Below are 922,746 nucleotides of genomic sequence, written 5' to 3'. Positions count from 1 at the left end.
AGTTCTGGAAATGAAATATACGTGAAATATACAGAAAGCTATTTAAGAGCTCATATTGTTTTAGAATTAACTGATTATGGCTCATCGTCACAATAGCTTTATGAAACAGAACATCTGCTTCTAGAAATTGTTCATACAAAAATTGGGGACTATTCAGATGGGTACTTGCACGCTCCACAAACTCTGTTAATTTCGTAACAAGATGCTCACGATCTTCCTGCGATAGGTGTTCTATGCACCATTTCTCAATCATGATGCGAGCATCCATCACTTCAGCGATTCGCCCACTCGTTAATTGACTCACATAGGTACCTGACCGTGATACGACTTCAATAAGTCCATCATTCGCCAATCGATGGATCGCAAGCTTCACAGGAGTTTTACTAACCCCCATCTTCTCACTTAAATCATTGAGATCCAGTCGTGCACCACCTTTATATTCCCGCGTAAGGATTTGATTCTTCAAAATTTGGTACACTTGCTCATTTAAATCTAGTCGTTCAATTTTTACATTCATAGGACAACTCCAATTGATTCAAGTTCAAACTGAAATATCAGATATTAGATTTAAGTTCATTATAAGATGCATCTTACAGAAATTCAATACTTAATTGCAGACTTTCGAATGTGTGCGCCATGCCTTCGGCGTTACACCAATTAATTTCTTGAAGACCGTCGCGAAATGTTGGCTCGTCTTAAACCCAAGCTCCATAGCAACATCCGTTATGCTCACCTTCGATTCCTCTAACATACGACAAGCACAGTCCATTCGAATCCGATCCATAAACGCTGTTGGTGATTGTCCGTTCATTTCACGAAATATACGGTAAAAGTGCGACTCACTTAAACCAATCTCCGACGCAAGCTGTCCTATCGTATAGCGTTCAGATGGATTCTGTTCCAGTCTTGTCTTAAGCTCCAGCGTATACGCGTGCATATCATGCGACTGCGCTTTGAGTGGAGTGTTATGCAAAATGCGTTGTAGAATTTCCAGAACTCCATGACGAATCTGAAATTCCACAAGCTCTGTATCCTGCTGGTTAATTAACTGTTGGACCCTTTTGAAATAATCTACGATTTCCTTGCTAACCAACTGAATACGAGGACAGCGATGTATCCATTGTGCAAATACTTGGCGTTCAGCATCATCCAGTCCGAACCAATGACCATGCTGCAGCGGATCACGAACGATGATCCACCAGATCCTACATGGCCCAATATAATCAAAACTAGCACGGTGACGTTCACCAGGTCGTGTATAAATGATATGCTGTGCGCTCGTTGGGTGAAATTGTCCATTAACTTCCCACACTGCGGTTCCTTGCTCCATATATACAAACTCATAAGCATCTTCGTGCACGTGATTTGTCAAAGGCATGGCTCTACTGAAATGGTCGTATCCCAGAAGGATCAGATCTTTAACATGGGCTGCAGGACCCTCTTCCCAATCGATTAAATATACCCAGCGTTCACTCTTTATAGCGTCTGTCATCGTATACACGCTGCCTCTCTTCTGATCACATTAGCTTACTCCGAATCGTATATTTGCTCATTTATGTTTCTGATCCTATTAGATACAAATTGAAAAGTCAAATGATATAAATTGTTTTAAACTGAAAGCGTAAACACGAATAAGGAGTGATAAACGTGCCACACAGCACACCACAGATCCATGTTGTATTCAAGACACATTTAGATATCGGATATACCGATCTCGCTAAACATGTTACTGATCGTTATATGAAACTATTTTTCCCAAGTGCGATCACAACAGCACAGTACTTTAATGAACATCCTGATCAAGGTTCTTTTATTTGGACAACGGGTTCTTGGTTAATTCATCACTTACTCAAACATGGAACAACCGAGGAGAAACAGCAAGTAGAGGAAGCTATTGCAAAAGGCTATTTAAGATGGCATGGCCTCCCTTTCACGACCTATACCGAATTATACGATGCCGAGCTTCTAGATTACGGTATTCAAATGGCCACACGTCTTGACCAACGCTTTGGTATCCACACCATTGCAGCCAAAATGACGGATGTCCCTGGTCATACACGTGCGCTGATTACACATATGGCCAAGGCGGGTATGAAGTATCTTCATTTAGGTGTAAACCCATCAAGCCATGTTCCTCATGTTCCTGAGATGTTTTTGTGGAGAAATCCAGATGGTTCTGAAATCGTCGTTCAATATAGTAAAGATTATGGAACAACCTTCGAAACAGAAGGCTTGAATGATGTTTTATACTTTGCTCATACGCATGATAATCATGGTCCTTCCACCGTTGAACAAATTAAAGCGGAATTCACTCAACTTCGTGAGGCCTATCCACATGCGGATATCAGAGCATCCACGTTGGATCAATATGCGGAGAAGGTATGGGCCATTCGTGATACGTTACCGATCGTCGAAGAAGAGATTGGGGATAGCTGGATCCATGGATCTTCGACTGATCCCTACAAATTAGCTTGTTATCGTGAACTACTTCGCTTGAAGAGTAAATGGCTACTAGAAGGATCTCTTGCTGCAGCCGACGAGGAATATCACAACTTCTGCGATGAATTAATTATGATTCCTGAGCATACGTGGGGTGTAGATATTAAGCGTTATCTGGCAGATTACATTCATTATGATAAGGAAGATTTTCAGCAAGCACGAGCTCGAGACAAGGTTGATGTGAACTTAAACCCACTTGAATATCGTTTTTACGAAAAAAATTCACGCGCTGAAATGATCGAGATGTTCGGCGTGGAAGCCGTGGAGAAGCTTAGTGCCCGCTCATTTAGTCTCATGGAGCAGTCTTGGCAAGAGCAAAGGGAATATTTAGAAAATGCCGTATCTACTCTGGGCGTAAAACGTCAGATCGAAGCACGAGCTGCTCTAGCCGCATTACGACCGGTTCGTCCACAGATTGCTAATGCGGATGCGACAATCCTGTACACGGATCAATCCTATACTTTAGGAGACTTTGAGGTCGTGTTTGAGGATAACGGTTCTATTATCAGTTTGCTAGACCAACGTAATCGAGAGTGGGCTGGGCCGAACAACCCGATCGGATTATTCTCATATGAGACTTTCTCCCAAGCGGATTATGATCGTTGGTACCGTGAATATCACGTGCGATGGAAAAATACGCATGTATGGGCAACCGGAGATTTCGGGAAACCAGGTATGGATCTGACGAAAGAATGGATAATGCATACCGTGACGAAACCCAAACTATTATCCTTGCAAGCATTATGTGGAGAAGAACAGGATGTTGTCCTTGCTACGTTAAAGATGCCTAGAGCAGCTAGTGAAGGAATGGGTGCTCCACGAGAGTTGACCATCGAATATATATTTAAGAAGCACACTGCTACCGTAGAATGTAAGCTTCAATGGTTCCATAAGGATGCATATCGCCTCCCAGAAGCAGCATGGATGAGCTTCAATCCGATCGTCAATAATCCAAATCAATGGAAGCTTGATAAAATCGGACAACTCACTTCCCCACTAGACGTTGTTAAAGGGGGAAATCGCAATCTGCATGCGGTAGATCAGGGCATGTATTATGCGGCAGCGGACGGTCAAGTGGATATCACGACATTAGATGCCGCGCTCGTATCTCCTGGAGAACCACGGCTTGTGCAATTTGATCATACATTTGCTTCACTTACTGGAGGAATGCATGTCAATTTACACAACAATGTCTGGGGTACAAATTTCCAGGCTTGGTACGAAGAAGATGCGTTATTCCGCTTCAAGCTGAAATTCCAATCTCATCTTTAATCATAAAATACCTGAGAGGAGCTTTACAATGAACACCCACAAACCATGGAAAATTTACGTCATTCAACATTCCCATACGGATGTTGGCTATACAGAACGTCAAGAGAAAATCCGGCAGTATCATGTCAATTACATTCGGCAAGCGTTACAAATTGTACGTGACATCGAAAGCGGTGCTCGCCTAGATTGGAAGGGCTACAAATGGGTATGCGAAACGTTCTGGCCTGTTGAATCCTTCCTCTTAAAAGCGACACCAACAGAAAAAGAAGAATTCGCGCAAGCGGTACAAAAAGGCTATATCGGTCTATCTGGAACCTATCTCAATTTCGGCGAGCAATTAAATCAAGAGATGCTCTCCGTCATGATTCAACGGATTACTGACTATGGTCAATCGATTCAATTCCCCGTACGTTCTGCTATGACTGCAGACATCACTGGCTTTGGTTGGGGATATAGTCAAGTCTTGGCCGATGCTGGTATCGAGAATTTAATAACCTGTATTCATACACATCACTCCATGTTTCCATTATGGAAGAAACAAATTCCATTCTGGTGGGAAACACCAAAAGGTGATCGAATTCTAACGTGGAGTGGCGAGCATTATATGTTCGGAAATGACCTCGGCTTGATTCCTGGTATAGGAGGTTCCTATACGATTCGTGATGAGCATGACGTGCGAAAAGGCGTGTCCTTGGAAGTCGCTGAAGCGCGGTTTGATCGATATTTAGAGCAATTAGTTGAAGATGGCTATACCTTCCCGTTAGTACCTGTCATGGTATCTGGGCTCCCTACAGATAATGGCTCACCGAATGCCGCATTAATGGATTTTGTAAACCATTGGAATGCGTTGCATGGTGATCGGATCTTGATTCAACCAGCGACACTGGATGATTTCTTTACAGATTTAAGAGCATATGCGAACGAGCATCCGGATGAGATCGAGACCTTTCGAGGAGATTGGCCGGATTGGTGGACAGATGGCTCAGCTACTACTCCGATGCATGTTCAGATCTTCCGAGAGGCGCAACGCGTGTACACGAAAGTGAAGCAAATAGATCCTACCCGTGAGATTGTTGACCAAGTACGGCTTGAGGCGATTGAATACGAGTTGGCTTTATTTGCTGAACATACATGGGGATACCATTCCTCTGTGACAGAACCTTGGAACCCATTCGTACAAGAGCTGGGCTGTCGTAAAGAAGCTTATGCCGCAAATGCGAGTTCACTTGCCCATACCGCATTATACGATATCCTTGAGGCACAAGGAGATGCACTATTAGGACCAGATCGTCCTATGAAATTTGAATTGTATAACCCAAGTGAATTTATACAAACCGATTATGCCCAGTTAATTATGGAGGGCTGGTACATTACAGAGCTGAAAAATGGCTTTGAAGTGATCGATGAAGTGACTGGAACCGTCTACGAAGCTCAAATGGTGACGGGACACCGCGGGGTCGTCATTACAATTCCAGTAACTTTGCAGCCTAATCAAAAGGTACAATTGACGATTAAGGCAATCGAAGAGCATCCGCCCGTAACAGCATATCGAACAGATTATGTTGGATCCGATCGCATGCTGGATATTATTCCTCCGGTTCCACCGAAGCTACATGTGACGCCTAAATTTATCGAGTCACCTTTCGTTCGAATCGAATGGGAACCCGGGGCAGGGATTACGAAGTGGTTTGACAAGAGCAGTCAACAAGATTTACTGCGGTCTGATCGTAATCACAATGCATTCTCCCCTGTCTACAACGTAACAGAAGCACCTAATGAATTTGGCATGTATGATGTACGCCGTAAGATGGGACGTAATCGTAGAGGCGCTGATGCAATAACCTCTGTCGGAGCATTAGTTGATGTCAATATCGTTGAAAAGGGTGCACTTTATGGAAAAGTTCAATTGACCTATCGCGTGAATGGTTGCAGTCACTATTCCTTACTCGTCACCGTATACGGTGATCGCGCACGTGCTGATGTAGCCGTACGCATGCATAAGGAAAGTGTATGGGATCCAGAAAATGTGTACATTTCACTTCCGTTTGGGAGTGCTTCCGCTGCTGGGCAAGATGCGCTGTGGATAGAAAAGACAGGCGCAGCCTTACGTCCACGAATTGATCAATTGCCTGGATCCTTAGCAGATTTCTATTGTGTCGATGAAGGTGTAGCTTTTGTCCGTGACACACGTGGTGTTGCCATTGCGATGCCAGATACACCTCTCATCCAACTCGGCTCCTTAGACTATGAGGATCGACTATTGAGCGGACACCCTGGACTCGCGCATGATCCAGCCCATCTCTATTCATGGCCCATGAATAATTATTGGGAAACGAACTTTAAGGCGACACTAGGTGGATTCTATGAATTCCGTTACTACATCGCTTGGGGGGATGAGCTTAATACGTCAGAAGTAGCATTAGAGGCTTGTAAGAGTATGAACGCGGGTATCCTTGCATGGAGAACAAGTAAGTAAGAGAATAATCATATTATCAGTTAGACGAATCACAAAGTCTTCCTCGAGAAGTACGGATTGAATAAGATTTGGAAGCATTTTAGACTTTCATATGAGGTCGCCTCTTTCTGTTACAGAGTCATTTGATGGTACAAATGATTCCACAAAAAAAGGCGTCCTTTTTGCTATGCTGTGATGTAATTTATTGGTTAATCAGCAGGGATGTTTTTAAAGGGTTAAAGATCCTGCCCGGAGCTTGTCTTAACCATTCCTATTTATTGACTTTTTGTTGTTCTAATCTTTGCTCTTCTTCTTTAATTTGACTTATATCAATTCGTTCAAACAACAATTGCAAATCAGTTACCTGTTGATAAGGGGGAACCGAGCGGGGCTTCCAATTCGGTAGTTCAAGCGATAGGAATCCCCTGATCTTCTCACAAGAAAACGGTAGAAACGGATGCAGCAAATTCGCCAAATTAGCTATAATCTGCACGCATGTATATATTGTAGAACCACAGGACTCCTGATCTTCTTTTACCTGAATCCAAGGTTTTTGCCGATCAAAATACTGATTTGCCTTACGTACATAAAAGAAAATATACTCGAGCGCATCCTTCAAATCTCCCGCTTCAATTAGGCGTCCTGACTCCAGATACAAGAGGTCAATGTTGTCGCTCCACCCCTTATCTAACTTTCCACTTGGCACGATCCCTTCATAAAACTTCTCTACAAAAGCCAATGAGCGATTCACAAAGTTACCAAATGCTCCAAGCAGCTCACCATTATGACTATAAATAAACTCTCTCCAGGAAAAATCCGTATCCCGCTTCTCAGGCCCGTTGGCAATTAAGAAATAACGAATAGAGTCAGGATGATACCGCTCTAGAATATCAGGTACCCAGACTGCCCAATTACGGCTAGTGGAGAACTTCTGCCCTTCAAGGGTTAAATATTCGCTGGATATAATCCGATCCGGTAAATGTAGTTCTCTTGCTCCTAATAAGACGGCTGGCCATATCAGGGTGTGAAAAGGAATATTATCTTTACCATGGACATAATAAGCGGTGATGTCCTCTTGTTCCTCTGACCAAAAATCCTCCCAGCTCCGCCCAGACTGTGCAGCCCACTGCTTACTGGCTGATAAATAACCACTTACCGCCTCAATCCAAACATAAATCTTCTTGTCTTCAAATCCAGCTATAGGAACATCTACACCCCAAGATAAGTCTCTTGTTACCGCGCGGTCCTGCAGTTCTTCTTTTAAATAACGTTTGGTCAGTTTTATAGCGTTTTCTCTCCAAAATTGTGCTTCCTCTACATATTCCGTTAATTCAGATTGAAATTTAGATAAGCTAAGATAAAAATGTTCTGTCGGTCGTTCTGACGGTGTATTCCCACATAATTTACAGACTCTGTCCAATAAATCGGCAGGGTCTAGAATCGTAGAACAATAATCGCATTGATCTCCACGCGCCCGCTGGCCACATACTGGACAAGTCCCTTCCACGTATCTGTCTGGCAAAAAGCGCTGATCCACCTCACAGTAACATTGCGCAATGGTTTTTTTATATAAATGACCATTCTCTAGTAGCTTCGCAAACAACTCTTGCACAACCTTATGATGCTGCTGTTGATCCGTTCGAGTATAAAGATCATAACTAAATCCCAGCTGTTCAAAACACTGCAGAAACTCTTCGTGGTATCGACTGGCAAAAGCTTCGGGTGTGATCCCTTCATTAGCAGCCTGAACCGCTACAGGTGTGCCATGACAATCGCTGCCTGACACATATAAAACGTTATCCCCCTTGCTGCGAAAATAGCGTGCCAGCACATCCCCAGGCAACACACTTGATAATCTTCCAAGATGTAAAGATCCATTCGCATACGGCCAAGCACCACCAATAAACACATTACTCATTAACCTTCTCCTCCTTTTTTTAGACAACAAAAAAACTCCCATCCACAAAGGACGAGAGTTCTACTCACGTGTTACCACCTAATTTTATAAATGCCTCATGACATTTACCTCTTCAGGTACGACGTTAATAAACGTTTATACCCTAGCACTATAACGGATGCAGGTTCCGGCGCAGCCTACAACCCAAAAGGTTTCGATGCGCAGCTCTGAGACCATATTCCCAAGGTTTTTCTTTACTCCTTTTCAGCGACCGGAGCTCTCTGTAGAAAGAATTGCCGTGGTACTCTTTCTCTTCTTTGCCTTTAAATATTCAAGTTACTGGAAATGATACTTAATTTTCTGTTTATTGTCAATGTGAAACATCAAGCTCACTGTAACTTTTTCAATTAATTTTCGTCTTTTATATAAATAAGTTACAAGGAGGAGGTCCTTCAATGAAAAAAGTAAACTTGCTTATACTCTCTGTTCTTTTACTAGCAGGGGTATGGGGTTGTTCCGATAATAAGGTTAATTCTGTTCCCAAAAGTGAACCCTATACTTCCGAAAAAGCCATCAGTAGAGGGGATATTGTTTCTTTTGAAAAAGTGTACAACCTCGATAAATTCGAGCAATTTATAACTAATCTCTCCAGCAAAAAAGCAGACAATATACGAGTTACAAGTTACACAGATGAGGGCGATCCCATATTTAAGGATTTGAAGTTTGATGGCAATGTAATTAGTTATAGCTACGATACTTCTAATGATGCATTCGGTGGAAGTAACACAGGAGTTAGAACCGATACCTGCTCCGAAGTGACGAGTAAAAAAAATACACAAGGTGAAATAATCTATTCGATCAGCGGTTGCACAAATAATGACTCTGAAATCGATTACTACCTTTTCCGCACAAAAAAAGCCACCCAATCGTAATACGATAGGATGGCTTTTCTAATATCTATTTCATGATTTTGCAAATATCATTGGTGAATTGAACAGGATCACTAACCTGTAGACCTTCGATCAACAGTGCTTGGTTGTACAGCAGGTTCGTGTATAAACCGAGCTTCTCTTTATCGTTCTCAGCTGCTGCTTTCAAAGACTGGAAGACTTCGTGATGGATGTTGATTTCGAGTACCTTATCCGCTTGAACCTCTTGCCCATTCGGCATCGATTTCAGGATTTTTTCCATCTCGATTGTCAGTTCACCTTCAGCAGAGAGGCATACCGGATGAGTCTTCAAACGTTTGGAAGCTTTAACATTCTTCACTTTGCCGGACAAGATGTCCTTCATCGCTTCAAAAAGCTCCTTGTTTTCGTTCTCTTCCGCTTCCGTTGGCTTGTCCGCTTCGTCTGCTTCGATACCCAGATCACCACTGGATACGGATTTAAATTCTTTTTCTTTATAAGACATGATCATCTTGATCGCAAATTCATCAATATCATCAGTGAAGTAGAGAATTTCATACCCTTTATCCGATACAAGCTCGGTTTGTGGGAGCTTTTCGATTCTGTCGATCGACTCTCCGGATGCATAGTAGATGTACTTCTGATCTTCTGGCATTCTTGATACATATTCGTCCAGTGTTACCAGCTTCTTCTCCTTGGAGGAGTAGAACATCAGCAAATCTTGAAGTGTATCTTTGTGCATTCCATAATCGTTATACACACCAAACTTAAGCTGTCTGCCAAAAGCGTTATAGAACTGCTCGTATTTCTCTCTTTCATCCTTCAGCAAGCTTTGCAGTTGACTCTTCACTTTATTCTTAATGTTCTTAGCGATCAGAGTCAGCTGACGGTCATGCTGGAGCATTTCTCTGGAGATGTTCAGCGAAAGATCCTCTGAATCTACCATACCTTTTACAAAGCTAAAATAGTCAGGCAGCAGATCCGCACATTTGTTCATGATCAATACACCATTGGAATAGAGCTCAAGACCTTTTTCATATTCCTTTGTGTAATAATCAAATGGTGTATTTTCTGGGATAAACAAGATCGCATTATACACTACAGCACCATCTGCACTGATATGAATATGTTTAAGCGGCTTATCGAAGCCGTAACGTTTCTCTGCATAGAAGTTATCGTAATCTTCTGTAGTCAGCTCGTTTTTGTTCTTCCGCCAGATTGGCACCATACTGTTCACGGTTTGTTCTTGAACAACTTCCTCGAACTCGTTCTCTGTGCCTTCTTTTGGCTTCTGCTCCTTCACGTCCATTTTAATTGGGAAACGAATGAAGTCAGAATATTTTTTAATGATGGATTTCAGGCGATACTCTTCCAAATATTCATCGTATTGATCTTCTTCGGTATTCTCTTTAATCTTCAAAATCACTTCAGTACCTACAGAATCCTTCTCGACAGGCTCGATAGTATAGCCATCAGCACCCTTAGACTCCCATTTAAAGGCCTCGTCGCTACCAAGCGCCTTACTGATCACAATTACGTCATCTGCTACCATAAACGCAGCATAGAAGCCAACACCGAACTGTCCGATGATATTGTGACCATCTTTGGCTTCGTTCTCTTTCTTAAATGCAAGAGATCCGCTCTTCGCGATTGTTCCTAAGTTATTCTCTAGCTCTTCTTGCGTCATCCCGATACCTGTATCGGAGATCGTCAAAGTTCTGTTCGCCTTATCGGCAGTCACTTTAATATAATAATCTTCTTTATTGAAGACCAGGCTTTCATCAGCTAATGCTTTGTAATAGATCTTATCAATTGCATCACTTGCATTGGAAATCAACTCGCGAAGAAAAATTTCCCGTTGTGTATAAATGGAGTTAATCATCATTTCCAGCAATCTTTTCGATTCGGCTTTAAACTCTTTTTTGGCCATGAATAAGTAGATCTCCTTTCAAAATAACATCTTGTCCAACATTTCGTGATTAGCACTCTTGTTAGATGAGTGCTAATTCTTCTTTTTATATAACATAAACTGATTTTGAATGTCAATATTTACAGCGATTTTCTTTAAAGAATGCTATCTTTTGCATACAAATTTAAGATTCTATTGATCACTAATGACCCACTTGCGCGTAGGCTGATTCTATGTTTTAAATAGACTAGATGCATAAATCCCAAATAAAGGGTTATCATTATCAGACCTAGGAGGAATTCGAATGAATAAACAAGCGCAGTCCATTGTAAATTCTTCAGCAACAAGTCCCATTAAGAATTTGATTGGCAGTGTATTTATCCCCGTACACGATATTGAAAAAGCCCGTAGCTGGTATTGCCAAGTCCTAGGACTCCAGGAAGCAAATCATCCGATTATGAACGGTCATTTATGCCCGTTAACTATGCAAGGAAGCACTGGGATCATTCTGGACACCATGCCCATGTGGGGAGGTTTAGAGCCTGAAGGGGCTCCTCCAATTACAACACCTGCTCTTATGCTTATAACCGATGATTTGCAAGCCTCTTTCAACTATATGAAGGAGCTCGGTGTAGAGATAGTAAACGAAATTCAAGATCAACAATGGTTTGTGGTGAAAGACCCTGATTGGAATAAACTAATGATTTGCAAGTAACATTTGCGTTAGAAATTGCAATGGCTGAGACTTCCACTTCTTAGGATGCATCAAAAGCTGAAGATCAAAATGAATTTCTTGATGTGCGAATGGCAGCTCAGCCAAGTTCCCCCGCTCAATTTCTTCCTCTGCAACAATTTTAGGTAATAATGCAATCCCTAAACCATTCATAACACATCGTTTGATCGCTTCTAGATTCGAAAGCTCAAAACCTATGCGGAATATAATCCCGTGCTCTTTTAACAAATTCTCGAACAGACTCCGGTAAATACAGCTCTCTTCAGAAACAATTAATTCGCAGTTATTTAGATCCTGTAGCGTTACTGTATCCATCTGGGCAAGGGGATGGTTAATGGGGGCTATCAACACGAGTGGTTCATCTCTAATGATCGTACGATCAAGTAAAGAATCCGTAGTGGTACGATCGAGCATCAAACCAATGTCTACTTCCCCATCTTTTATTTTGGCCAAGAGGTTAGCTTCCTGCATCGTTTGTAGATGGATATCAAGTTTCGGAAATTTCGTCCTCAACTGCTGTAAGTAGGGTGGTAAGTAGAAAGCAGCTAATGAATCAATTGTACCAATCGTTAGCGTACCTCCAATTTGCTGGGCGATGGTTTCTTTAGAACGATCATACAGATCCAAAATCTCCACGAATAGCTTCAACAACTCTTCTCCAGGCGGGGTAAGACGCAGCTGTCGACCATGCCTTTCTATCAATGGCACTCCGTATTCCTTCTCTATTTTCTGTATTTGCATCGTAACACTCGACTGCGCGTAACCTAGCTCTTCAGCAGCCCGTGTAAAGCTCTGACGTTTAGCTACCTCGCGGAATGTTCGTAAATAGGTTAAATCCATAACCTCACCCTAACATCAATATTTTTGATGATACACATCATTTATTATAGCTAACGACGATGCAACATTCCATGGTAAAGTGTATGTAGAGGAATTAAAATATTTTGGAGGCCGATAATTTATGCTTACAGAACAACAGATTTATGGAATTTATGTCCCCGTGGTCACCCCGTTCAATGCTGCTGGTGAAGTCGATCTGGATTCGTATCAGCGTTATGTAAAGAACATTATTAACAACAGCATACAAGGTCTGGTCGTTAATGGAACCACCGGTGAATCGCCAACTGTAACCGTAAATGAAATGCAGCTTCTAGTAAACACTTCTCGTGAGCTTTTACAATCAACATCTATCCCCTTAGTAGTCGGTACAGGAACCAATGACACAGCTTCTACGGTAGCACGCACAGAGATCGCAGCTAACCTTGGTGCGGATTGCGCACTAGTAGTCGTCCCTTATTATAGTCGTCCATCGCAAGAGGGCATCATTGCCCATTTCCGCAAAGCAGCAGAAGTAGGTATTCCGATCATGGCTTATGACATTCCAAGTCGTACTGGTACTGCTATGACCCTAGACACTGCACGCACAATCCTAGAAATGAATAATGTTGTCGGATTAAAAGACTGCTCAGGTAGCACCAAAATGGTTACTGAGCTAGTTCGTACAGGTAGCAAACCTGTGCTTGGCGGCGACGATTCACTCTTTTATGAAATGCTTAGCTCCGGGGCAGCTGGTGGTATGCTTGCTACTGCGAACGTTTATCCAGCAGAATGTATCCGTATATACGAAGCCTTCAAATCGGGTCAATTCGACTTGGCAAAAGAAAACTTTGAACAACTACTGCCGATCATCCGTCTCTTGTTCAAGGAATCGAACCCCGCTCCAATTAAATGGATGCTTAGCCAGAATGGCCTAATCAATTCGGATACGCTTCGCCTCCCAATGACTTCCATCAGCACAGCGCTTCAGCAAGAGCTTAGTTCTTATGTTCAGGACAATGCAATTGAAGCGACTGCATAAGAGAAAAGATAACAGCCGTTATACAGTGAGGAACTGTTTAGCGGCTATTTTTTTTGTGAATTTAAATTCTCTGTAACTAATGTTCTGATATTATCTATTCTTCCCCCTCTTCATCATAAGTTCACTAATACACCCTTCAGAGACATCTCCTGCCATATTTCCAAATGCGATGGCTAGATAATCAGGATAGTTTTTCCTGCCGAACATCTCACTTAAATCTTCTTGTTCGGTGAAAATAAAGTATTAGACTGGAGTTGTTGATTTAACGGGGGTTTTGAATTGGAGATTACTCAGTTTTTTAAAAATTAGTTTTAGACTGATTCATTAAAAGAAGCAGCGGCAGAACAAGACTTGATAAATAAAGTCTTAGACTGACGCTGTTATTGAACTAACGTTCCCCGTTAGTTTAATTGATTACCTTTGAAAAGTGAGTCAGTATTTGAAATGTATCCATAAATGAAAAATGTATTGTTTTCTTCTCTATACGGAATTCTTAATTCATGTAAAATCGAAAGAAATTCTTTACTTATGTCAATTAATTCAGGAGGAAGCAGATTCCCCTTGTGCTTCTGATACCTTGGTCTAACCCGTATCCATTCTACAGAAAAAAAAGGTGAAAGTCCTTCTATCCAATCCCCTAAATACCAGACGTCGGTTTCAAAGTTCTCTGGATAAAGTACATCATCTAATACATACTTAGCTTGATATGGCGGGGTAAAAGGGAGTTTATTTAGTACATCACTTTGTAAGTTTCCCCACTTAGTGTCATTCATAACTGAACATAATTGTTTCTGTGTAATAACTTCATGTACCCTTTTTTTAAAATCCAGTTCATAACCCACAATAAAAAATCCTCCTGAATAAATAACATAAATCCCACACTGATCTGCCCGTGTGTCGTTATTGAGTTATCGTGTCCCGTTAGTTTAACAAGAATCGTTATAAATCGAATCTATTTTTTATGATTTCAGCAACTTCACGAGCGTTGATTTTCGTATTGTTTATTCTCAAATAGTTTTCTTTTATAATTTCTCCCTCTAACGAGTTCAATCGATGTTGCTCCATTGTCTGTTTTAGATCCTGTTCAGAGAATGTGATATCTCTCTTTGTCGGTTTATGTTCAAGTCTATGGGGAGTCTTGTTACGCTCTATTCTCTCCTCAAGATCGGCTTCAAGCTCTAGCTCCCGATATTTATCTCCTTTTCCACTTATATATGCGGTTCCTTTTTTTTCGCTTAACATTAAGTCTCTGAGCTGCAGATCACAAAGCTCATGAACACGTAGGCCCAATCGTAGAAAGGTCAATACAATTGCATATTCTCTAGCACCCCGTCTATACCTCATTTCTTTGAGAAGAGCATTCTTCTCATTTTGGGAAATACATCTCGGAGAACGACGAGCAGCAGCAGGTGTCTTGATCAGCCCTAATGGATTATCAGATATGTAATTTCTTTGAGTAAAAAAGCGAAAGACAGCGACACGCAATAGTTATCTATGGGTACGACACATATAGCGGAATATCAGCCCGAGTGGAGGCACAAAAAACTCCGCTCTTCTCAGCATTCCTAACGGGATATCAACTTTACTGTGTACTATTTCAAAAAAAATATATTATTATATGGATGCCACATAAATAACAAAAATTTCCATAATTACAAAGGGGTGATTATTCTAAGCATATATAGAAAAAAATTTAAAATAAAAAGGAGATAATTATGAAGACGCTCTCAATTAAAACTTTAGTATTTTCACTTATTCTTATTCTTACTATGCCATCTATGTCTTTCGCGAGCAATTATTCAGTTTCGAACGAAGTAAATGTTTCTAGGGACGAAGCCGATCTGGTTGTAGGAACATTCATTCAATCCAACGGTTTTCCAGAATCAATGCCGCAATTAACTTCAGTTAGTCCAATGTATGACATGAATGATGAACTTTTAGCATATTATTATAAGTTTAATCATCAATATGTACTGGTGTCAGCAAATAAAGAGTACTCACCGGTGCTAGCTGCTAGTCCAGCGGGTAGTCTGGATATTACGGAACTGAATTCAAACGGTAAACTTTATTATTTTGGAGGAATATCAGCGGCTCAAGCATTAAACACCGAAGAAATAATAATCAATAGTAGTGAAAAAGTTAATAATGAATCAAAATCAATGGTGGATAGCAATGTTGGACTCGCTAAAAATCCAAACTCCGAAGCATCCTGGGATCATTATCTCAAAACTTCGGCAGAGAGAGGAACTGCATTGGCAATGATGCAAAAGAAATTGACCATGACCACTTTTGATCAGTATGGAACAGGCGTTACCAACCAGGCATCTGCTTGCGGTCCTGCTACCATGGCGGCTATTTCTGAATATTGGAGGGTCTATAGAGGGTTTAATTTGGTACCTTCTCCATATTTCTACGGCTCCCAAACCAATATGATAAACCATTTTTATAATGAACATGGTGGGACTATTATAGGTATGGGGTCCGCCACTATGCAAATGGGCTTAGAATTTCACCATGATGAATTTTACGCATCAGCCGATGCCGATCCGATAACTGGCTATTCGAGCTATAGAACCGAAATTAATAACAACCGTCCGGTGGCCGTGAAATTTGATAGAAAATTTACATTCTATGAACCAAATAATGATTATGCCTATCCATATCACTGGACTGTAGGTAAGGGCTTCTCATATGATAACTTTGACAGTATGTTCATTGTAAATGATAACACCGGAGATGAGGATCATCAGGAACACTATATTGATTTTCCGACGAATGAACCGATCCTATCTTTAGTGAAGTTTTCCATGTAACATGTATTGTATGACTAATACTTATTAAGCAGGAGGATTAATGAAAAAGAAGAAAACAATTATATTAGTTTTTTTCGCCTTACTCCTAATCCTGTTAATTATATTGGCGTATTTCAGCTTCGCAGAACAGCGAATAGAAGATAAAGCTAGGGAATTTGGTAGCAAATATATTCAAGAGGAGTATGCTATAAAGGATAAATTGACGGTATTGAATACGTGTAATCCCTTCTTTGGAAGCGGAGGATATCATCTTGTTCTTCAGGATACTTCCGGAACCCGGTATTATATTACTGTTTTCCTTGGTCCAGAGAACAATTTAATCTCTATTGACGACCTTACTCCAAGTGTTTGGAAAGGATTATCCGAACTTCCTTGCGAAGCATGATATATGTGAATTCATTTGTGAAGTCCCGAAAATGATTTAAGGCGAATGGTTGATCCGTTCGAGAATATTATCAGCACAAAGCGAGCATCTGAAATTTTCAGGAAAACCGAACGGCAGATTAGAAACTGGTGCCAAGAAGGAAAATTGACAGCGCAATTACTCGATTCGACTGATCCAAAGTCACCTTGGTTAATTTATCTTCCTCTTTCAGAATACCCTCAGAAATGAGGGTATTCTTTATCGTGTCTAATAGTGCGCCGTATACGTCTACTATTCATTATTTCTATCATTCATGTATTACTTTTATTATGAGAAGGGTAGACTAATATAGGTTTTATATACTTATTACCGATTACTAAGATGTGTAATCAATGAAAGGATTTGATGAATGTGGAATCGACTAATTTGAAAGTTATACCTGACAAACTGAAAGGTAGGACGATTGAAGATGTCGCCATCACTACTAATGCTGTGGTTATTAAATTTACTGATGGTACTTTTTTAGATATCTATCTCGATGAGGCTGCACAAACATTAAAGACATCAACAAACAAGCTGGATAGTTAACTCAACCCTTTACACTTAGCTATCATTTTCCCAGCTTCCTCCTTCACAGTTTACGTCTACTTCGTCATACCTTTGGGAGAGGAGGGATACTCCTACTCCCTTAAAATAGAATGCGTTGTATCTGTTGTAACCCCCATTACAATGGTATATATTGAATTTATCTCACTTATTGGAAGGGCGACTTAACATGACCAGAAACCAAAGTACATACCTGATAATTTGGCTATCTGCTGTAACATGCTTCGTGTCGATAACATCTCTAAATATCGTTCCCCGTACTATTTTGTTTGGACTAACAACTGTTGTTTGCACAGTAGGATACTTTAGACACAAGAATATCTAGTCATTAACCTGACATAAGTCAGTTTTTTTTATTTGTTCTATTGGTTCTGATGTGTCGTATAGATAGTTCCAAATTAGTTGATAACCCACCTGGAGCCCTTTGATCTTGGTCTCGTAAAATCTACCAACCTCAGCTGCATCCTCGACCCACGGACATTCCCGTAAGTCCTCTTCCCATTGCTGGTGGATCAGTTCGTCAAGCTCCTGAGAGTAGATAAGCTTCTGTTGTTCCACTCCATGCATCCGGGCTAGTTCCTCATTCTCCTGTTCAGCCTGCCGCACTGCCTCGTAAAGTTTCATGCGGGCTTTGACGGTAAATGTACCGTAACCATATTCCAGTACCGTTCCATCACGCTTACGCCCAGCTTTATTGCGTGGATCCTTGTACATTTCAATCATCAAGTTCCGTAGGCCAACGTAAGGCTGCAACCACGGATTGTGCTTTGCAAACTTTTGGCTGCTCTTATCGATGGTCACCACTGGGCAAATGATACATCCTGTACGAGCGCCACATGGATCATCGTTCTTCTCTCCAGCCCCAGCTTTACGCTGCCTTAATCCACATTCTCCAGTAGCCTCTTTGTATAGCTGCCCCAGCGCTTCGGCATCACCCCAGCACATTCCCTCGCGGACTAGATAACTCCAAATATCATCCAGCGTGAAATTGACGATCGGCATAAATTCCTTCTCGCTGAAATACTCTGACACCTGACGGTTCTCGATGTTGTTCCGCCGCTCTGCTGATTCACTAAGCCTGACACCAGTCACCGTTAGCATCAGATTGATTTCCTTATGCTCCTGCTGTGATGGGTCAATCTTTAACCTTGCTGTGTACCACCGGTTCATGCGGCTCTTGGGTAGTGGATATCCCCGACCTAACACCAGATACATGAAGCTCTTTTCGATTGGGGCAGATACTTCAACAATTTTTACAGGTAGCTCATTATCCTCAATGAATCTTCTAATCTTGCTGAGTTCTGTTTGCTTCAGCGGATCGGTTACAAAATCCAGATGCGTCTGAGCCGTTGTGATATATACTTCACGCGTAAGCTCTGATGGGTTGTAAATCTTGAGCTGTTTCATATTCTTAAGCATAAGGTCTGTTGTGACGGTGGAATCTTTTCCCCCGCTGTATGCAATCACCCAAGGACCCGGCTTGGTCTTATCCGTATAAGCCTTGAGGATCTCACCGGAAGCTATGAAGCTCTTTTACTTATAGTCCATATCCTCTCACCCCTTAATAGATTGGTATTGTGGTGTTTCTTTGAAGTGTAACGTAGTGCTTTAACCAAAATCGCTTTCTTTTATTCGAACGTACATTCGTGTATATTTAATACATACCAATTAAAGGAGGATAAATTATGAACTCAATTGATTTAATTCTTTTAAATTTCAACGAAGTACGAAGAAGAAGTATTAAGGTTTGGACATCGATTCCCCAAGAAAAACTAAATTGGAAACCCGATGACGAAGCAATGACTTGTATAGAGATGATTAGGCATGTTCTAGAAGGTGAACATTATTACCATCTAGCTATCCAAAATCAAGGCAGTCTGGCTGTATTTGATTCTCCTTTCGAAAAACAACCTTTTTCCACTGTAAATGCAGAATTGGAATTTGCAGAACCATTTAGAAATCACTTCATAGAAACTATTAAGTCATTTTCTGAAGAAGATTTAACAAGTATCAAAATTGATCGTTCTGATTCAGGTTACATAAGAAGTTTAGGTGACATGTTGCTAAGAGTCGCCTATCATGAATCAGTCCATACTGGTCAATTGCTGGATTACTTAAGAATGGCAAGGGTTCCAAGAGTACGAGTTTGGGATTAATTTATCTCACAGGTGTAATCACTTAGGTGTTATGCCTTTTCTTTTTTTTGTTACTACGCATTTTGCGTCAAATGCGACATAAAACCTCCACTTATCTTGTTCAACTAAACTGCCCGTTACTTCAATGAAAACAGCAGGCTACCGTAGCGCCTGCTCATTAAATGTACCATTAAACTAAAGATCTCCGTTAGTTCAATCTTTTCTCCTCCATAGTCCTCCAGAACAGGGAGTGAATCCACTCCTGCTATAAAAGGATGTATGTTTTGTATCAAATGTCAATGTAACAATCTCTAACCCAACACGTTCTGCTTCTTGAAGTAATTTCTTAACCAGGGATTCGCCAATTCCTTTTTTCTGGTATTTTGGGTGTACAATGATGTCTTCCATGTACCCGTGTTGCAACCCCATCCCAGCAACATAGCCGAATGCTATAAGCTTATTTTCCTCATCCCTAAGACCAGCCCAAAAGTTACAACGTTCGAACAATGTTGGATAATCTGAATATCTGCCGTCCCAACCAACCAGTTCTCTTAAATTGGGAACTTCATCTGCTACTATTGGAAGATTAATTATTATCTCTTGTTTCAATTTATTATCCTCTCTACCTTGTTTTTTCTGAATATCTTCTACATTATCTTGAAACTATCCTGCCCTTTAGTTGAATAAAGGCGGACTTTAAGGTGGAATCTGCTATTATCAAAATGCTAAAAAAATCGACGATAAAGTTCTCTCCGTCGTTCGCCGCGCAGCTGAGCATATATTTGAGTGGTCGATGCTTTTTCATGCCCCAGCATGCCTTGAATAAAATCTAAAGGCGCTCCATTATCGAGGAGTTGGCACGCATATGTATGACGAAATCGATGCGGATATAGATTTACTTCAAGCTCTCCTCGGTCTGCAAGTCGTTTCAACGCCCACCTGATCGTAGGAATGGCCATCCGTCTACTCGGATGTGTATCGGTTACGAATAAGGCTTTACAGTTGTCTTCACGGCTGGCCAGATACTTCTTCAGCCACACTTTGCACTCTGTCGTGAAATAAACCTCTCTCTGCTTTGAACCCTTGCCATTAACAATTGCAGAGCAGTTTTCCCAGTTAAGATCCTCGATATTTATCTTCTCCACTTCTCCAACTCGGCAGCCCGTACTGTAGAGAAACTCAAGTAACGCCCTTTCCCTCAGTGATTGACAAGCGATCTTTAAGTGAATTATATCTTCCTCGATTAAAAACTTAGGTATTCGTTTATCCATTTTAGGTTCTCGTAGTTTTAGGGAGGGATTAGAAGTCAAGTATGTTTCTTCAAAAGCATAGCGAAAAAGGGAACGAACAAACCGAATCCGGTGTCCTAGGCTACTTGGCTTCAACCGATTAGATTGCTTCGCTAAGTACTCCTTCAGCAGAGTTAAAGTTATCTCGGCTATATCCAGGTCACCGAGTTCCTTCATCAGCATTTTGTGCTGGAGAGCGTATGCTTTCAATGTTTTCGGACTAAATCCTTGGATACGTTTATCAGTCTCATACAGTCGCCACAACTCACTTAAGATCATAACAAAACCTCCTATTAGAGCTATTAAATCTAGTTTGCTTCTAATAGAAGGTTTTAATCTTTCTGATTTGAACTAGTGTGTCCCGTTAGCTTAGTAAAATATCTGGGTAAACTCTGATAATTTTTCACTCGTTCAAGGTCTTTTTTGTTTGACAAAAGATAAAATGATCACCAGGATTCCAAACGTGCAGATGATCAGCATGGTATCCCCAACACGCCGTTAATTCGTCTAAGAGGAGAACGAAAGATGCGTTTAGAAACCAAGATTCCCCGAAAGTTCGTTGCCTGTGTCACATGTGTTTCTTTCGCCATATCGATCCCTATAATAAGATGCGAAGGGGTAATTCGTTCAATACGTTGTTTTGTCCGTCTGATTGCTTAAACTTCATAATAAGAGCACCTCCTTGATGGTGTTGGGTATTTAACCCGTCGACAAGCCCATCATACCGAGGCGCTCTCTTTTTGAAAAAGCCCATTTCTTATGCCCTACAGGAATGTTTAGCATAACACCAACCTCTATCCCCCTGCTACTAATAAGGAGACTTTTTCAGCTATTCTATGTTTATTTATTATACTTTTGAAGAAATACCGTAACTTTCTCTCGGGCAAACTGAGTGCTTAAACTACCTGGGTTTGTATCGAATGCATGATCAACTTCTGGAAGAAGGTAGAATTCATGAGCTACACCATTCACAGCCAGTGCCTTGTCCAAAATTTTACCTTGTTTTTCTGGGACAATACGGTCGCCCGTTCCAAAAAATGTAATGGTAGGTGGTGTATTTTCCTGAATATAGTTGATAGGTGAGAGTATTTTGTAACGATCAGGGTATTGGGAAGGGGCTCCTCCAATATACTGCTTCATAACACCCTGAACATAGTCAATACTCGGATTATTCTTATAAAATATTGTCATATCTGCTGGTCCATAAAAGTTAATCACAGAGTTAATATGCACTTCAGGAACATTTGTCGAAGGCGGTAACTGTGCACTCCCCATACTGTAGGCAGCAAGCATAGCTAGATTCCCTCCTGCTGAATAACCCATTAAGTTTATTCGTTTGGAATCAATCTTGTAGGTATCTGCATTAGTCAGTACCCAACCTAGTGCCGATTTTATATCCCCAACTTCATCTTTCCAACCTCCATGAGGAGGCATACGATATTGTACATCAAAAACTGTATATCCTAACTCATTCAGCCATTGATTCCAGTGTGGAGCCTGACCTTTATCGCCCTCTACCCATCCTCCTCCATGCACTTGCACAATGGCAGGTTTCAGTGTGTTTTCTGAATTTTCCTTGGCTGTCCACACATCAAGCTTTAACTCAACACCATCCGTAGTTTTTCCATATACCACATTCTGCATGGGTTCTTTTGTTATATCTTGCTTGTTGAAAAAATGAGAGCTAAGAGAAACCGAAATATTCTCGCTTTTAGCATAGCTCAACATGCTAATGATTGGTTGTACAATTAGAAAGATTAGTAGTAACAATAGAGGAATCAAAATCGTCCGAGCGATTAGGGCTTTTTTCCAGAAAGCTAGTACTAATAAAACTATGATAACCAATGTTATGATTAATAGAACCACTGGAAATAGCGACATAGCCCATGCAAGCCCACTCATTATTTTATTCATATCGCTTGGAACGAGGAGATAGTATGCTAGCATAACGATAACAGGAAGTACTACCACTGAGAGGAATGTCAGTAGCCACTGAATAAGACTTCTAGGTCGCCAAGATGCTGTTTGCTTTATCTGTTGCATATTTAAAAGTTCCTCCATATTATCTAGGTCTTGTTTATGACGTAATCCATCTATTTATTTTCCTCTATCAATAAAATTATATCAATCTTCCACACAATTAAATATGAATTTTTAGATTATGATGGAAAATGTCGCAAAGGTTGATTGTTCGGGATACCGTGAATCCGACCTGTCCACCCTGCTCGAATGGCTTCACTTCCATACTTTTATCCTGAAATTGTTCAGTAATCTGTTTCATCAAATCAGGCATGCCGATCATTGTAAGCATGTCTTTGTTAACCAACAAATTCATTACGAGTTCGGCCATTCCATTAAGATGTATCGTGATATAAGCATTACCTTTTGCACAGGATGAAAGTATGCACATACTTAGGAGCAACAATCCGATTGGGATCCAGCGTTGGCGAGATCACACAAATGTCATTCCTTTCTTAAATCTCTTTGAACGATACCCCGTTCAATCGCAACAGCAACGGCTTGGGATCTAGAATCCACTCCCAGTTTGTTATAGATGTTCGTCAAGTGAGCTTTGACCGTCCGCTCCGATATCCCCATATCGGCAGCTATTTCTTTGCTTCGGTAACCGCGCGCGATGGCCTGAATTACGATTCGTTCTTTCTCGGAGATCAACAATTTCTCTGCAGACGTATCCTGTTCATCATGGCGTTTATTCCTTGCTGCGAGTAGCCTTGCCATCATTTCAGGCTGCAGCAGCGTGTCGCCGCGAATTGCGGATTCTATCGTCCGGAATAGATGCTCTCTACCGGTATCTTTTAGAAGATATCCCTTGGCCCCCAATTCCAGCCCGTTAATCATCAGTTCATCTTCGTTATAAGTCGTTAATATAACAACAGGGATATTGATGTTCCTTTCTTTTAACTCCTTGATGGTCTCCAACCCACTCATTTTAGGCATATTCAAGTCCATAAGAATGACATCGGGCGTAAGGGATTCCAATAAACTCAGAGTCTCCTCTCCATTAGCCGCTTCTCCGATGACTTGAAAATTATCATTTGTCTCAATAATCAACTTCAGCCCTTCTCTGACCACGAGATGATCATCGGCGATAATCACGTTGTATTTCATGAATTCTCCCCTTTCTTACCCTTTGTCTCAATCTTTATCAAAGTTCCGCAAGGAATATTATTGGTAATAATAAGCGAACCCCCTAAGATGCGAACTCTCTCCTTCATGCCGATTAGTCCGTAATGCCCCGCCTTAGAACCCCTATGATTCGAAGAAATGCCTTTCCCATCATCTTTGATTTCAAGATTCATGTTCTCGTCCTCTATACGGACGTATACCCACACATGCTTCGCTTCTGCATGCCGTGCAACATTCGTTAAACATTCGCCTATCATGTGAAGTCCATGCTCCATTATCAACTTGGGTATGCTGCCTTCCATGCTCATATCAAGAAATACTGGAATACCTGTCGCATTATTGAACCTTTCGATTTCTTCGCGAATGGCATCTGAAAAGTCAACCGTTGCGAATGTTTTTGAACGGAGATTATCAATGGCTAACCTGGCTTCCGATAATGTTTTTTTTGCATGAACCATGGAATGCTGGACGATTTCTTGAGCTCTTTGGGAATTGCCTTTCGTCAAATGTGCGTCGACCGCATCCAGCTGCATAATGATACCCGCCAGACCTTGGGCCAGCGTATCATGCAAATCCCGAGCCATTCGTTGGCGTTCGTTCGCCAATGTCAATTCCTCAACCTTGCGATGTGCACGCTCCAGATCTTCAAGAAAGGTCTGGGTACGGATCCGAGCATGAACCTGCTTTAGAAATAAATCAGCAAAAGAAACGAAAATGACGGACATCATCACGTACAAGATCGACATTAAAATCAACAATTCGGTTTGTCCTATAATGAAGAAAGTCGATAGGAAAAAAACATAGTACATAACGGACAGCATTACCATTTTGATTCTGTGATTATAGACACCAATGCTTTGACCCGTCAAAACAGGATACATTCCAAGCAATAGCATAGCAGTGGCTTGATCCATAATAAGCGCACATCCCTGAATAATCAGGCCTTGAATCATGAAATAGACCCAAGGATATTTTTCCGTAAGAGATGAGAAGTGCCAAATTAATGAGGCGTGGAGAAGCATCAATCCCGAAAAGAAGGACAAAGAAATAAACGATGGCTCGTGCAGAACCTGTACAATCATGGATATGGAATAAATGAAAAAAACCCAAGTCATGCTCGGAACTCTGGCATTAAACATGGCATCGGGTAAGTCGTTATATTGATTTTTTTGCGACCACTGCTTGAACTCGTTTCCCGTTTCCATGTGTCCTCCCTACTCGTACTTGTAGTAATAACATATTTACGAATAACATGTTTTCTATTATACCTTACCATATATTAAACATAGAAAAATCGTACATAAGGACAAATACACTCATGTACGATTAGGCACAAATGATTACAGATTTCAATTCGATTCAAATAGGCGATTTCTCTCTTTAACTTCCGATTTTTTTGCAATGGACTCGCCTTCAACATCGATATTTGGTAAAATGCGTCCAAGCCATTTCGGGAGATACCAAGCCGAGCTTCCCATAAGGGTCATGACCGCAGGCACGATTGTCAGCCGTACAATAAATGCATCGAACAATATTCCGAATGCTAACGCTAAGCCCATTGATTTAATCATGACATCTTCAACAAAGATGAAGCTTGCGAACACGGCAATCATGATTAGACCGGCTGCCGTTACGACGCTGCCGCTATTTTTGAGACCAGACAATACGGCCTTTTTTGCATTTCCCGAATGGTTAAATTCTTCGCGCATGCGACTGACCAGAAACACTTCATAATCCATGGCTAGACCGAATAGAATTCCGGCAGCCAAGATAGGTAAGAAGTTTAATACAGGACCGGCTGCAGGAATGTCGAAAAGCTTGGCGAGATTGCCATCCTGAACGACAAATACGACGAATCCAAGTGTGGCCGTAAGCGTAAGGAGATAACCTAACACGGCTTTGATCGGAACTAAGACGGAACGGAATACCATCATGAGAAGAATCAATGCTAGTCCCACAATCAGAGCTGCAAATTTAGGAAAAGCATCATTCAATTTCTCGGATATATCAATATTCACGGCCGTTGAACCTGTAACCATAACCTCAACTTGATCCTGTTGCTTAATTTCAGACGCCTTATCGCGGATCAAATGAACCAAATCGGTTGTTCTTTCACTTTTTGGATCGGTTCCAGGGATAATCGTTACCATGGCTACATCTCCCGTTGCATTCGTAACCGGTGGAGTTGCCATTGCCACATTCGGCAGCTCGCTTAGTTCCTTCCCTACCTTCGCAAATGTTGCTTGCGCGTTGTCTGTTGTCTCCGCTTTAATAATAATAGCGAGCGGTCCGTTCATACCGGGCCCAAACCCTTCCGCGATCAAATCATACCCACGGCGGTCCGTTGTTTCGGTCGATTTAGAACCTTTATCCGGAATCCCCGTTTGTAAATGCAGTGCAGGCAGACTTATGGCTCCTAACAATAAAATGCCCGCAATAGCGATCGGTAATGGATACTTCGTGATGAATCGTCCCCAACGATTGGAATGTTCATTGACTTTAGGGGGATCCTGAATGGTAGCAGCTTTCGACTTCGGACGAATCCGTTCACCTGCAAATCCAAGGAGCGCTGGAACGACTAGGACGGAAATCACTACGGCTACAAGTACCGTAAATGCTCCCGCTATGCCCATGACAGTGATGAATGGAATTCCCGTGACCGATAATCCAGCAAGTGTAATAATAACCGTTAATCCGGCGAAAACAACCGCGCTGCCGGCGGTAGCATTGGCATGCGCAATGGACTCCTCTACCCCTTTGCCTTCCGCAAGATTTTGTCTGTATCTCGAAATAATGAATAAGCCATAGTCGATTCCGACAGCTAATCCGAGCATGATGGCCAGAATCAAGGAAAACGATGCCATTTCGATAAAATTAGCCGCAATAATAACGGACATGACACCGATTCCCAGTCCTATTACTGCTGTTAGTATAGGTAACCCAGCAGCGAGCAAGGATGAGAATGTAATGGCTAGGATCATAAATGCGGCAATGATGCCAATGATCTCGGATATGCCGCCAATTTCTAGTTCGCTGAATTCGACACTTCCTCCGAGTTCAGTCTGCAAGCCCTCGCTACACGCTTGCTCAACACTTTCCAATATGTGTTCCTTAGAAGCATCGGTGACTTGAGTCGCCTCAGATTTGTACGTAATTACCGCATATCCAATCTCTCTGTTATAACCAATTGTTCCTGGCTCATATGGACTGACGATCGATGCAATCTCAGGATCTTCAGATATGGACTTTAGCGTCTTAGCTATCATGTTTTGCGTTGATTCCGACTCTAGCGTTTGACCGTCAGGGGCTTTGAAAATCACTTGGATCGTGCCGCCTTCAGGGCCTTTCCCTTGTGAGAACTCTTCTTTCAGTACTTTCATCGCTTCCTCGGATTTTGTGCCGGGAATGGTCATTTCACCGTTCAAATGAATTCCCATACCAAGACCAAGAGAAACGGCGATGATGAGTACCGCTAAGGTTCCAAACAAGACCGTTTTTCTCTTTTGAGCAGCAAATCTTCCAAGTTTATACAAAAACGTTGCCATGGTAAACACCTTCCTCTACTTGCATGAATATCTGTTATTATAACGTCCAAGCAGAGGATTGAAATCGTACATGTGGGCATTTTCAGAATGTACTTTTGGGCATACCCTTTAGAGATCCCATTACAAATCGACTTCATTTCATTTAATGTCTAACAAAACTAGTTACCCACAGCTTTATTCCGTTCAGATTGAATGCCACGCTTTAACTTTAACAGCGGAACGAGAATCGCCACGCCAACAAGGAAGAATATGCCTGCAAACACGCACAGGGGAACGAGCGTGATTGCGTTTTTGATCGCGCCGGATAGCATCATCGTAATAACCATCGAACCCATGAACAGCGGATTCAGAATGCCGTTTACCCGGCCAATGAACGAATCCTCCGTATTTTGTAAAATCATCGTATTGATCCCGATCTGAATGCACGGCAATAGGAACCCGCTAATGAACTGGAGCCCCAGCGTGAACCAGTAATCCGTTGAGAGCCCCATGGCGATCATCGTCAAGCTTTCGACCGACATGCCGAACGCCAGAAGCTTCTGCGGTGATACTTTGTTGGAGATGCTCATCGCGAGCACGCCACCGATAATCATCGCTATCCCGTTGATCAATAGGAACCACTGCAAGGATTTCTCCACTACCCTCTGGGATATATGCCAGTTACCTTCAGGAGCAGGAATTGTTTCAATTTTCATAAATGGAGACGCTTGTGCGTTTGACTACAAGCAAGACAGAATAAGCAAACAAAGTATTTTCCCAACATTTAGTCTCCCCCCTTAAATGATAATATGCCCAAGTTGGGATTTGCTTAACATCGTTATACCTTGTCAAAAACTATACTTTTGGTGACTCTGCATTTTGCGAATTTTACTGTGTGTCGTAAACATAGATAAACATTTTGAAACGTTTCATATTAAGGACACCATATTTTGAAATACAAAATCAACCAACAAACTTGATATAAATACAGGCTAATATACGGTAATATAAGGCGTTGTTGCGCTAAACTGCCAGTTAGTTGAACAAAGGGCTACCTCTCGGCAGCCCTCATTATTGAACTCTAGTTCCTCGTTAGCTTAACGACACGATAACATAAAAATCCCAATATATGGTACAATGTTGTTGGAAGCTTGAAAGTCATCAATCTAGCATTAAAAGGGGGCTGCTGAGAGTTGAGTAAAGAATTCAATTCCAAAACTCTCATAAATTTTACTTGCTACATTTACAGTAAGTAACAAGCCAATAGCAAAAAAAACAATTGATTCAAGCAATATAACAACATCTTTTTTAAGCCTTGAATTACGTCCAATATTGCTCTTCAATCTTCAGATCCTTATGTCTCTTATCTACGTACTCATTCTCACTAATTATTTCTATTTCATTAGAATCAAAAAAACTAAGCAATCTCAATCCTTCATTTAACAATTCATCTTTATATTGTCGGGAAAACTCTGACCTTTTAACTGGGTCTGCAAGTTGATCATCGTAATCAAATACAATATATTTAAGGGCTATCATCCTAAAAAAGGAATATCCATTACAATACTCCCTGTAAATGTGTGAACAAGAACTAATGAATTCCTCCTCAATATAAACAAATCGATTTAATAGATCTCTGATCTTAAACTCTTCAACTGACCTATAATTAAGAATTTTTGTAAGTTGCCCTTCTAATTCATCCATCACATATTTAGAATTATAATTTAGATTAATCAATCTAAAATAGACATCTTTACCTAATGATTCTTCAAGTATCTCTTCTTTGTCATAAAGCCACTGTTCAAATTCCTTTGTTGAAAGTTTATTCCTCAAGACTGAGTGAAACCATTCTATAATTTCTTCATTGATCGGATCCATGATTTCAATCCTTTCCTTGCACCGCGGTTTCATATAACGCCTTATTTACGAACTTCGTGAATTTTCTTATGTATGAAGTATTCTTCGAAATGCTTACGCTCTGCTGCCCGTTAGTTGAATAAATATAAAACGGCTGCCGAAGCGACCGCTATTCCACTAACGTACCCGTTAGTGTACTTTCATTCTATCCTAAAACAGAAATGCAAACTAGTGTTCTTGTTTCTGTGTTTATATAATCAGGGGTTTCAGACAACGTCTTATTCGCGAACTTCGTGAATAATTCCGTATGTTGAGTATTCGCGAAATTACTGAGCTATCCTGCCCGTTAGCGCAGCAAGGCTGCCAATCGTGCTGGCAGCCTTGTCATGGTTGAACTATCGTTTCCCGTTAGCATTCCTGTAGAGCGTTATCTATCGTCACTTATCAAGCTGACAAATTTCACGAATAAATGAGCCTTCGTGAGAAAACTTAATAGCTCTTTGGCAATCGGTACATATTCTTGACATTGTACATTGACAAGAATATGTACCGATAAAACAATAAAACCACGATTTACGCGGTAATTAATCGGCTTATATTCTTGTCATTCGACAGAAAAATAAGGCCACGGTGTAAACCGTGACCTGCCTAAAACTAATTGGTTGTTGGTCTTGTAGATATTAGACCCACTAATATTTATAGGATAAAGTTTGATTTATGGTCATGCATCCGCATTGTATGAATAATGAGTAATTATTCTTTGTCAAAATAATCATCTGGCAAATTTAATTTTTTCAAACAACCTGTAAATTTTTCTCTGAAATTAATATTGCTTTTATATTCCGGCCATGCAACCTTATAATGACGCAATAACTTCTCATGAGGGATAACGCCCCAAAATAAAATAGTGTTTTTCACAACCTCCTTATCGCCACCCACTAACATCTGTTCAATGATTTCCCAACTTTCCGATTTGTCATTGCAATTGCGTGTGGCATAGATTGCGGCAGATTGAATATTCGAGTCGGTGTGGCACAAAAAGGACGCAAAGTTCTGAAGTGTAATCGCGCCGGAAGATTCCAAAACATACCCCACATGACGTAACGTTTCCGAATCGTGAACCCTGTCAAGACTTTGCAATATCACTTTTATAAATTCCGCTAAATCAAAAGATTTACCGTACCAATTCAGAATCATTAAAGCTTGTAAAAAATCTTCATTTCTTTCAGAATACAACAGCTCCAGAAGATAGTCTCTTCCCGCATCAAAAGAGGTTTTGCAGATTAGCTGAATGGCTGTGGTGCGATCATTTTGTCTTTGCTCAGCAACGCTCCTTAAAAAATCAATGGTTGGCTGCGAGATTTTCTTAAACTTGAACATTCCATCAAGCGCTTTTGATTTGATTTCTTCGTTTGGGGCGTTTTGATAAACCTGTATCAACGCATTTTCATCGCCCGGCATTCTACTGCCAAACCACGCGATATCATAATCCAGAATAATTTCGTCCAGCCAGCGCTCATACCAGTCCAGAAAGTTGTCTTCATAGACAAAGAAAAAGGGATGATCAGGATAAAAAACTGCAGTGTAAATGATTTTCCCCCTGTGTTTCCCTTCAAGTACGAGATACATATCGTATTCACAGCCTTGTGTGCCAATGCACAACATGCCGCCCATCACCCTATCACGGGCGGCGTCGTATTCCGGGTCGGAGATGTCTTCATCACTGATCAGTGGCTCGATCAGATGGTTCCATTTTTCTTTTGTCATTCTCGGGTGTAGAACGCATTTTGTAGTGAATGCATTTCTTTCGGTATAGGAAGTTGCTTTTTCAATCGAATAAATCCCGTAATAAGGCCCGGCACCTCCATTTCCGACTTTCGTTAAAAACTGGGCATAAGGCTCCGGAAGTGTGACTTGATTCTTTGCTTGCCAGTCCGCAAGCTCTTTTGCTGTAAGCACTTCATAAACCTTGTATTTATGTGAAGATGCTCCAAACACCAAAAAAGCCGTATCTTTGCGCATGGCCTTTTCGAGTTTGTTTTTTATTCGATCAAGTTGTGTTTCTTTCTTCCAAAACAACATATTGAATCCCCCCTGTTGATTATAGCCGGGCTTCCTTCGTTTGCTTATCCAGCAATTTCAGCAGATGCGGAAATCGGTATTCTCCGTACATACTCTGTATGTGCTCGGCAGCGACTGCTAGCTCCATGCCGACAGAGGTTATATACAAAGGCTTGGAGCTGTTGCCTCGGTAAAGCTTTTTGACAAAGGCTTCGTTGTCGTGAAAGGCATTTTTTGCAACACCGATCACTGGAATTTCCCCTGAAAAATTTGTGTAAACATAATGTCCGAGCCCGGGCTTTTTCTCATTGTTTAAGTACACATAGCCATCCACAACAATGGTATGTATTTGATTTATGTCAGTAAGTTTCAACAGTTCCTGTATGCAAGGGAGCTCTCGTTTATAGAAAAAACCCGTTTCGTATTTGTGAGGGTTTTCCGTATAAGACATGATGACTTCGAGTGGTTTAGAATCTTCCCAACATTGAAAAATAACCCCCACTGATTTCGCTTTATTTTCCTCATAATACACATCGACAGCGATGATCATTGATAGCGATTCCTTCCTTTAAGCTCATTTTAAGCTATAGATTATAGCCAATATATCACATTTTGCCGTGCAGGATGATCTATAGATTATCCCAATACCACCACTCCACCAATCTAACCTATCAAGGGGCGGGTAGTATTTATTCTGCCGCAGGCGCAGCACAGAAAAAATCTCCACCCTAAACCCTTGACAGGCTGGATTTTTGACGTGCCATTTCGCCGCCGACAACGGGGAACAGGATTTTATCCTGCCCCCGGCCTCCTCCAAAGAATAGGATAGGGTGTAAATGATTGAATCTAAATGTACAGTTTCGCTTGGATAAGATTGTACAAAACGCTTGAATAATAACAAAGAATTAAGAATCTTTGGCTCTAACTAACGCCTTCCGCTCTCGCTTCAGTTGTTGGCATATATAGAGTTGGAATGGTTTTGTTTCACAAACCATTCACTTCTATACATGTAATATTCACAGAAAACTATGTACAAGAAGCTCACTTGTACGCATATAATCCTAGAAAAGCGCTTAGCAGCTGTTTTTAAGGATTATACCAATCATTTTAGAACATTCTTACACAAGCAAATATGTACATCCTTATATCAGCATTTACAAACTATCCTCCGTTAACTTAACGAAGAAAGGAGCAGCTGCCGCGGTGGCAAACTGCTCCCAGGATCTCTAGACTAACGTGTCCCGTTAGTTCAAGAAGAATCGTAAACATTTCACTATTCCTTTACTTCGGTTAATTTCAATAAAACGCCCTTTTAACTAACCTGCCCATTAGCTTAAAGCCATTACCGCAAAGGTACCATCGACAGCAATATTACTACTCCTGTTTAATTTTTGATAATATATCATAAAAAAGACTATCGAATGGACTTGTCGATAGTCTTTTTTGGGCTATTATTTGAATGGACGCATTGTTGCAGCTATTCCTTTAGGGCATCCACATATTGCTTCGCTTCTAATAGTGACAAACCAAGCACTTCTCTCGCTTTTTTAACAGCTGCTACTTCCTTGCCGTTACGTACGAGCTGGAGAACCTCATTTTGAACAAGATGTGGGGGCAGACCTTCAGACTTGGCAATTTGGTCAACGTTTACGTGCATTGTTTTGATACGAGCTTCCATGGCACTTACTTTGTTATACACAGTTAAACATACAACTAAGGACACAAGTGATATCGTAATTGATAGGTATTCCATTTGCGACACTCCCTTCTATCTCTTCTTTTATTCTAAATGAAGATGTCTGGTTAAACAAATTTATGTCGTGTCCTATTGAACTAACCTGCCCGTTACCTTAATAACGCAGTGTCAGTCTAATACTTTATTTGCCGAGTCTAACACTTTATTTTTCAGTCTAGAACTCTATTTTCATTTGACACTTCTCTCTCACATTTAATTTTCTCGCAGTCTTCAATAATGAACTGAATCTCATCCGCTGTAAGCTTAGCTTTTTTCGAAGAAAAATCCTTTTTTAAATTGTTGTAGACTTTCTTATTATTTTTGAGCAATTTGAACTCATATCCCATACTACTAACATAAAAATGTTTTGGCTCATGACTATCAATTCCATAACCCGAAACTTTAAGTATAGTTAGATATTCTAAAGTTTTATTTTCTATGTATGCAGCAGTGGACCTATGATGTCCGTCAATTAATGTACTCATAAAACCTTCATAAAAATATGCGAGCCCAGTCATGATCTCCCCATTTTTAATTTGCTCCCTATATTCATAACTCTTTCAATGTTTAAACAATCGATTCGTTGAGAAGCTAAAAGGAATTTTGGAATCACAGTGCTTGAATGGTACTTGTAAAAAACATCAGCTGACGCATTATACGTTCTCCTCTTAGTAAATAAGTTCCAAAAAACTCTCCTTCTCCGTTAGTTGGTATCATTTCTATATAAGACATCAGGTAATAACCATTTTCTAGAATACTCAGTAGAGGTTTAACCTTTTCAAATGCAGTACTAAGGTCATTCCCTACCTCTTGTGAATCTTTAACTTCATCAATCGCTCACCAGAGTTATCCACCCCAAATTTAGTTATTAACTTTCCACTCCCATTATTTACTCGAAGTAACAAAGCATCCTTGTCCCATGAGTTAAAAATACTCGGAATGATTTCTTCGCATACGATCGAATTAGGTGCCTTAAATATCTTCTTCATAACTTCCACCCCACCCTAATATTACAAAAACTATACCCATCTTGAATTCCCCTTATCATCAACTAACAAAAAAACCATCAGATTTCTCTGACGGTTTTGAGGTCTTACTAAAAAAAACGTACAGCGTTCAAAGTAACTTATCTGCTGCTCGTTTGTCTTCCTTTAGTGAACCACTCGGACTTTGGCTTTAATGGAGGGTTAGACTTAGGTTTTGCTTTGGCAGGTTTTGATGCCGCTGGTTTTGCCCCCGCTGGTTTAGCTGTTGATGGTCTGGAAGTCGATGGTTTAGAAGATGCAGATCTCGAACCTGACGGTTTCGAAGATCTTTCTGTCTTCATTTGCGTTTTACGAGACATCGGATACGGATGATCCTTCACTTCTGGAATCGATTTTCCGATCAATTTTTCAATATCCCTAAGGAACGGAAGCTCTTCAGATTCGCAAAAAGATATTGCCGTTCCGCTTAACCCAGCTCTACCCGTACGACCGATCCGGTGCACATAGGTTTCTGGAATATTCGGCAAGTTGAAGTTGATTACATGAGACAGCTCATCAATATCAATTCCTCGCGCGGCGATATCCGTAGCTACAAGAACGCGGGTTGCACCACTTTTAAAATTCCGCAATGCATTCTGACGATCATTCTGCGATTTATTGCCGTGAATGGCTTGTGCAGAAATGTTCACTTTCGCTAGATCGCGTGTAACACGGTCCGCACCACGTTTTGTACGAGTAAACACCAGAGCAGAAATGATTGATTTATCCTGTAACAAAAGATTCAATTGATTCTGCTTATTTCCATTCTCTAATAAATAGATCGATTGATCGATTCTATCCGCAGTAGATGACACGGGTGTGATTTCTACTTTTACTGGATTCACAAGCAAGGTTTTGATCAATTTGGAGATCTCAGTAGGCATCGTTGCCGAGAAGAACAGTGTTTGTTTCTTCGTTGGCATTTTGGCGATAATTCGCTTCACATCATGGATGAAACCCATATCTAGCATGCGGTCAGCCTCATCCAAGACAAGAATTTGGACATACTGTAAATCCACACGTTTTTGATTGATCAGGTCGATAAGTCTTCCTGGTGTAGCAATTAAGATATCAGCCCCTTGATTCAGGGCACGCTCTTGTACTTTCTGTGATACACCGCCAACGATGGCAGCAGAGCGGATATCTGTGTATTGGCTATATGCTTTTATGTTATCAGCAATTTGAATCGCTAGTTCTCTTGTCGGTGTTAAGATCAGCGAGCGAATGCGTCGCACATTGCTTGATTTATTGGGACTTGTTTGTTCGCTTAATAATTGAATAATAGGTACAGAAAATGCAGCTGTCTTTCCTGTTCCCGTTTGAGCACATCCAAGTAAATCTCTACCTGCTAATACAGCTGGGATCGATTGCTCCTGTATAGGTGTAGGTGATGTATAGTTTTCTTTGGTTAAAGCCTTTAAAATCGCAGGCATAATATTCAGTTCGTTAAATGTCATTGGGTCTCCTTAATTTCTAATACATATATTCTTAACATTAAATCCATTTGTCACGTCATAAACAATAATCATAACACAATTAGTCACATAATAATAGATATTCTTTATCATCACACCAATTTTCATTAAAAATCCATTTCAGGATACCAGTACAATTAATAGCTAATAAGAACTATGCAGTCCGATACCTTAGCAAAACACATCAAAATACCGAAATAGCTGCTATACAGTTCGAAAAATGTTTAAGTATGCGTATCAGCCAAATAACGTTTCCCAACACACAACAAAAAAAGCGAAGGATTTCTCCCCCGCTTCTTATCATTCGTATGAAGACTAGTCTACGATTTCAGCAGTGTCGCCATTGTTGGCACCAGCAGCATTAGCTTCGTCAGTATCAATATGCATATCAAGTTTGAAGCTGTCGGATACACGAGCAATTACGTTCTCCAATACGAGACCGCGGTCTCCACCGAGACGAACTTTAAGCAATTGCTTATCCGCAATGCCCCAAGCTTCAGCTTCAGAAGTGTGGAAGTGAATGTGACGAGCTGCGATGATAACGCCTTGTTCTAATTCAACTTCACCAGCAGGTCCTTTAAGCGTAATGCCAGGTGTTCCTTCAATATTTCCAGATTCGCGAACTGGAGCTTTCACGCCAAGTGCGAAGGAGTCAGTACGGGAAATTTCTAATTGGGAAGCCGGACGAGCAGGTCCCAAAATTCTTACCTTGTCAAATTTACCTTTGCTACCGATAACTGCTACTTGTTCATTTGCTGCAAATTGTCCTGGTTGGGAAAGTGGTTTGAACTCAGTTAATTGATATCCTGGGCCAAACAGAGCCTCCACGTGCTCTTGCGTAAGGTGAATATGTCTAGCCGACACACCTACGGGTACAGTCTTACTCATTGTAAAGTCACTCCTTGTATTTTCTCTAGTATCTGTACAAGCCATTAACCATTATACATCTTCTTACCCAAAAATAAAAAGGGCTGCATCATAACGAGGCCCCTTTTTTCGACAATTTATGTTTTTTGCACAAGATTGTCATGGTTTAGACACCTGAGAGGCCAAATTTACGCTTAAAAAAGAGGTCGCATTCTCATACATCCAGCCTTTCACAGTATCCTCTGGATAATAACGGAGCAGCTGCTCTATAAGATCAGGGTATTTTCCCGGATGCTCCAACTTCTCTACCCAAGTATCGATGCCGTCAAAATCCGAGCCAAACATCATATGCTTCTCACCGCCGAGACTACATACATGTTCAATGTGCTTTAACAAATCATCCATACGAGCCTTCCCATCATCACTTACAAACCAAGGATAAAAAGTCAGACCCATTCTTCCATCCATTGCAATCAAAGCTTTAATCTGTTCATCATTTAAATTTCTAACATGCCCACATATAGCCGCAGCATTCGAATGGGAAGCAATAAACGGACGATTGCTTAAATCAGCCAACTCCCAGAACCCCGCTTGTGACAAATGCGACACATCAAGCAGCATTCCACTTTCGTTGCACCATTCTATCAGCTTTCTCCCTTTTTCCGTAAATCCACCATTACGCTTCTCTAGCACACCATCTGCTGCCCAGTTCGCATAATTCCAAGTCACACCAAGAAACCGTACTCCAAGTTCGAAGCAGAGCTGAGCATAAAACAAGTTCCCTTCTAAGCCGTCTACGCCCTCCAGAGAGAGCATTGCTTGTGGAGGTGCGCCTACTAATCGATTTCCTACTTGCTCCTTCCACTGTAACCACTGAAGCCCATCTGTGTTCACTATCTTTTGCCTAAAGAGATCAATTTGCCCTAGAACATGTTCAAAGCTTGGTTTTCCTCTGTTAGTTGAAAGAAATATTGCAAAACATTGCAACGCCACTCCGCCAGAAGCCAGCCGCTCTGCAGTAACATCTAATCGAGGATCATTGTCAAAATTTATATCCGGGGAGGCTTGCATTTTGCTTAGCACATCACAATGGAAATCCGCTACTTTAAACTTATCAGCCCTCATTTTACAACCCCACTTTCTCACTGTCCCAGCCGTTCATTTCATTTCCAAATGCCTATTTCAGATACTATGCAAAAAAACGCCAGACTATAAATCAAAAGCAAAAACCTGTTTACAAAAGTAAACAGGTTCAATCATTCTATAGGTCTATTATCTGGGTTCAACAATCAGTTTAATCGCGGTTCGATCTTCCCCATCAATCACTATATCAGTGAACGCAGGAATGCAGATCAAATCTACTCCGCTTGGTGCAACAAATCCCCGGGCAATGGCAACTGCTTTGACTGCTTGATTCAGTGCTCCAGCTCCAATAGCTTGTAATTCGGCCGATCCACGTTCACGAAGAACACCCGCTAATGCGCCGGCGACGGAATTTGGATTGGATTTAGCTGATACTTTTAATACATCCATAGTAAGTACCTCCCCTGGGAAAATAATGGTGTTCTTCCACTACTTTAGATGTTATTCGCGAGAGAAGAAATAATTCCTTCTTTTTACGGACCACGTCTTCCAAAAACGGTATTAAAGATACTCTTTTATGATATTAAAAATATCACACTTTACCCTAACTCAGCGAAATTACTCGGATTAAACCATACTCTGTTCTACGTTTAGCTCATAACCCATTCATCTTCACGTAACCGTATCTTCTCCAGACGAGTTGCCGCACCAGTATTTTCATCTAATTCTGCAAATAAACCGTGAAGCTGCCACTTGCCTTCATCGACAACAAATCGTGCTGGAAGCTGAGTTGTGAACTTATAAAGTACTGCATCTCTTTCCATACCCAGAATTCCTTCGCTTGAACCAACCATTCCCGCATCGGTCAAATACGCAGTTCCTCCTGGTAAAATCACATCATCATTTGTCTGAACATGAGTATGAGTCCCAACAACAATCGATGCGCGACCATCCATAAAATATCCCATGGCGATTTTCTCAGAGGTTACCTCTGCATGGAAATCGACTAAAATACATTTGTGATCTCTACGAAGCTCTTCCACAATTTCTTCCCCAACACGGAAAGGACAATCGATAGCAGGTAAGAATGTCCGGCCTTGCAAATTTACTATGGCCAGTTCTTTACCGTTCCCTTTAACGACTGTATAACCTCTTCCCGGTGTTCCTGGCGGAAAATTAGCGGGACGAATAATCCGAGCCTCATCATCGATGAACTCAAAAATATCTTTGTTGTCCCATGTGTGGTTTCCCATAGTTATACCGTGAACGCCCCAGTTAAAAAACTCATTAGCGATCGCCTTGGTGATCCCTCTACCGGCAGCAGAATTTTCACCATTAACAATAATGATATGTGGCTGATATTTACTTTTTAGTGAGGGCAACATCTCACGAAGAGCCTTTCTGCCAACATTTCCAACGATATCTCCAATAAATAGTACTTTAATGATTCTCTCCTCCTAATCTTAACCGCTATATCTAAATGGATAAGACCTCATATTCAAAAGAAAAAAGGCCCCGCTTAGGGGCCAATTCTCAACAAATATAAGAAAGTATAAGTTACATCTTATCCCTTAACCTTATATTCCACCTATTTAGCGTATTCAACAGCCCGTGTCTCACGAATAACGGTAACTTTGATATGTCCTGGATAATCCAGTTCACTTTCAATCATTTTCGTAATATCGCGAGCAAGACGGAATGCCTCTGCATCGTCAATCTTCTCTGGCTGTACCATCACGCGTACCTCACGGCCCGCCTGAATAGCAAATGATTTCTCAACGCCTTCGAATGACTCTGAGATTTCTTCCAGTTTTTCTAGACGTTTAATATACGTTTCCAGTGTTTCACGGCGAGCGCCAGGTCTTGCTGCTGACAATGCATCAGCTGCACCAACCAACATAGCAATAACCGAGGTAGCTTCGCAATCTCCATGATGAGACGCGATACTGTTGATAACAACCGGATGTTCCTTATATTTCTTCGCTAGTTCAACGCCGATCTCAACATGCGATCCTTCTACTTCATGATCCAGCGCTTTGCCGATATCATGGAGCAATCCTGCACGTTTTGCAAGCACGATGTCTTCCCCAAGCTCACCGGCCATCAGTCCAGTTAAATAAGCAACCTCCATGGAGTGCTTCAATACATTTTGACCATAGCTTGTACGGAATTTCAGACGACCCAGAATCTTGATCAAATCTGGATGCAATCCGTGAACACCCACTTCGAAAGTAGCTTGTTCACCATATTCGCGAATTCGTTCGTCCACTTCTTTGCGGGATTTCTCCACCATCTCTTCAATTCGAGCGGGATGGATACGTCCATCTGCCACAAGCTTCTCAAGTGCCGTACGGGCCACTTCACGGCGGATCGGATCAAATCCCGACAAAATAACTGCTTCCGGCGTATCATCAATAATGAGGTCGATACCTGTAAGAGTTTCGAGTGCACGAATATTACGGCCTTCACGACCGATAATCCGCCCCTTCATCTCTTCGTTCGGCAGGGTAACAACTGAAACTGTTGTCTCCGCTACGTGATCAGCTGCACAGCGTTGGATAGCGAGTGTGATGATTTCGCGGGATTTCTTATCCGCTTCCTCTTTCGCCTGCTGTTCAATCTCTTTGATCATTTGAGCCGTTTCATGGCGAACTTCTTGCTCAACATTGCTAAGAATAATACTTCTTGCATCCTCGATGCTTAAATTGGAAATTCTCTCCAATTCAGTGACTTGGTTTTTGTAAATAACATCAATTTGCTGTTGGGTTTCATCAATTCGTTTCTCTTTGTTAGCTACTTGTTCTTCTTTTCTTTCAAGCGATTCCATTTTTTTATCCAGAGATTCTTCCTTTTGCAGCAAACGTCTCTCTTGCCGTTGGATTTCATTCCGACGTTCACGAGTTTCTTTCTCAGCTTCAGTACGGATTCTATGGACTTCGTCCTTAGCTTCCAATACTGTTTCTTTCTTCAGCGCCTCTGCGTCTTTCTTCGCGTTCTCCACGATGACTACGGCTTCTCTTTCTGCGCTTTGAATTTTAGCTTCTGCAAGGGATTTACGAATAAAATAACCGAACCCAAAGAATAATGCAGCTACAACGAGAACGATAATGACCCAGATCCATGCTTGCATCTGTTCACCTCCTCGTTGGTTCCTCTCCAAGGTATATCCCTGGGAATTGTGCAGTTGTTAAACTATCCGTTCATCACCATACAAAAAACCGGTAAATAACCGATTGCCATACTGCACATGCTGCACATGCACACTGCCCGCCTTATCCGGCGATTACATTTCATATGAGTTGTACGCGAACCGTTTTAAAAAGTCACCTTTTTGGGAAGGAAAAAGGATTCTTACTTTATGCCGATTCATGTTATATTTTATTATTTATAAAAAGACATTGTCAAGAGAGTCGATATGCGCATTAATGTCAAGAGAATCAGTGAGTCTAGTAAAATTCCTCATCTTCACCCTCATAATTGTCTTCCTCAAGTAAAGTATTGATCACTTGTCGCACCATATCACCCGAGAATCCACGCCGCATTAAGAAGGCTCCAGTCTTTCTGCGCTTATCTGTGGCTTCACCACGAATAAGATTCCATTTCTTACGACCAATCTGAAGTGCACTCTCTAGTTCTTGTTCAGGACTGACATTCTCCAGTGCTTCCGAGATCAAGGTTTTGTCGATTCCTTTCTCACGTAGCTCTTGGCGAATCCACATTTTCCCTTTTCGCTGGTTCGTAATGCGTTGCTCGGCCCATTGCTTTGCATACAAGGGGTCATCAAGAAATCTTTCCTGCTGTAGCCGTTGCACCACTTCCGCAATAATAGTCTCCCCTATTTCCTTCTGCCGTAAACGGCGAGTCATTTCCATAGCGGTACGTGGCTTCCGTTCTAGATAACGAAGTCCTTCTACATAAGCTCGTTGTCGCTCATCAGCAACAACAATTTCCTCCAAATCGGCTTTCATAAAAGAATTTCCAGTAATCATCCGATATTTAATCATGACGTCTTCGTGTACAGTCATGTTATAGGCTCCGAAATGTATGATGTAGCGGTGGTCCGACTTCTTCTGACGTTCTACCTTAGTAATTTCTAAAAGTTCTCCATCAGGAAAATCAGATAGGACCTGTACGTCCTGCTCATCCGATTCAAAATCCATATCCAGCTGTATTACCATAGTTGCTTGTCACCTCATAGCAATAAAATATCCCCACAAAGTGCGGCTTAACTTCGGTGCGTACTCAGGTACTTTGGGGGGACCCCAAATATATATGTTCTTACACTGTTAAGAAAAGACACCCTGCAACAATGAATCACAGGGCGTCCTATTCCTTAGTAAATTCTATTGTTCGATTTCGAGAAGTAGCTTTTCTTCTTCCTCTTGCTCTGCAATGATTTCCGCTTCATTTGGTGCAGCAACAATAGTGGACAGGTTACTTGCTTCACGGATCTTGTTCTCAATGATAAGTGCAATATCTTGATGTTCTTTCAAGAACTGTTTGGCATTCTCACGTCCTTGACCGAGACGCTCACCCTCATAGGAATACCAAGCACCACTCTTATTCACGATGTCCATTTCAGTACCGATGTCTACAAGACTTCCTTCTCTGGAAATCCCTTCACCATACATGATATCAACATCAGCTTGTTTAAATGGAGGTGCTACCTTATTCTTCACAATCTTGATCTTGGTGCGGTTACCTACAACGTCGTTACCCATCTTAATACTTTCGACACGGCGAACATCCAACCGTACGGAAGAGTAGAATTTCAACGCCCGACCACCCGGTGTTGTCTCAGGGTTACCGAACATAACACCAATTTTCTCACGAAGCTGGTTAATAAAGATAGCAATTGTATTCGATTTACTAATGGCACCAGATAGCTTCCGAAGCGCTTGAGACATCAAACGAGCCTGTAGGCCGACGTGAGAGTCACCCATATCACCTTCGATTTCCGCTTTAGGAACCAACGCAGCTACGGAGTCAACGACAATAATGTCTACTGCACCACTACGGACAAGTGCTTCAGCAATCTCAAGTGCCTGTTCACCCGTATCTGGCTGAGATAGCAACAATTCATCAATGTTTACGCCCAAGTTACGTGCATACTTCGGATCGAGCGCATGCTCAGCATCGATAAATGCAGCTTGTCCTCCTTGTTTTTGCACTTCTGCAATAGCATGAAGAGCAACAGTCGTTTTACCGGAGGATTCAGGTCCGTATACTTCAATAATACGTCCCTTTGGAAGTCCGCCTATACCTAACGCAATATCAAGTGCCAAAGATCCGCTAGGTACAACTTCCACTTGCATATGAGTGGATTCTCCCAGTTTCATGATCGAACCTTTACCAAATTGTTTTTCTATTTGACGAAGCGCCATATCAAGCGCTGCACGACGATCTGACAATCAGACCACTTCCTTCACTGTTTATAATAATATAATAACGTGTTTTTGAGGTCTTGCCAAGCTTTTTTTCGAACATACATTCGTTTTTTTTGTCTCAAGCGTTAATTATCCCTTTTATTGTAAGCCTCCCTCCGGACATAGAAGTTAACTGATTTCTCTACTTCACCGGACATCAACGACTTATGATCAAAACCAAAACAGCGATCAAAATCTCCGCAGATATACAAAAAACCGCAGCAAAGAAATCTCAGTGCCACGGTTCTTCCGTATGTCTCAATTATAACTGGGCTAATCTCCCATTACAAGTCTGAGCCTTCAAGAGGTGTCTCCACCTTCCGTTCCTCAAGTCTGCGCCATAGACGATACAACAGAGCTTTAACAGTACGCAGTCGTATATTTTCACGTGTACCTTTAAGATTAAGCTCGTATACTTCTGTCTTACGCCCGCGTTCAGCTAAACCAATAAATACAAGTCCAACTGGCTTACGTTCAGAATAGCCTGGTCCTGCTACACCAGTTACAGATAAACCGAAATCACTATCTGCGATCATTCTCACCTGATCAGCTAACACCTCGGCAACTTCACGACTAACTGCCCCTGGAGCATCTGGCCCCTCCAAATAAGCACTTGGCACATTCAGAAGTTTTTTCTTCAGGTCGTTGGAATAACAGACGATTCCTCCCGCAAACATCGAAGCACTGCCTGGAATGTTAGTTATACTCTCCATCAGCAAGCCTCCCGTGCAACTCTCTGCCGCACTTAAAGTCAGACCTGCATCCGCCATCCAATCCACAATCAATTGCTCCAGTGGCACATCAATATTTGCATATAAATGTTCTGGCAAAATCTCTTTGATCTGTTTCTCCAGAATCTCCAGCTTCTTGTAAGCTTCATGCTCGGAAGGCGCCTTTGTCGAAATACGAACGGTTACCTCTCCCTCTTTAGCGTAAGGAGCTATGGTTGGGTCTGTCTGGCTGTGAATAAGATCAATGAGCTTATCCTCAAGCAGTGATTCTCCGATACCGGCAAATTTAAGCATTTTAGAATAAAGTGGCATTTCTGTCGTTAGAGCGTGCTGCTGGAGCCACGGTACAGCTTTATCTACGAACATCGGCTTCATCTCGCGAGGCGGACCAGGAAGCACAATATAATATTTTTTTTCATGCTCAAAAGCAATGCCAACAGCAAGACCAATCTCATTTGGCAAAGGTGTAGTTCCTTCAATTATAAGTGCCTGTTTACGATTATTCTCCGTCATTACAATCTTTCGATCATCAAAGAAACGTTGTACATGATCCATTGCCAAGCGATCTATATGAAGTGTGCGACCTAAGGAAGCAGCCAGCGCGTCCTTCGTTAGATCATCTTCTGTAGGACCAATACCACCGGTAAATATGATAACATCCGCTCTGCTTTGAGCGATCTCAATGGCTTGCTGCAAGCGACTGCTGTTATCCCCAACTACGGTTTGAAAATATACATCAATCCCAATAGCAGCTAGCTCAATAGACAAAAACTGGGCATTACTATTTACGATTTGACCGAGCAAAAGCTCCGTGCCTACTGCAATAATCTCCGCTTTCATACCTGGCTTTCGCCTCCTCGTTATAATGTAGATACACTGCTTTTAGGGTTTAAAAAAGGTAATAGGTGCTTTACCTATTACCTCTCCTATATGTAGCTGCCTAAAACGCTTAAGCATTATGCAGCTGTAATAGATCCTTATTCTTCACAAAATAATCAATTCCAGAGTAAATAGTGATCAAGGCTGCAGCCCAGATGGCAATATCGTCTACAGGAATGCTGACGAATTGAAATGGGAAATTATTTAACAACAGCAGTGAGATCGCTACAATTTGTACAACCGTCTTTATCTTACCCCATTTGCTGGCGGCAACCACTTTTCCCTCTAACAATGCTATCTGGCGAAGCCCGGTTACTGCGAACTCACGACTAATGATAACAATTGCGATCCATGAATCACATCTGCCCAATTCCACAAGTGAAATCAGAACTGCAGAAACTAACAGCTTGTCCGCTAACGGATCAAGGAGCTTACCGAGATTGGTGACCATATTATATTTCCTTGCTATGTAGCCGTCTATTCCATCTGTGCTCGCTGCAAGCAAAAAGATTACAGCTGCCACCAAATGATTAACAGATAGCTGAAAAGAGCCCCAATGTATCGGTTCTGGATAAAAACTGAAATCCACCAGTAAGAAAAACATCATAATCGGGATCAGGCAAATACGTGCTAGCGTGATGCGGTTGGGCAAATTCACTGAAGTTCCTCCCCTAAATCGTTCATACAAATTGCCTGAGTCAGGCTCATCTATTTCTACTTAAGCAAGTATATTATAGCTATAAATAGGTGTCAAAAAAAATACAAAGCACCCCGCATAATGGCGCTGATAAGCACTGCGGGGTACAAAATGCTATTTTAAGTTGTTGAACTGCAGGTCCAGCGGCAAATCAGCTTTACGCAAAATCTGGATAATTTGTTGTAAATCATCGCGACTCTTACCAGTTACACGGATCTGATCTCCTTGAATCTGGCTCTTCACCTTCAATTTCGAATCACGAATCAGGATGTTAATTTTTTTTGCGTTCTCCTGATCAATTCCTTGCTTAAGACCTAAACGCTGACGAACACTACCCAGAGAAGCAGGCTCCACTTTGCCGAAATCCAAGTTTTTCAGCGTGATACCTCTCTTCACCATCTTCGATTGTAAAATATCAATAACAGCGTTTAACTTATATTCGTCCTCAGAGGCGATAATAAGTGCGTCTTTCTCCAGCTTCAGACTACTCTTGCTGTTCTTAAAGTCAAAGCGGTTGTCAATTTCTTTCTCTGTTTGGTGGATCGCATTGGTTAATTCCTGCATATCCATTTTAGATACGATATCAAATGAACTTTCTGAACTCATAACTACACGTCCTTTGTACTTTTTAGTCTGCTACTATTATAAAAGAATGATACCCTTAAGTCTAATATTGGATAATATGTACCTCACCCGACACAGAAAACAGCCCCACATAGTGGAGCTTTTCCTTCGAAATGAGTTGTGTTTCAGGTAGAAATACGTCTCCAATGGAAAATATCCTTGGAGACGCACATTCTAAATTCTCTATCTGCTTCGAAGCGGGCTTCGAAACATATCCAGAATTCCAAGCACGATATGTGCAAGACCGAACCCGAGAATTCCATAACCCCAAGCACTTGGTGTCATATAGTATCCGATAAGACTGACAACAACCCCAAGTCCAGCTACAATCCAGCTAACAATCATGAATGTACACCCCACTTTGGCTAAGAACTAGAAACAGTCTTATGTTCCCCGCAAAGCCAAAGTCTATGCATCATTTTTCTTATTGGCCTGTTTCATTAGTCTGGTCGGTAGTATCGGTGGTGCCTTCATTCTGGGTCGTTTCACTTCCTGTACCATCATCCAGATTAAGTAGCAGACGAGATGAGGTCTTTTCATCCGTAATTACTTGTCCATTGACAGTAATCTCAGTAGCTGGTGAATAACCAGATTTAATATACATTCCTTCACTTCCAAGCACAAAGCTCATACGATCTCCTGCCGCTGTGTTACCAAATGAGAGTTTTTCACCTTTAGAGTTCTCACCTTTATACACCTCAAGCCAGCTTACCCCAGTAGCTGAAATCTCAACCTTCACTTCACTTCCAGCCGGAGCTGAAACCTTGAATTTTGTTGTTTTTCCTGCTTTCCCATCCGGTGTAACTGTAATGGATTGCGGGGAAGGCGTAGGTGTTGGTAATGGCGTTGGCTCTGCAGTAGGTTCAGTTGTTGCTTCTGTTCCTGCCGAAGAAGTTGGCGCCACAACTCCACCTCCTGAAGCCGGTGGAGATGTTTTAGCAGTCGTAGGATCCTGCTGTTCATTCGTCAGATTCGTCTGATCAATCTGATCAGGATCCGGTTTGTTCAAACTAGATGCATAAATGTAAATCACAACAATAATTAATATTGGAAATGTCCACATTAGCACTGTTGGCAGCCATTTTGCATTCCGTTCGGTTTCTGGTCTACGGCTGCGTTTTTGAATCACCGTTTCCATGGCTGTGTCTTCGGGAGGGGCAGGTACATTCCCATGCTCCTCTAGCAGTTCGTCAGGACTCATCCCTACTGCCTCTGCGTACGTTTTGATAAACGCCCTAACATAAAAACTTCCTGGAAGCACCTTATAGTCTCCAGACTCGATGGCTTCCAAATACTTTTTGCGAATTTTCGTTACTTCCTGGACATCGTCAAGACTCATCCCTTTTTGCAGACGCGCCTCTTTCAATTGCCGGCCCAGTTCCGACATACCATCACCTCCTGTAAATTTCAATGAATATCATTGTTCATTCTTGTTCTATAAATCATCACTGTAGCTAGTCGTAAACGACTCGTACAATATTTCTTCATTTGGATTATTGCGAAGCTCGATAATAATATCAAAATCATCAAAGGTGTACTCAGATTCCCGCACAAAAATATCTGGATGCTCGATCACTTTCGTGCTTGGCATACTCATAACATTTTGTAATAAATTATAATGCTTCTCATTAGAGCGGATCGTACTAACAATACCATCAATGATAAATACATTATGTGGGTTCATCTCATCTTCTGCTAATTGACTTCGAACCGTCTGACGTAAAAGTGTCGAGGAGACAAATGTCCAACGCTTCATCGCGCAGACACTGCCAGCAATAATTGATTCCGTCTTTCCTACACGGGGCATACCTCGAAGTCCTATTACCTGATTTCCATCTTTTTTAAACAGTTCCCCGAGAAAATCGACCAATAGACCAAGCTCATCCCGAGTAAAACGAAACGTCTTCCGATCATCTGAATCCCGTTCAATATATCGCCCATGGCGCACAGCCAGCTTGTCTACGAGTCTTGGAGACCGCAGAGCTGAAACTGTAATATTATCAACTTTCTTGAGCATTTCGCCCATCAGCATTATTTTGTCATCGTCATTGGTCTCCAGCAACATTCCTCGAGTCTTTCCTTCAACGCCATTAATCGTCAGAATGTTGACTTCTAGCATCCCTAACATTGAAGCGATATCACCAAGCAGACCGGGTCTGTTCTTGTGAATCTTGTATTCCATATACCATTGTTTATATTCCACTTGTACACCTCATAGATTCCTTTTCCCGCACTTTGATATACATCAAAAAAATGCCGTTCAGACAAAGCGGTCTGAAACACGGGTCATGTTAATGATATATAAAATAAAAATGAAAGGCAAGGTCAGTCCTGTAATAATTGCAGAAAAGCTCCCACAAGGGGAGCTTTTCCGCAAGCTTAGGCGTGATTTTTCGCCAACTTGACCATGAGTTTAGCAATCGTCTGCTTTTCTTCATCGTTGCCGACGTCCCATAGCTCTTTGATTGCACGGTTTTGAGTGTTTGCTGGATCCACTTTTTCATCGAGGAATTCCCCAATTTCAAAAGCCAGCTTTGAGATTGTGTCTTCACTCATCCCAAGTTTCTCCGCCTGTACAACTCGTTTTCCCAGAAATTTCTTCCAGGTGTCAAAATTTTTGATTACGCTATCTTCTTGTGTCATCTTAAATCCTCCTTCATGTTTACGGTCAAACACCTGCATACAGGCTGTAAGCCGCCTTACGTGAGATTTAAAAACAACACTTATAATATGTCTTAGAAGCTAAGTTATTATGCTGGAGCTTTTCTCCAACTGAAGATCAGGTAATCCATCCACCATTTGGACTAATAATCTGACCAGTGATATACCCGGACTCAGGCAAAGCCAAAAAATAAATTAGTGAAGATATTTCATTTGGCGTAGCCAAACGCCCTACTGGAATCTCATCCTCCAGCATCCGGACTTCATCCTCCTGTAAATTGGACAGCATGTTCGTATTAACAGCTCCTGGAGCTACCGCGTTAACAGTTACACCAGATGGAGCCAACTCTTTAGCTAAAGCCTTTGTAAAGGCATTCACTCCACCCTTGCTAGCCGAATAAGCTACTTCGCAAGAAGCTCCAGTGATTCCCCATACGGAAGAAACGTTGATGATACGACCATAACGTTGCGATACCATATACGGCATAAAGATCTGACTGCACATATAGGTTCCCTTCAAGTTAATGGACATAATGTCATCCCATTCCTCTTCGGTCACATCAGCTAGCATTCCGTAATGCGATTTACCGGCATTATTGACGAGAATATCCGGCTGCATCCCATTACTCTCAAGCTTTTCCGCCATACGTACTATCTGACTACGATCCTTCATATCCGCGTTTACTGTCATTACCTTTGCGCCAAGGGCCATACAACGCCGAGCGACATCATTCGCAGCTTCATGTGAGTGTCTGTAATGAATAACTATATTCATCCCCACAGAAGCAAATCGTTCCGCAATGGCGCCGCCGATCCCTCCGCTTCCCCCTGTAATGAGCACTGTCATTTCCCCTAGTGGTTTGCTGCTCTCTCCCAAAACGCTCACCTAAGGACTCACCACCAATGAAACGGCAAGCTGTTCCCAGTTTACATGGGCTTGCAGACGCTCATTTACTTCTGCCAGAGTGATCGATTCATACATAGGCAGAACTTCAAACAGGTCACCACCACGGAACTGGTAGCGTGTAAATTCATGTGCGATACTTTCAGGGGAGTTCAGCATGCGCAAATAACCGCCAATTTTCTTTTTCCGTGCCCGCTCGAAATCCTTCTCCGCAAAGCCAGACTTTAAGATTAGATCTACTTCTTCTTTAATTCGTTTTAAAAGCAAGTCCGGATCCTTTGTATCCCCACCCATTGCAGAAAAAGCATACTGCGGAGAACTATTAAATTCATGTCCAAAGCTGTCCGAGATCAATTCCTCATCATAAAGCTTTTGATACAATGCTGTGCTACTACCTACCAACAAATCGAGCATTAGCTTCGTTATCAGGTCGCGTTTCAGAGAAGCTTCACCTGTTAGATCTTCTACTTTTTCCTTGAAACCAAACATGATTTTCGGCATCGAAACAGCAAGCTTGCTTTCTAGCCGTTTTGTAGCGACTTGTTCGGGTTCATCTTCAAAAATACGCTTGATTTCACCCTGCTTGCCGTAGGTTTTACCCTTTTGGTTAGCGCGAATCAAGGAAAATACTTTCTCCGGGTCCACACCCCCAACCACGAACAACAACATATTGCTAGGGTGATAAAAAGCGTTATAACATGTGTACAGCGTTTCTTTAGTGATCGTACTAATCGATTCTACCGTACCTGCAATGTCAATCCGAACCGGATGCTTCGAATACATTGCTTCAATAAGGCCAAAATACACGCGCCAGTCCGGATTATCAGCATACATATTGATTTCTTGACCAATAATTCCCTTTTCCTTTTCTACATTCTCATCTGTAAAATAAGGTCGCTGAACAAAATCAACGAGCGTACTAAGATTGGTCTCTATATTTTCTGTTGCTGAGAAAAGATAAACTGTCTGATCAAAGCTTGTAAAAGCATTGGCCGAGGCTCCATTTGAAGCAAAGGTAGCAAAAATATCGCCTTCTGGCTCTTCGAACATTTTGTGCTCTAAAAAGTGAGCTATACCATCAGGAACAGTGGTCTCTTCTCCACCTGCGACATGAAAATGATTGTCAACGGAACCGTATTTAGTTGCAAATGTAGCATAGGTCTTTTTGAAGGTTGGTTTCGGCAACACATATACCTGAAGTCCGTTATCCATGACCTCATGATAAATGGTCTCTTGAAGTCTGTCGTAATGAATTTGTTCCATCGTTATTCCTCCTTTCCTGTCAAGAAATATATCGTATCCAGCTGAAAGGTTTCAGCGGCAGCTTTTACATCTTCAGCACCGATTTGTTCCACCTGCTCCAATAGCTGATCCGCTGTCCGTTCTTTTCCTGACAACTGGCGGTTGAAATCGTAAGAGATCATTTCAAAAGCAGAATCCGGAATCTCGGAAAGCTGATTGCGGATCATAGCTTTGGTCTGACTCAGTTCCAGATCACTGATATTGCCAGCTTTCATCTCTTCCAATTGCTTCTCTATAATGTCCACGGCTTTGCCGTAATTTTGCGTTTCGATACCTGATTGAATCGTTCCAATGCCCTTGTGGCCGTCATAACGAGACGAAGCATAATAGGCAAGGCTTGCCTTCTCACGTACGTTAACGAAGAGTTTAGAGTGGGGATACCCTCCTAATATTCCGTTGTACATAAGTGCGGACGCGTAATTATCATCCTTATAAGTAATAGAGGTGCGTAGACCCAGGTTCAACTTGCCCTGACTGACATCCAGCTTCTCTTCTACAGTCCGCACCTCATTAACTGATACAGGTACGAACTTAGAGCTATATAAGCCCACCTCGGACTGAACCCGACCGAAATGACGCTGTACAAGCTTTTCTACTTCCTCAGCTGTAGTGTCACCCACTACATAGAGATCAAGGATGGCATCATCCAGCCAGGAATTATACGATTCATACAAACTTTTCGGAGTGATTTGATCCAGATCCGCTCTTTGCCCCAGAGGGTGAAGACGATATGGCTCGTTACGGCACATTTCCTCAATACAGCGCTCAGCAGCGTAACGTATCTTGTCATTTACGATGGACTCCAGCTTCTTGCGAACGGTTTCACGCTCCGTTGCAACATACGAAGGTCGGAAGCTGCCGTCTTCAACTAATGGACGAGTCAGTACTTCACCTAAGAAAGCGAAGGATTGTTCAAGTAAGCTCTCCTGGCTTTGCACAAAAGAGTCATTAATAGTATCCATGCGGAACTGAACGATTTGATAATCGCCTCTTTTATAAATATCAAACCCGAATCCAGCGCCATACAGTTCCTCCAAACGCTCGCGGAATTGTGTGGTCTCCGGATAAGTCGCGGTACCTCTGCGAAGCACGAATGGAGCTAGTGCAGTAGAGGTTACTGTATTCTCATCAAGTGGGATCCCAGCATAAAGTGAGATCGCGTAGGTCTTAAATGCCTTGGTTGGCATAACGTGAATGCGCAAGCCTCCTACGGTGCCATGCTGAAATACATTATTAGTCAAGTCCAAAACTCCTTTACGGCGTGGATAGTTGCTCTACATCATGTTTATGAATTATTAACCATTCTAAACCATTCCAAAGTAAGGAAGCAACCGGAAGCCTCTTCCCGGTTGCTCTCTGAATTCTCTATCCTTCTTTTTACATACAGAAAATATGCTGACCAATCGTCTTCACCTGAGGACGGGTCCAAATCCATTTAGAGGTCGCTGTTTTAGGGTTGAAGTAATACAAACATCCACCTGAAGGGTCCCAACCATTGAGTGCTTGCTGCACTGCTTTACGTGCTTGCTCATTGGGCTCCAAATAGATCTGACCATCGGCCACAGCTGTAAATGCTCCCGGTTGAAAAATAACGCCAGACGGCGTATTCGGGAAACTAGGTGAGTTCACACGGTTTAAAATGACCGCAGCAACAGCAACCTGACCTTCGAAAGGCTCACCTCTGGCTTCTCCATACACGGCATTAGCCATGATTTTCAGATCATTCTCCGATAAGCCCAAAGAATTACCTGAAGACAATCCTGGCGAATTCGTTTTATTGGACGTATTTGTTTTATTACCAGTGTTATTCTGTGCTGTCTTATTTCCCGTGCCCGTAGAAGGCTCAGTCGGCTTCCAGTTCTTCGTGGCGTTATACAGCTTCAGCTTAGTTTTGGCACCCACAATGCCATCAGACTTCATTCCGAATTTCCATTGAAACCAAGTTACTGCATTCTTCGTTTTTGGCCCAAAATGACTGTCTATTTTTCCGGCATAATAACCTAAATGCTTTAATCGCCCCTGCAATTCATAGACATCCTGACCCGTGGACCCAAGTTTAATGGGTGTTGTACTGAAAGCCGGCAAGGCTTCTTCGTCAGGATTATTTAACTCGTGGACAAATGACGCAGCAGCACTTTGCTTGGTCTGAACAATGCCATTCCCCTTGAAAAACGTTCCTGCAAACGGCGCGGCAGCAAGTGCAAGAGTTAAAGCAGCAAATATCCACATCTTTTGTTTCTTCATAGGGTTCGCTCTACCTTTCTTTTGTAAGTTCTGCATGGATGGCTAAAGTTATTATGACGACTGTCAGCGCATCCTATGCATTACTAAAAAAGAAGAAATAGCTTTTCATTATAATTGAGAATAATTATCAACTATATTCGAAATAAGAAAACCATGGAGTTGATATGAATCATGAATTTAAAGGACCACATTTTACTGTGGAACCACGCATGAATTGAAATTATAGATATACGTCATACTTTTCAACATTTAAGTGATATGAATTCACAATAGTCCAAGTAACAGTTCGCACTTTTAGGGAAAAACTCCCTGAAAATAGTGGATATTCTCTGATAATGAATGGAATTAGGGAATTCCTCCCTAAAAATCAGGCCAATTCCTTTATTTCTTACCAAAATTAATAAATTATAGGGAGCTTTTCCCTAATTATAAGTCTGAGAACCAATAATCTCAGAATTTCAGGGAGAAATTCCCTAATTATTTTAATGAAGCTTCACTCGGAGCCTCATTCGTAGCTTCACTAAAGCCATTATTTGAAGTGTCATTTACACTTCTTCAGCACGAGTAAGGGGCCGTCCCCAAGTAGTACAAACTACTTGGGGACGACCCCTTTTTACTGTCTATTTAAGGTTTAAACTGACTTGTTCAGCTTAAGAACTGATCTTGTTATGCTGATACTGCTCAAGTGATACAAGCACCTCACGCGGCTTGCTGCCCTCGTAAGGCCCTATTACCCCACGAGCCTCCATAGAGTCAATCAAACGGGCTGCACGGGTGTAACCAACCCTCATCCGGCGCTGTAGTAGCGAGACTGAAGCTTGCTTCGCTTCAAGCACGATCGTTACGGCCTGCTCATATAACTCATCCTGTGGCTCCTGGTCTTCAGCGATTGTGTCATCAACCTCTGGAACAATGGACTCATCATATTCTGCTTCACCTTGACTGCTGACATATTGAACGATCGTCTCAACCTCTTGATCGCTCATAAAGGCACCCTGCACACGAATCGGTTTAGAAGCTCCCATCGGTAAGAACAGCATGTCTCCCCGACCTAACAGCTTCTCCGCACCTGGCATATCCAGAATGGTACGTGAGTCGACATTGGAAGATACGCCGAAAGCGATACGAGATGGAATATTCGCCTTAATCAAACCTGTAATGACATCCACGGAAGGACGCTGAGTGGCGATAATTAGATGTATACCAGCTGCACGCGCCATCTGTGCAAGCCGACAGATAGCATCCTCTACATCGTTAGCGGCAACCATCATCAAATCCGCAAGCTCGTCCACAATAACAACGATATACGGAAGTATAGCAGCTGGGTTCTCAGCCATCAGCTTATTATAGCCTTCCATGTTGCGTGTACCTGATTTGGAGAAGAGTTCATACCTTTTCTCCATTTCCACAACAATCTTCTTTAAAGCTAAGCTCGCCCGCTTCGGATCAGTAACGACTGGAGCCAGAAGATGCGGAATCCCATTATAGACATTCAGCTCTACCATCTTCGGGTCCACCATCAGGAATTTGACTTCATCAGGTTTAGCTTTGTATAAAATACTCGTAATAATCCCGTTAATACAAACCGATTTACCAGAACCCGTTGCACCAGCCACCAATAAATGGGGCATCTTCGCTAAATTACCGATAATCGTCTGACCCGAAATATCACGTCCAAAAGCAATCGATAATCTGGATTCAGCTTCCTGAAAGATCTGTGTCTCCATAACTTCACGCATGGTCACAATAGACACTTCGGAATTCGGTACCTCTATCCCAATGGCTGATTTACCCGGAATTGGCGCCTCCATACGTATATCTTTGGCTGCAAGAGCAAGCGCAATGTCATCCGTCAGATTAACAATGCGGCTAACTTTGACACCGATATCCGGCTGAATCTCATACCGTGTAACCGCTGGACCTCTAACTACTTCGAGAACCTTTGCTCTAACACCGAAACTCTCTAGGGTAGCTTCTAGCTTACGGGCGGTCTGCATATAATCATTCTGATCTCCCGCTTTGCCGCTGTTGTTAGGTTTGGCTAAAAGTCGGAAAGATGGCAGCTTATAAGGTTTTGGTGGAGGTGGTGCCGGTGGAGCAGGAATGATCTGTCCATCAGGAGTAGCGCTTAGCAATCCATCCAAGTCTATAGTCACATTCTCCTCAGGCTCATCTGAAGGCTGTTGACTAACTGGATTAACCCCGGCAACAGGAGCTTTGACGGTAACACCACGAGCTGCTGGAGAGAATTCACTCCATTCCTCCCGATCTTCCTCATTCAGCCCTTCTGAGCGGATATGCTCAAAGAAGTCGCGAATAATTGGAGTCACAGGTTCCATATCCATATCTGCATCATCAAAATCATGATGGATATCCTCAAGTGGAGTCACACGACTATCTTCTGAAAGCCCAGAAATGATCGGACCGTGCGAAGCACTTGTTACAATTGGACCTTGATCATCATCCTCAGAATCGGCTTCCGCCTCTGAACGGGTGGAGCCTGTGAACCAACCGGATATTTTTTTCAATAGAACAGGTTGCTTACGATTAGGTAAATATCGATCGTCTTCTTCCTCTTCGTCATCTTCGTCATAGACAGGCTGCTTCACCGGCCGAGTCTTTGCGGGTGCGGCTGCTTTGGAAGGTCTAGCAGCTACTGGGACTGCCTTCGGACGGTTTGCCGCATGGAGACGAATCCCCTCCACAAACTTAACCGTACGAACTCGCAAAAGAGTAATAATCTCTACATAGGAGAGATTTGTAATTAACATAAAGCTGATGGCAAGCATAACGATCATGAGCAGCTTAGCTCCCAGACTACCAAAGAGCCACAGCAGTGCAGCATACTCCAATCCACCGATATATCCACCACTTATATCCTTACCCAGCATATAGACATTACTATTGTTAACACCGGGCGAAAGAGATCCCGAAAGATCATTATGTATTTGTGTCATCACGTTGCCAGGATGGAGCAAGGACAACGGGCCAAGCTTCTGCTCCATTGCAGAAATAGTGCTCATAAGGCACATGGATAGCAGAAGCAGAAGCACGCCTGTATGTCGACTGTTCCAAGAAGAAGGCCATCTTCGATGGATCATAACCATAAGCCCATAAAAAATACCAATAAGCGGCAACACAAAATAAAATCTCCCTAATAAATAACCCGCCATACTTGAAAGTGACCGTCCTACCGCCGCTTCACCAGACAGAGCAATAACGGATATCGTTATTAGTAAAATTCCGTAAATTTCATATTTTAAAACGCTGCCGAGCAGCGCTTTTTTCTTTTTCTTTTTTCGTTTAGCCACGCCAGCCACCCCCGGAACAACATTATACCATATAATGGCGTGGCGTACCTATGTTCTCTTTTGTCAAAAAATGAATCTTTATGTTAACGTAATTATCGCTCCAGGAGAGAACGACGGATCTAAATATCGCTCCAAAGGACAATCCAGCAATCTTACTATGCGCGCGCGTCCTTCCTCCATCGGCTCAACCTGCATGAGCATCCCCTGAACACTTACTTCTCGCGTTGTAGCGTAATTATTAAACGCCCCCTCCCAGACCTGTTCCATCGACATTATCGTATAGAGTGTCATTGCGTAAGCCCTCCCGAAATCGCTGCTGTAGGCGCTGCAGAGAAATCTCCACCAATCATGCGGTTAAGATGCGCTAAGGCAGCTCCGATCCCGCCCACCTCATCCATGAGACCATATTTAACAGCGTCCAACCCCCCAACGGCTGTTCCAATATCACGATTGAGCTCACCTGTTTTAAACATGAGGTCACGGAACTGTTCTTCAGAAATCCGAGAATGAGAAGTAACGAATTTCACTACACGCTCCTGCATTTTTTCCATATATTCGAACGTCTGTGGCACTCCAATTACTAAGCCATTCATACGAATCGGATGTATCGTCATTGTTGCACTTTCCGCAATAATTGAATACGTAGAGGATACAGCGATCGGAACGCCAATACTATGGCCCCCTCCAATGACTACTGTTACCGTTGGTTTAGAGAGCGAAGAAATCATTTCGGCAATCGCTAGACCAGCTTCTACATCTCCACCAACAGTATTTAAAATAATAAGCAGACCTTTAATATTCTTATTCTGTTCAGCTGCCACCAGCTGGGGAATGATATGTTCGTATTTCGTCGTTTTGTTCTGAGGAGGCATTACAATATGGCCTTCAATCTGACCGATGATCGTTATGCAAAAGATATCCGGTTCACCCGTAGGAACCGCTGTTTGTCCAAGCTCTTTAAGTGCACCCATTGTAGTGGGCGGCATGTTTTCATTTGTACTTGGATTTCCCTCTTGTGGTATAACTTCCTCATTCTTTGCTCCATTTGATCCATTCATGTAGTTCATTTTCGCAGCTCTCCCTTTTCTTATGCAGCTCTGGTCTGCTATAGCCTTACTAACTTTCATTAGTATGACATTTCAGGGCCCCGCATTATGCAAACCTCTCCTCATGATGTGAATATAAACAATACAAAAACCCCTTTTCCCGTAGAAACCGTCCAATATTTCCGGGGAAAAGGGGCCAATGCCCAAGCTATATATTTATTTAAGGAGAATTCTCCTTACACTTCCATGATAATTGGCAAAATCATCGGTCTACGACGCGTTTGCTCGTATAAGAAACGACCGAGTGAATCTTTTACGCTTGTTTTAAGCGATGCCCACTCATTTACTTTCTCACTCATCAGGCGCTGCAGTGTACTGGAAACAATTCGGTTCGCTTCGTCAAGCAGTCCTTCGGACTCACGAACATAAACGAAACCACGAGAAATGATGTCAGGTCCGGAGACAATTGCACCATTCTGTTTGCTTAGTGTAACCACGACAACCAAAATACCATCTTGAGACAGCAACTTACGGTCACGCAATACAATATTACCTACATCACCTACACCCAGACCGTCAATCAATACGTTACCAGCCGTTACTTTACCAGCTTTACGAGCGGCACCGCCTTGAATTTCCACAATCTCACCGATTTCAGTGATGAAAATGTTCTGAGACTCTACGCCAACAGATTCTGCCAAAAGCGCATGTTTGCGTTGCATACGGTATTCACCGTGAATTGGAATGAAATATTTTGGTTTCATCAGGTTGAGCATAAGCTTAAGCTCTTCCTGGCTACCGTGACCGGATACGTGAACGCCAGAATTGGAACCGCTATAAATTACGTTAGCGCCAAGACGGAACAATTCATCAATGGTACGACCTACATATTTCTCGTTACCTGGTACCGGTGTTGCTGCAATAATAACAGTATCACCTGGCAAGATATCTACTTTACGATGACTGGAACGTGCCATACGGGTCAATGCGGACATTGGCTCGCCTTGGGATCCTGTGCAAAGAACAACGACACGGTTCGCTGCCATTCTGTTCATTTCTTCAGGCTCGATCAGCATACCGTCAGGTACGTTCAGATATCCAAGCTCAGAAGCGATGGATACAACGTTTACCATACTACGGCCAATTACTGTAATCTTACGACCTGTGGATTCTGCTGCATTAACCACTTGTTGAATGCGGTGCACATTGGAAGCAAAAGTTGCTACAACGACACGTTGTTCAGCTTTGCGGAAAATGTCTTCCAGAACGATACCGACATTTTTCTCAGATGGGGTAAAGCCTGGTTTCTCAGCATTTGTACTATCCGACAAAAGAGCAAGCACGCCCTTCTGACCAATTTCAGCCATCCGATGCAGATTTGCAAATTGACCGTTGACTGGAGTGTGGTCAAATTTGAAATCTCCCGTATGAACTACGTTACCTTCCGGTGTTTCTATGCATACACCGACGGAATCAGGAATACTGTGATTGGTTCTGAAGAAAGTAACTTTGAGCGAACTTCCCAGTTGAATTTCTGAATCTTCATTGATCAGAATTCGTTTGGTGTCACCCAGTAAGTTTGCTTCCTTCAATTTGTTTTCTACAAGGCCTAATGTAAGTCTTGTTCCGTAAACCGGAACATTCAAATTCTTCAGGACATATGGGAGACCACCGATGTGATCCTCGTGTCCGTGGGTAAGTACAATCCCTCTTACCTTGTCACGGTTCTCTGTCAAATAAGAGATATCAGGAATTACAATATCAATACCGAGCATATCTTCTTCCGGGAACTTAAGTCCCGAATCCACGACTACAATGTCAGCTCCATATTGAATGACATACATGTTTTTCCCGATTTCTCCGACTCCGCCCAATGCGAAAATCATCAATTTATCGTTGTTGTTTTTTTTGGACAAATGAATCTAACCCTCCTATGATGTTGGACGTCATACTTTTATTGGTAAATATTGAACTTCGATTATTTCAGCGGCGCTGAACACATTCTTCAAACAGCTGATAGCTTCCTTAATTAACAAGGATATTCCTGATATCTGTAAAATGCGCAATGCGAAAGCTCCCGATTCCGGGCAGTAAAGTTCATATTGAAGCGGACAAATGCCGTCAAAATTCACCGTCGCGCCCCTCGCGCGAAGACATTTCAATCATTTACACAGACTCATCTTGGGACCTATCCTGTCTCACAATGTATACCATTGACGGAAGATTACCGCATATTTAATTTTAACCGCACCCAGTCACTTAAGATCATTATACATGATTTTTTTGGCAAAAGACAAGTCACCCTATCTCGTATCCAAATTCTTTCCTTAAATGTGACCCATTATTTTAGCAAAATATAATAAATATAAAAACCGGCTCTCCACAGGAGAAGCCGGTTTAAAGACTAGAATATCATTGTTCAGCACTTAGTGAAATAGTGCCTCGATAAAGGCCGCCTCAGCTTCAGTAGGTGAAATAAGCGGCAATCTGACGCCTCCAACAGGCAGACCTTTCAGACTTAAAGCATATTTGACCGCTGAAGGATTCGGTAAAGGTTGTGGACATTCGAACAACCCCTTGTAAATAGGGAACAATTGCCGATGGATCTCTCCCGCTCGCTGAACATTTCCTGAGGTGAATGCATAGATCATTTCTGACATCTGTGCACCAACCACATGACTAGCTACACTGATAATTCCGTATCCTCCTACGGCTAGACTAGCTAAGCCCGCAGAGTCATCACCAGTATATACACGGAAGTCATCGGAACACGCAGAAGCGATAAGTGTTACTTGATCGACAGATGCACATTCTTTTGTCGCAACAATATTCGATATTTCAGCAAGTCGAAGGGTTGTGTCCACGCTCATACTTACACCCGTGCGACCGGGAACATTATACAGCATGACTGGCAATGAAGTCTCCGTAGCAATCGCAGAAAAATGCTGATAGAGCCCTTCCTGATTAGGCTTATTGTAATAAGGAACGACCAAAAGTATGCCATCCACACCTATTTTCTCCGCTTCCTTCGTGAGGTGAATAGAGTGCTTCGTGTTATTACTGCCTGTTCCAGCAATAATTTTACAGCGACCATTCGCCTTCTCTAGTACAAAAGAAAACAGCTGCAGTTTCTCCTCATCACTTAACGTTGGGGATTCCCCAGTTGTACCACAGACAACCAATGCCTCTGATTTCTGTTCCTCAATTAAATAATCGACAAGCTGTGAAGTTACATCCCAGTTGATTTCTCCATCCCCGTCAAAGGGGGTTACCATGGCTGTTATTAATCTTCCGAAATCCACTTTGAATTCCTCCTTAGCGGTGCAATTCAAACATAGCGTGCAGCGAACGCAGGGACTGCACCATATCCTCTTTCTTCACCAGCACCCAAATCGTTGTATTCGAATCTGCGGATTGGAGAATCTGAATATTTTGTGAGCTAAGTGCCTCAACGATACGCGCCATAATACCAGGCACACCATTAATTCCGCCCCCGATAACGGAAACTTTTGCACAACCTGATAAACTCTTAGGACGCAAGCCCAATTGCTGAAGAACTGAGATGGCCTTTTCTGATTTGTCATCGAACACAGTATAAAGAGCTTCAGTAGGTGTTACATTAATAAAATCAACGCTTATTCCGTTGTCGGCCATACTTTTAAAAATTTGCAGTTGAACGCCCGTACCATTTCCATCTGGACACTCCACAGAAATCTGTGTGACGTTGCTGACATAAGCAATCCCTGTTACGAAGCGATCTACAATGCCGCCAGACTGAATGTCGTTGAATCCTTCAGGATTCGTAACCAGCGTACCTTCAGTTTCAGAAAATGTTGAACGAACGCGTACTGGAATTTGTGCCTGCATAGCAATCTCAACCGCACGTGGATGGATCACTTTTGCTCCTTGATGAGCCATATTACAAATTTCTGTATAACTAACATACGTTAGCGGTTTTGCATCTTCAACGATCCGCGGATCTGCTGTAAGAATCCCGTTAACATCTGTATAGATATCAACCATATCTGCATGAAGGGCAGCACCCAGTGCAGTCGCAGAGGTGTCACTTCCTCCACGGCCCAAAGTCGTCAAATCACCAGCTTCAGTCTGTCCTTGGAACCCGGTCACTATAACTACTTTATCTTCACGCAGTTCACGAAGAATACGATCAGGACGTACATCTAGAATTCTTGCATTGCCATAGTTGCTATCTGTCATAAAACCAGCCTGAGCTCCCGTTAGTACCGTAGAAGCAATCCCTTCATTCTCCAGCAGGCCACAAAGTGTAGTAGCAGAGATAATCTCACCACAGCACATCAAGAGATCCTTCTCACGCTCTGGGAGTGAATCTCCATTCTGAACAGCCCAATCCAGCAGAGTATCTGTTGCATAAGGTTCTCCGCGTCTGCCCATTGCCGAAACGACAATGACCAAACTATAGCCGCTAGCGAGCTCCCGTTTGACATTACGAATGACGTGCTCTCTAGCTTGTGGTGTTGAAAGTGATGTTCCTCCGAATTTTTGTACCAGAATACCCATGTATAATTCCTCCATTATTGTCAAAGCAAACACACTAATCGTTCGTAAATAGAACTCATTTCGTCTCTAATGAGAAATTCCTTTACAGTACGTAAGCTTATTTCTTAAGTAATTTTCTTTTATTTTGAAAAATGGTTGTACCGCCCTCGAAATGAGGACGGTAGCAGTAAAGCTTATATTTTTTGGTGGCAATGATCTCAGCAATGGGTTTAGCAGATCTTGGCTTTGAATGTTTACGACCGTATCTATTGATTAAGAAGTAACTCCGACCAAGGCGGCATTTAACTTCTCATTGCTCATTTAGTGCATCTCCCCTTTTTATGTCCGCAACTAGCTCCACCGATTCCGCCCTATTCTAGACGGAATGAAACTTTTCAATAATCATCGGCTGTAGTTGTTTACCTTGCAAAGCGGCATAGCAAGCTTCTGGGATAAGATCCATACGCGCTACTAACGAATTAGGTTTGCCCTCAGGGTTATCCTGTCCGAATGGCACAAAATAAATATGTTTAGCCACTAGAAGCTTTGCAATATTTGCGGCATTAAGACCTAGGCCATCATTGGTAGATATCGCGAGAACAAGTGGACGTCCATTGCGCATCTGCGATTTTGCAGCCATGAGCACTGGACTATCGGTCATAGCATTTGCCAATTTACTCGTTGTATTTCCAGTGCAAGGTGCTATCGTCAGCACATCCAGCAGCTTGGAAGGACCCAGCGGTTCCGCTTCAACAATTGTAGAAATGATATCATTACCTGTTATATCTTTCAACTGTTTTAGCCAATTTTGCGATGTTCCAAAGCGGGTGTCGGTGCCTAGTACGGATGCTGAAACTATGGGCACTACGTTTGCTCCTCCATCTACGAAGCGTTGAATTTGCGGCATTACCTCCGCAAATGTGCAGTGAGATCCGGTAATCGCATACCCTACTGTTTTTCCGTGCCAATCCATTTTATTCGTCCCCCTTGATTAAAGCCTCGTCCGATATCGACTGAACCAGCGCATTTGCCATAATAATCCCAGCGCTTTTAGGAGCTACAATGCCAGGGAGTCCAGGTGCCAGCATCGCTTTAATTCCTCTTTTCTCGGCATAACGAAAATCACATCCACCTGGAGCAGAAGCCAGGTCGACAATTAAGCAATGCGGTGAGATACGTGAGAGTACTTGTGCGGTGATGATCATACTTGGAATCGTATTAAATATCAGATCAACATCCGGCACATGAAGCAACAGTTCACTGGTCATAAACGGCTTCCAGCCCATTTCCTCAGCACGTGCATAATGTTCCTGTTTTCTAACACCAGCTTTGACACTAGCACCCAATCCTTGCAGGCTTCTTGCCATTGTAAAACCCGTTCTGCCCAAGCCCAGTACCATCGATTTAGAACTGTGAATGGTAAAATCCGTGTTCTGTATGGCCATAACCAGTGCCCCTTCCGCTGTTGGGATGGAGTTGTAGATGGCTACATCATCACGATTAAGCAATTCAATTAACTTTAACGAATGCTTGGCGCACATGCCGCGTAAGTAGCTTTTAGCCATACCGCTATACACCAAACAATGGGGTGGCAGAGCAGCAAAATGTTCTTCCAAGAGCATCAAGCGTTCAGAAGCAAATAAAGCACTGATATTCCCTTCATCATCACAACCAACCGTAGGCAACACTAATACATCTGCATTACTAAGCAGCTCTACCGTCATCTGTTCCAGGCTCACCCCTGGGCAAGGGGCTTCCCATTTATCGAACCCGGCAGCGCTTACCGTCGCATCCAATTCCACACATTTCCGAATCACTTCAAGCTGTCTCGCGTCCCCGCCCAGGAACACGATCCTGACGCCAGTAAGCATAGGGATGACGCTCCTTTCAACATACACTATCGACTATAGAGCATCTTATGCTGGGCATTCTTAATGGGTGAAAAGCGGAGAAGAATTACCATGCAGGCTTAAATGTGAAACTTATAAATTGTCATATTCAAACGAAAAAAAGCTCGCGAATCACGCCGATTAGGCATAAATTCGCAAGCTTTTTAATAAGTCATATTATTTGCCAGTGTGACCAAAGCCTCCGGCTCCACGTTCTGTTTCGGATAAAGCATCTACTTCAACCAAAGTGACCACTGGAACCACTTGAAATACCATTTGGGCAATGCGCTCATTACGAGCGATAGCAAATGGCTCTTGCCCTAGATTGATCAACAAGACTTTGATCTCTCCACGATAATCAGCATCAATCGTTCCAGGTGTGTTCAAACACGTAATCCCATGCTTCAAGGCTAGTCCACTTCGTGGACGAATTTGAGCTTCTAATCCGTCTGGCATAGCTAATGATATGCCTGTTGGAATTAATGCACGTTCTCCAGGTGCAAGCACGACTTCGCTACCAACTGCGGCATATAGATCATACCCGGAAGCCTGTTCTGACATTTTACAAGGAAGATTAACATCCTCGTTTCCAGCTAGTTTATTGATTTGTACGTAATAAGACAAGATCATCTCTCCTAACATTTGCAATAGCTTTATCTGTTGAACCTACCATCGCTAAAGAAAGCGGCTCAGCAAACATATTATCAAGCACACTGTTGATATTGTCCATCGTTACTAACTGAATCTTGGCGATCATATCGTCTAATGTGTTATGTTTTCCGAGCATAAGTTCATTTTTTCCAATCCGATTCATCCGGCTACTAGTGCTTTCCAGGCTAAGAATAAGGCTACCTTTAAGCTGCTCCTTGCCTTTTCTCAGTTCATCTTCACTAAGACCCTCAGTAGCAAGTTCGTACATCATTTCCTTAATTAGCTCCGTTACATCCTTAGTTTGCTTCGGTGCTGTTCCAGCATAGACCGTGAACAAACCAGAATCCGCTTGAGAACTGTGGTATGAATATACAGAATAGGCTAGGCCACGTTTTTCGCGAATCTCTTGGAACATCCGTGAGCTCATACCGCCGCCAATGGCATTATTAATAAGCACCATAGCATATTGCAATGGGTCGCCAGAGCGGACCCCTGGTAGGGAAAGACAGATATGATTCTGTTCTGTTTTTTTGCGGTGAAACAACAAGTCCCCATAATAATCCGGTGGAGTCAACGGCGCAGATGTGCCATGATTAGCAAAAGAGCCAAAATGCTGCTCCAGCAGCTCAATCAATCCATCGCTGATGTTCCCCGCTACACTAATTACCGTATTCTCAATCGTATACTGCTCCTTCATGTAGGCACGAAGATCATCCGGCTTCATCTCCATCAGCCGTTCCTTTAAGCCAAGGATAGAATACGCAAGCGGATGATCCTTGTAAGCAGCAGCACACATCAAATCATGCACAAGATCGTCTGGTGTATCTTCGCACATAGAAATTTCCTCAAGGATGACGTTCTTTTCTTTCTCCAGCTCTTCAGCATCCATACGTGAACGGAAAAACATATCTGCTAGCACATCTACTGCGATAGGCAGATGCTCATCCAGTACTTTTGCATAATAGCAAGTATATTCCTTAGAGGTAAACGCATTTACATTGCCGCCAATAGCATCGAACTGTTCGGCAATATCCTTAGCACTATATCGGTCCGTACCTTTAAAAAGCATATGCTCTACAAAATGGGATATCCCGTTGTTTCCAGGGTGTTCATTCCGCGAACCTGTCTTCACCCATATTCCAAATGAAACGGACCGGCCGGTCGGAATTTTTTCCATCACTACTCGTAATCCATTGGATAATACTATTTTTTCCACTTCATGTCCTCCTGGCAATAGCCATGTTCTATCTAAATTAATACACGTGCCTATAATCCTACCAGAAATAGATCACTCACTCAACATCAGAGGGGATTAGACGCTCCGCTGACAGCGTTTGGCTAACTGTTCCTAGCTGTAACCCTTTTGCCTTTATCCCGCGTATCATGGCCTTCAGCGCCTTGGAGGATGAGGCAGTAGGATGCATTAGAACAAGTGTGCCGGGTTCAGCTTTGCTTGTGATTTTGGCAACTATAGATTCAGGAGAAGGATTGCGCCAATCCACCGTATCTACAGTCCAGAGTACAGTCTTTAAGCCCAAGCTGCTAGCGATTTCTACTGTCTCTTGATCGAAATCACCAGATGGAGGCGCGAACCATTTATTAGTGACTCCAAGCGATTCCTTTAGCAGCTTTTGCGTCTTCTCAATCTCAACGGTAGCCCGCGCTCGACTTAAAGTACTCATATTGGGGTGGGTATAGGCGTGATTCTCCATCTCATGACCACGCTTTAACATTTCTGTAGCAAGCTCTGGATTCTTACTCAGCCAGCTTCCATCCAGAAAAAACGTAACTTTCACGTTCTCTTCATCCAAAATATCCAGCATTGGCACGATATACTGATTCCCCCAAGCCACATTAATCATCAGTGATACCATCGGCTTCGCCGGATTTCCTCGATATATAGGTTCTGCTCCCAGTTCATTTAACGATACTTTTGGTTCGATCTGCCGGTACACTAACTTTATGGGCTCTTTTGGTGCCAAAAGAGCATTCCGATAGGTACTCTCTACATCAATCTCAAGTCCGTTATAGCCCGGAATGGCTTTCCACACCCGGTCAACCACTGCATCCACTGGAGGTGCATTTAGTTTGGCCGCGGCGGTCTCAATCCTCAGACGGAGATCGTTGTTCGCCGCCTTAGGGATATCCATCCACACCGCGAGATCATCCTGCGGCTTCAATTGCGCAAGCATGTCTTTGACTGGTCCCTGTGTGCTACCAATTCCTATCACGATTGCTACACAAGCAACCACTAATGCCACTTTTTCCGTCTTCATGACGACTTCCTCCCCGGTAGAAACGAATTTCAGGTTCGTTCCACACGATTACAAAGACACTTTGTCCCAATCTATGAGACAAGGGAGGATTTTATGTCATGAACAGATACAAGACTAATAGATAGGAATGTTTGCTACAGTTTTTCAGCTTAGTTCATATAAAAAAAGAGCCAGAACGCAAATCGCTTCTGTCTCTTTTAATAATGAAATTAGATCCCTTTAGTAAAGGTTATTACTAAGATCAATCTTACGCTTTAGCTCCAGTTTCCGAAGTCAACACTGCTTTACGAGACAAATTAACCCGGCCTTGTGGATCGATCTCGGTAACTTTAACGGTAATGGTGTCACCAATAGCAACAACATCTTCTACCTTAGCTACACGCTCAGTAGACAATTGGGAAATGTGTACCAATCCGTCTTTGCCCGGAATAAGTTCAACAAATGCACCAAATTTCTCAATACGTCTAACTGTACCCACATAGATTTCTCCGACTTGTACTTCACGCACAAGACCTTCGATAATCGAACGAGCCTTTTGGATCATTTCTTCATCTGAAGAACCGATAAAGACACGGCCATCTTGTTCGATGTCGATTTTCACGCCGGTTTCTTCAATAATTTTATTGATAATCTTACCACCAGCACCGATAACATCACGGATTTTGTCCGGATTGATGTTGATAATAATGATTTTTGGAGCATATTTGGACAGATTAGGTCTTGGTGCAGAGATCGCTTCATTCATTTTGTCCAAGATGAACAAACGGCCTTCTTTAGCCTGCTGAAGTGCATCTTGAAGAATGTTGCGGTCGATACCGGCAATCTTAATGTCCATTTGAATAGCTGTAACACCTTCTGCTGTACCAGCTACCTTGAAGTCCATATCTCCGAGATGATCTTCCATACCTTGAATATCCGTCAGGATGGAGACATGATCTCCGTCTTTGATCAGACCCATTGCTACTCCGGCTACTGGTGCTTTGATTGGCACACCAGCGTCCATCATAGCCAGAATGCTGGCACAGATACTTGCCTGGGAGGTAGAACCATTAGATTCAATCGCTTCTGATACTAGACGAATCGTGTACGGGAATTCAGTTTCACTAGGAATTACCTTGGATAATGCACGTTCTCCAAGTGCTCCGTGACCGATTTCACGACGTCCTGGTGCTCTAAGCGGACGAGCTTCCCCTACGCTGAACGGAGGGAAGTTGTAATGGTGCATGAAACGTTTCGTTTCAGTAGGATCGATTCCATCGAGGATTTGTACATCACCTAGAGCTCCAAGGGTACAAACGCTAAGGATTTGTGTTTGTCCACGAGTGAACAGACCGGAACCGTGTGTACGCGGCAACAGACTTGTATCACATTCAATCGGACGGATTTCATCAAGTTTACGTCCATCTGGACGAACCTTATCATGCGTGATTAGACGTCTCACTTCATCCTTCACGATATCATGTAGGACTTCTTTAACATCTTTCAGAAGCTCCGGTGCTTCTATGTACTTCTCTACGAAATACGCAACCGCTTCATCATTAACGACATCAATCGCTTCCTGACGAGCATGTTTTTCAGCAATTTTAACGGCTTCCACCAGACGAGCCTCAGCAAATGCACGGACCTCAGTATTCACGTCAGCATTCACAGCATGCAGCTTCACAGCCATTTTTTCTTTACCAGCCACTTTGACCAGTTCTTCAATGGTTGCAACGATCTTACGGATTTCATCATGACCGAACATAATCGCTTCGAGCATCACATCTTCCGTCACTTCGTTCGCTTCTGCTTCAACCATCATGATTGCTTCCTTCGTTCCAGCAACCACTACATAAATATCACTGATCGCTTGCTGAGCCATATCCGGATTGATCACAAATTCTCCATTAATCCGACCTACAGCAACGCCGCCGATGGGTCCATCAAAAGGCACATCGGAAATACTAAGTGCAGCTGAAGTACCGATCATAGCAGCAATATCTGGTGCGCAGTCCTGATCCACACTCATTACCATGTTCAATACCTGAACATCGTTACGGAAACCTTCAGGGAACAGTGGTCTGATTGGACGGTCAGTCAAACGGCTGGACAGAATCGCTTTCTCACTCGGTCTACCTTCCCGTTTAATAAATCCGCCCGGAATTTTACCTACCGCATATAATCTTTCCTCATAGTTAACTGTAAGCGGGAAAAAATCCAGGTCCTTCGGCTCTTTCGAAGCCGTAACGGTACATAATACCGAAGTATCCCCATAACGCACCATAACGGCTGCGTTTGCTTGTTTAGCTAGTCGGCCCGTTTCCAGCACAAGGCGTCTTCCGCCTAGCTGCATTTCTACACGTTTTTCCATAAATACCTCCTTGAATAGTAGTAGACCCGCAGTCAAATATTGCAGGTTCACATATCGATCTAATGAATCGGAAAGGCTTGTCCCCAAGCTAAAAACGCCTTCGGCGTCCTTATAAGACGGTAGCGTTTATGCGAGAATTATAAGGATAAAGTATAGCATGAAACATATACTTTCTTATAATTTAAGGTATGTAGCCTGTTCTGTATACATATAAGAAGAAACGGCTAAGTCTTACAGATGATGTAAAGTGGCCGTTTTTACGAATAATCTCATCAGTCTTGCTATAAAGTTTTCCCTAAATTTTCAAAAAGCAACCCAGCTGTCCCGCTGTCGCTCCGAGAAGGACATACGGTATACAACCAGGCTGCTTTAAGGGTTATCTTATGGAAAATTAACGACGCAATCCCAGTCTTTCGATCAGGGCGCTGTAACGTCTGATGTCTTTGTTTTTCAAATACGCCAGAAGTTTACGACGTTGTCCAACCATTTTCAACAATCCGCGACGGGAGTGATGATCTTTCTTGTGCGTACGCAAGTGGTCAGTCAAATTAACGATGTTCTCCGTTAGGATAGCAACTTGCACCTCAGGGGATCCAGTATCGGATTCGTGAGTTTTGTGCTCGTCGATCAATTGATGTTTACGTTCTTGAGTTAATGCCATCCTGTTCACCTCCTTCAATATAATCGCCATTAGCCTCGTCACCGTCGGTGAGAACGTGCAACCAAGCTAAGGTTATGGTGCTGTAAGCCAGCAACGTTTATTAGTATAGCATCTCCATTAACAAAAGTAAACGGCTTGTCCGGGATGACTATAGATTATAACCCAAAATCTTCTTCGCGGTTTCTGCATCCTCACCGATTTGAGTAATCAATGCACCAATGGATTCGAATTTTCGTTCAGGACGAATGTAAGATACTAACTCCACCTTAAGCTCTTGATCATACAAATCACCTTCGAAGTCAAACAGATGGACCTCAAAGCTTGGCGTCAATACACCCTCATGAAAGGTAGGTTTAACGCCCACATTCATGACCCCGTACAAAACTTTATCCTTATAAAAGACTCGGACCGCATATACACCTTTAGTCGGAATGACAAAATGAGCACTGAGCTTCAAATTCGCCGTTGGAAAACCAATGGTGCGACCTCTCTTCTCACCATGACCCACTTCACCACGCAGATAGTAGCAACGTCCGAACCAGGAGTTTGCCAGCTCTAAATCCCCGTTTTGGAGACTTTTACGAATGCCGGAGCTGCTGACCTTCTCACCATCTAACAGAAAAGGGGGAGCAACCTCTACATTCATAACACCTTCACCCAGCTTGCGAAGCATTTCAACATCGCCTTCACCTTGATAACCAAAACGAAAGTCAAAGCCGACAACTGCAGTTACAATATGTAGCGGCAAAAGCATAACAGAGACAAAATTCTGTGGACTTACACGGGAAAGCTGCTCGTTAAATTCAATAACATATAAGATATCGACACCCAAACTAGCAAGAATCTCCTGCTTTTCTACGGGTGGCGTCAAATACCCTTCATAATCACCCTTACCCATAACATCTTTAGGATGGGGATGAAATGTAAGGACTGCGGCCGGCACACCTTGTTTACGGGCTAGGGCCACAGCGGATGTAATGACGCTAGCATGTCCACGATGCAATCCGTCAAACTGCCCTAGAGCAGCCACTTGAGGCTGAGCCCACTCTGCAGCAGTCTCCGGAGACATCGGATAGGTTAACGTTACGGTTCTCACGCTGTTTCTCACCTACAATTCACTTGGTAAAATTGATTTAAGCTTGTGCAAATACCTTCACTGGAGCAATTGCACCTGTATCTTCCAATTCATAAATGCCAAGAAATCCACCTTGAAGATCGTATAGCCGAAATTGACTGTTTGTCTTCACCTCTGGAGCGATAAATCGTGAGGACAAACGCTGCCCCTGCAAAGCTGCCTTCTTTTTCTCATCCATTACAGTGTGCTTTGGCATATGAGAAATGGCTTCGTCTGCAGCGATTAAATGATCTTCCAATGTTCCGGCTTCTTTGTGAATCGCAATATCCTCTAGCGTAAGACAATGACTGGCAGAAATCCCTGCCGACATTGTTCTCTCTAGTTTCACCATCACACCCGGCAGTCCAAGTGCTCGTCCGATATCGACACAGAGCGTACGAATGTACGTCCCCTTAGAGCAAAGCACCCGGAATGTGATATCGGGATGATTGCCTTCCCAAGTCATATCCGTCATTTCAATTTCATAAATCTCTACTTCACGGCTTTTACGTTCAACGGTTTTACCTTCTCTTGCTAACTCATAAAGACGTTTGCCGTCAACTTTAACCGCAGAATACATTGGTGGAACCTGAGAAATAACCCCTTTAAATGAAGCAAGCACTGATAGAATCTCTTCTTCAGTTACATGCACCTCATCTACAGTTTCTATAATAGTCCCAGTTAAGTCCTCAGTATCACTGGACATCCCTAGTCTCAGTGTTGCCACATATTCTTTGGGCAACTCCTGAATATACTCCACGACACGAGTAGCACGGCCCAGACAAAGTGGCAGCACACCTGTTACCTGTGGATCAAGCGTTCCCGTATGTCCGATCCGTTTCATGCCGAGAATACGACGTGCCTTGGCCACAACATCATGTGAAGTGAACCCGGCTGGCTTGTAAACCGCCAGTACACCTTCTAATTCACTCATAAATGACGTCTTACCTCCTCAAGCACCTGCGATATTGCCGTTTCGAGTGTAGCTTCTATACGCGCACCTGCAGCACGGGTATGACCGCCACCTCCAAACGTTTGCGCTAGATCAGCCACGTCGACCTTACCCGCAGAACGCAAACTAACTTTAACCGCATGTTCATGAATGACTTTGAACAGAATCCCTACTTCCACACCTCTAATATTGCGAGGGTAGTTCACGAGACCTTCTAAATCTTCATTAGCAGCAGCACATTCGATCATGTCCTCCGGTGTAACATAGAGCCAGGCAATATCCCCTTCGGGTGATAATTGAAGAGTATTTAACGCTTTATTTAAAATTTTAATCTGCGGCAATGTCATTTCTTCAAGTAATGTCTCAGCCAGTTCAGGACCGTTAACGCCATAAGAAAGCAGTTCAGATACGGCTGCCATTACTTTTGGTGATGTGTTGGTATATCGAAATCCACCAGTATCTGTCAAAAGACCTGTGTATAAAGCTGTGGCGATATCAATGTCCCATTCAATCTCGAACGTCTTCAGCAGATCGAACAAAATTTCCGCAGTCGCAGCAGCATCCGGTTTGATTAAATTCACAAGTCCATAACCGTTGTTAGTGGGATGATGGTCAATGTTCAGGATTAGAGCATCCTTCGCAAAATAGCGATGAGTCAATCCTACTCGCTGAAAATCAGCACAATCCACACAGATCACATTGCTGTATTGACGGGGCGGCTCACTAGAGGCCATATTGATGATTTCATCCGAATGCCATAAATATTCCATCCGCTTCGGTATCGGTCCTTCATTCAGCATAGTGTATTTTTTGCCCAGACATGAGAGAAGCCAGCCCACCGCTAGGGTGGAGCTGACTGCATCTCCGTCCGGCTGAACATGCGACACTACAAGGTAATCGTCGTGTTCCAGCAGAAACTCACGGGTCTGCTGGAGACTTTGTTCATAGCTCTGCATTCGCCGTCTCCTTTATAAAGGTTGTTCAAAATAGCCTTAAGCTATTTTGAACTCCTTTTAGTACCTATTTCTAATCGTTCTTATGAAGCTCTCCAAGAAGTTTCTCAATATGACTGCCATAAGCGACAGATTCATCGATCTTGAAGATCAGTTCCGGTGTATGCCGAAGGCGAATCGCCTTGCCAAGCTCGGAGCGAAGAAAACCATTAGCTTTCTCAATCGCTTTAAGGGAGCCTGACTTCTGCTCTTCATCCCCGAACACGCTTAGGTATACTTTCGCTTGCGACAGATCGTTAGTCACGTCTACGCCAGTTACAGTTACAAAACCGATTCGAGGATCTTTCAGTCCGCTTTGGATAAGTTGACTAAGCTCTTTCTTGATCTGCTCGCCCACTCGTCCTGCTCTAATTTTAGACATCTATATTCACCTCTTCGCTTAGCGCTCTACAGTTTCCATAAGAAACGCTTCGATAATGTCGCCCTCTTGGACGTCATTATAGCGTTCCAAAGTTATGCCGCATTCATAACCTTGCGCCACTTCTTTGGCATCATCTTTAAAGCGTTTCAAGGTATCAACTTTACCTGTAAATACAACGATTCCGCTACGGATCAAGCGCATTTCAGCATTACGGGTAATTTTACCATCAATTACCATACAACCTGCAATGGTACCCACTTTACTGATTTTGAAGACGCTACGTACTTCAGCGTGACCGATAACGTTCTCTTTATAGATAGGATCAAGCATACCCTTCATTGCACTTTCGATTTCCTCGATTACATTGTAGATGATGTTATGGAGACGAACATCTACTTTTTCTTGTTCAGCAGCTGCCTTGGTCTGAGCGTCCGGACGAACGTTAAAGCCAATAACAATAGCATTAGATGCTGCTGCAAGTGTAATATCGGATTCCGTAATGGCACCAGCACCGCTGTGAATGATCTTCACGCGGACGCCTTCCACTTCGATCTTAGCCAGGGAACCTTTAAGTGCCTCGACTGAACCTTGTACGTCAGCTTTAATGATAACGTTAAGGTCTTTGATCTCGCCGTCTTTAATGTGCTGGAACAAATCATCCAATGTTACACGGGTGTTCGTATTCAGCTCAGATTGACGTTGGGATGTGGAACGTCTATCAGCAATCGCACGGGCTTTACGCTCGTCTTCGAAAGCCATAAACGGATCGCCAGCTTGTGGTACCTCAGTCAAACCAGTAATTTCTACTGGAGTGGAAGGTCCAGCTTCCTTGATCTTACGTCCTTTATCATTAACCATCGCACGTACACGTCCGAAGCAGTTACCTGCTACAAATGCATCGCCGACTTTCAATGTACCGTTCTGTACCAGAACACGTGCAACTGGTCCACGATTCTTATCAAGCTCAGCTTCTATAACCGTACCGCGTGCCCGTTTGTCAGGGTTCGCTTTGTACTCATTTACTTCAGCAACGAGCAGAATCATTTCCAGCAGTTCTTCCAAGTTAATACGTTGTTTTGCAGAAAGGTTAACGAAGATGGTATCTCCGCCCCACTCTTCAGGAACGAGTTCATAGCTTGTAAGCTCTTGCTTCACTTTGTCAGGATCTGCACCCGGCTTGTCGATTTTATTAACAGCGACAATAATTGGAAGTCCAGCAGCCTTAGCGTGTGCAATAGCTTCAACGGTCTGAGGCATAACACCGTCATCAGCAGCAACTACGATAATAGTCATATCTGTTACCTGTGCACCACGAGCACGCATAGCAGTAAATGCTTCGTGACCAGGTGTATCTAGGAACGTGATTTTCTTCTGGTTGATTTCAACTTGATAAGCACCGATATGCTGTGTGATTCCGCCTGCTTCGCCTAGAGATACACTCGTCGAACGAATGGCATCCAGCAAAGTAGTTTTACCGTGGTCAACGTGACCCATGATCGTAACTACTGGAGGACGTGACTGAAGTTCTTCTTCAGCATCATTCTCTTCCACAGTTTCAAAGCTATCCTCATCAACAGGAATCTTCACTTCTACTTCTACGCCGAATTCAGCAGCGAGTAGCAGGATGGTGTCGATATCCAGCTCTTGGTTGATGGTTGCCATAACACCCATAGAGATCAGCTTCTTAATTACTTCAGAAGCGTCTTTGTGAAGCAATTTTGCTGTTTCACCAACAGTCATGCTACCACGAACGATAATCTTCTTAGGTGTGTTATCGATCTTCTCACGGTGAACCATTGGCTGATTCTTGCCGCGGCCATTCTTACCACCACGACCGCGGTAGTTACCGCCTTTGCCATCATCAAACCGTCTATTGTTCGTATTTGGTCTACCACCAGTTGTGTTCTTCTTAGGACCTCTGTCGTCACCGCGTGTGAAGCCACCGCCAGTGCCAGATTGACCTTGTGGGCGGCTGTCAGTGCGAGGTGCACTGCTTTGTCCTTGCGGACGACTGCCAGTATTGCTTCCTTGTGGACGGCTACCACCGGTATTACTACCTTGCGGACGGCTGCCACCAGTGCTGCTACCTTGCGGACGGCTACCACCGGTACTGCTACCTTGTGGACGGCTGCCAGTATTACTTCCTTGCGGACGGCTGCCACCAGTGTTGCTACCTTGTGGACGATTGCCGCCTGTGCTACTTCCTTGCGGACGGCTTCCGCTAGTACTGTTAGTACGTGGAGCTCCGCTTTGTTGCGGACGTGCATTCTGCGTTGAACCTGTTGTTGTTCTGCGGGAATCTTGTCCGCTTTGGGGCCTTGGGGACGTCGTCGATTGGTTGTTGTTTTGGTTACTGTTCATACCTACCTGCTTTTCCTGTTGATTTTTGTTGGCATTCTGAGCACTTTGGGGTTCGGCAGTTACCGCACCGGTTGTCACCGGACGGCTGCTGGAGCTGGTATCCCGTTTGGCTGCAGCGTTCGACTTGATATCCTTGAAGAATTGCTCTACTTTGTTCACGGAACCGTTCTCCATGACACTCATATGATTATTCACAGGGACATTCAAACGCTTCAGAATTGTAATAATTTCTTTACTGCTCATGTTTAGTGACTTGGCGTATTCGTACACGCGCAATTTATCTTTGTTCTCTTCTTTAGTCAATAAATCCACCTCCGACAGTATCTCCGAGTTGCTTGGAGATCATTTCCGCGAATCCTTTATCCGTAATGGCCAGTACTACACGCTGGTCTTTACCAATACTTGCACCGAGGCTGTCTCGGTGAAATGCGATTACTAGTGGAATATCGTAGGTTCCGCATTTATCACGGAACTTTTTTTGGGTATTATCTGAAGCGTCACCTGCCAGAACGACCAGCTTCGCCTCTGAAGACCGTACAGCTTTGAGTACAGCCTCATCGCCGGTGACTATCTTGCCTGCTCTCATGGCAAGCCCTAAATAAGAAAGCGCCTTACTCATTATCCTCACTATCCTTTGCTGCTAGAAACTGCTCTTCCACGGAAGTAAACTCCCGGGCAAGCTGGTCATAGATTTCAGGACTCACTTGACATTTCAAAGCGCGGTCAAGTGCTTTATTCTTCTGTGCCAGCTTAAAGCATTCAAGCTTGCCGCATATGTAAGCACCACGGCCTGACTTCTTACCTGTCAGATCAATCAGTACTTCGCCCTCGGGCGTTCTAACCACTCGAATCAGCTCTTTTTTCGGCATCATCTCTTGGGTAGCAACGCATTTGCGCAGCGGCACCTTTCTTTGTTTCATACATACGCCTCCCGTCAAGCAGGTTAATTAATCAATGGAGACGGAATCCTGATGCATTTCATCAATAGAAGTTCTCGGTCTACCGTATTCCTGCTCCGCTTGACTTTCACTCTTGATATCAATTTTCCAGCCGGTAAGCTTAGCGGCAAGACGTGCATTTTGCCCTTTAATACCGATAGCCAGTGATAATTGATAATCAGGAACGATCACCCGTGCCATTTTCTCTGCTTCAAAGACTTGAACTTCAAGCACCTTAGAAGGGCTGAGTGCATTAGCGACATACTCCTGCACCAGATCAGAGTAACGGACGATATCGATCTTCTCGCCACGAAGCTCAGTAACGATGGTTTGAACGCGTGTTCCTCTTGGGCCTACGCAAGAACCAACTGGATCCACTTCCGGATTGCGGGAATACACAGCAATCTTCGAACGGAAGCCAGCTTCACGAGCTACGGAACGAATTTCAACTACACCATCAAAAATTTCCGGAACTTCTAGTTCGAACAGACGCTTCAGCAATCCGGGATGACTGCGGGACAGCATAATTTGCGGTCCTTTAGTGGTGTTCTCAACTTTAGTGATATAAGCCTTGATACGCTCGCTTTGTTTAAACTTCTCACCTGGCATCAATTCACTAAGCGGCAAGACCGCTTCGATTTTACCAAGATCAATGTAAATGTTCCGCATATCTTGACGTTGTACAAGTCCTGTTACAATATCATCTTCTTTGTCAATAAAGGCATTATAGATGAGTCCACGCTCTGCTTCGCGAATCCGTTGTGTTACAACCTGCTTTGCAGTCTGTGCAGCAATACGCCCGAAATCACGTGGTGTTACTTCAAGCTCAGCAATGTCTTCAAGCTGAAAATGCGGGTTAATTTCTCTGGCTGCCGGCAATGAGATTTCAGTCCTTGTATCCAGGACCTCTTCAACAATTAGCTTGCGGGCAAACACTTTAATGACACCTGTGTTGCGGTTCATGTCAACACGCACGTTCTGTGCTGCATTGAAATTACGTTTATAACTAGAGATCAGCGCCGCTTCGATCGCTTCGAACAGCACATCTTTACTGATGCCTCTCTCCCTTTCCAGCTCATTCATTGCTTCAATAAACTCCATACTCATGAATTTCCGGCCCCCCTTTCAAGACGTTAAAAAATAATGGCCAATCTCGCGCTTGCGACTTTGGCGTACGGTACTACATGTTCTTTTTTGCCCGCGGAGATGAGCAGTTCCTCGTTCTCGAACGAGAGCAAACGACCTTCAAATTCTTTGAGTCCTTGAATCGGCTCATAAACAGTCACATACACGTCCTTACCTACCGCTTTAGCTACATCCGCAGCTTTTTTGAGAGGACGCTCTGCTCCCGGTGAGGAAACCTCAAGGAAATATGCCTCAGGGATAGGATCATTCTCATCCAACTGCTGACTGAAATATTCGCTAATGCTTCCGCAGTCATCAATATCAATGCCGCCTTCTTTATCTACGAATATACGCAGAAACCAATTGGAGCCTTCCTTCACGTATTCAACGTCCACCAGTTCGAAACCATTGTCGTCGAGATAGGGCCCGAGCATCTGCTCTACCGTTTGTTTAATTTTAGATTTGGGTGTGCTCAAAAGAAAATTACCTCCACGAACTTGTCTTTTGCTATATACCAAAGATAAAGAGTGGGTTTCCCCACTCTTTACACAACGGACTTATCTCATTATTACCAAAGAAATTATACCATAGTGAGTCTGGACTGACAAGTGCTAGCCCTTGACTCCCCCTTTGGAGCTCTCTTTTCTAGAAATACAAGAAAGTATAAGTTTCACGTCATCCTATACGTTTTGTATTTTTCGCAGAAACGGGTACCGTCCCAAAAAGGACGGTAAAGACGTTTCTGCTTACCATGAAATAAGTGTTGTTAAAGCCTTTAAAATAGGGAAAGTTGATTGCTCTCCGGTAAGCCGCGGAAGCAGCCCATATTGGTTAGCAGCTCAATAACTGTCTTACTCGCCTTGGATTTTTGCTGGAAATCCTCAATAGAAAGGAATTCCCCGGCATCTTTCGCAGCGGCAATGTTGATAGCAGCATTCTCACCAATTCCCGCTAATGCGGAAAACGGAGGAATCAAACTCTTGTCATCAACAATAAACTTATTCGCTTCCGAACGGTAAAGATCAATGTTTTTGAATGTAAACCCACGTGCCGTCATCTCCAAAGCCATCTCAAGGACAGGCAACATAGCCTTTTCCTTAGGCAAAGCTTGAAATCCTTTTTGCTCAATTTCTACGATCTGACGGTTGATCGCTTCATATCCCTTACAGCACAATTCAATATCAAAATCTGCTGCACGTACAGAGAAATAAGTCGCATAATATTCAATAGGATGATACAGCTTGAAGTAGGCGGTACGTACTGCAGAAATTACGTATGCAGCAGCATGCGCCTTCGGGAACATGTATTGAATCTTCAGACAAGAATCAATATACCATTGTGGAACCTTGCACTTTTTCATTTCCTCGATCCATTCGTCAGATAAACCTTTCCCTTTACGAACACTCTCGGTAATTTTAAAGGCCAAGCTCGCATCCATTCCCGCTTTATAAATTAAGAAGAGCATGATGTCATCCCGACAACCGATAACAGTCTTAATGTTACAAGTGTTATTCTTTATAAGCTCTTGCGCGTTACCAAGCCAAACTCCAGTACCATGAGACAAACCTGATATTTGCAGTAAGTCAGCAAAGCTGGACGGTTTCGACTCAATAAGCATTTGACGTACGAACTTGGTACCCATTTCGGGCACACCATAGGTCGCAACCGGTGATCTGATTTCGTCAGGTCTCACTCCAAGCGCATCTGTAGAGTTAAACATGCTCATTACTTTCGGATCATTCATCGGGATAGAAGTTGGATCAACACCTGTCAAATCCTGCAGCATCCGCATCATCGTCGGATCATCATGACCCAGAATATCAAGCTTCAGCAAATTCGCGTCAAAAGCGTGATAATCAAAGTGTGTGGTCTTCCATTCGGCATTGACATCATCCGCCGGGAATTGTACTGGCGTAATATCTTCTACCTCCATATAGTCTGGAACAACGACTATACCACCCGGATGCTGTCCCGTACTACGTTTAACGCCTGTACAGCCGGCCGCCAGACGGCCAACTTCAGCTCCACGCCAACGTTTCTGGTGAAGTTCTTCGTATTTTTTTGCAAATCCGAAGGCTGTCTTCTCGGCTACGGTACCAATCGTTCCGGCACGGAATACATTTTTCTCACCAAACATTTCTTTGGTAAAGTTATGTGCATTCGGCTGATATTCCCCTGAGAAGTTCAAGTCGATATCGGGAACTTTATCCCCTTTAAATCCAAGGAAGGTCTCGAACGGAATATCCTGGCCTTCACCTTTGAGCTTCTGACCGCAATCCGGGCAAACTTTATCTGGTAAATCGAATCCGCTCCGCACACTACCGTCCAGGAACCATTCACTATGGCGACACTCAGGGTTTAGGCAAATATAATGCGCAGGCAAAGGATTAACTTCTGAAATTCCAAGAAATGTAGCTACTACAGAAGAGCCTACAGAACCCCGCGAACCTACGAGATATCCATCTCGATTTGATTTTTTAACGAGACGTTCAGAAATCAAATAGTTGGCAGAGAACCCGAATTTAATAATCGGTGCAAGCTCTTTCTCCAAACGGGCAATAACTACTTCAGGTAATTCTTCGCCATAAATGGATTTGGCAGTGTTATAACAGGTCTCGCGAATTTCTTCGTCCGCCCCTTCAAGAATTGGTGTAAATAGCTTGTCTGGAAATAGCTCCAGTTCTTCAAAACGTTCTGCCAGCTCAACTGTATTCGTAACCACGACCTCCATCGCTTTTTCAGCACCGAGAAATTCGAATTCAGACAGCATTTCATCCGTTGTGCGGAAGTGCGCATCCGGTTTGCGTTGGTCTTTAAGCGGACTAAAGCCTGTGATCCCATTAATCGTAATATCACGATACAGCTTGTCCCGGGGTTCAAGATAATGCACATTCCCCGTTGCGATAACAGGTTTATTCAACTGTTCCCCTATTTCGCAAACCTTGCGGACTACATCGCGAAGCTCATCAGGGCCTGCTACAAAGCCCTTGTCCACCAAGTGCATGTACATGGTCAATGGCTGAATCTCCAGCACATCATAAAAATGAGCAACCTCCATGGCTTCCTCAGTCGTTTTGTTGAGTACTGCTTCAAAAAACTCTCCACGTTCACAACCAGAAATCACGAGCAGTCCATCTCTATGCTCTTCCAGCTTGGATTTCGGAATACAAGGTACACGTTTGAAATATTCCGTATGTGACATGGAAATGAGCTTATAGAGATTTTTTTTGCCTACTTGATTAAGTGCATAAATATTACAGTGGAACGGTCTTGTGTTCGAAAGATCATTACCCACATAATCGTTTAGTCGATCAAGGCGGGTCATGCCCTTCATCTTTTCAGCATCTGCGAGCAATCCTGTTAATATACCGCCTAGTGCTATGGTATCATCAATCGCACGGTGATGGCTTTCCAGAAGAACTTTATATTTATCGGCTAATGTGTTCAGCCTGTGATTCTTCATGCTTGGATATAGTAACCGAGCGAGCTCAAGCGTATCAAGAGATGGATTCGAAAGCACAGGTTCACCTATTTTACGTAACGAGGCCTGAATAAAACCCATATCAAATCTGGCGTTATGAGCAACAAGGATACTGTCACCCACAAATTCAACAAACTTACGCAGCACTGGCTCAAGATCAGGAGCATCCTTAACCATTTCATCCGTAATATTGGTCAATTGCTGAATATGATAAGGGATCTTCTCATGCGGATTAACAAAAGTAGAATAACGGTCTACTTCTTTACCCTCACACATTTTAATGGCCGCCAGCTCCGTAATATTATTGCGGGTAATCGATAACCCCGTGGTCTCTATATCAAACACTACATAGGTAGCTGTCTTCAAGTCCAAAGGCTGAGCATTCTCGACAATATTCACAGAGTCATTCACAACATTGGCTTCCACGCCATAAATCATTTTTATCTTATGCTTATGAGCTGCATGGTTCGCATCAGGAAAAGCCTGAACTCCGCCATGATCAGAAATAGCAATCGCAGGATGCCCCCACTGGGCAGCTGTTTTGACATAGGTAGTGATCGGAGTGACCGCATCCATCGTACTCATCGTAGTGTGAAGGTGGAATTCCACCCGTTTCTTAGGAGCCGTATCTTTACGCGCAGGCGGTGCCTTAACTTCCGTTAAATCCGAAGGGATCATCACGAGCTCAGGAATCTGCATAAAACGGTCATATTCAACTTTTCCGCGTGCTCTTACCCATTTACCGTTTGCTAGCTGACTCATAACCTTCAGATCATCTTTAGTCTTCGCGAACATCTTCATTTGTAGAGAATCCGTGAAATCGGTCAAACTGAAGGTGAACAAAGTACTGCCATTGCGAAGTTCCTTACGATCCAGACCAAAAATAGTACCCTGAATTGTAATTTTCTTCTCTTCATCTTGAATTTCAAGAATCGGCACGGCCTGTTCCTTAATTTCATACCCCACTTGAAGCTTAATTACTTCATTAGGATCGCTATCATCAGCAGGAGCTTCTGTTTCTACAGCAGTCATCATCTGCTCAACGATCTCGCGTTGTTCTTGCTGAAGCTTTTGCTGAAATTCTTCGTATGCTTCAACATTATTATTTTCGTTCTCTGCCATTAGCACTTTAACTTTTAAGGAGAGACCGAAATACTTATCATAAAATTTAATAATTGCCCCATCGATGCCTTTTTTACGAGCCAGCTCCATAGAAGTGGAGTCACTCATCGTCAGCATTAAAGTGTCATCTTTAAGCTCTTGGGTAGAACGTGTCAGCCAGCCATTAACCGAAGGGATCTCGCGAGTCACCCACTCCAGAAACAATCCCCAATATTCTTGGACTAGCTCTGCTCTACTAACTTTTTGATCATATACGAATAAAAAGCTTACTTTGGCTATATGCTGTAGCTTCTCGCGCATTCTGAGGCAAAATGTCCGGTATACCTGCGCTGGAACCAGACTTTCTTTCGCAATCACAATTTGCCAGTCTCGGTTACCACGGCTGATCTCTACACGCTCTATATATCCATCTAAAAAGTAGGGATCCATAATTGCAGGTGGAATTTCACCTTGCTTCATCAAGAGCTCGAATCTTTTTCTTCTCTCCTGGTTTTGTTCCATGCTTTCCTCCCACCTTTGATAACTCCGTAAAACACAATCAATGATATTCAGTGAAAGTACAATATGATAAGAAGAAACGACGTTGTCGTCTTTTAAAGACGATAACTGTTTCTCGTAAAAATATAAGGATAAAGTATAGTGTGAAACTTATACTTTCTTATATTTCAAGCATAAACGCCTTCGGCGTCCTTATGAGGACGGTAAGTGTTTATGCGAGAAATAAAAGGATAATTTATTACGTAAGCCTATAAATTCTTATATTTTAAAAAGCTTCTGGATTCAAAAAGCATTGGGTTTTTTCGGCCCGCTGACTCCTCTCTCCAGAAGCTAGATTAAAATACTACAAGACTGTTGATCGGTACCAAAAGATTAATATGCCTTTGCAAAAACCACAGTATGCTCAGCTGGTTTACCACAGCAAATGCAGACTTGTTTCTTCTCCGCCGGATCGAAAGGAATGTTACGGCTACCCGCACCTGTCTCTTCCTTAACTTTGGACTCGCATTCTTCGGAACCACACCAGCCAGCTAGTGCAAAGCCGCGTTTTTCTTCCATTGAAGCTTTCATTTCTTCCAAGGAATCTACAGAATAGAAATGGTCCTCACGGAATTTCAGGGCACGTTCGAACATTTCATTATGAACCTGCTCGAGCATTGCTTGTACCTCTTCAACAAGGTTCTCCTGCTGAATTACCTTCTTCTCACCTGTGACACGGGATACGATAACGCAAACGCCATTCTCCATATCGCGTGGTCCAATCTCCAAGCGCACAGGTATACCGCGCATTTCATATTCATTGAACTTCCAACCTGGCGTTACATCCGAACGATCATCCACACGTACACGAACACCTGCGTTCTTCAGCTCCTTGAACAGCTCGTCTGTCCGTCCAATCACGGCTTCACGAGTTTTAGGAGGTCCGATCGGAATCATAATCACTTGAGTTGGCGCTACCTTAGGTGGCAGAACAAGACCACGGTCATCGCCATGTACCATAATCAGCGAACCAATCAAGCGTGTAGTGGATCCCCATGAGGTCGTATGCACATATTCTAAATTATTGTCGCGGCTCAAATACTGGATCTCAAATGCTGTTGCAAACTTGGTACCCAAGTAATGTGAGGTAGCAGCCTGAACAGCACGTCCATCTTTCATCATCGCTTCAATAGAATACGTATCTACTGCACCAGCAAAACGCTCGGAAGGTGTCTTTTGTCCAGTGATCACCGGAATGGCAAGGAATGTCTCGGCAAAATCACGGTAGTTATCCAGCATCTTCATGGTTTCTTCACGAGCTTCGGCTTCATTCTCATGCGCAGTATGCCCTTCTTGCCAAAGAAACTCAGTAGTGCGGATAAATGGTAAAGTACGCTTCTCCCAACGAACCACGTTCGCCCATTGATTGATAAGTACAGGAAGGTCACGATAGGACTGAATCCATTTGGAATACATGTGCCCGAACATGGTCTCAGAAGTAGGACGGACAGCCAGACGTTCTTCAAGCACGTCTCCACCAGCCTCAGTTACCCATGGCAGTTCGGGATTAAAGCCTTCAATATGATCCTTTTCCTTTTGAAAGAAACTCTCTGGAATGAACACTGGAAAATAAGCATTACGATGCCCAGTTTCCTTGAGGCGACGGTTCATTTCCTCCTGAATATGCTCCCATATTTCATAGCCCTCTGGCTTAAATACGATACAGCCACGAACAGGAGAGTAGTCCATCAAGTCTCCTTTTTTTATAACATCAATATACCAGCGTGAGAAATCCTCGCTTTGCGGCGTGATTTCCGTAACGAATTGCTTATCTTTTGCCATGTAATGGAATGCCTCCCGAAGAAAATTAGCCGCTGATCAAACGTAAAATATCATTATACGTAACAGCAATCATTAATAAAAATAACAGTGCAAATCCAACAAAGTGAACCATACCTTCACGACTCGGATCTACAGGTTTACCGCGTAATGCCTCCACACCTAGGAACGCCAGACGGCTTCCATCTAGTGCTGGAATCGGCAATAGGTTGAAAATCCCCAGATACAAGCTTAGGATAGCAGCCCAATAGGTAAGATACTGAATGCCTTGTTGGGCAATTTGACCGGTTACTTCAAAGGTACGAACCGGACCTCCAATATCATCCATATTGAATTTATTGATCAATTGCTTAAAGCCCAGAAAGATAGCTTCCGTCGTATCGACCATAGCTTTACCTGAACCTGTCAACGTCTCTCCAACCCCTGCTTTGCGGGTAGGAAGCTCAGGTGTAATCCCGATTTTACCGCCTTCTTGTCCCTCCATGCTACGAGGAACGAGAGTCACATTAAGGGTCTCATCACCACGTTGCAGCATCCATTTCATTTCTTTCCCTTTGGACTCCGAGGTTAAGTCAATCATTTTTTGGTAATCGGCACCAATCTTCTCACCGTTGATGGAGACAATAATGTCACCCTTCTGCAATCCCGCCTCTTGTGCAGGCATTCCTTCAGAGACATCACCGATCTTAACATAAGTAGGATTCTCCACCGGAATTCCAACCATTTGCAAATGGATGGCAAACAGAACAAAGGCTAACAGGAAGTTCATCACAGGACCCGCAACAATAGCCAATGCACGCTGACCCACGGTTTTACTACCGAATTGGCGATCTTTAGGCGCAATTTGAGTCTGTTGCGTTCCTTTAATCATCATCGCTTGAGGATGAACATCATAAGTAGTAACTTCGCCATCCACATCCAAGCGGATTTGCAGATCATTTTCAAGATCAGTATGCAAAGCCTCACCACGGATTACATTTTTACGTGTATCCAGTGCGTCCAGATAAATATTTTTTACTTTATTATCCTGACCGAGTCTTACTGCAATGGTCTGTCCTGAGCCAATTTCAATAATTTCCGGATCTTCACCAGCCATCCGAGCATAACCGCCAAAAGGCAGTAAACGCAAAGTGAACTGTGTCTCATTCCGTTTATAAGAAAACAGTTTCGGACCGAAACCGATAGCAAATTCCCTCACGAGAATACCGGCGCGTTTGGCAAAATAATAGTGACCCCATTCATGTACAGTCACCAGGACAAAAAACATGAGCACCGTTAATAAAACGACTTGAACCATTTCCAAACGTATCATCCCCCTTTAGGTGTAAGACCGAAGTATGTCCTCTTAATTTATCATTATTCTCCGATCAGGCACAAGAGAATCAACTGTCCCAACCTATTTTTAGGGCAAAGTAAGTATTTCCAGTCAAGCAATAACGCCATCGGCGTCCCTTAAGGAGACGGTACGCGTTTACGCGAGAAATATAAGGATAATGTATAAAGTGAAACTTATACTTTCTTATATTTTTAAAAAGAGATCTTTCTACCTTCTACAGCGTTGCTGCCAGCTCACGAACACGCTTATCACAGGATTCAATTTGTTCCAAATTCGGATTGTCCTCGTTAATATGACGATGCAGCACTTCCCCGATGATCTCCTCAATGCGCAGGAATGGGATCTCATGACTCAAGAAACGAGCAACAGCAATTTCATTCGCAGCATTAAAAGCAGTAGTAGCTGTCCCTCCAGCTTTTCCACAATCCATGGCTAGCTTAAGCGCAGGGAATCGTTCATAGTCCATTTCTCGGAAAGTCAAACGTCCAACTTCAGCTAACGACAAACGCTGTGCCGGCGATTCCCAGCGTTCGGGATACGTGAGCGCATATTGAATCGGGACACGCATATCGGGATTACCAAGCTGAGCAATAATACTGCTATCGCGGAACTCCACATATGAGTGAATGATACTCTCTGGATGCAAAAGTACATTTACTTGTTCATAAGGTAGACCAAATAACCAATGCGCTTCAATCACCTCAAGCCCTTTATTCACCATTGTAGCAGAATCAATCGTGATTTTCGCGCCCATGCTCCAATTCGGATGACGAAGTGCATCTTCTACTGTTACATTCTTGAGTTGATCACGAGTGAAATCCCGGAAAGATCCACCAGAAGCCGTTAAAGTGATGCAAGCAATATCCGCGAGATTCTCACCATTTAAGCACTGAAAAATAGCAGAATGCTCGCTATCAATAGGTAACAACTTAACACCCTTACGATTAGCTAGATCAGTGACGAGGTGTCCTGCTGTTACCAAAGTCTCTTTATTAGCTAGTCCAATATGTTTGCCTGCTTCGATCGCAGCTAACGTGGATTGGAGGCCTACACTACCCATAACAGCCGTTACGACCATTTCGGCATCTCCACCAGCTGCCACCTCAACAAGACCTTCATTCCCGCTGTATAGCTGTATGCCAGAAGGCAGACTGGATCTAATCTCATCTGCCAACTCCTTTGTTGCAACAGAAACACGACGAGGATTAAACCGACGGACTTGTTCCAGCAATAACGCTGTATTCGTTCCAGCTGCCAAGCCATCTACTTGAAAAGAGTCTGGGTGCATAGCGATGACATCTAGAGTCTGAGTGCCGATCGAACCTGTGGAACCAAGAACACTTATTTTTTTCATAGTTATACCCTCTCCTTCCGTTAATAGTAAGGCATGAGCGTTAGGATATGTACGAATGGAAATACGATAATCCAGCTGTCACATCGATCAAGAATACCGCCGTGACCTGGCAGAAGTGTGCCTGAATCTTTGATACCATACGCACGCTTATAGGCAGATTGCACAAGATCACCAAGCTGACCCAAGACCGCACAAGAAAGCCCTATAAGTAGCGCTCGTCCTATCGCTAGATGTTCAGGAGCAAATATTGCAAACACGATCGCGATTAGCATCGAGATCAGTACCCCACCTACTGCACCTTCCACCGTTTTGTTGGGACTGATGGCTGGCCAAAGTTTGTTCTTCCCCATGCTTCTTCCAACAAAGTAAGCCCCGGCATCACTACCCCAAATGCAGAAAAGGAGTAAAAAAGTCCAGAACAAACCATGTCCGTCATCCGATGCACGAGCCATGGCCATATAAGAAAAACCCATTCCAATGTATACTATACCAGTAAACAGCAAGGCTGTTACTCGAATATCTAATTTATTTTTAGTAAAAACTGTAACTAAAAGGAACAACAGCAGCAGAATCCAAATTCCTTGTTCCCACGATAAGGGTGCAGAGATCCCAAGCAAATTCCAAGGGATCATAAAACTTAGAATGGCTGCATAACCAAGAACGGTAGAACCGGAAAGCGCAGGTATCCCTATCATTTTCACAAATTCATAAAACCCGATAAAAGCCATGGCAGTAAGTAACAACTGGTATGGCCAGTTTCCCAACACGCATAAGCCTAAAAATAGTGCTCCGGCAACAATTCCGGTAATCAATCGCTGCTTCAAAGGTTTCCATCTCCTATCAAGCTACTTCAGTCCACCATAACGGCGTGTACGGCGTTGATATTCAGCAACTGCCTGATGCAAATGCTCCTTATCAAATTCAGGCCAATACACATCAGTAAACCACAGCTCACTATAAGCAAGCTGCCATAGCATGAAATTGCTAAGTCGCATTTCTCCGCTTGTACGTATAAGCAAATCCGGATCTGGTAACCCACCAGATAACATTCGGCTATCGATTAGATCAGTCGTAATATCTTCCGGTGACAAAGCCCCTGATTGGATGTCCTTACCAATGCTGCGCATGCAGTCCTCAATTTCTTTACGTCCCCCATAATTGAGAGCAAAATTCAATATAAGTCCAGTATTGCCCTGTGTTCGGGAAACCGCTTCTTCCATAGCCTTACGTGTATATGAAGGTAATGCATCAGTATCCCCCATCATACGTACTTGGACATTCTTCTCAATCAGTTCATCAAGCTCAATGGCTAGAAACTCCACTGGCAAGCGCATCAGATAATCGACTTCTTCCTTTGGTCGTTTCCAATTTTCTGTCGAGAACGCATACATCGTCAAAAACTCAACACCCAGTTCGTCTGCAGCGATTGTAGCACGTTTAACAGCCTTCATGCCATTCTGATGACCCACAACGCGCGGCAACCCGCGACGCTTAGCCCAACGCCCATTGCCGTCCATAATAACAGCCACGTGCCGGGGAATGTTATCCGGTGAAATCTCGACTGGCTGTTGCCTGTCTTTACGGCTCAGCCACGCTTGAACCCGTTTGATCATTTCCGTTTCCTCCAAGCTCTTATCAGAAAGAGACAAACCCCACCATTAACGGAGGGGCCTTAAGTCTCTAGAATATCTTTATACTTCCATAATCTCTTTTTCTTTGGATACAAGCACTTTGTCGACCTCGGCTATGAACTTATCCGTTGTCTTTTGAATGTCTTCCTGATGGCCACGAGACTCATCTTCCGAGATACCGTTTTTCTCCATCTTCTTAATATCATCGTTGGCATCACGGCGAATGTTGCGGATCGCTACTTTCGCTTCTTCACCAAATTTCTTCGTCAATTTCACCAAATCCGTCCGACGTTCTTCAGTCAGCGGAGGGATAGAAAGACGAATGATTGTGCCGTCATTAGCAGGCGTCAAACCGATATCAGATTTCATAATCGCCCGTTCAATGTCAGACATCGATGTTTTGTCCCACGGCTGGATTAACAGTGTCCGGGAATCCGGAGTACTGATGTTCGCCAGCTGATTGATTGGAGTTGGGGAACCATAATATTCAACTTGAATGCGATCTAGCAGTGATGTTGTTGCACGTCCTGCACGCAATGTTGCCAAGTCACGTTTCAGCGATGAAATCGCTTTTTCCATACGCTCTTCGGCATTTTTTTTGACCGATTGTGGCATTAATCTACACTCCCTTTAACAATCGTTCCGATCTTCTCACCGAGAACGACACGTTTGATATTGCCTTGTTCAGTAATGGCAAATACAATGAGCGGTATATTATTATCCATGCATAGAGATGAAGCTGTTGAATCCATAACACCAAGGTTTTTGTTCAGAACATCCATGTAAGTGAGCTGTTCAAATTTCTCGGCTGTGCTGTCTTTAAACGGATCTGCTGAATATACACCATCAACCTTGTTCTTCGCCATCAGAATAACTTCTGCTTCGATTTCTGCTGCTCTAAGTGCTGCAGTAGTATCTGTAGAGAAGAAAGGGTTTCCTGTGCCTGCTGCAAAAATAACAACACGGCCCTTCTCCAAGTGGCGAATCGCACGACGACGAATGTACGGTTCAGCAATTTGCTGCATCGAGATCGAAGTCTGCACTCTTGTTGGCACATCGATTTGTTCTAATGCATCCTGCAGAGCAAGTGAATTCATTACTGTTGCCAGCATGCCCATATAATCTGCAGTAGCGCGATCTATGCCACTTGCACTACCAGCGATCCCGCGCCAAATGTTACCTCCACCACAAACAATCGCAACCTGAACGCCAAGCTCTACTACTTCCTTGATCTGTTCAGCGATGGAAATAATCATGTCGGCATCAATACCATATCCGTTTTGTCCTGCCAAAGACTCTCCACTTACCTTAAGGACTACTCTCTTAAATACCGGCTGTTCCAAATGTATACCCTCACTTTCTGCAAAAGACGGAACACTACGTGTACGTGTTCCGCTCTTCTGATGCTTGCCTTTATTCAATTCTTCACATTTATGATGAAGCTGATATTAATTATTTACTTGTGCCATAACTTCTTCAACAAAGTTATCCACTTTCTTTTCCAAACCTTCGCCTAGTTCAAAACGAGCAAAACGACGGATCGAGATGTTTTCTCCGATTGTGCTGATTTTTTCGTTCAGCAATTGGGAGATCGTTTTGTCTGGGTCTTTAACGAAGGTTTGCTCAAGCAAGCAATATTCTTCGTAATATTTACCAATACGTCCTTCAACCATTTTTTCAATGATTTTCTCAGGCTTACCTTCATTCAAAGCTTGAGCTTTCAGGATTTCTTTTTCTTTTTCTACATCTTCTTGTGGAACTTCTTCACGACGAACATAACGTGGGTTTGCTGCAGCGATTTGCATAGCGATATCGCGAGCAAAATCCTTAAAGGAATCTGTTTTACCTACAAAGTCAGTTTCGCAGTTGATTTCTACAAGTACACCAATACGGCCGCCAGCGTGGATGTAAGATTCTACAACGCCTTCAGTAGCAATACGTCCTGCTTTGTTTGCTGCTGCGGACAAACCTTTTTCACGAAGCAATTCAGCCGCTTTAGTGATATCATTATTAGCTTCTTCAAGCGCTTTTTTACAATCAAGCATACCAGCGCCTGTTCTTTCACGAAGTTCTTTTACTGCTTTTGCATCAACTGCCATTGTTTATTCCCTCCAGGTAATTGTCGTTTTCTTACATTATTCAAGGCTTTTATCCTAAAAAAAGGGCAGTGAGAGGTTATCCACCTGCCAACCACCCTTTTCATTTAAGTTCTTGTATGTGTTAGTCGCTACTTAAGCAGTAGTTGTGTCTTCGCCTTGGTGAGCTTCAACAACAGCGTCTGCCATTTTACCAGTCAACAATTTCACGGCGCGGATAGCGTCGTCGTTACCTGGAATTACGTAGTCGATTTCGTCTGGATCACAGTTAGTATCAACGATAGCTACGATTGGAATACCCAATTTGCGAGCTTCTGCAACTGCAATACGCTCTTTACGCGGGTCAATGATGAACAACGCGCTTGGTAGACCTTTCATGTTCTTGATACCGCCCAAGAATTTTTCAAGACGATCTTTCTCTTTGCGAAGAAGGATAACTTCTTTCTTAGGTAGAACTTCGAAAGTGCCGTCTTCTTCCCAAGATTCCAATTTCTTCAAACGATCAATACGTTTTTGGATAGTTTGGAAGTTAGTAAGAGTTCCGCCCAACCAACGTTGGTTAATGAAGAACATACCGGAACGTTCTGCTTCTTCTTTTACGGAATCTTGCGCTTGTTTCTTTGTTCCTACGAATAGGATTGTGCCGTTGTCACCAGCGACGCTTTTCACAAAGTTGTAAGCTTCTTCTACCTTCTTGACTGTTTTTTGCAAGTCAATAATGTAAATTCCGTTTCTTTCAGTGAAGATATAACGATCCATCTTTGGGTTCCAACGACGAGTCTGGTGACCGAAGTGTACCCCAGCTTCTAGAAGCTGTTTCATGGAGATTACTGCCATCTTCACACACCTCCTAAGTTTGGTTTATTGTGTGTCTCCTCCGCCGTGCGTCATCTTTCAGCAAGACTTTCTTCAGAAGAAAGCACCCCTTGTCGAAATCAACCGGCGTGTGTTTTAACACCGTCAATTACTATACCATATTTTATTAGTGTATGCAACGATCATTGAAAACTTATTAATTTTTCTAGTATAGAATCTAGACTCTCGTCTTTATTAAAGGTATAAGAACCCGATTGAATCTTCGTATTGATCTGGCGTTGATTGGCGGCTTTAAGAAAACTAGCCTTGTCCTTAATGACTTCAGCCTTCTCCAAAATATCTGCTGTTTTTGTCAGTGTGCTACCTGAAGGTATACGAACAACAACCCCTGCATTCGCAGTGGCTTTAGGCTTATCAGGTGCAACAGCAGATGGTGCAGTAGTGACCTCTGGCTTCTCAATAGTGCCTTCTTTAGGCGTTGAGGGCTCTTTAGGAGGGACAACCTTATTAGGGTTATCAGATACTGTAGGAGATACTACAGGAGCGGGAGAAGCCGCTACTGTAGGCTTAGAAGGTTCCACGTTCTCCGTACTTCCCTCATTAACGCCGTCTGTCTTCTGACCTTGAACAGCGTCCTCCAAAGCAGACTCATCAGAAGGAGGTTCAGTAGATTCGTCGATAACCTTCAAGTTCAATTTCTCAGCACCTTGTATTACCTGTTCCTTGGTGAGTGGAGCCGCTCCACCGGATATCATTAACTGAAGTAATAGTGCGCCTGCAATTAGCCCTGTGCCAAGACCGAACAAAAAAGAACGGTTCTTCATCATACCGATTCCTCCTGTTTGGCGAGTTGCAGAATCAGTTGCACTTCTCCCCGCTGAAGTCCAGCCGTCTTGGCAATGGAGTCTATCGATTTCCCCTGCTCATGTAGTTCAAATAATCTTGGATACCGCAATTTAATAGAACTAATGGGTTTCGCTTTCACTTCTGGTTGTATTGAACTCAATTCAGCTCCGGCAGACGGGTCTCCGATCGCCGCAACCTTAGCATACGAACCCTTCTCAACCGAAACTTCCAACTCTCTTAACCGCTTTTCTTCGTTAGTTACTCGGCCCTCTAGTAATAAAGAGCTTTGTTGTAATTCTGTCAATTGATGCTGCAAATCACTAATCTGCCCTTGCATTGCTACATGATTAATTTGTGATTGCTGTTTAATACTGCTGACCAACTGTGCTAGCTCTTCATTCTCGCGCTCTATGTCCGCCATATATAGCTCAAGCGCTGCCTCCGTTTCTTTGAGGCTTTGCTGCTCTGCTTTTCCTTCCTTCATACGCGCTGGAAGTAAAAATGGCATAAAGAATAGCGGCGACACCTACTAGCACAATATACACCCATGGTTGCAAGTGCCTTATCTCCTTTTACATATCAAATATAATTACTTATTAAAGACTCAGATCAATGCGCTGTCCTTTGTAAGGATGTTCCGCATCACGAGTGCCTGACTTCGAACGTTTCTCCGAGGAAGGATTCCCTCCGGAATGTTGATTGCCTTTATCTCCGCCATCGCGTAAAGCAGATTCAGAAGATTCATCCACTTCAGCGCTTCGCATGGTCATTTCCTGACTTTGTTTCACATTTTGTCCGGCCAGTTGATGCTGATCAATAGCGGGGCGCTGCTGAGATTCATTCTGAACCTTACCCGCTTCCGTAGTCCGAGGTAGTGCAATTTGCAGTTCCACTGGTTTTAGGCTCATCATAACCCTCTTCTCATAAGAAGAAACGATGTTGTCATCTTTATGAAGACGATAACCGTTTCTCGTAAAAATATAAGGATAATGTATAACGTGAAACTTATACTTTCTTATATTTCAAGAATGGCCGGCCGCTATTGCTGCCCACCTGATTAATTGTATGGCGTTAAGGATATATCACCTTCACTATAAACAAACACAACGCGTTCTGTGGGGTCCTTTACAAATCGTGTATATCTACCGATCATAATTTTGGATCCGCCATAGATCGTTTTGATCACTTCAACTCTAGCTCTGCCTGTATCTTCTAGCATTCTTTCAATCTCTAGTACACGTTCTTTAATTCTTTTTTCCTCACGTTGATGAGACTGTTTAGTAGCATTCAATTTAACGCGAAGTGCCACTTTATCTGCAGGGAGTTGACCATTAGTTGCCAATTGATTTAATAGATACAACGCTTTAGACGTTTTGTCCTCATTTTCAAGTAATTGACGCAGTGATTGACGTAGCTCGTTAATCTCATTTCTGAGCTCAGGTACTACTCCTACCTCAATAGAAGTCGCTGTGGACATGGTATTGCCTATGGTACGTGCTACGACTCTTTCCCCTGACTGTACAGTTCCGCCAACTATCAATCCCTTAGCCCCATTACAAAGAACGTCTCTGCCCGCACGTATATTGGAATGCATAATGCTCTGGGATACAATGACATCTTCACCAGCTGTTACATTACCATCTTGAATGAAAGAGACCTTAACATTTTTCCCAGCAGTTACATGTCCTTTGTTATAGCCGATAATTCCACCCGTAATTTCGATGGATCCCCCAGAGATTAATTCCGCTCCTTCAACTCCACCAACCACACGAATATCACCGGCGGACTTTACAGAAAATCCTGAAAGTACGTTTCCTCGAATAACAACGGTACCTACAAAATCAATGTTCCCAGTACTGTAGTCCACATCACCATTCACTTCATACACAGGAAATACATTGATTTTACCGCTATCGGTTAAAGTAACAAGACCGTCAATTGCAGCATACATCGAGGTTCCATTGTTATCAACGAGTACGTTCTTACCCACTTTAAAATGAGCTTCCCTTCCAGCTCTGAAAGCAAGCTCATCACCAGTTACAGTCTTACCATGCTTACCAGGCTGAGCAGGGATAATTCTAGCTATCAGCTTTCCTTTGAGGACGTTACGAAGCCGAACTAAATCTTTATAATCCACCTTACCATCCGCTTTTTCAAGCGGCTTGCGATCCTCTTCCAGATCAACAGTAAGCATAATACTTCCGTCGACTCCATTTACTGCAGGTTCACCTGTAGCAATAGCGACTTTACTCCAAAAAAACTCCTCCGGATGACTACAAATACGTCCAACAATATCACGCTGGACCCCGTAGCGAATATTGTGACTGTGCAGGAAGCTTTCCAATTCTGTAGGAGAGCAGGAAAAATTCTCATCCTTTTTGGAGAACTGCAAATACGCGATCCCTTTGTCATCCGAAAAAGTAATACTTAAGTACTGATCCAAAGCATTTTGACCGATCAATTTTGCTCCCCCTTGTCACCACTAACGGTTAATCGTTCTGCATAAGTAGATCGCGATTCTTCTCAAGCGTTCCCCTCAGCCGCAAAATAGCCTTGGAATGAAGCTGCGAAATCCGTGAAGGAGATAGTGACATGACCTCTGCGATTTCGCTCAATGATAAATCTTCATAATATAAAAGGGACACAACGGTCCGTTCTTTCACCGTTAATTTCTCAATACCTTTGGTGAGGGCTTCGCGTAAGTAGAACTCATTTACCTTGCTATCCGGATTCTTAGCTTTATCGTCCACCAGTATGGACATTCGGGTCTCTGATTCCTCTTCACGAATCGGGTCTTCCAGTGAACATAGTGACATTACAGCCACATCCTGCAACATATTTTGAAATTCAGTTACACTAATATTCAGGTATAGACTCATTTCCTCATCACTAACGGATCTCAAATACTTCTGTTCCAACTGCTGATAAGCGTCCTCGATTTTTTTAGCTTTTTCTCGCACAGATCTAGGGACCCAATCACTTTGACGTAAGGAATCTAAAATCGCACCACGTACGCGCCAGGAAGCATAGGTTTGAAACTGCAATCCCCGTTTGTAGTCGAATTTTTCAATCGCATCAATTAATCCCATTACTCCATTGCTGGCTAAATCATCTTTAGATACATTTTTGGGCAATCCTACAGCCAAACGGCTGGATACATAATCAACAATATGGAGATAACTCTCTATCAGCTTCTTTTTGGCTTCAGGGTCACTGTGTTCTTTCCACTGTTCCCATAGCTCGTCAGTTTCCAATTGAGAAGCTTTACGCTCGTTCAATAGCTTTCACCCTTCCCAAAGTTTAGTCAGAGAGCTTGTCGCGGCGAAACCTGCCTAGTCACAAGCATAAACGCCTTCGGCATCCTTATGAGGACGGTAGCGTTTAAGCGAGAAATATAAGGATAATGTATAAAGTGAAACTTATACTTTCTTATATTTAAGATAACCGATTCCGCCACAGCGCTCGCTTATTCTTCTTTCAGGTGACGAACGGCCTTGGCCAATTCTTCAGGATCTTTCATAGAGACTAGTTTTGGGGGTGTGAGCGGCTTGAACCCCTCACTGTTCCCACTCCCTTGTCCTGGCTTCGGTTTGAGTAGATTAATTAACTCTTCATCCTCATTAGGGGTACTGATGTCTAGCTTTGCACCAAGTTCTTCTCCCTCAACATCCTGTTCATCCGGAGGTGATGATTGATACACGATAAAACCCAATACCCATCTTAGGAGGAAAGCAAGCAGAAACCAGATGATAAATCCTAATAGGCTTCGTAATAAACTAGTACCGAGAACATTATTACTGTAGGTTACAAAAAAAGTGAATACAAAACCTATCAAACCAAACAGCAAGTTTATAAAAATGTTTCCTATCATCTTCATATTTATATTTCCTTAGCGCCTTTTTGCACACTGCGGATGAACAATACACCAGTGTTGCAGGCAATTTCTATCGTACGGCCATAATTACCGCCCGTGTCTTCCGCAATTAACGGAATTTTCAAATGCTCAAGAGCAAGTTTACAAGATTCAACATTACGAGGCCCGATCCTCATGGTGTCGCTCCCCCCGGCAAAGGCAAACATTTGTGATCCTCCTGCCATCTTGGCTACGATCCGACTCCGAACCGCACCAAGCTCCAGCAAACGGGATAAGAGCTCCGGCACTGCAGTATCTGCAAACTTAGCGATGTTTAATTGCCCTTCCCTAGCAATCTCAGAAGTAGGGAGCATCACATGCGCCATTCCCGCGAGTTTTTTTCCAGGGTCAAACAATGTCAATCCCACGCAGGAGCCAAGACCCGTTGTACGAATCAAACTATCCTGGCTTCCAATGTTAAGATCTGCCATCCCTACTTTAATGATGCTTTGTTCTTCAATCATTTTCAAATGGAACTCCTAGCGATTTGAAGATTTTCGGGAATGATTCCGGATCGGGAATAAGGAAAAATTGCCCTTCAATTTCGTTTTTCCCCTCAAAAAAGGTAGTATCGATCAACAATGCATCGTCACCCATTTGCCCAAATTGCAGCAAACCGTAGCTTAGGATGGCTCCAGCCATATCCATAGCAAGTGCAGGAACTGTTGGATACATAGAAAGTGAGGTAAAGTCAGCAAGAGAAGATAGGTACGATCCTGCTAATATATTTCCAATTTCACTCAGCGCGGAAAGTTCCATTTCTCCAAGTTCTTGGTCACTCAAAATCTCTATGCCTGCAATGCGACTGAGTAAGTTCAAAGCGGCTTCCGGGGAAAGTATGAAAAACAGGTTGCCCGGAGCTTCTCCCTCCACACGTAAGAAAACTGCATATACTAGTTCTTCAGCTCCACCAACTTTGTCCGTAATCTCTTCAAAGTTGAGAAGCTGTACCTTGGGAACAGCCATATCAATCGGCTTATTCAAGAGCTGTGATAATGCGGTGGCTGCATTCCCAGCTCCAATATTCCCGACTTCCTTAAGCACATCCATTTTAAAATCCTTATAGTGCTTAAATAATTCCACAGGTTAGCCCTCTAGGCTTTCTAATTGAACGATTTCGCCTTTGTTAAGCACTTCTGACAGATTAAGCATAATCAGCAAGCGCTCTTCACCTATCTTGGCCACCCCATCTAAATACTTCGCTTTGATGCCGCCAACAACATCTGGAGGTGTATCGATAGAATCCCTGTTCAAATCTATTACATCATTTGCTGAATCTACAATGAAACCTACTTCCATTTCATTAACAGATACGATAATTACACGTGACTGATCTGTTTGCTCCGCCTCTTCGATTCCAAAGCGGCCTCGAAGGTCAATCACAGGGATAACAACACCACGTAAATTAATTACACCCTTGATAAACGAATACGTTTTAGGCACACGAGTTATTGGCATCATGCGCTCAATGGTTTGTACCTTCTCAACTTCGATACCGTATTCCTCTGAACCTAATTTGAACACTATCACTTTAATATCTTCAGCCATGGAACGAACCTCCCTGTTCTATCCTAGTTATTTAATAAAAGCGTTCGGATCAATAATAAGTGCGACTTGGCCATCTCCAAGTATCGTTGCGCCAGATATCCCTTGAATTTCAGGTAAATATTTACCCAGATTCTTGATAACGATCTCGTTCTGACCAATAAAATCCTGTACAGCTAAGGCTACAAGACGCTCTCCCTTACGTACAACTACGATCTCTGTCTCTTCTTCAGTACTCTCATCATAATCAGGTACCGAAAATAGGCGGCTTAGAGAAACTAGTGGAATATGAGAATTCCGGAACTCTATCATTTTGTTGCCATGAATCGTACGGATTTGAGTGTTCTGCACGATTCCAGTTTCCACAATAGAGGATAATGGAATGGCATACTTCTCAGAACCCAATCGAATAAGCATGGCTGCAATAATAGATAGAGTAAGTGGCAACTGAACTGAAAAATTCGTACCTTTGCCTGGTGAAGAATAGATCGTTACATTACCACCCAGGGAAGAAATCTTAGATTTTACTACATCCAGTCCTACGCCACGACCTGAGACATCAGAAATAACTTCTGCAGTGCTGAAACCTGGTGCAAATAGTAATTGATAAGCTTCATCATCCGTCATGTTCTTCGCTTGCTCTTGCGTGATCACGCCTTTTTTCAGAGCAGACTTCAAAACCTTCTCTGGATAAATACCTGTTCCATCTTCCTCAATTTCAATGAAGACATGATTTCCGCTGTGGAAAGCACGTAGATGAACTGTCCCAGTCTCTGGTTTACCAGCAGCAATACGGTCAGCAATGGATTCAATTCCGTGATCAACCGCATTACGCAATAAATGTACAAGTGGATCACCAATTTCATCAATTACCGTCCGGTCAAGCTCTGTTTCGGCACCCGTTACAATTAGATCTACTTTCTTGTCCAGCGACTTAGCTAGATCACGAAGCATACGTGGGAACCGGTTAAATACGGTATCTACTGGAACCATACGAAGCTTCATCACAATATTCTGGAGATCTCCGCTTACTCTGCCCATATGCTCGACAGTTTCCGTAAGATCACCATTCTGAACCTCAGAAGCCAGCTGCTCTAAACGAACTCTGTCAATCAGAAGTTCACTAAATAGATTCATGAGTACATCTAAGCGTTCGATATCTACACGAATCGTACGTGAAGGCGCCCCTCCTGTTTTAGTTGCTCCCGGCTTATTAGCTTCATCTTTGGTAGGCAATGGTTTAGATGCTACTGAAGCAGCTGGACCTGTTTCCTCTACAGTGGCTGTTGCGGCAACCTCTGACACGGCAGCTGCCGTTTCTTGACCAAGCATTTTCAAGGATTCTTGATCTAGTGCTACTGCTGTTACTTTATCAATCTCAGACAAATTCATAATCATTGCCTGAATCTGATCAGCGTTTTTTTGGGTTATGTAATAGAGTGAGAAGCTTTGGTCAAATTTCTCTTGTTCTATATCTTGAACGGATGGGAAGGATTTAACTACTTCCCCCGAACGTTCGAGCAGATCAAACACCATGTATGCACGTACAGCCTTAAGTTGACAATCCTTACGGATCGTAACGTCCACATACAATGCATGATGCCCTTCCTGAATCGATTGTTCTAGAACAGAAAATTGGAACTCATCTAAATGAATCGGAGTTTCAGCTGCTTGTGAAGTAGGCATATTAGCAGCAGATGCTGTACCGCCTTCAACAGGAATCTCACCCCGTACGATAGCCTGTAGGGATGAGACAATGGCTGATACATCTGCTTTACCTTCGCCACCGCTAGTAATATCCTCAACCATAGACTCTAAGGCATCCAAACTTTTGAATAACGTATCAAAAATGAAATCCTGCATGCGCAGCTTGTTATTACGTACAAGATCTAACACATTCTCCATTTGGTGTGTAAGTGAGGCCAAATCTTCAAAGCCCATAGTCGCTGCCATACCTTTTAAAGTGTGCGCAGAGCGGAATATTACCTGGACGATACTAAGATCCTCAGGATTCGCTTCCAATCCCATCATGCTCTCGTTCAATGACTGCAGATGATCATTCGACTCATCAATAAACATGGATAAATATTGGTTCATGTCCATAGTAGAGCACCTCCCCTTCGAGTTCGCTTTTCCGTTATTTAACGGCTTGCACTAGCCTTGGAGCAATTTCTTGCAAAGGCAGTACATATTTGACGCACTGCAATTCCACCGCAGATCGCGGCATCCCGTAAACGACACAGGTCTCTTCACTTTCAGCAAATGTTGAGGTAACCCCTGAGTCATAGAGAGATTTCATCATCCTAGCACCATCACTCCCCATCCCTGTCATCAGCAACACGTGCCGATCTAGAGATGTGAGTGGAAGCAATGATTCGAATAAAACATCCACTGAAGGTCGGTGGCCATTTCGCGCCTCCTCCTTCGTGAGTACAACTGCATATTGCCCTTTAGATGTGGGTGTAACTTGTAAATGATAGCCTCCAGGCGCAATGTAGGCTGCTCCTTTTCGTAATATCATCCCCTGCTCTGCTTCTAACACTTCTAGCGGACTGAATGTATTCAGACGCTGGGCTAGTGATTTCGTAAAGTTAGGCGGCATATGCTGCACAATGACAATAGGAGCTGGAAAATCCGCTGGAATTTTCTCCAGGAGTACCTTCAGTGCACGAGGTCCGCCTGTAGAACAACCGACAGCAACTAATTTGTGCAAATTCTTGCTACCAACCATTCGATCTGGAGAAAGTCCCAGAGACTCAGTAGATACCTCCACTAAAGACTCTATCACCGGTTTGGGCGGAATTGGTTTATTCTCTACTTTAGTCTTTGGTTTAGACTTTTCGATTAACGGTGTTTTAGCAGAGATGATTGGTTTGGTTGCTTTTTTAGGGATAGTACTATCTACTGGCTGTTTCCCCCGAGGTTTTCTCATTTCTTCATCTTTGAGAGAAGATTTAAGTGCTGCCTTGGATTTGTCCGGTAACAATCTCGGTGCAGTCGGCAGTAATGGCTCTAAAGGCGTGATGTCAGGCATCCTAAAAGCAGATGCTCGCGCTTCACGTTGCTCTCGAGCCAACATAGCTTCTTTCATTTGCTCCCTTAGGGATTCCCCTACGCCCGTTATATCCTGGGAATTTGATATTGAAGGTTTACGAATGAAATCAAAAGCGCCCCATTCCAGTGCAAGAATGGTTTCCTTCATGCCCTCTTCATTGATGCCTGACAGCATAATCACTGGCAGCGGATCTGACGCCATTATTATTTTCAGCGCTTCCAGGCCGTTCATCTCCGGCATTTCCACATCCATAGTAACTAGATCCGGCCGAAGTTTGTTTATTTTCTCGATAGCCTCGCGACCATTTGTGGCTGTTGCCGTCACCTGAAAGTCAGCGTCATTTTCAATTAAATCGGAAATGATCTTGCGCATAAATGCAGAATCATCAACAACCAAAACTTTATATGGCTTCATATCATTTCCACCTCTGTTCCAGATTCAGAACAATTATTTACTTCGCTTTAACCATTTATGGATAAAGCCTTTAATACCTTGAACTTTTGTTTCTTTTTTACCATCTATGGTCAAATAACTTAGGGCTAGCCGATGTATATCTTTTGCAGCAACACTGTTTGGAAAAGCCAATGAAAATGGCGTCTGCCTTTTGACAGCCTGCACTACATGGGCATCTGAGCTTATATGACCAAGATAGGAAACATCTAATTGCAAAAAACGACTGGCCGCCATACGGATCTTATCACTTGTCACTGATGCTTCTCTCTCATCACCCGCTTGATTCACAATCAGTTTAAAAGAAATCTCCGGATACGTCCGATTCACAACCTTCATTAATGCGTAAGCGTCTGTTATAGCAGTTGGCTCTGGTGTTGTAACTACTAGGCAATCGTCCGCAGAGGTTATAAACTTCATCGTTTCCTTAGATAATCCAGCACCTGTATCGAACAAAATATAATCCATGCTGTCCGCAATAAGGGCTATCTGGGCTGTGAAATAATTAAGGTCCGATTCCGAAAGAGAAAATAACTCATCCATGCCCGATCCACCAGCTATAAAAGGAAGCCCGTTCGGTCCTAACTGAATAATCTGCTCAATATCCGCTTCTCTTTTTAACAGATGATATAGGTTATACTTCGCCGACACGCCCATTAACACGTCTATGTTAGCCATGCCAATATCTGCATCGAACAGCAATACTCTCTTTCCCATTGCTTTTAAAGTTAAAGCGAAATTAAGTGTAAAATTCGATTTCCCTACGCCACCTTTACCACTACAAACAGTAATGATACGGGCGGATGTTTCCCCTTTTTCAGCTAGTTTAGGCTCCTGACTGGATACAAGCTGTCTCAAGGATTGTGCCTGATCCATCATGATTCACCTGTTCCAAGAAGCATCTCACTAAGTTGTTCTTTGGAAGCCATCAATAAATCGTCAGGTACATTTTGACCATTGGTCATATAAGATAATGTGAGAGGGAAATCATTCAGGACGTTAAAGAGTGGTCCATAACTTCCCGTCTCATCTAGCTTGGTAAAAATAACTTTATCCAGCTTGTACCTGCCGAAATGCTCGGCAATCAATTTCATATCACGGCTTTTCGAAGTTAAGCTGAGTACAAGATAGGTCTCACTTCTTAATTCCTTCGCAAGCAAGCTTTGCAGTTCTGCTACAAGCATATCATTACGATAATTCCGTCCAGCTGTATCCATAATTACAAGATCACAACTCTCCAATCGAAAGAGTGCTCTTTGTAAATCTCCTGGAGATTGTACAACCTCTAGCGGAACATTCAGGATAGCTGCGTATGTACGCAACTGCTCCACAGCTGAAATTCGATACGTATCAGAGGTGATAAAACCAACCTTGCGTCCGTTTTTGAATAGCTGTTCAGCCGCAAGCTTGGCTATGGTAGTAGTTTTTCCTACTCCTGTGGGCCCTGCAATATATACGATTTGGGTATCAGGTGCAATTCCATCAGCGATTCGCCCTGACAGGAATCCATCGAGCTGTTCTTTTAAGGACTCCTGAAATTTCTCAGGTCCCCAAGTACGCCCTTCATCCGCCCAACGTTCGGAGATATTACTGATCCACTCCTCAACAAGTACAGTATCCATCTCCTGCTCAATCAAAAGATCTCTAAGCTGCTGGAGACTATCCGGTAAATCTCTTGCCCCTGAAGACTGCCTCGCGATTCGTTCCATCCAAAGCTTCATATCTCTAATTTCACGAAGAACATCATTCTCCAGCGCCGAGGCAACCTCTGGCGTTTGATCTAACCCTAAAGATTCATATAAGGCTGATACAGAGGTAGTTTCATCTGGATTGGATTCAAGCGATTTCTGATCAGGCTCTGGATGTTTGGTTATCGATTCTTTTACATCAATAGCTTCCGACAAGGCAGCGGCGATTTCCGCAAAGGACCGAGGCTCTTCCGGCTTTTCCAACGTTACAGTAGAAGCAGATGATGAAGATGAAGATGAAGATGAAGCTTTTTGGTAAGCTTGCGGGACAGCGCTGCGCGGAATGTTCATCGCAGGCTTCACAGGCTTTTCAGGAGCACTCTCCTTTTGAGCTTTTTCAACAGCCGCTACTACCTCTATTTTTTTCTTTTTAAACAATCCTAAAAATCCGCCAATCTTAATTTCTTTAGTACTTAAAATTACAGCCTCGCTTCCAAGCTCACTACGAATGGAATGCATGGCGTCAGGCATCGTATCGACCACATAACGCTTCACTCTCATAAATTCACCACTCCGACGCTTTGTATTTCAATGTTAGGCTCTAGTTCGCTATAAGACAGTACAGGAATATCCTGCATTGTCCGTTCAATCACCTGCCGCAAATACATACGAATGGTTGGTGATGTGAGTACAATGGGCTGTTGTCCTGACTGCAGCAGTCGATTGATCTGTTCACTTAACCGCTGATAGATCGTTTGAGTCGATGCTGGATCCAATGCCAGATAACTGCCCTGTTCAGATTGCTGCACACTCTCAGAAATTTTCTTCTCTAGGTTAGGTCCTACCGTAATAACTTTCAGAGTCTCTCCAACTTGCGAGAATTGCTGTGTAATCTGTCTGGACAAGGATTGACGAACATATTCAGTAAGAATATCAGGATCCTTGGTGTACGTCCCGTAATCCGCCAACGTCTCAAAGATAGTAACCAAATCCCTGATCGATATTTTCTCGCGCAGCAGCTTGGCAAGTACCTTTTGCACATCCCCAATCGCTAATACCGAAGGAATAAGATCATCAACAAGCACAGGATAATTGTCTCTAAGGTTATCCACCAACATCTTAGTTTCTTGTCGTCCTAACAACTCATGTCCATAACGCTTAATCAGCTCCGTCAAATGAGTTGCAACAACGGATGGTGGATCTACCACGGTATAACCTGACAATTCAGCCCGCTCTTTAACCGATTCGTCAATCCACAACGCTGGAAGTCCAAAAGATGGTTCAATGGTCTCAATACCGTTTATAGATTCATCATCATAGCCTGGACTCATGGCTAAGTAGTGATTAAGTAATAATTCACCGCCGCCGACAGTATTTCCTTTAATTTTTATGACATATTCATTCGGTTTTAGTTGAATATTGTCGCGAATGCGAATAACAGGCACTACAAGACCCATTTCAAGTGCACATTGCCGTCGAATCATGATGATACGATCTAGTAAATCTCCACCCTGACCTGTATCTGCCAAAGGTATAAGACCGTAGCCGAACTCGAATTCAATAGGATCTACAGAGAGTAAATTAATTACACTTTCCGGACTTCGTACCTCTTCAATCTGTTTCTCTTCAACAAGCTGCTCTTCGGCAATCTGTTTTCGATTTAAATTTTGTCCCATACTATAGGCTGCAAAAGCCAGCAAACCAGCTAGCGGGAGCGTAGTAATCATATGTATAGGTGTAAAGAGACCTAGAAAAGCAACAGTAACTGCAACAATATATAATAACTTTGGATAGGAGAGTAACTGACCTGTTAATTCTTCTGCCAGATTACCTTCCGATGAAGCTCTAGTAACGATAAGACCTGCTGCAGTCGAAATGAGCAAAGCAGGAATCTGGCTGACTAGACCATCCCCGATCGTCAATACGGAATAAGTAGATAACGCAGTGGAGAAATCCATTCCATGCACAACCATACCGATAATAAATCCACCAATAAGATTGATTAACAGGATAATGATACTCGCAATCGCGTCTCCTTTAACGAATTTACTCGCACCATCCATGGCTCCGAAAAAATCCGCTTCCCGTTCAACATTGCGGCGACGCTCACGTGCCTGTGTTTCATTAATCATGCCTGCGTTAAGATCGGCATCAATACTCATCTGCTTGCCGGGCATCGCATCCAGGGTAAATCTCGCCCCTACCTCAGCTACACGCTCTGAACCTTTAGTAATAACAATAAACTGGACCACTACCAAAATCAGAAACACGATAAATCCAACGGCAATTTGTCCACCGGCGATCCAGCTTCCGAAAGTAGATACCACAGAACCGGCATCTGCGTAAGTCAGGATTAATTTCGTTGTCGAAATGTTTAGTGACAGACGAAACAATGTCGTAACAAGCAATAATGAAGGAAAAATTGAAAATTCGAGCGCATTCTTCGTGTTCATAGCAACTAATATGATAATTAATGCTATTGAAATATTAATAACTAGCAAAACGTCCAAAAGCCAGGACGGGATAGGCAGAATCATCATAAGCACAATACCGATGATGCCTAGCAAAACTGTTAAATCTTTAGCTTTCAATGTCCTAACCCCCCGCCTTATTTCCTCTTACCTTTAAGTTTATATACATATGCCAGCACTTCAGCTACAGCCTGAAACAGATCATTTGGAACGACATCTCCAATTTCTGCTCTTTGGAATAATGCCCGTGCCAGCGGTTTGTTTTCCATAGTCACGACGCCATGTTCTTTAGCCAGCTCCCGTATACGAAGTGCTACATAATCCTGCCCTTTTGCAATAATCTGTGGCGCCTCCATTTTGGAACCATCATATTTTAGCGCAACAGCAAAGTGAGTTGGATTTGTAATAATTACATCCGCGTTAGGAACTTCCTGCATCATACGCTGCATGGCCATTCTGCGTTGGCGTTCCCTGATCTTACCTTTAATTAGAGGGTCACCCTCCATTTTTTTGTATTCATCCTTGATATCCTGCTTAGACATTTTCAGGCTTTTTTCGTGCTCGTACTTCTGATACATAAAATCTAGAAAAGCCATAATTAGCAGGGCAACCCCTATTTTCAAACCAAGACTCATCGTCAGCTTGGCCGCAAACTTAAAAATTCCCTCCGCACTGATATGCGACAGGGATGCAAAGTTCTTCTTTTCTCCCCATAATGTGCTATATACCAGATAAGAAATAATTAGAAGCTTAAATATTGATTTCAGGAATTCTACAAACGAACGCATAGAGAAAATATTTTTGAATCCTTTTATCGGATTAATCTTACTGAATTTAGGAGTAATCCCCTCTCCTGTAGCCATAAAGCCCACCTGCGCCAAGTTGGAAACAAGTGCCATAACAAACGTAATTCCAAGTAATGGAGCTAGCAAAATCAAGATTTGCAAGCCATACTGATTAAATAGCAGCGTTATATTCTCAGGCGTAACGTCCAGCATCATTCGATTCTGAAATACGTCCGTGTATAGCTTCATAAAACGCTCTTTCATAAAACCACCAAACATCATCAAGCTAACTACCGCAGCTAGCAATACAACCGCACCAGACAGCTCAGCACTTTTGGCTACTTGGCCTTTTTTACGAGCATCCTGCCGTTTCTTCGGGGTTGCTTTTTCCGTCTTTTCACCGGCGAAGAGTTGAAGATCTAGTCTATAACGCTTCGTCTTAGGCATAATACTCTCCCCTTACGGTCACCTACGGCTTCTTCCCCATGAGACCCAGTAAATTCTCCATGGATTCGAACATGATTTCGAAGAGATTCTGAAACAACACAGCCAGACCTGGCATCAGCACTAAAAGAAGTGCAATACCTATGATGATTTTTAGAGGAACCCCTATAACAAATACATTATATTGCGGAGCCGTTCTCGCTAAAAAAGCAAGACCAACATCGGTCAGAAACAGTGCAGTTACTAATGGAGCCGACATTTGAAAAGCTAATACAAACGACTGCGCAAATGTTCGGACCAGAAACTCTGACAAACTACCATCAACCATGCGTAGAAATAAATCATTATTCATAGGAATCCATTTATAGCTGTACACAATGGCATCTAGTAAATGGTGATGTCCATTCATACTCAAAAACATTAGCAGGGCTATCATATATTTGAAATTACCGAGAATAGGTGCTGACGTTCCTGTCATAGGATCAATGACGTTGGCAATACCGAAGCCAATCTGAATATCAATGAAAGAACCTGCTGTCTGAATCGCCATAAACATCAAATATCCAATGAAACCTAGCAATAAACCTATTAATACTTCTCTCATAATCAGCAAAATATAACTAAAATCCTGTGGAATCGTAATCCCTGTTCCATTAGCACTAAAGACTACCAATGCTACAAAAAAAGATATGCCAATCTTAAAAGTTGTCGGTACCCCTTGAGAAGAAAATACAGGAACGACAACAAAAAAGGCTGTAATTCGACAAAAAATAAGCAAAAAGACGGGTAAACTTTGCAATAAGGTATCCATGTTCATTGGTTAACCAATATACATATAGAGATTGCCTAGAATTTGGCTAGTAAAGTCAATTAGCTTCGTGATGATCCACGGTCCAAATAGCAATAAAGCCAGCAGTACTGCGACGATTTTTGGAACAAACGCTAGCGTCTGTTCCTGAATCTGTGTCGTAGCTTGAAAGATACTGATTATTAGCCCTACCACCAGACCAAGAATCAGCATGGGAGCGCTGACTTCCAGCACTAAATATACGGCTTGGCTTGCTAGACCGATAATAAACTCCGTACTCAATCCTCATGCCTCCTCTTAAGGTCAGGTGTTAAAACTAAGAAGTAGTGATTTAATGACTAAGTACCAGCCGTCTACCAGTACAAAGAGCATAATTTTAAAAGGTAATGAAATCATGACCGGGGGAAGCATCATCATCCCCATGGCCATCAGCGTACTCGCCACAACAATATCAATAATCAGAAATGGAATGAAAATTAAGAAGCCCATTGTAAAAGCTTTTTTCAATTCTCCAATTGCGAAAGCTGGCACCATCACCGTCAGTGGAATATCACTGTATGTAGCCGGTTTAGCCGATCCCGTATAACCGGTATATTTCATAAATAACAAAAGGTCTTTGGAATTGGTCTGTTTAAACATAAACTCTTTCATCGGATCAGCAGCTTTATCAAAAGCCTCAGTCTGGGTAATCGTCCCCTTCATATACGGCTGTAATGCCGTTTCATTCACTTGCGCCAAAGTTGGCGACATAATGAACAGGGTCAGAAACAGAGCAAGCCCTACCAGCACCTGATTCGGAGGCATGGCCTGAGTACCAAGTGAGGTTCTAACAAAACCGAGCACGATTACAATTCTAGTAAAACTGGTCATAAGAACTAGAAACGCCGGAGCAATACTCAGAACCGTAACGAGAAGAAGAATTGATATGGAACTGGTACCACCGCTTGAACCATCTTCATTACCGACCTGAATATTAACATTAGGTATAGGATCAGCATGTATCGGCCGCATCATAACTATACTAATGAACCCGAACAGCAGAATAGCAAGAATTAGCTTCTTTTTCATAAATTCCTCGACTCATCCTTAGTAACATCATCCCGTAACAGCTCTTCCATTTTCTCTTTTCGCTCTGGTGCAGAACGAAGCTTGGATTGCAGTGTTTCGTAAAAAGATGATGTTTCACTAAGCTCGATTTCTTCTGATGGAACCTCCCCACGCAGCTTAACCTTAACCTTGGCAATAAGCGGTGCGAGAAAATTATTCTGGTTGGAGGACTGATCCTCAAATGCTGCAATGATCAAAGCCACCTCATCCGGATCAGTGACTTTATCCAAGATGGATATGTTCTCACCAATCCCGATTAAGTAAAGGCTGCTTCCCAGTTCAATAACCTGCATCGACTTGTTAGGTCCCAGCCCTACAGCACCAAGCGTTCGAATGGAGCGCCCGCTCATAAAGGTCTGATTACGACGTCCAAGAAAACGGATCAGCAGCACAATAAGTACAATGATTACCGCAAGGACAATAATAACGTTAAGCAAATTCAGCAGGGTGTTATTGCTCCCGAGCGGTTCTGAATTGAGGGGCATGTCTTTTTCCTACACACCCAACGTTTTGTTGATAGCTTCGATAACTCGGTCAGCTTGGAAAGGCTTCACAATAAAGTCTTTTGCTCCTGCTTGAATAGCATCGATAACCATAGCCTGCTGGCCCATGGCTGAACACATGATGACCTTAGCAGCCGGATCTACCTTCTTGATTTCTTTCAGGGCGGCGATTCCGTCCATCTCAGGCATAGTTATATCCATCGTGATGAGGTCCGGACGCAGTTCTTTAAATTTCTCTATAGCTTGAGAACCGTCCTGAGCTTCGCCCACTACTTCAAATCCGTTTTTCGACAAAATGTCACGGATCATCATTCTCATAAATGCTGCATCGTCCACGATTAGAATTCGGTTAGCCATTTTTACAAAATCCTCCCTAAGTATGCTTATTGTAATTTCTGAATTCGGTCCCACTGGCTGACGATATCCGTAACGCGTACGCCGAAGTTTTCGTCGATAACTACGACTTCACCTTTGGCAATAAGCTTGTTGTTAACCAAAATATCTACAGGCTCACCGGCGAGCTTGTCCAGCTCAATGATCGAGCCTTGAGACATTTCTAAAATATCTTTAATCTGCTTCTGGGTCCTTCCTAATTCTACGGTTACTCTAAGCGGTATGTCCATCAATAAATTTAAATTGTTTTCATCAATATGACCAAAAGCTCCACCGTTAAGGTTAGCAAATTGTACAGGCTGTACATTTACATTGCGATTCGCTTCAGGACTAAGCGGTGGTGTCTGCCCATAAGGCATGCCTTGAGGCGGCATTCCATAGGGTGGCATCCCTGGCATGCCATACGCCGGCATTCCCGCTGGAGGATAATAATATCCGCCTTCTGGCATCCCTGGATAACCAGGCATACCCTGCGGCGGGTACGGCGGAGGTGTTTCTCCTACGGGCTGTGAAGGCGCCTGTTGCACTGGAGGAGCTACAGGAGGCGTCTCTTGAGCTGGCTTAGCTGGAGTCTCTGTCGACGTAACTGCAGCCTCCTGCGCTGCAGGGCTTACATCACCCAGAAGCATCGTCACCATATCCTTAGCAAACTGGACAGGCAAGAGCTGCATAATAGTAGAGTCTATTAAATCTCCTATCTTAAGTCGGAACGAAATTCGAATTAAGGTTTCGTCATTGGGTAAGCTGCCGACACCTTCACCGCTGGACATGTTCAGAATGTCGATACCCGGAGGTGAAATATTAACAAACCGATTGAAGATAGTGGACATTGATGTGGCAGAAGAACCCATCATTTGGTTCATTGCTTCCTGCACAGCACTAATGTGAATTTCATTCAATTCTTCATCTTTAGGTTCGCCTTCTCCACCAAGCATTAAATCTGCGATGACCTGTGCATCCCTAATCTTAATAACAAGAGAGTTAATACCCTGAAATCCATCTACATATTCCACGTGTACAGCTACATGTGGTTTAGGAAAAGCCACTTCAAATTCCCCGCGTGTAATGATGGAAACTTGAGGGGTTGTAATATCAACCTTTTTCCCTAGTAATGTGGAAAGAGCTGTCGCTGCACTACCAAACGTTATATTACCGATTTCACCCAAAGCATCCTGTTCAAACGGTGTTAAATAGTCATTTACCGTTTTCTCTGAAGGAGCCAATGAGCCTTCCGCAGATTGTCTCAGAAGGGCGTCGATTTCTTCTTGGGATAAATAATCTTTACTCGTCAAATTCTTCAACTCCTTCACTGACAATCTCGTCTATTTGCACGGCTACCCTGTCTTTCACCATTCCAGGACTTCCGATGAACTTAAGCTTCTCCCCTACCTTAATCGAGAGTCCAGAATCTACATTCCTGTTTAGGGAGATCACGTCACCGACGCTAAGCCCAAGAAACTCAGATATAGATAAGCTCGATTCTCCAAGTTCAGCGACAATCGGCAGTTTCGCCTTATGAACTCTAGCTTTAATAGCTTCAAGTTCATCTGCATCCCGGGTCTTCTTCTCTGTTACAAACCATTGGTGAACAGATAGTCTAGACATTATTGGTTCCAGAACGACGTGCGGTATGCACAGATTGATCATACCTGTTGTATCTCCAATTTTTGTGCTTAACGAGATCAATGCAATGGTCTCATTGGGCGATACAATTTGCATGAACTGTGGGTTCGTTTCGAGCGCTTCCATGCGCGGATGGATATCCAGCACAGTCTTCCAAGCCTCCTGCAAACTCTCAAAACATCTGCTGAAGATACGCTCCATAATCGTTGTTTCGATTTCAGTTAAAGCATTAATCTTAGATGGCGCAGTCCCAAAACCGCCCAGCAATCTGTCCAGCATAGCGAAAGCGATGTTTGGATGAACTTCCATTACCATTCGACCTTCTAAAGGTTCGGCTTCAAAAATGTTCAGTATTGTCATTTTCGGAATGGAACGAATGAATTCATCATAAGGGAGCTGCTCTACTTGAACGACATTAATCTGCACAAAGGTGCGTAATTGGGCTGAAAAGTACGTTGTAAGATAGCGTGCGAAATTGTCATGAATCCTTGTAAGACTACGAATATGATCTTTAGAAAATCGAACAGCCCGTTTAAAGTCATAAGATCGGATCTTCTTCTGAGTTTCTTCCTTTTTAAGTTCATCGGCATCCATCTCACCTGAAGAAAGTGCAGCAAGTAGAGCATCTATTTCGTTTTGTGATAGTACATCAACCAATTCAATCACCCCCCTATCAAAGAATTATCATGCCTGAAGCTACATAGAAGCCAAAAGGTATTTGGTGACTTCGATCTGAGTGATTTTGCCTTCGGTCAATGTCTTATTGATCAGATTAACAAGCTTGCTGCTAAGCTGGTCTTTGCCATTTGCTCCATTAAGCTCCTCAGGTTTGGTATCTGCAAGCGTTTTGATAATAATCGGTTTGATTTTGATCTCTTTTATTTTTTCGAATGCTTCCTTTGATTTCGCAGAATTCAGTTGGAAGGCGAAATCTATTTGAACGATATAATCGGGATCAGCAAGATTTGTTTTGATATCTTTGATCTCTGCCGTTAATTCGACGATTTCATCTGCAGTTAAATACTTGGTTTCCACACTTTGAACCGCAGCATTTACATCATTCGAATCTTTCGGAAAGATCTTGTCCATTAATAAAAATGCGGCGATCACGATAAGTGTAATCGCAAGTAAAATCGTAAGTAACCATGGCAGCATCTTCTTCATGTTAGCTCCTCCATTGACTGGACTTTAATGGTGGCAGCATATGTGCCTATGTCCCTGTTATAATCCCGGATCTTCGTAATAACTTCATCAGCTTTTTCAAGCACGATCAGTCTTTTTCCGGTTACTAGCGTAATATATGTATCCGGGCTTTCTTCTACCATTTCTACCAGTAGGGCATTGATCCACATCGGTGTTCCATTTAATCTCGTTACCGATATCATAACAGGCCTCCTAACAAAAATAGGGGGAGGGGTACCTCCCCCACGACTCCGCGTTAATCTTTAAAAAAGATATTAAATTATTGATAAAATTAACGCTTCAGGTTAACTACTTCCTGCAGCACTTCATCAGAAGTCGTAATGATACGGGAGTTCGCCTGGAATCCACGTTGCGATACGATCATTTCTGTAAATTCATTCGTAAGATCCACATTGGACATTTCGAGTTGACCAGAAATGATAGCGCCTGTTCCAGTTTCAGTATCATTTGCTACTGTAGGAACAAGCTCACCTTCTGCATTCGCATTAAGTGACATACGGTATAGATTGCCACCAATCTTCTCTAATCCAGATGGATTCGTAACCTTAGCTACACCGATCTTCACACCTGCTTCAGTCGTTCCATCCGACATGGTCTGAACAATCGTTCCATCATTGGAAATGGAGAATGCTGTTACATCATCACCCAATTGAATGGGTCCACCATCGGAATCTAGCACATGAAGTCCGTCAGAAGTTACAAGATTACGTGCAGCATCTACATGAAAATCTCCTGCACGAGTCAAGAAAGGTGTTTCTTGATCTTCTGATAGCTTTACTAGGAAAAAACCATCTCCGTCAATGCGTAAATCTGTCGGGTTGTTAGTAGTTTGAGCACTACCGGACAAATGGAGTGTATCGATAGAAGCGATACTTACGCCCAGTCCGATTTGTTTAGCATTCATACCACCTGCACCATCATCACTAGGAGCAGTTACACCAGAAACAGTTTGACTCATAATGTCCTTGAACATAACCCGTCCTGATTTAAAACCAATTGTATTGACATTGGCAATGTTATTACCGATTACATCAAGCTTAGTCTGAAAGCCTCTCATCCCCGAAACCCCTGAATACATAGATCTTAACATTTGTGTTGTCCTCCCAGATTATAGAGTCCTAATAACTTACTAAGTGAATGGGACCGCGTCAGTCGGTCAGCGGCCGCCTCGGCTTTCCGTTAGGACCAGCCGGTTATGAAATCACAATTGCACTATCAATTTGCGTAAATACGTTATCTTTAATCGAATTTCCATCCATAGCGGTTACAACCGTACGATTCGGGACACTTACGATAAATGCCAAGTCCTTCATTAATATCAAGGATTCTTTACTGCCTTTGGCAGCAGCTTTATCCACAGCAGAAGATATCTGATCCAGTTGTCTGCTTCCAAGTTCAATTCCTCTTTGTTCAAGACGCTTAGCAGCATGATTGCTGAATTTTAGTAGCTTCTGTTGCAGTACGCTCTCAAAGGTGGCTTCTCCAGTCACAGTCTGCTTCGGTATCGAAGATCGCTGTAACGTTGAGGAATGTAGGGACGACGTAGGATACAGTTGGCCTATGGTCAGCCTGTCACTCATATTGTCGCCTCGCTTCCTCCATTATTCTCCGGAGTATTACTATCTGTACCAGAACCATTCTCTGTTGTTGCGGGATTCTGAATTTGTGTAATATCGGATAAAGCAATTCTGTCTTTCCCCACAACCGCATATTGAATCCCCTTGCTGACAACGATTGATTCAACATTCCCTGTCTTAGGTAGATTTGTGGCGGTATCCGTCCATGTGATATCTTTACCAATCAAGCCGGATACTGATCCAAGAGACTGATTCATTGATGTAAGCTGTGTAGAGATATTCATCAGCTGCTCAACAGATGTAAACTGTGCCATTTGAGCAATAAATTCTTTATCTTGCATCGGCTGCATCGGATCTTGATTCTGCAGCTGGGTGATCAAAATCTTCAAAAACTGATCCTTACCCAAGACAGAATTTCCTGTTGTTTTAGTAGATTCAGGAGTTGTATAATTCCACTGGTCTTTGGTAGAAACAGGAGGAGTTGTTGTTGTCGTCATAACCGTTCACCTCTCTTTCACTTGTGATAAGTTTAAGCTTTGGCAGAGAAGGAGTTCCCTTGATTATCATCTTCTTGCCCTGCGTTTGAAACCCAATCTTTCCATTCACCATTTAGCTCTGCGGCAAGAATGGCATCATTAGCTTCCTCACGACTTTCTTTGGAGCGTCTCCCCTGCTGACCACTTCCAGAACCAGGTTGGCGTCCTTCTTGACCCCACCCTGAATTGAGGGGGGTATTATTTTGTGTGACTTCCAATTTTTCTACTTGGAGGCCTTGAGACTGCAATGCCGCTCGAAGCTGGTTCATCTGCTGTTCCAACATATCCTTAGCTCCGGAATGTTCAGTCATAAACTGTGCAACCAGATGGCCGTTTTGCATAGTAATCTTAACATCTACTTGTCCTAGATTTTCTGGAAAGAGTGATATCGTAGCCTCAGCTACTCCGCCTTTTTGCACAATCTCCAATTTACCTGTAATAAAACCGGTCATTTCCTGTGCAAACTGATGAACGGGTACAGGAGCTACTGGAACCTCAGCCTTCAACGGAGCAGTAATTCCTCCCCGAAGAGCTAATTGACCAGCAGTTACAACCTCATGATCTCCTTCTATGATAGTAGTTCCTGATGTGGAATCTTGAGTTGATTCTGCCTGCTTTGTTTCTCCAGTTGTACTGTTTTTAATCAATGGAGCGGTAAGCTCTGCTTCAGGATCTTGAACAGCTCCTGAGGTCACAGGCGAAGTTAGGACTGCTTCATTCTTAATTGCAGCTACTTCTCCAGCACGATTACTAAGGTTTTGAATGGTTTTGTCCGTCGTATTACCTTTGCTTTCAGTCACTATAGGTTGTTGTACAGATACACCAGAGTTTTCATTTATACTGGAGTTCTTTCCCTTCCCCTTAATAGTGTTAGCGGAGGACTGTTCTAGTATTGCTGTAAAATTATTTAACAGGCTTATTCCTTTACTAGCAGCCTCTTCGTTCCCACTGACAGCAGCTTCCTGAATCATAGTAACTAAACTTTGCAAATCATCTTGAACAGCAAATCGCAGCGTATCCGCATGCTGAGCTAACGGCGACAAGCTTCCTGCCGACTCCGTATCAGATGTAGCATCACTCTCAGTCGCTTGACTTCCCGATAGAAGAGCTGATACCTGAAGAAGCCAAGCTTGCAAAGCTACCAGCACAGCAGGATCGCTATTGATGCTTTCATCTAGATTTTCAACATCAGCAGTTAGCTTCTCGATAAGATCAGAATTCTCCGTATCTTGTCCCCCTTGATCTTCTCCAGTTGTCTGTACTTCCTTTAAAAGACCTTGCAATAAAGAGGCTAGATTTCCCAGAAGCGGATCAGTAGGTACCGATGTGGTGTTAGCTGTGTTTCCTCCCATAGTTTGCACTAAAGTCTGCGCGAAAGGTACAGCAGCTGTTGTGCCAGTAGAAGTCGATGAGCTGCCACTTGCGGCTGTAGCATTTGCGCTCACAAGCGATTGAACCACTAAACTCATATTATTTTTCACCTCCTTTCAATATTTATTTAGCACCCATCAAACGGTTAACAATCTTCGCGGTTTGCGCACTATCATTTTTAGTCATTTCCCCCAAAATCGAAGAGCGAACACTATCACTTACGGTATTCATAATCGTTACTACTTTATCCGGGCTAATCTTATACATTTCTCCTAGTAGAGAAGCTGCATTGGCAGGCGTCATTGAACTAAAGGTTTGGTTCAACTTTTCCTTATCCAGATTTGTACTAGTTTTAGTCGTTTGAGTAGTGCCAGCTTCTTTTTTCAATCTAGATTGAAGAGCAGCAATAGCCATATCACTCGAAGAGGTAGTTTCTTTCAACTTAATCGTGACATCTGCCGCTTTTTGAGGATCCATTTTTTCCAGAATCGCAGTTTTACTCGCTTTATTCATTACGCTGAATATCTGCACCATCTCTTCTGTAGTCAAATTCTCCATAATCGGTGCAGCTTTGGAAGCTTTCATGCCCGCGTACAGCTTCGCCAGATCAGTAACCTGCTTCTGATAAGGGTCTTCTGTTTCCTCACTGTTTATTTCAGCAGCTGCAGCAGCTTCCGTCTTCATTCCCTCAATTTGCGACTCTAGCGCCTGAACCTTGGTATCCTGGGCTGTTTTTTCATCTGTGACCTTCTTCAACTCATCTGCCTGCTGGGCAAGCTGAGCTTTGAGCTCCTTAATCGTTGAGTTTGAGCTCACTTCCTGCTTTTTGCTTTCTTCCTTCGGTTTAGAAGGATCTGTTGGCGGATCAGGAACCCATTTTTCCAGAATCGGAATTTTATTCGCAACTTCAAGCACGTTATTACGAATGTCCATATTAAAAAGCGTCAACAGTACTCCAAGCAGTACTAGCGTGAAGATAATCGGTATCATTAGAAATAAGAACCGCTCAAATTTCCCCGCTGACCCTTCATTTTCAAGTTCCATGTCATTATCAATTTTAGCCACTAGCGGAAACCTCCCGGGTTAGAGGGATTTCATCGCGAAGCGGACGGTTGCCATCTCATCCAGTTCGTTTTGTTCCCGTAAAATCATACTTTGCTGAAACTGTGTCTCAGCCTTATCTTTTGCCTTTAACCATACTTTTTCGTCTAATACCTTTGTGCTTAACTGATCTTGCTTCTTCAAGACTTCCTGATGTGCACTTCTAATGTCCGTATGTTTACGGGCAATGCATATATCCAGGTATTCTACATATTCTTGCATTTCACGAATCTTCGCCATAGGTGCCTTTTGTTCTGCGGCATTTTGTAAAGATAACATAATAGCGCTCCGCTGAAAGGTGAGTTCATCCAGGCTTCTTTCTTGTGCCTGCAATTCTCCAAGCGCGCTTGAGAGCATCCATTCTGCCTGTGTCTTCTCATTGCCCTTCAAGTCAACGACTTTTTGAAAAGTATAATGAAATCTCATGATACTGAATCAACTCCTCGAGAAGTGTGAAATTAAAGACTGTTGAACTTCAGCCAGCGTAACTTTTTCATTCACTCTTTGTTTGGTGAATTCCCATATACTGTCTATATACTCCATCGACTCATCGATTTGAGCATTGGAGCCTCTCTGATACGCTCCGATATTAATTAAATCTTCTGAATCCTTGTACACGGCCATTAGTCGCTTAACATTCTCTGCAGCAGCGATCTGTTCTTCTGGCGCAATATCCTTCATTACACGACTAATGCTGGAAAGCACATCTATTGCTGGAAAATGTCCTTTATTCGCAATACTTCGGTTAAGGACGATATGTCCATCGAGTATTCCTCTCACTGCATCAGCGATCGGCTCATTCATGTCATCACCATCAACCAATACAGTGTAAAAAGCTGTGATAGAGCCTGTAGGACCAGTTCCGGCGCGTTCTAGTAGTTTAGGTAAGCTTGCAAATACAGATGGTGTGTAACCTCTCATAGCTGGTGGTTCTCCAACTGCAAGTCCAACTTCACGTTGAGCCATAGCATAACGAGTGACCGAATCCATCATCAGCATCACATTAAGTCCACGATCCCGAAAATACTCAGCAATCGTAGTAGCAATAAGTGCTCCCTTAATTCGAATTAATGCAGGCTGATCAGATGTAGCGACAATAACAACTGACCTCTGCAAACCCTCAGGTCCCAAATCGCGTTCGATGAAATCCAGTACTTCCCTGCCACGTTCCCCAATCAGAGCGATAACATTAACATCTGCTGATGTATTACGTGCAATCATTCCCATGAGCGTACTTTTGCCGACCCCTGAACCAGCGAAAATCCCCACCCGCTGACCTTTACCAATTGTTAGCAAACCATCTATCGCTCTTACACCAATGCTAATAGGTTCTTGCACTCGTGGTCTATTGAGTGGATTGGACGGAATGTTAAAGGTCGAACTATGTGGCATTCGAGCTGGGATCAGGGAACCATCAAGCGGTTGCCCTAGACCATCCAGTACCTTACCCAGCAATTCTGAACCCACCTGAACACTAAGCGGCTTACCTGTTCCCACTACATCACAACCAGGTCCAATGGCCTGCAGTTCTCCAAGTGGCATTAATAGCACCTTGTTGTCACGGAAACCAACGACTTCAGCTTGCAGCGGCTTATTTCCTTTAGAAGGATAGATATAGCACACATCACCAATGCTAGCATCAGGTCCTTCCGATTCAACCATAAGACCGATAACCTGCGTCACTTTCCCATTGATCCTCACCGGATCGAGATTACGAAGTTGCTCCTTATAACGGTTACTATCAAGCATCTTCTTCCCCATTTCTCTGCTCATCGGTGTCCAGCGCGATTCTAACCAGCTCTTTCTTGATTTCTGCAAGCTGAGTATCAATTCGGGCATCTATGCTGCCAAAGGAGGAGCGGATTACACAACCTTGATCTTTCACAGTCGAGTCAGGCAAGATCTGTAGTTCAGCCTGCGAGTCAACCGCTAATGACAATTCTTCCCTTGCTGCGTTTACGAAAGCAAACTGCGCAGGTGATACACACAGTGAGATCAGCCCCTGCTCACGTTTACGAGCTAGATTCTTCCGAATCAAATCCATTGCAAACTGCGGCTCAACCGTTAACTGTCTGTCCACAATTTTCTCCGCAATATCACAGCTTAGCTCAACCAAGAAAGGTTCAGCTTCCTGAATAATGACATCCCTTGCTTTATAGGCTTCAGTTAAAACAGCACGCGCTTCATCCATCATCGCTGCAATTTTGAGCTTCATCTCTTGCTCAGCTTGAGAAACACCTTCTTGATACCCTAGCTGATAAGCCTCGGCTTTGACGGCCTCGACCAGATGTTCATCCTGCTCACGCCGCTCTTTCCACCACTCTTCAGCCTCCGCTTTTGAGGATTCAACAATCTGTTCCGCTTCAAGAGAGGCATTCCGTACTTGCTCTTCAGCAAATTCTTGGGCGTCTTTAAGCATTTGCTTACGTGCCACTTCAGCCTCTTCACGAGCGGGATCATGATAGTGAGTCTCGCTTACAGTCTCCTCTGGAACGGGCTCCTCAGTTAGGCCCGCATAATGCCGGGCCTGCTCCAATCTTTTCAGTACATCAACTGGAACATACTGAGAATGCTTAATCAGCTTAGACAATGATGTCATCTCCTCCGCCACGAGCGATGATAATTTCTCCAGACTCTTCGAGTCTGCGGATCGTACCTACAATACGCGTTTGCGCTTCTTCTACATCACGCAAACGCACAGGACCCATGTACTCCATTTCTTCTCGGAATGTCTCTGCCATACGTTTGGACATATTCCGGAAAATAACATCTCGTACTTCTTCACTTGCAACCTTAAGGGCAAGCTGCAGGTCCGCATTATCAATATCACGAATAATACGCTGAATCGAACGGTTATCCACATTGACAATATCCTCGAATACGAACATCCGCTTCTTGATTTCCTCGGCGAGCTCTGGATCTTGAATTTCGAGAGAATCCAGAATTGTGCGCTCTGTCCCACGGTCAACACCATTCAAGATTTGTACGATTGATTCGATACCGCCAGCATTTGTATAATCCTGAGTTACTGTAGCAGAAAGCTTCTGCTCCAGCACTCGTTCAATTTGTGTAATGACCTCCGGAGAGGTGCTGTCCATTACAGCAATTCTTCTAGCCACCTCCGCCTGCTTCTCTTGAGGTAATGAGGAGAGAATAGCTGCGGCTTGTTCGAATTGTAGATAAGACAATACAAGTGCGATAGTCTGGACATTCTCATTCTGAATAAAGTTCAAAATCTGGTTTGGATCAGCCTTGCGTGCAAAATCGAAAGGTCTTACCTGCAAAGTCGCAGTCAGACGGTTAATGACCTCCATTGCTTTTGCGGAACCAAGTGCTTTCTCCAGAATCTCTTTGGCGTAGTTAATACCGCCTTGTGATATATATTCCTGGGCGAGGCATATCTGATGGAACTCAGACATGATCGACTCTTTTTCACTGCTGTCCACTTTACGGACATTGGCAATTTCAAGAGTTAATTGTTCAATCTCCTCGTCTCTTAAATGTTTGAATATTTGCGCCGATACCTCGGGCCCTAGTGTGATAAGCAGGATCGCGGCCTTTTGACGGCCACTAAGCCCCTGCTGACTAGCCTTTGCCATTAGTTCACCTCTGTTCGTCTGCAAGCCATGTACGCAGCAGATTTACGAATTCGTCTGGCTTTTTCTTAGCCAAACTTTCCAATTGCTTACGAACTTGACTGTCATTCGTCACACTTTCCAAATTAATAGATGGAAATTCGGTAGGAACCTGCAATGGAATGTCTTCATCTTCCTCTTCCACAGTCTTCTTACGACTCCGATAGATTAGATATCCTCCACCTGCTCCAACCAGCAATGCAGCTGCTCCGATAGCCCATAACATCCATGTGGCAAGACCACCTGGTGTTGTATTAGCAGCGGTTCCGCCAAATTGTTGAGAATACACCGAAACCTTTTTGGTTAAATCAGCGTCTGTATATGTAGTACCTGAATCTGCGAGCGAAGCACGAACAATATTTACCAAAATGTTTTGAATTGCTGCTGATGTAGCAGCGTCCAAAGTATTTTGTCCTGTAGGTGGTTCAACTGCAACATTTATGGTTAAATCTTTAACAGTAAAGGGACTTGCGATAACATCCTTTGTAATTCGGTTTACTTCATAGTTCCTCGTTTCAGAAGATTCTTCCGAAGTAGAAGTATCCGTACCGGCTTGTGAAGGATAGCCCGCTACATCTTGTGAACCAGTGCCTGCCACTCCGCCAGTTGTATTTCCTTGACCCGAATACGAATTACTAATGATTTGTGAACTGATCTCAATCCCCTTCATGTTCTCTGTATCCACAGGGGTTACGAGATTCTCCTTCCGGTTTTCCTTGTCAAAGTTCAGCTTCGAAAATACAAGAACATCAACTTTATCTGGACCCGTAAGAGTGCTAAGGAATTGTTTCACATCTTTCTTTACTTCTTCTTCGAATTTCTTCTGAAGAGCGAAGTTCTCTTCGACTTGGCTGGAAACTCCAGCTTGTCCACCTTTGGCCGTAGGCATTAACTCGACTTCATTATTAGCAATCGTAATGTTATCGATTGGTAGATTTGGAACAGCCGTCTTTACAAGGTTAAAGTACCCATCAATATTATCTTGAGTGGGTCTGAATCCCGGATTAAATGAAAGCACAACGGATGCAGATGCTTGCTCTTGGTCAGCCTGGGAAGCAAAAACTGTTTCTTTAGGCAGATTAATCAGCACTTTAGCATCCTTAATTCCTTGCATACGTCTCATTAACTGTTCTACTTCACCGTTTAATGCATTATTATACTTCACATTAAACTCACTATCTGTCGTCCCTATCATTGACGAATTTTCATTAAAGACCTTATAACCGATAGAGCCCCCCTGAACAATCCCCTGAGAACCGATATCCACCTTTATTCGAGCCGCTTCTGTGCTTGGCACGGAGATGCTTTTTCCATCTTGGCTTAATCGGTATGAAACACCTGCTGTATCCAAGTAGTTCATTACTCCAGCTGAATCTGTGCTGTCCAAATCTTGAAACGCTACTTCATATTCTGTCTTTGAAAGCTGCATGGTTAATACTACGATTATTATTAGAATGATAAACAATGTAGAAAAGAATAAAATCTTCTGTTTACCACTAAATCTGTTCCAATACAGGGTCACCTTCTCCCGATATTGGGCAAATCTTTCATTCACAGTGTCACCCCATCCGGAACTAAGCTAGGAATTAATTAAATTTGAGTTCTCATAATTTCTTGATAGGCTTCTATCACTTTGTTCCGGACTTGTGTAGTCAACTGCAAACTCAGTAAAGCCTGTTGGGAAGAAATCATCACCTCGTCTATGTTCACTTCTCCCAATACAAATTTATTACTCATATCCTTTGCTTGTTGTTCCTGATCTGCTACTTTAGTGAGTGCATTCTCAAGATAAGAACCAAAGCTCTCCATGGCATTAGCAGGAGTGGATGAAACTTCGGTAGATGTTGGTTTCATGGCAAGCTGCTGTACAGCTTGAACCCCATTAGTGATATTCTGTATCAACTGTTTCCCTCCTAAAAGTTTTGTAAGCATAGGCTTCCTAGATTCACTTCGTACAAAACTCACTTCGGAAGCGTTCCTTGTGTTAATTACGTTTAGCGCCCAATTTCGAGTGCTTTACTTACCATAGCTTTAGATGCATTCAGCATCGTGACATTGGCTTCATAAGAACGTGATGCAGATAACATATCTACCATTTCTTTGGTAATATCTACGTTTGGCATATAGACATAACCTTCGGCATCCGCATCAGGATGGCTTGGGTTGTAAACTGGCTTTAACGGTGAAGTATCTTCTATAATGGACTGCACCTTTACACCTTCACTACTACTACCGTTCAATTTCGAATTTAGTATATTCGAGAACTTATTGCTTTCGGTAGCTTCCATAACAACAAGCTTTCGACGGTAAGGAACGGCTTTGCCATCAACCACCGATGCTCTTGTAGTTTCCGCATTGGCCACGTTGGAGGAAATCACGTCCATCCGCAATCGTTGAGCTGTTAATGCTGATGCACTTATCCCAAAACTACTCCCAAAGTTCATGCAATCTTATCCTCCTTGAATTACAGCTCGCATCATCGAAATTTGACTGTTGATCTGCTCGACATAAGAACTATACCTGAGTTGGTTCTCAGCACTTAACGCCATTTCTCGTTCTACATCCACATTGTTGTCGTTATTATTCATCGAGGTAGTTTCATCCGTACTAACGACAGCTGCTGGTACAATTCTATTACTACCAAATTGAAAATGTCGGGAGTCCGTTACCTTCGCGTTAAGTGTAGGTTTTATTCCACTTTCTTGTTGCTGAAGGAAACTTTCGAATGAAACATCAGAACGTTTGAAATTTGGCGTATCTTCGTTAGCCACATTATTCGCTAGAACATTTTGTCGTTTGTAGGCAGCATCAATGCCTCCCTGCAATCGTTGAAAACTGACACTATTCAGCAATCCCAAGATAATTCCTCCTTTCAAAGCTATCATAATGAAATGAATTCCACAACTTTCCTTAAAAAACCTGCTTGATTTCGACAAATAAAGTATAAAAATCCTCTATTTATCAGTTTCTACGTCGAACCTTGTCGCAAAGTATAACTAATTAGTATTTTCACATACATTGATTTTCATTTAATTTGTATATTATTACAATAAGAAATAAGCCCTATCTTTTTAGAAAAGACAGGGCTTTTAGCACTTTATTGCTATTTTATTCCTTTTTTAACTCAAAATTATCTTTTTAATTGCATCTTTTTACATTTTTTTACCTATTAATGACACTAAATTGTAATTTTCTAATTCAATATGCCCAAATCCAAAAGAATAAGAATTTGTCGCATTAAAGAATATACTGACTTAGATCACGATCCTGCGCAATACTTGCCAATTTTTCACGCACATACTCTGGTGTAATAACCATAGTGTCCAGCGTCAGCTCAGGTGCTTCAAAAGATAGATCCTCCAATAACTTCTCCAAAATCGTATGAAGACGTCGAGCACCTATGTTCTCCATATTTTGATTCACTGAAGCAGCTATTTTGGCAATTTCATAAATAGCATCTTTCTGGAACTCCACTTCAATGTCCTCGGTTTTTAACAAATTAACATATTGTTTCGTCAAAGCGTTCTCTGGCTCTGTTAAGATGGAAACAAAATCCTCCAGTGTCAGACTGCTTAGTTCTACGCGAATCGGAAAACGCCCCTGAAGCTCTGGAATCAGATCAGAAGGTTTAGCAACATGAAAAGCCCCCGCAGCCATGAAGAGCACGTAGTCCGTCTTCACAGGACCGTATTTTGTCATGATTGTAGAACCCTCTACAATTGGAAGGATATCTCTTTGCACACCTTCACGTGATACATCAGGGCCCGAACCCTTACCTTGACTTGCAACCTTATCAATCTCATCGATAAAAATAATACCCGATTGTTCAGCGCGTGTCACAGATTCCTGAATGACATCATCCATATCAATCAGTTTGGTTGCTTCATCCTGAATTAGCACTTTACGAGCCTCACGGATAGGAAGCTTGCGTTTCTTCGTCCGCTTCGGAAGCAAGCTGCCAAACATTTCTTGCATATTCATCCCCATCTGGTCGTTCCCTTGCCCTGCAAACATATCCAGCATAGATGGCGCTGTATCCTCAACATCTATTTCAATGATATCTTCTTCCAATTGACCAGCTAGCAGCTTAAATCTAACCCCGCGACGGCGTTCGCTTAAGCTTCCATCTGGTTCGGAATCTTCTTTAGAATCCTCTTGTGAAGAGTTCCCGCCAAAAATCATCTCAAAAGGATTCTTCTGAGATTTATTTTTTGAAGACGAAGGCACTAAAATAGAGACAATCCGCTCATTAGCCAGTTCTTCTGCACGATCCTTCACCTTTTCCGTACGCTCTAACTTCACCATACGAATAGAGGTCTCAACTAAATCACGCACCATAGACTCCACATCTCGCCCTACATAACCCACCTCAGTGAATTTGGTTGCCTCCACTTTGATGAACGGAGCATTAACGAGCTTAGCTAGACGCCGAGCAATCTCAGTTTTCCCTACACCAGTAGGTCCGATCATCAAGATGTTCTTAGGAACAACTTCATCACGCAATTCCTCAGCCAGCAGACTGCGCCGATAACGATTACGAAGGGCAACAGCTACCGATTTCTTAGCTTGTTTCTGACCTACAATATATTTATCCAATTCAGCTACGATTTGACGGGGTGTTAGCGATTGATTCACCATCGTGAATTCCTCCTTGTCTCTATGGCACTGAGCCTATAATTGCTCAACAATAATATTGGAGTTAGTATACACACATATTTCTGATGCAATCTGAAGAGCTTCACGAGCGATATCCGCAGCAGCAAGATTTGGAGCATGACGTTTGAGCGCGCGACCGGAAGCAAGTGCAAAGTTACCACCGGAACCAATAGCGAGCACATCATCATCTGGCTCGATAATTTCACCATTTCCGGAGATCAAGAGCATTCCTTCCTTGTCCATCACAATCATCAATGCCTCAAGTTTTCGAAGAATACGATCTTGACGCCAGTCTTTCGCCAATTCTACGGCTGCCCGTTGCAGGTTTCCATGATGCTCCTCCAACTTGCCTTCGAATTTTTCGAACAAAGTGATAGCATCGGCCACAGATCCTGCAAACCCTGCTATTACTTGTCCTCTGTATAAGCGACGAACTTTTCTGGCCGTCGTCTTCATAATTACACTCTCTCCGAATGTAACCTGACCATCACCTGCTATAGCTGCCTGTCCGTTATGTCTTACAGCACAAATTGTAGTCGCATGAAAGCTGGGTACCATGATTGTAGTTACCTCCTTAAGATGGGCTTTGTTCAAAAATAAGAAGTATACGTTTCACGTTATACATTATCCTTATATTTCTCGCTTAAACGCTAACGCTTATCATCCTTATAAGGACGCCCAAGGCGCTTATTCTTGGTTGTCGATAGCCTCCGGCTCTTTATAGGCAAGGCCCGTAGCATTGGCGTACTCGGCAAGACTGTCTAGTGCACGATGCGCTAACATCTCATTCTTTTCTTTCTTATTACGGATTTTCTTCTCCACCTTCGGCAGAAGACCAAAATTGGCATTCATAGGCTGAAAATGCTCCGGATCAGCGGAAGTGATATAGGCAGGCATACTACCAAGCACCGTGTCTTGTGGGAAGATCAGTCCTTCTTGACCAAGTGCGGCTCTAGCAGCGTTAATGCCAGCAATCAGACCTGAAGCTGCTGATTCCACATAGCCTTCCACGCCAGTCATCTGTCCAGCAAAGTACAGCCTTTCTTTACCCTTCATTTGATAAGTAGGATGCAAGAGTTTAGGAGAATTAATAAAGGTATTTCTGTGCATTACCCCATACCGAACGTATTCAGCGTTCTCAAGACCTGGAATCAGCGAGAATACCCGCTTCTGTTCGCCCCATTTCAAGTGCGTTTGAAAGCCCACCAGATTGTAAAGCGTTCCAGCAGCGTTATCCTGACGAAGTTGTACTACCGCGTAAGGTAGCTTACCTGTGTGCGGATTGATAAGCCCTACAGGCTTCATCGGACCAAACAATGCAGTTTGCTTACCGCGCTTCATCATGATTTCGATAGGCATACAGCCCTCAAAGTATATCTCTTTCTCAAAATCCTTGAGTGCCGCCGTCTCTGCAGAAATCAACGCATCATAAAACACGTCAAACTCCTCTTCAGTCATAGGACAGTTCAGATATGCTGCCTCCCCTTTGTCATAACGGGAAGCCAGATACACTTTATTCATATCAATACTGTCCTTCTCAACAATCGGTGCTGCAGCATCATAAAAATAGAAATACTCTTCACCTAATAGACCCTTAATTTCAGCAGATAATGCAGGGGAAGTTAGTGGACCCGTTGCAATAACAACAATCCCTTCCTCCGGTATATGCGTAAGTTCTTCATTTATGACTTCCACGAGCGGATGATTATGCAATGTACTCGTAATTTCTCCCGAGAAACCATCCCGATCCACGGCAAGTGCACCGCCAGCAGGTACAGCGTGGCGATCAGCCGCACCTAATACAAGAGAGTTTAAACGTCGCATTTCTTCCTTTAATACACCCACCGCATTGCCTAAACCATTTGCACGCAAGGAGTTGCTGCATACTAGTTCTGCGAATTGATTGGTGTGGTGTGCTGGCGTCTTCACCACTGGTCTCATTTCATACAATCTTACCGGTACGCCTTGAGAGGCTATTTGCCAGGCTGCTTCACTTCCTGCGAGACCTGCTCCAATTACTGTTACCTTTGCTGTATCTGTCACTGTCTTATTTCCTCCTGTAGAGACTATTATTCTGCTAACTCTTCTTCGTTGTCTAAAACTGCCTCTGTATGGTCACAAGACGTACATTGCAGTTTGGTGCCTTGCTTATTGCGTTTCTCAATCATCCAAGCCCCGCAAGATGGACATGGTTTAGTGGATGGTCTATCCCAAGAGACGAAATCACACCCTGGATATTGATCGCAGCCATAGAAGACACGTCCTTTTTTGCTACGACGCTCTACAACTTTTCCTTCATTACATTTAGGGCAAGTTACACCAATATCTTTGATAATCGGCTTCGTATTTCGGCAATCTGGAAAGCCAGAACATGCTAGGAACTTCCCAAAGCGTCCTAATTTATATACAAGTGGTTTACCACATTTCTCGCAGATCTCATCAGAGACTTCATCTTCAATCTCAATTTCTTTCATTTCTTCTTCGGCAAACACTAAGCGCTTCTCGAAAGACTCGTAAAATTCAGCAAGAACCTTCACCCAATCTTCTGAGCCTTCTTCCACATGGTCAAGATCGCCTTCCATATTAGCCGTAAACTCTACGTTCAATATTTCCGGGAAAAATTGTTCCATCTGCTCGATGACAAGTTCTCCAAGCTCTGTAGGCATGAATTTTTTCTCTTCAATCGCTACATAACCACGCTTCTGAATCGTTTCAAGCGTTGGTGCATACGTACTTGGGCGTCCTATCCCTAATTCCTCAAGTGTCTTTACAAGCCTTGCTTCTGTATATCGCGGTGGTGGCTGTGTAAAATGCTGCTTCGGCTCGATCTCTTGCTTATTTAAAGCATCTCCCGCTTCAAGAGGCGGTAAATACTTATCTTCATCTGTAGTTCCATCATCGTTACCTTCCACGTAAACCTTCATGAACCCTGGGAATGAAACCTTCGAACCCACCGCTCTGAATGTGGCTGTACCTGCTTCTATATCAACCGAAAGTGTATCAAGAAGAGCAGACGCCATTTGACTGGATACGAACCGCTCCCACACCAGCTTGTAAAGACGGAATTGATCCCGGCTTAAGAACTCTTTGACCATTTCCGGTTCACGAAGTGCTGAAGTTGGTCGGATCGCTTCATGCGCTTCTTGCGCTCCAGCCGCTTTCTTTGAATACTGGCGAGGGGCTTCAGGTAAGAACTTTTCACCATACTTAGCAGTAATCAGCTCTTTAGCTTCATCCTGTGCAGTGACAGATAAACGTGTCGAGTCCGTACGCATATAGGTGATCAAACCTACGGTTCCCTCTTTGCCTAGTTCCACACCTTCGTATAATTGCTGGGCAACAGACATTGTCTTAGCTGCACGGAATCCAAGCTTACGAGCTGCTTCCTGTTGAAGGGAACTTGTTGTAAAAGGAGCCGAAGGATGCCGTTGTCTTTCCTTCTCCTTCACATTACTTACCTTAAAAGCTGCGTTTTTGATTGCCTCAAGGACCTCTTGAACATCGCTTTCCTGATTAAGTTCCTTCTTCACACCATTCAGCTTATGAAACTTAGCTTCAAAGACAGAATCTCGAATCCCAAGTTTAGCTGTAATACTCCAATATTCAGTAGGTACAAAAGCGGAGATTTCATTCTCACGATCCATTATGATCTTTACAGCTACAGATTGAACACGTCCAGCAGATAACCCTTTTTTGACTTTCTTCCATAATAGAGGGCTAATCTTGTAACCTACTAGCCGATCCAGTATACGTCTTGCCTGCTGTGCATTCACAAGATCCATGTTAATCTTGCGTGGCGTCTTAAAAGCATCCTTCACCGCTTGTTTGGTGATCTCATTAAATACAACTCGGCATTCCTGTGTATTATCTAAATCCAGGGCATGTGCCAAGTGCCAAGCAATTGCTTCTCCTTCGCGATCGGGGTCAGCTGCGAGATAGACTTTTTTCACTTTTTTACTAGCGTCTTTCAATTCCTTCAATATAGAACCTTTACCACGAATCGTAATATATTTGGGATTGAAATCATTCTCCACCTCAACACCAATTTGACTCTTCGGTAGATCTCTGATGTGTCCCATAGATGCCTTTACAATATACTTACTACCTAGATATTTGCCAATTGTCTTCGCTTTCGCGGGCGATTCGACAATAACCAATGCATCTGCCATAGACTCTTCCTCCTCGTTAACACTCGTACCTCTATATTAAATTACCTTATAAATAGCTCCTGGTAATTGTGCTACCGCTTTTTTTATGATTAAAGATAACAGAACTGAATGCAAATGTCCAAAATCCCATCCTGTCCTCACAAGCAGATCGTCCAAAATAAAGGGGCCTTGATGCAGTATATGGTATAGGTGTAACTCCTCATTTGTCAATTTCTTTTCAATTAACAAATCGTCAGCCACCTGTTTAGAGGGACCGTTTTCACCTGTTTTTGAGAGGTTTGTCGGGAGAAAAGAAGTGTATTCTTCTAAAATATCTAGTGCACCGGTTACCAGCTTTGCCCCCTGTTTAATCAGATCAAGAGCACCTCTACTTTTTGGAGAAGTAATAGGTCCAGGGACAGCAAAAACATCCCGTCCTGCCTCCAAGGCAGCATCTGCAGTAATGAGTGATCCACTTCTACTATCCGCCTCTACGACCACTGTGCCGTATGTGAGGCCTGCAATAATTCTATTGCGCTGCGGAAATAACCCAGGATGACTTTTGGTTCCAAGAGGATACTCTGTTAGCACTAACCCATCACGGGAAATCAATCGTTCAAGCTCCTTATTCTCAGGCGGGTAGACCCGATCAAGTCCTGTAGCCACTACCGCTATTGTGCCTCCACCGCTTCTTAGCGCAGCTTCATGACAAACGCTATCAATCCCCCTAGCTAATCCGCTAACCACTGTTAGACCTGCTTCACTAAGCTCTTTCGTGAGGATCTCTCCTACCTTCCGTCCATAAGCTGTTGGCACACGAGTACCGACCATCGCTACACTGGGTGTCGATAACAGATCCAAACGCCCACGATAATAAAGAATCCATGGTGGCTGAGCTGTCTCCTTCAATAAATGGGGATAGTCTGCATCAAAAATCGTAACCATGTTCACAGCACTTTCTTCCATTAGTAAGCGGCGGTTTGCTATCCACTCCAACGTATATATAGAAGCAAGTTGAATCGACACTTTCTCGCTCAATCCAACCTTTTCCCAGTCTTCTGAGCTACAAGAAAATGCTTTTTCTGACAAAAGCCCAGCTCTGCGAATTTTGTCGATAGTTTTCCAGCCAATGCCTTCCACTTCATTAAAGCCGAATAGTAGTTCCCGTTCTTCCATATCATTTTTCGCCCCTTAACATGGAAGGCCTAGCCTTCCCTATTTTGTGTTACACATCATGAAAACGCAAGTATTTCTTTAAATTCAATAAATTTCTATTTAAATTAAAAAAAGCAACCTTTCATCCCTAAATAGGAACAAAAGGTTGCTTACCTCTTTAATTAATTATACACGAAATAACCTCACTACGTGGAGTGATTTCTCTGTCTTAACTACACTAATTAGTGCGATGTAAAAGCATTGAGAATACCGCGCTCTTCAAGCACACTTACGAGTGTCGAACCCATTTCAGCAGGTGTAGGGGCTACCTTGATTCCGCAAGCTTCCAGTACGGCAATTTTTTCGCTAGCTGTACCTTTCCCTCCAGAAATGATAGCACCAGCATGCCCCATACGCTTGCCTGGAGGTGCAGTTGCTCCTCCAATGAAGCCTACAACTGGCTTGGTCATGTGTTCACGAATCCACTCTGCTGCTTCTTCCTCTGCAGTTCCACCGATCTCTCCGATCATAATAACTGCCTTCGTACCCGGATCTTCATTAAACAGCTTCAAAATATCAATAAACTCAGAGCCTTTAACCGGGTCTCCGCCAATACCTACAGCCGAAGATTGCCCAATTCCACGCGTGGTCAGCTGATGAACCGCCTCATAGGTTAGCGTTCCGCTACGCGAGACCACTCCTACATAACCAGGCATATGAATATAGCCAGGCATGATTCCAATCTTACACTCTCCAGGAGTGATAACACCCGGACAGTTTGGGCCGATCAACACTGTAGAACGACCTTCCATATAACGTGAGACTTTTACCATATCAAGCACAGGAATACCTTCGGTAATACAGATAACCAAATCCAACTCTGCATCTACAGCCTCCATGATGGAGTCTGCTGCGAAGGCTGGCGGTACATAAATCACACTAGCAGTTGCACCAGTAGCTGCCTTAGCAGCTGCGACTGTATCAAATACCGGAAGACTAACTTCACTGCCATTTTCAAGGGTGATATTAACTGTCGTTCCACCTTTACCCGGCGTTACTCCTCCAACCATCTGAGTTCCATAATCAAGCGCACCCTTAGTATGGAACAAGCCCGTTGCTCCCGTAATACCTTGCGTGATAACTTTCGTATTTTTATCTACAAGAATGCTCATGCCTTAAGTCACATCCCTACTTATATTGTCAAATACGATAACTGGCTTCAACTTCCGAGCCATTATTGCACAAGAGATACAATCTTACGGGCACCGTCCGCCATAGAATCAGCAGCTACAATGTTAAGTCCCGATCCTGCCAAGATTTGCTTACCCAATCCAACATTTGTTCCTTCAAGACGAACAACAAGCGGTTTAGTCAATCCCAATTGACTTGCCGCTTCCACAACACCGTTAGCAATAACGTCACAGCGCATAATACCGCCGAAAATATTAACGAAAATTCCATTTACCTTTTCATCAGATAGAATGATTTTAAAGGCTTCTGTAACTTTCTCGGTAGTTGCACCGCCCCCTACATCAAGGAAGTTGGCGGGTTCGCCTCCGTAATATTTAATTATATCCATCGTTGCCATCGCTAGGCCTGCACCGTTCACCATACAACCAATATTGCCATCTAGTGCAATATAGCTCAGGTCATACTTAGAGGCTTCGATTTCTTTTAAATCTTCTTCATCTAGATCCCGAAGCTCTTGAATATCTTTGTGGCGGAACAAGGCATTGGGGTCAAAATTCAATTTAGCATCTAGAGCCATCACATTCCCATCCGCAGTAACTACCAATGGGTTAATTTCGGCAATAGAGCAATCTTTATCCACAAAAGCTAGATATAGCGCTTGCATGAATTTAACAGTCTTGCCTACCAGTTCATTAGGAATAGAGATGCTGTAAGCTAATTTACGAGCTTGGAAAGTCTGCAAACCTACTGCCGGATCAATGATTTCTTTGAAAATCTTCTCCGGATGTGTAGCTGCAACCTCTTCAATCTCTGTGCCACCTTCTTCAGATGCCATCATAACCACTCGGCCAGTTCCTCTATCAACAACGATACCGATGTAATACTCTTTAACAATTTGACAGCCCTCTTCAATGAGCAGCCGTTTTACTACCTTACCCTCCGGACCAGTCTGGTGAGTAACTAAAGTCTTACCGAGAATTTCGGTTGCGTAAGTACGCACTTCATCGATATTCTTAGCAACCTTTACACCTCCAGCTTTACCTCGTCCACCTGCATGAATCTGAGCTTTAACTACAACAACCGGTGTACTCAGTGACTCTGCGGCTTCTACCGCTTCCTCCACTGTATAAGCTACTTTTCCATTCGGTACGGCCACACCGTACTTCTTAAGCACTTCTTTTCCCTGATACTCGTGGATATTCATAGCGGTAGCCTCCTAAAGTAGCGTGGTGACTTAACAGGCAGCCTGTTGTCATCTCGCCTTCCGTTTTGATTGCCGCGGGGTTAGGGATAGGCTGATGCTAAACATGCAGCACTATTCCGGAACCAACAGAAACTGCTCTACCACTCGTAAAAGAATGGCCTTATATCTGTGAGAGACATTGAGTAAATCTATAAGACTAAGCTTATACTTACCTATATGCCATATAAAGGAACCCAGAATAGTGTAACATGTTTTTAAAACGCTTTCCTTAAATATATTCATGATTTGTACACATTTTTTCGCTTGATTTCATGCCGGAATGCGAACGATCGCACAGACTCCTGATTATACTTACTTTTTACTATCTTGAGTGTTCGCCTCATGAACACGATTTAACAAGCTTTTGAACTGCTCAAGCAGCTCTACAGTCTCATCGCCGGACATAGTCGTTTCTTCCATCATTTTCCCGGGAATACAAGCCGCGTTGCTTTGAAGTGCCCAGCCCTGTTCCGTTAGTGAAATCAGAACTTTTCGCTCATCTTGTGTCGAACGTTCACGCACGATCAACCCTGCAGCTTGTAGGCGTTTTAAAAGAGGTGTCAGCGTACCCGAATCCAAAAATAGCGCCTCACCAATTTCTTTAACCGTACATTGCTGCCGTTCCCATAACACAAGCATTACCAGATATTGCGAGTATGTTAAACCGATCTTATCCAAATAAGGTTGATACAGCTTTGTGATCTCACGAGAGCAAGCATAAATCGTAAAACAGAGTTGATTCTCAATCAACAGCTCAGGTGTAGTCGTCATCTTTTGCATATCTTCTTCATTCATTTTCATATCTTAATCACCTGCCTTATACCCTTATTTTATCATAATTCACTCATAACATCATGTTAATAGGAAAAAATAATTTGACATTATAGTTAATTGTGATAAATTAGATTGTACACAAACTAATAAGGAATTGGAGAGATACACAATGATGACGATCCAGCAAAAAATGTATGAAACCACTGTTAAAGCCGTAGGAGGAAGAAACGGTTTTATCGAATCAGAAAGCCCTAAGCTCAACCTTACAATCAGCACACCACGCGAAATGGGAGGTGCCGGTGGCGAAGGTACAAATCCTGAGCAATTATTTGCAGCTGGTTATTCCGCTTGTTTCGATAGTGCACTGAACATGGTTGCCCGACTCGGAAAAGTGAAAATTGAAGGTAGCGAAGTAACGGCCACAGTCAGCTTTGGTAAAGTTGAAGATGGAGGTTTTGGCATAGCGGTTAAGCTTGATGTGCTAGTTAAAGGCGTTGACAGAGAAACCGCAACCTCTTTAGTAGAGGCTGCTCATGGCGCTTGTCCATACTCCCGCGCAACCCGCGGCAATATCGCTGTAGAATTGAATGTGCTGTAAAGGAACTATAGAGAATTATTTTCTCAAACGAAGCCCTAACGGACACAGATGATTTTAAATTCAATTAGTGTCTCTGAAGTCCGAAAACACGCTCCAAAAGCTAAAAATGCCCATATCACATCTTTCGGGTCCATAAGGTTCCAGAGACGTTAACAATTTCGCGGGTGAACTCAATAACCCAAAAACAGAGCAGCAATTCGCCAATAACGGGAATCGCTGCTCTATTTAGTTTATTCTTCTGTCATCGCCTGCCGGTCTAAATTACGGTACTGCACAGCCTCCGCAAGATGCGCGGAAGTAATATCCGGTGCGCCTTCCAGATCAGCTATTGTACGGGATAGCTTAATAATTCGATCATGCGCTCGCATGCTTAAACCTAAATTCTCCAGAATGTCATACAGCAATTGGGCACCTTCACGGCTAAGACTTGCATATCTCCGAAGGGAAGCGCCGGAAAGTTCACTATTCCAAGAAATAGGCAAACGCTTAAACCGTTTAGCTTGTATCGTCTGTGCCGCCATCACCTCTGCATACATCTCAGCCGAAGATAGAACATGCCCTTGACGATCCCATTCCTTCGGGCGAGGAACATCCACCTGTAAATCAATACGATCCAATAAGGGTCCTGATATCTTTGCGCGATATTGAGCAATCCTAGCGGGGCTGCATGTACAATGTTGTTGAGAAAGATTACTCCCAAAATAACCGCAGCTACAGGGATTCATCGATGCGGCCAGCATGAATTTTGCAGGATAGGTAAAAGAAGCTCGAGCACGACTTATGGTAACAACCCCGTCTTCGAGCGGCTGGCGTAACACTTCAAGTACATTCCGAGAGAATTCGGGCAACTCATCTAAAAAGAGAATCCCTCGATGCGCAAGACTAACTTCTCCCGGCTTTGGAATGCCTCCACCCCCAATAAGGCCTGCGGCCGATATGGTATGATGCGGAGAGCGAAAAGGACGACTACGCAGTAAGCCGTTGTGGGCATCTTTTAAAGTTCCTGCTGCGCTAAATATTTTGGTTACCTCTAGTGCCTCACTCTCAGACAATTTCGGAAGGATGCTTGGAAGGCGTTTAATCAGCATCGTCTTCCCTGTACCTGGTGGACCGATGAGCAATATATTATGCATACCCGCTGCCGCAATGGTTAGGGCTCTTTTTACATGTTGTTGCCCTAGCACATCACTGTAATCATCCATCATCTCGTTCATTCCATATGAGGAGTCCTCAGAAGTACCGTAAACTGGGGTATATTTAAGATGTTCCAAAGAAAGGACAAGAACCGGAGGTCGGTCATTAGCATCTATCCCCTTGGTCACAGTTACAGGAAAAGGAAGAGATGATAAAGAAGGCATATCTTCGGAAACTACCCCATTCCTTTGGTTCTGTTCGTCTTCACCTTTTGCTGAATTGGACAGTGATTCTTCCGGGTTCGGTAATGCGCACAAATGGTCGATTGCGTATATATTTATACCACTGATCAAAGCTGCCTCAGCAGCATTCCCTTCAGGAAGCAGTACAGCCTTAAATCCATTTTTGCGCGCTGCTTCCACCATTGGTAGAACACCTGATACTGGACGCAGACTACCATCAAGCGCAAGCTCTCCAATAAAAAGCACCTCATTGGCTGAGGGCATTATCAGTTGACCACTAGTTATCAGTATCCCCAGAGCAATCGCAAGATCAAAGGCAGAGCCTTCTTTGCGTAAGTCGGCTGGTGCTAGATTTATCGTAATGCGCTGCTGGGGATAACGATAACCACAGTTCTTAATAGCGGCTCTTACTCGTTCTACTGCCTCACGAATCGCAGAATCAGGCAGACCAATGATATTCGTCTGTGGCAATCCATTCGCAAGATCAATTTCTACACCTATCATTACCCCTTCAATTCCATACAGACATGCACTGTGCATTTTTCCATACATAAAAACACCTCATCTCCTGAAATACACCCCTGTTTGGGTGTCACATCTTCAAGAAAAAAGGTGCTTCCTTATTTTCCGGTAATAAATTTGCTATTATATCTCATTATATATAGGAAATCTTTGCGTAATCAAGAATTATTAATAAACATCAGATTGCATAAATACGCATAAATAATCACATAGACCCACATTAACCTTCTTCGCTAACTATGACAGAGTCCCTAATCTGTTCAAAAGTCAACGGTTTATAGTTCCAATGCTCTACACAAATGTTAAAATAATTGTTCCCTTCATATTTTTGGCCGTGAATATGACCATGCACATTTACGTAAGGCATATGTTTATTCATATACATAGGCTCATGAGAGAGAAAAAAGAAATCCTTATAAATCAGCGGATATTCACTAACCTCGTCAAAGCCTGCTTCAAGCCACCAATCCCGACCGCGTCCCCGATCATGATTGCCGAGAATTAGAATCTTATAGCCATGTAACCTCTCCACAATAGCACGTGTCGCTTCCTTATTAAGAAACGAAAAGTCTCCCAAATGAAACACTTTATCATCCGGATTTACTACCGAATTCCAACTCTCAATCATGGCTTCATTCATTTGCCCCACATCTATAAAGGGTCTGGATTCAAAATCAATAATCAACTTATGTCCAAAATGATGGTCGGATGTAAAAAAAACGTTAGCCATGTTCACCCTTCTTTCTTTTTTGATCATAGTTTGTATGATTATCTCCAGTCACGCCGCTTATGTGATCGTTTTTTATTATCGCTCTGGATCAGTTCAGCTAGAGGGGGAGTCTCTTCATTCTCAATGAGCCAGCCACGCATCTCTTTAATCGCTTCCACCTGTCCATTTCCTTTATCACGCCATGTAAGAAGCTCTATGACTTTTATAACAAGCGCTAAGAGACTGCTATTGCTGTTTTGTGATTTATCAGCACGGATTTTTTGAAATAGCGCCTCATTTTTCCAATCGATTAATATTTCCTCAGCTATAGTGGGCCGCATAACCGTGAAGTTCTTATTGCAATTTGCACAACAGACAACGGATACTGGCTCTGCGGTAAATTTCACTTCAATCTTCTGCTGGCAATATTGGCAAGCAAAACTAACCTGCATTTCAAAAGGTTTATTCTTCACTTAAACAGCCCTCCTCATGATGACATTAAAAAGTTACTCTAATGTTTACCCATTTCTTTTGAGAAATGACCCACTGTGCGGAGGCTATGTAAAGACTTTTTTCATAAGAATGCTAGTGCCCATAATGAATGGCGTGAGAATATGGGGTGCAGCTTAAAAAGCCTCACGTATATGCCCCAAAGAAGCGATGCTTAAATCTTCATTCAGTAAAATGCTAATGACGTCAAAAGTTACTCTTCGATCATCATAACCTTTCATATGCAAATAAACCTGTGCTGTATTTCGCACTTGATGTATTTTTCGTGTATTCACAGATTCCTCCGGAGTCCCTTGATATAGTTCTCCACTACGACTGCGAACTTCAACAATAATAATACAGCCTTCGCTCTCCGCAATAATATCAAGTTCTCCGGTTCGACAACGCCAATTTCGTTCTAAGATCTTGTAACCACAAGTAGATAAGTACTGCACAGCCCCGTCTTCAGCAGCGGCTCCCTTTTGTTTGCGGTTGTAGCGTTCTCTTGTGTATGGCTCTTTCATTCCGGTCTCCGTTCACCGGCGGAACGGTCGCTCTGATACACAAAGCTGAGGATTTCGGCCACTAGCTGATAAAGTTCAGATGGAATCTGTTGATCTAGATCGAGCTTTGAAAGAACTTCTACGAGAGCTGCGTCCTCTTGGACAGCAACCCCACTCTCTTTAGCTTTTTGCAGAATCAGATCCGCTATCGCCCCTTGTCCTTTGGCAACAACGACAGGTGCCTCGCTTTGTCCTGGGCTATATTTGAGAGCGACCGCTTTTTTGAGCCCTTGTGAAATTGGAGGTACAGGCTCATTCTCGTTCATATACGGTAATCCACTCCTTTATAAGCATCAGGAACATAATCAACAAGCTTACTATGGGGATTGGCAAGTTCTGTAGATAGCTTTAGTTCTGGTAAAGGTTCAGTTCTTAATCCCGACAACTGATAACCAATAGATTCTACTGCCGTTTTAATGTCATCACGCCGCTGTTCCAGCAGCTCAAGCACCCAAGGATGATCATTATGCAACTTAAGACTAACGATTCGATCAACAACCTGCACATCAACCAGTGTCTGGCCGATCTGCTTCATATCCAAATCAAACCAGAGCCTGCAATTGGCAGCATCTAATTCACCCTTGCGTCCCCGGCGCGACTGAATATGAACGGAAGCTGTCTCCTGCCCATCTGGACCTTGCAGCGGCAAGAACAAAGTTACTTGCGCGAAAGGAGCCGTTCGATCTGTATTGAGCAGCAGCTGTTGTCCTGTCAGCTGCTGCACTAGTCCGCTCGCGGCTTCTTTTACCGCGGGCGGCACTTCGCTGCTGCTCATGATCTGCAGCAGCACGCCCTTTAAGGTGTCGGTGGCTTGTTCGCCTCCGACACCCGCACTGCCAAGCGCGGCCGTACCTGCCGCCGCGCGGGCCGTCTCAGCGGCGGCTACTGCGACGCCGCGCACCGCCTGCTGCTCATGCTCCGCACCGAGCAGCTTCAGCACCCGCCCCACCCACGACTCCGCGTCCGCGGGTGGGGCGGTGTCTGGCTGCACCGGCGAAGCCGTCGCAGCCGGGGCCTCCCCGCGCGGCGCAGCAGCCGCGGGGGCATGGCTTGCTCCCGCCGCGTCAGCAGGCGGGACCATGGCGAGCTGCGGCAAGCTCCCGCGCAGCTCGGTGAGCACGCCCTGCAGCTTCGCAAGCAGGGCGGTACCACTTGCTGCGTGGGGCGCCGCACCAGCAGCAGTTCCTTCGGCGCTCACACTCGCGCCACCCGGCATAGCCCCGCTCTTATCCATCGAGGCAGCCCGACTCTTATCTGCCTGTATAGCACTATCCAATGCCCCATCCTTATTCAAATTCAAGGCATTACCCTGAATCTCAACTTCACTGGAACGGATAGGATTATTCACCGCACTATCAGCTTGAGCGCTTAAAGCACTATTTAGAGCGCTAGAGGTCATGGCAGGTGTTGATTTACCAGCCATAGGCTCTGTAACAATACCACCCTTGGAGATCTGAGCTCCTTCACCTGTCTCATCAACTACAACTGGCTTGCCAGTTCCAATCCCCGTTTCATTATCAGAAGCTATATTAAGAGTCACCTTGACTGGCGTACCTTGTTCAACCGGTTTCAGAGCACCTTCAGCTGCTCCTTCTGAAAGAGCCGTACTTCCGCTAGCAATAGTGCCTTCAGCAGTTTTAGTTGTAGCTTGTCCATTTCCTTTAGCTGCCAATTGTATAGGGTCAGCTTCTGTGACATCACTCTCAACAACACCCATGTTATTCCCACTTCCAGCACCTGCAGTTACCGAGGGTTCGAGTTTTCCAGTAATTGTACCCATTCCAGCTTTAGATTCTGCGGTCATTGTTTCTTCATTAGCAATTTGACCTGCCCATATAGTAATCTGATCTTCCAGTGCTGATAAAAGCTGATGCAGCTGCGGGCCAAATACAGCCTGCTGCAATCCTCTCACACTCTCAGCTGTAACGGGTAGTCCCCGCTTTACAGAAATGACAGCTGCGTCAAGCCACTCCGAAGCAGGCACACCAGCTGGTTTTGCACTCATTACCGCATCCAGCAAAGCCGCTGTCTCTTTTGTAAGTGGAACGCCTCCTGCTTGCATCGCTAGTACGATTTCTCGACCTGCTTTGGAATCAGCTAATCCTAGCGACTCCAAGGCCTCACCCATGCTTTGGGGAGTGACTAACGCCGTTTCACCGAGGGAGACCGGCTTCAATACGGGTAATCCGCCTTCTCCGGGTGATCCAACCTGTAAATTCAAGGTTTCTCCAGGCAGTAGTGGTGTTTCTAATTCTGCACGAACAGGTGTACCTTGGATTTGCACAACCGCTTCTTTGCCTGAATCCGATACAGAGAGGACAACACCACGAACAACTTGCCCTTCTTTTAACTCTAAAGACTTCGCCGCACCCGGTTTTTGTTCTCCAAGCAATCCACGGATCAATGTTCCGATATTCATACCGTTTCTCCTCCCTCCATTTTCTCTCTTCTTACTATATCGGTATTCATCCTACTTTTTTAAGCATTACTTCTAGAATAACGTTTGCTGCTCCGCGAGAATCCGCCCAATAAAACTGCGCCGATGCATAGGTGTTGGACCTAGAGCCGTAATTTGTTCCCGGTGAAGCTTGGTCGCGTAACCTTTATGTATCGCAATCCCATAATCAGGGTATAATTCCTCCCACAGACCTTCACACAACCTGTCTCGTGTCACTTTAGCGATAATTGAAGCTGCTGCAATGGACTGACTATTAGCATCTCCTTTAATAATTGCCTGTTGTGGCAAAGGGAGGTCTACCTTTTCAGCATCGATCAGCATATAGTCAGGAGTGTGCTCTAGACTCTCAACCGCCTTTTTCATGGCCAGGCGTGAAGCTTGCTTAATATTAATCTCATCAATGACAGTAGAGTCTACATACCCCACACCCACGGCCAGCGCTTGGTCCATTATAATCTCGTATAGAGCATCTCTCTTTTTAGCTGTAAGTTTTTTGGAATCATTTACTCCATCAATAATAAGCCCCTCTGGCAAAATCACCGCTGCTGCGACGACGTCCCCAAACAAGCAACCTCTTCCTACTTCATCTACGCCTGCTATTCGGCGATAAGACTGTTCCCAGCCTTCTTTTTCATAGGCCAACATATCTAACGAACTCACTAATTTGTCACCGCCAATTATGAATTATTCTATGATCTATATAAGTCAGCTTATCATAGTAAAGCTTACATGGTCATCTTAAAATAGACGTTCCAATTTAATCCATCCCCATAAAATATCCCCACAAAGCGGGGCTTAGCTTGAGGCGGACTCAGGTACTTTGTCAAGGACCCAAAACATAAAAAAAGAGCCTCCGAAATTTCGGATGGCTCTTCCATACCTAGTCCATTAAACGCAGAATTCACACCATTTAAGGCGTTTCCAGCGTAAAGCGTCCAAGCTTACCTGCCCGTAGCTCATGCAACAAGGCCCGCGAAGCTTTTTCCAGATCTACACGTCCACCGCTGATTAGACAACCGCGTTTACGACCCACGGCTTCCATAACAGCTACGATCTCATCTGGATTCTCCAGATCCTCAGGAAGCTTCTCAATGCCAAAGCGTTCTTGAAATCTAGAGCCGTAGTCCTTCACCAAATATTTCACTGCATAAAAGGCGATGTCCTCAATATTCAGGATTTCTTCCTTTATTGCACCTGTTACCGCTAGGCGATAACCTACTTCTTGGTCCTCAAATCTCGGCCATAAAATTCCTGGGGTATCCAGAAGCTCCAAGTTGCCGCCTGTCTTAATCCACTGTTGACCCTTGGTTACCCCTGGGCGGTCACCAGTAGCAGCAATACTCTTACCAGCCATCCGGTTAATGAGTGTTGATTTACCAACGTTAGGAATACCAACGATCAATGCACGCATCGCTCGCGGATTCATTCCTTTTGCAATCTGCCGGTCAATCTTTTCTTTTAGCAGCAGCTTGACTTGCTCTGGAATATCCTTTACACCTGTTCCAGTAGATGCATCAACAGGATAAGCAACATGCCCTTGTGCCTTGAAGTACGCCAGCCATTTCCGTGTAATTTCTGGATCTGCCAGATCCGCTTTGTTCAAAATAATCAATCTTGGCTTGTCCCGCAAAATATCGTCAATCATCGGATTGCGGCTGGAAAGCGGCAGACGGGAATCGAGCAATTCTATTACAACATCAATCAGCTTCAGCTTATCCTCGATTTGCCGCCTAGCCTTCGTCATATGACCAGGAAACCATTGAATGGCCATTGCCGTCACCTCCTTTGACTTCTGTCAACTTAATGGTTAATCAGTGAAATATCCTTTATCGGCCAGAAGATTAAATCTGCACGGCCTACAATATCCCCCAGAGGTACATAACCGATCATTCGGCTATCCGTACTATCCGAGCGATTATCCCCCATAACGAACACGTGTCCTTCAGGAACAGTACCATCTGGGAACTCTTCATTAGGGAAATCTTTATTATTATACAGAGCGTTGATACTATGCTTTGCATCAATTGCATCTTGGATATAGGTCTCATTAACAACTTCCCCGTTAACTGTAACTACATCCCCTTCTACTTTCACAGTATCTCCAGCGACACCGATTACACGTTTAATAAAATCTCTACCCTCAGATGGCACGTGGAATACTATAACCTCGCCCCGCTGCGGAGATCTAATATCGTACAAAATCTCATTTACGATAACACGTTCACCAGTATGGAAATTAGGCTGCATGGAAGGTCCATCTACAATAAAAGGCTTGAACAAAAGCCAGCGAATCAGAAAAACCAACACTAAAGCAATCGCAATGGCCTTGACCCATTCCAAGACTTCATTTTTAGGTTTACGTGGGTTCTGCGCGCTTGATTCCAAAGTTTCACTTTGTTCCTGCTGCATAGTTCACCGTCCTCTCTTAATACTACTCTTACTATACAACACAAAAAAGCTCCTGCCAAAAACCCCTCCACAGATACTCCTTCAGGAGGCCTTTTCGGAGAAGCTGATCCCCAAGCGTATATGTCGCACGCATTGTATGCCAAGCTAAAAGCCCTCAGCGTCCTTTAAGGCGGGTAAGCGTTTATACGAGAAATATAAGAATAATGTATAACGTGAAACTGATGCTTTCTTATATTTTCATAAAATAATAAAACGAAAGGGGCTTGAATTCAAGCCCCTTTCCTTTGTCACTATTCTAGCGACGAATTTCTTTAATTCTCGCTGCTTTACCACGTAGTTCACGAAGATAATAAAGTTTAGCACGACGCACTTTACCACGACGAGCCACTTCGATTTTCTCGATTTTAGGCGAGTTGATTGGGAATGTTCTTTCCACACCAACACCGTAAGAAATTTTACGAACCGTAAAAGTCTCACTGATTCCACCGCCACGACGTTTGATTACAACGCCTTCGAACAACTGGATACGCTCACGAGTTCCCTCGATTACTTTTACATGCACCTTCAAAGTGTCACCCGGGCGAAAACTCGGGATATCTTTACGAAGTTGCTCTTGCGTAATAGCTTGTAGGATATTCATTAAGGACTTCCTCCTTCCGTACAGGTGTTCTTGCCTCTTCCGGAGAGATCTTTGCTCTCCCTCATTATCCGCAGCGGACCACCGTATTCCACACAACAGAGATAATAATACCATAAAGGACGGGCTAATACAACTTATTTTTTTCTATTTAAAGCGGTAGCATATCTCTTTTTTTCGCCTTCGATTGGCAATCTTTACATAGACCAACCACAGTTCCATTATCTTGTGCATAGAAGACTAGCTTTCCATTCTTCTTCTTACAAGAAGAGCAAGGCTGCTCCCCTGGGCTTTGTTTGGCTTTACGATGACTATCCATTGAGATTACATTGCTCTGAGTGGTACGCGGATAATTTTTTGCAGTATTTATTTTCCGTTTCCAGACTAAAAAATATACGCCTGTCAAAACTACTAAGGCAAGCAAAATGGCTACATATTTCATTTGGCTCCCTCCACCCTTCAGGATTTATTAAAGAAAGAAAGTAAAAAGACCGCCCTGTTCTGCAAGTGAGGTAACGGTCTATATCTGTATACAATGTAGCCTTAGCACACCTATGCACTTCTATCCGAAAAAAGCGATTCCAGTTGCTGCTGAAGGTTCTATATGAGGATTTCCGCGCCCTTTTAAATATGTACCCGTACCGTATTTATTCAGCGAGTGATCTTTCATTTATTTTAGCACAATTAAAAATCGAAGTGTAGTGAACACTTTTGAGACCTAGTCTTTGGTCCAGTATAATAACCCGCCTCCAGCCGTTTTTACAGATAAATTCCATAAGCTATACTTACAGAAGTACATAACGAAATCACATATGTCAGATCACATACACCCATATATGAGGAGGAGTTTTTTCAATGAGGAAAAGGAATAATAATAGTGTATTAGCAGCAGTAGCCGTATTATCTATCGTACTTTTGGCGGGTTGCACTGAATTACCAGGCAGACAATCTGCCAAAAATGAGGTTGAAAAGAGTATTTCTGAGGATGTGCACCAGAACATTGGTGAAGTTGTCAAGCAAGAGCTAGGAAAAGCAGCTGCAACTGTGCAGCAAGCCGTTGAGGAAACAGCTACTAAGGTAGTTGACGAAGTTAAAGCAGACAGCATTAGCAAAGAACTCTCCGTATCTCAAGCGATCGGTTCAGCATCCGTACTCAGCATGGACAATGCAGTAGGAGAAATAGAAGTTACAGCCGTTACAGGAGATCTGATCCATGTAAATGCAACGATCTCAGCCCACAACAGCTCTCTCCATGCGTCTGACCGTCAAAAGATTATGGATGATGCTGAAGTCTTAGTAGAGGTCAGTGGTGATACGTTGAAGGTGTCCACGCATTCCAAATCAAGTCCTAAGAAGGACTTATGGACATGGGCGCAAGACAAATACGGATATTCAGATTTTAGCATAAGCTATAATATAGAGCTCCCCGCCAGCATGAATAAATATAAAATCACAAATAACGTAGGTCAAATTCGTCTTCACAATCTAGAGGGAAATTATCAAATCGTCAGCAACGTTGGAGCAATCAATATTGAAAGAGCTAAAATCACTGGCAAATCCACTGTAGAATCCGATACTGGCAGCATACGAATGGATATAGCAGGGATGAAGAATGATAGCAGCCTAAAAGCCAAAACAGAGGTCGGCAGCCTCAGTGCTGTCTTAGCCGATGGTATGAAATGCAGCTTAGAAGCCAATAGTGATCTCGGGCAAATCAAAGGTGTAGAAGGTGGAAAGACCGATATCAATGGAGGCGGCCCCTTATTGTCCCTAAGCTCAAATATAGGTGCAATTACAGTACAGTAATCAGCAGTAAACAGACCGTCCGGGATAATCGGGCGGTCTGTTTTTGGTTCCTAATGATTAGATTAATGCGATGGCTAGCAGAGTGAATAAACTTAAAGTTAAGATCTGATTTCCGGCAAAAGAATTTCCCCAAAAAGCAGAAGTATGCACAGAACCATTGTCAGTTCTTAAGTAAACATTGTATCTGTCTACATCTGTAATAACGCCTTCATGCTGTCTACCGTCTCTAGTCAGAATCCGCACCCTTCTATCCTTACAACGCAAACAATTATAATAAGCTTCCACTAGTGTACTCCTCCTTGTTCGTAATGATATAATCTATGTGTAGGAGTACAGGTCGGTAACGGCGAACTTACATAGGTCGGACTTTGGGTCAATATTTACTTTTTTCGATCCTTGTATCTTTCGTATTCCTCAAGGCTATAGATAATGTAAGACCTATCTACAGCTAGCAGTCCGCAATATCCCATCCATTCGAGGAGGCCAATCTCATGAATGTAGAAAGAAAACAGTTTATTAAAGAAGGCGTACTGCGTATCACCATTTTCGTTATTTTAGCTTCACTTACTTACACCGTTCGTAACTACGCATGGGCTGTTACCGTTCTCGTATGTGTTGCGCTGTACTCACTCCTTACAGGAGTACACAAAATCTTACGCAAAGAATAACATGTGCCTCCACGAACTTTTATAGCAAGCTAAAACGCCTACGGCGTCCTTTTAAGGACGGTAAGCGTTTGTGCGAGAATTATAAGAATAAAGTATATCGTGAAACTTATACTTTCTTATAATTTCAAAAATAACCACTTTTCGCTGAGATGCTAGATCTCATTGGAAAGTGGTTATTTACAGTTTAACCGGAGTAATAGGATTCAAGCTTTGTTAACTTCTAAAAGAATAAAACCATTAGCGACAGCGAACACAAAATTCACTGTATCTAATGGTTTTATTAAGCCTAACAATCAATCCCTAACATTCAATCTTATATGTTCACTCTTTAAATGGCGAATGGGCATTGCGATTTGTATAAAAATCGATAATATCATTCACGGTGCGGAGCGGCTCCGCTTCCTTGTGGATTGTGTCCACGTTAGGCTTGAATTCTTCATGCGTCTTCGTAGTCACTTCAGTTCATTCCCTTCAATAGTTAAGCTTGCTGCGTTATCAGCTGCATATATTAGTGCGGCACCTCTATTCATTACCCTAAAAAGAAGCTTTTAACGCACCAATACTCATATTATTTTGAAAACTATTATTTTATTTGTTCTCAGGTACACATAACAAAAACGCCTCCTCAACGTAAGATACGTTAAAAAGACGTCAAATATACCTGTTTCATTAAATTATCACTCCGGTTTGTCCACATTCCTTAGACGTTCCAGTGTCTTTTTGTCTTTCAATGTAAGTTCTGCAGTCTCAAGCAGGTCCGGTCTGCGTTCCAACGTGCGCAGCAGTGCCTGCTCTCTCCGCCATATGTCGATGTTAGCATGATGACCACTCAGCAAAATATCCGGTACCTTCCAGCCGCGAAACTCGGCAGGACGTGTGTAGTGTGGATATTCTAGCAGTCCAGTGCTGAACGAGTCAGATATCGCAGAGGTTTCATTTCCAAGTGCTCCTGGCTGAAGCCGGACTATGGAATCTACAACCGTCAACGCAGGCAGCTCTCCACCTGTTAGCACGTAATCCCCCATTGAAAGTTCATCAGTTACCAGATGCTCACGAATCCGCTCATCATATCCCTCATAATGCCCACATATGAAGATTAGGTGCTGCTCTTGCGCCAGTTCCTCTGCAATCTTCTGATTGTAAGTTTTTCCTTGTGGGCACATAAGGATGATACGCGGCTTCACAGAGCCCACTTCATCAGATCGATTGTGATCTTCCTCGTTCGGTGTAATACCAAGCATATGCTCGACTGCGTTAAAAATCGGATCAGGCTTGAGCACCATACCCCCGCCACCGCCATACGGTGTATCATCCACACTATTATGCTTATTTCCCGAGAAATCACGGAAGTTCACAGCATTTAAGGAGACGATTCCTTTTTCACGTGCTTTACCAAGAATACTTGTGCTGAATACGCCTTCGCACATTTCTGGAAAGAGCGTAAGCACATCAATTCTCATCATGGCAATAACCCTTCCATCAAATGGACAACAATTCGTTTGGCTTCTATATCCACATTCAGGACTACATCGTTGATTACAGGAATTAGAATGTCTTGTCCTTTTGCAGGCTTAACAACCCATACGTCATTCGCACCAGGCTGCAAGATTTCTGTAATCGTACCGAGTGGTTTGTTTTCATCTTCATCCGTGTATACCTCACAACCGACGATTTGGTGGAAGTAGTATTCGTTCTCAGGGAGATCAACCAGATCATTACTCGGAACCTTCAGGAGGCTTCCTTTATATTTTTCCACTTCATTGATGTTCGTATACCCTTTGAGCTTAACGATGAACATACCCTTGTGCTCACGAGCGGATTCTACAGTTACTTCGAATTTAGAACTGCCATCTGCAGGGATCACCTGCAGCTTCTTACCTGCAGCAAAACGAACATCAGGGAAATCGGTATGGGATAGCACTTTAATCTCCCCACGAATACCATGCGTATTCACAAGTCTGCCTACGGTTAACTCTTCTGTCATACAACCCTCTCCTTTACGAGCTTCATCTAATCTATATTTGAACAAAAAGGAGCCGGGATATACTATCCCTAGCCCCTCATTGTACGCATCATTTAAGATAAAATATCTACAGTTACGCGTTTATCGCTCTTGACTGCTGCAGATGTGACTACTGTACGGAGCGCCTTAGCGATCCTTCCTTGTTTGCCAATGACCTTCCCAACATCATCAGGATGTACGGACAGTTCATAGACAATTAGGTGATCCTTCTCCACCGCTCGTACCGTCACATCTTCTGGATGATCCACTAAAGCCTTAGCAATTACTCCAACTAATTCTTCCATAGAGGACCCTCGCAATCAGTCATTATTTCTGTTGCTTAAGCTCATGAAACTTCTTCATTACGCCTGCTTTGGAAAGCAAGTTGCGTACTGTATCAGATGCTTGCGCACCTGTTTGAAGCCATTTAAGAGCTTTTTCCTCATCGATCTTAACTACTGCCGGTTGTTCAATCGGATTATAATAACCGATTTCCTCGATAAAACGACCGTCACGAGGGGACCGGGAATCGGAAACCACTACACGATAGAAAGGCGCTTTATGCGCTCCCATTCTTTTCAGACGAATACGTACTGCCACGAAAAATCACCTCCTTATAATAGTTTCGAGATATTAGAACAGCAAGATCATTTAAAAGGGAACTTCATACCTTTTCCACCTAGACCTTTAAGCTGCTTCATCGCATTCTTCTTAGAGGCTTTGCCGCCTCCGCCCATCATGCCTGAGAATTGCTTCATCATCTTACGCATCTCATCAAATTGCTTAATGAGGCGGTTGACCTCGGCAACCGAAGTTCCGCTACCAGCAGCAATACGCTTGCGGCGGTTATGGTTGATGATCTCGGGCTGACGCTTTTCCGTCTTAGTCATAGAATGAACTATGGCTTCAACGCGACCCATTTGCTTGTCGTCAACCTTCAAATCCTTAATGCCCTTGGCTTTGTTCATGCCAGGTAGCATGTCAAGAATTTGATCGATCGGGCCAAGCTTCTTCACCTGATCCATTTGCTCAAGGAAATCATCAAACGTAAATTCTGCATTACGCATCTTACGTTCCATTTCCTTAGCTTTATCAGTGTCAATGTTCGCTTGAGCTTTCTCAATCAGCGACAACATGTCACCCATACCCAAAATCCGCGAAGCCATACGTTCCGGATGGAACGGCTCCAATGCGTCAATCTTCTCACCTAGCGCAGCGAATTTGATCGGGCAACCAGTTACGGCTTTGACGGATAGTGCAGCACCACCGCGGCTATCGCCGTCAAGCTTCGTCAATACAACCCCTGTAAGCTCAAGCTGCTTATTAAAGCTCTCAGCTACGTTCACGGCGTCTTGACCGGTCATTGCATCTACTACTAACAGAACTTCATCAGGATTTACAATGTTGTGAATCTGCTTCAGTTCTTCCATCAATTCTTCATCAATGTGCAGGCGGCCTGCAGTATCAATAATTACATAATCAAGTCCGTTATCCTTCGCATGTTGTACAGCTTGTCTGGCAATCTCTACCGGACTAGTCTGGTCACCTAGCGAAAATACTGGAACTTTAATTTGTTCTCCAAGTACTTGAAGCTGTTTGATCGCAGCAGGGCGATAAATATCTGCCGCAACAAGCAATGGACGATGATTGCCCTTCTGTAACAGCTTCGCCAGCTTACCCGAAGTGGTTGTCTTACCCGCCCCTTGTAAACCCGCCATCATAATGACAGTTGGTGGCTTGTTCGACTTGGCCAGCTTCGCTTGGCTTCCGCCCATCAGCTCGGTTAGTTCCTTGTTAACGATGTCGATAATGACCATCCCAGGTGTAAAGCTGTCCATCACTTCTGTGCCAATAGACTTTTCTTTCACCTTAGCCACGAATTCTTTAACTACCTTGAAGTTAACGTCGGCTTCCAGAAGGGCCAACCGTACTTCGCGCATAGCTTCGTTTACGTCATCTTCGGATACTTTACCTTTACCGCGCAGCTTGCTGAACACATTCTGCAATCTTCCGGTTAAACCTTCAAACGCCATATGCAGTTTCTCCCTTCATGCTACTCTAACCTCTGCAAGCGATCCACGATCTCCGCGAACCGAAGTTTATATTGCTCAGGCAGCATCCCATTCTCCGGCAGTCTGCGCAGTTCTTCTAAATATTTGGTACGACTCTCATGCTTCACTAATAAACCAAGTTTTTCTTCATAATTTTCTAGGACTTGCTCCGCCCGTTTAATATGTTCATAAACGGCTTGGCGGCTGATTTCAAATTCAGCGGCAATCTCTCCCAAGGAAAAATCGTCGTGAAAATAATATTTAAGAAACGTTTGCTGCTTATCTGTAAGCAGTCGTTCATAAAAGGCAAAAAGCAGATTGATACGATTCGTTTTCTCGAGCCTATTCTCCTGACTCATTAAGGGCACTCCCTTCGTCAAGGAAAAACACTTTACACCTTCACAACGTCCCTTATGATACCTAAAAGAAAGAGAGATGTCAAGCATTTTTGCTTGTCATCTCTTTCTTTATTAAAAATCCCTTTTTCACGCAATAAATTCGCTTGAAATTATTGGATCGGCAGTACATAAATCAATACGGCGAAGAAGTGTGTGACACTACCCGCAAGGACAAATACATGCCAAATCGCATGATGGTATGGAAACCCTCTCCATACATAAAAAACAGTACCTAATGTATAGAGTATACCTCCAGCCATCAGCAGGATCATTCCTCCGTCTGCTACAACAGCCGAAAGAGGGTTCCAAGCGATTACAATCAGCCAGCCCATTGCGATGTAGAATATGGTGGACATGAATAGAAACTTTTTAACAAAAAATGCCTTGAAGAAAACGCCGAACACTGCGATTCCCCAAATAACGCCGAACAAACTCCATCCAAGCGTTCCCCGAATGGCGACTAACAAAAAGGGGGTATACGTGCCAGCAATAAACAGATAAATAGCGGAATGATCGAAAAATTCGAACAAATCCTTCGCCTTACCCTCTTTGAGACTATGCACTAGTGTTGAATTCAGATACAGAAGCAGCATTGTCGTTCCATAGATGGAGAAGCTGACCACATGCCATGTCGTTCCTTTCAGACTTGCAAAAACAACAAGCAGAACAAGTGCAGCCACGCTTAATACCGTTCCAATCCCGTGCGTAATCGCATTCGCGACTTCTTCTCTCCGGCTGTAGGTGTGAGTATTTGCCATATCCATATCCTTCCGTCTAAGCTTTCTTTCTATTATACCACGCGTACCCTACTGGATTACAGTTTGTAAATCTCCGTATACTTCGCTTCTAAATAATCAGCTAAATAATCTGGACTCAGTGGTTCCCCCGTTACTTGCTCAATAATTTGTGAAGGCGTTAAGCTATTGCCGAAACGATAGATCTTATCGGTTAGCCACTCTTTAATAGGTAGTAGGTTCCCTGCAGCAATTAACTCATCAAACTCCGGTAACTCTTTGCGAAGTGTATTCAGAATCTGTGCAGCGTACATATTACCTAAGGAGTAGGAAGCAAAGTATCCGAAATCCCCGCCAGACCAATGGACATCTTGCAGCACACCAAGTGCGTTAGAAGGTGGAGTAATACCCAGATACTCTTGATACTTAGCATTCCATACTTGAGGCAAGTCTTTTACAGAAAGGCCTTCATTAAAAATAAGCTTCTCGATCTCATAACGCACGATAATGTGCAGATTGTATGTAAGTTCATCTGCTTCGATGCGGATAAATGAGTTCTCCACGCTGTTGATCGCCCGGTAGAAATCTTCCAACTCCACATTTGCAAGCTGTTCCGGGAATTGTTGCTGAAGATCCCCGTAATAACGTTGCCAGAAAGCCCGGCTGCGTCCGATCATGTTCTCCCATAGTCTCGACTGAGATTCATGAATCCCCATCGATGCACCTTGTGCCAGTGGTGTTCCAACAAAATCCTTGCTGATATTTTGCTCATAAAGCGCATGTCCACCTTCATGTAGTGAGCTGAATATGGCACTAGTCACATTATCAAGCAGATAAGCGGTTGTAATACGAACGTCGCCTGGATTCAATCCTGTTGCAAAAGGATGCACACTCTCATCTAAACGACCTGCGTCAAAATCGTAGCCCATTTGCTCTAAAATAAAGTTGCCGAACTTTTCCTGCTGTTCTTTAGGGAAGATCTGCTGTAAGAAGCTTGTGTCCGGTTTATTGGGCGAAGCAGCGATAGCTTCTACCAATGGTACCAAACGGCTGCGCAGGCGGCTGAATACTTCATCCACTTTTTCTACCGTAAGATCAGGCTCATACATATCAAGAAGCGTATCGTACCGCGTTCCTTTTACACCCCAATAATCGATAAATTCTTGCTTTAGAGCGACTATCTTGCTTAAGTAAGGTTCAAAAGTAGCGAAATCATCATTCTCCTTGGCTTCTTCCCAGATGGTTTGGGAATGTGCGGACAGGACAGCGTACTCCTCAAATCTTTTGGAAGGGATGCTCTTGCTGCGCTCATATTCTTTACGGCAATCGGTAACGATCTTCTTCTGATCATGTGATAGCTGGGAAATCACTTCAGGACGGGTAAAAAATGTTGTAAAATCTCCCATCTCCTCCGAAATTCCGAGTCTGAACAGTTCTCCACTCAGCATCCCAATCGTACCCGAACGAACCTCTACTCCCTTACGTGGCGCACCGGTGCGTAAATCCCAGTGAAGTAATTCTATGGCCTCTGAATATCCACTTATTTTTGATAATAACTCGCTAAATTTCTCCCACTGTTCCTTCACTTGCTGTTCCATTTTATTACACCTGCTTTCTCTGTTTTGCCGACTCCTCTTGATGATACTTTTTTGAATGAGTATAATCAACTTCAGAGATTACATCTCTAATTTAAAATATTCAATGGGTTACATAAGAAGCAGATCTTGCTTCGCACAAAATTCAAAGGAGCGTGAACAGGCTATGATGATTCAAGTTACACCTCTCGCAGAAAGGAAGTTGAAGGAAAGGCTTGAAGATCGGCCAGGATTTTTCAAGCTCTTTTATGATACGGAAGGCTGCGGGTGTGACGGAATTAATGTATTACTGATTGTTTCAGAAGTGGAGGACGGCGATTCCAGGATGGAAAGTGATTCCCTTCCCTTTATCGTAAGCCGCCAGCAGGAAATCTTTTATGAAGACAAGATGCGTCTGGATGCCGAGGAAAGATTCTCTTCCTTTAAGCTAGACAGTGATTCACAGATTTACGGAAAAAATATCCTGGTAAGAGATATGCGTAATGTAAGTACAATTCAGTGATTTTAGGGAGGAAGAATAGCCATGAGCCATGTATCCGATATTATTAACTTTAATAAGAGTTTTGTAGAGAATAAAGAGTATGAAGCGTATTTAACAAGCCGCTATCCAGATAAAAAAATGTTGATTATCACTTGTATGGATACCCGTCTGGTTGAACTATTACCAAAAGCGATGAATTTTAAAAACGGTGATGTTAAAATCATCAAAAATGCCGGAGCGGTTATTTCTCAGCCTTTTGGTAGTGTTATGCGAAGTGTCATGGTTGCGTTATATGAACTTGACGCGGAGGAAGTTATCGTTGTTGGGCACTATGAATGCGGTATGGCTTCCCTCAATGCAGATCATATGATCAATTCCATAAAAGAACGCGGAGTATCCGAAGAGGTGCTAAACACGCTGGAGAATTCCGGGATTAAGCTTACCAAGTGGTTACGCGGGTTTGACAATATCCAAGAAGGGGTATCCCAAACTGTGAATCTGATCAATAAGCATCCATTACTACCCCCAAATGTACCAGTGCATGGCATGATCATCGATCCGGCTACCGGAGCGCTTGAGCTTGTCGTTGATGGGTATAAATGATTTAAGTAACTACCTTCTATCTGCTAATTGCGTGGATCCTGGATCCACGCTTTTTTTCTGATTAAAAAAGTATAAATTATGACAAGCATATACTTTCTTATATTTTAAATAAAAATTGAAACCTAGTAGGACTAGCTGCGTAATACTGAACATGCACACAAATTCATACTCACAGGAGGGTTTTCGTACTAAATGAAACCAATGAAACGCGTAATGATGATTGTAATGGCCTTTACTCTATTTTTCGCCGTAGCTACCCCGAACTTTGTGGATGCGAAGCGAGGTGGTGGCGGATTTAAATCCGGCACTCGCAGCTATTCAACAACTCCAAAAAAATCAACAACCGATAACGTAAGAAAAAGCGATAGCACTAAAAGCTCCACAGCAGGATCTACTGCGAATACGAAACGGGGATTCTTCAGCGGTGGTGGCTTAATGAAAGGTATGATGATCGGTGGTTTGGCTGGGTTACTGTTCGGCGGAATGTTCGCCGGTATGGGTGCCTTCGGTAACATTCTAGGATTCGTCATTAATATGCTTGCTATCTATGTGCTCGTAATGCTCGTGATGTCCTTCTTCCGTCGCAGAAAAGAACGTCGTCGCTTAGAAGATCAAGGTGGGCGTTACTAATGTCAACAATGGTTCTAAGCATGGATGAGATCATCAATGCCCTCTGCCTACACATGGCTGAACGTAAAGCGGTTCGCCCTGAAGATGTTCAAGTAGAACTGAGCTGGGACGAAGACACCGGATACTCTGCTGAGGTTTGGGTACAGGGACGTAGTCAATATTTAGTTGAGTCCAACATGATCGAGGCGATCCTACGTTACATGCTTAGCGAATATGGCATTCGTGCATACCGCGAAGATGTAAGGTTAGACCTGGATGAGGAAATCACTGCAATTGTAAATACACAGAACTAATAGTAAAAGGGACAACCCAAATGGTTGTCCCTTTTTTTTGTATGCATTTATTCATAGAAAAATTGCTTTACCGTTCCTACTCCGTCCGTCACATCAACTTCAGCATACGCACCGTTAATAAGCGTAATTTGCGGTGGAATATGACCACAATCGATATCATACACAATAGGTACCTGGAGTTCCTCAGAAAGCTCTGCGTAGATGTCTTCGGCCGTGTAGTTCTCTACTGGTCGATTAGCAGGACTTCTGCCAAACATAATGCCAGAACAATTCTTAAACCAACCTGCTAGCTTCATCTGAACTAATGACCTACGTACATCAACCGTATTCAGTTCGCAGTTTTCCAAATACCATAGGATCGGTTCATTGTTAATCATTTGTTCTTGGAAATGCCGCAGATTGCCAAATGGTGTGCCAATCAGATGCCTAATTACATCTATACATCCCCCTAGCAGACGCCCTTTCATAGTTACAGGACCAGAGGATACTGTCTTCCAACGGGTATCTTCTGTCAAGTGAAATACATAAGGCGTAGGAGCATCATGTTGCCATTCCCCCTGATATTTAAGCGATGAATGCTGGGCGATAGAATCCCCTGATTTTGTCTCTAGAACCGCTTCCCACATGGCTGTGGTATCATCTGAATACTCTCCTCTTAAATCAACAAGGTTAGTCCCGTGGGCCGTAGCAATCCCCGTTCTTAACGTAACTGCAAGCAACAGCACGCTAATATCTGAATAGCCTAAGATCCACTTGTCCTTCATAGTATCAAAATCAATAAATTCAAGAACCTCAATTAACAATTCTCCGCCCCAAGGCGGAATAAGGATATCAATATGCTCACTGCCCATCATCTCGTTAAACTCCTGAGCACGAACTTTGGCCGGTGCGGATTTGGCTTTCTCTTGCGTCCATACCGTATCCCCACAAATCATATTAAATCCTTTAGATTCCAAACGGCTTGAAGCCAACTTAATTAACTCTGCATTTTGAGCGCCTACTCCAGATGAAGGTGCTGTTACCCCTATTGTCGCATTCTTGTTCAAAATCGGATATTTAATCATATGACACCTCCAGTATTACAGCAATTATATCAAGAGTACACATCAAATACACAAAAAAAGAACATGACTAGTCGCGTCAACGTACGATCGCAAAACCAGTACATGCTCTTATTCAATAGAATTCAACTTTAGAGTAAAGAAATAGCCAGCAGTTCGAACAACACAAGCGGCAAGATCACATTATTATTAGGAGGACCTGGGTAAGGACCCGGGCCGGGATACGGACCATGACCATGACCATGACCATGACCCGGATGATACGGTTGGTAAGGGTTATAATATCCGCGCGACATTTGCCCATTAACTGCAACGTTCAAATACAAATGTTTATTATCTACTCCGGCAATAGTGCCTTCATGCACTAAGCCATCTAAAGTCTGTACATTCACCCTATGGTTTAGGTAGGGCTTGCAAGATTGATGCAAGGAATCACGGACACCGTGCAGGTGCCGGATCACCGTAGGATCGGCCTGATAAATCACATTCTGCTCTTGCCCAGTGTTATATGTCGACATGGATGCTCTGACCTCCGTAAATGGATTTGCTCCATTCTATGCAGAAGCCTATATCACGGTGCCTATTTGAGAGATATCCTTATACTGGAAGGGCTACCTTCTCAACTTTCACATTTACCGAAACAAGGGACAAGCCCATCATATTCTCCACAGCATTACGCACATTTTTTTGCAGCATATAACAGACCTCTTGAATCACACATCCGTAATTAACAATAACCCGCAGGTCGATGGCAACGTCTACTTCCTTCACTTCTACAGACAATCCTTTTTTCACATTTTTACCGCCCAAACGTTTGGCCCAGTTATCCGAAATATTACTTCCTGACATCCCGGCAATACCTGGCGTTTCCAGAACCACCTGTCCAACGATCGATGTGACTACATCATCTGAGATATGAATTAATCCTTGCTCCGTTCCTTCATTCATATAAACAACCTCCATATTTGTTAATTTAAGAGATATTAAAGGCTCTCCTCTACCTCTACTTCTACCTCTGACTCTGACCTGTGGTTCTTAACAAACAAATTATACACTTTGGTCAAGAGGATTTTCACAATCATATACAATGGAATAATCAGCAATATCGCAATAATCCCGCCTATATCTCCACCAACCAACACTAAGATGATCGTTGTCAGCGGATGAATATCAAGCTTTTTCCCAAAAATGTAGGGAGCAATCAGATTATCCTGAATTTGCTGAGCTACAAGAACGATGATGATGGACCATACTGCAATGGACGGCGATTGGATGAATCCGATAATGAAAATTGGGATACTGGAGAGAATTGCACCAATGAAAGGTACAAAATTCATCACAACAGCAATCACTGTCAACAACAATGCATACTGTAGTCCAATAATAAGGAAACCAATATACATCAGAACACCAAGTGCCAGATTGACTAATACCCGACCAACAATGAATCCACTTAACGCACTGTCAATTTCACTCATCATTGTAGTCCCTTCTCCACGATACTTCTTTGGAAAGAAACTTACAATCTTACGACCAAATTTCCCACCTTCCTTAAGCATGTAAAACAACATAATAGGAAAGGTAAATAAAATAATCGCGAAATTTGAAACAAAGGAGAATAGTCCCGTTACGTAGTTCGAAATCAGATTAAATCCTTTATTTAAATATTCAGTCAATTGGGAAGCAAGATCCATATCTGCTGGGATAATAGAAGCCAAGAATCCACTGTCCTCGAGCCTCAATAACTGCTGATTCACGGCTGCGATCAGATTTGGCATATTATCGACAAAATTAATTAGCTGTGTTCGAAGTGAAGGCCATACTCCAATACTAAAACCAAACAAGAGCAATGCAATGACCACATATACGATGATGATCGCAACAGAGCGATTTAGTTTATATCTCTCCAAAGTATTGATTAGAGGTCGGAGTAAATAATAGAAAAATCCTGCCAACATTAAGGGCACGATAATAACATTGAACAAAGACAAGATTGGACTGAAAATAAAATTAACTTGTGAGCCTAAAAATACGATACCTAACACCAAAAGGATCGCTATACAAACTCGAATAAATGTGTTCAGTTTAGCCATAGTTCTCTCCTATCTTCTATTTTCGGGTGTCTTTCATCTCGTTATTTGGAAATACGTATGGTGAATACCGTTGGTTCCTTCTTTCCGCGACTGAGATGAAGCGTTCCACCCATTTTCTCTGTATTTTTCATAGCAATGGATAAACCAAGACCCGTTCCACCTGTAGTTGACCGCGCTTTATCTCCTCGAACAAACGGATCAAAAAGCGTTGACCAAAGCTCTTCAGGAATGCCTACTCCGGTATCTGCAATTTCAATGGTAACCTCGCTCTCCGAGGGGATAACCTCCACTCGCAGATGAGTGCCTGGCGGGTTATAGGTCAAAGCATTGGAGATCAAATTATGAACTACGCTCGAGAGTAGCTCCGCATCGAAGCTTGCGAAGACTTCCTGTTCAGGAACATTCAGCTGCAGGATGAAGTTCTTTTGTTCAATCTCACCATAGGAGTCTGCAACGATTTCACGAATAAACTCGCCCAATTCATGACGCTCCATTCGTAGTAAAAAATCTGGGGAATCTATTTTAAGTAGCTCCACCATATTTTGAATCAGCTTGGTCACTTGCGAGGATTTATTATAGATATAGGTTAAATAACGTTTCTGGCGTTCTTCGTCCTCACCACGACCTTCAACCAACGCCTGTGCAAACCCCTGTATACTCGTAATGGGTGTCTTCAGATCATGAGAAAGATCAACCATCATGCGTTTCTTACTTTCTTCTGCTTGACGTTTTTCTTTCGTTGTCTTCTCAATTACGTCCGCCATATAATTAAAAGTCTCCCCAATTTGCGAAAATTCTTTCTCTGCATATAGCGAGATACGAGTATCATAATTTCCTTCAATCATCTGCTTCAAACCAAGCGTAATAATACGCAGCGGCTTCCTGATTCTTCGTGCCACCCAATAGCTGTACACGATAATAAGCAAGAGAACCATTCCAACTCCTAAAAAAACATAGTATGAAAGCGAGTGGTTGAAGTATTCAACTAATGGATCACTATTAATTGAAATGTCGATAACTTCTCTAGGGATTTTCAAAAGCAGCCACTCTGATTCATTCTCATTATTACGTGTAGTCAACGAGTAGAAGTACGCCTGATCTTCTCCGTTTTCCAGGTTATTTAAGAGCTGGTTATCGGTATATTGTGTTACATCGTCTTTCTTCTCTCCAACTACGTCGATGACTTTCTTGTCTTGACCCAAGATCTCAATCCACCCACCGCTACGCAGAAGCCGTTTGGTTTCTATCCCATGCTCCAGATTATCTCGATAGGCACTCGCTTCAACCTTCAAATCAGGATCAGCGATTTTATTTTTTTCGAACATATGGGTCACATCAAGGTTAATGAACAAATAATAAACAATCACAAGAAAAAACAAAATGCAGATGAATAACAAAAAATCCAGCGTCAGCGATGATTGTAAAGGTCGTTGATCTCTATTGCTCCATAGGCGCTTCAATTTTGTATCCCAGCCCTCTAATAGTCTTTAAATAAACCGGCTTTTTGGAGTCTTCCTCAATCTTTTCCCGGATATTACTGATATGTACCATGATACTATTATCTTCGTACACATAGAAATCTTCCCATACCGCCTCATATATTTTTTTACGTGTAAAGACCCGACCCGGTTGTTTCATCATTAATTCCAGAATTTTGTACTCAGTAGAAGTAAGAACGACGGGTTCTCCTGAACGATAGAGCAGACACTGGCTTTGATCCAGCCTCAATTCTCCCAACACAATTTGTTCAGCTGCCTTTTCTTCAATAATCTGTGCGTCAAAATGATGTACCCGCCGCAGTAAAGCTCCTGCACGAGCTACAATTTCCAATGGATTAAACGGTTTGGAAATATAATCGTCGGCACCGAGTTCGAGTCCCAGTATTTTGTCGTAATGTTCGCTTTTTGCAGATAAAAACAACACCGGGAAATGATGGAACTCTCGAATTTTCTTCAATAATTGCAGTCCATCTAGACCAGGCATCATAATATCAAGAATCGCTAAATCAATTTTTTGGTTCTGCACTTGCATTAACGCTTCAGTCCCACTGTTCGCTTCCACAATGTTGTACTCTTTCTCTAAATATAATCTCAACAATTCCACAATTTCTGCTTCATCATCTGCGATTAGAATTGTATACACAGTAATCACCCCATCTAACTATAATCTTCGATTATTAAACCCACCTAAACGCAATCTAAAGAATAGCTAAATTATTACATCCATCAAATTCTTATATTTAAATAAAAATCGCACACAGGAACTCGTCCCATGTACGATCGTATAATTCCAGAAATCTGAACACCTGCTGGCAAATATAAACGCCCTCGGAGTCCTATTAAAAAGCAACACCAATTCCACCTTCACCCGCATAGGTTCCCATTACAGGTCCCATACTTGAGAGTAAAACTTCTTTGAACGGGTGCTTTTGTAAGATGCGTTCTTTAATCTCAAGTGCAAGCTTCTCACAGTTACTGTGTACTATAGCGATAACAGCCTTCTCGTAGTCATGCTGCTTCTCATCCAAATGCGCAAGCAGACGGTTTAATGCCTTTGGAAGACCCCGGGTCTTCTCCACTACCTCAACAGTACCCTCTTCGCTGATTTTAAGCAGTAGTTTGATATTTAGCACGGAAGCAACCGCTCCTGATATCCGGCTTAGACGTCCGCCCTTCATTACATTCTCAAGTGTATCCAGTGTAAAATATGCGCGAACTTCATCCATTTGCTGAAGCACCTTGTCCTTCAGTTCCTGCAGACTTGAACAAGTCTGTGACCACTTCGCCGCAAGGCCCACGATCAGCGACAACCCGCCAGAAAAGGTCTTGGAATCTATAACCTCTATCGCATTGGTGTGTCCTTCTTCTTGGTACATTTCCATAGCGATCATAGCCGTCTGATAAGTGCTACTAATATTAGAGGACATACAAATGACCATAATGTCAGTACCTTCCTCTACTTGCCTGAATGTCTCAAGGAATTGGTTTGGACTTGGACTTGCCGTAGTAGGTAGCTCCTTGGATTCACTCATTTTAGCATAAAAGGTTTTCGTATCCGTATCCGCAGGCATTAACTCATGCCCAAAATGAACCGGTAGATGGACCACGGAAACATTATACTTCTCCATGTAGTCAAGGGGTAGGTCAGAACCGCTATCTGTTATGATCTTGATTGCCATAATATAAGTACTCTCCTTTCAATATCAGTACTATTATAGCTATCGCCAAATGAAATCTCCAGTAACCAATATAACTTGAAAAATCCTTCAATTTGTGCTTATGTCTTTCTTCCTTAACTTGTCCTAATATGATATGGTTTATGAATAAGCGTATAGAAATGGAGTGTATGTATGAGTAAGGGAAGAGTATGGAACCGAGGCAAGCATGATGGAACAGGACTATCAAGAAAAAAAAGCGTGGATCAAGAAGTTACAACATCTACTGAAACAGAAGCGACTGAAGCTTCAAGTGAACCGTCAAATGCCAGAATTGATACAGTTAAACCGATGAATCGTACGAACTGGGTAACTCGTCCTGCACGGGTTATCAATAAAGATTCCAAAAACAAACAATAACTATGACAAATAGGGTTTCAGAACTTGTCCCAGAGTTCTGAAACCCTATTTTTATATGTTCTTAAACGTAGGTAGTTTACATAATTACATCCGGACGCTTATACAAAACGAGTATGGCTGCTGCTATAAGGATCATCCCCATAAATGCGGGTGCGGCATGGCCTAGTGATACATAAATCTGACCTCCAATGATAGGCCCAATCATTCTTGCTAAAGCCTGAATAGATTGGCTACCTCCTTGAATCCTACCTTGTTCACTAGAATCGACAGACTTGGAAAGCATCCCGTTAAATGAAGGCCCAAAGATCGAATCCCCAAAGCCAAATATAAACATTCCAGCGATAAAAAGAGGATAGAATGAGAACAACGCAGATAACGCAATAAAACTGTAACCGATAATTTCTGAAGCCATTCCAAGAATTGCTATACGTTTATCACTAAGTTTCTTCAACAGCTTTGGCATGATCAAACCTTGTGAAATGATGTCTTGGAGACCCATAATCGAAAACATAAGACCGATTAGTGCAGGCTTCCAGCTGAAAGTATCCATCGTAAATTGAGAAAATACTGCCTGTAAAGATCCGTTAGGAATCCAGAGTAAAAACGCTGAGACTAGCAGCCTATTTAAGTTTTTCATGGAAAGTAAGTTTGCAAGCTGTGAGAATGGATTCAGTCTTACAAAGGTAATCTCCTTCAGTCTATTCTTCTTGGCAAGGCTCTCTGGCATAAAAAAGAATCCATAAACAACATTCAATAAAGTTATGATTGCTCCAAAATACAAGGGAACAGAATAACCAAACTTAGCAAGTAATCCGCCTATCGTTGGGCCAATGACGGTGCCTACACCTACAACTGCACTTACCCATCCGAAGTATTTGGTTCTCTGCTGCGAAGGAATAATGTCTGCAAAATATGCAAAGATCGTGCTTATGCTCCCGCCTGTTATCCCTTCGATTATACGTCCAGCAAATAGTACCCATAGAGCCCCTCCTATGCCAAAAACCAAGTACCCGACGGCGGAACCCAACAGGCATACTAAGAGTAATGGACGCCGGCCATATTTGTCGCTCAAAGCTCCAAGTACGGGGGCTGCAAAAAATACACAGACTGCATATACCGAGGTCAGCATCGTAACAACTATTGCTTGTTCTCCAGGACTGCTTGTATAAGGCTGCACTAAGAATGGGACGACAGGCATTATGATACTAAAGCCTATTCCGCAAAGAAACACAGAGATAAGACCGAATATTAATGCGTGTTTATCTACGGATTGTCCTGTGTTCTGTTCATTGTGTGATTTAAATATGGACATTTATGTTCACTCCTTAAAGTTACTATTTTGATTCCTAGGAAACATGTTTATCGTATCGCCATTTTGTTTCCTTGTCAACAAAATAATAACAATAAAAATGCAGCCGTTCTCCATAGAGCCCGACTGCATGTGGTTTCATTTTCATTATTGAAATTTTATTCCGATTTAATATCTTTACCCTGTTTCTTTATTTCCGCATCCAAATGACTACTATACTTTTCCACGAAACTAAGCATACTATCAAATTGTTCCTCGGTTATCTGCGCAAAGACGGCTTTATCCCGCTCTTGAAACTCTTTGTGAAGGTCCTCATGGATTTTATAAATTACTTTTCCTTGCTCAGTAAGCCTAAAATAGATTTCTTTTTTGTTATCAGACTTCTGGTAGCTTTCGATCAGGCCTTTTCCTATGAGTTTCTTAGTTAATTTACTTATGGCACCGCGAGTCATAAAAAAGGACTCCGCAAGTTTTGTTACGTTGGAATCTACATTTTTTTCAATGTATTCAATACAATGTACTTCGGAAGATGTATAACCCTTAAGACTTGCCTCCATCTTATCTTTGTTAAGCCAAACAATCTTATTATATAGGTCCCTGACACCCATTAGGATCTGATCTTCTTTGTTCATGACCTGTCCTCCCACCCACTCTTGCATTAACAATATTATATCACATTATTTTTTTGTTTCTATTTCAACAATATTCAAAAAAATTAATTCAGAATTGAACGAACAGTAAATAGGGTTTCGAAACGGAAATCATTCGTTTCAAAACCCTATTGCTCTATAGTCTGAAGCTACCTACAACAGCAGCCTTTGCTAACCCTAACATTATGCACGAGTGGAGAGAATGAATCTCTCTAACGCTGCTGTATCCGTAATCCTATGATTACATTCTTGGCTCTCTATGCAAATATATTGGCCAATGGAGGAGTAATCATCCGGCGAAGATTTTGCAAGCCTGGTCTTGACCGTAAAGAAGGCGAGCTGTTGCTGCCGATTACAGAACAGGCAATACCCCTTCTTGTTCATTGGTGTCATTCTACCCTCAATACCGATAAACTGCCCTTCGAACGGATATACAATAAATAATTTATTGGTAGCAATATCTATCCAGCTCAAATATGTCATATATCGAAAATCAATTACTGATAAATCAGGTACCTTCAGCTTCTTATTCTTAGGGAATAGCTTCTGAATCTGTTTCGGTGTAATCTGTGGAAAAGGTTCTAAATAAGGCTCTAATCCACTAAGATACTTCTGAAAATCGTATGCAGTCTCAAAGGCAGATATTTGTTGCAGCAACTGTTGCTGACTATCACTTAGTGTTGAAAAAGCTTCTACTACATTCAACGATGAACGATATCTTACCGTCTCCAAGACTCTTCGATCCGCTACAGTTCGCAGTGTTTTTAGAAGGAAGTCTGTTTGTTTTTTAATAAAATTATATTGATGGTTTCTAATAAATGGTGTATTCATTGCTCTTCAGCCCCTTATATTTTGAAATTTCATAAGGTGCAAAGCCAATTATTAGAAACGATAATATTTAGTTTGGGCGATCATCCATCCTATCGCACCTCACGCAAAGTATCGCCCTAATTTAGGCTTTGCGTGAGGAACTTCTAGCTAATGGGCAAACCAACATTAGCACAGTACCACCTCCGATTACATTCACGAAAAAAGTATAACAGGAATGTTTGGAATCGGCTAGACCAGGTTACCAACCTCTGCATCCTCTCTGGAAGGTGCTTCACCAATGAGCTCCTCAAAAGTTTCTTCATCATGACCGAAGCTTTCACTTTGGTGTGAAGACAAGGCGAAAGCACAATTTCGTAGTTGCCTTGCTTAATGGTTGGATAATTGCTCACATCATTTGCAAGAGACACGCCGTTATTTGAGCGACGAAGCGCTGCAACGTGCAGTAGAGGCACTATTTACAGCTCGCATTGTTTATGTATATAGCCCCGGTCCATGTGCTGGACTAGCGGAGCTGATGATCTATCGAATGGCGCGCTTCGGACTACAGCTGAAAAAAATGGCCCCCAGCGGACACGAGCTGTTAGAGACCTTAATGCATGCTGATCAACAAGATGTATTGCTTGTCTTTGGATTTGTTCAACTGTTACCTGAAATCGAAGTGATTTTGGACCATGCACGTGAAGCTAATTACCAGGTCATTCTGATCACCGACAGACTCGTGTATCCTCGATCCCAAGATGCAGATATTGTACTTTATGCCGGGAGAGTTGAGGTTTGGGAGTTTCACTCCATGGTCGGTCCCATTTATATTATTGAGAATCTGATCCTTGGGGTAGGTTTAGCAAATAGGGATGGTAGTCTAAGCAAATTAGACAAATTGCAGCAGCTAAGAGCGCAGTATGGAGGGAAGCTTCCACGGAGCTAGGTTAAGCCATGGAGAAAAAGAGTGATCGCTAAAATAGGCGCCAACTGTAAAAATTGCGAATGAATGACTACGGAAATCATGAATAATTTACCTCCTTTTACAAACACTACGAAACAAAAGGAGGCTGATGTTTCATGTGTCAACGTTTTTCTCTGGCGGCCGAACTACAAGACATTAGGGATCATTTTGAGATCAAACGGGTGATGTACTACTATAAAGACCGCTATAATATTAGTCCCACACAGGATATGCCTGTCGTATTACAGCAGGATGGTGAGCGAATTCTGGATGAGTTCCGCTGGGGATTCGTTCCTTATTGGGGTAAAGATGCGATCAATGCGGATCTCCGAAATGTGCATCAGAATCCAACCTATCGCAAGATGGTGGACAAGCAGCGCTGTATTATCCCTTGCAACGGATTTTACTATTGGAAAAAAGAAGGCAAGAAGACTTATCCCGTTCGGGTAGTCATGAATAACCGCAGTATGTTCGGAGTGGCTGGTCTATACGAAATTTGGCGGGATACGCGCGGGGAGCCTCTTCGCACCTGCTCTCTGGTCATGACAGATGCCAATCCACTGATTAGCGAATTTGAGAGCCGGATGCCGGCGATTTTGTCCCCACAGGATATCACTCGATGGCTTGATGAGGAGACAAATGATCTGGAAGCACTGAATCCGATTCTGCGGCCTTATTCAGCAGATGAAATGCAGGTGTACCCGGTCACACCAATGATTAACGACAACAGGAACGACTCGGCTGAATGTATTCGAGAAATGGATCTGAAGGGATCCTGGGTAAAGCCTTGAGATGATAGCAGAATTGGATTAGATGCTCTAAAAATGAAGCAGCGGTGCTAGGGCTGAGAATTAAAACCTTAGCACATCGCTGCTTTAATTGCTTATCATTTCTATTGGCTCTTCACCCAATTACATGCTCAAGAGTTCAGTTCGAATTTATATTGTTCAAGCTTTTCAAAAACACCATCCACCCATTCAGGATCATCTCATAACTTAGAATTGTTAAACTTTCTAACCGCAGGATGACCCGTTGTGATAGTATCTACACCATCCTTGTACAAAGTACAAATCAACAATTTCTAATGACTTATTTACAGATTGAACTAACAGTTTGCAAGTCATCCCAGACCAGCCCCTTCCTTCTCCACCTTCCCTATAAACTCATCCATCTCTTTCCTCGTTCTCAGAATAACAACCTCTTTACGTCCTTTAATCTGCTCAAGTTTCTTTATAGTGTTCACTCGACCTTTTTTTCTATAATTCCAAACCCATTTCACAAAATCCCAATCTAATTTTTCTGGGCATTCTTGATTCATATCCGGTCTGGATTTCTTGTGATATATAATTCGTCGTTTGATAATTCGGTAGATGCATAGAAGTCTAGGCATATCTAAGAAAATTATTAAATCGGCTTTGTTAATTCGGATATCCATCGTTCTTGAATAGTTACCATCCATGATCCAATGCTCTTCATTGATAAATTGTTCGACAATATTATTCCACTCTTCATTTGGTTTAGGAACCCAGTCGGCATTCCAGTAATAGGTATCCAAATGTACAACAGGGAGATCAAGTATGTAATGTAGTTTGCGAGACAAGGTAGATTTGCCCGATCCAGCAGATCCAATGACTAGTATTCGGTTCATAGGTTCTCCTTTCGCAAAAAAAACACTAACAGGACGTTAGTGCCTTCCAAGAGTTATTATTTTGAAATTTTTATAGCTTAAATCGATTTCAGAAAATCCTTAACAGCCTGCGTCTTCTTATCCCCGTTCTTCTCCAGTAGCATCAAAAATTCTTCAAGCTGGATCAGTAGTGGGCTGGCTTCAATCTGCTCTGGCCCCGCTTCTGACAATGTATTCTCGTATGCAATTGCCGCTTCTTCACTCATCACTTGCGTTATCTTATCAAAGAGCGGAGAGTTTTGGGCACCGTTAAACACATATTCTTTGGCTACGTTATAGGCTTCCTTAATAGCTATTGTACGGTTGGAAGACTTATAGGTTGACAAAAAATCTTCATATGCCATAGCCCGTTCTATGACCTTGTACCAGTTGATCAGCAAAGTTCCGTTCACAGCAGAGGGTTGCTCAGACTCAGTAGCCATCAGCTCGATATAGGCTTGCAAATCTTTGGAGACGTAAGGTTTGAACACTTTGAAGCTTTTGTATTGAATGATTGGATAAAAGCGTCCACCACCCAATTCAAGCTTATAGTCCATGGCAGTCAAGTCCTGTAGAACAACACGGGTCTGGGACTGCTTCACCTTGGATCGAGCCAGCACCATTGACATGCCTGGAGTATAAATATCTTTGATATCTTGTTGAATAGCAGGCGTATTCATTCGTTTGATTGCTGTAGGTAGATAAGCTTTCAGGGCATTTTCCAAATGTAAAACGGCTAAATTAGCCTCTGCTGGCGTCATCTCATCAATACGATTGACTAAGGTGGCTTGGGCCAGACTGAGAGATGAAGGTTTCTTCACTCTTTGCTCAAACAAACTAAAAGCAGCAGAAGACTTAACAACCGCTGCTTTTGACCGCTGTGGGAAGGCAAAGGAAATGGCAAGACCGATACTGGTCAAGAACAGGATTAAGCCGAGAGGGGCAGCAATGCTTTTCATAAAAATTGATCGTTCCATGGTACAGCTCCTTCCAGGGTAGACTGAGACAATGATTCGATCTTAAAAATATCATTAAATGGAAAATAATTCAATGATCATGTCAAAATCAAACATCACCATTATGCCGCTCTAGAATTATCCAAGCATAGCAGCTTGTCGTTTGTACTGATCCTCCAGTACTAAACAAGCCATAGCCTCGACGACAGGTACGATTCTCGGACAAATACATGGATCATGTCTGCCTTCAGTGCGTATCTCTTGTTCTTCCCCTTTGATGTTAGTCGTTTGCTGTGGCACAGAGATGGACGAAGTAGGCTTTACACTGATCCGAAATACGATTTCTTGTCCTGTGCTAATCCCCCCGATGATTCCTCCGGAATGATTAGTTAGAAAACCATCGCTATTCCTCGCATCATTATGCTCACTCCCCAGCATCGTTGCTGCTTCGAAGCCAGCTCCAAATTCTATCCCTTTAACAGCGCCAATGGACAGCATAGCTTTCGCCAGTTCTGCATCCAATTTATCAAAGACAGGCTCTCCAAGACCCGGAATCACGCCACGAATACGGCATTCTACAATGCCACCACAGCTATCCCCAATCTCGGCTAACCCCTCAATTTTTTTAATCATTTTGTCAGCTGCAATTGGATCACAGGCACGGACAGCGTTTTGTTCAATCACACCCTCATCGAAGGATTCACATCTTATGCCTCCGATTTCTTGTGTGTACGCTACTACCTGTACGCCTCTTCTCTCTAACAACTTACGAGCTATCGCACCTCCGGCCACTCTTGCCGCAGTTTCTCTACCTGAAGCACGTCCGCTACCGCGATGATCCCGAATGCCGTATTTCTCTAAATAAGTAAAATCGGCATGGCCCGGACGAAAAGCGTCCTGGATCTCGCTGTACGCTTCTGGTCTCATATCGTGGTTTTGAAGAACTACAAAGAGCGGTGTACCTGTTGTTTTCCCCTCAAATACTCCAGATTGTATGTGGACAACATCATATTCTTTACGAGGAGTAGTCACTGAAGATTGGCCCGGTTTTCTCCGATCCATCTGTTTCTGTATATACGCTTCGTTAATCTCGACGCCTGGTGTTACACCATCCACTATGACCCCTACCGACACACCATGTGATTCACCAAAGGTTGTAATTTTGAACACTTCACCGAATGTATTTCCTGCCATTATATATGCACTCCTTATTTAGTATTGGACCTGTACGCCTAACGCTGACAAACGGTCAAAATAATCTGGACAGGTCTTTGAGACACAACCAGGGTCGTTAATCTGAATATTTTCTATCTTCAAGCCGATTAAAGAAAGCGCCATAGCCATCCGGTGATCGTCATGAGAATTTAGTAAAGCTGGGATTGGCTGACCCGGATATACCGTTAGACCATCCTCAAACTCTTCCACACGTATTCCGAGCTTACTTATTTCTTCACATATCGCGGCTATCCGATCACATTCATGATGTCTGATATGTGCGGCATCCTTTAGAGTGATTGGACCATCTGCAAAAATAGCCATAGCAGCCATTGTTAGTGTTTGATCCGACCACTTCTTCATACTCACTGTGAATCCACCCTTAAGCCGTGGGACACCTTGTACTTCAATAAAGTTCTCCCCACGAACAACGGTACAGCCCATTACCTCCAGAACGTCTAAGAACTCGATATCAGGTTGACTTGTATTGCTAGCATTGATCCCTTCAATTCGTACACGTCCTGCCGTAAGTGCAGCTACCGCCCAAAAGTAACAGCATGTGGATACATCAGGCTCTAAAGTGATCGTGTGACCTTGATACTTTCCTGCAGGAACCGTTATCGATTGACCGTCCTGAGATGCTTCTGGTTTTACACCAAAGGAGGCCATCATAGTAAGGGTCATCTCTACATAGTCTCTTTGCACAACTTCTCCATCAATATACACGGTTACCGGTTCTTTGGCATACGGTGCGGTTAGCAGTAATCCACTTATAAATTGACTTGAAGTGGAGCCGGGCAGGGTTGCCTTTCCTCCTTGCAGACCTTTTGCCTCTAATGTAAAAGGTAAACAACGGTCGGCTTGTTTATACTCAAATTGTGCACCCAGGGTTGTTAATGCATTGAGTAATGGCGCGAGTGGTCGCTCACAAAGCCGTTTACTTCCATTCATTGTCCAAGTGCCAGTCCCTGCCGCGAGTGCAGCCGGTAAGAATCTCGCAACCGTACCTGCCGCTCCTACATATAGCTCACCAGTCGGATTCGGCCAGTTGCCGCCACATCCATCCACAACAGCTGTCTCTTCTTCTATCACAACGGGAATCCCCAGTTTTTTTAATGATTCAATACACCAGTAAGAGTCATCACTTCTTAATATTCCCTTTATTTCTGAACGTCCATCAGCTAAAGCAGCGATTACCAAGGCCCGATTCGTCAGACTTTTGCTTCCTGATATGGTTATCGTCCCATTGATTACCGCTTTCGCTGGGCTAATCTTCACTATGTGTTTATCGCTATTCGTTGACCATGGAGAACGTGCTTCTAAGTCCGGTTGATTGGATTCCACTTCATCCACCCCTTTGAATTATTCCTCTAGCCTGATTATAATGAATGAAATGAAATAAATGAAATTGGATTTTTACCATAATGATATAGAGGTGATCTATACCACATGTTCAACTTGGAGTGGTATCGTATTTTCTGGCAAACGGCACGTCATCGAAATTTAACAAAAGCTGCAGGTGAACTACATATTACACAGCCTTCTGTGAGTTATGCCATTAAACAAATGGAAGAAGCCTTAGGGCTGAAGCTGTTTCACAGGCTGTCCAAAGGTGTAGAGCTCACAGCAGAAGGACGAGCGCTATTTGAATATGTGGAGCAATCCTTTTCCATGCTGGATTCTGCACAGAAGCATCTGGAGAGCTTGAAGCAGTTAAATGAGGGAGAAATACGAATCGGAGCCAGTGATTATCTGATCAAGCACCTTTTGTTGCCGCAGTTGAATACCTTTCATAGCACATACCCAGGTATACGAATTCGTCTCTCTCATGGGAAGACGCCAGACATCACTAAGCGTTTAAAAGATGGTGAGATCGACTGTGCCTTTGTCCATATGCCGCTTCACGATCCACTGCTAAATATACAGACGCTGGCTGTGTTGGAGGATTGTTTTGTAGTAGGTGAAGCCTATCAAGAATTAGCTAGTCGTTCACTTACCATGAGAGAAGTGTCAGAGCTGCCTTTAATCTTATTTTCTCAAGGGAGCAGTACTAGAGTATTTGTTGAACAATGGTTTGCGACTAAGGGATTATCGGTAATTCCAGATATTGAATTGGGGAGCATAGAACTGCTAGCAGAGTTCGCCAGATTAGGGTATGGGGCAGCTTTTATCAGCCGTTCTTTCGTGCAAGAGGATCTTCATAGTGGAAAGCTTCATGAGTTGAAGTTAGAAGATCCGCTTTTACCTCGCAGTATAGGTTTTGCAGTACGACGGGATCGAAAGCTGTCTATTGCGGCTGAGCAATTTGTTCAGATGATTGGGGCACGGCTATCTGAGGGTTTATAATTCTTTGACTAAAAAAGCAAAAAACACCGGGAATCCCGATGTTTAATTCATTCCTAAAGCTTCTTTAATTTGCGAGATAGATAAACCGTTTGTTTTCATCTCTTTGATCCAAAGAATGCGTGCGACGGTTTTCTCTCTTTTATATCTGCGTGTTAAATTCTCCTCGGCCTGTTCAAAGGGAAGCATGCCTTCTTCTGTGTAATGTTTGAGTGTACTATAACGAGAGTTTGTGATTCTTACCAATTCACCTATAGATACATACTCTGAAGCCAAAATATTCTCCATGGAGCGTTGTCTAGACATTGATTACCAACTCCTTTACAGTGGGCGCTTCGGAACAAGACGCACACCTTGGATTGGCACTTTCATCATTACAAAATGCGGGATCGCATCGTATAACAAATTATCAATTTTAAGGGTCGCAATCGATCCTCTCTCCATCACCTTAACTTCATGTCCATAGGACAATAATCTTGTAATAACTGCGTCTAGTCTTTGATTAGAATTATCAAACCAAGACTCTGTTTCTATAAAGACAGCTCGCGATGGCTCTAGGGCAGGGAATAAAAGATTGATGCTACTACCGATAAAAGTCTTCGCAAACTTTGTCTTCAATTCTAAAAAGCGTTTGATTCCCAGCTCAATTCCATGGCGAATTTGTATTGGAAGCAATGCCTTTGCCCATACATTACTTTGGTATAGATCATGTAGTTTGATATTTACCTTTTCTATTTCATTTAGCGAGAAGAAATCATGCATGCATCCACATTCACGAAGCAGCCACAGCATACAAATGACCTCATCCGTTACTGAACCCTCTTCCAAAATCTCTGCGCGAATGTTCTCTGTAATGCTTGAGTACGCCTCCATATTACTGCGATACGCTCTAACTTCAACTTCGGCAGTATCAAAATACATGTCGCTCCCTAACAGACTTGGGATATCTTCAAGCAAATCCATTGCTTTAAGATCATCTGAAATCGCGGTCTCGAACTTTTTCAATTGTTTGTTAGACAGCATAGAGGCCTTTTTTACCCACCAATTAAGATCACCCTTCACTTCAGCATGTTTATGAAGCAAGGGCTGTAGAACCGTTTCTCTATAAAGTGTTGAATGAGCTTGATCCAATCCTTCCTTGGGCAAAGTTAACTTGTTCTCTGATTGCGTAAAACATCCCTCTAAGTAAAGCTCCAATATAACCGCTGCTGCCATACAGCGTAAAGACACTTTCTTGACAGTAGTCATATGAAGACTTCTCTGTGCATTAAGCGCGATCACTGAAAAACTCGGTGCTAATTTTAAATCCATCATAACCATCCACCCCTATCCATAAATTCGTATTTACTGGATGATATTTATTCCGTATGGTGAGCGTTTTGATTTACTTACTACTTACTACTTACTACTTATCACTTACAATACTCTACATTTACATTATTTTCAAGTGTTCTTGAATAAATTAAATAAAACCTCAACTTGTAATCGGAGACTACTAAAAGAACGGACAATCATATCCTTTTTAGCAAAAAAATCCAGATTGTCAAGCAATTACGCACATTGCTTAACGACCTGGATTTTAATTTAAAAATAAACCTACATTTTCTTTTTATGTATGTTCTTAAGTCATTAATATTTAGCACTGCGGTACAAAGTTATTTTTTTTTCATATTATAAAATAAGACCCGCAGTGAAAGGAATTTACACTCATGGAATATTTGAATATGCTTGCTAAATTAGGTGTTGGAAATGCTCATCCTGGAGGGTTTACTGCAACTTTAAAGCAGTTTGAACAATATCCGCTACCACCTGCTTCCCGAATCCTTGAAGTTGGTTGTGGCACTGGCAGAACATCTTGTTATTTAGCTGCACAAGGTCATGATGTAATAGGTATAGATATTCACCCAGATATGATCTCAAAAGCAAAAATACGGGCTGAAAAAGAGAATTCTTTAATTCAATTCTTAGTAGGTGACGCAAGTTCGCTTCCTTTTCCTAACGAGTCATTTGATGTGATTCTTGTTGAGTCTGTATCCATTTTCACTGATACAGAAAAGGCATTTTCGGAATATTATAGGGTTTTGCGGACTGGAGGCAAGCTTTTTGATAGAGAAATGATTCAATATAAACCTATGTCTACAGAAATCAATCAAGTGATTAGAACATTTTATCATGTTGAGAATCTATGGGACTTTAATAAATGGTCAGCATTAGTAAACACTATGGGATTTTATCATTCACAGATAGATGGTCCCTTCTTGTTTCCTAAATCAAGTGAGGATCTTACAGAGCATCCAGACCATTATCAACAAATGGATACTGATTCCTTTCTTGACCACACGATTTGGGAAGTGATCAGTAAGTACAACAGTATAATGGACCGTTATCATGAATTCATCGGATTTATTCTCGTTATTGGAACGAAATAAAGGATTGGCATGTCCATCAACATTTGCAAAAAAAGAACAATAGCCTTGGAACAGTGGCTATTGTTCTTTCTGATAGCCTGCTATTATACAAAGAAACAAGCAGATAATATAATTACCAATAAGATATAAAGAACCAAAATTTCTCCAGTAGAAGTAAATCTGCCTCCAACTCCACAGCTCATTGATTATCCCTCCCTTTTACTTCCTAAAATATAATATGCGCCACTATTCTAAAAGTATGGACTATCACCTAAATAACATGAGCTGACGGATTTTAAATTCCTACTCACGCCGGAAATAATTACGAAATTGGACCTTTGTTATATCCTCCATTAACTTCTGTTATGCAGTAAAAAAACTTATTTTGGTATTGAGCGAAAAAAACAGCACAAAATATCATGCACTGCTTCCCTTTCCACCTTAAACTGTAGAAAAAAGGAGGGAACAGGATGTTAACGACTTCCGTTCATACACTGGATTTGAAAGGAACAAGCTATGAAATTGGGTATAAGCTAGGCAATATTATTTCAGAAAATACAGCACATAAGATTGCTTACACTCGTAAACTCGAAGGCTTTGGTTTAACAGAATATAAAGACGGTGCTATTTACGGAGGTCGCTGGCATCGAAGTGGCTTCTTTTGAAGGACTTACTGCAAAATTTGTACAAAAGGTAATTCCAGAGGGGGCGTTACGCCGTATTCACTCACACTGGTACACTGCGCACGCTTGCCCAAACGTTCCATTATATTTGGGGAACGTGGTTCCTTAACACGAAAGAGGAACTGGACGAGCGTGAGGATTTTGAGCTATACGATCAACGATATTTAGGATATGATCATCCTGATTCCAAAGTAGATCTGTACATTCCGATCAAATAAAAATCATGACCCCCTAGAGAATTATTGGATGATAGCGCGGCTTAGAGCAAACTGCAAAAGCCCAAGCGTTGAATACGCCTGGGCTTCTATTTATAGGTAAATGTGGTCTTCAGACATTATTAGTGAATCAACAACACACAGCACTCCACATGCCTAATATCCCTATACTGTCATTGGATTGAATTCATTAACTCGTAGAAATATTTAGGTTCCTGAGTTTTATTAAGTCTATACCAAGCGTCTAATGTTTTTGGAGAAAATACATCTAGCGCTTTTAAAACATGAACAGAAAATTCTAATGGAGCTACTCCGGATGCGGTGATCAATTTCCCATCGGTGACAGCAGATTCCACTTTGTAATATTCTTCGCCCGTGTAAGATTGGCAAATCATTTTAAGGTAAGCCAAATCATTGCTTGTGTGCCAACGTGAATCTAACAATCCTGCTTGAGCAAGTCCTAAGGTAGCACCGCAAATTGCTCCAACTACTATCCCTTCCTTTAAACACATCTCGGCAATTTTTAATATGGGCACGTGAATAGCTTCTGTCCATGTATTTCCACCAGGTAAAATCAGTGCATCTACGCTTTTAATGCTGCACTCATCCACTTTAATGTCAGGCATTATTTTCAATCCGCCCATTGTAGTTACTGGAGTCTTTTCTATCCCAACGGTGACTATTTTTGCTGGACCCAGCCCCTGTCTGAAGTGTCTTCCAGAGTGCAGTTCGGCGGTTAAATAACCTATTTCCCAATCGGACATGGTATCAAACACATAAAGATATACTGTATTATTCATTTCTAAGTGCTCCTCATAAAGTTTATTAGGTAACAGCAACCATTCATCTTTAATGAGTGGTTATCATTATAATAAAACAACTTCACTGACATCTGCTGTCAGTGAAGTTGTTAAACTTGATAATATTCCATTAACTCTGAAGCAACCGCCACAAGTTTATTCTTTAGATTCTGTGGCTCTATAACTTGAATGGATTTCCCATAGGGAAGAATTATATACGGAACATATGTATACAGTGATTCTTCCTCAAGTAAAAAAATTGCTTGCGTTGATGTCCGCTCCTGCAAATGATGCTCCAAAAACCAATGTATGCATAAATCATCCAACGCCTCTGCCCTGCCACCAATAATTAAAGAAATTAATTCGGAATTACCTACTACATCTGGTAACAGATTTTTCATAAAAAAAGTACGCGCTGAAAAATCATTGGGACGCCTAAATGAGAATGGCGTGCGTGTGATGTTCAGAATTCGTTCTACCCGAAAGCTGCGGATCTCATTCCGCAGGTGGCAAAATGCAATTGTGTACCACTTATTGTTCCAATTAACCACGCCATAGGGGTCTATTACCCTATTTGGGGACTGCTCTTCATGACTGTTACGATAAGAAATTTCTACAGACCATTCATTTGCTACAGCGTGCTCCAATTCCTGCAATACCGGCTGAACAGCGGGGTATCCCTTGCGGTTTATTACTTCAAATCCGGCTAAATGATGGCTTAGTATACTTTCCTGCTCCTGATTCGAATACATTTTCAACTTAGATGTTGCATTCTCTAATGCCTCACTCAAAGGATATCCGGCTTCTTTTGCAAATAGGGCAGCATGAAGCAGTGTCTTTTTTTCATCAATACTAAATAGCAGAGGAGATTTGATAAAATTGTGCAGCAAGCTATACCCGCCATTGTGCCCTGTGTCGGATATGATAGGGACACCACTGGCACATAGTGCATCAATATACCGATAAACTGTTCTTATATTCATCTCTAACTTTTCCGATATCTGCTTTGCAGTCAATTTCTCTCCCGAATTCAACATCCATAGAATTTTTAGCATATTATCATTTTTTGGCATAACATAACCCTCACTTTGATTACCACTAAACTTAACTTCTAACAAGCACTTTAAGTGATTTGTTAGCTAATCCACTGTATTCCTTTATTCTGATCCTAGTAGTGTTGTTACACTCCTGAATTCCTTGTTATTAGTAATCAACTCCGTTAGTGTTACCGGAGTGCTCACTTCCCCGCATCTCCATAACTGTTCTAACGGCGATTTTTTTCAAATCCTCTTTTCATTTCAATAAATGCCTCAGCTTATCTGGGTTCCTAACAAAGTATAAGTTGCGAATCGAATTTCTCTCGACATGCATTAGCGCAACAGTTACGATGCCATCTCCTGAACGGACAACGAGTCCTGTTTGGCCATTTATATCCCTCATTTCTACATGCACGCCTCCTTCGTAATGAGGAGCCTTACGAGTTAAGCCGAGAAGGAAACGGGCGACGAGATCGCGGGATTCAATAGGATGAACGGCGGCGAAGGCTTTACCCCCTCCATCTGAGACCAACACGACATCTTTGGCGAGCATGGATACAACCCTATCCACGTTACCCTGTTCGAGAGCCGCTAGGAGTCGACGGACCCACTCTTCGCTTGCAGCTTCGGGATTGACTGGTTCATCGGGGGTAATCCCCATTTTTCCTCTCGCACGGCTGATCAGCTTGCGGCAATTCGCTTCGCTTTTGCCAACGAGCTCAGCAATATTAGCATATTCAAAGCCGAGCGCCTCACGAAGCACGAACACTGCTCGTTCCGTAAGGGACAGCCTTTCAAGCAAGACGAGCATAGCATAAGACAGCAGCTCGCCTTGAACAACCGATTCAAACGATTCATCATTCGGAGTAATAAGGGGCTCAGGAAGCCATTGCCCGAAATACTGTTCTCGCCGCTTACGCGCCGAATTGAATAAATCCCGACAGCGATTAGTTACCATTTTGCACAAATATGCTTTAGGTTCAACCAATCGATCCAGCTTTACATCATACAACTTCAGGAATACGTCCTGCACAGCGTCCTCCGCATCGGAGACCGATCCAGTCAGTTGGTAGGCAAGCGTAAAAAGCAGCCCTTTATAATGCTCATATAACTCTTGCATCTTAAAATTCCACCCTTTTCCACTAACCCTCTGGTTACATTATTTTAACAGACTTGCCGAATCCCATGTGAATTTCCTTATTCGCCAACCCAGCTTTCCTGTAAAAATAATATCTAACCCCCATTGATGTGTCCATACCATTCCCTGCTCCGGACCTAAGGCAAAACAAAAAAAGTCAATAAATTCCTTATGCATGGGTGCCGGACGCCCTGCAATATCCGCCGATAAAATCTTTCCAAGCCTTGCTGCTTGGGCGGTCGCTTCCTTACACGTCTTCCCGTCCACCCGTCCGGTAGCAGGGTCTACGATTCGCGCACAGTCGCCGATACTGTATACACCCTGGGCCCCTTGAACCCGATAACTTGCATCTACGATCACGTATCCTTCCGGAGTGATCGGTAACCCGATGCTTTGCAGCATTGGGTTGGGTAACAGCCCCAGCGTCCAGACACATAGGCCAGCGGACATCGTCTCGCCGTTAGATAAGGTTAGCACTCCCTCTTTCTCCTGTAATACCCTACTTCCATGTAAGGTAGTTACTCCGCAAGCGTCAAGTGAACGTTCCAGTTTAAGCCCTACTTTTGCCGGGCCTTCTGGGAAAAGTCTCTTATTCGCGTTAAATAAATTTATCCTTACAGCATTCGGGTCAAGTCCCAATGATACCGCATCATCACGAAAAAAATAAGCTAGTTCAGCAGATGTCTCGATGCCGCTTATGCCCGCTCCAACAACGGCAATGGTCATTAATCTCTGACGTTCTTTCGAGCTTTTTCCTTTACAGCTTTCTTTATATTCGCGCGCCATGCCTCTCGGATCTTCCACGCAGCGTCTAAACTCGCTAATGCTATACCTCCTAGATCAGCGTCGGGTTGCCGCACGACGCTGCCCACCGCCAGAACGAGGAAGTCATATTTTATCGAATTCTTATTTCCTACAGCATCCTGACAAAGTAGCCTTCTTTCCCCTGATTCGATTTTCGTTACAGTAGCCTGAACGAATTCAACCCCCTCGGGAAATAACCTAGTCAGAGGGATAGTAATCTCTTCATCTCCGACCGCGGGCTTAAAAAGCAATACTTTGCGAAAGTGATAAGGGTTCTTATCGATTAAAATAAGTCGGAGTGTTCGTTTACTTGCTTGCCGCTTAAATGTTATCCGAATCGCTTTAACTGCATTAATACCTGCATATCCTCCGCCAATAACGATGCATGTCAATTCTTTCATTGCAACCACTCCTTATTCCGTCTGCATATAAAACGAGATAAGGAGTCGTTTTGTGACAACAACGATATTTCGATGACTGCCGATTATCTGTACTTGAAAAAGTTATCATCGCAAAAAACATTTGTTATTCAAAGTAATCTCAACAGAAGGGATACATCCTTCTTCAATTGCAATCCCAATCAATGTGGACACTATACTTTTGGTACATGAATTAATCCGTTGAAAGTTATCTCTTAACTGCATACTCGAGGTTTTCAATCTTCGTTATCATGGTCATATTACCAAAAAAATGGAATTTTATCTGGTTTACAAATTGATTAAAACAAAAAGATCACATCAATGGATAGCAAAAAGACTTGCTCAGGGTATCAATACCTTCGAGCAAGTCTTTTCATCTTAAATTATATAGAAACTAATGCCTTATACAAAAACATACTCCCCGTCACCGATCTGAATCGTCTTCCCTTTCAGCGCTAACGAATCCGTTTCAAAAAACACCTGTTTGAACTGGTTCTCGTCCCCATGTACGAAAGCAAAAGACTTTTCTCCAATCGTAAGGATAAAAGTACCGTCCTCTGACTCTGTTACAGGCAATCCGAATATCGATCCCCAGTGTTTAGCGGTAGCTGCAGGATCGGAGACATGGAATACAGCGCGCACGATTTCAACATGACCTGCAGGATGAGGCTGGATGACTCCAGACGATGATAATCTTTCTAACCTCTCTGCATCTATCCCGCTCCATTGAATGATGAACGGATAGACTAGGCCTTGAAAGTCACCACCGATAGTCATCATGCGCCACTCGATTAATCTTCCCTCGTTATCTAGACGCTTCCCATCGATGATTGGAGATAGTGATAAACCCGCTGCCTTAAGGGAATCCGCTACTTCTTCAATATCATCTGTCCGGATGACTACTCTGCTCAAGACTTCATGCTCCGGCAGAAGTTTTACAGCGTCTTTCACCACTAGATTATGTTCAGTTGCCTTTGCCAACTCAAGATTCTCAATGCCCAGAAATTCTAGATAGGTTAGCCCGAAATAACTTAATGCGTTATAGGTTCCCCAATCTTTATGAGAACCTCCCTTAAAAGCAACCAAATCATGAGCTCTAAAGATTTCAACCGGTTTAGACAGATCATTGACGTAGTGTACTAAGTGATCCCATTTCACTGTTGCCATGATTACTTCACTCCTAGCTCAGTAGTACGCTTCACAGCTGCCAGAACACTTCTTTGCAGACCTGCTGCGAAATCACTGTTATTTAATTCGTACAAGCCATGCATCCCAACTCCGCCAGGTGAATTATTAATATCTAGCAGTTGTCTTGGATGCAGCCCTGTCTGCTGCAGCATAGCTACCGATCCCATCATATTCTCCAGTGCAACATTCCAGGCTTGCTCACGCGGCAATCCGGCAAGCACACCTGCATCTACAAAAGACTCAATGAAATAATAAATATAGTTGGGGCCAGCCACACCAAATCCAGTGAAAATATCCATTAATGTCTCATCTAGATATTGCACTTTACCAAATCCGAGTAAGAAATGCTCCACTTGATCACGGCTAGCGTAAGCATTTAATGCTACACCGCTATATCCGTAGCCTGTATCCGTCAATGTATTTGGAATGACACGGATAATGGACCTCTCAGCTCCAAAATAACCAGCTAATTGGACATTCGTCACACCTGCCACAATCGATACGATGACTGCGGTAGGTGAAGCGAATTGTTGTACGATTTGTCCAAGTGTAGTTAAATCATCCTGTGGACGCACCGCAACGACAATCAGATCTGCAGTAGATAGGCTTTGCTCCTGTGAGCTCTTCGTATCTATTCCGTATTTGGTACTCAAAAACTGAAGACGAGCTTCATTAATGTCAGATATACTAATTTGATCTACCGACAGGGTGTTGTTGGATATACATGCGCGAATGATCGCTTCCGCCATCTGTCCTCCACCAATAAAATGAATCTTTTCTTGTGTCACTTGCGTTCACTTCCTTACTTAATTGTTGTCCCATGCTTCAGGCAGAATGAAACCATCATATTTCTCTATTCCACGAATATATTCTTCGAACTCTTTAGATTCATAAGCTGCTTTCAAGTCTTTCGCCCACTGTGTATTTTCATCCTTTTTATTAACCGATACGATAATTCTGTGTTCCATAGGCGTATTTTCGATTTTCAAGGCATCCGTAATCTTTCTGTCTGAATTAGCAATATAATTCCCGTTTACAACGCCGTAATCAACATCTTGCAGTGAAACTAGGATTTGAGCAGGGTCCAATATTTTAATATCAATGTTATATTTATCCGGTTCCATGCTGTTGATGTTAAAATCAGCTACGCCTGCGCCATCTTTAATCTTGATCCAACCCAATTCTTCCAGGATACGCAGTGCACGCTCTTGGTTCACCGGATCATTCGGAACAGCTACGGTTGTACCATCTTTAACATCGTCAAGTGTAGTATGATTTACGGAATAAAGACCTTGTGGTGCACCAGGCGCATAAGCAATCCCTACCATGTCTGCTTTGATTTCTTTGTTGATTGCCTCCATGTATGCTGTGCTTTGGAAGATACTTGCGTCAATGGAGCCTTCCTTCATCGCAGGATTGACCTGCATGTTTTGCGAAAAGGACTTAATTTCAACGCTATAGCCTTGTTTCTCTAGGATCGGAAGGATCGATTGGCGGAATTGCTCCTCATAGGTTCCCACACCAAATCCAATGGTAAGCTTCTTCTTATCTCCAGAATTATCGGATTGACTATTCCCGCAAGCCGTCAACACCGCTAGAACCCCTATCATCAACACTACTATCAACTTTTTCATAACTTCATCTCCTATTCAAATATAGATTGTTTTAGTTGTGCTAACGCCTCATCCGTCACATTAAGTGGGATAGCGCAATTTGGAGAAAGAATAAAAGGCTGGTCTTTCATTAATGTCAGTGCTTCTTTAGCCTGCTGCTTAATTTGTGCGATATCGTTTACAGCGAACAGCCCATGATCGACGCCACCTACTTTAGTAGCTTTAAGATCCGCCTCTAAACCAGGGTTCCCCTCGGCTACAGTATCCCAGCTGATCCCATCAATTCGATAATCATTAAATTTCTCAGGCTGGGCATAAGCCCCACAAGTATGAAGAATGTTTTTGCCGTAGCTTGCAGCTTCTAAGACAATAGAGTCATAAGGTCTGGAGAACTCGTCAAACATGGCTTCATCAAATAATCCTGGGTGAGCGGTGCCTGTCACAGCGTAGAACAAACCGTCAGAACCCACTTGCTGCAGCTCTTGTACATAATCGGCTAAGGTTAATGAAATCGCATGTAACGCATGGTGCGCTGCCGCACGATGCTCCTTAAATAACGACTCCAAAGTTACTGGATGCTCAATGCCAAACACTGTTTTTGTAACATAAGCAGAACGTCCTACAATAAATAGCAATACAGTCAATGGAGAGAATACCGTTTGGATTAGTGGGGTATCAGGTAGTCCTTGACGAATTTTCCTAACCCCCTCTAAGTGTTCTGCCAAGGAAGCTGTATTCACCGCCTTTTTAACTTCGATATCCCATAGATTAACCGCTGATGGAATTGCTGTTGTTTGCTGCCTTGGAAATACAGTCTGATAATCCGTAAAATCATATTGATTGCCCCAAGCTTCCGCCAAATAAGTTGCTCTAGGATTGATCTTGACCCAGTCCCAATCATATTGTTTCGTAAAAGAAATTGTAGTTTGCGCTAAATCATCTGCAGTTTGTTCTTTGTCGATAAAATGCCGCCAACCACTTACAATTGGGCGATCTGCCTTTTCTCCAGATAATATCGCTTTAAATCGATCTTGCTTGCTCCATTCACTCATCTGCCAAACTCCCTCCCGGAATATGTAATGACTAATAACGGCGAATTTTTCTTGCTAGCGTGTTGCCTAAAGATTGAATGCCTTGCACTAAAATAATGAGAATAACAACAGTAGCTACCACGACAACCGTATCAAAACGTTGGTATCCATATACAATCGCCAAGTCGCCGACACCGCCGCCCCCTACCGTTCCAGCCATTGCAGTTGCACCGATCAACCCGATCGTTGCCGTTGTCAAAGACAGAATTAATGATCCAACCGCCTCTGGCAACAAAAAGTACCAAATCACTTGAAATGGCGTAGCACCCATCGCTTCAGCAGCTTCGAGAATTCCCGGGTTCACTTCAAGCAAGGAGTTCTCTACCAAACGTCCAATATAAGGTGCGATGTAGATAATTAAAGGTACGATCGCTGCGCTTGTCCCAATCGAAGTATGAACAATCAAACGTGTGAAAGGTACAATCGCTACAAGTAAAATAATAAAAGGCAGAGAGCGTATAATGTTGATGATCGGATTTAGTATGGCGTAAAGCGCTTTGTTCTCCAAAACCCCACCAGGACGAGTGATTACAAGCAATATCCCAAAGGGTATCCCTATCAAAGAACCAACAAACAAGGAGACGCCAACCATCTGAATCGTTTCAATAATCGCCTGCAGAAATTGATCACCTGTTAATGTGGTCGAAAACATTAGATTCTACCTCCTCTACACCGACTCCATGACGTTTTAAGAAAGATAACGCATTGTTAATCTCAGCTGTATCTCCACTGCATTGAATAATTACTGTACCCAGTGTCGTTTCCTGAATCTCGGTCGTGTTCGCAAATAAAATATTGACCTTCATATCGAAGGATAGAATCATCTCGAACAGGATAGGCTCAGAGGCGCTTTCTCCAACAAAATTAAGTTTATAAAGGACACTTCCGGGTTCTGTTTTGATGGATTTTTGGACGCTTGGCGTAATGCTATTTTGAATAACCGTCTTCACAAAATTCTGTGTCGTCTTATGCTTCGGACTACCGAATACATCCAGAACGCTTCCTTGCTCAATAATTCGGCCCTCTTCCATCACCGCCACCTTGTTGCAAATCTCTTGAATGACAGACATTTCATGTGTAATGATCATCACAGTAATGTTGTACTCTGCATTGATTTTTTTTAATAGCTGTAAAATAGAATGTGTTGTCTGTGGATCTAAGGCAGAAGTCGCTTCATCACATAATAGGATGGATGGATTCGAGGCAAGCGCTCTGGCAATCCCGACCCGCTGCTTCTGTCCACCTGACAATTCACTAGGGTAACTCCCTGCTTTGTCACTTAATCCAACAAACTCTAGCAACTCTTGTACACGCTGGCGGATTTCATTCTTATTCTTTTTTAAGAGAACTAGAGGAATCGCTACATTATCAAATACTTTTTTAGATTCTAATAGATTAAAATGTTGAAAAATCATGCCGATATTCTTCTTAGCCGCCCGTAACTCTTTATCGTTATAGGTTCCTAAATCACGCCCAGCAACGAAGACCTGTCCTTCAGTAGGTCTTTCCAAATAATTGACTAAACGAATTAATGTACTTTTCCCCGCACCACTATAGCCGATAACGCCAAAGATATCGCCTTTATCGACCTTTAAATCGATCCCTTTAAGAGCATCAATCGTGATTCCTTTCCGAGTGAACGTTTTGGAAACCTGTTTTAGTTCAATCATATACATTCCTCTCAATCATCTTTAGGATTTAGGTCTAGGAGATTAATTAAGCTTTGACTTGTAGCTTCACCAGCGCTTGTTCTGCCAATAAAGCGAAGTACTTCGCAGCGGGTAAAATCGCAGCTTCATCCACATCGAACTGAGGGTGATGTAAAGCATAGGCTGGGCCTGATCCTATATTTACAAAAGCACCCGGTATCTGTTGTAAATAAAAAGAGAAATCTTCTCCTCCCATTTGCGGAGGGATATCATGTACTATATATCCGGCATCTGAAGCGACCTCTTTGGTAAAGTCAGCCCATTCGCCATGATTAATCGTTGCTGGTGGTCCTGGATACCAATGTAGCTTAGCCTCTGCTCCAGCAGCTGCAGCAATCCCTTCAATAATTCGAGTCATTTGGACTGGAATTTGGTGACGGATCTCTTCATTGTAAGTTCGCACCGTACCTTCTAATTCCACTTTTTCCGGCAGGACATTCCATGTGAAGCCCCCATTAATTCTGGTGATACTTAACACCACCGGTTCTGTAGTACTGTTTTGGCGGCTTACGATGGTTTGTAGCGAGGTAATGATCTGAGCCGCAGTGACAATGGAATCCACACCTTTTTCAGGATAAGCAGCATGAGCGCCGACACCTTTTATCGTAATTTCAAACCGATCAACACCTGCTGTTAAAGCTCCTGTTCTTGTTCCAAAAGCTCCTGTAGGCAGGTCTGGTGAATTATGTAAACCGAATATAGCGTCAACACCCTTGAGTCCTCCTGATGCTAAGACACTCTCCGCTCCATGCCCTGTTTCTTCTGCTGGTTGGAACAATACTCTAACCTTGCCAGGCAATTCACTTTCACGTGCCTTTAACAATAAGGCAGCTCCTAGAATCGTAGCCGTGTGAAAATCGTGCCCACAAGCATGCATTTTCCCAGGAATCTCAGAAGCAAAAGGTAATCCGGTCTGTTCCTCTATCGGAAGTGCATCAATATCACAGCGAATAGCTACAACAGGTCCATTACCTTGTCCGATCTCTGCGATAAGTCCGGTTTGTAAAGGAAGGTCTAGAATATGAATATTGGCATGGGTCAGCCATTCCCGTAATTTTTCTGTGGTCTTAAATTCTTCATAAGCTAATTCAGGCTCTCTATGTAGGTTTCTACGAACATCAATTAATTGATTCGCTAATGCTTGATCAACCTCATTAAGTATATTCATAGTAAAGTGCTCCCCTTTCTTTATGCTTCCAACTTTTCTTCAATACCTTTAATCCGGTCAAGTGCAGTAGTTAGACTGCTTAAAATATGATCTCGCATTGCTTTTTCAGCGCCATCTTCATTGTGGTCAGCGATCATTTGCAAGATAAGATCATGTTCTTCATCCGCCTGTGTATTCCAATCTCCATGCATGGAGACGAATCGACAATAGCGAAGGGAATGATCTCTTAATTGATTCAGAACTTTCTCGAATGTTTTTAGTTCACTGATTTCTGATAAATAATCATGAAACTCAAATCCATAGGTTACAAAATTCTGATTGTCGCCAAGTTGAAAGGAGTGTTTCATTTTTGTAATCATCGTCGTTAAATTAACAATATCGTTCTCTGTAGCATGCTTAGCTGCATTTCTTGCGATATAGCCTTCAAGCATGCTGCGAATTTGGAATATTTCTTCAACCTCTTTGAGTGTCACAGAAGCCACCCGCAGTCTTCCATTTGGCTGTCGAATGAGAAAATCCTCGTTCTCCAATCTCTGTATTGCCTCTCTTAGTGGAGTACGACTAACCCCTAGTAACGCTGCCAAATTTTCTTCATGTACAGGTTGATTCGGCTCTAATTCACTATCAATAATTTTTTGTTTTAATGCATCATAGGTATTATCCTTTGACAACCTCCGTGATCGTATCGCCATATTTATGTAGCTCCTCATCGATAATCTGTCGGGCAAGAGCCTCAACAATATATTTGTATAATTGTATACAATTATTAGTTTTGAATTGATTCGTTTAATCTTTTTTATACTATATTCCAATTAATCCACCTAGTCAAGTAGGATTTAGAGGAATAATGTATTTATCTTCAATATCAAAAAAAGCTCTACAACCACAAGGGTCGTAGAGCTTTTTTTGATGATTTTTTAGAAATTGAATTAAATTAAAATTTAATAATCCCTGAAGTATGAAGCAACACCAAGAACACCAGAATCGGCGCAACATACCGGAGCATAAACAACCAAACGCGGAACCAACCTGCCTTAAGCCCAGCCGCTTCTGCTGCCCCTTTCCAGAAATAACCGGCAAAGATGGTAACCAACAGACCGCCTAGTGGCAACATAATGTTAGAAGTTACAAAATCCACCCAATCGAACAACGCTTTGCCGCCAAACGATAGCTCAGGGACCATTCCCAGTGACATCGCCGAAGGAATACTGAGGAGGAAACATACTAATGACAAAATCCAAACTGAACGTTTCCGGCTCCAATTCCAGCGCTCCATCGCGAAAGATACAGGCACCTCAAGCAGAGATACGGCAGAAGTTAAAGCGGCAATCGCCAGCAAGATAAAGAACAAACCACCAAAGAATGCACCAAATGGCATTGCTGAGAAAGCTGCTGGCAAAGCAATGAAAATTAGCGAAGGACCTTGATCAGGAGCAATCCCAAATGAGAATGTCGTCGGAAAAATAATCAATCCTGCGATAAACGCATATAACAAATCTCCTGCTCCGACTGCGAGTGCAGCAGTTCCTAGCGATTGTTTTTTATCCACATATGAGCCGTAAGTCAGGAGAATTCCCATCCCAAGCGACAATGAAAAGAAAGCATGTCCCAAAGCGACTAGCGCAGATTCCGCCGTCAGCACCGAAAAGTCTGGTTTTAGGAAAAAGGCTACTCCTTCGTTTGCACCTGGTAAGGTAACCGCACGAATCATCAATACAATTAGGAGAACAACCAGACCAGGAATCAATACCTTATTAAATTTCTCGATCCCGCCTGATACTCCAAGAATAACAACACCCGCCGTTATAAGGATTGCTATCCCCTGCCAAACAATTGGCATAGGTCCAGATATAAAGGAGCTGAATTCACCTGCATAATTACTGGAACTGAACAATTGTCCATTGAAGGCAATCATTGCGTAGTTCAACGTCCATCCTGCAACAATGATATAAAAGGAAAGAATTAAAAATGGTGCAAGGACTTGCAGAAATCCGACTGCCATCCAGTTCTTCCCGCCTCCGGCACGTACAAATGCAGTAGCCGCGCTTCCACGTCCGCTACGACCAATGGCCAACTCTGCCAACAATACGGGTAAACCGATCAATACTAAACATACAATGAAGAGAAGGAAGAAAGCCGCACCCCCATTTTCCCCAGTGATATACGGAAATTTCCACATGTTCCCCAGACCTACTGAGCTCCCGATCGCTGCGAAAATAAAGCCGGCGGAAGAGAAACGCTCCTTCTTCTCTGAGAGAAGATTTTTTTCACCTTTAAATTGATTCATTCTTATGCCCCGTTTTCTTTTTTTCTTTTTTAGACCTCATTATAGCCTATGTTAGCATGATCGTCATATGAAAATTTTCTGAATATTTTTATTGTTTTCAATAATTATCCAGTTTAGCCATGAAATCCATCTAAATAAAAAAAGAGCTACATGTTCTAGTCTTGGACTAGAACTGTAGCTCCTTCTTCAAACTCTTTTTCTAAAAAGAGATTATTCTTTTACAGCACCTACCACAATCCCAGTTACAAAGAAACGTTGCAGGAAAGGATAAACCAATAGAATTGGCAAAGCACTTATAAAAATCTGCGAGGCCCGGATGGTTCGTTGTGATAAATTAGCAACGGCTGCCGGATCAAGCTTAGACATATCTGCCTGAACGATAATCGTCTGCATAAACGTCGCTAGCGGAAGCTTGTCTGCATCTCTGATATAAATAATACCGTCAAAATAAGCGTTCCAGTGTCCTACCATAAGGAATAGAGAGACGGTTGCAATAACAGGTAAGGAGACCGGTAAATATATTTTCACAAAGGTCTGAAAGTGTCCTGCCCCATCAATAAAAGCTGCTTCCTCAAGATCTTTAGGTACGGTACGGAAGAAATTCAGAAGCAAAATGATGTTAAATACAGCAACTAATCCAGGAAGAATAAGTGCCATCAATGAATTCATAAGACCAAGCTTCAGAATTAGAATGTAACCCGGTATCAGACCACCGCTGAACAGCATGGTGACAACAAAATACCAAAGATAAACGTTTCTTGCACGAAAGACTCTTGTTTCCTTAGACAGCGCATAAGCTGCAACCGTATTTACTACCAGCGCTAGTCCTGTTCCGAGTACTGTCCGTTCCACAGACACCCACAAGGAGTTAAGGAAATTGACATTATTAAACGTCTTTGCATAGGCTTCAAAGGTAAAGCCAATCGGCCAGAATGTGACTAATCCAGCATTAGCAGGTGCGGATGCACTAAGAGATACCATGAGTAAGTGGTACAAAGGTAGCAGGCAGAGCACGGAAAGGATAGTCAAGCACACATTATTGATAATACTGAATATTCGATATGGAATTGTTTTATGGTACATCAGTTGTCATCCTTTCTAGAAAATTCTGTACCCTGCAAATCTATAAGCAAGTCGGTAAGAGACTACAATTAAGACTAAGCTAATTAACGATTTGAATAGATTAACTGCGGTTGCGAAACTGAACTGTCCGCTTAGTAGACCTTCTCTATACACGAAAGTATCAATGATATCTCCCTGCTGATAGATCAATGGACTGTACAAGTTAAAGATCTGGTCAAAGTTTGCGTTGAGCACATTACCCAGTGCCAAGGTGGCGATTACGATAGCGATTGGGATTAACGCAGGAATTGTGATATACATCGTTTGTTTCCAACGCCCCGCCCCATCCACTTCAGCAGCTTCATAAAGTGATGGATTGATACCCGAAAGTGCCGCTAAAAAGATAATCGTATTGAAACCAAACTCTTTCCAAACATCACTAGCAATGATAGTGAACCTGAACCAGTTGCCGTCTCCTAGGAAGAAAATCGGCTTGATGCCGAATACAGATGTGAGGAATTGATTGACAATACCTGTCTGAGCAAGGATATCAATGAGAATCCCTGAAAGTGTAACCCAAGACAGAAAGTGCGGAAGATAAACGAGTGTTTGAATAGTTCTTTTAAGGCCCATTCTTCTTACCTCATTAAGCAATAAGGCGAAGATAAACGGAATAATCAAGTTCAAAACAATTTTAGAGCAAGCAAAAAATAACGTATTCCACGTAATGGACAGGAAATAATCATTCTCCCACATGTACCTGAAATGCTTAAGTCCGACCCACTCGGAATCAAAAAAACCTAGTGCAGGTTTATAGTCTTGAAATGCCATAAGAATTCCGGACATCGGAATATAAGAAAAAATAAAAACCATGATTGCCGCTGGCAACACCATAAAATGGAGAATCCATGGTTGATTAAAGCCTTTTTTTCTTTTTTTACTCGGCTGACTTTCTAGGCTCGCCTGTGGTATCGAGTTAACCTCCATATTAGCCTCCATAGCTCTCTCCTGTTCCCAAAAAAAATATTTTGTGTGTGATGGGGATCTCTGCTATAAATAGTATCAGGCGTTTCTCAGGTTTGACTATATAACATTGTTAGGCTTGATAGGGTTTTATTAGGACAACATCTGGAGGGGCATTTATGAATTTATGGAAGCGCTTTACAATACTTAGAGGAAACTTACAATCTCGATTTAGTCTGTTTGCCAAAATAAACAGCTTGATCATACTCCTATTCATTCCCATCATTATCATGTATACCTTTTCAAATAACGTCACCTTCGAGGTTGTTGGCAAAGAGTTGCAGACGTCCAATACGAAACAACTCACTTTTTTATCCAATCAGATCGATTCTCGAATTAATCAGATGATGGACTTCACCCTTATTCTCTCAAGAGATCCCAACGTCAGGGCATTCAATGGACTAAATGTATGGGAAGATCGATATGATCAGATGCAGACCAGATATATTCTCCAGGAAAAGATGGTGCTTCAAGCTGGGGTTACAGATATTTGGCCGACCAGATACGCCGTTCATTCACAGCAGAATAAAGATGTCATCGCCAATTACGACAGACCCATCGGGTATGATGAGGATTATTTAAAAGCAAATATGAGCGGACGATGGACGTATGGTGATCATGGTGTGGAATCTCAAGGCGATTTAAAATCCTTTTACTGGTTCTTAACGGATTCCTTAGCTCAGCCGGGGACATTAACAGGAAGTAGCCTAGTCATTGAAGCCAGCTTCAGTTATACGAACATTCAGAACATGCTCGATTCGTACAAAGCAGGTGGGCAAGGCGATCCGTTCTTCTATCACAAAGGGGAGAAACCGATCCTCAACCGTAGCGCGGACAAGCAGCTATCCGACGAACTAGTTAATTACCTGGATAATCACTCTCCGGAGAATACAACTCAGGATGTAGTGAAACTAAATGGGAAGAACTATTTGGTCAGTTCTGTGAAATCAGCCTCTTTGGATTGGCATTTAGTAGATGTTGTCCCCCTTTATCAAATTCTCAAACCGATTTCTCTTAGTCGAGATTTATTCTATATCACAATGATTCTGCTGTTTGTTGTGGGAGTATCCTCTTCCATTCTGCTATATAGAAACGTTCAATATCCGATTAAAAAACTAGTCAGTGGTTTACAGCGCGTACAGCAAGGAGATTACTCCGTACGGCTTCATAGCAATGAGCAAAATGAGTTTTCGTTTCTGTTCCGTCGTTTTAACGATATGTCCCATCAAATTCAAGACCTGATAGAAAATGTATTTAATGAAAAGATCCGTGCTCGAGAAGCTACCCTGAAGCAGCTTCAAGCACAAATTAATCCGCATTTTCTCTATAACTGTCTTGGTTATATTATCAATATGGCCCAGATGAAAGATGAGGACGCAGTCGTCTCAATGGCTTATAATCTAAGTGCTTACTATCGTTATACCACCCGGATGGAACGGGAGACGGCTTCTTTGGAGGAAGAAATCAAGCTCTTGGTCAACTATTTAGATATACAGAAACTGCGTAATGGCAGAATTGATTATCATATTGATATTCCTGAGGATATGCTTAGCCAATCTGTACCTCGCCTAATGCTTCAACCTATGGTGGAGAATTCTGTGATTCATGGAGTAGCGAAGTCCTATTCATCAGGTGAGATCAAGATTAGTGGTGAGAAGTCAAACGGTTTCTGTAGAATTTATATCGATGACGATGGTCCTGGCTTGAATCCCGATCAGCTAGAAGCATTAAACCGTAAAATGCAGGAGCCTTTGCAGGAGGAAATGGGTTGTGGTCTTTGGAATACAAATCAGCGGATCATTCACCTGTTCGGCAATCATTCAAGTCTTACCTTCAAGCCATCCCCTCTCGGTGGATTCCGAACAGAAATTATCTGGGAAATCCCAACTGAGGATGATAGTTATAAATTAAAGGAACATCAAGGAGACTAACAACATGCAGATGATCATAGTAGACGACGAAGCACACTGGGTAGATAATCTTTCCATGACTAAACCCTGGCATACGCTAGGAATTGAACATGTGCATAAAGCTTATTCCGCACGTGAAGCGCTACAAATTATCGATACGCATCCCATTGATATAGTAATCTCAGATATTCAAATGCCAGAAATGACGGGAATCGAATTGATAGAGCGGATAAGAAAACATAACAAAAAAATTAAATGTATTATTTTATCCGGCCATTCAGAATTCGATTATGCCAAAAAAGCACTTCAGAACAAGACCGTGGATTACTTGCTTAAACCGCCGACTGATGACGAATTGCTCGGAGCAGTCAAAAATGCGATCAATCAATTGAATGCTGAATGGGAGCTTATAAGTTCTCTTAAACGAACCCAGTTTACCCTCCGTGAGAACCTCCCTGTTTTACGGGGGCGATTGCTACTGGATGCCTTACAAGGTCATCGTTTTCAAGCCGGTGAATGGGAACGGAAGCTCGTGAGTTACGATCTGCCCTTTCAATCCGGAGAATCCGCATTGATGCTGGTACGAATGGAAGAAGAATTCAGAGAATTTGATAATACCGATCAAACCTTGATTGAATATGCGATTATTAATATGGCTGAAGAGATTATGGGAGAATTTATGGAAGTCTGGGGCGTTAAAGAGGAACATGGATATCTTGTGTTTCTGCTCCAGCTTAAAGAACAAGAAACTGATCTTGGGAAAGAATCCATATTAGAGAAGCTTTCTTTACAACTTCAATATAAGGTCAAGCAATTTCTGAAAGGCTCACTATCCATTGTAATCACGGAGTGGTTCAAGTTTCCTGAGCAGCTGTCGAATCGTTTTCATCAGGCCTCCTCCTCTTTCCGCCAAATTGTCGGAGATGAGCGAGAATTCATTATGCGGGTCAGTGACTTAGAGCTTCCCTCAGCACAAGGGCCTTTAGACGCTCTTTATACCCCACCCTCTTTGATTCATCTACTGGAGAGTGGACATTGGGATGCGGCCGAAGAGAAATTGCTTGCCGTCTGTGCCGAGCTGGATGAGAAATGGTCTGAATCCTGGGAGCATTGCATGGAGGCTGGCTTTTTAATTACTGCTTCTTTCACGAATCTTGCACATCGCAATGGTCATACGCTAGCAAACTTAATGGGGACCGATATAGAAGCGTTGCAAAGTGGGGATGCTTTTACCAGCATTAGTAAACTAAGAAAATGGTCGCTAAGTGTTCTAGCCAATCTAAAAGAAGGCACATCCAACGAAATCAAAGACATACGTTCCGAGTATGTAAAGAAAATTCAAGATTATACGGATAAGAACTTGCATGATGATGTATCATTACGTGTTCTGGCTGACCATGTAAATCTCCATCCGACCCATTTATCAAAAATTTATAAGATTGAAACAGGTGAAGGCATTAGCGATTATATCTCGCGCTTGCGGATGGATCGTGCCTGTCATAAGCTGAAGACCACCAATAAAAAAGTCTATGAAATCAGCATGGAGATTGGATATATGGACCCTGCTTATTTTATCAAAGTATTCAAACGGCAGTTTGGGGTAACGCCGCAGGAATATAGAGATACTAACAAATAACATGATAGAGTCCTATCGAAACTAAAAATCTCATATAGATGACATCCCCGACAAGTTGTTAAAGTTACACTTGTAAAGATCATACACAGTAGGGGGAATTGAAGAATGATCAAGTTCAAGAAAATGTGGTCGCTTCTCACGGTCACAGCACTTATCACTCTCACAGCATGTGGCAGTAGCGGCACATCTAATGAGAATGCCAAAAATGGTAACGCTACCAATAATACCCAATCCGAAGCAGATGCTGCTTTCGCAAAAGGCAAATACGATCCACCGATCGAGTTCAGTGCCGTATTGATGCCTAAGAAGTATGTTCAAGGTGATACCAAAGAAAACAACGTTCACGATCGCTGGATGCTTGAAACATTGGGTATGAAGCATAAAGATACTTGGTATCCTGCAAATGACGATCAATACAGACAAAAGCTTCAACTTGCCATTGCTTCCGGCGAAAAGCTTCCTGATTTCGTTTTTGCACCAACTAACGCAGTATTGACCAATCAGCTTATTGATTCCGGTCAGTTCATCGCTATCGATGAGTTGTTTGATAAGTATGCAAACAAAATTCTGAAAGATCACGTTGCAGCACATCCAGAACTTTGGTACCCATTCACTAAAGACGGTAAGAAATATAATCTGCCGATCCTTGAATATACCGACAATGATGATACGCTCTTGTGGTTACGTGAAGATTGGATGGAAAAGCTGAAGCTGGAAGCGCCTAAGACCATCGCCGATCTTGAGAACATCATGGATAAATTTAAGAACGAAAACCCTGATGGCTTAGCGCCTAAAGATGTGTACCCGCTTGCAATTTCTTTGAAAAACAACACAAATACCTGGATGGGCCAACTAGACTGGTTATTCGGGGCATACGGTACAATTGAGGAACAATGGAACAAAGATAAAGATGGCAATCTTGAATATGGTTCCATTAACCCAGGTGCTAAGCAAGCACTCGCAAAGCTTAGCGAATGGATGGATAAAGGATATATTCACACGGACTCCGCCCTTTGGGATGAAGGTAAATCCGCTGAGAGCTTCACGAAAGGTGCAGCTGGTATTCTGCCAGGCGCCAACTGGGTTCCAGACTGGCCAGCTCCCGATCTTATGAAGAATGTACCTGGAGCGAAGATTAAAGGTTATCCGGTTCCAGCAGGACCAGATGGTTTGATTGGAACCAAATGGCAGAATTCCGGTGTAAATGCTAGTATCATGATTAACAAGGATGCTAAGCATCCAGAAGCTATTTTCTTGTACTATAACTACTTGCTTGATAACTTAGCTAACCCTGCTGCAGGCAGTCAATATGAATATGGCTTTGCTAAAGGTTACGACTGGGATATGATTGATGGAGAACCAACAAGTGATAAAGACAAGATTAAAGACTTCTCCAATGAATTCCCATTCTTAACAGGTCCGGCCCGTATTCCTGATCTGTTTATGAAGACTTTGGTTAAACTTGCTGACGGCGAGACACCTGTAACACCTTATGAAAAACAAATGGCAGAGTTCCGTAAACCAGAAAACTGGGCGGCAGGAAAAGTGGTTATGTCACAACTAGACGTTCGTAAACAAAACTACTTTACTGGTGCTGCTACACCAACGATGGTTTCCAAATGGAACCTGCTTCGTCAGTCCGAAATGGAAACTTTCAACAAAATTATTTATGGCAAACTGCCAGTAGACTCCTTTGACCAATTCGTTGCCAATTGGAAATCCAATGGCGGTGACCAAATCACTAAAGAAGTTAACGAATGGTTCAAGTCTGTATCCGCGCAATAAGCTTTAACAAACATAGAAACAAGCCGGAGCGTGATTCAATCGCTCCGGCTTGTTTTTTATAGAATTTGCACTCCTCTGGTAAAATAGAAATAAGATAAGGTCGTTTACAAAGGTGGGATTGAATGATGAAGGGAATACCCAATGGAATTACGTTTGGCAGAATCATTTTGGCAATGTTGTTGTTATTCCTCAAGCCGCTAAGTTTGGCCTTCCTTGTAATTTATATCCTTTGCGGGGTCACCGATCTGATCGATGGACCTATTGCTAGAATGACGAACACAACAAGTAGCCTTGGAGCAAAACTGGATTCCGCAGCCGACATGATACTGTTAGCGGTCTCCTTATTTACACTATATCCGCTTCTGGGACTTACGCTCGAAATCATGATATGGATCTTCATGATCGCGGTCATCCGTATAACATCGATAGGAGTTGCCCTCCGAAGATTCAAAACTTACGCAAGCATTCACACCTATGGCAATAAACTGACCGGACTCCTCTTATTTATAACTCCTCTATGGCTTCTCCACATCGATCACACCATTTGGAATGTCTTTGTATGTATCATTGCTACCATATCCGCCGTGGAGGAATTCATCATCCAATTCACTTCAAAACAATTACAGTTAGACCGAAAAGGATTGTTTATTAAAAATTGATCCATTAGAAGCGGCTTTCACCCTTCGATTCAGACAAACTCAAATACTCGAATTTCATCGAGCAGCCTTCACCCTGCGGGGATTGCGCGACAACACCTGCTACGCATTCAGCACCTTTATTCATTCCAAAATATCGGATCAGTGCCCAGTTCGCTCCGTCCTCTGAATAGGAGAAAGTAACACAATGATTTTGCTTGGTGATACGCAAATATGGATTATCCACAGCAACTTGTACGGAGTTACAATCATCTGACATCCCTTCCCTTGTCACCACAGACACGATTATGGGATACTGTCCGTCAAACTCAAAGCAAATTTTGGCCCAGTTATAATGGTCCATCATAAACATGAGACATCCTGAATCATATTTATGGCGCATTTCGACACGAAGTCTGGTTGTCAATTCAAAAGAATCTCTAACAGGTATAGATAAGAATGGCGCTGAGCTTACCATATGTTTACCTGCCGGGTCTTGGAAAAAGTCTGATTTGGGAGGTGCTATTAATGTCAGTTCATCTAAATCTGTAAATTCCCAAGTTTCGGGACGATTCATCCAGCTCAGTTGTTCTCTTGTCTCGTTTACAAATAAGTTATTAGTCATTCTAATTCTCCTATCGTGAATGATTTTTTGATTACAAATTTTCCTTTCTCTGTAATAATGGCAGGTAGTTTTTATTTTTACAATCAATGACGCAACAATAGTGAAATATTCACATAATTTTCTAAAGAAAACACCAAAAAGGGATAACTCCAAGGAGTTACCCCATGATCATAATCAATCCTTATCAGGAATGATAAATGACACCGTAGTTCCCAAGCCAGGAATACTTTGAATGCGCAAGCCCTGTCCATATAATTGCGTCAATCTTCTATCCGTATTAAGCAGCCCAATACCTTGATTCTTATAGCCATTCGGATTTAACAGCACGCTGACTTGTGCTTCGTCCATTCCAATCCCTGTATCTACAATGTTAAAATGAACAGCATCCGCACGTGTCTCAATGTGAATACGCAGTGTTCCACCTTTAGCGCGACTTAAAACGCCATGTCGAACAGCATTCTCAACTAGTGGTTGAATCGTAAGCGGAGGCATCAACATTTCAAGATTTGCATCTACTTCCCATTCCACATGGAGTCTCTCTTCAAAACGTTGCTGCTGGATATATATATAATTCTCCACCAGTTTAAGCTCCTGTGACAGCGTAACGAGCTTGCCTGCATTTAAGAAGTCAAAACTTATGCGCAAATAAGTTGTGAATGCATCTGATAACTCTCTCATTTTGGCAGTGTCAAAGTCACTTAAGGACATGATCGAATTCAGTGTATTGAAGAGAAAGTGTGGATGGATCTGCGCTTGTAAATAAGCACCCTCCATCCTCAACCGATCATTGACCGCTCGCTTCATAGATGAAAGGGACAAGGCTCGATACTTCAATTCCATCGCATCTACCGGTTTGGTGACATAATCATTTGCTCCAGCCAAGAAGCCCGCATAGACATCCTCCCGCTCACTACGAGCAGTCAGTAGTATAATAGGTAATTCATACATCGTGAACCGCTCACGAATCAATCTTGTCAATTCATAACCAGACATGCCCGGCATCATCACATCAGTGATGATCAGATCAAATCGATCATGGTTTAACTTATCCAGCGCTTCCCGTGCAGAAGTCGCAGTAACCATCTGATAGGTTCCATCTGACAAAATATTTTGTAAAACTTTTAGATTGACCGAATCATCGTCAACTGCCAGAACACGTATAATATCAGAGTCTGAATCAACCTTAGAGAGTGGCTCTACTTCCTTCGTGGAATATGTGGCAGCTACCATAGTAGATGTCTCAGCTGTTATCCATGCGCTGAATGGTGATAATGTTATCGTATCCTTTTCTAGTTGAACATCCGAAATAGATGATTGAACACGCTCGTCTACTACGGGTAATTTGAAGCTGAACTTACTCCCCTGACCCGGCTGCGATTGCAGCAATAATTCACTCCCGTGCAGCTCGACCAGTTCCTTGCAGATGCTAAGTCCCAGTCCAATACCACCTTCCCCGTAAGCCCCTTGTTCATAGCGCATAAAGACACGTTTCTTCAATGCCTCATCCATACCTATTCCTGTATCCGTAACATGTATCCATACATCCCTACCCACTTGTTCAGCGACCAGTTCAACCTTACCCTGTTCGGTATACTTAAGTGCATTATGAACAAGATTTATCAGAATCTGTACCAATCGCTCCTCATCAGCATGTACACGCGGCAAATCCTCATTAATATGCATGCTAAGCTCCACCTTTGTTCCACCGGTAAGGAAGCGTAACATATCCAGCACGCCCTCAGCCAAGGAGCTTACATGCACTGCTTTTATATTCATCACAATCCGTTTATCCTGCAATCTCACCACATCAAGCAAATCATTCAGCATGAGCGACATCCGCCGACTAACCATAATTAGCAGTTCCATATCACGTTGACTCTCTTCATCCAGCACATGTTTTTTCCTCGTTAACACGCTCTGGGCAATATTCATAATTCCATGTAGGGGAGTCCGTAGTTCATGTGACGTATTCGCCAGAAAACGGTCTTTTAATTTATTCGTCTCTGCCAATTGAGCGTTTAATAACACATTCTGATGGGACTGATTAAAGTATCTTCTAAACCAATAGGCAGAAAAAGTGGCTAGTGCAGCAATTAAATCTACCGGATAAAACATAAATTGCGAGGTTCCTACGTAATAAACAGACGCCCATAGTATATTGTTAATCACAGCAAGCACTGAACATAATAAAAATAGTGCACCCTCAGCTCGAATGGATACCATCTTTATAAAATAATAAGCCGTCCAACATACTGGAACGTAATACAGGATCATATAGACCCCTTTTTCGATTGAATATAGCACTGTCTCTTCTGGACCAAAGATTATAAATAGTGTAAAAACGAGGAGTGAGAAGATGTAACTATAAAAGGCCTTGCCTTTCCGCAGATTCCCATAAAGCTCTCTACCCATCAGGAACAGGAACAAGCAGAACCCTATATACGAAAGAACCTTTAGCTTCAACGTCCAGGCAAAATCAACCTGAAGAAACCGGAACAATAGTCCATTATGTTCAACCCCAATGGATACAGCCGCTGCAACCATCATCGAGAAGAAAATAATCAACTCTGTTTTTCGCACATCCATCAAATAGATGATCAATAAATACAGCCCATGTAGTAGAAGCAGTACCCCTACGATTAGCTGCAAGCCGATGGAGTTCCAGTAGACTGTATCTATCTCATGTTGAATGCCAAACTCTACAGACCTAACAATGCCTCCTTTTAACGGAGACTCATAATTTGATGCCTGAACAAACAGATCCATTTGTTTCTGATCTGTCGGTACATAACTGATCAAGAATGACTTCGTGACAGAAACATGGCCTTCTTTCTCATCAGATAACACACCAAACCGTGAGAGAACTGTTCCATTAATCTCCACTTCAGATGCAGTATAGATAGATTGGAACCAAAAGCTAAGTGGCTCAGATAAGGGTTGATCCAGCAGAATTCGCAAATGATAAGTTCCGTATCCATATGCCTTTTTTTGCTCTTCAGGCTTAAATATAGCATTCCAGTTACCCGGTACCTGAAGCATCTGCCCCTTCGTAGCGTTGTCGATATTGGTAGCATTCACCCATTGTTCAGGATAAAATTCCCATTCACCATCCAGCGGAAAGGTGCTTAGTGATTCAATGTCCACCCCACGTAAATCTAACACGCCTTGCTTCACAGCAGGAGGATTGGATAACGAAAAATGATTATACCAGCCCCAACGTACAATAATTAAAATACCGATAAATACTACTATGTATAACATATGACTTAACTTAATTTTATTCTCCGAAGTTCTCATGTACGCCTCATTCTTCGATAAATTTAATAGTGCTATATTCCCATCTTCCGCTATTGAATATTATAGTCTGATTATACTATATTATGAGGTTTCTAGAGGTGGGTAATCCTAGTTTCAAAGGACAAAAAAAAAGAAACTCCGTTTTGAGCGGAGTTCCTTTTATAAAAATTATATCGAATCACTACTCTTGTTCATTAGCATTTCTACCATTTCATGATAACCCCTATTTTGCGCATGCTGTAAGGGACTAACTCCGTTAGAATCTGCTATATGAATATCAGCACCATGATGTATTAACAATTGCACTATAGCCTGATGTTCTTTGCCCCCATCGCCTAGTATGATAGCTTCTAGTAATGCAGTCCAACCCAGATTATTGACATGATCAATATTGACGTCAGAACTTGTAAGAAGTTCTTTCACAATATCCACATGACCACGGTCTGCAGCAGGGATGAGTGCGGTCCCCCCAAACCTATTCACAATTGAGGTATCAGCACCTGCAGCAATAGATACCTTCACAAAATCAAGCATTCCTTCAGCGCCTGCATAAAGAAGTGGATTATCCGAGCGATTGTCGCGGATATTGATGTTGGCACCTTTTTCAAGCAATAATTTGAATATATCCAGTTGATTCGTGTGTACAGCGATTAAAGCGGGCGTTCTACCCTCATTATCTGTAACATCAATATCTGCACCGTCTGTTAGTAGTTTTGTTATAAGCTCCTTATCTCCTTGACGAGTCGCTGCTAACAGTGCTTGATTCAGCTTATCCATTTCATTATTCACCTCCTGAGTTGATTGCTGCCCTTGGTTGTTTAACACCTTGAAATCATCGGTCTGACATCCTGATATAAAGAGGAAGAATGTTAAGACGAGAAAGCGCATGACATTCAACACCTTTCATGTAGACTCCCCTTATTTCGAAGTGAATGTGGCTTGAGAAGTTGCCCATGCGCCTAGTGGTGTTACAGTATACACTGTCCCAGCAGCCAATTTACCGCTATTCGTAATATCGAATACACCAACAGCACCTTTACGACTGGAGAATTTATAGGTCGCAACCCATTTGTCTCCGTTTGGAGCGGTTAGTTGTACACTACGGCCCGAAAACAATTCATCGCCAGGGTCTTGAGCCAAGGATACATTGATGGATGTATCGGTGACAGCTTCAGCGCCAGAGATTTGCAGTGGAGATATTTCTTTTGCTTCGAATGAAGGATTTGCAATATTGGCCCAGTCAGATGTTACGGTATATTTCACACCCGGTTTCAAGACTTGTCCTTCAGGAAGCCGGAATTTCGGCTCAATCTTACCATCTGTTGATTGTGTAAATGGAACATACTTGGCAACGATGGATTCTCCACCTTCTGGGGTAATCGTTACTTGTCTACCTTGCATGGAAGGAATGATTTGATACGTGATGCCATTTGCTCTGTTGTTCTCATCCAAAACAAATGCGTTAGCACCACGTCCACCACTGTATGCAGAGATGACATATCCATAGTCAATGACGCCATTTGTTTTCAGTGCTTCAATCTCAAAGGTGTCGTTGGTTACCTGAGTGGTTGCTGTCATATCCACCTTGGCTGCGTTTCCTACAAATGATCCTGCATTCTTACCTTTGTACGTTAAGTTATAGGTTGTTCCAGCTTTTTGCACCGATGTAGGAACAATGTACGTTGCAACAGAACCCGATTTCAGCCGCGGCATATTCGTTAAGGTTAGACCGTCATTGAATACAAAATCTTCTTTTGCTTTAGCAAACACCTCATTCTCAGCTGTCAAAGGAGCATCTAAGGTTACGATTAATGTAATTTCATTGATCGATTTCACACTTGTAATTTGAGCTTTATCGGATGGCATTGCTTTACGTGCTGTATTCAGTAAGGCCGCTGTTTCGCCACGTGTTACAGGTCCAGAAGTGAATTGCAATTTATTAGCCCAGTAGTTAACCGATAAGACATCACGCTTCAACGCCTTCGATACAACTTGCACGATTTCTTCATCCGTTACCGTTTTATTAGGGCTAAATTTACCATCTTCCGTTTCCATTATCCCTAAACCAACAAGTACTGACGCATATTTGTAATACCATACGTTCGAATTCACATCGGTGAATGGGGCAGTGTTCTCTTCAGTGCTTTGTAATTTAAAAGTCAATACTACCATTTTCGCTAATTCTGCACGATTGATTGGATTGTTCACACCCATCGAATGATCTGCATAACCCTGTAACACACCTAATCCCGCAAGTACTTCAACGGCTTCTTGAATTTCTTTATCTGATAACTTAGATGCAGCTGCGGATATTCCTATGTTGCCTGATGTAGGTGCTGCTTGTACATTTAACACGGCAAAGGGTAAAGAGGTTGCGCCTAGTGTTGCTGCGACCATTAATGCTGCTGCTTTTTTAGCTACGATTTTCACTATATTTCCCCCTAAGATCATTAAGTTATTTGTTGTTCATGTCTATAACTAAATGATAATTGAAAGAAATAAACTCCCCAGAAACGATTTATTAATAAAGTATTAACTAGAGCTTAAAAATATCGAAAATCGTCAAGAAAATGCCATTACACCGTAAATCGGTATCCCGCACCCCACACTGTTTCAATATACTGTGGGTTCGAGGGGTCCGATTCCAGCTTCTCCCGTATTTTGCGAATATGAACCGTAACCGTTGCGATATCTCCGCTGGAGTCCATCCCCCAGACCCGTTCGAATAAATCATCTTTGCTGAATACCCGATTCGGATGACTCGCTAAAAAGACCAGTACATCGAACTCCCGAGCGGTAAACAAAACCTCATGATTACGTACAAACACTCTGCGGGCATTTTTATCGATATGAACTCCACGGATTTGGATCTCATGCTTCTCCATTGGCTCTAGCTTGCTGAGCATGCGTTCATATCTAGTTAGGTGCGCTTTCGCTCTTGCCACTAATTCACTTGGACTAAAGGGCTTCGTAATATAATCATCCGCTCCGAGATTAAACGCCCGAAGCTTATCGATTTCCTCTTTCTTCGCAGATACGATAAAGATCGGCACTTCCTTAGCCTCCCTAATACGGCGGCATAATTCAAAGCCATCGATGCCAGGTAACTGCAAATCTACGATAATAAGATTGTAATCCCCTTCAAGAGCCTGCCCAAGCCCCTCAGAACCTGTATGACATATATCAACGGAAAAACCGTTCAACTCAAAATAATCTTTTTCCAATTGCGCTATCGTTGCCTCATCTTCAATAATTAGAATCCGTGTCATGCGAATGAAATCCTCCTTCGTCAGTCGTTCGCTTTAAAGTAAAGAACAAGCTTGATCCCACACCTGGTTCACTTTCCATCCATATCGACCCACCATGCCCTTCAATAATCTGACGAGCTATCGCAAGACCAAGTCCGCTACCGCCTGTCGATAGATTCCGAGAAGGCTCTGCACGATAAAACCGTTCAAAGATATGTGGAAGTGCTTCAGCATCAATACCCATTCCATTATCCTTCACTTCAACAGTCACCCATTCACTATTCACTTGCAGAGAAAAACGGATTAAAGGGTCCGGCTTGTCCATATACTTCAGCGCATTTCCAATTACATTCAGTAATACCCGTTTTAATTTATCCAAATCTGCAACAACCTCAATACGCTCGGAGTTATGGTCGTCTAGCTGAAATGAAACTCCTTTATTTTCGTTATGGTAGCGCATCTCTTCGATACAATCCTCAAGGAATGCAATAATATCCACAGCTTCGAACGAAAATGGGACCTGATTCAAATCCAGCTTGGAATATAGGAACAATTCATCAACCAATTTATCCATTCCAATGGTTTTGTTATAAATAATGTCGACGTACATGTCCATCTTCTCAGGTGTATTGGCGACACCATCTCGTATGCCTTCAATAAACCCTTTAATATTCGTAATCGGAGTACGTAAATCATGTGAAATATTTGAGATTAATTCTTTCCGATTCTCCTCATATTGCAGACGAAGGCTCACTGACTCTTGTAACCTCTGTCTCATCGTCTCAAACGCTTTATTTAACTCCCCAATCTCATCTTTGGATTGCAGGTTAAGTTCAAATTGAAGGTCACCCTCTTGAATTCGTTCTGCGGAATCCCTTAACTTGTTCAGTGGCTTAATAACACTTCGTGTAATCCAGCGATATAATAGCACATTCGCAACCACAAGAACGCCAATTAATATCAATGAAAAGATCGGTAACAGCCTCCGTGTGAGTTCCGCAAAAGGGCTATGCTCTTTGATGACGAAAACACTGCCTTTCGCCCCATCCGAATATTTAAAGTCAAATTTGGCATAGCCATAAAATCTTTCTTTAATATTAAACGTGTTACGAATCTGATAGTTATTGAGATCGTAAGGAGGTAAAGCATCCTTTAATTCAGGTTGATTGAAGGTGCGCGATTCAAAAACAGGGTCATTCACTCGCCTTACAAATAGTCCCGCTTTCTCAGTCTTTAGCTTAAAATCATATTCCAGTAACAAATCCTTGTTCTGCAATTCATCCGGGTCATGCTTGGCTAAATACTTTAATTCTAAAAAAATAGATTCCTCTTGCTCCGACAACGGATTTAATTGATAGTGCACTTTATAAAAATCCCGAAGACTGTGAACATCTCCTGTAGATGCAATTGTAAATAAAGCTGCCGTCATTACGATGATAAGTAAACTAACGACTAGCATTCCCGTATAAGATAACAGTAATTTTATCCGAATCGACACGACTGTTCCCCTCTCACTAGCATTGGATCCGCTAAATAATCATCTCCGTATTTTAGTGAAATACTATCACATGGGGAGAGCGTTTGCTAACAGAAAAAAACTTCTACCAACACTTCGGCAGAAGTTTTTATAGAACTTAATTTACGCGAGATCATCAAATGCTATATAGATTGATCTGATGATTTTCCTATTTCGGGTTGGTCGCGACTCCAGAGAATGTTTGGACTTCGACCACTTTTCCCTTTTTTGAATATTTTCAAGTTCATTCTATATGGGTACGTTTTCCAGTGATGAGAATACTTTATCGAAGCCTGCTTTAGAACGAGAAAATAATTCAGATGAACTTTGCGCGGAAGCTGGCGCCAGAACTTCTTGGGCGATCACACCGGCATACCTGATCTTTTTCAGGCTTCCCAAGAATCCTGTGAGATCAATAGAACCTTCTCCTGGATACAATCGATCGAAATCTAACAATTCCTCTATCGGTAGAGGTTTAGCATCATTAATATGGACATATGCAATTTGATGCGGTTGTAATTTCAGCAGATCCTCACTCGTTAATCCATTCGTATGCCAATGGTAAGAATCCAATAACAATCCGATGTTCCTTACTTGAATCGTCTCCATCCAGCTCAACGTATCTTGCATCGTCCAGATCAGTGGATTTGCCCATTGTGTACGTAAGTGATGAGGGCCTACGAACTCTAATGCTAATGTAATTCCATAAGCGCCTAATATTTCCGCGCACAGTCTTAAACGTCTTGTGGCTGCAATCATAAAAGCTGCGACCGGAAGATCTGTCGAAGGTAAAATATATGTACAACATGTCGTACAATTTAATGCAGCAGCGGCCTCAGCCATTTGGGTAAGCGATTTCAACCCTTCTCTAAAGCTTTCCTCTGTTGTGCGCCAATCTACCACTAAACCAAATGATCCTAACATGATGCCATGGCTTTCCAGCAATTGAACAGCCCCATCCTTACCATACTGCTGCACTAACTCCAATGGATTTGCGTCTATCGACTGAAAGCCGAATTGGCTCGCAAGTCTGATATATTCTTCATTAGAACTGAGTTCACCCAAGCCTGCTGTTGTTAATCCTCTTATCATCGTCGTTCTCCCCCTTATGACCAATCTAAACAGTTCGTCATATCTAGTCTAGCGCATCGTGCACTCGAATAAAACCATCTCTAGTCCCCTTTAACAAATTCTACGATCCAATTGCAATAATGTTTTTTGTCAAAAATTAAGATGGGGTGAGAGGCTTATGGGGGGACGACGAGCCCTTCCTTTCATTTTCGTTCAAAGATCCTTATACTTGCTTGGAGAAGCATTTCAAGGGAGATTGAACAGTATGGACATAAAAAAATTGCAATACTTTATCGCAGTAGCAGAGGAACTGCATTTTAACCGTGCAGCAGAGAAGCTGAATATGACGCAGCCTCCCTTAAGCCAGCAAATTCAAGCTCTGGAGAATGAGATTGGTGTGAAACTATTAGAACGGAACAAAAGACAAGTTCGTCTAACGCCAGCGGGGGCGGTATTTCTAGAGGAGGCTAAATCCATTCTATCTCAACTGGAACGCTCTATTAAAACAACACAATTAGTCGATCAAGGAATTATCGGACATTTGAACATTGGATTTATAGATTCTGCAGCTGGTGGAGTATTGGTCGATATGTTAAAAATGTTTCGGGAACGTTATCCACAAGTACAACTCACATTACATGAGATGACGTCTGCTCAGCAGTGGCAGGCTTTACATGAAGGAACGATTCACATTGGATTTGTACGTTATACAGAGTCAGGCAAGCATATCGACCATCGTCCCTTAGTCAATGAATCGCTTGTTGCCGTTTTGCCAGAGAAGCATCACCTAGCTCATTTACCGGTGTTATCCATTCGCTCTTTATCTTTAGAGCCGTTTATATCGTTCCCACGTCATTTAGGAGCTCCTTTTCATGACCTCATTATGAGCTTCTGCGCCCAACACGACATGTATCCGAATGTTGTACAGGAAGCCATTCAGATGTACACCATTGTAAACTTGGTAGCTGCTAATCTTGGAGTTTCCATTGTGCCCTCTTCAGTTGCTATTTTTCAGCGCGAAGGTGTCGTATTTCGTCCCTTTGAAGAAAGCACACCATCGATTCCCCTTTATGCCGCTTGGAGAACCGATTCCGATCGTGCCTCCTTATCCGCGTTACTAGAGATCATAGGACAAATGAGTTCAGAAGTTATTAATGGTGAATGATATAATATTCAGCCCGTTTTTCTAGGATCACGTTCAACGAGTCCTTCTAGCACCCTATCGATTTGCATCATAACTTCCCTATCCAGACGAACTCCCGCAGCTTTGGCATTTTCTATAACCTGCTCAGGTTTTGATGCCCCAATAATTGCAGATGAGACTTGTGGATTTTGCAACACCCATGCTATAGCCAACTGCGGAAGCGTCAACCCAACTTCACTGGCGATGGAAGAGAGATTCGAGACCGCCTCAAGCACCTCAGTCCGAAGCCACTGACCCGCCAATTTGTTCATAAATGGTGAGCCCGCAGCTGTTGAAGCACGAGAACCCTCTGGCAATGGATGCCCTGGCATATATTTACCTGAAAGAATCCCTTGAGCAAGCGGTGACCAGACCACCTGTCCAATCCCTTCCCGCTCACAAGCTTGAACTACCTCCGTCTCCATCACGCGCCATAACATCGAATATTGAGGTTGACTAGCCACCAATGGCACCTTTAATTCTCTCGCCAAAACAGCACCTTCTGCTATCTGATCCGCCGTCCACTCACTTATCCCGACATAGAGAACTTTACCTTGACGTACCAGATCCGAAAAAGCCAAGAAGGACTCTTCAAGGGATACTGTTGCGTCAAAGCGATGCGCATAATAGATATCAATATAATCGGTCTGTAATCTGTTCAGTGAAGCATGGCACGCCTCCATAATATGCTTGCGGGACAGACCTCTTGCGTTACGTCCCGTCCCTGTGGGATGGCACACCTTGGTACACAATTCGATATCAGCTCTGTGCACTCCTTTTAATGCTTGGCCTAGCACCATCTCAGCTTTCGTATCGGAATATACATCTGCAGTATCAAATGTTGTGATCCCTACATCCAATGCAGCGCGAACACAAGCATGGGCAGTATCATTGTCCACTTGAGCACCATGTGTAATCCAATTACCATAAGCAATCTCACTTAGATGTAAGCCACTAGTTCCTAATTTGCGATAGTTCATTTTATACCCTCCTTTAGATAACAATCTGATTGTAACAAAGAGATATTAATACGAGAAATACTCTTTAATATGCGGTTTAATTCAAAAAAGATATTACTGAGATACTTAAAGATAATAAAAAAACGCCCTTTAGGCGTTTTTTTCGGTAAATATTCTGTTTCGAAACTCTAACTTCGCCTATACTCCAGTGAGTATATTAACCTCCAAGCCTTGTTACCGTACCACAACTAACAGTACAATAATTCCGAGCCAAAACAGCCAACTTAATGGGTGACCGAAATTTAATCCCCAGCCGACTCCGAGCCTTTTCTTGACGATTAGGTTTGGATCTTTGGGATTGAAATAAATCATACCAAATCGCCATTTATCATCATCATGGACAGGTCTGACATTGGAGCTATCGGCAGATCGCTCCAAGCGGCTTTCGCCCTGACCAGCCCAGAACGTTAAGGCCAAGGCGTATAGGATAATAAGGGCTATTATGATTAGGATAATAGGGATAGCGAAATTCATGTTAAGCAGAGATATCATGTTTAGTTGCACGACAGAAAACAGGATAACCATTAAGAAGCTTGCTGTAAGCATAAAATATGACCAAGTACGGCGGTAAGTTGCGTCTTGTCTGATGGAACGGTTAGGATCATTGGGTTGAACCTGCTGCTTTACTCTGCGAATACTCCAATTCTCAAATATGAACAAAAGTGTTATGAACACTTGCATTATCGTAGGCATAAACACAGAACTAAAAGATTTAGCTGCATAGCGGTCTACGTTCCAACTGCTGTTGTAATGGATCGGAATCTGATCAGGAATCAGATCGTAGTTGTATAGCACAGTTACAATACTAACAACAGTAATTAAAACATGAATGAGGAACCAATTATTAGACAAGCCAATGTTTCTTTTCCGAAATCCAGTGTCCACTGCCATGATCGATGGTTCCAGAGCAATAGGCAGCTTAGGTAGTAAACTTTTCATTTTGAAATGATAGCTAATGTTTATGACTAGGGAGATTACGACCATGGCGAGTGAATAAGTGACAATGATCCAACTTTGTTGCTTGGAATGTTCATCACCGTATATTAGACAGATGATACAAACAATGAATAGGATGGTATGCAAGGTAGCACTAATCCTAGCATATGACTTCCGCATCTGGCGCAGAGGCTCACTATGGAATTGTACAGGGCTGACGGTGACCCCAAAACTAATCGTCTCTTTTGTTAAATAAGGCATGCTTACCATGAGTACAATGGCAGGTACAAATACAAAGATCATTACAATAACAGGCATTATCGTCATATCATTCGCCTCCTCTTATACATAAGTGTGTATTTGAAAACTCTATAACCCTTATAGCATAGGCGATTCATCACTATGCCTTTTTGCGTATGATTATCCTATTAACTTAGGATAGGTAATCGACTTGAACATAAATTTTATTATAATCGATTTTAGTGACTATAGGGATGAAATTAACAATTTATCCAGTTTTTTTGCTACACAGAGCTACTCATCTGACAACTGAATTATGGCAAGTACATCTGTTTGAAATTCTATGTAGGTAAAGGATAGGATTTCGGACACTTACTTTAAATATTCCGCAATTTGGATGACTTGTGTGGGTAATAAATAAACATTATCCAACTCTTGTCGAGTGATTCCTATGGACGCTAAAGTGACACTCGGTGCTGAATGTGATTACTCTTACGATTTAATGATGAGAGGAAACTGAACAGCATATGCCTTATTTTGATCGAAATGGTATGAACATTTATTATGAATATCTTCACTCTAACTCTCTTAACCAACAAATAGACGCTATCCTGATTATCCACGGAGCGGGTATGAATTTACGTTCCTGGGATTTGATTGTTCCTTATTTGCAGCAACACTATCATATTCTTCGCTATGATTTGCGCGGACATGAATTGAGCGATAAAGGGCCAGTCAGAGTAGCTTGGAGACTGCTATTCACTCTTTTTCTTCTAGAGCGGCTCAATATTTCTTCTTTTTTCGCTGTTGGTCATGGAGAGGAAGCATATGTGCCGTGCTGCTCGGTACAATCCGTCACTTCATAAAGGAAGTTAGTTTGATTAATTCATTTGAATTAATTATACTCAACAGTATGGAGGAATGGACATTGAATACAAACCTAAGAAACGATATGAATAAAGGAAATGAAGACTCCACCCAAACTCGTTTATTAGAAGCAGGGCTGCGGATCTTTGGATTAAATGGCTATGAAGGCGTACGTACGCGGACCCTTGCAGATGAAGCTGGTGTGAACCAATCGGCGATTCCGTATTATTTCGGTGGAAAAAAAGGATTGTACTTAGCGGTTGCCCGTCGCTTGACAACAGCCGTTCAAGATGATTTTTTGAAGCAGGCTTTAATTGAGACAGAAGAGATTGAGAAACGGTCAAAAGAAGAAGCCGCAGAAGCTCTTAAAAAAGTCATGACGCAATTTTCCAAGACGATGATTGGTAATCATGAAGCCAATGCAAGAAGTGTATTTATCGCAAGAGAGCAGATGCAGCCTACAGAGGCTTATGACATTTTGTATGAACAATTCTTCCAGCCACTACATCAGATGATTGCCGTCTTGGTGAGTAAATTAATGGATCTAGACGCAAAAGATCCAAAAACGATATTAATCGCACATGCAATTGTTGGACAATCGGTTGCGTTCTCTGTGGCGAAGGAAACCTATTTGAGACGCCAAGGGATTCAAGACTTGGATGAAGTACACATTGCTTTGATCGCCAAGGAGCTTGGCGAAATGTCGATTCGTACATGCAGCGGCTATTCTCATTAAAAAGAGGGTACGTAACGAAGACATAAACATTCTTCTATACGTACCCTTTTGCTATTTTACCAAGTTGCCCTCATCAGCTGAGTAGAATTTTTATTTAGTTCAATCCCCTCAGCTTCACCCACGATCACCGTTCCACCAAGATTAATGACCTTCTTACCAATCGCACAATTCGGCTCAAATGCAAACACCATTCCTGTCTTGAGTTCGGTCTCTAACCCTATGGATGGGATCGGCAGCACTTTCCCGTACTCTCTCGCCTCAGGCAACCGTGCAATCTCATCGCCAACCCCAATAAGACCAAATGGACTAATGGAATGAATAAGCGGATGAACGTGCCAACCTCCTGCTTCACGCATCGGCTCATTCATCGCTTTAACCACGTCTCCGAAAGTAGCCCCATGCCGCAGCTCTTTTACTCCGTTCTCATACGATTGTCTCGCTGCCGCTGCCGCCCGCTCAAAATCCGGATGCACAGCTCCTACAGCGATTGAAGGCTGATGCTGCGTCTCTAGCATTCCGAATGATGAAAATACCTCGGCCAAAATAATATCTCCTTCTTGGATCACCCGCGGCTCCTCTGGTCGATATGTCCATGCGGGCAATCCCCATCCTACGAACTCTGGTCCTGATCCCATTAATATCGTTGTCGTGAACCCGACATGGGTCGCACAAGCATTCATCGCTGCCGCATAGATCTCATTTTCTCTCACGCCTGGCTTCGTTGCCTCAAGCATCGCCTGGCACATTTTTTCCCCAACGTTCGCTGACCATTTTAATACCGCGATCTCCTCCTGACTTTTCACAGAAGACAGTGCGAAAAATTTGTGTCCCACAGGCTTAAAGGTCCCATTCGGTAATCCTTTTAGGATCGTTTGCCAAGTATTATAGGGCATGGCTCCATCAAAGTAATAGGGAGGATAAGGCTCTAAGCCAATCACACCAAATGCTTTATTTGTAAGTCCTCTCTCTTCCATAATCTTGACAATGTGCGCACCCATTTTTCCGACATATATATTTTCCGGGCGTATCCAGCCTTGCGTATTCGTATATCCAGCTTGAATATGATCTTCCACAGCAGTGGCTAAAAAGACAACAGAGATCGGCTCTTCATTCTTAGGGAAAATGACAATAGAACCTGGACGCTCATTCGTAAAGTAGGTGTCCGGGTTAAATACAGCAGGGAACGCACCTTCTCGATCTCCATACACAATCAATACATCCACATGCTCTTCTTCCATTAGCTGATTTGCAATGTTCCATCTACGATCTCTTTCCGCAAGTGAGTAGGTAGGGATTCTAGTATCTTGATTGTTCATACCTCTTTCTCCTCCTAACGTTTATTTCTTTCCAGAGTTCATTGCTGATCGTTGCCTTTTGTCATCATCCAACCGTATACATGCGAATGGCCCCCCTCCAATAGATGTCATGAATGAACCTGTTACATTGCAAGTATAATTCATTCATTCGATTAATTCAATTGAATTAAATTAATTGATTTATGTGCAAAAATAGCTCCAATAACTTGGAGAATTAATCTTTAAATCATTAAAATGAAAAACACTATCACTTCAACTTGTTGTAACAGGTTCACTGCCTGCTCATAGATTGTGCATCCAGTTAACTGGCCGTATTCTGAAAGGTCAGTATGGTGTTCGACAGCAATTTATCAATGATGGAATCAACGTTTCATTCGATTCAACATCAAAGTATCTAACATGCGGCGTGTTCTCTACCTCCGCGGATAAACGGATTTTCAGCGCTGGAAAGCCCTCTATTCCAAGCGACCGACAAAAACGAACAACCGCCGCACTACTTGCCTCCGCTTTTGTCGCTAACTCATGTATGGTCATATGCAGCACTTCTTTAGCATTTGCAAGAATGTACTCCACTACTTTTTTCTCTGATTCTGGCAATTCATTTAAGTCTAGCTCAATTTGCGAAATCATACTTCCCCCGCAATTAAACCCGCTCCAACAAATGCAGGAATCATTGGTATGAAAATATTTCCGATTTTTCGCAAAAAGTTCTTGAACGGTTTATCATTCTTCTTTTTAAGCTGCGCCTTCATTTGTGCACTTTGTGCTTGTAATTACTCAGCCGAAGTCGCTATTTTCCCAATACTCATTTAGACTATATTGAGCAATCTAAATTTTGTATCACTTCTATGATTCCACACGTTCCATTATTGACGAAATTTTTTTTCAACATTAAACTATAAGTTAAGAAATTAAATTTCAAAAAAGACCGTTTTTTTCATTTATTAAATTTATCCCAACATTACGGCGCAGGAGGAAATGAAAGATGACGACGACACCAAACATCATCGTAATGAACCATCCAACTAGAGAGCAGCTTGACAAGATTTACGATATTTTAGATGAATGCTTTTCCGTAGGCCGAGCTTATTTCCAAGAAAGATTAGACCTAGACACCACATATGATCCAGATACAACATGGTTTGCGATGGTTGACGATAAGATTGCATCTAATGTACAAATTTTCCCGTTTCATATTAGAGTCGGTCAAGCGATCTTGAAAACCGGTGCAATGGGGAGTGTCGGTACAGATCTAAATTACCGCGGGCTGGGGCTTGCACACAAAATTCTTCATGCGCAGACCAACTATATGAAAGAAACCGATTATGATATAAGCTTGCTTTTGGCTAGCAAGCATGCGTTTTATGAAAAGGCTGGCTGGAGACTTATTCCGGAGACTGCTTTCGCAATTGAAAAACCAGCAAGTTTGGAGCAGCAGCAAAACAGTGATGAAATCATTCCTTTTGAAGCCTGTTATCTCGATGATATCCGTTTCATCTATGAACAATTCAATAAGAATCGTACCTACACCGTGATCCGAAGTAGAACGTATTGGAATGATTTATTGACCTGGCCGGAATGGAAGAAAGTTGACTGCTTGCTCCTTCGCAGAAATGGAAAAATCGTCGCTTATGGCATCATTGAAAAGAAAGATACTGAACAAGTATTTATTAATGAATTATTGTATTTGAACGAAGCCGAAAACGGCGTTGAAGCTTTGTTTCATGCCTTATGTCAGCTGCGCCAAAATGCAAAGCAAATATTAGCGATGCTCCCAGAGGACCATAAGCTATATTCCTATTACCAACAGCATCAAGCAAATTCAATTCAAATCAATATGGCGATGTGGAAAATGATCAATCTCAGTTCAACTTTCCATAAGCTTCAGCCTGAATTAGAAGATCGCCTAAACCGTAGCAACATAATTGCAGACCAGGAGCTGCATATTGCACTTCGCAGCAATGAGGACTGTATCTACTTGGATTATAAGCAAACGCAGCTTTCTGTTTCCGATGCTAGTAATTATACCAATCCCTATACTTCAATAGAAGTAGATGAACGCGAGCTAATGACTTATATCATGTTCGGCTATAATGAAGCAGGCGCAGCAAAGGACAGTACTGAGCACGCTAACATCCTTCAAGCTCTATTTCCGAAACAACAAGCCGTGTTTTATTTGACCGATAAATTTTAAGCCATTTTTGATTCCTACCATTTTAAAATAAGGGTGTGTCGCAAGTCCAACTGCTCGGACTTATGACACACCCTTATTTTTCCATAGCGACAAAGACTAGTCGTTGTTCATTTTTGATCTTCCTAACAGGACAGCACCGTAGGCTGCATCCTTAATCGGCAAAGTCAGCTTTGTTTGCGCGTAGCTCTGTGCGAGCTTTCGCTCCAAGGCTTCTTTCACAAAGCGAGACTTTTGCAGCACACTTCCTGCAATCGCAATCGGACTTTCATATAGCTTAAGCCGTTCAATAACAGGCACAACAAGCTCATATAGATTGGCTGCACATTTCTCCGCTAACGCTATTGCATGTGCATCGCCCTTCTCGCATGCCGTCGTCATAATCGGTGCGAGCTGCGCAATATCTTTTTTCGTCGTATTTTTATCATAAACAAAGCCAATAATCTCTTTCACAGTGCTTAATCCAAGCTGCTCATATACCATCGCTGGGATGAACGTATCGGTTATTCTTCCGTCCTCCACTTGAACTAATACGGATAATAGATCGCGCCCAACGCTATAACCGCTTCCCTCGTCATCAATCAGATGACCAAAGCCTCCTGTGCGATGCTGCTCTCCTTTTTCATTGACCCCAAAGCAAATCGATCCTGTACCGGCAATGAGAATGATGCCTTGCATCGCATTTTGTGCCCCGTATAATGCGGTTTCTTGATCGCCTGTAATCGTTAATGGCCCGATATAACCGTTATTTCTCACATGCTGCTCCAAAAAATTGATGACCAGCGGATTACTTATTCCTGCCGCACCTATACATATATGAGCAACTTCTTGTAAATTACCGCAGTAGAGCCTCGTTTGACTAAAAATTTCCTCAAAGGAGACGGCAATAGCATCAGCATCACCACCGTTATAATTAATAGGCCCTACAGTAAAGGTGAATAAAGAGTCTTCCTGGTCATGCGTAATGGTGACAGCTGTTTTCGTGCCACCCCCATCAATTCCAACGATAAATGCCATACCTATGTCCCCTTGTTGTACTTTTTTCAAAGATAAGAATTTATATGTTTCACGCGATATATTATCCTTATATTTCTCGCACAAACGTTTGCCGTCCTTGAAAGGACGCCGAAGGCGTTTATGCTTGTCTACATCTGTATCGTAATATTGGCGGTGGGTACAACCTCACCATTTAGGATTGGAAGGAGTGATTTGAATGCATCAAGTGTATACTCAAATGCCGCAATTCCGCAGAACTCGCCTTCGATTAACGGTAAATCATACGGGCGACCTAATGTAATGGCCGTTACTTTGCAGCCTGCTGCCAGCAGCTTCTGAACAAGCGCAAGCTGACCTTTGTTTTCACGCGCATTGAACAAGCCGATAACAATATGCTTGTAGCCTTGTACCTTTGGCAGCGCAGCGTTGATTTGCTCCTCGCTCGGGTCAATGTCGATAATCTCATAAGCTGTATTAAAATGCTCCCCCATATATTGCGGAAAGCTAAGAGCTTGATTCAAGCTGCTGGACGCAAGATCGGTGCGGTATGAATAGGAACCCATAAATAACACTTGCTCGTCACCGGTATGAATGGGCTGGAGCTCACCTTTAATGAGGCAGATCGTTTCCGTACGCATTAGCTCATTTGCTCGGCGATGTACATCGCAGCCAACTAGTTCATAATCTAGCTCCTCAATCGTCGCATATTGTGCTTTATAAGCTAAAATTTTTGTAACAGCTGCATCAATTAGCGCTTCATCCAAATCACCGGTGGCTACAGCTTCTTCGATCAAATGAATCGCTTCCTTCACTGTCTCAGGAGTATGACTAATGAATACCAAATCAATACCTGCTTTAACAGCTCCTAACGCTCCTTTTGCCGTACCATAGTATCGTTTGATCGCGTCCATTTCTAAACAATCCGATACAACTAACCCTTTATATCCTAATTTTCCTTTTAATATCTCTGTAATAATGGTATGAGACATAGTTCCGGGCACATCGGATTTTTCAATTTTCGGAAATAAAATATGTGCACTCATAATCGCTTGAGCGCCTTGCTCAATTGCGGCCTTAAACGGCAGCAGCTCAAGCTGCTCTAATTCCTCAAGTGTTTTTTCAATGGTAGGCAAGCCAATATGTGAATCGACATTTGTATCACCATGACCTGGAAAATGCTTAAGTGAGGACATGACGCCTCCATCGAGCAATCCCTTCATCATTTGAATTCCATACTGGGATACTGTTGCAACAGAATCACCATAGGCACGAACATTTATGACTGGATTCAATGCATTATTGTTAACGTCCATAACTGGAGCTAGATTAAAATTAATACCTAATGCTTTCAATTCTCTGGCAGTCATTCTGCCTGCTGCATACGCATTTTCAGGTCGTCCTGAAGAAGCAATTGCCATGGCTCCAGCAACATTGGTCGCGTCTTTAGGCATACGAGTGACTCGACCGCCTTCTTGGTCGATCGTAATAAAACCCGGGATACCAGTATGTGTCGTGTACCATTGCTGCAGCTCAGTAACAAGCTCGCCTAATTGATATTTATTGTCGATATTATGTGAGAATAAAATAATATTGCCGACTTTATAATGCTCAATAACTTCCTTCAGCTCAGGAGTGATCTCGGTTGAAGGGAAGCCTGTTACGAACATTTGTCCAATCTTTTCGCGCAAGCTCATATGTTCTATTGTTCTCATCAATTATTCACCTTCCTCTAGCGATATAAATGATACTGCTGTGTTATTTCTGCAAACTGCTTGCTTTCCGCTGCAAACTGTTCAAGCAGCTGCTTGGCTTGCATATTTTCCGTACGATACATGTTGTCTCCCCCCAGCAAATCGATAAATGGACGAGAGCCCTCCTTCACAGGAGGCAGGAATGAAAATTGCTCGTACAAATCTCTTATCGTAAATAATAAGGTTACCCCAACTTCTAAAGGCCTCAGCACTTGGAGATCTGTAATGTAAATTTGTACCCCGCCGCATAGCTCGCCACAATGTTTAGATGACGTTGGCTTGAAATGAACTGGACGAAAAAGCACACCCGGGATACCTTTTGCATTCATCTCATCTGCCAATTGCTGCGCTTGAATGAACGGAGCACCAATCATTTCAAACGGGAACGTTGTGCCTCGTCCTTCCGAGCAGTTCGTGCCTTCAAATAAACATGTTCCTGTATATAATAAAGCTGTTTCATATCGTGGCATTCCAAGTGAAGGATGAACCCAAGTTAGTCCTGTATCCGGGAAGGACATGCTCCGTTCCCAGCCTTCCAAACGAACGACATGCAGCGATGCATTCCAATTCATTTGATCATTTGCCATCGTTGCTACCTCACCTGCTGTTAAGCCGTATCGCACGGCTAGCTCGTAATTTCCAACAAATGATTTGAAGCCGGGCTTCAAGACATTCCCTTCTACCGTTACCCCGTTAAGCGGATTAACACGATCAAGAACAACAAATTCTACACCTGCATTTGCACAATCTTCAAGTGCATACAGCATCGTATAAATAAATGTGTAATAGCGTACACCAACATCTTGAATATCGTATACAATGATGTCTACTTCATTCAGCATTTCTTTTGTTAAACGCTTGGAGTCTTTACGGTACAAGCTATAGACTGGAACATTCGTAAAAGGATCCATGTAAGTGTCTACTACTGCCCCTGCATCCAAATCTCCGCGAACGCCATGCTCAGGTGAAAACATCGCAGCAAGATTAAAATTTTCATGTAGTATAGTAATCGTTGATGCAAAATCCTTCGTAAGACCTGTCGGCGCTGTAATCAATCCTACGCGCTTACCTTCGAACAAATAACGATAATTCGTTATAGAATCAATCCCATTTAACACCATATGAAGCTGCCTCCTAGCTGCTTTTTCGCATAAATGAATAGAACAAGGGAATGTTTCCTGCTATACATAGAAACACTCCCTCTTAGCTAGTTGAATAGTTACCAAAGACTAGACTGCCTAACCTTCACCGTTTCAGCAGGCACCATAAATGCTTCTGCATATGTCTTTCTTGCTTCACAGCCGCGAACAACTGCTAGTGCTTTATAGTAATCCATGTATTTGAAAGATTTGCTATTCGTCACAAACCAATGCTTGCTTAAAGCATCTATCCATAGATCAAATGCCGCTTGATCGAAATCCACATATACGTAAGGGACATAATCAACCGCATCCTCCCAGTTTTCGGAGTAATATAATCTTGCTGCAAAGTGCGCGGGGAGCGCTCGTTCAAAGGATGATAGACTTGCGAAGAAACGGGCATCATTTACGATATGATGCGTTAGCGCATGGTCCTTATGCATACTGTTTTTCCAGTGTGTAATAATAATGTTAGGCTTCACGCGACGAATTACATCACAAACCTCCATACGAATTTCTTGATTGTCAGGCAACTCTCCGTCACAATAATCATCGAATACAATGGCTTCACCGCCTAGCATATCCGCAAAAACCTGTGCCTCTTTCACTTTTTGCTGACGATATTCCTTCATATCCTGTCCTGCCGGGACCCCTCGTTCACCCGCAGTTAACGCTAGTGTCACAATGCGATCTCCCTTTAAACTATGACTAGCGAGCACACCACCAGAAGCTAGTTCCACATCACCAACATGCGCTCCAATTGCTAATACTGTGAATTTTTCGCTCATCTTTAAAGTTCCCTCCGCAATATAGAAAATTGTTTTTCAATAGTAAAGCCCGCTTTTTGATAGATTCGAAGAGCCGGATTATTATTTCCAGTGAATAGAGAGATATATTGACAGCCCACATTTTGAAAAGCTTCAACCATTCTGAAAAATAATACACTGCCAAGGCCATGACCCTCATGCTCTGGGTGCACTCCAATACCGCAAAAAAATGCTCTACCATTAGACTGTGAAATAATTGGACCTGCAAAGCCCACAACCTCGTTGCCGTACACAGCTACTACAAGTGGTGCGTCAACCTTCACATAAGTAACAATATCCTTCTTCCACTGCGGATTTTGCAGGGCAGCAAGCGTTGCTTCAAGCCCTGTATGTAAATCAGGGACATAGGACGTAATGTAATAGTCCTTGCTATTTGCATTGGTTTCCTTATCTAAAATATCTTCTGGAACTATAAAGCTTCCGAGTTTTAAATACATGCCGCATTGCGTAGCTCGATCTTCGTAGCCTCTAGCCATTAAAGCTTCATATAATGGCTGGTCCTTACTGATACCCGGGGCATTATTATGCTCATGCTGAGGTGCACTTGGTATACTCCACTTCAGCTTAACAGGGTTGAAAAACAATACATCCGCTTGTCTTTTCCCAAGTTCTTGGAATCTTTCTTCTAAACGCAATAGAAAAGCATCGTAAAGCTCCAGAGAAGCCACATGGGTATCTATAATAACACTCGTAATATAACCGGCCACATCTCCAAGAGGGAGATCGTCACCGCAGCAGCCAGCTGCAAAACCAACAATCCCTTTTTCGTCACAGCCTACCCATATACAGTCAGCGTCAAAATAAGGATGGTCGATGAATGTATCTTGAAACTCTCGCTCTGTAAATGGCTTATAATCATATTTTGTAGCCTCACGATTCCAAAGCTCTACAACTGCAGAGTGATCTTCAATTGAAAAGGGTCTGATTTGCAACATTTAAGCCTCCTGTGAACGTCCAATATAGGGCCAGGAAATTTTGCCCATTACTACTGGCTGTGAAGCTCCAGTTACTAGCGGGATATTGTTTGGTAAGCGCTCCATCGTGTAATACGCTAGCAGAGCAAAAGCAATTGCTTCCTTAGCATCACTATTACCACCGATATCCTCCTGCGTCAGCACCTGCACGTTATGCGGTGCAAATAAGTGCTGTAAATCACGCAAAAGCGTCTTGTTATAGCTTCCACCGCCGCCAATTAACAATTGCTCAGCCTGGTGCTGCGGTGCAATATACCGTTCATAGCTATCGACGATGCTCCAGGCAGTTAAGTACGTAGCTGTTGCAACAACATCTTCTGCTTTCCAGTGATTAACCTTCATCATTTCAATAATTTGTGCCACGTATTGTTGGCCAAACCGTTCTCTGCCTGTCGATTTTGGTAACGGCATCGTATAATATTTATCCTGCTGCATCCATTTCAATAACTCATCAATCACTTGACCGCCCGCACCAATTTCGCCATTAACATCCATTGTCATTGGTGCAAATAATTGCGATACAAGGCCATCGATAATCATATTTCCAGGACCCGTATCAAAAGCAAATACCTCATCCGGTGAGGCATTTACAGGCAAAACAGTCACATTGCCTATTCCGCCAATATTTTGCATCAGAAGTGTTTTCTTTGGATTGTTAAACAATAAGTATTCGGTAAATGGTACTAACGGAGCTCCTTGTCCACCCATTGCCATGTCAGCAACTCGAAAGTCTGATACGCAAGGAATTCCTGTGCGATTGGCGATAACTGCACCATCCCCAATCTGAACGGTACAATGCAGATTATAACCGCCCATAACATTCTCATCCGGAGCATGATAGATTGTTTGACCATGCGATCCTACTGCGAATATTTGCGAAGGCGAAAGGCCGCATTTCCCTATAACGGATAATGTGGCTTGGGCGTATAATTCGCCAAGCCACATATTCATTGCTCCAACCTTATCAATCGTAGCGCTAGCGGGATCAAAAAGCTCAAATATGGAGTTTCTAACTTGCATCTCAAAAGGTGTGTTTTCAAAAGCCAGTAATTCAATCTCTACTCCATGCTCTTTTTCGGCTGATGGGAAAAGCTTAACTACTGCTGCATCAATACCATCTACTGATGTACCGGACATCAAGCCAACTAAGTATGTTGCATCAACTTTTGATTGTTTGTCCATTAACCTTTCACCGCTCCAACTGTTACCCCTTCAAGGAAGTATTTTTGTAAACTGAAGAACAAAATAAACATTGGAACTGCTGAAATGGTTGCCCCCGCCATCATCGGTGCAAAGTAAGTTGTATTCGCAAAGCGAAAGTTTTTCAAGCCGACCTGAATGGTTTGCATATCCATCGTATTCGTTACTAGGAACGGCCAGAAAAAGTCATTCCATGCCGCCATGAACGTTAGGATTGCTAGTACTGCCATAATTGTTTTAGATAGAGGCATAATGATATACCAGAAGATTTTAGGCTGGGAACAACCTTCGATTTTAGCAGATTCAATAATTTCACCTGGAATGGAGGACATGAACTGCTTAACCAAGAAGATATTGTATACCGTTACTATGCTCGGCATAATCAACGCTGTGTACGTATTTTGTAATTCAAAAATGTTTACGATCAAAATATATAGTGGAACCTGAGTGACTTGAACAGGAATCATCATAGATCCCAGCAAAATAGCGAACAAAATGTTTTTCCCTTTAAATTTCATTTTTGCAAAAGCATATCCAGCAAGTGTAGCAAAAAATACGTTAGATACCGTGATACACGCTGCCACTATAAAGGAGTTCAATAACCAGTCCCATGTATGTGGGCTGAAGTTAAAGAAGAATTTATAAGATTCAAATGAAATCTTCGATGGTAGGATAGAATAGCTCATTGCACCAGCTTCTACCGGATCACCGAACGAGGAGATGACCATAAAGTATATCGGGAATATGGTAGCTGCGGCAAATAGGATAAGGAACGTAATGTTTGCACCATTACGTATAAACAGATACCCTTTGCTTCTTAAGCTATTGTTGTACAAACCCATAGTATTCTGCTCCTTTTCCTAGTATTCTACATCTTTACCTATAAACTTGAATTGAAGGAAAGATATAAATCCGATAATCGCTGCTAGAACTAATGATTGTGCCGCTGCCTCACCAAACTCAAAATATGTGAACGCATTGTTAAAGATTAACAAACCTACCATTGTTGTTGCATGGTCTGGTCCACCGCCTGTCATAAGATAAGCGTTTTGGAATACTTGGAAGGAACCGATAACACCAGTAACAAGTAGGAATAGCGTTGTTGGCTTAAGGAAAGGGACAACGATAAACCAAAGCTTTTGCAGGAAAGACGCCCCGTCAATTTCAGCTGCTTCATAATAGCTGTTATCAATAGCGAGTAATGCGGCTATATAAATAATAATTGCTGTACCATGACTTGATAACCATGACATTAACACAAGTGAGAACATTGCAGTTGCACTGGAACCAAGCCAGTTTTGATTTTCAATACCTAAAAAACTCACGAGCTTATTGGCAATACCTGATTTTAACGGATCGAAGATCCACAGCCACACAACAGAAAGCGCTACACCAGATGCTACGGCTGGCAAGTAATATAGTGCTTTAAAGATCGTTTGTGTTTTTTTCTTGAAAGGAATAATCAAAATTGAAATTAAAAATGATAGAAGAATATTAAACGGAACAGTTAATAGCGTATATACTAACGTGTTTTTCAGTGCTTTCCAGAAAAGTTCATCTGAAAACGAGTTAACGAAGTTATCCATGCCAACAAAAGTGGATCCTAATGGACCATATTTTTGTAAGCTGATAATAAAAGCATTGATGACTGGATATGCGGTAAATAAAGAAAACGCAATAAGTGCTACTGCGATAAACGCGTATCCCCAACCTGAGTCACTTTCGAGTTTCAATTTTTTTCTTTTAGTCAACGTTTGATTCATTGGGTCGCACCTCTCTTCTAAAAACAGTACAAGCTCTAGCTAATTTAGAAGGAAAGCTGTACGTTCTAGCTACGCACAGCTTTCACATGTCAGCCTACGACAGACTAGTCAACTACAATACCATCTTTACCGAAAGATTTAATTGCAGCTGCTTTAACTGCATCATACATTTCTTGTGGAGCAATCTCATTTGCAAGTAAGGCTTGTAGTTTAGGAATAATAACTTCTGTTTCAATTTTTAATGCTTCAGCAGCCAGATCAGTAGGAATATCTGTACGAGCCGGAAGCGCTTTTGCCATCATAGCTTTACCTGCAGCAACGTTATCTTCGTTACGAGGGAATTTTTCAAGTACTTCTGCATTACGTGCAGATTCAGTAATTGGTGATAAGAACAGCTCATTACTGTAGTTAGCAGCAATTGAACCAGAAGACAAGAAATTCGTTGCTAGGGCAATATTTTTGATGTGCTCTTCAGATGGAGCTTTTTTACCACGAAGTGCGATATAACCATCAACGATTGAAGTAGGGACATAATCGGCACCGTTGAATGTTGGGACTGGAAGTGAAATATAATCAACTTCAATAGAATCTGCAACAGCTGAACCATCGTTCGCTTTAATCTTCTCATTGTTTAGACGAGCAGAGTTTTCAAATGCAGATAAACCTTTACCTGTGATCATCGTTTGACCCGTTAGGAACATGTTCCACCGTTTACCAGCATCGATAGAGCTTAGCTCTTTAGGCATAGAACCATCGTTGATCATTTCGCGAATAGATGTAAGTAGACCCAAGAAGTTTTTGCTTGTATACGTATATTTAAGATCTTTATCGAAGTAATCTGGTAAACCTGCAGTTTTAGCAAGAATAGCTAGATAGTCTTTAGATGCTACACCAGATGTTGCGAACACGAAACCATAACGAGTAGTTTCACCTTTATCATTTTTCACTACGCCTTTAGAAATTGCATTACGGAACTCTTCATAAGTCCAACCGTTTTGTTGAATGCTTTTCCAATCAATTCCGGCTTCTTCAAGGAATTGTTTGTTACCACCGATAGTGTGGATTTCCATATACGCTGGTAGGCCGTATTGAGCGTCACCTAGTTGGAAATATTTCAATGGAACTTCGTCATAATCTGCCTTGGCTTCATCAGAAAGGGCACCGTTAAGGTCGATTAGTACATTAAGTGCTGCATATTTCGAAATTCCCGAAGCACCGATAAAAGCAATATCTGGAGGAGAACCTGCATTTACTTGAGTATCAAGTTTTTGCGTCATATCTTCCCAGCTCGCTGGCTCGATTTTCAAAGTCAAGTTAGGATGTAGTGTATTAAATTCTTTTTCCATATCAGCAAAACGTGTTTGATAGTTCGCTGATATCGGAGGTAAAAGTGCTGTAATCGTATCCTTTTTAGGCTCAGAACCACCGTTACTAGTTCCTGTGTTACCGGAATCTGTAGAAGCTGGAGCGTTATTTCCGTTTCCTCCGCAAGCCGATAATAGTGATACCATCATGATTCCTGACAAAAACAGAGTTAATCCACGTGATCTTTTTTTCATCGAAAACAGCCTCCTCAATTATTAATAGCATCCATCCTGTTATTCCACTTTTCACACCTAAACCAATGATGAGATTGCCTGTTTCAAGCGTCCTCCGTTTGCGTTAAGTACTTGTTCTGCTTCTTTTGCATCTAACCCCGATTTAATCATCATAATTGCCAGCTTACAGTTCATAGATGCTTTTTCAAGTGTTTCTGCGGCGGTTGATGTATCTACACCAGTCGTGTTCATGATGATACGAATCGAGCGATCTACGAGCTTAAAATTACTAGCCTTCAGATCAACCATCAAGTTGTTGTACGTTTTCCCTAACTTGACCATTGTGCATGTTGTCAGCATATTAAGCACCAACTTCTGAGCAGTTCCTGCCTTTAATCGAGTCGAACCGCTAATGACCTCAGGTCCTACAACAGGTGTTATACAAACATCTACAATGGGTTCGAACTTTGAGCCTCTGTTGTTACAAACACCGATAGTGGCTGCTCCAAGTTCCTTTGCTTTCGCTAAAGCTGCAATAACGTAGTTTGCACTACCGCTTGCCGAAATCCCAATAAGTACATCTTTGTTTGTTACACCAATGCTTTCGATTAATGCGATCCCTTCATCCATATCGTCTTCACAGCCTTCAACCGCAGTACGCAAAGCAATATCACCACCAGCAATATAGCCCTGCACCAAGGAAGGATCTGTACCAAAGGTAGGAGGACATTCGGAAGCATCCAGAACACCTAATCTTCCTGATGAGCCAGCTCCTATGTAAAACATTCTTCCACCATTAGACAACCTATGATGTAGAATATCTACCGCCTTTGCAATCTGCGGAATCTCCTCAGCTATAGCTCTGGGGACCAGTGCATCTTGTTGATTCATTAACTGGATCATTTCTTCCGTAGTACATTCATCAATCATTAATGTGTCTGGATTCACAGCCTCTGTTGTCAATCCCGCAAGGTAGTCATTCATAGCCATCCTCCTTCTTCCCAGCCTTAATCTGTCATGTAATTAACAAAACGCGTTAGATTAACTTACAATTATTATGTTCTTATACTAATACAACACCGTCGCTTCGTCAATACATTTTGAAATATAATTTCATAAAGAAAATAAATTCTGATGTTTTATTTCATTCCTTACACACTATGTTATACCACATTTATAAAGCGCTTACAAGATGCAATTTAAATTTTTACCAATTGCTTTGATCGCCATGGCTCTAAGGTTAAATCGATTTAAAAAAAATGTATTATTTGCTGATTGTCGCTCCAAACGAAACATAAAGTTACATCATCCGTGTTCAACCGGATGATGTTTCGTCTTCGATTCCATTCATTTTCTTCCTCATAATTGTGTGCCAAGCTATTAATTATTGAATTAAACTACTTATTATATTCATTAGATCAACGTATTCATCATGTAGATAATCTGACATGGATTGATAAATAGTATATTTAAGTATACGAAGTGAATGAAATACAAAAAAAAGAAAGCATTGATCCATGATCAATGCTTTCCTCCACATTCATTCTATCAGAACCTAATTTCTAAGTTTTTTCTTTAATATATTATGCGTTTTTGTTAAGTAGGTTTTTACTTCTTCATATTCTGCACTTGCGACACCAGCAAATAATATGTCGATGATCGTAAGCATCGCAATACGCGAGCCCATAGCCCCACTGCGGATTGTTATTTCAGGTGTGGATATGCTCAGTACAATATCCGCCCGCTCCGCAAGCTCACTTTTATTGTACTTCGTAATCGCAATACATTTCGCTCTATTCTTTTGGGCAATTTCCAGTGCATCAATAATATCACTAGTTGCTCCAGAGTTAGAAATGAAAATGGCAACATCATCTTTCTCAAGTAAAGTTGCTGCCGTGAGCTGACTATGACCATCTGTATAGGCATGACACATCTTATTAATTCGAGAGAACTTCTGTTCCCCGTCCATACAAACGAGTCCCGAAGCACCTATTCCAAAGAAAACAATTCGCTTACTATGACATAGTAATTCTACAGCTCTTGTAATTTCTTTTCGATCAATAACACTAAGCGTATCCTCAATGGACTTGCAATTATTCAATGAAATATTTGATATAATTGTCGAGAGATCATCACCTGGCTGAATATCTGTATATTGAGCCTTTGAATCCTCATCACGAGAACCCAAAGATGCCGATATACTCACAATAAAATTGCGGTATCCGCTGTAACCCATCGTCTTACAGAAACGAAGGACAGATGCATCGCTTGTCTTACTCGATTGAGCCAATTCCTTAATCGACAAATGAGGGATCTCTTCCGTATTTTCTAAAATGTAATCTCCGACCAATCGTTCAACTGGTGTAAAACTCTCTCGCATCTCACGAATTTTAATTAATACGTTGTCATTTAGACTCATAATCTACCTACTCTAGATTTAATTAACACCTTTAATAATATCATAAACAATATAAACAACCTATTTCAATAACAAAATACGTTTTGGCATATCAAAAGCAAATATTAATTAATCTATTAAAATCATCCTACTCTTAGATCATCTGGTGACTTTACGTTGATTATAGCGTAATAAAGTTGTAAGGTATAGTCGATAATTATATACCTTCTGATATGGTGAAACAAGGGACCACAAAGGTCCCCGAAGATTCTTTCTATTGTTCTCAGCATACGTATAACGCATGTATTTTTAAATTTTACTGCCGTCTAAATATGACTCGATTTATCAACTACATTCTTTGATGTAGCACCGTTGCTTGAACCATTTAATTTGCTAGCAAGCTGCTTTAATGCAGTCAAGAACACCGGCATGGCCGCTACACTTAGTAATAATAGTGCAATGATTAATACGAATGCTACCTGTATAAGTGTCATTACGCCCGAAGGAATCAACGCGGCGCAGGTGCCTCCTAGAATAAAGGCAGCAGACAATACTACACCAACCATATAACGTGATGCCACTCAATTCTTGATCCAACATCCCCTTCAAGCTCGTTGTACCGCATCATCAGGAATATGCTGTAATCAACGCCCAGAGCTGCAATCAAGCCATCTAATGGCATTCCAAAAGCTGTCTGCAAGTTCTTCTTCGAGCTCAAGCGAATACAGTAACTCACCTTCTTCCATCATTTTAGCGAACATCTTCAAAGGGCCATATACAGTGCGATCAATGCCATGGAAGGCAGGGGGCGAAACAATTTTTCCTCCTTACCTGATTTGGCTATATCTAGAATGAATTTTAATAAATCACCGAATATTGCTTTGCTATGTTCGTCTAAGTAATACCCATCTTCATGCAAGCCTTTCTTTTGCGATTTTTTTGCGCAAGAAATAAAGAGTCCTTTATAATGTAATAATGTACATAAAGACGGATTTGGAGGAAAACAAATGGCAAGTCATAAATGGGTATTAATCATAGACGATGAAGATGATTTAGCTCGTCTGATGAAGGCAGTTTTACATAAAGAAGGTATTGCAGACGTTGTAACTGCCGGGACAGTTGCAGAGGGCTGGGACAAGTTTCAGGAGTATAATCCTGAGCTTATATTGCTAGATATTATGCTACCAGATGGAGAAGGATATGACTTATGCAGAAAAATTCGGGAAACATCAAATGCACCGATCTTATTTATGTCTGCAAAGGATGAGGAAATTAATAAGCTGTTAGGACTGGCGATAGGTGGCGATGATTATATTACTAAACCGTTCAGTCCCAAAGAAGTTGCCTATCGGGTAAAGGCACAACTGAGAAGAGCTGGCTTTACAGAGGAAAAAAAGGCTCCGAAAAGTTTGCAAGTGGGCCCCTTTGAGCTCAGTGCCAATGAGACAGAATTAAAAAAGAATGGCGAACCCCTTGTGCTTACCGCCAAAGAAGTCGGTTTAATGAGCTGTTTCATGCATCATCCGAATCAGATCATAAGCAAAGAAACCTTGTTTGAACAGGTATGGGGTGAAGATTTTTTTGGTTCCGATAATACAGTGATGGTACATATTCGGCGCTTACGCGAAAAAATTGAGGCCGACCCTTCAAATCCTTCCTTTATTTTGACGGTTAAAGGGTTAGGTTATAAATTAAATACCAAGGAGTGAGACTAGTTGAAATGGAAATTGACACTCCGCTTTTTAAGATCGGTTATGACTATTGTTGTGATCGTTGGTATTGTAAACGCGATTTTGTTCCTTTCCTTATTCGTTATAAAGGTAAATAATAATAACTTTGGCACTGAAGAAGCATCTGCAGAAACCTTTAGCCGGACCTTTTCACAATACGTAGAATTACAGGCTGGCAAACCTGTTGTGAATGAAGAAGGTCTCAAAAAACTACAAGAAATGAGCGCCTGGGTACAATTCTTGAATGACCAAGGGGAGCAAGCAGCTGCCTTTTATACCCCTAAAGAATTGAAAACAGAGTATTCTCCTATTGAAATTGTACAAATGTATAAATATAAAGAATTAGATGCACGCACGACGGTTTTTGTCAGCGAAGCCCAAAATTTCAGTTACTTTTTAGGGATTAATAATCCAAAAATAGGCCGGTACGTAATGACCTATGACTACGCTAAAATTTTCAAAGATGTTAATGTTTTTCTTTTCATTTTTTTAATCGTTGATGTGCTTATTGTAATCCTCATTGGATTTCTATTTGGGAAAAAGTTAACTGCACCCCTTCATACATTAATAGAGGGTATTCAACAGCTCAGGGAACGACGTTTTAAGAAAATGCCTACTCCCAAAGGTGTTTATGAAGATGTTTTTCGTAATATGAATGAACTATCTGAAAAGCTCGATCGACATGAAGAGGAACGTAAACGTCTCGATCAAATGCGTGAGGAATGGATTAGCAATGTTTCACATGACATGAAGACACCACTTGCTTCTATTCAAGGTTATGCAGAATTTATTAACGACAGTGCCACAGATTTAACAGCCCAAGAATTACAGGAATACACGTCAATTATCAAGAGTAAATCGATGTATATGAAAGATCTGTTAGATGACCTCAATTTAACGACACGTTTGCGTAATCACCAGCTATCCCTGCAATTTGAAGAGGTGAATCTCGTTCAGTTTCTACGAGAATTAACGATTGAACTTTTAAATGACCCGACCTTTGGTGAACCGCAGATAGAGTTTGAGGCAAATATGGTTAAAGCCGTACATAAAGTAGATAAAAAATTACTAAAACGAGCGATCCTTAACTTTATCTACAACGCGCTGGTGCATAACGATGAAAATGTTGTGGTGAAGATTCGAGTGGAAACCATTAGTCCGCATACCCAAATTACAATTTCTGATAATGGCCAGGGTATTCCAGCTAAAGATCTGGAACAGGTTTTCGAACGCTACTATCGGGGTACAAACACAACGAGTAAGCATGGAACTGGGTTAGGTATGGCCATCGCCAGAGATATTATTTGGGCTCATGAGGGGAAACTCGATTTGACGAGCGTTGAAAATACCGGTACCACCATTACTATACTTTTATAATACAAATGACTTACCTACTCATTAGCAGAGAAAAGGGCTGTTCTCCACTTACTTTATTGGAGACAGCCCTTCTTCAATCTATTAGTTTTTTAGTGCCTTTAGCGGAATATCCTCTAATTTCACTTCATCGTATGAGGAGACTTGATCACCTTTTTTTACATACATTTTCAAGTAGGCGCCTTTACGAAGATTTTTTTGTGCATTAAATTCCAGTGGAATTGTATTACCTTTGGCATTTGTAGCCTCTAGTGTATAAGAATAAGAGGTCATGACTGAACCATCGCTCAGTTTATATTCATGGGGTTCCCCATCCTCTGTGATTTGTAAGTAGTAATTTTCAGCATTGAAGCGATTGAAATCAATCTTGGCTATAGCAAAGACCCCTACAACTCCAATAACAAACAAAATACCCATAGTAATTAGAATTTTTTTCATCTCAATCATCCTTCTGTTCTATTATTTAGTGTGATAATACGATTGTAAGAAGCTACGGTTAAGAAATAATACAACCCGTAAATTACGGTATAAGCAATCATCCATAGCAACACTGGTTTTGCTAAATCTATCATCAGTAGACTAGAGAATGCTTTTAAAGCCACTACACTATGCAATAACCCTACTACAAGCGGTACAACAAAGATGACGAATACCTGTGACGCAATTGATTTTCGCATTTCTTTTGCACTGACACCCATTTTATGCAGCATATTGTACTGTGATTTATCCTCTTCTGCCTCTGTTAAAACCTTAAAATAAATGATACTGCCTGTAGCAGCTAGAAATACTAGACCAAGGAAACTTCCGATAAACAGTAGAGACCCCACACCTTCCAAACTTGTTTGGTAATCTTGTGGACCACTTGAAAATAACGCTTCTTCAGGTAATTGATTCTCAATTTTTTGAGATAAATCTACAGAGGCATCATCTATCCCGAGGACACGATAGTGCAGCGCTTTCCCATCATTTTGCATCGCTTTATACTGGTCATCCGAGACTACCACGGTTATACCTGCTGTACCTACATTCAATACGCTTTGTGTTTTAAAGCTTTGGAATGTGAGAGGATGGCCGTTGCCTGTTGTTATAGTTTTTCCTGTATATATTGGTGAGAACCTTTTGTCATATCCGATATCTAAAATAACCGCGTAGCTGTCCTTTACATCTAATTTTTCTTTATGTTGTAGACTTGCTAATTGGTTGTATGTTTTTTCATCGATAACTGTATATTCTCTTTTATCAGAGCTATCGAATGTTGATGGCGAGTTTAACTCTTTCGTATGAAACGTAATGGATAGTGCTTCAATATTTTTATCGTATTTTGTATCTGATACTACAGCACTCACTTGCTTGTCCATTTCTGCATCTGTTGATTGATACATAAAGGTATTCGGATTAATCGTTTTCGCCGAGTCATTCGTATTGTAATAAAGGCCATAGACCGCTCCACCGGCAGTTACTGTCGTAGCACTCAACACGGCAATCACAGTTAATGTACGTGCGTTCCCACGAATACGATAGAGCAGCTGCGAAATAGTAATGACATGAAGGCCTTTCCAAAGCCACCTTTCATTTTTCTTAATCATTGCTAACACAAAGCCAGTCACACTGTGGAACAATAAAAATGTACCCAAAATAACCGTTGTTAAAATAATTAATACAGTCAAGGGGAATCCAATTTTTTCCCATACCTTAGAAGTGAAAAGGTCCTGCATTGCAAGCCAATAGCCCAAGACAATGAGTAACACTCCAAGAACAGCTACTATCATAGATGGTTTAGGCGCCACTTCTCCCTTTTTGGAAGCATGAAATAAATCAATCAGCTTAAATTGATAGATCAAGCGATAGCCTTGAAACGATGTTACTAAGAATATAACTAGAAATACGATAGCCGTGTTCATCGCTGCCGCCGCTGAAAATGTAAAGGGTGCTACAACGTCATAACCCATTAAATGAATCAAAATCGTCATAAATCCTTTTGAACATAGGAACCCAAGTACAATTCCTACTACTAAAGAGAATAATCCTAACAATAAATTTTCGAAAAAGAGCATAAAGCCTATTTGACGATTACGTACCCCTAGCAACGCATACAATGCGACTTCTTTTTTACGTTTTTTCATAAAAAATGAATTGGAATAGGCTATAAATATGAACACGAAAAAGATGAGAATGACTGCCGCCCCACTCATTAGTGAACCAAGTTTTTGGGATGAAGCCGTCTGTTCTGCTATCGTATCGCTATATTTCAAAGTCACAAATGTAAAGTAAATGATGATACTAAACACCATCGATGCAATATATAAAAAATATTGTGAAAAGTTTCGGGCTATATTTTTTCTTGCTAGACTAAATAACGTCATCTACCTCACCCCCAATGGCCGCATGAACATCTAAGATCTCTTGGAAGAAGGCTTTGCGTGTCTGATCACGACGAAATATTTCTGTTGAAAATGAACCATCCTTGATGAAAATGATCCGGCGGCAGAAGCTTGCGGCAAAGGCATCATGAGTCACCATCATAATGGTCGAGTTGTTATTTTCATTTAAAGTGCTTAAGCTTTCCAATAAATCTGTTGCTGATTTAGAGTCAAGCGCACCTGTTGGTTCATCAGCCAAAATAAGTGCAGGCTCTGTCACGAGCGCTCTAGCCGCAGCGGTTCTTTGCTTTTGACCACCAGAGATTTGGTAAGGATATTTTGCCAGTAAATCTTCAATCCCAAATACTTTAGAAATCTGAGTCACGAGGTGATTGATTTTCTTCGCTGGAATTTTAGCAATCGCCAGAGGAAGCAATATGTTCTCCTTTACAGTCAAGGAATCGAGTAAATTGTAATCTTGGAAGATGAAGCCGAGATGTTCACGTCTGAAGTCTGACAAGGCTGCTTCCTTCATATCATGAATACTCTTGTTCTTCATATAAATCTTCCCTTCAGTTGGGGAATCAATAGTTGCTAACAAATTTAGCAAGGTTGATTTTCCAGCGCCCGAAGGTCCCATAATCCCTACAAACTCACCTTCATGAATGTCAAAAGACACGTTTTCTAAGGCTGTGTAAGCAGCACTTAACTTCCCGTATACTTTTTTTATGTTTTCTACTTTTAATAATGGTTCCATTCATTTCACCTCATAATTTGCTGATACTTATACTATAGGCTGTGAACCTTACAGCAAATTCATGCCAACCTTACAAAAAGCTTAAATCCAAAAAAAAGGGTACCCAGTAGCCATTTAAGACTACGGAGTACCCCTTTACGATTGAAAAGAATTCATTTTTTTCTCGTTGTATATAAATCAGAAGCTTCATCAAAGTAAAAGCGGCGTTTTTGTTTGCCAAACACGACTAATATAACATGAATGAACAACACGATCGTTAAAATGATAGAGGTCAATGCTGCACCTAACGTTAAGAATATAGATGCCTTATAGAATGGAGAATCCATTGATAGTTCCACGTTATTCAAAGTATTCGCAATGACTGTTATGAAGTACATCGCGTAAATGGCACCAAAGCGTTTAAATAATCGCTTGTTCGTTTCCACTCGACTTATTTTACTGTCATAGCGATAACGCATTATTTTTGTACCGATTGTCGATCCATTCCAAATCCATGGAATAATAAACAAAGTTACAGAAAGTGTAATTGTGCTCGCAATAAATTCACTAACCATATTAACGTTGGTCATACTCAACACAACTTTAACTACTATGTTGCTGATAAATATATCAATAATAACAGCCAGCAACACAGACATCCCTCTTACTTCATCAAGAGCCAATAATCTATCTGCTTTCTCATTAATTTTCTTTTTTGATGGGAATAACGCCAACACGGCTGGAGCAATAAAGAAGCCCAGTACCCCGCCGGTAGTATTCAACAATAAATCGTCCACATCAAAAATACGATAAGGGCAATTATAAATCCCGTAAATACCTGTTACCTGTGTTATCTCATAAAATAATGTTAATAAGAACGTGATTGCTAGCGCTTTTTTCCAGTGTTTCTTGTCTTGAAAAAAATATCGCAAATAAACACCAAAAGGTAATAATAGCAAGAAATTAAAAAAAGCTTGATAGAATGAGGGTTGGCTAAATAACAGTCTATAAGTTGCAGGCTGTGATAACACAATACCACTATTCCCTAAGGTGCTCACTATAAATTGAAATGGCATAAGTGAATAATGTTGTGTGCCCGGTTTTTGTAGTGAACAAGTATCGCGTATCTCTGGCAACGGCAACAAGACTAAAAATAACGCTGCTAGAAAGTAAAAAATAAACGAAAATGAAATTAACGTGGTAGAAAATGGCAGATAGTTATACTTTCTATAGGTATAAATGAGCCATGGGATAAATAAGGCGAATGCTAAAACCACAAAAAAGATCGCCGCCACAAAGATTGGTTGAGTATATGCTGACATTTCTAGTTCACACCCTATAATTATTTAGTATTCATATTAACCATAAAACTGATTCTAATTCAACTGGAGTTGGAACATTTTATCAAATTTAAGGATCCTGTAATGTTGGCATCAATTTAATGTAAGGTTCTCCACTTATACTGACTTCTAAGCAAATGAAACTATTTTCAAAGGAGAACTATTAATGAATCCCTCGATTTCACAAAAAGAAAGAATCATTTCACTCGACATCATTCGCGGGCTTGCTCTTTTTGGCATTCTGCTGATAAATGTTGGAGCCTTTAAAGTTATTATGGAAGGAGATCCCTTACCAGACTATAGTGGCATTAATGGAATCATCAATACTTTGATAATCATCTTCGTACAAAAAAAGTTCTTATCTATTTTTTCATTCCTATTCGGAGTAGGTCTATACATTTTCTCCTCAAGAGCCGAAAGCCGGGGAGATAAACCTAGATGGCGTATGGCTAGACGTTTACTGATCCTCTTGCTGCTGGGAATCATTCATGTATTTATCTTTTGGGGAACCATTCTACCCGTATACGCCATTATCGGATTGTTTCTGAGCCCTTTTTATCACACAACGGTTTCTACACTTAAAAAGTGGCTTATGGGTATGACATCCATTTACATCATTTCCTTGATGGTAAAAATATTTTTACCGTCTCAAGGGGCAGTCTCATCTATCCTTGATATTTTTTCTAATGACGCTATGCAAATCTTTATTATGTTTTTAGCCGGTTTTTTAACTGCAAAGTCAGGTTGGCTGACACATATACAAGAATTATCAAAACCAATTAGATGGATTCAAATGGCATCATTTCTTTTGTTCGTTGGTTTCTCATTATGGATTTGGAACGCTTCTCAAAGCGGGAGCAGCAATGTAGATTCAGTTACGGGCTTAGGATCACTTCCAACCACTTTGTTTTACTTAACAACATTATTTCTACTATTAGAAAACAAACAAATGGTGAAATTCCTGACACCCATATCACGGGTGGGTCAAATGGCATTTACAAATTATGTAGCTCAAAGCATTATAGGGACGGCAATCATTTCAATGATAGGTCTCGAAGTCGTTTCACCAAAAGATATTCTTTACATCGCTGTTCTGATTTATATGATTCAAATTATTTTTAGCACCATCTGGTTCAAGTTCTTTTCCATGGGACCCTTAGAAAAGCTTTGGCGCTTGATGACCTATGGAACAAAGCCTGCAACAAAAAACCCCTCATAAAAAAGGGGTTTTCGGGTTTAAGCGCTTTAACTTTTAGTCGAAGAATCATGCCATGAACTCTAATAATTAGAGAATCAAGTCCAATGCATCCTGTGAAACCCACACTTTATCTTTAATCATTACTGTCAGTACATTGAGTTTCGTTGTTTTGCCATCCAGAATGGCGATGTTTTTATCTATAGGCAGCTTGAGAACTTGGCCTGCTTTTTTCACTACAACCAACGGATTAGTCTTATCGGTCTTATCTAGGGTGATCGTAGCTCCTTTGGCCTTGAATTTATCACTGGATACGTACAGTGTATCCTGAAGTTGCGCCAGATTTAGTCCGGTCACTTCTTGAATATACTTATTCACATCCGTATTCTGGATTACACCGCTGTTCACGAAATCGGTCGGTTTATAATTAGCCGGATGGTAGGCGAACAATCCAACCTCTTCCGATGTGTGATCATCCGTAGAGAAGGTTACGCCTATCTTACTCCCCAAGATTTTACCGATGACCGGCGAAAGGTTATCTTTCATTCCTAATCTGACTTGATCCGCTTCTTCTTTGGTTAAATCACTAAGTCCATAATTATCCGCTAGGACCTTTTTGAAATTGTGCTCATTAATACTGCCTTCAATGTAATAACTGGTGTGTTTCGCTTTCTTCAATACGGAGACTAGGTCTTTGGTGGAATCATAGTTCGTCATATTGAGCCCGCCAGTAGCATGATCCGAAACGGACAAGACTGCTGTATTTCCGTCTTTTTCTGCAAAGTCAACAGCGGCTTTAAAGGCTTTATCAAACGCTAATGTCTCACTCATAATCCCCACCGGATCGTTATCATGACCATACCAGTCAATCTGGCTTGCTTCGACCATCAGAATAAAACCATTATCGTTCTGCGACAACTTCTCTATCGCTACTTTGGTCATTTCAGCAAGGCTCGGTTGCTTTTGCGGGTTCAGATCAAAATCAGCATCCAGTGCTTCAGGGTTGAACAGACCCCAGATTTTATTCGTTTTAGAATTCATTAAACCTGCTTTATCCGTTACGTATTCATACCCATTTGATTTCAGGATTTTGGTTAAATCTTCTCCGTCCTTACGGTTAATGTCTTCTTTGCCGGGTACCAAATACCCGGACCCACCCCCGAGAAGAACATCTACGCCACTGTAGACCATCTGTTCTGCTATAGACTGCGCATTGTCACGCGTGTATGCATGACTTAAAAATGTAGCTGGCGTCGCATCCGTTAATTCACAAGTAAATACCGTTCCTGTACTTTTCCCTGCCATTCTCGCTGCATCCATAATGGTAGGCAGAGGTTTGTTCACGTCCTCTGGCTTAACTGCACCCACAAACGGCATCGTTATTCGGTCGGGCAGTATGGATACGGTCTCACTCTTAACCTTATGTCCTGTGGCATAAGCCGTAGCTCCCGCAGCGGAATCTGTGGTCAGTGAATCCGTAGAATAGGTTCTCACCAGCCCACTGAAATACTTATCCATCGCAAGCGCCTGCCCTCCTTGATACCATCTGGCCAAGTTCACATCGGATAAGCTCATCCCATCCGTAATAAACAGGATCACGTTCTTGACCGATTTGTTGGTAGGAGCATCAGAGTTATTGGCGCCACTGGCGTAGGTCGTTCCGTTGCCTGCTGCAAGCAGACTACAAATCATAACGGTACTGCAAATTCTCCCGATAACCTTTTTGCGCATTTGAATCCTCCTCTAGCAGATTTTGTTAAGTACGTATCTAGTTTAAAGGAGGATTGTTTGCGGGAGCAGCACCTATTCTCTTGTTATATATTAAATTCTGTGCATATTTTGACTTGACCTGTGCTACTGATATTTATAAAAAAAGGGCGCCCTAGGGCACCCTTTGCATTATTATTGTCTTATTACGAGGATATCTCGAGGCGCTCTACCAGTGCTTTGAATTTGGGAAATTTCGGAGCTTGTAAGGATACGGCCTACCAATATAAACGAAGATGTGACATTGTTAAAGTTAAAATTATTCAAGTTCGCTACGTTTTGGCTGCCACGGAACACACGGAACGATCCCTGAAAGTTAATTCGTGAAAATAGTACAAGCGTTACTTCAGAGCTCTGCACAACATTTCTGAGACGGAAACTCGAGAGAACGTTGTTAAACCGAAACGCTCCAAGATCACGAACCGCAACTCCTCCACGTCTGAATCGAATCCTGCGATTGGTAAAATTAGTACCCGACCAAAGAGCAAGACGTATATCACTGTTGGCCAACTAAATCAACTCCTTCTCTGAGATTGATATAGTCTATTACCAACATCAAAGAACGGTACAAGACAATTACAGTTGTACAAATGTTTGTTTTCCAGATTTCCCTGCGGTGATACTATCCATAATAGCAGTCGAAGTGATTTTCCAGTTATATTCGTCTAACTACTATATACTTTCTTATACGTTAGGAGCGAATATGAAAAGAATCATTCAAGCATTCGGGTATTTAGGTAGTACAATTTTAGCTGCAGCATTACTGTCATGGATCTGCGTATTTTTGATTAACGGCTTACCTGGTGTCTATGCATGGATGGCACTTAAATTTATCATCCCAATGCTAGGTTTCGTAGGAGTATTATTAAATATCTTTTTAATATTAGTTTCTATTATCAAGAAGAAAAGAATTTCCGATAAATGGATGCCTCTCGTTTTATGTACTTTATTAGCTTCACATTTCCTCCTGACCATGAATATTATACAGTTGGTATATCCTGTACGTATAATCAACGTCCACCCTTCAGTCACAGTTAAATGGCCATTTTCTGAGCAAACAGTTGTTGGCTGGGGTGGTGATTCCACCGACAATAATCTGCCTCATGCCACTTGGCCTTCGAAACGTTGGGCCTATGATTTAGTCATGGAACCCTATAATACAGGAAGTACTAATCTGGAAGATTACGGAATTTGGAAGCAAAAGGTCCTATCACCGGTATCTGGAACGGTTATTGCAGCTTTTGACGATGAATCTGATATTGTGCCAGGTACTGAAAAATTCATTTCCATGGAAGGAAATCACGTTTATCTCAGGATTGATGCGACGGGAACCTACTTATTACTTAATCACCTCAAACAAGATAGTGTTACCGTTGCAGTTGGAGATCACGTCAATGCCGGTGAAGTGCTTGGACATGTAGGAAATAGTGGTTCCACATCAGAACCCCACCTGCATATTCATCATCAGCGCCAAGACCCAACCCAAACCCTTTTGCCTATTCTAGCAGAAGGACTGCCGTTATACTTTGAAGATACAAATGCAAAGGCTATGCCGTTAAAAGGAACAGAAGTCACGCCAATGCGCAATGAACCATGATCTGGTGAAGAGTGAAGCTGTCTTTCGGAGGAGTTACCGTAGGAGAAATGAACAGCTTTAACAACGATGATGTTCAGCAAAGATGCGGACGACTTCGGGCATAGACTTCAAATCAGCTTTAGGATAGCTAAAGAAAGAAAACACAAAAAAGAGGAATAAGCCTCTTCAGACTATTCCTCTTCTATTTAGCACTTGCTACTTATTCAGATTATCAGATAAGTACTTAACAATGCCGTCGTCAGAGTCTTGAGAATACTCCCACACCATGACACCAGCCAGTTTTTTATCTTTGATATATTTAACTTTTGCCTGCAAGGCCTCTTTATCTTCATACGTAATAAAAGTATCACCATCATATAAATAGGCCGTCTTCGCTGTATCGTCAAAGTATCGTTTAAATCCATCTTGGATCATATATTTTTCTTTTATCGTCTTGTAGCTTAAATCTACTTTGTCGATATTGATAGGTTTACCCAGTAAAAATGAGGCCTCCTTATTCACATCACTTTTAACATTCTCCCATCCGTAGGAATAAGCTGGAATACCTAGGAGAAGCTTGCTCGGATCAACATCACGATCTAAATATAAATGAATAATACGATCCACGCTGGTTTTGCTCTTTTTATGCTTATCTATAAATAAATTCGAATTATACCCTGTTGTATCTGACCAAGCTCCAGTCAAGTCATAGCTCATGACATTAATGAAATCCACATACTTTTCTACTTTTTTAACTTCAACGTTTTTGAAGAACCACTCTTCATTCCCTGCAGCAAAGGTTAAATAGTAATTTTTATTTTTACGCGGGAGTCTATCCAATTTTTCATCAAGTTCCTTCATTAGACTAGTAAAGTTCTTGGTATCCTCAGGTCGGGCTTTAGTCGTATTCCAGGAATCAAAGGCTGGATATTCCCAGTCTATATCGATCCCATCTAAATCTAACTCCTTAACCATTGCGATCATACTCTCAGTAAAGGAGTACCGGTTTTCATCCAATGAAGCATCGGAGAATCCGTCCGCTTTATACCCACCAACACCAAGTATGAAACTCGTTTTTTTATTATTTGCTTGCAGTTTCTTTATATTTTCTTTAATGATCTCATTTTTAGCAGGGTCTAGATCAAAATATACATTGGTTTTATTAATTTTGGCAAAGGCGAGAATAGCAATATCAATGTTTTTGTCTTTTAGCTTAAGATCTTTAAAATTTTTCCATAACGGTATGTACACGGAGGTTATTTTTTTGTCTGAATCATTGAGATTGTAATAGTAAATTCCCATGCCTATAGCTAATATAGCCAGGAAGACTTTTGTATATATACTTATTTTCATCATGTTAACTTCTTCCCCCAAATAATACATGTGTAATATATTTATTTAGATTTAAGACTTTAACCGTGATATAGCTAATTAAGAATACAATAATGACATTAAAAGCAAGGTTAAATATGGATTGGAGTATAGTAGCTTGTATTTCTGCTCTTCTGGATACCAATATTTCAACTAACAAATGAATTAAGTAGATACTAAAGCTAGCCTTGGAAATGGAGCTGATTATTTTTTTGACTTTGTAATTTAACTTCTCGCTAATCGCGGTTTCTTTTTCTTTAAAATAGATAAACGTTCCAATAGCCATAAAAAATGTCGTGAGTGAATAGTTGCCATAGAACATTTCATCTAACACACCACTGTACAAGGAAGAAAAATAGGTCGCTAATGGCGTAACAAAAAAGGATATAATGCCTAAATTAAAGAAAAGATTTTTGGCTTTCATCGATATCGTATAGTTAAAGAGATAATATCCCAGGATAAAATATCCTAGATAACCCATAAAAAAAGGTATATTAGTTATAGGAATATTGATATATTCGGAGGTCAATCTGAATACAAGATCGGAGATGAATTTATAAACCATACTTATCAGGAACCAGATCAGCAGATAATATTTCAAATCCTTTTCACTGCACACTTTTACCAACTTACTAATTAATGGAACTGTTATATAGATCGCAATAATCGCGTATAGAAACCATAAATGTATATAATTTTTATCAAAGATTAAACCGTACGAAAAATGAATGAAAAAATCATAAACGCCCATGCTGCTTTTTTGAATAAAATATTGGGTGTAAACGGCATAAATGAGTGACCAGCTAACTAAGGAAATGATTAAAGGAAGTACTTTTTTAATATAAAACTGCCGATATGATTTCACTTCCACTCTAAGGATCATTGCACCACTTATCATAAAAAACACTGGCACAGCAAATCTGGATATCGAATTAAAAAAGTTGCTAATCCACCAAGAGGTTGTATTGAAATCATTTGTCCTTGTAAGTAAGTCTGCAGTGTAGTGTAGAATGATGACGGCTATGATGGACATTATTCTTAATACATCTATAAATATGATTCGTTTATCTTTCAATATATGATTCATAAATACCTCCCGATGAATAGTTTGCTGATAGTTACAATAGGAGACTAGCTGATACTTGAAACACCTTTTCTCTCAACGAATCCCCAGCCCTCGTCATTATCAAAGTATTTAAATGTGCCTACGATATTCATATAAAGCAGCAGATTTCGATAGGTTAGTAATTCAACTTGGCTAAACAAAAACATCCTAAAATAATCTTTAACTGAATAATTGCTGCCATATTTTTTGCATAAATAGAGAGAAATCCCGATTTGCAGTGCATTAATGACAATAACAGACAACAAGAGAATAAAAGCCTTAAATAAATTTGTACCTAGAAAGAGCGATTGTATAAGATAAAAAACGCTTGTAAATGCTGTTAATGTACCTAGAACAAAACCATCAATAGCAAAAAAGAGACTGACGCCAACGCTAAACTTTCGCGATAATTTAGACCAATAGATTAATATGCAATCTACAAAAGCTTTTTGCCAGCGTATTCTTTGTTTATAAAAGTTACTTAAGTTTTCTGGGCATTCCGTGTAGCATACGGCTTCTGGCGCGTAGACGAGCTTCTTATTCAAGTTATTCGCTTTAATGAACTCGTGAATTTTTAAGGTAATATCAATATCTTCGCCTACAGTACTTCTAAACCCGTTAACGTCCACCAATATACTCTTATAAAAAGCACCAAATGCGCCTGAAATAACGACAATTGAATTAAAAACCGATTGTGTTAGTTTTCTAACATAAAATCCATGGATGTAGCTGATAACTTGGCTTTTTATAATACCTTTACCAGTAAATTTATCTTGGATAACTCCGTTCCTTTTCTCAGCGCCCTGTACGATCTTTACCGTGCCACCTAAGGCGATGATCTTATCATCTTGAAAATATTGATTTACATATTTAAGAGAGTTTATTTCCAGCATGCTATCTGCATCCAGCGTGATAACAACATCAGAATTCGCACAATCGATGCCGGCGTTAAGAGAATCTGCCTTTCCGCCATTTAATTTATCAATTACAAATATTTTTTCATATTTCTCCGAAAAATAAATTCCTTTTATAGCAGCGTATGAAAGCTTACCCTCTGCTTCTCTATCACTTATCGATAAATCCAAAAGCTCATTTAATTTTTGAAACGTCTTATCCTTTGAACCATCATTAATAATGATGACTTCATAATTACAGTAATTTAGGCCCTCCATTGCATCTATGCAATTCTTAATAGTGAGCTCCTCGTTATAAGCAGGAACTAAAACGGAAATCGATTTTTCATCACAATCGTTATTCAACTTCTTAACTTTACTGAAAAATAAAGGGATGACTGTGTAAAGAGTTTGAAACCCAATAAAAATGAAGGTTAACAAATAAAAAAAGTATTGCATCTCCTCACTCCTTTTTATCTATCTAAAGCTTATAATTCTATGAATTGAACTGTTCTCCAGACAGTTAATCCCACACTAATTTCAATTACTTACATCCTTTGTAAGTAATTCCAACTAATAATAGTAAATAAAACCAAAAATAGCAACCTTTGAAAGCGTTGTTATTGTAATTTTCTGAATAATATATAATTTACCGCTTTATTTTACATACAGTATTTTTCATTTTTCATCACAAAAAAAAGAAAAGAAAGAGAGAGAAATTAAGAAAATAATATATTTTGTCGTTTAATCATTCTAAATGAATCTTTCAAATTCCAAGAATTATATGGAACGATAAGGGGAATATAGATCGTGTTCCGAGGGAGAATTTTCATACTAAAAAATAGCATATTCTTTCTAAATTTGGTAGACAAATACCATTTATTTGCATATAATCACTATGGTGTTACAAAAATTGTTATCATTCAATGAATTTAGCCCTACGCACCTTTTTCTCTTACCTTTCATGTCGATATATGAGCTCTTTATGAGTTTATATAAATACGTTCAACAAAGAAAGGAGTTGTAATTGAGACAAAACGTTCGGGACTGAATGCATCATTTGTTCGCAGTGCATATTTTTATATAAAAAGGAGGAGTAAAATGTCATCTATCCGTATTTCTCATTCACCTAGGGTAAAGTTGTTAGCTTATGGGAGTATGATCTTGATTTTTTCATTGGTTGTAATGTTATTCCCGGAAAGATCCTTTTCTCACGGTTATGTTGAAGGACCTGCTAGCCGGGCTGCACTCTGTAAATCAGGACAAAATACAGATTGTGGCCCGATTGTTTATGAGCCCCAAAGTCTAGAGGCACCTAAGGGGTTCCCTGCTGCAGGGCCAGCAGACGGGAAGATTGCAAGCGCTAACGGAGCTTTTCCCAAGCTTGATGAACAATCGGCTACACGCTGGTCTAAAGTCAACATCTCTGCCGGACAAAATACATTCACTTGGAAATTGACTGCCGCTCATTCGACGGCCAGCTGGAAATACTATATTACAAAGCCCGACTGGAATCCTAACGCCGCTCTTACTCGGGACTCATTCGACCTTACTCCTTTCTATTCGGTGAACTATGGAGGTGTACAGCCACCCTTCACTTACTCAGACACGTTTAACGTTCCGGAACGTAGTGGATACCACGTCATCTTGGCTGTGTGGGAAGTCGCAGATACTCCGAACGCCTTCTATAATGTCATTGATGTCAACTTTAGCGGAAGCAACCCTGTCGATACCCAAGCTCCTTCCGCACCAACAGCTTTGACGGCAACTGCAAAAACATCCACCAGCGTTTCATTGGCCTGGAACGCATCCACGGATAATACCGGTGTAACAGGGTACCAAGTATTTAACGGAACTTCATTGGTTGCAACCGTATCCGGCACTACATTAAATTACACCGTATCTGGATTAACCGCGAATACTGCCTATACCTTTAGTGTCAAGGCAAAAGACGCTGCTGGAAATGTCTCAAATGGAAGCAATTCCGTCAGTGTTACTACTAATGCACCCGTTGGTAATGATACGGAAGCACCCACAGCCCCCGGCGGCTTACATGTTATGGGGACACCAACATCCTCCAGCATTCAGTTAATGTGGAATCCGTCAACGGATAATGTTGGTGTTACAGGCTACCGTATTTATAGAGGAACGACATTAATCACCACTGTACCTGGCTCCACAACGGATTATACGGTAACAGGTCTTAGCGCAGGCACAACATATACGTTCAATGTATATGCCTTCGACGCCGCAGACAATCAATCAGTGGCCAGCACCATCAATGGAACAACCGCGACAGCGTCTACAACCCCAGCTTGGGCACCTAATACCTCTTACACAGTCGGTGCGTTGGTAACCTATAATGGTTCTGTGTATGAATGTCGTCAAGCCCATACATCGCTAACCAGTTGGGAGCCTGCCAATTCCCCGGCGTTATGGTTGTTGAAGTAATGATGTTAAAAGCATAGAATACCTAAATCTTAAAAAACCACGAGATACAGTGAAACTGTACTTCGTGGTTTTTTACTGTTTCGATCATATCGTTCAATTACCTTTTCACAAATTTTGGCACTCGTACATGGCCGACAATTTTCATGATAAACTAACGTTAAATATTAACTTACCTCATTACAACTGCTGGCTGGGCTTAGTAATATTTCCATATTAAAATCGGAGGGAATACATGAAAACATTTGTACTCAAATGGAACCAATTGAGCCTGGTAAAACAAATACACTCGGAACGGTTACGGTGAGATTGACATAGCTTCCTACAGCATCGATAACCCCTACAGCCTTCAATCCGGAGGCATAGTACTTGTTTACAATCAGCGCGCCTCCACCAACGGTTCAACGGTTCCGGTTTCCATCTCCACATGGATAGGCTTTAAAGTTACCTCAAGATAGTCAAGGTCTGCTGTGTAGAGGTCATTGGAATCCTTTTGGATTTTAATTTTGTTGGTCCCCGCTTGCAGGTTTACCGTTCCGACGCCAGATACTTTCTTCCATGAGGAGGCAGACTGGTCCCATCCAGCATTTGTCTTGGGGAATGATGCCTGGAACTTGTAAATTCCATTTACATAGACGCTTTGGGCGGCATCCGCCCCTGATCCGTTCGCATAGGCAATATCCAGTATATAGTCTCCGGCTACAGGCACATCTATTGTAACTTCCGCGAAACTCCCTACACTGTTCATAACGGCCACAGCTTTTCCAAAGGATGCATAATTCTTATTGGCGGCAATTGGCCCATTCAATTGACCATTTTCAAATTCATAGTGCTTCCCGGATGTCCCATTCAACACTTGAACTTTCCCAGAGCCTGTAACATTAGCAGCGGAAGTATTGGCGACCAAATTGCCTTTATAATATACGTTGTCAAATCTTACATAATATTTATCACTAAGATAGCCTCCAGTGGTTTTATCAAAGTATACATTCTTCAGGTTGAAATTTTTATTGGAGGATACATTCAGGTCAAAATACAGCAAGTTGTCCCTAGTCGAACCCGGCTCGGTATAGAGATTTTCGATCGTAAAATTATCGATATTGTCCTGAATTTTACCCCATATGCTTCCCAGTACATTTGTTTGCTTTATGGCATAGAAGTTAGTAATGCGAACAGTTCCAATCGAGCTGGTATCCTCGCCCGGCTTAGTTCCCTCAATCCCCTGAGCGAAGATGGCTGAAGTTTGAGCAATGCCGGCATGTTCGGGGAAATAAGCAATGTAATTATCGATCGTTACATTATCGGTTTTGCCCCACCAGCCAATGACAAGATTATTATCACCGGATACACTGAAGAAATTCTTAACATCTACCCCATTATTTCCACCAAGCGATAAACCGTCAGAGCATCTAGCATCGCTAATAACTTTAACATTGTCTATGGACACATTGTCCGTATTGCGTACAACCAGTTGATGGATCAGATTGTCGTTAAAATTTCGTACCAGGATGAAATCCCGCAACTCGACATTGTTGGATTTATAGAATACCATGTTGTTTTCAAACTCTGATTCATTCGGATTCACACCTGTATCATAGGCAACAACAATTCCTGGGCCCAGAATTTTTAGGTTGGAATTGTTAGCGGTATCAATTCTGGCATGCAGAACAGCTCCCGGCATGAGGAAAATCGTCTGATTGTCCTGCATCGTGAGTTCATTATTAGCGGGATAATGCGCCCCTGCTTGATAGACGGTTGCACCGGCAGGAGGCGCCGCTACAGGCGGATCCCCGAACAAGAAAAGCTCTTTATTCGGATCGTTGTCGATCTGAATAATAATTTTGCTTTTTTTATAATCGTTTAACGTGAACTGAAGCTGGTTGGCCGCCGGTTTAGTATACGTTATTCCGTATTGGGAAGGCATAATATTAGCTGATGTGAAATTGGACTTGTACTGTACCTTAACAGTCACCGTACCCGTGAATGCGAAGCTGGTAACTGCTTTGGGGGTAGCGGCCATTCCCGGTGCAGTCCATACGGGTGATGAAGTGTTTTCGACCCACACCTGAAAATCGCTGTTTGAAGCGAGACTTGCCGGAAACGGATAGACTGTACTAGTTCCTGCTGCTTCGGCATGCCGGACATAACCGACTGTAAACGCTACCAAAAAAGATAAAAAAAACATCCAATAAAACCTATTCTTAGCCCAAGTCATTTTTTCTCCTCCTCTAAACTTGTGTTGTAGGGGACTACAATCTGAATATTAGCAACACTGCCTGTAAAAAAGAATGGAAAATTTCAAGAAAGCGTGCCATATTTATTGAAATCGCATTTATTGTTGTTAAAAATAAACCTACATGTGGAATATGCTTTTTTCTTTATATTCCTTAGGTGTAATTCCCACATTTTTCTTAAATACCTTGCTGAAATACTTCTCATCATTGAATCCGGTTTTGGTTGCGACCTCGTACACTTTGAACTGGGGATCTATTAGGTATTCCATTGCCTTGTTTATTCTGACATTCACAATATAATCGGTTAAGGATATGCCCTCCTCCTTTTTGAACAATACACTGAAGTAGGAAGGATTCATGGAAACCTGATTTGCCAGCATATCGAGATTGATTACCTTGTGGAAATTCTTCTGGATGAATAGTTTGACAAGCGCAATTGATTTATTGTCTCCTGATTTTGTTCCTTCTTTATGGTCATAGGTACTTATCAATACTAAAGTATCAATAAAGCGCTTATTGGCCGCCGGTAAAGAAGTACATTCCTCCAGTTCCTCCACGAATTGATAGATGTTATTAGCCATAAAAACACCGGCCTTTTCGGAACCGTTTATACCGGACCCCACCTGTATAAGCAAGCTGCAAAGCTTGTCCTGGTATTCCTTCACCGTTACCATTCCTTTTATACTTGTCTCATTGCACCTCTGATTGATGAAGACTTCCAGCCTCCCGGTGTCCATCATTCTGAGCATGGATATCATTTGGGTAATATCAGATTCGTTAAAGTGCAACCTGTCAGCGAGTTTAGGCAGTTCATCTGCAAAATAAATATTCCCTTCGCCGTATACCAATTTTTCCATGAAGGCGGCTTTGGCCTGCCTAAACAGCGTGTACAGAGGCACAGATTTACTGCTAATACCGCTGACTCCCCAGTTTACTCGAAGCCCTTTTTCCCGGAGATATTCATTTATTTCGTTTAAGGAGGCTCGAAGTTCTCTCAAACCGTCTCCTTTTTTTATGTTGATGATAGAGATCACACTGTTTTTCACATGCGGAACAGACAGTACCTGAGGAAACATTGCCACCAGCTTACTGCCGAGCATAGTTGCAGGGAGAATACTTCCCTGTCCGGCATCTGAAAAAAGTTGCAGGTGGGTAAACTGTGCATATAAAATGATGAAATGCGGGCAAGGCATTTCAATCTTTCGTTCGGATAAAAACATTTGAAAGACCTCATCGCTCCCACCAGCGCTTAGCAGCATATCTTTAAGCATATTCCCATCTGTCTCGGAGAGGCTCCCAGGAGGCAGTTCTTCCGTTCCCTTTTCCTGGTCCAGATCGTCCAAAGCCCTCTTCAGGGCAGCCTCCAGATCCTGTCTCTTGATCGGTTTGAGCAAATACTCGGTAACCTTAAAACGAATAGCTTCCCTGGCATATTCAAATTCACTGTAGCCGCTGAAAATAATAACCCGGCTATCAGCACCTATATCCCTTATTTTTTTAAGAAATTCAATACCGTCCATATGAGGCATTTGAATATCGACTATAATAATATCCGGCTTGTGTTTCTCATATATTGCCAAAGCTTGGACTCCATTTTCGGCTTCCACCACTTCCCTGAACGAGAACCCAAGATCGTCGATAATCACTCGCAACCCTTTTCTAATGATGTTCTCATCATCTACGATCAATAATGAATACACGTTCATCCCTCCTTGGTTAATCAATAACCGGAATGCTGATATAAATTCGGGTTCCTTCCCTCATTTCACTTTCAATCTCTATACCATAGCAGCTTCCATACGCCAGCTTAAGCCGGTCATTGACATTGGACAGACCGATTCCATTCTCACCTGGGGATAACCTGTTTTTATGGTTGTTTTCCAACCGTTCTCTCAAGGCTCTGAGCTTCCCGGGCTCAATGCCGTTCCCATTATCGCAAATTGTGAATCGGATATTATTTTGGTATACCTCGGCCGAAATTTTGATGACACATTGACCATCAAAGTTGCGAAACCCGTGGAGGATTGCATTCTCTACGATCGGCTGAAGGATCAGCTTCAGCATCTTTAACGAATATATCTGCTCTGCAATCGAGCATACCAGCTCCAATCGGCCGTTCATCATCAAATTCTGCAAACTGCAATAGCTCCTGATTTGTTCGATTTCTTCCGTTATCAGGACCAGCCTGTTGTCTTTTGTCAAATTGTAGCGGACCATAGCGCCCAATGAGGTTAACGCATCGGAGATTTCCCTTTCCCTGTTGATCTCGGCCATCATCTTGATGGTCTCCAGCGTATTATACAGAAAGTGGGGATTCACTTGGTTCTCAAGCGCTTTCAACAGCGCATCCTTCTGAAGAATTTCCGTTTTGTATACCGTCTCGATCAGTTCATTTATCCTGTTAAGCATTCTATTAAAATCCTTGCCGAGTTCGTCAATTTCATCATTTCCTTCAATTACCACTTGGGTATTCAGGTTGCCCTTCTGGACGCTCCTCATGACCTTTACGAGCCTTTTTATTTTCTTCATCAGTTTTCTGGAAAAAACATAGGAGATGAGAATCATCAAGATAAGTGCGGCTACGAGACAAACTACGAAGGTGTTTCGCGCTTTCGTGGTTTCTTGGATAACCAGATTCTGAGGAAACATTCCAATAATTCTGTAGTTAGGATTCTCTAATGTCTGGATTTCCGTCAGAAAGGACTGACTTCCCACCTTCGTAACGAAATTGGATGTACTTTGTTCAGCCTTGTTTAATTGGGAGGATAGCTGTGAGAGAACACCTGCCGGGTGATGATTGGATTCATAGACCAGTTGACCTATGCTATCATATACGAACACGGCTCCCTGTTTGAACTCCTCCATCTTGCCGAGACCACCAAAAATAGCGTCAGGTGCAATAAAAATTTCCAGCAGCGTGTTTCTATCGTTGGTTGTATAGGATAACATAGGCACGAACAAGGAGATTTCCTGATCGCGAATCGCTGGGTTTTTGACTTTGTCATAATCCAAAATACGGGCTTTGTGGAGATTCTCCCAGTATGGAGCGCTGTAGGTCGCCTGGATCGCTTCTTCAAACCATGCTTCGTTACCGTAAGGCTTAGAATGGTAAATCCATTCATTCTGAAAGGTGTTGTCATTCGCAGTAAAGAACCGGAAGTGATACTCCGTAGTCTCCAGGCTGCGGACCCAATCCATAAAAGAATTGAGGTAATGATAGGAAAAATCAATCTTGTTGGTATCGGACATATATAAATCATCAAAATATGAAATCAGCAAAGGGTATTGCGCAATTTGGCTCCCGAGTTTTCGGTAATCGTTAAAAATTTGATGCACATTCTCTTTTTCTTTTGCCAAGGCTTCCTTGAGGGCGGTCTTAGACTGATCCTCCACATATTGGACAGACCGAATGTAGATAAAAACAGCCGACAAGGTTACGGGTATGAGAAGGACAAGCACAAAGGAAATCATGATCTTCCAAGTATAGCTGGTGTTTACGGGTCCCCGAAGCATTCTTAACATAACTCGTCCCTCTCTGTCCCTCAATATCCACTGCCGCGACCGTATTTATTATATCAATACTTACTGAAATCGACAAAAAATGAACATTTTTTGAGCTTTACTGCCCTCTTACATGGGAGATTACCCTAATTCAATTTCAATCCATTTGTTCTCCGGTGTAATCTCGCAACGGATTCCCTGAGCAGCCTCAATACGACCCTGGTATACTGACAAATACTCCGTTTGAGATATGATTGTGATTCTTTTCTCTGTAGCAAGCCTGATTCTTCCCCTTATATCACCAACAAAAAAATAACTAAACTCGGGAGCCGTGCTCATAAAAACCAGGCAATTTTCATGAAACGTAACTTCACCATTCAAAGCAATCGGCTTACCCTTCTGGCTGTGAATGCCGCTCGATTTAAACCAGGTATCCACTGCCCGCGGCCACACATACCTGGAGAGAGAATGGTCTGGCTTCAGCGGGTATCGGTGGACCAGCACCCCAGGTTCCGTGCTATAAGGAATATAATCCGGAATATAACAGGCATATACAGTGCCATCCTGTTGAATCTTGCTGAGATTGGTTAGGTAAGCATTGTAGGAAGAGAGCAGCCTGTTCATATCCCCTGTGAGGAGTGAGTAATAGAAATCGGCTTCTCCCCGCCAGATCGTCCAGGCATGTCCTGCATTGATGCACGGGCCGTCCTGATCGCCTTCCCAGATGGTCTCCCACCATCTGAAGGATGACTGGTACATCCGGGCATCAGGCGTGTACATCTTCCAGGCATCATGAAGCCGTAGAATACTTTCGGCAAATCGAATGTATTCATGCTTGAATTCAATGTGAAAGCAAACATACAGAACGGATAATGCCGTGCAGGAGATCGAGCCGTCCTCCATCTCCGACTGTGAGTATTCCTGATCCCCCTCCGTAGGGAAATGAAATCCCCGTTGCAGCAGATAATCCGCAATTTTCACGGCTGCTGCTTGAAAGACAGCCTCTCTGGGATCTCTCCTCTCCCCAAGCACCTTCGCCATATCCACCACTGCAATTACAGGGGCGCATACGGTGGTATAATCGATCTCTCTTCCTTTCTCATAACACAGGATGGCCCCATTCTCGGCAATATGCTCATGGAGCAGGTTCAGCAAGGTATCAATCGCATACTCCAGATAGCTTGAATTGCCAAATGCTTGATAAGCAGATAGAAGAATAGACACCCCAAAAAACTGCTCTTGTATTCGGGTTGACTCGAAGATATGGTAAGGCCCATATTCCCGACCCTCAAACCTGTGCGGATAAGGTACGATGGAGCATCCTGGCGTAGGGGAGACTCCGGACAGATTCAATATTTTATGATCAATATGTTCTAAAACCCTGTCCGCCAATTGCGGGTCCACCCCAAACCGCTTGATATGTTCACACAGAGCCCAGCACCACACCCCTCCCTCAGCAAGATTCTCATCACAGTGATAGGGTTGTTCGATAGTACTGCTCGCCTTGCGGAACAGCTCGTTCCAACCGCTGAAGCTGAATAATACACAGTCCAGGCTGTTCAGGGAATTTCCAAATGCTTCAACCCTGTAGAATCCCTCTTCACAAAGCCTAATTGAAACCTGATATCCGCCGCTATCTTCTACTACATGCTCTGTAATATCCGTGCTGTTACCTGATGGTGAATGAAGGATAATTTTGTTATATACTCCTTCAATAGTCATGGGAAGCTCTGTCCCCAATGTTCCCCCTGCAACCGGAAAATAGGGAACAGGGGATCCCAAGGCGGAGCTCGCAAGCGACATGGCCTCCCTGTACGTGTCGGGAAAGTCGATCCTAAGGGCTATCGTATGTTTTTGTTTCGTGCCTGAATCTGAAACAAAAACATCATCAAAGCTCTCAAACATCTTCAATCCGAGAATAAAATGTCCAAAATTATTGGGAGAATACTCCAGTCGCCACCCAGCCAGGGGTTGAGGTGAGGTAACCAGAACCCATCTGCCGTTAGGCCTTGTCATTAGATAATAGGAGGCTTTGCCGTCTGCTGAGGTATAGGGGGATGTCGGGATCACCTGATCCTCATATCCTGTGCCTAACTTCCCTAAAAAATTGAAATCAAGGTTCATGCCGAATTGGCTGATATTCGTGTCTGCAGCTTCAATGGAAAGGATAAAAAACTCGTCCATAAATTCGTATTTTAAGGTGGAGTTATATTCGAAATTGGTAAAAACGGCACAGGAACCTCTCAGATAAGAAAAAGAATGGGTGATGAGTTGGTCATCTATAACGATGTGTTTCTTGGCGTCTGCGACATGGCTTATTTCTGTATGGTATGATTTCTTGTCTTTAAAGGTTGCGGCCAAGCTCCCGAACCGCCTGTTGCGGTCAACAAGGTTCACCCGGTTAGCATCTTTATTGTCATACAATTCCCTGATGCAGCCAGAACCTTTCTCGATGACAATGTCATACCCTTTTTTGCAGATTTTAATGGTTTCCTTCATTGTATCCCCCGAATAAACGTATAACGCGGATTTGTAGTGGATTTAAGAGTTTTCCTTGCGAAAAGAAGAAGGATGAGCCTGATTCTCGTCACACTCATCCACTTCTTTGATTAACATTATTTTATTGCTAAGCTGACTTATTTAAACTCCGCATACTTAGCGGTCCAAGCAGCCTCCAGTTTTGCCAAACCGGTGTCTTCCGCCTTCTTCACAAACTCATTATAGGTATCTAAAGCGGCACCCTCGTTCTTGGCCATAACCATTTTAGGGTAGTACGCTTTGGAGAGCTCATTGAGCTTATTTTGGATAATCCCTTCTTCAGAAGTGGACAATGGATGAATAAGTCCCAATGCGATATCCGCTTCTTTGTGCGGCTTGACAATGCTCTCCAAGTTCTTTCTGTAATCTGTCTTCTCGGAATCGGTAAGTGCAGCCATTCTGCCATGGATATAGTCATCCGAGAAAGCAAAGTAGGTGGATACCCCTGTTTCCTTCTGATATTTGCTTCCGTCGGTTTCGTATAAGGTCTGGAATTCCGGAGTCCGTCTTGGTACTTGCTTCCCATCGATCTCCTTCATCTCCCAATGAACGCCCTTTACCCCATAAGCATCAAGCTCTCTACCTGTTTGAGAAGTCATAAAAGAGATGAATTTAGCCAGCCGTTCAGGGTCAGCGACTTTCTTGGAGATCAGCGTAGCTGTCCAACCAGAGCCATCTTTGAAATACTTACCATCCGGGAAATACGGTAGAGGCTCCCAGCCCACTTCCGGATTATCCTGAGTTTTGATCGTTTCGTTAAAATCATTCACGATCCCGGAGAATACGATCGTATCCCCTTTTTGTTTCTTAGCTTCTTTAATATCCTGCGCATCTACGAATGATTCAGAGGACATTAATCCATTCGTGTACATTTTATTCATGAACTTTACGAATTCAGTGAATTTCGGATTACGCACACCCGATGTGAGCTTTCCATCCGCGTTTACATCATATACATGGATGCCGAATTGGGTAGCAGGGAACATATAACCTTGAAATTCACCTGCTTTAAAGAAGGTCAGATCTTTGTTGAAAGCCCCGAAATACCAGCCGGTAAGCTTAGGAAACTTTTCCTTTGCTACTTTCACTGCATTAAAGAATCCGTCAGGCGTTGACATATCTGGTTTTCCGATTGCCTCATAAACATCACTTCTGATAGCGCTTACTCCATCACCTCCGCTAACCGTATTATAATCTGATTGTTGAAGGTCATATGGGGTAACGAGAAACGACGGGAAGAAATATTGCTTTCCATCCTTATAGTTGTAGTATTTAAAGACCTCTGGTTCACTCTGCTCCCTAATCTCAGGCGCATATTGATCAATAAAATCAGAAATCGGCAAAACCATGCCATTCTTGATCATTAAATCGATGGCGGGATCATCCTTGTTGGTTGTAATCAAATCAGGAATGTCACCGGAAGCAACCATCATATTTAGCTTGGTATTATCACCAGAAGTTGCTTTGCTTAATTCAATCTTTACATTGGCCTGCTTTTGAATTTCCTGACCGGAGGGCGAACTTGTCCAATCGACATTGAACCAGTCATAATTATAGAAATGCTTGATAACTAGAGGTTCCTGCGTCAATTCTTCCGAACCCGCAGTTGCTTCTGTACCCGTTGCTGGCTGACTTGAACTCTCCGCATCCTTATTCGATTGACACCCGCTAAAAACAACAGCCATCATTACTGCCATAAAGATTGACACAATCCTTTTTCCCTTACTCATCTTCTTTCCCCCTTTTTTTTGTGTGTATATCAAGGCAAGTGACCTAGATATCGAGCATTATCCTTTTACAGAGCCCACCATCATGCCCTGGACAAAATATTTCTGCAGGAATGGATACGCGAGAGCTACCGGAACGACGGACACAACCATAGTTGCATACTTCATGGAATCAATAATGTTAATATTCTGCTTACCGGCTCCGAGATAATTTGCAGCAATCGCGGCTCCTTCCGATTGACTGATGATCTGATAAAGAACCAGTTGCAGGGTGGCCAGGTCTGGTGAATTGGTGTAGTAGGCTGCATCAAACCATGAATTCCATTGCTGTACTCCATAGAACAACGACACGGTGGCCAGAATCGGCGCAGACAACGGAAGGAATATTTTCCAGAAAACACGCCAATCATTTGCACCGTCTATCTTGGCTGATTCCTCTAACGCATCGGGAATGGAGGAAAAAAAGTTAATAAACAAAATGGCATTAAAAAATGAATACAGGGAAGGTATGATATACACCAAGAAGGTATCAATTAATCCAAGTGAGTTGAGCAGCAGATAGGTTGGAATGATTCCACCAAAAAAATACATGGTGATTACACCCGTCCGGATATAGAAGCTTCTAAGGGCCAAGTATTTTTTAGATAAGGGGTAAGACACGCAAGCAGTAAACAATACGCTTGCAATTGTACCCAAAATCGTTCTCGCCCCTGTAATTAGGAAAGAATGAGCTAACTTGCTCTCTGTAAAAACAATCTTGAAATTCTCAAGTGTGAATTTTCTTGGAGATAAATAGATGAAGCCTTTTTCGGCGATGTCATTGGCATCATTCAAGGATATGATGAATGAGTAGTACAATGGATACAACGTTACCAGGGTGACAATCGACATAAGAATAAACAGAACTATGTTGATGACTTTGTCTTCTGTATTTCCCTTCATTTCCTTCGCTCCTGACGGTTCACTTTATACGGGAATTTGCTTGTTAATATAAACTGGTGTTTGTTAACTTACGGCTGACTGCATTTGCTCCACTGAACAGCACAAACGATAACAATGATAAGATTAACCCTGCAGCAATAGCATAAGAGAAGCGACCTTGGGAAAGCCCCATATTTACGATATAGGTTTCCAAAATCATGGAATTGTCATAATTGAGCGAATTCCCAAAGAGTAGAGATTGCTGCAGATTTGATCCGGAGAGTCCTCCGTAAATCATGCTTCCAATACTAAGGATAACTACCATCATAATTGTGGATTTAATGGACGGAATAGTGATGCTAATCATTCTTCTGATGCGACTTGCTCCATCCACCACAGCAGATTCATATTGTTCTACAGGAATCGCAGCAATGGCAGCGAGATATATAATCGCCCACCACCCGGTCTCTTTCCAGGTGTCAATAATTGCCATCCAGATCCAGAAGCCTCCGGGAGAATTCAGATGAGCTTGGGGCTCATTGGTGAAACCAAGCGACATCAGTACATGATTGACAATGCCATCGGTGTTGAGCCACATAATAAACAGTCCTGCAACAACTACCCACGAGATAAAGTGCGGAAGATAACTCGCCGTCTGAACGATTTTTTTCAGGGTCATATTCTTGATTTCGTTAAGCATTAAGGCAAACAAAATCGGCATGATGATGGCAAAAACCGTCTTCGTTAAACTTAACCCGAACATGTTTCTTACCGAATTCCAGAACAACTCATCGTGAAACAGTTCTTTAAAGTGCGCGAAGCCTACAAATGGACTCTTTAGAATTCCCAGAAAAGGATTATAATCAAAAAATGCTGCAAAAAGTCCGACCATAGGGATGTAGCAAAAAACAATTAGCCATATAAGACCAGGTAGCACCATAAGTTGAAGATATTTCTGTTGCCTTAGCGAATTTCCGATTCGTGAAAGCTTTATTTTTTTCCCTGCTTCATTTGACATTGTAGCTTCCTCTTCTTTTTCGTTTTGTAAAGCTCGGCCGGCCTACCAACCCTGTTACAAACCTTATTATAAAGGGGATTAAAATTCCGAAACACAGATAAAATATACATAAGGTGCAATATTTATAGGTCTTTGCCCTTGGAAGGAAAAAGACACTAGCGTGAGCTAGTGTCTTTTAACCAGGGTACATTCGGTTAGTAATTTTTTTTTCGAGGATTCATTGCATTCCTGCCTCTGCTGGAAGCGAATTATTTCTTGTCCCCACTGCTTTAATCACGAAATTGTAGGCTTTAGCAGAATCTATGCCGTTTAATGTATAGCTGTAACTCGTCTGACCACTTACTGTCGGCACATACACGCTCCAATTTGTGCTGACTTTATCATTTTTCTCATAAATCCGGTAACCTCGCACCGGCTCAGGGCTATTTGTTGGTGCTTTCCACGAAAGAACTGCACGGTTCCCTGACTGTCTTACTGCGCTTGGATTTTCGACAATGCCGGGTTTGACGTCAGTCCGCTTGATACTGTAAGCATCATAGACGGCAAGGGGTTTATCTTTAACTGCTGTGTAGGATGTAAATTTCAGCACATCGTTTGTAATGGAAACATCCACGAACATTTTCTTGTTGGGCTGATCGTTTTTTGCTGCAAAAAAAGTGTCTGCATCTGGATTAATAGCATAGAATTTCGAAGCAGCCGAGTTGCCCATTAGATACACAGTCCCTTTGGGATTCAGCACATTTCCTTGCTCATCGGTAATGACATTCTTAATCGGAACGTTGTTCAGCATTTGAAAAGACCTCATATACATATGGTCATGTCCCTCAAACACCATATCCACACCCAGCTCATCAAATACAGGAATCAGATATTTCCGGTAAAATTCTACCCGGTCGCTTTCTGCCGAAGCATTATCCCCTGAGGAATAAGCTCCCTTATGCATAGAGACGAATTTCCACTTCTTATCGGTCTTTGCCACCTGATTCCGCATCCATTCCAATTGCTTCGTGAACTGAATATCTGCTTTGTACGGCTTGACCTCTCCTTCGTACTGGGAATTGATTTGCATAAACAGTGCATCGCCGTATTCGAAAGCATATACAGACCCGTCATGAGCACCCGTCCCGACATCTTTTGGAAGATTAAAATGGTTATAGAAGTTATTATTCGGATAAATGGTTGCCGATAATCGGTGCAAATGGCACATTGGCAAATTCTTTTTTCGGCACACCCAAGAACCACTGCCACAGCTGCTCCAGATCACCATCATCCGTTAGATCCCCTGTAAGAAGAACAAACTTGGGATCTACCGTTTTCTCAATAGCTCGCTTAAAAGTATCCTGCCACAGATCGAAATTCGATTTACTTGAGCCTTGGGTGTCGGTCACGTAGAGGAAATGGAAATCCTGATTATCCACCTTGTCCGTGGTAAAAGAACCCGCCTCGCTCCAGCCGTCCGCATCACCGTTACCGGCCCGGTATATATACTTAGTTCCAGGATTGAGACCGCTTGTAATAACTTTGTGACTAGCGAACTTTTTATACTTCTTGGAACTTCTGTCTCCTGATGTCATTAAGGTTTCAATAACTGTTGAGCTGCCCTCATAAGATATTGCCAGTTGTTCCGGGAACTCACTTCCTCCCGCATTGGAGGCCTCCACCACTTGCACTACTGTACCTCTGACAGTTTCGGCTGTATACCAGTCAAAGGCAATACTTGTCTTTGGGTCCCCATTAAAAGTCATGTTCAGCAGAGTTGGTGTTTTGTTGCCGATATCCGGAGACTTCGTCTTAAAGCTCCAGGTAATATCGTTTTCCGGTGTCCGGCCATCCGTAGTCCCCTTAACAAGCTCTTTTGGGATGGTCACTTTATAAGTTTTGCCGGCAGTAAAATTAGGGTGGCTGACTTTAATCGAGTCTTGGCCGAGGAGCGAAGCAGTAACGTTGTTAAGAGGAACATTGTTTTCTGTGATTACAACTTGATAACCACTGTCGAGACTGATGGCTTTATTAAACTTCACAGTTATCTCTGCGTTAAGGGAAACATCTGCAGCCCCTGAAGCGGGAGTTTTGCTTACCTCAAGTGTGGGAGTATCCCCAGGTTCGCCGCTGCTACGTGTTCCTATAATTACCACATCTTTGATTCTGCTTGAGCCTGAGCTGGATACCGTTCCCCCGCTTACGCTTTTCGTAGAGTTAACCACCCAGCGGATATAGAGTACATCTTGATTGTTAGTTCCCGCAGGCAATGCGAGGTTCGTTAATTTGCAGGAATTATTGGAACAATTAAAATTGTTCTGGGCTAGAACAAGGTTGCCGCCCGCAACATCTGTCCATTCCTGCTGATCTATACTGTATTGCACCTTAAAATCCCTAGGTCCTGTACTTGAAGAAGTTTGCTGTGAAGAGAGGAAGATACCTTCGAAGCCTTGGGTAGAAAGCGTGGCAAGCCAGTATTTAGTGCCCGTTCCTTCATGCCAGCCCTGGTTGCGTACGCTGTTCTCACTGGGCTCATAGGTGTATGCATCCGTATTTGTTCCTATATCACGAATGGATGAAGCCGTTTGATATACCCCGCCTGTAGCCGGAAATACTCCGTTCTCGCCTTTGTCTTTAAAAATCCACTGGGCAATCGTTTCCTGAGCTGCAGTTACTTCGCTTGATAGATCTTCCTCATTTCCCTCCCTTCCTGCTGAAACAAAACCGGTCAACTCCATGGCAAGCAGCAAACCTATAACCATTAGACTGATTACCTTGGGAAATCTGTTTTTGAGATAAGATTGGTGGTTATCCATTCGACCCATCTCCCTCTTCATTAATCTCACTTATCATCGAACCGCCGTCACCGAGAAGAACGGCGGTTCTGTCTACCCTTACAATCCTCTTATTGAAGTTCCCAGTCGGTGACTTGAAGGATTGCCGAATCTGCACCCTTCAGGTCTGTCTCTCCCATGTTGAGCAAATTGCTCCACTGCTTCACACGGTTCTTGCCGTTAGGCGGGGAGTTGTACTCATTAGTATCCACAATCTTGGTCCGTTCTTTATAGAATTTGGTCATGAAAGTCTTCTCATCCGTGCTGCTTCCTGATTTACCCAAAAGCCCTTGAAGAGTCTCGGAACCGCCGGTAGCTCCATGGTTCAGCGCTGCATCCACGAAGGAACCAATAGTTAATGCCGAGTTAAAGCCGCGATTGCGGGCCTGTTCCACACTGTATTTAATGTAGATATTGTAGAACGTTTTCCACATAGCCTCTCTCCACTCGGGATCATTTTGCAAATTGCCGATTTTTCTGCAGAAGCTCTCTTCGCTTTCATTGATTTCGAGGATCTTCCCTTTCATCGCACCCTTGACACCTATCCGGGCCAATGCGCCTTTAACCGAAGGATTACTCGCGCCTTTGGCAGCATCATATGCCTTGAACAGATCCGGACCGTCGGGACCGGTATCATTTGAGCCACCTGTAGTCGCACCGAATATTCCAATCGTATACCCGCGGTCATCATCAATATCTTCACAATATCCGTAAAAATTGATCCAGTTCAGATCGTCCTGCTCCGGTTTGTTGACAAGCATCATAATATTGTTCCACTGCTCACCATCCAGACCTGTGTTGTCGCGCAAGAATTGAAGTGTTGCCGGTGAGAAATTAGAATCAGGGTTCCCTGCCGCATAACTTTTCTGTTGAGATGCACTGGACAGATAGCCATAAGAAAAAATCATTGAAAAACTGAGCAGGATCAACAATGAAAATTTCATCTTCTTGGAAACCTTACTATTCGTTGAATTAAGCACCGCAATCTCTCCTTTGATTAAATAGTTTAAGCGCTTTAACTTTGAGTGGCAGCGAACCTTATCCCCAACCTAGCTGAGCATGACAACCCTCCTTTTTCCAACACTTGGTAATTCAATTTAAGCTTATCTCAAAAAGTTTGTCCAAACAGCACGTATTTTCTTGTAATTATTATTTTTTATACATATATTGCTATAACCCCTAGATTAAGTCTACAATCCTCTTAGGAGGTGCTGAATGAAACCGGTATTTTATGAGTCTACTCTTTTTGAGATCAGCCGCAAGAAACAGGTATACACCAGCATGCCTTCAAGACACTATCATGATGCATATGAGATTCTGTATTTAATATCCGGGGATTTTTATTATTTTATAGGGGACAGAACCTACCAGGTTGCGGGCGGTACGTTGCTATTTATGGATATTCACGAAATGCACAAACTGGTTAATTCCGGCTGCAATATGTATGAACGGGTTACACTGCTGTTTAAAAAAGAATTCCTGCAGCATTTTTGTACCGGTGGTCAAAGTGAGGAACTGCTCGAATTGTTCAAAAGTGATTACCGCGCTTTGAAGATGACCGGTATAGATCAGTATTTCATCGAACAGCTTTTTCAGAAGATGATTCAGGAGGGGAAGAAACAAGCCCGCGGATATGAACAGTACCAACAACTATTATTGGTGGAGTTGCTCCTCTATCTTAATCGTAAACTATTCGACAGCCGTGTTGCTCCAATGGTGGAATCCAATCGTACACACAAGAAAGTCCTGGACATCGTTAATTATGTAAATCAACATTATATGGAACCGCTTAAGCTCTGTGAGATTTCACAGAAATTCGACATAAGCTCTTCCTACTTATGCCGAACTTTTAAAGAAGCCACCGGGTTCAGCTTCATTGAATATATCAATAACATCCGCATTAAAGAAGCGCGTGATTTGCTGGTTGGCTCTTCTTTTAATGTTACTGAAATTGCGGGAATGGTTGGGTTTGATAACACCTCCCATTTTGGACGAACCTTCAAATTATTGATGGGCATCTCGCCGCTCTGCTTCCGCAAACAATTTAAGTCTTAACAGCAAAAACACTGGAATACATCAAGACATTTCGTCAAGACGAACAAATTGCAGGTTTCTTGCCTGCAGTTGGTTTAGCACTTCCTCTAAAGCTTGCAGCATAAAATAAGGAGCATGCCGGTCCGCGCCCACAGTCTCACCACTGTCGTGAAGTAGGACAACGGAGCCATCGGTGATTCCACCTAACAGAGTGGCCTGCATCCGGGTTTGACAGACCCGGGTGTTCCAGTCGCCTGCCTTCAGCGACCATAGAACAATTCGATACTGTTTGTATCGAAAGAAATCAAATAGATTGATTAATCCCCAGGGTGGACGGTAATGATTGGGTCGGGTTCCGACAATAGACTCTATAATATCAGCAGAGCGGTCCAGATGTTCTCGCCTAATAGTACGGGGCAGCATCAGCCAGTTAGAGGTATGACAATAATTATGGATGCCAATCTGATGGCCTTCCCGATCCATTCTTCTGATCAGGTCTGGATACTGCTCCGCTCTCGATCCTAGCACGAAAAAAGTAGCCTTCACTTGATGCAACTTCAATAAATCCAGCAATATCGGCGTATATTTCGGATGTGGCCCATCGTCAAAAGTGAATGCCACCTGTTTTTTTACCGTTCCTTTGCGAAAGACACCAAAGCCGCTCACTCGCGTAATCAAACTCGGAATAAACATGTAAAGAGTGGCGGTACATAGTATCCCTCCTATTAAATATGTAAGAATAATTACACCTCCATATAACAAGCTTAAGACTTATCCAGAATAGTTCTGTCCGGGTGAGAACCGACTCTTCAGTGAGGCCCGTGAATGAATCAGTAGCATCGGGACCAGTTGTTCGGTTCGCCGACTGATTCTTTGTCTCCCTTCCGGATGCATGGCAGACAGCAGCAATCGAAGATAAATGGTGGTGATGCGTTCAAAAACACCGGACTTTATATTTTGTTGTTCAAAACCAAGACCGTGTGTTAATCCCCGATGGAGCAGTGTAATCCCCAATAAAGCCTTGACCTGCCTGAACTCGGACTGCGATTCGAAGGCTTCATTGATTTGCTGCATTGATTTACGCAGCATGCGAGCCGTTTGGAGTGCAGCACGATCCGATCCTTCGGACTGGATCAACTTCAGGATGCTTCCATTATCGAGGTGGAGCTCTCCCACCCACTCCCCCTGGTTGATGACCGTGGCGTCCTGGCATACAATTGGCTGTCCCCGGTGTTTTTTTAGCATCACTGTACATATACCAAAACTCGACTTATGCGATCCGCGAAAATGTGAAAGCAACGCAAAAGCTTTTTCCCACATCATCCAGACGGATTGCACTGTGGTTTTACGTATTTTGAAACCCAACTCATCCACCATCCTTAATACGGTTATAGTATCTCATTTCATACATTGTACATAACGGAACTTTCTTTTTTCTTATCCGATTCTTACAAAAATCTTAAGACTGTTCGACTGCAACAAGGAACATAATGAATCACATTTAATCTTTTTTAACATCTACTTCTATTTGACGTTATTCACCGGGAATTCTCTGCGCGTATATCAAATTTTTATACAACTATTTTCATTAGGACATAAGCTTCTCCAGACCACATTGCGGGTCCCATGTGACTTCAAAGTAAAAAGGTAACTTCAAATGAAGTTACCTTGAATAAAGAATCGTTATGATGTCATTTCATCGTTTTTTGTTTATTGATCACAAATTTACTAGCTGTTTAACTCCCCTGCTTCCTCATGATGAATAAGACATGCTGCTATCAACCCAATGCACAGAATACATTCCAATAGAAGAAATGTAATTAAATAACTTGCATGATTCATCAATTGAAGCGAGATAATCGGACCAAAGCTTGTGCCTGTAAACAATATAAAAGTATATACAGATACAGCTATCCCGCGCATCTTGCCGCCCACTTGCCCAACAAGCGAAACAAGTGAAGGAACGGCTAGTGCGATCCCCCCACAAAAAGGATGCTCATCACAATAAGTAGCGGCAGATTAGAAATCATCCCCATAGACGCCAAACCAATGATCGCTAGCAGCAATCCACCGCGAAGCGTTATACCTACGCCGACATGCTTGGATATTTTTCCAGCCAATGGAGAAACAAGCATAAGGCAGAGTTACCTAACATCATGTATTATTGCTTTCCATTAACGTACCTATTCTTGCCACACCACTCTTGAGCGCCGCTCGAATAACCGCTTCCCGGATACGTTCCACTACCCGTGGATCAAACGCATTCGGCATAATATAAGTTTCATGAAGATCACTGGCGTCAATTACTGAAGATATCGCCTCTGCAGCAGCCAGTTTCATATCTTCATTGATTTCAGTGGCGCCACAGTCAAGGGCTCCACGAAAAATACCGGGAAAACAGAGAACATTATTGATTTGGTTAGGAAAATCGGAGCGCCCTGTCGCCATAACCTTGACGTAAGGCGCGGCAATTTCAGGATCAATCTCCGGAGTAGGATTGGCCATGGCAAATACAATCGGATCAGCAGCCATTCTTTTTACATCACCTAGCTTTAAGGCACCTGGGGCGGATAGTCCGATAAATACATCAGCACCCTGAATAACTTCAGATAAGGAACCTTTCTCCAGATGAGGATTTGTAATTAGTGCAAACTCGCTCCAATGCGATTTATCGTAATGGACAGCACGGTTAATTGCACCCTGGCGGTCCACACCGATCAAATTTACAGCACCGGCATGCAGGAGCATCTTGGATACGGCGATACCGGCGGCTCCAATACCGTTCACCACTATCTTCACATTCTTAATGTTCTTGTTGCATACTCTTAACGCATTCAAAATTCCAGCCAGTACCACAATCGCCGTTCCATGCTGATCGTCGTGGAAGACTGGAATATCGAGCTCCTGCTTAAGTCTCGCTTCAATCTCAAAGCAACGAGGCGAAGAAATATCTTCGAGATTAATGCCTCCGAAGGTAGGGGCGATTGCTTTGACAATCGCGATAATTTCCTCGGTATCTTTTGTATCCAGGCAGATTGGGAAAGCGTCCACATCTGCAAACTGTTTGAACAACGCTGCTTTGCCTTCCATGACCGGCATGGCTGCTTTGGGACCGATATCGCCAAGTCCAAGTACAGCTGTTCCATCACTAACGACAGCCACCGAATTTTTCTTAATCGTATATTCGTATGCTTTATCTTGGTCTGCGGCGATAGCCTGACACACTTTAGCTACTCCGGGTGTATATACCTTGGATAAATCCTCCATGCTTCGAATAGGGTTCTTCAAGCCGGTCTCCAGCTTGCCGCCAACATGCATCTTCATTACTTCATCCATTATTTTCATTACTGTTCCTCCTGTTAATTGCAATATATTTTTCTCTATAAGCTTTCTGGATGTATGCTTGACATCCTAATCAGCTCCAAAACCGCAATAGAATAGTTGCCACAATAACAGTGCTGACGCCACCGATCCGGGTGGAGATCTGGGCAAATGGCATGAGCTGCATACGATTGGAGGCAGAGAGAATGGCTACATCTCCGGTTCCACCCAAGCCGCTATGGCAGACGGTTACAATTGCCGCATCGACAGGGTACATATTGATTTTTCTTCCCACAAAATAGCCGGAAACCACCATGCTGAAGACGATGGCGAGGCAGGTCAGCACATAAGGTAGAGAGATAATGGCAGCTACATCCTTCAGAGGAACGTATAGCATGCCCAAACCTACCATGAGCGGCCATGTCAGGTTACCAGCAACGAACTTATACAACTGGTAAGCCCCATTTTCGAATCTTTCGGGAAGCGCCTTGACACATTTGATCAGTACAGCCATCAGAATCATGACAATCGGTCCGGGTATCCCTACATAATCTGCAAGCAATGCCCCAACAATGAAGAAACTGCATGCGATCAGAAGTCCCGCACCCATCATCATGAAATCTTTGGGTTTGTTATCCGGATTGTCATGCTGTAGATCGTCACCGGATTTGACTAGTGTACCGTTACCGCTTAGATGGGGCTTTTTCTCACCCAGACGTTTCAGGAAGCCCGCCACAATGATGGCGAATACGTTGCCGATAATTGCCGACGGGATCATCTGCGATACGTAATAACCCGCTTCGTGTCCACCCAGAATGCTTGAGTATGCAATCGAGAGAGGAAGAATGCCTTCACCGATTCCACCGCCAAGGATCGGTACGATAATAAAGAAGAAAGTATGATACATGCTATAACCTGTGAGCGTTCCTACCAGTAGTCCGCCGAGAACCGCTGCAATCGTCCCGACGATCAGCGGGATGAAGATCCGCGTAATACCCGCTACCAATGTTTTGCGGTGCATGCCGAGCATACTGCCACTCACCAGGATGGAGATGTACAAGTACAGGAAGTTTGCCTCTTTCATCAATGTAGTGACAGCGTCTGTCACAGTAGAGTTGAACAAATTCAAGTAAATCAACAGGGATGGGATCATAAGGGCCATGATTGCGGGGCCGCCTATATTTTTCAACAAGGGAAGCTTCATACCGATATCACTCAGCAGAATACCCAGAACCATAATGACAGCGAACCCACCAATCATGTCATTCGGTAGCTTCCCCGCCACACTCGCAAGAAGAATGACCACTGCCAGAGCTAGATACACAGGGAGCGGAAAGACACCCACCTTAAATTGCTTACATTTTTGAATGAAGGTAGCCTTTTCTGGCAGGGGACCTTCCTTTCCTTTGGAAACAGGTGATGGAATCGTATTTTGCATTTTTCATTTCCTCCTAAACTCTTTTCTAGCCTTATAGTAGCGGAAATGAAAGCGCTTTTGTTTTTACGTAATTATTGATTGAATTATAAAAATTATTAAAGTAAGCGCTATCAAAAATAAGCAATCAAAAACCGCCGATTCCATATAAAACACGGAACCGGCGGCCCACTCCAAGAGGCTATATGAATTTAGAAATCACAGAACTGCCGCGGGAAGACATGCGATATCGCTGTACAGGTCTTCCTATGGTGCCATAGGTCAATTCACTGTTCAGCGCTCCCATATCCGCGAGGACGGCAAGATATTTCCCAACCGAAACCCGCGAGATTCCGGAACTAACTGCAATCTCTTCAGTGCTAAAGGAATTTGCATTATGGGTCTCCACCGCTTTCCAGACCGTCCGCAGTGTATGCCGGGTAAAGCCCTTGGATAAATCCTGAACGGCCGAGGGCTCTTTCCTATACCCGGTTAGCTTATCTAGTTCAGACTGATCCAAGGAATCCTGATTGCGGAACAGAAAATGCTGCTCCTTGTAGGCGGAAAGGGCTGCGAGAAAGCGTTGAAACTCAAACGGTTTGATAAGGTAATCGACTGCACCGTTCTGAAGCGCGTCTCGGATACTGTCCTTATCGCTCGCAGCTGAAATGATAATCACATCTATTCGTTTACTGCCTCGACGGAGAGCGGACAGCAGCTCCAATCCATTGCTCTCTTTCATGTAAATATCCAGCAGAATCAGCTCGAAAGACTCATCTGCCAATTTGATCAGAGCTTCACCCACTGATTTTGCCCAGCCTTTACACTGAAAACCTTCCACTTGCTCCAGATAGAATTTATTCATCTCGGCTACCATCGGATCATCTTCTACAATCAATACACTAATCATTGACCATCACTCTTTGCTCGATAGGGTAAACTAACCGTAAATCGAGTCCCTTCTCCCTTTCCTGTTTCACAAACAATCTTACCTCCCATAGCTTTAAGGCTCCGCTCAACCAGATACAAGCCGATGCCTCGGTCATTTCCTTTTGTCGAATACCCCTGTTGAAAAATAAGCGGCAATTTCTCATCTGGGATACCGCTTCCATTATCGCTAACCGTAACTATCAGCGTCTTATCCTGATATTGAAAGCTGAAATGAATATATTTGCTGCCTCTACCTTCCGGCGCTTCCATTGCATTATCCAAAAGATTACCGACTATCGTAATGAGTTGGCAGGAGCGTTCCGGATCGCTAGGCTCCGGCAGAACCCCATCCTCCAGAAGCACCAGTCGAACTCCGGCTTCTCTGGCCCGGCTCAGCTTACCCAATAGAAATCCCGCCATCACAGGGTCCTTCACTTGTCTCACCACCGTTCCCATCTCTGCCTGTGTTGTTGTGACAGTACTTGTTATATACGCCTCCAACCGATCATACCTTTTCATATGTGTTAATCCTAATATTACATGCAGCTTGTTCATAAACTCATGCGCCTGGGCACGCAATGCCTCAGCATATAAGGAGATGCCAGATAACCTTTCCATAAGTATGCTGATCTCCGTCTTATCACGGAATGTGGCAATTGCACCTTCTACAGCTCCCTTTACATGAATGGGAACCACGTTTGCCAGTAACGTAACACCGCTATGCTCCACCTCCAAGTCCTGGCTGGCTTCACCGGTTTTGAGCACTGTATTCATCCGCAGTGATGGCCAAAAGCTCTCTACCGACTGGTTCAAGGGATCATCCTGCATGCCAATGGCTGCAAGCAAACGCCTGGCTTCTGTATTAATCAAAGTAATACGTGACTCTTTATCAACGGCAATGACTCCCTCCCTAACTGACTGTAGCATGGAGTTACGCTCTTCCAAAAGCTTAGCAATAGCGGCCGGTTCCATGCCAAACATCATTTTTTTGATAACACGTGCCAGCAGAAATGCTCCCGCAGCCCCTATTAGACTGCCTATAAGCAATCCCCAATAAAGGATTCCCACGTTCTCTCTTATGGCAAGTCTGATGTTTCCCAGTGATATCCCTACTGCCACCGCTCCTAATTGTTTCCCACTTGCAGAGAAGACAGGTGAAAACGCTCTTACAGATGGGCCCAAAGAACCCTCGGCTTCCGAAATGCTTTCCTGCCCCTGCAAGACTGCGGCTTCGTCGCCACCGATAAAATGCTTACCAATTTTGTCCTTGTCCGGATGGGAATATCGGATCGCATTCATATCCATGACCACAACAAATTCCACATTGTTCAACAATCGGATTTCCTCAGTGTAGCTTTGCAATTCAGACGAGCTGCGTGATTTGTTTAACGCTTCAATAATTAGAGGGTTACGCGATAACGTACGGGAAATGATCACAGCCTTTTGTTCCAACGAGGATTTTGTTTGTGAGGAAACCTTTATACTAAATAGCACATAGACCACTAGCAGCATTATGATAAGAACTGCACCAATCATCAAAGTAATTGTTGTTTGCAGCCGAAGTGTGTGTTTGCCAATTTTCATCAGCTGTCCCTCCGGAAATTTTTCTTCATTCTAACGTATACGTGCAAGGCTGGCTATGACCTTATACGCTACACCGTTATTATAAAACAACAAACGCATGGCTAAGATGAGCCCAAGCGTTTGTTTGCCTAGCCGAAAAGAGGCAGGGGGATAACTTATTGTGCTTTTACGAATTCAGCGGATTTTATACCCGTTTGGCGGCCGAAAATAATGATTTCCGCAACGGAGTTACCACCGATCCGATTTTGACCATGCAAGCCTCCGGTAACTTCTCCTGCTGCAAAAAGGCCTGGAATCGGTTGTCCGTCTTTATTTAAAACTTCTGTGTTGGTGTTGATTTTCACGCCTCCCATCGTGTAGTGAATTCCCGGGCCGATTTGAATTGCATAATATGGCGCGCCGGACAAGTCATTGTCCATTCCGGTTGTTCTGCCGAAGTCGGCATCCTGTTTATTCGTCACCGCGCTGTTCCAGGTCTCTAGTGCAGTTTTCAACTGATCTGCCGGTACGTCCATTTTTGTTGCCAAAGCCTCGATCGAATCTCCTTCGATAACGAAGCCCATTTTTTCATATTGTTCAATCGCTTTAGCGCGAGATTTTACGCCGGAATCAAATACAAGAAACGCAGACTTCTCAGGAAGCTTATTGATTGCAGCGGTGACATTATCTCTTGTATCCAGTTCGTTTGTGAAACGTTTACCTACACTTGAAACCAGGATCGCTCCTTCCCCACGAACAGCCTCCCCAATGAGATAGGATTTTTCCTGCTGCACAGTCGGGTGAACTTGGATTTGATCCATATCGACTGTGGTACCGCCGAGCTTCTCAATCATCTTGATACCGTCACCGGTGCTGCCAGGCTGGTTGGTGGTAACGTACCCCTCCAAATCAGATCTGACTCCTGAAATCATGTCTAAATTGGCGCCGAAACCGCCGGTTGTCACCACGACAGCAGACGCTGTAATCGTTTTCTCTTCCGTTTGGTCAAAGATAACTTTGACGCCATTGACCTTACCGTCTTTTTCGGTAATTTCCTTGACATTGGCGTTCACAAAAAGGGGAATGCCTTGTTCTTGTACGTTTTTCACCAAGCCTTTGACAAGGTATTGTCCTACTGCAGAGCCATCTTCAGGACGGTGTGTGCGTTTTTCGTTCATCCCGCCTGTAATCGTGATATTATTCAATCTAATCCCGATAGAATCCAGCCAATCAATCGCACTTGCGGAATTGTCTACGAAGAAACGAAGCATCTCTTTATCGTTCGTATCATGGCCACCTTTTAAGGACTCTTCATAAAACAGATCATTGCTGTCTTCAATGCCTTGCTCTTTTTGGAATTTCGTTTCAGAAGCATTCATTCCCGAAGATGATTTTGTTGTATTTCCGCCGGCAACCGGCATTTTTTCAAAAATAACCGGGTTCATACCTTTTGCTCTCGCCTCAAGTGCAGCAGACATTCCGGCACCGCCTGCACCAATAATGATGATGTCATATTTATCTTTTAGTTGATCGTACGGTGTATAGCTAGCTTTGGATGCTCCCGAAACGGCTTCAGTTTCCTTTGTCTCGTTGATCTTGCTGGTGTTCTTGTTCCCGTTTCCATTGCTGCTGTTGCTGTTGCCACATCCTGTGATAACAAGCATGACTGAGAGAACGAGAATAAGAGCAGTGGTTACTTTTTTATTCATGTTATAGCTTTGCCCCCTTGTGAATATTTTTACAATCAGCTTAACGGCAAAGGCCCTGCTCTTGAAAGTTTATGTAACTAAAAAAAACGTTTTGTAACTAAATTAATCACTGCAATGTGTACGAAAGACCACCGGTTAGGGGCATGGCTCAAAAAAAGAAGAGCCTTTAGGCTCTCCTTCGTTTACAAGATCGCTTTCATCCGATTGTTTCTTGGATTATGCTCTACTTCCGCAAGACCCAATTCTTCGAGCAACGGTGGGATATACATTCCGAATCGCCCCCGAAGTCCCTTCTTTAATCCATACCAACCGCCGACAGGGTTTTCAGGTGAACGCCCCCATGCTTCAACGGTACCTTCTTTTGCTGGTTTTTGCTCATCAGCACTTCCTAACTCCATCCAATCACCATTTTGTATAAGCATGGCGTGCAGATCTTCAATACAGCGGTAGTCATAATGCAAAACCGTTTTCCCTACAGTGCAAACTATAATTTCTTTACCGTCTTTTTCGACCTTATACATTTCATACTCGGATGTTTGCGGTGGTGTCTTTAACTTCCAAGGATTTTCCTTGGTTCCTGTAGCTGTCGTCATATTTTCAACTCCCAAAGTAACTCACAAAATTAGTAAGTTCTACTCATTTTATTATATTTGCATCACCTTACTATACTTCATTACCTTTATTCGTCCTACTCAGTATAAGAAAGCTTGCACTATCATTCCAAACTACTCAACTCCACCACATCTCCACTAGTGGCCTTCACAGCATAATTACAATCTAACTTCCCGCACAGCACATACTTCTTCTGCCCAGGATCATACACATAGACGGGTGTTAATTCGAACCATCCCTTGAGCTTGTCATAAGCTTCGTCATGGCTTACAGAAATCCCCTCTTCGCTCTTGAACTCATCAAACATATCGAGCATTGGCTTGTTATCCATATAATTTATAACCTTATAATTCTGCACATCGATGAACAGGAGGATCTTACGCTGGAATATACGATTACTTGGCGCCTTCATCCTCAGTGTTGCCTGAATATGTCCTCTTTCCCGTTGAAAAGTCTTCAATATCCATTCTCCGGATTCATCTGGATAGAGCTGGCTTAAACCAGCTTCGACTGCGAGTATACATTCGGCTTGTTCTGCGTCTGTGATAGGAAATGAGTCCGGATGCGGCTCACTAGCTATTGCCTGCTCAATGGTAGCTACCTCAAGTAGGCGTATCTCCGTCCTTTCGAACGGCTCCAGCTCCGTATTCTGTTGCTCCCAATGGATTACTTGATCAATATTCAGTCGTGCTCTTGTACCTGATATAAACTCAAACGGGATGGTGGTTGTTCCGTCATTTGTAATGTAGATTTCTTCTATCCCATAGATCGGCAGGAGTTGCTTCGTCTCGTACACCGGATATTCTATAAGCTGTAGTTGTTTCCTCGCCTGTGGCTCTATCGTTTGAAGTGTGAGAGTATAGTTCTCTTTGTGCACAAGGGAGCTGGAAGGAAACTGGCCATATACACTGTAAAAAACAAGTCTGCCTTCCACATCGAAGCGAAGCTCGATCCGTCCACCAGGAGTGACTGGTATGCTACCTATTTTCTCAATAAAATGATATTCTCCAATCTGTTCCTTCTCTAAGTGAAATTGTTTACCGTATACAATCCTTGCCTCATCTTCAATCCACCGGATGACTTCGTTAAAATCTATATTTTGGAATGGTGTCCCATTCGCATAAGATATCCCGCCAACAAAAATCACACTTTTATAGTTGCGGGATTGTAGGTCAATCGTGATGACGGCAGTTCCTTCCGGATTGTAATCGCCCTTCCATTCCTTCATATGTGCAGGAAACCATTCCATACTAAGAAAATAGTTGGTCTCTCCCAGTATCGTAACGTCGCGATAAATTTCATGAGAGTGTAAGTAGTAGTTGTCCAATCCATATTTTTGCTGTGTAGCATCAAGCAGTTCTTTGATTCGAATATCCATCATAATGCACCCCATAAAATTGATGCCTACATCATACCATTACTTAGCGTTGATTACGAAGCGCAGCAGCGAATATTGGAGTCGATTGTTACTTATTTAAATAGTAAAATCTTCTGAATATTCTACAAGCTCAGGCAATGGGCTTTGGTGATGTTCAGAAAATGATCAGTAACTTGGGTTTTAATAATGCAGAGTGTAATAATATTTTGCACAACCTTCACCAGAATTCTATACGTGAATAATGACCAAATATTTTTAATGGAGGTAAATCATCATGAATGACATCATCGATGGAAATGCGGCGTTAATACAATTTTTCCCACTTCCAGCGCATCTTTATAGGAAGGATATTGCTTGTATTGTAACTGTTGCTTATGCAGAAGAGCAGGGACCAAATTTAACGGGCCTCATAAATGCTCTATACTCCAAGGGATATATAAACCTTGATCACCTACTAAATTCCACATGGAAAAAACTATACCAAGTTCCGAGGTTGGGACACAAAAGACTGATGCTTCTACTTAATTTACTAGAACGAATTTCTGCAGATCCCAAAACCATAGAAAACCATAGAATTGTCCCTCGTGTTACAATGCAGAGTAAAAAGGATATGAAAGAATTAACTTTAAAGAGGATTATAAAGAAGTATAACGAAACATCTGTGGTGGTATTAACTGAAGCTACCGAAAAAGAAGCTCGTATAAAGAAAATTAAAGATAGACTCCGTGAAATGGGGTTGATCATATAACAAAACCCCGCCAGTATAATGTAGTGCACTCTTTAAATTGGGAGGGTTAAATGAGAGAAGGAGCAATAGAGGTACATTCTTTTACTTACCTTCCATTGCTCCTAATTACATATTTTTTCAATCTTTTCTTAAAAGATTGTAGCTGTTCAAGGCTTGTAATGACTTTCAATTCATTCAGTAATCGCGCGATGCATCGAACCAGCGTTGAGCCATCTCCTCTGTTATTGGCTGACCAATCAGATGATCAGACTGGCTGAGTTGCCATACCGCTTCAGCAAGGTCTTCTCGTTCGGTGGTTTCGATGCCTTTGAGGTTGTTAAAGCGCGCGGTGAAGGCAGAAATGGCTGCCTCGGCTTCGGCAAAGGTTCGGGCCTCGGACAAAGTTGCCTGTGCAACGTTATAAGCTTCATTAGCCAGCTTGGCCAGACGTTTAGGCCAGGACGAGAACGGGCGGCCGAACTCTGTCGTCCACCACTCAGGCTTTCGTAATTGGCTCACTGAAGCATGGTCGGTCCAAGGGCGTGCTTCAGCTCGTTTTTTCATTTGCTGTTTCAGATGCTTGCCAGCGATCTCTTCCACATTGTAGGCGATGAATCTGTCAAGCAACGGCCAGGAGTTCAAGGTAGGAAGCTCCCCCAGATCCGGCATGAAACGTAGCTCCAGATTCGTTAATTTGGCATGTTGAGCCAATATGTCCAGGTCGCAGAAGTTCCCCCACAAACTCAATGAGTTAAGGTTTGGATACCGATTTAGACACTCCAGCGAGATAGGCTGTCCCAGCGGTGTGTTCTGTAGCGTCAAGCTCGTTACCTGGTGCAACTCACCCAGGTCGGGCAGCAAGAAAGGAATATCATTCTTGCGTCGGCCGGTACGCGGCGCTAGTGTCAGGGATGATGGCATATCGCCTGTGGCCGAGAAGCGTGTTAGATCGCCGGACACACTCAGACGGAAAGACCGCTTTGGAAGCTTTAGGCTAAGGGAACTCCCGGATGGGGCCAACTCGATTTGCAAGCCATACAAATTGGACTGACTGGTGTCCACCACCGTGTCTGCAGACAGGATCGGTGTCCACGTCATCTCTTCAATGGGCCGTTTCTTTGCCCAGTCAAAAAAGCCTGGGTCACTGCCTGTATAATGTAGAAATCGTGGCCAGGGAGAGCCAGCCGGCGTGGCAAAGGCATCGAATACGGTCCAATCGATTTGCGCATCAGACGCGACATGAAGGTCTGCCTTCTTCCCCAATTGCGACGGACCAATAGATAGACTACCCACACCAGGCTTAATGACAAGAGTGTGACTGCATGGACCTGTCAGATCGATAGGATAACTACCAACTTCTCTAACAGAACCAGCTGAAGGACGAGCTTGGTTATCATTTGGCATTTCTATCATCCTTTCCACTAAAACATATCAAGATCAATTCGACGTGAATTAACTGCTAATTGAACTAATATTCGCGGTTAAAGAACTATCGTCTGATCAATAAATTAGGAACTTCCATGTATTTTCTAATTCCTCTAATGGCAGCAGTTCATCTGTTATTTTCTGAAATCGCTTCGCACTCTTTCGACAAGAGCCACTGCTTCATAACTTCAAACGCCTGCCCAGCATCCTGTTCGTAAAAGATGGCGGTGTTGGCCGGGATACGATGTGCATAAATACTCCTCCTGTTTACAGAGAATCAATGGCATACGAACAATACCCAGATAACAGATAAACTTTAACGCAAACATGATTCCGGTATTCCTTCATACTTTTTTCAAAATTCATATGTCCCAAAACGTTCTCTGAGAGTTTCTTCATGCGTGATCCACTCCGAATCACTCCATAAAGACATTCTTACGATTTCTGACAGCTTATCTACGGCTTGTTCCGGTCTCGTAATACTAATGAGGTCCTCAAAATCCTCAATACGGATATCCAACGCTTTCCGCAAGTAGTCATCATTAAGACGCTCTTCTTTGAGTTGTTCATATTCATCCCTCGTCCACTGTTCACAAAAGATTCTTTCGGCTTGAAGGTTTCCATTCTCGAAAAACGACAACTCGAATATTTCCTCATTCATATATCCGACGGTCATCACTGGCTCCTCGATAAGCGAGAACAACGTTTTGCCGATCTCCTTCACCGTACCCCATACAAAATAATCGTGGAGCACGCTGATCCAGTTCTCGTTGCTTTTGCTTACGTACATGACAACTTTGATCTCTGTAGCCTCATTATTTGACTTACCTAATATTCGCCATGCCTTTCGCTTAGCTTTCTTAATGCTTCGACGTGTTCTCAAGGTTGTTCGACCTGATATGCAAATTTGCGAATGATCTTCCCACGAGATGGCCTCCTCTAATCGCTTATTTACTCAGCCGAATTCTTGTTTATATGCTATAAATCGGTTCTATGAATGTATCTTATTTCCATTATAGTGATCGCTTGTCCTGAGTCTACCTACTTTTCACCTGAATTTTGGAAATGACCGCTACGCCCCCACATTAAAAAAGGAGGGTGTCCCTCCGTCATTTTATGACTTTTGGGACACCCTCTGTCGAACTATTCCACATAACATGATTATTAAACCTACGACAACGCCAACATCGCGTTCATATCTTCCTCGGCAGTTGTAATCAGCTTCAATCCAAAGAGCTCTACCAACACATCCAACACCCCATCCGAGATAAACTCAGGCGGTTTCGGTCCGATACGAATATCCTGAATGCCAAGACTGAACAAACCAAGCAGAATGGCTACTGCTTTCTGCTCAAACCAAGACAGCACGATGCTGACAGGCAGCTCGTTCACCGTACAATCAAATGCCTCAGCCAGAGCTAAAGCAATTTTCACCGTAGAACCAGAATTATTACATTGCCCAAGGTCAATATAACGCGGAATGCCTGTGTCTCCAACAGTTCCATAATCTACGTCATTAAAGCGGAATTTTCCGCAAGAAGTGGTTAAAATGACGGTATCGTTCGGTAAGGATGTCGCCAACTCGCGGTAGTAATTCCCACCTTTACCTGGCGCGTCACAACCTGCAATGACGAAAAACCGGCGGATATGCCCATCTTTGACAGCCTGAATGATCTCTGGTGCCAGCCCGATTACTGTTTCATGATGATATCCTGTCGTAAGTACCAGATCTGACTCTACATCAGCCGCAGGTAATGACAACGCACGATTAATCAGGGGGGAGAAATCGTCATTCGTGATTTTCGCTACACCTTCCAGCCCTGCTACTTCATATGAGAAAAAGCGGTCTGCATACGTACCCTTAATCGGCATCACACAGTTTGTAGTTGCAAGAATCGCACCAGGAAACTGCTCGAAAAGTCTGCGTTGATCGTACCAAGCTTTGCCGATGTTGCCTTTCAGATGTTTATACTTCTTGAGCGCTGGATAGCCATGGGCAGGTAGCATTTCCGAGTGGGTATAGATGTTGATGCCCTTTCCTTCCGTCTGCTGCAGCAATTCCTCGAGTGCATACAGGTTATGCCCTGTCACCACAATACATTGACCTTCAATTTTATTCTGGCTGACTGTGATTGGTTGTGGAATCCCGAAGCGGTCCGTATGCGCACGATCCAGCAGATCCATGACGCGAACCGCCGCATCTCCAACCTTCATCGCCATTTCCAAATGCTCCTGCGTATTAAAGTTGGAATTGGTCAAGGTCATGTACAAAGCTTCGTGGGTAATACGATCCACTTCAGGATCGCTATATCCTAGCTGCCGAGCATGTGTTGCATAAGCTGCAATTCCTTTTAAGGCAAAAATCATCGTGTCCTGTAAACTCGCAATGGTTTCATTTTTGCCGCATACTCCAACAACGGTGCAACCGCCAGTCGGTGTCTGTTCACACTGGTAACAAAACATATCGTTATCCTCCATATTTAGATAATCTTTCGTTACTCTCAACGTAACAGAACACCAAACCTTGAGTTGTGATTACACACACATTTTTTTAGATCAAGCAGATTTAAATGGCCGTCTATTGATAACAACCATCATTATAATAACGCCTATACAAATGAAAAGATTAATCCCAAAAACCATTTTGAACGCCTGAAGCGGACTCTCCTGTCCTAACTCTCCACTCACCATTCCAAGTCCAAGTGCTGAGCCAAACACCATCCCCGCATTTCGTGTTAAGGCAATTATTCCTCCAATTGAACCTACGTGTTCCTTAGGCGTCTGCTGCATAATATAGCTATTATTCGGAGAAGCAATGAGCCCCATCCCAAGTCCAATAAGACATAGAATCGCAGCGATTCCATAGACCGGGATATTCTCTAAAAATACTAGCAACAGGACGAACCCGCCTCCCATAGCACTCAGCCCCATAAGCATCAGCCGACGAGAACCATAACGATCGGACCAGTAGCCTGCAAGAGGACCTGCAAAGGCCAATGCAATGGGATAAGCCGCCATAATGTAACCGGTCGTGGAGGACGAAAACTGAACCGCTGCTCCCATCAAATAAAATGGAATAAGGACAAGCAAGGTATTAGAAAGAATAAAAGAGGCACAGCTAACGATCAAGCCACCGGCCACAGAAGGAATTCTCAGCGCCCGAAGAGGTAAAAAAGGTGTCTTTTGCCTCCGTTCCCATAATAGAAACGTGACCAACAGCAGGATAAACCCCATCAAACTCGCCATCGTCTGCGTAGACACCCACCCCCACTTGCTCCCATTTGTTATCACGAGAAGAAGCAAGGTGATCCATACCATGAACAAGCTAGCCCCCACGATGCTGACAGTTCCCGATTTACGATCTTGCACACGGCTCGGAATGTACCGGTATGCCATAACTGTAGCCACAATCGCCACAGGAACATGGATCAAAAAAAGCCACTGCCAGCTAAGCCACTCCGCAATCAACCCTCCCGCAATAGGGCCTGTCATCCCGCCCAGTGCGACTGCCGTACTCAGAATTCCGAGTGCATGTCCTCTTTTCTCTTTCGGCATATGGATGGTGATGAGCGCAATATTCGTTGCTTGGAACATCGCAGCACCTATGCCCTGCACAACTCTAAGCGTAAGCAATATTGGCAGATTAGGTGAAAAAGCGACCAAGATCGAACCAACTGTAAAAATCACATATCCGAGATTATGAATGCGGCGAAACCCATAACGATCACCCAGTTTTCCCATCACAGGGAGAAACGCAGTAATCACTAGTAGGTACCCTGTTGTGATCCACAAACCCTTTGCAAGCTCCGTCTGAAAATGATTTATAAAAAAAGGAAGCGATACATTCATAATTCCGGCTGTAAAATGGGAAATAAAAGCTCCCATACAAATAGCCGCCATCATACCCAGCCGCCACCTGCGGGTGCCCGCTAGCTCTGTATTTTTTGCAACATTCATACTGATCCCGTCCCCACTCATATTTGTCTAAGAATTACTAACAATTATAAGTAGATCCATTGCCAGGACCAATCCCATAAAGCTGGGATATGAGATGTTTAAATAGGCTCCAGTCAGTACAGCCTTATCTTCCCCCTCGCTTTCACAGTCATATATTATATCTGCCTCAGCTTGCCTTCTTCGCAATTCGGAAAGTAGCTATAAAGCTTAAAATTACGAAAAGAAGCTGGATCGATAAGGCCAAGAGGATTCCTGTCATTACGCCCCATCCAAAGGATTCACTAATGGTAATTAGGGCACCGCCTAATCCGATGCTAAGAGCAGGACTAAACGCATCAATAAATTGAATATTTGCTGAAATTGAACCTGCATCGCCATCTTCGGCATGCTGTAGTGCAATGGCTCCCGTGGTTGGATGTGCCAGCCCTATTCCAAAACCGGTAAGTATTTGTGAGAACACTGCGAGCACAATTCCATTACCTGAAATGCCTATCACGGTTATGACCAGCGCAACTCCGACTATCATAAAAGCAACGCCAATCGTCACCCGTTTTCTACGGCCCCTCCCATGGTCTTGTTCATCAAGCTTGGATTGCATCCACGCTGCTATTGACCAACTTATAGCCCCGGCAGCAACGATTAAGCCCGCAATATCTGCCGATAACCCTTTAACATTTGTTAGAGCTAGAACAACATAGCTTTCAACAGCATAGTAGCATGCAACAAACAGCCCTCTAGTAACAATGGTTGCCGGCAAACCTTTTTTAACTACTAAAGCACCCTCAGGCAGCAGTTTCCGTAAAGGTTGAATCATAATTAAGCCCCCTGCAATTGAAATCACAATCCCCTTCCAAGAAGGTAAAAATCCTAATCCTGCTAATAGCAGCCCTGTTCCTAATGTTAATAAAATTGCATATATTTCTTTATACGTCCCTCTTTTCGTCGTTGAAGTATTATTATTTTCAGTTTGTAACTTACGAAATAATGGGAGCGTTAAGCATACAGATAGAACAATGAACGGCAGAACAAGCCAGAACACAAACCTCCACGAAAGATTTTCGGCTAAAAGCCCTGCGATATAAGGACCAATTAATGCTGGAAGAATATAAGCACTAGAGAAAGCTGCAAGTATTTTTGTTCTTAGACTGTCAGGGTAACTTAAAGTAATGCTGGAGTATACACAAGTTAAAAGTGCACCTGCTCCGAAACCTTGAAAAGCTCTTCCGCCGATCAACATGTAAATATTGAAGGAAGTTGCTGCAATGACGATACCCGTAACAAAGATTAGAATAGAAACTACAAATGATTTATATACACCATTCTTATCAATCTGCTGTCCAATGACCATTGTGCCAATGATTTGGGATAAAAGAAATGCACTAAAAATCCAACCATAATAATGGATCGCATTCAAACTTTGCGCCACCTTTGGTGCAATCGTCGTAACCCCCAATCCTTCAAATGCTACTGTTGTGACTGCCAGAATAATACCGATAGTCAACGCTCTGTACTGGGCATCAAAAATCCCGATTTTATTATTGCTTGTTCTCATCTTTGTATCCTCCTTATAATTGTCGAAGCATTAGTTGCTATAGCAAGTATTAAGTAATAAAAAACAAACGATTCAAAACAAATGGTCTTGACGATAATCGTCATAGCAACTAATTGGCGTGAAGAGCTTCTCTTTTCACAAACAAAATCTACTATAAATCCTTTACATTATTATGAATGACAGAAAGTAGCCTTCTAAAGGTTTCAACCTCTTCCTCAGTTAACCCTTCAATGGTCTTTCTATACGCTTCAAGAGAGGGAGCAAGAATCTCATCTTTTATTTCACGCCCTTTAGAGGTTAGATATACACGTAAAGATCTTCTATCCGTCTCATGGATTACACGATGAACAAAGCCTTTCTTTTCAAGCTTGAAGAGCATACGCGCAATGTTAGTTTGATCTTTATAGAGTCTTTCAGCAATATCCTTTTGAGTAATCCCTTCACTCTCCCAAAGAATAACGAGGATCTCCCATTGGTCCACCGTAATATCAAAGGGATTTACCACTTTTTGATAATAGTTATTCAGCTTTAAATCTGCCCGGTGTACAATTACGCCTATGTATTTTTCTAATTCCAATGGTATGGCCCCCAGATAATTGACATGATTATAGTTGCTATGACGAGTATAATTGTAAAGGCTAATAAATGCAACTCTAGAATATAAGCTCCTTATTTCGCAGATTTCAGCTTCTTCTTCTCTTGAAACCAGCCCATCACTAGAAGTATTAGTGGAATGATAAACAGCATCGGAATCTGGACATAGAACCGGACGACACGTAATCCTGTATAGATAAATTCTACATAGTTTCCTGCCATCGCAATGGAACAAATAAACATAACCATAGTCACGGGGATCATTAATTTGCGATAGGAGGGAATACCGAACAATGTTGCCGCACCGATTAGCGTCGCATATAAATAAATGCCGATACGGAAAAAACCACCGACAATAGCCGTGACGAGAAACAATACATCCAATCGTTCTAATAAAGCTCTTCCCTCAATCAACTCCGAGGTTGTCAGCAATGGGTATTGTGTTCTTGTAAATAGATCCGCACCGAGGACAGACACATTTAGCATCGTAACAAACGCGATAAAAGATCCGCTGATCAATAATCCTGTAATCACTGTTTTCTTCACTTGTTGCGGTTTATTCACATAGGGAAACAACATCAAGAACACTATAATCTCTCCAAAAGGAAATACAACGGTGCTTGGAATCGATTGCCTCAGTACGGTTAACCATCCCTCTTCAAGTACAGGCCTTAAATTTTGAAGATTTACATTCCCAGATGTAACAATCGAAATTAGACCGGTTACAGTAACAAGAAGTAACACAGAAAAAAAGAGCTCCGCTGTCCTCGACAACACCTCAATACCTTTTCCAATGACATACATAACCGAAAGTAGCATCAAAGCAATAATAACGAGAAAGGGAGTCTGTGTAAAAACAAAGGATACAGCCATTGAGGCGAATTCACGGACTACAAAACTCCCATTAAACAAGAAATAGACGACATATAACAAGGCGACGATACGACCCACAACGGGCCCTAATATTTTTTTCGCATATTCCGTGAGCGGAAGATCCGGATAAAATAAAAACAATCGATGATAGATTAGAAATAAACAAATTCCCCCGAGCATTCCGAGGATTGCGGTGATCCATGCATCTTGCTTGGCTTCCGCACCAAATCCGGAGATAATCGCACTCACGATTTCAAACATCAATACAAGGATAAGCAATTGACGGGGACTGATCTTTGCTTTTTCCAATGTCACTCCTTCTCTCTATGAACAATTCATTTATCAGCTATTATCGATACTTTCCATTATGGTTCTATTACGCAACCCAGTATTACGCAAATAAGCCTCCACTTTCACTTTTACTTCAATGGTGGGAAAGGTCACATCGTTCCAATCCCGCTTTAACGTTCTCCATTGCTTAGGGTGATCACGATGCACCACTTCTCCAAATCCAAAAATGTCCGACTTTTGCTGTTGCATTAATTTAATCGTGGCTACCGCTTCATCATGAACGGCTTGCATGTACAGGCGCTCAATTTGCAAGAACAATTTCGGGTTAGTTACATCAATTGGGACATCAACCTCACCAATATTTGCATCCGCGCCAATCTTCACCTCAATAATTGGTTTACCGGATTTATCAAAGCTTGAATGAAATGATGATTTGGTTCGTATATTCTCGATCCCGATTGTATGTGGCTGACCATTCCAATCCATGGTTAACAATGTCGAATTAACTCTGCCTAACACCCATAAGAATCCACGGCTTTCATTTCCGTCTAACCACCTCATTAATTTTCCATCTTTAAAAGTAGCAATCCCATTAGCCATTAATTTATCTTCTTTATTTGTAGAATCGAGTTGAATGCCAGTAATCGTAGGTTCTTTACCAGATGAGACGATGGCTTGAATGACTTGGTATATTTTCTCATCAATATTTTCACCAAATGCTTTCTCGGTTTCAGCTACCATTTTCTTAATTTTAATGGCAGGTGAATTATCGAGACTCGTTCGTTGTTTAATGATTTCTTCTCCCGTCGTTCCCCTCGCGATAACCATTGTAGCGGAAGGACGAAACTCACTATCCCGCTCAATGCCGTCAAAAAGCTTCTTTATCCCTTGTGTTGTAGCTAATTCTTCACCTACCAAGAGAACTATCGCATGACCATAATGCAATTGCCTAGAAAGTTTTTGTGAGAGAACGCGAGTGGCATCAAATACATTATTTCCTTCTGCTGAATATGTGGTTGGAGGTAAAGGCATTGGGCTACCTCCTCCTTGTGTACTTGAGACATTTACAGGATTCACGATCTGAACCGTAACCCTAATGTTCTTTTTTTCTCCTTTATCAATCGCCATCGCAACCACAAAACCGATATCCGTTAACTCTCGACTATCCCAGCAACCCGTAAGGAGAGCAATCATAACCATCGACAAACAAAACCGTGCCATTCTACGTCCCATCTTGATCACCCACTTGCTCTGTTGTAGGCTTCTTCATCAATTTTGGAATCAAATGTCTCATCCAAATCGGTAAAGGTGCATGAATCTGACTATTTTTTACATGCATCATTGGACTATAAGGAGCCATGTAAGGTACACCAAATGAACGTAAACTACACATATGTGCAATGATCATAATCAAGGTAAGAATCATTCCAAAGAAACCGAACGTTGCTGCACTGATCATGAGGAGAAAACGTAACAATCTCGCGGATACAGCAATTGAGAAAACAGGCGTCGCTAGACTAGAGATAGCTGTAAGTGAAACAACAATAACCATTGCCGTTGACACTAAACCTGCTTGTACAGCTGCCTGCCCAATGACAAGTGCTCCAACGATGGATACTGCTGATCCAATTGCTTTTGGCATACGAACACCCGCTTCACGCAGAATTTCAAAAATAACCTCCATTAATAGCGCCTCAACAAACGCGGTAAATGGCGTTGCTTCTAGCTGTGAAACAAGCGAAATCACTAACTGCGTTGGTATCATTTCTTGATGAAAGGTTGTTGCTGCAATATAGAAAGAAGGTCCAATCATCGAAATGATGAACATTACGATTCGTAACAGCCGCAATGCAACACTGATATCATACCGATGATAAGAATCCTCTGTAATTTGAAAGAATTGATTAAAAACGGCTGGGATGATTAGCATAAAGGGCGTTCCATCCACCATAATTGCAATTTTTCCTTCTAAAAGATTAGCAGCGACGGTATCTGGGCGTTCTGTAGGTAGGACCGTTGGAAACGGAGTAAAACTCTGATCTTCTATCATTTTCTCAATATATCCTGATTCCAGAATGCTATCCAATTTGATCTTGCGGAGACGTCGCTTCGCCTCTTCAACAATGCTATCATCCGCGATCCCATTTATGTACATGATCCCTATCCTGGTATGTGTAACTTGACCTAATGTCATCGATTCCAGCCATAAATTAGGATTTCTTATGCGACGCCGAACCATCGAAATATTTGTCGTTAAGCTTTCAACAAACCCTTCACGAGATCCTCGAATAGAAGTATCCGTACCGGGCTCATCTATAGCGCGGACTTCACCGCCCGATGTAGCAATCGCTAGGGCTTCATTCGATCCATCAATTAATAAAATAGTCTGCCCCCACAACAGAGCATCATAGAGTTCATCCCATTGAACAAGCGTCTTCAGACCACCGATTGGAACAATTTTATCAGTGATTACTTGGACCAGATCATTTAATGTCCTTTGTTCATTACTCAGCATGACGTTCAGCAAGACTTCCATGACAAATTGATTAATGGTTGTATTGTTAACAATGCCATCCACATAAATAATTGCGGCTTGAAGCTCCTCCTCCGAGCCCCCAATCGTAAATTCTCGAATAATTATATCTCCACTATTCCCTGTCTTTTGGCGAATCTGCTCTAAATTGACTCTTAATTCTGTTGAATCAATCGGAATTGAAGGGACGGTCCATTGTGGATTGCTTCCAGCACTTTTGCTACTTGCATTGCCATCCTCTGCCATGCCCTTCACCTTTCTCTCCATTATTTGCTGCTCTTTGCGTGATTATTCTACCCATTAACAGCAAATATTATTGGAAGATTAACAATGAAGGCAGGGAAGTAGTATGAAAATATTCGTCGTAACTATACTCTTATTAATCTTAGTAATAGCACTGACCTTTCTGCTTGACTTCATTTCACTCTTTAACATACAAGAAACATTTCGTAATCTAATGGCCTCTTTTCGCGTCATGAGTACCTCAGAACTCATCATCTTTAATTTCTTGATTGTAGGCACAATAACTTATTTAATGTGGCCACTGGTACAAAAATGGCTGCCACAGCAATCTCCATCATCGCAAGGTCAACCATCCGAGCATGTCGACAAAACCCAGACGAAATAGTGATCATCGATTTCGATCTTCCAGCCATATGTGGAATTAACTACCCTCCTTTATAAAAATAAAACCCATGTCTGATGACATGGGTTTTAAAATTAGCTTTTAATATGTGACGTTTAGATTGCTGATCACACTAACCAATAAATTCTTGAACCCACTCACTGTTATAGTAACCTATTCCAATTTCAGTAAAGGAACTATTCAGGATGTTGGCACGGTGACCAGGGCTGTTCATCCATTGATTCATTACTTCTTCCGGGCTCGACTGGCCTTTGGCGATATTTTCCCCTGCTGTATTATAGGAGATCCCAAATGCCTTCATCATGTCGAACGGAGATCCGTAGGTTGGTGACTGATGGTCAAAATAATTGTTGTCGGACATATCCTGCGCTTTAGCCAAAGCCATTTTCGACAGCTCACTATTCAAACTAAGGGGTTTCAAGCCTGCGTTTGTTCTTTCTTTGTTTACCAGTTCCAACACTTTCTGCACTGATGCCGATGCATTGGTGGAGGTTTGCGGATTAGCAGAATATTGTGGGTTGGCCGATTGTTGCGGATTAGCAGAATACTGTGGCTTAGCGGAAGTTTGCGGATAAGTGGTTTGATCACCTGTTGTACCACCTGTAGGTGGAGTAGTGCGGATAAACCCATCCAGCCATTTCGTTACATCGCCGGGTACTTGTTTAGCATTAATCGTTGATTTCCTAGCATTCTCTGTGGAAATAGAAGACGCTTGAGTTAAGGTTGTTGTTGTAGCTGTTTTGCCAGCATGATGTCCAACCTTCGTTTGTTGAGTAGTCATTTGGTTGTTGGCAGATTGATTACCCGAACAAGCTGTAACGAGCAATAGCGCTACTATTACGATAAATGGTTTAATAACGACCCCTCCTGATTTGGCAAAGTAGTGACTTAATCGAATAAAGTTTTTGTAAAGCACGATTGAATTATTCATCTCTAATTCAAAAAAATAAAAAGCAAAAAAATCCACCAGCAACATTTGTTGCTGTGGACTTTTTGTAAGCTTATTATGTATCGAGATCCGTATTCTTGCTCACATAGAGCTCACTAGGCTGAACTTGATAACGACCGGTTTGCAGTAGCTCTGGTAAACGCCCCATCCGTTCCGCTAAACAAGAAAGACTTTGCTCATGAAAATTAGAAAGCCCCGTATGAATCCGATCTTGAAAAGGTTTAAGCCACCTTGATTCCAAGTGATCAGGACCGAAATAAACCCCAAGCAGAGAGCCCGCCGTTGCTCCAAAGCTATCCGTATCGTTTCCTTGCATCACCTGCTTGCATATTCCATCACCAACATTGTCTGCAAATCGCAGGGTATTAATTAAGGTGCCTATTTCCTGATAAACATCACAGTGACAATAATTCGCATACTTATGGTTAATGCTCTGATACGCTTCCAGCCAGTCATCTGCATTCGCTACCATCTCAAGGCAATCTTTAGTAATCTCGTAGAATCGGCTTCTTTTAGGGACGAATTGCAGAGCCGTATTGATTATTTCAATGGGATCGCGCTGCACGTGAGCAACAGCAATCGCAGCAGCAATGAACATCGTGGAGTAAATGCCGGTCCGGCGATGAGTAAAACTTGCATCCCGCCAAGCTAGCTCAGCAGCCAGAGCAGGTTGACCAGGACAGGCATATCCGTAAGCATCTGCACGAATCGCCGCACCGCATAGTTCCGTACCCTGCACCATAAAATCAGGCCAAGCCTCTATTTCAGAATGATTGAATAGTTCCTTATCATGCTCCAAATAGCTAATGCCTGATCGCATCAAAATAGCTCTTTCCGGACCCCAAGTTGTACTTAGCGGAAGATGATTTAACCATAAATCTCTTAAATTCCTTTTCGTAAAACCATCACCGAATTGTTCTAGCACCATCATTCCCATTAATGTGTAATTGATATCATCATCAGGTGCCACATAACGAATTCGCCCCCGTGTCGTCTCAAACCAAGACCAATGACGACGATCCAGCGCATGGAGAATTTCTTCAGAAATGTAATCATTCAGTGGCCATTCCCCTACAGAAGTTAAGGCTTGACGTAATTCCGACAAGCTGGGATTTACCTCTATCGGTTTGCCCAGCATTGAGCCACAGACTGAAGCGAGGAAACCTACTTCTACACGCTTGGAGCTATCCTTCAGATTCAAAATCCCGACCTGACCTAGAGGTCGAGCCGGATCACATTCCCGCCATATCTCATCTAAATCGTTCGGCTCATAGTAAGGCCAGTTGTCCCTCATTGGAATGACAGCCAAGCTATGGGCGAATTCTAGATAGGCATCATAGCTTGCTGGGAGCTTTTCCAACTTAGCTAAATAACCGGAGGTTTGATGCCCCTGCTCGAATTTATTACGCAGAACGCCTTCCAATTGAAGTTTAAGAAATGTGAGTGATGGTAGCATATTGCATCTCCTTTGTCCTCGTATCTATCCACAATACATCAATATCATAAGCTTTAGAAGTAAAAGATAACTAGATAAAAAAGTATTGATCAAATATTGATTTTCCCTTAATAATCCTTCATCCCAATACTATCGAAACTGCACAATACACTAACAACAGTCCCATCAGTACATTAAATTGACTTCTATATTTAGATATCATTTTTTTGAAAAGAGAACCACACAAACACCAACAAAAAGTGCCCATATAACCGATGAAAGCAAGAATTAAAGAATAACTCAATAACCTAAAAGAGGAAGAAGGATAGGTAAGAATAAATGTTGATGTAACTGTGATCCCATATAATATCCCTTTCGGATTGATAAATTGTAAAAGCATTCCCGCAATAAAGCTATTGTGTTTATCTCCAGCTGCATCACTTTCTGGTTGTTTACTTGTAATCATTTTAACTGCTAAATACAGCATGTAGACTCCGCCTATTACAGCCATAATAGATTTAATTTGTGGAAGAAGATTATTCAAAAGTAGATTAAAGTAGGAACATAACAATATGATTATAAAAAATCCTGTACCCACTCCTAAACAAAATTTCATTGTTTTTTTCAGCCCAACTTGGTTTGCAAAACTCATTGCCATAATGTTATTGGGTCCCGGAGTAAAACTTGCAACAAATGCATATAAAAACAAAGAAACAAACACTAAATTATATCTCCCCTTCCAACTTGTATGCTATAATGTATCTATCAGACGTTATAACGTACATTCGTGCGTTTTATTGTATATCACGATCGTTATAAAGTAAATGGAGACAGGAGTAATTACAGTGGAAGAAATAAATCTAATTATTGCAGAAAATATAAAAAAGATAAGAAAAAGTAAAGAGTTAAGCCTGGAAAAGGTTGCCGAATTAACAGGAGTCAGCAAAACAATGATTGGTCAAATCGAAAGAGGGGAATCGACACCAACCATTACAACCCTTTGGAAAATCGCCAATGGCTTAAAAATTTCATTTTCTGCGCTGATAGATTACCCAAAGCCTGACACAAGAGTAATCTTAAGAAGTGACATTCAGCCACTGCTTGAAGATAACGGAAAATATCGAGTGTATCTATCTTTTCCATTTGAAGAAAGTAAACGGTTTGAAGGTTATACCGTGGAGATAGACAAGGGTGGATACCTTGATGCCAATTCTCATATGGAAGGTACCGAAGAATTAATCACCGTGTTTGACGGAGAATTGTCTTTCCGTGTCAATAACAATGAATACCTCTTGAAATCAGGTGATTCTATCACATTCCTCGCAGACAAACCCCATGTATATCATAATCCAGGACAAACAATAACCCGGTTAAGCATGATTTTATACTACCCCTCTTAGCAAAAAAATCCCAAGGCACTTGAGCCTTGGGACTACGTTCTCTATGATAGGGTTGCTAGATGAGTTAATATCCTTTTACAAAAAACAAGCCATCCTTTAGAAGAACTAAAGGATGGCTTGTTCGTAATGCTTAGAGCGCCGCAATCCGCTGCTGGATGCGTGGAAATAAGGCAAAGGCATTCTCGTAAAATACTTTCTCGTGGTGCTGCTCAGGGACAAGTCGGCGGACAAATTCCGCATACAGGTCAATAGGAGCGAGTGGCCAATCCGTGCCGAACAGCATTTTCTCATAGTGGTCGGAATACACCAGCGCCCGGCGAAAATGATCCATGAACAGAGGTTCATTCATGAACCGTTCAAAATGAGGCCGATCACCGACCACAAGACCGGACAAATCGGCATAGACGTTTGGATTTTTGGCCACCACTTCGGCGGCATCCATTACCCACGGATCGCCAAGATGGCAGATCATGAAATTCACATCACGTCGTTGAAACGCTAATTCGTCTACGGTAAGTGGATGTGCATACTTTAGCAATCCATTCATCGAGTACGTATCACCGGTATGAATGACCACAGGCGTGCCATACTTTTCTGCCAGATCATAGATCGGCGAATAGATTTTGTCATAAACGTAATGATGATAGTACCCGGCGTAGAGCTTAATACCAGCCACCTCCGGCGCTTGCAGCCGTGCCTCAATTCGGTCGAGCTCCTCCTGAGCATCCTTTCCTCCGAGCATGTTCGGATTGATCCCCACGCATTCCATTAAGAAAGGCGGCACAGTATCCTCCAAGTCAAGGCTCATCGGATTAGGGGAAGTAGAGTCAGGGAAAGCTCCCTTCGTCTGTTCCGTGACCCCCATTCCAATGCCGAGAACAACGTCGTTCTTATCAAACTCCGCTTTGAGCCCGGCAGCAGTGTAATCGACTTTGGAGAGATCCAGTGCTGTTTGATGAAAGCTGTCGATGTCCGACAGATGAATGTGAATATCAATGATCGGCATTTAAGATCTCCTTTTCGTCAGTAGGTCTAGCAAAGGTCAGCTTCAAAAGACTGCGGACATCCTCTGAATTCAGAGCGAGTTCTCCCATGATCAGGAAGGAGGGCTGTGTCCAAACGGTTTCTCCATTTAGAAGCGGAAGATGATGATGCACCCCGTGATTAAATACCTTATTGTTCACATACGCCGAGGCACTCTGATTCGGGTGACTGCTCACCATATGCAGCATATCCTTACGCGAAGATGCACCAATTCGCAATAGTCCCTTGGCCTCAAGATAGGTTTCAACCGTTCCTAATAAGAACTTGCCCTCCTTGGAGAATTCCATCCATCCTTCGGCATAGACTGGCGAAGGTTTGATATAATTCTCCTCCGACAACGAATAATTCGGCAGGGTCATTCCGCTGTCATTGGTCACCGAATGTAACACACAGAGCACAGGGACGCCGGGGAGCATAAGGTAATGCTGATTAACAACAATCCCTCGGTTCTTTTCCTGCTTCTCGATCGAAGTAGTGATACGTAATCCTTTCCAAACATTGCCCTGAACATCCCTTTGCTCGGTCCAAGCTGCGCTTCTTGGCTCCTCCAAACGACTAAATCCACCTATGCCTGAAATACCTACACCGAGTCCACCATGCCAAGGATTCCACCAGGAACGTGGTGCTGCTTCCGGGTAGGAGCTATCCAGCCATTCTTCTCCATGGTGCTTCAAGGAATGCACAACACTGCCGAAATCAGGAGCAGCTGCAATAGAAAGAACTCCGTTGCTCACAGTGTAAATAGGACCCGCTGGTCCCTCTTCTGTGCCACAGACAACGGCTGCTGTTTCCGTTTGAGGGAACCAGAGGCCTGTTCGCTCTTGAATACGATCCTCTCCACGATAGACGACTCGTACCTTCTGTCCTGATTGGCTGTGTTCTGAAGAAGATTCCGCTTCCTCAGGCGAGAGCTCAAAGCCCGCGGAGTGCAGATTCTGATCTCTTTGCAGCACCATCTCAGCGACTTTCTGCTCCTCTCCTCTATCCGTTAGTACATACAGCTCGAGGCTTCCATTAAGCGGAGTCATCTTTCGTTCGATAAACTCCGCATGAAGCGCCCCCGCCGCAAACGGATTTCCACCGCCGAGCGTTAATTCAAGATGATCATCCAACACCGGTGTGATCGGATCCAGCTGCTTCCGTGTAAAGGTGCGGAAATCCGACCACTTCAGGAAGGTGTTTAAAGCGAACACCAGCGTCTTTGTTCGTACGACATCTCCAGCAGAGATTTGACCAAGATTATGCTCCAGTCCAAGTGGATACTCCGGACGAAGCAGCTTCAGCGAAGGGTCCCAGCAAACGCCACATGTGACATTTTCTTCCTTGCTAAACAACCAATTTTCCGTAATTTGAGCGCTGTCCCAATAACTCGGATCACCCGAATAAGCATCGCCCATATCTACGTAATGCCCCTGATAAGGCAGGATGAGCCGTTTGCCAAAAAATCCGAAATTCGTTAGCAGATACATATCCTCTTCCAACGTTTGGTTACTAGTATTGCGTACCTCGCTATAAAACTCAGCAATTCCGTTTGCAAAGAGCTTAGCCACACTTTTTATCTCCAGACCCGGGAATTCATCCGATTCATAAAGGGTCTCTAGAACTTGGCCTTCTCCTTCGGAATAGATCTTTACTTCTTTAGCCTGTTTCTTCGAGAATTCTTCGGCGAATGGTTTACCTAACTTCGGATGGGTTAACCAGAAATTATGGCTCGAGCCGGGATATTCAATCCACATCCCATTGTCGTTATTATTAAGATGTACGGAATAGGCGCCGTTTACAGCCACCCACTGATCCCCGTTTTCCCCACCAAAGCGGCCATGTGTTCCTTTCATTAGCACAGATAATTTGCTGATGAAGGACACTGCCTTCTCTCCAGCCGGAACGGCCGTCACCTCAATATCCCGTGAATAAAGGCCATATGAATTTAGGGTAAAGGGTACTCGGATGGAAGCCTTACTTTTAGCTGGAACCGAGAAGCTTACTGTCCTATCCGCCCACGTCAAAAATTCTTCCTCTGGCAAATCAAAAGAAAATTCCGCTTCCGCTGCAAAATTATTCTCAACGTTCAAATATAACTCAGCGGGAAGACCCGGATACAGCTCACGCTTTGGCAACTCCATCATCATTTTTAGTGGGAATTTAGGAGCAACACCTATGCGGAACTCAGCGCGCTTGCCACCGATGATCCATTTGCTCATAACCACGGGGTGAGTCTTCTTATCGTTTTGCTCTTCACGAATCGGATCAAGCTCGAACTCACCTTCTACGATAACTGATTCTCCTGGCGCGAGTGTTGGTTCAGCAGACAAGGCAAAACGAATATTTTTGTCATTTTCGCCTTTGATCTCAATGGCCAGATCAGACGCCGAACGATTCTTGATGTGATAGCGAATCTTGTAGGTGGAACCGAAGACAAGATCGTGATCGTCAATCTCCGTGGAGATTTCATAGTCAGGTGTATCAAGAGCCGTCAGGCCGCGACCGGTCTTCTCGAATTCTGCACGTAAGGAGAGTTCTCCCTTTTGCCAAGTGTAATCGAAGAAATCAAAACCACGCTCCCGGCGACCATCCGGCTGAATGGGCAGTTCACGGGTACTATCTGCATACCAATCCAGCTGTTCAAAATAAGGAGCGAGTGCTTCCGTTTGCAGAACCGTCGGAATAAAGTTCATCAGATGAACGTAATCCTCATTTTTTTCCCAAAAGAATCCACATTTCTTATACATCGGTACGGCCTTCGTATTACCTGCCCAAGTAAACAGATCAAGACGTGGCCAGCCCGCTTCAATTGTTGTACGAACAGCGTTCAAAATCAGGTTACGTCCTACCTTGTATCCGTGATAATCAGGTCGTACATTCAACAATGGGACATACAAAGCTCCTTCGTCTTGACGGTAATGAGCAAAACTGCAGAAGCCGACCACTTCCTCGCCATCAACGGCGAGAAACACATTCAGGTTGGACGAGATTTCCATCTCGCGGCGTACTGTATCCTCTGTTCTCTGATTGGTGCCTCCACCCCAGCTTTCGTTGCTACGGTTCCACATTTCTGCAACCGCCTTAGCGTAAGAAGGATCATATTCTATAATGCGGATTTGTTCCGCTGTAGTCTTAACAGTCATGCTCTCAGCTCCTTCTCCCTCAAATAGAGTATGTATACAACTTTATTCAAATAACTCCTACGAGTTCTTATTATACTATTAATTGGAAGGCTGTTACGAGGTAAAAAACTCTTTCTCCTTATTTTCTACATAAAGCCACTGCCAGCAGAAAGCTGCAGAATAAAAAAGCTGTCGAGACTCCCTCGACAGCTTAGAATCTACTCTATGAGCGGCATTTCTATTTAACAACTCTCCACACGATCTGCTGATCTTTTTTTCAAATTCGCGATACCTACAATACCAATCAACAGCACGCAGAAAGAATAAGGAAATGCCATATTAGCGGTGTATAAAGCTGTGCCTATAACTGGACCTATGAATGATCCGCCACCTTGCAGGGCCGCAATAAAGGAAGCAACGCTTCTTTGCTCATGGTCTTGAACCGCCATTGAAGCACCCGCACTATAGCCGAGCAATGTGAAGCCGATGCCAATTCCCAAGAATGTAAAGTCCACATAAGCAAATCTGATAAACAATAACAAGCCTAGCAGACCCAAAGCCACAAATAATAGCCCTACGAGCAGCACCTTTTTAGGATGCCATTTGAGATATTTGCTGATCACAATTTGCGAGATCACCACCATTACTCCCGAGATAGCCAGACCCGTTCCAATTAACTGAGTGGCTTGCTGGGTACTGTATCCAAGGCTGTCTTGCACAAAAAATCCGATAGTAACCTGCACGATATTCAGAGCAAACGATAGCAATAGTCCAATCCATAAATAGAGGCGTATCCGTTTGTCATTGGGTGAAAGTGAAATCGCCTGCCGTTCGATCTCGATATTCTTTTCTTTAGGAATAAACACTAGAAATAATATAGCCAAGGTGAATAATAATATGGCTGCGGCGTACATTGGTGAGGTGAGTCCCAGCGAAGCCATTCCTCCGCTCATTGCAGGTCCTACTACGAAGCCAAGTCCATTGGCTGCACCGAATAATGCCATTCCCTGAGTACGGGTCTCTTTTGTACTCCAGCCCATAACATAAGCTTGTGCTAATGCCGGAATACCTCCAAAGAAAAAACCGGCGATTGCGCGAAGTATAAAGAAACTCCAAAATAGGCTTGTTTTACTCTCAGCATGTACTGCATAATCAGCCAGCAGTGCAAAAATGACTAGTGTTGCCATGTAGATGAACATAATCGAAGCGAGCAGCCATTTTCGGCTCATGAATGTTTGTTTTTCCCAGAAATATCCTCCGAGCAGCCAGCAAAGTCCCGCTACCGATACCAAACATCCTGATTGAAAATCACTAAGTCCCAAATTTCGAGCAAGCGGGCCAATAATCGGATTAAATGCGGCTATCGATATCATCCCTGTAAGTACGATTAGAAACATAATACCCAGTCTGTATTTCATGAAATTCCCTTCTCCTCTCAAGTAAACCTAAACAATATACGACTCATAATCGCTGTGTTCATGGTACTACGCCTGGAAGTCAGGCCTCTACCCGTTGGCGGATTACTTTACTGGTTATCGGGATTATTACTGGACACAAAAAAACTGCTCCTTAGAGCAGTTTAAGTGATAGCCTTTCAATCTACCGTCCCAATATTCTCCAAGTGCAATGAACTTTCGGAGCTAACGCCCGCTTCCGTACTCAGAGTAGTAAGTGCTTGTTTAAGATCCTCTTTATTCACATACACGTATGGACTCTTCCAAAGAGATTCCACATGTAAGGAATTGATATGATCTGGTTTGAGTTTAGGGAAGTTCAACAACCATTGCTGGAGATCTGCTTGTGGAATATCAGTCTTCACATTTTCACCGATGATGTCCAATACATTCCCCCATTGGGACACGCCTTGGAAATTCCCTAGCTTATCCAGAATCTGCTTAATTACTTGCTGCTGTCGATCATTGCGCTGAAAATCGGAGGATTCAGCCGTTCCTTGATTCGATTTGCGGTAACGCACAAAGTCAAGCACATGTTTGCCATCCAGCTTCTGCAAGCCCTTCTTTAAGTTGATGTTCGTTCCATCTGCCGAATCGATATATTTCATATCCATATCGACATCAATGGTTAGCCCGCCAAGCAAGTCCACCGTCTCCTTCAGCACATCAAAATTCACCACAACCATGTGATCAATTGGCAGACCTAATAAATTGCTGAAAAACTCTTTTGTATTAGGGATAGCTTCAGTTTTATCTTTTATGTAATGGTAAGCATAATAATAATTAGCTTTGCGAGAGGGCAACGATTTAGGTTTTAGCAACAAATCCCTCGGTATAGATAAGAAACTCGTCGACTTCGTGTCAGGATTGAAGCTGACAAGCATTAGCACATCGGTATTCATTACCCCACCACCACCGTCCCGACTATCTACCCCGGCAAGCAGAAAAATCATAGGTTCAACCGATACCGTCGCCTTTTTTTCCTCTGGGGCAGCGGTTGGCTGGACGTTGACTGGAGCAGCCATGCGCTCTATCGCGTTATCCGTCTTTTTGTATAAATACCCTGCATATACTCCAATTCCGATAATCGTTGCGCCTAAGACAAGTCCAATGCTCGTCAGAATTTTACGAGTTGTTGTCCATTTGCGTTTGTTAGTCATAATTCCCTCCACTCAGTTCCAGTAGCTTTTTCAATCCGTGCTTTCATCCTTATGGACTTTCACACTTAGCACTATGCCAATCGCAATCATATTAGTAAGTAACGAGCTACCTCCATAACTAATAAACGGCAAGGATATCCCCGTGAGGGGCAGCAATCCAAGATGCATTCCAAGGTTAACAGAAACTTGAAAGATAATCATGGCGATAAACCCGGTGACAACATATGCCCCTGCGCGATCCCTGCTTTCGAGTGCGATAAAGATCATTCGATAGACGAGCAATAAATATAGCATCAGCAAAATGGATGAACCTATAAAACCGTATTTTGCACCGATGACTACATAGATCGAATCGGAATACGCGTATGGAATATATCCTTTTCGCAAAAAAATACCTTCACTACCCGATAATCCACCGGAGCCAATGGCTATCATTGCGTTTTTGATATGCCAAGATTTATCGGGATCACTCTGCGGGTCCAAAAAAGCCTGAATTCGTGACAATTGATGGGGCTCGACAATCTTGGATAACAAATCGAAGTTGGCATAATAGAGCCATAGTATCGTGCCAATCGAAATGATCACCACACCGAGGATCAAGATCATATATAGAGCACGGATGTTACCTATCCAAAGCATACTAAGCAATATGCCCGCAAAAACGAGCGCTGTACCCAAATCGGGTTGATCCATGATCAAAATAAAAGGAATAAAAAAAACGAAACAAACCGGCACTAAATCTTGAAAAAAGCGAAGCTGCTGTCCTTCTCGTTTACCCAATAGATGAGCAATGAGCAGCACCGTACATATTTTTGCCAGTTCGGAGGGCTGGAGCTGAAAGCTTCCAATACTTAACCAACGCACGGCACCATTGAGGTTTTCCCCAACCAGCTTGACTAGCACAAGTAGACCAATACCCACACTATAAAAGAGATACGCTAACCAGCCTAATAGAATCTTATAATCTACCAATGCGATGAATAACATGGGTATGCAAAATAAAGCAAATAAATACAACGAACTGATGTAAAGACCATCTAACCGTGTATCCGTAGTCGCGCCATAAATAGCAACAGTACCAATACCAACTAGGCATGTTACGAGAAACAGTACGGATCTGTCCAGCTTTGCAATTTTGGTGGTGAGAAACATGATACAACCTCTATTTAATTTCTGTATTTTTCTTGTTGTAAAATGAGCATCATAAATAATCCGCCTGAGCACTAATACATCTTGTTTCAAGATGAAGCTGAAGTGCAGCGGATTATAAAGTGGAATGATTATCTCAGATCAAATTTGTCCTGATACGCCTTCTTCGATAACAGCTTTAATTTATCTTCACTCAGCGTATAAATATCCAGTCCGTTCCCCGCCTCGCCCAATGACCAGCCCAGCGCGAGTTCGTTATGGCCATCATCATCGACATCATAGAATCCGGCATAATCCAGACCATACCCAAACCCCTCAACCTCCGAAATCTTTTGCCACGCTTCATTTTCCTGCCTAAGCAGCATTGCTTTTATAGAAGAACCTTTGTTTTTGCTGTACTCATATACAACTACTGCTTCGTCGATACCGTCTCCATCCATATCCCCAAAAGAGATAGCATTATCCTCTTGTCCATCCAACGGAGTTATCAATTGAGCTTTGTCGGGAAGCCATTTGATAAATTCCTGGCTCGTTTTGTCTCGCTGCAGGCTTGCTTCTGATGATGGAGGCTTAATGAGCTCTCCTGGTGTTGCCGGCACTCCGCATCCTCCGAGCAAAAGTATCGTTGTTAACATAGCACCTATTGTTATGAATTTGCTCGGCATTTGGATCATCGACTCCTCGCTTGTCCGCATATATAGTATTTTATCTGTGAAAGAGATGAAAGTGGTTATGAAATAGTTAAATTTGAGCTCTATTTATATCGGCAAGTCAAATTGGACAATCGTCCCCTTGCCTAAAATACTGCTTATTCGCAGCTCGCCATGATGCAATGTAATGATCTGTTCCGAGATGGACAGTCCTAAACCGCTGCCTGACGCCTGTTGATCCCCTTTGTAGAATTTTCGCCGCACATTCTCTAAATCCGCTTCTGCGATGCCTGACCCAGTATCCTCAACTGTAATTACAACTTTCCCTGGAACCGTATGGGCAGTAATAAGAATTCGACCTGAGGAACTAGTGAATTTGAGCGAATTATCAATGAGATTAATCATGACTTGCTTCACACGATTCTCGTCAGCTTGAATGACAGGCAGATTCTCTTCTATTTTCACTTGAAGCAAGATGTCTTGTCGGGTTGCTCTAGGGGTGAGTTGTCTGCCAATATGCTGCAACAGCTCTGTTAGATCCACAGTTGTGAGGTGAATTGCGATTCTTCCGTTATCCAATTTGGAGAAATCCAATAATTCATCCACCATATGAGTTAACCTGTCACTTTCAGATTCAATGATATCTAGCCCATCATGAAACAGAGCCTGGTTACTCTCCCCACCCGCCTTCAAGGTGATTACCCAGCCTTTGATCGAGGTCAATGGCGTACGCAGTTCATGGGATACGGATGCGATAAAATCATTCTTAAGCTGTTCACTTTTCGAGATTCGACTGGCCATCATATTCAATGTATCTGCCAAGGAACCAAGCTCGTCTTGATAGCGCTTTTGTACTCTTATGCTAAAATCTCCTTCAGACATTTGGTCTGCTGCCTGTTTCAGATCTTTAATGGATCTGGTTATGGTCCAAGATAGTAATAATCCAAGCAAGGTGACAATACCAATCACGAGCAAACCTACCCCGATCAGCAAAACCGCAATTTGATTAACTGTATGTATCGTTTCCGTTAAGGAGGTAACAAACCTTACTTCCCCAACGATGTTACCTTTGGCTTGTAAAGGATAGGATACCGTAAAAATAGCTTCCTCGGTTACAGGGTCCTCACCCTTCCAACTGTCAGGCTGCCCTTGTATGGCTGCTTGCACATCCATATTATCTGTCATCGTAAAATCGCCTTGGATTCCATTAGAATCCTGCAACAGCCGACCTTCAGCATTAATAATCTGTACCTGTGCATCGGAATGGCTGGCAAAGCCCTTTAACAACCTATCCGATTGTGCCTCTAAATCCTCGTCGCTAAAATATTGCTGATAAAAAGAAGCCGACAGTTCTGCTTGATTCATCAGGGTTTGCTCTATATTATGAAAATAATAATAACGTACAGATAAATTAAGAATAATCTCAAGAATGAGCACAGTAAGACAGATCACTACAAAATAGCTTCCTACTAATCTTTTCTGAATACCCATTCTTCAACCATCCTTTCTAAAGCGGTATCCGAGCCCCCATACAGTCTCAATCCAATGCGGGTTAGAGGCATCCTCTTCAATCTTCTCTCTTAGCTTACGCACGTGAACATCTACTGTCTTCGGATCACCAATAAAATCCTCACCCCAAACCAGGTTCATTAATTCATTCCTAGATAGTGCTGTATCCGGATGCTCTAAAAAGGTCTTCATCAACTGGAATTCCTTCGGGGTTAATTCAATAATGTCATCGTGCTTAAACATCTTGTTCGAGTTCAAATCCAGGCGAATCGGTCCAGCTTGAAGGATAGTTTTTTGCGGTTTTAAAGCTGTTTCTGTACGACGCAATATCGCTTTGATCCGTGCCACCAGTTCTAATGGATTAAAAGGTTTCACAATGTAATCGTCGGCACCCATTTCAAGGCCATTGATTTTATCCAGATCTTGTCCTCTTGCTGTTAAAAAAATGATAATGACCCCAGGGTCCTGCTCTCTTAGCTTCCGGCAGATCTCAAACCCATTCAAATCCGGCAACATGATGTCCAGAACAATAACGTCTGGCCGGTTCGCCTCAAAGCTCTGCAATGCTGCTTCTCCACAAGCAGCCTCACTAACCACAAACCCACTATTTGTTAAATTGATAGCTATAAACCGTCTAATATTATCGTCATCTTCCACAATAAGTACTTGATTGCGTTCTACAGTGTTCATGCTCTTCCCCCCCTATAACCCAGTATTCAAACATGCAAAAAAAACAAAAAAACTCTCCCAGTAAAGAGAGAGTCTTGTCTCAGATCCCTGTAATTAAATCACAAGTGGATATTACTCTATATCGCTATGCTTGTCAAAAATCTAATCCAAATACACAGCCTTACCCGTTTGTGCAGATTCATAAATCGCTTCTAATATTTGCGAAACAACATATGCCTGTTCAGGTGTTACAACCGGGTCTTTATCCTGTTCAATAGCTTCGATCCACTTTCTTAATTCGATGTCAGGTGCACTTTCTGCTTTACCTTCATAGTAAGCCACGCCGCCTGCCCCAAGCTCAATTTTATTAGTGTACAGCTTGCTGAATTTCTCTCCGTTAATTCTAAGTCCATCCTTCATATCTGCACCTGCTTCAGTCCCGCTCAAGCTGCATTTCGCTTCATGCACATCCAGAGAATTGAGTGCCCAGCTCGCTTCCAGCATAATTGTAGCGCCATTCTCCATTACGACCATCCCAAAGGCTGAGTCCTCCACGGTGAACTTTTTAGGGTCCCAAGGTCCCCAAGCGTTGGCGGCCTCTTCTTTTTGAGACAGTTCGTGATATTTGGTGCCCAGCACGACTTTTGGTTTATAGTTATCCATCATCCACAGCGTTAGATCCAGCGCATGGGTTCCGATATCGATCAGAGGTCCTCCACCTTGCTTCTCTTCATCGAGGAATACTCCCCATGTCGGTACCGCTCTCCGTCTGATGGCGTGTGCTTTTGCAAAATAGATATGACCAAGCTCCCCGGACTCACATGCTTTTTTCAAATATAAGCTGTCTTCTCTGTAGCGGTTGTCATATCCAATGGTTAGTTTCTTGCCTGTACGTTTCGCTGCTTCCACCATTCGTTTGGCATCTGCTGCCGTCTTGGCCATTGGTTTTTCGCACATAACATGTTTTCCTGCTTCAAGGGCTGCAATTGAAATTTCTGCATGAGCATCATTCGGCGTAAGCACATGAATAATATCAATCGAATGATCTTTTAATAGTTCTGTGTAATCCGTATATACAGCAGCTTCGCTAGTACCGTATTTCTCCGCTGCTTCATCAGCACGTTCTTTAATAATGTCACAAAAAGCTACGATTTCCACTTTACTTTGCTTGCTCAAACTTGGAAGATGCTTGCCATTCGCAATTCCACCACATCCAATAATTCCTACGCGAAACACTTTACTCATATCTTTCACCCTCACTTCTAATTAGTTTGTTTTGTATTTCGATAAGTTGCTGGAGTCATGCCTAACCGCTTGCGGAAGACAATATGCAAATATGTAGCATTCGTAAACCCTTCCGTTTGAGCGATTTGTTCGATCGGACAATTGCTTTCTTCAAGCTTACGGCAGACCGCTTTCAACCTTATATCCTCAAGCGCCCTACTGAAAGATTGATCGGCGTTAACTTGTTTAAACACTCGCTGCAGCTGCCTTGAACTAATATTCAGCTTTTCAGCAACATTCTCCAAGGTAACAGCTCCTGAATAATTAGCTTCCATATATTGAATGGCGTATTGGTACCGATAAGTTGACATATCTCTAACAGGTGCTTCTGTTCGAATTCCACCTGCATCATACGCTCTTACTGCCTTTAATAAAATGCTGATTACGAGATGTTTAATGGAAGTGTAATATCCCGTTAGTTTACCTTCACAAACTTCATAGGCTTCAAGAAAACATTTCATAGCGCTGTGATAATCTTGCGCTGGAACTAGTGGTAGCTGCTTTAGCTTCTGAACACAGGTCTCAGCCTCCGCAACCTCCCAAGGATCAACCTCCTCTCTGATCTTCTCTTTGATGTCCACATGTAGACACAGTTCTTCCATAGAATCATCTGGATCCGCCTCTTGGCGGTGCATGACACCCGGTCCGGTTAAATAAAACATTCCCTCAGACAAGGGGTATTTTAAATCGCCAAGAGTCACTTCTCCCTTTCCTCTAGGAATAAAATGAAATTCGAATTCAGAATGATTATGGAAATCTATGACTCTTCCCGGCGGAAAAGAGGTCAAATGAAATCTAAGAACTGTTATCTCGTAATGTCCCCATTGGATTGAAATATCCAATCTTTCGAGCATATCATGCTTCTCAAACATCATCTCATAGGGAAAGTTACTCAATGTTAAATCCTCCTAACAGGTGGAGACCGGTTAAGCGTCTAGATCTGCTAACCGAATCATACGAGCTTCTTTAGCAGAACGATTCGCCGCCTCCATTAATCTCGTAAGCTCCACAGCAATTTGAACATTCTCGGTGGCGAAAGTATCCTTTTGGATATGATTAACCCACTGATGGAATGCGCTTTCACGATTAGCATGTAGCGCTACTTCTTTCCATCCTTCCTCTTTGTCAGCGGATTTGTTACTTCTAAGAAGAAGCTTATCCTCTGGTGTTCCGTAAAGAAGAGTCCCCTCGGTTCCATGTACCTCGATGGTAAACGGCGAATGACTATTCACGAAACCAGCCTCGACCACACCAATTGCTCCTGAATCCGTAAATAATGTTACCACTGCATTATCTTCTACTTCCTTGCCCGTTACATAACCAAAATTAGCACTTACACCGGTCACATCTTGACCTAAGAAAAGCTTCGTCAAATACATAGGATGACAGCCCAGATCAATCAAAGCTCCGCCACCACATTGTTCCAAGCTATAGAAATGATCGGGAAGCCAGTTTTCTGTAGCCCCATTATGAGATAAGCGAACTCTAACGTAAGTAATCTCTCCGAGCAGTTCTTGACTTAGAACTTCTTGAATCGTTAATGCGTATCCATCATTTAGACGTGGCAAGGATACGGTCAGCTTCACCTCGTTCTCTTCCACTGCGCTTATGATCTCTTCAACTTCTTTATGTGTGGGGGCAATTACTTTTTCCGTAAAAATATGTTTGCCCGCTTTAGCCGCAGCTACAATTACATCTCTGTGCACATTGGTCGGCGCATCCACTATGACGGCATCTATATCCTCTTGCGCAAGCAGGTCATCCAGTGATTCGAAAAAAGGAACATTTAAGCTTTCGGCAGCTTTTTTCCCACGCTCTGCATCTTCATCCCAAACTGCAGCCAATACAGTATCCTCATGTTCTTGAGCTTGCTTCGTATAGTCCCAAGCATGTACATGCCAATAGCTAATCTTACCAATTCTAATCGTCATTTGCTTGTGCCTCCCGTATATATGTTATTCTGACATCTACTAATAAAATATCACAGAACAAAACCCTTTATTAGTAGGAAAATGCGACATTATATATATAATATTACGACGCTATCGTTTCATATGGTGTACAATTTCCATTTAATCACTTCTTACATTACACAACCAAACCATATGATCGGAATCGGGTCCCCAATAATCTTTTACTACCTTATAAGGCTCCCCAAATTTACGCTTCCACTTGATTTGTGCACGTTTATAGCCACTGTCCAAACAAAATTGCTCGATCCCTTGTTCGTTTAGAAATATCATCATTTTCTTAATTAATGCCGAACCAATCCCTTGCCCCTGATAGCTTGGCAACACGTATAAACTCCCCAATTCCCCCAAATGATCCAACTGATGTTCTGCACAGATTTGAATAGTCTCACCACAGGGACCATAGGAAATCGTACCCACAACCTTCCCATTGATTTTAGCGATAAAGAAATAAATATCCGAGTTTGCCTGTTCCAGTGAAGATAGCGCCTTTTGCTTTTTATGATCGGTTTCACTTTGTATATCCTCTAGTAAGTGACCTAATCCTTCTTTGTTAAAGGCATCCGATATTGATTCTTCAAATACCCGGCATGTAGATACATAATCGCCCTCAGTGAGTGTACTAATAGTTAAATGTTTTGTCTCATTCATTATGTTGATCTCCTCTGCAATAATGTACTATAAACAATCAAGTTATGAGGTTTATATTCATAAGACAACTTTTACTGGAGGTCATCATGAATATAATTTCCTTTCTTCTCTATTGCATTGTAGTTACATGTTCACCCGGTCCTGCCAATATTGTTATTCTTTCTTCCGTGCAACATTCAGGGGCTAAGAAAACCATGCGGTATGTATACGGGGCTACGATGGCTTTTGGTCTATTGCTTATCCTTTCTACCTTGATGAATCGTGTTCTGGTGGAGGTCATCCCAAATATCCTGATCATTATGCAAGTCGTCGGAAGTATATATATGCTCTATCTTGCTTATAAAATCTTTAAAATGGGTGCAATGGAAGACAAGCCTAATCCAAATGCCAATTTTCGGTCGGGTTTACTTATGCAACTTGTGAATCCTAAAGTGCTCTTATTTACTTTAACAGTCATTCCCAGCTATGTAATGCCATTCTATACTTCTTCTCTCACCTTATTTATGTTTGTTATAATAATAACTGTGATCGGATTTTTTGCTTTTACGACATGGGTTGTATTTGGGGCAATCTTCAGAGCATTTCTGCAAAATCACCAAAAAGTTCTAAATACTCTGATGGCACTATTTTTAGTATACTCTGCCATTATGATATCGGGAATCCTATAAGTCGTGGAGGTTAAGAGCGTGGAGAAATTCAACTATAAAAAGTCAGCAGATATCCTAACATTGTCAGCTAGCATGAGTGATTTCACTTATAAAAAACATTGCCATGAGGAATACGCAATCGGTGTCACCTTACGTGGCATTCAGCAATATAACCTTGATGGTAGCTTGCAATCCTCTCATAAAAATGGCGTAATGCTATTTAATCCCGAGCAAACGCATGACGGCAATTCATATGATAAAGCAGGTATTGATTATGTCATGCTATATATCAAACCAACCTTGATACAAGAGATCCTTGGAAAAAAAGAACTTCGCTTCGCCTCTCCCATTCTATACGATGACAAATTGGCACAGTGCATATTAGCGCTAAGTCATGCCATCCAGAATGGCAAAGAGGAGTCCTTGTGCAGTGAGCTGTTGTTAAACCTGGTTCATGTAGTATCTAATACTGAACTAGTTACAGAGCACAGGATAAATAATAAATTTGTCAAAAAAGCAAAGGAAATGATGTACTGCAGTTTAGAACATGTACTAAAACTAGATGATCTCTGTAAAGAGTTTGGACTTTCCAAATATCAATTTATCCGAGAGTTTAAGACACATACAGGAATATCACCTTATCAATTCTTCTTGAATTGCAAGGTAGAGCATGCCAAACAGTCCATTGAGAAAACTAAGGATATCTATGCCGCTGTAGTAGATTGTGGATTTGTGGATTTAACTCATTTGAACCGGCATTTTAAAAGCGTGTTTGGCATAACCGCACATGAATACAGGTTACAACTGCATTGAGCAGAAGTAACCTGTATTCATCATGATTTATAAAATTTGACCATCCACCATTGTCCAACACACTTTAAATTCATCATCCAAGAGGACCAGATCAGCATCAAAGCCGGATGTTATTGTCCCCTTTTGTTGAAGTCCAAGAATATTGGCCGGCGTAGTTGAAGCCATCTTTACGGCGTCTACCAATGGAATTCCAGTTTCGACAGTATAACGTAAGGCTTCATTCATAGTCACTGTGCTTGAAGCTAGCGTTCCATCCTTCAGTCTCGCTACCCCCTCGGATACCGTAACATGATGGCCTCCAAACATATAATCCCCATCACCTAATCCCATAGCTTGCAGTGCATCTGTAATCAAGACCATTCCTTCTGGTCCTTTCAAGGTATGCATTAATCGAATAATTGCAGGATGCAGATGGACGTTGTCCACAATCGCTTGAAGACTTACATGCTTCTCTTCAAAAGCAGCCACAATTACCCCTGGATCTCGATGATGGATAGGCCGCATGCCATTAAAACAATGCGTAACATGACTTGCCCCCGACGCAAAGGCTTGTTTAGCTTCTTCATATGTGGCATCCGAATGAGCGATGGCTATAACTACACCCTTTTCTTTCAAAAAGGAAATGAGCTCCATCCCTCCCGGCAACTCCGGAGCGATTGTAACCATCTTAATGAGTGAACCCGCCTCTTCAAAAATCAGGTTCATTTCCTCTAAGTTGGGGTGGCGTAGATACTTTTCGTTCTGCATTCCTTTTCGCTTCGGATTCAAGTAAGGTCCTTCTAAATGAATACCTGCGATCTTTGCGCCCACTTCATGTCCAATCACACGCTTGACACTACGAATCATTTCTAAAAGATCTTCTAGCGTAGAACTCACGGAGGTAGCCAAAAATGAGGTACAGCCAGATGAAGCACAAGCACTTGAGACCTCTTGAATACTCTTTTCCGTACCGTCCATCATATCGAAGCCATTGGCGCCATGAATATGAACATCTATCATCCCGGGTACTAATAATTGGCCACCACCGTCAATCCGTTCATGTTGTCCCTCTGGAATCGAAAGATCCTCTGTATCTATCTTTATAATTTTCCCTTCAGAAATCCACACATTAGCCGCTGGGACAATACGATTCTGAAGCGCCACTTGTACATTTTGCAGAATATAAGACATAAATATCCTCCTCTGTTTTGTTATCAGTCTTGCTCTCGAGCCTCTTCAGTTTCTTCTGGACATTCAATCACTGTGATGTTCTTCTGATCTAGAATTTCTCTGATCTCACTGGGGAGTTCCCGATCGGTAATTAGAATGTCAACGAACTCAAAGTCTAGACGGAAAAATGATTTGCCAATAAATTTGGTGTGATCAGCCACTAAGATGACTTGATCTGATCTTCGGGCCATTTCTCTCTTCACCCGCACATCTTCTTCATATGGATAATAGAGTCCATCAGCACGGATCGCGGATGCTCCAATAAAGGCTTTATTAGCACGGATTTCACTAAGTTTATCGATAATAGAAGGGCCATATAACAAGCGGTTTTTCACATTCAAGTAACCACCAAGAACATAAATTTGCAGATCCTCCCGCTGTGACAAGATCCCTACGTTATCAATCGAGTGCGTGACAACCGTAATATCCTTCGCGCTGATCTGTTCTGCTACAAACTGCACAGTGGTTGATACATCTAAAATCACAGTCTCATGATCTTGGATAAGCTGCGCCGCAGCCTTCCCTATCCTCTGCTTACTCTCAGATTCATCGATCAATCGATCCTGATAAGATAACAATTCTTTTTGTAACTCAGGTAACGATACCCCTCCATGCGTTCGGATCACAACACCTTCTTGTACTAATCTAACAATATCCCTACGTGCGGTATCTCTGGATACATCAAATTGCGTACAGATCTCTTGAACACTCATCGATTGGTGTTGTTTCAAATATTCGAGTATTTTTAACAATCTCTCCTCTTGAAACATCATGTATGCACCTCCTAAAGTCATCATAAGTTATTAAGTAAGTATTTGCAAGTATTAAATACGTAATTATAAGTATATGTAAGTATTTTCGCAACTTATCTTCATTGATATTCGCAAAAAAGACGTTAGCCAGATGAATGTACATCCGTTAACGTCCTTCAATTCACTTCATAGTGCGATTCCAACTCTTTTGGATCTTTCGAATAAAAACGATTTGCCCCACGTGATACGCGTTATGTGTTGTCACATTGCCTATTACTTCCCACCACTGACTGCCTTGGAATTCTTGAACATCGGCATCCAATTGTTCCTTTGTAATCAGTTCCTGCCAACGTAAAAGAACTTCTAAGAGTTGTTGTTGAAGCTCTTGGAACGTTACTCCTTCTGCAACGACAAAGGTATTATTGTTATCCACTGAAGGAACCGCATGGACACTCTTTTCTTTATACCTTGTTTGCCAAGTTTCATTCCAGTAGAGCAGATGCTGCACTATCTCAGCAATACTATTGCTTTCTTCCGTTACTTTCCAAAATGCTTCTTCTTCTCTTAAGTCTTTTACGGCTACCTCAAAGGGCACATACCAACTTGGATCATTCGCATTAGCTAGCAACTGGTTAGCCAGAACATCATATGCATGAAACATTCTTACTTCACCTCATTATTTAGATCATTATCAGCAAATCAAGTGCCGCAGAAGGTTCGATATGGACGTGCTGATTCCTCAGGTAGTGCCGAGTATTCATCCTGTTCAGGGGAATACGCGTAAGGATTGGAAAGGGCTTTAAGCAATCGCTCCATCACACTGTAATCTTCCTGTTGTACTGCCGCTTGGAGCGCTTCTTCTACCCTGTGGTTCCGCGGAATGATCGCAGGATTACTATTGCGCATTAGCTGCAGCGAAACCTCTTTCGATTGCTGCTGTCTGCTAAGTCTAGCCTGCCATAACTCTTGCCACTTCGTAAATTCCGCTGCACCAAACAGAGCGGTTTCTTCCAGCTTCTCTAAAGTTAGGGCACAGAAGGTATTGGTATAGTCTGCCCGATATTTCTGCATCAAATCTAGCAGATCCTCAATTAGCGCTACATCCTCTACCTCTTCGTTGAAGATTCCGAGCTTCGCCCTCATACCTGAGAGCCAGTGATGGTAAGACCGCTCTTTAAAATCTGCAATTTCCTCTTCAGCGAGCTGAATCGCCTGTTCTTGATCATCAGCCAGCAATGGAAGGAGAGTCTCCGCGAATCTCGCGAGATTCCAAGAGGCAATACCCGGTTGATTGCCATAAGCATAACGACCCTGCTGGTCAATGGAACTGAATACCGTTTCTGGATGATACACATCCATGAAGGCGCAAGGACCATAATCAATCGTTTCTCCGCTAAGCGCCATGTTGTCGGTGTTCATTACTCCGTGAATAAATCCTACCAGCTGCCACTTGGCAATTAATTCAGCCTGACGTCCAATCACTTCCCGAAGCAGGAAAAGATAACGATTCTCTTGAGAAACAGCTTCCGGATAATGTCTTTGTAATGTGTAATCTGCCAGAGTACGGACATCCTCAACAGTACCCCACGCTGCAACATATTGAAAGGTGCCCACCCGTAGATGACTTGCAGCAACTCGGGTCAGAATAGCACCAGGCTGCTCTGTTTCTCGAATGATCGTTTCTCCAGTAGTTACCACTGCCAAGCTGCGAGTGGTAGGAATACCCAAACCATGCATGGCTTCGCTGATGATATATTCACGAAGCATCGGTCCAAGTCCGGCTCGGCCATCGCCACCACGAGAATATGGTGTTCTTCCCGCGCCCTTAAGCTGAATGTCTACGCGTTCACCTTGGGGTATGATCTGCTCACCAATCAGCGCAGCTCGGCCGTCACCTAACATGGTAAAATGTCCGAATTGATGTCCAGCATACGCTTGAGCAAGCGTTACAGTACCTTCAGGGACTTCATTGCCTGCAAGATTCTGAACACCCTCCTTACTATGTAGTGCTGTGCTATTCAGCCCTAAGGCAGTAGCCAATGTTTCATTTAAAATAACTAACTCCGGCTTACGCACAGGAGTTGGTTTGATCCTTGTAAACATGGATTCCGGCAGATGAGCATAACTGTTCTCAAAGTTCCATCCTATATCTATCTTCTCCGTCATAATATCTCCTTTTTATACCATCAGTCTATGCCTTTATGATCTCAGAATAAGTTATGTTAAAATTTAATGCAAATCTTCGCAATAACAAATACCCTTACAGAATAGATAAAAAGACCGCCCAGTCTCCTGCCATTCATGTAGGGAACCAGACGGTCTTAAATTATGATGTTCTAACCTGTTATTACCTTAAAGGAAGCTAATTCGCTCCGCCTTTGGAGAGCATGATATTTAAGATGGTCTTGTCAGTATCCGCCAGACCTTCCTGAACCAGCCGCTCCATGTTGCGGATAGTGTCTTCCACCTCTTCGAAAATAACTCCATCCTTGGTTGTAGGAGCAATATTGTTCATCGCCAGTGTGGCTGCCTGAATCGCCGTATTGGTGGAGGTGGATATCTTCAGCGCACAGGTTGAATTTGCACCGTCGCAAATCATACCTGATAAAGAGGCTATCGTATTCTGTATCCCATGCTTGATCTGCTCAAGAGTGCCGTCCATGAGATAAATGATCCCGCTATTCGCTCCAACTCCACCTGCAATTCCTGAACCACATAAAGGCGACAACCGCCCAATATAATGCTTGATATGCACAGTGACCAGATTACTTAGTGCAAGCGCCCGAGCTAGCGTCTCTTCATCCTTGCCAAGTAATTCCGCCAAAGATATAACAGGAAGCGTACAGGCGATGCCTTGATTACCGCTGCCCGCTGTTGTCATCACAGGCATTGCGCTGCCATCCATGCGAGCATCTGAAGCCGCAGCAGTAGCCGCTATTATTTTGTTCGCTACATCATTGCCGAACAAATTCACAGCAGATTGCTGATTCATCTTCTTCCCTACTTGCAACCCATAATCGCCTCGGAGTCCCTCTTCGGAAATCGCTTTGTTCATCCGAGCGCCTTCCAAGAGGAAGCTAAGGTCTGAAAATGGAGCCGTAGTTATAAACTCGAATATCCGATCTACAGAGCCTTCATAGGCTTCAGTATCGGAAAGACCAGGCTTGCCACAATCTGCTTTAGACTTCTTAGGTGTCACTTTTTTCCCGTCCAGAGCCAGATATTCTATATTAGTGTGTTCTTTAGCAAGGATGGCAGTCGCTGTATGATTCTCTGTCTTCACCTGTGCTTCAATATATAATTTCTCAGGAGTGTCCATTATCTCCACTTTTAGCAGCTTTCGATCAAGCAGGTCATTTGCCAGCTTTAGCTCATCCTGAGTCAGACCTGATAGGATTTCCAGCTCCTTGTGCGAACGTCCGACCACCGCACCAAGGGCTGCTGCGATAGGCAGACCTGTCTGGCCCGTCCCAGGGATACCCACTCCCATTGCATTTTTAATAATATTACCACTGAGATGCAGCTGAATCCCCGTTATTTCTTCCTCGAGAAGCTCTGCCGCCAAGGAGACGGCATACGCAACTGCGATCGGCTCTGTGCAGCCTTCTGCCGGTACGACTTCCTTGTGCAAAATTTCCAATAAGTTGCCCATGTATGCTTTTCCCCCTTCTCTCTCCCACTTGGAGTCATTTCTATATAGTAACGCAGAGTGAAGTTTCAGGGAATCCTTTTTCCTTTTTCTTCTCTAGAAGCTTCTGCTAGATCAACATCTTACATGCTTGCGTTTAAAACCAAGCCGAGCTTTGTCGACTGCTTTTTGAATATTTGCGTACGCGTGAATCAATTTACTCTTTGCCTTATTCTTATCAACTTCAATTGGCCCTACAGTTCTTGCGGTTTCACTGGCCTTATCATGAAGTGGCGAATAAGATACGGCCACTGTGTACATGAAATTATTCATTGCGTATTGGGTACGTTCTGGAGAATCATGAATCGTATTTTCCACCATCTCAAGCATACCAGCAAGCTTGCTTTCGGAAAACTCAACATCCGGCCGACTGCCAAGCAGCCAGCAGTAACAGCTCCAGCCCGCTGACATTCTCAGCTCTTCACCACTCGCGATCCATTTATCAGCAACTTGTTGTGCAATATCTGCTTCTGCCAAGGTTACTGCCACTACAAAGTCGGACAGCATATAAAAATAAGCCGCATCCATCCATCGGTCATAATCCGCTTCCGTCATTGCATTGGGATCAGCAATGATGCCAGCAAAATACATGGCATCATAGTTCCCTGTCGCGTAAAGTTCCTCAGCCAATGGCTGATTTATTTTGGTTTTCTTGAAGATTGGCTTCATTGCTCCGGTAGCCACGCCAAATAGCGGTTCCTTTGCTCCATTAGACATATATATTTTCTTGGTTCGTTCCTTTCCAAGCGCTTCCAGCTCCTGCATGACCATCTCTAAATCCACTATTTAACACTTCCTTTTTCAAAGTTCTTTCCCAAGCTATCTTAGGTTTGTACTAGTTAAAGAAAGTGTACTGTATGGGTTTCCTTGTCGCAAGTTAAGTTTCCGAAGGAATACTTATGGGTGCGCAAATAACCACCTATATTATTAGGTGGTTATTACCTCAACCTTTTACAGAACCGATTGTAATCCCAGCAACGATCTTTCTGGACACAAGAAGATAAAGTATAAACGTGGGCAGAAACACCAGAAGTGATGCAGCAAAAATACCCGAGTAATTACCAGTATTTGTATATCCTACTACGATGGATTGAAGAGCTAATGCTATTGGATGTCGATCCGGATTATTAGCAAAGATCAGAGCATAAAAATATTCATTCCAGATCCCCATCACATTAAAAATCGTTAGCGTCAAAATACCAGCCTGTGCCATAGGTAAGATGATTTTGATAAAAGCTTTAATCGGCCCACATCCATCGATCGCTGCTGATTCCTCCAATTCTTTCGGAATGGATGCAAAGAACCCTGTAAGCAAAAATACAGCAAAAGGGACATTCGTAAAAATGTATACAAAGATTAACGTAAATGTTGAGCCTGTCAAATTCAATGAATAAAATAACGAAAACAACGGGATCGAGATCAGTAGCCCCGGAACTGATAATGCCGAGATAAACATTAAATCAACTAACCTTTTTCCCCTAAACTGAATTCGTCCCAATATATAAGCAGCCGGAGCTGCAACAACAATAATACCTATGCAAGAGGTTACCGTGTAAACTAGACTGTTCAAAAAGTACAAGCCGATCTTCGTTTCTTCGAATAATCGGGTATAGTTAGAGAAATGAAATCCGCTCGCCAGTAGTTTGTTCGTAAATATCTCTCTTGTCGTGCTGAGTGAAGCAAGGAATGCGTATCCAAAAATAATAATTGTAAAGATAAGCCAGACTACTAATGGAACATATCGTATGATTCGAGTGATTGAGTGAAGACGCATATTGTCTCCTCCTTCCTAGTATTCTAAACGATCCTTCCTAAACAACAGACCAATCAAGAAGGAAAAGCCAATAATTGCAACAGTAATCAACACACCAATCGCAGCTCCTGCTCCAACATTGAAAGCTTGCGTATCAGAAATTCTCTCCCCACCAAATACCTTCAAGTACATATAATAGCCAGGAGTCATCGTATGTGGATCATTTCTCCCGAAAATGGAAGACCATACAAAGAAGTTAATGGCTGTAACCGTCCATAACACCAGCGTGATCTTAAACACATCACGGAGTAACGGAAGAGTAATATGGAAGAACTGATATACTGTGTTTGCTCCTTCCAATAATGCTGCTTCGTAGTAATCATTAGGAATCCGATCCATGGCCGCACCAAGTATTAATAAGAAATAACCAATTGATCCAAAACAAAAAGCGATCAGCATGGATAAAAATAAATGCTTGTCATCCGTCCATTGAATATTAGCTAATTGTTCAAGTCCAAGAAGGCGAAATACATGTGTCAACAATCCAAAGGTCGGATTATACACATACTGAAGCCATATGACTGACATGACAACAACAGATACAGTATTAGGCAGGTAAATCAAGGCTCTCCAGAAGCCTTTGAAACGAACGCCGGAGGAAATAAGCACTGAGAAAAAAAAAGCCATAACGAAAACAATGAGTCCACCAATAATCCAAATCTTAAGCACATTTAATGAAGAATTTAAAAAATAGGAATTATGAAATAACCCCCAGTAATTGTCTAAACCAATAAATTTCCATTCACTGATACTACTGTTTATATTAGATATCTCGTAAAAGCTCATAAACACTGCCCGCAAGGTTGGATAAAAAAAGATCGACATATAAACCAGGATAGCAGGCAGAAGGAATAGCATCATAATCGGTTTACTAATTCTCATCTTTGTATCCCCCGCATCATAATGTGCAACTTATTCTTCCTAATACTCTAAAAAAATCTATATGCAGCTGCCGCTATTGACCGCCACATATAGATTTACATAAAATCTAGATTGAACAAAAAGACTCGAGAAAAGGGAACGAAGTGACGGAGGGGAATTTTGGAACTGTTATGTTTTATTTACCGGCGTAGAATTTCTTAGCTTCCGCACTTAGCTTCGGCCCGAATTCTTCTGGCTTCAGTTTGCCAGTGATGAGTTCCATGAAGGTAGGCACAATGGTAGCAAGCGTAAAGTCGCCTCCATCACCAATACCTCCACCCCAAGGCATATTTTCTTTTGCATTTAGAAAAGCAGCTTCTGCTTCAGCAAGCATCGCAGGCCATTCAGAATCAATAGTTGCTGGGATCGCAAGTGCATCCTTCGCCATTTTTTCTTGTATCTGCTTACTAACGATATGTTTGATAAGCTCAAAAGCAGCCTCTGCATTCTTGCTCGATTTATTAATGAACATCCCTTGAGATCCAAAGATCAACCCTTGTTTTCCACCTTTACCGTTTCCATTTGGAACATCTGGGAATTGAAACGTGCCCCATTTGAAATCTGGTCCTGAGGTGGCAAGCACTTCATTCGGAAGCCATGTTCCATTTAGATAAGCGGCAGAACCACCAAGCACGAGATCTTGCTGAGCCGCAGGATATTTACTTCCGGCAATTTTATTAGAGAAAAAACCTTTAACGTTTAAATTAGCCATATCTTTAGCGAATTGAAGAATGATTGGATCATTCCACATCTCACCTGTCTTATCCTGCACAAGCTGGCTTACCCAATCTGCCCCCATCGCATTTGCCAGATAGGATCCAATAAATAAGTCCCGATATGCATCATCAAAGGTAAGCGGTGCTGAACCTGCTGCTTTGATTTTTTCAGCATCTGCAAGGAATTCGTCCCAAGTGGCAGGCGCTTTTGTTATCCCAGCTTTCTCATACACTTCCTTGTTATAGAAAAAGAGTACTGCATACGGCTGCTGCGGAATCGAATAAATACCTTCTTCTAAACCGTACTTAATGGAAAGCGATTGTATCCAGCTTAACAAGCTTGGAATCATTGAATCCTTTACTGACTTGCCTTCCATTCCGATGGATGGCTCCGCAAGCAAATCATCAAGCTTCATAACGTAATCTTTCATCCCTTGAATACCAGCTGGGCTACCTGGATCGGCTTCCCAAATATCAATTTGCTCTCCTCCATCCAAAGCAGGCTTGATCAATTTTAAGATATCACGACCGGTAAACTTCAGATCCACTTCAACTTCTGGATTAGCTGCCTTGAATTCAGCAACTGCAGACTCAATAACCTTCGCTTGTGGTTCTGTGCTGCTCCACATCGACCAGAATACTACCTTACCTTCTAGTCCAGAAGCTTTAACTTCGGTGGTAGCCTCAGTTGTAGCTGTAGGGGTGTTCTCCTTAGTTGCTTCAGGCGGGGCAGCATTGTTCGTTGTATTGCTTGATCCACAACCAGCCAATAACGTTAGAACCATCGACATAGCAAGCAACAAACCTGTGAGCTTCTTTTGTCTTTTTTTCACGTGTGTAGCATCCCCCTCAAATATGAAAGTGCTTTCACAAGTAAGTATATAACGAAGCAACTCAGGTCTAACATCGACGATATTGAACAAAGCATGCACAATTTTATCTATATTTTAATCACCTTCAGCATCCTAAAAAAAAAGAGAGCTTCGATTAAAATCATCGAAACTCTCTCTTGGTTTAAGCTCCAACTATTCTAAAATCAATGTTATTAGGCGGTGGATTTAAGGTTATAGCTTCCTTCATTAATTCTTCAGATAATACAGTGTTTCGGCTCTCTGCTAGCTTCTTAGCTTGATATTTATACCACAGCTCCACAATCGTAACTTCACCTTCACGAATCACAGCAAATTCTTTCTGGAATAAGTTTAATAGGAATTCATTATGATCCAACTCCTGAGCTGCAGCTCCAATAATAATTTGGAGACGATCACTTTGCCTGAACTCTTCAGGAAGTGATTCGTACACACTCCAAGCCTTAGCAAATTGTTTATTTCTAATCAACATGCTAATATACTCATCTGCAAATGCTCTGTCTGGAAAGCCATTGTATAAAGAATACGCCAGTTCATAATAGACCAGAGCCTGATCTGCCTCTCCTCTCTGTTCAGAGGTAATCGCCAGATTACGATAAACCCAAGCAGATGGCTTCAATTCAAGCGATTGATGCCATGCAGTTACAGCTTGATCTTCCAATCCATGCTCATAGAGCATAGTGCCGTAATGCAAGTAGGAATCCCACGTTTGATTATCTGCATGCTCTAGACTGGTACGAAGCAATTCCATCCATTCTTCTTGGACCATCCAAGAGGCCGGAATATCTTGCACATCTCCCTCTGGCAAACCACCTTCTTGTAACAGGGCTAACCATGGAAGTTGCGGTGCTGCAATACTGGATTCCAAGAATAAAAATCCATCCGGAATCGACCTTTCAGCATGAGCTTTTCTGCGAATATCCTCGAGTGCTCCCCAGCCTGAGCCTGAGTGCAATAGTTCTGATGGTGTTAAATTAGCATAAGTTTGCAACTTCTCATGAAGAATATACACTTCATCTTCTTGCAATTGTTCATTGACTTGCGTTTCAATAAAATCCCGAGCCTCAGACCAATCCCTTTGATTTGCCTTATGTGCATCCACCTGAGTAACACCGAATATTTGCGTGAAATCCCATATTGAATTCGCAGGCATATCTAGTCCATGCATCTGTGTTGGAGCAAGCCCTGCTTGTATCTCAACATAATTACCTTCGCCTGGCTTCGCTAAGAAATCGCACCATCTTCTACCACCTGCATGGTTGCCCCAGCAAAATAACTTACGATATCTTAAGAGGCTAGTCGAACGTTCGTAGAATAAACTACCATCCTCATAGGCAATCGCTTCCCACGGGGATTTATAATCTGCTTCTGTCTGAAAAAAATACTCGTTAGAGAAAGGAATTCTCATTGGATATGACGAGTCTTCATTTGGAACTGAAGGAAGCACTGGCAAATCTCCCAATCCAAACCCCTTTACTTGGTGATCAATATAGATAACCTTACTAGTGGATGAGAATACTCTTGATTGCAAGGTTTCCGGTGCTGCAATATTTGTCCAATAATACATAGGAACCGACGCTTTGCTATCATTAATGATTCTTACATAGACAGAGAGTTCCTTAGCCCCTTGAGGAAGATGAAAATCAATATGCCAAAAAATGTTCTTACAACGCTCATATTCATAAATTCTTAGAAATTCATTGCCATTATCATCCATCAATTTGGCAGCATGTACGGGAGATGCGGTCGTAAAGGTGTGACCTACCTGTCCCACATTCCATTCAATCCCTCCAGAGAACCAAGCGTTAAGAATCGCTAAATTAGCCGGTTGAAAGACAGGATTTGTATACAGTATATCTTTATTCGTACGTTTATCTTTAAGCGAATAGAGTCTACCTCCATACTCAGGTAAAAAGACTGCTTTTAAGATGTCATTTTCCAATACAATCGACTTCATAACCATCGGTTTTCTTTCACGTGTATAGCGATCCTGCATGCGATAAGGTAAATATCTCCCACCTGTATGTTCACCCAGCTGCTGTCTCAATTCTGGCGTAAGTGTACCATTATCCCCCACTTTTGTATGATGGTCTCTGTTTCTGAACATTGGAAGAGGATTCTCTCCTTCTAATAATGCGCCTTCAAGAGTTAATGTTGAAATGACTACACTCATTCACGTCACATCCAATCCCATATAGTTAATCCAATTTTACACTGCTAAATGCTAAAGCTACCATTAACAGAATTGAACAAAACCTGTACGATTTAGGACACTCAATAAACAGGTTTATTCTTTAGAAGAACTTAATTCCCGCACACTCTTGGTTATTTTCTCAACCTCATCTTGCCACTGTTTAACAGTCAGCGTATTGCTCATTAGGCCAGTTATGGGGTTCCATATTGCCTCTACGTCTTTGATGACTAGCTGCGATGCTTGTTTCCATTGAAAAACAATCGGTGCTACATCTTTTTGAGATATTTGAACGGAATCATAGAATATTGGAGAAGTGTATGGCTTTACGATTTCCAGACCATTTTTAACCGTGACTATACCTTTGGATTTCTCCGCGTTTAATTGAACGATATCATCATTGTATTGATAACGCAGGAACTCCTTGGCAAGTTCAATATTCTTCGCCTTGGCGGGAATAAACAGGCTATCCAAATAGGACATGACATACCTCTGATCCCCCTTATTAAACACAGGTGGTGCGAGAAAACCAAATTCGAATCCTTCTTCGCGTGGAGTGCCTTTCATTTCATTCTCTATCCATATTCCGCAAGGAATGAACAATGCCTTACCTTGTAGAAAAGCAGCCTGTGCTTGTGTATGGCTTAACTTAACGGTTCCTGGCATGACATAACCTTTTTGTGCTATAGCACTCAACACCTCAGCTATTTGTCTGACGGAATCGGACCTAAATGCATCCTTCTCATAATTTTCCGCCTTCCAGACGTCTTCCATCCCCCCTACAGATGCCACTGACGGCCAGAAAATAGACTCTAAATAACCCGGAAACAAACCTTGGTAGGTAAATAGTGATCTTCCATCCTTCTTAGCGAGCTCACCTAACTTCAAGAATTCATCCCATGTCTCTGGGAGCTTCCAGCCTTTTTTCTCAAAAAGAGTCTTGTTATAGATTAGCCCCATTGGTGAGGTATAGAACGGTGCAGCATAAATTTTTCCATCCCCTAAGGGATTAGCATAATCTAAAATACCATCCAGCATTTTATTCTTAAGAGGTTCTTGATTATCGAGAGCATTCCCTTCAAATACATCCGTCAAATCGAGTAATAATTTATCTCTTAACATTTCTTCAATCATACCTGTCGTCTCACTCTGTGAGATATAAATGATATCGGGTGGATTACCAACTGCGATTTGCGGTTTAAGTATTTCCATGATCTTGGGGCTTGAAGTCAAATTAATAGTTACCCCTGGATAATCTGATTCAAATCGTTGTTTCACCGCGAGCCAATAATCCTTTCCTTGCCCTCCCTCAAATACTGCTAAGTTCAGAATTTTGTTCGCAAACTCATGTTTCACTTGAGAGGATTGCATTTTGCTCAGGCTCGAATCTGAAGGAGTACATCCTGCGCTAGCCCATAATAATAGGATCACACCTGCGAAAATTAAACTCTTTTTAATAGATTCCACATATTTCATAACAGGTGCCTCCTCCTTGGACTTATTTAGTTGCGAGTAATTTCTTTCGGAAATCTGAAGGACTAAGCCCCACGATCTTCTTAAATACTCGATTAAAATAAAACGGATCATCTATCCCCACCTGTGAAGCCACCTCTTTAATCCTCGTATCCGGAAGCTTTAACAATTCAATCGCTTTATTGATTTTTAGTTCATTCATATATTGAACAATGCTTCTACCCGTATCTTGCTTAAATACACGGCATAAGTAATTAACATTCATATTTACTTCTTGAGCGAGACGGTCAAGCGTTATTTTATTCTCAACATTCTCCTGCAAAATCTCCGTGATTCGAAGTACTTCTTTGCGATAAATATTACTTTTAACTTGATACAATAGATTGATGGCTTCCTGCATCGCTTGTTCAATAGATAGACTAAGCCCTTCCATAGACTCAGCTTGTGAAATATCACTCTCAAAACTCTCTAAGAGCGTTGTTGCCCCTACCCTATTTTGTTCAGTGGACGATAGTACTTGTGTGTTCCATTTTAAGATCAAGTTGTCTAGGTCAGATAATAATCCCAAAAGGTGAAATTTTAAGGCTGAAGGGTCCCATTTGATTTGTTTTGCCTCATTAAATAATATGCTTATATTCTCCAATACTAGCTTTGTGTTCCCTACTTCAACTGCTGCTTTGACTTGATCCAACCATTCCACATAATTAATGGAGTGTAGTGACTGGGTTAACTTTGAATGCCCAGCAACCAAGACAGATGCAGGCCCCGTATAAAAGTTGTTTGTAGATGCTCGCAGACACAAAGTGTATTGTTCTCTCAACTGCTTCAAACCTACGAATGCATCACTTAATGTAATGCTGACACTTAAATTCAAATACAGCTTAAGCATCTGCACTAAGTTATTCATCAACAGTAACCAACTGGGTTCGTCAGAATAACCGCTCTGTTCATAAACTATAACAATATACTGATTACTCTCCATCTCTATGAAATCAAATGCAAAGTGATCAGACACGGTTTCTTTCACAATATTCGCTATAGAAAAGCTAAGTAGCCTCTTGTTATTAATTTTGCCGTTACTTAGCGCCTCCACATAATCATCGATTCTTATCATAATAAGATTACCAGCAAGTCTATCGAAGGGTATCCCGTACTTCTGTGTTTCTTGTAACAAATAAACCATGTCCTGCTCCTGATCTAAAAGAAGCTCTCTCCATATGCTGTTCCGTTGCTGAAGCTGCGTTTCATTAAGCTTAATTTTCATATGAATGTCCTGTTCTTTAAGCTCTCGTTCCGTTAATAATTGCTCCGAGATCTTCGTCAGCAAGACAATCAGCTCATCTGGCTTAAGCGTCAGCTTCAACATATAATCTTCTGCTCCAAGTTTCATGGCTTCCCGCACGTAAGCATAATCATCATAATTACTAAGCACCACAAACTTCCCAGTGAATTTGCGTTCGTTGAGCGTTCGGATTAATTCAAGTCCATCCATGTTAGGCATCACTAGATCCATAATCACGATATCGATCGATTCTGTCTCTATGACCTCAAGAGCTTTGTATCCATCTGCAACAGCACCCATTAATTTAAAACCATATTCATCCCATTTAATTAGTGTACTAAGTGCAATCCTCACTATTTTCTCATCATCCACAATTAGTATCCGCATCAGCTGAGTCCTCCTGAAGTGTAGAAATATAAGGTATCGTGATGATAACATCCGTGCCTTGATCAGGCTTACTCCAAATCTCTAATCCATAGGGGTCTCCATAATGTAATTTGATTCTCTCCCGTACATTTCCAATACCGATATTTGCTAATCGATTCTCTGAATGATTATCTTTAAGTTGCAATATCTCCTGTAACTTCTCAGCACTCATCCCTTTCCCATTGTCGCTTAACTTAATCTTTAACACCTCTCCGTTCAATTCAGCAGTCATTGTAATTCTAGGTTCCATATTCTCGCCGCTTAGTCCATGAATAATCGAATTCTCTACAATGGGCTGAAGCAAAAATTTCAACACTTGAGTATCTAATAACTGTTCAGGAATTTGCACATCAACCTGTAATGACATCCCGTATCTAATTTGTTGAATAACTACATAGTTCTTGATGTTCCGAAGCTCTTCCCCAAGCGTTATCCGTTCATTCTTCTGAACAATTGTACTTCGAAGTAATTCAGCCAGTGCACCTAAACCATTGCTTACACTATCCGCCTGACTTAGCATCGCCGTCCATTTTAACGAACTCAATGTATTAAATAGAAAATGCGGATTAATTTGTGCCTGCAACATTTGTAGCTCAATACCCCTCTTCTGTGCCTGTTCTTGCTCCACACGGTCAATCAATAGTTTGATTTCCTCGATCATGGCTTCAAATTTCCCTGAAAGGTATCCGATTTCATCTGGATGATTGTCGTTTATTTCTACCTTTAAATTACCTCGCATGACCTGGTTCATTCCACTCACTAACTTCTTAAGGGGGGTGGAGATACTAACAGAGATGAAGGTTGCAAATAAGGATGAAACAACTACACATATGACGGCAATGAAGAACATTTCATTTCTAATTTCTACAGATCCCATATTCAAGTAGGCTTGCGGAATTAAACTAATTACATTCCAATGAAGTACCTCATTATGTGTATTTAAGAAAAAGTAGGGTTCTGCCCGCAGCGTTACTGTCCCCGTCTCCATACGGGAATTAATCAAATGATTTAAAGTACGATTAGCTTCCAAATCTTGATCCGACTGAAACAAGTGGTTGTTGCTCGTCAATATTTCTCCTGCATCATTCATAATGATTTGTTCACTACCCTGTCCCATATTAATGCTTCCAAACAAAATCTGTGAGAATAATTCCTCATCAATCCCCATAATGACGAACCCTACAGTTTCACCCGATCCATATGAAAGTGGAATCCTCCTAGACAATGAAAGGATATTATCACCAGCTGTCGTATGGGCTGTGGTCCAGATATCTGCACTTTTATTCTGTTTGGCCTGAGCAAATATTCGCTGTTTATCCTCTGTAGTAAATTCTTCGTATCCATAATCGTACAGAACTTGTCCATTATTAGTTAGAATCTGTAGTGTTTTGATTGTAGCAAACAGCCAAAATTTATCGCTTAACACAGTGTCTTCAAACTTCTTATGTATGTTACTAATATCAAGATCACTCAATCTATTGTAGCGGAGCAGTGCTTGCTGAATATCTCCATTCAACATGATTTGATCGGCGAAAGTCTCATATTTGGCCACTTCTGTTCCGATCTTGCTTCCTAAGAGGCGTAATATATCATTTACAAAGGTAGTTGTCTTAGAGGTGATTGCTTCATTCGATTTATGGTAAGCTAGAAAGCCGAAGGTGCACAGTGGGATAATAGCCAGCAGCAGAAATGAAATCATTAAGCGTCGCTGAACTTTTGACTTTCGAAGTAATTTAATCATTTACGTACACTAAAGTTAGATTCATATCGATAAACCTCCTAATAACAGATCATCTGAAGTAAGTATTCAAGCGGTGTAGAATTTAGCCCTTTCACATTAGTACAGGGTCTCGCATGATATAGGAATCTCTCCCTCGTCCCCCTAATATAGTTTAGGAAGAAGGGCGGGATGCACATGGGTACCAAAAATGATCAAGAGCAAAGGGCTATCTTTCTAGCTGCTATCTGCGGACAGACCTATGCGCAGTTCTCAAATAAAGAGGGTTCGTTCGTCGTTCCATTAGATTATCAGATCGTGGATACGATTGAAGCAAGATCCATCAGCGAGGTGTGGGAACGCTTTGGATTTATTTTGGAATCTCCACAAGAGATTATCGTTGCCTTCCGAGGAACCAGCTCCACAACCGATTGGATGTCAAACGTTATGGCCTCACAAGAGAGATTCAATTACATTAAAGAAGATACCCTTACCCACCGCGGTTTCACGAATATCTACTCATCAGCACGCGATGGGATTATCTCTACACTCGCTAAGTTATCTCCCGATAAGACCTTATACATTACTGGTCACAGTCTTGGCGGAGCACTCGCCACTTTATGTGCTATTGATCTTGCGGCCAACACCTCGCACAGCTCACCTATTCTGTACACCTATGGTTCACCACGTGTAGGCGATCCGAACTTCGTTAATGCTTTTAAACAATATGTCCGCAAGAGTTACCGTTATGCCAATCTCTTTGATGTTGTTACCTACGCGCCTCCACATGTATACAGGCTACCTAAACGGGAAACGAAGTACTATTACAGTCATGTCCACACTTTTTTATCACTGTCATTTCAGAATGGATCGGCAAGTGGTAATCATATGATCAGCTACTATTTCACAGAGCTATCCAAGCTTCAACCGCAATACTCCGAGGAACTTTGTCTAACGAACTTAGGATTCTGTCCAGTTGTAAATAACCCCATCATAAGCGCATCAATTCCACCAACTGCACCTCATGCGGAGACAACTTACTAATTAACGAATAGGTGCTCGTTATTTCGACTTGTTCAAAGGTCAGTTGCGGGCAGCTGGCTTGCTTCAAATAATTAAGGGTGTCAGCATCTATAGGATGAGGCGCCCCCATTCGTACCCACAGGTCGAAAACGCTTCCATTTTGTCTGTTAATTGTATGTCTTTTGATCGTATACGAGCCTGGCTGAATATCTGCAAGCTCCAACGTCAACTCTATGTCTCCACCTTCTTCGAACACATCGTATCTATTCGTGCGATTAATGAGCGAGGCATCACCTTTTTGGTACAATGAATCGATATGCGCGTAAGCATACATCAACACCTGCAGCCCCATATCACTACTAGTAATGTAATATCCTTTCCCTTGATGAATGAATTGGCGGCCTAATTTTGCAAGTAGTTTAAACGCGTAGAAGGATGGCTTTGGTATCCCGTTATATGTCATCAGCCCCAAACCTCCATGAAACGTTTCTGACGACATTTTGAACTCCTCTAGCAAATCCGTAGCCGTCCAATAACCAAAACTATGGAGACCATCCATATTTTCCAGTACATTTTTCACGATATAGGCTGCCTTAAAGCATGTATCATTCACTAAATCACGGTGAGAGCCTGTGGCATTCCATTCTGTCATATGCAGTTCAGGAACATCTCTTCCCATAGCTTCCGATACGGTTTTCTTCAATTTAATAATGACTCGCGATAAATATTCTGTATCCGCTGAAAGCTCTATTGTCTGAAACCACACATCCGGATTCTCTTCATAATCCACCTGAATCACTTGAGTTGATCTTAACGATTCATCATACGGATAACTGTGAAAGGATATAAAATCAGGCTTTACGCCTCGTCTGCACACATCATTCATAAACCTTGTCAGCCAATCTGACTGCATTAACGTAAGAGATAAAACACCTGGCCCCCCCACACGTAGCTCAGAATCTATGGATTTGATGGTTTGAAATGTTGAAATGAACAGCTCACAGTAAGCTTCATAAGTATCTGGCCAAAAAATATGGATTTCTGGTTCGTTCCACACCTCGAAATACCACTGCCTCACTTCATGAATGCCATATCTATGGATGTAATGTGTAATAAACTGATGAATCATCTGATTCCACTTACCGAGGTCCTTAGGACTACCCACAAAGCTCTTTTTATAAAAAACAGAAGTAGCTCCCTCTCCCGCAAGCTGGCGTGGTAAAAAAGAGAGCTCTAAAAACGGTTTCAATCCGGAGCACAGTAAAAAATCAAATAATGAATCACTATAAGCAAAGTTTAAGCTCACATCTCCCCGCTCATTCTCGCCATAAATCATCATCTCATCATCAAAAATACCGTGAAACCGTATATACTGAAACCCAATCTCCTGTTGCATTTGCTTGATATGTCTTTGTACCTCTGCAAACAATACCTCTTTGGCCTTTCCTACCGTCATGAGCTTCTTCCAAGTATGCGCAAGCTCCTTGCTTTGGTTAGACTTTACCGAAATCTCATGGGTCTGCTTATGTATATGAAGGGCAACTGGTAGATTGGAAGTAGCTGATAAATTCTTGTTAGGCAGATATTTGAATAGCGACTCAAACGCCTGTGTGGGATTCATGTCAAAGTAGTTAAACTGGGCTACACTGCTTTTCTGAAATGAACTGCGTCCGTTCAAGACGGTCTTCCGGTATTCTCCAGGCGTCTGTCGATAGAACTCTTTAAACACCGCATTAAAGGATTTCAGGTTGGGAAACCCATGATCATGAGCGATCTGTGTGATAGATAGATTGGTAAGCGTCAAATCTTTTACAGCTTTATCCAAACGCACCGCATTCACATATTTGGTAAAGGAAGTACCCATATACTCTTTGAAAAAACGCGATAAATACGGAACGGTCAAATACTCCTGAAGGGCCAACTGCTGGATGTTAATTGCCCGATTGTAGTTCTCTTTGACATAAGAGGTAATTCGCAATAGCCGTTCACGATGCTTATCATCATGTTTCTCAGGACTTTGGTCTTGTTCACGAAATCCTTGCATGAGTAAATAAGTTAAATTAAGAAGACAGGACTGTATGCGTAGATGATACCCTTGTGGGCGCTTATTGTGGAGCAGCATCATCTCAGCCAGCAATGTACGAAGTTCATCAAACTTAGATTGTTCTTCATAGCTAGCAGCCGCAGAATTACAATCGAATAACATTCTTTCGATCTGAGGTTCAATCAGAAGTAAATAAGAAACTGGAATTTGCAGAGCTAGCACCAAATTATTCTCTTCAGCTTTAATCGCATGAATTTCATTAGCATTAATCAAGAACAAATCTTCTTCATTTAACTCTCTAAATCTGTCCTTTGTGAAAAGTTCAAGTTTCCCCTTGAGTACGAATAATATTTCAATGCTATCATGCCAATGATTCGGGACCTGATGGGTACTGTGCAAAAACATGTGGACCGGAAGATGATCGTCCATCTCAATATTTTCGTAGGTGTAGCTTTGCAACTAGCACCCTCCTCTCACTCTCTCAATATATGTCTTATGCCCTATTATATTATAAAAAAAGCGATTGAATAGAACTATCCTATTCAATCGCTTGATACTATTACAGATCTCTATGAATTCTAATTATAGTTGTGTATCCCAATAGCCACAAAACGGATCCACAGGATTAACTCCTTTAAAGGAGGAACGCCCCACAAGCTTCTCAATCAGTGCATCTACCACATAATTACTTGGTGAATAGGCATTAATGAACGTTGGTATACGCGGGACGTCGATCAAATGATAAGGATTCGCTACAGAAATGAACATCGTTGGCATTTCTTGAATAAACCATGGCATGTCTGCCCCAAATGGAGGTGCCCAATTAATCCGTACAACGGTTTGATTACTATGGGTCTCCAGATTTGAGATATAGACCGCAGCATCATAGTGATCCGTTAACGCTTTTACACCTCCGAACATGGCACTGAAATCAACTTCACTCTTATTAAAGAGCGTTACCTCGAATCCTTCCTCTTTTAGCTTGGAAATGAAGTACGGTGCAATATCTGCCCCTCCGAATAAACCTTCCTCGCCTCCTAGTGTGAATACAAGTAGACGTTTGTGACTCTCAGGACTAATGGGGAGCATCTCCTGTGTATCCTTCACTAATGTTACTGACTCATCTGCACATTCCTGAGCCCAACGCACATGCTCTTCGCAAGCAAGGACGGCAAGGGCTTCTTTTTCTGGAACGAGCGTGCCTTGTTGTTTCTTCTTATGAAGTCCCAGCGCAGCTTTCACTGCAAGAATACGAGTCACTGCTTCGTTCACGCGCTCCTCCGTCAGAATGCCGGTCTCAATTCCTTTCATCATATAGGCAAAGTCTTCTTCTAAACTCTTGTTAAAGAGGAACATATCACAACCCGCAGCGATGGATGTCGGAACCGCTAGCTCCCGCTTCATTGCCATTGTGAATCCCGCCATTGGCGTAGCATCTGTAGTAATTAATCCATTAAAGCCGAGCTTGTTACGCAATAAATCATTTAAAAGCTCAGGAGCTAACGTTGCAGGCATAATCTCCAAATCTGTAATCCCCGGACGTAATTCTCTGGAATAGGCGGGATGAGCGATATGCCCTACCATAACCGTATGTGCGCCAGCTTCTATACAATCCGCGTATACCTTCCCAAAGGTAGCATCCCACTCTTCCACTGAAAGTGAGTTAATAGAGGTCAACAAATGCTGGTCCCTTTCGTCAACGCCATCCCCAGGGAAGTGTTTAATAGATACGGCCATGCCATGCTCTTGAATCGCTTCGGTGTACGCCTTGCTCATGCGAGCTACTCTCTGCGGATCAGAACCGAATGTTCTAACATTGGTTATCGGATTACGGAAATTATAGTCGATATCGAGAATGGGTGCGAAAGCCCAGTTACAGCCTACAGCACCACCCTCCCGCGCGGCAATGATACCAAGTTTACGAGCCATTTCGGTATTATCCGTCGCCGCCACTTGCAGCTGCTTACCGAAGAAAGTACCCTCTGCCGCAGAACCATTACCTCCTGCTTCAAGATTAGCTGCAATTAGCAGCGGAATATCCGATGTATCCTGTAAGTAGCGATGTGTTTCTTGCACCAGCTCTCCTGGGCCGGGACGGAACATAATCCCGCCAATCTTAATCCCTTGTGTCAAAAGTGCCAGCTGCGTCTTATCATCGGTGAACCCGATCGGGCAAAATAACTGCCCGACCTTGCCCGCCAAATCCAGAGAGGCTAAGGTTTGTTCCACCCATTTAATCCCCTCATCATCTAGATGAAACGGTTTAGCTTTCAAATCTATCATGTCTTTTATCTCACTCTCCCAGATTTATTTATTGGAATTCAATAGATTAATCAGCTCATCTAACCCTTGTTCCGTCATAGCACCTTGACTGAACATAACCATTGCACGAATCGGCATGTTGCGCATCATCTCGATCATCATTTCCGAGCCATCCTGAAGCATGGGCATCATCTCACCAGCTTGTGACAGCATGGCTTGAATAATAGCAGCAGCCTGTGGATCTCCCATAAGATCACCTATAGTTGAATTACGGGTATAGGATTTAGCGAGGGATACAGTTGATTCAACAACCACAGACTCAACAAGCAGGATCTCTTGGGAGGAAGCTCCCACCAAAACTTCAAATTCACCGGTTTCCACATGCCAATCTTTCAGCTTCACGTTATAATAAGCAAACGCTCTGCTATCAAGCGTAAAGCTTACCTGCTTCGTTTCCCCAGGCTGCAGATCTACCTTCGCGAAGCCCTTTAACTCCTTCTCTGGCCGCACCACATTACTGAGTACGTCTTTTACATATAGCTGTACTACTTCTTTGCCTTGCATAGCGCCAGTATTGGTAACCTTCACGCTTACTTGCAGCGTGTCAGTATCTTTCAAAGAGTGCGAACTTACCGAAAGATCAGAGTATGCAAATGTTGTATAGCTGAGACCATATCCAAACGGGAATAAAGGTGTTATCCGCTTAGCATCATAGTAGCGGTATCCTACGAACAATCCTTCCTTGTATTCAACAGTATCTCCTTCGCCAGGGAAATTTAAGTAGGAAGGATTATGTTCCAGCTGTAAAGGGAAGGTCTCTGCCAGCTTACCTGATGGGCTTACGTTTCCGAATAACAGATCGGAGATGGCACCACCAAGCGCTTGCCCACCTAGATAACCCTCAAGCACAGCTTTGACGTTGCTGATCCAAGGCATTTCAATGGCCGATCCGTTACTCAACACAACGACAGTGTTAGGCTGAACATCAGCGACTGCTTCGATCAAGCGGATCTGACTCTCTGGAATACGAAGATGAGTCCGGTCGTAGCCTTCAGACTCATAGCGCTCTGGCAATCCGACGAACACAATCGCCGTATCTGCTTGTGAAGCGGCTTCTATGGCTTGCCCAATAAGTTCCAGACTCGGCTCATCGCTATCAGAAACGTAACCTTGAGAATAACTCAATTTCGCATATGAACCCGCTTCTTCTAGAAGGCTGTAATATATATCATCCAACCTAGTTGGCTTGATATGTGAGCTTCCACCACCTTGATACCGTGGATTACGGGCGAAATCACCGATCACGGCATAGGAGCCCTCACGTTTCAGAGGAAGCAACCCATCCTCATTTTTGAGTAGCACCATACTTTCTCTGGCAGCAACTCTAGCTAATTGGTGATGTGCCTCAGGATCATAAGAAGCATTTTCTTTGTCATTCTCAACAGCTTTGAAAATAATAGAAAGCAAGCGACCCACCGCACGATCCAGTGCTGCTTCAGATAATGTTCCGCTCTGAACCGCATCGATAATCTTCTGATCACCGGCACCATTACTTGACGGCATTTCTAGCTCCAAACCTGCAGCTAAGCCTTTAGCTCGCTCATTCACCGCACCCCAGTCAGAAACTACGAACCCTTCATGTCCCCATTCTTCTTTTAATATATCCGTGAGTAAATACGGATTCTCTGAAGCATACTCACCGTTCACCTGATTGTAGGAGCACATAACGGTCCATGGCTGCGCTTTTTTCACAACGCTTTCGAAGCTCGCCAAATAGATTTCCCTTAGTGTACGCTCATCTACAATTGCATCTACAGACATACGCCGATGCTCTTGATTATTTGCAGCAAAGTGTTTTAACGAAGTTCCTACGCCTTGGCTCTGAACGCCTTCGATATGGCCTATTGCCATCTCGGAGGATAAATACGGATCTTCAGAGAAATATTCAAAATTGCGGCCGCATAAGGGTGAACGTTTAATATTAGCTCCAGGCCCCAGTAAAATAGAGACATCTTCTGCCTGACACTCTTCCCCAATGGCTGCGCCTACCTGCTTCATTAGCTCCCGGTCCCAAGAGCAAGCCATTCCAGCTCCTGCCGGAAAACAAGTAGAAGGGACACTATCGAATATACCCAAATGATCATTCCCAGCTTTTTGCTTACGCAGACCATGTGGACCATCTGTCATCATGATGGATGGAATACCTAGACGTTCGACGGCTTTTGTCTGCCAGAAATCTAGTCCTGAGCAAAGACCTGCTTTTTCCTCTAAAGTCATTTGTGCAATAATTTCTTGAATGTTAGGTACCATGTTCATTTCACTCCTTATGAATGACTAGTTTCTTTACATAGCGATAGAAGAATTGCGACGTTCCTCGAGTTCACGCATCATAACGGGTTGATCCTTGTCAAGACGATAGAACAACAGCAAAGTAATCATAATAATTTGGCCAATAATCGGTGCCCACAAATAGTTAAATGAAATCGCAGCTAATGCGGATTCTGACTGCGCCGTGGAGTTAGCTACATAACCACCCATCGACAATATCACCCCACCAAGTGCTCCACCGAGTCCCATCCCCACCTTAACCCCAAAACTAGCAGCTGAATAAAGTAGGCCTTGTGCCCGAACACCTGATTTCCACTCCCCATAATCAACCGTGTCGGCCATCATTGCAAAAATCAGACCTGCTCCTACTCCCATGCCAAGCCCGCTTATAAGAAGCCCTGCCAACAGCACCGGAACAGAAAGGGCATTCCCCCCAGTAATTGCAATAAGGTAGCCAATGATAGAAACCACTGATCCCATAATAATTGTGTTCCTTTTCCCAATTTTCTTCACTACAAAAGGAGCGATCACCATCGAAAATATCATCAACAATTGCATCGAATTCACGATAGGAATGAGTTCAGGCTTTTTCATATAATAGGTCATATAATAAATGCTGGTCTGTCCTTGTATCGATGTTGTGATCCACAGGAACAAGCTCATCAGAAGCATTATCAACCAAGGTACATTGCCTTTGAGCGCTTTAACACCTTCTCGCATCGGAAGCGGTTTTTCATCAATGGCTTTTACGCGTTCTTTAGTGTTCGCAAACATGTTTAGAAACAGCAGCAGTGCAATGCTTGAGAACAAGATCATGGTGACCAGAAAACCCTTTGCTTGATCGCCACCACCAAAAGCTTTCACAAGCGGCATCGTTCCAGCACTAACTGTAACAACCCCAATCACGGCGAATATCATACGAACCGTATTGATCACTGTACGTTCATTAGAATTACTAGTCAGACTTGGCAGGATTGCAGACAGTGGTAGATTAATACCGGAATACATAATACCGAGCACGGTGTACGAAATGTATGCGTATACAAGTTTGCCCGTATCACCAAAATCCGGCGTCAAAAACATAAGTACTGCAGTCAAGCTGAAAGGAACAGCAAGCCAAAGAAAATAGGGTCTGCATTTCCCCCACTTTGTTTGCGTGCGGTCAATCATGACACCAATGAACGGCTCGACGATCGCGTCGATTACCCGTGCAACAAGAAATACCACAGCTACTGCACCAGGGTTCAGACCAAACACATCCGTATAGAAGTACATGAGGTAAAGTGTTGTCATCTGGAATATCAGATTTGACGCGGTATCCCCTAGCCCATAACTGATTCGCTCTCTCCATGGCATTTGATTTTCATTCATACTACCATCTCCCCTGCGCCGCATTTTGTTAGCGCTTTCTTAATTGCATTGTACTGAAGCTGATTCTTTTAAACTGTCCGTATTTTAACGAAAATAGGGGGCATTTTTATCTTTTAACAGAGCGGTAGCGTTAGGCTGACTATTAGGATACAGATCAACCTTAAAGAGCTTACAGAACAGCAGCATACAAGTAATTGTAATAAATGCTCCAAATAATACATCCGTTGCAAAATGATCTCCCATAATGACGCGGCTAGTCGAGGTGCTGATTCCCCACACTACCGCACAGACAAGCATGATATTGCGCCATTTATTAGCGAAAGGCATAAACATCATCCACAGCATCATGGTCCAGCCATTGGCAGAGTGACCCGAAGGAAAGGATTTGTATGCTTCCGTTGTGACGCCGTTCTCTTGAATGCCTTGGGGGAGAAACCAGCTTGTAAATAGAGAATAATCGCCCTCCATATTACGAAAACGCATCCTGCCCCAAAAGATTTTGAGGACATTTACAAGCAGAATCTCCGCGAATACGATCACGATAGCTGCCCAAGCAGCACGATTATACTGTCTTAGCGTTTGAACAGCTATACGGTTCAATAGCCATTGACACAACGTTGCAAATAGTACGGTTATAATTAAACTGTTGATCATAACATGATCTCCATCCAGCCCATACCCACGAGTTAAAGTAATCGTTATAATACCAAATCCACTAAGTAGGATGAAAAATCCGGACACCAGACGGACCATAATCTTCTTTATCAACCGTTCATTTCTAACCGTACTAAATAGAATACTCCCAGCTGCGAATAACACTAGAAAAGCTGGATGTTCTCCATATACCTCAAAAAACCAACCAAACCGCGATTCATGTTCGTTATACAGAGCTTTGGATAGATTCAGATCATTAAACGTAAAGATCGTCATTAACATGACCCATACTATAAGAAATCCCCATATAAAACGTTTTGTCCCTTTTGTCGTCATCTCCTCATCCCCTTTATACTCATTTAGGAAACGCTTACATTTGAGATTATAAAGCTCCATTCATGAATTCGGATAGGCGAATAATAACTAAAACTAGGGTAGATTTTAACCCTCCTCTTATGTGAAAAAGTGATCAATAAATCAAAAGGATCGTTTATCTACAATAAGCAAAAAAGCCTAATCCCTTGTACACACTGAAAGGAGATTAGGCTTTATGGTACAAACGATTAGAAAAGGAAATAAACTAACACCACACCTTCAACTAACAAAATCAGTGAAACGATATGTTGTTTCGTATGCTTTAAAAATTTCCAATCAATAAATGACTGAAATCCTAGGGAAATAATTATGAATACAATCCAAAACCACTTCATTCCCATCCCCTGTACGCCATCAGCTATCATTATGACAATTACCGAAATTAATCCAATAAGTCCGAGTATTAATTTACCTTTTATATTTAGCTCATTACCGTCGTCAGAAAGTTTTTCTTTATCCGGGCCAACAATCCATATCCTTAGAAAAAAACCAGAAAAAGCAATAATTAATAATAAAAATGGAATGATCAATCCTGATGCCCTCCTTCTAAGAAGTTATTCATATTTATTTCTTATCATTAGTTCTTTGATTTCTCTTAACTCATTTAATATTTCTTTTGATATTTGCGTACTTCTAGAGTTATCGATGCCTAATTTAATCACGAATACTCCAAGCAAAAAATAGATGACTAGCATTACGATAATACTCAACTTATCTCCACTCCCCTCTTTATCGTTTGATTCTTAAAAGATGTAGTTAGTGATACCATAATTATTCCTATGATACCATAATAAGGGTGTATGATTAACGCATGAGAACTTGTTTCTAACTTGACAAAAGATCTGCATTTTCGATAGTATAGATAATATCTCGATTATCAAGATATTAGATTTGCGAGAGTATTTTGAAACCTGAACAATTTAAACTGAAAAGAGGGACCACAATGGCAGTACTTATTCTATACGCTACAAAATCAGGGGCAACAGAGCAATGCGCAAAGGTATTATCAGAAGAGCTTCCTCAGAGTAAGATCTGTAATATTGAAATAGAGAAGCCAAGTCTTGAGGCATTTGATAGCATTATTTTAGGTGCTGGAGTAAGAGACGAGAAAATATATAAAGCGATTCGTGATTTTATCAAAAAAATAAAGATGAGTTACTAAATAAGAAGATGGGCTACTATATTTGTAACGAAAAACCAAAGACTACGGAGGAGTTAATTGAGAAGAATTTCCCAGATGATTTAAAAAAAGCTGCGGTTTGCATCGAATCCTTTGGCGGTTATAAAGCCTATAAGGCTCCCAAAGAAGGTACTGATCAGCTCAAGGGGATTTTTGTAGATAAAATAAAAGAGTTTTCTAAGAATTTTAAATAGGGAATATAGAATTTTCTAATAAAAATCCTGTTATCCAGATATATTATCTGGATAACAGGATCTTTTTTAATAAAATATACTTAAATGGTTTATTACTACTTGATTGTCAATTCAAACTTCGCACCCACATCGCTTACAAATACAATCTTCCCGTTATTCGGAAGTTTAACTTTCGTAAGACCACTGACAGTAGAGAAATTTACACACACACCATTCGCATCATAGACAGCAAAGGAACCTTTAGGTGGTAGCCCTACTGTCATCAACTTGCCTGATGCTGTCTCAGGTACTTCATACCATCTCGCATATCCATCTGCTTGAATGGTTACCAATGATTGCGGGCCGGCATAGACAGGTTTAATGGCATCCTGCGTTATAAATAATTGGTTTCCAACCTTGAGATACTCCACGCCCTCTTTATTTTCAAAAACAATATCCGCAAGATCGCGCCCACCTAAAGTTGGAATTTGCACGGTCATTTCAGCTTTATTCGGCCCAGTTATTTTATTTGAGCCCATATAGCCCGGTGCATCAGGGAACATAGCAATTCCAGCTACTGGCATACTCATGTAAAATTGTGAGCTATACTTCTCACTGACATCAAAATACAATTTCCCTTGACGCTGCTGCCAAGCTGACAAGACCTCATTGGATAAAGCGTTTGCCTCTAGCTTTTCAGCCGAATATTGAGAAAGAGCAGTCTCACCAAGCCCTGGAATGACCCCGTACCCTTGAATCCAAAGGTAGACACGACCATTGCTTTCCTTCACAAAGCTGACTTTATTAGTACCCGTTGCATCTAAGAATTCACCGTTTGTATTATACGAAAATTTCTGACCTGGAAATGTAGGTGCCATAATTGAAGATATACTCAATTCCCCAGCTTTACTAATCTCTATCTTCATCAGTTGTGTAGAATCAGCATAGACACCAGCATACTCCAGCAATCCCTGCGGCATAACCTCTTTGTTCGAAGCTTTAAATGTAGGTGTAGGTTTTAGTTCCTTGATAACTCCCTTTTCTTGTAGCGCACTGAGCAATATTTCGTTAGCAAGCATCTGATCGGTTGTGCTATCCCCACCAGAAGATACCACAGCTGCTGCCATCTGCTGATCAGGCAATACAACAAGTGAAGTATGATACAGAGTTGTATCCCCACCCTTTGTCAGAGCTTTGATCTCGTACTGATTGAATGGATATAAATTTACACTGTCCCAGCCCAATCCATACGCAAACGAATTATCTTTTCCTTTTGGCCACATTCCACGCTTGTACTCCTCTTGCTCCATCGCTTTTACTGATTTTTCTGACAGAATTTCTTTCGATCCTCCAGTGAAAATAGTTGCAAATCGCACCAAATCTTCAGCCGTAGAATAGATGCCCCCTGTTCCAATCACGTTAATCGTCTCTTGGGGTAAAGCGGCAGGGTAGGTAGCATTGTATACACTTGCCAGCTGTCTAGAATCCACAGAATCTACTGGCGTTTTCGTATGCCCAAGCCCTAAAGGACCTGTAAAATTCTGATGGATGAATGTAGTGAAGTCCATTCCACTAACTTTCTCAACAATCAACTCCGCCAGCGTAAATCCATCATTACAATATACTGAGTAGGCTCCTGGATCTGCCTTTAGGCGTTGAGTTGTCAAAGTCGCTAGCAAATTATCTTTGGCGATAGAATCAGAATCATTGAATAAGAAAGAGTTTGATAAGTTCGAACCCCCAAGACCTGATGAATGATTCAGCAGCATTCGTACGGTGATTTGCTTATAGCGTGAATCTTCCATTGTAAAATTATTCAGATACGATACGACAGGTGCATCCAAATCTACCTTTCCTTGATCAACGAGCTTCATAATAGAAGCGGTCGTATACATTTTACTCGTCGAGCCAATTCCATACATCGTTGTAGTGCTTGGTGCTGTCTTGCTCTCCACATGGCTGTATCCAGCTGTGCCGCTCATAACGATATTATCGCCATCGATAAGAGCATATTGGAGACTTGTCGTTCCTATCTTTTCCGTTAAGAATGCTGCCTTCTCTGCCGCGAGCTTCTGAGTGTTCACATATGTTTGCGTTTTGCTGCTATCCGCTGCTAATGCATTCGTAGGAAGATAAACTACTAAAAGTAAAGATACCATCAACAGGGATATTATTTTCTTCTTCATACATTCCCTCCCGCTATGAATTTTCCATTCCTTTAAAGGGTAAATTATCCATATGAGAATGTAAAGGACGTTTATATCATTATCTAATCCATTAATTCTACTTTGTCTCCGATTCTGATTTCCCCTGTCTTAACTACAGAAGCGTACACTCCGAAGTGTAGTTCAAACTCTTGGTTTAGTTTTTTCAATAACTTAGGGTCTCTTTCCTGACTATCCGGGTCCATCGTGATAACCATACATCTTTCACAAAAACTATCTACCTGTAGCTGAACATCTCCTATGGAGAGCTGCCGCCCGATCCAATCCCCTTCGAAAAGAGATTCATCGCTTAGAGCTATAACAAAGTTCCCACGAAACCGGCGCTGATCTAAGGAATGTCCCCACGCAGCCTCTAGCTTCTTCAAACTAGCATCCGTAATGAGTAAAATACTGGCGCCATCCACCGATAACAGTTGCGGGTGCTCTGGCTGTGGATGTGAAGCTTTTATACTAGACATGGTAATTCGCGTTTTAGTTTGGCTTTGGATTTCTTCCAATAAATGCTCATCCCACCCAAAGGTTCGTCCATCCGAAGCCCTTACATGAATTTCTCCATTGATAAATTGCGCTTGGTAGGTAAGCATTTTAGGATTATTTCTAGCCGTAAAATACCGCCACCAGCCCTCTTTTGACTCATCATAAAAGGCACAGAAGCGATCCCCTAACATTCCATACGATTCTATTACACAGGTTTCCAATCGTTCACCTGCAAATGACTTGACTGGATAGCGATTAACTTCTCTGATTTCACCTACGATTGATTTCACGGTACAACGCCTCCACTTTCTAAAAATACAACATATCCTTTAATTCTAACTGAAATCGTTTGACTCTTGCACCCTTATTTTCACAACAACACATAGCTATTTCGAACGATTCTCGATCACATAAAAATTTATATATTTTATTTGATTATATGTTTTATACTATGACTATTACATATAGTGGAAAGAATATGAGAGGTGAATAGCAGTGCGGTCCAATGAATTCCAAAGTTTTGATTTTGCTTTTACTCATGCTGTAATTGGAATGGCTCTAGTTTCATTAGATGGAACGTTCCTAAAATGGAATTCAGCCCTAAGTACCCTATTGGGATATGATCATAACGAGTTAATAACACCTTCACCATCCGTCCGAACCCTTCTAAGTCAGATCCATGAAATTGCTGAGCTTGGAAGGTCTCTTTCCTCTATGAACATCCATCCGCATCGATTCCAACAGGACTACTACCTACCAACCGGACAGCTGTTATCATTAGAGATCTCCATATCTATCGTTTCGGATGCTAATGGTGCACCCCTATATTATTTTACTCAATTTGAGAACAAGACCTTGATCAGGCATATAGAAACTCAGCTGCAAGAAGCGGAAAGCAGTCTACTAGAAAAAGATAAATCATTCCTGCAACTCCTGGAGGGATTACCTCTGACCGTTGTTATTACAGCAAAAGGGATTATTCAGTATGTGAATTCAGCGGGCTTACAGTTAATCCATGCGGAGAGCCTGAATCAATTGATGGGTACATCCACTACTAATATTGTAGACCTTACCAATCATGCAATCCTCCAAGAACGAAGGGAAAGATATTATAGTGGTGACACGATTGGCTCTGTTTGCTACTTAATTAATTGCTTAAATGGTCAGCAGAAATTTGTGGATGGATTCACATTACCGATTATCTTCAATGGAAACATGGCATTTATCGGAATATTTAAAGATGTCTCTCAGCAAATGCTGGAAGAAGAACGGCTAATCCAATCCGAGAAATTATCTACCGCAGGGCAATTAGCAGCTGGAATCGCTCATGAAATCAGAAATCCGCTTACCGCCATTAACGGCTTTATGAAGCTGCTTCGCTCTTCCGAGCGCATGAATGATAAATATTTTTTCATTATTGAGTCAGAATTGAAACGCATCGAATTTATCGTCAACGAGCTACTGGTTTTATCCAAGCCACAAACGACGCATGTCAGTAAACCAGTGGATTTATTATCTTTACTAGAACAAGTCACCACACTAATGAATGGACAAGCTGCACTGAAAAACCTTCAGATCCTCCCTGTCTGTACAGATCACTCCATATGGATCCATGGTGAGGCTTATCAGCTGAAACAGGTATTTATTAATTTACTTAAAAATGCGATGGAAGCCATGAATAGTGGAGGAAATATATATATTCATGTGCTTACAAATGAAAGCGAAGCCCGAATCAGCGTGCAAGATGAAGGGTGCGGGATGACAGAGGAACAGATTAAAGCACTTGGTAAACCATTTTATACGACAAAAGAAACAGGAACAGGCCTTGGATTTATGATCACGCAGAATATTGTACATAATCATGGCGGAGCGATCACTGTAGAAAGTGTCCCTGAGCAAGGCACAACATTTACGGTAACCATTCCAAAAATTTTAGAGCCAGAGGAAGCTGTCATATAACATAAGAAGTTCCGGAATCGCAACATCGTGCAAGAATGCACCTGATTTTCACATTATAATGCTTATACATAACTGGAAAAGAAGGTGCAGCAGTGACTCGTGAAGTTCGGACCATCGTCTTCGATAGCGGCTTGAATTTTGAGGCGTATCGCTTTGAAGGGATCATGCAGAAATTCCCTAACCATTTTCATGACTATTACGTTATAGGTTTTATTGAACAAGGCAAAAGACTTATGATTTGTAACAATGAAGAACATATCCTTAACAGCGGAGATGTTATCATCTTTAATCCGCAGGATACCCACACCTGTGAACCGATGGACGGAAACTCCTTTGATTACCGCGCCTTCAATATTCAGCCTGAGATAATGCGTAAGTATGTGTTTGAAATTACCGGCATGGACTACTTGCCTCGGTTCACACATAATGCGCTTTACCAAAGTGAACTAGCAACCTCATTACACGATCTACATCAAATGATATTAGAGGATCAAACTGATTTTCAAAAAGAAGAATTGTTTCTGTTTCTCCTGGAGCAGCTTCTGAGGGAATATTCCGATGCAGAGCCCTTCTATTCTTCACAAGACCTTACCTCTGAAATCAAAACCATTTGCGAATACATAGAGACTCATTATGCGCAGAATATTACCCTCAATCAATTAAGTGAATTGACAAGCTTAAGCAAATATCATTTACTGCGTTTATTTACCAGACAAAAAGGGATATCTCCTTATCGATACTTGGAAACCATTCGGATTAATCAGGCCAAACGACTTTTAGAACAAGGAGTACTCCCCATAGAAGTGGCCTCACTAACCGGATTCAGCGATCAGAGCCATTTCACAAATTTTTTCAAAAAATTGATTGGCTTAACCCCTAAGCAATACATGCGTATATTTATTCAACAGCCGGGACAAACGCGATCAACGGAACGCATGATATGATGGATCAACGCAAGACCCATACGGGACATCTGCTGGCACTAATTACGATTATCATCTGGGGAACGACCTTTATCTCTTCAAAAATACTATTAACGGATTTTACACCTGTTGAAATCCTGTTCTTCCGCTTTCTTTTGGGTTACTTTGTATTGTTACTGATCTATTCACGTCCAGTGCGAACGAAATCCTTTAAGGAAGAATTACTATTTATTTCAGCAGGATTATGTGGAATTACTTTATATTTTCTTCTAGAGAACATTGCCCTAGTCTACACCCTTGCTTCCAATGTAGGCGTGATTGTCTCAATTGCTCCATTCTTCACAGCTGTGATTGCTCACTTCTTTTTGGAGGAAGAGAAATTTCACCGTCAGTTTATAATAGGATTTGTAATTGCGCTGTCAGGAATTATTTTAATCGGGCTAAATGGAAGTTTTCTTCTAAAACTGAACCCGATCGGAGACCTCTTGGCTTTCATAGCCCCTATGGTTTGGGCCATTTACTCTGTATTAATGCGAAAAATAAGCGATTTACAGGTTCATACGATTGGGGCTACCCGTAAAGTGTTTTTTTATGGAATCCTATTTATGCTGCCAGCTTTATTTATCTTTGATTTTCATTTGGATCTAAGTAGATTCAAAGACACCCAAAATATTACTAACATCCTCTTTTTAGGACTGGGAGCCTCAGCTTTATGTTTTGTCACCTGGAATCGAGCTGTAGGCATTTTAGGAGCCGTAAAAACAAGTGTGTACATATATATTGTGCCTGTAGTTACGGTGGCAGCCTCTGCCCTTATCCTGAATGAAAAGATCACCTGGGCAACTTTGCTGGGAACCTTCTTGACGCTAACCGGTTCATATATTTCTGAACGCAAACCGAAATAATCATTCATCTCCTAGGATTAAAATACGAAGCTATTCCAATATATGGAGTGGATCTAAAAACTAATTAGGGACAATTTCCCTAATTCATCCTAAACGCGAAAAAAGGGGCGTACCGGAGTAGCTTAATGCTACTTCGGTACGCCCCTTTCATTATGGACGCTGGTAAACGCTGCTGATCAAAAAAGTGAAACAGGAACGAGCTTTCTTCCTCCCTTGACTAGGGTGGATTCTAACACATCCCCTTTGACACCTCCGAAATAGAGCTGCCAGTACACACCAAAGCGAACGCTAACGTCATTCTTCACTAGCTCCGGTGGCGTTACAATCAGCCACTGAAATTTGAGCGCCTTTGAAATCTCAAATACGGGATCAAGCACATTATTAGATACCATTTCTCCAAAAGGATTGTCATATAAAAAGACCGTCCACCCTTTGTTCTCACGATTTACACGTTTATGTGTCATGATCATCATGGCTACCAGCAGCTGTACAGATTGGCGCTGTCCACCACTGCCGACAGCCTCATCCAGCGCACCCCGATTGATGATTTCCCAGTCGGAATAATGGTAGTCTTCCGGAGCGGCGTAGAGGAAGTAATTTTCCGTTACTGGTTTATATACCTGAAGAATCGGGAAGCGATTCTGAAGCGCCGCATAGACGATTCGTCCGTCATTTATAACCTCTTTGATTACCAGCGCTGGTACTTGTTCAATCTTTGGATATTTTGAGAGTAGTTCATTGATACACCGATTGAAATAGTCGCTCACCATCGGCTCTACCTCATCACTTGATCTCGGTATATTGATATTCTTATAATTCAGGCGTACCAGCGGGAAAGCATAATTATTCTCATTATGAATAATCATCCGACGTTCCATTCGCTTCATAATATCAATGATTTGTACTACACGATAAGAAGCCCGGGCTACCCACATCTTGCGGGACAGATCCATATCCTCCTTATCGCTTTGAATGCTCTCAATCTGATCGCGTGAACTACGTAACATCGAATCTAGGACTTGCTGAGCAATAGCGAAATTATCCCAATGGACCGTATTTAAACGATCTAGAATCTTGGTCTCCAGTTCAGAATTCCGTTCGTTTTTGGCAAGTTTTCCGGTTAATGAATTTTTCTCTTCCTTCACCTTTCTGGAGACCTCGTCCCGTCTAACTCGGCTATCCTTAATACGAAGAAGCCAGTCAGCAACCAGTGACTCACAGCCTTCTCTTACCCTCAGCATTAATTCTTCTGGCACAGTCCGTAGATTGACCCGATCCTCAATATGTGCATTCATGATCTTGATTTGATTGGATAACGTCTGAATAAGCGCATCCATTCTTTCCAAAGATCGTTTACACTGGTTAAGCATGAGCTCATTCTCTTGGGAACGCTCCTGAATGTCCGCCTCTTTTTGCTCGAGTTGCTCATTCCAAATTTCCACGGCACGCTCATGTTTCTCTTTGATTCCTTTTTCTACCTTACGCAATTCCTTCTGCAAATTCTCTAATTCAGTCTGGCAACGGATGAAAGAATCGTGAACCATCTGATAGTCTTCTTCCAGTGAAGCAGTTTCCGACTTTTGACGGTTTCTTGCAGCCATAATGGATTCAGTAGATTCAGCAGGCTCTGTTACCTTCCGCCAATTCTCATCCACTTGATTCAGGCTGGCTTCAAGCTCCGTTAGATTCTCGCTCGCCGCTTTAATCTGGGCGGCTCTTGTTCGAATTTCAAGCTCATTCTCCGTCAGCGATTGCTGCAGACTTTCAACGGTACTGAGCTGCTGCAACAGAAGGTTCTGCTCTACGGGATCTATTGGTGTGGGTTCCATATCATCCGAAAGCTGATGATATGTCGGAAATACAATTTCAGGGAACCAATGCTGCAGTCTAGGAAACAGAGCATACTTGGCATCTCCCATCCATTTCTCGCGCTCTCCGCCAAGGCTTACCATTTGCGCTTCAAGATGCTCGAGTTGCTGGTCCTTACTCGCAAGCTCTTTGCTCACTAGACTCTTACGATCTGTATACTTTTTCTTCTCCTTTTGATCCTGCTCATGTTTCTTCGAACGTTCAATCCAACCTTGCAACGCTGCTGCTCTCTGCTCATGCTCTGCACTAAGCACCTTATTCTCGATAAGTTCCCGACCGATCCGAGCAAGCGTGCTCTCGTTCTCATTAATCTCGTTGCTAAGACTGATAATGCTCTGCTGAAGTTCACTTTGCAGTTTCATAAGGGTATTGCGTTTGGCTGTAATCGTCACAGTGTTCTCTGTTTGATATAACCGCTCATATTCCTGACGCACAGATTTCAACTTCGATAAATAAGCCTCCGCGTCCTGAAGCACTTGTTCTTGCTCCTTAAGCTTCGCCTGAATACCGCTCTTAAAGTTTAAGAACCGATCTGGCTCCAGTACCATTTGTGGGCCTTGGTTAGCTAAAAGCTTAAAAGATACTGGATCTGAAGCTACCATCTCTTCACGGATAAAGATTGGCACCGCTGATTTCAGCAGCGTGTCCTTCAGCAAATCCGGTTTGATTTTATCAGCTTCGCGCCGGGTAACAATCAGACTATAAGGAAGGAGTGGATAGCGCTCTAGTTCTTCCTCACGTTCAAGGTATGGACGATCATTTAAATAGGAACTGCCCGGTGTGGATTGAATCTTGAGCGAATCGAGTGTATCCTTGACCGCGAGAATATCTGAATTCGGCAGCCAGTAGGATTGGTTCTGAAGTTCCACGTCCATAAGCTGATTGTAGTACTCTCGTCTGGAACGTTTTGTCTGTTGCTCCACTTCATCCATTTTTCGGATAAATCGTAGTTGAATCGTATCCTTCTCTTCAAAAAGACCAGTAGCTCCCAAACGATTATGTTCATCAAACATTTCCAGCAGCACAACGATTTGTGACCATAACTGTGATTCTTTATAGGTCTGCGAATCAAGCAGTGCCCCGAGCTCGTCTACCTCTCGTTCATAAGAGCGATGCTTCTCGCTGAGTTCTGCGTGATTCTTATGCAGTGCCAGCTTTCGGTTCTCTGCCTCTTTATGCTGTTCGTCTAGCACTTCCATATCCAGAAGTATCGTTTTGGCAGCTGAAATCGTACGTTGAAGCGCCGCCACCGGAGCATGTGCAGCGTCCTGACCATGCTGAGCTGCGAATGTTCCGAGTTCTTCTGTATATTGACGGATAGATAGCGTCAATTCATTAATCTGGATATCCAGGCCTGCTAACTCCAACAGGAAGCTCTCCCGCTCCTTGCGCAGACCTTTTTCTTCAGTCGTCAGTGCTCGCTCAGCGTTTCCAAATCCTCTGATCGTTTGTTGCCAGAGGCTTGACACCACATCCCATTGTTTACGAAGCTTTTCTTTAGCCGTCTGAATGACCTCTTGACGTTCTTTCATCTCCAGAGATCCTTCGATCGCTTGAATTTCTTTCTGCCATTGCTCAATTTGTCGTGTGTGGAGCATACGTTTAGCTAAGAAATGAGCCACTTCAAGCTTTTTCTCCTGAGTCTTGGAATCGTCCAGCCGTCCACGTGCACGTCTCTGATCATCACTAAGCTTTTTGAACTCTTCCTGTTTCAGTTCCATTTCTTCCTTGCTGCGCAAAAACTTTAGATTGTCCGTCTCAAATCGTAATTGCTTTGCATCCTGATAACGCCCAGCCAGTTCATTACCAACCTTACTTCGCTCTTCTTCCGCATTTCTCTGTTCTTCATGAATAACCGTATAGATCTGACGTCCACGAAGTTCAGTTTCTTGAACAACACTCTCTGCCTCTACTCCTAGCTTCACCAGCTCGTATAAAGGTGCGGCCATGCCAAGAAACTCTGTGTAGACTTGTTCCCGCTGTTCAAGCATCGGTAGACGTTGAGCTACTGTCGCCGTGTCGATAAACATCCGCTGCAGCGTATTGTCTTCTTCTTTGGGTCCCTCATTTAGACTGGAACCTATCTCAGGGATAATTAGCTTTTCGAATAAGTTATGGTTGGTAAAGGCATCATTCTTTTTAAAATAACCTTTAATACCGCCCTCTTCCCCATTGATCCGCCGCATATTGCGCCACTCGGCGATATGGATATCCCGGGTAGCCAGGAAATCATAATATTTTTTTAAATCCGAGCTATGGCTACCGAAAGGTACAATTTCCCCTCGCCGATCTCGTATAAATTGCTGGATCGTTTCAAAACTCGTAGGTTCAGCAGTCTCTTCATCGAAGAGTGGCAGCGTCGAAAGGGTAAGTTCAGACGCTTCGCCGTAATCTGAAAGTGCGTACAGTAAGTAATCCACTTTAATATCCTGCTGATCCAGTGAGTTATGTGCCGTCATAGCAATACCAGTCGTCATATATTCATTACGCTCATTGTTGTCCAGATGCCATTCGATAGCTACATGAAAGGTGTAAGGTTTAAGTTGTTTTTTATGATTATGAAAAAATGCTTCAACCTGGTTCTCACTATCTTTTCCCCATGGCGTTTTAGGCATTAATAACTGAAATATAGATTGTAGCAGTACGCCCTTCCCGCCACCATTCATAAGCGTAATAAGCGTATTGGCTGGCCCCTCTTCGTTACAGAGGTCCAGAATCATATCATCATATTTCTTGAGCATTTTCTCGTATTTAAGTCCTGTAATCCGTATGCGTTCAATCCGCGGCATTAATAGCACCGTCTTTCTCAGCTATAGTTCGTCCGATGAGTTTCTTCAATTCCTGATACCGGTCAACATCATGATATAAATACCGCATTCTCTCATACAGCTCTTCCCGTGGGAATATCCGCTTCTCTGACTCCGAGATGAACACGAGCTTCTCCTCTTCCAGGAGCTTCATGCCTTCATGAATCAGCCCAATTCGTGAGCCTGCGCCTCTTGTCAGAAGATCGCTCTCTTCCTGACTCTTAGTTTGCATATAGAGGTTAGTCCACACCTTCGACATCGCTTGGATATCCAAGCGCCACTGCTGACTAAACCGGCCTTCATCATCCATCTGCATCCATGCTTGGAAAAGTGAAGACACCTGATCGGATATCTGTATATAGGACATACTGTCCTGCCCGGACTTAAAGTGAGTCTCGTCCTGATCCATCTCGGCAAGAAACACAAGGATGATGATATTAATGATATGTAAATGAGTTTTGCGCTCAATTCGTGAGTATTTATTCTTCAGCTGGGTAAAGTTGGTGGCGAACACTGACCCGAGTGGATTGACCAACAAATGGAGACGGTGTCCGGAATTCATCACTCGGCAGCCTGCCTCCTTGGCAACATATTGAAGCGCATCATATGTTCCTGCATCCTGTAGGCATTCCGCAGCCGCAGGATCATCGAGAGGGATTACCTTTTTACGAAGTAATTCAAAAAATAGCCGTGAAGCTTGCTGTACCTGTTCTAATGTATAACTCATGCTTGTAACCTCTCACCTCTCCACGATCGTAATAGTATATGGGCTCATGTCTAGACCAGACCAACGTACCCTTAGAGCTGAATCTTGCGCAATGCTCGTCCGCAACAGCTTGCCGTGCAAGCTCTCCAGTTGAGGATCATCCGCTAGTACGTACCTGATTAGCAGCTGGCATTCATCAGATCCGTTGCTGTTCTCCGGAGCCTGTTCCTGTACTACAATCTCTGAATGAAAAAACTGCACCCACAGATCGACAGCATCTGGTGTGCGTGCCCATCTTGTTAATTCCTCCTCGGTAAAAGCTTCTGTAGTAAACGTAAAGCTCCCTCGCTGGGCTAGTGCACTGAACACAGGCTTCCACAGTTCAACGACTTCCACCCATGGAATACCTTTAGGAATATATTGAGCATTCTCAGCATAGAACTCATCTTCAAGTTCATCTATTACTATATCCGGGATAAAACCAACCTCTTGTTCCTCCCAAGCCCAAGGTAGTGGATAGACAAAATCCTGATTCGGAGCGAACAATCCACATAGCAGCAGATCAAGACTGTCACCGCTTGGCAGACCCTCCTCTTTAACCCATTCCTCCCATACATGCGTACGGAAGTTAAAGCCGGCGGCTCCCCAGAATAGTTCAGGGAAGTTCAATCTTAAGTTGGTCTCCACCTCGAAAATATTCAAGACTATCTCAGCCAGCTCATCGTGTACACGCCTTGAGAGCTCGACTCGTTCAGAAAGAATACGGATCTCATTGAAGTCGATCACATCTTTCTCGTCATTGGCTAGCCGGGCCAGAGAACGATGAATGTTATCAAAATGCTTGCGTTCTTCCTCGAACTGCTGATGAATTTCTTCGAGTCGCTGATGCCGAGCCACTCCAAATTCACTGAAAATATGCTTCGGGTTACGGCGCAATGCATTCCTGTATTCCTGCTGTTCATGGGTCATCTTCCGGACCCGGGAGATAAGCTCATTCACATCCTGAAGTGCCCTTGTTACACGTCCATGCTTAATATGCATTTGAATCTCAAGCAGCTTGATGCTGATCTGAAACTCTTCAATAATCTCATGACTCATAAAAATAAGCTCCATTGCGTATTCGGAGAGTCGATAGATTGTTCTGCCGTTCTCTTCCCAGCTACTGCGGGTCGCATCCTCATCCACCATGAAATACTTATATTTCTGCACAGACATTTGCCGAGCCGCATCATCATAATAATAGGATTCAAAATCCCCACCATTTCCGCTCCAGAGCAGGCCGTCTACTAAACGTTCTACGGATTCGGTAGTCCCGAGATTCGCAATATTGAACCGTTCCAATGCAGTCCAAGCCAACGCTATTATATCTTCCTTGGATCTTCTCTCATTGGATTCTAGCTCCAAATAATAGACTTGCAGCAAGATGCTTAAAGATACCATTTCTTTGTACGGTTGGATTTCGCCAAGGTTCATCCCAGCCCCCAGATTCCATAGGGGATTCAATCGTTTATTTCGTTCGCCAAAATCCGACCAATTCATCTTTCTGCCATCCTCACCAAATAAAAATAAAACCCGTATACATCCGTATAGGGTTCTGAAGTACGCGAATATATGTTTCTATTATATCAATTCATCGAAGGTTGTGCTATTTATTGTTAAACAAAATAATAGATTCTATCCACGCATTTCTACTCTGCAGAATCTGGAGTATACGCCATGCAATACTGCTCTAATGTACTATTGGGTAAGGGGATAACCTTAACCGTGCGGAATTGATAATGCTCATAGATGGGAAGATTACTTTGCGTCTGTGTCTCTAAGGAGCATAATGCATTCTTCTCGCGGCACTCGGCGAGCAGCGGCATCATAATCTTTGATACATATCCTTGCCCACGGTAACGTTCTTGCACTACAAGCATATCCAAATGCAAATACTTCTGATCACCAAACATCGATAGCCATAAGGAACTCATACTGCGCAAAGTAGTTAGTCCTCGAATAAATCCTCGCACACCAATGATTCGGCAAATCGGTAAACACTTGAGAATCGCTATCCCAATTTGTTTCATATAGTTGACGTTCGAAATCAATGTCCCGCTCTGACGCTCCGAATGGAACACCAAAGCGACAGCTTCATAATTTGTTGACGTCGTTAGTAAATCCGAATAAGGATACAACATCTCAATATAACGATGAAAAAAAATGTTTAATACGCGGAGTCTGGTTGTTTCATCAGGCAAAATATGCTGATACAATGGATCATCCTTTGCGAAGGTTTCTGCCAGAACGCTGGCGGCTTTCGGAATGTCCTGCCGATGAATTTTAATTAATGAACTACAAATAGTTCCACCTCATTTAGTTTACTTTCGCGATAGGCTCGGTTAGTGAAGAAGCCATTCAAGAATATTATAACTGGTTTAGTCAAGCCCTCATTTAAGGCGATGAACTTCGATATGGCACGATGGTTCTATTGTCATTTCTTCATTGAATGAGATATGATTAAAAAGATTACAAAAATACTGGGAGGAAAAATGGAAGATATTATACTGTGGCTTAAATACTTGTTTCTAGGGTTTGTTCAAGGGGCAACTGAGCCAATCCCCGTTTCCTCGAGCGGCCATTTAATCATCGCGCAGAAATTGCTGGGCTTAAAACAGAATGGGCTATCATTTGAAATCCTGACAAATACGGCTTCTCTAATTGCGATTTGCTTTATTTTCCGCAAAGATATCGGAAGATTGATCACTGGATTCGTTCAATTTATTCTGACCCGCAAAGAGGAATATAAGTCAGATTTTATGTTCTCTTTGTACATTATCATTGGCACCATGCCTGCGGTTATCGTAGCCTTGTTCTTTAAGGACCAAATTGAGGAGATCTTCTCGTCAGTACACACCGTGTCCATCGCCTTGCTGGTAACCGGGGTTGCTTTATGGTTAATTCGTAATCTTCGCGGTCGTAAACAAGATGGGGATTTAAAAGCCAAGGATGCAGTCATAGTCGGACTTGCCCAAGCTGTAGCTCTTATTCCTGGCATAAGTCGTTCAGGCGCAACGGTCATCTCTTCCATTGCTGTGGGAATGAAGCAAGAAACTGCTTTACGCTTTTCTTTTATGCTGTATATTCCAATCAGTCTGGGCGGACTTGTTATGGGTGCATCTGATATTGCCAGTGACCCGAACCGAGCGCAACTAGCAATTCCATACTTAATTGCATTTATCACTACACTAATCGTTACGTATTTTTCTATGCGCTGGTTTATGGGGATTATGGCTAAAGGTAATTTGAAGTACTTCTCTTATTACTGCTTCTTGGCTGGGATACTACTCCTTATCTTCATGTAAGTACATGATTTCAAACAAAAGCCCTCATGACAATCTCTGGGATTACAGAGAGCATGAGGGCTTTTCATCCTATTTTAACAGGGATATTACTTCACCACTAGACCGAATCTTGCCGATCCTAGGGAAAATCGTTTTACACACATAGTCATGCTCTTCTTTCGTAGAAGCAGTCATTGCATCTTCCACAAAAACTTGGTTGTAACCAAGCTGATAAGCTTCTCTAGCTGTCGTATCCACACCGATGGATGTAGAAATACCACACAATACAATCGTATCTATACCGCGGCGACGTAGCTGCAAGTCAAGATCCGTTCCGAAGAACGCCCCCCATTGACGTTTAGAAATCACATGTGCATTTTTGAAATTAGCTAATTCAGGCACCAAGGTATCCCAGCCTTCAGGAAAGGCTCCTGCACTCATCTTCAAATCTGTTTGAGGTCTTAACATATCCTGTCCATCTAACGAGGATACTCTTACAAGTACTACAAACGACCCCTTTTCCGTGAAGGCTTGAACTAAACTGCTGCCCTTCTGAACCACCTGCTCACCTGTATAGGGAGCCTTATTCGGCATGTTAACAATTCCATTCTGCAAGTCGATTACAACCAGCGCCGTTTTCTTTGCATCAATACATTCAGTTTCTGATCTCTTTAAGTCTTCCATTGTCTTCTCTCCCATTTAAACTTAGTTTTTTATACACTTTAAAATAAACCCAGCCTGCATTTATCAATAGCAAAACACTCGTAATAAAGAATACATCTCGGATCCCAAACCAGGCTGCCACTTGCCCACCTAGAACCGAACCCGCAAATGTGCCAAGATAACCTGCCGACATGTTAAATCCAAATACTCTGCCTGTAAGCGCATCTGGTGTTATTTTCTTAACGAGGATATTCACAGAAGGTATTAACCCACCTGCCGCTAATCCTAGTAGAAAACGCAGACCCATTAACTGCCAAGGATTCTGAACAAACGCTTGTGGGATAAACAGAAGTCCTGCCGCTATAAGCGCAACTAGTATAACTTTTTGAGCACCTATTCGGTCAGACAACTTGCCAAGCCTTGGAGCAGCAATGATGTTAGCCAGCCCTGAAGCTGAGAAGGTCATCCCTGCAAGCAGAGCCACATGACTAGCACTCTTGGAGAGCTGAGTAACATATACCGTAATAATTGGTTCTACAGAGTATAAAGCAACAGTTAGAATAAAGAAGGTTACAAACAAGGTTAGCGTTAGGCTCTTCTCTGGAACACTGCTCCAGACCTCCTTGATACTTAGCGTCTTTTTATCTTCACGATGAAAAGATTCCTTCACGAACAAAGCGGTAGTAATGAAGGCAACCAGCATCAGTCCACCCGTAACAAAAAATGAACTTTGTAAACCCATGCTCTCTGCAATGAAACCACCAATCGTTGGGCCAAGTAAAGCTCCAGCAATACTGGCTGTTGAAAGAGTTCCTAAAGCATATCCTGCATGTTCCTTATCCGTCTGAGTCGCGATTAATGTAGTGCAAGCTGTACTATAACCCGTTATTGTGCCCTGTAATAATCTTAGTGCAATTAATACATACACATTAGGCGCAAAACCCATACAGCTGATCACAATCGCCATCCCAAGACTTGCCCGCAAAAGCATTGGTTTCCGTCCGAACCTGTCTGCCGCCAGCCCCCAAATGGGTGAAAATATGGCTGAAACGATAAAGGTAATCCCAAAAGCAATGCCAGAAAACTGAGCAACGGAATCGGCATTGTCTACACCAAGATGCTTAATGTAAAGTGGCAATACTGGCGCAATCTGGCTCATACCTACACCCGTTACAAACATACCAAACCAGCAAACGATCAAATTCCTTTTCCACATGAACATAAAAAAGCCTTCTTTCTGCTAACAATAACAACCTCATGTTAACAGTCAGATTGGCTCTATACCATGCATTATTCTAAACTCCATGGACATTTTTGCTCTGAAATTCCGAAGGGCTGATACCTGTCATTCTTTTGAAAATTCTGCTAAAATAAAATTCATCCGTAAATCCAAGGGTTTGCGCAACCGCTTTGATTTTTATGTTTCCTTCGAGAATCAGCTCTTTCGCTTTATCAATTTTCATTTTATTAAAAAACTCAATGATCGAATAACCTGTAATCTCTTTAAAGGCTCGCGATAAATAAGCAGGAGAAAGCTGTACCAAATCTGACAATTCGCTCAAATTAACTTTCTCATTGATCTTTTGATGCATATAATTAATAATTTTTTCTACCTTTAATGATGTAGCGTAATTTCGACTTTGTTTTTGTGTATTTTGAGCAATAGCAATGATAAGCTGCTGTAACAAAGTTTTCGTTACAAATTCATAACCTGGCAGCTTAGTGTTCCAGCTCTGAATCATTTTTCCGAAGATATCTTCCACCAGATAATAATCCTTCAATTCGGATACAGCTTGCAGATGGAGTGAATCCACATCACCACTAATTCCCCATTTCTCCTCGTTCATGCTCACCTTTGCATAGTTGAAATGAACGGACAGAAAGCATAAGGGATCTTCAGCATCTATCTCTATTGAATGCTTAACATCTGGAGAAATATAGAATAACATACCAGCTTTAAACGAATGTCGTTTTCGCTCCATCATAAAGCTACCCTTCCCTCCAGTCACTAAGAGAAGTTCATGATGTTGAAGGGTTCTAACGAGCTTGCTCCAATTTCTCTTGGGGTCGTTGAAGTATCTGTAATTACAATATAGTATGTGGAAAAATAGATTATTTATATTCATAAAAGCCCTGTCCAAATGTCCACCGAACGTTCGATCGGATCGTATTCAACGTCATATCCGAACGTTTCGGATATAAATCGGAGGGGAACATAGGTCGAGTAACCGTATAGATGAGGTGGGCTATTCATCTGCACAGCTTGTCCATTAATGTAGGCTGTATGATCGTCGATGGTCATCTTCAGAGAAAGTCCATTTTTTTCAGCGGTAATCATGCGGGTTGCCTTGTTCCATTCTACCCTGGCTCCAAATAACTCAAAGAGATAACGCATGGGTACTTCTGAAATGCCATTCACAATGTTTAGCGGTGGTGCTGATAGAAGTGGCATATCATCAATGTTCAACTGATACAGGAAAGGGCTTGTCTTGAAGGTCCACTCTTTCACCAGTGTTTCGCCACCAGATTGAAATGAAACCTCCGCGGTATACTCCCGATCCCCCCTCAACTGACGCTGCGCTGTTAATACATACCCGTAACCAGAATTGAGTTTCTTCACACTAAGCGGGATACTAATGTGGCGGTTGCCTGCCTGTGTGCTTAGTTTAGCCTTTATGTCCGCTACATCCCGTAGACTACTAAAGACCGTAAGTGTTGTAGCTTCTCCTTGAATTAACTGCTGTGCATTCATTTTGTAAATGTTGCCTGACCACACTCGCGTCATTCCATCATAAGGAAATACGCTCGCAGTCGCTGGTGTAGTCATTACGCCTTCTGACTTCACAGCACCAACAATCACGGTAGACTTACCCACTCGTGCAATGCCAATAGAAGCAACTGCCGGGGTCAGCATCACTTCCCTGCGATCATGCATAACTGCTAGCTCGTTAATCTCTGAAGCCATATCAAATTCATCATAGGCCCGCTCTTTCATATATACGGTTTCCATAATCTCCGGTACTTCTCCGCTTAAACCCGACGTTAACACTCTCTCTTTAGGTGTTTGTTGGGTAAAGAACTCACGACCTTTCACTTCTATAGATAAATCGCCTTCAGACTTTATTGTAAAATTAGCATTAGCGTAGCGAGCATGATTAATCGCCGCCTTAACGAGGGCAGGATCAAGTTTCACTTCATCCAACCCCATTTGTTGCCGAATTTTATTAATTGAAGCTAGTGCTTTTAGTTGCTCCGCACTACTAGTTCCGTCAAACAATACTTTTGAGGCTTGTACCTTTGTGACATCAATTAATGGAGTGATTGCCATAAGCAGCAAGACGCCTATAAGTATCCATCTTTTACGCATAGTTCCCCTCCTCAAAATTCCATATCTTGTTAGACGACATTCTTCCAGAAAGGTTTCTGTAAAGCAGTTCAAAAACACAAAACAAACCACCCCGTAAATGAACTTCACCTCAATGGTTAGACACACAATCAGAGGCGTATTTCATTATAGAGTGGCTTCTCTGTGATCTCTTATGGTTTCTGAATAAACAGTCGTGTCCAATAATGTTGATATTGACTAGTCGCAGTTCCCCCTACATAACCAACCCCAATATCCGTAAAGCGAGGATCCAAAATATTAGCTCTATGACCAGTACTATTCATCCACGTTCTCATTACTGCTTCAGGTGTTGCTTGGCCCGCCGCGATATTTTCTGCATAAGCACGCCACTCCACTCCAAATCGATCTAGCATTTGAGAGGGGGTACCATAAGTTGGAGAGGTATGACTAAAATAGTTATTATCCCTCATATCTCTTGATTTCAAAACCGCAAGATCAGTTAGCCGCGTATTTGAGTTAAGGCATATATTGTGGAAGAGGTCTTCACGCTTGTACCAAAGTCTATAATTCTACTATAAATTTTGTTAATCCTATGTACTTGATTTCTCTTTGACTTGACATGTATGTGTTACTTTATGTTAATATAAACAAATCATAAACGTTGATATATCATCTATTTTTCTAATTAGGAGAGATCATATGGATTCCAAAGACCCGCTAGGGTTAGTTATTCGCGATTTGCATTTAGAAATAGCCAATTATTTAACAAAATTGCTTGCTCCCGTTCGGCTTGCGCCTGAACAACATTTACTTATGGCTTTGTTGCTTGAGAAAGAAGGTCTATCTCAGAACGAGATTGCTAATAAACTTGGGAAGGATAAAGCCAGTGTTGCCCGAATGATCGCTAGCTTAGAGAACAAGGGGTACATTCATAAAGTAACAAGTACGCAAGACCGTCGTTCGGTAAATGTTTTTGTCACAGACGAAGGCAGGAAATTAGAGACTACAATCAATGAGGTGACGATCAAATTAAACGAAATTATAGCGACAGGATTCTCTCCTGCGGAGTACTCAGCGCTAACAACTTTGTTAACTCGTGTGCAGAATAATGTAAGAGAGGCATAAATGCATATCCTCTGCTCTATAGTTGACATATCATCTATTCTTCAAAAATAATACGAATCCATTTCTGAAAAGAGGTTTATCCCTATCATGGAATCAACAGCAGCTGTTCAAGTTAAACGCCCCGCCCTAATGGCTTTCTCACTTATGCTAGGTGCATTCGTCGGGCTATTTAGTGAAACCGCATTAAATATGGCTTTTACCAACTTAATGGATGAATTTTCAATCAACGCCTCAACGGTTCAATGGCTAACCACAGGATACTTACTTGTACTAGGAATCCTTGTTCCGATATCCGCCCTATTAATGCAATGGTTTACCACTAGACAATTATTCACAGCTTCCTTGCTATTATCTATCGTCGGTACTTTAATTGCTGCCCTCTCTCCCAATTTCACCTCCTTATTAATTGCACGTTTAGTGCAAGCCTTGGGAACTGGTTTATTGCTGCCCCTAATGACGAACATTATTCTAATAATTTTCCCTGCACATAAACGTGGAACTGTCATGGGGATGATGGGACTTGTTATTATGTGCGCACCGGCCATCGGGCCAACTTTGTCTGGTTTGATCGTGGATCATTTGGGCTGGGAGTTTATCTTTTGGACAAGTTTACCTTTATTATTATTTACATTTGGATTCGGATTAACATTTATCAAAAATGTAGCCAAAATCTCTAAACCTAAAATAGATATTTTATCCATTCTACTTTCTACTTTCGGATTTGGTGGCATCGTATTTGGATTTAGCAACATCGCTGATCATGATTTAAGTGAAATCATTGTCTATCTGCCTCTTATCGTTGGTGTCATCAGCTTAATCCTGTTTGTATTAAGACAGTTTAAGTTGGAAACGCCGATGCTAAATTTACGAGTGTTTAAATATCCTATGTTTACAATAGGTCTGATAATGGTCTTTTTAGGAATGATGATCATTTTATCCTCTGCCATTTTATTACCGTTATATTTAAAAGGTGGTTTATTGTTATCAGCTACAGCTGCAGGAATTCTACTCCTTCCAGGCAGTGTGATTAACGGAGCTATGGCTCCAGTTACGGGTAGAATATTTGATAAATTCGGTCCGAAATTATTGCTGCCGCTTGGATTCTCCATCGCAACCATTGCAGGTTTTCTATTTACAAGCAATTCTACTGAAACCAGTAACCTGACCTTTATTTTAATACACTGCGCTATGTTTATCGGATTAGCTATGGTCATTATGCCCGCTCAAACCAATGGCTTAAATCAGTTACCCGTGAAATACTATCCGGATGGGGCTGCTGTTATGAACACACTTCAACAAATCGCAGGTGCTCTTGGTACAACGTTCGCTGTTACACTAATGTCTAGCGGACAAACACGATTCGCTAATACACATCCAACTGCTGCACAGCCTGAAATTTTAACCGCAGGAATTACACATGCATACTTATTTATCGCAGCAATTGCAGTTATCGGATTAATTTTATCGTTATTTGTGAAGCGTATTAGAGTTTATTAATTTTAATCAAAAAAGACAGTGGACACGAGCTGTCCGCTGTCTATATTTTAATCAATAGTTTTTTCATAGAATACTAAAGTTAATTTATCGTTTATTCGCTTTGTTTCTTCTGTTCGTTTATATCCTACCTTTTCATATAAATAACAGTTCCTCTGCTCTTGCTCAATACTATCCAGCTCCCATTTTTTCGCGTCATTATATCTCTGTTCAATGATTGCAAAAACCTGCTGGGCGATCCCCATCCCCTGGTATTCTGGCATAATAAATATGGGGCTGACACGGTAAGTATTGTTTTCCTTTTTAACGATTCGGACACCGCCCACAGCAATATCAGAAGTCTTAATTATATAGTAATCTGTAAAAGACTGATTAATTCGGTTTATCATTTGTTCTACGGATTCATTGGCTGGGCTGGTTTCATAATCCTTATATTTCTCCAGTAATGGCATAAAGGCTTTGACTTGCATTTGATGAATAAATTCCGCATCACTTACGTCTGCTTTACATAAAGAAATCCCCATAAAGATGTACCTCCATTAAAATATATTACTATTAACAAGGTTTATGGTTTGTTTTTAGGTATGATATAAAGTGATCCGTCTTCCTTGTATTCAGCATAAGCAATGTCCTCAACGCATTGATAGCCATGCTCCCTGATCCATTCCTGGATCTGTATCTTATTCATAGTTCTGCCACGCATCGAATCTTCTAGCAGCCTACCTTTATCAATAACTGTAATGGAAAAGGAGGAAGACTGCTCCGATTGCTCCTCTTCAGACTTGCGCATAACCGACAGTGAACCATTCGTTTCGAGCAGAGCATACTTCACTTCATTTAGAGAAAAAATATTTTGCTGCCGCAGCATAAACAGCAGTTGGGTAAACTCAATATCGTATTTCTCCATCAAATCCTGATTCACTTTGCCATCGTCAATAAGCAACACCGTCCGGCCTTCCGCCATGTTCCCGAACTTCACAAAATGGGTCGTTGCCTTTTCAAACAAATAAGACAAAGCGGTCCAGATGAAAAGCGCAAACAGCAGATGCCAGATCTTCACCTCATTATCATATATCGTATTCCCTACAATCTCACTTAAAATCAATGATGACAGGAAATCAAGTGGCGTCAATTGACTAAGCGTCTTGCGGCCAGTAATAAAGGTAATGATCCACAAACCAAAGAAACTAATGATCAGTTTGACACCTATAGTTACAAATATCTCCATTGCTGCACCTCCAGCTGGGACCTCGCACAAGGTCGTTGCCCTTATGACACGAAATCCATTCATGAAAGGTATTACACACTCCTAGTGGGGGATAAACAGCAAGCGAGACGCTATGCAACTTGCCCTTATGTTGGAATGGTGATAAGGAACGTTGTGCCTTTGCCTTTTTCACTATCAACTTCAACAATGCCTTTCACTTTATCAATGGTACTGTAGACCATAAGCATTCCCAGTCCTGTCCCTTCGGCTTTGGTCGAATAATACGGTTTACCGAGACGCGATATTTCTTCCTTTGTCATTCCAATGCCAGTATCGCGAATACTGATAATAATATTTTGTTTTTTTTCCGAAATATCGATGAACAGCGTACCACCGTCCTTTTCCTTCATGGCTTCGATTCCGTTTTTATATAGATTAATAAGACATTGCTGTATTTGGTTCCGATCATAATTTTTGAATAGTGAATTATTAAAATTAAATTTGACCTCTACTTTGTGCATAGTGGCATAAGGCATGATGATATTTTTAGTATATTCTGCCTCCTCCTGCATGTTGGAATAAACCATATTATCGGATTGCGGCTTAGCAAATGAAAGATAGTCACTCACGATTTTTTCAGCCCTCTGTAATTCTAATAGAGATAACTCTACGTACTGTTTCTCCTCCCTTGTGATCGTCTTAGATTTATTCAACAGCTGCAAAAAACCGCTGGTCACTGTAAGCGGGTTTCTGATTTCATGTGATACACTTGCCGCTAGCTCGCTCACGACATTTAATCTTTCAGATTGCATAATTCGGTCGCGATTCTTAATATTAGTAATAATCTTTTCTATTAAGATCATATTGATACACATCACCCCGATATGCGTCGTAAAGGCATTTAAGGTGAGAAACCAATATTCCCTATTTAAACTCCCCTGTGTAAAACCTAATATAATTAGGTAAAATCCCATTGTCAGAAAAGAAATTATTGTTGCCGCGATGATGCGACTTTTCGAATCTAGTTTTAAGAACCTTTTACTATATAGAGGAACTAGGATTAGGATTGAAGTGGCGAAAAGAAAGGATTGTAACGTACCCTCTCCCCCCACATAGAATCGATAGATATTTAAAAGGATATATAGCGGTAGAACGTTCTTGTATCCACCAAAAAGAGCCACAATGATAAACGGGATATATCTCAAATCAAAAATAAAGCCCATATCGAGTTTAAAAGGTTTGGCTATACAGAGACACATGGTCACTGCCGACAGTAGAACTAGAATCTTACTATTATAAGCAAAAGCACGATTTTCAAAGAAAAGTAGAAAAATTAAGATTGGAAACAATAAAAACAAGAAATTCAAAAGCAAAGTCTCAAACAAGGGATAACTTCCTTTCAGCCTAGTGTTGCTTAAAATACAGCGTACTGGAAAAATACGCTAAAATAATATTATAAGTAAAGTTCCCCTTATTAACTATGTATTTCTCAACCATTTTTCAAATAATAAAAAAAAGCACCTGACGGCGTCCTTGGAGGTAAAGTTACAAGCTGAGTACATCCGTAATTCCATACTCGTATCCGTGTGAGGTTCCGCTTACCAACCGTATAGCCTTTATTTCGATGAAATAAGCACATATATTAGGGACGGGCCATATTGCACTTATTCCCTAATAACAAGCCCATTCCGGGTGAATCAGGGCGAATAACGGCGCTGGCTCGTTTACGTTACCGGCGGCACATTGTATTTGGTTTTTCGCATACATTTGGCTCGTTTACGTTACCGGCGGCACATTGTATTCGGTTTTTCGCATACATTTAGCTCGTTACGTTACCGGCGGCACATTGTATTCGATTTTTCGCATACATTTAGATCGTTTACGTTACCGGCGGCACATTGTATTCGGTTTTTCGCATACATTTGTCCGTAAGTTCGACTAAAACATGCATTTCGGAGGATATAAGATCCACTCGGTCCGTTCTACATACCAAAGAGGCGTGTGCTTAATAAAAAACAGGGCTCCCCATGGCCAACAGTTGAATATAGGACCATCCATTGAATTTGTTTCACATTTCTCCGCAGTCTCAAAATTTTACAAATTCTATTATTTCAAAAAACATCCAATGGATGCTTTAATGATGCGATGATATTCTTACTCGTAATTTATTTAACGAATCGAATTATGATTATTTTGTCTTTTGTAAACCTCTTATTACGATCGATACAAGCAATATTCCTAAACATCCCCCTGTAATAGGCGAAACCACAAGAATACCAATTATATTCCTGCTCGAACTAAAAAGTAACTTCATACTAGTTACTGCTATCGCTACAACAACTACTGATGTCCAGAAAATATTTTTTTGTATTGTTGTAACTGTTGGTATCATTGTTACCGTTTCTCGATGTCGATACAACGACCTAACTATGATCCAAGTTACCATGAGTAATCCGAATATAGAAAACGAATGCTGCAATATTTTATAAAGAGTGAAATTATAAATCACTATATCCCTTAATGGGGGAAATTGTTCTACAAAGTAACCATTGAAATGTGTAAAACCATCGATGAACACGTGAGTAAAGAAACCAATAATCACAGATATGATGAACACTACCCAGCCCTTAGAGGTCAATCTCCACTTGCTCAAGGTATTGTACGCTCGTTGATCTATATTATAGTTCGAAGGAAGATGCAATATTAATATCTCCTTAACTATAAAATGGAAAATTAGTGCAAAAATCACACATAGGGGAATTGCCTGTAAAAATAATCCTGTTATAGAATGCCCTATACTTTGATGGGGCTCAAGCATAATAAAATATTCAAAATCAGGTGACATACTTCCTAGAATCAAGCCGGTAGCACTAAAGTATTTTGGGTTCACATATTTAAAAGGAAGTGCAAAAATAGGATGAGCAAAAGTGAAAGGCATAACAATCTCCTAGTGTTTATAATATTTTTTTAGCAACAAAGGTTATACAATCTGTTGTCAGTTTTACGGGGTGGCCTTTTCTATCAATTTCATATTCTATTTGTTTTACAAATCGTTGTTTAACTTCCCATCCAGTGTACTGCTGAACTAATAAATCAATCATTCTTTCTGTAGGTATATTCACTTCAAACATCGGGTCTAGTTCTTGTCCATTTTCAAGGTTTACCTCTTGTATGTTCGATCCGATAATAATGCAATTGATTCCATTTCTTTTAGTTCCAATAATCATTTCGTTAAGTTTACTTTCCAGAGCTTTTTCCGAACTTATATGTTCCAAGGCAGATACAGCTAAGATAATGTCATATTCCTCTTGATCGATAATGAAATATTCAATGTCAGATAGTCTTGTTACAATAAATGGTTCGACTCCAAATTTTCGACTATAACCTTCCAATTTTTCTATGGCCGACTCCAATAAATCAACACAAACTACCTTCCCATTTCTATTTTTCATGGATTCCGCTATGGGGATACTATTCCTACCAATCCCAGCTCCTAAATCTAATACACTTAAGTATTCTTGATCTCTGTATTCTTCTAATAGATCGATTACCGTTTTTACGGGTCTATGTAGCCAGGAACCTGGCTCGAACAAATTATAACTATCGTAACACAAGTCATGATATCTCTTCTCTTCAGTTCTTATATTCGCTACTCTGTCCATTTCACACCTCGAGCTTTCCTTATTACATATTTTCAACTAAGCATTGTACTGCGTTCAAATAAAACCTAAAATACTACATATATAGTTTTTTTTAATATTACACACTATGAACCCCCTATGATAATGAAGGAGATGGTTAACGTAGAGCCTACTCATCTACCACATCATAGCTATATCCACGCGACGGAGCTAGCTATTCAATACATGAAGGAGCATCTTGATGAAAAAGTAACTTCAGAGCAACTCGCTCATCTAGTCGGTTATAGCGCCTATCACTTCACTAGAATATTTAAGAAGGTAACAGGAATTTCACCACGCCAATACTTGTCCGCCTTGCGGATAGAATCTGGTAAACAAGCGCTGCTGAAACAACCTTCGTTGCTAACGAAGATTATGCTCTCGATAGGCTTCCGAAGTGCCGGCTCCTTCCATCATCGGTTCAAGCAATTCGTCGGCCTATCACCTAAGAAGTTTGCAGCCACTTCGTCTGAGTTATTCTCCCATATGAATCAATATGAACACACACCCTTAACATCTGATACATTGCCATCCTCACCACAAATGTGCATTCACTGTCAACTAGAGACACCACCGGATTTTCGCGGTCTATTATTTGTAGGTTTATTTCCACGCCCCATTCCCGATCAGAAACCCATCGTCAGTACTGCGCTCAATATGCGCAATCGCGAATGCATATTTACTGATATCTCACCTGGTACGTATTACATACTTGCAGCAGGTATTCCATGGAGTCGTAATCCTGTTGACTATTTTAAGTTAGATACATGTTTGCGAGGGAAATTTGATGAACCTGTTGAAGTGAATATTACAACGAAGTTGCACGTACACATCCTCTTAAGAGATCCTCTCCCGCATGATCCACCAATCGTCGTTAATTTGCCGCTGTTATTGTTTGAGAAATTTAACCGAGAGCGAGCAAACTAGAAGACTTTACAAGCTGATTAATCACATATACTTAATCAAATTGACAGTAATCTTCCTGATAAGAGGTGACCAGATGAGTCTAGTATCACAAATCGTCGTTAACAGTAATCTAGAATTGGTATGGAAGGCATGGACTGAAGCGGATCGTCTATCGAAATGGTTTGCACCAGAAGTATTAGTCGAATTGAAGGAAGGCGGGAAATACGAACTTTACTTCGATCCTAGCAACAAGCGATCGATGAGTACTGCTGGCTGTATAATACTTCGGATAGAAGCACCTCATACACTCGTCTTTGAATGGAAAGGTCCTGATCCGTTCGCTGAAGTCATGAATAAGTCCGCAAATCTAACACAGATTGAGGTGAAATTGAAAGCTCTTTCCGATGGTACACTTGTTACGATATGTCATTCGGGATGGACAGAATCTGAACCGTCACGAACCGCTAGAAGCTGGCATGAGCAGGCTTGGGCACAGATGCTTTCAAGTCTTAAGAGCAAGTTAGAGGCAGGTCAAGGAATATTGTGCTGTCAATAAATGATCCTATCCCTTGTTTGTGCACGTATTCTAACCTATTGGAGGAATAATTGTATGCCTAATATCAGTGTTATTTCTATTAACATAGCAGATATGACTGTTGCCATTGATTTCTATTGTAATAAATTAGGATTCGAAATCTCCACCCAATATGATGATTGCCTTATTAGCTTGAAGCACGAACCTATCCCGATTGTACTCTGTCAAGTGGAGCTCAATACTCAAGTTCAGTATCCAAGAGAATCACAAGTTGTAATTGGACTCCAAGTCGAGGACCTAGTCGCTTCTATTCAGCAATATAAGCTGCTTGGTATCAAAGTGCTATACGATGAACCTCGCGAGTGTCCTCCAGGCATCTATAGCGCCATTGTAGATCCGTTTGGCAATGTAATTGAACTGTTGGAATATAGATAATTAGTATAAACCGTTACTAGCATTTTCGAGTAGCAGTTTCTCTCATTGCTATGAGACATCGATCAATACATGGGAGCCAGTTCCATCTCCGATACGTGAATTGTGATTCGATACGTGAATTGTGATTTGATACTGCTTCAAAGTAACGATGATTTCACAAAACGGTTCGAAATCTCCAAGTAAAAAGCAAATCAAAGTCGCAATATGGTTGTTAGCTCTTCTTCAATAATTTCGCCGCTGTCACGGAAACCGAAGCTTTCATAGAGCCTTTTAGCGGGCAAGTTATCAGCCTTATAAGAAATCCAACAATATTGTGCGGGGCCAGCCGGTAAAGTGCGGATAAATTCTAAAATTCTTGTCATGGCTTCTCGGCCGTACCCCTGATTCTGGTATCGTTTATCAATCATTAGTCGCAGGATACAATAGCTATCATTTACAAAGGATGGCACTTCATATCCAGTAATACCATAAGTCATCATCACAAAACCAACCGGCTCTTCATCCGCGTAAATCGCAAACGGAAATGGATGACCACCATTGGTTACAAGGACATAACACGAAGCCATGCTTGATAAATTGGACGCTACGAAGCGACGTTGATCGTCTGAAACCTCCAAATTGAAAATAGTACGTCGGTTTTCTAGTGTGATCTTTCTGAGAGTAATCATGCTGGGCTTCTCCCTTCATATCTAAATTATTGAGTTTGGATATTATATCATCATTTTCCATGTTTTGTAGCGAGAGTCTGCCCACTAGCTAAAAAAGGCTACCGTTCAATCGGTAGCCAGGATGAAGTACTTATGTCTTTTATTTTCCTAGAAATCCACCTTCAGACTTTATTACTTGCCCCGTAATCCACTGCGAATCATCACTCGCTAAGAAACTAATGCCTCTAGCTGCATCTTCTGGCAAACCGATTCTTCCCATTGGAAACATAGGTAAAAAATGAGTTTTCATCTCATCCGTTATCCACCCGGAATCCGTAGGACCCGGATCAAAACCATTGACTGTGATATGAAGCGGAGCTAAACCAACAGAAAGAGGTTCAATTAATCCAATTAATGCACCCTTTGTCAATATATAAGCCAGATTATCAGGGTCAGGCCCTTTAGAAACCATAAAAATAATTCTACCTGGAGTCCCCTTTGAATGATTCTTTTCGAATCTTCTGGCAAATTCAGTACTGAGTAAAACCGTGCCACGATTGTTCACTACATAGTGTTGATCTAACGAAGTGATGCTCAGGTTCTGATAATTCGTGGGCACGCAATAAGCTGCATTGTTAATCAAAATGGAAGCATTTCCTAAAGTTTGTTCTACCTGATCCATAATCTTTATTGAGATTTCAGGATTGGAAAAATCTGCTTCCATGTGACTCGCCATGACTCCCAAGCTTTTCAGTTCTGCACAAAGTTGCTCCGGCCATTCCTTTTCTCCACCATTCCCTTCCGTTTCATCAAAAGGATGCCAATGCGTAAAGAAAATATCTGCCCCCTGGCTTGCAAGTGAACGGCATATGGCTGTTCCGATTCCTGTGGATCTGCTTGCTCCAGTAACGATTGCTATTTTATTTTTCAATGAGTTCATCTATACCATCTCCGATCATAAATTAGAAGGATAGATAGGTAGAGATCCATAGACATAAGCAGATTCAGCATCACTAATCTATAAGGGAGATAGTGTACCGTCTTATTAATTATGTGAATTAGTGTAGGAACAGTTACTGTTCTATCCTTTAACAATAGTAGCTGAAATTCTGCTTCAAACATAGATAAACTTTCCAAAACTATTAATGAATTTACATCGCTTGTAAGTCAGCCCTTCAGCTTCGTTCCTCTACAAGTTCTAACGCCCTGTTCTTCTCATCAAACTTACTGTTATGTGAGGAGACCTGCGCTCTTGTTGACGCATCCGGCTCGATATACAACTTGGCGCTGTTCACGGCTAACGCTGCATCCGTAAAAGCTCCGGCAATAAGATAAAGCTTGCTGCCGTAATTTGCCGTATCTCCAGCCACGAACACTCCCGGAAGATTGGTTGCCAGCTTCTCGTCCGCATTAAAATTCCAATCCTCTCTCACTAACCCCCAATCTACAATAGGGCCTAAATCCCCGCGTAGCCCATGATTAATTAGGACGGCATCCACCGCAAGACGCTCCTGTTCTGTTTCATCCGTCCATTCCCCGTCCGCATTTAATGGAGCGATTGAAACAGCATCAAGGCGATTGCCATTCCCATATAAATCCTTAATGGCATATGGCGTAAGAACTTGAACGCTCGATGCCTTCATCCGCCTCACATTCCGTTCCATACCACTGAATCGTTCCCGCCTGTGCACGAGCGTAACCGATGAAGCGATTCCTACTAGTTCATTAGCCCAATCGACAGCTGAATCACCGCCTCCGGAGATTAGCACTCTTTTACCGCGAAAGCTTGCCACATCCGTAACGTTATAATGGAGATTATCCTTTTCGTAATTTTCCGCTCCGGGCAGGTTAAGCTTAGCAAGCTTTAGCGCACCATGGCCTATGGCCAAAATCAGCGTCCGGCTCCAATGCTGCTCTCCGGTCGCAGATGTTATACGCATCGTGCCATCAACCAATCTCTCCAACCCGGTAATTTGTTGACCCAGTACAATGGTCGGATCAAAAGTTTGAGCTTGCTGGATCATGTGCTTTGTCAGCTGCGCTGCGCGAACGGGGGCCATGCCGCCGACATCCCAGACGATCTTCTCCGGATACATTAATGTCCTTCCTCCGAGTTCCTCTCTCGCCTCAATCAGTTTCGTCTTCATGTCGCGCATTCCACTGTAAAAGGCAGCATACAACCCCGCCGGTCCTCCACCGATTATAGTTACGTCAAAAAGCTCCAATTTCTGACCCATTCTTTGCCTCCCTCTGTTCTCATCCTCTTGAAAGAAGATCTAAATCTTCTTGCGCTTAAACAGCAGATACATGAAAAAAGGAGCTCCAATGCCTGCTGTGAACACGCCTGCCGGAACATCTAGCGGTTGAAAAAGCATTCTTCCTGCCAAATCCGCCAACAGTAAAATGATTGCACCTATTAACGCGGATACCGGGATGATCAGCTTGTAAGAATTTCCAACAAGCATTCTGGAGATATGCGGTGCCATCAATCCGATGAACGATATCGTCCCGGCTACGCCAACTGCAGCACCGGCAAGTGCAACGCTATAAAATAAGAGAATCATCCGGCTTAGCTGAAGCCTGCTTCCAAGCCCGCGAGCGACATCCTCACCTAAGGATTGCACATTTAATTCCTTCGCGAGCAGTAGCGATAAAGGAATGAATACCGCTACCCACGGCCACAGCACTTCAATATAACTCCAATTGGTGCCGTAGATGCTTCCCGTCATCCAATTCAGCACTTGTGCGGCCAAATAAGCCGGCCCGCTAATTAGCAGAAACGTAGTGAGCGCGCCCATTGCGGTAGAAATGCCAATGCCGATCAGCACCAGCCGAAACGGCGACACGCCTTTTTTCCAAGCAAATACATAATTAATAGTTGTCGCAACCAACGCGCCGCCAATGGCTATGAACGGTACCCAGTGGATACTGTAGCCGGTCACGAAAGTCATGAAAGCAACTACAGCTACCGATGCCCCTCCGGTTACACCCAGCAGATCGGGCGAAGCGAGAGGATTGCGGATGACGCCCTGTAATAGCGCACCCGCTACTGCCAATGCTGCGCCAATGAGTATAGCGGCTACTATTCGAGGCAAACGGAACTGCATAATGATCAGGTTACTGGCTTCTGCGTTTCGCCCCGTAAGAGAAGCAAGTACCTCTTTTAATGGTACGCTAACTCCCCCAACGGATAAACTAAGGAGCGACAAGGCGGCAACGATACAAGTTAAACCGAAAAACAACAAGAACGAATGCTTCGCTATACGCGCTTTAAGCATGCTGTTTCCTCCTAGCCACATGGATCAGAAAGGGAACGCCGATAATCGCCGTTGCGACACCAACCGGAACTTCTCTGGATTCCAGAATAAAGCGCGATGCTAAATCCGCAGTCACCAAAAGAATTGCCCCAACTAATGCGGTATAAGGAAGCAGCCATCTAAAATCATGCCCAACGATGTATCTGCATAAGTGAGGGACAATAAGTCCTATGAAAGCAATCGGACCAGCTACTGCTACCGAGCTTCCCGCCAATAGTACAATTGCCGTAGCAGACAGCACGCGGACCAGCGTTAGACGCTGTCCCAAGCTCTTCGCGCTATCGTCTCCAATCGCCATAATATTTAACGAGCCCGAGAGTAATAGTGAGATCGTCATTCCTATTGCCATATAAGGCAGAACCATCAATAAATGCTCCAGATTTCTTCCTTCTACAGAGCCGATCATCCAGAATAGGGCAGATTCCAACGACTGCTTATTAATTAGAATAATGCCGGATGTAATAGAGGAAGCGAAAGCTGCCATACAAGCGCCGGCCAAGGTCAGCTTTACCGGCTCGAAACCGCCTCCTTGCAATCCAAGCGTATAGACAACCGCCGATGTTGCGACCGCACCTGCGAAAGCAAGCCAGACCATGCCGCTCATCGTTAACGAGGAACCGAATACGAGTAGCCCGATGACAATAAATAGCACAGCGCCCGCATTTACACCGAAGACAGAGGGTGAAGCCAGCGGATTTCTTGTCAGAACCTGCATAATTGCCCCGGCTACTGCTAAACTTGCCCCCACCAGTGCCGCAATCAGGGTTCGGGGAACACGAACCTTCGTCAGAATAAGATGTTCGTTCGAACCGTTGAATTGACTGTAAGCCAGCCATAGATCTTTTAAGCTGAATTGATGAAGACCGTACAATACACTGCATAACATACTAATTAGAAGCAGAATCGCGCCGACAACGAGGCCGGCGAGCTTTCGCTTGCTTAGGAAAGAACCATTCACGTCTGCACCGAGCCTCCTATTCATTGGCAGTCTTAACAACTAAACTGCCGGAATCGTCAACAAGCTGACGCGAATACAGCGCCAGCTTGTTGATTCGATCCGCCTTTATTATTTCACATCAAAGTATTTAACGAGTTCGTCCAGCAACAGATTGGCTGCTTCATATCCGCCTGCTGAGTTCCAGATCGCTTCATCGACTTGAATCACCTTGTTGTTCTTTGAAACGCTCAAATTTTGGAACAACGGATCTTTTTTCCATTCCTCCACGACCTTCGATGCATCGTCCTTGCCCGGAGTCTCAGACACAAAATAGAAAAGCACATCACCATCCATGCTAGGAATCGTCTCTTTGGTCATAACTTCGATAAAGGAGTCTTTATCCTGCGACTCAGGCCGTGCAATTCCTAATTGGCTCAAGAGCACGCCGGAGAACGTTTGCTTCTGATAAATACGCACTTGTTTCGCGGAGAAGCGCACCACCGACACTTTCGTGTCTGCTTTGCTACCGAGCTTCGCCTTGACTTCCGCAACTCGTTTATCGAAGTCCGCCATCGCCTGCGCTCCTTCTTCCTGCTTGTTTAAAGCTTCGGAGTAGAGCTTGAAATTAATCTTCCAATCTCCTGCCAGGTCATCGGAGAATATCGTCGGAGCTATCTGCTTTAATTGATCGTAGATTTTCTCTTGTCTGACCTTATTACCGATAATCAGATCCGGCTTGAGGCTCGCGATCAATTCAATATTCGGCTGAAGCTCGTCTCCCACAACCGTAACGCCTTCCATGTCTTTCTTGATATGGTCGTACCAAGGGTCACCAATCCAAGACTGAACGGCTCCGACCGGTTTGATGTCCAGTGCCAAAAGTGCCTCTGTTCCTTCATTGGTCAATATGACAACACGTTCAGGGGCGCCGGTAAGCGTTTCTTCCCCCATCGCATGCTTAATCACTCTTGTGTCATTACTTACATCCGTCGACGGACTCGCAGCTGGACTTGCGGAAGTTGCAACATTATTAGTAGAAGTGCTGTTGCTTGTCGGTGTGACATTCGTTCCCCCTGTCGAGCATGCACTCAAAAAGAGAACGAAACAAAATAATAAGGTTGCTGCCATTGTTGTTCTTGACTTACGATACATCGGTATTTCCCCTTCTCTTTTATATTGATAATGATTCTCAAACTCATTACCAATATAACGTTGCTGCCTTCTAGCAACAATGGGAGATCTGAACACGAAGGATGGATTATTTCGACGCTGCTCCTGTTGCAACGCTGCTTCTTTAAAGCTGGTGGGAGAAACACCCTCGTATTTCTTGAAGATACGGCTGAAATAATAGCTGTCGGTATAGCCTACACTCTCGGCAATTTCCTTCAGCGTGAAATCTGTGGATAGAAGCAACTGCTTCGCTTTGCTCATCCGCAATTGAATCAAATAATCGATCGGGCTCGTTCTCACTTGCTTCTTAAAGGCGTGCAGTAGCTGTCTGGAGCTGCAACTAAGGTGTTCAAGCAGCGTCTCTAGGGTTATCGGCTCCCGATAGCGTTCATGAATATAACGAACCGCTTGGGCCACTAAGTCAGGCTTAACGGCTATGATATTCTGGCGTTCCATCTGCTCTAAAATTTCATAAACCATTTGATAAAATATCGCTTTAACTTGAAGCTTATTGAGTAGATCTGAACGATGCCACTCCTTGCTCATGGAGATGACATGATGGAAAACGGAAATCGGATAATGGGGCTTAAATACATATTGCATTTGAAACGGATTGTGCTTCTCCATCAGCTTGATCGTTTCTTGACGGGATGGTAGTGCTAGTACCGCTTTATACAAAATAATATAGTATTCCAGCAGCTCATCTGCCGTAATATCAAGGTAGAGACCCTTGCCCCCATGGAGCAAGGAAAACCGGCTGATGCGGTGTGCTATGCCGTCCAGTTGGAGATGTGCGCTACCTCTAGTCACATATAAGAAGACGCTTGAGGGCATTCTGTACGCATGCAGCTCCTCGCCTTGTTCCATTCTTGTATGTCGTATATCTATGATCTTGATGAATGCCTGATTCCATAGCAAAGCTTGATCATTCAATGTCACCGTCTTGCGCTCCCCCTTCTCTATCACTCCATGTTGAGAGATTTATACCCCCATCATATATGATAATGATTATCATTTACAATGATATTCGCAGAACTATTTTCCAGCAGTGTTACTGACAATGGAACGTAAAAAAGACGAGCAACAATTGATTCGTTTGCTCGTCTTTCTATCAAATTTAATAAATGTTTTATTTCCTCCCCATAGCTGATGTGTGTTGAAGGATTTTCGACACACATTCATCTAAGGAAAACTTGTCTGTCTCTACGATCACATCCGGGCTAACGGGCTCCTCATATGGAGAATCAATACCCGTAAAATGCTTGATTTGTCCGGCTCTTGCTTGTTTATATAGACCTTTCGGATCTCTCTCCTCACATACTTCCAAAGGACATTGAACATAAACTTCATTGTAGCAATCCCCTATGAGAGAACGGACCTTATCGCGTGTAGAGCGGTAGGGAGAGATCGAGGCAACGATTACATTCAGGTTCGCATCAAGCAGAATCTTACCAATCTCACCAATTCTTCTACCAACTTCCAATCGATCCTCTTCGCTAAATTGAAGATCCTGATTAATACCTCTCCTCAATGTATCACCGTCCAGAATGTAGCAATTCTCAATGTGATTTTTCAGTTCCTCTGCAAGCGTAGATTTACCTGAACCCGATAGTCCAGTTAGCCAGATCATTTGATTCATAGATACGTACCTCTTCCTGCTTGATTCTATTGTTAAAATACTTTGTATGGTTATTCTAGCTTAAACACAATTTCAGTACCTGTCCCATCCTTCTTTAAGGGTGAACTAAATTCCCTGAACTCTAATTTAATACCGGAGATATCGTCGGGGAGTGGCGGAGATACTACGTAGTTATAAGCTGCATGTCCTGATGAACTTCCGCCATTCGTCATTCTACTGTCATACGCTTCTCCTATATACAGCTCAAAATGGTTAAGTTTATTGGCATATAATTCAGAGGTAATATCCCAATCTATACTAAGCGTGACAACACTTGCATTACTGTATTGTCGTATAGAGGTCAGTGTATAGAAGAACTCATCTGCCTCAATAGATTGTAGAACAGCAATATGTTTTCTAAAACCCGTTGGCTCGACCATCGGCTTAAAATGATCTTCACTAAATAATGTCCCAAATACCGATTTCAAAAAATCCTCGTAGAGTTCAAACCTCGCCGCCCAATCTGAAATATACTCAAAGGGTGGGAATCCTGGATTATTATCCGAGCGTTCCTTACGTTGTTTTATCAATGCACAAATCTGCTCATCGATATCAGTTATTCTTTGATCGTAATGCTCGGTTGGGCGTATAAACTGCATCCGTTTCATCTTAGTCCTCCTTATTGCAATTCTTTTCATTCATATGCTCATTAGACTAGCGTTACTTCAACAAACTATTTTATACATTTAAACACGAGAAAAAGTGGGATTCTCATCCTTCTCTTATACTCGCCTTCACTATCAAAAAACTGAGGATTTGGTTTACATTCACTAATATCCTCTATTTTAAATCCTACATTTTTCAGTGACTGAAAATACTCTTCAAAAGTTCTGTGGTGCTTAACTACACTTTCTCCAATCCAAGGCTCCATTCTCTTACCCATTTCAAAATAGTTATCGACGATCCAGTCCGACTTTCTTTCTGAAGTTGTTGCACTTTTCATGGATGATGTTAGAACCGGATGCTGTACACTAAAAATAAACTGACCATTAGGGATAAGCGCACTACGGATACTATCAAAGATTGGTTCTAGGTCTTGTAAATAATGAATAGCTAACCGAGAGATTACCAAATCATAGTTCTCTTTTGGGTAATTCCAACTCTCCATAGTAGCATGGTGAATCTCACTTTTAGATGTATTTAACAGTTCTTTTGCCGCTTTGACCATATTACTTGAACCTTCCACACCTTCGTAAAAGTTACATCCCTGCTCAAGCAACTCATATCCGAACTTAGCATCCCCGCATCCTAAATCGAGCACCTTTTTCCCAAGTACATCGCCCATAAGATCATATATAACCGGCTTTTCAATAATGTTATTTGGGCTATCCGCTCTGTTTCTTCTCAATAAATAGTTATAGAAAAAATCTTCATTGTCATACACCGATGACCCTTTGTAATCCAACAGAATACCTCCTTGCTGTAAGAAAATTCTTTTGGGTAATTTTAGCATTTAAAACAACCTTATACTACCGATAATTTCATTTAGCTCTTAAACCTATCATTAAAAAAAACACACCAAAGAGTCTCTCTGAGGTGTCCAATTCTTAGTGTTTGATTGGCAACGTATAGTATCCAAAAGCAAGATCAAGTAAAGCACTCGCTTCTTGGCGAAGCAAAGGATTTTTAGAACGAAAATCGACAGACCCGTCATCATTCACTTTTGTATCAGGATCTACAATGCCTTGTGACACTAATGCTATGATCGAATCAGTGGCCCATGAGTCTGTGTCACCTTTAAGCGTAATTTCTGAAGCTTGCTTAGCTTGTTTTAGATTTTGAATCATAACGGCTGCTACTTGTCTTGTGATGACAGCATTACGATCAAAACCAGGGATTCCTTTTTTCGTTAATTCTTTATTCCCCTCAATTAAATGAGGAAATCCGTACCATCCATGGGCAAGAATTAGAGCATCCATAAACTCACCTTGCGTCATCGTTCCCTGTGGTTCGAAATTGTTGCCAGATTTAGCACTTATCACATCAAGCGAATACAGGTTGTCGATGTAAGATTTATAAACGCTCTCCTCAGATACATCAGCGAATGCTGGCTTCGTGTGAACCTTACGAGCATCTGAAACAAAGTCTGGGCTATTAGGATTCGTATAATAAAAGTATTCGATCTGATCTTTATGATCTTTTTTAAAGGCCAATTTGTTACCTAATTCATCTTCGAACAATAGCGGATTAATCATTCGTAACGTATGTGTACCGCTTGTTCCAGTCTCCATAATTAGATTGCCATCTGCATAGGTGAAGTTCGATTTCAAGAAATAGAATCTGGTGTTCAAATAAGTTCCAGTATATTTAGTAGCTTCTGATGCAGGCAATGGGAGATACGTTGGCGCCTCTGGTGCTTTCTTTTCAGGAAAATAGTGATCCATCAAGGCTTCATAAATATCTAAGCTCATCATTGTGTCATTGTTATAAGACATGTAGAAAGCGGTATTCTCCTCAGGCAATAATACGATCAGTGATTGATGACCAGGCATATTTCCACCTTTGAGAACCACATGATAGCCATTCATCAGATCATTACGATACCCTTCAAATCCTCCAACCGTCGTCATCGGAAGCGATTCATTCGCAAATACAGAGTAGGTTTGCATCATCTTCGTGGTTTCTTTACTAATGATTTGCTTCCCATTCACACTACCTTGTTGTTGAAACAGAGTTAAATATTTAGCCATATCTTCTCCTGTGGAAAGGATGCTGCCCTGTGGCCCATCGGTAGGCGCATGCCCAAAGGTTGGATGAGGTTTACCATCTAGTCCATAATGCGTGGCCATTCTAGCTAAAAGCTCTGGGGTAAATCGAGCACTAGTAGAGTTCATTCCTAACGGTTTGAACACATGGTTCTCCATATACTTATAAAACGGGGTACCACTTACGTTCTCAATCGCATAGCCCGCAAGTAAAAAGGCAAAATTATCATAGGTATACGCTTCACCCGGCGTCCGAACGACAGTCGGCATATACTCCGTCATAAACTTTTTCATGGGGATGTCCTGATCTACATATTCCGGTGCAACAAAGTTAGCTTTATCCGGGTAATCAAAGCCCGTTGTGTAAGATAACATATTTCTTAAGGTTAACGGAGTTTCCGTTTCATTTGGTACTTTCATTCCGCCAAGATACGCATTGATATCGTGATCAAGATTCATCTTTCCTTGTTCCACTAGCTGCAAAGTTGCTAAAGCGGTAAATGTCTTCGACACGGATGCGATCTGAAAGACGGTATTCTTATCAACAAGTGTTTTCTTTTCTTTGTCCGCATATCCGTACCCTTTATTCACGAGCACCTTTCCGTCTTTAACCACTACAAAATTGGATCCGTTCACATTGTATTCCTTCATTTTCTGCGCAAATATAGGGTCCGCGAAAGCCTCGATTTCTTTTCCATTAAAAGATCCTTTCGAACTTGTTGCGTTAGTGGAGACTGGAGCTGAACATGCTGTAAATACAGTTGTTGATAATAGTAGTGCGATGACGCTGAGCCTGCGTGTCTTTTTCTTCATAATCCATTCTCCTCAATTTGGTTATTTGTGATTAGTGAACCTGTTCTGAGTATCACAAACAGATTGTCATTCTAGCTAGAAACGTTCTGTCACCAATTAGCTTTGTTACATGTCATATGACATAACGGTTTAATCAAAAAAAAGACACCAACAAGGAGTCAGTGTCTTTCATTTCGTATATTAGTCTAGAAGAGCTTATAACCATCTCGAAAAATTTTTATGAGTTACTTTGATCTGATTTCGTTCGGCCCAAGCTTTTAACTGTTTCATTATTTCATCTTCATCTTTTTGTGACAGAAAATTAAAGCATAATTTATAAGGAACAAATTTATTCACTTTAGGTCTAATCCCAACTACAGGACTAAAATATCCTTTTATATATATGTCATTAATCCGCTCTGCTTCTATTCCTAGATCTTCTATTAATATAGATTCCGGTTGAATCTGAATTTCAACAACTCTTCTGATCGTAAATATCCTGTAGACTAAAACAATTGCAACAATGAAACACAAAATAGCCTGACCATAAAGTAAACAAGAAAGCACTAAGTTGTCACTACTTGTATAGCGATAGTTTAGATTATAAATTTGAAATAATTGAATCCCCATTAGCAGACTGATATACACCAGAAGTGGTATTAACGACGGACGCCTCACTCTATAAACCTCTGTATTATCCATGTGCCCCTCCTTTTCTCACGTCCATATAGATTACCATATGTTATAAAAAATGGATATTGCACATTTCTTCACTTTACTGGAATCTCAATCACCTTATTATATGCTTTCAAATAATGCAATCCTTCTATTAGTAATGACTCAGGCTCACTTTGTGTATCAAATAATAAAGTTCGTTCTTTCATTAGTTTACCATCCGTTTGTTTTACCTCTTTTTGATTAATCGTTGTTTTTAAAGTTGTACTCCCGTTGTTCGTTTCAATAGACACACCATCCAGCATTACATCATCATCCGTAGCAATCGTTATTTCGATACCTTTAGAGGTTTTGGATACATCCTTTAACCATAGTTCTTTATCACCCAGCATTAATGGCTTGTCACTTCTCGCAGTCAGGAGATACTTTTCATCTATCGTCTGATACCCAGCAAATTCTTTAACGACTAGCTGCATGGAATGTAGCTCCTTAGGCAATGTGTCGAAGCGAATATCAAATGTTCTTCCACCTAATGAGGTTTGATTACCACTACCCAGGATCTCAACAGGTGTTCCATCGACAATTAATTGTATCCCATGTAATCCAAGCTTCACTCGATCAAAATTATCGACATCCAGCTTCCCTTTTACTACAGTCATCGTTGGTGTAGCTGTGATTGATTTGAAGGTAATCGTACCTTTGTCGACTTTAATCTTTTTATTGATCGATTGTTTAATCTGAGTTTCCATGGCCTCATTAGGGTTATAAGGGAACGCAACTGTTCCTTCGCTCATCTGGCCGTTCTCTACTAGCTGCTGCCAAAAGTGTAACGTTAGTTTTTTTGAAAATGGATTTACGCTGTCAAACGACATCTGACCTTTAATCTCCGTATGACCTTCATTGATTAACGCAGTCCCACTTACTACGTTTGAATCGGTTAAAAAACCACTTATTTTTGAGGGTCTAAAAGCGTCTACAGACATATCCTCTAGTCCATTTGGGTTAGTTAAGGTGTAATACATAATGAATTGATTGGCGTCCGCCATAATTCCGTTAATGGTAAGAGTTGTTCCGTCTAGTAACGTAGTTTTCTTGTTGATGTTTTGGCCCAACCCTTTTTCATTTAGCTGTTGTAAAGTTGTGCCATTAAGCAATTCATCAAAGCCAAAAAGCTGTTTGCCATAATAAGCAAAAGCATTGTAGTTTTGTCCAGAGATCACTGTCACCAATAAAACAACCGCCGCAACCTTCCAAATCGGTGCTATTCTTTTCGTTCTTTTTGCGGGAGCCGAATTCAAAGCCTTTCTTAATCTCATTTCTAAATCTTCAGGTGCGGTAATGGATGCTATGCGCGTCTTCTCATCAGCTAATTGTTGCTCGACATTATTGTTCATCAACATCACCTCTGTACTGATTTTTGAGCGTTTGTAATCCATGGTAAATTCTTGATTTAACCGTTCCTATCGGAACCTTCGTAATGTCAGCTATCGTTTGATAATCGAGATCATGAAAATACTTTAATTGAATCGCTTCTCTTTGATGTTCATTTACTAGTAACAACAAGGTCTCCATATCCATTTGCTGCTCACTTCTGCGATAAGGATCATTACTACTCACTACTTGGCCTATTTCCCTATCGTCAACCTTACTCCAATCCTCTAACAGCACCAGCTTGCCGCGCTTATGAAGTAGTCGTTTACAGCCATTCACCAAAATCGTCTTACTCCAGCTATAAAATGCTTCCTCTTTCTTTAGTTGACCGATCTTTTCATAAAGTGTGACGATCATTTCCTCCATGGCATCCATGGCATCATGCGCATTCCCCATATAGCTGAACGCTAGCCTATAATAAACGTCTTTTTCAGACATGATTAAGTGGAGCAATGCTTCTTTATTCCCCTTTTTGGCTTTTTTCACCCAACGAGCAACATCCATGCCTTCACCTCTCTCCCCTATAAGAGTTAGGAGTAACTTAAAAAGTTCATTTCCCATAAAAATAATTTTTTATATACTATGTATGGTTTCATTCACCTAAATGTAATATTAAGGAAAATAAGTCTCTTCTATACCCCAATCTAGTTGATTTTAAACACTTCAAGTAATAGAATGAACTAATCTAAAAGAAAAGGATGGGCATAAGAGATGCCGTTTAAAGAACCTCGTACACTCAGTAAAAGATCCCTATTATTTTTCTCTCTCATTATGCTAGTTAAAAGTTATTTTGCTTGGTATTTTCTCTTTGAAGACGGGCCTACGTGGACCACATGGCTTAAAGAAATCCCTTTTGTGCTTCTAGTCTTTTGCTTGATTGAATGGTTCGCAACGAAACGAAAAATTGCCATCTACATGCTGGTCAATGTGTTGATCACTACACTATTTTTCTCACTCATTGTATATCATAATCATTTTGGCATTATTGCTACTTCACAAGTATTAGATCAGGTCAAGCAAGTTGGAGCCGTTAAGAAAAGTATTTTCTCGGTCATGCGTCCGCAATATATGCTTATTTTTGTGGATATCATTGTCATTGGTTTGGTCATGTTGAGAAAACAGAAGGCACTTAATTGGAAAAAAGCCATGTCGCGTAAAAGTAACCGGAAAGCGGTTGCGATCTTATTCTGTGTTTCCATCGTCATTTGCGCAATGAATATTTTTCCTAACCGAGCCAGTATGAACGAAACCGTTAAAGCCGAGCAAATGGGCATTCTCAATTATGAAGCTTACTCTCTATTAGCCAATCAAGAAGAAGAACAAATCGACGTCGCTAAGATTACACAAGCAGCGATTAACGAGACCAAAGGAATTCAAGCAACCTCAAATCCGGTTCAATTTGGAGCCGCCAAAGGAAAGAACCTGGTCATTCTTCAGATGGAGTCTTTCCAGAACTTCTTAATCAATCTAAAGATTGATGGAGTAGAAATTACGCCGAATATGAATAAGCTTGCGGCTAGCAGTTATTACTTTCCGCGTTTCTACCAGCAGGTTGGACAAGGAAATACTTCTGACGCCGAATTCATTGTAAATACTTCTTTCTATGTTCCACCTGATGGTCCAGCCACTCAAATGTATGCGCCAAAAGAGCTTCCAAGCTTACCTAAGCTGCTTCAAGCGCAAGGTTATGATACGGCAACATTCCATACCAATGAAGTCGACTTTTGGAACCGTGGCGAGCTTTATACTGCCTTAGGATTTAATCGATATTACGATAAGGAATATTATGGTGAAGAGGACACGGTATTTTATGGAGCTTCTGATGAGGTGTTGTATGAGAAAACAGCTGCAGAGCTAGCAAGGATGGATCAGAAGGATCAGCCATTCTACTCCCATGTTATTTCGATGTCAGCGCATAATCCGTTCTCGATCCCTGAGGATAAATACAAAATGGCCCTTCCAGAACGATTCGAAGGAACATTAGTCGGGGATTATATTCGTGCTCAAAATTATGCTGACTATGCACTTGGACTTTTTATTGATGAGCTCAAACAAAATGGGGTATGGGATAACAGCTTGATTGCATTGTACGGAGATCACCGCGGACTTCCTATCTTCTCTCTAAAAGAGGACGATCACGTCTTATTACAGGAAATCCTTGGTCATGAATATACGGAACGCGAATTAATTAATATTCCGTTGATCCTATCAGCGACGGGGATTACAACGCCAAGTGTAAAAGAACAGTTGGGCGGTCAAGTGGATATTTTGCCTACTGTATCTAATTTATTGGGTATTTCTCTTGCGGATCATATTCATTTCGGACAAGATTTATTGAATCAATCGACTTATAACCTACTTCCTCAGCGCTATTATTTGCCAACAGGATCGTTCGTAAATAATGAAGAGCTCTTCCTATCTGGCAGTGGCTTCGAGGATGGTCAGCATTATACCTTATCTGGCGATGGTAACCACACGCAACAAACGACCGAGGATGAGTTCGATCGTGCTTTAGAGCTTCTCCATCTATCAGATAGTTATGTAACACAGTTACCGGATAGAGTAATTGAGGAAAAATAAGCTTATATATGTATCAAAAACACTGCACTCACCAAATCGGCGAATGCAGTGTTTTTCTATAGTCATTTACTTATTCTTTTACGACCAGTTTTAGAGGTGCGGCAATCAGCTTCTCAACCGTCTTGCCATCTAATACGTCTTTCGCTGCTTGAATCGCTAACTGCCCAATTAATGCAGGCTGCTGAGCAACGGTTCCTGTGAGTTTACCCGCCTCAATGGATTTAAGTGCATCTTCATTTCCATCAAAACCGATGACAGGAATATTCTTACCTGAACTCTGAATCGCTTCTATAGCACCAAGAGCCATTTCATCATTATGAGCGAAAACCGCTTGTACATCTGGATTTCCTTGGAGAAGGTTCTCCATAACGGTCAACCCTTTCGTACGGTCAAAATCAGCAGTTTGCTTCGCAATCACCTCAAGCTGCGTGTCGGCAATTTCATGGAATCCTTTCCCGCGTTCACGGGTAGCTGATGCTCCCGGTGATCCTTCTAGTTCTATAACCTTTGCACCTTTTCCAAGCTGCTCTACAATATATTCAGCTGCCATTGATCCACCTTTTACATTATCAGAGGCAACAAGGGCTTTAATGTCTCCCTTATCTGCAGAACGGTCCAAAGTAACGACTGGAATATCTAGACTGTTAGCTGTCTGAACAACCGTCGAGATCGCTGAAGAGTCTACTGGATTGATTAACAGCGCATTTACACCTTTTTGCATTAAATCTTCAACGTCATTACTTTGCTTGGCCGAATCATTCTGCGCATCGATAACGAGAACCTCCATACCAAGCTTCTTAGCTTCTGCCAAAACTCCATCTTTAACAGATACAAAGAACGGATTGTTCAAGGTAGAAATGGATAGTCCAATCTTCATATCCCCTGGGCCTCCGCCGCTGTTCGGCTTTGCCCACTCTGGAGGCTCTAAGGAACAGCCCGTCATAAGAATCAAGAGTAAGGAAGTAATAATTAATGTGAGCTTTTTCATGTGGAATCCCCCTTATACGGCTTTCTTACGGTCTATGAGTACAGCAATCGCAATAACGATCCCTTTAACTACCATTTGGTAAAATGATGATACGCCGAGCAAGTTCAAGCCATTGTTCAGAATCCCGATAATAAGAGCACCAATTAATGTGCCTACGATACGTCCACGGCCACCTGTTAAGCTCGTCCCCCCTAATACTACTGCCGCGATCGCATCCAACTCATAAGATGTACCTGCTGTTGGTTGCGCTGAGTTCAACCTAGAGGTCAAGATGGCACCAGCCAATGCTGATAACATACCGGTTAAGGAATAGATCATTATTTTGATGCGGTCTACTTTGATCCCTGAAATAATGGAAGCTTTCTCATTACCCCCAATAGCATACGTTTTACGGCCAAATGGAGTTTTATGCAGTACAATCCACAACACAGCGAATACGATAATCATCGTGATAGCAGGTACAGGTATTCCTAGTAAATATCCACGACCAAACAATTGGAACGTCATGCTGTCACCAAGACCTGTGATCGGATTACCGTCCGTGTATACAAGCGTTAATCCGCGGAAAATAGTCATGGTCGCGAGTGTAGCAATAAAAGGCGCCATTCTGCCTTTCGTAATCATCAGTCCGTTGACCATCCCCATCAGTCCACCCGCTAAACAACCCACAACAATAGCTAAGATTGGATCCCAGCCTGACAACATCAAGTTGGCTGTGAAGGCACTGGATAAAGCTAGAATAGACCCTACTGATAAATCGATACCACCCGTTAGAATAACAAAGGTCATTCCAAAAGCGATAAGCGCATTAATTGCGACTTGTCTAAGCAAGTTCAGTATATTAAGGGGTTCCATAAAGCTTGGATTCAGCACGGTTACGATAATAATTAGAATGATTAGCCCTAGTAATGGCCCTAATTTCTGCGTGATTTGCCCAATTTGGAAACCTTTCTTTACACTCTCATCTTTGATAGTAGTCATTACTATTGCCCCCCTGTAGCTAACGTCATGATTTTTTCTTGCGTAGCTTCTTGTTGTGAAAGTTCTCCACTGATTTCCCCTTCATGAACAACTACGATGCGGTCACTCATCCCTAAGACTTCAGGAAGTTCTGAGGATACCATAATAATGGCGACACCTCGTTCAGTTAATTCGTTCATAAGCTGATAAATTTCCCGTTTTGCCCCAACATCGACGCCGCGTGTAGGCTCATCAAGGATAAGAACACTGAGGCCAATACCAATCCATTTGGCGATAACTACTTTTTGTTGATTACCCCCAGATAAATTCCGGACCAAAGTGGATGATGATTGTGTCTTAATGTGTAGCCGTTTAATAAGCATGTCCACGAATTCTTGTTCCTTCTTAGCATTGATTACACCTTTAGGGGCAAAGTCGTATAAATTCGTCAGTACCATATTATCTCGAATAGAGAAATCTAGGATTAACCCCTCATCTTTGCGGTCTTCTGTAACAAAGCCGATTCCAGCTTGCATAGCGTCATTGGGATTCCGAATGGTAATCTTCTGTCCCTTCACCCAAATCTCACCTTGGTCTAATGATTCTAATCCGAATAAGGTTCTCATCATCTCTGTACGTCCAGATCCCATTAATCCAGAGAATCCTATGATTTCGCCAGCTCGCACAGAGAAATTAGCATTTTTAAATTGCCCTTTCTTTGAAGCATTCTTAACTTCAAGAACCACTTCTCCGGGTTTAGAAGTACGCTCAGGGAACCGGTCCGTTAATTCACGACCTACCATCTTCCGAACTACATCGTCAAAATTAGTTTCAGGAATGGGCTTCGTGTCTACGGTTTTCCCGTCTCGCATAACGGTGATTCGATCACATATCGTAAAAATCTCTTCCATCCGATGCGAAATGTAGACGATAGAGACGCCTTCTTTCTTTAACGAGGCAATGACTTCAAATAGTTTCTGTATTTCTCTCTCGGTTAATGCAGCGGTAGGTTCGTCCATAACAATAACTTTCGCATGAGTCATAAGCGCTTTAGCGATCTCAATCATCTGTTTTTCACCTACTGAACATTCCCCCGCCTCTTGGTTCAAAGGAATGGTCACAGAGAGCTTAGCAAACTGTTCATTTGCTAACGCTTTCATCTCTTTCCTATTTAACAGGCCGAATTTGGATGTTCGTTCCTTGCCAATGAACAGATTATCCAGAACCGTCATATCTGGCCATACATTTAGCTCCTGATGGATAAATGCGATTCCATATTGTTCTGCCTCTTTGGGATTCGTAAAGTATTTCTCCTGATCATCTATACGAATGGTACCTTGGTCACGTTGGTGCAGACCGATCAGAATATTCATCAGCGTAGACTTACCTGCGCCATTCTCACCCATCAGGGCATGAACTTCACCATCCTTAAGTTCAAAATTCACACCGGTCAATACACGGTTAGCGCCAAAAGACTTATGAATATCTTTCATCGTAATGTGCATACACTTAGAACCCCCTTTTTATCCAAAATAGACCCCAGCTTGTAGAATACAGTTTGCATACGGCTTAGCTTCACCCGTGCGAATAATAACCTTAGCCTGCATCGTCAGCTGCTTAAATTGCTCATGTGAATACGCTTCTATCGGTATTTCCTTAAATTTATTATTCAAGTATTGAGAGGTGACTTTATTATCAGTCTCTAATTCCTCTGCAACGATCACCTTTTCGATGACCATATCCTCTGAAATGATATCAACGATATCTTGGAAGCTAGGAACCCCTAGTTTAACCGCCAAATCAATCTTCGGAACACCTGGTGGAACTGGAAGCCCCACATCTGCGATGACAATTGTATCAGTGTGGCCTAAGTCAGTAAGCACTTTGGAAATATGACTGTTTAATATCCCTTGTTTCTTCATAACTAAAGATTCGCCTCCACTTCTGCTCTTGTCGGCATGCCACCTTGTGCACCAAATTTAGTAACGGATAAGGAAGCCGCTCTATTGGCAAACTTTACACTATCCAGAATGGAGCTGCCTTCAGCTAAAGCAACTGCAAATGCCGCATTAAAAGTATCTCCAGCTCCGGTCGTATCTATAGCGTTCACTTTGTAAGTAGGAACCAGAATTTCTTGTTCTCCATCGTAAAATCGTACGCCATTGCTTCCTTCTGTTATAAACAGCTTGTTGGGATACTTCCGTAAAGCATCTGTAGTACTCATCCCAGGGAATAAAATCGTACATTCATGTTCGTTCGGTGTCAGATAGGTGGCATTTTCTATAATCGTGTCACTGATGGGACGAGCAGGAGCTGGATTAAGCAGCATAGGTACATTGAATTTATGGCAAAGCTCACTTACATAAGACACCGTTTCTTCGGGTATCTCTTGTTGGATTAGCACCATATCAGACCCTTTTATAGCATCAAGTGCTCGCTCAACCAACTCAGGAGTGACTAAATCATTAGCTCCTTTTACAACGATAATGCTGTTATCACCTTCTGCTAAAATGATGTGAGCTGTCCCGCTTTCGATATGTGTAACCGGTTCCACATTGGTTGTAAGAACCCGATTTCTCTTAAGATTCTCCATGATTTCCGTACCATAGAAATCTTCACCTACACAACCAACCATCGTAACTTCTGCGCCCAAACGTGAAGCAGCTACAGCTTGATTCGCTCCCTTGCCTCCTGGAACGGTAGCGAAGCTCTCTCCAAGAACAGTTTCCCCTGCGTGAGGTCGCTTGGATGAGGTCACCACCAAATCCATTGAACAACTTCCGATTACACAAATTTTAGCCATGTCCATCAACCTTTCTTATGTTGTCATCTATTCTTTTCTTCTTGTTGTTTCCCGCTCCACAAAGCTAACGGGTAATTGAATGATTTTATCTTCTACTTTATCTTGCTCAATTAACTTAATAAGTAAACCAGCTGCTTCACGGCCCATGTCATGTGCAGGCTGACGGATAGTGGATAACGAAGGCGACAACAGGCTGCTGAGTGGGATATCATCGAATCCAATGATTTGGAGATCCTGTGGCACTCTTTTACCTAAGCGATGTGCTTCATGAATAACAGCTGTCGCCACGATATCATTACTGGCAATTACACCATCTGTATCTATATATTTATCAAACAACTCTACAGCCCATTGTTCCGCTTCCGTGTGGGAGAAGGATGAAGTCTGGATCACTTGATAAGTGATTCCCATTTCATCAAGTACTTCAATTGCACCTTGAAATCGATCTTGCGCCGGTTTAATATGCGCCGGTCCTTGCATAACTGTAATTTTGGTGCTTCCCCGTGCAATGATTTCTTGAGCAGCAAGGCGTCCGCCTTTTCTGCCATCTGCATATACGGAGGGACTGTCATTAGAAGTACGGTCAAGAAATACAACCGGAATTTTCAAATTAGAATAAATATCTTTCTCGGGAAAATTGGTTGATGAGATCATGCCAATGACATTATTTTGGATAAAGGTTTGAATATAATCCAATTCCTTTTCCTCGTTCTCATCACTATTACCAAAGATTATTCGATAACCATGCTCCTGCATCCGATCTTCTATCCCACGTGCTAATTGCGGGAAGAATGGGTTCGTAATGTCAGGCAATAGAAGTCCTATTAATTTGGATTTCCGTTTATACAATGACCTTGCAACCTCATTAGGGGTATAATTCATTTCTTTGATAGCTGCCTCAACTTTTTTTCGAGTATCGATATTCACATAACCAGATTCATTTAACACCCTAGAAACGGTTGCTACCGACACTCCAGCTATTTTTGCAACATCTTTAATTGTCATCATGATTCATTTCATCCCCCAATGTGTAACCGGTTACATGTATTACATTAATTAGATTATCATAAAACCGTTTTCATTACAAATCTTTTTTCGTTCCAATATATAACAAAAGATATCGATTGAACTCGCTATCCTTTGTGAGGCTAATAAACCAGTTCACAATCATGGTGTTCCCAGACATCAAATAAATTACCATCCAGATCTTCAAATACAAAAAACTTCCCATACTCACCTTCATCGCTAATGTTTCCGACTTTCACATCTTCAGAACTCAAATTGTTATGAAGTGATACGACAAATGTTTCACAAACCAAGCTGCAGATTTCTCCAAGTCTTTAACTGGGATCACATTATATGCAATACCTAAAATTCTTCCAACCTCCATCGAATACCTCCTTGACCTTAGACTTTTGTCTACTAAAGATCTCTAAAGTCTTTTATCAGCAAATCGATTTAATAGTTTGATTGTATTAAAATGCATCCCTTCATGGTAAAGCGTGAAATTTATGAATTCTCCGATTGTATTTAAAGTTAATCCACTACCCGTTGTAAGAGGGGTTACTTGCTCACTTAAGCGATTGTGCATAGCTTCCTGAATACGTTTGGGTTGCTCCGAAAGCATCTCAATTAACACTTCAAGTGTTGGTGGTTTCTCGCTCCACTCTGCAGGTTTAGTACCTTTTGCAAATAATCGTTCAAAGCTTTCCGGCAATTGCATAAGCTCCCTAGCGGAATGAAAAGCGAACTTCTCTTGCACCAAATAAATATGTCCCAAGTTCCATCTAACGTTGTTATTAAAGCCCTGTGGAATGATATCTAGTAGTTCCTCGGAAAGTTCTTCAACTGCACGAACAGTAACACTACGTACAAATTCAATTTGTTTGAACACGATTGGCTCCATCATGGCCCCTCCTATTTTTTATCCATAGTTTACCATGCACGACAACCGAATCCTAGCAGTTAGTACGAATTGTAAAATATCCCTTTACAAAAGAAAATGAATGGTTTATTTTAACATTAAGTCATCATTAAATATTAGTCGTATCATCCCAACATTTAAATTCTATAACGAGAAATATCGGAGGTTATGATGGAAGATAACATGAAAGATACCTTACTTTCGAACATAAAATTTGCGTACAACGAAGCTTTGGAATTCATTGTTTCTATGGGAATGATTGCTTGTGAAGAGCAGTTGCTTAAGGCAGCTGAGGATTACAAACTTGAAATGGACCCACAAGCGTTGTCTTATCATAAAGATGCACGAGCACGGTTGTCACCTCACTCCTACCGAGAACTTCAGTTTTTTTTCCAGTACAACTTTTTTCATAAAGCACTCGATTTTGCTTTCTATGAATCCATTTGCACTTGTCCAGAACCACAAACAGCTGAAGCATGGATAAATCGACTGGAAAAGAGTCCTGCAGAAAAGGTAGTCGCTGAAATGGTATATGGTGTGTATTACGATAAATTAGATGAGTTGCTAGAAGGAAACGATTGGGAAATCGTCAAGAAGGATACCCGCTTAATGGCTGAGCTTGTGGCAAGAACAAAACCGCAGCTGGATGTGATTGAAGCGCAGGGGCCATTACTAGAGTGCCTTGCTTATCCCGAAGAAACTAAGCTACGTTATATGCAGCTCTTAAACCAGTTCTACAAGGATGTCTTTTCACTTTGGAAAGAGGAGTTAAAAAGGGAGTCTGAACAAGCCTCTCAGCGTTATGAAGGTTTGTTCCTAGCGAATCCTGAAAGATTCATTCGTGATATCAACAAAAATGAACCTGCAGTTTATGATGTTCCCACTACTTTTCATGTCAGCTTTTTCTCACAAGTTGGGAATCATGTTCTCTTCTTTTACGCAGGAAGTTCTCGTATCGCTTGGGTTATATTCGGCATTTTTAATGATCATGTATTCGGACCAGCTGCTGATCGAGAGAAAACTGAACTTTTTTTAAAAGCATTCTCGGATAAACGACGTTTAGACTTCTTGCTGCTCTTAAGGAATCGCCCTCACTATGGACAAGAAATTGCATCAGCACTTGGCATAACGCCCGCGGCAGTAACTTATCATGCCAACTTCCTATTCTTTTTAGACCTTATCGAACTAAAAAGAACCGATCATCGATTATATTACCATCTTCGAATGGATAAATTGAGAGAATTACTTGCCGTCACCACAAAAGTCATGCTCGATGAGGAACCTCCTATCTTTTAAGTGAACCACAGCAAATTAAAACCATAGTGGGGAGGGTCTAAATTGAATGGATCTACAAACATAGAAGTAGACTCGATCAAAAAATCCAAAGTAGTTTCTAACACTTTTATGCGTTTACTGAAACTTGGAAAACCCTATTTAGGCTGGTACCTCATATTATGTCTCTTAGCTGCCGTCGTTTCCCTTGCAACAGTTGGGATAGCCGAATCTTTACGACGTATAATCAACGCTGCTACGAATCAGAACATGTCCTTTTTGATGTCTGGTGCTATCTTTGCTCTAGTAATCGTTATTGTAGATGCTTTAGCCAGCTTCTTATTGACTTATTTATCAGGTGTGCTTGAATTCAAGTCGACCTCCAAGCTTCAGGTATCACTGCTAGCTAGATTATTAAACGTACAGATGAAAGATTTGGATCGTTATCATTCTGCTGATCTCATTAGTCGTATCAATGATTCTGCCCCAGCTGCTCAGCAAGGTATCAATCAGAAGACCATTGAACTATTCAGTAATCTGATGCAAATTACATTTCTCCTAACTTATCTGCTCTCACTCCAATATGTCTTAACGCTCGGAACTATATTGATTTGCTCGCTTGTTCCACTTGTGATGATTCCCTTCACTTCCCGCCTACGTTCCATGCACGAGCAAAGACAGCAAATTGAAACCGCTCAACAAATGTTTATTCAAGATACGGTACAGGGTGCTGAGGTTGTGCGTGCCTTCTCCCTTGCACCTAAGCTGCATAATCAATTCACACAACGTGTTAGGCAATATTTCAACATTCATTTACCTGTCACACGCTTAGAAGCTGTGGGCTATAATATGCCCTTTGCCGTTATTCTTAGTGGATTGCTATATGTTCTCTCCTACGGCGGATATCTAGTTATCCAAGGGAGATTGGATGTGGGAGCAGTGGCGGCATTTCTGATTTGTTTCGAGCAAATTACAAACCCTGTATCAAAGCTGGCTAATCTATGGACAGAATTACAAGCCTCGCTGGCGCAAGGTAAACGATTGTTTGAAGTCATTGATTTACCAGAAGAAGACGCAAGCCGTGAATGTAATCAGGAAGATTCTCATAATGAAACGCCGATGAATAACAACCAAGCAATTAGTGGCTTGTACCCTATCACCTTTGAGAATGTAGGTTTTCATTATGGTAATCATCAAGTATTAACTAAAGTTAATCTAACCATAGAACCAGGTAAAGTAACTGCGTTTGCCGGTCCTAGTGGCAGTGGGAAAAGCACCCTCCTTCAATTAATACTCGCAACCTATGAACCTAATGAAGGGGTCATCCAATCTGGTAAGTTGCCGTTAAGCAGCATTCCCCCTCGGTCTTGGCGTAATCATTTGGCTTATGTTTCTCAAGAGCCTTATCTATTCACTGGAACTCTATATGAAAATATTGCATGGGGAAGACCTGACGCAACCTATGAAGAAATTATTAAAGCAGCAAAAAGTGCGGGGATACATGAATTTATTATGAGAACCCCACTTCAATATCAGACTTCTATTGGGGAACGGGGCCATACCTTATCTGGCGGCGAAAGGCAGCGGCTATCTATTGCCAGAGCGTTTGTCCGAGCGCCTAAGCTTCTCCTTCTTGATGAACCCACAGCTGCACTTGATAGCCATAATGAGGAGATTGTCGGCCAGGCCCTGCAAGAACTCATGCATGATCGTACAACGGTTGTTATCGCGCATAGACTATCTACCATCAGAAATGCAGATCACATTTATTATATGGAGGCGGGTTCTATTGTTGAAGCTGGGACTCATCTGGAGTTAATGACTTTACAAGGTCAGTATTACAATATGGTTGAGACCTCAATGAAGAAGGCTGATATTTCTACTCTGGTCAGGGAGGTAGAGATATGAATGAGATGGAATCCAAGAATCTAAAATTGGGGTATGCTCTGCGTAGATTAATCTCTTACGCTAGCCCTTATCGAATTGGATTTATTGTGGCTGTACTCCTGCTCTCTGCTAAACTCGTAATGGACATAGGATTTGCAGCCATTCAGCAAGTATTTATTGATACGATCAACAACGCCAATATGGATGCATTAACACGTATAACTGTAATCTGTGCCATTGCTTGTGTCATCATTATCTGCTGTCTTATGGTGCAGCATTACTTCCGCTTTGTTATGCAAAGTCGGATGGCTTGGGATATTCGTGCGAAGCTGTTTGATAAAAGTCACCGACTTCCATTCCGTTACCTTCAGTCCATGCATTCAGGTGATTTGACTTCTCGTAACACTAAGGATGCAGGGATGGCCATGGGGATGATAAACAGCATCGTATACGATCTAGGCTATAATCTACTTCTCTGTTTCATTTCCTTTCTATATTTGGCTAAAATGGATGTCTGGATCGCCCTGTTAGCTCTTGGATCGGGTCCCCTTGTTTTTCTTTCCGGACGTTTCTTTGATCGCAGATTACGAAAATTATCTACTCAAATATATGCAAAAGAGGCGGAATTACGAGGAATCTTACAAGAAACGCTTCAAGGAATGAAGGTCGTAAGAGCCTTTTCGCTTGAAGAAACTCTCTTAAATAAATATGCGTTAGAACGTGAGCAGTTAAGAAGAATGCAGCTGCGAAAATCGCTTCTAAATGGTCTCTTATGGCAATCTTCTGCCTTTATCAACAATCTCGTAATGGTGACATGCGCCGCTTTAATTGCGTTATCAGCTCTAAGTGGCGGAACATCAGCAGGTGAAGTACTCGCTTTTATTATTTTGATGGGTAGGGTTCAATGGCCTTTTGTCCATATGTCTCAAACATGGGGAGGTGTCCAGGAGGCTTTAGGTGCAGCTGACCGCGTATTCGATATACTTGATGCACCTGATGAAGGAGCTACTCATCCTTTGCCAGAATCCAGCTCCTCAACATTCGCTTCCGTAGAGGTAGCTGCATTACAAATAGAGGATGTCCACTACAACTATTCGGGTAAAACGGATAATGAAGCCTCCCTATTTACAGGGCTTAATATTCATATACAACATGGAGAAACTATCGCGGTTGTCGGGCCAAGCGGGTCAGGGAAGACGACGCTCGTTCGATTATGTAATGGACTTTATGAGCCTACTGCAGGAAGCATCACGGTTTATGGAAAGTCTGTACATGATCAGCTTGAAGAAGCACGAGCAATGATTACCTATGTTCCCCAAACCCCTTATTTGTTCTCAGGAACTATACGAGACAATATCGCCTTCAGTACTAGTACAGCTAGCGAAGAGGATATTCGAGAAGCCGCTCGGCTCGCAGGTGCAGAAGAGTTTATTACGAAGATGCCCCATGGTTATGACACTATCCTAGGTGAACATGGATCGACTTTATCTGGTGGACAAAGACAACGCATAGCCATTGCCAGAGCTTTTCTTCGTGATGCTCCACTCCTACTTCTAGATGAAGCAACTTCCGCACTCGATAACGAATCTGAGCGAATGATTCAGCAATCTCTTGATTTGTTAATGAAGAATCGAACCACATTGGTTATTGCACACAGACTATCCACCATACGTGAAGCATCTAGAATTATCGTATTAAATCAGGGTTCGATTGTTGAGGAAGGTACACATGAGTCTTTATTAGAAATGAATGGGCTATACTCACAATTATATAACATTCAATTTAAATCTTCTGAAGCAGAAGACATTAGTGCACCTGAGTTGCTTCAATTACATTCCAATCTTTGATCTCAGTTCAATGCATACATCGTAATTCATAAGTTATTTTAATCAAGGTGTATGCGTTGGAACCGAGTATAAGTTATCCTCTTCTTTTAATCGTTTCATGACGAGCTTAATAAATGACTGGATATAGCTTTCTTGAAGCTCTTTCTTTCTGTGGCTCATCCATATCGAATGCTTAGAGACTACATTTTCCACTTCGACCTTGGCTAACATACCCTGATCAAGATAAGGCTTTGCTAACAACGCAGATACAAAACTAATCCCATAACCGGCAATCACGGCTTGAATAACCTCATTTACTCCATTAAATTGCAGTTCGATCTTCGGTTGTTGTACCTTTCTTTCTTCACATAATTGTACAATTCTCTCTCTGGCTGCACTACCTTCCTCCCTCATAATAAATGCCTCAGCCATCACTTCCTCAAAGCTAACCTCCTGCTTGGCTAAAGAATGATTTGAAGAAACTACGAACACATACTCGTCCTTGTACAACTCCCGATGTTCGAACACCCCTGTATGATGAGAAGGAAACGCCATATCACTATAAATCGCCACGTCTGCTTCAAAGTTATTTAATTGTTCCATGACTTCATGAGAATTAGCAGTAGAGATCTGAATTTTAACCTCCGGAAAAGATTGTTTGTATAATGATGCCCACCGGGGGATGAGTATGCTTGTGGCCAGGTAATTACCTGCAATCCGAATATGGCCCGCAGGAAATTTATGATAATCCTCAATAATCTGCTGTACCTGTTCACCCATAGCAAATAACTTTTCAAGTGGTTCGATCAGTTTTCTCCCAATCGGTGTTAGCACCATTCTCTTTCCTATGACCTCTAATAATACGATATTATTCTCCCGTTCAAATTTGCGGATCTGCGCTGATATAGCGGGTTGACTGATGTGCAAACGTTCAGAGGCTTTGGTCACACTCCCTGTTATTGCAACATAATAAAACAATTTTAATACATGATAGTTCATCCTGATTTCTTCCTAACTATATAAAATATAATCATATTTAACGGACCTTCGGCTTTCTTATTATAACTATACATTATGAATATTAACTATTATATATTGTTTATTTATAATTATTTATCTTATACTTACAACTATTCAAAAGGGAGGTTTCGTTAATGAAAGAGACAGTATTATTTTTAACCCGTCACGGGCAGACCGAATGGAATTTGCAGAAAAGAATGCAAGGACATCAAAATTCAGCGTTAACAACCTTGGGTGAACAGCAAGCGGAATGGTTGAGAGAACGTTTGGAAGGTGAGAATTTAGGAGCCATTTATTCTAGTACTAGTCCAAGAGCATTGCATACTGCGCAGATTTTACGAGGAAATCGGAGTTTACCGATTCAACAGCAAGCTTCATTAATGGAAATTAACATGGGCATTTGGGAAGGAATGAACACAGATCAGATTGAACAAGAATATCCATTACAGTACAATCATTTTTTCACCAGACCTGATCTTTTTATTCCTCTAGCCCCAGGTGAGACCTATAGTCAGCTTGAACAAAGAGTAACGCCGACTATTGAGCGTATCATTAACGATAATGAAGGACATGAGGTACTTATTGTCACGCATCGGATGACCCTGAAAGTCATTATGGCTCATTTTCTCAATAAATCATTGCAGGAATTAGGGGAACTACCGGATATTCTCTCTACAGCATTGTGTAAAGTAACCCTAACTGACAACAATACAACTATCGATCTGTACGGCGATACTTCACATTATCAATGAATCCTTCTCAAAAATAAAAAAGGAAACTCCGATTTAATGGGGTTCCCTTTTTAGACTTCAATTTTAAATTTCCACACTTTTGATTGTAAAGCTGCGGACCTTCATCCATTTTCCTGAAATAAATTCGTCAATTGTTTTCGTCTTCGGTCTAACACAAAAACGATGCTTGCTCCCTTTATCAAAACCAACCGCTTCAAAAATCAGGCCGTCACCTATTTGCTCCTTAAAGAACACTTGCTTAAGTCCCAATCTATTTAACATTTCAAGCTTTACACTTTCGATATATGTGCGTGAATACTCCTTAGACATATGTGTTCCTCCTAGTAGTGGTAGTAATATTATAAATTCAATATTAAGAAAATCAACCGAAGATCACATAATCACAAAAAGAAAAAAGCCAACCCATAGTCTATGGATTGGCTTCTACTGTATAAGTTGATTACGAAATTATTTAACTTCTGTTGTTCCAGTCACTTTTCCATCAATAACAGCTGATGTTTTCAGATCTTCGCTCGCGAAGTAGAGGTTACCATCAATAGTGGCGGTTTCAGGCAGAGTAAAGCCTTTCGCTTCTACATAAACATCGCCTTTAATCGTTCCGCCTTCAACTTTCAAATTCTCACTTTGTACTGTAAACTTTGGTACGGTTAGTGTATAAGTAGCAGTGATCTTGTGATCAGCATCTTGCGAATAAAGGGCAATCTTACGGTAGATATCGCCATCTGCGGCTCCTTTATTACGGAATTCTCCAGCTACAACAACCTCATCAGGAATCGTTACATCATTTAGAATCGCAACAATCCAGTTTCCATCTTTGCTAACAGCCTTAGTAAATGCATCTGCTTGATTCACGATCGAAGCTGTAGTGACGGCATCTGTCTGCTCAGCAGCCGGAGCTGAAGTTGCCGCCGAATTAGTTGCTTTATCCTCATTTGCTCCACAACCTGCCAATACTGCTACCGAAACCCCAGCCACTAAAATCATTTTAAATAGTCTCATTTTCGATTCCCCCTAATTTTGATTATGAATTAATTATATATTAAAATTCTTAATAATTAAGTGAATAATTTCACAAATTTGTGTCAGTATCTAAAGCGGTTTCACAGAGCGCTCTCTTCCCGATTAAGATTCGTTCCCATTAGTCACACCTCTTCTCGCTGACTGATTTAGGTTCTTAAATCTATTTACCCAAATTATAAAAATGAACACAAGCATCATTTGCTTCTTGGTATAAAGTCAATCGTTGACTCTATTCAAGTGTTAATGATAATATTTGGAAATAAATATCTCAGCAAGGGAGAAGTTTACTGGTGAAAAAGACTACAATGAAAGACATCGCGCTACAAGCTAATGTCTCCGTTGCGACTGTAAGCTATGTTCTGAACCGCGTCGATAACCAAACCATTCCTGAGAAGACCCGCAATCAAATTCTGTCACTTGCCGAAGAACTTCATTACATTCCTAATCTAGCAGCCCGTTCGCTTGCCAATAAAAAAACGGGATTAGTAGGGGTACTTGTCCATAATTCTGCTTATATGCCACCTTGGAAACTCTATGCCCAATTCACATTTATTCGTGCTTTGGAACAGCGTTTAACGGATGCCGGATATCATACGCTGCTATATTCTCTTGGTACTGACCATCCTTCTCTGAATATCATCGTTGAAAGAAAGCTCGAAGCCGTCTTTCTGATCGATGTGCACGATGAATCCTTCTATTCGATTTCCAAACATTTTGTAGAAGGTATCCCCTTGATTTTGATCGACAGCATGATTGAAGATAAGCTGTTTAAGCAAGTTCTTTACAATTATCGTTCAGCTCTACGGAAGGTAATGCCGGAGGATCTTTCACAGGTTTGTTTAATTATGGAGAGCTTCAATAACTCCCTGCTCACTAACTTTATCCAAGATAGTCTTCCTTTACCTGAGAAAGCAATATTCAAAGTTCAAAATATGGAAGAATTGAATACAATCTTATCGGAGGGGATCTACAAAGAGGCCATAGTTATTAATGAGTTTATCGGAAGTTGTGTTGAAAAATCCGGGGTATTCGCACGTCTTTCTGTTCTATGTACCTGTAATTGCCCAGAAATGCTTGGAGAAGACGTTCAGAAATTCATATTCACTGGGGATAAATCAGCCACTGCTTTTGAACTAATGCAGGAGTTGTTACATCGTCCTGACTACTCCAAACAAGAGAATAATCGTTATTTTGTTGATTAATTTTTTTTCGATATTCACTTAAGCGTTTAAGTCGAGAGGAGAGTTTCCAATGACAGATCCTGTATTAGCAAAACATGCATCTACCACCGCTCAATCCTATCCAACCCTTTGGGGAAACCGGAGATTTATGCTGCTACTCAGCTCCTATTCCATTTCTTTGTTTGGAAATACCTTTCACAGCATTGCTTTAAGTTTATGGGTACTTCAGACGACCGGAAGCGCTAAAATGATTGCCATTATTACGATAATCAATCTATTGCTCAGTTCTTTACTCGGATCGATAGGAGGCACACTCGCAGACAGGATCAATCGCAGAACCATTATGTTAATCACTGATTTGATAAGCTGCGGTCTAGCAGTTACGCTTGCTCTGGCCATTTCCATGTCTTCTACATCATTCATTATCGTGGCTATATTAACGGGACTTACGACAGTCTCAGCATTATTCCAATCTCCTGCGTATCAAGCTTCTATTACTACTGTTGTTGGTAAAGAACATGTGCAAAAAGCGGTCGGGATTCTGAACCTGTCGGAGAACATCTGTAGGACGATTGGGTATTCGGCTGGAGGTATTTTTGTAGCAAGTTTTGGAGCGGCAGATGCCATATTATTTGATGGAGCTACATTTTTCGTTTCCTTTCTACTAGTTCTTGCTGTCCGCTCCCTTCCACTCCCAAACCGAGTGAATACCGGACCTAAAGAAGAAAGAAAATTCACACAGGATCTTGCGGATGGCGTTCGTTATATTTGGAGATACCCCTTCGCCCGAGCAATAATCATCATGCTCCCCACGCTCACTTTGTTCTTTATGCCTTCACTGATGCTAACGCAAGTTATGGCCGTCAAAGTATGGAATTCTAGTCCCTTTCAGTTTGGACTCATGGAAGCCTGTATTCCACTAGGTTATATGATTGGTTCCAGCATGATCTTGTTTCTCAGCTCCAAATTAAAGAATCGCGGCTTCTTTATCATGACTGGACTGCTATGTCTGGGTCCCCTGTACCTCCTGTTATCGTTCGTCACTACTGCTGCCTTAGCCATTCCCATCATTCTTCTTATTGGCTTTATGTTCTCATTCTGTACATTGCTGATAAATACCATCCTCAGGCTGGAAGTTTCGGAGGATATACAAGGTAGAGTCTTCGGTGTACTTGGGTCCATTATGAGTGTAGCACCCTCACTTGGTCTTACAGCCGTTTCATTCCTGTCCGATCACTTCAGTCCAGCCCCTGTCATGGGTTCCATCGGAGTCCTGCTACTACTATTTGCTTTATTAACCTTGACCAAGTTAAAGGTGATTCGAAATTATAAGTAATTTTAGAACATATCTTATGACCGTTATCGCCCGTTTTTCCTAATAACGCGCCTATTATGAAGCTCGATCAGTAATTGAACAACTATAATGATCAATAGAAAGATTCCCACGACACCTGTTAAAAATGGATAAATTAGAGGGAAAAATACACTTGGATAACTTTTAGTAATATCCGAATAGTAGCCCATACCCATAAGTGATGTACCCGAGAACTCGATAAGCTTCACCCCTAGATGATTGTCACTTCTTTGAGCATAACTCAGCACCTTTTCTTCTATACTGCCATCATGTGAGATCGTGATTATTTTCCATTTTCTCTTTTCCATCGGCTGACTATCATCTGTAAGTCTTTGGACTATATTAATTTCTTTCTCGCCAGTCTTTCGATCCGTAACAGTGAGAATATCTATCCATGAGAAATATCTGCTTCCTCGTTCCCGATTAGACAGCCATATTTCATCAGCGGTTGAGATTTTTTGACCATTTAATAAAAACTGAACTTTCACAATATCTCCAGGCGGGACACTCTCCTCTTCATCCCAAAGGGTCAATTCTGCTTTCCTGCCTGTATTTTCTTCTTGGATCTTAATATGCTTATCATCAACCGTTAGTTCTTGAACGTTTAACGTGTTATACCCTTTCTCAGCATGGTTGATCTCATAACGCTGATTGATTTGATCTGAAATCAAATACTCACGGATATAGTTGAACAATGGGCTGAAAGAAATCGCTAGCAAGAAAAATGAAATCACCGATAAATAAATTATTTTTTTCATAATGAATCCTTGTGAGCGATCGTCAGCTTGAAATTTTGTCTTGAGCCACCTTCGAGGCCATTTGGAACCCCATCCTGCATAGGAAAGAAACCAAACTTCTGATAAAATCTTCTAGCAGGTTGACCCTCTGGATGATCCTCACCAAATGTAGTAACGAATATCTCTGCTGGGGTTTCGATACTTTCGAGAATATTGTTAAGAAGGGCTGTCGCAACTCCTTTATTTCTCTCTATGGCTGAAACAGATAACCAACCAATCTTGTAATTAGGGGCATTGGATGAAGAGAATAACACAGCTCCAAGTAATCTTGAACCTGGCGAACCATTGTTTTCTCGTACACAAAAAGCGCTTTGTCGACTGATATTTTTTTCTAACGCTAGAGTGAAATTCGGATCATCTACCATCGGCCCAAAAAGGGACTCCACCTCTGCCGCCAGCTCCAGCCATCCTCTTATATCCTCCATAGTAGCGTTTACTACATTCATATATAAGTTCTCCTTTAGTAGTCTTGGTTACACCATTCGATACACTGAGGAATAAAGTGATCATAGTCATTTAAAGCAGTGATTGTATTTATTACTTCACGGGTTCCAAGCTCTCGCTCCGCATCATCTGTACTCTCCAGTCCGAGTGATCGTCTGACATTATAAGCTAACCATTCTAGCTTCCCATGAAAACCATAGTTTAGCACGTCGGACCAGTTAGCATAAATCTCGCCACCTTGCTCCCGATAGGTACTAATGAGCGTGCAGAAAGCATCTTTGCTTACACTTCCCGATTCAAAGCCTGACCAATAAAGGGCTACATCTATTAGCTCTTGGGTTGGATGGATAGGTCCTGCTGCTTCCCAGTCAATAATAATGGGTATCTGATGCTCATCCCATAGTACATTTTTTTGATCTAAATCCCGATGGCTGATAATCATATGATTTAATAATTGTTCCGCTGAAGAATCTACAAGTTGTTCCCAATGATTTATTTGGTTCAGGTTATCTAATAGCAAGCTAGACCATTCCAAACCATCCTGTTTTGCTTTTAGTGCATATTCATTCCAACGAACAGTGGATGTATTTACTGCCTCAAGATTTTCATTAGGATGATGATCAAGAAGTGTAGCGAAATCGATCTTATGAATTTTAGCAAGGTTTTCGCCAATCTTTTTACAACACCCTATATTAATACCTCCTGATGGCAATGCCTTACCTTCGACCCATGGAAATAATAAATAGAATTGACCCTCGAATTCATGCATAAAACTATCTTTGGACACGATAGCTGGTACTGCATTTATCCCATTTTGATAAGCCATATTTGCAACCTTTTCAGAAAGAGTATAGTTGTTCATGGCTGTATCCCGATGCATAATTTGAGGATTTAGAGCTTTCACTGCATAGAGCGCTTTGTCCGTTTGTAGACGATACATTCTGTGTAGAAGACCACCTGTTACCTGTTCTGGTTCATTTTTTAAATGACCTAACCCGTATTTTGCACATAGCATTTCGAAATTTAAGTTATAATTCAGATTTCCCATGTTATGTATCCCTTTCCTATCAATCAGAATCCCAATTTCAATAACCAAGCCGACAACTTCTCTTCCCGCTCTTTTAAGTCCCCATTTATGCGATTGAATTTACCAAGCCATTGCTCAGAAGCTATGCTGCCATCCAGCATATACAGGACACGTTCTGCCTGAGCAGCGACTTTCGCATCATGTGTAGCCAGTAGAATCGTTGTACCCGTCTGATTAATATCTATTAATATCTCCATAATTTCACTAGCAGCTTTAGAGTTCAGTGCACCTGTTGGCTCATCACCAAATAGAATATCAGGCTCATTGATGATTGACCTGCAGATCGCTGCTCTTTGCAGTTGTCCACCCGACACTTGTGTAATATCACGCTCAGCGAGTGCGGAGATTCCGGTTTTTTTCATTAACTCAGCGGCTCTGTTATTGATGGTTCTACGACTAACGATTTTAGCTCGATAAGCGGATAAGATGATATTGTCCCGAATAGTCAGGTTTTTTAAAAGATGCATCTGCTGAAAAATAAATCCCATTTGATTTAAACGCAGTTCAGCTAATTCACTCTCAGAAAGACCACTGATGTCCTGCCCTTTAAAAACAACACTTCCTGAAGTCATCCGGTCCATACCGCTGATCGTATAGAGCAATGTTGATTTCCCTGAGCCAGAAGGCCCCATTATAGCTACGAATTCTCCCTTTGATACCTGTAGATGAACATCTTTTAATACCGTCTGCGGGGTTCCTTGCCCGGTTACAAAGGTTTTATTTAAACCCTTCGTCTCTAATATGAACATACTACCACCTCACCCTCATTCGACAATCAGTTTAGATAAATTGGATTTCTTCATCGATATCGTGCTTACTACGGTTGTGAGTGCTACAATGAGCATGAAAAAAAGAGGGAGAACAAGATAAGCTATTACCGGATTAACTACAAACTGTATTTGGGATGCTCCCATAAAGGATCCGAGTAATTGAGTGAATTTTTGACCGATGGTATTAGCTGCAAAGGTTCCGAGAATGATTCCAAGACCAGAAACCAGTAGTAGCCTTACCTGATATTGCTTTCGAATATCTTCTAACGTAAAGCCAATGCTTCTCAAAATTGCAATTTGCGAGACGTCCTTCGCTAGAAGCATTTTTAGAAATAAAGCTGTAATCAATACTGAAATTGATATCGAGATGGCAATGGATAAGCCAGTGACCAGCTTTAATTGGCGAATCGTATTCCCGAGCGTCTGAGATAAATAGCTTTCTAGATGAGTAACTTTGGCTGGATAAAATAACTTTGCATATTGATCCATTTTCTCCTGAACGGAAACATTCGGATTCACATCTAAAGCTACGATATACCATAGCACGGACTTCGGGTCATAAGGTAATCGGGCTTTTGCAGTTCGACCTCCATTCGTTATATCTTGGTAGATCCCGCTAACCGTCAATTTTTTCGAAGTGCCATCTACCTCCAAAAGAACGCTATCCCCAACCCTTTTGTTCCATTCCTTGGCATTCAGATCAGAAAGGGCAATCTCATCCCCACTTTCAGGGGTTCCTCCGTTAACATAGGTGAGCGGAAAAATAGAGAAATCTCCTGTTTCAACATTAATATTCTCCCATACGCCATCGCTGCCTAGCACTTTAAATCGAGAAGTAATTAATGGTGAGAATTTAGCTATATCGGAGTCCTTATTTAGCGTCGTTATCAGTTCATTAAATCGCTTCTCTATTTGATCAGATGGCTGTAAATCGATTCTCATGTCACTCTGACCTACACCCATATAAGAAATAAACCGAGGGGACTGAAGGGTATTCAATATATTCACTGGCACAAGAATGATAAACAGACAGATCACAAATACGAAGAATAGCAATCCGAACATGGTGAAGCGTCCATAAACATCCTTTAGGCCAAGAAAAACATTCACATTTATATGCCTGCGCTTACTCAGCACTACTCTACTTTTATTACCTTTCAACTCTCCCACAGTCCCTGACCTTAAAGCCTCTACTACTGTTATACGATTAAACCTTCTAAGAATAACTCTGCAAAAGAACACAATCATGCCGAAGATCAAACCGACCGCTAAGACTGGAACAATAGGCTGAAGTATCGTTTTCGGAGCAGTCCCCAAGTACAATGTGATATTCGCTGTAAATAATCGCACCACACCCAAAGATAATAAATATCCTAGCAGTGAAGCGCATGCTGCCATAACCATATATTTTGCCAAATAGATCCTTCTAATATCTCGCTGTGAAATCCCAATTGCTTTCATGACGCCAATCTCTCTATAATCCTCCTCTAAGGTCGCGATCATCGTGAACCTTAAACATAGGACGGCAATAATCAGAAGAAGGATACTTACCAAAATAATGACAACTGCAATAATCCCATCTGTCAGCGCATTCAGCGTCTTAAACAAAGGATAGTCTATCATTGGTCCTTTACCGGGCATATCTGAGGATTGATAGGTATTCCGGAACTCGCTAAGTCTACTTAAATCGGTGATTTGAAATTCAATTAAGTACTCAACTTCTCCATGGTTCTTCTTAAGTACATTATAATCCGTGTCATTTACGACAAAGCGCTTTGAGCTAACAATTGCGGGATTCATTTGGATGTCTCGAACAAAATCCGTAACCATAAATTTTTGATCTAACTGTCCATTGGAAAGGGTAACCTGATCACCAATGTTCAGATCATTCTGCTTCATATAATAAATAGGAACTGCGATTTCTCCTTCAGCTACCCTAATCACTTGATTCTCTAAATTCAGCAGCAAATCAAATGATGGGTTCTGCTTAACAAAACCTATATCCATTACGCTGTTCTCTTCCGACTTATTGCTGTTACCCAAGACAATCTGCGAGCCATCTATCCTTAGCATTTCTACTGTTTGTTGATTCTTAACAAGAGGATTTGTAGAGGCGAATTTTTGAATACCTGCGTTATCTATTGGACCAGAATGCATTTGAACAAAATGGGGAGCCTTTGATTTATCCAGCAAATTACTTAAAGAACCGGACAATTCCATAATGACTTGAGAAGCACAAGCAGCAAGTAACGCCGATAACATCATAAAAATAAATAAGACGATCGTTATGATTTTATTTCTTTGAAAATCTTTTTTCACAATTTGTAGCAGCATTGACGATCTCTCCCCTACGTCTCATTCATCCTCCCTGCACGGACCTTACTCAAACATTTGCGTTACGTAGGAAAAGCTTCCTTTTTCAGCTCCCAACGTAGTCTCCATAATATAAATAAAGCTCTGAATTTTGAGAATGATCTCTTCCGGCTGCCACTTGAAAATCCCTTCATCCAATAAAAATTGTGAGGCAACCAACAGAAATTCCATCGTTTCTTTTGGATAAGGACAGTGGAACAAGCTCTCCTCGATTCCCTGCTCAATCACCTCTGTCAACACAGGTGTTAGCTTCAAAATAGTTTCAGCCAAGCTTTTCTGATGGATTAGTGCATTCTCAGCTTGATGAAACTGTTCAATCATGTGACCTTTTCTCTCCGAATCAGGTTTCTGTGCCATTATGATTTGTAGTAGCTTTTCATGTACGGAGAGCTTTGAATCAGCAGCAATGATCTTCGCAATGTCCACTCCAGCATCGATGAATCGTGTGACCACTGCTTCCATAACCTCCTCCTTCGACTTGAAATAATAGTAGAACGTGCCCTTGGCAATCCCGATCTCCTGCAAGATGTCGTTCACTGTAGTTCTCGCATAACCTTTCGTAAAAAAAAGCATTTCTGCCTTATCTAATATTTCATTTCTGCGTTCTTCCGCTTCTTTGGAAATTCTCATTTATTCTGAGTCCTCCTTTTTATAGACCGACCGTCGGTCTATTACATTTAAATACATTTAAATACATTTAATACATCATGTCAATGATGTTCCAGCAAATTGGACAAAAGAAAAAAGGTAACCTCCAAAGAATGAGGTTACCTTAATGTGCAGTCAGTATAATCAGGAGACATTTTTGCGCTTTAGGTATGATACACATTGCTGAACATGCCGGACATGATTCCAGTAATTGGAAATACTGCCCAGTTGACGTCCCAGCGTCCATAGACAAAGCCCGTAAACAGAAAAATCGCCGTCGCCAACGGCCACAACACAGCCCTCTCACAAATTGTTCTTTTCCCTTCTACTTTGCATCGATATGTGGCTCATTCAGTAGCTTCGTATAAGTTTCTTGGATATTTCCATAATAGACGAACAAGAACACCGCAGTTGCTGCAATCACCAGAAAGGCAGAAACTCCATAAGCAGCGAAATCATCGTTGAAATACGAAGTTGCGAAGATAAAGGTCGGCGACAGCACACAAAGACAGACGCCCACAATCAAAGCAAGGCGATAAGTCGGAGCATAAAGGGCTTGACTGCGCTGAAGCGCCGTTTTGAGCGCATAAGGTAGCTGAAAGCCTTGCTCTAGACTTTCGAAGCGCTCGAGTTTCATGCCGCTATAAATGAACATCCCAACGGCCACAGCGACCAGCACGAACATTCCGACCATCCCCAGCATCGAACCTTTATCAGCCATATCAGCATTATTTTCAAACAATGTACTAAGAGTAATCAACAGCGCCACCCCGCATGCGCAGAGAAAAACACCGAGACCGGTCCATAATCCAGAGCTACGTTTAGCAGCCGCATAAGCATAAACCTCTTCTTCACTAAGCATGGGCACAGTCTTCTCCTGTCCGGCTGGACGGATGCCTAGCTCAGCAGTCAGCTCCTCAATATTGCCGAATTCCGAAATAACGATACCGATCGCCTCATTCTCAGACTTGCCATCCCGCTTCAGCTCCAGGTACTTATCTTCCATCCCGGACAGCAGCTCCTGCTTCAAATGCTCCAGTTCCGGAGTCTTCGGCAGACCCGCAAACATATTATCCAGATATACTATGATCGTCTCCATGCACTATCACCACTCCTTGATAAATTGGTTTACAACTTCCTGCGTAACCTTCCATTCCTCACATTTTTCTCGGTAATAGGCGAGACCCAGTGGGGTAATCCGGTAATATGTGCGCCGCTTGCCAAGACTCTCATCCAGATAAAAGGATTCAATGTATCCGTTCTTCTCTAGCCGGGTAAAGGCGGAATACAGCGTTGTCTCCTTCATGACATACTTCTCTTGAGTCAGCTGCCTAATATTCTTAGAAATCTCGTACCCGTAGGATTCCCCATCGAGCAGCATGTAGAGGATCATCGTATCATTGTAACCACGTATAACATCACTGCTGATCAAAAATGGTACCCCCTATGATTACTTCATCTGTCGTAGTAGTTGCAGTATACCATAATTACTACGACAGATGAAGTAGTTGCGAAAAAAAATAGGCAAAAAAATCTAAAAAGCATAAAAAAAGAGAATTGCTCTATGTGAGCAACTCTCCTCAAATCAGCTAGTCTCTTGAATTTTCAAAAATCTGATCAATCTTCTCTTTCGCACCTTCCCAGGAGGTCAATAATGGAAATCCATATTGTTCACGGGCTCTCAAATTCCATGGATGCGGAATACAGAGTACTTTCCTTCCGTCCTGCAATGCAGGAACCAAGTTGTGAACCCCGTCATCGATCAGAAGATCATAATTAATAAGATTCTTTCGTTTACATGGGAAGAAATTTTCGATGGGAATAAACGGCATATGCTTCTGCAGCCAGTTCCATTTTTCAACAACTGCATTGGGCTGGGCCGCCGTAACAATAATAACATCATAAGCATTGTGTAGCTTCTCCATTTCACCTACAACATGCTCGTCGAATAATTCAAGCTCCTCATATAAACCAGGCCGCCCATAGAATACATCTTGTGTACAATCTGGATGACGTAAATGATCCGTATTCCAATCAAGCATTTCCTCGTACTTCAGTACATGAGTGGGGAAATCATTGTTGTTATGGTATATAGCTCGTTTGACCAGATGGCATATCGTGTCATCCATATCAACTGCAATTATAGGCTTTCTCATCTGTGTCCCCCATATGTTTTTTTATATTACTATTTAAGTATACACAATATAATTACTGTTTTCGTCTTGAGTTAGTTAAATTTCAATTTAATGTTTTTTAAACGCCTCTACGCATCTTTGACAGATACAGGCTTTACCACTCAGTTCCAAAGGTACCCTTTCTAGTAGTTCTGCAGGAATTTCCGTATGAAAACACCAACAATCACCACTATTAGCACCACAATGATTTAATTCTTTACATAAAGGACAATACCGTTGTTCAACTTGTTTATTTTTTATTTCCAAAGCTTCTACTCCCCCATACGATTAAACATTTCTCTTCTATTTAGTTACCAAGCATAGGATTATTCAATAAAGCATGCACAGCACTTTCCCAACATGCAATAAAGTCATTCACATTTTTTCCAATCATTTCATTCCTTCTATAGATCTTTGCAATACCTCTATACTTTCCTGAAGAAATGCCTTATTGTTCTCAATTCCTCTGGTTTTACACCAAACTACCGCACTAAAAGCATCATAAAAATTATAAAACGGTATAATATTTTCGAGATCAGGTAAAGGATGAATCGATTCGTAGCCTTGCACATAAGGGAGCCGTGTTAGCGGGTTTACTTCCCAGACGTATCGGTTTATTTTTGTAAAATCAATTTCGGAGGAACCACCACGAGCGCTCTCGTAATCAATTATACCAACGACTTCATTATCTTTTATTAATATATTGCCTGGTCGAAAATCCATATGAACAACACAAGGCCCATCAGGTTCAGGTAACACCGAATATACGCTATCAAAGTGAGTAATACATTTCTCAAATAAATCAGGATGAAGGAGTTCCTTACAAGGTTCTTTCCACTTTTCAAAATTATTTTTCAGGTATAATCTCCAGCTATTGTTCTCTACCATCTGAAAACCATCGGATCCATAACATCCATACGCTGGCATGGTAACTTCATGAAGCATGGCATGATAATTACCGATTTGAAACGCCAGACTCTGATCAATGTTACTCGTACAAGGCACCCCATCTATAGCGGAGAGAAGCAATGCACCGACACTTCTATTATCTCCGTCCCAGAAATCCAATACTTTTGGAACAGGTATAACACCCTTTAGTCTTTCAAGCATCTCATATTCGCGAACCAGTTTATCCCTGTTGTATGGAATTTTCACGTATACGTTGTCTAGATTATTAAGAGTAAGTTTATACACTTCAGAACTAAACGACTCTGGAACAGACTCTATATTCAAAACACTCAGCTTAAAAATTTCAATTAATTTATGTATGGATTTCATACGACTACCTCCAATCTCAAGGGAAAGGTGCTCTGTTCACGGTTGTGAACTCCCTATTCTTGCATTAAGATAGAGAACATTAGGAGTTTCTAAGGAACTCAACCGGGAGATTTGAACAGATGAAATTTAAGAATCACAGCTTTTCAGGTATCATTCATAGTGATCTGCTTGCTACCCAAGAGCTTCTATATAACCCGTGCAATCTTGATTGCTCTGACCTCATTCATGAACCACATAATGCTGATTATGGGGCGTATATATTTAATATAAACGCGCAATCCATTAGATTCCGTGTTGCAAAAATCACACCTACAAAGATCGGGCAGTTTGTCACGTTATGGGAGAGAATTGGAGATGGCCCCATCCAACCCTATGATATATCAGATCCTGCTGATCTCTTCGTTATAAGTACGCGCAATGAAAATCACTTTGGTCAATTTGTATTTCCAAAAGCTGTGTTAGGTAAACAAGATATATTATCCAATAAAGGTGAGGGTGGCAAAAGAGCACTACGAGTGTACCCGCCATGGGATAATCCCACGAGTCGTCAAGCTCAAAAAACACAAAAATGGCAGTTGGAATATTTCTTAGAGATACCGGTAATTAAGCCAGCAGACGTTCTTCGTGCGCAAACACTTTACGGTTTTCCAGTAAATCGAACAGTCTGACCTATGTCCTCCACATGTTTTATATCCGCCCATAAAATAAAATAATTGTACAAAGAATCTCCTATTTTCACCGCTTCTGGATATTTCAAAATAATAGCAGCCTGTTGATTCCATTCCTCTTCCTGATCAGCAGAAGGCACAATTAATCGTGCTTTCTCTTCCGCTTTTAACCCCTCTAGTGTCAGTTCAATGATTTGTGGATCAGAGCCATAAGGCTTCAGTTGATGAAATGCATCCTTGTTTGCTACTTCATCGATGGATAACCCCTCTCCAGAAATAGCGGATAACTGAAAAAATCCGTCGTTCCCCTGATACCTCTCAGCATATTCTGGATTTAGTTCCCACTCGGAGGGATACTTCAAAGTGACCTTATACTCTTTTGAAGTATATGTTGACAACCCCGATGGCTTAACCAGCATTCCGATTCCAGTACTTACTAATGCAATAGCCGCAATAATCAGGACCCCTAACCACCATCTTTTATACGTTGACGTCTTCACATTATCCCCCTAAATCAATATTTAGTTGACATGCACAGCATCAGGAAATAAGATATAAGCAAACATATGAGCAATCATTCATATGTATTGGTGAGGAGGAAATTACAATGAGTAATCTAAAAAATATCCTATCCCTAATTCTTTTCTCCATATTCCTTATTTCTTACCTTTTGAAGCTCCTTATACTTTACAAAAAGAACCACATTAAAGGAAACGTATTAGCTAAAGGAAATAAACGATCTATGATCCATTATACCGAGCTGTTCGTTAAGACTACTACTTTTGTGTGGGGAGCAGCGTGGTTTACGTTTTCCTTAGCGGAGTCATACATAGTTACACTAGTAGGAGAACATTTTAATCATCCGGCGATTCACTTTATCGGTGTTGGTGTAGTAGCCCTCGGATGTTCCATTTTCATACAAGCAATGATTGCCATGCGTACTTCGTGGAGAGTTGGGATTGATAAGTCTACTGTAACAAAACTCATCACGCACGGTATATATAAATTTAGTAGAAACGCCGCATTTGTCGGTTTTGATCTCATGTTTCTTGGATTGTATCTTATGTATCCAAATTCATTAACACTAATTATATTCTTTCTTAACATTGTAGCCATTCATTTACTTATTCTTCAGGAAGAGCAGCATTTAAAATCTGTATTCGGAGATGAATATATTCAATATTGTAATAATACACCTAGATATATTTTATTTTGAAATCTTGCCTACTGTAAATCCTATGCTTTCAAGCACGCCACAATTTACATTTTTTACAATATCCGAAAACATTCTCTTAATGTAATTACTATAGTATGAGGTTGTAAACATACATTAGGAGGGAAATTATGAAATCACCGAAAAAGTACGGCGTTAAGACGGCAATTGTAGCGACTGCAGCAACTGCTCTCTTCGTTTCCAACGTAGTCACTACACAAGCACCAAATCAGGCCAATGCAGCTTCATCAAACACAAGAAATGTGATTCTGTTTGTCGGTGACGGAATGGGTACTGCCCAGCGCAATGCCATCCGCCTAGCTACAGTAGGTGAAAAAGGAAATCTAGCGATGGATTCTATGCCATATGCTGGACTAATTCATACAAGCTCCACTGTCCCTGTTACAGATTCAGCTGCTTCAGCCACAGCCTATGCCAGCGGAGTCAAGACTTATAACGGTGCCATTGGGATGAATGCAGATAAAAAGTCCGTACAAACCATTATGGAATATGCAAAATCAGCAGGGAAATCTACAGGCGTTGTAACTACCAGCCAAATTACTGATGCTACAGGCGCTGCCTTCGGTGCTCATGTTGAAGATCGCTCCAAACAAAGTGATATCGCTCTGCAGCTTCTGACCAAGAGCAAAGTTGACGTTCTTCTCGGTGGAGGCGAAGACTTCTGGTATCCTGCTGGGAATCCAGGTAAGTTCGCAGATGAGCCAGCTGAAGATCCTTCAGAGAAGAGCAAAGGAACACAAGGGAACCTTGTAGACAAAGCTAAACAGCTTGGATACTCCTACGTAACGAACAAAACCGATATGCAAAAGGCGAAAAGCGGCAAACTTCTCGGGTTATTTGCAAATGAGGAAATGTTCCAGCAAAAGCCAGAGGGTGAAGGAGATATCTACAACCCGGTTGTATCCCTCCCTGAAATGACGAAAAAAGCGATAGACACACTTGCAGCAAATAAAAAAGGATTTTTCCTGATGGTTGAAGAAGAGGGTACTGACGAATTTGCACACCAAAACAATGCCAAGATGACGATTAAAGCGGGACAAGAGTTAGATAAGTCCGTACAGATTGCCAAAGATTTCGCTAAAAAGAATCCGGATACCCTTGTCCTAGTTCTCGCCGACCATGAAACAGGTGGATTCTCTATTGAAGCCGTAGACGCTGAAGATGAATCAGGTGACGGCATTTCCAAAGAAGATGGTCCGTTTGCCATCGCTAACTCCAAACAGAATTTCGTTGTAGACTGGACGACTTCAGGTCATACAGCAGTGGATATTCCAATTACGGCCATGGGCAAAAACGCTCAGTTGTTTACAGGAGTATACGAAAATACCGAAGTATTCACTAAGGTTGCGCAAGCCATGGGTATTAAAGTGAAATAAAAAGATCGAACAACATAAAAGACTAGCCAGACTTTCTGGTTAGTCTTTTATGTTGTTGAATCGCAATCCCGGGTTCTCCCTTATACACTATGATGATCTCCATACCTACTTAGCATCTGTTCGAATAACAAACGTGATTTCCTTAGTCTGGTCTAGCCACTCGCCTGTCAGTCGAAATCCCCGTATAGTTGCCCCTGATTCATAATCCTTACTATCTGAACTAAGAAAAGCCGCCATATTCGAATCGAGCTTAAAAGTAGCTGTCTTATCCGCCCATTCAACATTTACCGGCTCTGCTGTTTCTTTTTTATACTTTAAAGTACCATTATCTTTCAAAATATAATCTGTCAATTTGTAGCTGTTTGGGGCTGTATTGCTAAATTCGATTTCTATGATTTCTCCAAGCTTCACATAGGGAATTGAAACATCCGGTTCAGCCATAAGGCATTGGAAAGATACATTAACTTCTTCTGAATTAGTGTTCCTTTCAAGTGGCTTTAAGACAGATTGAATGACTCTCCCCTTGGTTGTAACCGTTACTTCCTTAATTACAGAATCACTTGCCTGTTCTTGATCGCAGGCTGAAAAAATAAACAGGAGTACAAGACCAAGGGTTAATAAGTATACTTTTCTCAAGGAAAACCCCCTTCTTCATTAATTTCAGTTACAATGATGATCGACAGCGAGATACGGATCAATGCATATCCAAGGCGTCCAGTTTATGGGAAAGCTCATGGATTAACTCTAGCTCATGTAATACCATACTTCGGGTATAAAAATATAGCTCTTCAGAGTAATCCAAATCTTCACCGTCCCCAACCACTAGGGATAACTGTTGTAAATGTTCCAGCTTCTCTTTCATGTAAGTCTCTCTGTAATCAAGTAATCTTCGGCGGGCCTCCTGATCCAGTAGCTCATAATAAGCAAGACGAATAGACCATTCATTATCAATACGAATAGTCTCCAGTGAAAATTCGTTCAAGCAGATATGAAACCGCTCCTCACCCTCGGCTGTGATGGAATACACATACCTTTTAGGCCGGTTTTCCTGCATTTCCGTTTTTTTAATCACCCAACCTCGCTTTTCAAACAATTTCAGCTTCGGATACAGCGAATTATTATTAACGATTTTATCGTTACTCATTACGAAAATGATATTTTTTTTAATCTCATAACCATGTTTTGACCCTTTCATTAATTGAGCCAGAATCAAGACTTCAATATCCATATTCATCCTCCGAACTACCGGACTTCATTTCCGGTCATTTTCTTATCTTACCTCAAGGACTGCATTTGTGCCAAATACTTCGTGATTTTATGCACATACTTTTATCGTTCCGTTCGATAGTATAGGTTAAAATAACCTAGTTATTTTTAACCTATGTTTAGAGAGGAAGTTATAGCATGGAATTCGCACATTTGTTCAGCAAAGGTACGATAGGAAATATGGAGCTTAAGAACCGGGTCATTTTGCCTGCCATGGGAACAAAAATGAATGCTCCGGGTGGGTATGTCAGCGAGCGCTTGATTGATTACCATGTAGCACGCGCAAAAGGAGGTAACGGCTTAAATACAGTTGAAGTAACAACCGTTCACCCAACGGCTGCTTCTGAGGATGCTCCAGCCATTTTTGATGATAAATTCATTCCTGGTATGACCCAATTGGCTCATGCTATTCGTGATGCAGGCGGCAAAAGCTGTCTTCAGTTATGGCATGGAGGGAAAGTAACTCCCAACCTGATTCAAGTCTCCTCCTCCCCTGTCCCTTTCGAGGGTGTAACACATATCCCCCGTGAGCTGGAGAATCACGAAGTTAGTGAGATGGTTCAAGCTTTCGCAGATGCTGCTTCACGTGCGAAAAAAGCTGGATTTGACAGTGTAGAATTCCATGCTGGTCATGGTTATTTGCCACAACAATTTCTAAGCCCAGCGATGAACTTCCGTCAGGATGAGTACGGCGGTTCCTGGGAGAATCGTTGTCGCTTTCCGCTCGCTTGTATCCGTGCCATTCGAGAAGCCGTTGGACCTAGGTTCCCTATCTTGATGAGAATCTCTGCTATCGAGGATCTTCCCGGCGGACTTACACTGGAAGATATGAAGCTCTTCTCGAAGCTCGCTGAGGATGCTGGTATTGATGCGATTAATGTATCGCGCGGAGTTCCAGCAGGCGCAGCTATTAAATATGAAGTACCACCTATCGATTTACCTGTGGGCTTCAATGTAGATAACGCAGCACAAATTAAATCCGTGGTTAACATTCCAGTTATAGCTGTAGGTCGTATTAATGATCCAGCTATTGCTAATCGAATTATTGCCGAAGGACTGGCTGATTTCGTAGCTATTGGCCGCGCTCAATTGGCAGATCCTGAATTCTGTAACAAAGCATTAGCTGGACGCGCGGACACCATTGTTAAATGTGTGGGTTGTGATCAAGGTTGCTTCGATGGATTCGTAAATCCGAAGGTGCCTTTCATCAGCTGTGTATTTAATCCTGCTACCGGAAGAGAAAGTGAATATGAATTGCAGCGAGCGAGCACACCAAAAAAAGTGCTTATAGCCGGTGGTGGGCCAGCCGGATTAGAAGCAGCAATCACACTGAAACGTCGTGGGCATTCTCCAATTTTATGCGAAAAAAATGACATTCTAGGCGGACAGCTTTATATCGCTGGTGCCGCACCGCGTAAAGAAGAAATGGCCGCGGCTGCTCTGAATATGGGAGAGACGGCTAAACGTGAAGGTGTAGAAATCCGAATGAATACGGAGGTTACTCCAGAGCTTATTCAAGAAATCAGTCCGGATGAAGTCATTCTTGCAATCGGATCAGCCCCGATTATTCCTCCAGTAGAAGGTGTTCTGAGTAGTCATGTAGTAAATTCACATGATGTATTATGGGGAACAGCTCATCCTGAAGGTCGAGTTGTTATTATTGGAGGGGGTTTGGTCGGTCTCGAGGTCGCTGAGCTCCTGGTCGAACGCGGAAATCAAATCACTGTTGTAGAAATGCAAGCCGATGTAGCAAATGATCTGGGTATCCTTCGTAAAATCTGTGTAATGGAAAGCTTATATGGCCACGGTGTTAGATTAATGACCAACAGCAAGTGCATGACGATCCAAAAGAATAGCGTGATGGTTGAAAAAGATGGGGAGCTTCTCAGCCTGCCAGCCGATTATGTAGTAATCGCAGTAGGATCACGCGCCCTAAACAAGCAACCCCTTCAGAACTTCTTGGAGGAAAGCTCCATTCCTTATCATGTAATTGGGGATGCAGTACAAGCTCGCAGAGCGCTTAATGCTATTTGGGAGGGTGCAGAATTAGCTAGACGAATTTAGTTCATATAGTCAATTAGATTTATGAATAAACCCGGCAGGTCGCACCTGCCGGGTTACGTTCTTATCAGAACTATCTGAAAAATCAACTTTCAGGGGCTAATAAGTGCGTTAGTGCCTGCACCTGTTCCATATGTATTCGTCTTCTATAAAGCACCTAAACTCGCCCTCATTCATGAACTTGATCTTCACCCCTGAACGATATTTTCATTCTCATGTCAATGTAGAAGACACGCTAAAATTGAGTATCGGCAGCCCGATAAAAGCAGCATATCTTTCAGCAGCTTTAAACACAGCTTCTTCAGCATTTCCAAGTTCTCTAAATGGATGAATGACTATCTCAATTCCTTTTTTCTTAATCGAACGTTTCCATGTACCTATAACTTGGCCACCAACAACAATCATAGGCAGGAAAACACCGTTGTTGCCAGGAACAATTAAAGGAGCCGTCTCAGGTTCAAGTACAGCACTCCGGTCTTTATAACCAAGAATGTACTCATCGAAACCTGGAAGTAAATAGATACCTGACTCTTCATCCGCTGAAACTACTCGATGGTTAGACATCCAATGCTCATTGCCATTTATATCTGTCGATTGAAGTTCTTTTTTCACAGATTCTAGCCCTCGTCTGGCATCTGTAAGGGTTATGCCTGCCCACCAAGCGAAGTCCTGAACGGTCGCTAATCCACGGGCTGTAAAATACCGCAAGGCGAGTTCTTGCAACGATTGTTCGTAAGATAGCTCTCGGCAATCTGGCACCCATTCCTCTAACAATACAATCGTTTGCTGTTTACCATTCATCGGACCAAAACAAATCAGTCCTTGATAGGCACTATTCCAGAGCATGTGATAACCGCGTTGATCCCCCGTGTAGATGCCTTCCTCTTCTATTAGCTGAAGTAGGACCGAACGATCCATATGCTTCCCGCCCTTTAGAGCATTCACAATAATTTCTCTACAGCGCTCCAGTGTCTGATCATCAAGTCCAAGCTCAGCCATTCGCCGCTTCGTTTGTGATGCTAAACGCGGTGCAGAGAGCTGTAGCATCCATTTTACATCTTCTGCTGGGACGAAATGAAGCGTACCTCGCAGCGTCCAAGTAAGAATAATCTTGCGGTCAGAGATTGCACGCTCTATATCAGCTAATTTCGTAGCAGGAGAACGTAGTCCGATGGCCCAAACCGCCTGCATATAGTCTTGCGCTTGCATAGCCCCCATTTTTTTCACGACCTGCTCTGGTGTGTGATGTAAAGAGCCTGCAATCATTTGATTATACAACCTACTATTTGCAATAAGGTTATTCGTCACACTACTCCCCCTTTTCAGAAATGAATCCTCAAATTATATACTTCCAGTTATTTAACAAAATGGTTAAGTTCTTGCTCATGTCTATGTCGATATTACTATTGATTCTATTGAAATACGAGATTAAATTAGAATATGAACTCCATTCCATTGCATAATGTGCAATAGAAAGTCATATACAGACCTCAAAAAAAGGTTTCTGTTGCACTTCGTACATTAGAATTTGCTGAAAACCTTCAAAAAAGAGTTTTAACCTATATTTAATTGTAAAAAATGCAACAGAATTCAGATCCCCTTTCTTTTGGATCCATTCTGTTGCACGAAATACAACGTTAGGGATAAAATACCCTTTTATATTACAGACTGAAGGTATTTTCTTAAACAGAGCCCTTCTTTTTAAAAGAAAAACGCTGCTTCTTCCGCTTGCTTCACTTGCTGCATCGCGTTCGTGGTGTTCACCAATTCATTAGCTAGTCGATTCAGTCTAAAAATAATATCATCATCCACAATTACTTTCCGGTCATATTGTTTCTCTTCAATAAAAACATACTTAGGAACCACCACCGCTCTCATATAAGAGAGGATCGGTTTCAGTTGTTGTTCTGCCACTAAGTAATGTTTTGAAGAACCTGCAGTTACTACAATACCGATAACTTTATCCTTAAACCCATTAACCGGGAGTAAATCAAATAGATTCTTAAGTGTTCCTGGAATCGAAGCTTGAAAAACTGGGGTGCCAATGATATACGCGTCGGCGGCCATGATTTTCTCCAGAACAACTTTGGTATCACCTGTATAATCCATGTAGCTGCGTCCATCACTAAATTCCAGCTTATAATCTCCTAGATCGATTAGTTCTACGTCGAAATCCGGATGCTTTTCTGTGATGTTGTTAAGTGCTTGCTGTACAGCAATTCTAGTCTTCGATCCAACAATGGATCCTGAAATCCCAATGATATTCATACTATCCCCTCTTTCTTATTTCTTAGCTGTAGCACGTCTTACGGCTGGTGCTACTTCAGATGCGAACAGGTCAATCATTTGTTCCACTTGAGCATAAGGTAACCCACCGACATCAATCTGAGCTAGAAAACGATTATGGCCATACATCTCATGTTGATAGAGGATCTTCTCCACAATTTGTTGCGGGCTTCCCACGAGCAGTGCATTTCTCACACTCATCGCTTCCGCAAATTGTTCTTTCGGATAGTAAGACCCACGAAGCTCTTTCATCAAGTGATTGATATATGGATAATAATCGCGGAATGCTTTTTGTGAGTCCGGATCAATATACATTAAAGAAGTTGTGCTGATGGGAAGGTCTGCTGGATTAAACCCTGACTCTGCAGCAACCATACGATACGCTTCTACAGAACCCTTAAAGGCAGATGACGGGCCACCAAGGGTGGTCAGCATCATCGGGATCCCCATTCTTCCCGCCTTAATTGCACTTGCTGGAGGTCCCCCAACCGCTCGCCAAATTGGCAACTTTCCATTTAAGGGCTTAGGGAAGATTTCCATATCATTTAATGCAGGACGGAATTTCCCTTCCCACGTTATACGATCGGACTCATTTATTTTCATGAGCAATTCAATTTTCTCTTCGAACAATTCTTCATAATCTCTTACGTCATAACCAAAAAGTTCATAGGCCCCGAGACGCGATCCACGTCCAGCAACAATCTCTGCTCTACCGCCTGATAACAAATCCAATGTTGCAAAGTCCTCATATACACGTACAGGATCTGCTGTACTTAGTACAGTTGCTGAACTGACAAGCTTTATACGTTCGGTTGCATTTGCAATGGCTCCAAGGACAACCGAGGCAGCTGAGGTAATGAATTTAGGTTGATGACTCTCGCCTACTCCAAATACATCTAATCCAGCATCCTCAGCTAATTTGGCAGCCGCTACGATCTCTTGAATCCGTTGTCGTTCACTAATTGCTTCTCCTGTTAAGGCATCTGTGGTGTGATCACCTAACGTGTATAAACCTAGCTCCAACCCTTTTTTCTCATCGATTCTATATTGTTCCATCATGATTATGTCCTCTTTTCATAGTTGTATTAGGTTTAGCGAATAGGATGAAGCTTCGATTCAATCTCTTCACGACGTTCTTCCAGAAATGAAGGTAAGGTCAAACTCTCTCCTAGCGCGTCAAAAGTTTCATCAATCTCAAATCCCGGGCCATCTGTAGCAAGCTCAAAAAGAATATGGTTCGGATCCCGGAAATACAAGGAATGGAAGTAATAACGATCAATGACCCCTGTATTTTTAAAGCCTGCAGCAGTGATCTTGGCGGCCCATTCGGTTAGTTCTTCGATATCCTTCACTCTTATAGCCACATGATGGATGCTCCCTTTACCCGGTCTCTCCCGATCTTTGTCATTTACTTCTTTGACCTGGAGCTCGGTGTATAAACCACCCTTCCCCGTTTCATATATATCTACCATAATCTTGGAATCACCCATCGATGGTACTGTCCGAACTTGTGTATAGCCCAAGATATCTTCCAAAACCGTCTTTGTGCGGCCAGCCTCACGTACAGTCAATTCAACGGGTCCTAACCCAACGATGGCATACTTTGGAGGGATGTCTTCTGTAATCCACGGCTCAACTAGCTCGATACCGTTATCTTTTTCAGCCGATACTAAATGGACCGTCAATTCATCTCTATCATAAAAAGTAAGCGACTTACGTTCCCCGATACTTACAATCGCTTCATGAGGAACTTCAAAAGAATCTAATCGACTAGCCCAATATGACAAGGCTTCATCGCTAGGAACAAGAAGGGAGAAAGAACTAATACTGTTCGTCCCTTTGCGGGTCTGACCTGCATTTGGCATTTCAAAAAAAGATACTTCGGTTCCAGGAGCACCATTACGATTTCCATAAAATAGATGGTACATGGATGGATCATCTTGATTGACCGTTTTCTTTACAAGTCTCAATCCCAGTACCTCTGTATAAAACCATAAGTTTTGTTTAGCGTCCTTAGTAAGCATAGACACATGATGTTGTCCGTTTATGGGTTGTTGTTTCATTTTAAAAACCTCCTAATGAGTTTTGTTGAATTTAAGTTTACTAGTATACTGATGAGGAAAAAAGTAAGCTTTATTATCAATAAAGCTTTTGCGACACTACTGAACACCTCGCGGGAGTCGATTCTCATCTTGGCTATGGCGATGAATCTTTTTAAGCATGCTGTAAAACACTTTCTTCTCCTCATCTGTCAGTGGATCGAATAACGAGGCTTGGAAATCCGATTGCAAGGGCAGTACCTTCTCAATAAGTGTTTGGCCCTTTTCCGTTAAAGTAATGTACTTCACTTTCCAATCCTGTTTGCGTTCAATCCATCCTTCTTTCTCTAATCTGCCAAGCATATGGGATACCCCACCTTTAGTAATGGTTAGATGCTCGGCAATTTCCATCTGTGTTACAGGCTGATGTAATAATATTTGTACCAAGGTATCGAATTGATTAACTGTTAAGTTAAATTGCTTCAAGAATTCATTGGAAAGATCGTTACTATTCTCATATACCCTAACCAGCCGCAACCAGATCAATAAGCTTAATTGGTTATCTTCAGTGAATCCATTGTTTCTCATTTGGTCACGTCCATCGTTTGTTTATTTTATGTGTTAATTGATTTGTTAATATGAGTATACTAGTAAACTGACAAGGAGTCAAGCTCAGTAAAAATCCTACACGCTTGCCAAATACCACTTCGGAATATAGGTTTGAAAATCATCATACCACTCCAGAACACTCTCCGCTCGGCTCAGCATATTAGTAACTTCCCTTTGACCACCCCCTATGAACCGGTTCAACTACCTCCCCTTTAGAAGCATTAGGGATGTCACTAAAAAATGGAATCATTTCACAACCTCCTTTTAATCAAACTGCTTCACAAAATAGAAAAATTTTCTTATTTATTTAGAAGATTTTTTTATTCAATTGATGTTAGAACAACAATAGTGTATGATGCATAGTATAGATCAAATACTGTATGACACATAGTAAGTATAAGCGGCTTCGACGTCCTCTCAAGGACAGCAAGCGTTTAAACCTAAAATATAAGAACAATTTATAAGCGATTATAAATCCTTATATTTTAAATAATGAGGTGGGTGAATGAGTACTTTATTAAATTCTTTAATCACAGAGCTTAGAAGAGGTACGTTAACGCTAGCCGTTTTAAGTCAATTACGAACACCCCAGTATGGATATTCGCTCGTTCAATTGTTGGAGGAATCCAGCATCATCATCGATCAAAGCACTCTATATCCATTACTTCGCCGATTAGAGAAACAGGAATTAGTGACGAGCAGCTGGGACACATCCGAGAGCAGACCCCGTAAGTATTATGTTCTAAGTGACTATGGCGTAGAAATTTTTTTACAGCTAAAGGAAGAATGGCTTAAGAATTCGAAAGAGCTCTACGGCCTATTACAAGGGGAGGATGACCATGAATCTAATTGAGATTTACATTCATGAAGTGACTCGGAGGTTACCGGAACAAAATCGGGAGGATATCGCTCTCGAATTACGATCTACCATCGAGGATATGTTACCGGATGATTATGACGAAAAAGAGGTAAAAGCCGTCCTTACAAAATTGGGCAATCCCGCTATTTTAGCTAGTGAGTATCGCGATCAGCCCATGTATCTCATCGGCCCACGCTATTTCGATTTATATGTTACGTTGTTAAAAATGATTATACCCATCGCTGTAGTTGTTTCTTTAATCGCTCTGGTTGCTGATTACTTGATTGGCTATAGCGGAGATAAAACAGTTGCGGATATTGTTACTGCAGTTATAAGTAGAGGAATTGGAACCTTCCTTGAAGTAGGAATCCAAGTCTTTTTTTGGATAACTGTTGTGTTCGCTATTATCGAACGGGCGGATAAAGGAAAGGAAGGTCATCCACTTACTACAAAATTAAGGAAATGGACTCCTGATGATTTGAAGGATATCGCGCTTGTCCATAAGAAAAAAGCAATTACAAGCTTCGAAGTGTTCGGAAGTTTACTGTGGACTGCCATTTGGGCTACTGTTTATTTTAATGCTGAACACCTGATCAGAGTCTATAGAGGCGGTGAAGGCGCACTTAACTTCGTAGCCCCAGCTTTTAATCAGCATGTGTTACTTGATTATTGGCCTATTATTCTTATTGTGATCGGATTAGAAGTCGCATTAACTATATATAAATTAATCAAGAGACAATGGACTAGAGAATTAGCATTATGTAATACGGCTCTCGAGCTCATTGTGCTTATTGTATTCGCTATTATCCTTATAAATCCGAATGTATTTAACCAAGAATTCATTAACTACATGTCTAATTTATTAACCACTACAGCTAACCAGTTTGAAACGGGGCTAGTAGGTGGAGGAATAGCGGTCTTGATTTTAATTGCGGTCCTCAATATATATGAAGGCTTCCGCAAGGCTCGCCTTTAGTATTCACAGAACGGCGATTCTCCTGTTATTTGGAGAATCGCCGCTTTGTATTCTGATTCGTTGGCTGCCTGCTTCAACAGCTTTCACAGTGTCAGTCAGCACACTCTAAGTGTTACGGACCCAGAGGACGTTATTTGCGAATTTCCAGCCTTTAAAACAGAGTTTCGGACAATAGAGTGCCCCAGCAGCCATTCATGACTTATGGGACACTCTATCTGGTTTAATTAAAGAAGCTCAAGCTCAATAACCGTATCCATCTCGTCGGGAAGCTTAGCCCCTTTTAATGTAATAAACGCCCCACCGTCAACATCCGAATATTCCTCAGCCATCCACGGCACCTCCACCTTTAGCTCGGTACCATCACGTAGTAATCTAGCCTTTTTAATCTTCCCTTTCAAGCCTTGGAAATAGATCGGGCCAATTCCACGGTCGTAGACGTGCGCATACAACTTGTTGCCCTTTTGCGTATAACGTCCCCACTCTGGCTTAGGCAGCGAAGACTTCCCGCATCCATAAATACTATCGCCATTAAGGCGCATCCACTCCCCAACTTCGTCAAGGATAACCAGTGATTCCCGTGTCATTTCACCTTTAGCATCTGGTCCAACATTAAGGAGGAGGTTACCATTCTTACTGATACATTCGACCATTGAGCGAATGACCTGCTGGGTTGATTTATAATTTTTATCTTCGGAATGGTAGCCCCAGTTATCATTAAGCGTAATGCATGCTTCCCATGGAATGGATTGACCATTCACGTCAACAATGCCACCGGGAGGAATGATCTGCTCTGGAGAAAAGAAATCTCCAGCATATTCTTCTGGCTCGGCCGCGCGGATATTCCCACCCAAACGATTGTCGATAATAATATCCGGCTGGATAGAGCGAATCATACGGATTAGCTTCGTTGCTTTCCATTTCTCTCCGGTCATATTGTCATAGGAGAAATCAAACCACATGATGTCGATTTTGCCGTAATTCGTCAACAGTTCCTTCACTTGTCCATGCATATACTCCAAGTATCGATCAAAATCAATCGGCTTGTCTTTAGCCGCTTCGTTATCCCGATCAGGATGCGCTTTATCACCATATCCAGGGTAGTCATCATGATGCCAATCAATAATAGAGTAATACAGACCTACAGCAATACCTTCCGCCCGGAAAGCGTCTACATATTCTCGAACGAGATCACGTCCAGCAGGCGTGTTAGTCGCTTTAAAATCTGTTAGCTTGCTATCAAACAAGCAGAATCCGTCGTGGTGCTTGGTCGTAAGAACCGCATACTTCTGCCCCGCTGCTTTTGCTGCGCTGGCCCACTTCTTCGGGTCATATCGAGATGCGTCAAATTCATCGAAATACGTCATATAATGCTCTCTACTCATTCGCTCGTTTCCACGAATCCACTCACCTCGTGCTGGAATTGAATATAATCCCCAATGAATGAACATACCGAATCTATCCTGTAAGAACCATCTCGTTCTTTCTTCTCTTGTACCCATCTCTTCAGCCCCTCCGTTTTCGCTAGCTTTGATAAATAGTTCAGATAGTCTAGACGGTATGAAATAATGCTGCAGCGCCTATAAGACCTACATCATCCCTCAGACCTGCTGATTCAATAGTATAAGTTCCTTTATACGGCTTCATGACAAGTTCCTCTGTTTTCTCTCTCAGCGCTGGAAACAGTAGTTCACCAGCTTTGCTTACGCCTCCACCAATTACAATACGATCAGGATTAAACGTATGTACCGCGTTAGCTAATCCAATCGCCATATAATGAATCGTTCGCTCAATCACCTCAACAGCCACCGGATCTTTTAGTGCCATCGCTTCGAAGACGTGTCGAGAATTAATCTTTTCACCACTTCTACTAGCCAGCTCTGTAATCATCGACGTTCTGCTCTCCATACTCCGCAGTGCCATATCCCGAATCGCTGTACCCGAAGCAAATACTTCCCAGCATCCATATCTTCCACAGCTACATTCCGTTCCGTGCGGGTCAATAATATTATGACCGAGTTCTCCAGCAAATGAGTTCGTTCCGAGCAGTAGCTCACCATCCATAACAATTCCAGCTCCAATTCCTGTGCTGAAGGTAACATACACCATGTTGTTCGAGCCTTTGCCAGCTCCTCTTACATACTCGCCCCAAGCCGCAGCGTTCGCATCGTTTACCACTTTCACTTCTATGCCAAGTTCTGACTCCATCCAATGTTTCAGTGGAACATTATCCCATTCAGGAAGATTGGTACCGTGAATTACGATTCCATCCTGGCTATTCACAGCTCCAGGAGAAGCCAGTCCGACTCCAATCAGCGGTCGCCCTTCGGATACAGAGCGGATCATTCCGATCATTCGCTGCACCACCTCTTCAGCGGTGCACGCGCCAGCTGTCTCCATTAATTCCCGATTCAACACGGTACCCTTTGAATCGAATAATGCTGCGGCAATTTTTGTTCCGCCTAAATCAATTCCTACTACATAGCTCTCAGCCTTATGCATAACCATTCACCTTTTCACTATCTATTATTAGCCGTTCGAATGAATATTCTTAGCTAACGCCCGCAGGGCTACTGGATCGATTGGCGACAAAGCATCTTTGCCATGACGAACAGCCGATCCAAAATGTACTTCTGTGACTCCGGTCTGTTGAATAAACGATGTAATACCTTCTGGCTTCAAACCACTTCCAGCCAAAATACTTATCGAACTACCTCTTGATTCCTCTACTAGCCTACGCATAGCGGGAATGGCTTCAGGTGCCGGACCTGGTCCAGCAGAGGTAAGTATACGAGTGATTTGCGGGTAATTACAAAGTGTCCGATAACCTGCAATTTGGTCCTCCAGCTCGTCAAAAGCACGATGGAAGGTTACTTGTAAGCCATCTGTCAACGGCAATAATATTTCAAGCGCATGCTCATCGATCTTTTTTTCCGGTGTTAATGCGCCAAGAACAACTCCCGAAGCACCACTGGCTGCAATCTGCCTGATCTCTGCAGCCATGGTCAAAATATCATCCTTGGAATAGTTAAATGATCGACTGTGCGGACGGACCATAACAAAGACAGGAATGCTAACCGATTTGGCTACCCGCTCCACCAACCCTATTCCTGGTGTTAATCCACCTTCCGTAATGGCAGTAATAAGCTCAAGACGATCTGCGCCATTCGCCTCAGCCGTCAGAGCATCATCCATACAAGTAGCGATGATTTCCAATCTCATAACTTTCACCCACTCTTCCAGTTGTTAATGATGCACTTGCTTCATGACATAATCGGCGAGCAGGCGTACACCATATCCCGTCGCTCCAGCTTCAGAGTACCCCACATCCTGTTTGTACTGTACCGTCCCAGCCATATCAATATGAACCCAGCTCATAGATTCTGCTACAAAGCGCCGAATAAATAGGGCTGCTGTAATCGCACCTGCAAAAGGGGAAGTACTAACATTGCGGAGATCGGCGTAATTACTCCGAAGATCTGCTTCATATTCATCCATTAACGGCATGGGCCACAGTCGTTCTCCATTGCGCTCACCAATCTCAACTAGACTCTGCGTTATATCTGCATCGCCCCATATGCCCGCGATGCCTAATCCGAGCGCCGCACCGACATTTCCAGTTAAGGTAGCGATATCAATAGCTTGGGTTGCTCCGATATTCGCGGCATGAATAAGCGCATCCGCTATGATAAGTCGACCCTCGCCATCCGTATTCGCAACCTGAACGGTTAGCCCGTTAGGGTAGCGGATAACAGACGAAGGTAACATCGCCTCAGCATCTGGCACATTATCAACGACTGGAATAAGTGCGGTCACATTTACATTTGCACGCTTCCGTATCAAAATATCCATAGCCCCAATAACAGCAGCCGCACCGCCCATATCCATGCGTGCATCGCTGATATCGCTAGCCGTCTTCACATTCATGCCGCCTAAGTCAAAGGTTACACCTTTACCTACCAGTGCTAACATCGGTAATTCAGGGTTACTCTTGTAACGAATTTCAACTAGGGCTGGAGCGTGCTTACTCCCCGCTCCAACTGCGAGCAATCCATTCATCTGAAGTTCCACGAGCTCCTGTCCTCGATAGATATGGACTTTCAAAGCAGCATCATCACGGTCGAAAAATTCTGCCATCCATTCCGCAAAACGATCAGGGTTCAGTGTCCCAGGTACCTCATTCACAAGATCGCGAGCAACTACGGCTCCTTCAGCGCGTATCTGTGCAGAAACCCGTACAGCTTCCAATTCAATCGATGACAGCTCAGGCCAATCTATCGATTGAAGCTGTAATTCAACAGAGCCTTCCACCTTGGTAGTTCCCCGATAAGTTTGGAAACGGTACAAGCCGAGAATCCAGCCTTCCATCCAAGCTTGTAATTCATCAGCAGCAGTAATATCCTTATTCCTATTTATAGCCTCCGATGCTAAGCGAACAAGCGAAGCACTACTGCGTCCTTCCTTCAGAATTGCACGAGCAGCAGCTCCACCCGCTCGGCGAATCCTCTCAAGCGTAATATCCTTGCGCTTTCCCATTCCTACCGCTAACACATCAGACTCTTCCTCAGTGCGAGCATGTAACCAAGTCACACTGCTGCACTGTTTGTGGGGCGATCCCAGCTTAAAAGGAAAAGACTCCTCGTCATAAGCTAAATAGACAATAGTATCCGCCACATTAGCGGAATCGAATAAGATATTCATCGCTGTCCCTTCTTTTCCGTAAAGTTATCTCACAATTTCAGCTACCGCTCTAATTTCAGCATTTCTTCATCAAATAAATGACACGCAACCTCATGACCTGGTTCGACTTCTCGGAATATCGGTACATGCTGCTTACAGATTTCCATGCAGGAGGGACATCTTGTATGAAAACGGCATCCCGACGGTGGGTCAACCGGACTTGGAAGATCTCCCTTCAGAATAATGCGCTCCTTCTTTAAGGTAGGATCGGGTACAGGTACAGAAGATAGCAGTGCTTGTGTGTATGGATGCATTGGACGATCATACAAGGTATCCTTATCCGCCGTCTCTACGAGCGAACCAAGATACATAACTCCAATTCGATCACTAATATGCTCAACAACACTTAGATCATGTGAAATGAATAAATATGTCAGACCATACTCTTCCTGCAGATCCTGCAACAGATTTAGCACTTGTGACTGAATCGAAACATCCAGTGCTGACACAGGCTCATCCGCCACGATTAAGCTTGGGCGAACAGATAACGCCCGGGCAATTCCAATCCGTTGTCGCTGCCCACCGCTGAACTCAAAAGCGTAGCGCTCGGCGTGGATACTATTCAATCCCACTGTCTCTAGTAACTCGCATGCTAGTTTATCCCGTTCTTTGGACGAGAGCTTTGTATGAATGAGCAGAGGTTCAGCCACAAGATCCTTCACCTTCATCCGTGGATTAAGCGAAGCATAGGGGTCTTGGAACACCATTTGTATATCTTTACGAATAGGCCGCATTTGATTGTCTGAGATATGGCTAATATTTTGACCCTTAAACCACACTTCACCGTCATTCGGCTCCAGCAAGCGAGTCACTAATCTACCCGTAGTAGATTTACCACAGCCACTTTCACCCACAAGGCTGAACGTTTCTCCTTTACGTATAGCGAATGAGATCCCATCAACTGCGTGCAAATATCTAGTAGTTCCGAAAAAGCCCTTTTTCACCGAGAAAAACTTCTTCAGACTTTTAACTTCAATGAGTGGAGTCTCCTTCACAAACGTCCCCCTCCTTCCGTGTTCTCCTGCTGTGTAAGCCAACAACGACTCTTTCGCTCTAGTCCCTCAATCGGGAGTAACTCTGGCTCCTGCGAGAGACAACGCTCTGTGACATAATCGCAGCGTGGCGCAAACTTACAACCTGCTGGCATTTGTGATAGATCAGGTACATTCCCTTTAATGGAATCCAAGCGACGTACGTTTTGACGCAGCTTAGGAACGGATTGAATTAATCCCTTCGTATATGGATGCTGCGGTCTTGCAAATAGTTCATGAACAGAAGCTTCCTCCACTACACGACCAGCATACATAACAACTACACGGTCGCATAGTTCTGCCACTACACCAAGGTCATGGGTTATGAGCAGCATTCCCATATCCTGTTCTTCTTTCAGGTGCTTCATTAGATCAAGGATTTGAGCTTGAATCGTTACATCAAGCGCCGTTGTTGGTTCATCTGCAATCAGCAGTTTCGGGTGGCAAGACATCGCCATCGCAATCATTACACGCTGCCTCATACCGCCAGAAAGCTGATGCGGATATTCATCCACCAAGTCTTCCGCACGTGGTATACCAACTAACCGCAACATATGAATGGCATGTTCACGAGCCTTCTTCCGACCATAACCCAAATGCAACATTATCGGCTCCATCAATTGCAAACCAATCTTCAGCACAGGATTAAGCGAAGTCATCGGCTCCTGAAAAATCATCGCCATTTCATTTCCCCGTATCTGGCGCATCTCTTTGTCCGTAACCTTTGTCAGATCCGTTCCCTCGAAACGAACAGAACCGCCAGAAATTCTGCCTGGCGTATCCTTAAGGAGCCGCATAATCGACAGTGAGGTAACGCTTTTGCCACAGCCGGATTCTCCAACTAGACCCAGCACTTCACCTTTCTTAATCACAAAGTCAACACCTGCAACTGCCGTTATACTTCCATCGCCGCGTTTAAACTCCGTTTTCAGCCCTTGTACTTCCAGCAAATTTTGAGTCATGTCTTGTCCCTCCTTAGTTTTTCATTTTGGGATCAAGAGCATCGCGCAGTCCGTCCCCGACCAGGTTAAATGCAAGTACTGTCAAAAATATAGCTAAACCCGGAAAATAAACGATATGTGGAGCAATACTTAAATAATCGCGCCCCATACTTAACATTGCCCCCCAATCGGGCTCCGTTGGCTTCGCACCCATTCCAAGAAAGCTCAGTGACGCAGCGGCTAAGATTGCCCCGCCAATTTTCATGGATAAATTAACAATGATACTAGGGACTGTTTCAGGAAAAATATGTCGCCAAATGATTCTTCGATTCTTTGCACCCATTGAACGGGCAGCTTCAACAAACAACGTTTCCTTCGCAGACAATGTTACGCTCCGAATAATGCGGGCGAACGAGGGTGTACCAAAGACTGCAACGGCAATCACAACGTTGGATAAACCAGGCCCAAGTATAGCGACGATCCCAATGGCAAGTAGTAAATCAGGGAATGAGAACAATACGTCACTGCCACGCATAATAATCCGATCCAGCCAACCGCCATAATATCCACTGACAAGACCAAGGATAGTTCCAAGTACACCTGCAATCAATACGGAGCTCAGACTGACCGCCAAAGTCAACCTTGTACCATCAATTAAGCGACTTAGAATATCACGGCCGTATTCATCCGTTCCCGCCCAGTGCTTGGCAGACGGACCCTGCATTAGCGCATCATAGTTCGGTTCATCAGGATTATAAGGGGTCAGAAATGGCCCGAAAATGGCAATTAAAAAAAGCAATATGATAAAAAATGCAGCCACAAGGGGCATCTTTTGTTTGCTGAACTTGCGAATAAAAACACCCGCGCGGCCTTTTGTTTTCTCCGGGGCTATTACCTCTCCGGGTATAGGAGAATTAGTTCCCATTACCGCTGAATTGTCGCTCATGATATCCCTCCTAATCCTATATTCACCCTATAGAAAACTATCGTAATTCTGCCTCTCAGTTACTCTAGCTTACTGAGAAAACCTGATTTTCGGATTGAGTACGCCATACAATAAATCTACAATTAAATTGATAAGGATAAATTGTGTTGAAAACAGCAGCAGCAAAGCTTGAATAACTGTATAATCCCGGAACAAAATGGAATCCACCAGCAGTCTACCCAGACCAGGAATACTGAAAACTGTCTCAACCATTACCGATCCACCAAGCAAGAATCCAAATTGAAGTCCAGCTACAGTAACGACCTGTATTAGAGAATTGCGCAGCGCATGCCTGCTAATAACAACATACTCGCGTAAGCCTTTCGCACGTCCAGTACGGATATAATCCTCCCGTAACGTTTCTAGCATCGATGACCGCGAGTAACGAGCCAGCATCGACATAATTCCCATTCCAAGTGTAATGGAAGGAAGAATATACGATTTCCAGGAATCCACACCACCGGTCGGAAACCAGCCAAGCTCTACCGAGAAAATTTGAATGAGTACCAAACCTAACCAGAATCCAGGAATCGACATCCCTGAAATGGCTGTCAATGTGCCTAAGTGATCAGGCCATCTATTACGATAAACCGCTGAAATAACACCAATTAGAAGACCAATGACAAGCGCCCAAGCCATGCTGAGAAACGTTAACCACAAGGTAGGCATTATTCTACTTTCTAGCATATCGGTTACTGGAATCCCTGATCGAATCGAATTGCCCAGATTACCACTTAGTAGATCGCTCATGTAGTTTATGTATTGATTCCACAGCGGCAGATTGAGACCTAGTTGCTCTTGAATGCCATGAATCTCTTCAAGTGTGGCGTCTTTACCCGCAATAAGCCGGGCCGGATCGCCCGGAATTAAGTGAATAAACAGAAAGACTAATACCGATACAATGAATAGCAACGGAATAACCCCGAGGAGTCTTTGTAAAGCATATCTACCCAACTCATAAGCCCCCTTCAGTATCGACAAATGATTTAGTTAAGGCCGCTTCCTACCATTCTTAAGAAGCGGCCTCGTTCAATTCTTGGGAAATTAAATCTTGCGTTTGACTTGAATTATTTCACTTCTGCATTTAGGACATTAATGGAACCATCCGGGAAGACTTTGACACCTTCCAGATTCGATCTTTTGCCTGAGATGATTTGGTCAACGCCCATGAATGCCCACGGAGCATCTTCCCATACTGTTTTTTGAATATTTGCATAAATGGATTTAGCCGCTTCTGGATCAACAGATTTGTTTGCTTCAGCAATCCATTTATCTACATTTTCATTTTTATAATAAGCTGTATTCGAGCCAGCAGGTGGGAACATTTCACTACTGAACAACCCTCTAGTAGCACCATCTGCATCACCGGAGGATGGAGACCAGCTGACATACCACATTTGAATTTTTGCTTCTTCAGGTGTTTTAGCAGCGTTAATTTGGTCGGATAAAGTACCGCCTTCCATAGACTTCACTTCTACTTTAATGCCTACAAGCGCTAGCTGTTGTTGGATAAATTGCATACCCTTCATAGTTTCGGATTCATTCTCACCCCAAATTTCGGTTTCGAATCCGTCTGGATAACCCGCTTCCGCAAGCAGTTGCTTAGCTTTTTCAATGTCATAGTCATAACCTGTTTGTGGGGAATAATATTGTGTTTTGGATGACATCGTGGAATCAAGCTTAGCGCCAAGACCCGATTTCACCACCTTGATATACGCATCTTTGTTGATAGCATAGTTAATGGCTTGACGTACCTTTACATCATCGAAAGGTTTCTTCATCGTATTCAAAGTAACATAACGAACAATGGTTGAATCGATGGTATCTATAGTAATTCCTTCAATGCCTTCAACCTCGGATACTTGCTCGGTAGGCATTGGATAAATGAAATCAGCCTCTCCAGTCTTCAGCATCGCAATCCGTGATCCATTCTCTGGTACGGGTCTAAAGGTTATACTATCCACTTTCGGCAAGTCCTTTTGCCAGTAATCCGGATTCTTCTCAACAACTAGCCGATCACCTTGCACCCATTCTTTGAACTTAAACGGACCCGTTCCTACAGGTTTTTTCGAAATATCAGCTCCGTTTTCTTCTAAAGCTTTCGGGCTAATAATAGGTGCCATAGCAACTTTATTTAAAAATGCGTTGTATGGCTCGCTGAGTGTAATAACCACGGTTTTGGCATCAGGAGTCTCCACTTTTGCTACCTTTGCAAAGCTTTTGCGCAGTCTCAGATTGTTCTTCTCATCTTGAATACGGGCGATGTTTACTTTAACCGCTTCAGCATTGAAGTCAGTACCGTCTTGGAATTTAACGTTCTCTTGCAAGTTGAACGTGTAGACCAACCCGTCTTCACTTATGGAATGGCTAGCAGCAAGGACAGGAACTACGTTCATATTCTCATCAAAACCCATTAGACCTTCGTACATCGTTCTGGCAGCGCTGATTGAATGTGTATCGCTTGCGTTATGAGGGTCTAGCGTAATAAAGTTAGAATTGATGGCAATTACAATGTCTTTATCATTTTTTGTAGTTGGGGTGCTAGTTTCAGTTCCACCAGCGGTATTGCCGCCTTTTCCCTCGTTGTTCGCTTTGTTGCCGCACCCTGCAGTCACTACTACTGTAATAAGCAGCAGCATGAACATTGACCATACTTTTCCTTTTACTTTCATGTTATACACTCCCCTTTAGAAACGATGTATTAGAAAAGCTCCCAGTCCGATTATTCATGAGACTTGAAGATTATTCTCGATCCTTATAATCAGACTTCCCATTGGAATACAGCACGTCGCTCGCCCACAATTGTACCGCCATCATTGACAATAGTGTTCGGCACGAGTGCATATAAACGATCAATCGTATCTTGATTGCTATAGCCTAAACGTTCCAGAATCGATGCGATGATACAAGGCCATACTTGCTCGGAGCCATCGGATACTTTTAGCGAGATACCGATTCGTTCCTTTCGGAGTCCAATCCCATATACACCTTTAGCGCCGCCCTTTGCCGTCAGATTATCATCCTTTAGAAGCTCCGAGCAGACGAATTTCGTATCTGCAATCATCACCGGATTGTCGTTCATAAGCTTTGCAGTCGCAGCAGCTGCGTTACGTATTTCCGTATTCTCAATCAAATCAGGACAGGCTAGCTTTAAATATGAATAAGCGATTTTATGAAGAGGGAGTGCGAAGATAGGAAGACCACAACCATCAATCCCTTGAGGAATGGATTCCTTCGATACTTCTGCGATATAAGCCATGATATCAATGATCTCCTGTTGCACGGGATGGTTAGGATCATAATAAGTATCTATATCCCAACCCATATATTTGCTAAGGCCCATTAACCCTGCATGTTTACCTGAGCAATTATGAAAGATTTTACGAGTGGGCTCATTCGCCCGATGGCGTTCTGCTTTGGCTTCCTCATTCAGTGGGTATGTAGAACAACAATGAAGTCCCTCTTCTTTTAATCCCATTTTCTGAAAAAGAGATTCAAGTGCTTCAATATGAAAGGCCTCTCCCCGATGCGAAGCAGTAAAGAGTGAGGCTTCCTTACTTGTCAAACCGTAAACTTCATCGATCCGGCGCTTCATAACCGGTAAAGCTTGGAATGGTTTAGCAGCTGAACGAAGATAGGTCATATGCTCCGGATTACCTGCTTTATACAAAATATTACCTTTCTCATCGACCACGCTAACTGCACCATAATGGACATTCTCCAGTAAGCCACCGCGATATTCTTCTACTAATGTTGTAAACCCCATCTGTACAACCTCCTTCGATGTAATTATTTTAATCCAATGCGAAAAAACGATTTTGCGATAGTAGTCCAGATCCGATAATTACACCATTCTCGTTCAACATCGAACGATGAATGGAGAAAGACCCACGAAGGGGCTCCCATGTGAAGCGTGAAAGATATAGCTTCTCGACTGCTTCATAAATATCCGGAAATTTGTCTACGAGTTCTCCACTCAGGATCACACTATCGGGGTTATACATGCATACGACATTGTTGATAGTAATCGCCATATACATGAGCGCACGCTCGATCAAATGAACCGCCCAATGCTCTCCTGCATCCTTTGCTTCAAATAACTCCTCGATCGTGCGAATCGGACGAATCCGATTGGCTTCCGACAACAATGAACTGATATTTATATAGGTCTGTAAGCAACCCGCCTTACCGCACTCGCACATCATTCCGTTAGGATCCACTGTCGTATGCCCTATTTCACCAGCACTGTTCATCACCCCGCGATAAATCTCTCCCTCAAGGATCATCGCCGAGCCAACGCCTTGCCCGAAGCCCAATAGTGCGGTACGGACAGATCCAACAGCAGCGCCTTTGAGGTGTTCAGCAAGAGCTCTAACTTTCAACTCATTATCTACAGCAATTTCAAAACCGGTTAGTTCCTTTAGGCGTTTTGCTAAGGCAACATTCTTCCATCCAAGCTGAACAGAGAAGACAACAATACCTTCTTCGTTATTCACAATGCCAGGAAGTCCAACGCCAATACCGACGATACGCGTTCTGTCAATCACATGCTGCTGCGTCAGTTGTTCAATCGCTTCATTGATTCGTTCCAGTGTCTTGTCTGGACTCTCGTCCGGAGTACGCGGGTATTGCTTGCTGCATAGAAGCTTACCTTGCAAATCTACGATACCTACAATCATAAGACTGCGATCCAGCTCAACCCCAACCGACAATACAGAAGCGTCAACCATGGCTAGCAACGTTGATTTCCGACCTAATCCTGACGATACCTGATCCGAATCCAGTAGATAGCCCTGTTCAGTTAATTCCCCAACAATTCGACTTACAGTTGTAGGGCTCATACCCGTTTGTTTGGCGATGGAAGCGCGAGAAATTGGTTGTTGATTTTTTATGATTTCGAAGACCGTCAAACGATTTTGCCGCTTCATAAAATCCTGATCGTGCTTTTTCACAGACATTCTCCTAATTATTTTCTTCAGTGCATTAATCAAACTAATAAAACTATAAAAATAAGAAAAAATTTGCCAATTAAGCTACGCTAATGTATTATTTGATTAAATTTCAGTTTAGTTTCTCCAGTGATGGGATTAATAATAAAGGCTCATTGATTGTATGTCAATATAAATGACATATTTTTTTATTCGAAATAAATGAAAGCGTTTAATATGTGATTTTTATAACAATCTCCAATAAATACATAACACAAACATAACATAAAAGACCAAAACCTCTCTCATAATAGACCGAGTGGAAACTAATAATAGGAAAAACTTAATTTAGAGTTGGAGGAAATATCTTAAAAACAAAAAGAGGTTAGGGATCGATGCAGAAGTTTTGTGAATCTGAATATTGGAAAAAGAGTAGAATCGTGCGCGGATTGATAGTGAAATGGAGATTGAACCCGCATCAAAAGCAAGTTCTTCATATAGAAACCAACTTTTGATGCGGAGTGTTAAAAAAATTATTGAAACTCTATCGCCTTAACAGACGCGTCCTCTTGTATCAGTGACAACAATTTCACAGCATTAAACGATTCAGGAAATTTTACGATAATTTCTAAATTCAATTCGGAGGCAAGACTATTATTTTCAGCGTGAAAGCTTAAAATGGTAATATTTTTTTCTTCAAGTAGCTGTTGAATTCTACTCACGGCTCCTTCTGAATTAGTCAGACAGATCACAATCTGTTGCGTTTTCGGTGAGGCCAGCCAACTGTATCGGCCATGCAAAATCTTTTGCCCAAGTAAGATAATAATCGTTGCTCCTCCACCAAGAATATAAAGACCCGATCCAATCGCCAGCCCTAGTCCCGCCGTTGCCCAAATCCCCGCTGCAGTTGTCAGGCCCTTCACAGTGTGTCTATGCATGAAAATCATTCCTGCACCAAGAAATCCCACTCCACTTACTACCTGGGCAGCTATACGTGCGGGATCGAGCTTAACATAGGACCAATCAGCTTGATCCTGAAATCCATATTTTGAAATGATCATCATAAGTGCAGCACCTAAAGCAACAATAAAATGCGTTCTAACTCCCGCTTCTTTCATCCGACTTTTTCGTTCAAAGCCAACTAAAACACCACAAATTCCAGCTCCAACTACACGAAGCAAATATTCAAACTCCATACATAGTCCTTCTCTCCTTATAATATTGCTATTTATTGTATCATAAACGGATTTCTATATTTCCCCCTCCTATAATATGAACATGATATTTAACATAGTTTGAGCATGCGCACAGTCACATCTGCAAAGATTTAACTGTGATACCTTTATAACTGTTACTCCAGTAGACATTTTATAACGGTCTACAACTAGTGAAAGAGGTGCGTATATGAAACTGCCAACAATCCAATTTGGGCATATTAAATCCAAGGTTCCTGTAATTCAAGGGGGTATGGGCGTAGGCATATCCTTAAGTGGCTTAGCTGCTGCTGTAGCCAATGCAGGCGGGATCGGCACCATTTCCGGTACAGGAATCACCACTGATGAACTGAGAATGCATATTCGCAAAACAAGAGAGCTCTCAAAAGGGATTGGATATATCGGTGTGAATGTTCTATTCGCGATGAAGGATTTTGCTGATAAAATGAAGGTCGCTTTGGAAGAAAAAGTGGACTTTATTATTTCTGGAGCCGGGATTTCCAGAGATATTTATGCTTGGGGTAAAGAGTATGGTACTCCTGTGGTGTCTATTGTTTCCTCCGCCAAATTAGCCAGAATATCCGAAAGACTTGGTGCTTCTGCAGTCGTAGTGGAAGGATTTGAAGCCGGGGGCCATTTGGGCACAGAGAGATCCATGTTCGAAATTCTTCCTGAGGTTGTAGAAGCCGTTTCGATTCCGGTTATTGCTGCTGGTGGGATTCTGACGGGAGATGATATCGCAAAAGCCCTTCGGATTGGCGCTTCTGGTGTTCAGATGGGGACTCGTTTCGTGGCGAGCCATGAATGTGATGCTCCTCTGGCCTTTAAGCAAAAATATGTAGATGCTCAGCAAGGTGATACTATTCTAATTAAGTCTACAGTTGGGCTAGATGGCAGAGCGATTCGTAATGAATTCACAGAACGTATTAGTGATGATGCCAAATTAAAAATAGCAAAATGCTCTAATTGTCTAAAGGTATGTTCGCATCGCTTCTGTACCATGGAATCCCTGCTAACTTCGCTTAGAGGAGATGTTAAGAACGGATTAGTGTTTGCCGGGTCCAGAGTTCATGAGATTAAAGAGATATTGTCCGTACAGCAGATTATTGACAATTTAATGTATGAGTATCAGGGAGCATTGAACCCCGCAACTTAAGATTGTAATACGATACTTATGCGATGATAAAGATAAAAAAAGAACCCTTTGTTGTATGCAACAAAGGGTTCTTTTTAAAAGGCGTTGTTTATAGTTGACTCTATATCAGCATAGCCTTACATCATTCCACGAGTATTAGAAATGCCCTCTTGTTGATGACAGCTCTTATACATTTGTTCTAGCTCGGAATCACCTAAGTTAGGATGTCTTTCTTTCATAAAGGGCAACATCTCTTTAAAAGTGCTTGGAGCAAACCCGGCAGCATAAGCTGCTGTTCCAATTCCAAATGACAAAATAACAACACAGATTACTGCAAATACTCCTCTTTTCAAAAAAACCATCTCCTACTTTATAATACGGAAAAAATCAATACGAAAAAAATTTGCTGAAACCAACATGCACATCAGACCCATTCCCATAACTAGAATGGCTATGATCCAATCCGCTTTTTTCATATTCATCCTCCCGTGCCATCGAACACCCTGAATTCAATGAATAGTGGGGTTCAATAATATTAATGATTATAGATGAATATTGTGTGGAAACTATGTGGGACATGCTTAAGAGATTTATTTTTGTCAATTCCGTGAAATTAATCACTATATAATCATTTGTTCATACTGCGTTCTTATTTGAAAGATATGATTTCAATATAACAATAAACATAAAGGAGTCATGATCATGAAAAAATTGTATTACACGTCTTTTTTCTATGCCATTCTTGGTTTGATAGCAGGTGTTGCTTATCGTGAAATTACCAAAATGAATGATTTCGAAGGAAACACCATCTTAGTTGCACTTCATACTCATATCCTTGTACTGGGCTTCTTCTTCTTTATAATCGCATTGATCCTAGCCAAGTTATTTAATATCCATGAAGCTAAATCCTTTGGCGCATGGTACATTGTATATAACATTGGTCTCCTGATCACGATCGGTACTATGGCCACTCGCGGGATGCTGCAAATTAACGGGACTGATATCAGCTTCTTACCGCATATTGCCGGTCTCGGTCATGCCATAGTAGGAGCCGGTATCATATGGCTACTAATTCTGCTCGGTAAACGAATTAAATCATAAGGAAAGAGCCGCTGGATAACACTCCAGCGGCTCCTTTTTATAATCATATAAAAGTTCATACCAAATGAGACTATAAGTATATTTGTTTATACACTGGTAAATGATACAATATGGAAGTCGCGAGATATCTTAAATTTTAACTTTAAACTATGCTTTCGATGCCAATAAAACTTTTAAGGAGTGAAGTAAATGTCTATCGATGTTTATCTGAATTTCAACGGGAATTGCCGTCAAGCCGCAGAATTTTACGCGGAGGTATTTGGCGTTGAACGTCCACAAATCATGACCTTTGGCGAAACACCACCTGATCCCAATTTCACTCTTCCTGAAGAAGCCAAAGATTTAGTTATGCACACTCGCTTGAATATCGAAGGCAGTAATGTAATGTTCTCTGATGTTTTTCCGGGCATGCCTTTTGTGGAAGGAAATAACATTAGTCTTTCGGTAGTTAGTAAGGATTTGGATGGCATAAAAAAATATTTCCATAAGCTTAAAGAAGGCGGAAAAGTAGGTATGGAATTACAAGAAACCTTCTGGAGCTCGTGTTATGGTAGTCTAAAAGATAAATTCGGCATCGATTGGCAATTCAATTATGATGACGGACGAATGAATATGTAATAAAAATAACAACGAGTATGGAGTGGCTGTGAAACCTATTAATACAGGTGCGGCCTACCTCCATCTCGTTGTTTTTTGTTCAAGCTCTTAGTCCATAATCAAATCATATACACTGACCTTCCGAATCCGTCTCGCAACTAACATGGATACCACATAAGCAACAACTAGAATGACAGCACACAGTAGAAGCACTTGAGGCAGACTAACCGCCAGCTGAACGTTATAAATGCCTAGACTTGAAAGCAATAATACAAACGCCGAATCCGAGAAAAAATAACCTGCTAAACTCCCCAATAATACTCCAACTACAATCACCGGAAAAAGACTGAACGTAATCTGTGTCATCAGATTAAAGGTCGTATATCCGATACCTTTAAGAATACCGAATTCCCGCTTACGTTTCATAATCAACGTCTTAATCACCAAATACAAAATTAAACTAACCACTATAATTGTGACCGCGGTAATGACTGCTGTCATAGAAGATACTGCTGAAGTGAATGTACTGAGCGTGCTTTCTAACATGTCTAAAATGTTCGTTACGTTCCATTGTCCAGGGAGACGTTCTTCAAGCTTTTGAATGAAGACTTGAGGATCTTCCCCTTCCTTTAAGTATACATTAATGGACTGGACGGAATAATTCGGCTGCAATTTTCTCATTCCATCTTCTGTTATGGTAGCAACCATACCTAACTGATTAATCTGCTGGCTAAGACCAGTCACCAAATAATTTTGGGTTACCCCATTAAACGTAACTGGAATCTCGTCCCCAATCGATTTATTTTTCATTTTTGCAATTACACCGGATATCGCAATTTCATTATCAAAAATGGGCTGCCTACCTTTATAGACCGTCTGCGTCTCCAGCTTGGCATAATCATCAGATACACGGAGCATAAAACTGGAATCATCTATAGAAGCTACTCTACCTTCCAATATGGAGATCTTCTGAACCTCAGGCATGGCCTCTACTTCTGCAAATATCTTTGGATCATGATCAGCTTTTTTTAGATCAAGTTGCAAATTGGTACGTTCTAGACCCACTAAATCTAAAACGGCTGAAGTATCCCCTTTAAAGTTAAAATTAAGGATGGAGCAAAATATACTCGAAAAGGTCAACCCTGCAACGATCAGCACGATCATAAAATTCTGCTTGGTCTGTCTAAATAAAGACTTCAGACTTAAGGCGAATTGCAAATTCAATGAAGTGCTCGCTAGTGGAAAATGATTTTTCTTAAAATTGTGGGTAAGAAGCCCGCTCTGAAGAGCTGCTATCGGAGTAATCCTTCGAATCTTTCTACTAGACAGGTAGGCAACTAAGAAAATCAGCACCGTAACGATAAGCAAACTCAACAAAGCACTTAATAATTCAAAAGTTGTCGGCCACAACAGTCCAACCGAAGACGAAATCATATTACCTACTAAGGGCATGACTAGAACAGAAATCAAACTTCCCGGTATGGAGGCCATTATAGACACTGAGACGAACTGTAACAGAAATGAGGATATGATCTGCCTTGACGTATAACCGTTCGCTTTCAAAACACCGATGTTGGTTAGGTTATCCTCAATATTCCCGAAGATCTGAAACCTGATCACAATCAACGAGATTACAACCATAATCAATGCAAATACAATCAGAATAGCGGCTAAAATATTCACAAAAACACGGTTACCTTCGAGCCCCACATCAGTTCGCATGACTAAAAATGAACTTGTGTTTCCAGATCCAAAAATCTGTTCACTCAACTTTTGCTCCAGCTTGACTTCTTTCGCCCGTTCGTTTAATTGTACAGATAAAAAATTAAATTGAACTTCTTTCCCAAGCCGTTCCTCTAATTGCTTATAACCTTCATCGTTTAAAAATATTTTCAAAGCCCCATTCGTCAATGTCCCAAAAAGGGGTTCCTCCGTAAATCCACCGATGGTATAAGTAAATTTGTTGTTATCGTATTCAAACGAGATCGTATCCCCAAGGTTATACCCTGAGCCTCCGTGAAAGATATACGGCAAATAAATTGTATTTTGATCCGCAGGTTCCAACCGAGAAGTGGTATTAAATAGTCCCATAGAGCGCTGCGAATCCTTATTAAGAATCAAGAAAGCAATAGCTGTATTGTTTCCCCCGTAGTTTATCTTTACATCAGGTAGCAGAAGCGCCGCCTCATTCTCCCATTTTTCAGTATAAGGATAGCTATCCACCAGAGATTCATAATTCTTCACATTCTCATTTAAAGGAAAATAAGCGGTGATATCAGGTGTATTTAGCTTCGATATTTTTTCTTGCTGAAAAGAATTAAGCTTCAAGCTGACTGTGAGGCCAATGTTCAGCAGCAGCGCAGCAATCATAATCAATACGAAGAGCGTAATCGTTGCACTTTTTCTTTTACGAATATTGGACCAAGCAAGCTTTCCTATTAAGCTTCTCATCCCTACCACCCCAATTCGGTCAGAAAGGACTGTAATTGCTGCTGCCGTTCAGGTCCACTATCTTCGCTATAAGGGGAAAGGCGCAAATCTCCGATGACTACCCCATCCTGCAGATACAAGATCCGATTACCACGCAGCGCAGTTTTGAGATCATGGGTTACCATAATTATGCTTTGCCCCTGCTTATTTACCTCGGTTAGGACACGCAGTACCCCTATTCCTGCTGAGCTATTTAACGCTCCAGTCGGCTCATCCGCAAAGACCGCTTTTGGACTGTTGATAAGGGCCCGGATAATACCGGCACGCTGAGCTTCTCCTCCTGAAATTTGCGCTGGAAACTTACCCCAGATGGTGTCATCCAGGCCTACATCTAAGAGCAGCTTTTTGGCTTTTTCCACAGCCCCAGCTCTATCCTTTTGGACAAGAAAAGCACTTGATAATACATTGTCGAGGACACTCATTGAATCGAGCAGATGGATCTGCTGAAACACAAATCCACAATTCTTCCGCCGGAATATCGCCAGCTGATCATTACTCATCGCCGTAATATCTTGACCTTCAAACAAGACCTCTCCAAGCGTTGGCTTATCCATTCCCGAAATGGCATACAGCAGTGTTGATTTACCAGAACCAGAGCTGCCCATGATAATCGTGAAATCACCATGATATAAGGTCAGATCCAGATTTTTTAATACATGCTGCTGAGTTCCTCCATGGGAAAAGGTTTTTCCAAGCTTATGGGTCTGCATCAATACTTTATTATTCACTTCGTTCATGTTGAACACTCCATTTACGTTCATGCTCATTAATTGCGCTAATAGTAACCCTAGCTCTACGCACATTATAATGGCTGCAATCACAGACTCATTCGTAATTGCAACCTAATCGTACGTTAAATGTTCTTAACATGTCTTTGTGCAATCCTTAGCGAATTCTTAATTCTATCCTGCTAAAGGAATCAGCAGCTTTACAGTAAATCCATCCTCCCGATTGGAGCATACAATGTCGCCCTGCATTTTTTGCATCATATAACGAGAAATGTACAGACCTAGACCTGCACCGTTCTGGCTCACGGCCAGACTGCCCCTAAAGAATTTATTGAATATTAAAGGCAATTCCTCCTCAGGGATACCCGGACCATAATCCAGAACATCAATCTCCAGATAATGATCCCTAATCTCGAATTGAATATCGATGGGTGTACCGGCGTAGGCATACTTATAGGAATTGTTCACCACATTATCGATGACCTGCTGCAGCCGTAAGGGATCAACCATAATGATGCAGTCTGGCACAGATGCTGCTGAAATCCGTTCGTAGAAGTTCACATTATTTATAATTTGGGTCAGGAGGTGACTATTCTCCTCCGTTAAGCTGACGTTTAGTTCATTCAGTTCCTCCAAGGTGGAATGGAACATGTCTGTGACCAGACGATCAATCTGATCCGCTTTGGAATACAAGGTGTTTAGCTGTCTGCTTGTCTTCTCATCTCTTGCGCTTAATAACATCAGTTCCGTAATCGCCTTCATCGAAGCGACGGGTGTCTTAATATCATGACTGAGACTAGCAACCAGCTCCTTCTTACTCTTATTCGCTAAATATTCACTGTGCCTAGCCGCCGCAAGCTCTTCCCGCATCATATCGAAGCTTTCGGTAAAAGCACCAAATAGATGATTACGATCCATCTCCAGAGGCACTTCAAGATCACCTCTTGCGATATGGTTCGCGAATAGCTGCATTTTGCGAAATGGACGAAGAATGGATCTATTCAGGAACCAAATATAGAGGATGCCTAGAATTGTAAGCAAAAGCAGCATTGCAACAGAAACTTGTATAAATTGTTGTTTCATATGTATAAAAATCGTACGGTAATCATTATTAATAATTACTTTACCCACCAGCTGATCCTGAACAACAACGTCGACTAAGGTATCCCGATTATTGATAGCTTCGTTAACGCTAACAGAAATCGTATTTTCAGTCTGATATTTTAATTTACCAGAGGTATCAATAATGGCGAAATCATAGGGACTTTCCTTGTACAGTTTCGGCTCAAGCTTATCCCAATGCTGCTCTGTAAGCTTAACAATGGTATTGATCGCCACTCGGTCTGTTGAGGTCCCCACCTTCAAATTAAATATCAGGAATATGAGAGTTATACTTGCAGCGAGTATAGTGAGCATTAGCGCCAGTAGCAATTTTTTAGTCATCACTATTTATCCTCAAAAGCATAACCGATGCCCCATACGGTACGGATGTACTGCGGATCGTTAGGATTCTGCTCAATCTTCTCACGAAGATGACGGATATGTACATTTAAGGTGCCATCTCCCGCAAAAACATCCCCCCATACCCCTGTAAATAGCTCCTCTTTAGGGATTACCCGATTTTTATGCTGGATCAAAAACTTTAGCAATTTATATTCCATTGTTTTCAGCTTGAGGGGTACGCCGTTAAGACTTGCCCTTCTGAGTTCGGGATCAATCTGGATGGGTCCGGATTCAAGAAGGGAGGACTCGGCTACAACTTCGTTGTTGTAACGTTTAAGCACCGCCTTTACTTTTGCCAGCAGCACTCTCAGGGTATACGGCTTATGAATATAATCATCTCCCCCGATATCTAGCGCAATTAATACATCATCCTCACTGGAGCGGGCACTAATAAACAGGATGGGAATCCCGGTCGTCTGACGCAGTTCTTTGCATAACTGGAAGCCGGATTCACCGCCTAAATTAATATCAAGGAGTAACATCGACACCTGATGCTCACTCAAAAAGCTCCGACAGGCATCGGCGCTCGTAACAAATGCGGTTTGAACATCAAACAAATTAAAATATTCGCAGGTGGTCTCCGCAAGCTCAATTTCATCATCAATAATCAAACAATCATATCTCATCAATTTCTCTCCGCTTCAACTGAATTTATTATTATGTTAGAATATGCCTTTAAGGAGGGGTTACCTGTGGATACACAATTCCAGCGTCTGGAGCACTATTTAGATAAATACGAACAAAGCTGGCCATTAAGTGGCACCGTCTTAATAGCTCAGCGTGGAGAAATCAAGTTACATAAAGCGTACGGATATGCGAATCTTGAACATCAGGTCCCGAACACTTTAGATACCAAATTCCGGATCTGGTCACTTACCAAATCATTCACTGGCATGGCTATCCTGATGCTAAAAGAACAAAAACTTCTCAGACTGGAAGATCCAATCCTAAAATATCTCCCTCAGCAGCATGCACTAGAGGGGATTACCATCCTTCACCTGCTGGGACATACCTCTGGTATAGCCAACTACACTTCCATACCCGAATATAATCAAAAATTAAATAAGCTAAAGCTGACTCCACAGGAGATGTTACAGCTATTTGTGAGTCAGCCCCCTGCATTTATGCCTGGCACTTCATTTGCCTATAACAACTCAGGTTATTATTTGCTGGGGATGATTATTGAGAAGATTACAGGGATGACATTTGAAGATTATATCACTACTTTTATATTACAGCCTCTGGGCATGGTAAATACAGGAGTTTATAACAATCAGCTGATTATTCAAAAATTAGCCTCACCTTATCATTCTTCTTGGGGAGAGTATACTCAGGGGGAATACATAGATATGAGTTCTATCTTATCCGCTGGCGGGATGTATTCGACGGCTGCCGATCTTTTCCTGTGGGATCAAGCCTTGTACTCCGATCAATTAGTGTCTCATAACACCCTAGAGATGGCTTTTCATTCCAGTAATCTCAAATATCGATTTGGTTGGTTCTTGGACGAACGTTTTGATCGAAAAAGAATGTATCACGGCGGTGCCTATCGCGGCTTCCGAAGTGAACTGCATAGATATCCTGAAGATCAAACAAGCGTCATCATGTTGACTAATTATGATTGCGTACCCGTCACTAAGTTAACAGAATCGCTAGCTGGATTAGTCTTCGGCGAACCTGAAAGGGTGCCTGTCTCTCCACATGCCTTCCCGCTTGATGACAACATTTATGCTTCATATATGGGAACCTATGAGGGATATGGCTGCAAAGCGAGCGTGGAGCGTAGTGGGCAAGATTACTATTTTGTCTGGAATGATGTAGAAGTCACTCCGTTTTATCCAATCTCGGAAACAAGATTCCATCATACGAAGCATGATTCAGAATATGAATTTAAGCGGAATGTACAGGGTGAGCTTTCATTTCTGGGAATGCACAAAAAACAAGACAAGTCTTTATAGACCTGTCTTGTTTTTTTGTTCGTGTTTACGCTAGGCCTTAGCTATAATGATGAACTCAGCCAGAAGCACAAGTAGGGCAGTAGCTACGCCAAGCGAATTAATTACCGTTAAAGCATCTGGGTAGCTTTCTTTCTTAAATTGCGAGAATAAAGATACCATCCATAATACACTGAAGAATAATGCGACCAATCCGGAAATAGCCTCACTATCCACTTTTCTGCTCCGCATAAAAAATCCTACAAGGCCAACAACGGTAAAAATCATGTATATAACAAGCTCTATGGATGTGATGACAATCGCCTCGCCTGCAGAGAACAAATGCATTAACATGTATTGAATCCCTAAACAAATAAACACAAGCTGGTTAAAAGAAACTTTGCTCACTCTCATAGCTTATCTCCTTTTAATTTAAGTAAACTGCAATAAAAAGATAACGCTTTCATTATATCGATAATTAAAATAATCCTCTGTGACTTTCAGTACTCTTCCGATATCAGCCCAATCAAAACAAGCCCTGAACAAAAAAATCTCCTGGCAATATGGTTGCCGGAGATTTTAGATTAGAGTTTAAATGCTGACATAAAGGATGTATCCAAAACAGCCAATTTTCTAATAAAACTTCGTCAAAAACAGGATCTCAATTAATGATGCATAAATTCACTAATTTTTAACAGCATTCAAAGCATCTAATTGGTCACTATGTCTTTTTTCTGTAAAAATAAGGCATAGGCACATACACCAGCAAGCTGCAAATGTAGAGACCATAGGAGCTACTTGTTGAGAAGCGTTTTTATTCAGTTCCATTGTTTAGTCCCCTCCTTTCAGTTTGTCATAGGGTCTGTTTTGAATACATCTCTTATGTCAGCATTGAGAATGATAGAGCGAAATTTCTATGCCACTACTTTAGATGTTTCGGTATAACTTCAATAAGTTTTTCTACAGATAAGTCTTTGATTTCACGGACAAAAGAATCATTGATTTGGAATCCAAGTTCGTTCTCGAGATCTGTTAAAATATAAATGATATTTCTAACAGAAGTTACACCTAATAGATTGGTCGTTCTATCGAATTCTTTGACATAATTTTTGACTGTTTCTTCTATAACCTGTTCGTTTAGATACAACAACTCCTTCCCCTCCTTTAAATCATCGGAATATTATTTTGCAGCTCACTTATAATTCTTCTAAAAGCCTCTTCCTGACTTGTAGAATTAGAAAGATTAAAAGTATACATCCCCTCTTGAGAATAGGAATTGTTTTCCATTGAGTCTCGATAATCTACAGAATAGTATTCTAGTTGTCTTGCTTCTGGATTATATAAACAAACATTCTCAGAAATATGATAGTAATCAATATTAACGCCATATTTATATAAACAAGTGGACTTCATTTCTTTCAAATGAGATTCTTCGTAATTTCCGTTATACAAACTTAATATTGTGATATCTGGTGTGACTGCATTACTGATTAGGAAAGGTATATACCCATATCCATTGGGAACTGAAGTGCTATACTTAAGAATGCTTCCTGGAACTCCAATAATAATGACATCTGGATTCTCAGCTTGTTCTATATATTTAATATAGGCATTAATACTCTCGACCTGTTCTGAAAACGTTAGATCATTGCCGTCTATAATGTCTGGGATTGTATGGTATCCCCATAATCTAGATAGTGCATTGCTGGAAATCAAACTCATCTTATATCCCGAATTGCGAAAGTTTTCACTTAGTTTAAGCTGCAAATTCCATTTTCCGCAGTTTTCCCCCATCCCCATAATTAAAATAACTGGGACGTCGATACTCGCTAATGCTTTCTGTTTCGATATAGAAGGATGCTCTAGATTCAGACATTCCCAACCCTCTATGGTTGATTGGTTTAATACAGTTTTAAATTCAGCCACGTACATAATATGCTTTCCCTTCTCTTCTGCAAGAGAAGTTAACCGGCAGTAACCTGATTCATCAACTTGAAATTGAGGCTTACATAATAACAGTACATCAACAGAGTTAATCAGATCATTTAAATAAAAGCTCTCTTCATCACATATTAAAGCCTTTTTAGTGTCGTCCACTTCATCGAATGACTCCCAGCCTTTTGGAACTACGGCATATATCAGCTCGAAATTCTGAAGCTCACTTTCTGTTAGCAATAAAGGCATCAGACCTTTATGAAAAGGGTAAACCGCCAGTTTTTTCTTCACAGTGAAATATCCTCTCTTTTAAACTGATATTTAAATTCCCTCATCATCGTATAGTTCTTCAAATTCTCTAATGCCGATGCTTTAACCCTGTTGCATTTGCTAAGCTTATAGCTTTCTGAATAATGTTCATCCTTTCCATTATCCGCTGCAGCGGGGCATATAGAGCAGCAATGAAAGGCCCAGCATTCTTTACAGTGTTGTTCCGTAACTGCTCCAACATTCAAAATTTCTCGAACCTTTTTAATATCAAAACCATCCTGAAGATTTCCCATTTTCATTAGTGAAGAATTTTCATCTATACGCTCACAAGGAAAAAAATTACCGTTTACATCTACAAAAAGTTTTTTCAAGCCTGGTATACAAGTCCCGCTAGGATGAGCAATTTTTGGGGTCTCATTGATTGGCGAAAGAAACTCTTTGTAGCTATAAATGGTTTCAATATCACGTTTATGATAGGCCACAGGCTCTTCTTTTACTTTTCCTAGCAGCAATAGATATGCCTTCAAAGCTTCGTAATTTCGTTCTTCAAAATAAGCCTCACCATAAACGAATTCCGTCTCTGTATAGTTCATGGATAGTGTATTAAAGTTAACTTTAGAGAGGTCACTAACTCCTTCTCCCGCTCTAAAATAATCAAAGATTTCTTCGAACTTACCATCTGGACTAATAACTGTATTGAACTTCAGTTTTTGATATAGATCAGGATAGTTATCTCGAATATGTACAACATTACGATATACAATCTCATAGGAACCACGTCCATTTACAAACGTCCTATTTTCATTATGAACATCCTTCGGTCCATCTAGGCTAATCATAATGGATATGTTAAAATCACGAACTTCCCTTGCAAAACTATCATCCAGAAGTGTGCCATTAGTAGTCATACCAAAGGAAATTTCTTTGCCGCTGACTTTTTCCTGTGTATATTTCATAGTATCTATGATGAGTTTTTTTTCAATCAAAGGCTCCCCACCATAAAAAGCTACATGCAAGTGGTCCACGTCTTTAGAATGGGCTACAAGGAAATCAATCCCTTGCTGCAGAGTATCCCAGGTTATATTCAGGGCAGAATGTGAACGATTATTATAAATTTCATTGCTTGAGTAAGGACAGTAACCACAACGCAAGTTGCAATTTTGAGACATTTGAAAAGTGATTGAGTTAACACAGCGCTCTAACTGGTACTCCAACATTTGACTTGCCGGATGCTCAATTTGTAGAATCGGAGATTCAGCTAAAAGCCCTCTCTTTTGAAAATCTTTAAGCACATTTACATCAGCTTCCTCATAACTGCCTTCAGAAATATGACTTAACGCTTCATACTGATTCTGTTTGATTTTATAAATACTGTTTCTATTCATGTCATAGACGTAATGTAGATTCGCTCTCGTTTGAAAAGGAATAAAAGGCATCCGGGGTTTCCTCCCTATGCGTACTAGTAATCATATCTCTAAAACTCTCCTGAGATGTATACAACTCATCAAAAGTTCCTATCCCAAGAACCTTGCCACCATTTAAATAAATGATCTTATCTAATCTCTTTAATACTTCCGGTCGATGCGTGATAATGATAGTCATCATATAACGATCTGAAGATAACAATTCCTCGTTAAAAACCTGCTCCGAGTAATAGTCATAGCTTGAGGTTGCTTCATCCAATAGCAGAATTTTTGTATCCTTACGTGCTAATGTTCGGGCGAGTGCTATTTTTTGTTTTTGTCCACCCGATAGTTTAGCGCCATTGTAACCAATTCGAGTGTCCATTTTTTCGGGCAGGTCTTGGATAAATGAATATGCCCCTGACTGTTTGCAGCTTTCCAATATCTCAGTAAGTGTAAGCTCTTCAGAAATGTTGATATTGTTCGCCACAGTATCATTGAAAAGATAATTGTTTTGAGCCATCAAGCTCCATATTGAGCGATAGGATTCAAAAGTATACTCTTTCACATCTTTATCGTTTATTTTGATGCTGCCTTCAGTAGGCTCATAGAATCTTAGCAGCAGATTTACAACGGATGATTTGCCACTGCCATTCAAACCAATAATCGCTACTTTCTCACCTTTTTGAATGGTGAAATTCACTTGATCCAGAGCTTTTTCATTCTCATAAACCAAGGATACGTTTTCGAATTTCAGATCATTGATAGATATTGATTCTAATAATTCCTTCGCTTCCGGTTTATCAATTTCAGCATCCGTATTTAGAAATTTTAAAAACCGCTCAAAAGCTGGTTTCACGCTGGATAATTGAGTAATCAAATACGATATGATAGTAATTGGTTCGAATACCAATGATGAGTACGAAATGAAAGATACCAGACCGCCAATAGTGATTTCATCTTTTTGGATTAACCAAGCACCGTACAAGTAAAGACCACAAGTAAACAATGTCGTCATAAATGAACCCGATATACTATCAATAAATCCATAACGCATTAACTTGGATTTAGCATTTTTACTTCCATCCAGATTCACTTTCAGTTTCGCTAGTCGTTTTCCAGTAATCCCCCATACTTTTATCGCTTCAATGCCACTAATTGCATCCCCTAACCATTCTGAGAAATTTGATTGCAAGTGCATAATGATTTCATACACCTTCACTTGCTTTTTATATAAAAAACTGCTGATTAGCATTTTGACTGGAATTGTAGCGAGCATAACTAGAGTTAATTTCCAGTTAATATAAAACAATGCTGTTAAGCCGGCGAAAACTTTAAATAGATTAACGAAAGATGTTAAAAATTGCGTGTCTGTCAAAGACGATATGTTGGCGATATCTTGAAAAAGCTCAGACATCACTACTGAGAAATTTCTGTCTTTAAAAAATTTCGTGCGTACGGATAACACATGTTTACAAGCTTTCTTATTCAAGTCATATGGTATTCTCACACTTATTTCCTTATAGTAATAGAATTGAAAAATACCAAGTAATTGTTGGATAAGGAATACTAAAAAAATTAGCCCTACGTATTGAATAACTCGATAAAAATCCAAACCTAGAATACCAATGTCAATAAGTTGCTTGGTAAACCAAGGAGTCAAAAAGCTCCCTATAGAAGTCACCAACATAACAATACTGATTATCCAAATGTTTTTACGGTAAGGATGAAATAACTCTTTAATGCTGATCCATACTACATTGTATTTCATTTCACATAACTCCCCGCAACATATACTGAGACTAGCCTCATCCCATCTCAATACCAACAAAAAGAACAACAAAAACTACAATAGCTAGCAACGCACCTATAATAACGATCGTTTTTGGTGATCTATTACCCCTGTCCATTTCAATTCCTCCTTTATCTACGCGTGTATATCTCTTTTTCCAAACGAAATATAGGTGACAGACAAACTAATAGCTATGATAATCACAGGAATCAACACCACTTCCATAAAGCTCTTTGCTCCAGTTAGGACTATATGTTGTGAATTAACGACGTAGATTCCGGAAAACTTCATAACCTGAGTCGTTAAAGCATGGTCTGAAATCCCCCTTAACAATGCGGAGGAAGCATCACGGAAATAACCGGATATCATGAAGTCTCCGAATATAATTAGAAAAGTTACAACCACCGCTGAAGCCGTTCTTTTAATAAGAATACCTACCATAATGATTAGAGCAGCATAAGCTGATAAATAAAGGATATTTAATCCCAGTACACGGGAAACTTGAATCAAGTCAGCAGAAAAATTACGATTACCGATGTCAGTCCCAATTATCAAAGCAGCTATCATATAAGCGAGATAAAACACTACTGTAAATTGTAAAATCCACCATATAATAATTTTAAAAACAGAAAGGTATTTCCCCGTGATATAGATAAACCTACTTTGTCCGGAAGCCAGGATAACTTTGATAGATCCATATTCAAATCCTTCGGTTGCAAAAAAACATACGTAAACTGGAATAATAAAATAAAAAAATAAAGATAAAGGTGTCACAATCGTTAAGGGTTCCGCGAGATTACCGATTTCAAAACCACCTTTACCGCCAATCCAGATTGCTAGTACCAGACTTGCTATAAGGAACAGAAGAGAAATTCCCTTAAACATGATATCCCTTCTTATAAAGTAAGACTCAGCTTTCAGAAAATCCCTCATTGCTCATTCTCCTATCAGATCCATATAATAATGCTCAAGATTTGCTGTGGACAGGTTGATTCCTTCAAGTGGAATTCCATTTCTAATTAACGTTGACATTAACTGTTCAAGATCTGTCAAATCCTTGGGAACCAATATTTCTCCGGCTTCTGACAATGTGATCGAATGAATATTAAGATCGTTCTTAAGCACGTTTATTGCTGCAGCTATTTCAACGGTCTTAATACAAATTTGTGCTTCGGCTGATTGCAAGAGTTCTTCCACAGAGACTTCCTTAATGAACTGCCCTTTATGAATAAACCCGAATTGGGTAGCTAACAATTGGAGCTCACTCAAGATATGGCTGGAAATCAAGATGGTAACCCCTTTTTCATGTGCCAGCTTAGCCAATAATTTTCTCATCTCTACAATTCCTGTAGGATCAAGTCCATTAATCGGTTCATCCAACACTAAAAATTCCGGTTCATTGAGAAGGGAAATTGCCAGCCCTAAGCGTTGACGCATGCCCAGAGAATATTCCGTTGTATTTTTGTTTTCAACATCCGTTAGTCCCACTAAATTCAGCACATCTTTAATTCTCTTAAAATCCGAAATACCATGAATCTTGCAATAAAAGCTTAAATTCTCTTCAGCATTCATATGGGGGTAGAGGGCAGGTAGCTCTATTAAAACCCCCATTTTTTTCCTGACTCGTGCGATGTCCTTCTCACTACTTTTACCCATCAATTGGATAGTCCCTTTTGTAGGGTAAACTAAGCCACTAATTATTTTCATGAGTGTGGTTTTACCTGCTCCATTCTCACCTACAAAACCATAGATATCACCCTGTTTAATCTGCATATTTATATTTTGAAGCGCATTTGCACTGCCGTACTGTTTAGTTAATCCCTCAGCTTCAAAGATTGTTGTATTCATTTTTCAACTCCTCCATACCGTCTACTACTAATTGATATTAAATTAGCATGTTTACTAGAATTACTAATCGCAATAGTAAAAAACACTGGAATAAATGTAACTTTCACCACTTCCAAGTGATCCCTAAAAGGATAAAGGTTGATTATACTCCCATATAATGTATTATTATTTATACACAGGAGGGGAATTTCACATGATACATATTGCTATTTGTGATGATGATTTTAAGACAACAGAATGTATTGAGAGATTGATCCTTAACCATCCCATTCAGCAGACCGTAAAGATAGAGGTATCCATATTCTATTCTGGTGAAAGTTTCACGAAAGCCATTCAACATGGTTGTCCATTTGATCTTATTTTTATGGATATAGAAATGAAGGGAATAAGCGGAATAACAGCGGGTCATATATTACGGAGAGATTGTGATAATGATAGGGTTCGGTTGATTTACGTATCGAGCCACGAAGAGTATCATGTTCAACTATTTGACGTTCAACCTTCTGGTTTTATAAAGAAGCCTATACATAACGAGTCTTTTGAAAAAAAACTAATCTCTATGATTCAGCAAATAAAGGTCAAGCGTCAGCAAAATCAACCAAAATTACTGCCTGTACACCAAAGCGGAACTAAACTACTTATTCCAATCCGTAATATTATGTACTTGGCAAGTGATCGCCGAAAAATCATTTTGCAAACAACGGAAGATCAAACGGAATATTACAGTACTTTATCTATAGAAGAAGGAAAGCTACCTTCGAAGCAGTTTGTGCGGATTCATCAATCGTATCTTGTGAATTTCGATTACATAAAACAAATTCAGGGCAAAAAAATTGTATTAACGAGTGGGGAAGAACTTCCGATTAGCGATAAGCAAAGCACCGTAGTGAAAAAGAGTTATTTGCAATTCAGGGGGAGTCTGCTTGAATAATATTCTACTGGATGAGCTGTTCTATGCCCTCACACTGGCAGCTCTCCCATTTATCATTCATTATTTCTATGATCATTGTTTCCCACGGCTTTGGGAATCCAAAGTAATCCTTTATTCCGTATACACTGCTTATTATATTTTCGTACTCCTCCTTCATTACAGCCCATTCCCCGGCTTATGGATGCTAGGGCTTAATATAGTGGGGATCGTTCTCTTGTCCTTTTTGTATAAAGGAAAAATACAATGGCGAATTGGTGCTGCTTTATTTATAGTCGCACTGATTATTCTTTCAGATGCAGCTACTGCACCTGTGTATACGACAAGCGGATACATCTTTACCTTGTTTTTGTCGAAGATTCTGATGTTTATACTGGTACAGATCACGCTTCGTTTTACCAAAGCTTTTGGCGAGGGCAGTCTAAGCAGTTGGTATTGGATCGGGCTGTTCTGCTTTCCGTTTATCAGCATCCTCAGTATTGCAAAATTATCGGGCGAGCTGTCATTGCGGGAATATCCGGCGTTGTATCCGACTTTGTCCGGAGGATTGCTATTAATCAACTTCCTGATCATTCTTTTGTGTGATCGTGTATTAACCATACAATCGGCACAGAATAAAAACTACTTGTTGGAACAGCAAAACACCTACTATTTGAACCAGTATCTGCTCACGAAAGAAAGGCAGCAAGAAGTCTTTACGTTTCAACATGATTTCAGGAATATCTTGCTCGGCCTGAGGTCTCAATTACAAGCTGGGGAAAAAGAAGCCGGACTGAATGATGTGGATAAGCTTCTTGGAGTAATAGAACTCTCTTCAGGTGAAAGTAATACCGGCTCCATCCTAATCGACTCTATCATTAATTACAAGTCGCAATTTGCCAAAAAGCTGGGTATCTCCTTTCAAACGGATATTAAGATTCCACCTCAGCTTGACCTTGATGCTTATGCATTTAGCATTATTCTAGGGAACACCCTTGATAATGCCATAGAAGCATGCAAGCATCCAGGTGTGACTCAGCCCTATATTAAATTCCAGCTTCATTATCATAAGGGTACTTTATTTATCAGAATACAGAATCCATATCAGCATTCAATACGTATGAATCATTTCGGGGAATTAGCCACAACAAAACGAGACAAGCATTTTCATGGTATCGGTCTAAAAAGCGTAAAGAATGCGGTAGAAGAAATCGGCGGAATATGGGATATCACCTATGAAAACCAAATTTTCCAAGTGGAAATTTGTCTTTTTAACATTGAGATCTTATCAGTTGCAGAAACTGAGCAAAAATGCACCTCATAGAAAGACATCGAACCCAGAGGGTTTTCCAATCTTTATTCTAAGGGGTGCATTTCAGTCACAAGTATTCTTCTATTCTTTTACTTACGGTTCGATTGTAAATTTAGACGAAAACGAAATACTGCATCTTCACCGTACCACATAGGAAAATTGGTACCCCAGATATTGTTGTGCAAATTAAAATGCCATCCTTTATCTAGAGAAACAAAAGAATTATCAAATTGTAGCAGTCTTTTTTGACCCGGTGCAGCCAAAGCAGCATCCATGGTTTCGATAAAGGCGCTCCCATCTGCACCCTGATAACTAACGCCATGTCCAATGGCATGAAGATTACGATTCCCGTCCTTCACTACACGCAAAGGTGAGACTGGCAAGCCCATCTTATCCATCATCCAAAGATTAGGATTATCGACATTCAATGCACAACCGAACCAGCTTGCTTCTGGAAGGCGGTTCGCTTCTTTTCCGAACCATTGCAGTGATACGTCAACCGTACCTTCATGCTCAAAATCATACACTAATTCAAGTTCCTTCGGCGCACCATATAATTCATAGGCTTGTACCGGCATGCGTAAACGTAGCAAGAACCGTTTGCCGTTTACTCGCTTCATATCAGTCACGATGGGTTCATATAGCTGATGACAAGGTAATGGTCGAACAAATTCAAAGCCAGGCTTATTAAAGTCGGCATCAGACCATGGATGGGTGAAGCCTAAATTTTGCATATAGGTACGGAAGTATCTGGCGTAGTCCTCCGTTCCAAACGTCTCATAGGCGTAAACGCCGAAGGGATGGCTTTCGTCTACCCATACTTTCTCATTAGCGTCCGATAAATGAACAAGTGAGCCATTCACGCCAAAGGTCAGTTTGTAACCTTCAACCGCGTACACCTCTTGGACACTAACCTGCTCAGCATCAGCGGAACAATCTTTCCTCGTAGGCTCTAGCCTACCGAACGCTTCCTTTGCCTCCGCTTGTTTATCTTTATCCAGGCATGCGACTGCCTGATCCAGATAGCCCCGTTGCTCCGCCCAAGAATGTTCGATCATCGAATACTTTCGGACACTCTGTTCTGAGGCAAATAAACCACTAGAATGTTTATCGAATTCATCCATAGCGAATGCACCAATATAATTGAATTTCGCAGGAATATCATCTACATCAATCTCGTCCTTGATTCTAGCATTATTGAAATCTATTTTCGCATAGTTTCGAAAGTCAGGAAGCCATTTCTTTACGTCTAAACCCCATGTATGCTCTGCTACCATCAACATAGCATTGCTCATTCCTTTATAGGCAGTACTATGCTCGTCTAAGCTTCCTTCGGACAGCCATTTGCTTCTCAAACGTTGAAGCTCGCGAAGCTTGGCAAGTTTTAATGGATCTGTCCCTGCACCATGAATCCAAGTATCACCGATTTCTTCACTAACCACAGGAAGCTGCTCGCGAACCTGCATAAGACTTCTTGCAAATGCATCTAGTGAAGACGCTATAATCTCAGCGTCAGGGTATCGTTCTTGGATTTCACGAAACTGCTCTTCGATTTCCTCAGCACTTGGCGGCCCACAATTGTCACCCGTATGCGCAAATAGCAATATATCGTCGATCCCTTCAATCTCAACCGGCTCTCCGTAGCTTCCGGCATAGTTCACAATTAATTCGCTGCCATCCTCTGCCTGCCAGCGAAACAGCTTTGGTACATCAGGACGCATAGATGCTGGGTTAACTCCGAGATGCATATACTGAATGCCTGCTTTCTGCATATACGGAACCATGGACAGGGTATGACCTGGCACATCCGTCATTTTGGCGGCTATCGTTTGTTTTCCAAATTGTTGATCAAGCTCTTGGCTGATCGTTAGCCCGTATCGGAAAAGCTCCTTATCCATAAGCTCTGTATGTGTAGTGAACGGTAACCCATGCCACACTATATGTCCTTTACGAATTGCCTTCTCCATCGCTTCTCTTTCCGAAGCAGGTGCGCGATCCAAATAATAACGAATTAGCCAGGATCCAGTCGTCCATACAAATTGCGCGCGGCCTCCTTCAGCCTCTAATGTATCGGCCAAAGCGATCGCTTTCGGAATATACTCTTCCATGTATTGTCTTAATACATGCGCAGCCAAATTCGTGAACCCAATATCCAAATGCGTTTTAAATACAACATGGACCTTCTTAGTGTTATTCATTTTCCCGACCTGCTTCCATTAGATTATGGCTTATAGAAAACTGGAATTTCCAACGATCTATTTTCAGATTATTATATGTCACTGATCTATACAACCAAATAGTCCGAAATAATAACATTAAATAATATGAAAAATACAATGTCGCAATTTTATATCACTGATATAAAAAACTCTTCCCTCCACAAAAATGTGGGGAAAGAGCCTCAAAAGTTAATTTACAAGCGAATTATTTAATAACGTTGGGTCTAACGGAGCTTCGCTCGACGATGGTGGTATCAATCTTAATCGTTAGCGCCCCTTCACGTGAATTATCCATCCGTTTAACAACTCGCTGGACAGCTGCTTGTCCGAGTTTCTCTGTAGCTTGTCTTGCTGTAGTTAATGGAACCGGCAGCAAGCTTGCCAATTGAATGTCGGTAAACCCTATGATAGACAAATGATCCGGAACCAATATTTGCATGGAGATTGCCGTATACAAGCATGATGCAGCGATATAGTCGTCTGCACATACGACTGCCGTTAAAGCGGAATTATTACCTAAAAACGACGCCAACTGCACATTCGGAGCATTCAACTGATGCATATAATCTTCTGAGCAGCTCAAGTAAATTTTACGGCTGTTTACCGGCAGATCATGATCCAGCATAGCTTGAAGATAACCTCTATACCGGTCTTCCCTGCTCGTCACACCATCAAATGCCATTGAAAGATATCCGATTTCCTGATGGCCTTTCTCAATCAAATACTGGGTGGTTTTATAAGCCCCTTGGTAATGATCATGGTAGACACAGTCAATCTGCACCTCTCGAAAGATACGATCAATGATAACTAGAGGGTAGTTTAATAGACTAAGCTCCAATACTTTCTCACTGCACTGCGTACTCCCACGCGGATATAAAATAATACCCTCCACTTGATCATCGTACAGCTCTTGCAAGCATATGCTTTCGTCTTCTTTGTCCCCAGTCATTCGAATGAGTAAATGACAATTCGCTTCACGCGCTTCTTTTTCGACGGAAGTAATTATTCTACCAATATAATCATCCATATTAGGAATCACCAATGCAATCCTTCGTATCGGTTTCTTCTCCTCGATCACCTTCTCCAGCATCTGTTCACCGGAATGTGTATGCTGGTAATCAGCGGATATGAATGTCCCACGACGGGCATGGCGATAAACGATCCCTTTTTTCTCCAAGATCTGCAGAGCAAGCTTCGCCGTCATGCGACTGACACCGTACAACTTCGCAATTTCCCCTTCAGATGGGACAAGATCATGTGACTGAAGCCTTCTCTTCCTTATTTCTTCCATAACATGATTTGCTGTCTGTATATATAATAGCGGTTTCCGCTCTTTTTGATGATCCTGATTATCCATTCGAGTCTTCACCCTTTACTCTTCTATGCCGTTAGTCTAAATATTTCGAATGGGACATCTTGTTCTCAAAATAGAATGAACAGTGGATTTATATGCTGCGTTATCAAATAGGAGGTCAACCACTTGAAAAATAAAGAATCATTTGTATTCGTCACAATCCCACTATCAGAGATCAAGAAATTCATTCTTATTGACTTTGTAGCTGGAACGGTCATTTACTTTGCCATTAGGTTTCCCTTACATTCCTTTATAGCCGCCTCAGCCGGCAGCATGTTCGGCCCAATACTCATTCGCCAATCCATGAAATTGGTTCAGAATCGCGCTAAAGCTTAAACCATAAAAGGCAAGCTTTCAACCTTGCTGTATGTATTTTAGAAATTGTTCAATCTGTTTTTTATGATGCTTATCATGTGGAATAAAACTTCTCATATACTTGCGAACACTAAACTTCTTGCGGTCTCCATCCTTATATTCCAAATCGCATTCTTCATCCGATAATCCAGAGACTGCATCTAAAATTCTAGATCTGTAGAGCACAAATTGTTCAATCAAGGTTTGCTTGGATAACAATTTGGCATACTCAATCGCGTTAGCATTAAATTCGTTAAAATCCAAATGTTTCGTTGTTAGTGGTTCTTTCAAAATAATCTTCTTAATAGCGCCTTCATAGAAATATTTATCCCAGAGCATGAGGTGACAGAGAATATCCTTCACGGTCCATTTACCAGTAGCTATGGGCTTATCCCAATGTTTATCTGGCACCTCTTCTAATGATTTCACGAATGGAATAAGAGACTTAAATTCGAGTATCATTTGCTCCTTTGATTTTACTGCCATAGAAGCTAACCTCCGTGTGAATATAAAATAGAATAGCAAAAATATTATGCAGCATCATCCTTAGAAGCAGTTATTAGATCAGCCTCAGTAGATTCTGGATTCAGCCAAATCTCAATCATATCATGGGTACGCTTTACATCATTTTCATCGAGTATATAATACCATTGATCCGTATGTTTTCCTTCCCCTTGGAGCATATGACTCGTTATTTCAGGGGTTCCACCTTCAAGAATTACCTTCTTAGCCAAATCCAAAATAAAATCTGACTTCATATTGGTTTTAAAGTTACTGCCAGCAATTTCAATAATGTTCTGTATATTAAGAATATTATCTATTCTTTTCATCCGATCAAGCGCTGCTTTTAGGAAAATCCGTTGTCTCTCTGTTCGCTTAAAATCAGAATCTTCCCGATATCTTACATACATTAAAGCTTCCTTACCGGAATAGATCGGTTTGTTCGGCTCAATTCTTAGTTTCTCATGATCGGGGCTCTTATTCTCTATCACCTTGGTGATTGGAAGCACCACTCCTCCAAGCGCATCTGTAACACCCACAAGCCCATTAAAATTAATAGTAGCATAGTAATCAATAGGTGCGTTCAGTAGATTCTTAACGGTATCCACACTCATCTGAGGACCACCGTAGGAATGCGCTGCATTAATCTTGGTTTCTTTTCGTGCTCCTTTGATATTTTCTGCTCCAATAATTTCAGTATATGAATCACGGGGAATGGAGACGAGCAGTGCTTTATGGTCTACAGGTCGAATAACTGTATAAATAATGGAATCAGAAAGTCCGTTTTCTTTGCCACGCTGATCGGTGCCTAGTAGAAGGATAGAGAAAGGACGGTCTTTATTTTCCGTCGTTGCTTGTAATCCAGATTCTTCAGTGTCTTCCAACGGCACATAGGACTCTTCAAGGGTGTGTTCAATAGTTGGTGCTACAACATTATTAAACCCAAAAATCATTAGTTCTTTACGGAAAATAAAGGATCCCAGCCCAACAAGAAGTAAGGTAGCGATCGAAAAATACCAAATCTTCATTTTCTTGCTGATTTTATTCTTTTTCACTTTCTTTTTCTCGATTCTACTTAAAGCAAATGAAGCAGGTGGATGAGTGCTCTGTTTATTTTTCATTTGAATGAATTACCCTTTCTGTTTATGCGACTTCTCACCATTAATGAACATCACTTTTTATTTCTGCCTACCCTCCATTACCTAAATATCCCATTATTATAGACGATCATTGGATCGATAAGTTTCTTTTTATAAGAAATTTTTGAGGCAAAAAAAAGACCACATCCTATCAAGGATGGGTCTGCAAAGTATATTGAGGTTACATTAGGTTTTGTTCAGGATCGTATCGATTTCACTTTTCAGTAAAAGATACCTGACAACACTTCTCATAATTGGGACTTTGGTTAACTTATGCTGGTCTACATAGCTTTTCATTTGATCTTTAGACAGACCAAGCAAGCTACCGGCTTCAGACACAGTCAATACTTCTTTGTTGCTTGTAGCGTTAAAGGTTTTCTTCACTTTTAAATTCCAGTCTTCAAACACCTGCACTTACATCCGCCACCTTTCTACTAAGCGAGAAATATAAGACATAAAGTATTGTGTGAAACTTATAATTTCTTATATTTAAAAAAATCCCCAAACTATAAGTTTGGGGATTTTTTTCACAACTTTAGAGTTTTACAACATTCTCAGCTTGTTGACCACGATTGCCTTGAACTACGTTAAATTCTACACGTTGTCCTTCATCCAAAGATTTGAATCCGTCACCAGTGATTGCGCTAAAATGTACGAATACGTCTTCTCCGCCTTCAACCTCGATAAAACCAAAGCCTTTGTCTGCGTTAAACCATTTCACTGTTCCTGTTTGCATAATATAATTACCACCTTTTTTTAATTTACATGTTATTCTTATCCCAAAAAAATCTCTTACAAAATCTCTAAAAAAATAAAAATTCACATATGGTACAAGGTTATTGTCATCTTAAGAATAACCCTCTACGCTATGTGAATTAGCAGGTAACTACTTTCGATATATTGATTATAGCACATCCGATGGCATGTAGATACCTTTTAGATTATGTAATAAATGGAAAAACCCTAATCCTTTAGAAAAGGACAGGGTTTCCCACCTGTAATCACGATATCACATCAGTTTAAATTTTAAAATAAGACAATTTGTCCAGCAAATCTTGCACCATTGAGCTGAGAGATTCCGTCGAAGCTGAGATTTCTTCCATAGAAGCAAGCTGCTCCTCTGAGGCTGCTGCTACACTTTGTGAATCTGCGGACGCTTCTGATGCAAGTTCGGCTAATACTTTTACACTAGCTGAAATTTGCTCTGTACCAGCAGTCATCTGCTGTGCAGCTGCAGATACTTCCTGAATCTGATCTGTAACCTGTGTCATTTCAGCAAGAATCGATGTAAACAAAAGATCACTGTCAGATACACCCTGCACACCGATACGTACTTGCTCATTACCAACAGCCATAGCCTGTGAGGCTTGATTAGTATCTTGGACCACATGTTCGACTAATTCAGTAACTTGTTCGGCAGCTTGTTTCGTTTGATCCGCCAACATCCGTATTTCCGAAGCTACTACAGCAAATCCACGACCTTGTTCACCCACTCTGGATGCTTCAATTGCTGCGTTTAATGCCAATAGATTAGTCTGTTTACTAATATTCGAGATCAAACCAATAATCCCACTAATCTGTACAGATCTTTCACCTAGTCGTTCAATCGCCAGACTGGTCTCGTCCACGGATTGCTTAAGCTCTGTCATCTGGTTCACCGCCATTTGAAGCTGTGCACTGCCTCTCTTCGTTTGATCGGTTACTTCATCTGCAGATGCAGACACCGCTGATGAAGAGTCAGCGATTCGTTGCACTCCAATGCTAAGATCGCTCATGGCCAGAGAAGATTCTCCTGCATAACCATTCTGCAGTTGCGCTCCCTCGGCGACTCGTCCAATAGCCACAGCAATCTGTTCAGCAGCTTTCCCTGTCTGTTCCGCGTTCGCTGTCAACTCTTCAGAAGTAGCACCCACTGACATCGATAAATCAGCCACAAGTCCAAACATTTCTCGAAGCTTATATGTCATCTGATTAAAATGTGAAGACATCTTACCGAATTCATCATCATTTCGAACCTGCAATGTTTGTGTTAAGTCCCCTTGAGCCATAAGCTGCAATTTCTCAGATAATACTCGAAGCGGTTTGATCACCATTAACCATAATTGTAAGACTATAACTATTCCTAGAATCAGCATCCCAACAATCATGATAATAAATGATTCTGTTTTCGTTTGTTCGTAATCAGCCATGATTGTAGCTTTAGGAATCGCAGTCTGCGTATACCATACCTGATCGCTTTCTGGCAGTGGAATCGGAACAAAAATACGAAGTACATTTTCTCCTTTCGAATTATTGGTGTACCCCTGAACCGACTTCCCATTCTTCACTTGTCTCCACAGTGCAGCTTTCTCTTCCGTATCACCGAAATCTTTAAGTACACTTTCTGGATCATTAGGATTAGCTGCATATTTACCATTACCCGTGACTAGAGAAACGTATCCACCCATAGGTTTATATTTCTCAGCATCCTCCTGGAGCTTTGATAACGAAACATCAAATCCTACCGTCCCAAGAAAAGTGCCCGATTTGTCCAAAATGGGCAGCATAACCGAAATCATCTCTATAGCCCCACCAGTCGTCTCATAGGAATAGGGTTCAATGTAGATCGGTTTTTTCTCTTTTTTAGGTATAAGGTAATAATCACCCGCACCTTCTACATCGTAATTCTTTAAGGGTTCAACCGTTATTGAACCTTGATTCCTAAGAACATAAGGAATAAAACGCCCCGTACCATCATCATATGGCGTCTTATTGATATTAGCCTGATCATTTTGATCGAAGGCATTGGGTTCCCACACTGTACTAATTGCAAAAAGCTCGGGTCTATTCTCAAGCATCGATTTCATTGTAGAAATAACTTCTTCACGACTCAAAGTTTGATGTTCTCTTGATTCAACCAGTACTTCTGTGAATACCTTTGCTGCCGACTCTATGTCTACCATACTATTCTGAATAGTTTCCGCATAACTTCGCCCAGCAACTTCCGCCTCTAGTTCACCGTTCGATATGCTCACACTTCGCAGATTAAGCAGATTCGCGATTAGACTAAAGAAAAAGATAACAATGATAACTAAACTTACTACCAGAACAAATTTTACCGTTAAAGAAAGCCTACGATATAACGCCATCTGAACAACTCCACTCTAGGATAATATACCTTATCTTTAATCGACAAAATACGACTATCACTAAATAGGTCTTTTCACCTATAATTAAATAATAAAATTTAAAACACCTATCCCTTCAAAAAGTATGTTTAAATAAAAGTAGCCTAACTAAAAAAATCTCAATACAAAGGAGTTCATGCCGATGGAAATATCCTCTTTTTTGTTGCCTAAAGATCAAGTTGCCTATATCACTAACTCACTATCCATGCTGGAAGCCTTAGAACAATTAGAGCAGCACCATTATACGGCTATCCCTATTATTGATAATGAAGGAAAATATGTAGGAACACTTTCGGAAGGGGATCTATTGTGGAAGCTGAAAAACACAGCAGGTCTAACTTTTGACAATATAGGAGAAGTTCCAGTAAGCGATATCCAGAAGCATGTTCATAACGAGAGCGTTCTCATAAATGCCGAAATGGAGGATATGCTGACGCTCGCCGCAGATCAGAATTTTGTTCCTGTGATTGATAAAGAAGGCGTGTTTGTCGGAATTATTCGTCGAAAAGATATCATTGAATATTATACTCGCAACATTACTGATTAACTGATTAATTGAACAACAAATAGACCTGATCAGCAACATCATGAGAAGATGAAGCTAATCAGGTCTATTTCCCACCCTAAATTATAGTTCAGTCAGAATAATGGTTCCTTGAGGGGTGATAGCTAATGTATGTTCATACTGTGCTGACAGACCGCCGTCAATGGTACGTGCAGTCCAACCATCCGCATCAATTTTTGTTCTGTAGCTGCCTGTGTTCAGCATCGGTTCAATGGTAAATACCATCCCCTCTTTAAGACGAGGTCCTCTGCCAGCTGGACCATAGTGAGGTACCTCTGGTGCTTCATGCATTTCTGAACCAATCCCATGGCCAATAAAATCACGCACAACAGAAAAACCATTAGACTCTGCGTAAACTTGAATAGCATGAGCGACATCCCCGATACGGTTGCCTGCAACTGCCTGCTCGATACCACGGAATAAAGATTCCTTTGTGGTGTCTAGCAATTTAGTCGCCTGCTCACTAATGTTGCCAATCCCATATGACCAAGCGGAATCTGCCAACCAGCCATCTAAGTTAACTACCATGTCTATGGTTACTATATCTCCATCTTTAAGTGGTTCCTTTTTCGGAAATCCGTGGCAGATTACATCATTTACAGAGGCACAGGTTGCGTACGGATATCCGTTATATCCTTTTTGCTCAGGAGTTGCTCCTTGAGACAGTATAAATTTTTCTGCAAATTCATCAATCTCCCAGGTAGTAATTCCCGGCTGTAGAATTTGCGCAATTTGACGATGACATTCAGCGAGAATTTTTCCCGCCGCACGCATTTTTTCGATTTCTTCCATCGTTTTCATGATAATCATAATATCGCCTCTTCTGTACAGAACACATCACTCTCGGGCAATGGCTCTTCTTTTGTATTTAGTTTCCCCTTTATATTATGAAAGAAAAACACGAGAAATCCAAATCATTAACCAAAAAAAATATTTATTCCTGTCTGAAACTAAAAAACTCCCCTTATTCTAGGTAAGGCCAACCAACAAAGAGGTGTCCCAGCAGCCATAATGCAGGCTCTGGGACACCCATTTCAGTCTAAATTAGATTAGTCATGAAAATTAAGACCTGACGAAACCGCTTTGACATAACCTGCACGGATCACGAAATCTCCAAAATGCTCGCTATGCAGACGTTCTTTTGAATAACGATGAAGAATTGGCTCTAGCGTCTCCAGAATCTCTTTTTCATCTATGTTTTCTTTATACATTTTGTTCAAGCGATCTCCCGTAAAACCTGCTCCCAAGTACATATTATATCTGCCTGGACCTTTACCAATAAACGAGATTTCGCCTAGTGCCGGTCTTGCACACCCATTAGGACAGCCTGTCATTCGGATCACGATTTCCTCATCGCGTAGACCAGCTTCATCAAGGACAAGCTCTAGCTTATCAATCAACGAAGGCAAATAACGTTCTGCTTCAGCCATTGCAAGTCCGCAGGTTGGTAGCGCCACACAAGACATCGAACTGCGTCGTAGCGCAGACAGATGAGCTCCGTCCGTAAGTCCATGCTGTTTAGCCAGCTCAGCCACTTTTCGCTTTTTGGCAGTGGTTACGTTAGCAATCGTTAAATTCTGATTCGGCGTAAGCCGGAAATCCCCGGTATGAATCTTGGCAATTTCCCGCAGTCCAGTCATCAATGTGTACCCTTCTTGGTCATGAATCCGTCCGCTTTGGATATAAAGCGTCAAATTCCATTTTCCATTCGTACCCTTCACCCAGCCATAGCGGTCTCCATTATGGTCGAAATGGTACTCACGTGCCGCCTCAAGCTGCCATCCGAGTCTTTCATGCAGCTCATCGACAAACCATTCCAGACCGTGGCGGTCAATCGTATACTTGAACCGTGCATTTTTGCGGACAGAACGATTTCCATAGTCTCGCTGAATCGTTACTGTCTTCTCCGCTACATCGATCAATTGATCAGGACGGCAAAAACCAATGATGCGGCCAAGCTGAGGATACGTGCTGGTATCGCCATGCGTCATTCCCATACCGCCGCCTACAGAAACGTTGAACCCTACCAGCTTATCATTCTCAAGAATAGCGATGAAGCCTAGATCCTGTGAGAACACATCTACATCATTTGAAGGGGGCACCGCAAGACCAATCTTGAATTTACGCGGTAAATATACCGGACCATAGATCGGTTCAACTTCTGCCCGATCTCCTAAACTATCCACTACCTTTTCACCGTCTAGCCAAATTTCATGGTAAGCGGGAGTACGTGGGGATAGATGATCACTAACTTTGCGCGCCCATTCATAGACTTCTGCATGCACCTCAGATTGATAAGGATTCGGATTGCTCATTACGTTACGGTTGACATCCCCACAAGCTGCAAGGGTTGTCATTAGCGTATCATTGATGCTTCGAATGGTCTTTTTTAAGTTCCATTTGAGAACGCCATGCATTTGAAATGCCTGTCTTGTAGTCAGACGTAAGGTTCCGTTACCATACTTCTGTGCCAGATCATCCATCACCAGCCATTGTTCCGGTGTAGCTACACCACCTGGGGCAACTACGCGAAGCATAAACTGGAATGCTGGCTCCAGCTTCTGACGTTCCCGTTCATTGCGCAAATCTCTGTCATCCTGCATATAGCTTCCGTGAAATTTAAGCAGCCGATTATCATCTTCAGGTAGACCACCCGTAATCGGATTGCTTAGTGTCTCAACTAATGCACCCCGCAGATAGTTACTCTCCGATTTAATATGCTCAACATCACTTGGAGGCCCGCCGATCGGCTTAACCTTCTCATTGTTTGCCATTGTTGTTATCTCCCCCCGAAGTCATTCGATAACTCCATCTATCCATTAATAGACATCACGCTGGTAACGCTGCGTCTGTTGCATATCTTCCAGATAAGCCGCTGCCGCTTCAGGGCTCAGTCCGCCCTCACTCTGAATCACCGTAAGCAGTGCAGAATGAACATCATGCGCCATGTACTTCTCGTCACCACAAACGTAGATATGAGCACCTTCTTGCAGCCATTCATAAACCTCACGACTCTTTTGTAAAATGCGATGTTGTACATATACTTTCTCTTCGGTATCACGTGAGAAGGCGACATCCAGCTTACTTAGAACGCCATCCTTTAGCATTCTCTGCCAATCAGTCTGATACAGGAAATCTGTTACAAAATGCCGATCCCCATAGAACAGCCAAGATTTCCCTTCCGCTCCCAGTTCTCCACGTTCCTCGAGGAAAGAGCGGAAGGGTGCAACACCTGTGCCTGGTCCGATCATGATGATCGGCGCATCCGGATTAGTCGGCAGCTTAAAGTTAGGATTATGCTGAATGTAAATAGGCAAAGTATCTCCCGGCTCTACTCTTTCTGCGCAATGCACTGAGCAGACACCGTAACGTTCCCTACCGTGAGCCTCATAACGTACAGCTCTGACGGTTAGATGAACCTCATCCGGGTTAGCTTTATAACTGCTGGCGATAGAATATAGGCGTGCAGGAAGCTTCCGCAAAATCGTCACAAAACTGCTGGCTGGACCTTCCCACGGTGAGAAGTCCTGGATCAAATCGAGTAGATCGCGTCCTTGAATATACGCTTTAAGCTCCGAAGCACGGTCTGGAGCTAATAACTCACTCAGCTTGTTTGAAGCAGACAGCTTTGCCGCTTGCTCCAGCAAAGGTTTGGTCAATACAGTGATTTCATAATGATGCAGAAGTGCCTCACGTAAGGCTCCTTCATCACCTTTCTTATTAAACGGAACCTTATCATTAGGATTCCAGCCCATAGTATGAATAATAGCGTCCACCAGTTCAGGATGATTCTCTGGGTATACTCCCAGTGCATCCCCAGGTTCAAACTGTATATTAGAGCCTTCAAGCGATAGTTCCAAATGGCGAGTCTCCCGGTCCGAACCGCGTCCGTTCAAATTCAGATTCTCCAGTACCTCTGCCTTAAAAGGATTATTACGAGTATATAGAGGTTCTTGTGACTCTGCGTCCTCCGCGGCTTGAACCGCTTTTGCAGCAATGGCTGGAGCATTTAAATTTGCATTTAATGCACCAATTACACCTTCAAACCATTCGGCAACGGAATCGTCATAATCGAGATCACAATCTACACGTGGACTTAGGCGCTTACCACCAAGCTCCTCTAACCTCTGATCGAACTCTTTACCCGTCTGACAGAAAAATTCATAAGAGGTGTCTCCCAGAGCCAGAACTGAAAACCGCAGGTTCTCTAATTGAGGAGCTCTTTTACTGTAAAGAAATTCATGAAAAATCCTTGCATTATCAGGTGGTTCACCTTCTCCATGAGTACTCACCAATAGAAGTAGATTCTCAACCTTTTTAAGCGCTGTAGGTTTGAAATTGTTCATCGCGGAGAGTGTGACCTGAAACCCTTGCTCTTCCAGCTTGCGGGACAAGCTCCCCGCAAGTCGCTGGCAATTCCCCGTTTGCGAACCAAATAATATGGTCACTTCCCGTGAGGCTGCTGGTTGGCTCGTTACAGCAGCGCCAACCTCTGTATTTCCAATCGTATTCGATGGCACTTGAAGTTCAGCACCTGCTGGCGCTACCGCCGTAGTACGTCCAATCGCGGACAAAAATCCACTAAGCCATATTTGCTGCGTCTCCGTTAAGGTTGGTAGAAGACGATTGAGAAGCTCGACTTGGTTCTCGTTAAAAGGACTGTTCGTTACCTGTAGTTGCAACAATATCCACCTCTCCTAAACATGAAATCTGGTTATGATCCGTGCCTCAATTGAATTTATCTGAGCCTTTTTTAGAACCTCATAAAATCAGGCTATCACAATATTTGTAAACGATCAATGAAGTCATTTTCACCTAAAAATTGTTAATTATTGAAAAAGTATCAATAAAGTACGTAAAAACCGATCAAAACAGTATGATTTGCCCTGTTTTGATCGGTTTCATTATAAAAAATGATACTATTTATAAAATATTGTGATAAATAAAAACTATAAATCCTTCTTACTTTCGGGAAATAATACCTCGCCTACCCCTGTCTTTATCTTCACAATCTCTTCAAGCGTATTTGATAACTCACCTGGCGGATAAGGCTTCGTCAAATACTTCTGTATCACATCATTCAATTGGTTCTTATCTGATTGATCCAGAGCAGAAGAGATAACAATCGGAATATTCTCTGTTCTCGAATCCTCTTTTAGCATTCGGATCAAATCCCAGCCGTCCAGTTCTTCACCAAGCATCAAATCAACCACGATCGCAACAAATGGTGTTTTCAAGGCTTGATCAAAAGCTTGCTGTGGATGATAGTGATGGGTAACACGGAACCCCTTCCCTTTTAGCTCTTCTGATAAAAGCAACGAAAGACTATAATCATCTTCAACAATCATTACATTAGGTTTGAGCTCTTTATCGGCATTCCATTTATTCAGCTCATCTTGCTGCCGACTTGCTTCTGCATTAAGGATTGGGAGGCTAAACCAAACGGTTGTCCCTTCTCCCTCTACCGAATCAATACCGATGGTTCCCTTTTGTTTCTCAATAATTTCTTTACAGATGGCAAGACCGAGACCTGTTCCACCAATTCTTTTGGAGGCACTGTTGTCCACTCGTCTGAATTTTTGGAATAGCTGTCCGATTTGATCCTTTGGAATGCCCAGACCATTATCCTGGATACGCACAATAATATGATCCGGCTCATTATGCAGCAGTACCTTCACTTCATTGTTAGAGGGTGAGAACTTGATCGCATTACTTAACAAATTCGTTAGAACTTGAACGATCTTATCCTTGTCCACATCTACCTCCGCATTCAGAGCCTCATCCACCAATAGCACATGATGTGTGCTACTAAGTTTATATTGATCTATAACCCCAAGGACAATTTCACTAAGATTTACATGCTCCGTGATATACTGCTGCTTCCCTGACTCCATTCTCTGCAGATCCAGAAAATCATTAATAAGCTCAGTCAACCGCTTCGCTTCCTTATGAATCGTCTCCAAATACTTCAGCTGCTTCTCAGGCTTCATGGTTTTGGACAATAGCAGTTCCGTGAATCCTAATACACTCGACAATGGTGTTCTCAGCTCATGACTTACCGTACTGACAAGATCAGATTTCATAAGATCCAGCTCGTACTCCCTAGTGATATCTCTATATACAAACAATGTACCAATTCTAAGCTCCCGGCGGAAAACAGGAATCGCATAAACATCAATATGCTTCTTGGATTCCGTTCCAATAGAGTATTGCATACTGCTGGACTCCAGAGCATCCTCAGAGATTGCTTGTTCAAAAAACGACCGAAGCTCATGGTTCTCATTCGAGCGTTCGATGAAATAATCCATCCATTCTTTTCTAGGAGTCAGTGTACCTTCAATCCAGTCATAGTTAACGATGTTGCACAGCGCCTTATTCATCTGAAGCATCATGCCTTCTGTACTCACGAACTGAATGCCTTCGTTTACGTTATTCACGATATCGCGGTTCAGCTTTCGCCCATGTTCAATCTCTTCGTACATGAATAAACGTTCAATCGCCAGAGCTACGCGGTTCATCATTCCTTGAACCTCATTAATCTCTTCTTTACTGAAAGAATGTCCAATCCGGGTTCCGCAAAATACAGCTAGAATCTCATCTTCTGCATTTACAACAGTGGTATAGAAATCATAACAGTAGACCTCATTCGCAGAAATTCCCTGTTCCGATTGCGTAGCTAGACGCTTAATCAGATAGGTTTTTTCCGTCTTCAAACGATATAACATTTCATTGTTCTCATTATCGAGATAACGCGCTACATTTTCCTGAGGAATCCCTTTAACAGCCGCGATCTTATCTTTTACAAGAAGGAAGAAACTCGAATCAAATGAATACAGGTGATGCATGAACTGAATAAACTTATCTGCAAATTCTTGTTTATCTAAGGTGTACGTAATGTCATGATTCAGCTGATTATTAAGTTCAAGCATTTTTTTGGTCTGTTCTGTATTCTTCAGCGTTTCCGCTAACTCCAGCTGTACACTTTTCATAGAGGTGACATCATACGCGATAAAAATGTACTGATAAATCACACCCTCATTGTTCAGATACGGCACGACAGTCAGATGCATCCAGATTGGCAATCCGTCTTTAGTCAGAATCTGGAGTTCATTGCTCCATACCCCGCCCGTATATAATTTGTTGAAGATCTTCTGCATTTGTTCTCTAGATATATTATAGAGTTCAAATAACTTATAGGTAAAACCGATAATTTCAGAATTTTTATAGCCGGTATATTTGCTTAAATTATCATTCGCGTAGGTAAATACGCCTTTATCTGTAAGGATCCCCACCGCTGAGGATTGATCGAGTGCCTTCATCATACTCTCTATTTCACTAAGCGAACGTTGCAGTCTGTACTGCTGATCCTGAAGTTCATCTTGCTGCGCGTGTAGCTCTTCATTCTGCATCATCAATTCTTCTTCTTTGTCCTGAATACTTCTGGCCATATTTAGAAATGCATTATAAAGCCGACCAATCTCATCTTGATGCTTAAGCTTGCCGAGAAGAATTTCCTCACCGGCAGCCAAGGAATGAGTGGCCCCTTCCAGCTTCAAAATAGGATTAATCAAATTCTTAAGAATCCGCCAGATCATAAAGGTAAAGAACAGTAGAATAATCGTGCTAAAAAAGAAGGCGATAAAAGTGAATTCGTTAGCTCGTTTGATATAATCCATAGCCATGGTATTTAATGCTGCATCGGATCGCTGTCTGTACTCTTTCGTATACGTAAGAAAATCATTCACTGATTTAGTAATACCATCTCCGGATAGTACTCTCAAAGCTGCATAATCATCAGCCTCGACAAGCCGAATTGCTTCCGGTAAGGTTTTATTTTTATACTGGACATAAAATGATTTTAAACCATCTCTAAACAAGGCTTCTTCGGCGGATAAATTAAGATTAGAATACGTATCCAGTATTTGATCAAATTTTACTAAGGCTGCATTTAAGAGCTTTAATTCATTCTCGTCCTTAAGCAAAGTGAATCCCCTAGCTCGGAAAAACACCTCATTTAACGTGCTCGCCATCTCGCTGATCGTGTCTGCTTTATACTGCAAACTTTCACGTTCTCTACTTAATTCATCTTGCTCATAGTTTATGAAAATAAAAAAAACAGTTCCCATAAGAATGATTAAAGAAAACACTAATACAATGATGCGGAAATATTTATTTTTGATGCTGTGATTAGCGTTACTTTTCTTCACCACTCAGGATCCCCTCCACAATCTGCAAGAGTTCCATCGGACTAAATGGTTTCGGCATGAAGTAACGCGCACCTGCTTCAACTGCTCGAATTCGATCTACATCTTGAGCTTTGGCCGTTAACATTAATATAGCTGTAGTTTTCTTTTTCTCCTCATCCAGCTGCTGAAGCACTTCAATCCCTGTCATTTCCGGCATCATATAATCCAGAATCACCAAATCATAAGGATCCGTAGACAGCTTAGTTAGAGCTTCCAACCCATTCTCCGCTGTGTGAATCTCAACATTCTCCAAATCTTCCAATGTATCCTCGATTAACATCCGTAATACTTCTTCATCATCCACTACCATTATTTTTTGCATATTCGCACAATTCCCTTCGTGTTAGAACAAAAATCTATGAGCTAACCGTTCCATTCGGGACAACAGCTCAGGCATATGGACAGGTTTTACTACATAATCATCGGCACCCATCTGCAGAGCATGTACAATATCCGCCTGATTATTTCTCCCTGTCAGCATGATCACTAATATATTCACTTCCGGATACGTCTTGCGAATTCTTTCCAGGACTTCAACGCCATCAAGATCCGGCATCACACCATCTAGTAGAATGATATATTTCTCATCTATGGAATACCAATCCGATTGCAAGAAATCCAGCCCATTCGCATAACTGCTGATATTCACCTCAGCAATATCCTCCGGCTCCCAAGTATCAATCTGATGAGTCACTATTTTTCGAATCAACGCATCATCATCCACAACAATTACATTTAGAACCGAATGCTTTTTAGTCGACGATAAATGGTCCGTGTAGAGTGTAGTCTGATTCCTTCCGGCATCTTTGCTGGCATAGAGAGCTTGGTCTGCTTCTTCTACAATTTTATCGGCAATATTCTCAGCTTCTGTTACCTCTGATATCCCACTCGAGAAGGTCACATGAAAGACTTCATTCTTCGCAAAAAAGTCGGTGGCAGCAAATTGCTCCTGAATACGGTTTATTACTGTCAATGCAGAACTTGCATCCGTATTTGGCAGAAACACAGCAAACTCTTCTCCACCGAAGCGGCAAAAGGTATCTTCCATGCGAATCGAACCCTTTACAAGCTCAGACAAGGACTGTAATACCTCATCTCCGATTAGATGACCATATGTATCATTAATCTTTTTGAAATAGTCCAGATCAATCAGTGCTAAAGAAAACACCCGTTCCGTGCGCTTAAAATCGCAAATCAGCTGCTTCATCACTTGATTAAAGTGTTTTCGATTAAACGCACCCGTCAATTCATCCACAATGATGGATTCCTGCCACTCCCGCTTTAACTCAAAGCGGTTTTTAATCAAAGCCAGAAATAAATCAATATCTACAGGCTTCGATAAAAAATCCATCACACCCAGCCTATACGCATGCAGTTGAGTCGCTTTGGAGTACTCCCCACTTATAATGATGATTGGAATACGTTCTTTTTTGGCTTTGCCGATAATTTGATTCAAGACCTCAATTCCGCTGATATCAGGCAAAAGAATATCCAGAAGAATTAGATCCGGTTTGGTTTCATAAAAAATCTTGAGACCTCGTTCAGCGGACAAGGCTATGCTTACATAATAGTTCTGCTTCTCCAATGATTCTTTTAAATAAGCCACTAATTCTACATCATCATCAATAAGCAAAATATCATTATGTGGGAGCGCATCATCATTTCCTTTTTTGTCTAACGTCTTAACTGAACCTAGAGAAACCGATGAATCTTGGTTAAACAGTGGAATAAGCGGATACAAATAATCGCCCCACTCTTCAATAGACCAGCTCTTAAGGCTACTTTCCATGAAATAGGGCAACGTTGCATCGGCAAACTGTTCAACTTCTTGTAACCCCACTGTTCCTGCCGTACCTTTCAAATTATGCAAAAAACGATAAATGTCCTTCTCGTTAACTTCCGACAGTTCCGACCATTCCTGGAGGGTTTGTTTGGTCCGCTCTTCAACCATATTTTTATATTTTTGTGTAGTCATATTTACTCCTTCAGAGTATCGTATCAATCTCTCACTTCATCATATTTTTCATATACTGTCAATCGAATTTTCTTTAAATTCATAGGACTTTATATAAAAATGATCAAATGGACAAAAAACCTTTGGTTGAAGCTTGCTTCAGCATTTGTAATAATGATTGGAATGGTTCATTCCGTTTACACGGCGTAATCACCATATACAAAGGGAGGCTGTATTTATGAAGGGGATTATTACTGTATTAGGAAAAGACAAAGTAGGGATTATTGCCAAGGTATGTACATATCTTGCCGAGCACAATTTGAACATTCTGGATATTTCTCAGACGATTGTACAAGATTATTTTAACATGATGATGATTGTAGACATTTCTGGCGCGACTAAAGCATTTGAGGATATTGTTGAGGATTTACATTTGATCGGAGAAGCGATCGGCGTGGAAATCAAGCTTCAGCATGAGGATATTTTTAATATTATGCACCGCATTTAGGAGGATGACCATGATATCACTGGTGGAAGTACAAGAAACGAATAAGATGATCCGTGAAATGAATCTGGATGTACGTACTATAACGATGGGGATCAGCCTCATGGATTGTGCACATACAGATATGAGAACTTTTAACCAAAACGTATACGACAAAATCACTAGATCCGCCGAGAAGCTCGTCAAAACAGGTGAAGATCTGGAAAGACAATTCGGTGTACCCATTGTTAATAAACGGATTTCTGTGACCCCTATTGCTATTGCTGCTGGTGCCGTGAAGACGGATACGTATGTGCCTGTAGCGGAAATTTTGGACAAGGCTGCCAAAGAAGTTGGCGTTAACTTTATTGGCGGCTTCTCTGCGCTTGTGCAAAAAGGGTGCACCAAAGGTGATCGTATTCTAATCGACAGTATCCCAGAAGCACTCGCAGTCACTGAAAGAGTCTGTTCTTCCGTCAACGTCGGCTCCTCCAGAAGTGGAATCAATATGGATGCTGTGAAATTAATGGGTGATATCATTATTCAAACTGCGGAACGCACCAAGGATCGGGATTCCATCGGCTGTGCTAAGCTGGTTGTCTTCTGTAATGCTGTCGAGGACAATCCTTTTATGGCTGGAGCCTTTCATGGGGTTGGTGAACGGGAATGTGTCATTAACGTTGGCGTCAGTGGCCCGGGTGTAATCAAGCGTGCATTAGAGGAAGTGAAGGGGCAGGACTTCGAAACCCTGTGTGAAACGATCAAACGGACTGCGTTTAAAGTTACGCGTGTGGGACAACTAGTTGCGCAGGAAGCATCGAAACGGATGAACGTGCCTTTTGGGATTATCGATTTATCTCTGGCTCCAACACCAGAAATTGGGGATTCCATTGCGGAGATCTTTCAAGTCATGGGTCTGGAAGAAGCTGGTGCACCAGGAACAACAGCCGCTCTGGCGATTCTAAATGACAATGTTAAAAAAGGTGGCGTGATGGCCTCCTCCTATGTTGGCGGACTCAGTGGAGCCTTTATTCCAGTTAGTGAAGATCACGGAATGATTCAAGCCGTACAGCGTGGTGCTCTTACGCTTGAGAAGCTAGAAGCCATGACCTGTGTATGTTCTGTGGGACTGGACATGATTGCTATTCCGGGAAGTACTACCAAAGAGACGATCTCTGGCATCATCGCCGATGAAGCTGCTATCGGAATGGTCAACAACAAAACAACCGCTGTTCGCGTCATTCCTGTCATTGGCAAGGATGTAGGCGAAATCGTAGAATTTGGTGGCCTACTTGGATATGCGCCTGTCATGGCTGTTAACGGATTCAATTGTGCCAACTTTATCAACCGAGGCGGACGAATTCCTGCTCCAATTCACAGCTTTAAGAACTAATAGAAACCTCAAACAGCAAGTCCCTATTTGTACCTAGGCGACTTGCTGTTTTATATCGTTCAGAGCTTGAAGATGTTAATGTTATCAGATTTAAGCCCGCTGGATCCCAATATTAGGTGTTCCCCCGGTCAAATCGATAAATAATACATAGTCATTTCCATCCGTGCCCTTCAGCACGAGTCCTGTCTGACTTGCAACTCCCACAGCGAAATATCTGACTTGCTGAAGGCTCGTAGGTGCTGAAACTGGTGACAAAGCCTGATTCACCGCGATCAAACGGGTCGCAGTTTTGATGGTGCCTGCACCGCTAATCTCACCGGTAACCCCCAAATGACCGAGCAGGGACTGACTGCCATTCACCTGAAGGCTTCCCATAATAGTCTGACTACCATTTAATTGCAAGTTTGAATCGATAGTCTCATTCCCGTTGACATGCAGATCATTTTGAATGGTCTGACTTCCTGTAACAAGAATATTATCGAAGGTTGGCAAGACGATCATCCCTTTCAGGTTTTATAGTATATCTTATGTTAGACAAGACAATCCGGTCATAGATAGATATACATCTTTTACTAAATCCGCTTTTTCCTTCAAGATTCAGATTAATGGTCTTATACCTAAAGTCAAATGAACCCCCCACACATATAATGACTAGCAAGACTAGGTGCTAGAGCGAACGACTGGCTCCAATGAATACAGGAGGAATTATGAAGAAGACAGCTACTAGGCTCACTCCTCAAAGGACCTCAACTCACGAAGTCTCCATCAGCCAAGTTCATCAATCGCAACACCATAATCTCATTCTCGAGAACTCTTACAGAGCGGAAACCATAACACGGGAACTAAAGCAATTAAGAGTATTGCTTCTGGTCCCCTCAGAGATAAGTGATAAAATGCCTAATGTACGACTTTTTAAAGATCAGCTAAGGCATCTGGTCAAAGAAGTACTTGCCATTAAGTTACATCATAATCTAGAAGAATATTTAGCCCAGTATCAGCCTGATCTGATACTAGCCTTGGGATCAGAATCCCTGTTCCCTGAGGAGAATATTCCTGCCCTCAAAGCTTATAACGCTCCTAAGGCCGTATGGATGGCAGATGCGACCTGCCTTACGCGAACAGAACGTAATCTAGCGCTGTTATTCGATTATATTTTCACACAGAACATAGCTAATCTAATCTATTATCAAGGTTTACGTGAGAAACATTCGTGCTACCTCCCTTATGCTCCAGATACAGAACTCTATTATCCAAGACGTGTGGAGAACCGTTACCACAGTGACGTACTCATTCTCGGCCATTTTCAAATGAATAGTGTTCTTGACACCCTAGCTCATTCGGAACTACTTCATGGTCTCAAGATAATGACCTTTGGTAGCGGGTGGGAGCCCACCAAAAATTTCATAGACATCACCTACGATAAAACAGAAATATCTAACTATTATAATGGAGCAAGGATCATCATCAATTGCACAGGATCTGTGCAGCAAATTATGGAGGTCGCTGCTTGCGGTGTATTTCAGTTCGTGGAAGATCATCCCCATTTTCAAAGTTACCCCATCACAGAAGAAGGCCTTATTCGTTTCCAAAACTTTAAAGAGCTCTCTGAGAGCTTCAAGTACTATATTGCTCATAGTGATGCAAGGAGAAGTTCGGCCACTCGTGCTCTAAAAGAAGTGAAGTACAATCATTCGTATCTTCAGCAGGGAAAGCTGCTTCTCAAAAAAATATTCACGGAACCATAGGGGGTGACTTGACTTGAAATGCATCGCTTTTGTATTGCCTCAGTTTCATCAGATAGCAGAGAACGATTCCTGGTGGGGAGAGGGATTTACAGAATGGACAAATGTCAGGAAGGCTACAGCCCTTTATCCTGAACATGATCAACCGAAAAAACCATTAAATAATAACTACTACGATTTAACGGACCCTAATGTGAAACAATGGCAGGCAGAAACTGCAAAAGCTCATGGCATTTACGGTTTTTGTTATTATCACTATTGGTTCAATGGCAGGCGACTTCTGGAACAACCGGTTCAGCAGATTCTTGCCAGCAAAGAGCCTGACTTCCCCTTTTGTCTGTCTTGGGCTAACGAACCTTGGACACGAAGCTGGGATGGCACTGAAGAAGATGTCTTGATGCCACAGGAATATGGAGAAGAACGGGATTGGCGAATGCATTTTTATGCTTTGTTAGAGGCTTTCAAAGATGAACGATATATTTGCGTAGACGGCAAACCAGTATTTATTATCTATAGATCCTCCAGCATCCCTCGGTGTGATGAAATGCTTCAATGTTGGCGTGATTTAGCACAGCAAAACGGACTTAAGGGCCTTCATCTTGTCCGGACACTGGGCGGATTCCCCCTAAAGACAGAGCACGGGTTCGACGCCAGTCTAGAATTCGAGCCTCACTACACATTCGCACATGGTGGTGTAAAGCACTTATGGAGTTCCAAGCAGGTGGAGGATCAAAAGCATATTGTCATTGATTACGATGAATTATGGGAATCTATGTTAGAACGGACACCTCATAGGGATGGGGAAATTATATATCCGGGAGCATTTGTTAACTGGGATAATACACCACGCAAAGGTGCTGCCGGACAAAGTACTTTAGGTGCAAATCCTCACAAATTCGGTCAATACCTGTCACGACAAATTGAGAGGACCAAGAAGATGTTCAAAAGTGATTTTATTTATATTAACGCTTGGAACGAGTGGGCTGAGGGTGCCTATTTAGAACCGGATGATCATTATCGGTATCAATACTTGCAAGCCATTAAGAAAGCCCTTCAATATCATCACAAAGAAGATCCTTCCACGCCGTAGCGTCAGAAGGATCTTCTTCTTTTATTCCTTATGGTCTTTCCGAAGTCTGCACTCTGGCGCTTCTTGCACTAATCATTCTCCAACCCGTTAGCAGTGCAGCCACAAAGCATATGGATGCCGAAGTCATGAACACTACATGCATCCCACTGATGAATAACTCTGGTCGACCTGGAACTAGACCTGTTACCCGATAACCAGCTTCACTGCTCATCACATGAAAGAGAATCGTCGTAGCTATCGTAATACCAACGACCATCCCCACATTACGAACAAGCGAGTTGACGCTGCCCGCAGAACCAAGCTGAGTTCTAGGCACCTTAGACATCACAAGTGAATTATTTGGCGACTGAAACAGACCACTCCCTATTCCTAACATAGCGATCCACACGCCTACCAGCACAACAGAGCTTCCTTCATGAAGCTCAGCTAATCCAAACTGAGCAATAACCATGACTACCAGCCCTGCAAAAGTTAGGAATTCAGACCCGATTTTATCCGATAAAGCACCGCTTATTGGTGCTACGACTACCATACATATCGGTAACAGCATCAACAGGAATCCCGCTTCAAAGGGCGATAGATTCAGCATATTCTGTGCATAAAACGGCGCGATGATATTAAAGCAGAAGTTCGCTGTAAACACGAGAAACCCACATAAAATACTTAATGAAAACAACGGATTCTTAAATAATGACAATTGCAGAAGCGGTTCTTTCCGGCGAAGCTCCGTCCATAAGAAAGCAATGAAGCTGACTATAGCTACGATTAAAGACGTCACAATTAAGCTATCGCCATAACCGAGCTGCTGTCCCAATAAAAGCCCTGCGAACAAACTTATGATAAAAATAGCGAAGAGTAAACTACCCGGAACGTCTATTGTAGATTTCGTCCTAGTTAAATCCTTAGGCAATACCTTCCAGCCTAACAGGATAGCGATCACTCCAATAGGAATGTTCACCCAAAAGATATACTCCCAGCCTAATGTCGAAACCATAATCCCACCTAAGCTAGGGCCAGCTATACTTCCCAGAGACACGAATGTACCTATGAAACCAAGCGCTTTACCCCGCTCATTGGCAGGAAAGATATCCGTAACTATTCCCTGGCTGTTCGCCATTGTCATCGAAGCTCCGATAGCCTGAATGACACGCGAAGCAAGTAAAGCAGGTAAACTTAAACTAAATCCACACAGCATAGAACCAATAACAAAAACTATCGTACCAATCTTAAAGATTCGAATCTTCCCGACAATATCTCCAAGCTTCCCGAAGAAAAGAATCGCAGCACAAATTGCCATCAAATATCCTGTGGTTACCCATTCGATTTGTGCCATAGGCAGCTTCAATTGTTTCGATAATTCTGGCAGAGCGATGTTGACAATACTACCATCAAGTGTGGACATGAAGGTGAAAATATTCAGAACAATTAAAATCATCCAGCGTTTCTTCTGAATTTCCTTGTCTTCCTGATAGGTTGCGCTAATAGAACTCATAAACTAACACCTCATTGAATATAAAATCAACGTTTAGTTGCGTACGCAACAAAACTTACTTACCCAGTGTACATCAATTTAGTTGCGCACGCAACGACTTTATTGTACACTTTGTCTCAGAGTAGCAAATGCGCGAACTATAAACCCAAAGAGGTGTCTATATCTTGGAAAAAGAGCCTATAGGAAAGTTGATTTCCTATTTTCATCGTCAAAATCAAAAGCAATTGGTAAAAAAATTCATGCCCTATGGAATAGGTAGTGGCGGGCAACATAGTTTTCTAAAACTAATTACTTCCAGACCAGGGATTACACAAGATCAACTAACTTCTGAACTAAAATTCGATAAAGCCACCACCGCACGCTCCGTGAAGCAATTAGAGAATTCGGGTTATATTGAACGTAAACCAGATCCTAATGATCGACGCTCTCAACTACTGTATCCAACGCCTAAAGCAATCGATTTCTCGCCAATTCTTCAGTCTATTTTAGATGATTACAACAAGAGCCTAGTTGGTAAATTAACCAACGAGGAAGTAGAGCAGCTTCGCAACTTACTTCAAAAAATCAGCACTGACGAAGAATAGGACAAAAAAAGAAACTGTCTCAAAAGTAGTAAAGGCTACTTAAAGGACAGCTTCTTTTTTTGAGAATTATTAGGGAAAAGCTCCCTAAAAATCAGAGTAATATCGGTATTTTCCAACAAATCAGCAAAATTATAGGGAGATTTTCCCTAATTATTAGTCAGATGAGCAGAAATCTCAGAATTACAGGGAGAAATTCCCTAATTATCGATCAGTGCTCCCGTTTCCTTGGTGAGGACACTCCACTTTTCCACAATCAGTCCATTCACTCCGCTACTTTTAGAGAAAAAATCTATATCATCCCGTGCTCACTTCACCTTTACAGTTTCAGCAACTTCTTTCGTAATCGCCTCCCCGCCGAGGCTCTTCCATTTCGCTACAAAAACATCAAAGTCACTAAGCGGTGAATCGCCCACAATGATATTCAAAAATGTCTCGCTCTCCAGATTTTGCAGCTCCGTCCACTTACTCTTCATTAGTTGGGTGTTTCCGTAAAATACTCCCCGCACTCCCTCAATAGCAGTTGAGGTTAAGACGGCAACTCCATATTTATATGCATTCGCTGCTTTCCAGCCTTCCAGATCTTTCTTTGGTTGTTCAGTGTCCTCCACCCATTGATCATAAATGAGACGGGTATCTGGATTTAATGTTTCCGGGTCTATTTTGCCATGCAAAGCTTGCTGGATATCTGCATAATGTTTCTCTATCGCATCCGAATAATCAATTAAAAGGTCAAACGGATAATAAGCACGCAGCTGAATTCCTGTTTGCGCAGAGAAATCATCCAGCTTCTTAACTTCCTCCGAATTAGGGTCTTGTCTTCTCTCAAGTCTTGTAAACACGTTCAACTGCTTCATAATCGCCTCTGGATGCTCGAAACCTTTACGCACAACAAGGTAACGGTCTGTTACCGGAGCCAAATGAGCAACAAACTTACCAGACTCATCAAGTGGAGCAGCATACGCTCTCCATTCTGCCTTCGTATCGAGAGCAACCGCCTCTGACAAAGGATAATATGGCATCCACCACGGGCCAAAGAACATGCCTGATTTCCCTGTAATAATAGGCTCTTGCGTTTCTTTATAAAGTGCAAAATTAGGGTCCAAGAGCCCTCTTTTATACCAATCAGCCAGTTTGGCAAGCGCTTGTTTGGTCTCAGGTGTAATGGATCCATATACAATATTCCCAGCGTTATCCTTGATCCAATTGGTGGGAAAAGCATGCAATGCACTAAACACAGCATCCAGACCATTTACTAATGGCTTTGTCCCATAGATGATATTCTTGTAGCCGCTAAGTCCGACCGTATCTCTTTTGCCATTGCCATCGGGGTCCTTCTCAATAAAAGCCTTCGCTATGTTCTCAATATCTTCGAAGGTTTGCGGTGCCTGCAGCTCCAGTTTATCCAGCCAATCCTGACGCACCCAGAGCAGAACAGGCGAATCCGCATCTATGGCTACATTAGGCAATCCGTATAATTTGCCGTATCGAGAAGCATCGGATAATGCCTCACCCTGAGTAGAATTGTACATATCCTTAATTAAATCAGAGCCATATACATTGTAGGTCTCTGTAAGATCCTCTATCATGTCATTATCAATGAGTTTCTTCAATTGATCTCGATCAACAACCATCGCATCCGGCAAATCATTGCTATCGATCGCAAGCTGTGCTTTTTGATTAAAAGCATCTTCACCCTTCGCTTCCCAAGAGTGAACTACCTTGATATTCGTAATGCTCTCCAAATAACGGGTGATAGGATTGTTGTCGTTGCTGTCACCTGTATTTAGCCTGGAATCGGGAACCTTAAATCCTACACGAATCACGATCGGATCTTCGTATTTGCTATACGCTATAGAAGCATCTTCGACCTCACCCTGAGGACTTCGAGTAGAATCTACTGTTTTGTTCTGGTCACGGCATGATGTAAGTCCGATCATCATTACAAGTAAGAGGATAGATCTACACAATCTCATCATTGGTCCTTCCCCTCCGCACGATATTCACTCGGGAGTTGACCAATACGTTCTTTGAACAGTCTACTGAAGTAACGGTCATCTTCAAAGCCAGACCTTGAAGCAATCTCACAGACGGGTAATGAAGTCTCCCGCAATAATGATTTAGCCAACTCAAGCCGCATTCCCCGTAAACATTCACCGAATGTCTCCCCGGCAAAACGAGCGAAACATTGACTGAAATAACCACGGCTCATATTAATTTCCGCCGCTACGTCGCTCTGATTGATTTTGTCACCTGCATGGCTCTGCATGTAACGAACTGCGCGAATAAGGCAAGACATCACCTCTTTAGTCAATCCTAGCTCGAGCATTCTCCTTCCCACATGATCAGAAAATCGGCGCAGCCAGGTCTTCCAATGACACCAGTTCAAATTAAACGAAATATCCCGTTCCAGTTGAACAGCATCCTCTGACTTCAAAAGTAAAGAACTCCAGCTTTGCAAAAGGGAATGGGCGAATGTTAGAAATCTATCCTGTCTTGGCTTCTGCAGGAGTATGTTCGTTACAAAATTCTCCCATTCGTTTCCATTAATCGTCCACTTGAGATTTTGAGCTTGCACGAATAGATCAGCTTCATCCGGTTTTAAATGGGGAACCGCTATTTCCTTTTTTAGTTCCTCATAATTTAGAAAGGTCAGTTCTTCAGCACTAGAATGATAAAATAGCATATGCCGAAGCTTCGTGGTGAGCTGCTCCTCCAATTCCTGTAGTGACTGATCTCTTAACCCACTGATGAGCGCGGTCTGCCATCTCCCAGAAAGCTGGTTCTTAAGCTCACGCTTCCCCTCCACTTCCGAGAACCGGTGAAACAAGGGCGACATCCACATCTCATGAAAGGTAATCAGCGGATTATTCTTCACGAAGGATAGGTGAAATAACTCTTCTTCATTACAGTGGCTGCTTAATGGTAAATAGAGCAGTGCCTTGTCTGCAGCTATCCTTTTACCTTCACCATGAACCAGTGCATCCCTTGTATTGTCCTCCCATTTGATGCGATCGACCAGGCGACGTATAGTCTCGTCCGCATTTTCCATCTCCAATAGAGTTTTGACAATATAATCAACGGCTCCTAAACGCATGGCCTCCTGCACATAGTCAAACTCATGATGGCAAGTAAGCACAACACAGCGAATACCTGCGAAACGCTGCCTTACTAGTTTAATTAGCTCGAACCCAGAAATGCCGGGCATGGTCAAATCTACAAATAACAGATCCACATCCTGTTGTTGAAGTAGCTCCAAGGCCGATTTGCCATCTCCCGCCTCACCGACAATCACAACCCCTAAGGATGACCAATCAATTAAAGATATGAATCCTTTCCGCACAAGTCTCTCGTCATCAACCACTACAGCCTTAATCATCGAAGTCCTCCTTACCTTTCCTCGGAATCACGATAGATACAACCGTACCTTCCCCTAGCTTGCTATACATCTCTAGCTTCATTTGTTCTCCATAGTAGGTTCTGAGCATCCGGTTCACGTACGAGAATCCGATTCCGAGCCCCCGTTTCTTGGCGCCATCCTCTGACAGCAGTTGATCTAACGTATCCACATCCATTCCAGCCCCATTGTCTCTTACACACAGCTGAACTTCTCCTTCACCATGCTCTGTAATCAAGACGTCCACCCTGCCATTATCGCTTAGTCCATGATAAATCGAGTTCTCAACAAGAGGTTGAAGTAAGAATCTGGGGACAGCCACAGACAATACATCCTCATCAGCCTCTACGTTAAATTCGAATTCATAGTCATAACGGATGCGCTGCAGTTCCATATAATTTCGGATCGCTTCAATTTCCTCTCCAAGGGTAACAATGATGCTTTGTTTGCCCAGATTATAATGCAGCACCTTTACAAGAAGAGTAACCAGCTTGTCGATCTCCTTCTGACCGTTAAGCCTTGCCATCCACTGCACCGTATTCAATGTATTATGCAAAAAGTGAGGGTTAATCTGGCTAAGTAGCTTTTCAATCTCGAATTGGCTTTTCTGCTTCTCATTATGGGCTACCGCAACAATCAGCTCATTCACCTGTTTCTTCATCTGCTGGAAGTTACTAAGCACAAAATCAAACTCTTCCACATTCGTGTAGGCAACCGGAGAGGTAACATTTTCCGCCATTCGATTAATTTCAAGGTTAACCTTGCGCAAAGGACCATAAATCTTTTTCCAAATCATCCAAGCCAGAACTCCGGCAAAGAGTAGTGTCGAGAACGCGAGCAGGATCATTTTATAGAACCAAGAATAAATTTCACTGTTGAATTCGGACTTTTTAACTACTGCAATAAGCTTCCATCCCTGTGGACTAGCGTATCGAAACAGATGATATCCGGTAAGTGTTTCATGTGATAGATTAGAGTTGCTTCCAGCAGCTTTGATAATTCCTTGAGGTAATTTACCATCAATGACATAAGTGCTAGTGCCCTCTTGATTCACAAGTAGATGGTTTACTTTCATTCCGTAAGATTCCTGATTAAATATTTTGCGAAGCAGGCTGTAATTCGTCTCTAAATAAATATATAGCTTATGTTCACCTGGTACGCGTACAATGCGCTGTTCTGAGAACACGAGATTATCGCCGACGGCATACATCGTAGAATGCGGTCCATAATAATCGGCCCCGTTATATCGCATAAAAGAAGGTAACGTACTGATATCGAAATTTCTGCGCGCACTCATATTCGTGAACAGAACCGGATCATCACTGCTTGGCATAATGTAGGCTGTAAGTCCAATGTAGGGATTCGTGAAATTAACGAGGTTGATCTTCTGGTTGATGGAGTTCATCATTTGCGATTTGCGATAAATTTGCTTTTCCTGAATAAATGAGGACATTTCTTCCACAATCTGACCATCCAGCGCAAACTGTTTAGAGGCAAAATCCATATTGTCGATGGCATTCTCCAAGCTAGAGGCTTCCTGTTTCAAGCTTGCACTTATACCATTGCCAATTTTCCCTGAAAGAATAGAGTAAATAGAGGTGTAGGTTACGAATCCTACTAAGAGAAGCGGAAGAAGTGTTCCGATAACTAGATAGATGAATAAGGTATTCCGTAAGGATTTGACAACTGGGGTATGATTACGCTTAAGTACTCTTACCATCCGAATGATCCTCTTCCTTCTTCCTGTAAGCGTTCTATATATATCAATGTGAGAATACCACATTTATCCTTAATTGAATAGAATAGGGCAGAACAGCCTCCACGCCGCCCCGCCCTATTTGTATTTTTCTAATCACACCTTATTTTACGCTTTTACGAGCCTCGAACAATTCCTCTGCCTTTTTAATCGAGAAATCCATAACTTCGGCATAGCCGAGACCATTCACCTTATCATGCATTTCTTTATTCAATTTGTCATATTCAGCTTGATCTTTAGCAAAAACCATTTTCCAAGAAATTTGTTGAATGACCGTACCAATTTGTTTGTTCTTTTGCTCCAGTGTTTTGTCCATCATCAATGGTTCTTTTCCAGTGAAGCCTTGTGGTGCTACGGCCAATAGATTATTTTTCTCAAAATACTCTTTAGGCGTCAGAACGCCCATCTTCGCTCTCCAGTCACTATCAAGCTTAGACGGATTACGCTCTAGGGTTGTCGTCCATAGATTGTGATCGTATGGCTCTTTGTTGTCTGGATTCACCATCGCCGGAACTACAAAAGAGAAGTTCATTTGATTAGAGCCGTAATAGTAGTCACCACCACCATATTCTGCAGGCACTTGTGTATTCTGTTGATCGGCATAAGCCTTCCAACCAAAGTCAGTCACGACAGGTTTACCGCTTGCATCCATATCCCAGGTTAGACCTTTAGGTCCGTTAGGCACCGCTGTTCCGCTTCCTGCAGAGATCATTGCACCTTCCGGAGTATACATCCAGTTAATAAATTCCATAATTCTAGCAGGTTCTTTAGCTTTTGCACCGATTGCTATAATACCGTTACCACCGTATACATTGAAGCCAGTGGAATACATCAGCTCATCCTTGAACGGAACTAATGCAAAACCTTTACCTTCTGCTGTTCTTTCCGGTGTATTGTAGTTTGCTGCCCCTAGCCAAGGGAACCAAGAGAACAACAGACGACCATCCTTGTATTTCGCTACAACATCGTCGAATTTTTGTGTCATAGAATCTGGATCCACCAGACCCATTTGGTTAGCTTCAAAATACAGTTTGAGCGACTTCATATACCAGCTGTCTTCGGATAAGAAGTCATAATATTTCTCTTCGTCTGCTTTAACATATACAGCGGTATCAGGAATTTCGTCATAGCCCATCATGTTGGCGAACTGTTTCGCCAGTGTCATTTTATAGTTGCCGTCCCAGTCAGACCACATCGAGAAAGCATAGGTTTTCTTTCCTTGCTCATTTTTGGGCTCAAGCTCTTGCATTTTTTTCAGCACGGGCAAATAATCTTCAATCTTTGAAATTTCAGGTGCTCCGATTTGTTGATAAAGATCCCATCGCAGGTCTGGCCCCCAAGTCATATCTCTCCCTTCAGAAGGTCCAGATGGATTAGAAGCTACGCTGTTTCCGATGCCAAAAACGGATGATCCACTACCAAAAGCAACCTTTGCTTTCTCAATAGCTTTTGGAAATGTACTCCCAATGTCTTTTCCGTATTTGTCCAGAAGTCCGTCTTGTGTCCAGTCTAAGAGAAGCTTTCCTTTGATCGCATTTGGATAATGGTTTTTGTCATCACCGAAAATAATGATATCCCCAAGATCTCCGGAAGCCATCATTGCAGAGATTTTGGTATCTCCACCTGTAAGGTTTGAAGCTACAATATCCATCTCAATATTGAACTTATCTTTGATGATTTTGGCAAACCATCCGGTTTGTGGACCCGCATAGTTAGCTGTTGTAGAGAATACGGTCAGCTTCAGCGGCTTGGAATGATCAAGTGCTCCGTCATCCGGTGCTGCTGTTTCTTCCGCCGGCGCATTCGTTGCAGCGGAAGTAGGCTTCTCTGTGCTCGTGTTTTTACCCGAGTTAGCCGTATTATTCCCCCCGCCACATGCTGCCAGAACAAAGACCAGGATTACGGATAGCATGACAAGCGATGCTCTTCTTAGTCTCATTGCTTTATACCCTCCCTTTCGTATCTTCACTTATAGTTCAACTCTGCTCCTAGCAGAGGAAAACCCCATTTCGTTACCGATCCGGTAGCTCATTAGCCCTTAACCGCACCGATCATAATCCCTTTGACGAAAAAGCGCTGGAAGAATGGGTACACGATTAGAATCGGCAATACGACGATCATCGTTACGGTCATCCGTACAGAGGTTGGAGTCTGCATATTCGCTACACTAGCGGCCATATCTGGTGAATTACGAATTAAAGCTGCGAGCGAGCTGGACTCGTTCAAATAACGCCATAACAAGAATTGGAGCGTAAAGTACTTCGTATCTGTCATCAGAAACGCCGTATCAATAAATGAGTTCCACTGATTCACTGCGGAAAAAATCGTAATCGTAGCCAAAATTGGCGTAGTAAGCGGTACAATAATGCTCCAGAACACCCGCATGTAACCAGCACCATCCATAGACGCTGACTCCTCAAGGGATGGAGGAATGGCCTCAACGAAGGTTTTGACCAAAATGATGTTGAATGGGGTAATAATCGTAGGCAAAATATAAGCCAGATAATTATTGGTCAGATGCAAATTGTGCATTGTTATATACCAAGGGATCAGACCTGCGCTAAAATACATCGTAACCACGACACTCCGGTACCAAATACTCCGGCCCCACATTTCCTTTTTGGTGAACAAATATCCTAAAAAAGCTGAAGACCCCACAGTAAGCAACGTCCCGACAACCGTTCTATACACGGAGACTGTTGCCGCATGTCCTAAACCGCTGATTCTTAGCACCTTACTATAGTTATCAAAATGGATCTGTCTTGGATAAAATTTGATATCCCCCGCTGCGCTAAGATCATTCGAGCTGATCGTATTGATGAACAAATAATAGAATGGGTAGATGCATGACAGGGTGAACAATCCAAAGAGCGTATAGATCATAATCTGGAAGATAAGTTCTCCAGCCGTTAGTTTTTTCTTTCTCAAGTGGGATCACCCCTGACTTAAATGATAGATTCGTCACGCACCATCTTAGACAACGTGTTCGCTGCGAATAGTAGAATTACACTGACAACCGATTTCAACATGCTGACGGCCGTGGCAAAAGGAAAGTTGTTCGCGAAGGCGATGTTGTATACATAAAGATCCAGCACCTCAATAGAATCCTTATTCATCGCATTTTGAAAGGCAAAGTACTGCTCCATCCCGTTATTGACTAGATTACCTATGGAGAGCAGAAGCAGTACAAAAAAGGTTGGAATCAGACCTGGAATGGTGATATGCCAAATTTTGCGGAACCGACTTGCACCATCCACCTCAACAGCTTCGTACAATTCCTGATCAATGCCTGCGATTGCAGCAAGATAGAGAATGGCACCCCAGCCTAACGATTTCCACCAGTACCAAACGATCATCGTGACCCAAATATTTGAGCTGGAGGCTAAGAAGTTATACCCTTCATCTACCACTCCAAGCTGCACTAAAATGTGAGTGATGACACCGTTATCTACAGAGAACAACGAGAATGCCAATGCATATACCAGAATCCAGCTGATAAAGTTTGGAATCGTGGTTAGTGTCTGCACCAACTTGCGGTACCAGCCTGACTTAATCTCAGTCAACATAATGGCAAAGATCACTGGAAAGATGGATGTAATTAATCCGAGTGAACTCATGGCAAGCGTGTTCTTCAGCACCCGCAGAACCTCTGCGGTCTGTGTCGGATTAGATACAATCGTCTTGAACCATTTCAAACCAACGTAAGGCGTGTCAGACAACGGTATTCCGGGAATGAAATCATAAAAGGCATAAATCCATCCGCTGATCGGCAGATAATAGAAAATAAAGGTGACAACAAGAAATGGAAAAGCCATGAAAAACAACTTATGTTTGTTCTTCATCTTCCAGCGGGATCGATGAACCGGATCGACGCTGGGAAGCAGTTCACCAGCAGGTACCCCCATATCGGAATCTCCTATACCCAGATTTTGATTACGTTTTCAGAGTATCAGAATCTGAGCTTCTGGCGAGATAGAGAGCAGAACGCCTTATCAGGGAAACCGTCAGATACTTGTGAACCAAATTCGCAGTACAATCGACCATTTTCTACCTGTTTGCGGGACTAGTGATGGAGGGCATATATGACTTTAGACAAAAAACGACCACCACTTAGGAAGTACCCGAAGTGGTGGTCGTTTTTTTATATGTCTATTTTCACTGAAACATAATCAAACGAATATTATCTAGACTACATGCTAATGCCCAGACGCCTGAACATCCCCCTCCGCAGAGGCATCCATCTTCTGACGTCCCATATAGAACGAAGCCAATAACGCTAAAGCTGCGGGAATTACCGCCCAAGCAAAGGTGTTTACAATGGATGAGGATAACCCAGCTGTAATCTTACCCAGAATTTCAGGTGGAATGAGCGCCCTAGTCTCAGGTGAGAGCAAAGCATGCGGATCTTTAAAATCCATAGCTCCCGCCGGAGCCGCTCCTCCACCATTAGCCGAGAGTAGCTTGGTAAGACTGCCTGAGAAATAGTGACTTTGAATGATACCGAAGGTGGTAATGCCTATGGTCATGCCCAGAGAACGAATGAAATTCAGCGTTGCGCTGGCAGATCCACGTTGCTGTGCCGTCAATCCATGAATAGATGCCGTACTTAGCACTGAGAATGAAGCACCAATCCCTAGCCCAATTAAAATCATATATAAAGTAACAAGCAGTCGTGAAGCATCCGGCGTGAGTGTCGCTACAAGTCCAGTACCGATCACCAAAAGTGCGAATGTAGGAATCAGCAGGCTGCGGTAACTGGTTTTTGACATCAGAAATCCGCCCATCGTAGCTGTAACCACTGAGCCAACCATCATTGGTAGCAATACAAGTCCTGAATTTGTAGCTGATCCGCCCAATACCCCTTGAATAAAGATCGGAATATACACAGAAGCCACAATAAAGGCTGCACCGCTAAATAGTGCACAGATAATGCTCACCGCGTATAATCTTTTTTTAAACAAGGCAAAGGAAATAATCGGTTCTTTCGCTCTAGTCTCTACAACAAGAAACACTGCTGCAAGGATGGCAAAGGCTGCAAATAAACCAAAAATCATGGAAGAATTCCAAGCATACTCTTTCCCGCCTAGCTCCAGCGCAAACATTAAGCAAATGACTGAACCAAGCAGCGTACCCGCGCCCAACCAGTCAATGGGCTGTTTAGAATGCTCATGCGATTCTTTATAAAAGAATACGACCATCGCAAAAGCCAACAGTCCAAGGGGTAAGTTAATGTAAAATATCCACTGCCAAGCAATATGATCGGTAATATACGCCCCCAGTAATGGACCAAATATACTCGACAATCCAAATACTGCTCCGAATGCCCCGCCGAGCTTGCCCCGCGTCTCCAGCGGAACAGTATCGAACATGATGGCAAAAGCGATTGGCACCAGCGCCCCGCCACCAATGCCCTGAATAGCCCGGTACGCAGCTAACTGAGTTATTGTATCAGCCGTTCCACAGAGAGCCGAACCCGCCATGAATACGATAATTCCAAAAATAAAAAACTTCTTACGACCATACATATCAGACAGCTTGCCGAAAATGGGCATACCCGCCATCTCGGCTACGAGATAGGCTGATGTCACCCAGACAAATTTGTCCATTCCGCCAAGCTCCCCAACAATATTACCCATTGCAGTTGCAACGATGGTGCTGTCCATGGAGGCCATAAGAATTCCTAATAGGAGACCTGCGATTACAATACCCAGATTGGGCGATTTGGCAGCACTCATATGTTCCACTCCTCTTTTTCTCAAAAAATAACTATAAAATTGTCTTTAAATCTTCACTTGATGCTTCACTGTTGCGTGCTTATGAACTTCTAGTGTATCGCGGAATTCCACCGTTTCTATTTCACAATCCGGACCAATGATTACACGTTCTCCCCTTACCATACTAGCCTTTGTATTGACCAGATCAATAGCATCGCCTTCGATTAGCCCCGCTTCAAACAGTATTTTCGAAGTTGGCTTCATCATATGCAGCAATCTTCCCGTTTTACTCTTCTTAATGGTTAAGATACTGCCCCCAACCTCCTTCGCACTACTTGGACCAAACAATTTAATCTCCAAATGCTCAGCACTAAGTAATCCAGCTACGCTTAAGGCACCAGAAATTTGTAATTTTTCCCCTTCACAATCACCCTTCACATCCAAATTTCCGTAGAGATGAAGCTCATCGATTTTTACGGAGGCTGCTTTTATTTCACCCTGTCCACGTAAGGAATCCCCTTCAAGATTACCCTCGAGTGCAATTTCGCCAGTGATTTTCATTTGCTTCATATGCAGATTTCCAGCTATATTGGCATTTCCAGTCAGATTCATCTTCTCGCAATTCACATCTCCAGCGAATTTGCATTCTCCAGTGATCTTAACATCTTTGAAAGAACCACCGGCTGAAGATGTCGTTCCAATTATTTTCAGATTATCATTCACAGGGCCTTCTCCACCTTTCCAACCTTAGCCTCTGGATGCACTGTAATTTGTTCGCGATACTCTACCCGTCCGAGTGTACAGCCTGGGCCAATAATGACAATATTTCCTCTGATGATATCCGCAGTTGTATATTCTACATCTATAAAATCTCCCTCAATCGTTCGAGCACATAGCTCAGGCCGAAGTTTAGGGATGATTCCGCTAAACATCTTACTCCAAAACCCATTATTCACTTGCCGTATCACGAGGCTTTCCACACCAATTTCATTAGCCTTCCCTTGACTCTGCAGTTTGAAATCCACATGACCGGCACTTAGTAAACCACCAACACTAAAGCTACCTTCACCTACAAAATCCTCAAGTTCACAATCCCCTTTGACACTCACCATTCCGTTAAGGGTACAGCTTTCACCTCGAAAACTCTTACCTACATTAAGAACCCCATCCACCTTTAGGGTGCCAAAACGCATATTACCCATCACTTTGATGACCCCGTTGCATTCTGCTTCTTCTGCTGCGAGATCATCATTCAAATTCATATGCCCATTTCCTTTAAACATTCGCGCCACAATCGGTCCGACTACTTTACCTACACCATCCATGTTTACGTTGTTGTAAGTACCTCCGGCCCCACCACTAACCCCGTTTATTATCAAATCAGGCAGCTGATTTTTGTCCATTACTCTTCCTCCTATTCAACAAGCTTGTAGGCAAGCTTACCTTTCAATTGTTCGATCAAATCTGCATATGTCATTTTACTGACTAATCTAACCCCTTCATCAAACCATAACTCCGCAGGCGCTTGTGCCAGAATGAAGGATGAAACCCCCATTTTCCGGACAAAAAACAACTCCCAGCTTCCACTCTCGAGCCTTGAAACTTTCTCCTGCAAAGTGCGAAACAGAAGCTCCGCCTCCTCCATACTCATTTCCCCAGCACTAAGCAGGCGGTCTACAGCGAATAAATGAACGAGCTCCTCAAAAGTATATTTACTTTCATCACCGAGACTTTCTCCAAATTTCCTCAGTGTTGTTGTCGAAACAATGTTACGTTCTATAATTTCCTTAGCAGTTAAACTCACCTTCTCAAAGGATGCCTTATCCGATAGCTTATCAGCCATTTCATCCAAAGAAAGCCCATCTTTCATATTCACAATGTTGTGAATTCGCGACAAGATCATCTCTTTAGGAAAAAAAGTCTCTTGTCCAGTAAAGGTAGATTTGCGAATAAACCATTCCTCGGGGATTAACTGCTTCCTTTTCCAGCGATACAATTGCCCATATGAAATACCGGTTAAATCCAGTAGTTGCTTCTTCGAAATCAAATCATCTTCCATTTCGATCACTCCTCGAAAACATCGTAACATAACACTGTTACGTTGTAAATAAAACACTCCCCCTTAAATCTCCTACTGAAACAAATCATTGCATTAAAGTTTCCCTCCAAGATTTTACGGCATAAAAAAAGAGCGTACCTCCGTCTAGAGGAGGATCTTCGCTCTTTTACCCGCACTGTATTCTTTGATTTAAGCTAGGCATATTAATTTATGACAAAAAGAGAAGGAGTCTTTATCGACTCCTTCTCTTTTCCTCACTTAATGTCTTCAGAATCTTTTTTTTGGTTTGGCTTAATCGTTTTTCAGCACCATGTGGGTGTAATGGTTCACCCCAGATAAATCCATCACCTTCGTACCTCGGAATGAGATGCATATGGTAATGGGTAAGGTCGTTAAACTTCCCTCCATCTTGACAAATTCTTATACCGTCAGGTTTAAACACGCTTTTCAAAGCAATTGAAAGTTTTTTCGAAGCATCCATGATAGCATAAGCAGTCTCTGACTCCATCTCTTCGACATCACAGTAATGCTTTTTGGGGAGGATTAGAGTATGTCCTTCATTAAAAGGAGCAATATCAAGCACACAAGTAATAAATTCATTTTCATAAACAATATTCAAGTCAGGTTCAATACCGTTAGCGATTCTACATCCTAAGCATTCCATGTACAGCAGCACTCCATCCTATTTATTTTCATTTACTACTTGTTGAGCAATGCTTAGAATTGTATCCTCATCCAAACTGTTGAACTTTAAAGTGATTGAACCTTTTGAAGCATTGAATGCTAAAAACGTATAATCATCTTTTTTTATTTTTTGCACCTGATTGCCGCTAATACCAATAATATCAGCATCATTCAAATCAACTTGATTATTGCTATAGGTTATTTCAATGAGTGTTTCTCCTTGATAAGGTCCGTAGATGATTTCTCTTTCATTGGACGCTTTTTGTTCCTTTGTTAACTTCTCCAGTTTCCCTTTGTTTTTCGTATATGTGACTAAAACTTCTTGATTATCTCCAATAAAGTTGCCTTGTTTGTCCTTTGAAGGGAATTTATGTTGTATATAACTAACTTCATATCCATCCAGTGTAGGGATACTAAATGAAGATCCTAATGCACTAACCTGCACCTGCGCTTTAGCTAATTCATCGTTGAAACCAGCCTTTTGACATCCTGATATTAAAAATATAATTGCAGCAATAAAAAATATAAATCCAGATTTGTTCATGAAATCACCTCTAATTATTTGAATTAATACCAATGGAAAACCTTGTTAGTTCGTAGATATACTTCAGTAACATACCTCTTAATCCCCTTAATATCCCTAAATATGGAAGCACTATATATACGTTGTAAAAGTAAATTTGTTGCACTAACCCCCTCGTCCATTTCGACGATACCTTGGAATGATTCCGTTAGAATTTACTTCATTTCCTTCAAATCCAATGGGTAATCAACTCCTTACCATAGTGTCATCTCAATAACAGAACAAACGTTCGTAAAACTTAAATATCAACAATATGATTTAACATAGCCTAAAACAAAGAAAAGAAAGCCCTCCCGAGCCAATACTATGGCATCTGGGACAGCCTTCTTTATTTTACTTGCTCTATCTACGAATTTTATTGTTCAAGTCTTTCATAATCTCACTACTGAACAAAAGTATAATGAGCTGAATCATATTGTGGGCCGGATTTCTCGTAAGTGAACCAATACTCAATACTGCTGCCAGCACTTAACCCACTTACTGTCTGCTCCCATGTACCTGAGCTGTTGGTCATCCGGTAATTAAGCTGTGGCCCCCCGTTAACCTTATAATGCACATCTACATAAAGAGCACTGGTTACAGGTGTAATATAAATGCTCGCTTCTGTTGAAGAAAGTCTCGTTACCCCTGCTGTAAAGTCAGCCGTCACATGATCACCGCCTCCGCTGCCTCCAGTGGGATTTGTAGTAACTGTTGCGGCATTACTAGCGGATGATAGATTACCCGCTGCATCCGTAGCTTTTACTGTAAACGTATAGGCTGTGCTTGGAGTTAGTCCAGTAACAGTAGCTGTAGTATCTGCCACAGAGGCTACCTGCTGTGTTCCACGATAAACAAGATATCCCGTTACACCAACATTATCAGTTGAAGCAGACCAACTCAGGTTAACTGCTGTATCCGTCTTGCTGGTTACTGTCAGATTAGCAGGTGCAGTAGGTGCTGTCGTATCTCCAGTATTACCACCACCTGTCAAGTATTGACCTGTGAATGGATTAAACCGGTGTAGTGATAGAATTAACCAACCCGTGCTGGACACGCAGTTTTGCTGTGCCATCACCCAATAGCTGTTGCTGGTCCCTTTCAGCGAATAGGGGATTCCCCCTAGTGAAGCGCCGCTTGTGCCTTGCTTTTTAATAATTTCAGTGTTAATGGCATCCGCTTTGGATACATTGCCTTGCATAAAGTAGGCGAGCGACATGAATGCGCTTCCTTCAAACCATACATCAGCACCCGTGTTACCGATTTGATTCCCGTTATCGTCATATGCGGGTAAAACTTCATCCGTCCAGTCAAAATCATAGCCGGTCAGCGTATTCCCAGCATCATTGTAAGTAAGCGTCTGCTTGTAACGCGGATTTGCAAGGGTCCCCGGGGTGCCGGAGGCATTTTCAACATAGGCTAAGCTTGCTCCATAGTTATGCGTTCCGGATACGCCTAAAGCCAGTACTCCCCATGGATTCACGTCCAATGGAATTTTAGGGTCAATCAGATTCGTATCGTTTTTCCAGCCTCCCTTGAAGCGTTTGACACTGTCATCCCACACATAATTATCCAGGAAGGTTTTGACTCCAGAAGCTGCGCTATTGTATGTGGCAGCCTTTGAGGAATCCACCGAAGCATAATACTGCAGCACTCGGTAAATATCGATATTGTGCTCGGTTGAGCTCCAAGGCTCATCGGAGTTACTCCAAGCACTCCATCCTCCAGCAATACTGCCATTTGCCTTTTTATACTGTAAGCTCCAATCGAGCGCTTTGAGCGCCATCGGACGATATCGCGTGTCATTATATTGCTTTTCATAAGCCATAGCTGCCATTGCCATCCATACAACCGGCCCCACATGTTTACGAATTTCTTCTCCGAAGCCATTGTTATACCAATAAGAATTCAACCAGAAACCTGAAGGGTCTTGAATGTCTCGCATTTTGTTCAACACTTGCTCTGCCCGTGTCCGTTCACCTTTTACAATAAAGGCAATAGCTGCAACAGCTTGATCATACGTATATACAATCTGTTTGGGGTTGTTAGGTCCCCAGAAATCCTCAAAGCTATCTACCAAGCCTTCAAAAGCATATCCCGCTGTTGCATCCTGCTGGGCCTTCAACCAGATTAAAGCACGATTTGAAGCATCACTTGTGGCATCTGCACTCGCTTTTCCACCAAAAGGTAGAGCTACCCCAAGCACCAACAGACTTGTCATTAAGATCGAAAACAGCTTCCTCATCTTCATAACTTTCCTCCTCATAATCATGATGAACTGGGCAATGAGAGTTCTTTGAAGCATAATACTAAAGCGTTTTCAAACAGCGGCAACAGGAACTTTTGAATTCTTTACCATGGTAATTGTCCTCATTTTCAGCCTTCGCGGCCTATTCGTCAACGATTTTCTGTAAAATTTTAACTAAATGAGGCGAAACAACCATAAATCCCATTTAAGAAACTATACGAAAGACCGCACTTATTTTATTAATTCGTGTTCACGAAGACAAAACAAAAAGAGCAGACAGCTCCTTGGGTAGGATTCTATCTGCTCTTTATGATTTAATCACTATTCTATTCTGCTTTATCTTCACCAGAAGCTTCGACTGCAGCTGGTTCAGCAGCATCTTCATCGGTTGGCTCTTGAGCTGCTGGAGGTGCGATCCGGACAATCAAAGTGTCCTCAGGCGTCAATACTTCCCAGCCTTCATGCTTCGGAAGATCAGACACCAGCAATTGATCACCAATATCTAGTCCACTGATATCCACCTCAAAGGATGCCGTTAATTTATCTGGAAGTGTGCGAATATCCAGCTCATGCAATTCAATTTGCTGCACGCCGCCACTCTTCACACCTACTGGATCACCTGTAAAGTGGAATGCCACTTTTGTATCCAATTTAGCCTTCATATCAATTTGTTGAAAATCAATATGCAGCAGTTGTTTGGATACTGGCTGGCGCTGGATTTCTTGGATGACAACGTTCTTTTTACCCGAGTCTGGTAATTCCAAGGTTAATACTGCCCGAGGGTTATTAGCCAAAATCCCGGTAATTGTCTTAGCATCCGCTGTAAAGGACTGGCTATCTGAACCTGCACCGTACACGACTACCGGTACAAAGCCTTTTCTGCGCTGTGAAGAAGTCGAGCCGGATCTTTCTGTCAAACGTACTGTTGTATTCACGATGATTCCTCCTAAGTAGGGATTTTATACTAGACCGATTAGATATGTACGTCTAACCTAACCACTCTCTATTACCCCATTAACCTGGCTTCGAAACCCTCTAAGACTTTTTGTGCTCAGGCAAAAATAAGGTCAAATTGTATTATTATACAATTCAACTTTAATTATTCAAGACTTAGGAGCGAATCATCATTGTATCTTTGACAGCTATCAGACCAAATGACAAGCTACAAAGTGGTTATTGCCAGCATCCCGGAATTCCGGGATTTCAGATCTGCAAACCTCTTGAGCATAGGGACACCGGGTATGGAATTTACAGCCAGAAGGTGGGTTCACCGGACTTGGAATATCCCCCTTAAGGACAATTCTTTCCCTTTTCAGCTTGGGAATAGGTATTGGAACAGCTGATAGCAATGCCTTGGTATACGGGTGAAGCGGATTCTTAAATAATTCATCTCTAGAAGCCGTCTCCATCATAGATCCCAGATACATAACACCGATTCTTGAACATAAATGCTCAACCACACTCAAATCATGGGAAATAAACAAATAGGTGAGCCCACGGCTCTGCTGCAGCTTACTAAATAAATTAATAATCTGTGCTTGGATGGACACATCCAAGGCCGAGACTGGCTCGTCTGCAATGATTAGCTCAGGATTCAGCACAAGCGCACGCGCGATTCCGATCCGTTGTCGCTGTCCTCCTGAGAATTCATGCGGAAAGCGATCAATATGATAAGAGGATAAACCACATGCCTCAAGCGCCTCAAGCACCCGATCACGAACCTCTGATTTTGAGCATAAGCCATGATCCAGTAAAGCTTCTCCGATAGCATCTCCTATGCGGACCCGAGGGTTAAGTGAGCTATACGGGTCTTGAAAGATTAGCTGCATTTGGGGTCTGATATTTCGCAATTCAGTGGGAGACAAAGAATGAATATCTATCCCTTTGAATTTGATCTCGCCTGCCGTTTTATCCGTTAGCCGTAAAATCGTCCGTCCGACTGTACTCTTCCCGCTCCCGGATTCTCCTACAAGCCCAAACGTCTCCCCTGGCTGAAGCGTGATGCTAATATCATCAACGGCTTTTACATGCCCAACCGTGCGGTTAAGCAATCCCTTGGTAACAGGGAAATATTTCTTCAGATGATTGACCTCAAGCAATGCCTCAGGCATGAACAACCGCCTCCTCATACAACCAGCAAGCTACCTTTTGTCTGCTGGCCACTTCTTTAAGCTGGGGCTGCTGGCTGACACATACAGGCATGCAATGCTCACAGCGGTCATGAAAATAACAAGAGGGTACCAGCTCTAGCGGATTTGGCACTTGACCTGGTATGGAATACAGCTCATCCTGCCGCTGATTGATAACTGGCTTCGATTTGAGCAGCCCTTTCGTATAAGGGTGTTTGGGATTGTTGAACAATTCAACAACCTCCCCCTCCTCCACAATCTTTCCGGAGTACATAACAATCACGTAATCAGCCATCTCCGCGACTACACCCAGATCATGGGTGATTAATAGAATAGACATGCCGGAGTTGTCTTTAATTTCACGAAGCATATCCAGAATTTGTGCTTGAATCGTTACATCCAGCGCCGTTGTCGGTTCATCTGCAATCAATAGCTTTGGACTGCATGCGATAGCAATAGCGATCATTATCCGCTGCAGCATCCCTCCACTTAATTCATGTGGATAACTATCAGCAATTTGCTCAGGTCGTGATATGCCTACCTGTTTTATTAGTTCAATCGCCCGGATACGCGCCTGCTTCTTATTCATCTTCAAATGCACGATCAACGGCTCCATAATTTGTTCACCGATCTTGATTACAGGATTAAGGGAGGACATGGGCTCCTGGAAGATCATCGCGATCTCGTTGCCACGGATGGCTCGCAGTGTGTTTTTGTCCATTTGCAACAAATCTTCACCCTGAAAATCAATTTTGCCATGGGTTACCTTGCCCCCTGGCTCTTCAACAAGACCCATGATGGACATTGCAGTTACACTTTTGCCGCAGCCCGATTCTCCGACGATACAGACCGTCTCTCCTTCACGGACACGGAAGCTTACATCATCAACGGCTTTCACTTTTCCTTCTTCCGTGAAGAAGTATGTACTTAGACCGTCTATATTCATTAAATCACTCATGTGAGGGTCACCTACCTCTTCTGTTTAGGATCAAGTACGTCCCGGAGTCCGTCACCAAAAATATTGATCGCGATTACTGTCGCGAAGATGGATAGCCCAGGCGGAATCCACAGCCACGGCCGATCCTTGAAGTCGATCATATTATTCGCTGCGTCAATCATATTGCCCCAGGTTGGCGTTGGCGGCATAACACCTAGCCCAAAAAAGCTAAGAACCGATTCACTCAGAATAGCGCCACCGATGTTGAGCGTTGCCATAACGATCAGCAGCGGGATAATGTTCGGCAGCAAATGGTTAAATAATTTACGGCGATCCCGAAGGCCTAATACTACAGCTGCTTGCATAAACTCACGTTCTCGCAGACTAAGCATTTGCCCCCGTACCATACGCGCCATACCTGGCCAGCTCACAATGCTGAGCATAAGCATAACGATATACATCCGGTAGTCCGTTGGAATCTTCCACTCCGATAATAATGCTCCAAAAATAAAGAGCAGCGGCAAACTCGGAACCGTCAATAGAAGATCCGCAATCCGCATTATGATTTGATCGGCGATTCCGCGGTAATACCCAGCTATGGCTCCCAAAAGGGCCCCGATGAACACCGAAAGAACCATTGATGCCAGTCCTACGGTTAGTGAAATGCGTCCTGCCTGCATCACCCGGGTCAAAATATCTCTGCCCAGCGCGTCAGTGCCAAGCCAATGCTTCATATTAGGGGCCTTGTTCATCAGTGCCATATTAATTTTGTTATCCGTATAGGGAGAGAACAGAGGACCAAGAAAACAAAGCGCAAACATAAAGATCACTACCACAAACCCGGATACCGCCAGCTTGTTCTTCAGCAACCTCCGAAGGGATTGCCGGAATAAAGAGGATTTTCCTTTGGTGGTCTGTGGTTTCGAGATACCCGCTACATTACTTTGAACTGCCACGTCAGCTTCCTCCTCTCTATAGCCGAACTCTAGGATCAGCAATCCGGTACAAAACATCCGAAAGCAACGTTCCTATGACGGTAAGTATGGCAATAAACATCGTAAAGCCCATCAGCAAAGGATAATCCCTAAGTCCGAAGGACTGCATATACAGCTGGCCAATCCCAGGCCAATTGAATATTTTTTCTATAATAAGTGATCCGCCAAATAGTGCTGGAAGCTCGAAACCAACCAGAGTAATCGCAGGCAATAAAGCATTTCGTAGAGCATGTGTAAAGAGCACCTTTCGCTCCCTTAGGCCTTTAGCACGGGCGGTGCGGATATAATCCTGTTTTAAGACATCGATCATATTACTGCGGAAATAACGGGTGAGTGAGCCCAATCCAAGGAGGGTCATAACAACAACCGGAAGGGTCATATGCGTTACAATCTCCTTAAAATACGCCAGACCCGTAGCATTACTGCCCGTAGTGATTATTCCACCCGGAGGCAGCCACTTCAGATCGACGGCCAGAATTTTGATCAAGAATAAGCCTATAAAAAATGACGGCAGTGACATTGCTGCGAATATAGCGATCATCACGAGAGTATCGAACCATGAATATTGCTTATAGGCTGAAATCACACCAATAATAACTGCAATCACCCACGTCAGAAACGTGGAAACGGCAGCCAGTAAAAAGGAATTCCAAATATAATCATTAAAAAGCTGCAGCACAGGCTTCTGTTGGGCTAAGGAATACCCGAAATCGCCATGCAGCGCATTCTTCATCCAGATTCCATAGCGCTCAAGCATCGGCTTGTTTAAGCCGTAAATCTCACGCAGCTCAGCTTTACGTTCTGCAGTCAATTTGATATTTCCGGTTATGAAGTCTCCGGGAGTTGAAGCATACAGGCAGAAGATCAATAATGATGCCGCAAATAAGATAATGACCATGTACAACAGTCTTTTCGATAAATAAGCGCTCATGACAGACTCCTTATGATTTGTCCCCTGCTCATCAGAGCAGGGGACACTGGATTATTTATTTCAGGCTCCAAGTTGGCAGACTGCCAGCAAGACCGATGAACGGGCTGACCGATAGATTCTCAATACGTCCGTTATAGGCGTATACAGTCTTTTTGTAACTTGTGAAAATAATAGGCAGTTCATCATTGAAGAGCTGATACAGCTCTTTGTATACCGCTTTGCGTGCTTCAATATCAGTAGTAGCTAAGGCTTTATTGTATAGCTCCAGGAATTTCGGATTGTCATAATCCGTGATTTCTCCATCGAAGAATTGCATAAATCCGTCAGCCGGATCAGTCAACATACTAGTGGAGAAGGATACGAGATCGTAGTCCCCGCCTTCTACCTTAGATACCAAAGAGTTAAAGTCTGCAAAAACCTCAGGCTGGAAATCGATACCCAGTGCTTCAAAATTCTCTTTAGCTACAGCAATGAAAATATCTGTATTTTTGCTCTTAGAGCCGAGGTAGTGAATGGTAAGCGGTTTGCCATCTTTTTCACGGATACCACCCGCGCCTACTGTCCAGCCTGCTTCATCCAGCAATTGTTTTGCTTTTTCCGGATCATATTTGTAAGGATTAATGCCTTCCTCCGTGTAAGACCAAGAAATAGGGGATGCCGGGATGTTGGCAATTGAGCCTGCACCTTGCGCTGCATCTACATAAATACTCTGACGATCCAGACCGTACACAATGGCTTGACGTACAAGCTTATCCTTGAGCTGTTCATGCTTCAGATTGACTTGCAAATAACCATAGGTACTTGGAGTGTAAGGAATAATATTCACAAAACCGAGCGCTTTCAGCTTCTCGATATTCTCGTCTGTCGCACTAAAAGAAGCGTAGTCTACCTCACCTGTTTCTACGAACTGCCATACATCGCCTTCCGTAGTTTTATAAATGAAATGCTCCGTCTTTGGTTTACCTTTGAAATAATTCTCATTCGCTACAAAACGCACTTCTTGCCCCGGAATAAATTTCTCCAGCTTGTAAGGTCCATCTCCAAGTGGCTTCTCATGCAGCTTCTTGATGTATTCAAGATCTCCAAATTTATAGTCCTTGCCATAGTAAGCTTTCGACAGAACATTCGAGCCGAGCTGTACCAGCGCTGTTGCGTTTGGTTGCTCAAGTGTCACTGAGACCGTCTGTGGATCAATCACTTTTATCCCTTCTATTGCTGTAGCAGAACCATCTTTATAGGCTTTGCCGCCTTTAACATTTAGGGATGGAAGCTGGGAGCTACCGTCATACGATTTGTCGTATTGGATCGTCCAAGTAAAAGCCACATCATCTGCTGTCAATGGTGAACCGTCGCTGAATTTCAGATCTTTTCTCAAGTGGAACGTGTATGTAAGCTGATCATCCGAAACATCCCAGCTCTCTGCAAGCTCCGGTGTTGGAACGCCTTTATTGTCTACAGTTACGAGAGAAGCGTATAGCAGTGAAGATACATTGCCATCATAACCACTTTGCTGAAAATACGGAGTAAAAGCTCCGCTTGGGTCCGTTAACCCTACGATAATGGTGTCTGTACGTTTCTGTGCAACTGCTGGAAGTTTGGACAAATCGGTTGCGGTAAAAGGCTCGCTTAGCGCACCCGCAGGAACAGTCTCTGCCGGAGTTGTTGCTTCCACATTGGTTGAATTGGACCCTGCAGCCGCGTTGTTACCAGACGAGGATTCGTTATTACTGTTGTTAGCGCAAGCAGAAAGTAACAGTGAACCCGTAAGCAGTAATGAAGTGATTACAATCGCATTTTTTCTCATGTACCTATCTCCCTTTTCTCTCTAATAGAATAATAACTATAATTCCTACCTGTTAAGTATGAATAACTTCTGATGTTCATTATAGAAAGGTTTTCGAGTTCTGTAAAGAGAGAACTTTAAAAAAATTCTCTATAAACAGAATCAAATGAAAATTAAGACAACTAAAAAAAGCCAAAACCCTCTCTGCATAAGAGAATTCTGACTTTTAGATGGTTATATTTATTTTGTGAAATGATTATTTTAAATACTCAAATAGCTGCTCATTCATCCGATGAATGCCTTCCAGACGCAGACTATATCCGGTGACATTCTCCCCTTCAATATAGGCATGAAGCAAACCCGCACAACGAAGATTAAAAATATGATCGTGAACAATCCCCTTCGAGATTCCCGCATGCTTAACAATTTCGGTGAATGTTTTGCGACCACCGCTAAGAGCTTGGAGAATTTTCAGGCGGCTTTTTTCACCCAGACTACGAATGGCTCTATACATAAAAGGTGAAATTTCCTCGTTCTCCATCGAAATCCAGGCCGCATAATGACAGATTGTTAGTTCACCGTAGCAATAGATGATATTAGCAGGCTGAAAATGATACTGTGGAATTAATACAAGCTTCTTAAGCCCATCAGTAGGCATGAAATAGAATCCGTTGGTCGTTTTGTTCACAAAATCAGCAGTATCCAGTTCATTAAGCTCCATGTTCTTCAAATCCGTATGCTCCTGTAATTTGCTTAGAATCGCAGGATTACATTGACTAAAGTACTGGCGGTTCCATTCGGAGAGTAAAAATACTACGCGATTACGGTAATCCTCCATATGGCTTGGAAATACCTTTACATATTTTGATAAGGTCTCATATAACTCGCCAACTGTTAACCCTTCAATCCAGTTCAGTACACTGTCTACACCATCCTTGAATGGACAACAGTAAATGAGCAGATTCAACATTTTCCATTCATTGTTTAGTTCAGTTTCCTTCAGACGGGATAATAGTTCCTCACTTAGGGTGCTTTCAATTTCAGTAACCCACGCTACCCCTAGGTCAATCTTCTTATAGGATTTTTTGCAGAGATAAGTATGTAAGCTATTCAATAACTCATAAATCGATCCAAATTCAACCTCAACTTTGTATTCCACAATGATTCCTCCTGCTAGCGGTTCTTTTCAGTAGTGAGATATTCTCTTAATCTTATTGTATTATCCTGAGAATACGCAAGCTACTTTATAAACGGGAGTGTATAAAAATTCATTGACTGCTGCTTGACTACTGTTTGAATGCAGAATTTATTTTCATCTCCTTTGATTTTGAGATTGCGAGAGTCTAAAAGGGAATTGCTACTCATATGCAGCAGGACATTACAGTTCGGCTCCATCGGTGAACACATACCCTCACGATGTTGCTATCGGGCACAGTGGACCTTATAAGCAGTATTCCCCCCAATTTGGGGTTCTATCGGACTCCATAGGCGTTATTGGCATTAAAATCGCCTAATTTGTGCTTTTTCCTAAGGAATAGCTGCAATGGAGTCTGAAACTTTACTCAAACGGCTAAAAATTTGCAAATAGCGTCATCTGAGTCCGAAAGCTCCAGTGGATGATTATGATAACAGGAATTTTGGGCACGCTGAGGTCTCAAGGATTCCCATGAGTCCGGCTGTCCTGGATGTTCCTGCGTCAGAGTGCCGGGAATGTCTGGGCCGGCTTGCGTATCCAGCACACCAGCTTGTCCAGAAATTCTAGTCCTCCCACCTTCTAGGCTCGCCAAAAGTCACTCGATCACGTCTGCCTCCTGTCCCCATTCCGCAAAGCCAGACTACTTGCAGAACAAACATTACAAAGCAACTGCCTTGAGTAACATGAGCGCATCATTCACACCAATAATCCTAACTTCCTCGATAAATCCATCTATGGAACACCATCAAACGTCCAGGGCGAGCAATCAATCTGCTTCGTTCCTCGCTTTTTGCAAATCATGGTAGTAAAATATAGTCAATAACATTTTAGGAGTGAAGCCATAAGATGCAAATTCAAACTGGAACAGGACGTTTTTTTGTTGCGAATGACGGTAAGGACCTTGCCGAGATCACATACAGTTTGGATAAAGATGCTGGGGAATTGGTCATTGACCACACTCGTGTCTCTGAGGAACTGCGCGGTCAAGGTACCGGTGAAGAACTTGTACGGGCTGTTGTAGATAAGGCTCGAAATGAAAATTTGAAAATTGTTCCTGTGTGCTCCTATGCAGCTCATCAATTTGAGAAGCATCCGGAGTATAAGGACGTGCTGAGCGGGAACACAGGCGAGCGAGACTGATCTCCGTTCCCGTTTCCGTGAAGCTTTATTAACCTATTCGAACTAATACACTTAGTTCAAATACACTTTAGGAGGAAACGGGTTTGACTACTACTGATACTTTGAGAAATATAGAAGAATTACAAGAACGCTGTGAGCAATATGATGGAATTTCATTGAAATTGAATTGGGATATGCTTCGCCAGCCATCAAGCGTAGGAGATACGGAATGGCTCGTGACTTATGAAGATGATTTACTCGTCGGCTTCTTAGGACTTTATGGATTCGGAAGCGATATGGAGGTCTGTGGTATGGTTCGACCAGGCTACCGCCGACGGGGCATCTTCACCTCACTGTGGAACCGAGCGCAAACTATTATCAAACGAGGCAATGTTGATACCCTACTTCTAAACGCTCCTGCTGCCTCATCATCTGGTGTAGCATTCCTTCAAACGCTACCACTAGAGTTTAATCACGCGGAATACCAAATGAAATGGGGCGGAAATTCGGTTGCTTCTTCTGAAGCAAGCTCAGCCACAGGGACTGTGATCTTACGCCCTGCTCGTGAAGACGAAGCCCCAATTCTCGTTGAGCTGGATTGTGGAGGCTTTGACATAAAGACTGAAGATGCTGCCGAACTCTATGACCTGCAGAAACAGGAAGGCCTGCAAGAACATATTATGATCGAAATGGACGGACAACCTGTTGGTAAAATGCGGCTGTGGACCGAAGATAATGAAACCTGGATTTATGGATTTACTGTCAGCAAGAAGCTACGGGGGCTAGGCATTGGACGAAGTGCACTTCTTCAAACGATCGAACGAGAACGTAAAAACTATAATGGAATTAATCTCGAGGTCGCTCTAGATAATCCCAATGCGCTTAAGCTATATGAAAGCTGTGGCTTTATCATTCAGAATAAACAGGATTATTACCGTTATATCGGCTAATCCATAGAATTAAAGCCTCCTGTCTAATGGGCGTTCTCGCCTGTAGAGCAGGAGGCCTTATTTTATTATTAGGAGTAATCACATCAGCCCAAAGCCTCCAACATTAGCTTCGCCTCTATCATTTCTACGGTCGCTACAGTTTAATGAGCCATCAGCGTGCACTTCCTGCTCCAGAAATACAGATAACAATCGAACATAATCCAAAGACTCCTTATACGGGACTGCATTTCCCTTGTAAGAGTATTTACGACCCTCTAGCAAGGAGTAGATTTCCACGGTCTCCGCAGGTTCACCGTAAGCCGCATAACAAAAGACGTTTGTCATATGCAAAAAGCCCGCAATAGTATCCTCATTGCCATTCACCATAAATTTCTGAATGTTCAGGCTTCGACCATTCTGAGTAGAATTCCAAGCTAATTGAGTAATCATCGAAAGCTCCAAGCTCAGCTCCGGGACTGGCACATACCACTGCTCGTATAGCATTACCGGAATTTCCAGTAAATGATTGGTCGAAACGATACGCATTAGTTCATCCGCTATACTCGTCTTGATATCCCAATATTGCAGTAATGAAGGAAAAGCATCCCCCCTAGGTGGCCAACGACGCTCTAACAGAAATTGTATCGGTGTCTCCCTTCGAACTTCAGGCAGCAAACTATAAAAGTCGTTAAGTGTATGCCCTACAGCATATTGAACCTGCTGGCGCCAGCGTGGGAGCCCGGTCGCTGGAGCTCCGCTTGATAAATTCTCGGCCCCTCCAAGCATAATGTGCTCCACTCGATAATCATGCAGTCGTTTATATGGAGGCGTATGTAAATTCACTTGTTTCTTCATCCAACTTCCCGCTGGCCCGCCCATCCTATGATGCCACCATACAAGCTTCGATAAATTGACGACCGAATTGACGGCAAGCTTCTTTTTCAGCAGCGTTCGGGCCATATTCAATCTTAAGACTATCCTGTAATATCACAGCTCCACGTTCCTTTAACTTCTCCACGAATAAGTCCACGGCTCCACAATAAATCGCGTAACCTGTGTCTCCACTGCCAAAAACTGCTGATTTCATAGCGGTCAAATCAAGCTCATCCATCTCCTCATAGAAATCAAGAGCTTCATCAGGTAGCTCACCATCTCCCCAAGTGTATGCTCCTAACAGAACGCCTTCATATGAATTTATCTCAACCGCGTTACATTCAGTGACCGATTTCAAAACGGCTTCACCGCCTGCTTGGCGTATTCCCTCTACAATCAATTCAGCCATTTCCTCAGTGTTTCCAGTTAGACTGGCGTATGCCACTAGCACTTTAGTCATCTTTCTGTTCCTCCCATTACTAAACATAAAATTTAAATGATGTGTGCTTCACCCTCATTCTATTTGATAATGATTATCATTGTCAAATGAATAAAATAAAAAAAACGCAAACTCCCGTTTATTCACACGGTTGATGTTTGCGTTCAATCCCTTTTTTGTTCAAAATTATTTAGTATGCTCCTTCGAGCAAGGTAATGTGATTCCCATCTGGATCGCGGAAATTCATTTCTTTCCCGCCATACGCCATCGTAACCGGTGGCTGACAATCCAGTCCCTTAACCTTTAACTGCTCGTACGTCTCATCGAGATTATCGCAGCCGAATACTAAATTAACAAAGCCAGTCGTGAGCTTTTCCCATTTCGTCTCATCCCAAATGATGATTCCAGGCTGCTTCTTGTCGAATCCAATCTTTGCGCCATCAAAATTTCCGTAGCCTTCGAACGGAATTGGAATCCCTAGCACCTCCGAATAAAATGCAGCCAACGCAGCAGTATCCTTAGTGTAGATGTTAGTACCTTCAAAAGACGAAATCATAATTTGTCCCCTTTCGTTCTCATCATCATTGTTTTCATTTCTTACTTGAGTTTAACAAGGCTAGCACCCTTTGTATTGCAAAATTGCGACATTTATCTGCCCGCATAGACTAAAGCCTCAAGTGGTGTTCTTCCTGCATATTTCTTGAAACTGTTTATAAAATGAGGCTGGTGGCTGAATCCATACGTAAAAATAAGATCCTGCATATTCTTCGTCTGCACAGGCAGTTGATACATTTCCCGCCATACATTTTGAAATCGTACAAGGTCAGCTGTTTTTTTAGGTGATACACCTATGTATTCTTGAAAAAGTCTTTCAAGTTGGCGTCGGCTTAGATTAGAGCTGGTTTCCAAATCCTCAGCTGTTACCACACCCTTTTGTTTAATTAGGGTATAAATTGCATTCATCATCCGATCATTAGTCCGTCCACCACGCTCAAGACGCTGAAAAAGATAAGCCTCAGCTGCCGCTATCCTTTCATTCATAGAATTTGCTTGTTCCAGCAGAAATCCTAGCTCTTTTTTAAAAGTACAAAAGTATTGGTCCACATCTACAAATGCATTCAGGACATCCCGGAGATGGTCATCTGCAAAAAAATGAACGGCCCAGAAATGAAATCGGATACCAAAGGTTGAGATCATACCTTCCCCTCTGTCTGAAGGGACTTCAAAAGGAGCATCATTGATACCGGAAAAAACGGTAGTTGTTAAGCCTTTCGACTCATTCAGATTCCAAATAATGTCCATGCATGTATCTGGAATAATTGTTTCCATTCGAGGTTCGTAACCAGATGCCTTGTCCACTACGTGAACGGATGCCTCTGTAGGAATACGCGGTGTAACAGAACCCCAGAAACAGCGAATATATGGCTGCAAAGCTTGACTGGGTAGAAATTCACTAGTTTGTGCTGGATTTGCAGTTATCGGGAAATATAGAGGCGCAAGATTGAACATAAGCTGCTATTCTCCGATCATAAATATTGTAAAGACTCTGATATCTGATCATACACAATCATTGCTTGATCTGCCAGAATAATAGCTGTGAGCATGGAAATATTATACACATAATCTTCATTGGATAAAATAAGTAGAGTGTTGGTCTTGTGCGTATTTTGTTTGTAGCTATATGGTGAAATGATGTACAATAAAGGCTAAATGAATTTTTGAAGGATGGATTAAAAAATGTATATAGCTAGCGACTGGAAAGACTATGAAGTAATTGACACTGGCGGTGGAGAGAAGCTTGAACGTTGGGGTGACATTATCCTGCGCCGTCCGGATCCACAAATTATTTGGCCACTCTCCAATGAGACAGCGAAATGGCGTGATGTACACGGTCATTATCACCGTTCCTCAGCGGGTGGTGGACAATGGGAAATGAAGAAAACAATTCCGGATGATTGGAAAATTAGTTACGGAAAATTAAAATTCCATTTGCGTCCTACAAATTTTAAGCATACAGGGTTATTTCCTGAACAAGCGGCCAACTGGAGCTGGATGATGGACAAGATTGCGGCTGCTAACCGTCCGATCTCTGTACTGAATCTATTTGCTTACACTGGTGGAGCTACTGTAGCCGCAGCAAGTGCCGGTGCTTCTGTTGTTCACGTGGATGCAGCCAAAGGAATGGTGCAATGGGCCAAAGAAAATGTCCAGCTGTCCGGCCTGGGTGATCGTCCAGTTCGCTACATCACGGATGACGTATTCAAATTCGTACAACGTGAACAACGTCGTGGTAGTAAGTATGATGCGATTATAATGGACCCGCCTTCCTATGGAAGAGGACCTGGCGGAGAAATGTGGAAGCTGGAATCCAGCTTATATCCATTCCTTGAGAGCTGTATGCAAATTATGAGCGACAAACCTTTGTTTATGCTAATCAATTCATACACCACTGGGATTTCTCCAACTGTCCTACGTAATATGTTGTCGATGACCATGGGTAAACGTTATGGTGGGAAGCTCACCTCCGGTGAAATCGGTCTTCCGATCACTTCCTCCGGCATGAACCTGCCATGCGGCATTCTGGGACGCTGGGAGGCGTAAGCCATGACACAGCATTTATCTGGAAGCAACGAGCCGCTGGACGGAATGTCGAAGCGCTTTGAAGTGTTGTACGAAGATAATCATCTTCTAGGCATAGTGAAGCCCGTGAATATTCCTGTTCAGGAGGATGCTACTGGAGATCCTGATCTGCTCAACCTGCTCAAAGAAGATGTGAAGGAACGCTTTAACAAGCCTGGCAACGTCTATATGGGGCTAGTCCACCGCCTGGATCGTCCGGTTGGGGGTGCAATGATCTTTGCCAAGACATCAAAAGCAGCCTCAAGACTATCCGAGTGTGTCAGAACTCACAGCTTTCATAAGGTGTACTTAACGGTCGTGCACGGAAAACCACCAGCATCTCATGGCCGTCTTACCGATACGCTGCTTAAAGACGCCAAGAGCAATACCGTCACTGTAGTCCGGAAAGGAACACCCGGCGGTAAGGAAGCCATTCTGGATTACACAGTACTTGGCAGCGCTGAGGGTTACAGCCTGCTCAAGATCGATTTACTTACCGGTCGTTCACATCAAATTCGAGTGCAGCTTAGCTCCATCGGCTGCCCCTTATACGGTGATCAGAAGTATGGAGCTTCGGTGAACAGACCTGGACAGCAAATTGCACTGTGGTCTGCACTTGTAGGTTTTCCACACCCTGTTACTAAAGAAGAAGTAGAACTTATTTCCCTGCCTCCGCAAACCCATCCTTGGGATTTATGGTCCAAGGAATTACAAAAGAAGGCTATCCGTTAATGGATGGCCTTCTTTTTTTTGAAATAAAGTGTTGTTGTATATATTCATGGTGTAGAACCTTCTGGTGCAGTTGTAACAACCATTTTGCCCATTAAATAGAGTAGTAGCTGTTGGTTATGAGAGGATATCGGATCAAGCGCTTCTGCAAAAAAATCACTGCGGATCTTCAAACCACGTACAGTCTCCTGCGTTCCAATTTCCGTTATACTCACCCATACAATACGGCGATCCGCAGCATCTCTCTCCCGAATGATAAGCCCATTTTTCTCCATCCGATCAAGTAACATAGTAACCGCTGCAGGACTGGTCGCCAGATGTGGAGCCAGATCAGAAGGCTTCATGGCATCACGTTCCTGAAGCAGTTCAAGTACTGTGAGTTGGGCATCCGTTAGCGATGGGGCAAGATTACTGTCCATATGTAGTTTGTAATCTTTTAAAATTTTATGCCAAATTTTACTGAATTCAGAAGCGTGCACACTGATTCCTTCCTTTCCTTGCGGTTCTATCCGGTATAACTACATTTTCGCGAAACAAATTCCATTTCCTGCAAAAGAAGAAAAATAAATCTTCTAAACTGATAAGCGAGAAAATTAAAAAAAGGCACTTAGTCAGTTCTCAAGAACAATTGACTAAGCACCTTGATAAGTTATTTTAACAAATCTGTTTATTACTAGTTTGTTTTACTTAACTGCCGGGAAAAGATTAACAATCTCATCCTTTTTCTCCACAGGAACAATCTGTTTGCCTGTAGAACGACGCTCTCCAAGTGGTGCAGATTCAGAAGAGAATGTATGATGTGCATTCTCCCGTGTAATTGCATTAAGTTCCAGCGGTTCTCTGCAATAGAAAGCCCCTGCCAATTTACTGCCATTTGGTCGTACTCGCTTGCCTTCCTTAAATTCAAAGGTTGGCATCCCTTTGCCACCGCGGCTTTGAGATGGATAATCCACTAGTAATGAACGTTTCGCATATCCGATATCGGAGATAGAAAGGATTTCACCTTCATCTTCACTGACCCAGAAGCAAGAAATCACCTCATCGCCCTCACGAAGCTGAATGCCTCTTACACCGGATGCAACACGGCCCATAGGATTAACTTCATTCTCATGGAATCTAATACTCATTCCTTCACGAGTCACGAGTACAATGTCCTTGTCATTCGTACTAGTAGCCACTGTAATGATCTCATCACCGTCTGCTACCTTACAGGCTGCTACGGCTCCAGAGCGGCTTGTAGAATATTCCTTGAGCTCTGTACGCTTAACCTGACCTCTGCGGGTGATAAACACGAGGCTTTGCTGCGGATCATCAAGATTATTGACCGGAATCACGCTAATGATTCCATCCCCTTTAGACAATCCGATAACGTTAACAATCGCAGTACCAGGTTCTTTCCATTTAAACTCTGGAATCTGGTGAACAGGAAGTAAGAAGTACTGCCCCTTGCGCGTAAATACCAGCAGACTGTCACGGGTATTCACATCGAGCAGCTTAACGATATGATCGCCTTCTTTAACGCCTGATGTATGACGTTCCCCACCAGAGCGGGTAAAGGAAAGCATACTTGTACGCTTAATATAACCGTCAGCGGAAAGTGCTACTAACACATCCTCTGCGTTGACCAGCGCTTCAAGGCTAACCTTAAGCTCCTCAACTTCGCCTTGGATCAGCGAACGGCGATCGATCCCGTATTTATCACGGATCTCCAGCAATTCCTTACGGATTACAGCTACGAGCTTCTTGTCACTTTCCAAAATGCCACGCAGATGTGTAATCTTTGCCATCATTTCATCCAATTCTTTTTGAAGTGAAGTAATCTCCAAATTCGTCAGACGATACAATTGTAAGGTAAGAATAGAATCCGCTTGACGTTCACTGAACCCGAACATCCACACGAGATTGTTCTGAGCATCCTGACGGTTCTTCGATGCTTTGATGGCAGCGATGACCTCATCCAGAATATTCAGCGCCTTAACCAAGCCCTCTAAGACATGAGCACGGTCTTCTGCGCGTTCCAGATCAAATTGGGTGCGATGAGTCACTACTTCACGCTGATGCGCGATATAAGCCTCCAGGATGGCTTTAAGACCAAGCTGTTGCGGAGCCTTGTTGACAATCGCCACCATATTGAAGTTATAGGTGATTTGAAGATCGGTTTTTTTGAGCAGATACGCCAAAACGCCTTGGGCATCCGCTTCTTTCTTGAGTTCAACTACAATCCGAAGTCCTTCTCGTCCACTCTCATCACGAACTTCAGCAATGCCATCGATTTTCTTCTCTAATCGAATATTCTCCATGGAGGTAACTAGTCGTGATTTTACAATCTGGAATGGAACTTCCGTAATTACGATTTGTTGCTTGCCTCCACGCATATTTTCAATCTCAGTCTTGGAGCGTAAATAAATACGGCCTTTACCAGTGCGGTAAGCATCCATGATGCCGTCTCCGCCCATAATAGTGCCGCCTGTAGGGAAATCCGGACCTTTCATAAAGGTCATGATATCTTCAAGTTCAATATCCGGCTTCTGCATCACTGCGATACAAGCATCAATAACCTCACGTAGGTTATGTGGCGGAATCTCAGTGGCAAAGCCTGCGGAAATCCCGCTCGTGCCGTTTACGAGTAAATTCGGATACCGGGAAGGAACAACCACAGGCTCTTTGGCTGTATTGTCAAAGTTGTCCTTAAACAGCACCGTCCGCTTCTCGATATCACGCATCATCTCCATTGCAATCGGAGATAAGCGTGCTTCTGTATAACGCATTGCCGCAGCTGGGTCATCGTCCATCGAGCCCCAGTTGCCATGACCGTCAACGAGAACATGCCCCATCTTCCATGGCTGTGCCATACGAACCATACCGTCGTAAATCGAGGAGTCACCATGTGGATGGTAATTACCCATTACATCCCCGACGGTTTTGGCCGACTTGCGGTACGGCTTGTCAGGCGTGTTGCCAGAATCGTACATCGCATAAAGAATACGGCGTTGTACAGGCTTAAGTCCATCGCGGACATCGGGAATCGCCCGGTCCTGAATAATATATTTGGAATACCGACCAAAGCGGTCACCGACGACCTCTTCCAGAAAAGCCGGCAAAAATTGTTCTGATAAACTACTCACTTTGCTCACCTTCTGTTCCTCAAACTGCCCGTTTTAAAATAGTGTGGTAATTCTCATGAACACTCCAGGGATTTTTGGACTTCCGGCCGCTGTTGTCTCCAGATTTCTTTGATTACACCGCTAATGCGGATAAAATCGGGAGACAAAGGCGGGCGCTATCGCTCCTACAGTTCCAAAATTCCCCAACGTTCCAAGAATCACCAAGCTTTTTGAAAATCGGGATTATCGTCACTTGCAGCACTACTAACTGCAACTACTCTACAATTTCAGTGAAATCGACATTCTCAACAATCCAGCGTTTACGAGGATCGACTTTATCACCCATCAGTGTAGAAACACGACGCTCAGCCTTAGCAGCATCCTCAATCTGCACCTGAAGCAGTGTACGCGATTCTGGATTCATCGTTGTTTCCCACAGCTGATCAGGGTTCATTTCACCCAATCCTTTATAACGCTGAAGCTCGAAGTTTTTGCCGAATTCCTTTAAGTAATTTTGCAGCTCTTCATCACTCCATGCATACCTTACGGTTTCCAGCTTGCCCGTTTTGCGGGTCAGCTTATAAAGCGGAGGCTGAGCAATAAAAACCTTTCCGGCATCTATTAACGGCTTCATATAACGATAGAAAAATGTCAGCAGCAGCACCTGAATATGCGCTCCATCTGTATCCGCATCGGTCATAATGATAATTTTGGAATAATTGCTGTCTTCGACGGTAAAATCCGGACCAATTCCTGCACCAATCGTGGAAATGATCGCTTTATATTCATCGTTCTTCAGGATATCCAGCAGCTTGGCTTTTTCCGGATTCATCGGTTTCCCTTTTAGCGGCAAGATCGCCTGAATCTTTGAATCACGGCCTTGCTTCGCTGAGCCACCAGCTGAATCACCTTCTACGATAAACAGCTCAGTTCGTGTAACGTCCTTAGACTGCGCAGGTGATAATTTTCCGCCAAGATTCGAGCTCTCGCTACGTTTCTTACCTGTACGGATCTCATCGCGGGCTTTGCGAGCCGCTTCCCGAGCCTTCGAGGCCTGAATTGATTTTTTCAGAAGGCTCTGTGCTACCTGTGGGTTTTCTTCCAGGAAACGAGCCATATTCTCAGATACGATATAGTCTACTGCACTACGAGCAGAAGCACTACCAAGCTGATCCTTCGTCTGTCCAACAAATTCAACCTCGGACATTTTGACACTAATGACAGCCATCATACCTTCGCGCAAATCATTTCCTTCTAAATTCTTATCCTTTTCTTTAAGCAGCTGTGTACGTCGGGCATAATCATTCAACACACGAGTATACGCGGTCTTAAAGCCTGTCTCATGAGTACCGCCGCTACGAGTAGGAATGGAGTTAACGAAGGAAGCCAAGGTTTCTGTATAGCCTCCATTGTACTGAAGGGCTACTTCCACTTCGATATCGTCCTTTTCAGCGCTGAAGTGAATAACATCATGTAGAACATCCTTGCCCTCATTTAGGAACTGTACGAATTGGCTTGCTCCACCCTCGTAAAAGAACTCGTCCTGACGATTGCTCCGCTCATCATGCAGCGTAATACGCAGACCGGAATTCAGAAAAGCAATCTCCTGTACTCGCTCTGCCAGCGTATCATAATTCAGGGCAATTCCATTTGGAAAGACGCGAATATCCGGTTTAAAAGTAATTTTCGAACCGGTTTTGTTGGTGTTGCCCAGAATTTCAAGGCCCGTTACTGGTTCGCCAACATGCTCTTTCCCCTTCTTGTCCACCCAATATTCAAAACGTTGACGATGGATTTTGCCTTCACGATAAATCTCTACTTCAAGCCATTCAGACAAAGCATTCGTTACTGAAGCCCCTACGCCATGCAAACCGCCTGATTTCTTGTAACCAGATCCACCGAATTTACCGCCTGCATGCAAAATTGTAAATACAACTTGCGGCGTTGGCACTCCTGTCTTATGCATTCCAGTTGGAATCCCACGACCGTTGTCCGTCACCGTTACTGAGCCATCTTTGCGAAGTAGTAAGTCAATCTTCGTACAATACTTGGCTAAATGCTCATCCACAGCATTATCTACAATTTCCCATACTAGATGATGTAGTCCCGAAGAACTTGTACTGCCGATATACATGCCAGGTCGTTTGCGTACTGCAACCAGACCTTCGAGCACTTGAATGTCGTCAGCATCGTATCCAGTACGGCTATTCTCGCCGTTATTAGAAACTTCAGCAAACATATCGATCTGTTCGAGCATTCATGCTCCTCCTTCTTTTCTCTATACTCAAGCATTAACGCCTTCGGCGTCCTTATAAAGACGGTAAGCCTTTAAGCGAGAAATATAAGACATACAGTATAAGTGAAAACTTATACTTTCTTATATCTCTAGAAATGCAAACAAACGTTTTCGTCACTTTGTACATTCTAATTCAAAATATCCCTTTTCGTAAAGACGGCGAATGAAATGATCACCGAAGCAGCCCCCCATACAGCCAGTACAGCCATGGAAAATGACAAGGACATCCCCTCTATGGGTGCGGGAGTTCCTGACAAATAGCCAGTCAGTCCAAGATTTACCATAAATAAATATTTCGCTGTTGTCCAGGCTGAAGCCATATTGGTCAGAATATTCCCGGCGATCAGCGCTGCCATCATGACCACTATACTAGCAGCAGTGCTCCTTACAAGTACAGAGATCATAAAAGCAAGCAGGGCAACTACGACGCTTACGAACCAGACCAATCCACCTTGCATAAGCATATATTTCCACTGTGGTACTGCATGTACAGTAGACATATCCACCGAGTCCCCACTGATCTTAAAGCCTGTAAAGACAGGGATATTAAAGCCCTTATATCCAAAAGCAAGACCAGAGATAAGGTAGCTGATCACAAATGTGGAGAGTACAATAAGCGAGACAAACATAAGCAGTGCCGCCAATTTGCTAAACAAAACTTTCCAACGCTTAACTGGCCTTGTCAGCAGCATTTTGATCGTCCCTGTAGTTCGCTCCGCAGAAACTAAATCTGAGGCTACCGCCATAATGAGCAGCGGAATAAATAAAGTAACGGAATTATCCAAAAACTCACGGGTAAAGGTAACGCCGCTTGGCTCGTTCGGATTCACATCATGGTGAAGGTAATATTGAAGCTGCTGTACAAATATTCGCCGATAAGTCTTCCATTCCTCTGGAATTCGGTCGCTACCCAAAGAATTTTGATTATCAATGATCTGCTGCTGGATCTCCAGGCGCCAATCGGAGTTGAATTTATCTCGGCTACGCTCAGCTGAGCGCATTTGAGCGTAGGTGAACATAGGCACCAGTACAATCAGAATCAGCAGTATAACATAAAACCGTTTCTTTTTTATGATTTTTAAACATTCATTACGGATTAGCGGAAGCATATTATTCAACGTTCTCACCCTCCGTTAGTTTCAAGAATAGCTGTTCCAGTGTCGGATTGATTTTATGCACAGCCCTAACTTCGATTTCAGCAGTTACCATAACAGCCACAATCTCGGGGATCAAATCCTGATCCATAATTGTGATTAAAGAATTTGGGCCCATACCTGCAATTATTGAATCATCCAAGGTAACGTCTTCCAGATTCTGAATCTGAATATCTGGGCGATCAGCCAGTAATCCCCTAGCTTCAGCAAAAGGCTCCAGCTCCCAAAGTACATACGGAGAATTTCGAGCGATCAGCTCATCTACCGCACCCACTGCAAGTACTCGCCCTTTACTAATAATCGCAACACGGTCGCAGAGAAGCTGGATTTCACTAAGTAAATGACTCGATACAAATACGGCCAAGCCCTCATCTGCTAGCTTACGTATAAATTCTCGCAGCTCCTTAATCCCCTTTGGATCTAAGCCATTTGTAGGCTCGTCCAGAATAAGCAGACGCGGACGTCCCAGAAGAGCCTGCGCTATACCAAGTCGTTGTCTCATCCCAAGCGAATATGTACTTACCTTATCATGGATTCGTTGATCCAACCGAACGATATCTACAACTTCACTAATGCGTGCATTATCTATACCTGGCTGCATTCGGGCAAAATGCTGTAAATTCTCCCATCCCGTCAAATAGGTATATACCTCAGGATTCTCAACGATAGAGCCAACAAATTGCAACGCTTTTTCCGGATTTCGGTTCACATTGTAACCACATACCGTGATTTTGCCCTCGCTTGGACGAATCAAATCAACAAGCATTCGAATCGTAGTTGTCTTCCCAGCTCCATTGGGTCCGAGGAAGCCAAAAATTTCTCCTTCTCTCACATCAAACGTAACATCATCTATAATCCACTTTCGCCCTATTTTTTTCCGTACCCCGTCTACAGACAAGACGACCGGGCTGGATTCTCCACTGTTCGCTTTTGTCATATTCTCCTTAGCTCCTTGTTACTGTCATTTCCTTGGCTAGTACTTGCTCAAAGGATATTTTATCTAATACAAATCATCATTCTTAGAAAGCTGGCTCTCACTTCTGTTCTAGTGTATAGCCTGAATGAATCGCTCTCCAATTCGTTGATAGCCATCCCCATTCGGATGAAAATGATCTGTTGATAAGTATTTGCCCAAATGCTTGTTAAACAAGTCGAAGGTTGGAACCAATGTCATATTGCTGTGCTTATTAATAATATCCATTGCTGCATTATTCCACTTCGCAACCGCCTGATTACCTGGTACAAGTAGATCTGGTATATCACCAAAGGGATTGTATAACCCCATATAATAAATTTGAGCGTTTGGATTGATTTCCGTGATTTTCTCCAGAATCTTACCTAATCTTTCTACTGCTTCCGGAAGGGCTGCTAGCAAAGACTCTGGAGTCAGCTCTTGATCAGTCGTGGAAGATTCACTTTGAAGTGCGTCACTATTCTGCAAAATATTGGAGTCCTTGAATAAATCATTTCCTCCGATCGAGAGCAGAATGACATTTGCCATATGCAGCGCGTAATCTATACCATCTTCATCCAGCTTGCTTTGCAGTCCTGCAGTTGTTAAACCATTAATCCCCATATTACCCAGTAAATCAACTTCGACACCTTTAGCGGATAAACCACTAACCGTACGCTTAACAAATCCTTCTCCAGTGTTATCACCAGTTCCCTTGGCTAGCGAATCTCCGAGAGCAACAACTTTGAGCTTCTTAACCGTCTCCGTCACTGGAGCGGCTGTTTGCTGAGGTAAGTTGGTCCCTGACGCTTCTCCAACCGGATAGATGATGTCTCTGACCGCATAAACTAAACCTACAATTAGAATTATTGTTGTTACTATGGAAATCAGGCTGACCGTGCGCCATGTCCACTTTGAATCATTCAAAGCCATCCCTCCGTGTGCCGTTCTATTATGTATTGTTCCACATTTTACAAAGATCTTAACTATGTACATAAACATAAATCTTCCATACCGGTTTTGCAAATGTCTAAAATAGAAATAAATCCAGCTAATCCGCTTATTTAACCCGAATCTGAATACGAAAATTCTCAAAAAAATTTAGCGATTAAAGTTTGGGTACAAAAAAACGTTCCCCGATTTTCATCGGAGAACGTTTGATTCCAGCAACTTTTTTTTCAATTATTTACCAATAAATTCTTGAACCCAATAGTTATTGTCATACCCTACACCGATATAATTGAAGTTAGCATTCAAAATATTAGCCTTGTGACCAGGACTATTCATCCATGCTTTCATTACTTCTTCTGGTGTTTTTTGGCCCATTGCGATGTTCTCGCCTGCAGCGTTATAAGTGATACCAAAGGATTTCATCATATCGAATGGTGAACCATACGTAGGTGAAGTGTGTGAAAAGTAGTTATTAGTACGCATATCCGTAGCCTTTGTAGCTGCTACTTTATGAAGGCTGTCCAACCCAGAAACAGGCTTCAAACCAGCTGCTGCACGCTCTTTATTTACCAGCGTTACGATCTGTTGAACATAAGTTCCTTTATTGCTCGCAGCACCTGTAGTAGGTGTAGTTTCTGTAGGTTTAGTTACAGGTTTAGTTACAGTAGTCGTATCCGAAGGCTTAGTTACAGGCTTAGTTACAGTAGTTGTATCCGAAGGCTTAGTAACCGGAGTTCCAGTAGATGTATCTTTATTTGGAACCGTTCCTGTTTGAGGCTTGGTTACCACGATTGTGCTATTAAAAATAGGGAGTCCCTGTAGGTTAGCTTGTTTTAAATATTGTAAAACCTGCTCATAGCTAGTTCCTGATTTAATTACTGTTACCTCAGTTGAGGCCGCATTCGCTTCGAGTGGAAGAGAAATACTAAGTGCCATAACAGCTGCTACACTACCACCAATAATTGCTCTTAATCTCTTGTTCTTCATTCTGCCATCTCCTCTTTCTTGTGTGTAATATATGTTTCTGCTTAGAGTGACCAGCTACAAATGTTACAAAGTTGTAATTTGTTCCTCAGTCATTGTAGCATAAATCTATCAGCTGTGCTCTTCTAATTTTTAACATTTACTAGTCTTGATTGTAAGTTTCCTGAGCATGAATTGCATTCGATATTGGCGTTAAAAAGCAAAAAAAGTCGCCATTCTCGAGAGAATAGCAACTTCTGTGTGCTAATAGATAATAAGTAACTAGTGAAACGATTGCCAAAATTCTCCCTCAGTAGAGATAAGTCCCATAATTTCTGCATAAGGAATACGGAAAGTAGGAAAACCCGCAGAATAAGGAGCAATCTCATAAGGTGCGAAATAAAGATATAACGCTTCATTATCTACAAAGAAAGGCTGATCTGAGGTAATTCCTTTATACGTATCCGGAAAAACATAGGAGTACTCAGGATCGTTTTCAATCTGCTTACCTACGATTTTACTGAGCTTCTCCACGTATCTACTTCCTGGCTTGAACAAATCACCTAGCTTATAGAACCTTCCGTTACGTACATTAGTATGTGTATAGATTTTGGTAGGCATGCCGTGGGCTGCTCCAAAAGGATAACGGTAACCCGTTAACTCCAGCACTAGAAGGTTTTTGCGGAAAAAGGACACTGAAAAATCACCATTATAACTGAAATCCTGTATTGCTCCATTACTACCTGGGTCTTCGACTAGCGAAAGCTTCCGTAATTTATCATTAACCTCTCTAGAAACTTCCGCGCTTGCAATTCCTTCAACAACCGGATAGTAAACCAGATAATCCCTGTTCGGTTTGTACTTCTTCTCGACTACGGAATATGGAGGTCTCAGTGGGATGACTCCATTTTGCCTCCAAATCTGCTTCCCTTGACGATCATAATATGCTGTACGTTGATCTATATCTGCTCTAATTAAGCGTCCACTGAGGGTAAGTGTTCCCGTCCCTTGAATAACTGGAGGCTGAGCTGCTCTTTTTCCAGTTCGATCTATAAAAAAAGTCTCCTTAGCATCATATACAGATGCCAGTCCGTCCTGATGATTATTCACACCAAGCAGGGTATGATTGCTCAGAATTGCTCCTGTCTCTGCATCAGCGATAATGTACCGTGAGCCTCGATAAGGTTGACTAGGGAATATTGGTGTTCCTATAGCTGCTCTGCCTTCACCAAGCTGCAGGACTTCATAATATTTCGCGGGGATAATCATTTTTCCTTGTTTATCAATCAGCCCGTAGGCGTTGCCATAGTTCTCAGCGGTATTCACTACTGCACGCCCCTCCGAGAAAGGTAAGGCAGAAGTGAATTGTGGCTGAATAGCTACTGTTCCATCCGTGTTTAAATAGCCGTACTTACCGTTCTCAGTCTCTTGATAGGAGAGCAGCCCATCACCCGGACTCCCTACGAATGGATGATTGTACGTATAGAGAATCTTTCCTTCAGGATCAATGAGTGCGTACTCCCCCTCTTTAATCTTGACCAAAGCCACACCATTCATGAAATCATTGGCGTCCACATAAATTGCAGGCAAAACCTCTTTGCCTTGCGCATCTACATACCCATATAGTGATGGACCACCCGTTGTATTTTGTTTCGAAAATAACGCAAGTCCCTCATGCAATGAGTTTAGATAATCATAACGGGCTGGAGTCACCTCTTTACCTTTTTCATCGATAAATGTGTACCCTTTCGCATCTGATACTACTGCGCGTCCTTCCGAAAAAGGGGCAATAAACGAGTAAATGGGCTTCACCCGCTCCCTTCCAGAGCTGTCGATCAGTCCGCTACTGTTTTTTCGTTGTACAATTGCTAGCCCGTTCTTCTGAAAATCCTCAGCATATTCGTATCTAGGTTCAATCTGAGCACGACCTTCGTCGTTAATATATCCCCAGAGCATACCCTCTTTAAGATTAAAAGGCGCCGGATGTAGCCCAGTATTCCTTAATTCGTCATCAACCCACTCCGGTAATACATACGGCGTCTCATAAGGCTTATTAGAGTAGTCTACACGATATAATCCCGCCTCTGCCGGGATCGTAACGAACAGCTCCTCTTCTGTGCGTATGAAATCTTCTTCTTGCTGCGTAATATATTCGTTCCAGCCAATGCCGTCCCATCTCCATACATCCGCTTGCAATGGACCATTGTCATTCCCTTTCCCCAGCTCATTCAATCTAATCCTTAACATCGAGTCGCTCCCCTTTAACAAAGGCATTTGCCTATAGAATATGGGAGAATGTTGGTTTATGTGATTTTGATCTTTGAGGTGTGGGAGAAGGGTTAGGGTGTGTAATAGGTGTTGCGTGAGGGAGAACGTGACGGCGAGACTGAAAGCTGTGCAAGTGATGAGGCGGGGCTTGCGTGAGCGGACACTAACGGGCGGAGGGACTGGGATGGAGCACGCCTGGAGCTAGGAGTAACGTAGGATGTGCAGAGTAAGTATGTGGGTGGGTTTGATTTTGTGCGAGATGTGTTGAGTGAGCACGGAAGTGCGATTGATGTGATGATGCGGTATATGCTAAGCGGTCGCTCCACGAACGGAATGTTACTCCCATCGCTGCTGTCTCCAAATCCCTTGATTTGTACCTCAGTTTCGGATGAAATTCGGAGACATAGGCGAACGCTACCGCTTGTACGCAATCATTCTGTTCTCTCCGCTGCTATCAGCGTGTTTCGTCAATACTATCTCACTATGTAGCTCGTTTCTATCGATTCAAGGCAGTTACACCTCCTGTTCTTCCACAGTAGCTCGTTTCGCTATTTCTAGGGTATTTATGCCCCTAATTCTTCCACTTTGGCTCTTTTCCGCTATTTCTGGGGTATTTATGCCCTTTTTTCTTCCAATTTGGCTCTTTTCCGTTATTTCTGGGGTATTTACGCCCTTGTTTCTTCACGCTTCCGCTTCAAATAACTCAACTCCGCCGATTCTACGGGATTATTACCGTTCTTGTACCACTTGTAGCTCGTTTTCGTCGATTCTACGGGATTATTACCGTTCATTTGCCACATTTCAAACAAAAACAAGTGAAGTGTCTGCATGTAATATAAGTTGGTCTTAGACGTGGCTAAGTCGCTATAGGATTCCTGTTGGTAGTAGGCGAAGGTGTTCGCACGATATTGTTGTAGCGGTATTGGATATAGTGATGTTGGTTGTGACGTTGTTAGTTGCAGAAGTGTTGTTGTAGCAGTGTTGTTGCGGCAGTTTTTGTTATAACGATTTTGGTTGTGGCAGTTTTATTTGTGACAGTGTTAGTTGTTTGTTTTTACCTGCTACTTTTTCGAAGTGAAGCCTTCGAAAAAGGCATGCCAAAAAGCGTTTGCGATAACTAGCAAACGCTTTTTCTGCCCTACCCAGCGAGGTGATATAGGTAACGGAGCTAACGCGGTATCAATCAAGGAATCTGAGAACAACAGTGATCAGAAGCTCAATATTCCCCGGAGTTAGCCCTTAATCACCACGCGACCACGCTGCTACTTCTTCGAAGAGTACTTCCGCATATCAAATGCGACAGCGGCTATAATAATCAAACCTTTGATAATCAACTGATAGTACGGGCTAATACCGATAAAGGTCAGACCGTAGTTAATGAGAGTAAAGATGATAACCCCCACTAGAACACCCGGCACAGTACCGATACCCCCGGTTGTAGATACACCACCAACTACACAAGCTGCAATGGCATCAAGCTCATACATGTTACCGTAGTTATTAGTTGCTCCACCTGTTCTAGCAGCTTCCAGAACACCTGCCAGACCATAAAGCGCACCAGCAATGGCATAGATGTAAATCAGGTTCTTGGAAACATCGATACCGGATACTTTAGCTGCCTGCATATTTCCGCCAATAGCATACATATTCTTACCCAGCTTGGTTTTATTGAATACCACCCACACAATGGCAGCGACACCCAAGGCTATCAGCACGATATACGGGATTGAATATTGGCCGCTCCCGATGAAGCCCGAGCCGATCTTGGTGAAATCAGGACGCAGACCGCCGATTGGCTGGGATTGGTTCGGGTCCATATCAAAGTACAGGGAGTTCAGCCCGTACACGATTAGCATTGTACCCAAGGTAGCGATAAATGGCGGAACATGAAGCTTGGAAACGACAATACCATTTATAAGTCCACAGAGAAGACCAGCAACGATAGCAATAAGGATTGGAAGCCATACTTCCACTTGCGGAAGATCTGGAAAAAAACGACGGGAATAGTCTGGGATTTGCAGCATGGAAGCGGAGATAACCGCCGTAAAACCAACCACCCGTCCAGCTGACAAGTCAGTACCTGCCGTAATAAGGATAAAGGCAACCCCAAGCGCGATGATAACGCGTGTAGACGACTGAATCAGTACGTCACGTAGGGTGTTGATGGACATAAAGTTTGGATCATATATGATGATCCCCATAATCAGCAGTACCAGCACAATGTAAATTGCGTTTTGAGTCACAAAGGATTGAGCTTTTTTAACGTTCATTAGTAGTGATCCCCCTTAAAATTACGCAAACATATTCTCCTATCCGTACTCCTTAATGCTGTGCAGCGAGACGCATAACTTCGGTTTCCGTAGCTTGCTCGCCTTCTAATATTCCTGTAAGCCGTCCTTCCGACATGACCATTACACGATCAGACATTCCGAGCAGCTCCGGCATTTCAGAGGAGATCATAATGATACTCTTCCCTTGCTGGGCCAAGTCGGCAATTATGGAGTAAATCTCGAATTTAGCCCCTACGTCGATACCACGGGTCGGCTCGTCCAGAAGCAGGATTTCGGGCTCAGTAAGCAGCCATCTGGCGAGTAGCACCTTTTGCTGATTACCACCAGAAAGATTCATGATTAGCGTTTTGGTTGTAGGTGTTTTAGTTCGTAATTTTTCAATCATTTTATCTACTTCAACTTTTTTCTTCTTGCTATTCAGCAGGAGGTACGGTTTTTGGTAACGATGGAGATTAGCAATCGCACCATTCTCATGGACAGATAAAACTGGGAAGATACCGGTTACACGACGCTCTTCGGTAAGCAAAGCCATTCCGTGTTTCTTAGCATCTTTCGGAGAATTGATAGTAACAACCTTGCCTTTAATAGAGATCGTTCCGGATTTCAAGGCTCGCAAACCGAACAACGCCTCAATTACTTCAGTTCTCTGGGCACCTACCAGACCCCCAACACCAAGGACCTCTCCACGTCTTAATTCGAAAGACACATCTTTAAAAGATCTTTCCTCCGGAGAGGTTAAGCCTTCCACTTTCATGTATACTTCACCAGGTACGTTGAAGCGTTCAGGGAAACGGCTGGTCAAATCGCGGCCCACCATTTTTGAAATGATAATATCTGTAGTTAATTCCGCCGCTGGCCAGGTTCCGATTTTTTTACCGTCACGCATAATAGTAACTTCGTCAGAGATTGCGAGAATCTCTTCCATTTTGTGAGATATATAGATAATAGCTACTCCTCTACTTCTGAGATCCCGTATGATCCGGAATAAATGTTCCACCTCCACACTGGTTAAGGAAGAAGTGGGTTCATCCATTACAATAACTCGGGAGTGAAAAGAGACAGCCTTCGCAATTTCAATGGATTGGATTTTGGATACGGAAAGCTTACCCACTAATGTTTCGGGATTCAGGTCGATATCCAGATCTTTAAACAAATTTTCCGTGTCAGTGAACATTTTCTTATGGTCAATAAACTGAATCGGTCCGATTCCCTTAGTTGGAAAACGTCCTAGCCAGATATTCTCCATAACACTTCGGAACGGCACGGGATGCAACTCCTGGTGAATCATCGAAATACCACTTTTTAACGCATCATTTGAACTGCTGATAGAAGCCTTCTCACCATCCAAAAAGATCTCACCGGCATCCGGTGAATAAATACCAAAAAGACATTTCATAAGTGTGGACTTACCTGCACCATTCTCACCCATAAGTGCATGCACCGAACCCGGTCTTACTTTTAAACTAACATCGTCCAGCGCTTTAACGCCGGGGAATTCTTTAGTAATGTTGTTCATTTCCAGCAAAAACTCAGCTTTTTCCATGTTGTTACGCCCCCTACGCTTTTTTTCTTTTTTATGAGAGGCACAGCGGTTCCATCCTGTTCCCTGCCTAAAAGAAATACCGAGGAGCGGTTATCCGCTCCCCGTGCTGTCATATGATCATGAGTAACTCTGTAGCCGAGGTTAATTACTTAGCGTCAGCTATGTTGTCTTTCGTAATCTTTTTGTAGGAAATCCATACATATTGGTTGTCAGTGATATCAAAGCCTACATTATCTTTCGAAGGCGTTTCGCCTTTAGCAAGCAGAGCAGCAACTGTGATGGCAGCCTTACCTTGGTTATTCGCATCATTCAGCACCGTACCGAGCATTGTTCCATCTTCCAGCGCTTGAATCGCAGGAGCAGTTGCATCCACACCTACTACCGGCATGAATTTGTCACCCGTAAAGTAGCCTGAAGCTTTCAGAGCTTCGATTGCACCGAGGGCCATATCATCGTTGTTAGCAAGAACCGCTTCAATTTTGTCGCCGTGGGAGCCAAGGAATGCCGCCATTTTTTCTTGTCCTTTTACGCGATCCCACATTGCTGTATCTTCAGCCAGTTTCTCTACCTTGATTCCTGCATCTTCGATAGCTTGAATAGAGTAAGTAGTACGAAGCTCAGCATCTTGGTGTCCTGGTTCACCTTTCAGCATTACATATTGGAGAACTCCGTCGCCGTTCTTGTCCGCTTCAGGATGTGCTTTCCAGTAGTCAACAATCAGTTGGCCGGACATTGTACCGGACTCTTCTGCTTTCGCACCTACATAATAAACTTTATCCCATTTCTTCATATCTTCAGGAAGCGGTTCGCGGTTAAGGAATACCACTGGAATGTTTGCTGTTTTTGCTTTTTCGATAATGACACCAGCAGCTGTACGGTCAACTGGGTTAATCAGCATCCCGTTATATTTTTTAGTGATGAATAAGTCAACCTTGTCATTTTGTGTGGGTTGTGAATTTTGGCTATCTACGATATCTACTGTAGCGATGCCTTTAGCAGCACTATCGATAGCGTTACGAACACCTGTCATAAAAGTATCGTCAAATTTGTAAATGGCGACCCCAACTTTAGGCGTTTCTGTTGTAGTGCCCGAGTTCTCAGTCTTTGGAGCGTTAGTTGCCTTGTCTGTAGCACTATCTGTAGTTTTGTTGTTGCCACCACAGCCTGTCAGAGCAGCACCCAGCAAAGCACTAGCTAATAGAACGGAAGTGATTTTTTTCATTATTCATTGACCTCCTATTTATACTTCTTTTTTTGTTTGCCCCTGATCGTCTCGGGTACATCCATATTATGCCTCACCTGAAAACGCTTGCGAATATAAAATCCTACTCATTACTATAAAAATTCTAATGAACCCAAGAAGAAATATAAGGATGATTTTCATTAAAAATTTATACTTTCTTATATTCTAAAATAAAAAACGAATACCGCCCCATTCAAGGATGGTATCCGTTACACGAAACGTATAAGCATAAACGCCTTCGGCGCCTATTTTAAATCAGCTTCTATCTAACAAACGGAAATAACAGCTTTTGATTCTCTGGCCACAGCATATTGTCCAAATCAATTAACTTTGTTCCTGTATCGACGCGTTCTGGTACATCGATTCCTTCGATCACTTCAACGGCATGTTTTACAGCCAAATACCCGTTGCTAAAAGGATTTTGGATCACTGTTGCTTGAACAGTACCGTCCTGCAGTAATTCCATCATGGAAGGAGAGCTATCAAAGGCTACCATTTTTATATTTTGCAGCCCCCGACTTTGGATAGCCATTGCCGCCCCCTGTGAAGCAGTCTCATTCAGGCTCGCGATTCCCCGAAGATTCGGATGCTTCAGCAGCATCAGTTGTGTAAGATCTTCTGCATCCTTAATACTGGAGGTCGTGTATGAAATCTCAACCACTTGTATATTCGGATAACGTGCAGTGTAATTTAAAAATCCCTTCTCCCGCTCCTCCGCATCTCTTGCACCATACTCAATGCCGTTAGAAGACTCCAGCTTCTCACTCTGCGTTGAATTGGTGAAGTTAATAATGCCAACCTCGCCGTATCCTTTTAACAGCTTGATCAATCTTTCTGCAGATTTTTGACCCGCTTCATAGCCGTTCGAGCCAATATATGTCCTTACTCTTGCTGAACCTACTTCCGCATCTACGGATATGACAGGGATTTTGGAATAAGCCGCCTGATCTACAACCTGAGCAAGCCCCATGTAACTACTTGCAGCTAAAATAATCACGTCTGCTTTTTCTTTTATGGAGTCCTGCACCATTTTCACCTGTTCTGTGATGTCACTCTCGGAGTCCGGAGCTTTGAAGGTTAGTTTGACGTTGAATTCCTGCGCTGCAGCTTCTGCTCCCAATTTAACCGTATTCCAGTAATCGCCCCTGTTCATTTTCACAATAAGATGGATATTACGGGTCTTATTTGTGTTGATGTAATTGGGCGCTGAATTAAAACAAGAGGTAACTGTAGTCCATAACACCGCACACATTAACAAGGTTAGCCAAAAACGAAAGGTTTTCATGACGATGTCTCATCCTCCTTAAGCCCTTCATTGCCTTCGCCTTTTGCTAGTGCCGGGAAGATAAGGGTAACCGTAGTGCCTTCTTCAATTTCACTTTCAAAAGAAAGTCCATATTCACGGCCATAGTACAACTCAATACGCTCGTTCACATTTCTTACGCCTACCCCGGAACCACTCATACTCTTACTGCCGCCTGTCAAAATAACCTTCATAGTCTCCTTGGACATTCCTAATCCATTATCACTAATCCTTATAATGACAAGATTGTCCTTCAGTTCTGCTTGGATAGAGATAAAGCCTTCATCAGGCATCATTTCTATTCCGTGATACAAGGCATTCTCTACAATCGGCTGCAAAATCAGCTTAATCGTCTGACACTGCAGTACTTCATCTTGTGCAATGATCTCGTAGCGGAATTTATTTTTAAAACGAAAGCTCTGAATGACGAGATAATGACGAATATGATCAAGCTCTTCCTGCACGGTAATCATATTATTCCCTTTGCTTAGACTAATTCGGAAAAACTTAGATAAAGATTGAATCATTGTAACGACCTCCTCCGTCTTACCACGCTCAGCAAGCCGGATCACAGAGTTCAAAGTATTGTACAAAAAGTGTGGATTAATCTGGGATTGCAGAACTTCAAGCTCACCCTTACGTTTCGTCTCTTGTTCATAAATAATTTGATCCATCAATTGACGGATACGCTGTAGCATGAGGTTAAAGCGTTTAGACAACTGTTCTACCTCATAGGCGCCACTCACATCGATTCGAGTATTAAGATCCCCTTCTCCTACCTGCTGAAGTGTCCGTTCCAGCTTACGGATCGGGCGGGCAATTCGCGCAGACAAAACGACAGATACGATAATTACACATAAAATAACTACCGCTAAGAACCAGGATAAAAAGTTGTTCAGATCACGCTTGGTGGTCACGATCTCGTCATAATAAGCAACACCTACTATTTTCCACCCGGTTTGTTCTAACGTACGTACTGTAATAAATCGTTTTTCACCTGTAGACTCATCCAAATAGCTACGATAAGCATATTCCAATACCGGCTCCACATTCTCATACTTTAAACCAGCATAAATAAGCTGCTGCTGCGGATGATACACGATGTTGCCTAACTGATCGAGGATGTAAGCGTATCCTCTTTTACCAAGCTTAACCTGCTTACTCAGCTCATCTATGGTGCGAAAGTTAAAATCCATCAGGAGGATACCCGTTTTTAGGACTCCATTTTCCTGATATTGAATGAGTTTACTGATCGACACAACCCAAATATATTGACCTTTAAACAAGTTCTGAATATGGGGCGCTGAATAGGAGATCTCAGATGTTCTTTTGGCCGTTGTAAACCAGCTCTGGGTTTCTAATTGTGTGTTGCTGCGCAACTTCTGTCCTGCTGTACCCACGACGTATTTCCCCTGTGGTGTAAAAACCGCAGCAGAAACCAGATCCTCTCTACTTCCCATTAACATGGCCATTCTTTCCATCAGTAAAGCAGAGTCCACGGAGGGACTATTCGTAATTTGATCTTCTGCAGTTTCAAAAATATTTCGCATTCCTTTTACATAAAGCTCCAAATTGTAGTTCACTTGCTCAATAATCTGCTGCATATTCATATTGGCATTCTCTTCTGCTGTCTTCGCAAACTTGTTATACAGCATAAGGCTGACAACGACGGCTACAAGAACGGCAACGGATGTAAAAGTGAGCGTAATCGTTACTTGAATACTACGCAGCTTAGAGGACAACCGGCGTTTCCCCCCTGTTGGATGCTGCGGCCGCAGTCGAAAAGAATATGGCTTTTCTTGCCGCATAACTACCCTCCTCTGGAGCTATTTTTATACTCTTTGGGAGACTGACCATATTTTTTACGGAAGCAAAAGCTGAAATAGTTAGGATCAGCAAAGCCAATTTTCTCGGCGATTTCAAAAGCCTTCAGTTCCGTGGAGCGTAAAAGTTCCTTCGCTGCCTCTAATCGGATTTGCAAGAGATAACTAACGAAAGTCATCTTCATTTCCTTCTTAAAAATACTGCTAAAATAACCCGTACTGATATGTAAATGCTGACAGACCTTTCCGATAGAAATATCCGATTCCTCATAATGGCTACGGATGTAATCTTTAGCTTCATCAATGAGCAGCTTATAGCTAGATTGGCGTTCTAAGGCAATAGAGTCCATTAGCCGGCTGCAGATCGTAATAATCCATTGCTTGGCTTCACTCATACTATTGAATTTATTCATCTCAGTTAATGAGGAAATGCCAGATCCAACGAACTTAGCAGCATCACTACCGGACTCTTTGGCTACACGCAGGATGGATGTAATAATCTCCAGCAAAAAAATCTGATAATCCTGAGTAGATACCTGCTCAGCATTCAATCCGCCAAATAACTCCTCCACGACCTCCTTAAGCTCCTGTACGGTTCCCATCTTAATCGTTCGGATTAAGGACTGCTGGGTCAATTCATCATAGGCCAAGAGTGTATTCGAACGTGACTCCACATCCTCGATCCAAATGACTCTGTTATTGCCAAGAATGAGACGATAATCTAACGCTTGCATGGCATCTCCAAAGGAGTTAAATAGCATAGCAGGCGAGTGACAAACCGTTCCAGAACCAGCGGTTACCGTTAGCTTAAGAAACCGCTGCACATTGTGGCGGATTTCTTCTAGAATTTCAAAAGTCTTCCCCGTAATTTCAGTTTCTTCTCCTGCATCACAAATGGAAAGAAGCACTACCTCATCACGATGGATAAACACCCTGCCAAAATTATGCTTATTACATAATTCTTCTGCAATATTCAGCACAGCGAAGAGCTGTAAATTTCTCTCTCCCGTATCTCGCAAAGAAATTTGCTTACCTGCGGTAAGGCTAACCGTTTCCCGCTCTGGACGAATATAATCCACACTAATTACCGAGGCTTGGAACCATTTTCCATGTAGATCTATTCCGTATTCCGAACTTTTCTCGTCTATTTCATTCATTCGTAACTTGCGTGAAACTAGTGAAGATAAAAACTGCTCACGCAGCACAGGCAGACTTTTCCGATAATGCTCACTGAGTACAAAAACATTCTCCTTCTCTGCGATTTCAGCCTCTATAGTGGCTCTGACCTTTAGCAGAACATCAATCAGCTCCTGTGAAGAAAACGGTTTCAAAATATACTCATCGATTTGCAGTTTAATCGCCTTCTGTGCATATTCAAATTCATCATACCCTGTCAGAATAATGATCTTGGTATTAGGATGCCGCTCGCGAATCCATTCCGCCAGCTGCAGCCCGTTCATAAAAGGCATTTGAATATCAGTCACAACTACATCCGGGAGTAAACGATCTATCGCATCCGCTGCCTCTCGTCCATTCTCCGCCTGTTCTACAATTTCGAAGCCATAGTGCTCCCAATCAATCTGACTGATGACCCCTTCCCTTACATCTTCTTCATCTTCAGCAAGAATTAACTTGTACATTTCTCATCCCTCTTTGGACACGATTTATTTAGCTGTCATAAAATTCATTCTATATGATTCAAACTATTCCATCTATGGTTAAGTTATTTAAATAGATTTTGAGCAAAAAAAACCATCCCGCCGTAGCTGGGATGGGGATGATCGGAACCTATAAGTATTATAGCAACGCTTTGTTAAAGCGATAGCCTGCTGTCTTTTCGAAACCTAGATGACGATAAAAAGCATGTGCCGGTGCGCGTTCTACGCGGTTACCACTTCTCAAGAAGAGCTGACAGCAACCTTGCTCACGTGCCCATTCTTCAGCTGCGGCCACAAGTCTTTTACCGAGTCCGTTTCCTCTGAGTTCTTCTGATACGATAAGTGCAGTAATCTCAGTGATACAATCTGTCTGTTTGTAATACGAGATTACCTGTCTAAGACCGACCATTCCCACAACTTCATTGTTTAGTTCTGCAACAAGCGTGCATTGGAGATGGTTATTCTCCATGCTTTCAAGTCTCTCTTTCATCACGCTAAGCGTTGTTGGATAGCCGAATTCACGCAGAAGCGCTGTCACTCTCTCCAGATCATTCAAGCCGCATTTGCGAATTTCCAGTACAGGTGCCATGGTACTACTGTTCATCCTCATTTACCTCCACTTTTAGCATAGACGCTGCCTGCTTGGCTACCGTCCGCGCGATTTCCACATTTTCCGCCGCACTTAACGCTACAGCCATCCGCCGCCCTGGACGGACTTCTGGTTTACCAAACACCCGAACCTGAGTCCTAGGTAGATCCAAAGCTTCACCAATTCCGGTCACAACAAAAGCTCGTCCTTCTCCTTCAGCCTTCAGCGTAGCTGAGGCACCTGGTGTCAGTAATTGTACTGACTGGACTGGAAAACCAAGAATAGCTCTGACATGCACTGCAAATTGAGATAAATCCTGCGTTGCCATCGTTACCATCCCCGTATCATGAGGTCTAGGGGACACTTCACTAAACAATACGCCTCGATCCGTCAAGAAAAGCTCCACTCCAAAAATACCAAAACCTCCGAGCTGATCGGTAACTGCCTTGGCAATAGACTGAGCTTCATCCAGAAGTTCCGCCTTCATAAAGTGAGGCTGCCATGATTCGACATAATCCCCGTCCTTCTGAATATGCCCAATAGGTGGACAAAATATCGTGCCAGACACGGACCGCACCGTTAAAAGTGTAATCTCACTTTCAAAGGTAACGAATGCCTCTACGATAACACGAGTGCCTTTAGCTCTCGCTCCATCCAAAGCAGTGTTCCAGCATTCTTCCGCATCCTCCGGTCTTTTGCAAACACTCTGACCTTTGCCGGAAGAACTCATAATCGGCTTGATGACACAAGGAGTGCCTAGTTCTGCAACGGCTTGATGCAGTTCTTCCAGACTATCTGCAAAACGATAATCCGCTGTTGGCAATCCAAGTTCTTCAGCAGCAAGTCGGCGAATGCCTTCTCTGTCCATGGTCAGACGAGCCGCTCGTGCGGTCGGAACAACGAAGAAACCTTCCTCTTCAAGCTCTTGAAGAGCATGAGTAGCGATTGCTTCAATCTCCGGAACAATAACATCCGGTTTTTCTGAGCGAATAAGCGTTTTAAGCGCCTCTGCATCCAGCATATCAATAACATGTGAACGATGAGCTACACCCATCGCTGGTGCATCGCTATAACGGTCTACAGCTACGGTCTCTACGCCAAGACGTTGAGCTTCGATTATGACTTCCTTACCCAGTTCCCCGCTGCCCAGTAGCAGCAGCTTGCGGCTTTGAGCTGAAAAAGGAGCTCCCCACATTGTCGATTTCAACCTCTTTCGGCAAATTGACTATCTCGTTTCCATAAATTTCTGAAAACAAAACAGTTTCATTGTATATTTTCAGGCTTCTTTATTTTCATCCATCATACGCCAGATTGCAAGTGTTCTTCGACAATTTCCTACAAATTTCAAAGATTTTTGTCTAATCTATCAACGAAAGATTGTTCCAAGAGAGATAATTGGTGACCTAATTGACCCCAATGATCTGCGGATTCACCCCCTTTAAGGAGATCTAACATCGCTTTCTCTTGCTCCGCTAACCCTTCTTGTAGGCGTTCTGCAGCAACCTTTAATTCTCTGGCTATGCAATCGACATAATGCGCAAGCAATTTTTTCTTCTGCTCTGCCGCCGCAACATTAACAGCTTCTTTCACAAGAGGCTCAGCCGCACCTTTGACTTGCTCCCGGCCAGCGCCTTCAAAGAAATAGCGAGGGGATTTGAAATGTCCCCATAAGGTTGGCCATTCCACGGACTGAAGCTGGCATTCCAGCTCACTAGGAGAAGGCCATGCTGCTTCTTCATTCTCCATCAGATGAAACTCTTGAGTAGAGAAAAACAGCTCAGTAGCAGCCGCTTCAGCCGCTTCATGAACAAGTCTACGCCCGGTACTTTCTAGTCGCAGCGTTGTCGCCCATAGCTCTTGCTCCAATTCACGCTTAGTGGTACGCATCAGCTCTGCACCACACGCAGCGAAGATAGCTTTTAAATTTCCTGCGTCCTCACGTAATAATGAGGGGTGGAAAGATTCCTGAAAATTTCTGGTGAAGGAGAAGCTAATTCGTTGACAGACATGATAGATCAGTTCCTCACCTTCATGAACAAGATCTCTGCTAGGACGTTCTTCGGTCTCCAATAGGGAAAGTCTCTTCATAGCTAGCTGACGACGTTCTTGCATTTCTTTTAATCCTGCTTCACGCTCGTTTGCCGCCATAGAAGCGAGATTCTGCCACTCTTCCGCCCTGCGGCGAACAGATGCGATGCTCTCTGCAGCTGCGTTAAGTGAAAGTTGAGGAAGTTCATCTCCCGCAAAGTTTGATAAGGCTTGCTCAAAATGATGGAAACGGGAAGCCTCATAGCGTGCATAATCATGCTGGGTTTTGCCTTCCAGAGCAAGCAAGCTAGAGAGTGCATAAATTCTCGGCGAGCGTAAGCCGCCTGCACGTAAATTTTGAGCAACATGTTCTCGTACCTCTTCCAATTCATCTTCGCCTGAAGCAAGATCAGAAGCGTTGATAATAAAGAACATTTTATCAAGTGCAAAGCTATCTTTAATTCGGCCTAGCTGCGCAAGCAGACCTCGATCTGCTTTTGAAAAGGCGTGGTTGTAATAGGTAACAAAACAAATCGCGTCTGCGTTTTTCATGTAATTAAAGGTTACGCCTGTATGACGAGCATGCAATGAGTCGGCTCCTGGTGTATCCACGAGTACAATTCCGCTTTCGGTCAATGGACAGGCATAATACAAATCAATCCCCTGCACAAAACAGGCTCGGGTCTCCTCCGCTACAAGGCCTCGGTATTCTTCTAAATCAACCGTTCGCACCGTTCCCAGCAAGGGCTCAGCTTCTGCCCAGCCAGCCGCTGCTGCCCTTAGAAATCCAGCATGTGGCAACGCAGAGGGATGAACTCCCCTAGCAGGCAAGCTTGCTAGAACTGTTGTCCATGAGTTTTGCTGTGGTTCTCCTAGTTGCAGCACACTGAAGGAATGGCAGATGTCATCCCAGAAATCTGCCATGGTCTTCATTGTGACAACCGCGCTGGCATGGCGGAAGTCACCTTCCGGCGCCAATATGCGGTTGACCGCAGCCGTGGCGGGATGTGGAGACACGGGCAGCACTTCTTCGCCGAGCAAAGCGTTGGCGAAAGAGGACTTACCCGCGCTGAATGCACCGAACAGCGCGAGGGTAAAGCGGCCGCCGGCGAGATCCTCCGCCCGTGCGGCCAGACTCCGCGCCGCCGATGCCATCGCTGGCTCGCGGCGCAGCAGCTCTGCCGCAGCCGCCAGCGCGTCAGCGGCTGCCGATAGCCGGCGGCGTCCGCCCGCCGGCGAAGCCGTTCCCGCCGCCCAATTTGCGGCGGCGGCACTTCCAGCCGCGACGTTTTGCGGCGGCTGGACCTCCCGCGGTGCGGCGCTCTGCGCAGCCGCTCGCGGGGTTACCCTCACCTCCGGCAGGATGCCGGGGGTGAGGGGCCGGCGCGGCGGCAGCAGCGCCGCGAGCTCGTGCGCGCGGGCAGCTGCCGCGCGGTCCAGCGCGGCTAGCGCGTCAACGGCGCGCGCCTGCCGCGCAAGAGCCAGTTCGCGGCGCTGGAGTACGGCACGCTGCTCCTCCATGAGCGGCGGCAGCTTCGCTAACAGCACATCGCTCACCGCTAACGCGGCACGGCGGAACTGGCTCTTAATATCAGCCGCAAGTGTGCGGCAGAAATTGAGCAGCGCCTCGCCGCTATACCCCGTTCCCGGCTTAACTGCAGCCGCCAGCCACTCCTGGCTCACCGCCGGGAACCCTTGCTTCAGAGTCGTCTCCGCCTCCTCCTCCCACAGCCCGAGATTCTCCGCCCAATCACGTACCAGCTGAATCAAATGCCATTCCAGCTGAGCGGAAACCTCTCGGGTCAACAGTCCTTGCCAGACTGCCAGTCGTTTACTTTGTTCCTTCTCCCGCCGTGCAGCCGTAGAAAATAACCCTAATCGAAACGTAGGGCTAGCACTTTCCATATAGCTTCCCGACGCCTCTCTTACATCTGCAGGCATTAGATTAGCATTATTAAGTAAGGTGTCTAGGCCAGTTCGCAAACTCGCTCGTGACTGCTGAGGCAACGCCTCAAGTCGTTCCTTCTCTTCTTCGAGTGACTTCAGTTCATTCGTCACTGTCTCTGCATTCGTACCTTCTAGTTCTTCAAGGAGAACTGCTCTTTCCTCCTGCTGATCTTCACGGAATGCAGTTAGAGAAGAATCCGCTGTATGATGAATAGAACGAGACAAGCTATATTGAAGCAGCTGTTCCTTTTGTTCCAACAGCTCGGTTATAAGACTGAGTAGATGATCCCAATGATTAAGAGGATGCTCTTTCTTTTTGAGAGAGGTGAATAGAATTCCCGCACAATGAATCCCCCATTGTTCAAAAGCATTTTCAAGTTGACGTTTATATTCCTCAATGGAAATCTCTTGTTCCCTGTGCTTGTCGATCTGATTAACAATCAGATACAAAGGTTTACCCCAGTCACTAAGATTTTTAGCAAAGGCCAAATTATTCTCTGACTGTACATGGTTATAATCCATCACATAAAATACGACATCAGCTAAATGCAGCGCAGAGCGGGTGGCCGCCTGATGACCATCATCCGTCGAATCTACACCAGGTGTATCCAATAGTACGCCATCCTTGCCTAGCAGTGGTATCTCATTCCACACTTCAATTGCGGAATATTCACCACCATTTCGACAGTATTCTTGTAATTTTTCTGGAGTTGTCTCTATAGGAGCAGGATCATGTTTACTTCCTTCAACTCTAGGATAAATAAGTACTCGTGGAACTCCACTGCGAATAGAGACAATATTCGCACTAGTCGGCACAGGTCCAGAAGGCAGCACTGAACTGCCGCAAAGAAGATTGATCATACTGGATTTTCCTGCCGAAAAATGCCCGCAAAAAGCAAGGGTCAGCTCATTCCCACCCTCTTTATGTTGTAAATCTTCATATATACGTTCAGAGCCTTCATCACCCCAGCGATGCATTAATCCACGCAACTGGAAAAGCAGCGATGCCGTTTCACTTAATGTCTCTTTCTCGATTCTAACCTGTTCCGCTCTCACTGACTCTCCACCTCCACTGTTACCATCTAATCATGCTTTGAATATAACCCATTCAAGAATACGAAATCAGACTCATTTTTAAAATATAAGAAAGTAAAAGTTTCACATTATCCTTATATTTCTCGCTTAAACGCTTACCGTCCTTATAACGACGCCGAAGACGTTTATGCTTATTCAATGTTTATACAGGTGTAATTTCTGTGATGTCACGCAGAACCTTTTTTATAAATAATAATTACAGTTTATCACCAGTTTGACACAAATTAAATACACACTACTTACAAAATAACCTATCATCTCTTACGAAATGAGGTTATTCAAACATCTTTCTGCTTTTTCGCTAGAAAAGTAAGAAGCAAAAAAGGAGCCAACCCTAGGGCCGACTCCTTTTATCACTTCTAAATTTATGCAGTTTCCGAAACAGGCAACAGAATTTCGAATACTTTTCCGTGTTGCAGAATAGTCAAACCACGAGATTTATCTCTCATTACAACAACCTCAGGTTTCACTGACATACGCTCAAAATAGTGTTCAGGAACGTCACCGGAATGACTGATCGTGATACCTTCTACTTCTTGCTCTTCGTTCTCTTCGAGTGGGCTTTCCACTACGCGATCAAAAATATCCGAGAACACTTCAAAATTATCTGTGTATACAGAAATGCATTTCATCTCTATCCCATCCTCTTCTTCAACTCTAACTTTTTGGCGTATGATCTTTAGCTTTCCTGACAACAGCTGTTTTCATACGTTTTTTGCCCTCTCGACATACATCAAGGAGCGGGCAAACTTGACATTTTGGGTTCTGTGCCTTGCAGTGATATCGTCCGAAAAAGATAAGCCGGTGATGAGTGATCGTCCATTCGTCACGTGGCACAGCCTTCATCAGCTTCTTTTCCACTTCCAGCACAGAATCTTTCCAGCCTGCTAATGCAAGTCGTTTAGCAACCCTCTCCACATGCGTGTCCACTGCAATGGCAGGAACTCCAAAAGCATTGGATACTACTACATTTGCAGTTTTACGACCTACACCGGGTAAAGTTACAAGCAAGTCATGAGCCTCAGGCACCTCGCCACCATACTGTTCTATGAGTATAGAGCATAGGCTTTGGATATGCTTAGCTTTGTTACGATATAGGCCGATGCGCCGGATATCCCCCTCCAACTCCTCCAGCGGTACAGAAATATAATCGATGGGGGCTTTGTACTTTTGGAACAGGTCCACGGTCACTTTGTTCACCGTCGCATCCGTACATTGGGCTGATAACAGTACCGCTATCGTTAATTCAAAAGCGTTACTATGATTTAGCTCGCAATGAGCATCAGGGAACAAGTCTCCAATCGTATCCAAAATGTGGCGGACCTCTGCAACTTTCATAGTGTCCCCTCCACGGAGTGATTACGCTCATTAAAACTCACATGAGCGTGTCCTCTCTAATGTAAAGAAATATAAGCAAAGTCTGTATTATAACGTATGGTTTCATACATTTCAAGAAAATACAACTCTTATACTTTCTTATATTTCAAAAAAAACGTCTTGACGCAGGCAAAGCTCCTGTGTCAAGACGGTGATTCACTCAGAAATCCACCATTGCTACTATTGTTTCACAATTTCAACCACGATATCATTATTGAAATACATTATAATATTATCATTTTCTTTCAGAGATTGCACGGACAATGTCGTATCTCCTTGATGAATATATACATTTGAAGCAAGAGTGAACTGATACTTATCGTTCAGATTAGCTCTCTTAGTCACCAATGAGTTCGTCGTACTGTCATAACGAGAGAATGAACGAGTTAACTGTGGTAACACACGAATGACTGTCGCTCCATCTGTGTCTTTACGAATCTCCACTCTGTCCGCTGTTGTTACATTACTAAGAGCAGTTGTTGTGGCGCCATCACGTATGATTCTAACCCCACCGCTTACAGTAAAGTTTTGTGCTGCACCAGCATACTCTTTAACCACCAAACTATTCGCTGCAGCATCGACTGAATTAATCTGACCCGTTGTAAGCTTAACTGTCTGAATAGCGAGGGGAGTGCTTCCATCAAAAGTCACATTAAGAAAATCTCCCGATTTCACAGCTGTCAGCTTAATGCTCTCGCCAGCTTCATTTGTTATTGGAAGTACAGCAGTATTGATCTCACTTGTTCCACCGCTCCATTTAACACTCAAACGATTGGTTCCGGCATTAACAGTTGCTGCTTCAACTTGTAAAGCTGTCTTCACTTTCAGTACTGCAATAATGTCCTGGCCAGTTGTCAGTGAGGCTGTCACATTACTACCAACAGGAACATCACTTAAAGTTGGACTATTCTTACCAAAGAGATCAATTAATTGTGGATAAGGCATCGTTAAAGTTTGCCCATCATTAAGCTTCAATACAATAGTTCTCGAGGAAGTATTAACAGCCGTCAAGGTTCCTTCATACTTTGTGACAATTTCCAACGACAAAGCCCGTTGTCCTATAGCTTTTACATTTACTTTACGGTTCTCAATAAGCTTCGTACCGATATTAGTTAAGTTAGGAAGTGCACCTTCAATTAACAGTTTTGTTTTTTCATCCAACTGAACGACATGCGCTTTTTTATTGGTATCCATAACTGTCAACAGCTGAGTTTTAGTATTATAATCAATAACCGTCGCTCCACTATACTGCTCAATTTGACGGCTTAACACTTCAATCTTTATGACTTGATCACTGCTGTTCAGCGTAAGCTGAATTTTGTCTCCACCTACTGTGTCAGCTATAAGATCATCGGCCACAGCGCTATTCATGTTCGGAATAACAATTGATGGTTTTGTTGCCAGCAGTTTGACTTCTCGAGTGCCATCTTCTTTTTTATAAACAACAGTTGAACTGGTCAGTTCTGTAAGTACACCTTGAACTGTCCGTTCAACACCTTCTGTCACTTCTACAGACCGTATCACATTTTCTTTAACCGTATATTTAACAGCAGAACCTGTCTTCAATTCTGCAGGCTGCAACACGGATGCTTGATAAGTGAATAATGAAGTTCCATCTTCCCATTTAAAGGTTTCCACCGTACCAGCAGCATTTTTAAACGTAATGCTTTTCCCAGTTAGATCTATACTTTGAATGGTTCCTGTTGTCGTTTTGTTAACTACCCCTGAAGTCACTTGAACATTGACCACTCTGTGTGATCCACTGTAAGTCTCACGTTGCAAAGTAACTACACTGTCTGCTACCAGCGAAGCAGGTTCAATTGGAGTCCCACTTGCGTCTACAAAGGTAGTCGTTTCATCGTAGTAATATTCAGTGAACCCAGTAGCTGATTTCAGCCATAGCTTATTACCAGGTGCTACCATTGCGAAGCTTCCGGAAAGACTCTCCACTTGTTGTGTAGGGTCAGTCACTTCCACATAAGCTGCGTTATATGTCGCTCCAATTACAGTAACCTTTGTGTAAGGTTGGATATCACTTAGATTTATTCTACTTTCAGAAGCGCTTGTGTAATAAGCGGTGCTCGCTCCCAGGGTATATGTAGAAGACTTGCCGTTATTAAACACGGTCAGTTTCCCGTCTTTCAATTGACTAATTGTTCCTGTGTAAGTGTTATCATACTCAAGTGAATTATGGTCTTCTGCCCGACTGAAAAAAGTCGCCAATTGAGCACGGGTCACAGCCCCTTGTGGATCAAAGCGATTACCGTCAAGACCATTGGCTAGTTTCAGATCAACAGCAACGTTGATGTACCCTCTTTTGTTTGCAGACACTTTAGCATCATCCGCAAAGCCTGTCGGCGCACTAGCTGCTACGGCTGCATCTGCACTTTTTCCTAGTGCACGAATTAACAGTTCAGCAATCCATTCGCGGGAGGCTTTACGTTCACCCCATGAAGTTTTCAAATTATCAGGAGACATTTCCGTAGTTTTGTCCAAAAGACCTTGCTGGAAAGCTAGAACAACATAATCTTTGTAATAATTTGAAACCTTAAAATCAGTAGGCAAGGCCACAGCTGAAGAAGTATCCACTTTATCCTGCAACTTCATAAAACGTAATGCCATAAGCACTGCTTCCTGCTGAGTTACAGAATCTCCCGGGCGAAATAAACCATTATTTCCAACCACAATTCCTTGTGATGCTAATTTATAAATATGCTTTTCAGCCCAGAAGCCTGTCTTCACATCGCTAAAAATGCCTACAGATTGTGTAGTGGTTGTTGCTGCTGTCGTAGCAGCTGTGTCTGCAAACACTGTGCTTGCGCCACTAAAAATCATGGTTCCAGCCATAACAGCCGATACTGCTTTCGTAGAATAAGCCTTCAATGGTCGTTTTGACCTTTTTTGCGCGGACAATAGATTATTCCCCTCTCTATGACTCAAATAAATAGTATAATTTAAAATTCGTCAGTTAGATGCTTTTATCCTTTGTTGTAATAACAATTAGCTATTATCTCTAGTCATAGGATGCATTAGGTCAACATGACCCATCAAGCTTTCAACCTTTTCACCATCCACCAAAACTTCGATGCTTTTTACTTCTTCAAATTGAAAATAGGTTTTGGCAAGTGATGAAATCGCTAAGGACTCCCCACCAGCACCCAGCTGTGCTTCATCAGGTTTATGAAGATCCATCACAATTTGACCATCAACAAACTTTAACGATTTCAGTTCAATTTTGCCCCATAATGATACAAGGTCAGTATTCTCGTTGCTTTGCAATGCTTTGAACGTCTCTGTATATTTCTGGGCATCGTCAGAGAAGCTAATGCTAGTCTTAGCAGGAATCAGATCCATAACTTGTGAGTCCGTATAATATGCATCGATACTCTGGCTCTGTTTTTGCTTCTCATCTGCTACTGGCTTTGCAGTTGCCTGAGTTTCTGTGTTGCTATTATCTGCTGTCGGTTGCGGAGTGCTAGTCACTTCATTTCCTGGTTCATCGCTTGGAGCCGGTGTACTTTCCCCCGCACCACTTACAACATTTGAAGTCTCTTGCTCCACACCATTTGCTGGAGCCGCAGTAGGCTTGTCTCCACAGCCAGCAATCACTAGCAGAAGCAGTGTAGCGATCCCAATTGTACTCCATTTTTGTTTCATCATTAATAAACGCCTCCTCTAGATGAATACGGGCAGACAGGTACCGCAAAACCACTTCTTGCCTTTTAAAATAAAAGCAGAAAGCTGACTTTGCGGCGCTCGTCTGCCACTGGTCTGTTATTTTATACCCAAATATTCCTTAATCCCACTCACTATTGAAGCCGCAACTTTGTTTTGAAGTGCATCTGTAAAGAGCAATGCTTCATCTTTTTTGTTGCTAAGGTATCCCACTTCAAGTAATACTGCAGGCATTTTCGTTTCACGGATAACATGGAAATTCCCATAACGTACACCGCGATCGCTAAGCCCTGTAGCTTGAACAAGATATTTATGCATCACGTTCGCCAATGCTTTACTGGCTTCCCGTTGATAATACGTTTCTGTTCCACTAGCTGATGAGGAACCTGAGCTATTGGCGTGTACAGATATGAAGATATCAGCTTTTAAATTATTCGCCATAGCTGCTCTTTCTTTAAGCTCCAAGAAAGTATCATTACTTCGTGTTAACACGACGTCAATATTACTTTCTTTTTTCAGCAATTCAGCTGTCTTAAGTACGATGGCCAAATTAAAATTCTTCTCGTATTTACCTGTAACACCCACTGCTCCAGAATCTTTAGCCCCATGCCCTGCATCTAATACTACTAGCTTTCTGCCATTATTTCCTGGTTGTGTAGTAGTATCATCAGTGCTTTCCGCATTTAGATCGATTACAACCAGCTTAGAATCGTCTCCAGTTACGCTAACGTTGTAATTCTTTGCATAGTTCAAATCGATTACAAAACGTACTGTATAAGGATTCGTGCTATAAAGGGAGTAACGTACTCCTGATACATCGGGATAATCTTTCACTTCCAAGCTACCGTTTAGGTCAGGATCAAGGATCTGTCCTGTGCCAAATAGGTCTGAGAAGGTGGCATTAGGTAAATCAACAACTAACCGATCCGGCCCAGTCATCACTGTCACTTTCGGTACTGAATTACCCTCCATGGCTATGCTCAAACGATTTTCGCTAAAGCTCACACCATTTACCATCGTTAAATTCTTAGAAGGATCTACCGGCGGTACAACCTCAGATCCACCATTTTCAGTATTTCCACCTGAACTGCCGTTATCATTTGAGGATCCTGGGGTAATAAGATATACACTCTTCTTCACGTTGTCCCACGAGACATTCAATCCAAACTGTTCACTTATGAATCGAATCGGTACAAGTGTCGTATTACTACGAAGGATTGGTGCCGTGGTAAGCGTTAGTGTCTTGTCATCAACTGAGGCTGTCTTTTGATTCACAACCAGTTTGATGACCTTTCCTTGCTGTTCAATCGTAACCGTCTTGCTCTTCTGATCCCATCCCACGTTATATCCAAGGCTTTCAGAGATCAACCTTAACGGCACCATGATTGTATCATTCACATTCTCAACCGGGACATTTTGCCCTGCGGTCAGCTCCTTACCGTCCAGAAAAATCTTGCTATTCCCGGCAGCAGCATGTCCGTTCTCAGGCAAAACAAAAACTAAGAGCAACAAAAACAACATCAAACTGAATTTCTTCATTCTTCACCTCTAAATCTAGTATTCGCCTGTGAATGGCGATCGTGATGGCCTGTCTACGTCAACCTCAGACCTCTATTAGACGCTAATAATCTATAAAGGTTGCGAATATATTCCATAAAAATTGAGAAATCTCACCAACATTAAGCATTAAAGTCCTAAATATTCCTTAATACCAGCTACAATTTCCCTCGCTAATTTGTCTTGAAGCTGCTCACTATACATCCCTGATTCATTTCCTGAATTAGTAAGATACCCCACTTCTAGAAGTACTGCCGGCATACTGGTTTCTCTTGTAACATGCAGACTTTTCGTTCTTACTCCGTTGTCCTTGAATCCAGTACCAGCTATCAGATGTTTGTGCATAATCTGTGCAAGCGGCAGACTCCCACTACGCGAATAGTACGTTTCACTGCCATTTATTTTATCTCTATTCGGATAACCCTGCTCCAGTGAATTCCCATGCACTGAAATAAATAGATTAGCCTTTGCAGCTTCTGCGATATTCACACGGTCCTGAAGACCTAACGTAATATCTTCAGTCCTAGTAAATACGACGTCAACCAAAGCTTCTTGCATTAACAGTGCTTGTACTTTACGGATAACAGCTAAATTGAAGTCTTTTTCCAGTTTACCTGTGAGGCTGACTGCTCCTGATTGTGACCCTCCATGACCCGCGTCGAGAACTACAACTGGCTTTCCTGTCATTCCACTACCACCTGAGGTGTTCCCTTCACTGCCTGTAACATTCAAATCCAGTGTCACCAGTCCAGTACTTTCATCCGTACTTAATTGATAAGGCTGGCTCCCGACCGTTTGAATCACGAACCTAACAGTAGAAGGACTTACACTGAACAACGCATACCGGATCTCAGAAACTAGAGGGTAACCAGTAACATCCAGCTTCCCTTGCGGACTTCCGTTTGTGGTAATACTCGGTAGACCTCCTACGAAATCAGGAGCAAAAGCTGCACCGGGAAAATCTACGACGATTCGATCTGGACTGCTCATTTTTGTGATGCTAGGTTTAGGAGCCCCAGAAACAGCGATGATTAATCGATTCTCAGTGAAGGCTGCCCCATTTACAAGCGGACCTGCTGCATTCACACCAGTGCTTCCTGGTACTGAGGATGATTGTGGTGTCGGTGAGGGCAAAACACTTCCAGCGCTTGTGCCATTATCCACGCCGGGTGTAGTAATCTGAGTTGGAGAAGGAGTACTTGTTGCTGTTGGACTAGTAACGGTTCCCTCAGGTGTAGCCACCGAAGCTTGTCCACCCGTCAAATAGACCGTTTTATCGCTATTATCCCAGCCAACCTTTAGACCGAACTGCTCACTTACGAAGCGAATCGGAACGAGAACTGTACCACCGCTTTGCTTGGGTGCTGCGTTTAAATCAAACGTTACTCCATCCGCATCAGCTGTTTTTTTTCCTACAGCCAGCTCAATGCTTTTTCCATCTTGGTGAACCGTTACTTTGCGGGCCTGCTGCTCCCACAATACCTCAAATCCAAGATTCTCCACTACCACTCTGACGGGAATCATAACGCTACCATTGACGTTCTCAAGTTTAATTCCTTTTGGTAAAGCAAGCTCTTGATTGTCCATAATAATTCTGCCTGAGCTGCTACCAGCTGCGGCAGCTTCACGTCCAGTGAAAGATAGTAATAATAATGGCAGCAACAATAGTAGCAACGTTCGATACCCAACTCTTCTCATTTTCCCGCTCCTTCTGCAAGTAATAGATCTAGATAAGTATTAAGACGACAGTAATCACCAAATGTTTCCTTTATCACCAATCAATATTTCGATTATAGCAAAAAAACTTCTATTTCCGACACCCGGAAATAGAAGTTTTGCGTAATTTTTGTAAAAGTTAAGAATCAAACCAGTTATATCCTATTATTAAGAGAATAACTTAGCCGCATGACGCTCTTCATACGCAGCAATTTCATCTGCATGCTGAAGGGTTAATCCGATATCATCCAGACCTTGCAGCAAGAACTGACGACGGTGCTCATCCAGATCAAAGCTGATGCTCAGTCCAAATTCATCGTGAAGTGTATTGCTCTCAAGATCCACGGTCAATTGGTAGCCATCATGCTCGGCTGTCCGATTAAACAGCTCATCCACTTGATCTTCCGAAAGCTTGATCGGCAAAATGCCATTCTTAAAGCAGTTGTTGTAGAAGATATCTGCATAAGAAGGTGCAATGACAACTCTGAACCCATAATCCATAATCGCCCAAGGTGCATGTTCCCGTGAGGAACCACAGCCAAAGTTAGCACGTGAGATCAAGACAGAAGCACCTTTATAGCGTGGCTTATTCATTTCAAAGGCAGCGTTATCGTTACCAGCTTCATCAAAACGCCATTCGTAGAACAAAAATTGTCCAAATCCTGTCCGTTCAATCCGTTTCAAGAACTGCTTTGGGATAATAGCATCCGTATCTACATTCACCCGATCTACTGGTGCAACAATTCCTGTTAATTTTTTAAAAGCATCCATAGTTTTATCCTCCCGTGTTCTCTCTAGTTCTATGAGCTGACAGCTTCCGTCTTATAGTTCCAATCACGTACATCAGTGAAACGGCCTTTTATCGCAGCTGCAGCAGCCATAGCTGGGGATACCAGATGCGTGCGTCCACCGCGACCTTGACGTCCTTCAAAGTTACGGTTCGAGGTAGATGCACAGCGTTGCCCAGGTTGCAGTACATCAGGGTTCATCGCAAGGCACATGCTGCATCCCGCTTCGCGCCATTCAAAGCCCGCGTCAGTAAAGACTTTATCAAGCCCTTCCTTCTCAGCCTGCATTTTAACACGACCAGATCCAGGAACAACAATGGCAGTAACCTTGTCAGAGACTTTATGGCCTTTTGCTACCACGGCTGCCGCTCTCAAATCTTCGATCCGTCCGTTAGTACAAGAACCGATAAATACGTAATCAATTGGAATTTCAGAAATAGGAGTTCCAGGAGTCAAATCCATATATTCAAGCGCTTTTTCAGCAGCTTTGCGTTCATTTTCAGTGGTAAAGTCAGCCGGATTTGGCACGCTAGAGTTGATATCTGTACCCATGCCCGGGCTAGTACCCCAAGTCACTTGTGGAATCAATGTCTCCACATCGAATTCAACCACCGTATCATACTGAGCACCTTCGTCACTAACAAGACTCTTCCATCCTTCAACAGCAGCGTCATATGCTTCGCCTTGCGGCACATATTGACGTCCACGCAGATAGTTAAAAGTAGTTTCGTCAGGAGCGATCAAGCCTGCTCTTGCTCCGCCTTCGATCGACATGTTGCAGACGGTCATACGTTCTTCCATCGACAGCTCACGAATAGCTTCACCTGTGTATTCAATTACATAACCTGTTGCAAAATCAGTACCATACTTAGCAATAACACCAAGGATCATATCCTTTGCTGTTACACCAGGATTGCGTTTACCTGTGAAACGAACTTCCATAGTCTTAGCTTTGGATTGCTGCAAACATTGGGTAGCCATTACATGTTCAACTTCACTAGTACCGATACCAAAAGCCAGCGCACCAAATGCTCCATGTGTGGAGGTATGGCTGTCACCGCAAACGATAGTTTTACCAGGGTGCGTCAAGCCGATCTCAGGTCCCATTACGTGTACAACGCCTTGATCGATATCATTCAGGTCGAACAATCTAACACCAAAATCAGCACAGTTTTTAGAAAGTGTATCAATTTGCTGCTTGGAAATTGGATCTTTAATATTAAAACGATCCTTGGTAGGAACGTTGTGATCCATTGTAGCGAAAGTCAGCTCAGGACGGCGAACCTTGCGGTTACTGAGGCGAAGTCCTTCGAAAGCTTGTGGAGAAGTTACTTCATGAACCAAATGCAGATCGATATAAATAATGCTAGGTTTACCTTCCTCTTGATGAATAACATGATTATCCCAAATCTTTTCAAACATTGTCTTGTTGCTCATAATTTCACCTCATTAATAGAATCGTTCATTGGAAGAGAGCGTGGAGTCTCTCTTGAATGATCTAAATATAACATCACCATCTTTATAATTCCAAGATATGATATCTATAGAAGTGATAGGTTTAACCTATAAATTGAAGATGATTTTTTGCTGAGACCCTAGTCAGCCCACTCCTTAGACGAATGCCCTTCATACTATATCGGATCCTGGTTGTTGAAATGCAGTGCATTTGTTAGCGCAGAAGGAGTTGGAACAATTGAGGTCAGGAACGAGACTTACCGGGCGAGTTATTTTCAAAGGTGATCAAGGGTATGAAACGGCACGTAAGAATTGGGATCCGCATACTGACAAATTCCCGAAAGTGTTTGTTTTCGCACAAAAAACACAAGATGTTGCGAACGCCATAAAATGGGCTAACGAGAATAAAGTCCCCATCCGCGCAAGAAGCGGTAGACATTCTCTGGAGGTTAATCTTTCACAGGTCACCGGAGGAATTGTCATCGATGTAAGTGAAATGAAGAAAATCAAACTAAATAAAAAATCAGGAACTGTTGTTGTGGGTACCGGAAATACAGTGGGGAGAATTGCACACACGCTTGCTGGGCAAGGATATATGGCTCCATTCGGTGATAGCCCTACGGTTGGAATCGGAGGCATCACCCTAGGCGGGGGTATCGGGCCGCTCCAGCGAACCGTGGGCCTTGTTAGTGATAATCTAATCGAACTCGAAATGGTTGATGCCAAAGGGAAAATTATTCGTGCCAATAAGAATAGTAACTCTGATCTCCTCTGGGCTTCCCGCGGAGGTGGCGGGGGAAATTTCGGAGTTTACACCAGTTACAAATTTAAAGTACGTCCTGCTCCAGCTTCAGCTACCGTTTTTCGTATCACCTGGCCTTGGGATCAGTTCGAGAAGGTATTCAAAGCTTGGCAACTCTGGGCTCCTTGCGTTAATACCAAACTGGGCAGTGAATTATCCATTGGTCCGAAAAAAGGCGGTAATGTCACTATGAATGGGCTGTTCCTCGGATCAAAGGCAGAGGCTTCCCGCCTCTTAAAGCCCGTTACGAGCGTTGGAACGCCTACGAATCAAATCATCCGCTCTTTGCCCTATACAAAAGTAGTGAGTTTTATGTTAGCGCCTGATCCAGTGCTAACTCAAAGAGTCAGCAACCAGTTCTCCAGCGGTTTCGTAAGAAAACCCTTCCCGGACAAGGCAATTAAGTCCATGCGTGAATTCTTAGAGAAAGTGGAGGGGGAATTCGCAGGTTTCTTTTTCCTCAACTGGGGTGGAGCTGTGAGCTGTAAGTCACCCAAATCTACAGCCTTTTACTGGCGTAAAGCGAAATTCTATGTTGAGTGGAATAGCTCATGGATCAAGAAATCGGAAGCTGCCAGAAATATATTCGTAGTACGAAATACACGTCGGAAGCTGCAGCCATTTATCGTGGGGAGCTACATCAACGTTCCAGACCAGGGAATTAAAAATTCCGGACCAGTATATTATGGAGCGAACTATCCTAGATTACGGAGAGTCAAAGCTAAATATGACCCGGGAAATATATTTAACAACCCTCAAAGCATCTCTCCAGCCCGCAAAGTATAGTAAGACGTAATAGCGTAGCATCGAAATTAGACCGGCAAACATAAAGGACTCCAGCGAATACTGGTAATCCACCCCTTCCTATTTGCCGGTCAGTGCGTTCGTGCACTAACTTACATGTGAACCTATATAAAACTTCAGTTTCATAGTTTATACTTATAAGTAAAAACAATCTCCCAAAGGAGTTTATACATGGAACTGAGACAACTACAATATGTACTGCAAATCGCAGCCGAAAAAAACTTCTCCCGTGCAGCGGACAAGCTGCACATTGCCCAACCATCACTCAGTCAGCAGCTTTCCAAGCTGGAAAAAGAGCTCGGTGTAATGCTGTTCCAGCGAAATACCAGCTCTGTTGAACTGACCTATGCTGGATCTAAATTCGTAGAGCAAGCTCAAATCATCATTGATGGCGTAGAACTGCTGCGACAAGAAATGTCTGATATTTCTGAACTGCGTACCGGGCGCGTCGTTGTAGGCAGTATGCCGATCACTGGTGCACATTTACTACCGCATGTGCTTCCGGTTTTTAAACAAAATTACCCGGAAGTAGAAATCACTCTGCTCGAAGACTCCTCCATGAACCTAGAGAAGCTCACTGCGAGTGGTCAGACTGATTTAAGCCTGCTCTCATTGCCGCTCGAAATTCCGGCACTTGCTTACGAAGAACTGGGTGAGGAAAGGATCGATCTTGCAGTCCCACCCGAACACCCGCTAGCTAAACGTAGCTTAGATGGAACTAAGACCTCTTTGGAAGAACTAAAGGACGAGCCATTTATCGTACTTAAAGAAGGCCAAGGCTTCCGTAAAATGACTATGGATCTGTGCCGAAACGCTGGCTTCGAACCAAAAATTGTTTTTGAGAGCAATAACATGGAAACAGTTCAGTCACTGGTCGCCACTGGAATGGGTGTAACTCTTGTGCCTCATTTTATTGCCCGTGCACCGCGGAGTGAATTCGTCCCTGTCTACTTACCGCTCACTGATCCTGCCCCTAGCCGAACACTTGTCGTAGCCTATCGACGCGGACGTTATTTATCTAAAGCCGCTAAGGCTTTTGTAGAAACATTTAAATCTACGGTATCTGAATTAACCGAAGAATAGACCCTTGGAAGGCCGCTCTGATCATCTGACACCGAGCCACACTTTCATTAACTGGCCCATTATCGTTAGGTGTCCCTGTATGATCTTCCACAAATTCACGAGTTACACTATTCTGGAACTCTGCTTTTTCGCTTAGAACTTGATTCTGCGCCTGCTCAGGATTGTTGTCTTTAGTCAATTTAATCCACCTCTTGGTAACAGATTATAAGTATTCCACCCCCTTACTTAGAGGTTAAACTGAATAATCAAAGCTTTCTAATGCGAGAAATAGTTCCTTCGTTTTTCCTTTGCAAAGCAACCATCTCCATGGTATTCTATTGAAAATAAGTGAAACGTGCAGACGGGACCAGTAAGAATGAGTCTAACCGCGCCTAGAGAGTAAATTCCGACAGGCTGAAAGAATTTACCGCGGTTTTCGTTCCGAATCCTACCCCCGAGCGGCCTGTGCTAAGCAGGACGGATCCTCCCGTTACGAGAATGAAGTCGGATGATCCCTCATCAATGAAGGTGGTACCGCGGAAGTTTACAAGCTTTCGTCCTTTGCTAAGTCTAAGGATGGGGGCTTTTTGTCGTTTTCAGCATCTATAAAAATACTGAGGAAGTGAACAGATATGACGACACGAATCGTAGTCAAAATAGGCAGCAGCTCACTGACTGGAACAGAAGGCGGATTGAATCGCGAAGCCGTGTCCTTCTTCGCTTCAGAGATTGCCGAATTGAAGAGAAACGGCTGCGAGGTGTTATTAGTAACCTCCGGTGCTGTAGCCGCAGGCTTTCGCAGTATCGGTTATCCTACACGTCCGAAGCTGCTGCATGAGAAGCAAGCAGCTGCTGCTGTAGGCCAAGTACTGCTCATGCAGGCATATCAGGAAGCTTTTGCCGAGCATGGAATAACCACAGCACAGATCCTACTAACCCGTACCGACTTTTGTAGTCGCAGAGCTATGAACAACGCGATGATGACGGTAGAAGAGCTGCTTCGCCTAGGAGCGGTACCCGTATTTAACGAGAATGACACCGTCTCCGTTGATGAGTTAAAATTCGGTGATAACGATACTTTGTCCGCGCTGGTAGCTAACCTGCTGAAAGCCACCAGATTGCTCGTCTTAACTGACATGGATGGCTTATATAGTGGAGATCCTCGGAAACATCCCGACGCTGTTCGCTATCAGTTCGTTGATGATATTACGCCGGAGATTTATGCTATTGCTGGTGGAGCTGGCTCTAGTGTGGGGACAGGTGGCATGCGTTCAAAAATCGATGCTGCCAAGATCGCTACACGAGGCGGTGTGTCCGTCTTTGTTGGGAGAGCTACCGAACCAGGGGATTTACAACTCGCAGCGACAGGCTCGGGCCGAGGTACTTATTTTGCAACCAAGTTATCTTCTTTACCTGTTAAAAAGCAATGGCTTGGCTTTATGTCCACCCCACTCGGCTCCCTGTACGTTGACGAAGGCGCCGTTGAAGCGCTGCTTCATGGCGGTCATAGTCTGCTGCCTGTCGGCGTCAAGCAGATCGAAGGTAACTTTCACGCTGGGGATGTTGTAGAAGTCCTTGGACCAGACTCCAAATTGCTGGGACGCGGGATTGTGAATTACGATGACACTCAGCTGCGCAGTATTCAAGGTTTACCCAGCCGTCAGATTGTACCGAAGCTGGGAGAAGTACACCGGCTGGAGGTCATTCACCGTGACGAATGGATTACATTGAGGTAAAAATTTTGCCCATACAAATTTAAGGAGGAATCGTCATGAGTGAAGTTGTCAATAAAGCAAAATTAGCCAAGGAAACCACCGGAGTATTAGTGAGTCTAACTACCGGCCAAAAAAATGAAGCACTCTTAGTTATGGCTGATGCGCTGCGTCGTGAAGCTCCAGCTATCATTGCTGCCAACCGGGAAGATCTGGAACGCGGACGCTTAAGTGGTACTCCCGAGTCCATGCTTGATCGACTAGCGTTAGATGTAGGCCGAATTAACAGTATCGCAGAAGGACTTCAACAAATCGCTGTATTACCTGATCCAATTGGTGACACGCTAGAAACTATTGAACGTCCAAATGGTCTCAACATCCAGAAACTCCGTGTTCCACTCGGTGTCATCGGCATCATCTATGAAGCACGTCCAAACGTAACCGTTGATGCCGCTGGTCTGTGTCTAAAGACTGGTAACGCTGTTGTGTTGCGTGGTGGCTCCTCCGCCCTGTCCTCCAACCGACAAATTGTCGAGGTTCTTCACAACGCTCTAGCAAATACTTCAATGCCGAAAAATGCGCTACAGTTGATCGAAGATCCCAACCGTTCCTCCGTTGATGAAATGCTTAAGCTCAACGGACTACTTGACGTGATTATCCCTCGCGGAGGAAGTTCTCTGATTCAAAATGTTGTGCTTAACGCAACCGTGCCCGTCATTGAAACGGGTGCAGGCATCTGCCATACTTATCTCGACGCAAGCGCTTTGCCAGAAATGGCTCAGAACATTAGTCTGAATGCCAAAGCACAGCGCCCTTCAGTTTGCAATTCCATGGAGACGCTACTCGTTCATAAGGATTACGCAAACGAGTATCTGCTTTCTTTGGCCGAAGCTTTCCGTGATGTTAACGTTGAATTACGTGGCTGCCAGGAAACATTATCCTTTGTCCCATGGGCATTACCTGCAACATTAGAGGACTATGCTACTGAATATAATGATTATATCTTGAATATCAAAATCGTCAGCGATTTAGACGAAGCTATGCAGCATATCGCCCAGTATGGCACGAAGCACTCGGAATGTATCGTAACTGAAGATCCGGATAACGCTTCACGCTTCTTACAGGAGGTTGATGCTGCAGCTGTTTACCACAATGCTTCAACCCGCTTCACAGACGGCTTTGAATTTGGATTTGGTGCAGAGATCGGCATTAGTACACAGAAACTCCATGCCCGTGGACCGATGGGTCTGCCTGCTCTTACTTCAACCAAATATAAGATTTACGGAACAGGTCAAATTCGGGGTTAGTGTCCATGCATCCGTTTTTAATTACACCACTTTTAGGAGGATTTTGAGCCATGTGTCAGCAACCTTCCATTCCACTTATGAATCATAATATTGTATTTTATGGCGCAGGCTCTATGGCAGAAGCCATCGTTCGCGGGATGATTAGCCGTAGTATCGTAAAATCCGATAATGTTATTATGCTTAACCGTAGCAGTAGTGAACGTCTGGCAGAACTAAGAAGTCGTTACGGTGTAATCGGTACAAATGATCCTGAACAAAAAACAGATTACCTACGGAACTCACCAGTAATCGTGTTGGCTATGAAACCAAAAGACGCTGCAGAAGCACTTCGGGGACTCAGCCCACTTCTCTCACCTGATCAGATCATAGTCTCTGTAATTGCTGGGCTGTCCATTCGAACGATGCAAGGTCTGCTTGGCAAAGAGCAACCCATCGTCCGTACTATGCCGAATACTTCTAGTTCCATAGGTCTTGGTGCCACTGGCATAGCCTTTTCCAAAGAAGTAGATGAGAAAGGACGACGCCTAGCACTCAACATCTTTGAAGCTGTCGGACTAACAACAGTCATTGATGAAGAACGCATGGAGACCTTAACGGGTATCTCCGGCAGTGGGCCTGCCTATATTTATTATATGATGGAGGCTATGATCGCCGCAGGTATACGGGGCGGACTGCCGCTTGATCAAAGCACGGAGTTAACCGTTCAAACGGTTCTTGGCGCTGCTAGAATGGTACAACAGACGGGCGAGGATCCAGCTGCACTTCGTAAAAAGGTCACATCCCCGAATGGCTCTACACAAGCAGCGATAGAAGTACTCGAGCAGGGAGAATTTTTCGAAACTGTCATCGCGGCAGTAAATCGCTGTGCCGAACGTTCCCGTGAAATGGGCGCTGCGCTTGAGAAAGAGCTGCATTCGTAAAATAAAAAGATCGCTTCCCATACCACATTGGTCAGGAAGCGATCTTTTTTTTCAATTTAAGGCCATGATTAGCCCGTTACAACATTTCCATAAGTATCTCGAACAATCACTTTAACATTAGCCGGAGCCCCAACAGTCACGTCCAGCGTGTTCCTAGAATTATCGAATAGCAGATCTCTAGGAGTTTCCCCTAAAATGATGTATAGCGTATTCCCAACATGCTTAGTTTGAAGCAGCTGTTGTTCTTGTGCTTCTTGTAGCTTTCCTTTATTTGAAGAATAACTCCCGAATACATTCAGCTCGTTTCCACCCGTTTGATCTACTTTAATCCCATAAGGCTCTGCAGCTTGGATAATGATGGTACTAACGCCCTTTGGAACGGCTCCCTTCCAATCTGGCAATGCGTAACTTTCTTGCACAGCTGAAACGGTACGGCGAAATTCCTGTGTTAATCCTAAAGAACTAAATCCCGCAAAAACCAAACAACATACAGCTATAAACCCTACGAACAGAACGCTTAGCACATCATAATACATTTTTCCTTTTCCACGAAACCATAAAGTGTATATCACAATTTCTAAGCCTAATAGTATAAAAATGATCGGCCACCAAGCAAGCGTCGTCTCAAACACTTCGGCGCCCCTCCACTGCGAGACCATGATTAGTGCTCCCAGAAATAAAAGGCTCAATCCCATCGACAACGTTCCAACACGCCAGCGTCTTGATTTATCTTCAGCAACCGGACGCTCACTTGAAACAATAACTCCTTGCTGTAATTCTGTCGGATTATTCAAGAATGACCACCTGTCCCTTTTCTCCCTTTATTGTTCTTGCTTCCCGCCATCAGCTTCAAACCACCGCCAATCAACAGCACAGATACGATAAAGGTCCTGAAATATTCATTGACTATATACTCTAAACGCCATCCAGGAAATCTGATATCAAGCGCAGGAACTGCGACATTAACTACAATGTAATACAGTCCTAGACACATCAGAGCAGCTCCAAGCCATCCTTGATGATTTAAAAATCCTTCTATGACTGGCTTATCCTGTAAAGGTTCACGTCCATGTCGGCTGACAAGCTGTAAGCCATCGAACAAACTGTAAAACCAAATGACTGGAATGAGGAAGAATAGCAGCGTTAAACGCAGTAGGTCCATGACATAAATACTCCCTAGAAATAGCAGCATGAGCTGTAATCCTCTTTTTTGCAGCCCTAGATACATTTGTCCGGCACCCGGAAAAGCAGAAAGCAATGTAGCCAAAACTTTGCTCCGGCGCCCCTCCTCACGACCAGCCTCCATCTCTTCGAATAAAGTACGATCTACCATTTCTTCTCCAGCTTGCTTACGATGGATTAACTGAACCGCATCAAACATACAATATAACCAAATCACTGGTAATACGCCAAACAGGAGAAGGAAAACATCACTTGACGTAATCCCTGCCAGGAATAACATCACGGTCATGAAACCGAAGAAAGAAATGAGGAAAGACAATCCTCGCTGCATCAACCCCATATGAAAATGACCCAATCCTGGAATGAACGATAATAAAATTACATGTACACGCTCATTATCGTCTGTCTTAACGGGCATTGAAGAAAAATCAAAATTCGATCCATCTGGAGTCATTGCCGGAGCAGGCATCTGGAGCATTTTAACCACCAGATGCACCATCGAAACCGTCCCAATAAGTAGGAACCCTATCACACCCATTAATAGAATATCCTCGGCACCTTCAGCCACAGCTATTAAGAATGACATAAATAAGATGCCAAAGCTTAACAGAAGATAAACAATTCCCTGTGGGCGTTTTCCCATATAATAATGACCTGCTCCAGGAATCAAATTAAGAAAAAAAGCTTTTAATTTACTACGCTGCTGTTGCATATTTCATTTCTCCTCTCATCACTTTCTGCTGCCCATTAGCTGATCCAACCATCCGCTAGTTGCCTGTATGACTTGCTCGCTAAATGATGGGGAATTATCTTTTTTAGGGATCATAAGCTCCATTTGACCTGTGTGCAGCTTATCAAACATACCAGATGTCATTATCAACAGCGTAAGTGACGCGGCAACCGCATAATGAAAGATTGTCTTTTCATACCAGCGATTTCGCCGTACCCCTTCTTCAACCGTCACTTGTTCCAATGCTGCTGACGATTCCGTCATACTAGCCCAATCTGCCATAACCCTCTCTGTAAAAATAGACGAATTCTCCAATGAAGGCAGATCCTCCTGTAGCTCATCCAACATTTCCATGTATGAAGTAAAACTTTCCGTATCTTCCAGCAGCAACTGTTCCCAATCTTCTCTGGTCGCCTCGTCCATGTGACCTTCAATATAAGATTTCGCTTGTTCCCGTTGGATTAGATCGTCTCCACGCTTCATCATAGCCATTCGTCCTCCTTCCAATGATTTCGGATCCATTGTCTCGCCCTATACAATCTGGACTCTACCGTCTTCAGGGAAATTCCCTGCTCTGCAGCAATCTGATCATATCTTTTATGTTCCAGATAATAAGCCACCATAATTTCACGATGAGTTTCAGGCAGGCTATTGATTTCACCGAGCAGCCGATCCATCCGATCACGGCGTATAACACCTGACAACACATCCTCTTCGTTGGAAGCGGTCTGGCTCAGTACAAGCTCATAGTCAACAGGAAGTTCCCTAAGTCGATCACGTTTACGTTTCGCATCAATTGCCTTATTTAAGGCGATCCGTGTAATCCATGACTTTAAGCCTTGATAACGGTAGTCAGGGAGAGATTTGTACATTTGTAAAAAAGCTTCCTGAGCAGCATCTTCAGCCATTTTGACATCGCGTAATACAGAATAAGTAATTTTGTAAATTTGCTGACTGTATGTATTTACAAATTGACGGAACGCATCCTCGTTACCTTGGCAAATCCGCTGGATTAATACCTCTTCTTCAATGACTCTCCCCTCCTTCCCACAGCAATAGACGCACCCGATTACAACTACCCCTGCACTTTTTAATAAAAATATTAAAAAGAACCGCACTGACTTTAGCGATGGGCTAAAGCAGTGCGGTTCTCTCCTAATCTATCTATCTTCCGCCATTGCGGAATTTTTGTGTATAGTTCTTAACATCCTGAGCGTTCTTGACCCGGTTGCGGGCCCATTCCAGCAATATTCGATCAATATAACGGAAATGAACCTTTCCTGCAAATACAGATTCCTTCAGCGCTAACAGAATCAGCTCCTCGGGATACCGGTCTTGATCCACCCAACTGGATATCGTCTCACACTCCATTGGAGATAGCGGACGTCCGAATTCCTTTTCGAAAATACTGAATAGATTTCGGCTTTCCTCTTCAGCCCCAAGTTGAGAAGGAGATGAGGGGGGCTTTCCGCCGAATCCACCCCCTGAAGCAGCTCGAGGTGCCGACGTTGCATAGCCACCTACGTGCTTATCTTGCTCATGCTCTTGTACAACTGTCGCTAGATAAGCACCAAGCTTTCCGTATAACCCTGAGAAATTGTAGCGTTCATAATGGATGTCTCTTAGCTCATCGTTGTCTCCATCGATGCTAATAAAACCTTCCTTCATAAGCTTCTGCAACTCTCCTGCTAGTACAGATATGCTACGGCCAGTTACAACCTGAAGCTCCTCAAGAGAAGGGAAGTCAATCCCTTCCACCTGCCTGAAAGAAAGCAGATGTATCAGCAGCATAGCTTCACTTCCGCTTAAATTCAGCTTCCGGTAATACTTCAGTAATGCGTAAGGTATGACGGCCATTCCGTTCTCCAGACCGAAGGAGACGCCTTCGCCCCAGGTACTCCATCCTTTGCCGTCCATGAACGTCCCCCTTCAAATATAAGAACTTATGGGTAGAGACGGTACAGTGTACGTGGGAATGGAATAGTCTCACGTACATGGTCAAGGCCACAGATCCAAGCTACAGTACGCTCAAGTCCAAGTCCAAAACCAGAGTGAGGTACAGATCCGTAAGTACGCAGATCCATGTACCATTTGTAAGAGTCCATCGAAAGATTATGCTCTTTGTAACGCTCTTCAAGGAGCGCAGGATCATCGATCCGCTGTGAACCACCAATAATCTCTCCGTAGCCTTCTGGAGCGATCATATCCGCACACAGTACGACTTCCGGACGGTTTGGATCTGGCTTCATATAGAACGCTTTGAAAGAAGCAGGATAATGAGTAATAAATACAGGTTTATCGTATGCTTCTGCGATTGCTGTTTCATGAGGTGCACCGAAATCATCACCCCAAGCAATATCTTCAAAGCCTTTATCGTTCAAGAACTTGATCGCATCGTCATAAGTAATGCGTGGGAATGGTGCTTTGATATTCTCCAGCTTGGAAATATCGCGACCTACCGCTTCCAACTCCGCACGGCAATTCTTCAATACAGATTGCACTACGAAGCTAATAAATTCTTCCTGAACCTTCAAGCTTTCTTCGTGATCTGTAAAGGCCATTTCTGGTTCGATCATCCAGAACTCAATTAAGTGGCGACGAGTCTTAGATTTCTCTGCACGGAAAGTTGGTCCAAAGGAATATACACGGCCTAGTGCCATTGCTGCAGCTTCCATATACAACTGTCCGCTTTGTGTTAGATAGGCGTCCTCATCGAAGTACTTCGTGTGGAACAAGTTAGTAGTTCCTTCTGCTGACGTTGGCGTCAGAATCGGAGGATCCACCTTTGTAAATCCACTCTCGTTGAAGAACTGTTGGATTGCACGAATAATTTCCGCACGAATTACCAGAACAGCCCGCTGCTTCGAGGCACGCAGCCAGAGGTGACGGTGATCCATCAAGAAATCTACGCCATGCTCTTTCGGAGTAATTGGATAATTCTCTGTAAGATGCAGGACTTCAATTCCAGTTACAGTCATTTCAAAACCAGATTGACTGCGAGGTTCCTCGCGGATAATTCCGGTCACATACAAAGAGCTTTCCTGTGTGAGGCTCTTAGCTGCATCCCATACCTCTTCAGGCACTTCTGATTTTACTACAACTCCCTGAATATAACCTGTACCATCGCGAAGCTGGAGGAACTGAATTTTACCACTGGAGCGCTTGTTGTTTACCCAACAACCGATAACAACACTCTCTCCAACATGTTCATTCACGTTCTTAATTACACTCTTGTTAGCCATGCCTTCAATCTCTCCTCTAATTTAGCCGTTAATTCCTTGCACAATACGGTGTGTATCACGTGCAATGACAAGTTCTTCGTTTGTCGGAACTACTAGTACTTGTACCTTGGAATCTTCCGTAGAGATACGACGTGGATCGCCGGAACGAACTTTGTTAGCTTCAGCATCCAACTCAATACCCAGGAACGTAAGGTTATTTAGCAGTTTCTCACGAAGCAATGAAGCATTTTCACCAACACCGGCAGTAAATACGATCGCATCTACACCGTTCATGGCAGCCGTATATGAACCGATATACTTGCGCAAGCGGTACTCATACATTTCAAAAGCTAGTGTGGAATTAGGCTCACCTTTTTCCATACCATCAATAATATCGCGCATGTCACTGCTTACGCCCGAAATTGCTAAGAGGCCACTATGTTTATTCAACATGGAGTTAACTTCGCCTACGGACAATTCTTCCTTGTTCATCACGTAAGGGACAATTGCTGGGTCAAGATCACCACTGCGAGTACCCATCATCAAACCTTCCAGAGGGGTCATACCCATGGAAGTATCCACGGACACTCCACCTTGAACTGCAGTTACACTACCGCCGTTACCGATATGACATGTAATGATCTTCAGATCTTCCAGCGGACGCTCTAAGTACTCCGCAGCAGCCTTGCTTACGAAGTCGTGTGATGTACCGTGTGCGCCATAACGACGAACTTTATATTTATTGTACAATACTCTAGGAATAGCGTACATATAAGCTTTTTCAGGCATGGTTTGGTGGAATGCAGTATCGAAGACAACAACCTGCGGTACACCTGGCATATTTACTTCAGAAGCCGTAATCCCCATCATTGCTGCTGGGTTATGCAGTGGTGCAAGGTCAAACAATTGACGAATTTTCGTTTTTGCGTCAGCATCCACAAGTGCGGAGGATTTAAAGAACTCTCCACCATGCACTACGCGGTGACCTACAGCATCAATTTCTTTAATAGATTCAATTACACCATGCTCTTTGTCTGTAAGACAAGCAAGGACTTTGCGGATCGCAGTATTATGTTCCAGAATTTCGCTTACTTCTGTCACTTCCGCTTTGCCAGTAGGTTTATGATTCAGAATGGAGGAATCCATCCCGATACGTTCAACCAAACCCTTAGCCAAAACCGATTCATCGGTCATGTTATACAGCTGATATTTCAAAGAAGAACTACCTGAGTTAATAACTAAAATATTCATACACGGTCACCATCCTTGTCGTACTTGAAGAAGCCTTCTCCTGATTTCATACCCAGTTGTCCTGCACGTACCATCTTCTTAAGAATTGTAGAAGGACGGTATTTCAGTTCTCCGTATTCACGGAACATATTTTCGAGTGCCGCAAGTACCGAATCCAGGCCAAATCTGTCAGCCATTTCAAGCGGTCCATATTGGAATTGATAACCAATACGCATAGCATCGTCAATATCCTGTGCGGAGGCAACGCCTTCTTGCAGCACATGCATAGCTTCATTGATAAACAAGCAAATGAGGCGTGATGTTACAAATCCTGGGGATTCATAAATCATTACACCTTTTTTCTCAACAATCTCATCAACAAAGGATTTTGTATCTTCAAAAGTAGCATCTGAAGTTTTCAGACCACGTACGATTTCTACAAGATCCACTTTAGCTACAGGATATATGAAATGCATTCCGATCACGCGTTCCGGATACATCGTAGAACTTGCAAGTTCAGTCAAGCTAAGTGTTGATGTATTGCTGGCAAGAATAATGTGGTTCGGGCATACTTGATCCAATTGATTCAAAATCTTTTTCTTTTCTTCCAAATCCTCAACAATGGTTTCGATAACCATGTCACAAGAGCTGAGCTCCGCGAAATGTGTCACTTTTTGAATGCGGCTAAGAATCAGCTTCTTCTCAGCTTGAGTGATCGCCCATTTCTCCAGTTGCTTATCTAGACTTGTCTCGATCATTTCGTAAGAGTAGTCCAGTTTCTCCGCGGTTTTCTCCACTAGTAATACATCCAGGCCTTTGGCTGCTAACATTTCAGCAATACCTTGTCCCATTGTGCCACCGCCGATGACACCTATTTTTTTGAAATTCATAAAAAAGTCTCCATCCTTTCAGGTATCTATACTTTTGTATTGTACCTTGTCTGTCGCAAAAATTTATAAAGCCCGACATATAATGATATCTTAGCATGCCTGAAAAGTAAAAAAAAATAACCAGCATAAATATTTATGCTGGTAAAAGGACGCTGTCACGAAATTGACATCGAAATTGCTCTCCAGAGAGTACTTCTTCCTTCATTAAAATGTCAAGAGAGTAATCAAATACATTTCGTTGCTTTTCAAGGTGCTCACGAGTGCGCGTCATCAGCTCATCCAATATCTTACTATTTTCCTTCATAAGCTCTTCAGTGGTAACCATTTCCAGCTTAGCGATACCCAGCGAAGTTAAACCTGACTTCATCATCGTTTCCACAATATTCAGCGCCTGATCGAAATCACCGCGTGAACCTGTGCTTCGTCCACCATAATACATTTCTTCAGCAGCTGCTCCACCAAGTGCAATCATAATCTGATCTTCGAGATAATCTTTGGTGTACAAATACTGCTCTTGCTGAGGATTATGTCGCACATAACCAAGGGCTTGCCCACGCGGAGTCAGCGTAACCTGACTAACGCTTCCGGGACGAAGGAGCTCTGCCATGATGGCATGTCCCAATTCATGAATGGCAACTCTCTTTTTCTCTTCGTGATTTGTTTCTCTATCCGTTTTTTCACCCATCATTACCTTGTCAATCGCCATCGACAGATGCCGCTGCTCAACTTTCGTCAAGTCCTCACGCATCATATAAATCGCGGCCTCATTCATAACACTTTCAAGCTGAGCACCGGAAAAGCCATAGGCTTCTTCAGCAATTTTGTCGAGACTCACATCTGGATGAAGAGGTTTATTCTTCGCATGCAATTCCAGAATCGATTTGCGGCCCTTTTTGTCAGGCATGTCCACTTGAATATGACGGTCGAAGCGTCCAGGACGTAGCAATGCCGAATCAAGCATTTCTTTCCGGTTTGTTGCAGCTACCAGTAGAATACGCGGAGTTTCGTTATTATAAATACCATCCATCTCAGTCAACAGCTGATTCAAGGTCTGATCATATTCACGTTGCTGGCCGCCTTCACGTTTACCGCCAATTACGTCAATTTCATCAATAAAAATAATGGCACTTTGTTTGTTCTCCTTAACAGCACGGTTACGAGCATCCTTGAACAAATCGCGGATCCGACCAGCCCCGACACCAACATACATTTCTACAAATTCACTACCTGATGCAGCTACGAATACGGAGTTTGTATAATGCGCTGCTGCTCTGGCCATAAGGGTCTTACCTGTTCCTGGAGGGCCAGTGAGCAGAATCCCTTTCAAAGGACGAATCCCAAATTTACTAATCTCCTCGTGCCGGATCAAAAAATCGAGTGCCTCACGAAGCTCTTGCTTCGCATTGTCTTGCCCACCAATTTCTTCAAAAGTGAGCTTTGAAGGCCCTTCCTTCTGGCGTTTCTTCCCCGCACCAGCGTTCACCGTAAGCCCGCCACGCAAATGAGCAATTATAAGTAATGCAGTAAGCATTCCAGCTGCTATAACAATCGGGAATATATTAATACCTAAAAAAGCCATGAAAATAAACAGCACAGGAATAAATCCGAGTAAAATTTCTTTAAGGTACTTAGGCATTATTCCATACCCCCAAGGTCGCAGGTTTTCGCGGCAAAATAATAAATTTGCTTTCTTTTCCATTACTCAAGCTTACGTACACATTGTTGTCGTCGATATCAGTAGATGCTATCACATCTTTAAATTCCGTATTTTGCTGTTTCAATCTATCAAGTTCTGTAGGTATAATCGTATATTTACGGCTCTCCATGGCTTCAGCTACAGAGAACATCGCTTTATCCCAGTAATCATCCAATAGTTCACTTGAATTTTGCTCCACATCGAGTTTAAGTTTACGTCCTTCAATCACTGATTTTCCTTCTTTGGATACATACGATACTAGATCACGTAAATTCGTGCCCGGCTGCAAATCAAGTTTCAAAGTGACCTCATCGCGGTTAATACTAATATGTGAAGTATTTACTCCCTCAAATCCGGTTACAATCTTTTGGAGCGGTTCCTGTAAAGCAAACTGACGATATAAAAAGAATCCTCCGAATAATAGCATAGCCGACAGTAGAGACGTTATCAGTACAGGTACAAGACGTAATTTCAAGAAACGTCCTCCTCTCAAAGATGAAAAAATGTAAACAGAATGATCCAAAGTCATAGCTGCTAAGAGCTCATCAGAGCCTGACGTTCTACTAACACTGTTCTAATTACAAACAGTAGTATATCACAGGTGTATATACTATATTGAAAAAAAGTGTGAAGATATTTAAAATTTTATTTTTTAATTCTTTCCATTTTATTAAATTTATTGATTTAATTCGACAAAAAAAGGGCTGTTACTCTTAACTAACAGACCTTTTTTCGTATGAATCTTTAAATACCAATACATAAAAACTACTCTTATAGTATATCACAATTCGTGTACTTATAGTATATCAAATAATATGTCATTTTAAAAAACAAGCGAACCATAAATGGTCCGCTTGTTTCTCCTATAATGCTTTTGTTTAATTTAGCGGCTAGGTAAACTGTAACCTTCACCCATTCGAGCCCCATCTGAGAACCGATAAAATTGATAATAATATCGACCGCTTTGTTTATAAAAAAGCTGCCAAGCATACTCCCCGTTATATACTCCTGGCAACAACCGCTCAATGCTGATGTCCGGAAGATCGGCTTTTATAAGGCTACGCATTTTCGCTTCAGAGGTCCCTTTACTTAGTTCTTCAGCATATACTGCGTCGGTTCCTTCAGCAAACTTCCCGTCTACAGTAAAACGTACCCAAACCATCAACTCGGTCCCGGCTTCATTCTTCCCTGTTAAGACCCAGTACACCGCATTATCATCCCACACGGATTTCTGCGCTTTGGTTACCTCTGTCAGACCAGCACTGGTTTTAGCGACATCCTTAGCGATATCTCGCTCGTTCCATTGATCTTTCATAATATAAGCATAGAACTGGATAAGTCCGAACAGAAGGAGCAGAATCAGAACTGACCCCAGGAGGATCCATTTTTTCCTTTTCTTCAAGGTACAGCTCCCTTTCTAGTAATATATCTTTTTTGATTATATAACACACCTGTGTGTTTATCCAAAGTTTCATATCCAATTCAATGATCTAATTATCAGAAACACAAAAGGCTGTAACTTTGCAATCGCAGAAAGTCACAGCCTTTCAGTTATTCGTTATGATCTTAGACTACCGTTTAAGCAGTCCATCAAATGATTCTTGTGCCTTACGACGGATTGCTTCCTCATCTAGCGTTACACATTCTCCGTGTTTTACAACCTGTTTACCATTCACCCATACATGCTCAACATCCTTGGCACTGGCAGAGTATACAGCATGAGACAACAGATCTGTGTGTGGTAGCAAATGCGGCTGGTCTATATCAATCGCGATAAAGTCCGCTTTCATGCCAACAGCGAGTCTACCCACATCATTTAAAAAGATAGACTTTGCGCCATACTCTGTAGCTATACGCAGCGCTTCCGGAGCTGGAACAGCCGTCGGATCACCACTTACACCTTTATGGATGAGGGCTGCAAGACGCATCTCTTCAAACATATCCAGGTTATTATTGCTTGCCGCACCATCTGTACCCAGTGATACCTTCACACCAGCCTTTAGAAGATCCGTAACCCGAGCCACTCCACTAGCCAGTTTCAGATTACTTCCTGGGTTATGAGACACGCCTACATCATGACGAGCCAGTATCTCGATCTCTTCATCATTCAAATGAACGCCATGTGCAACAATAGACGGACGTGTGAACATTCCAAGCTTCTCTAAATGCGCTACTGGCCGAAGTCCGTAATCCACCACATTCTGCTCCACTTCGCGTTTGGTCTCGGACATATGGGTATGCATCGGTAAATCCAAATCATGTGCCGCTTGAACAAACTTAACAAAGAAGTCCGGTGGGCAAGTATATGGGGCGTGTGGCGAGATCATCGTCGTAATTCTACCATCAGCCTTACCATGCCAATTTCGTGCAAAAGAAATCGCTTCCGCAAGCTTGTGATTTTGTACTTCCTCTGGGCATAATCCGATTACGCCTCTCATCAGTACAGAACGAATGCCTGATAATTCGACTACCTCTGCTACTCGATCCATATGATCATACATATCCAAGAAGGTTGTAGTACCACCTTTTAGCATTTCCAGTACCGACAAGGAGGTTCCCCAGTATACATCTTCTCCAGTGAATTTCGCTTCCATCGGCCACATCTTCTCTTGAAGCCACACCTGAAGTGCTAAATCATCTCCATAACCACGAAGCAATGACATTGCCGCATGGCCATGTGTGTTTACCAGACCTGGCATAAACAGCAGACGACTGCCATCAACAACTTGCACATCATCTTCCATTAAAGGCTCTTCTTTTCCTATGTAAGTGATCAAATCATCTTCAATAGTCATATATCCATTCAGAACCGGCTCATCCGTTCCCGGAATAAGAAAACGCCCGCCCTTAATAATCGTTTTACTGCTCTTCATTTCCGCTTTCTTCCTTTCCGTCTTTCAAATAATAAGCAAGGCTTTGCAAATCCGTTGTAAAATCGGCAGCATGAACCCGGATATTCGATGGTGTTTTTAGAATCACTGGTGCAAAATTCAAAATCGCCTCAATGCCAGACTCAATGAGAATATCTGCTACATTCTGCGCTTCTGAATCAGGCACAGTAATGATCCCAATTCGAATACCTTGCTCACGAACCGTCTGACCAAGCTCCTCCATCGGTTGAACGGTAAGAGAGTTGATTTTCCGCCCTACCTTAGGTGCATAGGAGTCAAATATAGCGGTAATCTTCATAGTATCTTTCAGATAAGCATTGTAATTAGATAATGCATGTCCAAGGTTACCGGCACCTACTAAAGCCACATTCAATTGTTGATCCAGCTTCAGAATATGACGGATTTTTTCAATAAGATAAGTTACGTCATACCCGATACCTTTTCTACCAAAGTCTCCAAAATAAGCTAAATCTTTACGAATTTGAGCAGGATTCAAATCAAGTTTTTGTCCTAGTTCTTGTGAGGAAACGGTTAATATTTCACGTTTCTGGAGATCATTCAAGAAACGCAAGTACACAGGAAGTCTGCGAACAACGGCTTCTGATATTTTATCCGATTTCATAATTTACCTCCTAATTTAAGTGATATTCTGTTCAAATCCTATCGAAATATCTGCACCTCGTCTCAAGGAAGAGCGGTATTCTTATACCGCCCTTCCTTGTAGAGTGATTAATAAGATCGATGACGTTCTTTTCAAGAAACGCCTCCGTCTTCCAACCACTCCGCTATACGAGGAACCATTTGATCCGTAAGCATATGCTCCATTTTCGGGCCAGGCAACGAATAGAGGAAATACTTCCCATAGTGAGATTCGATCACCCTTGTGTCATACACAATAACAATACCCCGATCTTGCGCTGTCCGTACCAGCCTCCCAAATCCTTGCTTGAAGCGAATAACCGCCTGAGGAACAGACAACTTCATGAACGGATTCTTTTTCTGGGCTTGTAATAACTCAGACTTCGCTTCCGCTAGGGGGTGGTTTGGCGGTTGAAATGGGAGTCTCACGATGGCCAAGCATGTTAATGCTTCACCTGGAATATCTACACCTTCCCAAAAGCTGCTTGTTCCTAACAGTACAGAAGCTGCACTGTCCTGAAAACGGCGGATCAGCTTGCTACGGCTGCCCCCCTCCACGCCTTGACCTAACACCGTGATCTCTTGTGAGGCTAGAGCCTCTTTCAGAGGATCGTAAACCTGGCGTAGCATCTTGTAAGAAGTAAACAGGACAAGCATCCGCCCACGTGTTGTAATAGCTGCTTCTGCTAGTGACTGTACGAGTGTATCGACAAATCGGGCATCGCCTACACTCCCCTTCACACTTGGGAAATCCCGCGGAATAACTAACAGCGCCTGCTCCCGATACTTAAAGGGAGAAGGCAGGAGTGATGTCATCAGACGCCCCTCTTCCGCAGCTTCATTAAGTCCGAGATTATCAATCATAAACTGGAATGATTTATCCACAGAGAGTGTCGCCGAAGTTAGTACGATACTTTTTTTCTTGTCGAAAAACAGCTCCTTAAGCTGAGTACTAACATCAACAGGAACGGCATACAGCTGTAGCGATTTACTGCGATAATTTCCATTCGCCTCCAGCCAATATACTACATTCTCATCATTTAATCCCATAAAAAACCGTACTTGCTCACGTATAGAAGCTAAATCCTTAAATAAGCCGCTAATATCGGTAACTAGGCTATCTGAGGAAGATTGACCTTCTTGATCTCGCATCTCATTAAGCATTTTATCACCTTTACGGATAATTTCGCTTAATGTCAGATTCATAGTATTCTCTAAAGCAACCAATTCATCCCAATCTTTCGGTTTACGGGTAGGAAGTAGCCGCATGACTAACTGGCCGGCTTCTCCCGCCGCTGCATCGCTGCGTTCCGGCAAGAGGCTGAATAGTTTATCACTAAGCAGATCCCAGGTTTCTTTTACGGTAAGAAGGTCCGGATAGATTCTATCGATCACTCCGCTCCATTCAGAAGCTTCCTCACTGCCTGATGACTGAAGCATTTGGCGAAGTGTAGGAAGTTGGCCATTTCGACTATCCTTATAAAGACGCGATAGTGTATGTGCCACCGTGAAATGCTTCATATGCATGCCTAAATGCTTGCCAGCCACGTCCTCCAGATGATGGGCCTCATCTATTACAAGATGTTCATAAGCCGGAAGTAGTTGATGCCCAGCCTTAACATCTGCGAAAAGCTTAGAGTGGTTCGTAATGACCACGTCTGCAATACCAGCTTCATGCTTAGCCCGATGATAATAACACTTACGGAACCAAGGACACGAGCGACCCAGACAAGAATCGGTATCGCTTGCTACCGTCTCCCAAAAATCTCCGCCACGTCCACTTAGATTGAGCTCTTCGTCATCTCCTGATTCACTTTGTGTCAGCCAAACGATCATCTGAGCCGCAGTAAGCGCATCTTCCCTCGGACTTATAAAGTCTTTTTTATTAATTTTATGTTCGAACTTACGAAGACACAAATAATGCCCTCTGCCCTTAAAAATTGCAGCTTTAAATGGAAAAGGAACTACCTGCGTTAACAAAGGAATATCACGCTCACGCAATTGATCCTGCAGATTAATAGTATGAGTGCTGACCATGACTTTTTCATTAGTGCGTACGCTTTGGTATATGGCAGGCAATAAATAACCAAGGGATTTACCGGTTCCTGTCCCTGCTTCGATCAATAGATGCTTATCTTCGGCAAGTGCCGTCATCACCTCATTGATCATAATATCCTGAGCTTCTCGGCTTTCATACTGTGGCAAAGTTTCTTTAAGTCGTTTCGTTACTTCATCCATATAATCTGTAAAAGATAAATTGTGTAGTGGATTCTCAGCATGCTCGTCTCGAGGTGGAGCTAATTCGTTCCAGTCTCCTACAGCAAGCGCTAATTGACGATAGAAAGTCAGATCACCTTCGGGCTGAAGCGTCTCCGCTTCCCGTTCACGCAGCAGACCATCAAAATACCAACCCAGATCACTATCCTCTTCCCTAAACAGCTCACAGAGTCTCTGAATCGTCAGCAGAGGCAAATCGTAGAGCTCCTCCAGACATTTCAGCAATACAAGAGCAGTTGCGAGTGCATCACTGTCTGCCTGATGCGGACGATCGTGCGTCACTCCAAAATGTGCACTAACTGATCCTAGTTGATAGGATGTGAGGGAAGGAAAGCAGATTTTCAGAAAATCAATCGTATCTAAAATCCGCCCTTGAAATGGTAAATACCCACATCGGTCTAAGGCATTTTGCAAAAAATGGAAGTCGAATGCGACATTATGCCCTACAAGCACAACATCATCCAAGAGTGGGACAAGCTCCATCATCATCTCATCCAGCTCAGGTGCATCCTTTACATCATCGTCGGTAATCCCCGTTAGACCAGTTATAAAAGGAGGTATCGGCGTTCTGGGCTTGACGTAGGAACCATATACCCGGGAGATGGACCGGTCTTCTTCTATAATTGCAAGGCCAACCTGGATAATTTCACCCACGGATTGGGTTCCCGTTGTTTCAAAATCAAGCACGGCAAATTTCATTATAATTCTATTCCCTTTCAATTGAGACTCTTAATCAGCATAACAGAAGTTGCGAAAAAAGGCGATGCACACCACTGGTTCAGGGGATGCATCGCTTGAATGAAAACGCGGAATAATAAACCGTAAACGTAATAATTTACAATAATGAAACAAGCTGATTTCCGAAATGAAGCTTACCTCCTCGGCGGCGGCAAACCTCCAAATTAACGGTTGGTTCAGGAAGTGCCGGGTCAAGTTGCAAAGAAAGGGCAAACAGCTCCTGCGCTTCATTGAAACGTTCTTGAGAGGCCCTGATGCAACCTAAAGCGTTATAAACCATTGCCTTCAGCTTGGTTTCCCGTATCAAACCGAGCATATGGTTCAGATGGCTCCAAGCAGCTTCCCCCTCCCCTTCCTGCAGGTAAGAGATGGCTAAATATAATCGAGCAGCCAAGCTATCCGGATATTGCACAATAACTTCCTTAAACTGTTCAATACATTTCCCATACATCAGCAGCTTATAATACCCTTGACCTCTAACAAAAGTATCCATGCACAGCTCGGGTGCTTCCTGCTCTGGCACTTCCTCTTCAACCACAGTCGTAAAATCTACACTTTCACGAAAGTGACTTAGCTTCTCTGCAAAGGCCAGCCATTCATCCATCACTTTATCACTAAGTCGATGCAGCATATTATAATTGCATAAAAGCTCATTCCGGCGGGCACCCTCCGCTGTAGGGTAATCTGTAACGATCTCCTGAAGCACCTTGTTCATTTCAGCAAACAAATGTTGAAACATGGGCTATCCCCCCTTACTGAAGATGAAATCAGTTCAGCTTGCCTGACTTCATTTTCTGCGAGAACGGGGTCTTTCATCCCTGCCATTCATTACATGGCGTAAGTCCATAATTTAAGCGATTGTAGCATGCAATTCATGATCAGCCAGCTTCACTGGTCTGTTGTTCTCATCCACGAATACCACCGTTGGCTTATGCGACTCCAGTTCTTCCGAAGACAGCATCGCATACGAAATAATAATTACTGTATCTCCCGGTTGAACAAGACGTGCAGCTGCACCATTTAGGCAGATCACACCACTGCCGCGAGGCCCTGGAATAACATAAGTTTCTAACCGTGAACCATTATTGTTGTCCACGATCTGCACTTTTTCATTCTCAAGAATATCTGCCGCTTCCATTAAGTTCTCATCAATGGTGATACTTCCCACATAATTCAAGTTCGCTTCTGTCACCGTCGCGCGGTGAATTTTGGATTTCATCATATGTCTAAACAAGAGCGGCAACCTCCTTTGGAATAAATACATTATTGTCAATTAATCGCGTTCTGCCAAACTTCACGGCAAGCGCTATAATAATTTCCCCATTTACATCCTTTAATAAAACTTCGTTCTCTAAGCCTTCCAGATTAGGGAAAGTCAGTATTTCCGCATAATCAATGACCGCCAAAGGAGAGCTGGAAATAACCGAGGTCAACAATTCCCGCACTTCATCAACGGTTGTTACTTTTCCTTCTTCAATGGACTGACGTGCTTCACGCAAGGAACGAGATAACACCAGTGCTTGAGAACGTTCCTCTGGAGATAAGAATACGTTACGCGAGCTAAGTGCAAGTCCATCTCCTTCACGAACGATAGGGCAAGGTACAATTTCAACATTCATATTCAAATCAGATACCATTCTGCGGAGCACAGCTACTTGCTGAGCATCCTTTAGCCCGAAGAAAGCATAATCTGGCTGCACGATATTGAATAGCTTATTAACAACTGTTGTTACGCCATTAAAATGTCCTGGACGCGAAGCCCCACAAAGTCGAGTGGTGAGCTCTGATACCGAGACAGTAGTCCGGGTAGGCTGCGGATACATTTCTTCCACACTGGGGATAAATACAATATCGACACCTTCGCGTTCCGCAAGCTCCAAATCACGCTCTTCATCGCGCGGATAGGAATCATAATCCTCATTCGGTCCGAACTGCAGCGGGTTCACAAATATGCTCATAACGACCGTGTTGCTCATTTCTCCTGCCCGCCGAAGCAGACTGGCATGTCCTTCATGCAGGTATCCCATGGTTGGAACAAACCCAATCGGGGTATGCCCACCTTGTCTCATATATTCCAAAGCTTCGCGCAGTTGCTTAATGCTTCTGACGACTCTCATCTTATTCCCCATCCTTTCCGGCACCGCCGTATAAAGATTCCAGAACGGTTTCATCTGCTTTAAAAACATGACCTTCATCTGGGTACGAGCGATCCTTCACTTCTTGCACATATTGGCTGATACCCTCACGAATCAGGCTACCCACATCCGCGTAGGTTTTGACAAAACGTTTCTCACGGTAGGGTGAGGCATAACGCAACAAATCATGGAAAACCAATACCTGTCCATCACAATAACGACCTGCACCAATCCCAATGGTCGGAATGCTCAGTGCCTCAGAAATTGCTTGTGCTACTTCTTCTGTCACCAGCTCCAGTACCACTGCAAAAGCACCTGCTGCTTCAAGGGCCTTAGCTTCATCCATCAGACGTTTTGCATCTTTGGCGTCCTTACCTTGAATGCGGTAGCCACCAATCATATTTACCGATTGTGGTGTAAGTCCAATATGCCCCAGCACAGGAACTCCCGCAGCTACAACCGCAGTAACTGTCTCACAAATTTCGAGACCGCCTTCCATTTTGACGGCATGAGCCCGCCCTTCCTGCATCAGTCTGCGCACACCCCGCAAGGTTTCATCTATACTTCCGTGGTAGGTCATAAATGGCATATCTGCCACAATGAATGTTTTTTGTGCGCCCCGAGTTACCGAACGAGTGTGGTAGACCATATCGTCAATCGTAACCGGTAAAGTTGTATCATATCCAAGTACCACATTTCCCAGGGAGTCACCCACCAGAATAAGATCGATACCGGCTTCTTCAGCAAGTAGAGCCGATGGGTAATCATAAGCAGTCAGCATGCTTAACCGCTCACCATCTGCTTTCATTTTTTTCATTTTCACAATATTAAGTGCTTGTTTGTTTGCCATTTCTCTCTTCGTCCTCCTTTTTGAAATTACATCCCCGTAAAAATCGCAACAAAAAAACCTTTTAGCAACGATTTGCTAAAAAGGTCCGAAGGGCAAAAAAGAGTCACTCGCGATCGTCCCTTCTGTCTCGGTCCTTACGGCTCAGAGCAGAATCCAACGTAACCGTCTAACGCAGTTATGAAGGTGATTCCAATAATAAAACCATTATAAGTTCATCAGATCAAGAGTACAGTTCGCAAAACGATACCGCCTCTGCCCCATAGTATAACAAAAAGGACTCGGAAATACACGAAAAAAATATGACAGGGGATGACACCCTGTCATATAAAAAAGATTTATAAAAGCTCGATTTCACCTGAGCATACGCTAGAAATCTCTCCTGCGCTGTTTTTAAGGATTAGTCCACCTAACTCATCCAAACCTACCACAACGCTTTCAGAGCGTCCCTGAGGGCTATTCAGAGCGATTTGGCGACCCAAAGTAACTGACATCGACTCCCACAGCTCTTTGATAGGTTTAAAACCTTGTTCCATGTAAAGATTGAAATGCAGCTCTAACTCATTCAATACAGCTCTTACCAGCTCCGAACGGTCAATAGGGACACCGCCCCGCTGAATCCGAAGAGAAGTCGCTACTTCCTTCAGATGATCAGGATAATCGTCTTCAGTCAAGTTCGCAGAAATTCCAATCCCGGCGATGCAATAATGAAGCTCTCCTTCTCTTAGCGAAGACTCGAGCAAAATTCCACATATCTTTCTACCGCCCGCAAGCAAATCATTTGGCCATTTAATCCCGGCGTCTACTCCGGTTACACGGCGAATTGCCTTACAGACTGCAACCCCAGCAAGCAGTGTTAACTGAGGAGTCTGTAACAAAGGTAACTTCGGACGCAATACAATACTCATCCAAATGCCTTTGCCACGAGGAGAAAACCATTTTCTACCCATTCGCCCTCTAGCACCGGTCTGTTCTTCAGCGATTACGGTTGTTCCTTCTGGCGCACCGTTTTCCGCCAATCGTTTGGCTTCCTCCTGAGTAGATACGACAGACTCCAGGAGCTGAACTCTGTCTAGCCAATTCGAATCAGAAGCTTCCTGCTTCAACCCGTTTAGCGACAGCGTTTTTTCATAGCTCATGTCCATCCATCCTTTTTGCTTCAAGCAGCAATTCTTGTTTATTGTTAAGAAGATCTCCCGAAGCAGTCGCCTGCAGAAGTGCACTCAGCATATTGCCAAGCCAAGGTCCTGGACGTTTCTCAAGCGCTTCCGCCAACTCATTGCCTGTAACAGCAAGCTCCGAGAGACTCTTCAATGGCATTTGTGCGATCCACTCTCTTGCAGGCGCCGTAGTGACAGCGGGCGAGATTTCCGTGTCCGCTGGCGAGTTCACAGCGGGAAGGGCAGCTGCTGGCAGGATCGCCAGCAGCGAGAGCCACCCTCCGGCGGCTTCCACGCCGAAGGTCAGCACGGCGGCGATCCAGCGCCGCCGCAGTAGATCCGTGCCGCCCGGTTCCCCTGGCGGCACAGCCTCCAGGGCAGCGGTCCAAGCTTCGCGGACCCGCAGCACCTGGACGACGCTGGTACGCGTCGTCCCAGAGAACGTCCATGCCCGCAGCAGCTCATCGGCCTCCTGGGCCGACTGCTTCAGGGCATGGAGGAGAAGCGCCCACCGCAGGTGGGCGCTCTCAGTTCCCCTATCCCGGCCGTTAAGGCGGCAGCAGCCGCCAGATCGGTTCCGGTCCAGGGGAACGGGGCTTTGCCGCGCGCGAGCAGCTCACAGCGCGCTAGCATAGCAAGGCCGCGCCGAGGATGCGGCCCCTCTACGATGCGGTCCAGCTCCGCGCGGACACGCTCCACAGCAATATGCGCCAGCTTATCTCGCTGACGCAGGAGCCCCCTCCACGTATTCTTAGCGATGGAGAAATCTAACACCGATGCGAAACGAACGCAGCGAAGCATGCGAAGCGCATCCTCATCGAACCGTTCCTCTGCATCACCCACACAGCGGATCACACGGAGAGCTAGATCCTTCTCGCCTCCGAAGGGATCAATCAAATCTCCACCCAGCCCGCAGCATATCGCGTTAATCGTAAAATCACGACGACGAAGATCTTCCTTCACATCACTAACAAATTCAACATGGTCCGGACGACGATGATCGACATATCCGCTTTCAGTTCGGTATGTCGTCACCTCAAATCCATGCCCATCCTGAAGCACAGTGACCGTCCCATGTGCTAGCCCTGTCGGAATACTGCGTGCGAAGATGGCTATCACTTCCTCCGGCACTGCTGAAGTTGTAATATCCATATCATGCACTGGCCTACCCAATAGCTCATCGCGAATGCAGCCTCCAACCCAAAAAGCCTCATGGCCGTTTTGCGTTAGCTCAGAAATTACATTTTCCGCCGCAAGAGCCATAGCAGATGGCGCCATTTTCCATTTCATTACGAACTCCTTACCCCCTGACTGTATCCAGTCTAGGTACCTTGCGCCCGAGCACACGGTAATATATATCCTCATACTGACTTGTAATCGAATCCTTACAGAAATCTTTGCAGGCCGTTTCCAGACAAGCTTGTCTGAACTGCTCCACCATGCGATCATCCGATAGGAGTTTGATTGCATATTTCGCCATAGTTTCTGTATCACCAATTGGAGCAATGAATCCTGTCTTGCCATGTTCTATGAGCTCCGGAATGCCTCCGGTTTGCGAACCTATAGTCGGAACACCACAGGCCATCGCTTCCAGGGCGACCAGACCAAAGCTTTCCTTCTCAGAAGGTAACAGAAGAAGATCAGCCAACGAAATAACTTGAGCAATCTCATCCTGTCTTCCTAAGAAGCGGACTTTATCATCCAGACCCATTTCACTGATCTTAGCTTGAATCTTAGGAAGATCCGGCCCTTCGCCAACAAGCAGCAGACGTGAAGGGATTTCACGATTCACTTTAGCAAAGATATCGACAACATCGCTTACCCTTTTAACTGGGCGGAAGTTACTGATGTGCATCAAGATCTTCTCCTCAGGAGAAGCAAAATCTTCTCGCAGATTCGATACATCCCGTGGATAATAGACACGATGATCAACGAAGTTATAAGTGAGGTCGATCTCGCGCGTAATATCCAGCACTTCTCGTGTTTCTCTAATGAGATCCTTCGATACGGCTGTTACGGCATCACTTTCATTAATTCCAAGACGGATTAGATCTTTTAGCGATTCATCCTGTCCAAGTACCGTAATATCAGTGCCATGCAAAGTCGTTACAACTTTTATATCATTACCAAGCATCTGCTTAGCAAGGAAAGCACAAACAGCATGCGGAACGGCGTAATGAACATGAAACAGATCTAAATTCTGCATTTTGGCAACCTGAGCCATCTTCGTAGCAAGTGCTAAATCATAAGGAGGATATTTGAATACATAATAATCATTAACCTCTACCTCATGGTAAAATATATTTTTCTGGAATTTCCCTAACCGAAACGGAATGCTGTGTGTAATAAAATGAACTTCATGTCCCTTCTCGGCCAAGAGTTTTCCTAATTCAGTCGCTACTACGCCTGAGCCGCCAAGAGACGGATAACAAGTGATGCCTATTTTCAAACGATCCATATTCCGTCCCCTTCTATACCTTATATAGTTTGATCCCCTGCAGTAAACAGATCTACTGCATAGGGAACTTTTGTTGCAAATCCTTCCGCATAGGGAATAAGTCTCCGCTGTCCAAGCAACATGTCTCTGGAACGAACACGTTCAATATAACCTTCCGTTAGCGGTGTGGATACAGCATCGGCACCGAGCGGCTTGGTGAACTGGGAGCGATAGCAGGACAACGCCTGCTCCTTCAGCCCATATTGTTTAGTAACATCTACAATAAGATCCGTACGTCCTAAATCATTTATAAAATAAAAAAACAGCTGTGGAGCCGGAACTGCCGGCTTGTCCGGCATATATTTACGTAGTTTAGCATTAAAAACAGCCTCTTCTACTAGCTTACTGCACGCAATATGATCCGGATGACGATCTTCCCAATAAGGAGCAAAAACAATCGTAGGAGCAAACCGGCGAATTTCGGCTGTCACAGCGGCCACATGCTCTTCTGTTATAAACAGCCCTCTGTCAGATAAACCCAAATTCGTCCGCACAGACACGCCAAGCAGATCAGCAGCTTGCTGTGCCTCTTCCTTGCGTAGCTCTACAGTACCGTTCGAGGACATTTCCGCAGCTGTTAAATCGCACAGACCTACTTTTAGTCCTGCAGCGGTATGCTTCGCAATCGTACCTGCCATTCCGATCTCCGCATCATCCGCATGAGCCCCAAATACAAGAATGTCCAGCTTCATTCATCAACACCTGGTTTGTATTTATGGACGAGTTCACGCCAAGCAAAGTCACCGCGATCAATCGCCTTCACAAGCACCTCAGCTGTTGCGATATTCGTTGCTACAGGGATACCATATACGTCACATAGACGAAGTAAAGCTGTAATATCTGGTTCATGTGGCTGTGCCATTAATGGGTCGCGCAAGAAAATAATAAGATCCAATTCATCTTGGGCTACCATTGCCCCAATTTGCTGATCTCCACCCAATGGTCCTGACATATAGCGATGAATCTTCAAGCTAGTCACATCCATGATCCGTTGGCCAGTAGTCCCCGTAGAAAATAGTTCATGACCTACAAATACATGCTCATAGGCTAATACAAAATTTACGATTTCATCTTTTTTACGATCATGTGCAATAAATGCGATCTTTAACATGGTGTTCTCCCCTGTCTATTCTATAAAGTGCTCAAATCCATAGATCAAGCCAGTATATCCCATAACCTTTTGAATACCCATCTTAACGCCTGGCATATAGCCTGCTCGCTCATATGAATCATGCCGGATCTTTAAGGATTGTCCGAACCCACCAAAAATCACTTCTTCTTGGGCAAACACACCAGGAAGACGGACACTATGTATCCGGAATCCATTATAGTAACCCCCACGTGCACCCTCAATCGTTTCTTCTTCTTTAGGGTTTCCTTGACGAAGCTCTTCCCGTACTTCTGAAATCATCTCTGCTGTTTTGACTGCAGTCCCGGATGGAGCATCCAGTTTTTGGTCACCATGATACTCGATAATCTCCAGATGCGGAAAGTATTTTGAAGCTTGAGCCGCAAATCTCATCAACAGAATAGCCCCTATAGAGAAGTTTGGAGCAATAAGTCCACCTATCCCTTGGTCTTGACACTGCTTGTCCAGTTCCACAATTTGCTCCGGTGTGAATCCGGTTGTACCGATAACCGGACGCACTCCATATTTAATGGCTAGCACTGTATTCATATACGCGGATTGTGGTGTAGTGAAATCGACCACAACATCTCCGTTGCTTCCCGCGAGGGCAGCCTCAAGATCTGAAGTTACAATAACTCCTGAGTCTTCGAGACCTACTAAACGGCCTGCATCGATATCCATCGTTGAACGATCTACCGCAGCCGCTAGCTCCAACTCTTCGTCCTGCAGCACAAGTTTAACAACCTCTTTACCCATTCTCCCGCCTGCTCCGGATACGATAACTCTGATCTTGTTGCTCATATCTTTTCATCCTCGCTTTCACTAGTTATATAGTTACTGCATATACGATTGTATGGATTTCTGAAGGTCTACCATTAATTCTCGCAAGCCAGAATCATCCGGATGTAAAGAAATCACTTCTTTCAAGGCGGCCATAGCCTGCATATGTTCATTCACCCGACTATGTGCGATGGCAAGCCATACATAAGCATCCCCATATAATGGATCAAGGGTGATGGCCTCTTTGAGTAGCGTAATCGGATGATACGGGTTACGAGTTTTGTTATCTTCATCTTCTATCAACCGCTTAGCTTCCTGTACATGCATCATAGCTTGAAGATGCTGTAGATGTAGACTATACTCAGGTTTGCTGCCATCTAACTTCATAGCCGCCTGAGCATGAACTAAAGCTTTATCTAGCATACCACTGCGGGCATACGTTATGGAACAACGATATCTGACTTCAGCATCAGCCGGACTTGCTGCAATCGCGGCTTCAAAGCAAACAATAGCTTCTGCAAAGTCACTACGCAATATAGAGCGATAGGCTTCTCTTACATAATCCCTTTGATCCATATCCTCACCATCCTCACGGCTAAATCCCGTTCGTTTGGTACAGCATATGTTATAGAGGCCTAATCGGTGTCTTTTGGTGTCCAACGACCAGCGTCTCGGGTATTAAACTTATGCATGACCTTATTATGTGCTTCAGTCAGATCAATCCCAAGAGAATTTGCAAAACAAACAGTAATAAACAAAATATCTCCAAGTTCAAGCTCTATAGAATTCTCTGCTTCATCAGACTTCTTCGGCTTCTCACCGAATTCATGATTGACTTCCCGCGCCAACTCTCCGACTTCCTCGGACATGCGGGCTAACATAGATAGCGGACTGAAGTACCCTTCTTTAAATTGCGATATATAAGCGTCTACTTCACGCTGAATGTCACCAAGACTTTTGTCCATAAAATGTATCTTTGCCCCCTCTGTATATCTTGCCTTCTGTTTGCCCCTATGTTATCGTAAAGACGTTTTGAAGACAAATCTTTTTTGAATATTTTAACACCCGCAAGAAAAGGTATACTTATTATAGGAAAAGAAAAACTGCCTAAACAAGGCCTAACGAGGGATTCCATGAATTCAAACAAGGTAATTTCAATCAGCAAAACAGTTGCCCCTATCATGCTCGGAACCGCAGTATATGCATTCGGACTACTGTATTTCATCATTCCCAGTCAACTAATGGAAGGCGGCGTAACGGGAATCACACTGCTGCTTAATTATGCCTTTGACATTCCAATCTTTTTAACAACACTGCTAATCAATCTCCCATTGTTTCTGCTCGGTTGGAAAGTCCTAGGTGGCCGCCAAATTGTATACACAGGGGTAGGAATCGGATCTTTGTCCCTTTTCTTGTGGATCTTCGAAAGATTGATCTCTGCTGGATGGATTGTCCCTTTCAGTACCGAACATGACTTTATTCTTGCTGCACTATACGCAGGGGTAACACTTGGAACCGGGCTTGGGATTGTGTTCCGTTTTGGTGGCACTACAGGTGGCGTAGACATTGTGGCAAGAATTCTGGGACGGAATTTCGGCTGGAGTATGGGGCAGATTATTCTGGCCATCGACATTTTCATTATCGGCTCTTCCATCTTCTATATTCCCAAAGAAAAAATTCTATACACACTCGTTGCAGTGTTCATAGCATCCCGTGTCATCGATTTTATCCAGGAAGGCGCTTATGCCGCCAAAGCATTTACAATCATTAGTGATGAGGCACCCCAAATTGCTGATCTAATAACTGCTGAACTAGAACGAGGTGTAACACTCATCCCTGCAATCGGTGCGTATTCTAAGCAAGCCAAACATATGGTGTACTGTGTAGTTTCAAGGCAGGAAATTCGCCGTCTTAGTTTACTGGTCAAATCGATTGATCCGCACGCGTTCGTAATTATTAGCGATGTGCACGACGTACAAGGCGAGGGATTCAGAGAAACATAAAATATCCCCACAAAGTGGGGCCTTGCTTCGATACATACTCAGGTACTTTGCGGGGGCCCCAAATATATAAGTTTTGATTCGTTAAAAAAGGAGCGGGGGACTCTTCCCCGCTCCTTTTACTTATTTATATAACCATTCCACTAAATTGGTTTGAAGTTCTGATTCTCTCCACGGTACTTACGATAACCCGCATAAGCTAATACAGCGATAATAAACCCTGCGGCTAGTCCTCCCCAAATCCCAAATTCTTGTGAGGCCAGGGGTACTGACAAAGCCGGCTCATCCTTCTCTTTTCCGAACATTACCCGCACAGTATCTTGACCATAAGACACAATTTCAAGCAAACGGGCCCGTTCGATTTTTTGTGAGGAAGAAGGAATGCCTGCGGCATATGAGAGCCAAGAATCAAATGCATTTACAACTTCAGGTTTCCGAGAGACGATCACCGCTGGCCGGATATTTTCATACCTACCCTGTAGCCTCTCTACAGCAGTTTTCCATCCCGTCAGATCATTTGTAGCACCACTTTGCTCCATCGCATTTAAATCCTCGCGAATTAGCTTATAATACTGAAGCCAAATGGGTTGTCCGGGTTGATTCAGACTGTTGGCAGCTAATCGTAACCTGGTAGCTGTAGCCTCCAATTGCTGCTGAGATACTTTTGCACTTGCCACAGCAGCCTTCAGGTCCATAATGACCCCTGACAACGCATTAATGCCCTCTACAGAGGTCATTCCTTCAAAAGAAGAGGACACTATGATCCTAGAGATCTCTTCGGTCTCTTGTCGGACCTTCATCACATCCCCTTCCAAGACATACCCATACAATGCCTCAGCGGCTTGTTCTAGCTGCTGTGCTCCAGTCTTTCCGCTCATCACTGTCAAACCGTTGCCCGAACTAACGTCGGCGCTTTGCTTCGAAACCTTGCCAGAACCTTCACCAGCATTCCCTTGCGCTGCTGAAGCTTTTTCAACATTCATGCTGGTCAGTAACCAGCAAAACACTAGAATAACCAACACATAATATCTCCCTCGGAGCATGAGACATCCCCCTCCTACCTAAGAAGAAACGACGTTGTCGTCTTTATTAGACGATATTCGTTTCTCGTAAAATTATAAGGATAAAGTATAGTATAAAACTTATACTTCTTATAATTCTAAATGTATGGCAGGCGGACAAGGGTTAGAACTGCTTACTAGAACCTGTTCTTAAACTGATAGATAGAGTCTACTGGTCTTTGTCTACTACTAAACAACCAAGCAACAATTACACTAAACACCGTAAGCGCCATCGTGAAATATTGCACCTGTGTGACATCATCATTCAGTACAGAAGGTAACCATGGGTATATTCCATAGGAATAGTCCAGCATATCGTTAGCAAGGGTCCAGAACAGCGCTAGCGGAATCATTTTGCGGAAAGAAAAGAATCGTGCATAGATCAAAGCTTCTACCGCCATCCCCAAATGAGAGATCACCAGCATCCAGTCTTTCCAAACCAGAATATCTCCTTGATAACCTCCAGCAAAGATCATACTTACTGCCCAAATCCCATACTTCACAGACGTCACAACTGCTAACGCCTCAATAAGCTCCCTTACATTGTTTCCCGTATAGCTTTTTGGAGGAAAGAGCATTAGCAACAGCGCCAAGGTAAAGAACAAGCTCGCGGTTGGACTATCTGGAACAAACGGGAGCAACCAAAGCGGAAAGTTAGCCGCCGTGAACTCCAATTGATTGCCATACCATATGTAGCCATAAATGGTACCGAGAAGATTCACAATAAATAACAACCAAATGATTCCTCGGTGCTTAAACAGTTTATCAAGAACGGACATACAGATCATTAACCTCCCAAGTAGTGGAAACTTTACATTTAGACATACAAAAACCTGACCGCAGTTTCGATCAGGTTTTGCGTTATTTTTATTTTACTGTTCGCTTTTTTGTTTGGCAAGCCAGTCTGCCAAGGCATCAATGTCTTGATCCGAAAGCCCCGCTTCCAGAGCAATATCATACATCTTCGGCATCTGTCCTTGACCCTCTTTTATAATAGTAAGGATTGCTTCTTTATCATGGGTGTCCCCAACGCCGCGAAGTGAAGGCCCGCCTGCCCCTTTCAAATCCGCCGCATGACAAGAGATGCAAGTAGCTTGCTTAAACAGCCCCATAGCCGGATCATCCTTATCTACAATCGCTACTTCCTTTGCCTTAACCGCACTCGAGGTTGGAAGCCCCTTCGCCCTATTCTCTGCCGCCTTCTCTTCCCGTTGAACATCTTCAGGAATTTGACCAGTTTCAGCCATTTCATGTTTGTATTCCGTCCAAGCGGTATTTGTTAAGTACACAATCGCCGCTAGCGATAAGAACATCAAAGATGAAGCGATCGGTCTACGATAGAAGCGACGTTCTCTGCCCGTGTCAAGAAATGGTGCTAAAAGAAGTGAACCAAAAGCTACACCGGTTACACCTAATGTACCCAGAACGATATAATCACCTGAAGCATAAGGAAGCTTCAAATACTGATAGAGAAACAAGAAATACCAGTCAGGAATTGGGATAACCGTAGCACTCGCATTCGCTGGAAACCCTAGCGGCGCTGGCTCTGAAATAGTAAGCACTAATATTCCTACAAGTACAACGACGCCAACCATCCATTCTTTCAGTAGAAAGTTAGGGATAAAGGCTTCCGATTTACCAGGATAGGCTGAATAGTCTGGAGGTGTGATAAATCCATTGCCTTTACGAACTCTGGTATCACCGACATATACAACCTTTTCCTTAGAATTGTTTCCATGTGCCATCCGTATTCCTCCTCTCTCAGATTAACTTACAACGGTCCAGAAATCCCTTGTCTGCGGATCATAATAAAGTGTCCTACGAGCAGACTAAGAAGCACCGCTGGGAGGAAGAATACATGAAGTGCGAAGAACCGAGTCAACGTTTCTGCACCAACAATCGTACCGCCTTGCATAAGTTCTTTCAATACGGGTCCCATCACTGGAACAGAGTTAGCAATTTCGAGTGTTACTTTAGTCGCGAAGTAAGCTTTATTATCCCAAGGCAATAAGTAACCCGTTAAACCAAGCCCCAACATTACGAAGAAGATGAGCATTCCAACTACCCAGTTCATCTCACGCGGAGCTTTATAAGAGCCTGTAAAGAAGACGCGCATCGTATGAAGGAACATCATAACAATGACAAGACTGGCACCCCAGTGATGCATTCCGCGAACAATTTGTCCAAAGGCAACACTAGATTGTAAATACTCAACACTTGCATAAGCATTGATAATATCTGGAACATAATACATCGTTAAGAACATACCCGATAAGATCTGAATCACTGTAATAAAAAAGGTCAGTCCGCCAAAACAATACACAAACGCAGAGAAGTGATGGGCCGGGTTAACATGCTCAGGAACCTCGTGGTCGGCCACGTCTCTCCAAATTGGCGTAACATCCAAACGTTCGTCAATCCAGTTATAGACATTTTTAAACATTAGAACCTACGCCTCCTCACTAGCTACTGTATTAGGCACAATATCACCCAAAAGAACCCACCCGTTATCAAATTTCGTTTTATACTGATCAAGCGGTTTTGGAGCTACTTCGAGATTTTTGCCGAGTTTGGTATAACGCGCACCGTGGCAAGGACAGTGATACTCGTCCGGATGTGCCTTATCATTGTTCCATCCAACCGTACATCCTAAATGTTTACAAATGGGTGAAAGCGCATAAATATCACCCTTTGCGTCTTTACGGATCCACGCAGTCAGCGTCGCTGTGCTGTCGTACCATCCGTCTTTCTGTTTCAATTCAAACGTAAACTCTTGAGGCTCTTCGGTGATTTTGCTAATTTCAGCAACCTTTATAAAATCACCTGCGCCCTTCTTATGTAATATTGGGTCCACGACAAAACGGACCATTGGGAGAATTGTACCTGCCCCCATAAAAGCAGTAGCGCCACCTAGCGTGTAGGTCAAAAATTGCCTGCGCGACATCTCTTTACGGCTGGGTGGTTGTTCAGGCCAAATATCCTGTTGATCATTATGGCTGCTCATACTGTTATATAACCCCCTTCTCAAGATATAAGAAAGTATCTAAGGTGTCCGATCAGAGATGCCTTACTATAAATAATCCGTTTTCAAATCTTTTCAATGAAATACATCACATACCATTTCGATTCAACCTAATAATAGCTTAGGCACTAAAACCCGTCAAGAATATTGTCTAATTTGTGACAGGCCAAAAAGTGATTTTCACTTACAATTGTTGATTTTCTGTCACATTTAAAAGAGACTCACCGTCCCCACATCTTTTGAATTTTCATCCCAATATCACTATTAATCTTACCTTCCAGAGAGCCCTCAATGATAGGCAGAGAGAGTACTAAATCGCTTTCAAAAATTTTTTGTTCCAGAAGTGCTATATCTGCTGTTAACACCACGGCATACTGGAAACCACTGGATTTGACTTTTCGGCAAACCTCATTAATTAGATCGACATATCCTTCCCCTCCATACTGAATCGCCGGGTAAGTTACAATCCGTCCCTTAAACGGTATTTCCACCAAATCCATAAAATCACGTAATCTTTCTAATGCTTGAACCGTCTCAGGGGGACTCTCGGACCCACTTAATCCTGTAAAAGGTATGAGACATGTATCATAGAACTTTCGATTTTCTTCCCACTGTTCAACTTCAAAATCACTGAATTTCATTAATGTCATCTCCCTATTTGCGATCCTTATTCGCATCCACTTTTCACAAATTTGCCCGATGTTATAAATCCCATTATATTGAAAGAGGAAGACAAACGTCTAGATTTAGATTTTCCCCCGTCTTCCTTCACCTCTAATTGATACAGAAAGTGAGTTGAACAGGTACCTATTTAATAAAAAAAGAAATGCGCTAAGCGCATTTCTTTATGCCAAACTTTTAAGTTCTTCTGTAAGATTTCGAAAAGCCAATTTATCTCCTGTAGCCAGCGCCGTGTCAATCTCACGGTGCAAGATGTCGGAGCGACGCTTTCGCAGCGCTTCATCCCACACCATTTCTGCCGCAAGTCCTAGCATCACTTCGTACGTAGCCTTCATTTTGTCCATTCGATACACCTCCGCTGTTTAAGAGATCCTTATTACTTTAATATTTTGATATCCATCAAGATGATTTTGTTTTCGGTTTCAAAAGTGACGGCACCTACTAAATCATATTCAACAATCCTGTCTACGTTCTACATATTTACCCATTCTGATCAATACTTCATCTATTGTTCCTATCAACAACCAAAGCGAAGTCCTCATCTACGTATGTAATCCCCATAAGCATTTGCTTGTATGCCTTCATACTACTATAGATGTTTAGGTACGGCTATCTCCATCCCCCACGGCGTCATCATCACAGTGAGACCAGCAGTAGTCTCCCCTAATTTAAGCATCCCAAGGTGCACCATCATCCGAATAATTCGTTGCTCCAGAATAGAGGCAGCATTGTCATAAAAGAACGGTTTAATTAACCACCCAATACCATCCACTAATGAAGGTACGCTCACCCAATTCCCAGCACTAATGCTTACCCAATACACAAGTGAAGGCAGGTTTGGTACAGCCCCCTTATATAGTTTTAACCAAAAAGAGAATATCTGCATCAACGAGTCACATTTCCCATCGGCTAACACTGCCTCTCCTGTCGCCGTAAGCCTTAGCCGAAAACCTTCTTCAGTGATCCAGCGGCGATGACGAACATAATCATACAGGAGCGCTAATCTAGGCGGATAATGCTCACATGCCCTACCATAACCAAATCTCCAGCCGCCTTTGCTAAGAAGATCCTCCGGAATATGAAGTGCATTCATCACTCCTTGCTGATACCGCCTATACATTGCCCCTTCCTGATTAAGCTCTGGCTCATTTTCCTTGATATATCTCAGAAGCATAACCAGATCACTTAATAACAATTCTCCTTCATTTCGATACATGGCTGGTTCAGAGCTAACCGCAACCTTATCCTTGATATGTGCGCTCATCGTCTCACGAAAGCGCTCTTTCAAGTCTTTTGGCACTTGGAACAAGTATCTGGTTTGCTGGGAGGAACCGCTAAAGAGCCAGCCTCCGCTTTTGAAACGAGACACCATTTCCCGGAAGCCTCCGGTCTTGCCTTCTGGAGCATCAAAAGAAGCCTGTCTAGCTACAGCCAACAAATCTTCCAGACTAAAGTAGCTGCGTTCATCAAAAAGTAATGTATTCAGAAACCGTAGATCCTCCGGAGCACATTCCCGGATATGAGACTCCATAAAACTTCTGCTTCCAAGCATAATCAAAATACTCTGGATCAAGTCATGTTTGGAATTCTGCTTGCATTCACACCGGTAGCGTCCCGCTATGGCGGTCAGCTGTCCAATATCTGCATAAGTGAGCATATCCGCCAGATTCATGTTTTATCGCCTCACCGTTTTACTACCATTATGGGAAATACAGCCCTTTTTATTCCCCTTTGCGCAAAAAAAATAACCCGATGCACGGGTTAACGCTGATTTTGCAGGATATGGCGAGTACAATTATATAGAATAGGGTTCCATTCCCGTTCTTTCTTCTCCAAAATCGTCAGAGATAAATTCCCAATCCGCTCAGAATACTTATCTTTGTAAAATGCAGTATACAGTTGAGCGAGGAACCCTCCATGAGATATAACTAGTATGTTCCGATTGGGATGCTGCGCAGAAATATCCTCCATAAAGGCAAGTGCACGTGCTTGAAGCTGTTCGTCAGTTTCTTGACCAAGTGAAAGCTGACTCCAATCTTTCCCCCACTTCTCTTCACGCTCAGCGGCAGTAAGCCCTTCTACTTGCCCGTAGGCACGTTCCCGGATCCGATCATCAGGATCAAGCAACGGTACATTTAATTTATCAGCGATGATCTTGCCTGTCTCTGCTGCCCGGGAAAGATTACTTGTAATGCAATAATCCCAGCGATACGGCTCTTGTAATAAGCGGTCAGCAAGCATAGCAGCTTGCATCCGTCCTTCATCATTAAGCGGAATATCACTTTGCCCCTGTATCTTTCCAATTGCGTTCCAGTCCGTCAATCCATGGCGTATCAAGCCGATTAGCATATTGCCTCCCCCTTTTCACCCAAGTATTTGTCTCTTAATGTAACATGGATGAAATAAAAAGTCTTCTTTTATGCGTATTAGAATACAAAAAAGCCCCTTATCTTTACATAAAGGGACTCCTACATCGTTCTTAACACTATTATATACTGCAATAGCTAAGTCATACATCAATAGACCCTTTATGATCTGCGATATCGATTCAGCCGGGTTAACGAAAACACTGCAAAACCCACGCCAAGCATGGATAACATCATCCAATATTGAGGATGAGTAGGTCCCATATTTACTACAAGCGGTTCAATAATCCCACCTTCAGAGCCTAAAATGGGATAAGTAGAAGTCCATTCCATAGAGCCAGCAACGCCAGTCTCTACAATTCCACTTTGAGCCACAGTGATATCTGCAGGTGTTCTAAACATAGTAAAGTAAAGAACACTAGACAAAAATACCGCCAGGAAGCAAGCGATCCAGAGACTAAGCCTATGACGAACAATGGCAGATGTCCCTGCGGATTTCCCATCCCCTGGCATCAACCAAGGACTCTCTAGATAAATCCGCTCCATAACTTTAACATTTATAACTTCTGCACGCTCTTCACTAATCTCTTCTTTCAAATCATGCATAAGCTGGCTACTCTCTTGCCACAGAGACCATTCAGCAGCGCAGTAAGGACAAGTTTCAATATGTTGTTCGAGCAAAATCCGCCTAGGATGTGTGGGGGGAGCGTCCCACAAGAGCGGAATACATTCTTGCGCTTCCCTGCAATTCATTCGCCTTACACCCTCTCAACCTGCTCTTCAACTTCAGGCTCATTGAAATAGGATTCGAGTTGAAGCTTCACACTACTTCTGGCACGAAACAACAATGATTTCACGGAGCTTACACTCTGATCCAAAATTTCTGCAATTTCTTGATAATCCATCTGATCGTATTCACGCAGGATTAGCGCAGAGCGTTGTTTCTCCGGAAGATTATTAATTGCCTCACGAACCAAATTCATCCGTTCTTTACGCAATGCAGCCTGCTCAGGCGCTACTTCAAACGGTGCAACGGGAGTATATCCACTCTCTTCTAGGGATACATTTCCGGCACGATTCTTACGAAGCTCACTTAGCACGGTATTACGAGCAATAGTGTACAACCACGTTGAAAAGGAAGCATCTACCTCTCGAAAGGAATGCAAGCTACGGAATGCCTTGTAGAAAGTCTCCGAACAAAGGTCCTCTGCAATTAGCTCCATTTGTGAGTTTCTAAGCATATGATATACAAATGCCAATATTTTTCGTTGATAACGACGCATTAATTCTGAATATAATTCTGTGTTGCCTTGTTTAATTTCCTGGATCAACTGGGAATCCGTCATGGTGAGATTGGCCCTCCTCGCCCTTGCACGTCTTTTCCCGTCCGGTCCGTACTTATTATACCGGTTTGGGCTTTAAAAGTTGCGCTGGTTTACTACAACTTTTTAGTTTATTACAAGAAGAAACGATATTGTCGACCTTTTATGTAAGACAAACGTTCCTTGTGGGAATTTAAGGGAAAATATATGACGTGCAACTTATCCGTTCTTCAATTTTGAAATACACCTATGTATATTCAAACACCCAATAATTAAGGCATGATGATTGTGATGAATATAAAAAGAAAAATGGCATATTTCTATGAGCATATAAATTTTATAACGAATCTAGAAATATACCAGATCTATTGTATCACAGATTCTCATAGGATGACATTAATAGACTTCAGAGCAGTAATCTCGTCAGCATGACCTGACAACAGATTATAAACGAACATGAAGTTCAACCATAAGACTTTGATCACTGTAATGTGACTTTAATCTCTTTTTAATAAACTGTTGACAAAATGTAAACGTATACATATAATAAAAGTACAGTATGGTTTCTCTCCACTCCTATCCAAATACTACACGGTTCCAATTTATTGTGAACTGTAGCCGCTTACTTTGTAAGCGGTCTTTTTTTGTCCTGTAAGCGCTGTATTAGCCCCACTCATTATTAATACCCTCTTCTGCATCCACTTGAAGCAGTAGCTGTTTTCAGCATTATGCTCTTTCAGATCCCATCACGAAATAAAAGCCCCTCCATATTGGAAGGGCTACTAACTACACATATACGGTATAATCGTGCTCCTGCAGGAGCACTTTCGCTCGTTCCATATCGTTCTCCTGACGAAAAGATAGGCGCATAATACCCGGCACATCTTCACGACTCTCGATGATTTGTACGTTGCTAAGGTTAATGCCTTGGTCCCCCAGCTCAGTAGCGATACGACCGATAATCCCCGGATGATCCGGTACATCAATATGTAGGTCAAATAAAGGTGCGATCATGCCTTTACGCCGTTCAGGCAACTGACTGCGGAAGCCATTCGCTTCTTCGAAGGCCTCTTCAATCCCTACGCCATCTTCACTTTCCAGGAGACGAACAAAAGAAGAAACTTCCTCGTTCCAATCCTTCAATAAACGAAGCATTACGGAACGATTGTTCAGCAATATGTCTCGCCAAATTATAGGATCGCTGGACGCAATCCGAGTGATATCCCGAAAGCCCCCTGCAGCTAGCGTGCTATATAAGGAGTCGGTATCGTCATAGGCACGAATCTGATTTACCAAAGCAACAGCAATAATATGCGGTAAATGACTAATGGCACCTACAATCTCATCATGGCGCTCTGGATCAAGGCGTACAATCTGTGCTCTTGTGTGGTGTAGTAAAGACTCCAGTGCATGATAAGCCTCATCTGGCACTCCTGGAGGGGGCGTCAACACATAATAGGCATTCTCAAATAGCAGTGATGAAGCTGCCTCAACACCTGAGCGTTCTGATCCTGCCATTGGGTGTCCGCCGATAAAATGTACTCCAGGAATATCTAAGGAGACCGCACATGCGGCAATACTAGCTTTCGTGCTTCCTACATCTGTAATAATGCAGCCGGGTTTTAGAGGCAACTTACTTAGTTGCTGCAGATAATCCTCTAACATCCCTACCGGTACACATAAAAAAATGAAATCAGCATCAAGTGCCGCTTCTTCAACAGAAAGCGTGGCTTGATCAACCACACCTCTGCTTATATATTTACTCGCGGATTCAGGACGGTGGGCATGTCCTACGACGGTCAGGCCCTCCTTGCCTTTAAAGCAAAGGGCCAGTGAGCCTCCGATCAGACCGACACCGAATATAGCTATTTTTGTCGTCATGTTCTTTGAACTACCTGCCTTTTTTAGTCTAGTCTTGCTGTTTATTACTAAGCCCGCACACCAGACTCTATAAGCGTTTGTTCCAGCGCAGTTATAAACGCTGTGTTCTGTTCAGCAGAGCCCACAGTAACACGAATATAAGTAGGGTAAACTTGATGACCCGCTCTTACTATGATTCCTTTACGCATCAAAGCATCGAAAACCTCGGTTGCAGGTTTGCGAACATCTACCATAATGAAGTTCCCGTGTGCAGGGAAGGATTCAAGGCCCAGACGTTTGAATTCACCTTGTAATTGGACAATACCCGCGCTATTAAGACGACGGCATTCCTCCACGTATTCTTGGTCATTCAAGGCAGCAAGAGCCGCGGCTTGCGCAAGACGAGTGGTATTGAAAGGCTCGCGTACCTTGTTGATCAATGAAATAATCTCAGGACTAGCAACGCCATAACCAATACGCAATGCGGCTAAGCCATAAATTTTGGAGAATGTGCGGAGCACAACCAAATTCGTATAACGATTTAATAATTGGATACCGTTGGAGTAAGAAAGATCTGTTACGTACTCACAGTATGCTTCATCAAGAACAACCATTACATTGGAAGGAACAGCATCAAGGAAAGAAACCAAGGCTTCCTCTGGTACAATCGTTCCTGTTGGGTTATTCGGATTACAAATCCAGATAACCTTCGTACGGTCCGTAATACGGGCCAGCATCCCATCCAGATCATGTGTACCATTTACAAGTGGTACCTCGATGGACACAGCGCCTTCGATATCTGCGTTACTCTTATACACAGAGAAGGTCTGGTCAGCCATGATTGTCTCATCACCTGGCAAGAAGAAAGCACGAGCAATAAGAGCAATAATCTCATCAGAACCACAGCCAAAAATAATATTATCGCTGTTCACACCAAGACGGTTGGCAAGTGCTGCCGTCAACTCAACGGCCGATCCGTCTGGATATAGATAAAGATTCTCAAGCTCTGCTAGAATAGCTTCTTTAGCACTCGGGGAAGCTCCATACGGGTTCTCATTGGATGCAAGCTTAATAACCTCACTTAAGCCAAGCTCCTTCTTAACTTCGTCTATAGGTTTCCCTGGTTTGTAGACAGGGAGATTAACTATATTCGGTTTTGGATTCATGAATAGTCCTCGCTCTCCATAGTTGATTACTCCACTATACACAGGTCAAAATGACACTGTTATGGTCTTTTTAATTGTGCCACAAATTCTCGAATTTGCAACAGCCCCTCATTCCGTGTAGCGGGATTATCGAGCAGCGGAATGACCTCTTCTATTTTACGAACAATCGCACTACCTACTACCACGCCATCGCAAATCTGAGCAAAGCGGGCAACCTGTTCGCCAGTTGAGATCCCAAATCCTACAGCCACCGGCAGATCCGTAGCTTGACGCACGGAATCAATAAACGCCTCTACATCAGCATGGAAAGTGGATCGTTCCCCTGTCACACCTAACGAGGATACACAATAGATAAATCCACTCGCACCTGAGACAATCTTCGCAATACGTTCACTTGAGGTCGGTGCAACTAGTGGAATGAGATTAACGCCAACTTCACTACTGCAGCGACGCATCTCCTCTGATTCCTCGACAGGAAGATCTGGAATAATAAGACCACTAATCTCATGAGCATTCAGTTCTGCGAAAAATGTATCCAGCCCCATTTGCAGGATAGGATTGTAATAGGAAAACAAAATAAAGGGCAAGCTGCTTCCGGCTTGACGAGCTTTTAACGCGGTCTCCATACAGTTACGCAGGTGAACCTCCCCCCGCAGAGCTCGTGCAGACGCTCGCTGAATGACAGGGCCATCTGCTAGCGGATCAGAGTAAGGTACTCCCAGCTCCAAAATGTCTGCACCTGCCGCCTCCAGTTCTGCGATGATGGCAAGCGTAGTCTCCAGATCAGGGTCTCCAACCGTCAGAAAAGGAATTAATGCCGTCCGTTCTTCAGCTTTAAGCTTCCGGAATACCAAATCCATCCGGTTTGTAGTTTCGGTTGTCATTCGTTTCCCTTCCCTTCTGTGTACGCCATGATCGATTCCACATCTTTGTCTCCCCGGCCTGACAGGCAGATAACAACAATATCATCCTTGGTAAGGGTTGGACCCATCTTCACTACATGGGCTATCGCATGTGCTGACTCCAAAGCTGGAATAATACCTTCCGTTACACATAGCAGCTTCAGTGCATCAAGCGCCTCTGCATCCGTAATCGGAACATATTTTGCGCGTTCGATATCTTTTAAATAGGAGTGTTCAGGACCTACACCAGGATAATCCAGCCCTGCGGAGATGGAATGAGCCTCTGTTACTTGACCATGTTCATCCTGCAGAAGGTAACTCATCGAACCCTGGAATACGCCATGAGTCCCCTTACTCATCGTCGCCGCATGAAATGGTGTGTCAATTCCCTTGCCTGCTGCCTCAACACCAATCATACCGACACCTTTATCCTCTACGAATGGATAGAACATGCCGATAGCATTACTACCGCCGCCTACTGCAGCAACAAGCACATCCGGCAGTCTTCCTTCAGCCTCCAGAATCTGGCGCCGCGTTTCATCACCAATAACCCGCTGAAAGTTACGAACCATCATCGGATAAGGATGTGGGCCTACGGCAGAACCGAGAATGTAAAAAGTATCTTCCACATTGCTAACCCAGTAGCGAAGCGCTTCGTTGCCGGCATCTTTTAAGGTACGCGATCCGGAAGTAACGGGAATTACCTCAGCACCAAGCAGCTTCATACGGAATACATTGAGTGCCTGGCGACGAGTATCCTCTTCCCCCATAAACACCTTACATTCCATACCAAGTAGGGCTGCAACTGTAGCAGTAGCTACACCATGCTGACCAGCTCCGGTCTCAGCGATCACCTTGGTTTTACCCATCATTTTAGCCAGAATTCCCTGACCAATCGCATTGTTAATCTTATGAGCACCCGTATGATTCAAATCTTCACGCTTCAAATATATTTTTGCTTCTCCCAGATGTTTACTTAGACGTTCCGCATAATACAGTGGGGTCTCCCGTCCGGAATATTGCTTTAATAGATAATCTATTTCTTCTTGAAAAGCAGGGTCTGCCGAATACTTCTCATAGGCTTCCTCCAGCTCAATCAATGCAGTCATCAAAGTTTCGGGCACGAAGCGCCCTCCGAATGAACCGAAACGTCCATGCTGGTCCGGTACTTGTGTCATGATTGCTTCACCCTTTCCACAAAAGCTGTCATTTTAATAATATCTTTAAGGCCTTCACTCTCTACTCCACTAGATACGTCTACTCCGTACGGAGCATAAGTATCTAGCAATTCTCCTACGTTATTAGGATGAAGTCCACCAGCCACAAATAACGGCAAACCATTTCGTAGCGCGATTTCCTGATAATCAGGCAACCTCTCCCAAGCGAACGTGCGCCCAGAGCCGCCGCTCTGCTGAGGATCATAAGTATCTAACAATACAGCATCAACGAAGCCTGCGTATTGTTCCAATGTATATTTGTTATCAGCGTCATCACACTCTTTATCAGCAACAGACAATGCCTTCCACACCTGAACTTGTGGAAAAGCTTGCCGAACCTTTTGACAAAAGGCTGGACTTTCCTGCCCATGTAGCTGAATGACAGCTAGTGACACAACGGAGAGCAGTTCGCTCAGCTCATCCAGCTCTGGATTAACAAAAACCCCAGCAGCTTTAGGTTTTTCACTAGTCTTCCATTGCGGAAGTTCAGCAATCAGTTCGGAAGCACGCTCCAGAGTAACCCTGCGACGACTAGGAGCGAATACAAATCCAATATAATCTAGTGGTAAGTGTAACATAGATTTTAGCACTTCAACGTCCTGAAGTCCACAGATTTTTACCAATGTCTCAGCCATGCTGGACACGGTCCTTTCCATTTGGAAGCATTCCTAGCAATCCATTTACCGCTTCTTCTACATTTGCTTGACGCATTAGATATTCCCCTACGAGGACCCCGTGAGCGCCAGTCGTTCTTAAGTAGTCAATATCACTTGGCCCTGCAATTCCGCTTTCACTGATCACAGGAACCCCTTGAGGTACTAGTGCTGCCAGCTCTGCCGTTGTCTCTAAGGACGTCTCAAAGGTACGCAGATTACGATTATTAATACCCAGCAGAATATTAGGATGTGTTATCTTGTCTGTACTTAATACCACCGCAAGCTCATTCCGATCATGAACTTCGATTAATACATCCATTCCAAGTCCAGTAGCTATTTCTATAAAATGAGACAGTTTATCCGGTGTCAAAATAGCAACGATTAACAACACCGCATCTGCTCCAAGAATACGCGCTTCATAAATTTGTTTCTCATCGATAATGAAATCTTTGCGTAGCAGCGGCAGATTTACAGCTTCCTTCACGTGCTGCAAGTAAGCAGCGCTTCCCTGAAAATAATCCGTATCCGTCAAAACAGATAAACAATCAGCGCCGCCCGCTTCATAACCTTTTGCAATGGAAACAGGATCGAAATCCTCACGAATCAGCCCTTTTGAAGGGGATGCCTTCTTTACCTCCGCAATCAAACCTATATCCCTGTTCTTCCCCTGGGTCAGAGCCTTACGAAAGCCTCTAGTCTGAGGGAGTGCTGCTATATCACGTTCAGCTTGAGCTAGAGAAAAGCTATTACTGAGCGCCTCCACCTCTTTGATCTTTGTAGCGACAATTTTATCAAGATACATAATTAAGCTCCTCCGTCATCACAACAAGCTGTTTCAGCTTGGATAATGCCTTACCCGAATCCACTACTTCTTTAGCTTTCTCGACGCCTCCGGCCATGGTATCTGCCAGACCCGCAACATATATACATGCTCCTGCATTAGCTAACACGATATCTCGGTAGGGATTGATCTCACCTTGGAGCACAGAGGTAATAATTGCTGCGTTCTCTGCTGCGTCTCCACCCAAAACAGCTTCAAGTGGATGTCTGTTAAGACCTAATCCCTCCGGAGTAATTTCATAAGTGCTCACTACACCCTCTTTTAGTTCAGACACTAATGTAGAGGCTGAGATGCTGATCTCGTCCAGACCATCCGAACTGCTTACAACCATTGCGCGCTTGGAACCCAGCTCCTTCAGTACATTAGCCACCGTCTCCGTCTTATTTCGGTCATAAATCCCTAGGAGCTGACGGTCAGCTCCAGCGGGATTCGTAAGAGGACCCAGCATATTGAAGATCGTACGTACACCAAGCTCCTTGCGAGGAGCTGCTGCATGCCGCATCGAAGGATGATAAATTTGTGCGAATAAAAAGCAAATGCCGATACGATCCAGACATTCTCGGGCTTGGTCTGCATTCAGATGAATGTTTACGCCAAGGGCTTCAAGTACATCCGCACTTCCCGCTCTGCCTGAAGCAGAGCGATTTCCATGCTTGGCAACTCTTACAGAAGCCGCTGATGAAATAATTGCTGAGGCGGTTGAAATATTAAATTTATGGATGCCGGAACCGCCCGTACCACAAGTATCTAACAAGCGTGCGCGATCAGTCAGTACGGATGTGCCGAACCCTCTCATAGCTTCTGCAAAACCCGTAATCTCCTCCACGGTTTCTCCTTTAATTCGTAAAGCGGTCAGCAGTGAACCGATTTGCGCTTGTGAAGCATCTCCTAGCATTATAGCACCCATTATATCCCGTGCTTCTGTACGTGTCAGATTCTTGCCTTCGATTAGTCCGGCGATTCCTGATTGAATTAATTTCGTTGCATCCATAATGTTCTTCCTCCCAGCCTTAATGAGTTACTATATAAATCAAACCACTTGTTCAGGGGTATATTCGTACATATAATCTTGGTTGATAACTTGTTTTTCTTTCACTTCGGTTGGAAACATAGCTTCTGCCATACGAATAGCTTTCAGCATGCCCTTCGCCTTATTCACCGTTTCTTCATACTCTTTCTCGGGAACCGAATCCCAAACGATACCTGCTCCGGCCTGTACGTACGCACGACCTTTCCGGAAGATGATGGTACGAATGGTGATACAAGAATCCATGTTTCCTGAGAACCCTAAATATCCAATTGCTCCGGCATAAGCACCTCGAGCTTCTTTTTCCAGCTCTGCTATAATCTCCATTGCTCGCAGCTTCGGTGCCCCAGAAACCGTTCCGGCAGGCAGACAGGAGAGAAAGGCATCAAAGAAATCTTTATCCTCACTGAGCGTGCCTGACACATTCGATACCATGTGCATGACATGGGAGTATCTTTCAATCTCCATAAAGGAATCACATTTTACTGAACCAAATTTGGATACTCTCCCTAGATCATTACGACCCAGATCAACAAGCATCAGATGTTCCGCACGTTCTTTTTCATCCTCCAAGAGCTCCGCAGCAAACGCCCGGTCTGCTGCTTCACTGTCACCCCTTGGTCTAGTTCCAGCAATCGGCCGTGTCTCCACACGATTTCCATCTACCTTTACGAGTGCTTCAGGTGAAGTACCAACAATAATCTCCTCGTCCATTTTCAAATAGTACATATAAGGAGAGGGGTTAAGAGTTCTGAGCATCCGGTATACATGCAATGGAGAAACTTCCGTTTCAATATGCAACCGCTGTGACAATACCACTTGAAAAATATCGCCTGAGCGAATATATTCCTTCGCCTGTTCTACATTGTTGATGTACTGCTCTTTAGTGAGATTAGAATGAATCTCTCCAAGCTCGATATCCTGCGGAATGCTGCGACGATTCACATTTTCCTTAGGGCCTTCTTTTTGTAGATCTTCGGCCATAGCCTCCAGCTTACGACTCAGACTTTCATAATTGGATCTGATATCCGAATCTGTATCTCCGTCTTTTACATGCAGGTTACCAACAAGCAGAATCTGTTGCTTCACATGGTCAAAAACAATGATCCGATCGCAAAACATAAATCTTATATCATCCATTTGGAGATCATCCACAGGATGCTGAGGTAACTTCTCATAATATTGCAGCAGATCATATCCGAAAAATCCGATAGCCCCTCCAGTAAATGGAGGCATTTCGTCAAGCTTAGGACTACGGTATGAACGAAGTAACGCTTTAAGCTCCTCAATCGGCTTTCCGTATAGTTGCTTCTTCTCTCCGCCGACTTCAACGTTAATTGCACCCTTTTTACCGGATATCATCAAAAAGGGATCGCTACCGATGAACGAATACCGTGCCCATTGTTTTCCACCCTCTACACTTTCAAGTAAGAACGCGCGATCACGTTCAGCGAAACGTTGGAATAATCGGATAGGTGTTTCCATATCCGCGAGCAGTCGCTTTACAACAGGAATCAGATTATAATCCCGCGACAGCTTTACCACCTCTTGAACACTTGGATTCGTCATTGTTAGATGCCCCCTTAGATATATGAATGGTTCCGAAATACAAAAAAACCCTCTACCGAAGTAGAGGGTTTGTGTAAGTAAGTATATGTTTTTGAGCATGGATTAGCATAATTATGTAGTGTTTACAGACTTATCCCTAAATAAGATATATCACTGATAAATGACTTCAGTGCATATCAAAATAAAGACTCTGCTTACACGATACATGCTAATCTAAAAAACTTCTCGCACTCTGCTCAACTATACTCATCTCAACTAAACTAAACTCTTCTATACTCGGCTAACTACACTATACATGATGACGAGGGTCATTGACAACCCACAACTATAATTTAAGACTTGCTCTCTGATAAATCCGGACGTAGCTTCTGAGCCTCATTCAGATAAACGTGGCGAATCTCACGCTGCGATTTATCCGTATTAATCTGTACCATCAACCGGATACACATCGGCAAGCTTCCTTTAACCGGGATTTCCGTTGAACACATAAGTGGAACCATTTCCCAGCCTTCAATCTCACGAATAGCTCTTGCAGGAAAAGTAGCATCCAGATCATTGGTCATCGTAATCCATACATTGCTTATATTCTCAGCTATAACATCATTACGTTCTACGATCTCCCGCAGCAATACAACGGTCTCACGTAAAATCTCTGCCTCTTCGTTCTTAGTCACGGTTGTTGCTCCGCGAATTCCTCGGTTTACCACGGTCTTCCCTCCTTCTTAAGCTCTGCGAGAACCTCTCGCACAAGCGACTCCTGCACATCGTTCACAATGCTTACAGAGCCTATGGAATCAGGCACGATAAAGGTCATCTTGCCTTCCTTGAATTTCTTATCATGCATCATAGCGTCCATCAGTTCATCTTCATCATACTCGGAAGGAAGCCGTACAGGCAGTGACAGCGCGGTCAGCATAGATACAGTATCCTCATAAATGGAAGTATCCCGCCCAAGCTTCGCAGCCAATAGCGCTGAACCCGCCATCCCAATCGCAATCGCTTCTCCGTGCAGAAACACACCATACCCACCAACTGCTTCAATGGCATGTCCAATCGTATGTCCAAGGTTCAATATCGCTCGAAGTCCATGCTCACGCTCATCATTCGCCACTACATCTGCCTTAATTGCACAGCCACGCTCTAAAGCATAACCTAAGGCTTCGACATTCAGCTCTAGCAGCTCTTCGGCATGATCACGACACCAATATGCGAACTCTTTGTCCACGAGGAGACCGTGCTTTACCACTTCAGCCAGACCTGATGACACTTGCCGTGCTGGAAGAGTACTTAGTGTATCCAAATCGTAGAGTACCATTGACGGTTGATAAAAAGCACCTATCATATTTTTGGCTAATGGATGATTGACCGCCACTTTACCACCCACACTACTATCATGAGCTAGGATTGTCGTCGGAATTTGCAGAAAGCCGATTCCACGCATATAGGTTGCTGCTACAAATCCTGCTAAATCGCCAACCACGCCGCCGCCTAAAGCTAGAACTGCTGAATTGCGGTCTAATCCTGCTTGAATCGCGGTTGTCATGACTTCTTCATACACGGCTAATGATTTAGAGGCTTCACCTGCCGTCATTATGTGACTAACCACAGTATAGCCGTGAGAACGCAAAGCTTCTTCAAGAGCCGGCAAGTACCTTGGCGCTACTTCAGTATCACTCACTACTAACAGTGGACTACGCTCCGAAAATCCGGCCTCAGCACAATAATGGGCGATGTCCTTTAGTAAACCACTACCGATAAGAATAGGATACGAGCGGTCGCCCAAATCTACATTAATAGTACGCATAATTAGTAGCTCTCCAGCTGTGATAGGTAATTTTCATAGTTCGCTTTAATTTCTTCCAGTGAGTCGCCACCGAATTTATCAAGGAATGCTTTTGCGATTTCCCAAGCCACTACGTTTTCCAGAACAACACACGCCGCTGGAACTGCACAAGCATCGGAGCGTTCAACTTGCGCTGTAAATGGTTCTTTCGTGTCAATATCTACACTTTGAAGCGGTTTATAAAGGGTAGGGATCGGCTTCATGACACCGCGTACTACAACCGGCATGCCGTTAGTCATACCACCTTCAAAACCACCTAAGCGATTACTTGCACGGTAGTATCCTTTAGAAGCTTCATACATAATTTCATCATGGACTTGCGATCCACGCAATTTGCCAGCTTCAAACCCAATGCCAATTTCAACGCCTTTGAATGCATTAATCGACATTACCGCCCCAGCGATTGCTCCGTCAAGCTTCCGATCAGACTGTACATAACTGCCAAGTCCGATAGGAAGTCCTTCGACGATACATTCAACGATTCCACCGATGGAGTCGCCCTCTTCCTTAATCTGATCTATGTAGGCCTCCATCTTCTGTTCCGTTTCTTTGTCGACAACTCTAACAGAGGACTGTTCTGTCCGCTCAATCAGCTCATCGATAGGCAGATCGTTAGCAGGCGCTTCAATTTCACCGATACGAATAACTTGCCCTGCTACCTTCACGCCAAAAGCTGCAAGCAGCTGTCTGGCTACAGCGCCACATGCGACTCTGGCTGCTGTTTCGCGAGCACTGGAGCGCTCCAGTACGTTACGAAGATCCGTATGGTTGTACTTCAATCCGCCGTTCAGGTCTGCATGGCCAGGACGCGGCCGATTTACGCGGCGTTTTTCTTCGTCACTGCCAGGAATAGGCTCGATATTCATGATGTTCTTCCAGTGGGTCCAGTCTTTATTTTCTACTACCAAGGCTACTGGAGCACCTGTAGTATAGCCATGACGCACTCCACCTACAATTTGTGCCGTATCTTTCTCAATCTGCATGCGACGTCCACGTCCATAACCCTTTTGTCGACGCTGCAATTGAAAATTAAGCTCTTCAAAATCCAATGTCAAATTACTTGGCAATCCCTCAATAATGGCCGTAAGCTGGGGGCCGTGCGTTTCCCCCGCTGTTAAATAGCGCAAACTCATGCTGCGTTCCCCCTTTTATACTTTTAAACTGTAAACCGCTAAAATCCTAATGATCTTTGCTCATTATAGTATAGGCAATCCTCTTTGACAAGAAAGGGATATCCCTAAAACGACTCCATTCGCGACAAAATGAATTGGTTTTTGTGTAAAGAAAAAGCGCCATTCATACTCTAAAGAGTATGAATGGCGCTCCTCGGCTCGGTCCGGCACTTGTTAGCTTCCGATCCGCTGACTTGTTGAAGGAAATGTAGACTTACGCTCTTCCAGTTGCAGAAGGCGCTTCAATTGCATTTCTTCTACACCGAGAATTTGCCCGCACTCACGAACGGTAATAAAGCCTCGTTTGTACGCGGCAATGACCTTGCTTTTGTCCATCGGTTTAACGATCCTTTCGCTTAGCTTACAGATTCTACTACCCAGTATCACTGAACGATAGCGAAAGTATACCTATAAAAGTACACAGACGAAGGAGCAAGAAGTATTTATTTTTTACGATAGAAAAAGGTTTCCGTCGATTCAAAGCCATATTGCGCTGGCGTAAAGATCTGCTCTGTACTACCTACAAACAAATACCCGCCTGGACGTAAACTAGCCGAGAACTTATGGTAGAGCTTATTCTTCGCCTCTTCAGTAAAATAGATCATTACATTGCGACAAATGATAAGATCAAAACCCTCATCGAACTTGTCCAGCAGTAGGTTCTGTTTACGGAAATCTATGTTTTTCTTAAGCGTGTCGCTAACTTTGAATAAATGACCCTCGGGTTTAAAATAACGAGCAGCAACATCCTTAGGCACATCCTTTAAAGAACGTTCCAGATACAAACCTTGCTTTGCTTTGGAAAGCGCACCGTCGTCAATATCCGTAGCCAGAATGCCAGTCTGTCCCAATAAATTCTTATCCGATAAAATCATAGCCAGCGTATAGGGTTCTTCTCCAGTGGAACATGCAGCGCTCCACAGTTTCAATCTGCGACCAGATTGTTGTATGTCAGGAAGAATGATATCTCGCAGTACTTCCCACCGATTCGGATTCCGCCAAAACTCGGAGACATTAATCGTCATTCGGTCCAAAAATTCATAAAATAATTCCTTGTCCTTCATCATTGCGGCAAAAAAATCACTAAAGGTTTGATATCCATTCTTCACACGAAGAGTCGTTAAACGCCGCTTCATCTGCGCTTCTTTATACTGAGCCAGATCAATTCCGGTGCTTTGCTTAACATGATGAATAAACCCGATGTAATCTGAATCTGCTGTTAATGCTGCAACATTACGATCAGACATGTTAATCCCCCGCCTCCCGCTTGGCTCCTACATCCAGACTGCGATCTCTTTGTTATAAAGATTCAATTCATCTGGAGTAAAGAAATTAGCAATTTCTCGTTCTGCACTTTCAGGCGAGTCTGATCCATGAATTAAATTAAGCGGTGTATGGCTGGCAAAGTCGCCTCGAATCGTACCCGGCAAGGCTTCTCCTACTTTCGTCTTACCAATGAGCATACGGGATAATGCTACAACATCATCACCTTCCCATACCATTGCAAACACTGGACCTGAAGTTATAAAAGAAACCAACTCTCCAAAAAAGTCCTTGCCAGCATGCTCCGCATAATGTCTTTTTGCTTGGTCTTCACTAACTGTAATCAGCTTTGCAGCGACCAGCTTAAAGCCCTTATCTTCAAAGCGTGAGACAATACGCCCAATTAATCCACGTTGTACTCCATCCGGTTTGACCATCAGATACGTCTTTTCCATAGAGGCACTCTCCAATTTCCCATTAGTTGGGTTGTTTTGACGCTATCTTAACAGAATCCGAGCTTTCTGGAAACGTTTAATTTCATGATCACCAAAATACTAATAAGCTCTACCTGTTACAAAAAAGGCAATATCGCGCAGATTACGCTTAGTCTTGTTGTTTGGCAACTGATCTAGTGCAGCAAGTGCCTTCGCGATATATCGCGAAGCCAGCTCCTCGGAACGGGCAATTCCGTCTCCAGAAAGAATAAGATCAATAGCACGCCCTACTGTGCTGTGCCCTTCACGAATAGACTTCAACTCTTCAAGAAGCGGAGCTCGCAATCTTTCATCCTCCAGGCTATAAATGACAGGAAGGGTGATGTTCCCTTGCCGCATATCACTTCCTGGAGGTTTACCGATTTGCTTTTCGGTGCCTGAGAGGTCAAGTAAATCATCACGAATCTGGAAAGCCATCCCTACATTATATCCATAATTATAAAGTAGACGAGCCACCTCTGGTTCAGCATCAGCAGCAAGTGCACCTAATTGGCAACTGACTGCAATCAACAGCGCTGTTTTGCGGCGAATCCGCCGCAGGTAATGACGCACACTTTGCTCACTGTTGAAGAAGTCACGAATCTGCTCCATCTCACCGATCGACATTTCTATCATAGCCTTGGACAAAATCTGATGAATTCGCGGATTCTTCAGCTCCGTCGTCATCACCAGTGCTTTCGCATATATGTAGTCACCGGTGTACATGGCAATTTTATCGCCCCATTTGGCCTTAACAGTAAGTTCACCTCGGCGCAGTTCTGCATCGTCAATGACATCATCGTGAACTAGTGAAGCGCTATGAATTAGTTCTAGTGGTATCGCCACACGCTTCAGCTTCTCAAGATCATACTTTCCAAATTTCCCACCCATCAAAACAAATACGGGACGCAATCTTTTACCGCCAGCTTTTAATAAATGCAGAGAAGTCTCGGTTAGTAGGTCGTCATCACCCTGTACGCTACGGTACAAATCTTTTTCAATCTGATCCATGTCTCTGTTCAGTAATCCGAATATTTGCAGTCGTTTCATTCCTTCACCCGTGTCAACAGTTTATGACTCCAAATCTCCATCTTCACTGCCTGCGGCAGCAGACCCATCTCATAGGCATAGCGGAAATAGAGGTTCAGACCTTTCTGCTGCCTTTCTCCAAAATCATAGCTTAAATTGCGAAAGTACCCTTCCCAATAAGACTTAGTTCCTCCAATTGTCGAACAGGCTGCAAGTACTATAGGATCTAAATCACTTAATCCCCGCAGTTTACTCTCAGCAAAAGCTTCTGCAATCTCCGCAATGGCTTCCGGTTTGTCATTCGCAGCTTTTCGATTCACTGCCCAGACCGCAAAGGTCATCCCTAAGCCCGTCCATTCTTTCCAAAGCTCCGCCAGATCCGTAACGATATACCCTTGATCCTGCCAAGAGGCTTTAATCGCATGATCACCAATGAGTAAGCAGGCATCTGCTTGATGCATCATAGCATCCAAATCAGGATTAGCGCTAATATATTCTGGTTTATTGCCAAAAGCCTTTTCCATTAAAATTTTCAGCAAATTTACCGATGTTGCAGAAGTGTTCGTAACAGCAATCGTACCTGTACCTATCTGTGCAAGTGGCACTCGAGAAAAAAGAAAAATAGACCTCACAGGACCGTCCGCACTTACCGATAAATCAGGTAACAGCAATAACTTATCACTGGCTTCAGCATACGCAAAAGAGGATAATGCACCCACATGAATCGTTCCACGACTCATCCCCTGATTAAGAATGGCAGGTACCTCACTCACCATCTCTGCCGGATATTTCAGTGCAGAGGGATGAAAATTGTGAAATACCGGCCATGAGTTAGTATAGCTGATTTTGCCTATGATGGTGTGGCTGTTATTCTCCATCCTTTCAATCCCCCCATCTGCGAAATAATTGATGTTCAATATTAAAGCTGTCAAGCACTTTACCCACCATGAAATTAATCAGATCATCCATACTTTGTGGCCCAAAGTAAAACGCCGGCATTGCCGGAATGATCCGAACCCCCAGACGGGACAGCTTCAACATATTCTCAAGATGAATAGCATGCAGAGGTGTCTCACGAGGAACAAGGACCAGTGGACGTCCTTCCTTAAGCATAACATCAGCAGCACGAGTCATCAGATTGTCGGAGGTTCCATTAGCAACCGCAGACAATGTTCCCATGGAACAAGGCATAATAATCATCCCTTCCACACGAAACGAACCACTTGCAATAGATGCACCGATATCAGCGACAGGATGATAAAGTAGAGAACCGGGATAGCCTTTGAACTTTTCGTTCAAAAAGCCTTCCCGGTCTGATGCGATATAACCTAGTTCTTCTTTAAAAACGCGCCAGCCCGCATTACTTACTACCAAATGAACGGAGTAGCCTAGCGATAGCAACGTTTCGATCAGACGAATACCATAAATAGCACCGCTTGCCCCTGTAATTCCAACCACGAAGTTTTTCGGTTTAGTAAGCGTCATTTTTTGAAATGCACCACCAAGTCAATCAAAGTGAAAGAGAACACCACGATGCTTAGCACGCCGTTCATAGTGAAAAAAGCGGTCTGTAAACGACTGAGATCACTCGGAGATACAATATAATGCTCATAAAAGAGAATAATATATGCGAGGATCATACCAGCCACATACCACCAGCTTAAATCCGTCAAAAACAGCAGCGATACGAATCCAATCGCCGTAAGAATGTGAAACACACGGGCAATAACGAGTGCACCTTGGACCCCAAATCGCACTGGAATGGATTTTAAGCCTTCTTTAAGATCAAATTCAACATCCTGACAAGAGTATATAACATCAAAACCAGCCGTCCAAAACACAATTGTGAAGTAAAATACCATTGAAGTCCAATTCACACTACCGGTCACAGCTACCCAGCCGCCCAGCGGTGCAAGCGCAATGGTAAGGCCGAGGATAAGATGGCATGCCCATGTAAAGCGCTTAGTGAATGAATAAATAACAAGAAGGAATACAGCGATAGGTAACAGCTTAGCTGACAAAGGATTCAATTTAAAGGCTGCCCAAAAGAGCAAGAAAAACGAAATGCCTATAAAAATGACAACTTCACCGATCTTAAGTAACCCTGCAGGAATCGCTCTTCCCGCTGTGCGTGGATTCTTGGCATCACTGATTCGGTCTATCAATCGATTCAATCCCATAGCTGCACTTCGTGCTCCAAACATAGCGATTACAATCCAGCCAATTTGACTCCAGGATGGGAGGCTATCATTCATGACAACGGATCCCAGTAAAGCACCCATAAAGGCAAAGGGTAAAGCAAATACCGTATGTTCAAACTTAATCATTTGTAAAAAGATACCGATTTTCTTAAACATTCCTGTTCTCCTTGAGCCCAATATGTAATGCCGCGATGCCTCCGGTCAAGGGGAAGGATTCCACTTTTTGAAGTCCGGTTTCACGGAAAATAGTGGCCAGTTGCTCCCGGTCTGGGAACATTGCCAATGATTCTGGCAGCCATTTGTATTGCTCGTACCTTTTCGCGAATAACTTACCAAGCAATGGAAGTACACGCTGGAAATAAAAGAAATATACACCTTTAAACGGCTGTTTCATCGGCTTGGATAGCTCCAAACATACAACCATTCCACCAGGTTTTACTACCCGCTTCATTTCGTTAAGCACTTGAACAGGATCTGGCACATTGCGTAGTCCGAATCCAATCGTTGCATAATCAAACGCATTGTCTTCAAAAGGCAGCTCCATAGCATTGCCCTGCACCAGCGAAATACGGTCCTGAAGCTTGCGCTCTTCCACTTTGCGGCGACCTACTTCAAGCATACCTGCACTGAAATCCAGTCCGATTACATTGCCAGTCTGTGAGGCTTCCGCCAAAGCGATGCTCCAATCACAGGTTCCGCAACATAGGTCAACGGCCGAATCCCCGCGCTTCATCCCCATCTTCTTCATCGTGAATTTACGCCATGCCTTGTGGCGGCGAAAGCTTAGGATGTCATTCATCAAATCGTATTTTCCAGCAATACTCTCAAATACGGAATGTACAAACTGCTCTTTTGGTTTGCTGTTGTCACCCACAGCAGTTGTCGTTTTTTCCATAGTCATCCCTTAACCCTCCACGGCTGCTTGTCCTGTGACCTTCATCTGCAGGAGAAAACGATCCAGCGCGATCTCTAGCTCTCTAAGTAAACTCTCGTCTTTAACGCTTTGCAATAGTCCCTGAATAGACTGAAGCGATTGATGAAGCTTGTCCGTCAGTTGCGAATCACATTTATATTTCATTTTTAGCATCTTCCATTCCTTCTGATCAAGGTTCAGGTCTTGAAGTTGCTTACGTTCTTCCTCTGTTGCAGTCTCCATCATCTTCCAATAGCAATAGCCATTCCCTGCATTCGCAGGATCATCACTACGAAGAAGCTCAATAGCAACGGTCTCGCACTGACTGAATTCTGCCAGCAGTTTTTCCCACAGCTCCACTAAGGAGTTCTCAATCATAGGCGTAAAAGAAAGGAACAGCCGCATATTCAGCTGTACCATGTGCCGCAAGTATTGTTCAGCCGAAAGGCGTATGCCTCTCATCTTCACGTAGAGATTCGCTTTCAAGACATTGAAATCTGCAATCGCCTTACTCAAGATTCCAATCATCTCGATCTGATCACTCTTTGCAAGCAAATGGTAAAACCAGCTGCTAAAGTAATCGCCAGCTAGTACCTTCAATTGACGGGAACGCATAGGGTCTCCCCCCCGTCTATCATTCGAACGGTCAATGACCTCATGCGTGTCCAGACCTAGTTGAACAAGCGCTGTCACAAGCGTGTACAACTCTCCGGCACTTCCTTTTGCAGAAGAAGCATGATTTAGAAAAATATATAACAAATGACCCCGGCCATCAGAAAACGGCGGCAAATCCGTATGCTTCTGAATCATGTCGTAGTCGGTGTAGGGTTTAGCCAGTTGCGGTATGCAGTACGGTTTCATTTCAGCCTCCGAAGCCATTGACATAATAATAATTCGTTTGTTCACAATCTTGTCTATTATATCACATGTTTTTTTGTCACGCACTGTGGTACGCCTGAGTTTCTTTTAATCCTTTCAAGGATAAATGAACTGTTTCTTCCAGAGCTCGGTTTCACTAATGCGGAAGCCCGTTTTGAGACGATCCGATATAGGAAGATTACCCGCAGACTGAAGTTCATCTTGCAGCGTATAAGACCATTCAGAACGTCTGATATCACCAGCTAACAGCAGTCGGCGGCTACCAAGCCATTTATCTTCTACCACAATGCGAAGTAGAAGTTGATCCACATTCGAGGTTTCCTGAATAGCAAAGGAAATGGCCTGAGCCATATTTTGATAGAGTTCCTCAGGTTCATGATCGTTCCCGCTCACTTTCAGATCCAGTGACAGAACATGATCTTCCCAGCCAACGCTATCTATGGATAAGGTCAACGGAAGAGCGCCCAGAACATCAACAAGATTGTCATTGCCCAGCACTATGTTATGGCTGCCAGTAAAAGTCTCCACTGTCCCATTTCTCTGCTGTACGGATGAGTCTAAGTCTGCCAGTTTCGGCAAAATAACAGCAGAGGTCGCAGTCAAGAGTAATACGGCACCAATCAACCAGGCTTTGTTCATGGACACGCCCCCTTATCCATAGTACCCACTTTTTTAGTGGATATGATCATTCACCCTTACTATATTTTGAAAAAAAGCAGGCTATGCCTGCTTTTCAGCTTTCACTTTCCAATTGTCCGTGTTTCGTTAAAATTTCAGCTTTTCCGCGGATTTTCATTGCTGAGGTATGATCGGTAAATTGGGCAATCAACACCTCACCCTTGTCTAGCTTCTCTGTATGATGAAAGCGTGTATCCGTACCTCTAGTTAGCCCAATGACTTGAACGCCATTTTCTTTGGCCTTAACCACAATATAGTCGCTACCTGTCGGAAGCGGATTTTCGCTCGTATTTTTATCCGTCATCGCTGATCCTCCTCTAAACCTAATGTACAGCTCATGCTATTCCAAAAAACAAATGCCGCCTTGGAGGGCGGCATAGTTGTTACTTAAAAAGACTATGGGATTGATATGTAGAAATCTTTATTTGATTCCGTCTTTCAGCGCTTTACCAGGTTTGAATGCCGGTACCTTGCTTGCAGGAATTTCGATTTCTTCACCAGTTTGTGGGTTACGGCCTTTACGTGCGGAACGTTCGCGCACTTCAAAGTTTCCGAATCCAACCAGTTGCACTTTATCACCGCTTTGCAGCGCTTCTGTAATTGCTTCGAAAACCGCATCTACAGCTTTAGTAGCATCCTTCTTGGGAAGTTCAGTTGCTTCTGTAACTACATTGATCAAATCAGATTTATTCATGTTTTCTCACCTCCCTGAGTAAATTTCCGGTATCATACACTGTTTCCGTTTAAACGTAAAATATACGTGATAATCCCGTTTATTACTGAACACTGGCGCCCATAGACCTTGAAGCGCAACAAACTTATAGTAATACAGCCCATCCATAAATTCAAGCAGTTAGACAAAAAAGGAGTAGAAATTATCATCTATGCTTGCATAAACGTCCAATTGCCATCTAATTTTATAGACCTATAAGACCAGGTTAATTCTTCTTTTCAGAAAAAAAATTGAGTCAGATTCACCGTTATTATAGGAACTAGGAATCAAGTTTCGTTATTTTTACGCATAAAAAGAGTGGGATCTCTCCCACTCTTCCAATCTGCTTAAATTTAAGTTAGAGAATAATTGCAATAAGTCCGCCTGAGCCTTCATTGATGATCCGACCAAGCGTTTCTTGCAATTTGTAGCGCGCATTATCCGGCATCATCGCGATCTTGCCTTGAATACCTTCCCTCACAATGGAATGCAAGGAGCGCCCAAAAATATCGGATTCCCAAATCTTAATCGGGTCGTTCTCGAAATCCTGCATCAAATAACGAACCAACTCTTCACTTTGTTTCTCTGTACCAATGATTGGTGAGAACTCAGATTCAACATCAACACGAATCATATGAATAGATGGTGCGGTGGCTTTTAAGCGAACCCCAAAGCGAGAGCCTTGACGAATCAGCTCTGGTTCATCTAGCGCCATTTCAGCTAGTGAAGGAGCAGCAATACCATAACCGGTAGTCTTGACCATTTCTAAAGCTTCCGAGAAACGGTCGTACTCCCTTTTCGCGTGTGAGAATTCCTGCATCAGCTGGAGCAAGTGATCCTTGCCACGGATTTCAACCCCTACTACCTCCATCAGAACCTGATCATACAGCTCTTCTGGGGCATACAGATCGATCTCTGCTACACCCTGACCCATGTTCATACCACTTAGGCCTGCTTTATCGATAAAATCATACTCTGTGAACTGAGATACGAGCCGGTCAACATCCCGCAAGCGGCGAATGTCTTTTACCGTATCGCGAACGGAGTTCTCATAGCTACTACGCAGCCAGTGATTCTCTCCAAGCACCATGACCCAGCTTGGCAAGTTCACATTTACTTCATGAACAGGGAATTCGTACAATACTTCACGCAGTACGCCTGTTACATCCTCTTCGGTCATGTTTGCTGCGCTGAGTGTCATGACAGGGATATCGTATTTGATGGCTAGCTCGCTACGGAGCTGCTGTGCTTCCTCACTGCGTGGGCGAGTGGAGTTAATGACAAGCACAAATGGCTTACCCACTTCCTTCAGCTCTGCAATGACGCGCTCTTCAGAGTCCACGTACGAGTTCCGCGGAATTTCTGCAATCGTACCATCTGTTGTTACTACAACACCAAGCGTTGAATGCTCCTGGATGACCTTACGGGTCCCGATTTCTGCCGCTTCCTGAAAAGGAATTGGCTCCTCAAACCAAGGTGTAGAGATCATTCGTGGTCCATTCTCATCCTCGTAGCCTTTAGCGCCTTCTACAGCGTAACCCACACAGTCTACCAGTCGAACGTTAACCTCAAGCCCTTCCGCAACCTTGATTTGGACTGCGTTGTTAGGCACGAACTTAGGTTCAGTGGTCATAATTGTTTTGCCTGCTGCGCTTTGCGGAAGCTCATCCACAGCTCTTACCCGATCTGCCTCATTCGTGATGTTAGGCAGAACAATTGTTTCCATGAAGCGCTTGATAAATGTCGATTTCCCCGTGCGAACCGCGCCGACGACGCCAAGATAAATGTCTCCGCCGGTACGCTCGGCAATGTCCTTGAAAATATCCACTTTTTCCAAAAGAGATCCCCTCCTCATATTACTCCGAAGAAAAAATGCCTGAAGAGCATCGACTTCGCGTTCCGCCGGTAATCTGACCCTTGCAGGACATCAACCGGACTTATCGTATGCCCGCCCGAAGCCTAGCTGCTTTCGACCGGGACGTACTGGCCCCGCGCTAAACTCCGAATGCTCGGACATGCATTTGGACTAGTATCATAATATGTATCCGGAACGAATTTATGACCCATAATCGCGCATTTTGCAATGTAATTTCTAAAAATTAGTTGTGCGCGCCGCAAGGCGTCTGACGCCCGGAAGCTTTCTCATCCATCATATGAGGTAGGGTTCATTGATAGAACTAACAAAATAGCCAGCTATAATAGCTGGCCCAATCCAATATATGCGTATCTACTCTCTATTTCAGTAGCGTAATACCAAATGAAGCTCCGGCATTCCCGGCAAATACAATATTGCCCTTAATAGGTAGTACAACCTCATTGTTACTACTAATGACCGTGTTATTCACTAGGGCTCCCGTTTCATCGTATACCATAAAAGCACCTTTTGCTGGCATCTTAACTACCATTTTCTTTCCAGCCGCTGTTTCGGGAACACTGAACCATCTAGCATAACCATCAGCTTGTATCGTAGCTATCGACGATTTGCCTTTATAGAGCGGCTTCACTCCGTCCTCACTCATATACAAGGTTCCAGCCGCATTAAAGTACTCTATGCCCTCTTTGGCATAGAAAAGAATATCAAATGTATCTCGGCCCGCGATGCCAGGAATTTGGTGCTGGCTCCCAGCCGTATTTGGACCTGTTATCTTCATAGCTTTGAAATAACCCTCACTTGTCTGTATTGTTGGCCTAATCATGTTCATATAGGTGATGGAACTGAATTTCTCGTTGACTGGATAGTATAACTTACCTTCTCTTTTTGCCCATGCATCTGCGGTTTGTTTATTCAGTGCTGCAACTTCCAATTTCTCCGCCTTATATTCAGAATACGCAAGCTGGCCTAATTCAGGAACCGAAATATACTGGCTCATCCACAAATAAGTCCGTCCGTTGCTTTCCTTTACAAAATTAACCTTTGTGTTGCCTTCCTCATCAACAAAAGTTCCATCCGTGGTGTAAATAAATTTTTGTTCCGGAGCAGTCATTCCTGATAACAAGAGTTCCCCGTCTTTGATAGCTGCCTTCCACTGATCACCTAGAGTACTGTAATAACCTGCGTATTTCACAAGATCTTTTGGCATGTCAGCCTTAACTGGCTTGCCAAATGATTTATCTGGCTTGATTTCTTTAATTGCGCCCTTCTCTTTCATCGCCTGAAGGAGCAGTTCACTTGCCAGCAGTTGATTAATTGAGGAGCTCCCGCCCGAGGTAATGACTGCTGCAGCCATATTCTGTACAGGAAGCACGACGAGAGAGGATTGATACATCTGTGTATCTCCTCCTTTAACAAGAGCTTTTATACCATAATCGTTAAAAGGGAATAATCGCACACTATCCCAACCAAGTCCGTAGTCAGCAGAATTATCCCCGTCTTTGGGCCAAAATCCCTTTCTATACTCTTCTTGCTCCATGGCCTGTACTGATTTGGTTGAGAGTACATCTGCTCGCTTCCCAGTAAAGATTTGCGAGAATCGGACCAAATCCTCCGCAGTAGAGTAGACTCCGCCTGTACCAATCGCATTGGTCGTCTCCGTTGGAAGCTGCCCCTCATATGCAGGAGAGTAAAGGCCGGCAAATTTGCTTGAATCTACCTTATCTTGTGGCGTCATGGTATGGTTCATACCCAAAGGTACTGCAAAATTGTGATGAATGAATTCCGTGAAAGTCATTTTACTGACTCTTTCTACAAGAATCTCAGCCAGCGTGAATCCATCATTGCAATAAACAGAGAAAGCTCCGGGCTCTGCCTTTAATTTCTGTGTAGACAAGTGCTCTAGCAGCGTATCGTGTACGTACGTATCTGGATCATCAAATAGAAATGCACTAGTTAAAGTCGAACCCTGCAAACCGGATGAGTGATTCAACAACATGCGTGGGGTAATCTTTTTATAACGTTCATCTTCCATCTTAAAATCCGTTATATATTGTATGACAGGAGTATCGAGATTGATCTTGCCTTCATCAACTAGTTTCATGACCGCTGACGCCGTAAACATTTTGCTCGTAGAGCCAATACCATAGATTGTTTCCTTCGTTAAAGGGATTTTCCCTTCTGCGTCGTTAAATCCACTTTGTCCCGATACTTTGATCACTCCATTGTCGATCAAGGCATACTGCACGCTGGTTATCCCATATTGTTCAGTTAGAAGCGCTGCTTTCTCAGAAGCGAGCTTCTCAAGCGTCTTAGAAGGAACCTCAACTACGCTGCTAGAAGCCAACGCGCCTGTAGGGATAAGTGGGGTCAGGACTAAGGTCGCTGCAAGCGTCCATATGAATTTTTGTTTCATCTCATCTACATCCTTTTGCCTCTAATTTTATACGGTTACGATTATTTCATGATTTATTTCTAGCTTGAACTGAATCTCCTTTCTTACCTTCATTCTAGCAATCCAGTCTTACGCGCCATTAAACTGAACCTTAATTCCATCTACGATTTATGTAAGACAATTAAGCTTCTGTTAAGGCAATATCTGAACAACACAAAAACGCCTAATCCTTCGGATATAACCGAAGCTTAGACGCTCTTAAGCTTTAACTTTCACTTCAACTAGGAGACTGCGGGACAGGCTGATTGTTAATCCATAGATACGGCAAAGACTTCACGGGCACGTAATAGGAAGCTTCCTCCAGATCTAGTCGCAAATCTTTTTTCTCGTCATGTTCCCCACCATTCTTTTCGATGGCAGCTATAATATCAAAGACATAATCTACATAGACCGTTCCAGCCTTATCCATGATGAAATCAAGAACCTGCCCGGAATAGACGCTAGTTAATGATATGGAGCTTGTTCCTGCCTTCTTATGATCAATGGTGTAAAGTCCAGGATATAGCTCATCAAGTACGGGCAAAGAGCCGTCATGAGCTGATTTATAACGATTAATCTGACGCTGCACATCATTCACCTTTTGAACGGTAACAAGGTCCATCACCTTAACAACTGGATCACTTTCCTCATTCAAAATAAGAAAATAAGCGCTTCCGCCCTGTTCAAAAGCCGTAGCCGGAATATCATCCAAATATCCCTTATTGTTCAGCTTGCCTAGGTCTATCCGGAACTTTTCATATCTTGGAGTAGCTTCATCCGCATTAAGGATCGGAAGCACACCTTCCTCTTGTTGAAAATCATCAACGGCTGCTTGTATCCGCTTAACACTTTCTCGATAATTAACGCTAGCACGCTTTTCTTCTCCAGGATACAGACATCCGGAAAGAGTAAGAGCGATTGACATCACTACCAGAAAAAGTCTTGCTCCTGCCTTTAGCTTCTTCTTTCTTCGTATAAACTCCAACCGAGTCCCTCCCACGGTGACAATCTAACACTACCACAGCTCATCTTCTTCCCCACGCCGCGCAGCTTCAAGCTTACGGCGTACAGCAGCCTTAAGTGGATCTTCTGGCACCTGAACGGTCACATCGCTCCATACGGCAGCCTGACAAGCCAGACGCACTCCTTCTTCTAACGTAGTTCCAAGCTTACGTCGTTCAATATCCCCTGGCGGTCTCAGCGCTGTGGCCTCTTCAGTCGCAATTTTAACCTTGCACATCAAACAGCCTGCTTTGCCTCCACAGCGAGTGGTAATCGTCACTCCGGCTTTACGAGCTGCCTCCAGTACCGAGATACCACGATTCACCACAGCTTTACGACCTTCAGGTTGAAACATAACGGTGACGCCATTTTGCGATTTCATGATGTTACTTCCTTCCTCAACATTATGTAACTGCTTACATAATCGAAACAACTCCGCCCAATAGGCCAACTAACATGATGACAAACGCAAGGATAGATAGCAGTGCTTTAAGCAGTCCCTTTGTTTTGCTCCGAGCAAAAGTTATTAGAAATACAGACAGTCCCATAATCAGCATTGCAATCAGGGACAACCACATTTTTGTCATCGGATCCAAGGTCAAAGCCCCCATTCGCCTGTAATATATTAGGGATTATTATATCATGACCTTATCCTATTCTGTAAAAAAACATCATTTTTTATATATTATTATTAAGATATTTTAGCTGAGAGAGTTTTACAATAAATAAAAAAAGAGCAAAAGATAACAGAATCTCATGGATTCTGGATCTTTTGCTCACCCAACCTAAAGCTATTTTTTAAGCATCATTTTCATTAAAGACTCCATTGTGCCGGAACCTGCGCCGCCTTTTTTGACGGCATTAATAATTTCCTGCACAGTAGCTTCACTGACCGGCACTTTCGCCATCGATGACACCTGCTTAATTAACTGGCGGAGCTGGGCTTCATTCTGCGTAGTTCCTGGTTTGACCGTACTGGCTAGCTTTTTGACGGCACTTTCCGTAATGTTCTTGCCCGCCTTTTTGTTAATGGCGTTCAATGCATCCTTGGAAAAATCTCTGCTCACTTTTCATCCCTCCTCCGTCAATCCCCAATACAACATATGAGAAATTGCGGAAAAAGGTGAACAGGATCAGGAATGCCACTGCTCCCAAGTTTCCTGAGATATTGCCTCAAGCTCAGGTTTACGATCACGGCCCATCAGAGCTTCAACAGCACTACGTGGACTTCTACCTTTAAAAAGGACATGATAAATTTGATCTGTAATGGGCATTTGGACCCCTAGCTTGATGGAAATGGCATAAGCTGCCTCCGTGGTACGAATACCTTCGACAACCATTCCCATCGACTCCAGTACCTCATCCAGTGGTTTCCCTTGCCCGAGCATAAAGCCAGCACGCCAGTTACGGCTGTGCTGGCTCGTAGCAGTCACTACAAGATCGCCAACACCTGCAAGCCCTGCAAAGGTCAAAGGATTCGCTCCAAGCTCGACGCCCACCCGAGAAATCTCGGCCAGTCCACGTGTCAGAAGCGCCGCCTTAGCATTATCCCCAAATCCTAGACCATCGGATAGACCTGCACCGAGTGCAATAATATTCTTTAGTGCGCCGGCAAGTTCTACTCCTACCTGATCACGGTTCGTATATACACGAAAATCATTGTTTATGAACAATTCCTGTGCTTCAGCAGTACGCTTATCATCAGGTGAAGCCACAACAACTGTAGTAGGACACAGGCGCACTACTTCCTCTGCATGACTCGGTCCGGAGAGAACGACAATCTGCCCTTCGTCACAGCCTAGTTCTTCAGCAATAACGATCGACATCCGTTTCTTGCTTTCAGTCTCAAAGCCCTTCGTAGCATGAACGCATAGCATTTCATCCTTCCAGAACGGCTTCAGACTGCGAGCAACCTGTCGCATACCTGAAGATGGGGCTACAATAACAACCGCTTTAGAACCGGAAACTGCGGTCTCCAGATCGGTGGTTGCAATGATGTTTGCGGGCAGAGAAATCCCCGGTAAATACTTATTATTGATATGAGAACCATTGATCTCGGCAGCTTGATCAGAGTTACGTGTCCACAGATAAACTTCCGAGTGATTCGCAGCCAGCACACTTGCCAGCGCAGTTCCCCAGCTCCCCGCTACTAGTACGGTTACTTTATCAGACAACACGATTCCCTCCTTTTACTTTTGAGCCTATCTTGTTCTCACGGCCCTCTACAATCTTAACAATGTTCGTCCGGTGCCGCCAGAAGGCAAAAACCGCAATGATAATACTGGTCCAGAGCACAGGCTGTGTAAATCCTGTCAACAATAGAAAGACCGGTGTCAGCGCGACAAAAATCAACGAGCCAAGTGACACGTAACGAGTGATAAAGATAGATCCTATGGCGATAACACCAGCGAGCAGTGCAGGCCATAAACATAGTGTGGCCATAACACCGATCGTAGTAGCGATGCCCTTTCCCCCACGGAAACGAAAGTAAAGCGGCCAGTTATGTCCGACAATGGCAGCGATTCCGCAAAGAGCAGCAACCCAGGTTCCCCAGCCGCCTACCCAAGTTCCTAACCAAACTGCGGCAACACCCTTCAGTACATCCAGCACTAGCACAGATATCGCAGGACCTTTTCCCAGTACACGCAGTGTATTGGTAGCCCCCGCATTGCCGCTCCCATATTGACGGATATCAATTCCCTTTAGTAGCTTGGCGAACAGCACACTAAAGCTGACAGAACCAAGCAAATAGCTTACAACGATAACCAGAAGTTCAAGCGCCACACTTCTTCTCCCCTAACCTTCGTTTTCGGATTTGCGCCGTGTAAAGAGACGGATTGGCGTTCCCTCGAAATTAAACGCCGCGCGGATTTTATTCTCCAAGTAACGTTCATAGGAGAAGTGCATCAGCGATGGGTCATTTACGAACACCACGATCGTCGGTGGCTTCACCGCAACCTGCGTTACGTAGTTAATACGTAAGCGACGGCCTTTGTCAGTTGGAGGAGGGTTAATCGCAATGGCATCCGATACAACATCGTTCACCAGATGCGTAGTAATGCGTAGTGCATGCTGTTGAGATACATGCTGCACCACTGGTAGCAGTTTTTGCAGGCGCTGTTTAGTTAAAGCCGACAAGAAAACAACCGGTGCGTAACTCATAAACAAGAAATGGTCACGAATCTTAGACTCGAAGTTCTGCATAGTCTTGTCGTCTTTCTCAATGGCATCCCATTTGTTTACAACAAAAATAGACGCTTTACCAGCTTCATGTGCATAACCAGCGATATGCTTGTCCTGGTCGATGATGCCCTCTTCACCGTTAATTACAACGAGAACCACATCAGCCCGTTCAATCGCACGCATCGCACGCATAACACTGTATTTCTCAATATTCTCATATACCTTGCCTTTTTTGCGCATACCTGCAGTATCGATAAGCACATAACGTTGTCCATCACGTTCAAAAGGCGTATCAATGGCATCGCGAGTAGTACCTGCAATATCACTAACGATAACGCGTTCTTCACCCAGAATTGCGTTAACCAAAGAGGATTTACCTACATTCGGACGGCCAATCAAAGCTACACGAATGACATCGTCATCATACTCATCATCTATTTTCTCTGGCAGACGTTCTACGACAGCGTCCAATAAGTCACCGAGCCCTGTACCATGACTACCGGAAATTCCGATTGGATCTCCAAAACCTAGGCTATAGAACTCATAAATATCATCTGCACGCTTCATATTATCCACTTTATTGATGGCAAGAACGATCGGTTTACCTGAACGGAACAGAATCTGAGCTACCTCTTCATCTGAATTCGTCACACCACTCTTCGCCTCACACATAAATACAATAACATCCGCTTCTTCAATCGCCAGCTCCGCTTGAACGCGGATTGATTTCAGAATCGTGTCATCTCCATCAATTTCAATACCTCCGGTATCAATCACACTGAACGACTTGCCGTTCCAATCTGAAATACCATAAATCCGGTCACGTGTAATCCCCGGTTTATCTTCTACAATGGCCAATCTATCGCCAATCAGCCGATTAAAAATCGTCGATTTCCCGACGTTAGGCCTCCCAACGATTGCCACAACGGGTCTTGCCATATTCATTCCTCCTGTCATCCTTACGATACTCATCATAGCAAAAAACATTAAAATTGGCTAACACTCATGTTAGCTTTAATAAATTCTTTCTGTCACTGGAAAAAGAGAATCGGCGAACCCCCGTATCGAGGGCTCGCCGATTACTTTACCCGTATATTCAAAAAGCAGGATTAGTTATTACCTTTGAATTTGTCCAACTTGTCACCAAAACGTTCAGCAAGCGTAAAGCTAAGGCCTTCGTTGCTTAGAGAAACGTTAGGGTTATTCAAAACTTCTTTAGGAGCTCTGTCTCTGCTGTTGCTGCGTTCAGGTCTAGCAGTAGGTGCTGGAGCTTCTTCAGTTTCTTTGATGCTCAGGCTAACACGTTTCTCGGATGGATTGAAGTCCAGTACTTTCACTTGTACTTCTTGTCCTTCTTTCAATACTTCGTGTGGAGTAGCAATGTGTTTGTGGGAGATTTGTGAAATGTGCACAAGACCTTCCACACCTGGAAGCAATTCAACGAATGCTCCGAAGTTCACAAGACGTTTTACAACGCCTGTTACAACATCACCGATGTTGATTTCGCCAGCAGCAGAGTCCCAAGGACCTGGAGCAGCAGCTTTAATGCTCAGGCTGATTTTTCCTTTTTCAGGATCAACCTTAAGTACTTTAACACGTACTTTATCACCTTCAGAAACTACATCAGAAGGCTTCTCTACGTGATTCCAAGCGATTTCGGATACGTGTACAAGACCGTCTACTCCGCCAACATCAACAAATGCGCCGAATTGGGTCAGACGTTGTACAGTACCTTCAATGATTTGACCTTCAGACAGTTCAGCCATAATTTTAAGCTTATTAGCTTCGAACTCTTCTTCAAGAACTTCTTTAGCGGACAGGATTACTTTACTGTTCTCACGGTCAAGTTCTTTCACTTTAACGCGAAGGGTACGGCCTTTGTAATCGCTGAAATCTTCAACGAAGTGACGCTCAACCATGGAAGCTGGGATAAATCCACGTGCTCCAACATCAGCTACTAGACCGCCTTTAACAACGTCAGCCACAGTAACTTCGAAAGCTTCTTGGGAAGCAAAGTACTTCTCAAGATCTTCCCATGATTTTTCGCTATCAACAGCACGTTTGGAAAGAACAAGGCTTTCCTTGTTGTCGTTGATGCTAACAACTTTACATTCTACTTCCTGTCCAACTTCTACTGCTGCAGCAGCGTTGTCCAGTTGTACTGCGGACAATTCGCGAATCGGAATCACACCGTCGTATTTATATCCAATGCTTACATAAGCTTGGTTATCTTCAATTTTGACGATTGTTCCTTTCACGGTATCGCCTTTTTTCAGAGAAATGATTTCCAAGTCAGCTTGGTTAGTCACTTCTTCTTCGTTAACGGCAGCAACTTCTACAGCTCCGTTATTTTCTGTCACAGCGGATTCCACCGCTTCTACGGTTTCATTGCTCTCCGTAGCTTCCTGATTTTTAATTTCTTCAGACATGTGATTAGCCTCCTCGATTCAAAACCCCATTTATTTAAACCTGCGTATAGCAGAGTTCAAAACAAGCATTGCTTGGTATTACAAATTACACTTGAAGATAGTATGTTCCAAAAAATAGCGACTATGCCGTTATTTAATCATAGCACAGGACGAAATTTGTGATTCCGTTTATCCCTTAACCAACAGTTGGTATACCCGACTTCTTCATCTCATTGATGCGTTCCATAATGACATCGGTAACAGCCTCGAGAGATTCACTTCCTGCACCGGCAAATTGACTGAGATCTATAGGAGCCCCATAGACTACAACCATCCGTCGAAAGGGTTTGTACTCACCGACAATAGCGGCTGGAACAACTGCAGCACCGCTTCGAAGTGCAAAGCTTGCAGCACCTTTCTTGGCAACTCCGGCGTCAGAGTTACGCGTACCCTCCGGGAAGATACCCATGACATTACCACCGCGAAGTGTGTTAAGGGCCGTTTTAATGGATTCTTTGCTTACACCACCACGTTTGACCGGAAAAGCACCCAATTTGTTAATGAGCCAGCCAAGCACAGGAACCTCAAAAAGTTCTGCCTTAGCCATATACTTTACTTGACGGTCTAACTTAATCCCGATAGTCATCGGATCCAGCAAACTAATATGGTTGGCACAGAGCAGCACCCCGCCCTCCTTTGGCACATTCTCTTCCCCCACAATCTTAAGCGGGAAAACAATTGCGTAAATCAAGCGAAGCAATCTTCGGCAAAATACATAAATCATAAATGATTTCTCTCCCCGTCAACATGAGATCTACAATGGGATACAATGGCCTCCACGACTTGATCGATATCCATAAAGGTCGTGTCGAGAAGAATCGCATCTTCCGCACGTCGCAGCGGTGAAATCTCCCGTCCTTCATCCAGACGATCCCGCTGTGCAATATCATGTTCAAGCTGCTGAAGCGTCACCGATTCCGCGTCTCTCAATTCCTTATAACGACGGAGAGCTCTTTCTTCCACACTTGCCGTCATAAAAATCTTTACTTCGGCATCGGGCAGCACGGTCGTACCGATATCGCGGCCATCCATTACAACGCCTTTGCGAAGCGCCATCTGACGCTGCAAATGACTCAGTCTGGACCTTACACCTTCGATCTTCGAATACTGCGACACAAGGCCGCTAACCTGAAGACTCCGAATATGCGGCGTTACGTCTTCCCCATTAATCAGCACCTTCTGGATGTCTTTTTCCGGAATAAGCTCAATAACCATATCGTGAACTTTCTGGTTCACTTGATTCTGATCTTCCGGTTCTATGCCTTCTCGGATCATATACCAGGTGATTGCCCGGTACATTGCGCCTGTATCGACATAAATATAAGACAACTTCTGCGCTACCAATCGGGCTACAGTACTCTTGCCTGCCCCGGCAGGTCCGTCGATGGCGACGTTAATTCTGTCGTAAGTATGTGTACCCTGCCTATCCAACGGGGCATTCCTCCTCAAACACTCTTTCATAAGAAAAGCATCTAGCGATGTCAAGTTCGTTCCTGCAATATCAAGGAGCACATACAAATGGATATGCTTGATGATATTATCAAGAAAAAAGCAGGCATTGCCTGCGACTTATAAAATTATACCACAGTTTATACTTCAGTGCAAAATCAGAACACTTAATAGAGCTAAGAAAAATGCCTATCGGTTGCGGAAATCAAACTGTCGTTCAAAGCAGTAACGTATTATTTTCTGACGCTCATTATCCGTAATAGCCACAAATTTCAGCATGGCCAATTGGCGCCCGTTTTCAAGCTTTTTAATCCGAACCACTTCACCTTCAAAGTCCACATGCTCAATACTACCATTTCGATAAGGCACTAGAACCCAGCAGGATAATTTCGCTCCCACCTCGAGCTTCACTTGGTGATCCACCAAGAAAGACGTTCCTCCTCCGCCGATATCATCTGTACGTACAAGGAATCTTTTGCCAAAGCTATCCTTCACAGCTAATTCAAGATCTGCATTCACCCGAAAAAAGCTTCGTCTCTGAATTTTGAAAATCGAATCCGCCTCTGGTTTTTGTATCCGGACCATACGAATTACATCTTCTTTAAACCCGAGAACATGAGTATTAAAGTAATTTTTAATGCCACCCTCAGTAATAAAATAAACCGAAAGCTCGTCCCCCATAAAAAGTCGTTTCAGACGACCGTCACTCTCCTGCATAGGAATTTCAATCAGGAATGCGTCGTCCTCTGTCTCTGCAATTCTCGATCTATATTCAACTTCTGCTTCAGCAGCGTCACTGGAAGCAACCTGTATGTATAGATATTCATTAATTTTAGGATACAAAGATGTCACCGCCAAATCAGTATAGTTAACAATGATTATAGCATGGGAATATCACCCAATGAGATAAATATTATTTGAATTTCAAAAATAAAGAAGGGCCCATCCAAATAATGGATGCGCCCTGTTTTTTCACTTTTGTTCTACTCCTGAAGAAGGCCTGATTTCTTCCACGGACTCTTCAATGCCGTCGTCCGCATTAAGATAAATACGATACTGAGTACCATTTACCTCTCCGCCAAATTCGTAAGTCAAGACTTCTACGGAGTCATCATTTTTAATCCACGCCATGCGATGGTAATTCTCATTGAAATCCGAATTCAGAAATTTCTTCGCTTCCGCCAGAGTCAGCTTTGGCTTTGGAATTTTACGATTGTCCTTATGCTCATTGACATATTCGCTAGCCTCAAATCCAACCGCTGTCCCAGTATCAAGTCCAATGCGGATCGTCATTTTCTCAGGATAAATCAAGACATCATTTTGGCTCGTTACAAAGGTTAAATTCCCGATATTATCATAACGGTCAGCATTAACCGCAGTCATATGAGGATATCCTTTTTTCTTAAGAAACTGCTCCGCCTTAGTAACTGCTTCTTCTAGGGTCACCTTAGCAGGTCCTATCTCACGGTTATCGTAATAAGAGATCAGTAAACCACCATTTTTGGTGAAATCCATACTGATAATCTGCTTATTATTCGAACCACTGACTGTAGCCGTATAAGAAGGCCACTTCGTATTTTTTCCGTTTTCTTTAACGTCTACCTTAGCATTTGAGCCTGCATTAGCAAACTTAATGGCTTTACGTTTGATATCTTCAACTGAAACAGGGGTACCTCCGAGCATTTTTACAGAGCGTTTATCGTAAATGCTTGCAACTGAAGGACCCCAATCCAGGTCCGGGTAACCTTCGACACGTTTGTCCACCGACTTAAAGCCGTCAATAATCGAATTATCTTCTGCCTTATTCTCTGTAGCCAATGCGGTTTCAACATCCATCCAGCGCAAACGGCTACCAATCACTTTATTCTGAACATCTTGCAAATCTTTTGAGATTTCTCCAGAGCTCTTATACAATGCTTTTAAATTGCTCAATTCACCATCTGTCAAAGGCTTCTTAGCGAAATCACGAATCCCAGCTTTATAAGAAAAGTTTGAGATTTTGGACAGAAACTCCTCCGTTTTGCTAAATGGCAGTAATGTGAGTGGCAACTGATTAATTTCATTTTGCGCCTCACTGGTCATCCGCCACACATTAACAAGTCCTTTGCGGTGCATCCCGTTAGAAGCGGAGTTAACAGCTAGTGTGTTTCCCAGCTCTCCATGAAGACGCTCCACGTGGTAAGACAAATCATGAAAGGCACGCTGATATTGGTTCTCCGCCTTAATTAGGATCGCATTCTTCTCCTGATTCTCCTGATAACCCCACACGAGCGCTCCAATTAACAGCAGCGCAGTCAGCGGGAACATTACAGCACTTAATCTTTTGTACATAGGGCTACAAGACTCCTTTCGATAGCTTATTGGCGTTAGTTTGACAATAAACTAGGAGTCTTATGCACCCTTCTGTAACACAATATGACTAAAGTGTTTGAATAGAGGGATTTCACTCCAAATTTGCATAGCATAGCGCTTATGCTCTCTCTTCGATTTCAAAGCCACTGCTATTACTGCAAAGGCATTGCTTAAAGCCGGTTTGAATCACACCCTGCTCTTTTATCCCTCTTAATATGTAGGTCTCACCGCATTGTTTGCAAAGTATACGGACTTTTATACGCAAAAAAAGACACCTCTCTCCTCTCTGGAATCTCCCGCTAAGGAACAATCCTTTGAATATAAGTGTGTCCATCTCGATTATAGGTTAACCTCTTCTTCTCGTTTCAGAAAGCGGAAAGGGGACCGGCTATTCGCCCTATCCACTTTCCCCATCCCTCCGTACCATAGAATAGCCATCAGAGGAACAATAAACCATATCCAGTAGTTAGCTGTCGTACTCAAAATAAAGTCATAAATCCCATGCCACAACCATGGCAGCAAGATAGAGATTAACAGAATCCCTTTTGTTTTAGCTCCCTTTGAGAACTTGGCTCTCCCTAAATGATAGCCCATGATTACACCAAACATAGCGTGTCCAGAAACCGGAAGCAGTGCTCTCAGGAACATGGAACCGATTGATGCATTGCTATACCAAGCGTACATTATATTTTCTATTGTTGCGAAGCCGAGCGAAATCGCTACGGCGTATAGTATCCCATCATATGGCTCGTCAAATTCGGTGTGATTGTAAATCATATGGTAAAGCACAAACCATTTTAGACATTCTTCCACGCCAGCGGATATGAGAAACGACTCCACATAAGGACCGCCATTCAGTCCCAGCATTAGTCCTCTCTGAATGATCATAACAGGGAATACAATCAGAAGGCCTAGAAGGAACACCTTAATAACGATATGAAGCGGTTCTTGATCATACTTATCTTTCAAATAAAAAAAGGTCAGCAGAGCAAGTCCCGGCGCTACTGCCGACGAAATAACCGATAACACGAGCACCGAATAACCTCCCTATATCCCTAGCGCCTTATTCTGCTGATTACAGCAAGGCAGATAACAGCTTTAATTCAAGAATGACCGCCATACCATCAAGAACAAGAATAGGGCTAATCAGCTAAAATGATGCTTATCAGCCCTATCATGCTATTTAATCCTGACGCTTAAAATGAGTGCACAATAACTGGACTGCATTCTCCGGCATTACTGTCTTCCCGTATTCATCGAGGACAGCTTCAGTAACCGGTGAGGAATCTCCAAACTCAGCTAGTACGCCAACAAGACCTGACAACGCTGTTTCTTCAAATTCCTTAGGATCGAAGTACAGATACCATTTATTGTTATAAGAATACAGTTTCCCCTGGGAAGTAATATTACCAATGAGCACATGTGCCGCTTCAACAAGAACCTCGAAATCGCGGAATGCATATACAATGGAGTCGCTTTGTTCAAGAGTAACTTCCATTTCGTAAATCTCTTCTGGCAATTCTTCTTCCCCGGACGCACCGTACTGATGGTGATCATATTTTCCTCGGGTCACTATAACGACCATGCCTTGGGCGGGCAATGCGAAAACTTCTACGGCAAGCGGACCGGTAGCATCAAAACCTAGTTCACTATATGCTTGGTCCATCATCTCCGTAAACAGGTCATGAACCTTAGGAACTTCCTGCCACATGTCTTCCTTCTGGATGCCCCGCTCGCTCAGGTCGTCAAAAGTGAGGAAAATCCGTATCTTATCTTGACTTAATCGCTCTATTCTCATGACAGGATCCTCCTTTTGCAAGCTCATTTATTATAATGTATGATGAGTCCCGAGTAATGAGCCAAAAATGGTTACTATGTATGTATGTTATCATTTTGCAGAGATAAATGCACGAAAATAAATATATAAAATCCTCTTAAAGCATTGCCACTACTGAAGAGCTTATTCTAATTCATAAACCACTTTCAAGCCCTTGAATATAAAAAAGAATCATTCTGCGGAATATTTCATCCTCAAAATGATTCTGAAGGAGTCCTTTACGGTTACAATCCCGGTATGGCAGTATGCGTTTCTTTAAGAATTTGCTCCACTTCGCTCTTCACTTCAGGATTGTTGCGAATGAAATCCTTCAGTAATTTGAGATTGGATTCTTTTGATTTTGCCGGTGATTCCGTTTTATGCTCAGAGGTTCCGCTGTTCGAACCATTACTTTGAGCATTGCTGCTTGTATTACTGCTTGCATTGCTGCTTGAAGCAGCAGTGTTTCCAAACCCTGTCGTAGCCATACCAATTATTTTTTCTTTTGCTTTATCTGCTGCTCCACTCATGGAACCGCCCGATTGCCCCAGCGAAGACATTAGAGAATTCCGCTTTTTGGACATAATCATACTGGCTGCGACGCCCATCAGCACCCCACATAAAAATGACGAAGTATTCATATTTCCAGCCTCCTTGTATGGTAAAATCATGTTTAGTGTTCGCGGAAAGATTGCCGCTCATGCAACCTAATAAGAAGAAAGCGAGTTGAAAAAAGTGGGTAAAATGACATCAGTGCTCCTACTGGCTACCTTACTGCTGACAGCCTGTGGCAACAGCGGTGCGAATGGAAAGGATACAAACACCACAAACAATACGCCTACGGCGGCAGCTACACAGAGCGCAGAAACTACAGCGCCTTCCCCTGAAGTTACAGCCAGCCCTACCCCTGAAGCGTCAGCAGATGGAGGAACTACAGGTAGTAATAATACAGCCAGTAAGGATGAAGCCTCCGCTGAAATTCCACTGCTGTACCATATGAACAAAAATTACGACATCGTCCCAAATGAGGAAACTACAAATAAAAAAGTCGTGTTACTCACTTTTGATGACGGTCCCAAAGATGCGGAAATGATTAATCCGTTAATGGATGTTCTGGACAAACATCAGGCCAAAGCGATCTTCTTCGTGAATGGATACCGCGTTAAAGCGCATCCCGAGCTTCTAGAGTTAATTCATAACCGCGGAGGGATTATCGGCAACCATAGCTGGGATCATATTGTGTTGAAGGACAAGTCTTACACTGAGGTCAAAAAGCAAATCGAAGACGTTCAAAATGCGGTCAAGGAGATTATTGGTGAAGCCCCTCAGTTTTTCCGTCCTCCACATGGTGCTGGCGGAGATGTAGGGAAGAAGATTTCCGCTGAGAATGGGATGTTGTATATGACCTGGTCCAATGGATCACTGGACTGGGAAATGAAAGAGAAAGAAACCGGAAAAACAGATAAGTTAATCAAAAATGTGACGGATCAATTGCATTCTGGCAGTAATATTCTGATGCATGAGCTACCTTGGACAGTTGAAGCGTTGGATAAACTGCTTACTACTCTTGAAGGCAAGGGTTATAGCTTTGTAGATCCTCGCAGTATTGAGCTTAAGATGCGCTAATTCCTAATTAGGATAAATAAAAACAGGTAATCCCCTTGTTGGAAAGGAGATTACCTGTTTTTTTGTCCGCCCGTTCAATCGGTACAAAGACAGTTTTCTAATGTTTCTCTTTACGGAGCGTTAGCACGTGCATCTCAGCAGGACTTCCCCAGCGGATCGGCAAGTGAGAGGTTCCAAACCCTCTGCTAATCAGCAGCTTCGCATCCCTTCCTGTCCCATCTCTTCTGGGCCATTGAAACATTCCTGCATCATATTTATGATAGAAATTTTCCACATGCCTTTGACCCAAAAAAGGAAGAATGACCTGCCCTCCATGCGTGTGGCCTGCTAATATCAGATCCGCTGGCACACTTTGACGTTTGGACAACCAGAGCGGATCGTGAACAAGAATGATACGACAAGTGTTATTTATTGAAGAAGCACGTGACGTTAATTCAGGTAATGGACGATAAGAAGTGTTACCACCCTTTTTCGGAAAATCCACTCCCGTTAACCAAAGAGAAGCTCCCTCACGTTCAATACGCACATTCTCATCCATTAACAGCTTTGCACCACTGCCCCGGATAATCTGATCAACTAGTGAAATATCAGCTCGATAATCATGATTTCCATGTACTACATAGGTAGGAGCAATAGAAGTCACTAAAGTCATATTATCAGTCAGTCGATCCAGAGGACTGTTTTTTTCCGTTAGATCACCGCCTAATAAAACAGCACCCACCTTTCCCTTTAACGGAGTCAGCAGTGCTGTTGGAAGGCGGCGGCGATGGATATCAGTTATAAATAAGAGACGAAATCCATCAAACTCATCTGGGAGCGACTTCAAAATTATTTCCTCGGTAATAATTCTGTTTCTAAAGGCGTTACTCACCATAATCACTGCAATGATTAGCGCGATCAAAAGCACAACCACAACCAATCCCCAAATCCAAAAAATCACCATAAAGTACTCAAAGGCGGCGCCCCTTCAATTCCCCACCAGAGGAGCGCTACCAGCAATATTACAAAAATGAAAATCAGAGAGTTAACAAACATTTTACTAAGCCGAACCCGTTCTGATGAATACGTATTCGAACGTGATGGAACAGATTCTTCCTGCTCTTTGTTTCCAGCGTTAGATCCCTTCGCAGAAGCCGCAGGACGGCGCGCTTTCCTTGACAAAGTTGCCGTTGTTGTCCGGGAATGATTGCTCTTTCTAGGAGCCCCCTCCGATCGCGGATTCGTTTTTTTACTTTTGCCAGAAGTTTTGCCTTCGCCACTGCGCTTTTTCTGACGAGACTTCAACCGGCTCAATTCCTCACTCATGATTCCCTCCTGTAGCGGATCACCAGACCAGAGAAAAGGTCGATGAAGAAATGACATAGTATAGGTGCCCATAGGCTTCCTGATTGAATGTATATATATCCAAGACCATAGCTGCTTAAGAATACCCATCCGGTAGGTACAAAGTGGCGCAAATAGCGAACATGAATAAGAGCAAACAAAATACTCGTCCAATAAGGACCAATGGAATACTGAATGGCTCCTCTGAACAGAAGCTCTTCACAGATCGATACCATAGCTGCAATTACAACAATGTGCCATACGGGCCGATTTCGAAATAAAAGGTCGTTTATTCCCCCGTCATCCATGCTTTCTTCAGGTACAATATGAGTCAATAAATAATCAACTACCAGCATTACAGCAGCAAGTCCAAGACCCCATGCCACAAATTGTACGTTTTCTGGAAAAATTAATAGCTGAAAAGGATTTCTTTTCTGAAATAATATCCATATCAAACCGATAATTAATGTAAGCCCCTGAGTAATGTAGAGATTGAGGAGCAGAAGACGGTCTGTTAACTGACCTGGCTCTACTTTTTTTATCTTAATCTCGCCAAATTTGAATTTTTTCATCGTGACCTGCCTGTTCTTTAATTTTTTGGGGCAGCTCCGAAAGAGAAACCGTCCATAATGTTGCTATCAATACATAATACATAGGATAATTCCCCCAGAAAAAGGAGCACTTATTATGAGCCAACGTAACTCCCGTACACAAATGTTGTACACTCTATTTTTTTTGTTTTTCCTTATTTGCGCCTTCGCCGCATTTTTCACAGGCGTCAAGGTTGGCGCAGACAAAACGGAAGCTAAATATGAGCAACAAAAGAGCAGTAATGGATATGGATTAGAAGAATTCACGGGCTCTTACCAACAGAAGGATCTTGTTACTTTCTATCATAACGTATTTTTGCCTTATCGGGAATTCAAGCAGAATTGGAACACACAAGTGGACAAGTTGGCACGCAGTACAGATGCCCGTGTAAATGCAGCAGCTATGAAGAATCTTAGCCTTCTAGCAGATAAACAATATGAAAGAGTTAACCAGGATTCTATCTTTTCCGACTCTCCCTTATTACATCAATCACAGCTAAACATACTCAAAAGCTTAACTTTATTCTCAAAAGCTTCTGGTGAAATAAGTGCAAGTGCATCTGGTGCAGAGACGGCAAAATTGCTGAAAAATGATCCTTATACTGCCGGTGCGGTTAAATTCGGATTGCTCGCACAAAAGAACTTTTATGATTCTATGCTAAAGTGGGGCTCTAAGACAAACCAGAAAATCCCTTCTGTTGCTGGTGAGCTAAAGACCATGTCCTTTATCCAGTGGAAAAAAATGCCTCTTCTTCAAAAGAACGCATCCATCGCTGATATGATGTTAAATCGCGGAATTTTTGCAGCCTACGATCCTCAGGACATTACTGCAAAAATAGACGATTTGATACATTCTGGTACAGCCAGTTCATTGAATCTTACGGATGTTCAGTCCTCAGTAACCCTGCTTATTTCCACAGGTGCTATACAGGTAGAGGATTTTATGAAGTGGCGAGAGCAGTACTATAGCAAGGAGACGATTCCACAGCTCCCGTTTTTTTATGAATAGAACCAGTCATTGAATCATAACGAAAAATGAAGTTCACTTCAAGAAAGCCTACTTTCAAAGCCTATTGACACATCTACATTACCGTGTTACATTATGAAAAAATTAATCAATCAAAAACGATGATGGAACAAAGATTCTGGAAGTCTTCAGAGAGCCGGTGGTTGGTGCAAACCGGTGACAAACAGATGTCTTTAGCGCTCCTGAGATATTGTATCGAACCTTAAAGTAGGTGCAATCGGATCAACTCCGTTACCAGTGTGGCCTTTGCAGGCCAATGAGGCTGCTTCTTCCAAGTTGCAGTGAATTAGGGTGGTACCACGAAGATAACTCTCGTCCCTTACTACGGCAGTAGTATGGGGGTCGGGAGTTTTTTTAATTTCTAAATACCTAATCTATACTATCCTTTTGCCCAAAGTTACCGATTCCGCGGTACTTCTGCACGCAGCTTCTTTTATGCGACACCGCGTTGATCTACTATTATCACATGTTTTTTCTCTACTAGTTCGTGAATCTTCAGGTATTGTGGATTGCCCAAAAAGGCGTCCTCGACATATAAAGCTTTTCAACTTTAAGGGGGATAAGAAACCATGTTTAAAGTATTAGTATCGGATCCAATCAGTGATTTGGGCATTCAGCAATTGATGGACGCAGAAGATGTAGTTGTTGACAAAAAAACAGGACTCAGCGAAGACGAACTCATTGCAATTATCGGTGAATACGATGGCCTCCTTGTCCGCAGTCAAACTACTGTAACAGACAAAATCATCGAAGCAGGAAAAAATCTAAAAGTAATTGGTCGTGCAGGTGTTGGTGTAGATAATATCAAACTGGATGCTGCAACAAAGCGTGGTATTGTTGTAATCAATGCTCCTGATGGAAATACAATTACGACTTGTGAGCATGCTTTCGCAATGATGATGGCTCTGGCCCGTCATATTCCACAAGCTTATGCAAAAACAATCGGTGGAACCTGGGATAGAAAAACATTCGTAGGTGTAGAGCTTCGTGGCAAAACTTTAGGTGTACTCGGAATGGGCAGAATCGGTAGCGAAGTGGCTAAACGTGCTAAAGCTTTCGGTATGGAAATTCTTGCTTTCGATCCTTTCCTAACAGCTGAACGTGCTGAAAAGATGGAAGTTAAATTGGCTTCCGTAGACGATGTTGTTCGCGGAGCAGACTTCATTACTGTGCACACTCCACTTACTCCGGAAACACGCCATATGATTTCTCGCCCACAATTCGAAGTGATGAAAAAGGGAATGCGCATCATCAACTGTGCACGTGGTGGTGTAATTGATGAAATGGCATTAGTAGAAGCTATAGATAGCGGTATTGTTGCTGGCGCTGCGTTCGACGTATTCGAGAAAGAGCCGCCGCAAGCAGATCATCCTTTCCTGTCTCATCCAAAAATCATCGTGACTCCTCACCTTGGCGCTTCTACGATTGAAGCTCAAGAAAATGTGGCGATCGATGTTTCGGAGCAAGTGTTGCATATTCTGCGTAATGAACCGTTCATTAACGCGGTCAACATTCCTCCAGTGGCTCCAAGTGTAATGAATAAGCTTCAACCTTACTTCACGCTTGGGGAAAAACTGGGCAGTTTTGTTACCCAAATTGCAGCTGCTGCTATCCGTGAGATCCATGTTGAATACGCTGGTGATCTTTCGGATGTAGATACCCAACCACTAACCCGCTACATTGTAAAAGGTGTGCTCTCCCGCCACTTTGCAGAGGACGTTAATATCGTAAACTCCATGCATTTAGCGAAAACACGCGACGTGAACGTAGTAATAACTAAAGCTTCTAAAACTAAAGGCTTTACCAATCTGATTACTGTTACTCTAAAAGCTGATCTTGACCAAGAGTATCTTGTGGCCGGCACCCTGCTGCAAGGTTATGGAGAACGTATTGTTCAAGTGAATAAGTTCCCAGTTGATATTGCTCCTGAAGGTCATCAAATCTTTGTATCCCATAACGACAAAGTAGGGATTATCGGACTCGTGGGTACATTGCTTGGTGAGAACGATGTAAACATCGCTTCCATGCAAGTGGGACGTAAAATTGTTGGGGGCGCTGCAATCATGCTGCTGACCGTTGACAAAGCCGTTCCTAAGCAAGTCCTTGTGAAACTCGCTGGTTTACCAGAAATTAACACCGCTGAAGAAATCATCCTTCTTTAATCTATAATATAGAAAGGCCATTCCAGAATGTACTGGAGTGGCCTTTCTTATATTTTACGATTCTCTTTCTTCCTATATTATGAACGAAGGGATTATCCTTCCATCAATATCAGTAAAACCATACTTTTCAGCAAGCTTTCCAACCAGCTGCGGCTCACCGGACATAGACATAACCTCTGGATCAGCGGCTAGTGCAGTCACTGCTCGACCAATATATGTCGTCGATTCACTCATTTTCAGTTCCTCAACTTCTTGCCAATGTTCCTCATCTGTATTCATGGCTTCTAGAACCGCTTCTGTTCTCATCCATCCAGGTGAAAGTGGAATAACCGCAATGCCGTCATCCTTTAATTCCTTCGACAATCCGAAAGCCATACGTAAAAGTGCATTTTTAGAAAGATCATAATAAAAGTTGCCTAAATATTTATAATGATACCAGAAGGTTGTATGGATAATTAGACCACCAGTTTTTGCCTTGCGCATGAAGGGAATTGCGTAATAATTTGTGATCATCTGTGCTCTCACACCGGCATTAAACATATTGTCCCAATGAGCTGTAGGCAGCTCCCAAAAAGGCTTTTGCTCGATAGCTAAATCATTGCCTCCCCACACGTTGTTAACTAAGATATCGAGCCGCCCCTGCTCTTCAGCGATCTGACGGATCACTGCTTCTGTTTCTTGATCCTTCGTATGGTCACATTGTATTACCGCACCAGAACCTCCACTCTCTTTTATTTCTCTAAGTACGCTATCTATGCTCCCCTTAATATGCTCTGTGACGGATACATCTGTGGTCCTCCCTGTAATATAGACAAAAGCACCTCTTCTTGCTAATTCTAGAGCGATCCCTCTCCCAGCACCTCTGCTGCTCCCGGTAACCAATGCGACTTTCCCTTTCAATGTCATAGCCCTCAACCCTTTCCACATGAATTCGGATTTCAATATTCTGTGAACATTCCTTACGTTTTATAAGTATAGCCCGTATATATGACATCAACTGACATATATAATATAATCATGATTTAGAAATGATTAATGGTGATCGTCTAATCAATAATTCGAGGAGGTACAATAGCCTAATGAGAGCCGACCGTTTGTTATCAATATTACTTCTGTTGCAAAATCGTGGAAAAATGACTTCTAGAGAATTGGCCCAAACACTCGAGGTATCAGAACGAACTGTGTTTCGTGATATGGAAGCATTAAGTGCTTCAGGAATACCCATTTTAGCTGAACGTGGTCGTGAAGGAGGTTGGATGCTTACTGAAGGCTACCGAACCTCCCTAACGGGAATGAAGCCACAAGAGATTGGTTCACTGCTTCTGTCCGCTGACGCATCTATAATGAAGGATCTGGGGATACAAGACGACTACTCTTCCGCTCTTCTCAAACTAGAGGCTGCATCCTCACATCGACTTAGTAACTCAGCAAATTACCTAAGCGAGCGTATTCATATTGATGGCGCCAGTTGGCATCCTTCGGATGAGACTTATCCGTTCCTTTCTGTACTGCAGAGAGCACTTTGGGAGGACCGCAAAGTAAAAATCACTTATCTCCGGAGCAACGAGAGAACGGTCCGTTTCATTGAACCTCTTGGGTTAGTTGCAAAACGCGGAGTATGGTATGTCGTAGCCAAAAGCAAAGAAGAACTACGGACCTTTCGTGTGTCCAGATTAGTTAACGTTGAGGAGACTCATGAGTGGTTTAAAAGACCTGATGACTTTGATTTAAAACAGTACTGGGAAGAGTCCACCACGGCCTTTAAAGCAGCACTGCCAAAGTATCAAGTAATGCTAAGGGTTAGAACATCTGTCTTAAAAGAATTACAGCGAGAAAGATTCGTCACTGTCCAATTGATAGAGCCAACAAGCAATGCAGAGTGGGTGAACGTAGATGCCGAATTTAATACGATCGAGTCGGCCTGCCGGATAATCCTTTCTTTTAGTCCCTCGGTTATTGTACTTTCACCGCAAGAACTTTTAGAGATGGTAAAGTCTGCTATCGCAAAAATTTCCGCTATTTATGAGGATTTTTGACACGAAATCTAAAGAACTACTCCGAAATGAAGATTTATGTCAGTTCTTACTATAGACCAATCACCTTTAAATCCCATATAATAACACCAATACATAATATTAATAAGGAGGACATTATACCAATGAACTGGATGCATAAACTTCCGTTAAAACAAAGAATTGTTGCCGGATGTTACCTCGTTGCCGCACTATTTGCCATTCCTGTTTTAGTTACTTTTATGATCTTAGGCAACATTATTTTGGGTATTGTTCTAATCGTAGTTCTTGCTGCTCTAACTTTCCCCGTGGCCCGCTTTATCGAGAGAACGCTTACATCTTCTTTTGATGACATCGCGAATGTATCTCATAGTATTTCAAAAGGGGATTTTACTAGTAGAGCCGATGAGAACGGGTCTATGGGGGACGTAAGTCGTTCCTTTAATACTATGATTGACAAGCTCAAGAAGATTTTGACAGAAGCATCACAAATCACTCGTCAAGTTATGGATGCAAGCCGTGGAATCGAAGATAAGAATCAGAATTTGAAAATTGTCATGGCACAGGTAGCCTCTTCGTCTAACGAGCTAGCTCTTGGTGCAAATGAAATATCTACGGATATCGCTGAAATGACAGAATCCATTAAAGATATTGAGAATAAAGTATCCAATTATACGAACTCTACGAAAGAAATGAACAGACGTTCAATACATACATTAGAACTAGTTGAACAAGGACGGCAGTCCGTTGATACTCAAGCTGAAGGCATGCGCAAAAACATCCAGGCTACTCAAAAAGTAGCTGATACTATCGAAGCCCTGTCTCATAATGCTCGCGGAATTACGATGATTACAAAAACCATCACAGAGATCGCTGAGCAGACCAACCTCTTATCGCTGAATGCCTCCATCGAAGCAGCACGCGCCGGAGAGCATGGTCGAGGATTTGCTGTAGTCGCACAGGAGGTTCGTAAACTTGCCGAGGAATCAACGGCTTCAACGAAGGAAGTCTTTGGCTTAGTTCGGAGCATCGAAACTGATATCAAACAAGCGATTGACAATATCGCTATCAACGAAGAAGTCGTACAGGTACAGAATGAGATGATCACTCAATCTGCTCATATCTTTGCTCAAATTGTGCAAAGTGTGCAGTATATTACCGAGCAAATCTCTTCCTTCTCTGCTGAAAGTGATCTGATGTTGGAAAGTGCCTTGAAAATCTCAAGTGCAATAGAGAATATCTCTGCGATCACACAGCAAACCGCTGCCGGCACCGAGGAAGTATCCGCCGCTATGAATGAACAAATTAATGCCCTGCAGTCCGTCGCTGAAGAAACTGAGAAAATGACACAGGCTGTGTTTAATCTACAGAAGACTATCCATATTTTCAAGTTTTAAGTCACTTGCAAATCATATAAACAAGTCCAAAAACTCCTCCTAAGTTTTGACTTAGGGGGAGTTTTTTTATATCTATTATTTCATAGGTTGGACAAGACTTTCGTCAAAATTCGAGTTAATTTGCGAAAATATATTGACAAAGGTACTCTAGGAATATATTGTAAAGGAAAATTCTTCTTATAAATTTTAAAATTAATATTGGCAAAATCTTCGAAAGAGGATGACGCAAAACCATGGATCTACAGCCTCATTTTTAATCAGAGGCCATGACTGCCAGGTTGCAGAAAACCAAGACGACTGAACAATTGTTCAGTCTCTATGGCGATTTATGCCACCAACCTGTGCCCTAATTCAGAGCACAGGTTTTCTAATGTTTGATTTTAAAATAACAATCAACTTGTGAGGTGTATTTTTTGAAGACAGTCGCAGATTACATGTCGGAAGCACTACGGAACCTAGGTGTTACCCATTCCTTTGGTATTATTGGGAAATCCATTTGTCCTATTGTTCTTAAAATGGTAGATTACGGTATTGAATTTATTCCTGGGAGACATGAGTCCAGTTCCGGCTTCGAAGCAGCCGGGTATGCGCTTAAAACTGGAAAACTAGGTGTAGCTTTTGGTACTTCAGGTCCTGGTGGAACAAACCTATTAACTGCAGCAGCACATGCTAAGGCTAACAACCTACCTGTCCTATTTATTACTGGCCATCAATCTATTAAAGAGCTTGGAATTCCCCAATGTCAGGACTCTACTTCTTTTCTAGCTGATTTAGCTGATATGTTTAGACCTGCCACCTTATATAGCAAGCTTATTGAACGTGGAGATCACTTTAACACAATCTTTAATCATGCCATATCCATTGCTTTGAGCGGTAATCGTGGTCCAGTTCACCTTTGTATTCCCTTTGATGTACAAACGGAATTGCTAGAGGAATGTAATATTGTAATCCCTGAACGCGAATCACTGGTTAGCCATGCTAATATCGACCGTGTACTTGATGCTATAAATAGCTCTAAGAATCCAATAATTATCGCGGGTAAAGGCGTTAACCGCTCAGGAGCACATAGTGAGCTAATTCAATTAGCGGAAACATTTAATATTCCTGTAGTTACATCTCCAGGTGGTAAAGGGGCTATAGCTTGGGATCATCCACTCTATCACGGTCCAATTGGAGTAGGCGGTTGTACCCATGGGGATGACTTGCTGAATCAAAGTGATCTATTTATCGTTCTCGGGTCACGTTTAAGTGATATGACTATTTGTAATCTTAAAAGGGAAAATCATCCTGCAACATTAATTCAGTTTGATAGTGATCCGACTTTTGTCGGAAAAATATTGTTCTCTAAAACGATTCCAGTGACTGGAGATCTACGCGACAATCTAGTTTACTATCTCAATAATATTGACACGAACAACATCACAAAACGCGAAGCACCGACAAATTCCGATTATACCGAAGAGCCTCCGATTTTACCAAACCTTTCACTTGCATCGGTCTTGAGTACGATGAGTGATTTGATTCCTTATAACAGCACAGTCTTTGTTGATGATGGAAGTCACGGTTTCCATGCTGCGAAATGGTACAAGGTTAAGAAACCGGGCAGTTTTGTTTTCGATGCTTACTTTGCTTGTATGGGTAATTCCATCGGGATGGCGATTGGTGCAAAGGTTGCTGCTCCAGAAGAAACGATCTTCTGCATTACAGGAGACGGCTGCTTTATGATGCTAGGCGCAGAGATTAACGCTGCTGTCTGCAAGGATATTCCTGTCATATTCATTGTTGTGAATAATAAACAGCTAGATATGGCTCTAAAAGGTATGGAAAAAACTACAGGACGTATTGACGGAACTATCTACGAAGTCCCTATGGACGCTGTGAAATTCGCAGAATCACTAGGTGCTACGGGTTACAAATGTGAGACAGCGGAGGAGTTCGAAACAGCTATCAAGGACGCTGTTGCCATCAACCGTGTTGCCGTCATTGAACTGTTAACAGACCGTGATGAGGTCCCTCCGACTGCTCACCGTACTTTGAACCTAAATTAGGAGGTCACTTATGAAAGACAATGTAAACAGTGGTCTGAACCACTTCACGAATCTCTCTGGAGACTACGGAGCTAAAGCACTGGCTCCGATTAAAGAACATTTCCCCGATTTGGCTGAATTTATTATGGGGAATGCCTACGGCGATATTTTTCAACGCAACACAATCGAAGCTGACTGGAAGGAAATCGCAGTTATCTCTGCCCTGATTTCGATGGGTCAGTTTGATCAATTGGGTGTTCATTATGTCATGGCTCTTCGTGTGGGAGTTACTGTAGAACAACTCAAAGGTATTCTATTACACTTAGTACCCGCTATAGGGGCACCTAGAATCATCACCGCTTTTAATATTCTTCTCGAAACGATTGAAGAAATAAAGTAACTATTTTCAGTAAATTAAAATATCGGGAGAGATGTTAACGTGGGACAGTTTATTTTAAAGACAGACACTACTAAAAAAGTGATCAATATTGAGCTGGAAGGAACATTTTCTGAAGAAGATGGTCTGAAATCTATCCAAGCATATCAACAAACTATTAATCCTATCACTCCAGCAGACTATGAATTACAAATCGACTGCAGAAAGCTAAACGTAACTGCACCTGATGTTGTACCTCTTTTGGAAGGTTGCTTCGTAATGTTTAAGAATGATGGATTTGTAAAAGTAAATCTAACCCTTGAGAATAACCCAATTCTTAAAATGCAGCTTGCTCGTCTGGGTCGTAAAGCAGGACTAGATAACATCGAGATCATTTCCACCGTTACAGCTTAATTCTTCTTATAACTAAAAAAACTATAGAGTTTTTCAGGAGGATTCATTCATATGACCGGAATTCGTATTCAAGACATTGATATCTATCATCCTAGTAATAAAGTTGGTAACGACTTTTTTATTAAGCATTTTGACGAAAAGGGTATTGATATCCGAGGTCTACTGACCACTTTAGGTCGTGATACGCGCTATAGCATTAAGAATGAGGAAGAAAATTCTCTTACGATGGCTTTTGAGGCTGCCAGTAATGTGTTGGATAAAAATGGTCTCACTGGCGCTGATATCGATCTTATTGCCTATGCAAGTCAAACTCCTGAATATATCTTTCCTACTAACTCTTTAATGATTCACCGTTTAATTAACGGCGCATCCCATACAATTTGTATAGATAGCAACGCTAACTGTGCAGGTATGACTGCTTCCGTAGAACAGGTGAGCCGTCAAATGCAAGCCAATCCTAGAATTAAACGTGCTTTGGTCATCGGATCCGATTATGTAGCACCTCATGCAGATAAGAATGATCCAGTCTATTATGCTAACTTCGGTGATGCAGCTGCGGCAGTCCTTCTTGTGCGCGATGATAATGCGGTAGGCTTCATTGATTCTGTCTATCAAACAGACACATGCGTTTATGGCAACTCCATGTTCCCGGCTGAAGGCTTGGCTAATCTGGGTAGAAAAGGCGTAGCGGCTGGAGAATTCAATGTGAAGTTCATTCCATTTGATGATTCCATTTGCGTAGATGCTGCTTCTGAATCGATTCGCACGCTTCTATCTGATAACAACATAGCGCCTGAATCTATTAAAGCGGCCTGTTTCTCACAGCTTTCACTGCCTAATATCGTTGGTGTTTGTGAAAAAGTGGGTATTGATCGTGAGGTTGCGGTTTACATAGGTGATGAATTCGGGTACACCTCAACCAGTAGCCCGTTTATCGCTCTACACAAAGCTATTACTACAGGAAAGATCGAACGCGGAGATAAAGTTCTGTTCTGGACAGTGGGCGCTGGATGGCAAAACGTTGCATTTGTTATTGAATATTAAGCGTTACAACCTAAAAAGCGGCAGGCCAAGGATTATCCTTAGCTTGCCGCTTTTTAGGTTGATCTGTTCTTTAGGACTCGCTGGCAAAGGATAACCCCTTTTCAGTGAGCGCACGCCGTAGTACATCAATCCCTTTTGGTCCCATCCCATGGAGCTGCAGAAGCTCTGACTCAGTGAGCTTACTGATTTGGTGAATCTGTGTATACCCAGCACCATGAAGTGCTCGAAGTGCAGGCTTAGATAGTCCACTCGGTAGATCAGATTCTGTTCCATTAAACATAGACATATGCATCTCCCTGATCACTGATATCTTTCATGTTTTTCCCAGCCCATGGTACGCGCTACAGCGTCTTTCCAGGCGTTGTAACGTCGTTCACGCTCATCTATACCCATTACAGGTGAAAAGACCCTCTCAGCTTTGTTAAAGCTTTCTAGCTGCTCTCTTCTCCAAACTCCTGAGGTTAATCCAGCCAGAAGTGCTGCTCCCAGCGCAGTCGTCTCCGCATATGTAGTTCGAGTAACTTCACTACCGAGGATATCAGACTGAAACTGCATCAGCAAATCATTACGAACCGCTCCACCATCTACACGAAGTCCGGTCAATGGCATGCCTGCATCTTTTTCCATCGCCCCAATTACATCTCTAGACTGAAATGCTAATGACTCTAACGTTGCTCTTACCAAATGCCCCGAGGTGGTTCCTCTAGTTAGACCGAAGACTGCTCCACGTGCATACATATCCCAATAAGGGGCACCTAGTCCAGTAAAAGCAGGTACGACGACAACCCCTTCACTGTCCTCTACTTCCCGTGCCTTGTCTTCCGAGCCTGCCGGCTCCGTTATGAGTCCTAACCCCTCCTGAAGCCATTGTACAGCCGCTCCGGCTACAAACACACTGCCCTCGAGTGCATAATAGAGTTCATCCCCCATTCCCCAAGCTACAGTGGTCAACAACCCATGACTGGAGACTACAGCTTCTGTACCTGTATTCATCAGAATAAAGCATCCTGTTCCATATGTGTTTTTGGCACTGCCGGGTTCAAGACAAGTATGTCCAAACAAAGCAGCTTGTTGATCCCCCAATACAGAGTGAATAGGTATTTCTGTCCCGAACCACTGCGCGTCTGCTGCTCCAAATTCACTACCGGACATCCTCACTTCTGGCAGGATGGAGCGTGGTACACGAAGCTCCTCCATTAGCTCTTCGTCCCAGCAGCACTCATGTAGATTATATAGCATCGTACGCGATGCATTAGTTACATCAGTAGCATGTACAGCCCCGCCAGTAAGCTTCCAGATTAGCCAGCTGTCTACTGTCCCAGCTAGTAGCTCGCCATTATTCGCCCGCTCTCGTGCGCCGTCTACATGATCAAGAATCCAGGAGAATTTAGTTGCAGAAAAATAAGCATCCACAACGAGTCCCGTCTTGCTAGCAATGAGTCCCTCTAACCCCTTACTCTTGATCTCTTCACACAGCTCTGCAGTACGTCTGTCCTGCCACACAATCGCAGGATAAATTGGCTTGCCTGTTGCTCTATCCCAGATCAGGGCCGTTTCCCTCTGATTTGTAATTCCAATGGAATATATTTCCTGAGGTGTTATCCCGCCCTGAGTAATCGCATCTCTTGCAGCTGCAAGCTGTGACGCCCAGATTTGCTCTGGGTCATGCTCCACCCAGCCAGGGTGTGGGAAAGATTGTTTAACCTCATATTGCCCTTGTGAGACGATTCTAGCGTCCTCATCGAACACTATGGCTCGTGAACTGGTAGTCCCTTGGTCTAAAGATAAAATCATTTGATGGCCTCCCAAGCATAAACAATGAGATATGTTCCACGATGAACAAGATTAATGTGTTTGTTTCAACAAAAAGCACCTCTGCTGTCAGAGGCGCTATCACACATTGTGTTTGGAATTACTGTTTTTCGACAGGAAGTCTTAGGGTAAAGGTTGTACTTTCGCCCAACTTACTGGAAGCTGAAATGGTTCCGTGATGCGACTCAACAATATTTTTAACAATCGCAAGCCCGAGTCCCGTTCCACCTGATTCTCCCCGTACACGTGCCTTATCGGCTTTGTAGAAACGATCAAATATATAAGGCAGATCTTCCTGCGGAATGCCGACGCCTTCATCCTGAATTTTAATTTCAAAATAGCGACGCCCTTCTAAGACACAAGTTCCTGTATGAACTGTAATCTTCTTGCCACCCTGCGTATGACGAAAAGCATTATCGAGCAAATTGGTTAAGACCTGCTCAAGCTTATCTTCATCCGCTGCCTTAAGAACAAGGACATCGCTCTCTTTATTTAGCTGCAGATGAATATCACGCTCTTTCGCACGTACGGAAAATTTGCGATACACTCGTTCCAGCAGTTCGTTCACATCTACTTCTGCCTTCAACATATCCGTATGTCCAGCTTCCATTCGCGCAAGGTCGAGCAGATCCTTTACAAGACGTCCCATACGGAGCGATTCATCATGAATGACTTGAATCAGTTCACTGCTTTCCTCTGGTGAAGAAGCCATGCCGTCAAGTAAAGCCTCACTATAACCTTGCATCATCGATAATGGCGTCCGAATCTCATGAGAGACGTTTGCCACGAAGTCACGGCGCATTTTTTCGAGTCGTACTTCTTCAGTCACATCACGCAGAACAGCAACCACTCCACGAATGCTACCCTCAGAATATAAAGGTGCCATATGGACGGACCACACGCCCTGCCGGACATGTACATTAGAACGCTCATCGCCGCCTTGTTTCAACGTGCTCAAAAATAAAGGACGCAGGGGAGGTGGAACATTACTCTCAGCCGTTTCCGTATGAGGTTCAATGTCACTCTCTTGTTCCCACTCTAAATCGCTCCAGCTCTCAAGTAGCGATTGACCGTGCGGATTGGTCAGAATAATCTGGCCTTCGATGTCAAAGGTGATTACAGCATCACTCATGCTGCGTAATACACTGGATAGATGACCCTTCTCATGGTGCAGACTGCGAATATTCTCTTCCAACTCCTCAGCCATATGGTTGAAGGAAGTCGCCAATTGGCCAATCTCGTCACTTGTGACCAGCGTCAGCCTTGTTCCGTATTCACCACGTCGAATGTTGTTTGCAGCCTCGATGACACGTTGCATCGGTTGAGTGATCTTGGTAAACAAGAACAACGCGAAGAATGTCGTCAAAGAAAATCCGATCATGCACGTATACATAAATAAACGTTTGATATCGCCGGAATTAGCAAAGTTGCTGTCGATATAGGGAAGTAGAAACAACCCGAGTGTAATAAGCACGACAGCGACCAGGCAGATGATCGTGACCCACAGCTTGCCGACAAGACTTCTCCAGAAGTTCACTTATTTAGGTACCTCAAGTTTGTAGCCTACACCCCATACAGTTGTAATCATCGCCGCGGATTCCGGTGATACTTTATTCAGTTTTTCACGAAGACGCTTAACATGAGTATCGACTGTACGCAAATCTCCGAAAAACTCATAATTCCAAACATCTTTAAGCAGTTCTTCACGAGAGAACACTTTATCCGGTGAAATCGCCAAATAATGCAGCAGTTCGTATTCTTTCGGTGTCAGACTCACTTCTTCACCACCAGCAGTTACTCGGTGTGCGTCATGCTCAATAATAAGATGAGTGAATACAATGTTATTACTGGAGTTGCTCTCTTTGGACAAAAATGCTGTTGCTGAAGAACGGCGCATAATGGCCTTCACGCGATAAATCACTTCGCGAGGACTAAATGGCTTCACGACATAATCATCCGCGCCCATTTCAAAGCCCTGTACACGATTAATCTCTTCGCCTTTAGCTGTAAGCATTAAGACAGGTGTCGATTTGACCCCTCTGAGTCGGGTCAGCACTTCCATTCCATCAATGCCAGGCAGCATAACATCCAGCAAAATTAGACCGTAGTCATTTGCTGTTGCTTTGCGAAGAGCGATTTCGCCATCTTCAGCCTCGTCGATTTCATAACCTTCTTTTTCAAGATACATCTTTAGCAGGCGGCGAATGCGTTCCTCATCATCCACTACCAGAATTCTGTTTAAATGATCTGCCATTTCACAACAACCCCTTCATCAAATACAGTAGAACGTAACCTTAAATCCATTGTGCTGTGTTAGCAGGTAAACTATGCTCAGTCCGTCCCCGCATAAGAATGAAGTCCGGCGATGACTAGATTAACGCCAACTAAGGTAAACATTACGACCAAAAAGCCTAGAACGGCAAGCCAGGCAGATTTTCGCCCTTGCCATCCACGAGCCAATCGTAAATGAAGATAAGCACTATAGAAGAGCCAAGTAACGAGTGCCCAGACTTCTTTGGGGTCCCATCCCCAGAATCTTCCCCAGGCTATTTGCGCCCATATCATTGCAAAAATCAAAGCGCCTAATGTGAAAATAGGAAAGCCAATGGCTATCGCCCTATACGTTATCTCATCTAGATCGCCTTCATCAATCCCCTCCATAACCGGGTGAATCGCTGCGCCTAGTGGCTTGCGTACGATCAAGCGAAGAATTCCGTAAAGGAGTAATCCGGAAAGAATCGACCAGATTACAGTATTAAACTTCCGGCCAGCATTCACACCATTCATCCATGAAGGAGCTTCAAAGAGAGGTTCTTTCATGCCAAGAAACGACTGGAAGCTTTCAATTTCGCTATTGTGAGGAGCCACAATCGGCGGCATTCGATAACTCACTTTCTCTATTGTACTATTTTCCTGCCCTGCACTGTCAATCGTAACGTTGGGACGAACAAAAACAGTCTCATAACCTGCTCCGCGGAAAGCAAAAACTGAACCCAGAAACCCAATTATAACAATGATTGAAAAGAGAGTAAATTCAATCAGTCTCTGTTGCTTACGATCCGCCTTCTCTTTACTGGAAAAATTAACAGTCCGTAGCAGATACATCAGCCCTGCCGCAAAACCTACCGCGAAAAAGGATTCACCTAGTGCTGCCAGTGTTACGTGAATCTTGAGATAGTTCGATTGCAGGGATGGAATTAACGGCTGAACCTCCTGTGGAAATACAGCTGCGTACGCCATCACAATAATGCTAATTGGAACTGCAAACAGACCGAGAATAACTTTGCGATAGATCGCGTACATCACTGTAAAGGCTACCATAACCATCATGGATAAGAAAGTCATGAACTCATACATATTGCTGACTGGAATATGTCCTGCACCAAACCAACGTGTAAAGAAATAAATAAGATGAAAGATAAGACCTATAGAAGAAACAATAAAAGCTATTTTACCCCATCGAGCAGTATGTTCCTCTGGCTTGCGGCCCGACCACTTGCGACCCATGATAGCGATAGTGAATAACATAAACGACCCGCTGTATAATAAGAATGCGGCAATAAAGACGGCACTGCTGATATCGAGCAAGCTCATGTAAGGCCTCCTCCATTATCTATTGATTTTTCATCGACTACCATATCTACTTTTTCTAAAATAGAAACGATCTCACGACGGAAACCGAACCAATTCTTGTTCGTATGTCCTCCGAGTATTAGCTCTCCGTTTACAACGGTAAGCCAGATGCGTCTATGCTGCCAGTAAAATCCAAGGATTAAACCCAGCATCACGATTGCTGCACCTAACCATACAAAAGGCATTGCACGATCAATACGTATATTCAAGTATGTAGTCGATTCCGAAAAATCAACATCGCTCATGTTGTCCACTTCAAGCTCAAGAAATCTATTGCTGCCACCAAGCTTATCGTTAATAGCCACCTGCTGAAACTGAGACTTATCTACCTGCTTAGGAAAATAGAAGTACTGCTGCCCTTCCGCTGGCAAATTCGGTCCTTGAATCAAGAATAAGAATGCTGGTGCATTCGGATAAGGCGACTTAGATATCGGCTGACCATCCTCATTCAGTCCAAAATCCATATACTTCTCTTTTAAAGTCATCGTATAGGGTCCCGCTGTAATTGTACGCTGCGGATTCTTCATATCCAGTTTGAATTTACCGTACGACTCCCCAGTGGTGGAATTCTTAAGCACTGGCTGTACAGAACGCAGCACAGGTGTTAGATCATAATCAAACTGATACGCTTTCAATCCTTTATAATCCAAAGGTGAGTTTACTTGGATATTATGCGTTGTCACCTCAGTAAGCTGCGGTTCCTTAGTAGGATCTGCGCAATCCGCGGTACATTTATATAGCACTGCTTTAGTTTGGAATAATTTTGGAAGGATTTTTTTGCCTCGAAACTCCTCAGGCATCTCTTCATCGGTGTAGAACTCTACGGTGAATTTCTCGTTTTTTAAATAATAGGTAGTATCCGGAATCTGTGTAATTTCCCCTTGCGGGAAAGCAAGATGCTGATCCATGTTGAGACCCGGCAATCCTCTTGCCAGTACAGCAAGTAAAAAAATAATCAAACCAATATGTATTACGTAAGGCCCCCAGCGGCTGAAGCGGTGTTTTTCTGCCAGCAGAGCTCCTCCATCCGTCTTGACTCGGTAGCCCTTTTTACGCATAGGCTGAACCACCCGAGCAACCCAAGCTTCTGGTTCTTCTTGCACTTCAGTAACTAGCACAGCCTTTTGCCGAGTTAAGAACTGACGATGTTTCCGAATCTTCTGCCTAGTTAATGCCTTATATAGCGGAAGTACTCTGTCCAAACTACAAATGACTAGTGAAGCACCAATCATTACGAGTAGAGTCACAAACCACCAGGATTCGTATGTATGTGAAAGTCCAAGCTTATAGTAGATGTCCCCAGCAGTTCCGTACTCCTGCTTATAATAACTCGATGCATCAATATTAAGGAAAGTACTCTCCTGAGGGAAAATGGTTCCCAGCATAGAGCCTAACAGTGTCAAAACGATTAGATATATCGCTATTTTGACAGATGAAAAAAAGTTCCAAACTCGATCAATAATGCTTGGATTAACACGCTGCGAACGACGGGCTACACCATCATAACGCATTTCCAGATTCTCGCCCCAGTCCGATTCTTTGCCAAGCGGCTTTCCGCATGCTTCACATAGAACAGTGCCTACAGGGTTCTGATGGCCACATTCACATTTGGTATTGGTTATAAAAGCCTCGCGTTCACTCATCAATCCACCAGCTTCCCAATTTGATCATCTAGTGAATCTAAATCAAGCTGACCAATATGAATGCTGTCAATTTTACCCTTTGCATTAATAAAAAAAGTAGTGGGGAGTGGAGAAATACCATAACTTCGTACAGCGTCTCGTCCCGTGTCCATCAAAATCGGAAAATCAATATTGACTTGCTTCACAAAATTCTCGACAGTCATCTGATCTTCACCTACGTTGATTCCAATAACGACTACATCTTTGTCCTTCCATTTTTCCCATTGTGCTTGGAGAGCCGGCATTTCTTTTACACATGGCGTGCACCATGAGCCCCAGAAATTCAGCACAATAGCCTTCCCCTTATACTCGTCTAACGTATGCCCAAGTCCATCAAGACCCAGCAAATCAATGGCAGGCGCTTTACTACCTTCCTCTGGTTTTCCGCTTCCACCAAATACAGAGGAACCAATTGCATAACCACCCACTAGAACGATTAGAAACAGAATTACGATTTGAATTGGTTTTCTCGCTTTACCCACATGTAAAGCCCCCTTCTGTGACGCAACTCATACTTATGTTGTAAGGTGTGAACATCCTATGAACATTATAGCGAATTTCGTCACAGTATTAGGGGGTTTAATTGTGAATATTGTGTGTCTTTATGACTCTTTACGTGGAGTTCTTTCTTTGAGTAATCCTGCTTTGGCAATTTGCTGCAGATGGTTAATTTCATCTTTAGTCAAATGACGGTAGGATCCACGTTTAAGATTTTGCAGCATAATATCCCCGAATGAAATCCGCTTCAGACGGAGAACGGGGTGTGAAATCGCATCAAACATGCGTCGTACCTGACGGTTACGTCCCTCGTGAATCGTAATGCTGATTACTGCTTCTTTATTCGCTTCATCAATATCTTTGTACTCTACTTCGGCAGGCGCTGTCATACCATCTTCCAGCTTGATCCCAGCCTTTAGCTTGTCCAGTGCAGTACCGTGCGGAATACCCTTGACCGTAGCGTGATACGTCTTGGGTACATGATGCTTAGGATGGGTAAGCAAGTTAGCGAAATCTCCATCATTCGTTAACAGCAGCAGTCCTTCCGTATCATAATCCAGACGGCCTACAGGGTAAACCCGTTCTGTAATTCCTTTAAGGTAGTCTGTTACAACCTTGCGACCCTTTGGATCGGAAGCACTTGTAATGACTCCTTTAGGTTTGTTGAACATAATATAAATTTTGTTCTCGCCCCGGATCAGTCTACCGGAGACTTTAATAATATCTGTTGCGGGGTCCACCTTCGTGCCAAGCGTAGTTACGAGTTCCCCGTTGACTTCCACTTTACCGGCCAAAATCATTTCTTCACACTTACGTCTGGACGCCACACCTGCCTGCGCCAAAATTTTCTGTAATCTTTCCATTTTCGACTAGTCACCTCAGATTAATGATAACCATCAGAGGGATAAATCACAAGTTCATTCCATGGAAAAAATGCGCCTGGGCAGTAATTATTGTGGGGTTCGATGATTAAAGGGGTGATTTGGTAGCGCTCTACCAGTTCTAAAATGAGTTTACCTGTGGCAAATAGCTGTTCCTTCCTTCCAGATAATGGAGGAATGCCATCTTCCCTGCTGAAATCACCTTCCAAGCAAATGTGAATATACTCCGGATCGGTCAGCAGCGGTGCTGCATAAATGGCTCCGTCCACACCAACCCAGAAATCAAAGCCTTTGCCATTAATGGAAGTACAGCGAGACTGATGCAGAATAAAACCTTTGTAGTTCATAGCGGATTGCCTCCCTCCACATTGCTGCAATAGCATATGTCGAGGAAGGAAAGGGGGTGACGCCTCCTACCCAAAAAGCAGGAGGCAGACCGCGATCGCGGCGACGAAGCCAACAACATCGGAGAATAGACCTACCTTAAGTGCATAACGTCCGTTACGCACACCAACGGCTCCAAAATAAACCGTTAATACATAGAGCGTTGTGTCCGTGCTGCCTTGTATGGTGGAGGCAATCATGCCGATTAGAGAATCCGGACCATGAACGCGAATCAGATCCGTGGTATAAGCAAGCGAGCCTGTCCCAGTGAGGGGCCGCAGAAGGCCGAGCGGCAGTACTTCTGGAGGTACGCCAAGTCCCCGCAGAGCAGGAGATATGAATCCCATTAGGAAGTCGAGTGCGCCCGATGCACGAAAGACGCTGATCGCCACAAGCATTCCCACAAGATGAGGAATAATCGCGATTGCCGTTCCAAATCCATCCTTGGCCCCTTCAACAAATGACTCATACACCGGGACTTTACGCGTAAAAGCATAGAGCGGGATGAACGTAATCATGACCGGAATCGCCCATGCCGATAGGAGACTGATTAACTGGTACAAGTCATGCTCACCCTTTCAATGAAGAATTAGGCAGCGACGTCTTGGCCAATGGAGCAGAACCAGACTTTGCTGACGGCGGCTTTGGAGGTTTGCGCAGCAATGTCATCCTTCGGAAAAACCGGTCAGCCACTATAGCCGCAAGAGTCGCCACAGCCGTTGCGGCGAGGGTTGTGCCTACTATTCCCGCAGGATCTGCCGAATTGTAATTCAATCGGATCGCAATTAGTGTCGCGGGAATTAGCGTAATGCTTGCTGTGTTAAGCGCCAGTAAGGTACACATGGCTGGTGTGGCCGTTTCTTTATCCGGGTTGAGCTTCTGGAGCTCCTGCATCGCCTTGATCCCCATAGGTGTAGCCGCATTGCCAAGTCCAAGCAAATTAGCGCTCATGTTGGAGAGAATATATCCGATTGCAGGATGGCCCTTCGGCACATCTGGAAAGAGGAAGGCTACGATTGGCCCAAGAATCTTGGCTATTTTTTTAAGCAAACCAGCATCCTCTGCGATCCGCATGATTCCTAGCCAGAATACAAGCACACTTATTAAGCCGAAACTTACTGTAACCCCACTCTTGGCTCCGTCGAATACGGCGGCTGTAAATTCATCCATTCTGCCGTTAACGGCGGCGAACAGAAAACCGATGATGATCATTCCTAGCCAGATCCCGTTAATCATGGATACGCCTCCCTCTTCATTATTCAGCTATCTGCTTACTTGGAACTTTCGCCCAATTTAAATAACGCCTTCAGTGCACTCCCTATAGCCTGAAACCAATTATCAGCAGGATAAGTGTGTGCTTGCGTTGTACTATATTTTTTAGTATAAGCGGAATCCTCAGGTGGTAAGGACTCCCGTGTATACACTGGAACCCGGCCTATTTCCTTGCCACCTAAATCTAGAACGAGAACCCCTTGTAATCCAAAGTTTGATCTTGCAGCTTTGGCTGACGTAGCAGGGATCTGATTCAAGACAAGTTTAGTGGTCACTCTATCCTGCTCGCCTTGTCCGAGCGGATAGGCAAATTTTTTGGCTGTCACGAAGTCATAACCGCTCACGGGATCCCCGCGTTCGATCATTGTTTTTAGTGGATAATGATTAAACCCGAAGTTTAGCAGTGAGGCGTGATCATTCCAGTCATCCCCATCATTTATGGTCACTGCGACAAGCTGCTGGCCGTTTCTGGTCGCTGAGCTGACAAGGCAGCGTAGCGCTTTTTTGGTATATCCTGTCTTCACACCATCTGCGCCCTCATATAAGTACAGCATTTTATTCTTGTTTCTCCACTTGTAATCCCATTTCTCATTTGGATTGTCCGCAGTTTTCTCCTGTGTCTTCACAATTTGTTTAAATACAGGATTATGAAGAGCATACGCCGTCAGCACAGCTAAGTCGTTAGCACTCGAATAATGGCCTTCAGCATCTAGACCATGCGGATTAGCAAAATGAGTATTTTTTAATCCGAGCTCTTCAGCCTTATTGTTCATCAGGTATACAAACCCTTCTTCAGAACCGCCGATATGTTCAGCGATCGCTGTTGCCGCATCATTCCCAGATCGCAGCATTAGACCATACAGCATATTTTCCAGCGTCATCTCTTCACCTTGCTGTAAATAAATAGAGGAGCCTTCTTTGGCGAAAGCATTTTTACCAACTTTGACTTTGGATGCTAAATCACCATTCTCAATAGCGACGAGGGCAGTCATTATTTTAGTCAGGCTGGCAATAAGCATCGGCTCATCTCCTCGACTGCTATACAAAATACGCCCGGATTCCACATCAATCAGCGCCGCTGCCCTTGCATGCGTAGATATGGAGCTGTTCTCCGCATGAATCAAAGTTAGCGGTGTCAGAAACAGCAGCAAAATGCTCAGTAATAAGGCGATTGGAAATTTACGGGTTATTGTCTTCATATTTATCCTCCGGATTCTTATCGGTTCTTAAGTAAAGTCATTCATTTCATGCTTATGTTGTACAAGTGTATGCGGACCAGCCTTAGGGTATGTCCTCTCCACACAAAAAGGGACACCGCCTGATGTAAGGCGATATCCCCGAGGCTATTTATTGAATTATGTGTACCTAATGTGTTGAAGATTGGGATGTACTTGGATCGGGTTTAGCAGGTGCTTGTGATGCTTGTGCTTGTGATGCTTGTGCTTGTGGTGCTTGTGTAGCAGTTGACCCAGCTTGACCTGAAGAACTGCTGCTTTGGAACATGGTCTGGATTTTGTCGATGAGCCCAGGCGTGGCATCGATAATTTTTTCGAACAAATGCGTTTGATTGTCGAGTGGCACAATGTTTACCCCATCCTTACCAACCACTAGAAAAGCGATCGGTCTGATGGAGACACCGCCCCCACTACCGCCACCAAAAGGAAGCATTTTGACACCGCCTTGGGAGCTTGATCCACTTATAGAATCCTCTACTCGATAATCACTACCCCCTGCAGCAAACCCAAAGGCCACCTTACTAATCGGCAGAATAATACTCCCGTCAGGTGTTTGTACTGGATCTCCAACAATCGTATTAACATCTACCATGCCCTTGATATTTTCCATCGCTGTTTGCATTAGACCCTGAATAGGATGGTCGCTCATATTGTTTCCTCCTTTAATTGAGTACGATTTCTCTTGCTTCTACAGCGCTTATCATCCCCACATCCACGCATTTGTATGTAACTTTCATTCTAAACTTTGCCCATGAGACTCCCTACGCATCCGTTTTAGTAATTTTCTCCACTTACTGATTCCCCCCGCCTCCCTCAAGACACGAAGAAGAAGCTGCAATGATGCGTATACGGCATAGGAAACGGACAATTTACCCTCACATACGAACTCCATTGAAAAAGAATGCTCATCTTGAAAAACAGGCTTCACAAACACTCGTGGATTGTGTTTCAATTTGACCCTCTGCGAAATAAATCCAACGATGCTCCATTTCAATCCCCAGACGGCTCCTGATACTATGGCAGTGTCTGCCGCATCACCTAGTGAGAAGTCTGTGGACCAGTCGAGCTTTGATATTTTGACATGTGATACAGTTTCCTTGAACCACTTCTTCAATCCACGTGTGGATTTCACTGCTAGCTGTACATTGTCCCGCCAGCGCTCAATTCTTTCTTTATCGAATTGTTCTTCCTTTACAGTGTCAACACCTGTAGTCGCGGTACCCGTCTCTTTAAACTTCCCAAGCACGCCTTGCTCCAATCCCTTAAAGACCAATCGAGGCAGTTCATAGTGGAGTTTGATCAGACCAAAAAGTGTCTTAACATCTAACTCGATCAGATCATTTTTGTCATGTTTATAGCACCGGATGCGGAAATCGATAGATGAAGACAGAACCAGGATCATTGCCAGTACCAGCAATCCGAGGGGTATTCCAAGCCATAACGTCACGTATTTACCTCCAAGAAACCTTAATAATGGGAACCTTTGGTTTAGTATGGCAATTTAATCTGGAAAAAATTCGGGGTTTGGTTAAAAAAAGTGGCTTTACAAAAAAATAGAGACTGCCCATAAACCATATGAATGGTTTATGGGCAGTCCCAGCAATACAAATCATTGCGAAATAACAAAAAAACTATGGTTGCTCAATATCCTCGAACGTCATTTGAGTATCCAGCTTATTGAACAGTAGCTGCGTCTCCTCTTCCAAATTATCAGTGGATTCGAAGTTTGATGGTTCAGGCAGCTCATTCAGACTTGCTAGGCCAAAGCTCTCCAAGAATGATTTAGTAGTCCCATACAAAATTGGGCGTCCTACAGCCTCGGCACGGCCAACCTCATGGATCAAATCCTTATTATTCAGCGTATGAATTGCACGTTCGGATTTCACGCCTCGAATCTCTTCGATCTCCACCCGTGTAATGGGCTGACGATAGGCCACGATCGCCAATGTCTCTAATGCAGCCTGTGACAAGGTTGATCTTGAAGGGGAATAAGCTAATCGCTCGAAATAATGGGCATGCTCAGGCAAGGTAGCCAGCCGATAATTCCCGGCGATTTGGACTACCTGTAACCCCCGCTCCTGCGTTACATAATCCTCTTTCAGTTCTTCTAATGCTCCAGCTGCAAGCTCTGGCCGCTGCTCTGTAATCTCGGCTACTTGCCGTACGGAGATCCCTTCATCACCTGATAGAAACAACAGGCCCTCAATAATCGATTTCAGCGTTTTGTAATCCATTGAAGTGTTCTCCTCCTCTCCACTCCATTACGATGTCCTCAAACAATTTCTCCTGATAGCAAAAAATCGCCTTCATTTTCATTAGTTCCAGAATCGCAAGAAAAGTTACTACGATTTCGTGCCGCGCCATTTCATCGTGAAGCAGTGCTGAGAAGTGGAGCCTACCGCCCTTCCCTCTGCGCTGCAGCGCATCCGATACATCACGTATACGATCTTTTACCGATATTTCGTCCCGGGTGATCCGCTGGTAAGATGACCTTCTTGCCGCCTTACTAAGTGCTTTACGGAAAGCAGCTATAAGGTCGGAAGTATGTAGTCCTTTTAGCGTATGGTCAATCTCTTCAGGCACGTATGGACCCAGATCCTCCGGCTCCTTCGTAAAAATCAAGCTCCGCTCGCTCTCCATATCCATTAAATGAACAGCAATACTCTTGAATTTACGATACTCAATCAGTCGCTGAACAAGTTCAGCTCGTGGATCAAATTCATCTTCTTCGTAATATTCAAAATCATCGATCTCAATGACCGGTGGTTTGGGCAGCAATAGCTTGCTCTTTATAGATAATAGGGTTGCGGCCATCACGAGAAATTCACTCGTAATATCCAGTTCAAGCTCCTGCATACTTCGCAGGTATTCCATATACTGTTCGGTGATCTCGGCGACCGGAATGTCCTGGATGTCGATTTCCGCCTTATCAATTAAATGCAAAAGCAGATCCAGCGGACCTTCAAACGTTTCCAGCTTGTACAATACAGTCACGAAGCATCCTCCCGCCAAAAAAAGTAAAGTGCAGCGCCCTAAAGGACGCTACACAAGTAGAAAGGGCTCTATAATCCATGCTTTCTTCTTATACTATAAATAAGCACGAATTCGACTGATTCGTCAATAGCTGACTTACTTAAACAGTTTGTTAAGATTCGCCATTTCAATCGCAGCAGTCGCAGCATCCCAGCCTTTATTCCCTGCTTTGGTTCCTGAACGCTCAATGGCCTGTTCAATATTCTCAGTAGTTACTACGCCAAAAATCGTCGGCACGCCGGTTTTAAGATTGATCGCAGCTACCCCTTTTGCAACTTCATTACATACATAATCATAGTGCGTTGTAGAGCCACGGATAACAGTTCCTAAAGTGATTACAGCGTCGTATTTACCGCTTTCCGCCATTTTTTGAGCGATTAACGGAATTTCAAACACGCCTGGAACCCAAGCAACATCTACTTCATCATCGTTAGCACCATGGCGTTTAAATGCATCAAGTGCACCTGACAAAAGCTTGCTAGTAATAAATTCATTAAAACGTCCTACTACGACTCCGTATTTTAACCCCTCGGAAACTAAATGTCCTTCTAAATATTTCGGCATATCATTCATCTACCCTTCGTTTTTTATTGTGTGTGATTATACTTTCGAATCCTCATTTTGTTCAATGTCGTCAAAAGACAGCAAATGCCCAAGTTTCGCCTGCTTCGTATGGAGATAATTAGTATTATCCTTATTCTCCGGCATTTGAATTGGCACTCGCTCAACAACTTCCAATCCATAACCTTCTAACCCTTTGATCTTTCGAGGATTGTTCGTTAAGAGACGAATTTGACTTATACCTAGATCCTTCAGAATTTGTGCTCCAATCCCGTAATCACGCAAATCTGCTGGAAAACCAAGCTTTAGATTGGCATCTACAGTATCGAGTCCTTCTTCTTGAAGCTTGTAGGCTTTAAGCTTATTAATAAGACCAATGCCTCTGCCTTCTTGACGCATATAGAGCAACACACCTCTACCAGCAGCTTCGATCTGCCGAAGCGCTGCTTCAAATTGGGGACCACAATCGCAGCGATGGGAGTGGAATACGTCACCCGTCAAGCATTCGGAATGTACTCGTACTAACACTGGCTCATCACCGGAAATATCGCCCTTCACCAATGCTACATGTTCTTTATCATCCACTTCATTTGTATAGGCAATGGTCTGAAACTCACCGAAATCGGTAGGCAGACGTACAGACACCTCGCGATTGACGAGCTGTTCCTTCTCGTTCCGATAGTGAATGAGGTCTTTGATGCTGATCAACTTAAGATCATGCTTCTTAGCAATCTCAACCAGATCAGGCAACCGGGCCATCGAGCCATCTTCTTTGATGATTTCACAAATCACACTGGCTGGATATGCACCACACATACGGGCTAAATCAACAGCAGCCTCTGTATGTCCGGAACGGCGTAGTACGCCACCTTTTTTCGCAATCAGCGGGAACATATGGCCAGGTCTACGGAAATCAGACGGCTTCGCTTTAGGGTCAATCATGGCCTTTACAGTCAAGGATCTTTCCCCTGCTGATATACCAGTAGTTGTATCTATATGGTCAACCGATACAGTAAAGGCTGTGCCGTGATTATCTGTATTGTGACTGACCATAGCCTGTAGTTCAAGCTCTTCCGCACGCTCAGCGGTAATTGGCATGCAGACCAAACCACGTCCCTCAGTGATCATAAAATTGATGACTTCTGGTGTCGCCCGTTCAGCAAGAGCTATAAAATCCCCTTCATTCTCACGATCTTCATCATCCACCACGATGATGACTTTGCCGCGCATTAAATCATATATCGCTTCTTCAATCGGATCCAAGACACTATCCTTCTTCGATTGTTCGCTCATGATCCTATCCTCCTAATAGCTTTACGAAGGATTATTCCCTTCTTCGTAAGCTTACTCATTATTTAAACAAATCCGTTTGCCGCCAAGAAATCGCGGCTAATCCCGGAACTGCTATCACTTTCTTCATCCTGTGCAGCTGAGCCATAATGAAGAAGATGATCTACATATTTGCCCAGGACATCACACTCAATATTCACACTATCTCCTGCCCGCTTATAAGTTAGCACAGTTTCCCCTAACGTATGCGGAATAATGGATACAGTAAGCGATGAAGCCGTCGTTTTTACTACTGTTAAGCTAATGCCATCAATCGTGATCGACCCTTTAGGGATGATATATTTAAACAGCGATTTACGATCCGGCGCAATCTCATAGACTACTGCATTTTGATCACGTTTTACGCTTTTGATGACAGCAGTGCCATCTACATGTCCCTGAACAATATGACCTCCAAATCGACCACCGGCTGCCATTGCTCGCTCCAGATTCATCCGACTGCCAGGACGTAGCTCCTTCAGATTACTGTTTCGATAGGTCTGAGGCATGACATCCACTGTAAAATAGTTCTCGCCTAAAGTTGTCGCTGTAAGACAGACGCCATTAACCGATACGCTATCACCAATCTTCAAATCATCCATGATGACGGAAGCGGCAATGTTCAGCACCATCATTTCTCCACCGGTAGAGACACTTCTCAGAGTGCCAACTTCTTCGACTAATCCAGTGAACATGCTTTCCCTCCTAGGAGTTTTGTGTGAGTAACACTTCTCCGCTATCTCTCCGAACAAAACTTGCTCCGGAAGCACACGATTAAGTTTTGTAACCATTCACTTTAGCGTACCGGAGTACCGCTGATACATACATTATCTCCGAGCACTTTTACTTCCAATCCCTCCAGAGAAATCGCATCCTTCATTAGCTCTATACCAGGAAATACGAACGTCCCTTTCGCTTCAGCACCACCGCCAACAATCTTTGGAGCGAAAAAGAGAATCACTCGATCAACGAGCCCACTCTCCAGCATCGCACCATTTAGCGTGCCTCCACCTTCAAGTAAAATCGATCCGATTTCCATTTCACCGAGTGTTACCATAGCAGCCTTCAAATCCACCCGTGGTCCTGCTCCGCTAACAATGATTTGCACCCCCGCTTGAAGAAGTGCTGCTCTCTTTTCATCATCTGCGGCTTCAGTTGTCACGATGATAGTAGGCGCTAGACCGTCACTTACAACTGTTGAATCCAAAGGAATACGTAGTCCAGAATCAATCACAATCCGTATCGGATGAATACCCGGCACTTCCGTTCTTGTAGTTAGCGAAGGATTATCTGCAATCACTGTGTTCACACCGACCATTATTCCCTGATGCCGATGCCGCAGCGTATGTACGATCTCCCGCGCTTCACCATTTGAAATCCATTTACTGTCACCAGATTTGGTAGCTAGGTTACCATCCAGCGTGCTGGCACTCTTGAGCGTAACAAAAGGCTGTTTTGTCAAAATATACTTGATAAAACGCTCATTCAACCGCAGCGCACGTTCACGCAGCAATCCTACTTCTACTTCAATGCCATGCTCACGCAGCATTTGAACGCCGCGACCGGCAACCTGAGGGTTAGGGTCTTCACAAGCGACTACCACTCTGGCTACTCCCTCGTCGATCAGCCTTTGGCTGCAGGGCGGAGTCTTGCCATAGTGACTGCATGGTTCCAGTGTTACGTAGGCAGTGCTGCCCTGTGCTTGGCCAGCCGCCATATTCAAGGCATGAACCTCAGCATGACCTGTTCCGCGCTGCAAATGAGTTCCAAGTCCAATCATCGCTCCATTCTTTACAACAACACAGCCAACAACAGGGTTAATTCCCGTCTGTCCTTGGGCCCGTTCTGCCATATCCAGCGCTAACGACATATAAAACTCGTCATTCATATTATCCATCTCGTTCCCCCTATCCACTTACTGTCTATCTGATGCGTAAAAACAGAAAAACCCATCTCATTCTCCAGGAGGAGTAAAGATGGGTTATGCGAGAGTTTATCGGCAGTCCAAATAAAAGTGTGCGTAAATAACCGTCAAACGACGGCAATTGTGAAATATCGCACATAATAAATGAAAACACTGCAGTCCACCTGTCTATTACAGACAAGCGGTTAACCTCTCCTTCTTCCATCCAGACTATACTGTCGGTCCCGGAATTTCACCGGGTCCACCGTTCGCGTCAACAACGCGAGCCGGGTAGCGGACTAAGTGTGGTAGATAAACTTAATAAATAAGCACTCTACAACAACATCACCGCCGGTAGGGAATTACACCCTGCCCTGAAGGATTGATCCTTTATTTAATTGAGGTTCAACTTTTCCTTACTAACAAAATTATCACTTACACCTTCGAAATGCAAGTGCGTTTTATATATTTACTTAAAATTTGTAACTTAATTCTGAGAGGTATGGTGATTACTAGAAGAAACGACATGGTTATACATAGCCTGCAAATGTACAGTTAAAACCCATTCCATACATTTACATAACAAAAGAAAAAGCGCCTGGACTGTATCTCCAGGCGCTTTTTCTTTTTCCAATTACAATCCGCGTTCTTGTTGTTTCAACAAATCACGAATTTCCGTTAGCAACACGATATCTTCTGCGGGTGCTGGCGTCTCCACCACTTCAACTTTAACGGCTTCTTTGCGCTGGAATTTATTAGCCAGTTTAATCACCATAAAGATTGAGAAGGAAATAATAAAGAAATCAACTACCGCCTGCAAAAATTGCCCATAAGGGATAAGCAGTTCATTATGCATAACCATAACACTTAGAGCCCGATCCTTCAGATCTATACCACCTGTTATCAAGCCAACAATTGGCATAATGATGTCAGATACTAATGAAGTCACAATCTTACCAAAAGCTGCTCCGATAACGACAGCAATGGCTAAATCTAGTACATTTCCTTTCAGGGCAAAAGCTTTAAACTCTTTCCACATCTTCCAATTCTCCTCCAACCTATTGAATTTGAAATTATTATAGCATAGCCGCTTCCCAAATCTTAAGGCTTGTTAAGAAACTATTAAGTTTACTTTTTACTTTTACATGCCGCCATTGGGAAGTTCGCCTGTTTCATCTTTGGTATGTGGACGGTTTTATAATAGCCTTAAGTTTTTCAAAGAGCTAAACAAACTGTTTCCCATCGATCCTCGCTAGCCTTCAAATAAGGATTTCAATCGAAAATATTGTATACTTCTTGTAGTACGGACGGTATAGAGGCCTGTATAAAAATTCGGGAAACAGAAAAATTCCCGATCTGCCAAGGGTCAGGAACTAGATAAAATCACTGAACTCAGTAATACACTCATCGTACACATTCGAAAAATCAGAGAAAAAATTGAAGCTAATTCAAGAAAATCACAGTATTTAAAGACGGTATAGGGCGTTGGCTACAAACTGGAAAAAGGAGGTTCTTCTAGATGAACTTTAAAAGATTCGATACCTTATCTTGGAAAATAGTTGGCTTTAGCCTAACGAGTCTAGCTCTTACAGCAGCAATTTTATTGGTCGGCTATTATGGGACATCCCTTTTGCTATGGCTCAATCCTTCTCATTCCTTCTGGGGCGTTAAACTCATCCGCTGGGTGACCAATAACATCGGTTCTACTCCTATAGTGATTCTTATTGGGGTTCCTTTATTTATTTTTTTCATCCTGAAGCTATCCAGAAATACAACAAGCCATCTTCATAACATTTCAAGCGGGGTTCAAGCGATTGCTGACGGCAATTTATCTTTCAAGATACCAGTAACAGGAACGGATGAACTCGGTAAACTCGCCGAAAATATGAACCTCATGGCGGGCAAGCTAAAATCCGCTATAGATGAAGAACGAGCAGCAGCGAAAGCCAAAAACGACCTAATCACTGGTGTATCCCATGATCTTCGAACCCCTCTAACTTCTGTACTGGGATTCCTGGAATATGTGGAGAAGGATCGTTATAAGAACGAGGTTGAGCTGCGTTATTATGTGAATATCGCCTATGAGAAATCCCTGACTCTTAAAAAGCTAATCGACGATTTATTCGAATATACACGTGTTAGCAGCAACGGGCTTCCCCTTAATATGGAGCCTGTAGATCTCGGCAAGCTGCTCGAAAAGCTTGTCGAGGAATTCGCTCCCGTATTGGAGCAAGCGGATATGACCTACCGTATTCATACGGATATGGGCCCTTTAATTATCCATGGTGATGCGGACGAGTTAGTACGATTATATGAGAATCTATTTACCAATGCGGTTAGATACGGTAAAGAAGGTAAGATTCTAGATATTTCCGTTTATAGAAAAGATGACAGTGTGATTGCTACATGCACGAATTACGGTAACCCGATCCCTGCCACGGACCTCCCCCACTTATTCAAGCGATTTTATCGTGTAGATAAGTCACGTTCCAGGGAGACTGGCGGAAGCGGCTTAGGACTCGCGATTGCCAAGAGCATCACAGAGCTCCACGGTGGAACAATTTCAGCCAAAAGCTCACGTAAACAAACCGAATTCGAGACTTCCTTCCCTGCGAGTGAATAGGTTCTGAACACAAACAAAAGCACCCGACTTTAATCACGCCGGGTGCTTCTTTCAGTTCAATTTCAAATCATACTTATTCACTTACTTTAAGTTTACTCCACGTCTAAACACACGGTTTAGAATATAGCCTATGGCTATTAATCCAATACCTGTCATGTAGAGCGGCGCAGGGCTACTTTCCCCCGTCTTTGGAAGCTGAGGGACACTTGAAGTGCTGTAGTTGACTGTACCTTTCGGAACTTCCTCATCAATAATGTCGACTTCACCCAAAGGAACATTTTCATCTGTAATAACTAAATCAGGAGCTCCTACTTCTTCTGATGTCGCGGATTCCAGATCGCTCGTATTCCCAGGGCCAGCAGGTACTGCCGGATCATTGATGATTACTCCTGGCACCAGCGAACTCGTAGGTGTAGGTGTCAACGGACCTCCTGGGGTTCCTGAGGTTGGTGTAGACGTAGGTCCTGATGTCGGCTCTGTTGACGGAGTAGCCGTCGGTTCCGATGAAGCTGTTGGTGTTGCGGTTGGGACTATAGTTGGTTCTGGCGTTGCAGTAGGTGTAGGCTCCACTGCTTTTTGATTCGTAATTACGAGTTGATTCGTTGATGAAGAATGAATGGACACTGGATGTTCTTTAGGATCAAGTACATAGCCACTAGGAGCTGTCGTCTCAATCAATACGTAGTTACCCAACCATAATTTATTGAATGTTGCTGTACCAGCGGAATCTGTGGTTAAGCTATTAATAAATACCCGGTCTGAGCCGTTAAGGCGATAGAGTGCAAAAGTTGCATCTGCCAGCGTCTTCATGTTGTCCTCTGCATCCAGCTTCTTAATCATCAAGGAACCTCTAACCCCGCTGCCTGATCCTGATCCACTCGACACACCGACGATAATTTCTTTAGAAGAATCTTTGCTTATTTCGATAACATTAAAACCACTGAAACGAACAGTATTAATTACTTTGTCTCCTGTATTCGCCATAATCAGGGATTGATAGTCTAGAATATAAGGTTTACTAATCTCCTTGGCGAAGCTTAAATCAAACGACTGCTTGCCGTCTACATCCGTTTTTATTTCTAAACTGTAATCGATACCCTGAATCAATTCAGGCTCGCTTTTTGTTACATCCCCGTTTTCAGCTACGATTGTAGGATACAGATGGAATGAATCCTGCAGCAGAATCTGATTAGCGCTAGGAGTATCGTTGATTAACGCATTCTTCACAGTAGACTGACTACGATTAATTTGAATGCTCCAATCGATTTTTTCGCCATTCTGAACACCATTTTTCAAGAGATATTCGTCTCCATAAGGAATCTTTACGGTAGCGTTCAAATCCTTGGATACCTTTTTTGCCCCATCATAGAGATTGGCTTTATTATCAATAGAAGTGCCAATGACTTTGCCTTCCATACTTGTATGAAATTCTATATAATAAGCGGATTGAATAGCATCTGTAAAAGAGAGCTTCAGCTCATTATTACCATTAACACTGTAAGTGTATTTGCTACTGTTTACCTCGACACCTTTCGTTGGGTCTCCATTCTTAGCAACATTCATGGTGTATACTTTCAGCGATCCAGGAACCAGGGTTTGACCCGATTTCAAAATATCCACGACTTCTGGCTCTGCAACCGTTTTGCTATTATAATTGACCCCTAATGTCCAAGCTAATTCTTTAGTTGAAGCATTATAAGAACCAAATTTCAAACCATTGCTTTTCGCTTCGATTCTTGGAATAAATAGCCCTTCTGCTTCTGTTGTGCGAGGAATTTCGGACGTGTCTAACCAGTCCATCCTAACCTTGTTATTGAAATTTTCAGTATTAGACCAAATCCAATCCTTATTAAATTCCGTTGTATAGCTAATCGTATAAAGACCAGTAATCTGCGAATTAAAGACAACCTTGAATCCTTTATTAGCCTGAACAGGAGCATTGTAAACCAAACTATATTTGGAAGGATTCAATACATTCCCATTAGAATTTCTAATTACGAGTGATTCCGGAATAAACTTCAGTCCGCCAAACGGGAATGACTCCGTAACTTCAACCTGACCCATTGGATAATTATCACTGTTTAATGTGACTTTCCATCCAACCGTTTTATTCTGATAATCTACGCCTGATAAGTTCTTATACAAAATGGCTGGCCGTATTAAGCGTGTAGCTTCTCCAGTATAGGTACTGTCCGTAACTGTATTAGTGATTATAGTATCTTCAAACACACGCTTTACAGCTTTGGTCTTATACTCGATTCGATAAGCAGATGTTACATCTTGTTTAAATTGCAAGGTGAACCCTGACTTCTTCACGTCTGAAGCTGCAACTACAGTGTAATCAATATCCTTGGTCAAAAGATTACTCAACGTTGCTGTACCCGCTGAATCCAGTTGCACCGTGTATACTTTTATCGAATTGGCTACTAACGCTTGAGAATCATCAAACAAATCCTTTAGTACAGCATTTCCTTGCGGAATCGTTTTTTTATTATAGTTATATTCGATTGCCCAGGAAATGATTTGATTGCTCCAGTCATATCCGCTAGAGTACTTGTTCAAACTTCCTCCTCGTTCTACTTGAACAGTAGCAGAGGAACTTGCAGGAACTTGCCCATCTCCTGTAAAAGTCGCTGTATTCGTGAAGCTTAGCCGATGCTCATCAGTAATAGCTGTGGAGTATTCAATACGGTAAGCACTCGAAATCGCAGGATCAATGAAACGAACATTTAACGATCCTCCAGTGAACTCTGTAGAATATTTACTGGTATCGAGTAGTGCACCTTGTGTTACCGAACCGTCCAACTGGATACTCAGTTGATACACACTCACAGTAACCGGAGTGCTAAGTGACAAACCTGTTGGTATAGGGTCCGTTACGACTGCATTTCCAACAGTTTTTAATGATTTATTTACGTCAACAGACCATAGAATATGGTCTGCATTAAAACCCTGAGGAATCCCCCTCTTCTCAATGGTCGATCCTACATTCGGTTTAAAATTCACAGTAACCGTCTGAACACCACCGCTCACCGGAAATAAAATCTGCTGAACAGTACTTCCTGAGATTTTTTGTTTATCAAACTTAGTATTGATCCGAAGCGTTCCTTGCACATCATCATGCGTTTCTATGTAGTCGTTAAAGGTCATTGTTACTTGGTGTGATAACTGCTCAACTGTAAAAGTTCCTACATCTCCATCCTCTGAGACCAACAAGCCGCTAATATCATTAAAAAGCTGAAACTGCTCTGGAAGCTGAAAGGTAAAGGTGTCACCTTGCTTGTAGGGATGAGCTTTAGGAAGAGACCACGTATAATCTAATGTTACATTAGCTTCTTGCTCATAGACGCTATCCGTAACCGTCTGCCCGTCTTCACCATATACAGCCATTGAGACACTCGTGATGATATTCCGCTCTTGATCGATTGCCGCTGCTTGTACTTGTGGAGTGAACCCGATGCCATAGGCATATTGCGCTACAAGCATCAGAATAACGATCATCACACTTATTCTTTTCTTTAACATTATCCTAAAGCCTCCAATTCCTTTTCCAATTTGATTTTTCTGTGTTTGTATCTCCTCTTGAAGCGTAATCTCTGCCATTCCTCATGCTCGAATGCTTCTTATGTAATTCCGCGCCCATTGCCCCATCTTATGTTAAAATAATGAAAAGCCATCCTTTTGTGGGTTAGCTGACAGAGTGCATACATATATAACCATTTTATGGATGTTCAGAAACAGAAAATATCAAAAATTTACAAAGTTGTTTTTTGAAGTGCTTTTTAGGTACGAAGGAGGTAGGTTCATGCATCTTTCATCTTATTTTGATCGACAGCGTACGGAGGATTTCATTATGTTCTCCCCTTCACATTGGATTGCTCTGTCTATCATTACATTGGTCTGTATACTGTTTTACAGTTTAAGATTCGAGATTCGGACTGATGTGAGACTTCGGCAAAGTGTGCGCTTGCTGCTGATTATTATTCTTTTGTTCTCAGAAACAGGACTTCAAATATGGTACCTCTCTCAAGGCGTATGGCAATCCAGCAGCTCACTCCCGCTCGAACTATGCGGAATTACTTTACTACTATCCGTTATCATGCTGATAACTCGTAGCCGAGCACTATATTCCTTTCTGTATTTTGCTGGGATTGGTGGAGCATTCATTGCTTTACTCACACCGAATCTGGTCTATCCATTCCCTCATTTCCGATTTCTACTGTTCTTTATAGCACATGGTGGTATTGTTCTCGCTTCACTTTATATGACCTGGATTGAGGGCTATAAGCCCACTTGGAAATCTCTCCTGTTCACCATGCTTGGACTAAACATTGTGGCCGCTTGTGTGTGGATCGCCAATTACATCCTAGGATCTAACTACATGTTCTTATCTCATAAGCCCAGCACTTATTCTGTATTGGATTATTTCGGACCTTATCCTTATTACCTGCTTGTTGAAGAGTTGTTTGCCTTCATTGTGTTTCTGCTCATGTATTTGGTATTCTTCTGGGTGCCAGAGCAGCGTAAATCGAGACGTAAACGAATAAGCCGGATTCCTTATTAAATAAGAAAAGGCCAGCCTCCGATAATCCGGAGACTAGCCTTTTTAAATTAAGAATTCTTAAGCTTCGATGATTTCTACCGAAGTCATTTTGTCGCGTCCTTTGAAAGTATCAACAAGATCCATACCTTCAACTACTTTACCGAATACAGTGTGAACTCCATCCAAGTGTGGTTGCGGTGCATAGCAGATGTAGAACTGGCTTCCGCCTGTGTTCTTACCCGCATGTGCCATAGCAAGTGTTCCGCGCTCGTGTTTGTTTGGGTTGATTTCGCAGTTGATTGTGTATCCTGGACCACCAGATCCAGTTCCGTTAGGACATCCGCCTTGAGCTACAAAACCAGGGATAACACGGTGGAATGTCAATCCATTGTAGAAACCATCTTTTGCTAGCTTTTCAAAGTTAGCTACAGTGTTTGGTGCATCTTGATCGAACAAGTCAATCAGCACTACGCCGCCATTTTCAAGAGTAATTTTCGCTTGCTTTGCCATATGTAAATGACCCCTTTCAAAATTAACAAATTTAGAATACCTCAATTATATTACTATGAAACTACGCACAAAGCAAAGCAAGCAGGAGTAATTCCTGCTTGCTCTTTATGCCTTACCAGTTTTCCCTACCTAACATTAACGGCTGTTACTTAGCAACAGCAGCTTGTTTAGCGATACGCTCAGGAACAATATCGTTGGCAATAAGATCATTATAGCTTTCGCGGCGCACTACAAGATCGCTGTGTCCGTTCTGAACGAACACTAAAGCCGGACGACGAAGCCGGTTGTAGTTGCTCGCCATGGAGTAATTGTAAGCGCCTGTGCAGGCTACAGCCAACAGATCGCCGCTTTCAGCCTCAGGCAGCTCTACATCCCAGATCAGCATATCTCCGCTCTCGCAGCATTTACCAGCGATGGATACAGTTTCTGTAGCCTCTTCATTCGCACGATTAGCAAGTAATGCCTCATATTTAGATTGGTACAATGCAGGACGTGGATTATCAGTCATCCCACCGTCGACGGCAACGTACTTACGCACGCCTGGGATATCCTTGTTCGTACCTACTGTATAAAGTGTAGTACCTGCATCTCCAACAATACTACGGCCCGGCTCCACCCAAATTTCAGGCAAAGCATTATAGATTCCAGCAAAATGAGTCTTCACGGCATCCGTAATTGCAGTTACATATTCAGAAACATGTAATGGGGTATCCCCCTCAACATAACGAATACCAAAACCTCCACCTAGGTTTACTACACGGAAGTCCACTTCCAAACCTTCTTTAACACTACGAGCAAAACTCGCTACACGTTCAACAGCAAGCTGGAATCCATCCGTTTCAAAAATTTGAGAACCAATATGGGAATGTACGCCAAGCAGCACTAAATTCTTTTTGCTGACTGCCGCTTTAACTGCTTCATAAGCTGATCCATTACCGATATCAAATCCAAATTTGGAATCGGTCTGGCCTGTTGTTATATACTCATGCGTATGAGCTTCGACACCTGGTGTCACACGTAACAAGATGTTAACCTTAACTTCTTTACGTGATGCAATCGACTGCAAAAGATTAAGCTCTACCAGATTATCGACTACAAAACAGCCGATCCCGGCATCAATCGCCATTTCGATCTCTTCAGACGTCTTATTGTTGCCGTGAAAATGAATGCGTTCTGCAGGAAAGCCAGCTTGCAAAGCAGTATAAAGTTCGCCATCAGATACAACATCAAGCGATAAGCCTTCTTCATCAGCCAAACGAACCATAGCCATTACTGAGAACGCCTTACTTGCATAAGCTACTTGGAACCCAAGTCCAGAGGATTTAAAAGCATCCATATATTCCCGGCAACGTTGTCTCACCAATTGCTCGTCCAATATATATAGCGGGGTTCCATATTCCGCCTTCAATTCAGTTACATCACATCCGCCGATCTCCAAATGCCCAGCATCGTTAATTCGGCTAGTACCGTGTAGAAACATTCTTTAGTCCTCCAATTTCTGTGGAATATCAAGGTTCCACCCTGTCTTTAGTGTATTCAGTATAACAGACAGTGGGAACTCCATTGAATGGACTAATTTGCAGTAGTTTTGTATTTTCCTACGATTGTTAATCATTCTTTTGAGTAGGCGGCACCCTTGTATTGTCTCTAGTTTTGTTGAAAGACGGCCTTGTCTTCGAGCTTAAGACTGGCTTACGCACTAGAATTTCACTCATTGCCTTTGCATTAAAAGGTATAAACGGCCACATATAAGACGAGTTATAGGAGCGATGGGTAGTAAGGAAAATAGTCAGTAGCGTCGTGCCAATCATAAATCCTGGCACCTGGAATGCCGCTACGGCAACTAGCAACGCAAGCCTGACGATTCGATTCGCAAGACCCAGCTCATAACTCGGGGTTGCAAACATACCAATGGAGGCTACAGCCATATACAGAACTACCTCGTTTACAAACAAACCACTCTGAACCGCTATATCGCCAATCAATATAGCTGCAATCAGACCCATCGCTGAACCTAAAGGCGTTGGTGTGTGTACTGCAGCCATCCGCAGTAAATCAACCCCAAGCTCCACAATTAGAAACTGGGCGAGTATTGGAATTCTGGCGGTCTTTTGAGGTCCAATGAAATCCAGCATAGCCGGCTTTAGTTCAGGATGAATGACAAGCAACATCCATAGCGGCAGCAGGAACATGGACGCAAATATACCGATGAAACGGACCCACCGCAAGTACGTTCCCATAAAAGGAGTCTGACGATTCTCCTCTGCATGCTGACAAAGATCAAAAAAAGTAGTCGGAAGAACAATAACAATTGGTGAGGTATCTACAAACAGTATTACCCGTCCCTCCAATAAATTGGAAGCTACGACGTCGGGGCGTTCAGAATAACGCACCATAGGATATGGATTCCATCCACCGCCGATAATCGCCTCCTCTAATTGTTTATCTGCCAGAGGAATACCATCAATATCAATGCTTTTGATTTTGTCGATAACAGACATAACCTGTGTTTTATCAACGATATCATCAATGTAAGCCACGCATACATCTGTTTGTGTCCGTCGTCCAACCCGAAATAGCTCATATTTCAGCCCTGGATCTCGAACCCGTCTTCTGACAAGCGAGATATTGCTCAGTAAAGTCTCTGTAAAACCGTCGCGCGCACCGCGCACCACCCGATCAATCGAAGGCTCGGCTGGACTGCGACTAGGGTAAGAACGAGTATCCATGATGATAACTTTGTTCTCACCTTCGACGAATAGCACGCTCAAGCCTTCAAGTACCTTCTCGATACTTTCGCTTAAAGAATTCCCCTCTTCCACCTGGATGTGAGGGACATATTCATTCATAAAGCTAGACAGCACACCCGTAGACAGATTCTCAGAGGTGAGATAGGTCAGACGTTTTAGAATATCATCGGTCACATCTGTGTTGGTAAAACCACTTAAACAGAGTAGAGCTGTCTTATGTCCGCCAAAGGACATCTGTCTGAACGTTACATCAAAGCTTGTGCCCAGTCCCATTACCTCAGTAAGTGTTTGTTTCGTATCTTGCAAGGACATTGGGATTTCATCATTACCTTGCCAGTAAATGACGGATTCTTTTAATGAGTTGGAGTGCTCGCGATCTCGTTTCTTCTGTAGCTTGCTGCTTCCCTTTTTATTGCTGTCTTGTGACTCTTGTTGCGCTTGCTTTTTAGATAGTTTGGACTTTGGCGTCACTTTGGCTTGAGATTCTTCCCCGGACTCTGTTGCGGACTCTGATCCGCCTGTTTGTTGGGTATTCTGATCTTGCGCCTCATCTTCGGATTCAGAGTCTGAATCTAAGCCGAATAACCTGGCAAAAAATCCTTTACTAGGCTCATTCTGCTCCTGATTCCCGAGCTCATCTGACGCCTCTGCATCCTGCTGCCCGGAATCCGGCTGTGCAGCTTCAGCGCTTTGCTCTTCTGCCCCAAGCTCATCCGATGCCTCTGCATCCTGCTGCCCGGAATCCGGCTGTTCTGATGCTTCAGTGCTTTGCTCTTCTGCCCCTAGCTCCGTAGATGCTTCTGCATCCTGTTGCCCGGAATCCGGCTGAGCTGATGCTTCAGCGCTTTGCTCTTCTGACCCTAGCTCCGCAGATGCTTCTGTATCCTGTTGCCCGGAATCGGGCTGTGCTGACGCTTCGGTACTCTGCTCTTCTGCCCCTAGCTCCGCAGATGCTTCTGCATCCTGCTGTTCTTGACTCGGATCAGTTGCTGTAGTATTTTCCGCCGGATCTGCGTCTTCACTGGTCATAGAAGCTCCGTTAACCTCGGTATGATCATCAACTAGATCCTCTGCGGTATTCTTCATTGCTGCGGCAGCCGCAGCGTTTTCTTCCTGATGATCCTCTTCTGGCAGAGAATCACCGCTGTGAATAAATTTGCTCATTCCATAACCTCCGTTTACTGTCGGTATACAAACCAGTCGAACAAAGAACCCGCGACCTTCCCGCTTACCATCGCCATTAACAGCCCGAACAAATAATGTGTCATGTTCAAGCGTTTAGCGAGTATCGGCAGCACATTTAATACCTCGGTCAATGCTGCAGCGAGCATCCCGACAAAAATCCCGTCAAAAAGTCCTATACCAAGTTCAACTAAAGGACCTGAGGATATTTTCCAATTCCAAAAATCACTTACGGTTCCTAGCAATGATCCAACTACCATCGCACCCTCGTACCAATGTACTTTATCGTAAGAAGAAGTTAATTGAGCCAGACGGGGCACCATGTCGAGAACCACAAATAAAGCGATCACACCACCACCTACAGCGATCCCCCCTGCAATACCCAGCAGCAAATTCAACCCTAGTGTTATAGGTGCCGTCATCTTCCGTCCTCCACGTTCTCTGGTTGATTTTCTCCACGGCGCCTCATTTTGCTATACTCCTCATTGATGACGTATTGGTCGATATTTTTCTGATACAGGTACATTTCCACTTCTAGCGGTGTAGGCTCTTCATTCCACTTTTTCTTAAATAAATGGTTGAAAAAAATGACCATCCCAAAGCCGATTCCTACAGAATACGCAATCTGAAATACAACCGGATGTTCATCCCGATGGCCGGTTATCATCTCCACGATTCGGATTTGAACCTCCTGCATGTTTACATCCGCATGAAAATTCATGATTGTCAGCGCAGATCCGAAGAACAGCAGCAGCCACACTAAGACAAACATCGCTACTGAAGGCTTCCGCCTCTCCACTGGACCTTCAATCTGAACAATCGTTCTCCCTTCACCGATCGGCTCAATATCCGCTTCCGGCAAAAGCTCATAAATGCGGGGAATAACCATCAGAAGATCAATCAAAATTAGATTGCCGTCACTTCGCTCTGGCTTCATTAGCAGAATAGATTCCAGCGACTCTTTCAGCTCTGGCTCCGCAATCAAAAATGCAATATCACCCAATGTGACACCTTTACCTTTGGGCACCGTCACCCGGTTCTTAAGCTGTATATAGATGGCGGGAGCAGAATGTTTTTTCATCCGCATTCCTCCTAAAGGTTGTGGTCAAGTAGCTCCGGTGCAAGATAACGGTAGTATGGGAGTAAAGCCTTATTTTTACTCTTGTAGCTCTGAATCAATTTCCAAAGATGCTGAAATGTTGAATTTTTATTGGTATCGGGAATGCTTACCCCACCTTACAATCTTGTTATAAAAGAGAAAGGGAGGAGTTTTATGTAAACGGATACAAACATCGCTAAACTAAGGGCGCCTGTTGTTAAAATCCTAATCCGGAGGTTATGATCATGAACAAACAGAACTCAAAAACTACGTTCAAATTGTTCTTTTGCCTGTCTCTCGTGTTTAGTATGTGTTTCAACTTTGGGAATAACAAACCAGCGGAAGCTGCTACGACTTTTGCAAAAGGGGCTGATGTAGGCTGGCTATCGGAGATGGAGTACTATAATTGGTCTTTTTACAATGATAACGGTGTGAAACAAGACCTACTGCAAATCCTCAAAGATCACGGAATGAACTCCATTAGACTACGGGTCTGGGTTAACCCTTCCATTAATTTCTCTAACAAAGCCGATGTTGTGAAACAGGCCGTTCGGGCCAAGAACATGGGTTTCCGAATCATGATTGACTTTCATTACAGTGATACATGGGCAGATCCCGGCAATCAGAAGAAACCTGCTGCCTGGACCAGCAAGAACTTTACAGCTCTAAAGACAGCGGTATATGACCACACGTATGATGTTATGAATACACTCAAAGCTAGCGGTGTTACGCCGGAATGGGTACAGGTAGGGAACGAGACGAATAATGGAATGCTTTGGGAGGATGGAAAAGCTTCTGTAAGTATGAGTAATTTTGCCGCGTTGATCAATTCAGGATATAGTGCAGTAAAAGCGGTCAGTAGTAGTTCAAAAGTCATCGTCCACCTCTCTAACGGCTACGACAATTCCTTATTCCGCTGGATGTTTGACGGTCTGAAGTCTAACGGTGCCAACTATGATGTGATCGGCATGTCACTATATCCCACTACAAGCAACTGGTCTACACTGAACGCTCAGACATTAACGAATATGAATGATATGGTTGCCCGGTATGGTAAAGAGGTGATCATTTCAGAGGTCGGCATGGACGTTAGTGCTCCAACAACGGCGAAAGCTTTTCTTACCGACATCATTAGCAAAACAAAATCGGTAAGTGGCGGCAAAGGGCTTGGCGTGTTCTATTGGGAACCGGAGAGTTATGGTACATGGTACGCTTACACAAAAGGTGCCTTTGATTCTTCTGGTAAGCCTACGGTGGCTTTAGATGCCTTTTTGAATTAAAAAAGAAGACAGCCACGGTGCTTAACCATTGGCTGTCTTCTTTTCTAATAATCTTTAGAAATGGAGCGAATCCAGTTTCTTGCCTTCAAAATCAAACAGAGCTAAATTGGACCACCCATTCTCATGCCCAACAGACCATTCCTTTTGCGAAGGAATCCAAGCAGGCTCCCAGTAATAAAAGCCGATTCCTTTTCCGTTAGGTGTATTCTCAATTACGTTTATGAAATCCTTCATATACTTAGCTTGACCCTCTTCTGTGGCTGGATAACCATCATGGAGCTGGGCTTCCTCATTCACAATTACTGGAAATCCTTCAGGTGCATTCAGTGTCCATGGATAGGCTGTTTCCACCACAATGATATCCTTGTTATAACGCAGCGCTAATTCGTTCAGGTTAAGCTGTAAGTCGTCCAAAGTACCATGCCACCAAGAGTAGAATGATAATCCGATAACATCATAATTTACACCATGTTCTAAGAAACGATCAAAAAAGTTACGGCTCGCCGGATGATCAGCACCCCGGTCAATATGGATCATGATGGACAAGTCAGAATCGACGGATTTCGCACCCGCTATACCTGCTTTAACTAGCGTAGTGAACTGCTCCCACTGCTCCGGAGTATCACAATCTCCATCAACCTTGCCTTCTCCCCATAACATGCCTGGCGTAATTTCATTACCGATCTGCACCATATCGGGCAGTGTGCCTTGGGACTGTAAAGCTTCAAGGGTCTCGCGTGTATACTCATACACGGCGGATGTCAAACCACTGAAGTCAAGTGCCTCCCAAGCTTTTGGCTTCCATTGGTTAGCTGGATCCGCCCATTTATCTGAATAATGAAAATCCAGTAGAAAATCCAGCCCTGCTTCTTTGATCCGCTTTGCCATAACCAGCGTCCGTTCCAAATTGCAAAAGACACCTGGAGGGTCATTCCAAATCCGCAACCGTATGGCATTTACTCCATTGTCCTTAAGGATGTGGAGTAAATCCTCACCTTCCTCAGCAGTCCGAACAGAGCGACTATGGAATTTGCCTCCACCCTGCTCTATTTCATCCAAAAACGAGATGTCCATTCCATTGATAAATGTCGTTATCATCATCCCTACTCCTTTACAGAACCAAGTGTCATTCCTTTAACAAAATACTTCTGCAAGAATGGATATACGATTAGAATAGGAGCAGCCCCGATAAAGATTTGCGCGGCTCTAACCGTTGTCTGCGAGATTAATTCCATCTCCTTCGGATTAATGCTCATGGAGCTCATATCCCGTTGAATGATAACGGTCTGCAGAAAGGTCGCCAGCGGAAACTGCTTAGAATTGTTCAAATACAATAGTCCATCGAACCAGGAGTTCCAGTGGAACACCATACTAAACAGTGCAATCGTCGCAATCGATGGTAATGAAATCGGTAAGTAAATGCTGAACAAGGTACGGAAATGTCCTGCGCCGTCAATTAGCGAAGCTTCCTCCAAATCTTTAGGAATACCGCGGAAGAAGTTCAGCATCAGAATTACCAAGAATGTATTCACCGCACCTGGCAGAACGAGTACCCAGAAGGAATCCATTAAGCCAATCTTTTGAATAACAATATAGAATGGAATCAGACCACCATTAAACACCATGCTGAACACGAACAACCAGGAATAAACATTCCGGCCTTTGAAGGCTGAGTTTTCCTTAGATAGCGGATAAGCTGCCAGAAAAGTAATCAGAAGCGTAAGTCCGGTTCCGAGTACAGTTCTTTGTACGGATACCCATATAGAGTGTAGGAATATCGGATTATTCATTGTCTTTTTATAAGCTTCCAGAGAGAACTGCTTTGGCCACAAGCCCACCAGATTGGCATCAGCCGCAGACTTGGCACTGAAAGATACAGCTAATACGTGAATCAGAGGAACAATACACATGAGTGCGAGTATGATCAGAAAACAAGTATTGAATATGTTGAAAATACGATAACCTCTAGTTTTGTAATACATAGGTCTCCCTCTTCCATTGGTAGTTTAGAAAATGCGATATCCTGCCCATTTTTTAGCCAGACTGTATGATACAAGGATTAGGACCATACTAATGGCTGACTTGAACAGTCCGATTGCTGTACCAAAGCCCATCTCACCATTCAGAATAGCTGTCCGGTATACGAAGGTGTCGATAATATCGCCTTTCTGATAGACCAGCGGATTGTAGAGGTTAAAGATCTGGTCAAACCCTGCATTCAATACATTTCCGAGAGCCAGAGTACCTACCACAACAACCATTGGCAGTAGAGAAGGCATTGTGATAAAACGTGTCTGTTTCCAGCGGGTTGCACCATCTATTTCAGCAGCTTCATATAATGAAGGGTTAATTCCTGCTAGAGCAGCCAGGAAGACGATCGTGTTATAACCAAATTCCTTCCATACATCTGTGAGAATGACCGTGAACCTGAACCAGTTATTATCTCCTAAGAAAAAGATGGGTTTAATCCCCATACTCCCGAGGATCTGATTGACGAAGCCATCTGTTGCAAGCAAATCTAGCAAGATCCCGCCAAGGATGACCCAAGACAAGAAGTGAGGTAAATAAACCAATGTCTGAATTGTACGCTGTATATAAACCTTGCGAATCTCATTCAAAAGAATGGCGAAAACAAATGGCACAGCCAGATTGAAGATCATCTTCAGAACGGCAATAATCAATGTGTTCCAAATGACCTGCATGCTGTCATTACGTTCAAATAGATAGCGGAAATTATCTAATCCAACCCACGCTGATCCCGAAATTTTTAGCCATGGCTTATAATCTTGAAACGCCATCACAATTCCGCCCATCGGTATAAAACTGAAGATGATCAGGAATATCATCGCCGGCAGCAACATTAAGTGAAATGGCCATGTTTTTTTAAGTGTTCTCATCCTTGGTCCCCCATATCGTGTCAAGTTCTTCTGTAACCATACTCAAATTATAGCAACGACAGGATTCCCCAAATAGCGAGCAAAACCAATATATATGGTACAAAACCAATCTCTTTACCGTATAGAAACAGAAGCAAATTTATACAAATTCGGATAACCGCTAACGCAAAAACAGACCGTTCCCACAGCTAAATATACAGCTGAGGAAACAGTCCCTAATTGTGCTACTTATACCCTTCACAGAGCATTATTTTACGCTGTCATACCATTCATTTACTTCTTTAGTGATTTGGTCGCCGCCGCCTGATTTCCAGGTCGCTACGAAGGTATCGAAAGCTTCTAGTGGCTTGTTGCCATAGATGATCTCATTAAACGTTTGGTTCTCGATTTTGTTCAGATAATCCATCTTCGATTTCATAGTTTCAGTAGTAGGACCAGTGAACATATTTTTGAAGGATTTATCCTCTTGTGCCAGCAGAACCTTTGCAGCTGCAGGGGTATCCTTACCATAGTTCACAGCTACATCCTTCTCCAAACGAGTGGTTGGTTCAGCACCATCCGCAAGATTAAGAAGGGCTTTCATTTGGGCATCCGGAATCCGGGCACCGTCACGAACCAGCATATAACGAACGCTGTTCACATAACCACCAGCAATTTTATCATTTTCAATCATCTTACCGTTTGCATCTAGTTCATAGTCATATCCTGCGAAGAGGCCATTATCCAGCTCGCTACCAGGCTTAGGATCAGCGAAGTTATCGAACAGATAGTTTTGATAGGTGAAGAATGCTTCTGGATTTTTCATCTTAGTGCTAATCAGAGTTACACCGTTGGTGAACTGTGTTCCATGACGCATAACTTTACCATCTGGTCCCGCTGGAATTTCAATTGGAGCCCATACAGCATCCGGAGCATTCTTCACAGTATCTTGAAGCGGCCAACCGCTCATCCAGTAAGGTCCTGGGAGAATACCTGCTGTACCCGCCACTGCCGGCTCAGCTGTTTTGTTCTCATCCCAAAGCGCTGCTTCTTGAGGAATGTAACCTTTTGCGAGCCATTCCTTCATTTTTTCCAGCCCTTGCTTCATACCTGCATTTACAGAGCCGTATTCCAATTTACCATCAGCATCAAGATTCCATTGCTGCGGAAGCGTTCCATAAGCACCGAAGATCCAGGAAGGATCGCCCATCCAAGTGTTCATCGATGTCTTAAAGCCGATACTAAGCGGAGTTACCTTGTCTGGTGCCAAGCCATCAGGGTTCTGATTCTTGAATGCATCCATAACTTTTTCTAGCTCATCTATCGTTTTAGGTGCTTGCATATTTAGCTTGTCCAGCCAATCTTGGCGGATCCAAAGAATGTAATCATGGTTGTACGCGTAATCGAGAACAGGCAGACCCATTCTTTTGCCATCACGGCTGTATTGGTTCCATACGTTCGGATCCTGTGCCATGGCTTCTTTCCAAGTAGCTGAAGCGTATTTATCAAACAGTGTTCCCACTTCAGCATACATACCGGAATCGATCAAATCCTGAGCAATCGTGCTATCACCCGTACCGATCGTTACAACATCGGGCATTTCCTGACCAGATGACATCGACAGGCGCAGTTTGGTTCCAAAAGCACCATTCGTATCTGTAATGGACCAAAGTGATTTAATATTGATGCCGAACTTTTCTTTTGTCCACTTCGTAGCTACGTTATTCTCAATGCTTTCCCCGTTCTTGAATTTAAGCTCAGGGTCAACACCCCATACCGTAGTAATGGTTACCTCAGGATCATATTTATCCTTGTAGGCGTTTTCAGAATTAGATGTTGTATTGGTAGTCGTATCACCGGCTGTATTCTTTCCATCAGCAGCATTATTGCCTGAACAACCTGCGAGACTCCCTACTAAAAGCATACTCATACACAGGAGCGGCAGCCATTTTTTTCTCTTCATCGCGCTCATTTTGTTCCCCCTTAGATTCCTTAAGTGTTGGTTATGACTTAATTATAGGGAACAGAAATGATGTCGAATACGTCATTTAAACAAGGTTTCTGCACCTTTCTCAACCTCTCTATCCGTCACGAAATTCATTTGGTGTCATATTGTAATGCTTTTTGAACATTTTGCTGAAATATTGCGGATTCTGATATCCGAGTTCGGTAGTGATTTCATAGATTTTTTTATTCGTATTCTTAAGTAAATAAAGTGCACGTTCCATCCGCATGCGGATAATATAGTCTCCGAGCCCTTCTCCTGTCTCTGCCTTATATATTTTAGATAAGTATACGGGGTGCAGATACACATGATCCGCTATCGTCTTGACCGACAGATCATGCCCAGAATGGTTTCCTACAAGCTCATGTACCTGCTTTATAATGTAACTTTTCGTGTTCTGATCACTTTCTGAGAGTTCCTTCTGCAGCTTGTTTAACATATCAAAAGCCCAGTCCTTCAGCTTGTCAAAAGAAACAATAATGCTCTGTGTCAGCATCGGATCGAACGCATATTGATCGATTTGCGAGATGAACTGCCCCCCTTTGTGGGCAATGTACATGAACGCATTAGTAATGGACAGAAAGACTTCATACAGATGCTCACTTGAAAAGCGTGCATTCTCCATATCTCGGAACACATCAGCTATCTTCTGGCGGGCTGTATCCCATTGTTTAGATTCCAGCAAATGAATGAGCGTTGGCGGACGATAAAGGCTTTCGAGTGATTTGATGCTCATCATCTCCTGAAGATGACGATCCCCCAGATAAAGTACCGATCCTGTTTCATTATGTGTTGTCAAATACATTGAACTTAAGCCACTTCGATAGGCAGCCGTCATCCCTTCGGGAAAAGCAAACCACTCCGTTACGATAAGCGATATCTCACCCTTCAGGTAGTTACTCACACTAATTCTGAAGTTAGTGATCGCTGACTTAAGGATTTGTTGTCTCGCAGCATCGTAATTATTCGACTTCTCTAACTCTCGCTGGATGACTGGCTTCAGTTCCACAAGCAAAATTAAACAATCATGGGGTGCTTTGCAAAACCAGACATGGAACTGCTCCTTAAAGAGCTCCTCGGCAATATTGCCGATGGCATATTCCATTAAGGAGACGGAATGATGATCCATTGCCGCATAATGCTTACCCAGCTGAATCAATAACATCGCCGCTTCAACATCTGATTCGAAAGAGATTTCATATTCTTTAAGCTTTAATGCAAGTGTCCGCTCAGACAGCACTCTACCAAGCAGTAATTCATGCATCAAGTTAGCCCGTAAGACACTGTAATCGGCTTTGCGATTATAGAGTAGCAAATGATATTTATCATGTGCCTCCCATTCATCTTTTAGAGACTCAATCGCTCCGGAGATACTATTGATAAATTCCTCATCACTTACTGGCTTCAAAATATAATCAAAAGCCTGTAGCTGAATCGCCTTCTTAGCGTACTGAAAATCAGAAAAACCTGTCAGCAGAATCGACCGGATATCCGGCCATCTCTCGCTCACCGTTTCAATTAATTGCAAACCGGACATTCCAGGCATTGAAATATCAGTAACCATGATATCTATGTCCTGCTGTTCCAATATTTCCAGAGCCTCGGCACCCGATGCCGCCTGATGCACTTGCTTTACGCCAATCTCGTCCCACGGAATCGTGCGGGCCAGACTTTCTGTTACATAAGGCTCATCATCGACTAACAATATCTCTATCATCATATACCCTCCTAGATGTCATCCATATTATTGTCAGTTAGCGGTAACAACCACTGAAGTTTAACCTGCAATCCTCCGAGTGATGATGGTGCAATCGTCAATCCTGCATCCTCACCAAAACGCAGCCGCATTCTCTGATGCACATTCCAAAGCCCGCAGCCCATTTCTTCATCCATCGCTTTGCCTAGCTTATTTTCCAATACGATAATTTCCTCCGGGGTCATGCCTTTTCCGTCATCCTCAACCGTTAATGTCATAACTCTTCCGTTGCATGTGCCCGTAATTCGCACCAGCCCCTCTTTAGAGACAGGTTCAATCCCATGGATAACCGCATTCTCGACCAAAGGCTGAAGAACCAACGGAGGAAGATCTCTTTTCCGCATTTGCGGCGGGATATGAACATCATATTGAAGTCTGCTCATCCTCATTTTTTGGATCTCCAGATAGTGAGTCACAAATTCCGTTTCTTCAGATAAAGCGACAAGATCGCGTTCTTGGCGGGTCGTATATCTGTAATACCGGGATAAATTATGCGACATACCGACGACAGCACCCATATTATCGAGCTTCGCCATACTCGTAATAAATGAGAAACAATTATAAAAGAAATGCGGATTGATCTGGGATTGAAGCTGCTTTAATCTAGCTTCTCGGACATGGATCTTTTCCATTAACACATTCTCAATCAGCTTCTGAATCTGTTCCACCATGCTATTAAACCTTCCGGACAGGAAGCTGAACTCATTCTTACCTTTGATCTCCACCCGAGCAGAGTAGTCTCCTTGCTTCAATCTCTGGAAGCCTCCAACCAATAATCTAACGGGCACCTGCACCTGAACATATAGTAGATAGGCTACAAGACAGCTCATTAATAACAATGCACCAATAGCAAAATAAAATAAGCGATTGGAGGTTTGGATCGGATGTAGTATTTCTGACAGCGGCATATAGTCGATCAAATACCAGCCCATTTTATCCGAATAGACTATGTTTACACTGTAGGACTCACCATTAATGTTCACTGTACGATTTTCACTTTGCTTCAGCTGCTCTTGCTCCAGCCTTTTTACCAATTCATTAGCTAGCAGCTTGTCAGCACTACGGTTAAAGATAAGTCCAGTACCCTGTTTATAATAAAAAGGATCTCTCCTGCCATCACTTTTGAATTTATCCAGCATATCTTCAATGTTTCGGCTGTCAAACTCCACTTTCATAATCGTATTGACCTTTTCAGGAGTGAACTCTGACATGAAGGGGGTAAAAGAAAACCAAGAGAACACAAAATGGTCGCCATCTTGCTCAACGATCTTTTCTACATGCCAGCCTGACTTAACTTCCCGCTTCAAATCCTCATCCGAATACGGTATAGCATCATTCTCTGACACCATTCGGTGGATGGACGGTGAATATAGGTACAACTTACTCTTCCAGTTGGAGGAGCTTTCCTGAATACTGATTTTGGTCTGGATCCGCTTAATCAGGTTTATCGCATCCAAGTTCAAATGTGTTCCCTTCAAATAAGTATCCTTCAAGCTCAAAATATCAGGATCATGAATGAGCAGGATCGGCCAGGAGGACAACAGCTCCATATTGCTCTCAACTTGATTCTGAAAAAAACTGAGCTGATTGCTGTTCGAAGTATTTAACTCCGTACGTAGCACATCCGTGGTCGTCTTATTGGAATAAAAATAGAGGATCGTAATAGGAATCAGCATGATGACCATGATACTTACGATTTTGGTAAATAAATTATATCTATACACTTTCCTTCACACTCCGACTCAAATGTCATAGCCTCTATTGTACAAATAATCTTCATTAACGCATAGATAATTTCTCCCTGCAAAATGAGGTAGACAGGTGATAGCTTGTTCAAGCACTGTTATCGTCCTCTCTATTGTAAAGGCTTAAATTATTACGCTATATGCTACGTACGAAACATTTCTGCAGTTTTTGCAGTCTAATGTATTGTAGAGACATACAAAAAGGGATGATCCGAAAGCCTCTAGGCATTCCAGTCATCCCTTTATACTTTATTTAGTTCAATCTATACAATCAGAGTCTGTTCAGAGCGTTTGTGCTTTAGATTGTTGACTCGATATGAAGAATAAAGCGGTCCAGATCAACGCGAACCCGATAATTTGCGGTAGCGTGACGAGCTGCTGGAATACGATCCAGTTAATGATTACTCCCGTCATAGGAAAGCTTAGTTCAGCCAATGTAGCAAAGGAAGCTTTGGTAGTGCTGAGTCCTTTGTAATACATCAGCATACTGAGTAGTCCTGGCAGCAGAGCCTGCAGCAACAAATTAATGGCTATGGCAGCAGATGCACCAAATCCACCATTAATCTGCCAAGGAGCACCTTCTAATGTGGTGATAACGAAAAGCAACGGCAGCGCCAATATAAATCTTAGGGAAGTCACGGTCTCATATTTCATAGACCCAAGCAGATAACGTCCCATTACTGTTGAGCCACCCCACAATGCGGCCGCTCCTAAGGCCATCAGACTGCTAACACCGATAAAGTTGTTCACATGTCCGAATGGAATACTCCAGCCAAAGGTCAGCAGATAGGTTCCTACCAGTGCCACAATAATGAGGATTCCGAAATTTTTAGGCAGACGTTCTTTAAGAATTAAGGCTGCAAGACCGATAGCGAATATTGGCTGAAGCTTTTGCAGCAACAGCACAGCATTTAAATCCCCACTGGAGAGTGCCATCGTAAATAGAATTGTCGCCCCAGCAGAACCTCCCCAGGAAACAATTAGCAAAGCTCCAATCTGGCGAAATCCAATACCTTTTAGCTCCGCCCGGTGACGCCAAAGAACAGGGGAAGCAGCCAAGAAAAGCACCACATGCTCCAAAAGAACAATTTGCGATGAGGTCAAAGATTTTAAGAGGATAATACGAAAGAGCGGATCAACGCCCCATAGTGCTGCACCGAACACAACGAGCCAAAACCCACTGCGTAACGGCGACGTGCTGCTTACCTTATTAGCTGATGATGAAGCTGTTACATTACTCATAATTCCATTCTCCTTGTCGATACAAACCCTCGATAAGAGACCAAAAACCCCCGAATCACCATAAAAGGTCGACTCGGGGGCATTATCAATAAAGACGTACAGGATAGACTCCTAGCGCCTTTATCTTATGATCCTCTCCCATCCGGACTTTACCGTCGGCTCTGGATTCACACCAGATCAGTCACTTCTCTGCAAGCAGAACAAGTGAGTCGCGGGCTCAGTTCGCTTTGAACATTACCGCCGGTTGGGAATTTCACCCTACCCCGAGAATCTTGTATTCCGTTGTTTTTTTCACAATCTCAGAATAAACCTCTTCTTGCCATTCGTCCAGTACTTTATGAAAATATACATAAAATTTTCATGTATCACAGCTTTTCTTACATATTTTATTCGTTATTGTTCTACTGTCTCATCCAAAAAAATCTGTATAATGAAATTATGTTTATTTTTCCATAGTTTAGGAATTTTTCTAAGGAGGTTGTTATGAAAGAATCATTTTGGATGAAGGAGTCATTCTGGACGAAGTTATTGTTCTCCTTTTTCGCTGTCGGAGTCATAGCTTTTTTAGGATTCATAGGTTCCATAATTACCGCGCTTTTCGGGGGACTAATGTTTTATACTCCACTTGTGGCGATTTTATCTGTTGTGATAGCTATTTATGTTGTACTCCTTATATTTAATGTGTTGTCCCGAAAAACAAGCAATATTATATTGCTATCCATCCTCGGACTTAGTGTGCTCGTAACCGCAGGATATGAGATCAAACAAGCATATATCAACAGCATTGCCACGGTCGATGATCGGGAAGTTAATTTGGTACAATACGAACCTTTTGCTGAGAATACCAAAGCAGTGAATTTGGATAAACCTTCTTCATATCATATCGATAACAACTTACCAAAATTGGATGGCGCTACCGCACTATACCCACTGTATTCAGCTTTCGTGCAATCTGCTTATCCTGCGGCAAGTTATAATCCATATGATTTTCAAACAAGTCAAGTGATTTGCAGTAGCACACCGGAAGCTTACAAAAGACTAATCGAAGGTGAAACTGATATTATCTTTGTCGCTGCTCCTTCTCTTGCCCAACAGAAACATGCGAAGCGAAAAGGCGTCGAGCTGAAGCTCACACCCATCGGCCGCGAGGCTTTCGTATTTTTTGTGAATAAACGAAACGAAGTAACTGGACTTTCCACCGCCCAGCTTAAAGATATCTACGCAGGCAAGATCACCAATTGGAAAGATGTAGGCGGAGCTAATAACCGTATTCGCGCTTTTCAACGCCCAGAGGATAGTGGGAGCCAGACGATGCTGCAAAAGTTTATGGGAGACACTACACTCATGACACCTCCTAAGGAAGACGTGGCGGATATTATGAGCGGAATTATTAAACAAACCTCCAGTTATCGCAATTATAAAAATGCACTTGGGTACAGCTTCTTATTTTACGCCTCAGAAATGAATCAAAGTGGGGAAATTGCACTACTCGCCATCGATGGTGTTAAGCCCGACAAAGAGAGTATTCGCAGTGGACAGTACCCTTTGGCTACAGAATTTTATGCTGTGACTGCTGGAAGTGACAACCCCAATATTCAGCCCTTTCTAGATTGGATGCAATCTGCTCAAGGTCAGGAATTGGTAGAAAAAACGGGTTATACTTCTTTGCAATAAAATATTGTTAGGGAAAGAGAGCTAACCCAAATGTTTGGGAAAGCTCTCTTTTCGCTTTTTATACCGAAATTTTTCCTTTTTCACTCTAAAAGAGCGCAACTTTTGGAAACTATTGTCGTTTAAGATTTATATAAGCCGAAACTGCATCATAGGAAGAAAAAGTAAGAATTGCTAGAAACCAAGAAACGGGGATGGTAGGGATTGCAGATGAAGAAGTTTGGTTTTTTGGCGTTACTGCTGCTTTTGTTGGTGCTGGTTCATCCAGGAACTGGTTATGCCGGCTCTGCAGAGACACACATCAATCTAGACGGCAATGATCTTAAGATTTCAAAAGAAGCACAAGTTCAAATTGTAAATGGAAGCGTGATGGTTCCACTTCGCCTCGTTACGGAGCAGCTTGGTTATACCGTGAAATGGGATAATGTGACCAAGACTGCAACCATTGAGCAAAAGGGAACGACATTAAAGCTTATCGTGAATAATGCGATGGCAGAGGCTTCGGGGAAACAGGTAAAACTGGACAACCCTCCTTTTCTCAGTGGCAACACGACCCTCGTTCCTTTAAGATTTGTTGGTGAACAGACAGGAACTACTGTCGGTTGGGATAATGTGACCAAAACGGTATACTTAACTTCTCCAGTACCAGAGATTGGCGGAAGCGAACCAGAAATTACAGTTCCAGACACATCTGTAACCGCACCCTCTGATAATGGATCGAATGGTAACACAACAACTGATGAAAACACCTTGACGGCAGCAGTCACAAATCTTAGCTTCATCGATAACAAGCTCATCATCGCGATGAACGGCAGTGTAACACCAAATGTATTCACAATGACAGATAAAGACCGAATTGTCGTAGATTTACCGAATACCAGCTTTGGCGACAGCTTTCATCAGAACCTTTCTGTCGGAAAAAACCAAAGTGGGCAGTTGACGATTACCGAATATCCTAACGTCTCAACCATTCGTTATTCATTATTCAGTAGTTCTCCCTCTACGATCCGGATCGTGATTGATCTGAACAGTGCGAATAACTACAGTGTAACGAATGCTAACGATGGACTTATTATAGTGGATCTAAATGGGACAAGCACAACGCCTCCTGCAACCACTGTACCTGAAGTACCGGTCACAACGCCTCCACCTTCTACTGGAAACACAGACAAGAAGATAATTGTTATTGATGCAGGACATGGTGGGAAAGATCCCGGCACTGGAAGTAACCGCAAAGAGAAGGATTTCACCTTGCCAACAGCACTGAAAATTGCAGAATTACTAAAGAAAGAGCCAAATATTGAGGTTGTGCTCACTCGAAGTGATGATACATACCCGACCCTGCAGGACAGATCCAACCTCGCCAATAAGGTAAAAGCAGATTTGTTTATCTCTGTTCATGCCAATAGTATCCCAGTGGGCAGTAAGAGCAATCCTAGTGGTACAGAGACCTATTACACACGTAAAGATAGTTTATTATTCGCGCAAACCGTTCATAAATATCTTACTGTTGCTACAGGTCTTCAGGATCGAGGGGTTCGTCAAGCAAATTATCATGTAACAAGAGAAACTAAAATGCCAGCCATTTTATTAGAATGTGGTTACTTAAGTAATACCAAGGACGAAGCATTACTCTTCACAGTAGATGTTCAGAATAGGATAGCCGAAGCAGTAGTTCTAGGGATTAAGGAATATTTAGGTCGATAGAAAAAAGGGGAGCTTCTTAGGCAATTGGCTAAGAAGCTCCCCTTTCTATTTTTATTCTTGTTTGTTATTCCAAACACTCATTCGTTCTCTTAGATTAGAAGTGTGTAGCTCTAACTGAATCCCATCTGGATCGAGAAAGTTGACGGTCCAGCCTACTCCCCTTTTAACAGGTCCTCTAATGATTCGTACTTCGTGGGTACGGAGTACCTGTACAGCCTCCTCGAAATGTTCTTCCGCTATACTAAAGGCAATGTGGTCTATCCCAATTACACTGCCCATTAATTCAGTGTATTCTGGCTTTTCAATGAGGCAAATCCATGCGCTTCCCCATTCCAGATAGGCATCTGTATTGCCTTTGTGTATTAGCTGAAGACCCAAAATACCAGTATAAAAATTCAATGAACGTGATAAATCACTCACATTTACCGTCACATGATTAAATCCTTGGACCTTCATCCCCGTTCATCTCCTCAGACTTCTCAAACCAGAATAGAGACAATTCTCTTGCGTTTCTCTGAATCGGGATCTTGAGTTACTCGCATCTCTTCATCAAAGATCAGTGTAGGACGTTCTTCCAGATTATACTCAGGCCATGATAGCTCAGATGTAGCTGGGTTTCCTCGATGAGCAAAGGCAATCCATGCCGTATGCATACTTTCAGCCAATTTTTGCATCGCCGGTGTAATTTCCGCACCCAAGCGAGTTACATGAGACAAATTGTTAAAAGCATAGACAATTTCCGCACCATGTACAGCTTTGTTTAACAATGGATGGCCAGGGACCGTCCCATCAAAACGATACATCCACACAGGCGCATAGGCCAATTGATTCTCAGCTAAGGATATAGAGGTTCCCCAGAAATATAGATCCGTTAGAATCTCCGCCTGTCCCTCCCATGTAGAAGAATAGTGGCTGGCAACCTCCGCCAGACTTCCAGTTCCCATCATCTGCTCCAGCGCCTTGAGCGATTCATCAAAGTCTGCACCTGGTGTTTCTCCCCTGAAAAATAAATTCCCCTCATCTCGATTGGTTCCAATCAACAAAGGAATACCCTGGGCTGATCCTTCTGCCACAGCCTGTGCAGGATCTACAGGAAGCGTATCCCCATCAATGACAGGCTGAAATAACATGCCTATTGAACCACCCGTTAATTTAATGGTCATTCTTGTGGCTGCTTCTATAATTTGTTCCGCTGAGAACGTATTAAGTAGGCTAGTATCTCCATTAGGAGAAATGCCTAGTTCAGTAAGTAATGCTACAGCAATATCTTTTCCTTGCTGATTTGGCAAGGTTTGAGCAGCCCCACTTTGCATGATCGCTCCAGCAAATAATCCCTTTGCAGCAGGCATAGCCAGAAGGGCAGCGATACTCATGCTGCCAGCTGATTCTCCAAATACCGTAACTCGCTGAGGGTCGCCTCCAAAGGCGGCAATATTAAGCTTTACCCATTCCAGCGCGGCAATTTGATCCAGCAAGCCTTGATTAGACGCAAATCCATCACCAAGCGAAGACAGATGCATAAAACCAAACGGTCCCAGTCGATAATTAATCGTCACCAAGATTACATTACCGTTCTTCGCGAAACTAGTGCCATCAAACTGTGGCTGACTTCCAGCACCAGTCACAAATGTACCCCCGTGGATCCAGAACATCACAGGAAGTGCCTCGCCTGGGGATGCAGGTGACCATACATTTAAATATAAACAATCTTCAGAATGACGAGGTGTTAAGCCACCGAAACGCGTACCTCTCGTATCCGCTGGCTGATGGCTAACTGGACCAAATTCAGAAGCATCTCTAATTCCGCTCCAAGCTTCTGGTGGCTGCGGCGCACGAAATCGAAGCTCTCCAACTGGTGGAGCGGCAAAAGGGATTCCACGCCAAACGTTCACGCCATCCTCCTCTCGTCCTTGAAGCTTACCGTAAGAGGTTACTACTATCGGTCCTACCATTACATTTCACCCTTCCACATTATTCCTTATTCTCTTCAATCTGCTTATACAATCCGGACTGGAACCGGAACCATTGAAAAATATGTGTAAATACAACCTTGAGCACCGCGTAACCAGGAACTGCAAGGATAATGCCAAGAACGCCGAACATTTTGCCGGCAAAAATAATCACAAAAATGATCGTGATCGGATGAATCTTCAGTGTCTTGCCCATAATCTGCGGAGAGATAAACTTCCCTTCAATCAGCTGTACAGCCGTCCAAACGATGATCATCTTCAGCAGCATAAATGGTGAAGTGACCATGGCCACAATTAAGGCTGGTGTAATAGCAATTGCCGGACCCAAATAGGGAACAACTGCTGTACAAGCAGCGGCAATGGCAAGGACAAGTGAATACTCCAGACCAATAATCAAGTAGCCAATATAGAGCAGCGCACCAATGCAGCAGCTTACTATAATTTGCCCTCTAATATAGGAAGATACCTGGGCGTTCATCTCCGACATTACCATCCGAGTCTGCGGCTGCAGCGCGGTAGGTACAAATTTCAAAATGTAATCTGGCAATCTTTTTCCATCACGAAGCAAGTAGAATAGAATAAACGGTGTCGTCACCACCGCCAGCACAATCTCCGTAACGGCTCCGACGAAGCTCCCTACACCTGTTAGCGCATTATTCAGAAAAGAAGTGCCCCAAGCCGTAATTTTACTGGTGATTTCACTTAGGTTAGTTCCTATACTATCTTGAACTTGACCAAAGAATTCGCTTCCCGTCAGATTCATAAATCGTTCCTGGATCAAGTCACTATACCTTGGAAAATCGTCAATCAAACCAGATAATTGCGTTCGGAGAATCGGAATCACCATCACCAGAATCAACGTAATAATACCCGCAATTAACAGATAAAGAATGATGATTGCATACACACGTTTCATCCTGAATCTTTTTCCCATTAGGTCTACTAACGGATTCAACAAGTAATAAGCGATACCGGATAGTAACAATGGTGCAGCCACCGTGTGCAGCAATACAGATATAGGCGTAAAAATAAACGGTATCTTTGAGAACACCAGGATAGTTACCCCAGTTAACAATAAAATAAGTAAGGTTACCACAAATTTATTGTTCAGAAAAAACTTCTTAAACTTTCCCGGCCACACCTGCAGCCTCTCCATCGAACCCTCTCCCCCATGCGCCACCTTATATGAAGTGTTATTTTATTCACTTTTTAATAGCATAGTCAACGTTAGGGGCGCAAGTCAAATTTGATATCTGCAATTCTGCCCGCCTTCACAAAACCAATCGATTGATATACTTTGTTAGAATCCAGGTTTTTGGCATCTGCTACGCCATGAATTCTGCAATCGTAGTACTGTATTCTTCAGTCGCAAGCATCATATATGTATGAAAAGTTTCTTCATGTAATTCACAAAAAGATTCCGCAAACAACTGCGCCGTTTCTGCATGATCATCCACTGTAAACCTCTTAAACATGTCTATTCCCCCCAGATCTTCCTTTCATTCAATCATAATCCTCTACTAAACAAAAAGAAACGAAGTTGCTTTCCTGAAAAGACAAAAAAATACCGCCAGCGCATTGACGGTACTTCAATCATTTCTACTTAGATTTCACTTAGCTGCGAACCTTCGATCAGTGGACAGCTATTTTTTCTTCTTCCCTTTAGCTCCCTTGTCATTTGCAGCCATCAGCTGACCATCATATGTGTACAGCAGATGATCTTCAAGTCTCTCGCCCTGTAAATGCTTCCGTACTAGCGATTTCGCTGATTTAGGTGTGATCTCTTTATACCACACGCCTTCAGGGTATGCGATCACGACGCAGGAATCTGAACATCTACCATTACAACGGGTTACCGTCGTATGTATAAGACTCTGTGCACCTTGCTTTTCAATCTCATCTTCTATCGCTTCAGCTACCTCTTCACCTTTATGTTTCTTGCAGCTGCTACCATTACATATCAACAAGTGACTTACGGTTCCTTGTAAATTCCAAGTTGTCATGAAATCCCCATTCCTTTCATACCTAAAAATATTCGTTAGCGGATTATTCTAAACACTATCATAAGAGCCATTATAGTCAATAGAAAGAAAGACTGGTATACTATAATTGAGAATGATTATCATTGAAAAGGGAGCGATTTCTACCATGCCCATCCAATCCGGCGGGATGCCACATCATTCCCATCCTTTTTATATGCCTGTTAAGATTAGTAGCCTAACAAGTCTTTCCCACTACGCAACCGATAACATCCCAGCTACGAATTCCTGTATTATGTTTGTCTGGGAAGGTAAAGGTCAGCTTGAGATAGATGGCGAACTTCATAGCCTCGAATCCGGAAGCATCATGATCTTTGCTGCAACTTCAAATTTGAAGCTAGAGAATGAGCAACAGTTACAGGGGATGTGGATAGAGTACACCAGTATGCCCAACCATAGGCAAGAGCATTATTTTCTAAATGGCAGCCCAGCTTTACACCACGCCTCCACACAATTGATCGCACTGTCTGGTGAGCTTTACAGTGCTTGGATAGAACCTGATGATCGGAAACCGTTTAAGGTCCAGCAATTATTCACTCAATTCATCGTGGATCTTCATCATGAATTGGCTGCAAAAAAGGAGACGTCAGGAAGCTGGATTGAAAATGTGTTTGAATACATAGAAGCTCATTACAACGAAGATATTACTCGGGAGCAGATGGCTACGTTAGCTGGGGTAAGCCCTGAACACTTCTCACGTACCTTTCGTAAAATTATGGGCCAAACTTTCAGCGCTTATATTACACTGTTAAGAATCCGCAGAGCACAGCAGCGAATCCTCACCAGTTCCCCAAATCTAACAACACTGGCGCATGAGGTTGGTTATGAAGAAGGAACTTATCTGAGCCGTAAATTCAAGCAGCTTGTGGGTCTTTCACCTACAGCCTATCAGAACAAGAACAAAAAAATTGTTGCTTTAAACTACAATCACACAGCTATCCTACGGGTACTGGAAATTATGCCTCAACTCGGTGTTTATTCGGATTGGCATCGGAGCTTAGAGCAAGTGCCAGCCTCCAAACAACTTACGATGAACGAAGGTAACTCTTCCCTTCTATTTGATTCGATAGCTTTAGCAAAGCCAGATATCATTATCAGCTACAATATTCCTGAGAATAAGATGCTGACTCCAGTTGCTCCGGTCATTGAATTACCCTTTATGCAAATGAGCTGGCGAGAGCAATTTGGTTTGATCGCTGATGTAGTCAACCGGCGACAGCGAGCAGAAGAATGGTTAGGTCATTACGATGGGCTCTGCCATACTGCCAATAAGAAACTGAATCATTCGATAGGATCGGAAAGAGGGACAGCTATCGTTTGGGAGCTTAGTTCCCGAGCAGCTTATTGTTTCAGTAGCAGTTACGGTAGGGGATGTCAGATTTTGTACGGAGATCTTGGATTCAAGCCACCATCCATCATTATGGAGAACGGAATAATGGATTCAGGGTATCTAGTGTCTTCTATTGAGGAAATCGGAACCTATCCTGCAGACTATATTATTATCACTAGTATCCCATCATCTTCTGAGGGAAGAAAACGCCTCTCTCGCCTTCTGCGTTCTCGTGATTGGAAGCAGTTAGATGCAGTCCGTAACAATCGGGTATACATCCTGAACCAGGGTGACATGTTCTATGGATTTGATCCGCTGTCTTCTCAAGCACAGCTTAAAGAATTGCTGCATGTGATGACATCATAAATATGCACAAACGAAGATCATATTCGTCCATAGTAAATAACCAGAGAAGATTGTAAAGTTCTTATTGAGAATGATAATCAATTACCATAGGAGGAACAACAAATTGCATAATCTACAAAAGAATACTTCGAAACAGAATCATTGGCTTCTATTTCCCTTCATGCTGACGTTAATTCTAGTCCTATCAGCTTGTGGAAATTCCAATACTACGGTGGAGAATACAGGTGGTACCAGTAATACAACAGCAGCAACACAAGCACCAACCGAAACTAATCAAGAAGCAGAAAGTGCTGAAACCCCTACTGTCAAGACAGTAAGTACCGTAAAAGGTGATGTTGAAATCCCTGTTCATCCTAAACGAATTGTCGCTGAGGAATACTTGGGAAGTCTAATAGCTCTTGATACCATTCCTATCGGAGCTCCAGGCTTGACCTTAGAGAATATGTATTATAAGGAGGCTCTTACCGGTGTTACAGACACAGGGGCGTACGGTAAAATGTCACCTGAAAAAATCATCGCACTAAATCCTGACTTGATTATTTCGGGACAAGCAGAAAGCTATGAAACGCTTAGCAAAATTGCTCCTACCATCATTGTGCCTTACGGGGATTTAAAAGATGCTCATGCAGAATTAACCTATTTCGGAGAACTCCTTGGAAAGGAACAAGAAGCAAAGAATTGGCTTGCAGATTATGACAAACGGATAGCCGAAGCTAAAGCAAAAGTGGACAAGGCCCTCCCGGCAGATGCAACCTTCTCCATCATGGAAGACGGTGGAAAATCCATCTGGGTCTATGGCGATAACTTTGGCCGAGGCGGACAGCCCATCTATCAAGCGCTTGGTCGCAAGCCGCCTACAGAAGTAGCAGCGGAGATTATGGAGAAGCAATGGGCGGAAATTTCTAAAGAAGCATTAACTAAATATGCCGGAGATTATATTATCTTAACCTCAAATAACCTTACAGAAGCTGATTACAAGGCTGATTCATTTTGGGGCAACCTTCCTGCAGTCAAAAATGGACACCTCTATGTTTGGAAAGAAGAACGTTCCTGGTATTATGACCCTATCGCGGTATTAACCCAGACCGAAGAGCTGGCCGATTGGCTAATAAATAATAAATAATGCATGAGAAAAAGGGATGTCCGAAGCCATAGCGGCTAAGCGGACATCCCTTTATTGTTGTACAAAATTCCTACTAAGATAACTTATAAGCATCTAAAGGCGTTTTATCTGTGAGTAGTTTTATCTCACGCTTCAAATTTAACTTATTGTAGGGACTTCAACAACGTGACTATCTCATCCAGCTGCTTGTCCAGCGCATAAGCATCAGAGAGATAATAAGTTTTGAGATCGTAAGTGAACACATGACCCGCCTTAACAGCAGGTAAACTTTGCCAGAAGACACTGTCCAGAATGTCCAGTTTATCCTGCTCCACACCACGGCTGAAGCCTTGGAATATATAATCAGCTTCTTCTAGATACTCGGGCAGCGTTTCGAGAGAAAGGGAAGCCCAGCCTTCCTTAAAGGCTACCTCTTCGACAAGATCAGGTGCATGCAGCCCCAATCCGTTGTATATAATCTCTCCACCACGCCCATATGACGAACCGTATAGATACAGCTCTTTACCGGCAATTTCAAAGATTGCCACCTTTTTATCAGCTGCGATCAGATCGGCCAATTCCGCTTTCTTCGCTTCCAGCTTCTGATTGAAATCCGCCACCCATTTTACAGCCTGCTGCTCCTTGTTCAAGATTTTCCCGATCTCGATCAATCGTTCCTTATAGTCGTATTTGCCCCAAGGAATAAAGACAGTCGGAGCAATCTTGGAGATTTGCTCATAGGTATCTTCCTGATAAGTGATAATCAAATCCGGTTCCAGGCTCGTTATTTTCTCCAGGGACACCGTCATGTCATCACCCACTACTTCTACACCTGTAAGCGCCTCTTTGAAATATGGATGATTCAAGATGTCATTCCCAGCTACGGCAATGGGCGTCACCCCCAGCGTCAGAAGATCACCGATAAAGTCTTGTACCGGAATTACAATTCTTTGTGGATTGCGTGGGATCTGCACCGGACCTTTATCGCTTTCGTATGTCCAGTACTCTGCATCAGCAGCCGGCTCCGTGCTGGCAACTACAGAATCATTAGTGCTTTTAGCCACTTCAGCAGACGTGCTAGCTGGAGCATTCCCCTGATTAGCAGCTTGTCCGCATGCGCTCAACATTAGCACCAGCGTAAGTACAACGGCTATCATACTTGTTTTTCCTAACGATATTACTCTGTACAATGTAAATCCCCCTTGAGACTTTATATTATTGTGATATTGATAATCAATATCATTTAGATTCATGTTTAATATAACGTCTCCGTGGGAAAACATATATACACGCTAATACATCAATTTGGCTATGGACGATTGTCAGCTTAACTTATGGCCGATTAACAAATCTGTCTGTATCTCCAACTGACGTTCGAGTGCAAGCCCTTCGCTGCCCCAAAATTCCTCAAGCTTGAGGTAATATATGCGTTCATTCCTGAATGCTGGAAGATTGCGCCAAACCACACTCTTGCTAATGCGTTTACGTGTTCTCGACATCCAGTCCTCTCGTCCTGATACAACCACAAACATATGGTCAGCCGCGTATATTGGCAATTCCGATAGTGAGATGCATAGATGATCATTCCGCTCCAGAACATCTGACCTTACCTTGTCCGGCGGAGCTAACCCTAGCATTGGATACAGATTGTACACACCTCGGGCTGTATGATTCCAGATATAAATACTGTTATCTTGCCTAATCTCATACACCGCTACCGTTTCACCAGATTCAATTAGTGAGGACAAGCGCTGCTTGGCCAAATCTATTTTCAAATGATAGTGCCTTATCCATGCCTCTGCCCTCTCCTCTTCTCCCAGCAGTCTGCCGAATAAACGAATCTGTTCTAAGCGGTCCATTTCATCACATTCCACCGTAACTAGTGGACCCAACTTTTCCATCCATTTAAGCTGACGGGGGCTCAGATAGGTCGGTGCAATGACTATATCAGCTTCCAGTCCAGACAAGTCCGCTTCCGCCGAACATCCCTGCAACTCAAACGATCGTACATCCGCCAGTTCCGGCTGTAAAAGCAATGAGTAGTTCATCACATCTTTTTCAACCGCGACAGGCTTCAATCCCAGCGCAAGTAAATCCCCGAAAAATTGCAACGCTACTATCCGCTTCGGTTTGGGACGCAAACGGAAATCTGTTGGAGTCATCCCGGTGACTTGCTTGAATTTCCGGCTCAGATATAGTCCATCTGAATAGCCTACTTTTTGAGAAATTTGCTGTATTGTTGCTTGGCTGGACATCAAATATTTTTTCGCTTTATTCACTCTTAAATGAGCTACATATTCGGTGAAGCTCCAGCCCGTCTGCTTGCGGAACCATACTGAGAAATAGCGAGGATTAAATCCCATCATTCTAGACATCATCTCTCGCGTAATCTCCTTTTGGAGGTTCTGGTGAATATAAGAGAGCATTCTGAAATATGAACTATCCGTAATGTCTGCTTCAGTATCAGCCTCTACAACCAGTTGATGCAGCTGATGCAGCAAGGATTGAATTCTATCTGCCTGTGCTTCTAAATTATTGGCAGCAACGTCTTCCAATTCGCTGAATAAGCGGGTTATTTTATTCGTCGTACGTACTGGTAAGATCCCATTGACCGGAAAAAATTCACGGCAAAGTCCATAGACCAATTCTTGCTCAGTGCTATTGCTTAGCCCATATACCTCATAGGAGATTGCTAGAACAGAGATAACGGACTCTAATGGAGCATTAATATGATAAGTCGCACCTGCGCTTAAAAAAAGAATTTCACCTATTTTAAGAGCTACTGTCTCTCCTTCAATGATTATTAGAACGGTAGCTTCTATTGGTGTCAGGAAGAGTGGGGACTGGGCAATCTGGAGATTACTGATATGACCACCACCGCATTGGCGTTTCCCAGCCTCTTTTAACATATAAATTCTGTGAACCGGGTTATTATTAGATAGCTTCATTTCTGCTCCCTTCCAGATCATCAGGCTATTAAACCTTGAAATATAAAGAAGGCGCATAAGGCTTCTCTCCGCTCGAAATGGATAAGAAGCCCTATACGCTCAACAATTAAAATCAAACCTATTCCTTAAGAATTTACCGCTATTAATGGTCGTCAACGACACCAAGCGCCTTATTCTTCTCTTTGAACCGCTCATTGTGAGAAGAAACATAAGCAACTTTAGCCGCAGTTGGATCTATGAACAGCTTGGCACTATTAAGCGCCAGAACTGCATCGGTGAAAGCACCGGCAATTAAACGTACCTTACTTGTATAATCCACAAAGTCACCAGCTGCAAATATGCCTGGGAGATTGGTCTCCAGCTTATCAGATACATTCGCACACCATTCGCCCATATCAAGGCCCCACTCTTTTAACGGACCAAAATCGCTCTTAAGACCATGGTTTACGATCACTGCATCCACTTCAAATTGCTCTGATTCACCTGTCTCTATGTGGTTGATCGTCACCTGATCTATCGTTTCCCCATTACTGCTGTGTAATTGGCTTACTGCATAGGGCACGCGGACATTGACCGAAGATTCCTTCATCCGCACAATATTTTTCTCATGACCCCCAAACTGTTCACGACGGTGCACAATCGTTACACTTGCTGCAATGGACTCCAGTTCATTTGCCCAATCTACTGCAGAGTCTCCTCCGCCGGAGATCAGCACTCTTTTGCCACGGAATGGCTCTAGCTCCTGAACGGTATAATGAAGATTCGTCACCTCATAGCGATCCGCACCTTCGATTTCGAGCTTAGCCATTTGTAGGATTCCGTAGCCAATTGCCAGAATAACGGTTCGTGTCCAGTGTTGTTCCCCGGTAGACGAGGTTAAGATGTATGTCCCGTCTTCTTGTCTCTCTTGATTCATAATTTGCTGTCCCAGCACAATGGTGGGTTCAAAGGTCTGCGCCTGCTCCTTGAGCTGCCCGATCAGCTGATGACAGAGAGTCGGCGTTACTCCGCCTACGTCCCAGATCATTTTTTCAGGATAAATAAGCATTCTTCCTCCGAGCTCATCCTTCGCTTCAATCAACTTCGTCTTGAGGTCTCTCATTCCACTATAAAAAGCTGTATACATCCCAGCAGGTCCGCCGCCAATAATCGTTACATCGTATAATTCCAGTTGATTGTTCATTATGTCCCTCCAAAAGTATATTCTATTGATGCCCTTAGCTTCTTACGCTCCAAACTGTGCCTCATGTAGTCGACTGTAAATTCCGGTAGTCTGTAACAGTTCTTCATGTCTGCCTTGTTCAGCGATACCACCTTCCGCAACAACAACAATACGGTCGGCATTCTTGATCGTTGCCAATCGATGAGCAATAACAAGCGTCGTACGACCTTGTGACAACTCCGCAAGTGCTTCCTGAATTGCGGACTCCGTCTCGGTATCCAACGCCGAAGTGGCTTCGTCTAGAATGAGAATCGTTGGATTCTTCAGGAACATCCGGGCAATGGATAGCCGCTGCTTCTGACCTCCAGAGAGCTTAACGCCCCGCTCCCCGATCATAGTATCCAGCCCAGCAGGCTGGGATTTGATCAGCTCTTCCAGTTGGGCGCGCCGTGCAGCCTCCCAGATTTCTTCATCGGAGGCACCCAACCGCCCGTAAGCGATATTCTCACGGATGGTTCCGTCAAACAGAAATACATCTTGCTGTACAATCCCGATGTGTGAACGAAGAGATTCAAGCTTCATGGAACGAATATCAATTCCATCAATGCTAATGTTACCCTCACTTACATCATAGAAGCGAGGTAGTAGACTACAAAGCGTTGTCTTACCCGCACCAGATGGACCGACCAGAGCAACGGTCTCTCCTGCTTGAATCGACAGATTCACATTTTGGAGTATGTTCTCTTTATCGCTGTAGGCGAAAGCCACATCATGGAAGGTTATATTCCCCTTAAGATCATGAACTGTCTTAGCGTCAATCGCATCATCAACATCCGGCTCCGTCTCCAGCAGTTCGAGATAACGTTTAAAACCTGCAATGCCTTTGGGATAGGTCTCAATGACCGAGTTAATCTGTTGTAATGGTCCTAAAAATACATTGGACAACATCACAAAAGCAATAAATTCACCGTAGGTCATTTGCTTCTGGATTACAAAATATGTTCCGCATACGAGAACAAATAACGAGACCAGTTTCATGAGAACAAAGCTAAAGGATGAATTCCAAGCCATAATTCGATAGGTCATCAGCTTTGTTATACGGAAGCGTTCGTTATTGACCGCAAAACGGGAAATTTCATGATTCTCATTAGCAAAAGCTTGCACAACGCGGATCCCGCTTACATTGTTCTCCACGCGTGCGTTATAGTCAGCAATGTCCGCGAACATGATGTGGAAGGCTTTAGACATTTTCCGGCTGAAGTACATGGATAAATAAATCATAAGCGGAACGATTACAAACGTCAGAATAGCTAATTGCCAATTGATACTGAGCATAATGCCGAACACACCGAGCAGCGTCATTACTGCTATAAAGAGATCCTCTGGCCCGTGGTGGGCAATCTCACCGATGTCCATCAAATCATTTGTCATCCGGGATACTAGGTGGCCGGTCTTGTTGTTGTCAAAGAAATTGAAAGATAACTTCTGAACTCGGTCAAAAAGCTTTTTTCTCATATCCGATTCGATATTAATCCCCAGCTTATGCCCCCAGTAAGTGACGACAAAATGCATAAAGGCACTGACAATATATATCCCCAGCAAGCCGAGGCATGAATAGAGTATCCATCTCCAATTGCCGCTTGGCAGCAGATCATCTACTACCCGGTTAACGGCTAACGGAAAGACCAGTTCAAGTAGTGCAGCAGCAATAGCACAAGAAAAATCAAGAATAAACAATCCCTTATAGGGCCTATAGTAAGCAAAAAAACGACGCAACATGTTAATAATTCGCTCCTTCTGGTGAGAGATCAGCCTACTTTCATCAAGATTTCGTACGGGCTAACAAATACAAAAAGTATGGTGCTCCAATTACAGCTACAACGATACCCGTAGGAATCTCAGACGGCTGAAGGATCCAGCGTCCAATGGTATCCGCTGTAATAACGAGTAGTGACCCAAGCAGTGCCGAAGTTGGAAGCATGAGTTGATGCTTAGGCCCAACTAACCGTCTCGCCAAATGGGGTCCGACCAATCCCACAAAACCAATTCCACCGCTGACAGCGACACTCGCTGCTGCTAATCCTACCGCAGCCGCAAGAAGCCGAAATTGTTCCTTCGTTACTGCGGCACCAAGTCCCACAGCGGTCTGCTCCCCTAGATTCAGTACGTTCATCACCCTTGCCTTATATATGACATAAGGCACCAGAATAAGAATCCACGGTAGGAGTGACAGTACAAACTTCCAGCTTGTTCCCCAAATGCTGCCTGCTAGCCAGGTCGCGACGAATTGGTATTTTTCTGGATCAAGCCTTAGCGTAAGCACGATCATAGCTGCACTCATCCCAGCTGCGACAGCTACACCAGTCAACAGTAGACGCATAGGCGATATTCCTTGGTGCCGTTTATAAGCTAGAGCATAGATTAAGGCAGCTGTAAGCCCCGCACCGACGAACGCTACCATTGGCAGCAGATACACTGGAGCCGCGGTTGCCGTAGGGTAAAAAGAGATCAACAGCATAACCATAATTCCTGCACCAGCATTAATCCCTAAGATACCAGGGTCCGCCAACGCATTACGAAAGACGCCCTGCATCACAGCACCGGATACAGCCAGACCTGCCCCAATTAGAACGGAAATCACAATACGTGGCAGCCGAAACTGAAACAAGATTAACTCCTGCTTGTCGGTTCCTTTACCGAACAATGTATTAATCAACTCCATAGGAGTCAAACGTATGTAACCTGTATTCATACTAATAATAAAAGCAATCACAATTAGTACAGCCAACGAAATCATGATAATTAAGCCCCGTTTGTTTTTGGCGGCTTCGAAGGAACCGAATGTCGTCTTTTCCATCATTACAGCTCCCTCCTTTCTTTACGTGCAAGATAAAGGAAGAATGGTACACCAATCAGTGCAATAATAGCGCCAAGTGGCGTTTCATTAGGTGGATTAATCATCCGCGCAGTTAAATCTGCAAATACAGCAAGTAGACTGCCGAGGATCGCTGAACAAGGAATAATCCATCTGTAATCGACACCCACAAAAAATCGTGTCAAATGCGGAATAATTAGTCCAATGAAACCAACTGCACCAACTACTGCAACCGATGATCCAGCCAAAATCAATACGATTAATGCACCTGCCAACTTCACAAGCCCTGTACGCTGACCTAGACCTTTCGCAACATCGTCACCTAAACTGAGCATCGTGATCGATCGAGAGATTACCATTGCACCAATTAAAGCGGCCCCTATCCAAGGGAACATGATTTTGAGTTGGATCCATTTCGTTCCAGCCACACCTCCCGCGTACCAGAAGGCTAAATCTTGACCGATGTGAAAATATAAAGCTACCCCTTCACTCAGCGCAGACAAAAGTGCACTAAAAGCAGCACCGGCCAGCACCAAACGAGCAGGAGTTAATCCTCCCTTAGCAAGTGATCCTATTCCGTATACGACACCCGCGCCTACGCCGGCACCCACGAAAGAATATAGAATCAAATACATAAACGATAAATTTGGAAAAAAAGCAAAACATAGTGCAAGCGCAAATCCTGCGCCTGAGTTGATACCCATCAGACCTGAATCAGCCAATGGATTTCGCGTCATCCCTTGCATAATGGCACCTGCAACTGCAAAGCTAGCCCCTATCATTGCTCCGCCAAGTACACGAGGTAATCTTAATTCTCTAATAATCTGATGATCCATGATCTCCGGATCAAAGTGAAACACAGCTGACCATACCACAGACAGCTTAATATCTGCTGCACCGAAGGAGACGGAAACAGCGATTCCTAATAATAATAGCGCCAGACCGCCGACCAAGATTAATGTTGCCGCCCAAGGACGTGAACGAAATTCTCGTTTAACTACTCCTTTATCGGCTCCTATCCTGGTAGTTATCTGTTGATTCATGAATGCCACCCTATTTCTGTGAAATTGATTCTCATTATCATTAGACTATTGTAAATTACATTTCCTAGGTTTGGCAATAGATAGATTTAATTGGTACCATTTAATTTATTGCATTGACAGAAATTCTAAGCTTTGATACAGTTCAAATTGATAATAATGATGATAATGATTCTCATTATTATTTGGTACATATACTTAGGGAGGTTTACCATGCTAAAAAGAAAGACCCTTTTCCCCATCCTGGCACTCGTAATGTTATTGTCTGTATTTGTGACGGCTTGCGGGGGAAACAACAAGGCTTCATCTAATACACCAACAGCGACAACTGAAGCAACAACAGCCCCGAGTGTAGAGGCAACAGCTGTTCCTGATGCTTCCGCTGCCGAAATGCGCAGCTATGAAACTACTAAAGGTACTGTTCAAATCCCAGTTAAACCTCAGCGGATCGTTACAGATTATTATGGTGGGGAATTACTCTCCGTTGGAGCTAACGTCATTGGCGTTGAACCTAGTACTTTTGATAACCCCTTCTTGAAAGACCTGCTCAAAAACACACAAGATGTTGGTGCTCCAGTCAATGCTGAGAAAGCACTAGAACTTGCACCTGATCTAATTGTAGTTATGTACGATGACAACTATGATGCTTTATCCAAAATCGCTCCAACCATTCATATTCCATACGGAACTGCTACGAACATCTATGAAACCGTAAAACTGTTTGGAGATATTGTAGGAGCACCTGATAAAGCTGAGCAATTCATTGCTGACTTTGAGAAAAAGGCTGCTGAAGGCCGCGAAAAGCTTAAAGGTGTCGTGAATGAAAATGATACATTCGGAATTTATGAGCTGACTGACAAAGGTGAGCTATGGACCTTCGGTAACAATGCAGGCCGTGGTGGACAAGCCCTCTATAATGCACTTAAGCTGAAAATGCCTACTAAGAACAGCAATGACAACCAAACACTGCAGCTATCCATGGAGCTGTTGCCAGAATATGCAGCGGATTACATGTTCCTAACTACTTATGATCCTGATAAAAAAGGTGATAAGCTGAAAGAGCTGAAGGAATCGCCCGTTTGGAACGGACTTGCTGCTGCGAAGAACGACCATCTGTTCTACAACGATTTTGATACTTTTTATCGCTATGATCCTATTGCCATTACCGCACAAATCGATCTGTTCGTTGATATGATTCTTGAGCGCAACGGTAAGAAATAAGAATAGACACATAAAGAAACACCCCACTTATTAGGCATCGCCTAAAGTGGGGTGTTTTGGTTATACATAAGAAGTTTCTATTAAATTTATATCATCTAGTATATTCATTATACTCATCAGTGTTATTTAATTTTTTGTACATATACTCATCATTTTTAAGCTTATAGAGCTGCCCCATCCCCGCAAATACGAAAAACAGCACCAAAATTAATCCATACGCATAGGTGAATTCACCAATATAAAAGCAAGTGACTATCGCAACAAGGATCAAGATCATTAATGCGACTGCAATTCTGGAAAAAATCTTTTTCAAATGGAATCCCCCCACGATTTTATTTGTTAATATTATCATAATTGGAATTAAATTTACATCTTGTATTATTCGTTGTGGGAACATCAAGCAGTCCGATATGAGCCAGCATATTGCGAGTGTATAATTTGGTGTATATACGATAAAAAAGGACTTGAAATAAAAGATACGCTCCGCCTACCAACAAACAAAACCACATCGGCTCCAGAGCTGTAGACATTTCAACTCTGGAAGAACTAACAACATAAAAAGAAGACAATGCAATACCTAATGCATACGGGAGAAAAAACAGCACTTTTAAAGGGCCGCCTATAATGCGTGCCACGTCCTTAGAAGTAATTCCAATCTTATTCAGCTTCCTGAATTTGATCCTCTCACGCTCTAAATCGGTTTGAATACTGAAATGCAGCACTATCCCGGAGGCGCCGAAAAATATTAAACCAACAAATGAAATTACGAAGATTCCAAATCGGCCAGACTCCTGTAACTGTAGATAGTCACTTATTCTAGACTTCGTAGAGAATACGAGGGCCTCTTGCCGTTCATTGCCATACCAGGACTCTGTATTGTCTTTGTTATATTTGGCTAAAGCGGCATTTAACTTAGCATCTATATCCACAGTTTTTTTCCAATCCTTAAAATTCAGGAGCTGAAGGTTACCGATCGCTTTTTTATTTTCCGCTTTCAGCGCCATATAGTCCTCTTCGTTTACAATAACATGAAGACCATTCATAAGATTCGGCACAGGGTTAAATAGCATTTTAAATATAAGTCCTTGTGAGTACAACGTATGATTCCCGGAAGAAAGCTTCATTTCGAAGGTGGGCATCTCTGGTCTTTGATTCTTCCATTCTTCTCCTCGAGCAACTAAGGCAAGATTAAGAAAGTGATCTTTCTCCACATGATAATCACTGCCGATTAATGCATTTATATTCTGGTCCAGAAATATTTTGAAATTAAACAAGTCGATATACTCCAGCTTTTGGTGTGAAAGCAGCGGCGTGGCGCCATGATCCGTGATCTCGCTTAGTATTTTTGGTGAGATACTATTTTTTCCGAATACTTCTGAATAGGCAATATCATATGGATTGTTTGCAACAGGAATATCCTCAGCATTCCAGGTCAAATAAAAAATAATACCGCTTAGAGAAATCGTGATGAAGACGAGGAAGGTGATAAGAGAAAGCACTATTTTGGAGCGACCAAGGGTATAGATCAAATTGGAACTAAACAGCAGGTGCTTGTGATAGGTTCTGCTTGATCGCGATATAAAAAGTTTCATCCAGTCCCCAAGTCCTGACAGCAGCAAATAGACACCCACCATACTTACTCCCAGATTGATTAACATCATACGGGCATCATCAGGACTGTAATGAGTAATCATATCATAAACGGAGATCCCCAGTAGTACGACTCCGATGATCCCTGTGATTTTACCATGAAGAAGGCTACGTTCTGCGGTTCTGGATTCTTTTAAAAGGCGTACAATGTTGTATCTCAGCGTTAATATTAATTGTATTCCAATCACAGCTATGTAAATAATCCCGAAGAATTTAATGGTATACAGATAACTTTCCAGTGTAAGTGAAAAAGAACTGCCCCCTATATTAACAAACAACGAGATGATGAAGAAGAAAAGACCGGAGAAGACCGACCCTGCACCTAAACCCGTGAGAATCGAAGCTAATGCGATCATGCTATTTTCTAACAAAATAATTTTACGGATATTGTGGCTCGTCATTCCAAGCACCATTAACAGCCCAAAGTCGCTTTTTCTAAATTTCAAAAAGGCCATTTGCGCATATACAATAAATAGAACAGCAAACACTCTCATAACCAAGAAAGGAGCATATAAATTACCAGACACCATTCCATTTACTTGATAGGGGTCATTAAAATCAGGGTTCGTGTACAGGGAGTAAAAGGCGAAAAAGACCATAATCGTAAAGCTGCTACATAGGAAAAATAACAAATACCTTCTAAGGTTCGCCTTAAAAATCTGAATAGCCATTCTCCTAAAGGTCATCTTCTCCCCCTCCAATGAAGGCCAGACTCTCCAGAATCCTATCAAAAAATGCTCTCCGCTCTTTATTGTCCCTAGTAATCTCTAATAGAGCCTTCCCATCCTTGATAAAGAGCACGCGATTACAATAGCTGGCCGCAAAAGGATCATGTGTGACCATCACAATTGTTGCTCCTTTCAGAGCATTCAGTTTGGCGAAGGTCTTCATCACTATACTTGAGGATTTGGAATCCAAATTCCCCGTCGGCTCATCCGCAAAGATCACCTCTGGATCATTAATAATCGCTCTGCTAATCGCCGCTCGTTGTTGCTGTCCTCCTGAAACCATATACGGATATTTATCCTTCACCTCGCCCAGATCAAAGAGCAATAACGTCTCATCTGTCTTGGTATTGATGTCGTCTCCCTCTTGGTCATCCAGAACCATGGGCACCATTATATTTTCCCGTAGGGTCAGGCTATCCAGCAGATTGTAATCTTGAAAAACGAACCCCATTCGCTGCTGGCGAAACAGTGCAAGCTCGTTCTTAGACATCTCGCTTATACTAGTCTCTGCAATCCGGACTACCCCACTATATTCCGTGTCGATCCCGCTAAGGATGTTTAGCAGCGTCGTTTTACCACTCCCCGAAGGCCCCATAATCGCAACAAGCTCTCCGCTATCCACACTCAGGCTTATGCCGTTTAGCGCCCGAAACACATTCATTTTGCCCTTGTCTTTATATTCTTTTGAGAGATTCTCTACCTCTAGAATAGGCATGCTCGCACCGTCCCCTTCATAGCTTGGCGGATTAACATTAAATGGAATTATGTTATTCCTGTAAATACTATAAAACTAAGTGAAGAGAACGGTTGTTAGATTGCTCACAGAACAAGAAAACTTGATTCCTCCTCTATCATTTCCGCTCTCGCAAGAAACAAAGACAAACAAAACCAGTAAAAGCAAGTCCTCCGATAGCTGCCAGTGAGAAGGAAAACGCCCTTACATAATCCGATAAATCTGCTTCCAAAAGAGAATGTTTCAACGAAGTGGAGAACAAAATACCGATTAGAGCCACCCCTAACGAGTTTGCTAAATACATAAATGTAGTGATCAGACCTGATCCTGTGCCCGTAATCCTTGCTGGTACTGAACTGAGCGTGACGTTGACTAATGGTGTAGTAGCCATTCCGAGACCGAAGCCATATATCAATAATATTAAAATATTTCGTGCGCCCAGTAGATGCGTCACATCCACATTTAGCTCCCATATAAGCAATAAACTAGAGCATCCCATCATCAACGCTCCTATTTTAAGTACACTCATCCCCCATCTTCTGACCATTCGAGACGATATCAGGGAAGTCAGAAAAAAGCCTATACCTATAGCCAAAAAAACCAAACTTGTATCTTGAACATTATAGTGCAAGCCAAATTGCATATAGTAGCTTAAAACAAAAAAGAAGGAGAACAAGCCTAGATAAAGGACAAGCACGGTCGCCAGACCTATACTAAATGTTCTATGTCTGAAAATAGACAGATCGACTAATAAACAATTCCCCTGCTTTCCTTTCCGATTTTCAACCCAGATAAAAGTAAACAACACGAATAAAGCTATAATTAGACAGCCTGAGATCCACAAGGGCCACCCTTGTTTTTGTCCCTCAGATAACGGATAGATCAGCAGAAACAAACCGATCAGTAGTAGGAAGCTTCCCGTCCAATCAATACTGTGCGTCTGCTCGGCCCGTGTTTCAGGAACAATCGGCATTAACAGCAAGACGAGAAGTCCGAAAGGCACATTGAAAAAAAATACCGTTCGCCAACCGAGATCGAACGGATTCCAATTCACAATAGTGCCTCCGAGAATAAATCCGAAAGCGAATCCAATGCCAATCATTGCACCATAAATACCGAAAACAAGCCCTTTTTCCTTTGGCAGAAAGCTGACCTGAAGTGTAGACAAAACCTGAGGCTGGACAAGCGCAGCTGCCATACCTTGTACGATGCGAATAACAATCAGAAGTGTCGGATCTGAGGTCAAACCACCCAACACTGCCATAATCGTAAATCCACTCACTCCGATAATCAGCATTCGTTTTCTGCCGTATACATCCCCAAGCTTTCCACTAATGATCAACGCCACAGCTAATCCTAGCGAAAATCCGGTGACGATAAGCTGTGCTTCAGAGAAGCTCGCATTCAAGCGATTTTGCATTAATGGAAGGGCGACTTGAATCATATAAGTATTCAATGAAATGAGTAAAGTTGGAAGTAGAATAACCCATAGCGCATACCAACGTCGCGAATCAACTCCTTGCATTGTATTACCACCTCTTTATGAAATCTATGATAATGATTATCAATTAGAATAGTCTTTTTCTCTACCTGTTAAGGGAGGTTTACTCCTTGATAAGGGAGCAAACACAAAAAAACCTCAAGCAGGCAGAATATAGTGTTCGATTCCGAACCCTATGTTCTACTGCTTGAAGCCATCTATAAGTACAAATCCTTCTAGATCCTATTTCGCTCCAAAGTCTGTTGTTCGATACGTTTTAAGTACTCGCTTGGATTGCAGCCATAGTGCTTACGGAAGGTTGTCGTGAAATTGCTGACATTACTATATCCGACCGAAACGGCTGTTTTTCCTATATTCAAACCTTCTACCTCCATGTACCAAAGCGCCTTCTCCATCCGCTTTATACGAACAAGCTCGAAGATCGTCATGCCAAATAACTCACGGAAACCCTTTTTTAGCTTGAATTCATTGATGCCTACCCGCTTGGCTAACTCACGTATGGACAGCGGTTGTTCGAAATGGATTTGCACCAACTCATGTACCCGCTTTAGATTTATAATATCATCAGGCCGGAACGTCATACTCCCGCTCATAGAGCCGTAACCATCGGACTCCCCAAATAAAGCGATAAATTCAAGCGCTTTGCTCTCCATATATAATCGTCTCAATGTTCCATGATATGTACAATGGATCATTTCAAAGACACATTTTCGAATCGCCGCAGTGTCAGGATAACGGTCAATATTTCCACGATGATGTTTAAGCCAGGTCTCCATCTGTTGTTTCTCCGCTAGATCTCCGGCATAATACAGCAGTTCGCTAGGAGCTAGCCGTATTTCTAACAATTGATTGGAGACCCCAGCTTTTTTCTCTTCATACACCTGAACATCCTCTAAAAAAAGAACATTGCCTGTTTGTTTCTCCGTATGACTTTCCTTGCCGTTCCATTCGCAATAGATTTCTCCACTCACGTTATAGCTTAGTTCGAACAACGGACAAGCTTCCTGAATGTAGAGCTTCATATCTTGTTCGTAAGTTATATCCGTATACATGATCTCCATACCTGGACGAATTCGCGTACGCGTAATGCTTCCCTGACCGATATGCGAGGGTATGGTAAGACGTTGTTCCCACTGGTTGTGCTCAACATGCCCTTCTATCCGCTCTGTAAATTGTTCAAAAAGATCATGAATCTCCAAATTCAATATTTTTAAAGCCATCGAAAGCCTCTCCTTCTTCGCCAATACAAATAAAGCCATTCACAACTCAAATGATAATCGTTATCATTTGTAGGTGTCAACATGGAATAAATCTATAGAATTTTTATCCCCACTTGGGATGAAACCCTAGGTTTACATAAAAAAGCGTTGGTGGATTTTCCTCCTACCAACGCCTATGGTAATAATTTATTCATCAAATTTGTTCGTCCAACATCCCCGTAACCTCCATAATCTTCGAGGCTAACAAAAATGAAGGAACTTCATAATCCACGCACTTGAGCTCAACCGCCGCTTCAGGCATTTCATTTACAATCGAAGTCTCTTGCGACTCTACAAGGGTAGATTGGGCGCCAGCTTGTTTGGCATTCAGCATGCCTCTTGCGCCATCGTTTCCCCTTCCCGTCATTAGAATCAAATGCTGCTTCAAGCTTTTCAGTCCAGAAATCGATTCGAACAATACATCAATGGATGGACGGTATCCGTTCAATGGAGCTTTCTTGTGAAGTTTGATTCTACATACTTGCCCTTGCTGAACTACAGTCATATGACAATTACCAGGTGCAATATATGCCGTTCCTCCAAGTACCAATTGATCATCTTTCGCCTCAACCACCCGTACACTTGAGAATCGATTCAATCGTTCTGCTAATACTTTCGTATACTTGGGTGGCATATGCTGAACGATTAATAAAGGATATGGGAAGTTTGCCGGGAGCGAGCTAATTACGCTTTCAAGCGCCTTCGGACCACCAACTCCACATCCTATGGCTACGATTTGATCGAATTCATCCGTACATCCGTTCTTAGAATTGTCTTCTGCCTGTAGTCCTATCATCACTTTCGAAACAGTAATATTGTTAAGGATAAGGGTTCTCAAAGGAATTTGAGCAGCTTGTTTAATTTTGAATATTAGCTCGTCTTTTATTTGGGATAAATCAGGTCCATGGATTTGAGTGGGCTTGGATATAAAGTCCACTGCTCCGTTCTGTAGACCTGTGATGGTTGCTGTTATTCCATCCTTTGACCCCGAGCTTAGGATAAGGATAGGGGTTGGACGTTGTGACATAATACTAGAGAGCGCTACTAAACTATTCAATTCCGGCACTTCTATATCAATCGTCACGACATCAGGCCTGAGTTCTTGAACCATGCTAACCGCTTCGGATGCATTTCGAGCTGCTCCAATGACCTCGATAATTGAATCCTCCGCAATAAGGTTCGAGATCTGTTTACGCATCATTACTGAAGTAGCTACAACGAGCACCTTTAACTTTTGCACTACTTCTCCTCTCCTATCAATGATGATCCCCATGACACGGTTTATTTAACTTTAAAAATAGATACGAGTGCATTTAGTTCCTCCGCAAGCTGTGCTAATGCATTAGCCGTTGTTGCCGTTTCACTACTGCTTGCCGCCATTTCTTCCGTTGCTGCCGATATGCTCTCAATCGAGTACAACACCTCTGATGACTGCGCGGCCTGTTCCTCACTGGCAGCAGCGATTTCTGTTACTTTATGAGCGGTATCGTTCACCATAGAGAGAATATGATCAAAGGCTTCCCCATTTTTTTGTGAAAAAGCTACGCCTTCGACTACCGCATTCACACTTTGGTGTGTATTTTTTTGCATTTCTTTAATTATGTCCGTGACTTGCTTAGTAGCCTCACTGCTCCGCTCTGCTAGCTTTCTTACTTCATTCGCTACAACGGCAAAACCTCGGCCCTGTTCACCTGCACGAGCCGCTTCTATAGCTGCGTTAAGAGCCAGCAAATTTGTCTGTTTTGCAATATCATCAATGACCGCAATGATCTCGCCAATTTTATCTGAGCCTTCTTCTAGTCTAGACATTTGGTTGTTAAGTAACGTCATCCCTTGAATGGAGTCAGTAACCACCGCACCTCCATCCTGAGCAATACGCATCGTATGATCTGACAGTTCTGAGGCTTGCTCTGCACTCTGAGCTACTGAATTAATCGCTTCAGACAATTCTCGGAACAACTCATTCATCGATTGCGCTGCAGTGGCTTGACTCATACTGCCGCTAGCTACTTCCTCAGTACTTGCTGATATTTGCTGTGCTGCCGCCGAGACACTTTCCGCAGAGGATAAAATCCCCCCCACAGTATGTCTTAAGTTCAGAACCATTTCATTCACAGAATTCGCAAGTTTTCCGATCTCATCCTTAGAATTTAGATTCGAAGTTTCGCTTAAGTCTCCATTGGCTACTTTACCTAGCAGGCGCATCACTTGATTAAGAGGCCGTGCTATAATTTGCGAGATTAGATAGCCAAAACCCACGCTGATTAAAAGTGCAATGATAGTAACACTAAAGGTAATCAACCGAGAGGATTGATATAATTCATTGGCAGTATCACTGGATTCCTGTGCCTGCTTCATATTGATGTCAATTAAACCTTGCAAGAAATCCGTCATCTCTGTAGTGGCCAGCTGTAAATCTCCTGTCAGCAAATAATTCGTATATTCTTCATTACTAATGATCTTCTTATCCAATTCAATTGCATGATCCACGCTGGTGGTATAGCGTTGCCAGATCTCAGGATAATCCTTCATTTTCTCTAATTCTTCTTCTCTCAATCTTGTCTTACTATATTTACTCATGATGTCTTCAATGCTTTGGACATTCTTATGTAATTTATCCCGATATTCTTTTTTCTTCACCTCGGTTTGGGCCATCGTATTTATATCCCGGATGTTTATTCTATTCGTTAAAAAAAGTTCATTCGCTTCACCGAGATAGGCAATCGGTGTTAAGCGATTTTTATACATATCCTCGATGGACTCATCCATCTTACTCAAATTACTTATTCCATAGAATCCTACAAAGCATAAAATGACTGATACCAACACAAATGCTGAGATTAGCTTCACTGCTGTTCTCAAATTATAAAACCATTTCATCCTTCTGCACCTCATTACGTTAGTCAATTTTTAGTAATTCTTAGGAACTATTTCATCATAAACGGTAAGCAGAATATGGTAACCGAAAAAAAATAGCGTGATCACGCAAAATTATTGCGCACCTCCGCAATGACGCGCAAAACAAAAAATCCCGCCTCACTATCTAGTGATCGGGATTTCAATCTATAGGGTTGTTACGTATTTTCACAATGAATTAGTAAAATCTGATTCCTTCAATATTCCGAGCCGTTTAGCTTTAATAGCCGCTTCAATTCTAGATTTCACATTTAGCTTTTGGAACAAATTCGTTAAACTATATTCTAGTGACCGCTGACTCATAAGCACAATCTCCGCTATTTCCTTATTACTTTTTCCTTTTGCGATTTCCGTCAGCATTTCATGTTCCCTTTTGCTAATCATGGAGGTTGCTTGTTCATCATTGATTTCTAATCCTTTAGGCGGTACTTTTCTTAACTGCTTGACTAAGGTCCGCGGTAGAATGACTTCCCCTCTTAATGCACATCTTACCGCTGTAATCAACTGCTCTCTATTGGTTGTTTTTGAGATAAAACCAAAGATCCCCGATTCGATCATCAGGTTAAATTTGTTAGTAAATTCATATCCGGTGTAGATTAAGATAATCGCATCCGCGTTCATTGTTAATACTTGCTTCGCCAAATCAATCCCATTCACATCCGCGATATGAAGATCAAATAACATTACGTCAAAGGAATGACTACTCACCATTTCAAGCACTTCATTCGCTGAATTAGCTAGAGTAACCTTCATGTCTCCCTCTTGCTCTAATATCATTTTAGTCCCTTCCATCACAGATGGATGATCATCCACTAACAATATTTGAATCATGCCTATGACTACCCCTCTATCCAATTGTTATGCCGCATGATTAATCTGCAGGTATAGATATATTGACCGCTAATCCCTTTTTATCTGGCGATCGGAATACTATTGACCCATCCATACTTCGAACCCTTTCCTTCATCCCATAAATCCCCATACTTGTAAGTGAATCCTCACCAAATAAATTCATTCCGATTCCGTTATCTTTATAATCCAAATGAATATGATTGTCTTCACTAGCTAAGGTGATGTAGACTTCTGTCGCAAAAGAGTGCTTTGCTGCATTAGCTAAAAGCTCTTGCACAATACGGTACAGACCTATAAGCACTTCATCATCTAACTTATGCGTGAACCCTTCAGACTCGAAATAAATCTGATAGTTGGTACGTAGCTGCGTAAATTCAAACAACGTCTCCAGCGAGGAGATAAGACCTTCATTGATTAATGCAGGAGGTCGGAGCTCGTTACAAATAATCCGCAGTTGATAAATAACATCAAGTAAACCTTCTGAGATCTGTTCTAGTTGTTCTCTAAGTTCCCCATTAATGGACCTTTCACCTAAAAGAAAATCCAGCTTACGATACCAGATAATCTGTTCTTGAAGCGCTGAGTCGTGTAAGTCCTGGGCAAGTCTTTTTCGCTCATTCTCGGACAAATTAAACATAAATCGGAGAAGCCATGTAGGAGCCACTTGCTTGGAAGCTGCTAGCTCAAGATCCTTCGTTAAATCTTCGATAAGCAAAAAATGATCAAAGAGAACACTGACATAACGGGTAATCGTCTCAAGCCACACTCGAATAGAGCCGATTTCTAGTAAAAGCGTCTTCTCGTTAATCGATAGCAAGTAGCTTTTTCCTCGGGACTCCCCGATCTTGAGTGAATACCCTTGCTCAGTCTCGATAATTTCACATAATTTATCATGGTTAGATTCAACTGCGATAAATTTTATATTTGATATCTGCAGAGTTTCTCTGACTTCTCTAAGTAACCGCTGCTCCATATGACTAATCTTCATCACACCAAAAAGATCTTGGGAGAACTGATCGAGACTCATTTGCAGGCGAAAATACCGTTCCTCACTCTCTCGAATAATCTGCTCTGTATGTTCTCTGTCCTCATCTGCTTTTTTTCGATCACTAATATCCCTAAATATAGAGATACATGCGACTTTTCCTTTGTACAAAATGGAGCTAGCTGTTACCTCTACATCGATAATCGTTCCATCTGAACGTACGACCTTTTGTTCAATAGGAGCTAAGATCTTATAGGGTTCTTTATAGATCTCTCGCATGCGTTCTTTCGACAGCCGCAGATACTCCGGGTGCGCCCAAATGAAAATATTTTTACCGATCAATTGACTCTCATCGCTAACTCCAAATAATCCAAGACAAGAGAAATTTACATAAACAAACTTATAATCGCTATGCAGAACAACCGCTTCAGGCGACATCTTGATCAGCTGCTGATTGAACTCCTCGCTTTCCCTTAATTCATTTTCCATCTGGACTCTCTTAGTAATGTCTCTTGCTACAATTACGATACTCATTACTTCTCCATCCTCACCTAGAACAGGAGTAGCAAGACATTCTAAATTTAAGATATAACCTTTTGTGTGAATAAAACGATTGTAAAACATCTTGCTTGCTTTTGTCCGAAAAATATTTGATATCTGTTCACGCAAGCTTTCTTGCTCATCTGGATCGATATACTCTAGGATGGTAGTGTCCTTGATTAAACCTACAGGAATACCGATTAGGGTTTCGCAGGAAGGCGAGGCTACAATGAAATTACCTTTTTGATCCAAAACCCCCATCATATCCTTCATGTTATTAATAATTAGTCTGTACTCTGCTTCTCGCTGTGCCAGCTTTTGTTCTACTTCTACTGTTGATGTTATATCTTTAGCGACAACAAAAGCACCCACAATACGACTATTCACATAAATTGGGATGTTTTTCATAGTCCAGTGGCTCACTGATCCATCCTTACGCGAAGAGGCAACAACATAATGCTGAGCAGATCCCCGTACTGTTCTTCCGAAATAATCCGACATCCTCGTTATATTTTCTACTCCAAATAGATTCATGATGGACAAGTTCTCTCCGACCATACTTAAAGCTTCTCCAGTAATTTGCTGTGCCGCAGAATTGATTGCCAAAATATTACCTTGCAGATTCACCTCACATACGACGTCTGAGTTATAGTCAAATAAGGATTTATAGCGCTGTTCACTTTTGAGTAAAGCCTCCTTCATTAACTTTCTTTCAGTAATATCTGCCAAGATCCCATCAAGCCGAACTACCGCTTGGGATTCATCTAGACTGGGTATGATTCTGACCTGTAGCCATCGAGGCTCACCACTTGCGTGGATAATTCGATATTCACTAAGTTGTGGAATCCCTTGACCAACTGATGATATGATCTCTTGAATCAAGGGGTTTTCTTCCTTATAAGCAATACGAAGCCAAAAATCATCCTCTTTTGCCTGCTCAACGGAATAACCGGTGATATTGAGAATGGCATCCGATATAAATAACACTTTCTTAGATACGTAATCGTAAGACCAAACCGCCACATCTAGATTAGAGAACATCTGTTGATACAAAGAAAATGTGCTTTCTAATTGAATTTGTGCCATTTTTTGTTCAGTAATGTCCAGCATAACCCCATCAATTCGGCAGACCTTGTTCTCCTTATTTAGGATAGGCGTGCCGATATTTTGAACCCACTTCAGTCCTTCAGTAGGTAGTTGCATCCGATACTCAAGACTACTGATATGACCAGCATTTAATCTTTCCATGTAGGCATCATATCGATCACGATCCACTACATTCACAAGTTCCCGTAAAAAACTAGGGCTGTGCTGTTTAGTCTTACTTGTGCAACCAGCCCATTCCTCTAAAATTCTCGACATCGTCAGCAGATTTTCTTCCATATCCATAGACCATGTGATCACATTCTCGTCACCGAGTGAATGCATATTAAGATCACCTCCACATAAAAAGCCCCCCCTTTTCGGGGCGGCTTTTTGTTCTAATTCGCTATTTTACAAGCGTCATTACATGAATAACTTTATCCTACTGAGCAATCTGCTCACGGATATTCTGCAATATTTTCTTCTCCAGCCGGGATACCTGCACTTGAGAGATCCCTAAACGACTGGCGACCTCCGACTGCGTTTGATCACGATAGTAGCGAAGATAGACAATCAGACGTTCACGTTCACTGAGGCCTCCGATAGCTTCATTTAATGCCAGCTTATCGAACCAACGCTCCTGTGATTCGTCAGCGATTTGATCAATCAGCGTGATCGGATCTCCATCATTCTCAAACACCGTCTCATGGATAGAGGTCGGTGGTTTATTGGCTTCTTGAGCGAATACCACTTCTTCCGGTGTAACTCCTAGCGCTTCCGCAACTTCACCAATCGTAGGCAGACGATCAAGCGTTTTAGACATTTCATCCTTCATCTTACGAACTTTATTAGCCATTTCCTTAAGGGAACGACTGACCTTCAAGGTGCCATCGTCACGAAGGAAGCGCTGAATCTCACCGATAATCATCGGCACCGCATAAGTGGAGAACTTGACCTCATAGCTGAGGTCAAATTTATCAACGGACTTCAGGAGTCCAATGCAACCGATCTGGAACAAATCGTCAGGCTCATACCCGCGGTTCATAAACCGCTGTACTACCGACCAGACCAGTCGGATATTACAGCTTACAAGCGTGTCACGGGCAAGACTATCTCCGGCCTGACTGAGCGCGATAAGACGTTTGACCTCCGCATCGTCCAAATAGGTCGGCGGAGCTTTTTTTGACTCTGCATCCATGGCTCCAACCCCTAATTGTATAAAGCTTTTTTCGAGACGATGGTTTTCTTCATTGAGATAGAAGTACCGTGTCCCGGTTCACTAGTGACTTCAAATTCATCCATGAAATTCTCCATAATAGTAAAGCCCATGCCCGACCGCTCCAGCTCTGGCTTAGAGGTATACAGCGGCTGTTGGGCCAGCTCCAAATCCTCAATGCCCCGTCCTTGATCCTCAATGGTTAGATGTACCGTTTCGTTGTCCAGCGATGCCGAAATGGTCACAATACCTTCCGGATCACTATCATACCCATGAATAATACAGTTGGTGACCGCTTCCGACACGACTGTCTTCAGATCATTCAGCTCGTCCATCGTAGGATCAAGCCGGGAAACGAACGCCGCTACGACTACACGCGCGAACGATTCGTTCTCCGAGCGTGCAGCGAACTGCACGTTCATGAAGTTACCAGCCTTACTATTTGTCATAACGCAACCTCCAAATCCGAGAGTGCAGTACTCTCGTCGTCATATAGGGGCATGATTTTGAACAGGCCTGACATTTCCAGCAGCCTCTTCACAGGTGCCGTTGCATCACACACAACCATTTTTCCACCTTTACTGTGGATCAGTTTATACCTTCCCAGAATCACGCCTAGGCCTGAACTGTCCATAAACTGCAGATGCTTAAGACTAAGAACCAAATGCGATACCTGACCACGCATAATCGCTTCATCCATATCCATTCTTACAAAATCGGCTGCGTGATGATCCAACTCCCCTGATAAACGGACAATCAACACACCCCTGTGATGCTCCATCTCCACATGAGAATTCATGCTTGCCACTCTCCTCTTCGTTGCTTTGAAAACTGACCTTGAAAGACAGTACCTATTCCCTTCAAGGACAAGGTTTTCTACGCGGCAAATCAGGAATCCTGCCTCACGACAAAACTAGAAGAAAACCCCTATGAATCTACAGAGTACATGGGGGTAATCTACAAAAAAACTGTTTTTAATCTACGCCGAACATCGAGCCTGTTGTGCGTTTAAAGAGCTTCCACCAGCCTGCTTTCGGCACAGCTTCCCCTGCTTTTAATTCATACTCCTTAATCACTTGGGTTCCTTGGTAGACCACTAGCTTGCCCACAGATTGACCTTCAGCTACTGGAGCCTTCACGCTTTCCGGCAATACTAGTTCGTGGCGAATGCCTTCTTGAGTCACACCTTTTTTCAAAAGAACACTGTACGTCTCTTTGGCTGTTATCGGCAACTCAGATTTTACGCCCTTTTCAATCTTTAGGGTGCCGATGGCATCTCCTTCTTTGTGGATCGTGTGTACTTTATATTGCGAGAACAGGTAATCGAACATGCCTGACACTTCACTATTGCGTGTCTTTGTGTTCGGCTCGCCTAGCACAACAGCGACAGCACGTAAGCCATCTCTTGCTGCTGTAGCGGACAGACAGAATTTTGCCTCAGCAGTATAACCAGTCTTCAAACCATCAGCACCAGTGTAGAAACGCACTAGCTTGTTCGTGTTCACCAACCAGAACGGTTTGGTTGAATCCTTACGTAAGTAATCCTGATAGGAACCGGTATATTTGATAATTTGATCATGCTTCAAAAGCTCACGACTGATGACCGCAATATCGTAAGCTGAGGAATAGTGATTGGCGGCTGGAAGACCGTTGCAGTTGGCAAAATGGGTATCTTTTAGACCCAGTTCCTCTGCACGTTTATTCATCAGATCGACAAAAGCACTCTCTGAACCAGCTATTTTCTCCGCCATCGCCACAGAAGCATCATTACCAGAAGCCATAGCGATACCTTTAAGCATATCGTCTACCGACATTTCTTCACCAGGCTCCAGAAAAATCTGCGATCCGCCCATAGAAGCCGCATATTCACTTGTTCGCACCTTATCAGTCAGCTGCAGCCTTCCTTCATCCAGCGCTTCCACCGTTAGTAACATTGTCATAATCTTCGTAATGCTTGCGGGAGGCAGCTTATCATGGCTGTTCTTCTCATAAATAACGGTTCCGGTACCAGCGTCCATCAAAATAGCAGAACGCGCTCCCGGTGCGAGGTCTACAGCGGCAGCATTACTGCCAGAGTCCTTGGTTTTTTCTTCTGCATAAGCGCCTGACATAGGTCCTAGAACCGATACAGCGATACAGAGCACAAGCACAGCAAAACGCATTTTTCTCACAATGGTTCCCCTCCTGAACGTTAACCTTCATATCACAGGTACTGTGTTCCAGTTTCGTCAGAAAGGGTGAAAATTATTCCATTTTTAAGGAAATAACCACAATTATTTATCTCAAGAAGTAAGGATGTCATCAATTAAAAAAAGCCCAGCAGCAGTTGCAGAGCATTTTTATTATAGGGGAGATTAAATAATATTTCAAATTTAAAGTATTTCCATTTTTTTAGCTCTCATTTTAGGACTTTTAAAGGTAAATCGTAGACTTTCAACGAATGCTAACTAAGAACCTATACTGTCTTACAGAGGAGTGAATATACGAATGAACCCACTAGAAACTTATATTGAGACAGAAGCAAAACAGAACGATTTCTCAGGCGTAGTACTAGCAAAACAATATGATAAAGAAATCGCCAGCAGCTGTCACGGTTATGCCAATAAGTCGGATAAGCGCGAAAACAATATTCATACTCGGTTCGGGATCGCTTCCGGGTGTAAAATATTCACAGCAATTGCCGTCTGTCAACTGGTCGAAAGAGGATTGATTTCTTTCGAAAGCAGATTATCAGACTATCTGAAGAAGGTAGAGTTCCCTCTCTTTAGTTCTGAAATCACCATACATCAGTTGCTTACGCATAGCTCTGGGATTCCAGATTATTTTGATGAAACAATCATGGATGACTTCGAAGAACTGTGGAAGACACAACCTATGTACACTTTACGGCAACTGGAAGATTTTGTACCGATGTTTAGAAACCTCCCCATGATGTGGACCCCTGGTGAACGTTTCCACTACAACAATGCCGGATATATCGTGCTAGGTCTTCTGGTGGAGGAATTGAGTGGAATGTCCTTTTCCGATTATGTGGAGCTTCACATCTTTAAGCCTTGCGGAATGGAGCAATCCGGTTACTTTACGTTAGATGCCTTACCAGCCAACTGTGCACTAGGATACATAGAAGAAGAGAACGGTAGCTGGAGAAGCAACATCTATTCAATCCCGGTAAAAGGAGGCGCTGACGGTGGAGCTTTCGTAACCGCTCCTGACATGCAGTTATTCTGGAATGGGCTAATGAACCATACCCTTTTGAGTCCAGTACTCACTTCATTGTTGCTTACTCCCCACATACATGTGGATGGTGAAGGCTATTATGGTTATGGTGTATGGATAACCCTCCGAGAAGAAAAAGTGTTCAAATTTCACATTATGGGCTACGATCCCGGTGTTTCCTTCCGATCGGCTTTCTATCCGGCTAGTGGAGAGACTGTGGTCGTATTATGTAATACAAGCAGCGGGGCTTCTCAGATTTTCAATCTTATCGATAAGCATTTGTAGCTGCTCCGTCAAAAACGTAAAACAGCGAGCCTCCTATTAACGGAGGCTCGCTATTTTACTCTCTATTTCAGGTCTTTGTCATGAAAATAATTACATTTCCTTGGCTAGTACCGTGTTACTCCATCCTTCGTAACAAGCGCGAATACCAGTGGCAATGGTGGAACCGATTCAGAAGTAATACGGTAAGCTTCCAGCACCTTGCCCTCAGCTTCCTCTACTTTCTTATCACTGGCATCATTGATATGCAATACTGCAAGTGTATCCCCAATCTCTACAGCATCTCCAACTTTTTTAGAGAGTTGAATACCTACAGCCAAATCTATTACAGATTCCTTGGTTTCACGTCCTGCACCAAGCAGCATAGCAGCAATGCCGATTTCTTCTGCTTGAATCCCCTCAATGTAACCCTTAGTCTTCGCTTTCACTTCAATGAATCGTTTAGCAGCAGGGAGTTTCTCCGGATCATCGATTTGCGAAACATCTCCGCCTTGCGCACTCACGATCTGTTTGAATTTCTCCAGCGCTGTGCCATCTTCAATATGTGTCATCAGAATCGAACGAGCCTCCGCTTCATCCTTGGCTTTACCGCCAAGAACAAGCATCTGACTGCCCAGAATAAGGCAGACTTCCTGCAAATCTTTAGGACCGTGACCCTTCAAGGTCTCGATTCCTTCCTTAATTTCCAGCGCATTTCCGATCCCATAACCCAGTGGCTGATCCATATCACTGATGATCGCAACGGTATTACGACCCAAATGGGTGCCGATATCCACCATAGCCTGGGCAAGCGCAATAGAATCATCAAGCGTCTTCATAAAAGCACCGCTGCCGGTTTTGACATCCAGTACAATGGCGTCTGCACCCGCTGCAATCTTCTTACTCATCACTGAGCTTGCAATAAGAGGGATGGATTCAACAGTTGCCGTTACATCCCGAAGGGCATACAGCTTTTTGTCAGCGGGTGTAATGTTGCCCGACTGGCCGATCACGGCAGCTCCGATCTCCCCTACTTGATCAAAGAAACGCTCGCGATCCATCTCTATAGAAAAGCCAGTGATCGACTCCAGCTTATCAAGTGTACCTCCTGTATGCCCAAGTCCGCGGCCGGACATCTTCGCTACCGGTACTCCAGCAGAGGCTACCAACGGTGCAAGCACCACGGTGGTTTTATCTCCCACTCCACCTGTGGAGTGCTTATCAACCTTAATGCCTGCGATTGGGCTCAGATCCACTTGATCACCGGACATCGCCATTTCCATCGTTAGATCGCCGGTCTCCCGTGCGTTCATGCCTTGAAAATAAACCGCCATGGCCCAAGCGGCAAGTTGATAATCAGGAACTTCACCTTTACTATAGCCTTGAATTAGAAAGGATATTTCCTCACGGCTCAGCTCTCCACCGTCTCTTTTTTTCTGAATAATGTCGACAGCTCTCATTTTACACCTGCATTTCACGGACATTTGCGCGAGCAAATCCGATATATTTTGGTTTAGTTACATTAACTACCTGTTCATGCGTCAATGGCTTAAATTTAATCACTTGTGTCATAAAGATGACCTCCCAGTAATTCAAAATGCAGTGCCCGAAATTACATTTTCGGAATAAAGCCTAAGACCAGTTTCAAGAAACGTTCACGCACACGTTCTGCAGTTTCCATCACCTCTTCATGATTGAGAGGTTGATCCAGGATTCCCGCGGCCATGTTAGTAATACAGGAGATGCCCAATACCTCGATACCTGCATGACGAGCAACAATGGTCTCCGATACAGTAGACATGCCCACAGCATCGGCACCTAGCGTACGAAGCATTACGATTTCAGCAGGCGTTTCGTAGCAAGGTCCCAATAGACCTGCATATACGCCTTCTTTGAACTCGAAATTCTGCTGAGCTGCCGTTTCCTTCGCTACCTGGATCAGGCGACGACTGTAGGCGGTCGACATATCCGGGAAGCGCACACCAAGTGCAGGATCATTAGGTCCTATTAAAGGATTCCTTCCAGTCATATTAAGATGATCCGTAAGAAGCATAAGATCACCCGGCGTGAAATCAGTGTTCACTCCACCAGCTGCATTCGTTACTAGTAAACTGGCTATACCAAGCTCTTTCATAACTCGTACAGGGAATGCCGTTACCTCCGGTCCATAACCCTCATACATATGAAAGCGGCCCTTCATCATCACGACTCGGCGGCCTTCGATCATACCAATTAATAGCTCGCCCTCATGTCCTTCTACAGTAGAAACAGGAAAGTGAGGAATCTCATCATATGGAATGCTTACTCCATCAGTAATAAGGTCTGCAAGCACACCGAGGCCTGAACCAAGGATCAATCCAATTTCCGGAGCCACCGGACATTTGTCTTTTATATAAATGGCTGCTTCTTGAATTTCTTTTTGAGTTAATGCGCTCATGGATGATCCTCCTTCATTGATGTTGTGGAGCAACCCACAACCCTTTTATTGCAGTTTCGCTAAAAAGCTTGTCCCATACTGCGGCGCCTTCGCACCAAAGTTATCAGCAATGGTTGCAGCTACATCAGAGAAGGTTTCACGAATGCCCAAACTTTCTGGATGTTTAAACCGCGGGCTATAGATTAAGAGCGGTACATATTCACGGGTATGGTCAGTTCCACTATGGATCGGATCGTTACCATGGTCTGCAGAAATAATCAATAGATCATCTTCACCGAGCGTAGATAGAATTTCAGGCAGGGCCTGATCGAACACTTCCAGTGCACGACCGTATCCTTCTGGGTCACGACGATGTCCATACAAAGAATCAAAATCCACCAGATTCGTAAACAGGAAACCGTCAAACGGTTGACGAAGCTGCTCAATAGTAACTTCGATTCCATGTTCATTGCTCTTCGTTGGATAAGAAGCCGTAACTCCTTCTCCTGTAAAGATATCGTTGATCTTACCAACCGCGATAACATCCTTACCGATATCAGTCAGCGCGTTCATTACTGTTGGTTCTGGCGGCTTCACAGCATAGTCATGCCGGTTTGGCGTACGAACGAATTTCCCTGGTTCGCCAACATATGGACGAGCAATCACGCGACCAACCGAGAATTCTGGAGCCATCGTCAGCTCACGGGCTATTTTACAAGCGCTGTACAGCTCTTCGAGTGGAATGATATCTTCATGTGCAGCAAGCTGGAATACGCTGTCCGCAGAGGTATAGACAATCCAAGCACCGGTTTTCATTTGCTCTTCGCCGTATTCAACAAGAATCTCCGTTCCGGAAGCCGGTTTATTCCCGATTACCTTACGACCAGTTGCCGCTTCGAACTTCTCAATCAATTCTGCTGGAAAACCGTCAGGATACGTATTGAAAGGAACCTCAATCTTCAGCCCCATTAGCTCCCAGTGTCCGGTCATCGTATCCTTGCCTACAGATACTTCCTGCATTTTTCCGTAGTAACCTGTTGGTGAAGCTACAGGCTCTAGCGGTGGCAGCGGAGCAATATTAGCTAACCCGAGCTTCTGGAGATTAGGAAGCTTCAAACCAGGAACACGATCCAATATATGACCAAGCGTGTGCGACCCAGCATCACCGAAATTCGCAGCATCTGGCGCTTCACCGATACCAACACTATCTAGAACAATAAAACCAATTCGTTTAAATGAGGACATTGTTGTCTTCACTCCTTTTTTAATGTAGATATTCTTTCGTACCAACAAGAAGAAACGGCTGTACCGTCTTCCAGAAGACATACGCTTCCGAAGCTAGCGATACAATGTACCGCTTATCAGGTATCCGTTTCTGCTAAAAGATAACCTGCGGATCATTCCCCAGTCTATCCTTTCAGTATGATTCCATCATAACCATCTTACTCACAAAAAGCATCTTTAAAGCAGAATTATCGAGCTCTAGGATGGTGGCTCTCATATACTTCCTTCATATTCTTACGGGCTATACCGTTATAAATCTGAGTCGTCGAAATATCGGCATGACCCAGCATTTGTTGTACGGAACGCAAATCTGCTCCGCCTTCCAGTAAATGGGCTGCGAAGGAATGCCTGAGTGTATGCGGGGTAATATCCTGCTCAATGTTTGCTTCCCGTGCATATTTTTTTATGATTTTCCAAAAGCCTTGCCGGGTTAATCTTCCGCCTAGACTATTCAGGAACATAGCTGGTTCCTCCTGGTGATCACGAAGCAGCTTGTCCCGCATAAGTGAAGTGTAAGCCGCTACACTCTCAGCTGCAAGGGTTCCAATGGGAACTACCCGCTCCTTGCCAGAAGTTCCTGTACAACGCGCAAATTTCATATCCGTGTGCACATCATCCACGTTAAGTGAGATTAATTCAGAGACCTTAATGCCTGTTGCATAGAGTAATTCCAGCATAGCCTTATCGCGCATCCCTTGTGGCGTACTTACATCCGGCGCAGCCAATAACTGCTCTATTTCCGAAATGGTAAGCACCATAGGAGGTTTCTTATCAGGCTTCATGGTCTCCATGTCCAGTGTTGGATCCTGCTCAATCAAACGTTCCTTCAGCAAATAATGAAAAAAAGCACGGAGGGACACTGCACTCCTGTTCAACGTTGCTGTTGCTCGACCAGCTCCGCGTAATGAGCCAAGATATAATATCACATGCGATCTTCGGATCTCATCAGGTTGACTAGCCCCCCGCTCTTCAGCGAACTCCAGAAACTGCGATACATCCCTACCGTAAGATTCCAGTGTATTCGGGGACAAGCCTTTATCTCCGGACAAATAATGTAAAAACGGCTGCAAGTGTGACTTCATTATTTCACGCTCCTGTCCTGGCGCAGCTACTCATAGTGACTTCCTGCAGCACATTCAGCATGAGGGTTCTGCAGATGTGTACATTTAGTATACGCTGCATGAATCCACCTTGTTTTCTTCGACATTCTTCTCGCTTGTTCCTGCTTCCTGCGAAGCTTTCATTCTCCATACCAGTAATAGAAGCGCAAACGCTGTCTTGTATCCAGACCATCATCACCACGATCGGCATGATCAAAAGCCCGAACAGCGGAGCCTTCAGGAATTCCATAATTCTCTATCGGACTGATCCATTCACCAAGCCAGCTCATAGCACTGTAGAGCAAATAGCTTAGAGCCACAAACATGATCATAAAATACAGCTTTCGAACTGTTTTGGGCACAGAAACGATCATATGGACGCCTCCCTCTAACATACAGTTAAGATCTGCTCGTCCTTCACCTTATGCACCAAAACGGACTGATATGTATACCTCCAATAGACCAATCATTTAAAAAGCTCTCTCCGGTAAAAAAACCGGGGAGAGCTTATGAAGTGAATTTCATTATAAGATGACTTAGGACGGATTTCCGTTTGAATTATTCTTATCGCTACACCGATAGCATATCCCATGAAAATCAAGTCTATGATCAAGCACTGTGAAATTAAATTCTTTCTCCAGTCGCTCTTCTAGCGGACCTAGCCAATCCTCGCGAATCTCATCCATACTACCGCATTGCACACAAATTAAATGATGATGATGGTGCTTCGCAGTATCTGTTCGCAGATCATAACGGGCGACACCGTCTCCGAAGTTAATCTTTTCTACGACGTGAAGCTCGCTAAGAAGTTCCAGGGTACGATATACAGTCGCAAGACCGATCTCGGGAGCTTTCTCTTTCACGAGCATAAAAACATCTTCTGCGCTAAGATGATCTTCCTCATTCTCCAGCAGCACTCTTAAGGTCGCTTCCCGTTGGGGTGTAAGCTTGTATCCTTGGGATTGTAACTGTTGCTTAATTTTGTCTATCCGAGCTTCCATTGTCTCCCTCCCCCTTGGAAAATAACCTCACCGGTCTTCAAACCACTTCTTCCATTATAGGGGGTGTCGCTTTGAGAAGTCAAACGCTTTTACTGCAAGCCCAAGGTAGTCACTGCTTGTACAAGTGAAGGCGTAACCCAGCGCATCATGATCGGCGTAACATAGGTCTCAAAACTAGAAATGCCCAGAATCAACAGTGCCATTACAAGTGACAATATGGTGTACATAGTAAAAGGTCGAGTCACTGGTGTCCGACGTTGTCCTAGCACTCGGCTACGAATCATCTGCAAGGAAAAGGCGATCGCCGCTGCACTACTTACTAACAACACAGGAATCAGTACCAGATTGTGCGGAGCCACGGAGACTAATGCGAACAGCATTCCATGCCATGAATATTGACTTACTAGACAACCGACCGTAAAGCCGATCAATACCCCTTTAAGAAAATCAAGAATCAAGATTCCCGGCAGCCCAATGACTGATAATCCAAGGATCCAGATCAGCCCAATCCATTTCAGATTTAAGGCCGCTATACTCCAGTACGAATCAGGTGCTGCGGGTAGACCCTGCTGATCAACCGTTACAAAGAAATTTCCTAGATAATCCCCCAGCTCCTGTTGCTGATCCATCGTAAGCGCACTAACGATAAGAGCTCCAAATACAACACCCACCAGAAATAATACGCCGACAAAAATATACAGAGGCGTCTGTTCCTTCATCATCAGCCTTAAATTACGCATCGAGACGTTCCCCTTTCCGGTTACATGTTACACCATATGAGAAAACGTCCCGCGATATGACTTGTCCTTAGGACAATAACTCTACTTTCCAGGTTGTACGACTTTACCGTATGTTCCCCCACCGCCTGCTGATAATTCCAATATGCCTGAGCGGGCCCGAACGATCATAGCCGCCAAATCCTCTCCTACTACGCTAGCAATTTCCGCTTCTCCACAACCATGTAAAATGTTCATCTCCGTGCCAAAAGCTTGCAGTAACGCGTTCATCTTAGCCTTCCCGAGGCCTGGTATAAATTCAAGTGGAACCTGATAGTGATAAGGTGGACGGCTTGCGGGTACTAGAGGCGTCTTGCGGTCTGCGATATCTAGGATCCGGTCGAATACACCTCTCACCAATTTAAGACTGCCACAATACTGGCAGCGTTCCGATGTGACATAAGCTTCGTCAATAATACTGCCACAACCTCCGCAGTAGGTTCGGTGGTATTTACCCAGCCGGGGGTTAAGTCCGAAATTGGCAGTTACCTTACGCCCTTCCTTACGTTCTAGTGCGAGTCGTAGTTCAGCAAAAGAAGGTCGTGCCAACGCCATTACATTATACTCTCGACCTAGTTTGCCCAGTGAATGCGCATCAGAGTTCGTTAGGAATGTGAAGTCATCCAGCTCAGAAAGATAACCCGCCATTTCCGAATCTGCACTCAGCCCTAGCTCAACTGCTGCTATGCGATCCAGATCAAAGATGTCTGCCATACGCTCCGCTGCACAGCCGTACAAGCCCTTGTGAGGCGTGAAAATATGTGCAGGGATAAGAATGCCTCCCCGCCCATAAATCTCATCCTGAAGCTCCCTAGCCGGAGCATACAGGCGCTGGGAACTTAGATTCACATTCCGCATATAGCGGCTCATCCACGCACTAAAATCGGTCATGCGCTCCACGTCCGGCATGTAGGCGAGCACATGGCACTCTTTTCGCCCAGGCTCGCGGATTTCAATCTCTGTTCCCAGAATGATCGTAGTCCCTCGGTAAGCAATCCCTCCACCTTCAGCTAACGTCATCTCTCCAGATTCCAAGGAACGCTGAATATCACGTAGAACGCCTGGTGAATGACTATCAATAATACCAATCATTTCTAGTCCCTTGCGCTCTGCAGCCTCTTTGGCAATGCCCGCAAAGGTAAGCTCGCGGCTACCGCTGATTTTGACCGCTTGTCCTTCCGACGTTCGTCCAATATGAACATGCAGATCGCAATAGAAACTTTTCAATTCAGTTGTTAATTCCATTGGCCTGTCAGCGTGTATAGATGCCAAGCATACACTGCCATCATCGTCTTCGCGTCCGCGATGCGCCCGTCAGCCATATATTGATACGCTTCCTCCAGGGTAAGCTCCGAAACTTCTAGAAATTCGTCCTCGTCCAGGGACATATCCCCTGGCTTTGCATTAGTTGTCACATACAAATGAATAATCTCATCGGCGAAGCCGGGAGAAGTATAGAAGGATTTAAGCAATTTCAGATCTCCACTGTGAAATCCAGTCTCTTCTTGAAGTTCACGACCAGCCGCAACTAATGGATCTTCACCTTTATCCAGCTTCCCAGCCGGAATTTCTACTTCAGTGCGTTGCATGGGCTGACGGTATTGCTCTACAACAAGCATTTTGTTGTTGTTTAAAGCAAGCACCGCTACGGCGCCGGGATGCTTCACAACTTCACGTGTCGCAGTATTTCCATCGGGCAGTCTCACTGTGTCCACCTGTAAAGATATAATCTTCCCATCAAAAACAGGCTGCGTAGACAATGTCACTTCATCAAGCTCGGGTTTGCTGTGCAAATGTTGTTCTCCCATAAAGTTTCTGGTCTCCTTTTTCTCTATTGTGCATACGGTGTATTATAGCAAACTTAAAGGGAAAGAAGGAATTTCAGATGAACGAAATCTTCAGCCGTACAAGCTCATCCGCAGTTACAATGGTAGGTAAACCGGAGGAAATCAAGGCCATTTTAGCTAGGTGGATAGAGCGGTATGGGCCCGATATGCCTCTCTCATACATTCTCTCCCTAAAGGATCAATCCAAGATCATTCCAACCAAAGCAGGTTAAATTCACTCTCTCCTTTAGGATTTAATCATACATGTGCATCCGAATATAGAGGTGTCCCAAAAGGCGATAAATTTGCTTATAGCGTCATCTGGGTCCTTTAGCCTCAAATAACTTTTTTGGATCCCCCTAAATCTGGCTGCATTAAACCCCCCATAAAAAAATACAGAGCAGCAATCCACCGTTACGGTAGGATCGCTGCTCTGTTATTTTATAAGAAGGTTAGCCCTTCACACTCTCTTTAACAATATTTACTACAAGCTCAGCCACTTTAACGATATCTTCGGCTTTAATCCGTTCCTTAGTGGTATGGATATGCTCGTATCCTACTGCGAGATTAATGGTCGGAACATCTAAGCCATTGAATACGTTAGCGTCACTTCCTCCACCAGAGTGGAACAGACGCGGCGTAAGACCCATAGAAGTGATAGCCCGCTGCGCAAGCTGTACCACTGGATCATTTTCATTAAAGCTGAACGCCGGATAAATAATTTCACTGCGGAATTCGCATTCTGCTCCGTATTCGCGGACCGTGGTCTCCAGTGCTTCACGCATCGAAGCGATTTGATCGCCAACTTTTTCCTGCACGATACTACGTGCTTCTGCGTCCAATTGAACGTGATCGCACACCACATTCGTAGGTCCGCCGCCAGCGAATTTACCGATATTCGCAGTCGTTTCGTTGTCGATCCGACCAAGCTTCATGGCAGCAATCGCTTTGCTCGCTACTTGAATCGCACTGATGCCGTCTTCTGGATTAACACCTGCATGAGCTGATTTTCCGAAGATTTGCATCGTAATCTTAGCTTGTGTAGGTGCCGCAACTGCAATCGCACCGACTTCACCATTGGAATCGAGTGCGAAACCGAAGTCTGCATCCAAATTGCTCGGATCCATCGAACGTGCACCTAGCAATCCAGATTCTTCACCCGCAGTAATTACGAACTGAATCTGACCATGTGGCAATTTTTGCTCTTGAATCACTCTGATCGCTTCGAACAGTGCAGCTAGCCCAGCTTTGTCATCTGCTCCAAGGATCGTAGTACCGTCACTTGTAATCCATCCATCCGCGCCGAGCGTAGGCTTGATATTTTGTCCAGGAACAACTGTATCCATGTGACAAGTGAACAGTAACTTTGGCGCAGATCCACCGTTCTCAGCCGGCCAGGTAATGAACAGATTACCCGCTCCATGTCCAGTTCTTTCCTGGGAATCATCTTCGGTAACCTCTAAGCCAAGAGCGTTAAATTTGCTCTTGAGCACATCGGCAATCTGCCGCTCATTTCTTGTTTCACTATCAACTTGGACAAGCTCCATAAATTCTTGAATCAATCTGTCTTGTGAAATCACTGGACTTCCCTCTCTTTCGTGAATACGTTACAATGGTTGTACAGAAAGACCATCCATCTTCATGCTATTAACTTAAACTAAATCTAAAGGAGTTACTCATGCAACGTAATAAGTGGTTCAAAATCTTCATCTACGTCATGTTGTTCGCCATGATTGCCTCTACGCTCTTTATGGTTATCGAGCCTTTCCTTGCAGGATAATCTCTTCACAAGGAACATTGATAATAGCGGCTAGGGACCCCCTTGCCGCTATTTGGCTTGCCTGTTAGTTCGTTATTAAACCTTAAGCCATAGTGCCAAAGAACTCATCCTGCTCTTCATAAGGAAAGTGTCTTAGGAAATATGGAACCAATTCTTTGGCCACATCTTGTAGTTCAAAATGACGACCTGCACACTCCTCTAGGGAAGTTACTCCAAATTCAGTGATACCGCATGGAATAATTCCTTGAAAGCCGTATCCAGATATTCCTTCAGAAATGTTAAAAGCAAAACCATGGCTAGTTACAAACCCTCTTCGGAATTTGCTTTTGTTAAACTTGACACCAATGGCACAGATCTTCTCGTCGCCAACCCATACCCCTGTATACTCCGGCTTCCGTTCCCCTACAATTCCGTAGGATGCCAAATAATCAATAATCACTGCCTCCAGACTGCGCAAGTACCCGCGTAAATCTACCTTACCTTCTTCACCGAGCATAAGGATCGGATAACCTACAAGCTGACCCGGTCCGTGATATGTAATATCTCCTCCCCGGTCGATTTCAAACAGCGCAATTCCTTTTTCTTTGAGCTGCTCTTCATCTAGAAGAAGATGTTCGGGATGATTCTGTGAACCAATAGTATAGGTAGGCGGATGCTGCAAAAGAATCAATCGTTCCGGTTGCTCACCAGCATCAATGGCGTGCACACTTTCCTTTTGCAGATCCCAAGCCTCCCCATACTCCATAATAGGGTCATATGAAATCTGCAGCTTACGAATATCCGAATTATTCATACCGTCAGGTCCCCTTTTTCAGTCTCATGCCTGCACAGTTTGGCTCGTTATTATTTTTTAGTAAAGTTTCGTATCTGGGGTATATCCTTCAATGTTATCCTTGACGCGTTGCAAGAAACGACCGCAAATCACTCCGTCCAGAATCCGATGATCTAGCGACAGACAAATATTAGCCATTGACCGTACACCTATCATATCGTTAATGACCACAGGTCTTTTTACAATCGATTCAAACGTTAAAATCGCTGCCTGCGGATAGTTAATGATTGGATAAGAAAGAATCGAGCCAAATGAGCCGGTATTATTTACAGTGAAAGTCCCTCCCTGCAAATCTTCCAGACTCAGTTTGCCTTCGCGGGTTTTTTGTGCCAATTCATCAATCTCACGTGCCAGCCCGGCAACGTTTTTCTGATCGGCCTTCTTAATTACAGGAGTGATAACCGAATCTTCAGTACCTACCGCTAACGAGATATTGATATCACGTTTGACAATAATTTTGTCTACAGCCCAGACAGAGTTCATAATCGGGTAATCCTTAATCGCACTCACAACAGCCTTCATCATGAAAGCCAGATAGGTTAGATTGATACCTTCCTTACGCTTGAACTCATCCTTATGTTTATTGCGCAGTGCGACCAGATTAGTCACATCTACCTCAATCATTGTCCAAGCATGCGGAATCTCCGAGACACTTTGGCGCATTCTTGTAGCGATTGTATTCCGGATTGGTGTTACATCAATCAGGTATTCCGAACTGCTGCCTCGGCCACCCTCGACTTCAATTGTTGGAATACGAGGAGATTCGCTCAAATGTAGACCCGAATGGCGAAGAGGCTCTTCCGCCTTCTTCTCTTGGGCTTGAATGAACTGTGGAGCAGGCGGTTGTGATACCACTGGGGTTGGTTGACTAGCAGAAATCGAAGCTGGAGATGTAGCTCCGCCACTTTCGATGAAGGCCAGCACATCCTTACGGGTAATTCGGCCACCCATACCAGTACCCATAACTAAAGTCAGATCGATGTTATGCTCAGCCGCCAAAGTCTGTACCGCAGGAGAGTAGCGTGCACGCATCGTATCGTTAGCAGTTGAAGTCGCATTTTGTTCTGCAACATTATTAGAGGAATTAGCTGCAACTGTGTTAGTGTTAGTCACGTTTGCAGCAGCAGATGCAGTCACAGGCACGGCAATACGACAAATGACTTCGCCGACATTGACAACCTGACCTTCTTCCGCCAATAGTTCACCCATAATTCCATCTATCGTTGAAGGCAATTCAGCATTTACTTTATCTGTAATAAGCTCACATATTGGTTCGTATTGCTCTACCGGATCGCCCGGTTTCTTCAGCCATTTGCCGATCGTCGCCGATACTAGCGATTCCGCCAGCTGCGGCATGATCACGTCAGTCAACTTTTGGTTGTCAGACATCTTTTCACTCCTCAAATGTTTTACGAAGTAAAACTCACTTCGTAAGCATAATCTTTAAGTTTTACGAAGCTTCGCGTCCACTCAACTATTTTAATATTGCGCCAGTCGAAGCATTTCCGCCTTCACTTTTTCTTTGCTAAGCATGAAGAACTTCTCCATTGGAGGGCTGATTGGCATCGCTGGAACATCGGGACCACAAAGACGGAAGATCGGCGCGTCTAGTTCAAATAGACAATGCTCAGCGATAATCGCCGCCACTTCGCCACCAATACCGCCCGTTTTATTGTCCTCGTGCACAATAAGAACCTTCCCTGTCTCACGAGCAGCAGCTATGATCGCCTCACGATCAAGAGGCTGCAAGGTCCGCAGATCCAGAATATGCGCTGTAATGCCTTCTTCGCGCTCCAATTCTTCTGCTGCTTGCATCGCAAAATGCAATGGCAAACTATAACCAATAACCGTAATATCTGTTCCCTTACGCAGCAGATTAGCTTCGCCAATTGGAACGGTGTAATCACCTTCTGGCACTTCTTCCTTGATCAGCTTATAGCACTTTTTGTTCTCGAAGAATAAAACCGGATCAGGATCACGTACGGCTGCCTTCAAAAGTCCTTTTGCATCGTAAGCAGAGTAAGGTGCGACAATCTTCAATCCTGGTGTACCGAAGAAAATCGATTCCGGACACTGAGAATGGTACAAACCGCCGAATACACCGCCGCCGATAGGCGCACGTATGACAACCGGGCAATTCCAATCGTTATTTGAACGATAGCGGATTTTGGCCGCTTCGCTAATGATTTGATTCGTTGCTGGAAGCATGAAGTCAGAGTACTGCATTTCAGCAATCGGCTTCATACCATACATAGCTGCACCAATCGCCACACCAGCTATAGCTGATTCCGCTAACGGTGTATCTAGTACACGTTCTTCTCCGAACTGTTCTTGCAGGCCTTTTGTTGTGGTAAATACGCCACCTTTGAGCCCCACGTCCTCACCAAGCACAAACACGGATTCATCGCGTTCCATTTCTTCCTTCATCGCGAGCCGAATGGCATCGATATATTCCATTATAGCCATGATTTATGCTCCTCCTTTCAGGTCGGAATCACTGTAAACATGCAGCAGTGTATCTTCCGGTTTCGGGAACGGAGCGTTGTCAGCATATTCGATAGCTGCTTTAAGCTCAAGATTGCATTCAGCAATAAGATCTTGTTCTTGCTCGTCACTCCAAAGTCCCAGACCAATCAGGTAATTTCGGAATCCTGCTACGCCGTCCTTCTTCCAATTCTCATCAACCTCTTCTTTGGTCCGATAAGCCAAATCATTGTCCGAGGTGGAGTGTGGAGATAAACGGTACATCATGGCTTCGATTAACGTAGGACCTTCACCCGCAAGTGCTCTTTCCCGAGCTTCCTTAACGACACGATATACTTCCAGTGGATCATTGCCGTCTACACGCACACCTGGAAACCCATAACCCAGAGCACGATCGCTGACCTTACCGCCAAGCTGTTTGTGAGCAGGAATAGAGATCGCGTACTGATTATTCTGACACATGATAATAACCGGTAGCTTATTCACTCCGGCAAAGTTACAAGCTTCATGAAAATCGCCTTGGTTGCTAGAGCCTTCCCCGAAGGTTACAAATGAGACGAATTTTTTCTTTTGCATTTTGGCTGCCAAAGCAAAACCAACCGCATGAGGGACCTGCGTGGTTACAGGACTTGAGCCTGTCACAATACGCAGACGCTTACTACCAAAGTGACCTGGCATTTGCCGCCCACCACTGTTTGGATCTTCTGCCTTTGCGAACACAGACAGCATCAATTCACGAGTAGTCATACCCACGGAGAGTACGAAAGCATAATCACGGTAATAAGGTAAAAAATAATCATTCTGCCGGTCCAGCGCAAATGCTGCTGCTACCTGACCCGCCTCCTGGCCAATGCCGGAGACATGAAAGTTAATCTTGCCAGCGCGCTGAAGCAGCAGACTGCGCTCGTCGTATTTACGTGCGAGCAGCATATATCTGTACATATCGATGACCTGGCCGTCACTTAGTCCAAGCTGCTTATGTCTGTTAATCGTTTCTACAGTATCTTGGGATTCCATAAAGAGATACCTCCTTATTCATAAAGCCTGAGTCTTACAGGATTTAAGACCAATTGTATCCTGATCTTAAAACCTGGTACTAAGACTTGGCTTGAGTTTATTATAATCCCTTTCTACCCAAAAAGAAAAGCTAAATCCCGATAGATCTTCCATCTACAGCTAACATTGCTTCTCCAACGATCTCCGAAAGTGTAGGATGAGCATGAATAGCCTCGCCAACCTCCCAAGGTGTTGCATCCAGCAGTTGAGCCAATGCAGCTTCCCCGATTAGATCGGTAACATGCGGACCTATCATCTGCACACCGAGAATATCTCCACTGCTTCGGTCCGCCACAACTTTAACAAACCCGTCCTTCTGACCGTACACAATCGCCTTGCCAATGGCCGAGAAGGGGAATTTACCAGTTACTACATCATGTCCCAATGCTTTAGCTTCCTTCTCAGTGTGACCCACACTCGCAACTTCAGGACGTGTGTAGACACAACGCGGTACAAGATGTGTATGATAAGGGTGAAGTTTCTCACCAGCGAGATGGTTGACCGCCATAATGCCTTCATGGCTGGCTGCATGAGCTAGTTGTAGTCCACCAATACAGTCACCAATCGCATAAATATGTGGCTCAGCCGTCTGCATACTAGCATTTACAGCAATAATTCCTTTATCAAAGCGAATATCAGTATTTTCCAGACCAATATTCTCTACATTCGCTACTCTACCTACGGATACAAGTAGCTTTTCTGCGGATAGACTTTGAGTTTGCTCTCCCTTACGGGCATCAATCGAAATTCCATCGTCCGTTACCTTGCAGGTTGCAGCATCCACTGTAGCTTCAGTCAGTATTTTAACCCCACGTTTTTTAAGTAAACGTTGCAGCTCTTTAGCTACCTCTTCATCCTCTTGTGGCAGTAACTGACCAGCAGCTTCAACTACCGTTACCTGCACTCCGAAATCAACCAGCATAGAGGCCCATTCCACCCCTATTACTCCGCCTCCAACAATAATGATGGAAGAGGGTAACTCGTCGAGGGTCAGCGCTTCGTCACTGCTAAGAATAACTTTCCCGTCTGGTTCCAGACCAGGTAATACACGCGGACGAGATCCTGTAGCAATAATAAGATGGTTAGAGACCACTGTTTCCATTTCACCGTCTTCTAGTTCCACAGCAACAGCACCACTACGCGGGGAAAAAATAGAGGGACCCGTTACGCGCCCCTTGCCTTTAATAACTTGTATTTTATTTTTGCGCATCAAATATTGTACGCCCTGATGAAGTTGTTCAACTACCGCTTCCTTGCGCTTTTGTACTTTTGGGAATACAAGCTGTACTCCGCTTGTCTCAATGCCATAGCTCTCGCTCTCATTGATTTCAGCATATACTTCTGCACTTCTGAGCAGCGATTTGCTAGGGATGCAGCCACGGTGAAGGCAGGTTCCTCCCAGTTTGTCCATTTCGATGACGACGACGGACTTTCCAAGCTGTGCAGCGCGAATGGCTGCCACATATCCCCCGGTTCCTCCGCCAAGTATGGCCACGTCACATGAAATTGTCATGATATGTATCCTCCAGTCATTACACGTAAGTTCATTTTACATTGTATATTGTACTCTCTTTTTAGCGTATTACAAAACTTATAAACGTCATATCCAAATGGACTTTTTCTTACTAAAGCGTTATCATATGGTTGAATCTAATGGGCTAAGAGGGGTAGGAGACACTTATGAAACTATTAATTTCACGCTTCATTGCCATCCTTATTCTTGTGTTTCCTGGTTTAATCGCAATGAAGGGCTTCTTAATGATGAAGGACGATATTTTTGATTATATCTCTATGCATGGCGATGACTCCGTTGTTCCAGATTTCGCTTGGCTGCATTTCGGCGGAGGGTTTCTGCTCTTTGCAGCAGGTATGACTTTCCTTGGCGGCTGGATTCTGGCAAGAGACCGCAAACGTAATTATGTTGGCCCTCGGTTCAAGGAGAAACAAAAAGCGAAACAAGCTGCCGCGCAAGAAACGATCTCATAAGCAGCATAATCATCCCCTCATTGTACAATCGAAATCTATTGCACATTCTGCAATTAAACCATCCGACAACTCACTTCAATGTATAATGAATATCCACACATTACATAAAGGCGAGAGTTTTCATGGACGCGACCTGCGCTTCCTTGAAAACCCCCGCCTTTTTATGCACAGCTTAAAGCCTAGCCTTATCAAGTACTTCTATACGACCGCCTTGCACCAACTCGCTGTACAAGCCACCTTGCTTCAACAACTCCTCATGGGTGCCCTGCTGCAGCAATCTGCCCCCTTGAAGAACAAGAATTCGATCAGCTGCACGGATGGTGCCCAGTCTATGGGCAATAACGAAGCTAGTCCGTCCCTTCATTAGCGCCTGAAGTCCTTCCTGAATCTTGATCTCGGTCACCGTATCGATACTGCTAGTAGCTTCATCAAGAACAAGCATCGAAGGATTGGCAAGAATGGCTCTTGCAATGGATAGCAATTGCTTCTGTCCTTGGCTTATGCCGCTACCATCTGCAGAGAGCATTCGATCATAACCTTCCGGCATTCGGATAATAAAAGAATGAGCGTTAGCCAGCTTGGCCGCCGCCTCGACCTCTTCATCGGAAGCATCCAGTCTACCGTAACGAATATTATCGCGGATGCTGCCCTTGAATAAAAAGGAGTCCTGCAATACAAACGCCATATGGCTCCTCAGGCTTTCACGCCGAATCGAAGTGACATCTAAGCCATCCAGCGTAATCTTACCCTGATTAGGATCATAGAAACGAGATAACAGCCCGATAAGTGTTGTTTTGCCGGCACCGGTAGGTCCTACTAAGGCAATCATCTCACCAGGCTTCGCTTCAAAGCTAATATCATGCAGTGTGTTAGAACTTCCGTCATATGAAAAAGATACCTTTTCGAACTTCACTGCACCTTCAACTTTAACCAGCGAAGTGGCTGCACCTTCATCTTTAGCTTCCGTCTCTTCGTCCAGCACTTCAAACACTCTTTCCGCTCCCGCAACCGCTGACAGTAGTGTATTCCACTGATTCGCTAAGTCATTAAGAGGGCGAGTAAATTGACGCGTATATTCTACAAACACAATAATCACACCGACCGTAATCGCTCCGCGAATCGCTAACAAACCACCGACTCCAGCCACAATAGCGAAGCTCAAATTATTAAGTCCATTCATCAGCTTAGGAATGAAGCCAGAAATCGACTGTGCCCAGTATCCAGAGAGCATAATTCGCTCATTGCGTTCATGAAATCCGGCAATGACCCGTTCCTCTTGTGAAAAAGCCTTGATAATCCGTTGACCGGATAACGTCTCTTCTATATAACCGTTTAACTCACCCACATTGCGCTGACGTTCCTTAAAAAGCGGACCCGTACGCCGAGTAATCCAGCGCATGCCTAATAACATCAACGGCACAACCAGGAACGTGAGCAGCGTCAATAGAGGACTGAGCCAGAGCATTACCCCCACCGTGCCGAGCAATGTCAAAACACTAGAAAAGATCTGAATAGCTGAGCTATTCAGCGTAGAGCTGACATTCTCAATATCGTTGGTGAGGCGACTCATAATTTCGCCCTGCTGTCTCCGATTAAAAAAAGAGATGGGCAACCGATGAAGATGGGAAAACAACTCCGTGCGCATCCGAAATACGGTCTCCTGGGCAATTTCAATCATCCATATATTTTGCAGCCAAGAAGTTAATGAATAGAAGATATAAACACTAGCTAAGCTGATAAGAAAAATCGTCCACGATCGTCCGCCAGTACCTTCCAGATAATCATCCACAGCTTTACCAATCATATAAGGCCCGAGCAGTGCTAAAGCCGAGCTGAAGACTACCATTAAGAGAACGAGAAAAAGCTTAGCTTTACGCTCGGCAAGGTAGCTCCAAATCCGCATGAGCGTGCCGCCCCAATCCTTCGCCTTTGCTTTTGGCTTCCCTCCAGCAGCTGAACCAAGGCTTCTTCCTGCTCCAAGCTCAATGACAGGTTTTGGGTGACGAAAGGGTTCAAGAATTGCTTTGAACATGCTGCTTCGCCTCCTCTACCTGTGATTCATAAATCTTGCGGTACAGCGCAGAGCTTATCATAAGCTCCTCATGTGTTCCCTTACCGATTAAGCGTCCTTCATCCAACAGCAGAATCAAATCTGCAGATGCAGTAGAACTGATCTTCTGAGTAATCAGGAAGGTTGTACATGAAATCTCTTTCAGTGCCTCCAGCAAAAGTCCTTCTGTCACAGCATCAAGCGCACTCGTACTGTCATCGAGGATCAAAATAGCAGGTTTCCTCACAAGCGCCCGAGCAATGGTCAAGCGTTGCTTTTGTCCACCAGACAGATTTACCCCTCGCTGACCAAGCATTGTATCATAGCCATTGGGCAGATCCATCACTGTTGCGTGAATTTGTGCGGCAGCTGCTGCGTGTTCGATTTGTTCCTGTGTGGCATGTTCATTGCCCCAAGCGATATTATCGCGAATCGATCCGCTGAAGAGCTGCAGTTCTTGAGGAACGTAACCGATCGATCGCCGCAATCTTGAAATATCGATATCGGTGCTCTTTTGCCCATCAATGCGAATGGTACCTTCTGTCTCTTCATATAAACGTGGGATTAGACCGACAAGAGAAGACTTTCCTGATCCGGTAGCTCCCATAATCGCTACCCGCTCACCAGCAGCAACTTCAAAAGTAATATCCTCTAGCACCGAAATATCACTCTCAGGATACTTGAAGCTGATGCCTTCAAATTGGACGTGACCCTGTATTGGTTCGCCCTTTGCGGCTCCGCCTTCCTTAACTCCAGCGCCTGCTGACATCACTTCTGTAATACGCTGCGAGGAGGCACGTGCTCGGGAAATTGTAACGACAAGTCCAGATATAGCTGACAACGCTCCTATGGTTCGTAAAGAGTAGTTAATAACTGCAACAGTTTCTCCTAAAGTAGCATCCCCATTTGCAATCTCAATCCGTCCAAACCATAGGATCGACATAATCGCTGCATTCACAATAAGCATAACAAATGGCATCGTTGTCTCTGTCAAACGTAGCGCAGATACCGTGGATTTCATCAAATTCCCGCTAAAGACCGTGAAACGTCCAATCTCATGTCCCATGCGCACGAACACACGGATTAAGCGAATTCCCGTTAAATTCTCCTGGATTACACCATTCACACCGTCTAGCCGATTTTGTACGTTGCGAAATAACAAAGAAGCTTTTCTCATGATGAAGTAAAGGAAGAGAAGCAACAAAGGTAGAGCTACAGTGAGAAATAACCCCAGCTTCACATGAACAACCAATGCCATAATCACACTGCCCACCACAACCAGTGGCACCCGTGTCATAAAGCGGAGGCTCATAAATATAGTGTCCTGCAGCTGCGATACATCGCCGGTCAGACGCGTGATCAGCGACGAGGTGGCAAACCGATTGAATACTTCATATGTAAACGATTGTACCTTTTCATATAACTTGTCCCTAAGATCAAACGCAAAGCTCTGACTCGCATGGGCAGCAAAAAAAGAACTTAATACCCCAGCTATAAACGCAACTACCGCGCTGCCGATCAATACACCGCCCCAGAGCCATACTACAGAGGAATTTTGTTCTTTAATGCCCTGGTCAATAATTTTGGAAATGAGTAAAGGCTGTGACAATTCCACCGCTAGTTCAATAAGCATCATCACTAGGGCAGCTATTGCAGCGACTTTATATTTTTTAAGAAAAGAGAAAATCAAACCCATTCGCATACCCTCTTTTTCTATTCGTGCAGTGCATCCCTTAAACGAGTCGACATTGTGGAAGCCTGCCCAGTTTTCATTATTGCCCGCCGCAGCGCTTTATTGCTTCGATTCAATTCCACCAAATCTGCCATCATCTCTTCCAGCAAAGCCTCAGCCTCGATAGAAAGATTTCCATTCTGCTGAATCAGAGCTAACCGTTCCTTGTATTCGTCTATTTTTTCAGTCACACATATTACTTCCTTTCCAATCACATGATTCCTTTTATCATACCACATTCAATTCTATCGCAATGTTTTCACTGGATACAGCTGACACGAATATGATACTCTAATAAGGTCGCATTTTTAAGATTAGATAATTGGCTTATACGAAAGGATAGATGGAAGTGGCACAATTGTTTTTCAAATACGGAGCAATGAACAGCGGTAAATCTATTGAGATACTCAAGGTTGCGCATAATTATGAAGAGCAAGGGAAATCGGTGCTCATTTTCACTCCATCCATAGACGATCGGGACGAAGTTGGTTTTATCTCCTCCCGTATTGGGCTGCGGAAACAGGCCATACCCGTCGACGAGAATACCGATATTTATAATATCGTCAGCAGTAACCAGCCCAAACCCCACTGTGTACTAATTGATGAATGTCAATTTCTAAGCAAGGACTGCATTCTACAGCTAGTACGGATTGTAGATGAACTAGGCATTCCCGTTATGGCGTTTGGACTTAAAAATGATTTCCAGAACCAGCTATTTGAAGGCAGCAAATACATGCTGATTTACGCTGATAAAATCGAGGAAATGAAGACCATTTGCTGGTTCTGCGAGCGCAAAGCAACGATGGCTCTAAGAGTAGAAAATGGTAAGCCTGTATACAGCGGCAAGCAAATCCAAATTGGCGGCAATGAAGCCTACTATCCAGTATGCCGTAAATGTCACAAGAATCCTCCACTATAAAATATACCCACAAAGTGAGGCTTTGCTTCGATGCTTACTCAGGTACATTTCGGGGGGCCCCAAATATATACCTTTAGCTAAAAAAGCATTCCGAAGCCGCAATGGCCTCAGGAATGCTTTTTTTAAAATAAAACTCGATTAAACCAGATATCTTTCTTTAAGAATATTCAAATGATGATGATCATGCCCAATCATTACGCACGCCACTGCTCTCGCGGAGATGGTTGCATTGTTAACCGTTCCCTTACGAGTCCATGCTTCTTCCGGCAAAGTGTCCAAAAGAGCTTGCGTTGACTCTCGGACAAGCTTGTAATGAGCCAGTAGTTTTTCTAGAGTGTTTGCTTCAAAATTTGCGGTAGGCACATAGTCCTTTTCATCAAAGCCCGCCAGCGGAGTCGTATCTCCTCTTGCAACGCGCAACAAACGATAAGACATAATTCTTCCAGTATCCGCTAGATGGCCAACCATTTGCTTAATACTCCATTTATCAGGAGCGTAACGATGCTCTCCTTGTTCTTCCGTAAGGTTCGAAATAAAGCTACAAATCTCATCCGTCTGCGCTCTAAAAACAGTACAAATGTCCCCTTCAACTGGCACTAAATCGACATACTTTGATAATTCCTCAAGATACTCACTGCTTTTTGGACGTCGATCCATGTCTAAACCCCTCTCATTTTGAATTTTTTTGAAAAAATAGGAGGAAAATTATACTGTAGTTGTTGTATTTTAGTCCATTTTATACGATACTTGCAATAATAGGGTTAGTTATACTAGAAGACATCGGGAGTGTCGGCATGATAGATTTTATTCTGTTTATATTATTTTCAGGACTAGAGACATATGCAATGTTCTTTCTGGCTTTCAAAATCTTTAAAATTGACATTTATCATAAAGAGATGGTGTTTGCTAGTTTTATCATGGGCTTTTTTTCTTATTCAATTAGAATCAACTATGAGTTATTTCAATTAGATATCCTCACACAATATGCGCTAATGCTTTGTTTTATGTGGCTGTTATTCCGGATTCATCCCTTCTATGCTTCTATATTAACCGGGATGGTCTATCAAACATACTTTGTGATTCAACCCAGTCTTATGTATCTATTAGACTCTGTAATCAACATGTCTCTAAATACTTCGAACCCGATTACAATAAACATGATTACAATGCAGATCTTATCAGCATTAACCGCGATTCTCATTGGTATGTATGTGGGTCATAAACGTATTGGATTTGACTTTGTACCTGATAAACCCGATGTAAAAATCAAACCAACGACTAGCGAAAAAATACTATTCGCTCTTAATCTTCCTACACTAATTGTCATTACTTCAATCAGCTACTTTCTTGAATCCTTTTTCTTTTTCTTGATCCCAATTTTCTATGGAATAATATTATGGGGATATCTTTATTTCTCCTACAAAAAGGATAGAAATAATTATGAATCATTTAACTCTTAAGATTGTTGAGGTCATTAAGAAAAGTAATCCCGAGCAAACACATTCCATTGAAATCATGCATTATGCCCTTAGCATTATTCTGAATACTTTATTAATCATTATAACCTCGTTATGCATTGGCGGGCTCACAGGACAGCTAAAGGAAACATTCTTAGCCTTATTTAGCTTCATACTCCTAAGAATGTCTTCTGGTGGTGTGCATCTAAAAACCGCAAGGGCCTGCAATATTGTATCTATCTTTATCTGTTCACTGATCCCTCATATCACTTATCTAATACATAACCATTTTATTTGGATTAATCTTTTTTCTTTGCTTGTAATGATTCTATGTGCTCCAAATCCTGATGCTAATGCTCAGATTCCTAAAGAATGGTATTTGGGTTTAAAGATCATTTCCATAATTCTGGTTTCTTTGAATTTTTGGATCCATTCGTCTGTCATTGGATTGGCATTTTTAGTTCAATCCTTTACAGTTATAATTCCATTACAAAGGAGGCCAATCGAATGAAGAAAAATTTAGCTCGTTATGCATCTAACATACTAGCTACTTCTGCTGTTGTTTTTGCAACAATTCTAAAACCAGCACTTTACAGTCCTGAAGTTCCGAAAGAACTGCGCAAGTAATCAAACAAGGATGGGGAAAAGATGCGTGTCTTACAGAAAGACGGTTCCTCTAGTGATATTCTAGAGGAAGATATATTGTATTTCTCGAATTATAAGAATACAATATTCGTCCATACGAAAGAAGGCGAATTTATTCTCCCCACCACGCTTTCCGATCTTTCCGTAGCGTATGAGGGTAAGGGATTCGAACGCCTTGACCGCAGCAACGTCGTTAATATCAACAACATAGAAGGCTATGATCCCGGACGCAAGATTGTATGCTTTAATCAAGGTAAGCAGTTCACTACCGTTTCGGAATCCAATGAACCTCGCCTAAAGAAGTACTTATCTACTCATAAGAAAGACTCTGATTAAAACAATCCCGACATGTACTATACATGTCGGGATTGTTTTTGTTTATTAAAATTCAAAGTAAACCAATCTATTATCACATAAAAATAGTCATTATGCCATAATTCCCCTAAGATGTAAAGGAAAATTCGTAGGATGAATGACAGGAGACGGATTGTATTCCAAATGATACCATATATATAAATGTGTAATAAAAACAAATATATGATGGAGGAACCAAATGAATTACTATTTTCATCCCTCACCACGCCCCTCATCTCTTGAATCAATATCTGATGAAGAATTACTTAACATCTATAAATTAGCGCTTGAGGCACAAGCTTTACCAGATTTCATAGAGATTGTTAGAGAGATCTTAGACAGTAGAGATCTCATTCAAACTGAAAAATCATAACATCCCCATACACAAATTAATTCGCAAATTATGACATAATTACATAACTTCCTAAGGCTTCACTGCGAGTGTTCTCTAGATTGTCTTCATGTTAACATCATCAACATAAAGAAGGTAGAGCCTCCTGAAGGCCCTACCTTCTTTATGTTCAGTAAGGACTACTCCCTGAAATAGAGTAATCTTCTACTCCGTAATTTCCGTTTTAAATACATTTTCCAATTTTCCGCCAAGTCTTTTCTTCAAAGGAACTTTAATATCTCTACCCAGCTCTTTGAAAAATGTTTCTACATCGCATTTCACATTTTGTGCAGTCGCAATTACAGCGCCATCACCAACAATATTTTGATTCTCTTCAAGAGGAACATCAACTTCGATATCATACTTTTTGGATAATGTCTTGATGTATCGTGCGAAGATCTCCAGCAATTCCTCGTTATTAAAATTCTCTATAGCGACTTTTCCCTTGCTGGTAAACTTCATGTTAATTTTCATTATTAATATCCCCTTTTCTGTCAAACCATTTTTAGTTGTTAGTTTATGGATCAAGATGAATAGATGGCTGCAAGAAAGGGCAACATTATTCATTTTTGAGATCATTTATGAAACACACATTATTTATAAGCACCCTTTATCTGTTGTACTTTAAACTGCGTAAATTCTTTGAGCGCTTGTATGACCTGATCCTGTTCTTCTTCCTTCAGCTCATAAACGCACTCCCGTAACCACTCGCCAAATAGAAAGGCTTGACGCCCTTTCCGAGGGCTCTTTCTTAAGGAGTCGAGGCAACCCTCAAACTTATCGTTCAGGACGTCGGTAAGATTGTATTTCTCAATCTTCTCTATTACCATTCCTGCCCCATATTCCGTTTCATAAACTATGACTTCATTAGAATCAAAGGAAACGTAAGATGTTTCTTTACCTTCCTTTGCCCTGAATTCCTTAAGCTTGTTAAATGCCGTCTCATAAATGTAGTCCTGAGACTGTTTAAGCTGTGGCAGCTCATAACCATGCTTTAAGGTCTTGATATATTCAATATCTGGCATATAGTCTGCCAAATGATACATCCGATTCTTCAGATCTGTTCCAAGTGCTTCGATGATCTTGTCCAGATTGTCTTTTAGCGGAATGCTCTCTCCACGCTCGATCTTGCTAAGCTGTGAGTAACTTATGCCGCTCTTTTCTTCCAGTCCTCTTAAGGTTAACCCTCTCGTCTTTCTGATGTGCCGAATGAAATTACCCAGCTCATCGGGATAGTTCTCAAAATCATTCATGGGAGTCACCTCCCTACTATCATAACACAACATAACAATTTGTGTTGGCTTATAACAATTAATACTAGTAATTACTTGCCTCTGAAGGGTGATTCTCAGTACCAAAAACCCAATATAATACTAGATTCCCAAAATATCGGAGAAGATTTGATACTCATCTGCCAGGCTCTGGATTGTAATCGTTGGTTGGGAATTACAGCGTATCGGACCGAGGAGATCTTATTAAGCTGATTTATGCCATTTCACTCAGCTATCGGACTCAGATGCAACTGTTCATTTAAATATACTACGGTTCGGTGCAAAAGTATGACAATAAGAGTTATGATGTCCGAAAACTTGGAAAAAGACCACCAAAAAGTTGAAATAGCTGCAATACAGTCCATAATGATCCCAAACCATCTACTGTATGCAAACCATTGTGTGCTTCCAGCTAATCCAATTTGTTAAAAAACAGCCAGTCCCAACAACCTGGAACTGGCCATAATCGTTACTCCAAAACACTCAACAGATTGAGGATCATCTGTGCACTTTCGGCACGTGTGCCGTTTTGCTTCGGAGCAAATTGCGCTACAGCACGTCCCTGCATCAATCCAAGTCTGTACACCTCGCTGATAGCCTCTTGAGCCCATTGTGGTGCGGTGCCAATATCATTAAATGCTGAAACGTTAAGACTAGCTACAGATACGCTGTTATTGGCGTATGCATATGCACGAGCCAGCATCGCTGCCATCTCTTGACGAGAGATCTTGGCATCCGGTTCAAACAGTAAAGCGGTCTGACCGTTAACAATTCCAGCTTGTTTTGCTAACCCTACTGCTTCTGCGTACCATTTATCAGCAGGTACATCAGTGAAACCAGCTACTGCTTGACCTTTTAAGCCAAGCGCACGGACTAACATCGCTGTAAACTCCGCACGTGTAACCGCACGGTTTGGATCGAAACGATCCACAGCTACCCCCTGTACAAGCTGTTTTGCCGCAAGCTGCTTCACAGCAAGGTAAGCCCAGTGATCCGGCTTCAGATCATTGAATGTTTTGTCATATTCTAATACAACATATTTACTAAAATGACTGACAGCAGCAGATAGATAACCATTCATCCATGTACTGCTCATATACTCCAACTTACCGGCATCATCCATAAAATAAATACCCAGTAAGCTTTGCTCTACAGTCGCACCGACCTTATATGAAATCGTGATCGGCTCTGCAAACTGTCTTAATGAGAAGGACTGGCCATTTTCTGTGAGGATGCTGAGCGACCATTCTTGCAGATCACTTTTCGCTCTCAATTGTGCTCCAGCTAGTGTACCTGCACGATCCAACAGATCCACGGCTGTATTACTAGCTAAAGTGTTCAACCGTAGTGAAATCGTACTCTTGGCAAGAGCCTCAGCTGAGATTAGCTTACTAAGTTCTGCCAGTACTGTAGCAGGAATCGTAACGGATAAATCCTGCATAACCACTCTAAGCGGTGCGCGTCCAAGCAGTTCAACCACATTGCCTGGCAAAAGCAATTCCGTAACCGATCCGTCAACAGAAACCACAACTTCACCTTGAGCATTCTTGTTCTCTGACAGTTGAGAGGCTGTTATAGTTACTACACCTGTTTGTGCAGATGCCGACGGAGTTGGTGTCGGTGTAGCAGTTGGCGTTGGTGTCACAGCAGGTCCCGGCACCCAGCCTCCTGGTGTTGGTGTTGGCTCTGGGCTTGGTGTCGGAGTCGTACCTGGCGTGCTCTCAGTCACTGTCAAAATATATTCAGTGCTGAACCCCTTATAAACAGCGCTGACTTTTGTTATACCAGCACTCAATGCGTGAAGCTCCCCATTCTCACTAATCATTGCAATGGAATGATCAGATGTATCATACCTTACGCCCTCGACCAATTCTTGCTTGCTTCCGTCACTATATACCGCCTGAACAACAACGGAGCCTTTATTTCCCTGTTCCAGCGAATCCGGCCCTTTTATCGTTATTTCTGTAAGAATAGGAGCCTCATCATTTGTTACGACGAGACTATACTCCGAGGCGAACTCCCTGTAGGTTACTGAGATCACAGTAGAGCCTTCCTGATGAGCCTGGACCAAGCCCTGTTCATTGATTGTAGCAATATGCTCATTCGAGCTGGAATAATGAAGTCCATCCAATATTGGGATTCGTTTACCGGATGCATAGACAGCTTCGGTGACTGTCTGGTCGACCTCTGCTGGTTTAAGTTGTCCTTTGCCCTGAAGCTTAATCGCTTGCAGCGCATCTACAGTTATCTTACTTTCCGCAAAAACATTCGGGTAACCTGCCACTGTGACTCTCACCTTAGCTGTCCCTGGTTTTAGAGCTGTAACCAAGCCATTTCCATCTACGGTAACTACTGATTCTGTCGTGTCAGGAACTATGGACCAAATTTTTGTCAGATGATTAGCCTCATCCGGCACTACCTTAGCTTGCAATTGCAGGCTAGCCCCAGGCTCAAGCTCTACAACAGTTTGATCAAGCGTAATGGATTCCGGAACCAATTTGCCGATCACTAAACGGTCAATCTCAACCCCGTCTACTGTTCTTGCGGTAACCGTAATCTCGTTCTTCTCAATCTCAACAGCCGTATAGATTTGCTCATCTTCGTCATATATTTTTTCCTGCCAAAAACGTGGCGTCAGCGCATAGAACTTAGGACCGGAGGAACCGCCGATAACATATCGTGTGCCTTCGCCTTCTGCTACCTGCTTACCATCCTTCATTGGAAAAGTTCGCAAGTAAATATGATCATGGCCGTTCATCACTAGATCCACATTATGCTTATCAAACACCGGCACCCACTTTGCTTGCACCTGTTCATTCGAATAGATGCTGCCATAGGGCCCTTGATGGAAAAAAATCACCTTCCACTTTTTATCTGTAGCAGATAGATCCTGATCCAGCCACTCTGCCTGTTCAGTGAACGGAGCACCTGAATGCTCTGTATTCATAACCACAAAATGTGTATCCTGAATGTCAAAAGAATAATTCGTACCTTTTACGCTCGCCGCACCGTTTTGCGGGTTATTGAATTGCGCCAGATAATCCCCATCGCCATTGGTTCCCATCACTTCATGGTTTCCAATAATCGGAACAAGCGTGGTATTCATCAGCTGCTTTTGGGCTGCATCAAACCACCAGTTCCACTGCTCTTGTTCAAAGCCTTTATCCACCATATCTCCAGCGTGAACCAACATTTCAGCATCCGGCATATAGGCAAAAGCAGCCTCTATCGTATTGCCCCAAAGACCAAATCCCGCTTTAGAATCTGCTTGAGAATCTCCGATAAACAGGAATTTTGTAGAAGCGCTCTCCCCTCCGCTTGTAACGAAGGTTCCTTGCTCACTTACATTCGACTCCCCATCCCCCACACGATATACATATTCGGTTCCAGGGATAAGCCCTACTGCCTCCGCTTTATGAACTCGCATCGTTCCATCATTGTTGGTGTTGTAAATTAAACTGTTGCCGGTAATTTTTGTTACATTCACGGCTTGAAAGCTTGTGAACTCTGCTTTTTCCACAAGTTCTACTACAGTACTCACGGTTAGCGGTTCTGTCTGCCAAGTAAACTGGCGAGAAGTCGCTGCATCCTGGCCCATCGTAACATTAACATTACGCGGGGCAGCAGTACCGTCATATGGAGCAACCTTGAACGTCATTACAGGACTATAGGTATTTCCTTTTACCGCCTGCAATTTAAAAGTTCCTTCTGCTGAAGTGACAAGGCCAGTAGTAAGTGTCCCACTTCCCCCTGAAGTTGCGCCTTGTACCTCCAATCCATCGAACAACAGCTTCGCACCTTCAACAACACTTCCATTCAGATCTTTTACCGCAAAAGACGCATCAAAGCCCTTCGCAAGATCATAATGGTTCCAAGTGAGCATCAACTGTGTCTTTACAACAGATTCAACAGCCGCTCCAATAAAAGAAATAGGAACCCCGGTACCTTCTGTCGAAGTTACAGATCCGGATGTATTTTCAATTACAAAAGGTTTGCTTGTATCCCCAGCGAGCTGCTCCTGAGTAAAGGGACCCACATAATCATATCGAACCGTATATTGAATTTGTCCGATGAGATCCGTATCTCGTAGATTGGAGGAATTGATATTCGTTAGGTTAAGACGCACAGTGCCCAAAGCTGGATCAATGATTGACTCCATTTGCGTTTCTGATACCTTATCCCCACGAATTACCTGCAAATCTTTAACTGCAGCCGGATTAAAAGCAAACGTAATATTTCCTTCCTTCAGCTTGCCTGCTTTCTCTGCCGCTACATCCAAAGTGTAAGTGTTCCCGGCATAAACGACTTCTGGTGTTTTGTACACATAGAATGGAGAGCCCAAATTCACTGTGAAATACCATTCTTTTATCGTCTGGTTACCGCTCAAATCGCGGATGGCAACTTTTACTTTATGACGGCCTTCTGTAAGTGGAACCTTTGGTTTATAGGTGATTTGACCTTTTGGAGGATAAAAGCCATGCTCCACTAATTGATCATCCACATATACATGTGTTTTGTCCGGATCGATTAGGGTCGTTCCCGGATGCACCACAGGATCATAACCATCATCCTCACCATTGACGGAAAGGGTCGGCGTAGCTGTTTTGACAATTTCGTTCACGCCAGGATAGGCATCTTTAAGCACAGGAGGTGTTCTATCCTCCTCTATCGGACCATATATGGCACGAATATCATCAACGTAAATTGCACCTGCGCTCTTGTTAAGATTGCTTGTCTCCATATAGCGAACAGGCATATCCATCGTTAACGGGGTGGCTTTCCCCTTAGGCACGGATACTTCGACGTATTTCCAACCCGTCCAGTTCACACCATTTACCTGATCGGTAAAATCCACGGGCACTGCCGCATTATTGCCATCACGAATTTGTCCCCGCAGCCAGTGCTTTTTGCCATCTCCGTAGATCCACATACTGATCTTCTCAGGATACCCCGGAATCTGAATCCGATTGGCGGTTGAGCTTGCGGCTAAATAAGCACCGGATGTACCTGTTTTATTAACAAAATCATATTCCAGCTTCAAGGCTTTATCCCCGTTGCGGACAAAATCCTGATCCGTCACTTCCTGAATCGCTACACTGTTAGCCGCTGCACTGGAGGCTATATATTTATCAATGCCATTCTCAAAATCCTCCAGCATTACAGGCGGCAACCCCACATTTACTTCAAAAGAGGTCTGGGCGTCCCCGTACTTAGCATAAATCTTCCCGTTCTTCCCGTTTTCACTCGTCGCTTGAAACAAACCCTTCTCGTCCACACTTCCGATCTCGCCCTCAACCCGCCATTCAAAACTATGGTTGTCAGCTTGAATTACCTGTCCATTACGTAGCGCCTTCACAGTTAATTGCGCAGCAGCACCTGAAGAATAAGTTTTGATCTCATCAGGAAACCTAAGGTCTGTGAGCTTATCCACGACTTCGATTTCCCCACTGCCTTTGACTGCCCCAGCCTCTACAATTACCGTTCCTGTCCCGGCAGTCGTTCCTGCGGTGAAGACTCCGTTCGCATCGACAGTACCAAGGTTAGCGTCCACCTGCCAATTCAGCGTACCCGAATAAGGTGCCGGATGGCCGTTCTCGTCCACTCCTGCTGCTTTGAACATAAAGCTGGAGCCTTGCAAAATACGTTCCGCATTCGGCTGCACAACCAGCTTAGAAGCTGTAGATTGCTCTGGGGCTGTGTTGACGACCAGCAAACCGTTGCCGGTTTTACGTTCATAGCCATCAGAGCCCTGATTCATCATTTTGACACCAGATGCACCCGGCATTCTGGCCACAAAAGTAGAAGAGCCGCCACCATCCAGATTCATGGCGTTCACTACGCCCATATCCTTCAGAATGTAGCCAAGCTCATCCGTATCTACACCTTCGCTAAAACCTGGAGATCTTCCATCCACTTCGAATAGAACGAGACTTCCGTCCGCTTTTGTCCCAATGGCTGTACGTGGATGAATTCCTAAAGGCCCTACACCTTGTTGAACTATTCCGTCTTTTACCAGCGGCCCTTCGCCGCCAATGGCTACCTTCACATCATTCCATTCTCCGCTAAGCGCAAAGGTCGCAGTAACGTTATCGCCAACCGATAACCCCTGCAGAACAGCACGAGACGTTCCGTTAGCAGACAAAACTACTTTTCCTTTGGTAAGCGGCGTATTGCCTTGATTGTTGCGAATCTCAGATACCTTCAGCTTCAAGGTCTGACCGCTCTTCACTTCTCCCTCGACAATATCTAGAACAACCTCGTCACCCTCATTGGTCGACTTTGTAGTTGTATTATAATCTTCCGTATAAAGAACCAGCTCATTCGTATTTCGATAACGGTTGATGCTGGTTAGATTAGTTGTTTTTCCATTAATCGTTACGTTCTTGGTCAGCTTCGGCACCCCATAAATCGAGCTGCCATCTTCTTTTAAACCGAAAGTAAAAGCTGAAATCGAACTGTTCAGGATTACACCATCATCCATAAATAATCCATTTGGAACACCCGTGGCAAAACCGGAGATTTCATAAAAATCACCGTTAATCCCTGCGATCACCCGGTTTCCAGGCGAATCCGCATAAGCGGCCATTTCTGTAACACCCTTCATACCGTATACCTTTCCATCCTTCGTACCTGCCCGCAGTTCTAAATGGCCTTGCCCTGGGTTGAACTCCACTGCATGTATCTTTTGTAAACCACGTTCATTCTGAAGATCCATCCAGGTGTACATCGCCCCAGGTGCAAGCTCTGTTTGCCGTATATCAATAACGGTTCCGTAGTTTGTTGCTGGTAGATCAGAAATGGAAGCGTGAACAAATACTCCCGGCTGCAACAACGAAATCAACAAAACAAAAATAACTGCCACATTAATTTGCCTTAGATACCTTCTCACTGTGTTGACATCCTCCCCACTTGGCTGTCCTTATTACGATCTGAAATGGACAACATCATAGGGTTCATATTAACTAGGAAGCGTAAAGGTTAGATAAAATCTACCAAGGCATACTGTTAACTTCTTCTAATCCCCTCCTCAAATTCATGTTTTAACCTGTTGATGAATCTTCTGACCGTTTTCGATCCTTGTTTAGAAGCTGAAACAATGGACCCCGGAGTATTACGATCTGGTGATCGTAGCTCGATCGTCTTCATGATCTTCTGAGAACCCTCAAATGTTTTTAGAAAAGAATAATCCATCCCAATCGTGATCGCGAGTCCTGACGCAACTGCATTATCAATGGCACGGGTGTTATTGCTTGTAAAAAGAATATTCATTGGCCCAACTTTCAGTAAATAACGCTCCACAAAGTCCTGTATGTAATGATCATCGTATAAAACCAACGTCTGGCCTACTAACTGTTCGGGCGTAATTATTGTATTTAAAGCTAGTGGTGATTGAGGATGTACGCCTACAACAATCTTACCTTCCATTAATTCCTCGAATACGACCCCTTTATGTTTCTCTGATAAGCCCTCTGGCGAGACCATCAGTCCGATATCCATTTCATCCTGAAGCACATTATCCAGAATTTCTTTAGGTCCCTTTTCAAAAATCTCTATTTTCACATTTGGAAAATCCGCTTTAAAACCGGATATGACCTTCACGATTAGATGCATGGGTCCCGGAATCGTAGCAATCTTCAAATGACCACTAAGCGCATCGCTGTAGATCTGTGCTTCAGCTTTTAATTCATTTACTTTCATCAAGACTTCATTTGCTTTGCCGATAATGGCTTGTCCCTCTGCTGTGGGAACTGCTCGTTGGCCTCGCGAACGAATGAACAAAGTAACTCCAAGCTCCGCTTCCAGCAGTGTTATGGACTGGCTTATGGCAGACAGGGTGATATGACGATTCTGAGCAGCTTTGGTTAGTGAACCAATCTTTGCGACTTCTACGATATTCTCGCATTGCTCTAAATTCATTTGAATCACTCCCTAAGTTAATATTTACTTAACACCTATTAAATTTACTTAAATTTTAATTAATTTAGACAAGTGCTACAATGTAAATAAGTTAGTAAATAACCTTTTCACCTTATGAACCTATATTTCTAGTATAACTATATTTCTCGAGGAGGAGTCCCAAATGACAGACAAAAGAGTAGCCGTAATTACAGGTGGAGCCAGTGGAATCGGGAAACAAACCGCAATTAAATTTGCAAGAAAAGGTGATCAAGTGGTCGTTGCCGATTTCAATCAACAATTAGGTGAAGAAACGGTCGCACAGATTATCAAGGATGGTGGCGAAGCTATTTTCGTCAAAACGGATGTTTCAAAATACGAAGAGGTAGAAGCACTGGTTGAGAAAACCGTTGCCACATATGGAAGAATTGACGTTATGTTCAACAATGCCGGGATCGGCCGCGTCACTCCTGTACTAGACCAAGACCTTAAAGATTATCATAGTGTTATTAATGTCAATCAGCATGGTGTTGCCCACGGTATTATCGCAGCAGGTAAAAAAATGCGTGAGCTCGGCATCAAAGGGGTCATCATCAATACAGCTTCTGTATTTGGATTCCTAGCTTCCCCAGGTACATTCGCGTATCACGCTTCCAAAGGTGCGGTCATTATGATGACTAAATCCGCAGCACTTGAAATGTCCGTTCATGGCATCCGCGTGCTTGCCGTTGCTCCAGGCGCTGTAGATACGCCAATTATCCAAGGATATAAAGATCAAGGAATGGTCGACCAGATGAAGAGCAAAGTAATGGGTAACAAATTAACATTGCCTGAACAAGTTGCAGACACTGTATACTTGCTCTCCTTACCAGAAGCTAGTGCAATTAACGGTAGTGTTGTAATGGCTGATGAAGGTTATGCTTCATTTAAATAAAAAATTATAAATCAAAAAATCCAAGGCTTCCCGAGCGGGATGTCCTTGGATTGTTTTGTATTACTCCCATGATCTCTGTTCATTGATTTCCAGCTTACGTTTAAATGCCTGCTCTAGATCAATATCCAGTTTATTGGCCAGATCAAAAATATTCCACACCACATCGTACATCTCAAATCCCAAGTTTTCTTTCTTCTCTGCACCGGGGTCGAAGGATACGGATAGCACCTCTTTGGACAATTCCCCCACCTCAGTCATTAAGTACAGCATTCTCTGCTCAATGGAGCTCGTGTCAAAACCTTTGGTTTCACTGAACTTCTTCACATACTGTTGAAACTCAGATGTATTCATTTCGTTACGCCTCGCTTTTAGGGTATAAAGTTATGTAGTTTATAAAAACGATGTCATGCGATTAGCCTAGCTCATTCCTTTATTATCATCCATTTGTTCGAAGAAAACAAACTCTCCCGTCATTACAAAACAACGATTCTTCAGATCATAGAAGAATCGCTAAGAGAATTTATTTACTTGTTGCTGTTTCAGCCACTATCTACGCCTATGTCGGACATTTCACTGCGCGTTAATCCGCAAGTGCACGGCCAATTTCATCGTCGAACGTGCCGCACCAGTAATGGCGAGACTCTTCATCATTATTCATTTATTATTCGCCGAGCTGCTCCTTGAGCTGCACAATTTCTGTTTCCATGAAATCCACACGTTTATTCAACTCCGCGATATAGTTTCTTCGAGCCTCTTGGTCTGCTGCGCTTGTTCGGTCGGCCGCAGTAGTTTCCGCCAGTTGGATGGCTTCTTTGAGAACTTGAACGCTTGATTCTGCCCCTGCTAATCTTTCCCGGAGTTTAGCCGCTGCAATACTTGCTTTTAGCGCTGCCTTCTCAGTCTCCTTACTCTCCAATATTATCGTCTTTCCTTCAACCGTCAACCCTGCTCCGGTCGCTTCGGACATCGTGCGCACAGGTACGTAGGCCGAGTTATTTACTACAATCGCATCTGCAATCTTCTTTCCGTCTTGTTTTATCGTATACATTCCGGAAACTTTAGCGCCAATTAAAGACGAGCTCGCTGCGAATCCTATTGAACCACCAAGTAACAACGCCGCTGCTACAATCCCTACTATTTTCTTCTTCATATCTACGAACCTCCTGAGCTTATTATTCTTCCAATTATAACCAATGAATTCGTAACATGAAAGATATACTAAGAGACTCTGCCACAGCCAACTCAACTACTGACCATATGTAATCTAGCTATAAGAAGCCATCTGAGTAAGCTTGATCCTATTGTTCTAAGTTGTGTTTTTCGATTTCACGAACAACTTTATTTCGAAATGATTGATGTTAGTTGTAAACAATGTTACTCTATCAACGGTAAACTCAAAATCTTATGCTCCTCAATACCTCTATTAGTAGTCACTATTTTAGTTATAAAGAAAGGTAACACTATGATAAAAGTTGATAACTTATCCTTCGCATTCCCGCAAAAAGAGCTATATAAAAACATTTCATTTACGCTTGAAGAGGCACAACATTGCGCTTTTATAGGAACAAGTGGCAGTGGTAAAAGTACACTGATCGATATACTGATGGATCCAGAAAAATATTTGTTCGAAGGCAAGTTAGAAATTGACCCAACCTGCAAAATTGGATATGTAAGTCAGTTCTCACAAGTAGACAGAACTAAAGAAATAACCGTTTTTGAATATATAGGAGAAGAATTTATTAAGATACAAAATGAAATAACAGCTATTCTCACTGAGATGGAAACATCATCAGATATTGATTCATTACTCGAAAAGTATCAATTAGCTCTAGATGCCTTTGATTCAATGGATGGAAATGATTTTGAAAGCAATATTAATAAGAAACTAAATTTAGCCAACCTCTTGAAGCTAAAAGATGCTAGGGTATCCGATCTAAGTGGTGGGGAATTCAAGCTTATTCAAGTGATGAAGGAAATGCTGACTAGTCCAGACTTAATGATTATGGATGAGCCCGATGTATTTTTAGATTTTGAAAACCTAAATGCACTTAAAAATCTTATTAATGCTCACAAAGGAATATTGCTAGTTGTTACGCATAACCGTTATCTATTAAATCATTGTTTTAACAAAATTATACACCTTGAAAACATGGAGATCCAAGAGTTCGATGGGCGATATATTGAGTATAACTTCTCATTACTTCAGACGAAAATTGAGTTACAAGAAATCGCAGTCGCTGAACAAGAAGAAATAGAGAGATACGATAACATTATTGATAATCTTAGAGCGATCGCAACCTATAATTCAGAAGCATCTAGAGGGAGAGCGTTAAAAGCTAGGGTTAAGTTTCAAGAAAGATTGGAAGCGCGAAAAATTAAAGCGCCATTCGTTGATATTAAGCAACCGAAAATCAGTTTTGGTGTGGACAATGAAATTGAAGAAGACATCACTGTTTTAAATGTGAATAATTATAGTGTTTCCTTTGATGAGTTGATTTTAGAAAATGTTAATTTTGAGATGAAACCTACAGATAAAGTAGCCCTTATCGGTCCAAACGGTACCGGGAAAACGACTTTACTCCGAGATATCTTTAAAAATAATCATGATTCAATTGAAATAAATGCTGATATTAAAGTGGCTTATCTTTCTCAGCTTCAAGACGAAGTGCTAAAGGATTCTAATACCATACTAGAAGACTTCATCGATGCTGGGTTTGCAACTTATGACGAGATTAGAGCACATCTTTCAAACTATGGCTTTGAAGGAGAAATTCTTAATCAAAAGATAGAATCTTTATCTGGTGGCGAAAAAAATATACTGCAATTAGCAAAAGTTTCTGCTAGCAAAGCAAACTTATTGCTTCTTGATGAACCGACAAGCCATTTAGACACCTATACACAAATCGCACTGGAGAAAGCCATTGAAGACTATAAAGGTGCGATTCTCATGATTTCTCATGATTTCTATTCTGTAGTAAATGGTATGGATTATGTATTAATCATTGACGAGAAGACGATTAGAAAAATGAGTATGCGAAAATTCAGAAAGATGATTTATGCCAGTCATTTTGATAAAGATTATTTAGAAAATGAACAAAATAAAAAAGCAGTTGAAATGAAAATAGAATTAGCTTTAAAAGACAATAATTTTGAACTTGCAAAAGGTATGGTTGACGAGCTAGAAGAGCTGATTAAGCTGCTTTAAACTACAACCCTCTGGCGGGAAAATGTCTATTAAAAAGACACTGATGGATAAGATCTCAGTGTCTTTTTACTGCATTGATTTGTTGATATCTCTTGAATCGGACAGTGGTTCACTTATCATTAAAAATCTTTCCCAACACATTTTTGGTCATAGAAATTTGTTGGGATCTCTATTTATAATACAACGTAAATAATAAACGCCATTCCATATCAAGTATTTTCAGAATCGCATTCATTTAATCAGTAATTTTTTTAAGCTCAAAAATAGTTGCCTCTGCTAACAAGATAAGCCTATCGTTATTAACAACAAAAAAACTTAAAGGTATTCCAAGGTTTGTAGAAGGGTCACTTATATTTATTACTTTTACTACATCATTTATATTTAAGTCTGGGATATCTATTTTATATAATCTATAAAAAGAGTCAGAGTTATAACATGTCGCTGTAATCTCATATAATGGTTTTTTTAGTTCATATTGATAAACACTATAGTTTTTAAGTCCTTTTGATGAAAAAAAGTCTTTTTTGATGATAATTTCATCTCCAATAAATTTTTGCCCTGTTGGATATTCAGAAGCATCATTATATGAATTTGCAAATCCTAAAAGCTTCTCAACTTTCCAAGTTCCATAGAAATATTTTTCAGTTTCACTATCCAAATTTATACTTTCTTGAGCACAATAAACGGATGTGTTTTTTGGAATAATAGACTCATCTGTTTCAGATTTAGGCTCACTAGAGGTATTTGGATTTGATGTCATTTCAACATTTGCACAAGCCGATGCTAGCATCAACATTATCATAATACAAACCAATAATATTTTTTTCATATTTCACACTCCCACTATTTTTTCAAGTTCATATGTCTCCTTTTAGATAAAATATTTGTTTTATAAACTTACCCTACCATTTCTCCATATCGGTTAAACCTATCTCCAACTCACTCAAGACTATATCCAACAAATATGATGCCCCTGTAGCTCCTCCAGAATAATCAGGCGAAATAGAGATTGTTATTAAATTCCATGAATATAACTCATTTAAGCCTTTAACGTACTCTCTTATTGTTGCTTCTGAAATAAAATCGGAATCTCCTATGATGTCGCTATTATTAAAAGCATCAATATCAAGGTCTAGAATAGCAGACCTATTTCCTATGTACTCTGCAAAGCTTTTCTTGTCATATGAACTCAAAAATTCTCCACTATGACGGAATAGTTTTGAACTATACTTGCAGTTGCTGTGGAGACAATGTGCATACTCTTCTCGTACATTTGAGATATCGTTAAGTTCTAGGTTGTCTCTTGAAACAAAAATCACTTCTTCAATGGTTTCTCTACCTACAGATGCCCAAATAAAATTGTCTATGTGCATCAAATTCGACTCAGGAACTTGCCTCGATGATCTGTCATAGCTTCTACTTACCTTCATGATATCCTCTTTGGATTTTGCTTCAAATAAACCTTTTACTATTAAACCATCTGGCACATCATCAAAATGTGAATCAACATGAACAACTATTGAACCTTCTTGAATTCTATTCTCTATTTTAGATATTTCCCAAGCAGCAAATGCCCAATTATGGTCTCGCATAATGTACACTCGTTTGTCTTTTGACTGTAACTTCCAGTCAATATCTTTACTCCAAGGGTAGTTCATTTGTTAAATCCCCCCTATCAATTCCCTTCCCTTCTCAGGTCAGGCCTCTAATGAAGTGCCACTTTCATCCTACTAAATTCTAATGATATCGCTATATAATAATCTCTGACTATCTGGCAGCTCAGAATCATAATGAAAATGTCCAAAGAACCACTTTTGATATTCCAATTTAGACTTAATCTCATTGAAATATTTATGCATCTGATCTATTTCCATGTGCACTCCGTAACGTTGAGAAATCCATTCTAAAGCATCGTAGGAACAGGTATGTGTTAATACATAATCAACAACCCAATAGTTCATATTGAGACTATCAAGCCCTTCTTTGTACTCATCTTCGCTTGGCATCTCACGTTCCCACCATGATTTATCTGGCTTGCGATACTCCTTATCATGAGAGGCAGCTCCTCCAAAAGTGAAAAACTTCTTATCTTCTATCTCAAATACTTGACCTCTCATTAAATGAATAATACTTGGTGTAATATGATGAACTTTGCCACCATTCCATTCGCTTATGGGGTAATCTTCGAGTAGATTAAAATTTTCATGATTTCCATCAATGAATAATGTTGTCCATGGCTTATTGGTTAGCCACTTTAACCAAAATAAATCTTCCCTGTCATTAGCCCATAATAGGCCAAAATCTCCTACTATAATTACATAGTCTTGTTTGGTTAACTTCTTGCCTTGGGGAAAGTTCTTGGTATTAAAGCGACTACCAACGCTTATTGAGCCGTGAATATCTCCTGTTATATAGATCAGACGTATCACCTACCTTTTAATCAAAGTCATATTTTATTTAGACATAAAACTATACTCGTCAATAGCTTTTTCTACCAATGCTTCTGGATGAGCTTTGATTTTTATGAGGTGTCCTTCTTTGTGCATATTGTTAACAATCGAATAATTTCTTTCACTTTTATTCAAACAACATTTTTTATATTTGAGTCCACTTCCACATTTACAAATCTCATTCCTTTCAGTGAATCTATTAATAGTATGTTTTAGTTCTCGGAAGAAAGTCCATTGTTCAATATCTCTATCATAAAAGAATACTTCTTTCTTTCTTTCTCAGTGCTGCAGTCTGTTTTCCTGACTCATATCCTACTACAGCTCGTGAAGGGGATTCATATTTAAAATCGTCTACAATTGCCTCTATTGATTCTCTATTCTGTCCTATACATTTAGTGTAGGAATTATTTAAGATTGTTCTGTTTATTTGTTTAACTTGCTCATGATCCAGTAAATTAATCTGGTTTGTTTTTAGATAACTTGGCTTATCTCCATTGAAGTAAGCAATGTAGTATTTGCTAGATAAGGGTATTAGTACTAGCACATCTTTTAATCCCAGATGTCGATTACTTACGTTCACATACTGCCCCTTAATACTTAATGCCGAAGTAGTCACATAATGATCACTTAATAAAAAATCATGGTTTTCACTTTTTATAATTGAGAAATCATAATACGTAATTATTGTTCTGCTTAATTCCACTAAGTACGTCGAATCCATTATCTTTTCCAACATCAAGGGAATCTTATCTTCTTTATGAAGACCGTCAAATACATTTAATAAAAGTAAATTATACGAATATAAATGTGCAATTTGAAACAGGAAACTAAAATGTATTTTGAGGAGAGATGAATTAGAGTAAAAAGATCTTTTTCAGTGGAGAATTATATAACTACGAAGAATTTGAAGATGGTTCGAAAAGAATCTACAAAAAGAAAAACAAGAGAGGTTTTGAAATTGATATTCTTGTTTCAGGTGATCCAGAAGAACACAAAAAAGGATTGCAAGCTGTAGAGGATTTTTTTGTAAAAGCAATCTTGTAACTTCTATTGGAACATAAAATGCCAATTTTATTGGTATCCCTGATTTAACTTCTTCACTCTCTCCATGCTAAGTTCTGCACTAACATCACCCGAGATTACTTTTTCAATAGTTCTGTTTATCTCTAATTCAATTGCACCAAACAACTGTAACAGTTTTAAAGGATTATCTAAAACTAGTGGAATTTCTCCAGGAGTTAAGGTGTCTGTGCTAAAAACTACATTAACATGATCTATAAACAACCTATCCTCAGTCCAAAGAATCGCTTCTTTTTTTCTGACCATGCTTGAATATAGATATCTTAGTCTGTATAAAATCAAAATACTTGACCGAAATTTAAAATATACTATCTCACCAAGTAGGGGACGTTGAACTTCCAGTTTATACAAAGAAGGAAGAGTGTCTAATCCATTTGGGAGATATGTTTCCTCAATAGTTTTCAATCGTAATTTATCTTCTTCGTCTATCTTATTAATTTCATTGAGGTACTCCTTTGGCAACAAAAGCGAATAGAAATTAATTAAAGGCGAAGTACTATTGCGAATATCTAAGTATTCACACCACACGCTTTGAATCGCCTCAATTCTTTTATTTTGCACACCTTGACTCACAGAGTGATAATGATCTAGGTTTTTTTGCTTTAGACTGCTCAATTGACCTATATTTGACTTTAAAATTTCGATGCTTTTTTGTGTTTCATTAGACAATACCATCTTTTCTCTTTCAAAATGTTGCTTATTTCTTTCAACTTTTTGATCTATACGTCCCCTCAACCAAACTCCGACAACGCCAACAATTACTGCATTAACTGCAGTACTTGTCAGCAAGATGCTCCAGTCGATTATATTCCCCTCCATTATTATCCTTTATAATAAAATCATCGTTTCACTAGAATAGATTCTCGATAAAATAAACAATCTGCTTCCAAAATGAAAACAATAGTACAAAACCTGTAATTAGCGAAATAATAACAGAGAGTAATATAGGATGTCTTTCAGCGAAAGACTTTTTCTTTGGAGGTTTGTTGTTCAAGTTGTTATTAGAGTTCTGTTGATGACCAATTGTTGTTTTATTTATCTTGTTGCCATTTCCAATTTTTATGTCTCCCACTACTTCTCACCCCCCAGCCATTTTCCAATGCCCGATTTTTTAATTTTATTTCCATCTCCTATTTCTACTGAGCCTTCGTACACTATCTGACCTATGTTATATATAACTTGCTCTCTTTTAATTTGATCTTCTTCAACTTGAGATTTAATATCGAGATCATCTAAATTATCGAATTGTTTTTCAAGTTCCATAACCACATCAACCAGTTTGGATTTTACATTTGCAACAATCCCTTCTACATTATTAGAAGGAATATTAACTCTCATCTGAGCAATCTGAAACGTCCCTTTTGAAATCTTGTGACAGAAAGCTGTGGGTATTTGTTTAGCGTATCTATCTCTGCTTTCCCCATTAAGCAATTTTTGTATACTCGCAATACCATCTGTAATATTCACTACTTTTATTTCATCAACCATCTCTTGTGAAAGCAATAATTCAAGTGGAACCTCTGAATTTGTATACTGTGTACGATAATTGATAACATAAGTTCCTATAATAACACCACTAATAGTTCTATATCCTGGAAGTTCATGATTTTCAGTATAACCTCTTAATTCTCCGTCAATCCAATTCATTAAAAGTTCATTATCAATATCAGTTAATATAATTTTCAATCTGGTGAGTACACTTTCCAAATCTGCGTTACTGCCCACCAAATCTTTCAAAAGCTGACTTCTAGCCATATGCGTTCACTCCTCATGAAATAATCCTTTTACTTTAAGTCACTATCTCATTACTTAGTCAACAGTATTTTATTCATTTTAATAGATAATTCTTCTAGCATGCTAAGTGCATTCTGTTGTGAGACAAATCCTTGCCCTGCAGATGGAAATGGTATCAAGAATATATGTAAGTGTTTGTTTTGCAAAGGAACATTTGCTTGAAAAGCCTTTTGCAGTTGCCCCTTGCTGTTTCTCATATCGCATGAAAATGGTACTGGTGTGAATATGTTCGAACCAAACATTAATTCAAGAGCATCTTTTTTAAAGCCTCCAGCTCCGCCGATACCAAGTAGAATCTGTGCATCTGATTTTATTAGAGCGTTTTTTATTATTCTTGTTCTAAATTCCATATCCTCTTTAAAGTCACTAAAGCCTGATGTAGAATATCTTTTCGGGTTATACTTAGCCTTGGGTTTATTGAATACTGCTAAATATGGATTTTCTTGATTAGGCTTATTTTCGGGCGATAACGCTACCGCTCCATACTCAATTGTATACCATCTGCTCTCTGTAAGTCTTGGTAACGGTCTCCAATCTAACAGAGCAGTCTGAATACCTTCGGTTCTAGGTTTGTAAAGATTTTGGCGAATATACTCTTTGATTGTGTTGAATGCTGTAGTGTTAGCAGATCCTTGGAACCAATTATCTTCACCGCTCCGTTCACTCGCCAAACATAGTCTTGCAATAGCAGCATTGAATACACCGCCAGTAAAGTCATTTAAATGTTTTTTCTCATGCGGAAGAAGAAACTGTTCAACTAATTTTCCTCCAGTTTGTGCATCCGGTTGATAAAACCCTTCCCTCCAGTTATTCTCTTCAATACAATGTTTTATCGAGCCGGAGATTTCATCTCTTCCAAACAACTGTGTTCTGGCTTTAACATTTGCAGTTACACTATATCCACCTGTGCCCTCTTCATTTCCGAAGATTAGTATATCTGCTTTTGGAATTTCTCCACATCCAATATATGAAAGAAGAATCTTATACTCTTCTTCGTTCAAACTCCAGGGTTCCATTTTACAACCTCCAAATTAGTAAATAAAACTTGCATTTCACCATCTTTCATCTCGCATCATATCGACTTGAATATCCATCATCGTAAGTTCGTACTGCTCTCTTGTAAGTTCGATTCTAGCTCTATCATAAACCACTCCTATATCGGAAATTGTATCTCTAAAAATTAAATACAATGATCAAAGCCCATCTGTAGCTTTTGAATAGTTTGTTTTATTGATCATCAGTTAAGTTTTTTTCATAATGCATAATATTATTTCTTATCTATTCAGATAAATAAGGGGGATTTCCAGATCTTCAGGAATATCAATATCGCAAAGAAACTTAATTCGATTAATTGCCTCAAACATTGTTACAGTTCTAAGATTTGGTTTTGCGTCAAACACTGTTAGCAAACTGTCGTCCTTCTTCATCTTCGCTTTAGCACTCATATACTTTCTAAATCAGTAAAGATTAAATATTCATTCTTTTCTCCTAAAACATACTTTAGTAAAATTTCAATACCATAATTAAGAGAAAGAACGGAATCTTTTAAATTGTGCTCTAAACCGATATTATCGTGCAAATCTAATAGCTTTTCAATGAATCAACACCATTTTCAACTAGATTCATCTTCAACATCTGAGCACTCCTTTAGATTTAATGAAACATGCCCTTTATTATATCCAAACTGTCCATGGTTACTTTTGATTCATGTCCTCAGCTATTATCCTTGATATCTTCTCAATTTCGCTACTTCGCTGATCTTCATCTTTAGTACTTGAAATGTTATGGACTTCCTCATCTGTTATCATGTACGTAGTAGAGAGTATATTCATAACCTCTTCTCTTATTTCAGTTAGCTCGTCATCCATTTTTTCTTTTGGAATATCGGTATCATCTAAAATCCCAAATAGCCATTTGAGTCCAATTTCAATTTTATTATCGCCTTCTAAGTCTTGCTGTGAACTCAAGTATATATGCATACCAGCATTAGCATTTTCCTTTGCTTCCTTTAACTCGTTAGAGCAACCCACTAGAACGAAAAGAATGCAGGATATAAATAAAATTTGAACATGGCGTTTCATAGCGATGTTCCCTCCTCAATATATGTCCGTAAAATAGCCATTTCATTGAAAACTACTTTAACTTTTTCTCAATTACTTCAATAGTTTTTCTGCTATAAAGCAAGCAGTATTCATTATCTCTTCTCTATATTCATCATATATCTTAATATATCGTTTCTTTGTGACTTCATCCTTCTCGTCTACGTCTTTCATAAATGTCTTATCTGCGTATTGTTTAAATTCTTCTTTTTCTTTTTGATATTTGTTTAATAGCTCTAATAAGGTCATATCGGTGATATGTTTCTTCTCCTCATTTGCCAAAAATAATCCACCATCTTTCCCCAAAACAGTCATTTGATCGTGACTTTTCTTGAATTTATAATTCGATGAATCTCAGTTAAAACCATAGCATTATTCGGGTTATTCGAAGTCTTTTTTATCAACGAATCCAGATAATTAGTTGGTAGATCAGATAGAACAATGCTCTCTGATGATTTACTAATCAATAAATATCTATTACTTTGTGCTAGGATGTGTCTGAAAACTCATCATTCAGTCAATTTAAAAATGGCAGCCACGCATACAAACGACAAGAGTGACTTGGCCAACTTGTCGTAACGAGTTGCCACACGGCGAAAGTGTTTAATTTTATTGAAAAAGCACTCAACCAAGTGCTGTTCTTTGTACCGATACCAATCGACTTTCCATGAATTTTGACTATTCGCTTTAGGCGGAATGGTGTAAGACGCCTGCTTAGCCGTAATCCAATTCCGAATCGCTTTGCTTATTGAAATACTGAGTAGGTTCAAATAAATTCCTTAATATTTTTAAGAAATTAACTCTTTCTAAAAACTTTGCGATCTTCATGTTAATGCTCCCTAAATAAGTTCAAACCATTATTTATTTACTTTTGTTCGCTAATATTGGATAAAATTTGTGCAATTTCCGCACGGGTAATATTGCCCTTGGCATTAAATGACCCGTTAGGATTTCCCTTAACAATTCCTGCATTGTGCGCAGCAAGAATGGTTTTCTTCATTCTTGAGTCAATATTGTTCCAGTCTTTGATGTCCTCGCTTTTTACATTTCCTACCGCTTCTTGAAATCCTGTTACTAACGTAATGGCATAAACTGCTTCTTCTCTAGTTGCTGGAACGTCCCAATTTTCAGCCGTTACTGGAGCATCTGAAAGAACAAAACCATTGTCCTGCGCAAACAGAACATGACCCATAGCCCAGTATTCTGGATTGTTGTCCATTTTATATCCAGCTATAGCTAGAGTAATCTTGCATAGCTCTGCAAGGGTTAGGTAGTTATTTGGTTTGAATGTTCCGTTAGAAAATCCGTTTAGAAGGCCATTTTTTGCTGCTGATTCAATAGGTTTTGCATACCAGGCACCGCTCTTAACATCAGAAAATAATGGTTTATTTTTATCTGCATTTGGATTTAAAGATTCAAATTTCCATTCACGACTACCAGAATCAATCATCTTCAGATAGTCAAGGCTGATTGTTTTGCCCTTTACAACAACTCCATCAGTACTTCCGGCAATTTGCTTTACATTAAAAGGCATGTTAAATGTTGCTTTAAGTACTAATCCATCAGCATCTTGAGCAATAAGATCAGAAAGTTTCATGTCCTTAAGAGATTCTTTTGTAATATCTTTTAACTTGGGGAGCATGCGATCAGTTTTCATGTCAGGACCTAGAAAACTATTAAGATTTACATTTAACTGAAGTCCACCATTAAGCTTAACTAACTCAACAAGTCCCATCTCTTGAGAAATAGTACCTACGCCTGCTGTGTTCATGTCATCTGGTCCTAAAAATGCGTCTTCCCAAGTTTCAGCAAGATATTTTTTACCACTAGATGTTAATTCGTAGTATTCGTTATATTTACCAGAAAAATCCTTTGGTGTTTGTCCAAGTTTGTTAAGGATTTCTTTAGAATATCCAGCAACCATTTTTACCTTACCTGATCCATCTGCTTTTATATCTACAGTAGCATTAGCATAAATACAACCAGTCAATAACAAAGGAAATGCAATCAAAACAAATATAGTAGTTAAAAATTTAGTTTTCATGTCTTTACACCTCTCGAAATTAATTTTAATATGTGAATGAAGATAAAATATTTAGTAATGAATCAATTTCTTCAAACTCATCCATAGACATCCGTACTTTATCATGATTTCGTTTACGCACTTATCATTTATGATGTATCGTTCTAGACTAAACTAAACCTCATCTCTGACACTATTAAACATCTCACTGCCTCATGAAATAGTTATTTAATCAAACTATCGTAGGTTCGTTCTAATCATATTCGCAATAAACTTATAAGTACCAAAAAACATTTTTAAACCTCACTCTTAAAGATATATTAGCTTGTCTTATTCATAAGTTGAAAAGAATCAAAAATTTCTTCGGAACTTAAAATTCACTACATAATATTATTGGGGATCTCTGCTCTTATAAAAATATAATAAAGATAATATAGGATTATTTTACCATATCAATTAGTGTATGAGCATCAATTAATTTGTTCGATAAAAACAAAAAAGGACTAAGCATTAACTGCTTAATCCTATATTGTGAGACTTACATTTCGGAATGTTCTTTATCAGACTGTTTTTCTAATACTTTTTCTACTCGTTTTCTCAACTTATCGAAAAGCGCTTGTTTTGTATCATCTGTAGGCAGCCATAACTCCCCATATTGCTCACAAAAAGCACTATATAGCTTTCTCTCATCTTCCGTGACTTCAATTTCTAGGATTTCAGACATTAATTTTTTGCTACGTATTACTTTCATTAAATCAATATACATCTTTGAAAGTCTCTCGCTTGCAAAATCGGAAACAATACCTTGAGTAAATGGTAAACAAGGTACTACACTTTTCACCTTTAGTGGGTTGTTTGTTTTTCTATTTTTAGAAAGGTTATGCTTTTGCTCTTTTAGAGATAATTGAACTTTGATAATGTCGTTAAATTCTAATTTCTCACCTTGAATAGTAGATCTGATTACTTTAAGTCCATTATTACATAGTAACTCATCAATTTTCCCCAACTGAAATCCGAGTAATTGATATATCTTATCTTCCCTAGTTTTACTTGTCTCCCACTTTTTCAAAGGAACATCTACATAATCCATACGAGAATCATTTAGCAATTCAACATGAAGCTAATTGTTAATGCATAATTATCTCCATGTTTTAATTCTGTTATTACTGGTAACATAGCAAGATGTATCTGATCAGTAAGTTAAAGATTAAAAAGATCGGCTTTAAAGATGTATTCCATAATCCTCACTCCTCATAGTGTATTAATTTTGCAATTTCCACTTGCTAAGTGGTGAATGATTTTGATACTTCCTCGCTATTTCTTCACGTGTTAAATCCATATAAGCTTGCTCTGTAACCGTAACTGAACTATGTCCAAGAATACGAGACAGCGTAAAGAAATCTCCGCCATTTAACAGATAGTGCCTTGCGAAATTATTCCGAATCATGTGAGGATGAACATCTATCCCAGCCATCTTGCTAGCATCCTTTAATTGCTTCTCAAACGATTGGATACTTAAAGGAGTCCCTTTGGTTGTTGGAAATAGTAATTTCGATTCTGTGTATCGGTCTTTAAATTTTAGATATTGCTTTAATTCTCTTTGCATCACATTGGAAAAATAAACATACCGTTCTATTCTACCTTTAGTTTTAGTCAATAGAATCATTTTACTCTTAAAGTCGATTGCATCTACTGTTACTTCTAAGCATTCACCAATTCTCATGCCAGTATATCTTGTAACAATAATACGATGATTTTATTTAGATATCCATGAAACTTAGTATAATCAAACTTTTCAATCAATCCATTAAACTCTTCTTGACTTATCCCCTTTTTCTGTCTTCTTACAGTTTTAATTTGTGAGATATTCTCAACAGGATTTTTAAGCAACTCTCCTTCTTGTTTCAACCAATTGAAGAAAACCTTAATGTTACGAATGTAGTTATTAATTGTGATTGATGAAACTTCTTTTTTAAAGTCTACTCTGTTTTCTGGAAAATTGACCAATTTGGAAGATTCACGATTTACTACCGTATATTTACCCCGCTCTTGTAAATAAGCAATGTACTGCCTAATATGTCCAACACGTACTTCTTTCACCTTATCAACATCATGCTGATTCTTTAAATAAGCAACAAATAACTTCAAAGATTGTTCATAAGAGTTAACGGTCTTACGTGATAAATTCTTGTTTTGACAATCTAAAAAGTCTTCTAAAAAAAACTCCAAATCCGATAACTCCATACAAATCCTCCATCTCTTTTCCTACAAAAACAAAACCCAATAAACCAAAAAGGTTTATCGGGTGAGATGGAAAAAGTTTATCGGATTCAAAACAAGTCTATCGGTTTTTATATACTGTCTGTAAACACCTTCCAGCAACCCACAATCCCTTACCCCGCAGTGCCCCTAACCCTTTCAACTAACCTTATGCTCAATCCGCAGCTTGTCTGCTACCATGGCAATAAATTCCGAGTTAGTAGGCTTAGATTTGGAGATATTAATCGTGTAGCCGAATAAATGGCTGATGGAGTCGATGTTGCCACGGGTCCAAGCCACTTCAATCGCATGGCGAATGGCACGTTCAACGCGTGAAGGCGTGGTCTTGAATTTCTCTGCTATGGCTGGATAGAGTGTTTTTGTAATCGCACCAAGGATCTCGATATTGTTATATACCATGGTGATCGCTTCGCGCAGGTACTGATAGCCCTTGATATGTGCTGGAACACCGATTTCATGGATGATCGAGGTAATGTTAGCATCAAGATTCTTGCCCTTCGTAAGCGGCACTACATTCGATCTGGACGTCGACGAATAGTTGTACATGTTAGAGGATGAGCTCATGCTGCCTTGGACCCCTACAAGCTGACGTACACGATTTGCCAGGACCTCCATATCGAACGGTTTCAAAATATAATAGGATGCACCAAGCTGTACAGCTCTTTGAGTGATGTTCTCCTGACCAAAAGCGGTCAGCATGATGATCTTCGGTTGAGGATTCAGATCCATATCACGCAGACGTTCTAAGACACCCAGACCGTCTAAATGTGGCATGATGATATCAAGAATAAGGACATCGGGAACTTTGCGTGCTTCGCTTAGCATTTGAAGCACTTCTTCACCATTGTAGGCGATACCCGTTACCGTCATATCTTCTTGTTCAGAAATGTATTCGGAAAGCAAATTCGTAAACTCCCTGTTATCATCGGCCAACAACACTTCAATATTCTGCACTGGCTGCTTCCTCCTTAATTATATCTGCTATTCGAAAATAACATTTTTTTCTTGTCTCTTAACATTTTCGACATGGAGATTGAATTCCCTTCTGTCGAAAATTATTTTTCTTTATTTTTTTTCTGGCATGGATTATAATTAAATATTTTATTTCAAAGTTCGATGATCTTCGTAATCCTTCGACAAAAAAATCTTAAGGCTAAACCGCCTTAAGATTTAATGGATACCTATTCTCCTGTAGGGTTACACCAGAATCCTTAAGCATCCATTCGATGAAGCAACCGTAGCCGGACTTAGGATCATTTACAAACACATGAGTTACAGCGCCGATGAGCCGTCCATTTTGAACGATTGGACTTCCGCTCATCCCCTGAACGATACCACCTGTCTTATCGATCAGTCGCGGATCTGTGATACGAATGACCATACCCTTTGTCGCCGGCGTCTGCTGATGTGCCACATGAATGATCTCAACCTTAAATCGTTCTACCTGCTGCCCATCTACAACGGTAAGAATTTCAGCTGGACCTTCCTTGACTTGATTGCTCATTGCCACAGGAATAGGTTCTTTATAAAGACTATGCTCGGGATTACGACTCATTTTACCGAAGATGCCAAAATCTGTGTTACTCTCCACATTACCAAGCACTTGGCTTTCTTTTAAGAAATGGGCTCGTTTCTCTCCCGGATCGCCATCCTGGCTTTTAGAAATCGAAGTTACACTGGACTGAACAATATGACCGCTGCCAACAACAATTGGTGTTCCTGTATTCATGTCCGTAATCACATGTCCTAAAGCTCCATAAACCCCCTGTTTCGGGGCATAAAAAGTTAACGTGCCGACACCCGCTGCAGAATCTCGAATGTACAGGCCTAACCTCCAGACTTTGTCATTAATATCATACGCGGGTTTCAGCTTGGCTGTATGCTCTTTCCCAGCGCGTTTAAAGACAATCGTCAGAGAATTATTCGCTTTTCCAGCACGATCCACAAGCTTGGCCACCTTAGATAACTCGTCCAACTTCTCTCCATCAATGGAGATCATCAAATCACCTGGCACCAAACCGCTGACCTCACCTGGGGAAAGCTTGGATTTCTCGGATACTTCAATCAGATGATGTCCAACAACCAGAACACCTGCTGATTTCACCTTTACTCCGATCGTTTGACCTCCCGGGATCACCTTCAGTTCCGGTTTCATTCCATGCGCAGTCACCTTGGCAGGTTCACTGTTCAGTGGTGCGGCAAAACTTTGGTGGGTTCCCGTTATGCCCGATAAACTAAGAAAGAAGGCAAATAAAAGGCCTGGCATTAACTTCCTGAGGTTAGGCTTCAATGGCTGTCACGCTCCCTTTTGCTTCTTTCGCTTGACGAAAAAGGTGGTCGCCAATTGCGTACCTATAAGATAACCTTGCCCCCAGGCTTTTATTACTGTCAATCATTGTTCCGCTTAGCTTGTTGCAGCCTTACTTGCCTCGGCCAAATTAAGCATTTCCTGCGAATGGTGCAATGTTTTTTCGGTAATTTCCACCCCACCCAGCATTCGGGCCAGCTCCATTACACGTCCATCATTCGAGAGTGATTCCACTTCCGTCATGGTTCTTCCGTCCTCAACCTTTTTGCGGATTAAGTACTGATGATCAGCCATACAAGCCACCTGCGGTAAGTGCGTAATGGAGAACACCTGACAAGTGGAGGACAGCTTATACAGTTTATCTGCAATGGATTGAGCAGCCCGACCACTCACACCGGTATCTACCTCATCAAAAATCAGAACTGGAATCGCATCATGACGCGCAAAAATACTCTTCATTGCCAACATAATTCGCGACAACTCACCACCCGAGGCAATTTTGCCAAGAGGTCTTAACGGCTCGCCAGGGTTAGGGGAAATCATAAATTCCGCACTGTCGATCCCTTGTCTTGTAAGACGAATACGCCGACCCTTATAATCAACTCCACGTGGGTCCTCCAACGTGTCTAATTTAACCTGTAGCGAAGTTCTTTCCATCTGAAGATCTTTAAGCTCACTCTCCACTTGCGTGGCTAAATCAGACGCACACAGCTTCCGTGCTTCACTTAATTCAGTAGCTGCTTCCATCAATACAGACAGCAATGCATCGCGTTTGGTCGTCAGTTTCTCCAGATATTCATCTTTATTCTCAAGCAGATCGGTTTCCCGATGGATTTGTTCATAATAAGCCAAGATCTGTTCTACACTATCTCCGTATTTACGGCGAAGGCCGGTAATTAAATCGAGACGATTCTCGATTTCTTCGAGTCGCTGTGGATTGAATTCGATCTCTTCTCGGTAATCACGAAGCTGAAATGCAGCATCCTCTAGTTGATAATAAGAAGATTGCAGCTGCTCAAGCACGGATTTAAGACCCTTTTCATCATAACGAACCGCATCCTCGAGTCTGGAAATGACATTACCTATGGATTCTAAGCCTTGTCTATCGTAGAGAAGCTCATATGCACCGGATACGGAATCCATCATTTTCTCACTGTGGGATAGTTTGACCCGTTCTTCGGCAAGTAATTCATCTTCTCCCGGTTTTAATGCTGCAGATGAAATTTCTTCTAACTGAAAACGGTACAAATCAAGCATTTGATAAGCCTTTTGGCTGGATTCCTGCAGCTCTCGGAGCTCTTTCTCCACTTTTGCAAAGGCTGAATACTTTTCCTGATATACCGCTTTTAGCGGCCCGATAATGGGTTCTCCGTATGTATCTAAAAGTCCCAAATGTCGTTCTGCCTTCAATAAGTTTTGGTGTTCATGCTGTCCATGAATATTAACCAGCTGCTCGCCAATTTCACGTAGCATAGTAAGATTGACCATCTGTCCGTTTACTCGTGATGTACTTTTACCCTGAGAGGTGAGCTCACGGCGTATTATAAGATGCTCCTCACGCTGAGCCTCAATGCCAAGACGCTCTAAAGTATCCCAGACGGGATGACCGCTTGGGAGGCTGAAGAGCGCTTCCATCTCTGCCTTTTCACAACCGTAACGAATAGAATCCGCGGAGCCGCGCCCTCCGGCAATCAGTCCAAGCGCATCAATAATAATGGATTTACCTGCCCCAGTCTCCCCTGTGAGCACATGGAAGCCAGGATAAAAATGCACATCTACCGCCTCAACGACGGCTAGATTGCGGATAGACAAGGTTTCTAACACTAATAGAGCACCTCCGAGAAGATGATAAGAATATAATGAAATTTATACTTTCTTATAATTTAAGAAATGTAACCCATGATTTGTGAAATTACAGTCTTACTGTCCTCAGGCTGGCGGCAAATAATTAGAATGGTATCATCACCAGAGATGGTCCCCATAATTTGTGGCCAGTCAATATTATCAATCAAAGCAGCGACTGAGTTAGCCGTCCCCGGTAAGCATTTCATCACCACAAGATTAGCCGATGAATCGATCTGCACAAAATTATCCACCAAAACGCGCTTCAGCTTCTGTATTGGATTGTACCGTTGGTCAGTTGGAAGCGAATATTTGTATCTTCCATCATCCATAGGCACCTTGATGAGCAATAGCTCTTTAATGTCTCGAGATACTGTAGCTTGGGTAACCTGGAAACCAGATTCACGCAAGGCTTCTACCAGCTCGTCCTGTGTCTCGATATCCTTTTGCGTAATAATCTCACGTATCTTAATATGTCGTTGACCCTTCATTGTTGCCTCCTAAAAGTTTTGTAAGCGACACTTCCAGATTAGCAGCGACAAAACTACATCGGAAGCATAGACTTAGTTTTGTAAGCGATGCTCCCCGAATTGCTTCGGCAAAACTACTTCGGAAGCATACACCTAGTTAAATATGGACTCAGTTTGATTCTCCGTCATCTCTGCCAAGCTTAATCACTTGAATAGATCCCGCTGCAGTATTAACATACAAAACTCCGCTACATTCCGGATAAATCAGCAAGTACGGAAGCAAGGTATCTCGTAAGCCACTGCCTGTGAAATCCAAAGGTTTGCGTGGTCTAGAAAGGATAACCAAATATATTGATCCTTCCTCTTTAGTCGCCACATAATCTATAAATAACCGGCTATACATCTGCGCCCCGTTTACGTTGAAGGACAACGGGATTTTGAGCTTCCCTCCAACGACCTCGTACCCTTCATCCTCTAGTATGTCTATAGACGGGTGAGGAATAATCACTTTATTAAACGGGATCTGATCCTTCATGAAAGAACGCGGAGAATTTTGCAGCCATATATATATCCGATAAATTATAAAAATCGATAATGCTACTCCAATAAACGCCATGACGACCTTGTCAGAGCTACCCGCCACTATCAATCACCTCGGTGATTTATTCGCGTGAAGCCATGCCAATTCCTTCTTCTAAGCTACCTTTTTAGAAGCTTTCCGAATAATTGTTATTTTCCATATGGAAAAAGAAACTCACCGGCGCGATGAGTTTCCATGAGTCGAATTTACATTAAAAGTACCCGTAGCCTGCTTAATCACTTCATCCGCTAGGGATGGAAAATCCTCCACTGGAATGACTGATGATGCAGCATCTGAAGGCTGTAATGTACCTTCTTCAGCTTCCGCCAATTCAGGCGTTAGTCTCCAGTGAGCAAGAAACTCAATATTGCCTTCCCCGCCTGTAATCGGTGAAAAAGTTAATCCCTGCAGCTGGTAACCCAGCTCTGCCGCCATGGTCAGTACATTAATTAATACCTCTTTATGAACAGCAGAATCACGAATTACACCTGATTTACCAACCTTCTCCCGTCCTGCCTCAAACTGTGGCTTGATCAGCGCAGCAATATCCGCCGGGCGCTTAAGCAAAGCTTTGAGCGGTGGAAGAATTATTTTTAAGGAGATAAATGAAACATCAATACTCGCAAAATCTGGAATCGGACCCACCAAATCTGGAGGCGTCATATATCGGAAATTCGTTCGTTCCATCACACTAACGCGTTCATCATTACGAAGCGACCAATCCAGCTGATTATAGCCAACATCAATCGCGTACACATGGCTTACTCCATTCTGAAGTGCACAATCCGTAAAGCCTCCAGTAGAAGCACCGATGTCCAGCATGGTCCGTCCCGTAAGATCAATATTAAATTGGCGTAGAGCCTTCTCCAGCTTTAGGCCCCCACGACTGACATATGGATGCACAGAGCCTTTAACCTTAAGGGTGGCCTCCCGTGACACCTTCATACCAGCCTTTTCAATGCGTTCTTCATCCGCGAGCACCAGTCCTGCCATAATGGCTGCTTTAGCCTTCTCACGGCTTTCATAAAAACCTTGCTCAACAAGTAGTACATCTATCCGTTCTTTACGGTGTTCCATGGTCATCTCCCGATCGTTCAAAGGGTTGCTAATTTCCGGCTTCCATTTAGGAAGACGAAGTTGTTTTGTAGTTATAAGCACTCAAAGCCATCATGGACTTGATACGTGCACATAGCGCTTCTACAGTAAGACCTGTTTCCTGGCGCTGTTCTTTAATAGAGCCGTGCTCCACAAAGATGTCAGGTACACCCATCAGATGTACACGAGCGTCATAAATTTCATTCTCTGCGTAGAATTCTAATACCGAGCTGCCGAGGCTTCCCGCTTGGCAAGCCTCTTCAATAACAACCATGTTGGTTCCAGCGTGAGCCAAATCAAGCAGCATGGAGTTGTCGAGTGGCTTCAGGAACCGCGCATTTACGACGCCTACCTGAATCCCTTCCCGCTTGAGTAAATCAGCGGCTTCTTCAGCCACTTGAACCATAGGTCCGCAGGCTACAACAGCATAACCTTCGCCTGTACGCAGTCGTTCCCATGATCCGATTGGAATAGTACGCAGCTCAGGATCCATTGCTACACCTGTACCATTAATACGCGGATAGCGATAAGCAATCGGACCGTCATTATATTCAAGCGCCGTCTTCATCATATGACGCAGCTCATTTTCGTCTTTTGGCATCATCATCACCATATTCGGAATATGGCGCATAAAAGCAACATCGTACACACCCTGATGAGTCTCACCATCCGCACCTACAAACCCCGCGCGGTCAATGGCGAACATAACATTCGCGTTATGTCGGCAAATATCATGGACGATCTGATCATAGGCACGCTGCATGAAGGTAGAATAAACCGCATATACCGGCTTCATCCCTTCCATAGCCAAAGCTGCACAAAGCGTAGCCGCATGTTGCTCGGCAATCCCGACATCAATCATACGATCGGGAAATTCCTTAGCAAAAGGAAATAAACCCGAGCCTCCTGGCATCGCAGGTGTAACAGCAATCAGACGGGAATCTTCCCGACCCAGTTCGATCAGCGTCTCGCCAAATACTTCCGTGTACATTGGAGGACCCACAGCTTTAAGCGCCTGACCCGACTCAATTTTGTATGGTGAAATGGCATGTGATTTATAGAAATCGGTCTCAGCCGGTTTGTAGCCCTTACCTTTAGTTGTTAGTACATGTACCAACACAGGTCCAGCCACGTTATCTGCTTGGTGGAAGGTGTCAATCATCTTCTCCAGATCATGTCCGTCTACAGGACCGAGATACGTAAAGCCGAGCTCTTCAAACAATACTCCAGGTACCATCATATATTTGAGACTATTTTTTAACTGTTCAGCAGTCTTTGCTAATCGTCCTCCGATGGCCGGAATCTTCTTAAGCAGCCCCTCTACTTCATCTTTGGCACGCAAATAGTGGCGATCTGAACGTATTTTACTTAGATAATTATGCATCGCCCCTACATTAGGAGCAATTGACATTTCATTATCGTTCAAAATAACCATCAGCTTACGCTTCTCATGGCCAATATGGTTAAGTGCTTCAAACGCCATTCCACCAGTAAGAGCACCGTCACCAATCACGGCAATAACCTTATTGTCTTCACCCTTGAGATCGCGAGCCATCGCCATCCCCATTGCTGCCGATAATGAGGTACTGCTATGTCCAGCTTCCCATACATCATGCTCACTTTCGGAGCGCTTAACGAAGCCGCACAAGCCCTGATATTTACGCAGGGTATCGAAGCGGTCTTGACGACCAGTCAGGATCTTGTGAACATAAGCCTGGTGCCCAACGTCGTAAATCATTTTGTCACGAGGGCTGTTATAACAATAATGCAAAGCCAAAGTGAGCTCCACGACTCCTAGATTGGATCCGAGGTGCCCCCCAGTTGCTGTAAGCTTCTCAATCAGAAATCGACGAATTTCCTCCGCTAAGGTAGTTAATTCATCGACTGACAATGATTTTAGTTGCTTAGGATCATTTATTTGTGGAAGCAGCACGTATAGTTCCCCGCTTTCCTAGATGTTGTAAATTATATAAAACCCATTATAACACAAACGAAACGGCTGTCGAAATACAGCCGTTTCGAAAGTTCATAATTAGTGATCACGTGCCATTAAGTAATCTGCAATTTCCAGCAGGCGCTGGCTGTCATGAAAGCCACCGTTCAGAACAGCATTACGGGCTGTTTCTGTAAGCTGCTTCACTTCTTCTCGCGATGCTTCGAGGCCAATAAAATAAGGATAAGTTACTTTATGCTGCTTAACATCACTGCCTGTTTTTTTGCCAAGTTTACCTTCGTCTCCAACCAAATCTAGAATGTCATCCTGGATTTGAAAAGCGAGTCCAATGGCTGTTCCAAATTTATGCAAAGCCTCAAGCTGCTGCTCGTTAGCACCTGCAATACGACCGCCAGCTAGTAGCGAAAAGATAATCAAATCTCCTGTCTTATGCAGATGAATGTACTTTAGCTGTGCAAGATCGGTTAGACCCTGCTCGCCTTCCATATCTGCAATCTGACCGCCAACCATACCACGAGGACCTGCCATTTCCGCCAAATCCTCCACGATGGATAGTACACTTTCCGCAGGGACGCCAAATTTACGCGAGGCTTGTACCACACTGTAGAAAGCATGGGTCAGAAGGGCATCACCCGCAAGAATAGCGGTCGCTTCCCCAAAGACTTTATGATTCGTCAGCTTCCCGCGCCGATAATCATCATTATCCATGGCAGGCAAATCATCATGAATTAACGAGTAGGTATGTACCATCTCTATAGCAGCAGCGACAGGCAGGGCAGCCTCTCGACTTCCTCCCAGTGCTTCACATGCGATAATCACCAGCAGTGGCCGGAGGCGTTTACCCCCAGCCATAAGTGAGTACTTCATGGCTTGCTGCAAATTCTCTGGAACCATCCATTGCGTGGGGAGAATAACCTCTAGTTCATGTGAGACTAGATCGCTTAAGGACGCGATGTAATCCTCCAGTGGCTGATGCAGTGTTTCTCCTTCAGAGTTTCTCTCAAGCTCATGCTCAAAGCGAGTCATCGGCGTCCCCTTCCAGACGTGCACCAAACGGCTTCTTTCGCAGTTCTCCGTCCTCTAGGGTAATCATTTCGATCTTACGCTCAACCTGCTCAAGCTTGCTGCCGCAAAGCTGAGATAACTTCATACCTTGCTGAAATAAATCGATGGCCTTCTCCAGGGGAACGTCGCCGTGTTCAAGCTCACGTACGATTTCCTCCAGCCGGTCTATGGCGCCTTCAAAATCAAGTTCCGCTTCCTTCGTCATCGTCTTTGCCATCCTCCTTCATTCCCCATACCTGGCAGTTCAGCTGTCCGTCATTCATCTTTATCACTACAAGATCGCCAAGCTGTACTTCGGTCAGCGATTTGATTAAATGTTCTTCTGCTTCGTCATAGACTAAGCTGTAGCCTCTCGACATAACTTTAAGAGGGCTCAGTGCATCCAGATGACGAATCTCCGCTACATAGCTAGCTCGCTTCTCCTGCAGGCGGGCCTGCATAGCACCCATCAGCTCACGGCGCATGCTTTCGGTGCGCTGACGCGCAACGGCAACACTGCCGTGCGGATGGAACCGCTGCAGACTATGATGCAGCACAGCTTTGCGCTCGCGGGAACGGCTAAGCCGTGCATCCGCTGAGCGCTGGAGCCGCTCACGCAGCTGATCCAGCCGCTGCGTGTGCTGCATCAGCGAGCGGCGCGGGCCTGCCAGCGCCAGCGAGCGTTCCAGCCCCGCGTGACGCTCGCGTCCGCGCTGGGCGCGTCTTTGCAGCGCTTGGCGGAGCCGCTGCTGTTGCTGGCGAAGCTGCGCAGCTAGCTCGCCGGCGTGTGGCACGGCCAGCTCCGCGGCCGCTGTGGGCGTAGCCGCGCGGAGGTCGGCGGCGAAATCGGCAATCGTGAAATCGGTCTCGTGGCCAACGGCCGAGATGACCGGAATCCTTGATGCCGATATCGCTCGCGCGACTTCCTCTTCGTTAAACGCCCACAGCTCCTCGAGCGAACCGCCGCCGCGGCCGACGATAAGCACGTCGGCCTCACCCATGCGGTTCAGCGCTCCAATCGCCTTCACGATCGATGGCGCGGCGCCTTTGCCTTGCACCAGTACGGGATAGATCACAATAGCCACCTGCGGAAACCGCCGCTGGAGTGTAATCACGATATCCCGCACAGCTGCTCCCGTTGGCGAAGTAATGACGCCAATGCACTTTGGAAAGCGAGGCAAAGGGCGTTTACGCGCTTCTGCAAACAGCCCCTCTTGCTCAAGCTTGCTCTTCAGCTGCTCATAGGCTAAATATAGACTACCAATTCCATCAGGCTGCATGTGTGTGGCATAGAACTGGTACTGCCCGTCCCGTTCATATACGGTCACATTACCTCTAGCAATTACCCGAGCACCTTCCTTCGGAATAAAGGGTAGGCGCTGGTTATGAGAAGCAAACATAATCGCCTTGATCCGACTGCTCTCATCCTTTAGCGTGAAATACATATGACCGCTACCATGATGCGTAAAGTTGGAAATCTCTCCGCGAATCAATACATCCGAAAGTAAATTATCCGAGTCTAGCTTCATGCGGATGTAACGGTTGAGTTCTTTTATCGAATAGACCTGCCGCTCTGCCGCCATGAATTCCTACCCCTATTCCAAGCCGTGACGGCGTTTAGCCGCAATCAGCGTGTTGCTCATCAGCATTGTAATCGTCATCGGTCCAACCCCACCCGGAACAGGTGTGATGTATCCGGCAACTTCTTTTGCACTATCATAATCAACGTCACCCGCAAGCTTACCGTTATCCAAACGGTTCATACCCACATCAATGACAACAGCACCCGGTTTCACGTACGAAGCGTCAATGAAATTCGCGCGTCCGATCGCAACAACTAGAATATCTGCTTGACGGCTAATTTCTTGCATATTAGCTGTACGGGAATGGCACATCGTCACAGTAGCATTCTCACGTTGCAATAACAAAGACACTGGCTTACCTACAATATTACTGCGGCCAATGACCACAGCATGTTTACCAGCCATTCCTGTTCCTGTACGTTTGATTAGTTCAATTACACCTGCAGGTGTACAAGGAAGCAGACTGTCAGCACCAATCACTAGGTTACCTACATTTACAGGGTGGAAGCCGTCAACGTCTTTCTCCACGGAGATCGCATCAATAACAGCTTTTTCCTCAATATGCTTAGGCAATGGAAGTTGAACTAGAATCCCATCAATATCATCGCGTCCATTAAGCTGCGCTACGAGAGCCAGCAATTCTTCTTGAGTAGTAGACTCATCCAGTTTATGCACTTCCGAATGGAAACCAAGGCTGATACAAGATTTTTCCTTGTTGCGAACATAAACTTGTGATCCTGGATCTTCACCTACTAGAATTACTGCCAGACCGGGCTTCACGCCACGTTTCGCCAGTTCAGCAACCTCCTGGGCAATACCAATACGAATTTCCTCAGATACTTGTTTACCACTGATGATTGCTGCTGTCATGATAGTCTCTCCCCTTTTATATACTTTACTATTGTACAAGCATAAACGCCTTCGGCGTCCTTATGTGGACGGTAAGCGTTTATGCGAGAAATATAAAACATAAAGAATAGGTGAATAACTTATACTTGCTTATATTTTTAAAAATTAAGAATGGTCAGCTTTAATTGTATCGATCTCCTGGATCATCTTACCAAGCACACCGTTTACAAACTTACCGGAATCATCCGTTCCAAAATGCTTGGCCAAATCTATAGCCTCATTTACAGCAACCTTAGCCGGAACATCATTCGCGAACACCATTTCATACGCCGCAAGACGTAAAATTTGACGATCCACACGTGACAGACGGCTCATTTGCCAGCCTTTCAAGTAATGCTCAAGCATATCGTCAATTGCAACCTTGTGCTCCCACACACCGTTTACATGCTCCACCACATAGTGCTTAAGCTGAATTTCGTCCGTAATTACACGCTCTGTTTCATTCTCCTCTGAAGCTTCCTCCAGCAGCATTTCCACAGCTTCCGCGCTCTCTACATCGTTCATTTCCATCTGATACAGGCTTTGGACAATAATCTCTCTCGCTATACGTCTTTTCATGTGTTCCTCCTAAAATCTTATATCGCATTAACATCTTTACTCAAACTTCTATAACGTCGGGCAACCATAAATATAACTTCACACCTCAAGTGTGATAATAATTCAGACTTTAATCACATCGCCTATAATTATTTTAAGCCCAAATCCTTCGAATTCTATCCCTAATCCTTAGAGGATTATTGTCCGATGTCCGTTAAAGATATCTTTCACAATTAAAAAAACCGCAAAGTCTTTCTTCCAGGGGCATTGGACAACACAAACTTACGGCTTCCTGCTCCGGGAAAAAGACTATCGCGGTTCACTTGAAGGGACGCCAGCGTCCGGATAGACGCGTAATCAGCTCCTGCCACTGAAACAGGGGAGCCTCTGCGTTATCCTTTCTTTTGCCGAACGTATATCCGATGAACACTACCAGTGCAAAGAACAACATATCCCAAAAACCGCAAATTAAATATATCAAACCTAGACCAATGCCGAAAGTCACTCCGGCGATTCTACCCCCGTGACTTTCCCATACTTCTTTCCAAGACATAAGGGAAATTCACCTCTATTCCACTCGACTTTTGAAGCTTGGAGACTGCGTGAGGTTAGCAATGTATACAGACACATCAGCAACCGGAATACCGGTTGTCTCCTGCACAAAATCATGCACCTGACGTTGCACTTCTGTGGTTAGTAGCGGCAATGAATGTTCACCATCCACTACTGCGCGAATTGTAATTTCAAGGCCCGCCTGAGAAACGCGAATACGCGATTTGAGATCTCTGATTCCCTTCACTTTACCGGCAGCCTTCAGACTCAGATTCTCAATGGTCTCCACTGAAATCTGGATATCCCCATACTCTGTACGCTGATCAACAGAAGGTAAAGAAGCGCGATCACGACGCAAAGAGATGTAGAAAAATCGGATGCTCAGAAGGAACAAGACAACTGCTACTACAATTGCAGTAATATAAGCTGCTGGTCCATTCTCAATCTCCAAAGTTTTAGGAATAGCACCGCTCAAAAGGAGGATGGCAATAACAGATAATATTCCGATACTTAAGCTGTAGACAAACAGCAAAAGTCTGTCCAAAATTTTTGCCACGAGTCTCATAACCTCCTTAAATTAGAGTAAACCCTCGACTTTACTGTCGGGGGTTTATGGAAGAACGACGACTGTTATTTCACGCGAAGAACCGTTTCAGCTTCCTCGTTCTTGTCTACAGTGTTGTTGTTCTTGAATTGTACATCATGAATATGCACATTCACTTCCACAACAGTCAGACCAGTCATAGTCTCGATGGAACGCTTAACATTACGCTGAATTTCAGCAGCCACTTCAGGAAGACGGTTACCATATTCAATGATTACAGAAACATCCACTGCAGCTTCGCGTTGTCCAACCTCTACTTTAACTCCTTTAGACAAGTTCTTACGTCCGAGAAGCTCAACAATACCACCGGCGAAACCACCGCTCATGCCAGCTACACCTTTAACCTCAACGGTCGCTAAACCTGCGATCACCTCGATCACTTCAGGAGCAATCTGGATCTCACCGATTTCTGTCCGTTCGTATTCTGTCGGCAATGTACTCATTTTAGACTTCACACCTTTCAACAAAGATTCTCATAAATTCAAGCGTAAAGCACGTCTCTTATTAAACATACTATATCATTTGACGAACTTTATGACAAACAAAGCGAAGTCGTCCTAAATTTCATACTCTTCCAGAAACTTGATGTCAAAATTACCATCCAGAAATACAGGATGCTCCAACAGTTTCTGATGGAAAGGGATCGTAGTATGGATTCCCTCCACGGCAAATTCAGCCAAGGCGCGCTTCATCTTTGCAATCGCTTCCTGACGTGTGGGTGCCCATACAATCAGCTTTGCAATCATAGAATCATAGAAAGGGGAAATCGTATAACCAGGGTACGCCGCACTGTCTACACGAACACCGAGACCTCCAGGCGGCAAATAAAAGCCGATTTTACCTGGTGAAGGCATAAAATTACGTTCTGGATCTTCCGCATTGATACGGCATTCAATAGACCAGCCATTAATCACGATATCTTCCTGTGTAAATGACAAAGGATTTCCTTCTGCAACCGAAATCATTTCCTTGATCAAATCCACACCCGTAACCATTTCCGTTACCGGATGCTCTACCTGAATACGAGTATTCATCTCCATGAAGTAGAACTGTCCATCCGGTCCAAGCAAGAATTCAAGCGTTCCCGCTCCCGAATAATTCACAGCGAGTGCTGCACGAACTGCTGCATTCCCCATCGCTTCACGGATATCCGGTGTAAGTACAGAACAAGGTGCCTCTTCAATCAGCTTTTGGCGACGACGCTGTACGGAACAGTCGCGTTCACCTAAATGCACTACATTACCATGCTTATCTGCAATAATTTGAATTTCTACGTGCTTCATACCTGTAAGGTACTTTTCCAAATATACACCAGCGTTGCCGAACGCCTTCTGCGCTTCCTGTTGTGCAGCAGTAATCTGCTTCACCAATGATTCCTCGTCCTCAGCAATCCGAATGCCCTTACCCCCGCCACCTGCGGTAGCCTTAATGATAATCGGGTATCCGATATCACGACCCAGCATGACGGCTTCCTCAACATCACCTACAAGGCCATCTGAGCCCGGGATGATCGGAACTCCAGCCAGCTTCATGGTTTCCTTCGCCACAGCTTTATCACCCATACGGTTGATTGCATCTGGAGATGGCCCAATGAAGATAATATTGCAAGATTCACAAATTTCTGCAAAATCTGCATTCTCAGCTAAAAATCCATAACCAGGATGGATGGCATCACATTCTGTTAAGGTGGCTACACTCATAATATTTGTAAAGTTCAGATAGCTGTCCTTGGACGGCATCGGACCGATGCAGTAAGCTTCATCAGCCAACCGGACATGCAGTGAATCCCGGTCAGGTTCCGAATAGACCGCGACGGTGGAAATGCCCAGTTCTCGGCAGGCCCTAATAATGCGGACCGCGATTTCGCCGCGGTTGGCAATCAACACTTTTTGAATGTTCATGCGTTTCCTCCCAAAGTTTTGCGAAGCTTCCGCTCCATAAGTAATCTGCGGTATTTATTCCGGTTTAACCAAGAATAGTGGTTGACCGTATTCTACAAGCTGACCATTCTCGGCCAGTACGGACACGATTTCACCTTTAATCTCCGCTTCCAGCTCATTCATCAGCTTCATCGCTTCGATAATGCATACCGTTGTTTTCTCACCAACACGGTCTCCAACATTAACGAACGATGGCATTTCCGGAGAAGCGGCACTATAAAATGTTCCCACCATTGGAGATACAATTTTATGTAGTTTGCCTTCTGCGACGGCTTGTGGCTGCTGCGCTGGAGGAACCTCACTGATTACTGGATAGGACACTTGCTGCACGCTCTGCGGCTGCGGGGCAGGCGTAAAGGGATAGGCATTATAAGGAGTCGCCTGTACTGCTGTTCCATCAGCTTCAGGGCGATCCGGTTTGCGAATTGCAAGCTTCATTCCTTCGCTTTCGATCTCCAACTCATGTACAGAGGAGGTCTGGTCCAGCAATTTAATTAATTCCTTAATTTCGCTCAACTTGAACATACATTAGTTCACTCCTTCAGCTTTCTCTCGAAGCCACTTCTTAAGCGGACAAGATAACTTTATGTATTATATCATAAACGCTAGAAATGGAAAGAGCCCGGGAGAACCCGAGCTCTTTCGTCATTTTTCCTATAATTTCACGTCTTATTATTTCTCGGAAACGTATTGAACACTAACTTTATCCTGAGACACACTCAGTTCCTTCATTACGAGATCAACGATGCTAACCGCTTGTTTTACATCCAGCTTGTCACTCAGTACGACTACTTTATAGCTGTCCCCAGCTTCTTCCTTCACGATGGCTTCCCCATATTTTTGTTGAAGCTGTTCTTCGATGCCCGTAATTTTAGATTCTTTTTCTTCAAGGTTAAGGAGCTGTTCTTGAGCAACTGCATTATCAGCAGGCGTCTTCTCCATATTGTTAATCAAAGCCAGTAAGTCTTGTTGGCTCTTTAGATTCTTTTGCTCACGTTCATACAGGTAGTTAGTGAACATGCTGCTCGCCGATACACTTTGTGAAGCTACTTCATCCAGGATTTCTTTATCATTCTTAGCAGGGGTTTTGGATGTTGTAGTAGCCGCTGTATCCTTAGCTGCCGTATCCTTAGTTGCTGTGTCCTTAGCTGCTGTGTCCTTAGCTGCCGTGTCAGAAGTTTTACTGGAGTCTTTTGCAGCAGTGTCCGTCGAAGCTTTCTCAGAGTTATCGCTGTCTGCTGCAGCTTTAGCTTTACTGCTATCATCCTTAACCGCTGTAGTTGCACTGTCATCAGTAGTTGCAGTAGCTGCACTATCGTCAGTGGCTGTAGCGTTATCTACAACGCCTCCATCAGCAACAACATCTCCTTGATTGACCACTTCGTTCACAACGATACCTTTGTCGCCAACCGTTGGTAATGCTGCGTTTGCTGTATCTTTTTTCAAGGAGTCTACCTGCATAGTTCCTGCTGTGTCTTTTGGAACCGATGCACCTGAATCTTCAGTAAATAAATAGTATGCCGAGAGTACAACCATCAAACTGAGCATAGAAACCAACCATATTGTTTGTCTTTTGCCGTTCATTCTTAATTCCTCCTAAAATTTAATCTAGTGGCTGCTTCGGAAGCACTCACTTCTTGACTTTCTCCTGCTACTCTTGTTTGCGTGGTACTACTGAAATCCGCTGAATTGGGACATTCAAGCCTTTTTCGATAGCCTGCTCGATAAGTCCACGAACGACTTTGTTCTCTGCACCTTTGGCAACTACCAGTACGCCGCGTACCTGAGGCTTAATCCGCTTCGTCACAATAGGTGTTTCATCACCCGATTGCGAGTAGGTTACGATTTCGCCATCCCTCGTATATTGTGTCGTGTGACGTTTTCCACCACTGGCATCCGTCTCCTCACTAAGCTGCTGGGAGTCGTTCATATTTCGCACCACGACAATTTCTTCCGTGGATTCCACAGTGACCATGATATCAACGGTACCGACACCAACGATTTTTTCCAAAATCTCCTTCGTCCGGTTCTCCAGTGTCTGTTCAATACTCTCGAACGAGTTAGTCGCTCCAGGATCACTCTGCACCAGCGCCGTTTGGGAGGACTGATTCAACGGTGGCTCACGCCCCGTATTCTCGTTATCAATCTTCTTCACATTGACGAAGGAATTAAACAGCATAATCGCTGCGCCCAGCAGACCCAGAATGATTAGCCAGCGAAAAGTATGACTTCTCTTCGGACTGCCAGCCCCACCCCCAGCCCATTGCTCCAGCTTTTTCAGCCAATTGCCCACTCCTATCCCTCCTAACATTGATAGTTTAGAAGCTACAGACTCATAACTTGACGTTATTCACAACGCCGCCATCTACTTGGATTACTTTGGGATCTAAATCCCATTTTTGTTCCAACAGCTTTACGATGGACTCCGTTTCAGTTGAAGGCGTGTTATTTTCTGTTACATTTCCGTTCACTGCTTTGGGCTCATCTGCAGAAGCTGATCCATTCTCTGGATTCGTACCGATCTTTACTTCTACAGGCTCTACAGGAGCGATTGCAATCGGCGGAGCAGCGGCTGCGCTGGAATTACCGGAAGCCCCTATGGAATTAGCTGTTGCTTGGGACATTGAGACCTTCACTGCAGAGATGACAGGAATATCTTCATTACCGGAGCTGCCGGATTTCCCCATGCCGAGCGTTACAGTGACATTAACCCCGCGTTTGCCGGTCTCGCTTATGATCTGCTCCCTCATTTGCTCAGCAACCTCTTCTGCGGCCAGCTTTAAGCTTTGATCCTGTCGCCCTTGTGCAAGCTTTTGACCATCTGCCAGAATCTTTTCCAAAGAGGGATCTCCACTTCCCCCTCCTGTGAATAAGCCTCCCTCTTTCTCCTGTCGCCCCATGGCTATACTCAGCTCGGCTATTGCATCACCTTTAAGGAGAGAAACGATCGGGCTAAGCATGGTAAGCAAGATCAGGAGGCTCAGCACCAGCCTTGAATAACGCTCCATGGATTTGCTTGGGAGCAGTAATTCAACGAATGATGCTAGCAGCACGACAAGTATGATCTCTCGTAGCCAATCGCCCAACCAGCTCATCGTTTCCCTCCTAAAAGTTTTGTTAGCATAGCCTTCAGAGAATTTCTTCGTACAAAACTAGCTTCGTAAGCACCCGCTAAGTTTTGTTAGCATAGCCTTCAAGCTCACCTCATCATGACGGTTAAATTGCCAGCGGTTAGCATGATCGTGACGGCCATAAAAAACATTAACGATACAGCTGCCAAAGCAGCGAATACGTACACCATGCTTTTTCCGATGGTCTGGAGGCAGACCACAATCGGCGTCTCTCCTAATGGCTGCATTACAGCAGCAGCTACATTGTAGATCAGCGCAAGCACCAGAATTTTGATCGCCGGAAAAGCGCAAAGGAACAAAATGATGATCACTCCGGATAGCCCAATAGCGTTCTTCACCAGGAGTGAAGCTGAGATCACTGTGTCTGTTGCATCTGCGAACATTTTTCCGATGACCGGAACAAAGTTGCCTGTAATATATTTAGCGGCCCGGATCGTAACACCATCTGTCACTGAACTCGTAATTCCCCTGACTGAAATCACACCGAGGAACACAGTGAGCAGTACTCCTAGTAATCCGGCTCCGATATTTCTTAGCAGATTCGCCAACTGGGTCAGCTTGTATTTCTCCGACAATGCACTTACGAGATGCAGCACCGCCGAGAAGAATAATAGTGGAAAGACAATGGTGTGGATCAGTGTGCCAACGGTATGAATCATAAAAACAATTAGTGGATGTGTGACCGAGACGGTAACAATGTTCCCCATGGAAGCTAGTAACGCGAACAGTAGCGGAATCATGGCCATCATAAAATCAATCATCCGGTCGATAGCATCCTTCGCATAACCTATAGCGATATTGAAGCTGTTCACGGCAATAACGAGCACTACCATATAACAGAGCGTATAAGCCACCTTGCTGACCGTTTTTCGCTCAAAAGCGGTTTGTAGCGTCTCCAGTATCATGCTGAGCACACTGACCATGACAATCGTGACCAGCAGCCTTCCGTTGTACAGCACCTCATGCCACATAAATCCAAGAAGCCCAGATAATACACCTTGTAAGCTGAGTCCCTTATCCCCTGGAAGCAGCATGTCCATAAGTGATGGTGTTGCCCCGTCTGGAAAAAAACCTCCGTAATCCTTCATCAGTTGATCCCAGTACGACTCCACCTTATCTGTTGGCAGATTGTTCACCTGACCCTTGACCCACTGGTCTACTGGGGAGGAGTTCCCCGATCCAGGTGCTGGAGTTGCTGGAGAAGCTATGGCCACCTGAGCTGTACCTGCAAACCATAGAATGAAGAAGCATGGGAGCAGCAGCAGTATTATTTTTAATTTTGGAGGACGAAAAACACTGCACTTTTGCATAACTTCTCCTCCCTAATCGTTGCTTAGCTTCCTTCAATTGCTTTAAGCAGGTAGCAGCTTCATGACCGTTTCAATAATGATGCTGATAATGGGTACAGCTAGTACCATAATGAGGACTTTTCCGGCGAGCTCTATTTTGGAAGCAATCGATTCCTGCCCTGCATCACGCACAATCTGTGCTCCAAATTCAGCGATATATGAAATTCCGATGATTTTGAACACGGTCTTCAAATAGATCATTTCCATCCCCGATGACTCTGCCACCCGCTCCAGTGTGGAAAGTATCATTCCAATCTTGCCGATTAGAAACAGGAAGATCAGAATCCCTGTGGCAGTAGCGAGGAGAAAGGCAAACATCGGTTTTTGTTCCTTCAGCACGAGAATCAATATGGTCGATATCAGCCCTATTCCAACAACTTGAATGATCTCCATAGCACGCCTATTGAAAAAGAAAGATCGTTTTTATTTCCTGCAACAGTCCGTCCAGCATTCGAATAACCATAAATAGCACAACGACGAACCCGATTACGGTAACCCAATGTGCGAAATCTTCTTTTCCCATCTGTTTAAGCACCGTGTGTATCATGGCGATAATTATGCCAATGCCGGCAATTTGAAAAATCGCATTGACTTCAATATTCATTCCTGGCACCTCGCTAAAAGATCAAAATGACGATCAATGCTCCAAGCAGCAGACCCAGGCTTTTACTCAATTTTTCATATTTGCCTTGATCCTCTCTGGCCACCGACTCCTCCTGCTTCAATTGCTGCAATGCTAACGCGATATGAGTGCTCTGATTGGACCTATCGCTTGTACCGAGAGTACAACTGAGCTGGCGGAGAATCTCTTTTTCTGTCCCCTTCAATGCGGTAGACTTCCAATGCGAGTCCATAGCCCTCTGAATGGCATCCTGGGCACTTCGATCAAGGGGTGGGCTCATCTCCTCAGCTGTTTTAATAAACAACGTTTTGAGCGGTTCCTTAGACTGAATCCCAATACGCCGCATAGCTTCAGGCAATGGGGTAAAGCCGTACATAATTTCTGTTTCCAGCCGCTGTAGCGCTGCTATCAAGCCTCTGATATGTCTTGGCCTGTCTGCATATTGTTTTGCAAATTGGAGCCCTGCTAGCGTACCAGCCAGCACAATCAGAACGGCACCGAATAGCTTAAGCATGTAAATCACCACCTAATCGATCCCCGGGTGAGATAAGAAGTAATCCGCGTTTCTGTCCATCCAGAACACGAAAGGAGAGCCCTGCTTCTGAGCGATGCAGAATGACGTATCTTTCGAACATCTTTTGTTCCAATAGCCCGCCAAGCCCGGGCCTACGAGCCAGTTCTATTACTTCTTTACCGTGAGCCGAAGCAACGACTGATATTCCAGCATGCAGCGCTTCAGTGACTGCTTCAGCGTCTTCAGGACGACCAATCTCATCAGCGATCAATACATCCGGTGACAAGGAACGAATCATCATCATCATGCCTTCAGCTTTGGGACAGCCGTCGAGAATATCTGTGCGCGGACCAACATCAAAGGCGGGAATCCCGCGTCTGCTTCCTGCAATCTCAGAACGTTCATCGACAATCCCCACCTTCAAACCGGGTCTTCCGCCTTCACGCTTCCCCAAATCTCCTAATGAGATTTGTCTCGCGATATCGCGAAGAAGTGTTGTCTTCCCGTGCTGTGGAGGCGAGAGGATCAAGGTGTGCATCATTCGCTGCCTCCCCTTGTCCAGCAGATAGGGTAGCACTTTATCCGCGACTCCAGGAACCTCACGGGCTATGCGGACATTGAAGCTTGTAATGTCGCGTAGATGCTCCACACCACCACCACTCAGCACCGTCCGACCAGCAAGTCCTATTCGATGGCCGCCAGGAATCGTAATAAATCCCTTTCTCAGCTCTTCTTCCATCGTATATAGTGAATGGTTGCTGATCAGATCTAGCAGTCTATGAGTGTCCTCCCGATCCGGCCTATAGGCTTCTTCCGGCCTTTGCGTTACGCTGCCATTTGCTCTAAGAAAGTGATATTTACCTGAATAGTTAATCTCCAGCGGACGACCTTCACGGACCCGAATCTCTTCCACCATTCCAAGTAGCGGAAGGGGAAGGCACTTTAATAGTGCTCTTACTTTTTCAGGAAACAATTGCAACCAATCATCTGCCATACAAAGTACCCCCAAGTTGTCCTCTATCTAATTGCTTTATTCCATATTTATGCTTGTACGCGCTCAATATGCCTATCATCTATCATTTTTTTAGAATCCCGATTAAGAGAAAGGCTACACCGCAACCGACCCAGCCCAGTTTGCTCCAGGACAACTGCTGAGCCATCCCTGTAAGTCCGATCGCTGTCGTCAATATCAAGATCGTCGGGCCTACCAAAGCTAGTCCAGAATTGACTGCAAGCGCCTTGTCTACCTGATTCAACCGCAGCATAATCAGTGCAGCTATAATCTCCGCACTACCCGAGAACAGCCGAAGAGTCGCCATCCAGCTTACATACTTGTCCAATCCACTCCACTCCTAACTTTTACTATTTCACACAGAATGATATTCAGGGCTTGTTTGTCCTTCTCTTATCCATGGATATGCGATAATTACTCACTTTAGACAAGGAGAAATGACAGAATTGCAAGTCCAACTGTGAAAGAGTTCATAGTACACACCTATATAAATAAATATAATCAGTACGATAAAATTATTTTTTACGAACACTTCCATCTGTGGTATCCTTGTTAATTGGAAATATAGTGGGTTTATATTTTCAAAAAGAGCAGACTATAAAGACATAAGAAAAAGAGGGGATTTGTGTCATGCAAGTTCGAAGTTACGGGTTACCGCAAAACATGCGGACCGTAGTCAGACCACTCAAGGAAGTAGCTATCATTATTTTTTCAGCCTTTTTAATTGCAAGCGGGATGCGATTGTTTCTAATTCCTCATCAGCTTCTGAGCGGTGGGGTAGCAGGGGTGGCTTCGGTCGTCGGTTATTTATCGGATCCGAAGTACATTTCTAAACTTTATTTTGTAATAAACCTTCCTTTAATTGTCTGGGGATTTATTGCAGTGGGGAAAAAGTACATCTTACTAAGCTTGCTTTCCGTCGTGGCCACCACCTGGTTCATTACCATTATTCCTGAGGTGCAAATGACCAAGGACCCCATTCTTGCAAGTATTTTCGGCGGAGTAATTATTGCTGGGGGCGTTGGTTTTTCTCTCCGTACTGGGGGCTCTTCTGGGGGATTTGATATATTAGGCTCGATTATTTCACGTAAACGGGATATTCCCATGGGGAATATCATGTTCTTAATGGATGGATTAGTTATTCTGAGTTTAGGCTTCTTTAAAAGCTGGGATTCCGCCTTATACGCTATGCTCTGTATTTTTGTAAAGAGTAGAGTAGTCGATATGATCCATATTCGCCATGTGAAGCTGACCTGCTTTATCGTTACCAAAGAACGGGAGATGATGTTAACCCGTCTCAGAGAGTTACCTCATGGCATCACTGTCGTCAATGCAGAGGGTGGATACAGTCATGAGGGAAATACCATGCTAATGACAGTAACGACTCGGTATGAACTTGCAAATCTACGGAGAACTATTCTTGAGGCAGACCCAAGCTCCTTCGTCAATGTTGTGGAGACTGTAGAGATTCAGGGCCGGTTCAAACGATTAGGATAAATTAAGGGACCTACCTCCCTTGCTGTTTTATAAATGAAAAGGAACGCTGCATTCAAATCTGCAGCGTTCCTTTTCATCTATAAGTGATGCTATGTGCTTATTTTTTACTAGCGGAAATATACCAGTCATTCACTTCCTTAGTAATTTCATCGCCGCCAGATTTCTTCCAGTTGGCCACCATCGTATCGAACTCTTCGATAGGGGATTGACCGTAAATGATCTTGGAGTACGTTTGAAGTACCAATTTCTTTAATAGCTCATTTTTGGATTTCATGGTTTCAGTCAGAGGTCCTTGGAAGTAATTCTTCATACGAATATCCTTTTGCTCCAAGACGATCTTCATGGCTTCAATATTCTCCGGTTTACGAACCGCAGCTGTAGCAATCTCATACGGAGTTTCAGGCGTACCACCGTTTGCCAGTTTGTTCATCGTCTCTGCGTACAATCCCGGCTCACGGGCACCGTCAAAAGTAAGAGAGTAGTAGATCGGTTCAACTAAATGTGTCCGGTCGCCATAGCCAGGGAATAGATCCGGATATTTCGCCGGGTCTTTAACTACAGTACCATCTGCTTGCTTGGCATAGTCATAACCTTCAGCAAAACCATTTTCGAAAATGCCACCTTTTTGTGGATTCGCCCAGTTATCGAATAAGAAGTTATAATAACGCAGCAGTGCTTCTTGATGCTTCGAATCCTTATTGATCAGCATCCATCCGTTAACAGACGGGTTACCACTTTGTGTACCAATTTTTCCATCAGGGCCGGCAGGAATAGCATAAGCTTTATATTTTGCACCAGGTACGTTGTTCAGCAGATCACCAAACGGCCAGTCAGGAAGCCAGTTGCGGCCTACAATTGCACCCGCTTGACCTTTAGTGAATTGTTCGTAACCACCATTTTCATCGACAAGACCTGCATCTTTAGTGATATAGCCCTTTTCCATCCATGTCTTCAGTGTAGACAGTGCTTGCTTCGCACCTGGATCGATCGAGCCATAGCTCAGCGTACCATCTGCACCTTTGTTCCATTGTTCTGGCATGGTGCCGAAATCACCGAACAACCAGCTGATATCAGCGATCCAGTTCAAGTAAGTATTTTTAAAACCGGTTGCGAGACCAAGAGTGTCTTTCTTACCGTTGCCATCAGGATCTTTGTTTACAAAAGCGTCCATGATGTTCTCGAAATCAGCAAGTGTCTTAGGAGCCTGCAGACCCAGCTTATCCATCCAATCTTGACGCAGCCAGAGAACCATGTCGTCATTATAAGCGTAATCCAGAACCGGAAGTGCCATAACTTTGCCATCGCGTGTTACTGGTAACAATGTATCCGGATTCAGCTCCATACCCTTCTTGTATACATCGCCAGCATACTTGTCGATCAAACCACCAACATCTGTGAACTGTCCGGAGTCAATCAGCATATTGACCGTTTCCATATCGCCACGGTAAGTGATCACGTCCGGCATTTTATCACCTGAAGACAACATAAGTCTAATCTTCGTCTGATAGGCTTGGTTGGTGTCGGTGACAACCCAATCATATTTCACATCAATGCCCAGATTATCTTTCATATAAGTGTTAAGAACGTTGTTCTCCATACTCTCGCCGGTTTTATAGTAATAGTTATTACCAATGGCCTTAACCGTTGTAAGTGTAATTGGCTCAACATATTTACTGCCATCCCAACCGGTTTCGTCAACATTACTTTTTGGCTGTGCTGCATTTTCAGTAGTGCTGTTTTCTTTCTTTGTCGCATCGTTTGAAGCTGCCGGACTGTTGTTATTATTACTTGAGCAAGCCGCCAGACTTAGCGCCATTACCGAAGCCAGTAATATGTTGCTTATCCGTTTGTATTGCATTTTCTTCTTTTCCCCCTAGATCGTATTGAGAGCGCTTCCCCCTGCTCTACATATCAAACTATAATTCTCGATGAAAAATTTGGAAATACCCGATATTTGGTGCTGATACTAATTTTTTTATCTTTTTACTATTACTCTTTAATCGCTCCTAATACTATCCCCTTCACGAAAAACCGCTGTAGGAATGGATAAATCAACAGTACTGGCAACATGCCTATGAAAATCTGTGCAGCTTTCACTGTCCGCTGAGAGATATTCAGCAGATCACGAGGATTCGCCGTCAGCTTACTGAAGTCCTGCGATACAATAACCGTCTGTAGGAATGTGGCAAGCGGATAGTTACGGTAATTATTGATATATAGTAAACCATCAAACCATGCATTCCAGCTACCGACAACTGAGAACAACGACAATGTGGCAATAGAAGCCATAGCCAATGGGAGATACACACGGAACAGTACGGTAAAGTGTCCTGCTCCATCAATCAACGCAGCCTCCTCCAGCTCTTTTGGCGTCGCCTTGAAGAAATTCATGAGCAGAATCATATTAAATACTTGCACTGCACCCGGTAACACAAGCGCCCAGATCGTGTCCATCATGTGTAAATTCCGCACGACCATATATAAAGGGATCATCCCGCCTGTGAACAGCATCGTGAAGACAAAATACCAAGCGTAGATGTTACGGCTTTTGAGTACTGACGAATCCTTCGATAAGGAATAAGCAGCAAGGGTAATCACGCTCATCGTCATAAATGTGCCAAGAATCGTCCGACCCACTGAAATAAAAAATGCCCGTAAGAAATTGGGATTGTTCAAGGTTTTGGTGTAGGATTCGATATTAAAATCGACTGGCCAAAGTCCGACCAGATGAGCATTAGCCGGTGCGCTTGCACTGAAGCTAATCGCTAAAATATGAATAATCGGCAGGATACAGAGCAGTCCAGCTATGACAAGAATGCAATAGTTAAGTATTGTGAACAACTGGTATCCTCTTGTTTTGTAATACATCCCTGAACCTCCTAGAATATTTTATAGTCAGCCAATTTATAGGCCACTCTGTAACCAACCACTATGAGTAAAAAACCAACCAATGATTTAAACACGCCAACAGCAGTAGCAAAGCTATACTGGCCATTTAAGATACCGGTTCGGTACACAAACGTATCAATGATATCGCCTTTATCGTATACAAGCGGGTTATACATATTAAAGATTTGGTCAAAACCAGCGTTAAGTATATTACCAATAGCCAAAGTAGCAACGACAATGATAATAGGTACCAGCGACGGAATCGTTACGCTTAAAGTTTGTCTCCAACGGTTCGCGCCATCTACCTCAGCTGCTTCATATAGCGACGGATTCACACCCGCTAACGCTGCCAAATAGACGATCGTACCATACCCAAATTGTTGCCACACATCGGTCACCACTACGATAAAACGGAACCAGTTGCCGCTGGCTAGAAATAGGATAGGCTCAATGCCAAACCAATTCTGTAATACAGAATTAATCATCCCGTCAGCGGATAACATATCCGTCAAGATGCCTCCGAGAAATACCCAAGAGATGAAATAAGGTAAGTATACGAGCGTTTGCACCGTTCTTTTGACCGAATTTCGCCGGACTTCATTCAACAGAAGCGCAAATGTAAACGGCACGATGACATTCAATATAATTTTCAAACCGGCGATCAGAACGGTATTAACAATAACTTTCTTACTGTCCGGGTATTCAAACATAAAGCGAAAATGTTCAAGTCCAACCCACTTTGATCCCCATATTCCGTCATAAGGCTTGAAGTCTTTGAAAGCGATCACAAGTCCCCCAAGTGGCAAATAACCGAAGATGAACTGTAGCACAACAGCAGGTATCAACATTACATGCAGTGGCCATGTTCGTTTTAGGAATCCTTTCAGCCAGGGCCGCGAGACCAGTGTGCCTTTTACATTCATCTTTTTTGCTGTTTCCATCCCCATAATCCTCTCTACCATCATTTTTTAGGATTGACATCTGCAACATCATCCTGCAATAGTAAGTATACAATCGCCTTATAAGGTCGTCTGCGCCGAGAATTTTGGAACAATGCCTGATTTTTTGTTTCCTTACTTTCATGAAGCGAAGGAGTCGCAAGCATGAACACACGCTTTAATACATTTACAAAAATCATCTCTTTGGTCCTGATCCTGCTAATTCCGCTCGTGGGACTATATTGGTTCTCCAACCAGACAAGCCTGCGTGTGGTCTCGGACGAAATTGAGAAATCGATGTACAAGGACCTTACATACTTTGCCGTGCAGACTGACAATGTCGCCGCGCAGCTCTCAAAAGGCGGACTTATCCTCAGCGAAGATATCAATGTACGCGCGCTCGAATTCATCGAAATTATGACACTGTATGAGCAGACTAATGAAAAGCTCAAAATTGATGACAAGCTGAAACTTGTAATCGCTTCCTCAATATGGGACACAACACTTAGCATCTATGCCCCCGACACACGAACTTTTGTTTCCTCCAATGTTTCCAATGTGTTTGACAACAACCAACTACGGCGCAACTTTTCTCGGACTTGGAAAATAACGACCGATGTGCCCTCCTTCTATCGTGGGCAGCAACGCTTTGTTCGTCATATTACCGAGCCATTTAATTCCTCCTTGGATCAGGCGAAGCTGATTGTAGAAATGAGCTTTCCTGCCACGGATTTGATCAAGGCACTGGATCGTTTCAAAAAAGGAGGCAAAGGTGATCCTTTTTTTATTTCATCCGATCATAGTGTGATACAAGCCATAGATGCGGATCAGAAGCTACAGAAAGAGCTAATTGAAAAGATCGATCTGAAGGTTCTCGCTAAACATCCGTTCACACGGCTTACACTCTCTGGAAGCGAATACGCCGTCAGTTGCGTCTGGATGCCGGAGCTCAGACAGTATCTGGTGGATTATTTGCCAATTCAGGATGTAGTACGGCCGATTACAACAAACAGCTATTTATTCTACAGCTCGATTTTCTTCTTGCTTGTAGGCAGTACTATCGCAGCGTACTTCTTATACAACACCGTTCAAGTGCCTATTCGTGAACTTATCCGTGGAGTGCGCAGAGTCAAACGTGGGGATTACACAACGATCAATGTCTTGCATCCAAATAATGAATTTCACTTCCTACTGGTCAGCTTTAATGATATGGCCACGCAGATTGAACAGCTTATACAGAATGTTTACCTGGAGCAGATAGCTTCAAGAGACGCCAACCTGAAGCAGCTGCAATCGCAGATTAATCCGCATTTCCTATACAATTGCTTCACACTCATTCGCAGTCTGACACGTCTAGGTGAGAAAGAGACGGTTATGCAGCTAACGATGCATCTAAGTAAATATTATCGCTACACGACCTACTCAGAGCGGCAAACCGCCGAGCTGAAAGAGGAAATCGATTTGGTTCAAAGCTACCTCGCCATTCAGGCGATCAAAGTTCAGGATTTAAAATACGAGATTGATATCCCCAGTGACTTTGCAGGGCTTAAGCTGCCGCGTCTTATCCTTCAGCCACTAGTTGAAAATGCCGTATTGCACGGGATAGAGCCGGTAGGCTGCGGAAGTATTCATATCAGTGCCTATGTCACCGAAGAGTATAATATTATCGCAGTTCAGGATGACGGGATTGGTCTTACGGAAGAAAAGCTTATCTCATTGCAGCGGCAGATTGCGTTTCCTCCTGTCGAAGATAAGGGCTGTGCTTTATGGAATACAAGGCAACGAATACAGCTGCAGTTCGGGAAAGAAGCCGGGCTGCGTATTATCAGGCGGGAGGAAGGCGGAGTTGAAACCCAGCTATACTGGCCTAATCAGTCAGATTACGATAGTGCTTCATAACTGGCTTACATCAAGGAGGAACATGAAATGCACCAACTGTTAATCATAGATGATCAGACAGCCCTTGCAGATGATTTAGCTGATATGCTTCCCTGGCACGAAATAGGCATCGACATTGTTCATAAAGCCTACTCTGGACGTGAAGCACTAGAACTACTCTATGAACATTCGATCGACGTCGTTGTAACTGATATCTGCATGCCGGGAATGTCAGGGCTCGATCTCATTGCCGAAATCAGACGTAACTGGAAACATACAAAATGCATTCTGCTCACAGGTTTTGCCGATTTTGAATATACCAAACAGGCGCTGAAGCTGAGATCCAGCGATTATCTCCTTAAACCAGTTGAAGACGAAGAATTAATGAGCGCCGTTCGCAAAGCACTAGACGAGCTTGAACAAGAGTGGCAAGAAGTCATTTCGATTCAAAAAATTAATTATACGCTTAGAGAACAGCTGCCTAAGCTACGGGAATATCTACTGAGGGATCTGATTACCGGCAAGCAGGACCCGGCCATTGGTCCACTTTCCAAAAAACTTCAAATGTATGAAGTTCCCATTGCCAGAGGCACTTCCTACAGCATGATGCTGCTGAGGATAGACACAACAGAAGGTGAGTACGATCAAAGTGATGAGACACTCATTGAATATGCACTGACTAACATTGCTGCTGAGCTGTTCGGCCCCCGTATGGCGTTATGGCATTGTACAGATATGCACGGATTTATCGTCTGCTTGCTGTCAGACAAGTCCCTTCCAAATACGATTGAATCAACAAAGATAAGCGAAGAAGAGGCACTCGATGTCTGGATTGAAACACAGGCCTTTCAGCTCCAACGTGCGGCTAAATCCTACTTAAAGGTAGGCGTATCCGTTCTAACGAGTAAAAGAGGCCAATTTCCGCAAGATATCCGGACCATGTATCAGTCCTCACTGGCGAGTTTCAGGCATTTCATCGGAAGGGATACCGAATTGTTCATTTCACTAGCCAAGGAACCAAACCGCGGTGAAATGCAGCAGCTAAATGAGCTCTATGTAACGCCGACTCTAGGTTTGCTGTTGGAAATGGGCCAATGGGAAGCAGCCAACGATAAGCTGGCGGCAATCCTGAAAGAGCTGGAAGAAGAATGGCGAGACTCGCAGGAGCATATCCTTGAAGCTTATTTTGCCATTGCCTCCTCCATTTCTTCTCTTATTCATCGCACCAAAAAATGGCTGGCTGACACGATCGGTGAAGATTTCTATACCGTAACTAGCGGGCAGCCTATGCAAACAGTCGATGAGCTACGCAACTGGAGTGAACGGGTCATCGCCAGCTACCGACGCTCGGTTAGCAGTGTGGAGAAGGATTCCCGAAACTCCATTATCCGCAAGGTACAGGATTACATCGCGCAGAACCCTGGTACAGCTTCACTACAGACTATATCTTCAAGCGTATATCTGAACCCTTCATATCTCTCGAAGATTTACAAGCTTGAAACTGGTGAAGGAATCAGTGAATATACGCTTCGTATTCGTATGGAGAAGGCAATTCTCTTGCTAGAGCAGTCGCCTGAAAAAATCTATGAAATTTCAACCTTGCTTGGCTATCAAAAACCTAGCTATTTCATTCATCTATTCAAGAAGCATTATGGCATAACACCGCAGGAATACCGCAACAAACTCGGTTTATAAGTCTAAACAAGAAAAACGCCTGACGTCGTCCTTGGAGGTAGAGTTACAAGCTGAGTACATCCGTAATTCCATACTCGTATCCATATACACCTTCGTAGTGTGGTTCCGCTTGCGGACCGAATGGCTTTATTTCGATGAAATGAGCACATCTATTAGGGACGGACCGTATTGCACTTATTCCTAATAACAAGCCCCTTCCCGGTGATCTGGGGCGAATAACAGCGCTGGCTCGTTTACGTTACCGGCGGCACATTGTATTCGATTTTTCGCATACAATTGGCTCGTTTACGCTACCGGCGGCACATTGTATTCGATTTTTCGCATACAATTGGCACATTTACGTTACCGGCGGCATATTGTATTCGATTTTTCGCATACATTTGGCTCGTTTACGTTACCGGCGGTACACTGTATTCGGTTTTTCGCATATATTTGGCTTGTTTACGTTACCGGCGGCATATTGTATTCGATTTTTCGCATACATTTGGCTCGTTTACGCTACCGACGGCACATTGTATTCGCTTTTTCGCATACATTTGGCTCGTTTACGCTACCGGCAGCACATTGTATTCGATTTTTCACATACATTTGGCTTGCTTACGTTACCGGCGGCACATTGTATTCGGTTTTTCGCATACATTTGGCTCGTTTACTTTACCGGCGGCACATTGTATTCGGTTTTCGCATACATTTGGCTTGTTTACGTTACCGGCGGCATATTGTATTCGATTTTTCGCATACAATTGGCACGTTTACTTTACCGGCGGCACATTTGTATTCGATTATTCGCATACATTTGTCCGTAGGCTCGACTAAAACATGCATTTCGGAGGATATAAGGTCCGCTCGGTTTTTAGAATCTGACGGAGGACTCCTCGTTTATTCCATGTCTCCTGCTTCTTCACGTTCACCCCTCCTTCCTCTTTCTTCGGAGTTATCCACATTTTTTGTATTGTATAATTTCCTAAACAATAAAAAAAGATGCTTACAGCCATTTAGCTGTAAACATCCCTTTTTATTTCCCCAGCAGCTCTTATCGGCGATCTTTAGGACCTCCGACGAAAGCCTGCTCAGTTGTATCAAGATTGTAGGCGGTATGAAGCGCCTGTATGATTGATGGCAAATTGCCTGATTCAATGACGCAAGATACTTTGATCTCAGAAGTGCTGACCATCTTGATGCTTACACCCTCTTGGGAGAGTACATCAAACATTTGAGCCGCTACCCCTGGATGGCTGACCATACCAGCACCAACGATGGATACCTTCACCAGGTTATCCTCGGAGGTAACTTCACGATAAGGCAAAGTTTTATGAATTTCTTTAATTACTTCCTTCGCCCGATCCAGTTCATCAAGAGAAACTGTAAATGAGAAGTCAGCCTGCTCATTCTGTACACCACTTTGTACGATGATATCTACGTTAACGCCCTCTTCAGCAAGCTTGCCGAAGACCTGAGCGAGTACACCTGGTACATCAGGAACTCCAAGAATACTGACACGTGCTACATTCTTATCAAATGCAATACCACTTACTACGATTCCCTGCTCCATGCTTATTTCCTCCTTCACAACGGTACCTTCATTATGATTAAAGCTCGATCTAACGACCAGCTTAACTTGATGACGCTTAGCGTACTCCACTGCACGTGGATGTAATACAGCTGCTCCCAGATTGGCAAGTTCCAGCATTTCATCGTAAGAGATTTCCTTCAGCTTACGTGCCGTCTTCACAATACGCGGGTCTGTGGAGTAGATACCATCTACATCGGTATAGATCTCGCATACATCTGCTTGAATAGCAGCAGCCAATGCTACGGCTGTTGTGTCCGAACCACCGCGGCCTAATGTGGTGATCTCACCGTCCACAGTCATTCCCTGAAAGCCTGCAACGATCACGATCTGTTCACGCTCCAAAGACGCTAATACACGACGCGGGTCAATTTCATTGATACGAGCTCTGCCGTGAGTTTCGTCTGTTCGGAATCCAGCCTGCCATCCTGTATAAGAAACTGCATTCCGCCCGATCCCATGCAGGGCAATGGACAATAGAGCGACGGAGATTTGTTCACCTGTCGTCATCAACATATCCATTTCACGTGCGGGCGGCTGCCCGTTTAGTTGCTTCGCCGTATCGATCAAATCATCTGTTGTATCCCCCATTGCAGATACAACCACAACGCAGCGATGTCCCTCATCTTGCTTGTCTGCGATGCGCTTGGCGACGCGTTTCATTCGTTCAGTGTCGCCGACGGAGCTGCCTCCGAATTTCATAACATAAAGTGACAAAGTCCCATTCACTCCCCATATCGGTCTATGTAGTTGCTTCTAATCGGTTTCCCGCTTTAAATCAGTATAATACGAAAACAGTGCCTTGCGTTAATGGTTTCATAAAAAATTTATTAAATTTCCCCGCTGTGAAAAAAAAGATAAGGTCAGCATCTGCCCTTCAGCTGTGCTTATTTTACTCAACTTCCAGTATTTTAATGTAGGTTTCCATAGCATCTTTATCCGTTACTGTTCATAAAAAAACCTCCACCGTATAAACGGGGAGGCTCTTCTGGTAATATCTAGGTTATTGTTCTGTTTCCTACGCGCGGGAGATATATTTACCTTCACGAGTATCAACCAGCAAGATGTCTTCCTCGTTGATGAACAATGGAACCTGAACACTATGTCCGGTTTCAAGCTTGGCCGATTTCGTAGCACCTTGAGCAGTGTTTCCTTTAACGCCAGGCTCAGTTTCAACAACCTTCAACTCTACGCTGGTAGGAAGGTTGATCCCAAGAATCTCACCTTTGTAACTAACGATGTTTACAGTCATGTTCTCTTTAAGGAAATTCAATTCCCATTCCAATTGCTTTTCGGACAATTCGAATTGGTCATAAGTTTCGTTATCCATGAAAACGTGGTCCGATCCACTGGCATAGAGATATTGTACACCACGGTTTTCGATAATAGCACGGCCAATCGTTTCACCTGCACGGAATGTACGCTCTACTGTATTACCGTTACGCAAGTTCTTAAGCTTGGAACGAACAAATGCTGCGCCTTTACCTGGCTTAACGTGTTGGAAATCAATAACGGTAAAAATATCTCCCTCTACCTCTACGGTCAAACCTGTTTTAAAATCATTTACTGAAATCACTAAAAATCCCTCCAAAATTTATAATCAATCTAATACTTCACACTTACTTACAGTACTGTATATTCTTTAGACGAATGGGTCAGCAGTGATATTCCGCTCTCCGTGATCACAATGTCGTCTTCAATACGTACTCCGCCAATTCCCGGCAAATAAATACCAGGCTCCACAGTTACTACCATCCCCGGCTGCATAATATCGTCGCTAAGTTTGGACAAACGCGGCCACTCATGAACTTCCATTCCAAGTCCATGGCCTGTGCTGTGTCCAAATTGTTCACCATATCCGTAGCTAGCAATGATATCACGTGCCAAGGCATCACATTCCCGTCCAGTCATACCCGGCTTGATATGTGCTAAAGTATGTAGCTGAGCTTCCAGCACAATATCATAGATCTCTTTCAGCTTCGGATCCGGTGCTCCGAGTGCGATAGTTCTTGTCACATCTGAGCAATAGCCATCAAGTAATGCACCGAAATCAAGGGTAATGAATTCATTGCCTTGAATTACACGGCTGCTTGCTACGCCGTGTGGCATGGACGAGCGTTCACCTGAAGCAACAATCGTATCAAACGATGAAGAAGTTGCACCATGGGTACGCATATAAAATTCCATTTCCAAATCAACATCGCGCTCAGTCATGCCCGGCTTGATCACGTTCAGAATATGACTGAATGTAGCATCGGCCAGATCTGCTGCACGTTGCATAACGGCAAGCTCTTCCTCATCCTTGAACATACGAAGGTCTTCCACAGCTTTGGAAATTGGAACTAACACTGCCGGCTTAAGTGCTTCTGCATATGAGGTGTACGCGCTGAATGAAACATCATCCTGTTCGAAACCGATACGTACCTCTTTACCAGAAGGCAGAAGCTCGCGAACTGTATCAATGAACTTAGTTGTATGTTCTACAACTTTAACCCCCATTGCTTGGTCCGCGGCCTGTGTCATATACCTGAAGTCAGTCAGCAGATAACAATCATCACTTGTCACCAGTACATAACCGGACGATCCGGTAAATCCACTTAAATAGCGGCGGTTATAACCGCTAGTTATCAACATTGCATCCAATCCTTGATCCTGCAAAACCTTACGCAGCTTGGAGACACGCTTGTTACCCATTTTCATTCTCCTCTCGAAATAGCCACATTGTATTTTAACATAGGGATATCCCCTTGAGAAGTTTTTTCGCGCCGTTAGGCAAGCGCTGTACTTTGCTCACGCTTCCGTTCGTCCGTATACTCGATCGCTGCTGTATATCCAATGAACATTCCCCATAGCAGAAAAATGCAGAACTCACTAATGACAGTGTTCCACGGCAGCTTGAATGGGGGCTGCATAAGAAACATCTGCGAACCAGGAATAAATATAATCGCCCACCATAAAACGCCGTAGACCAGGCCTGGCCAAGGTCCCTTCAGCTTGCGGAGAAGCAGTACATACAGCATGGAGGCGATGACCGAAAATACAATAAACATCATATATCCCACGAAATGTCCAAATGCTGTTGTCAAAAACGCATGTCTGAAAAAAGGCTCTGCGATAAAGCCAGGGCTGACTTTGGTAAAACTGAACCAATAGACTAGCCAATGAAGCCCACCCCAAATTAATCCTGCAAAAAAACCTAATTCGAGTGCAAAAAGCCAAATATTTGTATGCCCCGATTGTTGTTGATGAGATTTGCTCATGAAATTGCCTCGCTTTCTTTATTTTCAATGCCGATTTATCTCTCGTTCTCTCTAGAAGATAGTATGTACAGCAAAAGGCGATCCAACTAGTAATGTCTTCAAAAATTAGTTACAATGTATTATATAAATCATATTAAATACGAGAAGGTGAATTGGTTGTCCCAGGAAACTCCCAGTTACGGCGGCCAAGCCGTCATTGAAGGCGTCATGTTCGGCGGTAAGCATATCAATGTAACAGCCGTACGACGCAAGAATCAGGAAATCACATTTTTAGAAGTACCCAAAAGCGATAAGAGCTGGGTCACGAAACTGCGCAAGATTCCGCTGCTTCGCGGCCTTGTCAGTATAATAGATGCCAGCGCTAAAGGCTCTAAGCACTTGAACTATTCAGCCGAATCCTACGCTGAAGATGAATTGGAACCGGAAGATATCGAGAAGGAAGAAGCGAAGCCGAAGAAAAAGGATGAGGGCTGGAGCCTTGGAATGATTTTTGGGGTTGCTGTAATGGGTATTCTCTCCTTCTTGTTCGGAAAGCTCATTTTTACGCTTGTTCCGGTATTTGTAGAGGATTTTTTATTTAAAAATGTATTTGATAACTACGTACTGCACAACCTCATAGAAGGCGGCATCAAAATGATTCTCTTGCTGGTCTATTTATGGGCGATTTCTCAAACACCTGTGATCAAGCGACTGTTCCAGTATCACGGCGCCGAACATAAAGTCATCAGCGCTTTTGAAGCAGGCGAAGAACTGACTGTTCAGAACGTTCAGAAATACAGCCGTCTGCATTACCGCTGTGGAAGTAGCTTTATGATGCTGACGATTATCCTCGGTGTGATCATTTACTCCGTAGTCCCATGGGATAATCTTTGGGAACGAGTGATCCAACGGATTATCTTGTTGCCAGTCGTAATTGGTGTATCGTTCGAAGTTCTAAAGGGAACCAATGCGGTAAGAGAAGTACCAGGCCTTAAATATCTGGGTTACCCTGGATTGTGGCTGCAACTCCTTACAACCAAAGAGCCAAAAGACGATCAGGTAGAAGTATCTATTGCCTCTTTTAACCGTATGCGTGAGCTTGATGCTGCGATTGAAGCAAGAGGATATTCGGAGGCAAGTGTGTCAGGCGGCATATTGGATCCTGCGAAAGGATGAGTGATCTATGATCAGGCATGCTTTAATTTTTTGGATTACGGTTACGCTTGCGATTTTCGGTTTTGTGATTGGAGTCTTGACTGAGCCCTTCTTTACGCTGTCGAAGCTGATTCTCCCCCTAGTACTGTTAGCAATCATTTATTATGCTTACAAAAAAATGGGACCAGGCAAATACGCTCGTAGCAGCAGTGGATCTAAGGTTAAAGTGAAGCCTTCCCAGAAAACCATGTCAAAGGTAGCAGGAATTCGCAAGACTCAAGCTGCACCAGGCAAACGCAAAAGCTATCCTTTCCAAGTGATCGAAGGAAGTAAAGGGAAAAATGACGATCAGCTTCCGAAGTATCACTAACTTCATAAGAACTCCAAAAAGCATCTCCACGTTTTAAGTAACGTGCGGGATGCTTTTTTCTCATATGGTTATTATCATGTTCGTTATCTTGGTCGCCACTCCTTAAAGAAATCTTCTCCTGCTTTAAGTCCAGCAGCATACATTTCATCGCTTTGCGCTTTTGTAATTTCAAATTGAGTCGTCCCAATCCCAAGCGTAGGAATTTTTACCGTACGAACAAATTTATCCCCTTCAATAAACTTCTCATCATGAGCAGAGAGCATGGTGGTTACCATAGCTTGGAGCATACTGAATGGCCCTCTAATTTTATGCGGCTGTGGATCGGTCTTACCTACCGTTTGATAACCTACCGTAGGAATTCTGCTCCCAGGTTGTTTGCTCCCATTATTCTTGCTGTCAAATAGCCACAAAGGAAAGTTACTCAAGAGCCCACCATCTACAACATACACAAACTGCTCGGCAAAGGATTTCCCTCTTGCTGCCTGCCCGTTTAGTCTTAACATCACAGGATCAAAAAAATAAGGAATGCTGCAGCTCATTCGCACTGCCTTGGCCACTTCAAAATGCTCCGGAGAGATCCCATACTGCTCCAAGCCATCTGGCAAGACCAATATCCTTCCATTTGTGATATCGGATGCGATGATAGATAATTTACCGGCAGGCAGATCACGGAAGGTGATGATCCCCTTTTTCAGTAATAATGCTCTTATCCAGGACTCCAAGGCTTCTCCAGAATATAATCCTTTCTTCAATAACACTCGCAGCGCAGGACCAACGATAGCCGTATTATAAATGGGACCTCGCTTCAGAAACGATGAAAAGGATGTTCCTTGGATTATCCGACACATTTCCTCCCCTTCATAGCCCGCTGCTAGTAAAGTGGCTACAATCGAACCTGAGGAGGTTCCTGCTACCCTTTTAAAAGTCCAGCCTGCCCTTTCTGTAGCTTCAACTGCTCCCGCAAGAGAAATCCCCTTTACGCCTCCTCCTTCAAATACTGCGTTAATCTCCATACACAAAAATCCCCCGTTTCCCATAGATTCTATTGCTTATCTATGAGCACAGGGGAACATTCATGACTCCTTATGAATAACAGCTAAACTATTAGGATTTAAAATAAAAGGTCAGTAAGCTCGACAATCCGAACGGATTGCGGACTACGACGTCATTCGCTCTAAACATAATACTACCTGCAACCTCTTCGTACTTCTCATTATATTTGAGCTGATTAATAATTTGATCTCCACTTTGCCATTCAGCCTTTTGATCACTGGCTCCGACCTTATAACCAGCTAACCCGATGTAGAGTTTAACATTCGTATTCTCGACTTCTTTTACCCACCAATCTACTAACTTGTCATAACGAGCTGTGCTAAAGGACAAACTCCAATAAATTTGCGGAGCGACATAATCAATCCAGCCCTGCTTAATCCATGTCCGAACATCCGCATACATGCTGTCATAAGCAGATACCCCTGCAGTCGTGTCCGAACCTGTACTATCATTTTTAATATTTCGCCATACTCCAAAAGGACTGATTCCATAAGAAGCCTTTGGCTTCACCTTATGAATTTGTTCTCCCAACTGACGGACAAATTCATTAATATTATCTCGGCGCCAATCAGCTTTAGAAAGCTTTTTCGTATTATAGGTAGAATAAGCAGCATCATCGGCAAAAGTAACATTTGAAGGATAAAAGTAATCATCCAAATGGACACCATCAATATCGTAACCTTTAACCACTTCCATCACCGTGTCGATGATATGTTGGCGAGCCTCCGGAATACCTGGATTAATGTATTTCTTACCATCGGCATTCACAATCCATTCTGGATGTGCTTTTGCCACATGGTTACTTGCTAACGCTGAGATGGAAGCATCCGTCGTTGCACGGAATGGGTTGAACCAAGCATGAAACTGCATGCCGCGGGAATGCGCAGCACTGACCATATAGCTTAGAGGATCATATCCCGGATTCTTCCCTTGTGTACCCGTCAATACCTTAGACCAAGGAACTAAAGTCGATGGATACAGACTATCTGCTGAAGGTCTAACCTGAACAAATACAGCATTAAAGCCAACAGCCTTTAGCTTGTCTAACAAATTATCAAACTCCTGCTTTTGTTTCGCTTCATTTCCTGCCGAAGACGTTGAAGGCCAGTCCAGGTTGAATACGGTAGAGATCCAAGCCCCCTTCATCTCCTTACCAGTCGATCCACCAGGGATAGTCGGTAACGTCGGCACTGTTGGTGTCGTTGGTGTCGTTGGTTTTTCTGGATCGACAGATTGTGGTGGTTCAGTGTTGGAGATCAAGGAAATATGCTTATTAACCTGATCCCATAACACCTGCAGTCCCAATTGCTCACTTACAAAACGAATGGGTACCATTACCCGCCCCTGCTTAATCTGCACGGATGTATCCAGCGCTACCGAAGTATCGTTTACCCATGCGTTTTTCAGGCCACTGGTCAGCTTGAGAATCGTATCTCCTTGAGTGATCGTTACAGTCTTACTATTTTGATTCCATACTACGCCGGCATTTAATCCTTTACTGATCACACTTATTGGCACCATCGTTACATTGGAAGTTGTGATATACGGAGGCACATCACTAACCAGCGCCTCTCCATCCAGTTCAATCGTAATTTGCACCGCTGCCGCGCGTGCACCAGGAGACCATAAAGGCAGAAACAACATAAGTACTAACAAACTCAACATCCATTTACGATAATTCATAATTCCTCCCCAAATCTAAAAAATATGTATCCAAAAAATAAGAAAAAACGGATAAATCCTTCAAGCAGATGAGAGAATGCCTCCTTCTAAAAAGGGGGTATCTGTCTCTGCAAAAAATATAAGAAGTACCGAATAAAACTCATACTCTCTTATATTTTTAAAAGGACTGTATCCGTTTTGACGCTAAAAACTGGGAAAGGTTGCACTAAACAAAATAGAAACGGCTATACTATCCACTGATTATGCTCACGAAAGCCTTGCTGCGCATAACTTTTAGGACAGTATCCGTTTCGGGAAAAACATTTCAAGAATCGCTTGTCAGTTCGTTGTGAATCGCATATAAAGTCTGTACACGTTCTTCGTCGCGGCGGAAATATTCTACCAATGTTTCAATACGCGTAATCGAATCCCAACTTAAGTGATGCTCGATTCCTTCAACATCATTATAAATGTATTCCTGCTGTACTCCGATCAATCCGAGGAATTCCTCCAATAGTTGATGGCGATCAACCAGACGTTTTCCTACTTTTTTCCCTTTGTTGGTTAGGACAAGCCCACGATATTTCTCATAGATGAGATATTCGTCCTTATCCAGTTTTTGGATCATCTTGGTCACAGAGGAGGGGTGTACTTCCAGTCCCTCGGCAATATCCGAGACCCGCGCATAACCTTTCTCATCTATGAGCTTGTATATGCGCTCCAAATAATCCTCCATGCTGGGTGTTGGCATTAAACTTTACCTCTTTTCTATAATGAGCATGGCGCCGGGCCAAACCTTGCTCTAACAATGATACATGTTTCTAACGCACCTTGGCAAGTCCTTCAAAGGAACTTACAGATGAGTTGCACATGTTTGCCATGCTTCTATTGGGGCTGAGTTAGACATAATAAACATACTCGTCATTCAAAAGGAGCGTGAATTTATGACTATAGTGACGCCAGAGCCCTCTACTTTAAAAAGACCCAGAAAACCTACTGCACTTTTTCTTCCAGAACTTGTTTTCTTCGAACCGAATGCTTTAAATTACCCTAAAGGTGAAAAAATAATGGAATGGGTAAAAGCTAACGATATCCCCTATCGTATGACCACATCACATAATCGGATTATGAATTTTCCTGGTGAAACGGAGGTCGAGCAATATAAAATTGCCAAAAGAACGCTTGTTGTCGGCCTACGCAAAACTTTGAAATTTGACCAATCAAAGCCATCGGCTGATTATGCTATTCCCATTGCCACCGGCTGTATGGGGCACTGCCATTATTGCTATTTGCAGACTACCTTAGGGGCAAAGCCCTACATTCGCGTATATGTAAACACAGGTGACATTATAGATGCTGCCAAAAAATATATTGAGGAGCGCAATCCAGAAATCACCACTTTTGAAGCTGCCTGCACATCAGATCCTTTAGGACTTGAGCATATTACCGGCTCTCTGGCAGAACTAATTACATTTATGGCAAAAGAACCCCTTGGCCGCCTGCGCTTTGTGACCAAATACCAACATGTTGAACCACTGCTTGCTTTGGAGCATAACGGACATACCCGAGTTCGCTTCAGCGTCAACGCAGATTATGTAATCAAAAATTTCGAGCCTGCCACCTCCCGCTTTGAGGAGCGTATTGAAGCCGCTGGAAAGGTAGCACGGGCGGGTTATCCACTTGGCTTTATCATTGCTCCAATTATTTGGTATGACGGCTGGCAAGAAGGTTATGCTGAGCTACTGGCCAAGTTAGCCCAGACCCTTCCCCCTGAAATCGGAAAAGGACTAACCTTCGAAATGATTCAGCATCGATTCACCAAAACCGCAAAGACGGTTATAGAGAAGCGCTACCCCAAATCCAAGCTAGAAATGGACATGGAGAAGCGTAAGAAGAAATGGGGACGCTGGGGACAAAATAAATATGTTTATCCAGATGAACAGCAAACCGCCCTGCGAGAGTTTATCACAGAGCGGATATTCGAACATTTTCCAGAAGCAGGAATTGATTATTTCACTTAAAAAATGAGCCAATCTGGTGTGATTCCCTGTAGCCAAACTGTGATCCGAAACATTTGATCTGTAAAGAGCAGAACGCCCATAAATACCATGAGAACGCCACCAATCTTCATCAGCACATTTGAATATTTAAGGATACGTCTGGCTCCCCCAAGAAAGAAGGCTAAGACAAAGAATGGCAATGCGAACCCTATGCTATAAGCCGTAATTAACGTAAACCACGTGCCAGGCTCACTTGCAGAAAGTGCGATAATCGCAGTCAGAATCGGTCCAATACATGGAGACCAGCCCGCTGAAAAACCGATCCCAAAAATAAAGGATCCCACATAACCCGCCGGCTTCCATTTTAAATCAAGCTTACGTTCGCGAAGTAGAAATTGCGGCTGAAAGATCCCAAGCAAAAATAATCCCATCACAATAATCAAAATCGCCGATAATTGCCGGATCAGATCACGCTGTCCATTAAAAAATTGTCCAAATAGTCCTGCACCAAATCCCAAGGTGTAAAAAACCGCTGAAAAACCTAAAATAAATGCCAATGTATGGGTTATTGTGCGTATACGGACCTCTTTGGTATTGCTGCCTGACTTCAATTGCTGAACGGATAATCCGGTAATATACGATAAATAAGAGGGATAAAGCGGTAAGCAGCAGGGTGATATAAATGATGCTACCCCTGCTGCTAAGGCTATTCCTGCATTGATATTAGACAAGGTAGCGGCTCTCCTTCCAGCATTCGAGTCACTTCAGGGCATACCCTATATTTTATTCGCTGTTTATGCTGGCAAACCCTTTTTACCAATCAAAGTCAACACTAATAGTGATATGAGTAAAAGCACAATGGTTGCACCAGGCGCCAGATTCCAAACTCCTGCAACCACTAGTCCGCCTACAACAGCAATTTCCGAAATGATGACGGATAGAATGACTGAGGATTTAAAGCTTCGAGATAACAATAAGCTGATGGCCACAGGAATGGTCAGTAGAGCTGATACCAGCAAAGATCCAACAATTTTAATCGCAGTACTGATTACAAGCGCCGTCAGAATGGTAATCAACATGTTAAGCAGCTTCACTGGGAGTCCGCTGACACTCGCAGCATCCTCTTCAAAGCTAAGTAAGAAGAACTCCTTAAAGAACAGAGATACTACTACTACAACTGCTATCGTTACGATCCCTACTACGATTAAATCGGTATTGTCTAGCGTATAAATGCTACCGAACAAGTAACTCATAACATCTGCATTATAACCTTTTCCTAAAGTGAAAAAGAGTGAGGCTAAAGCCACTCCGCCCGACATAATTATGGCTATCGAGAGCTCTGCATAACTCTTATAAGCCTTGCGCAGCTTCTCTATAGCGAAGGAAGCCACCACTGCAAAAATAAGACCTGCTCCCAGCGGGTAAAATCCTGTCAAAAAACCAAGTGCCACACCGGCTATCGTAACATGAGCCAGCGTATCCCCAATCATAGATAAACGTCTGAGCACAAGAAAAACGCCTATAAGCGGCGCTGTAATGCCAATCAGAAGACCGCCCGCAAGCGCTCGCTGAAAAAAATCGCTAAATAGAATTTCCAACTTTAACTCTCCTTCGTAGAACAATTGAAACATTTTTAAAATCTTTTATTAAAATCTTTTTTTCGATCCCTCCCAAACCCTCCCTTCCTTGGGAGGGCCCCAAGGGCTCTGCCCTCTGGACATCCGTCAAGTGCAACTGGCGTAGGAGGTGGGGCTACTGAACATATCCGATGCTCTATGTACGCCCCCAATAATCGAGGGTTCCCTTTTTCTACCAGAGTTTAACTATGACCTAAGAGAGCGTGTGCTGCAGGTTCTCCTCTGTACAATTCTGCAAATCATGAGAATGACGGGAGAAAAAGTTAATCTTACCGTTCGTTTGCACAGGTTCATTCCCTAAGTAATTCTTAATCATGTCAATATCATGCGACACCATTAGGAATGTCATATGATGATGGGCATGCATATGTGTAATTAATTCAAAGAATCCTGCTTGTGATTCAGCATCAATACCGACTGTAGGCTCATCCAAAATCAGCAGATCCGGATGGTTGATCAACGCACGTGCTAGAAATACACGCTGCTGCTGACCGCCTGACAGCTGGCCTACTCTTTTCTCCGCAATATCCTGTATCCGCATTACTTCAAGTGCATCTTCGCACTGACGATGCTGAGCCTTAGATACTCTTCGAATAAGATTCTTGTTGTTGTACAAACCAGATAGCACTACTTCACGCACCGTTGCTGGAAACAGCGGGTTGAAGGCGTTCTTTTGTGGAACATAACCTATCCGTTCCCAGTCTTTAAACTTGCGGACAGGCGTTCCAAATAGTTTGATTTCACCACTGCTTGCCGGAAGCAAACCGACGATCATCTTCATCAGTGTTGTTTTACCAGCGCCATTAGAACCAATGATACCAAGGAAGTCTCGTTCTCTTACACTATAGTTAAGATTCGAGATCACCTTCTGTTCACCATATGAAAAAGAAAGATCCTGTATATCGATGATATGCTGATGGCAGTCCAAGGATACCGATTGCATGCTTTAGCACCGCCTTTTCCTTATACTTTCCTTTTTATTGTAAAGCCATAATCAGATTTTGCAAATTTTTCTCCATCAAGGTGAAGTAGTTATCCCCGTTCTTTTCTTGCTCCGCAGTAAGACCCTCTACCGGATTAAGAACCATAGTAGACACACCAGCTTCAGCCGCTAACGTCTTAGCCAGTTTATCGGAGACAAGCTCTTCAAAAAAGATGTATTGAATCTTCTCCTCTTTAACCATCTTCGCCAGGTTTACTAAATCCTGTCCACGCGGCTCAGCGTCTGGGGATAATCCCATAATCGCATGCTGCTCAAGCTTATAGTCACGGGCAAGATAGGCAAAAGCTTGGTGCGAAACTACAATTTTGTGGTTAGGCAGCTTGGTAAGCTCCTGTTCAAATTTACTATCCAAAGCCTGTAAACGTTCAGCAAGCTTATTGTAACGCTCTTCATAAGCATCTTTATGCTCAGGGTCCACAGATTGAAGGCTTTCTTTTATATTGCGCGCCATGATGATCGCTGATTTCGGACTTACCCAGGTATGTGGGTCCGTATGAAGGCTATCCTCAGAAGAATGGCTATTATGATCAGCATCATCTTCGTGATGATCCTCTTCGCCGCTTCCCCCATGGTCATGTCCGTCATCTTCATCGGTCATTATTAAATCAACACCTTTACTTACTTCAACAGCTTCCACTTTACTGCTGCTATCAAGTCCTTTTAGAAAATTAGGAACCCATCCCTCAAGCCCTGCTCCATTGTACAAGAACAATTGCGCTTTGGAGGTATTGACAATATCCTGACTGCGTGGTGTCCAATCATGCGGCTCTACACCAACCGGAAGAAGATTAATAGCATTTATATCATCTCCACCAATTTCCCGAGTAAACTCATAAATAGGATAAAAAGTAGTTACAACATTTACTTTCCCTTCAACTATACTTCCACTGCTCTTAGGTCCACATGCAGTGAGTGTAAATACAAGCACCAATGCAAGTATAAGCAGACTTATTCGTGACTTCATAGCAACCATTAAATTGATCTCCCTCTCAAATCGTAATCTTTACTATTAGAAGTATAATAGTAATCATTACGATAAGTCAACAATAAATCCTAATAAGATGATTCTGAATTTTATCCCTTCTTATACGTTGAAAAAAGGAATGTTCCCACAGCCTAGCTGGCTGAAGGAGCATTCCCTTTCATATATAACAATTACATATATAGATTCTACATAACGAATCTTACTTCACAATAGCTCCATTTGGCATGCTATCTGGAACTGTGGCGATGGTTAACTGATCACCTTTAGAAGCCGCTAAAATCATCCCTTGGGACAATTCTCCGCGCAGTTTCACTGGCTTCAGGTTCACAATACAAATCACTTTTTGGCCTACCAGCTCTTCCGGTGTGTAAAACTTCGCGATACCAGAAACGACTTGACGCTGCTCATAACCTAGATCCAGCTGCAGCTTCAGCAGCTTGTCCGCTTTCTTCACAGGCTCAGCTGCAATGACCTGAGCTACCCGAAGCTCAGCCTTGGCGAAATCGTCGATGCCGATCTCTTCTTTATGCTCTTCCTCAGGCTCGGATACCGCAGGAGCCGCAGGTGCTGCTTCGGTCGCTTCAGCAGCCGGTTTACCAGCGCCCATGGCTTCGGCGATATAAGCTACCTCTTGCTCCACATCCAGGCGTGGAAAGATTGGATTGCCTTTCACCAGCTTTGTTCCTGCCGGAATCAGACCAAAGGTCTTGCCGCTGTCCCATGTCGTTAATTCACCAACTTCGATGCCAAGCTGTTCCCAAATTTTCGCTGGGGTTTGCGTCAAGAACGGCTGCAGTAGAATGGAAGCGGTGCGAAGACCTTCCACAAGATGTCTCATTACGGAAGCCAACTCAGCTGTTCTGCTCTCATCCTTAGCAAGCACCCAAGGCTGTGTCTCATCAATATATTTATTGGTGCGGCTGATAAAGATCCCGATCGCTGTTAGCGCTACGGAGAACTCCATTTTTTCCATCGCTTCTTCTACTTTGGCATAAGTATTCTCTGCCGCAGCTTGAAGCTCACCATCAAATGCTGTTACATTTCCTTCATACGCTGGAAGCTCTCCACCGAAATACTTCTCTACCATCGCACCTGTCCGGTTCAACAGGTTACCAAGGTCATTAGCAAGATCATAGTTAACCCGATCTACAAAGCTTTCCGGTGTGAATGTACCATCCGAACCAAACGGTACTTCCCGTAGCAGGTAATAACGAAGTGCATCCAGGCCGTAACGATCAATTAATGTAACTGGATCTACTACGTTCCCTTTGGATTTTGACATTTTGCCATCCTTCATGAGCAGCCAGCCATGAGCAAATACCTTTTTCGGAAGAGGCTCACCCAGCGCCATTAGAATGATCGGCCAGTAAATCGTATGGAAACGGACGATTTCTTTGCCGACAATATGCACATCAGCAGGCCAGAAATTATCGTACAGACTACAATCCTCGGAACCGTAACCCAAAGCAGTAATGTAATTTGTCAATGCATCGATCCATACGTACACTACATGCTTTTCATCGCCTTTAACCTTAACACCCCAATCGAAAGTCGTACGGGAAACCGCAAGATCCTCCAGACCAGGCTTGATAAAGTTGTTGATCATTTCGTTTTTACGGGATTCCGGCAAAATAAACTCCGGATTCTCCTCATAAAATTGCAGCAATCGATCTGCATATTTACTCATCCGGAAGAAATAACTCGCTTCCTTCACCAGTTCAACCGGATGACCGCTATCAGGGCTTTTTGCACCAATGATTACGCCATTGTCATCTCGAACGATATCAACCAATTGTGTTTCTGTATAGAAGGTTTCATCCGGAATACTGTACCAGCCTTCATATTCGCCTTTATAGATGTCACCTTGCTTGAGCAGTCGATCAAAAATATCCTGAACAACCTTTTTATGACGCTCTTCCGTTGTACGGATGAAGTCATCATTGGAGATGTCTAGCTTGCGCCATAATTCCTTAATGCCAACAACGATGTCATCTACGAACTGCTGAGGGGTTTTACCTGCTTCCTCTGCCTTCCGTTCAATCTTTTGACCATGCTCGTCTGTACCTGTAAGATACCTTACATCATAGCCGCGTAGACGTTTGTAGCGGGCCATTGCATCTCCAGCTACGGTAGAATAAGCATGTCCGATATGCAGCTTATCACTCGGATAGTAGATAGGTGTAGTTAAGTAAAAAGTTTTCTTTTCGCTCATTGATTAATCATCCTTTCTTTCATAAAAAGACAAAAAACTCCCGCCCCTTTAATGGGGCGAGAGTATAACTCACGCGATACCACCCAAATTTCCTGTCTCTTCACAGAGATCAGGCTTCGCCAGTTCCCTCTCGGGAACTGTCCATTAACGCTGGAACACGCCGTTATCTTACGTGAACCTCAATTGCAGTTCCCGCTCGAACACAGTTCCTCCCGGACCATATTCAATCTAACGCTCCATACCGGCTTTCAGCTCGTTCCGGCTCTCTGTAATGGGCGTACCGATTTACTCATCCGTTCCTCGGAATTCATACTATTACCTGTGAATATACCCAATGGCAATGGCTCGTGTCAAGTCGCGCGAGCAGAATCCTTCTTCGTGGGGTGTTCTTCAAGAGGCGGAACCGGATCAAGTCCCCCTGGATTGAAGGGATGGCATCTAGCAATCCGCTTGGCAGCAAGCCATGAACCTTTAAGTGGACCATGGACTTCAATAGCTTCTAGTGCATAGGCAGAGCAGGTTGGATAGAAGCGACAAGTGGCAGGCTTAATCGGGGAAATGTACTTGCGGTACACCCGAATGGGAGCCTGGATCGTTCTACGAAGGGTCGCCATTCTTAGACCCCTTTTTTGCGATTAGCTGCTGCGACTAGTTCTTCTTCCCGGTTCTCTTCACATTCCTTGCAATAACCGAACACCTCAAATTTATGCTTGACTACCCGGAATTGATCAGGAGTATCCGTTAAATTCATCGGGCAGAAATTAATCGGGTAGGTTTTCTCGCATTGAAGGCAGATCATATGATGATGGTGATCCTGATGATTACAGCTTCCCTTGAATTTCACTCCGTCTTCAAAGACGATTTGTTCAAGTACACCAAGCTCTTCCATTACACGCAGATTGCGGTACACGGTATCAAAGCTAAGTCCGCTATACTTGCGGCCCATATGCTCATAGACATCCTTCGCTGACAAATAACCCTTATTCTCGCCGAATAACTTGGCAAGCGTTTTGCGTTGGTCGGTGATTCGCAGACCTTGCCCCGACATGACCTCTAATATTTGTTCTGTCGACAGCATACGCTCATCTCCCATAACATTTCAGTTCATTTATATTTCACTCTCTTAATAATGCCCCAAAATAAATGCCCCGTCAATGAAACAACCAAGCGTATGAGCGCTCATCAGAGTAAAATCATACATATAAATACAAAAAGTCCAGCTGAGTATTCCTTTGCGGAATATTCAGCCGGACTTTTATTTCAGGTGAATCCCAAATAACTTAATGGATGGACCCATTTTGTTATTTCTTCGCTGGCAGCGGTGTAACCAGGAAATTCACCGGCAAGTTACTACCAGAAGCTGCTGTGAACAAAATCTCCACGGAGCCGCCATAATCGCCAGTACGATAAATCACACTGTTCATGTCAGCACTAGAGAGACTTCCTGAATTCGGCATTTGTACGATTTGACCATTAACCATGACTGGTCCCATGTAATTACCGCCACGTGGATTAAACGTAATCAATGAATTAGGTGCAACACGGTCGAATTTGATTTTGTATAACACACCAAAATTACCTGCATTGGATGCTTCAGTACCATTCATTGGGTCTACACCGGTCAAATTCAAATCACTCGAATTGTCACCGAGAAGAAGTCTCGCAGGAGTTGTTCCTACTTCGTCGGTAACCGTGATGATGCGTGTAGAATCAGCATAAGTTCCTCGGTTATGCACCCCATCACGATCCAATATTGGAAGTGTAGGAAGTGTAGTTAGAGGATCTTTATTCGCTTCGATCATCATGACATTATATTCAATAGGATAATCGCTAAATAAATCCGCTTGGAGGGATACAATCTCGCCTGGTTTCATTGCAATTTTGTTTAGGTCCGTAAGAATCGATACGCTTTCTCCTGGTTGAAGGACCGTTGTCTTATAATGTTCCCTAGTAATCATAGACTTCCAGTAACGTTCCACAGACATTTTACCAGTGCCTTCTGGAAATGAACTTGGACCGCCAAAGCCTACATACTCTGTTGTAATTGTCGTAGGGTACAGATTGTTATTCTTAGCAATCACATACACTTTCGTTTTAATATTCATATTATTCTTGTGGTGGACCAAAAAGCGAGTTCCGCCGAATGATGTTTCTTTATACGTGATCCCTTCCGTATTCACTGTTTCTGGACTATTACTGCGAATAAGGTTATATGGCTCAGAAGAAAGATTATAGGCTACCTTCTGCCAAGTTGGAACCATCGATCCGTCGATGTTAAATACGCTACCCGGAGCACCGAATAATCTATAGAAATCTTCTTTACTGTACAAGATTTCATCTGAAATATTAATGGTTTTCTCAAAAGTGCTGATTGCGCCATGTGAATCTTTAACTTGAATAGCGACTGTTGCTGGACCTGGTGTAAAGAAAGCTTCTGCTTTGTTCGTCCAAGTCACTTCAATTGGATCACCGTCTGGGTCGCTGCTTAGATCCGAATAAGTGATCATTTCACCCATCTTGTAAGAATCTTTGTCTGTCGTGAAATTAGCGACTGGCGGTGTATTTGGTTTTAGTACGTTGATGGTCACAGAGTAAGGATCACTCCACTGTCCATTCGCATCCATAACGGAATAGGATACTACATAAAATCCTGGTGTATCATAGATATCTTGCTTATTTCCTTCCCAGCGTTCATCGACAATGGCCGTACCATTCGGTGAAGAGCTGGAAGTTACAAAATTCACAGGATCACCAGCATAAATTTCAGTTGGCACTGTAAAAGAAGCTTTTGGCTTCGTGTTCAACGTAAGAATTACTCGTTTTTGCACATTATCAACGGTATAAGGAATGCCTAATGCCCCGGTGATGGACGTCAAAGGAACCATGAATGTACCATTAGTTTGGTAAGCTGGACCTTTCATCGTCACATTTTTACCATTAACGGAATAGATCTTACTGTCCGTTTTAAAGCGCATTACGTCGCTTCCTTTGGTAACAATGGTCTCTTTCGTTTTATAATCGTAAATGTATTTCACACCTACGCGTTCTACCATAGCTCGGATCGAAACGTATGAGACGCCATTCTTCACGGCCATTGGCTGATTAGCCAAATACTCAACGCCGTTTTGGTACATTTTGTTGCTGTTCATCATAAGTACAAGCTGATTACTAGCTGCAGCACGAACACCATCCGTTGGTGTAGGTTGTGTAGTGGTTTCAGGTGTTGCACTTGGGAGTGGTGTAGCAGTTGGTGCAGTTGTTGCTGTAGGTTCGGATGTTGTTGTCGGTTCAGTTGTTGTCGTCGGTTCAGCTGTTGCCCCAGGGATTGGAGTTGGAGTTGGTGTAGGTGATACGACTCCCCCTGGTACCTCAGTTGGCATTGGCGGTAATGGGTCAGTAGCTTCTGGCATTACATCCGTCGCGGATGTGGCAGCTGCTCCTACTGCATTGGTATTACCTGAGGTACTATTGACAGATTCAGCAAAAGCCGGCACTGCCGAGGCGGCCTGAGATATGGCCAAAACAGCAACTAACGTTAATTTCTTCAAATCCATGATATGACTCCTCTGCTCCTATTTGTAAATATAAGTAGGTCTCTGTCTTTTTCATACTCCTCTTATATTCCCCGCAAAAACGCAACCGCTCTCAGCGGAGCGGAAGAATTGCTTTTTGCCACGTTCGTTATAACAAAACATAGTATTAGACGCATCCGACCGCAAAAAGTTTCATTTTAAAGTAAAGAAAGATTAACCCAGTATTAAAACAAGCAAAAACAACCTTTCATCCGCTACCCGAAAAATATGAGATTATCCATATAAATATGTGTATTTTACGGCAAGGTATATTCGCTTTCATTTGCTTTTGTTACAATGTATGGAAGAATATCTTTTCATGCGGGTGATGACATGTCCAAGAAAATCTCCATCCTCGTTCAATTAATCATGGGTTTCTCACTGATCATTTTCACTATCGTAGCCTTTACGATTTTTTTGTCCTACCGATCGTCATCCCAAGCCGTTCTTAACCGGTCGAACCAATATATTCTGGAGTCCGTCAAACAACTTCAAGGTAAAATGGACGCTATCCTTCAAGATAACGACAAACTCTCTTCTACGATCATGTTCAGTCCCTTGATTCAAGAAACACTAGGAGACTTAGCAGAATCCCGCACACCTCCTACTGACGCTATGGATATCACCCGCTACATCGATCAACAGACACGTTCCATCAATTATGACATCCAGTTCAAGCTGCTCGGACTTTCAGATAATCAGGTATATACCAATAGCAGCTCCTTAAAAGTAATCTGGGACAGCGAGAGAGAAATCCGCGGCGCCTATTGGTTTCCAGCTATAGCCCAGAATAACGGCCGTATGCTCTGGTTTGGTGTAGATGTATGGCAGAACGGCACGATCCCAGTGGTCATGGGAGCTAGGCAAATTAATGATTGGAATGATTTAAATCGGCTAGGAACCCTATTTCTCGTCCTTCCTGTGGAGGTTATCCATAACGCTGTCAGCCAATTTCATCTTGGTAAGAATGAGAAAATTCAAATTGTTGATTCCTTCAACACCATTGTTTATTCCACCGATCCAGATGAGATAGGTCTGTATATGGATGATAGAATTCTAAGTCAATTCAGTAATCATAAAGCACGAATCATCCCAAATACCATAAACTCCCGCAATATGTTCGTATCCTACGCTTATTCCCCCTACAGCGAGTGGAGCATTTTTGCTTACATTGATTCTAAAGAAGCTGTTAAAGATTTAAATGGCATTCGCAGAAATATTATTTTAATTGGCCTGCTCGGGATGGCCGCAGCGTTATTATTTACCTTCTTTTTCTCGTGGACACTGTCTAAGCCGCTTCGTAATCTCGCAACCAAGCTAAGCAACGTTGAACGCGGAACCACGCTACCGTTTGTAAAAACAACCATGAATAAAGAAATGGCTATCCTATACTCAAGCTATAACTCCATGCTTCAAAACCTAGACCATACGATTGCTGACCTCTCAAGCAAACAAATCAGTGAAAAACAAGCTCAGATCGTAGCTCTTAAAGCACAGTTTCGCCCTCATTTTCTCTACAATACATTGAACACCATCTATTGGTCACTGGCTAATAAACATATGCGAGAAGAGTCACAGATGGTTATTGCACTAAGCGATTTGCTTCGATACAGCATTGATCGTGGATCGGAATTTGTTACGGTTGATGAGGATTTACAACAACTAGAAAGGTTCATTTACCTGCAAAAACTACGCTACGAGGACAAACTACAGGTTGATCTGCACGTGAATCCTGAGGTCATGAATAGGCAGCTTATGAAGCTAACCCTTCAGCCCCTTGTAGAGAATGCTATCACGCATGGACTTGAACCTACACTACGCGAAGTATGGCTTATACGTATTCGGGCCTATAGTGAAGGCAACTCACTTGTGCTAACAGTAGAAGATAACGGAGAAGGCATGAGCGAGGTAAGAATGGAAGAGGCCTTAATCAGCGGCGAGGTTAATCCGGAGAAGCTGCTCCACACGGGTATCGGTCTCTCCAATCTGAATCATCGTATAGAACTAATCTATGGACATGGATTTGGCCTTCATTTATCAACCAGCGAGCTCGGAGGCTTACTCGTAAAAGTCACTGTTCCATTACAGTTCGATCAAGGGTAGGGGGCGAAGTGATGAAAGTGTTAATTGTTGACGACGAAAGTTTTGTCCGACGATCCCTGTCAGAAATGCTGGGAAGTGCGAACCATAATTTTAGCATCATTGGTTCAGTAGAGAACGGATTAGAAGCGATACAACTGTTAAAAGAGCAGGCAATTGACCTTGTAATATCAGACATACGTATGCCTGGCATGGATGGACTCGAGCTTTCTAAGCATATCCATGAATGTTACCCTGACACCGAGACGATACTGCTCACTGGTTATCAGGATTTCTCCTATGCCAGCCAAGCCATAAGGTACGGTGTACGAGAATATCTGGTCAAGCCAAATTCAGTTGAAAATATCCTCGAAGTCGTAACAAGTGTGTATGAACGTCTGGAATTGAAGAAGCAACACAGGCAAGTCTCGCAGCTGCGAGAAAAGAATCTTCGGGAGAAACGCCTTTCTGATCTACTTTATGGCATTCCATTACCCTACTTTGAAGAACAGCTCATACCTCCCTTTCATTCTTTTGTCATCATTACTGTAAATCACCTAGGTGATGTTATGCCACAGTACTGGTCTGAACAAGCGATGTATGCGGCCGTAATCAATATATTAGAAGAGTGTTTTTCGCTTTACGCTAATGTTGTCGGCATTCAAGAGGAGCAAGAAGCGATAATCATGTTGTTTTATCCCGATGAACAATCCGAAAGAATCGATGAGGCGCTAACTCAGGAAATGATGATTAAGCTGTCTAGCCTCTTGAAATCGCCTTTCAGCGCGGGTGTCTCCAACCCTCACTATGATCTTGGAGCCCTCGCAACAGCTTATCATGAGAGCCTGCAGGCATGCCAACAGCTCAAAAAGGATAGTACCCGACCCGTTATCTATTATAGTGATGTATCCATGTGCTCAGCTTCTCCTCAGCTTACGGAACAACTACAGGTGAAGGCTACACGCAGGGTAATCTCTATGATGATTGAGGCTATGAATTCGCGAATCCAAGAGAACCTCTCTCTCAAAATGATTGCAGATGAATTATACATGAATCCAACCTATCTGGGCCGTCTGTTCAAAGACGATGTAGGAGAATGCTTCTCTAGTTTTCTTACCAAGCTTCGTATTCAAAAAGCGATAGAACTGCTAAATAATGTTACGCTCAAAGTTTACGAAGTTAGCGAATTAGTTGGCTTTAAAGATCCTGCGTACTTCAGCCTCATATTCAAGAAATACATGGGTATGACTCCTCAGGAATTTCAGAAGCACAACAAATAAAGACGAGGTGTGTTCTCTTGCATGTGAATGCTAAGTTGTTGACTATCCTGTTAAGCTTTGGATTGCTGCTTCATACAAGCGGTTGCCAGATCTCTCCTTCTAAGGAGGATATCGACCTTCAAGACCCGATCCAGCTGAACATCTGGCTTACGGCTGGATCAGGTCTTGAGCCGCTTATAGCAGAGTATCAATTGCAGCATCCCGAGCTAGAAATCCATATTCAGACCTCAACCTCCACGCAGCTTCCCGCCAAGCTGCAAACTTCATTCGCAGCAGGATATAGTTCCCCTGATGTGGCGGCCATTGATATTAGCTATTTGGATCGTTTCAAGCAGTTCCCCGATTATTTTTATAATCTAACAACATTTGGAGCGAATGATCTAAAGAATCAATTTCTGAGTTGGAAATGGCAGGAGGTGCTCGGTAATGATTTTATCTTCGGATTACCGACTGATATTGGTCCCTATGCTATGTTGTATCGAACTGACATCTTCGCGTTATCTGGACTCCCTACCAAACCTGAAGAAGTAGCAAAGCGAATCCAAACTTGGGACCAATTCCTCAAAGCCGGCACTAGAGTCCATGAGGCAACAGGCAAAGCCTTTGTCAATGACTTAGAGAATCTTTATCTAACCCTTCTGCGTCAGTCCAAGCTTCAATATTACAGCCCCACTTCCCAAGAGCTGATCATAGGAAATAATCCAGCAGTAAAAGGGGCTTGGGACTTTGCAATTCAAGCTCTGAAGCTGAATCTATCCGCAGGTATTGCTGTAGATACACAGCGCTGGGGCGCAGGTCTGCTAAACGGCGACTTTGCAGTGATGCTCTGTCCGGCTTGGATGATTGATCATATCAAGAGTAGTGCTCCAACAGCCAGCGGATTATGGAATGTAACGACCATCCCAGGAAATAGCGCTAATCGAGGAGGTTCCGTCCTTACCTTGCCTAGAACAGGCAGTCATCCAGAGGAGTCATTCGCGCTTATCAAATGGTTAACCGAGCCCGCACAACAGCTAATTTCATTTAAGTCAGAAGGGGCATTTCCCTCCACGCCCGAAATTTATGACGATCCCGAGATCCATAACCTGTCTGATCCCTATTTTCCTAATTCTGAGGTTGGACGTGTCCTCTCTACAGCAGCACAAGAAGTAGTTCCCACCTACTACGGTCCGCACCACGCCGATGTAGAAACAAATATGCTCGAGTATTTAACCAAAGCCGAGCAAGGTAAGCTAGATCCCGAGCAGGCTTGGTCACTTGCCATTCAGGTAGTGCAAAAAATAGATACTTCTTTCCGCTAACCTATTCACCAAGCGTACAATAAAGGCTATCCCCAGCGCATTAATCATGCCGGGGATAGCCTTTTAGTTTCATTTAAAGTATTTATTTTTGAGCAGCCAAGAAAGCATCTAGTTGTTTTTGTTTCTCTGCAATAATCTTATCAAGTCCGGCTTTCTTCAGCTTGTCGGCGTACTTAGTCAATACGGTATCGGGATCAACAGAACCCGTATCCAAACTGATGTCATATTCATCCATAACAGCTTTACAAGCTGCCATTTCAGTCTTCATAGAGGATGCGTCGAAGTTAAAACCGAGCGCAACGGAAGCTTTACCTTTGGAGTTGAAGGCCTTGAATTGCTCCCATTTGTCTGGAGCTTCACTTTCCCATACAGGATTCAGGAATTGGCTTCCAAGCATCCAGGCAGCAGCGGTATTATAGTCACCCGTTTTGTCTGTAGCTTTAATCGTATCACCGCTAACGACATCATAATGGACACCTTTTACACCAAATACGAGCAGATTATTGATTTCTTTATCCGTGTGCAAAAGATCTAATACCATCATGGCACGAGCTGGATCACCCGAGGAAGCGGAGATCGCTAACATTGATCCTGCTGCATCACTAGTAGAAATCGTCGGTTCGTTAAAAGCAATTTGTTTCAGTTTTCCGACCAAACCTGTAGCATTAGCCAATTCACTATCTTTACCAGGTTTAAGTGATTGTACTGTCATAAAGACATTACCGGCCTTCATTGCATCTTGTGTAGAATTTGTAGCCACGGCCGCATCTTTGTTAATATAACCTTTCTTCATATATTCACGAGTAAGCTTGATGATTTCTTTATAACGATCCAGTTCAATCATGGATTGAATTTTAGTGTCCGATGAATCCTTAAGCAGAACGCCCGGAATTGAAGCATCACCAAGCGTATCATACTGCGCCATGTACTGGGAGTTAAAGGTCTCTCCTTGCTTGAAGTACAGTGGAGTTAGGTCAGGTCTCTTCTCCTTTACGACTTTGAGCACGGCATCCAAATCTTGAATGGTCTTTACATTCGACATATCAATACCCAGTTCATCAGCAATATCGGAGCGATAAACGATCCCGCCTTGTGCTGCTAGCTCCTTATTCGTAGGAACAGCATAATTCACACCATTGATCGCAGAACCTTTTAAGAATTGCGGGTCGAGATTTTTAAGAATCCCTTGGCCATATTCATTCAATAGATTACCGTACTTGCCGTTATCATCATTAAGTGGGAGGTAAGCACCTTTAGCTGAATTTGTTACATAATTTTTCCATTGGGCTGTAAAAATAATATCGAATTTCTCCTGACTGGCAATCTTCAGATTAACATCATTGTCCCATGGACCCCAGTCGATCGGTGCGATATCCAATTTGGCGTTAATTTTAGGTTCCAGAAGCTTATTGATAGCGTCTTCTACAACCTGCTCATCCTTTTGAACGGCACCGACATAGATTAACTTAACAGTATAAGGATCTAATTTCTTCTCCAGTTCAGCTGTAGGATCTGCAGCGGGCTCATCTGTTGCCGCAGCATTGGTAGCGGTTGCATTTTCACTTGGCGCTGGTGAGGCTCCTTCATTATTCCCGTTATTCCCTCCGCATCCAGCTAAGCTAAGACTGAGTACTACGATAAGCATCAGCGTTAAAAGTGTGCTTGTTCGAATAGCCTTCATGTACACCATAACCTCCCTCAAAATATTTATATATGCTGAATCGGACGTTCACACACTTGCATGGAACGCCGAATTAAGCCATTCCAATCCTCATTAGCCTTTAACAGCACCAACGGTAAGTCCTTTGATAAAATACTTTTGGAAGAAGGAGTAAACGAATACGATAGGACCGATCCCAATAACAGCCATTGCCATTCTTACTGTCTCTGTCGGCAGATTGATTTCTACACCTTGTGCAGCTAAGGCAGCCATCGCTTGAGGGCTTGCAGTCAGGAACTGAACGTTCAACATCGTCTTATACATTAGATATTGCAGATTGACATGCCCTTCGGGTGAAATAAAGATCAAGCTTAGATACCAGTCATTCCAATACGCCAAGGTTTGAAATAATCCCACTGTAGCTAGCACCGGTAACGACAAAGGCAGAATGATTTGAACGAAGATCCGAAACTCCGGTGCCCCGTCAATTTTAGCGGATTCAACTAGTGCCGGCGGGATTGTGTTTGCAAAAAAGGTTCGTAAAATGATGACAAAGAATGCTGAAACCAGCAGTGGCATAATCAGAATCCATAGCGTATCTTTCAAATGCATCATTTGAGTATAAACTAGATACCAGGGCACTAAGCCTCCATTAAACAAAAGTGTAAAAAACATAAAGAACGAAAAGAAATTACGATGTGGAAAATCCCCACGCGAGATAGGATAGGCATACATTGCCATAATTACGAGACTCAGAATCGTTCCAACCACCGTCACAAATAAGGAAACGGCAGCCGCATCTATGATTTGCCAATAATCTTTTAACAGAAATTCATATGACGAGATATCCCACTTGTTCGGGAAAAAACTGTAGCCGTGCTGCACAACCGATTGTTCATCTGAGAACGATACGATAATCACGAGGATCAGTGGGACCACACAAATCGCCGTATAGATCCAGAAGAATATATTAATTAACAAATTGGAGATATTAGAAATTTCATTGGGTTGTCTTTGCCGTTTAGCTCTCTTTCCTGTACGACCCGACGGCCCGATTGCAGTTTCTGTCTGGCTCAACACGCCCACCTCCCTCTAAAATAACGCATCATCTTTACTTATTCGTCGTACTGCTAGATTTGCTAAGAATATCAGTAGAAATCCTACAATAGATTGAACGAGACCCGCGGCAGAGGACATCCCAATATCACCAATCGCCAGGAAGGTCTGATATACATAGGTGTCGATAACTTGCGTAGTGGAGTATAATGCTCCTGCGTTTCTAGTCACCTGAAAGAACAATCCGAAGTCTGCGTTAAAAATCCTACCAATCTGCAGTAGCGTCATTACGATGATAACCGGACTGATCAGCGGCAGCGTGATTTTGCGAATCTGCTTCCATTTAGAAGCACCGTCAATCAGCGCAGCCTCATAATATTCGTGATCTATGCCGATGATCGCAGCCATATAAATGACCGTCGTATAGCCAATCTCTTTCCACAGCTTTACTATCACTAGAATCCCCGGCCAATATTGCGACTGCGAATACCATTCAATTGGATCAACCCCAAAGAACGGAAGCAGTGTCTTGTTCATGAACCCGTGCTCAGCACTTAGAAAGCCGTATACTAAATAACTGACGACGACCCATGAGAGAAAATATGGGAGAAACATCGCACTCTGATGGAATTTTGATAGCCATCTGCTGCGCATTTCGTTAAACATAATCGCAAAAGCCAGAGAAAAAAATAGTGTGAGTACAATAAACGCAATGTTGTACAATAGGGTATTTCTTGTAATGACCCAAGCCGTCTCCGTAGAGAATAGATACTTAAAGTTCGCTATCCCCACCCAGTCGCTGCCTAGAATCCCTTTCTGGTAATTAATATCCTTAAAAGCAATTACCGTCCCTAACATCGGTATGTAGTTATTGATGATCAGAATAATAATGGCTGGGAGCATCATCAAATAGAACACCCAATATTTCTTCATCACTCTCAGAAAATTCGGCACTCTCCCCCTGCCGCGTTTTTTTACTTCTGATAAGCTGACGGAAGGATTCGTCACACTCATGTTCTGTTCCCCCATTTCCCCATCATCCCAATCTAGAGCCTATTTCACGCTTGCTTGGCTATCGCCTTGCACTTCCTTCTTACACTCTAATTAAAACATATGATAAATTTTGGGAGTATAGGGAGCATATTATATTTCTATAAAAAAAGAGATGATTATCCTCAATAACTAAGGATAATCATCTCTACTGTTTAAAATCATTAAATTGGTTATAACTTATGTACCTTTATCACAGCCGCAGGCTGGTCGATAATCTCTTCTTTCCCCTAAGGAGTCCCCACAACCGCAGGAGTGGGACGACCCCATACCCACAACGAAGTGTGGTGAGGGAGAAGGAGCGGAGAGGAAGTTTGGAACTGTAGGAGCGTAGCGTTCGCCTAAAAGCTTTCCTTGGAAAGCTACCTCGGAAGCATATGCTTTCATTGGATTTCAACCGCGAGCAGCGGTTTCCAATCAAGAAATCCGAGGATAACAGCGACCGAAAGTCCAAACATTCCTCCGTAGTGACGCTTACCTCACCATGCTGAGTAACAGACATTCCTTGCAGTGACGCTAAACATCACCATACGCCGCCGACCTCATAACACTTCGGTTCGGCACCGGTCACGATACTCCTTAGGAGACATCCCCGTCTGCTTCTGAAATACCTTCGTGAAATAACGTCGTTCCTGATAACCGACTCCGGAACCAATCACCGTAATGCTCTTATCACTGTTAGTAAGCATAAACTTGGCAGCTTCAATTCGCTGTTGTGTTACGTATTCCACGAAAGTCATTGCAAAACGGTTCTTAAACAAGAGGCAGAAGTAACTGCCACTAATGCCAATCTTATTCGCCACTTCCTCAATCCCGATATCTGAATGAAGATGTTCAGTGATGTATTGAGCGGCCAAGTTCATTAGCTGATCCGGCGTTTTTTTGCCATTGTCAACTTCAGGAATCTCTTGAAACAAAGGGATGCTATTATACAGTTTATTCTTAAACTGTTTACTACGGATATTAGCTCCGATCTCACGTACCTTATTGCCAAGCTCCTCATAATGTATCGGCTTACAAATGTATTCTTTTACCCCAAGCCGGATCGCTTCCCGTGCATAGTCAAATTCCTGATACCCGGTAAGAAGCAGTACCTCACTATCCAATCCCAATTCCCGCAGCTTTCCTACAAAAGTTAGCCCGTCCATCACTGGCATACGAATGTCACTCAACACAAGATCGGGTTGCTCCTCTTCAGCAATGCGCAAGGCGTCCATACCGCTTCGCGCCATACCGACGACCTCCATTCCCATCTCCTGCCATGGCAACACTCTCTTCAGATTATTCAGAATTGGGGCTTCGTCATCTACCAATAATACTTTTAGCATAATGATCTTCCCCCTGCTCGTATTTAGGTATGACACATTGAATAATAGTACCATATCCTGGACTGGAACAAATAAATATTCCATATCTGTCACCGTATTCAATGCGGATGCGATCCGCTACACTGCGAATGCCAAGGCCTCTACGTTCAAGATTCATCCGGTTTTCCCGTTCAACTTCAACCTCTTGCTCCACAGGATCATTCACAATATATTGGAAAATAGACAACTGAGATGGTGTAATTCCAATACCGTTATCTTCAATTCGTAAAATTAAGTCCCCTTGCTTCTCCCAAACTTTCACAGAAACTTGACCTTTGTAATCAATACCCTCAAATCCATGTTGAATGCTATTCTCTACAAGCGGTTGCAAAGTAAGCTTTAAAATGCCGCAACTCATCAATTCTTGTGGGATATCAATATCGTATTCAAATAAATCCTCAAATCTAAATTTTTGAATATCCAAATAATTGCGCAGATGTTTAATCTCTTCATCCAGTGTAATTTCTTCTCGATCCTGAATGCTAATACGTAAAATACTTGCCAGTCGGTAGACCATCTCACTGACTTTTTTGCCTTCATTCTGTATAGCCAGAACATTAATCGACTCTAACGTATTGAATAAAAAATGCGGTTTAATCTGAGCCTGTAGAACACGCATCTCGGCTTGATTCTTGCGACGCTGTTCCAAATGGATTCTGTTAAACAATCGGTTAATTTTATCCATAAGATCATTAAAGCCCTTACCAAGAAGCGTTAACTCATCATTCCCCTTCACTTCTACCCGCGAAGTTAGATCTCCATCCTCAACACGTCGCATAAAACGAACAATTACGGCTATTGCACCAGTAATGCGATTCATAAAGAATAGATTGAAGATCACCGCTGCCAAAAAGCAAAGGAAGATAACCCCAACAAACCAGCGTGCAAATACTGTAACTTCTCGAGATAAAGAGTCCCATGAGGTTACAGACACTAGACTCCAGGGATAATCTTTTAAATGATACATGGAGAGAATACTTTTCTCCCCGTTATACTCTGTTTTAAAACTCTGAAACCCTTTTTTGAAGGTAATCTCTTTATTCGCGAATGACTGAATATCCTGCCCATCCAGCTTTTGATCTGGGTCAAATAGAATCATTCCGTCATCATTTACTAGCATAAACGAAACATCCTGATTACTATCCCCAATTTTTAAATTGCGAAATATCGATTCGAGCTCCCAATTTTTGATCTGTACAACAAGAATACCTATGTTCTGAAAGAAGCTCAGTTCCTTCACGAGTCGAATTTGTGTAAACACAGGTTCAGTTCCTGTAAGTTCGGGATACTCATGAGGAGCCAGCCATTTTGGCACGCCATTCAAATCCATTACTTCCTGGTACAAATCACTTTTTTTGAAAGTATCATAGGGTAGCGTTCGGAAATTTTCCTTATTAAAAAGCGACACGATTTCAGAGTTACCTCTACCGTTAAAATTGTATAAAAAAGCATAGCTAATCGATGGATGGTTAAACAACAGACTACGGAAATTGCGCTGGCTTGCATTCAAATTGAGTTGCTCAGCATCAGTCAAATCTTGATTAGAAGGATCTTCTGCGCTAAGTGCCATATGAAAAACCGAGGTAGCAATTCCGTTGTCTGTAACGTTATCCATATCTTTTAACACATTTGAAATACTGTAACTAATTGCTTTGAGTGAGTATTCCGACTGTTGACTGTACTTCTTCTCAATTGAGTTATAAGTCACGAAAAACATAAGCATGCCTAGAATAAATAAGGGAATGATTATCAGGCCCAAAAATGCCGTAAATAATTTATAGCGCAAATTCATCGGCTAGTGCTCCTGACTGAGAAAAAAAGTTATCCTTTTACGCCACCCGCAGTTACGCCTTCAATAATTTTTTCCTGTAAAATCGCATAAATCACAATTACTGGCAGAACGCTGAAGACGATACCCGCTGACATTTGTGCATAGTTCATCTGATATTGATCACGGAATTGAACCATACCCACTGGGAGCGTACGTAGTTCATCATTTGATAGGAAGTAGTTTGCCAGCAAGAATTCGTTCCAATTGCCCAGGAAATTAACAATGAATACAGTAACCATGGCAGGTACGGTTAGAGGTACAATAATTTTAGCAAAGATACCTGGTGCCTTCAACCCATCCATGACCGCTGCCTCTTCAATTTCTCTAGGCAACGAGCGCATAAATGCAGCCAATATAATTATCGTAAACGGAATTGCATTCGCGATATAAGGGATAATCAACGCCCAGTGCGTATTCAGAATTCCCATCTTACGTACAATCGTATAAATAGGAAGCATCAATGCGTTGTTTGGAATGAGCATTCCCACCATAACTAAGGTGAACAAAATCGTATTCCATTTGCCTTGGCGCATCCGAGTAACTGCAAAAGCAAACATAGACGCTAGAATGATAGATACTACAGAAGCCAATATGGAAATGTACAAACTGTTAAAAAAGTAGGTGCTGATCTTGGCATTTACCCAAGCTTCAACGTAGTTATTGAAGACGAACTCCTTTGGAATCCCAAAAGGGTTAAGCGCTATTGCATTGTTATCCTTTTTCACAGAGGAGAATAACACGAACAGGAAAGGAAATAGAATAACTAGTAGATAGGACAATAGTGCGACGTGTGGCAGACTTTTTTTCAGGGCGCGTGGCATCAGTATTCAATCCTTTCTGTGCGTCGGGCTATCAGCAGCTGATAAATAGCTGTAACCACCAATGTAAATACAAAGATCAGGACTGCAATGGCATTACCGTACCCGTACTTAAAGTTAGTGATAGCATATTTAATCATGTAAGTTGCCATTACATCGGTTGAACCAGCAGGTCCACCCTTAGTCATTACAATGACGATATCCGCCGCTTTCATTGCTCCAGCAATGGACAACATGATTACAACAGAAATGATCGGAACAATTAAAGGAAGTGTGATACGTGTAGCACGTTGGAATCCAGTTGCGCCATCAATGGCAGCTGCTTCATCCAATTCACCTGGTATCGACAGAATAGCTGCAAGTACCATTACAATGTAGAATCCGGTCCATTGCCAAGCATTCGTGATCAGGATGGATAACATTGCGAATCTTTCATCCGACAGCCAGTATAGTGGATCAATACCAACTAAGCCTAGAACCTTATTTAAAAGTCCAATGTTGGGCTCATAAATGAAGCCCCATAGAATACCGATAACTGCTGTAGACATAATAGAAGGCATGAAGACCGCTGTCTTATACAAGCCTTTTAGCTTCTTTACATTCGATATCAATAACGAGAAGAATATGATTAACGGTACCTGTACAAAACAGGAGAAAAGAATAAAGAAACCGTTATTTTTGACAGATATCCAGAATCGTTCGTCTCCTAATGCCTTCTCAAAATTACTGATTCCGGCAGACTTGACTGTGTCAGATACCCCATTCCAGCTAGTAAAGCTGTAATAGATTGAACTAAAGATGGGATAGATGAAGAACATCGTGAACAAGATCAGTGCTGGAAGAATAAAAAGGAAAAATACCAATGGATTTCTTAGTGCTTTATTCATGACTACCTCCGGTTGCTTTGACATCTGGCGAACAATGAATGTTTTAGATCTTTGCAAACACATAAATTCTTTGAGTTTAAAAATGTACCCTGGTTCTGGCACCAGGGTACATTCAATTTGCAGCTACTTATTCAACTGCTGCGTTTGCTTCTTCTTGTACCTTCTGTAAAGCTTCGCCCATTTTCTCTGGAGTTGTCTGACCACCAATTAGCTTTTGAATTTGAATGTTACTGATTTCTGTAGTTACATCAGCTTGAACAAGTGAGTCAAATGCTGGGAACGAAGATTGTGAGTTATTAAGTACACCTACGATTTCGCTCATCAGATCATCCGTAATATTTTCATTCAGCACGTTTTGATCAATCTTCATTGCTGGCAATACGCCATCTTCAACAAGACCACGTAATTGCATTTCTTCGTTAAACAAGTTTTTGATGAAAGATTTCACAGCAGCCAATTGACGTGGATCTTTCTCAGCAGAAGCAGAGAAACCGTAGCCATTGTTTACATCACGCATCAATGCAGTTTGGTCACCTACGCCACCATCAACTGGAGGAATATTGAAGAATCCAACTTTACCGATCAAACCTTCGCCAGATTGTCCTTCTTTAAATACGGAAGATTTCCAAGTACCATCATACAAGAGGATTGCTTCACTACTAGTGAATTGTGTTGTATACTCAGCATACTCGAAACCAAGTTCGCCTTTTTTGAAGTATCCTTTGTCAACCCATTCTTTGTACTTCGCAAAACCTTTTACAACGTTTGGATCAGTCCATTTAGCTTCGCCTGTTGCAAACTTAGCGGTTACATCTGGACCTGCATAACGTGACCACAAGTGGTTAGCTAGCATAAGTGGTACCCACCCAGCCTTAGATGCACCAGCCAAAGGTACTTTGCCGTCAGCCTTGATGTCAGCCAATTGTTGTTCCAATTCAGCAAATGTTGTTGGAGCTTTCCAACCCTTGCTATTGTAGTATTCTTTGTTGTAGAAGAACCCTTCACCAGATCCACCGATAGGCAATCCGTAAATTTTTCCTTCATAAGTGAAAGGATCAAGATTTGAGAATTTATCCTTAATTCCAAGTTCCTCTAGGATTGGAGTCAGATCGAGTAATTTACCTTCTTTAGCATAGATCTTAGAGTCAGGGCTTCCGAAAAGATCGAAGATCTCTGGTGGATTACCTGCAGCCATTTCACCACGTAATTTTTCTTTACGGTTTACATCTGAATCTACTCCATCAAGCTTAAAGGTCAGACCCGGTACATCGCCTTCTACCTTTTTCACTACTTCTTGCAGAATAGCTAAACGTTTCTGTTTGTCGGCACCGATTTGAGTGTGACGAATCGTCATTTCGAACGGCTCGCTACTAACCGGTTCTTCTGTTGCTGGAGCATTTGTAGCATCCGCTGAATTCGTCGCGGTAGCGTTTCCATCTCCTTTGTTAGATGATGCATTGTTGTTGCCTCCGCAACCTGCCAGTAAAGCTGATGATACAAAAATCAGGGACAATAGCAAAGTCATACCTTTTTTCATTTCTTGTGACCCCCCATATAATGTTGTGCTTTACACTTCTTATTATAGAAAACAGATTCCATTCTCGTAAGGTTAAGATTCATCCACTATAGGGATAAAAATCTCTAATGAAAGCGGAATCAACTACACGATATGTAATATAATATAACTTTATTTCAGTAATAATTACGATTAAAAGCTTTATAGCGTGATTTAACCATACATATACTTTGAAAATAATCATAAAAACTCAATGTAATGATACAATATATATCATAACGTATTTCCAACTCGTTAATTAACAGCTGTAAATATATCATTTTTTTAAAACGAAAATACAAAATTACCCCTTTAAATGACATCAGACGTCCCTCATAACAAAAAAAGCCGTTCCTTCAGCAGTAAATCACTGAAGGAACGGCTCCACTTAATGTAGGTATAAATTATACCAATGCTGTCTGCTTACGACCTTCTTCGACTAAGCGGTACGCCCGCTGAACTTCTTCATCCGTAGGGGATGGCACTCCATCCAATTCATAAGCCTTACCGAGCATTTCCCATTTATAGATACCCATTTGATGATAAGGTAAGATTTCAAATTTCTCAACGCCATTTAAGGTTCCAATATAACGACCTAGATTGATAAGGTCCTCTTCACGGTCATGAATGCCTGGAACATATACATGTCTAATCCACATCTTACGGTTATGATCTGACAGCCAACGTGCAAGCTTCAAGGTCCGATCATTAGATTTACCAGTTAACTTAATGTGTGCTTCTTCATCAATATGCTTCAAATCGAGCATCACCAAGTCTGTAACATCCAATAAGTCATTAATCTTGTCACCTTCGTTATAACCATTACTATCTAATGTGGTGTGCAAATTCCAACGCTTCTTAACTTCCGTAAATAACTGTTTTACAAATTGTGCCTGCAAAGTTGGTTCTCCGCCGGATACAGTTAACCCACCACCGGATGAACGATAGTAGTTTAAATATGGCTCGATCTCCGAAAGCACTTCTTCTAGAGTCATTTCCTTACCTTCATCTAAAGCCCAAGTATCAGGGTTATGGCAATACTGGCATTTCAGCAAGCACCCTTGCATAAATAAGACAAATCGAATACCAGGTCCGTCAACGGTTCCAAAGGTTTCCAAGGAGTGTATGCGACCTTTAATCATAGGATGTCATCCTTTCTCCAGGACTGACTAACAGTCCATCTTTCACGAAGAAGAATCCCTGCCCTTAAGACTGTGTTCTCCTTAATCGCGACCGTAAAATTTAAAATTTTAATGATTCTTGAACAAGATATTACCGCCCTTGAAACAAGAGCGGTAATTCCTTGCAAATATTTTAGTGCATATCTCAATGAAAGATCTTTATAAATATAAACAAATTACATTGAACCGTGGAAAGTACGGTTAATTACGTCCATTTGTTGTTCGCGAGTCAACTTGATGAAGTTAACTGCATAACCGGATACGCGGATAGTCAATTGTGGATAGTTCTCAGGGTGATCCATAGCGTCCATCAGCTGTTCACGGTTAAATACGTTAACGTTCAAATGCTGAGCGTTATTATGGAAGTATCCGTCCATCATGTGTACCAGGTTAGACTTACAGGATTCATCATCTTTACCCAGTGCCTTAGGTACGATAGAGAACGTATTGGAGATACCATCTTGTGCATCGGAGTAAGGCAGTTTGGCAACAGAGTTCAGTGAAGCCAGAGCACCTTTCTTGTCGCGTCCGTGCATTGGGTTAGCACCTGGTGCGAATGGTTCGCCTTTTTTACGTCCGTCAGGTGTTGTACCTGTCTTCTTACCGTACACTACATTCGAAGTAATGGTCAATACCGATTGAGTCGGTACAGCATCACGATATGTTTTGTGTTTACGGATCATAGACATGAAGGTTTCAACCAATTCTACTGCGATGTTGTCTACAGCATCGTCATTGTTACCGTAGCAAGGGAATTCGCCTTCAGTTTCGAAGTCAATTGCAATACCTTGTTCGTTACGGATTGGTTTAACCTTCGCGTATTTAATCGCACTCAGTGAGTCTGCTGCAACGGACAGACCAGCGATACCGCAAGCCATTGTACGCAGAATGTCGCGATCATGCAGTGCCATTTCGATACGTTCGTAAGAATATTTGTCATGCATATAGTGAATGATGTTCAAAGTGTTAACATAAGTCTTAGCCAACCACTCCATCATCGGTTTGAAGCGTTTCATTACTTCGTCATAATCCAGATATTCAGAAGTGATAGCTGGGAATTCCGGTCCAACTTGTGCTCCGGATTTTTCGTCTTTACCACCATTAATAGCATACAGCAAAGCTTTTGCAAGGTTGGCACGAGCGCCGAAGAACTGCATTTGTTTACCGATACGCATTGGAGATACGCAGCATGCAATCGCATAATCTTCACCCCAGTATGGACGCATTAGATCGTCATTTTCATACTGAATTGCACTAGTTTCGATAGAAACCTTAGCACAATATTTTTTGAAGCCTTCAGGCAATCTTTCGGACCAAAGTACAGTTAAGTTTGGTTCCGGAGCTGGACCCAAGTTGTACAGGGTGTTCAGGAAACGGAAGCTGTTCTTGGTAACACGAGTGGTTCCATCTTCAGCCATACCACCGATGGATTCAGTTACCCAAGTAGGGTCTCCAGAGAACAGGTCATTATAGTCAGGTGTACGCAAGAATTTTACGATACGCAGTTTCATTACGAAATGATCGACAATTTCTTGGACTTGTTCTTCAGTCAAAGTACCTTCTTCAATATCGCGTTCTGCATAGATGTCTAGGAAGGAAGAAACACGTCCCAGGGACATCGCTGCACCATTTTGTTCTTTAACTGCTGCCAGATATCCAAAGTATACCCATTGAGTAGCTTCTTTGAAGTTCATCGCTGGTTTGGAAATATCCATGCCGTGAGCAGCTGCCATTTCTTTCAATTCGCCCAGTGCACGAATTTGCTCGGACAGTTCTTCACGTAAACGAATTACTTCTTCTGTCATGGAATCAACTTCAAGCTCAGCTAGTTGTTGCTTTTTGTCTTTAATCAAGAAATCAATACCGTACAGAGCTATGCGGCGGTAGTCGCCGATAATACGTCCACGGCCGTAAGCATCAGGAAGACCTGTGATAACGCCGGATTTACGCACTGCTCTCATGTCTGGTGTATATGCATCAAATACGCCTTGGTTATGCGTTTTGCGAATGTTCGTGAACATGTCAACGATGTTTTGTGGAAGCTCGAAGCCATAAGCCTTCGTAGCATCAACCATCATCTTGATCCCGCCGAATGGCTGGATGGAACGTCTGAAAGGAGCGTCAGTCTGCACGCCTACAATTTGTTCCTTGTCCTTGTCAATGTAGCCTGGAGCATGTGAAGTGATTGTGGAGACAGTATCTAGGGAAACATCCCATACGCCGCCTCTTTCTCTTTCTTCCTTGCTCAGTTGGGAAATAATCTTCCACAGTTCAGTTGTGTTACTAGTAGGACCTACGAGGAACTCTTCGTTACCTTCATAAGGCTTAATGTTACTAGCGATAAAGTTGTTAACGTCAACTTTCTTGGACCATTTACCTTTTGTAAAACTTCTCCAACCGGATTTCACTTCATTTACTTCTTTTTCAATCACCGACATGCTAAATCCCTCCATCTATATTTATTATATTTGTAGAGATCGCGGGCTTGAAGGTTGATCCCGTGTCTCGTGATCCCCAAAAAGATGTGGTTGTTCCAAATTTCACAATCAACATTTCATATGTGGGACCGTTGTTTATATAAACATTCTAGTTTATTTTCTATAAAAACACTGTGACAAATATCACCTTTCGAGTGATATTTGTCACCTTTATCTAAGTCCACAACTATCCTATTCTCTATTTAACCATTTATTAATTATCAAATCTTCCGTAGAACGCATTACGGTATACATCAGCAAGCTCAGAAACCAGTGGCAGCTTAGGATTGGCAGTTGTACATTGATCTTCAAAAGCACGGTCAGCCAAGTAATCTACGCGGGATTCGAAGTCCTTAGGATCAAAGCCCAGTTGTTGGAACGATTCTTCGATGCCCAATTTTTTATTCATATCGCGAATAGCATTGATCAGGCTAGTTACACCTTCTTCAGTTGTGCGAGCTGGCAATCCCAGAATACGGGCAATTTCAGCATAACGCTCATCAGCTACGAAGTGCGAATATTTAGGGAACGAAGCGAACTTCGTAGGTTTTTTAGCATTGTAGCGGATAACGTGTGGCATAAGGATCGCGTTAGTACGACCGTGAGCAGTGTGGTACTGTCCGCCCCATTTATGTGCCAAACTGTGGTTAATACCCAAGAATGCATTGGCAAAGGCCATACCAGCAAGTGTTGATGCGTTATGCATTTTCTCACGTGCTACTCTGTCGCCTTCCAGCGCCGATTTTTCAAGGTATTGGAATACCAGTTGGATGGCTTTAATAGCTAGACCATCAGTGTAGTCACTCGCCATAACTGATACATAAGCTTCGATAGCATGTGTCAATACGTCCATACCTGTATCAGCAACAGCAGTTTTTGGCAAGCTGTATACGAACTCTGGATCAATGATAGCTACATCTGGAGTTAACTCGTAGTCAGCCAAAGGATATTTAGTGTGCTGTTCAGTTGTTTTATCGGTAATAACTGCGAAAGATGTTACTTCCGAACCTGTACCCGAAGTAGTTGGAATAGCTACAAATTTAGCTTTGTTACCAAGTTTAGGGAATTTGTATACCCGTTTACGGATATCCATGAATTTTTGTTTCAGACCATTAAAGTCTGCGTCTGGATGTTCATAGAATAACCACATTCCTTTTGCAGCATCCATTGGGGAACCGCCGCCAAGTGCGATAATGCAGTCCGGTTGGAATCTGTTCATCATTGCAGTACCTTTTTCAACTGTAGTTGTCGATGGATCTGGTTCAACTTCAGAGAACACTTCGATAGCTACAGGGGTTTGACGTTGACGCAGGTAATGTTCAACTCTTTCAACATATCCAAGCTTAACCATCATTGGGTCAGTGATAATTGCGACACGTGTGATATCAGGCATTTTGGTCAGGTACTGAGTAGCGCCTTTTTCGAAATAGATCTTGTCAGGTACTTTAAACCATTGCATATTCACGGTACGACGATTCACCCTTTTCACGTTGATCAAATTGATTGCTGTAACGTTTTGCGACACGGAGTTACGTCCATAAGATCCGCAGCCCAGAGTCAACGAAGGGATATTAGTGTTGTAGATATCGCCGATCGCACCATGTGTGGAAGGCGAGTTAACGAGAATACGTCCTGTTTGCAGACGGTTAGAGAACTTCATGATTACTTCTTCATTGTTGGAGTGGATAGCCGAGCTATGTCCCATACCACCAAATTCAACAATTTGAGCTGCGCGTTCGATACCTTGATCTGCATTCTTAACTTTGTAGCAAGCAAGAACCGGGCTTAATTTTTCAGCGGAAAGTGGATATTTAGTGCCTACACCTTCAAGTTCTGCTACCAGAATCTTTGTGCCGGCAGGGACTTGAATGCCACACATTTCAGCAATCTTCACTGCGGATTGACCTACGATTGCTGGGTTAACCGCACATTTATCTACGTTCATTGCTCCACTAGTCAGTTTGGCAGCTTCTTCTTTATTCACAAAGTAGCAGCCATTAGCAATCATCTTTTTCTTCACTTGATCGAAGATTGGTTCTTCGATAATAACAGCTTGCTCGGAAGCACAGATCATACCATTATCAAATGTTTTAGAAAGAATGATGTCCGTTACGGCTTGATCAATATCCGCGCTCTTTTCAATGAAAGCAGGTACGTTACCAGGGCCTACGCCAAGTGCTGGTTTACCACAGCTGTAAGCTGCTTTTACCATTGCAGAACCACCAGTTGCCAAGATAAGAGCAACGTCTGGGTTGTTCATCAATGCGTTTGTCTTGTCCATTGTTGGCATTTCAATCCATTGGATACAGTTCTCAGGAGCGCCAGCTTTCACGGCAGCATCATGAAGAATTTTTGCAGCAGCTGCACTACACTCTTGCGCAGATGGGTGGAAACCGAATATAATAGGGTTCCGTGTCTTAATCGAAATCAACGCTTTAAACATCGTGGTGGATGTAGGGTTGGTTACCGGTGTGATACCCATAACAATTCCGACGGGTTCAGCAATTTTTTGGAAGCTATCATAAGCGTTGTCTTCAATAACGCCTACTGTTTTATCGTATTTAATTCCGTGCCAGATATATTCAGTTGAGAAGATGTTCTTCGTAATTTTGTCTTCGTATACGCCGCGTCCAGTTTCTTCTACGGCCAATTTTGCGAGGTACATATGTTTGTCGAGTCCAGCCAACGCCATTGCATGAACGATTGTGTCAACTTGCTCTTGGTCTAGCGCCATGAACGCCTCATGCGCTTTTTTTGCTTTATCCACTAAATTCTGAATATACTCTTCAGCGGTAACTTGTTTAACTTGGGCGGCGACTTCGTTCTTAACTGCCATCTCCCTCGTCCTCCTGTCAATTTTTAGTTGTTTTTCTCTACACATTTATCTTATCACATGATTTCCACCTTGTATAGTGAAATCTTTCACAAAGTATAAAGTTTTTTTGATTTGTTTTCAAAGCGCTTTCATTCGATCATATTATAGTCTTTTTACCATATTATGTGCTATAAAACCCTTTAAATCTTAGAATTATACTTTAACAAGCAAAATTTTAGCTCCTTTTTATTCCATATATCTAAAATCAGTACACAAAAATGTATTCTCTTCATCACAGTCAATTACGATTTCCCTACACTGTAATAATTTCCAATTGATTATCACTATTTCTGAAGATTTATAAATTTATAAATCTTCAGAACAAAAAAACCGACCCCAAAGGGGCCGGTTTTTGCATTAGACTATTCCGCTTTAATCGTATCAAAGAATTTCTCTTGCACTGTTTTAGCTGCTGCTTCTAACTGGCTCTTGGAATCCGTTCCTTTTTTGGAGAACAGCTCTTGAATAACATTGGACATGGTTGCGTAATAGTCCTGTGTGTTGTATTGAGCTTCAGGTTTACCATCCAAAAGTCCCATAATGTCAGGGCTATATTGGTATACATTTGTGTACTTGTCATAAACCGCTTTGGTCTTCTTACCAAACTCAGAATCAGCTGAGTAGTAGTCTAAGAGCGGCGGGATAAAGTATTTGCCATCGGTTGTACGTTGTTGAAGAATTGCATCCAGCGCTTCCAAACCTTTGTCAGAGAAATAATCAAAAGTAATGTAGCGGAATGCCATTTCTTGTTCATCTGGCGTAGCATTTGGATTAATTACTAGATAGTCACCACCAAGTACCCCTGTGTGCTTTCCGCCTTTTTCCATAGCTGGCATAGGATACGTAAGCACATCCTCAGGTTTCAGTCCACCTTGGTTCAACGCTTGCTCGATAACGCCATCAGACCCGGCCATTACCATTGCTGTACGACTTTGTTGGAACGCACCTACAGCATCGCCCCAACCAAGTGCCCAGTCCTGTGGAATCGCGTTAGCTTCCCATCTAAGTTTCTTGTAGAAATCCAGTGCTTTAACGCCAGCATCGGAATTAAATGTAGCTATAACCTTACCGCCTTCAATTTTTTGAATCTCTCCGCCAGCTTCAAACAGGAAGTTGGTCCAGTTCCAACCTGATTCGTTCCCCTTACCCATTGGAGCAATACCGGAAATACCTTTTTTGGCATCAGCTACTCCTTTAGCCGTATTCAGCATATCATCCCAAGTCCAATCCATAGGTGGAATGGCTACACCTTTTTCATCCAGCATTTTTTTGTTGATCATAGTGGTTGTTACATAACCTTTTTGTGTTACTCCGAAAACTTTGCCGTCGATAATAAATTGATTTTGAAGCACGGTGTTAATTTGATCTTTAAATTCATATTTGTTCCACAGATCTGTGATGTCAGCAACCCAGCCCTTTTCAACCAGGAATTTAGCTTCTGTAGCAAAAGTATTAAAGAAGGTTGGTGCTTCATTCGCAGCCATTTTAATTCCGATTTCACTTACATTGTACTGCCAGTCGTCTTTAACGATTTCTACGTTCGGATATACCTCTTGGAAACGTTTGATTTTGTCGTCTTCCTGTGCTCTTATTTCAGTCAAATCAGGTGTTGGATAGTGAATCTTGATCGTCACTTTTCTTTGAGTAATGTCATCCACTGGCGCATCTGTAGCGGTTGCTGTATTATCCGTTACCGCATTTGTTGGCGCAGCAGATGCTTCCCCGCCTTTGTTCCCCGCTGTGTTTCCGTTATTGTTGCCGCTGCAAGCAGATAGCAACGATCCGGCTACAAGTACGCTTAGTAGAACGCTAGAGTACTTACGCATTGAAACTCCCCTTTTCAATTCATAATTATCTTACATATCGATCATAAATTAGAAACCGTTTACAAACGAGGTGCATTTATATTCCTTTCATGTGCATGTTTACGATCCATGGTTAAATTCGTCGATAATTGCTTATCCTTTCACTGCCGACAAAGCAACCCCACGCATAATGAATTTCTGGAAAATCAAGAAGACAATGATTGGAGGCAAGGATACTATAAACAGGATTGCAAATTTAATATTAGTATTGAGTGCCTTCACATTAATAACGTATTTATAAATGGCTGTCGCAAGCGTATATTTCTCTTCACTGTGCATAACCAGAGATGGCCAGAACCAGTCATTCCACGCGGTAGAAAAGATAAAGATCGCTAATGTAGCAAAAATCGGAATGGATAGTGGCACGGCAATGGAGAAAAAGCTTCTCGGCTCAGAGGCCCCATCAATTCGTGCTGCTTCAAAGATTTCTGGATGAATCCCGTCAAAAAAGTTCTTTAACAATAGAAAGTAGAACGTGTTCGCTCCCGCAGGCAACCAGAAGGCCGCGTACTGATTTAGCAATCCAAGCTCCTTCAAATTGACAAAGTTCGGGATCATGTAACTGGTCGCCGGAATAAACAATGTCATCAGGAAGAAGAAGTAAATAGCTCTTTTGTAAGGAACATTCATACGAGAAATACTAAATGCTGACATTCCCAATACGACAAGCGTCACGACCATATTCCCTAAAAAGATATAAATGGTGTTTCTAAGGAACATGGGTAGATCAATGTAATTCATCGCATCTTTAAGATTACTGAAGTGCCATTCCTGAGGGAAAAAATGCGGCGGGAATGAATTCACTTCTTGATTCGACTTCAACCCGTTGAATAACGTCATACAAATCGGGTACAGCATGCTAAAAACCATAACCAAAATGACTACGCACATCAAGCCATAAACAATCTTATTACTTGTTTTTTTCAAATCGTGTTCTGAAAGAATTCCTCTATCTGCGCTTTTCATCTTAGTAGTCCTCCTTGTTAAGCTTGAACTGTAAAATGCCCAAACCACCTAGGACAATGAACATTAACATGCCAAGCGCAGTAGCTGTTCCATAATCGAGTCTTGTAAATGCATATTTCACGATCAACAGCGCATAGGTAAGCGTAGTATTATTTGGCCCGCCATCAAGCAGCGCCATCTGTGACTGATACCCTTGTGAAGTACCAATAATTTGCAGGATCAGCATCAAAAAGATTAAATTACGCAGTGAAGGCAATGTGATGTACTTTATACGTGCCCATATACCTGCTCCATCAATCTCAGCGGCTTCATACCAATCTCTTGGAATGCTGAGTACAGCAGCTAAGTATATTAGCATCCCTGATCCGAACTGCTGCCATGTTTCCATAAACACAAGGGAAATCATCGACCATCTTGTATCTGTTAAGAAGGCAACCTGATCCACACCCATTGTGCCTAGTAACGCATTAATCGGGCCCACCGGATCATAAAGCCATCTCCACAGTCCATAGAGAACCACACCAGGCATTACGAAAGGAAGGTAAGCCGCTACACGTACAAAGCCCCCAAACTTTCTCAGCTCCGAGATCATGATGGCAAAAGCAATCGGAACCCAAAAACCGATAATAAGACATAGAAACATGTAATACCCAGTGTTCTTTAATGCGGTCAAAACATCTGGATCACTAAGTGCTCTACTGTAGTTCTCAAAGCCTACAAAGCTATTACCTTTCACAAAATCAACATGGTAGAAGCTGTACAGTAAGCCTTTAAAAATTGGAACCCACAAGAACATAATAAAAATAATTACGGCAGGTACGAGGAACATATATCCCCAAAAGTTTTTCTTCCAGCGGTTTTGCTTGTACGGTGTCCCCTTCAGCGTCGCCGGGTTTTCGGTTACTACTGCGGTTTGATTCATCAGGCTCCCTCATTCCATTGTTCTATCAGCATTTTTCGCAAAATGCTTCCTACCTTAAATTGTAGGAAATGAGGGTTGTACTGAACATGTCTATATCTACCGAAGTCATGAGTGTTTTTACTTCTTCAATTCACTGGGGCTAATCCCATAATATTTTTTGAAAATTTTACTAAAATGCTCGGGCGATTCATAACCCACACGTTCCGCAATTTCGTATCTGCGAAGATCGGTATTCAAAATCATCTCCCGACTTTCTTCCATCCGGAGCTTAATTACATATTCCCACAGGTTATAACCTGTATTTTTCTTAAATAGGTAGCTCAAATAATTGGGGCTAACATGATTCTTTTTAGCCACATCGTGAATAGTAAGTCCTTTTTGAGCATAGTTCTCGTCAATATATTCTTTTGCTTTTTGTACGATCAGATTGCTATGCGTATGAAGTTCTTCTACAGAAGGATCACTCGTGTAACTGTTCCAGTTGAAATCCCCATAATAGAACACGTAATGGTCACTATGCTCATTATTCCAAAGAATTGCATTAGAGGCCTGACGGTTCAACACGGCCATAAACGAAAGCCCCTTTAAAATCTGGCTAATGCCAATGACTACGTTCAGATGTAAATATTTATGGATATTAAAATGTAGACTACGACCAAGTATATCTAGCCTGTTGATTTGGCCGGCAGAAGAATCCTCATAGCTTTTTTCATCCCATTGAATAATGATCGTAATTTCTCCATCCGGCGCATAAAAGGCTATCGAGTTCCATTCCTGATCCATTAATTCTTTGGCAATGTTCAGCGCAGCATAACAAAGAAGCCGTCTGTCCCGCATAGTATACTGCTTCTCCTGATTCACTCCAGACAGTGGCACCTTAAGTTTTAAGACGGAAAAATACGGCCCTTGTAGCTTCAGGTTATCCAGCTTCAGCAGGTTATCTCCTTCAGCTAGTACAACCCCAGGGTCAATGAGCAATTCGTTCAAGAGCTTGCTATATTCCGGCAGCGGCTCTTCCAGTCGAAAGCTTTCGTTAATTCCAGACATGAAGACATCTAGTTCTGGTGAAGGCTTCCCCATCTTAAGGAGCACATTTCGGACCGAATCCAAAAACTGCTCACTATTCAAAGGCTTGATTAAATAATCCTTTGCCCCGAGCCTAACAGCCATTTGAGCATATTGAAACGTCTCATGAGCAGAAATCACGATGGTCTGTACCCATGGTTTGGCTAGTTTGGCATGCTGCATCAAATCAATTCCACTCATCGCACCCATCTGTATGTCCGTAACGAGCAGATCAATTTCCTCCATACGTATACAGTCTAGTGCTTCAAATCCGCTATTAGCTGTATAGATATTAGAAATATCCAGCCCGGATGAAGCTAATAAATTGCTCAATCCTTTACAAATCAATGGTTCGTCATCCACAACCAATATATTGAACATATCTGCATGCTCCCCTTCCTTAGTCCTGATTCTCCGATTTCGGAAGCTTAACTGTTACTAGCGTTCCGCCTTCTGTACGAGGGGTATAGCTGATGCCATAATCAGAGCCAAAATGTAAATGAATACGCTGGTTAATATTGCGGATACCATAACCGCTAGTGGGATTGGGGCTTTCATCATTCAATACAGCTTCTATGGCTTCATAGTCAACAGACTTATAGCCGTTATCTTCAATAGAGATCCTAACGGTTTCATCCTCACATACTGCTGTGATGGTGATCTCACCATCCTCACCCATATTTTTAACCCCATGAATAATAGCATTTTCTATTAATGGCTGCAGCGTGATTTTTGGAATTAGGTTGCTTTTCGTATCCGGGTGAATATTCATCACAACTTGAAATACATAATCATAACGGTGCTGCTGTAGCTTGATATAGGCCGTTGCATGCTCCAGCTCTTCTTCAAGGCTGATCAGCTCCCTTCCCCGACTAAGACTGATCTTCATTAGTTTGGACAATTCCTTGATCATCTCGGCGGATTCGACATTTCCTTCTAAAGAGCTTTTCCAATAAATGCTCTCTAGGGTGTTGTAAAGCAAATGAGGGTTGATTTGTTGATATAGAAGTTGAAGCTGGGATTCCTTCTGTTTAAGCTCCATCTGATATTTGTATGTGATTAATCCGTTCAGCCTTCGGGCCATATCATAAGTAGAAGCAATCAGCACACTGACCTCATCGTTACTCCCCCTCCGTGGTGTCTCTGGAACTCGATTACCCGGCTCGTATTTTCGCACGAAAAAAGCCAGCTTTTGCAAAGGAGTCATTAATGAACGCCAGAAGTACGTAATCATAATTAGTCCAAATACTGCATAAGCCACGGTGATATATTGAATAACACTTTTCATTTCGTTCTGTTGCTGCAGTAGCGCCTTTACCGGAACTTTGTAGACCAGTTTTTGTCCAAGCGCATGGTTATTGTTAACCACATAGATAAAATCGGAGGTAATCACATCCACAGTACCTTCCAGATCCTCGGCAACAACCGTCTCCGGCAACGCAATTACTTCTCCAGTATTATTCGTAGTAGAGGCGAGAACACGGTTGTTTAAGTCTGTTAAGTAAATTTCGCCGTCAGGCAAAGATATCGATTTGAGAGATTCTCCAATTTTAGAGTCCATTTTGGTGATGACCAAAACCCCTATAGTCTCCGCTTTTCTGGAAATGTTGTTTACAGCTCTCATGTAAGTAAGTGTCTTTAAATTCTCCGCTTGAGCGCTTAGCCTCTCCGTGAACTTCAATGAGCCGCGTCCTTTCTTCTGAACAACCTCCTCAAACCAGTAAGGCTCTTCGGCTTTAGAAAAGAAATAAACTCCCGCCTTCTTAACCTGTGGAAAATTGGGAGCAAAAAAGTAATAATCATTCGGATCGTATATATAAAGGGAGTAATAGATGCCATCACCACGTTCAGCCCCCTGAGAGTAACTGACCAACAGCTTCTCTATTGTCTCATATCGTTTGACCCGCTCCAGTATGGTATCCGAGCCAGTCATATTCATTTGCTGAATCAGAGGATTTTGAATCACGGTGGTAGTGATTTTATTTACTGTATCGATATCCCGATTAATGATCGTAAAGTTCTGCTTGTTCAATTCCACATATGCATTCGTAACATGGCGCTTCAGTATTTGTTCTGCCTTCAAATTCCCATATATGTTCAAAAAGAAAATAGGAGAAATCATAATCAGGAATAGTAGGATGAGCTGCTGCTTGACGCTCAGCTTTCGAATCAATCTAATCAGCCTAGACAACACTATAGTCACACCTCCGGGTTAAATAACTATATCAAAGGGATAAACGCTTACATATGTTCATTTTAAAGTTTTTTATGGTCATTTGTATGTAGTTTTTTTCTGTTGTACGGATTTGAATGAGAGGGAATCATGGTGTCATTACGAGGAAACTTTGGACTTACGGCCGCTGTTGTCTCCAGATTTTCTGATTTATACCGCCACTGGCGGATAAAATCCGGAGACAAAGGCGGACGCTTTCGCTCCTCCAGTTCCAAAATTCCTCTCCATGACCTTCTTCCCTCTCAAAAAAACCGAAAACAGAAAAAAGGGAGGGCGGGCAGGGACCACTGCGTGGGGCTTTGGGGGACACTTATAACTGGTCATTTCTAGGAAGGATTATGAGGGTACGGTGATATAGACGTCACTGCGTGGAGCGTTTGGGCTTACGATCGCTGTTATCCTCAGATTTCCTGATTTTATACCGCTGGGCGGTAGAAATCCGATGATAAAGGCGACCACTTCGTTTCTCCAGCTCCAAACCTCCACTCCGCAACTTCATCACGAGAATTCTTAAAACCCGCAAACAGAAAAAAGGAGGGCGGCAGGGGCTACTGCGTGGGGCTTTGAGGAGTTTTGAGGTACTTCTATATGTCATACCTTCAATCCCCGTTTGCCATCCTTTTTGAGCATTCTGCGTTCATGCTGAAACTTTGCATTGGTCCAGCGGACTCAGATGCAGTTATATGGTCAAATCATGCCTTTTTGAGAGACATTCGGACTAGAAAGCCGTTATCCGCCTTGATTAGGAGGAATATCTAGCATTTTCGAACACATAACGACTATGGGGTCCGATAGCATCACAAATGTACGGAAATCTTGCAAAAAAGGGCTCTGGGGTCCGTAAGGGTTCGTGTAAGTGCGCTACGATTAATGCTTTTTCCATCCTCGTATCATTTAATAATGCACTTTTGCAGGTTTAATCCCCAGTTAAGTTACTAATTAGTCAACCATCCACATCATTGAAGTATACTGTGCTTCTTATCCACTTGATTCGTTCCTTACATTTACGTAAAAAAGGCCCACCCCCAGTAGAATTCACTACTTGGGGGCGGGTCCAGCACCAATTATTCAAAAGACTAAAGATAGCTTAGTCTGTCAACAACTCATACAATCCTTTTACCACCATATCGGCTTCCTTCAGCACTTCCGGCTTACCTATGCCTACTACCTTCATACCTGCAGCCTTACCTGCTTGAACGCCCGCTTCCGCATCCTCAAACACGACACATTCGTCCGGCTGTAAGCCTAGCTCCTGACCAGCGATCAAGAATACCTCCGGGTCCGGCTTGGCAAGTGACACTTTGTTACCGTCAACTACGGCATCGAACAGATCCGTAATGTTCAGCTTATTCAAAATAAACTCTGCATTCTTACTAGCTGAACCTAACGCAATTCCAATCCCGCGCGTTCTCAGTCCTGTTAAGTATTCTTTGACCCCAGGAAGCAGTTCCGACTCCTCAAGCTTAGAGATGTACTCTACATATAGGCGATTCTTCTTCTCCGCCATCGCAAGCTTTTCCGCTTCTTCAAATTGTAGGCCACCAACTTCCAGAAGGATATCGAGCGATCTCATCCGGCTCACGCCCTTAAGACGTTCGTTATCCTCCTCTGTAAATGTAAAGCCTAGCTCGTCAGCAAGACTCGCCCAAGCCAAATAATGATATTTGGCCGTATCAACGATAACACCGTCCAGATCGAAAATGGCACCCTTCATATTTTGCAACATGGATTTACTTCCTCTCCGTTGTTAGTTAATGTCTATACTGTTGCTTCAGCCAAGGTTAGCCGCAAGCTCTCACCTGCACCACAGGGCTTTCCTTCTCGCCCTTGTACCGAGAACACCAGAGTCCCGCTGTAGTCGGCTGCTGTGATAACTGTAACTTCATCCTTGCTGATCCGCAGCTTAAAGGTATTCCCCCGAAGCGTAACCGGAAGCTCAACAGACTGCCAATGTTTAGGCAGTGAAGGTTTGATATGGACAGTTCCCCCATCATAATCCAACCCTGCAAAACCAAGCACCGCAGCCATCCAAGCACCACCGTTAGCGGCTGGGTGGGTACCACCGATATAAAGATCGCCTACGTACTGCTTAGATTCTCCCGTGAGATCAACAGTAGCCGTGCGCATAAAATATGGATATCCCCAATCCGGCGAACCAATATCGGCAGCTACCAAAGCGTAGATACAAGGACTAAGACTTGACCCATGCTCGGTGCGCGGTTCGTAGAATTCCCAGTTCGCTTGTTTCACTTCCTTGGTGAAGGAATGTTTGAATAGATTTAACATCAGTACGACATCCGCTTGCTTCAGTATTGTTGTGGTTGTGGCTAATCCATTACCGCCACCCAAATACTCATTTTTGTTAAGTACACGGGATTTCAAATCTGGCAGCCTAACATCTTCTAAGGTGAAGTAACGGTCGAATTGTTCGATGACAAGACTGGCAGGGTCTGGCTGAGGAACATAGAAGCTATCCAGCATAGCTTTGAACTCTGTCAGAAACGGACCTTCGCTAAACTCTGTAGAGAGTTGATTGTACACTTCCGGATACTTATCTTGCAGCAATTCTGCTGTGCGCAAGGCAATCTCCAGTGTCTCCTTAACCAGAGCATTCGTAAAAGCATTATTGTTCACACGCTCATGATATTCGTCTGGACCTGTTACATCTAGAATCTCGAAGCGTTCTTTTACTGAATTATAGTAAGCATAAGAGTAGAAGAACCGGGCACATTCCCAGATCACTTCCGCCCCTCCGCTAGTCAGCAGACTCTCGTCACCTGTAAATTGAACGTATTTCCAGATCCCATGTACAACATCTCCACTGATATGAACCTGCTTATCGCGGAAATAAGTCCGCATTGGTCGACCGGTAAATACATCATTCACATTAAACAGAGTACAAGCATCGTCTCCTGTATCCTGACTTTCCCAAGCATAGAATGCTCCCAAAAAACCATATTCCGCGGCCTTCCGGCGAGCTCCGTCCAAGGTATGAATCCGGTACATCATCAGGTTGCGAGCAACCGTTGGATCAGTATGCAGGAAGAAAGGCAGCATAAACATCTCCGTATCCCAGAATACGGCCCCTTTATAGACCTGACCCGATAAACCTCGAGCCGGGATAGAAACCTTTTCCGAAACTGTAGGTGCAATAATTAACAGCTGATAAATACTGTATCTTAGAGCAAACTGGGCATCCTCATCACCTTCGATAATGACATCGCTAAGTGACCATCTTTCTTCCCACTGCTGGCGATGAGCCTGTAATAACTCGTCATAACCGAGCGATTCTGCAGCTAGGACAGACTTTACTGCTTCTGACTCCGGTACACTAACATCAAGTCCAGTATATACCGCAACGTACTTAAACCATTCATAGGTCTCACCCGCACGCGCTTCAAAAGAAATCCGGCGAATACTAGCGCCCTCATCCAGTTGCTGATCTCCGAAATTAAATACGGCTCTCTCCGCCACAACTACCGGAATGTTCAATTCTCCACTAGTGGAGGAAGAGACTAGTACCTCACCCTGTGACTGTACTTTTTGACCATAGAGGTGGGGACCATTGATATCCCATACATCTACGTCAATCCCGGTCTCAATCACAATTTGGCAGTCCTGTGTACTATGGATAGAGTATTTACTAACGAGCAGGTGAAGATTGTCCTGGCTTACGAAACGATCTGCTGTAAATGTCAACATCCCACCATCAGATAGACTATAGCCAGTGCTCCGATGATGAATGGCACTACGAATATTCAGCTCCTGAACATGAGAGCTCGGTTCACGCTCTAGCACACTTAAAGGTTGACCGTTGCAGACAATCTTGGTCCATAATCCATTTGGAGCATTGACAGGTTCTCTCCACTTCTCTCCCGCTTTGTCATATAGACCAGCTAAAGTTACGGCAACTAACTCAGTTTTACCGAATTCCTCTAGTGTCCCGCGATATCCCATATAGCCATTGCCTAACATATATTTGTTCCCGTTCGTCGTCACAAGTTGCTTGTCAAAACAGCTATCCCTAACCGCCCAGCTCATCGAGCCAACATCCCTTCACCTAGCGGAAGCGTCGTCCCGGAAGCGTCCACCGTAATTGACTGCCCATACACTGTAATATCAGTGCTACCCCCATTAATTGCGGTGAGCGTTACTGAAGTCTTGTTGACCAAAATACGTAGTAATACCCCTTCATACATCACTTGGAAGCTATACTCGTTCCAGCGCTCCGGCAATGAAGGCTGGAAGGACAAACGATCCCCATCTGAACGCATACCTCCAAAGCCATACACAATATTCATCCAAGCGGCTGCAATCGAAGTCGTGTGCAATCCTTCGCGTGTGTTACGGTTGTAATTGTCTAAATCCAGTCTTGTCGCAAATTCAAAGAACGAATAGGCTTCTTCTGGCTTGCCGATTTCGCTTGCCAGTATGGAATGGATCGAAGGTGAAAGTGAAGACTCATGAATACATCTAGACTCGTAATATTCATAGTTAGCCAGCTTCGCTTCTTTAGAGAATTGTCCATTATATAAGAACATAAACATGAGAACATCCGGTTGCTTAATCATGTCATAACGGTACAATCGATCATACGACCAGTTCGAGTAGAGCGGAAACTCTGTTACAGGAATGGAATGAATATCAATATGTGGCATATCGAAGAATCCATCATGCTCCTCAAATACTCCTGTCACTTCGTCAACCGGAATCTTCATATTGTCTGCTTTATTTTTCCAATCGCTAAGCTCTTCGTCACGGAGCACCGTCTTTTCCGCAACCAATGCAAAAGCCTCTGGTGCCTGTTTTTTCATTTCACTCAGGGTGTCTAGCGTGTATTCAAATGATTTTTGGGCCATCAAATTAATATAGCAGTTATTATTCACCATCAATTGGAACTCATCAGGACCCATTACGCCAAAATATCCATATTTTCCACTCTGTTGACCCCATTGACCGCGTGTAGCATAGAATCTACTGATCTGGATCAGCATTTCAGCACCTTTACTGTGCAGGAATTCTTTATCCCCAGTATTTTTGACATAATGCCAGATACCATAGGAAATAGCAGTCCCTACATGAAGCTGAAGATTTGAATGCTGCCAGAGATCACAGCTTTCTGTTCCGTCTATTGTAGCAATAGGGTAGCAAGCGCCATCGCAATCAACATCTTTAGCACGTTGCATAGCCTGAGGTAATGTCTTATATCTAAAGTCCAGTAAACTCCGTGCAGCCTTAGGATTATTAAACATATAGAATGGTAAGCAATACGACTCTGTATCCCAGAACGCCAAACCACGATACACTTCTCCAGTCAATCCTTTAGCGCCGATGTTGAACCCTGGATGATCACCATGATAAGTCTGATAAAGCTGGAAAATGCAAAAACGAATGCCCTGCTGATTCTCAGGATCGCCCTCAATCCGAATATCACTTGTCTCCCAGATACCATTCCAATATGCCGTCTGATCCGCGAATATTTGAGTATCGCTCAGTTGGCTTGCACTTTCAGCAAGAGCTAGCCCTTTGCTCCACAGCTCTTCAGCTGTATGGGCAGATTCACTATCCGAACAGTTGATAACCAGCTTTGTAAAATGGGTCGCTTCTCCCTGAGCAAGATCCATAGTAAAGCTTTGTCCAATAAATTTATCATGTTCAACTCGCGTAAGCTGAAGCGGCTGTGAAGATTGTAACGAAAAGCTAGAGAATAGCTTGTTAGCTGTATTCACTGTTCTCGCCATAATAGCTGTGGTAGATCCTTGTTCTCCACTGCGGAGACTACTCCACATACATTCACCGCGTTCCTCATGAATAATGCTGAAATCAAGACCTGCACAAATGTCCACGCTGCCCGAGAAATTAAGGGGCTCAAATTCCACCCGCTGTAGTCCCAGATGAGACATCGTCATACTTACCAAGCGTGTAAAGACAACTTTTAAGATTTTTCCATCATCTAGGTGCCAGATTAGCTCCCGCCGATAAGTCCCACTACGAAGATCCAGTTTGCGCACATAATCCGATATTTTACTTTTTGCCAGATCAAGCTGTTCACCATTCACAGTGATCCGTGTATACAGCCAGTCCACCGCATTTACCATATATCTCAGCGAGCGAATAATCCCCTTATAATGATTGCCAATGTCCAATTGTTCATTTAGCCCGTTGAAATAACTGCCTTGCAGGGAATCCCCAGAGTAACCTTCCTCAGCATACCCCCGCACACCCATATACTCATTTCCCAGTGAAAAAATAGATTCCGAGGTCCGATTTCGTTCTGGATCAAAGCCCTCTTCAATAATTGCCCAAGGATCTACCTTAAGATATTTGTCCGCCACTTTAGCCATGTATGATTTCCCCTTCTCCTGGTTTTTGCTCCATTCTCAGGATATCGTTCCATACCCGTTGCGCCAATGTCTGACCTTAATGAAGATGTGTGCATTTATACGGAGTTGAAATCGAACGGATTTCTATATCATGAATTTTTGCAGTATAATATGTAGAATCTAATAAGAGCAAAAAAAACAGCAACAGACCCATTATTTGAGAATAATGGATTGCCACTGCTGATATATAAAGAACATATACTTCTTACTCCTTTTTAGTTAAAAATCATATTACATCTAGCACTTTTGAAGTGAAAATAATCACAATGTTGAAAATTCGACACTTTTAAATGGTTTTTCTTAACCAAATCGAAGATTTTAGAGGTATAATTAATTTAAAATTTACTGAAAAACTGAGGGAATAAAGGGGATGTCGATTATGCTAAAAGAACATTACAATGTCATCGAAGCCCACGGAAATACAAACTGTTTCTCCGAACAGAATTTCAACAGACTTCTTGTTACTATGAAAGAACGCGTTGTTCCAGAGGGTTCACATCTTTTCTGGGAAGGCGACTACTCGGATAAATTGTTTTATATCAAACGTGGACGTGTGAAATTAACTAAATCAACGGATGAAGGTAAAGAACTTATTCTTTATATGTACCAAGCCGGCGATATGGTAGGTCAAGCGGACCCATTCTTCAGCACCAAGCACAGCTTTACTGCAGAAGTGATTGAAGAAAGTGAAGTTGGCGTTATCGAGCAAAAGGATTTAGAAATTCTCATTTGCCAACATTGTGATTTTGCCATCGACTTTATGAAATGGATGGGCATTCATCACCGTCTAACTCAAACGAAATTCCGTGATCTGATGATGTATGGCAAACCAGGCGCACTTTGCTCCACTCTCATTCGACTTGGTAATACTTATGGTGAGAAGAGCAGCGATGGTGAGAACATCCTCATCAACAAAAAAATTACGCATACAGATCTGTCCAACATGATCGGTGCCACTCGTGAGAGTGTAAACCGGATGCTGAGTGACTTGCGTAAAAAAGACGCGGTTGAGTACGAGAACGGTATGATTGTCATCAAGGATCTTGGCATGCTGCAGGAAATTTGCCACTGCGAAATGTGTCCAAACGAGATCTGCCGAATTTAATTCCATTATAATGTACCCTCTATTCTCCTCAATGAAACATACATGACCCAATTATTCTGCACATTATAAAATAGAGTGGTCAAAGGCGCCTAACATAGGCGTCTTTTTTTATCCCACAAGACAAGCAAAAACGCCTTCGGCGTCCCTAATGGACGGTAAGCGTTTATGCGAGAAATATAAGGATAATTTATAGCGTGAAACTTATACTTTCTTATATTTAGAAAAAGAGCTGAACCCGAAATTAGGTCAGCCCTATAACCATAAATATACTCTTAACGCTTGATCTGAGTACCACGCACGGGAGAGATCATCCAGTAGGCCATGCCGACGAATACGCCACCACCAATTATATTCCCTAATGTAACGGGTATCATATTGTGCATCCATCCGGCAATTGTAACGGTGTCCGGGTGATTCGGGAGCAACACAGCAACACTCAGCAGCGTCATATTAGCCACACTGTGCTCATATCCACTCGCAATAAAGGCAAACAAACACCACCAGATTAGAACCAGCTTCGCAGTTTCACTTTTAGCGCGTGAGGCCATCCATAGCGCTAGACAGACCAGCCAGTTACATAGAATTCCACGGAAAAATAGCTCCGAAAACGGAAGGCTCATTTTCTTGACTGCAGCCGCAAAGATCAGATGCTCTGGGGGAGCCGCACTGAATAGTCCAGTTCCTCGAATCAAAAGTGCTAAAATCACTGCCCCTACCACATTCCCTACAAACACAAGCACCCAGTTCTTGACAGTATCCCAGATACTTGTTCTACCAGCTAGTGTACTAACCGTAAAGAACATATTATTTCCGGTAAACAGCTCTGAGCCTGCAAACACAACAAGAGTCAAGGCAATACCGAAGGATGCACCCATAATGAGGGGTTGGAAAGGCGATTTGGCAGCCGCTAGAGGCGCTCCCAGCGAAAAAATAAGGATAATCCCAATGCCTACATATGCTCCTGCCAAAAGGGCTGCTAGAAAATATCTTGGTAAACTTTCATTCATTTGGTCTCGCTTGCTGACTGCCGCCTCGACAATGTTTTCCACACTTTGAGTAAACATAATACTCCACCCCACCGTTTTCTATTTCATCCTTTACTACAAGCTTCGGTGTCTACAAGCTCACTGTCACAATGTCTCCGACAAGGGAGACTGGATAAGTCATAACGATACCTTGATCCGGTGCCTGAACTTCACCCGTGCGAAGATCTATTTTCCAATCATACAGTGGATCATAAAGAAAGTGACCCGAAACGATCCCTTCCGCAAGCGGCCCCCCTTTTGGATGAGGGCTCCGATTCTCAAGTGCATAGATCGCTCCGTCAGAGGTACGAAATACAGCCAGCTCCACATTTCCAGCAATCACCACACGGCCAATCTGCAGCAGGAAATCCTGTACTGATCCTATTGGATACGTTTGTGTTGTCTTATTCATTGGTCTCTCCCCTTCTGTGTGCGTTATATCCCGCTAGACTCTTGTTTCTTCAAAAAGCGCAGCACGAGTGCTGCTGTCATTGAGCATTTTTTTCCAAGGATCCGTAACCTGAGTCAGAGCAAAGTCAATCCGTGCGGCCAGCTCTTTGCGGTTATCTTCATTATTCAAAATAACCATTTGAATCTGCTCAAGTCCCATACGCTCAACCCACTCGGAAGTTCTCTCCAAATAATTGCCGGTCTCACGGTAATATTGCATCACAGCGGAGCACACTTCGATCAACTCTTCATCGGTCTTAATTTTGCAGAAGGAGTCTGCGATCCGTGGCTTGATCCCACCGTTACCACCGATAAACACTTCCCAACCACCATCATTTCCAACGATGCCAATATCCTTCGTGCAGGATTCCGCACAGTTACGTGGACAGCCGTTGACAGCTATTTTAAACTTGGCAGGAAAATCAAGACGTTCATACTTACGTTCTATGAGCGCGCCCATTCCCAGCGAATCTTGTGTGCCAAAGCGGCAGAACTGGGAGCCCACACAAGTCTTAACCGTACGTAGCGACTTGGCATAACCATAACCTGATGGCATATCGAGCTCTTCCCATACTTTAGGCAAATCTTCCTTTTTCACACCGATTAGATCCAGGCGTTGCCCTCCAGTTACCTTCACAACTTTCACATCATATTTAAGGGAAACATCAGCGATTTTCTTCAAATCCTCCGGCGTAGTTACCCCACCATACATGCGTGGTATCACGGTGTAGGTTCCATCTTTTTGAATATTGGCACCCATTCTTTCATTTACAAATCGGGATTCTTTCTCATCTTGATGGGTATCAGGGTTCATCATCCCTAGATAATAGTTAATCGCCGGACGACACTTGGAGCAGCCTTCCTCTTGTTTCCAACCGAGTACATTCATGACCTCTTTTGTTGTTTTAAGACCTTTAGCTGTAATTTCAGCAACAATTTCATCACGGCTAAGCGTTGTGCACCCACAAATACCTTGCTTAGCAGCTTGCTGGAAACTGTCGCCTAAGACAAATTGCAGGATTTGTTCTACTACGGGTTTACAACCACCACAAGAGCGAGTAGCGCCAGTGCATGCTTTGATCTCATCCACAGTAGTAAAACCATGTTCAGTGACAGCATCTACGATCGCTTTTTTAGTTACACCATTACAGCCGCAGACAATTTCTTCGTCCGCCATTGCTTCTACGGATGTGCTCTTCTTAGCTCCGCCACCGCAGCAGCCTGTTCCCATAACCTCCGTATAAATCTCATCGGTCATTACCGCGCCTTGTTTTACTAGCTTTTGCAGATTCGCGGACTCCGTTACATCACCGAACAAAACCGCACCGACAATCACATTATTTTTGAGCAAAATTTTCTTATAAGTTCTCTTCCATTCATCTTTGCTTGAAATCACAGTGTGTTCAGGAGAATCCAAAAACTCACCTGCAGAAAATACATCCACCCCAGATATTTTAAGCTTCGTGGAAACAATCGAACCTTCATAAGGCTTGGTATCGCTACCACATAAATGTTTAGCTAGAACCATGCCTTGTTCAAATAGTGGAGCCACCAGTCCGTAACACATACCACGATGCTCAGCACATTCGCCGATGGAATATACATTCTGCATGGAAGTTTGCAAATAATCATCCACCACGATCCCACGATTTACGGAGATTCCGCTATCTTTTGCCAATGTCACGTTCGGTTTGATTCCAACAGCCATTACCACAAAATCTGCAGCAAGCGTACTGCCATCACTAAAACGCAATCCACTTACTCTCTGTTCCCCGCTCAATTCTATCGTTTGTTTGCCCATAGCAAATTTCACGCCTTGACGCTCAAGCTCAGCTTGCAGCATCGAGGAGGCATTCCGATCAAGCTGACGCTCCATCAGATCTTCCATCAAATGAACTACGGTAACATCCATACCAAGGTTCACAAGACCTTTTGCCGCTTCCAACCCAAGCAAACCCCCGCCGATGACAGCCGCTTTGCTGTATTGTTTGGCCGCTGCCAGCATCGCATCACAGTCTGAAATGTCTCGGAATCCTACAACGCCCTCTTTATCACTGCCAGGTACAGGTAAAATAAACGAATTCGAGCCTGTCGCAATAATTACCTTGTCGTAGGGGACTATCATCCCACTATCCGTAACAACTTGCTTCGAGCCTTCATCAATTCGTGTGACCGTTGTTCCCGTGTGTAGAGTTATATTATTGTCTTCATACCAATTCCAGTCGTTTAGGATGATATCATTAAGGGTCTTACTTCCTTCAAGAACATAAGACAACATGATCCGATTGTAATTGGGGTGAGGTTCACTTCCAAAAACCGTGATGTCATAAGCTCCACCCAGCTTCAATATCTGCTCAATCGTACCTATGCCTGCCATACCGTTGCCGACTAATACTAGTTTTTCTCTTATCGTTGTCATGGTAAGGTGCCTCCTCAAGCTTATGAATACCTGATCAATTTCTCTTCTACATATTGGAATTATACGGTTCAAATTCAAGTCGTCATTGTGATTGCAGTCACTTTAATTGTGAATATTTTCACACTTTAGTCTACTGATAATTGTTAGATAAATTTTCCACATAAAAAGCCAGATTAACGATTCTGAACAACCGTTGATCTGGCTTAATTTACGATTTTTTAGCGTAAAGTCAATAAAATCTCCAATTCATCATGAGCCCTGAGCTTCATATCCATTCCATCATCAAGTAGTTGTTTTCCGTTCACCTTCAGCTTCCATTCTTCATTACTAAGAGGAGTATAATCGTCGACGGAAAGCACCTTTTTATTGTCATCGGCCAACTGTACGCTACTACAGCTTTTGAGCAAATCTCTTACAGTTAAATCCTCTTCAAATAACATAATATACGTATGATGCAAGTCTACTTCAACACTTCCACCGTTCAAGGTCAGCCTTACAGTTTGAAGTGGTGCTTGATGGTCCTTCGACTTCGCGGTGAAGACTAGCTGTGAATCATACCCTACAGTATTATTCCAATCCGCATTCCCAATGATTTGACCGCCCATCTGAAGCTCCCAAACCATTCCCGCCTCTAGCGAAAAATCCTTTACCGAAACAATGCTTGAGTTATCCTCAGCAAATGTGGCAACATTACTACCTTTCAGTAGCTCCATGATCGATATTCCATTTCTATAACTCCCACTAAGTAACCTATCTGATGGTTTAGTAAGCAGTTCATTATCTCCAACCCTTATCGATATTGTCGGTCCCTCTGATCCTGCCACACCATTATTAGCATTACTATTGCCGTCATTGTTAGTAGAGCATCCACCTATTATGAATACAATGACTAATCCTAACATCAATTTCCACAAAGATCGCATGGGCATCCTGGCACCGCCTTGTCCCGCCTAATGACCATATAGCGTCTCAGGCTTGTAAAGTTATGTATACTGTCTTTTTAAGGATAACTTAAACAAGCCATGTTCTCAAATAAGTAATAACAAGCTTACTTCTAAAATTGACAAAAACTTTTTAAAAAGCTAACCTCTATCCCCCTCTTTCTGCTCATTCGGCGCTATCTCGCATATTCTAGGGGATTTATCCCCCTCTTTCTGCTCACTCGGCGCCATTTCACATATTCTGGGGGATTTATCCCCCTCTTTTTGCTCATTCGGCGTCATTTCGCATATTCTGGGGGATTTATCCCCTTCTTTTTGCTCATTCGGCGCTATCTCGTAGTCCGCTTTTAAGCAATCCTTCCGCCTGCCTGCCTGCCTGCCTGCCTGCCATCCATCCATCCATCCATCCATCAATCGATCTTACCCATATTTTTCACGATCATTTCTTCTACCTTTTTCAACGGAGTTATCCGCATTTCTTTACATTCTATAATTCCCTATAAAAAAAGCCCCCTAAGGGACTCTTTAGCACACTATTCATCTTCACTGAAACCTAGGGAACAATATATTATTCTCCAAATGTACGTGTTCAAAAGTCATACTCTCCAACTCTTCCAGCCGGGCATATGTCAATCGATAGGTCGTGCAAGCATGCGCCGGTGGAGTGAAATCATCTGTAATACTACGTATTTTTCTCAAAATATCGCCCGCACCATCATGCTCACTCTCCAGCTCAGACAATGACTCACGAAGCGATGTCAAGCCTTCTTCACTAGGATTAGCAGCGTATGTCAACAGCTTAGGAAACTCATCTTCTTCTTCTTTAGCCGTATGCTCAAGTAAATCTTCCTTAAGTGTGTTGAACAAGTTATATAACTCCACCAAATGGGGAGAATCTCCGCCATGCACTCGATACACCTTAGTTACATTTTGGCTAATGAGGGGTAGCTCTTCACGAAGATAACGGTGGTGTTTGTTAATAATATGGTCAATTAACTCTTCTGAAGGTGCAGTATTCCAAGCGATTTCCTCTTGGGGTACTGGATACTCTTCGAACAGCTTGTTTAGATCGCCGATGATTATCTCGTGATCCAGACCACGCTCAGCAGCTGCTTCAGCAAGAGGTTTAGCTCCACCGCAACAGAAATCAATCCGGTTTGCTTTGAAATAATCTGCCGCTTTAGGGAACTGTAATACAATATCCCTCACTAGTGCATCTGGGGTAAACCCAGCTTGTACCGATTGTGCTTGCTTCGAATCCGAAATACTATCATTAAGTTGTTTAGTTTCCATTATAGCTCCTCCTTGGGTTATGGGATTAGGTTCTGAATAAATCTTATCCACTTGTTCACCTTAACCCTGAAAGGAACTTTGACTTGTGATTGTACGCACGGAAATTGTATCTTATTTTTGAACGAAATTGGAGATTGATGTACATGCAAAGTAAACGCAAAAAAAAGCACCTTTGCCTACAAAGGTGCTTTTTCAACTCACTTTATTGCACATAAGCCTGCATATACGTCCGCTGTCCCTTTGAATCCTTCAAATAAGGTCCCAATCCGGCAAAACGGGAGTGATCCATATAAACACCGGTCATCCATCTGCCTTCCGTCAAGCCACCATTCCATTTAAGGACAAGATCAGGTGCGGAAATCCATTCCTGAAAGACTCGTATATCCTGATCTTTGTATTCTTTACATGGCTTAGACCGCTCAATAAGGTGGAACTCATTAAGATAAGTTGGAACGAAATAAGAGGATATCGTATGCAAATCATCATCGTCAAAAAAAGGCTCGTCGCCTAAAAAGGGTTTGAATAATACGGTATTCTCGTACATGGACCAAATTAAAGCTTGAAGCACCATACTCTGGCGAATACCGTTATGGAACTTATATTGTCGCCCATGATTCGCCGCATTTACATCTTGTGGAGGTTCCGTGGACTCCAGACAGTGCCGTTCACAACCAATACACTTCCAGCCGGTCGGACTTTGAATCCATTTTTGAAAAATAGTCCCACTATCATTGTTTCCTTTGTAGAGTGAAGAGATAATGCTGTATGGCACGCCAATCCACGCATCCCATAAGGAATCAGGAAGATGGCTATGCAGCATGAACAACGTCTTGTCATAGATGAGCTGTACTTTGATAGAAGCATTCTCTAGCTCAGCAACATCCTTTTTTCCATACGTTATTTCCCGGGAAAACAGGGTCGTCTTCGTCTTCATCTCCCTCGCCTCCTAATAGTTTTGCTATGCCTGTACTCCAGCTGAGTAGATTTGAGCAAAAACCAATACGCGAGCGTTTCCATTCAAGGATCATACAATGTTTTTCTATTATATTACAATTATTTTTAAACTGTGCAAGTTTTTTTCAAGCATAAAGGATTGGAACAAAACTGTCACTGTCTAATATTTAGAAATTGAAAAGCCCCTTTTCCACCATTCCGGAAAAAGGGCCACAACATTACTGTGAATTTTAGTCTACCCAGCTCTCAGCCCAAGACTGAATCTGCTGCATAACAGGCTGCAATGCACGGCCTTTGTCTGTTAATTCGTACTCAATACGTACGGGTGTTTCTGGGTATACATGCCTAACCAGGATACCCTCACCTTCCAAATCCTTCATCCGCTCGGACAGCATCTTATCGCTCATTGAAGGAATGAGGCCGGAGATATCTTTAAAACGCTTCGGTCCACTCATCAATGTCTGAATAATAAGTCCATTCCAACGTTTGCCTAAGAAAGAGAAGGCTGTTTCAAATCTGGGACACATCGCAAATTGATGTTCTTCCATTGTTCTCACCTCTCACTAGCGAAACTTACTATTAGTTAGTATATATAATATTAACACATTTTAACCATGATGAACATCGTTTACCGAAAAAAGTTCATCTGACTCTATTATTATATCCCCAATGTCAATCCCCCATTGGTCCTTTAGATCCCCTTAGAGCAATAGCTTCAGTTACGATTTGTGCCAAGTCATCATTTCCAAAAAGCGAAAGCACACCCAAAACGGTGTCATCAGAAATGTCCCCCGCTTCCTCCGCGGAAACCGTGAGGGCAAGTGCCTGACGCAAGGCTTCATTCCCTTCCTGCTGCGGATAAGCCTGCAAGTATAGAGCATGTGGATCGAGTCCATTATTTACACACCACTGAGCGAATACAAGAATCATCATCTCTTCTTCGCGCTTATAGCTTTCGATGATCTGTTCCTCCACTAATTTACGGTTATCCTCCATATATTCTTCTCCTTTCTCAGAGACCTCATTCAGCAAGCTGTGCCGCCAGCATATGACTAGGCAGTACCGCTGAAGCAGCAATGCTGCATAGCTCCGGTGTATTTATGTTGCTAAGAAAATTATTCACCACTCCACTAAAACCTCTTCTATCGAGTACAGTATCCCAGCTTCCAAAGCCTTGAATATGCGGTAAGGTATCTTTTTCAAAAAGAATGGCTTTTTCTAGATCCACTACTTCCACCGATCTGCCATTTCCGTGCAGCTCAAGCTTCTCCAAATCCACACCAGCTTCACGAACCATACTGTACATCCCAACTGCACTATCTTTCCAGCCTAGCATTCCAGATGCCTGCAGCAGACGACCTTCACCACTAGAGTGAAGATGACTACGAAGCAGTTCATACTGATCTCCACACAACCACAACAGCAAATCAAGCATATGGATAAGATCATCATGCACGGTTTCGCGGCTGGTGCTTGTCTGTAGCTTCGTTCGATGTTTAATCGCACTGCAATGGCTAATTCCGCCAACTTCTTCAAGCCATTGCTTGGCGGTGACATACATTGGGGCAAAACGGCGATTAAAGCCCACTCCTAGCAAAAGCCCCTTATCTTGTGCTAGCTCTGCCATCCTTCTGGACTCTTCTAGATCATAGGAAAGTGGTTTATCTACATATACCGAAATCCCACGTTCGAGACATTTTGTTACTATATCATAATGAGTAGTTGTTGGGCTATGTACAAATACTGCATCCAGATCCCAAGATAGCAGCTCTTCCAGATTAGTCGTCCCTTTAGGAAAACGGTAGGTATGAACGGCCTGCTCTACCGTTGTCGGTGAATGACTAAGAACACCAACTACCTCGGCATAATCATGCTGAGAGAGCAGTGGTAAATATACTTTGCGGGCTATATTGCCGATTCCTATTATGGCGACTCTTTTACGTTCAGGTACAATCACTGATCCATCCCCCTCTTAACACTTCAATATATCGTTCTTTTCTCTTTGTTCTCTACAAATGCTATTATACCTGCTTCTCATTCTCTGACAATTGATCTTTGCTTCAATATTTACTTCATATCCCGTATGATGAGATGAATGAGTGGAAGAAGGGGCATATTATCTATGAAGAAATGGTTCTCGATTGTTCTTTATGTTTCGGGTACAATCCTTGCGTTTATCTACAGATATGACATCCTAAGCTGGATGAAAGAGGATCATAATCTTTTCAGTTCTATAGGGATTGCAACTTTACTGGCCCTGTTTCCAGTTGTCCCTTATAAAGCTGTCATCGGATTCTTCGGTTATGCATACGGAAGTTTAGCGGGTGCCTTGATTTGCTGGCTAGCTACAAATTTGGCTGCCGCAATCCTTTTTGGCGTTGTGAAGTACTTGTTTCAAAGCCAAGCGAGAGCTTATTTAGCCTCTATTCCCGCACTCGAAAAGTTCACAGTAGGAATTGAGCGGCGACCTTTCGCTTCGATTGTCCTAGCACGACTCGTGCCTATCATTCCCCAAACAGCTGTTAACATCTACGCTGGAGCAGCTGGTCTGCCTTTTTGGAGCTATATTGCAGCTTCCGGCATAGGAAAAATACCGGGGATTGCATTATACGCTTTCCTCGGAGATCATCTGTTCCAGGACCCTGTAAGTGCGGTTATTGCCATCATCGCCTATGTCGCTGTGCTAATTATCGCTGGACTGAGCTTGCGTCCGCGCTCTCAAGAAGCGAAGAATAACCGATAGCGAAAGAACTTATCGGTTACAAACTGGCAGGCAGTTAGTATTTGCTTTATAATTAAATTGTGATCTATTTAATTGCATTATGTGAATGGAGGGATATCAATGAGTGAACATCAGACTAACCATATAAATACCAAGACAGAAAAAGCAACCTTTGCAGGTGGATGCTTTTGGTGCATGGTCTCGCCGTTCGAAGAATTGCCAGGTATCATTAGTGTCGTCTCTGGCTATACCGGCGGTCATACAGTGAACCCAACCTATGAAGAGGTTTGTTCTGAAACGACAGGACATGTTGAAGCTGTACAAATTACGTTCAATCCAGATATTTTCCCTTATAGCAAGTTACTTGAGCTGTTCTGGCAGCAAATTGACCCTACCGACGCAGGTGGACAATTCCATGATCGCGGGACTTCTTACGGAACAGCAATCTTTACCCATTCGGAGGAACAAAAAGAACAAGCAGAAGCTTCCAAGGCAGCTCTGCAAGCAAGCGGTCGCTTCTCTAGTCCGATCGTAACCCCGATTCTCCCGGCAACCACCTTCTATCCTGCCGAAGAATATCATCAAGGTTACCATCATAAGAATCCAGGCCACTACAAACGTTATCGCAAAGGTTCTGGCCGAGAGGATTTTATCGAAACCCACTGGACACATAAAGAGGACAAACAAAGTTTGAAAGAACGTTTAACCCCTCTTCAATATGAAGTCACTCAGAACAGTGCAACAGAATCTCCTTTCCGGAATGATTTTTGGGATCACCATGGAGATGGTATTTATGTAGACATCGTATCTGGCGAACCGTTATTCAGCTCGCAGGATAAATACGATTCCGGTTGCGGCTGGCCAAGCTTTACTCGTCCCATCCGGGACTACGCTGTGAAAGAAAAGACGGATCTCAGTCATTTGATGGTCCGCACTGAAGTGCGCAGCAAAGTAGCGGATTCGCATCTAGGCCATGTCTTTGACGATGGTCCCGGAGAAAACGGTTTACGCTACTGCATAAATTCGGCGGCGCTACGATTTGTACCGAAAGAGGATTTGGAGAAGGAAGGATACGGGGAGTATCGCATACTCTTCCAGCCTGCCTAAACATCAATCCTCAGCACATAAAGAAACGGTTGTCGTCCTTTTAGGATGACAACCGTTTTTTTCTCTTAAAATATAAGAAAGTATAATTTTCAAGTTATACATTATTCTTATATTTCTCGCTTAAACGCTTACCGTCTTTATAAAGACGCCGAGAGCGTTTATGCTTGTAGGGCTATTCTTTCTTTGAGTCCTCTGAGTCCTTATTAGCCTTCGAATTATCCTCTGAAACTGCCTCCTTAGGCTCTGTTGCCGCAGGGATGGCTTGCTCTCTGTTCAGCTCCTTATTTCGCTGACGAATTCTCTCGGTCTGCTGCTCCCGACGCTCACGAATATTTTTACGGGAAACTAATACAATAGCTAAAATAATGGCAGCCCCGATAAGTATCGGTAACGCTCCTGCAAGGATAACGACAATCCACTGAAACATCACAGATAGTGCATTTAAGCTTCCATTTAGAGCATCTGAAGCACGTTCCAGTAACGGCCCTTGCTCCTTCTTCTCTTTGACAGCAATACTTTCATCCGTCTGATACACTCTCAATTCTACCGTAGAGAAGGATACATTCTGATTGATATAACGCATTCTACCTTTAATCTGCTCAATGCTTTCTTGAATCGAACCAAGCTCGTTCGCGAAGGCGACCAGATCAGTGGATTTCGTCGCTTTTTTCATAAACTCTGTATATTGTGCTTCCATTAGCTGCTTTGCCTTCAAACGTGACTCCAGATCAACATACTCTTCTGAGACATCCTGACCTTGAATGCTGCGCTGTAGAGATTCGTGTTTTACTTGTTCTAATTTATTCAGAAAAGGTGAGAATCCGGAGGCAGGCACCTTAAGGATAAACGTCCCACCTTGCTCGTACTGCGACATATTTTCATTAAACTCAATAATATATCCATTGGCCAGGGTTACTAAATTACGTATTTCAGTCTGTGCTTTTCCATAGTCTTCTACTTCCATATTAAGATTCGCTTTATAGATCAGCTTCTTGTTCAAGCCCGCTACTACATCGCTACCAGTAAATCCTGCACTTGCTTGATCTGTATTTTCTGATGTGGAGCCCTTTACAGCCATATTCTCGCTGCCAGTTGCTTCTGCCTCAGGAGCTGCCGAAGTGCTTTGATCCGCTGTTGAGGCCATCGAGCTTTGCGATTGTACCTCTACTGCTGCGTCGTTACTCGTACTACCATTTTCTTTTGCCAAACTATCTGCCGCTGAATTTCTATCCGCTGAGCCACAACCCGCCAAGACTACCGTAAGAATTAATAAACATAAGTAATGCAGACCCCATTTGCGCATTCTCATTCCTCCAAAAATGTAATAGATACCGCTTGCACGGATCATAATATCGTTACGGAATGTCTTGTTCTAAGCAGATCTCTTCCGTCACTCTTTACTAAGACGTTCCAAAACTTGGAAGGTTGCACTGAAAAATGGAATTGTGTACAGTTTCTTATGAATTATGTTCTCTAAATAAAAAAAAGAGTCGCATTTCTGCAACTCTTTTAGTTAAAGCTATTATTTTTCGAGCAAAAATCAACCTGGGTTAGAAGTGCTTTGTTTAATGGCATAAAACCGCTTAATAAGCTTGCCACTGTTTGTTTTGCGGTTACACTAAAGCTTGTATTCGCAATATAGCCTTGAGATACTGAAAAGCTAATGTTTAACAACGAATTTACAGAAGCACTGTTGTATACAGGCTGAGAGATTCTTCTAGTCAAACCACTTCTAGTGACATATGGGACACCATAACCATTCGAATAACTCATTTGCTTACACGCACTTTATTTGGTACAATTACCACGTCTAAACACGTAAAAAAATACCAAAAACCCTCTATTCATAATGAATGAGGGCAGAACACGGTTCTGTTCGGACAAGCTCCACCTTGTTGAACAGAGAAGTTTTTTAATAATGCTGTCTATTACTAAAAGGGGAGGTGAACCCTCATGGCAAAAGACGTAATTTGCGAAGTTAACTCCTGCACCCACTGGGCAGAAGAGAACAAATGCAGTGCTGATTCTATCTTTGTAGCTTTCCACAGCTCCCAAGAACCTACACGTGCAGAAGAAACAGATTGCAAGACTTTCGAAAGCAAATAAGGTGATAATTTGAAGGGACCCTCCACGGTTCCTTCTTTTCTTTTCTCATTCTATCAAGAATGAGAATTATTATCAAGTGGCTGAAATAAAAAGCCAGGGAGAAATTCCCCGGCTATGATTTATTGTATACTTCTTATGTTATTTGGAAGCACTAACTCCTGCATTTTCTCTTGCAATAGCGGCAGCCTTTACCATGTTACGAAGTGCATCTTCCGTCTCCTGCCAGCCACGTGTCTTAAGACCGCAATCGGGATTAATCCAGAACTGTTCAGGATCAAGCACCCGCAGCGCACGATCAATATTAGCTGTCATCTCTTCTACTGCAGGAACCCGTGGACTATGGATATCATATACACCAAGACCAATTCCTTTATCATACGCCTGCTCCTCAAAGCTAACGATCAGTTCCCCATGGCTACGTGAAGTCTCAATAGAGATAACATCCGCATCCATCGCTGAAATGGAGTCTATCATGTCATTAAATTCGCTATAGCACATGTGGGTATGAATTTGTGTCGTAGCCTTCACATGATTCGTCGCGATACGGAACGACTTCACCGCCCAATTCAAGTATGCCTCATGATCTTCAGCCTTCAAAGGAAGTCCTTCACGGATAGCCGGTTCATCTACTTGAATCATCTCTATGCCTGCATCCTCCAATGCTTTAACTTCATGACGGAGCGCTAAGGCAATTTGATTCGCTACTGCTTCCCGACTAAGATCATCACGTACGAAAGACCAATTGAGAATCGTAACAGGACCAGTCAACATACCTTTAACAGGAAGGGAAGTTAACGACTGAGCATAGACGCTTTCTTTTACAGTCATAGGCTGGATAAAAGCTATATCCGCATAAATAACTGGTGGCTTAACGCAGCGTGATCCGTAGGATTGAACCCAGCCATTACTAGTAAATAAGTAACCATCCAACTTCTCCCCGAAAAACTCCACCATATCGGTTCTTTCGAACTCACCGTGCACGAGTACATCCAGACCCAGCTTTTCTTGGAAAGTGATTGCATCTGCAATCTGCTCACGAACGAACCCGTCGTAACGCTCTTGATTCCATACGCCTTTACGCCATTTCAACCTTGCCTGGCGCACTTCTACGGTCTGTGGAAAGCTTCCGATTGTTGTCGTTGGCAGAAGTGGCAGCTGCCACTTCTCCTGCTGCACCTTCAGGCGTTCAGCAAAAGGTAGGCTACGTTGGTCTGGTAAATCTGTAAGTCCGAGAACTTGCTCGGCCACATCCTTACGACCGCGTTCAGGAAGTGCACGGAAGGCAGTAAGGGCTTCACGACTGGCCGTCAACGCAGCAGCAGCTTCTGTTGTACCCTCTAAGGCTGCAGCAAGCAGGCCAAGCTCTCTAAGCTTCTCATCAGCAAAAGCTAAAGCAGCCTTAACGGTGGCCTTCAGCTTCACCTCACCCTGAACAGTAACCGGAACATGCAGCAAACTGCAAGAAGGCTGTATAATAAGACGATCAAGTGATACATGTACACTCAGCTTCTCGATCAGCTGCAGCTTAGCATCCAGATCCGAGCGCCAGATGTTGCGTCCGTCAATAATACCCGCTCCCAGCCACTTATCCTCAGGCCAGCCAAGACGTTCAATCGATGCCAGGTTCGTCCCGCCATCATGGACAAAATCGAGACCTAAACCTTGCACCGGAAGCTTGAACAGTGCCTCCAGCGGTTCAGCAGCTTCAAAGTAAGTCTGCAGAATAATATTTAATCCAGGCACGGATTCAGCAATTTCTGTGTAAATCGAGTGAAGTAAGGATAATTCTGATTCATTTATTCCTGTAACAATCGCTGGTTCATCAATTTGTACCCAGCTTACTCCTTCTTGCTTCAGTTCCTGCAACAGCTGAACGTAAACCGGAAGAAACCGAGCAGCAATCTTCGCAATATCCGCAGATGCAAATCCTTTTGACAACTTAAGGAATGTATAAAGGCCTAAAACCACAGGTTTACCCTCAATTCCCGCTTGGGACTTGGCAAAACGATAAGCAGCCAGTGGTTTATTCTCGGTCAGACGCGGCGTTTGTGCACCGATCTCTGGAACGATGTAATGATAGTTCGTATTGAACCATTTAGTCATCTCGCAAGCGGTAGCCTCAGCATTTCCTCTAGCCATCGCAAAATAAAGATCAAGCCCAATATCGCCACCATCATACGCATAACGTGGAGGTACGATCCCGAACATTACAGCTGTATCTAGCACATGATCGTAGAACGTAAAATCATTTACCGGAATTAAATCAATTCCTGCCTCCTGCTGAGTCTTCAAATGCTGAAGCTGAATTCCTGTCATTTCAGTACGGAACGCTTCCTCATTTATTTTTCCCGCCCAGAAGGCTTCCAACGTTTTCTTCCACTCGCGGTTTTTTCCGATTCTTGGATAGCCAAGATTGCTTACTTTTACTTTGTTCGTCACTTTGCAGCTCCCCTTCTCCATCTTCTTATTTTGGACTCGATATCACTTGCATTCCTTTAAAAAAGAGCGCCCTTCCCTAAAAAAGTCAAAGGGAAAGACGCCCATAATATACCTATGGTTAACGTCTAACACCTTCCTATCCTCCGTAGGTGAAGCAGTGCTGTTGAAACAGGCAGGTCTCCTGGCTAGCGGTGTCAGCATCCTTAGCAGTCTTCCCAGCAGTAGTAAATTGCCAGTGACATATGTTGCTATGGACTCTTCCGTTACAGTGGCGGGACCGCATCGGCTTCAAACCGAATTTCCCTATTAAGCCTACCGAATTACTAATTTCCGGCAAGCACCTGTCTCCGATATTGTCAAGCTAAAACGCCTTCGGTGTCCTTATACGGACGGTAGGCGTTTATGCGAGAATTATAAGAAAGTATTTCGTGATACTTATACTTTCTTATCATCCATAAGCTAAAACGCCTTCAGCGTCCTTTTAAGGACGGTAAGCGTTTATGCGAGAATTATAAGGATAAAGTGAGTGTCTTAAATCTGATGTCATCATACGTGAAAGCCCCCGTCATCTGCAATAGATTACGGGGGCTTTTGTTATATCGATTCCTTATAACGGATTTAGAAAAACACGAAATATACTACTGCAGCAAGTACTATGCGATATATAGCAAATGGTAAAAGCTTAATCCGGTTGATCAATTTCAAGAAGAAACGCATCGATAATAGTGCAAATACAAAGGCACTGATAAAGCCTGCAATGAAGAACGGCAGGGCATCGATGGTGAAATATTGCCAGTTCTTCATCAGTGAGAGTAAACTGGCGCCTGCCATGATTGGAACAGCCATAATAAACGTGAAATCAGCAGCAGCGCGATGACTCATACCCAGAAGAACACCACCAGAAATCGTCGACCCGGAACGAGAAAATCCCGGCCACAAGGAGAAGCACTGGACCAGACCAACACCTAGCGCCTGCTTATATGTAATCTGATCGACACTCTCCGTTTGAATCTTCTTTGGTCCGAATAGATCCGCAATAATCATTAATACAGCACCGACTACTAGACCGATTAACACGGTGGATGTAGAGAATAAATGCTCGTCAATATAATCATTAAACAGAACCCCCAGCACGCCTGCTGGCACTAAACCTACAAGCACCTGTGTAAGCTTCAGGTGGCCGCCTTTTTCAAGCTGTGGTTGTTGCTCGGTTACAGGATCCAACTGCTTGCGGCTGAAGTGCTTTAAGCCCAGCAATTCAATGAACCTATTTCTAAAAATAACTACAACTGCTAATATTGACCCCAGCTGTATAACCACTTTGAACGTATTGGCCGTATATTGCCCAAATAACTCTGTCGATTTTAACCACATATCATCAACAATAATCATATGACCTGTGGAGGATACCGGAGCAAATTCAGTCAATCCTTCAACAATTCCCAAAATAATAGCTTTAATAATCGTTAATAGCTCCATTTGTTCTCCTCCTTTTAATCATAACTTTTATCTATAAGTCCTTCTCGGCTCAACCTTCGGTGTTCATTTTCCGGCTGCGCTTGCGGAAGAACAAATACCCAAGGATCACTACTCCACCTGCAAGAAGCACGTACACTACGTTGGAGTACATATCCATATACATGGCGATGTCTTCCCATGACTCACCCAATGCCGCACCAATAAGCACCAGCAATAGATTCCATCCCAGCGTACCAATCGTTGTGAAGATCATAAACACTCCAAATTTCATGCCCGACATCCCTGCAGGGATCGAAATCAAACTACGCACTAGTGGAACCATCCGACAAAATAATACGGTCCAATAGCCATATTTGTCAAACCAAGCGTCAGCCTTGTGGATGTCCTTTTTGCTAATCCGGAGTAGGCCGCCCCAGCGTTCAACGATCTTTTCCAATCGATTTACATCCAACAAACGACCGATATAATAGAGAATTACTGCACCCAGCAGTGAGCCAAGCGTAGCAGCAATAATTACACCAGGAATGGTCAAATTCGTTGTGGTTGTCATGAATCCGCCAAAAGGAAGGATCACTTCGGAAGGAATCGGTGGAAATATATTTTCAAAAGCGAGCATCAGGAAAATACCAAAGTAACCAAACTGCTCCATAAAATCTGTAATCCATGCTTGCATTTCGTAACCCCCATTATTCAGATCAAGTTCTTCTTCAAGTTGCGTAAATAACGGCTGCGAATAAAAAAGAAGTAAAGTCCCTGGACAGCCAAATATCCCAATAACACCGCCCCGGTCTCCACAGCAATAGATAAGTAAAACAACCGCTGAAGCGCAATAAAGGCAAACACACTATGCAAAATGGCTACCCCAACCGGAACAAAAAACAACAACGACAATTGTATCGTTACAATTCGGTTTAGCTCTTGATCTGTAAGTCCCATTTTGGACAATGTAGAATATTGATGGCGATCATGATCTAGATCTGTATACAGCCGGAAGTAAAGGAAGCTGCCTGCTGCAATGAAAAAGACAGTGCCCACCAGTAAAGAAGCGAATAGCATCGTGTTGTACAATGTTCTCTGTATTTCAAACAGCGTGCCGCTAACAACAATCGCGTATGGCGAGTTACTTTCATAGGACCGTTTCCCTTTATGAGCAAGATCCGCCGCTATACCTACTGTTCGCGGGAAATCATCCATGTAAAATCCTGTATACAAATCGGTCTGTACGGGATGAATAGCCTTGTAAAGCTCATCGCTAATCACAACACCACTGAAATCTCCCCCATCCCTTCCATCCAGCTCCGGCAATAGATATTCGGCAATCGGAACATGCTGGGTATAACCCATTTCTCGAATGGAAAGACCTTGCTTCAAGCTGTATATCGGCTTTACTCTACCCGCTTGCAGACTCCGGTCTCGTTGCGAACCGATCATCACCAGTCCTTCATCTCCACTTAGAGGCTGCTCATCCGTCGTAAACCCTGCACGAAGCAGAGCAAGCTTATAATCACTGTAAGCAATCAAGGGAAGCTTTAACGTGCGATCTGGCCCGGTCTGAGATTCCACCTCTGCGTATTTAATCGGAATACTAAGTGTCTCATAGGGTAAACCGAGCGTTGTAAGCTCTTCCTTAATTTCGTCCAAATGCTGATCAAAAGGATCCTGCAATTGATTGCCTTTGGCTACATAACCAACTGCTGCGGGATAGTCCAATTTCAACTCTCTGGAAAGCGTATGGATCGATGCGAATACTCCCACTGAAGTAAAAGATACTGCGGATACAATCGTCACCATAAAGAACATTCGGGCATTCTCTTTCCAGCGGTAAGACAAGCCCGATAAAGTAATGATATTCGTGTGGTTCCAATACAGGCGCCGGATCGTCTTAAGTAGTTTAACAGTGTAAATACTGAGCTGAGTATAAAAGAGATAGGTACCCGCAACCGTAATTATAACGACCGGGAACATCACCTTTTCAACCGAAGCCGCTTGTGCTGTAGCTGCCATAAAATAGCCCGTTAACAGCAATAAAGCAGACAGTAAAGATAACACCAAGGAAACTTTAGGTTCCTCTTCTGCTTTTCGTTCTCCCTGAAACAGCCGCATCAGTGATTCATTCCCAATAAAGAAGAACGTGCTTAGCGAGATTAGAATAAATAACAGCGCAAAGCTACATATCGTTAGTACAAGCGCCTGCCATGGAAGATGAAACGTTAAAAGAGGTATCCCTAGAAAAGTAGATCCGATCATCAAAAACAACTTACCCAGAATTAACCCTAGTAAAGTACCTGTCAGGATGGCAGAGGTGCCGATCATCATATTTTCCAAAAATACCATCATGTTCAGCTGTCGCTTCGTCATTCCATGCATCAATAAAATCCCAAACTCCATCTTACGTGACTGCAGGAACGATCCGACCGATACAAGAACGAACAAGGAGCAAAACACATAAATAATGGCTTCTGCCGCCATCATTGTATGAGCAGCTGTACTATAAACCAAGCTCTTAGAAATATCCGGATGGTAAATAAACAATGCGCACACAAAAAAGATCATCACTGAAAAAGCACTGACGACAAAATAAGCCGCATATTTACGCTTGTTACGTGTAACATTCCTATAAGCGAATTGCCGAAAGGTCATGGCTAGTTCCCCCAAGCAGAGACAACATATCAATGATACTTTGGAAGAAGGCGCCTCGGCTGCTCCCCCTGTACATTTCACTATAGAAACGTCCGTCTTTAATAAAGATGACTCGGTTACAAAAGCTCGCGGCCACTGCGTCATGTGTGACCATCAGCACGGTTGCCCCTTCTTCCTGATTCACCTCTGTCAGCATATTCATGACTTCACCTGAAGCTTTGGAATCCAGATTCCCTGTAGGCTCATCTGCTAAAATCAATGAAGGACGATGAATCATCGCCCGGGCGATGGCGGTCCGCTGCATCTGTCCACCTGAAATCTCGTATGTCCTTTTTTGCAGCAAATGCTCAATGTCCAGCATACTTGCTACTTCTTTCAATCTGCTCTCCATTTCCGTAACACGGACACCAGCAAGCGTGAGAGGCAGCACAATGTTCTCCTCTACAGTGAGCGTATCTAGCAGATTGAAATGCTGAAAGACGAAACCAAGCTCATGGCGGCGAAAGAGTGCCTTTTCTTTTCTGCTAAGCAGATTGGGATCACGGCCGTTGATCAGAATCTGACCGGAGGTCGGCTGGTCGATGGTGGCGATCGTGTTGAGCAGTGTTGTTTTTCCACTCCCCGAAGGTCCCATAATGCCAACAAACTCCCCTTTTTCAACAGAAAAACGGATATGATTCAATGCCTGAGTGGACACTTTACCCTCATATATTTTTGATAAATTATGAACATCTAGAATGGGCAAGTGTTACCTCTCCTTCTTTCGACTGGATTGCCTTCATTATACAAAGTGTATACACAGGCTGCCATTTCTCTAACTTACAATGACCTTACATTTTTGTAAGGTAGGACTCCCTAAACACTATCCGCACGGTCGTGCCCTTACCTTCTTCTGAGCAAATACTCACCTCGTGACCAAGTTTTCCGCAGATCTGTTTCACAAGATATAGACCCATCCCCGTGGATTCTTGAAAGGTTCGTCCATTCACACCTGTAAAATAAGGATCAAACACACGCGGCAGATCACCTGCTGGAATGCCAACCCCTTCATCTCGTATCTCCAGTACTGCTCTCTTTTCTTCTTGTATGTACCCATGGAAATATACATGTTTGCCGACTTCCGTCGTATACCGTATTGCATTCGTAATAATTTGCGTAAGCACAAAACTTAGCCATTTCTCATCTGTGGTTACGGCGATTCGTTCATCTATTTTAATAGTAGGAAATATACGGTTACGTATGAACAGACGCTTCTGCTCTGAGGTCACGCTACGTACGAGGGTTTCCAAATCCAAACGTTCCACGTAAAAATCATGCTCAAAAGTATCTAGCCGAGCCGTATAAAGTACAGTGTCCAGTCCTTTTTTCAGACGATCCAGTTCATCACCTATCGCCGTAAAAGGCGGTCCGTCTTTATCTTGAATCATCAAATGGATGACAGACAATGGCGTCTTCATCCCATGCACCCACTGATTAATAAAGTGAATATGTTCCTCCAGCTTGTGGCGGTAGCTGTGTAAATCATTTTTATAGAGGCGGAATTGTGACCCTAGTAGTCCTCGTAAACTCACGGCAAGCGGAGAATCCTGTGATGGACCGCCAGCTTCATCTAGAGAGGTGGGTACAGTCTCCAGTCGTTCATAGAACGTACGATTGCTGATATACCGATAAGCGAGGTAGCCAAGCAGCAGACAAGTGCTGAGAAGAGCAGCGTACAGACTAACACTCACCCCACTGCCCCCATCCAGCCGATATACTAGTGTGATCAAGATGAGCTGTGCTAGATAGACAACAATTAAAGGGATCTGCTCCCTTAAAAATAGCTTCAATCCTCATCCCCCCAATTCGGAATCAAGCGGTAGCCTTGACCTCGAACGGTTTGTAGACCGTCCGTAATCTCAAGAGCGGCAAGCTTTTTACGTACACGGGTGACATAGACATTAAGCGTATTCTCATCCACAAAGGCTTGATCATCCCAGATTTTTTCGAGCAGTCTGTCGCGGGTAACGATAGTTCCCGACTTTTGCATCAGCTCATCTAGTATCTTGGCTTCCGTGTGACTTAAATCCACTTTGGCTTCTCCTCGGGTAAGGACTAGTCGCTCCACATCCAGTGCCATTCCGGCAACGGTTAGGGTACGCTCATTGTTGCTTCCCGCATAGGTACCGTAGGCGCGTCGCAGCTGGCTTTTAATTTTGGCCATCGCAATTTCGTAATCAAAGGGCTTCGTAATATAATCGTCGGCTCCGTTCTCCAACGCCATCACCTGATCCATTTTGCCATCGCGGGCAGATATAAAAAGGATAGGGCAGGTGGAAATCCCACGAATCTGGCGGCACCAATAATACCCATCGTATTTTGGCAAATTAACATCTAAAAGAACCAAGTGCGGAGCGAACATCTCAAACTGAGTGCGAACACGCTCGAAATCATTCACAGCCTGTGTTTCATATCCAAACTTATGTAAATAATCCTGCAGCAGAGCCACCAGTCCACGGTCATCTTCTATAATAAATATTTTGAACATATCATGCCTCCGGTAACAGCTTTAACATTATAGTACGTGTTCAAAAAGTACGGTTTTCAGCACCGAGAAGATTGGATGAAGGTAGAAACTGAGGAGCGGAGCGTAGTGGAAGCTACGTGAGCACCGGAAGTTTCGCCTGAATTCAATATTCGATGTCGAATAATCTTCTTGGAATACTTCGTGATCAAAAGAGGACTTTTTGAACAACCTCTTATAAGGGCTTTGCCAAATAATATATACATCGCGGACAGGGTTAGTCAAATTGTTAGGGGGATTGTGCGATAGATCGTCATGCGTAACGTGAGGCAAATCGTCATGCCTAACGCGAGGCAGGTATTTGATGGTTATGAATTAAACTATCCCAAGCCCAACCTCTAAAAAAAGACCCGTGAATGAGCATAATCATTCACGGGTCTCACTATATAGTTAGTTGCAGATACAGTAGCGGTGATTTTTGCCCCTCTTTCGCGCTATTCGGGCCAACACGCACAAGACAAGGGTACTTCTGCCCTTGTCTCCCCCTAATAAGCCCACTCCCTAAAACCGCTCATTCTCTGCCTCGAAAGTTCTACCCTCAACCTCGCCCAAGCCTATCTGCCATCCAGCAGATTGCCGAGTCCCCCAAGTACGCTGCCTTCTTCTTTGCGTCCGCTGTTACCAGCTGCGGACAGAATGCGGTCAGCCATACGGCTGAACGGCAGTGACTGCACCCACACCTTGCCGGGTCCGCGCAGCGTGGCGAAGAACAGGCCCTCGCCGCCGAATAGGGCGGTTTTGACACCTTTTACAAATTCAATATTGTAATCCACGGAAGACGTCATAGCGACAAGACAACCTGTGTCCAACTTGAGCGTCTCTCCCGGCTGCAGTGTGCGTTCCATAACGTAGCCGCCAGAGTGTACGAATGCAAGACCGTCGCCCTCCAGCTTTTGCATAATAAAGCCTTCTCCACCAAAAAATCCGGTGCCCAGCTTGCGCTGAAATTCAATACCGATCGAGACTCCCTTCGCCGCACAGAGGAATGAATCCTTTTGACAGATCACTTTTCCAGCGTATTGCTGAAGATCGAGCGGGATGATTTTCCCTGGATATGGGGCAGCAAAGGTGACACTTTTTCGTCCATAAGAACCGCTGTGTGTGAATACGGTCATGAACAAGCTTTCCCCTGTCAACAGACGCTTGCCCGCACCCATCAGCTTACCCATCAGTCCGCTTCCGCGCGTCCCCCCACTACCATCACCAAAGATCGTCTCCATCGTAATTTCCTGATCCATCATCATGAAGCTTCCAGCTTCGGCAATTACACTCTCTCCTGGGTCAAGCTGCACCTCCACACACTGAATTTCCTCGCCCATAATGACATAATCAATCTCGTGAGCACTCATCCCGCAGTTCCTCCTTATTATTAAAGTCACCATGTGACTCTTCGAATGAAAACTAATACGCGCGTTGTGATTCACGGTTTCGCCAATCATAACTATCCATGTTATTCGCCTATATCCAGCAAAAAAAGTCAACCAACATTCTGGCTGATCTTAATCGTAGTATCCCCGAAAAATGCAGGTTATCCCAGCCGACAAAACGACTACATCCAACAGGATGAATACAGTACCTACTTTGACTCCTACATCCACTGATCAGCAGCGACAAAATACCATCTTATCCACTCGCGCCGCCACTTCGCAGACTAATCCCCCATAGGTATGATGCTTCAGACATATTCATTGCGCTGTTTTTCTTACTAATATCCAAGTTTTAACCATTACCCAATCAAGAGTATCTTTTTCAAGTCTTGATAATATGTTACAATACTTTTTATACTTAAACGTTTATTTAGTAGTCTAATTCTAATGATAAAGGTGAAAAGAATGAAACCACAATCGGAATATGCAATTTTGCTATACTATAAATTTGTAAAAGTGCCGGATGCCGAACAATTCGCTCAGGAGCATTTGGCTTACTGCAAAGAGCTTGACGTAAAGGGACGAATTCTCATCTCAGATGAGGGCATTAACGGGACACTGTCCGGTACGATTGCCCAAACCGAGCAATACATGAAGGATTTGCGCGCAAATCCGCTGTTTAGCGATATCGTCTTCAAGATCGATGAGGCTGATGGTCATGCCTTCAAAAAGATCTTCGTTCGTTATAAAAAGGAACTCGTGACGTTCCGGGTCGAGGATGAACTGGACCCTAACGTGATCACCGGAGAGCATCTGGCGCCTAAAGATTTCTATGAAATGATGCAGCGCGATGATGTGGTAATTCTGGATGGTCGTACCGGCTACGAATTCGATCTTGGTCATTTCCGCGGTTCCATCCGCCCTGAAGTAGACAGCTTCAAAGAATTCCCGGACTGGATTCGCGAGAATATGAGCGAGCTAAAAGATAAACCAATCCTGACCTACTGTACAGGCGGAATCCGCTGCGAGAAATTAAGCGGGTTTATGATGAAGGAAGGCTTCCAGCAGGTGTACCAGCTGGATGGCGGCATTGTGACTTATGGTAAAGACCCTGAGGTACAGGGCGAACTGTTCGATGGAAAATGTTATGTCTTCGATGAGCGGATCTCCGTACAGATTAATCATACCGACGGGGATATCATTGTCGGACGTTGCCATCACTGCGGTCAGCCAGCTGACCAATTCATCAACTGCGCCAACGATGCTTGCCACCTTCAGCATATTTGCTGTGAGGACTGTGAAGCACAGCACAGTGGTCATTGCTCGGACGAATGCGAAGCTATCACGAATGCCGTGGGCTAAATAAAAGGGCAAGCTGGTCGCAAATGTCTCTACACGATTCAAAGACGAGCACAAGAGAGTCTTAAATTAACTAAAAGGTGGCGTACAGGATTTTCACTGTACGCCACCTTTTGTTATGAGCGAAACGTCCAAGCAACGCCACTGAGATCTTCAACCCTTTAAATCACGTCACTTATACAACAAAAAAAGTCAACCAGAAATTCTGGCTGACCTTAAATATAGTATATCCCCGAAATAAGCTGTTTATACAGTCTTATTCATATTACCGTACCATCATGTGGCTTACGCAGCGTAGACTGAATCTTTGGCGCCTTCACTAACTTTGGTTTACCTAAAGAGGTTGTAAAGGTGATCACATAACCAGCTACAACTACCGCCATCACCGTATACATCGTTTCTCTAACAGGCATATAGAAGAGTGATAATGCCAGAACGACTACGTCCAACATGATGAATACTGTACCTACTTTAATTCCCTTCCATTCACTGATCAGCAGCGACAAAATATCGTCTCCACCACTTGCGCCGCCGCTTCGCAGAATAATTCCCGCGCCTAAACCTGTCAGTACGCCAGACAAAAGAGCTGCTAATGCCAAGTTGCTCTGCAAGTTGATGACCAAACCGGAATAACGTTCCATGAGTCCGTAAAAGATTGTAAAAGCTCCTACAGAAACAAAGGTGTTGCACACGAACGCTTTCCCTTTGAACATCCATGCAATCAAGAGTACTGGAACGTCTAGAAGCAGAGTTGAAATTGAAGGTGAAATTCCTAATACATATTTGCCGAGTAGCGATAATCCTACGAATCCGCCCTCAGACAAATGGTTCTGAAAATTGATGTGATAATAAGCAAATGCAAGCAAAAATGTTCCAAACAAAATGACTGTCAACCGGAGCAGTACATTCACTCCGTAATTGTGGTTCCTCATACAGGTCTCCCCTTATCGTATATGGCGGCTAAACGTCCCACCAACCTCTACGACGGGTAAAACCGGAGGTATTGCTCCTTCGCATATATATACTCCTTCCCCTCGCAGAGGCGGTTCGTCGAGTAACAACGGTTCACGCACCTTCTACAGGGAAGCTAAGTATAAGACAGATCATAACGTTTCCAAATCGTCCTTTGGGGAATCGTCCTTCGGGGACACATGGTATCCTGATCCTTTCTGTAATTTAATAAGTTCTGAATACATTATACCACGGAGATCCCCCACTCTAAACACTTCGCTATAAAAATAGGCAGGAATCACTCCACGGTACGCAACAAACGATTGACTGTTTCGCGTCTCACACCGATCAATTGTCCAATTTCTTCCTGTGTCAAAAGCTCTGTTAGCGCTGCGCCATGAGAGTAGTCATTGAACCAACGGGTTAAGAGCTCCATACGTTCTGCGGGTGTTCCAACAGTAAGGTGATCTAGCCGAGTCTGCATAAACCGTACCTTCTCCTGAAGAAGGATAGCGATCTCCATCGCTCGACCTGGCTCATCCCGTACCTGTTGATACCATTCCGCTGAAGGAACTGCCTCCACCTCGCTCTTCATCATCGCAACCGCTGTTCCATGCGCCTCCTTTGGCGAAATGAGTGAATGATGGGGAACCATCTCACCAGGATACAAGATGTTGAATAACACCATGTTCCCATTTTCATGAAGCCTTGTTACCTTGAACAGCCCACTTTTCACCTTATATAAGAATTCGCAGCTGTCCCCTTGACGGAACAAGACCTCCCCCTTGTGCAGTATCATCTCGCTCGCTCCTTTGCCCTCTTGTTATATATATTTTCAATTATACAAAAATAAACCTCAATGAAGGAGATTATTCTCGTAAGGGTAGAGGGGTATACGTGGTCAAAGTTTAGGTAAGAAGAAACGCCTTTGGCTTCCTCTTAGAGACGATGATCGTTTCTGCGAAAAATAGAAGTATAGTTTTTAGCGTAAACTTAAAAATTCTTATATTTCAAAAAACTGCCGAGCACCAGAAGAAGCGTCTGGCACCCAGCAGTTCAAATTATTTATTTTATTACTTTGCCTCAAGAGGTTTCTTCCATAATCCGAGCATTAATCCGGAAATAACAGATCCGATCAGAACGGCCAATAGGAACAACAACGCATGACTCGAAAGCGCGGCTACAAAGATCCCACCATGCGGTGCTGGAACGTTGATATTCCAAAACTGAGTGAGGCCACCTGCTACGGCTGAACCTAGGATACAAGAAGTCAGGACACGCAGTGGATCGGCAGCGGCGAATGGAATCGCCCCTTCTGTAATGAACGATAAGCCCAATACATAGTTTGTTAACCCTGACTTACGTTCTGATTCTGTAAATTTGTTCTTAAAGAAAGTAGTAGCAAGCGCTATTGCAAGTGGAGGAACCATACCGCCTGCCATTACAGCCGCCATCATGAATCCGTTAGTATTTCCACTGGTAGTGAATACCCCAATGGCAAAAGTGTAGGCCGCTTTATTGAAAGGACCTCCCATATCAATAGCCATCATTCCACCGAGAACGAGACCCAGAATTACTGCATTAACGGTTCCAAGATCGTTAAGCCAATTAATGAGTCCTACGTTCATCCAGCTAAAGATTGGATCGAACAGGTAATACATCAATCCACCGGTTATCAATAGACCAAATACCGGATATAACAGAATCGGCTTTAATCCGTCGAGCGTTTTTGGCAGACCTGCAAACACTTTGCGCAGACCGATAACAACATAACCAGCTAAGAAACCTGCAGCCAGACCGCCGAGGAATCCAGCGTTGGAATTCAGGGCCATATAACCGCCAACCATACCTGGCATCAGGGCTGGACGGTCACCAATACTAATCGCAATAAATCCAGCAAGAACCGGAATTAGGAAATGGAAGGCACCATCACCGCCACCAATCGTCTGCAGCAGCTGAAATAGAGGGTGATTCTCTCCACCGACTTGTTCAATCAGGAAGGAGATCGCCAGCAGAATACCACCGCCGACTACAAACGGCAGCATGTGAGAGATACCGTTCATCAAGTCCTTGTATATTTTACTGCCGATACTGCCGGATTTCTCTTTCGACTCTCCTTCATTACCACTACGACCTTCATTATGGTAAATCGGTGCATCGCCGTTCATTGCTTTGCGAATGAGCTCTTCCGATTTGCGAATACCGTCACTAACCGGTCTTTGCAGTACTGGCTTACCATCAAAACGGGCCATTTCCACTTGTTTATCGGCTGCCACAATTACACCACTTGCACGCCGAATCTCGTCGGGTGTTAAGACATTTTTGGCACCTTCTGAACCATTTGTCTCTACACGGATATTAACTCCCATTTCCAGAGCCTTCTTCTTGAGCGCATCTTCAGCCATAAAGGTATGCGCAATTCCAGTAGGACAAGCAGTAACAGCTACGACGAATGCTTGGGAATCCGGGTTGCCGACGATTAGCTTTTCAGGTTCTGACTTCTTGACAGCTTCAGCAGCTTCGCTCTCTTTCTCCTTGGCTTCTCCTTCCGCCTGCTTCGCATCGAACAAGGCGGATACCTCATCTGGAGTTCGGGTATTCATCAGCTGTTCAATGAATTCACTATCGATCAACAGTCTGGACAGCGAGGCCAAAGTACGAAGATGCATGTTGCCCGCTCCTTCTGGGGCGGCAATCATAAAGAAGATCCGAGCCGGCTCATCATCAAGCGATTCGAATTCGACGCCCGTCGCACTCTTAGCAAACACAACTGTCGCTTCATTCACCGCTTTAGTCTTGGCATGTGGCATTGCGATACCGCCACCAATCCCAGTACTTGACTGCTCTTCACGCTTCAGGATCATCTCTTTAAATAGAACAGGATCATTGATACGACCACTTGCGGCAAGACTGGCAATCAATTCATCAATTGCACCTTCTTTAGTGGTTGCTTTTAAATTCATAATCATTGTATCTTTTATCATCAAATCCGTAATTCTCATATCTTCCAACTCCCTTGAGTACTTTGAATGCTGTTAGCTTACACTTCTGAGATGTTGATCAGCGGTCTCAGCTGCTCAATGAATGCTCTATCTGCCAGGTCATCAGAGAAAGCTGTTGCGCTACCTGAGGCAACACCTGCACGGAAAGCTTCCATTAAATCTCCAGTCAAAGAAAATGTGCCAACGAATCCAGCGATCATAGAATCGCCTGCGCCTACAGAATTCTTTACTGCTCCTTTTGGAGCATTGGCGTGGTATACCCCCTGTTCCGTAATGAACAAGGCACCTTCACCAGCCATTGAAACTAACACATGCTTCGCGCCAGCTTCGAGCAGCTTGCGACCATAAGTTATAATTTCTTCCTTAGTCTGTATCGTAACGCCGAATAGCTCTGCAAGCTCATGATGATTAGGCTTAACGAGCAACGGCTGATAAGGGAGTGCCTTTTTCAGCGCTGAACCTGTAGTATCAATGACAAACTCGGCCCCTCTTTGCTTGCATACAGATATCAACTTGTCATAGAAATCAGCACCCAGTGAAGGAGGAACACTTCCGGACAATATCACAACATCACCTGCATTCAGAACAGCCATCTTCTGTAATAATGCCTCTGCCTCCGTATCTCGGATGACGGGCCCTGCACCATTAATCTCCGTTTCCTCTCCATGCTTAAGCTTGATATTTATTCGGGTATCATCAGAAACAAATACGAAATCACTTGAAATCGACTCTTTCCGCAACCATTCCTCAATATATCGTCCAGTGAATCCACCAAGAAAGCCTATAGCTTTATTCTGAACCTCAAGCTGATTTAACACGCGTGATACGTTGATCCCTTTACCTCCAGGAAGCTTCAAATCACGTTTCATCCGGTTCAAGCCACCTAGTCTCAAATCTTCAACTTCCACGATGTAATCGATGGAAGGATTAAGCGTTACTGTATAGATCATAATTATCCCTCAATTATTTTGGTTTTCTAAGCCATAGATTACCGGCTAAACATGCGGCAAATGTAATTTCTCCAAACGATCTTACAATGATTCCATACCACTCAAATTAAGACATTTTCTAACCGTAGAACATCCTCCACCTAAGGTCATACCAGCGAGAAATCTACGCCCATTTGCGTAATCTCACGGATGAACTTATCAGACGCACCAGAATCAATAATGCAGTGATCCATTTCCGTCACGTCGGCAACCTTACAGAAGGATACTTGACCGAGCTTGCTATGATCAGCCAGAAGAATTACTTGCTTCGCAACCGAGATCATCTTACGTTTGGTCGCTGCTTCAAGCATATTAGGTGTAGTGATTCCTTCTCGTAAGTCTAATCCGTTGGTTGCAAGAAAGGTTTTATCAACTCTTACCATCTCTAAAGAGCGCTCTGTCATCGGTCCTACAAAAGCCAATGTATCCGGCCGCAACATTCCGCCTGTAATCGAGACTTCTATATTGCGACAATCCCGCAGTTCATTAAGCGCCATAATCGAATTCGTAATGACTTTGATATTAGAAAAAGCCCTCAGCTCTTTGGCAATCTGTAGCGTTGTAGTTCCAGCATCCAGCAGAATAGCATCGCCTTCCTGAATCATCTCTACAGCCTTGCGTGCTATCCTCTGCTTCTCATCCAACAATCGATCTTCCTTATCTGGATAAGTCGCCTCAAAGTTAACGCTCTGCAGGGAAACTGCCCCGCCGTGCGTTCGTTTCAACAACTTGGCTTCTTCAAGCTCTTTCAGGTCACGGCGCACAGTAGACTCAGACACGCCCAGTTCCTGACTTAGCTCCTGTACCGAAGCTCTTGAATTCTTTTCCACAAAAAGCACGATTCTTTGTTTTCTCTCTTCCTCAAACAACATCGTGGTTCGCTCCTTTAAGTTACAGTGCTATCCCATTTATTAAATGCGCTTATCTTTGGAAATCCATGACCATTATTTGATTATATCTGACTGTTATTGATCATTTGTGCTCGTTTATGATTTTAACAGCGTTTTCATCATCTGTAAAGCGCTTTAACATTAAAAATCATACTCCGGCAAAATGTAATAAATGGAATGATTTCACGCTTCGCTTAAGCTGAAACAGGCCCATAAGAAAATTACATACCAATTGCCTATCTCCTCACTGGTGTTTAAAACATATTAATACTACATATAGGAAAAAGCGGGTGATCAGAAATGGCCAACGGAAGAAACAACAAAAAAATGGGCGGTAACAGCAACGCTAAGAGTAACGGAAATAGTAATGGAAAAAACAACGGGAACGGTAATAGTGAGGAAACAGCAGAATTAAGTGCTGAAGATTATGAAATCATTGCTGCCGCACTGGCCACTTTAGGGGATTTTTTTGCTTTTTTATCTCTCGTCAAGGCAAGACAAGTTACGAAGGAAACCGGAGGCGAGATTGAAGTACCAGAAATATTCACCCTTTCCACGAAGAAGAAACCTTATAGACGGAAGTTAAGATGATCCACAAAGCCCCCCGAGTGATTTATATGATGATGTACAGTTATGTGTTGTGAACAACTTACTTGGCGTAGCCTCAGTCATTGGGTCATCCTCCACGGATATGCCAAGAACTACCTATAGGAGAGTAATCCATTCTTTTGAATCAAGTCATGTGAATTAGGGTTATTAAACTACATAGATTATATTTTGAACTTGGGGGATGTTCCTATTGCAACAACAGAAGTATTTTCGGACAAGTCTTGCTATTATCGCTTTTTTACTTATTTTGTACTTGGGCTCCAAAGTAATGTTTCTATTCGCACCACTGGCTGCCATTATCAGATTATTACTCGTTCCCATGGTACTATCAGGTTTCATGTACTACTTATTACGACCGTTAGTAAGAGTTCTTGAGAAAAGAAAATTAAACCGGGCATTCTCCATCCTGCTCATTTATTTCTTGTTTGCCGGATTGTTTATTCTCTTCTGGGTTCTAGTCTGGCCGACACTGCAAGAACAAATTCAGAACTTTATTGATAACACGCCTTACCTTGTTCAGGGATTACAGGATCAGTTCAATGCTTTAAGGGATAATCCGACACTCTCACGCTTTTTCCAAGGGGACTCCGACGTAGCTGCCCGTATATCAGAATATCTTAGCGAGGCTATTACTTGGGTGACCAATTCGATGTCCAATTTGATCGGCGTAGTTTCCAGCATTGTTATTCTAATCGCTACCTTGCCCATCATTTTGTATTACATGCTAAAAGATGATTATAAGCTGTCACCAAAACTACAGGGCTTAATCCCTAGAAAGTACCGTAAAGAAAGCAAAGAAATGTTCGGGGATATCGACAGCGCACTGAGCAGTTTCATCGTCACACGTGTGGTGCTAAACGTCGTACTCGGTATTATGTTGTATATCGGTTTCCTTATCATCGGATTGCCTTATTCACTGCTGCTCGCAGTAATTTCAGTACCGCTCAATTTCATTCCTTATGTGGGTTCTTTCCTTGCGGGAGTACCCGTAGTTATTGTTGGATTCATTGAATCACCCACGATGGCAATATGGTCGCTGGTCGTCATATTCATTGCACAGCAAATCCAAGATAATGTACTCTCACCGATCATTTACGGCAAATCATTAGATGTGCATCCACTGACCACGGTCCTTCTTGTTCTTATAGGTGGGGATTTCTACGGTATTATTGGTGTGCTTATTGCGCTGCCCGTCTATATGATTGCCAAAATTATTTTTTTACGAGTGTATGAGATTATTGTTGCAGACCGAGAGGAAGAGGCTGAGCCTCTCAAGCATGAGAATCTATAGCACTTACGAACTGAATGAGGTTCCATAAATAAAAAAAGGTACGTCTCCAATTGGAGATGTACCTTTTTGTGCTTCTTTATAGGATTACTGAAATTAACCTCGCAAAGAACGAACTACAAAGATGTGATTGCCTTTCATAAGGTTCTGTCCATCCTGAAGTGTAACTGAACCTTTGGTATGCGAAATGATGGTCGTATTCAGAGCAATCAGCCGATCTTCTTTCCAAACACTTACAGCCGATTTAAAATATACTGCATTATCAAATTGCTGCCTTTCCCTCATCACATAACCCACAGAATGCAAGACTGGAGGCAGTGCTCTTTCTCTAGGAGCCAAAGCTTTGATGACCACAATATCCCGAAATGGCACGGCAATTTCCTGATGACCGATGACCGCAACAGAAGCGGAAAGATCCCATTTGCGAAGAATGCCTTTCATGATCGTGTAAGGTTCGTCCCCGCAGTACATGATAACCGGTTTACCAACCCAATGCTTCATTGCTCCCTCCCCCTTCCCAACATCCCATTAGTTATATGTCCGAAATGAACCAATCGATTCCTTTCATTCCCTTCGACTCCAAAAACTGATTGACCTTCGAAAAAGGACGGCTACCAAAGAATCCACGATACGACGAGAGCGGACTCGGATGTGGAGACTGAATAACCTCATGACGACTTTGGTCTATGAAGGCACCTTTTTTCTGTGAATGACTTCCCCATAAAATAAACACCATCGGCGTAGTTCTTTCATTTAACTTCTTCATTATGGTGTCTGTGAATGTCTCCCAGCCTAGACCTTTATGAGAATTCGGCTCTCCCTCACGTACCGTTAGTACCGAGTTGAGCATAAGCACTCCCTGTTCTGCCCATCGCAGTAAGGATCCGTGATTTGGAATTGGTACACCGATATCCTCCGATAACTCCGTATAAATATTACGCAGTGAAGGCGGTATACGCACCCCCGGATTTACCGAGAAGCTTAAACCGTGTGCTTGTCCCGCTCCATGGTATGGGTCCTGTCCCAAAATAACAACCCTTGTCTCACTATAAGGTGTATGCTTTAACGCCGTGAACAGTAATTCTTTTGGCGGATAGACTGTATGTTCCTTATATTCACTTTCCAGATTAGCCATTAGCTCCAGAAAATAGGGCTTTTGCATTTCATCCTGTAATATCTCATCCCAATCGTTGCCGAACATCCCCAATTCTCCTCCTCTAGCCGAAACCCAGAACCTTACTGTAACTATTTCCGACCATAATCTGCTTTAATTTCGCCCCACTCTTTAGTCTGCCACTTAAGCACTTTATTGTCATATGTATTGGTTTGCAACCAACGTTCTGCCCGATCAATAAGTACCCATATTTCCTCGGTTGAAGCATCGCGTGGCAAGGTTGTCGCTACTTTCTTCTGCTTTACCCACTTCATTGCATTCACAGAGTCGCTGTAGACTGTCTTATTACTTCCCTCTTTCTTCAGGAGCGCCAAAGCATGCACAATCGCTAAAAACTCACCTAGATTATTAGTGCCCTTCTTGATCGGCCCACAAGAGAAGATAATATCTCCGGTTTGCGTATCCACACCCTTATATTCGACTGGACCCGGATTGCCACGAGTTCCTACATCCACAGAAATACTGTTGTAATCGATCTCCGCTGAGGTTTCCACTGTAGCACTTCGTTTAAAAGAACTTGTCCCCTTAGACTTAGCCGCACCGGATGCTGATGACCCTGTTCCCCAATTACCTTTCCAGCCCGCTGTGTATGCCGCATCTGCCGCCGCTTTAGATTCATACGATTTATATTTGGCTCCGGTATAGTGATCGGTCTGCGCCTGGCATTCCGCCCAAGTGCTATAGACTCCCGGCTGCTTGCCTTCCCATACTACATAATATTTCTGTTTAGCCATTGGTACAGCTCCTTTTTTCACCTTAACTTATTGTAATCCAAAATGCTTCTTCATCAAAAGAAGAATGTTATTTTTCGTGAATTCCTTCGAATAATTCATATTTTCCAGGTCATACTATACGCCAGAGATGTCCAGGCCTATATTACCATTTGTAGAATGATCGGTAAATATTATTGTGTACTCAAGCAGAAAAGTCTTCATCGTCTCTCAAGGACGGTAAGCGTTTGTGCTTACACCACATTAATACTAACTAATCAGTCTATATTAAGCTCGTAGGATATCAGTACAATTACTCAGGGAGGTTATACAGATGAGAAAGATAGCAAGCGTAGCCGCAGTATTTGCAATTGTGCTGTTGGTCGGATGCGGAAACTCAACCAATAACAATGCCAACGTTACCCCTACCGCCACAACTACACCTGGTAACACCAATAACGCTGGCAACACTAATAACACCACTGATGCTGTAACCTCTGCGTCGGTAGTGGATAATGAAGAGGCCTTTAAAAAGGCAATCAGTGCGGACGGTACTTGGATTGCTGCTACGCTGAAAGACTTAACCTTCACCGAGGATCTCGTGCTGGACGGACAATTCACGAATAAAGATGAACCTGCTCGAAAAATCGCTCTCTACACACAAGATGCAGAGCACAATATTACTAACTCCTATAAACTAACTGCACCAAAACTTACGATCAAAAGTAAAAACGCCCGTATTCAAGGCGGTACATTTATTGGTGATGTATACGTCGAAGCAGATGGCTTCAGTTTAGTAAATGCAACGGTTGAAGGGAATGTTTACTTCGCAGATGCTAAGTATCAATCCACCTTCGATACCTCGGATCAAGGAAAAGTAACGGGTGTTACAGAAGTGAAAAAATAAGTAAAAAGGTGCTCTCAAGTCGATAAGACCTGAGAACACCTTTTTTTCATGACTTCATTATTCTTGATAAAACCCATTTTTGAAAAAGGTATACCATCCATCGATTTGTTCTAATGGCATAACCTTTAACTTCTTCAAGACTTCCCTTGTAAATTCCAAAGAAGCCGTACCATTAGCAGTAATGATATTGTCACTCGAAACGGTCTGTTTTTCTAAAAAATTTGCGTGTCCTTTATAATTAGGAGCGAACTCTTTTAAGTAATCTAATGAATTTCCAGTGTGAGGAATCTCATCTAAATAGCCATGTTCTGCCAAAAAGGTGGATGCGTCACATATAGCCGCTATAGGAGTTCTATTCTGAATACAACTTTCAATCACTGGAGTAATCGCTGAATTATCTTTCCAGCCTGTACCCCCAATTAAAATTAACATTTCAAACTGGGCGGGTAAACTATCTATAGTATAGTCTGGAATAACAGTAAATCCGCCCATAGATTGTACATTGTCGCTATTTAAAGAAACTGTCTTAACTTTGTATTCACTTTCTGGCTTGTTTAGTTCGGCACTTATATAGCCAGCTTCCCAATCTGCATATCCATTAGAAATAAAAATCAATACTTCTTTTTTCATTTACTGATCCCCCTCAAGTTTCAACAACGTATCTGCAACTTCCCGCCCGTTAACCAACAGGACAATCCGATGTTCCCCGGGATAATGACGACGAGTGGTTAAATCCGCCCAGCGATGCGTCCGTTTGCCTGACAGAAATGTACCCCCAGGTACTGTTTTATCCGATAGTAAGAAAGATTTACGAGAGGTTCGACCTGTAGCCTTCACGAAATAGATGCCATATTCTATTCGAACACGGGCAGGAGTTCCTTCACAAACTTGAAGTTCGTATTGTAATTCAGAGTTTTCTCCAATTCGCAATTGGGTAGGATCAATCGTTATAGAAGCACTCGTTATGAGTGGTGTTGCTTCGTCTGCTTGCTCCGCATATCCGAATAAAGCCATAATCTCCGGATTAGCTTTACGGATTAAAGAACGACAACCATGCCGCACAATCCAGTCTGTGAGGGGATCTATACCTATCCAGCGGCGAGCTGTCTCAAGTACCACCTCCGGGTGATCCTTCGCAATATCGTTCAGATTGTTAGCCACGCTTTTGCGCACATATAAGGAGGAATCCTTCTTCAGTTGCTCAAGTACAGGTAACACAGGGGCTGGATCTACCTTAAACATTGGGAGCGCCTGTCCCCATGGTAGACGAGGGCGACAACCCTCACTTGCTAATCGTCGCACATGCTCATCGGGGTGCTTCGACCATACTAGCATTTGCGCCATCATCCGCTCCGGTTCACGCAAGAGAAACGGTCTAACCGCAAACTCTGCTGATGATTTCGGTGTGAACCTTTCCAGCGCCTGCATAGACAACTCCCAATGCTCAGCCCCTTGACCAAATACCTCTACAAAATCTGGAAAGATCAAGTATGGAAATCCCACACAATCCTCAGTAATAGCGAACAGAATCGCCAGCGCTTCCTCATAAGGAAGCTGTAAATGACTTCCCAGTGTCTCCGTAATCCGCCGCATCCTTGCCTTCAGTTCGAGCGTATCCCAAGGTTCCGCCATAGCCGAAATTACAAATGCATCAGTATCAAAAACACTATGTACACTGCGAATCTTTTCGCCAAAACCAAGCAGGAATTGTTCATTGTACATCGCTTTTAAAGGTTCAGCCATCGTGTATCCCTCATTTTCTTCTATAAATCATCAGAAGTTAATCTGTTATGAAATCGTAGCACACCCAATTTGACAACAGTGTGTCAACTTCGGCTATTCCCTAATCTAGAACATTAACCTGCCTAGTATCGAGATTAATCATTCGACTTCTCGTATCATTACGCGAAATATAAATAGGTTGTCCGGTAGAGTCGATCCAATATGAGATGGGAATCGAAATTCCACAATTTCGGTAAGATCCGTCAGCATGGCTTGTCCCAATAATCATCGTGTTATATTTCACAGCAATCCTAGTGGCTTCCTCGATCCATAATTCAAATTGTTCTTCGCTGAACATGCCTACCCCAATCGGATGTGCGATGAAATCTAACGACTTAGCCTGTCCTTCCAAACCCACGTATCCTTGCAGAAGCTCAACACACAGCAAATAACCAATACTGAGACCATCCGCTTCCGCAACTGACGGGCGATACAGCTGTTCATCCATCGGCGATTTGGCTCGTTCCAAAATGATGTCCCCAGATGGATGAATCATTAGCGCTCTATCCTTGTTATTGCTGTTCCTATATCCTGTAATGATCAGCTTTTTATATGTTTTGGCAACTTCACATAAGGTCTTTACACTGGCTTCATCTGCTACATAACCTTCTGGATACAACACCGCGTCAAAAGAATCCTGTCTGCTCATTTCTTTGAGCAAATGCTGCAAATGTGGTTCGTGATTAGGTTGCGCTACGAGTAATCTCATATTTCCCCTCCAACGGTTAATTAATTAGCACCTTCACCTGTCCTAAGCTTTGCTCTGCACGACTGTTCAAAGCTCTCTTATCTTTAAGGCCAAGCTCCTTAAGCTCATGTCCAGGGTCAATGACCAGCGGCTGTGAGATTACATTTTCGAGAATTTGCACAGCAACTTTACAGGCCTCAAATAATAGTTCTTTTGGGATCACTTGTTTATGAGAACCAATAATCCCTACCAGTTTCTCTGCGTAGATCAATCTAACCAGACTATCCGCACTCATCATATTCCGCGAGGCAAAAGAAGATACCTTCTCCACAATCCAGCTGTCTTGATAGTTTCTCGATAAAGCGTCTAGGGCAGTAATTGCATCCCAATCTCGGATCGACAACTGCTCGGCGTACGCCAAGGCCATTTCATTGAGCCATTCTATCTCTTGTTCTCTAGGAATTTCAAAACTCTTATACTCCTTAAGCAAACCTGCCTTATGCATATCTAAAAAATGACCCAGAAATCGTGTGTATAACTCCTTGGCTCTTTGTAGCTGTTCTGTCATTTGACGATCATCCTTTCACTACACAAATCATATCCGTCCGCAGGTTTCTTTTCAAACCAGAAAGTAAAAAAAAGACAGACAGCGAAACAACTTCGCTACCTGCCCTCGGATGATCTTCGGATTTTAATACAATTACAACCAAATTTCGCATATTTTTGACCGAAATCAAGTAATTCCTCCTCAAATTCATCCGCAAATCGTGTTAAAATAGTTCCTTAGGATTATTTATATTCATACATGTTGAAGATATCACCGGAGGGAATACCATGCCACATACACTTAATAAAAATATTGATTTTTTCATAGCCGCTTTATCCCAAACTTATATCACTGCCCTACAGCTTGACCCTGATGGAATGTATTCTGAGGTTGCCTCAGGAATCGTTGAAGAGTTCTCCGATGTACAGGTACGCCTTAGAAGATATGACGGCTCCGTATCACACTATGCTAGGGACAACACAAAATTCCAGCGCAATAAAGGTTAGATGAGAATGCATACCAAAAAGACGTGACTGGAGAAATCATCTATAATGATCTTTCCTCTCGTCACGCCTTTGCATCCTCTATATCTTGCTAGTTAAGTACAATCCATTCCCCTTCGGCATTTGCTGACTGTACTTCCGCCTCTATGATTTCCAAAGATTCTGCTGCACTCTCAGGCGTACAAATGATAATAGGCTTATCTTGAATAATCGCATCCAAGAAATAGACCAGCTCTCTGTAGTAGCCCGCATCCGGGGAAAGCTCTACCGTAAAGCCTGCTCCATCATTGGGATTCACCTTGACTCCACTACCATCAAATACAACATTTCCTCGCTCGAAGTTAACCCTGTACCCCATGTAGAATCCAAAGTCGCCCTCCAGCGTCCAGTCCACCTGAGCATTGATCACCTTTGCATCCTTATAAAAATAGTGTGTAGAAGCAATATCATACCCACTTCCCGGTAGAACATTCCGGCCCAAAGTCGATACTTTATCCGGTCTGCCAAACAGATAGTTAATCATATCCGTATCGTGAATATGCATATCCACAATGCATCCACCGCTTAGCTTCTCATCCAGAAACCAATCTTTAGGAGCCCCTGAACCACGGTAGAAATATCCTTCTGTCACTTTACCAAATTGCTCAGTTTCCACAACTTCTTTCAAATATTCATACCCTGGCCAAAAACGCAGGCACTGTCCGATCATCAATTTCTTTCCACTGTGCTCCGCTGCTTCTACCATTTTCTGTGCTTCTACTGAAGTTCTAGCCATCGGCTTCTCACAAAAGACATGATATCCTCGTTCCAGCAAAGAACAAGCCATTTCAGCATGCAGGTAAGTAGGAACTGCGATATCGATCATATCCAGTTCCTCATTCGCTATCATTTTCTCCAGATCATCATAGAGACTGTAAGCTGTTAAATCATACACTTCTCGAGCGGTACTCATATTGCCGTCCGCTTTACCGTCTTTCAATTCCTCAATTCGCAAGTCACAGATGGCTTTAAGGGCAATGGAATGCCCCTCTTCCGTTAAGCGAACATAATTATCAAAATGCATCCGGCCCATAAATCCAAAGCCAATCAAACCTATTTTCAACATAGTGAAGCCTCCCCAGCTAAATGATTAATAATTAAACAAGCTCTATCCAAGCACCTTCCAGCCCAGCGGATTGTATCTCAGCCTCAATGATTGCTATAGGCTGAGCATCGCCTTCCCCCATACTTTAAGCTTTGAAAGTGGTACGTCCGAGAATGGCATCCATAGCTGCAGAAGTATTAAAAATAATTTGCTCCGTATAATGTGTGTATGACGGTATCATTTCACCGGTAACATAATTGTTGTATCCAATGTCTTCAAGCGCTTTCATGACTGCTGGATAATCCACATCCCCAGCGAGCAGATCAACAAATCCGTGAAGCCCACCAGCCGTCCGACGGTAATCCTTGAAATGCACCTTTTTAATTCTATGGCCTAGAATCCGTATCCACTGCTCTGGATAACCGGAATGCACGATATTTCCAACATCAAGATAGGAACCTACATAACTGGAACCGACCGTATCAATAAAAGTACGTAATTCAAGCGGAGACAGCAAGAATTTATTCCACACATTTTCAAGACCAATAGAAACGCCTGCTTGCTCAGCATCCTTGGCTAAATGACTAATCGCTTCCAGCGCTCTATCATAAGCTTTTTCATAATCAACAACCTCACAGCCCTCGATGAAATCCACACCAACAGCGCCAGGGATGACAAGAATTGTATCTACACCTAGCGCAGCCGCCAGCTCCAGTTGCTTTTTGCATACGTCGATTGCCTTGGTTCGATTCGCTTCAGATTCACTAGTCATCGCATAAGACCAATATAGACCTGTTGCCAGCCCCGTGATCTCCAGACCCGTTTCATTAATAGAATCACGAAGGATACGCGCTTCTTTCTCAGTGGTTTGCAGGCCAAGTTCACCTGACTCATTTAATGACAGCTCGATCCCCTCAAATCCAGCCGCTTTGGCTAGACGTACGCATTCTTTAATTTCAGTTCCTTCGCGAAACGACCAGATGTTTATTCCCTTTTTCATTTGAATCCTCCTCCTATTTGTTCTTTTCCGTTTTCCACTCCCTAGGCTTAGATGCACTTTGTATCCTTTAATTATTTATATTATACTAGATTTAAAATTCGATTTATTTAGGCGAAAAAGAGACTTTTTGCATTATTCCGGTCTATTCTATTAAAGATTCAGGAGGCAGTGACATGTCTGACAAAGATCCCTCTTACCCACTGAGAAAGCAGGTACCCTCTCGTGATTGGGCACCCGGAATTCACTATGCACAATTGCAGACACTTCCACCTTGCACCTTCCAAAGAAGAAGGCTATATGACTTCGAGCTACTATATGTTCGCCAGGGCAAATTATTAACAAAGATGGATACGGAAGAATATATACTGAACGCTGGGCAGCTAATTTTCCTCTCATCTGGGGTATATCATCAGAATATTATCCTGTCAGATTCAGATACTAAGCTTATTGGAATCCATTTTGATTTCTTTGGGGAATCAATTATTACACATGATGAAGATATGGTAGTTAATGAGGATGAAGTCATACACGATAAATTCGCCTTTGAAGCCGTAACTGTCCCCTTCATGCCATTGTCACAAGAACCGATCTACTCCCCGCCACCCGAATGTGTTCATGCCATGGAACAGCTCGTTCATGAATTCACTATGCGGCCTGCCGGCTATGAGTGGGTCTGTCGAGGGCTACTACTTGGTATTCTGACTTCGCTGCTTCGAACGCAAAGCTCCCGAGATGCAGCTAAGTCATCAGTTCACACCGAGCGGATCAGGGCATTAATAGACGAGATAGAAGAGCGGTTAGCAGAACGCTGGACCAATAAATCCATGGCCACATCCATGAATATGCATGAGGACCACTTTGCCAAGCTCTTTCGTGAGGTCGCAGGTATGCCCCCCGGAGAATACCTCCGCTCGATCCGGCATAGGGAAGCGCGTAAGCTGCTGCGAGAAACGGATTGGCCAATTGAGAGGGTGGGCGATCAGGTTGGCTATCCCGATATCCATTATTTCAGCAGGGTGTTCACGGCGAATGAGGGGATTTCTCCGCGGGCGTATCGCAAGTTGTCCCGGATTCTCTAGATACGGAAACCCCAGAACATCTCAATCCAAGTAAGAAGAACTCGCCAAAAACATTGCGGTTGATGGATTCATGCTTATGATTAAAAAGCAAAAGCCCCCTTCCCTGAAAAATCGAAGAAGGGGGCGGCTCTAAAACTAATTAGGGAAAAACTCCCTGAAAATAATCAAAATTCGCTCTAAACGAACGAAATCAGGGAATTCCTCCCTAATAATAAGGGGGATTCCTTTAATTGCTATCGAATCAGCAAAAATTAGGGAGGTTTTCCCTGATTATTAATCTAATGACCAAAAATCCCGGAATTTCAGGGAGAAATTCCCCAATTACTCTATCGAAGCGGTACAATTCAGGAAAGTTTGAGACAACAGCGGCCGCAAGTCCAAATATTCTCCGTAGTTACGACTGACTCCTTAAATGTATGTCTTAAAGTGAAGTTACATATTCATATCCAGCCACACACTTTCCATTCCGTTCAATTCCAGCTCTATTCTCAAATCGTTCTCCATCAGGATTGTCGTCTTTTGGGTCTCCGCTGTGTTATTTACAGCACAATAGCGGCCAGTCTCAGGGTAAGCATGACACTCTACATTCGGATTCAATGAGAACCAAGAATACAATTGTTCCTCTTGATGTGCAGCCCAAAAGATCGCCCGGCTCAGTAATCTAGTATTCTGGATACTATACGGCAGCCCTGCAATATAAACGCCTCGACCCTGCCCAAATGAATTCACGGCAAGATTGCAGCTATTGTCGTGTATATCCAAGACTTGTGCTCCAATCTCCGCTTGATAAATCATGGTCATCCCTTCACCATAATCAATGTCGCCTTCCAGATCTTCCGTAATGAAATGCTCCTTTACTGGCGTTACCTTAGGCTTATTAACGCTTGCTGTAAAACCCATCTCCTTTTGAACACCTAAAATATCTGCTAGTTGAAAGAGAACCCCTTGATGCTCATATGCCGTTGGATCACCAATTCCAATAAAACCGCCGCCTTGATGCACCCATTCACGAATGCTAGACACCACTTTTGGATCGCTCCAATGATCTCCGCCACTCCAAGAAGTATGGACATCACCCGCGTTAATGATCACACCGATACTAGGATCAATTCCGTGTTGTCTAATATCATCAAAGCTTATAAATTCAATGTCGAAAGGCAAGCCTGCGAGTGACTCCAGTGCCCCTATGTAGGAATAACATCTTTGATTCCATAAAGAGTGAGCCACTTGGTGCGTCTGCCAGCTGCGAATGTAGCCCCAAGTATTAAGAATCGCCACTTTAAACGATGCCTTATACGGCTGAGTCCCTTCAGCATTTGCATGAATTCCTTTAAACTGAGTCGCAATCTCCGTCACATGATCAATAAAATTAGGGAATTGGTACGCCAGACTTAGATATCCGCCATACCCCATTCTTCCAACCGATTTACGCATAAGTGCCCGGCGACATTTTATCCAGATCGGCATGGACTCTCCAACAGGATCTCCACCTTCAAAGAATATATCTGGGAAGAAGTAAGGGTAGAACCGGGCTTCGGTATCCTTAATAGGAATATCCGCGATCATACGGGTCGTAACCCCATCTCCGGCAGCCCCGACCACTGCATCTAGCCCAATCTCGGAAAAATATTTACCATAAGGCTCTGTCCCTGCCCAGTGATCCCCAAAGAACATAATGGCTTTCTTACCGAAATCATGCACCATATCAACACATTGTTTGGCATAACCTGCAATGAATTTCTGATTAAATTCCATCCAGTCCAAATACCTTGGCGTCGGATTCATAAACGGTGTATTATATCGTCCTTGATCCACAAAATCTTCCGCAGTCAGACGATATCCATAAGCTTGTTCAAACTGATCTAATGCTAATGGACTTACGCAGCTTAGATAGCCAAACCAATTAACTTGCTTCTCCTTACCTTCCTTATTAAAAATCAGGTCGAAATTATAAAAAAAGGTAGTAAAACGAACGATATCAGTCTTCGGATGCTTTGCTAGCCAATCTTTCAGCACCTTCAATACATGCTCTTGAGCCTCGGGATAACGAACATCCAGTGGTAAGCGATGCTCTTCCGTCCAGTTATTCGTGATGTGATTGTACATAGAGACCGGTTCCCAAATCTGATAGGCCAAGAAACTGACGGTATATTTGTGAAACTGTTCCGCCTGCTCAAGCGTGACGATCCCCTCTGCATAACTCCAATGTGCCGAAGGTACTATTTCTCCTGTGGTCCGGTTTACAACCTGCCAATACTTTTTAATATCCACATCTGTATTAGGAACAAATTGATCTGCAAAAAAATCTGCCATAATATCAATGGTCTTCACCTTCGATGTCGCAATCAATGGTGCAGACATCAGATAAATCTGCTGTCTATACTGTGGATGCTGCTTTGCCCACTCGTTGTCCTCACGTACCAGACAAAGCGTTGAATAGATTTGCAGACCCATATCAAGAATGTCCTGCGATAGACTCGTGCCATCACTGTCACGTACAGCATCTACGCCCCATCTCTCTACAAGATCGGCTATGACCTCTTCCATTCCTGTTTCACCAGGTAGTGTAAATCTTCCTTTGTCCACACAAATTCCCTCCATGACTTTGTAGTTCAGCCCTTAATTCCACCAGCGCTTATTCCTTGGAGCAATTGTTTTTGTCCTACCACATATAGGAGAATCGTTGGAATGAGTACCAAGATCAATGCGGCAAATAGTGCGCTCCAATCTGTAGCATACCTTTGAACCTCAAACAGATTGGCTAAACCCACCGGTAATGTTTTTTTGCTATCCGTTTGAATTAGAACTAATGCCAGTGGATACTCATTCCAAAAGCCCATCGCTGCCAGCATACAGACCGTTACAATTCCCGGCTTAGCTAGTGGCGCAATGATTCTGACGAGTACCCCTGTATTCCCGCAACCGTCAATCTTGGCGGCCTCTTCATAATCTCTAGGGACAGATCGCAGAAATCCGCTTAACACAAAGATCGCAAAAGGAAACTGAAGGACAGCATAGATCAAACCGAGCATCCCGCGATTGTCCAGCATCCCGAAAGAATTCACCTGAATAAATAAAGGAACCATGATATAAGAAGCTTGGAGAAAGATACAGGCCATATAAATATTAAGAATCATTTTGGAACCCCAAAACTTAAATCTCGTTAATACATAAGCTATAGGGACCACAAAAATAACTAGAATCGCAGTGGAAAGTACCACAAGAAAGATAGAATTCAAGAAATAACTTCCCATCTTGGATTTCTGAAAAGCACGTACATAGTTATCCAAGTGTAAGGCTTGTGGAAAGGAGAAAGGATCGGTTAGAAATTCCGTATTGCTCTTAAATGAGGCTAAAAGATTCCATACAAACGGATATAACAAAACAATAGTAGCTACAATCAGAAACAGCCGAGTGATCCAATTGATAATGTTCATTTTTATAAGACTCTGTTGATTACTATTCACCCTTCTCCCCTACCCTTCTGCTCGATTTGTAAGTAGTCTAGACAGAAAAGAAAGGACAAAGGCAAACGCAAGCGTAAAAATCGCGATAGCCATGGCATAACCAAAATTCGCATTTTGGAACCCTTGAGTGTACATGTAATGGAGCAATACAGTAGTACCACCGGCCGGCCCACCCCCGGTCATGATTGTTACGACGATAAAGCTTAAATTGATCGTACCCGCCAGGGACAGCACGAAGGTTATACCAATGATTTCTTTTAACAGTGGGATCGTAATGCTGACAAGCTTCCGGAAATATCCTGCACCATCAATGGTCGCCGACTCGAACACATCCGCAGAAATCCCATCTATTGCAGCGATATACATCACCATATAGTAACCAACCGCCTGCCAGATCAGAGTGACCGCTACGCACCATAATGCAGTTCGGCTATCCCCAAGCCAAGTCATAGTCAGTTGATCTAGCCCAATACTTGAGAGAATATTGTTCAAGATCCCCATGTTCGGATGAAACACAAAGGACCATATGATCCCGACTACCGTCAAAGAGATAATGCTGGGGAAAAAGAATACCGTCCGGTAAAAGCCTCTCTCTTTCAGCTTCGTCTGCGTCAATAGAAAAGCAAGCACTAAGCCAAAGGCTAAGGTAACCACCGGCACGACCAGCATCAGCTTGAACGTATTACTAAGCGCTTTGAGGAACATCTCATCTTGGAACATATATTTATAGTTATCCAGAAAGATAAACTTGTTCTCATCACTCATCCCGGTTGCATCCGTAAAAGACATAACGAATGCCCGAAAGGTTGGAATGATCATAAATACGAGAGTCAACAGGAGCGCAGGAATGGTACATACGGCTATGAATAGCTTCGGATTTTTAGTTTTCGTTGACTTAGTCTTTATTTTTCTGTTTCTAGGAGCTACTTCCGTTAGTTGCATCTCAGACATCTTTCTCACTCCTCTTCATGCAAAATGCATCCTGTTCATAGATGTCCTTATCCATTCTTAACAGGATGCATTGGCATGAGATGCTATAAATTATTTACTAGCTTCTTTCTCTTTACGAATCTGTGCAAAAGCTTTTTCAACATTATCCATCCATTGGTCAGTGGTCATTTGACCTGTCATGACTGGCGTCATCGTATTCTTGAACATTTCAGTGACTACACTAACTTTGGAGCCCTTCGGTAAGGATTGCCAGCCTTGCAGAATTGAAATGGAACCATTGTAAGCCTCAAACATGTCATATACACCTTTGGTCAAGTATGGCTTCGACAGCTCCTTCGCACCATTAAGTGCGTACGCACCATTAGCTTTTTCCGCGAATAATTTAACGGACTCATCCGTATACAGGAACTTTAAGAATTCTTTAGCCAGCTCTGGATTTTTAGCTTTTGCTGGAATGGAGAATTGCTCATAGCTGGAAAGCACGTACTTCTGATCTCCTTTATTAAATACAGGGACGGTTGTCATCCCAAATTCAAAGCCATTCTCCCTTGGTGAATCCTTCATTTCATTTTCCATCCAGTTGCCGTTTACAATAAACAACGCTTTCCCCATCATCATATCAGTCTGCGATTGGGTATGGTTCAAGGCAACTGTGCCATCCATCAGATATCCGTCTTTAGATATTTTGTAGAATATATCCAATACTTTTTTGATCGTGTCGTTCTTAAATGAACCTTCCTCATAAGCAAAGACTTTATCTAACGTTTCTTTACCGCCCGCACTAGCAATCGCAGGATACAGAATTTCTTCCAAATAGTCCGGATAGATACCTTGGTAAGTGAACAACGCTCTTTTCGTTTTCGTTCCATCTGCATTGACCAAGAAGTTCTCTTCTTTTTTCAGCTCATCGCCTAATGCAAAGAACTCGTCCCAAGTCTCAGGAACACTCCAGCCTTTTTCCGCGAACAAAGTTTTGTTGTAAATCAAGCCCATCGGTCCAGCGTTAAAAGGTGCCAGATAGATCTTCCCGTCTTGATACGGCTGAAATCTTGTGCTGTCCAGCATTCCTGGAAGAATCATATCCTTTAGCGTCTCATCTTTATCTAAGGCCTTGCTTTCGAATACATCAGTGATGTCTAGAAGTCCTTTTTCTTTAATCAGGGAAAGCATAATCCCACTTTGCTCTGTATCCGTAACAGATAGGAAGTCAGGAGGATTACCGGCAACAATCTGTGGTCTGATCACTTCACCAACCTTAGGGTTGATCGTCATATTCACTTTTACCCCTGGATAAGTACTCTCGAATTTACTGACAATTTCATTCCAATAATCGGCGCCATATCCCCCTTGAAATACAGCAATACTCAGTTCCTTGTTATCAAAATCCTTCTTAGCATCCTCTTTAGAAGTATTCTCGGCGTTCGTTGTACTTGTCGCTTCCGCTGTACTCGTAGCTTTTGTAGAATTCGAATCCTTTGAGGCAGCTGGTGTATTCGTGCTATTCCCACAGCCAATCAATCCCACACCCAGCAGCGAAACTGCTAATAACGTACTCATTGTCTTTCTCATAAACGCCCTCCTTAAGATGTTCTTACTAATGACCCAACCACAGATTAAATATTGAAAACGCTTTATCTGATAACTTAAGTATAGAAGTGTTTACGTTTTATTTACATTTACAATACAAACGTACCTATGTATTATTTTATCCATCTCTCATTCAGGTTTCAGATATGCTTATTCATCAGAATCACATGACTTGTAAACTTAGCGGTTAAAGGAATGGATAATACTAACGATTCCATAGATTATTCTTGCTTTTCGCCCATGCATATATATTCCATTCTTCTTTTTATGTTAACTTGTAAGTAAAGGATATCGAATGGGAGGTCATCCACCTGAGTCATAACAAAGGGAAGCGGTATTTTCCTAGTCCCCCACAAATCATAAGAAAAATTAAAATTCAAAATCGCTTAACCGTTATCTTCTTAATCGTTTCCGTGATTCCAATCATCTTTATAGGTTTCTATTCCTATACTATCTACTCCAAATCCATTAACAATAAATTAAGCAAATCTACCTTTCAGGCTTTGACACTGCTCAATCGAACGATGTTAAGCGAGCTTAATAACTATCAATATCTTGCCGGATCTGTTTCTACCAATCCTATTATTCAGGAGCGTTTAACGGCAGCACCTAATGAACCCGCTCCTAGCAATGCTACTATTAACCACGCTATGGATAATGTGTACAGAACCATTTATCCGGGATATGTTCAGAACGTTCGGATCATAGATTCCAAGAACGAACCTATTTATGAATTAGGCTATGACGGCATTCCCAATCCAAAGTATGGGGAAATCATGAAACAGGTAGATCTGAATGCCCCTTATGACAGTCTTAATTATGTAAAAAGCTATCGTGCTTCCCATACGATTGTCCTGGGGCGTAAAATTTTTGATCAAGAAGACATTGGCGTTCCATTAGGTTATGTGTTTGTTTTTATCGGCGGGGAGTTATTCTCAAAAGTCATTCTTTCCAGTGTGGACTTAGGAACAGGTTCTAATCTGCTTATCATGAATAGAGAAGGAATAGTGATGTCCTCCAACCTAAAGGGTACAACACTTGGAGAAGCCTATGATAAAGGTCAACTGTTTAAGCAAATCAAGGAACAAGAGGCTCAGAAGAACCATTCCTTTCAAGGCTTAGTCAATGGCAAAATGCATCAGATCTCCTATATCAATAATAATCAATTAGGCTGGTACATGATTTCTACGGTTCCTTTCTCTTATATTAATTCTGAGACAAGTAAAATCACCACTGGACTCCTTATCGTCGTCAGCATCATTGTAATCCTTTGTATCCTAATTATCATCGTCTTGTATAAAAGTATCCTAAAGCCTATCAAACAAATTATTGTCTTCTGTAATCAAATTTTTTATGGCAATTTATCCAATCGTATAGAAGATCACAGCAACGATGAGATGGGTGTTCTGGCTAATAGGATTAATAGCATGGTCAGCCGGATTGAGCAACTGATAGAGGATCAACAGAAAGATCAAAAGAGGCAGCGTTCGCTTGAATTACAAATGCTGCAATCACAGATTAACCCTCATTTTTTATTCAACACTCTAAATTCCTTGCGATGGCTCGCAATGATTAACCAGGTTCCGGTGCTAAGTGATGGTATCTCCTCTCTCGCAGAATTACTGCGCAGTACCATCATCGATCAAGATGAGGAAATAACCATCAAACAAGAGCTTAATAATCTGGACAATTACTTTGCTATTCAAAAAATACGTTATGCTGATCGATTTGATGTTGAATATGATCTAGATGAATCGGTATTACATAGTCTGATCCCTAAACTTATTCTGCAGCCGATCGCTGAGAACGCTATCATCCATGGGGTTACGGATATTGGAGGAAAAGTTCTTATCCGCATTAGGGCATACGCAAAAAATGAATACACACTTGTTATAGAAATCATTGATAACGGAAAAGGCTTTGACACGAAAAAATCGGAAAAGGCTGATACGCTGTCCGGTATCGGAATTTCTAATGTAGCCGATCGCATTAAGCTTCAATATGGTGAGAGCTACGGACTATTCATCACAAGCTTGGTGGGTCAAGGAACCTGTTGCCGCCTGATTATCCCCAAACAAACCTACGAAGAAGATAAGGGGTGATACTAGTGTATCCAATGTATAATGTAATGCTGGTGGATGATGAACCTATTGTAAAAGTCGCGCTCAGAACCATGATTCCATGGGAAGAGCTTGGATATATGATCTGTGCTACAGCCTCTGACGGAGTTGAAGCTTTAACCCTTGTTGAGAAGTTTAATCCACATATCATCATTACAGATCTCAAAATGCCCAATATGGATGGTTTGCAGCTGATAAAAGAACTCAATAACAGAGGGTTTGCCGGAAAAATCCTGGTGGCAAGTAACCATGGGGAGTATGAGTTGGTTCGTGAAGCATTAGTTCTTGGCGCTGTAGATTATATGCTTAAGATTAGTATGAAGACTGCGGACCTCATCCAGTTGCTGGAGAAATCCACGCAGCTAATCCAAGAACAGCTTCAGTCCAAGCAGCAGCTAGAGACACAATCTCAGCTATTGCAACACAATTTAAAGAGTGTGAAGAATGCGATTTTAAAAGATTATTTTACCGACCCATATTATGATATGAATCAGCTTGAGCAGCAAAATTCTATAACACTCGCTTTTAGTGAAAATAGCTGCTACTTGTTCTACATCACCTTTGAGCAAAATAGCGCCAGCCCTAGCGCACGTAAAAACCAGCTATCGGTATCCTTCATTGAAAACATCATCTTAGATATCCTGGAAACCGTAGATCAATTCGAAATTATTCAGCTTGAATCGAATGCATTGTTGCTGCTAATCTCCACTGATACCTTGGACAATCAGCAAATTATCCGTACCGACTTTATCCATAGAGTCATTCAGTTGATCAAAATGTATATTTCCATTACCCCTACCATTGTTTATTCCCAGCCCATTAGAGGATACGCTGAGGCGAAAGTAATGCTAGAGCGATGTAAAGAATCCTTGGAAATCCAATTTTACAACGAAATAACGATTATTGATCCCGAGATTGTCCATTTAAATGATACGCTCGATTTCGAAAACGTTCATGAGTTCTCTACGAATTTAATACAGGCCTGGAAACGTTCGGGCGTTGAAGCCGTTAATCAAGCCACTCAAAATTTCCTTGAGACCTGCAGATCGAAACAAATAAAGCCGGCTGAAGCCAAAACATTCATCGTCAATTGTCTGCACTATCTTCCATTATGCGATGCTCACATTATCGTTGAAGATCCAAAGCTTTTGAAAACATATATTGAGAATATTGCAAACAGTAAACGAAGTGCTGAGATTCTAACGCAAATGGAGCTTTTATTTCAATTATTCTCACATCAAAAACAACAGATTGTGACTACCCATAATAGGGATGTTAAACAAACAATTGATTATATCAATGCAAATTATCAGAAAAAGCTGACCTTATCTCTGATTGCCAAGCAGGTCAACTTAAGTGAGAACTATCTATCCAGAATCTTTAAAGAAGAAGTCGGCCAAAGTATCATTCATTACATTAACACCGTAAAAATGGAGAAAGCCGCAGAGTTAATTCTAAAGGGCAACCCTTATGTCAAAGAGATTTCTACGCAAATCGGTATACATGATCAATTTTATTTCACCAGACTTTTCAAGAAGCATTTTGGAGTTAATCCGAGTGAATATAAAGATTATGTTCAAGCGACGCTTGGCTCAGGAAATTAAGATCCTTTCTTTTACGACGAAAGGCCGTTGCTGTAGATCAGCAACGGCCTCATTTTTGGTATTACAACACTTTCCGAATCAATTCATTGTTTAATCTCTCCAGCTGCAGAAGATGATGACGATAGTGCATCTCAATAAGCAGGAACCATTCCTCCGCGGATAGTCCACCAAATCGCGGGTGAGATACGGTATTTTGTTTGGACGCTTTTTCAAGAGACGGTTCGATCTCTCTCATTCTTTGGATGACTGAATGTAACCCTTGAATTAATTGTTCCTTGCTCTCCGGCTGCTCCGGCGTATATTGGGCGGAAGGCGGAACCTGAATACGAATGGGCGGAAAACTGCCTTGTGCAAATATAGCCGCACCATCCTCGGTTTTCCCCACATGAGATACCAAGGGATCTTGGTTGGGCACTAGACATTGATCAATATTACGAAGCTGCATATACAGTGCCGAGTTAATGAGATGTTGAACCATCTGTCCGATGGACCACTCGTTTTCACTCGGCTTTTGCATCAGCTGCTCCAGATTGAATCGCTCTACTTCTTGAATATAGTATGTCGCAGTTTCTTCAAAACGTTGTAAGGCTTCTTTTGTTGTAATCATTATATATCAGCTCCTGTAGTCATTGATTATCCAAGTATATAAAAACGCTACTGACAGCGTTATGTCAGTAGCGTTTTAACATTATTTCTAGTTCGTTTCTAACTTGATGGCGAAAAGATTCCGGCTCTAGCACAACCATGCCACCTCCCCAGCCCAGCACCCATTGCAGCAATTCCGCTGGCTCTCGAACCCGAAAAGTAACCCGTAAGCCTTCCGCATGATCCTCTATAGTTTCCATATAAAAATTGTTCGATTCCCTTACCTTATCAGCTATGTCAGAATGGACTAAGATAACCACATGAACGTTGCGATCATCAGGAGGTTGGTATACCTCCAATTGAAAATCCGCTGGCCGTATAAATTTATCTTCCAGTTCAATAAGCTCCCTCATTCGGGATAACCGGAAATGACGGATGTCTTGACGCAATTCACACCAGGCGACGAGTACCCATGATCCTTGATGAAGCACAAGTCCGTAAGGAGCAACCGTACGAATACTTTGACGGTTCCCATCGGCTTCGGCGATTCTTTTGGAATAACGAAATCTTATTTTCCTTTCCTCCAATATCGCTCGACGAATAGCTTCCAGACATGCCTTTTCTTGTATTGGTGCTATATCTGCTGCGGATGCAAATAAACGAAAACTTTTGCGGATCTGTGATGCTTCAGTGCGGATGGCTTCTGGCAGGATAGCTTCTATTTTCGCTTTAGAACTTCTAGCCTTATTGCCATAGTGGGCATCAAACCACTGCTCGATAAAGTCAGTCCCGATAAGCAATGTCACTGCTTCGTCTAGCGTGAAACTAACGGGTGGCAGGAAATAGCCCTCAATCAAGGAGTAGCCTTGCCCTGGCGCTCCTATTATGGATACGCCCGCTTCACTAAGTGCCTGAATATCCCGATAAATAGTTCTCACGCTCGTTTCAAACGTAGCCGCCAAATCCTCCGCTCGCAACACTTTATTACGCTGCAATTCAAGCACTATAGCTAACAGACGGTCCATTTTGTTCATACGGCTCTCCCTCCCCGAGAAATTGATTTTCTATCTCTAACGGCAATGTAAAAAACCTCTAAAAGCTTCTATATCTATAAATCATTTTTATATTAGATATTATAAACATTAATTTTACTTATATCGCTCTAAAAGGGTATAGTAATATAGGGTTTATAACCATTATTTATATATAGAGTATACCCTTATAAGAGGAGAGATCATATTGGAAAGAGTAGTTGGAACAGTGGTACGTGGACTCCGCGGGCCTATCATTAACAATGGGGATAACATTGAAGAAATCGTAGTTCAGACGGTATTGAATGCAGCAACAGTCGAAGGTTTCTCGATCGAGGATCGTGATATTGTAACCGTAACGGAATCCATTGTGGCTCGGGCACAAGGAAACTATGCGACAATTGATAATATTGCTGCTGATATAAAGGCAAAATTCGGTGAAGAAACTGTGGGTGTTATTTTCCCTATCCTTAGCCGTAACCGATTTGCTAACTGCTTGCGTGGAATTGCCAAAGGAGCAAAAAAAGTAGTCTTAATGCTAAGCTATCCATCTGATGAAGTGGGCAACCATCTTGTAGACATCGACGAATTAGATGCTAAGGGCGTTAATCCATGGACGGATGTGTTAACAGAGGCTCAATTCCGTGAGTTTTTCGGCTATATTAAGCACCCATTCACAGGTGTTGACTATATCGAATATTATAAAGGTTTGATTGAAGCTGAAGGTGTGGCTTGCGAAGTCATCTTCTCCAACAACCCAAAAACCATTTTAAACTATACAAAAAATGTATTAACTTGTGATATTCACACTCGCTTCAGAACCAAACGCATTCTCACAAACAACGGTGCTGAAAAAGTATTTGGCTTGGATGATATTCTTACACAATCCATTGATGGCAGTGGCTTTAACGAAGCTTATGGTCTGCTTGGATCCAATAAAGCAACAGAAGAAAGCGTAAAACTATTTCCAAACAACTGCCAACCTATCGTAGATGGTATCCAAGCAAAAATCAAAGAAATTACAGGTAAAACTGTAGAAGTTATGGTTTATGGCGATGGTGCATTCAAAGATCCAGTCGGTAAAATATGGGAACTGGCAGATCCAGTTGTATCCCCTGCTTACACTGCCGGACTTGATGGAACACCAAATGAAGTGAAATTGAAATATTTGGCCGATAACAACTTCTCTCATCTTCGTGGTGAAGAGCTGAAACAAGCCATTTCTAAATACATCCAGAATAAAAATGATGACCTGGTTGGTGCGATGGAAGCACAAGGGACTACTCCTCGTAGATTAACGGACCTGATTGGTTCATTATCTGATTTGACTTCTGGTAGTGGCGATAAAGGAACACCGATGATTTATATCCAAGGTTATTTCGATAACTATACAAAATAAGATGAGTACAAAAAGGGAGTCTCCTCTACGAGACTTCCCTTTTTTTACTTTGCGGTGCCCTCTTTCATATCAAGGCATTGATAGATTAGGGAATTTCTCCCTAAAATTCAGTGAATTTTGATCATTAGGCCAACAATTAGGGAATTCCTCCCTATAATTCAACTAATTTAGCGGTAAAAGTATATTTTGGCCCGATTTTTAGGGAGGAATTCCCTGATTCCATTCATTTAAAGCAATTATCGGCTTTTATTAGGGAGCTTTTCCCTAATTACTCACAATCCACTGGTATAGTGACAGCACGCCAAGTAAATCCATGTACACTCTTTAAATCAAAATACACCTTTAACCGTACGGATGAACATCCGAATGGTTAAAGGTGTATTGTCTCTGTCTACTTTTTAATTAGAGTTAATTCCAGATCTCTTCAGCGATCTCTTTAATATAAGCAAGCTTGCGCCATTGCTGCTCTTCTGTAAGGTGGTTACCTTCTTCCGTGGAAGCAAAGCCGCATTGCGGGCTCAGGCAAATCCGGTTTAGATCGACATATTGCTTCGCTTCCTCAATACGCTTTAGAATATCTTCCTTACTCTCCAGCTCACCAAATTTGGAAGAGAATAGGCCAAGCACGACCTGCTGATTGTCTTTTAGGAAGCGTAATGGTTTGAAGTCACCTGCACGTTCAGTATCAAACTCCAGATAGTAACCTGAGTAGTTATTGATGTTCAGAAGTGTTTGCGCGATAGGTTCATAACCTCCGCCTACTCCAGCATAAGTAGAAACATAATTGCCTCGGCATACATGTGTCGTTACAACGAGATCTTCCGGCAGACCAGACACCACTTCTTCATTCAACTTCGCAAGCTCGTTCGCATATTCAGCTACATTCGCACCAACCTGATTCATAAATGCTATAAACTGTTCGTCGCACAGCGCTCCCCACGTGCAATCGTCGATTTGAATGCTGCGGCAGCCCGCTGCATAAAAGGCAAGAATTGACGCTTTGTATGCTTTGGCAATATCCGAAATTAGCTCTTCACGATTCGGGTATAATTCATTCGTGCTTTCCTTATTTTCTACCCGATCCAGCTCAAACAGGAATTGCGCTGCTGCAGGAATCGATTGACGCGCAACAACATCCTCACCAGCAGCGCCTTTTAAGAATTCATAATGTGATACAAAAGGGTGGCTGCTGTAGCTTATTTTTCCGGTCAGTCGGGCAGTTTCTGGTCTCGACTCCGCGCCATTAAATTGGTAGCCTTGATCAATAATGGTCCGCTCTACACCGTCAAAGCCCCAGAAGAAGTCGAGATGCCACCAAGAGCGGCGGAATTCGCCGTCGGTTACCGCTTGAAGACCTACCTCTTTTTGTTTTTGCACGAGCTTCACAATCTCGTCGTTCTCTACTTCCTTCAACTGCTCTGCTGTAATTTCGCTGTTCTTGAATTTTAATCTAGCCTCTTTCAACGCCTGAGGGCGCAGGAAGCTGCCAACAATATCATATCGAAATGGAGTAACGGTTCGCTTTTTAGGTTCGGTTTGAGTGCTCATATATTAATCTCCTCGTGAACAAATTATTAAAATTAATATAGCATATCCGATTGCCTATACCGTTACACCAATGAGTTATGGCAGGTTATAAGTATTAGCTATACCTAATAAATAAACGATTGTGTGCGCTAGTATTGCCCCAGAAGCCCCTTCTTCATGGCTATTTTCTCACAGCGATCAAACACAACGAGCCCTAGAATCAAATAAACCAGCGAATTTAATATTAATACGCCATAGTCAGATAAAGATAGATCCGTTAACGTTAGATTCTCCAGCATCACCGTTCTTACCATATTCACGCCTTTAACGAATGGGGCAAAAGCTAAAAACGGAGCTACAGTGATCGGAACAAATACAAGTCCCATCAAGACAAATTGGAAAATCTGTAGAAATGCTTGAATTTGTTTCACAATAATAGCCAAACCAGCAATCATAAAACTAACGCCTACCATGCTTATCATAGTAACTATAATGATTGGGATCGTTGTCATGGGATTAAGACTCAACCATTGTCCCGAGGTTAGCATCGCACCAAACAGCAAGAGAATCATAATGACGGACTGTAAGCCCAATTGACTGACGATCCGCGTGAGCATAATTTTCCACACACCCATGGGAGACATATATAACTGCTCTAACGTTCCACGCGTCGCTTCTGTGATTACCGAATAACCAATAAAGTTCATCGTCATCATCGTTAAGCTCCAAAAGACCACACTTACAATTGAATATTGAACATTCGTATCAAAACTGGCTGGATCTCCTATGAACATAATTCCAAAAAATGCAGCCAGAAATATAATATAAAAAGTGACTACTAATGCAATCGTGTTCGGTAAATATCGTTTCAACTCAATATATTCCTTACGAAAATTAGCATTAAATAAATGGAGCCATTTCATGAGTCTTACCTCCCTTCACAATCTGAATAAACACTTGTTCAAAATCAATGGTTATTCGATCAATACTTTCCACCATCGTTCCTTCCTCTTTCAGAAGATCGAACAACTCGTAGATATCCTGACCATGCTCTAAATTCACTTCCACGATCGTTTCATGAGAGCTTGCTTTATAAGTACTTAAAGGGAATATACTCAACAGTTTGTTCTCCTGTTCAGGGCTTAATTGCTCACCTAATTTAATGGAATATGCCCTTGTTTCAAATAACTTAAGTAAATTCTCCACCCTGTCGTCAATCACAACTTCACCTTTGTTAATGATAATGGCACGGTCACACAGCTCCTGAACGACAGGCATATCATGTGAGCTAATAATGATCGTACGTTTCTCTTCCCTCACTATCGTTTTTAGAATATTTCGTAATTCATAACTAACCTCAACATCCAAACCGAGCGTTGGCTCATCCAGCAAGATGACATCCGTATTAGCTAATAACGCCACAGCGATTGCCAGCTTTTGTTGCATCCCCCGAGATAATCCATTAACCAGCTCATTCTCCTTTTCTTTAAGGTTGAATTGTTCTAATAATTTATCTGTCTGATCGGCAATTTGCTTCCGAGAGCACCCCCGGTTACCTGCAAAATATTCTAAATTTTCCCGAACCGTAAGACGCCAATATAAATTCCGGTTCCCTTCTAATACAGCACTGATATGCTCTAGCGCTTTAAGTCTCTTCTTGCAAATATCTAAGCCATTAATGGATATAGAACCCCCATCCGATTCTAACAAACCACAGAGCATCTTTATCGTTGATGTTTTCCCAGCACCGTTGGGGCCTAGTAAACCTAGAACCTCTCCACGATTTACATGAAAAGAAACATCACGAACGGCATGTATTTTCTCTTTCGTCTTTCTTTTCTCGTAGACCTTGCTAATCCCCCGTACTTCTATAATTTTCTCCACCTTATAACCATCCTCTCCCGTACGATTTAAAAGAGTGATTCCATTGTTAAATTTATTTTATTTGAGTATCTAAATTTAGATAACTGGCTCCAGATGGATACTTTCTCCGTCTGAGGAATGAGATTTGTATAGACGACAACTATGATATGTCTATAGGAAATATCGCATTTTTTAAGAATGATTGGGTGAATGTCCGGCATGGAGCAAATGTAGGTTATTTCATCATAGAGAAAACGAGGAGGACATCATGAATCAAAAAAAAATCCATTTTGCGTGGTGGGTATTAGTAGTACTTGCTTAAATGGTTGGCGTTGCAAAAAGTGGCGTTATGACCGCAGGCGGGCTATTTTTGAATGTTTATGCAATGAATCTTCATACATTACAGGTTCGGAAATAGTCATCGATGGAGGATACTCAGCCCAATAACGATAATGACAGCCCTCAAGTTAAATGAGGACTGTCATCTTTTCATTACATGGCCATTAGAAGATCCATATGAGTAAGAAAATAACTGCAATTATTGCCACCACGATGAAGAGATTGATTACCTCGCTCCAAAATCCAGGAACACCTTGTGTATGATATTTTTGCGCATTGACATCATGGTTTGCTTTATGACCGCCAGGGTCCGTCACATTTGGATTAGGTCCTGGATCAAAAAAGTCAGACATAGAAATCAACACCTTTCTCGATTATAAACCATATTATACCAGTTAATTCCTTTTTTAAAAATAATCTCCTTTGCTCAATTCATTTGAGAATGAAAATAAGGTAAGTGTTTCTTTGATAGAGCTTTTTCGATTAGTTCATGATCGTAGCCATATTTTTGCAATGCAGTAATAATCGCTTGTGTCCTGTCTGATCGTTGTCTTCTTAAATTAGATTCTAGCTGTATTTCTAGAGGAACCGTAGGAATAGTGTACCGTCCGATTGTCACATTCCTAAAATGATTCCAAATGAATTGTCCACCTTCCCATATCCCATCGCCATCCATAGAATCAGGAATTCCCGCTGAATTGGAGATATGAACGACTTCCACTTTAAACCCATCGATGATCCAACTCCCTTTTGTCCATGAAAAGCCTGAAGAAAAGGTCTGAGTGTATGTAGGTTCTTCTAAAGAGGATAACCAGTTCTCCCCATGAGGGAATTCACATTTATCCAGCAAGGAATATTCCTTCAGAAGTTCTGCAAATTGTGCAATCCCTTCTTTATTTTTTGTATAAATATCAACGTCTCCCGGAGTCATTTCACAGCCCTGTAAAACCGAACCCACCGAACCAACCAAGATCCATTCTAATTTCAAATTCACTTCCGATGAAAAATAAAGCTCACATACCTTTGACAGAGCTATTTCCCAGCTATTCATAATTCCACCCCAAATTGACTAGTAAGTTCGAGTACATGAAACCTTAATAACCTCAGGTGCGTTAAAGAACTATACAAATTCACAGGAGGTTTTTAAAATGAGATACAGTGCTGCAGGCGCGCGAATAACCTGTCCTTGTTGTCAAAACGATACCTTTCATCTGGATTATAAACTGCTTAACACAAGCGGAGCATCCTTTCTAGGATTTGACTGGGCGAATAAAAACGCTGCTATACTTATTTGTAAGAGATGCACCCATATCTCATGGTTTATGGAAGAACCAACATCAGATAACTAAACACTACCAGATTTTTCTACATCTTCATTATAAAATATTTCTATAGACTATGCGTCCTTGAGCTGGATGCAATTGTTCTTTTGCATCCAGTTAAATACCTCTAAATACCCATCCCCAATTGTCTTAAACCTCTTTGGATAACGATCCGAAATATTCTGCAACTACCTCACGAAATTCCAAAGCAGCATGAGAAATATACCGACTCTTGTGCCATATTAGAGCAATTTCCCGTACCAATTCGTGATTCTCTATTTGGAGATATCTGATGTCTTCCCGTGAATTTCTTGCTGTACTTGGTATGAAGGCAAGTCCAATCTCAGCTTCCACAAGAGTGATCAACCTTGCAGGTTCATCCCCCTCATACACATATTTAGGCGTAAATCCAACTGATTGGCACACAGAGTCTATTAAATCCCGAGTTCCATAACCACTCTTAACCCCGACGAACCATTCATCTCTCAGCTCTATCAAAGATACGCTGCTTCGATCTGCCAACCGATGCCCCTTAGGAACCGCTACAAGGATTGGGTCGATAAATACGACTTGGCATTCGATGTCGTCCCCTTCTAAAGGGGGTGAGGACAAGCAGAAATCCACCTCTCCTCTATCCAAAAGTGTAACCATTTCCTTCGTAGTCAGCATCTGCACATGAAATTGAATATCAGGTCGCTTTTTTCGAAACTCACGAAGGATATTGGGTAATGTACTGGCGGTGGTCACTGCTAATTCAAGCGTGTTATGTTCCGGGTGAGATAAATCGCTAAGCTCCTGCTTCCCCTGCTCCAATTCAAACAAAGCTCTTTCTGCACGGCGAAGGAATCTGCTTCCGAACTCATTCAGACGCAGGTTCCGCCCTACTCGATCGAATAAAGGGACTCCTAGATCCTCCTCCAAGCGCTGTATTGTTTTGCTAAGTGATGATTGAGTAACGTGCAGATTTCGCGCAGCTTCAGTCACATGTTCCAACCGAGCTACCGCGAGAAAATATTGCAGCTGTAGAAGTTCCATTTCGCACCCCATCCATTCCTTTAAGTCAATGAGAATATAACATAAAATGCGTTGGAATGAATAATTAAAATCAAGTAGGATGACATTAATACGCTTTAGGGGGACACAAAATGAGTGCTCGGAATTGGTGGTTAATGATTTCAGTGGGTCTAGGGATACTATTGAACCCATTAAACTCTTCAATGGTTTCTGTTGCTATTCCAAGATTGCAAAATGTATTCCAACTTGACTATACAGGTGTTTCCTGGATTATTTTTTCTTTCTACATCGCTAGTAGCATCGCTCAACCCGTCATGGGAAAGGCCAGCGATTTATTTGGTAGGAGGAAGATATTTCTTACCGGGCTTGTAGTAGCCTTCATTGCCTCATTATTAGCTCCATTCGCACCAAACTTCGCGTGGCTCCTCGTGTTCCGCATTGTGCAAGCCATTGGAACAAGCATGATGGTTGCCGTTGGGATGGCTATAGTGCGAATTCATGTAACGGAAAAACAAGCGACAGCGCTGTCTGTTTTGTCCATCTTCCTATCTGGTGCGGCAGCCATTGGACCCTTTATTGGAGGGGTTATAATACACTGGTGGGGCTGGCCCGCTATCTTTTTCGTCAATATTCCATTTGTGGTAGTGAGCTTTCTATTGTCTTGGAGAAATATCCCTAAGGAAAACTCGTCATTAACCGTTGCACCGGGCATGTCTCTTCGCAAATGGTTCGTTTGGATAGATGGATCAGGGATTCTGCTCTTCACAATGGGTCTGGTTGCCCTGCTCATTGGATTGCTCTCAGCAAAATCATCCGGGCACATCGCTGTAGGAAATGTCATTGTTTCACTGATAGGACTCGCTCTGCTAGGGGTGTTCGTACGACATGAGTTAAAAGCGACTTCGCCTTTTATCCCTTTACGCACATTTGCTAAATATCCTGCAATGACATGGGTTAATGTGGAATTCATGCTCGTCAATGTACTCTTTTACTCACTCTTTTTCGGAGTTCCGTCCTACTTGCAAATGGTTCGCCATGTCAGCGAGTATCAAACAGGGATACTTATGCTAACCTTAGGCCTGTGCTCTCTAGTTACTTCTCCAATAGCAGGACGATGGATCGATAAATCCGGACCAGGACCGGCACTACTAGTGTCTGCAATATTGATGACTGCGGGATCGGTATGGCTCGTGACATTGAATCAATCTTCACCGGTTATTAGCGTGTGCCTGGCTTTGGCTGCATTCGGGATTAGCAATGGGTTGAATAATGTAGGTATGCAAGCAGCTTTGTTCCAAAGTTCACCCAAGGAAATGATCGGCGTAGCATCGGGTTTATTTAATACTTCAAGATATTTGGGAACCATTCTCTCTTCCTTGTTGATAGGCATCGTAATGAGAGGCAAGTTCAGCTTTGAGGGATTTCAAGTACTTGGGATTATTCTCACGATCATTGCATTGTCTTTGGTATTCATGAGTCGGCGGCGCCGGAAGTCAGGGGAGTTGCAGGAGAGGATAAATTGATTAATTACTCCAAATAGTCCCGCATATCCGGATAAGAGTCGAATACATTTTTTATACTTCAAAAACCATAGAACTACCTCAGATGTTGCTTAACTTTGCCTTCAATAAATAGACATTTCTCAGTGAACCGCAAAAAAAGCGAGAGCAAATCCCCCGCGTTAAGCAAGTACCCTATTGCATTATCTTCCGATGGGCAGGTTGTGGGATACAGAAAAGATTCTATGTGGGCGAGGGAAATCTCGCAGCTTCAAAGTGGCAACGTTCTGGTAGACCGATACCCCCTTGTGCAAATATTGTGCCAGACAACGCGTTAGCCCTGATACGTACTTGATCACCAGCCTGTAATAAAAGTATAGAAGAGACTTCCACGTAAATTGCGTTACCAAAGGAACCGAGACTTACTTCTGAATCTTCAGCAACAACCACTCCGTTTTTCTCAATACGAACAGATGCTTTGAAATCAGCAACTAGATTATTTACGAAGAATATCGATCCGATAATTAAATATATACCATTCTGAATAGGCGTAAATGTTGAGGTTAGTGGGTTAAACTCACCATTTAAATCAAATTCTACAGTTTGGAAGGTGATAACAGTGTCTCCAATTAATTGTTGCTGATCATCTTTATTAACTCTAAATGCCGATACAGGTACAGGCCCCGTTGCTCCCGTTGCTCCCGATACTCCGGTTGCTCCAGTCACTCCTGTTGCTCCCGATACTCCGGTTGCTCCAGTCACTCCCGTCACTCCGGTTGTTCCCGTTGCACCTGTCGCTCCCGTCACTCCCGTTGCTCCCGTTACTCCTGTCGCTCCAGTCACTCCCGTTGCTCCTGTTGCTCCCGATACTCCGGTTGCTCCCGTCACTCCGGTTGTTCCTGTTGCTCCCGTTACTCCGGTTGCTCCCGTTACTCCGGTTGCTCCAGTCACTCCCGTCACTCCGGTTGTTCCCGTTGCTCCCGTTACTCCGGTTGCTCCCGTTACTCCGGTTGCTCCAGTCACTCCCGTCACTCCGGTTGTTCCCGTTGCACCTGTCGCTCCCGTTGCTCCCGTTACACCTTCAACGCTACCTAAAAGTTCGTCCGATAGAATACGATGGGCTGCTACCAATTCCCGGGATTCATCTTTACCCCATAAGGAAACCTGCGTTTCATTTTCAGCTGGACCTACGATCGTAAACACAAATTCGAAAGCGTCAAATTCTACAGAATAGTTACGAGTGATTACAGTGTTTGTTAGTACTAACATCAATTCTTGAACATATATAGTTCTCGTACCGTTTAAATAAAATCCCTCAATTAAGATCGTTGAATAATCCGCCTCGTTACGATTATCTATTTTAATCGTAACGAAGCTGGACGGTCTAACACCACCAATGAGATTATTGGAAATGGGACCAGTCGACAAAATTACCATTCCTTTAATCCCTCCTTTCCGAAAGAATTCGAATTCGATTTCGTATCGGTTCATGTTCCCTTTACATAAAAATCCTATATAAGTACTGAAGCGTGATTGAGCGTATTGAGAAAGATCAGTTCTACATTATGGAAGGAATGGTTTACTTTATAGTGTATTATCGAATTTACTAAAATGTCTGTTTGATTGTCCTAAGGAAGATATACTAATAATTTTATTGAAATTCTTTGTTCCTTCCCTTCATTACTTATTTAGTCTTGTATATTAAGCTTAGGTGCAATTCCTAAATTCGTTGTGAAGAGTCGTTAAATAAATCTTAACTACGATACATTTGGAAGCTTCTCCATCCCTCTGTTTCTGTGAATAAATAATCGGGCGGGGGATAGCAAGTAGACAACACTAATCAATCCAAACAAACAGGCACTGACTTGAAAAGGCAGCAATTGATTTCCTGAGCTTCCCAGCCAGCCTCCAATTAGCGGACCAATAACCACGCCTAAACCCTCTATGGAAAACAATAGTCCCCAGCTGATCCCTACAGAATCTTCGGGAATGTAACTGGCCATTAAAGCATTCCAAGAGGGAAGCAAAGCAGCATAAGCACACCCTAGCAGAAGCGAGAGCCCAATAGCGGCGGAGAAGGAATTAATAGAAGTTAAGCCGAACAAGGCAACCGCAAATACGCCGAACCCAATGACAAGGAACCACTTCCCTCCGACTTGATCAAACCATTTTCCCATGGGCACAAGAAATAGAACTACGCCTGCTCCTCCCATAAATAACACGATAGACAGCTGAGAATGGGACAGACCCAGATGCGAAATAGCAAAGCTTGTTAGAAAAGGAACTAGTATCCCGCCCGCTGTAGTCTGCAGCAGCATGCCAGGGACCAGAAATCCTCCCTTTTTTACTTTGTTCCATAGAGATACAAACTGCTCACTTACGGATATATTCACACTCTGCACCGAGACCTTGTTCATCTTTACAAGACCTACCATGATCCAGCCCGCTACGAAAAATAATCCAATGACAGCAAGGGACAGTGACAGACCACCACCAATTAACAAATTCATCATTACGGGACCCAGACCTAGACCAGCCATCCAGTATACGTACAAGGTTCCCATCTGTTGTGCTCGTTTTTCCTCTGATACCTGGCTCATACATAGGATCCAGATCGGTGAGAATCCAGCACCTAAGCAAGCAGAGGCTACAATAAGCATCCACGGACTATGCGTTGTCACCATCAATAACAGTCCAACGAACCCAAGAAAGAACCCTCCATGAAGCACGGTACGCCCAGGATATCTATCCAAGAGATAGCCGATGAAGCTTTTGATCAAGCTGTCCGTTAAATAGTGTACGGAGACCGCAATGCCAACTACTGACGTTGTAAGCCCCCAGCTCGTCAATATATAAGTGGGTAAGAACGTGATTAGGACAGCCCCTCTTATCCACTCTATAAAAAAGAGAATCATTGCGAGGCGGGTAAACGTCTGCTGTTGTCTTTCTTTCTTCCTAATAATATCCATGAATCGTCTTCGCCTGCCCTTCAACAAGCATGGATTTTGCTGCGGGAACAGAGGGCTGACGCAATTTAATAGCCTCTAAAGCTTCGGTAACGATAGCATCCGAGGCTGATTTCCGCGAAAAGACCTTCATATGCTGTTCGCTTTCATCTCTGTACGCCATATGCTCCAATCGCTGGAGCTGCTCTACTACCTGCTCCTCATTTCGTGCAATCTCTATCAAATGCTGCCCAGATAACCATTCTGCATTGCCTGCCTCCTGACCGGGGAGAGGTCGGTAGACGATAACTGGAAGTGTTTGAGCCATCGCCTCAGTCAAGGTAATCCCGCCAGCCTTGGTCAATAGACAGGAAGCTATGCACATCAGCTCCTGCATTTCTTCGGTATATCCCAAAATGTGAACTCGAGGGTTCTCTTGAAAAAGCTCCCCCGTAGCTTCTCGAAGCTTATGATTATTCCCGCACAATACGATGACATCGAAGCTTGATTGAAGCAGTACTCGTTTTATTAAACCGCCAATGTCACTTAATACGCCGTAAGCTCCTGCCGCTAGTAATAGATATTGACGATTTCCGTTTAACCCATGTTTGCGCAAAAGCGCTTCACGATCCTGAGACTGTTCAAAAGCCTCGCGAATGGGAATCCCACTGACCACAAGCTTCTCTTCAGCGATCCCTGCTGACATCAGAGTCGCCTTCATGCTTTCTGAAGCGATAAAATATTTCGTCGTTCGTGGGTGAAGCCACCTGCCATGAACTACATAATCCGTCATAACCGTGAACAGAGGTGTTCGACTTCCTGTTGTTGTAGCTAGTTCAGCAGCAGCCAAATAAGGAAAGGTATGAATAATAATATCCGGCTGTATCTCGTCGATGATCCTTTGTACTTTTCGTTTGCCCATAGAATGGATGAGTCTACCCATGAACTGCTCTGGTCTCATCTTGCTCGTCATTGTGTACAAGAATCCATAAAATTCTTGCGTATACCCCGTGTTGTTTAAATAGAATCTTCGGGATAGCTCATTTAAGGTAGGGTGGACTGCAGCGAATAGATCCATAGTTGTAATCCTACTAATCCCCCGACGTCTAAATGAATGTTCGATGGCCTCAGCCACTTTCATATGCCCGTCCCCAAATGCCGACGTAACAATAAGTACTTTAGGATCTGTGTTCATGACAAAGCTCCTTTTTCTCACGGCCTCCTTTAACTCTAACTCTGAATCGTAAACTGATAGTGAAGGGATTCTCAACTGAATATTAATTTCAATATTTTATAGAGAGAGACCTCGTCGCAGCCAGTTTTTGCCCACAAAAAAACGATGACCTATGGCAAATAGCCAATAGTCATCGTTGTTGTACGCTTACTATGATTAAATACTACCTCTCGTGCACAATAATCCCTTTAGAAACACACAGTTTCGGATATTCGCCCATGATTTCTGGTATATCTTTCAGCGAAAACTGATGGCTAATCAACGACTCAATCTGAACGATCCCCTTCTCAATTAACGCAATCGATTCCTCATGGGTATATGGATTAATGAAAGAACCCATGATGTTCAACTCTTTTGTAAAAATTTCGAATGGTGAGACTTGAATCAACGTGTCCGGGGAAGCAACTCCAAACATTAAGACTTGTCCACCCTTACGCGATGCCTTAACCGCCAGCTCCATGGAATCCGCCCGGCCTACACATTCGATCACAATATCAAATTGATGATGGAGAGCTTCCATCACACCTTCTGCTGCAGGAGATACGGCTTCATCCGCACCTAATTCGACTAATCGGTCATGCTTGAACACTTCTGGCTCACTGACAATAATCCCTTTAACACCCGCAGCCTTGACGAGCTGCAAGAACAATTGACCAATAAAACCTCCGCCGATAATCAGGACTTGGTGTGCCTTACGGATATCCAGCTTCTTATAACCGTGAAGTACACAACCTAAAGGTTCAATCATCGCCCCTTCGATCCAGCTCATTTCATCAGGTAGCAAGTAACAGTTCGCTACAGGAACAACACAATACTCGCCCATACCACCGTCACGAGTCACCCCAACAGCCTGTAAGTTATCGCATAAATGTACTTTTCCATTCCGGCAAAAATAACAGTTTCCACAATAGATGTTCGGATCAACCGATACACGGTCCCCCACTTGTAAGGTCGTAACCTCATTACCTACAGCCACTATTTCGCCCGCAAGCTCATGTCCTAACACAATCGGAGCTGTCACCTCCGCAGACCCTGGGTATCCATGATAAATATGCTGATCTGTACCACAGATCCCGCAGCATTTCACACGAAGTTTAACTTCTTTAGAGCCAACAGCCGGAGCTTCCCAGTCCTTAAATTCAATGTGCTTGGTTCCTTGAAATACAGCCGCCTTCATCTTAACTCATCTCCTTAAATCCAAGTTTTTGTTAACCCGCATCATTCATTGCCGTTACACGTAAAGTCTCCCAAGGCAGTGCCCCGGCATCCACATGATGCACACGAACCGTCTTCTCCTCACCCGGAATCAGATCAAAGAAATTATCGTCCATAATCACCCAGGGTGCATCTAGTTCGATCATCACCATCCGGGCAACGCGATCTGAGATCAAGTGGATATGTCCTTTCGCTTCATCCACGGAGATCTGAACATGTGCGGGTTGATAATCCATATCCTTATAGTCTCTTAAATAGAGTACATAATCTTCTGTTAACCGTTTCTTCGAACGAAGTACGACCACAACCTCGCAAGCGCTATGTTGCTGCAGTACCTCAGCTTCAGTTAACTTGGCAAAATTAACTTTACTGTTCGAATCAACGGTAACGTCGAATGCACGCTGATATACAATTGTACCATCCATCCGATAGATCGTTAATTCCGCCTCATCCTGATAAGCTTCGCGGCGATCATTGAGAGCCCATAACTGCAGCAGTCCATTCGGATCATGATCCACACATAAGAGTACCGGTGCAAAGAATTTACGCGCATAGTGGTAGCTCGCCTTTGGTAAACCATAATAATCGATAACAGACCAGCTTGTTCCCGGCCAGCAATCATTGAACTGCCAGAATAAAGCCCCGCTTGTATCCGGCTTATTACGGCGGTAATGCTCAATGCCATACCTCAATCCCTCTGCCTGGGTCAGCATCGAGAATTGAATATATTCTTTGATATCCTTTGGAACTCCTGTATAACCTTCCATGAGCATAATGCCCTTAGGATAATGGACATCTTTATTACGATACTTCATTTCATCGCTATCCCAATAGAACTGATTGTCCGGCATGTTCTTTGCTAGGGTGTAACGATTGGAAGCGGCATGCAGCCCGAATTCACTGGCGAATTTCGTGAAATCTGACTTGAATCGTTTGAACGATATCCCTTCAACACTATAATCCTGTGTCTGCGGTTCACCAAACTGTCGCGGCTCATTATTCCCATGCCAAACTTGCCAGTTATGGGTATCGCCCACATCACGTGAATTGTGATCATTGCCGCCAAAAGGCGAGCTAGGCCAAAACGTTCGTGTGGGATCGAGTTGCTCTAGTACTGCAGGCATGAGCTCATGATAAATTTTTTCTCCATAAAAGGGATGTGTGATCTCGCCGTTAGAGGACAGTGCCTCATACAACCAATCATTCTCGTTATTCCCACACCATAGAGCAAGGCTCGTACGACTGCGAAGACGTTTTACGACCTGCTCAATTTCGCGGTGAACATTATTCATGAAATTACGATTGTAATCTGGATACAGTGCACAAGCGAACATGAAGTCCTGCCAGATTAAAATTCCTAACCGATCACATTCGTCAAAGAAAATATCCCGCTCATAAATGCCTCCACCCCAAGCACGAATCATATTCATATTGGCATCCTTGGCCATCTGAAGCAGATGTGCATAGCGGCTGTCTGGCACGGTCGCAATAAAGCTATCAATAGGAATCCAATTAGCACCTTTAGCAAAAACTTTTACGCCGTTCAATACAAAAGTGAAAGCATGGTGCCCTTCTTCATCCAGCTGCATCAATTCGATCTTTCGAATCCCAAATGGCTGCTCATAGGTATCTATTTGCTCCCCATCAGCAAATAACGTAACGCGTAGATGATATAAGAAAGGCGTTCCTAGATCATGGGTCCACCATAACTTTGGATCCATAACCTGCAAGGTAACTGAATGATGAAGCGTACGCGCTGTAATCGCCCCGTCAACTGCAATCCCTGAAGCTCTGTCCAAAGCGACATTCGCTTCCGTAACACGCTCCGTCCCGTCTAATAGTTCCACACGCGCCGTATACGAACATCCGCGATCAAAGGCATGTGCGCATAAATCCACATCAACAACACCTACTTGACCCTCTATCGAAGTTGTACGGGCAAACACATGATCTAAATGTGCATGACGCCGTTTGATCAACTGTACCTCTTTCCATATGCCTGCACAGACCAGACGCGGACCCCAGTCCCAGCCAAAATGACTCTGCGCTTTACGTGTCCAAATCCGCTTCTTACTATAGCCCGACCAATAATATTGGACTTTATCGCCAGCGTGTACATGAATAGGATCAAATTTTACGGCAAGCGTATTTTTCCCTTTATTTAATTCACGGGTTACATCAAATGAATGGCTAATGAACATATTATCTGTTGATCCAAGCTCCACACCGTTGAGATATAC

General features: G+C 42.8%; 850 protein-coding genes, 6 pseudogenes, 4 riboswitches and 2 other annotated features (2 of these 862 cut by a window edge). Of the genes and pseudogenes, 144 read left to right on the top strand and 712 right to left on the bottom strand.

Annotated features, from left to right (window positions below; genetic code table 11):
* Positions 1 to 517 carry the 5' portion of a GntR family transcriptional regulator gene (locus NSQ29_RS08435; protein ID WP_339265568.1) on the bottom strand. It extends 158 nt beyond the left edge of the window, so the window shows 517 of its 675 coding nt (coding positions 1–517); its start codon is at positions 515 to 517; its stop codon lies off the left edge, out of view.
* Between the two features lie 90 nt (positions 518 to 607).
* Entirely contained in the window at positions 608 to 1,492 is an 885-nt protein-coding gene (locus NSQ29_RS08430; RefSeq protein ID WP_076300565.1) for an AraC family transcriptional regulator, read from the bottom strand.
* Positions 1,493 to 1,647: 155 nt separating this feature from the next.
* On the opposite strand from NSQ29_RS08430, the gene NSQ29_RS08425 reads away from it, so the two are divergent.
* Both NSQ29_RS08425 and NSQ29_RS08420 read left to right on the top strand, forming a co-directional pair.
* Positions 1,648 to 3,771: a DUF5054 domain-containing protein gene (locus NSQ29_RS08425; protein WP_341124783.1), complete on the top strand. Its 2,124-nt coding sequence runs from the start codon at positions 1,648 to 1,650 to the stop codon at positions 3,769 to 3,771.
* 28 nt (positions 3,772 to 3,799) lie between these two features.
* Positions 3,800 to 6,247 (top strand): glycoside hydrolase family 38 N-terminal domain-containing protein, encoded by a 2,448-nt coding sequence (locus NSQ29_RS08420; protein ID WP_341124782.1) that lies wholly within the window; start codon positions 3,800 to 3,802, stop codon positions 6,245 to 6,247.
* Between the two features lie 250 nt (positions 6,248 to 6,497).
* Here the strand turns inward: NSQ29_RS08420 and metG (NSQ29_RS08415) are convergent, their stop codons facing one another.
* Entirely contained in the window at positions 6,498 to 8,144 is a 1,647-nt protein-coding gene (gene metG, locus NSQ29_RS08415) for a methionine--tRNA ligase (RefSeq protein ID WP_341124781.1), read from the bottom strand.
* Between the two features lie 44 nt (positions 8,145 to 8,188).
* Positions 8,189 to 8,450: a binding site (T-box leader), on the bottom strand.
* Positions 8,451 to 8,578: 128 nt separating this feature from the next.
* On the opposite strand from metG (NSQ29_RS08415), the gene NSQ29_RS08410 reads away from it, so the two are divergent.
* Positions 8,579 to 9,055: a DUF4362 domain-containing protein gene (locus NSQ29_RS08410; RefSeq protein ID WP_076286273.1), complete on the top strand. Its 477-nt coding sequence runs from the start codon at positions 8,579 to 8,581 to the stop codon at positions 9,053 to 9,055.
* 25 nt (positions 9,056 to 9,080) lie between these two features.
* Here NSQ29_RS08410 and htpG read toward each other — a convergent pair whose 3' ends face one another.
* A complete protein-coding gene (gene htpG / locus NSQ29_RS08405; RefSeq protein WP_076286274.1) occupies positions 9,081 to 10,961 on the bottom strand; it encodes a molecular chaperone HtpG in 1,881 nt (626 codons plus the stop codon).
* A 283-nt stretch (positions 10,962 to 11,244) separates the two neighbouring features.
* On the opposite strand from htpG, the gene NSQ29_RS08400 reads away from it, so the two are divergent.
* Positions 11,245 to 11,655 carry a VOC family protein gene (locus NSQ29_RS08400; protein ID WP_341124780.1) on the top strand — a complete coding sequence of 137 codons (411 nt, stop codon included), beginning with the start codon at positions 11,245 to 11,247 and terminating at the stop codon, positions 11,653 to 11,655.
* Here NSQ29_RS08400 and NSQ29_RS08395 read toward each other — a convergent pair.
* Positions 11,638 to 12,513 (bottom strand): LysR family transcriptional regulator, encoded by an 876-nt coding sequence (locus NSQ29_RS08395; RefSeq protein ID WP_042189369.1) that lies wholly within the window; start codon positions 12,511 to 12,513, stop codon positions 11,638 to 11,640. The two genes, NSQ29_RS08400 and NSQ29_RS08395, sit on opposite strands and share 18 nt — an antisense overlap.
* A gap of 121 nt (positions 12,514 to 12,634) precedes the next feature.
* Here NSQ29_RS08395 and dapA (NSQ29_RS08390) point away from each other — a divergent pair, with 121 nt between their 5' ends.
* Positions 12,635 to 13,531 carry a 4-hydroxy-tetrahydrodipicolinate synthase gene (gene dapA, locus NSQ29_RS08390; RefSeq protein ID WP_076286276.1) on the top strand — a complete coding sequence of 299 codons (897 nt, stop codon included), beginning with the start codon at positions 12,635 to 12,637 and terminating at the stop codon, positions 13,529 to 13,531.
* 401 nt (positions 13,532 to 13,932) lie between these two features.
* On the opposite strand, the gene NSQ29_RS08385 is transcribed toward dapA (NSQ29_RS08390), so the two are convergent.
* Positions 13,933 to 14,373 carry a DUF6678 family protein gene (locus tag NSQ29_RS08385; RefSeq protein WP_341124779.1) on the bottom strand — a complete coding sequence of 147 codons (441 nt, stop codon included), beginning with the start codon at positions 14,371 to 14,373 and terminating at the stop codon, positions 13,933 to 13,935.
* A 97-nt stretch (positions 14,374 to 14,470) separates the two neighbouring features.
* Positions 14,471 to 15,016, bottom strand: coding sequence for a tyrosine-type recombinase/integrase (locus tag NSQ29_RS08380; protein ID WP_341124778.1), 546 nt, complete (start codon positions 15,014 to 15,016; stop codon positions 14,471 to 14,473).
* Between the two features lie 230 nt (positions 15,017 to 15,246).
* Here NSQ29_RS08380 and NSQ29_RS08375 point away from each other — a divergent pair, with 230 nt between their 5' ends.
* From NSQ29_RS08375 to NSQ29_RS08365, 3 genes are all read left to right on the top strand, one after another.
* Positions 15,247 to 16,344, top strand: a complete 1,098-nt coding sequence (locus NSQ29_RS08375; protein WP_341124777.1) for a Spi family protease inhibitor — start codon at positions 15,247 to 15,249, stop codon at positions 16,342 to 16,344.
* Between the two features lie 40 nt (positions 16,345 to 16,384).
* The gene (locus NSQ29_RS08370; RefSeq protein ID WP_341124776.1) at positions 16,385 to 16,729 is read left to right on the top strand and encodes a hypothetical protein; all 345 of its coding nucleotides are present in this window, start codon (positions 16,385 to 16,387) and stop codon (positions 16,727 to 16,729) included.
* 390 nt (positions 16,730 to 17,119) lie between these two features.
* Complete coding sequence (locus tag NSQ29_RS08365; RefSeq protein WP_341124775.1) at positions 17,120 to 17,296, top strand: hypothetical protein; 177 nt, start codon at positions 17,120 to 17,122, stop codon at positions 17,294 to 17,296.
* Between the two features lie 339 nt (positions 17,297 to 17,635).
* Here the strand turns inward: NSQ29_RS08365 and NSQ29_RS08360 are convergent, their stop codons facing one another.
* Positions 17,636 to 18,781: a phosphoadenosine phosphosulfate reductase domain-containing protein gene (locus NSQ29_RS08360; RefSeq protein ID WP_341124774.1), complete on the bottom strand. Its 1,146-nt coding sequence runs from the start codon at positions 18,779 to 18,781 to the stop codon at positions 17,636 to 17,638.
* A gap of 218 nt (positions 18,782 to 18,999) precedes the next feature.
* Between NSQ29_RS08360 and NSQ29_RS08355 the strand changes: the two genes are divergently transcribed.
* Positions 19,000 to 19,470 carry a DinB family protein gene (locus NSQ29_RS08355; RefSeq protein ID WP_341124773.1) on the top strand — a complete coding sequence of 157 codons (471 nt, stop codon included), beginning with the start codon at positions 19,000 to 19,002 and terminating at the stop codon, positions 19,468 to 19,470.
* 192 nt (positions 19,471 to 19,662) lie between these two features.
* Here NSQ29_RS08355 and NSQ29_RS08350 read toward each other — a convergent pair whose 3' ends face one another.
* From NSQ29_RS08350 to NSQ29_RS07800, 110 genes and pseudogenes are all read right to left on the bottom strand, one after another.
* On the bottom strand, positions 19,663 to 20,058 hold the full coding sequence (locus NSQ29_RS08350; RefSeq protein ID WP_341124772.1) for a GNAT family N-acetyltransferase: 396 nt from the start codon (positions 20,056 to 20,058) through the stop codon (positions 19,663 to 19,665).
* A gap of 116 nt (positions 20,059 to 20,174) precedes the next feature.
* Positions 20,175 to 21,017: a tyrosine-type recombinase/integrase gene (locus NSQ29_RS08345; protein ID WP_341124771.1), complete on the bottom strand. Its 843-nt coding sequence runs from the start codon at positions 21,015 to 21,017 to the stop codon at positions 20,175 to 20,177.
* A gap of 561 nt (positions 21,018 to 21,578) precedes the next feature.
* Complete coding sequence (locus tag NSQ29_RS08335; protein WP_341124770.1) at positions 21,579 to 22,781, bottom strand: alpha/beta hydrolase; 1,203 nt, start codon at positions 22,779 to 22,781, stop codon at positions 21,579 to 21,581.
* Between the two features lie 97 nt (positions 22,782 to 22,878).
* Complete coding sequence (locus NSQ29_RS08330) at positions 22,879 to 23,088, bottom strand: hypothetical protein (RefSeq protein WP_341124769.1); 210 nt, start codon at positions 23,086 to 23,088, stop codon at positions 22,879 to 22,881.
* 113 nt (positions 23,089 to 23,201) lie between these two features.
* Positions 23,202 to 23,867, bottom strand: coding sequence for a response regulator transcription factor (locus tag NSQ29_RS08325; protein ID WP_341124768.1), 666 nt, complete (start codon positions 23,865 to 23,867; stop codon positions 23,202 to 23,204).
* On the bottom strand, positions 23,864 to 25,090 hold the full coding sequence (locus NSQ29_RS08320; RefSeq protein ID WP_341124767.1) for a sensor histidine kinase: 1,227 nt from the start codon (positions 25,088 to 25,090) through the stop codon (positions 23,864 to 23,866). The genes NSQ29_RS08325 and NSQ29_RS08320 overlap by 4 nt, the downstream gene beginning before the upstream one ends.
* A gap of 144 nt (positions 25,091 to 25,234) precedes the next feature.
* Entirely contained in the window at positions 25,235 to 27,430 is a 2,196-nt protein-coding gene (locus NSQ29_RS08315; protein ID WP_341124766.1) for an MMPL family transporter, read from the bottom strand.
* Positions 27,431 to 27,588: 158 nt separating this feature from the next.
* The gene (locus NSQ29_RS08310; protein WP_341124765.1) at positions 27,589 to 28,125 is read right to left on the bottom strand and encodes an MFS transporter; all 537 of its coding nucleotides are present in this window, start codon (positions 28,123 to 28,125) and stop codon (positions 27,589 to 27,591) included.
* 604 nt (positions 28,126 to 28,729) lie between these two features.
* Positions 28,730 to 29,287: a hypothetical protein gene (locus NSQ29_RS08305; RefSeq protein ID WP_339242064.1), complete on the bottom strand. Its 558-nt coding sequence runs from the start codon at positions 29,285 to 29,287 to the stop codon at positions 28,730 to 28,732.
* 732 nt (positions 29,288 to 30,019) lie between these two features.
* The gene (locus tag NSQ29_RS08300; protein WP_339796738.1) at positions 30,020 to 31,348 is read right to left on the bottom strand and encodes an SMI1/KNR4 family protein; all 1,329 of its coding nucleotides are present in this window, start codon (positions 31,346 to 31,348) and stop codon (positions 30,020 to 30,022) included.
* A gap of 19 nt (positions 31,349 to 31,367) precedes the next feature.
* The gene (locus tag NSQ29_RS08295) at positions 31,368 to 31,877 is read right to left on the bottom strand and encodes an endonuclease V (protein ID WP_042189378.1); all 510 of its coding nucleotides are present in this window, start codon (positions 31,875 to 31,877) and stop codon (positions 31,368 to 31,370) included.
* A 927-nt stretch (positions 31,878 to 32,804) separates the two neighbouring features.
* Positions 32,805 to 33,080: a hypothetical protein gene (locus NSQ29_RS08290; protein ID WP_339242067.1), complete on the bottom strand. Its 276-nt coding sequence runs from the start codon at positions 33,078 to 33,080 to the stop codon at positions 32,805 to 32,807.
* A gap of 152 nt (positions 33,081 to 33,232) precedes the next feature.
* Positions 33,233 to 33,547 carry a hypothetical protein gene (locus tag NSQ29_RS08285; protein WP_341124764.1) on the bottom strand — a complete coding sequence of 105 codons (315 nt, stop codon included), beginning with the start codon at positions 33,545 to 33,547 and terminating at the stop codon, positions 33,233 to 33,235.
* A 318-nt stretch (positions 33,548 to 33,865) separates the two neighbouring features.
* Positions 33,866 to 34,051, bottom strand: a complete 186-nt coding sequence (locus NSQ29_RS08280; RefSeq protein WP_339242071.1) for a hypothetical protein — start codon at positions 34,049 to 34,051, stop codon at positions 33,866 to 33,868.
* Positions 34,052 to 34,188: 137 nt separating this feature from the next.
* Positions 34,189 to 35,544, bottom strand: a complete 1,356-nt coding sequence (locus NSQ29_RS08275; protein ID WP_076285444.1) for a DEAD/DEAH box helicase — start codon at positions 35,542 to 35,544, stop codon at positions 34,189 to 34,191.
* A 333-nt stretch (positions 35,545 to 35,877) separates the two neighbouring features.
* Positions 35,878 to 36,450, bottom strand: coding sequence for a phosphate propanoyltransferase (gene pduL / locus NSQ29_RS08270; RefSeq protein WP_042128797.1), 573 nt, complete (start codon positions 36,448 to 36,450; stop codon positions 35,878 to 35,880).
* A 138-nt stretch (positions 36,451 to 36,588) separates the two neighbouring features.
* On the bottom strand, positions 36,589 to 37,554 hold the full coding sequence (locus tag NSQ29_RS08265; protein ID WP_341124763.1) for a dipeptidase: 966 nt from the start codon (positions 37,552 to 37,554) through the stop codon (positions 36,589 to 36,591).
* A 147-nt stretch (positions 37,555 to 37,701) separates the two neighbouring features.
* Positions 37,702 to 37,962, bottom strand: a complete 261-nt coding sequence (locus tag NSQ29_RS08260; RefSeq protein ID WP_019910496.1) for a stage V sporulation protein S — start codon at positions 37,960 to 37,962, stop codon at positions 37,702 to 37,704.
* A gap of 200 nt (positions 37,963 to 38,162) precedes the next feature.
* A complete protein-coding gene (locus NSQ29_RS08255) occupies positions 38,163 to 38,957 on the bottom strand; it encodes a TIGR00282 family metallophosphoesterase (protein WP_042189389.1) in 795 nt (264 codons plus the stop codon).
* Positions 38,958 to 39,100: 143 nt separating this feature from the next.
* Positions 39,101 to 40,642 carry a ribonuclease Y gene (gene rny, locus NSQ29_RS08250; RefSeq protein WP_042128807.1) on the bottom strand — a complete coding sequence of 514 codons (1,542 nt, stop codon included), beginning with the start codon at positions 40,640 to 40,642 and terminating at the stop codon, positions 39,101 to 39,103.
* A gap of 316 nt (positions 40,643 to 40,958) precedes the next feature.
* Entirely contained in the window at positions 40,959 to 41,690 is a 732-nt protein-coding gene (locus NSQ29_RS08245) for a regulatory protein RecX (RefSeq protein WP_094870271.1), read from the bottom strand.
* A 165-nt stretch (positions 41,691 to 41,855) separates the two neighbouring features.
* Complete coding sequence (gene recA / locus NSQ29_RS08240; protein WP_042128809.1) at positions 41,856 to 42,923, bottom strand: recombinase RecA; 1,068 nt, start codon at positions 42,921 to 42,923, stop codon at positions 41,856 to 41,858.
* Between the two features lie 299 nt (positions 42,924 to 43,222).
* The gene (locus NSQ29_RS08235; RefSeq protein ID WP_042189391.1) at positions 43,223 to 44,509 is read right to left on the bottom strand and encodes a competence/damage-inducible protein A; all 1,287 of its coding nucleotides are present in this window, start codon (positions 44,507 to 44,509) and stop codon (positions 43,223 to 43,225) included.
* A gap of 109 nt (positions 44,510 to 44,618) precedes the next feature.
* Positions 44,619 to 45,206, bottom strand: a complete 588-nt coding sequence (gene pgsA / locus NSQ29_RS08230) for a CDP-diacylglycerol--glycerol-3-phosphate 3-phosphatidyltransferase (protein ID WP_036688397.1) — start codon at positions 45,204 to 45,206, stop codon at positions 44,619 to 44,621.
* 153 nt (positions 45,207 to 45,359) lie between these two features.
* Positions 45,360 to 45,851: a YajQ family cyclic di-GMP-binding protein gene (locus tag NSQ29_RS08225; RefSeq protein ID WP_042128814.1), complete on the bottom strand. Its 492-nt coding sequence runs from the start codon at positions 45,849 to 45,851 to the stop codon at positions 45,360 to 45,362.
* Between the two features lie 201 nt (positions 45,852 to 46,052).
* Complete coding sequence (locus tag NSQ29_RS08220; RefSeq protein ID WP_179086684.1) at positions 46,053 to 46,214, bottom strand: hypothetical protein; 162 nt, start codon at positions 46,212 to 46,214, stop codon at positions 46,053 to 46,055.
* 79 nt (positions 46,215 to 46,293) lie between these two features.
* On the bottom strand, positions 46,294 to 47,256 hold the full coding sequence (locus tag NSQ29_RS08215; RefSeq protein ID WP_340970866.1) for a helix-turn-helix domain-containing protein: 963 nt from the start codon (positions 47,254 to 47,256) through the stop codon (positions 46,294 to 46,296).
* A gap of 48 nt (positions 47,257 to 47,304) precedes the next feature.
* Complete coding sequence (locus tag NSQ29_RS08210) at positions 47,305 to 48,072, bottom strand: DUF3388 domain-containing protein (RefSeq protein ID WP_042128818.1); 768 nt, start codon at positions 48,070 to 48,072, stop codon at positions 47,305 to 47,307.
* A 176-nt stretch (positions 48,073 to 48,248) separates the two neighbouring features.
* Entirely contained in the window at positions 48,249 to 48,512 is a 264-nt protein-coding gene (locus NSQ29_RS08205) for a DUF3243 domain-containing protein (protein WP_042189396.1), read from the bottom strand.
* Positions 48,513 to 48,648: 136 nt separating this feature from the next.
* The gene (ymfI, locus tag NSQ29_RS08200; protein ID WP_339271710.1) at positions 48,649 to 49,377 is read right to left on the bottom strand and encodes an elongation factor P 5-aminopentanone reductase; all 729 of its coding nucleotides are present in this window, start codon (positions 49,375 to 49,377) and stop codon (positions 48,649 to 48,651) included.
* Positions 49,378 to 49,416: 39 nt separating this feature from the next.
* A complete protein-coding gene (gene yfmH / locus NSQ29_RS08195; RefSeq protein WP_076285440.1) occupies positions 49,417 to 50,697 on the bottom strand; it encodes an EF-P 5-aminopentanol modification-associated protein YfmH in 1,281 nt (426 codons plus the stop codon).
* Positions 50,698 to 50,699: 2 nt separating this feature from the next.
* A complete protein-coding gene (gene yfmF, locus NSQ29_RS08190) occupies positions 50,700 to 51,977 on the bottom strand; it encodes an EF-P 5-aminopentanol modification-associated protein YfmF (protein ID WP_042189400.1) in 1,278 nt (425 codons plus the stop codon).
* A gap of 136 nt (positions 51,978 to 52,113) precedes the next feature.
* Complete coding sequence (gene sleB / locus NSQ29_RS08185) at positions 52,114 to 52,980, bottom strand: spore cortex-lytic enzyme (protein ID WP_341124762.1); 867 nt, start codon at positions 52,978 to 52,980, stop codon at positions 52,114 to 52,116.
* A gap of 650 nt (positions 52,981 to 53,630) precedes the next feature.
* A complete protein-coding gene (locus tag NSQ29_RS08180) occupies positions 53,631 to 56,291 on the bottom strand; it encodes an FtsK/SpoIIIE family DNA translocase (protein WP_341124761.1) in 2,661 nt (886 codons plus the stop codon).
* 78 nt (positions 56,292 to 56,369) lie between these two features.
* Positions 56,370 to 56,582 (bottom strand): YlzJ-like family protein, encoded by a 213-nt coding sequence (locus NSQ29_RS08175; protein WP_042128829.1) that lies wholly within the window; start codon positions 56,580 to 56,582, stop codon positions 56,370 to 56,372.
* On the bottom strand, positions 56,579 to 57,349 hold the full coding sequence (locus NSQ29_RS08170) for a ClpP family protease (RefSeq protein ID WP_094870304.1): 771 nt from the start codon (positions 57,347 to 57,349) through the stop codon (positions 56,579 to 56,581). Before NSQ29_RS08170 ends, NSQ29_RS08175 begins: the two co-directional genes overlap by 4 nt.
* Before the next feature lie 224 nt (positions 57,350 to 57,573).
* Positions 57,574 to 59,253, bottom strand: a complete 1,680-nt coding sequence (locus tag NSQ29_RS08165) for a ribonuclease J (protein WP_042189403.1) — start codon at positions 59,251 to 59,253, stop codon at positions 57,574 to 57,576.
* Between the two features lie 510 nt (positions 59,254 to 59,763).
* Positions 59,764 to 60,639 (bottom strand): 4-hydroxy-tetrahydrodipicolinate synthase, encoded by an 876-nt coding sequence (gene dapA / locus NSQ29_RS08160; protein ID WP_340970888.1) that lies wholly within the window; start codon positions 60,637 to 60,639, stop codon positions 59,764 to 59,766.
* Between the two features lie 13 nt (positions 60,640 to 60,652).
* Positions 60,653 to 61,876: an aspartate kinase gene (gene dapG / locus NSQ29_RS08155; protein ID WP_340970891.1), complete on the bottom strand. Its 1,224-nt coding sequence runs from the start codon at positions 61,874 to 61,876 to the stop codon at positions 60,653 to 60,655.
* A 355-nt stretch (positions 61,877 to 62,231) separates the two neighbouring features.
* Positions 62,232 to 62,828, bottom strand: a complete 597-nt coding sequence (locus tag NSQ29_RS08150) for a dipicolinate synthase subunit B (protein ID WP_042189406.1) — start codon at positions 62,826 to 62,828, stop codon at positions 62,232 to 62,234.
* Between the two features lies 1 nt (position 62,829).
* On the bottom strand, positions 62,830 to 63,726 hold the full coding sequence (gene dpsA, locus NSQ29_RS08145; RefSeq protein WP_341124759.1) for a dipicolinate synthase subunit DpsA: 897 nt from the start codon (positions 63,724 to 63,726) through the stop codon (positions 62,830 to 62,832).
* Between the two features lie 195 nt (positions 63,727 to 63,921).
* Positions 63,922 to 64,368 (bottom strand): dUTP diphosphatase, encoded by a 447-nt coding sequence (dut, locus tag NSQ29_RS08140; protein WP_341124758.1) that lies wholly within the window; start codon positions 64,366 to 64,368, stop codon positions 63,922 to 63,924.
* Positions 64,343 to 65,611, bottom strand: coding sequence for a M16 family metallopeptidase (locus NSQ29_RS08135; RefSeq protein ID WP_042189409.1), 1,269 nt, complete (start codon positions 65,609 to 65,611; stop codon positions 64,343 to 64,345). Before NSQ29_RS08135 ends, dut begins: the two co-directional genes overlap by 26 nt.
* Positions 65,612 to 65,687: 76 nt before the next feature.
* Positions 65,688 to 66,671, bottom strand: a complete 984-nt coding sequence (locus tag NSQ29_RS08130) for a polysaccharide deacetylase family protein (RefSeq protein WP_076285434.1) — start codon at positions 66,669 to 66,671, stop codon at positions 65,688 to 65,690.
* 247 nt (positions 66,672 to 66,918) lie between these two features.
* Positions 66,919 to 69,021, bottom strand: a complete 2,103-nt coding sequence (gene pnp / locus NSQ29_RS08125; RefSeq protein ID WP_042189411.1) for a polyribonucleotide nucleotidyltransferase — start codon at positions 69,019 to 69,021, stop codon at positions 66,919 to 66,921.
* A 391-nt stretch (positions 69,022 to 69,412) separates the two neighbouring features.
* Complete coding sequence (gene rpsO / locus NSQ29_RS08120) at positions 69,413 to 69,682, bottom strand: 30S ribosomal protein S15 (RefSeq protein ID WP_036656390.1); 270 nt, start codon at positions 69,680 to 69,682, stop codon at positions 69,413 to 69,415.
* 148 nt (positions 69,683 to 69,830) lie between these two features.
* Positions 69,831 to 70,778 (bottom strand): bifunctional riboflavin kinase/FAD synthetase, encoded by a 948-nt coding sequence (locus NSQ29_RS08115; RefSeq protein WP_042189412.1) that lies wholly within the window; start codon positions 70,776 to 70,778, stop codon positions 69,831 to 69,833.
* A 37-nt stretch (positions 70,779 to 70,815) separates the two neighbouring features.
* On the bottom strand, positions 70,816 to 71,730 hold the full coding sequence (gene truB / locus NSQ29_RS08110) for a tRNA pseudouridine(55) synthase TruB (protein WP_149646128.1): 915 nt from the start codon (positions 71,728 to 71,730) through the stop codon (positions 70,816 to 70,818).
* Positions 71,727 to 72,704, bottom strand: a complete 978-nt coding sequence (locus tag NSQ29_RS08105; protein WP_076285431.1) for a DHH family phosphoesterase — start codon at positions 72,702 to 72,704, stop codon at positions 71,727 to 71,729. Before NSQ29_RS08105 ends, truB begins: the two co-directional genes overlap by 4 nt.
* Before the next feature lie 70 nt (positions 72,705 to 72,774).
* Entirely contained in the window at positions 72,775 to 73,122 is a 348-nt protein-coding gene (gene rbfA / locus NSQ29_RS08100; protein WP_042128856.1) for a 30S ribosome-binding factor RbfA, read from the bottom strand.
* An 18-nt stretch (positions 73,123 to 73,140) separates the two neighbouring features.
* A complete protein-coding gene (infB, locus tag NSQ29_RS08095) occupies positions 73,141 to 75,786 on the bottom strand; it encodes a translation initiation factor IF-2 (RefSeq protein WP_042189415.1) in 2,646 nt (881 codons plus the stop codon).
* Positions 75,781 to 76,102, bottom strand: a pseudogene (locus NSQ29_RS08090) (YlxQ family RNA-binding protein); the annotation flags it as partial. The gene infB and the pseudogene NSQ29_RS08090, both read right to left, overlap by 6 nt.
* The gene (gene rnpM, locus NSQ29_RS08085) at positions 76,095 to 76,403 is read right to left on the bottom strand and encodes an RNase P modulator RnpM (protein ID WP_042189416.1); all 309 of its coding nucleotides are present in this window, start codon (positions 76,401 to 76,403) and stop codon (positions 76,095 to 76,097) included. The pseudogene NSQ29_RS08090 and the gene rnpM, both read right to left, overlap by 8 nt.
* Positions 76,404 to 76,430: 27 nt before the next feature.
* Positions 76,431 to 77,528, bottom strand: coding sequence for a transcription termination factor NusA (nusA, locus tag NSQ29_RS08080; protein WP_042189417.1), 1,098 nt, complete (start codon positions 77,526 to 77,528; stop codon positions 76,431 to 76,433).
* Between the two features lie 26 nt (positions 77,529 to 77,554).
* The gene (gene rimP / locus NSQ29_RS08075) at positions 77,555 to 78,022 is read right to left on the bottom strand and encodes a ribosome maturation factor RimP (protein ID WP_042128863.1); all 468 of its coding nucleotides are present in this window, start codon (positions 78,020 to 78,022) and stop codon (positions 77,555 to 77,557) included.
* A gap of 299 nt (positions 78,023 to 78,321) precedes the next feature.
* On the bottom strand, positions 78,322 to 82,650 hold the full coding sequence (locus NSQ29_RS08070) for a PolC-type DNA polymerase III (RefSeq protein WP_339265620.1): 4,329 nt from the start codon (positions 82,648 to 82,650) through the stop codon (positions 78,322 to 78,324).
* Between the two features lie 369 nt (positions 82,651 to 83,019).
* Positions 83,020 to 84,468 carry a proline--tRNA ligase gene (proS, locus tag NSQ29_RS08065; RefSeq protein WP_341124757.1) on the bottom strand — a complete coding sequence of 483 codons (1,449 nt, stop codon included), beginning with the start codon at positions 84,466 to 84,468 and terminating at the stop codon, positions 83,020 to 83,022.
* 25 nt (positions 84,469 to 84,493) lie between these two features.
* Entirely contained in the window at positions 84,494 to 85,768 is a 1,275-nt protein-coding gene (gene rseP, locus NSQ29_RS08060) for an RIP metalloprotease RseP (RefSeq protein WP_042189420.1), read from the bottom strand.
* Positions 85,769 to 86,015: 247 nt separating this feature from the next.
* Complete coding sequence (locus NSQ29_RS08055; protein ID WP_042189421.1) at positions 86,016 to 87,155, bottom strand: 1-deoxy-D-xylulose-5-phosphate reductoisomerase; 1,140 nt, start codon at positions 87,153 to 87,155, stop codon at positions 86,016 to 86,018.
* Between the two features lie 20 nt (positions 87,156 to 87,175).
* Positions 87,176 to 87,979 carry a phosphatidate cytidylyltransferase gene (locus NSQ29_RS08050; protein WP_042189422.1) on the bottom strand — a complete coding sequence of 268 codons (804 nt, stop codon included), beginning with the start codon at positions 87,977 to 87,979 and terminating at the stop codon, positions 87,176 to 87,178.
* A 21-nt stretch (positions 87,980 to 88,000) separates the two neighbouring features.
* Positions 88,001 to 88,768: an isoprenyl transferase gene (locus tag NSQ29_RS08045; RefSeq protein ID WP_042189423.1), complete on the bottom strand. Its 768-nt coding sequence runs from the start codon at positions 88,766 to 88,768 to the stop codon at positions 88,001 to 88,003.
* A 78-nt stretch (positions 88,769 to 88,846) separates the two neighbouring features.
* The gene (frr, locus tag NSQ29_RS08040) at positions 88,847 to 89,401 is read right to left on the bottom strand and encodes a ribosome recycling factor (protein ID WP_042189424.1); all 555 of its coding nucleotides are present in this window, start codon (positions 89,399 to 89,401) and stop codon (positions 88,847 to 88,849) included.
* A complete protein-coding gene (gene pyrH, locus NSQ29_RS08035) occupies positions 89,401 to 90,129 on the bottom strand; it encodes a UMP kinase (RefSeq protein WP_036688491.1) in 729 nt (242 codons plus the stop codon). The genes frr and pyrH overlap by 1 nt, the downstream gene beginning before the upstream one ends.
* 105 nt (positions 90,130 to 90,234) lie before the next feature.
* Entirely contained in the window at positions 90,235 to 90,885 is a 651-nt protein-coding gene (gene tsf / locus NSQ29_RS08030) for a translation elongation factor Ts (RefSeq protein ID WP_042189425.1), read from the bottom strand.
* Between the two features lie 132 nt (positions 90,886 to 91,017).
* Positions 91,018 to 91,719 (bottom strand): 30S ribosomal protein S2, encoded by a 702-nt coding sequence (rpsB, locus tag NSQ29_RS08025; RefSeq protein WP_036688493.1) that lies wholly within the window; start codon positions 91,717 to 91,719, stop codon positions 91,018 to 91,020.
* Between the two features lie 161 nt (positions 91,720 to 91,880).
* Positions 91,881 to 92,525 (bottom strand): endolytic transglycosylase MltG, encoded by a 645-nt coding sequence (locus tag NSQ29_RS08020; protein ID WP_339796791.1) that lies wholly within the window; start codon positions 92,523 to 92,525, stop codon positions 91,881 to 91,883.
* Positions 92,522 to 93,028 (bottom strand): hypothetical protein, encoded by a 507-nt coding sequence (locus tag NSQ29_RS08015; RefSeq protein ID WP_341124756.1) that lies wholly within the window; start codon positions 93,026 to 93,028, stop codon positions 92,522 to 92,524. The genes NSQ29_RS08020 and NSQ29_RS08015 overlap by 4 nt, the downstream gene beginning before the upstream one ends.
* 112 nt (positions 93,029 to 93,140) lie before the next feature.
* Positions 93,141 to 93,452 carry a hypothetical protein gene (locus tag NSQ29_RS08010; protein WP_445164939.1) on the bottom strand — a complete coding sequence of 104 codons (312 nt, stop codon included), beginning with the start codon at positions 93,450 to 93,452 and terminating at the stop codon, positions 93,141 to 93,143.
* Positions 93,453 to 93,601: 149 nt separating this feature from the next.
* Positions 93,602 to 95,005: a DUF342 domain-containing protein gene (locus NSQ29_RS08005; protein ID WP_076299235.1), complete on the bottom strand. Its 1,404-nt coding sequence runs from the start codon at positions 95,003 to 95,005 to the stop codon at positions 93,602 to 93,604.
* 28 nt (positions 95,006 to 95,033) lie between these two features.
* Complete coding sequence (locus NSQ29_RS08000) at positions 95,034 to 95,822, bottom strand: FliA/WhiG family RNA polymerase sigma factor (protein WP_042189430.1); 789 nt, start codon at positions 95,820 to 95,822, stop codon at positions 95,034 to 95,036.
* A gap of 188 nt (positions 95,823 to 96,010) precedes the next feature.
* Positions 96,011 to 96,421, bottom strand: a complete 411-nt coding sequence (locus tag NSQ29_RS07995; protein ID WP_052404338.1) for a hypothetical protein — start codon at positions 96,419 to 96,421, stop codon at positions 96,011 to 96,013.
* Between the two features lie 2 nt (positions 96,422 to 96,423).
* On the bottom strand, positions 96,424 to 96,921 hold the full coding sequence (locus tag NSQ29_RS07990) for a chemotaxis protein CheD (RefSeq protein WP_076285426.1): 498 nt from the start codon (positions 96,919 to 96,921) through the stop codon (positions 96,424 to 96,426).
* Positions 96,914 to 97,507 carry a chemotaxis protein CheC gene (locus NSQ29_RS07985; protein WP_371915738.1) on the bottom strand — a complete coding sequence of 198 codons (594 nt, stop codon included), beginning with the start codon at positions 97,505 to 97,507 and terminating at the stop codon, positions 96,914 to 96,916. Before NSQ29_RS07985 ends, NSQ29_RS07990 begins: the two co-directional genes overlap by 8 nt.
* A gap of 36 nt (positions 97,508 to 97,543) precedes the next feature.
* Complete coding sequence (locus NSQ29_RS07980) at positions 97,544 to 98,005, bottom strand: chemotaxis protein CheW (RefSeq protein ID WP_076285425.1); 462 nt, start codon at positions 98,003 to 98,005, stop codon at positions 97,544 to 97,546.
* A gap of 27 nt (positions 98,006 to 98,032) precedes the next feature.
* Positions 98,033 to 100,105, bottom strand: coding sequence for a chemotaxis protein CheA (locus tag NSQ29_RS07975; RefSeq protein ID WP_341124755.1), 2,073 nt, complete (start codon positions 100,103 to 100,105; stop codon positions 98,033 to 98,035).
* Positions 100,106 to 100,139: 34 nt separating this feature from the next.
* On the bottom strand, positions 100,140 to 101,471 hold the full coding sequence (locus NSQ29_RS07970) for a protein-glutamate methylesterase/protein-glutamine glutaminase (RefSeq protein WP_076119562.1): 1,332 nt from the start codon (positions 101,469 to 101,471) through the stop codon (positions 100,140 to 100,142).
* Positions 101,472 to 101,504: 33 nt separating this feature from the next.
* Positions 101,505 to 102,386, bottom strand: coding sequence for a MinD/ParA family protein (locus tag NSQ29_RS07965; protein WP_076285422.1), 882 nt, complete (start codon positions 102,384 to 102,386; stop codon positions 101,505 to 101,507).
* On the bottom strand, positions 102,383 to 103,756 hold the full coding sequence (gene flhF, locus NSQ29_RS07960) for a flagellar biosynthesis protein FlhF (protein ID WP_341124754.1): 1,374 nt from the start codon (positions 103,754 to 103,756) through the stop codon (positions 102,383 to 102,385). The genes NSQ29_RS07965 and flhF overlap by 4 nt, the downstream gene beginning before the upstream one ends.
* Positions 103,753 to 105,786: a flagellar biosynthesis protein FlhA gene (gene flhA / locus NSQ29_RS07955; RefSeq protein WP_042189438.1), complete on the bottom strand. Its 2,034-nt coding sequence runs from the start codon at positions 105,784 to 105,786 to the stop codon at positions 103,753 to 103,755. Before flhA ends, flhF begins: the two co-directional genes overlap by 4 nt.
* Before the next feature lie 17 nt (positions 105,787 to 105,803).
* Entirely contained in the window at positions 105,804 to 106,898 is a 1,095-nt protein-coding gene (gene flhB / locus NSQ29_RS07950) for a flagellar biosynthesis protein FlhB (RefSeq protein WP_042189439.1), read from the bottom strand.
* A gap of 22 nt (positions 106,899 to 106,920) precedes the next feature.
* Positions 106,921 to 107,706: a flagellar biosynthetic protein FliR gene (gene fliR, locus NSQ29_RS07945; RefSeq protein WP_042194135.1), complete on the bottom strand. Its 786-nt coding sequence runs from the start codon at positions 107,704 to 107,706 to the stop codon at positions 106,921 to 106,923.
* A 9-nt stretch (positions 107,707 to 107,715) separates the two neighbouring features.
* Positions 107,716 to 107,985 carry a flagellar biosynthesis protein FliQ gene (fliQ, locus tag NSQ29_RS07940; protein WP_036688516.1) on the bottom strand — a complete coding sequence of 90 codons (270 nt, stop codon included), beginning with the start codon at positions 107,983 to 107,985 and terminating at the stop codon, positions 107,716 to 107,718.
* Between the two features lie 21 nt (positions 107,986 to 108,006).
* On the bottom strand, positions 108,007 to 108,771 hold the full coding sequence (gene fliP, locus NSQ29_RS07935; RefSeq protein ID WP_042189441.1) for a flagellar type III secretion system pore protein FliP: 765 nt from the start codon (positions 108,769 to 108,771) through the stop codon (positions 108,007 to 108,009).
* Entirely contained in the window at positions 108,768 to 109,295 is a 528-nt protein-coding gene (locus NSQ29_RS07930) for a flagellar biosynthetic protein FliO (protein WP_042189442.1), read from the bottom strand. Before NSQ29_RS07930 ends, fliP begins: the two co-directional genes overlap by 4 nt.
* A 9-nt stretch (positions 109,296 to 109,304) precedes the next feature.
* Complete coding sequence (locus NSQ29_RS07925) at positions 109,305 to 109,670, bottom strand: response regulator (RefSeq protein WP_036688523.1); 366 nt, start codon at positions 109,668 to 109,670, stop codon at positions 109,305 to 109,307.
* A gap of 26 nt (positions 109,671 to 109,696) precedes the next feature.
* Positions 109,697 to 110,998, bottom strand: a complete 1,302-nt coding sequence (fliY, locus tag NSQ29_RS07920; RefSeq protein WP_042189443.1) for a flagellar motor switch phosphatase FliY — start codon at positions 110,996 to 110,998, stop codon at positions 109,697 to 109,699.
* Positions 110,988 to 111,986: a flagellar motor switch protein FliM gene (fliM, locus tag NSQ29_RS07915; RefSeq protein ID WP_042189444.1), complete on the bottom strand. Its 999-nt coding sequence runs from the start codon at positions 111,984 to 111,986 to the stop codon at positions 110,988 to 110,990. Before fliM ends, fliY begins: the two co-directional genes overlap by 11 nt.
* A 39-nt stretch (positions 111,987 to 112,025) precedes the next feature.
* On the bottom strand, positions 112,026 to 112,493 hold the full coding sequence (locus NSQ29_RS07910; protein WP_042189445.1) for a flagellar basal body-associated FliL family protein: 468 nt from the start codon (positions 112,491 to 112,493) through the stop codon (positions 112,026 to 112,028).
* Entirely contained in the window at positions 112,490 to 112,714 is a 225-nt protein-coding gene (locus NSQ29_RS07905; protein WP_042128923.1) for a flagellar FlbD family protein, read from the bottom strand. The genes NSQ29_RS07910 and NSQ29_RS07905 overlap by 4 nt, the downstream gene beginning before the upstream one ends.
* 89 nt (positions 112,715 to 112,803) lie before the next feature.
* Positions 112,804 to 113,622 carry a flagellar basal body rod protein FlgG gene (gene flgG / locus NSQ29_RS07900; RefSeq protein ID WP_339265642.1) on the bottom strand — a complete coding sequence of 273 codons (819 nt, stop codon included), beginning with the start codon at positions 113,620 to 113,622 and terminating at the stop codon, positions 112,804 to 112,806.
* Positions 113,623 to 113,725: 103 nt separating this feature from the next.
* Positions 113,726 to 114,112 carry a TIGR02530 family flagellar biosynthesis protein gene (locus NSQ29_RS07895; protein ID WP_341124751.1) on the bottom strand — a complete coding sequence of 129 codons (387 nt, stop codon included), beginning with the start codon at positions 114,110 to 114,112 and terminating at the stop codon, positions 113,726 to 113,728.
* Positions 114,109 to 114,606, bottom strand: coding sequence for a flagellar hook capping FlgD N-terminal domain-containing protein (locus tag NSQ29_RS07890; protein ID WP_341124749.1), 498 nt, complete (start codon positions 114,604 to 114,606; stop codon positions 114,109 to 114,111). The genes NSQ29_RS07895 and NSQ29_RS07890 overlap by 4 nt, the downstream gene beginning before the upstream one ends.
* 32 nt (positions 114,607 to 114,638) lie before the next feature.
* Entirely contained in the window at positions 114,639 to 116,114 is a 1,476-nt protein-coding gene (locus NSQ29_RS07885) for a flagellar hook-length control protein FliK (protein WP_341124748.1), read from the bottom strand.
* A gap of 25 nt (positions 116,115 to 116,139) precedes the next feature.
* Positions 116,140 to 117,060 carry a MotE family protein gene (locus NSQ29_RS07880; RefSeq protein ID WP_445739186.1) on the bottom strand — a complete coding sequence of 307 codons (921 nt, stop codon included), beginning with the start codon at positions 117,058 to 117,060 and terminating at the stop codon, positions 116,140 to 116,142.
* Positions 117,061 to 117,099: 39 nt separating this feature from the next.
* The gene (gene fliJ, locus NSQ29_RS07875; RefSeq protein WP_076285416.1) at positions 117,100 to 117,543 is read right to left on the bottom strand and encodes a flagellar export protein FliJ; all 444 of its coding nucleotides are present in this window, start codon (positions 117,541 to 117,543) and stop codon (positions 117,100 to 117,102) included.
* A 9-nt stretch (positions 117,544 to 117,552) separates the two neighbouring features.
* On the bottom strand, positions 117,553 to 118,890 hold the full coding sequence (gene fliI / locus NSQ29_RS07870) for a flagellar protein export ATPase FliI (RefSeq protein WP_279306853.1): 1,338 nt from the start codon (positions 118,888 to 118,890) through the stop codon (positions 117,553 to 117,555).
* The gene (locus tag NSQ29_RS07865) at positions 118,859 to 119,707 is read right to left on the bottom strand and encodes a FliH/SctL family protein (protein ID WP_042189449.1); all 849 of its coding nucleotides are present in this window, start codon (positions 119,705 to 119,707) and stop codon (positions 118,859 to 118,861) included. The genes fliI and NSQ29_RS07865 overlap by 32 nt, the downstream gene beginning before the upstream one ends.
* On the bottom strand, positions 119,700 to 120,716 hold the full coding sequence (fliG, locus tag NSQ29_RS07860; RefSeq protein WP_042128934.1) for a flagellar motor switch protein FliG: 1,017 nt from the start codon (positions 120,714 to 120,716) through the stop codon (positions 119,700 to 119,702). Before fliG ends, NSQ29_RS07865 begins: the two co-directional genes overlap by 8 nt.
* 4 nt (positions 120,717 to 120,720) lie before the next feature.
* Positions 120,721 to 122,307 (bottom strand): flagellar basal-body MS-ring/collar protein FliF, encoded by a 1,587-nt coding sequence (fliF, locus tag NSQ29_RS07855; protein WP_042189450.1) that lies wholly within the window; start codon positions 122,305 to 122,307, stop codon positions 120,721 to 120,723.
* A 35-nt stretch (positions 122,308 to 122,342) separates the two neighbouring features.
* A complete protein-coding gene (gene fliE, locus NSQ29_RS07850; protein ID WP_042189451.1) occupies positions 122,343 to 122,654 on the bottom strand; it encodes a flagellar hook-basal body complex protein FliE in 312 nt (103 codons plus the stop codon).
* 92 nt (positions 122,655 to 122,746) lie between these two features.
* Positions 122,747 to 123,196 (bottom strand): flagellar basal body rod protein FlgC, encoded by a 450-nt coding sequence (gene flgC / locus NSQ29_RS07845; protein ID WP_042189452.1) that lies wholly within the window; start codon positions 123,194 to 123,196, stop codon positions 122,747 to 122,749.
* Between the two features lie 6 nt (positions 123,197 to 123,202).
* A complete protein-coding gene (flgB, locus tag NSQ29_RS07840; RefSeq protein WP_076299245.1) occupies positions 123,203 to 123,610 on the bottom strand; it encodes a flagellar basal body rod protein FlgB in 408 nt (135 codons plus the stop codon).
* 379 nt (positions 123,611 to 123,989) lie between these two features.
* Entirely contained in the window at positions 123,990 to 125,390 is a 1,401-nt protein-coding gene (gene hslU, locus NSQ29_RS07835) for an ATP-dependent protease ATPase subunit HslU (protein ID WP_076299246.1), read from the bottom strand.
* Positions 125,391 to 125,423: 33 nt separating this feature from the next.
* Positions 125,424 to 125,966: an ATP-dependent protease subunit HslV gene (gene hslV / locus NSQ29_RS07830; protein WP_042189455.1), complete on the bottom strand. Its 543-nt coding sequence runs from the start codon at positions 125,964 to 125,966 to the stop codon at positions 125,424 to 125,426.
* Between the two features lie 129 nt (positions 125,967 to 126,095).
* The gene (gene trmFO, locus NSQ29_RS07825) at positions 126,096 to 127,478 is read right to left on the bottom strand and encodes an FADH(2)-oxidizing methylenetetrahydrofolate--tRNA-(uracil(54)-C(5))-methyltransferase TrmFO (RefSeq protein WP_341126743.1); all 1,383 of its coding nucleotides are present in this window, start codon (positions 127,476 to 127,478) and stop codon (positions 126,096 to 126,098) included.
* Positions 127,478 to 129,577, bottom strand: coding sequence for a type I DNA topoisomerase (gene topA / locus NSQ29_RS07820; protein ID WP_042189457.1), 2,100 nt, complete (start codon positions 129,575 to 129,577; stop codon positions 127,478 to 127,480). The genes trmFO and topA overlap by 1 nt, the downstream gene beginning before the upstream one ends.
* 36 nt (positions 129,578 to 129,613) lie before the next feature.
* Positions 129,614 to 130,732, bottom strand: a complete 1,119-nt coding sequence (gene dprA, locus NSQ29_RS07815) for a DNA-processing protein DprA (protein ID WP_341124746.1) — start codon at positions 130,730 to 130,732, stop codon at positions 129,614 to 129,616.
* 221 nt (positions 130,733 to 130,953) lie between these two features.
* Positions 130,954 to 131,883, bottom strand: a complete 930-nt coding sequence (gene sucD, locus NSQ29_RS07810; RefSeq protein WP_042128953.1) for a succinate--CoA ligase subunit alpha — start codon at positions 131,881 to 131,883, stop codon at positions 130,954 to 130,956.
* A gap of 62 nt (positions 131,884 to 131,945) precedes the next feature.
* Positions 131,946 to 133,106, bottom strand: a complete 1,161-nt coding sequence (gene sucC / locus NSQ29_RS07805) for an ADP-forming succinate--CoA ligase subunit beta (RefSeq protein WP_042128955.1) — start codon at positions 133,104 to 133,106, stop codon at positions 131,946 to 131,948.
* 351 nt (positions 133,107 to 133,457) lie between these two features.
* Complete coding sequence (locus tag NSQ29_RS07800) at positions 133,458 to 133,946, bottom strand: MarR family winged helix-turn-helix transcriptional regulator (RefSeq protein ID WP_269321761.1); 489 nt, start codon at positions 133,944 to 133,946, stop codon at positions 133,458 to 133,460.
* Between the two features lie 142 nt (positions 133,947 to 134,088).
* Here NSQ29_RS07800 and NSQ29_RS07795 point away from each other — a divergent pair, with 142 nt between their 5' ends.
* Positions 134,089 to 134,517 (top strand): organic hydroperoxide resistance protein, encoded by a 429-nt coding sequence (locus NSQ29_RS07795; RefSeq protein ID WP_042189459.1) that lies wholly within the window; start codon positions 134,089 to 134,091, stop codon positions 134,515 to 134,517.
* Between the two features lie 230 nt (positions 134,518 to 134,747).
* Here NSQ29_RS07795 and NSQ29_RS07790 read toward each other — a convergent pair whose 3' ends face one another.
* The 11 genes from NSQ29_RS07790 to NSQ29_RS07740 form a co-directional block, all read right to left on the bottom strand.
* A complete protein-coding gene (locus tag NSQ29_RS07790; protein ID WP_341124745.1) occupies positions 134,748 to 136,445 on the bottom strand; it encodes a YifB family Mg chelatase-like AAA ATPase in 1,698 nt (565 codons plus the stop codon).
* 190 nt (positions 136,446 to 136,635) lie between these two features.
* Complete coding sequence (locus tag NSQ29_RS07785) at positions 136,636 to 137,145, bottom strand: metallophosphoesterase (RefSeq protein ID WP_042189461.1); 510 nt, start codon at positions 137,143 to 137,145, stop codon at positions 136,636 to 136,638.
* 38 nt (positions 137,146 to 137,183) lie between these two features.
* Positions 137,184 to 137,597 (bottom strand): hypothetical protein, encoded by a 414-nt coding sequence (locus NSQ29_RS07780; protein WP_139328534.1) that lies wholly within the window; start codon positions 137,595 to 137,597, stop codon positions 137,184 to 137,186.
* A gap of 153 nt (positions 137,598 to 137,750) precedes the next feature.
* Complete coding sequence (locus tag NSQ29_RS07775; RefSeq protein ID WP_341124744.1) at positions 137,751 to 138,137, bottom strand: YraN family protein; 387 nt, start codon at positions 138,135 to 138,137, stop codon at positions 137,751 to 137,753.
* Entirely contained in the window at positions 138,134 to 138,442 is a 309-nt protein-coding gene (locus NSQ29_RS07770) for an EscU/YscU/HrcU family type III secretion system export apparatus switch protein (RefSeq protein ID WP_042128964.1), read from the bottom strand. Before NSQ29_RS07770 ends, NSQ29_RS07775 begins: the two co-directional genes overlap by 4 nt.
* Entirely contained in the window at positions 138,439 to 140,595 is a 2,157-nt protein-coding gene (locus NSQ29_RS07765) for a DNA ligase (protein ID WP_341124743.1), read from the bottom strand. The genes NSQ29_RS07770 and NSQ29_RS07765 overlap by 4 nt, the downstream gene beginning before the upstream one ends.
* 72 nt (positions 140,596 to 140,667) lie before the next feature.
* On the bottom strand, positions 140,668 to 141,279 hold the full coding sequence (locus tag NSQ29_RS07760) for a ribonuclease HII (protein ID WP_341126742.1): 612 nt from the start codon (positions 141,277 to 141,279) through the stop codon (positions 140,668 to 140,670).
* A 265-nt stretch (positions 141,280 to 141,544) separates the two neighbouring features.
* Positions 141,545 to 142,405: a ribosome biogenesis GTPase YlqF gene (ylqF, locus tag NSQ29_RS07755; protein ID WP_042189465.1), complete on the bottom strand. Its 861-nt coding sequence runs from the start codon at positions 142,403 to 142,405 to the stop codon at positions 141,545 to 141,547.
* Positions 142,406 to 142,434: 29 nt separating this feature from the next.
* The gene (gene lepB / locus NSQ29_RS07750) at positions 142,435 to 143,043 is read right to left on the bottom strand and encodes a signal peptidase I (protein ID WP_042189466.1); all 609 of its coding nucleotides are present in this window, start codon (positions 143,041 to 143,043) and stop codon (positions 142,435 to 142,437) included.
* 295 nt (positions 143,044 to 143,338) lie between these two features.
* Positions 143,339 to 143,683 (bottom strand): 50S ribosomal protein L19, encoded by a 345-nt coding sequence (gene rplS, locus NSQ29_RS07745; RefSeq protein WP_042128973.1) that lies wholly within the window; start codon positions 143,681 to 143,683, stop codon positions 143,339 to 143,341.
* A 148-nt stretch (positions 143,684 to 143,831) separates the two neighbouring features.
* Positions 143,832 to 144,122 (bottom strand): hypothetical protein, encoded by a 291-nt coding sequence (locus tag NSQ29_RS07740; protein WP_076285405.1) that lies wholly within the window; start codon positions 144,120 to 144,122, stop codon positions 143,832 to 143,834.
* A gap of 413 nt (positions 144,123 to 144,535) precedes the next feature.
* Between NSQ29_RS07740 and NSQ29_RS07735 the strand changes: the two genes are divergently transcribed.
* The gene (locus NSQ29_RS07735) at positions 144,536 to 145,486 is read left to right on the top strand and encodes a hypothetical protein (protein ID WP_042189468.1); all 951 of its coding nucleotides are present in this window, start codon (positions 144,536 to 144,538) and stop codon (positions 145,484 to 145,486) included.
* 57 nt (positions 145,487 to 145,543) lie between these two features.
* Here NSQ29_RS07735 and NSQ29_RS07730 read toward each other — a convergent pair whose 3' ends face one another.
* The gene (locus tag NSQ29_RS07730; protein WP_042189469.1) at positions 145,544 to 145,771 is read right to left on the bottom strand and encodes a hypothetical protein; all 228 of its coding nucleotides are present in this window, start codon (positions 145,769 to 145,771) and stop codon (positions 145,544 to 145,546) included.
* A 206-nt stretch (positions 145,772 to 145,977) separates the two neighbouring features.
* Here NSQ29_RS07730 and NSQ29_RS07725 point away from each other — a divergent pair, with 206 nt between their 5' ends.
* Positions 145,978 to 146,154 (top strand): hypothetical protein, encoded by a 177-nt coding sequence (locus tag NSQ29_RS07725; RefSeq protein WP_156113147.1) that lies wholly within the window; start codon positions 145,978 to 145,980, stop codon positions 146,152 to 146,154.
* Between the two features lie 321 nt (positions 146,155 to 146,475).
* Here NSQ29_RS07725 and NSQ29_RS07720 read toward each other — a convergent pair whose 3' ends face one another.
* The 9 genes from NSQ29_RS07720 to NSQ29_RS07680 form a co-directional block, all read right to left on the bottom strand.
* The gene (locus tag NSQ29_RS07720) at positions 146,476 to 146,610 is read right to left on the bottom strand and encodes a hypothetical protein (protein ID WP_256716277.1); all 135 of its coding nucleotides are present in this window, start codon (positions 146,608 to 146,610) and stop codon (positions 146,476 to 146,478) included.
* Positions 146,611 to 146,831: 221 nt separating this feature from the next.
* The gene (gene trmD / locus NSQ29_RS07715; protein WP_341126741.1) at positions 146,832 to 147,614 is read right to left on the bottom strand and encodes a tRNA (guanosine(37)-N1)-methyltransferase TrmD; all 783 of its coding nucleotides are present in this window, start codon (positions 147,612 to 147,614) and stop codon (positions 146,832 to 146,834) included.
* A complete protein-coding gene (gene rimM / locus NSQ29_RS07710; protein WP_076299254.1) occupies positions 147,614 to 148,138 on the bottom strand; it encodes a ribosome maturation factor RimM in 525 nt (174 codons plus the stop codon). Before rimM ends, trmD begins: the two co-directional genes overlap by 1 nt.
* A 92-nt stretch (positions 148,139 to 148,230) precedes the next feature.
* On the bottom strand, positions 148,231 to 148,461 hold the full coding sequence (locus NSQ29_RS07705; protein ID WP_042128982.1) for a KH domain-containing protein: 231 nt from the start codon (positions 148,459 to 148,461) through the stop codon (positions 148,231 to 148,233).
* Positions 148,462 to 148,483: 22 nt separating this feature from the next.
* On the bottom strand, positions 148,484 to 148,756 hold the full coding sequence (rpsP, locus tag NSQ29_RS07700) for a 30S ribosomal protein S16 (protein ID WP_036688604.1): 273 nt from the start codon (positions 148,754 to 148,756) through the stop codon (positions 148,484 to 148,486).
* A 47-nt stretch (positions 148,757 to 148,803) separates the two neighbouring features.
* Positions 148,804 to 150,189, bottom strand: a complete 1,386-nt coding sequence (gene ffh / locus NSQ29_RS07695; protein ID WP_042189471.1) for a signal recognition particle protein — start codon at positions 150,187 to 150,189, stop codon at positions 148,804 to 148,806.
* Positions 150,190 to 150,209: 20 nt separating this feature from the next.
* On the bottom strand, positions 150,210 to 150,566 hold the full coding sequence (gene ylxM / locus NSQ29_RS07690; RefSeq protein WP_036688609.1) for a YlxM family DNA-binding protein: 357 nt from the start codon (positions 150,564 to 150,566) through the stop codon (positions 150,210 to 150,212).
* Between the two features lie 149 nt (positions 150,567 to 150,715).
* A complete protein-coding gene (gene trhA / locus NSQ29_RS07685; RefSeq protein ID WP_042189474.1) occupies positions 150,716 to 151,363 on the bottom strand; it encodes a PAQR family membrane homeostasis protein TrhA in 648 nt (215 codons plus the stop codon).
* Positions 151,364 to 151,419: 56 nt separating this feature from the next.
* Positions 151,420 to 152,937, bottom strand: coding sequence for a carboxypeptidase M32 (locus tag NSQ29_RS07680; protein ID WP_339242159.1), 1,518 nt, complete (start codon positions 152,935 to 152,937; stop codon positions 151,420 to 151,422).
* Positions 152,938 to 153,100: 163 nt separating this feature from the next.
* Here NSQ29_RS07680 and NSQ29_RS07675 point away from each other — a divergent pair, with 163 nt between their 5' ends.
* From NSQ29_RS07675 to NSQ29_RS07660, 4 genes are all read left to right on the top strand, one after another.
* On the top strand, positions 153,101 to 153,436 hold the full coding sequence (locus tag NSQ29_RS07675) for an iron-sulfur cluster biosynthesis family protein (protein WP_042189479.1): 336 nt from the start codon (positions 153,101 to 153,103) through the stop codon (positions 153,434 to 153,436).
* Positions 153,437 to 153,457: 21 nt separating this feature from the next.
* Positions 153,458 to 154,018, top strand: coding sequence for a beta-class carbonic anhydrase (locus NSQ29_RS07670; protein WP_042189481.1), 561 nt, complete (start codon positions 153,458 to 153,460; stop codon positions 154,016 to 154,018).
* A gap of 201 nt (positions 154,019 to 154,219) precedes the next feature.
* Positions 154,220 to 154,648: a membrane protein gene (locus NSQ29_RS07665; RefSeq protein ID WP_042194151.1), complete on the top strand. Its 429-nt coding sequence runs from the start codon at positions 154,220 to 154,222 to the stop codon at positions 154,646 to 154,648.
* An 8-nt stretch (positions 154,649 to 154,656) separates the two neighbouring features.
* Positions 154,657 to 154,941, top strand: coding sequence for a YxcD family protein (locus tag NSQ29_RS07660; RefSeq protein WP_076299354.1), 285 nt, complete (start codon positions 154,657 to 154,659; stop codon positions 154,939 to 154,941).
* A 47-nt stretch (positions 154,942 to 154,988) separates the two neighbouring features.
* On the opposite strand, the gene NSQ29_RS07655 is transcribed toward NSQ29_RS07660, so the two are convergent.
* The 7 genes from NSQ29_RS07655 to NSQ29_RS07625 form a co-directional block, all read right to left on the bottom strand.
* Positions 154,989 to 156,005 carry a S66 family peptidase gene (locus NSQ29_RS07655; protein ID WP_341124742.1) on the bottom strand — a complete coding sequence of 339 codons (1,017 nt, stop codon included), beginning with the start codon at positions 156,003 to 156,005 and terminating at the stop codon, positions 154,989 to 154,991.
* Between the two features lie 128 nt (positions 156,006 to 156,133).
* Complete coding sequence (locus NSQ29_RS07650) at positions 156,134 to 156,520, bottom strand: hypothetical protein (RefSeq protein WP_341124741.1); 387 nt, start codon at positions 156,518 to 156,520, stop codon at positions 156,134 to 156,136.
* Between the two features lie 79 nt (positions 156,521 to 156,599).
* A complete protein-coding gene (locus tag NSQ29_RS07645) occupies positions 156,600 to 156,950 on the bottom strand; it encodes an Asp23/Gls24 family envelope stress response protein (RefSeq protein ID WP_042129003.1) in 351 nt (116 codons plus the stop codon).
* 35 nt (positions 156,951 to 156,985) lie between these two features.
* On the bottom strand, positions 156,986 to 158,095 hold the full coding sequence (locus NSQ29_RS07640) for an AI-2E family transporter (protein ID WP_341124740.1): 1,110 nt from the start codon (positions 158,093 to 158,095) through the stop codon (positions 156,986 to 156,988).
* A 41-nt stretch (positions 158,096 to 158,136) separates the two neighbouring features.
* Positions 158,137 to 159,420, bottom strand: a complete 1,284-nt coding sequence (locus tag NSQ29_RS07635; RefSeq protein ID WP_341124739.1) for a sensor histidine kinase — start codon at positions 159,418 to 159,420, stop codon at positions 158,137 to 158,139.
* A gap of 112 nt (positions 159,421 to 159,532) precedes the next feature.
* Positions 159,533 to 160,237, bottom strand: a complete 705-nt coding sequence (locus tag NSQ29_RS07630) for a response regulator transcription factor (protein ID WP_042189491.1) — start codon at positions 160,235 to 160,237, stop codon at positions 159,533 to 159,535.
* 196 nt (positions 160,238 to 160,433) lie between these two features.
* Positions 160,434 to 161,273, bottom strand: a complete 840-nt coding sequence (locus tag NSQ29_RS07625) for a DegV family protein (RefSeq protein WP_042189493.1) — start codon at positions 161,271 to 161,273, stop codon at positions 160,434 to 160,436.
* A gap of 171 nt (positions 161,274 to 161,444) precedes the next feature.
* Between NSQ29_RS07625 and NSQ29_RS07620 the strand changes: the two genes are divergently transcribed.
* Positions 161,445 to 161,669 (top strand): hypothetical protein, encoded by a 225-nt coding sequence (locus NSQ29_RS07620; protein WP_042189495.1) that lies wholly within the window; start codon positions 161,445 to 161,447, stop codon positions 161,667 to 161,669.
* A 76-nt stretch (positions 161,670 to 161,745) separates the two neighbouring features.
* Here NSQ29_RS07620 and NSQ29_RS07615 read toward each other — a convergent pair whose 3' ends face one another.
* The 3 genes from NSQ29_RS07615 to NSQ29_RS07605 form a co-directional block, all read right to left on the bottom strand.
* A complete protein-coding gene (locus tag NSQ29_RS07615) occupies positions 161,746 to 162,981 on the bottom strand; it encodes an MFS transporter (RefSeq protein WP_042189497.1) in 1,236 nt (411 codons plus the stop codon).
* Positions 162,982 to 163,136: 155 nt separating this feature from the next.
* On the bottom strand, positions 163,137 to 163,610 hold the full coding sequence (locus NSQ29_RS07610) for a MarR family transcriptional regulator (protein ID WP_341124738.1): 474 nt from the start codon (positions 163,608 to 163,610) through the stop codon (positions 163,137 to 163,139).
* 201 nt (positions 163,611 to 163,811) lie between these two features.
* Positions 163,812 to 164,459: a FusB/FusC family EF-G-binding protein gene (locus NSQ29_RS07605; RefSeq protein ID WP_076285393.1), complete on the bottom strand. Its 648-nt coding sequence runs from the start codon at positions 164,457 to 164,459 to the stop codon at positions 163,812 to 163,814.
* Positions 164,460 to 164,832: 373 nt separating this feature from the next.
* Between NSQ29_RS07605 and NSQ29_RS07600 the strand changes: the two genes are divergently transcribed.
* On the top strand, positions 164,833 to 165,384 hold the full coding sequence (locus NSQ29_RS07600) for a MurR/RpiR family transcriptional regulator (protein ID WP_341124737.1): 552 nt from the start codon (positions 164,833 to 164,835) through the stop codon (positions 165,382 to 165,384).
* A gap of 134 nt (positions 165,385 to 165,518) precedes the next feature.
* Entirely contained in the window at positions 165,519 to 166,193 is a 675-nt protein-coding gene (locus NSQ29_RS07595; RefSeq protein ID WP_076285391.1) for an SOS response-associated peptidase, read from the top strand.
* 329 nt (positions 166,194 to 166,522) lie between these two features.
* Here the strand turns inward: NSQ29_RS07595 and NSQ29_RS07590 are convergent, their stop codons facing one another.
* The 4 genes from NSQ29_RS07590 to aroA form a co-directional block, all read right to left on the bottom strand.
* The gene (locus NSQ29_RS07590) at positions 166,523 to 167,050 is read right to left on the bottom strand and encodes a DNA topology modulation protein (protein WP_076285390.1); all 528 of its coding nucleotides are present in this window, start codon (positions 167,048 to 167,050) and stop codon (positions 166,523 to 166,525) included.
* A gap of 77 nt (positions 167,051 to 167,127) precedes the next feature.
* Complete coding sequence (locus NSQ29_RS07585) at positions 167,128 to 168,045, bottom strand: hypothetical protein (protein ID WP_339796888.1); 918 nt, start codon at positions 168,043 to 168,045, stop codon at positions 167,128 to 167,130.
* Positions 168,046 to 168,162: 117 nt separating this feature from the next.
* Positions 168,163 to 169,218, bottom strand: coding sequence for a chorismate synthase (aroC, locus tag NSQ29_RS07580; protein ID WP_341124736.1), 1,056 nt, complete (start codon positions 169,216 to 169,218; stop codon positions 168,163 to 168,165).
* Between the two features lie 18 nt (positions 169,219 to 169,236).
* A complete protein-coding gene (aroA, locus tag NSQ29_RS07575) occupies positions 169,237 to 170,583 on the bottom strand; it encodes a 3-phosphoshikimate 1-carboxyvinyltransferase (protein WP_341124735.1) in 1,347 nt (448 codons plus the stop codon).
* 105 nt (positions 170,584 to 170,688) lie between these two features.
* Here aroA and NSQ29_RS07570 point away from each other — a divergent pair, with 105 nt between their 5' ends.
* On the top strand, positions 170,689 to 171,585 hold the full coding sequence (locus NSQ29_RS07570; protein ID WP_341124734.1) for a LysR family transcriptional regulator: 897 nt from the start codon (positions 170,689 to 170,691) through the stop codon (positions 171,583 to 171,585).
* A gap of 42 nt (positions 171,586 to 171,627) precedes the next feature.
* Here the strand turns inward: NSQ29_RS07570 and NSQ29_RS07565 are convergent, their stop codons facing one another.
* The gene (locus NSQ29_RS07565) at positions 171,628 to 171,888 is read right to left on the bottom strand and encodes a helix-turn-helix domain-containing protein (RefSeq protein ID WP_341124733.1); all 261 of its coding nucleotides are present in this window, start codon (positions 171,886 to 171,888) and stop codon (positions 171,628 to 171,630) included.
* Positions 171,889 to 171,903: 15 nt separating this feature from the next.
* Complete coding sequence (locus NSQ29_RS07560; RefSeq protein ID WP_341124732.1) at positions 171,904 to 172,896, bottom strand: hypothetical protein; 993 nt, start codon at positions 172,894 to 172,896, stop codon at positions 171,904 to 171,906.
* A gap of 395 nt (positions 172,897 to 173,291) precedes the next feature.
* On the opposite strand from NSQ29_RS07560, the gene NSQ29_RS07555 reads away from it, so the two are divergent.
* On the top strand, positions 173,292 to 174,011 hold the full coding sequence (locus tag NSQ29_RS07555) for a class I SAM-dependent methyltransferase (protein ID WP_341124731.1): 720 nt from the start codon (positions 173,292 to 173,294) through the stop codon (positions 174,009 to 174,011).
* 83 nt (positions 174,012 to 174,094) lie between these two features.
* On the opposite strand, the gene NSQ29_RS07550 is transcribed toward NSQ29_RS07555, so the two are convergent.
* Positions 174,095 to 174,193: a sporulation protein YjcZ gene (locus tag NSQ29_RS07550; RefSeq protein ID WP_139328621.1), complete on the bottom strand. Its 99-nt coding sequence runs from the start codon at positions 174,191 to 174,193 to the stop codon at positions 174,095 to 174,097.
* A 267-nt stretch (positions 174,194 to 174,460) separates the two neighbouring features.
* Here NSQ29_RS07550 and NSQ29_RS07545 point away from each other — a divergent pair, with 267 nt between their 5' ends.
* Positions 174,461 to 174,655: a hypothetical protein gene (locus NSQ29_RS07545; protein WP_341124730.1), complete on the top strand. Its 195-nt coding sequence runs from the start codon at positions 174,461 to 174,463 to the stop codon at positions 174,653 to 174,655.
* A 47-nt stretch (positions 174,656 to 174,702) separates the two neighbouring features.
* Positions 174,703 to 174,891: pseudogene (locus NSQ29_RS31505) on the top strand (GyrI-like domain-containing protein); the annotation flags it as partial.
* 170 nt (positions 174,892 to 175,061) lie between these two features.
* On the opposite strand, the gene NSQ29_RS07540 reads toward NSQ29_RS31505, so the two are convergent.
* The 16 genes from NSQ29_RS07540 to NSQ29_RS07465 form a co-directional block, all read right to left on the bottom strand.
* Complete coding sequence (locus NSQ29_RS07540; RefSeq protein WP_341124729.1) at positions 175,062 to 175,688, bottom strand: type 1 glutamine amidotransferase family protein; 627 nt, start codon at positions 175,686 to 175,688, stop codon at positions 175,062 to 175,064.
* A gap of 110 nt (positions 175,689 to 175,798) precedes the next feature.
* Positions 175,799 to 176,761, bottom strand: coding sequence for a helix-turn-helix transcriptional regulator (locus NSQ29_RS07535; RefSeq protein ID WP_341124728.1), 963 nt, complete (start codon positions 176,759 to 176,761; stop codon positions 175,799 to 175,801).
* A 220-nt stretch (positions 176,762 to 176,981) separates the two neighbouring features.
* Positions 176,982 to 177,845: an RNA polymerase sigma factor SigJ gene (gene sigJ, locus NSQ29_RS07530; RefSeq protein ID WP_341124727.1), complete on the bottom strand. Its 864-nt coding sequence runs from the start codon at positions 177,843 to 177,845 to the stop codon at positions 176,982 to 176,984.
* A 39-nt stretch (positions 177,846 to 177,884) separates the two neighbouring features.
* Entirely contained in the window at positions 177,885 to 178,649 is a 765-nt protein-coding gene (locus tag NSQ29_RS07525) for an NAD(P)/FAD-dependent oxidoreductase (RefSeq protein ID WP_341124726.1), read from the bottom strand.
* Positions 178,589 to 179,068 carry an FAD-dependent oxidoreductase gene (locus NSQ29_RS07520; protein ID WP_341124725.1) on the bottom strand — a complete coding sequence of 160 codons (480 nt, stop codon included), beginning with the start codon at positions 179,066 to 179,068 and terminating at the stop codon, positions 178,589 to 178,591. The genes NSQ29_RS07525 and NSQ29_RS07520 overlap by 61 nt, the downstream gene beginning before the upstream one ends.
* A gap of 420 nt (positions 179,069 to 179,488) precedes the next feature.
* A complete protein-coding gene (locus tag NSQ29_RS07515; RefSeq protein ID WP_341124724.1) occupies positions 179,489 to 180,253 on the bottom strand; it encodes a VOC family protein in 765 nt (254 codons plus the stop codon).
* Between the two features lie 2 nt (positions 180,254 to 180,255).
* Positions 180,256 to 181,062 carry a pyrroline-5-carboxylate reductase gene (gene proC / locus NSQ29_RS07510; RefSeq protein WP_076285376.1) on the bottom strand — a complete coding sequence of 269 codons (807 nt, stop codon included), beginning with the start codon at positions 181,060 to 181,062 and terminating at the stop codon, positions 180,256 to 180,258.
* A gap of 18 nt (positions 181,063 to 181,080) precedes the next feature.
* Positions 181,081 to 181,908, bottom strand: a complete 828-nt coding sequence (locus NSQ29_RS07505; protein WP_076299273.1) for a MetQ/NlpA family ABC transporter substrate-binding protein — start codon at positions 181,906 to 181,908, stop codon at positions 181,081 to 181,083.
* An 11-nt stretch (positions 181,909 to 181,919) separates the two neighbouring features.
* On the bottom strand, positions 181,920 to 182,939 hold the full coding sequence (locus NSQ29_RS07500) for a uroporphyrinogen decarboxylase family protein (protein WP_341124723.1): 1,020 nt from the start codon (positions 182,937 to 182,939) through the stop codon (positions 181,920 to 181,922).
* Positions 182,940 to 182,970: 31 nt separating this feature from the next.
* Entirely contained in the window at positions 182,971 to 183,630 is a 660-nt protein-coding gene (locus NSQ29_RS07495) for a methionine ABC transporter permease (RefSeq protein WP_042189536.1), read from the bottom strand.
* Positions 183,605 to 184,648: a methionine ABC transporter ATP-binding protein gene (locus NSQ29_RS07490; RefSeq protein WP_341124722.1), complete on the bottom strand. Its 1,044-nt coding sequence runs from the start codon at positions 184,646 to 184,648 to the stop codon at positions 183,605 to 183,607. Before NSQ29_RS07490 ends, NSQ29_RS07495 begins: the two co-directional genes overlap by 26 nt.
* Positions 184,649 to 184,694: 46 nt before the next feature.
* Positions 184,695 to 185,855: an amidohydrolase gene (locus tag NSQ29_RS07485; protein ID WP_341124721.1), complete on the bottom strand. Its 1,161-nt coding sequence runs from the start codon at positions 185,853 to 185,855 to the stop codon at positions 184,695 to 184,697.
* A gap of 20 nt (positions 185,856 to 185,875) precedes the next feature.
* Positions 185,876 to 186,547: a GntR family transcriptional regulator gene (locus tag NSQ29_RS07480; protein WP_341124720.1), complete on the bottom strand. Its 672-nt coding sequence runs from the start codon at positions 186,545 to 186,547 to the stop codon at positions 185,876 to 185,878.
* A 242-nt stretch (positions 186,548 to 186,789) separates the two neighbouring features.
* On the bottom strand, positions 186,790 to 188,142 hold the full coding sequence (locus NSQ29_RS07475; protein WP_042189546.1) for a sodium-dependent transporter: 1,353 nt from the start codon (positions 188,140 to 188,142) through the stop codon (positions 186,790 to 186,792).
* A gap of 210 nt (positions 188,143 to 188,352) precedes the next feature.
* Positions 188,353 to 189,225 carry a carbohydrate ABC transporter permease gene (locus tag NSQ29_RS07470; RefSeq protein WP_042129067.1) on the bottom strand — a complete coding sequence of 291 codons (873 nt, stop codon included), beginning with the start codon at positions 189,223 to 189,225 and terminating at the stop codon, positions 188,353 to 188,355.
* Between the two features lie 15 nt (positions 189,226 to 189,240).
* Positions 189,241 to 190,191, bottom strand: coding sequence for an ABC transporter permease (locus NSQ29_RS07465; RefSeq protein WP_042132288.1), 951 nt, complete (start codon positions 190,189 to 190,191; stop codon positions 189,241 to 189,243).
* A 155-nt stretch (positions 190,192 to 190,346) separates the two neighbouring features.
* On the opposite strand from NSQ29_RS07465, the gene NSQ29_RS07460 reads away from it, so the two are divergent.
* The 4 genes from NSQ29_RS07460 (at position 190,347) to NSQ29_RS07445 (ending at position 196,217) form a co-directional block, all read left to right on the top strand.
* Entirely contained in the window at positions 190,347 to 192,158 is a 1,812-nt protein-coding gene (locus NSQ29_RS07460; RefSeq protein ID WP_042189548.1) for a sensor histidine kinase, read from the top strand.
* A 4-nt stretch (positions 192,159 to 192,162) separates the two neighbouring features.
* Positions 192,163 to 193,773, top strand: a complete 1,611-nt coding sequence (locus NSQ29_RS07455) for a response regulator transcription factor (protein WP_341124719.1) — start codon at positions 192,163 to 192,165, stop codon at positions 193,771 to 193,773.
* A 105-nt stretch (positions 193,774 to 193,878) separates the two neighbouring features.
* Complete coding sequence (locus NSQ29_RS07450; RefSeq protein WP_076299279.1) at positions 193,879 to 195,558, top strand: ABC transporter substrate-binding protein; 1,680 nt, start codon at positions 193,879 to 193,881, stop codon at positions 195,556 to 195,558.
* A 122-nt stretch (positions 195,559 to 195,680) separates the two neighbouring features.
* On the top strand, positions 195,681 to 196,217 hold the full coding sequence (locus tag NSQ29_RS07445) for a CDP-alcohol phosphatidyltransferase family protein (protein WP_231573298.1): 537 nt from the start codon (positions 195,681 to 195,683) through the stop codon (positions 196,215 to 196,217).
* Between the two features lie 4 nt (positions 196,218 to 196,221).
* Here the strand turns inward: NSQ29_RS07445 and NSQ29_RS07440 are convergent, their stop codons facing one another.
* The 7 genes from NSQ29_RS07440 to NSQ29_RS07410 all read right to left on the bottom strand — a co-directional run bounded on the left by NSQ29_RS07440 (position 196,222) and on the right by NSQ29_RS07410 (position 205,971).
* Positions 196,222 to 196,818, bottom strand: a complete 597-nt coding sequence (locus NSQ29_RS07440; protein WP_341124718.1) for a DUF1349 domain-containing protein — start codon at positions 196,816 to 196,818, stop codon at positions 196,222 to 196,224.
* A gap of 174 nt (positions 196,819 to 196,992) precedes the next feature.
* A complete protein-coding gene (locus tag NSQ29_RS07435; protein ID WP_341124717.1) occupies positions 196,993 to 200,115 on the bottom strand; it encodes an ATP-binding protein in 3,123 nt (1,040 codons plus the stop codon).
* Positions 200,116 to 200,283: 168 nt separating this feature from the next.
* Entirely contained in the window at positions 200,284 to 200,892 is a 609-nt protein-coding gene (locus NSQ29_RS07430; protein ID WP_339242215.1) for an ankyrin repeat domain-containing protein, read from the bottom strand.
* 141 nt (positions 200,893 to 201,033) lie between these two features.
* Complete coding sequence (locus NSQ29_RS07425) at positions 201,034 to 202,545, bottom strand: S-layer homology domain-containing protein (RefSeq protein ID WP_339242217.1); 1,512 nt, start codon at positions 202,543 to 202,545, stop codon at positions 201,034 to 201,036.
* 146 nt (positions 202,546 to 202,691) lie between these two features.
* On the bottom strand, positions 202,692 to 203,384 hold the full coding sequence (locus NSQ29_RS07420; protein WP_341124716.1) for a response regulator transcription factor: 693 nt from the start codon (positions 203,382 to 203,384) through the stop codon (positions 202,692 to 202,694).
* Positions 203,362 to 204,861 carry a sensor histidine kinase gene (locus NSQ29_RS07415; RefSeq protein ID WP_341124715.1) on the bottom strand — a complete coding sequence of 500 codons (1,500 nt, stop codon included), beginning with the start codon at positions 204,859 to 204,861 and terminating at the stop codon, positions 203,362 to 203,364. Before NSQ29_RS07415 ends, NSQ29_RS07420 begins: the two co-directional genes overlap by 23 nt.
* 267 nt (positions 204,862 to 205,128) lie before the next feature.
* Positions 205,129 to 205,971, bottom strand: a complete 843-nt coding sequence (locus NSQ29_RS07410) for a sugar phosphate isomerase/epimerase family protein (RefSeq protein WP_341124714.1) — start codon at positions 205,969 to 205,971, stop codon at positions 205,129 to 205,131.
* A 244-nt stretch (positions 205,972 to 206,215) separates the two neighbouring features.
* Here NSQ29_RS07410 and NSQ29_RS07405 point away from each other — a divergent pair, with 244 nt between their 5' ends.
* On the top strand, positions 206,216 to 207,115 hold the full coding sequence (locus tag NSQ29_RS07405; RefSeq protein WP_341060216.1) for a LysR family transcriptional regulator: 900 nt from the start codon (positions 206,216 to 206,218) through the stop codon (positions 207,113 to 207,115).
* A gap of 8 nt (positions 207,116 to 207,123) precedes the next feature.
* Here the strand turns inward: NSQ29_RS07405 and NSQ29_RS07400 are convergent, their stop codons facing one another.
* Complete coding sequence (locus tag NSQ29_RS07400; protein WP_341124713.1) at positions 207,124 to 208,113, bottom strand: aldo/keto reductase family protein; 990 nt, start codon at positions 208,111 to 208,113, stop codon at positions 207,124 to 207,126.
* A gap of 213 nt (positions 208,114 to 208,326) precedes the next feature.
* Positions 208,327 to 209,415 (bottom strand): DUF1648 domain-containing protein, encoded by a 1,089-nt coding sequence (locus NSQ29_RS07395; RefSeq protein ID WP_341124712.1) that lies wholly within the window; start codon positions 209,413 to 209,415, stop codon positions 208,327 to 208,329.
* A gap of 440 nt (positions 209,416 to 209,855) precedes the next feature.
* Here NSQ29_RS07395 and NSQ29_RS07390 point away from each other — a divergent pair, with 440 nt between their 5' ends.
* Both NSQ29_RS07390 and NSQ29_RS07385 read left to right on the top strand, forming a co-directional pair.
* Entirely contained in the window at positions 209,856 to 210,194 is a 339-nt protein-coding gene (locus NSQ29_RS07390) for an alpha/beta fold hydrolase (protein ID WP_339265762.1), read from the top strand.
* Between the two features lie 62 nt (positions 210,195 to 210,256).
* The gene (locus NSQ29_RS07385; RefSeq protein ID WP_341124711.1) at positions 210,257 to 210,931 is read left to right on the top strand and encodes a CerR family C-terminal domain-containing protein; all 675 of its coding nucleotides are present in this window, start codon (positions 210,257 to 210,259) and stop codon (positions 210,929 to 210,931) included.
* Between the two features lie 56 nt (positions 210,932 to 210,987).
* Here NSQ29_RS07385 and NSQ29_RS07380 read toward each other — a convergent pair whose 3' ends face one another.
* Both NSQ29_RS07380 and NSQ29_RS07375 read right to left on the bottom strand, forming a co-directional pair.
* Positions 210,988 to 212,247 (bottom strand): M24 family metallopeptidase, encoded by a 1,260-nt coding sequence (locus NSQ29_RS07380; RefSeq protein WP_341124710.1) that lies wholly within the window; start codon positions 212,245 to 212,247, stop codon positions 210,988 to 210,990.
* A gap of 324 nt (positions 212,248 to 212,571) precedes the next feature.
* Positions 212,572 to 212,877, bottom strand: a complete 306-nt coding sequence (locus tag NSQ29_RS07375; RefSeq protein ID WP_341124709.1) for a MurR/RpiR family transcriptional regulator — start codon at positions 212,875 to 212,877, stop codon at positions 212,572 to 212,574.
* Positions 212,878 to 213,232: 355 nt separating this feature from the next.
* Between NSQ29_RS07375 and NSQ29_RS07370 the strand changes: the two genes are divergently transcribed.
* Positions 213,233 to 214,441: a GNAT family N-acetyltransferase gene (locus tag NSQ29_RS07370; protein WP_341124708.1), complete on the top strand. Its 1,209-nt coding sequence runs from the start codon at positions 213,233 to 213,235 to the stop codon at positions 214,439 to 214,441.
* Positions 214,442 to 214,537: 96 nt separating this feature from the next.
* Here the strand turns inward: NSQ29_RS07370 and NSQ29_RS07365 are convergent, their stop codons facing one another.
* The 13 genes and pseudogenes from NSQ29_RS07365 to NSQ29_RS31500 all read right to left on the bottom strand — a co-directional run bounded on the left by NSQ29_RS07365 (position 214,538) and on the right by NSQ29_RS31500 (position 227,943).
* A complete protein-coding gene (locus NSQ29_RS07365; RefSeq protein WP_341124707.1) occupies positions 214,538 to 215,455 on the bottom strand; it encodes an N-acetylglucosamine kinase in 918 nt (305 codons plus the stop codon).
* Between the two features lie 128 nt (positions 215,456 to 215,583).
* Entirely contained in the window at positions 215,584 to 217,146 is a 1,563-nt protein-coding gene (locus NSQ29_RS07360) for a glycoside hydrolase family 3 protein (protein ID WP_341124706.1), read from the bottom strand.
* A gap of 17 nt (positions 217,147 to 217,163) precedes the next feature.
* Positions 217,164 to 218,306 carry an exo-beta-N-acetylmuramidase NamZ family protein gene (locus tag NSQ29_RS07355; RefSeq protein WP_076141025.1) on the bottom strand — a complete coding sequence of 381 codons (1,143 nt, stop codon included), beginning with the start codon at positions 218,304 to 218,306 and terminating at the stop codon, positions 217,164 to 217,166.
* Positions 218,307 to 218,404: 98 nt separating this feature from the next.
* Positions 218,405 to 219,112 (bottom strand): PIG-L deacetylase family protein, encoded by a 708-nt coding sequence (locus NSQ29_RS07350; protein ID WP_076106428.1) that lies wholly within the window; start codon positions 219,110 to 219,112, stop codon positions 218,405 to 218,407.
* 2 nt (positions 219,113 to 219,114) lie between these two features.
* Positions 219,115 to 220,086: a GNAT family N-acetyltransferase gene (locus tag NSQ29_RS07345; RefSeq protein ID WP_341124705.1), complete on the bottom strand. Its 972-nt coding sequence runs from the start codon at positions 220,084 to 220,086 to the stop codon at positions 219,115 to 219,117.
* The gene (locus tag NSQ29_RS07340) at positions 220,087 to 221,307 is read right to left on the bottom strand and encodes an anhydro-N-acetylmuramic acid kinase (RefSeq protein WP_341124704.1); all 1,221 of its coding nucleotides are present in this window, start codon (positions 221,305 to 221,307) and stop codon (positions 220,087 to 220,089) included.
* The gene (locus NSQ29_RS07335) at positions 221,307 to 222,167 is read right to left on the bottom strand and encodes a carbohydrate ABC transporter permease (protein WP_036688719.1); all 861 of its coding nucleotides are present in this window, start codon (positions 222,165 to 222,167) and stop codon (positions 221,307 to 221,309) included. Before NSQ29_RS07335 ends, NSQ29_RS07340 begins: the two co-directional genes overlap by 1 nt.
* A gap of 18 nt (positions 222,168 to 222,185) precedes the next feature.
* Entirely contained in the window at positions 222,186 to 223,088 is a 903-nt protein-coding gene (locus NSQ29_RS07330; protein ID WP_060622964.1) for a carbohydrate ABC transporter permease, read from the bottom strand.
* A gap of 104 nt (positions 223,089 to 223,192) precedes the next feature.
* Positions 223,193 to 224,647 (bottom strand): ABC transporter substrate-binding protein, encoded by a 1,455-nt coding sequence (locus NSQ29_RS07325; RefSeq protein WP_036688723.1) that lies wholly within the window; start codon positions 224,645 to 224,647, stop codon positions 223,193 to 223,195.
* Between the two features lie 57 nt (positions 224,648 to 224,704).
* Positions 224,705 to 225,610: an N-acetylmuramic acid 6-phosphate etherase gene (gene murQ / locus NSQ29_RS07320; RefSeq protein ID WP_042189612.1), complete on the bottom strand. Its 906-nt coding sequence runs from the start codon at positions 225,608 to 225,610 to the stop codon at positions 224,705 to 224,707.
* 571 nt (positions 225,611 to 226,181) lie between these two features.
* Positions 226,182 to 227,045 (bottom strand): MurR/RpiR family transcriptional regulator, encoded by an 864-nt coding sequence (locus NSQ29_RS07315; protein ID WP_060622962.1) that lies wholly within the window; start codon positions 227,043 to 227,045, stop codon positions 226,182 to 226,184.
* Positions 227,046 to 227,350: 305 nt separating this feature from the next.
* Positions 227,351 to 227,691, bottom strand: a pseudogene (locus tag NSQ29_RS07310) (MMPL family transporter); the annotation flags it as partial.
* Between the two features lie 96 nt (positions 227,692 to 227,787).
* On the bottom strand, positions 227,788 to 227,943 hold the full coding sequence (locus NSQ29_RS31500) for a hypothetical protein (protein WP_445164874.1): 156 nt from the start codon (positions 227,941 to 227,943) through the stop codon (positions 227,788 to 227,790).
* Between the two features lie 88 nt (positions 227,944 to 228,031).
* On the opposite strand from NSQ29_RS31500, the gene NSQ29_RS07305 reads away from it, so the two are divergent.
* Entirely contained in the window at positions 228,032 to 228,733 is a 702-nt protein-coding gene (locus tag NSQ29_RS07305) for a response regulator transcription factor (protein ID WP_076299296.1), read from the top strand.
* A 6-nt stretch (positions 228,734 to 228,739) separates the two neighbouring features.
* A complete protein-coding gene (locus NSQ29_RS07300) occupies positions 228,740 to 230,131 on the top strand; it encodes a sensor histidine kinase (protein WP_341124703.1) in 1,392 nt (463 codons plus the stop codon).
* A gap of 81 nt (positions 230,132 to 230,212) precedes the next feature.
* Here the strand turns inward: NSQ29_RS07300 and NSQ29_RS07295 are convergent, their stop codons facing one another.
* From NSQ29_RS07295 to NSQ29_RS07280, 4 genes are all read right to left on the bottom strand, one after another.
* Entirely contained in the window at positions 230,213 to 230,566 is a 354-nt protein-coding gene (locus NSQ29_RS07295) for a YxeA family protein (protein WP_341124702.1), read from the bottom strand.
* Positions 230,567 to 230,571: 5 nt separating this feature from the next.
* Positions 230,572 to 232,491 (bottom strand): ABC transporter permease, encoded by a 1,920-nt coding sequence (locus NSQ29_RS07290; protein ID WP_341124701.1) that lies wholly within the window; start codon positions 232,489 to 232,491, stop codon positions 230,572 to 230,574.
* A complete protein-coding gene (locus tag NSQ29_RS07285; protein ID WP_042189627.1) occupies positions 232,478 to 233,245 on the bottom strand; it encodes an ABC transporter ATP-binding protein in 768 nt (255 codons plus the stop codon). Before NSQ29_RS07285 ends, NSQ29_RS07290 begins: the two co-directional genes overlap by 14 nt.
* A gap of 152 nt (positions 233,246 to 233,397) precedes the next feature.
* Positions 233,398 to 234,546 (bottom strand): VanZ family protein, encoded by a 1,149-nt coding sequence (locus tag NSQ29_RS07280; RefSeq protein WP_339265789.1) that lies wholly within the window; start codon positions 234,544 to 234,546, stop codon positions 233,398 to 233,400.
* A 184-nt stretch (positions 234,547 to 234,730) separates the two neighbouring features.
* Between NSQ29_RS07280 and NSQ29_RS07275 the strand changes: the two genes are divergently transcribed.
* Positions 234,731 to 235,783 carry a DUF418 domain-containing protein gene (locus NSQ29_RS07275; RefSeq protein ID WP_341124700.1) on the top strand — a complete coding sequence of 351 codons (1,053 nt, stop codon included), beginning with the start codon at positions 234,731 to 234,733 and terminating at the stop codon, positions 235,781 to 235,783.
* 66 nt (positions 235,784 to 235,849) lie between these two features.
* On the opposite strand, the gene NSQ29_RS07270 is transcribed toward NSQ29_RS07275, so the two are convergent.
* Positions 235,850 to 237,490: an alkaline phosphatase gene (locus NSQ29_RS07270; RefSeq protein WP_341124699.1), complete on the bottom strand. Its 1,641-nt coding sequence runs from the start codon at positions 237,488 to 237,490 to the stop codon at positions 235,850 to 235,852.
* Between the two features lie 171 nt (positions 237,491 to 237,661).
* On the bottom strand, positions 237,662 to 238,036 hold the full coding sequence (locus tag NSQ29_RS07265; RefSeq protein ID WP_339265795.1) for a hypothetical protein: 375 nt from the start codon (positions 238,034 to 238,036) through the stop codon (positions 237,662 to 237,664).
* A gap of 193 nt (positions 238,037 to 238,229) precedes the next feature.
* On the opposite strand from NSQ29_RS07265, the gene NSQ29_RS07260 reads away from it, so the two are divergent.
* Positions 238,230 to 239,123, top strand: a complete 894-nt coding sequence (locus tag NSQ29_RS07260; protein WP_341124698.1) for a M23 family metallopeptidase — start codon at positions 238,230 to 238,232, stop codon at positions 239,121 to 239,123.
* 195 nt (positions 239,124 to 239,318) lie between these two features.
* Here NSQ29_RS07260 and NSQ29_RS07255 read toward each other — a convergent pair whose 3' ends face one another.
* Genes NSQ29_RS07255 through NSQ29_RS07245 form a run of 3 tightly spaced genes read right to left on the bottom strand, consistent with a single transcriptional unit; the run spans position 239,319 to position 242,930 of the window.
* On the bottom strand, positions 239,319 to 240,455 hold the full coding sequence (locus tag NSQ29_RS07255; protein ID WP_341126740.1) for a glycoside hydrolase family 18 protein: 1,137 nt from the start codon (positions 240,453 to 240,455) through the stop codon (positions 239,319 to 239,321).
* A gap of 4 nt (positions 240,456 to 240,459) precedes the next feature.
* Positions 240,460 to 241,560 carry an acyltransferase gene (locus NSQ29_RS07250; RefSeq protein ID WP_341060201.1) on the bottom strand — a complete coding sequence of 367 codons (1,101 nt, stop codon included), beginning with the start codon at positions 241,558 to 241,560 and terminating at the stop codon, positions 240,460 to 240,462.
* 44 nt (positions 241,561 to 241,604) lie between these two features.
* Entirely contained in the window at positions 241,605 to 242,930 is a 1,326-nt protein-coding gene (locus NSQ29_RS07245; RefSeq protein ID WP_341060200.1) for a glycosyltransferase, read from the bottom strand.
* Positions 242,931 to 243,572: 642 nt separating this feature from the next.
* Between NSQ29_RS07245 and NSQ29_RS07240 the strand changes: the two genes are divergently transcribed.
* Entirely contained in the window at positions 243,573 to 244,922 is a 1,350-nt protein-coding gene (locus tag NSQ29_RS07240; RefSeq protein WP_341124697.1) for a lytic polysaccharide monooxygenase, read from the top strand.
* Positions 244,923 to 245,298: 376 nt separating this feature from the next.
* Here the strand turns inward: NSQ29_RS07240 and NSQ29_RS07235 are convergent, their stop codons facing one another.
* The 10 genes from NSQ29_RS07235 to NSQ29_RS07190 form a co-directional block, all read right to left on the bottom strand.
* Positions 245,299 to 247,134, bottom strand: coding sequence for a hypothetical protein (locus tag NSQ29_RS07235; RefSeq protein ID WP_340971150.1), 1,836 nt, complete (start codon positions 247,132 to 247,134; stop codon positions 245,299 to 245,301).
* 138 nt (positions 247,135 to 247,272) lie between these two features.
* On the bottom strand, positions 247,273 to 248,853 hold the full coding sequence (locus NSQ29_RS07230) for a response regulator (RefSeq protein ID WP_341124696.1): 1,581 nt from the start codon (positions 248,851 to 248,853) through the stop codon (positions 247,273 to 247,275).
* A gap of 16 nt (positions 248,854 to 248,869) precedes the next feature.
* Positions 248,870 to 250,675, bottom strand: coding sequence for a sensor histidine kinase (locus NSQ29_RS07225; RefSeq protein ID WP_341124695.1), 1,806 nt, complete (start codon positions 250,673 to 250,675; stop codon positions 248,870 to 248,872).
* Between the two features lie 120 nt (positions 250,676 to 250,795).
* Positions 250,796 to 253,153 carry a hypothetical protein gene (locus tag NSQ29_RS07220; protein WP_341124694.1) on the bottom strand — a complete coding sequence of 786 codons (2,358 nt, stop codon included), beginning with the start codon at positions 253,151 to 253,153 and terminating at the stop codon, positions 250,796 to 250,798.
* Positions 253,154 to 253,290: 137 nt separating this feature from the next.
* Positions 253,291 to 254,922: an extracellular solute-binding protein gene (locus NSQ29_RS07215; RefSeq protein ID WP_341124693.1), complete on the bottom strand. Its 1,632-nt coding sequence runs from the start codon at positions 254,920 to 254,922 to the stop codon at positions 253,291 to 253,293.
* 57 nt (positions 254,923 to 254,979) lie between these two features.
* On the bottom strand, positions 254,980 to 255,861 hold the full coding sequence (locus tag NSQ29_RS07210; RefSeq protein ID WP_076286512.1) for a carbohydrate ABC transporter permease: 882 nt from the start codon (positions 255,859 to 255,861) through the stop codon (positions 254,980 to 254,982).
* A gap of 43 nt (positions 255,862 to 255,904) precedes the next feature.
* Positions 255,905 to 256,858: an ABC transporter permease gene (locus NSQ29_RS07205; RefSeq protein ID WP_076286513.1), complete on the bottom strand. Its 954-nt coding sequence runs from the start codon at positions 256,856 to 256,858 to the stop codon at positions 255,905 to 255,907.
* Positions 256,859 to 257,075: 217 nt separating this feature from the next.
* Entirely contained in the window at positions 257,076 to 258,128 is a 1,053-nt protein-coding gene (locus NSQ29_RS07200) for a fibronectin type III domain-containing protein (protein WP_341124692.1), read from the bottom strand.
* The gene (locus NSQ29_RS07195) at positions 258,022 to 259,653 is read right to left on the bottom strand and encodes a fibronectin type III domain-containing protein (protein ID WP_341124691.1); all 1,632 of its coding nucleotides are present in this window, start codon (positions 259,651 to 259,653) and stop codon (positions 258,022 to 258,024) included. The genes NSQ29_RS07200 and NSQ29_RS07195 overlap by 107 nt, the downstream gene beginning before the upstream one ends.
* Positions 259,654 to 259,742: 89 nt before the next feature.
* Positions 259,743 to 260,615, bottom strand: coding sequence for a chitosanase (locus NSQ29_RS07190; protein ID WP_445739185.1), 873 nt, complete (start codon positions 260,613 to 260,615; stop codon positions 259,743 to 259,745).
* A gap of 271 nt (positions 260,616 to 260,886) precedes the next feature.
* Here NSQ29_RS07190 and NSQ29_RS07185 point away from each other — a divergent pair, with 271 nt between their 5' ends.
* The gene (locus tag NSQ29_RS07185) at positions 260,887 to 261,726 is read left to right on the top strand and encodes an AraC family transcriptional regulator (RefSeq protein WP_042189655.1); all 840 of its coding nucleotides are present in this window, start codon (positions 260,887 to 260,889) and stop codon (positions 261,724 to 261,726) included.
* 21 nt (positions 261,727 to 261,747) lie between these two features.
* Here the strand turns inward: NSQ29_RS07185 and NSQ29_RS07180 are convergent, their stop codons facing one another.
* From NSQ29_RS07180 to NSQ29_RS07135, 10 genes and pseudogenes are all read right to left on the bottom strand, one after another.
* On the bottom strand, positions 261,748 to 262,398 hold the full coding sequence (locus tag NSQ29_RS07180) for a polysaccharide deacetylase family protein (RefSeq protein ID WP_197071321.1): 651 nt from the start codon (positions 262,396 to 262,398) through the stop codon (positions 261,748 to 261,750).
* Between the two features lie 78 nt (positions 262,399 to 262,476).
* Positions 262,477 to 263,082, bottom strand: a complete 606-nt coding sequence (locus NSQ29_RS07175; protein ID WP_042189657.1) for a YkoP family protein — start codon at positions 263,080 to 263,082, stop codon at positions 262,477 to 262,479.
* A gap of 351 nt (positions 263,083 to 263,433) precedes the next feature.
* Positions 263,434 to 263,840, bottom strand: a pseudogene (locus NSQ29_RS07170) (MFS transporter); the annotation flags it as partial.
* A gap of 19 nt (positions 263,841 to 263,859) precedes the next feature.
* Positions 263,860 to 265,050, bottom strand: a complete 1,191-nt coding sequence (locus NSQ29_RS07165) for an NAD(P)-dependent malic enzyme (RefSeq protein ID WP_341124689.1) — start codon at positions 265,048 to 265,050, stop codon at positions 263,860 to 263,862.
* 70 nt (positions 265,051 to 265,120) lie between these two features.
* A complete protein-coding gene (locus NSQ29_RS07160; protein ID WP_445739157.1) occupies positions 265,121 to 266,464 on the bottom strand; it encodes a 2-hydroxycarboxylate transporter family protein in 1,344 nt (447 codons plus the stop codon).
* A 178-nt stretch (positions 266,465 to 266,642) separates the two neighbouring features.
* Positions 266,643 to 267,350 (bottom strand): response regulator, encoded by a 708-nt coding sequence (locus NSQ29_RS07155; protein WP_341053019.1) that lies wholly within the window; start codon positions 267,348 to 267,350, stop codon positions 266,643 to 266,645.
* A complete protein-coding gene (gene dcuS, locus NSQ29_RS07150) occupies positions 267,347 to 268,954 on the bottom strand; it encodes a DcuS/MalK family sensor histidine kinase (protein ID WP_076286517.1) in 1,608 nt (535 codons plus the stop codon). The genes NSQ29_RS07155 and dcuS overlap by 4 nt, the downstream gene beginning before the upstream one ends.
* A 155-nt stretch (positions 268,955 to 269,109) precedes the next feature.
* The gene (locus NSQ29_RS07145) at positions 269,110 to 270,642 is read right to left on the bottom strand and encodes a flavocytochrome c (protein WP_341124688.1); all 1,533 of its coding nucleotides are present in this window, start codon (positions 270,640 to 270,642) and stop codon (positions 269,110 to 269,112) included.
* Between the two features lie 182 nt (positions 270,643 to 270,824).
* The gene (locus NSQ29_RS07140) at positions 270,825 to 271,235 is read right to left on the bottom strand and encodes a DUF6855 family protein (protein WP_042189670.1); all 411 of its coding nucleotides are present in this window, start codon (positions 271,233 to 271,235) and stop codon (positions 270,825 to 270,827) included.
* Positions 271,236 to 271,357: 122 nt separating this feature from the next.
* Entirely contained in the window at positions 271,358 to 272,635 is a 1,278-nt protein-coding gene (locus NSQ29_RS07135) for a hypothetical protein (RefSeq protein ID WP_341124687.1), read from the bottom strand.
* 271 nt (positions 272,636 to 272,906) lie between these two features.
* On the opposite strand from NSQ29_RS07135, the gene NSQ29_RS07130 reads away from it, so the two are divergent.
* Positions 272,907 to 273,380 (top strand): hypothetical protein, encoded by a 474-nt coding sequence (locus tag NSQ29_RS07130; protein ID WP_341124686.1) that lies wholly within the window; start codon positions 272,907 to 272,909, stop codon positions 273,378 to 273,380.
* A 174-nt stretch (positions 273,381 to 273,554) separates the two neighbouring features.
* On the opposite strand, the gene NSQ29_RS07125 is transcribed toward NSQ29_RS07130, so the two are convergent.
* The 9 genes from NSQ29_RS07125 to NSQ29_RS07085 form a co-directional block, all read right to left on the bottom strand.
* The gene (locus tag NSQ29_RS07125) at positions 273,555 to 274,763 is read right to left on the bottom strand and encodes a hypothetical protein (RefSeq protein WP_341124685.1); all 1,209 of its coding nucleotides are present in this window, start codon (positions 274,761 to 274,763) and stop codon (positions 273,555 to 273,557) included.
* Between the two features lie 376 nt (positions 274,764 to 275,139).
* Positions 275,140 to 275,574 (bottom strand): hypothetical protein, encoded by a 435-nt coding sequence (locus NSQ29_RS07120; RefSeq protein WP_341124683.1) that lies wholly within the window; start codon positions 275,572 to 275,574, stop codon positions 275,140 to 275,142.
* Positions 275,575 to 275,954: 380 nt separating this feature from the next.
* Entirely contained in the window at positions 275,955 to 277,247 is a 1,293-nt protein-coding gene (gene hcp / locus NSQ29_RS07115) for a hydroxylamine reductase (protein ID WP_042189677.1), read from the bottom strand.
* Between the two features lie 93 nt (positions 277,248 to 277,340).
* Positions 277,341 to 278,741, bottom strand: coding sequence for an MFS transporter (locus NSQ29_RS07110; RefSeq protein ID WP_341124682.1), 1,401 nt, complete (start codon positions 278,739 to 278,741; stop codon positions 277,341 to 277,343).
* Positions 278,742 to 278,907: 166 nt separating this feature from the next.
* Entirely contained in the window at positions 278,908 to 280,293 is a 1,386-nt protein-coding gene (locus NSQ29_RS07105; RefSeq protein ID WP_341124681.1) for an MFS transporter, read from the bottom strand.
* A 151-nt stretch (positions 280,294 to 280,444) separates the two neighbouring features.
* Positions 280,445 to 280,870 carry a MarR family winged helix-turn-helix transcriptional regulator gene (locus NSQ29_RS07100; RefSeq protein WP_341124680.1) on the bottom strand — a complete coding sequence of 142 codons (426 nt, stop codon included), beginning with the start codon at positions 280,868 to 280,870 and terminating at the stop codon, positions 280,445 to 280,447.
* Positions 280,871 to 280,962: 92 nt separating this feature from the next.
* On the bottom strand, positions 280,963 to 282,069 hold the full coding sequence (locus NSQ29_RS07095; RefSeq protein WP_076299321.1) for a GerAB/ArcD/ProY family transporter: 1,107 nt from the start codon (positions 282,067 to 282,069) through the stop codon (positions 280,963 to 280,965).
* A 33-nt stretch (positions 282,070 to 282,102) separates the two neighbouring features.
* Positions 282,103 to 283,284, bottom strand: a complete 1,182-nt coding sequence (locus NSQ29_RS07090; RefSeq protein WP_076286526.1) for a Ger(x)C family spore germination protein — start codon at positions 283,282 to 283,284, stop codon at positions 282,103 to 282,105.
* Positions 283,274 to 284,851 (bottom strand): spore germination protein, encoded by a 1,578-nt coding sequence (locus NSQ29_RS07085; RefSeq protein ID WP_076286527.1) that lies wholly within the window; start codon positions 284,849 to 284,851, stop codon positions 283,274 to 283,276. The genes NSQ29_RS07090 and NSQ29_RS07085 overlap by 11 nt, the downstream gene beginning before the upstream one ends.
* Positions 284,852 to 284,933: 82 nt before the next feature.
* Between NSQ29_RS07085 and NSQ29_RS07080 the strand changes: the two genes are divergently transcribed.
* Positions 284,934 to 285,212 (top strand): hypothetical protein, encoded by a 279-nt coding sequence (locus NSQ29_RS07080; RefSeq protein ID WP_076286528.1) that lies wholly within the window; start codon positions 284,934 to 284,936, stop codon positions 285,210 to 285,212.
* 130 nt (positions 285,213 to 285,342) lie between these two features.
* On the opposite strand, the gene NSQ29_RS07075 is transcribed toward NSQ29_RS07080, so the two are convergent.
* The 3 genes from NSQ29_RS07075 to NSQ29_RS07065 all read right to left on the bottom strand — a co-directional run bounded on the left by NSQ29_RS07075 (position 285,343) and on the right by NSQ29_RS07065 (position 288,335).
* On the bottom strand, positions 285,343 to 286,161 hold the full coding sequence (locus NSQ29_RS07075) for a CAP domain-containing protein (protein WP_341060185.1): 819 nt from the start codon (positions 286,159 to 286,161) through the stop codon (positions 285,343 to 285,345).
* Between the two features lie 73 nt (positions 286,162 to 286,234).
* On the bottom strand, positions 286,235 to 287,635 hold the full coding sequence (locus NSQ29_RS07070; RefSeq protein ID WP_341124678.1) for an ADP-ribosylglycohydrolase family protein: 1,401 nt from the start codon (positions 287,633 to 287,635) through the stop codon (positions 286,235 to 286,237).
* A gap of 118 nt (positions 287,636 to 287,753) precedes the next feature.
* The gene (locus NSQ29_RS07065) at positions 287,754 to 288,335 is read right to left on the bottom strand and encodes a LysE family transporter (RefSeq protein WP_341124676.1); all 582 of its coding nucleotides are present in this window, start codon (positions 288,333 to 288,335) and stop codon (positions 287,754 to 287,756) included.
* A 124-nt stretch (positions 288,336 to 288,459) separates the two neighbouring features.
* On the opposite strand from NSQ29_RS07065, the gene NSQ29_RS07060 reads away from it, so the two are divergent.
* Entirely contained in the window at positions 288,460 to 289,014 is a 555-nt protein-coding gene (locus NSQ29_RS07060; RefSeq protein ID WP_076299323.1) for a helix-turn-helix domain-containing protein, read from the top strand.
* A gap of 130 nt (positions 289,015 to 289,144) precedes the next feature.
* On the opposite strand, the gene NSQ29_RS07055 is transcribed toward NSQ29_RS07060, so the two are convergent.
* The 12 genes from NSQ29_RS07055 to NSQ29_RS07000 all read right to left on the bottom strand — a co-directional run bounded on the left by NSQ29_RS07055 (position 289,145) and on the right by NSQ29_RS07000 (position 303,658).
* On the bottom strand, positions 289,145 to 290,020 hold the full coding sequence (locus tag NSQ29_RS07055) for an amidohydrolase family protein (protein WP_341124674.1): 876 nt from the start codon (positions 290,018 to 290,020) through the stop codon (positions 289,145 to 289,147).
* The gene (locus NSQ29_RS07050) at positions 290,007 to 293,183 is read right to left on the bottom strand and encodes a GNAT family N-acetyltransferase (RefSeq protein WP_341124673.1); all 3,177 of its coding nucleotides are present in this window, start codon (positions 293,181 to 293,183) and stop codon (positions 290,007 to 290,009) included. Before NSQ29_RS07050 ends, NSQ29_RS07055 begins: the two co-directional genes overlap by 14 nt.
* Positions 293,184 to 293,404: 221 nt before the next feature.
* Entirely contained in the window at positions 293,405 to 294,580 is a 1,176-nt protein-coding gene (locus NSQ29_RS07045) for an MFS transporter (RefSeq protein ID WP_341124672.1), read from the bottom strand.
* Between the two features lie 176 nt (positions 294,581 to 294,756).
* Positions 294,757 to 295,776 carry an LCP family protein gene (locus tag NSQ29_RS07040; RefSeq protein ID WP_042189704.1) on the bottom strand — a complete coding sequence of 340 codons (1,020 nt, stop codon included), beginning with the start codon at positions 295,774 to 295,776 and terminating at the stop codon, positions 294,757 to 294,759.
* 30 nt (positions 295,777 to 295,806) lie between these two features.
* Positions 295,807 to 296,928: an FtsW/RodA/SpoVE family cell cycle protein gene (locus NSQ29_RS07035; protein WP_341124671.1), complete on the bottom strand. Its 1,122-nt coding sequence runs from the start codon at positions 296,926 to 296,928 to the stop codon at positions 295,807 to 295,809.
* A gap of 128 nt (positions 296,929 to 297,056) precedes the next feature.
* Positions 297,057 to 297,590 (bottom strand): hypothetical protein, encoded by a 534-nt coding sequence (locus NSQ29_RS07030; protein ID WP_149646979.1) that lies wholly within the window; start codon positions 297,588 to 297,590, stop codon positions 297,057 to 297,059.
* A 93-nt stretch (positions 297,591 to 297,683) separates the two neighbouring features.
* Positions 297,684 to 299,066 (bottom strand): sensor histidine kinase, encoded by a 1,383-nt coding sequence (locus NSQ29_RS07025; protein ID WP_341060180.1) that lies wholly within the window; start codon positions 299,064 to 299,066, stop codon positions 297,684 to 297,686.
* A gap of 3 nt (positions 299,067 to 299,069) precedes the next feature.
* Complete coding sequence (locus NSQ29_RS07020; RefSeq protein WP_042189714.1) at positions 299,070 to 299,774, bottom strand: response regulator transcription factor; 705 nt, start codon at positions 299,772 to 299,774, stop codon at positions 299,070 to 299,072.
* 141 nt (positions 299,775 to 299,915) lie between these two features.
* Positions 299,916 to 300,998 carry a Gfo/Idh/MocA family protein gene (locus tag NSQ29_RS07015; RefSeq protein WP_042189716.1) on the bottom strand — a complete coding sequence of 361 codons (1,083 nt, stop codon included), beginning with the start codon at positions 300,996 to 300,998 and terminating at the stop codon, positions 299,916 to 299,918.
* A gap of 17 nt (positions 300,999 to 301,015) precedes the next feature.
* A complete protein-coding gene (locus NSQ29_RS07010) occupies positions 301,016 to 301,933 on the bottom strand; it encodes a helix-turn-helix domain-containing protein (RefSeq protein WP_341124669.1) in 918 nt (305 codons plus the stop codon).
* 30 nt (positions 301,934 to 301,963) lie between these two features.
* Entirely contained in the window at positions 301,964 to 302,968 is a 1,005-nt protein-coding gene (locus NSQ29_RS07005; RefSeq protein ID WP_076286539.1) for a Gfo/Idh/MocA family protein, read from the bottom strand.
* Positions 302,969 to 303,109: 141 nt separating this feature from the next.
* A complete protein-coding gene (locus NSQ29_RS07000) occupies positions 303,110 to 303,658 on the bottom strand; it encodes a GNAT family N-acetyltransferase (RefSeq protein ID WP_081382842.1) in 549 nt (182 codons plus the stop codon).
* Positions 303,659 to 303,744: 86 nt separating this feature from the next.
* On the opposite strand from NSQ29_RS07000, the gene NSQ29_RS06995 reads away from it, so the two are divergent.
* Together NSQ29_RS06995 and NSQ29_RS06990 are read left to right on the top strand one after the other, a co-directional pair.
* Positions 303,745 to 304,326 (top strand): LysE family translocator, encoded by a 582-nt coding sequence (locus NSQ29_RS06995; protein WP_076299331.1) that lies wholly within the window; start codon positions 303,745 to 303,747, stop codon positions 304,324 to 304,326.
* Between the two features lie 18 nt (positions 304,327 to 304,344).
* Positions 304,345 to 305,118, top strand: a complete 774-nt coding sequence (locus tag NSQ29_RS06990; protein ID WP_341124668.1) for an AraC family transcriptional regulator — start codon at positions 304,345 to 304,347, stop codon at positions 305,116 to 305,118.
* 27 nt (positions 305,119 to 305,145) lie between these two features.
* Here NSQ29_RS06990 and nagA read toward each other — a convergent pair whose 3' ends face one another.
* From nagA to NSQ29_RS06925, 13 genes are all read right to left on the bottom strand, one after another.
* Positions 305,146 to 306,288: an N-acetylglucosamine-6-phosphate deacetylase gene (nagA, locus tag NSQ29_RS06985; RefSeq protein ID WP_341124667.1), complete on the bottom strand. Its 1,143-nt coding sequence runs from the start codon at positions 306,286 to 306,288 to the stop codon at positions 305,146 to 305,148.
* A 23-nt stretch (positions 306,289 to 306,311) separates the two neighbouring features.
* Entirely contained in the window at positions 306,312 to 307,097 is a 786-nt protein-coding gene (locus tag NSQ29_RS06980; protein WP_341060311.1) for a DeoR/GlpR family DNA-binding transcription regulator, read from the bottom strand.
* A gap of 163 nt (positions 307,098 to 307,260) precedes the next feature.
* A complete protein-coding gene (locus NSQ29_RS06975; RefSeq protein ID WP_339797090.1) occupies positions 307,261 to 307,740 on the bottom strand; it encodes a DinB family protein in 480 nt (159 codons plus the stop codon).
* Positions 307,741 to 307,778: 38 nt separating this feature from the next.
* Positions 307,779 to 309,245, bottom strand: coding sequence for a protein adenylyltransferase SelO (locus tag NSQ29_RS06970; protein WP_341124666.1), 1,467 nt, complete (start codon positions 309,243 to 309,245; stop codon positions 307,779 to 307,781).
* 196 nt (positions 309,246 to 309,441) lie between these two features.
* A complete protein-coding gene (locus NSQ29_RS06965) occupies positions 309,442 to 310,731 on the bottom strand; it encodes an L-cysteine desulfidase family protein (protein ID WP_076299336.1) in 1,290 nt (429 codons plus the stop codon).
* 111 nt (positions 310,732 to 310,842) lie between these two features.
* Complete coding sequence (locus tag NSQ29_RS06960) at positions 310,843 to 311,550, bottom strand: DNA alkylation repair protein (protein ID WP_042189737.1); 708 nt, start codon at positions 311,548 to 311,550, stop codon at positions 310,843 to 310,845.
* 160 nt (positions 311,551 to 311,710) lie between these two features.
* Positions 311,711 to 312,541 carry a carbohydrate ABC transporter permease gene (locus tag NSQ29_RS06955; RefSeq protein WP_341124665.1) on the bottom strand — a complete coding sequence of 277 codons (831 nt, stop codon included), beginning with the start codon at positions 312,539 to 312,541 and terminating at the stop codon, positions 311,711 to 311,713.
* Positions 312,542 to 312,556: 15 nt separating this feature from the next.
* Positions 312,557 to 313,462, bottom strand: a complete 906-nt coding sequence (locus NSQ29_RS06950) for a carbohydrate ABC transporter permease (protein ID WP_341124664.1) — start codon at positions 313,460 to 313,462, stop codon at positions 312,557 to 312,559.
* Between the two features lie 175 nt (positions 313,463 to 313,637).
* Positions 313,638 to 315,050 (bottom strand): ABC transporter substrate-binding protein, encoded by a 1,413-nt coding sequence (locus NSQ29_RS06945; RefSeq protein WP_341124663.1) that lies wholly within the window; start codon positions 315,048 to 315,050, stop codon positions 313,638 to 313,640.
* Positions 315,051 to 315,231: 181 nt separating this feature from the next.
* Positions 315,232 to 317,259, bottom strand: a complete 2,028-nt coding sequence (locus NSQ29_RS06940) for a DUF5107 domain-containing protein (protein ID WP_341124662.1) — start codon at positions 317,257 to 317,259, stop codon at positions 315,232 to 315,234.
* A 114-nt stretch (positions 317,260 to 317,373) separates the two neighbouring features.
* Positions 317,374 to 318,753, bottom strand: coding sequence for a carbohydrate ABC transporter substrate-binding protein (locus tag NSQ29_RS06935; protein ID WP_339242349.1), 1,380 nt, complete (start codon positions 318,751 to 318,753; stop codon positions 317,374 to 317,376).
* A 22-nt stretch (positions 318,754 to 318,775) separates the two neighbouring features.
* Entirely contained in the window at positions 318,776 to 320,419 is a 1,644-nt protein-coding gene (locus NSQ29_RS06930) for a response regulator transcription factor (RefSeq protein WP_339242351.1), read from the bottom strand.
* Positions 320,397 to 322,157: a cache domain-containing sensor histidine kinase gene (locus tag NSQ29_RS06925; RefSeq protein WP_341124661.1), complete on the bottom strand. Its 1,761-nt coding sequence runs from the start codon at positions 322,155 to 322,157 to the stop codon at positions 320,397 to 320,399. Before NSQ29_RS06925 ends, NSQ29_RS06930 begins: the two co-directional genes overlap by 23 nt.
* Positions 322,158 to 322,373: 216 nt before the next feature.
* Between NSQ29_RS06925 and NSQ29_RS06920 the strand changes: the two genes are divergently transcribed.
* On the top strand, positions 322,374 to 323,219 hold the full coding sequence (locus NSQ29_RS06920; protein ID WP_341124660.1) for a lipase family protein: 846 nt from the start codon (positions 322,374 to 322,376) through the stop codon (positions 323,217 to 323,219).
* Here the strand turns inward: NSQ29_RS06920 and NSQ29_RS06915 are convergent.
* The 6 genes from NSQ29_RS06915 to NSQ29_RS06890 form a co-directional block, all read right to left on the bottom strand.
* Positions 323,167 to 325,701, bottom strand: coding sequence for a GH39 family glycosyl hydrolase (locus NSQ29_RS06915; RefSeq protein WP_341124658.1), 2,535 nt, complete (start codon positions 325,699 to 325,701; stop codon positions 323,167 to 323,169). The two genes, NSQ29_RS06920 and NSQ29_RS06915, sit on opposite strands and share 53 nt — an antisense overlap.
* A gap of 123 nt (positions 325,702 to 325,824) precedes the next feature.
* Positions 325,825 to 327,525 carry a glycoside hydrolase family 3 protein gene (locus tag NSQ29_RS06910; RefSeq protein WP_341124657.1) on the bottom strand — a complete coding sequence of 567 codons (1,701 nt, stop codon included), beginning with the start codon at positions 327,523 to 327,525 and terminating at the stop codon, positions 325,825 to 325,827.
* 24 nt (positions 327,526 to 327,549) lie between these two features.
* Positions 327,550 to 329,814 (bottom strand): beta-glucosidase family protein, encoded by a 2,265-nt coding sequence (locus NSQ29_RS06905; RefSeq protein ID WP_341124656.1) that lies wholly within the window; start codon positions 329,812 to 329,814, stop codon positions 327,550 to 327,552.
* A 33-nt stretch (positions 329,815 to 329,847) separates the two neighbouring features.
* Entirely contained in the window at positions 329,848 to 331,203 is a 1,356-nt protein-coding gene (locus NSQ29_RS06900; protein WP_076286555.1) for an MFS transporter, read from the bottom strand.
* Positions 331,204 to 331,287: 84 nt separating this feature from the next.
* Positions 331,288 to 332,193 (bottom strand): phosphatase PAP2 family protein, encoded by a 906-nt coding sequence (locus NSQ29_RS06895; protein ID WP_341124655.1) that lies wholly within the window; start codon positions 332,191 to 332,193, stop codon positions 331,288 to 331,290.
* 227 nt (positions 332,194 to 332,420) lie between these two features.
* Positions 332,421 to 332,762, bottom strand: coding sequence for a DUF4181 domain-containing protein (locus tag NSQ29_RS06890; RefSeq protein WP_042189760.1), 342 nt, complete (start codon positions 332,760 to 332,762; stop codon positions 332,421 to 332,423).
* Positions 332,763 to 333,175: 413 nt separating this feature from the next.
* On the opposite strand from NSQ29_RS06890, the gene NSQ29_RS06885 reads away from it, so the two are divergent.
* A complete protein-coding gene (locus NSQ29_RS06885; protein WP_341124654.1) occupies positions 333,176 to 333,394 on the top strand; it encodes a flavodoxin domain-containing protein in 219 nt (72 codons plus the stop codon).
* An 8-nt stretch (positions 333,395 to 333,402) separates the two neighbouring features.
* The gene (locus NSQ29_RS06880) at positions 333,403 to 333,606 is read left to right on the top strand and encodes a hypothetical protein (protein WP_341124653.1); all 204 of its coding nucleotides are present in this window, start codon (positions 333,403 to 333,405) and stop codon (positions 333,604 to 333,606) included.
* Positions 333,607 to 333,701: 95 nt separating this feature from the next.
* Here NSQ29_RS06880 and NSQ29_RS06875 read toward each other — a convergent pair whose 3' ends face one another.
* Positions 333,702 to 335,771: a serine hydrolase domain-containing protein gene (locus tag NSQ29_RS06875; protein ID WP_341124652.1), complete on the bottom strand. Its 2,070-nt coding sequence runs from the start codon at positions 335,769 to 335,771 to the stop codon at positions 333,702 to 333,704.
* 83 nt (positions 335,772 to 335,854) lie between these two features.
* A complete protein-coding gene (locus NSQ29_RS06870) occupies positions 335,855 to 336,577 on the bottom strand; it encodes an MOSC domain-containing protein (RefSeq protein WP_341124651.1) in 723 nt (240 codons plus the stop codon).
* A 205-nt stretch (positions 336,578 to 336,782) separates the two neighbouring features.
* Here NSQ29_RS06870 and NSQ29_RS06865 point away from each other — a divergent pair, with 205 nt between their 5' ends.
* The 3 genes from NSQ29_RS06865 to NSQ29_RS06855 all read left to right on the top strand — a co-directional run bounded on the left by NSQ29_RS06865 (position 336,783) and on the right by NSQ29_RS06855 (position 340,074).
* Positions 336,783 to 338,246 carry an ATP-binding protein gene (locus NSQ29_RS06865; RefSeq protein WP_341124650.1) on the top strand — a complete coding sequence of 488 codons (1,464 nt, stop codon included), beginning with the start codon at positions 336,783 to 336,785 and terminating at the stop codon, positions 338,244 to 338,246.
* 92 nt (positions 338,247 to 338,338) lie between these two features.
* Positions 338,339 to 339,190 carry an AraC family transcriptional regulator gene (locus NSQ29_RS06860; RefSeq protein WP_341124649.1) on the top strand — a complete coding sequence of 284 codons (852 nt, stop codon included), beginning with the start codon at positions 338,339 to 338,341 and terminating at the stop codon, positions 339,188 to 339,190.
* Entirely contained in the window at positions 339,187 to 340,074 is an 888-nt protein-coding gene (locus NSQ29_RS06855; protein ID WP_341124648.1) for a DMT family transporter, read from the top strand. Before NSQ29_RS06860 ends, NSQ29_RS06855 begins: the two co-directional genes overlap by 4 nt.
* Before the next feature lie 176 nt (positions 340,075 to 340,250).
* Here the strand turns inward: NSQ29_RS06855 and NSQ29_RS06850 are convergent, their stop codons facing one another.
* From NSQ29_RS06850 to NSQ29_RS06835, 4 genes are all read right to left on the bottom strand, one after another.
* Positions 340,251 to 344,741, bottom strand: coding sequence for a hypothetical protein (locus NSQ29_RS06850; RefSeq protein WP_341124647.1), 4,491 nt, complete (start codon positions 344,739 to 344,741; stop codon positions 340,251 to 340,253).
* Positions 344,719 to 345,477, bottom strand: a complete 759-nt coding sequence (locus tag NSQ29_RS06845) for a DUF6063 family protein (protein ID WP_341124646.1) — start codon at positions 345,475 to 345,477, stop codon at positions 344,719 to 344,721. The genes NSQ29_RS06850 and NSQ29_RS06845 overlap by 23 nt, the downstream gene beginning before the upstream one ends.
* Positions 345,478 to 345,489: 12 nt before the next feature.
* Entirely contained in the window at positions 345,490 to 346,995 is a 1,506-nt protein-coding gene (locus tag NSQ29_RS06840) for a hypothetical protein (RefSeq protein ID WP_341124645.1), read from the bottom strand.
* 149 nt (positions 346,996 to 347,144) lie between these two features.
* Complete coding sequence (locus tag NSQ29_RS06835; RefSeq protein ID WP_341124644.1) at positions 347,145 to 347,711, bottom strand: GNAT family N-acetyltransferase; 567 nt, start codon at positions 347,709 to 347,711, stop codon at positions 347,145 to 347,147.
* A gap of 276 nt (positions 347,712 to 347,987) precedes the next feature.
* On the opposite strand from NSQ29_RS06835, the gene NSQ29_RS06830 reads away from it, so the two are divergent.
* Positions 347,988 to 348,800 carry an undecaprenyl-diphosphate phosphatase gene (locus NSQ29_RS06830; RefSeq protein WP_042189788.1) on the top strand — a complete coding sequence of 271 codons (813 nt, stop codon included), beginning with the start codon at positions 347,988 to 347,990 and terminating at the stop codon, positions 348,798 to 348,800.
* A 69-nt stretch (positions 348,801 to 348,869) separates the two neighbouring features.
* On the opposite strand, the gene NSQ29_RS06825 is transcribed toward NSQ29_RS06830, so the two are convergent.
* From NSQ29_RS06825 to NSQ29_RS06805, 5 genes are all read right to left on the bottom strand, one after another.
* A complete protein-coding gene (locus NSQ29_RS06825; protein WP_341124643.1) occupies positions 348,870 to 349,463 on the bottom strand; it encodes a hydrolase in 594 nt (197 codons plus the stop codon).
* A complete protein-coding gene (locus NSQ29_RS06820) occupies positions 349,435 to 350,664 on the bottom strand; it encodes a multidrug efflux MFS transporter (RefSeq protein ID WP_341124642.1) in 1,230 nt (409 codons plus the stop codon). The genes NSQ29_RS06825 and NSQ29_RS06820 overlap by 29 nt, the downstream gene beginning before the upstream one ends.
* A gap of 73 nt (positions 350,665 to 350,737) precedes the next feature.
* On the bottom strand, positions 350,738 to 351,568 hold the full coding sequence (locus NSQ29_RS06815; RefSeq protein ID WP_341124641.1) for an AraC family transcriptional regulator: 831 nt from the start codon (positions 351,566 to 351,568) through the stop codon (positions 350,738 to 350,740).
* A complete protein-coding gene (locus tag NSQ29_RS06810; RefSeq protein WP_341124640.1) occupies positions 351,565 to 352,809 on the bottom strand; it encodes a stalk domain-containing protein in 1,245 nt (414 codons plus the stop codon). The genes NSQ29_RS06815 and NSQ29_RS06810 overlap by 4 nt, the downstream gene beginning before the upstream one ends.
* A gap of 170 nt (positions 352,810 to 352,979) precedes the next feature.
* Positions 352,980 to 353,315 carry a CAP domain-containing protein gene (locus NSQ29_RS06805; RefSeq protein WP_445739184.1) on the bottom strand — a complete coding sequence of 112 codons (336 nt, stop codon included), beginning with the start codon at positions 353,313 to 353,315 and terminating at the stop codon, positions 352,980 to 352,982.
* 172 nt (positions 353,316 to 353,487) lie between these two features.
* On the opposite strand from NSQ29_RS06805, the gene NSQ29_RS06800 reads away from it, so the two are divergent.
* Positions 353,488 to 353,913, top strand: coding sequence for a MarR family winged helix-turn-helix transcriptional regulator (locus NSQ29_RS06800; protein WP_341124638.1), 426 nt, complete (start codon positions 353,488 to 353,490; stop codon positions 353,911 to 353,913).
* Positions 353,914 to 354,000: 87 nt separating this feature from the next.
* Positions 354,001 to 355,410, top strand: coding sequence for an MDR family MFS transporter (locus NSQ29_RS06795; protein WP_341124636.1), 1,410 nt, complete (start codon positions 354,001 to 354,003; stop codon positions 355,408 to 355,410).
* Between the two features lie 47 nt (positions 355,411 to 355,457).
* Here the strand turns inward: NSQ29_RS06795 and NSQ29_RS06790 are convergent, their stop codons facing one another.
* The 5 genes from NSQ29_RS06790 to NSQ29_RS06770 all read right to left on the bottom strand — a co-directional run bounded on the left by NSQ29_RS06790 (position 355,458) and on the right by NSQ29_RS06770 (position 360,276).
* Positions 355,458 to 355,931 (bottom strand): GNAT family N-acetyltransferase, encoded by a 474-nt coding sequence (locus NSQ29_RS06790; protein WP_341124635.1) that lies wholly within the window; start codon positions 355,929 to 355,931, stop codon positions 355,458 to 355,460.
* A gap of 41 nt (positions 355,932 to 355,972) precedes the next feature.
* On the bottom strand, positions 355,973 to 356,635 hold the full coding sequence (locus NSQ29_RS06785) for a DUF421 domain-containing protein (RefSeq protein WP_341124634.1): 663 nt from the start codon (positions 356,633 to 356,635) through the stop codon (positions 355,973 to 355,975).
* A 125-nt stretch (positions 356,636 to 356,760) separates the two neighbouring features.
* Positions 356,761 to 357,999, bottom strand: a complete 1,239-nt coding sequence (locus NSQ29_RS06780) for an ATP-binding protein (protein WP_341124633.1) — start codon at positions 357,997 to 357,999, stop codon at positions 356,761 to 356,763.
* Between the two features lie 803 nt (positions 358,000 to 358,802).
* The gene (locus NSQ29_RS06775) at positions 358,803 to 359,552 is read right to left on the bottom strand and encodes a DUF4184 family protein (RefSeq protein WP_341124632.1); all 750 of its coding nucleotides are present in this window, start codon (positions 359,550 to 359,552) and stop codon (positions 358,803 to 358,805) included.
* A gap of 16 nt (positions 359,553 to 359,568) precedes the next feature.
* Positions 359,569 to 360,276: a class I SAM-dependent methyltransferase gene (locus NSQ29_RS06770; RefSeq protein ID WP_341124631.1), complete on the bottom strand. Its 708-nt coding sequence runs from the start codon at positions 360,274 to 360,276 to the stop codon at positions 359,569 to 359,571.
* Positions 360,277 to 360,399: 123 nt separating this feature from the next.
* Between NSQ29_RS06770 and NSQ29_RS06765 the strand changes: the two genes are divergently transcribed.
* From NSQ29_RS06765 to NSQ29_RS06755, 3 genes are all read left to right on the top strand, one after another.
* Positions 360,400 to 361,221, top strand: a complete 822-nt coding sequence (locus NSQ29_RS06765) for an AraC family transcriptional regulator (protein WP_341124630.1) — start codon at positions 360,400 to 360,402, stop codon at positions 361,219 to 361,221.
* Positions 361,222 to 361,294: 73 nt separating this feature from the next.
* The gene (locus NSQ29_RS06760) at positions 361,295 to 361,756 is read left to right on the top strand and encodes an SRPBCC family protein (RefSeq protein ID WP_341124629.1); all 462 of its coding nucleotides are present in this window, start codon (positions 361,295 to 361,297) and stop codon (positions 361,754 to 361,756) included.
* Between the two features lie 54 nt (positions 361,757 to 361,810).
* Positions 361,811 to 362,170 (top strand): VOC family protein, encoded by a 360-nt coding sequence (locus NSQ29_RS06755; RefSeq protein ID WP_042189812.1) that lies wholly within the window; start codon positions 361,811 to 361,813, stop codon positions 362,168 to 362,170.
* A 191-nt stretch (positions 362,171 to 362,361) separates the two neighbouring features.
* Here the strand turns inward: NSQ29_RS06755 and NSQ29_RS06750 are convergent, their stop codons facing one another.
* The 13 genes from NSQ29_RS06750 to NSQ29_RS06690 all read right to left on the bottom strand — a co-directional run bounded on the left by NSQ29_RS06750 (position 362,362) and on the right by NSQ29_RS06690 (position 376,026).
* Entirely contained in the window at positions 362,362 to 362,838 is a 477-nt protein-coding gene (locus tag NSQ29_RS06750) for a GNAT family N-acetyltransferase (protein ID WP_341124628.1), read from the bottom strand.
* A 139-nt stretch (positions 362,839 to 362,977) separates the two neighbouring features.
* A complete protein-coding gene (locus NSQ29_RS06745) occupies positions 362,978 to 363,757 on the bottom strand; it encodes an SDR family oxidoreductase (RefSeq protein ID WP_341124627.1) in 780 nt (259 codons plus the stop codon).
* A gap of 235 nt (positions 363,758 to 363,992) precedes the next feature.
* Positions 363,993 to 365,054 (bottom strand): NAD(P)/FAD-dependent oxidoreductase, encoded by a 1,062-nt coding sequence (locus NSQ29_RS06740; RefSeq protein WP_341124626.1) that lies wholly within the window; start codon positions 365,052 to 365,054, stop codon positions 363,993 to 363,995.
* A gap of 39 nt (positions 365,055 to 365,093) precedes the next feature.
* On the bottom strand, positions 365,094 to 366,095 hold the full coding sequence (locus tag NSQ29_RS06735; RefSeq protein WP_341124625.1) for a FecCD family ABC transporter permease: 1,002 nt from the start codon (positions 366,093 to 366,095) through the stop codon (positions 365,094 to 365,096).
* A complete protein-coding gene (locus NSQ29_RS06730; RefSeq protein ID WP_445739156.1) occupies positions 366,088 to 367,116 on the bottom strand; it encodes a FecCD family ABC transporter permease in 1,029 nt (342 codons plus the stop codon). Before NSQ29_RS06730 ends, NSQ29_RS06735 begins: the two co-directional genes overlap by 8 nt.
* 84 nt (positions 367,117 to 367,200) lie before the next feature.
* Complete coding sequence (locus NSQ29_RS06725; RefSeq protein WP_341124623.1) at positions 367,201 to 369,207, bottom strand: AraC family transcriptional regulator; 2,007 nt, start codon at positions 369,205 to 369,207, stop codon at positions 367,201 to 367,203.
* A 163-nt stretch (positions 369,208 to 369,370) separates the two neighbouring features.
* The gene (cysC, locus tag NSQ29_RS06720; RefSeq protein ID WP_341126738.1) at positions 369,371 to 369,910 is read right to left on the bottom strand and encodes an adenylyl-sulfate kinase; all 540 of its coding nucleotides are present in this window, start codon (positions 369,908 to 369,910) and stop codon (positions 369,371 to 369,373) included.
* A gap of 20 nt (positions 369,911 to 369,930) precedes the next feature.
* Positions 369,931 to 370,527 (bottom strand): hypothetical protein, encoded by a 597-nt coding sequence (locus NSQ29_RS06715; protein ID WP_341124622.1) that lies wholly within the window; start codon positions 370,525 to 370,527, stop codon positions 369,931 to 369,933.
* 65 nt (positions 370,528 to 370,592) lie between these two features.
* Positions 370,593 to 371,324, bottom strand: coding sequence for a class I SAM-dependent methyltransferase (locus NSQ29_RS06710; protein ID WP_341124621.1), 732 nt, complete (start codon positions 371,322 to 371,324; stop codon positions 370,593 to 370,595).
* Between the two features lie 142 nt (positions 371,325 to 371,466).
* Positions 371,467 to 373,437: a serine hydrolase gene (locus NSQ29_RS06705; protein WP_341124620.1), complete on the bottom strand. Its 1,971-nt coding sequence runs from the start codon at positions 373,435 to 373,437 to the stop codon at positions 371,467 to 371,469.
* 195 nt (positions 373,438 to 373,632) lie between these two features.
* Positions 373,633 to 374,118: a hypothetical protein gene (locus NSQ29_RS06700; protein ID WP_076120707.1), complete on the bottom strand. Its 486-nt coding sequence runs from the start codon at positions 374,116 to 374,118 to the stop codon at positions 373,633 to 373,635.
* 68 nt (positions 374,119 to 374,186) lie between these two features.
* A complete protein-coding gene (locus NSQ29_RS06695; protein WP_341124619.1) occupies positions 374,187 to 375,527 on the bottom strand; it encodes a DUF4179 domain-containing protein in 1,341 nt (446 codons plus the stop codon).
* The gene (locus NSQ29_RS06690; RefSeq protein WP_341124618.1) at positions 375,475 to 376,026 is read right to left on the bottom strand and encodes a sigma-70 family RNA polymerase sigma factor; all 552 of its coding nucleotides are present in this window, start codon (positions 376,024 to 376,026) and stop codon (positions 375,475 to 375,477) included. The genes NSQ29_RS06695 and NSQ29_RS06690 overlap by 53 nt, the downstream gene beginning before the upstream one ends.
* A 267-nt stretch (positions 376,027 to 376,293) precedes the next feature.
* On the opposite strand from NSQ29_RS06690, the gene NSQ29_RS06685 reads away from it, so the two are divergent.
* Entirely contained in the window at positions 376,294 to 378,102 is a 1,809-nt protein-coding gene (locus NSQ29_RS06685) for an LTA synthase family protein (RefSeq protein WP_341124617.1), read from the top strand.
* Between the two features lie 70 nt (positions 378,103 to 378,172).
* Here NSQ29_RS06685 and rbsB read toward each other — a convergent pair whose 3' ends face one another.
* The 7 genes from rbsB to NSQ29_RS06650 form a co-directional block, all read right to left on the bottom strand.
* Positions 378,173 to 379,090, bottom strand: coding sequence for a ribose ABC transporter substrate-binding protein RbsB (rbsB, locus tag NSQ29_RS06680; protein WP_341124616.1), 918 nt, complete (start codon positions 379,088 to 379,090; stop codon positions 378,173 to 378,175).
* A 12-nt stretch (positions 379,091 to 379,102) separates the two neighbouring features.
* On the bottom strand, positions 379,103 to 380,071 hold the full coding sequence (locus NSQ29_RS06675) for an ABC transporter permease subunit (protein WP_042189841.1): 969 nt from the start codon (positions 380,069 to 380,071) through the stop codon (positions 379,103 to 379,105).
* A 2-nt stretch (positions 380,072 to 380,073) separates the two neighbouring features.
* Entirely contained in the window at positions 380,074 to 381,555 is a 1,482-nt protein-coding gene (locus NSQ29_RS06670; RefSeq protein WP_339242449.1) for a sugar ABC transporter ATP-binding protein, read from the bottom strand.
* Positions 381,556 to 381,573: 18 nt separating this feature from the next.
* Positions 381,574 to 381,972, bottom strand: a complete 399-nt coding sequence (gene rbsD, locus NSQ29_RS06665; RefSeq protein ID WP_076286605.1) for a D-ribose pyranase — start codon at positions 381,970 to 381,972, stop codon at positions 381,574 to 381,576.
* A gap of 2 nt (positions 381,973 to 381,974) precedes the next feature.
* Positions 381,975 to 382,853, bottom strand: coding sequence for a ribokinase (gene rbsK / locus NSQ29_RS06660; RefSeq protein ID WP_339271728.1), 879 nt, complete (start codon positions 382,851 to 382,853; stop codon positions 381,975 to 381,977).
* 27 nt (positions 382,854 to 382,880) lie between these two features.
* Complete coding sequence (locus tag NSQ29_RS06655) at positions 382,881 to 383,861, bottom strand: LacI family DNA-binding transcriptional regulator (protein ID WP_042189849.1); 981 nt, start codon at positions 383,859 to 383,861, stop codon at positions 382,881 to 382,883.
* A 424-nt stretch (positions 383,862 to 384,285) separates the two neighbouring features.
* A complete protein-coding gene (locus NSQ29_RS06650) occupies positions 384,286 to 384,762 on the bottom strand; it encodes a DinB family protein (RefSeq protein ID WP_305953493.1) in 477 nt (158 codons plus the stop codon).
* Positions 384,763 to 384,945: 183 nt separating this feature from the next.
* Between NSQ29_RS06650 and NSQ29_RS06645 the strand changes: the two genes are divergently transcribed.
* The 3 genes from NSQ29_RS06645 to NSQ29_RS06635 are packed head-to-tail and all read left to right on the top strand — an operon-like array spanning position 384,946 to position 389,783.
* Positions 384,946 to 386,073 carry a helix-turn-helix domain-containing protein gene (locus NSQ29_RS06645; RefSeq protein WP_143759557.1) on the top strand — a complete coding sequence of 376 codons (1,128 nt, stop codon included), beginning with the start codon at positions 384,946 to 384,948 and terminating at the stop codon, positions 386,071 to 386,073.
* Positions 386,074 to 386,115: 42 nt separating this feature from the next.
* Positions 386,116 to 387,957, top strand: coding sequence for an ABC transporter ATP-binding protein (locus tag NSQ29_RS06640; RefSeq protein ID WP_341124615.1), 1,842 nt, complete (start codon positions 386,116 to 386,118; stop codon positions 387,955 to 387,957).
* Entirely contained in the window at positions 387,954 to 389,783 is a 1,830-nt protein-coding gene (locus NSQ29_RS06635; protein ID WP_341124614.1) for an ABC transporter ATP-binding protein, read from the top strand. Before NSQ29_RS06640 ends, NSQ29_RS06635 begins: the two co-directional genes overlap by 4 nt.
* A gap of 42 nt (positions 389,784 to 389,825) precedes the next feature.
* Here the strand turns inward: NSQ29_RS06635 and NSQ29_RS06630 are convergent, their stop codons facing one another.
* On the bottom strand, positions 389,826 to 390,761 hold the full coding sequence (locus NSQ29_RS06630) for a LysR family transcriptional regulator (protein ID WP_341124613.1): 936 nt from the start codon (positions 390,759 to 390,761) through the stop codon (positions 389,826 to 389,828).
* Between the two features lie 155 nt (positions 390,762 to 390,916).
* On the opposite strand from NSQ29_RS06630, the gene NSQ29_RS06625 reads away from it, so the two are divergent.
* A complete protein-coding gene (locus tag NSQ29_RS06625) occupies positions 390,917 to 391,534 on the top strand; it encodes a histidine phosphatase family protein (protein ID WP_339242465.1) in 618 nt (205 codons plus the stop codon).
* A gap of 63 nt (positions 391,535 to 391,597) precedes the next feature.
* Here the strand turns inward: NSQ29_RS06625 and NSQ29_RS06620 are convergent, their stop codons facing one another.
* Complete coding sequence (locus tag NSQ29_RS06620) at positions 391,598 to 391,843, bottom strand: hypothetical protein (RefSeq protein WP_042189863.1); 246 nt, start codon at positions 391,841 to 391,843, stop codon at positions 391,598 to 391,600.
* Positions 391,844 to 391,981: 138 nt separating this feature from the next.
* Positions 391,982 to 392,533, bottom strand: coding sequence for a polymer-forming cytoskeletal protein (locus NSQ29_RS06615; RefSeq protein WP_341124612.1), 552 nt, complete (start codon positions 392,531 to 392,533; stop codon positions 391,982 to 391,984).
* A gap of 311 nt (positions 392,534 to 392,844) precedes the next feature.
* Between NSQ29_RS06615 and NSQ29_RS06610 the strand changes: the two genes are divergently transcribed.
* Both NSQ29_RS06610 and NSQ29_RS06605 read left to right on the top strand, forming a co-directional pair.
* Positions 392,845 to 393,756, top strand: a complete 912-nt coding sequence (locus NSQ29_RS06610) for a LacI family DNA-binding transcriptional regulator (protein ID WP_076286597.1) — start codon at positions 392,845 to 392,847, stop codon at positions 393,754 to 393,756.
* A 49-nt stretch (positions 393,757 to 393,805) separates the two neighbouring features.
* Positions 393,806 to 395,071: an MFS transporter gene (locus tag NSQ29_RS06605; RefSeq protein ID WP_341124611.1), complete on the top strand. Its 1,266-nt coding sequence runs from the start codon at positions 393,806 to 393,808 to the stop codon at positions 395,069 to 395,071.
* A gap of 23 nt (positions 395,072 to 395,094) precedes the next feature.
* On the opposite strand, the gene NSQ29_RS06600 is transcribed toward NSQ29_RS06605, so the two are convergent.
* From NSQ29_RS06600 to NSQ29_RS06555, 11 genes are all read right to left on the bottom strand, one after another.
* The gene (locus NSQ29_RS06600; RefSeq protein ID WP_341124610.1) at positions 395,095 to 395,847 is read right to left on the bottom strand and encodes a hypothetical protein; all 753 of its coding nucleotides are present in this window, start codon (positions 395,845 to 395,847) and stop codon (positions 395,095 to 395,097) included.
* On the bottom strand, positions 395,844 to 396,332 hold the full coding sequence (locus NSQ29_RS06595) for a GNAT family N-acetyltransferase (RefSeq protein ID WP_341052895.1): 489 nt from the start codon (positions 396,330 to 396,332) through the stop codon (positions 395,844 to 395,846). The genes NSQ29_RS06600 and NSQ29_RS06595 overlap by 4 nt, the downstream gene beginning before the upstream one ends.
* 14 nt (positions 396,333 to 396,346) lie before the next feature.
* Positions 396,347 to 397,378 (bottom strand): aminoglycoside phosphotransferase family protein, encoded by a 1,032-nt coding sequence (locus NSQ29_RS06590; RefSeq protein ID WP_076300555.1) that lies wholly within the window; start codon positions 397,376 to 397,378, stop codon positions 396,347 to 396,349.
* A gap of 23 nt (positions 397,379 to 397,401) precedes the next feature.
* Complete coding sequence (locus NSQ29_RS06585) at positions 397,402 to 398,166, bottom strand: ABC transporter ATP-binding protein (RefSeq protein ID WP_042189875.1); 765 nt, start codon at positions 398,164 to 398,166, stop codon at positions 397,402 to 397,404.
* A 15-nt stretch (positions 398,167 to 398,181) separates the two neighbouring features.
* Positions 398,182 to 400,521 (bottom strand): ABC transporter permease, encoded by a 2,340-nt coding sequence (locus NSQ29_RS06580; RefSeq protein ID WP_341124609.1) that lies wholly within the window; start codon positions 400,519 to 400,521, stop codon positions 398,182 to 398,184.
* 45 nt (positions 400,522 to 400,566) lie between these two features.
* Complete coding sequence (locus tag NSQ29_RS06575; protein ID WP_340971341.1) at positions 400,567 to 401,190, bottom strand: TetR/AcrR family transcriptional regulator; 624 nt, start codon at positions 401,188 to 401,190, stop codon at positions 400,567 to 400,569.
* A gap of 343 nt (positions 401,191 to 401,533) precedes the next feature.
* Positions 401,534 to 402,307 carry a permease prefix domain 1-containing protein gene (locus NSQ29_RS06570; RefSeq protein WP_339797222.1) on the bottom strand — a complete coding sequence of 258 codons (774 nt, stop codon included), beginning with the start codon at positions 402,305 to 402,307 and terminating at the stop codon, positions 401,534 to 401,536.
* Positions 402,308 to 402,313: 6 nt separating this feature from the next.
* Positions 402,314 to 402,640 carry a PadR family transcriptional regulator gene (locus tag NSQ29_RS06565; RefSeq protein WP_042189881.1) on the bottom strand — a complete coding sequence of 109 codons (327 nt, stop codon included), beginning with the start codon at positions 402,638 to 402,640 and terminating at the stop codon, positions 402,314 to 402,316.
* A gap of 157 nt (positions 402,641 to 402,797) precedes the next feature.
* Positions 402,798 to 403,364, bottom strand: coding sequence for a 5' nucleotidase, NT5C type (locus NSQ29_RS06560; RefSeq protein ID WP_042189883.1), 567 nt, complete (start codon positions 403,362 to 403,364; stop codon positions 402,798 to 402,800).
* 87 nt (positions 403,365 to 403,451) lie between these two features.
* Positions 403,452 to 403,649: a cysteine-rich CWC family protein gene (locus tag NSQ29_RS31495; protein WP_197071231.1), complete on the bottom strand. Its 198-nt coding sequence runs from the start codon at positions 403,647 to 403,649 to the stop codon at positions 403,452 to 403,454.
* Positions 403,650 to 403,772: 123 nt separating this feature from the next.
* Positions 403,773 to 404,660: an aminoglycoside 3'-phosphotransferase/choline kinase family protein gene (locus tag NSQ29_RS06555; protein WP_341124608.1), complete on the bottom strand. Its 888-nt coding sequence runs from the start codon at positions 404,658 to 404,660 to the stop codon at positions 403,773 to 403,775.
* A gap of 119 nt (positions 404,661 to 404,779) precedes the next feature.
* Between NSQ29_RS06555 and NSQ29_RS06550 the strand changes: the two genes are divergently transcribed.
* Entirely contained in the window at positions 404,780 to 405,328 is a 549-nt protein-coding gene (locus NSQ29_RS06550) for a MepB family protein (RefSeq protein ID WP_341124607.1), read from the top strand.
* Here NSQ29_RS06550 and NSQ29_RS06545 read toward each other — a convergent pair.
* On the bottom strand, positions 405,298 to 405,828 hold the full coding sequence (locus NSQ29_RS06545) for a hypothetical protein (protein WP_052404355.1): 531 nt from the start codon (positions 405,826 to 405,828) through the stop codon (positions 405,298 to 405,300). The two genes, NSQ29_RS06550 and NSQ29_RS06545, sit on opposite strands and share 31 nt — an antisense overlap.
* 107 nt (positions 405,829 to 405,935) lie before the next feature.
* On the opposite strand from NSQ29_RS06545, the gene NSQ29_RS06540 reads away from it, so the two are divergent.
* Both NSQ29_RS06540 and NSQ29_RS06535 read left to right on the top strand, forming a co-directional pair.
* Positions 405,936 to 406,544 (top strand): methyltransferase family protein, encoded by a 609-nt coding sequence (locus NSQ29_RS06540; RefSeq protein WP_339797232.1) that lies wholly within the window; start codon positions 405,936 to 405,938, stop codon positions 406,542 to 406,544.
* A gap of 128 nt (positions 406,545 to 406,672) precedes the next feature.
* Positions 406,673 to 407,938, top strand: coding sequence for an alkaline phosphatase (locus NSQ29_RS06535; RefSeq protein ID WP_076286586.1), 1,266 nt, complete (start codon positions 406,673 to 406,675; stop codon positions 407,936 to 407,938).
* A gap of 105 nt (positions 407,939 to 408,043) precedes the next feature.
* Here NSQ29_RS06535 and NSQ29_RS06530 read toward each other — a convergent pair whose 3' ends face one another.
* Positions 408,044 to 408,574 (bottom strand): hypothetical protein, encoded by a 531-nt coding sequence (locus tag NSQ29_RS06530; RefSeq protein WP_341124606.1) that lies wholly within the window; start codon positions 408,572 to 408,574, stop codon positions 408,044 to 408,046.
* 58 nt (positions 408,575 to 408,632) lie between these two features.
* Positions 408,633 to 409,166 carry a PadR family transcriptional regulator gene (locus NSQ29_RS06525; protein ID WP_341124605.1) on the bottom strand — a complete coding sequence of 178 codons (534 nt, stop codon included), beginning with the start codon at positions 409,164 to 409,166 and terminating at the stop codon, positions 408,633 to 408,635.
* A 176-nt stretch (positions 409,167 to 409,342) separates the two neighbouring features.
* Here NSQ29_RS06525 and baiCD point away from each other — a divergent pair, with 176 nt between their 5' ends.
* A complete protein-coding gene (gene baiCD, locus NSQ29_RS06520) occupies positions 409,343 to 411,268 on the top strand; it encodes a bile acid Fe-S flavoenzyme BaiCD (protein WP_341124604.1) in 1,926 nt (641 codons plus the stop codon).
* A 210-nt stretch (positions 411,269 to 411,478) separates the two neighbouring features.
* On the opposite strand, the gene NSQ29_RS06515 is transcribed toward baiCD, so the two are convergent.
* From NSQ29_RS06515 to NSQ29_RS06490, 6 genes are all read right to left on the bottom strand, one after another.
* Positions 411,479 to 412,573, bottom strand: coding sequence for a winged helix DNA-binding domain-containing protein (locus NSQ29_RS06515; protein ID WP_341124603.1), 1,095 nt, complete (start codon positions 412,571 to 412,573; stop codon positions 411,479 to 411,481).
* A 393-nt stretch (positions 412,574 to 412,966) separates the two neighbouring features.
* Positions 412,967 to 413,533, bottom strand: a complete 567-nt coding sequence (locus tag NSQ29_RS06510) for an NADPH-dependent FMN reductase (protein WP_341124602.1) — start codon at positions 413,531 to 413,533, stop codon at positions 412,967 to 412,969.
* Positions 413,534 to 413,548: 15 nt separating this feature from the next.
* The gene (locus tag NSQ29_RS06505) at positions 413,549 to 414,610 is read right to left on the bottom strand and encodes an LLM class flavin-dependent oxidoreductase (RefSeq protein WP_341124601.1); all 1,062 of its coding nucleotides are present in this window, start codon (positions 414,608 to 414,610) and stop codon (positions 413,549 to 413,551) included.
* Positions 414,611 to 414,642: 32 nt separating this feature from the next.
* On the bottom strand, positions 414,643 to 415,614 hold the full coding sequence (locus NSQ29_RS06500; RefSeq protein ID WP_341124600.1) for a ring-cleaving dioxygenase: 972 nt from the start codon (positions 415,612 to 415,614) through the stop codon (positions 414,643 to 414,645).
* A gap of 96 nt (positions 415,615 to 415,710) precedes the next feature.
* Positions 415,711 to 416,178, bottom strand: coding sequence for a MarR family winged helix-turn-helix transcriptional regulator (locus NSQ29_RS06495; protein ID WP_042189900.1), 468 nt, complete (start codon positions 416,176 to 416,178; stop codon positions 415,711 to 415,713).
* Positions 416,179 to 416,274: 96 nt separating this feature from the next.
* On the bottom strand, positions 416,275 to 416,400 hold the full coding sequence (locus NSQ29_RS06490) for a hypothetical protein (protein ID WP_269321764.1): 126 nt from the start codon (positions 416,398 to 416,400) through the stop codon (positions 416,275 to 416,277).
* Positions 416,401 to 416,704: 304 nt separating this feature from the next.
* On the opposite strand from NSQ29_RS06490, the gene NSQ29_RS06485 reads away from it, so the two are divergent.
* Complete coding sequence (locus NSQ29_RS06485) at positions 416,705 to 417,052, top strand: PadR family transcriptional regulator (protein WP_042189902.1); 348 nt, start codon at positions 416,705 to 416,707, stop codon at positions 417,050 to 417,052.
* A complete protein-coding gene (locus NSQ29_RS06480; protein ID WP_042189905.1) occupies positions 417,039 to 418,034 on the top strand; it encodes an HAAS signaling domain-containing protein in 996 nt (331 codons plus the stop codon). The genes NSQ29_RS06485 and NSQ29_RS06480 overlap by 14 nt, the downstream gene beginning before the upstream one ends.
* Positions 418,035 to 418,258: 224 nt before the next feature.
* Here NSQ29_RS06480 and NSQ29_RS06475 read toward each other — a convergent pair whose 3' ends face one another.
* The 12 genes from NSQ29_RS06475 to NSQ29_RS06420 form a co-directional block, all read right to left on the bottom strand.
* On the bottom strand, positions 418,259 to 419,533 hold the full coding sequence (locus NSQ29_RS06475) for an alpha-L-fucosidase (protein WP_339797246.1): 1,275 nt from the start codon (positions 419,531 to 419,533) through the stop codon (positions 418,259 to 418,261).
* 49 nt (positions 419,534 to 419,582) lie between these two features.
* The gene (locus tag NSQ29_RS06470) at positions 419,583 to 420,533 is read right to left on the bottom strand and encodes an ROK family protein (RefSeq protein ID WP_341124598.1); all 951 of its coding nucleotides are present in this window, start codon (positions 420,531 to 420,533) and stop codon (positions 419,583 to 419,585) included.
* A 27-nt stretch (positions 420,534 to 420,560) separates the two neighbouring features.
* Positions 420,561 to 421,253 carry a copper homeostasis protein CutC gene (locus NSQ29_RS06465; protein WP_341124596.1) on the bottom strand — a complete coding sequence of 231 codons (693 nt, stop codon included), beginning with the start codon at positions 421,251 to 421,253 and terminating at the stop codon, positions 420,561 to 420,563.
* A 24-nt stretch (positions 421,254 to 421,277) separates the two neighbouring features.
* Positions 421,278 to 422,732: a M17 family metallopeptidase gene (locus NSQ29_RS06460; protein WP_341124595.1), complete on the bottom strand. Its 1,455-nt coding sequence runs from the start codon at positions 422,730 to 422,732 to the stop codon at positions 421,278 to 421,280.
* 41 nt (positions 422,733 to 422,773) lie between these two features.
* On the bottom strand, positions 422,774 to 423,766 hold the full coding sequence (locus tag NSQ29_RS06455) for an ABC transporter ATP-binding protein (RefSeq protein WP_042189914.1): 993 nt from the start codon (positions 423,764 to 423,766) through the stop codon (positions 422,774 to 422,776).
* Positions 423,763 to 424,764, bottom strand: coding sequence for an ABC transporter ATP-binding protein (locus tag NSQ29_RS06450; protein ID WP_341124594.1), 1,002 nt, complete (start codon positions 424,762 to 424,764; stop codon positions 423,763 to 423,765). Before NSQ29_RS06450 ends, NSQ29_RS06455 begins: the two co-directional genes overlap by 4 nt.
* A gap of 13 nt (positions 424,765 to 424,777) precedes the next feature.
* A complete protein-coding gene (locus tag NSQ29_RS06445) occupies positions 424,778 to 425,689 on the bottom strand; it encodes an ABC transporter permease (protein ID WP_042189918.1) in 912 nt (303 codons plus the stop codon).
* A 69-nt stretch (positions 425,690 to 425,758) separates the two neighbouring features.
* Entirely contained in the window at positions 425,759 to 426,682 is a 924-nt protein-coding gene (locus NSQ29_RS06440; RefSeq protein WP_042189920.1) for an ABC transporter permease subunit, read from the bottom strand.
* Positions 426,683 to 426,795: 113 nt separating this feature from the next.
* The gene (locus NSQ29_RS06435; protein WP_341124592.1) at positions 426,796 to 428,400 is read right to left on the bottom strand and encodes a glutathione ABC transporter substrate-binding protein; all 1,605 of its coding nucleotides are present in this window, start codon (positions 428,398 to 428,400) and stop codon (positions 426,796 to 426,798) included.
* Positions 428,401 to 428,489: 89 nt separating this feature from the next.
* Entirely contained in the window at positions 428,490 to 429,494 is a 1,005-nt protein-coding gene (locus NSQ29_RS06430; RefSeq protein WP_339242520.1) for an asparaginase, read from the bottom strand.
* A gap of 28 nt (positions 429,495 to 429,522) precedes the next feature.
* Positions 429,523 to 430,686 (bottom strand): ROK family transcriptional regulator, encoded by a 1,164-nt coding sequence (locus tag NSQ29_RS06425; RefSeq protein ID WP_256721763.1) that lies wholly within the window; start codon positions 430,684 to 430,686, stop codon positions 429,523 to 429,525.
* Between the two features lie 503 nt (positions 430,687 to 431,189).
* Positions 431,190 to 431,852: an MgtC/SapB family protein gene (locus NSQ29_RS06420; RefSeq protein WP_341060125.1), complete on the bottom strand. Its 663-nt coding sequence runs from the start codon at positions 431,850 to 431,852 to the stop codon at positions 431,190 to 431,192.
* Between the two features lie 208 nt (positions 431,853 to 432,060).
* Between NSQ29_RS06420 and NSQ29_RS06415 the strand changes: the two genes are divergently transcribed.
* Positions 432,061 to 433,026 (top strand): NAD(P)H-dependent flavin oxidoreductase, encoded by a 966-nt coding sequence (locus NSQ29_RS06415; protein ID WP_339242522.1) that lies wholly within the window; start codon positions 432,061 to 432,063, stop codon positions 433,024 to 433,026.
* A gap of 116 nt (positions 433,027 to 433,142) precedes the next feature.
* On the opposite strand, the gene NSQ29_RS06410 is transcribed toward NSQ29_RS06415, so the two are convergent.
* Positions 433,143 to 433,358 carry a hypothetical protein gene (locus NSQ29_RS06410; protein ID WP_234532155.1) on the bottom strand — a complete coding sequence of 72 codons (216 nt, stop codon included), beginning with the start codon at positions 433,356 to 433,358 and terminating at the stop codon, positions 433,143 to 433,145.
* A 349-nt stretch (positions 433,359 to 433,707) separates the two neighbouring features.
* On the opposite strand from NSQ29_RS06410, the gene NSQ29_RS06405 reads away from it, so the two are divergent.
* Positions 433,708 to 434,106, top strand: a complete 399-nt coding sequence (locus tag NSQ29_RS06405) for a DUF2871 domain-containing protein (RefSeq protein ID WP_094870196.1) — start codon at positions 433,708 to 433,710, stop codon at positions 434,104 to 434,106.
* A 189-nt stretch (positions 434,107 to 434,295) separates the two neighbouring features.
* Entirely contained in the window at positions 434,296 to 434,724 is a 429-nt protein-coding gene (locus NSQ29_RS06400; RefSeq protein WP_042189935.1) for a VOC family protein, read from the top strand.
* An 87-nt stretch (positions 434,725 to 434,811) separates the two neighbouring features.
* On the opposite strand, the gene NSQ29_RS06395 is transcribed toward NSQ29_RS06400, so the two are convergent.
* The 4 genes from NSQ29_RS06395 to NSQ29_RS06380 form a co-directional block, all read right to left on the bottom strand.
* Positions 434,812 to 437,154 carry an ABC transporter permease gene (locus tag NSQ29_RS06395; protein WP_341124590.1) on the bottom strand — a complete coding sequence of 781 codons (2,343 nt, stop codon included), beginning with the start codon at positions 437,152 to 437,154 and terminating at the stop codon, positions 434,812 to 434,814.
* 2 nt (positions 437,155 to 437,156) lie between these two features.
* On the bottom strand, positions 437,157 to 437,960 hold the full coding sequence (locus NSQ29_RS06390; RefSeq protein ID WP_341124589.1) for an ABC transporter ATP-binding protein: 804 nt from the start codon (positions 437,958 to 437,960) through the stop codon (positions 437,157 to 437,159).
* Between the two features lie 135 nt (positions 437,961 to 438,095).
* Positions 438,096 to 439,364: a HAMP domain-containing sensor histidine kinase gene (locus NSQ29_RS06385; RefSeq protein WP_341124588.1), complete on the bottom strand. Its 1,269-nt coding sequence runs from the start codon at positions 439,362 to 439,364 to the stop codon at positions 438,096 to 438,098.
* Positions 439,365 to 439,366: 2 nt separating this feature from the next.
* Complete coding sequence (locus NSQ29_RS06380; protein WP_076300532.1) at positions 439,367 to 440,050, bottom strand: response regulator transcription factor; 684 nt, start codon at positions 440,048 to 440,050, stop codon at positions 439,367 to 439,369.
* Between the two features lie 66 nt (positions 440,051 to 440,116).
* On the opposite strand from NSQ29_RS06380, the gene NSQ29_RS06375 reads away from it, so the two are divergent.
* Complete coding sequence (locus NSQ29_RS06375; RefSeq protein ID WP_341124586.1) at positions 440,117 to 441,382, top strand: serine hydrolase domain-containing protein; 1,266 nt, start codon at positions 440,117 to 440,119, stop codon at positions 441,380 to 441,382.
* Positions 441,383 to 441,412: 30 nt separating this feature from the next.
* Here the strand turns inward: NSQ29_RS06375 and NSQ29_RS06370 are convergent, their stop codons facing one another.
* The 8 genes from NSQ29_RS06370 to NSQ29_RS06335 form a co-directional block, all read right to left on the bottom strand.
* On the bottom strand, positions 441,413 to 441,772 hold the full coding sequence (locus tag NSQ29_RS06370; protein ID WP_060622809.1) for a hypothetical protein: 360 nt from the start codon (positions 441,770 to 441,772) through the stop codon (positions 441,413 to 441,415).
* Positions 441,773 to 442,042: 270 nt separating this feature from the next.
* Positions 442,043 to 442,186, bottom strand: coding sequence for a hypothetical protein (locus NSQ29_RS06365; RefSeq protein ID WP_156113154.1), 144 nt, complete (start codon positions 442,184 to 442,186; stop codon positions 442,043 to 442,045).
* A gap of 94 nt (positions 442,187 to 442,280) precedes the next feature.
* A complete protein-coding gene (locus NSQ29_RS06360) occupies positions 442,281 to 442,508 on the bottom strand; it encodes a hypothetical protein (RefSeq protein ID WP_341124585.1) in 228 nt (75 codons plus the stop codon).
* A 14-nt stretch (positions 442,509 to 442,522) separates the two neighbouring features.
* Entirely contained in the window at positions 442,523 to 443,584 is a 1,062-nt protein-coding gene (locus tag NSQ29_RS06355; protein ID WP_341124583.1) for a TIGR04066 family peptide maturation system protein, read from the bottom strand.
* On the bottom strand, positions 443,581 to 444,948 hold the full coding sequence (locus NSQ29_RS06350; protein WP_341124581.1) for a radical SAM/SPASM domain-containing protein: 1,368 nt from the start codon (positions 444,946 to 444,948) through the stop codon (positions 443,581 to 443,583). The genes NSQ29_RS06355 and NSQ29_RS06350 overlap by 4 nt, the downstream gene beginning before the upstream one ends.
* A 1-nt stretch (position 444,949) precedes the next feature.
* Complete coding sequence (locus NSQ29_RS06345) at positions 444,950 to 446,737, bottom strand: ABC transporter ATP-binding protein (protein ID WP_341124580.1); 1,788 nt, start codon at positions 446,735 to 446,737, stop codon at positions 444,950 to 444,952.
* A gap of 156 nt (positions 446,738 to 446,893) precedes the next feature.
* Entirely contained in the window at positions 446,894 to 447,691 is a 798-nt protein-coding gene (locus NSQ29_RS06340; RefSeq protein ID WP_076300537.1) for an ABC transporter permease, read from the bottom strand.
* Between the two features lie 3 nt (positions 447,692 to 447,694).
* Entirely contained in the window at positions 447,695 to 448,606 is a 912-nt protein-coding gene (locus NSQ29_RS06335; protein WP_341124579.1) for an ABC transporter ATP-binding protein, read from the bottom strand.
* 193 nt (positions 448,607 to 448,799) lie between these two features.
* Between NSQ29_RS06335 and NSQ29_RS06330 the strand changes: the two genes are divergently transcribed.
* Positions 448,800 to 449,537, top strand: coding sequence for a LytR/AlgR family response regulator transcription factor (locus tag NSQ29_RS06330; RefSeq protein ID WP_339266062.1), 738 nt, complete (start codon positions 448,800 to 448,802; stop codon positions 449,535 to 449,537).
* Positions 449,530 to 450,837 carry an ATP-binding protein gene (locus tag NSQ29_RS06325; RefSeq protein WP_341124578.1) on the top strand — a complete coding sequence of 436 codons (1,308 nt, stop codon included), beginning with the start codon at positions 449,530 to 449,532 and terminating at the stop codon, positions 450,835 to 450,837. Before NSQ29_RS06330 ends, NSQ29_RS06325 begins: the two co-directional genes overlap by 8 nt.
* Positions 450,838 to 450,914: 77 nt before the next feature.
* On the opposite strand, the gene NSQ29_RS06320 is transcribed toward NSQ29_RS06325, so the two are convergent.
* Positions 450,915 to 453,023 (bottom strand): DUF5054 domain-containing protein, encoded by a 2,109-nt coding sequence (locus tag NSQ29_RS06320; RefSeq protein WP_341124577.1) that lies wholly within the window; start codon positions 453,021 to 453,023, stop codon positions 450,915 to 450,917.
* Between the two features lie 226 nt (positions 453,024 to 453,249).
* The gene (locus tag NSQ29_RS06315) at positions 453,250 to 454,401 is read right to left on the bottom strand and encodes a GntR family transcriptional regulator (RefSeq protein WP_340971409.1); all 1,152 of its coding nucleotides are present in this window, start codon (positions 454,399 to 454,401) and stop codon (positions 453,250 to 453,252) included.
* Positions 454,402 to 454,524: 123 nt separating this feature from the next.
* Here NSQ29_RS06315 and NSQ29_RS06310 point away from each other — a divergent pair, with 123 nt between their 5' ends.
* On the top strand, positions 454,525 to 454,734 hold the full coding sequence (locus tag NSQ29_RS06310; RefSeq protein ID WP_042189964.1) for a hypothetical protein: 210 nt from the start codon (positions 454,525 to 454,527) through the stop codon (positions 454,732 to 454,734).
* 18 nt (positions 454,735 to 454,752) lie between these two features.
* Here NSQ29_RS06310 and NSQ29_RS06305 read toward each other — a convergent pair whose 3' ends face one another.
* The 5 genes from NSQ29_RS06305 to NSQ29_RS06285 all read right to left on the bottom strand — a co-directional run bounded on the left by NSQ29_RS06305 (position 454,753) and on the right by NSQ29_RS06285 (position 459,520).
* Positions 454,753 to 455,238 carry a DinB family protein gene (locus NSQ29_RS06305; RefSeq protein WP_042189967.1) on the bottom strand — a complete coding sequence of 162 codons (486 nt, stop codon included), beginning with the start codon at positions 455,236 to 455,238 and terminating at the stop codon, positions 454,753 to 454,755.
* Positions 455,239 to 455,282: 44 nt separating this feature from the next.
* Positions 455,283 to 456,374 (bottom strand): LCP family protein, encoded by a 1,092-nt coding sequence (locus NSQ29_RS06300; protein WP_339242560.1) that lies wholly within the window; start codon positions 456,372 to 456,374, stop codon positions 455,283 to 455,285.
* A gap of 204 nt (positions 456,375 to 456,578) precedes the next feature.
* Positions 456,579 to 456,806, bottom strand: coding sequence for a helix-turn-helix domain-containing protein (locus tag NSQ29_RS06295; RefSeq protein ID WP_042189969.1), 228 nt, complete (start codon positions 456,804 to 456,806; stop codon positions 456,579 to 456,581).
* Between the two features lie 121 nt (positions 456,807 to 456,927).
* Entirely contained in the window at positions 456,928 to 457,128 is a 201-nt protein-coding gene (locus NSQ29_RS06290; RefSeq protein ID WP_036685790.1) for a cold-shock protein, read from the bottom strand.
* 283 nt (positions 457,129 to 457,411) lie between these two features.
* The gene (locus NSQ29_RS06285) at positions 457,412 to 459,520 is read right to left on the bottom strand and encodes a methyl-accepting chemotaxis protein (RefSeq protein WP_339266073.1); all 2,109 of its coding nucleotides are present in this window, start codon (positions 459,518 to 459,520) and stop codon (positions 457,412 to 457,414) included.
* 181 nt (positions 459,521 to 459,701) lie between these two features.
* On the opposite strand from NSQ29_RS06285, the gene NSQ29_RS06280 reads away from it, so the two are divergent.
* Positions 459,702 to 460,106 carry a CBS domain-containing protein gene (locus NSQ29_RS06280; RefSeq protein WP_042189973.1) on the top strand — a complete coding sequence of 135 codons (405 nt, stop codon included), beginning with the start codon at positions 459,702 to 459,704 and terminating at the stop codon, positions 460,104 to 460,106.
* 81 nt (positions 460,107 to 460,187) lie between these two features.
* On the opposite strand, the gene map is transcribed toward NSQ29_RS06280, so the two are convergent.
* The 6 genes from map to NSQ29_RS06250 all read right to left on the bottom strand — a co-directional run bounded on the left by map (position 460,188) and on the right by NSQ29_RS06250 (position 470,345).
* Positions 460,188 to 460,934, bottom strand: a complete 747-nt coding sequence (gene map, locus NSQ29_RS06275) for a type I methionyl aminopeptidase (protein WP_042129378.1) — start codon at positions 460,932 to 460,934, stop codon at positions 460,188 to 460,190.
* 239 nt (positions 460,935 to 461,173) lie between these two features.
* A complete protein-coding gene (gene cysI, locus NSQ29_RS06270) occupies positions 461,174 to 462,898 on the bottom strand; it encodes an assimilatory sulfite reductase (NADPH) hemoprotein subunit (protein WP_339242568.1) in 1,725 nt (574 codons plus the stop codon).
* Between the two features lie 45 nt (positions 462,899 to 462,943).
* On the bottom strand, positions 462,944 to 464,806 hold the full coding sequence (locus NSQ29_RS06265; protein WP_341126737.1) for an assimilatory sulfite reductase (NADPH) flavoprotein subunit: 1,863 nt from the start codon (positions 464,804 to 464,806) through the stop codon (positions 462,944 to 462,946).
* 267 nt (positions 464,807 to 465,073) lie between these two features.
* Positions 465,074 to 468,331, bottom strand: coding sequence for an ATP-binding protein (locus NSQ29_RS06260; RefSeq protein WP_143759559.1), 3,258 nt, complete (start codon positions 468,329 to 468,331; stop codon positions 465,074 to 465,076).
* Positions 468,318 to 468,692: a response regulator transcription factor gene (locus tag NSQ29_RS06255; protein WP_076284629.1), complete on the bottom strand. Its 375-nt coding sequence runs from the start codon at positions 468,690 to 468,692 to the stop codon at positions 468,318 to 468,320. Before NSQ29_RS06255 ends, NSQ29_RS06260 begins: the two co-directional genes overlap by 14 nt.
* A gap of 21 nt (positions 468,693 to 468,713) precedes the next feature.
* Positions 468,714 to 470,345 carry a diguanylate cyclase gene (locus NSQ29_RS06250; RefSeq protein WP_076284628.1) on the bottom strand — a complete coding sequence of 544 codons (1,632 nt, stop codon included), beginning with the start codon at positions 470,343 to 470,345 and terminating at the stop codon, positions 468,714 to 468,716.
* A 217-nt stretch (positions 470,346 to 470,562) separates the two neighbouring features.
* On the opposite strand from NSQ29_RS06250, the gene NSQ29_RS06245 reads away from it, so the two are divergent.
* Entirely contained in the window at positions 470,563 to 470,832 is a 270-nt protein-coding gene (locus NSQ29_RS06245) for an ACT domain-containing protein (protein WP_042189980.1), read from the top strand.
* A 13-nt stretch (positions 470,833 to 470,845) separates the two neighbouring features.
* Positions 470,846 to 472,201 carry a PFL family protein gene (locus tag NSQ29_RS06240; protein ID WP_256716384.1) on the top strand — a complete coding sequence of 452 codons (1,356 nt, stop codon included), beginning with the start codon at positions 470,846 to 470,848 and terminating at the stop codon, positions 472,199 to 472,201.
* Between the two features lie 90 nt (positions 472,202 to 472,291).
* Here the strand turns inward: NSQ29_RS06240 and NSQ29_RS06235 are convergent, their stop codons facing one another.
* Positions 472,292 to 472,702 (bottom strand): hypothetical protein, encoded by a 411-nt coding sequence (locus NSQ29_RS06235; protein WP_256721644.1) that lies wholly within the window; start codon positions 472,700 to 472,702, stop codon positions 472,292 to 472,294.
* A 392-nt stretch (positions 472,703 to 473,094) separates the two neighbouring features.
* Here NSQ29_RS06235 and NSQ29_RS06230 point away from each other — a divergent pair, with 392 nt between their 5' ends.
* Positions 473,095 to 473,946, top strand: a complete 852-nt coding sequence (locus NSQ29_RS06230; RefSeq protein WP_341124576.1) for a glycosyltransferase family protein — start codon at positions 473,095 to 473,097, stop codon at positions 473,944 to 473,946.
* Positions 473,947 to 473,959: 13 nt separating this feature from the next.
* Positions 473,960 to 475,033, top strand: coding sequence for a glycosyltransferase WbsX family protein (locus NSQ29_RS06225; protein WP_341124575.1), 1,074 nt, complete (start codon positions 473,960 to 473,962; stop codon positions 475,031 to 475,033).
* 28 nt (positions 475,034 to 475,061) lie between these two features.
* On the opposite strand, the gene NSQ29_RS06220 is transcribed toward NSQ29_RS06225, so the two are convergent.
* The gene (locus tag NSQ29_RS06220; RefSeq protein ID WP_149646877.1) at positions 475,062 to 476,525 is read right to left on the bottom strand and encodes an MFS transporter; all 1,464 of its coding nucleotides are present in this window, start codon (positions 476,523 to 476,525) and stop codon (positions 475,062 to 475,064) included.
* Between the two features lie 164 nt (positions 476,526 to 476,689).
* Here NSQ29_RS06220 and NSQ29_RS06215 point away from each other — a divergent pair, with 164 nt between their 5' ends.
* Positions 476,690 to 477,109, top strand: a complete 420-nt coding sequence (locus tag NSQ29_RS06215) for a MarR family winged helix-turn-helix transcriptional regulator (RefSeq protein ID WP_341124573.1) — start codon at positions 476,690 to 476,692, stop codon at positions 477,107 to 477,109.
* Between the two features lie 305 nt (positions 477,110 to 477,414).
* Here the strand turns inward: NSQ29_RS06215 and NSQ29_RS06210 are convergent, their stop codons facing one another.
* The 20 genes from NSQ29_RS06210 to NSQ29_RS06115 all read right to left on the bottom strand — a co-directional run bounded on the left by NSQ29_RS06210 (position 477,415) and on the right by NSQ29_RS06115 (position 501,460).
* Positions 477,415 to 479,085, bottom strand: coding sequence for an extracellular solute-binding protein (locus NSQ29_RS06210; RefSeq protein ID WP_339242586.1), 1,671 nt, complete (start codon positions 479,083 to 479,085; stop codon positions 477,415 to 477,417).
* Entirely contained in the window at positions 479,082 to 480,485 is a 1,404-nt protein-coding gene (locus NSQ29_RS06205; protein WP_341124571.1) for a response regulator transcription factor, read from the bottom strand. The genes NSQ29_RS06210 and NSQ29_RS06205 overlap by 4 nt, the downstream gene beginning before the upstream one ends.
* On the bottom strand, positions 480,478 to 482,223 hold the full coding sequence (locus NSQ29_RS06200) for a sensor histidine kinase (RefSeq protein ID WP_339797314.1): 1,746 nt from the start codon (positions 482,221 to 482,223) through the stop codon (positions 480,478 to 480,480). Before NSQ29_RS06200 ends, NSQ29_RS06205 begins: the two co-directional genes overlap by 8 nt.
* A 139-nt stretch (positions 482,224 to 482,362) precedes the next feature.
* The gene (locus NSQ29_RS06195) at positions 482,363 to 484,198 is read right to left on the bottom strand and encodes an ABC transporter substrate-binding protein (RefSeq protein WP_341124570.1); all 1,836 of its coding nucleotides are present in this window, start codon (positions 484,196 to 484,198) and stop codon (positions 482,363 to 482,365) included.
* 92 nt (positions 484,199 to 484,290) lie between these two features.
* Entirely contained in the window at positions 484,291 to 485,187 is an 897-nt protein-coding gene (locus NSQ29_RS06190; protein WP_042190000.1) for a carbohydrate ABC transporter permease, read from the bottom strand.
* Between the two features lie 17 nt (positions 485,188 to 485,204).
* Entirely contained in the window at positions 485,205 to 486,164 is a 960-nt protein-coding gene (locus NSQ29_RS06185) for an ABC transporter permease (protein WP_042190003.1), read from the bottom strand.
* A gap of 291 nt (positions 486,165 to 486,455) precedes the next feature.
* Positions 486,456 to 487,994 carry an MDR family MFS transporter gene (locus NSQ29_RS06180; protein WP_341124569.1) on the bottom strand — a complete coding sequence of 513 codons (1,539 nt, stop codon included), beginning with the start codon at positions 487,992 to 487,994 and terminating at the stop codon, positions 486,456 to 486,458.
* Positions 487,995 to 488,039: 45 nt separating this feature from the next.
* Positions 488,040 to 488,696 carry a hypothetical protein gene (locus tag NSQ29_RS06175; protein ID WP_052404364.1) on the bottom strand — a complete coding sequence of 219 codons (657 nt, stop codon included), beginning with the start codon at positions 488,694 to 488,696 and terminating at the stop codon, positions 488,040 to 488,042.
* Positions 488,693 to 489,376: a hypothetical protein gene (locus tag NSQ29_RS06170; protein WP_341124567.1), complete on the bottom strand. Its 684-nt coding sequence runs from the start codon at positions 489,374 to 489,376 to the stop codon at positions 488,693 to 488,695. The genes NSQ29_RS06175 and NSQ29_RS06170 overlap by 4 nt, the downstream gene beginning before the upstream one ends.
* Positions 489,377 to 489,387: 11 nt before the next feature.
* A complete protein-coding gene (locus tag NSQ29_RS06165) occupies positions 489,388 to 490,032 on the bottom strand; it encodes a YhbD family protein (protein ID WP_076284615.1) in 645 nt (214 codons plus the stop codon).
* A gap of 232 nt (positions 490,033 to 490,264) precedes the next feature.
* Positions 490,265 to 490,696, bottom strand: a complete 432-nt coding sequence (locus tag NSQ29_RS06160) for an HIT family protein (RefSeq protein ID WP_341124566.1) — start codon at positions 490,694 to 490,696, stop codon at positions 490,265 to 490,267.
* Positions 490,697 to 490,714: 18 nt separating this feature from the next.
* Positions 490,715 to 491,260 carry a hypothetical protein gene (locus NSQ29_RS06155; RefSeq protein ID WP_341124565.1) on the bottom strand — a complete coding sequence of 182 codons (546 nt, stop codon included), beginning with the start codon at positions 491,258 to 491,260 and terminating at the stop codon, positions 490,715 to 490,717.
* Positions 491,261 to 491,681: 421 nt separating this feature from the next.
* Complete coding sequence (locus NSQ29_RS06150) at positions 491,682 to 493,529, bottom strand: fibronectin type III domain-containing protein (protein ID WP_341124564.1); 1,848 nt, start codon at positions 493,527 to 493,529, stop codon at positions 491,682 to 491,684.
* Positions 493,530 to 493,852: 323 nt separating this feature from the next.
* On the bottom strand, positions 493,853 to 494,461 hold the full coding sequence (locus NSQ29_RS06145) for a 50S ribosomal protein L25 (protein WP_234532087.1): 609 nt from the start codon (positions 494,459 to 494,461) through the stop codon (positions 493,853 to 493,855).
* 210 nt (positions 494,462 to 494,671) lie between these two features.
* On the bottom strand, positions 494,672 to 495,637 hold the full coding sequence (locus NSQ29_RS06140; RefSeq protein WP_340971467.1) for an ABC transporter ATP-binding protein: 966 nt from the start codon (positions 495,635 to 495,637) through the stop codon (positions 494,672 to 494,674).
* Positions 495,630 to 496,613, bottom strand: a complete 984-nt coding sequence (locus NSQ29_RS06135) for an ABC transporter ATP-binding protein (RefSeq protein WP_042190016.1) — start codon at positions 496,611 to 496,613, stop codon at positions 495,630 to 495,632. Before NSQ29_RS06135 ends, NSQ29_RS06140 begins: the two co-directional genes overlap by 8 nt.
* 11 nt (positions 496,614 to 496,624) lie before the next feature.
* A complete protein-coding gene (opp4C, locus tag NSQ29_RS06130) occupies positions 496,625 to 497,548 on the bottom strand; it encodes an oligopeptide ABC transporter permease (RefSeq protein ID WP_339242614.1) in 924 nt (307 codons plus the stop codon).
* 16 nt (positions 497,549 to 497,564) lie between these two features.
* Entirely contained in the window at positions 497,565 to 498,518 is a 954-nt protein-coding gene (locus tag NSQ29_RS06125; protein ID WP_042190021.1) for an ABC transporter permease, read from the bottom strand.
* A 55-nt stretch (positions 498,519 to 498,573) separates the two neighbouring features.
* Complete coding sequence (locus NSQ29_RS06120; protein WP_341124563.1) at positions 498,574 to 500,322, bottom strand: ABC transporter substrate-binding protein; 1,749 nt, start codon at positions 500,320 to 500,322, stop codon at positions 498,574 to 498,576.
* A gap of 235 nt (positions 500,323 to 500,557) precedes the next feature.
* Complete coding sequence (locus tag NSQ29_RS06115; protein WP_341124562.1) at positions 500,558 to 501,460, bottom strand: ArsR/SmtB family transcription factor; 903 nt, start codon at positions 501,458 to 501,460, stop codon at positions 500,558 to 500,560.
* 882 nt (positions 501,461 to 502,342) lie between these two features.
* Between NSQ29_RS06115 and NSQ29_RS06110 the strand changes: the two genes are divergently transcribed.
* Complete coding sequence (locus NSQ29_RS06110; RefSeq protein WP_042190028.1) at positions 502,343 to 502,636, top strand: GNAT family N-acetyltransferase; 294 nt, start codon at positions 502,343 to 502,345, stop codon at positions 502,634 to 502,636.
* 83 nt (positions 502,637 to 502,719) lie between these two features.
* Positions 502,720 to 503,565 carry a GNAT family N-acetyltransferase gene (locus NSQ29_RS06105; RefSeq protein WP_076284608.1) on the top strand — a complete coding sequence of 282 codons (846 nt, stop codon included), beginning with the start codon at positions 502,720 to 502,722 and terminating at the stop codon, positions 503,563 to 503,565.
* Positions 503,566 to 503,643: 78 nt separating this feature from the next.
* Here the strand turns inward: NSQ29_RS06105 and NSQ29_RS06100 are convergent, their stop codons facing one another.
* From NSQ29_RS06100 to NSQ29_RS06085, 4 genes are all read right to left on the bottom strand, one after another.
* On the bottom strand, positions 503,644 to 504,399 hold the full coding sequence (locus tag NSQ29_RS06100; protein WP_156113157.1) for a hypothetical protein: 756 nt from the start codon (positions 504,397 to 504,399) through the stop codon (positions 503,644 to 503,646).
* Positions 504,400 to 504,424: 25 nt separating this feature from the next.
* Entirely contained in the window at positions 504,425 to 504,877 is a 453-nt protein-coding gene (locus NSQ29_RS06095) for a flavodoxin (protein ID WP_042190032.1), read from the bottom strand.
* Between the two features lie 169 nt (positions 504,878 to 505,046).
* Positions 505,047 to 505,412, bottom strand: a complete 366-nt coding sequence (locus NSQ29_RS06090; protein ID WP_341124561.1) for a VOC family protein — start codon at positions 505,410 to 505,412, stop codon at positions 505,047 to 505,049.
* A 92-nt stretch (positions 505,413 to 505,504) separates the two neighbouring features.
* Positions 505,505 to 506,365 (bottom strand): helix-turn-helix domain-containing protein, encoded by an 861-nt coding sequence (locus NSQ29_RS06085; RefSeq protein WP_341124560.1) that lies wholly within the window; start codon positions 506,363 to 506,365, stop codon positions 505,505 to 505,507.
* A gap of 228 nt (positions 506,366 to 506,593) precedes the next feature.
* Here NSQ29_RS06085 and NSQ29_RS06080 point away from each other — a divergent pair, with 228 nt between their 5' ends.
* Both NSQ29_RS06080 and NSQ29_RS06075 read left to right on the top strand, forming a co-directional pair.
* Positions 506,594 to 507,457, top strand: coding sequence for a class I SAM-dependent methyltransferase (locus tag NSQ29_RS06080; protein WP_042129425.1), 864 nt, complete (start codon positions 506,594 to 506,596; stop codon positions 507,455 to 507,457).
* Positions 507,458 to 507,460: 3 nt separating this feature from the next.
* The gene (locus NSQ29_RS06075) at positions 507,461 to 508,207 is read left to right on the top strand and encodes an RluA family pseudouridine synthase (RefSeq protein ID WP_231573316.1); all 747 of its coding nucleotides are present in this window, start codon (positions 507,461 to 507,463) and stop codon (positions 508,205 to 508,207) included.
* Between the two features lie 44 nt (positions 508,208 to 508,251).
* On the opposite strand, the gene NSQ29_RS06070 is transcribed toward NSQ29_RS06075, so the two are convergent.
* The 8 genes from NSQ29_RS06070 to NSQ29_RS06035 form a co-directional block, all read right to left on the bottom strand.
* Complete coding sequence (locus NSQ29_RS06070) at positions 508,252 to 508,683, bottom strand: MarR family winged helix-turn-helix transcriptional regulator (RefSeq protein WP_076284605.1); 432 nt, start codon at positions 508,681 to 508,683, stop codon at positions 508,252 to 508,254.
* A 204-nt stretch (positions 508,684 to 508,887) separates the two neighbouring features.
* A complete protein-coding gene (gyrA, locus tag NSQ29_RS06065) occupies positions 508,888 to 511,329 on the bottom strand; it encodes a DNA gyrase subunit A (RefSeq protein WP_042190043.1) in 2,442 nt (813 codons plus the stop codon).
* Positions 511,330 to 511,582: 253 nt separating this feature from the next.
* A complete protein-coding gene (parE, locus tag NSQ29_RS06060; RefSeq protein WP_042190046.1) occupies positions 511,583 to 513,565 on the bottom strand; it encodes a DNA topoisomerase IV subunit B in 1,983 nt (660 codons plus the stop codon).
* Positions 513,566 to 513,732: 167 nt separating this feature from the next.
* A complete protein-coding gene (locus NSQ29_RS06055) occupies positions 513,733 to 514,722 on the bottom strand; it encodes an ABC transporter permease (protein ID WP_340971482.1) in 990 nt (329 codons plus the stop codon).
* Positions 514,715 to 515,695 carry an ABC transporter ATP-binding protein gene (locus NSQ29_RS06050; RefSeq protein ID WP_340971484.1) on the bottom strand — a complete coding sequence of 327 codons (981 nt, stop codon included), beginning with the start codon at positions 515,693 to 515,695 and terminating at the stop codon, positions 514,715 to 514,717. The genes NSQ29_RS06055 and NSQ29_RS06050 overlap by 8 nt, the downstream gene beginning before the upstream one ends.
* A gap of 108 nt (positions 515,696 to 515,803) precedes the next feature.
* Positions 515,804 to 516,643 carry a GDSL-type esterase/lipase family protein gene (locus NSQ29_RS06045; protein ID WP_341124558.1) on the bottom strand — a complete coding sequence of 280 codons (840 nt, stop codon included), beginning with the start codon at positions 516,641 to 516,643 and terminating at the stop codon, positions 515,804 to 515,806.
* Between the two features lie 249 nt (positions 516,644 to 516,892).
* The gene (locus tag NSQ29_RS06040) at positions 516,893 to 517,648 is read right to left on the bottom strand and encodes a CAP domain-containing protein (protein ID WP_076284601.1); all 756 of its coding nucleotides are present in this window, start codon (positions 517,646 to 517,648) and stop codon (positions 516,893 to 516,895) included.
* Positions 517,649 to 517,906: 258 nt separating this feature from the next.
* Positions 517,907 to 519,871, bottom strand: coding sequence for a WG repeat-containing protein (locus NSQ29_RS06035; protein WP_341124556.1), 1,965 nt, complete (start codon positions 519,869 to 519,871; stop codon positions 517,907 to 517,909).
* Between the two features lie 240 nt (positions 519,872 to 520,111).
* Between NSQ29_RS06035 and NSQ29_RS06030 the strand changes: the two genes are divergently transcribed.
* Positions 520,112 to 520,381, top strand: coding sequence for a hypothetical protein (locus NSQ29_RS06030; RefSeq protein WP_341124554.1), 270 nt, complete (start codon positions 520,112 to 520,114; stop codon positions 520,379 to 520,381).
* Positions 520,382 to 520,557: 176 nt separating this feature from the next.
* On the opposite strand, the gene NSQ29_RS06025 is transcribed toward NSQ29_RS06030, so the two are convergent.
* The 18 genes from NSQ29_RS06025 to leuC form a co-directional block, all read right to left on the bottom strand.
* The gene (locus NSQ29_RS06025) at positions 520,558 to 520,722 is read right to left on the bottom strand and encodes a hypothetical protein (RefSeq protein WP_341124553.1); all 165 of its coding nucleotides are present in this window, start codon (positions 520,720 to 520,722) and stop codon (positions 520,558 to 520,560) included.
* A 432-nt stretch (positions 520,723 to 521,154) separates the two neighbouring features.
* On the bottom strand, positions 521,155 to 522,162 hold the full coding sequence (gene mglC, locus NSQ29_RS06020) for a galactose/methyl galactoside ABC transporter permease MglC (RefSeq protein WP_339266122.1): 1,008 nt from the start codon (positions 522,160 to 522,162) through the stop codon (positions 521,155 to 521,157).
* 52 nt (positions 522,163 to 522,214) lie between these two features.
* A complete protein-coding gene (locus tag NSQ29_RS06015) occupies positions 522,215 to 523,726 on the bottom strand; it encodes a sugar ABC transporter ATP-binding protein (protein ID WP_076284598.1) in 1,512 nt (503 codons plus the stop codon).
* Positions 523,727 to 523,871: 145 nt separating this feature from the next.
* Positions 523,872 to 524,948 (bottom strand): galactose ABC transporter substrate-binding protein, encoded by a 1,077-nt coding sequence (locus NSQ29_RS06010; protein ID WP_143764073.1) that lies wholly within the window; start codon positions 524,946 to 524,948, stop codon positions 523,872 to 523,874.
* A 283-nt stretch (positions 524,949 to 525,231) separates the two neighbouring features.
* Positions 525,232 to 526,254 (bottom strand): substrate-binding domain-containing protein, encoded by a 1,023-nt coding sequence (locus tag NSQ29_RS06005; protein WP_076284597.1) that lies wholly within the window; start codon positions 526,252 to 526,254, stop codon positions 525,232 to 525,234.
* A complete protein-coding gene (locus NSQ29_RS06000) occupies positions 526,251 to 528,080 on the bottom strand; it encodes a sensor histidine kinase (RefSeq protein ID WP_149646849.1) in 1,830 nt (609 codons plus the stop codon). The genes NSQ29_RS06005 and NSQ29_RS06000 overlap by 4 nt, the downstream gene beginning before the upstream one ends.
* A gap of 2 nt (positions 528,081 to 528,082) precedes the next feature.
* Positions 528,083 to 529,735 carry a response regulator gene (locus NSQ29_RS05995; RefSeq protein ID WP_339266128.1) on the bottom strand — a complete coding sequence of 551 codons (1,653 nt, stop codon included), beginning with the start codon at positions 529,733 to 529,735 and terminating at the stop codon, positions 528,083 to 528,085.
* A 157-nt stretch (positions 529,736 to 529,892) separates the two neighbouring features.
* Positions 529,893 to 530,357, bottom strand: coding sequence for a GNAT family N-acetyltransferase (locus NSQ29_RS05990; protein ID WP_231573317.1), 465 nt, complete (start codon positions 530,355 to 530,357; stop codon positions 529,893 to 529,895).
* Complete coding sequence (gene purT, locus NSQ29_RS05985; protein WP_042190070.1) at positions 530,347 to 531,537, bottom strand: formate-dependent phosphoribosylglycinamide formyltransferase; 1,191 nt, start codon at positions 531,535 to 531,537, stop codon at positions 530,347 to 530,349. Before purT ends, NSQ29_RS05990 begins: the two co-directional genes overlap by 11 nt.
* 149 nt (positions 531,538 to 531,686) lie before the next feature.
* On the bottom strand, positions 531,687 to 535,373 hold the full coding sequence (locus tag NSQ29_RS05980) for a dynamin family protein (protein ID WP_341124552.1): 3,687 nt from the start codon (positions 535,371 to 535,373) through the stop codon (positions 531,687 to 531,689).
* A gap of 404 nt (positions 535,374 to 535,777) precedes the next feature.
* Positions 535,778 to 536,044 (bottom strand): hypothetical protein, encoded by a 267-nt coding sequence (locus tag NSQ29_RS05975; protein ID WP_042129455.1) that lies wholly within the window; start codon positions 536,042 to 536,044, stop codon positions 535,778 to 535,780.
* A gap of 25 nt (positions 536,045 to 536,069) precedes the next feature.
* On the bottom strand, positions 536,070 to 536,750 hold the full coding sequence (gene nth / locus NSQ29_RS05970) for an endonuclease III (RefSeq protein ID WP_042190074.1): 681 nt from the start codon (positions 536,748 to 536,750) through the stop codon (positions 536,070 to 536,072).
* Positions 536,751 to 536,969: 219 nt separating this feature from the next.
* Positions 536,970 to 539,672, bottom strand: a complete 2,703-nt coding sequence (locus tag NSQ29_RS05965; protein ID WP_341124551.1) for an S-layer homology domain-containing protein — start codon at positions 539,670 to 539,672, stop codon at positions 536,970 to 536,972.
* 117 nt (positions 539,673 to 539,789) lie between these two features.
* Positions 539,790 to 540,449, bottom strand: a complete 660-nt coding sequence (locus NSQ29_RS05960; protein ID WP_042190076.1) for a GerMN domain-containing protein — start codon at positions 540,447 to 540,449, stop codon at positions 539,790 to 539,792.
* A 114-nt stretch (positions 540,450 to 540,563) separates the two neighbouring features.
* A complete protein-coding gene (locus NSQ29_RS05955) occupies positions 540,564 to 542,003 on the bottom strand; it encodes an N-acetylmuramoyl-L-alanine amidase family protein (protein WP_341124550.1) in 1,440 nt (479 codons plus the stop codon).
* Between the two features lie 147 nt (positions 542,004 to 542,150).
* A complete protein-coding gene (locus NSQ29_RS05950; protein ID WP_341124549.1) occupies positions 542,151 to 543,719 on the bottom strand; it encodes an N-acetylmuramoyl-L-alanine amidase family protein in 1,569 nt (522 codons plus the stop codon).
* 186 nt (positions 543,720 to 543,905) lie between these two features.
* Positions 543,906 to 544,508 carry a 3-isopropylmalate dehydratase small subunit gene (gene leuD / locus NSQ29_RS05945; RefSeq protein WP_339266139.1) on the bottom strand — a complete coding sequence of 201 codons (603 nt, stop codon included), beginning with the start codon at positions 544,506 to 544,508 and terminating at the stop codon, positions 543,906 to 543,908.
* A gap of 29 nt (positions 544,509 to 544,537) precedes the next feature.
* Positions 544,538 to 545,962 (bottom strand): 3-isopropylmalate dehydratase large subunit, encoded by a 1,425-nt coding sequence (gene leuC, locus NSQ29_RS05940; protein ID WP_042190084.1) that lies wholly within the window; start codon positions 545,960 to 545,962, stop codon positions 544,538 to 544,540.
* A 256-nt stretch (positions 545,963 to 546,218) separates the two neighbouring features.
* Here leuC and NSQ29_RS05935 point away from each other — a divergent pair, with 256 nt between their 5' ends.
* Both NSQ29_RS05935 and NSQ29_RS05930 read left to right on the top strand, forming a co-directional pair.
* Entirely contained in the window at positions 546,219 to 547,568 is a 1,350-nt protein-coding gene (locus tag NSQ29_RS05935) for an FAD-binding oxidoreductase (protein WP_339266141.1), read from the top strand.
* Positions 547,569 to 547,757: 189 nt separating this feature from the next.
* Complete coding sequence (locus tag NSQ29_RS05930; protein WP_076284590.1) at positions 547,758 to 548,669, top strand: LysR family transcriptional regulator; 912 nt, start codon at positions 547,758 to 547,760, stop codon at positions 548,667 to 548,669.
* Here NSQ29_RS05930 and NSQ29_RS05925 read toward each other — a convergent pair.
* Positions 548,641 to 548,847, bottom strand: a complete 207-nt coding sequence (locus tag NSQ29_RS05925; RefSeq protein ID WP_341124548.1) for a hypothetical protein — start codon at positions 548,845 to 548,847, stop codon at positions 548,641 to 548,643. The two genes, NSQ29_RS05930 and NSQ29_RS05925, sit on opposite strands and share 29 nt — an antisense overlap.
* Before the next feature lie 433 nt (positions 548,848 to 549,280).
* Between NSQ29_RS05925 and proB the strand changes: the two genes are divergently transcribed.
* The 3 genes from proB to proC (NSQ29_RS05910) are packed head-to-tail and all read left to right on the top strand — an operon-like array spanning position 549,281 to position 552,587.
* Entirely contained in the window at positions 549,281 to 550,384 is a 1,104-nt protein-coding gene (gene proB / locus NSQ29_RS05920) for a glutamate 5-kinase (protein WP_341124547.1), read from the top strand.
* A gap of 35 nt (positions 550,385 to 550,419) precedes the next feature.
* A complete protein-coding gene (locus tag NSQ29_RS05915; RefSeq protein ID WP_341124546.1) occupies positions 550,420 to 551,667 on the top strand; it encodes a glutamate-5-semialdehyde dehydrogenase in 1,248 nt (415 codons plus the stop codon).
* Positions 551,668 to 551,717: 50 nt separating this feature from the next.
* Positions 551,718 to 552,587: a pyrroline-5-carboxylate reductase gene (gene proC, locus NSQ29_RS05910; RefSeq protein WP_042190097.1), complete on the top strand. Its 870-nt coding sequence runs from the start codon at positions 551,718 to 551,720 to the stop codon at positions 552,585 to 552,587.
* Between the two features lie 68 nt (positions 552,588 to 552,655).
* Here the strand turns inward: proC (NSQ29_RS05910) and NSQ29_RS05905 are convergent, their stop codons facing one another.
* The 27 genes from NSQ29_RS05905 to NSQ29_RS05775 all read right to left on the bottom strand — a co-directional run bounded on the left by NSQ29_RS05905 (position 552,656) and on the right by NSQ29_RS05775 (position 577,594).
* Positions 552,656 to 553,381, bottom strand: a complete 726-nt coding sequence (locus NSQ29_RS05905) for a hypothetical protein (RefSeq protein WP_341124545.1) — start codon at positions 553,379 to 553,381, stop codon at positions 552,656 to 552,658.
* Positions 553,378 to 554,481, bottom strand: coding sequence for a hypothetical protein (locus NSQ29_RS05900; protein WP_339266147.1), 1,104 nt, complete (start codon positions 554,479 to 554,481; stop codon positions 553,378 to 553,380). Before NSQ29_RS05900 ends, NSQ29_RS05905 begins: the two co-directional genes overlap by 4 nt.
* Positions 554,482 to 554,499: 18 nt before the next feature.
* Positions 554,500 to 554,985: a hypothetical protein gene (locus NSQ29_RS05895; RefSeq protein ID WP_341124544.1), complete on the bottom strand. Its 486-nt coding sequence runs from the start codon at positions 554,983 to 554,985 to the stop codon at positions 554,500 to 554,502.
* Positions 554,982 to 555,617, bottom strand: coding sequence for an RNA polymerase sigma factor (locus tag NSQ29_RS05890; protein WP_341124543.1), 636 nt, complete (start codon positions 555,615 to 555,617; stop codon positions 554,982 to 554,984). Before NSQ29_RS05890 ends, NSQ29_RS05895 begins: the two co-directional genes overlap by 4 nt.
* 46 nt (positions 555,618 to 555,663) lie before the next feature.
* Positions 555,664 to 556,416, bottom strand: a complete 753-nt coding sequence (locus tag NSQ29_RS05885; protein WP_060622747.1) for a DnaD domain-containing protein — start codon at positions 556,414 to 556,416, stop codon at positions 555,664 to 555,666.
* 26 nt (positions 556,417 to 556,442) lie between these two features.
* Positions 556,443 to 557,741 carry an asparagine--tRNA ligase gene (gene asnS, locus NSQ29_RS05880; RefSeq protein ID WP_036676308.1) on the bottom strand — a complete coding sequence of 433 codons (1,299 nt, stop codon included), beginning with the start codon at positions 557,739 to 557,741 and terminating at the stop codon, positions 556,443 to 556,445.
* A gap of 21 nt (positions 557,742 to 557,762) precedes the next feature.
* Positions 557,763 to 558,971 (bottom strand): acetate/propionate family kinase, encoded by a 1,209-nt coding sequence (locus tag NSQ29_RS05875; protein ID WP_042190106.1) that lies wholly within the window; start codon positions 558,969 to 558,971, stop codon positions 557,763 to 557,765.
* Positions 558,968 to 559,840, bottom strand: coding sequence for a 3-hydroxyacyl-CoA dehydrogenase family protein (locus tag NSQ29_RS05870; RefSeq protein WP_042129488.1), 873 nt, complete (start codon positions 559,838 to 559,840; stop codon positions 558,968 to 558,970). Before NSQ29_RS05870 ends, NSQ29_RS05875 begins: the two co-directional genes overlap by 4 nt.
* 133 nt (positions 559,841 to 559,973) lie before the next feature.
* Complete coding sequence (locus tag NSQ29_RS05865; RefSeq protein WP_341124542.1) at positions 559,974 to 561,476, bottom strand: AAA family ATPase; 1,503 nt, start codon at positions 561,474 to 561,476, stop codon at positions 559,974 to 559,976.
* Positions 561,469 to 562,011: a hypothetical protein gene (locus NSQ29_RS05860; protein ID WP_042190109.1), complete on the bottom strand. Its 543-nt coding sequence runs from the start codon at positions 562,009 to 562,011 to the stop codon at positions 561,469 to 561,471. Before NSQ29_RS05860 ends, NSQ29_RS05865 begins: the two co-directional genes overlap by 8 nt.
* Before the next feature lie 408 nt (positions 562,012 to 562,419).
* The gene (locus NSQ29_RS05855; RefSeq protein WP_076284583.1) at positions 562,420 to 562,938 is read right to left on the bottom strand and encodes a cell wall elongation regulator TseB-like domain-containing protein; all 519 of its coding nucleotides are present in this window, start codon (positions 562,936 to 562,938) and stop codon (positions 562,420 to 562,422) included.
* 169 nt (positions 562,939 to 563,107) lie between these two features.
* Positions 563,108 to 564,409, bottom strand: coding sequence for an amidohydrolase (locus tag NSQ29_RS05850; RefSeq protein WP_042190113.1), 1,302 nt, complete (start codon positions 564,407 to 564,409; stop codon positions 563,108 to 563,110).
* Positions 564,396 to 565,049 carry a redox-sensing transcriptional repressor Rex gene (locus tag NSQ29_RS05845; protein ID WP_076284581.1) on the bottom strand — a complete coding sequence of 218 codons (654 nt, stop codon included), beginning with the start codon at positions 565,047 to 565,049 and terminating at the stop codon, positions 564,396 to 564,398. Before NSQ29_RS05845 ends, NSQ29_RS05850 begins: the two co-directional genes overlap by 14 nt.
* A gap of 131 nt (positions 565,050 to 565,180) precedes the next feature.
* Positions 565,181 to 568,042, bottom strand: coding sequence for an ATP-dependent DNA helicase DinG (gene dinG / locus NSQ29_RS05840; RefSeq protein WP_341124541.1), 2,862 nt, complete (start codon positions 568,040 to 568,042; stop codon positions 565,181 to 565,183).
* Between the two features lie 136 nt (positions 568,043 to 568,178).
* Positions 568,179 to 568,820, bottom strand: coding sequence for a tetratricopeptide repeat protein (locus NSQ29_RS05835; RefSeq protein WP_341124540.1), 642 nt, complete (start codon positions 568,818 to 568,820; stop codon positions 568,179 to 568,181).
* A gap of 111 nt (positions 568,821 to 568,931) precedes the next feature.
* Positions 568,932 to 569,315 (bottom strand): aspartate 1-decarboxylase, encoded by a 384-nt coding sequence (gene panD / locus NSQ29_RS05830; RefSeq protein WP_042129504.1) that lies wholly within the window; start codon positions 569,313 to 569,315, stop codon positions 568,932 to 568,934.
* A complete protein-coding gene (gene panC / locus NSQ29_RS05825; protein WP_341124539.1) occupies positions 569,308 to 570,198 on the bottom strand; it encodes a pantoate--beta-alanine ligase in 891 nt (296 codons plus the stop codon). The genes panD and panC overlap by 8 nt, the downstream gene beginning before the upstream one ends.
* 1 nt (position 570,199) lies before the next feature.
* Positions 570,200 to 571,066 carry a 3-methyl-2-oxobutanoate hydroxymethyltransferase gene (gene panB, locus NSQ29_RS05820; protein ID WP_042190123.1) on the bottom strand — a complete coding sequence of 289 codons (867 nt, stop codon included), beginning with the start codon at positions 571,064 to 571,066 and terminating at the stop codon, positions 570,200 to 570,202.
* 335 nt (positions 571,067 to 571,401) lie between these two features.
* Positions 571,402 to 572,202 (bottom strand): biotin--[acetyl-CoA-carboxylase] ligase, encoded by an 801-nt coding sequence (locus NSQ29_RS05815; protein WP_341124538.1) that lies wholly within the window; start codon positions 572,200 to 572,202, stop codon positions 571,402 to 571,404.
* Positions 572,192 to 572,632, bottom strand: a complete 441-nt coding sequence (locus NSQ29_RS05810) for a hypothetical protein (protein WP_341124536.1) — start codon at positions 572,630 to 572,632, stop codon at positions 572,192 to 572,194. Before NSQ29_RS05810 ends, NSQ29_RS05815 begins: the two co-directional genes overlap by 11 nt.
* Positions 572,633 to 572,709: 77 nt before the next feature.
* Positions 572,710 to 573,513 carry a CCA tRNA nucleotidyltransferase gene (locus tag NSQ29_RS05805; protein ID WP_341060085.1) on the bottom strand — a complete coding sequence of 268 codons (804 nt, stop codon included), beginning with the start codon at positions 573,511 to 573,513 and terminating at the stop codon, positions 572,710 to 572,712.
* Between the two features lie 10 nt (positions 573,514 to 573,523).
* Positions 573,524 to 574,681, bottom strand: coding sequence for an N-acetyl-alpha-D-glucosaminyl L-malate synthase BshA (gene bshA / locus NSQ29_RS05800; RefSeq protein ID WP_076299584.1), 1,158 nt, complete (start codon positions 574,679 to 574,681; stop codon positions 573,524 to 573,526).
* 20 nt (positions 574,682 to 574,701) lie between these two features.
* Entirely contained in the window at positions 574,702 to 575,412 is a 711-nt protein-coding gene (gene bshB1 / locus NSQ29_RS05795; protein ID WP_341124535.1) for a bacillithiol biosynthesis deacetylase BshB1, read from the bottom strand.
* Positions 575,409 to 575,831, bottom strand: a complete 423-nt coding sequence (locus tag NSQ29_RS05790) for a methylglyoxal synthase (protein WP_042129517.1) — start codon at positions 575,829 to 575,831, stop codon at positions 575,409 to 575,411. Before NSQ29_RS05790 ends, bshB1 begins: the two co-directional genes overlap by 4 nt.
* 15 nt (positions 575,832 to 575,846) lie before the next feature.
* Entirely contained in the window at positions 575,847 to 576,650 is an 804-nt protein-coding gene (gene dapB, locus NSQ29_RS05785) for a 4-hydroxy-tetrahydrodipicolinate reductase (protein ID WP_042190132.1), read from the bottom strand.
* A 33-nt stretch (positions 576,651 to 576,683) separates the two neighbouring features.
* Positions 576,684 to 577,205, bottom strand: coding sequence for a tetratricopeptide repeat protein (locus NSQ29_RS05780; RefSeq protein ID WP_042190136.1), 522 nt, complete (start codon positions 577,203 to 577,205; stop codon positions 576,684 to 576,686).
* Between the two features lie 59 nt (positions 577,206 to 577,264).
* The gene (locus NSQ29_RS05775) at positions 577,265 to 577,594 is read right to left on the bottom strand and encodes a nucleotide pyrophosphohydrolase (RefSeq protein WP_036676271.1); all 330 of its coding nucleotides are present in this window, start codon (positions 577,592 to 577,594) and stop codon (positions 577,265 to 577,267) included.
* 168 nt (positions 577,595 to 577,762) lie between these two features.
* Here NSQ29_RS05775 and NSQ29_RS05770 point away from each other — a divergent pair, with 168 nt between their 5' ends.
* On the top strand, positions 577,763 to 578,632 hold the full coding sequence (locus tag NSQ29_RS05770) for a YitT family protein (RefSeq protein WP_042190138.1): 870 nt from the start codon (positions 577,763 to 577,765) through the stop codon (positions 578,630 to 578,632).
* Between the two features lie 140 nt (positions 578,633 to 578,772).
* Here the strand turns inward: NSQ29_RS05770 and NSQ29_RS05765 are convergent, their stop codons facing one another.
* From NSQ29_RS05765 to NSQ29_RS05515, 51 genes are all read right to left on the bottom strand, one after another.
* Positions 578,773 to 579,672, bottom strand: coding sequence for a sporulation protein YpjB (locus tag NSQ29_RS05765; protein ID WP_076284573.1), 900 nt, complete (start codon positions 579,670 to 579,672; stop codon positions 578,773 to 578,775).
* 155 nt (positions 579,673 to 579,827) lie between these two features.
* Complete coding sequence (locus NSQ29_RS05760; RefSeq protein WP_256716306.1) at positions 579,828 to 580,469, bottom strand: DUF1405 domain-containing protein; 642 nt, start codon at positions 580,467 to 580,469, stop codon at positions 579,828 to 579,830.
* Between the two features lie 93 nt (positions 580,470 to 580,562).
* Positions 580,563 to 581,435, bottom strand: coding sequence for a c-type cytochrome (locus NSQ29_RS05755; protein WP_341124533.1), 873 nt, complete (start codon positions 581,433 to 581,435; stop codon positions 580,563 to 580,565).
* A 26-nt stretch (positions 581,436 to 581,461) separates the two neighbouring features.
* Entirely contained in the window at positions 581,462 to 582,133 is a 672-nt protein-coding gene (gene qcrB / locus NSQ29_RS05750) for a menaquinol-cytochrome c reductase cytochrome b subunit (RefSeq protein ID WP_042129529.1), read from the bottom strand.
* Between the two features lie 6 nt (positions 582,134 to 582,139).
* Complete coding sequence (locus NSQ29_RS05745; RefSeq protein ID WP_042190144.1) at positions 582,140 to 582,694, bottom strand: QcrA and Rieske domain-containing protein; 555 nt, start codon at positions 582,692 to 582,694, stop codon at positions 582,140 to 582,142.
* A 239-nt stretch (positions 582,695 to 582,933) separates the two neighbouring features.
* The gene (locus NSQ29_RS05740) at positions 582,934 to 583,353 is read right to left on the bottom strand and encodes a DUF2487 family protein (RefSeq protein WP_341124532.1); all 420 of its coding nucleotides are present in this window, start codon (positions 583,351 to 583,353) and stop codon (positions 582,934 to 582,936) included.
* 204 nt (positions 583,354 to 583,557) lie between these two features.
* The gene (locus tag NSQ29_RS05735; RefSeq protein WP_042129535.1) at positions 583,558 to 583,737 is read right to left on the bottom strand and encodes an IDEAL domain-containing protein; all 180 of its coding nucleotides are present in this window, start codon (positions 583,735 to 583,737) and stop codon (positions 583,558 to 583,560) included.
* A gap of 245 nt (positions 583,738 to 583,982) precedes the next feature.
* Positions 583,983 to 585,065, bottom strand: coding sequence for a hypothetical protein (locus NSQ29_RS05730; RefSeq protein WP_341124531.1), 1,083 nt, complete (start codon positions 585,063 to 585,065; stop codon positions 583,983 to 583,985).
* An 89-nt stretch (positions 585,066 to 585,154) separates the two neighbouring features.
* A complete protein-coding gene (locus NSQ29_RS05725) occupies positions 585,155 to 585,742 on the bottom strand; it encodes a histidine phosphatase family protein (RefSeq protein WP_042190151.1) in 588 nt (195 codons plus the stop codon).
* 179 nt (positions 585,743 to 585,921) lie between these two features.
* The gene (locus NSQ29_RS05720) at positions 585,922 to 586,512 is read right to left on the bottom strand and encodes an anti-sigma factor family protein (protein WP_042190154.1); all 591 of its coding nucleotides are present in this window, start codon (positions 586,510 to 586,512) and stop codon (positions 585,922 to 585,924) included.
* A 5-nt stretch (positions 586,513 to 586,517) separates the two neighbouring features.
* Positions 586,518 to 587,105, bottom strand: coding sequence for an RNA polymerase sigma factor (locus tag NSQ29_RS05715; protein ID WP_042190156.1), 588 nt, complete (start codon positions 587,103 to 587,105; stop codon positions 586,518 to 586,520).
* A 762-nt stretch (positions 587,106 to 587,867) separates the two neighbouring features.
* Entirely contained in the window at positions 587,868 to 588,962 is a 1,095-nt protein-coding gene (locus NSQ29_RS05710; RefSeq protein ID WP_042190163.1) for a prephenate dehydrogenase, read from the bottom strand.
* A gap of 47 nt (positions 588,963 to 589,009) precedes the next feature.
* On the bottom strand, positions 589,010 to 590,107 hold the full coding sequence (gene hisC / locus NSQ29_RS05705; RefSeq protein WP_076284569.1) for a histidinol-phosphate transaminase: 1,098 nt from the start codon (positions 590,105 to 590,107) through the stop codon (positions 589,010 to 589,012).
* 59 nt (positions 590,108 to 590,166) lie between these two features.
* Positions 590,167 to 590,991, bottom strand: a complete 825-nt coding sequence (gene trpA / locus NSQ29_RS05700; protein WP_341124530.1) for a tryptophan synthase subunit alpha — start codon at positions 590,989 to 590,991, stop codon at positions 590,167 to 590,169.
* On the bottom strand, positions 590,988 to 592,187 hold the full coding sequence (gene trpB, locus NSQ29_RS05695; RefSeq protein ID WP_042190170.1) for a tryptophan synthase subunit beta: 1,200 nt from the start codon (positions 592,185 to 592,187) through the stop codon (positions 590,988 to 590,990). Before trpB ends, trpA begins: the two co-directional genes overlap by 4 nt.
* A complete protein-coding gene (locus NSQ29_RS05690; RefSeq protein WP_341124529.1) occupies positions 592,184 to 592,861 on the bottom strand; it encodes a phosphoribosylanthranilate isomerase in 678 nt (225 codons plus the stop codon). The genes trpB and NSQ29_RS05690 overlap by 4 nt, the downstream gene beginning before the upstream one ends.
* Complete coding sequence (gene trpC, locus NSQ29_RS05685) at positions 592,854 to 593,684, bottom strand: indole-3-glycerol phosphate synthase TrpC (protein WP_341124528.1); 831 nt, start codon at positions 593,682 to 593,684, stop codon at positions 592,854 to 592,856. Before trpC ends, NSQ29_RS05690 begins: the two co-directional genes overlap by 8 nt.
* Entirely contained in the window at positions 593,674 to 594,714 is a 1,041-nt protein-coding gene (gene trpD, locus NSQ29_RS05680) for an anthranilate phosphoribosyltransferase (protein ID WP_341060072.1), read from the bottom strand. Before trpD ends, trpC begins: the two co-directional genes overlap by 11 nt.
* A gap of 39 nt (positions 594,715 to 594,753) precedes the next feature.
* On the bottom strand, positions 594,754 to 596,319 hold the full coding sequence (gene trpE / locus NSQ29_RS05675) for an anthranilate synthase component I (RefSeq protein WP_340971559.1): 1,566 nt from the start codon (positions 596,317 to 596,319) through the stop codon (positions 594,754 to 594,756).
* Positions 596,320 to 596,651: 332 nt separating this feature from the next.
* Positions 596,652 to 597,026: a chorismate mutase gene (gene aroH, locus NSQ29_RS05670; RefSeq protein WP_341124527.1), complete on the bottom strand. Its 375-nt coding sequence runs from the start codon at positions 597,024 to 597,026 to the stop codon at positions 596,652 to 596,654.
* Positions 597,020 to 598,123: a 3-dehydroquinate synthase gene (gene aroB, locus NSQ29_RS05665; RefSeq protein WP_341124526.1), complete on the bottom strand. Its 1,104-nt coding sequence runs from the start codon at positions 598,121 to 598,123 to the stop codon at positions 597,020 to 597,022. Before aroB ends, aroH begins: the two co-directional genes overlap by 7 nt.
* A 2-nt stretch (positions 598,124 to 598,125) precedes the next feature.
* Positions 598,126 to 599,295 carry a chorismate synthase gene (gene aroC, locus NSQ29_RS05660; RefSeq protein WP_042190184.1) on the bottom strand — a complete coding sequence of 390 codons (1,170 nt, stop codon included), beginning with the start codon at positions 599,293 to 599,295 and terminating at the stop codon, positions 598,126 to 598,128.
* A gap of 213 nt (positions 599,296 to 599,508) precedes the next feature.
* The gene (locus tag NSQ29_RS05655) at positions 599,509 to 599,670 is read right to left on the bottom strand and encodes a hypothetical protein (RefSeq protein ID WP_170880309.1); all 162 of its coding nucleotides are present in this window, start codon (positions 599,668 to 599,670) and stop codon (positions 599,509 to 599,511) included.
* A 107-nt stretch (positions 599,671 to 599,777) separates the two neighbouring features.
* Complete coding sequence (locus tag NSQ29_RS05650; protein WP_076284563.1) at positions 599,778 to 600,581, bottom strand: CheR family methyltransferase; 804 nt, start codon at positions 600,579 to 600,581, stop codon at positions 599,778 to 599,780.
* A gap of 27 nt (positions 600,582 to 600,608) precedes the next feature.
* Positions 600,609 to 601,052, bottom strand: coding sequence for a nucleoside-diphosphate kinase (gene ndk / locus NSQ29_RS05645; protein ID WP_042190188.1), 444 nt, complete (start codon positions 601,050 to 601,052; stop codon positions 600,609 to 600,611).
* Between the two features lie 99 nt (positions 601,053 to 601,151).
* A complete protein-coding gene (locus NSQ29_RS05640; RefSeq protein WP_340971565.1) occupies positions 601,152 to 602,120 on the bottom strand; it encodes a polyprenyl synthetase family protein in 969 nt (322 codons plus the stop codon).
* Positions 602,117 to 602,977 (bottom strand): menaquinone biosynthetic enzyme MqnA/MqnD family protein, encoded by an 861-nt coding sequence (locus NSQ29_RS05635; RefSeq protein ID WP_076299575.1) that lies wholly within the window; start codon positions 602,975 to 602,977, stop codon positions 602,117 to 602,119. Before NSQ29_RS05635 ends, NSQ29_RS05640 begins: the two co-directional genes overlap by 4 nt.
* Positions 602,978 to 602,981: 4 nt before the next feature.
* On the bottom strand, positions 602,982 to 603,584 hold the full coding sequence (locus tag NSQ29_RS05630; RefSeq protein ID WP_042190195.1) for a UbiX family flavin prenyltransferase: 603 nt from the start codon (positions 603,582 to 603,584) through the stop codon (positions 602,982 to 602,984).
* Positions 603,581 to 604,456 (bottom strand): UbiA-like polyprenyltransferase, encoded by an 876-nt coding sequence (locus NSQ29_RS05625; RefSeq protein WP_042190197.1) that lies wholly within the window; start codon positions 604,454 to 604,456, stop codon positions 603,581 to 603,583. Before NSQ29_RS05625 ends, NSQ29_RS05630 begins: the two co-directional genes overlap by 4 nt.
* The gene (locus tag NSQ29_RS05620) at positions 604,449 to 605,201 is read right to left on the bottom strand and encodes a demethylmenaquinone methyltransferase (protein WP_143764070.1); all 753 of its coding nucleotides are present in this window, start codon (positions 605,199 to 605,201) and stop codon (positions 604,449 to 604,451) included. The genes NSQ29_RS05625 and NSQ29_RS05620 overlap by 8 nt, the downstream gene beginning before the upstream one ends.
* A 3-nt stretch (positions 605,202 to 605,204) precedes the next feature.
* Positions 605,205 to 606,119 carry a heptaprenyl diphosphate synthase component 1 gene (locus NSQ29_RS05615; protein ID WP_341044231.1) on the bottom strand — a complete coding sequence of 305 codons (915 nt, stop codon included), beginning with the start codon at positions 606,117 to 606,119 and terminating at the stop codon, positions 605,205 to 605,207.
* 69 nt (positions 606,120 to 606,188) lie between these two features.
* A complete protein-coding gene (locus NSQ29_RS05610) occupies positions 606,189 to 606,731 on the bottom strand; it encodes a hypothetical protein (RefSeq protein WP_340971569.1) in 543 nt (180 codons plus the stop codon).
* Between the two features lie 94 nt (positions 606,732 to 606,825).
* Positions 606,826 to 607,074, bottom strand: coding sequence for a trp RNA-binding attenuation protein MtrB (mtrB, locus tag NSQ29_RS05605; protein WP_042190204.1), 249 nt, complete (start codon positions 607,072 to 607,074; stop codon positions 606,826 to 606,828).
* Between the two features lie 117 nt (positions 607,075 to 607,191).
* Positions 607,192 to 607,464 carry an HU family DNA-binding protein gene (locus NSQ29_RS05600; protein WP_036676223.1) on the bottom strand — a complete coding sequence of 91 codons (273 nt, stop codon included), beginning with the start codon at positions 607,462 to 607,464 and terminating at the stop codon, positions 607,192 to 607,194.
* Positions 607,465 to 607,840: 376 nt separating this feature from the next.
* Positions 607,841 to 609,319 carry a stage IV sporulation protein A gene (gene spoIVA, locus NSQ29_RS05595; RefSeq protein ID WP_042129583.1) on the bottom strand — a complete coding sequence of 493 codons (1,479 nt, stop codon included), beginning with the start codon at positions 609,317 to 609,319 and terminating at the stop codon, positions 607,841 to 607,843.
* Between the two features lie 397 nt (positions 609,320 to 609,716).
* Complete coding sequence (locus NSQ29_RS05590; RefSeq protein WP_341124525.1) at positions 609,717 to 611,768, bottom strand: serine hydrolase domain-containing protein; 2,052 nt, start codon at positions 611,766 to 611,768, stop codon at positions 609,717 to 609,719.
* Between the two features lie 256 nt (positions 611,769 to 612,024).
* On the bottom strand, positions 612,025 to 612,771 hold the full coding sequence (locus tag NSQ29_RS05585) for a DUF3939 domain-containing protein (RefSeq protein WP_256716305.1): 747 nt from the start codon (positions 612,769 to 612,771) through the stop codon (positions 612,025 to 612,027).
* Between the two features lie 30 nt (positions 612,772 to 612,801).
* Positions 612,802 to 613,170, bottom strand: a complete 369-nt coding sequence (locus NSQ29_RS05580; RefSeq protein ID WP_042190210.1) for a 2Fe-2S iron-sulfur cluster-binding protein — start codon at positions 613,168 to 613,170, stop codon at positions 612,802 to 612,804.
* Positions 613,171 to 613,204: 34 nt separating this feature from the next.
* Positions 613,205 to 613,384, bottom strand: a complete 180-nt coding sequence (locus NSQ29_RS05575; RefSeq protein ID WP_042129589.1) for a DUF2768 family protein — start codon at positions 613,382 to 613,384, stop codon at positions 613,205 to 613,207.
* Between the two features lie 195 nt (positions 613,385 to 613,579).
* The gene (locus tag NSQ29_RS05570; protein ID WP_042190213.1) at positions 613,580 to 613,855 is read right to left on the bottom strand and encodes a stage VI sporulation protein F; all 276 of its coding nucleotides are present in this window, start codon (positions 613,853 to 613,855) and stop codon (positions 613,580 to 613,582) included.
* A 66-nt stretch (positions 613,856 to 613,921) separates the two neighbouring features.
* The gene (locus NSQ29_RS05565; RefSeq protein WP_042190215.1) at positions 613,922 to 614,962 is read right to left on the bottom strand and encodes an NAD(P)H-dependent glycerol-3-phosphate dehydrogenase; all 1,041 of its coding nucleotides are present in this window, start codon (positions 614,960 to 614,962) and stop codon (positions 613,922 to 613,924) included.
* Positions 614,955 to 615,572, bottom strand: coding sequence for a glycerol-3-phosphate 1-O-acyltransferase PlsY (gene plsY / locus NSQ29_RS05560; protein WP_042129592.1), 618 nt, complete (start codon positions 615,570 to 615,572; stop codon positions 614,955 to 614,957). Before plsY ends, NSQ29_RS05565 begins: the two co-directional genes overlap by 8 nt.
* A gap of 12 nt (positions 615,573 to 615,584) precedes the next feature.
* Positions 615,585 to 616,910: a ribosome biogenesis GTPase Der gene (gene der, locus NSQ29_RS05555; RefSeq protein WP_042190218.1), complete on the bottom strand. Its 1,326-nt coding sequence runs from the start codon at positions 616,908 to 616,910 to the stop codon at positions 615,585 to 615,587.
* A 170-nt stretch (positions 616,911 to 617,080) separates the two neighbouring features.
* Complete coding sequence (gene rpsA, locus NSQ29_RS05550) at positions 617,081 to 618,400, bottom strand: 30S ribosomal protein S1 (RefSeq protein ID WP_197071234.1); 1,320 nt, start codon at positions 618,398 to 618,400, stop codon at positions 617,081 to 617,083.
* A gap of 175 nt (positions 618,401 to 618,575) precedes the next feature.
* Positions 618,576 to 619,163: a lysophospholipid acyltransferase family protein gene (locus NSQ29_RS05545; protein WP_341124524.1), complete on the bottom strand. Its 588-nt coding sequence runs from the start codon at positions 619,161 to 619,163 to the stop codon at positions 618,576 to 618,578.
* Positions 619,160 to 619,870 (bottom strand): (d)CMP kinase, encoded by a 711-nt coding sequence (gene cmk / locus NSQ29_RS05540; protein WP_231573321.1) that lies wholly within the window; start codon positions 619,868 to 619,870, stop codon positions 619,160 to 619,162. The genes NSQ29_RS05545 and cmk overlap by 4 nt, the downstream gene beginning before the upstream one ends.
* Before the next feature lie 207 nt (positions 619,871 to 620,077).
* On the bottom strand, positions 620,078 to 620,731 hold the full coding sequence (locus NSQ29_RS05535; protein WP_042190221.1) for a flagellar brake protein: 654 nt from the start codon (positions 620,729 to 620,731) through the stop codon (positions 620,078 to 620,080).
* A 129-nt stretch (positions 620,732 to 620,860) separates the two neighbouring features.
* Positions 620,861 to 622,219 carry a germination protein YpeB gene (ypeB, locus tag NSQ29_RS05530; RefSeq protein ID WP_076284556.1) on the bottom strand — a complete coding sequence of 453 codons (1,359 nt, stop codon included), beginning with the start codon at positions 622,217 to 622,219 and terminating at the stop codon, positions 620,861 to 620,863.
* Between the two features lie 360 nt (positions 622,220 to 622,579).
* Positions 622,580 to 623,275, bottom strand: coding sequence for a glutamic-type intramembrane protease PrsW (prsW, locus tag NSQ29_RS05525; RefSeq protein ID WP_042129603.1), 696 nt, complete (start codon positions 623,273 to 623,275; stop codon positions 622,580 to 622,582).
* A gap of 148 nt (positions 623,276 to 623,423) precedes the next feature.
* Positions 623,424 to 624,038 carry a genetic competence negative regulator gene (locus NSQ29_RS05520; protein WP_042190227.1) on the bottom strand — a complete coding sequence of 205 codons (615 nt, stop codon included), beginning with the start codon at positions 624,036 to 624,038 and terminating at the stop codon, positions 623,424 to 623,426.
* A gap of 263 nt (positions 624,039 to 624,301) precedes the next feature.
* Entirely contained in the window at positions 624,302 to 624,697 is a 396-nt protein-coding gene (locus NSQ29_RS05515; RefSeq protein ID WP_042190229.1) for a hypothetical protein, read from the bottom strand.
* Positions 624,698 to 624,800: 103 nt separating this feature from the next.
* Between NSQ29_RS05515 and NSQ29_RS05510 the strand changes: the two genes are divergently transcribed.
* Entirely contained in the window at positions 624,801 to 625,682 is an 882-nt protein-coding gene (locus NSQ29_RS05510; RefSeq protein ID WP_341126736.1) for a polysaccharide deacetylase family protein, read from the top strand.
* 97 nt (positions 625,683 to 625,779) lie between these two features.
* Here NSQ29_RS05510 and NSQ29_RS05505 read toward each other — a convergent pair whose 3' ends face one another.
* The 3 genes from NSQ29_RS05505 to NSQ29_RS05495 are packed head-to-tail and all read right to left on the bottom strand — an operon-like array spanning position 625,780 to position 627,577.
* The gene (locus tag NSQ29_RS05505) at positions 625,780 to 626,625 is read right to left on the bottom strand and encodes a metallophosphoesterase (RefSeq protein WP_340971587.1); all 846 of its coding nucleotides are present in this window, start codon (positions 626,623 to 626,625) and stop codon (positions 625,780 to 625,782) included.
* A complete protein-coding gene (locus NSQ29_RS05500; RefSeq protein ID WP_339242738.1) occupies positions 626,619 to 626,987 on the bottom strand; it encodes a hypothetical protein in 369 nt (122 codons plus the stop codon). Before NSQ29_RS05500 ends, NSQ29_RS05505 begins: the two co-directional genes overlap by 7 nt.
* Positions 626,984 to 627,577, bottom strand: coding sequence for a CPBP family intramembrane glutamic endopeptidase (locus NSQ29_RS05495; protein WP_339242740.1), 594 nt, complete (start codon positions 627,575 to 627,577; stop codon positions 626,984 to 626,986). Before NSQ29_RS05495 ends, NSQ29_RS05500 begins: the two co-directional genes overlap by 4 nt.
* Before the next feature lie 115 nt (positions 627,578 to 627,692).
* Here NSQ29_RS05495 and NSQ29_RS05490 point away from each other — a divergent pair, with 115 nt between their 5' ends.
* Positions 627,693 to 628,604: a hypothetical protein gene (locus NSQ29_RS05490; protein ID WP_042190235.1), complete on the top strand. Its 912-nt coding sequence runs from the start codon at positions 627,693 to 627,695 to the stop codon at positions 628,602 to 628,604.
* A gap of 110 nt (positions 628,605 to 628,714) precedes the next feature.
* Positions 628,715 to 628,945: a binding site (T-box leader), on the top strand.
* 246 nt (positions 628,946 to 629,191) lie between these two features.
* Complete coding sequence (gene serA, locus NSQ29_RS05485; protein ID WP_341124522.1) at positions 629,192 to 630,784, top strand: phosphoglycerate dehydrogenase; 1,593 nt, start codon at positions 629,192 to 629,194, stop codon at positions 630,782 to 630,784.
* Positions 630,785 to 630,856: 72 nt separating this feature from the next.
* Here serA and NSQ29_RS05480 read toward each other — a convergent pair whose 3' ends face one another.
* Complete coding sequence (locus tag NSQ29_RS05480) at positions 630,857 to 631,690, bottom strand: SDR family NAD(P)-dependent oxidoreductase (RefSeq protein ID WP_339242744.1); 834 nt, start codon at positions 631,688 to 631,690, stop codon at positions 630,857 to 630,859.
* 173 nt (positions 631,691 to 631,863) lie between these two features.
* On the opposite strand from NSQ29_RS05480, the gene NSQ29_RS05475 reads away from it, so the two are divergent.
* From NSQ29_RS05475 to NSQ29_RS05450, 6 genes are all read left to right on the top strand, one after another.
* A complete protein-coding gene (locus NSQ29_RS05475; RefSeq protein WP_341124521.1) occupies positions 631,864 to 632,820 on the top strand; it encodes a helix-turn-helix transcriptional regulator in 957 nt (318 codons plus the stop codon).
* Between the two features lie 122 nt (positions 632,821 to 632,942).
* The gene (locus tag NSQ29_RS05470; protein WP_042190241.1) at positions 632,943 to 634,193 is read left to right on the top strand and encodes a methyl-accepting chemotaxis protein; all 1,251 of its coding nucleotides are present in this window, start codon (positions 632,943 to 632,945) and stop codon (positions 634,191 to 634,193) included.
* Between the two features lie 190 nt (positions 634,194 to 634,383).
* Positions 634,384 to 634,479: riboswitch (cyclic di-GMP riboswitch) on the top strand.
* Between the two features lie 118 nt (positions 634,480 to 634,597).
* Entirely contained in the window at positions 634,598 to 636,241 is a 1,644-nt protein-coding gene (locus NSQ29_RS05465; RefSeq protein ID WP_341124520.1) for a thiamine pyrophosphate-binding protein, read from the top strand.
* A 10-nt stretch (positions 636,242 to 636,251) separates the two neighbouring features.
* Complete coding sequence (locus NSQ29_RS05460) at positions 636,252 to 636,620, top strand: carboxymuconolactone decarboxylase family protein (RefSeq protein WP_042129622.1); 369 nt, start codon at positions 636,252 to 636,254, stop codon at positions 636,618 to 636,620.
* A gap of 39 nt (positions 636,621 to 636,659) precedes the next feature.
* A complete protein-coding gene (locus NSQ29_RS05455) occupies positions 636,660 to 637,010 on the top strand; it encodes a hypothetical protein (protein ID WP_042190245.1) in 351 nt (116 codons plus the stop codon).
* A 51-nt stretch (positions 637,011 to 637,061) separates the two neighbouring features.
* A complete protein-coding gene (locus NSQ29_RS05450) occupies positions 637,062 to 638,054 on the top strand; it encodes a 3-oxoacyl-[acyl-carrier-protein] synthase III C-terminal domain-containing protein (RefSeq protein WP_042190247.1) in 993 nt (330 codons plus the stop codon).
* Between the two features lie 70 nt (positions 638,055 to 638,124).
* Here the strand turns inward: NSQ29_RS05450 and NSQ29_RS05445 are convergent, their stop codons facing one another.
* The 21 genes from NSQ29_RS05445 to mscL all read right to left on the bottom strand — a co-directional run bounded on the left by NSQ29_RS05445 (position 638,125) and on the right by mscL (position 657,316).
* A complete protein-coding gene (locus tag NSQ29_RS05445; protein WP_339242753.1) occupies positions 638,125 to 638,340 on the bottom strand; it encodes a DNA-binding protein in 216 nt (71 codons plus the stop codon).
* A gap of 14 nt (positions 638,341 to 638,354) precedes the next feature.
* Positions 638,355 to 639,848: a glycerol kinase GlpK gene (glpK, locus tag NSQ29_RS05440; protein ID WP_341124519.1), complete on the bottom strand. Its 1,494-nt coding sequence runs from the start codon at positions 639,846 to 639,848 to the stop codon at positions 638,355 to 638,357.
* A 118-nt stretch (positions 639,849 to 639,966) separates the two neighbouring features.
* The gene (locus NSQ29_RS05435) at positions 639,967 to 641,403 is read right to left on the bottom strand and encodes an ATP-binding protein (protein ID WP_076284549.1); all 1,437 of its coding nucleotides are present in this window, start codon (positions 641,401 to 641,403) and stop codon (positions 639,967 to 639,969) included.
* Positions 641,404 to 642,120: a response regulator transcription factor gene (locus tag NSQ29_RS05430; RefSeq protein ID WP_036676174.1), complete on the bottom strand. Its 717-nt coding sequence runs from the start codon at positions 642,118 to 642,120 to the stop codon at positions 641,404 to 641,406. It lies immediately after the preceding gene.
* Positions 642,121 to 642,197: 77 nt separating this feature from the next.
* On the bottom strand, positions 642,198 to 643,460 hold the full coding sequence (gene ccsA, locus NSQ29_RS05425; RefSeq protein ID WP_042190256.1) for a cytochrome c biogenesis protein CcsA: 1,263 nt from the start codon (positions 643,458 to 643,460) through the stop codon (positions 642,198 to 642,200).
* Positions 643,457 to 645,142, bottom strand: a complete 1,686-nt coding sequence (gene resB, locus NSQ29_RS05420; protein ID WP_076284548.1) for a cytochrome c biogenesis protein ResB — start codon at positions 645,140 to 645,142, stop codon at positions 643,457 to 643,459. Before resB ends, ccsA begins: the two co-directional genes overlap by 4 nt.
* Complete coding sequence (locus NSQ29_RS05415) at positions 645,142 to 645,663, bottom strand: redoxin domain-containing protein (protein ID WP_042190261.1); 522 nt, start codon at positions 645,661 to 645,663, stop codon at positions 645,142 to 645,144. Before NSQ29_RS05415 ends, resB begins: the two co-directional genes overlap by 1 nt.
* A gap of 120 nt (positions 645,664 to 645,783) precedes the next feature.
* Positions 645,784 to 646,542, bottom strand: a complete 759-nt coding sequence (locus NSQ29_RS05410) for a pseudouridine synthase (protein ID WP_036676166.1) — start codon at positions 646,540 to 646,542, stop codon at positions 645,784 to 645,786.
* A gap of 20 nt (positions 646,543 to 646,562) precedes the next feature.
* Positions 646,563 to 646,907, bottom strand: coding sequence for an N-acetylmuramoyl-L-alanine amidase (locus NSQ29_RS05405; RefSeq protein WP_341124518.1), 345 nt, complete (start codon positions 646,905 to 646,907; stop codon positions 646,563 to 646,565).
* A 66-nt stretch (positions 646,908 to 646,973) separates the two neighbouring features.
* Positions 646,974 to 647,462 (bottom strand): spore maturation protein, encoded by a 489-nt coding sequence (locus tag NSQ29_RS05400; RefSeq protein ID WP_042190265.1) that lies wholly within the window; start codon positions 647,460 to 647,462, stop codon positions 646,974 to 646,976.
* Between the two features lie 52 nt (positions 647,463 to 647,514).
* Positions 647,515 to 648,180 (bottom strand): nucleoside recognition domain-containing protein, encoded by a 666-nt coding sequence (locus NSQ29_RS05395; RefSeq protein ID WP_076284546.1) that lies wholly within the window; start codon positions 648,178 to 648,180, stop codon positions 647,515 to 647,517.
* A gap of 35 nt (positions 648,181 to 648,215) precedes the next feature.
* Complete coding sequence (locus tag NSQ29_RS05390) at positions 648,216 to 649,415, bottom strand: D-alanyl-D-alanine carboxypeptidase family protein (protein WP_341124517.1); 1,200 nt, start codon at positions 649,413 to 649,415, stop codon at positions 648,216 to 648,218.
* A 166-nt stretch (positions 649,416 to 649,581) separates the two neighbouring features.
* Positions 649,582 to 650,100 carry a GerW family sporulation protein gene (gene ytfJ, locus NSQ29_RS05385; protein WP_341124516.1) on the bottom strand — a complete coding sequence of 173 codons (519 nt, stop codon included), beginning with the start codon at positions 650,098 to 650,100 and terminating at the stop codon, positions 649,582 to 649,584.
* Positions 650,101 to 650,184: 84 nt separating this feature from the next.
* Positions 650,185 to 650,898: a DUF2953 domain-containing protein gene (locus NSQ29_RS05380; RefSeq protein WP_340971613.1), complete on the bottom strand. Its 714-nt coding sequence runs from the start codon at positions 650,896 to 650,898 to the stop codon at positions 650,185 to 650,187.
* A 184-nt stretch (positions 650,899 to 651,082) separates the two neighbouring features.
* Complete coding sequence (scpB, locus tag NSQ29_RS05375; protein WP_042190273.1) at positions 651,083 to 651,685, bottom strand: SMC-Scp complex subunit ScpB; 603 nt, start codon at positions 651,683 to 651,685, stop codon at positions 651,083 to 651,085.
* On the bottom strand, positions 651,654 to 652,445 hold the full coding sequence (locus tag NSQ29_RS05370; protein WP_042190275.1) for a segregation and condensation protein A: 792 nt from the start codon (positions 652,443 to 652,445) through the stop codon (positions 651,654 to 651,656). The genes scpB and NSQ29_RS05370 overlap by 32 nt, the downstream gene beginning before the upstream one ends.
* Positions 652,446 to 652,580: 135 nt before the next feature.
* Positions 652,581 to 653,048, bottom strand: a complete 468-nt coding sequence (ribH, locus tag NSQ29_RS05365) for a 6,7-dimethyl-8-ribityllumazine synthase (protein ID WP_042194286.1) — start codon at positions 653,046 to 653,048, stop codon at positions 652,581 to 652,583.
* Positions 653,049 to 653,084: 36 nt separating this feature from the next.
* Entirely contained in the window at positions 653,085 to 654,338 is a 1,254-nt protein-coding gene (locus tag NSQ29_RS05360; protein ID WP_076284543.1) for a bifunctional 3,4-dihydroxy-2-butanone-4-phosphate synthase/GTP cyclohydrolase II, read from the bottom strand.
* Between the two features lie 62 nt (positions 654,339 to 654,400).
* Positions 654,401 to 655,069 carry a riboflavin synthase gene (gene ribE / locus NSQ29_RS05355; RefSeq protein ID WP_149646793.1) on the bottom strand — a complete coding sequence of 223 codons (669 nt, stop codon included), beginning with the start codon at positions 655,067 to 655,069 and terminating at the stop codon, positions 654,401 to 654,403.
* A gap of 101 nt (positions 655,070 to 655,170) precedes the next feature.
* Complete coding sequence (gene ribD / locus NSQ29_RS05350; protein WP_341124515.1) at positions 655,171 to 656,271, bottom strand: bifunctional diaminohydroxyphosphoribosylaminopyrimidine deaminase/5-amino-6-(5-phosphoribosylamino)uracil reductase RibD; 1,101 nt, start codon at positions 656,269 to 656,271, stop codon at positions 655,171 to 655,173.
* A gap of 216 nt (positions 656,272 to 656,487) precedes the next feature.
* Positions 656,488 to 656,663: riboswitch (FMN riboswitch) on the bottom strand.
* Between the two features lie 248 nt (positions 656,664 to 656,911).
* Positions 656,912 to 657,316 carry a large-conductance mechanosensitive channel protein MscL gene (mscL, locus tag NSQ29_RS05345; protein WP_076299560.1) on the bottom strand — a complete coding sequence of 135 codons (405 nt, stop codon included), beginning with the start codon at positions 657,314 to 657,316 and terminating at the stop codon, positions 656,912 to 656,914.
* Between the two features lie 358 nt (positions 657,317 to 657,674).
* On the opposite strand from mscL, the pseudogene NSQ29_RS05340 reads away from it, so the two are divergent.
* Both NSQ29_RS05340 and NSQ29_RS05335 read left to right on the top strand, forming a co-directional pair.
* Positions 657,675 to 657,758, top strand: a pseudogene (locus NSQ29_RS05340) (DNA-binding response regulator); the annotation flags it as partial.
* Positions 657,759 to 657,796: 38 nt separating this feature from the next.
* Positions 657,797 to 658,900 (top strand): sensor histidine kinase, encoded by a 1,104-nt coding sequence (locus NSQ29_RS05335; protein ID WP_341124514.1) that lies wholly within the window; start codon positions 657,797 to 657,799, stop codon positions 658,898 to 658,900.
* A gap of 81 nt (positions 658,901 to 658,981) precedes the next feature.
* Here NSQ29_RS05335 and NSQ29_RS05330 read toward each other — a convergent pair whose 3' ends face one another.
* Entirely contained in the window at positions 658,982 to 662,425 is a 3,444-nt protein-coding gene (locus tag NSQ29_RS05330; RefSeq protein WP_341124513.1) for a collagen binding domain-containing protein, read from the bottom strand.
* Between the two features lie 280 nt (positions 662,426 to 662,705).
* On the opposite strand from NSQ29_RS05330, the gene NSQ29_RS05325 reads away from it, so the two are divergent.
* Positions 662,706 to 663,464, top strand: coding sequence for a YwaF family protein (locus NSQ29_RS05325; RefSeq protein WP_076299557.1), 759 nt, complete (start codon positions 662,706 to 662,708; stop codon positions 663,462 to 663,464).
* Positions 663,465 to 663,521: 57 nt separating this feature from the next.
* Here the strand turns inward: NSQ29_RS05325 and NSQ29_RS05320 are convergent, their stop codons facing one another.
* The 5 genes from NSQ29_RS05320 to NSQ29_RS05300 form a co-directional block, all read right to left on the bottom strand.
* Positions 663,522 to 663,953, bottom strand: a complete 432-nt coding sequence (locus tag NSQ29_RS05320; RefSeq protein WP_042190291.1) for a peptidylprolyl isomerase — start codon at positions 663,951 to 663,953, stop codon at positions 663,522 to 663,524.
* 145 nt (positions 663,954 to 664,098) lie between these two features.
* Positions 664,099 to 665,433, bottom strand: coding sequence for a diaminopimelate decarboxylase (lysA, locus tag NSQ29_RS05315; protein WP_076284538.1), 1,335 nt, complete (start codon positions 665,431 to 665,433; stop codon positions 664,099 to 664,101).
* 127 nt (positions 665,434 to 665,560) lie between these two features.
* Complete coding sequence (locus NSQ29_RS05310; protein ID WP_076284655.1) at positions 665,561 to 667,174, bottom strand: spore germination protein; 1,614 nt, start codon at positions 667,172 to 667,174, stop codon at positions 665,561 to 665,563.
* Positions 667,175 to 667,881: 707 nt separating this feature from the next.
* Positions 667,882 to 668,307, bottom strand: a complete 426-nt coding sequence (locus NSQ29_RS05305) for a stage V sporulation protein AB (RefSeq protein ID WP_076284537.1) — start codon at positions 668,305 to 668,307, stop codon at positions 667,882 to 667,884.
* Positions 668,304 to 668,966: a stage V sporulation protein AA gene (locus NSQ29_RS05300; RefSeq protein ID WP_341124512.1), complete on the bottom strand. Its 663-nt coding sequence runs from the start codon at positions 668,964 to 668,966 to the stop codon at positions 668,304 to 668,306. The genes NSQ29_RS05305 and NSQ29_RS05300 overlap by 4 nt, the downstream gene beginning before the upstream one ends.
* Positions 668,967 to 669,229: 263 nt before the next feature.
* Here NSQ29_RS05300 and NSQ29_RS05295 point away from each other — a divergent pair, with 263 nt between their 5' ends.
* Complete coding sequence (locus NSQ29_RS05295) at positions 669,230 to 670,264, top strand: glycoside hydrolase family 53 protein (protein WP_341124511.1); 1,035 nt, start codon at positions 669,230 to 669,232, stop codon at positions 670,262 to 670,264.
* A 54-nt stretch (positions 670,265 to 670,318) separates the two neighbouring features.
* Here the strand turns inward: NSQ29_RS05295 and NSQ29_RS05290 are convergent, their stop codons facing one another.
* The 7 genes from NSQ29_RS05290 to NSQ29_RS05260 form a co-directional block, all read right to left on the bottom strand.
* Positions 670,319 to 671,365 (bottom strand): glycoside hydrolase family 53 protein, encoded by a 1,047-nt coding sequence (locus tag NSQ29_RS05290; protein WP_341124510.1) that lies wholly within the window; start codon positions 671,363 to 671,365, stop codon positions 670,319 to 670,321.
* 2 nt (positions 671,366 to 671,367) lie between these two features.
* Complete coding sequence (locus NSQ29_RS05285; protein WP_042190304.1) at positions 671,368 to 672,246, bottom strand: carbohydrate ABC transporter permease; 879 nt, start codon at positions 672,244 to 672,246, stop codon at positions 671,368 to 671,370.
* Between the two features lie 24 nt (positions 672,247 to 672,270).
* A complete protein-coding gene (locus NSQ29_RS05280) occupies positions 672,271 to 673,161 on the bottom strand; it encodes an ABC transporter permease (protein ID WP_042129685.1) in 891 nt (296 codons plus the stop codon).
* A 247-nt stretch (positions 673,162 to 673,408) separates the two neighbouring features.
* Entirely contained in the window at positions 673,409 to 675,112 is a 1,704-nt protein-coding gene (locus NSQ29_RS05275; RefSeq protein ID WP_339266231.1) for a sugar ABC transporter, read from the bottom strand.
* 109 nt (positions 675,113 to 675,221) lie between these two features.
* Positions 675,222 to 676,862, bottom strand: coding sequence for a response regulator transcription factor (locus NSQ29_RS05270; RefSeq protein ID WP_341126735.1), 1,641 nt, complete (start codon positions 676,860 to 676,862; stop codon positions 675,222 to 675,224).
* Between the two features lie 11 nt (positions 676,863 to 676,873).
* Positions 676,874 to 678,625: a sensor histidine kinase gene (locus NSQ29_RS05265; RefSeq protein WP_339266233.1), complete on the bottom strand. Its 1,752-nt coding sequence runs from the start codon at positions 678,623 to 678,625 to the stop codon at positions 676,874 to 676,876.
* Positions 678,626 to 678,928: 303 nt separating this feature from the next.
* Positions 678,929 to 679,888, bottom strand: coding sequence for a DMT family transporter (locus NSQ29_RS05260; RefSeq protein WP_076299551.1), 960 nt, complete (start codon positions 679,886 to 679,888; stop codon positions 678,929 to 678,931).
* Between the two features lie 126 nt (positions 679,889 to 680,014).
* A riboswitch (FMN riboswitch) is annotated at positions 680,015 to 680,163 on the bottom strand.
* 208 nt (positions 680,164 to 680,371) lie between these two features.
* Here NSQ29_RS05260 and NSQ29_RS05255 point away from each other — a divergent pair.
* Both NSQ29_RS05255 and NSQ29_RS05250 read left to right on the top strand, forming a co-directional pair.
* A complete protein-coding gene (locus NSQ29_RS05255; protein ID WP_339266235.1) occupies positions 680,372 to 681,562 on the top strand; it encodes a PstS family phosphate ABC transporter substrate-binding protein in 1,191 nt (396 codons plus the stop codon).
* Between the two features lie 207 nt (positions 681,563 to 681,769).
* A complete protein-coding gene (locus NSQ29_RS05250) occupies positions 681,770 to 683,266 on the top strand; it encodes an N-acetylmuramoyl-L-alanine amidase family protein (RefSeq protein WP_341124509.1) in 1,497 nt (498 codons plus the stop codon).
* 51 nt (positions 683,267 to 683,317) lie between these two features.
* Here NSQ29_RS05250 and NSQ29_RS05245 read toward each other — a convergent pair whose 3' ends face one another.
* The 5 genes from NSQ29_RS05245 to NSQ29_RS05225 form a co-directional block, all read right to left on the bottom strand.
* The gene (locus NSQ29_RS05245; protein WP_339242789.1) at positions 683,318 to 683,722 is read right to left on the bottom strand and encodes a VOC family protein; all 405 of its coding nucleotides are present in this window, start codon (positions 683,720 to 683,722) and stop codon (positions 683,318 to 683,320) included.
* Positions 683,723 to 683,745: 23 nt separating this feature from the next.
* Positions 683,746 to 685,218, bottom strand: coding sequence for a carboxylesterase/lipase family protein (locus NSQ29_RS05240; RefSeq protein WP_341124508.1), 1,473 nt, complete (start codon positions 685,216 to 685,218; stop codon positions 683,746 to 683,748).
* A gap of 19 nt (positions 685,219 to 685,237) precedes the next feature.
* Positions 685,238 to 686,392 (bottom strand): AI-2E family transporter, encoded by a 1,155-nt coding sequence (locus NSQ29_RS05235; protein ID WP_042190319.1) that lies wholly within the window; start codon positions 686,390 to 686,392, stop codon positions 685,238 to 685,240.
* A 169-nt stretch (positions 686,393 to 686,561) separates the two neighbouring features.
* Positions 686,562 to 686,711 (bottom strand): hypothetical protein, encoded by a 150-nt coding sequence (locus tag NSQ29_RS05230; protein ID WP_188114656.1) that lies wholly within the window; start codon positions 686,709 to 686,711, stop codon positions 686,562 to 686,564.
* 168 nt (positions 686,712 to 686,879) lie between these two features.
* The gene (locus tag NSQ29_RS05225) at positions 686,880 to 687,239 is read right to left on the bottom strand and encodes a (2Fe-2S) ferredoxin domain-containing protein (RefSeq protein WP_042190321.1); all 360 of its coding nucleotides are present in this window, start codon (positions 687,237 to 687,239) and stop codon (positions 686,880 to 686,882) included.
* 112 nt (positions 687,240 to 687,351) lie between these two features.
* Between NSQ29_RS05225 and NSQ29_RS05220 the strand changes: the two genes are divergently transcribed.
* Together NSQ29_RS05220 and NSQ29_RS05215 are read left to right on the top strand one after the other, a co-directional pair.
* Complete coding sequence (locus NSQ29_RS05220; protein ID WP_341124507.1) at positions 687,352 to 688,971, top strand: AraC family transcriptional regulator; 1,620 nt, start codon at positions 687,352 to 687,354, stop codon at positions 688,969 to 688,971.
* A gap of 103 nt (positions 688,972 to 689,074) precedes the next feature.
* Positions 689,075 to 690,094 carry an ABC transporter substrate-binding protein gene (locus NSQ29_RS05215; RefSeq protein ID WP_231573322.1) on the top strand — a complete coding sequence of 340 codons (1,020 nt, stop codon included), beginning with the start codon at positions 689,075 to 689,077 and terminating at the stop codon, positions 690,092 to 690,094.
* Positions 690,095 to 690,237: 143 nt separating this feature from the next.
* On the opposite strand, the gene NSQ29_RS05210 is transcribed toward NSQ29_RS05215, so the two are convergent.
* The 6 genes from NSQ29_RS05210 to NSQ29_RS05185 all read right to left on the bottom strand — a co-directional run bounded on the left by NSQ29_RS05210 (position 690,238) and on the right by NSQ29_RS05185 (position 698,101).
* Positions 690,238 to 691,263, bottom strand: coding sequence for an iron-hydroxamate ABC transporter substrate-binding protein (locus NSQ29_RS05210; protein ID WP_339266245.1), 1,026 nt, complete (start codon positions 691,261 to 691,263; stop codon positions 690,238 to 690,240).
* A 132-nt stretch (positions 691,264 to 691,395) separates the two neighbouring features.
* Positions 691,396 to 693,021, bottom strand: coding sequence for a helix-turn-helix domain-containing protein (locus NSQ29_RS05205; protein WP_341124505.1), 1,626 nt, complete (start codon positions 693,019 to 693,021; stop codon positions 691,396 to 691,398).
* Positions 693,022 to 693,163: 142 nt separating this feature from the next.
* The gene (locus NSQ29_RS05200; RefSeq protein ID WP_042190330.1) at positions 693,164 to 694,204 is read right to left on the bottom strand and encodes an NAD(P)/FAD-dependent oxidoreductase; all 1,041 of its coding nucleotides are present in this window, start codon (positions 694,202 to 694,204) and stop codon (positions 693,164 to 693,166) included.
* Between the two features lie 42 nt (positions 694,205 to 694,246).
* Positions 694,247 to 695,962: an ABC transporter ATP-binding protein gene (locus tag NSQ29_RS05195; RefSeq protein ID WP_341124504.1), complete on the bottom strand. Its 1,716-nt coding sequence runs from the start codon at positions 695,960 to 695,962 to the stop codon at positions 694,247 to 694,249.
* A gap of 43 nt (positions 695,963 to 696,005) precedes the next feature.
* A complete protein-coding gene (locus NSQ29_RS05190; RefSeq protein WP_042194295.1) occupies positions 696,006 to 697,040 on the bottom strand; it encodes a FecCD family ABC transporter permease in 1,035 nt (344 codons plus the stop codon).
* Positions 697,041 to 697,042: 2 nt separating this feature from the next.
* Complete coding sequence (locus tag NSQ29_RS05185; protein WP_042190334.1) at positions 697,043 to 698,101, bottom strand: FecCD family ABC transporter permease; 1,059 nt, start codon at positions 698,099 to 698,101, stop codon at positions 697,043 to 697,045.
* A gap of 210 nt (positions 698,102 to 698,311) precedes the next feature.
* Here NSQ29_RS05185 and NSQ29_RS05180 point away from each other — a divergent pair, with 210 nt between their 5' ends.
* On the top strand, positions 698,312 to 699,319 hold the full coding sequence (locus NSQ29_RS05180; RefSeq protein WP_341124503.1) for an ABC transporter substrate-binding protein: 1,008 nt from the start codon (positions 698,312 to 698,314) through the stop codon (positions 699,317 to 699,319).
* 91 nt (positions 699,320 to 699,410) lie between these two features.
* Here NSQ29_RS05180 and NSQ29_RS05175 read toward each other — a convergent pair whose 3' ends face one another.
* The 13 genes from NSQ29_RS05175 to NSQ29_RS05115 form a co-directional block, all read right to left on the bottom strand.
* Entirely contained in the window at positions 699,411 to 699,632 is a 222-nt protein-coding gene (locus tag NSQ29_RS05175; RefSeq protein WP_339266252.1) for a hypothetical protein, read from the bottom strand.
* Positions 699,633 to 699,651: 19 nt separating this feature from the next.
* Positions 699,652 to 701,655, bottom strand: coding sequence for an ABC transporter permease (locus NSQ29_RS05170; protein ID WP_341124502.1), 2,004 nt, complete (start codon positions 701,653 to 701,655; stop codon positions 699,652 to 699,654).
* Complete coding sequence (locus tag NSQ29_RS05165; RefSeq protein WP_341124500.1) at positions 701,645 to 702,412, bottom strand: ABC transporter ATP-binding protein; 768 nt, start codon at positions 702,410 to 702,412, stop codon at positions 701,645 to 701,647. The genes NSQ29_RS05170 and NSQ29_RS05165 overlap by 11 nt, the downstream gene beginning before the upstream one ends.
* 136 nt (positions 702,413 to 702,548) lie before the next feature.
* Positions 702,549 to 703,955 (bottom strand): MFS transporter, encoded by a 1,407-nt coding sequence (locus tag NSQ29_RS05160; RefSeq protein WP_341124499.1) that lies wholly within the window; start codon positions 703,953 to 703,955, stop codon positions 702,549 to 702,551.
* Between the two features lie 191 nt (positions 703,956 to 704,146).
* Positions 704,147 to 705,151 (bottom strand): helix-turn-helix transcriptional regulator, encoded by a 1,005-nt coding sequence (locus tag NSQ29_RS05155; RefSeq protein ID WP_042190346.1) that lies wholly within the window; start codon positions 705,149 to 705,151, stop codon positions 704,147 to 704,149.
* A 193-nt stretch (positions 705,152 to 705,344) separates the two neighbouring features.
* Positions 705,345 to 706,430: a chemotaxis-specific protein-glutamate methyltransferase CheB gene (cheB, locus tag NSQ29_RS05150; protein WP_341124498.1), complete on the bottom strand. Its 1,086-nt coding sequence runs from the start codon at positions 706,428 to 706,430 to the stop codon at positions 705,345 to 705,347.
* Positions 706,431 to 706,471: 41 nt separating this feature from the next.
* Positions 706,472 to 708,070, bottom strand: a complete 1,599-nt coding sequence (locus NSQ29_RS05145; RefSeq protein WP_341124497.1) for a HAMP domain-containing methyl-accepting chemotaxis protein — start codon at positions 708,068 to 708,070, stop codon at positions 706,472 to 706,474.
* Positions 708,071 to 708,274: 204 nt separating this feature from the next.
* Positions 708,275 to 708,937, bottom strand: coding sequence for a response regulator transcription factor (locus NSQ29_RS05140; protein ID WP_339242807.1), 663 nt, complete (start codon positions 708,935 to 708,937; stop codon positions 708,275 to 708,277).
* Positions 708,938 to 708,977: 40 nt separating this feature from the next.
* Positions 708,978 to 711,911, bottom strand: coding sequence for a sensor histidine kinase (locus tag NSQ29_RS05135; RefSeq protein WP_341124496.1), 2,934 nt, complete (start codon positions 711,909 to 711,911; stop codon positions 708,978 to 708,980).
* Between the two features lie 97 nt (positions 711,912 to 712,008).
* The gene (gene sigF, locus NSQ29_RS05130; RefSeq protein WP_042129724.1) at positions 712,009 to 712,764 is read right to left on the bottom strand and encodes an RNA polymerase sporulation sigma factor SigF; all 756 of its coding nucleotides are present in this window, start codon (positions 712,762 to 712,764) and stop codon (positions 712,009 to 712,011) included.
* An 11-nt stretch (positions 712,765 to 712,775) separates the two neighbouring features.
* Positions 712,776 to 713,231 carry an anti-sigma F factor gene (gene spoIIAB / locus NSQ29_RS05125; protein WP_042129726.1) on the bottom strand — a complete coding sequence of 152 codons (456 nt, stop codon included), beginning with the start codon at positions 713,229 to 713,231 and terminating at the stop codon, positions 712,776 to 712,778.
* A complete protein-coding gene (spoIIAA, locus tag NSQ29_RS05120) occupies positions 713,228 to 713,581 on the bottom strand; it encodes an anti-sigma F factor antagonist (protein WP_042129729.1) in 354 nt (117 codons plus the stop codon). The genes spoIIAB and spoIIAA overlap by 4 nt, the downstream gene beginning before the upstream one ends.
* A 175-nt stretch (positions 713,582 to 713,756) precedes the next feature.
* Positions 713,757 to 714,893, bottom strand: coding sequence for a D-alanyl-D-alanine carboxypeptidase family protein (locus tag NSQ29_RS05115; protein ID WP_231573502.1), 1,137 nt, complete (start codon positions 714,891 to 714,893; stop codon positions 713,757 to 713,759).
* A 376-nt stretch (positions 714,894 to 715,269) separates the two neighbouring features.
* Between NSQ29_RS05115 and NSQ29_RS05110 the strand changes: the two genes are divergently transcribed.
* Positions 715,270 to 716,283: a serine hydrolase domain-containing protein gene (locus tag NSQ29_RS05110; RefSeq protein ID WP_341124495.1), complete on the top strand. Its 1,014-nt coding sequence runs from the start codon at positions 715,270 to 715,272 to the stop codon at positions 716,281 to 716,283.
* Between the two features lie 104 nt (positions 716,284 to 716,387).
* Here the strand turns inward: NSQ29_RS05110 and NSQ29_RS05105 are convergent, their stop codons facing one another.
* The 9 genes from NSQ29_RS05105 to NSQ29_RS05065 all read right to left on the bottom strand — a co-directional run bounded on the left by NSQ29_RS05105 (position 716,388) and on the right by NSQ29_RS05065 (position 724,644).
* Complete coding sequence (locus NSQ29_RS05105) at positions 716,388 to 717,719, bottom strand: pyrimidine-nucleoside phosphorylase (protein ID WP_341124494.1); 1,332 nt, start codon at positions 717,717 to 717,719, stop codon at positions 716,388 to 716,390.
* A gap of 152 nt (positions 717,720 to 717,871) precedes the next feature.
* The gene (locus NSQ29_RS05100) at positions 717,872 to 718,696 is read right to left on the bottom strand and encodes a purine-nucleoside phosphorylase (RefSeq protein ID WP_076284512.1); all 825 of its coding nucleotides are present in this window, start codon (positions 718,694 to 718,696) and stop codon (positions 717,872 to 717,874) included.
* A 45-nt stretch (positions 718,697 to 718,741) separates the two neighbouring features.
* Positions 718,742 to 719,920: a phosphopentomutase gene (deoB, locus tag NSQ29_RS05095; RefSeq protein ID WP_042190363.1), complete on the bottom strand. Its 1,179-nt coding sequence runs from the start codon at positions 719,918 to 719,920 to the stop codon at positions 718,742 to 718,744.
* Between the two features lie 227 nt (positions 719,921 to 720,147).
* Positions 720,148 to 721,041 carry a site-specific tyrosine recombinase XerD gene (gene xerD, locus NSQ29_RS05090; protein ID WP_042190365.1) on the bottom strand — a complete coding sequence of 298 codons (894 nt, stop codon included), beginning with the start codon at positions 721,039 to 721,041 and terminating at the stop codon, positions 720,148 to 720,150.
* A 158-nt stretch (positions 721,042 to 721,199) separates the two neighbouring features.
* Positions 721,200 to 721,433, bottom strand: a complete 234-nt coding sequence (locus NSQ29_RS05085; RefSeq protein ID WP_188114651.1) for a DUF4227 family protein — start codon at positions 721,431 to 721,433, stop codon at positions 721,200 to 721,202.
* A gap of 162 nt (positions 721,434 to 721,595) precedes the next feature.
* On the bottom strand, positions 721,596 to 722,060 hold the full coding sequence (gene fur / locus NSQ29_RS05080; RefSeq protein ID WP_042129744.1) for a ferric iron uptake transcriptional regulator: 465 nt from the start codon (positions 722,058 to 722,060) through the stop codon (positions 721,596 to 721,598).
* 89 nt (positions 722,061 to 722,149) lie between these two features.
* Positions 722,150 to 722,800: a stage II sporulation protein M gene (gene spoIIM / locus NSQ29_RS05075; RefSeq protein WP_076284509.1), complete on the bottom strand. Its 651-nt coding sequence runs from the start codon at positions 722,798 to 722,800 to the stop codon at positions 722,150 to 722,152.
* 81 nt (positions 722,801 to 722,881) lie between these two features.
* The gene (locus NSQ29_RS05070) at positions 722,882 to 724,081 is read right to left on the bottom strand and encodes an endonuclease Q family protein (protein ID WP_341124493.1); all 1,200 of its coding nucleotides are present in this window, start codon (positions 724,079 to 724,081) and stop codon (positions 722,882 to 722,884) included.
* Entirely contained in the window at positions 724,072 to 724,644 is a 573-nt protein-coding gene (locus NSQ29_RS05065; RefSeq protein ID WP_076299537.1) for an NUDIX hydrolase, read from the bottom strand. Before NSQ29_RS05065 ends, NSQ29_RS05070 begins: the two co-directional genes overlap by 10 nt.
* A gap of 77 nt (positions 724,645 to 724,721) precedes the next feature.
* Here NSQ29_RS05065 and NSQ29_RS05060 point away from each other — a divergent pair, with 77 nt between their 5' ends.
* Positions 724,722 to 724,895, top strand: coding sequence for a hypothetical protein (locus NSQ29_RS05060; RefSeq protein ID WP_179085764.1), 174 nt, complete (start codon positions 724,722 to 724,724; stop codon positions 724,893 to 724,895).
* Positions 724,896 to 725,114: 219 nt separating this feature from the next.
* Here NSQ29_RS05060 and NSQ29_RS05055 read toward each other — a convergent pair whose 3' ends face one another.
* A complete protein-coding gene (locus NSQ29_RS05055; protein ID WP_339266270.1) occupies positions 725,115 to 726,242 on the bottom strand; it encodes a tripeptidase T in 1,128 nt (375 codons plus the stop codon).
* 98 nt (positions 726,243 to 726,340) lie between these two features.
* Here NSQ29_RS05055 and prli42 point away from each other — a divergent pair, with 98 nt between their 5' ends.
* Positions 726,341 to 726,442 carry a stressosome-associated protein Prli42 gene (gene prli42, locus NSQ29_RS05050; protein ID WP_094872112.1) on the top strand — a complete coding sequence of 34 codons (102 nt, stop codon included), beginning with the start codon at positions 726,341 to 726,343 and terminating at the stop codon, positions 726,440 to 726,442.
* An 82-nt stretch (positions 726,443 to 726,524) separates the two neighbouring features.
* Here prli42 and lipB read toward each other — a convergent pair whose 3' ends face one another.
* The 5 genes from lipB to lpdA all read right to left on the bottom strand — a co-directional run bounded on the left by lipB (position 726,525) and on the right by lpdA (position 732,327).
* Positions 726,525 to 727,235: a lipoyl(octanoyl) transferase LipB gene (lipB, locus tag NSQ29_RS05045; RefSeq protein ID WP_076284505.1), complete on the bottom strand. Its 711-nt coding sequence runs from the start codon at positions 727,233 to 727,235 to the stop codon at positions 726,525 to 726,527.
* Positions 727,236 to 727,292: 57 nt separating this feature from the next.
* The gene (locus NSQ29_RS05040) at positions 727,293 to 728,663 is read right to left on the bottom strand and encodes a dihydrolipoamide acetyltransferase family protein (protein WP_341124492.1); all 1,371 of its coding nucleotides are present in this window, start codon (positions 728,661 to 728,663) and stop codon (positions 727,293 to 727,295) included.
* 90 nt (positions 728,664 to 728,753) lie between these two features.
* Positions 728,754 to 729,740 carry an alpha-ketoacid dehydrogenase subunit beta gene (locus NSQ29_RS05035; protein WP_042190385.1) on the bottom strand — a complete coding sequence of 329 codons (987 nt, stop codon included), beginning with the start codon at positions 729,738 to 729,740 and terminating at the stop codon, positions 728,754 to 728,756.
* Between the two features lie 3 nt (positions 729,741 to 729,743).
* Positions 729,744 to 730,775 carry a thiamine pyrophosphate-dependent dehydrogenase E1 component subunit alpha gene (locus tag NSQ29_RS05030; protein ID WP_042190387.1) on the bottom strand — a complete coding sequence of 344 codons (1,032 nt, stop codon included), beginning with the start codon at positions 730,773 to 730,775 and terminating at the stop codon, positions 729,744 to 729,746.
* 130 nt (positions 730,776 to 730,905) lie between these two features.
* Entirely contained in the window at positions 730,906 to 732,327 is a 1,422-nt protein-coding gene (gene lpdA, locus NSQ29_RS05025; protein ID WP_076284503.1) for a dihydrolipoyl dehydrogenase, read from the bottom strand.
* Positions 732,328 to 732,494: 167 nt separating this feature from the next.
* Between lpdA and NSQ29_RS05020 the strand changes: the two genes are divergently transcribed.
* Positions 732,495 to 732,800 (top strand): DUF2627 domain-containing protein, encoded by a 306-nt coding sequence (locus tag NSQ29_RS05020; protein WP_042190393.1) that lies wholly within the window; start codon positions 732,495 to 732,497, stop codon positions 732,798 to 732,800.
* 172 nt (positions 732,801 to 732,972) lie between these two features.
* Here NSQ29_RS05020 and NSQ29_RS05015 read toward each other — a convergent pair whose 3' ends face one another.
* From NSQ29_RS05015 to NSQ29_RS05005, 3 genes are read right to left on the bottom strand one after another with little or no spacing between them, the layout of a single operon-like run.
* Positions 732,973 to 734,832, bottom strand: coding sequence for an ABC transporter ATP-binding protein (locus tag NSQ29_RS05015; RefSeq protein WP_341124491.1), 1,860 nt, complete (start codon positions 734,830 to 734,832; stop codon positions 732,973 to 732,975).
* Positions 734,813 to 736,546, bottom strand: coding sequence for an ABC transporter ATP-binding protein (locus NSQ29_RS05010; RefSeq protein WP_042190397.1), 1,734 nt, complete (start codon positions 736,544 to 736,546; stop codon positions 734,813 to 734,815). Before NSQ29_RS05010 ends, NSQ29_RS05015 begins: the two co-directional genes overlap by 20 nt.
* A gap of 17 nt (positions 736,547 to 736,563) precedes the next feature.
* Positions 736,564 to 736,773 carry a hypothetical protein gene (locus NSQ29_RS05005; protein WP_341124490.1) on the bottom strand — a complete coding sequence of 70 codons (210 nt, stop codon included), beginning with the start codon at positions 736,771 to 736,773 and terminating at the stop codon, positions 736,564 to 736,566.
* Between the two features lie 158 nt (positions 736,774 to 736,931).
* On the opposite strand from NSQ29_RS05005, the gene NSQ29_RS05000 reads away from it, so the two are divergent.
* Entirely contained in the window at positions 736,932 to 737,501 is a 570-nt protein-coding gene (locus NSQ29_RS05000; RefSeq protein WP_042129772.1) for a thymidine kinase, read from the top strand.
* A gap of 138 nt (positions 737,502 to 737,639) precedes the next feature.
* Here the strand turns inward: NSQ29_RS05000 and NSQ29_RS04995 are convergent, their stop codons facing one another.
* On the bottom strand, positions 737,640 to 738,158 hold the full coding sequence (locus NSQ29_RS04995; protein ID WP_341060016.1) for a DinB family protein: 519 nt from the start codon (positions 738,156 to 738,158) through the stop codon (positions 737,640 to 737,642).
* Between the two features lie 137 nt (positions 738,159 to 738,295).
* Between NSQ29_RS04995 and NSQ29_RS04990 the strand changes: the two genes are divergently transcribed.
* The 5 genes from NSQ29_RS04990 to sda all read left to right on the top strand — a co-directional run bounded on the left by NSQ29_RS04990 (position 738,296) and on the right by sda (position 740,330).
* Positions 738,296 to 738,961 carry a hypothetical protein gene (locus tag NSQ29_RS04990; protein ID WP_076299529.1) on the top strand — a complete coding sequence of 222 codons (666 nt, stop codon included), beginning with the start codon at positions 738,296 to 738,298 and terminating at the stop codon, positions 738,959 to 738,961.
* Positions 738,942 to 739,469, top strand: a complete 528-nt coding sequence (locus NSQ29_RS04985) for an accessory gene regulator ArgB-like protein (protein ID WP_340971747.1) — start codon at positions 738,942 to 738,944, stop codon at positions 739,467 to 739,469. The genes NSQ29_RS04990 and NSQ29_RS04985 overlap by 20 nt, the downstream gene beginning before the upstream one ends.
* Positions 739,466 to 739,585 carry a cyclic lactone autoinducer peptide gene (locus NSQ29_RS04980; RefSeq protein ID WP_143759448.1) on the top strand — a complete coding sequence of 40 codons (120 nt, stop codon included), beginning with the start codon at positions 739,466 to 739,468 and terminating at the stop codon, positions 739,583 to 739,585. Before NSQ29_RS04985 ends, NSQ29_RS04980 begins: the two co-directional genes overlap by 4 nt.
* A gap of 21 nt (positions 739,586 to 739,606) precedes the next feature.
* A complete protein-coding gene (locus NSQ29_RS04975) occupies positions 739,607 to 739,939 on the top strand; it encodes a LytTR family DNA-binding domain-containing protein (RefSeq protein ID WP_042190411.1) in 333 nt (110 codons plus the stop codon).
* A 217-nt stretch (positions 739,940 to 740,156) separates the two neighbouring features.
* A complete protein-coding gene (gene sda, locus NSQ29_RS04970; RefSeq protein ID WP_081382883.1) occupies positions 740,157 to 740,330 on the top strand; it encodes a sporulation histidine kinase inhibitor Sda in 174 nt (57 codons plus the stop codon).
* Between the two features lie 183 nt (positions 740,331 to 740,513).
* On the opposite strand, the gene NSQ29_RS04965 is transcribed toward sda, so the two are convergent.
* The 4 genes from NSQ29_RS04965 to NSQ29_RS04950 form a co-directional block, all read right to left on the bottom strand.
* Positions 740,514 to 740,822: a hypothetical protein gene (locus NSQ29_RS04965; RefSeq protein ID WP_042190413.1), complete on the bottom strand. Its 309-nt coding sequence runs from the start codon at positions 740,820 to 740,822 to the stop codon at positions 740,514 to 740,516.
* Positions 740,823 to 740,941: 119 nt separating this feature from the next.
* Positions 740,942 to 741,601: a helix-turn-helix domain-containing protein gene (locus NSQ29_RS04960; protein ID WP_042190416.1), complete on the bottom strand. Its 660-nt coding sequence runs from the start codon at positions 741,599 to 741,601 to the stop codon at positions 740,942 to 740,944.
* A gap of 487 nt (positions 741,602 to 742,088) precedes the next feature.
* Positions 742,089 to 748,508 carry a phosphodiester glycosidase family protein gene (locus NSQ29_RS04955; protein ID WP_341124489.1) on the bottom strand — a complete coding sequence of 2,140 codons (6,420 nt, stop codon included), beginning with the start codon at positions 748,506 to 748,508 and terminating at the stop codon, positions 742,089 to 742,091.
* Between the two features lie 116 nt (positions 748,509 to 748,624).
* Positions 748,625 to 749,536: a LysR family transcriptional regulator gene (locus tag NSQ29_RS04950; RefSeq protein ID WP_339266282.1), complete on the bottom strand. Its 912-nt coding sequence runs from the start codon at positions 749,534 to 749,536 to the stop codon at positions 748,625 to 748,627.
* Between the two features lie 163 nt (positions 749,537 to 749,699).
* Here NSQ29_RS04950 and NSQ29_RS04945 point away from each other — a divergent pair, with 163 nt between their 5' ends.
* On the top strand, positions 749,700 to 750,449 hold the full coding sequence (locus NSQ29_RS04945; protein WP_076299525.1) for an SDR family NAD(P)-dependent oxidoreductase: 750 nt from the start codon (positions 749,700 to 749,702) through the stop codon (positions 750,447 to 750,449).
* A gap of 60 nt (positions 750,450 to 750,509) precedes the next feature.
* Here the strand turns inward: NSQ29_RS04945 and NSQ29_RS04940 are convergent, their stop codons facing one another.
* Both NSQ29_RS04940 and NSQ29_RS04935 read right to left on the bottom strand, forming a co-directional pair.
* On the bottom strand, positions 750,510 to 750,800 hold the full coding sequence (locus NSQ29_RS04940) for a MazG nucleotide pyrophosphohydrolase domain-containing protein (protein WP_042190426.1): 291 nt from the start codon (positions 750,798 to 750,800) through the stop codon (positions 750,510 to 750,512).
* Between the two features lie 310 nt (positions 750,801 to 751,110).
* On the bottom strand, positions 751,111 to 751,599 hold the full coding sequence (locus tag NSQ29_RS04935; protein ID WP_339266286.1) for a hypothetical protein: 489 nt from the start codon (positions 751,597 to 751,599) through the stop codon (positions 751,111 to 751,113).
* A gap of 312 nt (positions 751,600 to 751,911) precedes the next feature.
* On the opposite strand from NSQ29_RS04935, the gene NSQ29_RS04930 reads away from it, so the two are divergent.
* Positions 751,912 to 753,654, top strand: coding sequence for an ABC-F family ATP-binding cassette domain-containing protein (locus tag NSQ29_RS04930; protein WP_341124488.1), 1,743 nt, complete (start codon positions 751,912 to 751,914; stop codon positions 753,652 to 753,654).
* A gap of 235 nt (positions 753,655 to 753,889) precedes the next feature.
* Here NSQ29_RS04930 and NSQ29_RS04925 read toward each other — a convergent pair whose 3' ends face one another.
* From NSQ29_RS04925 to NSQ29_RS04725, 40 genes are all read right to left on the bottom strand, one after another.
* On the bottom strand, positions 753,890 to 754,483 hold the full coding sequence (locus NSQ29_RS04925; protein WP_341124487.1) for a hypothetical protein: 594 nt from the start codon (positions 754,481 to 754,483) through the stop codon (positions 753,890 to 753,892).
* A 73-nt stretch (positions 754,484 to 754,556) separates the two neighbouring features.
* On the bottom strand, positions 754,557 to 755,312 hold the full coding sequence (locus tag NSQ29_RS04920; protein ID WP_340971769.1) for a UPF0489 family protein: 756 nt from the start codon (positions 755,310 to 755,312) through the stop codon (positions 754,557 to 754,559).
* A gap of 72 nt (positions 755,313 to 755,384) precedes the next feature.
* Positions 755,385 to 756,083: a metallophosphoesterase family protein gene (locus tag NSQ29_RS04915; RefSeq protein ID WP_340971772.1), complete on the bottom strand. Its 699-nt coding sequence runs from the start codon at positions 756,081 to 756,083 to the stop codon at positions 755,385 to 755,387.
* 24 nt (positions 756,084 to 756,107) lie between these two features.
* Entirely contained in the window at positions 756,108 to 756,281 is a 174-nt protein-coding gene (locus NSQ29_RS04910; RefSeq protein ID WP_341126734.1) for an SEC-C metal-binding domain-containing protein, read from the bottom strand.
* A gap of 73 nt (positions 756,282 to 756,354) precedes the next feature.
* A complete protein-coding gene (locus NSQ29_RS04905) occupies positions 756,355 to 756,825 on the bottom strand; it encodes a DUF4238 domain-containing protein (protein WP_341124486.1) in 471 nt (156 codons plus the stop codon).
* A gap of 350 nt (positions 756,826 to 757,175) precedes the next feature.
* Positions 757,176 to 757,973: a hypothetical protein gene (locus tag NSQ29_RS04900; RefSeq protein WP_341124485.1), complete on the bottom strand. Its 798-nt coding sequence runs from the start codon at positions 757,971 to 757,973 to the stop codon at positions 757,176 to 757,178.
* 282 nt (positions 757,974 to 758,255) lie between these two features.
* Positions 758,256 to 758,939, bottom strand: coding sequence for an AbiTii domain-containing protein (locus NSQ29_RS04895; protein WP_340971779.1), 684 nt, complete (start codon positions 758,937 to 758,939; stop codon positions 758,256 to 758,258).
* Positions 758,940 to 758,989: 50 nt separating this feature from the next.
* Positions 758,990 to 759,994: a hypothetical protein gene (locus NSQ29_RS04890; protein ID WP_340971781.1), complete on the bottom strand. Its 1,005-nt coding sequence runs from the start codon at positions 759,992 to 759,994 to the stop codon at positions 758,990 to 758,992.
* A gap of 678 nt (positions 759,995 to 760,672) precedes the next feature.
* Positions 760,673 to 761,059, bottom strand: a complete 387-nt coding sequence (locus NSQ29_RS04885; RefSeq protein WP_341124484.1) for a hypothetical protein — start codon at positions 761,057 to 761,059, stop codon at positions 760,673 to 760,675.
* 72 nt (positions 761,060 to 761,131) lie between these two features.
* Complete coding sequence (locus tag NSQ29_RS04880) at positions 761,132 to 761,392, bottom strand: hypothetical protein (RefSeq protein WP_341124483.1); 261 nt, start codon at positions 761,390 to 761,392, stop codon at positions 761,132 to 761,134.
* Between the two features lie 550 nt (positions 761,393 to 761,942).
* Positions 761,943 to 763,121 carry an S-layer homology domain-containing protein gene (locus NSQ29_RS04870; RefSeq protein ID WP_340971787.1) on the bottom strand — a complete coding sequence of 393 codons (1,179 nt, stop codon included), beginning with the start codon at positions 763,119 to 763,121 and terminating at the stop codon, positions 761,943 to 761,945.
* Between the two features lie 517 nt (positions 763,122 to 763,638).
* Entirely contained in the window at positions 763,639 to 764,190 is a 552-nt protein-coding gene (locus tag NSQ29_RS04865) for a hypothetical protein (RefSeq protein WP_341124481.1), read from the bottom strand.
* Positions 764,191 to 764,361: 171 nt separating this feature from the next.
* Positions 764,362 to 764,823, bottom strand: a complete 462-nt coding sequence (locus NSQ29_RS04860; protein WP_340971793.1) for a tyrosine-type recombinase/integrase — start codon at positions 764,821 to 764,823, stop codon at positions 764,362 to 764,364.
* Entirely contained in the window at positions 764,820 to 765,344 is a 525-nt protein-coding gene (locus tag NSQ29_RS04855) for a tyrosine-type recombinase/integrase (RefSeq protein ID WP_340971795.1), read from the bottom strand. The genes NSQ29_RS04860 and NSQ29_RS04855 overlap by 4 nt, the downstream gene beginning before the upstream one ends.
* 174 nt (positions 765,345 to 765,518) lie before the next feature.
* Entirely contained in the window at positions 765,519 to 766,334 is an 816-nt protein-coding gene (gene spo0A, locus NSQ29_RS04850) for a sporulation transcription factor Spo0A (protein WP_042129795.1), read from the bottom strand.
* A gap of 199 nt (positions 766,335 to 766,533) precedes the next feature.
* Positions 766,534 to 767,646 carry a SpoIVB peptidase gene (gene spoIVB, locus NSQ29_RS04845; protein ID WP_081382880.1) on the bottom strand — a complete coding sequence of 371 codons (1,113 nt, stop codon included), beginning with the start codon at positions 767,644 to 767,646 and terminating at the stop codon, positions 766,534 to 766,536.
* A 138-nt stretch (positions 767,647 to 767,784) separates the two neighbouring features.
* Positions 767,785 to 769,512, bottom strand: a complete 1,728-nt coding sequence (gene recN / locus NSQ29_RS04840) for a DNA repair protein RecN (RefSeq protein ID WP_339266301.1) — start codon at positions 769,510 to 769,512, stop codon at positions 767,785 to 767,787.
* 59 nt (positions 769,513 to 769,571) lie between these two features.
* Positions 769,572 to 770,021, bottom strand: coding sequence for a transcriptional regulator AhrC/ArgR (gene ahrC / locus NSQ29_RS04835; protein ID WP_042190440.1), 450 nt, complete (start codon positions 770,019 to 770,021; stop codon positions 769,572 to 769,574).
* A gap of 148 nt (positions 770,022 to 770,169) precedes the next feature.
* Entirely contained in the window at positions 770,170 to 770,616 is a 447-nt protein-coding gene (locus NSQ29_RS04830; protein WP_076284650.1) for a hypothetical protein, read from the bottom strand.
* A gap of 138 nt (positions 770,617 to 770,754) precedes the next feature.
* Entirely contained in the window at positions 770,755 to 771,657 is a 903-nt protein-coding gene (locus tag NSQ29_RS04825; RefSeq protein ID WP_341059971.1) for a TlyA family RNA methyltransferase, read from the bottom strand.
* Positions 771,658 to 771,703: 46 nt separating this feature from the next.
* Positions 771,704 to 773,608 (bottom strand): 1-deoxy-D-xylulose-5-phosphate synthase, encoded by a 1,905-nt coding sequence (dxs, locus tag NSQ29_RS04820; RefSeq protein WP_076284485.1) that lies wholly within the window; start codon positions 773,606 to 773,608, stop codon positions 771,704 to 771,706.
* Positions 773,609 to 773,707: 99 nt separating this feature from the next.
* Positions 773,708 to 774,655: a polyprenyl synthetase family protein gene (locus NSQ29_RS04815; protein ID WP_341124480.1), complete on the bottom strand. Its 948-nt coding sequence runs from the start codon at positions 774,653 to 774,655 to the stop codon at positions 773,708 to 773,710.
* A complete protein-coding gene (xseB, locus tag NSQ29_RS04810) occupies positions 774,642 to 774,899 on the bottom strand; it encodes an exodeoxyribonuclease VII small subunit (RefSeq protein ID WP_341126733.1) in 258 nt (85 codons plus the stop codon). The genes NSQ29_RS04815 and xseB overlap by 14 nt, the downstream gene beginning before the upstream one ends.
* Positions 774,877 to 776,256, bottom strand: a complete 1,380-nt coding sequence (gene xseA, locus NSQ29_RS04805; protein WP_341124479.1) for an exodeoxyribonuclease VII large subunit — start codon at positions 776,254 to 776,256, stop codon at positions 774,877 to 774,879. The genes xseB and xseA overlap by 23 nt, the downstream gene beginning before the upstream one ends.
* Before the next feature lie 12 nt (positions 776,257 to 776,268).
* Positions 776,269 to 777,126, bottom strand: a complete 858-nt coding sequence (gene folD / locus NSQ29_RS04800; RefSeq protein ID WP_042129810.1) for a bifunctional methylenetetrahydrofolate dehydrogenase/methenyltetrahydrofolate cyclohydrolase FolD — start codon at positions 777,124 to 777,126, stop codon at positions 776,269 to 776,271.
* 144 nt (positions 777,127 to 777,270) lie between these two features.
* The gene (nusB, locus tag NSQ29_RS04795) at positions 777,271 to 777,723 is read right to left on the bottom strand and encodes a transcription antitermination factor NusB (protein ID WP_042190451.1); all 453 of its coding nucleotides are present in this window, start codon (positions 777,721 to 777,723) and stop codon (positions 777,271 to 777,273) included.
* A 298-nt stretch (positions 777,724 to 778,021) separates the two neighbouring features.
* The gene (locus NSQ29_RS04790) at positions 778,022 to 778,255 is read right to left on the bottom strand and encodes a DUF2273 domain-containing protein (protein WP_042190453.1); all 234 of its coding nucleotides are present in this window, start codon (positions 778,253 to 778,255) and stop codon (positions 778,022 to 778,024) included.
* A 15-nt stretch (positions 778,256 to 778,270) separates the two neighbouring features.
* A complete protein-coding gene (amaP, locus tag NSQ29_RS04785; RefSeq protein WP_042129814.1) occupies positions 778,271 to 778,810 on the bottom strand; it encodes an alkaline shock response membrane anchor protein AmaP in 540 nt (179 codons plus the stop codon).
* Between the two features lie 74 nt (positions 778,811 to 778,884).
* Positions 778,885 to 779,301, bottom strand: a complete 417-nt coding sequence (locus NSQ29_RS04780) for an Asp23/Gls24 family envelope stress response protein (RefSeq protein WP_042132343.1) — start codon at positions 779,299 to 779,301, stop codon at positions 778,885 to 778,887.
* A gap of 114 nt (positions 779,302 to 779,415) precedes the next feature.
* Positions 779,416 to 780,759, bottom strand: coding sequence for an acetyl-CoA carboxylase biotin carboxylase subunit (gene accC, locus NSQ29_RS04775; protein ID WP_042190455.1), 1,344 nt, complete (start codon positions 780,757 to 780,759; stop codon positions 779,416 to 779,418).
* A gap of 54 nt (positions 780,760 to 780,813) precedes the next feature.
* On the bottom strand, positions 780,814 to 781,323 hold the full coding sequence (accB, locus tag NSQ29_RS04770; RefSeq protein WP_042190457.1) for an acetyl-CoA carboxylase biotin carboxyl carrier protein: 510 nt from the start codon (positions 781,321 to 781,323) through the stop codon (positions 780,814 to 780,816).
* A 147-nt stretch (positions 781,324 to 781,470) separates the two neighbouring features.
* Positions 781,471 to 782,382: a SpoIIIAH-like family protein gene (locus NSQ29_RS04765; protein ID WP_341124478.1), complete on the bottom strand. Its 912-nt coding sequence runs from the start codon at positions 782,380 to 782,382 to the stop codon at positions 781,471 to 781,473.
* 67 nt (positions 782,383 to 782,449) lie between these two features.
* The gene (gene spoIIIAG, locus NSQ29_RS04760) at positions 782,450 to 783,091 is read right to left on the bottom strand and encodes a stage III sporulation protein AG (protein ID WP_042190462.1); all 642 of its coding nucleotides are present in this window, start codon (positions 783,089 to 783,091) and stop codon (positions 782,450 to 782,452) included.
* Positions 783,092 to 783,131: 40 nt separating this feature from the next.
* Entirely contained in the window at positions 783,132 to 783,893 is a 762-nt protein-coding gene (gene spoIIIAF / locus NSQ29_RS04755; RefSeq protein WP_341124477.1) for a stage III sporulation protein AF, read from the bottom strand.
* Positions 783,894 to 783,997: 104 nt separating this feature from the next.
* The gene (gene spoIIIAE, locus NSQ29_RS04750; protein WP_042190464.1) at positions 783,998 to 785,239 is read right to left on the bottom strand and encodes a stage III sporulation protein AE; all 1,242 of its coding nucleotides are present in this window, start codon (positions 785,237 to 785,239) and stop codon (positions 783,998 to 784,000) included.
* 42 nt (positions 785,240 to 785,281) lie between these two features.
* Positions 785,282 to 785,671 (bottom strand): stage III sporulation protein AD, encoded by a 390-nt coding sequence (spoIIIAD, locus tag NSQ29_RS04745; protein ID WP_042129828.1) that lies wholly within the window; start codon positions 785,669 to 785,671, stop codon positions 785,282 to 785,284.
* A 7-nt stretch (positions 785,672 to 785,678) separates the two neighbouring features.
* Positions 785,679 to 785,882 (bottom strand): stage III sporulation protein AC, encoded by a 204-nt coding sequence (gene spoIIIAC / locus NSQ29_RS04740; protein ID WP_036682849.1) that lies wholly within the window; start codon positions 785,880 to 785,882, stop codon positions 785,679 to 785,681.
* A gap of 13 nt (positions 785,883 to 785,895) precedes the next feature.
* A complete protein-coding gene (spoIIIAB, locus tag NSQ29_RS04735) occupies positions 785,896 to 786,414 on the bottom strand; it encodes a stage III sporulation protein SpoIIIAB (RefSeq protein ID WP_076284477.1) in 519 nt (172 codons plus the stop codon).
* Entirely contained in the window at positions 786,407 to 787,408 is a 1,002-nt protein-coding gene (gene spoIIIAA, locus NSQ29_RS04730) for a stage III sporulation protein AA (protein ID WP_076284476.1), read from the bottom strand. The genes spoIIIAB and spoIIIAA overlap by 8 nt, the downstream gene beginning before the upstream one ends.
* Before the next feature lie 82 nt (positions 787,409 to 787,490).
* Positions 787,491 to 787,754: a YqhV family protein gene (locus NSQ29_RS04725; protein ID WP_371915730.1), complete on the bottom strand. Its 264-nt coding sequence runs from the start codon at positions 787,752 to 787,754 to the stop codon at positions 787,491 to 787,493.
* Positions 787,755 to 788,056: 302 nt separating this feature from the next.
* Between NSQ29_RS04725 and NSQ29_RS04720 the strand changes: the two genes are divergently transcribed.
* Positions 788,057 to 788,923 (top strand): YitT family protein, encoded by an 867-nt coding sequence (locus NSQ29_RS04720; protein ID WP_341124476.1) that lies wholly within the window; start codon positions 788,057 to 788,059, stop codon positions 788,921 to 788,923.
* A 97-nt stretch (positions 788,924 to 789,020) separates the two neighbouring features.
* Here NSQ29_RS04720 and NSQ29_RS04715 read toward each other — a convergent pair whose 3' ends face one another.
* The 3 genes from NSQ29_RS04715 to NSQ29_RS04705 form a co-directional block, all read right to left on the bottom strand.
* Entirely contained in the window at positions 789,021 to 790,781 is a 1,761-nt protein-coding gene (locus NSQ29_RS04715; protein ID WP_341124475.1) for an extracellular solute-binding protein, read from the bottom strand.
* Positions 790,782 to 790,912: 131 nt separating this feature from the next.
* Positions 790,913 to 791,791: a carbohydrate ABC transporter permease gene (locus NSQ29_RS04710; RefSeq protein WP_283908428.1), complete on the bottom strand. Its 879-nt coding sequence runs from the start codon at positions 791,789 to 791,791 to the stop codon at positions 790,913 to 790,915.
* Between the two features lie 11 nt (positions 791,792 to 791,802).
* A complete protein-coding gene (locus tag NSQ29_RS04705) occupies positions 791,803 to 792,735 on the bottom strand; it encodes an ABC transporter permease (RefSeq protein WP_339271741.1) in 933 nt (310 codons plus the stop codon).
* A 180-nt stretch (positions 792,736 to 792,915) separates the two neighbouring features.
* Between NSQ29_RS04705 and NSQ29_RS04700 the strand changes: the two genes are divergently transcribed.
* A complete protein-coding gene (locus NSQ29_RS04700) occupies positions 792,916 to 794,649 on the top strand; it encodes a sensor histidine kinase (RefSeq protein WP_341124474.1) in 1,734 nt (577 codons plus the stop codon).
* 27 nt (positions 794,650 to 794,676) lie between these two features.
* Positions 794,677 to 796,323 (top strand): response regulator transcription factor, encoded by a 1,647-nt coding sequence (locus tag NSQ29_RS04695; RefSeq protein WP_341124473.1) that lies wholly within the window; start codon positions 794,677 to 794,679, stop codon positions 796,321 to 796,323.
* A 1,033-nt stretch (positions 796,324 to 797,356) separates the two neighbouring features.
* Here NSQ29_RS04695 and NSQ29_RS04690 read toward each other — a convergent pair.
* From NSQ29_RS04690 to NSQ29_RS04675, 4 genes are all read right to left on the bottom strand, one after another.
* A complete protein-coding gene (locus NSQ29_RS04690) occupies positions 797,357 to 798,610 on the bottom strand; it encodes an aspartate kinase (protein WP_341126732.1) in 1,254 nt (417 codons plus the stop codon).
* A gap of 301 nt (positions 798,611 to 798,911) precedes the next feature.
* The gene (gene efp / locus NSQ29_RS04685) at positions 798,912 to 799,469 is read right to left on the bottom strand and encodes an elongation factor P (RefSeq protein ID WP_042190473.1); all 558 of its coding nucleotides are present in this window, start codon (positions 799,467 to 799,469) and stop codon (positions 798,912 to 798,914) included.
* 47 nt (positions 799,470 to 799,516) lie between these two features.
* A complete protein-coding gene (locus tag NSQ29_RS04680) occupies positions 799,517 to 800,587 on the bottom strand; it encodes a M24 family metallopeptidase (protein ID WP_076300855.1) in 1,071 nt (356 codons plus the stop codon).
* A 74-nt stretch (positions 800,588 to 800,661) separates the two neighbouring features.
* Positions 800,662 to 801,153, bottom strand: a complete 492-nt coding sequence (locus NSQ29_RS04675) for a YqhR family membrane protein (protein ID WP_076284474.1) — start codon at positions 801,151 to 801,153, stop codon at positions 800,662 to 800,664.
* A gap of 114 nt (positions 801,154 to 801,267) precedes the next feature.
* On the opposite strand from NSQ29_RS04675, the gene NSQ29_RS04670 reads away from it, so the two are divergent.
* On the top strand, positions 801,268 to 802,308 hold the full coding sequence (locus NSQ29_RS04670) for a DUF1385 domain-containing protein (RefSeq protein WP_445739155.1): 1,041 nt from the start codon (positions 801,268 to 801,270) through the stop codon (positions 802,306 to 802,308).
* 7 nt (positions 802,309 to 802,315) lie between these two features.
* Positions 802,316 to 802,657: a hypothetical protein gene (locus NSQ29_RS04665; RefSeq protein ID WP_042190481.1), complete on the top strand. Its 342-nt coding sequence runs from the start codon at positions 802,316 to 802,318 to the stop codon at positions 802,655 to 802,657.
* Between the two features lie 83 nt (positions 802,658 to 802,740).
* Here the strand turns inward: NSQ29_RS04665 and NSQ29_RS04660 are convergent, their stop codons facing one another.
* From NSQ29_RS04660 to mntR, 3 genes are all read right to left on the bottom strand, one after another.
* Positions 802,741 to 803,670 (bottom strand): patatin-like phospholipase family protein, encoded by a 930-nt coding sequence (locus tag NSQ29_RS04660; RefSeq protein ID WP_341124472.1) that lies wholly within the window; start codon positions 803,668 to 803,670, stop codon positions 802,741 to 802,743.
* Positions 803,671 to 803,761: 91 nt separating this feature from the next.
* Positions 803,762 to 805,393, bottom strand: coding sequence for a family 10 glycosylhydrolase (locus NSQ29_RS04655; RefSeq protein WP_341124471.1), 1,632 nt, complete (start codon positions 805,391 to 805,393; stop codon positions 803,762 to 803,764).
* A gap of 304 nt (positions 805,394 to 805,697) precedes the next feature.
* The gene (mntR, locus tag NSQ29_RS04650) at positions 805,698 to 806,123 is read right to left on the bottom strand and encodes a transcriptional regulator MntR (RefSeq protein WP_042190488.1); all 426 of its coding nucleotides are present in this window, start codon (positions 806,121 to 806,123) and stop codon (positions 805,698 to 805,700) included.
* A gap of 193 nt (positions 806,124 to 806,316) precedes the next feature.
* Here mntR and splB point away from each other — a divergent pair, with 193 nt between their 5' ends.
* Positions 806,317 to 807,393, top strand: a complete 1,077-nt coding sequence (splB, locus tag NSQ29_RS04645; RefSeq protein WP_341124470.1) for a spore photoproduct lyase — start codon at positions 806,317 to 806,319, stop codon at positions 807,391 to 807,393.
* Here the strand turns inward: splB and NSQ29_RS04640 are convergent.
* The 8 genes from NSQ29_RS04640 to NSQ29_RS04605 form a co-directional block, all read right to left on the bottom strand.
* Positions 807,390 to 808,103 (bottom strand): cytochrome c biogenesis CcdA family protein, encoded by a 714-nt coding sequence (locus NSQ29_RS04640; RefSeq protein WP_042129852.1) that lies wholly within the window; start codon positions 808,101 to 808,103, stop codon positions 807,390 to 807,392. The two genes, splB and NSQ29_RS04640, sit on opposite strands and share 4 nt — an antisense overlap.
* A 63-nt stretch (positions 808,104 to 808,166) precedes the next feature.
* Positions 808,167 to 808,970, bottom strand: coding sequence for a metal ABC transporter permease (locus tag NSQ29_RS04635; protein WP_042194307.1), 804 nt, complete (start codon positions 808,968 to 808,970; stop codon positions 808,167 to 808,169).
* Positions 808,971 to 809,202: 232 nt separating this feature from the next.
* Positions 809,203 to 809,952, bottom strand: coding sequence for a metal ABC transporter ATP-binding protein (locus tag NSQ29_RS04630; RefSeq protein WP_042190495.1), 750 nt, complete (start codon positions 809,950 to 809,952; stop codon positions 809,203 to 809,205).
* 34 nt (positions 809,953 to 809,986) lie between these two features.
* Positions 809,987 to 810,976: a metal ABC transporter solute-binding protein, Zn/Mn family gene (locus NSQ29_RS04625; RefSeq protein ID WP_341124469.1), complete on the bottom strand. Its 990-nt coding sequence runs from the start codon at positions 810,974 to 810,976 to the stop codon at positions 809,987 to 809,989.
* A gap of 220 nt (positions 810,977 to 811,196) precedes the next feature.
* Positions 811,197 to 813,209, bottom strand: coding sequence for a methionine--tRNA ligase (gene metG, locus NSQ29_RS04620; protein ID WP_341124468.1), 2,013 nt, complete (start codon positions 813,207 to 813,209; stop codon positions 811,197 to 811,199).
* 350 nt (positions 813,210 to 813,559) lie between these two features.
* Positions 813,560 to 813,823 carry a membrane protein insertion efficiency factor YidD gene (gene yidD, locus NSQ29_RS04615; protein ID WP_042190501.1) on the bottom strand — a complete coding sequence of 88 codons (264 nt, stop codon included), beginning with the start codon at positions 813,821 to 813,823 and terminating at the stop codon, positions 813,560 to 813,562.
* Between the two features lie 2 nt (positions 813,824 to 813,825).
* On the bottom strand, positions 813,826 to 814,287 hold the full coding sequence (locus tag NSQ29_RS04610; RefSeq protein ID WP_042190503.1) for a Fur family transcriptional regulator: 462 nt from the start codon (positions 814,285 to 814,287) through the stop codon (positions 813,826 to 813,828).
* A gap of 223 nt (positions 814,288 to 814,510) precedes the next feature.
* Positions 814,511 to 816,763: a copper amine oxidase N-terminal domain-containing protein gene (locus NSQ29_RS04605; protein ID WP_042190505.1), complete on the bottom strand. Its 2,253-nt coding sequence runs from the start codon at positions 816,761 to 816,763 to the stop codon at positions 814,511 to 814,513.
* Positions 816,764 to 817,078: 315 nt separating this feature from the next.
* Here NSQ29_RS04605 and NSQ29_RS04600 point away from each other — a divergent pair, with 315 nt between their 5' ends.
* The 3 genes from NSQ29_RS04600 to NSQ29_RS04590 are packed head-to-tail and all read left to right on the top strand — an operon-like array spanning position 817,079 to position 821,441.
* Positions 817,079 to 818,884: a sensor histidine kinase gene (locus tag NSQ29_RS04600; protein ID WP_341124467.1), complete on the top strand. Its 1,806-nt coding sequence runs from the start codon at positions 817,079 to 817,081 to the stop codon at positions 818,882 to 818,884.
* An 11-nt stretch (positions 818,885 to 818,895) separates the two neighbouring features.
* A complete protein-coding gene (locus NSQ29_RS04595) occupies positions 818,896 to 820,140 on the top strand; it encodes a response regulator (protein WP_341124466.1) in 1,245 nt (414 codons plus the stop codon).
* A 23-nt stretch (positions 820,141 to 820,163) separates the two neighbouring features.
* Positions 820,164 to 821,441, top strand: coding sequence for an ABC transporter substrate-binding protein (locus NSQ29_RS04590; RefSeq protein ID WP_341124465.1), 1,278 nt, complete (start codon positions 820,164 to 820,166; stop codon positions 821,439 to 821,441).
* Between the two features lie 82 nt (positions 821,442 to 821,523).
* Here NSQ29_RS04590 and NSQ29_RS04585 read toward each other — a convergent pair whose 3' ends face one another.
* From NSQ29_RS04585 to NSQ29_RS04495, 19 genes are all read right to left on the bottom strand, one after another.
* Complete coding sequence (locus tag NSQ29_RS04585; RefSeq protein WP_341124464.1) at positions 821,524 to 823,122, bottom strand: ABC transporter substrate-binding protein; 1,599 nt, start codon at positions 823,120 to 823,122, stop codon at positions 821,524 to 821,526.
* Between the two features lie 93 nt (positions 823,123 to 823,215).
* Positions 823,216 to 824,178 (bottom strand): carbohydrate ABC transporter permease, encoded by a 963-nt coding sequence (locus tag NSQ29_RS04580; protein WP_231573325.1) that lies wholly within the window; start codon positions 824,176 to 824,178, stop codon positions 823,216 to 823,218.
* Between the two features lie 15 nt (positions 824,179 to 824,193).
* The gene (locus NSQ29_RS04575; protein WP_341124463.1) at positions 824,194 to 825,171 is read right to left on the bottom strand and encodes an ABC transporter permease; all 978 of its coding nucleotides are present in this window, start codon (positions 825,169 to 825,171) and stop codon (positions 824,194 to 824,196) included.
* A gap of 578 nt (positions 825,172 to 825,749) precedes the next feature.
* A complete protein-coding gene (locus NSQ29_RS04570) occupies positions 825,750 to 826,535 on the bottom strand; it encodes a response regulator transcription factor (protein ID WP_042190514.1) in 786 nt (261 codons plus the stop codon).
* Positions 826,510 to 828,366 (bottom strand): cache domain-containing sensor histidine kinase, encoded by a 1,857-nt coding sequence (locus NSQ29_RS04565; RefSeq protein WP_076284461.1) that lies wholly within the window; start codon positions 828,364 to 828,366, stop codon positions 826,510 to 826,512. The genes NSQ29_RS04570 and NSQ29_RS04565 overlap by 26 nt, the downstream gene beginning before the upstream one ends.
* Before the next feature lie 29 nt (positions 828,367 to 828,395).
* On the bottom strand, positions 828,396 to 829,226 hold the full coding sequence (locus NSQ29_RS04560; protein WP_042129876.1) for a carbohydrate ABC transporter permease: 831 nt from the start codon (positions 829,224 to 829,226) through the stop codon (positions 828,396 to 828,398).
* The gene (locus tag NSQ29_RS04555; protein WP_042190519.1) at positions 829,226 to 830,110 is read right to left on the bottom strand and encodes a carbohydrate ABC transporter permease; all 885 of its coding nucleotides are present in this window, start codon (positions 830,108 to 830,110) and stop codon (positions 829,226 to 829,228) included. The genes NSQ29_RS04560 and NSQ29_RS04555 overlap by 1 nt, the downstream gene beginning before the upstream one ends.
* Before the next feature lie 127 nt (positions 830,111 to 830,237).
* Complete coding sequence (locus NSQ29_RS04550) at positions 830,238 to 831,647, bottom strand: extracellular solute-binding protein (RefSeq protein WP_042190521.1); 1,410 nt, start codon at positions 831,645 to 831,647, stop codon at positions 830,238 to 830,240.
* A 422-nt stretch (positions 831,648 to 832,069) separates the two neighbouring features.
* Entirely contained in the window at positions 832,070 to 832,807 is a 738-nt protein-coding gene (gene pflA, locus NSQ29_RS04545) for a pyruvate formate-lyase-activating protein (protein WP_042190523.1), read from the bottom strand.
* 215 nt (positions 832,808 to 833,022) lie between these two features.
* Complete coding sequence (pflB, locus tag NSQ29_RS04540) at positions 833,023 to 835,284, bottom strand: formate C-acetyltransferase (RefSeq protein ID WP_042190525.1); 2,262 nt, start codon at positions 835,282 to 835,284, stop codon at positions 833,023 to 833,025.
* A gap of 253 nt (positions 835,285 to 835,537) precedes the next feature.
* The gene (gene adhE / locus NSQ29_RS04535) at positions 835,538 to 838,159 is read right to left on the bottom strand and encodes a bifunctional acetaldehyde-CoA/alcohol dehydrogenase (protein ID WP_042129885.1); all 2,622 of its coding nucleotides are present in this window, start codon (positions 838,157 to 838,159) and stop codon (positions 835,538 to 835,540) included.
* A 401-nt stretch (positions 838,160 to 838,560) separates the two neighbouring features.
* On the bottom strand, positions 838,561 to 840,024 hold the full coding sequence (locus NSQ29_RS04530) for an ABC transporter substrate-binding protein (RefSeq protein WP_076300846.1): 1,464 nt from the start codon (positions 840,022 to 840,024) through the stop codon (positions 838,561 to 838,563).
* 132 nt (positions 840,025 to 840,156) lie between these two features.
* Positions 840,157 to 841,029, bottom strand: coding sequence for a carbohydrate ABC transporter permease (locus NSQ29_RS04525; RefSeq protein ID WP_042190530.1), 873 nt, complete (start codon positions 841,027 to 841,029; stop codon positions 840,157 to 840,159).
* Position 841,030: 1 nt separating this feature from the next.
* The gene (locus NSQ29_RS04520; protein WP_042129891.1) at positions 841,031 to 841,951 is read right to left on the bottom strand and encodes a carbohydrate ABC transporter permease; all 921 of its coding nucleotides are present in this window, start codon (positions 841,949 to 841,951) and stop codon (positions 841,031 to 841,033) included.
* Between the two features lie 117 nt (positions 841,952 to 842,068).
* On the bottom strand, positions 842,069 to 843,397 hold the full coding sequence (locus NSQ29_RS04515; RefSeq protein WP_076300845.1) for a response regulator: 1,329 nt from the start codon (positions 843,395 to 843,397) through the stop codon (positions 842,069 to 842,071).
* Positions 843,398 to 843,416: 19 nt separating this feature from the next.
* Entirely contained in the window at positions 843,417 to 845,210 is a 1,794-nt protein-coding gene (locus NSQ29_RS04510; protein ID WP_445253136.1) for a cache domain-containing sensor histidine kinase, read from the bottom strand.
* Between the two features lie 1,126 nt (positions 845,211 to 846,336).
* Positions 846,337 to 846,975, bottom strand: coding sequence for a beta-phosphoglucomutase (gene pgmB / locus NSQ29_RS04505; RefSeq protein ID WP_042190540.1), 639 nt, complete (start codon positions 846,973 to 846,975; stop codon positions 846,337 to 846,339).
* A gap of 32 nt (positions 846,976 to 847,007) precedes the next feature.
* Positions 847,008 to 849,290, bottom strand: coding sequence for a glycosyl hydrolase family 65 protein (locus NSQ29_RS04500; protein ID WP_341124459.1), 2,283 nt, complete (start codon positions 849,288 to 849,290; stop codon positions 847,008 to 847,010).
* Positions 849,287 to 851,593 carry a glycoside hydrolase family 65 protein gene (locus NSQ29_RS04495; RefSeq protein WP_341124458.1) on the bottom strand — a complete coding sequence of 769 codons (2,307 nt, stop codon included), beginning with the start codon at positions 851,591 to 851,593 and terminating at the stop codon, positions 849,287 to 849,289. The genes NSQ29_RS04500 and NSQ29_RS04495 overlap by 4 nt, the downstream gene beginning before the upstream one ends.
* A gap of 418 nt (positions 851,594 to 852,011) precedes the next feature.
* Here NSQ29_RS04495 and NSQ29_RS04490 point away from each other — a divergent pair, with 418 nt between their 5' ends.
* Complete coding sequence (locus NSQ29_RS04490) at positions 852,012 to 852,737, top strand: Crp/Fnr family transcriptional regulator (RefSeq protein ID WP_042129903.1); 726 nt, start codon at positions 852,012 to 852,014, stop codon at positions 852,735 to 852,737.
* A 272-nt stretch (positions 852,738 to 853,009) separates the two neighbouring features.
* On the opposite strand, the gene NSQ29_RS04485 is transcribed toward NSQ29_RS04490, so the two are convergent.
* The 10 genes from NSQ29_RS04485 to NSQ29_RS04440 all read right to left on the bottom strand — a co-directional run bounded on the left by NSQ29_RS04485 (position 853,010) and on the right by NSQ29_RS04440 (position 861,776).
* On the bottom strand, positions 853,010 to 853,801 hold the full coding sequence (locus NSQ29_RS04485) for a formate/nitrite transporter family protein (protein WP_341124457.1): 792 nt from the start codon (positions 853,799 to 853,801) through the stop codon (positions 853,010 to 853,012).
* A 52-nt stretch (positions 853,802 to 853,853) separates the two neighbouring features.
* Positions 853,854 to 854,174, bottom strand: coding sequence for a nitrite reductase (NAD(P)H) small subunit (locus tag NSQ29_RS04480; protein ID WP_042190549.1), 321 nt, complete (start codon positions 854,172 to 854,174; stop codon positions 853,854 to 853,856).
* Positions 854,175 to 854,207: 33 nt separating this feature from the next.
* On the bottom strand, positions 854,208 to 856,631 hold the full coding sequence (gene nirB, locus NSQ29_RS04475; RefSeq protein ID WP_341124455.1) for a nitrite reductase large subunit NirB: 2,424 nt from the start codon (positions 856,629 to 856,631) through the stop codon (positions 854,208 to 854,210).
* A 218-nt stretch (positions 856,632 to 856,849) separates the two neighbouring features.
* Positions 856,850 to 857,560 carry a hypothetical protein gene (locus tag NSQ29_RS04470; RefSeq protein WP_339266364.1) on the bottom strand — a complete coding sequence of 237 codons (711 nt, stop codon included), beginning with the start codon at positions 857,558 to 857,560 and terminating at the stop codon, positions 856,850 to 856,852.
* Positions 857,561 to 857,713: 153 nt separating this feature from the next.
* A complete protein-coding gene (locus NSQ29_RS04465; RefSeq protein WP_341124454.1) occupies positions 857,714 to 857,983 on the bottom strand; it encodes a hypothetical protein in 270 nt (89 codons plus the stop codon).
* Positions 857,984 to 858,115: 132 nt separating this feature from the next.
* A complete protein-coding gene (gene ric / locus NSQ29_RS04460; RefSeq protein ID WP_341124453.1) occupies positions 858,116 to 858,865 on the bottom strand; it encodes an iron-sulfur cluster repair di-iron protein in 750 nt (249 codons plus the stop codon).
* A 202-nt stretch (positions 858,866 to 859,067) separates the two neighbouring features.
* Complete coding sequence (locus tag NSQ29_RS04455) at positions 859,068 to 859,799, bottom strand: hypothetical protein (protein WP_339797688.1); 732 nt, start codon at positions 859,797 to 859,799, stop codon at positions 859,068 to 859,070.
* A gap of 250 nt (positions 859,800 to 860,049) precedes the next feature.
* Positions 860,050 to 860,367 carry a winged helix-turn-helix transcriptional regulator gene (locus NSQ29_RS04450; protein ID WP_042129916.1) on the bottom strand — a complete coding sequence of 106 codons (318 nt, stop codon included), beginning with the start codon at positions 860,365 to 860,367 and terminating at the stop codon, positions 860,050 to 860,052.
* A 124-nt stretch (positions 860,368 to 860,491) separates the two neighbouring features.
* On the bottom strand, positions 860,492 to 860,815 hold the full coding sequence (locus NSQ29_RS04445) for a hypothetical protein (RefSeq protein ID WP_042190561.1): 324 nt from the start codon (positions 860,813 to 860,815) through the stop codon (positions 860,492 to 860,494).
* A 25-nt stretch (positions 860,816 to 860,840) separates the two neighbouring features.
* Positions 860,841 to 861,776: a Gfo/Idh/MocA family protein gene (locus NSQ29_RS04440; RefSeq protein WP_076284446.1), complete on the bottom strand. Its 936-nt coding sequence runs from the start codon at positions 861,774 to 861,776 to the stop codon at positions 860,841 to 860,843.
* A gap of 165 nt (positions 861,777 to 861,941) precedes the next feature.
* Between NSQ29_RS04440 and NSQ29_RS04435 the strand changes: the two genes are divergently transcribed.
* Entirely contained in the window at positions 861,942 to 862,562 is a 621-nt protein-coding gene (locus NSQ29_RS04435) for a TVP38/TMEM64 family protein (protein WP_341124452.1), read from the top strand.
* Positions 862,563 to 862,661: 99 nt separating this feature from the next.
* Complete coding sequence (gene msrA / locus NSQ29_RS04430) at positions 862,662 to 863,648, top strand: peptide-methionine (S)-S-oxide reductase MsrA (RefSeq protein WP_149646719.1); 987 nt, start codon at positions 862,662 to 862,664, stop codon at positions 863,646 to 863,648.
* Between the two features lie 172 nt (positions 863,649 to 863,820).
* Here msrA and NSQ29_RS04425 read toward each other — a convergent pair whose 3' ends face one another.
* Complete coding sequence (locus NSQ29_RS04425) at positions 863,821 to 864,951, bottom strand: DUF4349 domain-containing protein (protein WP_341124450.1); 1,131 nt, start codon at positions 864,949 to 864,951, stop codon at positions 863,821 to 863,823.
* A gap of 650 nt (positions 864,952 to 865,601) precedes the next feature.
* Between NSQ29_RS04425 and NSQ29_RS04420 the strand changes: the two genes are divergently transcribed.
* Entirely contained in the window at positions 865,602 to 865,754 is a 153-nt protein-coding gene (locus NSQ29_RS04420; protein WP_076120659.1) for a DUF1540 domain-containing protein, read from the top strand.
* A 138-nt stretch (positions 865,755 to 865,892) separates the two neighbouring features.
* Here the strand turns inward: NSQ29_RS04420 and metE are convergent, their stop codons facing one another.
* The 8 genes from metE to NSQ29_RS04380 all read right to left on the bottom strand — a co-directional run bounded on the left by metE (position 865,893) and on the right by NSQ29_RS04380 (position 876,224).
* Positions 865,893 to 868,214: a 5-methyltetrahydropteroyltriglutamate--homocysteine S-methyltransferase gene (metE, locus tag NSQ29_RS04415; protein WP_445739154.1), complete on the bottom strand. Its 2,322-nt coding sequence runs from the start codon at positions 868,212 to 868,214 to the stop codon at positions 865,893 to 865,895.
* 133 nt (positions 868,215 to 868,347) lie between these two features.
* Positions 868,348 to 868,553, bottom strand: a riboswitch (cobalamin riboswitch).
* A 258-nt stretch (positions 868,554 to 868,811) separates the two neighbouring features.
* A complete protein-coding gene (locus NSQ29_RS04410; RefSeq protein WP_341124448.1) occupies positions 868,812 to 869,672 on the bottom strand; it encodes an undecaprenyl-diphosphate phosphatase in 861 nt (286 codons plus the stop codon).
* Between the two features lie 49 nt (positions 869,673 to 869,721).
* The gene (locus tag NSQ29_RS04405) at positions 869,722 to 870,345 is read right to left on the bottom strand and encodes a DedA family protein (RefSeq protein ID WP_042190577.1); all 624 of its coding nucleotides are present in this window, start codon (positions 870,343 to 870,345) and stop codon (positions 869,722 to 869,724) included.
* 17 nt (positions 870,346 to 870,362) lie between these two features.
* Entirely contained in the window at positions 870,363 to 872,312 is a 1,950-nt protein-coding gene (locus NSQ29_RS04400) for an ABC transporter permease (RefSeq protein WP_341124447.1), read from the bottom strand.
* Positions 872,287 to 873,057, bottom strand: a complete 771-nt coding sequence (locus NSQ29_RS04395) for an ABC transporter ATP-binding protein (protein ID WP_076300832.1) — start codon at positions 873,055 to 873,057, stop codon at positions 872,287 to 872,289. Before NSQ29_RS04395 ends, NSQ29_RS04400 begins: the two co-directional genes overlap by 26 nt.
* Before the next feature lie 85 nt (positions 873,058 to 873,142).
* Positions 873,143 to 874,141, bottom strand: a complete 999-nt coding sequence (locus NSQ29_RS04390) for a sensor histidine kinase (protein ID WP_042190583.1) — start codon at positions 874,139 to 874,141, stop codon at positions 873,143 to 873,145.
* Positions 874,138 to 874,839, bottom strand: a complete 702-nt coding sequence (locus tag NSQ29_RS04385) for a response regulator transcription factor (RefSeq protein WP_042190586.1) — start codon at positions 874,837 to 874,839, stop codon at positions 874,138 to 874,140. Before NSQ29_RS04385 ends, NSQ29_RS04390 begins: the two co-directional genes overlap by 4 nt.
* A 590-nt stretch (positions 874,840 to 875,429) precedes the next feature.
* Entirely contained in the window at positions 875,430 to 876,224 is a 795-nt protein-coding gene (locus NSQ29_RS04380; RefSeq protein ID WP_042190589.1) for a TIGR00266 family protein, read from the bottom strand.
* Between the two features lie 483 nt (positions 876,225 to 876,707).
* On the opposite strand from NSQ29_RS04380, the gene trhO reads away from it, so the two are divergent.
* Positions 876,708 to 877,604, top strand: coding sequence for an oxygen-dependent tRNA uridine(34) hydroxylase TrhO (gene trhO, locus NSQ29_RS04375; protein WP_042190591.1), 897 nt, complete (start codon positions 876,708 to 876,710; stop codon positions 877,602 to 877,604).
* A gap of 257 nt (positions 877,605 to 877,861) precedes the next feature.
* Here trhO and NSQ29_RS04370 read toward each other — a convergent pair whose 3' ends face one another.
* The 6 genes and pseudogenes from NSQ29_RS04370 to NSQ29_RS04345 form a co-directional block, all read right to left on the bottom strand.
* Positions 877,862 to 878,533 carry a YitT family protein gene (locus NSQ29_RS04370; RefSeq protein ID WP_076284668.1) on the bottom strand — a complete coding sequence of 224 codons (672 nt, stop codon included), beginning with the start codon at positions 878,531 to 878,533 and terminating at the stop codon, positions 877,862 to 877,864.
* Between the two features lie 317 nt (positions 878,534 to 878,850).
* On the bottom strand, positions 878,851 to 879,351 hold the full coding sequence (locus tag NSQ29_RS04365; RefSeq protein ID WP_076284669.1) for a Crp/Fnr family transcriptional regulator: 501 nt from the start codon (positions 879,349 to 879,351) through the stop codon (positions 878,851 to 878,853).
* 274 nt (positions 879,352 to 879,625) lie between these two features.
* On the bottom strand, positions 879,626 to 881,554 hold the full coding sequence (locus NSQ29_RS04360) for a PTS fructose transporter subunit IIABC (protein ID WP_339266385.1): 1,929 nt from the start codon (positions 881,552 to 881,554) through the stop codon (positions 879,626 to 879,628).
* 38 nt (positions 881,555 to 881,592) lie between these two features.
* Positions 881,593 to 882,504, bottom strand: a complete 912-nt coding sequence (pfkB, locus tag NSQ29_RS04355; RefSeq protein ID WP_339797714.1) for a 1-phosphofructokinase — start codon at positions 882,502 to 882,504, stop codon at positions 881,593 to 881,595.
* 146 nt (positions 882,505 to 882,650) lie between these two features.
* Positions 882,651 to 883,268, bottom strand: coding sequence for a DeoR/GlpR family DNA-binding transcription regulator (locus NSQ29_RS04350; protein ID WP_340974950.1), 618 nt, complete (start codon positions 883,266 to 883,268; stop codon positions 882,651 to 882,653).
* Positions 883,242 to 883,424, bottom strand: a pseudogene (locus tag NSQ29_RS04345) (DeoR family transcriptional regulator); the annotation flags it as partial. The gene NSQ29_RS04350 and the pseudogene NSQ29_RS04345, both read right to left, overlap by 27 nt.
* Positions 883,425 to 883,733: 309 nt before the next feature.
* Between NSQ29_RS04345 and NSQ29_RS04340 the strand changes: the two are divergent.
* Together NSQ29_RS04340 and NSQ29_RS04335 are read left to right on the top strand one after the other, a co-directional pair.
* A complete protein-coding gene (locus NSQ29_RS04340; RefSeq protein ID WP_076300787.1) occupies positions 883,734 to 884,024 on the top strand; it encodes a hypothetical protein in 291 nt (96 codons plus the stop codon).
* Between the two features lie 199 nt (positions 884,025 to 884,223).
* Complete coding sequence (locus tag NSQ29_RS04335) at positions 884,224 to 885,333, top strand: AI-2E family transporter (RefSeq protein ID WP_076284674.1); 1,110 nt, start codon at positions 884,224 to 884,226, stop codon at positions 885,331 to 885,333.
* Between the two features lie 93 nt (positions 885,334 to 885,426).
* Here the strand turns inward: NSQ29_RS04335 and NSQ29_RS04330 are convergent, their stop codons facing one another.
* Genes NSQ29_RS04330 through rnhA form a run of 3 tightly spaced genes read right to left on the bottom strand, consistent with a single transcriptional unit; the run spans position 885,427 to position 887,238 of the window.
* Positions 885,427 to 885,831: a hypothetical protein gene (locus NSQ29_RS04330; protein WP_042190609.1), complete on the bottom strand. Its 405-nt coding sequence runs from the start codon at positions 885,829 to 885,831 to the stop codon at positions 885,427 to 885,429.
* A 31-nt stretch (positions 885,832 to 885,862) separates the two neighbouring features.
* Positions 885,863 to 886,531 carry a uracil-DNA glycosylase gene (gene ung, locus NSQ29_RS04325; protein WP_076284675.1) on the bottom strand — a complete coding sequence of 223 codons (669 nt, stop codon included), beginning with the start codon at positions 886,529 to 886,531 and terminating at the stop codon, positions 885,863 to 885,865.
* Between the two features lie 44 nt (positions 886,532 to 886,575).
* Positions 886,576 to 887,238: a ribonuclease H gene (gene rnhA / locus NSQ29_RS04320; protein WP_076284676.1), complete on the bottom strand. Its 663-nt coding sequence runs from the start codon at positions 887,236 to 887,238 to the stop codon at positions 886,576 to 886,578.
* A gap of 310 nt (positions 887,239 to 887,548) precedes the next feature.
* Between rnhA and NSQ29_RS04315 the strand changes: the two genes are divergently transcribed.
* Positions 887,549 to 888,121, top strand: a complete 573-nt coding sequence (locus tag NSQ29_RS04315; protein ID WP_042190616.1) for a hypothetical protein — start codon at positions 887,549 to 887,551, stop codon at positions 888,119 to 888,121.
* 57 nt (positions 888,122 to 888,178) lie between these two features.
* On the opposite strand, the gene NSQ29_RS04310 is transcribed toward NSQ29_RS04315, so the two are convergent.
* From NSQ29_RS04310 to NSQ29_RS04290, 5 genes are all read right to left on the bottom strand, one after another.
* Positions 888,179 to 888,751, bottom strand: coding sequence for a type 1 glutamine amidotransferase family protein (locus tag NSQ29_RS04310; protein WP_339797721.1), 573 nt, complete (start codon positions 888,749 to 888,751; stop codon positions 888,179 to 888,181).
* On the bottom strand, positions 888,752 to 889,864 hold the full coding sequence (locus tag NSQ29_RS04305; RefSeq protein WP_341124446.1) for a hypothetical protein: 1,113 nt from the start codon (positions 889,862 to 889,864) through the stop codon (positions 888,752 to 888,754).
* Between the two features lie 100 nt (positions 889,865 to 889,964).
* Positions 889,965 to 890,612, bottom strand: coding sequence for a hypothetical protein (locus NSQ29_RS04300; RefSeq protein ID WP_341124445.1), 648 nt, complete (start codon positions 890,610 to 890,612; stop codon positions 889,965 to 889,967).
* A 16-nt stretch (positions 890,613 to 890,628) separates the two neighbouring features.
* Positions 890,629 to 891,159, bottom strand: a complete 531-nt coding sequence (locus NSQ29_RS04295) for a hypothetical protein (protein ID WP_339266401.1) — start codon at positions 891,157 to 891,159, stop codon at positions 890,629 to 890,631.
* 7 nt (positions 891,160 to 891,166) lie between these two features.
* On the bottom strand, positions 891,167 to 891,328 hold the full coding sequence (locus tag NSQ29_RS04290; protein WP_341124444.1) for a hypothetical protein: 162 nt from the start codon (positions 891,326 to 891,328) through the stop codon (positions 891,167 to 891,169).
* A gap of 97 nt (positions 891,329 to 891,425) precedes the next feature.
* Here NSQ29_RS04290 and NSQ29_RS04285 point away from each other — a divergent pair, with 97 nt between their 5' ends.
* On the top strand, positions 891,426 to 891,644 hold the full coding sequence (locus tag NSQ29_RS04285) for a hypothetical protein (protein ID WP_042190628.1): 219 nt from the start codon (positions 891,426 to 891,428) through the stop codon (positions 891,642 to 891,644).
* Positions 891,645 to 891,732: 88 nt separating this feature from the next.
* Here NSQ29_RS04285 and NSQ29_RS04280 read toward each other — a convergent pair whose 3' ends face one another.
* Together NSQ29_RS04280 and NSQ29_RS04275 are read right to left on the bottom strand one after the other, a co-directional pair.
* Positions 891,733 to 892,746 carry a Gfo/Idh/MocA family protein gene (locus NSQ29_RS04280; protein ID WP_341124443.1) on the bottom strand — a complete coding sequence of 338 codons (1,014 nt, stop codon included), beginning with the start codon at positions 892,744 to 892,746 and terminating at the stop codon, positions 891,733 to 891,735.
* A 124-nt stretch (positions 892,747 to 892,870) separates the two neighbouring features.
* Entirely contained in the window at positions 892,871 to 893,725 is an 855-nt protein-coding gene (locus NSQ29_RS04275; protein ID WP_341124442.1) for a sugar phosphate isomerase/epimerase family protein, read from the bottom strand.
* Positions 893,726 to 893,898: 173 nt separating this feature from the next.
* On the opposite strand from NSQ29_RS04275, the gene NSQ29_RS04270 reads away from it, so the two are divergent.
* Positions 893,899 to 894,804, top strand: a complete 906-nt coding sequence (locus NSQ29_RS04270) for an AraC family transcriptional regulator (RefSeq protein ID WP_339242967.1) — start codon at positions 893,899 to 893,901, stop codon at positions 894,802 to 894,804.
* A gap of 432 nt (positions 894,805 to 895,236) precedes the next feature.
* On the opposite strand, the gene gnpA is transcribed toward NSQ29_RS04270, so the two are convergent.
* The 4 genes from gnpA to NSQ29_RS04250 all read right to left on the bottom strand — a co-directional run bounded on the left by gnpA (position 895,237) and on the right by NSQ29_RS04250 (position 900,791).
* Positions 895,237 to 897,390 carry a 1,3-beta-galactosyl-N-acetylhexosamine phosphorylase gene (gnpA, locus tag NSQ29_RS04265; RefSeq protein ID WP_341124441.1) on the bottom strand — a complete coding sequence of 718 codons (2,154 nt, stop codon included), beginning with the start codon at positions 897,388 to 897,390 and terminating at the stop codon, positions 895,237 to 895,239.
* Between the two features lie 26 nt (positions 897,391 to 897,416).
* Positions 897,417 to 898,241 (bottom strand): carbohydrate ABC transporter permease, encoded by an 825-nt coding sequence (locus NSQ29_RS04260; RefSeq protein ID WP_149647056.1) that lies wholly within the window; start codon positions 898,239 to 898,241, stop codon positions 897,417 to 897,419.
* 39 nt (positions 898,242 to 898,280) lie between these two features.
* A complete protein-coding gene (locus NSQ29_RS04255) occupies positions 898,281 to 899,222 on the bottom strand; it encodes a carbohydrate ABC transporter permease (protein ID WP_341124440.1) in 942 nt (313 codons plus the stop codon).
* Between the two features lie 90 nt (positions 899,223 to 899,312).
* Positions 899,313 to 900,791 carry a carbohydrate ABC transporter substrate-binding protein gene (locus NSQ29_RS04250; RefSeq protein WP_341124438.1) on the bottom strand — a complete coding sequence of 493 codons (1,479 nt, stop codon included), beginning with the start codon at positions 900,789 to 900,791 and terminating at the stop codon, positions 899,313 to 899,315.
* A 431-nt stretch (positions 900,792 to 901,222) separates the two neighbouring features.
* Here NSQ29_RS04250 and NSQ29_RS04245 point away from each other — a divergent pair, with 431 nt between their 5' ends.
* Together NSQ29_RS04245 and NSQ29_RS04240 are read left to right on the top strand one after the other, a co-directional pair.
* A complete protein-coding gene (locus NSQ29_RS04245) occupies positions 901,223 to 902,911 on the top strand; it encodes a sensor histidine kinase (RefSeq protein WP_341124437.1) in 1,689 nt (562 codons plus the stop codon).
* A gap of 14 nt (positions 902,912 to 902,925) precedes the next feature.
* On the top strand, positions 902,926 to 904,533 hold the full coding sequence (locus NSQ29_RS04240; RefSeq protein WP_341126730.1) for a response regulator transcription factor: 1,608 nt from the start codon (positions 902,926 to 902,928) through the stop codon (positions 904,531 to 904,533).
* A gap of 61 nt (positions 904,534 to 904,594) precedes the next feature.
* On the opposite strand, the gene NSQ29_RS04235 is transcribed toward NSQ29_RS04240, so the two are convergent.
* Both NSQ29_RS04235 and NSQ29_RS04230 read right to left on the bottom strand, forming a co-directional pair.
* Positions 904,595 to 905,137, bottom strand: coding sequence for a DinB family protein (locus tag NSQ29_RS04235; RefSeq protein WP_341126729.1), 543 nt, complete (start codon positions 905,135 to 905,137; stop codon positions 904,595 to 904,597).
* A gap of 67 nt (positions 905,138 to 905,204) precedes the next feature.
* A complete protein-coding gene (locus NSQ29_RS04230; RefSeq protein WP_340971965.1) occupies positions 905,205 to 906,152 on the bottom strand; it encodes a helix-turn-helix transcriptional regulator in 948 nt (315 codons plus the stop codon).
* 205 nt (positions 906,153 to 906,357) lie between these two features.
* On the opposite strand from NSQ29_RS04230, the gene NSQ29_RS04225 reads away from it, so the two are divergent.
* Positions 906,358 to 907,548 carry a coenzyme F420-0:L-glutamate ligase gene (locus NSQ29_RS04225; protein ID WP_076300779.1) on the top strand — a complete coding sequence of 397 codons (1,191 nt, stop codon included), beginning with the start codon at positions 906,358 to 906,360 and terminating at the stop codon, positions 907,546 to 907,548.
* A 408-nt stretch (positions 907,549 to 907,956) separates the two neighbouring features.
* On the opposite strand, the gene NSQ29_RS04220 is transcribed toward NSQ29_RS04225, so the two are convergent.
* The 6 genes from NSQ29_RS04220 to NSQ29_RS04195 all read right to left on the bottom strand — a co-directional run bounded on the left by NSQ29_RS04220 (position 907,957) and on the right by NSQ29_RS04195 (position 913,634).
* A complete protein-coding gene (locus NSQ29_RS04220) occupies positions 907,957 to 909,096 on the bottom strand; it encodes a 5-methyltetrahydropteroyltriglutamate--homocysteine S-methyltransferase (RefSeq protein ID WP_341124436.1) in 1,140 nt (379 codons plus the stop codon).
* A gap of 128 nt (positions 909,097 to 909,224) precedes the next feature.
* Entirely contained in the window at positions 909,225 to 909,998 is a 774-nt protein-coding gene (locus NSQ29_RS04215; protein WP_076284690.1) for an ABC transporter permease, read from the bottom strand.
* Positions 909,976 to 910,959 (bottom strand): ABC transporter ATP-binding protein, encoded by a 984-nt coding sequence (locus NSQ29_RS04210; RefSeq protein WP_341124435.1) that lies wholly within the window; start codon positions 910,957 to 910,959, stop codon positions 909,976 to 909,978. Before NSQ29_RS04210 ends, NSQ29_RS04215 begins: the two co-directional genes overlap by 23 nt.
* Before the next feature lie 482 nt (positions 910,960 to 911,441).
* The gene (locus NSQ29_RS04205) at positions 911,442 to 911,630 is read right to left on the bottom strand and encodes a hypothetical protein (protein ID WP_042129995.1); all 189 of its coding nucleotides are present in this window, start codon (positions 911,628 to 911,630) and stop codon (positions 911,442 to 911,444) included.
* Between the two features lie 74 nt (positions 911,631 to 911,704).
* Positions 911,705 to 912,328: a hypothetical protein gene (locus NSQ29_RS04200; protein ID WP_341124434.1), complete on the bottom strand. Its 624-nt coding sequence runs from the start codon at positions 912,326 to 912,328 to the stop codon at positions 911,705 to 911,707.
* A gap of 421 nt (positions 912,329 to 912,749) precedes the next feature.
* The gene (locus NSQ29_RS04195; protein ID WP_341124433.1) at positions 912,750 to 913,634 is read right to left on the bottom strand and encodes a LysR family transcriptional regulator; all 885 of its coding nucleotides are present in this window, start codon (positions 913,632 to 913,634) and stop codon (positions 912,750 to 912,752) included.
* 110 nt (positions 913,635 to 913,744) lie between these two features.
* Between NSQ29_RS04195 and NSQ29_RS04190 the strand changes: the two genes are divergently transcribed.
* Positions 913,745 to 915,136, top strand: a complete 1,392-nt coding sequence (locus NSQ29_RS04190; protein WP_341124432.1) for an MFS transporter — start codon at positions 913,745 to 913,747, stop codon at positions 915,134 to 915,136.
* Between the two features lie 219 nt (positions 915,137 to 915,355).
* On the opposite strand, the gene NSQ29_RS04185 is transcribed toward NSQ29_RS04190, so the two are convergent.
* The 5 genes from NSQ29_RS04185 to NSQ29_RS04165 form a co-directional block, all read right to left on the bottom strand.
* A complete protein-coding gene (locus NSQ29_RS04185; protein ID WP_341124431.1) occupies positions 915,356 to 916,549 on the bottom strand; it encodes a hypothetical protein in 1,194 nt (397 codons plus the stop codon).
* A 320-nt stretch (positions 916,550 to 916,869) separates the two neighbouring features.
* Positions 916,870 to 918,081, bottom strand: coding sequence for an MFS transporter (locus NSQ29_RS04180; RefSeq protein ID WP_341124430.1), 1,212 nt, complete (start codon positions 918,079 to 918,081; stop codon positions 916,870 to 916,872).
* Positions 918,068 to 919,252: an MGDG synthase family glycosyltransferase gene (locus tag NSQ29_RS04175; protein WP_340971982.1), complete on the bottom strand. Its 1,185-nt coding sequence runs from the start codon at positions 919,250 to 919,252 to the stop codon at positions 918,068 to 918,070. The genes NSQ29_RS04180 and NSQ29_RS04175 overlap by 14 nt, the downstream gene beginning before the upstream one ends.
* A gap of 202 nt (positions 919,253 to 919,454) precedes the next feature.
* The gene (locus NSQ29_RS04170) at positions 919,455 to 920,468 is read right to left on the bottom strand and encodes a zinc-dependent alcohol dehydrogenase family protein (RefSeq protein WP_341124429.1); all 1,014 of its coding nucleotides are present in this window, start codon (positions 920,466 to 920,468) and stop codon (positions 919,455 to 919,457) included.
* Between the two features lie 31 nt (positions 920,469 to 920,499).
* A protein-coding gene (locus NSQ29_RS04165) for a beta-mannosidase (RefSeq protein WP_341126728.1) crosses the window boundary here: on the bottom strand, positions 920,500 to 922,746 show its 3' portion. 303 nt of this gene lie beyond the right edge of the window; the window shows 2,247 of its 2,550 coding nt (coding positions 304–2,550); its start codon lies beyond the right edge, outside the window; the stop codon is at positions 920,500 to 920,502.

The sequence above is a fragment of the Paenibacillus sp. FSL F4-0236 genome (assembly GCF_038000135.1).
In the GTDB taxonomy this organism is placed as follows: Bacteria; Bacillota; Bacilli; order Paenibacillales; family Paenibacillaceae; genus Paenibacillus_AQ.
Note: the sequence above shows the minus strand (reverse complement) of the source record. Positions and strands in the feature narration are given on the sequence as shown.

Coding starts and splice junctions, on each gene's coding strand:
- NSQ29_RS07655 (WP_341124742.1), bottom strand. CDS start 156,005: ATGATTAAATATCCGATTTTGAACAAGAATGCGACAATAGGGGTAACA.
- NSQ29_RS07760 (WP_341126742.1), bottom strand. CDS start 141,279: ATGTTGGCCTATGAAAAAGAAGGCTGGGAACAGTCTTATCGCCGAATA.
- NSQ29_RS04600 (WP_341124467.1), top strand. CDS start 817,079: ATGTATGGAAGAATATCTTTTCATGCGGGTGATGACATGTCCAAGAAA.
- NSQ29_RS05725 (WP_042190151.1), bottom strand. CDS start 585,742: ATGCTAATCGGCTTGATACGCCATGGATTGACGGACTGGAACGCAATT.
- NSQ29_RS04305 (WP_341124446.1), bottom strand. CDS start 889,864: ATGGCTGAACCTTTAAAAGCGATGTACAATGAACAATTCCTGCTTGGT.
- NSQ29_RS05610 (WP_340971569.1), bottom strand. CDS start 606,731: ATGAACAAAGCCTGGTTGATTGGTGCCGTATTACTCTTGACTGCGACC.
- NSQ29_RS07625 (WP_042189493.1), bottom strand. CDS start 161,273: ATGGCAATCAAGATCATAACAGATAGCGGTTCTGACCTACCCCTTGAC.
- NSQ29_RS06940 (WP_341124662.1), bottom strand. CDS start 317,259: ATGAGTGTAGTCATTTCAACATTAACTCTTGAAGGCGCATTATTAGAA.
- NSQ29_RS04625 (WP_341124469.1), bottom strand. CDS start 810,976: ATGAAGTCACGAATAAGTCTGCTTATACTTGCATTGGTGCTTGTATTT.
- NSQ29_RS04270 (WP_339242967.1), top strand. CDS start 893,899: ATGTCTGACAAAGATCCCTCTTACCCACTGAGAAAGCAGGTACCCTCT.
- NSQ29_RS05870 (WP_042129488.1), bottom strand. CDS start 559,840: ATGAATTTCAAAAAAATAGGTGTCATCGGCGGTGGCACAATGGGACAA.
- NSQ29_RS06620 (WP_042189863.1), bottom strand. CDS start 391,843: ATGTCTAAGGAGTATTCACGCACATATATCGAAAGTGTAAAGCTTGAA.
- yfmH (WP_076285440.1), bottom strand. CDS start 50,697: ATGGAACAAATTCATTACGACAGACTTCAAGAGACCATTTATCATGAG.
- rpsO (WP_036656390.1), bottom strand. CDS start 69,682: ATGGCATTAACTCAAGAACGTAAACATCAATTGATCGACGAGCACAAA.
- NSQ29_RS07790 (WP_341124745.1), bottom strand. CDS start 136,445: ATGTATGGAAAAATGCACAGTGCATGTCTGTATGGAATTGAAGGGGTA.
- NSQ29_RS07155 (WP_341053019.1), bottom strand. CDS start 267,350: ATGATTAGTGTATTGATTGTAGAAGATGATCCGATGGTAGCCGAGATG.
- qcrB (WP_042129529.1), bottom strand. CDS start 582,133: ATGTTTAAAAATGTCTATAACTGGATTGACGAACGTTTGGATGTTACG.
- NSQ29_RS04340 (WP_076300787.1), top strand. CDS start 883,734: ATGGCCAACGGAAGAAACAACAAAAAAATGGGCGGTAACAGCAACGCT.
- NSQ29_RS04530 (WP_076300846.1), bottom strand. CDS start 840,024: ATGCGTAAGTACTCTAGCGTTCTACTAAGCGTACTTGTAGCCGGATCG.
- NSQ29_RS04515 (WP_076300845.1), bottom strand. CDS start 843,397: ATGTTCAATATATTGGTTGTGGATGACGAACCATTGATTTGTAAAGGA.
- NSQ29_RS05490 (WP_042190235.1), top strand. CDS start 627,693: ATGAGCCAACGTAACTCCCGTACACAAATGTTGTACACTCTATTTTTT.
- NSQ29_RS06300 (WP_339242560.1), bottom strand. CDS start 456,374: ATGAAAAATAAACAGAGCACTCATCCACCTGCTTCATTTGCTTTAAGT.
- spoIIIAA (WP_076284476.1), bottom strand. CDS start 787,408: ATGGCAGATGATTGGTTGCAATTGTTTCCTGAAAAAGTAAGAGCACTA.
- murQ (WP_042189612.1), bottom strand. CDS start 225,610: ATGAATGACTACCTTGCGGGATTGACAACAGAGGCTGTGAATCCAGAC.
- NSQ29_RS08370 (WP_341124776.1), top strand. CDS start 16,385: ATGAAAAAGAAGAAAACAATTATATTAGTTTTTTTCGCCTTACTCCTA.
- NSQ29_RS06165 (WP_076284615.1), bottom strand. CDS start 490,032: ATGGAAGATGATTTGATTTCGAAGAAGCAACTACTGGATTTAACCGGT.
- NSQ29_RS05185 (WP_042190334.1), bottom strand. CDS start 698,101: ATGAATCAACAGATAACTACCAGGATAGGAGCCGATAAAGGAGTAGTT.
- NSQ29_RS05010 (WP_042190397.1), bottom strand. CDS start 736,546: ATGGGTTTGATTTTCTCTTTTCTTAAAAAATATAAAGTCGCTGCAATA.
- NSQ29_RS04280 (WP_341124443.1), bottom strand. CDS start 892,746: ATGTTGAAAATAGGTTTGATTGGCTTTGGATTTATGGGCCGGATGCAT.
- NSQ29_RS08305 (WP_339242064.1), bottom strand. CDS start 29,287: ATGGATCCGATCAATGAAGAAATTATAGAATGGTTTCACTCAGTCTTG.
- NSQ29_RS06025 (WP_341124553.1), bottom strand. CDS start 520,722: ATGCAGACACTTCACTTGTTTTTGTTTGAAATGTGGCAAATGAACGGT.
- hslV (WP_042189455.1), bottom strand. CDS start 125,966: ATGGTACCCAGCTTTCATGCGACTACAATTTGTGCTGTAAGACATAAC.
- ribH (WP_042194286.1), bottom strand. CDS start 653,048: ATGCCGAAATATTTAGAAGGACATTTAGTTTCCGAGGGGTTAAAATAC.
- NSQ29_RS07885 (WP_341124748.1), bottom strand. CDS start 116,114: ATGAGTTTAGTGGTTCAATCGCTTGTGAGCGCAAATGCTACAGCCGCA.
- rny (WP_042128807.1), bottom strand. CDS start 40,642: ATGCAAGCATGGATCTGGGTCATTATCGTTCTCGTTGTAGCTGCATTA.
- NSQ29_RS07440 (WP_341124718.1), bottom strand. CDS start 196,818: ATGACTAATAACTTATTTGTAAACGAGACAAGAGAACAACTGAGCTGG.
- NSQ29_RS07195 (WP_341124691.1), bottom strand. CDS start 259,653: ATGGATAACCACCAATCTTATCTCAAAAACAGATTTCCCAAGGTAATC.
- NSQ29_RS04905 (WP_341124486.1), bottom strand. CDS start 756,825: ATGGATTCGACGTACTTAGTGGAATTAAGCAGAACAATAATTACGTAT.
- NSQ29_RS06575 (WP_340971341.1), bottom strand. CDS start 401,190: ATGAGAATTTCCAAAGAAGCGGAAGAACGCAGAAATGAAATATTAGAT.
- NSQ29_RS04675 (WP_076284474.1), bottom strand. CDS start 801,153: ATGAGCAAATCTCATCAACAACAATCGGGGCATACAAATATTTGGCTT.
- NSQ29_RS07270 (WP_341124699.1), bottom strand. CDS start 237,490: ATGCGCAAAAAGGTTATCGGGAGAATTTGCAGTACCGTTATGATTTGT.
- NSQ29_RS06695 (WP_341124619.1), bottom strand. CDS start 375,527: ATGGATTACAAACGCTCAAAAATCAGTACAGAGGTGATGTTGATGAAC.
- NSQ29_RS07910 (WP_042189445.1), bottom strand. CDS start 112,493: ATGAAGAAGATGCTGCCATGGTTACTTACGATTTTACTTGCGATTACA.
- ribE (WP_149646793.1), bottom strand. CDS start 655,069: ATGTTCACTGGATTAGTCGAAGAAGTTGGCACTCTGAGAAGTGTCTCT.
- NSQ29_RS04655 (WP_341124471.1), bottom strand. CDS start 805,393: ATGAATTATCGTAAATGGATGTTGAGTTTGTTAGTACTTATGTTGTTT.
- NSQ29_RS04480 (WP_042190549.1), bottom strand. CDS start 854,174: ATGAATAAGACAACACAAACGTATCCAATAGGATCAGTACAGGATTTC.
- NSQ29_RS05960 (WP_042190076.1), bottom strand. CDS start 540,449: ATGATGAAACAAAAATGGAGTACAATTGGGATCGCTACACTGCTTCTG.
- NSQ29_RS04825 (WP_341059971.1), bottom strand. CDS start 771,657: ATGGAACACCGTAAAGAACGGATAGATGTACTACTTGTTGAGCAAGGT.
- NSQ29_RS07220 (WP_341124694.1), bottom strand. CDS start 253,153: ATGAAGGAAACCATTAAAATCTGCAAAAAAGGGTATGACATTGTCATC.
- NSQ29_RS08400 (WP_341124780.1), top strand. CDS start 11,245: ATGAATAAACAAGCGCAGTCCATTGTAAATTCTTCAGCAACAAGTCCC.
- NSQ29_RS05200 (WP_042190330.1), bottom strand. CDS start 694,204: ATGAACAATCAACTGGAATTATACGATGTAACGATTATTGGCGGCGGA.
- NSQ29_RS04310 (WP_339797721.1), bottom strand. CDS start 888,751: ATGAAAAAAGAAGTATTGATTTTTATTTCTAATGGATATGCAGATTGG.
- frr (WP_042189424.1), bottom strand. CDS start 89,401: ATGCCACAATCGGTCAAAAAAAATGCCGAAGAGCGTATGGAAAAAGCG.
- NSQ29_RS05590 (WP_341124525.1), bottom strand. CDS start 611,768: ATGAAACAAAAATTCATATGGACGCTTGCAGCGACCTTAGTCCTGACC.
- NSQ29_RS05480 (WP_339242744.1), bottom strand. CDS start 631,690: ATGACATTGAAAGGGAAAGTCGCATTGGTTACCGGGAGCAGCAGAGGT.
- NSQ29_RS06950 (WP_341124664.1), bottom strand. CDS start 313,462: ATGAGAATTAGTAAACCGATTATGATGCTATTCCTTCTGCCTGCTATC.
- NSQ29_RS05790 (WP_042129517.1), bottom strand. CDS start 575,831: ATGTTAAAGATCGCATTTATTGCACATGATCGTAAAAAAGATGAAATC.
- rbsB (WP_341124616.1), bottom strand. CDS start 379,090: ATGAAAAAGCTCACATTAATTATTACTTCCTTACTCTTGATTCTTATG.
- NSQ29_RS04410 (WP_341124448.1), bottom strand. CDS start 869,672: ATGGAGCTATTAACGATTATTAAAGCTATTATTTTGGGAATTGTTGAA.
- NSQ29_RS06495 (WP_042189900.1), bottom strand. CDS start 416,178: ATGAGAAACAATGGATTCACTGAAGATAACCAATTAAGCTTATTGATC.
- NSQ29_RS05270 (WP_341126735.1), bottom strand. CDS start 676,862: ATGATAGAGATATTGTTAGTCGATGATGAGCCTTATGTAACAGAAAGT.
- NSQ29_RS05625 (WP_042190197.1), bottom strand. CDS start 604,456: ATGTTTAAGAAAATCGGTATCTTTTTACAAATGATTAAGTTTGAACAT.
- NSQ29_RS07665 (WP_042194151.1), top strand. CDS start 154,220: ATGAAACGCGTAATGATGATTGTAATGGCCTTTACTCTATTTTTCGCC.
- NSQ29_RS08010 (WP_445164939.1), bottom strand. CDS start 93,452: ATGAGCCTAAAACCAGTGGAACTGCAAATTGCACTACCTCGGACTACG.
- NSQ29_RS06450 (WP_341124594.1), bottom strand. CDS start 424,764: ATGACTCAAAATTTGCTGGAAGTACAAGGGCTGAAAACGGAGTTTAAA.
- NSQ29_RS06855 (WP_341124648.1), top strand. CDS start 339,187: ATGATGGATCAACGCAAGACCCATACGGGACATCTGCTGGCACTAATT.
- NSQ29_RS07285 (WP_042189627.1), bottom strand. CDS start 233,245: ATGGAACCATTATTAAAAGTAGAAAACATAAAAAAAGTATACGGGAAG.
- NSQ29_RS04330 (WP_042190609.1), bottom strand. CDS start 885,831: ATGAAGCATTGGGTTGGTAAACCGGTTATCATGTACTGCGGGGACGAA.
- NSQ29_RS04200 (WP_341124434.1), bottom strand. CDS start 912,328: ATGAATAGCTGGGAAATAGCTCTGTCAAAGGTATGTGAGCTTTATTTT.
- ccsA (WP_042190256.1), bottom strand. CDS start 643,460: ATGAGCTTGCTCGATATCAGCAGTGCCGTCTTTATTGCCGCATTCTTA.
- NSQ29_RS07390 (WP_339265762.1), top strand. CDS start 209,856: ATGCCTTATTTTGATCGAAATGGTATGAACATTTATTATGAATATCTT.
- NSQ29_RS07670 (WP_042189481.1), top strand. CDS start 153,458: ATGAGCCATGTATCCGATATTATTAACTTTAATAAGAGTTTTGTAGAG.
- NSQ29_RS05630 (WP_042190195.1), bottom strand. CDS start 603,584: ATGACGCTTACTAAACCGAAAAACTTCGTGGTTGGAATTACAGGGGCA.
- NSQ29_RS05450 (WP_042190247.1), top strand. CDS start 637,062: ATGACCGGAATTCGTATTCAAGACATTGATATCTATCATCCTAGTAAT.
- NSQ29_RS05915 (WP_341124546.1), top strand. CDS start 550,420: ATGAGTGAAGTTGTCAATAAAGCAAAATTAGCCAAGGAAACCACCGGA.
- NSQ29_RS04360 (WP_339266385.1), bottom strand. CDS start 881,554: ATGAGAATTACGGATTTGATGATAAAAGATACAATGATTATGAATTTA.
- NSQ29_RS07430 (WP_339242215.1), bottom strand. CDS start 200,892: ATGGATAAGCTGAATCAAGCACTGTTAGCAGCGACTCGTCAAGGAGAT.
- NSQ29_RS07130 (WP_341124686.1), top strand. CDS start 272,907: ATGAATGACATCATCGATGGAAATGCGGCGTTAATACAATTTTTCCCA.
- NSQ29_RS07615 (WP_042189497.1), bottom strand. CDS start 162,981: ATGTCCATATTTAAATCACACAATGAACAGAACACAGGACAATCCGTA.
- NSQ29_RS05885 (WP_060622747.1), bottom strand. CDS start 556,416: ATGGACGGCAAAGGATGGAGTACCTGGGGCGAAGGCGTCTCCTTCGGT.
- NSQ29_RS04205 (WP_042129995.1), bottom strand. CDS start 911,630: ATGTCTGACTTTTTTGATCCAGGACCTAATCCAAATGTGACGGACCCT.
- htpG (WP_076286274.1), bottom strand. CDS start 10,961: ATGGCCAAAAAAGAGTTTAAAGCCGAATCGAAAAGATTGCTGGAAATG.
- panC (WP_341124539.1), bottom strand. CDS start 570,198: ATGAGAGTCGTCAGAAGCATTAAGCAACTGCGCGAAGCTTTGGAATAT.
- NSQ29_RS07180 (WP_197071321.1), bottom strand. CDS start 262,398: ATGTTTATTCCGAGTTTGATTACGCGAGTGAGCGGCTTTGGTGTCTTT.
- NSQ29_RS04980 (WP_143759448.1), top strand. CDS start 739,466: ATGAAGAAAAATTTAGCTCGTTATGCATCTAACATACTAGCTACTTCT.
- fliG (WP_042128934.1), bottom strand. CDS start 120,716: ATGGCAAAGGCTAGTCAGCAGGGGCTTAGTGGCCGTCAAAAGGCCGCG.
- NSQ29_RS04435 (WP_341124452.1), top strand. CDS start 861,942: ATGAAGAAATGGTTCTCGATTGTTCTTTATGTTTCGGGTACAATCCTT.
- NSQ29_RS07340 (WP_341124704.1), bottom strand. CDS start 221,307: ATGGACAAACAATCAAAAGTTGATGCAACATACTTAGTTGGCTTGATG.
- pgmB (WP_042190540.1), bottom strand. CDS start 846,975: ATGTTGCAAAATATGAAGGGTGCCATTTTCGATCTGGACGGTGTTATC.
- NSQ29_RS08325 (WP_341124768.1), bottom strand. CDS start 23,867: ATGAAATACAACGTGATTATCGCCGATGATCATCTCGTGGTCAGAGAA.
- map (WP_042129378.1), bottom strand. CDS start 460,934: ATGATTATCATGAAAACGATGGAAGAAATCGAAAAAATGCGTGCGGCG.
- NSQ29_RS07055 (WP_341124674.1), bottom strand. CDS start 290,020: ATGCCGATCATTGATATTCACATTCATCTGTCGGACATCGACAGCTTT.
- NSQ29_RS04550 (WP_042190521.1), bottom strand. CDS start 831,647: ATGAAAAAAGGTATGACTTTGCTATTGTCCCTGATTTTTGTATCATCA.
- hcp (WP_042189677.1), bottom strand. CDS start 277,247: ATGTTTTGTTACCAGTGTGAACAGACACCGACTGGCGGTTGCACCGTT.
- NSQ29_RS04960 (WP_042190416.1), bottom strand. CDS start 741,601: ATGAATGATTTTGAGAACTATCCCGATGAGCTGGGTAATTTCATTCGG.
- rimM (WP_076299254.1), bottom strand. CDS start 148,138: ATGACAGAAGAGTTAACCGTAGGCAGACTTGTGAATACGCATGGTATT.
- NSQ29_RS05240 (WP_341124508.1), bottom strand. CDS start 685,218: ATGGTAGGACCGATAGTAGTAACCTCTTACGGTAAGCTTCAAGGACGA.
- NSQ29_RS07675 (WP_042189479.1), top strand. CDS start 153,101: ATGATGATTCAAGTTACACCTCTCGCAGAAAGGAAGTTGAAGGAAAGG.
- NSQ29_RS05740 (WP_341124532.1), bottom strand. CDS start 583,353: ATGAAATTCAGTGATTTTGAAGTTGAACAGTGGGAAGAAAATCGAAAG.
- NSQ29_RS07185 (WP_042189655.1), top strand. CDS start 260,887: ATGAAACCGGTATTTTATGAGTCTACTCTTTTTGAGATCAGCCGCAAG.
- NSQ29_RS07970 (WP_076119562.1), bottom strand. CDS start 101,471: ATGAAGCCATATAAAGTTTTGGTTGTTGATGATTCTGCATTTATGCGC.
- ribD (WP_341124515.1), bottom strand. CDS start 656,271: ATGGATAATATGAATGACGAGTTTTATATGTCGTTAGCGCTGGATATG.
- NSQ29_RS06245 (WP_042189980.1), top strand. CDS start 470,563: ATGAAGGGGATTATTACTGTATTAGGAAAAGACAAAGTAGGGATTATT.
- NSQ29_RS06955 (WP_341124665.1), bottom strand. CDS start 312,541: ATGCGTCTTCACTCAATCACTCGAATCATACGATATGTTCCATTAGTA.
- NSQ29_RS07200 (WP_341124692.1), bottom strand. CDS start 258,128: ATGATGGTGATCTGGAGCAGCTGTGGCAGTGGTTCTTGGGTGTGCCGA.
- lipB (WP_076284505.1), bottom strand. CDS start 727,235: ATGAATAATTCGGATATTCGTAAGCTGCAGATTTCATATGACCCTATT.
- dapA (WP_076286276.1), top strand. CDS start 12,635: ATGCTTACAGAACAACAGATTTATGGAATTTATGTCCCCGTGGTCACC.
- NSQ29_RS06080 (WP_042129425.1), top strand. CDS start 506,594: ATGTATATAGCTAGCGACTGGAAAGACTATGAAGTAATTGACACTGGC.
- NSQ29_RS04215 (WP_076284690.1), bottom strand. CDS start 909,998: ATGAAATGGCTCCATTTATTTAATGCTAATTTTCGTAAGGAATATATT.
- mtrB (WP_042190204.1), bottom strand. CDS start 607,074: ATGACGGATAAAAATACGAGCGAAAATCCGCTTCCGACAGGTAGCGAC.
- baiCD (WP_341124604.1), top strand. CDS start 409,343: ATGGAATTCGCACATTTGTTCAGCAAAGGTACGATAGGAAATATGGAG.
- NSQ29_RS07460 (WP_042189548.1), top strand. CDS start 190,347: ATGAATTTATGGAAGCGCTTTACAATACTTAGAGGAAACTTACAATCT.
- NSQ29_RS06205 (WP_341124571.1), bottom strand. CDS start 480,485: ATGATTAAGGCTGTAGTGGTTGATGACGAGAGACTTGTGCGGAAAGGA.
- NSQ29_RS06980 (WP_341060311.1), bottom strand. CDS start 307,097: ATGTTTCAAGAGGAGAGATTGTTAAAAATACTCGAATATTTGAAACAA.
- NSQ29_RS05635 (WP_076299575.1), bottom strand. CDS start 602,977: ATGGAGAATAACAGCCACACCATCATAGGCAAAATCAGCTATACTAAC.
- NSQ29_RS05035 (WP_042190385.1), bottom strand. CDS start 729,740: ATGGCTATAATGGAATATATCGATGCCATTCGGCTCGCGATGAAGGAA.
- NSQ29_RS04450 (WP_042129916.1), bottom strand. CDS start 860,367: ATGGAAGAACATCAATTTGCGATGTGTCCCAGATTTGAAACAGCCTTC.
- NSQ29_RS06305 (WP_042189967.1), bottom strand. CDS start 455,238: ATGGCAGTAAAATCAAAGGAGCAAATGATACTCGAATTTAAGTCTCTT.
- NSQ29_RS05030 (WP_042190387.1), bottom strand. CDS start 730,775: ATGGAATCCCAAGATACTGTAGAAACGATTAACAGACATAAGCAGCTT.
- NSQ29_RS06430 (WP_339242520.1), bottom strand. CDS start 429,494: ATGGGGTTTACAACATTAGTAGAAGAATATCGCGGTGGCTTACTGGAG.
- NSQ29_RS06390 (WP_341124589.1), bottom strand. CDS start 437,960: ATGAGCATGAACGTAAATGGAGTGTTCAACATGAACGAAGTGAATAAT.
- NSQ29_RS06100 (WP_156113157.1), bottom strand. CDS start 504,399: ATGAAGAAACAAGTGAATTTACATACGCCTCCATATAAACGACTGCAT.
- NSQ29_RS04940 (WP_042190426.1), bottom strand. CDS start 750,800: ATGAATACATCTGAGTTTCAACAGTATGTGAAGAAGTTCAGTGAAACC.
- NSQ29_RS04830 (WP_076284650.1), bottom strand. CDS start 770,616: ATGGCGTTTATTGGAGTAGCATTATCGATTTTTATAATTTATCGGATA.
- NSQ29_RS04855 (WP_340971795.1), bottom strand. CDS start 765,344: ATGGAGTTATCGGATTTGGAGTTTTTTTTAGAAGACTTTTTAGATTGT.
- NSQ29_RS07570 (WP_341124734.1), top strand. CDS start 170,689: ATGTTCAACTTGGAGTGGTATCGTATTTTCTGGCAAACGGCACGTCAT.
- NSQ29_RS04400 (WP_341124447.1), bottom strand. CDS start 872,312: ATGACCTTTCGGCAATTCGCTTATAGGAATGTTACACGTAACAAGCGT.
- NSQ29_RS07705 (WP_042128982.1), bottom strand. CDS start 148,461: ATGGAAGAATTAGTTGGAGTAATTGCTAAGGCTTTAGTGGATCATCCA.
- NSQ29_RS04700 (WP_341124474.1), top strand. CDS start 792,916: ATGAACACACGCTTTAATACATTTACAAAAATCATCTCTTTGGTCCTG.
- NSQ29_RS07420 (WP_341124716.1), bottom strand. CDS start 203,384: ATGACACGGATTCTAATTATTGAAGATGAGGCAACGATAGCGCAATTG.
- NSQ29_RS07540 (WP_341124729.1), bottom strand. CDS start 175,688: ATGAATAATACAGTATATCTTTATGTGTTTGATACCATGTCCGATTGG.
- NSQ29_RS07365 (WP_341124707.1), bottom strand. CDS start 215,455: ATGGCATTTATCGTTGGAATTGATGGGGGTGGCACGAAAACAGCTGTC.
- NSQ29_RS06180 (WP_341124569.1), bottom strand. CDS start 487,994: ATGAGTGCTGCCAAATCGCCCAATCTGGGTATTGTAATCGCAGGTCTC.
- NSQ29_RS08315 (WP_341124766.1), bottom strand. CDS start 27,430: ATGGCAACGTTTTTGTATAAACTTGGAAGATTTGCTGCTCAAAAGAGA.
- NSQ29_RS07330 (WP_060622964.1), bottom strand. CDS start 223,088: ATGAATCAAACGTTGACTAAAAGAAAAAAATTGAAACTCGAAAGTGAC.
- NSQ29_RS04585 (WP_341124464.1), bottom strand. CDS start 823,122: ATGAAGGCTATTCGAACAAGCACACTTTTAACGCTGATGCTTATCGTA.
- NSQ29_RS05655 (WP_170880309.1), bottom strand. CDS start 599,670: ATGGACAAAAGCAAGGTCATTGCCGCGTACAAACGAGGCTTTATTACC.
- NSQ29_RS06370 (WP_060622809.1), bottom strand. CDS start 441,772: ATGAGAGTGAGCAAAGTTTCTTTTAACCAGCTTGTGTTTATTTGTTTA.
- NSQ29_RS04925 (WP_341124487.1), bottom strand. CDS start 754,483: ATGAAAAAAATATTATTGGTTTGTATTATGATAATGTTGATGCTAGCA.
- NSQ29_RS04175 (WP_340971982.1), bottom strand. CDS start 919,252: ATGAACACAGATCCTAAAGTACTTATTGTTACGTCGGCATTTGGGGAC.
- spoIIIAF (WP_341124477.1), bottom strand. CDS start 783,893: ATGAGCTGGTTGGGCGATTGGCTACGAGAGATCATACTTGTCGTGCTG.
- NSQ29_RS08130 (WP_076285434.1), bottom strand. CDS start 66,671: ATGAAGACGGAAAAAGTGGCATTAGTGGTTGCTTGTGTAGCAATCGTG.
- parE (WP_042190046.1), bottom strand. CDS start 513,565: ATGCTCGAACAGATCGATATGTTTGCTGAAGTTTCTAATAACGGCGAG.
- NSQ29_RS06425 (WP_256721763.1), bottom strand. CDS start 430,686: ATGTCTGTGAAAAAGCACGATCAGGATTTTATGAAGCGGCAAAATCGT.
- NSQ29_RS08285 (WP_341124764.1), bottom strand. CDS start 33,547: ATGAGTACATTAATTGACGGACATCATAGGTCCACTGCTGCATACATA.
- NSQ29_RS04710 (WP_283908428.1), bottom strand. CDS start 791,791: ATGTATTACAAAACAAGAGGATACCAGTTGTTCACAATACTTAACTAT.
- NSQ29_RS06045 (WP_341124558.1), bottom strand. CDS start 516,643: ATGGCTTTGAATGATTCAAAGTGGACATGGCGCACGGTCAGCCTGATT.
- NSQ29_RS05950 (WP_341124549.1), bottom strand. CDS start 543,719: ATGAGAAGAGTTGGGTATCGAACGTTGCTACTATTGTTGCTGCCATTA.
- NSQ29_RS07045 (WP_341124672.1), bottom strand. CDS start 294,580: ATGAAATACAGACTGGGTATTATGTTTCTAATCGTACTTACAGGGATG.
- NSQ29_RS08375 (WP_341124777.1), top strand. CDS start 15,247: ATGAAGACGCTCTCAATTAAAACTTTAGTATTTTCACTTATTCTTATT.
- NSQ29_RS07110 (WP_341124682.1), bottom strand. CDS start 278,741: ATGAATGTTGCAAAAAATACAGAGCTAGCGGGCACCCGCAGGTGGCGG.
- NSQ29_RS06875 (WP_341124652.1), bottom strand. CDS start 335,771: ATGAAGAAGAAAATAATATCCCTGTTGATGGTATCTTTACTTTTAGTA.
- NSQ29_RS06155 (WP_341124565.1), bottom strand. CDS start 491,260: ATGAACAAATCTGGATTTATATTTTTTATTGCTGCAATTATATTTTTA.
- dcuS (WP_076286517.1), bottom strand. CDS start 268,954: ATGAAAATTGGCAAACACACACTTCGGCTGCAAACAACAATTACTTTG.
- NSQ29_RS05475 (WP_341124521.1), top strand. CDS start 631,864: ATGAGAGCCGACCGTTTGTTATCAATATTACTTCTGTTGCAAAATCGT.
- hisC (WP_076284569.1), bottom strand. CDS start 590,107: ATGAATCCAAAACCGAATATAGTTAATCTCCCTGTCTACAAACCAGGG.
- NSQ29_RS07785 (WP_042189461.1), bottom strand. CDS start 137,145: ATGGCTAACGTTTTTTTTACATCCGACCATCATTTTGGACATAAGTTG.
- NSQ29_RS06235 (WP_256721644.1), bottom strand. CDS start 472,702: ATGATCGTCTTGCCAACCTTCGATAATATTCTTGTTACAGGAAGTCAG.
- NSQ29_RS06830 (WP_042189788.1), top strand. CDS start 347,988: ATGGAAGATATTATACTGTGGCTTAAATACTTGTTTCTAGGGTTTGTT.
- pfkB (WP_339797714.1), bottom strand. CDS start 882,504: ATGATCTATACAGTAACGCTTAATCCTTCCATCGATTACATCGTGGAA.
- NSQ29_RS05280 (WP_042129685.1), bottom strand. CDS start 673,161: ATGAGAACACTTAAAAAAACATGGCCATTTCACTTAATGTTGCTGCCG.
- NSQ29_RS05285 (WP_042190304.1), bottom strand. CDS start 672,246: ATGTATTACAAAACTAGAGGTTATCGTATTTTCAACATATTCAATACT.
- fliI (WP_279306853.1), bottom strand. CDS start 118,890: ATGAGCAGAGAAATGGGGAAGAAGATGCTTGATAGTAACCGTTATAAG.
- NSQ29_RS07740 (WP_076285405.1), bottom strand. CDS start 144,122: ATGAAATATGTAGCCATTTTGCTTGCCTTAGTAGTTTTGACAGGCGTA.
- NSQ29_RS06110 (WP_042190028.1), top strand. CDS start 502,343: ATGCAAATTCAAACTGGAACAGGACGTTTTTTTGTTGCGAATGACGGT.
- NSQ29_RS06635 (WP_341124614.1), top strand. CDS start 387,954: ATGAATGAGATGGAATCCAAGAATCTAAAATTGGGGTATGCTCTGCGT.
- NSQ29_RS06930 (WP_339242351.1), bottom strand. CDS start 320,419: ATGCGGATACTAATTGTGGATGATGAGAAAATAGTGAGGATTGCACTT.
- NSQ29_RS06970 (WP_341124666.1), bottom strand. CDS start 309,245: ATGACGGAGAAGATAGATATAGGATGGAACTTTGAGAACAGTTATGCT.
- NSQ29_RS06910 (WP_341124657.1), bottom strand. CDS start 327,525: ATGATAGATTTGAAAGCTAAACCGTTTCATCTAGATGATGAGGGGATT.
- NSQ29_RS06880 (WP_341124653.1), top strand. CDS start 333,403: ATGGGCTACTATATTTGTAACGAAAAACCAAAGACTACGGAGGAGTTA.
- NSQ29_RS04250 (WP_341124438.1), bottom strand. CDS start 900,791: ATGAGAAAGACAATGAGTACGTTATTAGCAGTTTCGCTGCTGGGTGTG.
- proS (WP_341124757.1), bottom strand. CDS start 84,468: ATGGCAAAAGATAAGCAATTCGTTACGGAAATCACGCCGCAAAGCGAG.
- NSQ29_RS04880 (WP_341124483.1), bottom strand. CDS start 761,392: ATGACTGTTTTGGGGAAAGATGGTGGATTATTTTTGGCAAATGAGGAG.
- NSQ29_RS07985 (WP_371915738.1), bottom strand. CDS start 97,507: ATGGATGTGCTTAAGGAAGTCGGGAATATTGGAGCTGGGAATGCAGCC.
- trpB (WP_042190170.1), bottom strand. CDS start 592,187: ATGACACAAGTACCGGACCAGCATGGACGTTTCGGTTCATTCGGAGGG.
- NSQ29_RS07410 (WP_341124714.1), bottom strand. CDS start 205,971: ATGATAAGAGGATTAACAACAGCAGGCTTGGGTGAACTCAGTTCTAAT.
- spoIIIAE (WP_042190464.1), bottom strand. CDS start 785,239: ATGCAAAAGTGCAGTGTTTTTCGTCCTCCAAAATTAAAAATAATACTG.
- NSQ29_RS05520 (WP_042190227.1), bottom strand. CDS start 624,038: ATGAGAATAGAGCGATTAAGTCAAGATAAGATACGGATTTTCCTCACT.
- NSQ29_RS07070 (WP_341124678.1), bottom strand. CDS start 287,635: ATGCTACCATCACTCACATTTCTTAAACTTCAATTGGAAGGCGTTCTG.
- NSQ29_RS05195 (WP_341124504.1), bottom strand. CDS start 695,962: ATGTTGCGTCGTTTTTTTGCTTACTATAGGCCCTATAAGGGATTGTTT.
- NSQ29_RS08290 (WP_339242067.1), bottom strand. CDS start 33,080: ATGGAATACCTATCAATTACGATATCACTTGTGTCCTTAGTTGTATGT.
- NSQ29_RS06220 (WP_149646877.1), bottom strand. CDS start 476,525: ATGAGTTCTATTAGCGCAACCTATCAGGAAGACAAGGAAATTCAGAAG.
- NSQ29_RS05505 (WP_340971587.1), bottom strand. CDS start 626,625: ATGGTGATTTTTTGGATTTGGGGATTGGTTGTGGTTGTGCTTTTGATC.
- NSQ29_RS06775 (WP_341124632.1), bottom strand. CDS start 359,552: ATGCCTTTCACTTTTGCTCATCCTATTTTTGCACTTCCTTTTAAATAT.
- NSQ29_RS06675 (WP_042189841.1), bottom strand. CDS start 380,071: ATGACTACTATCAAAGATGAGAGTGTAAAGAAAGGTTTCCAAATTGGG.
- NSQ29_RS07560 (WP_341124732.1), bottom strand. CDS start 172,896: ATGATGGATTTAAAATTAGCACCGAGTTTTTCAGTGATCGCGCTTAAT.
- NSQ29_RS08045 (WP_042189423.1), bottom strand. CDS start 88,768: ATGATCAAACGGGTTCAAGCGTGGCTGAGCCGTAAAGACAGGCAACAG.
- NSQ29_RS05995 (WP_339266128.1), bottom strand. CDS start 529,735: ATGTACAAGTTAATTCTTGCTGAAGATGAAGAAGATGTAAGGGAAGGG.
- NSQ29_RS06290 (WP_036685790.1), bottom strand. CDS start 457,128: ATGCAAACAGGAACAGTGAAATGGTTTAACGCAGACAAAGGCTTTGGT.
- NSQ29_RS05510 (WP_341126736.1), top strand. CDS start 624,801: ATGACATCAGTGCTCCTACTGGCTACCTTACTGCTGACAGCCTGTGGC.
- ypeB (WP_076284556.1), bottom strand. CDS start 622,219: ATGTACAAAAGATTAAGTGCTGTAATGTTCCCGCTGACTGCGCTGCTG.
- NSQ29_RS07775 (WP_341124744.1), bottom strand. CDS start 138,137: ATGAAAGAGCCATACACAAGAGAACGCTACAACCGCAAACAAAAGGGA.
- NSQ29_RS04195 (WP_341124433.1), bottom strand. CDS start 913,634: ATGGAACTTCTACAGCTGCAATATTTTCTCGCGGTAGCTCGGTTGGAA.
- NSQ29_RS04890 (WP_340971781.1), bottom strand. CDS start 759,994: ATGGAACCCTGGAGTTTGAACGAAGAAGAGTATAAGATTCTTCTTTCA.
- NSQ29_RS07525 (WP_341124726.1), bottom strand. CDS start 178,649: ATGGCGCGCGAATATAAAGAAAGCTGTAAAGGAAAAAGCTCGAAAGAA.
- NSQ29_RS06280 (WP_042189973.1), top strand. CDS start 459,702: ATGGAAATATCCTCTTTTTTGTTGCCTAAAGATCAAGTTGCCTATATC.
- trpE (WP_340971559.1), bottom strand. CDS start 596,319: ATGACGAATCCAAGTGTTCAAGAGGTGGTAAAGCTGTCGCGGGATTAT.
- NSQ29_RS05470 (WP_042190241.1), top strand. CDS start 632,943: ATGAACTGGATGCATAAACTTCCGTTAAAACAAAGAATTGTTGCCGGA.
- NSQ29_RS06385 (WP_341124588.1), bottom strand. CDS start 439,364: ATGACTAAAAAATTGCTACTGGCGCTAATGCTCACTATACTCGCTGCA.
- NSQ29_RS06800 (WP_341124638.1), top strand. CDS start 353,488: ATGGATTCCAAAGACCCGCTAGGGTTAGTTATTCGCGATTTGCATTTA.
- dprA (WP_341124746.1), bottom strand. CDS start 130,732: ATGGAAGAACGGGAACTACTATTCGGCTTTAATGAAGTGGAAGGCATT.
- NSQ29_RS06810 (WP_341124640.1), bottom strand. CDS start 352,809: ATGCGTAAAAGATGGATACTTATAGGCGTCTTGCTGCTTATGGCAATC.
- NSQ29_RS07500 (WP_341124723.1), bottom strand. CDS start 182,939: ATGAGTGAATGGAGCAAGCAAGATCGATTTAAAGCGATATTATCTGGA.
- NSQ29_RS07545 (WP_341124730.1), top strand. CDS start 174,461: ATGTTAACGACTTCCGTTCATACACTGGATTTGAAAGGAACAAGCTAT.
- NSQ29_RS05065 (WP_076299537.1), bottom strand. CDS start 724,644: ATGGGAGAACAACATTTGCACAGCAAACCCGAGCTTGATGAAGTGACA.
- NSQ29_RS07315 (WP_060622962.1), bottom strand. CDS start 227,045: ATGAGTCTAAATGACAACGTATTAATTAAAATTCGTGAGATGCGAGAG.
- NSQ29_RS05600 (WP_036676223.1), bottom strand. CDS start 607,464: ATGAATAAATCTGATTTGATCAATGTAGTTACAGAAGCAACTGAACTT.
- NSQ29_RS07395 (WP_341124712.1), bottom strand. CDS start 209,415: ATGACGATAATGCCTGTTATTGTAATGATCTTTGTATTTGTACCTGCC.
- NSQ29_RS05060 (WP_179085764.1), top strand. CDS start 724,722: ATGAACGAAATCTTCAGCCGTACAAGCTCATCCGCAGTTACAATGGTA.
- NSQ29_RS06965 (WP_076299336.1), bottom strand. CDS start 310,731: ATGGGCAACTTATTGGAAATTTTGCACAAGGAAGTCGTACCGGCAGAA.
- NSQ29_RS07355 (WP_076141025.1), bottom strand. CDS start 218,306: ATGGTGTTAAATGGGATTGATTCTATAACGAATTATCGTTATTTGTTC.
- NSQ29_RS06150 (WP_341124564.1), bottom strand. CDS start 493,529: ATGAAGATGAGGAAGCTGTTTTCGATCTTAATGACAAGTCTGTTGGTG.
- NSQ29_RS06550 (WP_341124607.1), top strand. CDS start 404,780: ATGAAATTTAAGAATCACAGCTTTTCAGGTATCATTCATAGTGATCTG.
- NSQ29_RS06125 (WP_042190021.1), bottom strand. CDS start 498,518: ATGAGCGCTTATTTATCGAAAAGACTGTTGTACATGGTCATTATCTTA.
- NSQ29_RS06340 (WP_076300537.1), bottom strand. CDS start 447,691: ATGAGGGATTTTCTGAAAGCTGAGTCTTACTTTATAAGAAGGGATATC.
- NSQ29_RS07795 (WP_042189459.1), top strand. CDS start 134,089: ATGATGACGATCCAGCAAAAAATGTATGAAACCACTGTTAAAGCCGTA.
- NSQ29_RS04680 (WP_076300855.1), bottom strand. CDS start 800,587: ATGGGTAACAAGCGTGTCTCCAAGCTGCGTAAGGTTTTGCAGGATCAA.
- ymfI (WP_339271710.1), bottom strand. CDS start 49,377: ATGACAGTGCTCATTACAGGGGGAAGCGGAGGGATCGGCGGCGCCATT.
- bshB1 (WP_341124535.1), bottom strand. CDS start 575,412: ATGAAGCTGGACATTCTTGTATTTGGGGCTCATGCGGATGATGCGGAG.
- NSQ29_RS08345 (WP_341124771.1), bottom strand. CDS start 21,017: ATGATCTTAAGTGAGTTGTGGCGACTGTATGAGACTGATAAACGTATC.
- NSQ29_RS07105 (WP_341124681.1), bottom strand. CDS start 280,293: ATGAGAACAAGCAATAATAAAATCGGGATTTTTGATGCCCAGTACAGA.
- NSQ29_RS06415 (WP_339242522.1), top strand. CDS start 432,061: ATGAAACTGCCAACAATCCAATTTGGGCATATTAAATCCAAGGTTCCT.
- NSQ29_RS06685 (WP_341124617.1), top strand. CDS start 376,294: ATGCTAGTTAAAAGTTATTTTGCTTGGTATTTTCTCTTTGAAGACGGG.
- lysA (WP_076284538.1), bottom strand. CDS start 665,433: ATGTTTCTACACGGTACTAGCCGAATTAACGATGCTGGGCATTTGGAG.
- NSQ29_RS08395 (WP_042189369.1), bottom strand. CDS start 12,513: ATGGATTTAACCTATTTACGAACATTCCGCGAGGTAGCTAAACGTCAG.
- NSQ29_RS04570 (WP_042190514.1), bottom strand. CDS start 826,535: ATGCTAAAAGTATTATTGGTAGATGACGAAGCCCCAATTCTGAATAAT.
- NSQ29_RS06900 (WP_076286555.1), bottom strand. CDS start 331,203: ATGAATGAAAATCAAATGCCATGGAGAGAGCGAATCAGTTATGGGCTA.
- NSQ29_RS07050 (WP_341124673.1), bottom strand. CDS start 293,183: ATGACTGTTAAGACTACAGCGGAACAAATCCGCATTATAGAATATGAT.
- NSQ29_RS06480 (WP_042189905.1), top strand. CDS start 417,039: ATGAATCTAATTGAGATTTACATTCATGAAGTGACTCGGAGGTTACCG.
- NSQ29_RS07035 (WP_341124671.1), bottom strand. CDS start 296,928: ATGTTTCTCACCACCAAAATTGCAAAGCTGGACAGATCCGTACTGTTT.
- NSQ29_RS04520 (WP_042129891.1), bottom strand. CDS start 841,951: ATGAATCAAACCGCAGTAGTAACCGAAAACCCGGCGACGCTGAAGGGG.
- xseA (WP_341124479.1), bottom strand. CDS start 776,256: ATGGCGGCAGAGCGGCAGGTCTATTCGATAAAAGAACTCAACCGTTAC.
- NSQ29_RS04575 (WP_341124463.1), bottom strand. CDS start 825,171: ATGAGTGTGACGAATCCTTCCGTCAGCTTATCAGAAGTAAAAAAACGC.
- spoIIAB (WP_042129726.1), bottom strand. CDS start 713,231: ATGACAAATAGTAAGGCTGGTAACTTCATGAACGTGCAGTTCGCTGCA.
- NSQ29_RS06170 (WP_341124567.1), bottom strand. CDS start 489,376: ATGGACAAAAATCAGCTGCCTGATTTGATAATAAACGGGGTTAGTGGT.
- NSQ29_RS06920 (WP_341124660.1), top strand. CDS start 322,374: ATGGGTACCAAAAATGATCAAGAGCAAAGGGCTATCTTTCTAGCTGCT.
- NSQ29_RS04365 (WP_076284669.1), bottom strand. CDS start 879,351: ATGATACTGCACAAGGGGGAGGTCTTGTTCCGTCAAGGGGACAGCTGC.
- NSQ29_RS07175 (WP_042189657.1), bottom strand. CDS start 263,082: ATGGTGGATGAGTTGGGTTTCAAAATACGTAAAACCACAGTGCAATCC.
- NSQ29_RS05160 (WP_341124499.1), bottom strand. CDS start 703,955: ATGCAAGGAGTTGATTCGCGACGTTGGTATGCGCTATGGGTTATTCTA.
- NSQ29_RS07160 (WP_445739157.1), bottom strand. CDS start 266,464: ATGCAAAATACGATTCCATCACCTGTTTCCAAAGGAAAGGAAGGTCCC.
- NSQ29_RS07660 (WP_076299354.1), top strand. CDS start 154,657: ATGGTTCTAAGCATGGATGAGATCATCAATGCCCTCTGCCTACACATG.
- accC (WP_042190455.1), bottom strand. CDS start 780,759: ATGAACATTCAAAAAGTGTTGATTGCCAACCGCGGCGAAATCGCGGTC.
- NSQ29_RS05105 (WP_341124494.1), bottom strand. CDS start 717,719: ATGAGAGCTGTCGACATTATTCAGAAAAAAAGAGACGGTGGAGAGCTG.
- NSQ29_RS05955 (WP_341124550.1), bottom strand. CDS start 542,003: ATGAAGAAATTCAGTTTGATGTTGTTTTTGTTGCTCTTAGTTTTTGTT.
- bshA (WP_076299584.1), bottom strand. CDS start 574,681: ATGGATCGTTTGAAAATAGGCATCACTTGTTATCCGTCTCTTGGCGGC.
- NSQ29_RS08410 (WP_076286273.1), top strand. CDS start 8,579: ATGAAAAAAGTAAACTTGCTTATACTCTCTGTTCTTTTACTAGCAGGG.
- NSQ29_RS06160 (WP_341124566.1), bottom strand. CDS start 490,696: ATGGAATGCTTAGGATGTAGAATCGCTAACGGTATTGAACCTGACTTG.
- NSQ29_RS04455 (WP_339797688.1), bottom strand. CDS start 859,799: ATGAAGACGAAGACGACCCTGTTTTCCCGGGAAATAACGTATGGAAAA.
- lpdA (WP_076284503.1), bottom strand. CDS start 732,327: ATGACAATTTCATGTGACGTGGCCATACTTGGCGGAGGAACCGGGGGA.
- NSQ29_RS06590 (WP_076300555.1), bottom strand. CDS start 397,378: ATGGGAAATCTGAATTATAACTTAAATTTCGAAATGCTATGTGCAAAA.
- fliJ (WP_076285416.1), bottom strand. CDS start 117,543: ATGAGATTTCATTATACTTTTCAAAAAGTCGTTGACTTGAAGGGCAAT.
- adhE (WP_042129885.1), bottom strand. CDS start 838,159: ATGGCAGTTAAGAACGAAGTCGCCGCCCAAGTTAAACAAGTTACCGCT.
- NSQ29_RS07645 (WP_042129003.1), bottom strand. CDS start 156,950: ATGAATGAAGGAACGGAGCAAGGATTAATTCATATCTCAGATGATGTA.
- NSQ29_RS04720 (WP_341124476.1), top strand. CDS start 788,057: ATGCAAGTTCGAAGTTACGGGTTACCGCAAAACATGCGGACCGTAGTC.
- NSQ29_RS07235 (WP_340971150.1), bottom strand. CDS start 247,134: ATGACTTGGGCTAAGAATAGGTTTTATTGGATGTTTTTTTTATCTTTT.
- NSQ29_RS04595 (WP_341124466.1), top strand. CDS start 818,896: ATGAAAGTGTTAATTGTTGACGACGAAAGTTTTGTCCGACGATCCCTG.
- NSQ29_RS06365 (WP_156113154.1), bottom strand. CDS start 442,186: ATGGAACTGAATAAAAACGCTTCTCAACAAGTAGCTCCTATGGTCTCT.
- NSQ29_RS07000 (WP_081382842.1), bottom strand. CDS start 303,658: ATGAATGAGACAAAACATTTAACTATTAGTACACTCACTGAGGGCGAT.
- NSQ29_RS08320 (WP_341124767.1), bottom strand. CDS start 25,090: ATGGAAACGGGAAACGAGTTCAAGCAGTGGTCGCAAAAAAATCAATAT.
- NSQ29_RS04660 (WP_341124472.1), bottom strand. CDS start 803,670: ATGGAGATTAACGCAGTATTTGAAGGAGGAGGCGTAAAGGGGATTTCT.
- NSQ29_RS08215 (WP_340970866.1), bottom strand. CDS start 47,256: ATGTCGGAACTGGGCCGGCAATTGAAAGAGGCGCGTCTGCAAAAAGGG.
- flgG (WP_339265642.1), bottom strand. CDS start 113,622: ATGTTAAGATCTATGTATTCAGGGGTTTCGGGGATGAGAGGCTTTCAG.
- NSQ29_RS04420 (WP_076120659.1), top strand. CDS start 865,602: ATGGCAAAAGACGTAATTTGCGAAGTTAACTCCTGCACCCACTGGGCA.
- NSQ29_RS06005 (WP_076284597.1), bottom strand. CDS start 526,254: ATGAAAACCTTTCGTTTTTGGCTAACCTTGTTAATGTGTGCGGTGTTA.
- NSQ29_RS08170 (WP_094870304.1), bottom strand. CDS start 57,349: ATGAATGGATCAAATGGAGCAAAGAATGAGGAAGTTATACCACAAGAG.
- leuC (WP_042190084.1), bottom strand. CDS start 545,962: ATGAGCAACAAGACAATGTTTGAAAAGATTTGGGATAATCATGTTATT.
- NSQ29_RS05445 (WP_339242753.1), bottom strand. CDS start 638,340: ATGTCTATGTTTAATGGAACAGAATCTGATCTACCGAGTGGACTATCT.
- NSQ29_RS04300 (WP_341124445.1), bottom strand. CDS start 890,612: ATGAGATTACTCGTAGCGCAACCTAATCACGAACCACATTTGCAGCAT.
- NSQ29_RS07925 (WP_036688523.1), bottom strand. CDS start 109,670: ATGGCTAACCGAATTCTAATCGTGGACGATGCAGCATTTATGAGAATG.
- rbsD (WP_076286605.1), bottom strand. CDS start 381,972: ATGAAGAAACAAGGGATATTAAACAGTCATATTTCCAAAGTGCTTACT.
- NSQ29_RS05180 (WP_341124503.1), top strand. CDS start 698,312: ATGCTAAAAAGAAAGACCCTTTTCCCCATCCTGGCACTCGTAATGTTA.
- dapG (WP_340970891.1), bottom strand. CDS start 61,876: ATGGGTATTCTGGTACAAAAATTCGGAGGAACATCACTTTCAACACCA.
- NSQ29_RS06995 (WP_076299331.1), top strand. CDS start 303,745: ATGAATATAATTTCCTTTCTTCTCTATTGCATTGTAGTTACATGTTCA.
- folD (WP_042129810.1), bottom strand. CDS start 777,126: ATGACAGCAGCAATCATCAGTGGTAAACAAGTATCTGAGGAAATTCGT.
- rnhA (WP_076284676.1), bottom strand. CDS start 887,238: ATGGCTAAACAGAAATATTATGTAGTATGGGAAGGCAAGCAGCCGGGA.
- NSQ29_RS08235 (WP_042189391.1), bottom strand. CDS start 44,509: ATGAAAGCGGAGATTATTGCAGTAGGCACGGAGCTTTTGCTCGGTCAA.
- NSQ29_RS06650 (WP_305953493.1), bottom strand. CDS start 384,762: ATGATGGAGCCAATCGTGTTCAAACAAATTGAATTTGTACGTAGTGTT.
- NSQ29_RS06730 (WP_445739156.1), bottom strand. CDS start 367,116: ATGAATAGGAGGCTCGGTGCAGACGTGAATGGTTCTTTCCTAAGCAAG.
- NSQ29_RS04190 (WP_341124432.1), top strand. CDS start 913,745: ATGAGTGCTCGGAATTGGTGGTTAATGATTTCAGTGGGTCTAGGGATA.
- NSQ29_RS06035 (WP_341124556.1), bottom strand. CDS start 519,871: ATGTTAAGGATTAGATTGAATGAGCTGGGGAAAGGGAATGACAATGGT.
- pnp (WP_042189411.1), bottom strand. CDS start 69,021: ATGGAAAAACGTGTAGAAATGCAGCTAGGCGGAAGACGCCTTGTGCTG.
- NSQ29_RS07040 (WP_042189704.1), bottom strand. CDS start 295,776: ATGACTAACAAACGCAAATGGACAACAACTCGTAAAATTCTGACGAGC.
- NSQ29_RS06320 (WP_341124577.1), bottom strand. CDS start 453,023: ATGAATAACACTAAGAAGGTCCATGTTGTATTTAAAACGCATTTGGAT.
- NSQ29_RS07765 (WP_341124743.1), bottom strand. CDS start 140,595: ATGAATATCGGAACATTGATCCGTGGATTGCTTGGAGAACAAAAACCG.
- sucC (WP_042128955.1), bottom strand. CDS start 133,106: ATGAATATCCACGAGTATCAGGGAAAAGAAGTGCTTAAGAAGTACGGT.
- NSQ29_RS05100 (WP_076284512.1), bottom strand. CDS start 718,696: ATGAGCGCATTAACTCAAAAAGAAATTCAAGAAGCAGCCATTTATATA.
- NSQ29_RS05760 (WP_256716306.1), bottom strand. CDS start 580,469: ATGTCCGTTCTTGATAAACTGTTTAAGCACCGAGGAATCATTTGGTTG.
- NSQ29_RS04495 (WP_341124458.1), bottom strand. CDS start 851,593: ATGGCTAAAGTGGCGGACAAATATCTTAAGGTAGATCCTTGGGCAATT.
- NSQ29_RS07450 (WP_076299279.1), top strand. CDS start 193,879: ATGATCAAGTTCAAGAAAATGTGGTCGCTTCTCACGGTCACAGCACTT.
- rbsK (WP_339271728.1), bottom strand. CDS start 382,853: ATGGCTAAAATTTGTGTAATCGGAAGTTGTTCAATGGATTTGGTGGTG.
- NSQ29_RS05245 (WP_339242789.1), bottom strand. CDS start 683,722: ATGAAGGTCCAAGGATTTAATCATGTGACGGTAAATGTGAGTGATTTA.
- NSQ29_RS04950 (WP_339266282.1), bottom strand. CDS start 749,536: ATGAATTTAGAGCAATGCGAGAATATCGTAGAAGTCGCAAAGATTGGT.
- pduL (WP_042128797.1), bottom strand. CDS start 36,450: ATGAGTAAGACTGTACCCGTAGGTGTGTCGGCTAGACATATTCACCTT.
- trhO (WP_042190591.1), top strand. CDS start 876,708: ATGAAACCACAATCGGAATATGCAATTTTGCTATACTATAAATTTGTA.
- NSQ29_RS07770 (WP_042128964.1), bottom strand. CDS start 138,442: ATGAACGAGAATGAGCCTGTACCTCCAATTTCACAAGGGCTCAAAAAA.
- NSQ29_RS05290 (WP_341124510.1), bottom strand. CDS start 671,365: ATGATGATAACGACATTTATCAATGGAATGGACATCTCGTTTTTGGAT.
- NSQ29_RS07455 (WP_341124719.1), top strand. CDS start 192,163: ATGCAGATGATCATAGTAGACGACGAAGCACACTGGGTAGATAATCTT.
- NSQ29_RS06845 (WP_341124646.1), bottom strand. CDS start 345,477: ATGAGTTATACATTAGAACAGGTACAGCAAGCTTCACGGCTATTTTTT.
- NSQ29_RS08105 (WP_076285431.1), bottom strand. CDS start 72,704: ATGCAGAGCTATGAACAAAGTCTCCAGCAGACCCGTGAGTTTCTGCTG.
- NSQ29_RS06975 (WP_339797090.1), bottom strand. CDS start 307,740: ATGTTTCATGCATATGATGTTCTGGCTAACCAGTTGCTAGCTAATGCG.
- NSQ29_RS07090 (WP_076286526.1), bottom strand. CDS start 283,284: ATGGGACGTAGAATGGCACGGTTTTGTTTGTCGATGGTTATGATTGCT.
- NSQ29_RS04295 (WP_339266401.1), bottom strand. CDS start 891,159: ATGACAGAACAGCTACAAAGAGCCAAGGAGTTATACACACGATTTCTG.
- NSQ29_RS06120 (WP_341124563.1), bottom strand. CDS start 500,322: ATGAGAAAAAATGCGATTGTAATCACTTCATTACTGCTTACGGGTTCA.
- ffh (WP_042189471.1), bottom strand. CDS start 150,189: ATGGCGTTTGAAGGTTTAACCGGAAGATTGCAGAATGTGTTCAGCAAG.
- msrA (WP_149646719.1), top strand. CDS start 862,662: ATGAGTGAACATCAGACTAACCATATAAATACCAAGACAGAAAAAGCA.
- NSQ29_RS06750 (WP_341124628.1), bottom strand. CDS start 362,838: ATGATTACTCTCAGAAAGATCACACTAGAAAACCGACGTACTATTTTC.
- NSQ29_RS08355 (WP_341124773.1), top strand. CDS start 19,000: ATGAACTCAATTGATTTAATTCTTTTAAATTTCAACGAAGTACGAAGA.
- NSQ29_RS04560 (WP_042129876.1), bottom strand. CDS start 829,226: ATGCCACGCGCCCTGAAAAAAAGTCTGCCACACGTCGCACTATTGTCC.
- NSQ29_RS06885 (WP_341124654.1), top strand. CDS start 333,176: ATGGCAGTACTTATTCTATACGCTACAAAATCAGGGGCAACAGAGCAA.
- sigJ (WP_341124727.1), bottom strand. CDS start 177,845: ATGCAAGAGTTATATGAGCATTATAAAGGGCTGCTTTTTACGCTTGCC.
- spoIIIAB (WP_076284477.1), bottom strand. CDS start 786,414: ATGCTTAAGCTATTCGGTGCCGTTCTGATTGTGCTGGCTGGTACGCTA.
- NSQ29_RS06445 (WP_042189918.1), bottom strand. CDS start 425,689: ATGAGCGACAATTCAGCGGTAATGGGAACTAATTCTCCTATACCCGGA.
- NSQ29_RS04445 (WP_042190561.1), bottom strand. CDS start 860,815: ATGGAGGATAACCGTAAATTAGTGGAGGAACAGATCATCGAAAGCTAT.
- NSQ29_RS05300 (WP_341124512.1), bottom strand. CDS start 668,966: ATGAAAAAACATTCTGCTCCCGCCATCTATATACAGCTTAAGAACCGG.
- NSQ29_RS05085 (WP_188114651.1), bottom strand. CDS start 721,433: ATGATCGTTTCTGTGCCCAAAACAGTTCGAAAGCTGTATTTTATGATC.
- NSQ29_RS08265 (WP_341124763.1), bottom strand. CDS start 37,554: ATGAGGGCTGATAAGTTTAAAGTAGCGGATTTCCATTGTGATGTGCTA.
- NSQ29_RS07345 (WP_341124705.1), bottom strand. CDS start 220,086: ATGTTGCAAATCAGACCCTTTTCAATTGAAGATCACTCTGCAGTTGTA.
- NSQ29_RS04895 (WP_340971779.1), bottom strand. CDS start 758,939: ATGGCTAGAAGTCAGCTTTTGAAAGATTTGGTGGGCAGTAACGCAGAT.
- rpsB (WP_036688493.1), bottom strand. CDS start 91,719: ATGGCAGTAATCTCCATGAAACAGCTTCTAGAAGCTGGGGTACACTTC.
- NSQ29_RS05780 (WP_042190136.1), bottom strand. CDS start 577,205: ATGGATCAAAGGGATTATGTAAGAGAAGCCTATCGCTCTATATTGCGT.
- leuD (WP_339266139.1), bottom strand. CDS start 544,508: ATGGATGCTTTTAAAAAATTAACAGGAATTGTTGCACCAGTAGATCGG.
- sleB (WP_341124762.1), bottom strand. CDS start 52,980: ATGAAGAAACAAAAGATGTGGATATTTGCTGCTTTAACTCTTGCACTT.
- NSQ29_RS04405 (WP_042190577.1), bottom strand. CDS start 870,345: ATGCAAGCATGGATTACAGATTTTATGGAGCAGTTTGGTTACTTTGGT.
- NSQ29_RS08220 (WP_179086684.1), bottom strand. CDS start 46,214: ATGATTGTTAGCTGGATTGTAGCTGGACTTGGGGTTGTTGTCAGTCTT.
- NSQ29_RS05805 (WP_341060085.1), bottom strand. CDS start 573,513: ATGAAATGGAAAATGGCGCCATCTGCTATGGCTCTTGCGGCGGAAAAT.
- aroC (WP_341124736.1), bottom strand. CDS start 169,218: ATGGCAGGAAATACATTCGGTGAAGTGTTCAAAATTACAACCTTTGGT.
- NSQ29_RS07980 (WP_076285425.1), bottom strand. CDS start 98,005: ATGGCTGAAGATATTAAAGTGATAGTGTTCAAATTAGGTTCAGAGGAA.
- ylqF (WP_042189465.1), bottom strand. CDS start 142,405: ATGGCCATTCAATGGTTTCCTGGTCATATGACGAAGGCTAGGCGGCAA.
- mscL (WP_076299560.1), bottom strand. CDS start 657,316: ATGTGGAAAGAGTTTAAAGCTTTTGCCCTGAAAGGAAATGTACTAGAT.
- NSQ29_RS04695 (WP_341124473.1), top strand. CDS start 794,677: ATGCACCAACTGTTAATCATAGATGATCAGACAGCCCTTGCAGATGAT.
- NSQ29_RS05390 (WP_341124517.1), bottom strand. CDS start 649,415: ATGAAGACAATAACCCGTAAATTTCCAATCGCCTTATTACTGAGCATT.
- NSQ29_RS04705 (WP_339271741.1), bottom strand. CDS start 792,735: ATGAATGTAAAAGGCACACTGGTCTCGCGGCCCTGGCTGAAAGGATTC.
- accB (WP_042190457.1), bottom strand. CDS start 781,323: ATGTTCAAGTTGAGCGAAATTAAGGAATTAATTAAATTGCTGGACCAG.
- NSQ29_RS05320 (WP_042190291.1), bottom strand. CDS start 663,953: ATGGCAAAGCAAGCGAAAATTACTCTTGAAAATGGCGGCGTAGTGCTG.
- NSQ29_RS07205 (WP_076286513.1), bottom strand. CDS start 256,858: ATGTCAAATGAAGCAGGGAAAAAAATAAAGCTTTCACGAATCGGAAAT.
- NSQ29_RS06585 (WP_042189875.1), bottom strand. CDS start 398,166: ATGTTCATATTAGAGACGAAGGGTTTAAATAAAACCTTTGTAACCGGG.
- NSQ29_RS07335 (WP_036688719.1), bottom strand. CDS start 222,167: ATGGGTTTGTACAACAATAGCTTAAGAAGCAAAGGGTATCTGTTTATA.
- NSQ29_RS05400 (WP_042190265.1), bottom strand. CDS start 647,462: ATGATTACGTTCATCCCGCTCTATGCTTTTACGCGTAAAGTCCCGGTG.
- NSQ29_RS05770 (WP_042190138.1), top strand. CDS start 577,763: ATGAATTCAAACAAGGTAATTTCAATCAGCAAAACAGTTGCCCCTATC.
- NSQ29_RS05690 (WP_341124529.1), bottom strand. CDS start 592,861: ATGGCTGAGACATTGGTAAAAATCTGTGGACTTCAGGACGTTGAAGTG.
- NSQ29_RS07880 (WP_445739186.1), bottom strand. CDS start 117,060: ATGGAACTTGAAAATGAAGGGTCAGCGGGGAAATTTGAGCGGTTCTTA.
- NSQ29_RS06050 (WP_340971484.1), bottom strand. CDS start 515,695: ATGACAAAAGCGAACAGTGGAGAATCCAGCCCGGTCGTCTTGTCTGTA.
- NSQ29_RS05330 (WP_341124513.1), bottom strand. CDS start 662,425: ATGTTAAAGAAAAGAATAAGTGTGATGATCGTTATTCTGATGCTTGTA.
- NSQ29_RS07475 (WP_042189546.1), bottom strand. CDS start 188,142: ATGAATCAATTTAAAGGTGAAAAAAATCTTCTCTCAGAGAAGAAGGAG.
- NSQ29_RS05990 (WP_231573317.1), bottom strand. CDS start 530,357: ATGAACAGTAGTACCATGGCACCTGTACTGGAAATTCGCAAATGCGGC.
- NSQ29_RS08020 (WP_339796791.1), bottom strand. CDS start 92,525: ATGATGAAGAACCGTTCTTTTTTGTTCGGTCTTGGCACAGGGCTAATT.
- NSQ29_RS05850 (WP_042190113.1), bottom strand. CDS start 564,409: ATGAAGAGCAGTAAAACGATTATTAAGGGCGGGCGTTTTCTTATTCCG.
- NSQ29_RS07495 (WP_042189536.1), bottom strand. CDS start 183,630: ATGTTTTCGACCACATTAACAGGTGATCAATTTCTGCAGGCGATTATT.
- NSQ29_RS06765 (WP_341124630.1), top strand. CDS start 360,400: ATGAAGGAGATGGTTAACGTAGAGCCTACTCATCTACCACATCATAGC.
- NSQ29_RS06140 (WP_340971467.1), bottom strand. CDS start 495,637: ATGCCTGAGGCATTGCTTGAGGTCAATCATCTGAAGAAATATTTCCCT.
- NSQ29_RS04610 (WP_042190503.1), bottom strand. CDS start 814,287: ATGCTGTCGACAGAACAAATATTAGAGGTCATGTCGGGGCAAGGTCTG.
- NSQ29_RS07505 (WP_076299273.1), bottom strand. CDS start 181,908: ATGAAAAAGTTGATAGTAGTGTTGATGATAGGGGTTCTAGCGGTGTTG.
- asnS (WP_036676308.1), bottom strand. CDS start 557,741: ATGGCTAACAAGAGTGTAATTAAGAACGTGAATGAACATGTTGGAGAG.
- ahrC (WP_042190440.1), bottom strand. CDS start 770,021: ATGAAGGGTCAACGACATATTAAGATACGTGAGATTATTACGCAAAAG.
- NSQ29_RS07245 (WP_341060200.1), bottom strand. CDS start 242,930: ATGCAATACTTTTTTTATTTGTTAACCTTCATTTTTATTGGGTTTCAA.
- NSQ29_RS04990 (WP_076299529.1), top strand. CDS start 738,296: ATGATAGATTTTATTCTGTTTATATTATTTTCAGGACTAGAGACATAT.
- NSQ29_RS05930 (WP_076284590.1), top strand. CDS start 547,758: ATGGAACTGAGACAACTACAATATGTACTGCAAATCGCAGCCGAAAAA.
- NSQ29_RS04525 (WP_042190530.1), bottom strand. CDS start 841,029: ATGAAAAGCGCAGATAGAGGAATTCTTTCAGAACACGATTTGAAAAAA.
- NSQ29_RS06705 (WP_341124620.1), bottom strand. CDS start 373,437: ATGAAGAAAAAGACACGCAGGCTCAGCGTCATCGCACTACTATTATCA.
- NSQ29_RS05895 (WP_341124544.1), bottom strand. CDS start 554,985: ATGATGAAGCGTGGAGACGATCTAATCCAACGGGAACAAGCGAAATCT.
- NSQ29_RS04865 (WP_341124481.1), bottom strand. CDS start 764,190: ATGGATTATGTAGATGTTCCTTTGAAAAAGTGGGAGACAAGTAAAACT.
- NSQ29_RS07020 (WP_042189714.1), bottom strand. CDS start 299,774: ATGAACACTGTAGAACGCAATCAAGTACTTATTGTGGAAGATGACGAT.
- ytfJ (WP_341124516.1), bottom strand. CDS start 650,100: ATGAGCGACCATCCTATTCAGGGTCTAATGCAAACAGCGATGGAAAAT.
- NSQ29_RS06595 (WP_341052895.1), bottom strand. CDS start 396,332: ATGAATGTAGTAAACGCTACTATGGAGGATATAAGAGGATGGCTGGAG.
- NSQ29_RS04715 (WP_341124475.1), bottom strand. CDS start 790,781: ATGCAATACAAACGGATAAGCAACATATTACTGGCTTCGGTAATGGCG.
- NSQ29_RS06210 (WP_339242586.1), bottom strand. CDS start 479,085: ATGATGAGATTGTGTAGATCTATCCTCTTACTTGTAATGATGATCGGA.
- NSQ29_RS07590 (WP_076285390.1), bottom strand. CDS start 167,050: ATGAACCGAATACTAGTCATTGGATCTGCTGGATCGGGCAAATCTACC.
- NSQ29_RS07585 (WP_339796888.1), bottom strand. CDS start 168,045: ATGGAACGATCAATTTTTATGAAAAGCATTGCTGCCCCTCTCGGCTTA.
- NSQ29_RS04555 (WP_042190519.1), bottom strand. CDS start 830,110: ATGAATAAAGCACTAAGAAATCCATTGGTATTTTTCCTTTTTATTCTT.
- NSQ29_RS07005 (WP_076286539.1), bottom strand. CDS start 302,968: ATGACGATTAGAATTGGTAAGATTAGCTATTGGCATGTACATGCTTGG.
- NSQ29_RS06745 (WP_341124627.1), bottom strand. CDS start 363,757: ATGAACTCATTGAAAAATAAAATAGCAATCGTTACTGGAGCAAGCAGA.
- trpC (WP_341124528.1), bottom strand. CDS start 593,684: ATGTATCTTGATAAAATTGTCGCTACAAAGATCAAAGAGGTGGAGGCG.
- cysI (WP_339242568.1), bottom strand. CDS start 462,898: ATGGCAAACAATGAGAAGGTTAAGCCGATCGGCGGGCCTCCAAGTGAT.
- truB (WP_149646128.1), bottom strand. CDS start 71,730: ATGAGTGAATTAGAAGGTGTACTGGCGGTTTACAAGCCAGCCGGGTTC.
- rplS (WP_042128973.1), bottom strand. CDS start 143,683: ATGAATATCCTACAAGCTATTACGCAAGAGCAACTTCGTAAAGATATC.
- NSQ29_RS05360 (WP_076284543.1), bottom strand. CDS start 654,338: ATGAGCGAACAATCGAAGAAGGATAGTGTCTTGGATCCGATTGAAGAA.
- NSQ29_RS06470 (WP_341124598.1), bottom strand. CDS start 420,533: ATGCATAAGGCTGAGAGCTATGTAGTAGGAATTGATTTAGGCGGAACA.
- flhB (WP_042189439.1), bottom strand. CDS start 106,898: ATGCCTAAGACGAAGCGTTATAGACTAGATCTTCAACTCTTCGCCGGT.
- NSQ29_RS05720 (WP_042190154.1), bottom strand. CDS start 586,512: ATGAATTGCAGGGAAGCGCAAGAATGTATTCCGCTCTTGTGGGACGCT.
- NSQ29_RS06825 (WP_341124643.1), bottom strand. CDS start 349,463: ATGGAAGACTTAAAGAGATCAGAAACTGAATGTATTGATGCAAAGAAA.
- NSQ29_RS05495 (WP_339242740.1), bottom strand. CDS start 627,577: ATGAAAAAATTCAAATTTGGCGAGATTAAGATAAAAAAAGTAGAGCCA.
- fliP (WP_042189441.1), bottom strand. CDS start 108,771: ATGAAAAAGAAGCTAATTCTTGCTATTCTGCTGTTCGGGTTCATTAGT.
- NSQ29_RS07465 (WP_042132288.1), bottom strand. CDS start 190,191: ATGGAGGTTAACTCGATACCACAGGCGAGCCTAGAAAGTCAGCCGAGT.
- NSQ29_RS07140 (WP_042189670.1), bottom strand. CDS start 271,235: ATGACGACAGCTACAGGAACCAAGGAAAATCCTTGGAAGTTAAAGACA.
- rnpM (WP_042189416.1), bottom strand. CDS start 76,403: ATGAAACAAAGAAAGGTGCCGCTGCGCAAATGCGTTGCTACCCAAGAG.
- NSQ29_RS04975 (WP_042190411.1), top strand. CDS start 739,607: ATGCGTGTCTTACAGAAAGACGGTTCCTCTAGTGATATTCTAGAGGAA.
- NSQ29_RS07490 (WP_341124722.1), bottom strand. CDS start 184,648: ATGATTGAACTAAAACAGGTTTCCAAAACGTTCACTCGGAAAGGAATC.
- NSQ29_RS06090 (WP_341124561.1), bottom strand. CDS start 505,412: ATGATTTCGTCTTTTGAAGGTACTAACATCTACACTAAGGATACTGCT.
- splB (WP_341124470.1), top strand. CDS start 806,317: ATGACTATAGTGACGCCAGAGCCCTCTACTTTAAAAAGACCCAGAAAA.
- NSQ29_RS08420 (WP_341124782.1), top strand. CDS start 3,800: ATGAACACCCACAAACCATGGAAAATTTACGTCATTCAACATTCCCAT.
- NSQ29_RS05515 (WP_042190229.1), bottom strand. CDS start 624,697: ATGAATACTTCGTCATTTTTATGTGGGGTGCTGATGGGCGTCGCAGCC.
- proC (WP_042190097.1), top strand. CDS start 551,718: ATGTGTCAGCAACCTTCCATTCCACTTATGAATCATAATATTGTATTT.
- NSQ29_RS05900 (WP_339266147.1), bottom strand. CDS start 554,481: ATGCAACAGCAGCGTAGTAAATTAAAAGCTTTTTTTCTTAATTTGATT.
- deoB (WP_042190363.1), bottom strand. CDS start 719,920: ATGTCCTCATTTAAACGAATTGGTTTTATTGTTCTAGATAGTGTTGGT.
- xerD (WP_042190365.1), bottom strand. CDS start 721,041: ATGAAGTCACACTTGCAGCCGTTTTTACATTATTTGTCCGGAGATAAA.
- flgC (WP_042189452.1), bottom strand. CDS start 123,196: ATGAACTTTGGGAGTAGTTTTGGGATAAGTGCATCAGCATTAACAGCT.
- NSQ29_RS04255 (WP_341124440.1), bottom strand. CDS start 899,222: ATGTCTGAGATGCAACTAACGGAAGTAGCTCCTAGAAACAGAAAAATA.
- NSQ29_RS08330 (WP_341124769.1), bottom strand. CDS start 23,088: ATGGCCGAACTCGTAATGAATTTGTTGGTTAACAAAGACATGCTTACA.
- ung (WP_076284675.1), bottom strand. CDS start 886,531: ATGTTCGGCAACGATTGGGATGAGATATTACAGGATGAAATGCAAAAG.
- NSQ29_RS05745 (WP_042190144.1), bottom strand. CDS start 582,694: ATGAGCAGCCATAATGATCAACAGGATATTTGGCCTGAACAACCACCC.
- hslU (WP_076299246.1), bottom strand. CDS start 125,390: ATGGTGAATCAATCGCTAACACCCCGTCAAATCGTAGCTGAATTGGAT.
- NSQ29_RS04370 (WP_076284668.1), bottom strand. CDS start 878,533: ATGAGGAACCACAATTACGGAGTGAATGTACTGCTCCGGTTGACAGTC.
- NSQ29_RS07470 (WP_042129067.1), bottom strand. CDS start 189,225: ATGTACCATAAAACAATTCCATATCGAATATTCAGTATTATCAATAAT.
- NSQ29_RS08295 (WP_042189378.1), bottom strand. CDS start 31,877: ATGATCATCGCTGTCGATGTGTATTATGAGGAAAATAAAGCGAAATCA.
- NSQ29_RS07380 (WP_341124710.1), bottom strand. CDS start 212,247: ATGAACAATCAAGATACTAGAATCCCTACCTACTCACTTGCGGAAAGA.
- NSQ29_RS07595 (WP_076285391.1), top strand. CDS start 165,519: ATGTGTCAACGTTTTTCTCTGGCGGCCGAACTACAAGACATTAGGGAT.
- NSQ29_RS07435 (WP_341124717.1), bottom strand. CDS start 200,115: ATGAGAACTTCGGAGAATAAAATTAAGTTAAGTCATATGTTATACATA.
- NSQ29_RS04490 (WP_042129903.1), top strand. CDS start 852,012: ATGCTAAAAGAACATTACAATGTCATCGAAGCCCACGGAAATACAAAC.
- NSQ29_RS07075 (WP_341060185.1), bottom strand. CDS start 286,161: ATGAATAATTCAATCGTGCTTTACAAAAACTTTATTCGATTAAGTCAC.
- nusA (WP_042189417.1), bottom strand. CDS start 77,528: ATGAGTATGGAGTTTATTGAAGCAATGAATGAGCTGGAAAGGGAGAGA.
- NSQ29_RS04985 (WP_340971747.1), top strand. CDS start 738,942: ATGAATCATTTAACTCTTAAGATTGTTGAGGTCATTAAGAAAAGTAAT.
- NSQ29_RS05765 (WP_076284573.1), bottom strand. CDS start 579,672: ATGCTCCGAGGGAGATATTATGTGTTGGTTATTCTAGTGTTTTGCTGG.
- NSQ29_RS05235 (WP_042190319.1), bottom strand. CDS start 686,392: ATGGAGAGGCTGCAGGTGTGGCCGGGAAAGTTTAAGAAGTTTTTTCTG.
- NSQ29_RS04930 (WP_341124488.1), top strand. CDS start 751,912: ATGATAAAAGTTGATAACTTATCCTTCGCATTCCCGCAAAAAGAGCTA.
- aroC (WP_042190184.1), bottom strand. CDS start 599,295: ATGAGTTTGCGCTATTTAACAGCGGGGGAAACGCACGGCCCCCAGCTT.
- spoIIIAD (WP_042129828.1), bottom strand. CDS start 785,671: ATGGAGATCATTCAAGTTGTTGGAATAGGGCTGATATCGACCATATTG.
- NSQ29_RS06560 (WP_042189883.1), bottom strand. CDS start 403,364: ATGAGAAAGCCTATAATTGCAGTTGATATGGATGACACGATATGCCAT.
- NSQ29_RS07485 (WP_341124721.1), bottom strand. CDS start 185,855: ATGAATATACTTAATGAGGTTGATCAAGCATTAGCGAATCAATTAATT.
- NSQ29_RS05145 (WP_341124497.1), bottom strand. CDS start 708,070: ATGAAATGGTTTTATAATTTGAGAACAGCAGTGAAGCTAATCTCAGCA.
- NSQ29_RS08055 (WP_042189421.1), bottom strand. CDS start 87,155: ATGAAAAAAATAAGTGTTCTTGGTTCCACAGGTTCGATCGGCACTCAG.
- mglC (WP_339266122.1), bottom strand. CDS start 522,162: ATGAACGTTAAAAAAGCTCAATCCTTTGTGACTCAAAACGCAATTTAC.
- NSQ29_RS08150 (WP_042189406.1), bottom strand. CDS start 62,828: ATGGATTGGCACGGAAAAACAGTAGGGTATGCGATTACCGGATCTCAC.
- NSQ29_RS06630 (WP_341124613.1), bottom strand. CDS start 390,761: ATGAACTATCATGTATTAAAATTGTTTTATTATGTTGCAATAACAGGG.
- NSQ29_RS05155 (WP_042190346.1), bottom strand. CDS start 705,151: ATGGCTTTAAAAATATTGAATTTGGAGATTCATGATCTTTTTGAACAA.
- pflB (WP_042190525.1), bottom strand. CDS start 835,284: ATGTCGGTGATTGAAAAAGAAGTAAATGAAGTGAAATCCGGTTGGAGA.
- aroB (WP_341124526.1), bottom strand. CDS start 598,123: ATGCGTACTATTAATGTAGATTTGGGCGACCGCTCGTATCCTATTCTT.
- NSQ29_RS06535 (WP_076286586.1), top strand. CDS start 406,673: ATGAAATCACCGAAAAAGTACGGCGTTAAGACGGCAATTGTAGCGACT.
- NSQ29_RS06625 (WP_339242465.1), top strand. CDS start 390,917: ATGAAAGAGACAGTATTATTTTTAACCCGTCACGGGCAGACCGAATGG.
- resB (WP_076284548.1), bottom strand. CDS start 645,142: ATGAGTGAACGCGAGGCTTTTATAACCAATACCAAATGTGAATGTGGC.
- NSQ29_RS08275 (WP_076285444.1), bottom strand. CDS start 35,544: ATGACATTTAACGAACTGAATATTATGCCTGCGATTTTAAAGGCTTTA.
- NSQ29_RS04935 (WP_339266286.1), bottom strand. CDS start 751,599: ATGAAGAAGAAAATAGTAGGGATTGTAGCAGCGGCGTTGTTACTTGGT.
- NSQ29_RS05715 (WP_042190156.1), bottom strand. CDS start 587,105: ATGACGGATTCCCAGTTGATCCAGGAAATTAAACAAGGCAACACAGAA.
- NSQ29_RS04315 (WP_042190616.1), top strand. CDS start 887,549: ATGAGAAAGATAGCAAGCGTAGCCGCAGTATTTGCAATTGTGCTGTTG.
- NSQ29_RS06555 (WP_341124608.1), bottom strand. CDS start 404,660: ATGAAATCCATACATAAATTAATTGAAATTTTTAAGCTGAGTGTTTTG.
- NSQ29_RS08205 (WP_042189396.1), bottom strand. CDS start 48,512: ATGACACAAGAAGATAGCGTAATCAAAAATTTTGACACCTGGAAGAAA.
- NSQ29_RS07190 (WP_445739185.1), bottom strand. CDS start 260,615: ATGAAATTTTCATTGTTGATCCTGCTCAGTTTTTCAATGATTTTTTCT.
- NSQ29_RS04425 (WP_341124450.1), bottom strand. CDS start 864,951: ATGCGCAAATGGGGTCTGCATTACTTATGTTTATTAATTCTTACGGTA.
- NSQ29_RS04170 (WP_341124429.1), bottom strand. CDS start 920,468: ATGAAGGCGGCTGTATTTCAAGGAACCAAGCACATTGAATTTAAGGAC.
- NSQ29_RS05755 (WP_341124533.1), bottom strand. CDS start 581,435: ATGGCACATGGAAACAATTCTAAGGAAAAGGTTGTATATGTCGGTGAT.
- NSQ29_RS06475 (WP_339797246.1), bottom strand. CDS start 419,533: ATGGGTACAAGAGAAGAAAGAACGAGATGGTTCTTACAGGATAGATTC.
- mntR (WP_042190488.1), bottom strand. CDS start 806,123: ATGCCAACACCCAGCATGGAGGATTATTTGGAGCGCATATACAAGCTC.
- NSQ29_RS06795 (WP_341124636.1), top strand. CDS start 354,001: ATGGAATCAACAGCAGCTGTTCAAGTTAAACGCCCCGCCCTAATGGCT.
- metG (WP_341124781.1), bottom strand. CDS start 8,144: ATGAGTAATGTGTTTATTGGTGGTGCTTGGCCGTATGCGAATGGATCT.
- NSQ29_RS05735 (WP_042129535.1), bottom strand. CDS start 583,737: ATGGACAAAATGAAGGCTACGTACGAAGTGATGCTAGGACTTGCGGCA.
- NSQ29_RS04180 (WP_341124430.1), bottom strand. CDS start 918,081: ATGGATATTATTAGGAAGAAAGAAAGACAACAGCAGACGTTTACCCGC.
- NSQ29_RS06500 (WP_341124600.1), bottom strand. CDS start 415,614: ATGAAACAACAACCCATAAACGGACAACATCATGTGTCTATGCTTACT.
- NSQ29_RS06715 (WP_341124622.1), bottom strand. CDS start 370,527: ATGAAACGGATGCAGTTTATACGCCCAACCGAGCATTACGATCAAAGA.
- NSQ29_RS08280 (WP_339242071.1), bottom strand. CDS start 34,051: ATGAAGAAGATATTTAAGGCACCTAATTCGATCGTATGCGAAGAAATC.
- NSQ29_RS04230 (WP_340971965.1), bottom strand. CDS start 906,152: ATGAACAAAATGGACCGTCTGTTAGCTATAGTGCTTGAATTGCAGCGT.
- NSQ29_RS06255 (WP_076284629.1), bottom strand. CDS start 468,692: ATGCAAAAAATAATGGTAGTGGATGATGAAGAAGTATTACGGATGTTA.
- NSQ29_RS06690 (WP_341124618.1), bottom strand. CDS start 376,026: ATGGATGTTGCTCGTTGGGTGAAAAAAGCCAAAAAGGGGAATAAAGAA.
- NSQ29_RS07735 (WP_042189468.1), top strand. CDS start 144,536: ATGAGGAAAAGGAATAATAATAGTGTATTAGCAGCAGTAGCCGTATTA.
- NSQ29_RS04565 (WP_076284461.1), bottom strand. CDS start 828,366: ATGAATTTGCGCTATAAATTATTTACGGCATTTTTGGGCCTGATAATC.
- NSQ29_RS06700 (WP_076120707.1), bottom strand. CDS start 374,118: ATGGATAATACAGAGGTTTATAGAGTGAGGCGTCCGTCGTTAATACCA.
- NSQ29_RS05730 (WP_341124531.1), bottom strand. CDS start 585,065: ATGAATCTGGCGGATATGCTCACTTATGCAGATATTGGACAGCTGACC.
- NSQ29_RS06570 (WP_339797222.1), bottom strand. CDS start 402,307: ATGGAGACGATCATAGTATATCTGGATAATATGTTTGCGGGTCTGCCG.
- dinG (WP_341124541.1), bottom strand. CDS start 568,042: ATGAAATTTGCCGTGCTTGATTTTGAAACAACGGGAACCCAATCCGTG.
- NSQ29_RS06645 (WP_143759557.1), top strand. CDS start 384,946: ATGATGGAAGATAACATGAAAGATACCTTACTTTCGAACATAAAATTT.
- NSQ29_RS05190 (WP_042194295.1), bottom strand. CDS start 697,040: ATGGAAAAGACGACATTCGGTTCCTTCGAAGCCGCCAAAAACAAACGG.
- NSQ29_RS06840 (WP_341124645.1), bottom strand. CDS start 346,995: ATGAATTGGTCGGATTTTGGCGAACGAAATAAACGATTGAATCCCCTA.
- NSQ29_RS04790 (WP_042190453.1), bottom strand. CDS start 778,255: ATGTCTTGGAAAGAAGTATGGGAAAGTCACGGGGGTAGAATCGCCGGA.
- NSQ29_RS04465 (WP_341124454.1), bottom strand. CDS start 857,983: ATGGATGGATGGATGGATGGATGGCAGGCAGGCAGGCAGGCAGGCAGG.
- NSQ29_RS06085 (WP_341124560.1), bottom strand. CDS start 506,365: ATGTTCAATCTTGCGCCTCTATATTTCCCGATAACTGCAAATCCAGCA.
- NSQ29_RS07620 (WP_042189495.1), top strand. CDS start 161,445: ATGAGTAAGGGAAGAGTATGGAACCGAGGCAAGCATGATGGAACAGGA.
- NSQ29_RS07640 (WP_341124740.1), bottom strand. CDS start 158,095: ATGGCTAAACTGAACACATTTATTCGAGTTTGTATAGCGATCCTTTTG.
- NSQ29_RS07120 (WP_341124683.1), bottom strand. CDS start 275,574: ATGTACGTAAGCAAAAGCAACGAGAACTGGATCAGCGTGCTCCACGAT.
- NSQ29_RS07145 (WP_341124688.1), bottom strand. CDS start 270,642: ATGAATAAAAAAGTAACCACTGCTCTTATTCTCGTTCTCTCAGTCATG.
- NSQ29_RS06350 (WP_341124581.1), bottom strand. CDS start 444,948: ATGAATAGAAACAGTATTTATAAAATCAAACAGAATCAGTATGAAGCG.
- nirB (WP_341124455.1), bottom strand. CDS start 856,631: ATGACAACGATAAGAGAAAAACTAGTATTAGTCGGCAACGGTATGGCA.
- NSQ29_RS05305 (WP_076284537.1), bottom strand. CDS start 668,307: ATGACGGCACCTATAACACTAGGGTTGAATTTGCTGCTGGGTATTGCA.
- NSQ29_RS04780 (WP_042132343.1), bottom strand. CDS start 779,301: ATGAGTACATTGCCGACAGAATACGAACGGACAGAAATCGGTGAGATC.
- NSQ29_RS07210 (WP_076286512.1), bottom strand. CDS start 255,861: ATGAAGGGAAATACAGAAGACAAAGTCATCAACATAGTTCTGTTTATT.
- NSQ29_RS05115 (WP_231573502.1), bottom strand. CDS start 714,893: ATGTCAGGCGCTTATGCAGAAGAAAAAACCAAGGACTCTGGCAGTAAT.
- NSQ29_RS07375 (WP_341124709.1), bottom strand. CDS start 212,877: ATGATTTCGCAAATTGAGCTAGACTTAAATGAATTGCCAGAATCAGAG.
- NSQ29_RS04815 (WP_341124480.1), bottom strand. CDS start 774,655: ATGACTCGCTTTGAGCATGAGCTTGAGAGAAACTCTGAAGGAGAAACA.
- NSQ29_RS07280 (WP_339265789.1), bottom strand. CDS start 234,546: ATGTCAGCATATACTCAACCAATCTTTGTGGCGGCGATCTTTTTTGTG.
- NSQ29_RS05430 (WP_036676174.1), bottom strand. CDS start 642,120: ATGGCAGATCATTTAAACAGAATTCTGGTAGTGGATGATGAGGAACGC.
- NSQ29_RS05815 (WP_341124538.1), bottom strand. CDS start 572,202: ATGAGCTATGAAAAAACGCTGTCGCTAAACGGGTTGAAGCAGGAAGCT.
- der (WP_042190218.1), bottom strand. CDS start 616,910: ATGGCAAGACCCGTTGTGGCAATCGTTGGGAGGCCTAACGTCGGGAAA.
- trpA (WP_341124530.1), bottom strand. CDS start 590,991: ATGACAACCGAAACTACAAACCGGATGGATTTGGTATTCCGGAAGCTT.
- NSQ29_RS08175 (WP_042128829.1), bottom strand. CDS start 56,582: ATGACACTCTATACGATAATGTCGATGGAACAGGTCTGGGAGGGGGCG.
- NSQ29_RS06405 (WP_094870196.1), top strand. CDS start 433,708: ATGAAAAAATTGTATTACACGTCTTTTTTCTATGCCATTCTTGGTTTG.
- fliR (WP_042194135.1), bottom strand. CDS start 107,706: ATGGATACCTTATTGCAAAGTTTACCCGTCTTTTTGCTTATTTTTTGT.
- NSQ29_RS05650 (WP_076284563.1), bottom strand. CDS start 600,581: ATGTCTGATCGTAATGTTGCAGCATTAACAGCAGATTCAGATTACATC.
- NSQ29_RS04380 (WP_042190589.1), bottom strand. CDS start 876,224: ATGAGTGCTCACGAGATTGATTATGTCATTATGGGCGAGGAAATTCAG.
- tsf (WP_042189425.1), bottom strand. CDS start 90,885: ATGGCAGTTGATGCAAAAGCAGTAAAAGAACTTCGTGAAAGAACAGGC.
- NSQ29_RS05865 (WP_341124542.1), bottom strand. CDS start 561,476: ATGCCTAAGTACCTTAAAGAAATTTTACTCGGATTTATTCCTGTGCTG.
- NSQ29_RS07350 (WP_076106428.1), bottom strand. CDS start 219,112: ATGAGCGAAAAATTCACAGTATTAGCAATTGGAGCGCATGTTGGTGAT.
- NSQ29_RS07535 (WP_341124728.1), bottom strand. CDS start 176,761: ATGCCAAAAAATGATAATATGCTAAAAATTCTATGGATGTTGAATTCG.
- NSQ29_RS06785 (WP_341124634.1), bottom strand. CDS start 356,635: ATGGAGATATTTGTAACTATAGGTGTCAAACTGATCATTAGTTTCTTT.
- NSQ29_RS05220 (WP_341124507.1), top strand. CDS start 687,352: ATGATTATCATTGAAAAGGGAGCGATTTCTACCATGCCCATCCAATCC.
- NSQ29_RS07015 (WP_042189716.1), bottom strand. CDS start 300,998: ATGAGTAAAGTGTTTCGCGTAGGAATTATTGGATGTGGTGGAATTGCG.
- NSQ29_RS08070 (WP_339265620.1), bottom strand. CDS start 82,650: ATGGAACAAAACCAGGAGAGAAGAAAAAGATTCGAGCTCTTGATGAAG.
- NSQ29_RS05545 (WP_341124524.1), bottom strand. CDS start 619,163: ATGATTTATGTATTTTGCCGAAGATTGCTTCGCTTGATTTACGCAATT.
- NSQ29_RS07635 (WP_341124739.1), bottom strand. CDS start 159,420: ATGTTCGAAAAAAATAAAATCGCTGATCCTGATTTGAAGGTTGAAGCG.
- spoIIAA (WP_042129729.1), bottom strand. CDS start 713,581: ATGAATTCTCATGTGGAGATGGAGCATCACAGGGGTGTGTTGATTGTC.
- NSQ29_RS05110 (WP_341124495.1), top strand. CDS start 715,270: ATGAACCCACTAGAAACTTATATTGAGACAGAAGCAAAACAGAACGAT.
- nth (WP_042190074.1), bottom strand. CDS start 536,750: ATGAAAGTTGCAGAGGTCCGCCACATTTTGGATACGATTGGAGACTTG.
- NSQ29_RS05580 (WP_042190210.1), bottom strand. CDS start 613,170: ATGAAATCGCAAAATGGCGTCACCGTTATGTTTCAACCTGAAGGTCGT.
- NSQ29_RS07325 (WP_036688723.1), bottom strand. CDS start 224,647: ATGAAAAAAAGATCACGTGGATTAACTCTGTTTTTGTCAGGAATCATG.
- NSQ29_RS04240 (WP_341126730.1), top strand. CDS start 902,926: ATGTATAATGTAATGCTGGTGGATGATGAACCTATTGTAAAAGTCGCG.
- NSQ29_RS07295 (WP_341124702.1), bottom strand. CDS start 230,566: ATGAAAAAAATTCTAATTACTATGGGTATTTTGTTTGTTATTGGAGTT.
- NSQ29_RS07990 (WP_076285426.1), bottom strand. CDS start 96,921: ATGATTGAAGAACAAAGCATCATTAAAGTAGGGATGGCAGATCTTAAC.
- NSQ29_RS05170 (WP_341124502.1), bottom strand. CDS start 701,655: ATGACCTTTAGGAGAATGGCTATTCAGATTTTTAAGGCGAACCTTAGA.
- topA (WP_042189457.1), bottom strand. CDS start 129,577: ATGGCAGATGCATTGGTTATTGTCGAATCGCCCGCGAAAGCGAAGACA.
- NSQ29_RS06600 (WP_341124610.1), bottom strand. CDS start 395,847: ATGAAAAAAATAATTTATTTATCGGTGATTTCATTTTTCTTGCTAGCG.
- dapB (WP_042190132.1), bottom strand. CDS start 576,650: ATGAGCAACAAGATCAGAGTTATCGTATCCGGAGCAGGCGGGAGAATG.
- NSQ29_RS05230 (WP_188114656.1), bottom strand. CDS start 686,711: ATGTTTAAGAGGTTTACAGTGGATGATCATGCAGAAACGGCGCAGTTG.
- NSQ29_RS05255 (WP_339266235.1), top strand. CDS start 680,372: ATGAAAGAATCATTTTGGATGAAGGAGTCATTCTGGACGAAGTTATTG.
- NSQ29_RS07905 (WP_042128923.1), bottom strand. CDS start 112,714: ATGATATCGGTAACGAGATTAAATGGAACACCGATGTGGATCAATGCC.
- NSQ29_RS06605 (WP_341124611.1), top strand. CDS start 393,806: ATGACAGATCCTGTATTAGCAAAACATGCATCTACCACCGCTCAATCC.
- NSQ29_RS04920 (WP_340971769.1), bottom strand. CDS start 755,312: ATGAACTACCCTTGGAGTAAAGATATTGACTGGAAGTTACAGTCAAAA.
- NSQ29_RS05620 (WP_143764070.1), bottom strand. CDS start 605,201: ATGACTATGGAAAAAACGACAACTGCTGTGGGTGACAACAGCAAACCA.
- NSQ29_RS05165 (WP_341124500.1), bottom strand. CDS start 702,412: ATGCCTATTCTAGAGGTAGAGAATCTCTCAAAAGAATATAAAGACAAG.
- NSQ29_RS06285 (WP_339266073.1), bottom strand. CDS start 459,520: ATGGCGTTATATCGTAGGCTTTCTTTAACGGTAAAATTTGTTCTGGTA.
- NSQ29_RS05015 (WP_341124491.1), bottom strand. CDS start 734,832: ATGTTCAAAGCAATTCTTGAACCCTTTCGTCACCCAAAACCTGTCATT.
- NSQ29_RS06015 (WP_076284598.1), bottom strand. CDS start 523,726: ATGGAAAAAGCTGAGTTTTTGCTGGAAATGAACAACATTACTAAAGAA.
- panB (WP_042190123.1), bottom strand. CDS start 571,066: ATGGCAAACAAACAAGCACTTAATATTGTGAAAATGAAAAAAATGAAA.
- NSQ29_RS07125 (WP_341124685.1), bottom strand. CDS start 274,763: ATGCCAAATGATAACCAAGCTCGTCCTTCAGCTGGTTCTGTTAGAGAA.
- NSQ29_RS07030 (WP_149646979.1), bottom strand. CDS start 297,590: ATGCCGAGCAAATTCATAACAATAGGTGCTATGTTAACAACGATACTT.
- sda (WP_081382883.1), top strand. CDS start 740,157: ATGAATTACTATTTTCATCCCTCACCACGCCCCTCATCTCTTGAATCA.
- NSQ29_RS06330 (WP_339266062.1), top strand. CDS start 448,800: ATGATACATATTGCTATTTGTGATGATGATTTTAAGACAACAGAATGT.
- NSQ29_RS07370 (WP_341124708.1), top strand. CDS start 213,233: ATGACGACGACACCAAACATCATCGTAATGAACCATCCAACTAGAGAG.
- NSQ29_RS07405 (WP_341060216.1), top strand. CDS start 206,216: ATGGACATAAAAAAATTGCAATACTTTATCGCAGTAGCAGAGGAACTG.
- NSQ29_RS04870 (WP_340971787.1), bottom strand. CDS start 763,121: ATGAAAACTAAATTTTTAACTACTATATTTGTTTTGATTGCATTTCCT.
- NSQ29_RS07400 (WP_341124713.1), bottom strand. CDS start 208,113: ATGAACTATCGCAAATTAGGAACTAGTGGCTTACATCTAAGTGAGATT.
- NSQ29_RS05460 (WP_042129622.1), top strand. CDS start 636,252: ATGAAAGACAATGTAAACAGTGGTCTGAACCACTTCACGAATCTCTCT.
- NSQ29_RS06925 (WP_341124661.1), bottom strand. CDS start 322,157: ATGATTTCATTTCTGCTGCTGGCTATTATCCCACTGTGCACCTTCGGC.
- NSQ29_RS05835 (WP_341124540.1), bottom strand. CDS start 568,820: ATGTTTCAACATTTGTTTGCTGAAATGAACAAGGTGCTTCAGGAGATC.
- dpsA (WP_341124759.1), bottom strand. CDS start 63,726: ATGCTTACTGGCGTCAGGATCGTGTTCCTGGGCGGGGACGCGAGACAG.
- ylxM (WP_036688609.1), bottom strand. CDS start 150,566: ATGAGTCAGGAGAATAGGCTCGAGAAAACGAATCGTATCAATCTGCTT.
- NSQ29_RS06540 (WP_339797232.1), top strand. CDS start 405,936: ATGAGTAATCTAAAAAATATCCTATCCCTAATTCTTTTCTCCATATTC.
- NSQ29_RS05225 (WP_042190321.1), bottom strand. CDS start 687,239: ATGACAACTTGGAATTTACAAGGAACCGTAAGTCACTTGTTGATATGT.
- NSQ29_RS06615 (WP_341124612.1), bottom strand. CDS start 392,533: ATGAGACTATTTAAAATGATTTTAGTGGCTGGGGTTTCGGTAGCAGTA.
- NSQ29_RS04220 (WP_341124436.1), bottom strand. CDS start 909,096: ATGAGCACTCAAACCGAACCTAAAAAGCGAACCGTTACTCCATTTCGA.
- NSQ29_RS06135 (WP_042190016.1), bottom strand. CDS start 496,613: ATGAGTGATTTAATGAATATAGACGGTCTAAGTACATACTTCTTCACG.
- NSQ29_RS06315 (WP_340971409.1), bottom strand. CDS start 454,401: ATGGATAATCAGGATCATCAAAAAGAGCGGAAACCGCTATTATATATA.
- NSQ29_RS06095 (WP_042190032.1), bottom strand. CDS start 504,877: ATGACTAAAGTGCTAGTGGCATACGCCAGTCTAACTGGAAACACTGAG.
- NSQ29_RS05845 (WP_076284581.1), bottom strand. CDS start 565,049: ATGAAATCGGATAAAATATCAGAAGCCGTTGTTCGCAGACTTCCTGTG.
- NSQ29_RS06460 (WP_341124595.1), bottom strand. CDS start 422,732: ATGAATATCTTATTCGATTCCGCTAATGTGGCGGATACTATTGTCTAT.
- NSQ29_RS07610 (WP_341124738.1), bottom strand. CDS start 163,610: ATGAACAAAGAAGATCAGATCCTAATGGGTGTCAGGGACCTATATAAT.
- NSQ29_RS06000 (WP_149646849.1), bottom strand. CDS start 528,080: ATGCGGCAAGAAAAGCCATATTCTTTTCGACTGCGGCCGCAGCATCCA.
- NSQ29_RS07975 (WP_341124755.1), bottom strand. CDS start 100,105: ATGGACATGAACCAATATTTATCCATGTTTATTGATGAGTCGAATGAT.
- NSQ29_RS07680 (WP_339242159.1), bottom strand. CDS start 152,937: ATGGAACAGCAAGTGAAGGAACAGTGGGAGAAATTTAGCGAGTTATTA.
- rbfA (WP_042128856.1), bottom strand. CDS start 73,122: ATGTCTAAAATTAGAGCAGGACGAGTGGGCGAGCAGATCAAGAAAGAG.
- NSQ29_RS05640 (WP_340971565.1), bottom strand. CDS start 602,120: ATGAAACGACTGCAAATATTCGGATTACTGAACAGAGACATGGATCAG.
- NSQ29_RS07520 (WP_341124725.1), bottom strand. CDS start 179,068: ATGAAAGAATTGACATGCATCGTTATTGGCGGAGGATATGCAGGTATT.
- NSQ29_RS04630 (WP_042190495.1), bottom strand. CDS start 809,952: ATGCAATCGGTATCCTTGGACTGCCATCAGCATATCATCGATATACAG.
- NSQ29_RS04945 (WP_076299525.1), top strand. CDS start 749,700: ATGACAGACAAAAGAGTAGCCGTAATTACAGGTGGAGCCAGTGGAATC.
- spoIIIAC (WP_036682849.1), bottom strand. CDS start 785,882: ATGAATATTGAAGTCAATGCGATTTTTCAAATTGCCGGCATTGGCATA.
- NSQ29_RS06435 (WP_341124592.1), bottom strand. CDS start 428,400: ATGAAAGTAAAAGGAAAAGTATGGTCAATGTTCATGCTGCTGCTTATT.
- NSQ29_RS06040 (WP_076284601.1), bottom strand. CDS start 517,648: ATGAAGAACAAGAGATTAAGAGCAATTATTGGTGGTAGTGTAGCAGCT.
- NSQ29_RS05500 (WP_339242738.1), bottom strand. CDS start 626,987: ATGAGTGAGGAATTGAGCCGGTTGAAGTCTCGTCAGAAAAAGCGCAGT.
- prli42 (WP_094872112.1), top strand. CDS start 726,341: ATGCAACGTAATAAGTGGTTCAAAATCTTCATCTACGTCATGTTGTTC.
- NSQ29_RS05395 (WP_076284546.1), bottom strand. CDS start 648,180: ATGATTAACGGGATCTGGCTAGGAATGATCATCATCGGTTTTCTGTTC.
- fur (WP_042129744.1), bottom strand. CDS start 722,060: ATGGAAGCTCGGATAGACAAAATTAAGCAACAGTTACAATCCCAAGGA.
- trpD (WP_341060072.1), bottom strand. CDS start 594,714: ATGGATGCAACGAAATTAATTCAATCAGGAATCGCCGGACTAATCGAA.
- NSQ29_RS06400 (WP_042189935.1), top strand. CDS start 434,296: ATGTCTATCGATGTTTATCTGAATTTCAACGGGAATTGCCGTCAAGCC.
- NSQ29_RS07555 (WP_341124731.1), top strand. CDS start 173,292: ATGGAATATTTGAATATGCTTGCTAAATTAGGTGTTGGAAATGCTCAT.
- NSQ29_RS05775 (WP_036676271.1), bottom strand. CDS start 577,594: ATGGACAAAAGTCTTGGTGACATTCAGCGTGAAGTAGACGCTTATATA.
- NSQ29_RS06230 (WP_341124576.1), top strand. CDS start 473,095: ATGCCTAATGTACGACTTTTTAAAGATCAGCTAAGGCATCTGGTCAAA.
- nagA (WP_341124667.1), bottom strand. CDS start 306,288: ATGTCTTATATTCTGCAAAATGTACAAGTGGCGCTTCAGAATCGTATT.
- NSQ29_RS06670 (WP_339242449.1), bottom strand. CDS start 381,555: ATGCACATTACGATGAAAGATATTCATAAGTCTTTTGGCGCTAACCGT.
- sigF (WP_042129724.1), bottom strand. CDS start 712,764: ATGGATGCAGAGTCAAAAAAAGCTCCGCCGACCTATTTGGACGATGCG.
- NSQ29_RS05020 (WP_042190393.1), top strand. CDS start 732,495: ATGAAACTATTAATTTCACGCTTCATTGCCATCCTTATTCTTGTGTTT.
- NSQ29_RS06755 (WP_042189812.1), top strand. CDS start 361,811: ATGCCTAATATCAGTGTTATTTCTATTAACATAGCAGATATGACTGTT.
- proB (WP_341124547.1), top strand. CDS start 549,281: ATGACGACACGAATCGTAGTCAAAATAGGCAGCAGCTCACTGACTGGA.
- NSQ29_RS06905 (WP_341124656.1), bottom strand. CDS start 329,814: ATGGTACCTAACATTCAAGAAATTATTGCACAAATGACTTTAGAGGAA.
- spoIVB (WP_081382880.1), bottom strand. CDS start 767,646: ATGCCAGGCCTTTTATTTGCCTTCTTTCTTAGTTTATCGGGCATAACG.
- NSQ29_RS07290 (WP_341124701.1), bottom strand. CDS start 232,491: ATGACGTTATTTAGTCTAGCAAGAAAAAATATAGCCCGAAACTTTTCA.
- NSQ29_RS04185 (WP_341124431.1), bottom strand. CDS start 916,549: ATGGTAATTTTGTCGACTGGTCCCATTTCCAATAATCTCATTGGTGGT.
- purT (WP_042190070.1), bottom strand. CDS start 531,537: ATGTGGGGAGCTCCTTTTTCAGCTCAAAGCCGCAAGCTGCTGCTACTG.
- NSQ29_RS05335 (WP_341124514.1), top strand. CDS start 657,797: ATGAACTTTAAAAGATTCGATACCTTATCTTGGAAAATAGTTGGCTTT.
- NSQ29_RS08300 (WP_339796738.1), bottom strand. CDS start 31,348: ATGTTGTTTTGGAAGAAAGAAACACAACTTGATCGAATAAAAAACAAA.
- NSQ29_RS04485 (WP_341124457.1), bottom strand. CDS start 853,801: ATGTTTACTCAAAGTGTGGAAAACATTGTCGAGGCGGCAGTCAGCAAG.
- NSQ29_RS07995 (WP_052404338.1), bottom strand. CDS start 96,421: ATGAAGATGATAGGAAACATTTTTATAAACTTGCTGTTTGGTTTGATA.
- trmD (WP_341126741.1), bottom strand. CDS start 147,614: ATGAGAATTGATGTGCTTACGCTCTTTCCAGAAATGTGCGAAGGCGTA.
- nusB (WP_042190451.1), bottom strand. CDS start 777,723: ATGAAAAGACGTATAGCGAGAGAGATTATTGTCCAAAGCCTGTATCAG.
- NSQ29_RS07480 (WP_341124720.1), bottom strand. CDS start 186,547: ATGGCGATACGATCACGGAGGTTGTCAAAGGATAATACCTATGATGCA.
- NSQ29_RS07215 (WP_341124693.1), bottom strand. CDS start 254,922: ATGAGTAAGGGAAAAAGGATTGTGTCAATCTTTATGGCAGTAATGATG.
- NSQ29_RS07965 (WP_076285422.1), bottom strand. CDS start 102,386: ATGATGGATCAGGCACAATCCTTGAGACAGCTTGTATCCAGTCAGGAG.
- NSQ29_RS04665 (WP_042190481.1), top strand. CDS start 802,316: ATGATCAGGCATGCTTTAATTTTTTGGATTACGGTTACGCTTGCGATT.
- NSQ29_RS05070 (WP_341124493.1), bottom strand. CDS start 724,081: ATGGAATTAACAACTGAATTGAAAAGTTTCTATTGCGATCTGCATGTT.
- NSQ29_RS06935 (WP_339242349.1), bottom strand. CDS start 318,753: ATGAAATATGTGGAATCTATTAAAAAGAGTTTAATTTTCGCAGGTGTG.
- NSQ29_RS04860 (WP_340971793.1), bottom strand. CDS start 764,823: ATGAGAATTGGTGAATGCTTAGAAGTAACAGTAGATGCAATCGACTTT.
- serA (WP_341124522.1), top strand. CDS start 629,192: ATGTTTAAAGTATTAGTATCGGATCCAATCAGTGATTTGGGCATTCAG.
- NSQ29_RS06250 (WP_076284628.1), bottom strand. CDS start 470,345: ATGACTACACAAAAATATAAAAATATGGTTGAAGAGCGGACCAAACAA.
- metG (WP_341124468.1), bottom strand. CDS start 813,209: ATGAGCGAAAAGAAAACTTTTTACTTAACTACACCTATCTACTATCCG.
- rpsA (WP_197071234.1), bottom strand. CDS start 618,400: ATGTCTGAAGAAATTAAAAATCAGGAAGCTACGGAGAGCAATGAAACC.
- sucD (WP_042128953.1), bottom strand. CDS start 131,883: ATGAGCATTCTTGTAGATAAAAATACGAAAGTTATCACGCAAGGTATT.
- NSQ29_RS07725 (WP_156113147.1), top strand. CDS start 145,978: ATGAATGTAGAAAGAAAACAGTTTATTAAAGAAGGCGTACTGCGTATC.
- NSQ29_RS05410 (WP_036676166.1), bottom strand. CDS start 646,542: ATGGAAAGATTACAGAAAATTTTGGCGCAGGCAGGTGTGGCGTCCAGA.
- NSQ29_RS05875 (WP_042190106.1), bottom strand. CDS start 558,971: ATGAATATTTTAGTTATTAACTCAGGTAGTTCTTCTTTGAAATATCAG.
- NSQ29_RS06380 (WP_076300532.1), bottom strand. CDS start 440,050: ATGAGATATGATTGTTTGATTATTGATGATGAAATTGAGCTTGCGGAG.
- NSQ29_RS06185 (WP_042190003.1), bottom strand. CDS start 486,164: ATGGGGGTACCTGCTGGTGAACTGCTTCCCAGCGTCGATCCGGTTCAT.
- NSQ29_RS07085 (WP_076286527.1), bottom strand. CDS start 284,851: ATGGAGAGAAAGGTGAAGGGCATGGCAGAGGATGGCAATGCAAGTAGC.
- NSQ29_RS04765 (WP_341124478.1), bottom strand. CDS start 782,382: ATGAACGGCAAAAGACAAACAATATGGTTGGTTTCTATGCTCAGTTTG.
- NSQ29_RS07930 (WP_042189442.1), bottom strand. CDS start 109,295: ATGCCCCTCAATTCAGAACCGCTCGGGAGCAATAACACCCTGCTGAAT.
- NSQ29_RS05250 (WP_341124509.1), top strand. CDS start 681,770: ATGAAGAAGTTTGGTTTTTTGGCGTTACTGCTGCTTTTGTTGGTGCTG.
- NSQ29_RS07225 (WP_341124695.1), bottom strand. CDS start 250,675: ATGTTAAGAATGCTTCGGGGACCCGTAAACACCAGCTATACTTGGAAG.
- NSQ29_RS07025 (WP_341060180.1), bottom strand. CDS start 299,066: ATGGGTATTCAGAAAAGATTAGTAGGAAGCTATTTTGTAGTGATCTGT.
- NSQ29_RS07080 (WP_076286528.1), top strand. CDS start 284,934: ATGAAAATATTCGTCGTAACTATACTCTTATTAATCTTAGTAATAGCA.
- glpK (WP_341124519.1), bottom strand. CDS start 639,848: ATGATTTTATCTTTAGACCAAGGGACTACCAGTTCACGAGCCATAGTG.
- NSQ29_RS04260 (WP_149647056.1), bottom strand. CDS start 898,241: ATGAACATTATCAATTGGATCACTCGGCTGTTTCTGATTGTAGCTACT.
- NSQ29_RS05040 (WP_341124492.1), bottom strand. CDS start 728,663: ATGTCTGACAACCAAAAGTTGACTGACGTGATCATGCCGCAGCTGGCG.
- scpB (WP_042190273.1), bottom strand. CDS start 651,685: ATGGATTACAAAACGCTGAAATCGATTATTGAGGGCCTGTTGTTTCTA.
- NSQ29_RS06820 (WP_341124642.1), bottom strand. CDS start 350,664: ATGTTCATGTGGAAAAGGAATTTGATCGTTTGCTGGTTTGGTATGTTT.
- NSQ29_RS08430 (WP_076300565.1), bottom strand. CDS start 1,492: ATGACAGACGCTATAAAGAGTGAACGCTGGGTATATTTAATCGATTGG.
- NSQ29_RS04885 (WP_341124484.1), bottom strand. CDS start 761,059: ATGAAACGCCATGTTCAAATTTTATTTATATCCTGCATTCTTTTCGTT.
- NSQ29_RS06420 (WP_341060125.1), bottom strand. CDS start 431,852: ATGGAGTTTGAATATTTGCTTCGTGTAGTTGGAGCTGGAATTTGTGGT.
- NSQ29_RS06580 (WP_341124609.1), bottom strand. CDS start 400,521: ATGCTGCTACAAATTGTGAAAAAAGATTTTCAAAGAAATAAAATCATA.
- NSQ29_RS06510 (WP_341124602.1), bottom strand. CDS start 413,533: ATGAATATCATTGGGATTTCAGGATCCATTGTTGGATCGAAGACTAGA.
- NSQ29_RS06790 (WP_341124635.1), bottom strand. CDS start 355,931: ATGGGGATTTCTTTATGTAAAGCAGACGTAAGTGATGCGGAATTTATT.
- NSQ29_RS06815 (WP_341124641.1), bottom strand. CDS start 351,568: ATGAATATAAATAATCTATTTTTCCACATACTATATTGTAATTACAGA.
- NSQ29_RS07565 (WP_341124733.1), bottom strand. CDS start 171,888: ATGTCTAGACAACGCTCCATGGAGAATATTTTGGCTTCAGAGTATGTA.
- NSQ29_RS04275 (WP_341124442.1), bottom strand. CDS start 893,725: ATGAAAAAGGGAATAAACATCTGGTCGTTTCGCGAAGGAACTGAAATT.
- NSQ29_RS07165 (WP_341124689.1), bottom strand. CDS start 265,050: ATGAAAATAATGGATGAAGTAATGAAGATGCATGTTGGCGGCAAGCTG.
- NSQ29_RS05275 (WP_339266231.1), bottom strand. CDS start 675,112: ATGAGCGCGATGAAGAGAAAAAAATGGCTGCCGCTCCTGTGTATGAGT.
- NSQ29_RS06760 (WP_341124629.1), top strand. CDS start 361,295: ATGAGTCTAGTATCACAAATCGTCGTTAACAGTAATCTAGAATTGGTA.
- NSQ29_RS07360 (WP_341124706.1), bottom strand. CDS start 217,146: ATGAGAACAATAGAACATATGAGCTTGCGCGAAAAGATTGGACAAATG.
- spoIIM (WP_076284509.1), bottom strand. CDS start 722,800: ATGCGTAATTTAAGGCTGATGATGAAGGAACAGACGCCTCTGTATATT.
- NSQ29_RS06485 (WP_042189902.1), top strand. CDS start 416,705: ATGAGTACTTTATTAAATTCTTTAATCACAGAGCTTAGAAGAGGTACG.
- NSQ29_RS04385 (WP_042190586.1), bottom strand. CDS start 874,839: ATGTTCAAAATATTTATTATAGAAGATGACCGTGGACTGGTGGCTCTG.
- NSQ29_RS06195 (WP_341124570.1), bottom strand. CDS start 484,198: ATGAGACTAAGAAGAGCATCGCTTGTCATGCTATCCGTAATCCTGGTC.
- NSQ29_RS08245 (WP_094870271.1), bottom strand. CDS start 41,690: ATGGTAATACAGCTGGATATGGATTTTGAATCGGATGAGCAGGACGTA.
- ndk (WP_042190188.1), bottom strand. CDS start 601,052: ATGGAAAAGACGTATCTGATGGTCAAACCGGATGGAGTACAACGTGGA.
- NSQ29_RS04670 (WP_445739155.1), top strand. CDS start 801,268: ATGTATTATATAAATCATATTAAATACGAGAAGGTGAATTGGTTGTCC.
- NSQ29_RS06770 (WP_341124631.1), bottom strand. CDS start 360,276: ATGGACAGAGTAGCGAATATAAGAACTGAAGAGAAGAGATATCATGAC.
- xseB (WP_341126733.1), bottom strand. CDS start 774,899: ATGACGAAGGAAGCGGAACTTGATTTTGAAGGCGCCATAGACCGGCTG.
- NSQ29_RS07305 (WP_076299296.1), top strand. CDS start 228,032: ATGGCAAGTCATAAATGGGTATTAATCATAGACGATGAAGATGATTTA.
- NSQ29_RS07240 (WP_341124697.1), top strand. CDS start 243,573: ATGTCATCTATCCGTATTTCTCATTCACCTAGGGTAAAGTTGTTAGCT.
- NSQ29_RS04335 (WP_076284674.1), top strand. CDS start 884,224: ATGTTCCTATTGCAACAACAGAAGTATTTTCGGACAAGTCTTGCTATT.
- NSQ29_RS07650 (WP_341124741.1), bottom strand. CDS start 156,520: ATGTCGACATATAACACTGGGCAAGAGCAGAATGTGATTTATCAGGCC.
- NSQ29_RS08310 (WP_341124765.1), bottom strand. CDS start 28,125: ATGAAAATTGAAACAATTCCTGCTCCTGAAGGTAACTGGCATATATCC.
- NSQ29_RS07260 (WP_341124698.1), top strand. CDS start 238,230: ATGAAAAGAATCATTCAAGCATTCGGGTATTTAGGTAGTACAATTTTA.
- NSQ29_RS04470 (WP_339266364.1), bottom strand. CDS start 857,560: ATGCCCATGCGATCTTTGTGGAAATTGATGTTAGGATTAGTCATTGTA.
- NSQ29_RS04500 (WP_341124459.1), bottom strand. CDS start 849,290: ATGAGCTGGGCGGTTAGGGATAGCTGTTTTGACAAGCAACTTGTGACG.
- NSQ29_RS08260 (WP_019910496.1), bottom strand. CDS start 37,962: ATGGATGTATTAAAAGTATCAGCTAAATCCAATCCAAATTCCGTCGCC.
- NSQ29_RS05205 (WP_341124505.1), bottom strand. CDS start 693,021: ATGAAGCTATCTAATAATAACCCGGTTCACAGAATTTATATGTTAAAA.
- NSQ29_RS07550 (WP_139328621.1), bottom strand. CDS start 174,193: ATGAGCTGTGGAGTTGGAGGCAGATTTACTTCTACTGGAGAAATTTTG.
- NSQ29_RS05260 (WP_076299551.1), bottom strand. CDS start 679,888: ATGAGTAATGTAACAGCTTCATCATCAGCTAATAAGGTAAGCAGCACG.
- NSQ29_RS07890 (WP_341124749.1), bottom strand. CDS start 114,606: ATGACGACAACAACAACTCCTCCTGTTTCTACCAAAGACCAGTGGAAT.
- NSQ29_RS07800 (WP_269321761.1), bottom strand. CDS start 133,946: ATGAAAATGAATGAAGAAGATATGCAAAAGATGACGACTACACCTGAG.
- NSQ29_RS06200 (WP_339797314.1), bottom strand. CDS start 482,223: ATGGTAAGAGTACTTAAGCGTAATCATACCCCAGTTGTCAAATCCTTA.
- NSQ29_RS04965 (WP_042190413.1), bottom strand. CDS start 740,822: ATGAAAATTAACATGAAGTTTACCAGCAAGGGAAAAGTCGCTATAGAG.
- yidD (WP_042190501.1), bottom strand. CDS start 813,823: ATGGCGACCCTTCGTAGAACGATCCAGGCTCCCATTCGGGTGTACCGC.
- NSQ29_RS06075 (WP_231573316.1), top strand. CDS start 507,461: ATGACACAGCATTTATCTGGAAGCAACGAGCCGCTGGACGGAATGTCG.
- pflA (WP_042190523.1), bottom strand. CDS start 832,807: ATGATTAAAGGTCGCATACACTCCTTGGAAACCTTTGGAACCGTTGAC.
- NSQ29_RS07605 (WP_076285393.1), bottom strand. CDS start 164,459: ATGAATACACCATTTATTAGAAACCATCAATATAATTTTATTAAAAAA.
- NSQ29_RS06345 (WP_341124580.1), bottom strand. CDS start 446,737: ATGAAATACAATGTAGTATGGATCAGCATTAAAGAGTTATTTCATCCT.
- NSQ29_RS04285 (WP_042190628.1), top strand. CDS start 891,426: ATGCCACATACACTTAATAAAAATATTGATTTTTTCATAGCCGCTTTA.
- NSQ29_RS05140 (WP_339242807.1), bottom strand. CDS start 708,937: ATGATTCAAATATTGTTAGTGGATGATCATCCATCTGTGATGGAAGGG.
- flhF (WP_341124754.1), bottom strand. CDS start 103,756: ATGAGAGTGAAGCGTTATGTGGTCGATACGATGCCTGACGCCATGCAT.
- NSQ29_RS07275 (WP_341124700.1), top strand. CDS start 234,731: ATGAATCCCTCGATTTCACAAAAAGAAAGAATCATTTCACTCGACATC.
- NSQ29_RS06395 (WP_341124590.1), bottom strand. CDS start 437,154: ATGAGAAGCTTAATAGGAAAGCTTGCTTGGTCCAATATTCGTAAAAGA.
- NSQ29_RS07135 (WP_341124687.1), bottom strand. CDS start 272,635: ATGATGGATATTCGAATCAAAGAACTGCTTGATGCTACACAGCAAAAA.
- NSQ29_RS06505 (WP_341124601.1), bottom strand. CDS start 414,610: ATGATGGAACAATATAGAATCGATGAGAAAAAAGGGTTGGAGCTAGGT.
- NSQ29_RS06740 (WP_341124626.1), bottom strand. CDS start 365,054: ATGGGTCAGAAATTGGAGCTTTTTGACGTAACTATAATCGGTGGAGGA.
- NSQ29_RS05975 (WP_042129455.1), bottom strand. CDS start 536,044: ATGAAATGCATTTCTGTATACACAGATAATTTTGAAGTGTTCTCGGAT.
- NSQ29_RS07895 (WP_341124751.1), bottom strand. CDS start 114,112: ATGAGTGACAGGCTGACCATAGGCCAACTGTATCCTACGTCGTCCCTA.
- NSQ29_RS06335 (WP_341124579.1), bottom strand. CDS start 448,606: ATGAATACAACAATCTTTGAAGCTGAGGGATTAACTAAACAGTACGGC.
- NSQ29_RS07255 (WP_341126740.1), bottom strand. CDS start 240,455: ATGAAAATAAGTATATATACAAAAGTCTTCCTGGCTATATTAGCTATA.
- NSQ29_RS04605 (WP_042190505.1), bottom strand. CDS start 816,763: ATGGATTTGAAGAAATTAACGTTAGTTGCTGTTTTGGCCATATCTCAG.
- lepB (WP_042189466.1), bottom strand. CDS start 143,043: ATGCAGCAGGAACAAAGTGAAACTTTGGAATCAAGCGCGCAGAACCCA.
- NSQ29_RS06465 (WP_341124596.1), bottom strand. CDS start 421,253: ATGAGATTGGAAATCATCGCTACTTGTATGGATGATGCTCTGACGGCT.
- ric (WP_341124453.1), bottom strand. CDS start 858,865: ATGGAAACTAAACAACTTAATGATAGTATTTCGGATTCGAAGCAAGCA.
- NSQ29_RS07445 (WP_231573298.1), top strand. CDS start 195,681: ATGATGAAGGGAATACCCAATGGAATTACGTTTGGCAGAATCATTTTG.
- NSQ29_RS05135 (WP_341124496.1), bottom strand. CDS start 711,911: ATGCATTCACTCGGTGACGAGAATGTGATCACATGGTCTATGGATATG.
- NSQ29_RS05405 (WP_341124518.1), bottom strand. CDS start 646,907: ATGAACTACAAAGGTTTTATTCTGCATCAGTCTCGCTGTACTTCCATT.
- NSQ29_RS06895 (WP_341124655.1), bottom strand. CDS start 332,193: ATGACGACAAAAGGGACAAAACGTTTTATATGGGGATTTCTTATAGTA.
- NSQ29_RS06655 (WP_042189849.1), bottom strand. CDS start 383,861: ATGATGACAATTAAAGATGTTGCAAAAATAGCTGGAGTGTCGGTAGCA.
- NSQ29_RS08225 (WP_042128814.1), bottom strand. CDS start 45,851: ATGAGTTCAGAAAGTTCATTTGATATCGTATCTAAAATGGATATGCAG.
- NSQ29_RS05295 (WP_341124511.1), top strand. CDS start 669,230: ATGAACAAACAGAACTCAAAAACTACGTTCAAATTGTTCTTTTGCCTG.
- NSQ29_RS06735 (WP_341124625.1), bottom strand. CDS start 366,095: ATGCTTAAAGCGCGTATAGCGAAGCATTCGTTCTTGTTGTTTTTCGGT.
- NSQ29_RS06010 (WP_143764073.1), bottom strand. CDS start 524,948: ATGAAAAAAATCACTTCCGTTCTATTAGCTAGTGCTTTGCTGGGTGCT.
- NSQ29_RS07250 (WP_341060201.1), bottom strand. CDS start 241,560: ATGAATCATATATTGAAAGATAAACGAATCATATTTATAGATGTATTA.
- NSQ29_RS05325 (WP_076299557.1), top strand. CDS start 662,706: ATGCATCTTTCATCTTATTTTGATCGACAGCGTACGGAGGATTTCATT.
- NSQ29_RS06525 (WP_341124605.1), bottom strand. CDS start 409,166: ATGGATATTGAAGTCTTGATTCTGGCTCAATTAATGAAAGGGTCAAAA.
- NSQ29_RS08015 (WP_341124756.1), bottom strand. CDS start 93,028: ATGAAGGAAGGAAAAGCAGAGCAGCAAAGCCTCAAAGAAACGGAGGCA.
- NSQ29_RS05710 (WP_042190163.1), bottom strand. CDS start 588,962: ATGACGACAAAAATAGCTATATTCGGTGTCGGTCTGATCGGAGGCTCA.
- NSQ29_RS08335 (WP_341124770.1), bottom strand. CDS start 22,781: ATGCAACAGATAAAGCAAACAGCATCTTGGCGACCTAGAAGTCTTATT.
- NSQ29_RS04995 (WP_341060016.1), bottom strand. CDS start 738,158: ATGGATCGACGTCCAAAAAGCAGTGAGTATCTTGAGGAATTATCAAAG.
- trhA (WP_042189474.1), bottom strand. CDS start 151,363: ATGGCAAATACTCACACCTACAGCCGGAGAGAAGAAGTCGCGAATGCG.
- metE (WP_445739154.1), bottom strand. CDS start 868,214: ATGGAGAAGGGGAGCTGCAAAGTGACGAACAAAGTAAAAGTAAGCAAT.
- NSQ29_RS07515 (WP_341124724.1), bottom strand. CDS start 180,253: ATGGCAACAGTGAAATGGGATCACTTAGTACACTACGTCAATGATCTG.